At 44.7% G+C, this 922,746-nt stretch carries 796 protein-coding genes, 13 tRNA genes and 6 pseudogenes (1 of these 815 running past the window's edge); 352 read left to right on the forward strand and 463 right to left on the reverse strand.

The annotated features are described in order from the left end of the window. Together E4N66_RS07060 and E4N66_RS07065 are read right to left on the reverse strand one after the other, a co-directional pair. Positions 1-1,149, reverse strand: the 5' portion of a protein-coding gene (locus E4N66_RS07060; RefSeq protein WP_253727447.1) for a sigma-54 interaction domain-containing protein. 303 nt of this gene lie to the left of the window's left edge; 1,149 of the gene's 1,452 nt are visible here — the first part of the coding sequence; the start codon lies at positions 1,147-1,149; its stop codon lies beyond the left edge, outside the window. Positions 1,150-1,174: 25 nt separating this feature from the next. Beyond that, positions 1,175-1,834: an HlyC/CorC family transporter associated domain-containing protein gene (locus E4N66_RS07065; RefSeq protein WP_253727448.1), complete on the reverse strand. Its 660-nt coding sequence runs from the start codon at positions 1,832-1,834 to the stop codon at positions 1,175-1,177. A 90-nt stretch (positions 1,835-1,924) separates the two neighbouring features. Between E4N66_RS07065 and E4N66_RS07070 the strand changes: the two genes are divergently transcribed. After that, entirely contained in the window at positions 1,925-3,127 is a 1,203-nt protein-coding gene (locus E4N66_RS07070) for a two-component system sensor histidine kinase NtrB (RefSeq protein WP_253727449.1), read from the forward strand. A 3-nt stretch (positions 3,128-3,130) separates the two neighbouring features. After that, positions 3,131-4,507 (forward strand): sigma-54-dependent transcriptional regulator, encoded by a 1,377-nt coding sequence (locus tag E4N66_RS07075; protein WP_253727450.1) that lies wholly within the window; start codon positions 3,131-3,133, stop codon positions 4,505-4,507. A gap of 48 nt (positions 4,508-4,555) precedes the next feature. Here E4N66_RS07075 and E4N66_RS07080 read toward each other — a convergent pair whose 3' ends face one another. The 4 genes from E4N66_RS07080 to E4N66_RS07095 all read right to left on the reverse strand — a co-directional run bounded on the left by E4N66_RS07080 (position 4,556) and on the right by E4N66_RS07095 (position 10,501). Beyond that, positions 4,556-7,408: a hypothetical protein gene (locus E4N66_RS07080; protein ID WP_253727451.1), complete on the reverse strand. Its 2,853-nt coding sequence runs from the start codon at positions 7,406-7,408 to the stop codon at positions 4,556-4,558. A 16-nt stretch (positions 7,409-7,424) separates the two neighbouring features. Further along, positions 7,425-8,255: an HAD hydrolase-like protein gene (locus E4N66_RS07085; protein ID WP_253727452.1), complete on the reverse strand. Its 831-nt coding sequence runs from the start codon at positions 8,253-8,255 to the stop codon at positions 7,425-7,427. Between the two features lie 79 nt (positions 8,256-8,334). Next, positions 8,335-9,987 (reverse strand): SPOR domain-containing protein, encoded by a 1,653-nt coding sequence (locus E4N66_RS07090; RefSeq protein ID WP_253727453.1) that lies wholly within the window; start codon positions 9,985-9,987, stop codon positions 8,335-8,337. Between the two features lie 19 nt (positions 9,988-10,006). Further along, on the reverse strand, positions 10,007-10,501 hold the full coding sequence (locus E4N66_RS07095; RefSeq protein WP_253727454.1) for a hypothetical protein: 495 nt from the start codon (positions 10,499-10,501) through the stop codon (positions 10,007-10,009). Between the two features lie 226 nt (positions 10,502-10,727). Between E4N66_RS07095 and E4N66_RS07100 the strand changes: the two genes are divergently transcribed. The 3 genes from E4N66_RS07100 to E4N66_RS07110 all read left to right on the forward strand — a co-directional run bounded on the left by E4N66_RS07100 (position 10,728) and on the right by E4N66_RS07110 (position 12,734). Further along, complete coding sequence (locus E4N66_RS07100; RefSeq protein ID WP_253727455.1) at positions 10,728-11,066, forward strand: ferrous iron transport protein A; 339 nt, start codon at positions 10,728-10,730, stop codon at positions 11,064-11,066. Beyond that, a complete protein-coding gene (locus E4N66_RS07105) occupies positions 11,063-12,175 on the forward strand; it encodes a 4-hydroxybutyrate dehydrogenase (RefSeq protein ID WP_253727456.1) in 1,113 nt (370 codons plus the stop codon). The genes E4N66_RS07100 and E4N66_RS07105 overlap by 4 nt, the downstream gene beginning before the upstream one ends. Before the next feature lie 67 nt (positions 12,176-12,242). Next, a complete protein-coding gene (locus E4N66_RS07110) occupies positions 12,243-12,734 on the forward strand; it encodes a DNA-deoxyinosine glycosylase (RefSeq protein WP_253727457.1) in 492 nt (163 codons plus the stop codon). A 95-nt stretch (positions 12,735-12,829) separates the two neighbouring features. On the opposite strand, the gene E4N66_RS07115 is transcribed toward E4N66_RS07110, so the two are convergent. Further along, the gene (locus E4N66_RS07115; RefSeq protein WP_253674398.1) at positions 12,830-13,819 is read right to left on the reverse strand and encodes a hypothetical protein; all 990 of its coding nucleotides are present in this window, start codon (positions 13,817-13,819) and stop codon (positions 12,830-12,832) included. A gap of 169 nt (positions 13,820-13,988) precedes the next feature. Here E4N66_RS07115 and E4N66_RS07120 point away from each other — a divergent pair, with 169 nt between their 5' ends. Both E4N66_RS07120 and E4N66_RS07125 read left to right on the forward strand, forming a co-directional pair. Continuing rightward, positions 13,989-14,765 (forward strand): exodeoxyribonuclease III, encoded by a 777-nt coding sequence (locus E4N66_RS07120; RefSeq protein WP_253729435.1) that lies wholly within the window; start codon positions 13,989-13,991, stop codon positions 14,763-14,765. An 84-nt stretch (positions 14,766-14,849) separates the two neighbouring features. Beyond that, the gene (locus E4N66_RS07125) at positions 14,850-15,362 is read left to right on the forward strand and encodes a hypothetical protein (RefSeq protein WP_253727458.1); all 513 of its coding nucleotides are present in this window, start codon (positions 14,850-14,852) and stop codon (positions 15,360-15,362) included. Here the strand turns inward: E4N66_RS07125 and E4N66_RS07130 are convergent. The 4 genes from E4N66_RS07130 to E4N66_RS07145 all read right to left on the reverse strand — a co-directional run bounded on the left by E4N66_RS07130 (position 15,343) and on the right by E4N66_RS07145 (position 20,045). Then, on the reverse strand, positions 15,343-15,747 hold the full coding sequence (locus E4N66_RS07130) for a YbaN family protein (RefSeq protein WP_253727459.1): 405 nt from the start codon (positions 15,745-15,747) through the stop codon (positions 15,343-15,345). The genes E4N66_RS07125 and E4N66_RS07130 overlap by 20 nt on opposite strands. 9 nt (positions 15,748-15,756) lie before the next feature. Then, positions 15,757-16,488, reverse strand: a complete 732-nt coding sequence (gene lptB, locus E4N66_RS07135; RefSeq protein ID WP_253729436.1) for an LPS export ABC transporter ATP-binding protein — start codon at positions 16,486-16,488, stop codon at positions 15,757-15,759. Between the two features lie 176 nt (positions 16,489-16,664). After that, positions 16,665-17,378 carry an LptA/OstA family protein gene (locus E4N66_RS07140; protein ID WP_253727460.1) on the reverse strand — a complete coding sequence of 238 codons (714 nt, stop codon included), beginning with the start codon at positions 17,376-17,378 and terminating at the stop codon, positions 16,665-16,667. A gap of 48 nt (positions 17,379-17,426) precedes the next feature. Then, complete coding sequence (locus E4N66_RS07145; protein ID WP_253727461.1) at positions 17,427-20,045, reverse strand: heavy metal translocating P-type ATPase; 2,619 nt, start codon at positions 20,043-20,045, stop codon at positions 17,427-17,429. 110 nt (positions 20,046-20,155) lie between these two features. Here E4N66_RS07145 and E4N66_RS07150 point away from each other — a divergent pair, with 110 nt between their 5' ends. Further along, positions 20,156-20,758 (forward strand): hypothetical protein, encoded by a 603-nt coding sequence (locus E4N66_RS07150; protein WP_052185561.1) that lies wholly within the window; start codon positions 20,156-20,158, stop codon positions 20,756-20,758. 134 nt (positions 20,759-20,892) lie between these two features. Here E4N66_RS07150 and ygfK read toward each other — a convergent pair whose 3' ends face one another. From ygfK to E4N66_RS07180, 6 genes are all read right to left on the reverse strand, one after another. Beyond that, positions 20,893-23,922 (reverse strand): putative selenate reductase subunit YgfK, encoded by a 3,030-nt coding sequence (ygfK, locus tag E4N66_RS07155; RefSeq protein WP_253727462.1) that lies wholly within the window; start codon positions 23,920-23,922, stop codon positions 20,893-20,895. A gap of 127 nt (positions 23,923-24,049) precedes the next feature. Further along, a complete protein-coding gene (ssnA, locus tag E4N66_RS07160; RefSeq protein WP_253727463.1) occupies positions 24,050-25,375 on the reverse strand; it encodes a putative aminohydrolase SsnA in 1,326 nt (441 codons plus the stop codon). A gap of 140 nt (positions 25,376-25,515) precedes the next feature. After that, complete coding sequence (locus tag E4N66_RS07165) at positions 25,516-26,250, reverse strand: alpha/beta hydrolase (protein WP_253727464.1); 735 nt, start codon at positions 26,248-26,250, stop codon at positions 25,516-25,518. Beyond that, positions 26,213-27,154, reverse strand: coding sequence for an ABC transporter substrate-binding protein (locus E4N66_RS07170; RefSeq protein ID WP_253727465.1), 942 nt, complete (start codon positions 27,152-27,154; stop codon positions 26,213-26,215). Before E4N66_RS07170 ends, E4N66_RS07165 begins: the two co-directional genes overlap by 38 nt. A gap of 105 nt (positions 27,155-27,259) precedes the next feature. Beyond that, complete coding sequence (locus E4N66_RS07175; protein ID WP_044016579.1) at positions 27,260-28,024, reverse strand: ABC transporter ATP-binding protein; 765 nt, start codon at positions 28,022-28,024, stop codon at positions 27,260-27,262. Between the two features lies 1 nt (position 28,025). Beyond that, positions 28,026-29,069 carry a FecCD family ABC transporter permease gene (locus E4N66_RS07180; RefSeq protein ID WP_253727466.1) on the reverse strand — a complete coding sequence of 348 codons (1,044 nt, stop codon included), beginning with the start codon at positions 29,067-29,069 and terminating at the stop codon, positions 28,026-28,028. Between the two features lie 278 nt (positions 29,070-29,347). Between E4N66_RS07180 and E4N66_RS07185 the strand changes: the two genes are divergently transcribed. The 4 genes from E4N66_RS07185 to rsmG all read left to right on the forward strand — a co-directional run bounded on the left by E4N66_RS07185 (position 29,348) and on the right by rsmG (position 33,709). Beyond that, positions 29,348-30,574, forward strand: coding sequence for an SPFH domain-containing protein (locus tag E4N66_RS07185; RefSeq protein ID WP_253674373.1), 1,227 nt, complete (start codon positions 29,348-29,350; stop codon positions 30,572-30,574). A gap of 276 nt (positions 30,575-30,850) precedes the next feature. Then, entirely contained in the window at positions 30,851-31,999 is a 1,149-nt protein-coding gene (locus E4N66_RS07190; RefSeq protein ID WP_253727467.1) for a TFIIB-type zinc ribbon-containing protein, read from the forward strand. Beyond that, entirely contained in the window at positions 31,993-32,895 is a 903-nt protein-coding gene (locus tag E4N66_RS07195; protein ID WP_253727468.1) for a TPM domain-containing protein, read from the forward strand. The genes E4N66_RS07190 and E4N66_RS07195 overlap by 7 nt, the downstream gene beginning before the upstream one ends. A 121-nt stretch (positions 32,896-33,016) precedes the next feature. Next, positions 33,017-33,709, forward strand: a complete 693-nt coding sequence (gene rsmG / locus E4N66_RS07200; RefSeq protein WP_253727469.1) for a 16S rRNA (guanine(527)-N(7))-methyltransferase RsmG — start codon at positions 33,017-33,019, stop codon at positions 33,707-33,709. Here the strand turns inward: rsmG and E4N66_RS07205 are convergent. From E4N66_RS07205 to E4N66_RS07220, 4 genes are all read right to left on the reverse strand, one after another. Further along, entirely contained in the window at positions 33,706-34,455 is a 750-nt protein-coding gene (locus E4N66_RS07205) for a biotin--[acetyl-CoA-carboxylase] ligase (RefSeq protein ID WP_253674366.1), read from the reverse strand. The two genes, rsmG and E4N66_RS07205, sit on opposite strands and share 4 nt — an antisense overlap. Next, positions 34,452-35,102, reverse strand: a complete 651-nt coding sequence (locus tag E4N66_RS07210) for a 3'-5' exonuclease (RefSeq protein WP_044016589.1) — start codon at positions 35,100-35,102, stop codon at positions 34,452-34,454. The genes E4N66_RS07205 and E4N66_RS07210 overlap by 4 nt, the downstream gene beginning before the upstream one ends. After that, positions 35,102-36,859 (reverse strand): phospho-sugar mutase, encoded by a 1,758-nt coding sequence (locus E4N66_RS07215; protein WP_253727470.1) that lies wholly within the window; start codon positions 36,857-36,859, stop codon positions 35,102-35,104. Before E4N66_RS07215 ends, E4N66_RS07210 begins: the two co-directional genes overlap by 1 nt. 207 nt (positions 36,860-37,066) lie before the next feature. Next, a complete protein-coding gene (locus E4N66_RS07220; protein ID WP_253727471.1) occupies positions 37,067-38,119 on the reverse strand; it encodes a hypothetical protein in 1,053 nt (350 codons plus the stop codon). Positions 38,120-38,227: 108 nt separating this feature from the next. Here E4N66_RS07220 and E4N66_RS07225 point away from each other — a divergent pair, with 108 nt between their 5' ends. Further along, on the forward strand, positions 38,228-41,083 hold the full coding sequence (locus E4N66_RS07225) for a penicillin-binding protein 1A (RefSeq protein ID WP_253729437.1): 2,856 nt from the start codon (positions 38,228-38,230) through the stop codon (positions 41,081-41,083). Positions 41,084-41,107: 24 nt separating this feature from the next. Next, positions 41,108-41,599 (forward strand): deoxycytidylate deaminase, encoded by a 492-nt coding sequence (locus E4N66_RS07230; protein ID WP_044016595.1) that lies wholly within the window; start codon positions 41,108-41,110, stop codon positions 41,597-41,599. 535 nt (positions 41,600-42,134) lie between these two features. On the opposite strand, the gene E4N66_RS07235 is transcribed toward E4N66_RS07230, so the two are convergent. Then, positions 42,135-43,505 (reverse strand): PALP domain-containing protein, encoded by a 1,371-nt coding sequence (locus E4N66_RS07235; protein ID WP_253727472.1) that lies wholly within the window; start codon positions 43,503-43,505, stop codon positions 42,135-42,137. 188 nt (positions 43,506-43,693) lie between these two features. On the opposite strand from E4N66_RS07235, the gene E4N66_RS07240 reads away from it, so the two are divergent. The 13 genes from E4N66_RS07240 to E4N66_RS07300 all read left to right on the forward strand — a co-directional run bounded on the left by E4N66_RS07240 (position 43,694) and on the right by E4N66_RS07300 (position 62,975). After that, complete coding sequence (locus E4N66_RS07240) at positions 43,694-44,503, forward strand: leucine-rich repeat domain-containing protein (protein ID WP_144389686.1); 810 nt, start codon at positions 43,694-43,696, stop codon at positions 44,501-44,503. Positions 44,504-44,567: 64 nt separating this feature from the next. Then, a complete protein-coding gene (locus tag E4N66_RS07245) occupies positions 44,568-47,333 on the forward strand; it encodes a tetratricopeptide repeat protein (RefSeq protein ID WP_253727473.1) in 2,766 nt (921 codons plus the stop codon). Positions 47,334-47,382: 49 nt separating this feature from the next. After that, positions 47,383-48,810: a 3-phosphoshikimate 1-carboxyvinyltransferase gene (gene aroA, locus E4N66_RS07250; RefSeq protein ID WP_253727474.1), complete on the forward strand. Its 1,428-nt coding sequence runs from the start codon at positions 47,383-47,385 to the stop codon at positions 48,808-48,810. A gap of 26 nt (positions 48,811-48,836) precedes the next feature. Further along, positions 48,837-50,150 (forward strand): sodium-dependent transporter, encoded by a 1,314-nt coding sequence (locus tag E4N66_RS07255; RefSeq protein WP_253727475.1) that lies wholly within the window; start codon positions 48,837-48,839, stop codon positions 50,148-50,150. 219 nt (positions 50,151-50,369) lie between these two features. Beyond that, entirely contained in the window at positions 50,370-51,881 is a 1,512-nt protein-coding gene (locus tag E4N66_RS07260) for a phytoene desaturase family protein (protein WP_253727476.1), read from the forward strand. Further along, complete coding sequence (locus E4N66_RS07265) at positions 51,862-52,872, forward strand: phytoene/squalene synthase family protein (protein ID WP_253727477.1); 1,011 nt, start codon at positions 51,862-51,864, stop codon at positions 52,870-52,872. Before E4N66_RS07260 ends, E4N66_RS07265 begins: the two co-directional genes overlap by 20 nt. A gap of 1 nt (position 52,873) precedes the next feature. Continuing rightward, complete coding sequence (locus tag E4N66_RS07270; protein ID WP_253727478.1) at positions 52,874-54,331, forward strand: DUF92 domain-containing protein; 1,458 nt, start codon at positions 52,874-52,876, stop codon at positions 54,329-54,331. 151 nt (positions 54,332-54,482) lie between these two features. After that, positions 54,483-57,431, forward strand: coding sequence for an AAA family ATPase (locus E4N66_RS07275; protein WP_253729438.1), 2,949 nt, complete (start codon positions 54,483-54,485; stop codon positions 57,429-57,431). Further along, entirely contained in the window at positions 57,400-57,744 is a 345-nt protein-coding gene (locus E4N66_RS07280) for a hypothetical protein (protein ID WP_044016615.1), read from the forward strand. The genes E4N66_RS07275 and E4N66_RS07280 overlap by 32 nt, the downstream gene beginning before the upstream one ends. Further along, the gene (locus tag E4N66_RS07285; protein WP_253727479.1) at positions 57,741-59,636 is read left to right on the forward strand and encodes an outer membrane protein assembly factor BamD; all 1,896 of its coding nucleotides are present in this window, start codon (positions 57,741-57,743) and stop codon (positions 59,634-59,636) included. The genes E4N66_RS07280 and E4N66_RS07285 overlap by 4 nt, the downstream gene beginning before the upstream one ends. A gap of 244 nt (positions 59,637-59,880) precedes the next feature. Beyond that, on the forward strand, positions 59,881-60,480 hold the full coding sequence (locus tag E4N66_RS07290; RefSeq protein WP_044016617.1) for a DbpA RNA binding domain-containing protein: 600 nt from the start codon (positions 59,881-59,883) through the stop codon (positions 60,478-60,480). Further along, positions 60,481-61,038, forward strand: a complete 558-nt coding sequence (gene lptC / locus E4N66_RS07295; RefSeq protein ID WP_253674353.1) for an LPS export ABC transporter periplasmic protein LptC — start codon at positions 60,481-60,483, stop codon at positions 61,036-61,038. Positions 61,039-61,244: 206 nt separating this feature from the next. Further along, on the forward strand, positions 61,245-62,975 hold the full coding sequence (locus tag E4N66_RS07300; protein ID WP_253727480.1) for a YifB family Mg chelatase-like AAA ATPase: 1,731 nt from the start codon (positions 61,245-61,247) through the stop codon (positions 62,973-62,975). A 13-nt stretch (positions 62,976-62,988) separates the two neighbouring features. Here the strand turns inward: E4N66_RS07300 and pbpC are convergent, their stop codons facing one another. Next, positions 62,989-65,310, reverse strand: a complete 2,322-nt coding sequence (pbpC, locus tag E4N66_RS07305; RefSeq protein WP_253727481.1) for a penicillin-binding protein 1C — start codon at positions 65,308-65,310, stop codon at positions 62,989-62,991. Between the two features lie 187 nt (positions 65,311-65,497). Between pbpC and E4N66_RS07310 the strand changes: the two genes are divergently transcribed. After that, positions 65,498-66,709: an ATP-binding protein gene (locus E4N66_RS07310; protein ID WP_253727482.1), complete on the forward strand. Its 1,212-nt coding sequence runs from the start codon at positions 65,498-65,500 to the stop codon at positions 66,707-66,709. Between the two features lie 158 nt (positions 66,710-66,867). Here the strand turns inward: E4N66_RS07310 and E4N66_RS07315 are convergent, their stop codons facing one another. Next, entirely contained in the window at positions 66,868-67,374 is a 507-nt protein-coding gene (locus E4N66_RS07315; RefSeq protein ID WP_253727483.1) for a hypothetical protein, read from the reverse strand. A gap of 217 nt (positions 67,375-67,591) precedes the next feature. On the opposite strand from E4N66_RS07315, the gene E4N66_RS07320 reads away from it, so the two are divergent. Continuing rightward, positions 67,592-68,257, forward strand: a complete 666-nt coding sequence (locus tag E4N66_RS07320) for a DUF4272 domain-containing protein (protein WP_253727484.1) — start codon at positions 67,592-67,594, stop codon at positions 68,255-68,257. Positions 68,258-68,443: 186 nt separating this feature from the next. Here the strand turns inward: E4N66_RS07320 and E4N66_RS07325 are convergent, their stop codons facing one another. Further along, positions 68,444-68,758: a TfoX/Sxy family protein gene (locus E4N66_RS07325; protein WP_253727485.1), complete on the reverse strand. Its 315-nt coding sequence runs from the start codon at positions 68,756-68,758 to the stop codon at positions 68,444-68,446. A 61-nt stretch (positions 68,759-68,819) separates the two neighbouring features. Then, the gene (locus E4N66_RS07330; protein WP_253727486.1) at positions 68,820-69,023 is read right to left on the reverse strand and encodes a hypothetical protein; all 204 of its coding nucleotides are present in this window, start codon (positions 69,021-69,023) and stop codon (positions 68,820-68,822) included. Between the two features lie 532 nt (positions 69,024-69,555). On the opposite strand from E4N66_RS07330, the gene E4N66_RS07335 reads away from it, so the two are divergent. The 9 genes from E4N66_RS07335 (at position 69,556) to E4N66_RS07375 (ending at position 75,772) form a co-directional block, all read left to right on the forward strand. Then, positions 69,556-70,011, forward strand: coding sequence for a DUF2004 domain-containing protein (locus E4N66_RS07335; RefSeq protein ID WP_253727487.1), 456 nt, complete (start codon positions 69,556-69,558; stop codon positions 70,009-70,011). A gap of 140 nt (positions 70,012-70,151) precedes the next feature. Next, a complete protein-coding gene (locus E4N66_RS07340; RefSeq protein ID WP_253727488.1) occupies positions 70,152-70,946 on the forward strand; it encodes a hypothetical protein in 795 nt (264 codons plus the stop codon). A 22-nt stretch (positions 70,947-70,968) separates the two neighbouring features. Continuing rightward, positions 70,969-72,462 carry a gliding motility protein gene (locus tag E4N66_RS07345; protein WP_253727489.1) on the forward strand — a complete coding sequence of 498 codons (1,494 nt, stop codon included), beginning with the start codon at positions 70,969-70,971 and terminating at the stop codon, positions 72,460-72,462. 9 nt (positions 72,463-72,471) lie between these two features. Then, positions 72,472-72,648 (forward strand): hypothetical protein, encoded by a 177-nt coding sequence (locus E4N66_RS07350; protein ID WP_253727490.1) that lies wholly within the window; start codon positions 72,472-72,474, stop codon positions 72,646-72,648. Between the two features lies 1 nt (position 72,649). Beyond that, a complete protein-coding gene (locus tag E4N66_RS07355) occupies positions 72,650-73,150 on the forward strand; it encodes a hypothetical protein (RefSeq protein ID WP_253727491.1) in 501 nt (166 codons plus the stop codon). A gap of 218 nt (positions 73,151-73,368) precedes the next feature. Next, positions 73,369-73,671 (forward strand): hypothetical protein, encoded by a 303-nt coding sequence (locus E4N66_RS07360; RefSeq protein ID WP_253727492.1) that lies wholly within the window; start codon positions 73,369-73,371, stop codon positions 73,669-73,671. A 126-nt stretch (positions 73,672-73,797) separates the two neighbouring features. Then, positions 73,798-74,568, forward strand: a complete 771-nt coding sequence (locus E4N66_RS07365; RefSeq protein WP_371922462.1) for a HEAT repeat domain-containing protein — start codon at positions 73,798-73,800, stop codon at positions 74,566-74,568. Between the two features lie 33 nt (positions 74,569-74,601). Beyond that, positions 74,602-74,811 (forward strand): YwqG family protein, encoded by a 210-nt coding sequence (locus E4N66_RS07370; protein WP_253727493.1) that lies wholly within the window; start codon positions 74,602-74,604, stop codon positions 74,809-74,811. Further along, positions 74,789-75,772, forward strand: a complete 984-nt coding sequence (locus tag E4N66_RS07375; protein ID WP_253727494.1) for a hypothetical protein — start codon at positions 74,789-74,791, stop codon at positions 75,770-75,772. The genes E4N66_RS07370 and E4N66_RS07375 overlap by 23 nt, the downstream gene beginning before the upstream one ends. Positions 75,773-75,811: 39 nt before the next feature. On the opposite strand, the gene E4N66_RS07380 is transcribed toward E4N66_RS07375, so the two are convergent. The 13 genes from E4N66_RS07380 to E4N66_RS07435 form a co-directional block, all read right to left on the reverse strand. Further along, positions 75,812-76,336: a hypothetical protein gene (locus E4N66_RS07380; protein WP_253674340.1), complete on the reverse strand. Its 525-nt coding sequence runs from the start codon at positions 76,334-76,336 to the stop codon at positions 75,812-75,814. Between the two features lie 11 nt (positions 76,337-76,347). After that, on the reverse strand, positions 76,348-77,154 hold the full coding sequence (locus tag E4N66_RS07385) for a hypothetical protein (protein ID WP_253674339.1): 807 nt from the start codon (positions 77,152-77,154) through the stop codon (positions 76,348-76,350). A 37-nt stretch (positions 77,155-77,191) separates the two neighbouring features. Further along, positions 77,192-77,407: a hypothetical protein gene (locus E4N66_RS13140; RefSeq protein ID WP_371921826.1), complete on the reverse strand. Its 216-nt coding sequence runs from the start codon at positions 77,405-77,407 to the stop codon at positions 77,192-77,194. Between the two features lie 32 nt (positions 77,408-77,439). Continuing rightward, positions 77,440-78,144: a transglutaminase-like domain-containing protein gene (locus tag E4N66_RS07390; protein WP_253674338.1), complete on the reverse strand. Its 705-nt coding sequence runs from the start codon at positions 78,142-78,144 to the stop codon at positions 77,440-77,442. A gap of 425 nt (positions 78,145-78,569) precedes the next feature. Continuing rightward, the gene (locus tag E4N66_RS07395; RefSeq protein ID WP_253727495.1) at positions 78,570-79,634 is read right to left on the reverse strand and encodes an ankyrin repeat domain-containing protein; all 1,065 of its coding nucleotides are present in this window, start codon (positions 79,632-79,634) and stop codon (positions 78,570-78,572) included. A gap of 83 nt (positions 79,635-79,717) precedes the next feature. Beyond that, entirely contained in the window at positions 79,718-80,026 is a 309-nt protein-coding gene (locus tag E4N66_RS07400; protein WP_253727496.1) for a hypothetical protein, read from the reverse strand. A gap of 49 nt (positions 80,027-80,075) precedes the next feature. Continuing rightward, a complete protein-coding gene (locus tag E4N66_RS07405; protein ID WP_253727497.1) occupies positions 80,076-80,837 on the reverse strand; it encodes a class I SAM-dependent methyltransferase in 762 nt (253 codons plus the stop codon). A gap of 36 nt (positions 80,838-80,873) precedes the next feature. Further along, positions 80,874-81,725 (reverse strand): DUF2262 domain-containing protein, encoded by an 852-nt coding sequence (locus E4N66_RS07410; protein WP_253727498.1) that lies wholly within the window; start codon positions 81,723-81,725, stop codon positions 80,874-80,876. A gap of 31 nt (positions 81,726-81,756) precedes the next feature. After that, entirely contained in the window at positions 81,757-81,951 is a 195-nt protein-coding gene (locus E4N66_RS07415; protein ID WP_253727499.1) for a hypothetical protein, read from the reverse strand. Positions 81,952-81,970: 19 nt separating this feature from the next. After that, the gene (locus E4N66_RS07420) at positions 81,971-82,354 is read right to left on the reverse strand and encodes a hypothetical protein (RefSeq protein ID WP_253727500.1); all 384 of its coding nucleotides are present in this window, start codon (positions 82,352-82,354) and stop codon (positions 81,971-81,973) included. Positions 82,355-82,457: 103 nt separating this feature from the next. Next, positions 82,458-83,027: a hypothetical protein gene (locus tag E4N66_RS07425; protein WP_253727501.1), complete on the reverse strand. Its 570-nt coding sequence runs from the start codon at positions 83,025-83,027 to the stop codon at positions 82,458-82,460. A gap of 25 nt (positions 83,028-83,052) precedes the next feature. Next, positions 83,053-83,511: a hypothetical protein gene (locus E4N66_RS07430; RefSeq protein WP_253727502.1), complete on the reverse strand. Its 459-nt coding sequence runs from the start codon at positions 83,509-83,511 to the stop codon at positions 83,053-83,055. A gap of 174 nt (positions 83,512-83,685) precedes the next feature. Further along, positions 83,686-84,369, reverse strand: coding sequence for a hypothetical protein (locus tag E4N66_RS07435; RefSeq protein WP_253727503.1), 684 nt, complete (start codon positions 84,367-84,369; stop codon positions 83,686-83,688). 299 nt (positions 84,370-84,668) lie between these two features. On the opposite strand from E4N66_RS07435, the gene E4N66_RS07440 reads away from it, so the two are divergent. From E4N66_RS07440 to E4N66_RS07465, 6 genes are all read left to right on the forward strand, one after another. Next, positions 84,669-85,712 carry a DUF6630 family protein gene (locus E4N66_RS07440; RefSeq protein ID WP_371922406.1) on the forward strand — a complete coding sequence of 348 codons (1,044 nt, stop codon included), beginning with the start codon at positions 84,669-84,671 and terminating at the stop codon, positions 85,710-85,712. 70 nt (positions 85,713-85,782) lie between these two features. Beyond that, entirely contained in the window at positions 85,783-86,184 is a 402-nt protein-coding gene (locus E4N66_RS07445) for a hypothetical protein (RefSeq protein WP_253727505.1), read from the forward strand. Position 86,185: 1 nt separating this feature from the next. Continuing rightward, positions 86,186-87,277, forward strand: coding sequence for a DUF6892 domain-containing protein (locus E4N66_RS07450; RefSeq protein ID WP_253727506.1), 1,092 nt, complete (start codon positions 86,186-86,188; stop codon positions 87,275-87,277). Between the two features lie 23 nt (positions 87,278-87,300). Further along, a complete protein-coding gene (locus tag E4N66_RS07455; protein WP_253727507.1) occupies positions 87,301-87,783 on the forward strand; it encodes a GNAT family N-acetyltransferase in 483 nt (160 codons plus the stop codon). Between the two features lie 147 nt (positions 87,784-87,930). Then, on the forward strand, positions 87,931-88,635 hold the full coding sequence (locus E4N66_RS07460) for a hypothetical protein (protein ID WP_253727508.1): 705 nt from the start codon (positions 87,931-87,933) through the stop codon (positions 88,633-88,635). A gap of 249 nt (positions 88,636-88,884) precedes the next feature. Next, positions 88,885-89,217 (forward strand): hypothetical protein, encoded by a 333-nt coding sequence (locus tag E4N66_RS07465; protein WP_253727509.1) that lies wholly within the window; start codon positions 88,885-88,887, stop codon positions 89,215-89,217. 616 nt (positions 89,218-89,833) lie between these two features. Here E4N66_RS07465 and E4N66_RS07470 read toward each other — a convergent pair. The 6 genes from E4N66_RS07470 to E4N66_RS07495 all read right to left on the reverse strand — a co-directional run bounded on the left by E4N66_RS07470 (position 89,834) and on the right by E4N66_RS07495 (position 95,782). Further along, complete coding sequence (locus tag E4N66_RS07470) at positions 89,834-90,859, reverse strand: hypothetical protein (RefSeq protein ID WP_253727510.1); 1,026 nt, start codon at positions 90,857-90,859, stop codon at positions 89,834-89,836. A gap of 69 nt (positions 90,860-90,928) precedes the next feature. After that, positions 90,929-91,996: an ankyrin repeat domain-containing protein gene (locus tag E4N66_RS07475; RefSeq protein WP_253727511.1), complete on the reverse strand. Its 1,068-nt coding sequence runs from the start codon at positions 91,994-91,996 to the stop codon at positions 90,929-90,931. A gap of 98 nt (positions 91,997-92,094) precedes the next feature. Continuing rightward, a complete protein-coding gene (locus E4N66_RS07480; RefSeq protein ID WP_253727512.1) occupies positions 92,095-92,946 on the reverse strand; it encodes a CbrC family protein in 852 nt (283 codons plus the stop codon). A 43-nt stretch (positions 92,947-92,989) separates the two neighbouring features. Then, positions 92,990-94,264 carry an ATP-binding protein gene (locus E4N66_RS07485; RefSeq protein ID WP_253727513.1) on the reverse strand — a complete coding sequence of 425 codons (1,275 nt, stop codon included), beginning with the start codon at positions 94,262-94,264 and terminating at the stop codon, positions 92,990-92,992. A 273-nt stretch (positions 94,265-94,537) separates the two neighbouring features. Beyond that, positions 94,538-95,077 carry a hypothetical protein gene (locus E4N66_RS07490; RefSeq protein ID WP_253727514.1) on the reverse strand — a complete coding sequence of 180 codons (540 nt, stop codon included), beginning with the start codon at positions 95,075-95,077 and terminating at the stop codon, positions 94,538-94,540. 153 nt (positions 95,078-95,230) lie between these two features. After that, on the reverse strand, positions 95,231-95,782 hold the full coding sequence (locus E4N66_RS07495; protein WP_253727515.1) for a hypothetical protein: 552 nt from the start codon (positions 95,780-95,782) through the stop codon (positions 95,231-95,233). 365 nt (positions 95,783-96,147) lie between these two features. On the opposite strand from E4N66_RS07495, the gene E4N66_RS07500 reads away from it, so the two are divergent. Beyond that, positions 96,148-96,789, forward strand: a complete 642-nt coding sequence (locus E4N66_RS07500; protein ID WP_253727516.1) for a hypothetical protein — start codon at positions 96,148-96,150, stop codon at positions 96,787-96,789. Continuing rightward, positions 96,764-96,997 (forward strand): annotated as a pseudogene (locus E4N66_RS13145) (hypothetical protein); the annotation flags it as partial. The gene E4N66_RS07500 and the pseudogene E4N66_RS13145, both read left to right, overlap by 26 nt. Positions 96,998-97,115: 118 nt before the next feature. Here the strand turns inward: E4N66_RS13145 and E4N66_RS07505 are convergent. The 4 genes from E4N66_RS07505 to E4N66_RS07520 all read right to left on the reverse strand — a co-directional run bounded on the left by E4N66_RS07505 (position 97,116) and on the right by E4N66_RS07520 (position 102,703). Beyond that, positions 97,116-97,544: a hypothetical protein gene (locus tag E4N66_RS07505; protein WP_253727517.1), complete on the reverse strand. Its 429-nt coding sequence runs from the start codon at positions 97,542-97,544 to the stop codon at positions 97,116-97,118. Between the two features lie 147 nt (positions 97,545-97,691). Beyond that, on the reverse strand, positions 97,692-99,536 hold the full coding sequence (locus E4N66_RS07510; protein ID WP_253727518.1) for a methyl-accepting chemotaxis protein: 1,845 nt from the start codon (positions 99,534-99,536) through the stop codon (positions 97,692-97,694). 153 nt (positions 99,537-99,689) lie between these two features. Further along, on the reverse strand, positions 99,690-101,768 hold the full coding sequence (fusA, locus tag E4N66_RS07515; protein WP_253727519.1) for an elongation factor G: 2,079 nt from the start codon (positions 101,766-101,768) through the stop codon (positions 99,690-99,692). A gap of 332 nt (positions 101,769-102,100) precedes the next feature. Further along, positions 102,101-102,703, reverse strand: a complete 603-nt coding sequence (locus E4N66_RS07520) for an RlmE family RNA methyltransferase (protein ID WP_253727520.1) — start codon at positions 102,701-102,703, stop codon at positions 102,101-102,103. Positions 102,704-102,920: 217 nt separating this feature from the next. On the opposite strand from E4N66_RS07520, the gene E4N66_RS07525 reads away from it, so the two are divergent. Further along, positions 102,921-103,934, forward strand: a complete 1,014-nt coding sequence (locus E4N66_RS07525; RefSeq protein WP_253727521.1) for a polyprenyl synthetase family protein — start codon at positions 102,921-102,923, stop codon at positions 103,932-103,934. An 82-nt stretch (positions 103,935-104,016) separates the two neighbouring features. Here E4N66_RS07525 and E4N66_RS07530 read toward each other — a convergent pair whose 3' ends face one another. The 26 genes from E4N66_RS07530 to E4N66_RS07655 all read right to left on the reverse strand — a co-directional run bounded on the left by E4N66_RS07530 (position 104,017) and on the right by E4N66_RS07655 (position 130,580). Then, the gene (locus tag E4N66_RS07530; protein WP_253727522.1) at positions 104,017-105,369 is read right to left on the reverse strand and encodes an ABC transporter permease; all 1,353 of its coding nucleotides are present in this window, start codon (positions 105,367-105,369) and stop codon (positions 104,017-104,019) included. After that, positions 105,366-106,046 carry an ABC transporter ATP-binding protein gene (locus tag E4N66_RS07535; protein ID WP_253727523.1) on the reverse strand — a complete coding sequence of 227 codons (681 nt, stop codon included), beginning with the start codon at positions 106,044-106,046 and terminating at the stop codon, positions 105,366-105,368. The genes E4N66_RS07530 and E4N66_RS07535 overlap by 4 nt, the downstream gene beginning before the upstream one ends. Beyond that, complete coding sequence (locus E4N66_RS07540; protein WP_253727524.1) at positions 106,039-107,319, reverse strand: ABC transporter permease; 1,281 nt, start codon at positions 107,317-107,319, stop codon at positions 106,039-106,041. Before E4N66_RS07540 ends, E4N66_RS07535 begins: the two co-directional genes overlap by 8 nt. Further along, positions 107,316-108,137: a hypothetical protein gene (locus E4N66_RS07545; RefSeq protein ID WP_253727525.1), complete on the reverse strand. Its 822-nt coding sequence runs from the start codon at positions 108,135-108,137 to the stop codon at positions 107,316-107,318. Before E4N66_RS07545 ends, E4N66_RS07540 begins: the two co-directional genes overlap by 4 nt. Next, a complete protein-coding gene (gene ftsY, locus E4N66_RS07550) occupies positions 108,134-109,015 on the reverse strand; it encodes a signal recognition particle-docking protein FtsY (RefSeq protein WP_044016718.1) in 882 nt (293 codons plus the stop codon). Before ftsY ends, E4N66_RS07545 begins: the two co-directional genes overlap by 4 nt. Positions 109,016-109,093: 78 nt before the next feature. Continuing rightward, entirely contained in the window at positions 109,094-110,551 is a 1,458-nt protein-coding gene (locus E4N66_RS07555) for a PEGA domain-containing protein (protein WP_253727526.1), read from the reverse strand. Continuing rightward, a protein-coding gene (gene prfB, locus E4N66_RS07560; protein WP_253729439.1) for a peptide chain release factor 2 occupies positions 110,548-111,685 on the reverse strand; the annotation gives its coding sequence in 2 pieces (ribosomal slippage) (positions 110,548-111,612 and positions 111,614-111,685; 1,137 coding nt in all). Before prfB ends, E4N66_RS07555 begins: the two co-directional genes overlap by 4 nt. A 28-nt stretch (positions 111,686-111,713) precedes the next feature. Beyond that, a complete protein-coding gene (gene cas2 / locus E4N66_RS07565; protein WP_253727527.1) occupies positions 111,714-111,998 on the reverse strand; it encodes a CRISPR-associated endonuclease Cas2 in 285 nt (94 codons plus the stop codon). Between the two features lie 286 nt (positions 111,999-112,284). Continuing rightward, positions 112,285-112,956 (reverse strand): energy-coupling factor transporter transmembrane component T family protein, encoded by a 672-nt coding sequence (locus E4N66_RS07570; protein WP_253727528.1) that lies wholly within the window; start codon positions 112,954-112,956, stop codon positions 112,285-112,287. Beyond that, positions 112,943-113,716 carry an ABC transporter ATP-binding protein gene (locus E4N66_RS07575; RefSeq protein ID WP_253727529.1) on the reverse strand — a complete coding sequence of 258 codons (774 nt, stop codon included), beginning with the start codon at positions 113,714-113,716 and terminating at the stop codon, positions 112,943-112,945. The genes E4N66_RS07570 and E4N66_RS07575 overlap by 14 nt, the downstream gene beginning before the upstream one ends. Positions 113,717-113,750: 34 nt before the next feature. Further along, complete coding sequence (locus tag E4N66_RS07580; protein ID WP_253727530.1) at positions 113,751-114,290, reverse strand: biotin transporter BioY; 540 nt, start codon at positions 114,288-114,290, stop codon at positions 113,751-113,753. 27 nt (positions 114,291-114,317) lie between these two features. Continuing rightward, the gene (locus E4N66_RS07585; protein WP_253727531.1) at positions 114,318-115,094 is read right to left on the reverse strand and encodes a hypothetical protein; all 777 of its coding nucleotides are present in this window, start codon (positions 115,092-115,094) and stop codon (positions 114,318-114,320) included. 53 nt (positions 115,095-115,147) lie between these two features. Next, a complete protein-coding gene (locus E4N66_RS07590) occupies positions 115,148-116,818 on the reverse strand; it encodes a CoA-disulfide reductase (RefSeq protein WP_253727532.1) in 1,671 nt (556 codons plus the stop codon). Between the two features lie 61 nt (positions 116,819-116,879). Continuing rightward, positions 116,880-117,650 (reverse strand): M15 family metallopeptidase, encoded by a 771-nt coding sequence (locus E4N66_RS07595; RefSeq protein WP_253727533.1) that lies wholly within the window; start codon positions 117,648-117,650, stop codon positions 116,880-116,882. Between the two features lie 24 nt (positions 117,651-117,674). Then, the gene (locus tag E4N66_RS07600) at positions 117,675-118,064 is read right to left on the reverse strand and encodes a hypothetical protein (protein WP_253727534.1); all 390 of its coding nucleotides are present in this window, start codon (positions 118,062-118,064) and stop codon (positions 117,675-117,677) included. A gap of 19 nt (positions 118,065-118,083) precedes the next feature. Next, the gene (locus E4N66_RS07605) at positions 118,084-118,413 is read right to left on the reverse strand and encodes an STAS domain-containing protein (protein WP_371922407.1); all 330 of its coding nucleotides are present in this window, start codon (positions 118,411-118,413) and stop codon (positions 118,084-118,086) included. Between the two features lie 16 nt (positions 118,414-118,429). After that, positions 118,430-120,559 (reverse strand): PP2C family protein-serine/threonine phosphatase, encoded by a 2,130-nt coding sequence (locus tag E4N66_RS07610; RefSeq protein WP_044016742.1) that lies wholly within the window; start codon positions 120,557-120,559, stop codon positions 118,430-118,432. A 3-nt stretch (positions 120,560-120,562) separates the two neighbouring features. Then, positions 120,563-122,035, reverse strand: a complete 1,473-nt coding sequence (locus tag E4N66_RS07615; protein WP_253727535.1) for a PP2C family protein-serine/threonine phosphatase — start codon at positions 122,033-122,035, stop codon at positions 120,563-120,565. A gap of 108 nt (positions 122,036-122,143) precedes the next feature. Continuing rightward, on the reverse strand, positions 122,144-124,000 hold the full coding sequence (locus E4N66_RS07620; protein ID WP_253727536.1) for an oligopeptide ABC transporter substrate-binding protein: 1,857 nt from the start codon (positions 123,998-124,000) through the stop codon (positions 122,144-122,146). Positions 124,001-124,172: 172 nt separating this feature from the next. Next, positions 124,173-125,093 (reverse strand): ABC transporter permease, encoded by a 921-nt coding sequence (locus E4N66_RS07625; protein ID WP_016517946.1) that lies wholly within the window; start codon positions 125,091-125,093, stop codon positions 124,173-124,175. A gap of 10 nt (positions 125,094-125,103) precedes the next feature. Further along, positions 125,104-126,072 carry an ABC transporter permease gene (locus tag E4N66_RS07630; RefSeq protein ID WP_253727537.1) on the reverse strand — a complete coding sequence of 323 codons (969 nt, stop codon included), beginning with the start codon at positions 126,070-126,072 and terminating at the stop codon, positions 125,104-125,106. A gap of 10 nt (positions 126,073-126,082) precedes the next feature. Continuing rightward, positions 126,083-127,012 (reverse strand): ATP-binding cassette domain-containing protein, encoded by a 930-nt coding sequence (locus tag E4N66_RS07635; RefSeq protein ID WP_044016750.1) that lies wholly within the window; start codon positions 127,010-127,012, stop codon positions 126,083-126,085. Positions 127,013-127,023: 11 nt separating this feature from the next. Beyond that, positions 127,024-128,019 carry an ABC transporter ATP-binding protein gene (locus tag E4N66_RS07640; protein ID WP_253727538.1) on the reverse strand — a complete coding sequence of 332 codons (996 nt, stop codon included), beginning with the start codon at positions 128,017-128,019 and terminating at the stop codon, positions 127,024-127,026. Positions 128,020-128,113: 94 nt separating this feature from the next. After that, positions 128,114-128,935 carry a Cof-type HAD-IIB family hydrolase gene (locus E4N66_RS07645; RefSeq protein ID WP_253727539.1) on the reverse strand — a complete coding sequence of 274 codons (822 nt, stop codon included), beginning with the start codon at positions 128,933-128,935 and terminating at the stop codon, positions 128,114-128,116. Next, on the reverse strand, positions 128,935-130,101 hold the full coding sequence (locus tag E4N66_RS07650; protein WP_253727540.1) for an aminotransferase class I/II-fold pyridoxal phosphate-dependent enzyme: 1,167 nt from the start codon (positions 130,099-130,101) through the stop codon (positions 128,935-128,937). Before E4N66_RS07650 ends, E4N66_RS07645 begins: the two co-directional genes overlap by 1 nt. After that, the gene (locus E4N66_RS07655) at positions 130,098-130,580 is read right to left on the reverse strand and encodes an Lrp/AsnC family transcriptional regulator (protein WP_044016757.1); all 483 of its coding nucleotides are present in this window, start codon (positions 130,578-130,580) and stop codon (positions 130,098-130,100) included. Before E4N66_RS07655 ends, E4N66_RS07650 begins: the two co-directional genes overlap by 4 nt. A gap of 164 nt (positions 130,581-130,744) precedes the next feature. On the opposite strand from E4N66_RS07655, the gene E4N66_RS07660 reads away from it, so the two are divergent. After that, on the forward strand, positions 130,745-131,788 hold the full coding sequence (locus E4N66_RS07660; protein ID WP_253727541.1) for a hypothetical protein: 1,044 nt from the start codon (positions 130,745-130,747) through the stop codon (positions 131,786-131,788). Between the two features lie 37 nt (positions 131,789-131,825). On the opposite strand, the gene truA is transcribed toward E4N66_RS07660, so the two are convergent. The 6 genes from truA to folP are packed head-to-tail and all read right to left on the reverse strand — an operon-like array spanning position 131,826 to position 136,591. After that, positions 131,826-132,653, reverse strand: coding sequence for a tRNA pseudouridine(38-40) synthase TruA (truA, locus tag E4N66_RS07665; RefSeq protein WP_253727542.1), 828 nt, complete (start codon positions 132,651-132,653; stop codon positions 131,826-131,828). Further along, complete coding sequence (locus tag E4N66_RS07670; RefSeq protein ID WP_253727543.1) at positions 132,640-133,521, reverse strand: DUF2225 domain-containing protein; 882 nt, start codon at positions 133,519-133,521, stop codon at positions 132,640-132,642. Before E4N66_RS07670 ends, truA begins: the two co-directional genes overlap by 14 nt. 41 nt (positions 133,522-133,562) lie before the next feature. After that, entirely contained in the window at positions 133,563-133,964 is a 402-nt protein-coding gene (gene acpS, locus E4N66_RS07675) for a holo-ACP synthase (protein WP_253674261.1), read from the reverse strand. Further along, a complete protein-coding gene (locus E4N66_RS07680) occupies positions 133,961-134,941 on the reverse strand; it encodes a CdaR family protein (RefSeq protein WP_253727544.1) in 981 nt (326 codons plus the stop codon). Before E4N66_RS07680 ends, acpS begins: the two co-directional genes overlap by 4 nt. After that, positions 134,938-135,750, reverse strand: coding sequence for a diadenylate cyclase CdaA (gene cdaA / locus E4N66_RS07685; RefSeq protein ID WP_044016770.1), 813 nt, complete (start codon positions 135,748-135,750; stop codon positions 134,938-134,940). Before cdaA ends, E4N66_RS07680 begins: the two co-directional genes overlap by 4 nt. Next, positions 135,737-136,591 (reverse strand): dihydropteroate synthase, encoded by an 855-nt coding sequence (folP, locus tag E4N66_RS07690; protein ID WP_253727545.1) that lies wholly within the window; start codon positions 136,589-136,591, stop codon positions 135,737-135,739. Before folP ends, cdaA begins: the two co-directional genes overlap by 14 nt. A gap of 447 nt (positions 136,592-137,038) precedes the next feature. Here folP and E4N66_RS07695 point away from each other — a divergent pair, with 447 nt between their 5' ends. The 4 genes from E4N66_RS07695 (at position 137,039) to E4N66_RS07705 (ending at position 140,277) form a co-directional block, all read left to right on the forward strand. Beyond that, positions 137,039-138,289 carry a class I SAM-dependent methyltransferase gene (locus tag E4N66_RS07695; protein ID WP_253727546.1) on the forward strand — a complete coding sequence of 417 codons (1,251 nt, stop codon included), beginning with the start codon at positions 137,039-137,041 and terminating at the stop codon, positions 138,287-138,289. Then, positions 138,286-139,209 (forward strand): nucleoside triphosphate pyrophosphohydrolase, encoded by a 924-nt coding sequence (gene mazG, locus E4N66_RS07700; RefSeq protein WP_253727547.1) that lies wholly within the window; start codon positions 138,286-138,288, stop codon positions 139,207-139,209. The genes E4N66_RS07695 and mazG overlap by 4 nt, the downstream gene beginning before the upstream one ends. A gap of 113 nt (positions 139,210-139,322) precedes the next feature. Beyond that, complete coding sequence (locus E4N66_RS13150) at positions 139,323-139,688, forward strand: polymorphic toxin type 37 domain-containing protein (protein ID WP_371922409.1); 366 nt, start codon at positions 139,323-139,325, stop codon at positions 139,686-139,688. A 16-nt stretch (positions 139,689-139,704) separates the two neighbouring features. After that, positions 139,705-140,277, forward strand: a complete 573-nt coding sequence (locus tag E4N66_RS07705) for a hypothetical protein (protein ID WP_253727548.1) — start codon at positions 139,705-139,707, stop codon at positions 140,275-140,277. Between the two features lie 257 nt (positions 140,278-140,534). Here the strand turns inward: E4N66_RS07705 and E4N66_RS07710 are convergent, their stop codons facing one another. Beyond that, positions 140,535-140,903 carry a hypothetical protein gene (locus E4N66_RS07710; RefSeq protein ID WP_253727549.1) on the reverse strand — a complete coding sequence of 123 codons (369 nt, stop codon included), beginning with the start codon at positions 140,901-140,903 and terminating at the stop codon, positions 140,535-140,537. 200 nt (positions 140,904-141,103) lie between these two features. Between E4N66_RS07710 and E4N66_RS07715 the strand changes: the two genes are divergently transcribed. From E4N66_RS07715 to E4N66_RS07745, 7 genes are all read left to right on the forward strand, one after another. Next, positions 141,104-141,763, forward strand: a complete 660-nt coding sequence (locus E4N66_RS07715; RefSeq protein WP_253727550.1) for an RHS repeat-associated core domain-containing protein — start codon at positions 141,104-141,106, stop codon at positions 141,761-141,763. A gap of 3 nt (positions 141,764-141,766) precedes the next feature. Then, a complete protein-coding gene (locus E4N66_RS07720) occupies positions 141,767-142,246 on the forward strand; it encodes a hypothetical protein (RefSeq protein WP_253727551.1) in 480 nt (159 codons plus the stop codon). A gap of 436 nt (positions 142,247-142,682) precedes the next feature. Further along, complete coding sequence (locus E4N66_RS07725) at positions 142,683-143,189, forward strand: hypothetical protein (RefSeq protein ID WP_253727552.1); 507 nt, start codon at positions 142,683-142,685, stop codon at positions 143,187-143,189. A 254-nt stretch (positions 143,190-143,443) separates the two neighbouring features. Beyond that, complete coding sequence (gene miaA / locus E4N66_RS07730) at positions 143,444-144,391, forward strand: tRNA (adenosine(37)-N6)-dimethylallyltransferase MiaA (protein ID WP_253729441.1); 948 nt, start codon at positions 143,444-143,446, stop codon at positions 144,389-144,391. Between the two features lie 64 nt (positions 144,392-144,455). Continuing rightward, the gene (locus tag E4N66_RS07735) at positions 144,456-145,397 is read left to right on the forward strand and encodes a hypothetical protein (RefSeq protein ID WP_253727553.1); all 942 of its coding nucleotides are present in this window, start codon (positions 144,456-144,458) and stop codon (positions 145,395-145,397) included. Between the two features lie 18 nt (positions 145,398-145,415). Next, positions 145,416-148,097: a transcription elongation factor GreA gene (gene greA / locus E4N66_RS07740; RefSeq protein WP_253727554.1), complete on the forward strand. Its 2,682-nt coding sequence runs from the start codon at positions 145,416-145,418 to the stop codon at positions 148,095-148,097. Between the two features lie 119 nt (positions 148,098-148,216). Beyond that, entirely contained in the window at positions 148,217-150,520 is a 2,304-nt protein-coding gene (locus E4N66_RS07745; RefSeq protein ID WP_253727555.1) for a vWA domain-containing protein, read from the forward strand. Between the two features lie 92 nt (positions 150,521-150,612). On the opposite strand, the gene E4N66_RS07750 is transcribed toward E4N66_RS07745, so the two are convergent. Beyond that, positions 150,613-152,445, reverse strand: coding sequence for an aminotransferase class I/II-fold pyridoxal phosphate-dependent enzyme (locus tag E4N66_RS07750; protein ID WP_253727556.1), 1,833 nt, complete (start codon positions 152,443-152,445; stop codon positions 150,613-150,615). Between the two features lie 146 nt (positions 152,446-152,591). Between E4N66_RS07750 and E4N66_RS07755 the strand changes: the two genes are divergently transcribed. From E4N66_RS07755 to E4N66_RS07765, 3 genes are all read left to right on the forward strand, one after another. Continuing rightward, positions 152,592-153,932 carry a DUF1015 domain-containing protein gene (locus E4N66_RS07755; RefSeq protein ID WP_253727557.1) on the forward strand — a complete coding sequence of 447 codons (1,341 nt, stop codon included), beginning with the start codon at positions 152,592-152,594 and terminating at the stop codon, positions 153,930-153,932. A gap of 131 nt (positions 153,933-154,063) precedes the next feature. Next, positions 154,064-156,244, forward strand: coding sequence for a YccF domain-containing protein (locus E4N66_RS07760; RefSeq protein WP_253727558.1), 2,181 nt, complete (start codon positions 154,064-154,066; stop codon positions 156,242-156,244). A 152-nt stretch (positions 156,245-156,396) separates the two neighbouring features. Beyond that, a complete protein-coding gene (locus tag E4N66_RS07765) occupies positions 156,397-157,617 on the forward strand; it encodes an archaemetzincin (RefSeq protein ID WP_253727559.1) in 1,221 nt (406 codons plus the stop codon). Between the two features lie 16 nt (positions 157,618-157,633). Here E4N66_RS07765 and E4N66_RS07770 read toward each other — a convergent pair. After that, positions 157,634-157,707: transfer RNA gene (locus E4N66_RS07770), tRNA-Val, on the reverse strand. An 82-nt stretch (positions 157,708-157,789) separates the two neighbouring features. Here E4N66_RS07770 and E4N66_RS07775 point away from each other — a divergent pair. After that, positions 157,790-158,716, forward strand: a complete 927-nt coding sequence (locus E4N66_RS07775) for a ribonuclease Z (RefSeq protein ID WP_253727560.1) — start codon at positions 157,790-157,792, stop codon at positions 158,714-158,716. A gap of 51 nt (positions 158,717-158,767) precedes the next feature. Here the strand turns inward: E4N66_RS07775 and E4N66_RS07780 are convergent, their stop codons facing one another. The 11 genes from E4N66_RS07780 to E4N66_RS07830 form a co-directional block, all read right to left on the reverse strand. After that, positions 158,768-159,994, reverse strand: coding sequence for a fibronectin type III domain-containing protein (locus E4N66_RS07780; protein ID WP_253727561.1), 1,227 nt, complete (start codon positions 159,992-159,994; stop codon positions 158,768-158,770). Then, entirely contained in the window at positions 159,984-162,761 is a 2,778-nt protein-coding gene (locus tag E4N66_RS07785) for a FecR domain-containing protein (protein WP_253727562.1), read from the reverse strand. The genes E4N66_RS07780 and E4N66_RS07785 overlap by 11 nt, the downstream gene beginning before the upstream one ends. Next, entirely contained in the window at positions 162,727-164,631 is a 1,905-nt protein-coding gene (locus E4N66_RS07790) for an adenylate/guanylate cyclase domain-containing protein (protein ID WP_253727563.1), read from the reverse strand. The genes E4N66_RS07785 and E4N66_RS07790 overlap by 35 nt, the downstream gene beginning before the upstream one ends. Positions 164,632-164,908: 277 nt before the next feature. Then, the gene (gene gatB / locus E4N66_RS07795) at positions 164,909-166,384 is read right to left on the reverse strand and encodes an Asp-tRNA(Asn)/Glu-tRNA(Gln) amidotransferase subunit GatB (RefSeq protein WP_253727564.1); all 1,476 of its coding nucleotides are present in this window, start codon (positions 166,382-166,384) and stop codon (positions 164,909-164,911) included. Next, positions 166,381-167,841 carry an Asp-tRNA(Asn)/Glu-tRNA(Gln) amidotransferase subunit GatA gene (gene gatA / locus E4N66_RS07800; RefSeq protein WP_253727565.1) on the reverse strand — a complete coding sequence of 487 codons (1,461 nt, stop codon included), beginning with the start codon at positions 167,839-167,841 and terminating at the stop codon, positions 166,381-166,383. Before gatA ends, gatB begins: the two co-directional genes overlap by 4 nt. 2 nt (positions 167,842-167,843) lie before the next feature. Beyond that, on the reverse strand, positions 167,844-168,149 hold the full coding sequence (gatC, locus tag E4N66_RS07805; RefSeq protein ID WP_006189438.1) for an Asp-tRNA(Asn)/Glu-tRNA(Gln) amidotransferase subunit GatC: 306 nt from the start codon (positions 168,147-168,149) through the stop codon (positions 167,844-167,846). A 92-nt stretch (positions 168,150-168,241) separates the two neighbouring features. Next, positions 168,242-170,614 (reverse strand): methyl-accepting chemotaxis protein, encoded by a 2,373-nt coding sequence (locus E4N66_RS07810; RefSeq protein ID WP_253727566.1) that lies wholly within the window; start codon positions 170,612-170,614, stop codon positions 168,242-168,244. 105 nt (positions 170,615-170,719) lie between these two features. Next, positions 170,720-172,090: an MFS transporter gene (locus E4N66_RS07815; RefSeq protein ID WP_253727567.1), complete on the reverse strand. Its 1,371-nt coding sequence runs from the start codon at positions 172,088-172,090 to the stop codon at positions 170,720-170,722. Positions 172,091-172,099: 9 nt separating this feature from the next. Further along, positions 172,100-172,588 carry a SoxR reducing system RseC family protein gene (locus tag E4N66_RS07820; protein ID WP_253727568.1) on the reverse strand — a complete coding sequence of 163 codons (489 nt, stop codon included), beginning with the start codon at positions 172,586-172,588 and terminating at the stop codon, positions 172,100-172,102. Between the two features lie 34 nt (positions 172,589-172,622). Then, positions 172,623-173,522: a TIGR00282 family metallophosphoesterase gene (locus E4N66_RS07825; protein WP_253727569.1), complete on the reverse strand. Its 900-nt coding sequence runs from the start codon at positions 173,520-173,522 to the stop codon at positions 172,623-172,625. Next, positions 173,519-174,076 (reverse strand): tetratricopeptide repeat protein, encoded by a 558-nt coding sequence (locus E4N66_RS07830; protein ID WP_253674222.1) that lies wholly within the window; start codon positions 174,074-174,076, stop codon positions 173,519-173,521. Before E4N66_RS07830 ends, E4N66_RS07825 begins: the two co-directional genes overlap by 4 nt. A 147-nt stretch (positions 174,077-174,223) precedes the next feature. On the opposite strand from E4N66_RS07830, the gene E4N66_RS07835 reads away from it, so the two are divergent. The 4 genes from E4N66_RS07835 to E4N66_RS07850 all read left to right on the forward strand — a co-directional run bounded on the left by E4N66_RS07835 (position 174,224) and on the right by E4N66_RS07850 (position 178,241). Further along, positions 174,224-176,773 carry a ribonucleoside-diphosphate reductase subunit alpha gene (locus E4N66_RS07835; RefSeq protein ID WP_253727570.1) on the forward strand — a complete coding sequence of 850 codons (2,550 nt, stop codon included), beginning with the start codon at positions 174,224-174,226 and terminating at the stop codon, positions 176,771-176,773. An 89-nt stretch (positions 176,774-176,862) separates the two neighbouring features. Continuing rightward, positions 176,863-177,069 carry a DNA-directed RNA polymerase subunit omega gene (locus E4N66_RS07840; RefSeq protein ID WP_044012743.1) on the forward strand — a complete coding sequence of 69 codons (207 nt, stop codon included), beginning with the start codon at positions 176,863-176,865 and terminating at the stop codon, positions 177,067-177,069. A 3-nt stretch (positions 177,070-177,072) separates the two neighbouring features. Continuing rightward, a complete protein-coding gene (gene miaA / locus E4N66_RS07845) occupies positions 177,073-178,056 on the forward strand; it encodes a tRNA (adenosine(37)-N6)-dimethylallyltransferase MiaA (protein ID WP_253727571.1) in 984 nt (327 codons plus the stop codon). Between the two features lie 111 nt (positions 178,057-178,167). Then, positions 178,168-178,241, forward strand: a tRNA-Ile gene (locus tag E4N66_RS07850). Between the two features lie 106 nt (positions 178,242-178,347). Here the strand turns inward: E4N66_RS07850 and E4N66_RS07855 are convergent. Further along, on the reverse strand, positions 178,348-179,118 hold the full coding sequence (locus tag E4N66_RS07855; protein WP_253727572.1) for a radical SAM protein: 771 nt from the start codon (positions 179,116-179,118) through the stop codon (positions 178,348-178,350). Between the two features lie 3 nt (positions 179,119-179,121). Further along, positions 179,122-179,634 carry a glutaredoxin family protein gene (nrdD, locus tag E4N66_RS07860; RefSeq protein ID WP_253727573.1) on the reverse strand — a complete coding sequence of 171 codons (513 nt, stop codon included), beginning with the start codon at positions 179,632-179,634 and terminating at the stop codon, positions 179,122-179,124. A gap of 274 nt (positions 179,635-179,908) precedes the next feature. On the opposite strand from nrdD, the gene rpsP reads away from it, so the two are divergent. The 11 genes from rpsP to E4N66_RS07915 are packed head-to-tail and all read left to right on the forward strand — an operon-like array spanning position 179,909 to position 185,489. Next, positions 179,909-180,157 (forward strand): 30S ribosomal protein S16, encoded by a 249-nt coding sequence (gene rpsP / locus E4N66_RS07865; RefSeq protein WP_044012752.1) that lies wholly within the window; start codon positions 179,909-179,911, stop codon positions 180,155-180,157. A 14-nt stretch (positions 180,158-180,171) separates the two neighbouring features. Next, positions 180,172-180,405, forward strand: coding sequence for a KH domain-containing protein (locus tag E4N66_RS07870; RefSeq protein ID WP_006188554.1), 234 nt, complete (start codon positions 180,172-180,174; stop codon positions 180,403-180,405). Further along, the gene (gene rimM, locus E4N66_RS07875) at positions 180,405-180,929 is read left to right on the forward strand and encodes a ribosome maturation factor RimM (protein WP_253727574.1); all 525 of its coding nucleotides are present in this window, start codon (positions 180,405-180,407) and stop codon (positions 180,927-180,929) included. Before E4N66_RS07870 ends, rimM begins: the two co-directional genes overlap by 1 nt. Next, complete coding sequence (trmD, locus tag E4N66_RS07880) at positions 180,926-181,672, forward strand: tRNA (guanosine(37)-N1)-methyltransferase TrmD (protein WP_253727575.1); 747 nt, start codon at positions 180,926-180,928, stop codon at positions 181,670-181,672. Before rimM ends, trmD begins: the two co-directional genes overlap by 4 nt. Then, entirely contained in the window at positions 181,650-182,009 is a 360-nt protein-coding gene (gene rplS / locus E4N66_RS07885; RefSeq protein WP_044012761.1) for a 50S ribosomal protein L19, read from the forward strand. The genes trmD and rplS overlap by 23 nt, the downstream gene beginning before the upstream one ends. Before the next feature lie 5 nt (positions 182,010-182,014). Further along, on the forward strand, positions 182,015-182,992 hold the full coding sequence (locus E4N66_RS07890) for a hypothetical protein (RefSeq protein WP_253727576.1): 978 nt from the start codon (positions 182,015-182,017) through the stop codon (positions 182,990-182,992). Positions 182,993-183,050: 58 nt separating this feature from the next. Beyond that, positions 183,051-183,317 (forward strand): EscU/YscU/HrcU family type III secretion system export apparatus switch protein, encoded by a 267-nt coding sequence (locus E4N66_RS07895; RefSeq protein ID WP_044016828.1) that lies wholly within the window; start codon positions 183,051-183,053, stop codon positions 183,315-183,317. Further along, entirely contained in the window at positions 183,310-184,542 is a 1,233-nt protein-coding gene (locus E4N66_RS07900) for an HD-GYP domain-containing protein (protein WP_253727577.1), read from the forward strand. The genes E4N66_RS07895 and E4N66_RS07900 overlap by 8 nt, the downstream gene beginning before the upstream one ends. Then, complete coding sequence (locus tag E4N66_RS07905; RefSeq protein WP_044012766.1) at positions 184,539-184,913, forward strand: YraN family protein; 375 nt, start codon at positions 184,539-184,541, stop codon at positions 184,911-184,913. The genes E4N66_RS07900 and E4N66_RS07905 overlap by 4 nt, the downstream gene beginning before the upstream one ends. Next, on the forward strand, positions 184,910-185,086 hold the full coding sequence (locus tag E4N66_RS07910; protein ID WP_200877759.1) for a hypothetical protein: 177 nt from the start codon (positions 184,910-184,912) through the stop codon (positions 185,084-185,086). The genes E4N66_RS07905 and E4N66_RS07910 overlap by 4 nt, the downstream gene beginning before the upstream one ends. A 1-nt stretch (position 185,087) precedes the next feature. Further along, positions 185,088-185,489: a hypothetical protein gene (locus tag E4N66_RS07915; protein WP_253674213.1), complete on the forward strand. Its 402-nt coding sequence runs from the start codon at positions 185,088-185,090 to the stop codon at positions 185,487-185,489. Between the two features lie 96 nt (positions 185,490-185,585). Here the strand turns inward: E4N66_RS07915 and E4N66_RS07920 are convergent. The 3 genes and pseudogenes from E4N66_RS07920 to E4N66_RS07930 all read right to left on the reverse strand — a co-directional run. Then, positions 185,586-186,137 (reverse strand): annotated as a pseudogene (locus tag E4N66_RS07920) (Rpn family recombination-promoting nuclease/putative transposase); the annotation flags it as partial. A 454-nt stretch (positions 186,138-186,591) separates the two neighbouring features. Then, positions 186,592-187,521, reverse strand: coding sequence for a formylglycine-generating enzyme family protein (locus E4N66_RS07925; RefSeq protein WP_253727578.1), 930 nt, complete (start codon positions 187,519-187,521; stop codon positions 186,592-186,594). A gap of 293 nt (positions 187,522-187,814) precedes the next feature. Then, positions 187,815-188,153 (reverse strand): hypothetical protein, encoded by a 339-nt coding sequence (locus tag E4N66_RS07930; RefSeq protein WP_253727579.1) that lies wholly within the window; start codon positions 188,151-188,153, stop codon positions 187,815-187,817. Positions 188,154-188,392: 239 nt separating this feature from the next. On the opposite strand from E4N66_RS07930, the gene E4N66_RS07935 reads away from it, so the two are divergent. After that, on the forward strand, positions 188,393-188,728 hold the full coding sequence (locus E4N66_RS07935; protein WP_253727580.1) for a transposase: 336 nt from the start codon (positions 188,393-188,395) through the stop codon (positions 188,726-188,728). 126 nt (positions 188,729-188,854) lie between these two features. Beyond that, positions 188,855-189,688, forward strand: a complete 834-nt coding sequence (locus E4N66_RS07940; RefSeq protein WP_253727581.1) for an IS3 family transposase — start codon at positions 188,855-188,857, stop codon at positions 189,686-189,688. Between the two features lie 359 nt (positions 189,689-190,047). Here E4N66_RS07940 and leuS read toward each other — a convergent pair whose 3' ends face one another. The 3 genes from leuS to rd all read right to left on the reverse strand — a co-directional run bounded on the left by leuS (position 190,048) and on the right by rd (position 193,141). After that, positions 190,048-192,618 carry a leucine--tRNA ligase gene (gene leuS / locus E4N66_RS07945; RefSeq protein ID WP_253727582.1) on the reverse strand — a complete coding sequence of 857 codons (2,571 nt, stop codon included), beginning with the start codon at positions 192,616-192,618 and terminating at the stop codon, positions 190,048-190,050. Positions 192,619-192,683: 65 nt separating this feature from the next. Next, on the reverse strand, positions 192,684-192,968 hold the full coding sequence (locus tag E4N66_RS07950; RefSeq protein ID WP_253674204.1) for a hypothetical protein: 285 nt from the start codon (positions 192,966-192,968) through the stop codon (positions 192,684-192,686). 14 nt (positions 192,969-192,982) lie between these two features. Further along, a complete protein-coding gene (gene rd, locus E4N66_RS07955) occupies positions 192,983-193,141 on the reverse strand; it encodes a rubredoxin (RefSeq protein ID WP_253727583.1) in 159 nt (52 codons plus the stop codon). A 170-nt stretch (positions 193,142-193,311) separates the two neighbouring features. Here rd and E4N66_RS07960 point away from each other — a divergent pair, with 170 nt between their 5' ends. Both E4N66_RS07960 and E4N66_RS07965 read left to right on the forward strand, forming a co-directional pair. After that, complete coding sequence (locus E4N66_RS07960) at positions 193,312-193,686, forward strand: hypothetical protein (RefSeq protein WP_253727584.1); 375 nt, start codon at positions 193,312-193,314, stop codon at positions 193,684-193,686. A gap of 11 nt (positions 193,687-193,697) precedes the next feature. Next, positions 193,698-194,690: a radical SAM protein gene (locus tag E4N66_RS07965; protein ID WP_253727585.1), complete on the forward strand. Its 993-nt coding sequence runs from the start codon at positions 193,698-193,700 to the stop codon at positions 194,688-194,690. A gap of 79 nt (positions 194,691-194,769) precedes the next feature. On the opposite strand, the gene E4N66_RS07970 is transcribed toward E4N66_RS07965, so the two are convergent. The 10 genes from E4N66_RS07970 to E4N66_RS08015 all read right to left on the reverse strand — a co-directional run bounded on the left by E4N66_RS07970 (position 194,770) and on the right by E4N66_RS08015 (position 209,002). Beyond that, a complete protein-coding gene (locus E4N66_RS07970) occupies positions 194,770-196,734 on the reverse strand; it encodes a TRAP transporter permease (protein ID WP_253727586.1) in 1,965 nt (654 codons plus the stop codon). A gap of 111 nt (positions 196,735-196,845) precedes the next feature. Continuing rightward, positions 196,846-197,349 carry a DUF1850 domain-containing protein gene (locus tag E4N66_RS07975; protein ID WP_253727587.1) on the reverse strand — a complete coding sequence of 168 codons (504 nt, stop codon included), beginning with the start codon at positions 197,347-197,349 and terminating at the stop codon, positions 196,846-196,848. A 12-nt stretch (positions 197,350-197,361) separates the two neighbouring features. Further along, positions 197,362-198,366 carry a TAXI family TRAP transporter solute-binding subunit gene (locus tag E4N66_RS07980; RefSeq protein WP_253727588.1) on the reverse strand — a complete coding sequence of 335 codons (1,005 nt, stop codon included), beginning with the start codon at positions 198,364-198,366 and terminating at the stop codon, positions 197,362-197,364. A gap of 406 nt (positions 198,367-198,772) precedes the next feature. Beyond that, entirely contained in the window at positions 198,773-200,902 is a 2,130-nt protein-coding gene (locus E4N66_RS07985) for a methyl-accepting chemotaxis protein (protein ID WP_253727589.1), read from the reverse strand. 31 nt (positions 200,903-200,933) lie between these two features. Further along, positions 200,934-202,259, reverse strand: coding sequence for an ABC transporter substrate-binding protein (locus E4N66_RS07990; RefSeq protein WP_371922411.1), 1,326 nt, complete (start codon positions 202,257-202,259; stop codon positions 200,934-200,936). 106 nt (positions 202,260-202,365) lie between these two features. Continuing rightward, on the reverse strand, positions 202,366-203,499 hold the full coding sequence (gene tgt, locus E4N66_RS07995) for a tRNA guanosine(34) transglycosylase Tgt (RefSeq protein WP_253727591.1): 1,134 nt from the start codon (positions 203,497-203,499) through the stop codon (positions 202,366-202,368). 1 nt (position 203,500) lies between these two features. Then, a complete protein-coding gene (locus tag E4N66_RS08000; protein ID WP_253727592.1) occupies positions 203,501-205,453 on the reverse strand; it encodes a hypothetical protein in 1,953 nt (650 codons plus the stop codon). A 46-nt stretch (positions 205,454-205,499) separates the two neighbouring features. After that, positions 205,500-207,122 carry an ATP-binding protein gene (locus tag E4N66_RS08005; RefSeq protein ID WP_253727593.1) on the reverse strand — a complete coding sequence of 541 codons (1,623 nt, stop codon included), beginning with the start codon at positions 207,120-207,122 and terminating at the stop codon, positions 205,500-205,502. Between the two features lie 115 nt (positions 207,123-207,237). After that, positions 207,238-208,281: a class I SAM-dependent methyltransferase gene (locus E4N66_RS08010; protein ID WP_253727594.1), complete on the reverse strand. Its 1,044-nt coding sequence runs from the start codon at positions 208,279-208,281 to the stop codon at positions 207,238-207,240. Between the two features lie 73 nt (positions 208,282-208,354). Then, positions 208,355-209,002, reverse strand: coding sequence for a redox-sensing transcriptional repressor Rex (locus E4N66_RS08015; RefSeq protein ID WP_044012804.1), 648 nt, complete (start codon positions 209,000-209,002; stop codon positions 208,355-208,357). Between the two features lie 243 nt (positions 209,003-209,245). Here E4N66_RS08015 and E4N66_RS08020 point away from each other — a divergent pair, with 243 nt between their 5' ends. After that, positions 209,246-209,998, forward strand: coding sequence for a HEAT repeat domain-containing protein (locus E4N66_RS08020; RefSeq protein ID WP_253727595.1), 753 nt, complete (start codon positions 209,246-209,248; stop codon positions 209,996-209,998). A 200-nt stretch (positions 209,999-210,198) separates the two neighbouring features. Here the strand turns inward: E4N66_RS08020 and E4N66_RS08025 are convergent, their stop codons facing one another. From E4N66_RS08025 to murQ, 8 genes are all read right to left on the reverse strand, one after another. Continuing rightward, the gene (locus E4N66_RS08025; protein ID WP_044012809.1) at positions 210,199-210,564 is read right to left on the reverse strand and encodes a VOC family protein; all 366 of its coding nucleotides are present in this window, start codon (positions 210,562-210,564) and stop codon (positions 210,199-210,201) included. A 173-nt stretch (positions 210,565-210,737) separates the two neighbouring features. Further along, a complete protein-coding gene (locus E4N66_RS08030; RefSeq protein ID WP_253727596.1) occupies positions 210,738-211,841 on the reverse strand; it encodes an endonuclease/exonuclease/phosphatase family protein in 1,104 nt (367 codons plus the stop codon). A 238-nt stretch (positions 211,842-212,079) separates the two neighbouring features. Continuing rightward, positions 212,080-212,976, reverse strand: a complete 897-nt coding sequence (locus E4N66_RS08035; RefSeq protein WP_253727597.1) for a type I phosphomannose isomerase catalytic subunit — start codon at positions 212,974-212,976, stop codon at positions 212,080-212,082. 29 nt (positions 212,977-213,005) lie between these two features. Beyond that, on the reverse strand, positions 213,006-215,006 hold the full coding sequence (gene priA, locus E4N66_RS08040; protein ID WP_253727598.1) for a replication restart helicase PriA: 2,001 nt from the start codon (positions 215,004-215,006) through the stop codon (positions 213,006-213,008). Between the two features lie 3 nt (positions 215,007-215,009). Next, on the reverse strand, positions 215,010-215,837 hold the full coding sequence (locus tag E4N66_RS08045) for a uracil-DNA glycosylase (protein WP_253729442.1): 828 nt from the start codon (positions 215,835-215,837) through the stop codon (positions 215,010-215,012). 72 nt (positions 215,838-215,909) lie between these two features. Continuing rightward, the gene (locus tag E4N66_RS08050) at positions 215,910-220,550 is read right to left on the reverse strand and encodes an InlB B-repeat-containing protein (protein WP_253727599.1); all 4,641 of its coding nucleotides are present in this window, start codon (positions 220,548-220,550) and stop codon (positions 215,910-215,912) included. A gap of 119 nt (positions 220,551-220,669) precedes the next feature. Next, positions 220,670-221,587: an N-acetylglucosamine kinase gene (locus E4N66_RS08055; RefSeq protein ID WP_044012823.1), complete on the reverse strand. Its 918-nt coding sequence runs from the start codon at positions 221,585-221,587 to the stop codon at positions 220,670-220,672. An 18-nt stretch (positions 221,588-221,605) separates the two neighbouring features. Then, the gene (gene murQ, locus E4N66_RS08060; protein WP_253727600.1) at positions 221,606-222,508 is read right to left on the reverse strand and encodes an N-acetylmuramic acid 6-phosphate etherase; all 903 of its coding nucleotides are present in this window, start codon (positions 222,506-222,508) and stop codon (positions 221,606-221,608) included. A 333-nt stretch (positions 222,509-222,841) separates the two neighbouring features. Here murQ and E4N66_RS08065 point away from each other — a divergent pair, with 333 nt between their 5' ends. From E4N66_RS08065 to E4N66_RS08100, 8 genes are all read left to right on the forward strand, one after another. Next, a complete protein-coding gene (locus tag E4N66_RS08065) occupies positions 222,842-223,486 on the forward strand; it encodes an L-2-amino-thiazoline-4-carboxylic acid hydrolase (RefSeq protein ID WP_253727601.1) in 645 nt (214 codons plus the stop codon). Positions 223,487-223,648: 162 nt separating this feature from the next. Beyond that, a complete protein-coding gene (locus tag E4N66_RS08070) occupies positions 223,649-223,729 on the forward strand; it encodes a BrnA antitoxin family protein (RefSeq protein WP_235619815.1) in 81 nt (26 codons plus the stop codon). Between the two features lie 11 nt (positions 223,730-223,740). Continuing rightward, positions 223,741-224,526 (forward strand): alpha/beta hydrolase, encoded by a 786-nt coding sequence (locus E4N66_RS08075; protein ID WP_253727602.1) that lies wholly within the window; start codon positions 223,741-223,743, stop codon positions 224,524-224,526. A 42-nt stretch (positions 224,527-224,568) separates the two neighbouring features. Next, positions 224,569-225,846: an ABC transporter substrate-binding protein gene (locus tag E4N66_RS08080; RefSeq protein WP_044012834.1), complete on the forward strand. Its 1,278-nt coding sequence runs from the start codon at positions 224,569-224,571 to the stop codon at positions 225,844-225,846. Between the two features lie 293 nt (positions 225,847-226,139). Then, complete coding sequence (locus E4N66_RS08085) at positions 226,140-227,054, forward strand: carbohydrate ABC transporter permease (RefSeq protein ID WP_253727603.1); 915 nt, start codon at positions 226,140-226,142, stop codon at positions 227,052-227,054. Then, a complete protein-coding gene (locus E4N66_RS08090) occupies positions 227,051-227,908 on the forward strand; it encodes a carbohydrate ABC transporter permease (RefSeq protein WP_044012839.1) in 858 nt (285 codons plus the stop codon). The genes E4N66_RS08085 and E4N66_RS08090 overlap by 4 nt, the downstream gene beginning before the upstream one ends. A 148-nt stretch (positions 227,909-228,056) precedes the next feature. Then, complete coding sequence (locus tag E4N66_RS08095; protein ID WP_253674197.1) at positions 228,057-229,466, forward strand: TP0584 family protein; 1,410 nt, start codon at positions 228,057-228,059, stop codon at positions 229,464-229,466. Continuing rightward, entirely contained in the window at positions 229,459-231,087 is a 1,629-nt protein-coding gene (locus tag E4N66_RS08100; RefSeq protein ID WP_253727604.1) for a peptide ABC transporter substrate-binding protein, read from the forward strand. Before E4N66_RS08095 ends, E4N66_RS08100 begins: the two co-directional genes overlap by 8 nt. Positions 231,088-231,105: 18 nt before the next feature. Here E4N66_RS08100 and E4N66_RS08105 read toward each other — a convergent pair whose 3' ends face one another. The 4 genes from E4N66_RS08105 to E4N66_RS08120 all read right to left on the reverse strand — a co-directional run bounded on the left by E4N66_RS08105 (position 231,106) and on the right by E4N66_RS08120 (position 235,726). Then, positions 231,106-232,683: an L-lactate permease gene (locus E4N66_RS08105; protein WP_253727605.1), complete on the reverse strand. Its 1,578-nt coding sequence runs from the start codon at positions 232,681-232,683 to the stop codon at positions 231,106-231,108. A gap of 29 nt (positions 232,684-232,712) precedes the next feature. Further along, positions 232,713-233,354 carry a TetR/AcrR family transcriptional regulator gene (locus E4N66_RS08110; protein ID WP_253727606.1) on the reverse strand — a complete coding sequence of 214 codons (642 nt, stop codon included), beginning with the start codon at positions 233,352-233,354 and terminating at the stop codon, positions 232,713-232,715. A gap of 113 nt (positions 233,355-233,467) precedes the next feature. Further along, entirely contained in the window at positions 233,468-234,037 is a 570-nt protein-coding gene (locus tag E4N66_RS08115) for an HD domain-containing protein (RefSeq protein ID WP_044012851.1), read from the reverse strand. Positions 234,038-234,175: 138 nt separating this feature from the next. Then, positions 234,176-235,726, reverse strand: coding sequence for an AbgT family transporter (locus E4N66_RS08120; protein WP_253674189.1), 1,551 nt, complete (start codon positions 235,724-235,726; stop codon positions 234,176-234,178). A gap of 304 nt (positions 235,727-236,030) precedes the next feature. Between E4N66_RS08120 and E4N66_RS08125 the strand changes: the two genes are divergently transcribed. After that, a complete protein-coding gene (locus E4N66_RS08125; RefSeq protein ID WP_253727607.1) occupies positions 236,031-237,368 on the forward strand; it encodes an MATE family efflux transporter in 1,338 nt (445 codons plus the stop codon). 41 nt (positions 237,369-237,409) lie between these two features. Here the strand turns inward: E4N66_RS08125 and E4N66_RS08130 are convergent, their stop codons facing one another. From E4N66_RS08130 to E4N66_RS08145, 4 genes are all read right to left on the reverse strand, one after another. Continuing rightward, the gene (locus E4N66_RS08130) at positions 237,410-238,693 is read right to left on the reverse strand and encodes an ABC transporter substrate-binding protein (protein WP_253727608.1); all 1,284 of its coding nucleotides are present in this window, start codon (positions 238,691-238,693) and stop codon (positions 237,410-237,412) included. Positions 238,694-238,832: 139 nt separating this feature from the next. Beyond that, on the reverse strand, positions 238,833-239,387 hold the full coding sequence (locus E4N66_RS08135; protein ID WP_253727609.1) for a hypothetical protein: 555 nt from the start codon (positions 239,385-239,387) through the stop codon (positions 238,833-238,835). 94 nt (positions 239,388-239,481) lie between these two features. Further along, positions 239,482-241,656: a TIGR03545 family protein gene (locus E4N66_RS08140; protein ID WP_253727610.1), complete on the reverse strand. Its 2,175-nt coding sequence runs from the start codon at positions 241,654-241,656 to the stop codon at positions 239,482-239,484. 2 nt (positions 241,657-241,658) lie between these two features. Continuing rightward, positions 241,659-242,171: a TIGR03546 family protein gene (locus tag E4N66_RS08145; protein WP_253727611.1), complete on the reverse strand. Its 513-nt coding sequence runs from the start codon at positions 242,169-242,171 to the stop codon at positions 241,659-241,661. Between the two features lie 410 nt (positions 242,172-242,581). Here E4N66_RS08145 and E4N66_RS08150 point away from each other — a divergent pair, with 410 nt between their 5' ends. The 3 genes from E4N66_RS08150 to E4N66_RS08160 are packed head-to-tail and all read left to right on the forward strand — an operon-like array spanning position 242,582 to position 245,934. After that, positions 242,582-243,268, forward strand: coding sequence for a LolA family protein (locus E4N66_RS08150; protein ID WP_253727612.1), 687 nt, complete (start codon positions 242,582-242,584; stop codon positions 243,266-243,268). 37 nt (positions 243,269-243,305) lie between these two features. Beyond that, entirely contained in the window at positions 243,306-244,424 is a 1,119-nt protein-coding gene (locus E4N66_RS08155) for a helix-turn-helix domain-containing protein (RefSeq protein ID WP_253727613.1), read from the forward strand. Continuing rightward, on the forward strand, positions 244,417-245,934 hold the full coding sequence (locus E4N66_RS08160) for a MiaB/RimO family radical SAM methylthiotransferase (protein ID WP_253727614.1): 1,518 nt from the start codon (positions 244,417-244,419) through the stop codon (positions 245,932-245,934). The genes E4N66_RS08155 and E4N66_RS08160 overlap by 8 nt, the downstream gene beginning before the upstream one ends. Before the next feature lie 139 nt (positions 245,935-246,073). On the opposite strand, the gene E4N66_RS08165 is transcribed toward E4N66_RS08160, so the two are convergent. The 3 genes from E4N66_RS08165 to E4N66_RS08175 form a co-directional block, all read right to left on the reverse strand. Beyond that, entirely contained in the window at positions 246,074-246,457 is a 384-nt protein-coding gene (locus tag E4N66_RS08165; RefSeq protein WP_044012882.1) for a type II toxin-antitoxin system HicB family antitoxin, read from the reverse strand. Positions 246,458-246,461: 4 nt separating this feature from the next. Continuing rightward, positions 246,462-246,653, reverse strand: coding sequence for a type II toxin-antitoxin system HicA family toxin (locus tag E4N66_RS08170; protein WP_044012884.1), 192 nt, complete (start codon positions 246,651-246,653; stop codon positions 246,462-246,464). 606 nt (positions 246,654-247,259) lie between these two features. Next, positions 247,260-247,332, reverse strand: a tRNA-Pro gene (locus tag E4N66_RS08175). Between the two features lie 326 nt (positions 247,333-247,658). Here E4N66_RS08175 and E4N66_RS08180 point away from each other — a divergent pair. Further along, on the forward strand, positions 247,659-249,311 hold the full coding sequence (locus E4N66_RS08180) for a nucleoside kinase (RefSeq protein WP_253727615.1): 1,653 nt from the start codon (positions 247,659-247,661) through the stop codon (positions 249,309-249,311). A 10-nt stretch (positions 249,312-249,321) separates the two neighbouring features. Here the strand turns inward: E4N66_RS08180 and ybaK are convergent, their stop codons facing one another. Together ybaK and glgA are read right to left on the reverse strand one after the other, a co-directional pair. Then, the gene (gene ybaK / locus E4N66_RS08185) at positions 249,322-249,792 is read right to left on the reverse strand and encodes a Cys-tRNA(Pro) deacylase (protein WP_253727616.1); all 471 of its coding nucleotides are present in this window, start codon (positions 249,790-249,792) and stop codon (positions 249,322-249,324) included. A gap of 44 nt (positions 249,793-249,836) precedes the next feature. After that, complete coding sequence (gene glgA / locus E4N66_RS08190) at positions 249,837-251,309, reverse strand: glycogen synthase GlgA (RefSeq protein WP_253727617.1); 1,473 nt, start codon at positions 251,307-251,309, stop codon at positions 249,837-249,839. A 206-nt stretch (positions 251,310-251,515) separates the two neighbouring features. On the opposite strand from glgA, the gene E4N66_RS08195 reads away from it, so the two are divergent. Together E4N66_RS08195 and E4N66_RS08200 are read left to right on the forward strand one after the other, a co-directional pair. Further along, positions 251,516-252,571, forward strand: a complete 1,056-nt coding sequence (locus tag E4N66_RS08195; RefSeq protein WP_044012896.1) for an NAD(P)-dependent alcohol dehydrogenase — start codon at positions 251,516-251,518, stop codon at positions 252,569-252,571. Positions 252,572-252,791: 220 nt separating this feature from the next. Continuing rightward, positions 252,792-253,778 (forward strand): CobW family GTP-binding protein, encoded by a 987-nt coding sequence (locus E4N66_RS08200; RefSeq protein WP_253727618.1) that lies wholly within the window; start codon positions 252,792-252,794, stop codon positions 253,776-253,778. Here E4N66_RS08200 and E4N66_RS08205 read toward each other — a convergent pair. The 18 genes and pseudogenes from E4N66_RS08205 to E4N66_RS08290 form a co-directional block, all read right to left on the reverse strand. Then, a complete protein-coding gene (locus tag E4N66_RS08205) occupies positions 253,675-254,388 on the reverse strand; it encodes a hypothetical protein (protein ID WP_253727619.1) in 714 nt (237 codons plus the stop codon). The two genes, E4N66_RS08200 and E4N66_RS08205, sit on opposite strands and share 104 nt — an antisense overlap. A 76-nt stretch (positions 254,389-254,464) precedes the next feature. After that, complete coding sequence (locus E4N66_RS08210; RefSeq protein WP_371922463.1) at positions 254,465-255,115, reverse strand: PAQR family membrane homeostasis protein TrhA; 651 nt, start codon at positions 255,113-255,115, stop codon at positions 254,465-254,467. Positions 255,116-255,189: 74 nt separating this feature from the next. After that, complete coding sequence (gene rpmE, locus E4N66_RS08215) at positions 255,190-255,393, reverse strand: 50S ribosomal protein L31 (RefSeq protein ID WP_044012901.1); 204 nt, start codon at positions 255,391-255,393, stop codon at positions 255,190-255,192. Between the two features lie 73 nt (positions 255,394-255,466). Then, positions 255,467-256,732: pseudogene (gene rho, locus E4N66_RS08220) on the reverse strand (transcription termination factor Rho); the annotation flags it as partial. Between the two features lie 714 nt (positions 256,733-257,446). After that, a complete protein-coding gene (locus E4N66_RS08225; RefSeq protein WP_235619730.1) occupies positions 257,447-258,007 on the reverse strand; it encodes a CinA family protein in 561 nt (186 codons plus the stop codon). Continuing rightward, entirely contained in the window at positions 258,007-258,414 is a 408-nt protein-coding gene (locus E4N66_RS08230) for a bactofilin family protein (RefSeq protein WP_016524026.1), read from the reverse strand. Before E4N66_RS08230 ends, E4N66_RS08225 begins: the two co-directional genes overlap by 1 nt. Further along, the gene (gene lnt / locus E4N66_RS08235; RefSeq protein WP_253727622.1) at positions 258,411-260,048 is read right to left on the reverse strand and encodes an apolipoprotein N-acyltransferase; all 1,638 of its coding nucleotides are present in this window, start codon (positions 260,046-260,048) and stop codon (positions 258,411-258,413) included. The genes E4N66_RS08230 and lnt (E4N66_RS08235) overlap by 4 nt, the downstream gene beginning before the upstream one ends. Continuing rightward, positions 260,035-260,373 carry an HU family DNA-binding protein gene (locus tag E4N66_RS08240; protein WP_253727623.1) on the reverse strand — a complete coding sequence of 113 codons (339 nt, stop codon included), beginning with the start codon at positions 260,371-260,373 and terminating at the stop codon, positions 260,035-260,037. The genes lnt (E4N66_RS08235) and E4N66_RS08240 overlap by 14 nt, the downstream gene beginning before the upstream one ends. Before the next feature lie 271 nt (positions 260,374-260,644). After that, positions 260,645-260,917, reverse strand: coding sequence for a 30S ribosomal protein S20 (gene rpsT / locus E4N66_RS08245; RefSeq protein WP_044012910.1), 273 nt, complete (start codon positions 260,915-260,917; stop codon positions 260,645-260,647). Between the two features lie 48 nt (positions 260,918-260,965). After that, complete coding sequence (locus tag E4N66_RS08250; protein ID WP_044012913.1) at positions 260,966-262,195, reverse strand: (p)ppGpp synthetase; 1,230 nt, start codon at positions 262,193-262,195, stop codon at positions 260,966-260,968. 75 nt (positions 262,196-262,270) lie between these two features. Beyond that, positions 262,271-263,329 carry a flagellar filament outer layer protein FlaA gene (locus E4N66_RS08255; RefSeq protein WP_044012915.1) on the reverse strand — a complete coding sequence of 353 codons (1,059 nt, stop codon included), beginning with the start codon at positions 263,327-263,329 and terminating at the stop codon, positions 262,271-262,273. A gap of 69 nt (positions 263,330-263,398) precedes the next feature. Then, positions 263,399-263,881 (reverse strand): GerMN domain-containing protein, encoded by a 483-nt coding sequence (locus E4N66_RS08260; protein ID WP_253727624.1) that lies wholly within the window; start codon positions 263,879-263,881, stop codon positions 263,399-263,401. A 12-nt stretch (positions 263,882-263,893) separates the two neighbouring features. Further along, entirely contained in the window at positions 263,894-264,928 is a 1,035-nt protein-coding gene (locus E4N66_RS08265) for an N-acetylmuramoyl-L-alanine amidase (RefSeq protein WP_044012920.1), read from the reverse strand. After that, positions 264,909-266,750, reverse strand: coding sequence for an ATP-grasp domain-containing protein (locus E4N66_RS08270; protein ID WP_253727625.1), 1,842 nt, complete (start codon positions 266,748-266,750; stop codon positions 264,909-264,911). Before E4N66_RS08270 ends, E4N66_RS08265 begins: the two co-directional genes overlap by 20 nt. A 155-nt stretch (positions 266,751-266,905) precedes the next feature. Continuing rightward, positions 266,906-269,611 carry a cytidylyltransferase domain-containing protein gene (locus E4N66_RS08275; RefSeq protein ID WP_253727626.1) on the reverse strand — a complete coding sequence of 902 codons (2,706 nt, stop codon included), beginning with the start codon at positions 269,609-269,611 and terminating at the stop codon, positions 266,906-266,908. After that, positions 269,608-270,573 carry a glycosyltransferase family protein gene (locus tag E4N66_RS08280; protein WP_044012926.1) on the reverse strand — a complete coding sequence of 322 codons (966 nt, stop codon included), beginning with the start codon at positions 270,571-270,573 and terminating at the stop codon, positions 269,608-269,610. Before E4N66_RS08280 ends, E4N66_RS08275 begins: the two co-directional genes overlap by 4 nt. Further along, positions 270,545-272,140 carry a spiro-SPASM protein gene (locus E4N66_RS08285; RefSeq protein WP_253727627.1) on the reverse strand — a complete coding sequence of 532 codons (1,596 nt, stop codon included), beginning with the start codon at positions 272,138-272,140 and terminating at the stop codon, positions 270,545-270,547. The genes E4N66_RS08280 and E4N66_RS08285 overlap by 29 nt, the downstream gene beginning before the upstream one ends. A gap of 28 nt (positions 272,141-272,168) precedes the next feature. Next, on the reverse strand, positions 272,169-273,176 hold the full coding sequence (locus tag E4N66_RS08290; protein WP_253727628.1) for a GerMN domain-containing protein: 1,008 nt from the start codon (positions 273,174-273,176) through the stop codon (positions 272,169-272,171). Between the two features lie 139 nt (positions 273,177-273,315). On the opposite strand from E4N66_RS08290, the gene E4N66_RS08295 reads away from it, so the two are divergent. Then, a complete protein-coding gene (locus tag E4N66_RS08295; RefSeq protein WP_253727629.1) occupies positions 273,316-273,996 on the forward strand; it encodes a helix-turn-helix domain-containing protein in 681 nt (226 codons plus the stop codon). A gap of 96 nt (positions 273,997-274,092) precedes the next feature. Here the strand turns inward: E4N66_RS08295 and E4N66_RS08300 are convergent, their stop codons facing one another. From E4N66_RS08300 to E4N66_RS08340, 9 genes are all read right to left on the reverse strand, one after another. After that, entirely contained in the window at positions 274,093-274,530 is a 438-nt protein-coding gene (locus tag E4N66_RS08300) for a response regulator (protein WP_044012934.1), read from the reverse strand. 12 nt (positions 274,531-274,542) lie between these two features. After that, positions 274,543-275,007, reverse strand: coding sequence for a chemotaxis protein CheX (locus E4N66_RS08305; RefSeq protein ID WP_044012935.1), 465 nt, complete (start codon positions 275,005-275,007; stop codon positions 274,543-274,545). A gap of 168 nt (positions 275,008-275,175) precedes the next feature. After that, positions 275,176-276,516, reverse strand: coding sequence for a CheR family methyltransferase (locus tag E4N66_RS08310; RefSeq protein WP_253729443.1), 1,341 nt, complete (start codon positions 276,514-276,516; stop codon positions 275,176-275,178). A 17-nt stretch (positions 276,517-276,533) separates the two neighbouring features. Continuing rightward, positions 276,534-278,963 (reverse strand): chemotaxis protein CheA, encoded by a 2,430-nt coding sequence (locus E4N66_RS08315; protein WP_253727630.1) that lies wholly within the window; start codon positions 278,961-278,963, stop codon positions 276,534-276,536. Positions 278,964-279,105: 142 nt separating this feature from the next. Next, positions 279,106-279,579 (reverse strand): glycine/sarcosine/betaine reductase complex selenoprotein A, encoded by a 474-nt coding sequence (grdA, locus tag E4N66_RS08320; RefSeq protein WP_253674162.1) that lies wholly within the window; start codon positions 279,577-279,579, stop codon positions 279,106-279,108. 122 nt (positions 279,580-279,701) lie between these two features. Beyond that, positions 279,702-280,019 carry a thioredoxin TrxA gene (locus E4N66_RS08325; RefSeq protein WP_016524044.1) on the reverse strand — a complete coding sequence of 106 codons (318 nt, stop codon included), beginning with the start codon at positions 280,017-280,019 and terminating at the stop codon, positions 279,702-279,704. A 57-nt stretch (positions 280,020-280,076) separates the two neighbouring features. Further along, the gene (gene trxB / locus E4N66_RS08330; RefSeq protein WP_044012947.1) at positions 280,077-281,030 is read right to left on the reverse strand and encodes a thioredoxin-disulfide reductase; all 954 of its coding nucleotides are present in this window, start codon (positions 281,028-281,030) and stop codon (positions 280,077-280,079) included. A 95-nt stretch (positions 281,031-281,125) separates the two neighbouring features. Continuing rightward, complete coding sequence (locus E4N66_RS08335) at positions 281,126-281,716, reverse strand: hypothetical protein (protein ID WP_253727631.1); 591 nt, start codon at positions 281,714-281,716, stop codon at positions 281,126-281,128. A 142-nt stretch (positions 281,717-281,858) separates the two neighbouring features. After that, positions 281,859-283,349, reverse strand: a complete 1,491-nt coding sequence (locus E4N66_RS08340; RefSeq protein ID WP_253727632.1) for a leucine-rich repeat protein — start codon at positions 283,347-283,349, stop codon at positions 281,859-281,861. Between the two features lie 605 nt (positions 283,350-283,954). Between E4N66_RS08340 and E4N66_RS08345 the strand changes: the two genes are divergently transcribed. Together E4N66_RS08345 and pcnB are read left to right on the forward strand one after the other, a co-directional pair. After that, positions 283,955-284,128, forward strand: coding sequence for a hypothetical protein (locus E4N66_RS08345; protein ID WP_253727633.1), 174 nt, complete (start codon positions 283,955-283,957; stop codon positions 284,126-284,128). Positions 284,129-284,313: 185 nt separating this feature from the next. Continuing rightward, positions 284,314-285,495 (forward strand): polynucleotide adenylyltransferase PcnB, encoded by a 1,182-nt coding sequence (gene pcnB, locus E4N66_RS08350; RefSeq protein ID WP_253727634.1) that lies wholly within the window; start codon positions 284,314-284,316, stop codon positions 285,493-285,495. Here the strand turns inward: pcnB and E4N66_RS08355 are convergent. Genes E4N66_RS08355 through E4N66_RS08370 form a run of 4 tightly spaced genes read right to left on the reverse strand, consistent with a single transcriptional unit; the run spans position 285,476 to position 289,640 of the window. Continuing rightward, positions 285,476-287,302 (reverse strand): TRAP transporter large permease subunit, encoded by a 1,827-nt coding sequence (locus E4N66_RS08355; RefSeq protein WP_253727635.1) that lies wholly within the window; start codon positions 287,300-287,302, stop codon positions 285,476-285,478. The genes pcnB and E4N66_RS08355 overlap by 20 nt on opposite strands. Positions 287,303-287,317: 15 nt before the next feature. Next, positions 287,318-288,349: a TRAP transporter substrate-binding protein DctP gene (gene dctP, locus E4N66_RS08360; RefSeq protein ID WP_253727636.1), complete on the reverse strand. Its 1,032-nt coding sequence runs from the start codon at positions 288,347-288,349 to the stop codon at positions 287,318-287,320. A 38-nt stretch (positions 288,350-288,387) separates the two neighbouring features. After that, positions 288,388-289,359, reverse strand: coding sequence for a TRAP transporter TatT component family protein (locus E4N66_RS08365; protein WP_253727637.1), 972 nt, complete (start codon positions 289,357-289,359; stop codon positions 288,388-288,390). Positions 289,360-289,382: 23 nt separating this feature from the next. Further along, on the reverse strand, positions 289,383-289,640 hold the full coding sequence (locus tag E4N66_RS08370; RefSeq protein ID WP_044012959.1) for a hypothetical protein: 258 nt from the start codon (positions 289,638-289,640) through the stop codon (positions 289,383-289,385). 104 nt (positions 289,641-289,744) lie between these two features. On the opposite strand from E4N66_RS08370, the gene E4N66_RS08375 reads away from it, so the two are divergent. Continuing rightward, positions 289,745-290,020, forward strand: a complete 276-nt coding sequence (locus tag E4N66_RS08375; protein ID WP_253727639.1) for a GNAT family N-acetyltransferase — start codon at positions 289,745-289,747, stop codon at positions 290,018-290,020. Positions 290,021-290,154: 134 nt separating this feature from the next. Here E4N66_RS08375 and E4N66_RS08380 read toward each other — a convergent pair whose 3' ends face one another. Together E4N66_RS08380 and E4N66_RS08385 are read right to left on the reverse strand one after the other, a co-directional pair. After that, on the reverse strand, positions 290,155-291,459 hold the full coding sequence (locus tag E4N66_RS08380; RefSeq protein WP_253727640.1) for an OmpA family protein: 1,305 nt from the start codon (positions 291,457-291,459) through the stop codon (positions 290,155-290,157). Between the two features lie 305 nt (positions 291,460-291,764). Further along, the gene (locus E4N66_RS08385; protein ID WP_044012964.1) at positions 291,765-292,331 is read right to left on the reverse strand and encodes a redoxin domain-containing protein; all 567 of its coding nucleotides are present in this window, start codon (positions 292,329-292,331) and stop codon (positions 291,765-291,767) included. A 123-nt stretch (positions 292,332-292,454) separates the two neighbouring features. Between E4N66_RS08385 and E4N66_RS08390 the strand changes: the two genes are divergently transcribed. Both E4N66_RS08390 and E4N66_RS08395 read left to right on the forward strand, forming a co-directional pair. Next, entirely contained in the window at positions 292,455-293,273 is an 819-nt protein-coding gene (locus E4N66_RS08390; protein ID WP_253727642.1) for a M23 family metallopeptidase, read from the forward strand. A gap of 28 nt (positions 293,274-293,301) precedes the next feature. Further along, positions 293,302-294,213, forward strand: coding sequence for a selenium metabolism-associated LysR family transcriptional regulator (locus E4N66_RS08395; RefSeq protein ID WP_253727643.1), 912 nt, complete (start codon positions 293,302-293,304; stop codon positions 294,211-294,213). A 44-nt stretch (positions 294,214-294,257) separates the two neighbouring features. On the opposite strand, the gene E4N66_RS08400 is transcribed toward E4N66_RS08395, so the two are convergent. Both E4N66_RS08400 and E4N66_RS08405 read right to left on the reverse strand, forming a co-directional pair. Continuing rightward, positions 294,258-295,061 carry a cytochrome c biogenesis CcdA family protein gene (locus E4N66_RS08400; RefSeq protein ID WP_253727644.1) on the reverse strand — a complete coding sequence of 268 codons (804 nt, stop codon included), beginning with the start codon at positions 295,059-295,061 and terminating at the stop codon, positions 294,258-294,260. Next, entirely contained in the window at positions 295,054-295,689 is a 636-nt protein-coding gene (locus E4N66_RS08405; RefSeq protein WP_253727646.1) for a TlpA family protein disulfide reductase, read from the reverse strand. The genes E4N66_RS08400 and E4N66_RS08405 overlap by 8 nt, the downstream gene beginning before the upstream one ends. A 366-nt stretch (positions 295,690-296,055) precedes the next feature. Between E4N66_RS08405 and E4N66_RS08410 the strand changes: the two genes are divergently transcribed. From E4N66_RS08410 to E4N66_RS08455, 10 genes are all read left to right on the forward strand, one after another. Further along, a tRNA-Arg gene (locus E4N66_RS08410) sits at positions 296,056-296,129 on the forward strand. Positions 296,130-296,358: 229 nt separating this feature from the next. Beyond that, complete coding sequence (locus E4N66_RS08415) at positions 296,359-302,448, forward strand: Ig-like domain-containing alpha-2-macroglobulin family protein (protein WP_253727647.1); 6,090 nt, start codon at positions 296,359-296,361, stop codon at positions 302,446-302,448. Positions 302,449-302,522: 74 nt separating this feature from the next. Then, positions 302,523-304,328 carry an ATP-binding protein gene (locus E4N66_RS08420; RefSeq protein WP_253727649.1) on the forward strand — a complete coding sequence of 602 codons (1,806 nt, stop codon included), beginning with the start codon at positions 302,523-302,525 and terminating at the stop codon, positions 304,326-304,328. Then, complete coding sequence (locus E4N66_RS08425; protein WP_253727650.1) at positions 304,328-304,486, forward strand: hypothetical protein; 159 nt, start codon at positions 304,328-304,330, stop codon at positions 304,484-304,486. Before E4N66_RS08420 ends, E4N66_RS08425 begins: the two co-directional genes overlap by 1 nt. 472 nt (positions 304,487-304,958) lie before the next feature. Then, entirely contained in the window at positions 304,959-305,033 is a 75-nt protein-coding gene (locus E4N66_RS08430) for a hypothetical protein (protein WP_253729444.1), read from the forward strand. Between the two features lie 241 nt (positions 305,034-305,274). Continuing rightward, positions 305,275-305,565 carry a transposase gene (locus E4N66_RS08435; protein WP_044012988.1) on the forward strand — a complete coding sequence of 97 codons (291 nt, stop codon included), beginning with the start codon at positions 305,275-305,277 and terminating at the stop codon, positions 305,563-305,565. 389 nt (positions 305,566-305,954) lie between these two features. Next, positions 305,955-306,662, forward strand: a complete 708-nt coding sequence (locus E4N66_RS08440; RefSeq protein ID WP_253674127.1) for a DUF2715 domain-containing protein — start codon at positions 305,955-305,957, stop codon at positions 306,660-306,662. A gap of 594 nt (positions 306,663-307,256) precedes the next feature. Next, positions 307,257-308,636 (forward strand): MFS transporter, encoded by a 1,380-nt coding sequence (locus E4N66_RS08445; protein WP_253727651.1) that lies wholly within the window; start codon positions 307,257-307,259, stop codon positions 308,634-308,636. Then, positions 308,633-310,486, forward strand: a complete 1,854-nt coding sequence (locus tag E4N66_RS08450) for a glycoside hydrolase family 2 protein (protein WP_253727652.1) — start codon at positions 308,633-308,635, stop codon at positions 310,484-310,486. The genes E4N66_RS08445 and E4N66_RS08450 overlap by 4 nt, the downstream gene beginning before the upstream one ends. After that, positions 310,483-313,068, forward strand: a complete 2,586-nt coding sequence (locus E4N66_RS08455; RefSeq protein ID WP_253727653.1) for a transglycosylase domain-containing protein — start codon at positions 310,483-310,485, stop codon at positions 313,066-313,068. Before E4N66_RS08450 ends, E4N66_RS08455 begins: the two co-directional genes overlap by 4 nt. 176 nt (positions 313,069-313,244) lie before the next feature. Here E4N66_RS08455 and E4N66_RS08460 read toward each other — a convergent pair. The 3 genes from E4N66_RS08460 to E4N66_RS08470 all read right to left on the reverse strand — a co-directional run bounded on the left by E4N66_RS08460 (position 313,245) and on the right by E4N66_RS08470 (position 316,528). Beyond that, positions 313,245-313,317 (reverse strand) — tRNA-Met (locus E4N66_RS08460). Positions 313,318-313,377: 60 nt separating this feature from the next. Further along, complete coding sequence (locus E4N66_RS08465) at positions 313,378-315,648, reverse strand: glycoside hydrolase family 2 protein (RefSeq protein WP_253727654.1); 2,271 nt, start codon at positions 315,646-315,648, stop codon at positions 313,378-313,380. A gap of 1 nt (position 315,649) precedes the next feature. Continuing rightward, positions 315,650-316,528, reverse strand: a complete 879-nt coding sequence (locus E4N66_RS08470; RefSeq protein WP_044013004.1) for a peptide ABC transporter ATPase — start codon at positions 316,526-316,528, stop codon at positions 315,650-315,652. 171 nt (positions 316,529-316,699) lie between these two features. On the opposite strand from E4N66_RS08470, the gene E4N66_RS08475 reads away from it, so the two are divergent. The 4 genes from E4N66_RS08475 to E4N66_RS08490 all read left to right on the forward strand — a co-directional run bounded on the left by E4N66_RS08475 (position 316,700) and on the right by E4N66_RS08490 (position 320,934). Continuing rightward, positions 316,700-318,262, forward strand: a complete 1,563-nt coding sequence (locus tag E4N66_RS08475; RefSeq protein WP_253727655.1) for an extracellular solute-binding protein — start codon at positions 316,700-316,702, stop codon at positions 318,260-318,262. Positions 318,263-318,359: 97 nt separating this feature from the next. Further along, on the forward strand, positions 318,360-319,271 hold the full coding sequence (locus E4N66_RS08480; protein ID WP_052185437.1) for an ABC transporter permease: 912 nt from the start codon (positions 318,360-318,362) through the stop codon (positions 319,269-319,271). Between the two features lie 13 nt (positions 319,272-319,284). Beyond that, entirely contained in the window at positions 319,285-320,151 is an 867-nt protein-coding gene (locus tag E4N66_RS08485) for a carbohydrate ABC transporter permease (protein WP_044013008.1), read from the forward strand. A gap of 303 nt (positions 320,152-320,454) precedes the next feature. Next, on the forward strand, positions 320,455-320,934 hold the full coding sequence (locus E4N66_RS08490; protein WP_006188065.1) for a GNAT family N-acetyltransferase: 480 nt from the start codon (positions 320,455-320,457) through the stop codon (positions 320,932-320,934). Between the two features lie 81 nt (positions 320,935-321,015). On the opposite strand, the gene E4N66_RS08495 is transcribed toward E4N66_RS08490, so the two are convergent. The 6 genes from E4N66_RS08495 to E4N66_RS08520 all read right to left on the reverse strand — a co-directional run bounded on the left by E4N66_RS08495 (position 321,016) and on the right by E4N66_RS08520 (position 329,599). Continuing rightward, a complete protein-coding gene (locus E4N66_RS08495; RefSeq protein WP_006188064.1) occupies positions 321,016-321,186 on the reverse strand; it encodes a hypothetical protein in 171 nt (56 codons plus the stop codon). Then, entirely contained in the window at positions 321,187-321,771 is a 585-nt protein-coding gene (locus E4N66_RS08500; protein WP_006188063.1) for a methyltransferase domain-containing protein, read from the reverse strand. A gap of 101 nt (positions 321,772-321,872) precedes the next feature. Continuing rightward, entirely contained in the window at positions 321,873-325,607 is a 3,735-nt protein-coding gene (locus E4N66_RS08505) for a DEAD/DEAH box helicase (protein ID WP_253727657.1), read from the reverse strand. Between the two features lie 75 nt (positions 325,608-325,682). After that, positions 325,683-327,740, reverse strand: coding sequence for a hypothetical protein (locus E4N66_RS08510; protein WP_044013014.1), 2,058 nt, complete (start codon positions 327,738-327,740; stop codon positions 325,683-325,685). 23 nt (positions 327,741-327,763) lie between these two features. Further along, positions 327,764-328,432 carry a tetratricopeptide repeat protein gene (locus tag E4N66_RS08515; RefSeq protein WP_253674113.1) on the reverse strand — a complete coding sequence of 223 codons (669 nt, stop codon included), beginning with the start codon at positions 328,430-328,432 and terminating at the stop codon, positions 327,764-327,766. Between the two features lie 12 nt (positions 328,433-328,444). After that, the gene (locus E4N66_RS08520) at positions 328,445-329,599 is read right to left on the reverse strand and encodes a galactokinase (RefSeq protein WP_044013018.1); all 1,155 of its coding nucleotides are present in this window, start codon (positions 329,597-329,599) and stop codon (positions 328,445-328,447) included. A 63-nt stretch (positions 329,600-329,662) separates the two neighbouring features. On the opposite strand from E4N66_RS08520, the gene lnt (E4N66_RS08525) reads away from it, so the two are divergent. Further along, a complete protein-coding gene (gene lnt, locus E4N66_RS08525; RefSeq protein WP_253727658.1) occupies positions 329,663-331,372 on the forward strand; it encodes an apolipoprotein N-acyltransferase in 1,710 nt (569 codons plus the stop codon). A gap of 62 nt (positions 331,373-331,434) precedes the next feature. Here the strand turns inward: lnt (E4N66_RS08525) and E4N66_RS08530 are convergent, their stop codons facing one another. From E4N66_RS08530 to E4N66_RS08570, 9 genes are all read right to left on the reverse strand, one after another. Beyond that, positions 331,435-333,003 carry an NFACT RNA binding domain-containing protein gene (locus tag E4N66_RS08530; RefSeq protein ID WP_253727659.1) on the reverse strand — a complete coding sequence of 523 codons (1,569 nt, stop codon included), beginning with the start codon at positions 333,001-333,003 and terminating at the stop codon, positions 331,435-331,437. Positions 333,004-333,422: 419 nt separating this feature from the next. Then, positions 333,423-334,100 (reverse strand): ABC transporter ATP-binding protein, encoded by a 678-nt coding sequence (locus tag E4N66_RS08535; protein ID WP_253727661.1) that lies wholly within the window; start codon positions 334,098-334,100, stop codon positions 333,423-333,425. Positions 334,101-334,441: 341 nt separating this feature from the next. After that, positions 334,442-336,067: an ABC transporter permease gene (locus tag E4N66_RS08540; RefSeq protein WP_253727663.1), complete on the reverse strand. Its 1,626-nt coding sequence runs from the start codon at positions 336,065-336,067 to the stop codon at positions 334,442-334,444. Positions 336,068-336,098: 31 nt separating this feature from the next. Next, positions 336,099-337,118, reverse strand: coding sequence for a thiamine ABC transporter substrate-binding protein (locus tag E4N66_RS08545; RefSeq protein WP_253727665.1), 1,020 nt, complete (start codon positions 337,116-337,118; stop codon positions 336,099-336,101). A 231-nt stretch (positions 337,119-337,349) separates the two neighbouring features. Next, entirely contained in the window at positions 337,350-338,015 is a 666-nt protein-coding gene (locus E4N66_RS08550) for a hypothetical protein (protein WP_253727667.1), read from the reverse strand. Positions 338,016-338,064: 49 nt separating this feature from the next. After that, complete coding sequence (locus E4N66_RS08555; RefSeq protein ID WP_253727668.1) at positions 338,065-339,249, reverse strand: anhydro-N-acetylmuramic acid kinase; 1,185 nt, start codon at positions 339,247-339,249, stop codon at positions 338,065-338,067. A gap of 24 nt (positions 339,250-339,273) precedes the next feature. Then, positions 339,274-340,029 carry a hypothetical protein gene (locus tag E4N66_RS08560; RefSeq protein WP_253674098.1) on the reverse strand — a complete coding sequence of 252 codons (756 nt, stop codon included), beginning with the start codon at positions 340,027-340,029 and terminating at the stop codon, positions 339,274-339,276. A 17-nt stretch (positions 340,030-340,046) separates the two neighbouring features. After that, positions 340,047-340,739, reverse strand: a complete 693-nt coding sequence (locus E4N66_RS08565) for a potassium channel family protein (RefSeq protein ID WP_044013030.1) — start codon at positions 340,737-340,739, stop codon at positions 340,047-340,049. Between the two features lie 12 nt (positions 340,740-340,751). Then, on the reverse strand, positions 340,752-342,206 hold the full coding sequence (locus E4N66_RS08570) for a phospholipase D-like domain-containing protein (protein WP_235619734.1): 1,455 nt from the start codon (positions 342,204-342,206) through the stop codon (positions 340,752-340,754). A gap of 306 nt (positions 342,207-342,512) precedes the next feature. Here E4N66_RS08570 and E4N66_RS08575 point away from each other — a divergent pair, with 306 nt between their 5' ends. Beyond that, complete coding sequence (locus E4N66_RS08575; protein WP_044013034.1) at positions 342,513-343,535, forward strand: ABC transporter substrate-binding protein; 1,023 nt, start codon at positions 342,513-342,515, stop codon at positions 343,533-343,535. Beyond that, positions 343,507-345,000: an ATP-binding cassette domain-containing protein gene (locus E4N66_RS08580; RefSeq protein ID WP_253727671.1), complete on the forward strand. Its 1,494-nt coding sequence runs from the start codon at positions 343,507-343,509 to the stop codon at positions 344,998-345,000. Before E4N66_RS08575 ends, E4N66_RS08580 begins: the two co-directional genes overlap by 29 nt. A 59-nt stretch (positions 345,001-345,059) precedes the next feature. Here the strand turns inward: E4N66_RS08580 and E4N66_RS08585 are convergent, their stop codons facing one another. Both E4N66_RS08585 and E4N66_RS08590 read right to left on the reverse strand, forming a co-directional pair. Beyond that, positions 345,060-346,796: a TrkH family potassium uptake protein gene (locus E4N66_RS08585; RefSeq protein WP_253727672.1), complete on the reverse strand. Its 1,737-nt coding sequence runs from the start codon at positions 346,794-346,796 to the stop codon at positions 345,060-345,062. A 19-nt stretch (positions 346,797-346,815) separates the two neighbouring features. Continuing rightward, positions 346,816-349,233, reverse strand: coding sequence for a Lon protease family protein (locus E4N66_RS08590; protein ID WP_253727673.1), 2,418 nt, complete (start codon positions 349,231-349,233; stop codon positions 346,816-346,818). Between the two features lie 90 nt (positions 349,234-349,323). Between E4N66_RS08590 and E4N66_RS08595 the strand changes: the two genes are divergently transcribed. Next, entirely contained in the window at positions 349,324-350,622 is a 1,299-nt protein-coding gene (locus tag E4N66_RS08595; RefSeq protein ID WP_253727674.1) for a hypothetical protein, read from the forward strand. Beyond that, the gene (locus tag E4N66_RS08600) at positions 350,606-351,664 is read left to right on the forward strand and encodes a GNAT family N-acetyltransferase (protein WP_253727675.1); all 1,059 of its coding nucleotides are present in this window, start codon (positions 350,606-350,608) and stop codon (positions 351,662-351,664) included. The genes E4N66_RS08595 and E4N66_RS08600 overlap by 17 nt, the downstream gene beginning before the upstream one ends. Here the strand turns inward: E4N66_RS08600 and E4N66_RS08605 are convergent. From E4N66_RS08605 to E4N66_RS08615, 3 genes are all read right to left on the reverse strand, one after another. Continuing rightward, positions 351,606-353,018, reverse strand: coding sequence for an MATE family efflux transporter (locus E4N66_RS08605; RefSeq protein ID WP_253727676.1), 1,413 nt, complete (start codon positions 353,016-353,018; stop codon positions 351,606-351,608). The genes E4N66_RS08600 and E4N66_RS08605 overlap by 59 nt on opposite strands. A gap of 11 nt (positions 353,019-353,029) precedes the next feature. Next, a complete protein-coding gene (locus E4N66_RS08610) occupies positions 353,030-353,911 on the reverse strand; it encodes a helix-turn-helix domain-containing protein (RefSeq protein WP_253727677.1) in 882 nt (293 codons plus the stop codon). A gap of 201 nt (positions 353,912-354,112) precedes the next feature. Beyond that, complete coding sequence (locus tag E4N66_RS08615; protein WP_253727679.1) at positions 354,113-354,874, reverse strand: hypothetical protein; 762 nt, start codon at positions 354,872-354,874, stop codon at positions 354,113-354,115. 144 nt (positions 354,875-355,018) lie between these two features. Between E4N66_RS08615 and E4N66_RS08620 the strand changes: the two genes are divergently transcribed. After that, entirely contained in the window at positions 355,019-355,765 is a 747-nt protein-coding gene (locus E4N66_RS08620; RefSeq protein ID WP_253727680.1) for a copper homeostasis protein CutC, read from the forward strand. Positions 355,766-355,823: 58 nt separating this feature from the next. Here E4N66_RS08620 and E4N66_RS08625 read toward each other — a convergent pair whose 3' ends face one another. Next, positions 355,824-357,119 (reverse strand): ABC transporter substrate-binding protein, encoded by a 1,296-nt coding sequence (locus E4N66_RS08625; protein ID WP_253727681.1) that lies wholly within the window; start codon positions 357,117-357,119, stop codon positions 355,824-355,826. A 78-nt stretch (positions 357,120-357,197) separates the two neighbouring features. On the opposite strand from E4N66_RS08625, the gene E4N66_RS08630 reads away from it, so the two are divergent. The 5 genes from E4N66_RS08630 (at position 357,198) to ggt (ending at position 364,648) form a co-directional block, all read left to right on the forward strand. Beyond that, complete coding sequence (locus E4N66_RS08630) at positions 357,198-357,848, forward strand: Crp/Fnr family transcriptional regulator (protein ID WP_253727682.1); 651 nt, start codon at positions 357,198-357,200, stop codon at positions 357,846-357,848. 271 nt (positions 357,849-358,119) lie between these two features. Next, positions 358,120-359,646 (forward strand): peptidyl-prolyl cis-trans isomerase, encoded by a 1,527-nt coding sequence (locus tag E4N66_RS08635; RefSeq protein WP_253727683.1) that lies wholly within the window; start codon positions 358,120-358,122, stop codon positions 359,644-359,646. Between the two features lie 5 nt (positions 359,647-359,651). Continuing rightward, positions 359,652-361,418, forward strand: coding sequence for a 6-hydroxymethylpterin diphosphokinase MptE-like protein (locus tag E4N66_RS08640; RefSeq protein ID WP_253727684.1), 1,767 nt, complete (start codon positions 359,652-359,654; stop codon positions 361,416-361,418). A gap of 142 nt (positions 361,419-361,560) precedes the next feature. Next, positions 361,561-362,934: a sodium:solute symporter family protein gene (locus tag E4N66_RS08645; protein ID WP_044013069.1), complete on the forward strand. Its 1,374-nt coding sequence runs from the start codon at positions 361,561-361,563 to the stop codon at positions 362,932-362,934. A gap of 4 nt (positions 362,935-362,938) precedes the next feature. Then, positions 362,939-364,648 (forward strand): gamma-glutamyltransferase, encoded by a 1,710-nt coding sequence (gene ggt, locus E4N66_RS08650; protein ID WP_253727685.1) that lies wholly within the window; start codon positions 362,939-362,941, stop codon positions 364,646-364,648. A gap of 139 nt (positions 364,649-364,787) precedes the next feature. On the opposite strand, the gene E4N66_RS08655 is transcribed toward ggt, so the two are convergent. Both E4N66_RS08655 and E4N66_RS08660 read right to left on the reverse strand, forming a co-directional pair. Next, positions 364,788-366,443, reverse strand: a complete 1,656-nt coding sequence (locus E4N66_RS08655; protein ID WP_253727686.1) for a ComEC/Rec2 family competence protein — start codon at positions 366,441-366,443, stop codon at positions 364,788-364,790. Between the two features lie 51 nt (positions 366,444-366,494). Next, positions 366,495-367,577 (reverse strand): adenylate/guanylate cyclase domain-containing protein, encoded by a 1,083-nt coding sequence (locus tag E4N66_RS08660; protein WP_253727687.1) that lies wholly within the window; start codon positions 367,575-367,577, stop codon positions 366,495-366,497. A gap of 438 nt (positions 367,578-368,015) precedes the next feature. Here E4N66_RS08660 and E4N66_RS08665 point away from each other — a divergent pair, with 438 nt between their 5' ends. The 6 genes from E4N66_RS08665 to E4N66_RS08690 are packed head-to-tail and all read left to right on the forward strand — an operon-like array spanning position 368,016 to position 375,709. After that, positions 368,016-368,774, forward strand: coding sequence for a FadR/GntR family transcriptional regulator (locus E4N66_RS08665; protein WP_253727689.1), 759 nt, complete (start codon positions 368,016-368,018; stop codon positions 368,772-368,774). 4 nt (positions 368,775-368,778) lie between these two features. Beyond that, a complete protein-coding gene (locus E4N66_RS08670; RefSeq protein ID WP_253727690.1) occupies positions 368,779-370,533 on the forward strand; it encodes an NAD(P)/FAD-dependent oxidoreductase in 1,755 nt (584 codons plus the stop codon). Then, positions 370,530-371,960 (forward strand): NAD(P)/FAD-dependent oxidoreductase, encoded by a 1,431-nt coding sequence (locus tag E4N66_RS08675; protein ID WP_253727692.1) that lies wholly within the window; start codon positions 370,530-370,532, stop codon positions 371,958-371,960. The genes E4N66_RS08670 and E4N66_RS08675 overlap by 4 nt, the downstream gene beginning before the upstream one ends. Further along, entirely contained in the window at positions 371,957-372,364 is a 408-nt protein-coding gene (locus tag E4N66_RS08680; protein ID WP_253727694.1) for a DUF1667 domain-containing protein, read from the forward strand. The genes E4N66_RS08675 and E4N66_RS08680 overlap by 4 nt, the downstream gene beginning before the upstream one ends. Further along, positions 372,361-373,917: an FGGY-family carbohydrate kinase gene (locus tag E4N66_RS08685; protein ID WP_253727696.1), complete on the forward strand. Its 1,557-nt coding sequence runs from the start codon at positions 372,361-372,363 to the stop codon at positions 373,915-373,917. Before E4N66_RS08680 ends, E4N66_RS08685 begins: the two co-directional genes overlap by 4 nt. A 25-nt stretch (positions 373,918-373,942) precedes the next feature. Continuing rightward, the gene (locus E4N66_RS08690) at positions 373,943-375,709 is read left to right on the forward strand and encodes an FAD-binding oxidoreductase (protein ID WP_253727698.1); all 1,767 of its coding nucleotides are present in this window, start codon (positions 373,943-373,945) and stop codon (positions 375,707-375,709) included. Between the two features lie 148 nt (positions 375,710-375,857). Here the strand turns inward: E4N66_RS08690 and E4N66_RS08695 are convergent, their stop codons facing one another. The 5 genes from E4N66_RS08695 to E4N66_RS08715 form a co-directional block, all read right to left on the reverse strand. Next, positions 375,858-376,676, reverse strand: coding sequence for a hypothetical protein (locus E4N66_RS08695; RefSeq protein WP_253727699.1), 819 nt, complete (start codon positions 376,674-376,676; stop codon positions 375,858-375,860). 94 nt (positions 376,677-376,770) lie between these two features. Further along, complete coding sequence (locus tag E4N66_RS08700) at positions 376,771-376,959, reverse strand: hypothetical protein (RefSeq protein ID WP_253727700.1); 189 nt, start codon at positions 376,957-376,959, stop codon at positions 376,771-376,773. Between the two features lie 238 nt (positions 376,960-377,197). Then, the gene (locus E4N66_RS08705) at positions 377,198-377,515 is read right to left on the reverse strand and encodes a HigA family addiction module antitoxin (RefSeq protein ID WP_253727701.1); all 318 of its coding nucleotides are present in this window, start codon (positions 377,513-377,515) and stop codon (positions 377,198-377,200) included. Beyond that, positions 377,490-377,771: a type II toxin-antitoxin system RelE/ParE family toxin gene (locus tag E4N66_RS08710; protein WP_253727703.1), complete on the reverse strand. Its 282-nt coding sequence runs from the start codon at positions 377,769-377,771 to the stop codon at positions 377,490-377,492. The genes E4N66_RS08705 and E4N66_RS08710 overlap by 26 nt, the downstream gene beginning before the upstream one ends. 235 nt (positions 377,772-378,006) lie before the next feature. Beyond that, on the reverse strand, positions 378,007-379,161 hold the full coding sequence (locus tag E4N66_RS08715; RefSeq protein ID WP_253727704.1) for an iron-containing alcohol dehydrogenase: 1,155 nt from the start codon (positions 379,159-379,161) through the stop codon (positions 378,007-378,009). 308 nt (positions 379,162-379,469) lie between these two features. Between E4N66_RS08715 and E4N66_RS08720 the strand changes: the two genes are divergently transcribed. Beyond that, positions 379,470-380,351 (forward strand): SIR2 family NAD-dependent protein deacylase, encoded by an 882-nt coding sequence (locus tag E4N66_RS08720; protein ID WP_253727705.1) that lies wholly within the window; start codon positions 379,470-379,472, stop codon positions 380,349-380,351. 4 nt (positions 380,352-380,355) lie between these two features. Further along, positions 380,356-380,775, forward strand: coding sequence for an Rrf2 family transcriptional regulator (locus E4N66_RS08725; protein ID WP_253727707.1), 420 nt, complete (start codon positions 380,356-380,358; stop codon positions 380,773-380,775). Positions 380,776-380,880: 105 nt separating this feature from the next. On the opposite strand, the gene E4N66_RS08730 is transcribed toward E4N66_RS08725, so the two are convergent. Continuing rightward, the gene (locus E4N66_RS08730) at positions 380,881-381,585 is read right to left on the reverse strand and encodes a B3/B4 domain-containing protein (protein WP_253714042.1); all 705 of its coding nucleotides are present in this window, start codon (positions 381,583-381,585) and stop codon (positions 380,881-380,883) included. 102 nt (positions 381,586-381,687) lie between these two features. Here E4N66_RS08730 and folK point away from each other — a divergent pair, with 102 nt between their 5' ends. From folK to E4N66_RS08750, 4 genes are all read left to right on the forward strand, one after another. Next, complete coding sequence (gene folK, locus E4N66_RS08735; protein ID WP_253727708.1) at positions 381,688-382,176, forward strand: 2-amino-4-hydroxy-6-hydroxymethyldihydropteridine diphosphokinase; 489 nt, start codon at positions 381,688-381,690, stop codon at positions 382,174-382,176. A gap of 97 nt (positions 382,177-382,273) precedes the next feature. Then, positions 382,274-383,050, forward strand: a complete 777-nt coding sequence (locus E4N66_RS08740; protein WP_144389692.1) for a segregation and condensation protein A — start codon at positions 382,274-382,276, stop codon at positions 383,048-383,050. Position 383,051: 1 nt separating this feature from the next. Further along, positions 383,052-383,585, forward strand: coding sequence for an SMC-Scp complex subunit ScpB (gene scpB, locus E4N66_RS08745; protein WP_006189743.1), 534 nt, complete (start codon positions 383,052-383,054; stop codon positions 383,583-383,585). Between the two features lie 136 nt (positions 383,586-383,721). Beyond that, positions 383,722-384,456: a pseudouridine synthase gene (locus E4N66_RS08750; RefSeq protein WP_253729445.1), complete on the forward strand. Its 735-nt coding sequence runs from the start codon at positions 383,722-383,724 to the stop codon at positions 384,454-384,456. Between the two features lie 18 nt (positions 384,457-384,474). Here the strand turns inward: E4N66_RS08750 and E4N66_RS08755 are convergent, their stop codons facing one another. Together E4N66_RS08755 and E4N66_RS08760 are read right to left on the reverse strand one after the other, a co-directional pair. Then, positions 384,475-384,801 carry a DsrE family protein gene (locus tag E4N66_RS08755; protein ID WP_253727709.1) on the reverse strand — a complete coding sequence of 109 codons (327 nt, stop codon included), beginning with the start codon at positions 384,799-384,801 and terminating at the stop codon, positions 384,475-384,477. A 34-nt stretch (positions 384,802-384,835) separates the two neighbouring features. Beyond that, entirely contained in the window at positions 384,836-385,591 is a 756-nt protein-coding gene (locus E4N66_RS08760) for an RluA family pseudouridine synthase (protein ID WP_253727710.1), read from the reverse strand. Here E4N66_RS08760 and E4N66_RS08765 point away from each other — a divergent pair. Continuing rightward, complete coding sequence (locus E4N66_RS08765) at positions 385,568-386,773, forward strand: hypothetical protein (protein WP_253727712.1); 1,206 nt, start codon at positions 385,568-385,570, stop codon at positions 386,771-386,773. The genes E4N66_RS08760 and E4N66_RS08765 overlap by 24 nt on opposite strands. A 56-nt stretch (positions 386,774-386,829) precedes the next feature. Here E4N66_RS08765 and E4N66_RS08770 read toward each other — a convergent pair whose 3' ends face one another. Beyond that, positions 386,830-387,786 carry a TraB/GumN family protein gene (locus E4N66_RS08770; protein ID WP_253727713.1) on the reverse strand — a complete coding sequence of 319 codons (957 nt, stop codon included), beginning with the start codon at positions 387,784-387,786 and terminating at the stop codon, positions 386,830-386,832. Between the two features lie 291 nt (positions 387,787-388,077). Here E4N66_RS08770 and mraZ point away from each other — a divergent pair, with 291 nt between their 5' ends. The 10 genes from mraZ (at position 388,078) to uraA (ending at position 398,395) form a co-directional block, all read left to right on the forward strand. Next, complete coding sequence (gene mraZ / locus E4N66_RS08775; RefSeq protein ID WP_253727714.1) at positions 388,078-388,527, forward strand: division/cell wall cluster transcriptional repressor MraZ; 450 nt, start codon at positions 388,078-388,080, stop codon at positions 388,525-388,527. Positions 388,528-388,532: 5 nt separating this feature from the next. Next, on the forward strand, positions 388,533-389,480 hold the full coding sequence (gene rsmH, locus E4N66_RS08780) for a 16S rRNA (cytosine(1402)-N(4))-methyltransferase RsmH (protein ID WP_253727715.1): 948 nt from the start codon (positions 388,533-388,535) through the stop codon (positions 389,478-389,480). Between the two features lie 5 nt (positions 389,481-389,485). Further along, on the forward strand, positions 389,486-389,767 hold the full coding sequence (locus E4N66_RS08785) for a septum formation initiator family protein (RefSeq protein ID WP_253727717.1): 282 nt from the start codon (positions 389,486-389,488) through the stop codon (positions 389,765-389,767). A gap of 4 nt (positions 389,768-389,771) precedes the next feature. Next, on the forward strand, positions 389,772-391,163 hold the full coding sequence (gene murF, locus E4N66_RS08790; protein ID WP_253727718.1) for a UDP-N-acetylmuramoyl-tripeptide--D-alanyl-D-alanine ligase: 1,392 nt from the start codon (positions 389,772-389,774) through the stop codon (positions 391,161-391,163). Further along, positions 391,160-392,296 (forward strand): putative lipid II flippase FtsW, encoded by a 1,137-nt coding sequence (gene ftsW, locus E4N66_RS08795; protein WP_253727719.1) that lies wholly within the window; start codon positions 391,160-391,162, stop codon positions 392,294-392,296. The genes murF and ftsW overlap by 4 nt, the downstream gene beginning before the upstream one ends. After that, positions 392,296-393,135 carry a cell division protein FtsQ/DivIB gene (locus E4N66_RS08800; RefSeq protein ID WP_253727720.1) on the forward strand — a complete coding sequence of 280 codons (840 nt, stop codon included), beginning with the start codon at positions 392,296-392,298 and terminating at the stop codon, positions 393,133-393,135. Before ftsW ends, E4N66_RS08800 begins: the two co-directional genes overlap by 1 nt. Beyond that, complete coding sequence (gene ftsA, locus E4N66_RS08805; RefSeq protein ID WP_253727721.1) at positions 393,128-394,369, forward strand: cell division protein FtsA; 1,242 nt, start codon at positions 393,128-393,130, stop codon at positions 394,367-394,369. Before E4N66_RS08800 ends, ftsA begins: the two co-directional genes overlap by 8 nt. A 23-nt stretch (positions 394,370-394,392) precedes the next feature. Further along, positions 394,393-395,676: a cell division protein FtsZ gene (gene ftsZ / locus E4N66_RS08810; RefSeq protein ID WP_253727722.1), complete on the forward strand. Its 1,284-nt coding sequence runs from the start codon at positions 394,393-394,395 to the stop codon at positions 395,674-395,676. A 425-nt stretch (positions 395,677-396,101) separates the two neighbouring features. After that, positions 396,102-397,001 (forward strand): tyrosine-type recombinase/integrase, encoded by a 900-nt coding sequence (locus E4N66_RS08815; RefSeq protein ID WP_253727723.1) that lies wholly within the window; start codon positions 396,102-396,104, stop codon positions 396,999-397,001. Between the two features lie 140 nt (positions 397,002-397,141). Continuing rightward, positions 397,142-398,395, forward strand: coding sequence for a uracil permease (gene uraA, locus E4N66_RS08820; RefSeq protein ID WP_253727724.1), 1,254 nt, complete (start codon positions 397,142-397,144; stop codon positions 398,393-398,395). A 132-nt stretch (positions 398,396-398,527) separates the two neighbouring features. Here the strand turns inward: uraA and rpsD are convergent, their stop codons facing one another. The 4 genes from rpsD to E4N66_RS08840 all read right to left on the reverse strand — a co-directional run bounded on the left by rpsD (position 398,528) and on the right by E4N66_RS08840 (position 401,484). Continuing rightward, positions 398,528-399,142 (reverse strand): 30S ribosomal protein S4, encoded by a 615-nt coding sequence (gene rpsD / locus E4N66_RS08825; RefSeq protein ID WP_044013137.1) that lies wholly within the window; start codon positions 399,140-399,142, stop codon positions 398,528-398,530. A gap of 472 nt (positions 399,143-399,614) precedes the next feature. Beyond that, complete coding sequence (locus E4N66_RS08830) at positions 399,615-400,064, reverse strand: DUF2141 domain-containing protein (protein WP_253727726.1); 450 nt, start codon at positions 400,062-400,064, stop codon at positions 399,615-399,617. Beyond that, positions 400,061-400,834 carry an EFR1 family ferrodoxin gene (locus E4N66_RS08835; protein ID WP_253727727.1) on the reverse strand — a complete coding sequence of 258 codons (774 nt, stop codon included), beginning with the start codon at positions 400,832-400,834 and terminating at the stop codon, positions 400,061-400,063. The genes E4N66_RS08830 and E4N66_RS08835 overlap by 4 nt, the downstream gene beginning before the upstream one ends. A 17-nt stretch (positions 400,835-400,851) precedes the next feature. After that, positions 400,852-401,484, reverse strand: a complete 633-nt coding sequence (locus tag E4N66_RS08840) for a TetR/AcrR family transcriptional regulator (RefSeq protein WP_253727728.1) — start codon at positions 401,482-401,484, stop codon at positions 400,852-400,854. A gap of 298 nt (positions 401,485-401,782) precedes the next feature. Here E4N66_RS08840 and gyrB point away from each other — a divergent pair, with 298 nt between their 5' ends. Both gyrB and gyrA read left to right on the forward strand, forming a co-directional pair. Next, complete coding sequence (gyrB, locus tag E4N66_RS08845) at positions 401,783-403,699, forward strand: DNA topoisomerase (ATP-hydrolyzing) subunit B (RefSeq protein WP_253727730.1); 1,917 nt, start codon at positions 401,783-401,785, stop codon at positions 403,697-403,699. Positions 403,700-403,712: 13 nt separating this feature from the next. Further along, positions 403,713-406,226, forward strand: a complete 2,514-nt coding sequence (gyrA, locus tag E4N66_RS08850) for a DNA topoisomerase (ATP-hydrolyzing) subunit A (protein WP_253727731.1) — start codon at positions 403,713-403,715, stop codon at positions 406,224-406,226. A 142-nt stretch (positions 406,227-406,368) separates the two neighbouring features. On the opposite strand, the gene E4N66_RS08855 is transcribed toward gyrA, so the two are convergent. The 8 genes from E4N66_RS08855 to ileS all read right to left on the reverse strand — a co-directional run bounded on the left by E4N66_RS08855 (position 406,369) and on the right by ileS (position 414,730). Further along, a complete protein-coding gene (locus E4N66_RS08855; RefSeq protein WP_253727732.1) occupies positions 406,369-407,634 on the reverse strand; it encodes a Glu/Leu/Phe/Val family dehydrogenase in 1,266 nt (421 codons plus the stop codon). A gap of 195 nt (positions 407,635-407,829) precedes the next feature. Beyond that, the gene (locus E4N66_RS08860; RefSeq protein ID WP_253727733.1) at positions 407,830-408,189 is read right to left on the reverse strand and encodes a double zinc ribbon domain-containing protein; all 360 of its coding nucleotides are present in this window, start codon (positions 408,187-408,189) and stop codon (positions 407,830-407,832) included. 4 nt (positions 408,190-408,193) lie between these two features. Further along, on the reverse strand, positions 408,194-408,499 hold the full coding sequence (locus E4N66_RS08865; protein WP_253727734.1) for an FmdB family zinc ribbon protein: 306 nt from the start codon (positions 408,497-408,499) through the stop codon (positions 408,194-408,196). 178 nt (positions 408,500-408,677) lie between these two features. Next, positions 408,678-409,553 (reverse strand): hypothetical protein, encoded by an 876-nt coding sequence (locus E4N66_RS08870; protein ID WP_253727735.1) that lies wholly within the window; start codon positions 409,551-409,553, stop codon positions 408,678-408,680. Between the two features lie 442 nt (positions 409,554-409,995). After that, positions 409,996-410,439 (reverse strand): hypothetical protein, encoded by a 444-nt coding sequence (locus E4N66_RS08875; RefSeq protein WP_253727736.1) that lies wholly within the window; start codon positions 410,437-410,439, stop codon positions 409,996-409,998. Next, on the reverse strand, positions 410,436-410,870 hold the full coding sequence (locus E4N66_RS08880; protein ID WP_253727737.1) for a hypothetical protein: 435 nt from the start codon (positions 410,868-410,870) through the stop codon (positions 410,436-410,438). Before E4N66_RS08880 ends, E4N66_RS08875 begins: the two co-directional genes overlap by 4 nt. A 290-nt stretch (positions 410,871-411,160) precedes the next feature. Next, positions 411,161-411,418, reverse strand: coding sequence for a hypothetical protein (locus E4N66_RS08885; RefSeq protein ID WP_044013158.1), 258 nt, complete (start codon positions 411,416-411,418; stop codon positions 411,161-411,163). Positions 411,419-411,445: 27 nt separating this feature from the next. Then, entirely contained in the window at positions 411,446-414,730 is a 3,285-nt protein-coding gene (gene ileS / locus E4N66_RS08890) for an isoleucine--tRNA ligase (RefSeq protein WP_253727738.1), read from the reverse strand. A gap of 359 nt (positions 414,731-415,089) precedes the next feature. On the opposite strand from ileS, the gene E4N66_RS08895 reads away from it, so the two are divergent. The 3 genes from E4N66_RS08895 to E4N66_RS13155 all read left to right on the forward strand — a co-directional run bounded on the left by E4N66_RS08895 (position 415,090) and on the right by E4N66_RS13155 (position 416,209). Beyond that, the gene (locus E4N66_RS08895) at positions 415,090-415,338 is read left to right on the forward strand and encodes an AbrB/MazE/SpoVT family DNA-binding domain-containing protein (RefSeq protein WP_044013163.1); all 249 of its coding nucleotides are present in this window, start codon (positions 415,090-415,092) and stop codon (positions 415,336-415,338) included. Next, complete coding sequence (locus E4N66_RS08900; RefSeq protein ID WP_253674039.1) at positions 415,335-415,733, forward strand: putative toxin-antitoxin system toxin component, PIN family; 399 nt, start codon at positions 415,335-415,337, stop codon at positions 415,731-415,733. Before E4N66_RS08895 ends, E4N66_RS08900 begins: the two co-directional genes overlap by 4 nt. Positions 415,734-416,041: 308 nt before the next feature. Then, complete coding sequence (locus E4N66_RS13155) at positions 416,042-416,209, forward strand: helix-turn-helix domain-containing protein (RefSeq protein ID WP_371922413.1); 168 nt, start codon at positions 416,042-416,044, stop codon at positions 416,207-416,209. Between the two features lie 101 nt (positions 416,210-416,310). Here E4N66_RS13155 and E4N66_RS08905 read toward each other — a convergent pair whose 3' ends face one another. The 3 genes from E4N66_RS08905 to E4N66_RS08915 form a co-directional block, all read right to left on the reverse strand. After that, on the reverse strand, positions 416,311-416,700 hold the full coding sequence (locus tag E4N66_RS08905; protein ID WP_253727739.1) for a type II toxin-antitoxin system VapC family toxin: 390 nt from the start codon (positions 416,698-416,700) through the stop codon (positions 416,311-416,313). Further along, positions 416,700-416,912: a DUF2281 domain-containing protein gene (locus E4N66_RS08910; RefSeq protein WP_253674037.1), complete on the reverse strand. Its 213-nt coding sequence runs from the start codon at positions 416,910-416,912 to the stop codon at positions 416,700-416,702. The genes E4N66_RS08905 and E4N66_RS08910 overlap by 1 nt, the downstream gene beginning before the upstream one ends. A 160-nt stretch (positions 416,913-417,072) precedes the next feature. After that, entirely contained in the window at positions 417,073-418,407 is a 1,335-nt protein-coding gene (locus E4N66_RS08915; RefSeq protein ID WP_253727740.1) for a C1 family peptidase, read from the reverse strand. A 228-nt stretch (positions 418,408-418,635) separates the two neighbouring features. Here E4N66_RS08915 and hslV point away from each other — a divergent pair, with 228 nt between their 5' ends. From hslV to fliJ, 10 genes are all read left to right on the forward strand, one after another. Next, a complete protein-coding gene (gene hslV / locus E4N66_RS08920; protein ID WP_253674036.1) occupies positions 418,636-419,175 on the forward strand; it encodes an ATP-dependent protease subunit HslV in 540 nt (179 codons plus the stop codon). Between the two features lie 17 nt (positions 419,176-419,192). Beyond that, entirely contained in the window at positions 419,193-420,653 is a 1,461-nt protein-coding gene (gene hslU, locus E4N66_RS08925; protein WP_253727742.1) for an ATP-dependent protease ATPase subunit HslU, read from the forward strand. A gap of 75 nt (positions 420,654-420,728) precedes the next feature. After that, positions 420,729-421,148 (forward strand): flagellar basal body rod protein FlgB, encoded by a 420-nt coding sequence (flgB, locus tag E4N66_RS08930; protein WP_044013177.1) that lies wholly within the window; start codon positions 420,729-420,731, stop codon positions 421,146-421,148. Between the two features lie 10 nt (positions 421,149-421,158). After that, positions 421,159-421,614, forward strand: a complete 456-nt coding sequence (gene flgC / locus E4N66_RS08935; protein ID WP_016524168.1) for a flagellar basal body rod protein FlgC — start codon at positions 421,159-421,161, stop codon at positions 421,612-421,614. 17 nt (positions 421,615-421,631) lie between these two features. Further along, positions 421,632-421,994 (forward strand): flagellar hook-basal body complex protein FliE, encoded by a 363-nt coding sequence (gene fliE, locus E4N66_RS08940; RefSeq protein WP_016524169.1) that lies wholly within the window; start codon positions 421,632-421,634, stop codon positions 421,992-421,994. Between the two features lie 51 nt (positions 421,995-422,045). Next, entirely contained in the window at positions 422,046-423,749 is a 1,704-nt protein-coding gene (fliF, locus tag E4N66_RS08945; protein WP_253727743.1) for a flagellar basal-body MS-ring/collar protein FliF, read from the forward strand. 1 nt (position 423,750) lies between these two features. Continuing rightward, on the forward strand, positions 423,751-424,812 hold the full coding sequence (fliG, locus tag E4N66_RS08950) for a flagellar motor switch protein FliG (protein WP_016524171.1): 1,062 nt from the start codon (positions 423,751-423,753) through the stop codon (positions 424,810-424,812). Between the two features lie 41 nt (positions 424,813-424,853). Continuing rightward, positions 424,854-425,792: a flagellar assembly protein FliH gene (gene fliH, locus E4N66_RS08955; protein WP_253727744.1), complete on the forward strand. Its 939-nt coding sequence runs from the start codon at positions 424,854-424,856 to the stop codon at positions 425,790-425,792. Positions 425,793-425,795: 3 nt separating this feature from the next. Beyond that, positions 425,796-427,235 carry a flagellar protein export ATPase FliI gene (gene fliI, locus E4N66_RS08960; protein ID WP_253727745.1) on the forward strand — a complete coding sequence of 480 codons (1,440 nt, stop codon included), beginning with the start codon at positions 425,796-425,798 and terminating at the stop codon, positions 427,233-427,235. Between the two features lie 6 nt (positions 427,236-427,241). Further along, the gene (gene fliJ, locus E4N66_RS08965; RefSeq protein ID WP_253727746.1) at positions 427,242-427,688 is read left to right on the forward strand and encodes a flagellar export protein FliJ; all 447 of its coding nucleotides are present in this window, start codon (positions 427,242-427,244) and stop codon (positions 427,686-427,688) included. A 9-nt stretch (positions 427,689-427,697) separates the two neighbouring features. Here fliJ and rsmD read toward each other — a convergent pair whose 3' ends face one another. Further along, positions 427,698-428,231: a 16S rRNA (guanine(966)-N(2))-methyltransferase RsmD gene (gene rsmD, locus E4N66_RS08970; RefSeq protein ID WP_253727748.1), complete on the reverse strand. Its 534-nt coding sequence runs from the start codon at positions 428,229-428,231 to the stop codon at positions 427,698-427,700. Between the two features lie 10 nt (positions 428,232-428,241). After that, positions 428,242-428,682 carry a hypothetical protein gene (locus E4N66_RS08975; protein ID WP_044013189.1) on the reverse strand — a complete coding sequence of 147 codons (441 nt, stop codon included), beginning with the start codon at positions 428,680-428,682 and terminating at the stop codon, positions 428,242-428,244. Positions 428,683-429,040: 358 nt separating this feature from the next. Between E4N66_RS08975 and E4N66_RS08980 the strand changes: the two genes are divergently transcribed. Both E4N66_RS08980 and E4N66_RS08985 read left to right on the forward strand, forming a co-directional pair. Further along, a complete protein-coding gene (locus E4N66_RS08980; protein ID WP_371922414.1) occupies positions 429,041-433,558 on the forward strand; it encodes a 2-hydroxyacyl-CoA dehydratase in 4,518 nt (1,505 codons plus the stop codon). An 8-nt stretch (positions 433,559-433,566) separates the two neighbouring features. Beyond that, a complete protein-coding gene (locus tag E4N66_RS08985) occupies positions 433,567-434,529 on the forward strand; it encodes an Hsp33 family molecular chaperone HslO (protein ID WP_044013191.1) in 963 nt (320 codons plus the stop codon). Positions 434,530-434,585: 56 nt separating this feature from the next. Here E4N66_RS08985 and E4N66_RS08990 read toward each other — a convergent pair whose 3' ends face one another. From E4N66_RS08990 to rpmF, 4 genes are read right to left on the reverse strand one after another with little or no spacing between them, the layout of a single operon-like run. Further along, a complete protein-coding gene (locus E4N66_RS08990; RefSeq protein ID WP_253727750.1) occupies positions 434,586-436,040 on the reverse strand; it encodes a methyl-accepting chemotaxis protein in 1,455 nt (484 codons plus the stop codon). Positions 436,041-436,056: 16 nt separating this feature from the next. After that, a complete protein-coding gene (gene rnc, locus E4N66_RS08995; protein ID WP_253729446.1) occupies positions 436,057-436,791 on the reverse strand; it encodes a ribonuclease III in 735 nt (244 codons plus the stop codon). An 11-nt stretch (positions 436,792-436,802) separates the two neighbouring features. Then, entirely contained in the window at positions 436,803-437,039 is a 237-nt protein-coding gene (gene acpP, locus E4N66_RS09000; RefSeq protein WP_016522148.1) for an acyl carrier protein, read from the reverse strand. Positions 437,040-437,053: 14 nt separating this feature from the next. Further along, positions 437,054-437,242: a 50S ribosomal protein L32 gene (rpmF, locus tag E4N66_RS09005; RefSeq protein WP_016522149.1), complete on the reverse strand. Its 189-nt coding sequence runs from the start codon at positions 437,240-437,242 to the stop codon at positions 437,054-437,056. Positions 437,243-437,386: 144 nt separating this feature from the next. On the opposite strand from rpmF, the gene E4N66_RS09010 reads away from it, so the two are divergent. After that, entirely contained in the window at positions 437,387-438,121 is a 735-nt protein-coding gene (locus E4N66_RS09010) for a YggS family pyridoxal phosphate-dependent enzyme (protein WP_253727751.1), read from the forward strand. A 10-nt stretch (positions 438,122-438,131) separates the two neighbouring features. Continuing rightward, a complete protein-coding gene (locus E4N66_RS09015) occupies positions 438,132-438,854 on the forward strand; it encodes a hypothetical protein (protein WP_253727752.1) in 723 nt (240 codons plus the stop codon). Positions 438,855-438,906: 52 nt separating this feature from the next. Here E4N66_RS09015 and E4N66_RS09020 read toward each other — a convergent pair. After that, a tRNA-Leu gene (locus E4N66_RS09020) sits at positions 438,907-438,988 on the reverse strand. Positions 438,989-439,425: 437 nt separating this feature from the next. Here E4N66_RS09020 and E4N66_RS09025 point away from each other — a divergent pair. The 5 genes from E4N66_RS09025 to selB all read left to right on the forward strand — a co-directional run bounded on the left by E4N66_RS09025 (position 439,426) and on the right by selB (position 445,766). Then, positions 439,426-440,415: a tRNA dihydrouridine synthase gene (locus E4N66_RS09025; protein ID WP_253727754.1), complete on the forward strand. Its 990-nt coding sequence runs from the start codon at positions 439,426-439,428 to the stop codon at positions 440,413-440,415. Positions 440,416-440,504: 89 nt separating this feature from the next. Further along, positions 440,505-441,233 carry a glycogen-binding domain-containing protein gene (locus E4N66_RS09030; RefSeq protein ID WP_044013207.1) on the forward strand — a complete coding sequence of 243 codons (729 nt, stop codon included), beginning with the start codon at positions 440,505-440,507 and terminating at the stop codon, positions 441,231-441,233. A gap of 21 nt (positions 441,234-441,254) precedes the next feature. Next, a complete protein-coding gene (locus tag E4N66_RS09035; RefSeq protein ID WP_253727756.1) occupies positions 441,255-442,631 on the forward strand; it encodes an MATE family efflux transporter in 1,377 nt (458 codons plus the stop codon). Positions 442,632-442,636: 5 nt separating this feature from the next. After that, positions 442,637-443,977, forward strand: coding sequence for an L-seryl-tRNA(Sec) selenium transferase (selA, locus tag E4N66_RS09040; protein ID WP_253727757.1), 1,341 nt, complete (start codon positions 442,637-442,639; stop codon positions 443,975-443,977). A 13-nt stretch (positions 443,978-443,990) separates the two neighbouring features. Further along, entirely contained in the window at positions 443,991-445,766 is a 1,776-nt protein-coding gene (selB, locus tag E4N66_RS09045) for a selenocysteine-specific translation elongation factor (protein WP_253727758.1), read from the forward strand. Between the two features lie 311 nt (positions 445,767-446,077). Here selB and E4N66_RS09050 read toward each other — a convergent pair whose 3' ends face one another. Continuing rightward, positions 446,078-447,925 carry a methyl-accepting chemotaxis protein gene (locus tag E4N66_RS09050; RefSeq protein WP_253727759.1) on the reverse strand — a complete coding sequence of 616 codons (1,848 nt, stop codon included), beginning with the start codon at positions 447,923-447,925 and terminating at the stop codon, positions 446,078-446,080. Positions 447,926-448,342: 417 nt separating this feature from the next. Between E4N66_RS09050 and E4N66_RS09055 the strand changes: the two genes are divergently transcribed. Then, positions 448,343-448,630, forward strand: a complete 288-nt coding sequence (locus E4N66_RS09055) for an HPF/RaiA family ribosome-associated protein (RefSeq protein ID WP_162663033.1) — start codon at positions 448,343-448,345, stop codon at positions 448,628-448,630. 223 nt (positions 448,631-448,853) lie between these two features. Here E4N66_RS09055 and E4N66_RS09060 read toward each other — a convergent pair whose 3' ends face one another. From E4N66_RS09060 to nagA, 16 genes are all read right to left on the reverse strand, one after another. Next, complete coding sequence (locus E4N66_RS09060) at positions 448,854-450,497, reverse strand: fumarate hydratase C-terminal domain-containing protein (protein WP_253727760.1); 1,644 nt, start codon at positions 450,495-450,497, stop codon at positions 448,854-448,856. 11 nt (positions 450,498-450,508) lie between these two features. Next, complete coding sequence (locus E4N66_RS09065; RefSeq protein WP_253727761.1) at positions 450,509-451,129, reverse strand: hypothetical protein; 621 nt, start codon at positions 451,127-451,129, stop codon at positions 450,509-450,511. Continuing rightward, complete coding sequence (locus tag E4N66_RS09070) at positions 451,116-451,745, reverse strand: hypothetical protein (RefSeq protein ID WP_253727762.1); 630 nt, start codon at positions 451,743-451,745, stop codon at positions 451,116-451,118. Before E4N66_RS09070 ends, E4N66_RS09065 begins: the two co-directional genes overlap by 14 nt. A 25-nt stretch (positions 451,746-451,770) precedes the next feature. After that, positions 451,771-453,543 (reverse strand): S1C family serine protease, encoded by a 1,773-nt coding sequence (locus tag E4N66_RS09075; RefSeq protein WP_253727763.1) that lies wholly within the window; start codon positions 453,541-453,543, stop codon positions 451,771-451,773. Positions 453,544-453,661: 118 nt separating this feature from the next. After that, positions 453,662-454,243, reverse strand: coding sequence for an MBL fold metallo-hydrolase (locus E4N66_RS09080; protein ID WP_253674021.1), 582 nt, complete (start codon positions 454,241-454,243; stop codon positions 453,662-453,664). Then, the gene (locus tag E4N66_RS09085; RefSeq protein ID WP_253674020.1) at positions 454,240-454,758 is read right to left on the reverse strand and encodes a pentapeptide repeat-containing protein; all 519 of its coding nucleotides are present in this window, start codon (positions 454,756-454,758) and stop codon (positions 454,240-454,242) included. Before E4N66_RS09085 ends, E4N66_RS09080 begins: the two co-directional genes overlap by 4 nt. Positions 454,759-455,376: 618 nt before the next feature. Continuing rightward, the gene (locus tag E4N66_RS09090; protein WP_253727764.1) at positions 455,377-456,852 is read right to left on the reverse strand and encodes a M81 family metallopeptidase; all 1,476 of its coding nucleotides are present in this window, start codon (positions 456,850-456,852) and stop codon (positions 455,377-455,379) included. Positions 456,853-456,896: 44 nt separating this feature from the next. Continuing rightward, complete coding sequence (locus tag E4N66_RS09095) at positions 456,897-457,748, reverse strand: carbohydrate ABC transporter permease (protein ID WP_044013230.1); 852 nt, start codon at positions 457,746-457,748, stop codon at positions 456,897-456,899. 9 nt (positions 457,749-457,757) lie between these two features. Then, positions 457,758-458,636, reverse strand: a complete 879-nt coding sequence (locus E4N66_RS09100) for a carbohydrate ABC transporter permease (RefSeq protein ID WP_044013232.1) — start codon at positions 458,634-458,636, stop codon at positions 457,758-457,760. A 229-nt stretch (positions 458,637-458,865) separates the two neighbouring features. Further along, the gene (locus E4N66_RS09105; protein WP_253727765.1) at positions 458,866-460,176 is read right to left on the reverse strand and encodes an ABC transporter substrate-binding protein; all 1,311 of its coding nucleotides are present in this window, start codon (positions 460,174-460,176) and stop codon (positions 458,866-458,868) included. A 204-nt stretch (positions 460,177-460,380) separates the two neighbouring features. Beyond that, positions 460,381-461,130: a Sir2 family NAD-dependent protein deacetylase gene (locus tag E4N66_RS09110; protein WP_253727766.1), complete on the reverse strand. Its 750-nt coding sequence runs from the start codon at positions 461,128-461,130 to the stop codon at positions 460,381-460,383. Between the two features lie 27 nt (positions 461,131-461,157). Next, positions 461,158-461,637: a ribonuclease HI gene (gene rnhA / locus E4N66_RS09115; RefSeq protein ID WP_253727767.1), complete on the reverse strand. Its 480-nt coding sequence runs from the start codon at positions 461,635-461,637 to the stop codon at positions 461,158-461,160. Positions 461,638-461,869: 232 nt separating this feature from the next. Then, positions 461,870-462,940 (reverse strand): 3-deoxy-7-phosphoheptulonate synthase, encoded by a 1,071-nt coding sequence (locus E4N66_RS09120; protein WP_253729447.1) that lies wholly within the window; start codon positions 462,938-462,940, stop codon positions 461,870-461,872. Between the two features lie 8 nt (positions 462,941-462,948). Further along, on the reverse strand, positions 462,949-464,037 hold the full coding sequence (locus E4N66_RS09125) for an AI-2E family transporter (RefSeq protein ID WP_253727768.1): 1,089 nt from the start codon (positions 464,035-464,037) through the stop codon (positions 462,949-462,951). Between the two features lie 2 nt (positions 464,038-464,039). Then, complete coding sequence (gene nagB, locus E4N66_RS09130; protein ID WP_253727769.1) at positions 464,040-464,846, reverse strand: glucosamine-6-phosphate deaminase; 807 nt, start codon at positions 464,844-464,846, stop codon at positions 464,040-464,042. Positions 464,847-464,874: 28 nt separating this feature from the next. Continuing rightward, positions 464,875-466,047, reverse strand: a complete 1,173-nt coding sequence (gene nagA / locus E4N66_RS09135) for an N-acetylglucosamine-6-phosphate deacetylase (RefSeq protein WP_044013247.1) — start codon at positions 466,045-466,047, stop codon at positions 464,875-464,877. Positions 466,048-466,181: 134 nt separating this feature from the next. Between nagA and E4N66_RS09140 the strand changes: the two genes are divergently transcribed. Both E4N66_RS09140 and E4N66_RS09145 read left to right on the forward strand, forming a co-directional pair. Further along, positions 466,182-467,387 carry a DHH family phosphoesterase gene (locus E4N66_RS09140; protein ID WP_253727770.1) on the forward strand — a complete coding sequence of 402 codons (1,206 nt, stop codon included), beginning with the start codon at positions 466,182-466,184 and terminating at the stop codon, positions 467,385-467,387. Then, positions 467,384-468,010, forward strand: a complete 627-nt coding sequence (locus E4N66_RS09145) for an epoxyqueuosine reductase QueH (protein ID WP_253727771.1) — start codon at positions 467,384-467,386, stop codon at positions 468,008-468,010. The genes E4N66_RS09140 and E4N66_RS09145 overlap by 4 nt, the downstream gene beginning before the upstream one ends. A 453-nt stretch (positions 468,011-468,463) precedes the next feature. Here the strand turns inward: E4N66_RS09145 and E4N66_RS09150 are convergent, their stop codons facing one another. Both E4N66_RS09150 and E4N66_RS09155 read right to left on the reverse strand, forming a co-directional pair. After that, positions 468,464-470,491: an ABC-F family ATP-binding cassette domain-containing protein gene (locus E4N66_RS09150; RefSeq protein ID WP_253727772.1), complete on the reverse strand. Its 2,028-nt coding sequence runs from the start codon at positions 470,489-470,491 to the stop codon at positions 468,464-468,466. Next, positions 470,491-471,810: an SH3 domain-containing protein gene (locus E4N66_RS09155; protein ID WP_253727773.1), complete on the reverse strand. Its 1,320-nt coding sequence runs from the start codon at positions 471,808-471,810 to the stop codon at positions 470,491-470,493. Before E4N66_RS09155 ends, E4N66_RS09150 begins: the two co-directional genes overlap by 1 nt. 97 nt (positions 471,811-471,907) lie before the next feature. Here E4N66_RS09155 and E4N66_RS09160 point away from each other — a divergent pair, with 97 nt between their 5' ends. Then, a complete protein-coding gene (locus E4N66_RS09160; protein ID WP_253727774.1) occupies positions 471,908-473,152 on the forward strand; it encodes an extracellular solute-binding protein in 1,245 nt (414 codons plus the stop codon). A 16-nt stretch (positions 473,153-473,168) separates the two neighbouring features. Here the strand turns inward: E4N66_RS09160 and E4N66_RS09165 are convergent, their stop codons facing one another. The 6 genes from E4N66_RS09165 to E4N66_RS09190 form a co-directional block, all read right to left on the reverse strand. After that, on the reverse strand, positions 473,169-474,842 hold the full coding sequence (locus E4N66_RS09165) for a BamA/TamA family outer membrane protein (protein ID WP_044013255.1): 1,674 nt from the start codon (positions 474,840-474,842) through the stop codon (positions 473,169-473,171). Positions 474,843-475,000: 158 nt separating this feature from the next. Further along, positions 475,001-475,714 (reverse strand): phospholipase D-like domain-containing protein, encoded by a 714-nt coding sequence (locus E4N66_RS09170; protein WP_253727775.1) that lies wholly within the window; start codon positions 475,712-475,714, stop codon positions 475,001-475,003. Positions 475,715-475,751: 37 nt separating this feature from the next. Beyond that, positions 475,752-477,431 (reverse strand): DUF5312 family protein, encoded by a 1,680-nt coding sequence (locus E4N66_RS09175; protein ID WP_253727776.1) that lies wholly within the window; start codon positions 477,429-477,431, stop codon positions 475,752-475,754. Between the two features lie 8 nt (positions 477,432-477,439). Continuing rightward, positions 477,440-478,498 (reverse strand): tRNA dihydrouridine synthase DusB, encoded by a 1,059-nt coding sequence (dusB, locus tag E4N66_RS09180; RefSeq protein WP_253727777.1) that lies wholly within the window; start codon positions 478,496-478,498, stop codon positions 477,440-477,442. Further along, on the reverse strand, positions 478,495-479,268 hold the full coding sequence (locus tag E4N66_RS09185; RefSeq protein WP_253727778.1) for a TatD family hydrolase: 774 nt from the start codon (positions 479,266-479,268) through the stop codon (positions 478,495-478,497). The genes dusB and E4N66_RS09185 overlap by 4 nt, the downstream gene beginning before the upstream one ends. Positions 479,269-479,384: 116 nt before the next feature. Next, positions 479,385-481,205, reverse strand: coding sequence for a phosphoenolpyruvate carboxykinase (GTP) (locus tag E4N66_RS09190; protein WP_253727779.1), 1,821 nt, complete (start codon positions 481,203-481,205; stop codon positions 479,385-479,387). 236 nt (positions 481,206-481,441) lie between these two features. Between E4N66_RS09190 and E4N66_RS09195 the strand changes: the two genes are divergently transcribed. Together E4N66_RS09195 and E4N66_RS09200 are read left to right on the forward strand one after the other, a co-directional pair. Continuing rightward, complete coding sequence (locus E4N66_RS09195) at positions 481,442-482,245, forward strand: MetQ/NlpA family ABC transporter substrate-binding protein (RefSeq protein WP_253727780.1); 804 nt, start codon at positions 481,442-481,444, stop codon at positions 482,243-482,245. A gap of 153 nt (positions 482,246-482,398) precedes the next feature. Next, entirely contained in the window at positions 482,399-483,037 is a 639-nt protein-coding gene (locus E4N66_RS09200; protein WP_371922464.1) for a tetratricopeptide repeat protein, read from the forward strand. A gap of 11 nt (positions 483,038-483,048) precedes the next feature. On the opposite strand, the gene E4N66_RS09205 is transcribed toward E4N66_RS09200, so the two are convergent. From E4N66_RS09205 to E4N66_RS09225, 5 genes are all read right to left on the reverse strand, one after another. Next, complete coding sequence (locus tag E4N66_RS09205) at positions 483,049-483,966, reverse strand: TIGR03943 family putative permease subunit (protein WP_253729448.1); 918 nt, start codon at positions 483,964-483,966, stop codon at positions 483,049-483,051. A gap of 48 nt (positions 483,967-484,014) precedes the next feature. Further along, the gene (locus tag E4N66_RS09210) at positions 484,015-485,058 is read right to left on the reverse strand and encodes an FAD:protein FMN transferase (RefSeq protein WP_253727783.1); all 1,044 of its coding nucleotides are present in this window, start codon (positions 485,056-485,058) and stop codon (positions 484,015-484,017) included. Positions 485,059-485,092: 34 nt separating this feature from the next. Next, entirely contained in the window at positions 485,093-488,689 is a 3,597-nt protein-coding gene (locus E4N66_RS09215) for an alpha-amylase family glycosyl hydrolase (RefSeq protein ID WP_253727785.1), read from the reverse strand. Between the two features lie 133 nt (positions 488,690-488,822). Next, positions 488,823-489,095: a hypothetical protein gene (locus E4N66_RS09220; RefSeq protein ID WP_253727786.1), complete on the reverse strand. Its 273-nt coding sequence runs from the start codon at positions 489,093-489,095 to the stop codon at positions 488,823-488,825. Positions 489,096-489,145: 50 nt separating this feature from the next. Next, on the reverse strand, positions 489,146-490,021 hold the full coding sequence (locus E4N66_RS09225; RefSeq protein WP_253727787.1) for an integrase catalytic domain-containing protein: 876 nt from the start codon (positions 490,019-490,021) through the stop codon (positions 489,146-489,148). Between the two features lie 154 nt (positions 490,022-490,175). On the opposite strand from E4N66_RS09225, the gene E4N66_RS09230 reads away from it, so the two are divergent. The 3 genes from E4N66_RS09230 to E4N66_RS09240 all read left to right on the forward strand — a co-directional run bounded on the left by E4N66_RS09230 (position 490,176) and on the right by E4N66_RS09240 (position 492,264). Further along, the gene (locus E4N66_RS09230) at positions 490,176-491,063 is read left to right on the forward strand and encodes a fructose bisphosphate aldolase (protein WP_253727789.1); all 888 of its coding nucleotides are present in this window, start codon (positions 490,176-490,178) and stop codon (positions 491,061-491,063) included. A 381-nt stretch (positions 491,064-491,444) separates the two neighbouring features. Continuing rightward, positions 491,445-491,735 (forward strand): Rpn family recombination-promoting nuclease/putative transposase, encoded by a 291-nt coding sequence (locus tag E4N66_RS09235; RefSeq protein WP_253727790.1) that lies wholly within the window; start codon positions 491,445-491,447, stop codon positions 491,733-491,735. Next, on the forward strand, positions 491,725-492,264 hold the full coding sequence (locus tag E4N66_RS09240) for an Rpn family recombination-promoting nuclease/putative transposase (protein WP_253727791.1): 540 nt from the start codon (positions 491,725-491,727) through the stop codon (positions 492,262-492,264). Before E4N66_RS09235 ends, E4N66_RS09240 begins: the two co-directional genes overlap by 11 nt. Positions 492,265-492,377: 113 nt before the next feature. On the opposite strand, the gene E4N66_RS09245 is transcribed toward E4N66_RS09240, so the two are convergent. From E4N66_RS09245 to E4N66_RS09280, 8 genes are all read right to left on the reverse strand, one after another. Continuing rightward, positions 492,378-492,770 (reverse strand): type II toxin-antitoxin system VapC family toxin, encoded by a 393-nt coding sequence (locus E4N66_RS09245; protein ID WP_016518333.1) that lies wholly within the window; start codon positions 492,768-492,770, stop codon positions 492,378-492,380. Then, positions 492,767-492,961, reverse strand: a complete 195-nt coding sequence (locus E4N66_RS09250; RefSeq protein WP_253727792.1) for a type II toxin-antitoxin system VapB family antitoxin — start codon at positions 492,959-492,961, stop codon at positions 492,767-492,769. The genes E4N66_RS09245 and E4N66_RS09250 overlap by 4 nt, the downstream gene beginning before the upstream one ends. Before the next feature lie 195 nt (positions 492,962-493,156). Then, a complete protein-coding gene (locus E4N66_RS09255; RefSeq protein ID WP_253727793.1) occupies positions 493,157-493,360 on the reverse strand; it encodes a hypothetical protein in 204 nt (67 codons plus the stop codon). A 34-nt stretch (positions 493,361-493,394) separates the two neighbouring features. After that, positions 493,395-493,700 carry a hypothetical protein gene (locus tag E4N66_RS09260; protein WP_253727794.1) on the reverse strand — a complete coding sequence of 102 codons (306 nt, stop codon included), beginning with the start codon at positions 493,698-493,700 and terminating at the stop codon, positions 493,395-493,397. Positions 493,701-493,773: 73 nt separating this feature from the next. Next, entirely contained in the window at positions 493,774-494,124 is a 351-nt protein-coding gene (locus E4N66_RS09265; protein WP_253727795.1) for a hypothetical protein, read from the reverse strand. A gap of 337 nt (positions 494,125-494,461) precedes the next feature. Next, positions 494,462-495,724 (reverse strand): hypothetical protein, encoded by a 1,263-nt coding sequence (locus E4N66_RS09270; RefSeq protein ID WP_253727796.1) that lies wholly within the window; start codon positions 495,722-495,724, stop codon positions 494,462-494,464. A 42-nt stretch (positions 495,725-495,766) separates the two neighbouring features. Further along, positions 495,767-497,728, reverse strand: a complete 1,962-nt coding sequence (locus E4N66_RS09275; RefSeq protein WP_253727797.1) for a hypothetical protein — start codon at positions 497,726-497,728, stop codon at positions 495,767-495,769. A 324-nt stretch (positions 497,729-498,052) separates the two neighbouring features. Further along, the gene (locus tag E4N66_RS09280; protein ID WP_253727798.1) at positions 498,053-504,631 is read right to left on the reverse strand and encodes a hypothetical protein; all 6,579 of its coding nucleotides are present in this window, start codon (positions 504,629-504,631) and stop codon (positions 498,053-498,055) included. A 485-nt stretch (positions 504,632-505,116) separates the two neighbouring features. Between E4N66_RS09280 and E4N66_RS09285 the strand changes: the two genes are divergently transcribed. Further along, a complete protein-coding gene (locus E4N66_RS09285; protein WP_253727800.1) occupies positions 505,117-506,388 on the forward strand; it encodes a glucose-1-phosphate adenylyltransferase in 1,272 nt (423 codons plus the stop codon). A 107-nt stretch (positions 506,389-506,495) separates the two neighbouring features. Here E4N66_RS09285 and E4N66_RS09290 read toward each other — a convergent pair whose 3' ends face one another. Continuing rightward, positions 506,496-506,654: a hypothetical protein gene (locus E4N66_RS09290; RefSeq protein ID WP_253673999.1), complete on the reverse strand. Its 159-nt coding sequence runs from the start codon at positions 506,652-506,654 to the stop codon at positions 506,496-506,498. Between the two features lie 35 nt (positions 506,655-506,689). Here E4N66_RS09290 and E4N66_RS09295 point away from each other — a divergent pair, with 35 nt between their 5' ends. Both E4N66_RS09295 and E4N66_RS09300 read left to right on the forward strand, forming a co-directional pair. Continuing rightward, positions 506,690-506,968 (forward strand): BrnT family toxin, encoded by a 279-nt coding sequence (locus E4N66_RS09295; protein WP_016523312.1) that lies wholly within the window; start codon positions 506,690-506,692, stop codon positions 506,966-506,968. Further along, the gene (locus tag E4N66_RS09300) at positions 506,934-507,236 is read left to right on the forward strand and encodes a BrnA antitoxin family protein (RefSeq protein ID WP_081984373.1); all 303 of its coding nucleotides are present in this window, start codon (positions 506,934-506,936) and stop codon (positions 507,234-507,236) included. Before E4N66_RS09295 ends, E4N66_RS09300 begins: the two co-directional genes overlap by 35 nt. Positions 507,237-507,416: 180 nt before the next feature. On the opposite strand, the gene E4N66_RS09305 is transcribed toward E4N66_RS09300, so the two are convergent. Then, entirely contained in the window at positions 507,417-508,286 is an 870-nt protein-coding gene (locus tag E4N66_RS09305; RefSeq protein WP_253673998.1) for an alpha/beta hydrolase family protein, read from the reverse strand. Between the two features lie 97 nt (positions 508,287-508,383). Then, complete coding sequence (locus tag E4N66_RS09310; RefSeq protein ID WP_253727801.1) at positions 508,384-509,250, reverse strand: Rpn family recombination-promoting nuclease/putative transposase; 867 nt, start codon at positions 509,248-509,250, stop codon at positions 508,384-508,386. A 299-nt stretch (positions 509,251-509,549) separates the two neighbouring features. Here E4N66_RS09310 and uvrC point away from each other — a divergent pair, with 299 nt between their 5' ends. Then, the gene (uvrC, locus tag E4N66_RS09315) at positions 509,550-511,580 is read left to right on the forward strand and encodes an excinuclease ABC subunit UvrC (RefSeq protein ID WP_253727802.1); all 2,031 of its coding nucleotides are present in this window, start codon (positions 509,550-509,552) and stop codon (positions 511,578-511,580) included. Here uvrC and E4N66_RS09320 read toward each other — a convergent pair. Beyond that, the gene (locus E4N66_RS09320) at positions 511,575-512,474 is read right to left on the reverse strand and encodes a radical SAM protein (protein ID WP_253727803.1); all 900 of its coding nucleotides are present in this window, start codon (positions 512,472-512,474) and stop codon (positions 511,575-511,577) included. The two genes, uvrC and E4N66_RS09320, sit on opposite strands and share 6 nt — an antisense overlap. Before the next feature lie 6 nt (positions 512,475-512,480). Next, on the reverse strand, positions 512,481-513,263 hold the full coding sequence (locus tag E4N66_RS09325; RefSeq protein WP_253727804.1) for a sulfite exporter TauE/SafE family protein: 783 nt from the start codon (positions 513,261-513,263) through the stop codon (positions 512,481-512,483). A gap of 806 nt (positions 513,264-514,069) precedes the next feature. Between E4N66_RS09325 and E4N66_RS09330 the strand changes: the two genes are divergently transcribed. Then, positions 514,070-515,254 carry a hypothetical protein gene (locus E4N66_RS09330; RefSeq protein ID WP_253727805.1) on the forward strand — a complete coding sequence of 395 codons (1,185 nt, stop codon included), beginning with the start codon at positions 514,070-514,072 and terminating at the stop codon, positions 515,252-515,254. Here E4N66_RS09330 and E4N66_RS09335 read toward each other — a convergent pair. The 7 genes from E4N66_RS09335 to E4N66_RS09365 all read right to left on the reverse strand — a co-directional run bounded on the left by E4N66_RS09335 (position 515,236) and on the right by E4N66_RS09365 (position 523,665). Continuing rightward, a complete protein-coding gene (locus E4N66_RS09335; protein WP_253727806.1) occupies positions 515,236-515,898 on the reverse strand; it encodes a hypothetical protein in 663 nt (220 codons plus the stop codon). The two genes, E4N66_RS09330 and E4N66_RS09335, sit on opposite strands and share 19 nt — an antisense overlap. 19 nt (positions 515,899-515,917) lie before the next feature. Beyond that, positions 515,918-517,093, reverse strand: a complete 1,176-nt coding sequence (thiI, locus tag E4N66_RS09340) for a tRNA uracil 4-sulfurtransferase ThiI (protein ID WP_253727808.1) — start codon at positions 517,091-517,093, stop codon at positions 515,918-515,920. 29 nt (positions 517,094-517,122) lie between these two features. Further along, complete coding sequence (locus E4N66_RS09345; RefSeq protein WP_253727809.1) at positions 517,123-518,463, reverse strand: hexokinase family protein; 1,341 nt, start codon at positions 518,461-518,463, stop codon at positions 517,123-517,125. 35 nt (positions 518,464-518,498) lie between these two features. Beyond that, positions 518,499-519,536 (reverse strand): aspartate--ammonia ligase, encoded by a 1,038-nt coding sequence (gene asnA, locus E4N66_RS09350; RefSeq protein ID WP_253727810.1) that lies wholly within the window; start codon positions 519,534-519,536, stop codon positions 518,499-518,501. 144 nt (positions 519,537-519,680) lie between these two features. Further along, positions 519,681-520,712, reverse strand: a complete 1,032-nt coding sequence (locus E4N66_RS09355; protein WP_253727812.1) for a glycosyltransferase family 2 protein — start codon at positions 520,710-520,712, stop codon at positions 519,681-519,683. 8 nt (positions 520,713-520,720) lie between these two features. After that, positions 520,721-523,213 carry a hypothetical protein gene (locus E4N66_RS09360; RefSeq protein WP_253727813.1) on the reverse strand — a complete coding sequence of 831 codons (2,493 nt, stop codon included), beginning with the start codon at positions 523,211-523,213 and terminating at the stop codon, positions 520,721-520,723. Between the two features lie 197 nt (positions 523,214-523,410). Next, positions 523,411-523,665, reverse strand: a complete 255-nt coding sequence (locus tag E4N66_RS09365) for a hypothetical protein (RefSeq protein ID WP_253727815.1) — start codon at positions 523,663-523,665, stop codon at positions 523,411-523,413. A 331-nt stretch (positions 523,666-523,996) separates the two neighbouring features. Between E4N66_RS09365 and E4N66_RS09370 the strand changes: the two genes are divergently transcribed. Then, the gene (locus tag E4N66_RS09370; RefSeq protein WP_253727816.1) at positions 523,997-524,272 is read left to right on the forward strand and encodes a hypothetical protein; all 276 of its coding nucleotides are present in this window, start codon (positions 523,997-523,999) and stop codon (positions 524,270-524,272) included. 208 nt (positions 524,273-524,480) lie between these two features. On the opposite strand, the gene E4N66_RS09375 is transcribed toward E4N66_RS09370, so the two are convergent. Next, positions 524,481-525,224: a YebC/PmpR family DNA-binding transcriptional regulator gene (locus E4N66_RS09375; protein ID WP_044013307.1), complete on the reverse strand. Its 744-nt coding sequence runs from the start codon at positions 525,222-525,224 to the stop codon at positions 524,481-524,483. 436 nt (positions 525,225-525,660) lie between these two features. Beyond that, positions 525,661-527,586, reverse strand: a complete 1,926-nt coding sequence (ligA, locus tag E4N66_RS09380; RefSeq protein WP_253727817.1) for an NAD-dependent DNA ligase LigA — start codon at positions 527,584-527,586, stop codon at positions 525,661-525,663. Positions 527,587-527,991: 405 nt separating this feature from the next. Here ligA and E4N66_RS09385 point away from each other — a divergent pair, with 405 nt between their 5' ends. Continuing rightward, complete coding sequence (locus E4N66_RS09385; protein ID WP_253727819.1) at positions 527,992-528,810, forward strand: transporter substrate-binding domain-containing protein; 819 nt, start codon at positions 527,992-527,994, stop codon at positions 528,808-528,810. A 15-nt stretch (positions 528,811-528,825) separates the two neighbouring features. Next, on the forward strand, positions 528,826-529,653 hold the full coding sequence (locus tag E4N66_RS09390; RefSeq protein WP_044013313.1) for a substrate-binding periplasmic protein: 828 nt from the start codon (positions 528,826-528,828) through the stop codon (positions 529,651-529,653). Positions 529,654-529,697: 44 nt separating this feature from the next. On the opposite strand, the gene E4N66_RS09395 is transcribed toward E4N66_RS09390, so the two are convergent. Then, a complete protein-coding gene (locus tag E4N66_RS09395; protein WP_253727821.1) occupies positions 529,698-530,975 on the reverse strand; it encodes an MFS transporter in 1,278 nt (425 codons plus the stop codon). Positions 530,976-531,105: 130 nt separating this feature from the next. Here E4N66_RS09395 and E4N66_RS09400 point away from each other — a divergent pair, with 130 nt between their 5' ends. Beyond that, the gene (locus E4N66_RS09400; RefSeq protein ID WP_253673989.1) at positions 531,106-531,792 is read left to right on the forward strand and encodes a class II aldolase/adducin family protein; all 687 of its coding nucleotides are present in this window, start codon (positions 531,106-531,108) and stop codon (positions 531,790-531,792) included. 78 nt (positions 531,793-531,870) lie between these two features. On the opposite strand, the gene rpsG is transcribed toward E4N66_RS09400, so the two are convergent. From rpsG to E4N66_RS09485, 17 genes are all read right to left on the reverse strand, one after another. Next, positions 531,871-532,341: a 30S ribosomal protein S7 gene (gene rpsG, locus E4N66_RS09405; protein ID WP_044013319.1), complete on the reverse strand. Its 471-nt coding sequence runs from the start codon at positions 532,339-532,341 to the stop codon at positions 531,871-531,873. 12 nt (positions 532,342-532,353) lie between these two features. Continuing rightward, complete coding sequence (gene rpsL, locus E4N66_RS09410; RefSeq protein WP_016518396.1) at positions 532,354-532,728, reverse strand: 30S ribosomal protein S12; 375 nt, start codon at positions 532,726-532,728, stop codon at positions 532,354-532,356. An 88-nt stretch (positions 532,729-532,816) separates the two neighbouring features. Further along, positions 532,817-537,151 (reverse strand): DNA-directed RNA polymerase subunit beta', encoded by a 4,335-nt coding sequence (gene rpoC / locus E4N66_RS09415; protein WP_253727822.1) that lies wholly within the window; start codon positions 537,149-537,151, stop codon positions 532,817-532,819. A gap of 18 nt (positions 537,152-537,169) precedes the next feature. Beyond that, the gene (gene rpoB, locus E4N66_RS09420) at positions 537,170-540,667 is read right to left on the reverse strand and encodes a DNA-directed RNA polymerase subunit beta (protein ID WP_253727823.1); all 3,498 of its coding nucleotides are present in this window, start codon (positions 540,665-540,667) and stop codon (positions 537,170-537,172) included. A gap of 316 nt (positions 540,668-540,983) precedes the next feature. Next, positions 540,984-541,373, reverse strand: coding sequence for a 50S ribosomal protein L7/L12 (gene rplL / locus E4N66_RS09425; protein ID WP_044013326.1), 390 nt, complete (start codon positions 541,371-541,373; stop codon positions 540,984-540,986). 99 nt (positions 541,374-541,472) lie between these two features. Further along, the gene (gene rplJ, locus E4N66_RS09430) at positions 541,473-542,006 is read right to left on the reverse strand and encodes a 50S ribosomal protein L10 (protein ID WP_253727824.1); all 534 of its coding nucleotides are present in this window, start codon (positions 542,004-542,006) and stop codon (positions 541,473-541,475) included. 1 nt (position 542,007) lies between these two features. Then, positions 542,008-542,688, reverse strand: coding sequence for a 50S ribosomal protein L1 (gene rplA / locus E4N66_RS09435; RefSeq protein WP_044013330.1), 681 nt, complete (start codon positions 542,686-542,688; stop codon positions 542,008-542,010). Next, positions 542,689-543,123 carry a 50S ribosomal protein L11 gene (rplK, locus tag E4N66_RS09440; protein ID WP_200877775.1) on the reverse strand — a complete coding sequence of 145 codons (435 nt, stop codon included), beginning with the start codon at positions 543,121-543,123 and terminating at the stop codon, positions 542,689-542,691. Positions 543,124-543,231: 108 nt separating this feature from the next. Beyond that, a complete protein-coding gene (nusG, locus tag E4N66_RS09445) occupies positions 543,232-543,786 on the reverse strand; it encodes a transcription termination/antitermination protein NusG (RefSeq protein ID WP_044013334.1) in 555 nt (184 codons plus the stop codon). A 9-nt stretch (positions 543,787-543,795) separates the two neighbouring features. Next, a complete protein-coding gene (gene secE, locus E4N66_RS09450) occupies positions 543,796-543,975 on the reverse strand; it encodes a preprotein translocase subunit SecE (protein WP_044013336.1) in 180 nt (59 codons plus the stop codon). 21 nt (positions 543,976-543,996) lie between these two features. Next, positions 543,997-544,069 (reverse strand) — tRNA-Trp (locus E4N66_RS09455). A gap of 46 nt (positions 544,070-544,115) precedes the next feature. Then, entirely contained in the window at positions 544,116-544,286 is a 171-nt protein-coding gene (rpmG, locus tag E4N66_RS09460; RefSeq protein ID WP_016523242.1) for a 50S ribosomal protein L33, read from the reverse strand. Between the two features lie 26 nt (positions 544,287-544,312). Next, positions 544,313-544,385, reverse strand: a tRNA-Thr gene (locus E4N66_RS09465). A 58-nt stretch (positions 544,386-544,443) separates the two neighbouring features. Continuing rightward, a complete protein-coding gene (locus E4N66_RS09470; RefSeq protein WP_253727825.1) occupies positions 544,444-545,910 on the reverse strand; it encodes a hypothetical protein in 1,467 nt (488 codons plus the stop codon). A gap of 144 nt (positions 545,911-546,054) precedes the next feature. Then, complete coding sequence (locus tag E4N66_RS09475) at positions 546,055-546,528, reverse strand: arginine repressor (protein ID WP_253727826.1); 474 nt, start codon at positions 546,526-546,528, stop codon at positions 546,055-546,057. Positions 546,529-546,690: 162 nt separating this feature from the next. Beyond that, a complete protein-coding gene (gene queA, locus E4N66_RS09480) occupies positions 546,691-547,731 on the reverse strand; it encodes a tRNA preQ1(34) S-adenosylmethionine ribosyltransferase-isomerase QueA (protein ID WP_253727827.1) in 1,041 nt (346 codons plus the stop codon). A gap of 272 nt (positions 547,732-548,003) precedes the next feature. Further along, a complete protein-coding gene (locus tag E4N66_RS09485; RefSeq protein WP_253727828.1) occupies positions 548,004-548,864 on the reverse strand; it encodes an RluA family pseudouridine synthase in 861 nt (286 codons plus the stop codon). Between the two features lie 165 nt (positions 548,865-549,029). Between E4N66_RS09485 and E4N66_RS09490 the strand changes: the two genes are divergently transcribed. The 9 genes from E4N66_RS09490 to E4N66_RS09530 all read left to right on the forward strand — a co-directional run bounded on the left by E4N66_RS09490 (position 549,030) and on the right by E4N66_RS09530 (position 556,393). After that, positions 549,030-549,446 (forward strand): hypothetical protein, encoded by a 417-nt coding sequence (locus E4N66_RS09490; RefSeq protein WP_044013347.1) that lies wholly within the window; start codon positions 549,030-549,032, stop codon positions 549,444-549,446. A gap of 150 nt (positions 549,447-549,596) precedes the next feature. Next, positions 549,597-550,589 carry a DHH family phosphoesterase gene (locus E4N66_RS09495; protein WP_253727829.1) on the forward strand — a complete coding sequence of 331 codons (993 nt, stop codon included), beginning with the start codon at positions 549,597-549,599 and terminating at the stop codon, positions 550,587-550,589. 97 nt (positions 550,590-550,686) lie between these two features. Beyond that, positions 550,687-550,878 carry a 50S ribosomal protein L28 gene (gene rpmB / locus E4N66_RS09500; RefSeq protein WP_006189625.1) on the forward strand — a complete coding sequence of 64 codons (192 nt, stop codon included), beginning with the start codon at positions 550,687-550,689 and terminating at the stop codon, positions 550,876-550,878. A 99-nt stretch (positions 550,879-550,977) separates the two neighbouring features. Then, entirely contained in the window at positions 550,978-551,634 is a 657-nt protein-coding gene (locus E4N66_RS09505) for a DUF1007 family protein (RefSeq protein ID WP_253673982.1), read from the forward strand. Between the two features lie 13 nt (positions 551,635-551,647). After that, the gene (locus E4N66_RS09510) at positions 551,648-552,616 is read left to right on the forward strand and encodes a HoxN/HupN/NixA family nickel/cobalt transporter (protein ID WP_253727830.1); all 969 of its coding nucleotides are present in this window, start codon (positions 551,648-551,650) and stop codon (positions 552,614-552,616) included. 4 nt (positions 552,617-552,620) lie between these two features. Beyond that, on the forward strand, positions 552,621-553,592 hold the full coding sequence (locus E4N66_RS09515; protein WP_253727831.1) for a helix-turn-helix domain-containing protein: 972 nt from the start codon (positions 552,621-552,623) through the stop codon (positions 553,590-553,592). A gap of 91 nt (positions 553,593-553,683) precedes the next feature. Continuing rightward, positions 553,684-554,271 carry an MptD family putative ECF transporter S component gene (locus E4N66_RS09520; RefSeq protein WP_016518357.1) on the forward strand — a complete coding sequence of 196 codons (588 nt, stop codon included), beginning with the start codon at positions 553,684-553,686 and terminating at the stop codon, positions 554,269-554,271. A 2-nt stretch (positions 554,272-554,273) separates the two neighbouring features. After that, positions 554,274-554,933, forward strand: coding sequence for an energy-coupling factor transporter transmembrane component T family protein (locus E4N66_RS09525; protein WP_253727832.1), 660 nt, complete (start codon positions 554,274-554,276; stop codon positions 554,931-554,933). Positions 554,934-554,935: 2 nt separating this feature from the next. Next, positions 554,936-556,393 carry an ABC transporter ATP-binding protein gene (locus E4N66_RS09530; protein ID WP_253727833.1) on the forward strand — a complete coding sequence of 486 codons (1,458 nt, stop codon included), beginning with the start codon at positions 554,936-554,938 and terminating at the stop codon, positions 556,391-556,393. A gap of 34 nt (positions 556,394-556,427) precedes the next feature. On the opposite strand, the gene E4N66_RS09535 is transcribed toward E4N66_RS09530, so the two are convergent. The 5 genes from E4N66_RS09535 to E4N66_RS09555 all read right to left on the reverse strand — a co-directional run bounded on the left by E4N66_RS09535 (position 556,428) and on the right by E4N66_RS09555 (position 559,014). Next, positions 556,428-556,769: a BrnA antitoxin family protein gene (locus tag E4N66_RS09535; protein WP_253727834.1), complete on the reverse strand. Its 342-nt coding sequence runs from the start codon at positions 556,767-556,769 to the stop codon at positions 556,428-556,430. 224 nt (positions 556,770-556,993) lie between these two features. Next, positions 556,994-557,470 (reverse strand): hypothetical protein, encoded by a 477-nt coding sequence (locus E4N66_RS09540; protein ID WP_253727835.1) that lies wholly within the window; start codon positions 557,468-557,470, stop codon positions 556,994-556,996. A gap of 21 nt (positions 557,471-557,491) precedes the next feature. Continuing rightward, positions 557,492-558,139 carry an RNA polymerase sigma factor gene (locus tag E4N66_RS09545; protein ID WP_253727836.1) on the reverse strand — a complete coding sequence of 216 codons (648 nt, stop codon included), beginning with the start codon at positions 558,137-558,139 and terminating at the stop codon, positions 557,492-557,494. 3 nt (positions 558,140-558,142) lie between these two features. Beyond that, positions 558,143-558,514: a hypothetical protein gene (locus E4N66_RS09550; RefSeq protein ID WP_044013374.1), complete on the reverse strand. Its 372-nt coding sequence runs from the start codon at positions 558,512-558,514 to the stop codon at positions 558,143-558,145. A gap of 17 nt (positions 558,515-558,531) precedes the next feature. Continuing rightward, positions 558,532-559,014 carry a flagellar basal body-associated FliL family protein gene (locus E4N66_RS09555; protein WP_253673976.1) on the reverse strand — a complete coding sequence of 161 codons (483 nt, stop codon included), beginning with the start codon at positions 559,012-559,014 and terminating at the stop codon, positions 558,532-558,534. 80 nt (positions 559,015-559,094) lie between these two features. Between E4N66_RS09555 and E4N66_RS09560 the strand changes: the two genes are divergently transcribed. Then, positions 559,095-559,178: transfer RNA gene (locus E4N66_RS09560), tRNA-Leu, on the forward strand. Between the two features lie 156 nt (positions 559,179-559,334). Further along, positions 559,335-561,155 (forward strand): signal peptide peptidase SppA, encoded by a 1,821-nt coding sequence (sppA, locus tag E4N66_RS09565; RefSeq protein WP_253727837.1) that lies wholly within the window; start codon positions 559,335-559,337, stop codon positions 561,153-561,155. Between the two features lie 367 nt (positions 561,156-561,522). On the opposite strand, the gene E4N66_RS09570 is transcribed toward sppA, so the two are convergent. The 5 genes from E4N66_RS09570 to E4N66_RS09590 form a co-directional block, all read right to left on the reverse strand. Further along, positions 561,523-562,533 carry an ABC transporter ATP-binding protein gene (locus tag E4N66_RS09570; protein WP_305880150.1) on the reverse strand — a complete coding sequence of 337 codons (1,011 nt, stop codon included), beginning with the start codon at positions 562,531-562,533 and terminating at the stop codon, positions 561,523-561,525. Positions 562,534-562,547: 14 nt separating this feature from the next. Continuing rightward, positions 562,548-563,609 (reverse strand): ABC transporter ATP-binding protein, encoded by a 1,062-nt coding sequence (locus E4N66_RS09575; protein WP_253727839.1) that lies wholly within the window; start codon positions 563,607-563,609, stop codon positions 562,548-562,550. A 2-nt stretch (positions 563,610-563,611) separates the two neighbouring features. Then, positions 563,612-564,688, reverse strand: coding sequence for an ABC transporter permease (locus E4N66_RS09580; RefSeq protein ID WP_044013381.1), 1,077 nt, complete (start codon positions 564,686-564,688; stop codon positions 563,612-563,614). Between the two features lie 8 nt (positions 564,689-564,696). Then, a complete protein-coding gene (oppB, locus tag E4N66_RS09585) occupies positions 564,697-565,626 on the reverse strand; it encodes an oligopeptide ABC transporter permease OppB (RefSeq protein WP_044013383.1) in 930 nt (309 codons plus the stop codon). 206 nt (positions 565,627-565,832) lie between these two features. Next, positions 565,833-567,434, reverse strand: a complete 1,602-nt coding sequence (locus tag E4N66_RS09590; RefSeq protein ID WP_044013385.1) for a peptide ABC transporter substrate-binding protein — start codon at positions 567,432-567,434, stop codon at positions 565,833-565,835. Positions 567,435-567,608: 174 nt separating this feature from the next. Here E4N66_RS09590 and E4N66_RS09595 point away from each other — a divergent pair, with 174 nt between their 5' ends. The 5 genes from E4N66_RS09595 to E4N66_RS09615 all read left to right on the forward strand — a co-directional run bounded on the left by E4N66_RS09595 (position 567,609) and on the right by E4N66_RS09615 (position 572,031). Further along, the gene (locus E4N66_RS09595; RefSeq protein WP_253727840.1) at positions 567,609-568,514 is read left to right on the forward strand and encodes an alpha/beta hydrolase; all 906 of its coding nucleotides are present in this window, start codon (positions 567,609-567,611) and stop codon (positions 568,512-568,514) included. Positions 568,515-568,522: 8 nt separating this feature from the next. Then, positions 568,523-569,767 (forward strand): peptidase U32 family protein, encoded by a 1,245-nt coding sequence (locus E4N66_RS09600; protein ID WP_253729450.1) that lies wholly within the window; start codon positions 568,523-568,525, stop codon positions 569,765-569,767. Between the two features lie 139 nt (positions 569,768-569,906). Further along, a complete protein-coding gene (locus E4N66_RS09605; RefSeq protein ID WP_253727841.1) occupies positions 569,907-570,149 on the forward strand; it encodes a hypothetical protein in 243 nt (80 codons plus the stop codon). Then, entirely contained in the window at positions 570,146-570,547 is a 402-nt protein-coding gene (locus E4N66_RS09610; RefSeq protein WP_253727842.1) for a type II toxin-antitoxin system VapC family toxin, read from the forward strand. Before E4N66_RS09605 ends, E4N66_RS09610 begins: the two co-directional genes overlap by 4 nt. 290 nt (positions 570,548-570,837) lie before the next feature. After that, positions 570,838-572,031 (forward strand): ZinT/AdcA family metal-binding protein, encoded by a 1,194-nt coding sequence (locus E4N66_RS09615; RefSeq protein WP_044013389.1) that lies wholly within the window; start codon positions 570,838-570,840, stop codon positions 572,029-572,031. Positions 572,032-572,164: 133 nt separating this feature from the next. Here E4N66_RS09615 and recG read toward each other — a convergent pair whose 3' ends face one another. From recG to E4N66_RS09630, 3 genes are all read right to left on the reverse strand, one after another. Continuing rightward, positions 572,165-574,231 (reverse strand): ATP-dependent DNA helicase RecG, encoded by a 2,067-nt coding sequence (gene recG, locus E4N66_RS09620; RefSeq protein ID WP_253727843.1) that lies wholly within the window; start codon positions 574,229-574,231, stop codon positions 572,165-572,167. Between the two features lie 108 nt (positions 574,232-574,339). Then, on the reverse strand, positions 574,340-575,335 hold the full coding sequence (locus tag E4N66_RS09625; protein ID WP_253727844.1) for a glycosyltransferase family 2 protein: 996 nt from the start codon (positions 575,333-575,335) through the stop codon (positions 574,340-574,342). 8 nt (positions 575,336-575,343) lie between these two features. Next, positions 575,344-577,836 (reverse strand): hypothetical protein, encoded by a 2,493-nt coding sequence (locus E4N66_RS09630; protein ID WP_253727845.1) that lies wholly within the window; start codon positions 577,834-577,836, stop codon positions 575,344-575,346. A gap of 265 nt (positions 577,837-578,101) precedes the next feature. On the opposite strand from E4N66_RS09630, the gene E4N66_RS09635 reads away from it, so the two are divergent. Continuing rightward, positions 578,102-578,767, forward strand: coding sequence for a DUF2715 domain-containing protein (locus E4N66_RS09635; protein WP_253727846.1), 666 nt, complete (start codon positions 578,102-578,104; stop codon positions 578,765-578,767). Between the two features lie 194 nt (positions 578,768-578,961). On the opposite strand, the gene E4N66_RS09640 is transcribed toward E4N66_RS09635, so the two are convergent. Then, a complete protein-coding gene (locus tag E4N66_RS09640; protein WP_253727847.1) occupies positions 578,962-579,861 on the reverse strand; it encodes a hypothetical protein in 900 nt (299 codons plus the stop codon). 80 nt (positions 579,862-579,941) lie between these two features. Next, the gene (locus E4N66_RS09645) at positions 579,942-580,874 is read right to left on the reverse strand and encodes a LysM peptidoglycan-binding domain-containing M23 family metallopeptidase (RefSeq protein WP_253727848.1); all 933 of its coding nucleotides are present in this window, start codon (positions 580,872-580,874) and stop codon (positions 579,942-579,944) included. Between the two features lie 95 nt (positions 580,875-580,969). Here E4N66_RS09645 and E4N66_RS09650 point away from each other — a divergent pair, with 95 nt between their 5' ends. After that, the gene (locus E4N66_RS09650; RefSeq protein WP_253727850.1) at positions 580,970-581,215 is read left to right on the forward strand and encodes a hypothetical protein; all 246 of its coding nucleotides are present in this window, start codon (positions 580,970-580,972) and stop codon (positions 581,213-581,215) included. Between the two features lie 168 nt (positions 581,216-581,383). On the opposite strand, the gene E4N66_RS09655 is transcribed toward E4N66_RS09650, so the two are convergent. The 5 genes from E4N66_RS09655 to E4N66_RS09675 form a co-directional block, all read right to left on the reverse strand. After that, on the reverse strand, positions 581,384-581,554 hold the full coding sequence (locus tag E4N66_RS09655) for a DUF362 domain-containing protein (RefSeq protein WP_044013508.1): 171 nt from the start codon (positions 581,552-581,554) through the stop codon (positions 581,384-581,386). Positions 581,555-581,617: 63 nt separating this feature from the next. Next, positions 581,618-584,263: a DNA mismatch repair protein MutS gene (gene mutS, locus E4N66_RS09660; protein WP_253727851.1), complete on the reverse strand. Its 2,646-nt coding sequence runs from the start codon at positions 584,261-584,263 to the stop codon at positions 581,618-581,620. A gap of 1 nt (position 584,264) precedes the next feature. Further along, positions 584,265-584,783, reverse strand: a complete 519-nt coding sequence (locus E4N66_RS09665) for an OmpH/Skp family outer membrane protein (RefSeq protein ID WP_253673965.1) — start codon at positions 584,781-584,783, stop codon at positions 584,265-584,267. 13 nt (positions 584,784-584,796) lie between these two features. Next, a complete protein-coding gene (gene bamA, locus E4N66_RS09670) occupies positions 584,797-587,238 on the reverse strand; it encodes an outer membrane protein assembly factor BamA (RefSeq protein WP_044013514.1) in 2,442 nt (813 codons plus the stop codon). Positions 587,239-587,338: 100 nt separating this feature from the next. Then, on the reverse strand, positions 587,339-591,748 hold the full coding sequence (locus E4N66_RS09675; RefSeq protein WP_253727852.1) for a translocation/assembly module TamB domain-containing protein: 4,410 nt from the start codon (positions 591,746-591,748) through the stop codon (positions 587,339-587,341). 223 nt (positions 591,749-591,971) lie between these two features. Between E4N66_RS09675 and tmk the strand changes: the two genes are divergently transcribed. The 6 genes from tmk to E4N66_RS09705 all read left to right on the forward strand — a co-directional run bounded on the left by tmk (position 591,972) and on the right by E4N66_RS09705 (position 596,441). After that, positions 591,972-592,601, forward strand: a complete 630-nt coding sequence (gene tmk, locus E4N66_RS09680; protein ID WP_253727854.1) for a dTMP kinase — start codon at positions 591,972-591,974, stop codon at positions 592,599-592,601. A 3-nt stretch (positions 592,602-592,604) separates the two neighbouring features. Then, on the forward strand, positions 592,605-593,219 hold the full coding sequence (locus tag E4N66_RS09685) for a hypothetical protein (RefSeq protein ID WP_253727856.1): 615 nt from the start codon (positions 592,605-592,607) through the stop codon (positions 593,217-593,219). 289 nt (positions 593,220-593,508) lie between these two features. After that, on the forward strand, positions 593,509-594,534 hold the full coding sequence (locus E4N66_RS09690; protein ID WP_044013525.1) for a M23 family metallopeptidase: 1,026 nt from the start codon (positions 593,509-593,511) through the stop codon (positions 594,532-594,534). Between the two features lie 2 nt (positions 594,535-594,536). Beyond that, positions 594,537-594,962 carry a bactofilin family protein gene (locus tag E4N66_RS09695; RefSeq protein WP_044013527.1) on the forward strand — a complete coding sequence of 142 codons (426 nt, stop codon included), beginning with the start codon at positions 594,537-594,539 and terminating at the stop codon, positions 594,960-594,962. Positions 594,963-594,971: 9 nt separating this feature from the next. Further along, positions 594,972-595,499, forward strand: a complete 528-nt coding sequence (locus E4N66_RS09700; RefSeq protein ID WP_253673959.1) for a YaaR family protein — start codon at positions 594,972-594,974, stop codon at positions 595,497-595,499. 12 nt (positions 595,500-595,511) lie between these two features. Then, entirely contained in the window at positions 595,512-596,441 is a 930-nt protein-coding gene (locus E4N66_RS09705; protein WP_253727858.1) for a PSP1 domain-containing protein, read from the forward strand. 203 nt (positions 596,442-596,644) lie between these two features. On the opposite strand, the gene E4N66_RS09710 is transcribed toward E4N66_RS09705, so the two are convergent. Then, positions 596,645-602,437 (reverse strand): leucine-rich repeat protein, encoded by a 5,793-nt coding sequence (locus tag E4N66_RS09710; protein ID WP_253727859.1) that lies wholly within the window; start codon positions 602,435-602,437, stop codon positions 596,645-596,647. A 103-nt stretch (positions 602,438-602,540) separates the two neighbouring features. Beyond that, entirely contained in the window at positions 602,541-602,990 is a 450-nt protein-coding gene (locus E4N66_RS09715; protein ID WP_253727860.1) for a metal-dependent transcriptional regulator, read from the reverse strand. Positions 602,991-603,240: 250 nt separating this feature from the next. Here E4N66_RS09715 and E4N66_RS09720 point away from each other — a divergent pair, with 250 nt between their 5' ends. From E4N66_RS09720 to E4N66_RS09735, 4 genes are all read left to right on the forward strand, one after another. Next, positions 603,241-604,716 carry a type I 3-dehydroquinate dehydratase gene (locus E4N66_RS09720; protein ID WP_253727862.1) on the forward strand — a complete coding sequence of 492 codons (1,476 nt, stop codon included), beginning with the start codon at positions 603,241-603,243 and terminating at the stop codon, positions 604,714-604,716. After that, positions 604,709-605,440, forward strand: coding sequence for a ribose-5-phosphate isomerase RpiA (gene rpiA / locus E4N66_RS09725; protein ID WP_253727863.1), 732 nt, complete (start codon positions 604,709-604,711; stop codon positions 605,438-605,440). Before E4N66_RS09720 ends, rpiA begins: the two co-directional genes overlap by 8 nt. A gap of 344 nt (positions 605,441-605,784) precedes the next feature. After that, positions 605,785-606,501 (forward strand): 5'-methylthioadenosine/adenosylhomocysteine nucleosidase, encoded by a 717-nt coding sequence (locus E4N66_RS09730; protein WP_253727865.1) that lies wholly within the window; start codon positions 605,785-605,787, stop codon positions 606,499-606,501. A gap of 285 nt (positions 606,502-606,786) precedes the next feature. Then, on the forward strand, positions 606,787-607,365 hold the full coding sequence (locus E4N66_RS09735) for a hypothetical protein (RefSeq protein WP_044013540.1): 579 nt from the start codon (positions 606,787-606,789) through the stop codon (positions 607,363-607,365). 110 nt (positions 607,366-607,475) lie between these two features. Here the strand turns inward: E4N66_RS09735 and E4N66_RS09740 are convergent, their stop codons facing one another. From E4N66_RS09740 to E4N66_RS09765, 6 genes are all read right to left on the reverse strand, one after another. After that, entirely contained in the window at positions 607,476-609,233 is a 1,758-nt protein-coding gene (locus tag E4N66_RS09740) for an ATP-binding protein (RefSeq protein WP_253727867.1), read from the reverse strand. An 85-nt stretch (positions 609,234-609,318) separates the two neighbouring features. Further along, complete coding sequence (locus E4N66_RS09745; protein ID WP_253727869.1) at positions 609,319-609,909, reverse strand: YggT family protein; 591 nt, start codon at positions 609,907-609,909, stop codon at positions 609,319-609,321. 159 nt (positions 609,910-610,068) lie between these two features. Further along, entirely contained in the window at positions 610,069-610,893 is an 825-nt protein-coding gene (locus E4N66_RS09750) for an EFR1 family ferrodoxin (RefSeq protein WP_253727870.1), read from the reverse strand. Between the two features lie 111 nt (positions 610,894-611,004). Continuing rightward, positions 611,005-612,348, reverse strand: a complete 1,344-nt coding sequence (locus E4N66_RS09755; protein ID WP_253727872.1) for a butyryl-CoA:acetate CoA-transferase — start codon at positions 612,346-612,348, stop codon at positions 611,005-611,007. A gap of 7 nt (positions 612,349-612,355) precedes the next feature. Next, entirely contained in the window at positions 612,356-613,135 is a 780-nt protein-coding gene (locus tag E4N66_RS09760; protein WP_253727874.1) for an enoyl-CoA hydratase-related protein, read from the reverse strand. Between the two features lie 20 nt (positions 613,136-613,155). After that, on the reverse strand, positions 613,156-614,001 hold the full coding sequence (locus E4N66_RS09765) for a 3-hydroxyacyl-CoA dehydrogenase family protein (protein ID WP_371922465.1): 846 nt from the start codon (positions 613,999-614,001) through the stop codon (positions 613,156-613,158). Between the two features lie 586 nt (positions 614,002-614,587). Here E4N66_RS09765 and E4N66_RS09770 point away from each other — a divergent pair. The 3 genes from E4N66_RS09770 to E4N66_RS09780 all read left to right on the forward strand — a co-directional run bounded on the left by E4N66_RS09770 (position 614,588) and on the right by E4N66_RS09780 (position 619,379). Then, complete coding sequence (locus tag E4N66_RS09770; RefSeq protein ID WP_253727878.1) at positions 614,588-615,184, forward strand: TetR/AcrR family transcriptional regulator; 597 nt, start codon at positions 614,588-614,590, stop codon at positions 615,182-615,184. Positions 615,185-615,276: 92 nt separating this feature from the next. Beyond that, complete coding sequence (locus E4N66_RS09775) at positions 615,277-617,778, forward strand: PEP/pyruvate-binding domain-containing protein (RefSeq protein ID WP_253727879.1); 2,502 nt, start codon at positions 615,277-615,279, stop codon at positions 617,776-617,778. Between the two features lie 224 nt (positions 617,779-618,002). Further along, the gene (locus tag E4N66_RS09780; protein ID WP_044013559.1) at positions 618,003-619,379 is read left to right on the forward strand and encodes an MATE family efflux transporter; all 1,377 of its coding nucleotides are present in this window, start codon (positions 618,003-618,005) and stop codon (positions 619,377-619,379) included. 166 nt (positions 619,380-619,545) lie between these two features. Here E4N66_RS09780 and E4N66_RS09785 read toward each other — a convergent pair whose 3' ends face one another. The 4 genes from E4N66_RS09785 to E4N66_RS09800 form a co-directional block, all read right to left on the reverse strand. Then, positions 619,546-622,269 carry a DEAD/DEAH box helicase gene (locus tag E4N66_RS09785; RefSeq protein WP_253727881.1) on the reverse strand — a complete coding sequence of 908 codons (2,724 nt, stop codon included), beginning with the start codon at positions 622,267-622,269 and terminating at the stop codon, positions 619,546-619,548. A gap of 171 nt (positions 622,270-622,440) precedes the next feature. Next, the gene (locus tag E4N66_RS09790) at positions 622,441-623,340 is read right to left on the reverse strand and encodes an IS3 family transposase (protein ID WP_371922466.1); all 900 of its coding nucleotides are present in this window, start codon (positions 623,338-623,340) and stop codon (positions 622,441-622,443) included. Then, a complete protein-coding gene (locus E4N66_RS09795) occupies positions 623,337-623,609 on the reverse strand; it encodes a transposase (protein ID WP_253727883.1) in 273 nt (90 codons plus the stop codon). Before E4N66_RS09795 ends, E4N66_RS09790 begins: the two co-directional genes overlap by 4 nt. Before the next feature lie 43 nt (positions 623,610-623,652). After that, a complete protein-coding gene (locus E4N66_RS09800; RefSeq protein WP_253727884.1) occupies positions 623,653-624,738 on the reverse strand; it encodes an ATP-binding protein in 1,086 nt (361 codons plus the stop codon). Between the two features lie 273 nt (positions 624,739-625,011). Here E4N66_RS09800 and E4N66_RS09805 point away from each other — a divergent pair, with 273 nt between their 5' ends. From E4N66_RS09805 to E4N66_RS09820, 4 genes are all read left to right on the forward strand, one after another. Next, entirely contained in the window at positions 625,012-625,254 is a 243-nt protein-coding gene (locus tag E4N66_RS09805) for a helix-turn-helix domain-containing protein (RefSeq protein ID WP_253727886.1), read from the forward strand. Positions 625,255-625,401: 147 nt separating this feature from the next. Further along, the gene (locus E4N66_RS09810; protein WP_253673948.1) at positions 625,402-626,433 is read left to right on the forward strand and encodes an ABC transporter substrate-binding protein; all 1,032 of its coding nucleotides are present in this window, start codon (positions 625,402-625,404) and stop codon (positions 626,431-626,433) included. Positions 626,434-626,573: 140 nt separating this feature from the next. Then, on the forward strand, positions 626,574-628,274 hold the full coding sequence (locus tag E4N66_RS09815; RefSeq protein ID WP_253727888.1) for an ABC transporter permease: 1,701 nt from the start codon (positions 626,574-626,576) through the stop codon (positions 628,272-628,274). Between the two features lie 22 nt (positions 628,275-628,296). Beyond that, positions 628,297-629,388 carry an ABC transporter ATP-binding protein gene (locus tag E4N66_RS09820; RefSeq protein WP_253673944.1) on the forward strand — a complete coding sequence of 364 codons (1,092 nt, stop codon included), beginning with the start codon at positions 628,297-628,299 and terminating at the stop codon, positions 629,386-629,388. A 59-nt stretch (positions 629,389-629,447) separates the two neighbouring features. On the opposite strand, the gene pyrE is transcribed toward E4N66_RS09820, so the two are convergent. From pyrE to pyrB, 7 genes are all read right to left on the reverse strand, one after another. Then, positions 629,448-630,107, reverse strand: coding sequence for an orotate phosphoribosyltransferase (gene pyrE, locus E4N66_RS09825; RefSeq protein ID WP_052185454.1), 660 nt, complete (start codon positions 630,105-630,107; stop codon positions 629,448-629,450). Between the two features lie 245 nt (positions 630,108-630,352). After that, positions 630,353-631,633: a dihydroorotase gene (locus E4N66_RS09830; RefSeq protein ID WP_253727889.1), complete on the reverse strand. Its 1,281-nt coding sequence runs from the start codon at positions 631,631-631,633 to the stop codon at positions 630,353-630,355. A 3-nt stretch (positions 631,634-631,636) separates the two neighbouring features. Further along, positions 631,637-632,404, reverse strand: a complete 768-nt coding sequence (pyrF, locus tag E4N66_RS09835) for an orotidine-5'-phosphate decarboxylase (RefSeq protein ID WP_253727891.1) — start codon at positions 632,402-632,404, stop codon at positions 631,637-631,639. Between the two features lie 68 nt (positions 632,405-632,472). Beyond that, positions 632,473-633,447: a dihydroorotate dehydrogenase gene (locus E4N66_RS09840; protein WP_253727892.1), complete on the reverse strand. Its 975-nt coding sequence runs from the start codon at positions 633,445-633,447 to the stop codon at positions 632,473-632,475. 37 nt (positions 633,448-633,484) lie between these two features. Beyond that, on the reverse strand, positions 633,485-634,324 hold the full coding sequence (locus tag E4N66_RS09845; RefSeq protein ID WP_253727893.1) for a dihydroorotate dehydrogenase electron transfer subunit: 840 nt from the start codon (positions 634,322-634,324) through the stop codon (positions 633,485-633,487). Positions 634,325-634,336: 12 nt separating this feature from the next. Then, positions 634,337-634,795 carry an aspartate carbamoyltransferase regulatory subunit gene (locus tag E4N66_RS09850; RefSeq protein WP_253727894.1) on the reverse strand — a complete coding sequence of 153 codons (459 nt, stop codon included), beginning with the start codon at positions 634,793-634,795 and terminating at the stop codon, positions 634,337-634,339. A gap of 36 nt (positions 634,796-634,831) precedes the next feature. Continuing rightward, entirely contained in the window at positions 634,832-635,752 is a 921-nt protein-coding gene (gene pyrB, locus E4N66_RS09855) for an aspartate carbamoyltransferase (RefSeq protein ID WP_253673935.1), read from the reverse strand. Between the two features lie 329 nt (positions 635,753-636,081). On the opposite strand from pyrB, the gene E4N66_RS09860 reads away from it, so the two are divergent. The 21 genes from E4N66_RS09860 to E4N66_RS09960 all read left to right on the forward strand — a co-directional run bounded on the left by E4N66_RS09860 (position 636,082) and on the right by E4N66_RS09960 (position 656,640). Further along, positions 636,082-636,996, forward strand: a complete 915-nt coding sequence (locus tag E4N66_RS09860; RefSeq protein ID WP_253673934.1) for a mechanosensitive ion channel family protein — start codon at positions 636,082-636,084, stop codon at positions 636,994-636,996. 33 nt (positions 636,997-637,029) lie between these two features. After that, the gene (locus E4N66_RS09865) at positions 637,030-637,392 is read left to right on the forward strand and encodes a nitrous oxide-stimulated promoter family protein (RefSeq protein ID WP_253673933.1); all 363 of its coding nucleotides are present in this window, start codon (positions 637,030-637,032) and stop codon (positions 637,390-637,392) included. Next, a complete protein-coding gene (locus E4N66_RS09870) occupies positions 637,393-637,890 on the forward strand; it encodes a methyltransferase family protein (RefSeq protein WP_253727895.1) in 498 nt (165 codons plus the stop codon). A gap of 138 nt (positions 637,891-638,028) precedes the next feature. Further along, positions 638,029-640,068: an ABC transporter ATP-binding protein gene (locus E4N66_RS09875; protein ID WP_253727896.1), complete on the forward strand. Its 2,040-nt coding sequence runs from the start codon at positions 638,029-638,031 to the stop codon at positions 640,066-640,068. Positions 640,069-640,452: 384 nt separating this feature from the next. Continuing rightward, positions 640,453-641,274, forward strand: a complete 822-nt coding sequence (locus E4N66_RS09880; RefSeq protein WP_253673925.1) for an EFR1 family ferrodoxin — start codon at positions 640,453-640,455, stop codon at positions 641,272-641,274. 130 nt (positions 641,275-641,404) lie between these two features. Continuing rightward, positions 641,405-642,016: a class I SAM-dependent methyltransferase gene (locus E4N66_RS09885; RefSeq protein WP_253673923.1), complete on the forward strand. Its 612-nt coding sequence runs from the start codon at positions 641,405-641,407 to the stop codon at positions 642,014-642,016. Positions 642,017-642,121: 105 nt separating this feature from the next. Continuing rightward, positions 642,122-642,316, forward strand: coding sequence for a type II toxin-antitoxin system VapB family antitoxin (locus E4N66_RS09890; RefSeq protein WP_044013578.1), 195 nt, complete (start codon positions 642,122-642,124; stop codon positions 642,314-642,316). Position 642,317: 1 nt separating this feature from the next. Beyond that, complete coding sequence (locus tag E4N66_RS09895) at positions 642,318-642,713, forward strand: PIN domain-containing protein (RefSeq protein ID WP_253673919.1); 396 nt, start codon at positions 642,318-642,320, stop codon at positions 642,711-642,713. Positions 642,714-642,777: 64 nt separating this feature from the next. Continuing rightward, positions 642,778-644,592, forward strand: a complete 1,815-nt coding sequence (locus tag E4N66_RS09900; RefSeq protein WP_253727897.1) for an ABC transporter ATP-binding protein — start codon at positions 642,778-642,780, stop codon at positions 644,590-644,592. A 366-nt stretch (positions 644,593-644,958) separates the two neighbouring features. Further along, positions 644,959-646,719: an aspartate--tRNA ligase gene (gene aspS, locus E4N66_RS09905; RefSeq protein WP_253727898.1), complete on the forward strand. Its 1,761-nt coding sequence runs from the start codon at positions 644,959-644,961 to the stop codon at positions 646,717-646,719. A gap of 3 nt (positions 646,720-646,722) precedes the next feature. Next, positions 646,723-647,760 (forward strand): amino acid--tRNA ligase-related protein, encoded by a 1,038-nt coding sequence (locus tag E4N66_RS09910; RefSeq protein WP_253727899.1) that lies wholly within the window; start codon positions 646,723-646,725, stop codon positions 647,758-647,760. Between the two features lie 364 nt (positions 647,761-648,124). Further along, positions 648,125-648,757: a GyrI-like domain-containing protein gene (locus E4N66_RS09915; protein ID WP_371921848.1), complete on the forward strand. Its 633-nt coding sequence runs from the start codon at positions 648,125-648,127 to the stop codon at positions 648,755-648,757. A 51-nt stretch (positions 648,758-648,808) separates the two neighbouring features. Continuing rightward, positions 648,809-649,006, forward strand: coding sequence for a hypothetical protein (locus E4N66_RS09920; RefSeq protein ID WP_016522332.1), 198 nt, complete (start codon positions 648,809-648,811; stop codon positions 649,004-649,006). Then, the gene (locus E4N66_RS09925; RefSeq protein WP_044013590.1) at positions 648,993-649,334 is read left to right on the forward strand and encodes a type II toxin-antitoxin system PemK/MazF family toxin; all 342 of its coding nucleotides are present in this window, start codon (positions 648,993-648,995) and stop codon (positions 649,332-649,334) included. The genes E4N66_RS09920 and E4N66_RS09925 overlap by 14 nt, the downstream gene beginning before the upstream one ends. A 115-nt stretch (positions 649,335-649,449) precedes the next feature. After that, complete coding sequence (locus tag E4N66_RS09930; RefSeq protein WP_044013592.1) at positions 649,450-650,388, forward strand: hypothetical protein; 939 nt, start codon at positions 649,450-649,452, stop codon at positions 650,386-650,388. Positions 650,389-650,545: 157 nt separating this feature from the next. Continuing rightward, positions 650,546-651,178, forward strand: coding sequence for a hypothetical protein (locus E4N66_RS09935; RefSeq protein ID WP_253727900.1), 633 nt, complete (start codon positions 650,546-650,548; stop codon positions 651,176-651,178). A gap of 954 nt (positions 651,179-652,132) precedes the next feature. Continuing rightward, positions 652,133-652,552, forward strand: coding sequence for a hypothetical protein (locus tag E4N66_RS09940; RefSeq protein WP_253727901.1), 420 nt, complete (start codon positions 652,133-652,135; stop codon positions 652,550-652,552). A gap of 4 nt (positions 652,553-652,556) precedes the next feature. Then, positions 652,557-653,732, forward strand: a complete 1,176-nt coding sequence (locus E4N66_RS09945; protein WP_253727902.1) for an NADase-type glycan-binding domain-containing protein — start codon at positions 652,557-652,559, stop codon at positions 653,730-653,732. Between the two features lie 16 nt (positions 653,733-653,748). Next, positions 653,749-654,447 (forward strand): Hcp family type VI secretion system effector, encoded by a 699-nt coding sequence (locus E4N66_RS09950; RefSeq protein WP_253727903.1) that lies wholly within the window; start codon positions 653,749-653,751, stop codon positions 654,445-654,447. A 134-nt stretch (positions 654,448-654,581) separates the two neighbouring features. Next, entirely contained in the window at positions 654,582-655,931 is a 1,350-nt protein-coding gene (locus E4N66_RS09955) for an acetate kinase (RefSeq protein ID WP_044013605.1), read from the forward strand. A 160-nt stretch (positions 655,932-656,091) separates the two neighbouring features. Continuing rightward, positions 656,092-656,640, forward strand: a complete 549-nt coding sequence (locus E4N66_RS09960) for a GNAT family N-acetyltransferase (RefSeq protein ID WP_253727904.1) — start codon at positions 656,092-656,094, stop codon at positions 656,638-656,640. A gap of 71 nt (positions 656,641-656,711) precedes the next feature. Here E4N66_RS09960 and pflA read toward each other — a convergent pair whose 3' ends face one another. Both pflA and pflB read right to left on the reverse strand, forming a co-directional pair. After that, positions 656,712-657,452, reverse strand: coding sequence for a pyruvate formate-lyase-activating protein (pflA, locus tag E4N66_RS09965; RefSeq protein WP_253727905.1), 741 nt, complete (start codon positions 657,450-657,452; stop codon positions 656,712-656,714). A gap of 400 nt (positions 657,453-657,852) precedes the next feature. After that, positions 657,853-660,093, reverse strand: a complete 2,241-nt coding sequence (gene pflB / locus E4N66_RS09970) for a formate C-acetyltransferase (protein ID WP_253727906.1) — start codon at positions 660,091-660,093, stop codon at positions 657,853-657,855. 204 nt (positions 660,094-660,297) lie between these two features. On the opposite strand from pflB, the gene serS reads away from it, so the two are divergent. From serS to fusA (E4N66_RS09990), 4 genes are all read left to right on the forward strand, one after another. Next, the gene (gene serS, locus E4N66_RS09975) at positions 660,298-661,572 is read left to right on the forward strand and encodes a serine--tRNA ligase (RefSeq protein WP_044013613.1); all 1,275 of its coding nucleotides are present in this window, start codon (positions 660,298-660,300) and stop codon (positions 661,570-661,572) included. A 79-nt stretch (positions 661,573-661,651) separates the two neighbouring features. Continuing rightward, positions 661,652-662,050 (forward strand): preprotein translocase subunit SecG, encoded by a 399-nt coding sequence (gene secG, locus E4N66_RS09980; protein WP_044013615.1) that lies wholly within the window; start codon positions 661,652-661,654, stop codon positions 662,048-662,050. A gap of 122 nt (positions 662,051-662,172) precedes the next feature. Then, positions 662,173-665,190: a ligand-binding sensor domain-containing protein gene (locus E4N66_RS09985; protein WP_044013618.1), complete on the forward strand. Its 3,018-nt coding sequence runs from the start codon at positions 662,173-662,175 to the stop codon at positions 665,188-665,190. A gap of 61 nt (positions 665,191-665,251) precedes the next feature. Continuing rightward, positions 665,252-667,315, forward strand: coding sequence for an elongation factor G (fusA, locus tag E4N66_RS09990; protein ID WP_044013620.1), 2,064 nt, complete (start codon positions 665,252-665,254; stop codon positions 667,313-667,315). 16 nt (positions 667,316-667,331) lie between these two features. On the opposite strand, the gene E4N66_RS09995 is transcribed toward fusA (E4N66_RS09990), so the two are convergent. Then, on the reverse strand, positions 667,332-668,411 hold the full coding sequence (locus E4N66_RS09995; RefSeq protein WP_044013622.1) for a 6-phosphofructokinase: 1,080 nt from the start codon (positions 668,409-668,411) through the stop codon (positions 667,332-667,334). Between the two features lie 175 nt (positions 668,412-668,586). Between E4N66_RS09995 and hisS the strand changes: the two genes are divergently transcribed. The 6 genes from hisS to E4N66_RS10025 all read left to right on the forward strand — a co-directional run bounded on the left by hisS (position 668,587) and on the right by E4N66_RS10025 (position 677,580). Then, positions 668,587-669,960, forward strand: a complete 1,374-nt coding sequence (hisS, locus tag E4N66_RS10000) for a histidine--tRNA ligase (RefSeq protein WP_253727907.1) — start codon at positions 668,587-668,589, stop codon at positions 669,958-669,960. Then, positions 669,957-672,362, forward strand: a complete 2,406-nt coding sequence (gene rpsA, locus E4N66_RS10005; RefSeq protein ID WP_253727908.1) for a 30S ribosomal protein S1 — start codon at positions 669,957-669,959, stop codon at positions 672,360-672,362. Before hisS ends, rpsA begins: the two co-directional genes overlap by 4 nt. Positions 672,363-672,382: 20 nt before the next feature. Next, positions 672,383-673,867: a sigma 54-interacting transcriptional regulator gene (locus E4N66_RS10010; protein ID WP_253727909.1), complete on the forward strand. Its 1,485-nt coding sequence runs from the start codon at positions 672,383-672,385 to the stop codon at positions 673,865-673,867. Positions 673,868-674,021: 154 nt separating this feature from the next. Next, positions 674,022-674,693: a tetratricopeptide repeat protein gene (locus tag E4N66_RS10015; RefSeq protein ID WP_044013629.1), complete on the forward strand. Its 672-nt coding sequence runs from the start codon at positions 674,022-674,024 to the stop codon at positions 674,691-674,693. An 88-nt stretch (positions 674,694-674,781) separates the two neighbouring features. Next, complete coding sequence (locus E4N66_RS10020) at positions 674,782-675,417, forward strand: hypothetical protein (protein ID WP_235619756.1); 636 nt, start codon at positions 674,782-674,784, stop codon at positions 675,415-675,417. A 69-nt stretch (positions 675,418-675,486) separates the two neighbouring features. Further along, the gene (locus E4N66_RS10025) at positions 675,487-677,580 is read left to right on the forward strand and encodes a methyl-accepting chemotaxis protein (RefSeq protein ID WP_253673904.1); all 2,094 of its coding nucleotides are present in this window, start codon (positions 675,487-675,489) and stop codon (positions 677,578-677,580) included. Between the two features lie 97 nt (positions 677,581-677,677). Here E4N66_RS10025 and E4N66_RS10030 read toward each other — a convergent pair whose 3' ends face one another. Together E4N66_RS10030 and E4N66_RS10035 are read right to left on the reverse strand one after the other, a co-directional pair. After that, a complete protein-coding gene (locus tag E4N66_RS10030; protein ID WP_253673902.1) occupies positions 677,678-678,535 on the reverse strand; it encodes a methyl-accepting chemotaxis protein in 858 nt (285 codons plus the stop codon). 10 nt (positions 678,536-678,545) lie between these two features. Continuing rightward, entirely contained in the window at positions 678,546-679,319 is a 774-nt protein-coding gene (locus E4N66_RS10035) for an oxygen-binding di-iron domain-containing protein (protein WP_253727910.1), read from the reverse strand. A gap of 245 nt (positions 679,320-679,564) precedes the next feature. Between E4N66_RS10035 and E4N66_RS10040 the strand changes: the two genes are divergently transcribed. The 6 genes from E4N66_RS10040 to csrA all read left to right on the forward strand — a co-directional run bounded on the left by E4N66_RS10040 (position 679,565) and on the right by csrA (position 686,186). Continuing rightward, positions 679,565-681,097, forward strand: a complete 1,533-nt coding sequence (locus E4N66_RS10040) for a hypothetical protein (protein WP_253727911.1) — start codon at positions 679,565-679,567, stop codon at positions 681,095-681,097. A gap of 582 nt (positions 681,098-681,679) precedes the next feature. Next, the gene (locus E4N66_RS10045; protein ID WP_253673897.1) at positions 681,680-682,174 is read left to right on the forward strand and encodes a hypothetical protein; all 495 of its coding nucleotides are present in this window, start codon (positions 681,680-681,682) and stop codon (positions 682,172-682,174) included. A 31-nt stretch (positions 682,175-682,205) separates the two neighbouring features. Beyond that, positions 682,206-684,083 carry a flagellar hook-associated protein FlgK gene (flgK, locus tag E4N66_RS10050; RefSeq protein ID WP_253727912.1) on the forward strand — a complete coding sequence of 626 codons (1,878 nt, stop codon included), beginning with the start codon at positions 682,206-682,208 and terminating at the stop codon, positions 684,081-684,083. A 169-nt stretch (positions 684,084-684,252) separates the two neighbouring features. Continuing rightward, positions 684,253-685,497: a flagellar hook-associated protein 3 gene (locus tag E4N66_RS10055; RefSeq protein ID WP_253727913.1), complete on the forward strand. Its 1,245-nt coding sequence runs from the start codon at positions 684,253-684,255 to the stop codon at positions 685,495-685,497. 27 nt (positions 685,498-685,524) lie between these two features. After that, positions 685,525-685,971: a flagellar assembly protein FliW gene (gene fliW / locus E4N66_RS10060; protein ID WP_253673892.1), complete on the forward strand. Its 447-nt coding sequence runs from the start codon at positions 685,525-685,527 to the stop codon at positions 685,969-685,971. After that, entirely contained in the window at positions 685,965-686,186 is a 222-nt protein-coding gene (gene csrA / locus E4N66_RS10065) for a carbon storage regulator CsrA (protein WP_006188992.1), read from the forward strand. The genes fliW and csrA overlap by 7 nt, the downstream gene beginning before the upstream one ends. Before the next feature lie 70 nt (positions 686,187-686,256). Here csrA and E4N66_RS10070 read toward each other — a convergent pair whose 3' ends face one another. The 3 genes from E4N66_RS10070 to tsaE are packed head-to-tail and all read right to left on the reverse strand — an operon-like array spanning position 686,257 to position 688,463. Next, the gene (locus tag E4N66_RS10070; RefSeq protein ID WP_253727914.1) at positions 686,257-687,342 is read right to left on the reverse strand and encodes an HD-GYP domain-containing protein; all 1,086 of its coding nucleotides are present in this window, start codon (positions 687,340-687,342) and stop codon (positions 686,257-686,259) included. Between the two features lie 3 nt (positions 687,343-687,345). Then, positions 687,346-688,011 carry a tRNA (adenosine(37)-N6)-threonylcarbamoyltransferase complex dimerization subunit type 1 TsaB gene (tsaB, locus tag E4N66_RS10075; protein WP_253727915.1) on the reverse strand — a complete coding sequence of 222 codons (666 nt, stop codon included), beginning with the start codon at positions 688,009-688,011 and terminating at the stop codon, positions 687,346-687,348. Further along, positions 688,008-688,463 (reverse strand): tRNA (adenosine(37)-N6)-threonylcarbamoyltransferase complex ATPase subunit type 1 TsaE, encoded by a 456-nt coding sequence (gene tsaE, locus E4N66_RS10080; protein WP_253727916.1) that lies wholly within the window; start codon positions 688,461-688,463, stop codon positions 688,008-688,010. The genes tsaB and tsaE overlap by 4 nt, the downstream gene beginning before the upstream one ends. 301 nt (positions 688,464-688,764) lie before the next feature. Between tsaE and E4N66_RS10085 the strand changes: the two genes are divergently transcribed. The 9 genes from E4N66_RS10085 (at position 688,765) to E4N66_RS10125 (ending at position 695,482) form a co-directional block, all read left to right on the forward strand. Next, entirely contained in the window at positions 688,765-689,592 is an 828-nt protein-coding gene (locus E4N66_RS10085; protein WP_253727917.1) for an RluA family pseudouridine synthase, read from the forward strand. Next, positions 689,589-690,431 (forward strand): RsmB/NOP family class I SAM-dependent RNA methyltransferase, encoded by an 843-nt coding sequence (locus E4N66_RS10090; RefSeq protein WP_253727918.1) that lies wholly within the window; start codon positions 689,589-689,591, stop codon positions 690,429-690,431. Before E4N66_RS10085 ends, E4N66_RS10090 begins: the two co-directional genes overlap by 4 nt. A gap of 61 nt (positions 690,432-690,492) precedes the next feature. Further along, the gene (gene trmB, locus E4N66_RS10095; protein ID WP_253729452.1) at positions 690,493-691,221 is read left to right on the forward strand and encodes a tRNA (guanosine(46)-N7)-methyltransferase TrmB; all 729 of its coding nucleotides are present in this window, start codon (positions 690,493-690,495) and stop codon (positions 691,219-691,221) included. 228 nt (positions 691,222-691,449) lie between these two features. Beyond that, positions 691,450-691,803, forward strand: coding sequence for a hypothetical protein (locus E4N66_RS10100; RefSeq protein ID WP_253727919.1), 354 nt, complete (start codon positions 691,450-691,452; stop codon positions 691,801-691,803). Positions 691,804-691,812: 9 nt separating this feature from the next. Then, complete coding sequence (locus E4N66_RS10105; RefSeq protein ID WP_253727920.1) at positions 691,813-692,187, forward strand: chorismate mutase; 375 nt, start codon at positions 691,813-691,815, stop codon at positions 692,185-692,187. A gap of 66 nt (positions 692,188-692,253) precedes the next feature. Next, entirely contained in the window at positions 692,254-693,885 is a 1,632-nt protein-coding gene (locus tag E4N66_RS10110; protein ID WP_253727921.1) for a glycogen synthase, read from the forward strand. A 76-nt stretch (positions 693,886-693,961) separates the two neighbouring features. Further along, on the forward strand, positions 693,962-694,318 hold the full coding sequence (locus E4N66_RS10115; protein WP_253727922.1) for a hypothetical protein: 357 nt from the start codon (positions 693,962-693,964) through the stop codon (positions 694,316-694,318). A 71-nt stretch (positions 694,319-694,389) separates the two neighbouring features. Then, positions 694,390-695,319 carry a 2-oxo acid dehydrogenase subunit E2 gene (locus E4N66_RS10120; RefSeq protein WP_253727923.1) on the forward strand — a complete coding sequence of 310 codons (930 nt, stop codon included), beginning with the start codon at positions 694,390-694,392 and terminating at the stop codon, positions 695,317-695,319. 90 nt (positions 695,320-695,409) lie between these two features. Beyond that, positions 695,410-695,482: transfer RNA gene (locus tag E4N66_RS10125), tRNA-Phe, on the forward strand. A gap of 361 nt (positions 695,483-695,843) precedes the next feature. On the opposite strand, the gene E4N66_RS10130 is transcribed toward E4N66_RS10125, so the two are convergent. The 5 genes from E4N66_RS10130 to E4N66_RS10150 all read right to left on the reverse strand — a co-directional run bounded on the left by E4N66_RS10130 (position 695,844) and on the right by E4N66_RS10150 (position 698,596). After that, positions 695,844-695,925, reverse strand: a tRNA-Tyr gene (locus tag E4N66_RS10130). A 9-nt stretch (positions 695,926-695,934) separates the two neighbouring features. Next, positions 695,935-696,008: transfer RNA gene (locus E4N66_RS10135), tRNA-Thr, on the reverse strand. A gap of 77 nt (positions 696,009-696,085) precedes the next feature. Next, positions 696,086-696,628 carry a hypothetical protein gene (locus E4N66_RS10140; RefSeq protein ID WP_253727924.1) on the reverse strand — a complete coding sequence of 181 codons (543 nt, stop codon included), beginning with the start codon at positions 696,626-696,628 and terminating at the stop codon, positions 696,086-696,088. 118 nt (positions 696,629-696,746) lie between these two features. Further along, positions 696,747-698,147: an aspartate ammonia-lyase gene (gene aspA, locus E4N66_RS10145; RefSeq protein ID WP_253727925.1), complete on the reverse strand. Its 1,401-nt coding sequence runs from the start codon at positions 698,145-698,147 to the stop codon at positions 696,747-696,749. Between the two features lie 35 nt (positions 698,148-698,182). Beyond that, complete coding sequence (locus tag E4N66_RS10150; protein ID WP_044013675.1) at positions 698,183-698,596, reverse strand: cytidine deaminase; 414 nt, start codon at positions 698,594-698,596, stop codon at positions 698,183-698,185. 23 nt (positions 698,597-698,619) lie between these two features. Here E4N66_RS10150 and E4N66_RS10155 point away from each other — a divergent pair, with 23 nt between their 5' ends. The 8 genes from E4N66_RS10155 to E4N66_RS10190 all read left to right on the forward strand — a co-directional run bounded on the left by E4N66_RS10155 (position 698,620) and on the right by E4N66_RS10190 (position 707,532). Beyond that, a complete protein-coding gene (locus tag E4N66_RS10155; protein WP_253727926.1) occupies positions 698,620-699,738 on the forward strand; it encodes a PQQ-like beta-propeller repeat protein in 1,119 nt (372 codons plus the stop codon). Positions 699,739-699,759: 21 nt separating this feature from the next. Then, positions 699,760-700,623 (forward strand): peptidoglycan DD-metalloendopeptidase family protein, encoded by an 864-nt coding sequence (locus E4N66_RS10160; protein ID WP_253727927.1) that lies wholly within the window; start codon positions 699,760-699,762, stop codon positions 700,621-700,623. Positions 700,624-700,834: 211 nt separating this feature from the next. Further along, positions 700,835-701,488, forward strand: coding sequence for a bifunctional 2-keto-4-hydroxyglutarate aldolase/2-keto-3-deoxy-6-phosphogluconate aldolase (locus E4N66_RS10165; protein WP_044013679.1), 654 nt, complete (start codon positions 700,835-700,837; stop codon positions 701,486-701,488). An 8-nt stretch (positions 701,489-701,496) separates the two neighbouring features. Continuing rightward, positions 701,497-703,083: a ClC family H(+)/Cl(-) exchange transporter gene (locus E4N66_RS10170; RefSeq protein ID WP_253727928.1), complete on the forward strand. Its 1,587-nt coding sequence runs from the start codon at positions 701,497-701,499 to the stop codon at positions 703,081-703,083. A 150-nt stretch (positions 703,084-703,233) separates the two neighbouring features. Further along, the gene (locus tag E4N66_RS10175) at positions 703,234-704,592 is read left to right on the forward strand and encodes a uracil-xanthine permease family protein (protein WP_044013682.1); all 1,359 of its coding nucleotides are present in this window, start codon (positions 703,234-703,236) and stop codon (positions 704,590-704,592) included. A 134-nt stretch (positions 704,593-704,726) separates the two neighbouring features. Beyond that, entirely contained in the window at positions 704,727-706,082 is a 1,356-nt protein-coding gene (locus tag E4N66_RS10180) for a uracil-xanthine permease family protein (protein WP_044013684.1), read from the forward strand. Positions 706,083-706,086: 4 nt separating this feature from the next. Further along, on the forward strand, positions 706,087-706,704 hold the full coding sequence (locus E4N66_RS10185; protein WP_253727929.1) for a nucleoside-triphosphatase: 618 nt from the start codon (positions 706,087-706,089) through the stop codon (positions 706,702-706,704). Positions 706,705-706,722: 18 nt separating this feature from the next. After that, entirely contained in the window at positions 706,723-707,532 is an 810-nt protein-coding gene (locus E4N66_RS10190; protein ID WP_253727930.1) for a nucleotidyltransferase family protein, read from the forward strand. 22 nt (positions 707,533-707,554) lie between these two features. Here the strand turns inward: E4N66_RS10190 and E4N66_RS10195 are convergent, their stop codons facing one another. The 3 genes from E4N66_RS10195 to uvrB form a co-directional block, all read right to left on the reverse strand. Then, positions 707,555-708,796 (reverse strand): hypothetical protein, encoded by a 1,242-nt coding sequence (locus E4N66_RS10195; RefSeq protein ID WP_253673862.1) that lies wholly within the window; start codon positions 708,794-708,796, stop codon positions 707,555-707,557. Between the two features lie 85 nt (positions 708,797-708,881). Then, entirely contained in the window at positions 708,882-710,366 is a 1,485-nt protein-coding gene (locus E4N66_RS10200) for a hypothetical protein (RefSeq protein WP_253673860.1), read from the reverse strand. A gap of 320 nt (positions 710,367-710,686) precedes the next feature. Next, a complete protein-coding gene (uvrB, locus tag E4N66_RS10205; protein WP_253727931.1) occupies positions 710,687-712,678 on the reverse strand; it encodes an excinuclease ABC subunit UvrB in 1,992 nt (663 codons plus the stop codon). Positions 712,679-712,961: 283 nt separating this feature from the next. Here uvrB and selD point away from each other — a divergent pair, with 283 nt between their 5' ends. The 17 genes and pseudogenes from selD (at position 712,962) to E4N66_RS10290 (ending at position 729,765) form a co-directional block, all read left to right on the forward strand. Further along, the gene (gene selD / locus E4N66_RS10210; RefSeq protein WP_253727932.1) at positions 712,962-714,020 is read left to right on the forward strand and encodes a selenide, water dikinase SelD; all 1,059 of its coding nucleotides are present in this window, start codon (positions 712,962-712,964) and stop codon (positions 714,018-714,020) included. A gap of 307 nt (positions 714,021-714,327) precedes the next feature. Beyond that, positions 714,328-714,930, forward strand: a complete 603-nt coding sequence (gene yedF, locus E4N66_RS10215) for a sulfurtransferase-like selenium metabolism protein YedF (protein WP_044013699.1) — start codon at positions 714,328-714,330, stop codon at positions 714,928-714,930. Between the two features lie 3 nt (positions 714,931-714,933). Continuing rightward, the gene (locus tag E4N66_RS10220) at positions 714,934-715,203 is read left to right on the forward strand and encodes a putative Se/S carrier protein (protein ID WP_253727933.1); all 270 of its coding nucleotides are present in this window, start codon (positions 714,934-714,936) and stop codon (positions 715,201-715,203) included. Between the two features lie 20 nt (positions 715,204-715,223). Continuing rightward, positions 715,224-716,369, forward strand: coding sequence for an aminotransferase class V-fold PLP-dependent enzyme (locus tag E4N66_RS10225; RefSeq protein WP_253727934.1), 1,146 nt, complete (start codon positions 715,224-715,226; stop codon positions 716,367-716,369). Positions 716,370-717,014: 645 nt separating this feature from the next. Beyond that, positions 717,015-718,106, forward strand: a complete 1,092-nt coding sequence (locus E4N66_RS10230; protein ID WP_044013708.1) for a BMP family lipoprotein — start codon at positions 717,015-717,017, stop codon at positions 718,104-718,106. Positions 718,107-718,282: 176 nt separating this feature from the next. Continuing rightward, positions 718,283-719,788: an ABC transporter ATP-binding protein gene (locus E4N66_RS10235; protein WP_044013710.1), complete on the forward strand. Its 1,506-nt coding sequence runs from the start codon at positions 718,283-718,285 to the stop codon at positions 719,786-719,788. Next, positions 719,788-720,888 carry an ABC transporter permease gene (locus tag E4N66_RS10240; protein WP_044013712.1) on the forward strand — a complete coding sequence of 367 codons (1,101 nt, stop codon included), beginning with the start codon at positions 719,788-719,790 and terminating at the stop codon, positions 720,886-720,888. The genes E4N66_RS10235 and E4N66_RS10240 overlap by 1 nt, the downstream gene beginning before the upstream one ends. A gap of 3 nt (positions 720,889-720,891) precedes the next feature. After that, a complete protein-coding gene (locus E4N66_RS10245) occupies positions 720,892-721,824 on the forward strand; it encodes an ABC transporter permease (RefSeq protein ID WP_044013714.1) in 933 nt (310 codons plus the stop codon). A 101-nt stretch (positions 721,825-721,925) separates the two neighbouring features. Next, entirely contained in the window at positions 721,926-722,315 is a 390-nt protein-coding gene (locus E4N66_RS10250) for a hypothetical protein (RefSeq protein ID WP_253729461.1), read from the forward strand. A 35-nt stretch (positions 722,316-722,350) separates the two neighbouring features. Then, positions 722,351-722,464 (forward strand): annotated as a pseudogene (locus tag E4N66_RS10255) (tyrosine-type recombinase/integrase); the annotation flags it as partial. A gap of 209 nt (positions 722,465-722,673) precedes the next feature. Beyond that, a complete protein-coding gene (locus E4N66_RS10260; protein ID WP_253727935.1) occupies positions 722,674-723,420 on the forward strand; it encodes an NYN domain-containing protein in 747 nt (248 codons plus the stop codon). 363 nt (positions 723,421-723,783) lie between these two features. After that, positions 723,784-724,461, forward strand: a complete 678-nt coding sequence (locus tag E4N66_RS10265) for a CPBP family intramembrane glutamic endopeptidase (protein ID WP_253727936.1) — start codon at positions 723,784-723,786, stop codon at positions 724,459-724,461. Positions 724,462-725,193: 732 nt separating this feature from the next. Beyond that, a complete protein-coding gene (locus tag E4N66_RS10270) occupies positions 725,194-726,219 on the forward strand; it encodes a hypothetical protein (protein WP_253727937.1) in 1,026 nt (341 codons plus the stop codon). 302 nt (positions 726,220-726,521) lie between these two features. Further along, a complete protein-coding gene (locus E4N66_RS10275) occupies positions 726,522-727,466 on the forward strand; it encodes a VTT domain-containing protein (RefSeq protein WP_253727938.1) in 945 nt (314 codons plus the stop codon). Between the two features lie 150 nt (positions 727,467-727,616). Continuing rightward, positions 727,617-728,309, forward strand: a complete 693-nt coding sequence (locus E4N66_RS10280; RefSeq protein ID WP_253727939.1) for a hypothetical protein — start codon at positions 727,617-727,619, stop codon at positions 728,307-728,309. Between the two features lie 86 nt (positions 728,310-728,395). Continuing rightward, on the forward strand, positions 728,396-728,959 hold the full coding sequence (locus E4N66_RS10285; protein WP_253715139.1) for a hypothetical protein: 564 nt from the start codon (positions 728,396-728,398) through the stop codon (positions 728,957-728,959). A 182-nt stretch (positions 728,960-729,141) separates the two neighbouring features. After that, positions 729,142-729,765: a hypothetical protein gene (locus E4N66_RS10290; protein WP_253727940.1), complete on the forward strand. Its 624-nt coding sequence runs from the start codon at positions 729,142-729,144 to the stop codon at positions 729,763-729,765. Between the two features lie 85 nt (positions 729,766-729,850). Here the strand turns inward: E4N66_RS10290 and rny are convergent, their stop codons facing one another. After that, entirely contained in the window at positions 729,851-731,392 is a 1,542-nt protein-coding gene (rny, locus tag E4N66_RS10295) for a ribonuclease Y (protein ID WP_253673831.1), read from the reverse strand. Positions 731,393-731,592: 200 nt separating this feature from the next. On the opposite strand from rny, the gene E4N66_RS10300 reads away from it, so the two are divergent. Beyond that, positions 731,593-733,029, forward strand: coding sequence for a sodium:solute symporter family protein (locus E4N66_RS10300; protein ID WP_253727941.1), 1,437 nt, complete (start codon positions 731,593-731,595; stop codon positions 733,027-733,029). A gap of 122 nt (positions 733,030-733,151) precedes the next feature. Here E4N66_RS10300 and E4N66_RS10305 read toward each other — a convergent pair whose 3' ends face one another. The 3 genes from E4N66_RS10305 to E4N66_RS10315 are packed head-to-tail and all read right to left on the reverse strand — an operon-like array spanning position 733,152 to position 736,045. Beyond that, positions 733,152-734,267 carry an Mbeg1-like protein gene (locus E4N66_RS10305; protein ID WP_253727942.1) on the reverse strand — a complete coding sequence of 372 codons (1,116 nt, stop codon included), beginning with the start codon at positions 734,265-734,267 and terminating at the stop codon, positions 733,152-733,154. Positions 734,268-734,289: 22 nt separating this feature from the next. Continuing rightward, positions 734,290-735,297 (reverse strand): ParB/RepB/Spo0J family partition protein, encoded by a 1,008-nt coding sequence (locus tag E4N66_RS10310; protein WP_253673826.1) that lies wholly within the window; start codon positions 735,295-735,297, stop codon positions 734,290-734,292. Beyond that, positions 735,290-736,045 (reverse strand): ParA family protein, encoded by a 756-nt coding sequence (locus E4N66_RS10315; RefSeq protein ID WP_044016959.1) that lies wholly within the window; start codon positions 736,043-736,045, stop codon positions 735,290-735,292. The genes E4N66_RS10310 and E4N66_RS10315 overlap by 8 nt, the downstream gene beginning before the upstream one ends. A 63-nt stretch (positions 736,046-736,108) precedes the next feature. On the opposite strand from E4N66_RS10315, the gene lon reads away from it, so the two are divergent. From lon to E4N66_RS10345, 6 genes and pseudogenes are all read left to right on the forward strand, one after another. Then, positions 736,109-738,544 carry an endopeptidase La gene (gene lon / locus E4N66_RS10320; RefSeq protein ID WP_253727943.1) on the forward strand — a complete coding sequence of 812 codons (2,436 nt, stop codon included), beginning with the start codon at positions 736,109-736,111 and terminating at the stop codon, positions 738,542-738,544. A gap of 528 nt (positions 738,545-739,072) precedes the next feature. Beyond that, a pseudogene (locus tag E4N66_RS13160) lies at positions 739,073-739,189 on the forward strand (integron integrase); the annotation flags it as partial. 503 nt (positions 739,190-739,692) lie between these two features. Then, positions 739,693-740,154: a hypothetical protein gene (locus E4N66_RS10330; RefSeq protein WP_253727945.1), complete on the forward strand. Its 462-nt coding sequence runs from the start codon at positions 739,693-739,695 to the stop codon at positions 740,152-740,154. A 207-nt stretch (positions 740,155-740,361) separates the two neighbouring features. Then, positions 740,362-741,555, forward strand: a complete 1,194-nt coding sequence (locus E4N66_RS10335; protein ID WP_253727946.1) for a hypothetical protein — start codon at positions 740,362-740,364, stop codon at positions 741,553-741,555. 127 nt (positions 741,556-741,682) lie between these two features. Further along, complete coding sequence (locus E4N66_RS10340; protein ID WP_253727947.1) at positions 741,683-742,414, forward strand: hypothetical protein; 732 nt, start codon at positions 741,683-741,685, stop codon at positions 742,412-742,414. A gap of 332 nt (positions 742,415-742,746) precedes the next feature. After that, positions 742,747-743,151: a DMP19 family protein gene (locus E4N66_RS10345; RefSeq protein WP_253727948.1), complete on the forward strand. Its 405-nt coding sequence runs from the start codon at positions 742,747-742,749 to the stop codon at positions 743,149-743,151. A gap of 135 nt (positions 743,152-743,286) precedes the next feature. Here E4N66_RS10345 and E4N66_RS10350 read toward each other — a convergent pair whose 3' ends face one another. The 35 genes from E4N66_RS10350 to E4N66_RS10520 all read right to left on the reverse strand — a co-directional run bounded on the left by E4N66_RS10350 (position 743,287) and on the right by E4N66_RS10520 (position 780,477). Beyond that, entirely contained in the window at positions 743,287-743,637 is a 351-nt protein-coding gene (locus E4N66_RS10350) for an arsenate reductase family protein (RefSeq protein ID WP_253727949.1), read from the reverse strand. A 92-nt stretch (positions 743,638-743,729) separates the two neighbouring features. Next, on the reverse strand, positions 743,730-743,948 hold the full coding sequence (locus E4N66_RS10355) for a hypothetical protein (RefSeq protein WP_253727950.1): 219 nt from the start codon (positions 743,946-743,948) through the stop codon (positions 743,730-743,732). A gap of 10 nt (positions 743,949-743,958) precedes the next feature. Further along, complete coding sequence (locus E4N66_RS10360; protein WP_253727951.1) at positions 743,959-744,576, reverse strand: hypothetical protein; 618 nt, start codon at positions 744,574-744,576, stop codon at positions 743,959-743,961. A 130-nt stretch (positions 744,577-744,706) separates the two neighbouring features. After that, positions 744,707-746,257, reverse strand: a complete 1,551-nt coding sequence (locus E4N66_RS10365; RefSeq protein WP_253727952.1) for an SLBB domain-containing protein — start codon at positions 746,255-746,257, stop codon at positions 744,707-744,709. Further along, complete coding sequence (locus E4N66_RS10370; RefSeq protein WP_253727953.1) at positions 746,247-747,263, reverse strand: GNVR domain-containing protein; 1,017 nt, start codon at positions 747,261-747,263, stop codon at positions 746,247-746,249. The genes E4N66_RS10365 and E4N66_RS10370 overlap by 11 nt, the downstream gene beginning before the upstream one ends. A gap of 187 nt (positions 747,264-747,450) precedes the next feature. Further along, positions 747,451-748,692 (reverse strand): glycosyltransferase family 4 protein, encoded by a 1,242-nt coding sequence (locus E4N66_RS10375; RefSeq protein WP_253727954.1) that lies wholly within the window; start codon positions 748,690-748,692, stop codon positions 747,451-747,453. Continuing rightward, the gene (gene wecB, locus E4N66_RS10380; RefSeq protein ID WP_253727955.1) at positions 748,689-749,840 is read right to left on the reverse strand and encodes a non-hydrolyzing UDP-N-acetylglucosamine 2-epimerase; all 1,152 of its coding nucleotides are present in this window, start codon (positions 749,838-749,840) and stop codon (positions 748,689-748,691) included. Before wecB ends, E4N66_RS10375 begins: the two co-directional genes overlap by 4 nt. Before the next feature lie 4 nt (positions 749,841-749,844). Beyond that, the gene (locus E4N66_RS10385; protein WP_253727956.1) at positions 749,845-750,984 is read right to left on the reverse strand and encodes a polysaccharide biosynthesis C-terminal domain-containing protein; all 1,140 of its coding nucleotides are present in this window, start codon (positions 750,982-750,984) and stop codon (positions 749,845-749,847) included. Further along, the gene (locus E4N66_RS10390; RefSeq protein ID WP_253727957.1) at positions 750,984-752,006 is read right to left on the reverse strand and encodes an SDR family NAD(P)-dependent oxidoreductase; all 1,023 of its coding nucleotides are present in this window, start codon (positions 752,004-752,006) and stop codon (positions 750,984-750,986) included. The genes E4N66_RS10385 and E4N66_RS10390 overlap by 1 nt, the downstream gene beginning before the upstream one ends. 12 nt (positions 752,007-752,018) lie before the next feature. Continuing rightward, positions 752,019-753,095, reverse strand: coding sequence for a glycosyltransferase family 4 protein (locus E4N66_RS10395; protein WP_253727958.1), 1,077 nt, complete (start codon positions 753,093-753,095; stop codon positions 752,019-752,021). A gap of 142 nt (positions 753,096-753,237) precedes the next feature. After that, positions 753,238-754,560: a hypothetical protein gene (locus tag E4N66_RS10400; RefSeq protein WP_253727959.1), complete on the reverse strand. Its 1,323-nt coding sequence runs from the start codon at positions 754,558-754,560 to the stop codon at positions 753,238-753,240. A gap of 104 nt (positions 754,561-754,664) precedes the next feature. Further along, positions 754,665-755,987 (reverse strand): nucleotide sugar dehydrogenase, encoded by a 1,323-nt coding sequence (locus tag E4N66_RS10405; protein WP_253727960.1) that lies wholly within the window; start codon positions 755,985-755,987, stop codon positions 754,665-754,667. Between the two features lie 101 nt (positions 755,988-756,088). Further along, positions 756,089-757,225 (reverse strand): N-acetyl sugar amidotransferase, encoded by a 1,137-nt coding sequence (locus E4N66_RS10410; RefSeq protein WP_253727961.1) that lies wholly within the window; start codon positions 757,223-757,225, stop codon positions 756,089-756,091. A gap of 24 nt (positions 757,226-757,249) precedes the next feature. Further along, complete coding sequence (locus E4N66_RS10415; protein WP_253727962.1) at positions 757,250-758,656, reverse strand: hypothetical protein; 1,407 nt, start codon at positions 758,654-758,656, stop codon at positions 757,250-757,252. Positions 758,657-758,725: 69 nt separating this feature from the next. Further along, positions 758,726-759,781 (reverse strand): nucleotidyltransferase family protein, encoded by a 1,056-nt coding sequence (locus tag E4N66_RS10420; RefSeq protein ID WP_253727963.1) that lies wholly within the window; start codon positions 759,779-759,781, stop codon positions 758,726-758,728. A 28-nt stretch (positions 759,782-759,809) separates the two neighbouring features. Then, the gene (locus tag E4N66_RS10425; protein WP_253727964.1) at positions 759,810-760,517 is read right to left on the reverse strand and encodes an acylneuraminate cytidylyltransferase family protein; all 708 of its coding nucleotides are present in this window, start codon (positions 760,515-760,517) and stop codon (positions 759,810-759,812) included. Between the two features lie 3 nt (positions 760,518-760,520). After that, on the reverse strand, positions 760,521-761,429 hold the full coding sequence (locus tag E4N66_RS10430; protein WP_253727965.1) for a Gfo/Idh/MocA family protein: 909 nt from the start codon (positions 761,427-761,429) through the stop codon (positions 760,521-760,523). Continuing rightward, positions 761,426-762,409 carry a Gfo/Idh/MocA family oxidoreductase gene (locus E4N66_RS10435; RefSeq protein WP_253727966.1) on the reverse strand — a complete coding sequence of 328 codons (984 nt, stop codon included), beginning with the start codon at positions 762,407-762,409 and terminating at the stop codon, positions 761,426-761,428. Before E4N66_RS10435 ends, E4N66_RS10430 begins: the two co-directional genes overlap by 4 nt. Next, positions 762,406-763,407 carry an N-acetylneuraminate synthase gene (gene neuB / locus E4N66_RS10440; protein WP_253727967.1) on the reverse strand — a complete coding sequence of 334 codons (1,002 nt, stop codon included), beginning with the start codon at positions 763,405-763,407 and terminating at the stop codon, positions 762,406-762,408. The genes E4N66_RS10435 and neuB overlap by 4 nt, the downstream gene beginning before the upstream one ends. A gap of 1 nt (position 763,408) precedes the next feature. After that, positions 763,409-764,431 carry a lipid II:glycine glycyltransferase FemX gene (locus E4N66_RS10445; RefSeq protein ID WP_253727968.1) on the reverse strand — a complete coding sequence of 341 codons (1,023 nt, stop codon included), beginning with the start codon at positions 764,429-764,431 and terminating at the stop codon, positions 763,409-763,411. A gap of 111 nt (positions 764,432-764,542) precedes the next feature. Continuing rightward, a complete protein-coding gene (gene neuC, locus E4N66_RS10450; protein ID WP_253727969.1) occupies positions 764,543-765,661 on the reverse strand; it encodes a UDP-N-acetylglucosamine 2-epimerase in 1,119 nt (372 codons plus the stop codon). Between the two features lie 2 nt (positions 765,662-765,663). After that, positions 765,664-766,341 (reverse strand): DUF4276 family protein, encoded by a 678-nt coding sequence (locus E4N66_RS10455; protein ID WP_253727970.1) that lies wholly within the window; start codon positions 766,339-766,341, stop codon positions 765,664-765,666. Then, the gene (locus E4N66_RS10460; RefSeq protein ID WP_253727971.1) at positions 766,338-767,441 is read right to left on the reverse strand and encodes an AAA family ATPase; all 1,104 of its coding nucleotides are present in this window, start codon (positions 767,439-767,441) and stop codon (positions 766,338-766,340) included. The genes E4N66_RS10455 and E4N66_RS10460 overlap by 4 nt, the downstream gene beginning before the upstream one ends. A 30-nt stretch (positions 767,442-767,471) precedes the next feature. Further along, positions 767,472-768,623, reverse strand: a complete 1,152-nt coding sequence (locus E4N66_RS10465) for a LegC family aminotransferase (RefSeq protein WP_253727972.1) — start codon at positions 768,621-768,623, stop codon at positions 767,472-767,474. 3 nt (positions 768,624-768,626) lie between these two features. Next, a complete protein-coding gene (locus E4N66_RS10470; protein WP_253727973.1) occupies positions 768,627-769,841 on the reverse strand; it encodes a polysaccharide biosynthesis protein in 1,215 nt (404 codons plus the stop codon). A gap of 17 nt (positions 769,842-769,858) precedes the next feature. Next, positions 769,859-771,259 carry a lipopolysaccharide biosynthesis protein gene (locus tag E4N66_RS10475; protein WP_253727974.1) on the reverse strand — a complete coding sequence of 467 codons (1,401 nt, stop codon included), beginning with the start codon at positions 771,257-771,259 and terminating at the stop codon, positions 769,859-769,861. 94 nt (positions 771,260-771,353) lie between these two features. Beyond that, entirely contained in the window at positions 771,354-771,848 is a 495-nt protein-coding gene (locus E4N66_RS10480) for an acyltransferase (RefSeq protein ID WP_253727975.1), read from the reverse strand. After that, complete coding sequence (locus tag E4N66_RS10485; RefSeq protein ID WP_253727976.1) at positions 771,848-773,086, reverse strand: ATP-binding protein; 1,239 nt, start codon at positions 773,084-773,086, stop codon at positions 771,848-771,850. The genes E4N66_RS10480 and E4N66_RS10485 overlap by 1 nt, the downstream gene beginning before the upstream one ends. Positions 773,087-773,300: 214 nt before the next feature. Then, complete coding sequence (locus E4N66_RS10490; RefSeq protein ID WP_253727977.1) at positions 773,301-774,419, reverse strand: DegT/DnrJ/EryC1/StrS family aminotransferase; 1,119 nt, start codon at positions 774,417-774,419, stop codon at positions 773,301-773,303. Between the two features lie 16 nt (positions 774,420-774,435). Then, entirely contained in the window at positions 774,436-775,533 is a 1,098-nt protein-coding gene (locus E4N66_RS10495) for a Gfo/Idh/MocA family protein (RefSeq protein ID WP_253727978.1), read from the reverse strand. 26 nt (positions 775,534-775,559) lie between these two features. After that, on the reverse strand, positions 775,560-775,769 hold the full coding sequence (locus E4N66_RS10500) for a hypothetical protein (RefSeq protein ID WP_253727979.1): 210 nt from the start codon (positions 775,767-775,769) through the stop codon (positions 775,560-775,562). A 25-nt stretch (positions 775,770-775,794) separates the two neighbouring features. Beyond that, on the reverse strand, positions 775,795-776,148 hold the full coding sequence (locus tag E4N66_RS10505) for a VanZ family protein (protein WP_253727980.1): 354 nt from the start codon (positions 776,146-776,148) through the stop codon (positions 775,795-775,797). Between the two features lie 299 nt (positions 776,149-776,447). Next, entirely contained in the window at positions 776,448-776,834 is a 387-nt protein-coding gene (locus E4N66_RS10510) for a PUR family DNA/RNA-binding protein (RefSeq protein ID WP_253727981.1), read from the reverse strand. A gap of 176 nt (positions 776,835-777,010) precedes the next feature. Continuing rightward, entirely contained in the window at positions 777,011-778,960 is a 1,950-nt protein-coding gene (locus E4N66_RS10515) for a phosphoglucomutase (protein ID WP_253727982.1), read from the reverse strand. A 74-nt stretch (positions 778,961-779,034) separates the two neighbouring features. Then, entirely contained in the window at positions 779,035-780,477 is a 1,443-nt protein-coding gene (locus E4N66_RS10520; RefSeq protein ID WP_253727983.1) for an aminopeptidase, read from the reverse strand. A gap of 205 nt (positions 780,478-780,682) precedes the next feature. Between E4N66_RS10520 and E4N66_RS10525 the strand changes: the two genes are divergently transcribed. Next, positions 780,683-781,870, forward strand: coding sequence for a dicarboxylate/amino acid:cation symporter (locus E4N66_RS10525; protein ID WP_253727984.1), 1,188 nt, complete (start codon positions 780,683-780,685; stop codon positions 781,868-781,870). Between the two features lie 29 nt (positions 781,871-781,899). Continuing rightward, entirely contained in the window at positions 781,900-783,660 is a 1,761-nt protein-coding gene (gene pyk / locus E4N66_RS10530; protein ID WP_044013785.1) for a pyruvate kinase, read from the forward strand. A 201-nt stretch (positions 783,661-783,861) separates the two neighbouring features. Here pyk and E4N66_RS10535 read toward each other — a convergent pair whose 3' ends face one another. Further along, entirely contained in the window at positions 783,862-784,767 is a 906-nt protein-coding gene (locus E4N66_RS10535) for an Rpn family recombination-promoting nuclease/putative transposase (RefSeq protein ID WP_044013787.1), read from the reverse strand. A gap of 204 nt (positions 784,768-784,971) precedes the next feature. Here E4N66_RS10535 and E4N66_RS10540 point away from each other — a divergent pair, with 204 nt between their 5' ends. Then, entirely contained in the window at positions 784,972-786,735 is a 1,764-nt protein-coding gene (locus E4N66_RS10540) for a thiol-activated cytolysin family protein (protein WP_253727985.1), read from the forward strand. A gap of 90 nt (positions 786,736-786,825) precedes the next feature. Here E4N66_RS10540 and nudC read toward each other — a convergent pair whose 3' ends face one another. Next, entirely contained in the window at positions 786,826-787,617 is a 792-nt protein-coding gene (gene nudC / locus E4N66_RS10545) for an NAD(+) diphosphatase (protein ID WP_253727986.1), read from the reverse strand. 216 nt (positions 787,618-787,833) lie between these two features. Here nudC and grdC point away from each other — a divergent pair, with 216 nt between their 5' ends. The 5 genes from grdC (at position 787,834) to E4N66_RS10570 (ending at position 794,213) form a co-directional block, all read left to right on the forward strand. After that, on the forward strand, positions 787,834-789,384 hold the full coding sequence (gene grdC / locus E4N66_RS10550; RefSeq protein ID WP_253727987.1) for a glycine/sarcosine/betaine reductase complex component C subunit beta: 1,551 nt from the start codon (positions 787,834-787,836) through the stop codon (positions 789,382-789,384). Beyond that, the gene (grdD, locus tag E4N66_RS10555) at positions 789,381-790,529 is read left to right on the forward strand and encodes a glycine/sarcosine/betaine reductase complex component C subunit alpha (protein WP_253727988.1); all 1,149 of its coding nucleotides are present in this window, start codon (positions 789,381-789,383) and stop codon (positions 790,527-790,529) included. Before grdC ends, grdD begins: the two co-directional genes overlap by 4 nt. 547 nt (positions 790,530-791,076) lie before the next feature. Then, positions 791,077-791,895 carry a PilZ domain-containing protein gene (locus tag E4N66_RS10560; protein ID WP_044013796.1) on the forward strand — a complete coding sequence of 273 codons (819 nt, stop codon included), beginning with the start codon at positions 791,077-791,079 and terminating at the stop codon, positions 791,893-791,895. A 49-nt stretch (positions 791,896-791,944) separates the two neighbouring features. After that, positions 791,945-793,087 (forward strand): tetratricopeptide repeat protein, encoded by a 1,143-nt coding sequence (locus E4N66_RS10565; RefSeq protein ID WP_044013798.1) that lies wholly within the window; start codon positions 791,945-791,947, stop codon positions 793,085-793,087. Between the two features lie 22 nt (positions 793,088-793,109). Further along, positions 793,110-794,213 (forward strand): D-alanine--D-alanine ligase family protein, encoded by a 1,104-nt coding sequence (locus E4N66_RS10570; RefSeq protein ID WP_253673809.1) that lies wholly within the window; start codon positions 793,110-793,112, stop codon positions 794,211-794,213. Between the two features lie 137 nt (positions 794,214-794,350). Here E4N66_RS10570 and E4N66_RS10575 read toward each other — a convergent pair whose 3' ends face one another. From E4N66_RS10575 to gap, 10 genes are all read right to left on the reverse strand, one after another. Further along, positions 794,351-795,859 carry a carbon starvation CstA family protein gene (locus E4N66_RS10575; RefSeq protein ID WP_044013802.1) on the reverse strand — a complete coding sequence of 503 codons (1,509 nt, stop codon included), beginning with the start codon at positions 795,857-795,859 and terminating at the stop codon, positions 794,351-794,353. Between the two features lie 233 nt (positions 795,860-796,092). Further along, positions 796,093-797,982, reverse strand: coding sequence for a PfkB family carbohydrate kinase (locus tag E4N66_RS10580; RefSeq protein ID WP_253727989.1), 1,890 nt, complete (start codon positions 797,980-797,982; stop codon positions 796,093-796,095). Beyond that, positions 797,969-798,877 (reverse strand): ribokinase, encoded by a 909-nt coding sequence (gene rbsK, locus E4N66_RS10585; RefSeq protein WP_253727990.1) that lies wholly within the window; start codon positions 798,875-798,877, stop codon positions 797,969-797,971. The genes E4N66_RS10580 and rbsK overlap by 14 nt, the downstream gene beginning before the upstream one ends. 19 nt (positions 798,878-798,896) lie before the next feature. Further along, positions 798,897-799,832, reverse strand: a complete 936-nt coding sequence (locus E4N66_RS10590; RefSeq protein WP_253727991.1) for a nucleoside hydrolase — start codon at positions 799,830-799,832, stop codon at positions 798,897-798,899. A gap of 11 nt (positions 799,833-799,843) precedes the next feature. Beyond that, positions 799,844-800,767 carry an ABC transporter permease gene (locus tag E4N66_RS10595; RefSeq protein WP_016523145.1) on the reverse strand — a complete coding sequence of 308 codons (924 nt, stop codon included), beginning with the start codon at positions 800,765-800,767 and terminating at the stop codon, positions 799,844-799,846. Then, a complete protein-coding gene (locus E4N66_RS10600) occupies positions 800,760-801,836 on the reverse strand; it encodes an ABC transporter permease (protein WP_162664196.1) in 1,077 nt (358 codons plus the stop codon). Before E4N66_RS10600 ends, E4N66_RS10595 begins: the two co-directional genes overlap by 8 nt. Next, the gene (locus E4N66_RS10605) at positions 801,833-803,398 is read right to left on the reverse strand and encodes an ABC transporter ATP-binding protein (protein WP_253727992.1); all 1,566 of its coding nucleotides are present in this window, start codon (positions 803,396-803,398) and stop codon (positions 801,833-801,835) included. Before E4N66_RS10605 ends, E4N66_RS10600 begins: the two co-directional genes overlap by 4 nt. Before the next feature lie 99 nt (positions 803,399-803,497). Further along, a complete protein-coding gene (locus E4N66_RS10610; RefSeq protein WP_044013816.1) occupies positions 803,498-804,577 on the reverse strand; it encodes a BMP family ABC transporter substrate-binding protein in 1,080 nt (359 codons plus the stop codon). Next, positions 804,574-805,965, reverse strand: a complete 1,392-nt coding sequence (locus tag E4N66_RS10615) for an ADP-ribosylglycohydrolase family protein (RefSeq protein WP_253727993.1) — start codon at positions 805,963-805,965, stop codon at positions 804,574-804,576. Before E4N66_RS10615 ends, E4N66_RS10610 begins: the two co-directional genes overlap by 4 nt. A 376-nt stretch (positions 805,966-806,341) precedes the next feature. Next, positions 806,342-807,391, reverse strand: a complete 1,050-nt coding sequence (gene gap, locus E4N66_RS10620) for a type I glyceraldehyde-3-phosphate dehydrogenase (RefSeq protein WP_253673805.1) — start codon at positions 807,389-807,391, stop codon at positions 806,342-806,344. 215 nt (positions 807,392-807,606) lie between these two features. Between gap and E4N66_RS10625 the strand changes: the two genes are divergently transcribed. Then, positions 807,607-808,806: an integrase catalytic domain-containing protein gene (locus E4N66_RS10625; protein WP_253727994.1), complete on the forward strand. Its 1,200-nt coding sequence runs from the start codon at positions 807,607-807,609 to the stop codon at positions 808,804-808,806. Between the two features lie 107 nt (positions 808,807-808,913). On the opposite strand, the gene E4N66_RS10630 is transcribed toward E4N66_RS10625, so the two are convergent. Then, entirely contained in the window at positions 808,914-810,140 is a 1,227-nt protein-coding gene (locus tag E4N66_RS10630) for an exo-beta-N-acetylmuramidase NamZ family protein (protein ID WP_253727995.1), read from the reverse strand. Positions 810,141-810,290: 150 nt separating this feature from the next. Here E4N66_RS10630 and E4N66_RS10635 point away from each other — a divergent pair, with 150 nt between their 5' ends. The 3 genes from E4N66_RS10635 to E4N66_RS10645 all read left to right on the forward strand — a co-directional run bounded on the left by E4N66_RS10635 (position 810,291) and on the right by E4N66_RS10645 (position 813,509). Further along, positions 810,291-810,992 (forward strand): leucine-rich repeat domain-containing protein, encoded by a 702-nt coding sequence (locus E4N66_RS10635; protein ID WP_253727996.1) that lies wholly within the window; start codon positions 810,291-810,293, stop codon positions 810,990-810,992. A 518-nt stretch (positions 810,993-811,510) separates the two neighbouring features. Further along, positions 811,511-812,860: a magnesium transporter gene (gene mgtE / locus E4N66_RS10640; RefSeq protein ID WP_253673799.1), complete on the forward strand. Its 1,350-nt coding sequence runs from the start codon at positions 811,511-811,513 to the stop codon at positions 812,858-812,860. 22 nt (positions 812,861-812,882) lie between these two features. Beyond that, positions 812,883-813,509, forward strand: a complete 627-nt coding sequence (locus E4N66_RS10645; RefSeq protein ID WP_253727997.1) for a diacylglycerol/polyprenol kinase family protein — start codon at positions 812,883-812,885, stop codon at positions 813,507-813,509. 1 nt (position 813,510) lies between these two features. On the opposite strand, the gene E4N66_RS10650 is transcribed toward E4N66_RS10645, so the two are convergent. Continuing rightward, the gene (locus E4N66_RS10650) at positions 813,511-814,338 is read right to left on the reverse strand and encodes a hypothetical protein (RefSeq protein ID WP_253727998.1); all 828 of its coding nucleotides are present in this window, start codon (positions 814,336-814,338) and stop codon (positions 813,511-813,513) included. Between the two features lie 180 nt (positions 814,339-814,518). Here E4N66_RS10650 and E4N66_RS10655 point away from each other — a divergent pair, with 180 nt between their 5' ends. From E4N66_RS10655 to E4N66_RS10665, 3 genes are all read left to right on the forward strand, one after another. Continuing rightward, positions 814,519-815,817 carry an NCS2 family permease gene (locus E4N66_RS10655; protein ID WP_044013830.1) on the forward strand — a complete coding sequence of 433 codons (1,299 nt, stop codon included), beginning with the start codon at positions 814,519-814,521 and terminating at the stop codon, positions 815,815-815,817. A 98-nt stretch (positions 815,818-815,915) separates the two neighbouring features. Beyond that, positions 815,916-816,851, forward strand: coding sequence for an NYN domain-containing protein (locus E4N66_RS10660; RefSeq protein ID WP_044016973.1), 936 nt, complete (start codon positions 815,916-815,918; stop codon positions 816,849-816,851). A gap of 54 nt (positions 816,852-816,905) precedes the next feature. Continuing rightward, positions 816,906-817,511, forward strand: coding sequence for an MptD family putative ECF transporter S component (locus tag E4N66_RS10665; protein WP_253727999.1), 606 nt, complete (start codon positions 816,906-816,908; stop codon positions 817,509-817,511). Positions 817,512-817,827: 316 nt separating this feature from the next. Here the strand turns inward: E4N66_RS10665 and E4N66_RS10670 are convergent, their stop codons facing one another. The 13 genes from E4N66_RS10670 to E4N66_RS10730 all read right to left on the reverse strand — a co-directional run bounded on the left by E4N66_RS10670 (position 817,828) and on the right by E4N66_RS10730 (position 831,367). Then, positions 817,828-818,634 carry a hypothetical protein gene (locus E4N66_RS10670; RefSeq protein WP_253728000.1) on the reverse strand — a complete coding sequence of 269 codons (807 nt, stop codon included), beginning with the start codon at positions 818,632-818,634 and terminating at the stop codon, positions 817,828-817,830. Positions 818,635-818,702: 68 nt separating this feature from the next. Continuing rightward, positions 818,703-819,494 carry a hypothetical protein gene (locus E4N66_RS10675; protein ID WP_253728001.1) on the reverse strand — a complete coding sequence of 264 codons (792 nt, stop codon included), beginning with the start codon at positions 819,492-819,494 and terminating at the stop codon, positions 818,703-818,705. A gap of 65 nt (positions 819,495-819,559) precedes the next feature. Continuing rightward, positions 819,560-820,405 carry an RHS repeat domain-containing protein gene (locus E4N66_RS10680; RefSeq protein ID WP_253728002.1) on the reverse strand — a complete coding sequence of 282 codons (846 nt, stop codon included), beginning with the start codon at positions 820,403-820,405 and terminating at the stop codon, positions 819,560-819,562. Positions 820,406-820,508: 103 nt separating this feature from the next. Next, entirely contained in the window at positions 820,509-821,774 is a 1,266-nt protein-coding gene (locus E4N66_RS10685) for a hypothetical protein (RefSeq protein ID WP_253728003.1), read from the reverse strand. 73 nt (positions 821,775-821,847) lie between these two features. After that, positions 821,848-822,189: a hypothetical protein gene (locus E4N66_RS10690; RefSeq protein WP_044013844.1), complete on the reverse strand. Its 342-nt coding sequence runs from the start codon at positions 822,187-822,189 to the stop codon at positions 821,848-821,850. Between the two features lie 289 nt (positions 822,190-822,478). Continuing rightward, positions 822,479-823,831, reverse strand: coding sequence for a sodium-dependent transporter (locus E4N66_RS10695; protein ID WP_253728004.1), 1,353 nt, complete (start codon positions 823,829-823,831; stop codon positions 822,479-822,481). Further along, positions 823,812-824,750, reverse strand: coding sequence for a tetratricopeptide repeat protein (locus tag E4N66_RS10700; protein ID WP_253728005.1), 939 nt, complete (start codon positions 824,748-824,750; stop codon positions 823,812-823,814). The genes E4N66_RS10695 and E4N66_RS10700 overlap by 20 nt, the downstream gene beginning before the upstream one ends. Continuing rightward, a complete protein-coding gene (locus tag E4N66_RS10705; protein ID WP_371922467.1) occupies positions 824,728-825,810 on the reverse strand; it encodes a uracil phosphoribosyltransferase in 1,083 nt (360 codons plus the stop codon). The genes E4N66_RS10700 and E4N66_RS10705 overlap by 23 nt, the downstream gene beginning before the upstream one ends. A 214-nt stretch (positions 825,811-826,024) precedes the next feature. Next, on the reverse strand, positions 826,025-827,626 hold the full coding sequence (gene lysS / locus E4N66_RS10710) for a lysine--tRNA ligase (RefSeq protein ID WP_253728007.1): 1,602 nt from the start codon (positions 827,624-827,626) through the stop codon (positions 826,025-826,027). A 124-nt stretch (positions 827,627-827,750) separates the two neighbouring features. Continuing rightward, complete coding sequence (gene holA, locus E4N66_RS10715; protein ID WP_253728008.1) at positions 827,751-828,755, reverse strand: DNA polymerase III subunit delta; 1,005 nt, start codon at positions 828,753-828,755, stop codon at positions 827,751-827,753. A gap of 9 nt (positions 828,756-828,764) precedes the next feature. Further along, positions 828,765-829,031 carry an HPr family phosphocarrier protein gene (locus E4N66_RS10720; protein WP_253673788.1) on the reverse strand — a complete coding sequence of 89 codons (267 nt, stop codon included), beginning with the start codon at positions 829,029-829,031 and terminating at the stop codon, positions 828,765-828,767. An 11-nt stretch (positions 829,032-829,042) separates the two neighbouring features. Then, on the reverse strand, positions 829,043-830,032 hold the full coding sequence (hprK, locus tag E4N66_RS10725; RefSeq protein WP_253728009.1) for an HPr(Ser) kinase/phosphatase: 990 nt from the start codon (positions 830,030-830,032) through the stop codon (positions 829,043-829,045). Between the two features lie 36 nt (positions 830,033-830,068). Then, the gene (locus E4N66_RS10730) at positions 830,069-831,367 is read right to left on the reverse strand and encodes a cyclic nucleotide-binding domain-containing protein (RefSeq protein ID WP_253728010.1); all 1,299 of its coding nucleotides are present in this window, start codon (positions 831,365-831,367) and stop codon (positions 830,069-830,071) included. A 341-nt stretch (positions 831,368-831,708) separates the two neighbouring features. Between E4N66_RS10730 and glgX the strand changes: the two genes are divergently transcribed. The 6 genes from glgX (at position 831,709) to E4N66_RS10760 (ending at position 839,901) form a co-directional block, all read left to right on the forward strand. Beyond that, a complete protein-coding gene (gene glgX, locus E4N66_RS10735; RefSeq protein ID WP_253728011.1) occupies positions 831,709-833,853 on the forward strand; it encodes a glycogen debranching protein GlgX in 2,145 nt (714 codons plus the stop codon). 10 nt (positions 833,854-833,863) lie between these two features. Then, a complete protein-coding gene (locus E4N66_RS10740) occupies positions 833,864-836,314 on the forward strand; it encodes a glycogen/starch/alpha-glucan phosphorylase (RefSeq protein ID WP_253728012.1) in 2,451 nt (816 codons plus the stop codon). Between the two features lie 60 nt (positions 836,315-836,374). Beyond that, positions 836,375-836,818 carry a nucleoside-diphosphate kinase gene (ndk, locus tag E4N66_RS10745; RefSeq protein WP_253728013.1) on the forward strand — a complete coding sequence of 148 codons (444 nt, stop codon included), beginning with the start codon at positions 836,375-836,377 and terminating at the stop codon, positions 836,816-836,818. Positions 836,819-836,913: 95 nt separating this feature from the next. Beyond that, a complete protein-coding gene (gene ffh, locus E4N66_RS10750; RefSeq protein WP_253728014.1) occupies positions 836,914-838,239 on the forward strand; it encodes a signal recognition particle protein in 1,326 nt (441 codons plus the stop codon). A 38-nt stretch (positions 838,240-838,277) separates the two neighbouring features. Further along, positions 838,278-839,009 carry a hypothetical protein gene (locus E4N66_RS10755; protein ID WP_253728015.1) on the forward strand — a complete coding sequence of 244 codons (732 nt, stop codon included), beginning with the start codon at positions 838,278-838,280 and terminating at the stop codon, positions 839,007-839,009. A gap of 118 nt (positions 839,010-839,127) precedes the next feature. Then, a complete protein-coding gene (locus E4N66_RS10760; RefSeq protein ID WP_253728016.1) occupies positions 839,128-839,901 on the forward strand; it encodes a ComF family protein in 774 nt (257 codons plus the stop codon). Positions 839,902-839,990: 89 nt separating this feature from the next. Here E4N66_RS10760 and secF read toward each other — a convergent pair whose 3' ends face one another. The 13 genes from secF to E4N66_RS10825 all read right to left on the reverse strand — a co-directional run bounded on the left by secF (position 839,991) and on the right by E4N66_RS10825 (position 852,167). After that, a complete protein-coding gene (gene secF / locus E4N66_RS10765) occupies positions 839,991-841,226 on the reverse strand; it encodes a protein translocase subunit SecF (RefSeq protein ID WP_253728017.1) in 1,236 nt (411 codons plus the stop codon). Further along, positions 841,223-842,968, reverse strand: coding sequence for a protein translocase subunit SecD (gene secD, locus E4N66_RS10770; protein WP_253728018.1), 1,746 nt, complete (start codon positions 842,966-842,968; stop codon positions 841,223-841,225). The genes secF and secD overlap by 4 nt, the downstream gene beginning before the upstream one ends. A 93-nt stretch (positions 842,969-843,061) precedes the next feature. Beyond that, entirely contained in the window at positions 843,062-843,499 is a 438-nt protein-coding gene (gene yajC / locus E4N66_RS10775; protein WP_253673774.1) for a preprotein translocase subunit YajC, read from the reverse strand. Between the two features lie 84 nt (positions 843,500-843,583). Beyond that, positions 843,584-844,654, reverse strand: coding sequence for a peptidylprolyl isomerase (locus tag E4N66_RS10780; protein ID WP_253728019.1), 1,071 nt, complete (start codon positions 844,652-844,654; stop codon positions 843,584-843,586). A 10-nt stretch (positions 844,655-844,664) separates the two neighbouring features. Continuing rightward, a complete protein-coding gene (locus E4N66_RS10785) occupies positions 844,665-845,468 on the reverse strand; it encodes a DUF6675 family protein (protein WP_253673770.1) in 804 nt (267 codons plus the stop codon). 3 nt (positions 845,469-845,471) lie between these two features. After that, positions 845,472-846,152, reverse strand: coding sequence for an RNA-binding cell elongation regulator Jag/EloR (gene jag, locus E4N66_RS10790; RefSeq protein ID WP_253728020.1), 681 nt, complete (start codon positions 846,150-846,152; stop codon positions 845,472-845,474). Continuing rightward, positions 846,149-847,909, reverse strand: coding sequence for a membrane protein insertase YidC (yidC, locus tag E4N66_RS10795; RefSeq protein ID WP_253728021.1), 1,761 nt, complete (start codon positions 847,907-847,909; stop codon positions 846,149-846,151). The genes jag and yidC overlap by 4 nt, the downstream gene beginning before the upstream one ends. Positions 847,910-847,920: 11 nt before the next feature. Continuing rightward, positions 847,921-848,247, reverse strand: a complete 327-nt coding sequence (gene yidD, locus E4N66_RS10800) for a membrane protein insertion efficiency factor YidD (RefSeq protein ID WP_369792406.1) — start codon at positions 848,245-848,247, stop codon at positions 847,921-847,923. Next, positions 848,138-848,524 (reverse strand): ribonuclease P protein component, encoded by a 387-nt coding sequence (locus tag E4N66_RS10805; RefSeq protein WP_044013887.1) that lies wholly within the window; start codon positions 848,522-848,524, stop codon positions 848,138-848,140. Before E4N66_RS10805 ends, yidD begins: the two co-directional genes overlap by 110 nt. A 12-nt stretch (positions 848,525-848,536) precedes the next feature. Beyond that, positions 848,537-848,692, reverse strand: a complete 156-nt coding sequence (rpmH, locus tag E4N66_RS10810; protein ID WP_006188846.1) for a 50S ribosomal protein L34 — start codon at positions 848,690-848,692, stop codon at positions 848,537-848,539. A gap of 248 nt (positions 848,693-848,940) precedes the next feature. After that, positions 848,941-849,013 (reverse strand) — tRNA-Met (locus tag E4N66_RS10815). Between the two features lie 62 nt (positions 849,014-849,075). Beyond that, positions 849,076-851,301 carry a SpoIIE family protein phosphatase gene (locus E4N66_RS10820; protein ID WP_253728022.1) on the reverse strand — a complete coding sequence of 742 codons (2,226 nt, stop codon included), beginning with the start codon at positions 851,299-851,301 and terminating at the stop codon, positions 849,076-849,078. Positions 851,302-851,501: 200 nt separating this feature from the next. Further along, entirely contained in the window at positions 851,502-852,167 is a 666-nt protein-coding gene (locus E4N66_RS10825) for a CAP domain-containing protein (protein ID WP_253728023.1), read from the reverse strand. Positions 852,168-852,250: 83 nt separating this feature from the next. Between E4N66_RS10825 and E4N66_RS10830 the strand changes: the two genes are divergently transcribed. Continuing rightward, positions 852,251-854,272, forward strand: a complete 2,022-nt coding sequence (locus tag E4N66_RS10830; protein ID WP_253728024.1) for a putative glycoside hydrolase — start codon at positions 852,251-852,253, stop codon at positions 854,270-854,272. Between the two features lie 10 nt (positions 854,273-854,282). Here E4N66_RS10830 and thyX read toward each other — a convergent pair whose 3' ends face one another. Genes thyX through trxB (E4N66_RS10845) form a run of 3 tightly spaced genes read right to left on the reverse strand, consistent with a single transcriptional unit; the run spans position 854,283 to position 857,772 of the window. After that, positions 854,283-855,119, reverse strand: coding sequence for an FAD-dependent thymidylate synthase (gene thyX, locus E4N66_RS10835; RefSeq protein ID WP_253673761.1), 837 nt, complete (start codon positions 855,117-855,119; stop codon positions 854,283-854,285). 32 nt (positions 855,120-855,151) lie between these two features. Next, positions 855,152-856,840, reverse strand: coding sequence for a glycoside hydrolase family 3 protein (locus tag E4N66_RS10840; RefSeq protein ID WP_253728025.1), 1,689 nt, complete (start codon positions 856,838-856,840; stop codon positions 855,152-855,154). A 5-nt stretch (positions 856,841-856,845) separates the two neighbouring features. Continuing rightward, positions 856,846-857,772: a thioredoxin-disulfide reductase gene (gene trxB, locus E4N66_RS10845; protein ID WP_253728026.1), complete on the reverse strand. Its 927-nt coding sequence runs from the start codon at positions 857,770-857,772 to the stop codon at positions 856,846-856,848. A 109-nt stretch (positions 857,773-857,881) separates the two neighbouring features. On the opposite strand from trxB (E4N66_RS10845), the gene pta reads away from it, so the two are divergent. Further along, the gene (pta, locus tag E4N66_RS10850) at positions 857,882-858,889 is read left to right on the forward strand and encodes a phosphate acetyltransferase (protein WP_253728027.1); all 1,008 of its coding nucleotides are present in this window, start codon (positions 857,882-857,884) and stop codon (positions 858,887-858,889) included. A gap of 140 nt (positions 858,890-859,029) precedes the next feature. Here the strand turns inward: pta and E4N66_RS10855 are convergent, their stop codons facing one another. The 7 genes from E4N66_RS10855 to E4N66_RS10885 form a co-directional block, all read right to left on the reverse strand. Then, positions 859,030-859,554 carry a hypothetical protein gene (locus tag E4N66_RS10855; RefSeq protein WP_044016983.1) on the reverse strand — a complete coding sequence of 175 codons (525 nt, stop codon included), beginning with the start codon at positions 859,552-859,554 and terminating at the stop codon, positions 859,030-859,032. A 176-nt stretch (positions 859,555-859,730) separates the two neighbouring features. Next, positions 859,731-860,882, reverse strand: coding sequence for a tetratricopeptide repeat protein (locus E4N66_RS10860; RefSeq protein ID WP_253728028.1), 1,152 nt, complete (start codon positions 860,880-860,882; stop codon positions 859,731-859,733). Between the two features lie 289 nt (positions 860,883-861,171). Beyond that, positions 861,172-861,438: an RNA-binding regulator gene (locus E4N66_RS10865; RefSeq protein WP_044013900.1), complete on the reverse strand. Its 267-nt coding sequence runs from the start codon at positions 861,436-861,438 to the stop codon at positions 861,172-861,174. A 285-nt stretch (positions 861,439-861,723) separates the two neighbouring features. Continuing rightward, positions 861,724-863,355, reverse strand: coding sequence for a hydroxylamine reductase (hcp, locus tag E4N66_RS10870; RefSeq protein WP_253728029.1), 1,632 nt, complete (start codon positions 863,353-863,355; stop codon positions 861,724-861,726). 303 nt (positions 863,356-863,658) lie between these two features. Then, positions 863,659-865,293 (reverse strand): chaperonin GroEL, encoded by a 1,635-nt coding sequence (groL, locus tag E4N66_RS10875; RefSeq protein WP_006188421.1) that lies wholly within the window; start codon positions 865,291-865,293, stop codon positions 863,659-863,661. Positions 865,294-865,543: 250 nt separating this feature from the next. Continuing rightward, a complete protein-coding gene (locus E4N66_RS10880; protein WP_253728030.1) occupies positions 865,544-868,438 on the reverse strand; it encodes a VCBS repeat-containing protein in 2,895 nt (964 codons plus the stop codon). Between the two features lie 231 nt (positions 868,439-868,669). Beyond that, complete coding sequence (locus E4N66_RS10885) at positions 868,670-869,776, reverse strand: tyrosine-protein phosphatase (RefSeq protein ID WP_253728031.1); 1,107 nt, start codon at positions 869,774-869,776, stop codon at positions 868,670-868,672. A gap of 374 nt (positions 869,777-870,150) precedes the next feature. Between E4N66_RS10885 and E4N66_RS10890 the strand changes: the two genes are divergently transcribed. The 8 genes from E4N66_RS10890 (at position 870,151) to E4N66_RS10925 (ending at position 880,021) form a co-directional block, all read left to right on the forward strand. Then, a complete protein-coding gene (locus E4N66_RS10890) occupies positions 870,151-871,011 on the forward strand; it encodes a flagellin N-terminal helical domain-containing protein (protein ID WP_044013907.1) in 861 nt (286 codons plus the stop codon). A 281-nt stretch (positions 871,012-871,292) separates the two neighbouring features. Further along, positions 871,293-872,150: a flagellin N-terminal helical domain-containing protein gene (locus tag E4N66_RS10895; protein ID WP_044013910.1), complete on the forward strand. Its 858-nt coding sequence runs from the start codon at positions 871,293-871,295 to the stop codon at positions 872,148-872,150. Positions 872,151-872,439: 289 nt separating this feature from the next. Further along, positions 872,440-874,419 carry a flagellar filament capping protein FliD gene (fliD, locus tag E4N66_RS10900; protein WP_253728032.1) on the forward strand — a complete coding sequence of 660 codons (1,980 nt, stop codon included), beginning with the start codon at positions 872,440-872,442 and terminating at the stop codon, positions 874,417-874,419. A gap of 62 nt (positions 874,420-874,481) precedes the next feature. Then, on the forward strand, positions 874,482-875,075 hold the full coding sequence (locus tag E4N66_RS10905) for a hypothetical protein (RefSeq protein WP_253728033.1): 594 nt from the start codon (positions 874,482-874,484) through the stop codon (positions 875,073-875,075). Between the two features lie 15 nt (positions 875,076-875,090). After that, complete coding sequence (locus tag E4N66_RS10910) at positions 875,091-875,354, forward strand: hypothetical protein (RefSeq protein ID WP_044013914.1); 264 nt, start codon at positions 875,091-875,093, stop codon at positions 875,352-875,354. Between the two features lie 166 nt (positions 875,355-875,520). Continuing rightward, positions 875,521-876,807, forward strand: coding sequence for a UDP-N-acetylglucosamine 1-carboxyvinyltransferase (murA, locus tag E4N66_RS10915; RefSeq protein WP_253728034.1), 1,287 nt, complete (start codon positions 875,521-875,523; stop codon positions 876,805-876,807). A 41-nt stretch (positions 876,808-876,848) separates the two neighbouring features. Then, a complete protein-coding gene (locus E4N66_RS10920) occupies positions 876,849-879,530 on the forward strand; it encodes a helicase-related protein (RefSeq protein ID WP_253728035.1) in 2,682 nt (893 codons plus the stop codon). Between the two features lie 77 nt (positions 879,531-879,607). Then, positions 879,608-880,021, forward strand: a complete 414-nt coding sequence (locus tag E4N66_RS10925; protein WP_044013918.1) for a bacteriohemerythrin — start codon at positions 879,608-879,610, stop codon at positions 880,019-880,021. Positions 880,022-880,083: 62 nt separating this feature from the next. Here the strand turns inward: E4N66_RS10925 and tyrS are convergent, their stop codons facing one another. The 5 genes and pseudogenes from tyrS to E4N66_RS10955 all read right to left on the reverse strand — a co-directional run bounded on the left by tyrS (position 880,084) and on the right by E4N66_RS10955 (position 886,016). After that, positions 880,084-881,304, reverse strand: coding sequence for a tyrosine--tRNA ligase (gene tyrS / locus E4N66_RS10930; protein WP_253728036.1), 1,221 nt, complete (start codon positions 881,302-881,304; stop codon positions 880,084-880,086). Between the two features lie 78 nt (positions 881,305-881,382). Then, positions 881,383-883,005, reverse strand: a complete 1,623-nt coding sequence (locus tag E4N66_RS10935; protein WP_253728037.1) for an ATP-binding protein — start codon at positions 883,003-883,005, stop codon at positions 881,383-881,385. 131 nt (positions 883,006-883,136) lie between these two features. Next, entirely contained in the window at positions 883,137-884,582 is a 1,446-nt protein-coding gene (locus E4N66_RS10940) for a major outer sheath protein Msp (protein ID WP_253728038.1), read from the reverse strand. A gap of 240 nt (positions 884,583-884,822) precedes the next feature. After that, positions 884,823-885,663 (reverse strand): annotated as a pseudogene (locus E4N66_RS13165) (Rpn family recombination-promoting nuclease/putative transposase). Positions 885,664-885,740: 77 nt separating this feature from the next. Next, positions 885,741-886,016: an Rpn family recombination-promoting nuclease/putative transposase gene (locus E4N66_RS10955; protein ID WP_253728040.1), complete on the reverse strand. Its 276-nt coding sequence runs from the start codon at positions 886,014-886,016 to the stop codon at positions 885,741-885,743. A gap of 472 nt (positions 886,017-886,488) precedes the next feature. Here E4N66_RS10955 and E4N66_RS10960 point away from each other — a divergent pair, with 472 nt between their 5' ends. Next, positions 886,489-887,307, forward strand: a complete 819-nt coding sequence (locus tag E4N66_RS10960) for an Rpn family recombination-promoting nuclease/putative transposase (RefSeq protein WP_253673740.1) — start codon at positions 886,489-886,491, stop codon at positions 887,305-887,307. Between the two features lie 148 nt (positions 887,308-887,455). Here the strand turns inward: E4N66_RS10960 and E4N66_RS10965 are convergent, their stop codons facing one another. Beyond that, positions 887,456-888,313: an Rpn family recombination-promoting nuclease/putative transposase gene (locus E4N66_RS10965; RefSeq protein WP_253728041.1), complete on the reverse strand. Its 858-nt coding sequence runs from the start codon at positions 888,311-888,313 to the stop codon at positions 887,456-887,458. Between the two features lie 271 nt (positions 888,314-888,584). On the opposite strand from E4N66_RS10965, the gene E4N66_RS10970 reads away from it, so the two are divergent. Beyond that, complete coding sequence (locus tag E4N66_RS10970) at positions 888,585-890,132, forward strand: phenylalanine--tRNA ligase subunit alpha (RefSeq protein WP_253728042.1); 1,548 nt, start codon at positions 888,585-888,587, stop codon at positions 890,130-890,132. A 72-nt stretch (positions 890,133-890,204) separates the two neighbouring features. Beyond that, positions 890,205-891,791, forward strand: coding sequence for a murein biosynthesis integral membrane protein MurJ (murJ, locus tag E4N66_RS10975; RefSeq protein ID WP_253728043.1), 1,587 nt, complete (start codon positions 890,205-890,207; stop codon positions 891,789-891,791). Positions 891,792-891,865: 74 nt separating this feature from the next. On the opposite strand, the gene E4N66_RS10980 is transcribed toward murJ, so the two are convergent. The 3 genes from E4N66_RS10980 to E4N66_RS10990 form a co-directional block, all read right to left on the reverse strand. Then, positions 891,866-893,200, reverse strand: a complete 1,335-nt coding sequence (locus E4N66_RS10980) for a tetratricopeptide repeat protein (RefSeq protein WP_044013936.1) — start codon at positions 893,198-893,200, stop codon at positions 891,866-891,868. A gap of 64 nt (positions 893,201-893,264) precedes the next feature. After that, positions 893,265-894,569 carry a Na+/H+ antiporter NhaC family protein gene (locus E4N66_RS10985; protein ID WP_253728044.1) on the reverse strand — a complete coding sequence of 435 codons (1,305 nt, stop codon included), beginning with the start codon at positions 894,567-894,569 and terminating at the stop codon, positions 893,265-893,267. A gap of 392 nt (positions 894,570-894,961) precedes the next feature. Further along, a complete protein-coding gene (locus E4N66_RS10990) occupies positions 894,962-895,933 on the reverse strand; it encodes a metal ABC transporter solute-binding protein, Zn/Mn family (RefSeq protein WP_253728045.1) in 972 nt (323 codons plus the stop codon). A gap of 171 nt (positions 895,934-896,104) precedes the next feature. On the opposite strand from E4N66_RS10990, the gene E4N66_RS10995 reads away from it, so the two are divergent. The 4 genes from E4N66_RS10995 (at position 896,105) to E4N66_RS11010 (ending at position 904,288) form a co-directional block, all read left to right on the forward strand. Next, positions 896,105-897,436, forward strand: a complete 1,332-nt coding sequence (locus E4N66_RS10995; RefSeq protein WP_253728046.1) for an exonuclease SbcCD subunit D — start codon at positions 896,105-896,107, stop codon at positions 897,434-897,436. Beyond that, a complete protein-coding gene (locus tag E4N66_RS11000) occupies positions 897,426-900,665 on the forward strand; it encodes an SbcC/MukB-like Walker B domain-containing protein (protein ID WP_253728047.1) in 3,240 nt (1,079 codons plus the stop codon). The genes E4N66_RS10995 and E4N66_RS11000 overlap by 11 nt, the downstream gene beginning before the upstream one ends. A 101-nt stretch (positions 900,666-900,766) precedes the next feature. Beyond that, positions 900,767-903,478: an efflux RND transporter permease subunit gene (locus tag E4N66_RS11005; RefSeq protein WP_253728048.1), complete on the forward strand. Its 2,712-nt coding sequence runs from the start codon at positions 900,767-900,769 to the stop codon at positions 903,476-903,478. A 39-nt stretch (positions 903,479-903,517) separates the two neighbouring features. Next, a complete protein-coding gene (locus tag E4N66_RS11010; protein WP_253728049.1) occupies positions 903,518-904,288 on the forward strand; it encodes an outer membrane lipoprotein-sorting protein in 771 nt (256 codons plus the stop codon). Between the two features lie 74 nt (positions 904,289-904,362). On the opposite strand, the gene E4N66_RS11015 is transcribed toward E4N66_RS11010, so the two are convergent. Continuing rightward, complete coding sequence (locus E4N66_RS11015; protein ID WP_016522397.1) at positions 904,363-904,629, reverse strand: co-chaperone GroES; 267 nt, start codon at positions 904,627-904,629, stop codon at positions 904,363-904,365. 432 nt (positions 904,630-905,061) lie between these two features. Here E4N66_RS11015 and E4N66_RS11020 point away from each other — a divergent pair, with 432 nt between their 5' ends. After that, positions 905,062-905,922, forward strand: a complete 861-nt coding sequence (locus E4N66_RS11020; protein ID WP_253673734.1) for a sigma-70 family RNA polymerase sigma factor — start codon at positions 905,062-905,064, stop codon at positions 905,920-905,922. Positions 905,923-905,941: 19 nt separating this feature from the next. Here E4N66_RS11020 and E4N66_RS11025 read toward each other — a convergent pair whose 3' ends face one another. Continuing rightward, a complete protein-coding gene (locus E4N66_RS11025; protein ID WP_044013949.1) occupies positions 905,942-906,379 on the reverse strand; it encodes a Holliday junction resolvase-like protein in 438 nt (145 codons plus the stop codon). A 149-nt stretch (positions 906,380-906,528) separates the two neighbouring features. Here E4N66_RS11025 and E4N66_RS11030 point away from each other — a divergent pair, with 149 nt between their 5' ends. Next, positions 906,529-907,677: a hypothetical protein gene (locus E4N66_RS11030; protein WP_253728050.1), complete on the forward strand. Its 1,149-nt coding sequence runs from the start codon at positions 906,529-906,531 to the stop codon at positions 907,675-907,677. 49 nt (positions 907,678-907,726) lie between these two features. Then, positions 907,727-908,272, forward strand: coding sequence for a histidine phosphatase family protein (locus E4N66_RS11035; RefSeq protein ID WP_253728051.1), 546 nt, complete (start codon positions 907,727-907,729; stop codon positions 908,270-908,272). Here the strand turns inward: E4N66_RS11035 and E4N66_RS11040 are convergent. The 11 genes from E4N66_RS11040 to E4N66_RS11090 all read right to left on the reverse strand — a co-directional run bounded on the left by E4N66_RS11040 (position 908,238) and on the right by E4N66_RS11090 (position 917,927). Then, positions 908,238-908,981 (reverse strand): RluA family pseudouridine synthase, encoded by a 744-nt coding sequence (locus tag E4N66_RS11040; RefSeq protein ID WP_253728052.1) that lies wholly within the window; start codon positions 908,979-908,981, stop codon positions 908,238-908,240. The two genes, E4N66_RS11035 and E4N66_RS11040, sit on opposite strands and share 35 nt — an antisense overlap. A 319-nt stretch (positions 908,982-909,300) precedes the next feature. Beyond that, entirely contained in the window at positions 909,301-910,128 is an 828-nt protein-coding gene (locus tag E4N66_RS11045; RefSeq protein WP_253728053.1) for a purine-nucleoside phosphorylase, read from the reverse strand. Between the two features lie 10 nt (positions 910,129-910,138). Beyond that, positions 910,139-910,636, reverse strand: coding sequence for a hypothetical protein (locus tag E4N66_RS11050; protein ID WP_253728054.1), 498 nt, complete (start codon positions 910,634-910,636; stop codon positions 910,139-910,141). Between the two features lie 47 nt (positions 910,637-910,683). Continuing rightward, positions 910,684-912,669, reverse strand: a complete 1,986-nt coding sequence (locus E4N66_RS11055; protein ID WP_253728055.1) for an ATP-dependent helicase — start codon at positions 912,667-912,669, stop codon at positions 910,684-910,686. Positions 912,670-913,247: 578 nt separating this feature from the next. Next, a complete protein-coding gene (locus tag E4N66_RS11060; protein WP_253728056.1) occupies positions 913,248-913,664 on the reverse strand; it encodes a YkvA family protein in 417 nt (138 codons plus the stop codon). A gap of 12 nt (positions 913,665-913,676) precedes the next feature. After that, positions 913,677-914,279, reverse strand: coding sequence for a hypothetical protein (locus tag E4N66_RS11065; RefSeq protein WP_253728057.1), 603 nt, complete (start codon positions 914,277-914,279; stop codon positions 913,677-913,679). Positions 914,280-914,289: 10 nt separating this feature from the next. Beyond that, the gene (locus E4N66_RS11070; protein ID WP_253728058.1) at positions 914,290-915,912 is read right to left on the reverse strand and encodes a hypothetical protein; all 1,623 of its coding nucleotides are present in this window, start codon (positions 915,910-915,912) and stop codon (positions 914,290-914,292) included. Between the two features lie 192 nt (positions 915,913-916,104). Then, positions 916,105-916,311, reverse strand: a complete 207-nt coding sequence (locus E4N66_RS11075; protein ID WP_253728059.1) for a hypothetical protein — start codon at positions 916,309-916,311, stop codon at positions 916,105-916,107. Between the two features lie 10 nt (positions 916,312-916,321). Then, the gene (locus E4N66_RS11080; RefSeq protein ID WP_253728060.1) at positions 916,322-916,477 is read right to left on the reverse strand and encodes a hypothetical protein; all 156 of its coding nucleotides are present in this window, start codon (positions 916,475-916,477) and stop codon (positions 916,322-916,324) included. Positions 916,478-917,023: 546 nt separating this feature from the next. Next, positions 917,024-917,473: a hypothetical protein gene (locus tag E4N66_RS11085; RefSeq protein ID WP_253728061.1), complete on the reverse strand. Its 450-nt coding sequence runs from the start codon at positions 917,471-917,473 to the stop codon at positions 917,024-917,026. Next, positions 917,463-917,927, reverse strand: coding sequence for a DUF3990 domain-containing protein (locus tag E4N66_RS11090; RefSeq protein ID WP_253728062.1), 465 nt, complete (start codon positions 917,925-917,927; stop codon positions 917,463-917,465). The genes E4N66_RS11085 and E4N66_RS11090 overlap by 11 nt, the downstream gene beginning before the upstream one ends. A 646-nt stretch (positions 917,928-918,573) precedes the next feature. Between E4N66_RS11090 and E4N66_RS11095 the strand changes: the two genes are divergently transcribed. Continuing rightward, the gene (locus E4N66_RS11095; protein ID WP_253728063.1) at positions 918,574-918,798 is read left to right on the forward strand and encodes a YdbC family protein; all 225 of its coding nucleotides are present in this window, start codon (positions 918,574-918,576) and stop codon (positions 918,796-918,798) included. Between the two features lie 74 nt (positions 918,799-918,872). Here the strand turns inward: E4N66_RS11095 and E4N66_RS11100 are convergent, their stop codons facing one another. After that, positions 918,873-920,582 carry a methyl-accepting chemotaxis protein gene (locus E4N66_RS11100; protein WP_253728064.1) on the reverse strand — a complete coding sequence of 570 codons (1,710 nt, stop codon included), beginning with the start codon at positions 920,580-920,582 and terminating at the stop codon, positions 918,873-918,875. A 399-nt stretch (positions 920,583-920,981) separates the two neighbouring features. Here E4N66_RS11100 and E4N66_RS11105 point away from each other — a divergent pair, with 399 nt between their 5' ends. The 3 genes from E4N66_RS11105 to ispF are packed head-to-tail and all read left to right on the forward strand — an operon-like array spanning position 920,982 to position 922,738. After that, the gene (locus tag E4N66_RS11105; protein ID WP_044013976.1) at positions 920,982-921,578 is read left to right on the forward strand and encodes a CarD family transcriptional regulator; all 597 of its coding nucleotides are present in this window, start codon (positions 920,982-920,984) and stop codon (positions 921,576-921,578) included. Then, positions 921,565-922,254: an IspD/TarI family cytidylyltransferase gene (locus E4N66_RS11110; protein WP_253728065.1), complete on the forward strand. Its 690-nt coding sequence runs from the start codon at positions 921,565-921,567 to the stop codon at positions 922,252-922,254. Before E4N66_RS11105 ends, E4N66_RS11110 begins: the two co-directional genes overlap by 14 nt. Before the next feature lie 10 nt (positions 922,255-922,264). After that, complete coding sequence (gene ispF / locus E4N66_RS11115) at positions 922,265-922,738, forward strand: 2-C-methyl-D-erythritol 2,4-cyclodiphosphate synthase (RefSeq protein WP_044013981.1); 474 nt, start codon at positions 922,265-922,267, stop codon at positions 922,736-922,738. Positions 922,739-922,746: the final 8 nt, after the last annotated feature.

Genomic DNA, 922,746 nt, shown 5'->3' on the forward strand with positions numbered 1-922,746 from the left:
CCGCAGTTCGCGGATATTTCCGGGCCACTCGTACTCAACCATCAGCCGGAGCGCTGCGTCAGAAAAGTATTTGCGGAATGCATATTTCCGGTTGAGCTGCTCAAGGAACAGCTCCGCCAGCGGAACAATATCATTGCGGCGTTCGCGGAGCGGCGGAATGTGCAGGGGAAACACCATCATTCGATAATATAAGTCTTTGCGGAACTTCTTTTTCTTCACCATTTCTTCTAAGTTACGGTTTGTCGCCGCAATGACGCGTATGTCTACCGGAATGGGTTTTGTGCCACCGATACGCTTTACCTCATGTTCTTGTAAAACCCGCAGCAGCTTTACCTGCATATTCAGCGGCAGCTCTCCGATTTCATCGAGGAAGATAGTTCCTTGGTCGGCAACCTCAAAAAGTCCCGCCTTGCCGTTCTTATCGGCACCGGTAAAAGCGCCCCGTTCATAGCCGAACAGTTCGCTTTCTATCAGATTGGCAGGAATAGCGCCGCAGTTTACACTGATAAACGATTTTTTATTGCGGCGGCTTTGGCTGTGGACATATTGGGCAAATACCTCTTTACCGACACCTGTTTCACCGCTAATCATCACCGTTGTATCAAGCGGGGCAACCTTATCCGCCATACGGATAATCGAAAGCGTTACCTTATCGGCTGCAATAAAATCGGTTTTATCAAGAAATTGAGTCCTTATATGCTCCAATTCCTTATGCAGGCGCAGCCGTTCCTCATTTCGGGATTCTATTTCCTCCCTCAGATGATGGATTTCAGTCATATCCCGGACGTTTGTGATGACCATTTCTATTTTATTGTCGGATCCGAATACCGGTGTACTGGTAATGAGCGCCTGACGTCCTGTGCTGAATTTTTGCTGCAATGTTACCGGCTTACCCGTTCTGATAGCGATTAAAGACCCCGATTGAGAAATAGTACCGCCCTCTTCAAGCTGCTTCATATTACAACCGATAACATCGTCGCGGGAAATACCGGTAATCACTTCATAGGCTTTATTTGCCCGCAGCGTATTGGCCTCACCATCAGTGATATAAATACCGTCAAACATATTTTCAATGATGGAATCGAGCTGTTTTTCCGCATCCAAGCGGATGGGGCAAGAATCTTTTCGTGAACATTTATAGTCAGACATATACAGCCCTCCCTATAACTATTTTTTATGATTTTAACGGAGTTATCTTAATATGCCGGATGAGTTCTCCTTCCATATCATATACTTGAAACATATATTCACCGATTTGAGCTTCACATCCAACTGTCGGCGCTTTTCCTATTGCCTGTAAATAATTGAATAAATATCCTGCAACGGTATGCCCATACGATTCGTCAAAATCGGCATCAAGCCGCTTATTAACCTCTTTCATACTGATACCGCCGTTTACAATATAGTCGCCGCCGGTTTCGTGATTATGCACTTCAGGATCATTGAAATATTTGCGAACCGCAAAAAGAATTGCGATAGCGATAACGCCTAACAAAGAACTCTGCATACTGCTGTGATCCATAATGAGTGCGCGAGCAATCGTATATAAAAGCACCTCGATTGCACTGCCCGGCGTATGTTTTGTAAGCATCTTTACAAACTCGATACCGATAACCAGTTCAAATACAGTCGAAAGAAATTCCGCAAATGACGGAACCTCCGCACCGGCGAATGTACTGATGATAAAGCCTTTCAGCTGTACAAGAACCCGAATACAGAGGAGCAAAATCCCGATAATAACTACCAGAGCGAGCAGAATTTCCGTATAACTCGCCATTAAGCCTAAATAACGCCTGAGATTTTGTTTGTTCAATTTCGCTTTTAATTTATTCATATACCGGATATTATACACTGAAATCCTCAAAAAGAAAGAGTAAATTTTTACTAATTTGCGCTTTTTATCGTTTTGCGCTATACTTGCCGCATGAGAGAGTTTATGAGCCGCGCACTGCGGAAGCTACCGCGCATGAACGATTCGCAACTACGCTCTTTTATCCAATTAATTGCCGATGACTACGCACTCTTTGACGCGATGATGGATTCGCTTGCGAACGGCGTTATCATTCTGGATTCAGATCATACAATTATAAAAACCAACCGAGCTGCTTCGCGGATTCTCGGCATTCCGCTTACGGAAAGCCCCGACCGGCCGTTGTGGACATCAATTTCCGATGCAAAGTTAGCGGATTTTATCCATACGGTGATACGGAATGAAGAAGTCAGAACGGCAGAGGAATTCGTCATCGTTGCCGACGAGGAAAATCAATACATTGAGCTTTCGGTACTGCCGCTTGTTAAGGAAAAAAGGGTACGGGGAACAATTATCACCGTTGAAGATATTACGCAGCGGAAACGGGAAGAAATCAATAACCGGCGGCTTGAAAACCTGGCGAGCCTTACCAACCTTGCGGCGGCAGTTGCTCACGAAATAAAAAATCCGCTTGCGGCTATCAGTATCCACGTGCAGCTGCTGCGGAAAAACTTTAAAGCGTGTAATTTGGAGATTAATGCAAAGGCGCAAAAACACCTTGACGTAGTGGAAGAAGAAATCGAACGGTTAAATAAGATAGTCGTAGATTTTCTCTTTGCCGTTCGGCCGCTCCAGTGCGAATTTGCACCGGTCAATGTTAATGAACTGATTAAAAATCTTTTTACAACCTTTCAGGAAGAATTTTCCGCTGCCGGTATTTCTTTTGTCTCTCAGCTTGACGATGAACTGCCGATTATTCAAGCGGACGAACGCTTTTTACGGCAAGCATTGATGAATATCCTGACGAACGCAAAAGCCGCGATGATGCCTTCGGGCGGAGAACTCGGCATTACAACGCGGTTTGACCAAGAGCGGGTATATATCATCATTACCGATACAGGCAAAGGTATTCCGCCCGACATACTGCATAAAATTTTTGAACCCTATTTTACAACAAAGCCGGATGGCAGCGGGCTCGGACTCACGATGACGTATAAGGTGATAAAAGAGCACGACGGAGATATTCAGGTACATTCGGAAGTGGGTAAAGGTACCCGCTTTACATTCATGCTGCCCATTACCCGCAGCGAAAAACCGCTTTTATTGGAAGCCCGCACCGCACAAAGCGCCGACAGTACACACAGCACAGGAGTATAAGGCATGAAGTTTAAAATTTTAGTTATCGACGACGAAAAAAATATCCGTGAAGGGCTCCAGATGGCGCTTGAAGACGAAGGGTATGAGGTACTGACTGCGGAAGACGGAACCGACGGCCTGCAAAAAGCGCTATCGGAGGTGGTCGATCTCGTTATCACCGACTTGCGGATGCCGGGCGTCGGCGGGCAGGAAATCCTCCGTAGGGTAAGTTCGGAAACGCCGGGCGTACCGGTGATTGTCCTGACCGGCCACGGCACCGTCGAAACCGCCGTCGAAGCGATGCGTATGGGCGCTTATGACTTTTTAACCAAGCCGCTCGACCTTGACCGGCTTTCTCTGCTGGTAAAACGCGCACTCCAGAACCGTGAACTGGTATTGCAGCACCGTGAACTTATCGAGCAAATGCAGTCGGATAAAACATTCGAGCACATCATCGGGAAGAGCGCGGCGATGGAACACGTGTTTGAGATGATCAGGAAGGTGGCGCCCTCCCGTGCCTCCGTGCTTATCACCGGCGAAAGCGGCGTCGGCAAGGAACTGATTGCAAGCGCGATACACAAACTTTCTCCGCGGAAAAATAACAGCTATGTTAAGGTACACTGCGCCGCGCTTGCGGAAAGCTTGCTGGAAAGCGAACTGTTCGGACATGAGAAGGGCGCATATACCGGTGCAGTTAGTCAAAAGCGGGGACGCTTTGAACTCGCCGACGGCGGCACGATCTTTTTGGATGAAATCGGAGAGATCAATCAGAGTTTGCAGATAAAAATACTACGCGTGCTGCAGGAAAAGCAATTTGAGCGGGTGGGCGGCGAAAAGTCCATCACGGTTGATACCCGCCTTATCACCGCGACCAACCGCGACCTTGAAAAGGAAGTCGCCGCCGGTACGTTCAGAAGCGATCTGTATTACCGTCTGAATGTCGTGCACATCCATGTGCCGCCGCTGCGGGAACGCAAAGAGGATATCCCGCTGCTGATTGCCGCCTTTATCAAGGAATTTACGGAAGAAAACGCAAAACAGATTACTGCCATCGAGCCGAAAGCCCGCGCGGCACTTTATGCTTATGATTGGCCCGGCAATATCCGGCAGCTGCGCAACTGTCTGGAAAGCGCCGTCGTGATGAGTTCTGACGATACCATCCGCCTCTCCGATTTACCGGAACCGGTACGCGAAGCGGAGCAAACGTCTTCCATCCGTATCCAAATCGGGACTCCCCTCGCCGAAGCGGAACGGCATATCATCATGGAAACCCTTGCCGCCTATAACGGGAATAAATCGAAAACCGCCGACATACTCGGTATCGGGCGTAAAACCCTTCATAGAAAGCTCGATGAATTTGCGGCACATGCTACCGATGCCGCCGGTTCGGGTGCGGAGTAAACCGGGAGCACGGGAATGAATCGGTTAGCAACATTAAAAAAGATTTTGTTACAGGTTTACGCCGACGACAAATCGGAAAACTCCCGGCCGTAAAAACGTTCGAACGGGATGCATATACTCTCCCCCAATCTCCACTGATCTGTTTAATGCCACAAGGCAGTTTACATAGAGGGTATCCAAATAGAGAAAGCCGCCGTTATGCGCTTTTGAAGCGAAATTCCCTGTCAGTATCCATGCATAGCCGGTATGAAAGGATATACGGTTTATAAACAGCGGTAAGAAAGAGCTGCCGTTTTGCACGTCATAGCTGAAAAATGTAAGATCGCATACACCGGATATTCCTCCCGACACTTTACCGGTTCCAAGCGAAGCAAATTTCTGCCGCATTGCATCGGTATTATATGCCGCAAAAGAGGGGAAATAATTGGTTTCCGTAACAGGGTAATGAGCGGCAATATGTGAATATGTTCCGTTTAAAGGATTAAACTGTGCATTGAATCCAAGATAACCGCTCAAAGTAAAGCGAAGCGGTACTACAGGAATATAGCCGTCAAACGATGCCTGAAAAACGGCAGCATTGGCTTTTTGTTCAACGCAGTATGCATGAGCAAGAGAGCTTGATATAGTGATACCTTGAAGATCCTTTGCAAAGAAAGGAGACCGTATTATGCGGGAACTGCGGACATTTCGGTAATAAAGCTGCCCTTCATGTGCAAGTACCGTATACTTGTATGGAAACGGATAGTAGGTTTTACCGGTATCGGATAAAGGCGCTATCCATGCTGCCGTTGCCAGATAAGAGAGTTTAAACATTTCCCATGAATAGGAAAGCGGAATAACGCTGCTTGCACCGACGCCAAATCCGGTTTTACGGTAGGTAAACATCTTTGTATCAAGCTGATCAAAGACATTCATATTTAACGAAATAGGCTTAAAGTGATAGGCTGCATCGGCTTTTATTTGTGTAAAAAAAGGTTTTAGCAGAAATAGCAATGAAGAATTAACTTCGATTGTCTCCGTAGGATCAAGCATAGCCAGTTTTATCCCGAGACCGTATCCTCCGTAACGCCGTATATCGGCAGGAATATTAGCTGTCGGCCGTACCTTTGCCCGCCACAACCATGTGAGCGGCTGATACTTGCTCGGATTGAGAAGCTCAAGGTTAGGAAGCTTGGTCGATGCCGGTATATCCGGTTGAACAGTCATAGCTGCCGGCTGGATAGTTTTTACCGTAAGATCCGCTTCCTTCATAGTATATAAACGGTGATAGGTAGCATGCTGCCCTACGTAAAGGATGGAATGATTACCTGCTTCATTTGATAGATGCTGTTTCTCCGGCAGTAGAATGGGAAAGAATACACCGCCGGAAATATCGGTTTGCTGTGTTTTTACGATGCCGCTTTTAGGGTAATAAAGACCGAGCCGATAGAGCATATTCATCTCAGCCCAAGAGAAAGCAAGGATATACTCGTTACCGCTTTTTACCGATTGTAAGTAGCGGATTGCATACGGGGTATCTTGTTCAGGCAACACCGAAAGACTGCCTGTTTCGGTATCGATACGTAAAATAGTACGTTTTACCCCATTTGCTGCGATAAGAGCAACCTGCCCTTCTCCGATATAACAAGGACTATATAATGAGGCAAAGGATTGACCGGGACCGGCCGTATATAAAACTTTTTTAACTTCCTGTGTAGTGCGGTCAATCAACACTGCAGAAAACGATTGATTTTTTAACATTATTGAACAGAGTGTCTGCTCGTCGACAAAGCACGCCGCCATACTTGATAGTATCGGTTTACCGATAAACCGGTGTTTTTTCATATCAAAAATACGTGAGCGTTTTTGCGATGTCTTACTACTTGTTTCAACAGAATCCGAGACAACGAGAAGAGAGCCGTCATCCGAAAAAGACAGTTGATTCAACGAAAAATCCGCCGTAAAAAGCTTGACGGGTGTGGAAGCTGCAATGGTACTGTCTGTATTATCGATGTTTACGTGCGTAAAATACACAGCTTGACTATCAAAATCATAATAGGCAAAACCGTCATGAGAAGCTGCAAGAGCGCTATATCCAGACTTCTTTGTCTGAGGAGCAAAGGAAACAGGTTCATTCAGTTTTTCCGGCAGCGGAATAGTATTGATAAATTGATTCCATGCAGCGCTTACCTCTTTATCATAAATGGACTTGAATTTTCCCGGTATAAAAAGTCTCCAGCTCAGTTTCCATAGCTTTGAATACGCCTCCATCCCGTATGTTTTTTGTAAATAGTCGGCAAAATAACCGCCATAGATATACGGCCATAATCCGGTTGGGTACATATCTCGTGAACTTGTAGCTTCCTGCCACGTTGGAGTTAGGCCATCGATTTTATTCTGAATTACATACTGTCTAATCAAGGGATCATTTAAACGACCTTGTCCATGCAAACTCTCAAATGAAACAGCCGCTCCTTCTACAAAAGACATCGGTAAAATATTTAAAAGAGAAAAAGGAACGTCAAGCGTAAGAGCGTGGGTAAGTTCATGGTAAAAAACTTGTAAGAGTGTGTCGGGCAAATTGCCAAGTGTTCCATCTGTAATACCGGTATCATAGATGACAATACGGCGATATGGTTTTCGGGTAAAATATCCGTTCAGTTCTTCCGTGTCGGATACAAGATACACCGGTATGCGTCCTTTAATTTTTTGCTGTAGCGCGGTACATATCTCATCGGCATAACCGTCGGCGTATTCCACCAGCAGCGCTGCAGAAGGCGCCGATGCTTCCCTATAGATAATTTCAAAATATTTGGTTTTAACAGACTGCAGCGATTCTGTAAACGCAGGAGCTGTTACAGAAATGAAAAAACAGAATAGTACTAATAATTTCGATATATTTTTTTTTCTATACTGATTCACGGTTAGTCCTCAAAAGTTAATCTTCAAGTTCCGAATAAAACCGGTCAATAAGCTGCTGCTCATACTCGGCATACCGTCCGTTGATAAAGAGCGGTATATAGGTATCTTTCAACTGAATCCAGCTTTCGGCTTCTTTTTCAGGAATAATCGGATAAAAGAATACGGTACTACTTTGCGCAGCCTGCAAATCTCCGGGCGCATCGCCAAGTTTTAACATACAGCCGTCTTTATATCCGCCGCTCTGTTTTAATGAGGCTAGAATTTGCTTTTTACTGCCGTTTTCTTGCGTAAAAATACCGTTTACAAATTTTGTTAAACCGGCTTGCTCCCATTCGGCAGTCACGGCAGCATTATTGGCAGAACTGACAACAGCTATATCGGCAACGGCATAAATGGTTTCGATGCTTTCGTAAACATGCGGGAAAGGGATGCGGTCTTCCAAAGGTATTGAAGCAATAGTCTTATTTACATTAATCGACCATTGCTCGGCAAGTGCAAAAATAGGATGACCGACAGTTTGATATGCCTGCCTGATGCCTTCGTTCGACAACTTTCCGCCCGAATTAAGAAAATGTTCATACGCTTCCAATCCGTCAACGGGAATAAAATGCTTGTCGATAAACCGGCATACCTCAAAAAAGCCCTTAAAGCGATTGATGGCACGCTTTTTGCTGAATAGATTTACCTTATTCCAATAGTGCAGAATCGGTTCCGCATGATCCTGCAAATTGAATATGTTTACCAGCTCTGGCCCGAAAGCACGGTAGTGCTTGAGGTTCATTGTATCCATAGCACAGCCGTCGCTATCGATACAGACTAAAAAATCTTTTTTCCGTTTGAAGTCCATTCCCACCCCTTATATGCTAGAGCGCCGCTCAAGTCTTGGTTATCGTGAGAGGCAGCCCTGTACCGCGTTGTATTTTAGTTTAGGGAGCTTTTTTTAAGAACGCATCCTTAAAGCCTAATTTTTGGAAGGTTTCCAATGTTGCGCCCTGTTCATCTTTTTTTAGCGGTCCGACATATACCTTATAGAACACCTCTTGTGCCGTAGAAGATTTTTCTACCGCAATCGGATACTGTTTACCATACCGCTGTACAAAACTTTCCACATTCAGCATATCCTTAAACCGGCCTATCTGTACATAAAATGCTCCCTTTGTAAGGACATTAGCAGTATAGAGTTCTTCGGCAGGCTGTGTAACCACCGGTGCCGCAGCAGGCAAAGCCGGCTTTTCAGGTTCTTTGGGAACAGGAATAAATTCTTTCATCGGTGCCCGGGGTTCCGATGGTACAAGCATAACATGATTTTCTGTAATCAAGTCATCTTCCGTAGTGTCATCCTTGGGTTCTTGCTCTGCAAGAGCTTCCTCAGCGATAACAACTTCCGGTTCGTCTTGCAGCTCATCCGACTCTTCCGCCGGTTCTTCATTAGGTTCAACGGCAGGAAGCTTCGGCTCAACTGTAGGCTCTTCCGTGTCTTTTTCAAGCTCAGCTTCATCGACCGTTACCGGTTCCGGTTCAATCGGAGTTGACACTTCCGGCACCGGTGAAAGTAACGCATCTAGCTCCGAAGCGGTCGCCGGAACGGCTATTTCTGCAACTTGCACTACCGGTTTTGTATACTCTCCGGAAGATTCGCCCCCCGCTTCTATCGGGGGCTTTTGAATGGGGGGAGCATCCAATACCGGTTTTTCAGCCTCTGCGGAATATTCGGATGATACAGAAAGTTCTACGGGTTCGGTTACCTCGGGAACGGCAGCAGGAGCCGGTACGATCTCCGGTTCCGGTAAAACAGGTTCCGATACTTCGGCTACAGACGCAGTAGGTTCTGCCGGTACCACTTCAGGTTGGGTAGGCTCTTCAACTTCGGCAATCGGAGACACCGGTTCTTCCGGTTCCGGTTGTACCGGCGTTTCAATTTCAGCTACCGTTATCGGATCAACTTCTTTGATCGGTTCAGCTTTTTCGTTTTTTTCTTCTTTTAGTTCAGCTGCCGGCTTCACCGGTTCGGACACTTCCGGAGGAGGTGCCGGTTCATTCTGAATAGGTGCTTCGTTTTGAATCGGTTCTTCATACGGATCTTTCCGGTTATTATCTTCTTGTACCGGCTCCTCTGCGGGTTGTATCGGTTCCTCTGCGGGAATAGCCTTTACAGGGGAAACTTGAGGAATCTCTTCTGCCGGTTCTTCAGGAGCCGCCGTTGGGGCAAGCTGCCTCTCTTCAACTTTACCCAACAGTACCGGATCGGCACCTTCCTCGGCTACAAGCGGAGGTATGGAAACACGGACACGTACGGTACGTCCCTCTTTGATTGCCAAAATTTTTGCTAAATCAGGAGACACCTTTACTAATACTCCCTGCGCCCCCTCGTTATTGATAACAACTGCGCGGGATGTTATATTTTGTTCCAAATTGGTGATTTCGATAAGCGTATATTTAGGGAATAAATCACTGGAAGCAAAGAGTCCTGTAGGGAACTCTTCTTGTAATCCCGCAGCAGCATTACCTTCCCATACTGCCCACGTCAGTGCAGTGCTTAGTAGTAACATACTTAGGACAGTCATTATTTTTTTTATCATCTGTATCCCCTTTTCACCTCTATAAAGTTTCCAACATACTGGTACCGATAGATTGACCGGCGGTTTTTATTTTTTGTTTCAATTCGTTTTCCGGTATTGTTTTCGGATCGATCTTTTCTTCAAAAATGATTTTTTGGGAGTAAAAATCGATGAACTTCCATTCAAGGTTCTTCCATTCAACAGCCGGTCTCTGTCTATGGACGGTATTGTTCAATGCCTGTTTATATTCACAATACAACACCGCCACATAGTCAACCGATGAATCGAACCGCTTGAGCAAAGAAGCAGTATCTTTGTACCGTTCATAGTTTTCCGCTGTACATTCGACACTGGTTGCTACCACCCCTCGGTCAAAACAGAATTCAAAAAGCTCGGTTTCGAGCGCTGTCGTCAGTTCAGCTGCTCCGGACGGTGCATCGGAATTATAGATACAAGCAAAACCGATTGTTTTTGCATATACCGCACCACAGAGCATAGTGCAGCATAAAAGCACTATCGGTATCCGCTTTTTCATAGTATATTCCCCGTAATCAATATCGGCAAAATAAAAAAAGGATAAAGAGCAAACGAGACAGCGTTTTAAAGGAAAAGTTATTGATTGATTGATTGGGGTTTGTATCGACCCTATTGCGCGGTAAAAAGGACAGCTCTAAAAATCTAACCAAGTTTTAGAGCTGCTCATACGTGTCACTGCACCCGGCGTAACACCGGTCTAACCGGTATGAAAGGTTCGGTATGATATGATGACATTACAAGAAGCGCCCTGCGCCGTTTATACCGTCAAAAAAATAAGCGGCCCGCGCGATTTTAAAAGACGGATGGAAAATATGGGTATTGCAGCCGGCGCGGATGTAGAAGTGATAGCACATACCGAAACCGCTTGCCGGATTAAAACCGTTAAACGGGAAATAGAACTATCCATTGAAGAAGCCGCGTGTGTCGGTGTCGGAGAACAGTTTAAACGGAACGGCGACCCCGTTTTGTTCAGCTGCTGCTCTTACGGCCGCGCAGGCGATCTCTGGGATAGAGCAAACGAAATTAACGAAAACGTACAACAAAAAGGAGATGAAAAACAATGAAACAGCTTGCGGTAAAACCCGAAATTCACAAGTTTGAAACGGCGAAAGAATTTGCGGAAGCGTTCAAGCTCGGAAAAGATGATCTTGTTATCACAAATGAGTATATCTATAAACCGTTTTTCGGAGCATTGAACCTGCCCTGCGCGACGCTTTTTCAGGAAAAATACGGTGCGGGAGAACCTTCTGACGATATGGTCGAAGCAATGTACAAAGATGTACACGGCAGCTATAAGCGTATTATCGCAATCGGCGGCGGCACCGTCATCGACATTTCAAAGTTTTTCTCCTTAAAGCACACCTCACCAGTGTTGGACTTATACGACGAAAAGCAGGAAATCGTGAAGAACAAAGAGCTGATTATCGTCCCGACTACCTGCGGGACCGGCTCGGAAGTAACCAATATCGCGGTACTTTCGCTGAATGCGCGCGGTACGAAAAAAGGCCTTGCGCACGACGAAATGTACGGAGACTACGCAATATTGATTCCCGAACTGCTGAAAGACTTGCCGTTTAAATTTTTTGCAACGAGCTCCATCGACGCATTGGTACATGCCGTTGAATCATCGCTTTCGCCCAAGGCAACGGAAAGCACAAAGCTATTCGGATACAAAGCTATCGAGATGATTTTAAAGGGCTATAAAGAAATTGAAAAAAACGGCCATGATGCACGGCTCCCGCTGTTAAGCGATTTCTTGCTTGCATCTAACTATGCAGGTATCGCTTTCAGCATTGCAGGATGTGCAGCGGTTCACGCAATGAGCTATCCGGTCGGTGCGACCTTCCATGTCGCTCACGGTGAATCAAACTATGCGATGTTTACCGGTGTCTTGAAAAATTACCTTAAAATTAAAAAAGACGGCGAAATTGCAAAGCTTAACCGGTTTATGGCCGATATCCTCGGCTGCGATACGGAACACGTCTATGACGCATTGGAAAAGCTGCTCAACTGCCTGATCGCCAAAAAGCCGCTGCACGAATACGGCATGAAGAAAGAGCAGATTGCAGAATTTGCCGACAGTGTCATTGCCAACCAGCAACGCCTAATGGCAAACAATTTTGTATTCCTTGACAGAGACCGGCTGATTAAAATCTATACCGAATTATTTTAAAATACAGGGAACCTCTAAAAACCTTGTTCGGTTTTTAGAGGTTTTTACTCTGTGTTTTTCTAACACGATGTCTGAAAGAATTGTACATCCCTTTCCGCCGATATATAACTCCGAATCGCGTATTCTTATTTTAGGTTCTTTTCCCTCCGCCGCATCCCGTGCGCAGGAATTCTACTACAGTCATCCGCGGAACAGATTTTGGCCGCTTCTTGCCGCTTTGCTGGAAGTACGGGCACCGCAAACAATAGAAGAAAAAATACATATGCTGTTAAACCATCATATTGCGTTGTACGATGCCGTTACCGCCTGTATTATTACCGGATCCGCCGATGCAAGTATGCAGTCCATCATACCGGCAGATTTAAGCAGTATTTTCCAAGAAGCACCGATCCAAGCAGTCTTTGCAAACGGTACGAAAGCATACGAAGTATGCATCAAGCATATTGGAATTTCGGCTATTAAGCTCCCGTCTACCAGCCCTGCAAATGCACGGTTCGGCTTTGCAGAGCTTTTGGACGCATGGAAACAAATATTACCGGAAGCAGGGCTAACACATTAGGCCGTTTTTTAATACTTCCGTACCGCCGCTCCGGAACGAATACTCTCCCTACAGAGATAACACATTCGAAAAAATACCGGCCTATATTCTTCTGCTTATTCGGTTCCAAGATTGTCTACGCTGTAATCGTAAACCGTCCAAATATCATCGCGGGAAGCAAGGTTATAGGTAAAGCGCTTCTTTTCGCGGAAGCTGGTGTAGTCGAACCATTCGATAACCGTAACCTCAGCTTCGGTTGCACTGTAGGTTGTCCGCTCAACGGTAAACTCTACCGGAATCATTGCGATATCTTTATCGGCACGGGATTGCATAAGATCGTGCTTATAAGTGTCAAGCATGCTAATACGTCCCGCTTCGGCTTCCGCCTTATATCTGCGGCTCCGTATCGGATCACGGGCAATCATGCGTTCAATATCAAGATACAGGAAGAATTGATCCCACTGAGATTTTTGACGAGCAGTCAGCATATAGCTGATAACCTTGTCGGGTGAAATCGGCTGAGGTTGAAGTACTTCACGTGATACCGATGCGATGGGAACAGAGCCAAGGGCAGCGGCCGAAGGTGAAGGCTTTATTTCAAGTCCAAGTCTATTGGAAGATACATGCATTTCTGAGGAATCGCTGAGGCGTTTTAATTCGGGATAAAAATTGGCAGAAAGCATATATGCGCCCGGACTTTCAATCGTAATATAATCTTTCACGTTTTCAACAAAGGCATACGTTTCCCCGGTCTCTATCGTAATTTCCCGGAAATAAATCTGCTGATTGGTATTCCGTTTCCGAATCCACGGCTCAGTATGGGCAAGGCTCTTGTTTTTGGTATTCAGTACCGAAAAATCAATGCTAAACATACGATCATTTGCCAGTTTAAACCGCAATGGTTTGCTCCCTTTATTGGTAATAGAGACCTTCACAAAAATAGGTTCCGTTCCATCGTTCCCGGGATAGTATACACGGCGATCGTAAAATCGGATTGCAACATCCGCATCAAAGGATTTGCTTTCACCGTCCGTTTCGGCGGCAAAACACCATGCTCCAAATAAAACGGCGGCGGCTACGATTAAGACTATTTTCTTTGCTGACATATTCCTCTTCCTTAACGGCATTGCATATCTACGATGCCCTCTTACGCTTATATCGGCAGTTTAGCCCATTCTCTTTATGCCGAATTGCTGTACCTCCGGTATTCTCCCCGCAGCCTACTGTAGGAAGTACCTCATTGCATATTTTACGATTTTATGGCATATACCGATTATGACTTCAATTATTTCGTGGAACGTAAACGGCATCCGCGCCGCCCAAAAAAAAGGTTTTCTGGAATGGCTTTATACCGAAAACCCTGATGTACTTTGTTTACAGGAAACAAAGGCTCGGAAAGAACAGCTGACTTCGGAACTGATCAACCCTGTTTGGAAAGAAGGGGTCTATAAAACATATTGGCAGGCGGCAAAAAAGCCCGGCTATTCGGGAACCGCCGTCTTCTGCAAAAAAGAACCGCTCAATATCCGCACGATGAACATTCCCGCCTTTGACGATGAGGGACGAGTGCTGGTAGCCGATTTTAAGACCGTATCGATTATTTCCGCCTATTTTCCCAATTCCCAAGAAGGAGGAGCTCGGCTCGGCTATAAGCTCGATTTTTGCGCTGCGATGCTTGAGTTTTGTAATGCACTGCAAAAAGAAGGCAGGCATATCGTACTCTGCGGGGACTACAATATTGCGCATAACCCCATAGATCTTGCCAATCCAAAGGCAAACGAGCAAAATCCCGGCTATCTACCTGAAGAGCGGGCATGGATGGATACCTTTACGCAGGCGGGCTACACCGACACCTTCCGGCATTTTTGTGCGGAACCTCATCAATATACGTGGTGGAGCTACCGTTTCCATGCCCGCGAGAAAAACATCGGATGGAGAATAGACTATCACTGTGTAGACAACGCCTTTTTACCGAATATTTGCGAATCATCAATTAAAGCCGATGTATTGGGTTCCGACCATTGCCCCATCAAGTTGGTCTATAAGGAATAATGCGGCAGGCTATGTTTGAGGTCTCGTGTATAATACTTGTAACCGTACCTTGACATTTTTTATGTCATTATTATGATACAATACATGAAAATTTTATTAACTTTTTTTTATTTGACTGCCGCTACTCTTGTATTCAGCGCTGAAAGCACTGTGTTATATCGTCAAATAGTCAATGTGAAAGCGCTGTCCGACGGTGCAGAAAAAACGATCTATAGTACCGTCAACAAAGAATCAGTTGAAAACCAAGTAATGCTGATCGTAACTGCACTTCCATCGGGAGATATTGAAATACGGTCGGATAAATTCAAACTGGGAAAAATGCCGTTCTCTTCATTTTTTCAATTTATTATTCGTCGAGAAGAGATAATACAAAATGAGACCGGCGCATACATTATTGACGGTCTCACCGGAATATATAAGGTTGCGATGTCAAAACCTCAGGCTCTATTGACGGGAACGCTCAGCCCCGAATACTGTGACCTTACCTTGACGGTAGACGGTATGGGAAAAAAGCTCTCTATGCAATTCTATTCCGAATACGAAATCTCATTGAGCGAGGAAGAAACCTCGTCCGGTTCTACCGATCAGAATCAATAAAAATCGCTTCCGTTTCTTTTGTCGGGTCGGGGGCGGTTTTTATCTTAAAGATAAATACATAATATTTTATGCATATCAGCAATATGATGATAATACGGGCATAGACATTCTTTGAAAAATAAAACCCGGCAATCAACATTGAAGAAGCGAACCCTAAAATAACTATTTTACTTTTAAGCGTCATTGAGCGGGTTTCATTAAATCGTTTAACATGATTTTGATAGAGCTTAGTGGAAAGCAGCCATTGATGCAGACGCTTTGAACCTTTTGCAAAACAAAAGACCGACACAATCACAAAGGGGGTTGTCGGCAAAATAGGCAAGGCCACACCGAGTAAGCCGAGTCCCAAAAAGAGGAAACCGGCGATAATCCAAATATATTTCATAGTATCTCCCTACATTCTAAATTCTTCGCCGAGATAGACCTTTCGTGCAATCTCGGATTTCAATATCTTCTGACGCGGCCCTTGTTCGACAATTTCGCCCTTATTGATAATATAGGCGCGGTCGGTAATTTCTAAGGTGTCGCGGACATTGTGATCGGTAATAAGCACTCCGATATTTTGGCGGGCAAGCAATCTGATAATCAGCTTGATATCATGCACGGCAATCGGATCAATACCGGCAAATGGTTCGTCGAGCAATAAAAACTTCGGTTCGATAGCCAACGCCCGCGCGATTTCGGTACGCCGGCGCTCTCCTCCCGACAAGGTATATGCAGGTTGTTTCCGATTAGCGGTAATGCCGAATTCTTCCAATAACGAATCAAGTTTTTCCTTCCGTTCCGCACGGCTTAAATCTTTTCGTGTTTCCAAAATAGCATCGATATTTTGCTCGACGGAGAGTTTACGGAATACGGAAGCCTCCTGTGGCAAATACGATATACCGATGCGGGCTCGCTTATACATCGGAAGATTGGTAATGCAGCGATCATCGAGGTATATCCCGCCTGAGTTCGGCGTATAGAAGCCGACAATCATATAAAAGCTCGTCGTTTTTCCTGCTCCGTTCGGGCCGAGCAGTCCGACGACTTCTCCTTGTGTCATAGAAAAACTGACATCACGGACAGCTTGTTTTTTATGGAATGACTTATTCAACCCCTCCACACGTAATATGCTCTTAGACATATAAGCATCGGTAAAATACCGAGAGGCATACAAGAAATCGCTTTGTACCGGCTCATCATTACTCTCGGCATCTCGAAACGGTTCGGTGTTCAGCAATGCTATTTCCGTATTTTGTTCGGAATGCTCAATATTGTGATGCATTGTATCCTCTTCGGATAAATAGTTCAGGCCGTCACTCATGGCGTTTTTGTTTCTTCCTTTGACGAAATCTCTTCCTTTGGAGGAGTTTCCGTTTTATTTGTTTCTTCTTTTTCTTCGGTAACCGAACCGCTCACCTTTCCTTCAAGTTTAATATCCTCGGTATCCAGATTGACTGAAATTCGAGCAGCCTTAAATTCATCTTTCCCTTTCTTAACCGTTGGCTTCCCCGTTAATTCAAGCATAGAAGTGTTCCGGTTATAAACGGCAAAAAGCGAGTCGCAAGCAATATCTTTACTCTTTAATTTTACCGCCATTTGTAAAAGGATAATTTCATTTTTTTGATTATATTCGATACGTTCGGCGGCTGTTTCTACCTTATTTTTGGTATCCTCAACCTTTGCTTGCCCCATAAACTCAGCTACTTCCGTTTCGCGGTCATAAGATAACGAAGCGGCGGAAAACGTAAAGCCTTTTTCCGCATCTTCTCCGGTTACACTCCCGCTTGCCTTAATATACCGGTAATCTTTACCGTATAGTTCGATACGCTCACCGTAAATAGTGAGAGAATCTACACTTACCTTTGCATTACCGGTCAGTGAGGTTGAGGTTTGTCCTTTTCCCCCCGATCCTTGGAGTTTATCGGCAGAAAAAGTAATTTTAACCGGAGCCGCCGACAGAAGTGAGGCAATCAGAAAAAAAGAAATAAAAACGCAGAGCGGCTGCCGTAATCGATACCTTAATCTATCCATAGTGAAGAGATGAGAGATGATATACACCGTGCCTAACGTTTCGATTTTTTAGTGTGAGCCGGTTACTGAATAGCCTGCATCGGTTACGGCAGCTTTGAGCGCATCGATTGTTACAGAATCGGGATAGGTAACGGAGGCGGTTTTTGCACCCAAATCGACTTTTGCCGATACACCTTCGATAGCGTTCAACGCTTTTTCAACCCGAGCGGAACAATGCCCGCAGGACATTCCTTCAACAGTCAACGTGATATTTTTCATATCGATATTCTCCTTATGCGTTATATTTTCCGGTTTTGTATCATCATGCTTTTCATCGGTAGGAACAGCGCAACAGTATTGCATATTATGAACATCCTGTGCAATGCGTTTTGGGCGGAATCTATTCAGCCGTAATGCATTGGTAACAACCGTCACCGAACTGAAGCTCATTGCAGCGGCGGCAAACATAGGACTAAGCCTAAGCCCGAATACGGTATAAAAGAGACCTGCCGCAAGCGGAATACACAGCGAATTGTAAAAGAGCGCCCAGAACAGGTTTTGTTTAATGGTACGCATCACAGCCTTGCTAAGCTGAATTGCAGTAACCGCCGTTTCGAGACTGTTGTTCATTAGTACGATATCGGCACTTTCGATAGCGATATCCGTGCCGCCGCCGATCGCGATACCGACATCCGCAGCAGTCAGTGCAGGCGCATCGTTAATACCGTCGCCGATAAAAGCCGGTGAAAACCCTTTCGAGCGATAGTATTCAACTTTTGCTTTTTTATCCTGCGGCAATAGCTCTGCTGCGACATCCCCGATCCCGACAATTTTCCGGATAGCCTCCGCCGTCCGCTGATTGTCTCCTGTCAGCATAACCGTATGGATACTCATTTCGTGGAAATCATGAATAGCCCGGATACTGTCTTCTTTTACCGGATCGGAGACGGTGATAAGCCCGACACATTCATCCCCTATTGTAACCAGTAGCGGAGAAGCGCCTTGTTCGGCAGCTTCCGCAATCCGCATTTGAATCGCTTCCGATACGGGAATTCCCAATTCGTTGCAGAGTTTCGTATTTCCGGCGCCGATCCTTAAATTACTAATCGATGTAGTTCCGTTAAGCTCATCGATTGCAGCCGTTCCGTAAATTCCTTTCCCGTGTACTGCCGCAAAACCGCGCACCTTAAACGGCGACAGTTTTTTTTCTTCTGCCGCCTTGATAATTGCATGAGCAAGCGGATGTTCGGATAAATGCTCAAGACTATAGGCAATCCACAGAATATCATTATCCGTATACTGTTCCGAAAACACTTCAATGTGCTGCAATGTCGGCTTTCCTTCCGTGATCGTTCCCGTCTTATCGAGCAGAACCGCATTCACGCGGTGAGCGAGTTCGAGTCCTTCCGCGGAACGGATGAGGATACCGAGCTGCGCCCCCTTGCCCGTACCGGCCATAATCGCAGTCGGCGTCGCAAGCCCGAGCGCACAGGGACAAGAAATAACCAACACGGAAATAGCGGTCGAAAGCGCGAATTCAAAAGAAGCGCCTACGATAAGCCAGCCGATAAAGGATGCAAGCGAAATCAACATGACAATCGGTACAAAATAACCGCTGATAACGTCAGCCAGCTTTGCAACCGGAGCCTTTGATGAGGACGCTTCCTCGACGAGTGCAATAATCCGCGCCAATGTCGTATCATTACCTACTTTATCAGCACGGAAGATAAAGCTGCCCGATATATTATGCGAGGCGCTAATCACCGAATCTCCGACCGTTTTTTCGACCGGGAGGCTTTCACCCGTAACGGCAGATTCGTCAAGCGATGTGCTTCCTTCTATGATAGTTCCGTCAACGGGCAATGTTTGTCCCGGCCTGATAATGATTGCATCACCGATCACAATATTTTCTACCGGAATTTCAATCTCAATTCCATTCCGCACTATTTGAGCTGTTCGGGGGCGAAGCTGAATCAATTTTTCCAATGCTTCGGAGGTTTTCTTTTTTGCCCGTGCCTCCAAAAATTTTCCCAAAGAAATCAGCGTTAAAATCATCGCCGAAGATTCAAAATAGAGATCCTTTATATAGAGCTGCACGACATCTAATTGACCGTGCCCTAAGCCGTATCCGATCCGGTACAGCGCAAAAATCCCGTAAATAACCGCAGCGCCGGAACCGATGGCGATGAGGCTATTCATATTCGGCGCACGGTGGAATAAGCTCGTAAGTCCGTTAGTGAAAAAACGGCGGTTCAGTATAAGAACCGGCAACGTGAGCAGAAATTGCGTAAAGACAAAGATGAGGGCATTCTCAGTTCCTGCAAAAAAAGACGGAAGCGGCAGCTTGAGCATCCGCCCCATCGACACATACATCAATGGAATAAGAAAGAAAAGGGAGAAGATAAATTGTTTTTTTTCGGCATCGGCGATTTCAGAATCAGTCTGTTGAACAGACGGGCTCGCTGCATTTTCCTCAGACAGCGGAAATGCTCCGTAGCCGATTTTTTCTATCGTTTGTATGATGGTATCGGTATTAAGGGTATCGGGATTATAGGTTACAGTCATCCGCTTTGTTAAAAGATTGACCTGCACCGTCTCTACGCCGGCAAGACGACTTACCGCCTTTTCTACATTTGCGGAGCAGGCGGCACAGCTCATACCGGTAACGGTAAAATAACGTGTTTGCATATCGTTAGTATAATAGAATACGGAGCTAAAGGCAATGCGTATTCTTGACCTTTCTCTCACCACCGTGTTACACTTTTTCAATCAGGAAACAACTGAAAGGAGACTTATGCATGAAAAAGCTTAATTTAAAGGGTTTATTACTCTTCCGTTGTGCAGCGCCGACCGTGCTGACTCTTGCCGTAGCGCTTATGCTGCACGGCTGTTTTTTGTTTGACGAAGCTATTGTACCAAGATCATTCGCCGTAGGTGATAGAGTGGGCAACAAGACCATTGTATGGGAAAACACAGGTGCAGGTTCGTGGCGGTTTCTTGCAATGGGCACTCCCTCCGAGCCGATGCCGTGGGATTTGGACAGCTCACGTCATATAAGCACAAAGAATATAGGCTCAAATATCGGGGACGGAAAAGAAAACAGTATTTTCTTAAAGCGCGAATTTGAATCGAACGGTTCTAAATTGCATACTGCGAAGAATTCTGCAGTTATGTACTGCATTGAGCAGGGCGGCTGGCTCCCCTCACGGGATGAAGCCGAAAAAATAGCTCAATTTACGGGCAAAGATTTTTGGACATCTCACTATGAGGCAAGCAGCAAGGCCTTTTATTACAGCCCCCTTCAGAAAGGACTGCAATCAAAATGGCGAAGCGATCGCGACCCGGTTGTTACGATTCCCGTATACTACCTTGATGCACAGGGAAATATAACGGAACCGTAATCCCCTCACCCATGCACAGCGTTGCCGAGAAACGGCAGACATTACGGCCTCTGCACGAATAACTGAGGCCGTCAAGCAGGGCAACCGCATCTTCCGATATGGTTGCCTTTTAATTTCTAAACGCTCAGCTGAACCTACAGTAAATACGCGTACTGCGTCTTTACCGCATTGATAATCTGCAAAAGCTCTTTGGGAAGAGCGGTTTCCGTTGCAAGCGTGATATCGCGGACTTCTCCGGCAAGCCGTACTCTGCATCGGCTGCGTGCATCATCAAGATAGAGGAAACCTTCATTTGTGCTGTCGAGGAAATCTTTTTCCGAGTGGAACAGCGTGAATTTATCTTTGTACGGGGCGCTCTCGTAGGGGCAGAATGTCGCACAGTTGCCGCACTCGTTACACATACCGTCCACGTGAACAATCTGCTTCATACGCATACCGGGTACCGTGAGCGCAAGGTTTGCGCGGTTCGGGCATACATCGACGCAGGATTCGCAGACAGTCGAGCATTCCAAACAGCGGACGCTTTCTTTTGCAACGCCGTCGGAGGCGGCAAGGTTCATCGGCATTAAAATTGCCCGCTTTGAATACGCCGATGCGGTAACAGGGTTGTAGTTCAGTGTTGTAAACTGCGCCGTCCACGCCTGCGCCTTTACCGACTCGATAATCGCCTTTGCCGCTTTGGTTGCATTGGCAATAGCCTGCACCACCGTAGCAGGCCCTGCGGCACAATCCCCGATGACATATACATTTTTCACATTTGTTTCAAACGTAGCGGGATTGTATTGCGCCCTCCCCTTCCCGTCCAGCGCAATGCCGGATTCCGCAAAGAGATCGGTGTCGATTTTTTCACCGATAGATGCGATTACGGTGTCGGCAGGGATGTCTACAAACTCGCCCGACGATACCGGTTTTTGCCGGCCGTCTGAGCCCCGTTCACCGAGCTTCATCTTTTCGCAGCGCAAAATTCCGTTTTCATACGAAACAGGTGCAAGCAGTTCTTTAAATTCAACCCCGTCTTCCAAAGCGAGTTCCAATTCTTCCGCATCGGCGGGCATAAACTGCTTGGTTCTGCGGTATACGATAAAGGAATGTTCGACCCCCTTCGTGCGCTTTGCAACGCGGGCGGCATCCATCGCGGTGTTTCCCGCACCGAGGATCACGACGTTTTTCCCCAGCTTGAGCGTTTCGGGCGCTTGCTTCGCCTGTTCAAGGAATTCGATAACATTTGCTGCCGCGCCTTTTTCCAAAGTCAGCGCACTCTGCTTCCACGCACCGATAGCAAACACAACATGGGTAAAGCCCTGTTTTTTCAGCGCTTCAACGGAACGCTGTTCGCTGTTATACACGAAGGAGGCGCCGAAGGAGGATGCAAGCTCAACGTCCTGCCCAATCGACGCGGCAGGAATTCTGAACTCAGGGATGACGTACTGCACGATACCGCCGGCGCGCGCTTTCTTTTCAAATACGGTAACGTCCGCTCCGTCGCGAGTTAAGAAATAAGCGGCTGCAAGACCGGCAGGGCCGGCTCCGATAACGGCAACCTTCGCTCCGTTTTTCTGCGCCGGTTTTTGCGCCTTTAGGTTTTGCTTCAAAGTTTCGATGGCATGGCGCGCCGCTTCGAGTTTAACGGCACGGATATGCACATGATCATCATAGAAATTGCGCGTACAGCCGGTCATACAGCGGTGATTACAGATCGTACCGGTGATGAACGGCAGCGGGTTTTTATCAGTGATAACACGGAGCGCTTCTTCGTATTTTTGCTCGCCGGTCAGCCTGATATAGGCGGGAATATCCTGATTGATGGGACAGCCGGAAATACAGGGAGCGGCAAAGCAGTCGACAAGCGGCACCTTTGCAGGAATCTTGAGGAACGCTTCGGGCTTAACCGATTTGCGATGGCGCGGGTTTTCAACAACGGCATTTGAAAGGCGGCGCAGTTTTTCCACGTCGATAGAAAAATCCTTGTTAAACGGCTTGGCTGTCAGCTCGCCAACCAGCTGCTGGCAACGGGCATATCCGCCCGGCTTCAAAATCGTTGTTGCAATCGTAATGGGGCAAATCCCCGTTTCATAAATATCGGCAATGTTAAAGTAATCCGCGCCGCCCGAATAAGAAATACGGAGTTTTCCGTTAAAGACTTCCGAGAGCTTCAGCGCAACGGCGATAGATAACGGGAACAGCGACCGTCCCGACATATACATTTCCTGTCCGGGCAACTCCCCGCGGGCAATGTCTACGGGGAAGGTGTTGGTAATCTTAACCCCGAACATCAGTCCGCGCTTATCAGACTCCTGCAGCAAACGCTCAAGCATGGGTACCGCATCGCTGAACTGTAAATCATCTTTAAAGTGATGATCGTCAAACTGAACGTACTCATAGCCCATCTTGTTCATACGGTCGCGGGCAAACTCGTAGCCGAGCAGCGTGGGGTTACACTTGATATAGGTATGGAGGTGTTTTTCCGTGATGAGGTACATCGCGATGCGTTCGATTTCGGCAGGAGGACAGCCGTGCAAAGTGGAAAGCGTAATAGAGGTACACACCTGCGTCGGCAATCCGCGGAGGAAAGCTTCCGACACGGACGGGAACAAATCGGTATGGCTTAAAAGGTAGTCGGTACATTCCTTCCACACCGGTGTATTCGAGGCGTTCCGCATTCCTTCGATAAAGGCGTCAACTTTCGGGGTCTTAATCCCTTCAAGATCGTAGCCGACACTCATGTTAAAGATAAAACCGTCGGGGCTGCCGAGACCGTATTCCTGCGAAATCACTTTAAGCGCAAACCACGCCTTTACGTACTCGTCAAAAGCCTGCGGTACGCGCAGCTCGGTAGACCATTCGACATTATAACATTCGTCCGCCGCATTGATACACGGCTTTGCAACCGGCAGGTCTTCTCCGTCTAACTTTTGCACGGTCTTTAACTCGAAGAATCGGCAGCCCGCAGCATACGCAGCCACGATATTTTGCGCCAACTGTGTGTGCGGCCCCGCAGCCGGCCCGAGCGGGTTTTCAAACCGCTGCCCGAACAGCTCCAAATAACGTTTGGAATCGGCGCGGTACAGCTTTTTAACACCGAAAATCGTCCCCTCGGTTTGATACTCCGTTTTAATCCATTCCATCAAATTCTTGAATGGTATCGGGTTCATTCTATCACTCATACTCTATTTTCTCCCTTGTATCATCATAAATTCGATACAAATGCAGTGTGAATAACTGCTCCGTTTGTATAAACAATCCCGGTATCCGGCAGATGCATACTCTTGTGAATACCGGGGAGATTACTTTCTACAACCTCTTCCACAGGGCGGCGCTGACTTCCCGTGCTTTGGCAAAGACGGCTTCTTCGTCGGCGACGGTAACAACGCGATCCTTCATCAGCACCTTGCCCGCCGCGATAGTGGTTACCACGTTACGGCCGTTCATACCGAACAGGATGTGACCGTTCGCGTTACCGGCATGGAGGGGCGTCAGCGGGTTATAGTCGGTAACGATTACGTCCGCATTCGCTCCCGCTTTCAAGACGCCGAGTTCACCGTCAAAATACCGCGCGGCAATCTTTGCATTATTGGTAAACAGCATTTCGGGGATTTCCGTCCATGCGGCGGTAGCATCGCAGGTGTTGTGCTTGTGCAGGATATTTGCAACCTTGTACGATTCAAGCATATCGCTCGTATATCCGTCCGTACCGAGCCCGATCAAAATGCCGCGCTTAAAGATTTCCAACACGGGCGGACAGCCGACTGCATTACCCATATTCGATTCGGGGTTATGCACGACCATCGTATCGGTTTCTTTCAATAAATCCATTTCCAAAGGATTGATGTGAATACAGTGCACGGCAAAGGTGTTTTTACCGAGGATGTCAAAATCGTAGAGACGCTGTACAACTCGCTTCCCGTGTTTCTGCACCGAATCGAACACATCGGACATCCCCTCCGCAACATGGATGTGGTATCCTGCGCCCGCCGGAAGCTGAGAAGCGCAGTATTCGAGTGTTTTATCTGACAGTGTGAATGCGGCATGGAGCCCCATCATCGCCGCCTGCATAGGATTTTTCTTCTTTTGACAAGCGCGGATAAATTCGGCATTTTCGGCAACCGCTTTTTTCATCTCAGCCTCGCCGTTCCGATCGGAAACTTCATAGCAAAGGTTCACCCGCAAACCGAGCTCTTCGGCGACATCGGCGAGGGTAAAAAGACTCCCCGTTGTTTTGCCGTAGCTTGCATGATGGTCAAAAACCGTCGTTACGCCGTTTTTAATACAGTCAATCAGCGTCGTGTAAGCGCTGTATTTCGTATCCTCTAAAAGAAGGTTATTATCAAGATGCCACCACAGCCCTTCCAAAATATCCAAGAAATTCTGCGGATTGTAATTTTTTAACGCAATGCCGCGGGCAAAAGCGCTATAAATATGATGATGCGTGTTAATAAAGGCAGGCATGATGCACCGCTTTTTTGCATCGATATATTCCGCTGCGGGGTACTTTGCCCGCAATTCGGCATCGGCGCCGACTTCTTTGATTGAACTTCCCTCAATGCAAACACAGCCGTTTTCGATAAAAGGCTTGTTCGGATCGCGGGTGATAAGCATACCGTTTCCAACTAATAACATAGAATTAACCCTCCGCTGATGTTTGTACTCTTTTCAGTATCCCATAGAATCGGAGAAAACGCAAGAAAAAAACTAAAAATATTTTGGAAGGCCTAAATTTTTTTATGATTAGCTGATTCTCCGCACGAATCAATATCGCTCTACAGCTGCCAGCATTCGGTAAGCCACTGCTGTACTGCCCTGAAGCGTTCAAGCATTTTATCGTGATGCCCGAACGGATCGAACACAACGGTTGTATGTGCTATCTGCATTCTAAGCGCCTGATGTACTTCTGCTGCGTATTTTGGCGCATTCTCTAACCGGTTGCCGTGTTTTCCGCCCTCTCTCTTTCCGTTCAGCAAATAGACAGAGGCATTGCTATGCAAAACTTTGTGTTCACGGCAGTATTCCGGAAATCCGGGATACCAAAACGAACCGCAAAGGGAAAATATGTACGGTATATCGGTATATTCGAATAAACTCCACACGGCAGCTAAGCCACCGAGGGAATGGCCCCCATATGCAAGCCTCGAATCGTCAAGGGGATATTTAGTTTTCAGTTCGGGCAGTAGTGTCTTGAACAATAGATGATGATATTCCGCGCCCTTGCCACCGAAAGGAGGACAATCGGTGCGGAATGACTCGGCAGCCCATGGTGTATAGTCGTCAAATCGGTTGCGTGCGTGCAGCCCGAACAAGAAAATACTCGGTACCAGTGATTCCAGATATTCAATCTGTCCGTCGTTGACAAAAACCGCAGGATAATGGTGCTGCAGGTTATATTCTGCAGGTTCCGACACGGTAATGTCTATACCGGACAGACTGATATGGTTCGTTATATCGCGTTTCGTACTGAAGCTACTTCCGCAGGAAGGCATCAACAGCTTCCAAGGCATTCAGCACAGCCGTACCATAGTCCATCAGCTCATCATAGGAAATCGTCATAATTTTACGCTGAGCAATAGCGGGTACGTCAACTAGTACTACATTTGCCTGCAAAGACGAAATCGCATTTGCGTCTAATTTTTTATTCCGGTCGCTCGTTACATAGATGATCAGTTCAGGATTCATAGTTATCAGATTTTCTGTCGTAAGCCCTGACGTACCCGTTGCAATATTGGTATAACCGAGTACATTCAGGAGACTTTCTTGCAATGCAGATTTATACGCCCCGAACGTTGTGCCATTATATGCACACATAATAAGCGCCTTCTTTAAAGAAGTCCCCTTTGTTGAAATATGTTGCAGCACAGCATTCAAACGTTGTTCGAGTTGCTTTGCATACGCTTCTGCCTTGTCCTGTACATTAAAAATAATGCCAAGATTTCTCACATCTTCGATAATATTTTGAAGATCTTGCTTGATATTCAAAACCGAAGCTTTTTGTGCATATATCGGGATACCGTTTTCGTTCCAAAAGCTCACCGTACCCAAAGATTTTTCGGAAAACATCATGTTTCTACCGAGCACTGCATCCGGTCCATACGAAAATACCACTTCCCGGGAAACGGTTTTCTTATTCCCGATATGAGGGATAGAATCGATCGCTTTCTTATACTTACCGGTCACTGCATTATCCGGATCCAGCATACCGATAATACGATCCTGCAAGCCGAGTTCGATCAGCATTTCCGTCATTGAAAGATTATTGGTAATAACCTTTTTAGGCGCTTGCTTAAAGACCTGTGTTATCACTTTGCCGTCTTTGTCATAGGTGGTAACACTGACCGGATATGCCGTTTCCGCACTCACTGCGGCAGCAAGAAAAAGAGCCAATGCAATACTAATACATTGCTTCATTTGAATAACCTCCTGAGAGTTGTGTGACTCTCTAAAAACTGAGATATAGATTTTTAGAGATGCCGATGTCTTTTCTATCTATCAAAGATAGCATAGCCAAAGATATTATAGCGGCCCCCTATAGTGAATCATCGCCTGCGAATCCTCTGTCCAGCTGATATTGCACCGGACACCGTAGATCGTCAGCATGGATTCTTCGGTAATAGTTGTGCGAGGACTTCCTTCATATAAAATATCCCCGTCTTTCATCAAATACAAATAATCCGAATACCGGCATGCCAACTGTATATCGTGCAGCACAGCCAGTACGTTAATCCGTAAATCTTTTACAATCTGCAATATCTCCAGCTGATATTTTATATCCAAATGGTTGGTCGGTTCATCCAGCAATAAGAGAGAAGGTTGCTGAGCGATTGCACGGGCAAGCACAACCCGCTGTTTTTCTCCCCCTGATAGCGATTGATACGGCTGATCTTTTCGAGTCAACATCCCGACCTTTGCCAGTGCATCCTGTATAATGGTAAAATCCTCTTCCCGTTCGGTTTGCATAAAGCGGATATGAGGTGTCCGCCCCAGCATCACAATATCCTGTACCGAACAGTTGAAATTCAGCGTATTAAATTGTGCGACAACCGCCATTTCCTTTGCCGAATCCTTGAGGCGGACAGTACGGATGTCTTTTCCGTCAAGATACACGGCACCCGAATCCGGTTTGATAATCCGGTAGATATTTTTTAAGAGCGTTGTCTTGCCGCACCCGTTTGGGCCAAGTATCGTATAAAATTTATGCCCGTCCGCATGGAGCGATATACCTCGTAAAATTTCTTTATGAGCGATACTGCAGTGGACATCCTTGCACATCAAATCCATATTACTGCCCTGATCCCCGTTGATGCTTTGCAACAATAAAGATAAAAAAGGGAGCTCCAACCAATGCGGTGAATATCCCGATCGGTAATTCCGCATTTTGAATCAATATTCGCGCACATACATCCGCCCAGATAATAAAAAGCGCACCCAAGAGTGCTGCGACGGGAAAGAGTCTACGATGGTTTGCTCCCACAAGTGCACGGGCAATATGCGGGGTAATCAGCCCAACAAACCCGATGATACCACAGACAGACACCAATACACCGGTTATTACTGCAATGACTGCCATAAAAAGATACCGATAGAAGTAGAGCGAAATTCCCAACGTTATCGCGACTTCATCGCCCATCATCATTGCATTAAAAACGCGGTACTGTAAGAAGAAAAAAAAATACGAAAGGCTGACTACGAGCAGCGGTAACGGGAGTGATGACCATGAAGTACCGGCAAGAGAACCCATTGTCCAAAACTTAACCGTCATAATACTGTCAGAATTTGCCCCAATTGAAATGATAAAATTGGCAAACGCCGTAAACAGGGCATTTACCACGGTGCCTGATAAGATGAGACTTGTCGTGGTCATCTTTCGCTGTGATGAAGCGATGATCAGCACCAATACGGTCGCGGCAATCGCGCCGAGAAAGGCTCCAAGCCCTACGGCAGAAATAAAGCCGAGAATGATACTGACAACAGCCCCGAATGTCGCACCGGCAGAAATACCCAAAATGTACGGTTCGGAAATCGGGTTGTTGACCGTTGCCTGCATAACGCATCCGCAAACGGCAAGCCCTGTACCGGTAAAAAACCCGAGTAAAACCCGCGGTACACGCATATTCCATACAATCGCAATAGCAGCGTTTGAAAGACCGGTCAGTAAATTGGGGGCAACTGCTTTTCCCAGCATAATCCGGTACGTATTTGCCAATCCGATTTTAACAGGGCCGAGCGAAACAGCAATAAATATAGAAAAAACCGTTATCGCTATCAGGAATAAAAATAAAACAAGATATTTTACTGTTTCAACAGAGAATTTTTTTTGCAGCATCAATGTATTCTTATTGTTTACCCCGGTTTACAAACTGGTGCTGTTATAGCATATTTTAATACATTCTGCAAGAAGTTTACCTCCCGGCATTCCATGGGACATCATTCGTCGCAAACGTGTATCCCATCCCATCTTTTATTATTGCTTATTTTTTGAGTAGCCTTTTTAAAAACTGAGTTCCATGTTCTACTTATCTCCCCCTCTTTACCGATTCTTCATTTCTATACTAATATAGAGCTTATAAAATAGAGATCTTACAAACAGAGAGGAGTAATACTATGGGATTGATAACAGCGGCGCTTAGCGCGGTAGGCGGCGGTTTAGCGGATCAGTGGCTTGAGGTCGTCGAAGCGGATGATATGGGTGAGGGTATCGTGCTGGCAAAGGGTGTACCGGTGCGCACGGATAAGCGTAACAGGAATACCAAAGGTTCAAGTGATGTAATTTCTAATGGGTCGATTATCCATGTTAATCAAAATCAGTTTATGATGCTGGTAGACGGCGGAAAAATTATCGACTACACGGCGGAACCGGGATATTTTAAAGTTGATAACAGTTCGGCTCCCTCTCTTTTCAGCGGTAGCTTCGGCGATGCTTTAAAAGAAACGTTCAGCCGTTTTAAATTCGGCGGAACGACACCGATGAAGCAGGAAGTTTTCTATATCAATTTGCAGGAAATCAAGGGGATTAAGTTCGGTACGCCCAATCCGCTCCAGTATTTTGATAATTTCTATAATGCAGAACTTTTTTTGCGGGCGTTCGGAAATTACTCCATCAAGATAACCGATCCTATCAAATTCTTTAAAGAAGCTTGTCCCCGAAATGCAACGCATGTACATATCGATGAAATCAACGAGCAGTATTTAACCGAATTTTTAGAGGCATTGCAGGCGGCCATCAGCCAGATGTCGATGGAAGGCGAACGGATTTCGTTTATTCCGTCAAAGGGAACACTCCTCAGTAAGCACATGTCGCAGATTCTCGATGATTCGTGGAAAGATCTGCGCGGTATGGAGGTGCTGGCAGTCGGTATCGCAAGCATCACGTATGACGACAGCTCCAAAGAACTCATCAATATGAGAAACAAAGGCGCAATGCTCGGCGATCCTTCTATCCGTGAAGGGTTTGTGCAGGGTTCTATTGCGCGGGGGCTGGAGGCGGCTGGTTCCAATCAGGCAGGCGCCGGTATGGCATTTATGGGCATGGGAATGGGCATGAACGCAGGCGGAAACTTTATGGGACAGGCAAGCCAAACCAATATGCAGCAGATGCAAATGCAGCAAGCAGCTCAACAACAGGCTGGGCAGCAAACCGCCGCAGCGGGACAAGCTGCTCAAGGAAAAGCGGCAGGGGAATGGTTCTGCACCGAATGCGGACACAAGAATACCGGTAAGTTCTGTGCGGAATGCGGTACACCGAAACCCGCAGGAAATAATTGCCCTTCATGCGGCGCAGAAGTTAAACCCGGAACAAAATTCTGTTCCGAGTGCGGTTCAAAACTCTAGCACGACCGCGAATCTTAGAATTAAGAGGATTTAAGGCAACTGCAACCCAAAATCCCAAGCAGGTGCTTTCCTTATTCTGCGAAATTTTAAAAAAATTTCGCTTTATGTTTCAGAAGAAGGGTAAACACATCAGATGGATAAATCAAATTCCTCAGAATAAGAGGTTGGGCAACCATTTGAGCCGCAAAGCGGCGAAACTCTGGTTGAACAGCCTCTTATTCTGAGGGCGTATTAATTTATAAAAATCTGGTGTGGTTACCCTGACAGAGGAATGATATGAGTGTAATAAACTACAAATGCCCCGCGTGCGGAGCGCCGATTGAGTTTAACCCGCGATTGGGTAAATTTAAATGCGGATACTGTTTTACCGAGCATACGGAAGAAGAACTGACTGCCTATCTCGAAAAACTGCAAGCTAAAACTGCTGCAGCAGACGAAAGCGCCGACGCTTCTTCTGCCGGTAATAACGCCGCACCGGAATCCGATACGGGAAATGACAACAGTAGAAGCACCGATAAAGATACCGCTTCCGGCAACAGCACCGAAACAGGTGGACAGACGGTTAAGGTATACCAATGCGCTAACTGCGGCGCGGAAGTGGTTGCGGGCGACACCTCAACGGCGGCCTTTTGCTACTACTGCCACAGCCCGGTCGTTATAACCGACCGGCTCAAGGGCGATTTTAAACCCGACCGCATTATCCCGTTTAAGGTTGATAAAAAGACCGCTGTGCAGAAATTTCTGGACTGGGCGGGCAAAAAGAAATTTACCCCCAAAGGCTTTACGAGCGAAATGCAGCAGGAAAAAATCACCGGCATTTACCTTCCGTATTGGCAAGCAGACATCGATGCAAAGGTTGACTACCATGCGGTCGGTGTGAACGTTACCCGCTGGTCAAGCGGAGACCGAGACTATGTAAAAACCGATAAATACAAAATCGACCGCACCGGTGATATTGCTGTAAACAACCTACAAAAGCTTGCATTTTCAAAAATCGACGAATCGTTACTCAACAGTATTACTCCCTACGATGAAGCGGAGATGAAAAATTTTTCCGCAGGGTATTTGGCAGGCTTCTTTGCCGAACAATACACCGAAGATAAAGAAGCAATAAAACCCGCTTTAATGACACAAGCAAAACAAACCACAGAGGCACTTATCAAAGAGTCAACATCGTGTACTCATTTTGAATCGGAAAAAGATTCAACCGCGTATTCCGTCCGCGATCAACGGTATGTGTTACTCCCCTCGTGGATTCTTACCTACATCTATCACGGTAAGCCGTATGTATTTGCCGTAAACGGACAAACCGGTACAACCTGCGGCGAACTGCCGCTGGATAAGGCAAAAGCAGCACTGACATCGGGGCTTCTCGGCATCGTATTCGGTGCGCTCATGTTCTTAGGAGGGATGTTTATATGGTAACGATGATAACGCCGGTATGTTCAAAAAAATACGCTTATAAGAAACTGTTCGTTATAACGCTTTTTTGCTGTTTTCTCCCCTTTATACTTCTTTATGCAGAGACGAGCACTTCGGACGAGGCTGATTGGAGCGAAACCGAATGGGATGCCGACGAACTTTTTATTCCAGCAGAACAATTTGCCGGGACCCCGGTCGTCGATATGGTGGGCATTCTGACTCTCAGCGAACAACAGGAAATAGCGGCACGCTTTACGGAATTTTCCGAAAGCCTCAAAACGGATGCGTCAGTGGTACTGGTTCCCGACACCGGTGATTTGACGGCGGAAGCATACGCAGATGATTTCTTTGATTACGGCGGCTACGGCTACGGAGAAGACCGCGATGGAATCTTGCTGTTAATCGTAACGGGATACGTCGACGGCAGCGGAAGAAAAGCGCATATTTCAACCTCAGGTAAGCGTACTATCAATACCGTTACCGATTCCCGTATTGATGATCTACTCGATGCGCTCATCAACGGAGGAGCAGCGGATGGAAATTATGCCGCCGGTATCAATGCATATATCGATGAACTGCACACCATAATCCAATCACCGGAACAAGCGGCCGCCGCAAAGCTGAAAAGCAGCATCTTATTTGCCCTCGGCACCGGCGTTTTCGTGTTTTTAATCAGCTTCTTGGTTTTATTAAAACGCTATAAAATCGCCGGTGCAAAACCGTACTATAATCGAGCGAAACAAACACAGGTACACTTTGCTTCTACGGACGACCCGCTCATCAGCACCAATACAATAAGCACCGTACGGCCTAAAAACAAATCAAGCGGCAGCTCCGGAAGCTCCACCCATACATCTTCGAGCGGGCGCTCACACGGCGGCGGCGGCAGATCGTTTTAAGTTTTAAGCAGGTACCTTTCGGGCATCTTAAAAAACTCAAGGTTAGTTTTTTAGAGGTGAGCTTTGCTCACCGGTTTTCCTTAGATTTAATTTGTGATCGGCATTAGGAGCGCACTTTACAATGGATACACAAAACACGGAACTTTTACAAGCGGGATTAGCCGCATTACATATTGAAGACCGGCACGGTAAATTGGTAGATATGTTAACGCGATATATTCGCGAACTTGAAACATTTAATGCCGCATTTAATTTGATAAAGGTACAAAACACTCAAGAGCTGATTATCAAGCATATCCTCGACAGTCTTGCGCCGTGGGAAGCATTAGCGCACCGGCTCGATTCATACAAACGCGAAGACACCTGTACTATTGCGGATATCGGTTCCGGGGCGGGGCTGCCGGGAATTCCGCTTGCATGTCTGTTTTTACTTAAAGATCCCAGCATTAAATTTACGTTAATAGAGCGGATGCACAAACGATGCGCTGTTTTGGAAAACGTACAAGCAATGCTGGGGCTGACTAACACCGCCGTGCTGAAATCCGAAGCGGAAAAAGCTCCTGCCGATTATTTTGATATTGCCGTATTCCGAGCGTTTCGGCCGCTTGACCGCGCAATGCTTGCTACCCTGCAAAAACGAATTCACAGTACCGGTATCTTAGCTGCCTACAAAGGAAAGCTCACTGCAATTGAAGAAGAGATGCAGGCATTGGGCGCTCATAAACCGGACTATCAGGTGATACCGGTACAAACACCCTTTTATGACGCGGAACGGAATCTCGTTATCATCCCTAAGTGCCGCGAGGATGATTAATAGATCAGTTCTCCCGAATAATACCGATGTTCCTTATCCTCTTCCGTAATGCACAGCGCCCCATCCGGAGCAATACCGGTAAGAATGCCTTCGATAATATCGTCTTCCTGTTGCCCGCGCATAAAGCGAACCATAGAGCCTCGCTTCCAAAGCCGGCGGCTGATTTCTTCATTCCAATCGCGGCGACTAAGACATTCCTGTATTTGAGTCAGCAGCGCAGGAATAAACACTTCAAACGTGGGGCATTTATCCGCGCCGATAATCATTGCAAGCGAAGTTGCCGTGTGTTCTATACTCCGCAAAAAAGCCGTTTGAAGCAGGTTGATACCGACACCGGCAAGAACACAGCCGCCCGCGCTTTCGCACAGGATGCCGGCAGTTTTTTTACCGTTGATCAAGATATCATTTGGCCACTTAACGGCAGTCCGTACGCCGGAAGGCAAAAAAGAATCGAGTGTTAGACTAGCGGCTAAGCCTATCCGCAGCGTAAAATCGGTGGATGCGGGCTGCCTCAAAATGAGTGTACCGAGCAGGTTTTCCCCTGCAGGGGAAAACCATTGCCGGCCGGACATGCGGCCGCGACCTTCCGTTTGGTAGCCGGCATAGATGAACGTGCCGTCGGGACAACCGTCGGCAAGGCATTCGCGGGCGGCTTGTAAGGTAGAGTCGGTGCGGGCATAATAATACACGGGCGCCTTAAAAGGATTTTGGATTGTGGTCGTTTCTCGTCTTTGTTGCGGTATCAAAATAAACTCCGTGAATAATCTTTCTCTTTTTGCTCCGTTTCGGGGGCTAACAGGCTTGCAGCATCCGTTTCTGCACGGATTTTTTCTACCAGTTCGGGATTGTTTTTTAAAAATCTGCTTAAAATCTTTTCAAAAAGCTCCATGCAGACGCGGGCATCGTCTTCGGCTCGGTGAGCTTCCAGCGCTGTAATGCCGAACTGCACGGCAAGATCCTGTAATGCATAGCTGGAAAGTCCGGGAAATACTTCCTTTGCAAATATTCGCGTATCGATGGCTTTATTGGTTAAAGGAGATTTTCCGGCGCGCTTTAACTCCGCATTAACATAGTTTATGTCAAACGGAGCATTATGCGCAACTAAAACACCGGTGCCGATAAAATCGAAAAAGTCGGGAAAGACATCGGCTATCAGCGGCTTATCCTTCAGCATCTCATCGGTGATTCCGTTGACCTTGCCTGCTTCTTCCGGCATCGGCATTTTGGGATTGATAAGCACATTGTACCGGGCAATAACACCGCACCGGTCGAACTTTACCGCACCGATTTCGACGATACGCCCCGATGCAGGATCAAGTCCGGTCGTTTCGGTATCAAAAGCGATAAAGGCTGCCGTGTCGTATACGGCAGCCAACCAATCATAACTCGTCATTAGACAAGAGTGTCCAATGCTTGAGCAAAAATTTTAACCTGCTGTTCTGCTTTGGTCTGGGCAGCGGCAACATCCTTACCCTGTACCGGCTGCGGATGGATGATATAAAACTTGATCTTGGGTTCGGTACCGCTCGGACGGACACTGATAATTGTTCCGTCTTCAAGATAATACTGCAGCACATTGCTTACCGGAAGATCTACCGTTTCTTTCTTATCGGGAGTAAGCGGGTTGTAGGAACATGATTGATCGATATCGCGGATGGTGAGAACCTTTACACCGGCAATATCCTTTAACGCGGAAGTGCGAAGCTTTATCATCATATTTTTCATAATTTCTACACCTTCCGCACCGGGGAATACCTTGTTGATGGTTGTTTCGTAGAAACAGCCGTACTGCATAAAGAGTTCGTCTAAACGCTCTAACAAGCTCTTTCCTTGTTTACGCCAATAGAGCGACATTTCGGCACAAAGTGCGGAAGCTGCAATTCCGTCTTTATCGCGGATTTCCATCCCGAAATTATAGCCGTAGCTTTCTTCAAAACCATAAATATAGTGATACCCTTGTTTGGAAATTTCATCAGCCTTATTGCAGATCCATTTAAAACCGGTTAGACATTCAAAGGCTTCAACTCCGTAACCTTTTGCGATGCGATCACACAGATGGGACGTTACAATGGAACGAACAATAGCGGGTTTTGCCGGCATAACGCCGAATTCTTTTGCAGTCAGGCAGAGATAGTCGGTAAAAAGAGCTCCCATCTGGTTACCGGTAATAAGATGCATCTTTCCGTTGGCATCTTTTACCGCTGAGGCAAAACGGTCTGCATCGGGGTCGGTTGCCATTAAAATATCTGCGCCTTCTTTTTCCGCTAATTCAATCGCCATTTTAAGCGCAGCAGGGTCTTCGGGGTTAGGATAGCTCACCGTCGGAAAATTTCCATCCGGCTGGCGCTGTTCGGGTACGGTGATGATGTTAAAGCCCATATCGCCAAGCACTTTCTCGACATGCATCGCACCGGTACCGTGCAGCGGTGTGTAGACAATTTTTACGGACTTGGACATCTCTTTAATAAGATTACCGCGATGCAGCTTGGCCTTAACGCTCGCCCAATATTTTTCGTCTATTTCTTTATCGATGATGATGAGTTTCCCGCTCTTAATCGCTCCGTCACGGTTCATCATGTTCACTTTTTTAACCGTGTTTACCTTGTCGATAATGCCCTTATCGTGGGGCGGAATAACTTGCGCTCCATCATTCCAATAGGCTTTGTATCCGTTATATTGCGGCGGATTGTGCGAAGCGGTAACGACAACGCCGGTATCGCAGCCGAGCTCGCGGATTGCATAGGAAAGCTCCGGTGTCGGGCGTAATGCCGAAAACAAATAGACTGTAAAACCATTCGCTGCAAAGATGAGTGCGGTTGCCTCTGCAAACACATCCGAATAGCGGCGTGAATCATGCGCGATAACCGCTTTTAGTTGACCTTTCTTTGCCTTTTCAGGAAAGGTTTCGATAATATAGTCGGCGAGCCCCTGGGTTGCCTTTTTAATCACCATGGGATTCATCCGGTTTGTTCCGCCGCCGATAATCCCGCGCAAACCGCCGGTTCCGAATTCCAATTGACGGTAGAAGCGGTCAAACAGCTCTTTCTCATCGTTCTTTGTAACGAGTGCTTCCACTTCTTTTATGAATGTCGGATCGGTTTCTTCCGCCATATACTGCTTTGCATAAGCCAGAATGGTACTACTATCCATGATCGAGTCTCCTCTAATAATCAACATACCCCGACGCAGCACATCGGGGTATGTTGTTCTCATAAATCTGAATATTGCTAAGGCATCTTTAAAAACTTGAATCGCTTTCGGATACTGCTATTTATTTAGTGTAACCTTTTTTTATAGATTACGCAAGGTAAAATATCAAGAGCGTCAGGGGGTAATATTAAACTGCACGAATAAATATTATCCGTTTTGAAGTTTTACCGAATCCGCTCTAACCCAGCCTTTTTTTTGCTTGTTTTGGATATAGAGCCATTCAATACCACTCTCGGAATCTCCATCCTGTTTAATATATTTGCGGGTGGCAGTAGCCGATGCTCCTGCTTTCAGCATATTTACCGTTCTTGCAGAGTCTTCATCGGGAATACTTAAAAGATTGATATCGTCGATAGCCGTAACTTTTTCACTGATTTTTTCAGCTGTAAGCTCTTTCATGAAATTCTCTTCTTTTATCATAATTTCGGAAAGCGACTGTAAAACTGCAATGGTATCGCTATAAGGAGAACCCAGTTCAATTGCATTCTGGAACAGCTCCGTCCGTATGGTGTCGTTTTTCGATTCCATCGCAACCTGAGCGAGAATCATAGCCGAAACACTCATTTCATCCATTTCTACCGCATCCCGTTTTACATATTTATCCTTAATACTCCATGAACTAACCAGTTCCGGATTATACGCTGCAATTTTAATAAATTTACTGTCCGGCTTTTCAAGGCTGTCTTTATATACCGCAACAATAGCATAACGAGGAATAAACTCATCCGTCATAGCCGCAAGGGATTCCGATTTATACAGCACGACGTCCTGTCCCGAAATAAAAGCTGCGATGGTATCGGGTTCATAAGAATACTCTTGAATCCAATAACGCTGCCCGTTAAGCTCAACATGAAAAAATGTCCGTTTTTGTCCATCGGTTCTTACGGCTTCTTTCTTTTCTCCCAAATAGAGCGCTTTATCACCCAGTGAAGCTTCAGCAATCCACTTCATTTTTCCTTCGTCGTTTTCCGCATAAAGTCCCGCATTGTTCACATAAATAACTCCGCTAATGCCCATAGCATTCCCCATATCGGACGCAGACTCTTGTTTTGTATCCGTATGAACGGCTGCCGCTACTTCACCGGCAGGATTACTCTCATTATTCGTGCTTTGTCTTTCATTTTTGGCACATGATACAAATGATACAATCTGTATAATTCCGAATACGGCAAACAGAACTATCTTATTTAGTCTTTTCATTTTATATGCTCCTTGCAGCTATTATTATTTGATAGCGGTAAAGTGTCAATATTGTACAGACACAGGTATATGCTTGAAAAAAAAATGATTTTATGCTTTTATAGGCACATGCGCGGACGCACCGTCTTTTTATATATTTATCTTATTATTGTTTTTACCGTGCTTGTTGCAGGTTCAGCGATGCTGGGCTACTTACTGGCAGAAACGGCTGCCGTAAAGCAAAGTGAACAATTTACGGCTTTTAATCCCGACTTACCGACCCGGATACTTGATATACGCGGGGATTTGATTACCGAATTCTCTTCCAACGAAAAACGGGAGATTATTAAATTCGAGCAGATACCGCCGGCCTTGATCAATGCGCTCCTTGTCCGTGAAGACCGCAGCTTTTATCGGCACCGCGGCTTTACCTTAAAAGCAATTTTCCGTGCCGTTATCGGAAAACTTACCCGTAAGACACTCGGCGGCGGAAGTACTATTACACAGCAAATCGCAGGTCTCTTGTACTGTGACCGTACCGATATGAGTATTTCGCGAAAGATTAAAGAACTGTGGTGGGCGGTTCAAATGGAACGCCGGTACTCGAAAGACGAAATCCTCGAACTCTATTTGAACAAAGTATATTTCGGCGGAGGTACCTACGGAGTAAGCGCTGCCTGCCGTTTTTATTTCGGACATTCCGTCGCGGAAATCACCCCTGCGGAAGCGGCAATACTGGTTATTCAGCTGTCAAACCCCGCCTATTACAATCCTTTTGAATATCCGAACCGTGTGCAGGAACGTCAAGGTTATATTCTCGACGAGATGGTGCGGCTCGGTTATCTCTCCAAAGAGGAACGGGACGAGTCCTACGATGAGTATTGGGCTCATTTCGATTATACCCGCACTGCTTCGTCTGCATGGTTTAACCGTGAAGATAAAGCCCGCTGGTTTTCCGAATATGTACGCCGTCAGCTTGAAACGATGATGTACGGTACAATGGATTTTTATTCCGATGGATATATCGTACATACCACTTGCGACCTGCGGCATCAAGCAGCAGCTGAAAAAGAGATGGGAGACTATATCCGCATTGCCAATAGCCGCGTAAGGAATACCCGTTCGCACCGATTTGCACAGAGCGAACTGTACAGCAACATTACTGCACTGGTTTCGCTTGCCTTTAATATTCCGGCACTCCATATCGATTCCGAACGGGTACAGGCAAAAACACTCTCCTACTACCGCAGTGATTTAAATCCTATTGTTGACATGGCAGCAATGCTTTTCGGTTTAAACAACCTCAAAATTACCGGCACAAAAAGTACGGCAAAAGTTCAAGATGAGCTCGCAAGAAAAACGGTTGAAGGAACGCTCATCTGTTTGGAAAATAATACCGGATACATTACGGCGCTTGTCGGCGGAAGTAAATTCGATGAATCGAATCAGATAATCCGGGCAACTCAGGGACGTCTGCAACCGGGAAGCTCTTTTAAGCCGCTTTTATATTCTGCAGCCTTCGACACTAAATTGATTACACCGGCAACAGTGCTTGAAGATACGCCGCAAGTATTTCAAAACCAGAGCGGTGTCCCGTATATTCCCAACAACTATGCAGGGCATTGGCAGGGCACTGTTCTTGCATGGCGGGCGCTGGCAAAATCACTGAACATTCCTGCAATTAAGGTACTCGATACAATCGGCTTCGATACTGCGATTACCCGCTCTGCTGCGCTGCTCGGTATCACCGATCAGGATGAAATAGACCGTACATTCCCGCGGCTGTATCCGCTCGCGCTCGGCGTTATCAGTGTTGCTCCCGTTCAGATGGCAAAGGCGTTTGCTATCTTTGGAAACCAAGGACGAAGGGTTGATCCTATTGCCATCCGTACCGTAGAAAACCGCAATGGTACAATTGTGATGGATCCCGAACGGGATTTACGGCTGGAACAGCGGCGGAGGGGAACTGCGATGCAAGTTATTAGCCCCCAAAATGCCTATCTTATGACATCGGTACTACAGAAAACGATTACCGCAGGAACACTTATGACTGCTTCCGGCAGCGGATCAAAATTCCGCTTTAAGGATAAAAAAACCGGTAAGTATTTTTCCATGCCTATTGCAGGTAAAACCGGTACGACCCAAAACTGGTCGGATGCATGGGCGATCGGTTACTCTCCGTATTATACCGCCGCAGTTTGGTTCGGATATGACAAGGGAGGGCAGTCGCTCGGACTCGACAATACCGGTGCAATGCTTGCAGGGCCTCCGTGGGCAAACTTTATGAAGTCGATTCATGAAGATATGCCGTACCGGGATTTTATCCGGCCTGAAACAGGATTAACCACTGTTTCGGTTTGTTCAAAATCCGGTATGCTGCAAACGCCTTATTGCGATGAGGGTACTGTGCCGCTCTACTTTTTATCCGGCACCGAACCGACGGAGGCTTGTACCTATCATGAAGCTAATAATGTATTGCTGGAAATTGCAAAAGACCGTCTGCGCAAAAGTAATTACAGCACCGGACAAGCGCCCGTTGACATTATTAAAACGGATGTACTCATTGACCCGCGTATTTTTGAAGACCCTGAACCGAGCAAGCAAAGGCGGACAGGAAATACCTCTTATACGGTAGATCCGTTTACAACCGATGAACTTACAGTACCCTCCGGCAACATTTTGGAATCCGATCCGTTGTTGCGTTCAGGTGAAGATAATTCTTCAACGGAGCCGCAGGTGCCTACTCCGCAACAAGAGCAAAATACACAAAATCCGGCAACTCAACCGGGACAGACTCCGGGCACCTCAGGAGCAACCAATACGACTAATCCTCCGATTCCTCAAACGCATTTGGGAACCATCGATGAGGGAACCCCGTTGCCGTCTTTCCCGCCTCTAGAATCTGAACCTGCCGGTACCGAATCCGAAACACAGGAACAGAACAACGGCACGATACAGGGTGAAGGCATCAACCCGTGGCTATAGGGAAATTTTCCAAAAGGATAAAACATGAGTGAAGAACCGTATGTCCGCCCGACATGGGACGAATACTTTATGGAAGTATGCCGCGCAATTGCAAAGCGTGCAACCTGCGACCGCGGCAGATCCGGCTGCGTTATTGCACGGGATAACCAGCTCTTAGTTACCGGCTATGTGGGCGCACCCCGCGGATTACCGCATTGCGATGATGTCGGGCATCAATTTAAAAAGGTACAGCACGAAGACGGTTCCGTAAGTCAACACTGCGTCCGCACCGTTCATGCAGAGCAAAATGCAATTTGCCAAGCAGCAAAACGGGGTATCAGCATCGACGGCGCAACGCTCTACTGCAAAATGACCCCATGCCGAACATGTGCAATGCTGATTATTAACTGCGGTATAAAGCGGGTGATCGCCGAAAAACGATACCATGATAGCGCCGACTCAATCGAAATGTTTAAACAGGCAGGCGTTACCCTTGAGCATTTGAGTGATACTATTGAAGAATATCAAGGCCAATAATACTTTTGAAAATATACGGCACATCTACTGCGTCGCATCATTAAAAGTGTACATCCGTGTACACTTTTAATGGCGAATTTCGGCAAAGCCGAAATATCGCTTCTATTTAAACCAGCGGCATCCGTGCCGCTTCTGAAGATCCTCAACGTATCATAGATACGCCTCCTCTTTATTTCGGCTAGGCTCCTAGCATTTGCAGAACTGCCAAGGATGGCAGTGGTTTTATACAGGAGCGAGATTTGGGCTATGCACAAATCTCGTCGTTCAGAAGTGTACACGGATGTACACTTCTGAACAGGCTATTTCAAAAGGCTTACGGTAGGGCTATATACGGTGCATTACGGACAGGGATGTCCGTGGTTCCACGCAGTAGCGATGTTTTTGCCTCGCAAAAACTCGCGTTCAGAAGTGTACACGGATGTACGCTTCTGAACAGGCTATTTTCAAAAGGCTTACGGTAGGGCTATATACGGCGCATTGCGGACAGGGGGATGTCCGTGGTTCCATGCAGTAGCGATGTTTTTGCAAAAGGTGATTAGACGAGAGACAAAAGCCACTCTTTTAAATCTTTTGCGGATGAACATTCCAGTGTCGGCTCATCTGTTATTTGGGGATTATATTTTAAGTAAGTAGGTACTGATGGGTATATTCCCGTTGCCGTTCTAACTGCTTCGGAGTGGAACACGGGATGTGTTATTTCCGGGATAATCGTGATACAAGAATGAACAGTGTGTTCATCGGATACCCAACGGGGCAGCGAACCGGTATTCATACAAAGACTTTCAATAGAATTATGTTCATCCGCTATTACCGAACCGTTTCTTACCGCGTTCCACCCCTGCCATACAGTCGCAATATCGGGACTGATAATACAACCTGTTCGATCTTTACAGTCTCGCATTGCCTCTAACACGGAATCTTGATTAAACCGAAATAAGGCAACCTCCGGGGCGCATCTTTCCGGAGCGCTGTGTGCATACAGCATTCTAAAGCGTTTACATTCTTCTTCGTAGTCTTTTTCAGGAATACGGCAAGCAGCATTAACTGTCGTAATACAACCGTTTATGGGCGCGCCCATCTCTTTTGCAAGTACGGCAGCATTGAGAGCATTCGGCTGCTTCAACGGAGTACCGATAATCAACTGCGGCCGTTCAATATTGTTATCATAACCGGCTCGTGAAAGTACCGCTAATGCAGCATACATACAGCAACACACCTGCGATAACAGATAGCCGATATGCACTGCATGAGGAATAAAAAGCTCCATCGAGCCGGCAATATCAGCATCTGCTGCCGTTTCTTGAACCATTGCTTTACAGTCAGCCAGAGAGCCGTTGACACCAAAGATATGTATGTGTTCGGGAAGCAAAAGAAATTGCTGTTTTATCATGGGCTGAAAAGCATCTTTCGGATCTTTAGGATATAAAAAAGTTGCATGAATATCTTCAAACTCGGAAAATGCTTTTGCAAGCGAAAGCGTTTCACACTCCGTCCCTGCAAAAAGAATATGCACCGGCTTCCCGCTGCGCTGATAGAAATAATCGACCAGCTGTGCAGTAAACCGCGCACCGAAATCGGTATACGATCCGCCGTCTCCATGGGTAAGTTCAATGATATAAGTACGGGGATCAATCGGAAATACCGGAACCCTGAAAGGAAATGCGCGTGCAATAAGGGTGTATAAATCGGATTCGGGAATAACATCCCGAAAAAAGGATCGGAACACTTCAAATGCAACATCGCGAAAGGAAGGCGGCGGGTTTTTATATATCAGCGAATCGGGTAAAATCGGTATCTGCCGGGGAATATAATTACCCCCTGCTTCATCGTTTATTTTTAACAGCATCTCTAAAGGAATGCATACGGACGGGTCTTTCACATTATAAAAAGATATGGACGGTTGCATATTTATTTATAGCATAGATATACAGTGATTTCAATTGTAGAGGATATATTTTTCAAAACAACCACATCGAACATCTTTCGCAAATTACCGAAATTATAGATTTTTCATTTTGACAGGCAAAAAGCAGTATGCTAGGATTATTTCAAATATATGTTTGATGATAGAATCGTATGGGTGGAGAATAAACGGTGATGTTGATCGAAAAAAACGGATTAAAACTATATACGGATACTACTAATAAAATTTCAGAAGCTTCAATAACAAACTTTTCAGATGAAATTAAGGCAGAATTACAGTTGTATAATTTGAATAAGCTTACTGTTGATAGCACGCATTGCATTGACGATTTTTCAGTTATCGTAAGATTAAAAACTCTTTCTTCTTTGATTATAAGATTTGATTATAAAACAATTGATATTTCTTTTGTAAATGAAATGCCAAATCTGAAAGAATTAGGCAGTCCAAAATTTATAGGAAGTATTACTAATAAGAATATAACGAGTATTGGTTATAAGTGGCATAAAAAAAGTGATATTTCTCAATGTAGTAATCTTCAGAGTATCGATATTCATAACTGTAGTGATTTAGCAAGTTTCTTTAAGCAAATAGATAATTTACAATTTTTAAAAAGAGTTTCTTTTTTTAGATTGACTGCCTCCTCTATTCCGCTTTGTAGATTAAATACGAATATAGAAGAATTGACTTTCTCTTATTGTCCAAAACTTCAAACTTTAGACAACATTGGCAATACGTTGCCAAAAGTCACAAAGATGACAATAGAGAATTGTAAAAATGTATGCAATTATGAGGCATTGTCGGAATTTAAAAATTTACAAAAATTGAGCATTTTTGATTCATCTCCTATTTCGGATGTATCGTTTTTAACAAACTTAAAAAAACTAACACACATAAGAATAGGAAAAACACAAATAACTGCGGAAAATAAAGATTTATTGAATAATATCAAGAATGTTGATTTATGTATGACTGGAATCTGATGAGAATTACGGCCTTGAACATCTCCAGATAGACTTTTTTTCTTTTTTCCGCTATTTTTATCCTATGGGGATGTTCAAACTTTACATCGATTATTTTAAAAGTAAGATTAAAAATCTGCGAAAGCCTAAAGAAGAAATTCCAATTGATTACGAAGAAATCGTTGAAGAACAATGGCAGGCAGATTTTTCCAAGCCTGAGAACTGCCGCTTTGCTGCCGAAACGGGTGACGGATATACGGCAGCTTTTACGCCGCCTGAGCCTACCGGAAACAATACGGGCGGCATCACGCTCGAAGCGCAGCGGAAGCATCTCTATGCGTGGACGGTCAATCCGGTATTCCGCTATAAGGATGTGATTATCGAAGCCGATATGCGTTTGCCGGAGCCGGCAAAAAAGCCGGACGGACAGGACACACCAACCGATAAGGCGGGAGGATTCGCTGCCGGAATCCTGTTCCGTTATATCAGCCAGAGTACCTTTTACGCACTGATGATCTCCGATGCGGGATGGGTACGGCTCGATGCAGTCGTCAACAGCACTCCGATGCCCCTCCTAGGCTGGGTAAAAATCCCCGGCTCCGCTCATCCCGATATCGATCATCATAGTTCAGATCACTCCGATCCAGATCAGTCCTATTCAGACCATTCAAATCATAAAGAAGAGACGGATACAAAACGTGCGTACTCAATCAAACTGATCGCGAATAATACGACTATCACTATTTTGATAAACGGCCATTGGGTTGCCTGCTGCGAGGATGACACCATTCAGGCAGCGGGAAAAATTGCCTTTGCAATTCAAAACTGGGAAACCTACCCGCAGGTTACCGCGCAGCTTTCCCGCTTTTCGTTAAATTCCATCCCGATGACGGTAGAAACGGCATACACGGAAGCAAACGAATTTTCCGCGGTGCCGCCGGATGCCCGCATCAGCCTTGCAAAAACGCTCTATGCGATGGGGCGGTATGTTCCTGCCCTGCTCCAACTCAGGGCTGCAGCGCGGTTAAAGGAGCCGGAAGAAGCGGATCGGATACTGGCAGGCCGCATTTATTTTGCACAGCGGATGCTTGACGAAGCCGAGCAGGAATTTCAATCGGTCTTGGAAGCGAATCCTTCCAACGAGGAAGCCTTTGCGGAACTCGGCGGCATTTACTATCGGGCTGAACGGTACGAAGATTTACAGCGTTTACTGCAAAAAGTTCCAAAGCCGATGATGGCGCAATCCTCATTCCTTTCAAACCTTGAAGGACATTTATACCATGCCTTGGGGAAGCACGAAGAAGCGGCTGAAGCATACCGGCGGGCGTTTACAATCAATCCCGATCAGGGGCTTTTTGCCTTCCATCAGGCGAATGAACTCTACGATTGCGGGAAAAAGCCGGAAGCGGTAGATGCATATATGCAGGCTGCGCGCGCGTTTTTACAGCAGGAAGCATACGATGACCTTGCGGAAGTTATTACGATATTGGAACGTATAGCGCCGAATGATCCCCGAACACTTTCGATTGCCGGAAAATATGCTTATGCAATAGGCAGATACGATGATGCTTTGCTCAAATTAAAAACGGCGTGCAAAAAGGGTTCGGAAGATTCCGCCGACTGGTACCTGTACGGACTGCTGCTCAAAACCAAAGAACCGAAAGAGGCGGTTAAAGCATTCAAAAAAGCATGTACCCTTGAACCGGAGTACGGATTATATCAGTTCCGATTAGCCGAAGCGCTCTATTTAAGTAGCGGAAAATATCAGCCGGCATTGGAACAAGCGCTTGCCGCCGATCCTCAAAACGGTTGGGTGCATAATTTATGCGCATTAGCAGCATTGAGCGAAAACGATATTGAACAAGCGGAAGCGGCGGTCGCGGAAGCGCGCAGGCTGCTGCCCGATGAAGTATCCCTGTTGGTAAACTACCTCGAAGTACAACGCAGGAAGGGACAGCTTGCAAAGTGTCTGCCGCTCTTCGATATTGAAAACGGAACCGCCGACCTTGCTGTGGAGCGGAATCGAGCGGCAGCGTTCCATGCCCTTGCGAATGCATTTGCCGACGATGATTCCCGCGAAGAAGCGCAGCAGTGGTATTATAAGGCATTGAAACTCGATCCGAAAAATCCTGAGCTTCTCACCGATAAGGCTGAAAACGACTATGCGCTCTTCCTTCTCAACGAGGCCGATGACGGTTTGGTTAAGGCGCTCGATATTCAGCCGTCCGTCCGGATATATCAGCTGATTGCATCCATATCCGTTCAAAAAGGCGACTACGCCCGTGCGGAGGTAACATTGCGGACAGGACTTGAAGCCTTTGCCGACAGTCCCGACCTGCACTACGACCTTGCCTGTGTGTACCGCAACACAAAACGGTTCGAGCAGGCGCAAGCACAGGTTGTACAGCTTAAACGGTACGAAACGTCGGAACGCGTCGATGCACTTGAAAAAGCCCTCGTGCAGGATATCGGCGCAACCGCTCAGCCTGCCTCAGAGCCAAAAGCTGAACAAAAACCCAAGGAGATAGCCTCGGCAAAAAAAACAAGCAGAGCTTCCAAATCTGCCGCGGATGTAGAAGAACCTGTTAGCAGCACCAAGACAAAAAAAAGGACAAGCGCCAAGTCTGCTGCAGGCGAAGAAGAAGCGGACGCAACAAAACCCGCTACCGGTACCAAGACAAAAAAAGCTGCATCTGCTAGGTCTGCTGCGGATGCAAAGGCAACCGCAAGAACCAAGTCCGCTGTAAGCAAAAAAAGAACGGCAGCGACTGAGCCTGCCGCAGAAGAAACGGCTGATACAAAAACCGAAAAAGCGGCGGTAAAAAAGCACCGAACAAAGAAAACAACTTAGAGGTTTTCCTTAGATTTAATTTGCGAATAACGGAACGAACTATACCATAATGAATCTCGAAGTGAGTAAGCCGTCTTTTTGCGGAACGATGACGGCGCCGTCTTCAAAAAGCCATACACTCCGCGCCCTCATCTGCGCCTCTTTAGCGGACGATACTTCGTTTATTACCGCGCCTCTTATCAGCGGGGACATGGAAAGCGCCGTACAGGTACTGCGGCAGCTCGGGGTTACCATTACGGAAGTATCGAATAATCCGCTTGTACTCAAAGTTACGCCGCCAGCCGGCGGTCTTCTCGCCTCCGCAGAGCGCGGTGCCGCGGAACGCATTCTCGACCTCGGCAACTCTGGTTCCCTCCTCTACTTTTTAGGGATGATCCTTGCCGCAGCCGATATGCCGGTGTGTTTGACCGGGGACGAATCCCTCAGGAGCCGCCCCGTAGAACCGCTCCTTTCGGTATACCGGCAAGCGGGCATCCCGTACTCGGCGGCAAGTATTAAAAACGGTACAGGCAGCATGGAAGTCCCGCCTCTCCGTTTTTGCGGCCCACTGTCCGCCGGAGCATATCAACTCGACGGCCCTTTTTCCCAGCCCGTAACGGGGCTTCTCCTTGCCGCGCCGCTTTTAAACGGGATAAGCCGCATTACCTTTAACAATGCCGGGGAACGTCCGTATCTCCGGATGACCTGCGCTTGGCTGCGCATTGCCGGTATCGAGGTATTGAACCGTGACGACTATTATTTTGAAGTTGCAGGCAGACAGCGATACCGCTCGTTTTCCGAAACGATACCGGGCGATTGGTCGTCCGCCCTCTTTCCTCTGACAGCAGCCGTCATCTGCAATGTGGCGCTTACGCTGACCAACCTCGATCCCGCAGACACGCAGGGGGATTCGCAGGCGCTTTCCATCCTCAAAGCGATGGGCGCTGACATCCGCTGCGATACGGAGCGCCGTACGGTTTCGGTCTTTCCCATATCCGGCGAATTAAAAGGCGGACGCTTTGACTGTGCGGATATCCCCGATGCGGTTCCCATCCTCGCCGCTGCCGCCGTGTTTTGTACGGGAGAAACACTGCTGCTCAATGCCGGTGTGTGCCGTTTTAAAGAATGCGACCGGCTTGCTGCCTCGGCGGAAGAACTCGCAAAATTCGGAGCGGATATCACCCAAGGAGAAGATTTTCTCCGCATCGGCGGCAGCGGTGGAAACAGCAACACCGTAAACGGCAGCGGCGGACAGAAACTCCATCCCGCACGGGTACGGAGCCGCGGCGACCACCGCATCGCGATGATGCTCGCCGTTGCTGCCTGCGGAATTGCCGCACGGTATCACAGCGGACAACAATCGGATACAACGAAGGAAAATACCGAAAATTTTTCCAAACCCTCTTGTATAGAAGATTTTGATTGTGTAAGAATATCCTACCCTCGATTTATCGAGGATATGAATGCGGTAGGCGCCGCTTTTAAAGAAACAAGGTAAACAGTCGCAAAATTATTGAGGTAAAAATGAAACAAAAACGAGAACTTTTTAAAACAAACATCGGAATGCTCCTTGCCTGCGTAGGCTCGGCAATGGGATTGGCAAATATTTGGATGTTTCCCGCCCGCTTAGCGGAGTTCGGCGGCATCACGTTTCTTATTCCGTACCTCATTTTTTTATTCGGCTTTTCCGCCTTTGGGTTGATGGGAGAATATGCATTCGGACGCAAGATGCGTAAGGGGCCGGTACTTGCCTTTGAATCGGTTATTGCGCAAAAAACCGCGAATCCCCTACTCCGCGGTGTCGGCTGGTTTCCGGTCGTAGCCCTTATCGGCATTTTATCGTTCTACACCGTTATCATCGGATGGATACTGCGTTATCTTGTATTGGCGATTACCAATACATTTCCAGTGCTGCATCCCGCTTTTTTCGAATCCTTTGCAGGAACGCCCGCCAATATTCCGTGGACGCTCGCCGCCCTTGTTGCAACGGCGCTGATCGTCAGTCTCGGCATTCAAAAAGGCATCGAACGCTTTACCACCGTGATGATGGCAACTTTTTACATCGTTGTTACCGTGATGGTTATCCGTGCGCTCACCCTGCCGGGCGCATTACGCGGAGTTGCCATAATGCTGAGGCCTAAGTGGGAAGCATTCGGTCATTTAAGAATCTGGATATATGCGCTGGGCATGGCATTCTTTACCCTCAGTCTCGGCGGAGCTGCAATGCTTATATACGGAAGCTATATGCCGGAAGGTTCCGATGTTCCTCGTACCGCCCGCCAAACGGCAGGTTTGGACTTTCTTGCTTCGGTGATGTGCGCCCTCTTCACCGTTCCGGTCGCATATTCGCTTGGAATCAATCCGCAAGCGGGTGCGGCGCTCCTCTTTATTGCCGTACCTAAAATTATCGCACACATGCCGGCGGGCTATATCTTCGGCATCCTCTTTTTTCTCTGCGCAATGTTCGCGGCCCTCACCTCTTCAATTGTTATGTTGGAAGTACCGGTCGAGTCGCTGATGTCCAAATTCAGAATCGGCAGAAAAAAAGCCGCGATTATTATCACCGTGTTAGCGGCATGTATCGCCGTCCCCCTCAACTTTGACATGAAGGTATTCGGCACCTTCACCGACACTGTCGCTATCATCATTTTTCCGCTCGCAGCAGTTACGGCGGCCTTTGTCATCTTTTGGGTATACGGAGCAAAGCGGATACTTGAGGATATCAACCTTCATGCCAAGCATAAAATCGGCACTTGGTACGCCCCCTATATGCAGTATGTCTTTGTGCCCGTATGCCTAATTTTAGTTATTGCCGGTATCTTCCTCGGCGGACTGTAAATCGGGTACTCCCCGTACTTACAATTAGTTCTTGGGAAAATTGTTTTTATATTGTGTGCTCTGCCTCTGTATGTTGATTTCCTTGCTTGCTTTTACTTATTATTATCTTCTTGGTATCTTTTTTATTAAAATTTATCTCTGCGAATCAAGATCATCAGAATGATTACTAATTGACAAAAAACAATTCTCGCTATATATGTAGAGAGAAGGAGAGATTACATGAAAAAGATTATCGTTATAGGCGCCGGAATGGGCGGTCTTTCAGCGGCTATACGCTTGCAACATGCAGGCTATCAAGTCGAAATTTATGAAAAAGAAAAGGTCAGCGGCGGTAAAATGCATCCCATACATGAGGACGGCTACCGCTTCGATGTAGGACCGACTATTGTGATGATGCCGAGCGTCTACCGCGAGGTTTTTGAACTTGCCGGTAAAGATCCCGATGATTACATACCTATGACGCGGCTTGACCCGATGTACGAAGTGTATTTTAAGGGAGAAAGGCCGCGACATTATAAAGTCAATAACAATCTTGTTGATTTAATGAATATGGCTGAAGCAAAGGGAACCGACAATTCGGCAGGTTTTATTTCTTATTTGAATGAAATATACCGGCGCTACATTGTCGCCGTAAAACATTTTATCACTCGCCCTTTTAGAAAGCCGCTCGATATGTATAATCCATATACCCTGTATCAGGCACTGAAATTAAAAACCTTTAACAGTGCGGATAAAATGATGGCCTCGTTTATTCCGGATGCCGACCTACACAGTATGTTCAGCTTTCAAACTCTGTACATAGGCGTATCACCTAAAAAAGGACCTTCTTTATATAACATCATTCCGATGATAGAACTCTTTTACGGTATATGGTTTATAAAAGGTGGTATGTACACCATGGCTGAACAGATGGCAAAGCTGTTTCAGGAATTGGGTGGAAAAATTCATTACGACAGTCCGGTCGAAAAAATCCTCATAGAAAACGCAAAGGTAAAGGGAGTCCTCACCAAAGGCAAAGAGGTTGAAGCCAACTATGTTATTTCGGATGCAGACTTCCCCTATACGATGAAGGAATTGATCGACGACGAAAAAACGCGCGGAAAATATACGGACGAAAAAATCAGAAACATGGATTATTCGTGTTCCTGTTTGGTATTTTACTGGGGAGTCAAAAATCCGCACAAGGATTTGAGCGTTCATAATTTTGTCATTTCCGAAGATTTGGACGACAACCTGGCATCGATTTTTACGGGCGATTTGCTTAAAGATCCGTCGGTATATCTTCATGTGCCTTCAAATGCGGATCCCGATACCGCGCCACAGGGAAAATCGAGCTTTTATCTTTTAATACCGGTATCCGAACTGAAAACCGTAAAGTATGAGTGGGATGCAAAGACGGTCGATTATTACCGCGAAAAAGCCCTCGAATCCCTGAAATCGATTCCCGGACTTGAAAACCTGAAAGAAGAAATCGTTTCGGAACACGTATTTACACCGAATGATTTTAGAAACCGTTTTAATGCACACTACGGGGCAACCTTCGGTCTACAGCCGACCTTACGGCAAAGCAATCACCTTCGTCCTCAATCGAAGGCAAAGCACTGTGAGGGCTTGTATTTTACGGGAAGCAGTACCCATCCGGGGGCGGGTGTTCCAATCGCTATCGAAGGGGGAAAGATATGTGCTTGCGAACTGAGAAAAGACAATCCCGATGATAGCGGCTCAAAATGAGGATAAAACGATAACAGTTCTGGAACAATCCTACCGGGCTACACGGATTCTGATAAAAAACAGGGCAAAAAGTTTTTACCGTGCCTTTTCGCGCTTAAGCGAAGAACGGTTTAATGCCATTGCCGCAGTCTATGCTTTTTGCCGCTATGCTGATGATCTCGTAGACGATATGTTTGCATCTCGTACAGCGGCTCAAACCGAAGCCCTTCTTGAAAATCTTGAAAAAACTGTTTTATCGTTGTACGGCAGCTTGCAGAATGCATCCGGAATAGATGAGGCTTTAAAAACTCCTATGGGAGAATGGCTCCCTGCACTTTCGGATACGATACAAAGGTTTTCAATCCCAAAAGACGGCTTTTTAGCCCAAATACGTGGGCAGCGCCTCGATCTTCACTTTAAAGATATCAAAACAAGCGACGAACTTATCGAATACTGCCGTCTTGTTGCAGGATCGGTAGGCTTGATGCTCGCCCCCATATTGGCGGATGAGAAAATCAATCCCTGCGATGAGGATTTTCTTTCAGCCTGTGAAAATCTCGGTATCGGTATGCAGATAACCAATATTTTGCGCGATATAGGAGAAGATATACTGACGCGCAATCGGATCTACCTTCCTCAGGACATGATGATCACGCATAATCTGACAAAGGATGACATTTTACACATGAGCGAAGCGGCAGTACAGGGCAACATTGCGATACCTGCACAGTTCACAGCATTGTGGGAAGAACTTTCAAGGCTTGGAACAGGTTTCTATAACGATTATGTAAGATACCTTATGTATTTTCAAAGCTCATGCCGGCTTTCCGTAGCGGCAGCAGCCCTGATATATCAGGCTATTGAAGATGAGGTGAGAAAAAACGGGTATAACTGCTTTTCAAGACGCTGCTCAACATCAAAGCTCACAAAATTCAAACTCATTTTAAAAGCAACACAACTTATCACAGAATTGCAGTCCCGTAAGGCGACCGCTGTTTCAAAGGAGAGATAATATGCAAAATATGGTCGCCTTGGGCATTTCGATGGCTTATATTTTAGCCGTTATTTTTGTATCGGGAGTTATTGCAAAGTTGAAAAACGGAAGCAGTGAATTTACCCGAAAATTCGTACACATCCTGGTAGGAAACTGGGTATTTATCGTTCCATTTTTTACTGATTTGTGGGCTGTAGTGCTTATACCCTTTATTTTTATTATCATAAACAGCTTGAGTTTAAAGTATAAGCTTATTTCATCGATGGAGCGGAACGATGACAGTTTGGGAACGGTTTACTATGCGGTTGCCATGTTTTTTCTTTCCGGTATCGGCTTTGTGCTGAATTGGCTGATGCTGCCTCTGATAGGCTTATTGACTATGGCCTACGGCGACGGTCTTGCGGCAATCATCGGAAAAAAATGGGGAAGGAAAAAGCCTTTTCCCTTTGCGCCAGAAAAATCACTTGTCGGCTTTTTTACCGTTGTTATTTCCTGTCTTATCGTTAGTTTGGCGGTGATGTTTTATTTCAATCTCCGTTCCGATTTTCCGCGCCCGTTCCCGATTTTAGCGGTGATAGCGCTGGTAACAGGCTTATTTACAGGTTTCATAGAATTAACCGGAAAGCGCGGTTGCGACAATCTTTCGGTTCCGATCGGATCGGGACTCTTGGCTTCATTTTTATACTATCACTGGAGCCTCGGCTTTGCCCTGTATTTGCTTGCGGCGGGAATTATCCTCTATATCGCTTACAAAAAAAGGTCTATCACTGAAGACGGCATTGTCGCCGCGGTTTTAACGGCGGCAACGCTCTATACCTTCGGCGGAATATGGGTGGCACTAAGTCTGCTTGTGTTTTTTATCCTCGGAAGTTTCAGTTCCAAGCTTAAAAACAGTACAAAAGCGGAAGCCGAACGCACTCAAGAGCATGGCGGAAGACGGAATTGGAAGCAGGTTTTGTGCAACTCTCTTCCTGCAACGGTTTCGGTGTGGCTTTCAGCCCTCATAAAAACGGATAATCCCGTTTTTACCCTCTTAGCAATATCCGTATTTGCCGCCGCCTGTGCAGATACCTTTTCTTCAGAAGTCGGTATGCTGTGTAAGGGACGGGTTTTTAATATTATAAACGGAAAAACGCTTCCGCGGGGCTTATCGGGCGGCGTTTCGTTTTGCGGCTTTTTCGCAGGTCTTACAGGCAGCGCCCTTATGTCCCTGCTTGCTCTTCCCGCCTTCGGCATCAAAGGATTTGTTATAACCCTGTGTCTGGGTTTTTTCGGTTCGGTTATAGACAGTATTTTAGGCTCCACCCTCCAGCGAAAGTACGAGGGCTTAAACGGCTTACTACAGGATAAGGCGATTTACATCAACCAATTACCGGCAGCAGGCTTAAACTTTGTAACAAATAACACTGTTAATTTATTGAGCCTGTTTATCGTCGCCCTCACAGGCTCCCTTATTTTTATTGGTATGCCGTTATAAAAGGCAACGAGCACAAAGCGTTATAGGGAACCCCTAAAATTTCCTTCGGCCGGATGTTCACAATCTCCCTAAAAAAGTATAGAATATAAGAGATTGCCGATTATCTTGAATGAATGGAAAACGGCAAGTTCTTGAGGAGTTAATAGACAGGGTGTTTCTTAAAAGTCTTGAAATATTCGGATTTAAATCGTTTGCGGATAGGACGCGGATAGAATTTGCGGAAGGTATTACCGCCTTGCTCGGCCCGAATGGCTGCGGTAAAAGCAATGTCGTCGATGCGATGAAGTGGGTACTGGGTGAGCAGGCGTCAAAAACGCTCCGTGCGGAGAAGATGGAAGACGTTATCTTTAACGGCACCGAGTCGCGGAAGGCGCTCAATGTGGCGGAAGTTACGCTGACTATCAGCAACGAAAACGGATTGTTAAATCTTGAAGTAAGTGAAATTGCCATAAAGCGCAGGCTTTACCGGTCGGGAGAAAGCGAATATTTTATCAATAATACGCCGGTGCGGCTCAAAGAGCTGCGGGAGCTTTTTTGGGATACGGGTGTCGGAAAGGCGGCGTATTCAGTCATGGAGCAGGGAAAGATCGACCAAATTCTTTCCAGCAAGCCGGAAGACCGCCGCTATTTGTTTGAAGAAGCCGCCGGTATTACGCGGTTTAAAGTACGCCGCGCCGAAGCGGAGCGCAAACTGCAAAAGACCGAAGAAAATATGCGTCAAGTGGAAGGCGTATTGGGAGAGGTGCGCCGCTCCTACGACGTTCTAAAAGTACAGGCGGAAAAAACCGTCAAGCACCGGTCGCTGCGGGATGCCATCTTTGAACACGACCTCGATATCCAGCTGTTGCGCCTTAAAAAATTCACCGACGACTATGCGCAGCGCGAGGAAAGCATAAAAGAAGCCAAAGCTAAGCGCGATGACGTACAGACCAAAATCGATTCCATCCATACGATGCTTTCCGAGAACATGGACGAAGTCAACAGCTTGGAAAAAAAGCTCGACGAACATCAAAAAGAGATTTACGGACTCGCCATCGAAAAGCGCGGAAAGGAAAATCAGGCGCGTTTACAGGCGGAGCGGCAAACCGAGCTGAAAACCAAGCTCGGTCAGCTGGAGCTGCGCAAGACGGGGCTCGAAGAGCGTATCGAAAACCTTGAAGAGGACGCCGGAGAGCAGGATGCAAAGGTGCACGACTTTAAAAAGAAGGTGCAGGATATTCAAAAAAACATCGACGACTTTGAAGAAAGTCTCCGGCTTGCGTCGCAAAAAATTACCGATAACGACAACGCCCGTATGACGCTGCAGGAGCAGATTGAAGACCTCGACAAAAAACGCGCCGGTATGGAAACCGAACTCCGCGCCATCACCGAAGACATCGTTACGGAACTGGATAAGAACCTTTCCGCCGCAGGTTATTCGGCGCAGGGACGCGGCAAGCTGGAACAACAGGTTTTTGACTGCATCCGCCAAATCAAAGTGCTGTTAAACGGCCGCAAGAATATCTTTTCGGACTTTGCCGCGCTCAGCGATCATACTGAAAAAGAGACTGCACAGTTTGCTAACAACGCCGTACAGTCGTTTACCGAACTACTCGGCTTAACCGAGTCGCTGGAAACATATTTACAGGAGTACAAAAAATCTTCTGCAAGTTTTATCGATGATTTTTTAGCGCCGGAAGGCATTATCACTCAAAAGCGCAGTATCGACGCGGCAATTGAAGCAAATCGAAATACAATAGAAGAAAAACGAAAAAAGATAGCCAATCTGCATACCGAAAACGAGCAGCTCGCAGTAAAAATAAACGAGTACCGGAAAACGCTGGAAGACCTCCGTATCCATAAAACCAAGATGAAGGCGGAATCCGATGCTGCCGAGCAGCAAGCGGCGTTTTTGCGGAAAGAATTGACGGTACAGCAAAACGCGCTTCGCGAACTTGAAAACGAGCTGTACACAGAGCAAAAACGCTTTGACGAGGTAAAAGAACAGCTCCTCGAAATCGAAGGAGAAATCGCATCGATTGACCGCAAGGGGCGGCAGTTGACCGAAGCGCTCGAGCAGCTGGAAAAAGAAATCGCGTCCCGCAACAATGAGCTTTCGAGCAATGAAGGGACGCTCAAAACGCTCAATGCGGAACTTGCCAAGCATAATTCGCTCATCGAAAAATATTATGTCGATACGGCAACCCTTGAAATCGAAATCAAAAACGTCAAAGACAACTTTAGAGAAACCCATTCGCGTGAATTGATGGAATTTGAAGAGCGGATGTATAAAATCACCGCTTCCCCGATGGATTTACGGACGGAACTTGCCGAGTTGCGCAAACAGCTGAAAGACCTCGGCAGCGTCAACCTGATGGCTCCGGAGGAATTCCAAGAAGTAAAGACCCGATTCGATTTTTTAACCGGACAAATCAACGACCTTGATAAAGCCCGCTCGGATTTGCAGCGGATTACGGATGAAATAAAGGCGGAGTCTACGGAGCTGTTCCTCATCACTTATAATAAGATCAAGAAGAACTTTCACAATATGTTTAGGCGGCTCTTCGGCGGCGGCAGGGCGGAAATTAAACTGACCGATCCCAAGCAAGTGCTTGAGTCGGGTATTGATATCTTCGCGCAGCCTCCGGGGAAAAAGCTGGAGAACATCGGACTGCTATCGGGCGGAGAAAAATCCATGACAGCGGTGGCGCTCCTTTTTGCAACATACATGGTTAAGCCATCCCCGTTCTGCCTCTTGGACGAGATAGATGCTGCGCTTGACGAGCAGAACGTCAGCCGCTTCGTTACCGCCCTGTCCGGCTTTGCGAATGTCAGCCAATATATCGTCATCACCCATAACAAAAAAACGGTACTCGGCGCAAACACCATGCTCGGTGTTACGATGGAGGAATCCGGCGTCTCCAAACTCATTGCAATCAAATTGGACAATGATATTGAGTTATTAAAGCAGGAGAAAGCGGAAGAAGATGCCGATACTTTTATAGAAGAGGATGTAGAGCCGGAAGAAGGCATCTACATTCCCTCACGGCCGCCGAAGCGACGACATACAACTCAGGAGGAACAGCCGGATGAACATCATGGAAACGATTCGGACGCATAAGCTCATCGTTCTAGCTTCTGCACTCGGTTTACTGATTATCATGTTGATTATTTCCGTGATTATTTTACTAAGCGGAACAAAAAAGCCGAGTGTCGATCCTGATGAAGTAATGATTTCAATCGATCCGGTGATTTTTATGCTTCCCGACGAGCCGCTTGAGCTTCCGCCGGTACAATATTCGCGCAAACAAAAGAAAATCTGGACTGATTCGGATTTGCAGTATTGGTATACGATTCCCGATGCGGAGCAGATGCAAAAACTGCACGATATAAATGAACGGCAAATGAACAAATTATGGGAGAGTGTTCCGTGAAAAAATCGATCTATCCGCCCTGCCTTATCCTTCTCGTATTACTCCTCGTGCCAGTTACCGCCTGTACGACAAAGACTGCTGCAGAAAAGCCGCAGGATACCCCTTCGCGGCAGGAACAGCCTGCTGTAGAAGCGGATTCTCACACCGGCAATACGATATCTCCGCAGCCGGCAGCGGTAGACCCCCAGCAGTCAAAACAAGCATCGCAGCCCGATGCGGTATCGGGTGCGACAATCGATACCGTGTCCGGTGCAACCATATCCCAACGGCAAAAAAGAACACCTGCATCGGAAGCAGTAGGAACCGACAAAAATATGGCAACCGGCGGCGCAGCCGTATCGAAAAAACAACGTACTCCGGCCGCCCCCGCAGATAAAATAGCCGGTCAAAAGAACACTACCGCAGATAAAACCGCCGCGAAAGTACAGAGCGAACCAACGGTAGCAGCAGTTGCACAGCATTCCAAACAGGACAGCAGCGAGACAGTTGTACAAAACGATGAAGGAAACAGCGGCAAGACAACCGCACAGAATCCGACAGCGGCTGCCTCCCCTGCCCTTGCTGCCGCTGATACGTCTGTCCCTACAAAGACCGCCGGTGAGGCAGAGCCTACTGCAGCAGCCGGTGAGCTGAAATCGGCCGCTTCCGCTTCCAATCCCGACACTGCCGCCGCTGATGAACCGGCACAGCCCGCAGCGGCAGCTATCGCTAAAGCCGTCGAGAGTCCGGCACCACCCGCAGCGACGGCAGATACAGCCGCCGAGCAGATTCCGACAGCTCCGTCCACCGGCGAACCGGTACCGCTTGCAGCCGCAGCAGATACTTCCGATACGCCCGCCCCTTCTGCAAAGCAGAACGTACCGGCGTACGAAACAACGCTTGCGGATCTCATCACAGCTTTTGAAAAACAGGGCGGTACACACGGCTACGAACCTCCGCCTACCTTTCAGGAAGAGATGCGCGACTTTTTTTCTCCGCAGATATTCACCGTTGCGCTTTCAAAAGAACCGGAAACCGAACAAAAACCCAAAGTATCCCGCATGGTAGCAGTCGAAGAAAAGCAGCGGCTGGAACTCACCTATCCGGGGCACGGATGGGTCTATGTCGGTGAGCAGACATCCCAACCGGGATTAAAATATGAGCAGCGTAAACTGCAAGACAACACTTCGATTTTTATGTTTACGGCGGAGAAAAAAGGCGATTATGTACTGCATTTCTCCTATTTTGATGTATTTACCAACGATTTTGTCACTGATGCGGTAGCCGTATCCGTCAGCGCCGCCCGTTCAACCGCAGCGAAATCAACGGTAAAAGCACCGGACTACCAAAACGAAGCGGATGCGGCAGAAACACAAGCCCAAAAAAATACGAAAGAAACCGCTTCCCAACCGTCAAGCAATTCGACCGCAAACACCGGAACCGGCACGACAACACACACGGCACAAGCTGCCTCTGAAGCTCCGCAAACAGCAGGCAGCGGTTCTCAAAGCAAAAATTCGGAGCAGGTCATAGCTGCCGGAACACCGGAAGCCGCATCCCCGGTTATGGGGAATACCGGCAGTATAACCGCACAGAACTCCGCAGCAGCGGACGCAGAAGCACCGCTCAGTTCCGATCAATTGCTCGAAAAGGCGCGTACGGCAATCGCAGAAGCGGATGCAGGCACCGCCTTAACATATCTGGATAATTTCTTTACCACCGCGGAAGAGAAATTGGATGAAGGCTGGTTTTTAAAAGGACGCGCGTATGAATTAAACGGTTCCATGCGCAATATCAGACTCGCCCTCGACGCATACAGAACGCTCACAGAGAGCTTTCCGCAGAGTAAGTATTGGGCGGAAGCGGATGCACGGATACGGTATATCACCGGTTTTTATATCAATATCCGATAAGGCAGATGGCGAAAAGTAACCACTTTTCAGATATTCCCATCGGACATATCACGGTAAAATGCATGGAGAAATGAATGAACATATCGTTTTATATTAAAAACAAAAATTAAACCTACCCTTGAGTAAATTATCTATCTATGGCAGTATTGTCGCATTCCAGTGTCGGCTAATCCGGCGCACGATGAATGATTTTCAGTTATGTTATGCTCCGATGAGGCGGAGCTAAGTTGAAGAGGAGAATATTGTGGTAAAACAGACACCCGCATTAAATGAAGAACAAATCACCGCATTTCTTAAAGAAGTAGTAGAAACCGTTAAGACGGAAGAAGATCCCGATGTTCTTAACGCTTATCGTAAGATTTTTAGAAAGAACGTACCCTTTACACTGCGTTCTTACATTGCCGCCTATCTAATCAAAGAATTTGAAGGTTCATCCTTCCCCCGCTCGAAACCGTATAGCCGGCGTCCGAATCCCCGCTTCGGCGATCGTTCACGGGGATATGTTTCCGACCGCCCGCCGGTAGAACGCCCGATGCTCGATCCGTCTGAATCGGTAAGTATCTTTATGAGCATCGGTAGAAGCCGCCGTGTGTTTCCCCGTGATATTATTACGCTGCTCATCCAAAATGCGGATATAAGCCGCGAACGAATCGGCGATATCCGTATTCTCGACAATTACTCATTCGTGCAGGTTATGAATGAAGATGCGGATAAGATAATCGAGAAGCTCAATGATTTTCCGTACCGCGGTAAAAATATTTCCGTAAGCTATTCCCGTAAACCGGAAGCGGAAGAGATCATTACCGAAACCGTTATCGAAACAACCGGAAGCGATGCGGAATAAATGAAGCTGTGGCCTGTCCTTATTATCTTTATCTACACAGCGTGCTCGTTTAATTATCAGGAACTGCCTGAACAAACGGCGCCTCAACCTGATATGATATTTACAAACGTTACATTAAAACGATACGAGAATGCGATCGTCGATTTAAGCGTGTATGCGCAAGAGCTCGAAATGTATGATGAGGAAAAAATTTGGGCGGGCAAGCATATCAGTTTTGTCCAGTATGATAACAAAACACAAAAAGAGTCTATGAAGGGGCAAACCGGTATTTTATACATCGATGAAAAAGCTGAAGAGTACTCGCTTGGCGAAACGGTATCCTTTCAGCTGATTGAAGATGATTTTTCTATCCGAAGCCCCGCCCTTATATGGAAAAAAAAAGAAAACCTCTTATCGGCGCCTGCTGATGAAACGGTAACGATTACTCAAAAAGAGGAAGTTACCGTCGAAGGCAAAAGCTTTGTCGCAAATACCGCTGCAAAAGAATTTGCCTTTAACGAAGGCACTACAGGAACCATCTTGATAAAAGAAAAAGTACATACACAGGTGTCCGATTGATATGGAGTATCCTGTCTTAAAGATTTATTTCCATCGTTTTTAATCCCCACAATACTAAAACAGTACATTTTTTCTTAACATTTTCATAAAAACAGCAATTTTTTCCTCAAATCTTTAGCCGAATTGCTGCTTATGCCCTATATATCCTTTAAGAAACTGCAACCATCGTGTTTTTTATGAGACGGTCGCAGGATGAGGAGCTGAGCATGACTATTATGAGTTTTGCCTCCTTCGGCTATGAAGGGGAGATTATCAAGGTTGAAGCGGATTTGCGGCGCGGACTGCCGATTATCGATATTGTCGGACTGCCGGGTTCCGCAGTGAAGGAGGCGCGGGAACGGATGCGCGCTGCTATCGGTAATTCTGATTTGCCTTTCCCGCAAGAACGGATACTGATTAATTTAAGCCCTGCCGACCAGAAAAAAGAAGGCAGCGGGTTTGACCTACCGATTGCCCTTGCCGTATTGCAGGCAGAGTGTGCGCTCGATATGCCGGTTATGGTCATCGGAGAGCTGGAACTATCGGGGAGGGTACGGCCGGTTCGGGGTGTATTAGGAGCTTTGATTTCGGGATCTGCCGCCGGAATCGAGTACTTTATCGTACCGAAAGAAAATGAAGCGGAAGCCCGTATCCAGCAAGGCGTACGCATATTCGGTGTTGAAACGTTGCGGGAAGCTTTGGAATGCCTCTATGCGATTGAAGCGGAGCTGCGTGTGGAAAACAATAGCGAATCAAACGGCGGCGACAAAAACAGCGGCGCACCGGCACGGGAAGCTATCGGACACACAGGCAACTCGATTTCCACAGCCGCTTCATGGTCGGAACCGAGTCAAGCGGATGCCGCGGCAAATACGGGTACGGGCGGCTTTTTTGAGGAGGTGTACGGGCAAGGCGAGCTGATACGGGCATTGCATATTGCGGCGGCAGGCGGGCACAGCGTGCTCGCCTACGGGCCGCCCGGCTGCGGTAAAACGCTTTCAATGCAGCGCTTTGCCAGCTTACTACCCGACCTAGACCCGAAAACAGCGGAAGAAGTTACCCATATCTATAGCATCGCAGGTCTTTTACCGAGTATGCGCGGTCATGATGTGCGGATTAAACGCCCGCCGTTTAGAATGCCGCATCCGAATGCCAGCCTTGAAGGAATGATCGGAGGCGCGGGAAAGTGTATGCCCGGCGAAATCTCCCTTGCGCACGGCGGAACCCTTTTTTTGGACGAAGCCGTACAATTTAAACAAACGGTACTGCAAACGCTCCGTGCGCCGCTGGAGACGGGAACCGTCACTTTGAGCCGTGCCGGCAGGGCAACTACCTTCCCTGCCCGCTTCCAGCTGCTTATGGCGCTCAACTCATGCCCATGCGGAAATCTCGGCGCAGACGGTAAGGTATGCACGTGTATGCCCGCCGTGGTTGAACAATACTGGAAAAAACTGACAGCACCGTTGATTGACCGCATCGACTTGCGGATTCCGGTGTTTCCGACTCAAGCATACGGGCTGCCGGAAAAGCCGTGTTACAATACCGCCGATATGCGCAAAAAAATCGCGGCTTCGGATAACATACAAAGAGAACGGTATGCCGCATATATGCGTAAAGGATTAAGCGGCGGAGCGGCGGCGGGAACACCTGTACACAACAAGACGGTAGACTCCAACCTCGCCGGTACTGCGCAATCGGCAGCACAGCTATCCTACAAAAACGTACATCTAACTCCGTCAGCCCTGTCGGCATTGTGTCCGCTGACCGGCGAGGCGGAGCGTATTTTTACCCATAATGCCGAAAAAAGAGAACTTTCGGGAAGGGGCAGCCATGCCACTTTAAAGATTGCACGTACCATTGCCGACCTCGCACAGGAAGAAGTCATTGCGGCACCGCACATCGAAGAAGCAATCCGTCTCCGCGAATGGAGCTCCTTTTTACCGTTTTTTATGCACTGAAAGGGTGATGAACTTATCCCGCGTCGAGGATTTCGAAGGTGCGGACACGGCGGGCGCCGAGCGAATCGGTTACGGTAAGAACATGGGTACCGATCTTAGGCCGAACGGTCATTGTGTGCGTTCCCTGCGTACTGCCGAGATATACGCCATCGATATCCCAATAGATAACCGTGCCGATATCACGCGCAGCAGCCTGCATAATCATGGCGCCCGCACTGCCGTCGATTTCTATCGGAATAACGATACGCGCCCCTTGCTCGGGAAATAAAATTGCCAACTGCGAAGGATGAGCGCCTTGGTGCCCCGCAACGAAGGGCGGCAGTTTTTTATACGTCGCTGCAAACCGGGTATAATAATACTCTACTGCCGGCGGCAATACAAAGCGGTTTTGAATGAGCGGAAACCGGCCTTCGTATACCCCCGTCATGTCCGACATATCAGCCTGAAATCTTCCGTCTGGGGTAAACGATACGGCGGTGCAATACGGGCAAAGCGTACCCTGCGGCGCTTGAGCGGGACGAAAACCCTTTACGATACGGCTGCAGTACCGTCCCGCCATATATCCGGAATCGGCACAGAAAGTTTCTTCCTTTACATTCTCGGATGGTGCCGCAGGCCAATGGGCTGCGGGAAGGGAAGCAAAAATTTCAAACAACACCGGCGCTGCCGTGCGGATACTTTGGAGGTCTTGCCTCCCCTGTCCTTCCGCATTGCCGAACCACACACCGACCGTATATGCTTCTGTGGTTCCGATTGCCCAGCCGTCGCGGTTTCCGTTGCTGGTACCGGTTTTCCATGCGATTCTTTTGGAACCGGCAAAAACGCGCCAGAGCGATTCATCATCGGGACGCACCCCCTCGGCCAAGGCCTTGAGCGTCAACCATGCAGCGCCAGCTGATACGGGAAAGACGTGTTCACCGGAGTACCCGCTCCGGCCGCATGCAGCGTTCATAAGCTGTGCATAGGCATATACCGCTTCGTAGAGCGTAATCTCACCGCCGCCGAGGATGAGCGGCAGGCCGTATTCGTCGGCCGACCGCGTAAAGGTGGTAAAACCGCACCGCTTCAGATAGTCGAGGAAATGACTGATCCCATATTCACGAAGCATTCTAACGGCGGGGATATTTAACGAGCGTGAAAGCGCTTCGGAAGCAGGAACTGCCCCGCGGTAGAGCGGCACATTGTTATCGGGTTTATAGCTGCCGATACGGGTCGGAATATCAATGACGAGTTGATCCGGCAATAACCGGCCGCTGTCCAGCATCGCCGCATAAAGGAACGGCTTTAACAAGCTGCCGGAACTTCTCCGCGCCTGCACAATATCTACTGCCGATGTAGTTCCATTCCGGCCGTCAAGCCCCGTGTTGCCGCAGTATGCGAGCACTTTTCCGGTAGCGGTTTCGATAATCAGCGCTGCAGCATTATCGATCCCTTTTCTGGAAAGTTCACGCGAATGCCGTTCCAGAATCCGGTAGAGATTTTTTTGCAGACCGGAATCCAAATCAGTGTAAAACCGCGCCGCTGACTGGTTCGTTTTCTTTAACAATTCCAAATAATGAGGGGCGCCTGAAGGCAGCGGGTACGGCTTTGCCGGCAGCGGTTCCGCAAGCGAAAGCTCCAGCGTTTGTGCATCGATACGCCCTCTCGCATAAAGCTCTTGCAGCAATGTATTACGCTTTTTGAGCAAAACAGCTCTGTTTGCTCCCGGATGCACCAGCGAAGGTTGATTCGGCAGTACGGCAAGCGTTGCCGCCTCCGCCCATGTCAGCGAAGCCGGCGAACGGTTAAAATATCGCCAAGAAGCAGCCTCAATGCCGATGACATTTCCCCCGAACGGCGCATGAGCGGCATACAGCGATAAGATTTTCGCCTTTCCCAACCGGATTTCCGCCATAACCGCGAGGAAAGATTCCCGACACTTTTGTCCGAATGTACGCGGCTTATTCCCTGCAAGCAGCCGCATGGTTTGCATCGTAAGCGTCGAGGCTCCCGAAACAATCCGTCCCGCCCGTATATTGGACACAACCGCACGCACTATGGCAATCGGATCAACACCGAGATGATAATAAAAACGTTTATCCTCAAAAACAATAACCGCTTGAGCAAATTTATCGGGAACCTCGCCGGGTGAAAAACGCCACTGACCGTCCGAAGCAACCGATGCACCGAGCAGGACACCCGTTTTATCATAAAGCGCATACGAATAGGGCACATTTTTCGGCACAATTTTCAATGGAAATAAAAAAAGTGCGGCATACGTAAAAAAGAGTACCGTCAAAAATTTACCATATCGTATTTTTGTTTTATCCGGTAAAGCCGATATTCTGCCGTTCATACCTTATTTTATCTTTTTTCATGATCCTTTTTAAGAGGTCTTTAGCGATGCCTTCAATGTCGTGAGAAGACTATTTCGACTGTAATCGAAATAGCATGAAGTTACTATAATTTATCGATTATAGTCGAAAATTATATTGATTTTATTAAATAGTTCGACTATAATCGAAATTAATAGAGGTGGTTTTGTGAGTCAGATTATCAGACCTAAATATATACAACAGATTGCGCAATTTGTAGACAAGCCGGTTATTAAAGTATTAACCGGTATGAGAAGAGTCGGAAAATCAACACTTTTAATGATGATAAAAGACGAAATTCTAAAAAATATACCCGCTGAAAACAAACTCTATCTCAATTTTGAATCGGCAGATTTTTTTGATATAACGACTGCAAAGGCTTTGCATGCCTATTTACAGCCGCGCATACAAAACATACATACCAAAATCTATTTTTTCTTTGACGAAATACAAATGGTGACAGGCTGGGAAAAGGTTATCAACAGCCTCAGCGTGGATAAAAACTGTGATATTTATATAACCGGTTCAAATTCAACGCTTATTTCGGGAGACCTTGCTACCCTGCTTTCGGGGCGATATACGGCATTTGAAATTTATCCGTTTACCTTCGACGAATTCACACAAGCGTTTAAAGATACGCAGCTTTCAAATGAAGCGCTATTCGATACATATGTGCAGATTGGCGGAATGCCTTTTTTACGGTATTTTAATTTGGAGGAAACTCCGTGTTTTAAATATTTAAGCGATGTGTATAACACCGTATTGGTCAAAGACGTATTACAGTACAATAACATTCGAGATGTCGATATTTTTAATCGTATCTTATCGTATGTGCTCGAAAATATCGGGCATACTTTTTCGGCGAACAGCATCAAAAACTATTTTAAAAATGAGAAAAGGACTGTTTCAATCGATACCGTTTTAAATTATTTGGAATATTGCCGAAACGCATTTATCATTAAAAAAGTACCCCGCTATGATATGGCAGGTAAAAAGATCCTGAAAGTAGACGAAAAATATTATGTAACCGATCACGGCTTCCGGCAAGCACAAGGATTTTCCAATACAAAAGATATAGAAAGAACACTGGAAAACATTGTATTTGTAGAACTGGCCTCAAGAGGATACGAAGTAAAAATCGGAAAACTAAAAGACAGAGAAATCGATTTTATCGCACAAAAGAATAATCAGCTCTCTTATTATCAAGTTGCTTATATGTTAAGCGATGAACAAACACGGGAACGGGAATTCGGAATATATAAAACGATTACAGACAATTTCCCCAAATACGTGCTATCATTAGATCGTTTTGATTTCAGCAGAGACGGCATTATCCACAAAAATATTATCGATTTTTTGTTAGAAAGTACCATGCCGTAGTGATATGACGATTATAAACCGATAAAGAAAATATTGTCAAGAAATTCTTTTTGTTTGCCAAAAAGAACGTTAGTTACCCCAATAATCCGTTCATCGTAATCCTACTCCAGGGCGGATTATCCCTTATCGACCGATTATATAAGGCTGTATACGGCTTTTTACTTTTTGTAAGCTGAGAGTTCCTGCATTGCAACATCCAAAGAAAGTCGCCTTCTTCTCTTTTCTTTTGTTTCCTTTATAGAGCCAACCAAAACAACTCTGTGTCTCGGTATTTTTAATACGTAAGTTTTATACCAATAAGGTTGTGGTTTGGGAATCTTAATATTTACCGCTCCCCTTTTGATGAGGAATTCTTTATTTTTCCAATATAAAACGGCATGATCTTCATATAGTTCAAGCTGTGCTTCTTCCTCCTTGCTGCTCCAACATTTTGCAGCAATCCATGCCGGCAGCGACATAGTAATAGGAATTAAACCGAATATCATATAAACAGCATGCATGGGATGTTCTCTGAAATAGAGTGGTCCATCTTCCGGTCCTTTCTCAATACCGGAGAACACAAGAAATGCATAAAAAGTCAAAAGCCCGACTGTTACTCCGAATAACACCATAATATACAGTACACCGGGTGAATATTTATTGCATTGAAATGTTATCCTTCTCATAATGTACAGCTCCTTTTGCAACGCTTTATTCCGTATACATTATCCGCTTTTCAGTGATAAAATTCATTTGAATAAAACTGCATCATATTTCGGTCTGTTTATCAAGTCAAATGTGCTAAGCTAATATTATACCATGTTGAAGGAGCTTTTCCAGCAGTTATCAATGAGTTCAGTTTTTGATATAATGGCAACGTAAGCAAAAAACAGGAGAACTATTATGTATATAAGACCTGAAGATCGTCGTGAAAAATCGAATGCAAAAATAAAGGGGATGGGCATTGCCTGTATGGAAGCGCTGCCCTTGGTGGAATCATCAAAAGAGGCAAAGCTTAAAAGCCTTGAAGAAATCTGCGACAGAGCCATCGCATGTCTTTTATCAATTCAATTGGCCGAAGACATTCATAATGAGCAAGGGTATGAAGAATCGAAGGAACTGTTTTTACGTTTGCTTGAAAACTACGAAGTATCAGACTGCCTTTTGGAAAAAGAAAAACGACTTTTTGACGGAACATACAGCGAACAGGATGTCATCGATGTCTGTTGGACTTATGAAGCTTATTGGTCGCTTGTGTGGGCTTTGGGCTTGGTCGAGGATATTTCGTATCCGAATGACATCTGTGATGTGGAGAGAGCGATAAAACTGGTCGGCGACACCGATGGGAAAGCTGCGTTTAAAGCACAGTGCAGGCTCCGCGGGATAGAAGAAATACTGGATATGCTCGATCTTCACTACCGTTACCATTGGGCAACGGAAGAAAAGCGACTCCGTCCGGAAACGGAAATTAAAGATTTGAATCCCGATGTTTTGATGGAGCGAAGACGCGGACTTGAATGGCTTATTTCCGAAGAATCCGATTGGTTCGATATTTCGATGGATACGTAGGCGGAAGCTGCTACTGCACTTTTACCTTTGCCTCTTTCTGTCCTTTCTTCTTGATTTTGAGCAATAAAAAAACAGCAAACCGATTTGATTTACTGTTTCGTAAGTTGATAAGGTATAGTTTTTATTTAATTATTTCATTTCGACAAACTGTAATTTTTATCTCTAAAAAACTGGAATTTGTCTTTCTTATCTGGCTTTCGCGGGTTTCTTTTCCGGAAGTTCAGCATACATACCATCCAGAAGTTCCAGAATTAGAGCTTTATCATCAAAACTATCAAATACATGCATCAGGGTCTTTGAACCTTCATACGGATAACGCAGTTCGGAATCTGCGAGCAGCCTGTCCGATGTCGGCGTTCTCTTTAAAAACAATTCATTATTGCAAATGTCCCCTATCAGCTTACCGTTAAAATATACAAGGTATCCGCCCATCATAGATTTTATGACAATATCGCCGGATTCAGAAAAACTATCGCGAACATATTCATTAAATTCATTCACCTTGATTGTCCTCATCAAATTCTAATTTGTTTCACTCAATATTGGTATTATTATATCATTTTTAAACCATTTTTTCTATATTGACTTTCTGCGGCACTTGACAATTCCCTATAAAGTTAAAGTAAACATCAACTTGTTGTTTTCTATCTTTGCCTTTTCTTGGAGCACTGAATTTTCCTCTCAAGCCACGTTTTTGCGCAAGTCTTTCCAACTTTTCTTTTATGCGGGAGATGGAATGAATGACCATTGCCCTGCCTTTATCCAAACGATTTCGTAGCTCGTGCTTTCATTGCCGCTAGCCCAGATAACAAATTCATCTTTCCCTCGTACAAAATGATTTTTTGCATTGATGGGAGCATATTGATATGCACCGTTGTTTTAACATAAAGCATGTAATAGTCCAGTCAGAAATTTTATCTAATTTTACCTGCATAATTTTTCTCTCTTACAATAAAGTTTACCGCTATCTTTTGTTTGTATTATTATAAAATAAGTCAGTTGAGTGGACTGTATCTTATAATCCGAAGTTTTCCCAGTTCTTAACTGAGATTCAATAAATTGATTGGGAACGTTAGTTAGAAGAGAAGATAATACAAAAGATTTTTTATTATTGCGGCTTCAAAATCAAATATACATCACCATTTTTATCCAGAAAAAATATATTCGATGACAAACCCCTCGAATTCTTTTGCAAAATAATCATCGTATATAATATAGTATCTATCAATATATATGTCCACAGACAAAAGTCTCATTTTTTAGTATACTTATAGAAAGTTTTTATAGGAGGTGAAACTATGAAAAAAATGGAACATCAATACTTCGGTCAGTTGAATCTTGCGACAACAGATGATGTAGAAGTAATTTGGGAAAAAGAGATTCAAGGGATAGACACATGGCTTTGGCTCGCTAAAAATGTAGAAATGTCTACCGGCATACTCGACCTTTATGCTCAGTTTCTTGAGAACATAGACGATAAAATAAAAGAAGCAAGAAAAGCACTTGTAGCATATTTAAACGATGACAGTTACTATATCGACTTTCATATTGAAGAATGCGGACTGGAAGATTTGCCGAGTGATATTATCGAGTTTGTAAGTAAGATGAAGATAACGAATGTAGGCTTATGGATTGACAGTGAAAAGCCGCACATCACAATGGATTTTATGATTGCACCTGATGAAAGCGATGAAATACTCTGCGTAAAATTCGGGGAAGATGCAAAGATCATAGCCATTGATTGGGAAAGTTAGCGATTGGAAATGTTACAATTCTTCTATTCAAACGAGGACTTTGGCGATAAACTGATAGATTACATTAAGAATAATCCCGAGAAATTTGTCTTCATCGGCACTTACAAAACAGATGAGGATTAGAGAGAAAGCAACAAACTGTGATTTATGTTAAATTCTATAGCAAAACTAAAGATTGTTTTTTAGAGAGCATCAACAGAAAACCAAGTGCCGAGATTAAAAAAATAATAAGCTGCGAAGCTGACATTATCTATCAGTCGCCTCATACAAATAAGATTATTTGGGCTGCAAAACGGCTGGACGAAAATTGTGTACGCATAATGGTATTCGATAAAGCTGCAAACAAAATTGCTTCTATAAAAATGGAAGATGCATTAAGCGATTCAGATATAGCTTTTACAAGTTTAAATGAAGACAATCGCATAGTAGTATCCTTTGCAGCAGGACAAGACGGTTCTCAAGATTATTGCATAGAATTAAACAATAATGAGCTGAAAATAATATATAAGTTTCCGGAGAATTTATCTTATATGTTTAGCTTCGGTAAATATGCTTTGCTTGCTGATTTTTACAGTTCGGTTTTTTTTAAAATTTTTTCCTCGGATTTTACACCGATTGCTGAAAAGACATATTCTTTGTTCAAAGAAGATTCATTATCCAATGTACAGAAAATCAATGATAGGTTCGGAATATTTTGTACCACTGAAGGGAAGTGCTATGTATTTGATTTATCCGCACTTGAATTAATTGATGAACTTATTATTGATTGTAAAATAGATGATTTAGAAAAAAATTGGACTGTGAATGCATTATTTCAAACAAGGGATGAGATGATATTCCAATATCGCAATTATAAAAATGGGAAAGAAAGCATTGAATGGATCAGCGTAGATAAATTATATTTGGATAAATTTATCAAAGAACGGAAACTGTGATATAATTAAAAAAGGATAAATTATGAAAGCTAAAACCGGCGATGTATACTGTGTGTATAATTCATATTTAAAAAAATATACTGCGTGCCAAATAACCAAGATAGAGGAAGGTGAGAAAAGACCGAAAGCAGTGCTGCTCTGGTTAGATTGGTCGGGTGAACAGCCTCTCAAAGAGGAAGAATTACCTTTACTAAAGCCGCTTTATCAGGACTTTATGTACTGGAAACGTGGTCTGCATCTTTGTAATGTTGATGTCATGGTGCCTGCGAACCATATGTTAATCGGTAACATGCAGCCATTAACCGATGAAAGCACAAATACCTATGCAATGTCTTGGGGAAACGGATACGAAGTATATCGTCAACTTAAATGGCAGGAAATTCCTAAAGAGCAAAGAGATGCGTTTAAAAAAGCGGAGAGCAGTAAGGAAAAAATTATATTTGCCGGAAAAGAAATGGCGGTTTCCAGACATCGCATACATGATGATGTTCCTTTTGAAAATGTGCTGGAATTAAAAGCCTTTCCATGCTTATCCTATTTGGCATGTAAAAAATGGCATACCGGTTTATATGAATATTTACAATCATGTCCGTTTTTAGATGAGCTGGTACTTGAAAATCATCAGCAAAAAAGATTGGATTTTTCCAATACGCATTTACATAAGCTTTCCATTGATATGAACGGTGTGGAAGACCTTTATCTGAATAACGAATTGGAAGAACTTATTCTGTTAGGTGAAGTAACAAATAACTGTAAAATACATGCTGTTGAAAACGGAGCTTTATTACTTTTAACAGCAACTGAAATAGTGCCTAAAATACAGGGGCTAAAAGACTTGGGCAAACTGCATTGCTCAGAGATTACAGAACTTGATGTAGCCGATATTTTAAAAGCATATCCGATGCTGAAGGAATTGCGGCTATGGGGCAAACCCGGTATTCTTTCTAACCTTTCTATGCTATCCCGGTTTACAAAACTGGAGGGCTTTACTACGGTTGATTTATTCGGTTTTTCTGCCGAAGACATTCCGGAGCCGGAACATTTACCTAACTTACATTGGTTTTGGATGAGCAGCCTGCCGGAAAATGCAGCCAAAAAAGCTAAACAGCTTTATAAAAAGAGAAAAGAAGACGGGCTTGATCTTTGGATACAAAAGCCGCGAAAACCGGAATGGTTGGCGCAGAACCTTGATAATCCGTTCCGCTCATGGGACGGACAAGAAAATATTTCTGCAGCCAATGCCAAAAAAGCAGCCGATTTATATAAAAAAACAAGAGCCGAAATCCTCAAATTGGAACAAAGCTCGCCGATCGAAGCTACTCAGACTGCCGAAGCTTTGGTGAGGGCATACACTGAAACCTTTAATAAGATGGACAAACGCAAATATTTTATTGAAACAGTAGAAAGAGAGGATATCTATTGTGCTCTTACAGACCTTTTAGATTTAATACCGCCTTCTCTATCTATCAATAAAGAAAAACTCTTGGAAATTTTTGATACGACACGGGATTTTTAGGATTAAAAGATGTTTCCGAATTATTTGGACGGCGCAACTGTTTTAACGATTACTCACTTAGCCGAGGATTCTGAAAATGAATTTGTAAAAAAGATATTCGCAATGATAAATAAAGACTTCGAGAATCTTTCTTCCAAAGAACAGGAAGTGTTCACAGTAAATTTTCCGCATATCTTTAGAAATTAATATGAATAAAATTGTAACTACAACAGTAATAGTAATTTTTACTCTTTTATTTTTTACAGCCGATATAGTGTTAATCACAAGATTTTTCATACTGATAAAGCAAAGAAGATATAATGATTCGGCTCCTCTTTGGGGCAGACTTCCCGATTTATTTCCGAAAATTGAAAATAAACATCTTAAAACTTTTTTGAACTACATCATGCTAAATATTGCGGTGTATATCATCGGGTACTATCTCCCAAAGACAGGGGTTTTTACCGGAACTCTTATCTTTTCTTTTGATATTGTTATCGAGAGCTATAGATTTTTAGTATCGTTTATAATAACGAATTTGTTTTTAGCTATTAGTCAGCTTACAAGAAAAATAAAAATTTTTCAACAAAATACAATTTCGGCTAAACTATACTACATTGAACTTATCATCATTCCCATTATTGTTATTTTTTCTCTTTATTTTTTTGACAGCGTTTTTGATAATCTTGCAAGGAAGGTAACAATATAAAAGAATAGTACACTTACAAAATTGCTAAAAGATGGTAGAATAAATATATGGAGGCACGATAAACAGTTCGGCAGAAATTCAGCCTCACTGTTTATCTTCGAGTTTTCCTTTCAGGCAAACATCGTATTATTATATATGTGTGCTTTCCGGCACACATTTGAAAAAACTTTTTTCAGGATTTAATAATCCTTGTAAAAAGTTTTTATAGGGGTAAAAAGATGAACGGAGAATTATATCTAAAAAAGGGCATACTGCAACTAAATAGAAAATTGCATGATGAAGCCTTGGAAACTTTGAATAAGGTAATCGAACTCGATGATGATCTTGCCAGTGTTACATCTGCAAAATGTATTTTAGGTGAATATTATTTTATTCATCAAAACTATGAAAAATCAAAAGAATTTTTATCATGGATTTGTGACAGACAAGATGAGCTTGAAGAAGAGTTTGACGATTTACTTTCACAAGAAATTGATACAGCCTCGGTACTGATTGATATGATGGAAAGATATAAGCTGTAAAACACAATTTGCTAAAAATATGCAAGGAGTGATATTGTATGCAAAACAATTCTTATATTCATAATTTAAAAATGGAGCATGCAGACCCTCTCCCTTTTTTTGAAGATATGTTAAAGGAAGGAAAAGATTTTACAAGAACTTGAAGCGGAGCGGTTACGCCGTCAAAATCTTACAAAAGAAGATTTGCAAAAAAAGTATGCCGAGTTACAAAGAGCCGGTTTTCCTCTTAGCGAATGTATCGGTTTTATAGCCGATTTAGGCGGCAGTAATGAGATTGCTTATCATTACGAATTGATTTGCGAAGACTGGGAGCGAGATGATCCGTTGCATTTGGGTAACAGTTTCGATAAACACGATTTAGCGGGAATTGATTTTCTTTTTGCAGCTATAAACAAAGCTTCAACCGAAAAAATACGGGTCTTCACCGCCTATCTCATTGCCGAAATTCTTGTAAGGTTGAAACATCGCGATTTTTATACGGCTGTATGCAATCGTCTTGTGCCGATACTTGTTTCGCTTACAAATACGAAGGACTGTGTTCTGAGGCGGAAAGCGTTGATAGCTGTCGGGTGGGTTGGGACAGCACAAGAGATTGGTATTTTTAATGACAGAATGCTTCACGACGAGGATAGTCTTTGCCGTGCATGGTCAGCTTCGGGGCTATGGCAATTATCATGTAACAGACTGCATAGTCAAACAATACTCCCGGATGTAAAAGATGTTTTTAGACAGGCAATCGCTGTGGAAAAAGACCTTTTTGCATGCGGCGTAATGATAGAGTCGGCACAAAGTTTATTCGGTAAAAAATGGATATCGTCTATCGCTGTTGAAAATGAAGATGCGGTAAAAATAGAAAAGGCTCGCAAATCGGCTGTCAGATTTTTAAGTAAGGATTAAATATAAGGAGGATTAAATATAAGGAGTATAATCATGAAACAAATTCCCGATTTTCTGAAAGAATACAAAACCGCTTTACAAAAATACAGGCAGCGTTCTGTAGAAATTCTTGCGACAGCCCTAAACGACAGTGAAACAACGGATATAAAAAGTTCCAAGTTTTTAGGAACCCCTTATTTGCCTGTCGGTATGGACTATCCGAAAGACAAGGATGGCAAATATGAACAAAATTTATGCAATTAACGACTTATCGGAGCTGGAAGATTTTTTACATTCTCAAAACTCTATTGAAAACATACGTGAAAAACTTTTTGCCGAGTTTTTAAAATATGCGGATTATAAAAGCGTCTCGGAGTGGAACAAGGCGGTGCGGCTTTGTGAATGTCTTGCCGTAATCGGCTGGGGAAATTATGAACCTTTGGAAGCATCAAGAAGTGTGTTTTTTAACGGTAACCCCCGCACCTTTTTTTACAACAGATTCGGAGAGCTCCGGTTTGTCGAGGCAATATGGTCAAAAAGAAAAACGGGATTTACGATGGAACAGGGTAGAACTTTCTATTACCCCGCTCCCGACCGCAAAGACAAGAAGCAATCGATGTGTTGGGATTACCTTGTAACCGAGAATATAGAAGACATAAAAATTGAAAGTCAACGCAATTGGATTCCCAAAAATCCTGTTTGGATTGTGCGCACAATATCCAACTGTTATGAAAATTCAAAACCGGTTATAGAAAGCATTAAAGAAAAACTTCAGGACGAATTAAATAAAAAGATGCGTCCCGAAAAATATGGCAAAGCCGTAAATTGCATTTTCTTAAAATGCGCTTTCAGCTATTATGATAATGCTCATTGTAAAACAAACTATATCATCGATGAATCAGGACGTAAATTATCAAGTCAAGAAGCTGCAAAAGAATTGCAGAAATTATACACAAAAGAAGAAATTTCCGAAAACGGATATTACTTGCGTCCCCGATTTCAATACGGGCCATTTAGAGCAGATACAGGCAAGATAGAGGTAGTTATACATTTTGAAAAAGAATTCAGCCTATTAACACATCGTCAGCAAAAAGAAAAACTGGCAGAGTATTTTTTAATTGCGCTTAAAACTATTGCAGAAAAACAAAAAAAGAAAATACTGAATTATGATTTTAATTTAATGATTTCCGATTTTACTGAAATAATGAAAAAATGGATGAATTAGGGAGATGTAAACATGCGCTATTCATTTCTGCCAGTCAATCTAATTTTCCTCTTGTTTTTCAATAAGATCTTGTACCACCTTTTCCAAAGTCAATAATTGAGCCATGTCTGATATATCGCTTATCCCGAAAGGATTGAAGGATGTAGCGCCTATAATTGTTTTGTATTCTTTCGGTCTTGATATAAATGATATTTTCCGGTTATCAATTCCTATATCAACCTTTAGCAATTTATCATGATTCGATTTGATTTTACAAAATGAGATTTTACCGGCTATAATTTCTTTTTCATTTTCTAAAATTCTTATATTAAGCTTATCGATATAAACAATAAATTTTTTTGCTACACTTTTACGAATTTTTTTTATAATAAGATATGATATAACAAATGCAGGTAAAAACACTAAAAATTTAAATAGCGGATGAATTTTGTAAGTAATCATTCCAGAATAAAATAACAGCAGGTAGGTTAGTAATATAGGAAACATAACGCTTATCGGAAAGCATAATCCCATAATCATTTCGCTTTTTGGTGTTCCTGCCACAAATTCAAATTTTCTCATCATGTATGTATCTACTATATTATGTTAATTTCTTTTATCAAATGATAGGTTTCTATAAAGCGAAGTTGCCAAATCTTCTTGTCGGCGGTAATTTCTTCGTATATATTCTCCAATGTATGCGCAGGCGCTAATAGTCCTAAAGAATAATCTTCAAAAACGACTTCACCTATCTTTTCAAGTTTATCTAATAGAAGTCCTAAATCTTTGTGATTAAACCAGCAATCCGTATCCAGAGCATATTTCGTATTTTGTTTCTTGCAGGCAATTTCGCTATTCAAAAAATCATCCATAGTCGGCTCATCTTTTTGCAGCAAGCGCGTACAAGCTAAATGATATTCTATTTTTCTTGGTGTCTGGTCAACATCTGAAACAAAAACGACGCCGTACTCATTCTCAAATTTAACTGCAAGCACTTCTCCCACGTTAAAATACGGATTTCGTTTAATTTTTGCCTTCGGTACCTTAATCGGTTTCTGATTTTCACTTTGCAGCTGTACTGCCAGTTTATCAAGAGCCTTCTGTCTTTGCTTTAAAGCTTTGCCGTCAATTTCAAGCCAGAAATCATCAGCACCTTTTGCAATTATTGTTAATGCCTTATTCTTTATCTTCTCAGACAAATGTCCGACCTTCCACAAAGAATAAGCGAATGCAGTCCAGTAAATCTCCGTGTAAAATGAATCTATACAAAAATTATTCTCGTCATTTAAAATATCTTCAATTATTGTGTCGATATTTTCACCGTCTTTATATCGTTCTACTATAGTATTGTAAATGTCATACCCATCGTCACTGTCTATAATTTTTACACCGTCTATTGCCATTTCTCATAATCTCCTTTAATTATATATTATCCGCTTTTCAGTGATAAAATTCCCTGTATAAATTAGGATACTCATATCCTACAGGATATTTTCTAAAAATAAGATAGACGAATACAGCCGCAAGCAAGCAGAAGAAGTTGAGGATGTATAAGTATTTAAGCGTATGGTGCCTGTGAAAAAACAACATAACGATTAAGAGGGTCATTATACCGATCGGCACATAGAGTCTGAACGTAATATAGTTATCTGTCATAGGTTTCTTTCCTATCTTTACTAACCCGTAATTCAGGTATTCCTTATTTTCTTTACATTGCAGTTCATCAAATACCTTCCTAAATGTTTGTAAGCAAAGGCTTTTATTCCTGACACTTCCTGATGATGATGTTTCAACAATTCATCAGGAGAATTCCATACTCCAAAATCTTGAACAATTCCTTCGCTCTGTATGTACGTGTTGTTCCTGTCAAAATCAATTATTGGATGCCGGAAATCTTTTACCGCAACACCATAACCGCAGAAAAAACCGGTGCAGTTTGCAAATTGTTTTTGCAGTTTTGATAAATACTTTTGATCCAGTATAAAGGCTTCAAGTTCATACCACTTATCCTCAAAATATACTTCAACCCAACTGTGAAATATATTCTTCGGCGCATTTTTATAAACAAATCCGCCCATTACTCCTTTCTGTAATTGTTTGTCTATGGTAAAACCATGAACTCGACAAGGAATTTCGCAGGCACGCAACAAAGCCATGAAGAGTGTTCCTTTTGTATTGCATTGACCGTATCCGTCCTTAAGAACTTTAGATGCGCTGATACCATCATCTGTATTATACCCGAATGCGATATCATCTCTTACAAAGTTATAAATAGCTTTAAGGCAGTCAAATTTATTTTGTTCCTTCCAATGTTTTACTTCTATTAATTTTTGAATGTCCGGATTTGAAAAATCCAGCATTGTAGTCTCTTGCAAGTATTGATTCATATCCATTTTATTTTTCCAATGCTTTCAGAAAATCGTCTATAGCAAAACATCCTTTTGCGGTATCATCACGAACCATTTTCTTACCTTCTTCTATTGCTGATGCTGTGATTATATTGGGAATATCCCTCTATTCTTAAATAGTATGTTCATTATTTCGTGCAACGTTAATATGTCGTCATTCGTTATTTATATCTCATCTTCGCTCTTAATTCTCTAAAATTTGAAATATGATATCCAAAATAGCATTTCCCCGATTTGCCTATAAAAAATTCCATGTTCCGGCCTATTAGCTATCTCGCCTAAGTAAATCATAGGCATGTCATCAGAAAACGGATATAATACCATTCATTTTTGCCGGATAAATAATACCGCACTTAGATTCATTATTTTTGCCGCCTCAAAGAACTATTTTTATAAGTTTATATTCTCAATCATCTGTTATAATTTGTTTTTCCTAAAGGAATAGGTGTCGGATTTGAAATCACCCAGAGAACTGAAAGTTCACACAAACGATCCGTTATAGCATCTTCATCCTCACCGTTTGCACGTATGCTTGAAATAAGCTCTTTGGTTTCTTCCAGATCTTTCTCAGAAAGCGGCGTACCTGAAGCAAAATGATTTGGCAGAGAATTAAGCATATTTCTATAATTCTTATCCCAGTTTACTCCGCCGTTTCTATACAGCTCATCCTGCACCCTGCCTGTTATACGGATAACTTCGCCTTGTACTGTTTTTGCAGCTCCGCTTGAAGGAATCAGCATATCCCAGAGTTCATCGTATTGCTCCTTCCAAGAACCCGCCTTTACAATAATGGGAGAAACGCCGTCATGTATCTTACGTTTTGGAGCAGGCTTTACATCAAATAGTGCATAGAGTTTTTCAAGCCCCGCTTCTGTTTCAGCCAGATAATCTTTATTAAAATTTTCTCTGTGAAATTCAAAATCCTTACCGATTATTTCGACTCTTTCCGTCATTTCAGGTACTACCTCAGCACCTGTCTTTATCAGCATTTCTGCAATTTCTGCCGCCTGTACAATATTAATATTTCTGCAAGTAGCAAGAGCTTCGGCTAAAGGAGTTCGTCCCATATCATTTTTTGCATTAACATCTGCACCTTTTTCAATCAAAAAACTTACTATCTTAGGTCGGAAAAATCCTGCTGCCGTATGCAGAGGTGTATTCCCATATGTATCAGGTTTTTGTATATCTCCTCCTAATTCATACAGCAGTTTTACAGTATCTCTGCCCAGAGTGGCATGTTTATATAATGGTGTACGCCCATAATAATCGAGTGTATTTACATCTAAGCCCTGTTCTACGAGCCAGATAACAAGTTCATCAGGAACATCGCCAAAATGAAGTGCCGTATCGAGGCTGTATCTACCGTTATGAGCGGTAAGCTCACATTTATCATAGACGGCTTTAAGAGCTTCAACATCTCCTGCTGTAATCAGTTCATCAAAATTTTTAGGTAAGGTAATTCTTTTCTTTGCCATTATTCTTCTCCTTAGTTATAATCCCAAATTATTAAGTTTCCATTGTACTATGTGGGTATCAAAAGTATTTGACACTTGTATCATTAAATAATTTCATCTATAGTTCCTTCTCCAACTTTATTTTGGCCTTCCATTATATAAAACTCAGTTCCGCAGACTAATCCGGAATAATCAACCTCTTCATACAATGGTACAACCAGACTTTTTACTAAAGTCTCAAAGTCCGCTTTCTGCCCTTCAATAAAACAAATACCCAAATATCTTGTATCTGTTTTTATCATAAAATGAGGACAATATTTTCCATTACTCAAATCAGGCGGTAAGCTTCTCTTTCCTCTATAAAATTTTACAGTGCAGACCAAAGTGAAATCAAAATTATCATGCCGATTCATATTAATCTCCTATAGCTTACTGTTTTACTCAAAAACAAACTAAAATTTATTATTTCTTTTTAGCCGCAAAATAATATCTATGAATTTTCCCTTTAATTATACCTTCTTTATCAAGAATTTCCTGTGCTTTAAAAAGGTTGTTTTGATATTTCTCCACTTCAAATCCGGGAAATTCCCAATCAATAATTCTAGCAAACCAAACCAGTGCACCTACATCATAAAACTCTATCGGTCTGTAGACTTCATCTTCTTCCACAATGTCAAATCCGTTATCAGCAAATTCCTGTCTTGCAATATTTAAATAAGCTTCCGGAAACGGAATTTCAACATCACCTATCAAAAGCTCTACAAGTTCCCTGTCATTTTCTGCACCGACTTGCTGCGTAAGAAATACACCTCCGCTTTTAAGAGTTCTTTTAATCTCTTTTATATTATATTTACCATGTCTGTTAGTAATAATGTCAAAGTAATTATCTTCAAAAGGAAGAATATCGCCTCCGTCACATGATTTAAAATCTATTCCTAAAGGAAGAAGTCTGTCCTCACATATTTTGATGTTTTGTTCATATCCTTCAATCGCAGCAGTATGTTTAGCGTTTACCATAAAAGACAAAAGAAATTCGCCGCCTCCAGTTTCCATGTCCAATAAATAATCTGTATCATTCAAATGGGATTTTATAATATTTTCAAAATCCCATGGGAGATCATCCTCTTCTTTATATCTTCCTCTAATATGTGAGAAATCCCAGCCTTTAATATGAGCTATTTCCTGCTCATGCAACCATTGATTTATAAGCACTTGTTTTTCCATTTTTTCCTTTCATTACCATAAATATCAGTATATGTTTTATCCCTCAATATCAGCCGATACAACGCCCTTCTTTAAGCTTCCGCAGACTGTGATACAATGCCCGAAGAAAAGGTCGTCATCATCAAAATAGGCAGCAAATGAACCGCCTGATATCATACAAATCAAACTTAGACTAATTCTTTTTGCAAAACTTTCTTCTGTAATTTCAGAAGTTTCATTATCAGATTCTGCCCATTCGTAGGCAAGTTTTGTAAGCTTTTGGGCAGCAAAACTACGCAGGTCCACGTCCCATTTTTCCTGTTCTGACACCATTGTTTTCAGAGCTTTTTTTGCCTTTGTTATTTCCCCCTTATTATCCTTATCTACATCTAATATAATATTTATTTTTCTATCCTGCCAAATAATACTTCCTTGAAAACTTTTAAGAGGCTTATCATAAATCAGTTCACCTAATATATCATCTTGTAAAATTATAGGTTTTCTATACTCTGCAAGTATTTCTTCCAATTCCTTACAAGCCGCATTTTTTTCAAGAACTTCCACAACTAAAAAATGTTTTTTTGTCGGTAGTACACCGTTTGGAACTTCCTCAGGAAGCTTTGCACGCACCTTTAATTTGTAAATGGTTTCGTCTTCAAATTGATATGGCAAATTTTCTTTATCTGTGACAGGAAATACTATACGCCCTTCTTCTTTATGCAGTTCACCTGTTTCACAGTCCACATAAGCTAAGAAATAAGCAGCCCAGTCCCAAAAACCGTTTCTCAAACTTCCGCCGCCGCCTTCGTGTCTTAGAACAATAGTCTCTCGTTCCTTTTTCTCAAAAGAGTCTTCCCATTCTTTTTGTGTCATTTTATTTCTTAGCCGCATGTATTCAATTAATTCCATTAAGTCCTCCAATCAATCTGTCTTAATATTTTTATACTTCTTCTTCGCTTAATTCTCTAAAATTTGAAATATGATATCCAAAATAGCATTTCCCCGATTTGCCTATAAAAATTCCATGTTCCGGCATATTAGCTATTTTGCCTAAGTAAATCATAGGCATGTCATCAGAAAACGGATATTCAAAAGATATTTCATCTTTAAGAGTAACCAACGTTTTTTCTTTCATTGTGTAAGTGCTCAATTTATTACTCCATTTGAAATGCGATTTTGTATTTTGAGTTCTTTAAATTTGGAAAGCCATATTCCTCTAATCGATTTAATGTTTTTTGAATAGATTCGGTTATATTGTTTTTACTAATAAGTAAATTGCTTACAATATATATAATACCATTCATTTTTGCCGGATAAATAACACCGCACTTAGATTCATTATTTATAATACGGAGCAGGTAAACATCATATTTTGTTTTAACATAGAAATCAAACTCTTGATTATCATAAATCTCCTCCGTGATCAGGTGGACTGGAGCTACGATACAGTCTTTCATTTGAAAACTATCATTTCCAAAATGTGCTTTACAATTGTGTTTTCGCTTTATTCTTTCTATCCATTCAGTAATCATTATCATACCACGACATCCGGTTTAATAAATCAATCTTATTTTGCATTCCAATTATAGTAATTCATAATTATTCTCCCATATTCACATAACAGTCAGTTCACTACTTGATTTAAACTCCGACAAAGGACTGTTTTATTTCAGACAGCTCTTTTAACTTTCTTTCCAACACCGCCGGAGCCATTCCGTTTTTGATTGCAATTTCATAATACTTATCAAATTCGGGATGATTATTTTGTTTTACAACCGCTAAAAGTTCTGCAAAATATCCCCAAACGTTATTATAGCTTTTTGTTGAAGTATAATCTTCTCTTTTCGGCATCCACTTGAGTTTTACAAAGAATTTGTAAAGTATCTTACTCCACGTTTCTACATCATCATCATAGCAAAAAAACTTGGTCTCAAACAGACTGCCGAAACGCCTGTCCCAAAATTTTACATTGTCAGGCAAATACCAGGTGTTGCGGGTATCGCGGCATATCAACTCTGTTATTATTCTTTCAAGTATTTCGGATGGAAAACCTCCGGCACAATCGTAACTTCCGGCAACTGAAGTTTGAGCCGCTTCCTCTTTCAGTTCCTCATAGGCTGTGCTGCTATCAAGCAACAACAAAGCAATTTGGGCACGGTGACCAAATGCTTTTCCTGCGCTCAATATCCTATATTTCTCAATCTCGTTCATAGTTCCTCCGCTCGCCTAACTTTTCCTATAATCCGAATTTTTCCCAGTCCTTAAGCGATTCAATAACAGGTATCCAACTATCGATTTCAAATTTTTCCTGTTCATAGGGTTCAGTATATCCATCCACTATTAATATTCCACTGCATTGGATATGAGCCTTGCTATTCCTTATTTCAAGAATTTTTAATTTGTATGAAACCATCGGTTCGTGTTCATAAATGTAAAATGAATCTTCTCTGTCATCGCTTTCTTCTATTGTCATTACAGAAAAGGATTCTCCAATTAATTCTGCTGCTGAGTTTTTGTTTGTACCTATCCAATTTATGCAAATAGAAGGTGCTATTGTTTCGCCCCTAAAATTACCTTTAGCAAATCCGACATCCACTGACCATGATGCAGATCCATCTTCTTTTAAATACATCAGACAGCTCTGTCTTCCGTTCCAGTCATCTTCAAACGTATGATTTTCTCCGATCTTTAGCATTTGTTACCTCCCTTTTACTGATAGTATATGTCATTCAATGCTGATTTATTTGAAAATTCCTTGTAACCATTTCACAATATCATCCGTCGTTTTATCACACGATAATACCAATTGATTACAATCATTTTCAGCTCCTCCTCTCATTTCTCTGAACGATTTGTAAAATACATCTATTCATCCTGCAATCAATTCCGATAATTCAAAATCTGATAAAACGGAATCCGTATATAGTTTTCTCAACAAATTGTCATCGAATTTCATAGAGTAATATTCTGTAACAAATTCTCGAAATCTTTCATACGAATCGAAAGCATATCCCAATAGCCAATAACCTCCATCATGTTCATCTGTTTGATTTTGGTGAACTTCCCCATCATACCAAATGAAAAATGTCGTTTCTGCCCTTTCGTCTACTGAAAAAAGATTCATCAATTTCTCGTCAAGCCCTTCGTACATCTTGTCTATAATACTTTGATTCCATTCGTCGGCAGCAAATTGGTTCAGACTGTTTTCATGCGCAAAGCCTTTTACCAACACCACTGTTTCCGTAAAGATTACAGATAACGAATCTCCTGCTCCGTTATCAATAACATATTTGAGATTCGAGTCGAGTTTCTTCTTTCTTACCAATCGCAAGTCGTCTTCCGACGGGTCAGTCAAAGCATTATCAAAAATATATAGCGCCTCCAATCTTGTATGCATATTATCCCAATCCATATACTTCATATCGTTTCTCTTCCGTATTTCTTTGTTGTATCTCTTTTGTGAAAATAATGCACTGGCAGAACGTTCCGGCTTATCGATTGATAAGTCATTCCTTAAATATCGATAATCAACATTTCCATAACTACATTCCATGCACAATTCTCATTTCATTACATATTTGACACTATTCTATCCTTTTTAAGGTGTTTTTTCTACTGTCAGATTTTCATCGCCCCTCTTAAAAACGACAAGGAAAAATGATACAATAGAATATGAAAGGAAGAGGATTAGTTGATGAAGAAGCTCGGTTGAAAGGATTAAGTATACTTAGGATTCGGGCTTGAACCATCAAAGAAATAATATAATGATGAGCAATACAGGTACGGTCTTGAATATTACTGAATACATAGAAGATAAGATTAATTTATAAATCAAACAATAAGGAGAGAAAAATGAATAAAATTTTTTTTAATAAAATTTCTGACAAACAGCTGAACGGAACGCATAATAAAAAGAACGGAAAAAATATCGGCCGAACTGTGTCGTGGGTGTACTACAAAGACGAAAAACTCATAGGCGGGTCGGCATTTAATATACAACTCTTTCGGCAGATATTGGAAAACAATGCAAAGTTTTCGAGTCAGGCTCAAGAAATGATAGAGACACAAATTAAAGAACAAAATATTTTTGATTGTATTTCACTTAAAAGCTCAAAATACACCAATCGCTTTTACGAAAATGGCGGCCATAGGGCATTTATACCCGAAAGTATCTGTATGGTTGATTATTGTAAAGATGAAATCTTTGCCGTTGTGAGAATCGGAGAGCGTTGTGAAATTGTTTCTTATGATTATGACATCACAGGCAAGAAGGGACAAGAGTGGTTCAATTTTATAGGAAAGAATAACCCTGTTTTTGATAAAAAAATCATTGAGAATATAAAAACGGTTTTAACGCAATACGGACAACTGCAAATAAAAATACTTGAAGAAGAAGACAGACGTATTTTTGAGGAAAAAGAAAAACTTGCTTGCCGGAACAAAAGCTTACCTGCCGATACGGAACAAACTTTTTTATCGCTTTGCAAATTACTCGGCATATCTCCGCAAAAAGCCAAGAAAATATACCATACAGCATTAGAGCAAGAAGATATTTGTGTCTCTTTGATAAACGATTTTATAGATTTGAACTATTTGGTAATGTTCGATTGGAAGGCGGATGTGGGAGATATTGTATACGGTTACAATCTATTAGCAAAAAAGATAAAAGCGAATATGCTTCACTTGGATAAAGATACGGAATTTGAACCGCCGGAAGTTTTCCGTAGACTTGCTTCGATGAGTGACAAGGTATTATATCTTATCGATACAAATAGCGATTGCTATATTTTAGGTTTGTCAGATAAAGAAAATAGAGAAAAAATCATAAGTGCTTATAAACAACTGTTCAGCCTGCTTCAATCTGAAAATACGATTGAAATTGTGAACATGCTGTAATCAACACCCCCGACGCAGAGCGTTGCCGATGACGGCGGGTATTAAACCCTCCGCACGAATAAAGGAAAGAATGAAACAAGTAATTGCATTTTCTATATTTATATTCATTACTTTTGCACTATCTGCTGATGGAAAGGACAGCTTTATGACTATTTCAAAACAATGTATCATAAACCCTGACGGTATTGTGTCAATGCAGTTTTCCAATAATACGGATACAGCCTTACGAACAATTAAGCATGATGATATAAAGGCAATAACGGATATTTTAAATACTGCAAAACATGATGATGAGAGTAATGATGGAAAGATGTTTAAAATGACTGCACCTCATTTAAGAATAGTAATACAATATAGTGATGACAGTGAAGTAAAGATCCAATTATGGGATGCGCTTATGTATGTTAATAAAACATGGTATAAAATTGACATAAGAGCTATTAAAGAAATATTATATGGTAAGGAGTTATAAAATGAGTATTATAAAAAGCAGGGAATCAAATAAACAGGATAAACAGCCGGCTATGCCGCAACAGAAACTTCATATCAATTTAACTAAAAACGGTTTGTATATTAATGATGAGTTTATTGGAAACCTATCAATAGATATTCTTGCGGAGAAATTCGGTGAATATAGAAAAGTATTGCGTAAGCCGCCTGATGGAACAGTAAGTAAAGATGATTTAGAGGAAATATATATCTGGGATAATATAGGAATAAAGAGTTTTGTTTCCAAAGGACGTATCAGCGAACTAGACATAAGAATATGTGAAGATAAGGAATGGGAGAAAAAAGTAAATTTTTCGTTTTTCGATGTAAATCCAAAGCAGGTGTTTCCCGGCATTTTTACGATAAACGGTAAAACTATTTTGGAAGCTATACCTCAAAAAACATTGAGAGATGCTTATATATTTTTAGAAATGAAAGTGGGAAATTGGAAAATAAATTGCTCATTGTCGAGTAAATTAAACTCGGTTCTGGGCGCAATATCTTTTCAGGAACGTTTGAGAAAATCAAAAACCGATGAGATAGCCGATTTGGTATGTGCCGAACCTGAACCTATACGGGATATAAGTTTTTGGTATAAACCGCCGAGGGTGTCGAGCGGTAAATGGGCGCTGCCAAAGGTAAAAGGTGAAGTACTGACATTTACAAACTTCAATTTTAAACTTGCTGTTATCCAAGAGCTGATGTACAAACAAGAACTGCTTAAACCGAAATTTGATGTATATGATTTTTGCAATGATTATGCAAAAAAAGAAATAGATCCCGATGATTACTACGATAAAATGATACCTGAAGTAAAAAGCTGGTTTCAGCAATTGGAAATTCCTGCTGAATTGGCCCCAAAGGTAACACAGCTGTTTCTTGATGGCGGAAATGAAATTAATATGCAGCTTATTCCGCAATGGGATGGCGAGGATAACTTATTTGATATTAAATCTATTTCCGATGAAGAGTTGGCACAGTTTCCAAACTTAAAACTTATTGACGGCACTGTTATTTATATTTCCGAAAAAGCAAAGAAAAAACTTATCAAGAAAGGAATTAATATTGCAGAATAAATTTAAGTTACAAGGGATATATTATGCTTCATTTGGAAAAAGTAAACGGGAAAAACATTTGGGATATTCTGAAACTGCGGGTATTGGAAACCCAGAAAAGCTTTGTTGCTGCCAATGATATAAGCATCATTGAAGCCTATATTACAATCACCGCAAATGGTTATGCATTTCCATTCGGGATATATGACAATGAAACACCGGTCGGTTTTTTGATGATCGGTTTTGATGTTCATGACGATTGGATTGATGCACCTGAAATAGCAAAAGGGAATTATAATCTTTGGCGTCTGATGATTGATAAAGCGTATCAAAACAATGGATTTGGAAAAGAAGCAGTTAAATTGGCTCTAGATTTTGTTAAGACTTTTCCTTGCGGAAAAGCTGAATATTGTTGGTTGTCTTATGAACCTGAAAATCAGGTTGCGCGTAAACTATATAACTCATTCGGTTTTGTTGAAACAGGAGATATGGATGGAGAAGAACTTATCGCAGTGTTAAAGCTATAATATAAAATAGAAGATAGATTATAAAATGCAGAATATTCTACAAGAATGTTGAAGGCAATTTTGGGGTACTTTTAAAAATCAAACCGAGTATTTTTAAGATATCTGTTGATTAACTAATCATCAACACTTTAAAAAAAGGAGCTGTTTATGCCAAATGCAGTGAATACGAATATATATCAAAATCGTGTAAAAGAAGCAATGCCGCTATTTACACAAGAAAATTATGATGAGAAAGAAGTTATGGAGTTCGTAGGAAGAACAGGGAAATATCGTATCGATATAAACCGGTATGTAGGAAGTACAGGTAAATACAATTTGAAAGGAAGCGCATGCTCCTTTTTTAATAATAACATATTATTGAAAACGTGGTATTGTATTGATAATTCTGCTGAGTTTTATCGGCTCATAACACATAAAAACGGTAAAGACTACTTACTTTTTAGGCAGGATTTGTACGGATATAGTGTATTGGATATTGAAACTACGCAAATAATGCACTTTTTTCCGGACTATTCTCTTAATACGGGAGAAACATTTATTTGGACGGATGTATATTATAATCCCATAAACAATATACTGGCTGTATGCGGATGCTATTGGGCTTGTCCTAATAGTGTGCAGCTCTTTACGTTTGATGATCCGATCAGTGAAGTTCCCACGTTTATTGATATAATTTCTTGTCTTGACGGAGATTATGATGTATATGACGAGATAGACTTTATAAAATGGAAAGACGGCGACTTACATATAAGACTAACATTAGTAGAAAACGGAACCATCGAATCACTTATCATACCACAAGAAAAATATACGGCGTGGCTTTGTGATAAAACTGTCGCCAAGAATTTATAAAAAGGATAATGCTACGGCTAAAGATGTTGATAGGAGGTAAGCTATAAACTATTCCAGCATATATGGCGACAGTGACGAGCGTAATCTGTATTTCGATATGGGCGATAAAATAAAAATAGATTATTGTGAAGCATGTAAGATGGTATTAAACCGTGATGAAGCAATTTTACAAGCGGCAAAGATAGTTAAAATTAAAGCAGTATTATAAAACCGAAATATAAATTATAGATATGTTCAGAGGAAAGAAAATTGAATAAAACATTATTTTTAGGAGCGGCACTTATTGTAATGACGGTCGGCAGCACCGGTGTAAATGCCGAAAAAGCAGATATACCGCTTGCCGGTAAGACTTATAGGGTAAACGGAGTATCGTTTACGATGATAACCATTCCTGCCGTAACGGACGATACCCTCGGATACGGAGAATACGACGTAAACCCTGCACATACGGTTAGCTTACCGGCCTACCGGATCGGCGGTATAGATACCGATATATATACCGCAGTGCTGCCGATCAGGCTCTTTTATACTCCCGATTTTCATGCAGGTAGTCTCGGATTACGCTTGGCATGCAGGTTGTAATTTTTGCATCTTTCGAATCGCTTATCATACTGCAAGAAAAAAATACGGCACGGCTTTATGAATGATATTGAATTTGCAGAAACACTGCCGCAAAAAAATTATAAAGAGAATCAACAATCGTATGAGGACACCTATGATCAATACCATACAAGAATACCTGCACTTAGCCGCAAACGATAATATTCAAGACAACAACAAAACCAGAACCGAAGAGCTCTCCCCCGCTGTCATCGGCGAAATATTGCACCATTACCCCGAAAAAAAGCGTGGCTCGTTCACAACAAACATATTCCCGTCGAAGTCTTGCGTCTTTTATGTACAGACGAAAATGCGGACGTTCGCTTCACCGTTGCGATGAAAAACAAAAACGACCGGTATATTTTTGAAACACTGATGAACGACCCCGACTTTTCAATCCGCCTTGCAATTATCAGAAACAAAAAATTGCCCATCGATTTGTTGAAAAAAATGGCGCATGACACAGATGAAACAATAGCGCAAGAAGCAATGAGAATCCTACGGCTAAGAGATACGGAGAGCTCTTAAAATAGAGCGGAGATTTCGCAAGATCCGCTGTTTTGCGTCGGGGGTGTTTATTTATAACGAATGAGTTTTCTTATTCATTCCAATCACGTGCTATTTCGGTTGAAATCTCAAAGCCGGTCATATCATTACTTTCATTAAAATGAATATAAGCAAAGTATTCATTCCAAAAAAGATGATCGCTTCCGGTTGACCATTTAATGCCGTAGTGCAGCTGGGTTATGTCTCTCGTATTTCTTGGCGGTACTAACCACAGTTTTTTATCGAATATTTTCTGCAATGTTTCTTGTTGCAATGGAACGAGCAGCTCAACATCATCAAGGCAATAACGACTTGAATTTGCTCTTGCATTGGAAATGCAGTATTCATCAAGTTTTAAATGAATGATTTTACAGTCTTCTAATACCGTATCCTTTTTTTTATGACCGTAAAGACCGATACTCCCAATCACAAAGCTGTCTTTTACAAGAAGATAATGAGCATAAGGTATAGCAGTATTATTTCGTCGGAATCCTTTTTCAACGAGAATACTCCGATCAACGGGATATTTTTTAAAAGTACCGCAAGAAAGCAGTTTTTTATAATCTCTGCCGGAAGGATTATCCTGTCTTACATAAATATCGAATCCGTCCGCGGCTATATCGGCAACAGTTGTATGTGCCATCTTAATCTTTGTGTTGTTAATCGTAAAAACCGGAGCCTTCACCGGAACGCTGATTATGATATATACCAAAAACATATAAAGTGAAAATATTGCGACAGCCACAAACACAAAAATACTTCTTCCGGTACGCTTTCGTGCGTTAAAGAGAGCCATAACCGGAGGCAAAATGATATATGTTGCCAAATTGGAGAATCCTGAACCGCCCTTTTTTATCACCTGTAAGGCAAATAATACCGCCCCAAGTATCGAAGAGGCATATACTAAAAACTCACTGAGCTCCATTTTTGTAGTATCGGTCTGTTCGTTTACTGCTTCTTCCATCAATGATTTTCCACCGGAAACAGTCCGTTTCATATAAATATACATTCCAAAGATAATTGTTAAAAAAATCAGTCCTGAAACGGAAAGCAGCAAAATAAAAATTAATCTCCCCAATCTATCGTCTCCTCATCTATATTATAGAAATATCTGACTATGCGTTTTATATTTATTGAGCTTTTTCACTCAGTATTCAAAAATCAAATTCATGTATTTTGTCATATCTCCTATAAAATCATCAAAGCTTGCCAAATCGATGAGCTCTTCATGCTCCATATCATAGCTTGCAATCTTTTTTGTTTTAGGATTCCATACAATATAAATATCATTGTAATCTCCGAGAGAGCGGGAGAGTCTTAATAATTTTTGTCTGCCGAATTTAAACGGAATAGTATCAATCAGTTTGAAGAAGTCAATATATCCAAAGTCGGAATCCGCTAAATCAAAGTGTAGGTTTTCACCAGTTAAAAATTCAATTATTGTTTTTGGCAATTTATACGGTTTTAATTCATCTAATTTATTTTGTGTTTGATGAAACTCGGACGGCTCTAATGATTTAAAATATTCCGCCATTTCCTCATCGCCTTTTTCCAAGGCTATGCTATATGGACGCATGCCGTCTTTTTCGGTAATCGTAACGTCCGCTCCATGCTTTACTAAAAATGTACACATTTCCAAATCAACATATCTTACAGCTACACACAATGGAGTCGGTTGATTGGAATATACCATGTCGGACTTATTGTAATTAATATCTGCTCCATGTTCAATTAGAAATTCTAAAACTTTATAATTACGGTCAGAAACCGCGTGGCGCAAGAGCTGTCCGCCGTATTTTGCTGCGGTATGCCCAAGTTCTTGTATAATCAAAAAATTGTCAAAGCGTTCACCATAGTACGCTTCTAAAAAAGCTTCCGAACCTACGTTGTTTGTTACATCTATCTTTGCTCCATGGGAAACAAGATACCTTATCACCTCTTCATTACAATATCTCACTGCGAGAAGAAAACTTGGATGCTCCTTTGCATTAAGGCTTGCTCCTTTTTCCGTCAGCCATTTTATAGATTGAAACTTTTCCATTATCAATGCAAAATCCAAAGGAGAGAGATCGGTGTATTTGCCTACTCTGATTTCTTTATTAAGCTTCCATCCCTTTATTAGATGTTCTTCCAATGCAGAAATATTTTCATTTAGTACATCATTTAAAATTTGCGGTATAGATTCAAATCTTCCGATGTTTCCGATTGTTATCATACTTAAATCCTTGTTTACCTATTTCCAGGCGCGTATTCGTTCTATTTGAATTCTCTTTTCTTTTCATAGTAGTACCGCTCATTATTTCGTATTACTTTTTAATCTGCATCGACCCAAAGATGATATTTGCCGCAGTGCAAACAACGGAACAAATATCCGCACAAATGTCCGTCTTTGACTAAATAATCCGCTACATCGGGATACTCGTTTCTTGCTTCATATTCTGCCAAGACTTCCTCTGCAATATCCAGTGCTTTCAGCTCTGACGTGCCGACTGTTCCGAGATATTCGCAATAATCGTTGCAGCAGGACAGCCAATATTCCCCCTGCCAGCTAATATAGCCGGGAGTTCGGCAGAATAATTCTTCGTCTTTCTCCTTGTCCGGCTCGCTGTGCCATTCTGCATCCTGGATAAAACAGGCATTATATTTCTTTGCAGCCTTTCCGGTGGCAATACATTCAGGACAAAGATTTTCTATATTCTCTACGCAATATGCCATTTTACTGTAGTAAATAGTGCTTTTCTTCCCGCAGCAAGGACAGGTTTTGGCTTCTCCTTCTTCAAAAGCTTCCGTTCCCAAAGGATCCGGATGATAGCGGAACTTAGGTAATTTTGCCATTTTAGCCTCTTTTTCTTTTAGTTCAGCTTCAGTTAGCGGCTTGGGCAGAGGATAGCTATCTCCCTGACTTTCCGACATTTTCTGTAAAGAGACAAGCTTTTTATGTTGCTTGTGGTCATTCAAATCTGCAAACCCGGAGAATAATTGAAACGCACTTTTCATCAAACCTAGGAGTTGATAAACATCTACCAGCACTTTCTTGGCTTCCTGCTCAGAGCATTTCTCCAGTCTATCTGCAAATTCATATATTGCGGCCACGCTTGCTTTATTTCCGCCGCAATCTTCGAAATTCTTTTTTAGTTCTATGTATTCTTGTAGATATTGATTCATATATTTCTCTCTCACATACAGTATGGGTATCGTGTGTCAAAAATTAATTTTTCAAACATCCTATAGGCACTATAAAAATACCATCCTCTCGTTTATATGCAAACTCACCTATTCCAATAACTATCATCAAAAAAGAAGGAGCAGGCATTTTTGATGTATCAATTTTATTCGACAACGATTTTAAGTTTTCTGCTGCATCTTCAATAAATGTTTGTCCTCCCAGTTTAATTTCTACTAAACCATATCTGCCATTTTTCAGATGAATTACCGTATCACATTCCAAACCTGATTTATCCCGATAATGTAAAACATTACCTCCAATACTTTCTGCATATACTCGAAGATCTCTGACACATAGTGTTTCAAATAGCAGCCCCATTGTGTTTAAATCATTAATCAAATCTTTCGGTCCAATTCCAAGAGCGGCTACCGCTATTGAAGGATCTACATAGTATCTTGTATCGGAAGTTCTGATTGATGTTTTTGATCTTAAATTAGGATTCCACGCAGACATATCTTCAACCACAAAAATATTTTTTAGTGCATTAATATAGGATGCGATGGTATCTTCATTCAAAGACTCCGTATCATTTGAAATTATATCATCCCTCAGCATAGTATTGGAAATTTGCGTTCCTTGATTTCTTGCAAAAGACCTCATCAATCTTTTTACTCTTTCCGGATTTTTACTCACACCATCAGCTCTATTAATATCGGATTTTATGACTGCTTCATAGTAATCTTCAGCTTGGAGTAATGCCGGTTTTTCCTTCATTCCAACGGCATGAGGCCACCCGCCTCTGCAAATTAAAAAAGCCAATTTTTCTATGCTTAAATTATTCATACCGTCTATCACACTAGGATTTTCAAAAAGCTGATTTAAACTTACTTCTCCTGTTGAATCTCCTGATTCAAATAAAGACATTGGCCTCATCATTAACCATGTAAAACGTCCTGTTCCCGAATGAGTTATTTCCCTTGATTCTATCGGTACTGCCGAACCTGTAAGTATAAATTGACCTTCTTCCCCTCTTGTATCAACCTCATATCTTGCTGCATCCCATAGCTTTGGTGCTATCTGCCATTCGTCAATAAGCCTTGGGGCATTGCCTTTTAGCAATCTTCCGGGATCTATTTCAGACATTTGGATATTTGTTTCTCTTTTGCTTGGCTCATCCATTCTCAATATACTGCCTGCAACTTGCATTGCCGTTGTCGTTTTTCCGCACCATTTAGGGCCTTCAATAACAACAGCTCCTTTTGACTCAAGTTTGTCTTTTAACATATCGTCTACTATGCGGGCTCTATATTCTTTCATTAAGCTTTACCTCCGCATATATTATGTCGTTTTTTCGGCGTTTTGGCAATATTTTTTCCGTCGCTTTGGCGATAGTTTTTTCGGCGTTTTGGCAGTCATTTTACATTCCATTGAAGTAACGGAGGAGGCTGTTTTAAGTAATTTGAGTGATTTTATTCCGTCTGCATCGCCTTCGGTACATTAAATTTATAAGTATCGTCTTCATTATCACATTTTGTCAAATTATTATTTATGTTGTTAATTCTCCGATATAGTGCATTATCATTTTCTCCGTTATTTCTTTTCTCCGATAAAATCAATTACATCTGACCAACCTTCATCTTTTGCATCATAAGCCCAGCGTTTATCTGTCAATGATTCAAGGTCATCAATGCTTTTATGCAAAGCCTCGGACATTTCTTTTCTCTTATCTGCGGAAATCGAATTTAAATATGTATCGCTTATTTTGAATCTGACATTTTGAAGAAAATTGACCGTATCAACATAGGTACTTGAATATTCAAAAACCGTATTTTCAGGGAAACATTTTATAACGTTTTCAAAGGCTGTTTTCATATCGGATAATTTTAATGCTGCCAATGTGTCAGGAACATAACGGATAAGCTGCGGATAATTACAGATAAATTCCCACCAGCCATCTCCCTTCCAATTTCCTATGATGTTAACGGCAATATGAAAAAGGAATAAATCCTCATCGGTCTGATTTTTAATTTCTTCTATTTCTACGATTTTCCATAGTTTACTCGAAACTTCCACAAAGAAGCTTTCATTAAAATTTTTTTGATTTTTAATCAATTCTTTCAGTGTAAGCATTTTATTCGTGCGGAGGGTTTAATACCCCGACGCTCTGCGTCGTAACAAAGGGTATTAAAGCCGACTGCAACCCCCTTATAGAACATACAGTGCGAAACATTGAGCACTGTACCCCGGCGCTTGTGTCGGGGGATGTTGATTTCTCCTGTTTTGCTACTTCGAAACATCAAATCCCAGTTTCTTTAAATTGTTCATTTGTTTTTGTTGATGTTCTGGCGTGCTGGTGCCGATTAGGACGTCGCTGTAAATTTCACTTGTAGGCCAATTATCGTAATAATTATTGAGGAACTGAGGGATTTTTTCGTACATAGGTTGAATGATTGAAATAAAGCCCTGTTTAAGGCATTGAATATATGTTTTTTCATCAAGTATTTCAGTATGGCCGTATTTGTCAAATGAATTTCGGCGGTTGAGGGCTCCCTCAATGTCCCAAGGTGTAAATACAACTAAATGCAGAGGACGGCACCAGCGTTCAATATCCGTTTTATCGGGCGAAGGAAAAAGCTTTTTCCAAAAGCCTCGTTTTACTGCATAGCTGCCGGTAGAAATATACAGGCGATATGGTGTATTTTCAAATGCTTCTTCGGATATTTCACCGGAAAGGGGGGCGAATACTCCGTATAAATCACAATTTAAAAGGCGGGCATAATAGGATTTTTCGCCTGCATCTATTTCGTAAATTGCGCCAAGTTCGTATCGTGCCATTTTATGTCTTCCTTAAAATGCAACAGTTGAACAAAGTATCAACTTTGGAAACTGTTGCATTCGTACGCGATAGCGCATATACAATCTGCGATGTTTGCGATAAGCAAACTCGACGTGTTTTTCAGCGGCGCTATTTGCAGCGCTGAAAATAAACGTTCTTTTAAAGTATTTGTTTCTTTTGTCATGTAAAAGCCCTTCACCAATTAAATATTTTGTATATTATATCATTTTTAAGCTGGTTTTTCTATAATAAGAATAGCTGTTTTTACGCTTTTTAAAGGATAGAAAAACACCGTAAAGTCATGTATAATTTTAAGAAAGAAAAACGGCTATCAATTATATTCGGATTAGGAGAGAGAAAATAAATGACCACTAAAAAATTTGCTCAGTATATAGAAAAACAATGCAAGGGAATAAATAATTTCTCACTGGAAGCCATTTTTGAAGAGTATATTGTACTTGTGTCGGGGAAACGAATCGGAGTGCTGTATCAGGAGAAGTTTTATGTCCTTTATGCACCAACTTTTGAAAAAACGGAAAATATATTGCCTTGTTTTAAATCGGTAAATTTATTTAATTGGAAGTATTATCAATTTATTGAAGTTACAAATCTTGAAGATAAGGAGAAACTTGAAAAAATCATACATTATGTCTATCATGAATTATATTTTCTAAGAGAAGTAGTCATTGATATAGGATTTTTATTTCAAAGTTATAGAGGCTATCCCGAAACCATTTATAAACTATATGAAGAAAATCTTACATTTCTTAATTTTGCCTATGAAAAAAAGCTGATAAAGGAAAATCCTGTAGACAGAGATGGCCGAATGATAAAACTCTTATATACAAATCTCGATTTAACCGAAACCGGACAGAAAATTTTATATGACTTATATAATAAATGGCTGACCTATACGGATAAAAATGATGCCGATTCTTTAAAAAGAGCACGGAATATAAAACAATTAGAAAAGTATTATCAAAAAATTTCTCACTACGGATTATGATATTATATCTATGTTCTCTTTATTAATGATGATGGATGAAGGAATTGACGGGTATTGTTTTTTTGTTTTTGATGAATTAGGACTTATTGCTTATCCTCATGATGATACAGGTTTTGGATTTATACGCATCAAAAATACGAAAGTTCACTATGAGGATTTGTTTCTTAAAGATGTATCTCAATTTTCAGATTTTACGAGCGTTTGGTAATTATTCTAATCAAAACCGGTCATGTATTAAAAGTTTAGCTTCAAACTATGGAACAGAGCAACCGCATAAAAAATATTTTTAGCAGTTGCTTTCTTCCGTTATTATCTTCTTATTAAAGTTATAACACATACTTTTTTACAAAGGCTGCTATGAATCTTGTACCGCAAGAAAATAAAGCGAAGCCTATACCTGAATATAAGATGCCTATTACATAATTAGGAGCAAGGTTTAGTTTTCGTACAAAGGTTCCGCCTGTCATCATTACAAACATAATAATATAAGATTTTAGGTCAAAGAACTGCCAGAAATACCCTCGTTCATCCATTGTCTCTTTTATACGTTTTATATGTTTAAAAACAAGCTTTCTAAAAATAATCAAATAAAAGATTAAAAAAATACCAATACTTACAATAAAAGCAATAAGACTTTGCATCCCAAAGAGAATGGGAGCTCCTGTTTTAAAAACCATGATACCTGCAAAAATCCATAGGATACCTGCAATTAAAACAAGATAATTTTTAGGGATAGCAAATATATCTTTTTTCATTTTATCCTCTTTGTATGTAGCTTATTATTTGGGCACCTCTAAAAACGGAAGTTTTTAGAGGTGCCCATTTATCAATATGAACAATAACGAGGAGCTTCTAAATCATGTTTTATTAGGTATAACAGAAGCTCCCCACGTATTTCTTACTTACAGCGACAGCTGTTCAAGATATTTCATAATGTTTAATACGGCGTTCCGGTTCTTTGCACTGCTGTCGATAACCTCTCCGATGATCGTTTTTATTTGTTTTGTGCCGTCATTGACGATATTCATCGTACTGTCGATATTTTGAGAAATCTCAACTAATCTTGTCATTTCTTTACCCACTTCCGTATTACCTGAGCGTATTTGTAAAGAACTTTGCTTAACCTTTGCCGTTATGACATTGATTTCTTTGACAGCTTCGAGCACTTGTGCATTACCGTCATTTTGTTTTGTAACCGACTCCATAATAGTATTACTACCGCTATTAACCGTCGAGAGCTGCCGCATAATTTCTGCAAACTGAATAGCAGTTTCTTCCGCAACCGAATTCAATGCTTCAATTTTTTCTTTCAGTGTTTTCAACACTGTCGTAATGGTCTTGCCTTGTGTGCTTGATTCTTCTGCAAGTTTCCTAATTTCATCAGCGACAACCGCGAACCCCTTGCCGATATCCCCTGCATGAGCTGCCTCGATTGCGGCATTCATTGCAAGCAAGTTGGTTTGACTTGCAATATGTTGAATGACATTGCTTGCTTCCAGCAAGCCTTCAGATTCTTCACTGATATTTTTTACAATGGTATGAGCATTCGATACTGCGGTATTACCGGCATCGGCAGCACTATTTAAAAGTTTAATCGAATCAACGGTATTTTCTATTGTGTGAGTAACCGATTGAATATCGGCAACCATCCGTTCAATAACGAAAACAGCTTGGCCGATAGAAGTCGATTGTGTTTCAATACTATTATCAAGGTCTTTGATATTCTCTATAGCTTGATGGATGTTTTCCTGCATTTCTAAAACACCACTCGACTGCTCTTTAATATGGTCCCGCACAAAAGATACACTCTCACCAATCTTCTCGGCAGCCGTAGAAGTTATCTTCATACTGGAAGACAACGCCTCTGCCGTATGAGTTGAAACAGTAACACTTTCATTCAGTTCTGTTAAGAAGTTTTTATTAAATGTAAGTAATTTATTAAAGTCTAATAATAACAGAGCTATATCGTCTCGTGTCCATGCACTAAGCATTTCTTGCCGATAATCTCCGTTTGCTAATTTCCTAACAATTTGCTGTATCAACGCTATTCTTCTTTCAAATGAACGTATGATGACCAATAAATTAAATACTGAAAAAACTAAACCATATATAAAAAGCGGCAAAACTGCTGTAATCAGCTTGGTATGGGTATCATGTTGCTGGTACCGTACAATCGGTGCAAGCACTAAAAGAACAACTGCAAAAATACAGGTAACGGACATAAACGCCACGCGCTTTAACATAGAAAGAGAGAGCGTACCTTCTTCGATTGGAACGAATGATGCCCATTTTTCAAAACTTCTAATCGTACTTGAAGCAAACAAACTTCCGATTAAAAAGATATTTCCAATCGTACTAAAGACTGCAGATAAGAAGATGCCGACATTTCCTATTAACCCCATTTCTATAGAAATAAAAAAAGGAATGGTAAAGGCTATTACAAGCGGGATAATCATAACAAGTCTTTCATATAGTACGATATAGTTTTTTGCTTTGTCCGGATTCCGTTTCCAGTCTATGATTGCAGGAATCATAATTTTGTAACGTATGATAGGATTGATCGCTGCCAACAGGATGCCGATAATAAAAGCTTTTGTTCTGACAACCTCGCTTAAACTACCGGTACCCCCAACGAAAGGTGAGGTAACAAAATTCGCCGCTATCCATCCGAGATTTGTACATAAATCAAAAATAAGAATGCTTTTAGGAGGATTTTGATATTCCTGCATTGCTGTTGTTTCTGCCATAATACTCTCCTCTCTGTGTATATGTGCCAACTTTTTTATATGGTGAAAACGGGAATGTCCCAAAAGTTTCTGTCTTTCGGGACATCCTCAACAAACTTAAAATTAAATTTTTATATATCAATGACTTAATTTTAAGTATTGCAGCTAAAGATATTACTCTTCTTGTTCTTCGATAAATGCCTTGGCAGCGGCAACTACTTCATCGGCAATTTTACCAGATATCGGATCATAGTGATCAAACGACATTTCGAAAGAGCCGGTACCGCTGGTCATTGAGCGCAGATCGATAGCGTAGCGGAGCAATTCTTTGTGCGGTACTTGCGCGCGAATTTCTTCAATACCGTTTGCAAGTTGAGACTGTCCGAGGATGCGTCCGCGGCGTGAAGAAAGATCGCTCATAATATCGCCGAGGTAGGCTGTTTCCACATAGACCGTTAAATTCATAATCGGTTCCAGAAGGATGGGACCTGCATTGCGCATTGCATTTTTAAATGCGTTCCGCGCCGCAATCTTAAAGGCCATTTCGGAAGAGTCTACCGGATGCTCTTTACCGTCCAACACCGTTGTACCGACATCGACAACGGGATAGCCCGCCATGACGCCGTTCTCCATTGCTTCTTTTACGCCCTTTTCAACACCGGGAATGTAGCCCTTGGAAATCGCACCGCCGAATACCGCATTGGTAAAGCTGTATTTTGCCCCGCGCTCCAGCGGTTCAATCGCCAGAACGACCCGTCCGAACTGTCCGTGTCCGCCCGACTGTTTTTTATGCGTATACTCTGCTTGCGCTTTTTGCCGAATGGTTTCGCGGTAGGCAATGCGGGGAATAGAAGTTTGTACTTCAATCTTTGTCTGCTTTTTAATGCGGTCAAGCACGATAGAGGTATGCAAGTCTCCCATGCCGGAGAATACATTCTGCTTTGTTTCGGGGTTGTAGACAAAAGAAAGCGTCATGTCCTCCTCGCAGGCGCGGAGCAGCTGCTCGCCGAGTTTGTCGTCGTTTTTCTTATCGAGGGCGGCAACTGCAAGCGAATAGATAGGATCGGGATTGCGCAGTTTTACAAACGGCGGGCAATCTTGAGAGGCGGCAAGTGTATCGTTGGTTTTTGCTGCCGCAAGTTTAACCGCGACGCCGACATCTCCGGCTACAAGTTCTTTTACTTCGGTCAGTTTCTTTCCCGCAGCGCGGTATAACTTACCGACGCGTTCTTTCTTTTGTTCATTGATGTTATATACTTCTGCGTCCGATACGAGCGTACCGGTAATAACTTTGATGTACGAAAGCCGTCCCGAAAACTGGTCGTTTGCGGTTTTAACGATAAAGCCGGAGAATGCAGGCTCAGGATCGATTTTGATGGTACACTCTTCTTCGCCTTTTACTGCACGTTCCAAACAGCCTACAGGAGAGGGCAAAATCTCGGTGATAAAGCGTAAAAGAGCCGTTAAGCCGAGCCCCATCTGCGCGGCTCCGGCAAAGATCGGCACAATTCTATTGTTTTTCATCGCGAGTGTGAGTCCCTTCGCAATCTCATCACTGTTGAGTTCGCCTTCGTCGATGAACTTTACCAATAAGTCTTCGTCACCCTCCGCTGCAGCTCCTGCAAGAACCTCGCGCATTTCTTCATATCGCTTTTTTTCCGAATCGGGAATAGGTATTTCGTTTTCTTTTCCGTTTGAATCTGTTTGATATGCCGTACCGTGGAGTACGTCAACAATACCGGTAAACTCGGCGCCTTTCCCGATTGGGAAGGTAACCGCAAAGACATCCGCCTTGAACTGTGTTTTTACATCCTGCATTGCGTGATTAAAGTCAGCACGGTCTTCATCCATCTTATTAACAAAAACTAAACGGGGCTTATTCCGGCGGTCAAGGTCTCTCCAATATTTAATGGTTTCAATCTGTACTCCCGATTTTGCATCGAGTACCATCAATCCCGTCTCCGCCGACCGGAAAGCCGCGATAACTTCGCCCATGAAGTCCGAAGAGCCGGGAGTATCCCAGAAATTGATTACCGTATCGTTCCAATTTGTTGACACTAATGCCGAATATATCGAAATTTTCCGCTCTATTTCTTCGGGCGTATAGTCGCTGACCGTTTTACCGCCTGCAACCGGTTCCGCCCGTGCAATTGTACCCGTTACTGCCGCAAGATTTTCAATAAGTGTTGTTTTGCCGGACTGTCCGTGCCCTGCAATCGCAATCGTTCTTATGTTCTCTGTTCCAATTCCCATTACGAAGCTCCTCATACGATGTTAAAATTAACTATACTATATATTGTAAGGGCTAGTGATAGGAGTTGTCAAGGAAATAATCGAGAACTTCAAAGTTAAACGCATCAGGCCGTTTTTTTAACATCCCTGCGGAAAAATTGAAACTATTCGACCAGAGTTGAACCTCTTCGCGGTTCAAATGGTCTCATCGTTTCAATTTTTCCGCAGTTTTTATCTACTCTGCCTGATGCGTTTACCCATCTGCCAAAAAAGAGGTACGAAATTTTAAAAAATTTCGTACAGGCGGAAGACAACCGCTTAAAATACTTGTACTGCGGTTGTCCTACGAGAGCTTACACATGGCTTTTAAAGTCTAGGCCGAGTAGGTAGGTTTCGAAGCTGCTGCGGCGGCATGCTTCGGGCTTAAAGGCGCGGGCGGTTTTAAATAGCTTTCGCATCTGCTGGAGGTACTGCTGCTCGCTGCCGCCTTGAAAGATTTTAACAACAAAGCTGCCGTGAGCTTCAAGTTGTGTTTCGGCATAGTAAAGCGCCATATCGACAAGGGCGGCTGAACGGGCAGTATCGACGGTTTTATTGCCGGTGGTGGCGGGCGCCGCGTCGCAGATAACGGAACGGTAGGGGCCGCAGTTTTTTACCGCAGCCGCCATAGCCGCAGCGGTTAGGTCTCCTTGGAAAAACGAAAGCCGCGGATCCCGTATCGATTCCGAAAGGGGCTGCAAATCCACTGCACAGACGCGCCCTTCCGGAGAAAGAAACCTGAGCAAAAATGTTGTCCAGCTCCCCGGTGCGGCGCCAAGGTCAAGCACGCTGTCATTTTTCCCGAATAGATTAAATTTTTTTTGCATTTCTTCTAATTTATAGACCGACCGCGCAGGATAACCTTCCGCAAAAGCCTTCCGCGACCAATAGTCCGGTTCCCGATACTGATTTCCCATCTGTTCCTTTTTTTTACCCAAAAAAGTGCAAAGGTATCGAAAGAGTAAATCAATATCGCAGAATAATGGAGGTTGGGCGACCATTTGAGCCGCAAAGCGGCGAAACTCTGGTTGAACAGCCTTCATTATTCTGCGGGCTATATTTAGAAACTATTCGATGCCTTTGCACTTTGCTGGAGTAGTTCTCTATCAATAAAATATAAGATATAATAGTAGTATGAATGATGAATTTAAGCAACGGCTTGACAAGATTGAAGGCGCACTGCGCACTGCATTTTTACCCGATGTACCGGAGGCCTCTGCGGAACAAAGTCCTATAGCACTTTTATCCGCTCCGTGCGCCTCGTTGGTGTCCGGCGGCGGAAAACGCTGGAGACCGCTGCTTGCTGTTCTTGCCTATCAGCTTGCCGGGGGCAATAGCGAAGACATTTACACGCTTACGCCGCTCATAGAAGGAATCCACACAGCAAGTCTTATCCATGATGATATAGAAGACAATTCCGAACTACGCCGCGGACAGCCTGCCGCTCACGTGGCCTACGGCCTCGATTCAGCGCTCAATTCAGGCAGCTGGCTTTACTTTCGGGCATTGCAATCGCTCGAAGACTATCAGGCTCCTACCGGCATAAAGCTCGATTTATATACCGCGGCGCTTACGCATATCCGATCCTTGCATGAAGGACAGGCGCTCGATATCCACTGGCATCGGACTGCCGGCTTTTTTCCCTCACGGCAGGATTATGAGCTGATGATCAGTTTAAAGACCGGGGCGCTCGCTGCGCTTGCAGCCTATACCGGTATGCGTGCTGCGGGAAAAGAACATGAAGAAAGCAATGTTTTTGCATCGCTTTTTGCAGGAGCCGGAATCGGTTTCCAGATACTCGATGATGTAAAAAATATCAGCACGGGAAATGCCGGAAAAAAACGCGGCGACGATATTGTGGAAGGGAAAAAGAGTTTACCTGTAATCCTGCATATCGAAAAACATCCGGAAGATGCTGCGGCGCTTACCGCTTATTTTGAACAAGCGCGGCAAGAGGGCATTGATTCCCCTGCGGTAGAAAAAGCGATAGCATTGCTGGGCTCAAGCGGTTCGATTACCGAAGCAGAAAAGCAAGGAAAAAAAAAGATCGATTCCGTACTGGATCAGCTTGATGCACGGTACGGTAGCACGGTAAAAAAGATATTCGAATCGCTCTTTAACCTTATGCAGGGGCGGAGAACCTTTTAAAAATCGACAACTGCTTGAAGACTATAGGGCACCTCTATTCCGAAGGATGCGAAGCAAAGATAACCGAGGTTTTAGAGGTGTCCTATACTTTCCGCATACTGTCCAAGGGTTTTTCTTTACCTGCATACACGGCAGGCAGCAGGCAGACAATCACCGACAGAATGAGCGTTCCGGCAGCAATTATATACAGTTCAGCCGCATTTAAGGAAATGGGAATATATTCCAAATAGTATTCGGGCGCTAAGAGACGGATAGTTTCGGGGCTGCCCGTTTTTCCCAGCATATAATAGAGTGCGCTCTGTCCCGCATTGATTACATGTTCAAAAGCAACAAACAATTCGTTGATGTGTAAGGCCGCAAGGATACCGCCGGTTAAGCCGATACAGAGCCCTGCCGCTCCCGTAAAGAGACCTGCAATTAAAAACGACAGGGTAATAAAAAACGGATGCGCGCCGGTCGCTTTAAGAATTGCAATTTCCTTCCGCCGCTCCATGATGAGCATCACCATTGCCGACGAAACATTGACCGAGGCAGCAAGAAGAATCAAAAACATGATAAACATCAAAAGATTCTTTGAAGTCTGAAATGAATAAAATTGAGAGCGGTTTAGATCCTGCCACGTATATACCGAAAATCCCGCCGGCAACAGTTGCTGAATGGTATCTTTTGCGTCCATAAGCAAAGTATCATTAAAAGGATCTGCAATGCTGACTGTAAGAGCGCTCAACGAGGACTGAGGCGACAACACTGCATCGGCAGATGCCAATGGGATAAAAATCCATAATGCATCCAATTCCTGATAACCGGAGGAAAGAATACCGCCAACCTTAAAACGGGTGAGCTTCGGTTTTGTCTGATTACCTGAATACTGCGGAAGTAGCGTGAGCAGCGAGCAACTGTCCCCGACTTTAAGACCGGTTTGCTCCGCAATCTTTTTGCCGAGCAAGATAGAGCGAGTATCGTCGAACTCAAGACTGCCGTCTACCACCGTTAACAGGTTCCGTGCAGCGGGATTTTCAGTAAAATAGCCCGCATCTATCGCCCGTATTGTGCCTCCGCTACGGCCGGTCTTGCCGATAAGTAAACCGGTACCTTCCTGCTGCCGCCGAGAACCGGTGAGCACCGGATGTGCGTTCATGCGGATTGAATCAAAAACCTCTTGAGCGCTCTGCTTCCGGTCATCGGCGCTTTGTGCGCTGCGGGGTGCAGGACGCAGATCGAGTACCTGCAAATGCCCGCTGCCGAGTTCAATCATGCGGGAGGTAATCCCCTTGATCATCCCGTCTGACACCACAAGCACGATAACCAAGGGGATAATACTGATACCGATCCCCCAGACAGCACCGATTAAACTCTTCCGCGCGTTTGAAACTGCCTTTCCTGCATTCAGCCCCAGATACCGCAGCGCCAGCTTCCATGCCAATAAAAAGTTCATAAGAGCTGCAACTTCCCTTGCTCAAGCCGGTAGCACAAGTCAGTATCGGCGGCAATCCCTTGATCATGCGTTACGATGATAAGCGTCTTATGATGTTTATCAGCTATTGAAAAGAGCAGTTCCTGTACCCCGCGCGCATTTGCAGGATCAAGATTGCCGGTTGGCTCATCGGCTAAAATGAGCGAAGGATCATTGATAAGCGCACGGGCAACGGCTGCCCGCTGCCGCTCTCCCCCCGACAGCTGAGCGGGAAAGTGATTGAGCCGCGTTTCCAACTTGACATCCTGCAAAAGGGCAGCCGCCTTCTCTTTTACCTCTTTTTTCGGCATACCTGCGATAAGTGCGGGCAGCATCACATTTTCGATGGCGGTAAAATCTTTGAGCAAGTAATGAAACTGAAAGATAAAGCCGAGGTAAAAGCGGCGGTAGTCCGTCAATCCGCTTTCATTGAGCCGGTGCAGTTCATATCCGCCCGCAATAATCTCTCCCGAATCAGCCTGTTCCAAGCCGCCGACAATATTCAAAAAAGTGCTTTTTCCGCAACCGGACTCCCCTACTACGGCGATTTTTGCCGGTTGTTCGATTATCAGGTCTAAGTTATGTAAAATACGGATTGAGTCAGCCTCAGACTGAAAAGTTTTTGAAACGTTTGTCAGCGCTAAAATCGGTTTATTCATAGCGCAGCACCTCCGCAGGTTTAAGGGTTAGAATTTTTCGAGCTGCAATTGAAGCGGCAAAACTCGCAGAAAAGACGCCGAATAAGAATACTAAAAAAACTTCGCTGAAGAAAATACGCACGGGTACCGAATCGATGTAAAAGTATTGAGGACTGAAAATACTAAAGCCCGTAAAAAATGTGTGCTCCAACAAAATATTTGCCGCTTCAATGACAGCATTTACCAAATATTCAGCCAATAAAAAGACCCGATTGATGTCCGCGGAAAGCAGCAGTCCTAAAAGCAAGCCGATGGAAGCGCCCAAAAGCCCGATCGTAAAACCGTTAGCGATAAAGAGGGCTTGGATATGTTCTTTTTTAGCACCCAACGAAGCAAGTACCGAAATTTCTTCCCGCCGTTCATAGATGGAACGGCGCATTCCGTTGTAAATATTCACCGTAACCACCACAAAGATCAAAAAAACGAGCATAAACATCGTATTTTTTTCGATACGCAAGGCTCCGAAGAACGCTTGATTATAGGTGCGCCATGATTCTGCCTTCAATTCGGGCACGGCAGCAGAAACGCGGGCTATATATATCCCGTCAGCTTCCGAGTTTTGCAGTTTTACTGCGGCGGACAGCTCCTGCTGTGTGCCGCACAGCAACGCGCCGGTCTCCGTTGACATAAAAGCAAAGCCTGCATCGATTGCATAATAGCCGGTCTTCATTAAACCGGCGACCGTGCATTCAGCATCCTCCGGAAAAATATCGGTATCCGCAGTGCCCGAAAGCGCAAGGAGCGAAATCTTATCTCCGGCAGAAACCGAAAGCATACGGGCAAGCTCGTATCCGAGTACAACGGAATGCGGCGCACTGAGGTTAAATCTGCCTTCCATCATTGTTATAACGCCGGCAAAGCCGCGGTCATCGCTTAATATCGTTTCAGGTACGGCGCGGAGTATTGCCGGCTGCTGCCTGCCGTAGTTGCCCTGCATTATTGTTTGCGTCTCTGAAAATACATAAAAGGATTGGAACCCGCCTGCAGCCTTCGCCTGTTCCAGAGCCGCTTCGGATCCGTACAACTGTACGTGCGCCGAGCTTACCTGCAAAATGGTATCAATAAAGCTGCGCTGAAAACCATTCATCACAGCAAGGATAACAATCAAGACCGTAACCCCGAAGGCAATCCCCAGTACGGAAAGGATTCCGGTAATCGCCGAGCGCCCCTTGGTATCTGCGGCATTAAACCGCCGCAATACGAACAAAATCCATGCAAGATCAGTACGCTTCACGGTTCCTCTCCTACATATACTTCTTTATCATCGATATACAAGTGTATAATATGGGGAGTATTGTCCAACTCGATAAAGGCGGTTTTCTTTCCGTTCCGATATTTGGTTTGGGAAATAGCCTTATCCCCGTCAAACTCCCATACCGATTTGTCGATATTTTTCCCCGCAGTGATCGTCTGTTCAATCAGCTTACCGCCGCCGTTATATATGTTTTCCGTCTTTGATGTTAATGTTTTTTGTTCGTATTGCTCGATACTCAGCTCCCGTCCGTCATCATCATAGCAAAATATTTCCGAACTATCTGTGCGGAGTATCTTCTTTTTTGTAGGATGGCGGGCACGACCTTTATATGCCCACTCCGTTTTTTCAACCGCCGTACCGTCATTATAAAGCACTGCGAAGGAGGAGCGTCCCTGCCGGTCAAAACTTTCGTAATACCATTTATTACCGTCTGCAACGGTTAATCCTTTGCTATGGATAGAAGCAAAAGTCAAATCGGCCTGCTTATCGTTTTCGGCTTCTTTCCCATCAGCGCCTGCCGTTGAGGAAGCCGCTTCGCCGCTTTCAGTCTCTTTTCCGTCCGTGCCTACTGCCGGCATGGCAGAGCCGCTATCCTTTACGGCATCCATAGAAACCTTTTCTGTTTGAGTAGTATCAGCCGGCGCTGTGTCTGCCGGAACATCCGGAGCAATATCTACCGGAATCTCCGGTGTTGTACCGGCCGGAACATCCGTTGATTCAATTCCGTCAGCAGCACCGAACGGCGATTGGCAAAGTACAACCGCTAAAATGAAGAAACAGAAAGCAACCCGTTTCATACCGGCATACCGATAAATTCGCGTAGATAGGTATCGGCATTGAAGGGCGCAAAGTCCCCGTATTTTTCGCCGGTACCGGTAAAAATGACCGGCAGATTCAGCTGCCGTCCCACACTGAGCGCGATACCGCCTTTTGCCGTCGAATCATATTTTGTCAGAATGACCGCATCGACTCCGACCGCCTCGTGGAAAACCTCTGCCTGCCTAAAGCCGCTCTGCCCTGCCGTTACATCCAACACGAGTATTTTCTTGTAACACCCCTCATCGGTTTTCGATTCGGCAATCCTATTGATTTTTTGCAGTTCCCGCACGAGGTTTTCCTTATTATGGAGCCGCCCGGCGGTATCGGCAATAACGAGACCGCCTCCCTGTGCCCGCACTGCCTGTGCAGCATCAAAGATAACCGCTCCCGGATCCCCGCCGTACTGATGCGCAATAACCCGCACATCGAGCTGTTTTCCGTGATATTCAAGTTGCTCTATCGCGGCTGCCCTAAAGGTATCCGCAGCGGCAAGTATAATCGGCGATTCAAAGCGGGATTTAAAATACTGAGTAAGCTTAGCCGCAGTTGTCGTCTTCCCCACGCCGTTTACCCCCAGCAGCAAATACACAGAGGTTTTATCTTTTTCCGGCGTAAAAGAAGCAACCGGCAAAAAGGGAAGTAAAATATCATATAAAATCTGCAATACCTGTTCTTGTTGTTCAACCTTCCGTTTTTTACATTCCGCTCGAAGCAGGTCTTCAATCTCGAATGCAAATTGAGCGCCGATATCGCCTTCTACCAATGTATCGGTGACGCTTTCAAAAAACGAATCATCCAATCGGGAATGGATGCCGAACAGTTTCTTTAAGCCTTCGGAAAAACTTCTTTTAGCCATATTTTTCTCCAGTATATCCGATATTTCTGTTGGGAACTTCTAAAAACCGAAATTTTTTAGAGGTTCGCCTTAAACCTGCTATAACTTACGAGCCTCTTTTGGAATACTCTGATCGGCAGCATATAGATACAGCCCAAGCTGTACCACATAGTTAATACCTAAACCGATTGTTATTCCCTGCATCACCGCAGAACTGATAAACAGTGCACGATATTTACTCTGCACTGCCGCATCACTCCCCAAACGGGAATCCGCGGCGGCTGAAGCCATATCTGCAGTAAGTCCCTGTAAAATCATAAAGATAGGGAGCGACACATAAAAGGCGCCGAGCGACCAGTACAGAACATTCCGCCGCCGGTCAATCAAGGTCTTGGTCTTTTCTTTATTGAGCATCGCTTGCAGCTGATAGGTTGTCTGCCCTGGCTGCATAAAATCATGAGGCCGAAGTACAATGTAGGTTTTTACATCTTTATATGAAAAACTGATAGCTGTATTTTTACCTGCCGGAACATCGGTCTGAAACGGCGTACCGGCAAAATACTGCGTATGTAAAAACACATCCGCATCGGGTTTTATAAACTGAAACCCGACGGAAATAATGTTTTCTTTTTTTAATTTTATGTTCAGCAAATAATTTTGCCCTGCTTGAACCTCGATAGTCTTACCGGCTGAATCGTAACCGGCGGCAAGCACTTCAAGCCGATGACTGCCTTCATACATATAAAGAGACTTTTTTCCTGCTTCGAGCGGTTCGCTATCCACATACACTTCCGCATCTTCCGGTTCGACTGTCAGCAAAACCTTTGCAGGCTGAGAGTTTTTTACCGCCGTCATAATTTGCGCCGCTAATGAACGGGCAATTGTTTCGATTGATTGATACGGCCCCGCTTCGCTGAACCGGTAATCGGGCATACCCGGCAAACCGGTTGTCAATACAACAGACACATACATATACCCCGACAAATCCTGTATCGACCCGTCAATAACTGCGGAAATATTTTCGCTCTTCAACGCTTGCGAAATATTCGTATATTCGGGGAGCTCAAATACCTGTTGACCATCCTTCCATATCATAACAGGGAGTGTTTCCGCGGTAAAAGAAGTATCATTCAGTAATTTGTCGATTTTCTCTTGAGCTTTTTGAATATCCGCTTCCTTCGCGGTTATTTTCTTGTTGAACGCAGCGGTCTGCCTCAGCTTCTCTTTTTCGGACATTACCGCAAGATACAGCGAATCACGTTCTGCAATTAATGATACCCGTTCGCGGATAAGTGCAAGTTTTTTTGCAGCATAATCTATGAGCTGCCGCGCTCTTTTTTCTTCGGGGGTTACAAGTCTGCTTGCAGGTACAGCGCAAAAAAGGTTGAGCATGGCGGGTAATGCGGTCGAGTACGATGCATATAATTCAGGCACATCGGTAAGTGTAAACTTTGATGCCGTAATTGACCATGTAGGAATTTCACCTTTTGTTTGAGCAATACCGCATAATGCAGTTACCGCCGCAATCAGAGCAACGAACAGCCGTTTTATTTTCATTCAGGACTGTCCTCATACATCAGCTGATTTGCCCATTGTTTTTTCAAAAAGTCTTCGATAAAGCCGTCTATATCACCGTCCATAACGGCTTGAATATTGCCTGTTTCATGTTTGGTACGGTGATCTTTTACCATTGTATAGGGCTGAAAGATATACGATCTGATTTGATTTCCCCACGAAATGCCTTTTTTTTCAGCAGCGAATTTCGCGTTCTCTTTTTCTTTTTCGTTGCGGTAGTATTCGTACAGCCGCGCTTTAAGCATACTCATCGCCGTTGCCCGATTGGAGATTTGGCTTCGCTCGTTTTGGCACGCTACGACAATGCCGGTAGGCAGGTGCGTCAACCGTACTGCCGAGTCGGTTTTATTGACGTGCTGTCCTCCGGCCCCTCCTGCACGATAGGTATCTACCCGTAAATCTTCCGGTCTGATATTTACCTCGATGGTATCATCCAACACAGGGAATACATACACGGAAGAAAAAGAGGTATGCCTGCGGGCGTTCGCATCAAACGGGCTAATCCGGATAAGCCGGTGTACGCCGGTTTCCGCCTTTAAGAAACCGTAAACATAGTCGCCGCTTATCTGTAGGGTGATAGACTTTAAGCCCTCATCGGCTTCCAGCTCATCAAGCGTTTCAACGGTAAAGCCGCGGCGCTCCGCCCAGCGGAGATACATACGGGTTAACATCCGTGCCCAATCGCATGCCTCGGTACCGCCTGCTCCTGCATGAACAGTCAAAAAGGCATCGCTGCCGTCAACCTCGTCGGAAAGAAGCGCCAGTGTATTGAGCTTTTCAAACCGTTCTTGAAGGTTTGTGAGCGACATATCGATTTCTTGAATGGAATCTGCATTATCATCCTCTCCGGCTTCTTGGGTGAGTTCATAGAGTGTTTGCAGATCTTCGATATCGGCAATGAGCTTTTCCCACGGCTCGATACGGTTTTTCAGTTTTTTAATTTCCGACAAGAGTTTTTCGGCACTTTTAGGATCGTTCCAAAAACCTTCTTGCCCCGCGACAGCTTCTTTTTCCGCAATCCGTTTTTTTACCGCTTCGGAGTCAAAGACGCCTCCAGATTTCATCGACATCGGCCTTAAGTGCTGCAATCTGCGGTTTATATTCTTCCAATAACATCATTCCCCCTATACATTCCATAAGAAGCTTAGACTTTCTTAGGCGGACGGATTAAGAGTTTCCGCCACTTCTTTTTAGCAAGCGTGGAAATCGCCAATACCCCTTCGACAGGATACTGATATATGCGAATAACATCATAATAATCGGTTACCCGATCAATTTCGCGTTTAAGAGCAACCAATTGTTTCTCATTAACCGTAGCGGACTCCCAACACGCCCGCTGCATCCGTTCAAATCCATAAAAAGTTAACAATTCCGAAAGATGGGCAGCAGATTCCTCTCCGCCCGGATCTATCATTACCGATACAAACATATTAACGTATAGAATATAACAAACCGGCTTCTATTGTCAAAGGGCTTGCAGCAAGAAGTCAGGGTAAACACATCAGGTCGGTTGTTTAACACCCCGCGGAAAAATTGAGACTATTCGACCAGAGTTGAACCTCTTCGCGGTTCAAATGGTCTCACAGTCTCAATTTTTCTGCGGTTTTTATCTACTCTACCTGATGCGTTTACCCGTCCGCTAGAAAAAAATGTGCGGAATTTTAAAAAAATTTCGCACAGAAGGAAGGTAACCGCTAAAAATATTTTTAATACGGTTACCCTGCACACCCCCGCAGTCGGCGGTTTTTGAGGGCTTTTTCGGCGGTAACGGCAAAGCGTAAGAGATTTTCGATAAGCGCAGGTAATAGAGAAGCAAACCGGCGGCAGGCACTGACAATATCGCGCCGCCGGCGGGTACGTGCATCGTAAGCATAGTTCAGTTGTGCCCACACCTCAAATACACGGGGAACGCACATCAACGTGATGGTAAAGAGTGTCGAAAAAGCACCGGTGTATTTTTTTCTGCAAAAGAAGCGTTCGATTTTTTCGCAGAGTACAAAAAACTCCAGCTTTGAGGTAGTTTCGTAAAATATCGAGGCGGTAAATAAGATAAGCACGAGCTTTTGCATAAACAACAGCGTTTCCGCCGTCATAGTTTTAAGCATATCTGCCGTCAGCGGCACACCGATTATCTTGATAAAAAAAATACAAAGTACATAAACACCTAAAAACCGGCAATTTCTTTTTACCGTTAGCCATGAAAGCTTTGCAGCAACACCGGCCAATATAAGAAAGAGTGCATAGACAGCCAGCAGCGTTTGAGGTGCGCCGTATAAGACGAAGGAAGAAAGGCACAATACGCAGAATTTTACCCCTGCCGGTAGGCGGTGAATCACCGTATTTCGAGCCGTATATTGAAATAAAAAGTTATTTTTATCGACGGTCATCGGCCTTCCATACAAGATCGGAAAATACACGGTATGAGCAGAGCGGATTCCGTATGCCGTATTGTTCAAGAATACCGCTCTGGAGCGCAGGCTCCGGTTCCGCGTTATAAACAAGATGTCCCTTGTGCAAGATGATAAGCCGGTTCGCAAGTGCAAGCACTTTTTCCAGCTCATGGGTAAGTACCATAACCGTTTTCCCGTCACGCTGCAGCTGCTCTATCATTGCCGTTACCTGCACCACTCCTGCAAAATCGAGATTGGCAAAAGGTTCGTCAAAGATGATAACATCGGCTTCCATCATCAGGATACCGGCAACTGCAAGCCGCCGCTTCTCGCCCCCTGACAAACTGTGTGCGGGCAAGCGGCGCTTTTCGTACAAGCCCATCTGCCTCAGAACCGCTTCCAACCGCTGTGCAATGACCTCTTTCGGCAGCTTACTGTCCCGCATACCGAAAAGCGCATCTTCCTCGACGGTATCGCCGAGGATTTGAGCGTCGGCTTCCTGAAACACCAGTCCGATACGCAACTCACCGCCGTCTTTCCTGCTGCTGACTATCGAACCGGAGGAAGGAGTTTCCAATCCGGCAATAAGCGTCATCAGTACGGTTTTACCGGATCCGTTCGGCCCCGATACAACAACACAATCACCGTCATATACCGAGAAAGATATACCGTTCAGCACCGGACGTTCGGCACCGGTAAAAGATTTAGCTACATCGGTGAGCTTGAATAATTCATAGCGTTCTGAGGAAGACATCATCAGTATAATAGTCGGAGCATTGATAGAGACTGCGTTATTCCGTATAGCGCCGTATAATCGGGCGCAATTTGAGCGTAATCGGAACGGCAACAACCAGCTTAATCAGATCGGGCAGGATAAACGGTACAAACCCTTTCAGAAACGTATGCTGCCAGCTGAGATTCAGAACGTGCTTAAACCACAGAAGACCGAATACGTAGATGGACAAAAAGCTCAAAAGCCCTGCAACCGCAATGATACCGCAGGCGAGCGGCCACCGCTGTTCTTCCCTATAGAGCTTCATAATAAAACCGCCGACAACCGCCGCAGCAAGATACCCGACTAAAAAGCCGCCGGTCGGTCCCGCAAATACGGCAAAGCCTCCGTTGCCGCCCGAAAAAACAGGCAGACCGACGGCTCCCGCAACCAGAAAAAGCAGCACCGAAAGACCGCCGAACAGCGGCCCCAACAGCAAGCCGGCAAGCACTGCAAGCGCATTTTGCAGCACAATGGGAATCGGCCCGACGGGAATGGACATCATCCATCCCGCACAAATCAACGCGGCAAAAACCGCAGAAATAATACTTTTACGCATAGCGTATAACTCCTACTCAAAGATGACTTACAGTTTCGGCGGAATCAGTTTCCAACTGCCGTTAATATTTTCCAAACCGTAGACAAGCAGCGAAACATTTGCCTGTTTCATAATAACGTCGACCCGTGTCGGGGAAACGAACCTGATATCGTCTACCCGTACATTCTGACGAGAAGGTACAAAAACATACATAAAGTAATCACGCAGCGATTTAAGCTTGATCCCTTTAACCGGTAAGGCCTCGGAAACTTTTCTAAGCGTCAAGGGTTGGGAATATTGTTGTTTATACTCTTCCGATAAGAACGTCGTCCATTGAGCATAGTCCTTTGTCGCCGTAATACGGTTAAGCTTCTCGACAATCTTTTCCATCTCCGTTTTTGTTTGATCATAGGTTTCTTTTGTAATGGTAACCCCTTCAAACTCAGCGATAATGGTATGTTTTTCTTCGACAGGTTCAGGCTTCGCTTCAACAACCGGTTCTTTTTTCTCAATAACCGGTTCAGGCTTCGCAGGAGTCTCCTCCACCTTCGCAGGAGGTTCTTCCGCCTTTACCGGCGGTTCTTCTACCTTCGCAGGAGGCTCCTTCGTCTTAACAGGAGGCTTCGGCTTGACCGGAACCGCGGGTTTTACGGGTTCCCGTTTTACCGGCACTTCCGGTTCTTTGATCGGTTCAGGCTGAGGTGCAGGAACGGCAATCTCTTCGGATGGTGCAGGTTCCTTTTTTACATCAGGAGAAACAGATGCACACCCTGCCGCTATGCTTATGAAAAAGCTTAGCAATAAATATCTATAGATTATTTTCATGTCGCTATCCTATAGGTAAAAACGGTTTTGGTCAAATCATTACGCGATTATAATCATGACAAATGAGCCAATTCGTTATGGACTGCATTATATGTCATAAAACCGCCCGAAAGGTTCACCGTATGTTTATATCCGTTTTGCCGCAAAATCCGTTCCGCTATATATCCTCGCAACCCCATCCCACAGTTAATAACAACCGGCCGATCTTTCGGCACCTCATTCAGTCTACTTCGCAATGCAGTATGCGGTATGTTGACCGCTCCCGGAAGGGCGCCGCAGCTGAATTCTTCCGGTGTCCGTACATCAAGGAAGAATGCTCCCTGTTCCGCATATCGGGGAATATCCCGCCACGAGATAAGCGTTGTTAAACCGTCTCGGTCGTTTTCTGCAATAAATCCGAGCATATTAACAGGATCCTTTGCAGAGTCAAACGGCGGCGCGTAGGCATGCTCAAATTCGGCAAGATCGGAAATCGTACCGTTCTTTTTAATGTATGCGGCAAGAACGTCGATTCTCTTGTCCACACCTTCTACACCGACTGCTTGTGCACCCCAGAGCCGGCCGTTTTCCGGATTATAGAGAATTTTAATCGACAGCATAGAGGCATGAGGGTAATAACTTGCATGATGAGCAGCATGGGTTACCACCTGCTTATAGGGAAGCCCTGCCCTATCCAATGCCTTTTCGCCCAATCCCGTTGCGGCGGCGGTATAATCGAATATCCGGGCAATGCTGGTACCGATTGTCCCGCAGTATGTTTTTTTATTACCGTACACGATGTTATCCGCACAGATACGAGCCTGTTTGTTTGCAGGACCTGCGAGCGGAATTGTCGTATCGGTACCGAGCAGCGGACTTTTAAACGAAATCGCATCGCCGATAGCGTAAATATCCTTTTGAGAGGTTTCAAAATATTCGTTGACTTTTATCGCCCCATTCTGCGCAAGCTCGATATTGCAATCCTTTGCCAATTGGGTATCGGGGCGCACGCCGATCGAAAGAAGAACAGCATCGCATACAACCTCTTTACCCGACTGCAAACATACCGCTAAACTGGCGCTGCGCCGTTCAAACGCTTTTACCCCATCTTTTAGGTATAAACCGACACCCTTACTGCGGATATTCTCCTGCACGATGGCTGCCATATCGTAATCGATAACGTTCATCACTTGATCAACCGCTTCGATAATGGAAACATCCATACCTCGGCGGTGAAGATTCTCAGCCATTTCCAAGCCGATAAAACCGCCGCCGATTACAGCGACACGTTTGGTTGCAGGGTTATCTATTTTCTGCTTAATCGCGTCGATATCGCTGACCGAACGCAGTGTGTAAATAGCATCATCGTTAATCCCGGGTATCGGCGGTTTAATGGGAGATGCCCCCGGGCTTAAAATCAGTGTGTCATAGCTTTCGGTACATTCCGCTCCGGTATCCAAATTTTTGACCGTTACCGTTTTGGAAGCGGGGGTAATCGCCGTTACTTCATGCCGTACCTTCGCGGTAACATTCAGCGACGCCTTAAACTTTTCGGGCGTCATCACAAAAAGAGCTTCGCGGTTTTCGATAACACCGCCGGCATAATAGGGAAGCCCGCAGTTTGCAAAGCTGATATGCTGTCCCCGCTCAAAGATAATAATCTCCGCTGATTCATCCAACCGGCGTAGCCGCGCAGCAACACCTGCACCTCCGGCAACGCCGCCTACTATAAGATATCTCTTCATTTTTCCTCCATAAGTTTATTCCATGATGACTCAACATACAATCAGTTTTAGAGGCATCGTCTTATTTCATTTCGGTTGTTTTTTTCCACGCATCGATAAATTCAAGCATATACTGCTGAATACCGCCGAACCATTTTTGCTGAAAAGCACAGGCTTCCGTACCGATATATCGGTAATGCCACGATTCCCACACATAGCCGGTTACCGCTTCGTATCCCTTGGGAAAAGAAAGCGACCAGCCGTATTTTGCAGCATTCTGCAATACCCATTTACCGGCGCGCGTTTGCGCAAACTCATCCGAAATGGAACCGAAATCTACGACCGTACCAAGCTGGTGCTGGCTGGTTCCCGCACGGGCGGAAAACCGTTCGGCTTCTTTTTCGCCGGATTCCCGTACATAGCGGTCAAATAAATTTTTCTGATATGTGTACGAACGATACGAGGAGCTGACAACCAGCCTAACACCGTCCTGCTTTGCCGCAAGCGCCATTTCCTGTAACGCCTGCTCCGCGGTTTTTGTAAGTGCTAAATCCTTTCGGTTAATCATATAGGCGCGGCCGGTATTCAGCGTTACAAGATTTTGCGGCGTATAGCCGTCAGGTAACAGATGCCTCTTATCAACCAGTACCAGCAGGTTTTCCCTTTCCGCAGCTAAAACGTGTTGTAAATCAATTAAAAAAGAATCTGCATTATTACCGATATTGCGCCGTATCTCTGCCGGGATAGAAAGAGAATATGCAAAATTTTTAAGCTGCGTTTCCATATTTGCATCAGCTGCCGTTACACAAAAAAACGATAGCAGACACATTATTGTACAAAGTATTTTTTTCATACCACTTACTTTTTGGCGCCGTGTTTATAAGTACACAATAATACAGGAGCGTGAATGTTCTTGCCGGTAACAGACTTTACGGGCAAGATTTTTTGTCATCAATAAACCGAATCCTCGGTACCGCTTTGCCTTAGGATCAAAATGGGGTTTTGTTCTCTTGAGCGCATCCAATAAATTGTCAAAATTCGTGCTGTGATAGGAGAAACAAAGACGCGGAAAGAACATATTGGATATACTCAATCGAAGCTCTTTACTTTCTGGAAAGACAGCATGCTCGGCAATATTATCAAACACTTCTGTTGCGATAATAAGTGCTGTTGTCCGTTTACTCTCCGGAATATCTTTAGAGGTAGAGATAAACGCTTCGATAAAGCCGATATTTTTTAAATCGGCTTCTACCTGTAAATGGTTCACGCCCTTGTACCGTATCAGCCTATTTTACTTCATCAAGTGAGTGAATAATCGGAAATACTTCTGAAAAACCGGTGGAGGCAATCGCAAGCTTTACAACCTCTGAAGGATTCATAATATAAATTTTATGGCCAAGATCCGCCCCATCTTCGGAAGCAGCCATGAGGATACCCAATCCTGATGAAGATAAGTTGGTGACACGGGATACATCCAATACGATTGAGCGCTCCTTAATAAGGTTGTAAACCTTCGTCTCAAATTCATGGTACGTGTATGAATTTATTGAACCGGCTACTGTAAGTAATACAAACGTATCATTCATCTTTTCCGTAATCGTTAAATTATCCATCATAATACTCCTATGTTAATTATTGATTATATTTCAATACCAATATGGTAACATCATCATCGATTTTACGCAAAATAAAATCCAGAAGGTTATTATAAATCGTGCGAGCAATCTGAGAGGGTTTAGCACCGTTATTTTCCTGCAGTATCCGTCCGACACGATCACTGCCGAACCGGTCTCCTTTTAGGTTGGTTGCTTCAAGCAAACCGTCAGTCGTAAAGACAATTGCATCTCCCTTGTGCATCGTGATTTTTCGTACCTTTAAGAAAGGTTCAATATTCTTTACAAAGCCGAGAACCCTGCCCTCACCTTGAATTTCAATTGCATTTTTATATGAGCTGATATACATCGACATCAACGGAATACCGCAGTTCAAGTAGTAAATTGTATTAGTCGGAAAGTCGATAATACCGAACAACCCGGCAAAGAATGTTCCGCGCGGTAGATTATCCTTTATAAACCGGTTTACCTTTGTTACCAATTCCTTAAAATCGGAGATTGTCTGTAGATAGGTATGAATAATCGACTTTAAAATGACCATCGACATACTTGCACTTAACCCCTTACCGGAAACATCCCCAATAAGGAACATTGCCCGTTTTTCGTTCAGCGTAATATAGTCGATAAAATCGCCGCCGAGCTGATGCGCTGAGTATGCAATAGAATCCATTGAAAAGCCATGCGATTCAAGGGTATCCTTATAGTTCTGAATGGATCCGATAATTTGGTCGGACATTTCAACTTCACGGTCAATCGTAACGGTAATATCCTGTTTGGAAATATTCCTAAGGTAATAGATTACCAAAAAGAAATACGAATACATATTGGACAAAACGCGTATGTCATACAGATTGTATTCCGCACTGTGTGTCTTAGGAGCTAACAGGATACAGCCGATGAGCTTTTGCCCCTCTCTCATACTGATAAGTATCTCGGTCTGTGTTGTTTCAAAGATATCAAGCAGCTCATCACGTATCGATTCATACACATAATTGGCAATAAGTTCTGTTTTTGTAAGAACAATATTATTTTGACTGAGCAGATACTCAAAACAGGCAAGGTTTGCGCTTAATGTATTATGATGATCAAAATCCGAATAGACCGTTTGCAAATTCATGTTTTCATCACTGACAAGAATATCGAGCCCTTTACACGTGATATACTGCTTCATAATTCTCGGAAAAGTCTCCAACACCGTATCGTGGCCTTTTCCAAAATCGAGTTTTTGCAGTTCGGCATCCAACCTCACTTCATAATCTGCCGTCCTACCTAAGGCATATCTAAGCTTACGGGCAACAAAGCTTCGAATAAAGAAAAGAATAATACACGAAACTGTAATCGAAGACATCCAACCCCCGACCGAAGGGATAAACTGCATAATAAGTGCTGTTGTCAAACCTGCAGCTCCTGCAAAGATCGCAGTAAAAAGGATAAACCGGAGAAACCCGAAGAAAATTTGCTTAATATCAAAAGCACGCGTCAGCGAAAATACGGCATTATCAAGCATCAGCATAGCGGCATACCCGAACGGTATAAAGGCAAATGCCCAGGAAAATACCTGAAAAAAATAACTTTCGGTAATCCATATTGCAAGAGCAAGTCCGATGGAAAATCCATGCAAAAGCAGCTGCTGCCGGTGAATATTGCTTTTGACAAAAAACATTTTGACAAAGCATATCGTAATTGAAAGCACCGGAACAAAGAATATGTAAATATACATAAAGAGTTTAATACCGGCCAATCCAGGAACAACATCACGCTGTGAAAAGTAAAAGCCTCTCAGCGGGTTCCACTGGAATCTCCCGACGAAGAATATGATAAGACCGATACCCGCGATATGGAATACTGTGTTAATCTTTTGGAGCACTTTATATATTTTAAAATTAGAAATAACAAGAACCATATCAAGGATGTGGTAAGAGGCAAGCAGCATAAAGAAGATGCCGCACATCGTTACGACGCGTTGTATACCGGCTTGACCGTAAAAAACCAGATGAACGGAAGCAGCTATACAAAGCGCAAAAGCGGCAGCGGGTACCGTAATCTTATTTAACAGAACATTAATACGATTCGATTGATGAAACGAAAGATACGATGAGTTTACAAGGAGTAAAACAGCGCCAAAATACGTAAAGAAAATTAAACCCATACATTATCCCTTTAATTTTACTGCTAAAATAGTAGTATCATCCCGGAAGGCTTTTGCAGCACTATAATTAAGCCCCAATTCGGCTACCTTTGAGGTAATTGATGATGCATCCGACGAAGCAAAAGATTTAATCGATTCAATATAAAGCTCGTTACTGCCAAGTTCCACGCCTTCTTCATTGGTAATTTCGGGAATGCCGTCCGTCGTAATAACAAGCAAATCATTACGGTACAGAGGCTTTTCAGCAACGGTTACCGAATCGATATCGATGATTCCGATAACGGAACAATTTGAATCAAGCATCTTTACTTTATACCCTTCCGCTGCTCTGGTAAAGATCATCGGCGCTTCCATTGACGCATTTACATAGCGTATTTTCATCGCCTTAGTATCGATAATTCCTAAAAACACAACGGTATATTTATCAAGCAGATTCATACGCTTAATAGCGCTGTCTACCGCAAAGATCAAACCGGCAAGATCTTCTTTATTTTCCATAATCCGTATTGTATTTACAACAACGCCCATAACAAGCGCTGCGGCAAGTCCCTTTCCGGAAACGTCCCCCGTAATAATCAGAGTTTTATCTTCATCGATGGGGATAATATCATAATAGTCTCCCGATACGTTCACTAAAGGCCGGAAGTAAACACCTATATCCAATTGATCGAGCGCCGGTATTTTTTGCGGCAGGAATGCACGCTGAGTATTTGCAACCATCTGCCATTCCTGTGCAAGCTCCGAATAATAGAGGAGCTGTGACAGTGTTTTTTCACGTCCGAAATAGTTTTTAAACTCCGCAAACAACTGAGGGAATATTTCAGGCTCAAGCGCGCGGATATAGCGACAAATAATAAAAAAACGTGCGGAACTGTATGCAATAACAAGTCCCCGGGCTTGTTTCCTGTCGGAAGTCATCTGCATATCGGAATCCAATAAATAAATATTTTCTCCCCAGTGATCAAGCCATTCGGCAGAAAAACGGTGTGCCAACTTTTCATACACATCGGGATCCGAAACATACGCCGACGTACTGCTGTATACAACTAAATCGGTGTCGGTATTCGTAAGCAAAACGGAGCAATCAGCCTTATATTCAAGCTCCTGCTGAATAGCTTCAATCAGGTTTTCACGTGTATAGCAAAAACGCAATCTGTTGATAAAAGCCGCAAAAAGGGCGGTCTCAGTTTCTTTATATATCCTTTCCTGTACCCTACGGGATAAAAAAACTGTTCCAATTGAGGCCATAATGGAAGCAATAGCAAAGATCGCAAAAGCAAAACCGAAACGGGTAAGAAAGCTGAAATTTGGAAGCATCCGGTATTGTGTTACCATCAATGTAAGGTCTTTTGCCGAAATCAGCCGTCCCAAAAACGAAAAACGGGGGCTCAAAGCGAGCATAAAAGCTGAGAAAACCAAGCTGATGCCGGTAAAAATAACTAATTTTCCCCAAAATTCCTGTTGTTTTCGTATCATGCGCTACAACCTCGTAACCATTTTAATTTACTTGAAATGCAAATAACACCGACCTGCCGCTATCGAACAGATCAGTGTTATTTCATATCATTATTTAATTTCTATCCGTTATTTCATGGTATTAACGGCAGGTTTGTCGCTAACAAGCGCCGCATCGCACCAGTCCCAGTCCTTAACAAACCGTATATCCCAATTCTTAACCCGCTTGTTAACAGCACAAAGTCTTATGCGATATGCGGTTGGAACAGCAGGAGCTTCTTCCAGTATATTTTCGTCCCATTCCTTATAAGCCTGAGCGCGGAATGCCTCGTCAAAGGAATCTTCCGAAGAAATCTTAGCAAGCAGTTTATCATTTTTCTCATTAACCCAGCGGAGCCGGTTAAATTGAGCCTCTCTGCCGTAAAGACCGTTTGGACGGGGATTTGAACCTACCCCCCATGCAGCCATATACATTTCCACGGCAGGGTCATCGTTTCTCAGTCTATCATAAAAGGCATTGAATTCGATCAGCCGACCATCGTTCAGCGCAACATTTAATCCGACATCTTTCCAGTTTTGGATATAGTAATTTGCAATCGGAGCTGCTACATCGCTGCCGCTCATATACAAGAAATTGATCTTGAGCGGTTTTCCATCCGGCGTTTCACGATAGCCGTCTCCGTCAACATCCTTATAGCCTGCTTCGTCGAGCAACTGTTTCGCTTTTTCAGGATTGTAGGAGTATCCTTTCCGGTTTATATCGTAAAATCCGGGGTGATACGGCGTAATAAAGGAGTTGGCAGTAAACCGTAAGCCATGGTAGTAGATATCGTTTATTCCATCGTTATCCATCGCATAACCGAGCGCCTGACGCAACGCCTTGTCTTTAAATTTACCGCCGTCGGGGAACATTTCGCATTCGCCTTTTTCTTTATTCCATACACCAAACTTAAAGCCTAAATACCCATAGGCATTATCTACATTACAGATGAAATCAAGATTATCAACCTTCAACTTCGGCTTTCCGTTTTCGTCAAATACCGTTCTTCCTTCGTCATCAAGCACAACAAATTGGTCATATAAATCAGCTCTAAAATAATCGACAATATCAACTTCACCGGCTTTCAAAGCTGCGGCAAGAGATGTCGGCGCAATCCGTTTCATAATCAGCTTATCGAGTGCGATTTTTTTGCCATACCAATAAGGATTAGGTACATACTCGATAATATCACCTTCTACCATAGAATTGATCACAAAGGGACCGCAGGAAAGCGGTGTTTTCCGTACACGGTCATGAGAAGCCATTTCCGTCAATGGAATATCTTTAAGATAATGATACGGCTCCGCATTATAGGTGATACCGGATCCCCACAGAATACCGGGTTCATACTCTATAAAAGTTACTTCTACCGTTTTATCGTCTATTTTTTTAACACCGGAAATATTTTTAGCCTTACCTTCATGGTAGTCAACCATACCGACAACATTCGCATAACGGCTATCATAACGAACACCGGTATAATCGGGATGTCCGATACACTCATAACAGAAAATAATATCTTCAGCAGTTACCGGTACGCCGTCCGACCATGTGAGCCCCGGATTAATATGATAGGTAGCTGTTTTCTTTTCACGGTCGAATGTCATAGCACAATAACCCTCCCGAATTTCGTGATTGGGACCATCAACCATGAAGTTAGCCAACATCGGCAGCATTGCCTCATACGTCGGATTATCTTCATATAAGAACGTATTGAATATTCCTTTCCACGGTGTATCACCGACAAGACCGCAGACCAGAGTACCGCCGGCAAGTATTTCCCCTTCCCGTTCGATCATTTGTGGAAACAACAATTTTAATTCTTTATTTGCTTCCTTCCCCTCGCCGCTTTGTACAGTTTGCGTTTGTTCCGTCTTACCGCCGCAGCTTGCAAGTACCATCATTACCGCGCATAAAAACGCAGCAAGTTTTAAACCTTTTGACATTGTTTTCCTCCTCATTTAAAAAGTCAAGAAGAAAGTATCAACTTTCGATTGACTTTTTACGCACGTTCGCAACGAAGTGAGAACGTGCAAATGATATACAAGTTTGCGCTTGAGCAAACTTAGGTAAATACAAGCCGTGCTATTTGTGCGGCTTGTATTTTACACTCCTCATTTATTTATAACGCTGCTTTGCATCGGAGGCGCGTTTTATCGTTTGTCCGACGTAGTTGATACACAGCATTAATACCATAATAAGAATAGATGCAGGCAGCCATACCCACAGCTTACCGGAAATAGTTCCCGGATCGCGCGCATAGCCAATCAGCGTACCAAGCGACGGCGATGTCGGCGGGAGACCGAAGCCTAAAAAGCTCATTCCCGTTTCGATACCGATATTACCTGCCATACCGAGCGTAAAGTCAACGATAATAATCGAAGCGATATTCGGCAAAATGCCGCCGTACATAATTTTAAAGTCACTTGTTCCCATAATGCGCGATGCATTCACATAATCGCGGCGGTTTTCGGACAAGGCCTTACTGCGTACAAGCCGGGTAATATGCACCCAATAAAAAAAGGACATTATACAGATAAACGTCCAAATATTATAAGAGGGAACAATCGTTACAAATACGATAATCAGCATAACGACCGGCAAAATCATAATAAAGTCGCAGATACGCATGATGACATTGTCGACCCTTCCCCCGTAAAAACCGGTAATCAGGCCGAAAAAGACGCCAACGATTTCGGTAATAATGGTTACGCTGAATGCAATAAGGATGGAATTACGCGCTCCGATAATCAGCTGAGGCAAAATCGGCCGACCACCAAGATCTGCTCCGAGCAGAAACTTTTTACCGGGCACCGAAAACTTATCCCGTAAGCTTACCTTCATAACCGTTTCCGTATCCAGTACAAAACCGCCGATGATAATCACTGCAAAGATAATAACCAATATGCCGAGTGCAAGGATTGCGGCTTTATCATGTTTAAATTCCGTCTTTACGATCTTCCAAAACGACGGCACGGAAGTCATCTCTTTCAATGTCGCTTCGTCTATACTATCAATATCAAATGCCGTTTTTTCCATACCTACCTCTTTACTCAATTCTGATCCGCGGATCAACGATTATCATAATAATGTCGGAAATCAAGCTACCGAACAGAGCCAGCGTTCCGTACAATAAGGTGAGTGCATTGATAACCGAATAATCGCGTGACATAATCGATTCGATGAACAACATGCCCATTCCTTGATACATAAAAATCGTTTCGATAAATATTGAACCGGCAAGCAAGCCCGTTACCGTAAAGCCGAAGAAAGCCGCTATCGGCAATAAGGAATTTCGGAAAATATGGTGTGTATACACCTTGTCGATCGGTACGCCCTTGCTCCGCGCCGTTTTAACATAATCTTGACTTTTTGCATCGATAATCTCGTTGCGAAGATATTGCACGATACTTGTTGTACGCAGTACCGCCGCCGTAATTGCAGGAAGCAGCATATGATACAGGCGGCTTAGGATAAAGCGCCCTCTGTGTCCCATCGCATCCAGCCCGACAAAACCCGACGTCGGAAAAATTTTGAGCCGATAGCCGAATAATAAAAGACTCAAAAGTGCAAGGATAAACGTCGGAATTGCATACGTGATAAAATTATAAACCAACACCGCCTTATCGAATTTCGAGCCGTTATAACGCCCTGCGCGGATACCAAGAGGCACGGCAATTGCATACGTCAAAATAACGGTTAAAAGTGAAAGCCACAGGGTGTTTTGCGCCGGTAATAGAATTTTATCTTTTACCGGAATTTTATACGTATAAGAGACACCGAAATCACCGTGCAGCAGAATACGCCCCATCCAATTCTTATACTGAACCGGCCACGGGTCGTTTAAACCTGCTTTTTCCCGTAGTTCTTCAATACGGCTCGCATCGACATTCGGATTATTTATCAGGCCGGTAAAGGGATCACCGGGCATCATTTTTCCGATTAAGAACACCAAAACACTCAATACAAACAGCTGCGGTATCATAATAAGGATACGGCGTACTATCGTCTTCCACATACTCTTCCCCCTAATCCTTCAATGCAGCGTAATGAGTGTCGCTTATTTTCTTTAAATCGTACACTCGCCCTTCGGGACTAAAGTAACGCTCCGCTTCACGCTTGTATATTTCTTCAATTTCGGCACGGCGTTTTTTATATTCTTCGCGTATTTCGACATTCATTTCAGGGATAGCTGCGATAAGCCGCTTGGTGTAAATATGCATCGGGTTACGGTAAATATCTTCCCGCGTTCCCGCTTCTACGAATCGGCCGCGGTACATAATGTAGATGTAATCGCACATATGTTTGACAACGCCTAAGTCGTGCGAAATAAACAGATAGCTCAACATAAATTCGCGCTGAATTTCTTTAAGAAAGTTGAGAATTTGCGCCTGCACCGAAAGGTCAAGCGCGGAAACCGGTTCGTCCGCCACAATGAGTCGCGGATTAACGGCAATTGAACGCGCAACACCGATACGCTGCCGCTGCCCACCCGAAAACTCATACGGGTACTTATATAAACCGTCGGGCGGTATCCCGACAATCTGCAAGAGCGAAAGTATTTTTTTTAATTCTTCATGCTTTGAAAGCCGTTCAAAATTCCTAATGGGTTCTGCGATAATGTCGCGGATACGTTTTTTAGGGTCGAGGCTCGACATGACGTCTTGAAACACCATTTGGACGTTTTCGTTATATTTAATCTTTTTCCGCTGTGCCTTGGTATTTACAAGACTTCCTTCGTAGCGGATTTCTCCGCCGGTAGGCTGTTCCAATCCGACAATCGCTTTACCGATGGTGGTTTTTCCGGAACCGGACTCCCCGATAAGACCGTAGGTTTTTCCTTCTTCAATTTGAAAAGAAACACCGTCTACCGCTCGTACGTGATCCTGTATCGTATTAAAAAAGCCGCCGCGGATAGGGAAATGCACTTTTAAATCTTTTACTTCCAATAATGCCATATCCGCCTCCTCTAAACCTCACCCTCGAACCGGAAATTTTTCCAGCAGGAGCAGCGGACAAAATGCCCGGGACTTACTTCATGTAAAACAGGAGATTCTTCGTGTTCTTCGGCAGCAATCCACGGAATACGGTCTGCAAACCGACAGCCCGTATGCTTGAGTTTTTTAAGCGACGGAACCATACCTTTAATAACGTGCAGCATATCGTCGTCTTTATCCGCCTGCGGAATCGATTTAAGCAAAGACCGGGTATACGGATGCAAGGGATGAGTAAACAGTTCCTGCACGGTAGCCTGTTCGACAATCTGCCCCGCATACATAACCGCAACACGGTCGGCCACCTGCGCGACAACGCCGAGGTCATGGGTGATAAGGATGATACCTGCCTTGTGTTCTTCCTGTAAGTCTTTGATAAGATCGAGAATCTGCGCTTGGATGGTTACGTCGAGCGCCGTTGTCGGCTCATCGGCAATGATAAGCGACGGATTACAAGACAGCGCCGTTGCGATCAGTACCCGCTGCCGCATTCCGCCGGAAAGCTCATGCGGGAACCGCTGCGCCGTACGCTTGGGGTTCTGGATGCCGACATCGTTTAAAAGCTGTAAAACCCGCTCCTGCCGCTCTTTTTCGTTGAGGCTGGTGTGGTATAGCAGGGCTTCTTCAATCTGCTTTCCTACCCGCTGCAGCGGATTAAGCGAGGCGAGCGGATCCTGAAAGATGAACCCGATATCTTTCCCGCGGATTTTGTTCATTTCATCTTCTGAAAGCGTCAGCAGATCCCTGCCGTTCAAGAGAATTTCGCCCGAAACTTGCGTAAATCGCATATCGTGAAGTCCCATAACGGACATTGCAATAGTGCTTTTCCCGCAGCCGGATTCCCCAACAATAGCAAGCATCTCATTGGGATGAACGTCAAACGATACCCCGTCGACGGCATCATAGTAGTTGCCGTCGATACGGAAAGCCGTGTGCAAATTTTTAACGGTCAATAAATTGTTTTGTTCCATGATAGTTTACTGTATTTATAACCTTTTTTAATAACTCTATAACACGGTATCACGGATACGGAAATTTTGCAACCGTACACCTATAAAAAAATCTCTATAGCACGTACTTCTCTAAAAAGTGAGCAATACCGTCTTCGTTATTGGTGTAATCCGTTACTGCATACGCAATATCTTTGATAGCGCCGAGGCCGTTTTTCATGGCGATGCCGTATCCCGCAAGGCGGATCATCGTTTCGTCATTCATGCTGTCGCCGAATGCCATCACGGCCTCATTTCTGACACCGAGCAGCCATGCCAGCTCTTGCAGGAACTCTCCTTTACCGGTATCCAACGGAATTATCTCCAAAAAATACGGCTTACTGGTAAACAACACCGCCCGCGTACCGAACCGTTTTCTAAACTCAGGTTCGACGGCAGCGATAATGTCCGGCTCCGCAGGAATGAGCAGCTTGTACACCGGCTTGGTGCGCAAAATTTCCCGATAGTCCTTCGGCACAACAATCTTCATTTTTGTCAGATGCGCGTCCCTATCCGAGAAAACTGTCCGTTTAACGATATAAATGGTATCGTCAAAATAGAGATGACAGGAAAGATTTTGCGACTCTATATAATCGTAAATCTCAAGCGCAAGATCGGCGCCGAGGCAGCGGCTGATAATTTCCAGCTTCATATCGGAGGTCAATATCTGTGTCCCATTGTTGCACAGGATATAGCTTTCCGTTTTATCCGAACCGATCCGCTGCGCATACGAATGCACCGAGCGGGGACTTCTCCCCGAAGCGAGCAATGTCAGTACGCCCTTTTTCATCAAGGCCTGTAAAACCGATACCGTATAATCGGAGATAGTCAGATCATCCCGCAAAAGGGTGTCGTCCAAGTCCATTGCGATAATTTCTATGTTTTTCAACTTTTCCATTACAGCGGCTCGCCTTTCAGCAATTTACCGATACGCTCAAGCGCAATCCGTATCTTGCTTATGTCGGTAGCGTAGCAGCAGCGGACAAAGCCTTCGCCGCACTGTCCGAATACGTGGCCGGGCACAACCGCAACTTTGTAGTCGGTAATCAGCTTAACCGCAAAATCTTCCGAACTTAAACCGGTACTGCGGATATCGACAAAGAGGTAAAATGCACCGTCGGGCGTTATATATGGAAGATTCATCGAATCAAAGCTCTTCATCATCAAGTTGCGCCGCTGCCGGTAGGAAACCCGCATCCGTTCAACCTCGTCCCAGCCGTGTTCCAATCCTTCCAGCGCCGCATATTGGCTCATAATCGGAGCGCAGATTGCCCCATACTGGTGAATTTTATGAACTTGAGCCATCAGCTCCTGCGGGCAGGCGATAAACCCGATACGCCAGCCGGTCATCGCAAAGGACTTTGAAAACCCGTTGAGGATAATACAGTAATCCTTCATTCCGGGGAAAGAACCGATGGACACATGCGGCGCTTCATACCTAAGTTCGCAATACACCTCGTCGGACAGCACCCAAATCTTGTGCTTTTTAACGACGGCAGCGATCTTTTCCATCTCATCAGCAGGGATCATCGTACCCGTGGGATTATTCGGGCTGCAGATAATCAGCGCCTTGGTTTTCGGCGTAATGAGCGCTTCGATGGCTGCCGCAGTCGGGATAAAGTTATCCGCCGAGGTATCCAGCCCGACCGGTTTCGCCCCGCAAAGCGCAACCAAGGGCTGATACGAAACATAGCACGGTTCCGCAACAATCACCTCATCTCCCGGGTTCAAAATAGAACGGAACACAATATCGATTGCTTCCGAAACGCCGAAGGTAATCAGCACCTCGTTTTTAGGAGAATACGACATACCATAGCGGTTTAGATAGCTTGCAATCGCCTTGCGGAGCGGTTCAAGCCCCCAGTTTGAAGTATAAGAGGTATGCCCGCATTCGAGGTGATACCACGCCTCCTCGCGCATACCCCACGGAGTTGCAAAGTCAGGCTCCCCTACCCCCAGCGAAATAATATCGCTCTGTCCGGCGGCAAGCTCAAAAAAGCGGCGGATACCGGAAGGAGCAACGCTCACAATCCGGTTGGAAAATTTATCGGGTCTATCCATCATGCGGTAATCTCTTCACGGGGATCTTTTTTCGGGTCGATATAATAGGTTCCGTTTTCCTTGTAGGTCTTGAGCACAAAATGCGTACGCGTACTGATAACCCCTTCGAGCGACGCGAGCTTTTCCGACACGAAAAAAGCAACCTCTTTTAAGTCTTTTCCTTCAACCAGCACATGTAGATCATATCCGCCGGACATCAGCTGTACCGTCTTTACCTGCGGATACCGGTATATCCGCTCCGCGATGCGGTCAAATCCGTGTTCCCGCGCTGGAGCAACTTGAATTTCGATCATTGCCGATACCGTATCGCTGCTCGTCAGCCGTTCACGGTTGATAACCGCAGCATATTTTAAGATGATGCCCTCATCCTCTAATTTTTTAATGGCAGCACGTACTTCTTCCTCAGACTTACCCGTCATTGCGGCAATATCCTGCGGACTCAGCCGCGCATCGTTTTCCAGTAAATCGATGATTTCCTGCATATCAACATCCTTCCTTTTGTGCGAAATTTTCTTCAAACTTTCACACTATAGGGGTGGAATATAGCACAAAATACGGAGAAGCTAAAGAGCGTTTCAGTGCGCTGCATCATAAATGCAAATACCGGCTAAACAAAATACGGGTTATATGATATACTCTCGTTGCTGTGAACTATATTAAGCACTTTTATATCATTTTATCTTTGTCGTTTATTTTGCCGCTTCCCTGCCTTAGTCAATCTCTTGCCGGTATTTGGGAAAATTCGGAACGCTTTATTGAATATACCGGAAAGGCGGACGGCACTGCGGAAGATACACTGCGGATAGTCCTCAAGACATATTATCGCTTTGTGTATGAGGATATGGGTACCTACCCCGTCAAAGCAGTAAAACAAGAAGATACGGGAAATATTTATTCGTTGAATATCCGCTATCAGGGATTTAGAACACCGGTAACAACAAGCGTATGGGTGCACGGCAACGGATTCTTTTCCTCATTTTATAAAAAAACATCCCATAATCTTATTGCCGATAGACGGCAAAGTCTCTCATCTTCGGGGTCTGCAGAGACCAATACTTATTCGCAGCCGGTGCTTTCCCCATCGACGGCGCTTTTGGACGGCTTTTGGGTTGAACAAGGTTTTCGTAACGGTATCTTGATATATCAGCAGGAGGCTCCCGCTTTTTTTGATGCCTTTTTCTTTAATGGAACACAGTACATCAAATTCCGCTATTGGACAGGCGATTTTGAATACAAAGAAAAATATGCAGGGTTTGCATTCGATGACGGATTACAAGTATCCGTACCGAAGTTTATCAGGCAATACGGCACGATATACAGCTGCATAACCGATAACGGATCAAAGCTCAAAAACTATGAACAAGGCAGCGTATCGATCAGCACCGGCGATAATGGTATGCGGCAGCTGACCCTGACACCACAAGGCGGCGGGCCGGGAACTCATGCAATCGGTGATGTGTATCCGAATCAAAAATATCCAAAGATACAATCGCTCCCGTTATATTATAGTGAAACGGATGCGGCTTTTGCATTCGGTGAGCCGTTTTTAACCCGATCATCAATTTCGGACTTACAGGAAGAAATACAACGGCATAACAGTCTCAAACGTCCGCCGCCCGAACCGCTCTTTAAAGCCGATGAACTTGATTTCTATTGGGATCGGGTTAAAGAAATACGCAAGCAAGACTAAATGATGAACAAATGCATCGAACTTTTTTAGGCTTTCATTATGAGGTACAAAAAGAGTTCGTTTCGTCTGCCTTGAGCAACTGCTGAGGATAATCAATCGACCATAAAAAGAGCCCCTGCGGAGGGGCGGTTTCTCCTGCATTCCGGCGGTCTTTTGAGCGGAGCACAACCTCAAAATCTTCTTTTGTGCCGTTCTGCTGTTCATAATGCAGCAAAGTTCCGGTTATCGAGCGTACCATACGCCACAAAAAAGCATTGGCGGAAATTTCAAACACGAGAAATTCCCGGTCGGTAAAAAATCGAGCGGTATAGATAGAGCGCGATTTGCTTTTACTCTGGTCACCGGCAGCAGAGAACGTTGTACAGTCCAATTCACCCGACAAGACGCTTGCCATCTTGTTAAGCAGGTTAATATCCGGTTCGCGCCGTATGTGCCAGCAATAGGGTAATTGGTGTGCAAAGGCGGTTTTCCCACAGTGAATAAAATACCGGTATGTGCGCGAGCGGGCACTGAAACGGGCGTGCAGGTTATCGGAAACATGAGACGCTTCCATAATCCGTACATCCTTGGGCAACGCAGAATTGAGCGCAGGAATAAAACTCTCAGGCTTTATCCGCGCTATATCGGTAAAAAAGTGAGCTGCCTGTCCGCACGCGTGGACACCGGCATCGGTTCTTCCCGAACCGAAAAGTTCCACAGGGTGTTTATGCAACAGTGCCAGCGCCCGCTCAATTTCTCCCTGCACGGTACGGAACGATTCTTTTCCGTGATGCAGCTGTTTTTGCCATCCATGGAAGTGTGTGCCGTCGTATGAGATACGGAGCAGAATATTACGCTGGAGAAGAGCCGAATCAGTCGTCGTCATCCGTTTCGTTTAATTCAAGTTTCAAAGCATCATAGAGCGTCCGAGCATGCTCCAAAATCGGACCGGGCTTGCTTTTTGAGGATTTCCCGAGGCCGAACATTTTTGCCAATGCAATTTTATGCATTTCAAGCCGCTTCAAGCGTGTCGCGGAATCCTGCCGCTGCCCGTACCGATATTCCAATAAGGCTCCCAAATAAATAACACCATCGTACCCATAGTTTTTGTCTACATCAGGGCCGAAAGATTTTAAGCCTGCAATCATCTCTTTACCGGTGGTTTCAAGTTCAAGCGCACGCCGGTACAAAAACAGCGCCTTTTGATAAAAAAGCTTGGAAATATACGTATAGTTTTCTTCCGGCTCTTTTTCTCCAAGTGTTGAAAAGAGCCATGCGGCGCGGAGTGCGCATATTGCCTGTTTGATAGTAGGAGAATACTTTGACTCGAAATGATCGTAGCAAAGCAAAGCCAAATAATAAGAAGCCGCCCCTGCATGAAGTGTTCTGGCAGTATTAAAATCAACATAACCGAAAAGACCTTTTACCGCACTATAGCGTTCGTTCATCGCTTCAAGCAGTTTTTCGGCAATCGGTTTTTCGATAACTCTAAAATCTTGCGTAAAGCCTGCGTACAAACATTGCGGACAAACAGTCATGCTGTAGATAAGCGGATATACCTCCCCATATCGTGCTGACGGTTCATATAAGCGGCGCAATTCTTCCGTTAAATCACCGGCAATAACGCGGCCGCCGCCGGAATACATTTCTTCCCGTTTAAACTTTGCCCCGCATACAGGGCATTCAATCTGATCCTTGGAATAATAAGAAATAGCTGCTTCTTTTTTAGTTTGCTGATCTTCTTCACGTTTCATACTACGGATCTCCTCTTAAACGTACCGTGTATTGGGCATCGCTAAAAAGCCTTCGCTTTTACCGAACACGGCTCACTTTCCAATATAACACCTGCAATAGCCATATTGCTTTCATGGGTCAGCGAAAGATAAATATGGGTACCGCGGATACGCTCAAACGGTATAGCTGCATCGCCAAAGAGCGTTAACTCAGGTTTTCCGTTTGGGTTATTGGTAACAAGGATATTTTTCAATGTTATCCCCTTTAATCCGGTACCGAGTGCTTTTCCGTACGCTTCTTTTGCGGCAAAACGGGCTGCCAAAGAATAGGCCGCGGTCAATCCTCTGCTTTTGGTTTCCGCCAATTCTTGCGGATGAAAAAAACGGGCAAGCAGCCCCTCATGTTTCATCCACCGCTGTATTCGGCTGATATCAACGGCATCTATTCCAAACCCGATAATCATCTATGTATTTCATCCTCTGCCGATACTTCCGGAAATTCCGCCGTTACCTGTACCGATTTAGGACTCACTTGCAGTATTTGCAGTTTTGAATACTCTGCCGATAATACCGGAACAACAGGCAGCGTATATACACCTCGTTCGGTAATGCTTTCACATGATACCGTCAATATATTTTCGGAAGGGCTCCATGTTTCCAGCAGTTTTTTAGGACCTTGTACCTCCAAGCTGCCGGTTTTTGTATCGGCAGTTATCGAAAGCTCTTTATTCTGCTTTTCAAAATAGATAGGGATATTATCAAACTTTTTCTTGATAGTTGTTTCGTTGATTTTAACGGTGGTCTGTACTTGTGCCTTGCCGGCAATAGAAATCAGCGGATCATTGTTGATGATGGAAGCTGTTCCGGAAAAGCCGTTTGTACGAGCTTCTATCGAAAGCGGCTCGGTCGCAAGTTCAGTAATTTTTTCAACGAGTTCGGCAGGCCCCTCAATTTCAACAGCCGCGGGTTCCAGCGAACTTTCGGTTACTTCGTAGCCGTCGGCGGGAATTCCTTTTAAAGAAAGCGTAACGGGTACCTGTTTGCGTATACTTGTTGCCAATCGAAGTGTTAAAATTGCCGGTTCCGTACTAATTTCCATATTGCCGAGCGGTGTTACCGTTCCTGCCAGCCGAGTTTCGATCGGTATCCGGTAGGTTCCTTCCGTTTTAAAATCCGATATATTGATAAAAGCGGTAATATCATTTTCGCCGATAGAGCCGATACCGGTGGCATCACCCCAAAGCGTAATTTTTATTTTAGCGGGATATTGCTCTGCAGGTGTGAGTGAGCCGTTGTTTTCAATGGTAAGCGGTACAATGAGGTATCGTTTATCTAAAAGAGTGCCGCGATAAAACTCCGACAGAAAAACGGCAAAGACAAGACAGATAATTTTAACCGGCCAATTTTCGGTAAGCCGAAGCAGTATTTGTTTTATGTTCATGAAGCGCTTCCTTCGGGTGTCTCAGCGGTTTGAGTTTTTGCCTTGACTTTGAGCAGATACGTCAGTTCCGATTCGATATTGTCCGTTGTAAGATCGTAATACAACTTTGAATCATAGGCAAGGCTTATTGCTCCCGACTCTTCGGAAACAATAAGCACGACCGCATCCGTTTCTTCCGCAATACCGAGCGCGGCACGGTGCCGTGTTCCGAAACTCTTGTTAATGTCATCCTGCTTGGTAAGCGGTAGATAGCAGCCCGCCGCGATAACCCGTCCGTTATCGATAACAACCGCACCGTCATGCAGCGGGGTGTCAAATTCAAAAATAGTTACCAGAAGATTCGAGCTGATTTCCGCATTGATTCGGGTTGCAGACGGATTTTCGATAATCTCTTTTAAATTGTTCTGTCTTAAAAATATGACCAACATACCGCGGCGTTCTGCGGAAAGGCGCTCGGCAGCAGTTAATACGTAATCGATATGGCTATGTTGGGAGCGGGAACGTCTGAACCAATCGTTCTGCCCCATCGTTAGGAACATTCTTCGCAGTTCAGGCTGAAAGATAATCGCCGCGCCGATAACAACCCCAGTCGCAAGCGTATTCAATATCCAAAGCAGCGTCGTAAGGTGCAGCAAGAATGCAACCGCATAGATGAGGAGCATCAACAACGCTCCTTTTCCGAGCTGCGCCGCCTGCGTTTTAATCAATATCTGATATGACTTATACATCAGAAACGCAAGGAGCAGCACATCCAGCACCGGTCCGATATAGGAGAGGTAGAACGACAGCATATCCCTAAGTAGTTCCATATTTTTGCAATTCCTTTAACACCAGTAATAGTTCCCGCGTTTCCGCAACATCGTGAACCCGTACGATTGATGCGCCTTGCTGCACCGCATACATCGTTGCGGCAAGCGTTCCGGCAAGCCGTTGTTCGGGAGAACCGCCGGTAACGGCTCCGATAAACGACTTTCGTGAAAGTCCGGCTAAAAGCGGATGCCCCAAGCCGGCAAAATATTTGCTTGCCGCAACCAGCCGGTAATTATCTTCAACCGTCTTCCCAAAACCGATACCGTAGTCGATAATGATACGCTCATGCGCTATTCCGCAGTTTAAAGCGTATGCCACCCGTTCTTCAAGGTAATCCCGTACTTCCGTTACTACATTTCCATACTGCGGAACATTTTGCTGCATTGTCGGCGGTGTTCCCTGTTTATGCATAAGGACAACGGCGCCGGCTTCTTCTGCAATCAGCGTACCGAGAGCCGGATCATCGGTTAAAGCCGAAATATCGTTACACAGCGTTGCGCCTGCCTTAAAAGCAGCCTTCATAACCGCCGCTTTCCGTGTATCTACGGATATGGGAATAGCGCTGTGCCTCCGGACAGCCTCGATTAAGGGGATAACCCGCTCGAGCTCTTCTTCTTCACTGATATAGGAAGAACCGGGACGCGAAGATTCCCCTCCGATGTCAATAATATCAGCGCCTTCCACTTCCAATGCCAATACTCGCTCCAAGCCTTTTTCCAGGCTTATCGAACGGCTCGGTTCATAAAACGAATCGGGCGTTGCGTTAACAATTCCCATGATAAAAGCCGGTAAATCGGTTTTTATTATCTGCCCTTTTCCGCAATCAAGATGCAACCGCATAGCAGATTATAACAGATTTTTCGGCTCTTGTCCTAGACTTCGCACACAGGGTAAACGCATTAGGCCGTTTTTTTAGTAACCCCGCAGAATAATAGCGGCTATTCAACCTTTCCTTTTGGAAACAGGAGGGCATCTACTTCGTTATTCCACAAAAATTAGTCCTCGACGTGCAAAAAGCACGCCTGTGGGTAATTTTTGTTCATGCCTCGTATCTGCCTCACCTCTTTTCAAAAGGCTAACACAAAAATTATTTTTAACTATATAGCCCTCAATGCTTCTGCGCTTTTTATCTACTCTGCCTGATGCGTTTACCCGTCTGCCAAAAAAAATGTGCGAAATTTTATCCAAAATTTCGCACAAAAGGGTATGGTAAACGCATCAATGTGTGTGTCCTTTGCTCGATTTGTTGTTTTACTTCATATTTTTTGATACAATGCCTCACCATCTATGAGTACCATCTACACACCCGATCAGGCGGTGCAAGAATGCCTGAATGCTTCTATTATACAGCTTTCGTTTTCCCGCCCGCGTAAGGGAATCGACGAAGCAAAGGCACGGCTTCGGCATATCACGATAAAAGGGAAAGCCGCGTATCAGCTGGAAACCGTTAAAAACAAGCAAGCATTTCAGAAAACAATTGAACCGGAGGCGGTATCCGGCGCAATAGCGGAATGTTTTACCCACTTTAAGGCTGCGGAATGCCGCGGTCAAAAGGAACTGCTCTTTTTTTTACAGAACAACAAGGGAACCATCGCCCTTACCAAGCGGCTCCCCTGCTCCACTCCGCTCGCAGAAAACAACTGCGGCGGACACAACAAGATAAAGAACTATCTTATTCCCGAAGGAACACCGCTCGCGTTCCTAATCGAACAGGGGGTGATGAATGCGGAAGGCTCCGTCTTAAAGCAAAAATACCATAAGTTTAGGCAAATCAATAAATACCTCGAATTTATCGCCGGGGTTGAACCGTTTATACGGGATACGGTTGCCCGTTCCGGTAAGCCTTTTTCCATTACCGATTTCGGCTGCGGCAAGGCCTATTTGAGTTTTGCGCTTTATTATTATCTGCATGAACGGCAGCATCTTCCGGTACGGATTCACGGGCTGGATTTAAAGACCGAGGTTATCGAACATTGCTCTGCGCTGGCGGAACGGTGCGGCTATAGGCATTTGGACTTTGCCGAAGGGAACATCGGCGACCATCCGCTGCCGGACGGTACCGGAATGATGGTATGCCTCCATGCCTGCAATACGGCAACCGATTTGGCGCTTGCTCAAGCTGTCCGCGCGCAAGTACCGATTATCTTTGCTGTTCCGTGCTGTCAGCATGAGCTTTATGCCCAGCTTAAAACCCGAAAAGAAACATTCCGCACGGAAGATCACTTGATGCTTCCCTTTATAGAGCACGGCATTATCACCGAGCGGTTTGCTTCGCTCTTAACCGACACCGTGCGGGCGCTCCTTTTACAAGCCTGCGGGTACACCGTGCAGATTATGGAATTTATCGAAACGGAACATACCCCTAAAAATATCTTGATCCATGCGGTGAAAAAAACGCAAAACGCCGGCCAAGCGGAACGGCTGAAAGAAACAGCGCTCCGGCAATACCGCCACATCAAAGAAAGCTTTTGCATCGAACCGACTCTGGAACAGCTATTGAAGGATATGCTTCCGGCAACACAACAGGAGAACTTATGACCTCACACAACAATACCGACAAAAACGAACAAGACTCAGCCGCTCATACCGCGGCGATAGCGGCACAGCCGGAAACGGCAGCCGCTGCAGAAGCATTTGCAGCACTCTTTACTACCATTAAACGGCTGCGGGCGCCGGGCGGCTGTCCGTGGGACATCGAGCAAACTCCGATGACGCTACGGGCGACACTCCTCGAAGAAACGTATGAAACGATTGAGGCATTGGAAGAAGCCTCTGCAAACAGCGCAAAGTCCGTCCATGCGGCGGAAGAACTCGGCGACGTGCTTTTAAACATCGTGATGATTGCGTATATGTTTGAACAGAAGGGCGCCTTTTCCGTCGCGAAGATGATCGGCGAGCTCAACGAAAAACTGATCAGACGGCACCCCCACGTATTCGGACAAACGGCAGGCTTTCCCGACCCCGACGATACAAAAAAACCGGTTACGGCGGAAAAAGTACTTGCACAGTGGGATACCATCAAAGATACCGTAGAGGGCCGTGCAAGCGCCTCCGCATTGGATTCCATTCCCAAAACCTTTCCGCCGCTCACCCGCGCATACAAACTGCAAAAGCGGGCAGCAAAGAAAGGCTTTGACTGGGATACGGCAGACGGACCTCAGAAAAAAACAGAAGAAGAACTTGCGGAATTTACGGAAGCGCTTGCGCACGGCACACATGAAGAAGCGGAAGCGGAATTCGGAGACTTACTGTTCAGCTTGGTGAACACCGCGCGGCATTTACATATCGACCCCGCAATTGCGCTCAGCCGTACCAATGCAAAGTTTGAACGCCGCTTCCGCTTTGTCGAAAAACGCATGGCAGAATCCGGTATCCCCTGCTCCCACGAAACCTTAACCCAGATGGACGGCTTTTGGGAAGAAGCCAAGCGCATGGAAGTGCAGGATTTATCCGTATAAGAAATATCTTTAATGCTGCCTTCTCCATAACCAGTTACGGCGGTATGGTTGCCTGAAAATCCTTTTTGACATAAAATCAACTTTAGTGGTTAGGAGTGAATCCGAGTAATTGTATGCTTTTTTATAGTATTTTCGTACCGGTTTGTATATATTTTTCTTATCAAGATCTCGTGTACGGTGAAATAAAGCGCATCTATCTGTATGCGGCAATTGCTGTTGTGCTTTGTGCAAAAGCACCTGCCGCAGCATGGGAAAGTTTCGGAGGCGCTGCCTTAGGTATTCTGTTGTTTTTGCTCGTATATTATTCCAAAGTTAAAACAGGGAGAGGATATGGATGGCCCGCAAAAAACGGTGATGTATGGGTACCAGATGCTCATGCCGAAGGCTCTCATTCCCCGCATTGGGATGTCCAACATCCGGATGGAACATATCATACTGTATATCCAATATCATCAAATACCCCATGTAGCTCTAAATAAAAAGAGGTAAATATTCATGAAAATACAAGCTTTAAATATGACAGAAACACAGGCGCATCTCTTAACACATTTCCCATATTATGACGCCTATTTAAATTGGCGGTTTAATGATGACGATGAGAGAAAGTCCGATTTTACTCTTATATCATATCAAGATTTGATTGAACCTATCAATCAATCAATATCTGATAGAGAACGAAAGCAAATTATATGTAGCATGCTTAAAAGAAACCAAAAATTAAATGTAGATCTACCCAAAAAACTTTTCCTTCTGAATTCGTATGATCATTCGATCGGTATAAAATGGCCATGGATTTTTCAAAAAGCGCATAATAACCGGTATATTCTTAAAACGAAGCGGTTGTTTACTATGTGTGGAGTTCCACAGCAATCGTTCTATGATGCGTATGGTTTTATTTGTACAGATGTACAACCGTACGTACTATTTCGGCATATCTTTTTTTTACCGTTTCTTATACGGTGGCAAGATATTGATATTCTTGATTATTCGGAAAAAACAATTATTCAGATTAATCATCATCTAACGGTATATACCGTTAAGGCAACAGGAGAAAGCAATTCGGAATAAAATAGGTGAAGTTTTAGACGATCCTGATACGCAGGTTGGAACACGTAAACGGGACGTCACTAAGGGATATCTTGGACCTGACGGGACATTGATCATACATAATCCTACAGCAGATGGGAAGGGGACTATTTTCTATCCAACAAAAGAATCTCCTGAAGACTATTTTAACAGAAATTTTAAGTGTGGAAGGTAGAGAATTACAATCGATGAATATTTTGAAAAGAGTAGGTTTCGAGACAGGATTAAAAAGGGTGGTATTAATTTATTACTGAAAGGATGGGAATCACGGGTAAGTAGAATCCCATTTGATCCGCACTACCTTTTTGATGAATGGACAAATGATTTATATGGAAGAGCTGAAATCCAAAAAATTTTTCTTGCCTGTGAAATACCGGAAGAGATACGGCAACGGCTTGAAGCAATAGACGAGATATATCGGCAAAAAACGATACCGCTTTCGGATATCGGTGTAACGAATTTTTGTCTTGAGCAGGACTGGGATAAGGAAAACTATTGGTTTGCATACCGCATACCGCCTGAAAGATGGGATGATTGGAAAGAGTACTATAAAGACCCGATATATTTTTATGAAAAAGAGGAGTAATAATTTTTATATTTCCCACCATAACCAGTTACGGCGGTATGGGGGAGAAAGCCTTTTGCAAATAGGCGAGGCAGATACGAGGCATGAACAAAAATTACCCGCAGGCGTGCTTTTGCACGTTGAGGACTAATTTTTGTGAAATAACGAAGTAGATACCCGCATATTTGCAAAAGAGAGTGATTACGGCTTTAGGTAGACTACTCCCCTGCGTATGCGAGGTTTATGACCGAAGACCCAATCAGAGATGGAGAGAACTGGTTTGCGTATGTAGGAAATAATCCAGTGAACTTTATTGACCCGTGGGGGCTGAGTGCGAGTGATAGGAAGAAGAAAATAGGTACTGATGGGTTCCCCAAAAACATGGATGAAACAGAACGATATTTGCAGGGAAGAGCGTCGGAACAAGTGATTAATGGTTTTCATGATGCACATAACCATCGTATATCGCAAAATGAATTGAGACCCGAAAAACCGAATGGTCCATGTTTTTTTAGATCATTACAAGCTGCAGCAGAAGAAAAAGTTGGAAAAAATCTTTCATTAGAACAAATAAAAGCTTCAGGAGAACGCTTACATCAAGCAGGCGTAATTGGTAAGAACAATAAAGAGTTTTATTATGTCAATGAACCTAAGAAAGTACTAGAAGATGCTACTAAAATGCTCGGCTATCCAAACGCAAAAGTAACAATTGGCACACGCGGCAAGTCAACTGGTACGGCCGATTATACAATTCGATTTATTCAAAGTAAAGGTCATTTTCAATTAGGAACATCTTTAGGAGACCTTCTCTATGAACCATACCAATATAGTGATCCTGCCAATAGTTTTACCGGTAAGGCAAGTGAACTTCAAGATATTACTATTAATTTAGAAGGAGATTAATGTATGAAAATGAAATTATTAATGACAGTATGGCTAATTACAGTACCATTTCTTTATGTTTACAGTGCTGATGTTGATCTTAACGGCCCATGGGCATCAAAAGAATCTTACAAGTATTGGAAAACAGGGGAGGCAGAGGAAATCGATGCTACAGAAGTAGAAGTTGGTAAAATCACTTATTTATACCTCACACATTCGGTAATGATTAATCAGTATGCAAATCCGCCGATTTTTTATCCCATAGAAGGGGGGGGATGGGAATTGTTATCGATTGTAAAGGAAAATCCGCAGCGGTATATTCTTAAACTGCGGTCATTTAAAGATAAGAATGCAATTGGAGAATTATATGTGAATATGATGAAAGACTTCTCTATATATTTTGAAGAAGGGCAAATGACCGAAGCTTTTAAACGTGAATTTGATATAGCATTTTTAACATTTGGAGAAAATAATACATATATAAAATGCGATGTGAAAAAATAGAAAGTGATAATTATTTTTATCGATGTAAAAATATATTGCTCTCCCCCCATAACCAGTTACGGCGGTATGGGGAGATTCGTACATGTATATAGAGAAGATTCTTCGGACAGCGATAGAAGCGGTATCCTTAGATTTAGATGCGATGTCAGGGGAGTTAAGCAGAAGCGAGTTTTTACATTGAAAAACTCGTAATTCAGAAATGTACAAGGAAGTACATTTTTGAATGATCCCATCCGTGGACGACAGAAAATCAAGTTGTCGATGCTAGCGAAGGCGAAACTTGGCAGTCGGGCAGGAACAAGCAAGGTGATAAACAATATCCGAAAGCTTTGCCGGATAAAATTAACAAAACCTGGGCGCCGTTTTCAACGAACTCAAGTCCTGAGATTCAAGGGAGAATTGATTTTAGCAAATTAGAACAAAAGGAGAATGAAGAATGAAAAAGATATTCTTTAGTTGTTGTCTATTATGGTTTGTCATTATATGTGTATTTTGTGAAACAAAGCGTATAGCATTAGATGATTTCTCTATACAACAAATACAGAAGAATGACTATCGACTAAAAGATAACTGGGATGACATTGTAAAAGATAATAGGCGATTATATTTATATTATAAAGTAAATATTTTTCGCGGTTATGCATATATTGCAGAAATTTATTATATTTTAGTAAATCAGGATAATGAAAAGACAATACTGGGAAGTTTCTCAAGAAAGACTGGTTTTTTAGATGCAAAAGGGAATAGTTTTACTGTAGATACAAGTACGGATTTTATGCGAAACCGGCTGCTAGGGCTGTCTCTAGAAATGTTGAAACATCCATTTACAATCAATGGTGTCGCTCTTGATGATACTAACGATGTATATACAACTGAAGTTATGGTAAGGTTGGTAATACATACGGAAAATATGACCATTGAAGAATGGTTTCCGGAATGGTGAGAGTGTAATATACACCATGTACTTTCTCCATAACCGGTTACGGCGGTACGAGATACATGTATAAGAAGTCTTTACGGACAGCGATTTATAGATAACGAGATAAAATATAAATCGTATCTTTTTAGAGTTGTAATAAGTATAATATATCTTGCAGAATATTATAGAAAGATGTAAAAAACGAGTGGTAACGATAAAGTTTTTGATTTAGAGGAGGGGCACTATGAAGAATGTCTCCGCCCCATGCAGCAACGATAATGCCGCACTATAATTGCGCCGTAGTATTAGGCGCTACGGCAACGGGAAAAACGGCGCTTGCCGTCAAACTTGCGCACGCAAAATACGGTGAAATCATCTCCGCCGATTCCCGGCAAGTATACCGCGGACTCGATTTGGGTACGGGAAAGGATTTGCAGGAATACGGCAGCATTCCCTACCACCTTATCGACGTCTGCGATTTAAGCCGCGAGTTTACGGTCTTCCATTTTCAGCAGGAGGTGTACCGCATCTTTCCGCAGCTTGTTGACAAAGGCGCATTGCCGATTATCGCAGGAGGCACCGGACTGTACCTCGATGCCATCCTCCGCGGCTATGAGCTAATCCCCGTCCCCGAAGACCCGGCATTGCGCGAAGCGCTGGCTACAAAAACACTGCCGGAGCTGCAAGATATGCTCGTAGCGCTCAAGCCGGATATTCACAATAAAACCGACTTGGAACAGCCCGACCGCCTTGTCCGCGCGATCGAAATTGCCCGCTACCGGCAGGAACATCCTGAATCCGCCGCTGCGCATCTGCATACAGTGCCGTCCATCAAGCCGAAAATCTACGGTATCTCGTTTGAGCGCAGCGTGTTACGCGAACGGATCCGTCGCCGTCTCATTGCCCGTATCGATGCAGGTATGATAGAAGAAACCGAACAAATCCATGCGCAGGGCTATTCATGGGAGCGGCTCGAAAGTCTCGGTTTGGAATACCGCTTTACGGCGCAGTATCTACAGGGAAAAATCGAAAGCAAAAAGGTCTATATCGAGCAGCTCTATCGGGCAATCGGACAATTTGCAAAACGGCAGGAAACATGGTTTCGGCGCATGGAGCGGAACGGCATCGAAATAGAATGGATTGACGGCAATGAGGCCGCACAGCTGACGGCAGCGGCTATTTCGGAAATGGAACCTCTGTATATGATTGAAAATGAGGGCAGATAATAACAAATTTCTCAAAACGGGTCAATTGACTAAAGCACGATTATCAGTATAATAATACGGAACTATGATAGATCGTTCTGTTCAAACTTTATTGCAGCCCGCTCTTGTCTTTCTTAAGCAAGGAGACCTTGAGCAAGCGCATCTTAGTCTGGGGCGGCTGCTTGAACAGGATTTGGAAAACCCTCAAGTGATGTACACACTGAAGGGTGTTAGTTTCTGGCTTGATCGGGTGCGTTATTCACAAGCACTAGCCGATGATTTCTTGCGTGGTGAGTATATTATTTCTCAATGGAAGCCCTTTCTTGATTATATAAAAAAGAAAGGAGACTTTAACGAGCCGATTATCTATGCTCTTAAGTGCAGTGTGTTTACCATTGCGTTACGGTTATACCGATCGCTCTTAAACGGAACTGAGCCCATGCATAATACGGCAGAAATATATCGGAAAACAGGGCTTTGCTATAAAGCACTTGGGGATTATGAAACAGCGATCAGCTGTTTACGATATGCGGCTGATCTGAATACGGCTTCATCGGCCATTCCGGCGGAACTTGCTGATGCCTATGCTTTGAGCGGCGAAGTACGACTTGCGAAGATTTTTTTTCGAGAAGCACTCTTTAAAAACGCTTCAGAAATAGAGATATGTTTTCTTGAATCTGAAATTATCAGTGCACTCGTTACTAAAGTCGCGGATATAGGTTTTACAGGAGAGGAGTTGTTGGAGTGGCTTCCGGTTTACGGCGCCCTTGACGGCGTACTGAATGTAAAACGTGAGCTGAAAGCCTTGGAACTAGGGAAGCTGAAGCAGTCTATCTATATGCTTGAAAATGAGCTGAGGGAGAAGGATGTAAAAAATAAAAAAATCCTTGTTCCCCGTTTAATTAATTATTATTTTTGGCTTATAGACCATTATATGAGTGGTACTGTTGAAAAGCCGAAAATCGATGAGATTCTTCTAAGAATTAAACTGCTCGACGAGAAAATCTATAACCGCTATATACGGTAATGACACAGTGAGGTGAATATGTCAGATGTATTAGAAAAGAATGTCCGCGATATATTTAATGAGGAAAAATGGACACGTGCTGCCATTACAAATTATTCCATTAATAATTTTAAAGAACTCGATACACTTATTGAAGAAGCAAAAAAGAACCGTTATCTGGATGAATTAAAAGCGTTGTCCGATGAACATCTCTCTCATAACAAAACAAGTATTACGGCATTGTATATTTCGAGTATTATTGCGCTTTCAAAGCAGTTGCTCGATGACTCTTCGCTCATAACATTGGTAACCATTTTTATCGATAACCATCGAATGCAGATTGTCGAATATCTTTGTCAGCGAGTACTTGAATTCGGAGATTCGAAGTTCGCGCTGCGGACATTGGCAAACTGCTACAAAGAATCCGGTAACGGCGATATTTATGATATTTGGGAACGGCTTACTCGCATCGACTATGAAGAAGCGGATATTCCTAAGCAACTTGCCGAACGGTATCAGCAAATGGGCGATATGGAAAAAACCGTTGAGTATTATAAAAAAGCCCTCTATCGCTACATCAACCGCCATTCTTATACAGCGGTAAAAGAAGTGTGGGCACGTTTGGTTGAGTTGGTACCGCAAGAAATCGACTTTTTCTATCACGTACAGCGAAAGATAGCGGATCATCTCGGTGCGGAACGGGGCGCCGCGCTCATGCAGGACTTGTACGATTATTATAAAAAAGAAAAAGATTGGAATACCGCTATCGATATTTTAAAACTGGTGCTCACCAGCGATGATAAAGATAACTGGGCGCGGAAGGAAATTGTCGAATGCTTTAGAGAAAAATATGCATCGCACAGTCAGCTTGAAGAATACATAAAAGTATCCAATTTGACACAAAGCTGGCGAAACGTTTTTGAAGCTATCGACGATTTTGAAAAGCATATTTCTTTCGATGAAGGCTGCTTCGTATTCCACCGGACATGGGGTGTCGGGCGCATCGCAAAAGTAAACAATGATGAATTGGTTATCGACTTTGCAAAGAAACGCGGTCATACGATGAGTCTTAAGATGGGGATTACGGCTCTCCAGACGCTGGATAAAGATCATATCTGGGTATTAAAATCGATTATGAAGCGCGATGAACTGGCCGCAAAGGTGAAAACAAATCCCGAATGGGCGTTGAAAAACATCATCCGCAGCTTTGATAACAACTGTGATTTTAAGCGGATTAAGCATGAGCTGGTTCCCTCACTGTTGACCGATAAAGAATGGACAACATGGAGTACCAAGGCACGGAAAGTCGTCAAAGAAAACCCCGAATTCGGTATTAATCCTACCAATATCGATTTCTACACGGTACATACTCGTCCGATTTCACTGGAAGAAAAACTGTCGAACGAATTTAAAGCACAGAAAAATTTCTTTGAGCGGGTTGAAATCATCTTTAATGTGATGGAAAGCGGTGATACGGACTCAGACAGCTTTCAAGATATGATTAATTACTTTGATGCCTTCCTCAAAGCATTTAGTCAAGTGAATGAACAAGTGATTGCGGCCTATTTAGTCATGTCAAAACTGACCGCAGCGCTGCCGCACCTGAGTGTAACGCAACACCATAATTTTGCGGAATTATTCGCGCAGATAGAGAACCCTGCAGCCATATATCGTGACATAGAAAATAAAGAGCTTCGGAGCGCATATCTCCGCAACATTAAAAACCTTGTTCCGGATTGGAGCGATCAATATATCCGCCTATTCCCCGTAGTACTCTCTGCAGAAATACTTAATCCGCTGCTTGAAGAATACCCTGAAAAGGTAAAAGACCTCGTACTGACCTGCTTCAAAGACTATAAAGAATACCGTGAAGCGGTTATTTGGTTCTTCAAAAATGCTCAGGAAGAGCAATGGTTTAAAGATCTGAATATCGATTATGAACATGAGATTATTGTTCTTATTCATATCCTCGATATAACATACCGAGAAATTGCAAGCCGGCGGAATACCACCGAGAACCGGAAAATCAACAAGCAGATCCATACCATTCTCTTCGGTAAGGAAGCCTTGCTCGAAAACTTTATTCTCGACCATGATGAAGATGCCGTTACAAGACTCTATACGCTGGTCAGCGATATTAAGGACTTGGATCCGCCGATTAAGATGCAGCTGCGTAACCGTATTCTTGAAAAGTATAAAAATTTTAAATTCTTTGACGAAGTTGAAAAAACGGTTACGGGACGCGGCTTAATCGTAACGTCGAAAATGCTTGAAGAAAAGAAAAAAGAGCTTCAGCGGCTTATTGAAGTTGAAATACCGCGTAACTCGAAAGAAGTCGGTTTTGCACTCTCCTTGGGCGACTTGCGTGAAAACTCCGAATATAAAGCTGCAAAAGAAGAGCAGAATAGGCTTAACAACACGGTAAGCCGCTTGCAGGAAGAACTGGAACGGGCTCAAGTATTTGATCCTACGACCATTACAACAACGCGTGTCGGTTTCGGGACTATTGTTGTACTGGAAAAACCCGGCAACAGCGAAAAAGAAACCTATACTATCCTGGGCCCGTGGGAGTCGGATCCTGAAAACGGTGTCATATCGTATATGTCGCCTCTGGGTACGAATCTCTTAAACCACAAGGTAGGAGAAACGCTTTCGTTCATGGTAAACGAAGAAGAAAAGACGTATAAACTCCTCGATATTTCCGCCGCGGTAATCGATTGATACGAAAGGAGACCTTAAAATTAACCAAGTTTTTAAAGGTGTCCGATAATATAAGAAGAGCCTCTGCAACTACTCATTTGTAGGGGCTCTTTTTAGATAACTGTAAAGGGGAGTATATAATGAAAAAAATAAGGATTTTTGCCGTTGCAGCAATCTTCTGTTTAATTACATCTGCATTGAGTGCTCAGACAACTCGGCAAGAGACTGCTGATGTAATCGTCCTTATGGATACTTCCGGTACCGTGTTACCCTATTACGAGGTTATCAATAAGCGTGTACTACAATCCATCATTTCAAAATTTGTTCGCATAGGGGACTCATTTCATCTTATTTCATTTAGTGCAGTTCCTCATTATGAAATGTCTCAAAAAATTACTACCGAAGCGGATTTATCCCGCGTTGTTTCCCGTTTTATGCTTCTGTATCAGCTTGGGCAAAGTGCCGATTTTTTGTCCGGTATCAATTTTGCCGGTCAATATATGACGCAACTACCTTCTCAGCAGGCAAAGATACTGATTGTTATTTCGGACGGTATTTTTAATCCGCCCGCATCAAGCCCATATCGAAATTATACCGGTGAACAGGTAAAGACCGAATTAGCCAAGATTTCCGCTTCCATCCGTGCACATGGTTGGAAGGTATACTATGTAAAACTTCCCTTCCCCTCCGATGCAGTCATTAAAGATTTGGACGGAGCATTTTATGCCGGCAAGCTTGATGCTACAGGCTCGCTTGATCGATCAGGTGTCGATAGTGCAGTAACTTCTTCGGGTACAGCTTCCGCCGGTACAGGCAGTGCTTCGAACGGGCAGAAAGGATACGCAGCCGATACCGGCACGAATGCACAAAACAAAGCAGCAGGATCCGCCGGACAGACTGCCGGTAATAGTGCTCAAACACCGAATACCGCAACAGGGCGCGTTAATACTGAAACAGGAAGAACCGATAGTCCGGCTACCGCTTCTTCCGGATCAAATACCGCGCAAGGTGGTGTAACCGATGCTTTTACAAATCAGGCGGGTACAACAGATAGTTCGGGTATGACAGGACAAAATACCGAACATACTGCCGCATCGGCGGCCGGCGGACAGGGAACCGCTACTGGTACCGATTCAGCCGGACAAGGACTGAAAGAATACACTGATGTTTCTCAGGCCTTTACCGAAAACCTCGGTATTGAACCGAGCAACTTACCGGAAGAAGGCGGCGTGGAATTCAATGACACGGCATTCCCTATTCCACACATTATCTTTCCCGAACGTATAGAAACCTCAGGTAATACTGCCGAACTTCCGCTCACTATTATTAATGAAGCGGCAGAACCCGCTGAAGTACAATTACAAAGTGTGTCTTTGACAGCCGGCAGTGGAACTCAAAAGCAGCGGCTGGAAAATATCATTGTCCGTATTCCTCCCGAAGGAAAAAGCGAACTTACCATTCGGGTGTCACTGCCGGACAGTTTACGCAGCGAAGGTCAACACCGTACCGATATACGGCTTGACCTTGCACAGCAAGATAAAACGTTTTCCCAAGCAGCAGCCGTATTGCTCACCGTGAAACCGACATTCATTCAGTCACTGCTGCAGGGTAATCTTCTATGGATTCTGCTCGCCGCGCTGGTATTTATCCTTATTCTGCTGTTAATCATCTTTATACTCCGCCGCCGAGCTTCCGAACCTGTTAAATATGCTGCACGGATGGTCGGACAACAGTCGGATTTAAGACAGCAAAACAATGCTGTTCGGCAAACCGATCTTAATAGAAATCAGCGAGAAGCGCTTACTGCTTCCCAAACGAAATATTATCCGGAGCAGTTGGCAAATAAAACAGATCCGCGTGACACCCTGAATAGCTTCGGTTCCCAAACGGCGGCGGCAGCATCGGCAACTAAAACCGAAACAGCAGCACAGTTTGATCACCTTGCACAAGAACGATCCCGTGCTGCCGAAGGGCGTTTTGCTTTGTTAAATAGTGCAGAGAGCCATATCAACCGCCGTCCGGGACTGAATCACAGCTATTATAGCGGCCGGGTCAGTACAAAACCTTCACAGTCGGGAATGACGGAACTTTTTGTCTATAACCAAACCACACTAATTGGAAAACGGAATATTCACGTGATGAAGTCAGGAACCCGACTTAGTATCGGCGGCAGCAAAAGCGATGATTTTTTAATCTTCCTGGTCCCCTTCCCTGCCAATCTTGCGCAAGTACAGTATGACGGTAGCGATTATCGTGTTTCGATTTTAAAACCCGAATATTTCCCCTACGAAACATCGAATACAATCTATCCCTGTATTGGACGAGACATAACGGCTGTTTCAAAGAAAGGCTATCATGTTACGTTTACGTTTAGAGGCTATGAAGATCCGATGGTTAGACTGAATACGCTTCTTACGTCAATTAATTACACTGAAGATCGCTAAAAAACAAAAAGCGGGGCGTATAGCCCCGCAATCATCCTATATTGTTGAGAGCAGCTTCTGCTCTGTTTTTATAAAATAAGCAACAAGCGCCTTTATTCGTGCAATACAGCCTTTAATGCCGCTATCAGCATATCATTATCGGTTTGATCCCGTACGGCAAGGCGAATATAATTGCCGCCTTCAAAGCATTTCTTCGACGATAAATCTTTGATAAAGATATTATAGTTTTCAAGCAGCTTAACGGCGAGTTCTTCGGCTTTGACTGCTCCGGTCAACCGGCACAGGATATAATTGGCTTGGCTTGGAAAAACCGTAAGGTCTTTAATTTCCGCCAGTTTTTCAGAAAAACGGCTGCGTTCGGCGGCGATTGAATCGCAGGCAGCCGCATAGGTCTTATTATATTTATCGTAAATCTGCAAAAAGTATTCGCCGAATGAGTTAATATTCCAAATAGCATTGGCTTTTTTAATATGTGCAATATATTGTGCATCGGCGCAGGCAAGAACACCGAGCCGCAATCCCGGCACTCCATAGCTCTTACTAATCGACTTTACAACAACGAGATTTGGGTATTCAGTCAGAATATTCTCGTCAAGCAGTGTATAGCGCTTTGATTTTTCTGCAAAATCGATAAACGATTCGTCAAAAAAGAGAACGGTACCGGTTTGCTTCAATTCCCCACAGAGCCGCAATACATCATCTTTTTCTAGAAAATTTCCCGTCGGATTATCAGGATTGATTAAAACAACGGCCTTTGCATGCTCTTTTTTCACCGTCCCGATAATATCGTCCACTGAATATGAAAAGGTTTGCATATCGGTCGGCACGGGCACAACCTTGGCGAGCGAGAATCGTTCAGGGTACTCGTTAAATGTAGGGAATGGAATAGCGACGGTACATTCGGTAAATTTTGCGAGTGAAGAAATCAATTCCGCAGCGCCGTTTCCAACGACGATATGTTCCGGCATTACATTAAATATTTTGGAAGCGAGGAGACTTTGCTGTGCTGCCCCGCTCGGATATTGCGTTAACAGCGTTCCGAAACTGGCCGTCATTTCGCTGACAAGTTTTTCCGGTGGAAAATACGGATTAACCAGATAGCAAAAATCCTTGAGCTGAGGGAACCGCCAATAACCGCCGTACCGTTTTTCAAGGCTGTGTAGTTTTTCGCGCCCTGTCATGAATCGGTCTTCTGCAATAGCAAGATCGGCAGGATCGTCAATTTCATACCAATCCTTTCCGCTTACCACCAATCCTTTTAAGGTCGATGACGATAAGAAAGAGATAACTTTTAAAACCTGCTCGTAGTATTCATTTTTGCCAAAGGCTTTTTGATAGGCATCGAGGAACGGCAAGTAGTATTGCTGTGAAAACTCTTTAGAAAATTTATAGATATTGACGGTCTTATAGTAATATTCGGTATCCGACCAATTAAAACGGACTTTATCAAGAAGGGCGGTAATACAGTTATTTTCATCCAACAAGGTACAAGTACCGTCCATCCACGATTCAAATGGCGAAACAACCGCAAGGTTCTTATCGGGACTGGTAATCAGGCGGGTTAGAATTTCAGGTTTAAAAATCAAGTCGCTTTCGAGCAGGATGGTATCATCCTTTGCCATTTCATTTCCGGCAAGATATAACGAATAGATATTATTTGTCGTATCATACACAGGGTTTTCAATGTATTCAATTTTCATGCCGTGCAGATTAACCGCATTAAACTTTGAGGCGATAAAATCTTTTAAAAGCTGCCCCTTATATCCGACTACAACCACAAGCCTATCTATCTTATTTGCCACAAGCGCTTCTATCGTATATTCAATTAATGTTTTTCCATTGACCTTGACCATACATTTTGTCGCATCCTTCGTGTACGATCGGAGTCGCTTTCCCATTCCCGCCGCTAAAATAATTGCCTGCATTATATTCCTCCACAAAAATAATTAAAACAGTATTTTATTATTATAGGGCATATATACGTTTTTAGCAACTCACAGATACTGTAATGCTCATAGATACCCTAACTCTGTGTCTGGAATTTATTTTTATTATCTTTTATACTGTTGGTATGAATATTTTTGAAAAATGTGCGCTTAGGACGCCCGATATTTTACTACCTCATAAAAGTGTTAACCTCACCGCATGGTCTGTGATCGCTTGCGACCAATATACGCAGGATACCGATTATTGGAGCAAAGCTGCCGCGGTTGCAAAAAACTGTTATTCAACATTGCACATGATTTTGCCGGAAGTCTATTTAAATACCTTTTCCGATGAACAACGGAAGCAAGAAATTATCAATATCCAAAAAACAATGAAAGACTACCTTGCAGCAGGTGTTTTTGCAAATCCCGTGCATTCCATGCTTTATATCGAGCGAAAAACAGCCTATAATCGCTTGCGGAAAGGGATTGTTACCTGTATCGATTTGGAAAAATACGATTGGCGGACGGACTCAAAAGCGGAAATACGCGCAACCGAAGCTACGATTGTGGAGCGGCTTCCCCCGCGGATGGAGATTAGGCAAGGAGCGGCGTTGGAAATGCCGCATATTATGCTGCTGGTCGATGATCCTGAACGAATTTTAATAGAAAAAATCGGCGATTCCATCCATAACGCTCAAGCTACACCGATCTATACCGCACAGCTTATGCTGAATTCCGGCAGTATTTCAGGCTGGGCTCTTCCTGCCGACTGTTCTGCATATATGGAAAAAGCGCTTGAAAAACTGTACCGAGCCAATACCGGCGCTGACGGTTCGGTGTTTATGTTCGCGGTAGGCGACGGGAATCATTCTCTTGCAACGGCAAAAGCCGTATGGGATGCGTATAAGCGGCAACACGGAGGCGTTCAACAGCCGAATGGTTCCATTTCGCTTCCGAACAATCTTGAGACCAATCCGCTGCGCTATGCTCTTGTCGAAATTGTGAACCTATACGATTCAGGCCTTACCTTCGAACCCATTCACCGTGTTATCTTCGGTGCAGACAGTAAACAATTAATCGCTTTCTTGCAATCAAAACTAGGGGGTAAGGTTATAGCTTGTTCCGATAAGCCAGAATTAGTGCACAAAGTAGAACATTCCTCCGCTTCGTTCGGTTTTATCGCTGCAACCGGCGAGCTCACTTGTCTCGAAACCGATATGACCTGCCTCGCAGTAAGCGCTCTGCAGCCGCTTTTGGATGACTTTATCAAAACGCACAACCTTCAGATAGATTATATTCACGGTTCCGAAGAGGCTTTCCGTATTCCGCAGAATTCCGATGCAGTTTCCCTCTTATTACCGCCTATTTCTAAAGAGAGCTTTTTTTCGACCATCGCCGAAAACGGCTCGCTACCGAGAAAAAGTTTTTCGATGGGAGAGGCTAGTGAAAAGCGGTTTTATCTTGAATGCCGGAAGTTGATATAAAAAACAAGTACCTCTAAAAAAACTAAAACTTTTTGGAGGTACAGCTCTGTCCACTTCTTACTGATTTTTTGATTAAACACCCATCATTGACATTTCAAGCGGAATCATCGAAAATATCTTCACGAGGTATTATGATACTACAAAAAAATACTGAACAGCACCGCTGGAATTTTTCACGCTTCGGCGGTGTTACCCAGGTCATTTTGAAAAGTGCAGATGATATTACCCATTTGCACGAACTTGACCAGAAATTATGGACGGTATTGGCAATGCCGACTCAGGGGATATTTTTTGATCCTAGAACAATTGCACTGCTCGACTATGACGGCGACAGCTTCATCCGTCCCCCTGAAATTCTAACTGCCGTCGATTGGCTCAGTGCGCAGCTTTCAGATCTTTCTTTATTAATGGAAGAAGGAAATTCAGTACCGTTGGCATCGATTAAGGATGAAACGCTTTGCGCCAGTGCCCGATGGTTACTGGATCATATCAAAAAGAATGATGCACAGGAAATTTCGATAGCAGATATAGAAACGCAAAAAAAATTCTTTGATGCACATACACCTGATTGTAATGCACCGATACCGACTGACGGTTCTGATGATGATAAACTAAAACATCTCATCAATATTGCCCTTGCCTCTTGTATCGCAAACGGTACACTTGCAGACGGAGTTCAACAACGTATTCTGCAGGATTTAATGGCCGATGCCGAAGCATTTTTAGCATGGGAAACATCTCTCGCAGAAGAAGGAATTTTGCCGCTTGATCTGGAGCATACTCAAAAAGCAACAGCAGCACTTTCCGCAATAAAAGAAAAAGCGGATGATTATTTTTTACGCTGCACATTAACCGAATATGCACCGGATAAGGCTCCCGCCTTATCCGCCGATGAACAGGTATTCCAACAACTTGCAGCCGAAAGTATTCATTACAATAATGAAGCACTGTATGCATTGCCGCTCGCCGCCGCAGCCGCTGATAAGCCGTTGCCTCTGACAAAAGGAGTCAATCCTGCATGGAAAGCAAAGCTGCAAACCTTTGCAGAAGATGCTGTCCTACCGCTGCTCGGGCACAAGGAATGCATTACACAGGATGAATTCACCCTTATCGTACAAAAACTGGCGCCGTATCAAGAACGCTTGAACAGCAAACCTACGACACCGGCAGCTTTGCTCAGCGTTCCATTCTTACAAGCACTCACAAACGGCGAAAAACAAGGAGAAGTTTCCTCGTTAATTCGATATGCATTAACAATCGAAAAAGAACGCGGAAATGTATCCAATTTGGAAAAACTCGTACTTCTACGCCGCGATTTTGTTACATTATTGAAAAACTATATCAGCTTCAGCGACTTTTATGAGGGCAAAGGTTCGGTTTTTCAAGCCGGTGTATTGTATTTTGATACACGCGCAGCGGACTTATGCTTTGAACTTAACGGAGACGCCCGCCATGCGACCTTGGATACACTTTCCGGAGCCTATTTGGTATACTGCGATATCAGCCGCAAGGGAGAAACAACTAAAAAAATCGTTGCCTTGTTTACAAACGGTGATAGCGACAATATCGTAATCGGTCGAAACGGTATTTTCTACGACCGCATCGGCAAGGATTGGAATGCAGTTGTTACAAAAGTTATTGCCAACCCGATCAGTGTCCGGCAGGCGTTCTTCATGCCATATAAGCAACTCGCTGCAATGATTGAAACTCAAATTGCGGCACGAGCTGCAGCGGGCGAAGCGAAATCAGCCGATTTGCTTTCCAAGACGGCAGCCACCGTCACAACCGCTGACAAACAAGCCGCAGCAGGTACAGCCCCAGCACCTACCGCACCTGTAGCCGCCAAAAAACTCGACTTAGGAACTATTGCCTTGATCGGTACTGCATTAGGCGGTATTTCAGCCTTAATCGGCAGTATTCTGCAAGCATTATTCGGATTAGGTTTTTGGGTTCCGCTCGGACTTATCGGCATTTTACTCTGTATTTCCGGCCCGTCGATGATTTTAGCTTCGATGAAGCTGCGTAAACGCAGTATTGCTCCGATTCTTGAAGCAAACGGCTGGGCAGTAAATATCCGCACAAGAATCAATATTCCGTTCGGAACTCAGCTTACAAAACTTGCCGCTATTCCATTCGGCAGTATCGTGGTTCCCATCGATCCCTTTGCCGATAAGAAAAACGGACGGAAAGCTCTGTTTATCATACTCGGTATACTCATCGCCGGGACTGCCGCTTTCTGCTACTTAAAATTCGGTTTACATTTCCGTTTTTCGGATATTCCGACGTATTTAAAAAATCTATGGAATAAATAAAGGTTCAGTATGGGGATGTCCCAAAAGTTGGTTACTTTTTGAACATCCCCGTCGAATTTAAAATTAAGTCTTTATACAGCAATGACTTAATTTTAAACGTCGCATCTAAATCTAAGGAAACTCTCTCAAAACTAAAAAGAGAGGTAAAAAAGATGAAAAGAGAAAATAAATACCGAACGATATTCGGCGTCATCACATTTTTTTTATTTTGTGCGTGTACATCAAATAACCGGTCAACTACAGATAATCCGTCAAGTGAAAAGCAGACCAACAACCTACATGAATTGGAACGTCAAGCTGCGGAGCTTGACAGAATGTTCAATGTTTCTGCCCGGAAATATGTCGATATCTATTTTACATTATCCGACATATATGCTGAAAAACAAGAATATGAAAAAGCCTATCAAAGCGTTATCAAAGGATTACAGCTCGATTCATCAAACTACCTCTATCAATATAGAGCTGCTTATTTTGAATTTTGTCTTAAAAAATATAAAGAATCTTTTGAGCGTCTCCAATATATATTGACAGCCTGTAATGATTTATCAATCATACAGTGCTGTACTGAGCTATCGGCAAAGTTTCCGAATATGCCTCTTGAAAAAGAGACCGTCCAACCGATGTATGCAAAATCAATACTTGTCCTCGTATTTCCCAATGCACACACATTGGCAGCCGATGCAGTCGCAGAACGAATACGGCAAGATTTTAAACTATCAGTCATCAAGGAGTATATCGATATTCCTGAAAGCACTGAGCATACCAGAGACACCCTTGATGCATATATACGCGAGTACATCACCCAATTATACGAGAAGCACAGCGAAACAGAACTTGCACCTATTTTGGAAGAAATAGGATTGACAAAAGATGATTTAAAAGAAAAACAGAACAGATTATTATTTATGAAATATGCCTTTATCCAATCGGGATATGACCGGAAAGATTGGGAAGATTTTAATCGAGAATATACGATGCAATATGATGCAAATACTCTTATACGACAAATAAGACAATATACAAAGCAAAAACTTACCAACCCCAATATTATCGGAGTGTTGGCTATTACATCAAAGGATATTTACTCCGGTGAAGATAATAATAACTTTCTGTTCGGGTTATATGACCGGCATATCGCTATTATGAGTTTGCACCGCTTTATCACCCCCGAAGCAAAAAACAGCGTTATTATAAACCGTGCTGTGATGCAGGGACTGGCCTCTGCCGGACACCTCATCGGTATTCCACGCTGTTCAATAAAAGGCTGCGCACGAGCTTATGCACATTCGCTTGCGGAACAAGATACAAAACAGACGTCACTTTGTTCGGAATGTATTAGGAATATTAATACGGTATACCAATCGTTCGATTAGACATTATGCGGAGGGATGGGCAATGCTGGAATCGAACCAGCGACCCCAAGCGTGTCATGCTTGTACTCTAACCAACTGAGCTAATTGCCCGCATTCAAATAAATAACAAAAGAGATTTTATCCTATTTTACTATTTACGTCAAGCCCCAAAATAGGTATACTTCTTCCATCTATGAATCTTGAAGCGTTTATCTTGGGCTGCGGGGGCATGATGCCTTTACCGTATCGCCATCTTACTTCGGTACTACTTCGCCGTGAAGGCGATTTATTTCTTTTTGATGCAGGCGAAGGCACACAGGTTTCCCTACGCCGCCTAAACCTCCGATGGAAAAAAATCAATACCATCTTTATCAGTCATACCCATGCGGATCATGTAACGGGATTACCGGGAATTTTGATGCTATCGGCGCAGGTTGACCGCGATGAGCCGCTCTACATTATCGGCCCGCCGAAAATCAAAGAATATGTCGAAACAAGTAGGCAAGTTCTCGATATGTATATCAATTACGAAATTATCATCCAAGAAGTTTCCGAACCGGGCATTGTATATAAAACCGATGAATTTCAAGTACGGGCGTTCCGGCTTGAACATACCAAGCCTTGTCTCGGCTACGTATTTGAGGAATTTCCCCGTCCGGGAGCATTCGATCCGGAGGCGGCACGCAGACTTAATGTCCCATGCGGACCGCTTTGGTCAAAGCTGCAGGCAGGAGTGGCAGTAGAGGCAGCGGATGGTACTATTGTAGAAAGCAGCCAAGTCCTTGGCCCGCCTCGAAGCGGCAGAAAATTCAGCTTTGTAACCGATACAAAATATTTGCCAACCATTGCGCCGGAGGTTGCAGGATCCGACTTCTTAGTCTGCGAATCCATGTTTGCAAAAGGTATGGAACAGGATGCCGCTGAAAAAAAACACATGACTTGTACGCAGGCAGCACAAATCGCACGAGATGCTGCCGTCAAAAAGATGGCGCTGATTCACTACAGTCCCCGTTATACGGATTACGACTTAAAACAGCTGCTCAAAGATGCACAAGAGATATTCCCCAATACGGTTTTATCAAAGGATCGGATGGTGGAAACTATCGAATATCAAGATTAAGTATGTGAAACCTCTAAAAGCCACCTCGGTTTTTAGAGATTTCCCAACTCTTTAGAATTCCCACCCGATGCCCAACTGCGGTTGGATAATATATTTCGGGAATCCCTTTCCTTTCCGAATAGGAATTATATGGTCAAGATTAACTTCGATATATAGTCTTTTATACACATATACATATAATGCCGTGCCGACATTAACAGTTAATCCCCAATACCATGCTTTATCGCTTGTTATCTTTTGTGTCGCATTGTAGGTAAACTGGGTGTTCACGAGAAACATAGTACCTAATCCGGCATGCGCATCGAATACCAACCGATGTTTAATAATGGGGTAAAAATAAGCGGCATTCAATTGAGCAAACAATACCCCCGCACTCAGCGTATACCCATCGGTTTTATTTTTTAAATAGGCTCCCGAACCGGTAAAATTAAAACCGAAATTCCCATAAAACCGCTTTATCGGAACAACGGTAAACCGCAAACCTCCCCCCAACGCGGCAAAATTTGCACCGAAATATTCTTTTTTAGCCAATATATCATTTCCAATAAAGCCGTTAAAAACATAGTTACCCGAAATAAATATATCAAGCGGCTTTTGGAAGCGGAAGACAATATCGTCTTTTTCTGCCGAAAGATCACTCGGATCAACCGCAGCAAATGTATACGTTCCCGGATTCGCCTTCGTAAACTCAAAAGAGACAACTGCATGAGTTCCGTTATCTTTTAGCTCACTCACAGTCCCGCGTAAAACCGCTCCGCTGAAATTGTTTGTAAGAATAAAAGACGTTTCTTCATGAAAATTCTTACCGGTTATGGTAAGGGTTTGACCTTCCAACTCGTCAAAATTGATAACTTGCGGAGAGACGGAAGCAACTTCCGGTTGATACGCAATACGGATGGCAAAGTTACGGTATGGAGTTGCATCTTCTTTTTGCCCTAAAAGGTTGATAACCCGTACACGGAAACGGTAATCTCCCGGTGGCAAAGAAACGTCTGCATAATTCGTTTTTACAGTGCGTTTATCTATCACGCGCCATACTTTTGTTTTTCTATCCTGCTGTTCAAGGTCAAATTCAAACCCCAAAATATCATCCAACGCTTCCCACGACAAACGCTGCACAAGCATAACACCTTTATCAGTTTCTTTAAGAAAATAATTTTTCTTTTCAGTCCCCGCTTTTTTTGAATCCTCTACAGGGGAAGAACGCTCTTGCGCCGATAACGGAATAAAACAAAAAAAGAGGATACCGGCAAGCAACAAACCGTACTTATTTTCCATATAAAACTCCTGTTTCATCCGTCGATACCGTTCGTCCCTTAGGTATATCTATTTTGAAACGTACACGCGACACAGTACCGTCTTGGAATACTTTTCCATTACTTAATCGCCGTTGCGCTTTCACTTCTGCAGAGAAAGTGCCGGGGGATAAACGCGCAATGTCTTTAAAGCTGACCGCCGGCTCTGTTGCACCATCTGCACGGATATCGGTTGTAAATATCGAACGCCCGGCAGAATCGGAAAGTTTAAACCAATAATGAGTCGCATCCGGGACATTGCTCCACCTAAAATCAATACTCCTGTTTGACTTAAAGAAAGCGGCATCCAACACAGTATCAGTTTTAGGGAAACCGAATACAGCTTGCGGCAATGGAGGTATCGGTAAAACGGTAAACGTAAACCGCTTTCTCGATGAAATATCAAAACCTTCCGGAACGGTAGCCTTTACTTCCCAGGTATATTTTCCCGATTCAAGCGCAGGTGCCTGTATTGCTGTAGGCGGATCCGATACTTCAAAAACCGGATTCGCAGTACCGGACTTTCTCAATATGAGTTTTGACGAAGCAGGAGGAACAATCGATTCCCACTTAAAGGTAAAGGGATCAAGCGCTGCCTCAAGCCCGCCTATTTTTATCCCGTCAGCAGGATACAATAGTTCCACAGGCTTTAGATGCTTGAGCGCAAAGTTATGATCAACAGCCAAGCCGTACCGCCGTGTAGACGTTACAGAAGCGGAAGCAAAACCTTGAATACTGATGCGGTAGCCCCCTTCTAAAACATGTTGCAGAGCAATTTCAACTTGAGTCTCCGTAATAAATAAATTTTCATATAACGGAGAATCTTCATTACCGATTTTTGTAATACGCACCTGATAATAATCGGCCCCTTTAACAGGAGACCACGCGAACTTTGTTTTCCCTGAAGGAAAAACAATAACCGTACCACCGATACCGAATAAGTTCGGCTTATCCAACGGAGGCGCAATAGTAAAATGCTTGGTTTCGGTTTTTATAAGACCGATTTCACTGTCGGCGATAACTCGCCAGTACCATTGACCGTGCGGTAGAGAAATCCCCTCAATACCGTTACCGGATGTTTTTACATCAACGGCAAGCGTCGAGAAATCTTTAGACGCAGATACTTGGAAATGTTTTTCCGTTTCGACATTTGTTTTCCATGTAAATCGGGTATCAGGACACAGAGTATCCGCAAGCACATATCCATTCGGCGGGAAAATACCGCGCAGTGCATAATCGGTATTAACGGTTTGAAATTTAACGGGAGTTGAGGCAGCCATTTCGGAACCCTTTGAATCGATCCCTGATACCGTCCAATAATAATCGCCATTCGGCAGAACCGCTGCCGCATCATCAAGTTTAAAAGAATTCGTTTCTACGATTGTATCGACTACAACCGTCTTCATTTCAGCATCTTTTGCCACTTTAAGCCGATAAGACTTTGTTTCGGAGATATTTTTCCATGCAAAAGACATTCCTTTTCCACTTGAGGTTTCCGCCGTTGCTTGAGGAAACAATACCTGCGGAGCTTCTTCAGCCGCAGTAGATTGTTTTTCTATATGAAAGAATGCCGTCTTCGATGACTCAGGTGCATTTTCAACATTGATAAGATAGCGGGGAGTAACACGCCAATACCACGTTCCTTCAGCAAAATCAGACAACGTAAGCGACTGGGTATTAACGAACCGGCTTAACTGAGGATTTTTCAGTTCAGGATTGTCGGCAACTTCCAATAAATAAGAAGCAACGAGGGAATTTCCCTCCCATAAGAAACGGATAGCAGGGGGTGCCACCGTATATGCATACTGCGCTTCGACTGCCGGTTCCAACAACACCGGAGCTGGGGCGGCAATAATATTCACCTTACCGGATTGAGCATTAACAGCAGACTCAGCACCTGCTGCAGCAGAATACAACCGCCAATAAAACGATCGGTTTTGCTTTGCAAGCGTATATTCCGTTAAGCCGGTAAGCGTATATTTTTGAACTTCATCGGAAAAATTACTGAGCGGCGAAGTCTCCAGTATTAATTCTTCGGCAGCAGGTAAAGAACTTTGCCATTGGAATGCTACATCAGTGCCGTTTCCGCTTTGATTGAGCAATCGCACATTTTTACCCGGACTAACAACCACCAGAGGTGTTTGTATGCCCGTCTGTATAACCGCGCCTTGTGTCAGCAGTTCCGTTTTCTCCGCCCCATCTTGTCCGGTAACGGCAGCTTCTCCCCTTTCCACGACAAGCTGAAGATTTCCTTCGCCGCTTTTATCGGCGCGGAATGAAGATCCTTTTGAAATCTTTGCCGTGGTATTTTCCGAACTAATCAGCATATTGGAAGAGTCAGAGGTTTCAACCGATACAAGGCCGTTCGTCAGATCGATTCGGGATTCTTCGTTGTTGACAAATACCTGGATCATCGTACTCGAACCGAGTTCAACGACATTGCGGTCAACAAAATACAATGTCGCCTCTGCTTCGGGTGAAGTACGTATAGTATCGCCGTTGTACACAGGAGAATTCTGCTGTGGGCGATCCCAAACGGCACGATCAAGAAACTTGCGCTGAACCGATTTATACTTAAAAGTTACGGTCGCAACCGGTGTTTTGTCATTGCGTGAAAACGTTCTGTTTAAGTTTTTAACAAATAAAAAAGAAGACGCAAAAATCACCAACAGCGACAAGACAACCACGGTAATGTCCGTGCCGACATTTGTAAAGCTAGGATTGGATTTTGTATTTTTTCTCGTCTTCATTAAGATTCACCTTTGCAAAATCGGGAATGGGAATCCCCAATACCTTTCTAATCTGATTAAGACTCGTCGGGCCTTTTTCACCGGCACCCGGGATACCTTTTTCATTGGGCATATTAATAACCGCAAACATACGGAGCGGCTTTTCTTTTCCTTTAACGGTAACCGACGGCATCTCTTCTACGAGAACTTGATCATGTACAAGTTTGTAAGTGTATTCAGTGATAAGGATATCGGTACCCATCGGTTTATTCAAAGCTTCCGTTCGGGATGCAAGGTTTACCGCATCACCGATAACCGTATACTCCATACGCTTTTGAGAACCGATTTGCCCCGCAACAACATGCCCCGAGTTAATACCGCAACCGATGCGGATAATCGGCTTTTTATCGCCGCCGCGTCCGCGGTTAAACTGCATAAGAGCTGCCCGCATACGAAGCGCTGCGCGGATACAATTCAACGCATCTTCACGCGGAGAACCGGAACTTGTCGGCGCTCCCCACACTGCCATAATCGCATCACCGATAAATTTATCAACAACACCGTGGGTATCGGTGACGCATTCAACCATCTGAGTCATATACTCGTTTAAGAAACCGACAACTTCAAACGGTTCGAGCTTTTCAGAAATAGCAGTAAAAGAACGAATATCGGAAAAGAATATGGTCGTTTCTTTAGTTTCACCGCCGAGAGCCAACCGCCCCTGAGCGGCAAGCTCTGCGATCTCTTTATTGATAAACCTGCCGAAAGAATCCTTGAGGCGTTCCCGCTCCGCGAGTCCTTTTCCCATCTGCACGAAGCTTGACGTTAAGAGACCGACTTCATCACGTGTTTTCGGCTTTAAGTCCAGCTCATATTCACCCGCTTCAATTTGATGAGCCGCAACGGTCAGCAACTTAATCGGGGTACTGATACTCTTTGATAAAAACCATACAAACATTGCGGAAAGGGCAAGTACCGCTACGCTCAAATAGAGGTTCCGCTTTGCCGTATCGTTGACGGGCTCAAGCACTTGGGCAGCTTCTGCGGTGGTAAGAACCGCGGCATCTCCAAGCGAAAGGCGCGTATAGGAACCGAAGTATTTTTTGCCGGTCTCATCTTGAAACAGCATCTGCCGGTTGGTATCTCCATTTTCTCTCATTTGAGTAAAAAGCGGGAAAGAGGCCACATTCGTACCCCGGCGGATAAGATCAAAATCGGGATGAATAAGCACATCACCAGTATCGTTGACAAGATACGTTGTTTGTAATGTTCCTTGACCGACCACATCGGAAAGTTTTTCTGCAGAAAAGAATACCGCAAGTCCTTGGGCAAGCCCTTTTTCTCTATACGGATAAAATAAGACCAGCATCGGTTGATTAAAAAGAGGAGTGGCATTGAGGATTTTCATAATTCCCTGCTCTACTTGAACCGACGCCTCTCGTTCTTGCTTTAAAAATGCTTCGACCAGCGAAGGGTCAAGCTCATGGGATAAAAAGAATGTCGTATTCAGCAGCGTACGGTCGATACCATCGGGACGCCGCGAATCGGTAACCAGAACAGCGGCAACCGAAGGATTTCGTTCAAAATAAAACGCAGCAGCTTGTTTTGCAAAACTGCTTGAACTCTCGGCCGTATTAATAAGATCCAACAACAGAAAAGCATTCGCTCTAATAGAAGAAAGTTCATTTTCAACAGAATTTGCAGCCTGTGCGTTTACCGTTCGGTTGTTTTCTTCAGCAGTTATTTGGACATCTTCGCTGCCAAATAATGTTACCAAAAGAGTAATCGTACCGAGTGCAATAATGAGTAAAATGGAAATCATTATAACCAATTTTGCACCGATAGGAAAACGTACTTTCTCCTGCTTCATTTTTTCATTTTGCCCTAACATTTTTTTCTCCGTATTCGGAATGATCATAGTTTTCGCGAGAAAATACATACAATGAGCTAGTTTATACATTTAACACATTATATTCTATGACTATTATTGTGTAATTGTACTACAACTTTCTATTTACCACAAGGATAGATATACCCAAGAAATATAAAAGTTAAAAAAAGAACCGTGGTTATCGTATTTTACTATACGCAACACCGCCGGCATGGTACCGTAAGCCCTCTAAAAATACGATTATGAGAGGGCTTTTTTACGTCATTGTATCATGCAGTTATAATGCAGCGAGTTTGTTTCGTACCAGTTCCGTCGTCTGATTAGGATTCGCCTTGCCTTGGGACTTCTTCATCACCTGCCCCATCAGCCATCCGGCAACATTGGTTTTGCCTTTTTTCCAGTCGGCGATAGCTTGAGGATTGGCCGCAAAGACTTCGTCTACCAGTTTTTCGATAGCACCGGTATCGCTTACCTGCGTCATTCCCCTCTTTTTGATGATCTGCTGAGGATGTTCTCCATTTGCCAACATCTCCACAAAAACATCTTTTGCCTGCTTGCTGGTAATAGTCTGTGCATCAAGCGCATTGACCAATTCGGCAATATGATCGGAACCGAAGGGTAACTGATCAAGCCCAATATGCTGTTCGTTTAATACCGCAAGTACTTCCGCAAGTACCCAGTTGGCAACTTTTTTAGGATCCTTTGTTTTAACGGCGGCAGCTTCAAACCAGTCAGCCAAGTTCCGTTCTGTTGTCAGCGTTTCCACATCAAATTGAGAAAGACCGTATTCTTTCTTAAACCGTTCCCGTTTTGCAGCCGGTAATTCTCCGACTGTTTTACATACCGAATCGATGTATTCGCGGCTCAGCATCAACGGAGGAATATCGGGTTCACGCATAAAACGGTAGTCAAGCGCAGAATTTTTTGTACGCTGGATAACGGTCTTTCCACTCGGTTCATCCCAGCCCATGGTACGCTTAAAATCAGGGGAATACTCCTGCCGATCCGTTTTAAATTCCTCAAGCTGCCGCTGTACTTCATATGCACAAGCATCGCGTACCGTTCTAAAGGAGTTCATATTCTTAACTTCGGAAATCGGTGTCCGGTATTCTTTGCCGTTTTCAAATACTTTCAGGTTGATGTTTGCATCGCAGCGCATCGCCCCTTCTTCCAAGTTACCGTCGGTAACGCCGATAAACTTTAAAATTTCCCGAATCGTTTGCATATATTGAGCCGCTTCTTCAGGGCTTTTCATATCCGGTTTAGATACGATTTCTATAAGCGGAACCCCACAGCGGTTATAGTCTACATAGCTATGAGATCCTTCAACATGAAGACTTTTACCGGCATCTTCTTCAAGGTGAATGCGCTCAATTCGGATTATCCGCATCTCGGGCGCTTCATTGGGAGCTGCCATATTGATTTCAACTTTACCGTTTTCGCAAATCGGTTTATCGAATTGGGTAATCTGATAGCCTTTAACCAAGTCGGGATAAAAATAGTGTTTGCGGTCAAACTTGCTGAATTCATTAATGGTACAGCCGAGTGCGAATCCGGCCTTAATACCGAGTTTCACATATTCGTCGCCGATAACGGGCAAGGCGCCGGGAAGTCCCAAACAAACCGGACAGACACGGGAATTCGGCATTCCGCCGTAGCGGTTTTCACAAGAGCAAAAAGCCTTTGTCTTTGTTAATAATTGGCAGTGAATTTCACAGCCGATAATTACTTCGTAAGATAATTCCGAACTCATACCCGTGCCGCCTCCAACGTTTTTGCCAAGCGCAAGATTTTTTCTTCAGAGAGCTTCGCGCCCGCGATTTGCATACCGATCGGACGACCGTCCTGCGCTTTACCTGCAGGTATCGACAGCGCCGGAATATGGGATAAATTAACAAATGTCGTAAATAAATCCGAAAGGTACATCGCAAGCGGATCGTTTACACGTTCACCAAGTTTAAATGCCGGCGTCGGTGCGGTCGGGCAGAAAATGAAATCATACTGCTGTAAGACCGACCCTACCTCTTTTTCCATACGGGCGCGGACACGAAGCGCATTTTCGTAACAGTCTCCCGATAGGTGATGAGATAATACATAGTTACCGGTTATGATGCGCCGTTTTACTTCACGCCCGAACCCTGCAGAACGGGTCGCGCAATATAATTCATCATATCCTTTACCCGGATCTTTGCGTAAGCCGTAGCGGATTCCGTCAAAGCGGGCAAGATTGCTTGATGCCTCGGAAAGAGCAATAACATAATACATTGCAATAGAGGATTCCAGCACCGGAATGGAAACAGTATCGACTTGCACACCTTTTGAAGTAAACCATTCACGGTATTTTTCAAATATTGCTGCGATATCCGTATCCAAACCTTTCGCTTGGGTAAATTCTACCGGTAAGGCAATCCGAAGTTTTTTCAGTTCGCTGTCCGTATACGGTTCTAAATGCGCACAAGCGGAAAAATCATGCTGAACGCTCGTTTCATCATGCGGATCGGAACCTCCCGCAACGGAAAGGCCTAAACCGATATCGTCTATGCAGCGGGCAAAAAGACCGACTTGGTCAAGCGAAGAGCCGAATGCAACCACACCGTAACGGCTGATAGCACCGTAAGTCGGTTTTAATCCGTATATTCCGCAATACGAAGCGGGAAGGCGCACGGAACCGCCTGTTTCGGTACCGAGCGAAAACGGAACTTGAAACCCGGCAACCACCGCTGCGGAACCGCCCGAACTGCCGCCGGGCGTCAATGTGCGGTCTACGGGATTATGCGACGGTCCATATACCGAATACTCGGTTGAAGACCCCATCGCAAATTCATCCATATTTGCCCTACCAATCGGTATTGCGCCGGCTTCCATTAAGCGGGTAATCACCGTTGCGTTATACGGAGCCTTATAACCTTCCAATATTTTACTGCAACAGGTACAGAGTTTTCCGCGTATTGAAATATTATCTTTTACAGCAAAGGGCAACCCTAAAAGCGGCTTACCGGTAACCTTTCCTTCTTTCCGCAGCGCATCGGCTTTTTCTGCTTGCGCTTCCGCATCGTCAAAAAATTCAATAAACCCATGCAACGGCGTCGCTTGCTTCTCATCTTCCTGATACGCAGCCTTTAAGGCACGCACAATATCGACAGAAGTTACCGTCCCCGCTTCAAGGCACGTTTTTAATTCGGCTAAATTTGCTGTACAAAGATCCTTCATGATTACACCCCGCTCCCAAGAACTTTAGGTACACGGAAATAGCCGTCCATATATTCGCTCGACATTTTTTTCAAATCCGATTGCGTTATACCGGCCTCAATAGTATCGCTGCGCAGTAATCCTTGCGAAAGCATTGCCGCGTTGTCCGCCTCCGCAGGCACATCATACTTTTTAAGAATATCAAAATATTCAACAATTTGACCAACCTGTCCGGCAATAGACTCCATGTCGCTATCGTTGGAAGAAAGGCGCGAAAGATAGAGTAAATTGTCAAATACTTCAGGAGTAATTTTACTGTTTTGAGCCATCGTTTTTCCTTAACCCATAAATATTTAAGAGAAATCTCAAAAAACCGAAGTTTAGAGATTCCCATTATTTTTAAAAAGCGCCGAAAATGAGATTAGATTTCAGGAACTTCATTTTCATCAGGGGCCGCTTCCCGCTTCTGAAAAGATAAACGATTTAAGCGGCCGATAATTTCCCGTGTTTGTTCCTGCGATTCCGCCGTTTTTGAAAAAATACGTATTAAGTTGGTAATATTGTCAAGCATTGAATCGATTTCTGCATTAACTCTTTCCGTTGCCTTTGTTAAGCGGCCAAAGCTGGAAACCGTATTTTCCCGTGTTTCAATTATGCGGCTATTTTCGTTCTTTAACGCCGTCATTTCTTCCAATACTTCCTTCAGCGTTTGCTCCATACGGGTAGTATGAGCATCCGTATGTCCGATAAAGGTTGCGATTTCCGCGAGCATGTGTTCAAAGTCCGTCACCTTATCGCTAATATCGGCAAAACTCTGAGCTAAAATATCCGTAGCAGAAGCGGTTTCGTCGATGGAAGCAGTAATCTGCTTAATAATTTTTCCGGTTGAATCCGATTCCGCAGATGCCCTCTCAGCCAAATTCCGGATTTCTTCGGCAACAACGGCAAATCCCTTTCCCGCATCACCTGCATGGGCAGCTTCGATAGCGGCATTCATTGCGAGCATATCCGTCTGCTCGGCGACCTGTGTTATCAACTGGTTGGTTTCAAGCAAAACAGCGGAACGGGTAGTAATATCGGATATTGTCTTGGTCATCTTTGAAAAGTTCGTCTTACCGACTTCATTCGCTTGGAAGATATTCATGAAGTTATCTTGAATAACCTTGAATTTTTCCGTCAGCAGCTTCGTGTTTTGGATTAAGTCCATAAGCTTATCCATTGCATCCTTTGATTTTTCACTTTGCTGCGTAATCTGCGTATCCAAACCTTCAAGGAACGTATTTAAATAGTTTGTATTGGTTTCCGTATCGATCAAACTCGTTTTCTGTGAGGATACCTCTTCAAGTACCAACTTAATATAGCTTGAAATTTTATCCACATAGGACTGAGCACTGTGCATATTCGAAGTCAACACAGCATCTTCGTTTGCCAAATCTTCAATAACTTTTTTAATTTCAGTGATAAACGTATTCAATTGATCGGAAGAAGCAATGACTTTATCACGCATCAACTCGCTCTCTCGTTTTTCAAAATAGAATATTCTTGCGAATGAGACAGCTTGAATCAGCAGGAAAAAGAGAAGCCCGAAGGGGAGCATTGCCGGCGTTTGAATAATGTCCATTCCCTCAAGGATATCGATCAAGGCGGTAATTGTCAGTACGGCAAAGCCGGTTGCAATGAAAGATGCCTCTTTTTCTTTTTTATACATCAACCGGATGATAAGATAGAGAAGGTACACAACCTCCAAAATACAAATCATTTGGTGTATAAAGAGAAACGATGCAAAAAAAGCACCTTTTGTAACAAGCGTTAAAATCCCGTACAACACCCCTTCTGCTACCCAAACGATAACGATAATCTTATTAATATATTTCTTATAAAGCGCATAAAAGTACAGGATGACAGGAATTGAGACCGTTGCAAAGCTGAAATAGTCCATACGCAGCGCTGTCATCCAAGAAAAACCGAATAAATCGCATCCGATCATCGTCCCTGTTGAAAGTATTCGTATCATAACGATAAACACGAGCAGGGTAAAATACAAAATACTGATTTCTTTTGATCTGAAAATAAACAATATCAAATGGTAAAGACCGAGCGCTAATGCAAAGCTGAAAATCATTGCTTCGATAAGCTTACGCTGATATATCGACGATTCGATGGCGGATGTTTTATTAAGAATAACAGGATTGTATATACCTTGTTTTTTGTGATCAATACTCTTTATTTGAATCAAAATATCGATCTGCGTTTCGCCTGAGGGTAAGACAAAACAAGAAGATTGCGCATCTGTAAGTTTTCTTCCGGAAGGATTATATGCGTCAAGTTGCACACTGTTTGCAAATACGGTCAGCGAAGGGAACCTGTTTTTCAGATACAGCGAAAGAGAAGGCGCTCCTTTAGGCAACAGCAGTCTTATAGCATATGTCGCATAGCCGTTTGAAGGATATGCTTTCCCCTGTCCCGCTGCTTTAGCAGTCCAAGAGGACGGTACCGCTATATAGTCTGACGGTTCTTTCCAATCTTCCAGAAATTCGTTCCAGAAAAAGCCGTAAGTACCGTTAAGCGACACTTTTCCCTTGGTATCAAAATTCCAGTTTCGTAAATCGATAACGCCGCCTTGTACCGTCGGTGCAGTTTCTGCATAGACAGCCATGCCGCTTCCCCAAAAAACAAACGCCGCTAATACGGCGGAAAAAAGACATTTTTTATGATGGACAGCTTTTTTAAACAGTGAACCGAGACGAACCGCTTCGGTATATTTTTCACCGGGATGAGAAATTAATTCTTTCATGCTGTAATTCTCCATACTGTATGCCGTTATCACAAGGGCATGACAAACCATCCCTGTTATAAACCGGCTATTTTTAATACTATCATTATAAACTAAAAGTATGAATTATGCTAGCGCCTTTCTTTTTTTATCGATAGGATAAAAATGAATAAGTATAAAACCCGATAGACACACGGCAGCAGCAATCGGTCCGGCAATAAGTCTAATGGCAAATATCGTGCTGGGAGACTGAATTGTATCCGCATGATAGCCCGCAGCGCTGAGAATTAAACCTGAAACACCGGTCGAAACAGCCTGTCCGAGCTTACTGGCAAAGGTCCACACTCCGTAATAACAGCCCTCGTTGCGTACCGTATCGGGCTGCCACGCAATCGCATCGGGTAGCATTGCCCAAGGAGTGGCAAAGGCGAAACCGACCCCTATTCCTGCGCATACGAATGAGATTGCAAGACCGGTTACGCCGATACGGTGCCCTATAAAAAAGATAACCATAGTAGAAATACACAACACGGCAAGTCCGGTACGGTACGAAAAATTTTTTCCCAATAGATTTGAACATTTCGCCGCAATAGGAATTGAAACAATCGCCGTTATCAGCAACAGTCCCATAATCATGCTTGATAGAGATTCCGCTCGGTAAATGTATTTAAGGTAATACACAACCATTCCCTGTAAAAAATTGAGCGCGGTAATATGCAATACAAAAACCGCTAAAAGCACCGTATATGCGGAATTTTTAAACACCGAACGGTAGGAAGCAAAGAACGCGTTCGCCTTCCCCGTACTTGTTTTCGGCGGTACGGCAGACTCTTTCACTGAAAAAAAAGTGATAAGCGTTGTTACCAGAATAATACCGCCGATAACGGCGCCTGCTGCGGAGAATCCCGATGCTTTGGATGGAAATATATTGACAATCGGCATGACGATGACAGCTCCCATTATCGTACCGATGCCGGCGCATAAAAAACGATATGCATTGAGTGAGGTTTGCTCGTTATAATCGGAGGTTAATTCGGGGGTCAGCGCCGAATACGGAATATTCACAAGAGTCATGGCCGTGTTCACTAGACAGAGCATCAGCAATGCCCACCAAAACAGCGCCGTTTGTGCGGTAAGCGAAGGCTTGGTAAAAAACAGCCAGAGCGAAAGGCCGAACGGCAACGCTCCGAATAACAGATACGGCCGGCGCCGTCCGAAACGGGTGCGGGTATTGTCGGAAAAAAAGCCGACGATAGGATCGGTCACGGCATCCCATATTTTTGCCGTCATAACGGCGATTCCTGCAAGAGCGGGTGCAAGGTACACCGTATCGGTGAGATATGTCAGCGTCCAAAACCCCATAGCCGTAAAAAATAAATTTCCACCGATGTCGGCAATTCCAAATCCGATTTTTTTCCGTACCGGAAGCCGGGCTTCGGCTAATTTCACTTCCGTAATCGGCACTTCCGCACTCTCGGCAATGTTTTTTTCATTCATAGTTTTTTTTTACTCATAGACGGTAACAATCTGCGGAAGCGCCCGCTCTTTTAAGATACGGTTTATGCCAAAAGCGATAGCCGCCCCTACGGCAAGGCCGGCGGCAATACCGGCAAGCGCAAGTCCTTCGTTTTGCGTCCGTAAAAAGATTGCAGTAAAAGCACCTGCCGAAAGGATAAGCGGAATCCCCACTGCACACAGTCCCTGAAAACGGGCTGCCTTCTCGGAAATAAAGACGCCGACCTTGTTCCCGATCCATAAATCTTTTCCCGAAACGTTCAGCGCATCGACAACATTTCCCTGCACCACCAGCAAGCCGTCTTTACCGCCTCCTCCGCAGCCATGACAACCGCCGCCGCATGATGCGCATCCGCTGCGGCTATCGGTAGACTTAATGGAACAAAGATCCGCTTCGGGGGTATCGTATTCAATAGTTGCAATCTGCATGCCGTTCCGTTTTGTTATCGGTATACGTATCACTCTTCCTGTTTTTTCCATTAAAAAGCCCTCCAAAATTACATACGGATATACGTTATGATGACTGCGGCACCGCAGCGGCAGGCATTTCGATACGGACTCGTTCTATCGACAAGGCGCCGCCCGCCCCGTCCAGCTCAATATCCAGCCCTTGCACACAGACCCGCTGCCATGTTTCTTGCGGGTACTCAAAAAGGCCGGTACGGTATTCCCGTATCTTACCGGACGGGGCATGTCCGCCGACGGAGTCAAAGCTGCCGGTTCGTCCCGCATCCGTGATATAGGCGGTTTTTCTGCCATGCTGCCCGCAGTATGCTTCTGCCGCTCCCGTCTGTGCATTGATATGCGCATCTGCGGCATCGGTACCGGAGAAACCGGATTCGGCGGACATCAGCCGCTCATCGGCTGCGGCGGCGCCCGTACCCGACCCGATCAACACGGAGAGCCTCCCTGCAAGAAAGAATGCCATAGTCTGCTTTTCGGCAGTTGCGGTTGAAGAAAAATCAGCCACGATAAACGGCGTTTCCCTTTCTATCTTCGGAAGCAGCGCCTGCATCAACGCAAACGGATTATCCGCTAAAAGCCGATGATGCCCTACCCGCCCCAAAATCGAAATAACTGCAAGTTTTTCCCCGTTTCGGGCTGTAAAATAGCGGTAACCGGCTCCCGAACTGTACTCCGGTAGATTACAAGGACGCAGGACAAACGGCATATTCGGGAGATTTTCGACTAAATCTTTCTTTTGAAAGATACAATCCCCGCCGGTGATACAATCGATCCCCATTTTTCTTAAATAACCGGCGTGTTGCTTACCGAGCCCGCCTGCACCTGTCGCCATACCGGCATTTGCGATAATAAAGTCAGGCTGATAGCGGCGCTTAATTTCCGCAATATTTTTTCTAACCGCCCACACGCCTACTTTACCGGTAATTTCGGCGATATAAAAAATTCTCACGGCTCGTTCCGCTTTTGTACGAATGTGTCCGGATTTTTTAATGCCAGTCTATCAATTATTTTAGTACATTTTTTTGCAAGTTTTTTGTTTCCCAGCATCGTATAGGTATCGCGTAAATTAAAAAGTGTATCCTCAGAATCGGGAGCAAGTGTCAAAGCCGATTCAAAGGCACGGCGGGCTTGTTCGTATTTTTCTTCATTAAAAAGGAGCGTACCGTAGTTATTCCAAATGCGGCCGTTTTCGGTCTCAAGCTCAAGTGCTTTCGTATATGCAAGCCGAGAAGCCTCCATCTCGCCGGTTTCATGGAGAACAACTCCCAACGTATCCCAAATATCTGCATCAAAGGGATTACAGCGCGCTGCCTCATAGAGCGCATAGCGGGAGTTATCTTTATCATCAAGCGCATAGTAACTGAGCCCGAGGTTAAACCACATCAAACTGCTGAACGGTTCAAGCTGCAAACCGCGGCGGAGACACGCGATCGCTTCGCTATGACATCCCTCGGCGGCGAGCATCACTGCACTGTCGTTAAAAAAATCGGCTGTTTCTTGCATACTTAAAATATATACTATCTTACGAAAAACCTCAATCGATGCAATCAATACCGCCGATGCATTTGCCGGTATTGAAACGGTCGTTCCATACTCTCCTTGACGCCTTTCACCTTTCCCATTAGAATTTCAAAGATAAGGAAATTAGGAATGGATATTATTAAACGGAACGGAGAAAAGGAAGCCTACAATGCCGAAAAAATTACACTGGCGATGCAGGCAGCATTTAACAGCGTAACAGATACGGCAGCGCAGCGCAATAATGGAAACAGCGCGGTGCTTTTGCAGCAGATGACAGCAGAAATCGAAGCTGATATACATGAACTGAGTAAAAACGGCAGTCCGGTGCAGGTTGAAACCATTCAAGATTTGGTTGAAAAAACAATGATCGAGCATAATTGCTATGCCGAGGTTAAAAATTTTATTCTTTACCGTGTTGAGCAGACAAAAAAACGGGATGCACGGCATGCTATCGCCGCTCATTTTACCGCGATTGATATTTTGCCGGTGCTAACCCGCATTCAACAGGATTTTTCTGAAGAGCAATACAGCTTAACCCTGCTCTTTCACAAGTTTGAATCCTTCCGTAAGCAGGATATGACAGAATCGGAATTACTCGCCTTGCTGATAAAGGCTGCTGTTGAGCTCACTGCACAGGAGGCTCCCCGTTGGGAGTTTATTGCCGCCCGCTTTTTAATGCTCGACTTTTCCGAAAAGCTGAAAGCCGAACTTGCCAAGCGGAACATCCGATCATTCTACGAAAAGCTCACCTATCTGGAAGAAAAAGGGCTCTACGGCGCGTATATCCGTGCAGGGTATTCAAAAGAAGAGCTGGAAAAAGCCTATTCATATATTGATAACGGTAAAAACGACCTTTTTACCTATAGCGGCTTGGATTTGCTTTTGCGCCGGTATGTTATTTCCACGCGGGGACATATTCCGCTCGAAACACCGCAGGAGATGTTCTTGGGGATCGCCTTACACCTCGCGTTGCATGAAAAAAATGAGCGAATGGAATGGGTACGCCGCTTTTACCTGATGCTGAGCAGCTTGCAGGTTACCATGGCGACGCCGACGCTTTCCAATGCCCGTAAGCCCTATCATCAGCTTTCATCCTGCTTTATCGATACCGTTCCCGACTCACTCGACGGGATTTACCGCAGCATCGATAACTTCGCAAAGATTTCCAAATTCGGCGGCGGCATGGGGCTGTACTTCGGCAAGGTGCGGGCAGTCGGCGCCCCCATCCGCGGCTTTCAAGGGGCGGCAGGAGGGGTTATCCGCTGGATAAAGCTTGCAAACGATACTGCTGTCGCCGTCGATCAGCTGGGAGTGCGGCAGGGTTCGGTAGCCGTGTACTTGGACGTATGGCACAAGGACGTACCGGAGTTTTTGCAGCTCCGTACCAATAACGGCGACGACCGGATGAAGGCGCACGATGTGTTCCCTGCAGTGTGTTGCCCCGACCTCTTCTGGCGCACCGTCGATGAGGACATCAACGCTCCGTGGTACCTGATGTGCCCGCACGAAGTTCTCACGGTAAAAGGCTACGCGCTGGAAGATTTTTACGGCGAAGAATGGGAAAAACGCTACAAGGATTGTATCAACGATAACCGGATTTCAAAACGGGAAATCCCGATAAAAGAGCTGGTGCGCCTCATCCTAAAATCAGCGGTAGAAACCGGTACGCCGTTCATCTTTAACCGCGACCATGCGAACCGCGCCAACCCGAACGGACATAAGGGCATGATCTATAGCTCCAACCTCTGTACCGAAATTGCACAGAATATGAGCCCGATCGAGACGGTGAATACCGAAATTAAAACACAGGATGGAGAGACCGTGGTTGTAACCGTTACAAAGCCCGGCAATTTCGTTGTCTGTAATCTCGCATCGCTTGTCCTCGGCAATATCGACACCGATAACGAAGCCGAGCTGGAAGGTGTCATAGAAGCGGCGGTGCGTGCTTTAGACAATGTAATCGATCTCAATTTTTATCCCGTACCGTATGCAAAGATCACCAACGAGCAGTACCGCGCTATCGGTTTGGGCGTTTCGGGCTATCATCATTTACTGGCAAAAAAACACATTGCATGGGAAAGCGAGGCGCATCTCCGCCTTGCCGATGAGTTGTTTGAAAAAATCAATTACTACGCGGTGCAGGCAAGTATGCGAATTGCTGAAGAGAAAGGTTCGTACCGCCTCTTTGAAGGCAGCGATTGGCAAACCGGCGCGTATTTTGAAAAACGCGGCTATCATTCCGAACAATGGAACACACTGCGAAACGCGGTTGCCCGACACGGTATGCGGAACGGCTATCTGTTGGCGGTCGCTCCGACCAGTTCAACCTCGATTGTCGCAGGCACTACCGCCGGCATCGATCCCATTATGAAGCGCTATTTTTTGGAAGAAAAGAAAGGTTCGTTGGTACCCCGTGTTGCCCCTGCCCTCTCGCTCGAAACCTATTGGCTGTATAAGAACGCCCACACCATTGATCAGCTCTGGAGCATCCGCGCCTGCGGTCTCCGCCAGCGTCATATCGATCAGGGGCAATCCATGAACTTCTATATTACCAACGAGTACAGCTTCCGACAAGTGCTCAACCTGTATGTTGAAGCATGGAAAAACGGCATAAAATCTGTCTATTATGTCCGCAGCCGCTCCCTCGAAGTGGAAGAATGCGAAAGCTGCAGCTCGTAGCGAAAACATATTCAACGATTGCTCATCTTTCACATAATTGGCAAGCAAATCGGTTGCAGCAAATACTAAAACTCGCTATAATATGCGCTATGATTTTTCCGTTAAAAGAATTGATTGAATTCAAAGGCAATATTTATGAAATTACCTGTGCTGCAACACGGCGCGCTTTTCAGCTGGTAACTATTCAAGATCCGATACTCGAAGAAAACAACGATAAGGTTGTGTGCACTGCAGCGTCGCAAGTGTTTACCGGTGCTATCGACTATAAAATAGAATACCGCCCCGATCATTCCTAATTCTTGATATCGACACATACCATTCCGGTCGCGGTTATTTTCGGGGCTACCGCCTGCGGAAAAACCGCGCTTGCCGCTCATCTTTTTACTTCTCCTGTTAACTCCATTAAAGCGGAGATTATATCTGCCGATTCGGTACAGGTATATCGCGGTATGCCGATCGGTTCGGCTCAGCCTCCGCAAGAGCTTCTCGATACGCTCCCCCATCACCTCATCGGGATATGTAACCCTTCCGAAGAATTTTCCGTAGCGGACTTTGTACGCAGCGCGGATGCACTCTGCCAGGACATTGCAAGCCGCGGCAAACTGCCGGTTGTGCTTGGCGGGACGGCTTTTTACATTAAACATTTTATGTACGGTATGCCGGTTACCCCGCAGGCGGATCCGGTTTTACGTGCACAATTGCAGGAACGGATGCAGCGTGTCGGCGCCGCGGCAATGCACGCGGAACTTGCGTCTTTTGACCCCACATCGGCAGCCAAGATCCACATCCATGACGAATACCGTATTCTCCGCGCGCATGAGGTGTATTGCGCCTCGGGGCGGCCGCTCAGCTCATTCGAGCTGTCGTACCGTTATCGCGAGGGTTTCCGCTTTTGTCCGATATGTTTAGACCGCCCTCGCGATGAACTGTACCGACGCATCGAAATCCGTGTCGATGAGATGTTTGCGCAAGGATTGCAACAGGAAATTGCGCAGCTCGTTTCCGAAGGGTGTACCGCCGAATATCCTGCAATGAAAGCAATCGGTTACCGAGAGTTTTTTGAGCTTTCCCCCGATGCGCCGGCGGCCGCCCCGCTCGATGCGGTGAAAGACCTCATTAAGCGCAACAGCAAACGGTACGCCAAACGGCAGCAAACCTTTTTCCAATCCTTTCCGAATATTCACCGCATCGATATGACTGATCCGGAAAGCGAACAGCAAGTCGTAGAGATACTTCAGCAACTCTGTTATAGAGGATCTCTAGGAATACCAAGGTCTCTCTAAAAACTCGGTTAGATTTTTTGCCGTCCTTATCGGTTTTCGGCGTCAATTTTCAACATTCGTTTTCGATTGCCTTGACTAAAGCCGCAAAATAAATTACTATAGTGCTTTCTTGGGCCTATAGCTCAGTTGGTTAGAGCAGCGGACTCATAATCCGCGGGTCGCCGGTTCAAGTCCAGCTGGGCCCATTCTCCCCTCACAACAATTTCTACAAGTAACACCGGAGCGGAACCTACAGCATTGCGCTGTAGAGAACTCATGATTTTCTATCCATTTTTATAAATTGCAAATTGATTAACGTAATCTACTATTGGGAATCTTTGTTCCGGCAAGACGAATCAGCTCTTCTGTTTCAGCCTGTGTATATGGACGGATTGTATTCCATGCCGGATTAAGACAGTTTCCCGGTAAAAAGGGAGCAAAAAACCATGCGGCATCGGAGGGGAGCAATGCTGAAATAGCGCGTATATCCTCGGCGGCTACAAGCGGCGGTACAAGAACAGTTCTATATTCGATTTCTACCGGCCGGCGGAACATGTGCTTTTCCTGCAAAATCATCAGTGTCCGTTTCAGTGCAGCTTCAGGCTGTTCAGCCGACGGCTCAGTCCCTGCCGGACAACAAAATTTGAGTTCATGATAACGGGCGGGAGCAGTCTTGATATCAACGGCTATCATATCCGGACAGAGTGCGTCGTCATGCAGGAGGGAATACATCTTATCCGGCAGTAAACCGTTTGTATCAAGCTTAACGGCAAGCCCTGCCTTTCGTGCCCGTAGAATAAGTTCCGGTAAAAACGGAGACAGGAGTGCTTCGCCGCCCGAAATAACAAGTCCATGCAATACCGGCTTCCGCTTTTCGATATGTTCATAAACCGCTTCGATCGGTACGTAATCATTCATACCGCCCTGCAATGACTTACCGGCAGGACCTTCCGAAACGGACGCACATACAAGCTCACCGTTATAGCAATACGGGCAGCGCAAGTTGCAGCCGGGCAGAAAAACCGCAGCAGCAACCTTGCGCGGATAGTTGACAAGCGTGGTTTTCTGCAGACCGACATTCATAGTTTACGCGATAACCGCTTCAGCCGTATATGGAGTTAAGTGATACGCTTTAAGATCGGCAACCGAATATGCACGGGAAAGTTCTTTTTCCGATTCATTATACATGATAACGGTAGGACAGGATCGGACGCCGTGCTTTGCAGCTGCTTTAATACCTTCTTCGGTGTCGGCATCGATATAATGGATGTCAATACCGAGATTATTGCAGTAATCCTTAACAGGTGGGCAATTGGGACACGTCTTCCGCGTATACACCTCAAAAAATGCAGGATATTGAATCGATGTTGTTCCCGTATCCACTATGGTACTTTGCCCTGCATAGAGGGGCGTTTTAGGATTTTCGTGTTCGAACATTTTCCGCTCTGAAAACTCTTCACGCTTGCCCTTATTCCAGTTACGGACGGAACGGTAATAACCGACTATGCGTGCATATACTTCCGTTGTAGAACCGTGTACATTTTGCAGCTCAGACTGTGCAGCTGCAATATCAGCATTGATTGCTTCTCTTGTTCTCATGGTATCTTACCCACCTTTATAAAGATATATTTCACTATATGAGTTTATCCATATAGTGTTAATTATGCTTACATTTATGATAATACCACCATATATAGTGTATGTCAAGTAGTCAAATAAAATCCCTCTTTGCCGTAAAACTCGATGTCCTATAGTTGACCAAGTATCGGTTTTCATGTACTATAGCCTGTATTTTATTCTTGTAGGAACATCCCTAAAAGCTGCCGTTTTTAGTAGTTCCCACCATAAATAATTAATTTCAGGGAGGATTAACGTGAGCGTAAAAATCAGACTCAAGAAATTCGGAACAAAAAAGCGTCCGTATTACCGCATCGTGGTACAGGATGTCCGCGAACCCCGTGATGGTAAAACCATCGACGAAGTAGGCATCTATCATCCTATTGAAGCGGAAGACCAGCAGATTGCTTTTGATGCCGATAAAGTACGCGGTTGGCTTAATAAAGGCGCTCAGCCCACCGACACGGTTCGTCACTTACTCAACAAAAAACAATTCACGTTATAGGTCGGCTATCGAACATGGAACGTGATTTAGTCGAGTACATTGCAAAATCGCTTGTTGATGATCCCAGTGCCGTTTCCGTATCGGAAAAAGAGACCGACCGCGGTATTGTGCTGGAATTGCGCGTTGCAAGCGGTGATGTAGGAAAGGTAATCGGAAAATTCGGAAGGGTTGCTCAGGCAATTCGGACGTTGCTTATGGCATCAGCCGGCCGGAGCGGAACCCGTTATTTGCTGGAAATTCTTGATTAATGGACTGGCTCATAACCGGTAGGATTCGGGGTACATTCGGTCTTGAAGGCTTCCTTAAAATTGAAAGCTGTTCAGGCGAATATGAACATTTTCTAAACTTTAAAGAGATAAAACTGCAGCTTCCATCCAAGGGGACGGAAACACAGCCTCCCGAGCTATTCTATCAGGTTGAAGAGTGCGTTGTCCGCAATGCGGACGCGTTATTAAAACTACGAGGTATCGATTCGCCCGAAGCGGCAAAGAAGCTGCACGGAGCGGATATATTGGTTCCTCGCGATATGGCTTGCCCGCTCGAACGCGGCGAGTTTTATATCAATGATCTTTGTAATTCTGACCTTGTGTACAAAGGAAATTCTGTGGGTACAATTGCAGATGTAGTGGAAGGCGGAGGCGGATTGTTATTGGAAGTCTCCGAGGCTGCAACAGGCAGAACCGTGTATATTCCGTTTCGTTCCCAATTTATTGGAAAGATAAATATACCGGCAAAGCAGGTTGAGCTTATGCACCGCTGGATTCTCGAATGAGATTCAATGTGCTGACCTTGTTTCCCGAAATACCCGCCGCCTTTTTCGAATCGTCGATCATGGCGAAGGCGGTTGAGCGGGGGCTTATTACCTACAATCTGGTGAATATCCGCGACTTTGCTTACGACAAGCATCGAACCTGTGATGATCTAACCTACGGCGGTGGGGCTGGAATGCTCCTATTGCCGCAGCCGCTTTCGCTCGCGCTCGATTCCGTACAGGCTGCCGAAAAGAGGGTTATCTATGTAACCCCTTCCGGTAAACCCTTGACGCAATCACGTGCAGCGGAGCTTGCACGAGAACAAGAGCTCGTGTTTATCTGCGGCCGCTACGAAGGAATTGATCAGCGAATCATCGACGAATACGTTGACGATGAAATTTCGCTCGGCGACTACGTCATGTCCTCAGGTGAACTTGCTGCACTCGTAATAATAGACGCGGTGTACCGCTTGATCGACGGCGTTATTTCCCGCGAATCCCTTGAAGAGGAGAGCTTTTCCGACGGTTTGTTGGAATACCCCCAGTACACACGGCCGCAGATATTCAGGAACAGAGCAGTTCCTGAAGTGCTTCTGTCCGGCCACCACGAACACATTCGTAAATGGCGGCTTGAACAGCGGATTAGAAAGACGCTTGCCATGCGTCCCGACTTGCTGACAGCAATCCGCAGTTCGCCTGAATGGACAAAAGAAGCGGAACTTATTTTACAGGAGATAACAAATGGCAGAGAATTTAATTCGTAAGATTGAAGAAAAACAAAAGATTGTCGAAAAACCTTCTTTTAGAGTAGGCGACACCGTAAAGGTACACTTCAAGATTATTGAAGGGAAAACCGAACGTATTCAGATATATGAAGGCTTGGTGCTGTGCTTTAAAAATGCCGGTATCGGCCGAACATTCACGGTAAGAAAGAACTCTTACGGCGTTGGTGTTGAACGCGTATTCCCGCTCCACTCACCGCGTATCGCAAAGGTGGAAGTTGTACATGCCGGTAAGGTACGCCGCGCCAAGCTGTATTACATCCGCGAGAAGATCGGTAAGGCGGCAAAGATTAAGACACTGCTGCAGAAAAAGAACTAGCGAATATGCAAACCGTAGCGGAACGGCCGGCGCTCATTATCCCGTTAAGACGGAACACTGCGCTTAACAAGGCCGTTCTTTTACCCGGGAATACCGCTGCAGGTTTTTCCGAAAACGAACCGGTAACGGTTCGGATACTGTCTATCCTTAAAAACAATATGATACGGATTGCCGTCAAGGGAACCGTATTGCAAGCACAGACGAAAGCTCTTTCTCAAGACATTCGAGAAGGAGCTTTTTTATTGATGCGCGTTCATATTGCCGAAAATACGGTGGTACTAATACCGTACCAAAAACATATACTTCCACAAACTCCTCATAACGATGTATTTACTCAACTCGGCATACCGCAGTCAGATCTTACGGCAGCACTCATTGCTTTTTTTCGCGAAAACGAACAGCCGCTTCAATCCCGACAACTGTTAAAAATTCTTTCATCGCTTCATGCTTTTGCCCCGCACGAAAAAAAAGCCGCTTTCGCTGCTGCTCTCCTCTACTCCCGCGGACTAGAACCTTCACCGCAGCTGATTGCACAATGCCTTGCAGCGCTTTTCGGACTTTCAGACACACACCTTGAAAAACCGATCGATGCTCCGGAAGATGACGATCTTTTCCGTTTTCTCAATCATGTAAAAGCCGGTAAAAACCATTGGGTCGTATTCCCGTTTGAAAAACAACTCGACACACTCTGGAAAGGTTCGGCAGCTTTTCTACTTGACCTGCAAGACACCGTATGTCATGAATGCTGTCTGAGAGTACGGAGTGAAGAAAAGCAGGAATCATGGACGTTTACACTCAAAAACAATGCCTGCCTTTTTTCCTATCAGGGAACAGCAGCACTTCCAGCACAGAAACGAGAAGCACTCACGGCATTGCTGCTGGATTGTCTGGAATCCGCAGGAGTTACGTCATATACCGTACACTATGCCGATGGTAATATAGAAGAAAATCATGCTCTTGCATCAATTGATATATCAGTGTAGAATGAGTTAGGAGTGGGTATGACTTTTTTATATTACCGTAAAGATGAAAAGCGATAATATGAGCAAAGTACGGGATTGTTCGGTAGCATTGTCATATACATTCGGAGAGAGTGTTCCGCTGATCACCGCCTCAGGACGCGGTGCGGTTGCTCAAAAGATACGGGAAATTGCAGATAAATGTCATATTCCCCTTATCAATAACCCTCTGTTGGCGGAAGTGTTGGTTGAAGCTGAAATAGGCTCTTGTATTCCAGAAGAAACGTATCAAGCGGTTGCCGCTCTTTTTGCATTTCTTCAAAAAAAGGATGGGATAATCGGTGCTTAGGCGAATTAAGGTAGAAGATTTAAAAGAAGGCATGATATTTTCAGAGCCGCTTTTCTTTGATGACGGTAAGAACAAAGTCCTCGGCAAAGGATATCCGGTTTCTGAACGTGAACTATCGGTATTAAAGCAATGGAAAGTGCCTTTTGTTATGACAGCCGGTAAAAGCATAAAAAAAAGAGCAGAAGTAGCTGAATTGGTTGAAGAATTAGATGCACTACCTGATGAAGGAGCTCCTACTACCGCTAAGTCTGCCGGTAAAAATGCTCAAAAGAAAACAGCAGAAGAAAATACCATTTTACAGTTACCGGATATTTTAACGCACAGCGAACTGTATACCGAATATTTGGCAATTATCCTCACATTGGATATTTTTTTAACCGAGGTAAAAAAAAGAAAACCCTTATCCCCCCGGCCAATAGATGGAATAGCCCTGAGGCTCCATAATTTACTTGCAGCCGATAGATCGCTCGCTGTTTCATTTATCCTATCGGCCCAAATTCCTGAACGAGATATGGCAAAAGCCCTCGTTGATACTGCTATTTTGGCCGAAACCATTGCAAAATTTATGAATCTGCCCGAAGATTATATTGATGATATAGTACTCGGCTCTCTATTGCACGATTGCGGTATGCTGAGAATTCCGGGTACCATTTTAAATAAGAAGACTGCGTTTTCCGATACCGAAATGCAGACTGTTGCAGCCCATACCGTCTATGGCTATAAAGCTGTATTATCGGAATTTGTGTATACCGAACGAGTCGCAATGCTTGTTCTTGAGCACCATGAACGCTGGGACGGCAAAGGATATCCTAATGGACTTGATAAAGATTCCATCGAAATAGGTGCCCGTATTATTGCTGTTGTAGATGCCTTTGTCGCAATGACCGCACGGAAGGCGTATCGCAGTGCATTACTCGGTTACGATGCAATGAAAACCCTCCTTGCAGATAAAGGCCGCCACTTTGATTATGAAGTTATCAAAGCGATGATTCAGAGTATCGGCGTCTATCCTATCGGCTCAATAGTATTAATGAACGACACCTCCATCGCACGTGTAGTCGGTATAGACCCCGAAGCCCCCTTACGGCCGCTGATTAGAATCCTCATCGATGAAAGCGGGCATCTGTATCCTAACAATAAGGGCAAACTCATCGATTTAAAAGAATACAAAAATACTTTTATTGTCAAAGCTATCGATCCGTTGCAGTATCAGCAAAAAAAATGATGGAAGAACGGCTGGGGCCGGCAGGTGAGACATTCGCAGCAAAATGGCTTGAACGGCAAGGGTATTCCATCATTGCCCGAAACTGGCGAACAAGAACAGGGGAAATTGATATCATAGCGGAAAAAGACGAAACGCTTATCTTCTTTGAAGTAAAAACGTTACCCCATACGCAGCTTACGGACTTGGATATCATTGTCGGAAATAGAAAACAGGAAAGGATTTGTAAAACCGCTAAATATTTTCTCTTAACTCATCGAAAATATAACAAGATGCATATACGGTTTGATGTTCTTGTGTTGCCGTTTGATCCGCGAACGATAGACACAGCAGAACCCTTGCATCTAGAGAATGCTTTTGAGGACTATGTATGAATGTTGGCGTGTTTCCAAAGAAAGAGCGGTATACCCCCCGCAAATACTTTACCGAATCCGATTTTCGCGAAATGGAAACAAAACTCAATGATAAGGCATATATTCAAGCTGCGATATACCGATTAGCATCGATATTGACCGAACAGATGATGTATATGAAGGATGAAGAATAATATGAATAATAGGCGGGGACATAGAAAAGAAAACCGTTATACAGAAAATACCACGGTGAATAATAAACCGTATATCAACACACAACATGAGGAACCTACCGAACTTTTTATCTGTACACGGTGCGGCAAACCGATCAAAGATTTAAGCGCCGCATTAGCGGATAAAACAGATGGCAAGCCTGTACATTTCGATTGCGTATTGAATTTTTTAAAGCAAAACGAAGTCTTACACGAAAATGAAGCGATTTCGTACATCGGTCAAGGCAGATTCGCCGTTATCAAATACGCTTCAATGGTAACGATGAAAGAATTCACTATCGTTAGAATCATCGAGTGGGAAGATAAAAACCAGCGCGCAGAATGGCGCGGCACCATTGCCGACCGTTTCAGCTTAATCGATTAGCCTTGTCTGGAAGTGTACATCCTGAGTACAACTGCTTAACGACGCTTCACCGAATTTGTTGCACTTTCCTTGCCCAACGAATTAATGCATTGCCAATTAAATCAGTGTTTCTACATCTTCCTTATTTAGGCCTGTTGCTTTTGCGATATTTTCCACAGATAAGCCGAATTGCAAAAGATTTTTTGCCGTTTCAATCTTTGCTTGATGGGAACCTTTTGCTTCCCCTTCATCAAAGGCATCCATAAGAGCTGCCGGTAAAATATGGTATTCTTTCCGCGCTAATTCGTTCTGTTTTACCGTCTGTATCATCTGCTCTATCCTCCCTGTATATTCAGTCGTTACCTTACCGGTTTTGACGTACTGTAAAAAACCTTGTAAGTCTTTATCATCAGTTGTGTTAAACGCATTTGCATTCAGTATAATCTTTTTTGTTCCATCCTGTAAGAGGATAGTTTTATCTTCTATGCAAACGTTCTCAAACGTGTAGATAGCTCGATTCTTTCCTACAGGATCAAACAAACAAATAAAGATAATAAAACTATCATTTAGCGCCTTATAAGAATATCCCTGATCAAGAAATGCAACGTCAAGAGCGGCTTGATAGTATCTCATCCGTTTCGGAATGTTATATTGGTTAGCAACTTGTATATTCCTTTCGGTTTGAACAAAAAGCCCAGAAACGGAACACCGCTTGCGGTTTTGCCGCAAGTTTCTTCCTTTAGGATTAAAAGTAACTCCTCTCCCAAATCTCCCCTAAGAACCCGCCTTGGTTCCAAGACATAGTTCTGAATAAAAACTGTTTTCTCCTGCTGCAACAAATTCTTTGGTAACGGCGATAATTTTATGCCCGCGTAAAAAAGCATTCTTATAAATTCGGCAACACAGAAATTTTCACATTTCGAGGCTGCCGAATTGTTGCGTTTTCGTAAAGCAATGCTTAACGAAAACGTTCTGAATAAGTAATATTGACCTGTCTGATTTGTGCACAACGCAATTGGTTTTTCAGCAGCGGCACGGATGCCGCTGATTCCATGCAGCAGCGACGTTTGAGGCGAAGTCTCAAACTCGTCGATGAAAAATGTACACGGATGTACATTTTTCATCAGGGGCGCGAGACCACACGAACCCCCAGATCGGTGTAGCTGTCGCCCGGGTCGATGCCATACCGATCAGCTCGAGTGGCGTTGCTCGCACCATCGCCCCAGCCACCACCGCGTTCGACGCGGGCATCACCGGAAGCAGCGCCCGTAGGATCCTGCCCGCCTGTAGGCGTACTATCCTTATACTGGTCCCAGCACCATTCCCATACGTTCCCGCTCATATCATACAGCCCGTACCCGTTCGGCGATTTCAGCTTTACTTCGTGCGTTTTACTATCATTGTACCACGCATAATTTACAAGTTCGCTTTCGGTATTCGTTCCCGCCCATTTGTTCTCAGTTCCGCCTTTTGCTGCCCATTCCCATTCAGCTTCAGTCGGCAACCGGAACCCTTTTGCACTCCACTTCACCTGCGGAACCGTTCCGCTATTGGCATCAGACGTCGTATATACGGTACCAAAACCACTGTCGGTGTAATACACGCACTCCCTATCTCCCAGTCCAGCCTTTTTAGTAAGCTCATTGCAAAACGCTATACAAGCATACCAGTTTACCAACTCTACAGGATTTTTAAGACTATCTGTAAAATAACTCGGGTTACCACCCATCACCGCTTGCCACAGCTCCTGCGTTACTTCACTCTCTCCTATCCGGTATGCAGTAAGGCTTACCGTGTGCGGTTGGTTATCGTCTTCATTGGTGTGCCCCACGCTTCCGTCAGTTACGTCTTCAACCTTTTTCATTGTAAACTTTACGCCACCTACAATACCCTCACCGGTTGCAGCATTATAACTACCAGCAGGAGTACTGATTCCTCCGCCTCCCGAGCCTGAACCGGCAGTATGCGGACAACCGGTAAAGACCAGCGATACGGCAAGCATCACCATCGCTGCCCATTTAAAGACTTTTGTCTTTCTGTTCTTCCCTTCCATAAAATTTCTCCTTCAATGTCGTTTTAATTCATAATTTTTAATTACACTTTGCTTATCCCGTATCAAACCACACCGCCTGACGGCTGCTGCGATAGAACGCTCTATTCATAATGTATTTACAATTGAGGTGTCTTTGCATATCTAACGCACAAGATATGCCCAACGCTGCAAAACGCAGGGCTTCTCTAACATGAGAAAACAACACCCCTCTTTTGCTGCCTACAAAAAATGATGAGAGAAAATGATTATATCTGTGAAAAATAGCTGCCCGCTTATCAGGGCGCGGGCAATGCTTACGCCTTGAGTTGCTGAGTTGCTGAGTTGCTGAGTTGCTGAGTTGCTGAGTTGCTGAGTTGCTGAGTTGCTGAGTTGCTGAGTTGCTGAGTTGCTGAGTTGCTGAGTTGCTGAGTTGCTGAGTTGCTGAGTTGCTGAGTTGCTGAGTTGCTGAGTTGCTGAGTTGCTGAGTAATTGTCTCCGCAGGTTATATACGTGTCAAGTATCTTTTGCGAACCTTTTTGCACGTTGTGAGAAGATAATTGATATTGTGGTAATACTATGCGTTGATTCAGCATGAAAATATTGTACAAGCAAACAGAAGAGAATGCAATATCTTTTGCAAATATACGACGCATCTGCGTTGTCGCTTAGCAAAAAACAGTCCTCGACGTACAACAAGTACGCCTGCGGGTGTTTTTTGTACGCTCCTAGCATCTACATCGTCTATTTGCAAAATCGCTGGAGGTAGGTATTTTAGAACCGCCAAGGATAGCGGAGGTTCTTTAAAGATGTGAGTTTTTGTATTTTCTATTTGCTGGAGTGATACAATAAAAGTACAGTGCCAAAGTTGCCGAACAAGAGAGGACGAAGGGCAATGAAACGGTACGATGAGAACTTTAAAATCGAGACATTGAAGCTGTCGGACGAGATCGGAGTGAAGAAAGCGTGCGAACGGCTTAACGTAAACTATGGAACATTGGCAGGCTGGATAAAGCAGCGGGTAAAGAAAAACAAAGAAGGAAAAAGTACAGAAGCTGACATTCACAAAGAGAACAGCAGACTCAAAAAAGAGATGGCCGAGCTTAAAAATGCGAATGAGATACAAGACCAGTTCGGTACCTTCGTAGCCGAACTGGTCAACGAGTTCTCAATCGTACAGATAGTACGATTGAGAACATCGCATTTCAAGGTACCCTGTTTCAGAAACTGAAGTTTCTAAAACAGGGTCAATGAAGGATGCACTCGTTTTTTTCGTTCAAGACCGGAAGAAATAGAAAAGGATGGCCTTTTCGCTTACATCCACCATCGGAGTGCTGAAAAGCAGTTTTCAGCACGGATGCTGTGCGCGACTCTTCCGGTCAGCGAAAGCGGTTTTTATAAATGGAAGCGAAACAGGAAAAAGGTGAAAGCATGGCAGAAACTGCTCGCTCAAATGCATGAGATTCTTGAAGAGGATGAAGAAAACAAGAACTATGGGGACAGGCGTATGCAGATAGCACTTGAACAACGGGGCATTAAGCGTTCATTGTCGACGGTAAGACGAGTGATGGCACGAGGAAATCTGCTGCATGAAGACAGAAGAAGCCCTGACGGTCTTACAAAAGTCGACAAAAAGGCTCTGAGACCGCAGAATATCATCAAACAAGACTTTAGTGCACAAGAACCTTTGAGAAAACTGCTAACGGATATAACGCAGATACCGTGCAAAGACGGAAAACTGTATGTGTCACCGCTTTTGGACTGTTACAATGGAGAGATCGTTTCTCTTGCAATGGACACAAACATGAAAAAAGAACTATGCATAAAAACGATAACGGAGGCATACAAGAATTTTGATATAAAAAGCGGAGCAATAATTCACAGCGATTGTGGAAGCCAGTATACAAGCGGCGAGTACAAAAAGACGCTCGGACAACTGCACTCAGTCCAGAGTATGAGCGGAGTTGGGAAATGCTGGGATAATGCCCGGATGGAAAGCTGGTTTGCGACGCTGAAAAAGGAAAAGATATATCAGCTTGATACGACAAAACTGACCGTGGAGGAAGTCAAGACAATCGTTTGGAGATACACGTTTGCTTATTACAACACCAAGCGTGTAACGACGGTAAATCCCGATGGCTTACCTCCACTGGTATACAGAAAAACAGCAGCTAAAAAAAGTGCTGCTTAAATACATTTGGGGTATTTAGGCACTGCACTAATATTGACTATTCCACGTGCGGGAGTTTAATACCCGCCGTTCATCTAGCGCCGCGGACGCCATCGTTCAAGAATGTGCATCCTTGCACATTTTATACCTACGTGTTTGCAGGGCAAACACACTAATGACTAAACCCACCGCCGTCCTTGGCAGTTCTGAAACGTCGAGGATTTTTCAGAAGCGGTATACACCCCTTCCGTAAGCCTTTTGAAATAGACGGCGCAGATACGAGGCGCGAACAAAAATAAAGCGGAGACGTACTTGGTGTACGTTGAGCATTTATTTTTGCGCAGCAACGAAGTAGATGCTCCGTATATTTCAAAAGGTTATTAGATGACGATATTTACCAACTTATTCGTCACAACGATAACCTTTTTAGGCTGTTTATCGCTGAGGAAGCGCTGCGCACCATCTGTTTTTAGAGCGAGTGCTTCAAGCTCTTCCTTAGGCAAATCAACGGCTGCTTGAAATTTATCGCGCACCTTTCCGTTGATTTGCACGACAATCGTGCACTCGGAATCGATGCAAAACTTTTCGACAAACATCGGCCACTGCGTATATGCAATTGTTTCCGTATGCCCTAACTTCTCCCACAGCTCTTCGGCAAGGTGTGGTGCGTAGGGCGCAAGCAGCTTGATAAATGCCTCCCATGCAAAGCGGGGCACGGTCTGATATTTTCCAAGCGTATTGATAAAAATCATCATCTGGCTGATTGCCGTGTTGAAGTTGAGCGATGCAGTATCTTCGGTTATCTTTTTAATGGACTTATTGAGGAGCTTTGTAATTTCCGCATGTTCCGGCATACTCATGTCGTTCACCGGACAGGAAATAAGCTCTTTTTCGGAAATAGCCCAGATTTTCTCTAAAAAGCGGAAAATACCGATCAACCCCTGGGTGTTCCACGGTTTGGACATATCGAGCGGCCCCATGAACATCTCATACATACGGCACGAATCGGCACCGTATTGAGCGATCATCTCATCAGGATTGATGACATTTTTTAAGCTCTTCGACATCTTTGCGATAACCCGCTTCAACTTTTCGCCGGTACTCTTTTCTTCAAAAGCATCATCACCGGTCTGCACAACCTCATCGACCGGCACGAGCGATCCGTTTGAACGCTGATATGCAAAGGAGGTAATCATCCCCTGATTCACCAACCGCATGAACGGTTCTTTGGTATGCACCACGCCTAAATCGTACAGTACCTTGTGCCAAAAGCGGGCATAGAGGAGGTGGAGTACCGCATGTTCCGCACCGCCGACGTAGAGATTAACAGGCATCCAATACGCTTCTTTCTCCTTGGCACAAAAACTGTGTGCATTATGAGGATCGAGATAGCGGAGATAGTACCAGCAGGAACCCGCCCATTGAGGCATAGTGTTTGTTTCGCGGCGGGCAGGGGCTCCGCAGTGCGGACACACGGTATTCACCCATTCGGATATCTTGGCAAGCGGGCTTTCTCCCGTGTCGGAAGGGGTGTAGCTATCCGTTTCAGGCAAGGCAAGCGGTAAATCCTTTTCGTCCAGCGGAACCACACCGCATTTCGGACAATGCACCAACGGGATAGGTTCTCCCCAGTACCGCTGTCTGCTGAATACCCAGTCGCGGAGCTTATAATTAACGGCCTTTTTTCCGAAGCCGTTAGCGGCGGCGTAGTCGGTAACACGCTCTATTGCTTCCCGCGTCGGCAGTCCGGTAAATTCGCCCGAATTTACCGCATACCCGTCGGCTGCGGTACATGCTTGCGGTACTGCGCGGTAATCGCCCGCCGCTCCCTTTTCCTTCCATTCAGCCTCTGAGGCAACCGTTTGAATAATCGGCAGTGCGAAAACTTGAGCAAACTCCCAGTCGCGCTCATCATGCGCCGGAACTGCCATAATGGCGCCGGTTCCGTACGAAACCAAAATATAATCGGAGATCCAAATCGGAATAGGTTCTTTTGTCAGCGGGTTTACCGCATAGGCGCCGGTAAAGACGCCGGTTTTCTTTTTTGCAAGTTCAGTCCGTTCAAGGTCGGTTTTCTTTGCCGTCTCGTCAATATACTGCTGCACGGCGTCTTTTTGCGCCCCGCTGACAATGCGCATGACGAGCGGGTGTTCCGGAGCAAGCACGAGGTAGGTTGCCCCGAAAATAGTATCCGGCCGAGTGGTATATACGGTAATCTTGTCGCTTTCATGCGGAGCGGCAAGGTGAAAGTCTATTTCCGCTCCGGTGCTTTTGCCGATCCAATTCCGCTGCATCATCTTAACGGACTGAGGCCAATCCAGTTCTTCCAAGTCCTCAAGAAGCTGCTCCGCATACGCAGTAATCTTGAGCATCCACTGCCGGACATTCTTCCGGACAACCTGTGTGCCGCACCGTTCGCAGCAGCCTTCTTTCACTTCCTCATTTGCGAGACCCGTTAAACAGCTCGGACACCAGTTAATCGGCGCTTCCGTTTCGTAGGCCAAACCTTTTTTATACAGCTGTAAAAATATCCACTGTGTCCAACGGTAATAGTCCACATCCGAAGTTGCAAGCTCGCGATCCCAGTCGTATGAAAAACCGAAGGCCTGTATTTGTTTTCGGAAGGTATCAATATTTTCTTTTGTCGTAATACGCGGGTGAGTACCGGTCTTAATGGCGTAATTTTCCGCCGGTAAGCCGAAGGAGTCAAATCCCATCGGGTGCAGTACCGTATATCCGTTCATACGGAGGTATCGGCAATAAATATCGGTTGCCGTATATCCTTCCGGATGCCCGACATGCAAGCCTGCTCCCGACGGATACGGAAACATATCCAATACATACGCCCGTTTTTCCGGCGGATAATTTTCATCTTCGGTTACTTTAAACGTCTTATGATCTTTCCAATATTTCTGCCATTTTTTTTCAATATCGCTAAAAGGATAGGACATTATATAACTCCTTTGTGTAAAACATTTTAGAGGTTTTCCTTAGGTTGAGTTTACGATAACATCTATTATAGAAGAATTATTTTTTTACTGTTGGTTTTGGTGATACCGAACACCCGTAAAATATTCTCTGCGGTATAATCCGAATGGGCTAATTTATTGTAATAATCTGCAACGGTCTGCAACTCTTCTTGAGAATCATCATAGACAGCAAAAGCCGCTGCACTACGGAAAGCGCCTGCCTCAAGTAATTCCATCAAAGTCTTACTGCTATTTTTAGTACGCCGTTCTTTATCGACCACCGCAGCCGCACTGTCATATCCGATCGTACTGATAAAATCATTTTTTGTCATATTACACTCCTGGTTTAAACCTTTTTAAATCCTTCCTTCGAAACGCCGCAGAGCGGACATACCCACGTACTGGGCAAATCTTCAAATTGAGTACCGGGTTTAATGTTACCTTCAGGATCGCCGGTATTAGGATCATACTCATAACCGCATAAATCGCATACATATTTATCCATACCCCACTCCCTTTTCTATAATGCTTTAAGTATGACCAATACTATACGAGTTTTACAGCGGTTTTACAAGTAGGAGCAGAATACGGAAGCGGCGGCTATATAGAGAAGCATTAGAATCTCTGGAAATGCCGCTTGCTTTTTAGGTCTCTTTTTCTTATAGTAACATCCTTATGAATATCCTCGAAAAATTTTATAGCGATGCACGGCGACGAACGGAAAAATTACCTGATCCTGCATTCCGGCAAGAACTGTGTACATTTTTTGTTCAAACAATCCGCAGTTACGATAAAAGCCTGCTTCCATTAGCGGAAGATTCGGCTGAACACTGGCTACGCACGCATCTACAAGATACAAAAGAAGACGCCGTCAACTGGTTCTATACCGTCTTTGCCCTCTTTGACGACAGCTTCGGCAGCGATATGGATTTTTCTGATGAAGATTGGGAAGAACTGCACGCAATTGTTTCGGCAGCGGCGGAAACACTCGATATGCACACCGTAAGCGCCATTATGAGCGTTATGGTTGAACGGAATAAGCTGGAATAGGAACGGTATTTGTGATACGGGATTTTTGCTGCGTAGAATATGAGCACTGTACCGCCTGTCCAAAGCGCTGCGGGGTAAATAGGAACGCCGGAGAGCGAGGCTTTTGCGGAGAAACGGCGGAGCTGCGCATTGCATGGGTAGGGTTACACTTTGGAGAAGAACCTCCGATAAGCGGAGCGGGCGGTTCGGGAACGATATTCCTTACCGGCTGTAATCTCCGCTGTATTTTTTGCCAAAACTTTCAAATTTCGCAAGAAGGTATGGGACGTGCCGTAACGGAACAGGAATTTATCGAAATATGCCTAACACTCCAGAACGCGGGAGCGGAAAACATCAACATCGTTACGGGCAGTCATGCGGTGCCGGCTTTGGGGGCAGGACTCCGAGCCGCAAAGCAACACGGTTTAACTATTCCTGTCGTATGGAACTCCTCTGCATATGAAACGGCGGAAGCGCTCGAATCGATTGCAGATACCGTCGACGGATGGCTGCCCGACCTCAAAACGCTTAATCCCGAAACATCCCGCCGTGTTTTTGCCGCTCCGGATTATCCCGAACAAGCCTGTGCTGCAATCGAGACAATGGCACGGCTTTCTCCCCTCAACCTTACCCCGCCCGATGAGCAGTATCCGTTCGGTAAAATGCTGTCAGGCGTTATTGTCCGGCATCTTGCGCTTCCGGGAAAATTAGAGGATTCGCAAGCGGTACTCCGTTGGTTCGCTCAAAAGCTTAAAGGCAAGGCGCTGCTTTCGCTGATGACTCAGTACACGCCCATTACGGCAAATCCGAAAGCACGGCGCATCGACGCTTTTTCCAACCGCTTACTCGATAAATCCGAGGATATCCAACTGCGTACCTTCCTTGAAGATTTAAACATCGACGACGGTTTTTATCAAGAATTGGTAAGCGACTTGGATTGGCTCCCCGATTTTAACCGTGTACATACCTTTTCTTCCGCACTGTCAAAACCGCTCTGGCATTGGAAAACCGGCTGGGTACATTAACATTTATTTTCAGCTGCATCCTTTAAGTTCCGCGGTAACGAAGTACAGTCTAACTTCGTTACCTCTGTTCTCCGGATGCCTAGGCGGCTGCGTGCCGTGCTTCTCTCCGCGCGAGTATGCGCTGGATAAAGATAGACGCAACAAAGATCCCGACGCCGGCAAGGTCGGTTAATAAGGCGCTGTCGATGAGCAAGAACGCTCCTGCAAGCATCAAGAGCCGCATGAAAATATTCACCTTAGTGTGGAAATACCCTTCTACAGCGGCGCTGATTAAAAAGACGCCGACGCATGCGGTAAGCGCAACCTGAATACCCTGCCAAATATTCGTATCCATTAATAGCAGCTGATTATTGTAGACGAACATATACGGAATAATAAAACCGGCGAGCGCCAACTTAATGGACACAATACCCGTCTTCATCGGATTACCGCCCGATATACCTGCCGCTGCAAATGAGGCAAGCGCAACCGGCGGCGTAATATTGGCGAACATCGCAAAGTAGAAGCAGAACAAGTGAGCAGCCAACGGCGCAATGCCGAGCTCTATCAACGCGGGAGCCGCAATCGTTACGGTAATGATGTACGCAGGAATACTCGGTAAGCCCATACCAAGCAGCATACAGGTAACCATCGTAAAGACGAGCGTCAGCAACAAGCTCTTTCCGCCGAGCGAGATAATCGCGCTTGCCATATTGATGGTAAAGCCCGTTAAGCTCGACACACCGATAACGATACCGACACAAGCACAGGCAATCGCAACCGATACCGTCGATTTTGCGGAAGCGACAAAAGCAGCCTCTATATCTTTTAAGCTCATGCGCGTTTCTTTTTTAAGCTGCGCAATAATGATTGTCAAAATGATGGTTAAAAAAGCGCCTTTGATAACGGTATAACCGCTAAAGAACAGCATATACACCAAGAATAAAATCGGGATAGTCAGGTGCCAGTACATCTTCAGCGTTTCTTTCACCTTGGGCAGCTGATCTTTCGGCATACCGTCGAGTTTGTCCTTCGACGCGCGCAGCTGAATCTGGAAGATAATACCCAAATAGTAAATCAGCGCAGGAATAGCCGCCGCAACGACAATCTCTTTGTATTTAATACCGAGCGTTTCCGCCATGATAAAGGCAGCAGCACCCATAATCGGCGGTAAGAGCTGACCACCTACGGAAGCGGTTGACGAAACCGCACCGGAGAATTCTTTGCTATACCCGATTTTCTTCATAAGCGGGATGGTAAACGAACCGGTGGTAACAACATTCGCAATTGCAGATCCGTTGATACTTCCGAGCAAGCCTGCCGCAATAACTGCGACCTTTGCAGGACCGCCTTTCGTATGCCCCGCCAAACCGATGGCAATATCGTTAAAGAATTTTCCCATTCCGCATTTATTCATAATTTCGCCGAATACGATGAATAAGAAAATGTACGTTGAAGAAACGTTGACCGACGTGCCGTAAATGCCTTCCGTATTTGAAAAGAGGTGCCCGATCAATTTAGGCCATTTAAACCCTCTATGCAAAAACAGTCCCGGCACGTTTATCGGGATAAGACCTTGGCGGGCGCCCATCAGCGCATAGATCATAAAGATGATGCCGATAACCGGTAATGCCCAACCCGTAATCCGCCGTGCAGCCTCTATTACCAATGCAACCAATATGGTTCCCATGATAACGTCCGTCAGGTTTGCATCCCCTACCCTGTCGATAATGGCTTGATAATTCACCCACATGTAGACGGGAATGATAACGGACAAAATCATCAGTATGTAATCATACCATGCGATAACTTTTCTACTCGATCTTTTAAATGCAGGATAGATTGCAAAAGTCATCAACAAAATCATGCCGACGTGAATGGAACGATGGCGCAAGGTCTCCGGCCGGATATAGCCGGAAGCATAAGCTAAATGGTAAAAGGTAACCAGCAGTGCAGTCCACTTGAGAATCTTTGTAAAAATCGGGTTAACAAAGTTTCGAGTTCTGCTTTCCCGTTCAAATTCTTCCAAGAGAGCCTTTTGGTCTATGTTTTTTTCTGTAGCCAAGATGTACTCCTCAATGGGGCATCGCTATTCCGAAGGATGCGAAGCAAATCTAATCACGTTTTTAGCGATTGCCCGATCATAATGAAGAAGCGGTACGATCTTACGATGGTATCAGCGCTTCCTCTGTAAGCCTAACCGTATTTTTGCCCGCTGGGGAAGCTCTTCTCCCCATATAAGCACGGTATCATTTATCGTGATGTTTTTGAGATGTTTTTGCGAATGGATCCAATTAAACTCTTTGAACACACTGCCTTCTATATTTTCCATATAGATAAACCCGTCCTCATATCGGTAGGTACAGTCCATCTCTGCCGGAATACCCGCGCCGAAACCCTGAACGGCAATGGTAAAAAGTTTAAACGTCTGTTCATCGGTTACCCGATAAAATTCTTTCCATAAGACATGTTCAAACGAATGTTCCCACTCAAACGAAAGAACATCGCCTGTCTGCACTGTTTGAATGCAGTAGCGTTCTTTCGTTACCTGATTGGAAATTTCGATAGTCTCATCGGAGGAACAGCTTAACGGCAGCAGCACGGCGACAATAAGCAGGCACACTTTATGCAAGAATGCCCGCGTAGGCATGAGCCGCAATGCAGCAAAAAGCCGTTCCATCCAACGTATCCGTTAATTCTGCGGAGTCTTAAAACCTTTTTCCTGCCAGAATTTTGCAGCTCCCGGATGCAGCGGAATTTTCACATCCTCTACACCGAAAGACAAATCGATATGCTTATTTGCCGCATTGTGCGATGCTTTAATCGTCGAAATATTATCGAAGATCACCGTCAGCATATCATACACGACCTCTTCGGAAAGCTCGCTGTTTACCAGCATGATGTTATATACAAAAACGGTATTAACATCCGCAGTGTTGTTATAGGTATTTGCCGGAATAATCGTCTGCGAGAAGAACGGATACTTTTGAATCAGAGCATCTCTACCTGCTCCGTCAATCGGAACAATTTCCATATCATAGCTGGTAGCAAGCTCCATAATCGTTCCGTTCGGAAGACCGGACGTAACAAAAGCTGCATCGCACTGACCGTTTTTCATTTGATCGATGGCTTCGCCGTAAGATAGATAGTCTACCTTACTGTCGGCATACGTCATACCGTAGGCTTCATAAATCATACGAGCATTTAATTCAACACCGGAGTTTGCAGCGCCGACGCCAACCCGCTTTCCTTTCAAATCGGCAACGGTTTTGATACCGGATTTGCGCAGCGTTACGAGCTGTACGTAATTCGGCCACAAACGCATACAAGCCGTCAGCTTAGGATTCGCTTTACCTTCATAGGCGCCGAAGCCCTTATATGCTTGCATAACAGAGTCCTGCATTGCGATTGCAAGCTCTGCTTCACCCTTCGAGATCATCGAAATGTTTTCGGCTGATGCGCCGGTCGCTTGTGAACTGGTATTATACCCAGCCGATTTTAAGGCTTCCGCGAAAGCTCCGCCGATCGGGAAATAAATACCGCTTGTAGGGCCTGTTGCAACTGTGACGAACTCTTTTGTTCTGTCAAGGTGATGCTCGGATTTTTCTCCGCTGCCGCTTTTTTCACAGCCGATTGTTGTCATCGCAATCAATGCCACCATACACAGCAATCCGAAAGTTACTCTTACTGTTTTCATACCTTCTCCTATAAAAGTTTTTGCAGGATGTTTCAACATCCAAAAAAACTTTTAGCCATGCGCGTTACGCGCATCCGTAAATAATCGAGTTTGCAACGCAAACTTGAGATAAAAAGTACCGGCGCCATTTCAGACGGTACTTTTTATCATATCTCCTATAAAAGTTTTTGCAGGATGTTTCAACATCCGAAAAAACTTTTAGCCATGCGCGTTACGCGCATCCGTAAATAATCGAGTTTGCAACGCAAACTTGAGATAAAAAGTACCGGCGCCATTTCAGACGGTACTTTTTATCATATCTCCTATAAAAGTTTTTGCAGGATGTTTCAACATCCGAAAAAACTTTTAGCCGTGCGCATTACGCGCATCCGTAAATAATCGAGTTTGCAACGCAAACCTTCTTTGATTATCTCTCTGTTTTAAACTTGCCTACTTCCAAGACAAGACCGTCTATACTTTGCTTATTTTTGACGGCAATTTCAAGAGACTCTTGTGCAGCCTCGTTGATTAGCTCCGTCTGCGAGGCAATATCCTCTATATTTTCCCGTAAAATACGCGTTAAATCATCCAACCGTTTTGTTGCCGAAACAACCTTCTCGCCGTCGGTAAGCATTTCACCGGAACCGCTCTTTACTTCGTTTGTCACGCCGGTAACATCGTTGATGATACCCCAGATAATTTTTCCATTTTCTTCCTGCTCATCCATCGCCTGCACCACCCCTTCAATAGAGGTGCTTAAGCCTTTGGAGTAGCCGGAAATGATATTAAACTTTTCAACAGCACCGGCAGCAGCACTCGCGAGCGTATCGATTTCAACAGAAAGATTCTTCAAAGTGATGGAAATCTTTTTACCCTGCGTACTGGACTCTTCTGCAAGTTTTCTAATCTCGGAGGCAACAACGGCAAATCCCTTACCGGCTTCTCCCGCATGAGCAGCCTCGATTGCAGCATTCATTGCAAGCAGGTTCGTTTGACTCGCGATGTTTTCTATTACGGCACCGGCCTCAATTAAATCGCCCGACGCTTCCGATATCCGCTGTGAAACCTCATTTGCTTTTACCAGTGTTTCGCGGCCATCGTTCGTAGCCGTAGAAAGATGACGAATAACCTCTCTGGTCTCTGCAACGTTTTCTCCTACGGTATCGATACTGTGAGACATCTTATCAAATGAAGATGAGGATTCGGTAACCATAGCGGCCTGTTTGCCGATACTTTCATCCAAGACTCTCAGCGTCGTTATGATGTGCTCGATAGCAGAAGCCGTACCGGATACGCTTTCTTCCTGTTCGACGAACCGATGTTTTAAATCTTCAATACCGGCAGTAATATTTGAAACAACCTCACTAACCGACATCATATTACTTTCAAGATCGGAACCGACCGCTTCCATCTCACGAGAGTCGATACCGATTTTTTGAATTGAATTTCTCAATTTCGCAATAGTCTGATTAAAGTATGATGACAATACACTCGTTTCATCTTTACCGCTCGCAGGCAGCTCTATGGTAAGGTCTCCCTCTCCCTGTGCAATATTTCGAAGCGCTGCAATAACGTGCTTGATGGGATGGGTGATATTCCGTGCAATATAGAAACCAAGCGCTATTGCAACTGCCAACTGAATTAACGCGATAAGAATAAATGTTTTAATCAAATTCGAAATATTCTCCGCCATAAACTCCGACACGGGAGCAGTTAAGAGGAGCGTCCAATCTGCATACCGCATCGACGCAACGGCAGATATATACTTAACGCCTTTTATTTCAGATACATTCACAGAGGACTTATGCGACGCAAGCGATTGTTTAAGAAACTGTGCATAGGCATTTGTCTCACTTCCGATTATCTCGCTGTAAATACTCTTATAAAGAATTTCGGGACGCCGATTTCCTAAGATAGTGCCGGACGAACTCACCAGATATGCAGTCCCGGTTTCACCGATGATAATATCGCTAATCAAATTTGAAAGCGCATCACCCAGAATCGTCGCATTAATCACACCGGTAATCTTTCCTTGTAAGTCCCGCACGGGAATCGCGACAATGAAAATATATTTCCGGGAGGCAGAGGACAACACAGGTTCGGTAATAACATATTTTCCCTTACGTGCCGATTGGAACCAGTCGGTACTTGCAACTTTTTCAACTGTGTTATCTGTCCGATAGAGCATACCGTCTAGTCCGCTGATACCAAAGCTGAGCCAGCCGCGCTGTTTTTGCATTTGTATCTCATTCTTAAACAATTCTATTTTTTCTTGATATGGTATCATTTCATCCTGAATGGCAGGCAAGTTGGAAAAAGCCTCCAGTTTTCCGAAAAGGGCTTGGGAACGTTCGTCCAAGACTTTTGACGAACTTTTTACCAATTCCTTTAAAAAATATTCGGTATTATTCATAAGGGAAACGGATGCAAGATATACCGCGACAATATAGACTACCAGCAAAATAAACACCGAAAAAAAGGCAAAAGAGGTTATCATCTTATTTCTAATTGAAAAAAATGAGGTTTCGCTCTGCGTATTCGAAGCTGTTTGTGCCATTATATTCTCCCGTAAAGTTTTTAAAGATGCCCTATTCTTTTAGCGTCGCATTGGAATCTCGCACAAAGCGGTTCAACGCAGCTTGAATATCGTTTCCCGACGCAGCTTCTTTTAAAAGTGCATTCCAATATTCCCGCATCTTGGCAAAGCCGGTAATGTTATTGTAATACTGTCCGAAAAACCGTTGGAGCACCGAATTATAGAGAATTTCGGCATCCTCAGTTTCTATTTGAATTTTAGAGCTTGCCGGAAAGCCACCGGTTGCGTTTATCAACTTAGGTGCCCATACTTCGTCGGTAGCGGCAAAATGAAGAAACTTCTTGGCTGCCTTAACTTTATTTACATTGCCGTTATTAAAAACACAAGCACCGCCTGCTAAAAATTCCAGAAGCGGAGCGCCGGCATTATTGGGGAAAGGCATATAGATCGGTGTAAAATCTTTTCCTTTATACCGCCGTTTGCCGTCATTCATTTTATTAAGCTGAGGAGAATACAAGATAGTATGCGCAGCTTTTGCGGAAACAAACATTGCAATCGCATCGTTTGAAGTAAGATCCTTTCCGTCGAGCAAAAGTCCCCGCTTCATTGCACGTACCGTCCAGTCCACATTCCGTACCGCTTGCTCAGAATTATAGATATAACTTGAATAATCTCCATTTAACAGATTTGCGTTTCCATAAAGGTTCACCAAAAACGCTCTGGTACCCTGGTCGCCGCCCATGTTCTTATAGTAGAAAACACCCGGGACAATTCCTGCCGGAAGCTTTTCTTTAAGGGCAGTTAAAAGCCTTTCATACTCTTCAACCGTCCACTGGCGGTCTCTCCGCTTATACGGCAGCAAATCGATAAGATGCAGATCTTCGAGCATTTCTTTATTAAACGCCATTGAGAAAGCCCCTTCATGCATCGGGTACATATAGGTACGTCTATCTTTACCGGCAGAAACAGCCAAAAGCTCCGTCGTGATATACGGTTTTTCAGTTGCGAGTACATCATCAAGCGGTTCAAGCAAGCCCTTCCCAGCCCATCCGATAATTCGGCCGGGGGCATCATAAATAATATCGGGAGCCTTGCCTTCCGCTATGGCTTTTTCAATCTTTTCCGCTCCATCGGTAAAACTTATCAGTGTAAAATGTAGTTTAATTGAAGGATTTTCTTTTTCAAACGCCGCGATTAAACTCTTTTCAAAATCGCCTTCGACACCGGTATCGGAGGTAAAATTAGGGAACGACCAAAACTCAATTTCCGCAGCGGTATCGGTTGTTTTAGCATTCATACATCCTGTACAAAACACCGCTAACAGCATAAACAGCACAGATACATTTTTTTGTAATAAATCGTGAAAAGCTTTCCTCATTACAGCACCTTGATATGTTATTTTACGAAGGTATTCATAAATCTGCGCATTTTAACATAAGCGGTAAAATATAACAATCGGTATCGATTTAATTGTTCACAGGCTCTCAAGTACGTCCGTAATAATCTTTAAGGAAGCTGCGGTAGTATTCCGAAAAACGGTCTGCGGTAATTGCATCCCTGATTTCGGCAACCATTCGATGGAGAAATGCTAAGTTGTGATAGGTTGCAAGCATCGAATACAGAATCTCCTTACAACGGAACAGGTGCCGCAGATACGCGCGGCTGTAATTCCGGCATACCTTGCAGGAGCAGCTCGGATCGATCGGGCCGAAATCGTATTCATATTCTTTCTTTTTAATTGAGATGGGACCGGTACGGGTAAAAAGATTTCCGTTCCGCGCATTCCGTGACGGGAGTACGCAGTCAAAAATATCGACGCCGTTCTTTACCGCCTCTAAAATATAATCGGGGGTGCCGATACCCATCACATAGAGCGGTTTATGTTTGGGAACATGCGCGGCGGTAAAGGCCAAAAATTCCTTGTACACTTCCTCAGGCTCGCCGACGGAAAGACCGCCGATTGCGATACCGTGCGGATCACATTCCATAATCGATTCGATACTTCTGATACGGAGATCTTCAAAAAAACCGCCTTGTATAATCGGGAAAAGGCTTCCCTCGTACCCTTCCGTTTGATCCCATTCCCGCACCGCCCGATGCATCCACGCAGTTGTCAGTGTCAGCGCTTTTTCGGTTTCCTTTTTGGGAATACCGTAGGGGGAACAGATATCGAGCTGCATTTGAATGTCGCTGTTAAAGGCGGCCTGCACCTGTACCGCGATTTCGGGGCTTAAAAACTGCCTGCTGCCATCGATATGGCTCTGAAATGTTACGCCTTCTTCCTTAATTTTCCGTAGTTGAGACAGCGAGAATACCTGAAATCCGCCTGAATCCGTCAAAAAGTTTTTATTCCAGCCGGAAAACCCGTGCAGCCCGCCCGCCTGCTTGATAACGTCCATACCCGGCCGCAAAAAGAGGTGATAGGTATTCGCTAAAATGATTTCAAAACCTATTTCGTGTAAATCATCCTTGGTTATACCCTTTACCGTCGCCGCCGTTCCCACCGGCATAAAGGCGGGGGTTTGCACCGTACCGTGAGGCAGGCGTATCACTCCCGTGCGGGCAGCTAAACCTGCATCCTGATGTAAAAGCGTATAGATATTTTTTCGTTCTCTCATATTACAATCCTTTTAAATAGGCCGGCCTGTTGGCAGGCGGTAACGCACAATCTTCGAGCAATGCATCACTGGAATCGGCGGCAACCGTACTTTCCGCCGATTCGATTACCCCGATAAAAAAGCTGCCTTTAACCGATATGACTTGTACCCTGTCATGCTTATAGAGTACCTGTACGGGAAAAGCACCCCGCTCCGAAAGCTCCGCATCGGACGCGCTTACAGGAGCTTCAAGCGCTTTTTCCATAGCCTGTGCCACCGCCTCAGCTTCTTCCGATGAAAAAATCGGCAGCCAGTGATAAAACCTCACGTCAAACCACCCGGTCTGGGCAGCAGGAACAATCTCTAAGCCGGAAATACCGTAGATGGAACCTCCGCCCAGCAATTTGATAACCGCTTTTTTATAGTGAATGAGGTGCGCTTCCATATCGTGCTCCCGTTCCTGCTCCGGTGGAGCACTCGCAACCTGACTTCCGGCGACATTGCTCCCCGTTGCCGCATCGGCAGCAGGTACGGTATCAGCAGCAGGTACGACATCGGCACTCCGCGCAGATTCACAGAGGTTGAAGAACTCCTGAGGCGTGTAATAAATCTTTTTGCGTTCGTAGGCCTCGCGTGTTTTGCCGGTTACATACAAATGCACCATCAGACCGTCGTATAAGGCAGCGGCTTTGTTTTTGGTATAAGCGCCGATTATCGTTTGATCGAGTGTTCCGACGGCGGTATAAAAACCGCGTATTACCGCTTCCGCTGACATACCTGCCGTCTCAGGCGGTTTACGGAGATGCACTACCGCCGCTGCCATTACGACAATAAGCGCGACACACAGTACCGCCGCTGCCGCAATTTTACCGGAGTTCCGTCTAACAAAGCGTTTTCGGCTGATGTGCTTCCTCGCTGTTTGAATAAAAGCCTCAAGCGCCGTCTGTTCCGCCGGTACTTCGTCTACCTGCATACCGGTGAAGAGCGGCTGCGATTCATCACAATAGCTGCAGAGCTGTTCTACAAGCGGCAGCAGCGGCGCGGCGCGGCAGTTAGGCATTATACCGCCGCCTGCAGTTTTTTCAAGGCCGATGCTCTTATACGCGGCAGTTTTGACACTACCAAGCTGTCCTGTAGTTTTAGCACTCCCCTGCCCCGCAGCTGCCGATAACCCGTCATCGATAAGCCGCGCAAACTGCGGACACAGCGCCGGACGGCGGAGTTCAATCGGCACATAAACGCCGTCCCGTATATTCTGCACCAGCCGTTCCGCCGCACCGTTGGCGCAAAAGTCATTCCCGTCTACCGCTGCAAACGGGACGGCAGCGCTGTTAAAAGGCGGCGCTCCGGTGATGCAGGCATAGCTGAGCGTTGCTAAGAAAAAGGACGCAGCATCGTCAAGCGGCACTCGTTCCGCATCAGGATGTACCCACGGATAATGGAAGCGGAGCGCCGCCGCGGTTTCGGCAGTAACGCAGCGAAGTACTAATCGAGGCGAAAGTACGATAAGCTCTTGAGCGCCGCCGTCGGCTCCTCCCTCCGCCAGCAAACACAAGGGAGCGGACACAACAGCTCGGAAACAATCCTCACTTACCGTACCGCGCTGATACGCAGCGAGGAGGCAAGCAAAAAGCCGGTATAACTTTCGTAGTACAACCTCTGCACGAAAAAGCGCCTGCGGATCACAAAACGCACCGGCCGCAGCATCCGTATCGAGACAAGCAAAATGGATAAGCGAGTGCGCTTCCCGCAGCGGTAGCACAATTCCAACCTCTTCCCGTCCTTTTTCCGTATTAAAAAACGTAATGGTTTCGTTAAGATAAAACTCCTGCACCGTCCCGTCAGGCGCAATACGCAAACAGGCGTCGTGAAGATAATCGGTAACAGCCGAATGCGCAAAAGCACGCGGCTCCATCTCTGAAGCAAGGCAGCAATACGCCGCTCCGTTTATCTGATGCATTATTATCGGACTCATATTTTCAAACATATTCTCCACCACGAAAAACAGGATTGAGTTTGTATCATAGCTGTTCTACTTTCCAATTCTTAATTGTCCGCGTTGCTTCCTCAAATTCTGCACCGATGAGTACAATCTTCTTCCCGCTCATCTTATACTTTGCAGCGTAGTTCTGCTTTTGTATTTGTGCGAGTGCATCTTCCGCACTGCCGGTATCGCTCAGCTTAAACTCAAAGATGTAAACAGAATCAGCCGTAGTAACCACGGCATCTGCTCGCCCCGTTCCGCAATGTACTTCCGTCTGTACAAATTGTCCCATCAACGCAAAGATGAGGTATACCGCTGTCTGATAATTCTGCTCCCGCAATTTGAGATTTTCTTTGCTAAAGTTGTCATACGAGATACCGGCGATAAGCGACTGCATCCGTTCCATAAAGCTATTCACATCACCCTTGCGGATGTCTTGTACAAACCGCCCAACCCATACCCCTGTTTGACCAAAGGGGACATCAGAGTATGCTGGCAGCAGATTTTCCAAAAAACCATATCGTACTTCATCATTCGGAAAGCCGAGCCGATAGAGTCTCAGATCGCTTATGTAGTCTTTAATCGTCAAATAGCCGGCCTGAAAGAGAATAGGCAATGCATCTTGTGCTACCGCCCGATAGGTCTGTAATCCCGATTCATCCAGCTCAACATTTCCATCCAAGTCGGGAATAAAGTAGTGTGCTTCTTTAAGAAAATTCACTAAAAATGTCGGGGTTCCCGTGCTAAACCAGAAGCTTTTGATCTCTTTATAATCAAAAGCATTGAGAAGGCTAAAAGGATTGTACATTCCTTCCCCTGTAGGATGAAACAGATAGCCGTCATACCATCGCTTTAAGGCTGCGATTGCCTGCGGATAATCAAGTTCTTGTCTTTCGGCAAGTGCTTGAATTTCAGGTTCAAAATTATCTTCCAGCTCTTTTTGTGTGATACCGCAGATACCGGCATACGTTTCATGTAAGCTGATATCTTTCAGATTATTTAAATCGCTAAAAATACTAATCTTGCTGAATTTGGTAACACCGGTTAAAAAGGCAAAACGGATATATTCATCGCAGGTTTTAATAACCGAATAAAATGCTTTCAGTTCGTTTCGGTATTGTTCATTCAAGGCTTCATTTCCGCCCATCGTTTGCAGGAGCGGTTTATCGTATTCATCAACAAGAATGACTACTTGCTTACCGGTCCGTTGATAGGCAGTCTTTATCAGCCGTTCAAAGCGTGAAGCAAAAAACGGTTGTGCTTCTTTCGATGTCGAAATACCATATAAAGACTCTGCTTCAGATAACATAACATGTAGCCGCTCATTTAATGCCCCGCTATCCGTATATTTTCCGACATTAAAATCAAAATATAGCACCGGATATTCCTGCCATGCAGATCGATTTTCTTGTAAAGCAAGTTCCTCTTCAGCTGTTTCAAGGTATAAGTCTTTGAATAACTCTTTTTTTCCAAGAAAGTATGCAGATAATGTCGAAAGGAACAAACTCTTGCCAAATCTCCGCGGACGGCTGAGAAAATAAACACGACTGCTTGTTACTAATTGAGTGATATACTTCGTCTTATCTACATAGAGATAACGGTCATTCCGTAATACCTTAAAACTCTGTACGCCGATCGGCAATTTTCGTGGAAAGTTCATGGAGTAAGTATAACAGGATTTGTCCGGTCAGGCAATTTCGATGTAAACCACCAACTAGGCATCTCTAAAAAACTGAGGTTTTTAGAAATAAAATACAGTGATACACCGTATATTTTCAAAAGGGCGTACTGTGGCTTATCTTCCACAACCGGTGAATTTTTTTATTCCGAAAATCTTCCGGTATCGATTGTGCGCTGATATCCTGCACGGTGAAGAGCGTATTGTTGTAAATAAACTTATCCTCTCCCATGCTGCGATCCTGTCTATCCGAAAGTTCCGCCGTGTCAAAACGCAACGTTCGTGAATTGGTCGAAAAGTACAAAACGCCTTCCGCCGCCAATACCTGACAGCAACTGCGAATTAAATCCTGCCAATGCCGGTTCACATCGAAGAATTGGGGCGCACGTTTTGAATTGGAAAATGTCGGCGGGTCGCAGATGATAATATCCCACCGTTCTTTCCGTTTTGCAGCCTGCTCCAGAAAAAGACGGACATCGCTTTGCACAAACCGGCAGCGTTCGGAATCGGCGACCCCATTCAGCTGAGCATTTTCAGCAGCCCATTGCAAATAGTTTTTCGACAAGTCAACCGAACAAACCCGCCGCGCTCCGTTTACCAGCGCATGAATAGAAAAAGAAGCGGTATAGCAAAAAAGATTCAGCACCGACTTACCGGCAGCATTGTCGGCAACGGCAAGCCGAGCCGGACGGTGATCAAGAAATAAACCGGTATCGAGATAATCGGATATATTGACAAAGAAGCGGCACTTACCTTCCCGCACGATAATCCGCTTTCCGCTATCTGCAATCTTTTCATATTGAGCTTCACCGCGCTGCCGCTTTCGGCATTTTTCATATACTTGCTCCAAAGGAATCTGTAAAGCAGCGCATAACGCTTCCGTCAGCTCCGAAAGAGAAGCGACACTTTTATCTTCGTGCCTATAGACCTGCCGTTCATATTCGGTAAGCACGGCAAACAATGCACCGCTTGTATCTTCAATATAGAGATCGACAGCAACGGGAATTTCGGGAATATCCCTATCATACAGCCGATAGGCAAAGAGGTTTAATCGCCGTGCATATTTTTTTAAATGCTTATACCGTTTTACGAGGCGGTTATAAAAAAGAGCCGCCTGTTGAGAATATTCGGAAGAGTTCATAGCAGTTTTACTACGGGACTTTAACGCATATACTCCTTAAAGTCCCATATACGTAAATTTTAAATCAACTAAGCTATTCGCTTGCTTGCTGAATACGGGTATTCATCATAACGCCTAAAAGCGCATAGCCTGAAGTAAGATCTTCCTGTTGAACAAGGACGTTATCAGGTACTTTGATTTTAACATTCGTAAAATTCCAGATTGCGTCAATACCTGCTTCTACCAATTGATCGGCAATCGCCTGTGCGCTGGGTGAAGGTGCAGTTAAAATTGCTAAGGCAGGATGCAAAGTGTTAATTTCTTCGGTCAATTTATTCATTGCAAAAATCGGAATACCATGAATTTTTTTTCCGATCTTACTTTTGTCACTGTCAAAAGCCGCACAGATTTCCAACCCGTGATCTCTAAATCCCTGATATCCGGTGAGCGCGGTTCCAAGATTTCCTGCTCCGATAAGAATCGCTTTTTGCAAAGTATCCCAGCGAAGAAAATGCTCGATAGCTGAAATGAGATCTTCAACCGGATATCCTTTTTTCGGCTTACCGATAATGCCTGTAATAGCTAAATCTTTCCGTACTTGGATCGGTTCAAGATGCAGCTCTTCAGCAATAACGGTACCGGAAATATAGGGGTATCCATCGGATTGGGCTTGCTTTACTATATGCAAATAGGACGGTAATCTTCTGATTGACGGCACTGCAGGTATCTTTAACTTTTTCATTCGACTCACCTTACTTGTTGAAACTCAAGGATCAATAGTTTTACAATCCTCTTTTATGATATAAGTAAAAGAATGAAAGGTCAAGCGGTAATAATTATCGTGTAAAATTGCCGGCGGTTATCAAATATATTGGAATCCGAAAATCGAAAACAATCGGCCTCTTGACACTTGCAAAAAAATAACTGACAATAAGTTAGTATTCTAGTAAATATCAACTTTGAACAAAGGAAGGGGGTCGTTACCATGCGGCACAAATTATTGATACTATCACTGGCTTTAGGACTGCTTACTGCTCCGCTTATCTGCGCACAGAATAAAGACGCTGCAAAGAAAAATGATAAGAGCAGTGAGTCTGATGGTATGATTACCGTCGAACAGGCATACCTCAATTCAATTGAAGGCGTTATGATTAAAGAAATGGTTGCCGCTGAAGGGCGCGATTCAAAACGTGTTGCCTTACAGTATATCGAAGAGGCATTGAATGAAGGCCGCCAATCGGAAGAAATTCAGGTAGCGTTAAGTACGTTAGCAACCGAAGGGCTTTCAACCGTTGTGAGAGAAGACGGCAGGGTAGTAAACAATTATCCGGAAATAAGACGCCGTGCATGTGAGCTGCTCGGACAAATGGGTACCGACAAGGCAAAGGATTCATTGATTACGGTTATGTACACCGATAATGAACCCTCCGTTATCACAGCAGCGGTAAAATCGCTCGGCGAAATCGGTAAAAATGACAATGATGAAGTATTCAATATGATTAACTGGATTGCCCGCAAATTCGATACGGTTAATCCGACAAGTTCGCTCGCGCTTGAAATCCTGAATACCTTCGAAAAGATGTCCAGCTCAATTATAAACAAAAAGGAAATGTTTGAGACGGTAATGCGTATTGCAAATAACTATAACTATGTAACTCCGGTAAGAACCAGAGCCTACGAAGTAATGCGCACCATTTCAAGTTCCAACTCCAATACGGATCAAAAAAAGAATAAGTAATTTCTATTGGTCTATTGATTCAGCCGGATGAGTGAATACCCCGTGCTTTACGCCGAACAAGGGGATTAAATCCGGCTGTAATCGCCGGTAACTTGCTATAAAAAAAGCGTTGTAAATACTTTACAACGCTTTTTTTATGAAAATCTTTCAGAACATCGGGGCATCTCGAAAAACTTTGGTTTTTAGAGATATCCTTCTGTTTATTTAGCTTCAATAAAATCTATTTCGATTCCATTGGGATCGACTGCTGTTAATATCTTTTTACCATCCTTTACCGTTCGCGGCTCCATGATAATCCGGACATCTTTAGAGCGGAGGTATTTTTCCGTCTCACCAATCTGATTCACAGTGAATGTCAACGAAATAGAGTTTTCCTTTTTTACCTTTGAACGATCGTTATGGATCAGTTCCAAACGGCCATTCGATTTAGGATCATACAAAAAGGCGATCTGCTTCCCCGGTGCAGCAGACATCATAGACTCGAAGGTGAGCCCGAGCACTTTCTCATAAAACTGCAATGATTTTTCCATGTTGTCGGTTCTAATAACCACACTATTCATCTGCATCTTTTACTCCTTGGCAAATAGCAGTATTCCTGCATCTGCAATACTTATAGTATATCCGACAATGGGCAATTTTGCAAAAGAAAAGGAAGATCTTTATCTATGAGGATAGTTTAGGGAATATCCCAAAATCTTATTTTTGGGATACCCTTTAATACCCCGTCCTCTCTACGGCATTAGGGATTCAAGACGACACGCAGCTTTACCGGATTATGGTCGGCATAGCGGAAGGATTCGTCGAGTGTCTCGACCGACACAACAGAGATATTCGGAGAAACGATAAAGCCGTCGATAACGTAGTACGGCCACTTGTTACGGATATTTTCGTCGGTAAGCGCAGGCGTATACGGTGCATTGTTAAGACGGCATGAAGGAACCCTGTCATCGACGGCAAACTGCCACCCCTCCGGCAATGAACCTCCGCTGATTGCGCCCGGCCTCCAAAACTCATCGTAAAGAGGATAACGAGCCTGTGTGCCCGGGAAGGTTTGGTTAAAATCACCGCCCGCGATGACGTAGTTTCCCGCTTGATATTCGGCACGGACAAAATCGATAAGCGCATTGGTTTGAGCAATTTTGCCTTCTCCGTCATCGTACGCTTCCAGATGCAACACCGCAGTTACCAACTCCCTGCCCGATTCGAGCGGGAAACGGCTTATCAGCATACAGCGTTTTAAATTAACCGTTCTGACCGGCCACTTGAACGGCACCGGCAACGCAAAACGATAGGCGTCCGTAAAGGGATACCGCGTAAAAAGGCCAACTCCGCTCGCTACCTTCCCGATTGGAGGAAGAGGATACGGAACATACGAGACCTTAAAATTATAGGTATAGGTAAGCGCTGTACCGAGCGAGTCAGCAAGTGCCGCCGTTTGATCGATATAATAAGAACGCTTTGAGGACTTATCCATTTCTTGAATAAAATAAAAATCAGAAGGATATCGTTTCAGCGTCTCGATAACTCCGGCAAGGTTTTTTTCCACCTCTTTTTTGTCCGAAGGGCGTACCATAGTACCGCCATCCATAAAGAAATCCTGTCCAGCACCAAGTCCGCAATAGCCGATATTCCAACTGACAATATCGATCGGTTTTCCAAGCGCAACGGTTTCTTTCGTAAGGGCAGCTTCTCCTATGACTTCAGCAGGCTCTTGAGCGTCAGGGCGATACTCAGTTATTGTAATAAACAGTAATAAAATTATGAACAATAGGGCAGCAACACCTACAATTCCGCCGATCACCTTTAATGCCAAAAGACTCATTCGTACCCAAAACATTTTCATATAGACCGTCCTTTACATGAAGCTGCCGATTTTTACCGACATCGATTAACCGGCGAACTTCTCTTTTTTTCTTAACAATGATTATCAACTTTGATATTCATTCTGTCAACATTGTTTTATCGGGGTAAATGCATCAGGCCGTTTTTTTAGTAACCCCGCGGAAAATATTTTTAATGCGGTTATCCTGATACAAGATGGGATTCCTTGCCGGTTATACGATGCATCCGTTCAATTGCTACTACCCCATCAGCATAATCGAAAGAGGCGAGCCTTGATTTGGAATAACCGAAACGGTAGATTCCCGCCGCACCATGATACAGTCCTCAGCCCTTACCTGCAAAGATGGCGCTCCGGCAGTTTCAAGTATGCTGTTTTCCGCAATTTCAAGCGTACCGCTTCCGGCGATGATAAAGAGGCTGCACCATCCGGTTTTTGCAGCAGGGGTATCAAATGCTGAAAACGAAATAGTCTCCGTAGTGGAAAAATCTTTTTTTTCAAGCCTGAAATACGGACATACCGATTTTCCGCTAAAAGGATGTTCCGGTGTCAGCGCCGACTCAGGTAAGTACCGCAATACATCGAGCCCTTTTTGTACATGCACCTCACGGGGACGCCCCCAGTCATAGAGCCGGTAGGTTATATCGCTTGACTGCTGCACCTCTAAAAGCCGCAAGCCGCCTTGTATCGCATGGACGGTTCCGGCAGGGATAAAGATAAAATCTCCCTTCGAGACGGGAACGGAGCGGAGACAGTGCTCAATCGTATTATCCCGAATGGCCGTTTCCAGCTCGCTGCGGTTGTAATCCTTCTGCAATCCGTAAATAATCTTTGCATCGGGCACCGCATCGAGCACATACCAGCACTCGGTTTTACCGGCGCTGTGTTCGTGGAGGCGCGCATAGTCATCGTCGGGATGCACCTGCACCGAAAGCGTTTCGTTCGCCTGAATGATTTTAATCAAAAGCGGATACGAAGCGCCGGCCATAGCATCAAGCGATGTTCCTCCTATCTGCGGCGTTGCATCATCCACAAGAGACTGCCCCGCCGGATGAACGGAGACAATCCACCGCTCATATCCCCAAACCTTTTCGGAAACAAAAGGCTGTGTTTTAAACATCGTTATATTCTGCTGCATACCATCCCCCTCAACTGCATATTGCTGCCTCACAATAAACCGACCGGATCGACATCCGTTTCGATATACACACCCACAGCCGCTTTGTATTCGGTGATAAACCGGTAGACGGCTTTTTGCATCGGTGCAAGCGTTTCGGCGCGCAACAGCAGCTGCATCCGGTGATTGCCCGCTACAAGTGAAAGCATACAGTCGGACGGGCCAAGTATTTCTATGCTTTCCGCAGCATCAGGCGGAAACAGCTGCGGTAAAAGCTCCCGTGCGCCAAAAGCGGCTTCTTCCGCTTTGTGTTGATCTTTACTGCGGAACACCAGCCGGATAAGACGGGCAAAGGGAGGAAATTCCAACGCCTGACGCTGCTGCAGCTCCTGCCTATAAAAACCTTCCACATCGTTGTGTTGCGCACAGACAATTGCAGGGTGATAGGGATTATAGGTTTGAATGATAACCTCCCCGTCCGGAACATACCGCCCTGCCCTGCCCGCTACCTGCATGATGAGCGAAAAAGTGCGCTCGGCGGCTCTAAAATCGGGCATCTGCAAGCCGGTGTCGGCAAGCGCAATTCCGACTAACCGCACGCCGGGAAAGTTTAAGCCTTTGGCAATCATCTGCGTGCCGAGCAAAATATCGACGGCGCCGTCCCGAAAGTTATTTAAGATCTGAACCGCCTGCTTGTTTTTTTGCAGCACATCGGTATCGATACGCTGAACGGTGCAGTCGGGAAAGGTTTTCCGTACCTGTTCTTCAATATATTCCGTACCAATGCTCGTGTAGCCTGCCTCGATGGAGCCGCATTCGGGGCAGGCGCTCGGCGGCTTTGCCGTCCATCCGCAGTAGTGGCACTTCATCAACCCCTCGCTTTTATGAAAGGTGAGCGGCACCGAACAGTTTTTACACAAGAGTTCGTGTCCGCAGTTCTTACACTTAAAGAAATGGGAGAACCCGCGGCGGTTCAAAAAGAGAATGGTCTGTTTTCCTTGGGTTTTGGTGCGGCGCATTTCATCGATCAGCGCAGTGCTTAACGCTCCGGCCGTATGCAACAGCGATTCGATGCGGATATGGGGCAGCGCCCCGCCGGAAAGCCGCTCGCTCAGCCGCAGAGTACGGATTGTGCCGGTTTTCATCAAATGCCATGCCTCTACCGACGGCGTTGCCGAACCCATCACCAGCGGGCAGCCGTGTTTTTTGCAAAGGTACATCGCAACCTGCCGCGCGTGGTAGCGGGGCGCAAAACCCGACTTATACGAACCGTCGTGTTCCTCGTCGATGATGATGAGTCCCAAATCACGGACGGGGGCGAATATGGCGCTGCGTACTCCGACGACAATCTGCGCCTCGCCTCGCGCAATACGCCGCCATTCCGCAAGCCGCTTGCTGCCGGTCAGTCCCGAATGGAGCACCGCGCAGCGGTCGCCGAAACGCTTTTTGACGGTTTCCGCAACCTGATGGCTCAGCGTGATTTCGGGTACCAGATAGATAACCGATTTTCCGGCAACAAGCGCACGCGAGGCGGCCTGCAAAAAGACCTCGGTTTTACCGGAACCGGTAATACCGTACACATAGAAGAACTCGCCGCCGGTGCAGCCGGAAATCGCTTCTACGGCGGAACGTTGTTCATCCGAAAGCGTAAGTGCCGAGGCGGAAAAATCGGTTCCGGCGAATTCGATCCCGTCGGTATTCAGCTCCCCCGCTTCACGTTTACCGGAGGGCAGCATCGCAGACAGCGCAATCCCCTCGGCGCAGATATAAAAGCGGGACATCCAGCGGGCAAGCGCCGCCTGCTCATCGGTGAAAAGCGGTTCCGCATCGATGATGCGGTCGATCGGCTTTATGTCGGCTTCCGCAAAGGGGCAGCTCTTGGGCAGCGTTTCATATTCCGCAACGATAAAGCCGACGAGCTTGCGCGAGCCGAATCGAACCGCAGCCCGCCTGCCGGCCAAAGATTGTTGTCCGTCCCCAGCGGCGGTATTCCGGTAAAAAAATGATTGATATAAAGGAAGTTTAAAGACAAGCTCAAGCCACTGCGCCATAGATTAGCCTTGTGCCTGAAGTTCGTGCAGACGGGCGCGGAATCGCTTGAGGTCTTCCCATGCGGGGCGTTTAAGGCTTTCGTCTCGAAGCAGCGCGCTCGGATGATAGGTGGGCATTAACGGTATCCCCTGATAGTCGAAGAAACGCCCCCGCAGCTTTCCGATACCGTCGGAGGTTTGCAGCAAATGCTGTGCGGCAATGCGCCCCATCACCAGAATCATCTTAGGGCGGAGCAGCCGTATTTGCGCATCCAAAAAGGCGGCACAGCAGCTCCGTTCCTCCGGCGCAGGATCGCGGTTCTGAGGCGGGCGGCATTTAACCACATTAGTGATATAGCAGTTAGTCTTACGTGAAAGCTGAATAGCCTCCAACATCTTGTCGAGGAGCTGTCCCGCCCTGCCGACAAAGGGTCTGCCCTGCCGGTCTTCGTCAGCGCCCGGCCCCTCGCCGATTACCATCACCTCAACGGAATTGGTCAGGCGGGAAAGCTCTTCGGGGCCTTCCCCCGCCACCGGATGAGTACGGGTTTGCCCCAATACACAGGCGGAGCACTGTGCAACCGCAGCGTAAATCTCCTGCATCGACCCGAACGGCGCGCCGCTCCCTGCCGAAACCGCAGCAGAAGCGCCGGTTACGGTGCCTACAATCTCCGCAGAACCGGTTTCAACGGAAACTGCATTCACCGCAGCGCCGGTTGTCGCAACAAGAGCCGTTGAATCTCCGGCAAATGCAAACGATTCGGGATACGGCGCATCGCTGCGGTATCCTTCAATATATTCAGATGCGGTTCTAAAAAACCGATATAATACTTCACACGCTTCCGTTTCCATACTCACCATGGCCACCGCATTATACACGGAATTGCAAGAAAATGCAAAGAAGCAATTTACGAGGCGGTTGCATCACGGTTTCTTCAAAGTCCCATCATTATTATTTATTGACCATATTTCCGTGCCTTTCGGCGTTACCGTAAATTTAGCACACTCCGTAGAAGACGCTTGGAGAACTTTTACCCCGTTCTCATATTTTTTGGGCGTAATACGTGCAACGGTTCCTGTTTCAGTTAAAGTTCCTTCTATTGTGATAAACTTTCCCTCTTCTAGGAAAACATCATTCTTTCCAGCTGTTGTTTCAGTTGAAGGAGTAATACGGGTACTGCCGGCAATAGTAAATGTCCCTTGCTCTAAATACACACCACCGCCGCTATTTGCAGAGTTTCCTTCAATACGAGCATTTTTGACTGTTACCGTATTCTGCGTATAAATATGCATACCACCGCCGGTCTCTTTTGCCGTACAGTTGGAAATAACGACCGGATTGCTAGCAGCCCCTTCTAAAGTCAGCTTTGTCTTTAGTTCTGTATAAATACCGCCGCCCTTTCCTCCTTCGACGTCTGCCTTACAACCTGTGATAGTTCCTCCGGTCATCGTAAAGGTGCTCGTACCGGCAAGAGAAACTCCTCCGCCGTATTTTGCAGAACAATTTTTAATTTCTCCCGAATTCATTGTAAATGTTCCTGCTTTAAGATAAACGCCACCGCCCTTATTAGCATTGGCACTGTTACCGGAGATAATACCTCCATTCAACGTAAGCGTTCCTTTTTCAACATAAATTCCGCCACCGGCCTCGCTGTTATGGTTGCCAGCAGTGTTGTCGGTGGCACTATTATCGGCGATAGTAGTACCGTTGGGTATCTTAAGCTCTCCGTCTGCAAGATAGATACCGCCACCTTGGGTCAGCGCCTTATTATTTTTTACCTTTACAGATTGCATTGTTACTACCACATTTTTAAGGTAGATACCTCCTCCCTTTTTTGCCGTATTACCGTCTTCCTGATTATCCCCGCCGATCGTAAATCCGTCTAAGGTAAGACTACCGCCTTCGCTATAGATTGCACCGCCTTGACGATTTGCACCTGAACCTAATACCTTATTCTTTATAAAAGAACCTCCCGTTATCGTAAGAGTGCTACCTCTATTATAAATTCCTCCTCCGTTAGCAGCACTGCATTCTTGAATATTCACATTCTCCAACGTACAGTTCGCTTGACTAAGACGTATACCGCCTCCATCGTGTTGTGCTTCACAATTTTTAATTTCCGTATTTTTTATACTCACCGTTCCCATCGGTTCCTGAATATACATACCGCCGGAAGAAGCGGAACCTGTTCCCTTACACTTTGCAATTGTACAGCGGGTAAGCGTTAGATTCCGTCCTTTCTCAAAATAAATACCGGCTGCCTGATCTTGGGTCTCGCAATCCTTAATCGTTACCTTCGTCATCATAAGGGAACCATTCTCCGCAACAGAGACGGCATATTGTTTAGCATTGCTGAGCGTTACGTTTTCAAGTATTAATGACTTACCGCTCGTAACCTTAAAAATACTTTTAACCTTTGAAGCATAAGTAGGAACAGTTCCCGTACAATCTGCGTTCAGAGTATACGTATCGCCGCCTTTTGACTTTATGGTGATATTCTTATTTATCGTTATTGTAGATTCAGAGCTGTTCCCTTTATACGTAATATCCTGTGTTACTTCGATAACGGTGCCGTCGGAAGCACTTTGCACTTTAGTCCGTAAGTCTTCCCAACTAGTTGCCTCTATTGCCGGACTCTGACCGCCAACTGCCTCAAGCTCGCCGGAAGCGTTTATCTTCCATTTTTTAGAAGGCATACCGGCTTGGTCGGTTACCGTAAACTTTGAATGTTGCGTATTAACAGCAGCACCATCGAGAACCTTAACCGCAGTGCTGCCTGTCGGATAGCTTTCCGGTGTAATACGAGCGATAGGAGTAGTTCCGGTTAAAGTGCCGGTTACCGTGATAAGCTTTCCACCCTTTAGATACACATCGTTCTTACCGGCGGTCTGTTCATATTCTCCGGTTGAAGGGGTAATACGAGTACTACCGGATATGCTGAAAGTACCGTCTTTAACATACACGGCGCCGCCTGCATCCGCAGTACATTCAACGACAAGTACATTGTCCATCGTACACGAACCGTTTTCTATATACACGCTGCCGCCATTTTTATCACCTTGTTCATGTTGGGTATTGCCCCCCGTAAGCGTTATGTTTTGAAGCGTAAGGGTTTTACCGTCTTTTACACGGAAAATACGGCTGAACGATCCGGCATCCAGTTTTTCGGAAGTCTTATTTGTACCTTGAATGGTAATATTCTTATTTATGACAATTTCACCGTTGTTACCGGCGGCGGAGGAAGCTGCTATTATATTTTTTACCATGATAACAGCGCCGTCATCGGCAGCGGCAACCCGCTCGCATAATTCTTTCCATGCATGGGTCTCCGTATTGCCGTCTATTATACCTTGCTTTTTCTTAAACTTCACCTTTACGTTTTTATTGCCGGTTACATTGGAAAGAGTATAACTCGTATTTGTATGGCCGGGGACTTCATTGCCATCAAGCATCCATTTTTCTACTTCCCAACCACCACTCGGCGTTGCGGTAAAGGTTACGCTTCCGTCGTACTCGACCGAAATGCTACTGTTCGTTGTTATCGGACTGCCTGAATTGGCTTGAATCGTGCCACCTACACCACCGTCTACACTGTAGACTACGTTGTAGGTTCGGCGCTTTACCGTAAACATTATAGTCTGTTTTACAGTATCGTCTTGAGCTGTTACCGTGATGGTAAAACTTTTTCCGGTACCTATGGGGATATTGTTGTCTGCTGGACTAACAGTCGCGATTGCTCCATCACTACCGGCACCAAAGGTAAAGTCCGTTACTGTTGCCGTGCCGGAATCTACCGTGTATTCGGTAGTAAAAGGCGCAGTTTTAGCTTCTCCGTTAAGCTTAAAGCTCTGTAAGGCTGCAACATTGTTTTTTGCGCGGGTTATACGTACCGTTTTTTCCCATGCAGGATAATTCCCCGGACTTGCCGCAACTTTTATGGTAATATTTTGAGGCGTTCCCGGCGTTAAGGCCAGCGGCAATGCAGGAGTTACGGTAAACGACATCCCTGGGTGTCCGTCAAACTCAAGGTTGATATTGCTTTGCGCCACTTGAGTTATGGTATACGGCAGGGTAACGGAACCGGTCGAAGCATTTTGACCGTGTATTTTAAGCTCAGTTAGGGTTAAAGTATTAAGAGGTACAAACTGCACACTCACACTTGTATTTGACGTTACTGTAAGCGAAGCAATTGACTGTCCGCTTCCGCCCGTAAAGCCTGTCGAAGATGAACAAGTCCAATCCCCAACCTTATAGAGAGTTGTATTTGCCGGCGTTGCGGTAAAGGTGATCGTACTATTATGCGGAACGGATTCAAATTTCAGCTCATCTGAACCGCTCGCTACCTTAGATGTGCCATTATGTGTGCCTTTTAGAGAGCCATGTCCACCGTCTACTTTAAATGTTACGGTATAGGTCTTTGGCGTCCACTGCGCAGTGTATGTCATATTTGCTGCAGGGAATGTCGGGGATGCAGACAGTGCAGGTGTCCAGCCGTTGAAGGTATAGCCATCTTTAGTAGGATTTGGAGGTTGCGTCAACGGTGTTCCCGACACACCAGTCATGGTGATAGCATGTGTATTGCCGCCGATATTTCCGCCTGCAAGATTAAAGGTTACAGTCCGCGTTTCCTGCTGCAGAGTATTCGGTTTGGTAGCCGCTTTAAACGCCGGTGACATCAAACCTTTTGCGTCCTTTAATTTAACCGTATACTCTTTTTTGGAACTATCCGGCTTTGCTGCAACATCGGTTTTAAAATACAGCGTCCAATCGGAAGGAATATCCTTCGCATTGGCTTCAAGTTTCTCTACATCCGTTACAGCTAAAAAAGCAGTATCTTTAGGTTTGATAAATGTATGTTGCGCCTCATTTACCGAAAGACGATATATTGTTCCGTTGATTTCAATACCGGCAATATCCTTATGCAAAAGACTGCCGTTGAATTCTCGGTTCATTTCGGTGGACGGCAGCTGCAAGCACAGAACATAATAAGAAGTTTCGGAAGAGGAAGCGGTTTTTGTCTGTCCAATAATACATTTTTGAATAGCCGGAGGAGGAGTATTTACTTTGAGCTTAAACGGAATGTTTTGCTTAAACACTCTGCCGTCCGTGGTATAAAGTATAATAGAAGGAGTTATATCTCCCTTGCCCCATTCATACTGCTTCAAAAAGCTCGCTGTATAGGTAAGCTTCAGCTCGGTATTTGAAATTTTCTCAAACGTATAATCTTTGCCGAATTGCGGTGTGGCAGCGCTTTTACCGGGGGCATCCGGAATATAAGGAAATGAGATAATATCGGCAGGAGCATCGGAATCTCCCGGCATTTTTAAATCTAAATTTTTAGGATTACGTACGGTAAATGTAAGGATTACGTTTTCTGTGGAGGAAACGCATTGCATACCTTCGTCATCGGTTTGCACTTTCAGGTCAAAAGGAAAATCTATAATCGATACACCGGCTGACCAATAGCTTAAATAATCTTCAATATCTGCCGTGTAGTTTTTACAGGCTATGGAAAGGCAAAACGCCAAAACTGAGAGAATAACTATCCGCACAACTTTTTTCATGTAAAACTCCGGCAGAATTCGAAACGGCTACAAAAGCAGTATTTTTCTATTCTAACTCATATTACTCAAAAAAGAAAGGTAAATACTTACAATATTTCCAATGCAATTGACACTGAAATTTAATATCTGCCAAGCCGGGCAAGAATACACGCACCGACTACCGGCTCAAAACGGCGGCGGATAATTCGCACCTGCGGCAACGCATCACAGATATAGGCAGCGGTCAGTTTTGCAAAAGAGGCTTGATGTTCCAAAATGCCGCCCGAGAATACCAATTCCGCCTCCGCTCCGTCGAAGAGAGCGCCGTATACGCTGCGGGCAAGGAGCGACAGGTCTTGAGCGGCGGTTTCCAGAATACGTGCCGCAACTGCATCCGATTGCTGCGCCGCCTGAAATACACAGGGCGAAAAAGAGGCCACCCGCGATTTATCAAAGTTTGTATACAAAAAGGGGAATAATTCCCGTATGGTGTTGACACCGTAATGGTTAAACAGCATCGGAGCCAATAGAGTGTTCCCTCCGCGCCGTTCCAAAGCGGCGGCGGCGGCTTTAATCCCGTCCAATCCTATCTTAAAGCCGGAACCTTCGTCCCCAATCAAATGGCCAAGCCCACCGGCGCGGGCGGTTCTCCCGTTCTTATCTAATCCGGCGGCAATAGAGCCGGTGCCGCTCACTACGATAATGCCTTCCGCCGTTCCGGTACCGCCTGCAAGCGCTGCCAGTGCATCGTTGCAGAGATATAGAGGACAGCGGATTCCTTCGTCGGTAAAAAAACGGCGAAAATCTTCGGTCTCTTGTTCCGTGCTCATACCGGCGGAAGCAAAGCAGCCTGCAGCACAGTTTTGCACGTCGATACCGCTTTCGGTTTTCAGTTTTTGAATCAACTCGCGGAGATTATTGCAAGCTGCGTCGAAGCCTACCGCATACCGGTTGGTAGAACCGCCCTTTACCTGCGCAATCAGCCGATCGGTTTCATCACAGATACCGAGCCGGGACTGTGTTCCCCCTCCGTCGATCCCGAAAAATAAGTGCTTCATCGTTTCCCGAACTCCCCGCTACCCTCGTTTATACACATCGAGCGCATTGTTGATATTGCCGTTCCCCTGCTTAAGCAGCGCTTCCGCTTCTTCTTTCGATACCTCGAGCGAGGCCATAATTACCGCCGTCCGTATCTTCCGTCCGGAATCTTCAAATATCTGCGCGGCACGCGCTTCCCCGCATCCGGTAATCTCGTTAATCAGCCGTTTCGACCGTTCCACCAGCTTTGCGTTCACCGGCATCAAATCAATCATAAAGTTATTATATACCTTTCCCAGCCGAATCATCGCGGTGGTGGTAATCATATTCAGCGCGAGCTTTTGTGCAGTGCCGGACTTCATCCGGGTGGAGCCGGTAACGATTTCTGGTCCGACCGGCAGATAAATAGGATAATCGGCAAGCTCGAAGGTGCGTGAATCTTTATTGCAGCTTATTGCACCGGTCGGGCTACCGAGCGAACGGGCATAGCGGAGCGCTCCCAGCACATAAGGCGCGGAGCCGGAGGCGGTAATGCCGACCAACATATCGGCTGCAGAAAAACCTGCGCCGCGCAGCTGATCGATACCGTGGTTCTCATCATCCTCGGCGCCTTCGATAGACCGACGGAGCGCGGCATCCCCGCCTGCGATAAAGCCCTGCACCATATCGGGGGACACGCCGTAGGTGGGCGGACATTCTGAGGCGTCCAACACCCCCAAACGGCCGGAGGTTCCCGCACCGAGGTAAAACAGCCGTCCGCCTTTTTGAAACACCTCAACCGCGCAATCGACCAGCCGCGTCAATTGCGGAATCGCCTGCGAAACCGCCTCGGGAACTTTTTTATCTTCATTATTGATAATCGTTAAAATTTCTGCCGTACTTTTCGTATCGATTTGATATGAAGCAGGATTACGCTGCTCCGTTACGGGAATTTCTTTCATTATAATCCATCATCTCCTATTAGTGGCCTTTGAAAATATGCATACCGTCTACTTCATTACTGCACAAAAATAAATGTTCAAGGTACACTCTTATTATGCGATTTTAATCAAATCTTCGGTTCTTGTGTAGCGGGGATCCCATAAAAAGGTTTCCGAGTATATCATTTTTAAGTCTTTTTTTCTATTGTTGTTATAAAAAGCTCACAGATTATAAGGAAGGTTTTTAACAGATAGAAAAAAAGTATAAAATATTGTATAATTTGAAGATACAAAAATGATAGATATGCTATTTACGAGGGAATGATCGCGCGTGTATGCACAAGGAGAAATAGGATGGCAATGAAAACAAATTTTGAAATTCCGCAAATGTCTGCGAATTGGATCAGGAATGAACTGAATAAAAAATTCCAACCGGATGAGGCGGGAAAGAAGTACCAAGCGATTATTGAAACCTATGAAAAGTTTGCAAATGATACACCGAGCATCGGCGGTAAAGACAATCCGATGTCGAAAAACTTTTATGGTGCGCTCTCTGCCTTTGCGTATTATGAATGTATGAACCGCAATATGTCGCCTGATGAGATTACGGCTATGTGTTACGGTATGATGATCGGCGATAAAAAAGGTGGACAGCTTTCGCGGTTCAATCTCAACAACAGGCTCGTGCAAAAACTTTTTCACGGGCTTTTTGCGCTCAGGGCACGAAAATTGAATAAGCACAAAGAAGACGGCTCATGGAACAATACATGGGGAATGAAAATAAACCCACTAAACCGCAAAGAAGGAATCAGTATTCATTTGCTCGGATGCCCCATCGCCGATTTTGCAAAAAAGAACGGATACAGCGAATTGATGCCGTATTTTTGCGAAACGGATAAGGCGGTGATGGAACATTTCGGCGGCACTCTTTACAGGGAACATACCGTTGCCGAAGGATACGAAGACTGCGATTATTGGATAAAGAACAAAGTCGAATAATCAAACAGCGTTTATAAGCTTTTAGGGAACCGCTAAAAACCTAACCGAGTTTTTAGAGATGCCCTTTGTGTCTTTGCCGTTATCACCTTGAATTTTTTACTTGAATTTTTTACATTGACACTTCCTGTATCTACAGAATATAATCTAAGGATAGATAGCGATGTGCTTGCGGCGTTGAAAGCAACGGGAAAAGGATATCAAACAAAAATAAATGATATTCTTAGGCAAGCAGTTTTAGGATAAGAAAAAGTAAGATGGCTCTTGTTTATACCGAAGTTTTTGCACAATCATTTATGCGTCCGGTTTCACTGTGCGCAATTATTCCGGCGGAAGAAAGCGCACCCGATGCTTCCGGGCAAAGACCGCAGGTGAAAGAAACCAAGCCGCTCAAAACGCTTTATTTGTTACACGGGCTGTATGGCTGCCATACGGACTGGCTCACGCTTACAAACATACGCCGCTACGCAACGGAGAAACATATTGCCGTCGTCATGCCGGCGGCGGAAAATGCGTTTTATATCGACGGTAAACTTCACGGGCAGCAGTATGGCGCCTTTGTCGGGGACGAGCTGATACGGCTGACACGGAGGTTGTTTTGCCTTTCAGCGGAGCGGGAGGATACCGTTATCGCAGGGCTTTCGATGGGAGGCGCAGGGGCAATACGGGCAGCGTGTTTATATCCGCATAACTTTGGGGCGGCGGCGGGCATTTCCTCCGCTTTTTTGACGAGGGAGCAGCTTTCGCCTGAACATCCCGTCTTTACCCCTGAATGGGCGAAGGGTATATTCGGCAGTATAGAGAATATGGAAAGCGAATATAAAAATGCGGTACTCAAAATGAAAAAGTTCATGCAGGGAAAGGCTTATCCGCAACTCTCCCTTGAATGCGGCACCTCCGACGGTTTCATCGATATTAATCGGGACTTTCACCGTTTTTTACAGGAACAGGGTATCGAGCATTTCTATGAAGAAAGTACCGGCGGGCATGAATGGCCGTTGTGGGACAGCGGTATTAAAAAGGTTATTAACCGATTTTTTTAAATCGGCTAATATAGAAATTTTTGATAGTGAGAAAGGAGGCAAATGATGAAAAACAAAATCATTGCAGCTTTGGCAGCATGTTTTCTCTTGACGCCGTGTGCATTAACGGCCATGGGTTCAAGTGAAAAAAGCAGCGGATCCGGCGAAAAAGTTACGCTGGAATTTTGGACATGGCGTACCGAGGATGTGGAATTCTACGAGAAGGTGATTAAAGCCTTTGAAAAAAAGCATCCGAACATCACCGTAAAGCAAACCGCCATTAAAAATACCGAGTATAACACGATCGTGAGCGCATCGCTGCAAGGCGGCGGTGGACCGGATGTGTTTATGGGTAGAGCGTACGGCGGTTTACAGACACTTGCGGACAGCGGGTATCTCCTTGCACTTGACAGCCTTATCCCCAATCTAAAGGATTACTCCGAACCGGCAAAGCAGGGTGCACGGAGCATTAAAGACGGTAAAATGTACGGCTTGCCCGCATTAAGCCAAGCGATCTTCTGTTACTACAACAAAGATATCTACAAAAAGCTTGGTTTAAAGGTTCCGGCGACGTGGGATGAATTCATTTCCAATCTTGAAGTTTGTAAGAAGAACAAGATTACCCCACTTGCAAACGGTTCCAAAGACGGATGGACGGTAGAAACGCTTTTAGGTGGCGTCGGCCCCAACTTTTACGGAGCCAACGACTTTTTCGATGCAGTCGTTGCCGGTAAAACAACCTTCGAAGACCCCCGTTTTGTGGATGCGGTCAAAAAAATCGGCGCATTACGCCCCTATATGCCGGAATTGTTCACCGGTGTCGGTTATACCGATATTCAAGGCGCTTTTATGAACGAAATGGCCGCACACATGATCGGCGGTTCGTATGAAGCGGGAACTTTTAAAGCAAACAATCCCTCCCTTCAATTCGATGCATTCCCCGTACCGGGCACAAAGGCAGGCAAACAGTACGTTACTTTCTATGCCGATATGAACTGGGCAGTCAATGCCAAAACAGCACATAAAGAAGCGGCGCTCACCTTCTTGCAGTTCCTCGGTTCCCCGGAAGTAGGCAATATGCTGATTTCCGATCTGAAAATGATCAGCTCTACCCCTGGTGTAGATACCTCGTTGGATCCCTTCGTCGGAAAGGTCATCACGCTGATGAAAAACAGTACCAGCTATATTTTCCTCGTTCCGTTCCGCTATGAACAGCCGACCGGTTCAGCGCTGTGGCAGGCTGCAGGACAGGGATACTTGGCAGGTACGTTAACTGCAGAACAAGCATGTAAGAACGTACAAACAGGTATCGCTACCTATTATAAACCCTTCCAAAAGTAAAAAGGAATAGCCGCTCAGAGCAATCGCATCAGACACAATAGATAAAAATCGCAGAATAATTGGGGCTAATGGTTAAAAAATAATTTTTGCGTTAGCCTTTTGAAAAGAGACGAGGCAGATACGAGGCATGAACAAAAATTACCCGCAGGCGTACTTTTTGTACGTCGAGGACTAATTTTTGTGAAATAACGAAGTAGATGTCCGTCTGTTTTCAAAAGGAAAGGTTGAACAGCCTATATTATTCTGCGGGGCTATTGAAGAGTAGTCTGATGTGATTGCTCCGGATAGAAAGTATGATAACATCAAAAACAAGTAAATTTTTATGGATCGCGTTTTTCGTAACGCCGGCGCTGCTGATTGTCAGCGTTTTTATTTTGTTGCCGCTTTTTATGAGCTTGTTCAACAGTTTCTTTGACTGGAATCAGCTGCTCCGCGGCTCATTTACCGGATTGGGCAATTTTAAAAAGTTGTTTTTTACCTTTCCCTATAATGAACGCTTTTGGAATGCATTAAAACACAACGGTATCTGGTTCTGCTGTACAATGCTCATTCAAAACAGCCTCGGACTGCTATTCGGATATGCATTAAGCAGAAAGATTGCGGGGCATGGCTTTTTTAAACGGGTATTCTTTATACCGGTACTTTTTTCTATTGTAGCGGTCGGTTTTTTGTGGGGTATGTATTTAAAGAGCGATGGGCTGGTCAATAGCTTTTTGAACCTCCTCGACCTCTCATCCCTCCGGCGGGCATGGCTCGGTGACGAAAACACCGCAACCTTCGCCATCATCGCAACCAATATTTGGCGCTGGGTAGGCTTCCCTTCGCTCGTGTTCCTTGCAGCCATCGACTCTATCGATCAAAGCTGTATCGAAGCCGCGTACATAGACGGCGTCAGCGAGATGGGCTTATTTTGGAAAATCATATTCCCGCTCATCATTCCGTCCATAACGGTTATCACGGTATTAACCATCATCGGCAGTTTAAATGTTTTTGAACAGATATACACCATGACCGACCTTGGCGGCGGACCGAACTACAGTACCGACACCATCGGCACGCTTTTTTACCGCACAGCTTTCGGTTCGGTAGATACCGGTAACCCCGAAATCGGGATCGGAAGTACCATCGCCGTTATCATCTATATTATGACCTTTTGTATTTCGCTCGTATCCGTCGCAATCGGAAAAGCAAAGGAGACACAGGTATGAACATGAATTTGCGCATTAAGACTGCCGCCTCTCCAGTAAAGAACTTTGCAGTCGGCGCTATTTTAACACTGATGATTGTCTATGTTATTTTGATTGCGTATCCGCTTTTTAATATGGTCATATCCTCGTTAAAACCTACACGGGAAATCCTCCAACACCCGTTCGCCTTACCGGCCAATCCCGATTTTTCTTCATATAAACGGGTTTGGATTGATATGGGATTCAGTACCTTCTTTATCAATAGCATCATCGTAACGGTATCCTCTATGGTATTGGTTCTGCTGTTCGGATCGATGGCATCGTACGCTATCAGTCGATATGTGTTTAAAGGAAATACCCTGCTGTATATGATCTTTTTAAGCGGTATCATGCTGCCGCTGAAAGCTGCTATTATACCGCTTTTCATGATCATCAGAAAACTTGGGCTTATGGATAACTTTTTGTCGGTTATCTTGATTTTTACTGCAATGGGTATTCCTTCAACGATATTTATCCTTTCCGGTTTCTTTAAAGCTATTCCGGTAGACCTCGAATATGCGGCACGGATAGACGGATGCAATGATTTTAGTATTTACAGTAAAATTATGATGCCGGTCATTGCACCGGGAATTGCGTTGGTAACTATCTACAATGCAGTTCCTATTTGGAATGACTTCTTTTTTCCGCTTGTCTTTTTACATAGCAGAAGTCTCAAAACCCTGCCGGTCGGTCTCAGTACTTTTTTCGGACAACACAGTGCCAACTGGACGCTCCTCTTTACCGGATTAACGGTAGCAATCCTCCCGATGATGATTCTCTATTTATTTATGAGTAAGTATTTTATCAAAGGAATGACAGCAGGTGCGATAAAGTAACGGATTGCGCAGCACAAAACCCTCTAAAAATATACGGCACAGTAGTGTGCTGTATATTTTAAGTCATATTTATTCCCACACTTCGCTTTTAAGGCGGTTATTCCATAAATCATATAAAAAATTTTTTTAAACTGCCGATGATGATGGTATGGAATCTACGAAAAATTTTTCTGAAGAGTTAGAACATCACATAGCCATACAACGGGAAGAGTTCAACAGGCATTTACTCCCGCAGTTACAGCAAAATTATACAGCACTCGGCAGTGTGGTAAAAATCCTCCGCAGCAATTTGCTGAAAAAGGGCTTGGTCTATGACGATCCGTATAAATACGATAGCCGTATGACCGAAATAAAAGTCCCTAGCAATGAAGCTTTTTCAGACGGTGAGCGTGCTGCCGTCGTCGGTTCCAGATTGGCACAGTATCAAACGATGCTCGATTTTTTAACTAACTCCTATCAATTTAACTGTTCATTCCTGACACCACAGCGTATTGCATCCATGCTCGCATTGAATAAAACATTCCAGTGGTCGGCACTCAATGAAAATTCAACACTTGCAAACACCCGCGCACTAGCGGAGATTTGTAAATCGCTCCACTCCGTCTCCGATACGCTAACCGGCGGACTCTTGAGAGATTCGCTCGGACACCTTTCGAAGCTCGATACGGACATCAATAAAACACTCCGTCAGCTTGCCCGTCTACACCGAGAAGAATATAAACTAACGGTCAGAAAAAATATGCCGCCCGATTTAACGGTTACACAAGCCGATATCGCAAGCCCGATTAAATTATTAAAAACTCTAAAAAAAGCCCTCGCAGCAAACGACGAAAAACTCCCCTTCTATCATGAGCTTGTAATGGAAGTTATTAAAGAAGATTACGGTCCCGATTCGGAACATCTGCAACGGGAAATATTACGTCATTTGAACGTATCGCAAAAAGAAGATATAAAAACCAATAAACAAGAAAATATGCGGCCGGTACTTATAACAGGGCTTCGTATCCTCGGTACGACCGGTAATCATTTTGACACCTGTCTCACCAAACTCATGGCAAACCAAGAAGTAATATATAAATCGCGCACAACGATTTTTACCAAGTTCTTAGAAGCCCTAAGACGTGCGTTCAATATGGAAGAAAAAAAACATGAAATTACCATATCAATTAAGGATCCTATCAGTAATTTGCAAAAGAAAGAAATAATCGTACTGGAAGATTTTACTGATAATTTAGCAAAAACAATTCGTATTTTTAAAGTCCTTGCGTCAGGCACCTCCGATCTGCAGCAGCGTTTAACCGGTATGAATAATGAGCAATTACTTGAACTCTTAAACAAATACATTGTTATATGTAATGGATATTTAAAAACACTCGGAGGATTGGATGAGTATTATAAATCCGGGGATGTTATCTTGCGTTCAAAAATGAAAGGGATAAAAATAGAATTGACAACAATCCGAAATGCAGTTATAAAAGCAAATCAATGCAGAGCGGAATACAATGCGAGCGTTGAAGAATATTCAAATATGAAAGAACTTGGATTGATTCATGAATAAAAAAAACATATTACTGTCTCTTACTTTATGGATAGTACCTTTTGTAGTATCTGTTGCAGCATGTGCAGAAAGTGAACCCTATCCTCAAAAAGAATTTATCGTTTCGGTTACTACCGGTATTCCAAATTTACATCCTCATGCTGCATATAATGCAAATGAAGCGCAAATTCTAACCGGTTTATATGAGGGACTGTGTACCTACGATCCCTATACATTACAGCCGGTCGCCGGATTAGCAAAGGATTGGAAGATCAGTGCAGATGGTTTAACCTGGACATTTACACTACGGGATAAGATCGCATTTGAAAACGGCGATCCTATTACCGCTCAAGTATTTTGCGATTCATTTATCAATTTGTTAAACCCTCAACTTGATTTACCGTATGCCTCGCTTTTAGACTGCGTTAAGGGCGTAAAAGAATACCGCACCGGCAAAAGCTCCGACACATCAGCTATCGGTTTATATGCAGAGTCCGATACTTCATTAAAAATCTCGCTTGTCTATCCGGCGGAACAGTTGGCCAATATACTCTGCCATCATGCATTTTCGGCAGTACATCCTTCACAGCTCAAAGCAATAACCCGTTATGCGGGAAAAAGTTCATTTGTGAAGCCTTCCGAAGCTTTTAAACCGATTGCAAACGGGCCTTTTAAAATCGAAAGTTTTACCGCCGAAAAAATTCGCCTCGTAAAGAATTCCGCTTATTGGGATTCCGAATCGGTACAGCTCCCTGCAATCAGCATATTATTAGATGAAGATGCCGATAAAATGACCGAAGCATTTAATCAGGGAGCTATTCACTGGCTTTGCGGATCAGTCAACTTAAATAAAGTAGCAGCGGCATATACCATTCACATTACGCCGATGTTTGCAACCGAATTTTTCTATTTTAAAACAAACACAGCGCCATGCAATAATCAAACACTCAGAGAAGCACTGCTCGCCGCACTCCCCTATGCTGAATTGCGCAAAGATTATTTAATTCCTGCTAAGACGTTGGTATTTCCCCTCACGGGATATCCCACCGTACCCGGTGTTGATAAGCAGGATACGACAAAGGCGGAAAAGCTTTTAAAAAATATACCGCAACCCGCATCACCGCAGCCGATAAAAATTCTCTTACCGCAAACGGCATTCTATACCGAACAAGCGGCATTGTTAAAAACCGTATGGGAAAAAATCGGAATTTTAACGGAAATTACAACCGTTCCTTTTGAAGAATACTATGACCGACTAAAAACGGATGACTATCATTTAGCGGTTATTTCGTGGATTGGCGATTTTGCGGATCCGCTTGCTTTTCTGGAATTATTCAGATCGGATTCGACTTTAAATGATTCAGGCTGGCATAATACCAACTACGAAAACTTTATCAAAAAGGCATCGGCGGAACAAAATCGCAAAGCGAGATTCGAATATCTTGCAAAAGCGGAACAATTGCTGTTAGATTCGTCGGTTGTCATTCCGCTTTCTCATGTTCCTGCAATCAACGTCATTGATTTAAGTGATATAAAAGGCTGGTATGTAAACGCAGTTAATATCCATCCGTTTAAATGTATCCGCTTTGCACAGCCGGCTCCCTTACCCGGAGTTGCATTACATTCCAAAGAGAACCGCTGAACGGAAATGTGCAGCGGCTCACATCAGAAACGAGCCGGCAAAACAGATTACACCCGCAAGCAATGCATACACAACAAAGTATTTAAACACTGCCGCAAGAATTTTACTGTCGGAACCGGTAATACCGATAGCTCCTGCACCGATTGCAATATTCTGCGGACATACCATTTTACCGATACCGGCTCCCATCACGTTTGCTGCAGTAATCCAATAGGGATTTAGATTGAGCGAAAGAGCGGTTTCGAGCTGTAAATTCCCAAAGAGGACGTTGGTAGAGGTACCCGACCCTGTTATAAACGCGCCCAATACCCCGATAAGCGGCGCAACAAAGGGATACACAGGCCCGGTTGCAATAACAGCCGAACGGGCAATATCGGAAATCATCCCGCTGTATATCATCACTTTGGCAGTTGCCAAAACACTGCAAATCGTTACGAAGGTTCTCCAATATTTTTTTAGGGTAAAGCCCAACACACTTGCCATTTCGAACAATGAAGCCTTTTGAATAAGCCCTCCGCAGATAGCCGCTATAAATATCATCACTCCCGGAGTATTTATCCAGCTGAATGTGAGCGGCTTGCCTCCTTCTCCCGTATAAATCATAAATGAATGTTTGAAATCCTTAATCGCGTTGTGCACGGGAGGACAGAGCTTTGAGGTAAGAATTAACAATACAAAGATGAGCATAAACGGCGCCCACGCTCTAAGGCCTTCGGCAAAGCCGATATGCGCTGCCGGTACTGTTGTCCCTGCTGCGGCAGTTTTTACGGAATACTCCGATTCGTTTTTTGCGGTACCGGGAGCCTCATTACGTTTCCTTTTACCGAATTTTGCCGCAAGGATTACGCAGAGCATCGAACAAATTGAACCGACAATAGTCGGAAGTTCGGGACCTAGCAATTGTGCAAAAAGAAGATAGGGAACAACGAACGACAGCGACGCGATCAACGTAATATGCCATACGCCTTTTAATGCTTTTACTCCGCCGCCGCAGATTACCACCGCAAGGAACGGTGAAAGAAACGTATGAAAGGCCTGTATGAGCGCGGCATTTGCAGCAAGCTGCTGCAAGTCCAACCCAGTAATGGTAGCAAGTGTCGCTGTCGGCACTCCTGCCGAACCGAATGCAGTCGGCGTCGTATTTGCAACAAGACAAGCCGTTACCGCATTGATGGGATTAAGACCTATTCCGGCAAGAATCGATGCGGGAATGGCGACCGCAGTACCGAACCCGGCCATACCTTCCATAAAATTACCGAACTCACAGCCGATAATCAGCATCAGTATTCTTTTATCATCAGAAATACCGATCAGCATTCCTTTGATCTTTTCCATCGCGCCGGTATGTATCGTTAAATTGTATGTAAAAAGAGCGGCAACAATAATCAAACAGATAGGCCAGAGTGCATACGCAGCTCCTTCAAACATAGCGGACGAGATATGTAGCGGAGGCAATTTCCAATACAATGCTGCTAACATTGCCGTTATCAGTAACGCAATACCGCAGGCTTTACAACTGCTCATCTTGAGTTTGCTCAAAGAAATAATAAGCCAGACAATTGGCAGCATTGCAAGTATAAAATTAATCAATATCATATATTATTTCATCCTTCAGGGTAAACGCATCATCGGTTGAAACGGTTGAACAAATCTTGATGCCGGTCGAAAAAATTTTGCATGGCAGTAAGAATTATTGTACGAATTTTTTCTTTATTTTGATTAAATACATCCTTATCGCTGAATAATTCGTGCATAACCAGCATACCATGAAAAATTTTAAACAGAAAATATTCTTGATGCCGGATAATATCCAGAATTTCCAGTTCTTGTTGGAGGGGATAGTGTAAGGTTTTTATAAACAGTTCAAAAGCCTGGTTCTCCAATTGAAAATACAATGTTTCATAATCGCGGTCATAAGGAATTTCCGCTAAAAACATCAAGTAGAGTTTTTTTTCGGGTACTTCATCAAAGAGCTTCGCCATACAAGCGTCTGTCATAACCTCGGCAAGCGATTCGGTACCGGCTGACTCCTGCACAATCTTTTCGGTTCGTTCATACCGGAAATAATTTCCGTTTTGCATAATATCGAAAAGAATTGCCTTTGTCGTTTTATAATACTGGTATACGCCGCCCTTGGAGAGTGTCGTGCGTTTTACCACATCTTCCATTGTCGTATAGCGGAAGCCTTTCTCTAAAAATACTTTTTTTGCAGCTTCCTGTATCTCCGCCTTGCGGGCGGATTTTGACTGCCGTTTAAATTTAGCCATAAGCTGTATAATATCAGACAGGCTTACAGCCCGCAAGACTTAAAGGAGTTAACGCGCGAGAAGTCAAAGTGCCTCTTCAACGCAGGCGGGCAAAGCTCACACGTCAACGCGCGCTAAAGACCGAGCTTGTCGGCGATAGCACACATCGCTGCAAGGGCTAATTCAGCAAATTCCGGAAACGGTATCCCGATATTTTCTATCGACATCATTGCACCTCTGTCGGCGCCGGCCGCAAATCCGGTTGCTTTCATTTTCTTGACAATGGATTTAACCTTAACGCTTGTAATCTTTTTATCGGGATAAACAAGTGTAACGGCAGTAATAAATCCGGTAATAGGATCGGCTGCAAAGAGCGCTTTTTCAAAAAGTGTTTGCGGTACGGCGCCCGTATCGGGATTATGAGCGATAATAGCGCTGTACATTTCCTCACAGCCGAAATTCTGTTTCTTTAACAGCTCAACCGTTACGGGGCCGTGCCGTTCAGGGTGCTCCTGCCAATTGGAAACGTCCATATCCAAGTCATGGAGCAGACCGGTAATCCCCCACAGTTCTTCATCCGCCGGCGAAAGCCGTTTTGCAAGCGCACGCATAACAGCTTCAACAGCGAACGAATGCGCTATGATATGCTCTGTCGTAACATATTGATTGAGTAATGCCTCTGCCGTATCTCTCTCAATGTTCATAGATGACTCCTATAAAAATTTTGTAGAAAGGCAGCAGCTTAAAAAATTTTAACCAGTACTGCCTGTATGCGGCTTATTAATATTTCCTCAATATATTACCAGCAAATACCGGCTCCCGCAAGCGGTTCCCTAAATGCCTTATAACGTTAAGAATGCTCCCGGACCGAGCGGTAAACCGGTTACATACCAAATAATCATCAAACCGAGCCATGAAAGCAAGAATGCGATTGAATACGGCAACATCATCGAAATCAATGTTCCGAGACCGGAGTCATCATCATACTTTTTCATAAAGACAACGATCATCGCAAAATAGCTCATCAACGGAGTAATGATATTGGTGCTGGAATCTCCGATACGGTATGCAACCTGCGTTAAAGCCGGTGAGAGGCCGAGGTTTACCATCATCGGTACGAAGATCGGCGCCATAATCGCCCATTTTGCAGAAGCGGAACCGATAAAGAGGTTCAAGAAGGCGGAAATAATTACGAATGCGATGATTAACGGCAAACCGGTAAAACCGATACTCTTTAAGAAGTTGGCGCCGTTTACGGAAATGATCGTTCCAAGGTTTGTCTTCCCGAAGTAGCTGACAAACTGTGCCGCAAAGAATGCCAGTACGAGGTAGCCGGCCATTGAACTCATTCCGTGTGTCATTCCTTTTACGAGATCTCCGGAACTCTTAATTTTTCCTAATTTCTTACCATATACTAAACCGGGTATCAAGAAAAGGAGTAAAATAACGGGGAGCAAACCGCCGTGCATAAAGTTGCTGAGAGAACTGACACCTGTTTTTGGATTTACTTCGCTTAAGATGGCGAGAGACGGAAGACCGGGTAAACCGAACATCCCGACAAGAAGCACGGCTACCATAATCAGAATGGAAATACCGGCAAGTTTTAATCCCTTTGTTTCTTCTGCGGAAACAGGCATATTGTCCGGCTTATACGTTCCGTGATATTCACCTAAGTTCTTTTCTACAATTTTTTCGGTTACCAAGGTTCCAACGATTGTCAACAATACTGTTGAAGCCATCATAAAGTACCAGTTACAGGTAGGATCGAGCGGGATATCCATACCGGCATTGTGGAGCGCTTCAATAGTGATACCGGTTAACAGCGGGTCGGTGGTTCCCAGAACGAGGTTTGCGGAGAAGCCGCCGGAAACACCGGCAAAGGCTGCAGCAAGACCTGCGAGCGGATGCCGTCCGGCATTCGCAAATACAATAGCTCCGAGCGGAATAACTACAACATAACCGGCATCGGAAGCAATGTTACTCATAATACCGGCAAAAACGACAACAGCAGTCATCAGCCGGGGGTTAACATTGGTGAGGAGCTTTTTCAACGAGGTATTGATGAGCCCTGTCCACTCGGCAACGCCGATACCAAGCATTGCGACCAATACTGTACCGAGCGGCGCAAAACCGGTAAAGTTTTTCGTTGCGCTGTTCAAAATATAGCGAAATCCCTCGACATTCAAAAGTGAAATAGCCTTTATGGTTACTTCCTGTCCTTTTTTCGCGTCAAAGTAGGTAACCGGCGCACCGACAGCCGCTACAATGGCAGAAATAAAGACAACGATAATGCTGAGAATAAAGAATAGCATCGCCGGATGAGGCAACTTATTCCCGATCCTTTCAACACCTTTGAGAAAGCCCGAGACTTCCTTGTTCTTTTTTGTACTCATAAGAACTCCTAGAAAATGGTTTTCGCATATCATAATGCGATAATACTGTCATATTATATACGATGATTCCCGTATTAGCAAATATAAATTTTAGTAATATCAATATTTTTTTCCCATATAAATCTACCGTAATCCGCGAAAAGCGGTTGATGCGGTGTACTATTAGACATCTCTAAAAATGAAAGTTTTTAGAAGTTCCCAATTGATGAACTGTTATATATGGTTGACAATCTATTTCCATTTATATATAGTTCTTTTTATCAAATAACTGACGATATCGTCGGTTTCTGTTTTAGGAGTTCTTATGACGGATAAACGGGAAGAGCTTATATCGGGAAATATATTCAAGCTCATGCTAAAGTTGGGTATACCGGGCATTATTGGTATGCTGGTGATCAGCTTGTACAGCTTTGTCGATGCAATGTTTGTCGGGCGGTATGTAGGTGAAAAAGCGCTCGGCGCAATCAGCGTTGCGTATGCTTTTACGTTGGTGAATAACGGTATTGCGGTACTGATCGGGATGGGCTCCGCCTCGATTTTGTCGCGGGCAGTCGGCAGAAAAGATCAAAAGACCATCGATGCGGTGATGGGTAACGTCTTTGTACTGGCAGTGATGATGTCATCCGCGGTGATGATCGTCGGCTACATCTTTGCACCGCAACTGTTGAGCCTTATCGGAGCGGAAGGGGAAATGCATGCAATGGGCGTGCAGTATTTACGGATTGTGTACCTTGGCTCCATATTTGTCAACTTCGGACAGGCTTCTAATATGGTACTGCGCGGCGAAGGAAGAATTGCGCTTGCGATGATTATCATGGGATCAGGCGCCGTGCTGAATATTGTACTCGATGCGCTCTTTATCATCGTATTCAAGCAGGGGCTTGCAGGAGCAGCCGTTGCGACGGTTATTTCTCAGGCAGTTTTTGCACTGTTCAGCTTTTTCTACTTTTTATGTTTCAGCAAAAATGTCCGCTTTAAAACCTTTAAATTGGATAAATCAATTGTCGGAGAAACAATTGCAATCGGTATGTCCGGTATGATTATGCAGGTACTTTCGTTGGTACAGCAAACAGTCATGTATTCGACGTTGAAAAAATACGGTGGAGAAGATCAAGTAGTTCTGATGGGTGCATTCTTCCGCTATTTGATGCTGAGCTTTATTCCGCTGTGGGGATTAAGCCAAGGATACCAGCCCTTTGTCGGTACAAACTTCGGCGCAGGACTTTTTGACCGGGTAAAAAAAGGAACTGGTATGTTCTACGGCTTCGGTCTTTTGCTTGCAATAACGGCATGGGCTATCTTTTTACTGAGTCCCGAAAAGGTATTGGGCTTGTTCATTGATAACCCCGTACTCATAGCACAGGGAAAAACCAATACTGTTACCGCTATGATCATCTTCCCTGCGCTTGCAATTATGATATTGAATATGACACTCTTTCAGGCCATCGGCAAGCCGAAACCCGCCGGTATTTTAGCGATTTCCCGCCAGCTCGTGCTTTTTGTGCCTGCCGTGCTTATTCTTCCTCATTTTTTCGGAGCGCGGGGAATATGGCTTGCAATGCCGCTCGTTGACGGAATTGTCGTCGTGCTCTCCGTCATCATCATGATAAAGATATTCGCAACCGACCTTGCAAAAAAGTAATATTTTGCTAACGCAGCTGTGTCGTTTATTTTCAAAAGGGATCAAGGCTTGTACCACTTTGCAAGACCTTTTGCAAAAGCATCGGCAGCTTGCTGAGGAGTTTTTTTACCTTTCATAACGGCAATTACTCCTTCATTCATCAAAGTATAGCCGGACGGTGTCCCGTTCATTAACTTAGGCCACACAAAGCGAACATCCTGTCCCCGTCCGGTAAGGAGTGCGTATATTTCGGCACTTTGAGGACTTGTGATAGTATGAGCCCCATTGAACATAGAATAAAAACCGCTCGGCAGATATTTTGAGACAACGGCGGTACCTTCGGTCGTACAAAGCCACGCTAAGAAGTCCCAAGCTTCTTTTTGATGCGCTCCGTTCGCATTCATCGCTATTCCGACATCGACATGGAAGCAAATTTCCGGTTTTTTTCCGGCCGGAGGCGGAAAAGCGAAATTTCCCCATTCAAATGGTAACTCTTTAAAGCTATCGAGTGTCCAAGACCCATCGGCATACATAGCTGCTTTACCTGTTGCAAAAAGCATATTTGAATCGGTATACGTTAACGACGCAAAATTTTCCGGACAATAAGGGGCAATATCCTTCATTGCAGTAAAGGCGGCAATCATATCGCTATCGTTAAAGGGACGCAAACCGTTTTCATATTTATGCCGGCCTTTTTCACCACCGATAAAGTTCGGTAATAGCCCCATCATAAAACATTCATTGATATCCCAGCCATCGGCAAGTCCGTTTGCAAACGGGGTATACCCGGCATCTTTTAGCTCTTTACAGGCAAGCAACAGATCTTCCCATGTAGTAGGAATAGGGAGCCCAACCCTTGCAAAAATCTCCTTATTATAGTAAATACTCTGCACAACGGCGGCAATGGGAACCGCAAAGGATTTACCGTCGGCACCACGCCATGCTTCTCTACTGCTTTCGGAAAAATTTTCCTGCAAATAGGGCAAATCGTTTATATCTGCAAAAAAACCTTTCTCATACAGCTCTTCTTCCGCTGTATAAGATCGGGCAAACATTAAATCTGGTCCAATTCCATTGTCCAGCTGTGAACGCAGCTCAGCATTGTAATTGGTAGGATTAATCGGCTTAAATTGAATACATACACCGCTCACTTTTTCATATTCAGCAAGCAAACGTTTCCACGCTTCCGAATCATCTGTGCGCCATGAACCTAGTGTTAAAACAACCTTTTCGGTACTGCCTTTTTTTGTATGCGTTTCCGTGCTTTTTGTGCATCCAATAGAGACCAAGCCGGCACTTACTATCATCAAAAGACTCAGTATACCTGCGGTTACTCGTTTCCGCATTTTTTCCCCTCCTCAATTATGGCGAGTAAAATTAATCCCTCTCAAATCTTTTGTAAAAATACCCGTAACTTACACCGGTAAACGGTATCTGTCAATCTGTTAAAATAAATAAATCAATAGAGTAAGAATAGAAGACAATTTAAAAATTAGCAAGAAAATAAATACCGAGAAAGATAGCCAAACGTGCTTTCTCTGCCGAAAGCTTAGGCTGCGCCGTAAGGCATTCAAGGTAATACCAAAAAAGTCCGAAATCGGGATCAATACGAATCGCGTACTCTAAAAACCCTTCATTGTCGATTTGCGATCCGAAAAGCAATAACACCACATCATGCAAGACACCGAGGCATTCAGGCAATAATTCCGCATAATCAACAGGATTTTCCGCCTGCTGCATGGATTCACAAAAACAGCGGAGCCGATAAAGCACATCTTCTTTTACATCTTCGTCGGCTTTTTCTACCCACATCTTATCGACAAGCAGCCGTACATTTTTTTCAAAGCTGCGGATAAGGTTGATTTGATAGTGCTGCGTAATCGGTTCAGCACCGGTAAACACCTGTTCAAATGTCCCCCCTGCATGAAAAGCCCTGGCAATAAGCAATGCTTGTACGGCAAGTACTTCGGCATCCTCTGCAGAGAGAAATGCCGGAAGATATTCAACAGCGGCCTTATGTATTTGTTCCGGCAGTTGCATATCGATATCGTTAAAAATAGATTGGAGCATGCCTAAAAATGGTATTTAATTTATTTTTTGTCAAGTAGTTTCCGCTTTAAAATACCCCATTATTTTACCGGCCGAATAAACCTTTTAGCGTACTGCCGGCCGCATCTTTGAGCGCATCCTTGCCTGCCTGCTCGATGCGTTTCGTAACTTCGGCTTTGCTTTCTTCCAGTTTTTTTTGCAGCATATCGGCAGCTTGTTTTTGATTCATAACAAGTTTTTCAATACTGCCGAAGTCGCCCAGCTTTTCGTTTAAAGGACCGGTGTATTTTTCCAATTCGGCTTGAGCTTCTTTAAGCGCCTTTTGCTTTATGGCTGAAAGTTCTTTGTTGATTCCTTTTTGCAGCGCCGCAAGAAAAACCTTGTCCGCATCGGTTGCAATGTCCATATTCAAATCAGACTGGGAAAACTCCGCCTTGATTTTAAACCGCATATTTTTAACCGCTGCAAGCGACTCATTGTAAATGCGTGAAATAAAATCGGGTTCAAACGAATCAGCCGTAAGGCGTACTTCGTCGAAGCTAAAATCCGCGTCGATACCGACATGCCCGTCGCGCTCAGCCTGTATACCAGCCTGTATTTTTGCCCTCCCCTCAAAAGACGGAACGCCGGCAATGTCGAGCACGGAAGCACCGAGCGCCTGCAAAGCTGAAGAGGGATTAAACGCAGCGCTATAGCCGCTTCCGGTATATTGCATTTTCAATAAGGGATAATTGAGTTTCTCTCCGACATTTACGAGCCCTTCTCCATTGTGCATACGCTTGCTTTCGAAAAAAGCACTTTCATCAAAATGAGCGCTGAACGATACGGGCTTTCCCCAACGGTCAGGATCATTTGAAATATCGTTTATGCGTCCTTCAAAACCCGTTCCGTTTGCAAGCATTTGCTGAATTAAAAACGACGGATATATGTCTGCGCGGTATTGGATTGTTCTGCCCGGAAGCCGCCGGACTTCTTGACGGGTCTTTTGTTTTTTTGCGGCCTTTTTTGATCCCTTGTTGAAATTGAGCGCAGCATTAAACGCTTTTTCCGCATACGGATAATATTTTCCGAGGACGTTGTATGCAGCGGCTTTTATAGTTTGTGCAAAAATGTTTTTTCCGTCGGCAACCGTAAACGAGCGGATTTTATTGATTTCTCCGTTAACAAAATCGGTATCCTTTTTTACCGCGTTGAAAGCTTCCTTTGCCGCAAGCTGCACGGTCTTAGCGTCTTTTTGCAAATCCTTAACCGTCGTGTCGCTCAACGCTACAAGTTTTTGACCGTTTTTTATCGCAGCGTTAAGTTCTTCCAAGACCGTCTTCAATTCGGCAATGTCTTTAATTGCCTGATAATCGCGCCCGATGACTTTTTCCGAGCTTTTTCGAAAATCGTTTACGGCAGATTCCAGTTCTGCAGGACGCTTTTCCCACACCGCTACAATTTGAGCGACTGTCTCCTGTGCCTTTTGCGCCGCAGCAGGCGTTTGCAGCTGTTTAAGTGCGTTGTCCAAAAACTTTTGAGGATTCAAACTTTCGAACATCGACGAAACGATTTTTTTGCCCTGTTCAAGTGCATCTTTTTGCCGCTCTTTTATAAGCAACGCTATTTTACTATCGCCGGCATCTTTATCCTGCGCTTTTTTTACAGCCGCCGGAAGCTCGCCCGATGTTTTGCGATCGGTTCCGAATGCCATGCCGGAAACTTCGAGGTTTTGACACACAAAGCGTTTTTTTAAAAGCTGCGTTAAATTAAAATCGAGCTGAATTTTTTGCGCTTCAAAAACGTTTTTCATCGGTGCATTTTTATCCGCAGCAGCAAGACCGCGCACGGTAACCGATGCATCCAAGATACCGACGTGAACCGAAGCGATATCGACTTTAGCACCCGTGATTTTTTGCAAACCTGCCGTTAAAGCACGCTTTGCAAGCGGATCTTTAAACATAAGAACGGCAAGCACAACACCGACAACAACAGCTGCAACGGCGGCAAGCGGCACGAGGTTTATGCGTCCTTTTTGCCGCTTTATCTGTTTGCTTAAAATTTTTAAGCGCTTAAAATCTTTTACGTCGTATTCGATACGATGAATCCGCAATTTAGCCGGATCCTCTTCATCGGCGGAAAACTGTGCCGCAACAAATTCGCGGTCTGCCGGTATATAGAGCTTTTTAAGCAGTTTTTTTTCGAGCGACTTTTCCGTATATGTCTTTTTAAACATCCAGGGAAGTTTTTTGAAAGGTATCTTCTTTTGTTCTTGTGTCATATTTATACCTCGGTAAAAAAGCCGGCAATTTTCGCGACAAAGGGAACGTGATAAAGAGCCTGCACGAATTTACTCCGTGCAAGCGCCGGTGCAAGATATGTGCGCCACGATTTAGTGAAAATCCTTATCACAATGTATACCGGAATATACAGTATCAAGCTGAATACAATAGATCCGGCGACTATCGTGTTGTTGAATTTCGTAAAGGCGACAAAAGGAATGTCGAGCAAAGCGGCATAGACCGGCTTCAACGACGAAAAGGTCAGCACGGCATAGCCTAACGAGTCGAACAGCGGATCAAAAAACCGGGCGAACAAACTTGCAACCAGTATCGTGAGCAAAAAGGCTCCCCTGTTCATACGCACAAAAAGAAAAAACACAAACAGTAGGTACCACAGCACGTTATCCTTCGGCATAAAACCGAGGAGCATTCCGATTGCAACGGCGTGAGCGATTTCCCCCGGATGTGAATTCGTATTGAGCGATTTAAGCAGTTTTACAATGTACGAAAACATATTTTCTCCGTTTTACAGTTTCGATAAAGCTGTTTTACAGCTCTTCGCATTTTTTTGCGGGTATCGGGTATATTATTCAACATTACCGTATCGATTATGCTTTTCTTTACAGCTCATTCATTTGAGACACTCATCAGCATCTTTGAAAGATGATACCGCTTTTTATCAAATCTTTCAATGCTGCCGCATCCCCGAAACCGCGCCTACTCCGTTGCTGAGCTATCAGTGATTCGTGCGCCGTATCCGATAGAAATATCGGAATGCGATGTTCTCAGATCATCGGGGGATTAAGTCATATAAACGAATAAATCATTATAATGAAACAACTTATTTCATAACACCTATAAGTAATTTTCGAGAGCAATTTTCCAAATATTGACTTTATCGCTCATTTCTGCTTTACTGATTGAATGAAAAAAACAATCGTTTTTGCTGCCGTTATATTCGGCTTTTATATAACAGCATTTTGTCAATCCATTACGACTGCAAACGTATTCTTTGCCGGAATGTCCGAACAATACGGTGCACTCTCGGATTACACAGCTAATCTCACCGTTTCAACCGGCTCCGGCTCAAAGGTTCAGACAATGGAAGCCACCGTCTACTTTAAACGGCCGAATCGGCTCCGCATTGATTTTACCAAACCGAACGAGCAGGTCATTCTTTTCACCGGCGACACATTGACCATTTATGTTCCCTCCTATCGGATGGTGTTAAACCAAACGATAGAAAAAGATTCCTCTGCGGGTACAGCCAACCTTGCCACGCCCCAAGGCCTATCGCTGTTGAAACGCTCGTACACCATTGCGTATGAAACAGGAGCCGCGCCTCAGCCTTTGGAAGAAGGCTCCTCCGAGCAGGTCGTGGTACTTGCTCTTAATAGACGGTCGGCTTCAGAAACTTTTAGAAATATCCGGCTGCTTGTTTCGCCTGAAACGAAGCTTATCAGACGAATTGAAGCATGGCCCATTTCGGGCAGCAAGATCACATTTGATTTTTCATATTATCGATTGAATACAGGAATTCCGGATTCCCGCTTTTTATACGATATACCGCCGAATGCGGATATGATGAATAATTTTTTATTTGAAGAATAATGGAACAATTACCCCGCCGAAATATAGGAAGGAATAGATGCAGGATATAGGCAATGTATTAGAAACAGCACGGAATGAAAAACAAATAGGGCTTGAACAGGCTTCGCGGGAAACAAATATTGCCCGCCGCTATTTAGAGGCGCTTGAAACCGGTATGTATGAAGTCTTTCCCGGAGAGCCGTATGTTGTCGGATTTCTACGGAACTATGCAGAATACTTAGGCTTAAATCCTAATGAATGTGTTACATTGTATAAACAGGCAAGAATACAAGAAACAGCGGTTCCGCCTGAAACACTTATCCCGCAAAAGTCATTTACCGTTCCCCGCAGCGTATTTATCGGAATAGGAGTATTCCTGCTTTTAATAGCAATCTTTTTCGTCGGTAAAATATTGATTACAAAAATCGGTACGGCGATGAAAGACAGACCCGTACAACCGGCTAAGCAAACGGAAATTATAGAAAAAAAAGAGAAGGCAGCCTACACGCTTTCCCAAGAAGTCTTTGAAAAACGGCTCTTTAAGGGCGATACGATCACACTCCCCATCAATGGAAAAGATTACCGAATACAAGTTGAAAAAACAGCGCCTGAACTGTATCTTGCAACGGATATCGGAACACAAATCATTGCATTAGGTCAGAGCCTTGTATTGGATCTGAACGGCGATGTTACTGCCGATGTGAAAATTTCCGTTGAAGATATCGATACATCCGATGAATCGAAAGGCGCATTGGTGGAAATACTCACCACAGGTTTTTCGGAACCGGTTTCTACAGAAACACCCGCAATAAAAATTCCCGATCAGGCAGTTCAGCCCGAATCTGCAAAATACAAAGTACTGTTCGATGCAGGTTCTGCATATCCGGTAACCTTAAACGCAACCTTCCGGAGCTATTGTCTCTTCCGCTATGAACAGGACAAAGCCAACCGTGACGAACGGTACTATCAAAAATCGGAACAGCTGACGGTTCAGGCAAATAACGGTATTCGTATTTGGGCATCAAATGGAAATGCCGTTAAAATGCAAATTATTGCAGGTGGAAAAACCATCGATATAGAAGTCAGCCGTCCGGGTGAAGTCATCGTTAAGGATTTAAAATGGATCAAAGATGATGAATCGGGACGCTATAAATTTGTGGTAATGGAAGTTGACTAAGCGTTTTTTTCTTGATCAGCATGGATGCGCTAAAAATCAGGTAGACGGTGAGCTGCTTATCGGCATCTTAGCCGATAAGGGCTGGCAAAAAACTAGCGAACCGGAGAACGCTGATCTCATCATTGTAAATTCGTGCGGCTTTATTGAACCTGCAAAACGTGAATCGATTGAAGCCGTTATCACCGCCCGAACAGCCTACCCTCAAGCAAAAATTTTACTGGCGGGCTGCTTGGCGGAACGGTATGGGGATATATTTAAAACCGACTTTGAAGAAGCCGATGCCTTTTTCGGCAACGGAGACTTATCGAAGCTCCCCATACTTATCGACCGACTCTTTCCGGATGTACCGGCTGCTCGGCAACAACTGCCGCGTGAACATGATGAACCGATTCATTCTACCGAACACAGCCGTCCGTTCCTTAAACCGGCTCAGGAAGGAGTCTGCTGCGGGCAGCGTCCGGAATTATTAAACTTTCCCCGTTCCGCCTTTATCAAAATTACCGAAGGCTGCGATAATTGCTGTTCATTTTGTGCGATACCGCTGATACGCGGCTCAGTGAGAAGCCGGCCGCTTGACAGTATTGTCAATGAGATACGGGGGTTTGTGCAGCAAGGATATAAAGAATTTAATCTTATCGGGCAAGACCTGGCAGTGTATGACGCCACACCGCCTCTAGACAAACTCAGCAGCCGGCTTAACAATAACTTGCCCGCATTGCCAACTCAAACGAAACAAGGGCTTTCGGGATTGGCGCAGCTTTTACACGCGATTTCCGGTATTGAAGGAACATTCAGCGTCCGGCTGCTCTACATCCACCCCGATCATTTTCCGCCGGATATCTTGCCGATTATGACTGCCGACACCCGCTTTCTCCCCTACTTTGATATTCCCTTTCAGTCCGGCTCCGATCCGGTCATCCGTGCGATGAACCGTTGCGGCTCTGCCGAGACCTATCTCAAGCTGATAGAAACCATCCGCGCAGCTTTCCGCACCGCGAAAAGCCCCTACAGGGAGGCGGTCATCCGTACCACCTTTTTAACAGGCTTTCCGGGAGAAACTCAAGCTGATTTCGAGCGGACGGCAGCCTTTTTACAGGCAGCACAGAGCCTCTGGTCAGGAGCATTCGCCTATTCGCAGGAAGAAGGAACCAAGGCTGCCGATATGAAAAAACAGGTGCCGGCAAAAATTGCCGAACAGCGCAAGACAGCCCTTAACGAACTGCAATTAAAGATTACAGAACAAAAACTTGCCGCTTTTTGCGGACTGGAAACGGACGTTCTTATCGAAGAGATTATCCCGCAAGAACAAAACCATGAAGAAGAAAACACACAATGCTGCATTGCGCTCGGTCGGGCATGGTTCCAAGCGCCGGAAGTAGACGGTGCTGTAGTTGTCAATTTTTCCAAAGCGCAAAAAGACAGCGAAGGGCAGCCGATAACTGCCGGCAGTCTGGTTCGGGTACGGATTACCGCCCTGCGCGGGATTGACCTCGAAGCGGACGCACTTTGAGTTTAACCGGCTTTTTAAAGATATGATAATCCGTATATATGTGCCATAGCTGTAAGTTAATGCTTTCTTTTATATCACCTCTATAATCCTACAGCCTACAAAATTCTTTCATAAAAGTTATTAACTTTTATGAAAGAATTTATATGCCAATATGCAAGCGCGTTTTTAGAGCACATTGCAACTCTTGCGAAAAATTTAATCCTGCATTTTCGGCAGCTTCAGCAAGCCATGCAGGAATTGTTAAGTTTTTACGAACACTTTTTTCCTGTGCCAGGTATTTACGGTCGGTTTTTACCAGTGTAATAAATTCCGCATCTTTCGGTTTTTCTATATCCTCTATAGCTGTCGGATTGGGCAGTGTCTCTCCATCCTTTAAAAGCAAAGAGATACGTCCTGTCAATGCTTCCTCTGCCATTATCAACGCTTCTTCCAATGTGTCTCCCATCGTTGCAAGTTCTATATCATAAAATACAACCGAATAACCGTTTTCATCTTTATAAAACATTGCCGGATAAATATACATAGTCTTACTCCTCCTTTAATCCTGCTTGTTTAAGAATACTATTTACTACAAACTTCGAAAGCTCCTTGTTACCATGAAATGGAATAGTAACCTTCCCTTTTTTAATCGGATGCTCATAGTGATGATGTGACCCAACTATATCACGTTTTATCCATCCGTCTTGTTTTATCATCTTCTCCATTTCTTTAAAGTTCATAAAATGATAATACGCATAAATACACATTCAGTCAAGTTTATCAGAAGTGGATAATTGAAAACAGGACCACACAATTGCACCGTTCCCTATTTCCAGTATATGTAAGGACTAACTTACGTTAAAAAGCTTTTTTATGAAAAAAACCTTGTATTTACCAAGAAATCAACAACCCCGACGCAAGCGTCGGGGCACAGTGCTCAATGTTTCGCACTGTGTGTGCGATCTGGCACGGATGCCGGTGGTTCCAAACAGAAACGAGTTTTTTGCTTTGTAAAAAACTCGCAGTCAAAAATGTACAAGGATGTATATTTTTGACGAGGTGGTTGCAGTCGGCTTTAATACCCGCCATCGAATAAACAACTAAGAATACGAGAAAACTGTATAAAATCGTGATTTGTCTAAGAAAAGAAGCCTACAATTCGGGTTTTTAGAGGTACCCTTGTATTATCAAGTAACTGATGGAGCATTAAAATGAAAAGATACGATGAGCAAAGGCGGTTGGAATTGAACCAACTGCCCTCGCCGCAGCTTCCCTCGCTCCTATACAGGGGGTCTTCCTTTGCTCATCTTGCAAAAGCATAACGTAATCATCGCTGAAATAAACTATCGGGATGGAGGGATTTGAACCCCCGATCTTCTGGTCCCAAACCAGACGCCTTAGCCCCTAGGCTACATCCCGTTATACAAATTACCGGTAACTGACATATCGCATACACCCAGTTACTTCGTAAGAGTTGTAACTTTACTGAAAATAAAGTATCCTGTCAAGCGGAAGGTCGCAGGATAAACGCATCAGATGAATAAAGCATAATCTGTGATTTTTGAAAAGAGATTTTCCGTCAGCCTTTTAAAAATAGGAGGTGCAGATGCAAGGCGCAAGAGCAAATTAACCGCAGGCGTATCTTTGATACGTTGAGGATTAATTTGTTCGCAGCAACGCAGAAGATGCCCTCATATTTTTAAAAGGAAACTGATGCGGTTCTTCTGATAGATATGGAGGCTTTTATGAAAGGGTTTGAGATTACATTTCCGGACGGTTCAAAAAAACAGTTTGTCGAACCGATTCCTGCACGTGCCGCATTGGCATATTGTAGAGAGCCGGAGACGGTTGCATTCGGTATGAAAGTAAATAACGAATTGGTTCCGTTAAACAAGATGATCGATGTGCGCGCTACTATAAAGCCTGTCTTAAAAGGGACTTATGACGGCTCGAATATTTACCGGCGCACACTGTGTTTTCTGTTAGCCGCCGCGGCACGAAAGGTATATCCCGATTTACGGCTCTTGGTCGGACACAGCTTCGGCTACTCGTACTATTACACCTTTGAAGGCGCCCATGCCTCCGATATCGATCTCAAACTAATCGAAGATAAAATGCACGAAATGGTCGATGCGGATTTACCGATACAAACGCAATCCGTCGCTTATGCCGAAGCCTTGGAGCTCTTCGCAAACACCAATCAGCCCGATGCGTACCGGCTACTTTCCTACAACAGTAGACCGAAAATCACAATCAACATACTCGACGATTATTACGACTTATACTTCCAGCCGCTGATGGATCGTGTCGGCTATTTAAAAGTATTCGGATTAATGAAGTATGAAGACGGCTTTTTACTGCGCTTTCCTGCAACCGCCGACACTGACACACTTCCTCAATTTAAAGATATCCCGCAGCTTTTTACCGTATATAAAGAATATAAAACGTGGGGTAAGATGATTGGCGTTTCTTCCGTCGGTCAATTAAATGAAATTATCGAAAGCCGTAAAACCAAAGACTTCATTGAAATCACGGAAACGTTACAGAATAATAAATTGGCACATATTGCCGAACAAATCAAAAATAAGGGAAACGTCAAAGTAATTCTGATTGCGGGACCGTCAAGTTCAGGAAAAACGACCTCTGCAAAAAAACTTTCAATGCAGCTGCGAGTCGTAGGATATGAACCCTATGTTATCAGCCTCGACGATTATTATGTCGGCAGGGATAAAACACCGCGCGATAAGGACGGAAAATTTGATTTTGAGTGCCTCGAAGCATTGGATGTCCCGCTTTTAAATGAACTGCTGCTGAAGCTGTTTGCCGGTGAAGAAGTTGAACTGCCGTCTTATAATTTCAAAACAGGCGAGCGATTTTACACCGGAAAAAAACTCCGCCTTAACAGCCGCTCTATTCTTATCTTGGAAGGAATACACGGATTAAACGACAACTTAACCCCACAGATAGACGCTTCGCTTAAATTTAAGATATATCTTTCGGCATTAACACAGCTGACCTTGGATGATCACAACCGGATACCGACTTCCGATAACCGGCTCTTGCGGCGTATCGTGCGCGATGCGCAGTTTAGAGGAAGTTCCGCTTCGATTACCATCGGTATGTGGTCTGATGTGCGGGCGGGAGAGGCTAAACATATTTTCCCGTACCAAAATACCGCCGACGTTATCTTTAATACGGCGCTCGATTATGAACTTTCGGTACTGAAAATTTATGCGGAACCGCTGCTCCGCGCAGTAAAGCCCACCGATCCGGCATACAGCGAAGCATCTCGGCTGCTCATCTTCCTGAACAACTTCCTTTCGGTCTCTCCGTCATTTGTACACGGGCAGTCCATTTTACGGGAGTTTATCGGCGACAGCGACTTTTCGTACCATTGATGTTTACACGCTACCCTTCGGCAATGTCGCAAAAAGCCGCGGCGCAGATTTCTTGCAAATCTGCAGGGGCAATGCATAGCATATGCCCCCGTTCCCCGGCACTCACATAGATACGGTCATACAGCTGTGCGGTTTCATCGATAAAAGTAGGGAAATGCTTTTTCATGCCGAGCGGGGAACAGCCGCCACGAATGTAGCCCGTTGTTTTTTGCAGCGCATCGAGTTTAAGCGGTGTTATCTTTTTACCGGTTATATTCCGTACCTTTTTCAAACTGACTTCCAAAGGCGCGGGTGCGCAAAAAACGAAAACGTCATTATCCTCGCTTATCATGACAATCGTTTTAAAAAGCATATCGGGTTCAATATTCAACTTCTGCGCAGCGGATACCGCATCCAAATGCGCCTCATCCCACGCATATTCAATGCTGGTATAAGAAACACCCGCTGCCTCCAAAATACGCATTGCATTCGTCTTTTTCATGATTTAAAGCTTGTCCGTATCAATATTCAAGGTACTCTTAATACTTATTGAGGCTTTTTCCTATCGATAGCCTCTTGATACACGGCAAGATACTGTTTTGCAGACGTATCCCAGGTAAAATCTTTTGCCATACCCCGCTTCCGCATTTTAACGATGTGTTCGGGGTTCTTAAACCACGCATTTACCGCCCAATTAACGGTATTATAAATACTGTCGGGGGTAAGCAGATTCAGCACAAAACCGGTTCCGTCTCCCGTTTGCTCATCATAGTTTTCTACCGTGTCTGCAAGCCCGCCGGTATTGCGTACGATAGGCAATGTTCCATATAGCAGCGAATACATCTGATTAAGCCCGCACGGTTCATATCGCGACGGCATCAAAAAGAAGTCGCTTCCGGCCTCAATCAAATGGCTCAACTTCTCGTCATAGCCGATATAGACGCGTAAGTTCGGCAGGCGTTTTGAAAGCGCCAGTAGTTCATCTTCGCACCACCGGTCACCGGCACCAAGTACAATCAACTGTAAATTGATATCGGTACATATCTTGAATGCCGCACCGTAAGACGGCCCGAATAACTCTGCAATCCCTTTTTGATCGGTCAACCGTGTTATCATACCGAACACCGGAACTTTTTCATCCTGTGGGAGTCCCATATATTTTTGCAAGGCTTCTTTATTCTTCGCTTTTTTCGCAAGAGAGCGGGCGGTGTAATTAAAAGGAATGTGCTTATCCGTTTTAGGACTCCACACGGAAGTATCGACACCGTTCAAAATACCGGTTAAAGCCTCTTTGCGGAAACGGAGAATGCCGTCCATCCGGAAACCGTACTCCGCACGTTGTATTTCCTGGGCATAAGTAGGAGATACTGTTGTCAGCCGATCGGCAGAAAGCAATCCGGCTTTTAAGAAATTCATTCTGTCCCAATCCTCAAAACCGGCCGAATAAAAGTATATCCAATCAAGTCCCGTATCCACATAATTCGTTTTATTGTAAATTCCCTGGTAGCCGATATTGTGTACCGTAAAAACACTCGCTGTTTCTTGAAAATCAAGATACTGTGTGTTGAATTTTAACAGCACGGGCACAAGCGCCGTCTGCCAATCATGCGCGTGCATCAGATCGGGAATCCAATGCTGCTTTCTGCAAATCTGGAAGGCTGCATGGCTTAATATCGAAAACCGTTTGGGATTGTCATTAAAATCCGGTTCAAAAGCGGAACCGTACAACCCGTCGCGGCCGAAACTTTCTTCATGATCGATAAAATACACCGGTATATCCGAATTAGGGAGTGTCGATTCAAACACTTCCGTCCAGTATTCCCTATCGCCGATAGATACCCCCATCGCGCCGGGAATAGGCGTTAAATTCTTTTTATCAATTCTATAATAACGCGGCATAACAATCCTGACATCATGCCCGAGTTCTTTTAATGCATAGGATAAGGCAGATACGACATCGGCTAAGCCGCCTGTTTTCGCAAAAGGAACCGCTTCACTGGTTATCATTAATATTCGCATGGTAATACCCTCCTTGTCAAATTATAGCACGGCTTACAAAATTATAAAAGAGAAAAGAAAAGTATCCATTATTCGTGCAGAAAGTTTAATACTCCGGCACTCTGCATTGGAAATATTGACTCTGGTTACTCGGATGCAACTTATTGCTTGCGTATTTTTATATTTTTATACATAATAACATATCATCATCCTATAGGAGGACAGTTATGAAAGGTTTTGCGATGCTTAAATTGGGCGAAACGGGTTGGATCGAAAAAGAACGCCCCGTATGCGGCCCGCTTGATGCAATTTGTAAGCCGTTAGCTCTTGCTCCGTGTACATCCGACGTACATACCGTATGGGAGGGAGCAATCGGCGAACGGCATAATATGATTTTAGGACACGAAGGCTGCGGCGAAGTTGTCGAAGTCGGTTCTCTAGTAAAAGATTTTAAACCGGGCGACAAGGTCTTGGTTCCTGCGATTACTCCCGATTGGAATTCGCTGGAAGCGCAGGCAGGGTATTCGATGCACTCAGGCGGTATGCTTGCCGGTTGGAAGTTTTCGAACTTTAAAGACGGTGTATTCGGCGAATACTTCCATGTCAACGATGCTGACGGAAACCTCGCGCATATTCCGGACGGAGTAAAAATCGAACATGCACCGATGCTGTCCGACATGGTTCCTACCGGATTTCATGGCGCCGAGCTTGCCGATGTTCAGTACGGAGATTCGGTACTGGTAATCGGTATCGGCCCGGTCGGTTTAATGTCCGTTGCGGGAGCCGAATTGCGCGGCGCTTCAAAGATTTATGCGGTAGGTACCCGCCCCGCCTGTATTGCAGCGGCAAAGTTCTACGGCGCAACCGATATTATCAGCTACAAGAACGGCCCAATCGATAAGCAAGTGCTCGACCTTACCCACGGTAAAGGCGTAGACAAGGTTATTATCGCAGGCGGCACCGTTGATACTTTTGACGAAGCCGTTAAAGCGTTAAAGGCCGGCGGCAAAATCGGAAACGTCAACTATCTCGGATCAGGCGTTTCCATCAAGATTCCGCGCGTAGAATGGGGTGTCGGAATGGGACACAAGCAGATCAACGGCGGGTTAATGCCCGGTGGACGCCTCCGCATGGAAAAACTGAGCAGCCTCGTTGCAGTCGGTAAGCTTGACCTGTCAAAGCTCATCACCCATACCTTCAAGGGCTTTGAGAATGTCGAAAAAGCGCTCTATCTAATGAAGGATAAACCGGCCGACTTAATCAAACCGGTTGTTATCATCTAAAGCCGGCACTAGCCTTTGCGCGGATACTGAGCTAAAAAATACCGTCGGCCGATTCGAATATGAATTGACCGACGGTATTTGTTTTATTCGTGCGGAGGGTTTAATACCCCGACGCTTGGCGTCGTAACAAAGGGTATTGAAGCCGACTGCAACCACCTTATGAGAACAACAACCCCGACGCAAGCGTCGGGGTTGTTGATACTGTAAATATTTTTCTGTTATGAAGATTTTTGTGATTTCGGGCTTTTTAGGAGCCGGTAAAACGACCTTTATTCAAGCGCTTTCCCAAAAAACAGGCATAGACTTTGCCGTTATGGAAAACGAGTACGGCGAAGCAGGTATCGACGGTGCCCTTTTGAAGCGAGACCGATTAAAGGTGTGGGAGTTGACCGAAGGCTGCATCTGCTGTTCGCTCAAATCCGATTTTGCTTCCTCGATATTGACGATAGCCAATACGCTGGCTCCCGAATATCTCATCGTGGAGCCGACCGGTGTGGGTTTACTCAGCGCGGTGCTGAACAATATCGGTAAAATCGAATATGACCGAATACAGCTCCTTGAGCCGGTTACCGTTGCAGACGTGCATTGTGTTGAGCATTATCTAAAAGAGTTCGGTGACATCTACGCCGACCAGCTGAAAAATACGCCGCGTATTCTTCTCTCTAAAATAGAAAATGCTTCTGCTGAAGAGTTAAACCGTATTACCGCGACACTCCACACGATGAATCCTGATGCGGAAATCCTCAATACCCCGTATCAAAATCAACCTGAGGAATGGTGGCATCGACTGCTGCAAACTCCGCTGAATAAACAGCGTACAATAGTACTCCCTGAAAAAGACCACGCGCCTAATTTGGAAAATATCAGTATTGCCGGCATCACCGTCGATACCGTTAACGAGCTTTTGGAGCTGCTGACTGCATTGCTACGCGGGTACTTCGGCGCTGTCTACCGCGCAAAAGGATTTGTGTCTATCGGCGGACAATGGACAAAATTCGACATTGTCGATAAACAATACACCGTTGCCATTTGCGACCCGATGCCCGAAGCAAAAGCTGTGATAATCGGACAAAAGCTCAATCGTGAACGGCTGCGCAAAGCCTTTACTGCAGCTGCACCTCTATTGTACCGACCGTACACAGCAAATCCGGAAGCGGAATACGTATCGAAGCGCGGGAAGTATTTCCCGTTATCGTCTGTACGGTAACCGTTCCAACGGGAGTAATATGCGCCGTTTGTACCTTATACGGAACATCAACGGTTAAAACGAATTCAGCGTTACGGAGTTCGGCTGCAATCTTTTTTCCGTAAGCAGCACCAATCAGCTCTTCGTATTCCGCAGGCGGTATTGCATCGCCGGTAAACAGCGGAGCCATCAGCATATCGATAAAATCACGGCTTTCCTGCGGCAGCATCTCTAAAAACAATGCGATATTTTTCGGTGAAAGTGTTACCGCAACTTTCCGCTCTTTCATATTATAATTAATAACGTCTTTGAGCAAATCATGATTTCGCGGCACCATGCACACGAGACGTAATCCCATTACCCCTCTTGCGGTAACTTCTTTAACCGCTATCCCCGATTTAGTGAGCGCTTCTTTCAACTCTTGAGTATTGAAAACCGATTGTTCGCCGGTTTGCTCGACTTTTTGTTTCAGCAAATGCGTAATATTCTTTTCTAACAAGCTGCTCGGTATAAATTCCGCAGTGAAGCGGTAATCCGCATTATCCCGTATAACGATATGGGCAGAAGAAGAACAGGCCGCTGTAATGCAAACGGCAGCAAGACAACATAATGTACGAAATAGTATTTTCATAATAACAAATTCTCTTAATCTCAAAGCAACCACACTAGAAGTATTTTAAGAGGTTACTCTTACACCACATCAGACGCTATATGCTGTAATAGATAGAAAAGAAGTGCATGATACTTCCGGCGAGTACAAAGAGGTGCCACACACCGTGCATCCATTTTATTTTTTTCATTGCATAAAAAACGCAACCGATGGTATAGAGCACACCGCCTAAAATTAAAAAACGGAAGCTTAACAAAGGGAGCTGTTCTTTCAACGGCCTTGCGGCAAATATAATCAGCCACCCCATGGGGATATAGGTAACAACCGATAATACGCGCACCCTGCTTCCGAATATCGCATAGAGCACAATACCGACTACCGCTAAACCCCAAATAACACCGAAGATAGACCAACCGACTGCTCCCCGCAATGCTGTGAGACAATAGGCCGTATAGGTTCCAGCGATAAGAATATAAATTGAACAGTGATCGAATATGCCGAATACTTTTTTTGCACCCAGCGGTAAAGCATGATAGAGCGTTGAAAACAAATATAAAATGATTAACGATGCGCCGAATATCGTAAACCCAACAATACACCGCGCTCTATATTCGTCAGGCGCATAACGAACGGCACGAATAATAAGAAGCACCAACCCTGCAATCGAAAGCAAAGTCCCAATACCATGGGTTATAGCATTGACAATTTCCTCTCCTGTTGTATACCGCTTCGTAATTACTTGTGCCATCATATCTCCCATAAAAAAACAAAACACTAAAACTCATCCGTTTTAGTGTTTTATTCCTATAGAATAACGGACTTTTAGTCTTTAATGCTATAGCGCTTCTTAAAGCGGTCGATACGTCCGGCAGTGTCTACCAACTTCTGTTTGCCGGTAAAGAAAGGATGGCACGCAGAGCAAATTTCAACTTTAATATCTTTTTCAGTAGACCGGGTCTGAATAACATTTCCACATGCGCACGTAATCGTTGTTTCTACGTAGTTGGGATGAATATCTTTTTTCATTATAATACCTCTTACACACTGCCCCGAAAGGAGCATTACTATACCGCTTCAGTCTCAATCAGCCGAGACCATATTATTGCATAGTTCCGGAATTCATCAATTTCAAGAACACTTCATTATTCTTACTTTTCTTCATTTTGTCAAGGAGTAAGTCCATAATTTCAAGGTCATCCATCGGATTGATAACCTTCCGCAGCAGCCAAATCCGCTGCAAATCTGCCTCATCAATCAAAAGTTCTTCTTTACGGGTTCCCGACTTCTTGATATTGATTGCAGGGAATATACGGCGGTCGGATAACCTGCGATCCAAATTGATTTCCATATTACCCGTTCCTTTGAATTCTTCAAAGATAACCTCATCCATACGACTGCCGGTTTCTATCAACGCAGTCGCGATAATAGTCAGACTACCGCCTTCTTCAATGTTACGGGCAGCGCCGAAAAACCGTTTGGGCTTATGCAATGCATTCGAGTCAACACCGCCGGACAGCACCTTACCGGAAGTCGGCACCGTTTGGTTATATGCACGGGCAAGACGTGTGATGGAATCAAGTAAAATCACTACATCCTTTTTATGTTCAACCAACCGCTTTGCCTTTTCCAATACCATTTCTGCAACCTGAACGTGCCTTGTCGCCTGTTCATCAAAGGTTGACGAGATAACCTCGCCGCGTACTGTCCGCTCCATGTCGGTAACTTCTTCAGGCCGCTCATCAATCAACAAAACAATCAGATATACTTCAGGATGATTTTGCGTTATAGCATTCGCGATTTGCTGCATCAATATTGTCTTACCGGTACGAGGAGGCGCAACAATCAAAGAACGCTGCCCCTTTCCGATCGGACAGAACAAATCCATAATACGGGTTGAGTAAAGTTCGCTTGTTGTTTCCAGATTGAGTTTTTGACGGGGATACAGAGGGGTAAGGTTATCGAAGGGAATACGGCTTTGAGCAATGGATACATCCTCAAAGTTTACCGATTCAACCCGCAGCAGCGCAAAAAAGCGCTCCCCTTCTTTGGGTGAACGAATTTGTCCGTATACGGTATCTCCTGTTTTAAGATTAAACAACCGTATCTGACTCGGCGAAATGTAAATATCGTCTGATCCGGACAGATAACTATTCTGCGGCGAACGCAAAAAGCCGTATCCGTCCGGCAGAATTTCCAAAGCGCCGGAGGCAAAAATAATTCCGCCGTTTTCCGTATGGTTTTTCAAGATAAAAAAGATAATTTCCTGTTTTTTCATCGCAACCATATCTTCATGCGGTATACCGTACTGCGCCGCTAAATCACGCAGGGCATGCATCCCCATACGCGTCAAATCGTTAATAACCAGTTTCAGTTTATTTTCGTTGTCTTCGGAACTGCTATTTCCATCTACAGCAGCAGCATCTTGTGTTCGATTATAGGTTCTTCGCATAGAAGATTGGCGACGTGGTTTCTTCTCTGCCTCAGGCGCAGTTCCGTCACCGGATGGTTTTCTGCGCATACGCGACCGTACTACTAATTTTTTTTCAGGCTGCTCATCGGATACAATAGGATGTTCAGCATCACTGTCTGTTTGATGCATAGACCGTTCGGTTTCAGGGGACACGGTACCCGCGGCCTCTTGTTGCTCCAGATTCAACTCAGGCTGTCCTGAAAAATCCGGACCGGCTCCGTCAGCAGTAAAAGGCGAACGGCGTACTTTTAAGATTGTCATAAAATTTCTCCATAGTAAATTTTAGTTAAAAAATATCAAGAAGATACGGAGTATTCTCTAAGAAAGATTAGCTTTGATAAGTTGTTTTAGGAAACACTGTGTTTCAAGACAGAAGCTTTTATCAAGACCACACGATCTTGTACATTGCTAACGGCACATTCTATACTACCGACATTTTTTACTTCTGTTTGGAATAACTGCATCCATCGCGGAATGAGTGCTTCCGTTTATCTCACAATAAGACTCACTTACAATAATAGATACCGTTGTAATAAATACCCATTGTGAAATAAGAAATGCCAAAGTTACCACCGATTACTCTACACATTGGATTAACCGGTAACTCCTTTATTCTACCTTTTTATTTTTTATCTTGTCAAGGGGATTATCATAACTCGATTGATTGTGATGTATCCCATTCAGCTGCTGTAACAACATTTGCATTGCAGCAGTATACGTCTGTTCACGGATAGCATCGCGCGTACCGCTAAACAGATACTTTTCAGAATATACGGAAGAAGTATGTTCATTCCCCGCACAGGCAATGCATACCGTACCGACAGGCAGCTGTGGGGTTCCTCCGGCCGGCCCTGCAAGTCCCGTTACTGCAAGGGCATATCCATGTCTGCCTGAAGAATCCGAAGCGATGGTTAATGCCCCCCGAGCCATCGCGGCAGCAGTTTCAATGCTCACTACGCCAAAGCCTTCCAAAACTTCAGCGGGAACATTTAATATATGCTGTTTTGCCTCTACCGAATAGGTAACCCATCCGCCCCAGAAAACAGCGGAAGCTCCCGGTATATCCGTAATGTATTTTGCGATCAAGCCGCCTGTTAATGATTCGGCCGTTGCAAGAAAAAGATTTCTACGTTTTAGTTCGTCAAATATATGATGAATCTGCAAAAACATTAGCCGCGCAGCTTTTGCTTGAGTTGTTCGGGATGCATTGAAAAGAGATTGGCATCAATTCCCGCATTGTCCCGTATCATGTGCACGGCACCCTCAAAGGATACATTGTCTGCAATCTTAATACGGGCAGCATGGACATCCCCATGCACAATACTACCGGCCTTCATCTCTATCTTATCGGCAGCGGTTAAAGAGCCGTATACGGTACCTTCAATAACAATCGAAGCAGCTCTAATATACTGAGTTTTACAAACTGCACCTTTTTCTATCAATAAGAAACCTTGCGCATCTATAGCGCCCGAAAAAGTACCTTGAATATGCAGATCTTCAGTAAATTTCAAAAAACCGTCGAATACCGTCTCTTTCCCTAAAACGGTTAGTTTTTTTTCTTTATCGATTTTTTTCATGCAGTTTTCCTAGAATTGAGTATAGTCCGTACTGAACCGATAATCAAGAGGCAAACAGCGGCTATTGCTGCTGCAAGCCCCAAAATATCTCCCCAAAGCACATACCATGTATTCGAGTTTGTTGTAAACGCGGGAACATCAACACACAAATATCCTTCAATAAACGGCTGCATCATCGCAGTAATATGTCCGTGCGGGTCAATTGCTGCCGTTTGCCCTGATGCTGTTGCCCTCACCATCGGCAGACGAGTTTCTACAGCTCGAAATACACTCATACTTAAATGCTGATATTGGCAGGCAACACTCTTCGCCCATGCATCATTCGACATATTGACAAATAACTTTGCTCCATGACGCGCAAAACGTCTCGTAATATAGCCGAACGTATCTTCGAAGCAAATCGGCACGGAAAAGTCCAATCCGTTCACCGAAAAAACCGTTGGATCGGTTCCTTTTTCCCAAAAATGGGTATCGTTTGCAACCAATGCCTCATAAATAGCGGGAAAAGTTTTTTTATACGGGAAATGTTCGGTAAAAGGCACCAAATGCATCTTTCGATACCGATCGGGACGAGGCGGCAATACGTTTTCGTGGGGACGAAAAAGTAAAGCGGCATTATAATCGAGCCTATCCGGTAACCCCTCTTCAGTTACCGCTTTGACGGCATCATCATTTCCAATTAAAAACGGCACCGGCTGCGCATCCACATAGGTTAGAAGTTCGTGTACAAGCTCAAAGCTGTTTCTATCTTCACGGTACCGATAATGCCAATCGATACGGGGTATAAAAGCTGTCTCCGGCCATACGACAAGCGCAAGATTGGGATTATCGGCAATTGCTTGATCCGATAGTTTTTTTAGTGTGTTAAAATCCCTTCTATATGCTTCCAGTCCTCCTACCCACGGATCGGAGTTCGGCTGAATAAGCGCAATACGGGTAGTCGGCAGCTCGTTATAATCCCTCTGAACTGACACACCGTAAATCAGCGCACCAATCATACAAAGACACCAGATTAACGCGGAAACACGCTCCCGATATGCAAAGGCGCGGAAGCCGTGCAGCCAGTTCCGCAGAGGCTCCTTGCAATAAGGTTTTATTCCGGCAGCTATCCATGCAGAAGGGAAGCAAACCAATGCCGAAACTCCCCACACACCGAAAACCGATGCAATCTGAATGAGCGGTATAAACTGCCACTGCGAATAGCCTACCAAACCATACGAGAAACCGAGGAATCCAAGTGTCTTAATATACTCGTATCCGATCCAAATCAGCCATTGTACGATAAAACCGTATCGAGGAAAACAGATATCGGCTAATTTAAGCAGGGGAACCGTTAACATATAGTAAAAAAAGTATTCCAGTGCAACAATATACATTGCAAGAGGGTGAAATCCCCACAGCCAATAACTAAAAATACAATAATTAAGAACGCCGTAAATTCCGCCCCACAAAAAAGAAGAAGGGAGCGAAATTCTACGGACTAAAATGAAAAGCGGTATAAAAATAATATAGGCAAGAAACGGCAGCCCTGTTGAGATCAAAAAACCGGGCTGCGAAAAAGCAAAAAGCGCAGAAGAACTTACAAGCAGGGCTGCATTAACACCCCAATAGGCAAGACTTCTACTTCTTTGCATTCGGAACCTTCTTCCCTACAAGCGGACGCACAGCTGCGCTCAATATCTTTCCCGGCCGAAATACAACTACCGAGTGATCCGCAGTATCAACCAATGCTCCCGTTTTGGGATTCCGCATTCCCTTTCGCCCCTTACGGAATTGTACCGAGAATGTACCGAAACCACGAATTTCTATTGTTTCACCTCGCTGCAGAGCGTCAAACATTTCCGAAAAGAACAAATCACTGATAGAATGAATATCCTTCAACATATGATCTGTTTTTTTATAAATTGCATCGACAATGCCTGTTTTTGTTTGTTTACTTACCTGTTTATGTTTACTCATCTTTAACCTTCCAGACGAAATACAAAATTTTTCTTAAAAGCAACCTTGGTAAGACAGCAATATAAATAACCGGCTATAACAAAAAACCGGCTGCTGTTTTAAAAGGTAGAAGCGTAAGGAGATGTCATTTATATTATATTACCCGTTATCCTCATTGCATTCCATCACTAAGTACCGGCAAATAGAAACACATATAGCAACACTTTCCGTCATTCTAACGATAAAACCAAAAAAGGATAAGGGATAATGAAAATGTAAAAAGATAAATACGCTATTTTTGTGAAAAAGTTACATTATACAACTTTTGCATACGAGACTTTTTTCGTGCAGCAGCATTTTTTGTAATAATTCCCTTCCGAGCAGCGCTATCAAGCTGATGCGCAAGTTCTTTTAATAACGTCATAGCAGATTCGGCATTTTTTTCAACAACAGCAAGTGTATATTTTTTAGCACATGTACGTGCTGCCGACTTCACCGATTTATTATGGATACGGCGTACTTCACTCTGTTTATGACGTTTTATAGCAGATGCATTATTTGCCATTTAAAAACCTCCAATAAAATTATTAGCATACAATACAGAATAATGATATTAAACCATATCAATCTTTTTTGCAATAGCTGCTCGTAATTTCTTTTCTTCTTCTACAGGGAGCCCAAGTGAGGCAGCATTATCAAGATCATGCAAGGCCAAGATAAGTTGATTTTCTTGAAAATAAGCCAGTGAACGCCTAAAATATACATGCGCTTGATATCCGTTTATTTCAAGAGATTTTGTAAACATCGTTATTGCCTCTGAATTTTTATCCATCATCATCAATACGATACCTGCATAATAATATGAGCGGAAATTCTGAGGATTTTCATCCAGACTGGCACAAAAATCCTTATATGCACTGTCATATGCACCTTGAGCAAAAAAAGCCATACCGCGATGCTTATAGACAATGGATGCTACCAATGTATTCGGTTTTTGATTTAAGATTTTCGTATATAATGCTTCCGCCGTTGGAAAATCTCCGCAGTTATGTGCTTTGATAGCATGAAAAATCATACTATCAATTGTTTCCAAAGCGGAAGTATTCGCGGAGTTCATATCGGATTTTTCTTCGGCTTCCGAATGATCACCGAGCAATCCATTTGTAAATTCATCGGCACGCAGATAAAACTGTTCACGTCGCCTATCCAGTTCCGTATTCAAGCTGTTTTGAGCATCTCTAATTTCTTGAAAGAGTATATCTGCGAGGCTGAGACTTGCATTAATAGAAGCAAACTTCCGCTTAAGAGGAAAATCAAAGGGGGAAAATTCAAATTTATAAATAAGCTCATGTTCAACTTCTGCCCATGCATCTTGTAAAATTGTTCTAATCTGGACTTCAAAAATTAAATTTTCCGGCAGTAGTAGTCCCACTTTAAAGCTTTCGGGGATATCCGCTAAAACATGAGTAGACTCATAGCCGAATTCACAAAAAGTACGGCCAGCGCCCTTCCGTTCCACCTCTCGAACAGTAAAATTCTTTACGAGAATATTTTCCACTTCGCTGAGATTCTGTAAAAAAGGACATACAATTCGAATACCGATTAAATCGGTTACAAGCGGAAACCGGATTCCCGGATCAGTAGGCGGGAATTTTAATAATTTTTCATAATAACTGTCAAAGCTCTTGACCCTTGTTTTATAGGCAGGTAATGCAGATACTTTAACGATTGATCTTAAATGATCCTCAAGCCGTTTTAATAAGACGGTAAAATGGGGGTGGTACTCATTGTAGTGTTTTTTTAATTGATTTTTATCGGGTATCCACACGGTATTAAATGACATAACCAAATTTAGAACAAAAAAATAGGCGGTACTTATTATTATAGATACCGCCTATTAGTTCATTAGCTTAATGAGCTAGTTATTTGTATTTCCAGCTGCAGCAGAACCTTCAGAAGGAGTGAATCCTGCTTCGGTTGCCATCTTCTCCTGCTCTAAGAAGCGGAGAACTTGGGTCTGACCGAAACGGGCAACTTCACGCTGCATACGCTCATTGCTCAGTTTTGTCTGAATACCCCAGATGTCTTCATCAGCAAAATCGCGTACAGTGTTCAACACAGCCTTATCATAGATAAGCTTGACATCTTTGAAGTAACCTACAAATGCTCCACCTTCATGTGCTGCATCACGGGTAACCAAGAAACCTACAAAGGTGCTATAAGGAAGTGATGTAGGATAAGCAGGATAGATACGAGTTTCACGGCTGCGTACATCGGTCAAATAAGCAGGGTTATTCCACACAAGCTCTTTCCAACCGTCAAACAACAAATATCCCATGAAATAACGCTTTACTTCGTTCTTTTCATTACGGATGAGTACATAAAGCCCATGCGGGAAGTTCATACCATAAGTATTAACTGCAATGGACTTAATAACGCCGGTATTACGAACAACACCGTATCCGTCTTCAAAGCGTCCTTTTCCTGAAGCTTTTTCTTCATCAGTCGGCTCCTGAAGATTGCCTTGATCATCAACCTGCGCAAGCGGTTCATACATCGGTATATCAAAAGTCGGTTCAATTGTTGCACTTGCATTATGCGCCCACAGCGGGAACTCAATGCGTACACCCATTAAGGTTTGACCTGCAAAGTTTTTTGCTTCATCACTGACTTTTGCTTCAGTAGCATGAGAAACGGCAACCGAAGTCGGATTGCGGGAAGATGAGTTCAAAACTACTTCCCACTGACCGATAGCCAAAGATGTTCTCATCAGAGCCTTCTGCTCATCGGTGTAGGTAGAACCTGCGACGGTAGCATAATCCATAACCGTTCTGCGGTTCTGAGTCATAGCACCGTTCTTATCCGCAAGGATATCTGCGTTCAATAACGCAAAGTCAACCAAAATTGCTTCTTCAGCAACCGCAAATGCACCGATAAAGAGAAGTGCAATTGCTACAAGTATGCTTGTTCTTTTCATTCAAAAGCTCCTTTTCCATTGTTAAGAATGCCCTGTTGAAAATAAGTATACGAAAGATACCTATTCTTGTCAACTCTTTTTATTATCGGTTGAAATATGGGAATTTTTTACATAGATCGGCATACCATCGATATAAAAATAAACGGTAGTGATATTTTTACAGTTTACCGCAATATTTTTCCGGAACAAAGTATAAACGGTATAAAAGTCGGGCGTTTTAACATTCGGCGTTAAGACTTGAGCAGGAAAATCAACATATAATGCCTTATCACGCACAAAACAGCTGCGGGGTAGTAGTTCGGGATCGGCAAAACGTAAAAAACGGTGATCGGCAGGACCGAGCAGCAACTCATTTACGAGAGACACTGCAAACTCCGGCTCTGACAACGGCGGTAAATACCGTTCTTCAATACCGGTACCGCCATCATTTTGCGGAAAATACAACAAAGTACGCGTTTGTTTAGGACTTGTCATATACGATAAAAACAACACTCCGGCGATTACACTGAGCAGCAGCCAGCATACCATCCTCGGTTTTGTAAAAAAGTTCATATTTTACCTTACCTATTGACCCTCGAAGCGAGAGATAAATGCAGTGAGACCATTATATATTCCTTGTGCGCATCTTTGCAAGTAGGAAGGAGTGTTGAGGCGTTTTGCTTCTTCGGGATTGGTCACAAAGCCCAGCTCGATGAGTACGCTCGGCATCTTTGCATTCCGCACGACAAACCATTCCTTTTCTTTTAAACCGCGGTTTTTACTCTCTTTACCGATTTGAGCCTCCAGTCCGTCGGAAATATTCTTGGCGATCAAAATACTTTCGGTAGAAAATTCTTCTTCAAGCATTATATTTAAAATATGAGCAATCTCTTTTGATGTTGCATTTTTATCGATTACATCGCGCCGATAATCGGTAGGCAAATACCAGATCTCAAAACCATAAGGAGCCTTGTTAAACGGAGATGCATTTGCATGTATCGAAATATAGAGGATGGCTTCATTCTTCTTGAGGGAAACTTTATTCGCCATTTCGACCCGCTCCTCCAAACTGGGATATGTATCATCGGAACGAGTCAGCAGGATTTTTTTATCGGGATAGGTTTTGCATAACATATCATAGAGAGAAAGCGAAACGGTTAACGCAATATTTTTCTCGTAGACAGGAATAGTTTTACCGTTTTCAACGTAAGAACCGATGGTACCGGGATCTTTTCCTCCATGACCGGGATCGATAAGAATTGCACCGACACGGAAAAACGAACCGGTATCAAACTGCTTAAAAAAATCTTCCAGCTGCGTAAAAAGCGCTGCGGAAAGCTGAGGCTGAGCATTTGTTCCCATCAGAGGAGCTTGAGTGATTATCGTTTCATGGTAGTCAAAAAACACAAGCGGCATACCAACCCGGCACTGTGCCGTATGGTCTCCGACCGTAAACGTAATTTCCTGTGACAGCGGATTCCATGACAGGTCGGCGCCAAGTGACTTTGCCGCGTCAAGTGCGGAAACGGTTTTCTCCGCAGCGAAAGCGGGGACAATACCCAATAAAAAGAGGAAAATACCGGCAATAAAAAGAGTGCTGTTATGCCTTTTCACAGTCATACCGATAGAGTAATCCTTGCAGTCCGCCGCGGATAAGCGCCTTCCAATATCCGTTCTTTCGCTGCACATCTACCGAGGAGGGGACATCGCTTTCTGCCGGAGACACATCACTCACTGTACTCCTTTCCGGCGAACCGGAAATGCCCAGTATGGAAGCCAATCCCGGCTCCTCCTCAAGCGCTTGACGCAGCAATTCCCTCAGCGGCCTGCCTTGCAGATCGCGGGCGGCACCAAGCGCTGCCGCTAAAAAGTACGGCAGTACAAAGCCTTCTTTTTCTTCGTAAACGGCATCCGCAAGTAACCGGTCAAAAAAAGCGCTTGAGGCTGCTGAAAAACCTCCGCTGCGTTGCCCCTTACAATCCGCCGTAGGAGCCGCGGTAAGAACCTCGGCAGCTACCTTTGCCGCAGACTCGGCGCCGGCAAGCGGTTCCGTAAATTGCAAAAAATTCGGTGGAAAGGTCTGCTGTTCCGCCGGGAAGCGCAGCTCCGCCAAAAAAGCATCGGTTTCCGCAACATGGGGTTTAAGCCGCAGTACGATTTTACGGCAGGCTGCCTCGCTTGCCAGCACCGCTTCCCGGCGGCTCGGCGCAGCGCTCAGTACATTGCCGCATTTTTCCACATTGTTCTGCGGGAATACCACCGTATCTCCTACGCCGGCACGGGGAAACACATCTTTGACGAAGGGCGCTGCGCGTGCGGCTTCCAAGCCGCTGACGGCCGCCACCTGCCCGGGAATGGAAATCCAGGCTCGTTCCGCAGACACAAACTGACAGTTTTGCTTGAGTGGAATAACGAAAGAATCCTTCCCGCACGTATGCAGCCGGGGCGAGCCGCCGAGTGCAAGGGTCAACGCTGCCTCCGTAATATCCAAGCCGCAGCTGTAAGGTACCGTCCAGCCGGACATATAGCCGCCGGAAAGGCGGGCGGCGATCTCTCCGACAAAGGCCTTACCGTTCCGCACCAAAATATCGCCCTTCACTGCTCCGTCGGTTAAGCCGAGCGCATGAACACCGCGCTCAAACACCGATATAACCTCATCGGCAATTTCTTGCGGGCATTCCGACGGGATCGTATGCCCCATCTCGATAAAATACGGGGGAAAAAAGATATGCCGGTCGGCAAGCGCGGTGATGTACAGCCGCCCGTCGAAAACCAGCCCTTCAATCGAAAATTCACTTCCTTCTATGTATTCTTCAACGATGACGCGCCCGCTGCGCGAATACCGCGATGCGGTTTCCGCAGCTTCCCGCAATCCGGAAAGCTCCTGAACCAGCGAGCAACCGCGGGCGCCCATGTTATCGACGGGCTTAACTACCAGCGGAAAACGCCCTGCGAGCTCTCCGAGCCGCCGTTTAAGTGCATCAGCCACGGCTGTATCCGCATCACTGCATCGGGAATTCTCCACAGCACCAACCGGAGCTGCAAGGTCGGCGGTGGTCAGTTCGATAAAAGCGGGAGACGGTACGCCGGCTTTGCGGAAACATTCCCTCATCCGTACCTTATCCGTCGCATTGAGCGCTGCTTCGAGCGTGTGCCCGCGCAAGCCGCAGGCAGCAGCAATCGCGGCAACTGCGGCGGAGAAATCCGTCGCGGCGGTAAATACCGCATCGAGTCCGCCGTTTTGCTGTAAATACCGCGCATAGTCGATAAGGCGCGCGGTATCTTTTAAATCGATGCATACGAACTCGTCGGCTTCCGCTGCACATACCGCGGACGGATTTCCGTCGGCTGCAACAACGGTGCAGCCGAGTGCGCGGGCTGCACGTATCGCAACACCCTGCATAAAACCTGCGCCGAGCATAAACACCCGTTTTTTAGTCATCAAACGCTCCCATAAAAAGTCAAGAAGAAAGTTTCAACTTTCGATTGACTTTTTACGCACGTTCGCAACGAAGTGAGAACGTGCATATAATAATACAAGTTTGCGCTTGTGCAAACTTGTGTAAACCAAAGCCGTGCTATTTGTACGGCTTTGGTTTACATGCCCATCTTTACCGCATAAATTTCCATACTGTCCCCAAGCTTAAAGAGCTTACTAACCAGCATCAGTATATTCCAGCGAAAGCCGCCTTTTTTTATCTTGGCCGCATGGGGAAAACGCTCCGGATGATGCCCAATGGATACAATTTTTTTTACGGTAAAACCGTAGCGTTCCAGTTGTTTTTTTGCCTGCCGTCTATCCCAAATAGTATAATGGTCGGTCGGACTCTGCGAAAAAAAGAGGCGGCGGTTCCACCGGCCGGTAACGCCCGACAGTGCAGGCGTAGAAAAAGCAAAAATTCCGCCCCCGATCAAAAGATCGGAAACCTTCTGCAGCACCGAATTCAAATCCTGAAAATGCTCGATAACAAACCACATCGTTACCGCAGAAAAACCGCCTGCTTCAAGCGGAATACTGAGCGGCTGATTATGCTGTTCGGTGAATGTTTTTTCAACCGTAAAAGAAAACCGTGCCGGAAGTACCGGGAAGGGCGCCTGACACGCAGGGAGCTGCAGCGTCTTGCAAACATAGTGCACCGCTTCCGCTGAAATATCGGTTCCCACCGGATTCCACCCGGACTCCTTTGCGGCTGCAAGGAAGGGACCATAGGCGCAACCCACATCGAGAATCCGCTTTGTACCGTGATGAAGGCCTTCAAACAGCGATTCTTCCTTGCCTCCATTAAAGACCTTTGCATAGATTGCATTGATGATCGACATCCGCCGTAACCCCTGCCGTTTAATCGATTCAAAGTCCTCCAGATAGGTTTTTCCGTACTGCGCTTGATATTCTTCAAAAAAATACTGTTCGCTGTAGTCCTTTTTTTCGGCAGCAATAAACGACGGATAGTACATCCCGCAGACGGGACAACGCGAAACAGTCTTATTCTCTGCCCTGCCTTCCGGAGGCAGTGAAGACGGTTCATCGCAGAGCGGACAACGGTGCGCGGTTGCCGTAGAAAGCTTCAAGATAAACTCGGCAAGGCTTTTTTCTTTTGACTGCGGTGTAACGATGGAAGGAATATCGATACCTGCCTTGAACAACGCTTTAATATCCTGAGCGGCCGGCATACCGGCGGACAGTGTGGAAAATCCCGCATTGAGTCCCAGCCGATAATGATAATCGGTCGGAGAAACAAGAATAACCGCACAACCTGCGGCGAGCGCTTCAAAGGCGGTAAAGCCGTAGTGTGTTACCACGATATCCCATTCGCAGAGCCTATCCCGCAGATTTTCTAAATAAGGATAGACATAGAGGTTCATCTTTTGCTGCGAATATTTCTTTTCATTGGGCTCAATAACGGACACTTCCGCACCGAGCTCAGCAAAGATATGAGCAAGCGGAAGCCCCATATGAGCGGCATCTTCTCCGCCGCAGACAATCAAGAGCTTTGCATTTTCAATGGGAAAAAAGTATTTCCCGTTCTTTTCGTATTTTTTTAAAGCCCCGTCCCGCTTCCGCTTCTGCGGCAACGCAATAAAGTTAACTTCGGTGAGATTCGCCCTAAGCGCTTCAACCGATTCAGTATGATCCGTAGTATGTTCGGAGCGATCGGCGGTACGATTTCTCGATGGTTGCGAAGAATTTGAAGCACTTGATGAATCCGACGAAGGCTTCGGCACCGATACGTCAGGCAAGTCAATGGGATGAGGTAAAGCAGGAAGAATATCGATCAGATAGTCGACAAAAGCCCTCCCCTCGCCTCCTTCATCCAAGGCGACGACCGGTGCAATTTTTTTAAGCTGCCGCACTTCTTCCGCCTGTGTCCTAAAATTATCGAGGATAAAGACACATGTTTGCTCGGGAATTTCATTGACGGTGTCAATATTCCCCATCTTTTTAATGATATCCTGCACAAATGAAGGCTCAGATGCTGCACCGAGATACAACACTGCGCGCAACTGAGGAGCAAGCTCTTGCATCAAGCTGCACACACGGCGGAGATGTCCCGTTCCCTGCCCTTCCCGTACCGACGGAACAAACACGGCAATTCTACCGGCATATCGGCATGCCTTCATAACTGCGGACGCAGACGGAGGTATTACGGCTTTTTCCCTTTGCAGATATTGCATCATCAATTCCGCACATTCAAAATCATCCTTCGTATCGACTGTTGTCCGCAAGTGCGGCGCATACCACCGCAATGGAGCGGTTTCTTTTACACAGATAAAAGTATCGGTATGCCGATACAAGGCGGGGCCGACGTGTTCATGATCATACGCATCATCGGTGAGCCGTTCTGCGGTAAGAAGGCTCTTTGCCTTTATAATTTCGACGCCGCTGCCGTGCGGAAGACCTGTGTAGGTAAAATAATCAGGCTCACCAAGTTCCACAAACCGCTTAACGGAAGCTTCGGCGGCTTCGGTAAACAAAAAGGGATTATCGCCCGTTGCACGGATAATCGTTGTAATGGGACGGAGCGAAGTTTCAAACTGCCTGATAACCGAACAAAAACGGCCGAGTACATCGGTCTCCGAACCGCTGATGAGAGTATAATGGAATTGTTCTGCAATCGGTGCAAAATCAGCCGCGGAAGCACGGTCGCAAGCAAGGATGTACCGCTCCGCCGGAATCTCCCGCATTGCTTCAAGCGTATAGGCAAGAAGCGGTTTGCCGCAAAGGTTCAACAGCGCTTTACGCGGCAGCCGTGAAGAATTGAGGCGTGCTTGTACAACAACGGCAACACCTGAATAAACACTCATATAAAAGGCTCCCAATGCTCTATTAATGTACGGGCGGTGGTTATAAACCGATTTTTATTCAGTTGAGTCCATCGCCGTGCTTCAGAAAAATGCTGCCATGCATGCAGCGGATTTAAACCTGAGTTATGCAGATAGCTCCAGAATAACTTACAAGGAATAGCAGCCTCCCCGTCCGTCAATTCCGGTGCAAGGTTTTTAAGATAAAACTGCCGATACGAGGCATCAACGGAAATATCCTCAGGAGGAGGCTCGCCCTCATAGTGAATCCGGAACGAAGTAAAGATCCGTATCGACTCTCCCCAAAGGTGAGCACGAAAACCGAAATCGAGATTTTGCCAATACGGATTCTGAATCGTATAATCGAAACCGCCGAGCTGCATACACTTATTTCTACTATAGATTCCCATAAAATCATAGGGATAAATAGTTGCCGTCTTATTTTTGATACAGGAAAGCTGTTCAGTCGAAAATCGATTTCCATTCAGGCTGGGAACCATTTGGTTTGGTACCGCTTCACCCCGCACATTTGCCAACACAGGCGCTGCACAAAATAAATGCTCTTGTTTAATCTTTTCAAGTACCCGCTCGGTAAAACTTCCCGGTGGAATACGTGTATCGTTCCATAATACCATAACATATGGAGCGGACGTCTCGGCAAAGCCGAGATTAATCATCTCCCCGACGGTGAGTTTTTCTTGGGGAAATAAAAAGCGTACTTGCGGAAATTTTCCCGTGAGGCTTTCCATGTCACTAACATCAGCACTTGACTCTATCGAAATAACAGAGGTAAATCCTTCAGCTAACAACTGCTCAAAAAAGAGCTGCCGATAATACTTTCTGCCGCGGTTTAACACTAGAACGCAAAAGTCTTCTGTCTTATCTTTTCCCCGATACTGCATACCGCCGATAATGGTATGAGAAACTTTCCGTTCGTTAAAAGTTGTAGGTATAGTATTCGTCACAATGTTCACATACCCCCTTATAACAGGATTGTATCTGATCGGAGTACAAACGCCGGCCGTTTTCCCAAATCGTTTCAAGCGGCATCGTAAAGGCATTACCGAGTACAACCGAACGGCTGACATCTTCTTTACAAAGCGGAACGGTTCCATCCGTACAAATAGACAAATCACGCTTGAGGTGCCAACAGGGATGCCGCTTCAACGGAGAAATATCGGCAGGACGGCGGTCTGGAAGAGTCCCGCAGAGATGGTCATATTTTTGAATAAGCGGCTTTGCCTCCCGTTTTTCCCATAAGCGGTAAAAAGGCTCCAATTCCGCTTCATTTTCGTTCATACGTGTCATCTGTACCCACACAGCCTTTGGGAACACTGTTGCAAGGTGGTCGGCAAACGTCGCAGCTTGCTTTAAACACCGTTCGGCATCCTCATCGGGAAGCTGATGCACGGTGCCGTACGTTTTTGAACCGGCCGCATCGATATCGACAATCCAGTAAATCGGCAAGCGTCCGTTACTTCTCGGCGGTACATCCCTGCAAACTTGAGCAAGCCGGTCAAAATATTCAAGATTAGTCGTGATATTTTCTACGACACCACTCGTTTCTATCAATACTGAAAGATTCCGATGGTTCAATATCAGTGCTATAATCGTGGCAAAATGAGGATGCAAGAGCGGTTCCCCATAGAGCGACAGCGAAATAACGGCGCTTTCGGAAAAAGCGGCAATCGCATCGATGAGCCGAGCGGCAGCTTCAAAGTCCATACAGCAAGAATCATCAAATTTTTCAGGGAACAGCTTAGGGCGATAGATGGAACGCAAAGGGTGATAGGCAATGAGTTCAATCCCGTAGTAGGCAGGCAATGAACGCAGATACTCTTGCCGCTCGGTGATATATGCCGCATAGTTCTCCGCAGTGATGCCGGTAAAATGACTGCACAAAAGCCATGAGGCCTTGGTGTCGGTATAAAAAGCGAGCCGCAGGTACCGCATATCTTCGGGCGCAATCATCGTTTCCAAGTCGTAAGAATTTATATCTTTTTTAACGGTATCAAACAGAAAAGAGCGATTAAGCGGAACCTCCGCTGCAAAAGGCAGCGCTGCTAATATGGGGACCAGACCTGCCGAAACGATTTGCGGAAGCAGCCCCTCAGGATATCCATCCGCAAAGCTGTATTCCGCCTTATAGGTACAATGCTGAGCATAGAGCTGCGCCGCACCCGCGCTGTCTAAAAAAGGAGCATCAGCCCATGCAATAAAGACATGATCAGCTTCCGCTGCGAAAGGGATAAGCGCCTTAAAAAAAGCAGCAGCGGTCTCCTCTGCAACCGGAATAATCCGCACCGGCGGCAGGGCGGAAGGCCACACATCATCGCAGTATTTTTGAATTGCAGCGCATTGCTCGGCTGCTGCAGTTATAATAGTACCTGCATAATCGGGAAAATGACTTGTACGCTCCAATGCGGAAGCAAGAGCGGTACAACCGCCTTGGGTAAGCGGCCGCAGCGCATAATCGGAAATACCGTTCGCAGCCAGCACAACAAAAGATTTCATACTCTCCAATATCGGCATAAAATCTCCTTCGGTAAACTGCTGCAAGCTAGAAAGAAGTGCGCGAGAGCGGCGAGCCTATCCACACACCTTCGGCTCCAAGATACTCTTGCTTTTGTCCTTCAATAAGAAACTGTACCGATTTTACGGTTGAGAACTCCGTTGCCGTGAATACCACTTGCAAGAGCTGCGCCAAGGCGCCGTCGATACCGTATTGATTAAACTGAAATTCTTCGCTCACATTGATAAATGCGACACCGTCTCTGACCCATGCGGAGCGAAGCTTAGTGCCGGGCGGAATAAGTGTCCGTACTCCCTGCTTTAACTCGTCTACAGTAGGAGCGGCAAAAAGCGCTTCAAGCGCATCGCTCATCGGCGCATCGGACTTAGGAAGCAAACGGGTCGCGCTCTTAGGAATGAGTTTTCCGTCCGCATCTACCCGTACCCAATATATAACCGCTTTTCTTACCGCCGCCGATCGATTTTTATCGGTTTCGGGTTTTGCCGGTGTCGCTACATGAGGTTTCTGAACTGATGAAGCAACAGATTGCGGCTGTTGTGCGGTTGTAGTGCTGTTGCGCTGCGGCGAAGTCCGTTCATCAGCCGGTTTGGGCGTTGTCGGACTTGGTACAGTTGTTTGTCCGCTATTTTGCTGCGAATTAGCCCGATGATTATTTTCAGGCTGAGGTTTCTTTACTTGCTCATTATTACGCGTATTGGAAGCTCCGGATTTTTCCGATGCAGCGGGTTGCTTATGGGTATCTTGATGCGGCTGTGCAGATCCGCTGTTGGTTTCCTGTTCAGGTTCTTTACTTCCGTCTCCTCTTACAGGATCAGTATCTCCGCTATCTTCCTTAGATTGAATGTTAGGCAGTGCTTGTGAAGATTCTTGCGATGTTTCGGTTTTATCTTTTAAGAATATAGTTCTTGCGTTTGTTTTATCTAAAACAAAAGATATTGTATCTTTATTCAAGAAAAAAAGTACCGCGATTAATAAAATAAATACAATCCAAAAGAGACAGCCGAGCGATATTTTTCTTTTTGTACGTTTTGCCATAGATGATATCATACGATACTTTATAGCCTATATGCAAGTAGCCGAAAACAAGATCGTGCATCTCAAAGAACTCGGGTGGTTTTTGCTCACTTTCCGATAAACGATTGAGTATAACGGGTATTTAACCGAAAATAAAAGTATGAGAGTGCTTTTATATGATCAAGATCTGCAAAGAAATAAAAGTCTCCACCGGTATCTCGAAGATGCCAACATACAAGTCGCGGCTGCTTATTGCTTAAAGGATTTTCTCTCCAAGTTCAAAAGCCCGTCACTCAAAGTTTTACTTATCGAACACAGTAGAATTCAGCACTATAATATCGACATTGAAGAATTACTTGAAAAACTCGGCTTAACTTTTACCGTGATCGACTATACCGAAACAGAAACAAGCTTTGATTTTACCGTTCATTACCTATCATCATATTACTACTTTCCATTTACAACCGAAAAAGACAAAGAACTGATTAAAAAAGTTAAAAAGAGGCTTCGAAAGTATAAGAAACAAAAAGAAAAATCGGCAGCTGAAATAGAACATCAAGCAATCAAGGCTTATTCTGCCAATGCGAGCAGTGTCAGTCAAGTCATGGATCATTTCACAGAGAAACAAAAACAACTGATTACAAGATTATTAGAAAAGAAAGACGGAATAAATGTAGAAGAAATTATTGAATTATTAAATGCCAAAACGGTTAAAAACAGTCAAAACTACGCACAAACACATATCTACCGGCTTAGGAATAAGCTCAATCGTCTACTCGGCGATGAATACATTATTTCCTATAAAAATCACACATACCAGCTGCTTTGTATCCATAAATGACAATTACTGTAAACCGTCACCCTATATCATGAAAAACTACAAAACAATATCTTACCGTAGAAAGAGTTCAATCTACGGTAAGATGACAAACTTTCACTATTTCGATAAAACGGCAGCGATGCGCTCAAGAACCTTTTTGCGATCGAGCGGTTTAACAATGTAGTTTTTTGCTCCAAGCAGCAGAGATTTCTTTACCAACTCTTCTTTTCCAAGTGCGCTGATCATAACAACCTTTGCATTTTTATCAAAGGCCATTATCTGTTCAAGAGCCGTAATACCGTCCATTTTGGGCATCGTGATATCCATTGTAACAAGGTCAACATTCGGACACAACTCTTTGTATTTTTCAACACCTTCAAAACCGTCAGCAGCAGTTGCAATAACTTCGTAGCCTTCGCTGGTTAAAATCTGACCGATCTGTTTAGAAACGAAAATAGAATCATCTACCACCAGGACTTTATAAGCTGAACCATCAGCTCTTACACCGCCCGGGGCACGTTCGTTAATAGACGGAAAATCTTGTTTAGAAATCATAGCCTACTCCTCTTAAGCTCTGTCGCGAATAGCAACGTTTATTTCAACTTTACCTTGCGCCGTTTCCATCGGTACAATCAATGCTTCAATATCACTGCTCGATATTGACATATTATCACCGGTGAAAAGAGCAGGCGGGGTTAAATCGAATTTAAACCCGAGATCATGCAGTTTTGTTACTGCTTGTGCGGTAATGAGATTCGCAAGTTCCGTGATCGTCGCACGCCCCAGTTCATCAAATTCGGTGAACTCTTCTTGATTCATCGCCGATGCGATCTTCAATGCCGTTTCCGGTGTCATATCAAAAATAACCCGCCCTTCAACATCACCGGCCAAACCTACAATTGCCGCAACGCCCATCACAGGCATACAAGTAGATTTCAAATACAAGTCACCGCGTTTAACTTCACCGCCGAGCACTTGCACTAAGATGTTATAGGCAGCTTCACTAAACGGATTGATATACTCTACACGCATCAAAATCTCCTTCTAAAAAAATTAAACGAACAATAACATCCGTCACGGTACGAGGTCCGTTTTCAGTTTTATACAAACTGCGCATGACAACCGTTTATTAAAAGGCTGCCAGCCCTCTGTTTATCAATAATCAAAAATCGATATTGATCTTCGATTATCCGCTACAATCTACTCTCGTGAGAAAGTAGTTATATCCCCCATCACTTGCCGCATCCATCCGCTCTGTTTCGGCATCATTTCATTTGCACCCAAGATAACAATACCGGTTGTTTTCAGTTTATCCCTAAATTCTTCCAATAAGATGCTTTGCTTTTCCGTTTTGATAAATGATAATACATCACGAGCAAGGATAATATCAACATCCGGCAGTGTATTTTGGTGCAAACAATCATGGTATTCAAACAAGATCATATCTTTTATTTCCTGATTGAAGCTATATGAATCATTTACCCCTTTGACCAAATACGGTTTAAATCTATTGATCACCTGATCTTCAGGAACAGTCAGCATCGGCGCATTAGAAATAGCCAACAAGTCAGCATCATTAGCATAAATTCTGATTGCAGCGCGGGGATATTTTTGCTTCAACAGTACCGCAAGGCTGTATGTCTCATATCCCGAATCGCAACCGACATTCCAAACGGTAATAATCTTCGCATCATTATCGGGTAAGGCAGCCAATACCGTGTTCATATATGAATCAGACCAAAAGCGCCGTGTATTAGGCGAAAGAAAATTACTCAAAAACTCCCGTGCTTGGTCTTCAGATTGTATTTGGATGCTTGAAGCGACCCGCATATCCCGCCATTCATAGTATCGTTTTTCAAGCCATGCAGCATTGACGGGAGAAGGATAGAACTGACCGAGAGCGGCGAGCGTATCTCCAATAAAACGGATATCAAGCGCATCATTTGACTGAGCAACATCTGTTCCAGGACTTTGCTTCGCAGAATCGTCAACCGGCAGAGCCTCACCTTCGGCAACGGTCTCTTTTGTTTCCGTTACGGTACGGGAAGCAAAAATACGATCGACATCTAATAAAATATACAACTGCCCGGAATTTTCTACAACCCCATAAATATATTTAATATTTATATCACCAAAAATAGGATGCGGCGGTTGAATAGTATTTTTTGAAACGCCGACTACTTTATCAATCCGGTCAACAACAATACCGAAAGTCTGATCATCAACATTAATGATAACCATACTTTCAACAGTATCCTTTGCACGCTGCTTAATCGGAATATTGAAAAAAATACGCAAGTCGATGATCGGAATAATATCACCGCGCAGGTTATACACTCCAAGTACAAAAGGCGCCGTATTCGGTACATAAGTAAAATTATTCGCTTTTGCAATCTCTTTTACTTTCATAATATCGATTGCATAATCTTTTTCAGCAAGGGAAAAAGTTATCATCTTAAAATCGATAATCGAAAGAGGTTCGCTTATATACTCGTCTTGCAGTTCTTCATTTATGCTTGCATTCAACTCGGTTTTTTCCATAGTCATTTAATCCCCTTTTACCAGATGGAAGCCTCGCGCCGTTCACGGGCATGCATTTCCTGTTTTAAGCCCAAATCAAGCAATTGCCCGACATCGATAATCAGTGAAACGGAACCATCCCCTAAAATTGAAGCGCCGGCGATTCCCGGAGAATTGGTAAACTGATCTTTCAAAGGCTTAATAACGACATCTTCTTCACCAATAAGGCTATCGACCATTAATCCGACTTTCTTTTCTGCTGTTCCGACAATAACGATATAATGATGACCGTCATCGCCTTTTTCTGCAGAAGGAACACCGAACAACCTATTTAACCGCAATAAACTGATAACTTCGTTACGAACATTAAATACTTCATAACTGTCAATACGGTTAATTTCTTCGCTGCGCACGCGATGACTTTCAATAACGGAAGTAATCGGGATAGAATACACTTCTTCGCCGACACGTATCAACAAACCTTGGATAATTGCAAGCGTCAGCGGTAATTTTATCGTAAAACGGGTTCCTCTATTTCTTTCCGAAACAACGGTAACCGTTCCATTAAGCTTTTCAATATGCGTCTTCACAACATCCAGTCCGACACCTCGTCCCGACACACTGGAAATCGTTTTTGATGTTGAAAACCCTGGTGCAAAAATGAGCTGATACGCTTCCACATCGGTGAGATTCTTACCGGGGTGCAAAAGACCGCGTTCAACAGCCTTTGCCTTTACAGCGTCAACATCGATACCTTTGCCGTCATCAGCAACTTCGATAACGATCATGTTACCTTCATTGCTCGCTTTGAGTAAAAGCGTACCCTGTTCGGATTTACCGAGTGCTTTTCGTTCTTCGGGAGTTTCAATACCATGATCCATCGAATTACGCACACAGTGCATAATCGGATCAAGAAGATCTTCGACAACCGATTTATCCAACTCGGTATCTTCACCTTCTATGACAAGCTGGATATTCTTATTTAACGTTTTAGAAAGGTCACGCACGACGCGAGGGAAGCGGCTGAAAATCTGACTGATGGGAACCATACGAATTTTCATCACGCCTTCTTGCAATTCGCCTGAAATACGACCCAAATTTTGGGCAGAAGAGCGGAATTTTGTAACCGAATACTTCATAGAGGTTTCGAACTGGCTAAAAAGTTCAAACATACCGGCATAATCTGCCGAAAGTTCCTTCTTAACGGTATTTAAATCGGCACCTTGTTGAAGTTTCTCCAGATAAGAGGGGAATTTATCCAGAAGCTTACGGATTCGGTCTTTATATTCACCATTTGCATTTTGGAAAAGCGCATAAAGCTCATTAAACTCCATCGCGCTTTGGTTAAGTGAGGCTTTGGTAATAACCGTTTCACTAACTAAGTTCAGCAAGTAGTCAATCCGTTTTGCATCAACACGCAACACCGATCCCGATGAGTGGGCTGCATTTGCAGCTGCAGCAGGAGCTTTTTTGGGATGCCCCACATCCCCCGCTGCTGCAGCAGGAGCTTCTGCGTGAGGTGCTTCATCTTTCTGTTCCGCACCGGCGGCAACAGGCTGAGTTTCTGCAACCGGCTGCACGGGAGTAGCAGGGCCTTCGGCTTTTATGTTCTTTGTTTTAGAAGCACTGCCTTCAGCACTGAAAGTTAACTCGTCGATTTCTGCATTAAGCGTTACATCGGGAATATTTGCAATCGACAACAAATTACTTTCACTTGCAGATGACGCAACATAATAGAGAACTTCAGGATGAAATTCATCTTCATAAAGAGCGTCAAAATCAGGAATAGTTTTAAGCACCAGTGCCGACTGCTTCAACGCAGCGAATACCTGAATACCGCCAACGGTATTCATTAAACTTGATTCATCAAATTGTACTCGAATGGCATACACCTTATTACCGGCAGGTACCGCTTCGCGTAATTCAAGGATTTCATATTCAGAAAGTAAAGAGGACGGATCAACCGCATTTTCATTGTTGGATTGAACAGCCTTCGCCTGAGGCTGTACGGCGGGTTTGGAAACCGGCTTCGGCTGCGAAGCTTTTGGAGCAGTCTTTTTGGTATCTTTGCTATCAGGTATATTTGACCGCAAACGAGCAACGGTTGGAGAAACATCTTCTTTATATATCTCACCATTAGCCCTTGCATCAAGCATAGCTTTAATAATATCCAAAGAGTACAACAAAAGATCAATGGTATCTTCAGTGACGGTAACCTTATTTGACCGGATAGCATCAAGTAAGTCTTCTACGGCATGAGTGAAACCGGATAATTCACTCATTTCAACGGTTGCAGAGCCGCCTTTCAAAGTATGAGCCGCACGGAAAATCTCATCAATAGCTTCTTTATTGGTAGGATCCTGTTCAATAACAAGAATATTACTTTCCAGCTGCTCTACCTGCTGTTCTGCTTCACTAAAAAAGTCTTTCAATAACTCTTCATTATTGATATCCAGATAATCACTCATAGCAATAATTCTAATTGCTTTTCAAGATTAGTCAAGGTCTCGTTATACGAATTTTATTCTAATTTAAGATAGAGAAAAGTTTATTATAAAAGCATACCGGTTAACAGATGGCAACCGATACGCTTTTATTGTAGTATTTTTTTTACTTCAAAAACTTACAGTATTTCTCACGATATTCTTTGACTTCCGCGACAATTGCAGAAACATCAAGAACCATCTCCATCATACTGATTTGTTCTTCATAGACCTTAGGATCTATTTGATTTTTGATTTCCGGTTCAACCACATGATAACACAAAAGTCCCAACGAGACTCCTGCCAATGGACCTGCAAAAGTAGGATCACCGTTTGTAACGGTTTCACAGGCAAGGCCTGACGATTCAGCTTCGGCACCGCCGAGAAGCACTACCGTGTTCTCGCAGCCGTACTTTTCAGCTAAATCTTTAACCCGCTTTTGGTTTTCCAAGTCCATTGCGCCTGCGCTTGTTCAGACGAAGCATTCGGTTGCCGCATAAACAACTTCAGCGCCCGCCGTCTCAGCACAAAGCTTTATGGCTTCCCCGGGAATGCCGTCGCGGTCACCGATAATGATAACCTTTTTGCCTTTTAATTCCATAGCATACCCTCCAAGGAAATTATCGAAACTTCTCAAAACCTGCTTGGATTTTTTGGAGTTTCCCCATATCTATCAAGAGAGATATTCTCCCTGATATTTCACTATTAATTAGGCTAAACGCTTTACAGATACTTTTGAAGCGTATCTTCAATCTGTTTTGCGTTTAAACCTTCACCGGTAAGGTGCTCCTTCTTTTCGCCGTCAACATAGATAAGAATTGAAGGCAGACCAAGTACCTGCTCTTTCATCGCGACTCTGCGTCCGAGGCCGATATCGAATGAGCAGAATTTCACCTTCCCGGTATAGCGCTCTGCCATTGCATGAACGTCAGGCATCAACTGCTTACACGGCACACAAGACTGAGACCAAAAATCGACCAATGTAACGCCTTTTGATCCGTGCACTTCTTGCTCAAATGAATCTTTTGTTAATTCAACCATTTTAGTCCTCCTATACGCCGCCGCTCAGTTTAACGTTGACAAGCGGTGGTGCTTGCATTATTTTGAAAGCTTCTGACGCGCTTTTATATCGTCGATATAGTTACCTGCCCAAATGCCTGCCAATGCTCCATCAGCCGCTGCAGTAACTACTTGACGGGATTCTTTTTGGATAACATCACCGGCGGCATAAATGCCCGGCACATTGGTTTCCATTCGCCCGTTGGTAATAATATATCCCGCCTCATCAAGCTTCACCATATCCTTTACCAGTTCAGTCTCGGGATCATGCCCGATAAATATGAATAAACCTTCGGTTTTAAAATCGGAAATTTCTCCGGTTTTCGTATCCCGAAGTTTTAAGTGAGACACAAGTCCGTCGCCGCATACTTCATCTACAACAGCATTCCACTTAAAAGCCATCTTAGGATTGGCAAATGCTTTTTCCTGAATAGACTTAGCTGCCCGCAGCTCATCACGGCGATGGATAATGGTTACCTTATCGGCAAACTTTGTCAGATACATAGCTTCTTCAACGGCCGCATCTCCGCCGCCGACAACAGCAATTTCGCATTCTTCAAAGAAAGCTCCATCGCACGTAGCGCAGTAGGAAACACCTTTCCCGCTGAATTCTTTTTCACCTTTACACCCAAGGGTACGAGCACCGGCGCCGGTTGCAATCAAAACGGCAAGCCCTTCATAGTCGGTACCATTGGTTCCATGCACGATATAATGGAGAGAGTCATTGCTCTTTTCAAGCTTTTCAGCACCCGTATTTACAAATACGACACCGAACTTCTCGGCATGCTTATGGAAAGCCTCACTGAGAGACGGACCGGTTGCCTCGGGAAAGCCGGGATAGTTTTCAATTTCTTCGGTAATATAACACTGACCGCCCGTATTCCGTTTTTGTTCCAAAACAACGGTCTTTAATTTTGAACGCGCAGCATAAATTCCGGCAGCCATTCCTGCAGGACCGCCGCCAACGATTATCAAATCATACTTTTCACTCATTGGTTCCCCCATGATTGAAGCAATTTATCACAAAAAATATCTTTTGGCTAGGTGCAATCAGGATAATCGCAGGGTAAACGCAGCAGGTAATTGTTTTACACCGATAGCTCTTGTGCGCTTTTAAGTGTGAGGCCTCTTTTATACGTGATATGTCCGTTTTCTTTGACAATCCATGTCTTTACGGTATCTTTTGCCCACAGCTCAAAATCTTTTCTAAAGATACCGTCTATGTCCGTTTCATCTTTGGGGGAAAACGATAATGTGCTATAGTAATGCTCTACCGTTTCTTGCCACGTTTCTTTATCCACTTTTCGTGTGTCATGTATTGATTTGTAAAATTCGGTCAGCGCCTTTTTATTCCGTTCGTCATAAATCAGTTTATAGTACACAGGATTGAGTAAAAAGCAAATTTTGCTTTCGTAACTATAAGCGCTGTACTGAGACTTATTCCATTCATATTTATTTGACAGTATTGCCTCTTTGTTTTTCCAAAGATCTTCACGAAACTCCTCTTTCTCCTCCGTTTCGACGGTGCGGCTGACGTGCCAATCTTTTCCAATCTGTTCTACGAGAGTTTTAAACGCCCCTTTGTCGTTCTTTGCGATTGCATTTAAAAGCTCTGCGCGGAACACATGCTTTACCGCAACATTTGCTTCCTCTTCCAAACAAATCATTTTGTTACTCATAAAAACACCCCTTTAATATTGTTCTCGCTTACAACGGCATATTAACAGTACCGTTGTTGCGGTTATAGACGCTCGCAGGGCAACCGCGTATCCCTATTTATTACGGTTCCCCTGCGATGTTTTTAGTTATATATGCAGCGGATTATTCATCCTTTGCAAACCATTCCGCCTTTGCTTTCATCTCGTCTGCATTCTCTTGATAGGTTTCCAACGAAGTCGCCGGAACTTTAATACTGCCTGCGCTTAAGCGGCTGCAGCCGCTAAACGCATAAATAAATTTACCATTGGGGTCCACGCATTTGAGCGTAACGGATGTCAGACTTGTACAGCCTGCAAAGCAGAAGCTCATATCCGTAACACTATCAGGGATATTCGGTACTTGCACAAGCTTTGTACAGTCTTCAAAGCAGAAGCTCATATTCGTAACACTATTAGGGATATTCGGTACGTGCTCAAGCTTTGTACAATCTGTAAAGCAGCTGCTCATATTCGTAACACTATTAGGGATATTCGGTACGTGCTCAAGCGCTGTACAGCCTTTAAAGCACCAGCTCATATTCGTAACACTATTAGGGATGTTCGGTACTTGAACAAGACTTGTACAACCGGAAAAGCAGCTGTACATATCCGTAACATCATTGGGGATGTTCGGTACGTGCTCAAGCTTTGTACAATCGGAAAAGCAGCTGTGCATATTCGTAACGCTATCAGGGATATTCGGTACGTGCTCAAGCTTTGTACAGCCGTTAAAGCAGAAGCTCATATTCGTAACGCTATCAGGGATATTCGGTACGTGCTCAAGCTTTGTACAATCTGTAAAGCAGAAGCTCATATTCGTAACACCATCAGGGATATTCGGCACTCGCTCAAGCTTTGTACAGTCTTCAAAACAGAAGCTCATATTCGTAACACTATTAGGGATATTCGATACGTGCTCAAGCTTTGTACAGCCTTTAAAGCAGCTGCTCATATTCGTAACACTATTAGGGATGTTCGGTACTTGAACAAGACTTGTACAACCGTTAAAGCAACTGGTCATATCCGTAACGCCTGCTATTGCCCCGAATTTGAGCGCTACCTTTTTCCGTCTGTTGCTGTTCAGTATTTGACCGAGCGGGCTTGCACTATCACTAATAGAGTTTCCTTCTACGTTTGGCGCCGTAAGACCGGTTACCTCGATGTAATAGATTCCGTCGGATGCAGGCTGTGTGCCGGTAAGATGGTCAGACAAGTTATCGTATGCGACCGGCGTATATACTATAGGCGTAAACGTTACATTGACCGTTGTGTTTTCGGTAACCTTTACCTTTGCAGTCCTATTTCCTGCTTGCCAATCTGCGATAAGCGCCTCTGTAGGAGTTACCGTCCACGTATCAACTCGATATCCGGGATTTGCAGTCGCGGTAAAGGTAATTTCGGTGTCTTTTGCTACCTTGCCTCCGGTAGGAATAACGGGATTTGCCGTAAGCTCCCCGTTTTCGCCGTTTACGTTAAATGTTACAGTAAACTTTTCCGGCTGTACTTCGCCTCCGTTGCTTACATTCGGCTTACAGCCCAGTACCAAAGCAGCAACTATCAGCGCTGCCGCTGCCAAATTCAAAAATGTAGTATTCTTTTTATGTATGGTTTTCATACGTTTCTCCTTCAAGTTTCTAAAATTCATAATTAGGAAGAAAGAAAATCAGAATTATGCATTCATAATTCTGAATTGATTTCATCCGGTATCGAACCAGACCGCCTGCCGTGAATTGCAGTACAAGGCGGAGTGAAATTTATAACTAATTATGAATTCATAATTCATAATTAATAATTGAGTAGGGCCAAGATGTATTGCGGAATCTTTGGAATAGATAACGTACTTTGCGGTTTGTTTTTGCGTGTAAAGTGAGAAAAGATAGTAGTGTCTATGAAAAGTAGATAAAAAGTTATCTAAATAAAGTTCAAGCTGTGAGCTGTGAGCTGTGAGCTGTGAGCTGTGAGCTGTGAGCTGTGAGCTGTGAGAATTATGCCGTCGATTATGCGCGTGTCAAGCCCCTTTTGAAAATATGCGGGCATCTGCGTTGTCGCTACACCGAAATAAATGCTCAACGTATACCCGATACGCTTCCGCTTTATTTCGGCTAGGCTCCTAGCATCTGCTTCGCATATTTTCAAAAGGCTTACGGAAGGCGGTTTTGACTGCGGATATGCGGTGTGTCGGCTCGGCATGGTTATGATTATAGGGCTAAAAATGAGATAATGCAAGGGAAAAAACAATGGGCAATGGGTAATTGGAATTACGCATCACCGATTACCCATTGCCAATTCTTTGGCCGCCCTTTTCTACTCCTTTACCGCTCCGGCGGCAAGGGACTTGAGCAGGAATTTCTGTTCTGCCATAAACAACAGCGTAAACGGCACTGCAACGTATGATAAAAGGAGCGCATAACCGGACAGTACTACTTATCTTCACAGGCAATCGGTAATCGTTATTAGGATAAAACGATATAGCCATAATGTTAAATGGAAATTCGCACTTTAAGGTCATCCCCATTGATGCAGACCCGTCAAGGCAAGATTGACAGAATTGAAAATTCACGGCAAAATACACTGTTGTAATGTTAGTAAGGTATACTCGAAATAATACGAATAAAAAGCTATCAAAAGCGCTTATATATACGGCAACGGAACACTCTATTGATCCTCGTAAGGTGGACAGCGAGGCTATCCGTATCATCAGCGGGCTGCATAACGCAGGTTATGAGGCTTATATTGTCGGCGGCGCTGTCCGTGATTTACTAATTGGGAAAACGCCGAAAGACTTTGATATTGCTACATCGGCGGAACCTGCCCGTATCCGCAAAATTTTTAAAAACTCCCGGCTCATCGGAAAGCGGTTTCGGTTGGTGCATATTTTTTACGGTTCTAAAATATATGAGGTTTCTACCTTCCGCTCAATCGAAGAAGGTTCCGTCGGCAATACATTCGGCACTATCGACGAAGATGTACGGCGCCGTGATTTCACTTTAAATGCGCTCTACTATGATCCGATAAAAAATATTATTGTCGATTATGTCGGCGGTGTGGAAGATATCCGCAAAAAACAGCTGCACCCGATTATCAATCTGTCGCATATCTTTGCAGAAGATCCGGTGCGGATGCTCCGTGCCGTCAAATACGCAACCATTACCGGAGCAGCAATCCCGCTGCTACTCCGCTGCCGCATTCATCGCGATGCACCGCTTATTGAATACACCTCGCCTTCCCGTTTAACCGAGGAAATAAGCAAAATCCTCATGAGCGGTCATGCAGCAGAGATTCTTAAAATGCTTCTGCATTATCGGCTCTTTCTCTATTTACAGCCTTCGGCATTTTCATTTATCGAAGATTCGCCCCATTTTTCCGAACACTATTTTGCAAGTATGGAAGAGCTTGACGGATTAATTGCAGAACACAAAATTCAGCGGCAGGGACAAGCATTGGTATACCTCATCCGTGATTTTTTACAACTGATTACCGATTGGGAAGAAGAACCGCGGGCGGTTTATAAGGCGGTATATGCCGAATGCCGCCATTTTGTCCTGCCGATGAATCCGCAACGAACTGAGCTTGAATATGCAGTAAAATACTGTCTCAGAAAAGGCGGCTTGGACATACGGCTTACCGGTACGGCAAAAACAAAAGAAGCCCCTAAACGCCGCCCGCGAGGCGCTATACGCCAAAATACTCCTGCAAAGCAAGGCGGGCGGGTATCGGGAAAGCGAAAAACCGCATCTTCTCTTACCGAAGCAAAGCGGTAGTCAGCCACGGAATATACGTAACCAGCAACAAAATAATACTTTGAATACCGAGAAAGGGGAGAATATTCTTTACTATCTTAACAACCGACTTATTGAACGTATAACTCGCGATAAATAAATCCATCCCAATGGGCGGTGTTAAAAAACCGAGCGCAAGGTTCATCAAAAAAATAACGGCAGTATGGATAGGATGAATACCAAAGGATTCGGCAATCGGCATAATAAGCGGTGAAACCACCAGAATTGCAGAATATAAATCCATAATACAGCCGACAAAGAGCAACAGTATATTTAACAGCAGCAAAAACACATATTTTGAATGTATATACGTCTGCACGATGTCCGTTAAAATTGCCGGTATATTCGCATCAATCAAATAATAGGCTAAACCCTTCGCCGCACCGATGATAATAAGAACTCCGCCGGCGACAGGAATACTTTTCAATACAAAAGCAGCAGCCGTTTTCCATGAAAAATCGCGGCGAATAACGACTTCCAATACGCAGGTATAAAGCACAGTGAAAGCAGCCGTTTGAAGGAGCGAGAAAAGCCCTGAAAAATAGAGAACGATAATAAACACCGGCAACAACAGCTCAAAAAAACTGCCGAAGAACGCCGTTTTCAGTACAGCCCATGAAAACGGTATCCGTGCTTTTGAACGATCCCGTATTACACCGATAACAATCATCGACAACGTAAGCAAAAGCCCCGGAAAAATCGCACCTTTAAATACGTCGAAGATATCAATGGTCATAATATTGGTTACGCCGAAGATGATAATTGCCATACTGGGCGGGAAAAGGATACCAAGCGAGCCGGAGGCGGTAATAAGCGATTCGGAATCATCTTTTGAATAGCCGTTTCCGGTTAAAATAACACTGATAAGCGGGCCGAGTGCTAAAATAGTTACCCCTGATGCGCCGGTAAAAGTGGTAAAAAAAGTGAGGACGAGTACGGAAGCAATAACCACTCCGCCTCTTATCCAGCCGACACTATTGCGGACAAGTTCCATTAACCGCTTTCCGGCACTTCCTTCTGCGAGCAAACAGCCTGCAATGGTAAAAAGCGGAATGGCCGCGATACTTGTATCCGTTAAAATGTGATACATTTCCAGCGGAATCACATCAACATACCCGCCGCCTTGGCTGAATGCCGTATACGTAATTCCCAGCAATACGATAAAAAGCGGCAATCCGAAAAGAGCTGCGGCAATAAGTCCCAGGATGAGCGGCAACATCAACGGAGCACTCAAAGACTGCCAAAATGAGGCGCAGGCAGTAAAAAACGGGATGTCTTTTTCTAAGAGCGTATATACAATAACGGCAATAGAGCCGCAACTGATAAACAAACCGGCGGCAAGTCCTACCAAAGAGGAAACAAGAGAACCGCGCTTTTTAAAACATAAAAAGAGCTGGGCAAAAAACATCAACGGCAGCGCACCAAAGATAAACCGTACCGGCAGACCCCATAAAAGATCCGAAGCATCTATGACAACTAAGATATTCGGGAAACAAGCAAAAAAGATTGCCGTAAGAACGGCTGCCGTTATACCGTTATTGATTTGGCTGACAATTGTTTTAAGCCGATCGGACAGTTTAAGATTAAAGACCTCGATATTCAACTGTTTGTGATCTGCGCTGGTAATCATACCCGCAAAGCACGCAAAAATAAAGACGGTATGAATAACCAGCCGCTCTCCATCCAACACCGGAATACCGCCGACATCGCTGATGAAAAAAAATATAATCGGCAATACGACTAATATACCAACCAGAAAAAGTACGAATATATTGACAGTCTTTCTCATATTCTTATCGTACAGTTATTTACGCATCGGAGCGATGAGTTTTTGAATATTTTGATACATCTCCATATCAAATGCATTCGGAAATGCCCGATGGATATCATTAATATTCACACTGAACTCTTCTTCCCACTTCTTCAGTTCTTCCTTAGAAGGACGAATCATCGTAACCCCGCTTGCTTCCATTTTACGTACGCAGTCGGCATCCGAATCATCAAGTGCATCGTTGAGACGTTTTCTTGCCTTTTCCATTGCTTCTTTCATCGCAGCATGATATTTCGTAGGAATTTTATTCCATGAAGCTTTTGAAATAACAAAACCAGCCATAATAGGACACAGTTTTGTATCAAGCGCATAGCTTATATCTTTGTAATACCCTCCGACATAGGCTAAAAGATGCACGGCAAAAAAACCGCTGATACCGTTCTTGCTTTTCAACATTTGAGAGAATTTTTGCGTAGGTACATCGACTACGTTAAAGCCGCTCAGTTTAAAGCTATCACTTAAAATAGGACTATCCAAACCGGCGACTGCCAATTTTATTTTCTTTAATTCGCCGAGTGTTTGGTAGGGTTCCTTTGTATAAAAAGAAAGCCATCCGACATTCGACCATGCGACCAATTCATAACCGGCCGCGTTAATTCTTGATTCTATTTTCTTACCGTATACACTGAGCACTTTATCGAGTTCTTGCTGATTTTGGAGTAAAAATGGAAGTGCAAGTGTATAGATATAAGCATCGGGAACTAATTCATGCAAACCGATCATCGTAAAGATTGCTCCATCCAACGGAGCCTGCTGCCCGGGGCGCGCTGCTTTAAGTTTTTGAATACCGGCTTTTTCTCCGCCGAGGGTTGTCATATTATAGATTTTTACCGTTACCTGTCCGTCGGTAATACGATTCCATTCTTCTGCAACTTTTTTAAGCTCAATGTCCCATGGAGAACGGGCAGGAGCAACGGTTGCTATCTTTAATACGATTTCTTCAGCGCTGACAAGAGCCGTTGAAGCAATAAACAATGTAACAAAGAGTGTCAAAATTTTTCTCACAGTATCTTCTCCTTGAATATAACTGATACACAGGTAAATCAATCACCTAAGAAGTAATCACCTTTCATTTTTTGCAGCCATCGAGCTTTTTCTTGGCTGAGGGTGATAGTAAGCTTATTATTCGGCTGGTTTGCAGAATCAATTTCCAATGCTTTGCGTAAGGCCTCGTCAAAACCGGCACTGTCCTGTGCAGGAATACAAAAGGTCTGTGCATAGAGGACATATACCGACGGCCGCTGCCCGCCGCTCAACTCCAGCGTTCTCTGATATGCATCTTCCGCTTTATCTGCACCTCCTCCCAAGGATTCAGGAGCAGCAGCATAAAAGGCCGTAAGAGTCTCCCAAATAGCACCGGCATTAAATCCAGGGTAAAGCGCTGCTGCCCGCTCAAGCATTGCTACAGCGCCCGGCACTGAGGTAAACACATCCGTATCCATCGGATCAAGTGAAAACGCCCCAAGAATACCGCAGCCTGCCCAATACAGCGATTCAACATCAGCGGCTTTACAGCGTGCAAGGAAAGCAGCGCTTTTGTCTTCCGTATAATGTGCCATCGCTTCTGCGAATCCCTTGTAAGCGGTGTCAAGCGATTGCATCACATAATCGGCTCCGCGGAGATAAAATTTTTTCGCACGCAAATACTCAAGATTCTTTTTTTGGAACTGCGTTTCAGGGATGTAATCGGCAGGGGTTTGAACAAAAGCATTCGCATACATGATATAGAGAGAACCGGACATAACGGCCAATCCGCGGTGTTTGGGATTACTGAGGTGCAATGTTTCATACATTTTTAATACTGTCGGAAACACTTCCGAGACTAGCTTTACATCATCTTCACCGGTGAGGGCTGCCGCAGCATCAATTCCTCCCGAAGCATCACTTTTCGGTGCAGGGAAAGGTGCAAGGGTGTTTGCAATACCGTTGAAAGCCATACGTTTAATAGAGCAGCCGCTCAAAAGCAGAAATAATCCCATTAGGTAAACGCATGTCTTTTTCAAATTTACATTCATCGGAAGTCTCTCCTTCTCGGTCTTTATTTAAGGGTTAATTCTTTTTGCCATTGATGAATAAAGGCTTCATAAGCGGCGATGGTTGCAGAAAGCACGATTTGCTGCACGGAACTCCGTCCTGTAGCATTATTACCATCAAAAACATAGAGCGAGTCGAGGATACCTTGTATATCGTCGATGGAGCAGCTTTGATCGGCAGCTCTCCGCCTGACAAGAAGACGGGTTTCATCATCGAAAACCTCTTGATATTTTTTATCTTCCCAGCCAACAATCTCGGACATAGAGTCGATTATAGAAGTTTTTATCGTTGAATGCAATATGATAGCTAGACATATTGAAATTTCTTTCTATTTTATGTCATACTGCTTTCCGCAAGGAGAATACGATGGAGTTTATACGCCAAGAAAATAGAATTTATGCCGAAAACGATACCGGAAAAGTTATTGCCGAGGTTACCTTTCCGCAGGAGAATGACTCGACGGTTTGCCTCGACCATACCTTTGTTGATAACTCGCTACGCGGACAGGGCGTTGCAGGGAAGCTCGTTAAAGAAGTCGTAGACTATGCTCAAAAGAACGGAAAAAAAATACGGCCTCAATGCTCGTATGCAGCCGATTGGTTCAATAAACATTCGGAATACGCGGATTTAGTCGCACATTAAAATTCAACGACTGTCACAATATGTTGGCAGTTGTTGAACTCCAAGATATATTAATGAGCATCTCTAAAAACTCAGGTATAGCTTTTAGAGATGCTCTACAATCTTAAGCGGCAGGACAGTGCGGAAAATATCGGTTATTTTTCCAGCACGGTGATTTCAACACGGCGATTCCGTGCTCGGTTCGCTTCCGTAGTATTAGGCGCAATCGGTTTTTCTGCGCCGAACCCGCGTGTAAAAACATGGTGTTGTTCTCTTACACCGAGTTCTACCAGATAATTTGCAACAGCCGCTGCCCGCTGCTCAGACAGCACCTGCCTTGCTTCAGCCGTACCCGCCAGCGCTGTATGTCCCGAAATCAATAACTCATAATCGGGATATGCGCTCAACAACTTTCCTATTTTTTCAATCTTTTCTTTTTCGGACGGCCGAAGTCGTGCAGAATCGGGTTCAAATTGAATATTTTCAAGGCTTATCGTGATTCCTTCATCACTTTTTTCTACGGTTGTATTCGAAATACCCATATCCCGGATATGTTTATCGAGCATTTCCGCTATTTTTTCCTTGTTCATACGCTGCAGCATCGTAATTTCAGCCTGTGCGGTACCGCGATATTCTATTACCGCCCCCGTGTTTAACTCCATCATGATGGTAAATACTTCGTCATAATAGGGGAGCATACCTGCATTACTATCCCAATAGAGGCGTTGCTTAGAATAGCCCATGGTACGGACAGGATATAGCATCGGTAATGTTGCGCTTCCGTTTCTTTTATTCTGGATATTTTTTAATGGAATATCATAATAAAGATCATAATTTACTTCTATTAATTGATAGGTTTTTCCTTCATGCTCGGCAAGACCTTTATATGTGTAAGTAACGTCGATAGGAACGACAAAAGGCTTTTGAATATTAAAGTTATCCCGCAGATCGTGTGCTTCGCTTGCAGTGTGCTGCCAACTTTCCCCTATTTTTACATCATGCTGAGGGAAAACCGGCACATTCCGCACCACCGGCATAAAATACTGTTCATCGATGGTGTAAATACCGAACTCATCTCGGCGGAATACGCTCGGATATTCGCGTCCCCACGAGAACGTCCTGTTGCTGTTTTGCTCACTTGTCATAAAAGTACAGGTATGAAGCGCGGAGGAAGGCTGTCCGTTTGATGCCGGTTGAACATCCGACACTTCCACGGTAACACGGTTGGTGATATAAGCCTGATGCGCAAATTGCCCGTTCAAATACACATCTTCAGTAACGGTAGAATTGATTCGGTAGGTATCCCCATCCCTAAAGTTGAACCGGAAGATTTCTGCATGCAGCGGAGATAATCCTCCTATTACAAAAAAAACGCCCAAAAAGAGAAGGCGTGAAAAACGCATCCGGGGAAAATGTTTAAGCCTGTTCATAGTACTCGAAAAAGAAAAAAGTAATTGCATACCGTACCCTAATATTTTCATAATTTTTTGTAAATATGTAACCTTTCTTTTTTTGTCTGTTTAAGTGGTGTATATTGCGATACGTACTATCAAAGAGTATTCAATGTACCTCCTTTACAGTTGCCCTGTAGGATTTTTTCCTCCTTTTGCCTACAGGGTTTTTTCTTTTTCAAGCCCTCCAGATAATGAACACCTACCATTCACTTCAAAGCTGACAGTGCAGGTGAATTGAATGTTCACCACCCGTTATATATAAAAAACCTCTAAAAACCGTTGAGTTTTTAGAGGTTTGCAAGCAGCCGCTTTTAGATTTTTCCAACTAAGTCAATAGAAGGATACAGCGTTTTTTCACCGGGATGCCATTTTGCGGGGCATACCTGATCGCCGTGTGCGGCAGTAAACTGAGCGGCCTGCACCTTGCGGAGTAATTCGGAAGCATCGCGGCCGATGCTGTTATCGTGTACTTCATACGCTCTAATGATACCGTCAGGGTCAATGACAAAAGAACCGCGGAGTGCGACCCATGTCTCAGGTACAAGGATACCCAACGAAGCAGCAAAAACACCCGCTTTATCGGCAATCATTTCATAAGGTAAAGCACTGATTGTTGCACTTGCATCAGCCCATGCCTTATGTACAAACTCGCTGTCGGTAGAGACGGAAAATACCTTGCATCCGATTTCTTGAAATTCGGGATACAGCTTACCTAAATCGGCTAATTCGGTCGGACACACAAATGTAAAGTCTGCGGGATAAAACATAAACACAGACCAATTACCCAACAACGATTTACTTGATACCGTGGTAAACTTTCCTTTGCAGTAGGCAGGCAGGGTAAAATCAATAATCTTTGTTCCGATTAAATTTTCCATAAAATGCTCCTATAACTTGAAATAATAATCGTTACGATGATAATGAAAGCCCCTCTAAATGTCTAGTACGCGCTAACCGCGGTATTGAGTTTTTTATGTAATCCGCCGATATTGTAGACGAATATGCCTAAGCGTTGTTATTCCGTCTGTCTTTTTATTTTTTCTCTTGCGGTGTTCTCCGTCCATTCATCAGATACGCTCCATATATTGGAGAAAGGCGAAACGCTCTATGCACTCAGCCGCAAGTACTCGGTGCCGGTTGCTATCCTCCTAGAGCGGAATAACATTAGCGATGCGGGGAAAATTACGGTTGGGCAAAAAATCTATATTCCCGAAACATATACAATACAAAAAGGAGATACACTTTACAGTATTGCAAAAAAATTCTCCGTTACTGTCGAAGCTCTGAGGAAAGCGAATAGTCTTTCGGACTCTGCCGTCTTAAAAGTCGGAAAAATATTGATTGTGCCGGAAAGAGAAAAAACAGCCGTTGCTGCAGTTCCCAAAAATACTGCGACCACTCAACAAAATGCTCAAGCTTCATGGGAGGATCCGCGCTCTTACGTAAAAAAATCAATCGATAAAAACCTGCTGTGGCCGGTTTCCGTTGTCGATATTTCGTATCTTTCCGGGAAACTCTACGGCGTTGCTATCGATTCGACAGCGAATGCTCCCGTACAAGCTATCGCTTCGGGGCGTGTCATTTCAATCGGTCCGCACCGAGGATACGGGCAGGTCATCTTTATTCAATCAAAAACAAAACACGTCTATGTATACGGAGGGTTGGCACAGATACTCCCGCAAGCGGGTGCACACATTACCGTCGGTCAAAAACTCGGTACTCTTGCCGCAGACTCCCTCACCGGTACACCGCGTCTTTATTTTATGGTATACGCAAACAATAAACCGCTTGATCCTGCAAAGGCTCCGCGCGGCAAATAAAACCGTAGAGTTACCCGTTGGAGAAAATATGGAATTCAAGCACCTTGAAGTATTTGTAAAGCTGGTCGAAAACCTGAGCTTTTCTGCAGCGGCGGAAGAACTGAATATTTCGCAGCCGACGGTCAGCCTGCACATTAAGCAGCTTGAGGAAGAACTCGACACGCCGCTGTTTATCCGTTCCACGCGGGAGCTGAAAATTACGGAAGAGGGAACAATACTCTACCGCGAAGCAAAAGATTTGCTGCAACAGCGTTCGTCGCTTATCGATCGGTTTATCAATCCAAACCGAAAGATAGTACGGCTCGGCTCATCTACCATTCCGACGGGCTATATTCTCCCTTTTATATTAAGCCGGTTCAGAAGAGACCACCCCAATATTCTTATTCAAGTAGAAGAACAAAACAGCTACGAAACGATTAAGAGGATTTCCGCCCGAAAGGTCGATGCAGGAATTGTCGGCATGAAAACCGATGATGAAAACTGCGAATTCCGGCCGATTTATCAGGATGAGTTTGTCTTTATCACACCCAATATTCCCTATTATCGGGCTTTACAGCAGACAAAGCCTGATTTAAAGCGGCTCGCACAGGAACCGCTCATCGTACGGGAAAGCGGATCTGCGGTAAAGCAAAATATGGAACTCATGCTCAACACTGCAAATATTTCTATAGAATCGCTCCATATTATCACCTCGATTAACAATATCGAAGTGATAAAGCGACTCGTTGCACAGGGAGCAGGCACTTCATTTATTTCCAAAATTGCCGTAGACGATATGATTGACCGCGGAGAACTGCTTGCATTCTCTCTTGAGCATATACCGCACCGCTACCGCGATCTTTATCTTGTATGGAATAAAAAGATTACGCTTCCGGCATATTTGCAGGAGTTTTTAAACTGCGCTCTTGAATACTCTCAAAATAAGTTTTCAAAAAGTTGAGGGCATCTCTCTCTTTTAAGGATGCCCTTGAGCTTAAACAATCCCTAAACACCTTGGAACAGCAGCCAGCGGGCAAGTACACCGGCAATAGTGCTAAACGGAGGAGTTCCCGTCTGCGCATATTCTTCAAGCGCATAGCCTATCTTTACAAAGAAGGTTGTAATACTCGCTAACCCGGCAGTTACCATCAATATACCGAAGAAGATAATCAGCAATCCGGCAGTTATCTTAACTCCACGAGTATGCCGCTTGAACCACTGCAACACCGGTTCCGCTTTATCAAAAAACAGCCCTACCAGCAAGAAAGGAATGCCGAGTCCGAGCGAATATGCCCCAAGCAAAAAGGTTGCTTTTGTGATATTACCTGCCTGAGCCGCAAAGAGCAGAATAGACGACAATATCGGCCCGATACAGGGACTCCATCCGGCGGCAAACAACATACCGAATACAAAAGCCTTTGAAAAACTTGCAGCAGTGTTCGGCGCCTGTGCTTTTATCTCTCCGCGTAAAAAAGGGATAAAATCGAAGAGCATATTAAGACCGAGCAGAATAACAACTACCCCAGCCCCCCGCATAATCATACGCGGTACGGAACTGCCGATAAAGCGTGCACCCGTACCGAAAAGAATAGCGAGCAGCACAAACACCACCGTAAACCCAAGCACAAAGCTGACACTTCGCAGAAAAAGGCGCATACGGCCGCTGCCGCCTTCACGGATTTCGGTCAAAGATTCACCGGAAATAAACGAAAGATAAACCGGAATGAGCGGCAAGACGCAAGGGCTTAAAAATGAAAGCAGCCCTGCAAAAAAAGCCCCAAACAGGCCGGGAAGAGAGGCACTACCCATCAGCCAGTTCCTTAAGCAGTTTTATCAATTCCGCTTGGTCATATTCCATCGCCCCGATACGCGCGGCAATAACCTTTCCTTCTTTATTAACCAGATAGGTAGAAGGGAGACCGCGTGCCGCAAAAATGGACGACAATTCGTTCGATTCATCCAAATAGATGGGGAATGTATACTTATTTTTTTCGATAAAAGACGCCACCTGTGAACGATGCTCACCGGCATCGACGGCAACAATCCGGAAGTTTGTACCGCTCATCTGCTTGTATAGGCGCTCGATAGAGGGCATTTCGGCACGGCACGGCGGACACCATGTCGCCCAAAAATTCAGGAGCGTGATATTACCGGTAAAATCGCTCACTTTGACAGACTCACCCTTAAGTGCCGGTATGGGTGCCGCTATCGGCAAATCAATCGGCTGGTCATACACATAAAACCCAAGCGAACTGAGCGCCGAGACCGGATCGGTATTGGTATGTTGAGCCGCAGAGGTCGGCACTGCCGCAGAAGCAGCGGCGCTTGACTGAGCCCTCGCATCCGGCGTTGTAACAGGAGCGGCGGCCTGCGCTTGTTTCGCGGAACAGCCGAACGCAAAAATACTAAAAACGAGACATAAAGATAATATTTTCATGCACACAAAATAGTATATTTACGCCAAGAAGTCAAATATTCGGAATGATTTTTAATTAAATAATTCAGCAGCAGGGCAAATGCATTAGGTAGAGTAGAGCAAAAGTGCAAAATAATTGGGGCGACTAGAAACAGTCTGATGCGTTTGCACGATAGGTTCCTTAAAATTCAACAGTCGAACAAAATATCAATTTTTGAGACCGTTGAATTCGTGCGCGATAGCGCACACGTCAATAAGCGATGTTTGCGTAAGCAAACTCGCAGCGTTTTTCAGCCGCGCTATTTCAGCGGCTGAAAATAAACCTTGACTTTTTTTCACTCCTATTGTATACATATAGCACATTTGCAGTGAACACTGCGAGTTCAAGAGATCGTAGCTCATTTGGATAGAGCAACTGCCTTCTAAGCAGTAGGTGGCGGGTTCGAATCCCGCCGGTCTCATCGTATCATCCCGCCGGCTTCCGATAGCAAAGATACTTCATATTATCTTTTTTACCTTTCATCTGCACAAATAATCAACTCAAAATTTTCTTCCGGGCGATTATCCCAATAGCCGTGAAATACCGTGTTGTATATTCACTGTGGCTCTTGTATAATAATAGAAGCATTTATAAACCTTTAGTTTTTAAGTGGCCCAACTACTGATGAGTTGAATGGAGTACAAAGAGCGATGAAAAAATCCGGTATTGTTTTAATGATTATAACCCTGGCAGCCCTTATCGCCGGCTGCGGCAAAGGTTCAAGTTCGGGCGATGCGAATCAAAAAGCGTATATCGCAAAGCTGCAAGAACAGACGCAGCGCAAGTACAATGATCCTAATATTTCGGATTTTGAAAAGCAGTTTTTACCGCAGTATGCAATAGAAACGCCCGAACCCGAACAGAACTCCAAGATACCGGCGTTTAAAGCGCCCGCGCCGCAATCATCGGCAAAAGATGTCTCGGTTATTCCCGGGGTACGGGCGCTTACGGCATACAAAACCTCCTATACGCCTCAATTGACGGCAGAGACCGGCGAGCAAACCAAAGGCGTAGCGGAAACCATCGATCTCCCGCAGAGCGGAGCGCTCACGGTTGCCGACTGGGGACCAAAAGGCAAGATCCCCGCGGCGGTAACCTCGCCGTCCTTTTATGTCGTGTTCTCGCTGCCGGTTAAGGCAATCGGCGCCCTCGGCAAACCGGAAACGGAGTCCCCATACCTATCGATTAGTCCAGCCGTAAAAGGCATATTCCGCTGGTACGGCTCGCGGTACCTTGCTTTTGAACCTGAAGAAAACCTTAAACCCGGACAGAAATACACGATAACCGTTAAAGACAGCGTACGGGCGCTCAACGGAAAACAAATAGAAGGAAAAAGACAGTTCACCGTTACCAGCGAAGTGCTCCGAATCACCTATTCTCAGCCCGGCTATATGCTGCGGAAAAACTCCGACCGGTGGATACCCATCAACACCGACAACCTGATTCCGGAAGCGGCAAACGATGTGCAGCTCAGCTTCAATTATCCGGTACAGCCTGCCGAACTGCAATCGATTCTTTCCGTATCGGTACAAGAAGCCGGAAAACAAGCGGTTCCATACCGCTATACCGTCACCCGCCCCGAAGGGGAAAACAACTTTACCGTATTGGTGAATATCAATGGAAAAATCCCCTTTAATGCAACGGTTACCGTAGCGGCAAAGCGTCCGGACGGTTCTCTCACCACGGCGCAATACCATACGCTCAAGCCGTTTACCTGCAAGGACGCATCGGTTTATCATAACGACTACGGCTATAAAAACCCGATAGCCCTCCGGTTCTCCCATCCGGTGGATAAAAAGACCGTACTCAACAATATTTCCATACAACCGGCGCTTACATTCGGTGAAAAAAACATCGAAGTGCACAATGCAACATCGTACTATTCAACCGTACTTATTCACGGCTTGCCGGTCGCACCCCAAGAAACATACACCGTTACCGTACAAAACGGCATAAAGGACACCTACGGCAGAGCTCTTGCCTCCGCTGCATCCTATACGGTTACCGTTCCCGATGCACCGAGTTTTGTGCAATATACCGATACTGGACATCTGATGCTGGAAGCGGCGTATCCGCATAAATACCTCCTTGAATATCAAAATATTCTTTCCCCGTCGAGCTATGCAATCGCAAAAACCGACAACCCGCTTGATCTGAGCTCATGGGGAGAGGCTTATGACCGTTCAAAGGCAAAGACCTTAGATGCTTCCGTACGGAATAAACGGTTGTTTGAACTCGCCGACCTTGACCCCTACCTTGAAAACGGCAAAGGTTTTGTCTGCATCGATACGGAAATAACACTCCCGCCCTATTCTCAGCGGAATAACAAGCCGCGTGTCAGCTACCGAACTTCGACCGTGCAGGTAACGGACATCGGCATTACCGTCCGTTCCGCGCTCAATAAAACCGTTGTGCTGGTTTCTAAGCTCTCGACAGGGGAACCCGTTGAAGGCGCTTCGGTATACCTGTACGACGCAAAAACCGATAAGAATGAAGCGGTCAGCCCCGAAGAAGGTGCGCAAGAATCCTTTGCCTCCGGCACCACCGATAAAGAAGGGCTTGCCGTCCTTCCCTACGGAAGCAAAAGTATCCGCTTTTTCCGCAATGCGAAAAATTATACTGCCGTATTTGTAGAAAAAGACGGGGATAAAGCTGTTTTTTATCCGCATACCCACAGCCCATGGCGCTTCGATGTTCCTGCAGCGTACCATCCGTCGGAAGTTGCTGAAACACATCAGCGGACGTTCCTCTTTTCGGACAGAGGGCTGTATAAACCCGGAGAAACGGTTTCGTTCAGAGGTATCGACCGCACACAAACATTCAATACCTTCGCGCCGTACGAGGGGCAGTACACCGTTACGTTATCGGGTTATTCATCGGAAGGAGATGAGGTAGACGTTGCAGAACAGGAAGGCACCTGTACCGATTCGGGGAGCTTTTGGGGAGCATTCGATTTACCGGAAGATTTAGCGCCCGGCTCTTACAGCCTGACCTACCGGCGGACTGACGACGATAACAACAACGAAGCACAGGAATGCCCCATCACCGTTGCGTATTTTGAAAAGCTGAAATTTCAGGCGGAAGTAACTATGCCGCAACAGCCGGTCATCATGGGAGATACTATCAAAGCGGCGATATCCGCCTCGTACCTTTCGGGCGGAGGGCTTGGTAAGGCTGCATACAGCGGAAGCTGGATGCGTCAAGGCGCCTCTTTCAGCCCTCACCATGCGGTATTGAAGGACTATCGATTCGGAGTAGAAGGCTATGGTATCGATCATGTTGCATCGTTTTCCGGAAAACTGTCGAACACGGGTACGGCGGAACTTTCCTGCCAAGCGGCGGCTTCGGAAGGCATTATCGGCCTCCCCTATCGCTACAGCACCGAGGTTTCGATAACCGACATCAGCAATCAGCAAATTTCCGCACGGAATACCGTTATGGTACATCCGGCAGCGCTCTACATCGGACTTGCACGGCCTGAAAACCTTGCCGGCTTTGCGCAAAAGGGACAAAAGCTCACCTTCCCGTTCATCCTCGCCTCCCCCGACGGCAATCCGCTTAGCGACACCAAACCGGCCGCAGGAGATTTTATCGTTGAGCTGATCAGGGAAGACTGGAAACTCGTACAGGAGCGCGGTTCGGGCGGCAGTATTTACTCAAACTACGAAAAAGAAAACATCACCGAGTATACGGCAACCGTGAAACCCGCTGCAAAGGGAACGGTGCAGGTAACACCGAAAAATGCAGGTTCATATATTCTGAGTATGAGCGGAACCGATACCGCAGGACGGAAATTCAAAACCGATTACCGCTTCTATGTTACCGGATCGGGCGCGAGTTTTTGGGATCGCGATTATGAAGATGCCGTGCGCCTAACGCCCGACCAATCGCTGTACAACCCCGGTGACACCGCCCGCATTTTGATGCAAAGCCCGCTCCCTGCGGGAAGATACCTCATCACGGTGGAGCGCGAAGGTATTTTTACGGAAGAAGTCCGCGAACTCGACGGGAATACGCAAGTTTTGGAAATCCCCATCGCAGGCAACTATATTCCCGTGGTGTATGTCGCGGTGTCGTCGTATTCAGTACGGACAAAAGAGCCGCAGCACAAGCACGGTGAACTTGACCTTGATAAGCCGAAAGGTATTTTCGGTATGACGCCGATCTTTGTAAATGCCCGCGTCAAAGCATTCTCCGTCGAACTCGCCGCGGATAAGTCCGTGTACAAGCCCGGAGAGGAAGCAACCGTTACGCTGACGGCAACAAGAGGCGGTAAGCCGCTCGCCAATGCGGAACTCACCCTGCTTGCCGTAGATCGCGGTGTCCTCGATTTAATAGATTATCACGTGCCCAATCCGCTTGATTTCTTCTATGATCCCGATAATTTCCAACTCGGCGTCGTCGGCGGAGATTCCCGCGCGTGGCTGATGGATCCCGTTATGGAAGAAGCGAAAACCCTTGCAGGCGGCGATTCGGACGGCGGAAAAGGAGATGATGAAACGGAACGCAGCAACTTTAACCCGACTGCGGTGTTCATTCCTATCTTAAAGACGGATTCAAACGGTAAGGTAACGGCAACCTTTAAACTGCCGGATACGCTGACCAGCTACCGACTTACCGCCGTCGGAGCACATACCGACCTTTTTGCCCTGCACGAAGAAGAGATTACCGTGCAGAACACCGTCAATATCCTGCCGGTTATGCCCCGCCGCCTCCGCGAACGAGATACGGCAGAATGCGGCGTCCTCATTTCCAATGTGGACACCCGCGCTCACACCATTACGGTAGGAGCCTCGGTTCGTGCTGCTCAGACACAAGACGGTACGGCCGATACTGCCGGCGATCGCACAGTGACAGACAACGCCTTTATCGACGGGGAAACAACGCATACGGTTACCGTTGCAGGCGGGCAGCAGGCTGCGGTCTACTTTGATATTGCAGCGGTAAAGGCGGGCACGGTAGAGGCGGTGTTTACCGTTTCTTCCGATGCGCTCAAAGAAAAACTGATTCAGCCGCTCGTTATCGAACGACCCTTTGTCTTTGAAACCGTAACTTCAACCGGCGCTCTCGCAAAAGATGAACGCGAAGCAGCCGAGGGGCTGATCATTCCGTCTATGGCAGATGAAAATACCGGATCGCTCAGTCTGACGCTGGATTCAAGCGGACTCGGCGCATTGTCGTCGGCTATTGATTACGTATTCGACTATCCGTTCCTCTGCATGGAACAGCAGTCCGCCCGCATTCTGCCGCTCGTCCTGTTTGAAAACTACATCGACGTATTCTCGCTTAAAAGTAAGGTACCGAATGTCCGGCACACGGTCAAAAAAACGATGGCGGCATGGGCGCGGGAACAAACGTCCGAAGGCGGCTTTCCCTACTGGCCGGGCGGCTGGTATACGGATTTTTATGTCAGCTTACGAATTGCGCATATCTGCGCCGCCGCACAGCAGCGCGGATACAGCCAAGATGATATTGCCGTCAATACCAAAAAACTGACCGACTATATTCGCTCGCAGCTGCTTGCAAATAGGAAAGCACTCTCGCCGTACTTACAAGCCTACGCCTGCTTTGTACTGGCAATGAACAACGCCGGTTTTGATGAAAGCATTTTGACGGCAGTTCAGGCGCGTGTAATTCCTCAGCTGGAAGACTACACCGCGCAGCCGAATGATCTTGCAGCCCTTGCATTGCTGAGCTTAACCTACACGCAGCGGAACCGCGCCGGAGATGCAGCAAAGGCGGCGAAGTGCACTGAGCGGATTATAAACTCCTGCCGCTTTACCACCCGCAGCGTATCGCTCGCGGTGCCGCCGCAGCAGGGCTACCGCTTCTGGTACGGGAATGACATTTCCCTCGACTTGGCGCTTATTCTGCAGAGCTTGGTAAAAGCTGCGCCCGACCATAGCCGCGAGGATGCAGTACGGGCAGTGCTGTACACCCTGCTCCAGCGTCAAAAGGGCGGCTATTGGCAAAATACGGCAACGACCGCTCACGTGCTGGAAGCAGTGTACGAATATATTCAGTATGCGCAGCTTGATGCTACCGACCTCACCGCTGCGGCGTCACTGCCCGGCGGAGACCTTCTCACTGCGGCGTTCAAAGGAGCGGCAGCAAAACCTGTTTTCCAAATGTTCTCCTTTAAAGAACAGCCGGTGTCGGGAGCAAAGCGGGATACCCTGCTGCCGCTCCGCTTTACCAAAACCGGTACGGGACAGCTCTACTACACAGCCTCGCTTGCGTATGCACTGCCGCAGGAACGCCAGCAGCCGCGCGACGAAGGGCTCGGTGTTTCCTGTACTATCCGCGACATCGCCGCAGATAAAATCGTAACGCCGAATTCGGAGAACAGCTCGATGATCACCCTCGAAAGCGGCAAAACCTACGAAATGGCAATCCGCCTCTCGTCGGGAAAGGACTATACGTTTGTCGCACTGCGGGCGCCCATTCCGTCAGGCGCGGAAATTTTAGACGCAGCCTTCGTTACCACTGCATCAAACGATTACGAGGAAAAAGATACGGAAGAGTCGTGGACTGATTGGCGGGATCCAAGTAAGCAGCAGATATACGACAACGAAGTTCAGTATTTCTGGAACAGTTGGGACAAAGGCGGCACCACGGTACGCTTTAAATTCCGTGCAGCCCGCCGCGGAGTGTTCCCCTGCCCGCCCGCAACCGCCGAGTGTATGTACGAAAACGAAATCTTCGGACGAAGCGGCGGAGTGCTGTATGTGATTAAGTGATGGATATACCGGCAGGATAAACGTATCAGACTGAGTAAATTGCGGAACGGCAATAACCGTGCTATAATATCGGTATGAACTTTCTACGGAAACTGCCGATCGGCGTACAGAGCTTTAAGGTCTTACGGAATGACCGCTATCTCTATGTAGACAAAACAGAGTATCTTGCGCGATTAGTAACCGGCGGTCGAGTCTATTTTCTCAGCCGCCCGCGCAGGTTTGGGAAAAGCCTGTTTCTTTCAACACTGGAGGCGTATTTTCTCGGGCAAAAGGAGCTGTTCAGGGGTCTATATCTCGAAGAGGCGGAGGAAGAACTCGCCATGCAAGAGAATAGAGCCACATGGCAGGAATATCCTGTACTATACTTTGATTTTAATACGGGGCAGTATGACACACTCGAGAGTTTAATAAGCCGTATCGAGCTTTTTTTATCCCCGCTTGAAAAAAAATATGCAATACTTTCTGTTCAAGGAGATTTAGCACAACGGCTTGAAGAAATCATCAAACAGATATACGAGATGACGCACGAACAGGTGGTTATTCTCGTAGATGAGTACGATAAACCCTTACTGCAAACGATGGGTGTCAACGAAGAACTCAATGAAAAGTACCGAACTATCTTGAAAGCCTTCTATTCGGTGATAAAAACCTGCGATCAATACATCCGCTTTGCTTTTCTCACCGGGGTTACTAAGTTTAGCAAAATCAGTATTTTTAGCGACTTGAACAATCTTGAAGATATCAGCTTACGCAATGATTATGCAGGAATATGCGGTATTACGGAACAGGAACTTGAGCAGAATTTTGAGCCGGAGATAGAAGCATTGAGTATCGCAGAAGGTTTGACGAGAAGTAAAACGCTTGCGACCTTGAAGAAGCAGTATGACGGGTATCTCTTTGCAAAAGCCGGCGTGAATGTGTATAACCCCTTCAGTCTTTTAAGTGCATTTAAGGCGAAAGACTTTGGCAGCTATTGGTTTAGTACGGGAACACCGACTTTTTTAGTCAATTACTTAAAAGAGGCGCATTATTTTATCCCTGATTTGGATGGGAATGTTGAACTCAATGAAGCAGGATTGGAAACGTATCGTGCGGTAACAGAAAATGCATTACCCATTCTGTTTCAATCAGGGTACTTGACGATTATAGGGTATAGCAAAGAAGCGCGACTGTATAAGCTCGGCTTTCCGAATGATGAAGTACGATACGGCTTTTTAGAGAATCTACTGCCTGCATATTCAGGTTTGCCGCTCGGTGATACAGGCAAGTCGGTATGGCAGTTTGTACAAGACATCCGTGAGGGGAAAGTTGACTCTTTTATGGAACGGATGAAGTCAATCATAGCAGGTATACCGTATGATAACTTCACCGAAGAAAACCGCACAATCAGAATCGCCATGGATGGCGATGGTTCCATGCAGAAACAAGTTTGCCATGCAAACTTGCAGCTCAAAGATGTACACGGATGTACATCTTTGAGCAAGCTGCGAGAACAAAACTATCAAACGGCAGTGTATTTGGTCTTTGCACTGATGGGACAGTTTGTACAGACCGAGGTACACTGCTATAGCAGAACTGCCACGGATGGCGGTGGTTCCATGCAACAGCGATGTTTCGGCGGTGCCGAAACTCGCAGCCAAAACTATACACGGATGTATAGTTTTGGCGTTGCGGACTGCGTGGTTACTACTGCAGAAACAATCTATCTCTTTGAGTTTAAGCTCACCGGTAACGGTAGTGCAGAGGATGCACTCAATCAGATAAAAGAGAAAGAATATGCAGCAAAATATCAGATGGACGGAAAGAAGGTGGTACTCATCGGTGTGGGATTTGATGAACAAAAGCGTACGATTAAAGACTGGCAGGTAGCTCATGGGTAATGCGGGATAAAAGTATAATCGTGTATCACGGCTCTGATCGGATTATTGCTCAGCCTGACACCGAGCACTCGCGGCTTAACGGCATTTCCGATATGCGTTGTATGAGCGACGACTATCTTACGGAGGAATTGAAGGCGGAAGATATACAAAATAAGTAGTGAGTCGGTTACCTTGCAGGGATATTCTGTAAAATCGATTTTACTTGTTTACAGAATTATTTTCCCTAGAACGCTCCCGATTCTTTTTCCACGCCTTAAATTCTTCATACTCCTTTTTTTCATCCTTTATTTTCTGATTAGTATTTCTAAAATACATGATAGCAAATACGATACATACCGGAATACCGATAAAAAACAGTATTCCGAATATCGGAAATTCGAACCATGAAATAATCCATAGGGCACCTCTAAAAACCTCTTAAAAAAGATGTAAAAAATGCTAAAGTAGAAGCATGAAAGGCAGAGGCTTATTTGATGAAGAAGAGCGGTTTAAGGTATTGAGCAAGCTCGGAGACAACCTTGAGAGACTAAATAAAAAATAAATTGGGAACTATTTAGACCGATTCTAAAGAAAGCGTTACAAAAAGAATCGAAAGGTCTTGGCGGAAGACCGGCGTATGATTATGTGATGATGTTTAAGATCGTCATTTTACAAAGATTATACAGCGCTTATTTTAGGCAATGCAGATCTCAAGGCAGTATGTAAAGACCTAAAAGAAGTATACTCAGCCATTACAGCTGATGCCGGACATGATGCATTGGAAGCATTCGTGAAGAAATGGAAGGTATAAGTTGGCCGTCTGAAATAGCGCCGTCCAACTTAACCGTCGAGTTTGCATAAATGCAAACCTCGCTTATTGACGTGTGCGCTTTTCGCGCACGAATTGAACAACTTCAAAAGTTCACACTTTGGAAGTTGTTCAATTTTATGGGATGACCAATACCCGATGATCCAGGCGGCGTGGGAGAGAAACTGGAATGAGCTCATCGAGTTTTTCAATTACCCGATGGACATACGAAAAGCCATTTACACAACAAACGCTATTGAGTCGTTGAACTTCAGCTTAAGAAAAATCACGCGCAATAAATCAAGTTTTCCAGATGACGATTCGATTTATAAGGTGATGTATTTGGCGATACGGAATGCGAGTAAACGCTGGACGATGCCGATCAGAAATTGGGCATTAGCAGTAAATCAGTTTGCCATACTATTTGACAAACGGGTTCCAATCTGCTAATACGTATATATCCATTTACACAATTTTCCTGACAGGCTCAAAAATTCGTCATATTCACGCTTCGTTTCCAGCTCATCAAGGCTATCTATTAATTCGTCTCATCCCATGGTTATCAGCTTAGTATATTTTTTAAGTCTTAAACATCCTTTTTTTCAAAAATTGATTTCCGTGTTTTTTTGGGTAATACTTCTTCTAATTTATATAAGAATTAAATAGACTCTTCATAACAACAGACTCTTCATAACAACAGACTCTTCAGAAAGCTTGCTATTCCCTTTAAGATTTTGTATAATTGGAGCAGGTTCCGTTATCAGAGTTTAAAATATGATACTAGGTTCTATTTTATATATGTTATAAATAGAAAAAATGTGTTTTATAGGAGGTTAATTATGAAGCACAAGAAGATGGTTTTGGTTTTGGTTCTTTCGCTTGCATCTGCTGTTTTTGCATTTGCAGATTTTTCGATTTCGTTCGGTCCTGCCTTTACGAATTATTTTGTTCACAGTAAAAACGAAGGCGATGTCACTGCATTGGGTTTAGCTAATTTAGAAAATGCAGTAAAAAATCTTAGAAATGAAAGCAACAATGCGGCTGGAATCGCAGTGGATCTGAGAGCCGAATTTTTTTATCTAATGGCTCAAATTGCCTTTCCCGGAAAGAGCCATAAGGATTTGTTTAATAATGTAAGCGGCGGGACAGAAAATTTTATAAAAAAGAGTCATGTTATATTCGATAGTCAGATTGGAGCAGGTTATACATTTTTTGAAAAATCAAGGTTTAACCTCTTTGTAGGCGGCGGCTTAGGTTTAAATGCGGTGAGCTCGACGGAAACTGCGAAGATAGGAGCTCTTAACGCATCATACGAAAAGTTGGATGTTATGTTCGGTTTAGGTGCAAATATTTTAGCAAGTTTTTATTTTACCGATATGATAGGCATTTACGGCGGCATAGCTGATACTTTCTATTTTGTACCCTTAAGGGTTGAAAAAACTTTCAAGCTTGGCAGTACATCCATCAATGTTTCAAATAAAGATAAGCTAAAAGATATTCTTGCTAACAGTGTAAACTTAAAGTTAGGTCTTTCGCTAAAGTTCTAATTTTAATTGTTTTACGCAAAAAGGCAGCCCATTAAATGAGCTGCCTTTTTTATTGAGCAAGAGCTTTATTTTACGAAAAACTTACCATAGGTAAATACAGCAACATACAAATGAGCAAAATCGATGATTGGATACATAATTATGACGTATGTTTTGCTATAAAACTGCCAATCAGATATATAGGAAAACCTCTAAAAACTTCCGTTTTGAGAGGTTTTCTGTAGATTTAGGTTGCCGTCATAGCCGTAAAGCACTTGCCGGTTTGCGGTTTAAACTTACAGCATAGGTGTGTGCGATAATATTGTTGCGTTTGAGTGATTCTGAACGAAATCCATTTAAGAATCTGATGTACGAAGAGGATCAGCCCGATGGTCTCAACACTATAATCCAATTTTTATGTGTGGCGTAACAAAAGGTATTCAAAGTGGCCGCAACAACTTCACCAAAGTTGATCAAGGATAGCAATTATCTTAAGTTTGCGTTACACTGATTCAGGTCTGTAATTTCTTTTGTGGTATTGTTTTTTCTTTCTAATCTAAACATACCACGAATTACAAACTTTTAACACTCCTTACTTTATCTTGGATAGACGTGATGAAAACTGAAAAAAGTCTTATTGGAACAAAACGGTTTTGGTTTTTAATGTGGGGCTTAGGTCTTGCGGGGCAGTTATGCTGGAATATCGAAAATCAATGGTTTAATACCTTTGTGTATGCAAAGATTGCAAAAGATTCCTCTATCGTAACGCTCATGGTTATTACCAGCGCTTTGGTCACAACATTCTCAACCTTCATATTCGGGACACTGTCGGATAGGATAGGTTCGAGAAGAAGATTTATCTCTATAGGCTACATCGTATGGGGATTGACAACGATTCTGTTCGGTCTTACCGAATTTGTAGGACACGGACAGGTCGGAACCGGAGCAAAAGCTTCAATCTGGGCGGCAGTTCTTGTTATCTTAGCCGATGATGTTATGAGCTTTTTCGGCTCTATGGGAAACGATTCGGGATACAACGCATGGAGCAATGACATGACTACCGATAAAAACCGCGGTCAAGTCGGAGCCGTGCTCGCAATTCAACCGATAATCGGCACCATCGTCGGCACCGTATTGGGCGGTTTGCTCATCGGCAGCGAAAATAACTATCAACGGTTGTTTTGGTCTATGGGTATCTTTGTCATCCTTGCAGGGCTTCTCTCTCTTCTTCTATTAAAAGATGCTCCCAACTTAAAACCCTACAAAACGGGTTCATTTTGGGAGCAATTAAGCTCGATCTTTAAAGCGGAAGGATTTTTTTCTCAAAAAGAATTGATGCTTGCGTGCATTACAACAGCGCTTTTCTTTGTTTCGTTCAATGTTTACTTTGTCCACATGGGAAACTGGATGATTTACCGCATGGGCTTTAACGCAGGGAACATGGGCATTATTCAAGGATTAAGTTTAGTTGCCGCGTCCCTGCTGGTGATCCCTGCAATCGGGATTATCAATAAGAGGCGTACTCCGCAGCTTGCCTGTTTTGCAATTATTCTGAATATCATCGGCTTATGCATTTTATCGCTCTTTGCAAAGCCCGCAGCTTTTAACACGGAAACGGTATTCTGCGTGCAAAACATTCCGCTATTCCTTTCCGTTTTCCTTGCAGGTGCAGGACAAATTCTCGTTACGCAATCGATGACCATCTGGGTGAAAGAACTCTATCCCGAAACTGCACGGGGTCAGTTTGAAGGTATCCGTATTCTCTTTTTCGTCCTCACCCCGATGATTATCGGAACCGTGATAGGCAATATCATTGTTAAAAACGGAGCAGGCTCCATCGCGAATGAATTCGGAATCATCGAAAATATTCCCGCAGAATCCATCTATCTGTGGGGAGCAATTCTAGCGGTAACGGCACTTTTCCCGCTCTTTTTCGCATCGAAAATGTATAACCGGCGCAGAAACGATCGCCTTACCATCGAGACAATAACATGAGAAAAAACAAACCAATCAAACCTTTACTCACACCGTGGGGTGAAACACTCGACAAGCAAAAGCCCTTAAACGATTATCCCCGTCCTCAGTTGGCGCGGAAAGAATGGCAGTGCTTAAACGGAGCATGGGACTACGCGATAACCGCCGATAAACAGATGCCTAAAATATGGGACGGAGAAATAATCGTACCGTTCTCTCCGGAAACAATCCTGTCAAATGTACAGCGGCAGTTGCTTCCGGGTGAAACGCTATGGTACCGCAGAACATTCAACTTTGAACAATGTAAACCGAGTGAGCGGATCCTGTTACATTTCGGAGCGGTAGATCAACACTGTACCGTCTATGTCAACGGTAAAGAAGCAGGTTCCCATTCGGGAGGATACTGGCCGTTCTTTTTTGACATCAGTGATTTTTTAATTGATGATACAACGGAAATCATCATTGCAGTTACCGATGATACCGATACCGGTGATGAAGCCTACGGTAAGCAAACCTTAAACCGAGGAGAGATTTGGTACACGGGTCAAAGCGGTATTTGGCAAACCGTATGGTGCGAAAAAGTTCCTGGCACTCATATCGAAAAGATCAATATAACGCCTCATTATCAAACCGGTGAAGTTGAAATTTCGGTTTTTATTACCGGATCCGATGTCACCGGAAACGATAGACACCCTTCGCATCGCCTTGATGATAGATATGTTAAACGTGATAATGATATACGCATTAAAATCTTTGACTCCGGTTCTGTAATTGCGGAAGACACGCTCACAACCAATCCGCTGCGGATAAAAATGCCTGCCGATTTTAAGAGTTGGAGTCCCGAACATCCTTTCCTCTATGATGTAGAAATCCGTGCAGGAGAGGATACGGTAACTTCATACTTCGGTATGCGGGAATTCGGGATCATCAACGGCAAACACGGTCCCGTTCTCAGTCTAAACGGAGCGCCGATCTTTCATCACGGACTCTTGGATCAGGGATATTGGAGCGATGGAATGTATACGCCGCCTTCCGACGAGGCGATGATTTGGGAAATTAAAAAACTGAAAGATATGGGTTTTAATATGCTGAGGAAGCACATTAAAATAGAACCGCTCCGCTGGTACTACCATTGCGATAAGCTCGGAATGCTTGTCTGGCAGGATTTTGTCAGCGGCGGCGGCCCGTATAAACCGTTGGTCGTTCAATATGCACCGTGGCTCGGCTTCAATTTTAACGATAGGAAAAACCGCTATGCCCTCCACGGACGCAAAAGCGAAAAGGGGCGAAACATATTTTTACGCGATGCCGAACGTACCATCGATTTACTGTACAATACGGTAAGCCTTTCGGTATGGGTTCCTTTTAATGAAGGATGGGGGCAATTCGAAGCAGCCTCAATGGCGGAATACGTCCATAAAAAAGATCCCACGAGGCTCATCGATCATGCAAGCGGCTATTTTGATCAAGGGGCCGGAGATTTCCACAGCTATCACATTTATTTTAAATCCTTCCGCCCGAAACCCGATCCGTTGAACCGGATCTTAGCCTTAACCGAATTCGGAGGTTTCAGCTTAGCCGTGGACGGTCATACATCCTCCGATATTTTATACGGTTATAAAATCTTCAAAGATACGCAATCTTTAAACGGCGGTATCCGGAACCTCTATGAAACCGATGTATATCCGGCAATGGAAAAGGGATTGAGCGCTTCAATTTACACTCAAGTGAGCGATGTTGAAGATGAGGTGAACGGTATTTTTACTTACGACAGAAAAGAAACAAAATTGGATATGGACTTGAGCTTACAGATTGCCGAAACGTTACATGAACTTTTCAAAAAAAACTGCGCCGACTATAAACGGTTATGAAAATACGGCAGAGTAATACACGCAGATTATCTAAAAAGCAGTTGCTGTATGGCACGGCAGCATTGCTGATTGTACTCTGTATCGGCAGTTGGCTTTCGCTCTTTTTGCCGTTTCCGGAACTGGACGCTTTTATGCAGCGGGATTGGAGCACCCGCGTCTATGATCGGGGCGGCAACCTTATTCAAATCCTCGCACTGGAGGACGGCATACGGCGTGAGTTTACGGCGTATGAATCGATGCCGCCCGACACCGTCCGCATCTTTCTCGCTGCGGAGGACAAGGATTTTTTCTCCCACCGCGGCATCGATGTTGCCGCTATTGCACGGGCGGCTTATCAAAATATCAGCAGCGGGAAGCGGGTTAGCGGCGCTTCTACCGTTACGATGCAGCTCGCCCGCCTCGTCGTTCCGGCAAAAAAGCGCACGTTTTTTGCAAAACTCCGCGAGGCTCGGAACGCGCTCCGGATTGAGCGGCACCTTTCAAAACAGGCTATTCTTGAACTCTATCTTAACAGCCTTCCGTTTGGCTTCCAAACCGAAGGCCTTACCTCGGCAGCAAGGAATTTTTTCGCACTGCCGCTTTCGGAACTGACTGCGGAACAGCTCTGCTGCCTCGCAGTCATCCCCCGCCGTCCGGCCGGTTATAACCCGCTTGAGCATCCCGAAGCCTGTGCCGAAAAAGCGGCCGCGCTCTACCGCTCCGTCTTTATGCAAGAAAGCGAAGGGCAGAACGGACAGCAAGACACCCCGCTTACAGACCGGCTGCTGCAGGCTGCCCGCAGTGCACGCCGCTTTGAATACCCCTTCGGGATGCCTCATTACATCGAATACCTTGTGCGGCGATATAAAGCAGGTGATTTTCACCGACAACCGGAAGTTCCGCAAGGCGGTACTCAGCCCCAACCGGAAGGCAGCGCGGAAATTGCGCAGGGCAGCAGTCCCCCACAGAAAAACAGTCAGCTACAGACAGCGCACCGGTCCGTATCGGCATCTCCCAAAGCAGCGCACCGAGCATTACCTCCCGACTGGTATTTAACCGCAGACAGCGCCTTGTCCGCTCAGGCTGAACTGCTCCTCCGCGCTCAGTTGAAAAACAATCCTCAAGCGCGCGTACACAACGGCGCCATTCTCGTTATCGAAAACGCAACCGGAAATATCCTTGCGTGGGTAGGCTCAAACTCATATTTTGACGATGAAAGTAATGGAAAAATCGACGGCGTTACCGCGTTAAATCAGAGCGGAAGCAGTTCCAAACCGTTTTTATATGCACTCGCATTGGAACAAGGATGGAAGCCGTCGGATGTCTTGCCGGATATTCCGATACGGTTCGGAAAGGAGGAAGCATATATCCCGCGCAACTTTAATAATCGGTTTAACGGTCCCGTCCGCTTACGGGTTGCACTTGCCTCCAGCCTCAACATCCCCGCCGTCTATCTCCTCAACGAACTCGGCATCGAAACCTATCTGCATACATTAGAGGAAGTCGGCTTTCAATCTATCGATACGGAAGGCTCGGATGTAAAACTGTCGCTTGCACTCGGCAGCGTACCGGTTCCCCTCTATGAATTGGTACGCGCGTTCAGCGTTTTTCCGCGCGACGGAGTACTCCTTCCGTTGCGCTCATTTACGGACGGGAGCACTGCCGACGGCTTTTCCGCACCGAGACAGGTTTTCAGCGCAGACACCGCGCGGCTCATCTGTTCAATCCTTTCAGATTCCGCAGCGAGGGCAAAGGGATTCGGTTTCTCTTCACCCCTGAACACCCCCTTCCCTTCCATCTTTAAAACAGGCACAGCAAATCAATTTCAAAGCCTTATCGCCCTCGCATCATCATCAGCCTTTACCGTCGGCATCTGGATGGGGAATTTTGCAGGCAATACCGTCATCGGAAAAACAGGAAGCTCCGCTCCCGCTTCGATTGCTCGGAACTTACTCGTCCGGCTGCACAGCCAGCCCTTCGCGGACGGTCTTCCGGTACCGGCAAAAAACTTTGCAGAACCGGAGCACTGGCGCCGCGAATCCGTTTGCGCCCTTTCGGGAATGCCCGCCGGTCATGCATGCCACAACACCGTGCAGGAATATCTACCGTCCGCATTCACCGCTTTCAACGAGCACAACAGGTACAATGGACAGCGCGGATACGGCAACTTCGGCACGTCCAACGCACCCAACCGGCACGGCACATATAAACGGGAAACCGGCGAATATGAACAAGCGGGCGATGAATGCAGCTGGCATCAAATACAAAACGGACGCTCAGTTACCGTATACCCCGAAGAATACCGGCGCTGGTTTGCGAACATCACACGGCACGGTACAATCGGAGAGCCGAGCAATGCGTTAACTGTCATCCGGCCGGCAGACGGCAGCCGTTTTGTCAGCAATGCTCGTTACCAAGGCATCGGCGTTCCAATCGAAATTACCGGCGGAGCGGAAGATACCGTATACATTAGCTACGACGACCGCGCTCCGATTACCCTAAACCGCCCGTTTTCAGGCAGCCTTCCGCTGGAAAAAGGAGAACACCGGCTTATCGTCCGCTGCAGCGATGAAGAGGTATCGGTTGTATTTACCGTTGAATGAGTAGAAGCCTCTAAAAACGCAAGTCTTATCGGTTTGTTCTGTAAGGAAATAATTTATCATATCCGTTTTGCGGACTGCGAATCAGTTTTTGAAAGGTAAGCTTTGTTCAGCGGTTTTCCCTTAGATTTAATTTGCGAAAAAAAAAGACACTCTGAACGAGTGTCTTTTAAAGGAGTTAGCGGCAATAGGGCTTGAACCTATGACCTAACGGATATGAGCCGTTTGCTCTACCAACTGAGCTATACCGCCGTAAAAATACTTGAAGAATATAGCGTAAAATAAAATCTTTGTCAATTACCCTTAAAATTTTTACCGGATGCGGATTGAAACGGTTCCACTTTTAAATTCACCGGTTTGTGCAGACACCTTTACCGTGCCGGCTTTTCCGAGCGTTTTAATCCAAAAGCCGCGGGCGCCGCCAATGAGGGCGAACTCCTTAGGTCCGATAACCTCGGCGGGGCCTTTCAGCTTAATCTGCACAACCGCGGCGCTATAGGGGAGTTCGTTCCCTGCCTGATCAAGGAGCCGCACAACAAAGCGGACGGCATCGGGTATGTCCGCCCGAAGTTTTGTCTCATCGGCGGTAAGTACAAGCTGCGCTGCAACGGGATTTGCAGTAAAGCGGCGAGTAATACACTCTTTACCGTTATGGTAGCCGGTGAATACGGCATCTTCCCATCCGCCGCCCCACACGCTTGGAAGGTTCTCGATAACAACAGGCGGATGCGCAAGCCCGGGGTATCGGTCAATAGCGGGATAAAACAGCCCTAAATCTTTTTCGCCGATGCTCAGCCTGACTGCGGTACAGTTCGTACAGATGATAAGCGGCGCAATTCCGCCGACTGCGCGATCGCCGACGGTATAACGGGTTAACGGTTCCAACACCGGCTGTACTTCCGCAGCCTGCTGGCTCGCATAGACGCTTGCGGCGAACTTAGGAAGGCGGAACATATCCATCACACCGTGGTAGCAAATACGGTCGCCCGAACCGAAATTCGCATGAGTATTATAGTCAAACGCACACCATCCGATTGCGCCGCATTTTTGCGGGTCGAGGGCGGCGGCATTCTGTACCGCGAGGTGAAGCTTTGCATGCTCAACAAAACGCTCTTCCTGATCGAACCGTTTTGTCGGATAGATGTGTCCGCCGAACTCAGTCACCAGATACGGCACCACATCGGACTGCCCCGTGACCTCACGTTGAGAACGAAGCACCCGCGCAGTTCCCGCTCCATTACCGGCAGGCAATCCTTGAGAACCGTATATAAAATCGTTCATCGTATAGACATCTTCAAAAAATTCACTGTTTCCAATACAGCGGACACCGCCGGTCTGCCGGTACGGGTCAAGCTCATGGGCGATCGTATTTGTGCGCTGATAAAACGCCGTGCAATCAGGCGATTCATTAATGCGTACTCCCCACAACACAATAGAAGGATGATTTCGATCTCTGATAATCATCTTCCGGATACTTTCGCAACTGACATCCTGCCATGCGGAATCGCCGATATGCTGCCAACCGGGTGTTTCTTCAAAAACCAATAAGCCGATCTCATCACATCGATCCAAAAAATACGGCGACTGCGGATAATGTGAGGTACGGACAATATTAACGCCAAGCTCGTATTTCAAAATATCTGCATCTTTCCGCTGTACCCGTTCAGGCATTGCATATCCGACGTAGGGAAAAGACTGATGCCGGTTTAAACCGCGCAGCTTGAGCGGTTTGCCGTTTAAGAAAAAACCTTCCGGCGTAAACTCAGCCGTGCGGAAGCCGATACGAGCCGATACGGTATCACATACCATACCGTCTTCCAATAAAGATACTTCGACACGATACAATTCAGGCTTTTCAAGCGTCCATAGTTTTAAGCCGGTTAATTCATCCATAAGCATCGATAAAGAAAGAGACGGAACGGATACAACAAGGCTTCTACTCAACTCTGCCCGTTTCCGGTTTCTGGAATCGAAGAGCGCTACGGAAACATCGATCGACTTATTTGTCCGTTCGCTGTGTGCAATCGCAATATCAACCTGCAAACTTTTTTCTGCCGTTAAAACGGAAACAGGACGGGCATACATCGATTCGATATGACAATAGGGTACTGCGCGCAGCGTAACATCGCGGTAAATACCTCCGTAACAAAGGTAATCAACCTCACCGCCGAACGGAGGGATATCGGCTCGTTCCGTCGAATCGACATATACAACCAATACATTCCTTTCTTCATCTCCATACTCAACATATTGAGTAATGTCTACAGAAAAAGGAACATATCCGCCTTTATGCTCGCCGACCGGCTGTCCGTTAACAAAGACCTTCGCATAGCACATCACTCCGTCAAAGTCGATAAAAAGGCGCATCCCTTGCAACTGAGAAGAGACGGCAAATTTTTTTCGATAACACGACTCAAATTGATATACTTTTTCATCAAAATAATGATACGGCAGTTCTTTTACCGTATGCGGAAGCTGTACTTCGGTAAAATGTGTTTCGTCGCAATGGGTTTGTATGTACTGTTCTGTAAAGTTTTCTGCAAATTGCCAATTTTGCCATAAAGGGATCAGTGTCCGTGCCATTTTACGCCTCTGTTTGTATATCAATCATCTGATTTAATACGATATTAAGGTCTTCGATAAAAATCCCGGAATACCGCTCGATATTTTTTATAATAGAATCTTTTAATGCCAATATCCTACCCGTCAAATCAGGCCCTGCCGGCATATCGACCATCATAATAACTCTATAACCGTTATCTTCGGTTTGAACGGTAATTTTCTTAATATTTACCGCACTATCATACTGAGCCGCATATTGTATAACCATTTCTTTTAATGCGGTATCGGAAACTTGTGCCGCATAAACCTTTGAGAATTCAGGACGCACAACCGATTTTTCAAATAACGTTTCTTCTTCTTTTAAGTGCCCGATATTTGCATTACGGAACAGCAGTCTGATTTTATCATAAAATATTTGCGGATAGTTCCTCTTCACCTCGACAGACGGAACAGGAATAACGTGCTTCCCTTCGACACGGCGGCTCCGGATAGCGGTTTCAATCTCTTCCCTCGTTGCGATATCTTCAATGCGGATAATTTTTTGCGGCGGCGGGATCTGCAATCTCGTCGCAATTTTATTGACCATCTTATCCGATGTACCTAAAATAAGCACTTTTTTACGGCTTAATTGATGAAGGACTTTGGCCGCTTCATCACGGTGCTGCTTATCGTCAAAAACAGCCGTTTTTACCGCTGCCAAAAAGGTTTTTTCCCGTTTTGCAGAATGTCCCGCAAGTATTTTATCGCCTTTAATGACCAATCCGTCATCGATAATTAAATCTATTCCGTATTTTTGGGCGACCAATCGTGCTCTAAAACTTTTTCCGGTACCGTTACCGCCAACCAGCGCATATATCTGTGGTCTCTTTACCCAGCGAAAAAACCTATCAAAAAACCGCATATCGGTTTAGTATAAGCCGGTTATTGCATCTTCGCAAGTACATACTCAAAAATTCGTATCAAAACACACAGTAAAACTTGACAAATGGATAATAGCAGGTTACCCTTTTTAAAGAGCATCTTGATACAAACCAAAATACTTTTAAAGATGCTCATGAATTCGGAGGAAATTATGAAACGTATGTTGAAGCTCTGTGCCGCACTGTTGATTGCCGGTACCTTGCTGAGCGGGTGCGATACGAAAAAAACGGACGCATCCGCAGTCAAAACCAATTCGGAAAAGCCGATTGAAATCTCATTGTACTATTCAGACAATGCAACGCTTCCCTTCAAAGCCGATTGGCTGACCGTGCAGGAATCGGAAAAACGCTCAAACACAAAACTGCACTTTGAGCCGATACCGATTGCCGATTACAACACCAAAGTATCGTTAGCCTTAAATACCGACAACGGCCCCGATGTAATCCTGTACCAAAACACGAACGGCGAAAACGGTTCATTGGCATTAAACGGCGCGCTTATTCCGATCAGCGACTATGCCGAATGGACTCCGAACTTTAATGCACAAGTAAAAAAATTCGGATTGGAAAAAGACATCGACGCAGTGCGCCTAAAGGACGGAAAATATTATTATCTTCCTTCTTTATTTGATGTTCCTTTTTACGACGGCGGATTGATTTTACGCGAAGACATGCTGAATAAATACGGCCTCTCTCAGCCGAAAACATTCGATGACCTCTATGTCTTCTTAAAGAAATACAAAAAAGATAATCCCGACTCCTACCCCCTGACCATTTTGGCCGGCCCGCGGGTTTTATATAGAATGACAATGCCGTCATTCGGCATCAGCCTCGGCAAAAATTCTTCAACCGGTACCGGCGTTTTAAGCTGGGACTATGCAAAGGGTAACTATTTTGCAGGCGCCGTAACGGAAATGTATAAGGCCTATGCACGTTTCCTTGCAAAGCTCTACAAAGAGGGACTGCTGGATCCTGAAATGGCAGAGCCTATCGATGGTGATAAATGGGCGCAAAAGCTCGCTACCGGCAAAGCGGTTGCCACCTATGCGTACTATGACCAAATCGGCGGCGTTACGGGTAAATCGCCTATCGAAGGCTTTAAGCTGCAAATGTATCCGCCTCTTGCAGGCCCTGCAGGCGCACACCATCAGCCCAAGAGCAGAACACAATGGGGTATCATGTTCCCGTCAAAGACAGCAAAACGCGCTGACTTTGAACAAATTGTTCGTGCAATCGACAACATTTTCTTCAGCGATGAAGGTGCAAAACTCTGGTGTCTCGGAGTAGAAGGCGTAACCTATACGGTTGAAAACGGTAAAATCAAGTATGCAAAGGAAATTACCGAAGCTCCTGAAGGTGTTTACAAGACGATGCAGTTGAAATACGGATGCGGAGCCGATACGACGCAGCTGGTATGGATTAACAGCAGAGAAATGACCAAGTACGATGACAATTATGCTCGTATCAATGCAGAAGTAGAAAAGATGGATATGGCGATCCAGCCGATTCCCCCTACTCCGCTGTTTGATGATGCTGTCGCGGAAGAAGCAGGTATTCTACGTACTCCGCTCTTAGATACATTTGAAAAATGGAACAATGATTTTATCACCGGGAAAAAAGATCTTGATAAGGATTGGAATGCCTATGTTACCGAAATGAATAATGTCGGCATTGAAAAGTACCTTACACTCTATAACGAGCACGTAAGGAAATAACCTCTTGCTGCGCCTGCATAAGCATCGCTTTGCGGGCGTATTGGGCATCTCTGAAAACTCGATTAGCTTTTAGAGATGCCTTATTATTTTTAACACTATGAATCAAAGAACAAAACGCTATTTTCATCAATATTGGCAGCTTTATGCGATGCTTCTGCTGCCCTTAATTTATTTTATCATATTTAAATATGTTCCGATTTTCGGTAATGTACTTGCATTTAGACGATACCGTCCGGGACTCGGCGCATTCGGCACCGAATGGGTAGGGCTGCGCTATTTTACGATGTTTTTTAAAGACCCTGCTTTTTGGCGCGCATTTAGAAATACGCTGACTCTATCGCTAATGAATTTACTCATAAACTTCCCGATACCGATTATCTTTGCACTCCTCTTAAACGAAATACGTTCCGTTTTTTTAAAGAAATTCGTACAGACGGTTTCATATATGCCGCGCTTTATTTCAACCGTTGTCGTTATTGCAATGGCTGCGGAAATTCTTTCGCCGAGTACCGGTATTTTAAATCTTCTGTTAAAAAACACGTTCGATATGCAGCCGATCTATTTTATGAACGAACCGTCCTATTTTAGAACTTTGTACATCTTCACCGACACATGGCAATATATGGGTTGGACTGCCATTATCTATCTTGCGGCAATTACAGGGATTAACGAAGAATTATACGAGGCGGCGAAGATCGATGGAGCAGGAAAATTGCAGCAGATACTGTATATCACTATACCATCCATCCTGCCGACTATTATGGTTATGCTTATTCTGGAAATAGGCAGATTACTGACGCTTGGCTTTGAGAAGATATTGCTTATGTATACCCCAAACAATGCGGACGTCAGCGATATTATCGCAACACTTGTATACCGTACCGGCTTAGCAAATCAAAATTATTCGTATGCAACCGCAATCGGATTATTTACCGGCGTTATCGGCATTTTCCTCGTTGCCTCTGCAAACGCTGTAAGCAAACGCCTCACCGACGAAAGTATCTATTAATACGGAGTGATCTATGCAATCAAGACAAAAATCGTTCACTATTTTTAATCTTATTCTGTTCATTGTGATGGCGTTTATCGTACTCATCTGCATTGTACCGTTCATATATATGATTGCCCTGTCTTTTTCCGACCCCGCAGCCATCATGCAAAACAAAGTATCATTTTTACCGGTAGGATTTACAACTGCGGCATATAAGCAAATATTCACATACCCGAATTTCTTTAAAGCATACGGTAATACTATTTTCTATACTTTTTTCGGCACCCTTATTGCACTCTGCTTTACCTCGACTTTTGCGTATCCGCTTTCAAAGAAGTTTTTACGAGGAACCGGCATCATCATGAAGCTGATAGTCTTTTCGATGTTTTTTTCGGGAGGTTTAATCCCCACCTATCTGCTTATTTCTTCATTACATTTAACAGGTACGGTATTCGCGATATTGCTTCCCTTTGCCATCAATCAGTTCCACTTGATTATCTTAATAAACTTTTTTAAAGCCTTTCCGCATGAACTGGAAGAAGCTGCATTGATAGACGGACTCGGCTACTTTAGAATTTTCATGGAAATTGTCATTCCTCTTTCGACTCCTGCTTTAGCGGCAATTGGTCTCTATACGGCAGTATTCTTTTGGAATGATTGGTTTAACGGATTGATCTACTTAAAGTCTTCACAGTTCCCTGTTATGCTGTTCTTACGCAATATCGTCAACGGTACGGCAACAATGGGGGATGGAGCCGGCAGCGCAGATATGTCGGTTATCGGTATTTCGATTAAAGCCGCTGTCATTATCGTTTCGACGCTGCCGATTATCCTGCTTTATCCTTTCCTGCAAAAATACTTTGTGAAAGGGCTGACAATCGGCTCGGTAAAAGGCTAAATAGTAAGAAAACTGTCTAAAAACCGAAGTTTTTGGACAGCCCCTTCTCTTTTGAAGACATCTTCAAACTCTTTAGGATATTTTCCTCCTAACAAATGATATGCTTCTATCTAGGTAGTAATTGTAAATGTAATATTTTTTCACATCTTTGATTTTCAAAGCAAACAAATCGCCTATAAGTATATAAATAAATATCAATGCAGTCATTACACACCGTTATTCCCCTGCCAAAATAAAACCTTCCTTTATGTTTCCCGCTATTCTATGCTATACTGTTTTATCTGATGAGAGAAAGGAAAAGATATGGCAGATATGTTGGTGAACTTGCTCCGGCTGCCTCCGGCAGAAGAGCTTTATGCGGAATTGCAGCGGAAATACGATGTGCATATTCGGCGCGCGATGACGCCCGATAAGTTTCGAATCGTTGAATGGGTGAAAGAACATTCCACTTTAAGCGCAGCAGGCGAATGCGATACCTGCTTTTCCCGCATACCGGTGAGCTGCTTTATCGCTACCCGCGGGCAGAACATACTCGGATATGCGTGCTATAACGCAACCGCGCCCGACTTTTTTGGCCCTACAAAGGTATTGGAAGATGAGCAGGGGAAAGGTATCGGCAAAGCGCTGCTGCTCGCATCGCTCCATGCCCTACGCAACGAAGGGTATGCCTATGCCATTATCGGAGGAGTCGGTCCCGAAGCCTTCTATCAAAAAACCGTCGGCGCCGTTTTAATTGACGGCTCTACGCCCGGTATTTACAAAGACTTTCTACCGAAACTCTAGGGCGTGGAGCCTGTGTTTTTATCCCAAAGGTTAGCGATGGGAGCTGCGCCGAAGGCGTTCCGGAACGAAAGGGTATAACATTTATTTTTCTGCGTAAATGAGGCTGCTTTGGATATAGGTTTTTATTGCCAAGCCGTGTCCCCATTTCTTTGCGTATTCGTCTGAAACGTCTTTTGAACGTATGATTATGTTGATAAAGCCGATTTTTTCAAAGGTGTCTTTTATCTGCTCCGCAGACCAAGCTCCCCCCACTCACGTTTTTACCATATCGGGATCAGAGATCCATTCGTGCGGCAAAGCAGCCTTTAAAGTGATGTCGGAAATCGCGACTCTTCCGCCTTTGCGAAGACAGCGGTAAAGCTCTGAATACACTCCATATTTATCCGTTGACAAATTTATCACGCAATTACTCATGATGAGATCGAGGGAACTATCGGAAAGCGGAATATGTTCAATTTCGCCAAGTATAAATTCGCAATTGGTAAACCCGTTTTTTACGGCGATTTCCGAAGCGCGGCTGATCATAGTTTTTGAGCTGTCAAGCCCGAAAACTTTTCCGTTTTTACCGACAGCTTTTGACGCTATAAAGCAGTCAAGTCCTCTTCCGCATCCTAAGTCAAGGATGGTTTCGTTTAAGCGGGGCTTGGCAGCTTCTTGCGGATTTCCACAGCCGAGCCCGAGGTCGGCCTCTTTCGGAATGCCGACCAAATCTTGTGCGGCATAGCCTATCGAAGTCGTTATCTTTTCAGCCTCACCATGTACGGAAAGGCTTCCCTGTGCCAGATTTTCGTAATGCTCTTTGACGGCTTCTTTCACCGCATTCTTATCGTAACTCATTCAAATGATTATATCCTCGCTTGCTCTTTTAGACTATACCGTTCCATGTGAACTGTTTACAATGAGGCATCTCCTAAAACGCTTAAGTGTGTTGCGGTTCTTTACTGAAACAACTCGGCAAGTTCTTCATTGCTCATCTTGCCGATCCACGATTCGCCGCCGCTCAAGGTCATCTGAGAAATATGCCGCTTCTTTTGAATCATCTCATCGATTTTTTCTTCAAAGGTACCGGCGCAGATAAAACGGGACACAAACACGGTGTTGTGCTGCCCGATTCGGAATGCGCGGTCGGTCGCCTGATCTTCTATCGCAGGGTTGTACCAGAGGTCAAAGTGGATAACGCGGGTCGCAGCGGTAAGGTTTAAGCCGGTACCGCCTGCCTTGAGCGAAATAAGAAAGATGCGTTGCGCCGGATCGGTTTGGAACGATTCGACCGCGGCCTTCCGTGCGGTAAGCGGCATCTGTCCGTGCAAGAGGAGCGGCTCATCGCCGAATTGCTCCTGTATCAGCTTCCGCAGTAAAAAGAGCGTTTGCGTGTATTGGCTGAAAATCAGTGTCTTTTCGCCGGCGTCCAATATTTCGCCGAGCAGCTGCATCAGCGCGGCGGTCTTGCCGGAAAGCGCCGTATCGGTCTGAAAGCTTTCGTCATAGACATGGGGATGGTTGCACACCTGCTTTAAGGCGGTCAGCAGTTTCAGTACCAACGCATTCCGCTGAATCCCCTCCTCCGCCTTCAACACGCTTTTCAGCTGCGTTTCAACAAGGCTTTCGTACAGCGCGATTTGCTCCGGCGTCAGGCGGCAGTATTGCGGCGTAATCACTTTTTCCGGTAAGTCGGAAATAACGGCGGGGTCGGTTTTAAGGCGGCGGAGTAAAAACGGCGCGGTAATCTTTTGGAATGATTCCGCAGTCTCCGCATCGCCGTGCAGCTCGATGGGTATGCGCCATTTTTTACGGAAGGTTTCCGAAGAGCCGAGATAACCCGGAATGATAAAATCGAACAAGGCGCGCATATCCTCAAGGCTGTTTTCAACCGGCGTACCGGTCATCGCGATGCGGGACTGTGCCTGCAAAAGCCTGAGCGCTTGGGCGTTTTTGGTCTGCGTATTTTTAACCGCCTGCGCTTCGTCGATAATCAGACAGTCAAAGATCTTTTCGGAAAGCTTTTTTACATCCCGCTGGAGGGTCTGATACGTCGTAATATGAATGTCAGACTTCGCGGAAAACCGCCGACCCTGTCCGTGCAAGATGGTACAACGCAGCGACGGGGCAAAGGTGTGCAGCTCATGTTCCCAGTTCGGCAAAAGACTCGCCGGAGCCGCGATAAGGATGCCGTTATGTTCAAAGCCCTGTTCTTTCAATTTGAGAATGAGGGCGATAACTTGCAGCGTTTTCCCGAGCCCCATATCATCCCCCAACAGACAGCCGAAGCCGCTTTTAATGGTAGAATAGAGCCACTGAAACCCTTTTTCCTGATACGGCCGAAGTGTCGCCTGCAACGTGTGGGGTACCGCGGCATCCGTTTCCCGAAAGAGCGAATAAGAAAACGGCGCGCCGTCCGCCATTACGGTATCTCCGGTCAGCGTCCCTTGTATAACCTCGTTGATGCCGGGTCTTTCGTGCTGCATGGTTTCGAGAAGACGCGCCGTGTGTTCGGGATCGACAAGGATGTAGCGGTCGTTGAATTCCACCAAACCGCTGCTCTGCTTCATCAATGCGCGGAATTTCTTGGCGCTGATGACGGTATCGCCGAGCATAATGCTGCGGTCATAATCCATCAGGTTGTCAAGGCTGAGGTACGACTGTACGGCGCCGGCTCCTTTTTGCCGTTTCAGCTGGAACACCGCCCGCGGTTTCAGCGCCCGCTGCAGCGTCTTAGGCAGCACGACCTCTATTCCAAAACGGGAGAGGAGCGGCGCTGCCGTCCGTAAAAACACTGCCGTCTCTTCCTGCGTGAGCGGAACCGACTTTTGCCCGATCATCTCCGTTAATTTCGGCAGATATGCGGAAAGCGCAATTGCGAACTCCACCGTTTTGCTTTCCAGCTGTACGGAGTCGGTGATACGGGAAAACGGTACGAACCGGTTGTTCGTTTCTTCGCTGTGGCACACCTCGGCGGAAATCTGAAAGTCAGACTGTTTTGCCTCCTCCAAGATGAGCCGGAAATGGAGGCTGTTGCTGTCGTAGTAGAGCGCGGCAAGCCAACGGGTAATCGATGCGGGAAGGCGGCGCATACCCGGCGCCTTCGTGTTGATAGTCGCGCCTTGGAAAAAGAGAGCCGCAATTTCCTGTTCCGCTTGGCGGATACCGGAGGGCATAAAACCGGTAGTATGCACATATTCGGTGAGGAACGCCGTCAGCAGCAGTTCGGTGCAGTACCGCCTGCCCCAGCTCTTAACTTGCGGAAAAAATGCTTCGGTGATAAAGAGGGCGCAGCGGTCGATTGCTGCGGAAACAGCCTGCGCCGAAGTCAGCGGCTTCCAAAATATCGCCAGTTTCCGCGTTACCGGATCGAGGTATACCGCCGGCAGCAGCGCAGACTCGGCGACGAGCCGCTCTCCGAGTGTCAGTACCGTATATGCCGCCTTCATACCATCCGGAGAATCCGTAAGGGGTGTAACGCCGCGCAACAGGTGAAGTGCTTGCACGAGTGTCAGCGCGGCCTCCGTACCGTTCGGAAGCCGCACGCGGAGCTGCAACGCTGCTTCTTTCTGCAAGGGGAAAGCCGGAACCTCTGTCGTTTTTTGCGTCGGCAGTTTTGCCGTATCGAGCCGAACCGGCGTGTACAAAAGGCGGCTTGAATCGCACAGCGTTGCCGCCGATGCGCAGCCCGTACCGGATTTCATTAAAACGGCAATCCGCTGCTCAAGCGTCAACTCGAATTCTTTGTTCTGCCGGACAATCAGTTTATGGTATAGCTCTTTAAAGGCTGCAACCAAGTCATCATCATAAAACGGTGTAAGCGGCGGAAGCAGCGCGGAAATCAGCGGTAAAAACGATTCTTCAAGTGGAAAGCGGGGAAGCTCCGCGGGTACGTCCAGCGCAGGCTCATCCGCACGGCGCAGGGATAACGGCACCGGATGTTCGTATTCGGGTTCTGACGGCACTGAAAAAGACGATGCTTTAGTTGCCCTACCCGCCACGCCGGATTGCCTCGCTTTTCTTTGCGCTCCGGCGGTTGAGGCATTATCGGTTGCCGGTGCAGTATTATCCGCCGGTGTAACACCCATTGCGGAATCCGCTGCCGTAGTATCCGCCGGTGATGCGCCCTGCTCCGATACGACGGTTAGAGCCGATTCGGCAGACTTTTCCCGTGCGGCGGGCAGTATTTTTTCCCGCAGTTCGGCGAGATCGATGCCCGCAAGCTGAAAGAGGAGCCGCGGATCGTGGTCGATTTCTTTTGCCAAAATATACAGCACCGCAGCGATGTGTTTACACAGGGAGGCGGAGTCGGGACAGGAGCAATCGCTTTCGATAAGGCTCCAGCGGCGGGGAATAAACCGTATATCCTTTGCCTCAAAGAGCGTTACAAGACATTCCGTCATCGTACCGCTTCCCAACGCGATAAAGTCGGCGGGATGCTCCGTTAATATTTTTTCCAATTTTTTACGGTTCGGTTCGGAAATACGGGGAAAGGTGAGCGAAATATAGTACCAGGGGTCATAATGCCCCGCAACACGGGCAGCAACTTTATTACCGGTAATAACGAGGGAATCTACCTTACCGGTATTCGCGTAACTTTTCCCCCGCGACACCCGCCCGTCGCCGTCATAGCTTTCGATCATCCGTAAAAACCATGCGCCCCACGGTGTCATTCCGTACTTACTGCGTGCCATGAACTGATTTTATTAGATCGGCGTATCATTCTGCAAAACCGAACAATACGCCGTGTATTCGCGAAACGGCCGGTTTTATTCCAACGGAGCGAAATAGCCGGTTTCATCTCTGCCCGAACGGGTTAAAAGCCGTACTTCAACTTCAACCGGTAAATAGGCGCGGCCGAAGTCGGTGGGCAATGTCGAGGTATAGCTCAACTGATACGAACCTATGGGTTTGGCGATTAAATCTTCAATAATCGGAGAAAGTCCCTGTTCGGCATAGATATACGTACTCGTTCCGCCCGTTTTTGTACAAAGATATGCCAATTCTGCCGGTAATGTCCGCGGCTTTAGATTAACCGCATAAAAACGGATACCGTTGTTGGTCATATATGCGGCAAGATCGTTTAAGCTGTACTGCTTAAAGCTGTCGGAACCGATATCTTCAAACGACAAGAACACGATAGCCCGCTTCGGAGCCGCATTAATAAGCTCCCCGCTCGCAAGCCGCAATGCAAGATCGCAGTTCCATACCGGAGACCATGCCGCCTTTAATTTAAGCGGCTGCGATAAGAGCGCTTCGGGAGAAAACTTCCCTTCCAATACCGGAAGCTGAGATGCCGACACAACGGAAACTTTTCCTTTCCCTTGCATTGACTCGGCAAGCTCTTTTACCACCGTCTTAACCAGCTCAAATTCCTTTTCCGACTGAGGAGATCGCTCAATTACAACAGCAATATCGCAGCCGGTATTGAGGTAGGCGGCGCCTTTTAAAGTAAAATCATTGACTTGCCGGTTCGATTCGGTGAGGAAAAAATTATTCGCCGTTAAGCCGACCAGCGGCTGCCCCATCCGGTTTTCTACGCGGACATCGACGGTAACCGTCGGGAACTTATCGGCATAGACGCGGTCGAAGCGGACAAACAAACCGCCCGCCAGTTCGTTGATATGAGAAAAGACTTGAATATTTCCGTTTTTATAATCGGCTAACAAAAGGCTGCCGTTGGCATCGGGAATCGCCGCGGTTACACGGGCAGGTGCATTTCCTAAACTTGCAACGGTATACAAACTCGCTAAGCCGATATCGACCAAGTACACCTTATTGGCACAGGACACCAGCAGATTGTTTTTCCATACCCGCATCGACTCCGCCTGTACAACACTTCCGTCCGGCAGCAGTGTTCTGATATAGTTTCCCGCCGTATCAAACACATAGATAGAGCCTTTTACCGAATCCGCAACGTAGACCAAATCGTCTAAGATTGCGATACCTGCCGGAGCGGTAAAGCCCGGGAATATGCCGCTGCGCTGCCCGAATGTAAAAAGCCCTTCTCCGTCCGGAGAAAACACCACAACGCGGGCGTTGCCGAAATCCGTTACAAAAATATTTCCGTAAGAATCGTGCGCTAAAAACTGAGGACCGATACACTGCCCGTCGCCCCTTCCTCTAGTTCCAAACGACTTAATGAATTTTCCGTCTTTGGTAAGCAGAGAAAGCCGATCGGCGGCAAATTCGGAAATGAGCAGATTCCCGTTTTTAAGCGGTAAAATATCAAAAGGACGGTCGAAGCCCTGCAAAGGGCCGCTCGTCCGGTCAAGCACAATGCCGTTAATATCGAAGTGTACCAATTCGTTGGAACCGTAGGCGACTACCCAGAAACTGCCGTCTCCCATTGCCGCAACCGAAAGCGGCTGTCTAAAAAAGACTTCCGTTCCGTGCTTTGATTCAAATACAGCGGTCTCTACATAGCGTACCGATTCCGCAAAATCGGGCTGAGAGCTGCGCCGTTCTTTAACAACTTCTATTTTGTTTTTCAAAAGCTGTCCGCCGTATCCGGAAGCGGAAGCCGCCGACCACTGCTCAAGCGCAGCGCCCTCAATACCGGAGCGGTAATAAGCCTGCCCAAGCCAATCCAAGATGAGAGGATCGCCGGGGATATGCGTGAGGGCTTTTTCAAACAGCAGAATCGCTTCGTTAAAGGTTCCGCGATAATACGCCTGCACGCCGCGGCGGAACTCTTCAAATCCGTGGTCTCTGTCGGCGGAGCTTAAACGGGGCTGCAGACTGTTTGTTTGCGCAGTCAGCGCCATACCGCCGCACAATAAAAGCAGCATTAAACCGGCTGTTTGCAATAGTCTCTTTATACGCATGATACTTATCCTTTTTTTAGAGGTTATCCATTCATAATACGCTGCAAATGGCGCTTAATTATTTTATTATCGGGAAGCTGTGCATCCGCCCGTTGGATATATGATCGGGCTTCGGTATCAAAGCCCATCTTATAATATGTCCACGCCAGCGAATCCAAATAAGCGGGATTATCGGGCTGTGCATCGAGCGCCTTTTTGCACAGGATTAAAGCCCGGGTTAAATCTTTTTCAGTATCGGCAAGAATATAACCAAGTCCGTTGAGCGCCGTCGAATTATCAGGATCAAGCTCCAGCGCTTTTTCATAAAGGCTCAGCGACTTATCGACTTTCTCTTGCTCATACGCCAAAAACGCCATCGAGGTATGCACCTGCGGAGAATCATATCCTGCATCCAGAAGTTTTGAAAGCTCAAATTCCGCCAAACGGACACGTCCTGTTTTTGTATAAATAAAGGCTAAAATAAGCCGGCATTGATATACACGGGCAATATCGGTTCCCGCAGTGATAATCTGCTCCAAATAGACAAGCGCATCATCGTATTGTAAAAGGCTCGCATAGCATAAACCGATATAATACGCCGCATCAAAGTTGAGCTCAGCATCTTTAGAAGATATCTTTAGAAAAGCCGCAAGTGCTTCCTCATAGCGGCTTTCCCGATACAGCTGTATCCCTTCTTTAAGAATCGTATCCATTTAGTGTCTCCCTCATAGTATGCGTACTCCGCCGGAAGGTTTAACTTTATAGTACAAAGGCTTAAATCCGAAAATACGTTCATAGTCGCCCAGTTTTTCAATATAGGTTTGGATATCATCCGCTCTTAAAATACTGTACGTACATCCGCCGAATCCCCGCCCCGTCAGACGCGAACACACAATATCGTTCATATCGGGCGCAACAAATTCCATCGCCCGTTTAACGAGCCAATCCAATTCGGGACAGGAAATTTCAAAGCGGTCGCGCAAGTTTTCTTGAGAGCGCGTTACGATGCGCGAAAACACTACCCAATCGTTTTTCTTTAAAGCGCCGATAGCGTCATCGACACTGATGGATTCACGGATAATATACAGAACCCGCCGGCGTACCGATTCGGGAATGGCAAGCTCTTCAAGATCACTTTCGGCAAGCTTACTGAAATCCTGAGGAATATCCGGCATCTTTTTTACCCGCTCGTAGGCTTCCATGCATTCCTGAATTCTATGGTTCAGCTCCTCACGCGCCAACAGACGGGGCACCCGCGAATCCGTCAAAATGATCCGGTAGTTACTGATGGGAAAGGGATAAATATCGGCTGTCTTCCGCCGATGATTCGTCCGTATGCAGTGTCCCGCCTTTGCATATAATGCGCACAGAATATCCGCACGGTGAGGATAGGTTTTCAGGTGCTGCACATTTGCATTTTCCAAAATATCGACAAGGTCAGCCTTCGTAAGCCGCGGTGCAAATACCTTCCGTAATGCCATCGCCGTTGCAACCTTGAGCGCATTCGGCGTACCGAGCCCTGCATCCGCCGGTATTTCGGAAAGGATGGTAAAATTGAGCCCTGTCATCTCAATCCCTTGATCCATAAAAGAAAGAATAACAGCTTTTATCGAATTTGCCCAACGATCCTCTTTACGATACCGAAGGTTGGCAGCCGCAACTTTTTTCCGCTCTTTAAGCGACAGAGAAAGGAATCGATAATTAGAATCTTTTCGTTTTGAAACACAAAGATACAAATAATGATCGATTGCCATCGAAAGCGTATTGCCCTGTGCAAACCATGTATGCTCACCTAAAAGGTGAAAGCGTCCGGGAACCGCAACGGTTATTTCCGGCTCGTCTCCATATTCGTCTACATGAAACGGTAGAATCTTCTGCATACTTTCTATAATATCCCTTATATTGAAACAATTCAAGAAAAATGATTAAATTACCTCAAAATTATGTCGGTTATTTCATCTTTTTTAGCGGTTTTATGCTCTGCGGTGCTGCTTTCACTCGGGATACCGAATGAATACCTGCATTTTGGGTCTGCACTGTTCGGTATCATTGCACTGATACCGTTATATGCCGCATTTTGCATCAGCCCGGCACGAAGACGTATTGCGTGGATGTTCGGCGCTCTGATAGCCCTTGTCCACCTGTTCTCCAGTTTTTGGTTGGCGTATTTTGAAAACTTTGCCATTTTTACCCTCGGCGCTTCCACCGCCGCTTATGTGTTCCTCGGCTTCCTTTTCGGACATTGGTTCTATTATGCAATGAAACTACCGCTAGGACTGCGCCCGTTCGCCTTTGCCTGCTTATGGACACTCTGGGAATGGTTTAAGGGAAGCGGCTTTGTCGCCTATCCGTGGGGCGGCCTTTCGATGACCACGCTATCGTTGCGCCCGCTCATTCAAATAGCCGATATTACCGGCGTATGGGGGATCACCTTCCTTGTTGCATTGATTTCCGCGCTTCTTGCGGAAACAATCCGGGCGGCAGCAGGTTTAACCGCCGGTTTTTCCAAGCCGCACGGGAGACCGCTGCTCCGCCCGCTGATCTTTACTGCGGGTCTCCTGCTGCTAATCAACGGATACGGACTTTTCCGTATGTACCAAAAAAGAACACCGCAGCAAAACCTCAATCTTGTATTGGTGCAGCAAAACACCGACCCGTGGGTTTCCGGCCTCGATTCGTTTTTTGACAATCTGCATAACACCCAAGAACTCACCGAAAAGGCGATTACCGAATCACCGGTTAAACCGGATCTTATCGTATGGAACGAAAGTAGTCTTGCATACGGCTACGACCAATTTCAAGACTATTACCACCAACGTCCCGTTCAAGAATCCTTCACCGATTTTTTGCAGCGGATGGATATTCCGATTTTAACGGGTTCTCCGCTGTTACTGGATGCCGAACGCGGAAAATACTCGAATTCCGTCTATCTTATTGCACCTAATGGAACGGTGCTCGACACTTATTCAAAGATACAGCTGATCTGCTTTGCGGAATATATTCCCTTTATTGACCATCCGTTTGTGCAGCGTTTTTTTGACTCGCTGGTCGGTTTTTCATCGGGATGGGCGCCGGGAACGGAATATAAAGCGATGACGTTTACCGCACAAAACGGAAATTATGTCCGGTTCGCTGCGCCCATCTGTTTTGAGGATGCCTTTCCGACACTCTGTGCCGATTTGTACAATCAGAAAAGTAATATCTTAATTAATCTGACCAATGATTCATGGTCAAAAACGGCGAGCGCGGAATATCAGCATTTTGCCGTCGCCTATTTCCGTGCAATTGAACTGCGAACGCCGCTTGTCCGCTCTACCAACGGCGGCTATACCTGCGTTGTCGATCCTGTCGGAAATATTACCGCAAGCCTTCCGCTCTTTACCGCAGATTCTCTGAGCGTTTCCGTACCGATCTATCCGTACCGCCGGACTTTTTATGCACAATGGAAGGACTGGCTGCCCGCGCTTTTCTTAGTAATTGCGCTTATCTCAGCAGTAGCATACCGGTTCAGCCCCGCGTTTTGTAAAAAAGCGGTTGTGTATATGGAACATCCGCTCGCACGGCTCTCTCCCGCCGAACGGCGAAAGCGGCAACGGAAACAGCTCTGGAAAAAACCATGGTTTAGGAAGCAGCGGAAATCGGACGCATTATAGGCTCTTCACTCCCGCACTTTCTCATTTTTAATCCATAATTAAGAATTATCACCCATTACCCATCAGCTAAGGGCTTCTCCCCGTGACTGTTCAAGCTGTTTCAGAACTGCCGGTTCAAGTTTAATGGAAAGATTTTTTTCGTTTGACGGGAGTACGGTTCCTTTCGGTGCGTTCTTCGCTCTCCGCAAATCCTTCACTGCGGTGTAGTAAAGATCGGCTTGCCCGTTCCGGCGCGCCTTTGAATAAAATACGGCGAGGTTCCCCGCGGCAATCAGCACAGGCAGCGGAACGGTCTTTCCGTTTTTGTTTTTGATAAAGACATAGCCGCCGGAATAGTCCCGCACATGGAGCCACATATCCTTGCCCCGCACGTGGTGCCTCAACAGCTCATCGTTTTCGGCGGCTGTCCTGCCGACATACAGAATCCATCCGTCATGGTAAAACGTGAGTCCCGGCCGCTCTTTTTCTTGAGCCGCCTGTTTCCGCTGCACGGGTATCTTTCTTTTGTGCAGCACCTTTTCGATAAGGTAAGGATTTTCTTCAACCCGCAGCTTCGCAAGCTCTTCATTAAGCGCGGCGAGCATCTGCTTGGAGGCTTCGATGTCATCGGTGAGCGCCTCAAGCCCCGAAACCGCTTTCTTATACCGCTCATAATATCCGGCGGCATTCTCCTGCGCGGTTTTTCTCGGGTCGAGGGCAATGCGGATAATCCGATTATCAGCCGCATAATCTTCCAGCTCGACGGAAGAGGCGCACTGCGGAATTCGGTAGAGATTTGCCAAAAGTAAATCACCTTGATGTTTCAGCGTATCAGCCTGCAAGAACGAATGTTTTTTCGCTTCGAGTTTTTCAAGCGCGCGGGAAATCTTCTCTATTTTAAGACCGTAAAAGCGCTCCGCCTCCGCACGTAAGGCTTCGAGCGAAAGCACAGGCGCCTGCCGCGCGTACCATTCGTCAATCGCTTCGTTAAAGGTCTTGGAGGTATCATAGCTGCGGACGGTATAGGTTTTTACCGGTTTGTCAGCGGCAGGAGAAGATACGACAGCAGACGTGTTTTTTGCATTCGATGCGGAAGATACAGCAGCGGATGCGCTTTCTGCAACGGCTTTTGATTCGCTGCCTGCCGCAGCACTCGGCTCATTTCCAAAAGTCTGCGTCGTAGTGGCTTCGGATTCTCCCGGTAGAGGCTGCCACGGCTCTCCGCTCACTTCATGACGGGAAGGTCGGCGGTAAAAGGCATCGACGATAATGCCGTTATCGACAAGTAGCATATTCGCCGCCCCGCTCCACAGCCGGATATAGAGGTAGAGCGTATCTGAAGCGGTCTCCAACGAAAGCCTGACAATGCGGTCATTGTTCAGCTGAACAGCTTCGGTAATCTTGGCGCCGCGGAGCCGGGAACGGAGCAGCTCCATAAAACGGAGCGGCTTGTCGAACTTGGGGATTTTCCGCGTAGTTTCATGCAAGCGGCACGCCCCCGGTTCAAGACAGATAACCAGACTCATCGGGCGGGTCTTATAGAGGTGCAGCACCATCACGGAATAGGATGACTGCACCACCTTTTGTATGTATGAGCCTTCCAAATCGAGCTCTTCCAGTATCTTATCGATTTCAGCGCAATTAAGCGACATCTACACCTCCAGTCACAGGGCAAACGCATCAGACGTTTTTGAAAATATACGGCGCATCTACTGCGTCGCACGCTGAAAATAAATGCTCAACGTATCATAGATACGCCTGCGCTTTATTTTCAGCTAACTCCTTGTAGCTACACCATCTATTTTCAAAAGCACTGGTTCTAGGCAGTACTATCCGTTATCTTGCGAAATGACATCTATCGATCTGATACGTTTGCCCTTATCTCAAAAATAATCTGATCGAAATTTTATTTCTTTAAAATGCAACAGATGAACAAAGTGTGAACTTTTGAAGCTGTTGCATTCGTGCGCGAATGCGCACATATAATCTGCGATGTTTGCCGAATGGCAAACTCGCGGTTAAGGTGAGCGGCGGCATTTTAGACGCTCACCTTATGCCTTCGAAATTTCGATCAGGAGGAAGGCATTTCGATGATGTTGTCGGCGAGGTACTCGGCTTCGTCGCGGTCATGGGTAACGTAGATTGCCGTGTACCGCATTTCAGCTTGGTGTTTTTTGAGCTCTTCACGGAGTTTAAGCCGCAGCGGAGCGTCGAGGGCGGAAAGAGGTTCGTCAAACAAAACCACGAGCGGGTTTACCGCAAGTGTCCGCGCAAGGGCGACACGCTGCCGCTCCCCGCCGGAAAGTCCTTCAATCCGTCTTTTTTCCATACCGGTCAAACCGAAACGTTCGAGCCATTCCGCAGCAGCCTGCCTGCTTTCCCTTTTGGATATCCCTTGCGAAACGAGGCCGTACCCGATATTGTCTTCGACACTTAAATGAGGGAATAGCGCATAGTCCTGAAAGACCATACCAACGCTGCGATTTTTGACGGGCTCATCGGTAATGTCGCATCCGTTCAAAAAGACGTTTCCCGAATCGGCGGGCAACAAACCTGCGATCATTTTGAGCACGGTTGACTTACCGCATCCCGACGAACCGAGCAGCGCAAGAGTCCCTGCCTTTTCCACCGAACAGGAAAGACTGATAGTCTTTGTCGGCATCCGCTTCGTCAAACAAACAAGCCGGAGAAACGCCTCACTTTCATCATTCTCTCTATTTATCGGAAAACCCATCGAATCACCTTTCATATACGTTTCCTACCATACGCACTTTTGATACACAGGGCAACCGCACTTTAATCTTTCCAAGCGGTTGTCTTCCTTACGTTCAAAATTTTAAATAAAATTTTGAACGCTTTTTTCCACAGAAGGACAAACGCATCAGACAGGTTGATATAAATCGCAAAATAAAGAGGCCGTGAGACCATTTGAACCGCGAAGAGGTTCAACTCTGGTTGAACGGCCTCTTTATTTTGCGGGACAATATGAACACTGTACTTCCTTGTACAGTGTTCATAACAAGTTTTTCTAACGAAAAACTTGCTGCTGATTAGTGTCACCGCCATCCGTGGCGGACATGACAAAACAGTCTAATGCGTTTGTCCGCGCTCCCGCACCGTGTCCTGAATATAAAAGAGCGAGCCCGTCAGCACGGCAAGAATCACCGCGATACCGGCGCTTTCGGTGAACCGGTACGAACCGGCAAAACGGAACAGCATCAGCGCGAGGTTTTCAAAGTTCGGAATGTGGAGCAGAAGCGGCAGCGATGCGTCTCCCGCGCTGATTGCAAACACACAGCATAGCGCAGATATAATACCGGTTTTGCATAACGGGAGAAATACCCGAAAAAATGCATCCGTGCGGGAGGAGGACAAAAGGCGGGCAGCATCGAGCACCGAACGGGGAATTTTTGCGAGGCCGGTCTCTATTTGCATCCACGCAAAGGGCCACGCAAGCGAACTTTGCACAATAACCAGCAACAGCAGCGACGGCATGGTATCAAGTTTCAACCACCCCGCTCCCAGTACAATAGAAGAAACTGCAAAAGGAATAAGCGGCAGGCTTTTATACCACTTCCGATTCGATTGAAATGCTGCATACGCAAAAAAAAGCGCAGCCGTTACGGAAAGAACGGCGGTACCGATCCCCGTCTGCATGGTGTGCCGCACCGCGCTCCAAAAGTGAGGCCGCTGTAAAAGCTGCCGCCACGCATCAACGGTTATCGTGAGCGGCGCCTTAGGACTCGACAGGGAGTACCACACCAGAGAACCGAGCGGAAACAGCAAACAAAAACAGATAACACAGATAAGCACGGCAAAAAAGATATGTTCCGCTGCGCCGCCGATGCGCAACCGAATGCGGGCGTATTGGGTGTTTTCAGCATGATCGGGTATTCTGCTCCTTAAATAAGCGTACAGCCCTACCGCAGCCGCTGCGATACCGGTTTCCGCCAGCGCAATATACGCCGCGGTACTCGCGTGTATATCTCTGCGGATGGTTTGATACAACTCAACCTCCAGCGTTGTTACGCCGAGACCGCCCAGCAGCAAAATAATCACAAAGCTGAAAAAACAATATAAAAAGATAATAACGAACGAAGCACACAGCGGCGCCTTTAATGCCGGAAAGATCACCGTCCTAAAAATGCGCAGCGGCGAGGCTCCGAGCAAAAGAGCGGCTTGTTCGGTTTCCTCAGGGAGGTGTTCCCATGCGGCGGATACGGTACGCATCGTGATGGGAAAATTATAAAAGGTGTGTACAAGCACAATGCCGCCCGTCGAATAAAGGAAGGTACCGATTGAAAGCTGCCCTGCCGAAAGCGCCGCAAGCAGTTTGTTCAGTAAACCGTTTTTTCCAAAAAACAGGATAAACGCGAGCGCGATAACCACCGGCGGCACGCTCAAGGGTATCGCCGAAAGAGAGAGCAACAACTTTCGTCCGAAGAACCTCCGGCGGGCGCAAAAAAATGCCGCACAGAGGCCGATACCGCTTGCTCCTGCCGCAGAGAGAAACGCTTGCATCACGGTAAAGCGGGCAGCCTTCCATAAAGACCGAAAGGCCGCTGCAGAAGCGCCTTCATCGAAGGCCGGAAAAACGGCAGCTCCGAGCGGTACGAAAAAAGCAATCAGTACCGCACAGAATAACACCCCGCCGCCTACTACAAAAGCATTTTGCAGTAGTGTCCGCTTCGCAGCATTTCGATTAACCGAATCCATACAATTCTGCGATAAAAATGCGAAAATACGGTTATTTTTCCAATACTGAAATAATAGCGTCTACCGCCGTTTCCGCCTCGGTACCGGAAATCGTCAGCGATTTTTTCGGCATCGGGACGGTTTTAAATGATTCGGGAAGCTGCACCGCGGTATTTGACGGATACATCCACTGCGTTTCGGGCAACACTTCCTGCGCTTTTTCGGTCAGCATAAAATCGATAAAAGCGTGAGCCGCTGCTCTATGCGGTGCATTCTTAACGACCCCCATTCCCTCAAGCGCAATCATATTCCCCTCGGCAAACGTCAATGCCTGATACCGATCTGTTTTATCATACCGGATGTGATAAGCCATACTGGTGGTATAGCTGACGGCAAGCGGAGCCTCCCCTGCCGTAAACAGCCCGTATCCCGCGCTCCACGAATGGCTCATCGTCAAGATGGAAGGCATCAGTCTTTTCCAGTACGAAAGATAATCGTTCCCGTAAACAGCCTTTGTCCATGCAGCAAAACCTAAGCCGGGAGCGCTCGTGCGGGGATCCATGATAACCAAGGATTTTGCATATTCGGGTTTTGTTAAATCTTCCAGCGACTGAGGAGCAGGCACCTTTGATTGAGTGTCATACATAATCGCAAAATAGCCCCAATCATACGGAGTGAGTAATTGATCATCAGTCATTATAACGTGTTTTGGAACAACTTTATCCAAATTCGGAGAGGTATACGGTTCCAGAACGCCTGCGCTGCGCGTCTTATCGACAAGAAACGCATTGATACCGAGCAGTACATCGGCACGCGGATTCTTTTTTTCGGCCACCGCTTTCGATAGCACAGAACCGGAATCCTCACAGATCACATAATTGACGGTGTAGCCCGTTTGCTCTTTGAATCGTTTGGCTATTTCGGCGCCCGGCCCCCATTCAGAAGCAAAGGAGTCATAGGTATAGACAACAACGATTTTTTCCGTAGTATCTTGTTTTCCGCCTGCAAAAGCGGTTGAAGGCAGTATGATTGAACATACGATAAACAAAAAGAAATAAAGACGTAACTTCATTATTCCCTCCGCCGGCATTATCCGGATCAGGTGTAAGGCATCTGTACAGACACCTTTTTCGGGTATGCTCTCAGCACGGAACGAATAGATTCGGTTGGCTCTAAAAAACCGATGAGGTTCTTAGAGGATCCTGTTCATTGTTCCGGCACCCCAAGTCTGCGTATCCTAGTATATTCGCAAAAAAAGTGCAAGCGATTTATCAGCTTTTGAAAATATAGAATCACATAACTGTTATTCATGTATATTACATCTAAAGTAATGATCTTCAATCTTTATCACATTGACAATTCTTGGATATCTGAATGCTTTTTGAAATTCACTGTACATCTCTTTATCCATATATGTATCTGCAGATGAATGATACAACATATCTAAATTATTATGTTTATCATAAATGATAACGCTGTATGTATCTAAAAATCCCGGACACCATATAATTCCGACATAATTATTAAATGCCCGGATATTTTTATTTTCTACATTGTTTGTGATATAACTATCAAGTTCATTTTTGTATCTTTTGAATTCTATTTTTAAGGCAATTTTTTCAGATAGCTGATTTTTCTCAATCAAAAAACCGAATAAAAGAGAACACATAATCGGTGTTAAAAAAAACAATTGTTTTATTGCTTTTGTTTTTATCGTTTTTGTGATCACAAATAAAATATTTAAAATGATACTTAATATACATACACACGCGTATATAATAGCTCCGATAAAACTGAGACTCCTCAATAGATAAAAAGAGAATAATGATAAAAAGATTATGCTTATATTTGATACGATCACAATTATTCTAAAATATAACGTACTCTTTTCATTTTTCAAAACTAAAAACGGAATATAAATATACATGAGTAATAAAAAAAATAGCATACCCCACATATCTCCTCTCACAGCTTCTTGCCTTAATTGTTTTCGTCTTTTAAAGCTTTACCGTCCCTTTTTATATACTGATCTTTCCCATCACGACAAACTTCCTTGCCCCTGTCGCAGACGGGACGTTATTCGGATTACCGCAGAGCGCTTCGTTTGCGAGTATGGCGAAGGCACACGCTTCTTTTGAATCGCTGTTTTTTCCGATATCCTCATTGGTCAGTACGGAGCATTCAGGCAGCAGCTGCCGTAGATGATGTAAGATGACGGGATTTCTACAACCGCCGCCTCCGACTATCAATTTTTGCGGCATCGGCAATCCGAATGTGTTAAGCGAATACGCAATTGAATACGCAGTGTAATAGGTTGCCGTTCTCACAATTGTTTCAGGCGGCAGCTGCAATGATGTACCTTTCTCATACAGCGCTTGTATAAACGCTTCGGAATAATGTTCTCTGCCGGTGGTCTTAGGCGGTTTTAATTGCAAATAAGGATCTGTTTTAAGAAAATCGAACAAGGTTGAATCGACGGTACCGGCTGCGGCACATTTGCCGTCTTCGTCATAATTTTGCGTACCACCGGTAATAAGCCGCATCAAGCCGTCTATCAGCATATTGCCCGGGCCGGTATCAAAGGCGATAATGCCGCCCATATCGGCATCGGCAGGCAAAAGCGTGATATTGCCGATACCGCCGATATTCTGCAAGCCGATTACCGTACCTGGTTCCCGGTATAATAGATATTCGGTAAACGGAACAAGCGGCGCCCCAGACCCGCCCGCCGCGACATCCCGAACGCGGAAATCGGCAACGGTAACGCATCCGGTTCTTTCCGCAATAACCGCCGCTTCGCCGATTTGCAGTGTGCTTTTAATATTCTTGCCGAAGTAGCACCGTCCATTCGGTGCATGAAAAACCGTATGTCCATGCGAACCGATAAAATCAACCGTACTGATATCAACTTTCGCCTTTTTGCATACGGCAAAACATGCGTCTGCTGACAGCTCTCCAAGATAAACATTCATCGCGCTTAATTCTTCGCTGCCGCCGAAAGAACCGGAAGCAAGCGTCAACAGCCGCTCCCGTACTTCTTGCGGATAAGGCACGGTTAGAAAAGCACGCTCCGCAATGCGAGTATCGATACCGCAGCCGGTAATAGTCAGCAGCACCGCATCGATACCGTCAACAGACGTCCCGCTCATAAGTCCAATCGCCGTTTTTTCTTTTTTTTCGTTTATAGAATCAAGCCGTTTCATAGTGTCTGATGTGTTTCCCCTCAGTTACTCACGCCCTTTTTGGAAGAATTTTAAAAACGGCTTTTTCTGTTTTTTTTCGGTATCCGTTTTTTGTATTAAATGCTTGACGTTTTCCATTACCTTGCTCACAATCGGCTGATCGGATAGATCTACCAAAAAGAATGACAAGGTACCGGTAACCGAGAACACCGGCATACATACGATATGCCTATCTTGCTGCACAGCGGTACGAGTATGCGCAGCATTCTGAATCGCTTCCTTGATGCTAATACCAGGCGCAATATCGGAAAGCGCATCTCCTTGTTTACATCCCGTTTTCTCCTGCGCTTTAGCAGAAAAATTAAGGATACTGCCGGTCAGACTTACCACCAAAAGCGGACGGTCGATTATCAACAAAAGTTCATCAACAAGACCGTTTAACCCGGCAATCTTTAAGCTTTTTTGTGCGGTAATTTGATATGCATCGTTAAGAGACTCTTGCAGCGTAACGCCTAAGTTGCCCAATTTTTTTGCACGAGAATCCGACAATACGCCGTTCAGCTGAATAGCTTTTGCAACCATTAAAAAGTCGTTTTCTTTTCTCTTTGCATAGACAGACATTGCAATTAATAGGCAAAGTTCCAACCCTGCTCCGATAAATCCGAAAAACAGCACGAGCTCCGAATCACTTTTAAGAGAACTCTGCATTCCGACTTTATATCCCCAAATTGCAGTTGCTAATATAAGTGCAAATGAAAAAAATATTGCACCGATCAATTTCTTTTTTCCAATAATAATCATGAACACATCCCTATTATTTAGATATTTCTGAATTCCGTAATCTTTTCGAGGCTGCCGAAAACAAAGAGTTTATCGCCTGTTTGCAATTCAAGATTATCATCCGGTTCATACATCGCTTCGCGGTTCAAAGGATTACCGACCGTATCGATATCGAGTTCAAGGCGGACAACCGTGATTAAGGTTATATTGAATTTTTCTTTGAGCGCAACTTGCGAGAGTGTTTTCCCAATAAAGAACTTCGGCACCTTTACCTCACAGATTCCATATCCTTCGACAACGGAAAGCGAATTAAGCGCTTCAGGGTTAATCAATTCGTTTGCAATACGGGAAGCAGATTCTTCTTCAATCTTTAATACTCTACTTGCTCCTACCCGCTTCAATACAATCGCATGTAAGGGAGAAACCGCCCGCGCTACGATATAGGGAATTTCCCGTTCCTTCAGCAATGTTGTTGTTAGGATGCTTGCTTCCTTATTATCGCCGATTGCAACAATCGCAACATCGATATCGTCGAGCGGAGCTTTTCTGAGTGCATTTTCGTCGGTAGTGTCGATCACCATTGCCGCCGGAACAATTTTTTTTACCCGATCGACCGCCTGTGCGTCATGATCAAATGCCACGACCGAACCGCCTCCCTCCGCCAGCATTTCACAGATCCGAATACCGAATTCACCTAATCCGATAACCGCAAAATTTTGTTGTACATCCATCGTATTCTCCTTCTACATCAATGGTGCAAGAGCTTTAAGCACAATGCCGGAAGCTTTAACCGTCCATTTTTCATGCCGGACAGTTTCAGCCGTTACTGCGCGACACTGTTTTAATACGGATTGGTAATCCGTTTCAATATCTTCGATACAGTCAACACCGTATAAATACGTAGCGCATTCAAAATGATGATATAAACTTCGGTAATCCAAATTGATGGTACCGACAACGGCTTCCCGGTCATCACACACAAAAACTTTTGCATGAACAAAGCCCGGTGTATATTCATAAATCTGCACTCCCGAAGCCAACAAAGAAGCATAATGTGTTTTTGCCAATGCATAAGGAGCTTTCTTATCGGGTATACCCGGCAAAATCAGCTTAACATCCACACCGCGCTCTGCTGCAAACTTCAACATCGTTTCCATTTCCCCGTCCAAAATGAGATAGGGCGACATAATATGTACATACCGGTGCGCTCTGTTCAGAATATCCATATACACACTCTCACCGACTTTGTTCTCATCAGCAGGACTGTCGCCGTACGGAATAACAAAACCGGCAGCGGAAACCGGCAAGGCTTTGACGGGAACATTCAAATATTCATTAAAATTCCATTCTTTTTCGTGCAGGTTCCACAACTGCAAAAACATCAATGTAAAACTCTTAACCGCAGCACCTTGCAGCATAACGGCAGCATCTTTCCAATATCCGTATTTATTCACAACATTGATATACTCATCCGCTAAATTCACGCCGCCGTTAAACGCAACCCTTCCGTCAATAACCAGAATTTTACGGTGATCCCGATAATTATAGCGTGTTGAAAGAAAAGGAGTAAGCCGCCCGAATATCTTGCATTTAATCCCCAACTTTTTCAGACGCTCAGGATAGTCATGCGGTAACGTAGAAAATTCGCAGGTTCCGTCATACATGATTCGAACATCTACACCCTCTTTTGCCTTTTGCGCCAATATTTCCAACACGCTTCCCCACATCACCCCTTCTTCTATAATAAAATATTCCAAAAAGATAAAATGCTTTGCCAGTTTCAGTTGAACAAGCATTTCTTTCCATTTAGCTTTGCCGGAGGAAAAATACGTTACCTCAGTTTGATTAAACACGGGATGGCACCCGGTATGGCGCAGATAATGAGCGAGCGCCGCTGCGCCCTTATCTTGTAGCGAAAGAGCATCGGCAACCTGCGGATCTTGCAGGATACTGTCATGCGTCAATGCAAAAAGATGATTAAGACGTTTCCGTGCAAGACGGTTGCCCAGATCGCTTTGAGTATACCAAAACAATAAAGCACCGAATGCCGGCAGCAACATAATGATCACCAGCCACGTAATTTTTGCAGTAGGGTCAATATCCGAATTAAGTAAATACAGCACCATAACGAGGGTAAACAAAGACTCTACGATAGAATAGTAAGGGAATATTTCTTTAAACCGATAGGGAATGCTCAACAAGATAAACGCCTGCAAACCTAACAAGACAAGGAACACCCCCAACCGGCTAAACAGCGCGCGTACAAGCCCCTTACGGCCTTTTTTGAGTAAATATAATCCTTTGCGTTTTCTCCGTTTTTTCCCTTTCGTATTATCCTCGCTTATGGGAACTGTATCCGATTAAGCACAAAATGTAAACGCGAGGATAATCAACATACCCCGCTGCAGAGCACCTGCATATTAAACTCTCCGCAAAAATCAAACTATACATGATTGAGCAAATATGTTATAATAGGCTTACAAATTAAATCTAAGGAGTATATTATGAAAAAACACTATGCTATAGCGTTTTTATTTTGTTGTATCGCCGCGATGCTCTGTGCAGGCGGCAAAAAGGAGCCGTCCACGGCGGTTCAGACGGAATCGGCCGGCAATTCATCCGCTCAAGCAGCTTATACTGTAAAAGTAGTTGTGCCCGCTAATGCTCCGGCAATTTGTATTGCAAAAATGGCGGTTGACAACACCGCTGTTGCCGACGGCGCGGTTACGGAATATGAAGTGTTGCAAGCACCCGATATGCTGCAAGCACGGCTGCTTTCCGGGGAAGCGGATATCGCTATCGTCCCTTCAAACCTCTCCGCTATTTTATACGCAAAAGGTACCGGTGTCCGACTTGCAGGAGCTGTTGTTTGGGGAATTCTCTACGGACTTACCTCGGAATCGGTCAATTCTATCGAAGATTTAAGAGGAAAAACAATTATCACTTTCGGAAGAGGTCTTACTCCGGATGTCACGGTACGGGAGCTTTTAAATGCCTACGGACTTACTCCCGATAAGGACGTAACCTTTAACTATGTACAGTCCGGGCAAGAAGCGGCAGCTGCTTTTATCAGCGGAAAAGGCTCTTTTGTTATTTTACCTGAGCCGATGGTTAGCATGGTGTTAACTAAAAAACCCGGAACAAAGGTATTCCTCGACGTACAGAACGCTTGGAAAGAAAAACTCGGCGGCGACAGCTCCTATCCGCAGGCGGTTGTGGTCGTGCAAAAAAGCCTTATCGAAAATCATCCCGATTACGCTGCTCGCTTCTTAGCTCAACTGGAACAATCGATTAACTGGGCAAAAGAAAACCCCAAGCAAGCGGGCGAAGCAACCGCAAAGCTGCAAAAAGGTATTCAAGCGCCGCTTATTGCAAAAGGAATAGGCCGGATGAATATGCAGTTTGTGAACGCCGAACAAACCCGTCCTGCTCTTGAGAGATATTTTTCCATTCTATATAAGGCTGATCCGAAATTTATCGGCGGAGCTATGCCTCAGGATGATTTCTACTACACCACAGCAAAATAGCGATACGGGCCGCGGCAACGATAAGAACCGAACTCGGACAGTATACCGGCTCTGCGGCCTCGCCGCGGGACTGGGACTATGGCAGTTGACAGCCATGCTGATAGCACAGCCGCTCATTGTACCGAGACTCGAAGCCATTGCTGCCGCTACGGCCGATATCCTTATCAAAGAAGATTTCTTTTTAACCGTTGCTGCAACGCTTTTACGTATTGCGGCAACGATCGCTATAGATACCGTTATTGCTTTTTTACTGGGGATTGCAGCCGGCGTGTCCGCGCGAATCGAAGCAGCGCTCAGCCCTTTTGAAACTGCCATGCGTGCCGTCCCGACGATGGGTGTCCTACTCCTCTCGCTAATATGGTTTAATTCCGAGATCACCCCTATTTTTGTTGCAAGTCTTATCGCGCTGCCGCTGCTGTACCGCGGCGTGGTAAACGGCGTTAAAAACATCGACATTCGTCTTATCCAAATGTCTACAGGTTTCCAAGTCTCCTTCGTGCGCAAACTTAAACAGCTGTACATTCCTTCCATTAGGCCGTTTACACTCACCGCATATTCCGCAACGCTGGGGTTGTTGGTAAAGGTTATGGTTACTGCCGAAGTACTCAGCCAGCCACGGAGAGGCATCGGTACGGAGTTCCAGATTGCGCGTGCTCAGTTGGATACCGCAACGATTTTCGGGTGGGGAATCATTGTGATCGTCTTTGCCGCTCTTATGGAGCAGGCAGCAAAACGTATCCTTTCATATAATAAAGCCCGTAAAGCGATGCAGACAGCGGATATCGCTTTCTCCGATACGCCTGTCGACACCGAAGCATACTCCGATACTGATGTATATGCAGATATCGGCAAACAAGCTGCCGAAATACATATTGACCGTATCTCTTTTAATTTTGAATCGGTACCGGTGTTTCAATCTTTTTCACTTGAGGTTAAACCTGCGCGGATAAATTATATCCTCGGGCGCTCCGGCAGAGGCAAAACAACGCTGCTTTTTTTAATTGCAGGTTTTCTGCATCCTCAACGCGGAACGATACGCATATTGCCGTCCAATGCGAAAATCGGTTTTGCCTATCAAGACCTACGGCTTATCCCACACCTCACCGCAGAACAGAATATCCGCTATATACTGCCGCCGGATTACGGAACGGAAAAGGCAAAGCGTATTGCACGGCAATATTTACAGATGTTCGGCTTACAAGGGTTTGAGCATTTTCTACCGGCGGAGCTTTCCGGCGGTATGCAGCGGCGGGTCAGTTTAGCCCGTGCACTCGCCTACCCTTCGGAAATTTTGCTCCTCGACGAGGCCTTTGACTCCCTCGATCCCGAAACAAAAAAAGCAGCGGCGAGAGTGTTTTCCCGTATTGTTCGGCAGCAACGGCGGACAGTCCTATGTGTAACGCACGACCCGGTATTCACACAGCTTATCGAAGGCATTACGCTGGATGTTCCCAACGGTCATTGATAAACGCTACCACTTCACTTCTCTTAGACTAAAGCAAAAGGCCGTATCAGGTTCAAACTTTACCCGATCGAAATAGCGCCGTACGGATATTCGACGGTATCGCTGCCTTCCTTTTTTCCGGCAGCAGTGAGAATGGTAAGCGGCCCTACCCTGCCGATAAACATGAGGAAGATCAATATCAGTTTACCGGCAATGCTGAACTGCGCCGTGATACCAGTAGAAAGTCCTACGGTTGCAAAAGCGGAAACCGTTTCAAAGGCCATGGGTAAAAACGGCAGCGATTCGGTTACCGTCAATACAAATATGGCAGCGGACACAATCGTCAAACCGAAACCGAGGATAAGAAAAGCTTTTTTTACCTGCTCATCGGGTATCGACATTTTTTTGATGATGACTGTTCGATCGTTTTTTAAGAACGAGCGGAAAAATGCAAAAACCACCGCAACGGTGTTCAACTTAATACCGCCCGCCGTACTGCCCGAAGCGCCGCCGACAAACATCACAAAAATCATCATCAGCAACGTTGCATTAGTCAGCGAAGCAAAGGACACCGTTGAAAAGCCAGCCGTCCGCAGCGTAACCGCTTGGAAGAAGGCACCGAGATATTGCTCATGCAGAGAGAAATCCTTCATTGCATGGGTATGTTCCAACAAATAAAACGCTGCAAAAGAGATAAAGAGCGCACCCGCGGTCATTACCAGCACGATCTGCGTATTGAGCGGAAGAAAAAATGTTGTCTTTTTCTTCTTAAACACATTTTGTGTTTCGGTTTTTATTTTGCGTACCGTATCGTACATAACTGCAAAGCCTATACCGCCGAGGATAATCGTAAAACTGATTGTTAAACTGATAATGGGATCACCGGTAAAAGATTCGAGATTATTCGGGAAGAGTGCAAAACCGGCATTACAAAATGCCGATACCGCATGGAACGCTGCAAAACCGAGTGTCTCGACCGATACTCCCATCGTACGGGAAAATCCGAGGTACAAAAATCCGGCGCTGATTGCTTCAACCAAAAATGTAGAACCCACGATAACGCGAAGTGCTTTAAACAATCCCGACATATCATCTTCGCTCACCATATACGAAACGGTTAATTTTTCTGCAATAGACAGTTTACGTCGAAAAGCAAGCATCCCGAAAAACGAAAACACCATAATACCGAGTCCGCCGATCTGAATAAGCAAAATAAGGATAACCTTGCCGACCGTTGTCAATTCCGTTGCGACATTGATAATGCTCAAACCGGTAACGCAGACTGCAGAGGTAGCGGTAAATAACGCCGTCAAAAAATCCAAGTGGTCGGTACCGGGAGTCGCAGCCGGAAGCATCAGCAAAAAAGTTCCGGTAATGATGACCATAAAAAACGAAACGAGCAAAGTTCCTGCAGGGTTCAGCATCACTCGTTCAGTGCCTCCCGCAGTGTCCGCAGTATTTTTGATGATCTTACCGAACAGGAAAATATTTTTTATAAGCGCAAACATTAGAATCAGTTCCGGCGATGAAGGAATAAAGCCGATCTTTATTTTAAAAAAGATAAAGGCGGCACAAAAAAGAATAGTGCTTACACAGAGTGCCGCATGTTTTTGAAAATATTGCTGAAAGTATTTTTCATGCCGCATCGGCAAAAACGTTTCTGCAATAATAAGAAGCAAGATAACGGCATCAAGTGTGTGGATAACGATAGTAGCGGCGAGGGAAGCATAGAACTGCTGCAAAAACAACAGCACTAAACTAAGTATAAAGGCAACGCCTGAAAGATTTGCACGGAGTTTGGTTACTATGGTATTCATATCAGTCCAATCCTTTTTTCTACTTCCTAAATGCTTTCACTTTTTCCGCAAAGTCGCGCAGCGCGGCAGAAACGCGTACGGTAACATCTGCCGTGTTCATACCGCTCAAGAGCTCGATACCTTCATCGATATTGCTGACCGCCCATATCCTAAACCGCTTTTCGGCGATAGCATTGATGACGCGCTCCGGCAAAAAGAGATTGTTTTTATTGCCCTGAGGAATCATCACACCTTGCGTACCGGTAAGCCCGAGAATCGCACAGGTGTCGAAAAAGCCGGTTATCTTTTCCGAAATACCGCCCACCGGCTGCACCATACCGAGCTGATTCAAACTGCCGGTTACCGCAATGTCCTGCCTGAGCGGGATGCCCCCGATTGCGGAAAGCAGCGTGAAAAGCTCAGCGCAGGAAGCGGAGTCTCCGTCGATCATACCGTACGATTGTTCAAAGCAGATTGCAGCGGAAATCGATAGCGGAAAATCAGGCGCGTATTTTTGCCGGAGAATCGAGCTGATGATGAGGTGCGCCTTATCGTAAATTTCGCCGGAAAGCCCCGCCTCCCGCTCGATGTTGATAATACCGGCAGTACCCGGCGATGCTTGGGCGGTAACGCTGACCGGTATGCCGAAGGTATGGAAGCCGCGCTCCTCTACGGCAAGCCCGTTGATTTTTCCCACTGCGGCGCCGGAGGTATCGATTAAAATTTCTTTGAGCTGCACCATCTCGGCGAATTTTTCTTCGGGTAAGGCTGCAAGGTAATGCCGCCGCTCGATTGTTTTGGTAATGATCTCATCGGTGATAAGCTCGCACGCTTGCTGCTTCGCCGTATAATTCGCCTCCGCAACAAAATCCGCAATCTTCGTAAACTGAGCGGAAATCAAATGCCGGCTCTCCGAAAGTTCAACCGCATAGGCAAGTAACTTCGCATACCCCGAATCGCTGAACGGCAGCGAATGCCGGTCTTTTACAAAGGTTTCGATGAGCGCCAAGACGGCGGCCAAGTTTTCATCCGTTAGCGGCATCACCGAATCGAATTCGGCACACACCTTGAACAGCTTATAAAAGTCGGGATCCTCCTGGTAGAGAATCTCATAGGAATATTCGCCGCCGATGATGATGACTTTCAGCTGTGCAGGAACCGGTTCGGGCTTTAACAGCGAAGGCGTATGCGTACCGGCGGGCGGCGCTTGCACGGCGATACGTCCCGACTGCAGCACCCGCTTTAAATACACCCACGAATCTTCTTCTTCCAAAAGGTCTTTCAGCCGCAGTACCAAAAAGCCGCCTAAGGCACGGTGTACCGCTCCGCCGCGTAACCGTAAATGACCGTTCAGCAGTCCGTCTTCTTCATCACCGTGTCCTTCGATCGTCCCGAAAAGATTGGAAAAATTCGGCTGGTTTTCGTCGATAACGTAGGATTTATCCTCCGTATTTTCGCAAATCAGATTGATTGCATACCGCCCGAAAAAAGCTTTCTTGTGCCGCGGCGACTTAAACGGCGCTGCATACATCACGGCACGGGCGATCAAATCCGCCTCGGTCTTTTTTAAAAAAGACGCAATCTTTTCGTTGTGCTTTTTCTGCGTATCGGTTTCGGCAGGATAGCCGTTCAACAGCGCACGAGGCTGCTCAAGCTCCGCCGCGGTAATCGGTTTGAGTAAATCGATGTACAACTGTTTGAGTTTTTCTTCCGCCTCCGTTCGGTTTTTCCGCAGCAGGGCAAAAAGGTCGGCCAGCTCATCGAGCGAGCGGTAATATGTTTCACGCAAATCGTTGAGCGCTTGTTCGGAAAACTTCTTCCGCGCAACCAGCAGCTGCAGCTCCCCGAACGGAACCTCTTTTCCTTTAATGAGCGGAATCAAATCGACGGATTGATTGGAATCGTCTTTCAGCTGCAAAAGTTTAAATCCCCGCGACAGCATCGTTACTTCAAAATTCGCAAGCAGGGAATTTTCATCGCTGTCTACCGCCGACATAATCTTCTTTTGAGCAGACAAAAAATTCTCAGATTTTTCAATCTGCAATGCCTGTTTATAGAGAGCTTCAATTGCATTCTTGAGGCTGTGCTGAAACTTCTTGCCCTCACCCGCCGGAAAAAACAGCGCGATCGGTTCTGCCGGATGCCGATAGTTATGCGCATACGCAATATCTTGCAAGGAGGCGGTATTTGGTTTATAGTCCTTGAGCAGCGAAGAGAGAACCGTCCGGCGGCCTGTTCCCGGCGCTCCCATAATAAAAATGTTGTAGCCGTCGTCCCGAATACTTAAGCCGAGTTCCAATGCGGACACCGCGCGGAGCTGCCCGACAATCGGCTTATGCGGCGCCTGTGTTTTTAATGCGGCGATTTTTGATTCCGGTATATTGAATTGAATTTCTGAAAGCGGAAGCTCCTGTGCCGAAGCCTGCTGCGGGATGTTTGACGTTGATGATGTATTCAATAGCTTCACTCTCCTCAATGATTATGAGATACAAAAAGGCAACTCTAAAAACTCAGGTATAGTTTTTAGAGTGTCCCAAAAGGAAAAAATATGACCGATCTGTTACTAAGCGAGCTTGTCGTTCTGCTCCTCTTACTGCCGGTATTACTGCGCCCGTTTTCAAAAAGCTTAAAAAAAGGCCGTGCAATTCCTATTCTACCTTTTCTGAGCCTCTTTGTCTGTATCTGTATTATCATCGGACAGGGAATCGTCCTCTATCTTTTTATTCTCGTTCTCTTTGTACTGATTGTCTGCCTCTCGGAAATAATACGGCTGATTGCGTTTTCCCAAGGGATGCTGAACGATTTTTACGGTATCGCATCGATGATGCTGCGCATTGTGTTATTGTGCCTTTTTTGCGGAGTAGCGTATTGTGCGTTCAGATTTGCGCCGGAAGCAAGTATCAGAACCGAATATCCGCTGACCGTCCGTTCGATCGAATTAACCGATAAAACAAACGCCGGTACCGATAAAGGTAGAGCCGAACAAACCGCCGTTTCAACCTTACCTGATTCTTCCTCTCCGAGTAATCTATCTGCTTCGCGGAATCCTATCGAAGGATTGTTGATTGAGCGGCAGGGCGGCGCCGATGAAAGAGCGCTGGTAATTATTGCCGAAGTCTTTCCCTACGCCGAACGGCCGGAAACACTCGCCTCTCTTCTGGCGGATCAAGGCTATACCGTTGCGGAAATCACGAGACTCAAACCGCGCGGTGTTATTCCGCGCATCGAACTGTACCGCAAGCTGCTGCACCTCATCGGGAAAAAAGAGCAACGGTATTTAATAAAAGAAGATGGCCCACAGACGGCTGCGTTCTTTGCCGACTTTCTTGAACAAACGGTTGCGCGTTACGGACGCAATAAACGGATATTTTTATATGCGGAAGGAATCTATACCGATTTAGCCGCGCACTTTTGTACGGAAAATCCGGGCGTATTTACCGGTGTGTTTTTCAGCCTTTCCGAAGAAGAGCCGCTGCCGTCCGCCCCCGACGGATGGATACAGACCATGCGGGAGCACAATCCCGAACTTCTGCCTGAGGACAATTCTGCAGCGGATACTACCGCCGTATCTGATGCAGCATCAGAGCAAGCGGCAGGTGCCGGCGGAAACGGTTCGGCTGAGACGGCTCCCGCTGTTTCCGCCGCTCCGGTAACTGCCCCCACACAGCAGGAGTGGCCGCTGCCGTTCTGTTGTTACATCCGCCCCTACCCCGAACTCGCAGGCTTCGGGCAACTGCGCGCAGAGGATGCCCTCGCAGCGGAACTCTTAGGCAGCGGCCGCAGTATCGGCAGGCAGGACAAAGCCGCAGCAGCCGCGGCATTTAACCGGTATGCACTACTGTTTTGAACTACTGACCCCGGAGACTATCTATGACGCGGCTGCATTCGTGCGGCAGCACGAATACCGCTGCATCGATCTTGCAGAGCAGCTGCGGCTTTGCTTGTACCCCGCCTACGCTCCGCGGTATAAAAAGGCGGCGGCTGTCTATGCCCGTCCGCAACGGCAAACTTGTCCGCAACCGCAAAAAATCTGCTGCGGGGTCTTACTGTTCAGCATGTATGGGCTTTTGTTCCACTGTATCGATACGGACATTCCAGAAGAAACGGTCTTAGCTTTCGGCAGATTTTTTTTAAATGAGGACTTTCCTTACACGGAACTCCATGCCGTTGCGGGCATCCGCGAGCATACGCTCCTCTTTGAACAGGTTATATCCGAAACGGCGCATATCCGGCTCGACGCCGCCGTAGATTACTACCTGATGCGGTGCGCCAAACCCTGTACGGATACATTCTTTCAAACAGCGGAGTCAAAACTGAATACCACGCTGAATACAGCGCTGTCGATTGAACGCGCAACGGAGAATGATCTTACAGAGCTCTTCCCGCTCCAGCTTGATTATGAACATACCGAGGTTGCCTACGAAGGCCGCCCGATAAACCCCGCTGTCTGTAAACTGTCGCTGCGTGCCCGCCTTACAACCGAATACATCTACAAGCTGTCAGTAGGCGGGCGCATCGTCGCAAAGGCCGGAACCAACGCGCAAGGCTTTCACTGGTTCCAAATCGGCGGCGTCTACACCCTGCCCGCATATCGAAACAGGGGATTAGCCGCAGCGGCCGTTGCGCATCTCATCAATACTCACAGCGCAGACGCGCACGGCTTCGCACTCTTCGTAAAAACCGCCAACACAGCCGCCCTCCGCGTATACAAAAAACTCGGCTTTGAGCAGTGCGGGCTGTTTAGAATGAGTTATTGGAAGGCGGGGAAAGATCCATTCTATTCTCCTGAAAACAGCGCAATACTTGATAAGAGCGTTAGAAAGTATCCCATTACTCCGCTTTTACCCAGCGGGTTACACCTGTTCTTAACAGCCGGAATTCGCGTTTAATTAAAATGAGGATCGGAATTGCCGTTACCAGTTCAATGAACAGCGTACCGTAATATACGCCACGGACACCGGTAAAACGGGGCAACAGCAGCATCACGGGAACATACAGCACAACCTGCTGCATAAGGGCAATTATGGAACTACTGAGACCTTTATTGATTGCGGGGAAAAAGCTCAACGTTAAAAACGTGAGCGGCATCACAGGCAGCAGCGCCATAAAGATCCTAATCTGTATACTGTTTTCTGAGGTAATCAGTGCACGGTTCATCATAACACCGGCGGCCGCTTCGGGCATGATAAGCGCAAAAATCCAAAAGGGAAGCACAAGGATAAAAGAAGCCGTTAAAAAACATTTAAATGCGGCAATCACACGTTCAGACTGCGCCGCTCCGAAATTAATACCGATGATGGGAGGCATCGCAATCATAAATCCGGCAAGCGGTTGTATGACAAAACTGAACAGACGGGTAACCACGCCGTAAAAAGCGATATCGTGAGCAGTACCGTAACGGGTAATAACGTTCAACACCAACATACTCTGCAAGACCATCATAATTTGCATAATAAAAGCGGACAGCCCCATCTGGATAATCGTACGGACAATATCTTTGTCCAACCTGATTGCACATGCTTGCTGCAACGAAGAAACGAATGCCCCGTTATCCGTGGAATTCACAACCTGCCGTACCAGCGGTGAACGGCTCACATACAGCATACAGATCAACGACTGCACAATCATACCGATGTTCGTACCGATTGCAGCACCCTTTATGCCCTGATTGAGCAAAACCATCAACACATAGTTTGAAAGCCCGTTTACCGCCAAACCGATAGCCATGATGACGGACGCGGTTTTCATTTTACCTTCGGCGCGGATAAGCGTATTGAGTGCAACGGTATATATCCAAGGAAGTGCCCCCCATAAAAGTGTCCGGTAATACACATCACCGAGCATCAGTTCCTTTCCTCTGCCGCCCATCGCAAAAAGCAGCGGCTGCGAAAAACGAAAGCCCACCAACATTACCGCTGCCGAAGCGATAAGCACCAGCGCATTCACATTCCCTAATAACCGCCGCCGAATATCGGTATCTTCCGCACCGATCGCGATACTTAATAGGGAACCCGCTCCCGTTCCTATCAGAAGCCCGAAGCCGGTAAACGCAATTACCGGCGGCAGTGCAATGGAAATACCTGCAAGTGAACCTTCTTCCGCAAAGCGCCCGACAAATATTCCATCAAGCACATTGTTCGCTCCAAGCAGAAACATCGCAATAACTGCCGGCCATGAAAAATCTATTAAAATCTTCCAGAGATTATCGTTTAAAATCTGTGTCCGTTGTTTTTCCGTTTCCATAAAAATCCTCCTTATAAAATCTGAATTTCTGATTTCCAACCGTTCAATTCCACAATCACATCCGTTTCAATTTGAGGATCTTTTTTCTCGCGTTTACGGATGCGTATATTCTTATCGGAATCCAAAAAACGAGTTCCGAGTCCGGCATTTTTTAAATAATAGTTTGAATTTTCTGCAAACTTAATTTTAGAAATCGCCTTGAGCTGATTAAAATCGATTTTTCCTTTGTAATGAGCAATTTCTGCATAAAGATTGGAATTCGTATCAAGCTCTGTATGTCCGCCGGCATTTGTAAAAAAACAGTTTGAAACTTTACCGGAAAATTCCAAGGCTTCAAATGTAATATCCCGAATTTTCAGATTCTCTGTCTTTGAATAGATTTCCATATCTGCAACAAATTTTACCGGAATACGGAGTAGCACAAAAAGATTTTCCATACTATTCGCATCACTTAAATCTGTAGAACGCTTTACAAGAATATCCATCCGTTTTGCATTTTCAACAATCTTAACTTTTACCTGCTGTGCAAGAGAAGCGATTTTATTTGAAGCCAGCAGAATCTGAATTTTTTCATCTTTTGTTTCTTCTATGATGACCTCATGCGCGGCGCCAATCTTAACATCGATTTTCTTCAAAGTATCTAAATCATATTCCGTTTTACTTTCATACAAAAATTGATGTTTGGATAAAAGACTTTTTTCTTCTTTTAAAAGCACATCGAGTGATTCATCGAACAAAACTGAAATAGCAATGATATTTCCAATATCAGGAATTCCGTTTCCGCTTTCCCATTTTGTAATTGCTTGACGGCTTACATGGATTTTTTCTGCAAGTTCTTCTTGCGATAAATGATGCTGCTTCCGCAAAGTTTTAAGTTTTTCAGAAAAGTTCATACGTAATCTCCTCTATCAAGAGCATGAGTTGACTTTAAACATCCCCCGTTTTGTAAATGAATGATAGCTATACCGCGGTGATTATAAAAGAAATGATATATTACAATCTGAGAAATTTTCGCTACTTATAGTAGCATGGGCTAATAACATGGACATCACTAAAAACTTCGCTGGGATTACTTCAAATCCTTTTGTAGCTATTTACTCCTGCCTACCGGTTGTCTGGGGCAAATACCTGCTTGCCATTTGCAGCTGATAGTTAATGACCAGTTTACAATACAAAATTGAAGAAATATACGCATTGAAGGTTAAAACGATAACACGCACTAATGACGGCGACGACTGCGGATTGTCCATAAGAGTAAAACCGGCATAAAAAGCCGTTGCATACAGTATAAAGAAAAACGGCAGAACAACAAAAAAATTTTTTTTGAAAATAGCTTTACTTTCGGCGATAATATGCTTCATCTTCATACTTTCTTTTTTATACACCAAGATGGTCGGTACAAACACCAATCGGCTGAACCAGTATAAAAGAAGAACAAAAGCAAACCCTTTACCTATCCAATCCATAACGGAGGCAAACACAGATGCTTCCGGCTGTACCGAACGGAACATCAGCATAACGATGATAATCGGTACTGTGATAATAATCAACTGAATAAGATAAATAACATAGAGATGTAGAATTACGGCGAAAATCGAATTAAAAACGACATTCCCTATCTGTTGTTTTATATATGCGCGTTGAAAATAGATAATAGCGGCTGTTTGCAAAACAGCTACGGCAAGAATTAAAAGAGTTATAAGAGAGTTTACAGCCTGATTTGAACTGTTAAACAGAGAAAGCACGTTTGAAACAACTGCCAAACCTATATAGGCAAGCGTATAGTTGATAAACGGTTTCCCCAGAAGTCTCATATCGGATACGATCGATCGAATAAGATTGATGAATTGTTTCATACCGGTTTTCCTTCTCTTATATTCTTAACGGTTTTGCTATAATAATCGATATCCGATGTTTTTACAACGAGAAAACATATTTTTTAGAAAAGACCGGAGAAATACATCGTTGACCTTTCATAAGGGGTATTCTATAATTATGGAATGAAAAGTACTATTACCATTGAAATTTGCGCAGGCTCGCTCGATGATGCGATTGCAGCCGAAAAAGCCGGCGCTGCAAGAATTGAATTAAATTCTTCATTGTTTTTGGGAGGGCTAACCCCCTCGCTCGGCACCCTTCTCCTCGTTAAAAAAGAGACCAACCTCAAAGTGATGACGATGGTTCGTCCCCGTGCCGCAGGATTTTTGTACACCGCATCCGAATTTAAGACGATGAAAGAAGATGCAAAACTGTTTATCGACAACGGAGCGGACGGTATCGTATTCGGCTTTTTAAAAAAGAATGGAACGATAGACGAAAAGCGGTGCGAAGCGCTCATCAAAATTGCAGGCGATAAAGAAAAGGTATTCCACCGCGCCATCGATGTCGTACCCGATCCCCTTAAAACGCTCGATATTTTGATTGATCTCGGCTTTACCCGTGTACTCACCAGCGGACAGGAACCGACCGCCTACGAAGGCATGGAGCTGATCGCCGCGATGGTTAAGCACGCAAAAGGCCGCATAGAAATTCTACCCGGCGGCGGCATTACAAAGAAAAATGCAGCGAAGCTCGTAAAAGGTACCGGCGTCAATCAGATCCACTTTGCAGCGTTAAAAGCCGTTGCGGAACCTTCGACAGCAAAGAACCCCGCCATCTACTACGGCGGAGTCCTTTACCCGCCGGAAGACCGGTTTGAAACAGCCGACCTCGGCGCAATGTCCGAAATTATCGGCACCGTAAAATAATAAGCGACGGGATCAGGGAACCTCTAAAACCTGCTATCTTTTAGAAGTTCCCTCTGTTTTATCGGCGGCTTTCGGAGCTGCTGCCGGCAGCGGTTTCAAAATCAGCTTTGATTTTTTCCAATACTACACCGATATCATTTTGATAGATAAAATCCCAGCCTACCCACGAGAATTTTTTATCGGCCGATAAACGATTATCGACGGACGGATTGGTAGATGGGAAGAAACCGCTTTGCGCAAAAACCGTACCGGTCTTTTCCGAAAGGAAAAACGATACAAAATCTTTTGTGAACTCCTCAGTATCTTTCTTTACCAGCATAAAAATAGGAGCGACAATCGCACCGTCTTCCGGCCAAACCGTTTTAAGAGGAGTCCGTTCGTCTATCATCTTAGAGAAAAAGTATGGGCTGATACTGACCACAGGCTGCACAGCCGCGGCTTTACCGCCTTTGACCATTTGAGCGGGATGCATATAGGCACTACAAGCCTTCCCTAATTTCTTAATACCTTCGTCCCCGAAACGTGCGTAGATATTAAGAATAACCGAATTAAATAAATCCAAATCGCCGAACGGAATAGCGACGGAATGTTCAAATTCGGGAGATAAGATATCCTCCCATGTTTCCGGCATTTTTCTGCCGTCCAACAGTGCGGTATTCACAATCATAATTGCAGGAACGACACCGATAATGGCGTAATTTTTTTTCTCATCCCGTAAATCGATATAGTCATTGCAAAAATCTTTATTGACCGTATCAAGTGCGCAGTGGAACTCTTTATTTTCAATAAAAGAGCCCATCAGTTTTTTATCAAAAAACAGTTCAAAACCGGCAGAAAGGAGCACATCCGGCAGGTTTTCTTTTTTACCGGTTTTTGCCAGATCGATTATCCAATCAATACCGAGATTAGCCGATCTTAAATCATACCTGATTTTATAGTTTTTCTTTTCAAACTCTTCCTTATGTGTTTCGACATAATCGGAATAAAATGCTTCAAAACTTTCCAGAAGAGGAATCCGTATCGGGCACGGCAAAACACCTTCAATCCTGATCGTTTGTTTACCATCATCCGGTTCAACACGGTTATTATTCTTTGTCTTTAAGCTCAGATCAATATGAGCAAAACCTGATGAAGCGTTTTGTTCGATAACTTCAACCAGTTCCCGCTCGCATAAATCGATATCCAATTTCTTAGAAAGAAACGCTTTTTCAAGTGTGATTTTCTTTCCCATCAATTTACGCATCATGGGGTTTGTTAACGGGCTGAAACCTTTCTCTGCTAAATAGCGGATTGTTTCGGGGTACCGTTCCGTAACGTCAAAAACCGTTTCATCCATGCTAAAATAACTATTCATTTACTGCTTCTCCTTATAATAGACTATTTACAACCGATACTAAAAAAAGACCCACATACGATGCAAAGGAAGGACGCTGTGAATCCGTTATTCAAAGATATTCCCGCAAAGGAACTGGAAACCTATCTTACCGCCGTCAAGGCAAAGACGGCAGTTTATCAAAAAGACAGTTTTATTTTCTTTGAAGGAGACCTCCCCAAGGCATTGTTTGTTCTTAAATCAGGGGTTGTCCAAATCGAAAAAAATGATGCCGATGGTAAGCGAATCATTATGAACCGCTTTGAAACACCGGAAACCGTCTTCGGTGAAGTCTATGCATTCTTGCAATCCACCCCATACGATTATTCATGCAGGATAATCGCCGATGCGGAAATTCTCAGTATTCCGGCAAATATATTTTCGGCTTCTGCAACACTGCCTGCCGTACAAACAAAAATTGTACAGAATCTTTTATCCATTCTTGCACATAAAGCTTATTTTTTAAACCAGAAGCTGTTGATATTTTCATCATTTACCTTGCGTAAAAAAATAGCCGTGTATCTGTTACAGCAAGCGCGCGGTCAGCCTAAAATAACGCTTAAACTGAACCGAGAAGCTATGGCCGAATATCTTGCCGTTCCTCGCCCTTCCCTATCCCGCGAATTGATGAATATGCAAAAAGATAAGCTGCTCACCATATCCAAAGATACCGTAACCGTTAATATCGATAAACTCGAAGATCTTGCATAAATTAAACCTGTTCGGAAACTTCCGAATAGGGTTATTAATTGCGCAGGTAACCGGCTCTAAAAGTCCAATTTTTAGAGCTATGCGGACTATATCATAACGAAAGCAAGAACTCGGTACCATTTGTTACCGGATTGGGTTTTAGGGAAGCAATATAACCGCAAAACCGGTGATTGACATTTCACGGTCAAGCTGGTAGAGTTATCAACTGTCCATCTAAAAAGTAAGCATATTGAAAATTAAATAGAGAATCTATAATTAAGGAAACAAAACTATGGCGGGCTTTAAAAAAAATACTTTAGCAATCGGAAGTATTATTATTTTGGTTTTTTCGGTAATTGCGTTTGTCTTTGTTCCGGCAGCAGGCGGGCAATCGGGCAGTAATGCTAAAACAATGCTCGGTAAATGGAAAAACAAGCAGCTTGACAACACTGCTGACGGGCTTTTTTTGCGGGAATACCGGCAGCTTCATCGTGCCGCCGAACTACGCGGGTATCTGAGAAACGACAATAATAACAAGGCACAGCAGGAATTTATAGAACGGCAGATTATGCGAACCGCATTTAATTCTTCCATGATTCAGCTTGCTGCACAGGAAGAAGCCCTGAGCGCCGGTTTTTATCTGCCGAATAAAAATATCAATAAAGCGCTTATCTCCTTTTATACGGATTCTACGGGTACTTATTCTGAAAAATTGTATACGGATACATCGGAACAGCAGCGGCTTACCAATAGACGGCAAGTAATCGATTATCTGACCGCACAACGCTATATCGAAGATAACTTCGGTACATACGATAATATCTTCGGCTTGAAAACAAGCTCGGCAGAAACTGCTTTCGTGCAGAAGATGGCGGAAAAAGAACGCACCTTTAAATATGTTGTATTTGAGGAAAGCCAATTTCCGCAGGATAAAATCCGTGCGTATGGCGAAGAACATGCCGATTTATTTGCTGAACATAACTTACTCATGCTGACATTTAACTCGCAAGAGGACGCAAATAAAACCGCTCAAGCGCTCCAAAAAGGAGAAATCACGTTTGAAGATGCCGTTATCACAAACTCTACCAAGGCGGGTACCGATTCTAACGGAAAACTGTTATCCCCATACCGAACAACGGTAAACCGGACATTCCCCGAATCAAAGGATCTTGATACCGTACTCAAGCTCGGTACCGATGAGGTGAGTTCCGTTGTTAAAACGTCTTCAGGATATGCAATCGTAAAATGCACTGCTCCGGTTACACCTGCCGATTTTACACTAGCCGAAACTCGAGACCGTGTTCTTTCGTATATGAAATCGAATGAGCGCGGCATTATCGAAGATTACCTTGAACAAAAGGCAAAAACCTTTATCGAAGCGGCGAAAATCGGCGGATTTGCACATGAAGCATCTATAAATGATTTGGTCGTGCAGACAAGCAACCCGATAACACTGAACTACGGCAATGCCGCTATTTTACCGCAAATTTCTTATCAGTCGGATACTTTCTTTACGGCCGGTGTACGGAATGAAACCTTCTTTAAAAAAGCCTTTGCACTTAAACAGGGGGAAATTTCGGAGCCGATTTTGCTGGGGGCAAACGTACTGGTATTGCAGCTTGACGAAGAGAAAGCAGTCTCGGAAGAAACCCAAAACAATATCGCAACGTCATACCGGCAATTCGCATCGATTTGGTATTACGAATATCCGCTTGCTATGCTTGCCTATCAGCAGCTTTCATGGGGTCAGCAAACCTTTATTGATTTTGTCTTAAACAGTAAAAACTTTACCGACAATTTTAATGCGGTATTCAACTAAAGAGATTGATTAACACCAACAAAGATGAAAAGCCTCTGCTGATACAAACAGACAGGGGCTTTTCCGTTTTATACCGAAATAAATATCTCTATTCAAAATACAATCCTCAAGCAGCTATTACTGCGCAGATTGCATCGTTGCAGATACCCGATTGTACATTAATACTCTGTCTTTCGCCGGTACTGAGCTACGGGCTTAAAGAATTAACGGAAAAGCTGCCGGCATCTTCTTATATCCTTGCGCTGGAATGCGATCAAATGTTGATGCGGTTCTCGCTCGATCATTGTGATTTCTCTCCGTTTGCACAGCAGCGATTTTCTTATATCCGGACGGATTCGGTTGCAGAGGTACTGAAAAAGATAGAATCCTTGCCGCTGTTTCCCTTTAAAAAGTGTCTTGCGCTGTCCTGTTCAGGCGGGGTGCAGCTGAATCAAACCTTTTATGATGAAGTGGGTTTGTATGCCGATGAGGTGATTTCACGGTTTTGGAAAAACCGGATAACGCTGATGCACCTCGGCAGGAATTACGCGCATAACACATTCCGCAATCTCCTCTCACTTGCGAGATCACTCGCAAGCTCGCCGGCGAGACCAATGATGGAACCACTCGCGAAATCGCCGGAGAGCTTCCCGGCGGAATCTCCAACATGGTGTGTACCATCGACTAAGAGCAGCTTCCGGTTGCTCACCGGCGATGAGCGTATCCGCAAGCCTCTTTTGGTTGCAGGCGCCGGTCCTTCGCTCGATACTGCACGGGATTTTATCATCAAGAATAGAAATGCCTTTTTTTTGCTTGCAGTGGATGCCGCAGCCGCAGCGCTTCTACCCGATATTCGGCCTGACGCAATCGTATTGGTAGAATCGCAGTACTGGATTGATTCGGCGTTCATCGGCTTGCGCAAATACGGCATACCGGTCTTTGCTGATCTGACGGCTTCCCCCCGTGCGCTGCAAGCATGCGGCGGAAACGTGCACTTTTTTTGCACCGAGTACGCACGGCTGAAATATTTGGAACGACTCTATCAAACGCTGCAGCCGCTTATTCTTCCGCCGATGGGATCGGTAGGATTGACAGCACTACAGCTTGCTTTAGCACTGGCCGCCCCTCACCTGCCCGTACTGCATACCGGCTTAGATTTTGCATGGCAAAACGGTCTTACCCATGCCGCCGGAAGCAGCCCTATAAAAAAACTCTTTGCGGAAATAAACCGCACCGAATCGCCGTATAAGCTCAGTCTCTCTACCGGTATGCAGCGTATTTCCGGGAAGCGTGGACTTTCCTATTGGACAACTCCGGTACTATCCGGCTATGCGGAACTGTATCGCCATACCTTCTCCGTAAATGAGCGGGTTATCGATATTGGAACGGAAGGCTGCTTCTTGAACGGTCGACAAGCTGATATGACCGAAGCCGAACGGATACTTACCGATGTCTGTGCCTCGGATACGGACAGTACAGCTATCGGAACCGGTTGCTCGCAGACAAATGCAGCCGATACTTTTTTTGATTCCGTTTGTGAATCAGACACTGCAAACAAACGATATGAAGCGCTCTGCGGCTATCTTGCCGGTGAAGCTGAAGCGTTGACTATGCTGAATGACCATTTGCAGGGCAAGCGCTCGATATCGGAACACATGATGGAACAACTCTTCGCAGCGCGCGACTATCTGTACAGCCACTTCCCAGATGCAGCACGGGGCTATTCGCTTGAGCTCGGTTTTCTAAAGCGGGCAGGTATCGAGCTGCGGTATTTGTTAAAAATTCTCGGCTAACGGCGGTGGAACCTCCTTTTTCAGAAATTTGAAAAATTTTTAGAATTTTTTGTTGCATTTCCTTGAAAGGTGGTGTAAGCTTGTATTATGATATGTAATATATTACATATCATAATACAAGCTAAGTAAAGGAGAAAGCAGTATGTTAATTGCAACATGGATCATTACGTTTTTAATCGTTGTCGGTATCGGTATTTATGCCGGAACAACCATTAAGTCGTCCGCACAGTGGTCGGGAGGTGATAAGTCCCTGAGCGCCGTTTCACTCGGTGCTATTTTTGCCGCATGGCAAATCGGCGGCATGGCAATTGTCGGAGCAGCTCAAAACGGATATAACCTCGGCATCGCCGGATCGTGGTATTCAATAGCCGGATCGTTTTACTTTATTGCATTAGCTGTTTTTGCAAAAATAATCCGAAATAATATGCCCGGTGAATCGGTCCCTGTATACTTACAATCCAGATTCGATAATAAAACGGCAAAACTGTACTCATACGCATGGATTGTCTACGGTTTTCTCTATATTCCCATTCAGTTAAAAACGGTTTCGTCCATCATTCAAATTGTATTACCCAATATAAACTTCATGGCGGCAATGATAATCGGTGTAACGGTTGCTGTCGTTTATACCGGTTTTTCGGGTATGAAAGGAGCATCAGCGGTAGGAAGAATCGTCTGTATCGGTATTTATATCTTACTCATTATTTTTGTTGTAACGACACTGCCTAAATTTGAAGGCTTTAGCGGATTGCTGGCAAAATTACCGCAAGGATATGACAGTATGAAAAATATGCCGCTGCACAGAATCATCGCGTGGATATTCGGAGGGTGTATCAGTACGGCTGTTATGCAATCGGTACTTCAGCCGTTATTGGCGGCAAAAACCCCGCAAGCTGCCCGCACCGGTTCCATCCTCGGATATCTTATTGCAGCACCGATTTGTTTCTTTACGGCAACCTGCGGAATGCTTGCAAAAGCTTCGGGAGCTGATTTAGGTGATGGAACAAGCGCATTTGCCTATGCTATTAAAACCTTTACCTCACCGTTCTTCGGCGGTATTATCTTTGCATTCGTTACAATGATTATCGCTGCAACGATGGCAACAATGATGCTGGCCACCGGTACGATTATCACCAACGTATATAAGACGGATATCAATCCAAATGCCGATGATAAAAAGGTTCTCAGTATTTCCAAAAAGATTACATTTATTTTTGCATATCTTACGCTGATACCTGCACTTTTTATTCCAAGCCGTTCGCTTACGAATCTCTTTTTAACGCTCCAGCATGTTGCCGCTGCTCCTATCAGTTTTTCTATCTTAGTCGGTTTAACATGGAAAAAGGTTACCAAGCAAGGTGCTTTCTGGAGTATCCTCTGCGGTATGCTCGTTGGGATAGCTTGGATGTTACTGCGCTTGAGCGATAAGCTTGAAGCAATTTATCCGGTTGTCATCGTTACATACGGCGTTGGAATAATCGTTTCGTTACTGACATATAAAGAAGGCGGTAAATAATCGTATGCAGGAAAAGAAAATGTACATGTGGCCGTCTGCATGGGATCGGCCGTCTATCAACGGAACATACGGGGCAATCAGCAGTAATAATGTCTATGCCACTCAAGCAGGACTGAATGTTTTGAGGAACGGCGGAAATGCTTTTGACGCTGCCGTTGCGGTTTCGTTGGTATTATCCGTTGTCGAACCGCATCATTCGGGAATCGGCGGAGGCTGCTTTACACTGGCGTACTCAAAACAGGAAAATGCAGTCTATGCATTGGACGGGAGAGGAATAGCCCCGCGGAATGCGACAAAAGATTTATTTTTAAAAGACGGAAAGGTGTGCGACGAATGGAAGGATATCGGCGGAAGATCGGTTGCCGTTCCGGGATTATTGAAAAGCTTAGATGTCTTGCTAAAAAAATTCGGTACAATGACAATGCAAGCGGTTGCACAAGATGCAATCAAGTTGTCGTTCAACGGTTTTAGGACAAGCTTTACCGGCTCGATAACCGGTACGGATGACTCGGTTATCAGAAAACAGAATACCTATCCCACCTTTAAAAAGAATTTTATGAACGGAGATAAGGGATATGAATTCGGCGCTATGCAAAAAAATGAAAAACTGGGACGGCTTTTAGAAAAAATCGCAACAGCCGGAGTTGATTATTTTTATAGCGGAGAAGCGGCAAAGACAATTATCAACACAATAAATGAGCATGACGGTTGTTTTTCCTATGAAGATATGTCCGAGTATCAACCTAAATTCCGTGAACCCGTAAGTATCAATTATCGAAATGCCGCCGTATATTCATTTCCTCCCCCCGGAGGAGGCTGTACCGTACTCGAAATGCTGAATATCCTTGAAAATGCGGATATAAAAAAAGCAGGACATAATTCGGCACAGTACATACATCTATTGGCGGAAGCAATGAAGATTGCTTTTGCAGACAGAAGTATCGGATTAGGTGATCCCGATTTTATCAAAATCGACACGCATAAAATTCTCAGTAAAGATTATGCAAAATTACAATATCAGCATATCAATAAAACGGCACAAGAGTATAAACCGGGAATCGACACAGCATTCGACGAGCATAAAGGAAACACCTCTCATTTTTCCATTATGGATCGATATGGGAATACGGTATCGCAAACACAGACGATCAGAGACTGGTTTGGAAGCGGCATTGTCGTAGATGCTTACGGTTTTGTATTGAATAATGCAATGTCGGATTTTTCCGCAACGGAAGGGGCACTTACCAGTCAAGGATTATCGTACGGCAGCTCCAATGCGATAGCCGGCGGAAAAACACCGATTTCCAGTATGTCGCCGACTATTGTTTTTAAAGAAGGAGCACCGTTCATGGCCATCGGTTCTGCCGGAGGACCCAGAATTATTACCGGTGTGCTGCAAGGAATAGTCAATGCAATCGATTTTGATATGGAACCTGAACAGCTGGTAGATATGCCGTATATCAACTGCCTGAGTAAACAACAAGGCATAGAAACCGAATTCGGTATTTCACCCGATACTGTCGCTCATCTGCAAGCAGCACTGCATACCGTACATCAGGTTCCCGTACATCAGGCAATGAGTACAATGGTAAATTGCGTGATGAAAAAACAGGATAGGTTTTATGCAGGGCGGACAAAGCGAGTCGATGGCTGCGCAGGAGTTCTTTTTTCCTCCGGCGCAAGCTTTGACGGCATAGGATTTATGGAAATATAGGAGAGCATCTCTAAAAGCTAAGCGAGTTTTTAGAGATGCCCGGTATTCGGCTTTAACATACGGGGATGTCTCAAAAGTTGGTTACTTTTTTGCCAGCCCCGTTCAGCAGCAGGGCTTAGTTTAAGCTCTGTTCCGGTGCTTATGTCAATCGAGGGAAAGCGGCTGCTGTCCGCTTGCGCTGAACATACGCCAGAACCACACAGCACACCCCAACCGCAAACGCTGCGGCCGAAAATATTGCACGCTGTATTCCGCTTTCCGGCGCAATAACTGGAAGCCGTGCAAAAAAATCTGCTGCTACAAAAATTATCCGATACGCGGCGTTCAATCCGTATCCCAGCAGCGGACTCGTGAAAGGGAAAATAAGTGCAAGCGGAATGCAGATAAGCCCCGCAATGAGGAAAACCGAAACGAGCGGGCTGACCATACATGAAGCAATGACTCCCGCCGCCGCGATATTCCCGATTGCAGAAATAACAATCGGAGCAGTAAAAAGCTGTGCGCCGACAGATGCGGAAATACTGCCTGCAAGGGCAGGCGGTATTTTTCCTGCCATAAGACGAGCGCACGCATCGCCGAAGATGATAATCCCTGCATATGCCCCATACGAAAGCATAAACCCAAGCGTTATTGCTTCGGCGCCGGCGATTGCAATATGGACGGTCAACATGGCGCACAGCACCGACAAGGGCGGCGGCTTTAACCCGAGCGCTCTCCCTGCGGCGGCGATACATACCATTCCCAATGCACGGTTTAACGAAGGAGCAGCGCCTGCAAACCAGACAAACAGGAAAACCGCCGCAAGCGAAAACCATGCAGCCCGGCTCTTATGCCCGAACATTCTGCCGCCTTGTAGCGCTGCCGTCCCAATTAACGAAAGGTGCATCCCCGACAGCGCAAGGATATGGGCAAGTCCGGCGTTGCGGAACGCAGCGATGCATTCCGCCGGTAAGAACGCTTTATCGGCAGCAAGCAGCGCAAGCAAAAGTCCGCCCGCATTGCCCCAACCGTAGAGCATCCGCATAAAGGCAAAGCGGAAAAACGCGCGGAGGCGGCTGAGCGGAGAATTCCATCCGAGAAATACCGGCTGCACCGGCCGCGCATAAAACACCGTTCCCGTCTTACCGAACTTTCCTTGAACCGCAAGCCTCATCCCGCGGACATAAAAACGGCATTCTTGCGGATTTCGCAAAGCCTCCGCAAATACAGCCGTCCTGTGCAGCAGCGGCGCTGCCATTTCGGATTGCTCCGCTCTGCCGATGCGGGTAATACCTCCTGAATATGTTCCGCGGACAAGCGCTGCCGGAACAAAGAGCTGCACAATACCCGATGCGGAGAATTGTTCATCGCGGTCGGCGCTGCACGCAATCAGTTTGACCGGTATGCGGTAATAATCGGATCCAGCCGGAACAGGCTCACCGGTTAATTCCGCAATAAGCGTCCGCACCGTCGGCAGCGCAGCAAGCGTTTGCGGCGGGCGTTGTTCTCTTTGCAGTGTACACACGGAATATGAACCGATTGCAGCTCCGGCAGCCGCGAAAAACGCAAAGCGTATCGTAGACAGCGCCGGCTTCTTCCAGCTGCTGCGCACCCCTACCCTTCCCTGAGACAGCAGCTTGCCTGCTACGGATACCGCTATTAAAAACACCGATAGCACACAGAGTAATAAGAATGCCGTTATAAAGACAAAAGATGTAACTCTGCCGCCGGTTTGAGCAAATGTATACAATCCGTAAAAAAACGCCGCCGCCGCAACGGCTATGACCGTAATAGGCGGAACAACGTGTCTCTCCATACTCACCTCTTATGCTTCCTTATACGGCACGAGGTACAAAATGGCTACAAATTAACGGTTTTTACGGGATTGATTTTGTATTTTTATATGATACAGCGTATGATTATCCGGATTTCCCTTAAACCGTATCTGCTGTTTCTGTACGGTATCGGTAACGGAAAGGATGGCACGCTTAACGGAGCGGTTGTTAAAAAGAGCTTCAGAGATAACGATCTCATTCGGAAGCGCAGTATCTTTTATATCGACGACAGTATTGACAGTCAACCCGACATAATCGAGCCGATTGTTCAACGTTACAGCCAACATAGAACCGCTGTGCAAACCTATTTTAATTTCCAGTTGTTCCTGTATCGGCTTATTTTGAGTATGTTTCATCAAGTACCGCAGCGCTTTCACAGCAGCATTAAAAGCCTTACCGGGATCGATAAAAGCCCCCATAACGGCAGCACCGATTGTCTTAACCGATACCCCGCCGCATTTTTCAATCGTATCTGAAAGAATACACGTATACTCTTTCAGCAATGAAAATGTTTTTCTATCATCTAATGATGCATATAGTTTTGTCGAATTTGTAACCTCCGCAAAGAGAATCGTTGCATTTTTCAGCGGGAGCACTTGGTCACCGATAAGCACTTCGGAGCGCATCAATTCACGGTATAAATTATTTTGAATAATCTCAACGCCTTTTATCGCATCGGGTGTATCCCACGTCCGGTATTTCCCGTTCTGAATGCTTTTACCCATCTCAGCGATATAATTCAGTTTAAATGCAGGATCAAGTGTTTTAAGCCGCGGATGAATCGAAAAGCACACTTCAATATTGGTGTCAAGCGTATTATTAAAAACCTTATTACAAACCGTACAAAAATTTTGCGACGAAGCTTGTTGAAGAGACGGCGCCTCATAGACAACATGACCGCATGTAGGACAATGATAAATCCACTCCAAGATGAATACTCCGTCATAAACACCTTGAATAAAAATATCAAGAATTTTTTCACGGGGTATATCGAACGCTTTACCGATTTCATAGAGCGGAATATGGAACAGCAGTCTATCGGATACATTCGTTAAAAAAGCCGCAATTTTATCAGCCTCTTTTTGATTCATTTTACAGCGTAATTTCATACTCATAGTTCTCTCCTTTGCACAGCATCCAGGCAAACACTCAATGTTTTGCACTGTGTATTCTATTCGATGCAAGTTGCCATCGTTCGTAAATGTACATATATACATTTATGAGCTACGTCTCAGGGAATCACCCAAAAACCAAAGTTATTGGTCAGCCCTTCGATACTGTTTAAAATCACTGACGTTCTATCAGCAGAAACAACGTTTTGAGTTGGACACACAAATAAGAACCTTCATGATGAAAAGCAAGGGAGTGCGGAAAATCATGGCAGGTGGTACGGAATATCTTTAACGCACCACGCTAAACAGCCGGTTTTCAAAATGGTTATAAAAAATTTTACAAAATTTTAACAAATATTTGACAAATCGTTTTTTCCCATGCTATAGTAGATAGGAACTCGGTGGTATTACCACATATCGCTGTTCTATCTACGAGATTATATGAAAAAGAAACGACAAACAACGGCCAAAAGCAATAAAGAACGCTTTATCGAGCAGATGGAAACGCTGCTATTGATGCACCTTATCCTGCCGGGAGAGCAGCTGCCACCTGAGCGGGAACTGGCACAGCAGATGGGTGTCTCTCGGCCGGTGATTCACGAAGGGCTTTTGGAGCTGGGGGCGAGGGGACTCATTTCCATTCGCCCGCGACATGGCTGGATTGTCAACAACTTTACGGAAGAAGGTGCACTGCCGCTGCTTTCGAGCCTTTACCGTTTTTCGGCGCCGCAATCGGCTGCCCGTATCGATGCCGATTTGGAAGAAGTCCGCCGAATGATTTTGACAAAATCGTTGATGCAGTATTTTTCTTCCGATGTAGCGAAAAAAGAAACCAATTCGCCGCTTATCGAAAAATTGAACAAAATCTACACAGAAGAAAAGAAAAATAATACAGGACGTTTACGCCCTGCCGACATACGGCAGTTGACCGAATTGGATTTCCTTTTTTATCGTGCAATTATCGAAGCGGGTGGTAATACCGTATTCCTCCTGCTTTTTAATTCGGCGCGGGAACTGTACCACCAAAAGCTGGAACAGTTCTTTACCGAAAATACCGGCAATATTCAAACGGCCTCAGCCTTAAAATCACAACTCATTGCTCATATTGCTGACGGAAACCAACAAGAGGCATTGGCGCTGCTTGAGAAAATGACTTCAATTGGCGCATATACCGTTTTGGAATCGAGTAGCGGAATATAGTATCATGAAAACCTATCTGCAAAAACTCGAGCAAAAGATTAAAAAACGGTACCCCCAGCTGAAACTTTCGGCAGCATGGGACGACCGGTCGGTAATATTGACCGGAGACGCGCCTACGGTTGAAGAACGATACGCAGCCGGTGTTTTTTTTGTAAAAAAGTGTAAGCGCCTGCCCGGATATAAGGGGTTGGTGAACGATATAACCGTCGCCGGAAAGGGTGAACCGCCGATGCGGATGCCGGAAGTGCGGGATAATCTTTTAGCGGGTAAAACATTCGATATCGTAATTATCGGCGCCGGTGTTGTCGGATGCGCAATTGCACGGGAACTGTCCCGCTATGATTTAACAATTGCCGTTCTCGAAAAAGAATGCGATTGCGCAATGCAGGCGTCCTCCCGCAACGATGGTATGATCCATCCCGGATTTGCGGACAATCCTTCAAAGATAAAAGGCAGACTGAACACCCGCGGCAACCGTCTCTACCGTAAACTGGACAAAGAACTAGGATTTCAAACCGAATGGCCGGGCAGCTTTATGCTGTTTAACTCTCCACTCCTGAAACTGCTCGTGCCGTTTATGCACCGGAGGGCGGCAAAAAACGGTGTTGACGGACGAGTTGGATATCGAAATAAAACAACAATACAAACCATGGAACCGAACCTAAGTACGGAATACTATGGCGGTTTTTGGATGCCCTTCTCCGGCATTGCCTCTCCTTTTAAGGTAACAATTGCCTTTGCGGAAAATGCTGCGGCAAACGGCGTATCTTTTTTCTTTGAAACCGCTGTAACCGGTTTTGACAAAACGAACGACTTGATTTCGGCAGTGCACACAAACCGCGGTACGCTGAACGCCCGTCTTATCATTAACGCAGCAGGCGTATGGTCGGATAAAATTGCAGAATTTGCGGGAGACCGTTTCTTTTCGATTCATCCCCGCAAGGGCATGGATATTATCCTCGACAAAAAGAAACGGAATTTTCAGTATACCATTATCGGAAAGCCAAATCTTCTTAATTCTTCAAAACAGCATTCAAAAGGCGGCGGAATTATCCCCTGTATAGAAGGGAATATCCTTGTCGGGCCTACCGCGCATGAGGTATACGACCGCGAAGACTACGGTACCGATGCCGAAGATGAACACGCCTTGCTTGAGCAAATGTCCATGAATAAGACGCTTTCGCGGGGCGATATCATCGCGTATTATAGCGGTATCCGTGCAGCAACGTGGGAGGAAGACTTTATCGTTGAAACGTCCGAAAAGGTACCCAACTTAATTCATGCTGCGGGCATTCAATCGCCGGGTTTTGCTTCCGCTCCGGCAATTGCAGAAGATATTACAGCACTTGCACTCCGGCGCTTTCCTGCCACCCTCAAAGAAAAACCGGACTTTATACCGCGCCGCGCCGCACCCCGCGAAACAGCCACCATGCACGATGCCGAGCGGCATATGCTTATCAAACAGGATCCGCTCTACGGGAAAATTGTCTGCCGCTGCGAGCAGATTTCCGAAGGGGAGATACGGGATGCGGTCAGGAGCTGCCTTGTGCTCGGTATGCAGAATATCAGCCTTGATGCGGTAAAACGCAGGTGCCGTGCCGGAATGGGGCGGTGCCACGGCGGTTTTTGTACGCCGCGGGTAATGGAAATCATCAGCCGGGAAGCCGGTATTCCGCTTGAGCGCATTACGAAAAAAGGCTGCTCGTCATACATACTGAACAGCCCACTACCGGCAGGCGAAGGGAAGGCGGCATTATGAAACGCTTTTATGATATCATTGTGATTGGAGCGGGTCCTGCCGGTATGGCTGCCGCCCTTGCCGCCGCCGAAAAAGACCCGCAGTGCAGCATCGCACTCATAGAACGGGAAGAGCATATCGGGGGTATTTTAAAGCAGTGTATTCACGACGGCTTCGGGCTCATTCGATTTAAGGAGCGCTTAACCGGCCCCGAATATGCATGGCGGTATCGCGATATGCTCGATCAGCATTCCAACATCGACATATTCGTATCCACCTTTGTTATCCGTATCGTGCAGCAGAACGGCGGCAGTTTTGAGCTAACCTTTACCAATCCGAAAAACGGCATTTTTACCCTTTCCTGCACGGCGCTCATTTCCGCAACGGGCTGTAGAGAACGCACCGACCGGCAGGTATTTATCCACGGCGACCGGCCTTCGGGGGTATTCACCGCAGGACAGGCACAAGCCTTTATCAACCTAAAGGGGTACCTTCCCGGCAAGCGGTTTGTCATTTTGGGCAGCGGAGACATCGGACTCATTATGGCGCGGCGGCTCACCCTCGAAACCGCACACATCGGCGGCAGCGTAGAGGGCATCTACGAGGTAAAGAGCGAACCGTCGGGACTGACCCGCAATATCGTGCAATGCCTTGAAGACTACGGTATTCCGCTCCGCCTTTCTACGACGGTGAGCGCCTTGCACGGGGCAGGACGCTTGGAGGGCGTAACCGTTACGCAGGTTGACGGACGGATGCAGCCGGTCGCCGGTACGGAACGGTACATTCCCTGCGACACCCTCATATTGAGCGTCGGGCTTATCCCCGAAAACGACATCCTCGACAGTCTTGCGCCGAACATGGACACGCGGACAAAGGGGCCGCAGGTTAATCAATATATGGAAACAACCGTGCCGGGACTTTTCTCCTGCGGAAACGCACTCCATGTCAACGACCTCGTAGACTATGTTTCCGAGTCGGGCAGTATTGCCGGGGAACGGGCTGCCTTACTCTGCAGCAGGATACCGTTTGAAGGTAGTACCATCGCGGGAAGAAGTCAGTCAACGGAATATCGCATGGCGGCACTCGCGAGGATTGAGCCATACTTCACGGAAGTACAGCCGGCGGCACTGCGCAAAAATCCTGCTGAAATTCCCATCTGTGCCGATAAAACGCTGCTATACCAAACACCCGCCCGTATCGTACCGGACGGGAAGCAGGCGGTGCTGTACTTCCGGTCTGCGGCGCAACGGGAGCAAGCGGTATTGACGATTACCGCGGAAACAAAAACAGGCTCAAAGATTCTTTTCAAAAAAACATTCCGGTCATTAAAACCGCCGGAGATGGAGCGGATTATAGTAGATACCGCATCGATACCGACCTACACACAGCAACTATTCCTTTCGCTGACTGACCCAGAACCGGTACATCGGGCAAAGGAGGCGAAATGATCAAAAAGCTAACTTGTATTGCGTGTCCGCGCGGCTGTGCATTAACCATGACAATCGATGATGCAACGAATATAATAGAAGTAAGCGGAAACAGCTGCCCTAAGGGAGCCATTTACGGCAAACAGGAAGTGCTGTGCCCTATGAGAACGCTCACGACCACCGTTGCCTGCCGGTCAGCTCGGTGTAATGGAAAAACGACAGGATTCGGTGAGCCTGAGGTTATTCGCCTGCCGGTAAAAACCGGATGTGAAATTCCGCTTGAGGAGATGAAATCTATGATAGAAAAAATACGCACTATTACCGCCTCCACTCCGGTACGGTACGGCGACTGTCTTGCGCAGCTTACCGCTGAAAACGGGACAAAAATACCGATTCTCGCCTGTGCAAGTACGGAGGCCGAATGATTATGAACAATCAATCGACGATTATCTCAATCGACTGCGGTACCCAAAGTTTACGCGTTATTATCTTTGCGGAAGACGGTTCGGTACTCGCAAAAAAGCAGATCATGTATAAACCGTGCGTCAGCCCGCGGCCGGGATGGGCGGAACAAGACCCTGCTGTGTGGTGGAATGCACTTTGCAAAGGTGCGGCTGCCCTCAAAGGAGAATATCCCGATTTAATAGCCCGCGCAAAGGGGATCGGCGTAACAGCCCAGCGGGACACCGTTATCCTCATTGGGAAAGACGGAAACGTACTGCGCCCTGCAATCACGTGGCTCGATACCCGAAAGGCACGCGGCCGGTATCATCCGAATTTCATTATGAAGGCTGCGCTGAAAGCAGTCGATTACTACGAAAAAATCATGCACTCCCAAAGCGACGGTCAGTGCAACTGGATACAGGAAAACGAGCCGGAAATTTGGAAGAAAACCTGGCGGGTTTTGATGGTTTCGGGCTATCTTCAATACCGGCTTACGGGAATTGCCGCGGATTCTCCTTCATCCTTAGTCGGACACATTCCCTTTGATCATAAAAAGCAAAAGTGGGCATCGCCCGGACACATCACGGCGAAGATATTTCCGATAGATGATGATAAAAAATGCAGTGTTGTGCAAAGCGGGAAAGAAATCGGACGGGTTTCCGCTCAAGGCACGCTGGAAACGGGGCTTCCTGCCGGTATACCGGTCATCGCCTGCGGCAGCGATAAGGCATGCGAAACGCTCGGTATGGGATGTCTCGATGCAAAAACCGCCTCCCTCAGTTTCGGCACGACGGCGACGGTAGAAATATGTACCGACCGCTACACGGAACCTATCCGCTTCCTGCCCGCATACAGCGCTGCCTATCCCGGACGTTGGGTACCGGAAATCGAAATATTCCGCGGCTACTGGATGATCAGCTGGTTTAAGGACGAGCTTGGCTATGAAGAACGGGCACAGGCGACAGCGACCGGTATTATTCCTGAGCAAATTATGGATCGCCTCCTCGACTCGTCCCCGCCCGGCTGCTACGGCTTGATGCTGCAACCCTATTGGGGCGCAAGCCTTAAAGATCACTATGCGAAAGGTTCGATGATCGGATTCGGCGACGTACACGGACGGCACGCAATATACCGTGCAATCGTCGAGGGGCTTGCCTACTCGCTGCGGGAGGGGTTGGAACAACTGCAACGACAAAGCGGCGTTCCCGTACAAAAGGTTGCCGTTTCGGGCGGCGCCTCGCAGAGCGACCGTATCTGCGGCATCACTGCTGATATTTTAAACAAGCCGCTTGTCCGTGGTGCGACAACGGAAACTTCCGCACTGGGTGCCGCGATCTTAACGGCGTACGGGACGGGGTGTTATTCAAGTATCGAAGAAAGCGCCAAAAACATGGTTCATTTTGCGCGGGAATTTAACCCTTCACCGGATAACCGCGAATTATATGATGAACTCTATAAAATATACACGCAGATATATCCTATCTTAAAGCACGTGTATAAACGGATACGCGAAGTAACCGGTTATCCGTCATAAAAAGTAGTTTTAATAGGAGATGGCTATGGCAGAACGTAAGGTATACAAGAATTTTAAACCAGAATGGGAGCAAGTTCCCCCGCCGCCCGCTTCATTCCGATCGATTTTAAAATGGGGAGACCCCAACGAATTTAAGGAACCGAATGAAAGGCTCTTTACCTTTATGAAAGGTGAGCTCGGCTTAACTGATGCCGATTTTCAGCAAAAAGGCGCCGACGGACATGAAGTTGTGCCCGAAACATTAGCGACACCGCCGCTTGAACCGGAGCATGTCGCGTTCTTTGAATCCGTGTGCGGTAAGGACAATGTCAGTACCAAGGGATACAACCGGCTTTCCGTAGCTTACGGAAAAACCATGTACGACCTCTACCGGTTGCGGGAGAATATCACCGAAAATGCCCCGCGGGCAGTGCTCTATCCTTCAAGTCATGAAGAAATCGTGCAGATTGTCGAATACTGCCAAAAGCAGCACATCCCCCTCTATGTATACGGCGGCGGCTCTTCCGTTACCCGCGGCGTAGAAGCGTTTAAGGGCGGCATCAGCCTTGATCTGCGGCGGAACTTTAACAAGGTGATTAACTTTAACGAAACCGATCAAACCATTACGGTTGAAGCGGGAATGTCCGGCCCCCAGCTCGAAAAAATCTTGAGCGAAGCAAAGGCACGGTTCGGCGCACGACACGCATACACTTGCGGACACTTTCCGCAGTCGTTTGAATACTCCTCCGTCGGCGGCTGGACGGTAACGCGGGGCGCCGGTCAAAACTCAACCTATTACGGCAATATCCACGATATCGTGATGGGGCAGACATACGTTACTCCCGCCGGCATCATTAAAAGCTACGGACTCCCCGCCCACGCTGTCGGCCCTGATATCGATGAGCTGATGATGGGGTCGGAGGGAGCGTTCGGCGTACTGACGCATGTAACGCTGAAAATTTCCCGTCTGACTGCGGAGAACCGCCGGTATTTCAGCTTTATGTTTAAGGACTGGCAGAGCGGACGCGACGCCGCGCGGGAAATTATGCAAGCCGAAGCAGGCTATCCTTCCGTGTTCCGCCTATCCGACCCCGAAGAAACCGATGCAATGATGAAGCTCTACGGCGTGGAAGGCACCCCGCTCGAAAGTTTGATGAACCTCCGCGGATATAAAGCGCATGACCGCTGTATGTTCTTAGGCTGGACGGAAGGGGAACGAGGCTTTTCTTCAAACCTCTTCCGCATCGTAAAAAAAATCAGCAAAGCCCACGGCGGACTGTACCTCACCGGCTATCCCGCACATAAATGGGAAGAAGGCCGCTTTACCGACCCCTATTTACGGGAATCGCTGCAGGACTACGGCATTATCATCGACACGATGGAATGCTCCGTTACCTGGGAGATGATGGGCAGAGTGCATGAAAAGGTACGCGCCTTTGCAAAATCCCGCCCGAACACGGTCTGTATGACGCACCTTTCCCATGCCTATGAGCAGGGTGCCAATCTCTATTTTATCTTCATCGGGAAATTCCGCGATAAAGAAGAATATGCAGAGTATCAGTTCGGTATCTTTGATAATATCATGGAACAGGGCGCTGCGATGAGCCACCACCACGGTGTCGGAAAGATGACTGCGGCGTGGGTGGAGCAGTCGATCGGCACGGATAGGCTGAATATTTTCCGCGCCCTAAAAAAGCATTTTGACCCCGACAACATTATGAACCCGGGCGGCACCCTCGGCATCGACATGACCGAAGAGCAAAAGCGCAAGCCGAAGTTCTGCAGCAGAACATGGGATAATCCCGCGTATTAAGGGGTATTGCTCAAAATAACAGAGCCGCTAAAAAAACCGATTAGACTGCATTCAGTTTAATCGGCTTTTGGCGATTTACTAATTCTGTTTTATAATTCGTTCTTATATCGTTATTTTACGGGAAGATTCCTTTTAATATAGGGAACCTCTAAAAACCGAAGTCTTTAGAACTTCTATATTTATACTCAACTTTTTTATTATTTCTATAGGCATATAGAATTCCTTTTTCTTCATCAATTCGAATTTTACCAATTTTAATTGTTTTTCTTGAAAGTATATTCTCATCCGAATAAATACAAAGATAACCGTTTTCTACACTCCAATATTCAATTGGGCCAGCAACAAAGGAATCTTTTTTTCCATAACTACAAGTTGTCACTCGCATTCCATCATCTGATTGATGAAATACAAAATTTTCTATCTCTGTATCCGATATAAGTTCAAAAGTATAATCTATAATTTCTTCTTCAATCCAAGGGAGCAATATATCATCGCTCTTACAAACATTAATCCAATCAATAATTTTTTGTATGATTTCATCTCTATGATCTTCAGATTCATGAACATAATTCCAAAAATCTCCGGCATTATGCATTTCTCTTTTTATATTTTCATACATTACGTTTTCAAAATAATCATCAGGCATTTTATACATATCGATAAGCATACAAATAGCAATATCACCCTCTGTCATAGGGCAAACCAAATTTGAAATACAATATTTCGTTTCTTTCGTAGATTTTGCTTTTTCAAGCAACACAATTGTATGGTTATGATTTGCTATTATCTTGCGATAATCCTTATCTAATGATTCAATCGGAGTTATATCAGCGGTCTTTAATACAATATATTTTTCATTAGATTCTTTATGTACAAAACTTTCAAATAAATCATTTACCGATTCTTCTTTACAAGAAATAAGGCTCATGGAAAATATAAAAGATAATAGTAAGATTTTTGCTTTCATTCATTTTTTCCCTTGCTACCAGAAGGACAAATCGACTGCTTGTACCGCACACAGCTTGGCCGTACACCGGTTACAGACCTATGTTGGGTGATTCTTATCTATGTATAAATTGAAATACATCTGCCAAAGCAAAATCATAAACCTCTCTTATATCGACACCATAATATGATTTCACCTTTTCTATGATTCCTTTTTTTATTCTTCCTTTCTTGTCATCATCGACATCACAATAGAAGTGCTCTAGATATGTTTCATCAGAATAAAATCCTTCGTAAAAATCCATACCAAGGATTTTATCAAAAAATTCTACTGCAAAACGTTCATTTTTTAGAAACTATGCTTCAATTATTATACTTTTTTGCCTAATTCCGCAACTGTATAATCCAGATTATCAACATCACACATTTCAACTATTTCTTTTTTGATTTTAAATATTTTATATGTGTAAAGGAGCACAGGCGACCGCCTAAACAACTTTCGTGACAAAATAAATATCAGCTTTAAAAACGGTGTTAGACAATTTAGACATAGGCGTACATTTTTATTGTTTCAAACTCTCGGGAATGATTATTGTTTTCTTCTTCCAAATCATACAGATTCTGAAGATTGAGCCAGAATTCTGCTGTCGTTCCAAAGAATTTTGAAAATCTGATAGCGGTATCCGCAGTAATTGAACGCTTTCCGTGAATTATTTCGGAGATTCTTGTTTCAGGAACATTGATTTCTTTTGCCAGACGATATGCAGAAATGCTCATTGCATCTAAAAAATCTTCTTTAAGAATTTCTCCTGGATGAACATTGGGTAATTTTTTATCAGTGATAATCTGTGATTCTAACATTTTCTGCACCTCCATTTTCAAACTTAAAAACAATTCTCCATTGATCATTTATTCTGATTGAATAAAATCCGTCTAAATTCCCGGCAAGTTTTTCTAAACGATTACCTGGAGGAATCCTTAAATCTTCTACAACTTTTGCAGCTTCAATCATTCGAAGTTTTCTTCTTGCAACATTCTGAATCGTCATCGGTAACTTTTTACTTTTATTACCTTTGCATATTGATTCTGTTTCTATATCATCAAAACTTCTTATCATACTTCTATACTAATGCTAAACAGAAGCACTTGTCAACCCGAAAGCTTGATGAACCTCCGCGGATATAAAGCGCAAGCCGAAGTTCTGCAGCAGAACATGGGATAATCCTGCGTATTAAGGGGTATTGCTCAAAATAACAGAGCCGCTAAAAAAGCCGATTAAACCGTACGGTCTAATCGGCTTTTAGGGATTTACTAAAAAGTTCTGCTGAGTTTTTAGAGATGCCCTTATATTTTTAGAAATCAATTTCCTTGCCGTAATACGCTGCAAGATAAATCTTCTTAATATCGGCGGCAGAGGTTTTGCGCGGATTGGTCAGCGTACAAGCATCGTTAAATGCTCTTTCACTCATCAAATCCAATACCTTGAGGAACTTATCTTCTGCAATAATAGTGTTCTTGCCTTCCTGAATAGTGCGGGTGATACCCACTTTCCGGTTCAAGGCAGAGACAGCTTTTGCAATATCGTCGATACCCAAAGCGCCTTCCAGCTTGCTGTAGCGGTCGGTTTCTTTTCTGTTGTAGTTGATAATATACGGAAGCATGATTGCATTCGCTTCACCGTGTGTCAGATGGAATTCACCGCCGATCTTATGCGCCATCGAGTGTACGATACCGAGTGAGCAGTTGCTGAATGCGATACCGGCAACGGTGGATGCTGTGTGCATTTTTCCGCGCGCTTCCATATCGTTTCCGTTTGCAACAGCCCGTTCCAGATAGTCGAATACCAGCCGAATTGCCTCAAGCGCATAGGGGTCGGTGTAATCGTCATGAGCGGTAGATACGTATGCTTCGATCGCGTGAGTCATAACGTCCATACCTGTCTGAGCTGTTACCAGCGGCGGCATCTTTGCAGGGATTCTATCATCAACAATTGCAATGTCGGGGATAATATCAGGGCTTACGAGCGGATATTTGATATTCTTTTCCGTGTCGGTAATAACGGAGAAGGCGGTAATTTCGGAAGCGGTTCCGGAGGTAGACGGGATACCGACTAATTTTGCTTTTGTCCGCAGCTTCGGGAATTTGAAAGCGGCTAAATCGTCAAAGTTATAGCCGGGATATTCGTAGTACACCCACATGATTTTTGCAGCATCCATTGCAGAACCGCCGCCCAATGCGATAATCCAGTCGGGATTAAAGGCTGCCATCTTTGCGCCGCCTTCTTTACAGGTTTTAACGGAAGGATCGGGTTCTACGCCGTCGATAACCAGCACTTGCATACCAGCTTTTTCCAGATAGCCCTTTGCTTCATCAATAAAGCCGAATTTTTTCATCGAGCTTCCGCCGGTAACAATAGCGGCTTTCTTTCCTTCCAACGTAGAAAGGAATTCCAAGGCTCCCACACCGTGTACAATCTTCGGGGGGATGCTGAATGTTGCGTACTTCATAATTTATACTCCTTCATAATCCAAAGAACTATTCAATATCCGTTGTATTACACTCAGCGGATATTTAATCGTCCTTTTATTATTAGTATAAATATAACGATATTTTATTATTTAGTAAAGAGGGAAAACGATAAAAAACACCGATCGGTCAGAAACCACTGACTAACCGGTGTTAACCGAATGAAAAAATTCAAAAGTTCTATTGACATTACAATCAAACCGCTATATAGTCACAGATGTAAATTCATAAGAACAACAAAAACTTTCTTTCAAAGAAGGTACATGATGACACAGACGGAGGATTTTATATGAGAGAAGCTATTGAGCAATTAAAACAGATTATTTCCGAAGCGGAAACCGTTGTCATCGGTGCAGGGAGCGGTCTTTCCACTTCGGCAGGTTTCACCTATTCCGGTGAGCGGTTTGAAAAATACTTTTCCGATTTTGCGGTCAAGTACGGTTTTCAAGATATGTATTCAGGCGGATTTACACCATTTGCTTCGCTTGAAGAGCGTTGGTCATACTGGAGCCGCTATATTATGATAAACCGTTATATGGATCCACCCAAACCGGTTTATAACAACATACTTTCGCTTGTACGGAACAAAGACTATTTTGTGCTTACGACAAATGTAGATCATTGTTTCCAAAAAGCAGGTTTTGACAAAGATCGGCTGTTTTATACGCAGGGCGACTACGGGTTGTTTCAATGCAGTGAACCGTGTCATCACAAAACGTATGACAACGAAAAACAAGTCCGCGCAATGTGGGAATTCCGCAACGAGATGAAAATCCCGTCAGAACTTGTACCGCATTGTCCTGTTTGCGGAAAACCGATGAGTATGAATCTTCGGGCAGATGACACATTTGTTACAGACGAGGGCTGGGATCAGGCTGCCAACTGCTACCAAACATTTTTACAAAGCCGGAATATAACAAGCCGTTCAGGTCAACAAGAAGGAACGGGGAAGGTGGTGTTTCTTGAGCTGGGTGTTGGAAGAAACACTCCCGGAATTATAAAGTATCCGTTTTGGCAGATGACGGCAAAAAATCCGAATGCGCAGTATGTTTGTATCAATTTTGGGGAAGCATTTGCACCGTATGAAATAGAAAAACGGTCGCTCTGTATCAATGATGACATTGGCGGGGTTTTGCAGGAAATAGCAGCACATAATCGTAGGGGGCAGTAGCAATATGAAAATCAGTGTTCGGTTTACAGCAGCGGTTCATACGCTTTTGTGCATTCAGTATTTTGAAAAGGATATGCGCGTTACTTCGGATTTTATTTCTGCAAGCACCGGTGTCAATGCTGTTATCATACGGAAGATTTTGCTGCAGCTGCAAAAGGCTGGATTAGTAAGAACTGCGGCAGGGGTCGGCGGTTCATACTTGGCACGGAAGGCTGATACAATCACGCTGCTGGATGTATACAACGCAATCAATGAGGGAGCAGAGGAACGGGAGGTTTTCAATTTCCATCCGAATCCAAATCCGCAATGCCCTGTCGGAAGTAAGATTCACCGTGTGCTTGACACCGCATTGCAAGAGGCGCAACAGGCGATGGCAGATTCGCTTAACAAAACCACAATTGCCGATTTAGGAGCGGGAATATAACAGGAGTCTTGTTTCTTTTACGCATCTGCACGAATAAAAAAGCTGAGAGCTTGCAAACCTAAGGATACAATATCCAAACGTCCACGCTTCTCAGCTTTATACTATTTACAACTCTATAGAAGGATTCGCTTGCGTCAAAATTTCAGTTGTAACCGAAGCTCCAAGGTACTTTTGAGCATACTCTCCGATAAGCGCCAATGCGGCTTTTAAGTCTTCCAAGCGGGCAGGATCGAGATTTTCCATGATGATAAACGCATTTTTCGTATTTTCCGTAATCATCGTGCGCTGCCCGTCACGCCAATTAAAACAGCGGCAGACGGCGCCTTTATTATCGCGATAGCACAACTCCCCTTCCAGTGTTTGGCTATGTTCCTCATCGCCGAGTGCAAAAAAATCATCGCCGCCTTTTGTAATACCGAGGATCAAATCGCCGTCAAAGGCATCGCTGTCTTCCGCACCGCACGGCAAGCCGAATTGCAATGACGCGGCATTGTAAATATCTACCAGCGGATTGATGTACGAAACAGGATTCTGTTTTTCCACCCGCTTCAGCAGCGCTTCGATACTGCATCGAACGCCCTTCTTTGTCTTAAACTTCCGATATGCATCCCGCCAAATAGCGATAACGGGATTTTCGCTGAACACATTTTTTACCAAAAATTTTTCCGCATCGGCGTTACTTCGAGAAAGTAATACCTTTATATCACGGACACTTTCGCCGCTATTATCAATTCCCTTTAACAACACCACACCGAGCTGCGCTTGAGGAAAAAGCTCCCAAAAAGAGGCATCCGCCAAAAATTTACTCATACCGCTTTAGTATCTCCTTTGTTCTCAATGATGACAATGTGAAATAATATCACTACTATAAAAGTATACTATTTTTTTGTAAAGAGGCCGAAAATTTTAGTTATGGAAACAATTATATTGGGACTTGGCTCCAATCGCGGAGATTCAAAAGTAATCCTTGCAGAGGCCATTAAACGGCTCACATCATTCTTAAGCGGAATCCGTACCTCATCCGTCTATATTACAAAACCGCAGGATTACCTCGATCAGGACGATTTTTACAACATGGTTGTATCGGGAAACTATACAGGAAGTCCCGCATCACTGCTTAAAACGCTCCAGCAGATTGAAGCGGATTACGGCAGAAACCGTGAAGCCGAAATTCCCAAAGGCCCCCGCACACTTGACATCGACATTCTCTTTTTCGGAAGGCAAATTGTTAAGCTCGATAATCCTCCGCTTATCATCCCGCACCCCGCAGTATACCGGCGAGCATTCGCACTCATTCCCTTGTTGGAACTGTATCCTGACTACAGTGATCCCGTTACGCAACAGCCGCTCGCCGCCACACTCGCTGCCCTACCCGATCAAGGCGTACGAAAAAGTCTCTGAGGTAGTAGATGCGTCGTATCTCCAGCGCTTTTGAAAAGAGACGATGTAGATGCGCCGTATATTTTCAAAAGTTCTATTCTTCGATATAATACCGCCCATGATAACTGGCGAAGATGAAAAGCACGAAGAACAGAACAACGAGGCGCTGAGTGCGTTTAAAGTCAACGATTTTGAAGGACCACTCGACCTTCTGCTCTTTTTAATTAAGAAAAATGAGATCAATATCTACGATATTCCCATCGGGGACATAACCGAACAGTACCTTGAATATCTCGATTACGCGGTAAGCCTCAATCTGGACAGCTTAACCGAGTTTTATGAATTGGCGGCGCATCTTATCTACATTAAAAGCAAGATGCTCCTTCCCGTCGAGGTTGATCTGGACGATGAGGATATCGAAGACCCGCGTATGGAATTGGTCAACAAGCTGATTGAGTATCAGAAATTTAAAAAACTGTCGGTTCTAATGGAAGAAAAAGAAAGCGAGGCCGAATGGTTTTTTGAGCGCAAGAAAATACAGCACGCGCTTCCCTTTACCGAAGAGAACCTGTGGGAGCGGGTTGATACATGGGAGCTTTTACGGACGTTCTCAAAACTGATGTCCAATTATAACTCGGAACAAATTCTTGACCTGTACGAAGAAGTGTCCGTAAACGAAAAGCTGACGCTGATGAACGAATTTTTGGAAGAAAAGGGCGAATGCCTCTTTACCGATTTGATTGTACGGAAGGGCAATCTGCTGGATGTTATTTGCGCTTTTATGGCGCTGCTTGAGGCGGTCAAATTCAGGATGGCAAGTATCTGGCAAAACAGGATGTTCGGCGATATAAAAATACGCCCGTGGGAAGCTGCCCGCAATGATGATGGAGTATAAAATGGAAAAAGAAACAGCTCTCGTAGAGGCAATCCTCTATTTGGAAGGAGAGCCGCTTGACGACGCTGCAATCAGTAAAATTGCCGGCTTATCGGTCGATGTCGTAAAAGAATGTATTAAAAATCTAAAAGATTCATATTCGGAAGGTTCGAGCGGTATCGAAATTACACAGATGATGGGCGGCTGGATTATCACGCCCAAAAAAGAATTTTGGGATGCGCTGAAAGACCGCTACGGTAAAAAGAACGAGAACCGCCTTTCGCGCGCTGCGATGGAAACGCTGTCGATTATCGCCTATTCTCAGCCGATAACCCGTGCCGAAATCGAGGCAATCCGCGGGGTTTCCGCCGACACGATGATTAGGCTTTTGGTAGAAAAAGAGCTGATTAAAGAAGTAGGGAAAAAAGATATTCCCGGAAAGCCGGTGCAATTCGGCACGACCAAGGAATTTTTAAAAGTATTCGGTTTAAACAGCATCGCGGACTTACCCAAGATGGATGAGACGGAACAGGAGCGGTTCGAACTTGCGCGGTAACAATCATTTTTCTCACAGCTCGCGACCTTTTGATAACGGCACTCGTAACGAAGGCGATAAAAACAGCGGCAAGCGAACCGAATATTTCAACAACGGTACCGCTCCTGAAGGTAACGAACAGACCGGCACTTCGGAGATGAGACTGCAAGTCTATCTTGCCCATGCGGGGATTGCGTCGCGGCGTGCCTGCGAAAAGATTATTGCGGAGGGGCGTGTTTCCGTAAATGGAACGCTTGTTACCGGCATGGGCAGCAAGGTTCGCACGGGTGATACGGTACTCCTTGACGGGAAACCGGTGCACCCCGAAGCGCGCAAGTGCTACGTACTATTGAACAAACCGGCGGGCTTCGTCTGCACGCTCTCCGACGAGAAAGGACGCCCCACTGCCGCAGATCTTTTAAAAGAGACCTACAGCGAGCGGCTCTACAACATCGGCAGGCTCGATATGTTTTCGAGCGGGGCAATCCTCTTTACCAACGACGGGGATTTTGCCGCAAAGATAGAACACCCGTCGGCACAGATCGAAAAGGAATATGTCATCGAGACTACGCAGGACTTTCCGCCGGAGCTGCTCACCCGCTTTGAACGCGGTATCCGCGTTGACGGCATTTTTTACAAATGCCGTTCAGCCGCTGCCGTAAACCGCCGTAAGCTACGGATTGTACTTGTCGAAGGAAAGAATAGAGAAATCCGCCGCGTGCTGGATTCCTGTAACTGCACGATAAAGCGGCTGGTGCGGGTTCGCATCGGGAACCTTGAGCTGGGAACCCTGAAAGCAGGAGAGTTCCGCGACCTTACCGCAAAAGAACGGCAGGCGCTGCTAGACCTCGCAGCGGAGAGTCAAAACGGGGAGCGAAAGTACACAGAATAATGTACAGAGCTGCGTTTTTTACTCAATCGTATACTCGATAAAGCCTTCTGCTTTCCGTTTGATGATTTCTCCGATTCCGGCACGTACGGTTCTGATATTTTTATACTGTATGTCTTCCATCCCCTGCCCCGCTAAGGCATTATGGCACAGGGCTATGTCGCAATCGCAGTCCGTAAAATCATTTTCAAGATTCTTAAAATATTGTACAACATCTCCGGCAAACACGATTTCAATTTCCGCCGTATCGCCGGTTTCTTTGCAATAATTTCGGTAATTGACTAATTTATTTTGCAATTTAGCAATTAACTGAAGCTTTTCTATTCTGAATAAAACTTTATAGTGCATAGCGCCGAAACTATACCCTGCGCTTATACACCTGTCAAGCAAGGCCGCAGATAGTTTCCGGCATCAGCATATCAATCGCCGCCTGTATATGTTCGGGTACCGGCACGGTAAAAAGGCGAAGCGTGCCGCCGATGGGAAAGCGGAGGCGATATGCGCAGAGCTGGAGCTTTTTAATGCGGGCGGTTTTCCAAAGCTGTTTATTTGATGCAAAGTTTCCGTGCTTATCGTCGCCGATAATCGGGCAGCCGATACCGGCAAGGTGAATACGGATTTGGTGCATTCTGCCGGTATGCAATCGGACGGAGAACAAGCTGTATGCGTCAGTACCCGCAAGCAGTTTGTATGCACTTGAGGCAGACTTTGGCGTGCCGTTTTCCATAATCGGCGTATCGATAATGCCTTCTTTCGGAATGGGTTTCAGTGTTTTTTTATTTACAGAATGTTCAAAACTGCCGAAGCATAATGCAAGATATTCCTTTTCGACCGCCCGCGACTCAAACAAGGTACGGCACGTACGGGCGGCGGAGGCGTTTTTTGCAACTACCAATAAGCCGGAAGTCTCTTTATCCAGCCGGTGTACCGGAAATATTTCTGTCCTGAGCTGCTTGCTTAAAATCTCGGTAAGGCACACGGAAATATGCGCGCCGCCCTGTACCGGAATACCGTAAGGCTTATTGACGATACAAATTGCCTCGTCCTCATATACAATCGGAATGGATTTCTTTACAATATTTTGTTGACTATTGTGCATAGTGGGGAGTATATGATGAATCGGAAAAAATTTCAGCACTTGTTATGTTTCATTCTTTTATCGTTTTGTATCGGCTATCCGCTTCGGGCGGAACTGATCAGCAATCCTTCATTAGGCTATACATTGGATTTACCGGAGGGATTCAGACAGGTGAATTCACGGGATAATTCCCGCTACCTTTATCAAAATACAATTATCCCCGTCGGATTACAGGTTGCGCTCTACCCGTATCAGCAGTTCGGTACGGTAACCGCTGCGGCAGAGCATATTTTTTCTCAACTGAAAGCGCAAAAAAAAGCGATACAATTTTTGATGCAGGGCAACCCCACGCTCGTTGCAAACCTTCAATTTACACAGCAAAACCAAAAACAGGCGGGGTGGCTTTTGGTGCAGCCGCTCGCCGAACAAAAGGGATGGCTGGTTGTCTTAACAACAACACAGGCGGCAAAAGCGCAGGAATATGAGCCGATGATGATTTCCTGCTTGGATGCGGTGTTCATCAGCCGTCAGTCTTTTTTTGAACCCGGCCCGATGATTCAAGCGGTATATCCCAAAGAAGGAACGGTAAAAAAAGAAGTGCTCTTTAACGGAAAAAAACTTTCCGTGCATTTTGACCGCTCCGATTCCGAAGCGAACCAAGCAGTAATAGACCGCGAGTTTGCCCTGCTGACACGCTACCTTAATTCCCCGCTGCAGCAAAAAGCATGGCAGCGCTATTACCGGATGATTTACCGCGACAGTATTACCCGATGCCGCCATCTTGCGCTGATGCTGGAAAAAGAATTAATAGAAGTGGACAAAAAAGGGAAAATGCCCGCTGCGGAAACCGTCGCCGCAGCCCTGCTTGAGTGGATGCAGGATTTTACCTATGCAAGGGATGAAAGCGGAGCCGACTTTCTCAATATCCCGGCCGTGTGCAGCGACCGAAGCGGCGATTGCGACAGCCGCGCACTGCTAATATCCGTACTATTGCAGTACTTCAATATCGATTCAATCTTGATGATTGCCCCGGAACAAAAGCACGCGGTTGCAGCCGTAGACTGTACCGGCGACGGAGCACGCTTTACCCACAACGGTAAGCGCTATCTTATTGCAGAAACAACGGCAAAGGTTGCGCTCGGTCAAATCGCACAAGACCTTGCCGATCCCCGCCTCTGGTTTGCCGTCGATTGGTACGTTCCGCCTGACCGAGATGAATACGGCTTCGGTAAGAAGGAATAAGCACTATTGGGAGCCTCTAAAAATCTAACCGAGTTTCTAGAGGCGATCTATCGTTTTTACTCAAGCATATTCTTTTGCCGCATAATTTCAAAAACGCTCGACTTTCCAAGGAAGTGCGCAGTACCGGCAAAAACAAATGTGTCGCCGCCTTCGCGCAGGTATTCATCGAATTTCTGTGCCCATATCCGGTTCCGATCGGTCAACAACGCATCGATATAAGCTTGCGCTTTTTTCTCAGAAAAAGAGGACGGTACTTCCAAAAGTAATTCGACAAGTAACGCTGAAAGTTTTTTTCGATTATTGCTGAGGTAGAGGTCTCGAATCGTATGTACTTCCGCTATACTCTTGTCTATATCTCGCAGCGCTTGTATAGAATCCTTTAATAGTGCTAGCTGATCTTCAAAAGTACCGTATGACAAAGCTGCAATTTGCTGCTCTGCCGTATCGAGTGCCTCGATTTTCTTATTTTCCGCACGCTGCATCAAATACATATCGATACCATCTGAGGGATCCATCCCAGCCTTAAACGTCAGTAATTGAACCAGTACCGTATTTAAGACCCACGGATTAAATAAGGCGAACCGGTGCATCGTATCATCACCGATCATTTCATACAGAAAAACAAGTTCATCCTCTGATAAGACATTAAGTAAACTCTTTTTAGGGTCGGTATTCATATTTTTCATAATAACGGTTTGCATTTCACCGACGAGAGCTTCCATTTCGGCCATACCGCCAATCTCACTCACCAACCGGTCGGCTTTATCGAAGGCACGCAGCACATTCTTTTCAAGCGGATAAAACTTTTTATCGGCAACATGAATAGTTCCGAGCACATAAACGGAACCCTTATTCCCCCGTATCTCCCAAAAAAAACGCTCAGGGCGTTCTATCAGCACCGGCTTCGATAATTCTGACAGCCGCTTACCCTGTCCCGTAGTCGTACAGGCAGTAAGCGCGATACTTAACATCAAGAGCAGCGCAATTTTTTTCACATATTTAAAAGCTATCATATAGTCCTCCTCTCGATAAAATAGCGTTTTTTTGTATTTCCTACTAGAGGATTTATATCAGGGAAAAGGAATCAGGCAGCGTAAATATAAATCGCGGAAAAATTGAGACTGTGAGACCATTTGAACCGCGAAGAGGTTCAACTCTGGTCGAATAGTCCCAATTTTTCCGCGAGGATATAAAAAAATGTCTAATACATTTGCCCTATAATATCGGCAAAAAGAGCATTGACATTTATCATTTTACCGGTAAAATAAAAGTAAATGGGGAAAAGTGGAGGAAAGTAGGTAAAAGTGGAAAAAAGTGTGTTTTCAGGAGAGTATAATAATACGCTTGATGAAAAGGGACGTATTATGTTTCCTGCAAAATTACGCTGTTTACTGCCGGGCTCACAAGTAGTGATTACCCGCGGAATTGACCGCTGCTTATGGATATTTCCACCCGAAGAATGGGCATTGCTATCCGAAAAAGTTATGCAATCCGCTTCTTTGTTTCAGGCAAACTCCCGTCTTGTACTGCGCAGGCTTATCGCTCCCGCACAGGAAATAGACATTGATAAGGCCGGACGTGTTTCAATACCCCAAAGTTTACGTGAATACGCGCAGCTCGAAAAAGACTGCGTGCTATTGGGCATCAACCGTTATCTCGAATTGTGGAATGCGGATGAATATCGGGCTTATCTGGAGGGAAGCGAGGCGGATTTCCATCAAGCGAGCGAGGACTTGGGGCTGATTCGTTTTTAATATGTATGAACTTTGTACACACACCGGTTTTATTACAAGAATGCCTGCAATTGCTTGCCCCGGAAACATCCGACCCGCTTCTTATCGACGGGACATTAGGCGAAGGCGGCCATAGCGAGGCCTTTTTAACTCACTTTCCACAGTTAAAGATTATCGGTATCGATGCCGACCCAGCCATTCAAGCAAAGGCAAAAGTGCGGCTTGCCCCATTCGGCGAGCGTATGCAGTTTTTTTTAGGCTGGTCGGACACTTTTTTTGATCAATACCCTCAAGATACAGCGGCACCTTCGCTCATCTTATTTGACCTCGGCATTTCTCTTTTCCATTATATGGAATCAAAACGCGGCTTTTCATTCAGCGGCGACGAACCGCTCGATATGCGTATCAATCCGAATGAATCGCTGACAGCAGCCGATATTGTAAACACCTATAGCGAAAAAAAACTGGCAGATTTACTGTACCTCTATGCGGAAGAGCGCTTTTCGCGCCCGATTGCCCGCGCTATTGTTGCAGAACGGGAAAAGCACCCTTTTACGGAAGCGCGGCAGTTAAGTGAAACCGTGTTCCATGCGGTTCCCGCCCGTTTCAGGCACGGTCCCATACATCCGGCGACTAAGACGTTCCAAGCCTTACGGATTGCCGTGAACAGCGAGCTTGACCGGCTGCCGCGCCTGTTGGAAAAAGCCTTTTCCTGCCTCGCAGAAGGAGGCAAAATGGGCGTTATTTCCTTTCATTCGCTGGAAGACCGCATTGTTAAACTTTTTTTTAGAGACCTTGCAAAAAGCTGTATTTGCCCGCCTGAAATGCCGATATGTACATGTGGAGGCGTGCCCCGTGCAGCTTTGCTTACGAAAAAACCGGTCGGCCCCTCTGCCGAAGAGACAGCCGGTAACGCGCCGTCCCGCAGCGCCCGGCTCCGCGTTATAAAAAAGCTCTCTTTGAGGAGGACATAACCGATATGAAACACCTTTTAGCTTTGATTCTTACCGTCAGTATTCCCGGTCTGTTTTTCTTCACCGTTAAGCAGTCTCAAGTTTATAATACACTTGAACGCGAAGTAAACGCATATAACGATGAGCAGAATCGTCTGATTGCAGAAAACAAACGGAAGATTTCGGCTATTTCCATCCTGTCAAAACCGCAGCGGATCGAAAAGATTGCTGTGGAAGAATTGGGTATGCATAAAGCGGATTCCTCTCAAATTATCCGCATCTCCTTAGATAAGGAAAAGAAGGGATAACGCCATGTTGTTGGGTTGGGAGGCTCTCTGCACGGCAGTTGCAGGAACATTTATTTGCAATTATTCTCCTTATCAAGGTTTTGACTCTGTTACCACAGACAGCAGAACAGTAGGCGATCATGCGCTTTTTATTCCGCTGCGGGGTACACAGCAGGACGGACACCGCTATATCGAACAAGCGTTACAGCATGGAGCTGCTTGCGTACTTGCCGATGCAGCGTACCTCGGCGTTCAAGAAAACACCCAACAAATACACACCCTCTGTGAAAAATATCAGGCAGCCTGTATCCGCGTTGATCATACGTTAAAAGCACTGCAAGATGCCGCGGCAGCCTATCTGGAACAATTCCCGCAGCTCATTAAAATCGGAGTAACCGGTTCAAACGGTAAAACGACGACAAAAGAACTGCTTGCATCCATCTTTGCACAGAAATACCGAATTATAAAAAATGAGGGCAACCTCAATTCCGAAACAGGTTTGCCGCTGTCGGTTTTTACCGTAACGAAAGAACATGAAGTAGGCATTTTTGAACTTGGTATGAACCGGAAGGGAGAAATTGCGGAGCTTGCCGCAGTCTTGAAACCGAACATTGCCGTTATCACCAATATCGGTACCGCTCACATCGGAATGCTCGGTTCCAAAGACGCTATTGCCCGGGAGAAAAAAGAAATTTTTTCCTGTTTTGATGAAAGCTCCGTCGGTTTCGTCCCCGCTCAGGATGAGTATACAGCGTTCTTGCAAGAAGTACCGCGCGGAAAAATAGTTACCTACAGTGCGGATCCCGGCTCCTATACCCTCGAAGGACTTTCCGGTGCGGAGATACGGTATCGGGGAGAAACTATCCGCTTACCGCTTCCGGGAATCCATAACGTGCAAAACACCTTTGCCGCGATTGCCGTTGCGGAATACTGTCATATCCGGTTGCAGTCGATAAAAGCGGGCATCGAACAGATACACCCCTTATTCGGAAGATCGCAAATTATCCGCGGGCCGGTAACCTACCTGCTCGATTGCTATAACGCAAATCCCGATTCGATGAATGCAGGACTTGCTCTGTGTGCAAATATCCGAGTAAGCGGCAAAAAGATTTATATACTTGCCTCGATGAAGGAGCTGGGTGCAGAATCCCCTGCTGCACATAAAGCCGTATGTGCCGCGGCCTTCGATTCCGATGCCGACGCATTGTTCTTTTTCGGTAGAGAGATGTGCACGGCAGCCATCGAGCAAGAAAACACTGCAAATAAACCTTTTTTCTGCTTTACGGAAGCCTTTGCCGATAAACTCCGTGACACTTTAGACGGTTTATTAAACCGGAACGATTTTGTATTTCTGAAAGGATCCCGCAGCCTTGCGCTCGAGCAGTTTGAACCTATTCTGCAAAAGGAGCGGGTATGATGCACCACACTATCACCGTCGAAAAGAATATCAACCGAGACCGGTACAGCTTCACATTTATTCTGCTCGTACTCATCATGGTTGGAATCGGAATTGCCGTTCTCTATTCGGGTTCTTTGCATTATGCCGAACGGTTTTTTGATGATTCTTCTTACTTCCTTGTCCGGCAATTCCGAAATCTCCTTATAGGCTGCATCGGCCTCATCTTTTTTTCATTCTTCAGTTTTGATCATTTACGAAAACTGCTCCCCTATCTCTTGATAGCAGGCTTTATCCTTCTGTTGCTTCCCTTTATTCCGGGCATCGCTTCACCGCGGAACGGCGCCAACCGCTGGATTTCCATCGGAGGTTTCAGTTTGCAGCCGTCGGAATTTATCAAACTTCTGCTCATTATCTTTCTTGCAAACTTCTTTGATAAAAAAGCGGATCAATTGGATGTTCCGCTGATTTCCATATTGCCGCCTTTTTTTATCACATCGATATTCGTATTGCTGATATACCTTGAAAATGATTTTTCAAGTGCGATTTTTTTAATGCTTATCTTTATGGTGATGTTTTTTGCGGCAGGAGGACCGCTGCTCTGGTTCCTGAAGGGATTGATTGTTACCATTCCCTGCGCGGTACTTATGGTTGTTACTTCAACCTACCGGATGAAGCGTGTACTCTCTTTTATCTCCCCCGATAGCGATCCGCTCGATACGGGTTATCAAATCAATGCAGCAATCGAAGCGCTTACCGGCAGCGGTCTTTACGGTACGGGAATAGGGAATGGTGTGCATAAAATTTCGAGTGTTCCCGAAATATACTCCGATTTTATTTTTGTCGCATGGGCGGAAGAAATGGGCTTTTTAGGCGTGTGCGGCTATCTTGCACTCCTGCTTGCATTTACCGCGGTAGCCTATTTGATTGCGTTTTCCTGTAAGAATCGATTCGGCTGCTATGTTGCGTTCGGAGCAGCATCTTCAATCGTCCTTCAGTCTTTTTTAAATTTAGGAGTCGTTGTCCGTCTGTTGCCTGCAACCGGTATTCCCCTCCCCTTTTTCTCATTCGGAGGATCTTCGCTCATTACCAGTCTTTGCCTATGCGGACTGATTATCAATGTTTCAAGTTATGCAAAAAGGAGTGCTTCATAATGTCTGATATTATCGGTTTACAAAACCACGCATATACCGAATCGCGTCAAATACCTCAAGCCGTTAAAAAAACAAAAGGAAAGCAGCTCCTGAAAATCCTTATTTTAGCGATGCTGTTGTTTTTAGTGGGAGACGCCGTCTATCACCTTTTTATTTTGCCTTTTAATTCAACGGCAAAGATACAGGTTTTAGGAAATGATACCATTTCCGAAGCGGAACTGAAAAAAGCAGCCGGTCTGACCGGAACGGAAAAATGGGGAAAGATCGATAAAGATGGGTTATTGCATCGGGTTGCAAGTTATCCGCTCGTTGCGGAAGCACGGGTACTCAAAAAGTATCCGGACAAAGTACTGATTGAAATAACCGAACGGAAGCCGGTCGGTGTCTTGCTTGCAACAGTCAGCGGCCGCACCATCCCGATGGAAATAGATAAAACGGGAACAGTATTTAAAACGGCTTCCAAGAAAGGGCAGCCGGAGTTGCCTGTTATCAGTGGTCTTTCCTTTCAGACTATACGGGCGGGAATGAAGGTACACAAGCAGCTTGTACCGCTGTTCAAACAGCTGGATCTTTTGCAGAAAAAAAATCCGGTTTTACTCAGCGAGATATCTGAAATAAAGATTGAACAGAAAAAATACGGCGGTTTTGATCTCATCCTCTATCCGGTACAAACGCAAGTGAAGGTACGCACCGACAGTACATTGAATGAGGAGCGATTGCGGTATATGATGTTGGCATTGGATGTCATACAAAAATTTGATCTGAGTGCGGAGATTGAGGAGTTGGATGTACGGGCAGGAACCGCTTCCTACCGTTTAAGAGGTGAAGCCAATGAGTGATGTCATAGTCGGATTGGATATAGGTACCAGCGCAATCAGAGCCGTTGTCGCTGAAAAACTGGAAACGGGCGTTCTGCAAATTATCGGCGTGGGTACCGGTATTTCTGAAGGCTTACGGAAAGGAACGGTTGTCAATATTGAAAAGACCGTACAGGGAATCCATGCAGCGGTGGAATCCGCGGAGATGATGTCCGGCGTAGAAATTACCCACTGCATTACGGGAATCGGCGGAACCCATATTGAAGGGATTAATTCCCGCGGCATCGTAGCCGTTACCGATAAAGGTAAAGGAAACCGCGAAATAGACCAGCAGGACATCGACCGTGTTATAGAAGCAGCACGAGCAGTCGTTATCCCGATGGATAGGCGCGTTATGCATGTTATCCCGCAATCGTATATTGTTGACGACCAGCGCGGTATTGTGGATCCGCATAATGTTATTGGCGTCCGCATCGAAGCGGAAGTACATATTATTACCGGATCGGTTACCTGCATCAAAAATATTGTCGATTGCGTGAAGCGTGCCAATTTACAAGTTGATACCCCGATGTATCACGGTTTGGCCGCCGTAGAATCCGTTATGACACAGGAAGAACAGGATCTCGGTTCGGTACTCATCGATATCGGGGGCGGCACCACCGATATTGTGGTGATGTCCGGCGGAGCGCCGGTTCTTACGGCAGTGCTGCCCGTAGGCGGAGGTCATGCGACAAACGATTTGGCAATTGTAAAAGGGCTTTCATCCGAAACCGCTGAGAAGGTCAAGATAACTGACGGATGCTGCTGGCAGCCGCTTTTGGAAGATAATAAATCCGTACTAATTTCCGCTCCGGGCGGAAGGGCGCCGATACAGATTGAAAAAGCGGATATATGCGATATTCTGCAAGCCCGAATGGCAGAAATCTTTACGATGGTAAAGGATAAAATAGCCCCTGTAACCGCTTCAAACCGGTTTGCAGGCAATGTGATTCTCTGCGGCGGCGGTTCGCTTATGCCTGGTGCTACAGAACTTGCCTCCGAAATCTTCGGCACACCGGCTGTCCGGTTAGGTATCCCGGGAACCTTCGGCGGTTTAACCGGAGAATACCGCAGTCCCGAATTCGCTGCCGTACTTGGACTGATTTTATCTCAGTACAAACAGCAAGCGGCTTCCGGTGAAGAAACAAAAAAAACAGAAGCAGAGCCGGGTAAAATTGTCGGCAAAATCAAAGACTTTTGGAAAAATCTATTTTAATAGAGGAAAGGGAGGGAACATATATGGATTATCAAGTGATGCAGCAAAATGAATTGTTACCGGTTAATCCCACCGTTATCAAGGTAATTGGTGCGGGCGGAGGCGGTTCGAATGCGGTTAATAGGATGTTGGAGTGCAACATACAGTACGTCGATTTTATCGTAGCAAACACCGATGTACAGGCACTCAATTATTCAAAAGCGCCGATGAAATTGGCAATCGGCTCAAAGTTAACCGGAGGACTCGGTGCAGGAGGAAAACCTGAAATCGGCGAAAAAGCCGCTATGGAAGACACCGAAATTATTGCGAATGCGGTACGCGGCGCACACATGGTGTTTATTACCGCCGGTATGGGAGGCGGTACCGGTACCGGTTCTGCGCCGGTTATTGCAAAAATCGCCCGCGACCAAGGAGCCTTAACGGTCGGTGTCGTTACCAAGCCGTTCGCTTTTGAAGGCCGCGCAAAGATGCGTATCGCCGAAGCGGGAATTGAAAAACTCCGGGAAAATGTCGACGGGCTGGTCGTTATCCCCAATCAGCATTTATTAAACCTTGTAGACAGTAAGCAGACGATAAAAGACGCCTTTGTTATGGCGGACGACGTACTGCGCCGTGCAGTGCAGGGCATTGTGGATATTATCACAAAGAACGGAATAATCAATATAGACTTTGCGGATGTCCGCTCCACGATGGCCGGCAATGGACATGTGTTGATAGGCGTCGGCACCGGATCGGGAGAAAACCGTGCGGTTGATGCGGCAACCGATGCCATCAACAACCCGCTGTTGGAGGATTCCCATATCGAAGGGGCAAAGCGGATATTGGTTAATATCTACGCATCGGAATCACTTTCTGCCGTAGAAGTAAACGATATTATGGAAATCGTTATGGCAAATGCCGATCCGGATGTGGAAAACACCTACGGTATCGCTGTCGACGAAACCGACGAATCTATGAAAGATAAAATTACCGTAACGGTCATCGCAACGGGCTTCCCTACCGACACGGATCCGATTCAAGGGGTGATGCAGAAGCAGGGCCAGTCAGCGGAGTCAGCAGCTCAGCCTGATCCGCTCCATACGTCGTTTTTACAAAACGATTTTATTTCGGCAAGCGAATGGGCAAAACTGCAAACACCGCAACAGCCGAGCCTACCCGGCCTCGGCCCGCGGAATGCAGGAATACCGGCAGCCCCGCCGCTTCAACAACCGGCAATGACCGAAGCCCCGCGGCAGCCTATCCGTGTGCAGCTCCCCGGCGCCAATACCGATTTGGATGTTCCGGCGTACTTGCGCAACCAAAGGTAATCGCATCAGACTATTTTTTAACAGCCCCGCAGAATAATTGAGGCTGTTCAACCAGAGTTGAACCTCTTCGCGGTTCAAATGGTCTCACAGCCTCAATTATTCTGCGATTTTGATTTATCTATCTGATGCGATTACCTTTCTTCTAAAAAATAAAGTGTGCGAAATTTCGCACAAAAGGAAGATACTAGTATCAGAACCTCCTCGAAAGGCGATGGTTCCAGCAGTAGAATAATAGCTCCACTGGCTATTAAAAACAATCTTTCCGTTAGCCTTTTGAAAAAAGGCGAGGCAGATGCTAGGAGCGTACAAAAAACACCCGCAGGCGTACTTGCTGTACGTCGAGGACTGTTTTTTGTTAAGCGACAACGCAGATGTCCGCCTATTTTCAAAAGGAGGTCTGGTGTGCTTATCCTGAGTAAATTACGATGAATGAAATACAATTACGGGCATTTTACGGGTATTTAATTTCGGCGGAGGCGCGGGCGCAGCTGACGGCTAAAACATATATCAATACACTGCGCCTCTTTCAGCAGCAGATGGGAGAGGAGCGCCTTATCGAAGACGCTTCTCAAGACGATTGTATCGGCTTCATTCTTGCCCGGGCGGAAGAAGGCGTAACAGGAAGAACGCTTGCAAAAGATCAGGCAGCGCTCCGCTCCTTTTACCGATTTTTGCAGCTGGAAAACGTCCGCGCCGATAATCCCGCAGAACAGTTGGAATGCCCCCGACGTGAAAAAAACTTACCGCGGGCGCTCGCCCCCGATGAAGTAGACAAGCTTTTGGCAGCCATCCCGCTGAATACACCGAACGGCATCCGCGATCGCGCCCTGTTTGAACTGATATATTCGGCGGGGCTGCGGGTAAGCGAAGCGGTAACGCTTTCACTGGAAGATGTATTCTTTAATGAGCAGCTGTTGAAAGTTCACGGAAAGGGCGGAAAGGAGCGCATCATCCCCTTCGGAACGCAGGCGGAAGCGCGGCTCAGTGTCTATTTAAAAACTGCCCGCCCCCTTCTTTTAAAACCGGCTCATCGCGAAAACACTGAAACGACAGGAGCGGTGTTCTTAAATCACCACGGGGAGCGCCTTACCCGTAAGGGTATTTGGAAACGCTTGCAGGAAATCGAACAACTGAGCGGCGTTACCACAAAAATCCACACACTCCGTCACTCGTATGCAACCCATCTGCTCGCAGGCGGCGCTGACCTCCGCTCCGTACAATGTCTCCTCGGCCATGCGAGCATCGCTACCACCCAAATTTACACCCATATCGAAGACAAGGATTTGAAAGCATATCACCGCAAATTTTTTGAAAAAAAACATTAAAGCTACCCCCCCCCCCGATAAAAAGAAAATCTCCTCTTGTACCGGTATCGGTAAAAATGCTATAGTCAAAAATTTTTGGGCAAATACCGACGATACAGCTCGGTACTGCCTGCATTTTAATATGTTAGATGGAGGTTTTGATGAAAAAAATCTATCAGGTAGATGAAAAAATACCGGCAAGTCTTTTTCTCCCACTCAGTTTACAGCACACGTTCGCAATGTTCGGCGCGTCGGTTCTGGTTCCAATCATTTTCCAAATCAACCCGGGCATCGTGCTTTTGATGAACGGAATAGGAACGCTGCTTTTCATCCTTATCGGAAAGGGAAAGGCTCCGGCTTACCTCGGTTCCAGCTTTGCGTTTTTAGGCCCTGCCAGTTTGATTATATCGAGCATGGGATTCCAATATGCGCTCGGCGCCTTCGTAGTAACGGGATTACTCGGTTGTCTTATCGCTCTGATTATCTATAAATTCGGTTCGTCATGGATTGATATTATCCTTCCCCCTGCAGCAATGGGTTCCGTAGTTGCGCTCATCGGGTTTGAGCTGGTCAGTCTTACCGTCCGCGGCGGCAATATCGGGGCTAATATTATGACAGATACCGTTACCACGGCGGATATCACGGTGTTTTTTATAACGCTCGGCGTCGCGGTATTCGGATCAGTTCTCTTTCGAGGCTTCTTTTCCACCATCCCGATCCTTATCGCAATTATCGCCGGATACACAGCTTCCGTCTTTTTTGGTTTGATCGACTTTACACCGATTAAAGAAGCGGGGCTTTTCACCCTTCCCCACTTTCAATTACCGAAATTCGACATCAAAGCAATTTTAACAATGCTGCCGGTGCTGCTAGTCATCACAAGTGAGCATATCAGTCATCAGGTAGTTACATCGAATATTATTAAGCGAGATCTTATTAAGGATCCGGGTTTGCACCGTACCATTTTTGCAGATAATTTCTCCACTGCGCTTTCGGGTATGGTCGGCGGTGTTCCCACGACAACATACGGTGAAAATATCGGCGTTATGGCAGTTACCGGCGTGTACAGCGTGTACGTTATCGGCGGAGCTGCGGTCATTTCCATCCTAATGGCCTTTATCAGCCCCCTTGCAGCAGTTATCCAGACTATACCGGGCGATGTTATCGGCGGTGTAACGTTCTTATTATACGGAATGATTGGCGCCTCCGGTATCCGACTCTTGGTTGACTCAAAAATAGATTATTCCAAACCGAAAAACCTTATGCTGACCTCTATTGTCTTTACAACAGGATTGAGCGGCGTATCCATTAGACTAGGACAAATTGAATTTAAAGGAATGGTACTTGCTTCCGCTGTCGCGGTATTGATGAGTTTAATCTTTTATATCTTTGAAAAAATAAACGCCTTAGAATAGACCTGTTCGATAACTGCGTTGTCGAACCCACACATTCGGACAAAAAAAGACCGCAAGATTTCTCTCACGGTCTTTTGTTCGGATACTTATTCGGATCACTAAAACTTCGGTTTTTAGTAAATCCTTTCTATACTACCGAGAATAGAATTCGACGACGTACTGGATATTTCCAACCGGTTGAATATCGGCGGGAGTAGGAAGTGCCGTTACCGTTGCAGATAAGTTTTCATCATTAACGGAAAGCCACCCTCCCTTTGAACCTTGTACGGTGCTTAAGTTGTGCCGGATAAGATTTTGGAAGCCTTTCTTGTCTTTTGTCGTGATGACATCACCGACTTTCACCCGCATGGACGGGATATTTGCCGGTTTACCATTCAGTAAGAAATAAGCATGAGAAACCATCTGACGCGCCTGTGCACGACTTACCGCAAATCCCATGCGATAAATGGTATTATCCAACCGCTGTTCCATTAAGGAGAGCATATTATCACCGGTAACACCGGACATCTTAAATGCTTTTTGGAACAGATTACTGAACTGACGCTCAGACATACCATACGCAAAGCGGAATTTCTGTTTTTCCTTTAACTGTTCGCCGTAAACGGAAAGCTTTCCGCGTTGTTTAGCACCGCGTTCCTTACCGGGAGCATTCGGTTTTCTATCCAATAACTTACTGTACTTAGGATTTCCAAAAATATTTGATCCGAACCGGCGGACCAATTTACCTTTCGGCTGTCTCGTTGCCATTTTTCACCTCGTAAATCTAATAAGAACACCGCAGCGGTGTTACAGTAGTCTCTTTTATTAGGGAACGATAAAAAAGAGCATGGCAAACGCCCAAAACCGCATTTGATTATCAGCGTTTACCGGATCATGCTTACCGTACTTCATCGAGATGAAAGCCGCGTACGGCAGAACATAATGATATAGCTTATCTTAAAATATCCATTTTTGTCAAGATTGTGCCTTTATAGTTTCAAAAATTCTGCATTATCAATATTGTAAGAGAGATACGCCGTCCTTCTGTGCAAAATTTTATCCAAAATTTTGCGCATTTTTTTCAACAAGCGGACAAACGCATCAGGTAGCGTAAATAAGAACCGCGGAAAAATTGAAACTGTGAGACCATTTGAACCGCGCAGAGGTTCAACTCTGGTCGAATAGTCTCAATTTTTTTTCCGCGGAGTCGTTAAAAAACAACCTGATGCGTTTGCCCTGTTTACAGTTTGGTCAAAGGGATTGTTATCGTCATTGCCTCGCCTATTAACACCTTGTGTTTTTTGAAATTGCCGGGAAATCCTTTTCCGTCATAGTTACTGAAGCCGTACGGTTCTTTTGGTATGCCTATCGCATTTGTATTGAGTTTTCCGTCGTTATTGACATCGTGATACACGCAAAAAGCATACTCGCCGGCCTTTAGCTGTATATGATACACCGCTTGTTCTCCGGTTACAGCCAGTTCGGCAGTTTGATACGGGAGCCGTTTGTTAAAACTTTCCGCTGAATCATGAATACTTATCACAATCGCCCCCGAATGTTCTTGTATACCGGTAACGACGATTTCAACATCGTAGTGCACTTCGCTCTGCGTTGTTTGGGCATACGCTGACCAAAGACACATCAGACAGAAAAATACGGCACATGTTTTTTTCGTATTTATCTTTTTCATGTTGTTTTCTCCTCTCCATAATTTTCAAAGCGGCACTGTTCGAATACGTCCGTACCTATCAGTGTGATCGCCTTTGTAGGACAGTTGTTGATACATCGATAACATATCGTGCAGTTTCCGGGACAAAATACGGCTTTATTGTTTTCGATATGCAATGATTTTGAGGGACAATGTGCCGCACATATTCCGCAGCCGATGCAGCGATCCGTTCGGATTTTAAGCTGCTCAGTCAGTTTTTTTGCATGCCGTTTAAACCACAGGCGTTGTCCGAATAAACCTGCAATGTGATGCAAAAGGGACAAGCCGTCTTTGGGATAGATGCCCCGCTTTATACCATCTGCCGTTTGTTCAATTTTTTTTTCTGCCACCAATATGAGAGTTCTATTTTCTTCAAGCGTTTTTTTCAAAAGCTTTACATCGGCAATACAGTCCGGCATTCGTATGTGCAAACCTCCTGTAACAACGGCGCCGTATTTTTGAAGCAGCCGCGCCGCAAGTCCCGCGCCGTCTCCGCTAAAAAGCCCCATCGTCGCAATAACGAAAACGCGCTTTTTGCAAAACATATCGGCATGTTCTACAATAAACGTTTTTACAATACGCGGAATGTCGCTGAAATAAATGGGGTAACCGATCACAATTTCATCCGATATGCGTAAGACTTCAAGGGCTTCTCTTGTTTCGATGCTGAAAGCCTTGCCTCCCGTTGCTTTTACTAATACTTCCATGCAGTATTTTGTATTGCCCGTTCCGCTAAAATAAATACCATTCATAGTATGTCCTTATATCGCTACTTTACCGCTGCCCGCTGAAAATGAGCACTGCTTAAAAAAGACGGTTCAAGCAAATCCATAAAATCGGTGATTTTTTCTTTCCAATTTTTGTCGTAGCGGACATTTTTCATTGTTGCCAATGCCGTCAGTCCGTGTATAAAAGCCCATGTCGTTATAAGAATATCGTTTTGCTTTTCTTTTGAAACCGTACTTTGATCGAGCAATGAAAGAACGCTATTTTTATACAGAATAAAGGGGGTGTAATTTTCCTCATCCGGTATCGATAAAGTTAAATCCACCTTGATATCGGAGTTGGCATACAAAAATTGAAAATAAGAGGGATTTTCAATGAAAAAAGAAACATAGGCTATACCTATATCTTTTAATAATGCGGCAGGATTTTTATTTTCGACGATAGCCACCTCGAGTATTTGCGAAAAACGCTCGGTGATATGCAGCTGCATTGCGCTCAACAATTCTTCCTTGTTGTGAAAATGACTGTACGGAGCAGCATGACTGACTTTACAGGCAGCTGCCGCTTTTCTCAACGAAAAAGATTGCAAGCCATCGGCGTTAACAATTTCGATTCCTTTTTCAATCAATAGATTTTTTAGATCCTTGCGGTGGTAAGGTAAATTCGACGTACACATAAGCTCCTCTCAATCTTTACACTGACAAGATGGTAACTTATAATCTTTACAATGTCAAGATTATAATCTTTACTTGTATGCAAAATTTTACATAGAGTTTATTTTATACGGAAGGATAAACACTCATTTTCCACCGCCTTTACTTTTTCGGCCGATTATAGTATGATAGCTCGATTTTCATAAAGAACGGGAACTTCTATCATTATCATCATTTTATAGAATACCCCATAATTCATAGGATACCGCTAAAAATCACCCTTTTATCGGTTCCCTTCATTTTATTCTCTAAGGATAGTGCATGACAACGCCTTCATATTCAGCGGAAAATATTACGGTTTTAAAGGGGCTGGACGCCGTCCGCAAGCGCCCCGGAATGTATATCGGCTCTACCGGTCCCGACGGGCTGCATCATTTGGTGTACGAAGTTGTCGACAACTGTATCGACGAAGCGATGGCGGGCTATTGCGATACCATTTTAGTCGTATTGGAAAAAAACGATACCGTCAGGGTAGAAGATAACGGACGCGGTATTCCCGTCGATATTCACCCCGAAGAGGGCGTGAGCGCGCTGGAGTTGGTTTTGACACGGCTCCATGCAGGCGGTAAATTCGACAAGGGTTCGTACAAGGTTTCCGGCGGTTTGCACGGTGTCGGTGTTTCTGTTGTAAACGCACTTTCCACCAGTATGGAAGCGATTGTTTGCAGGGACGGCTTTGAATATGTGCAGAAATTTGCCGCCGGTGAACCGCTCGGCCCGGTTGCCAAACGAGGAGAAACGCAAAAGCGCGGCACTACCATCCGCTGGACTGCCGACCCGACTATTTTTACCGAAACGACCACCTATAACTTTGACGTACTGGCAGTCCGGTTGCGCGAACTCGCCTTTTTGAACAACACCATCAGCATCGTATTGCGGGATGAGCGGCTTTCTACACCCAAAGAAGTTACTTTTGCCTTTGACGGCGGTCTTTCTCACTTTGTGCGTTACCTGAACGAGAACAAACAGGTGCTGCCAAAAGAACCGATCTATTTTGACGGTGAAAAAAACGATGTCATTGTTGAACTTGCAATGCAGTACAACGACGGTTATAAAGAAAACATCCTTTCCTTTGTCAACGATATTAACACGCGCGAGGGCGGTACCCACCTCGAAGGTTTTAAAACGGCGCTCACTCGCGTGATGAATGAATTCTTGAAAAAAAACGCCAAGCTTTCTAAAAAGATGGAAAAAGAAGAAAAGCTGATGGGCGAAGACGTGCGAGCCGGTTTAACGGCGGTACTGTCGGTCAAAGTCCCTGAGCCTCAGTTTGAAGGACAGACGAAGACCAAGCTCGGCAACAGCGACGTACGCAGCATTGTTGACACCTTTATCAACGAAAAGCTCACCCTCTTTTTTGAGCAAAATCCGACCGAAATCGATAAAATCCTCGAAAAAGCAGTCGGTGAAGCAACCGCCCGTATCGCAGCACGCAAGGCGAAGGAAGCGACCCGCCGGAAAAGCGGCCTTGACAGCTTCGGACTGCCGGGAAAACTCGCAGACTGTTCTTCAAAAGATCCTGAAAAATGCGAAGTCTACATTGTAGAAGGTGATTCTGCAGGCGGTTCCGCAAAGAAGGGGCGCGACAGCAAAACGCAGGCAATTTTGCCGCTGTGGGGAAAGATGCTGAACGTCGAAAAGACCCGGCTCGACAAGGTGATGAGCAATGAGAAACTCCAGCCGATTATCGCAACGCTCGGTACCGGCATCGGCGAGGACTTTAACCTTGATAAAATCCGGTATCATAAGATTATCATCATGGCTGATGCCGACGTGGACGGTTCCCATATCCGCACGCTCTTACTCACCTTCTTTTTCCGCTATATGCCGGAACTGATCGAGCACGGCTATGTGTATCTCGCAATGCCGCCGCTCTATAAAATTTCCTACAATAAGAAAGAATGGTATGTATACGATGATAGCGAACGGGACAGTATTTTGAATGAAATCGGACGCAACATCAGCCCCGCGGTGCAACGGTACAAGGGTTTGGGTGAAATGGACGGCACGCAGCTCTGGGAGACAACGATGGATCCCGCCCGCCGTAAGATGATGCGGGTAACCCTGCCCGATGCGGTAGAGGCAGATCGGATTTTCAGCACACTGATGGGCGAAGAAGTAGAGCCGCGCCGCAAGTTTATCGAAGAAAATGCGGTGTACGCAAATCTCGATGTGTAATGGAGCATAAAACGTGGAAGAGATAAAAACGCCGGAAGGCGGGGTGTTAATCCCCATTCCAATTGAAACTGAAGTAAAACGTGCATATATAGACTATTCGATGTCGGTTATTGTGAGCCGCGCGCTGCCTGATGTGCGGGATGGCTTGAAGCCGGTACACCGCAGAATCCTCTATTCAATGGAAGAAAAGAACTTGCGCTATTCGGGGCCGACGCGAAAATGCGCTAAGATTGTCGGTGATGTACTGGGAAGCTACCATCCGCACGGCGATGCTTCCGTCTACGATGCGCTTGTCCGGTTGGGGCAGGATTTTTCGCTCCGGTATCCGGTAATCCATCCGCAAGGAAACTTCGGTACCATCGGAGGCGACCCGCCTGCAGCCTACCGTTATACGGAAGCAAAGATGGCGCGGCTTGCAGAGTCGATGGTAGAGGATATCAAAAAAGACACCGTTGATTTTATTCCGAACTTTGACGATTCTACGCAGGAGCCGATCGTATTGCCCGGGAAGTTTCCATTCCTATTGGCGAATGGTTCAAGCGGTATCGCCGTCGGTATGGCAACCAATATGCCGCCGCACAACCTACGTGAAATTGCTCAAGCGGTCTCCGCCTATATCGACAATCCCGACATTACCATTGATGAGCTTGCTAAGTATATTAAGGGGCCGGATTTTCCGACCGGCGGCATTATCTTCGGCAAAAAAGGCATCCGGCAGGCATTTAAAACCGGACGCGGAAAGATTTTAGTCCGCGGCAGGTTTAATATTGAAGTTGACAAAAAAGGCAAGGAAACGATTATCTTTACCGAAGTGCCTTATCAGGTAAACACCACGGCGCTCGTTGCTAAAATCGGTGAACTTGCCCGTGAAAAAGTGATAGAAGGGATTGCAGCCGTCAACGATGAAACCTCAGACCGCGCCGGCTTACGGCTGGTTATCGAGTTGAAGCGGGGAGCAATCGCAAAGGTGGTGCTGAACCAACTCTTTTCCAAGACAGCGCTGCAGTCATCATTCGGCGTTATCAACCTTGCGTTGGTGGATGGGCGGCCGCAGACCCTGACGCTCAAGCAGCTGGTCGGCTACTTTGTTGCGCACCGCCAGGAGGTTGTTACCCGCCGCGTCCGCTTCGACCTGAAAAAAGCTGAAGAACGCGCCCATATTTTACGCGCCCTTATCGTCGCCATCGACAACATCGATGAGGTGATTAAGATTATCCGCGGCTCCCGCGATACGGCAAGCGCCAAGAACGCGTTGATGGAGCGGTTTTCGTTTGATGACATACAGGCGCAGGCAATCGTTGATATGCAGCTCAAGCGCCTCACCAGCCTCGAAATTGAAGACCTCCGCAAGGAATTGCAGGAGCTTGAACTGCTGATTGAACATTTGAAAGACCTCTTGGCGCATCCTGAAAAAATTCTTGCGCTTATTAAGCAGGAAACCGATGAGCTTGCAGAGAAATTCGGCGACGACCGCCGTACCGATATTGTCAGCGATGAGGTAGAAGAGATTAACATCGAAGACCTCATCAAAAAAGAGCAGATGGTGGTACTGGTTTCCAACCTCGGCTACATCAAGCGGGTACCGGTTACCGCCTACAAGCGGCAGAACCGCGGCGGCAAGGGGTCTAACTCGGCAGCCTTGGTTGAAGATGACTTTGTCGACCAGATTTTCACCGCGTCCACGCATGACTATATCATGTTTATCACCAATGAGGGGAAGGCGTACTGGGTTAAGGTACACGAAATCCCCGAAGCGAGCCGTACAAGCCGCGGTTCTCATATCAAGTCGCTGCTCGCTGTATCTTCCGACGAGGAAATTACCACGATTGTATCCTTAAAAGAGTTTAGTAGCGACACATACCTACTGATGGCGACGGCAGGCGGTATTGTGAAGAAGGTGCAGACCGATAGCTTCCAAAATGCCAAAACGCGCGGTATTATCGCCATTAAGCTCGATGAAGGGGATAAGCTCGTGAGTGCAATCCTTACCACCGGTAAAGATGAGCTAATGCTGGTAACCCGGCACGGACAGGCGCTCCGCGTTTCCGAAACCGAAATACGCGACCAAGGCCGCGCTTCGCATGGGGTAATCGGTATTCGGTTGTCCGGCGGGGATGAGCTGACCGGCGCGCTTCGGATTAACGGCGGTAAGCTCCTCGTGATGAGCGAGAACGGCTACGGCAAGCGGGTTGATTTTTCCGAGTTTTCTCCGCATGGGCGCGGTACAGGCGGGCAAAAGGTGTACACCATTACCGAAAAAACCGGCGAAGTGGTCGGATTGCTTGCCGTCGCTGACGATGACGAAATTGTCTGCATCACCGGACAGGGAAAGACCATCCGCGTGCAGGTTTCTTCTATTAATGTGATGGGACGCGCCGCGCAGGGTGTTAAAATTCTCGATATCGAAAGCCCCGACCAGCTCATCGGGTTGGATGTGGTTGCACGCGAGGATGAAGAAGACATCGCGCCGCCCGCTTCGGAAACAACCTTCAACGGAGAGCTTGACCTCGACGGCGGGGATGCTTAACATAAAAAAAGGCGTATCGGCTTCTTTTTAAGGAACCGATACGCCTTATAAATTAAACCCTTTTATCTAACCGTATAGGAACCTCTAAAAATGAAAATCTTTAGAGGTTCCCGCAATTTTCAGATAGATAGGAAGTTCGGGATTAATACCAGCCTCTTACCTTCATCGCTTCATCAATTCTCTTGATGGACTTCATGTAAGTTGCCTGGCGGAACGAAACATTCTTTTCTTGCTTCAATGCCCAAATCGGGTTGAATGCGTCGACCATTGCGCGCTCTTCTTTCTCTTCAACTTCTTTTTCAGTCCAGTAGTAGCCGTAGAGGTTCTGCACCCATTCAAAGTAAGAAACGGTAACGCCGCCGGCATTGGTCAGAATATCGGGAGTAACGAGGATTCCTTTCTTGTAAAGGATATCGTCCGCTTCCAACGTGATGGGGCCGTTTGCACCTTCACAAATCAATTTTGCTTTGATCAAGTTGGCTTCGTGCTCTTTAATCGCGTTTTCCATTGCGCAGGGGCTGATAACATCGACATTCAATGCCCAGAAGTCATCGAGAGAAATTTTCTTCGCGCCGGGTACGTGGAGCAAGCTGCCGTCTTTTGTTTTTGCATCGTTCAATTCTTCAAAAGTAAAGCCGCTTTCCTTATAGGTCGCGTATGTGCCTTCTTTCTTATCGAATTCTGCAACTGCAACAACTTTTCCGCCCAACTTGATGATGTTCTTAACGGTGAACTTTCCAACATTTCCGAAACCCTGAACGGCAACGGTTGCTTTCTTTAAATCCATACCGATTGCTTTGCATGCTTCACGCATAACAACAGCAACGCCGAAACCGGTTGCTTCGTTTCTTCCCTTGGAACCGCCGTAGGTGAGCGGCTTACCGGTAAATACACCGATGGTCTGCTCGCCGGTCAGCTTATTGTATTCATCCTGCATCCATGCCATGATCTGGCCGTTGGTATTGACGTCCGGAGCAGGTACGTCTACTTTTTCGCCCAAATACTTATACAAACCGCGTACCCAGCCGCGTGAGAGCTGCTCAAGTTCGCGCTGAGAAAGTTCGGAAGGATCAACAGTGATACCGCCCTTTCCGCCGCCGTAGGGAATACCGGTTACTTGGCATTTAATACTCATCCAAATAGAAAGAGCTTTTACTTCATCGGCATTAACATTTTGATGGAAGCGAATTCCGCCCTTGTAGGGGCCGACCGCATCGTTATGCGCAGATCTATATCCCTTAAATACTTTGATAGAACCGTTATCCATCTTTACCGGAATGGAAATTTCGATCATCCGCTGCGGTTCCTTCAATAATTCATATACCGCGGGATCCGTACCCAAAGCATCGCATGCTTTTTTTACTTGTGCCTGTGCATTCGCCAACGGGTTTAAGGTTTCTTTGCTCATAAAACTCCTCCTCAATAAGTTTCAGCAAACAATTATATTATGGTAAAAATGGAACTAAAAACTTTAGCTATACTCATTTTACCTCGCTTATATTATCTATAAGTATAGAGCCGAAATTGCTAACAGTCAAGCAAAAATTTACCGTATCTTCAGGGTATTAGAATAGCATCGATGTTGTTGTTCGGAATAAATAACTTAAACGAGGAAGAAAATTGCTGCAAGAACCGCACAAAGTAAAAGGACTACCCCGTATACCCATAAAGGTAAGGGATCGGTGTCAGTGCGGGCATCGGCTTCATGTCCGACGTATTGCACAATACGGAATTTCTTTTTTTTTAGCTTTTTTGTAGTATCCTTTTTGTTCTCTTGCTGATCAGGAGTGAACGCATAACCGCATGAGGGGCATCCGTCTTTAAACTCTTTATGTGTTCCGGTAAATCCGCAACTGGGACACCGCACGGAGGCAAAAAAACGGCCGCAATGAGGACAGATCACTGCATCACGACGCACTTCTGCATTACAATTTTCACAAAAAAACTTAGGTTGTTTATTCATATACTTAGCTTGAACACGAACAGCCGCCTGAGCATCCGCAGCCTCTACTGCACGAATGAGCCGATTTGCTTTTCCCTTGCGAAGAGGAACCTTGCACATCAGCCTTCTTCGCATCTGCAGATGCAGATGCTTTTTGTGTATCGGTTTGATAAAAACCTTTACCGGTAAAATTTAATCCAAAACCAGCCGAGAATACTTGATGAGCAGATGCTCCGCATTGCGGACAAACTATAGCGGGCGTATCGGTCATTTTATGCTGTACCTCGAAAGAAGCTCCGCAAGAATCGCACATATAGTCATACGTAGGCATAAGCCCTCCACAGATCAATCAAGTAATTAAAACGCTCTATTAGCAGCCGAAGTTATACCTTCCTTAAAATGCAACGGTTGAGAGAATATCAATTCTCGAGAACCGATGCATTATGCCATTTCGGAATGAAATGAGAAATGGCATACAATAAGCAAGTTTTCGGTAGAAAACTTGACGGTTAACGAGGCTGCGCAATGTTAGCAGCCGAAGTTATACCTCGCAGCATTGTAATGAGCTCTGTTTCTGTAATATCGGCATTTTCTACAAAAATAAAAGAGTCTTGAACGGAAAAAGCTCCATTCAAACCATGACTCAGAAGCAACCGGACTACAAGAGCCGCGCGAGCGTCTGTTGCTTCAAATACCGCGGAACACCGATACATTGAGTTGATATCTCTTTTCAGATAAAGCTCTATCGACCGTATCGGCAGCTCAATATCCTCTAAGCCTAACAAAGCGGATACTACGGAGCCTCCCGAACGGGCATATAAGCCGATTTCACCTACCCTACCGGCTTCACTCAGCGCCTGAAATCGGGGCGGAAATATTGGGGGTTGAGGCTCGGCTATCCGTTGCAAAAACGCTGCCGAATTCCGTTGATTGCCGCCTAAGCACATAAAGGCTATTTTTTCCTGAACCACTATATCAGCAACCGCAGAAGAATAATAGGTACGATTGTTCAGTGCTGCCGCGCGGCGTTTTTCCCAACCGTCTTTTTTAGAAAATAGCAAATCTCCCAAACTGACAGGATAAGAACCGCTCGAAACAACGGTTACCGATGGCGGCGCCCCGTAGTCTGCACCGATATACAGTACCGATGTCCGGTTTAAGTACTGCAGAGCGGTTCTCTCCGGCACAAAAGCGGTAAACAGAGCTTTTAAAAGCGGTTCGTTCCCGATAACCGGAGCAACTATATACACATCGGCGTCCGATCCAACAGCACCGAATGCTCGTATATCATACTCAACAGAACGTGATACGCAGCTGCTTGCCAGTATAAGTGCCGCAATAATACAGCCGACTCCGAATATTTTAGAAAAGTAAAGCTTTTGCATGTAATTCCCCTTATCTTGAATGATTCAACCTTGAGGAAGACGCAAAAGTTAGTTGTTTTTTCGCCATCCCAGCCCACTATAATACGTACGAGGACATACTGTCAATTTGAAATCATCAGAATATTGTGGATTTTCTAATATTGGCGAAAATTAAAAATATACCGGGCTGCTCCTGTTGAAACATATCTGTTATGAGTTTTGTTTTATGTCTTTCGCAGCAGCAGCTACTATCAATAAATGTTTTAGACACGGTATAATTTTTCCCTTGTCCATTTCTCATCGCTTGACGCTGCATTTAGTAAGTGCGCACATTAAAAGATCAAAATGAAAAGAGAACTTTGAAATTATAGGCTACCGGTTATTCATTTATTTTCTAAAAAACTATATGATTTTCAGTCTTCCTAACGAGATGCCAAAGTTTTTATCTGCTTTGAAAACGGTATTATGATTTTCTATATGATACTATAGTTTTTATTTTACCATTGTCATAGAATTCATAATCATAATACGTATCAAAAAGACCATCTGTTTCAGAGATTTTGTTACCCATAGTGTCATATTCATAAATTGTCATATTGATCTTTTCATCTTCATAGATTGTTTTCTTTGAAATTAAATTATCGTTATCATCATATTCATAAAACTTTTCACCTAAATAACTTTTTTCATAAATTTTATTTCCATGGGAATCATATTCATAATATGTAGTTCCATCTTTTAGAGAATTTTTATAAGTACATTTTCTAAAGTCATCTGTATATTTCCACCATTCATGATGTTCACCAAGTACTGCCTGATTATATCTATGAACTAATTTATGATTTTCATATTCTGCATGGTAATTTAAATATGGTACACCACCAATCGTGCTATGAAAATATATCATATCGCCATTTGAGTCATATTCGTAAAAGTATTCAATTTTCCATTTTTCGCATCATAAAAAAATATTTCCGCTTTATCTGCTGATTTCATAATTCTCGCACGTTCAGTCCATTCACGGTTGTAGGTAATGTAACGGCTAGCTGCAAACATTGGGAGCTTTTCTAAATAGTTGGTTTTATGAATATAACAACCGTTTCCATTGTACCTACCAGCAACAAGCAAACTTGATTTTGCATCTGGATTATCAAAACCCACACTATCAGCCACTAAATAGCAAAGCATATCTTTACTGTAAAGCGGTTTTATTCTCTTTTTTACTGAATCATCTGCTTCTAGTCCATTGAGACCAGTTAAAATACCATCAAAGGTTGATTCCCTAAAATCGGATTTCTCATAATACTTTGTACTAAAAAGTTCATGAATTTTTTTCACAGGCAATATGAGTTCATCAGAGATAGAATAATCGTATACTTAGGGTCATCTATATACTGCTTTATAACTTCATTTTCTACATACTCTTTTGAAAGTGCATCCGCCGATGTGTCGCTTACTCATTTTATGAGCCGTGTTGAAAAAAAATTAGAAAAAAGCGATACGCAGGAAAACGATTAAAAGTGTATAGCACCACAAAAAAAGAGACTGCCGATATCATTTCAGCAGTCTCTTTTTCCGTCGTATTCAGGTGGGGGAAAGGGCAAGCCCTTTCCCCCACCACGTGATGTTCATTCTTTAAGCGCCATGATGAGGATACCGATCGTATAAATATGTATGCACACCATGATTGCTCGGAAAATAAGCGATAGAAGCTCGCCTTGCCCAATATAAATAGAAGTCGGTCCGTCAGCACCGCCTATTATTGCAATTGCACACGCACTATAAAATGAGGTAAAGACCGTCGTCGCTTGCGCTTGCAGCGGAATGAGACCTATGTTTAATATCAGCGCTATTATCAATAGCGTTTTCCGTACACTTCTTTTCATACTCTGCAATTTCAGAGGCTCTACCTCTTACACTCCAGCCGCCTTCTCCAGCGCGATATGCCAGCAAAGCCCATCGCCCATGTCGAGCTCGGAGGCAGTCTTTCCTGCAGGCAGCTCGACCCCAAAGACCGCCTCGACAGCCAAGGTCTCATTCATCAGGTAGTCCTTGTTTGCCTCGAACGCTTTTTGCAAGAGGTGCTTCCCGTCCGTATCGGTGCCGGAAACGGAAAGCGTAATCCGGTCGGTTACTTCAAGCCCGGACTCCTTCCGCAAGTTCTGCACTGCGCGGACGAGGTCGCGGATATAGCCTTCCAGCAGCAGCTCCTCGGTTACCTGCGTGTTAAGCGCAACCGTCAGTGTCCCTTCGTTCAGCACCTTGAGGTTCGCCTTTTCAATGCGGTTCAGGATCACCTTGCCGGAAGTCAGCTCAACGGCTTGCCCCTCAACATCAATACTCAAGGTTGCGCCGTCAAAGAGACTTTCGATTTCCGCGGAAGAGAGTTTTTCAATCTGAGCCGCTGCGGTTTTCATCTTTGCGCCGAGCTCTTTTCCCAGCACCTTAAAATTCGCCTTGGCGGAATACTCAACCAGCTCATCCTCTTTGTCGTGGAAGATCACCTCTTTCACATTCAGCTCTTCCATAATGCTGCTTTCCATTTCGCGTAAAACCGACTTCTCCTGCTGGTTCTTCGTAACAATTTCTACAGCTTTGAGCGGCTGGCGAATTTTCAAATTGAATTGATACCGGAGCGCCCGTCCCATCGACACAGCTTTTTGTACCGTCTCCATCTTAAATTCAAGCTCGGTATCCCGCGCCGCTTCCGCATAGACGGGGTAATCCGCCAAGTGTACGGAAAGGGGATCATCCGCTGTTCTCAAGTTTTGCCAAATCGATTCGGTGATAAACGGTACAACCGGAGCCGCGACCAGTGCAAACTTCTTGAGCGCGCGGTACAAAGTCTCGTAGGCTTGCGCCTTATCGCCGTCGTTTTCGCTCTTCCAGAAGCGGCGGCGGGAGCGGCGGATATACCAGTTGTTCAGCTGATCGATATATGCAACAATCGGGTCAATCGCCTTCGTAAGGTCGTAATCGTCCAACGCCGCCGTTACATCAAACACAAGCTTTTCAGTTACGGAGAGAATCCAGCGGTCAAGCGGATTGTTCAGCTCTTTCACAAAGGCAGCGATGTGGGCATCCGTGCCGTCGAGTTTCGCATGAGCAGGCGGCGTAACACCGTCGATATTCGCATACGTCACGTAGAAGCTGTAGCTATTCCACAGCGGAATTAAAATACCTTTCAGAATATCGCGCACACCGTCATCGGAGTATTTCAAATCCTCCGCCTTAACCACGTTTGAATGCATCAGGAACAAGCGCAGCGCATCCGCCCCGAACTGCTGGACAACCTCATTGGGATCAGTATAGTTCCGCAGAGACTTAGACATCTTTTTCCCGTCGGTTGCCAACACCAGTCCGTTGACAATGCAGTTCTCAAACGCGGGGCGGTCAAACAGCGCAGCCGCCAAGACAGTCAGCGTATAGAACCAACCGCGGGTTTGATCCAGCCCTTCGGAAATAAAATGAGCGGGGAAGTGCTCTTCAAAGTATTTTTTATTCTCAAAAGGATAGTGCACTTGCGCATAGGGCATCGCACCGGACTCAAACCAGCAGTCCAGCACTTCCGGAACACGGTACATCGTTTTGCCGCACTGCTTACACGGTATGGTAATCTTGTCAACAAAGTGCTTATGCAAGTCTTCAGGATAAACACCGCTCAATGCTTTCAGTTCATCGCGACTTTCCACACAGAGGGAGTGTCCGCAGTCGGGATTGGAACACTTCCAAATCGGCAGCGGATTTCCCCAGTACCGGTTACGGCTGATTGCCCAGTCGCGGGCGCCTTCAAGCCACTTTCCAAAGCGTCCGTCTTTGATATGAGCGGGCTGCCAATTGATCTTGCTATTTGCCCGCAGCATCGCGTCCTTTACCTTTTCCACCGAAACAAACCAGCTGCTGACGGCACGGTAAATGAGCGGGCTTGAACAGCGCCAGCAGTGCGGATAGGCGTGCAGGATTTGATCCCGTTTCACCAGTTTCCGCTCAGCCTTCAGCCGCTCCATAATATCTTTATCAGTATCTTTTACAAAGCGTCCCTGATAGTCCGGAACCTCCGCTGTAAACTTACATTCGGCATCAACAGGGCAGATCATCGGTATTCCGCTGCCCTTGAATAGCGTACTATCCTCTTCACCAAAGCCCGGCGCCGTATGGACAATACCCGTACCGTCTTCCGTCGAAACAAAGTCGCCGATTAAGGTTTGGAACGCACCCCGTCCTGCATCATCGGAACTGCCGTCCTCTTTTACGGTCAAATGCGCAAAATACGGGAAGAGCGGCTCATAGCAGATACCTTGCAGCTCTGCGCCTTTTTTCTTCCATACAATGGTGCATTTTTCTGGTTCGCGGTAGTACGCAGCTAAGCGGGATTCGGCAAGAATATAGTGCTCACCCTCATCGGCAACCAGCACGTAGTCGATATCCGCGCCGAGCGCAAGCCCCAGGTTGCTCGGCAGTGTCCACGGGGTGGTCGTCCACGCCAAAAGATAGGTATTCGGCGGAAGCGGCTCCGCAGCAAAAGTTTTCGCCGCAGGAGTGCCGGCAACGGTATACCGCGCCTTAAAGCGGATGGTAATCGCAGGGTCGTGTACATCCTTATAACCGCCGAGATTCAGCTCATGATTGGAAAGTACCGTGGAACAGCGCGGGCAATACGGCAAAATATAATGCCCCTCATACAACAGCCCCTTCTCCCACAGCTGCTTCATCACCCACCAAATCGACTCCATATATGCCGGTTCCATCGTCTTATAGTCGTTATCAAAATCAACCCAGCGCCCCAGCCGATTAATCGTATGCCGCCACTCCTTCACGTACCGCAGCACACTCGCCCGGCACGCCTCATTAAACTTGGCAATACCGTATTTTTCAATGTCGGTCTTCGAGTTCAGCCCCAGCTCTTTTTCGATCAAGTTTTCTACCGGCAGCCCATGACAGTCCCATCCAAACCGCCGCTCAACCTTCTTCCCCTTCATCGTCTGATAACGCGGAATAATATCCTTAATCGTACTCGGCACAAAATGCCCAAAATGCGGCAGCCCCGTTGCAAAGGGCGGGCCGTCAAAAAACACGTACTCATCAGCCCCTTCACGCTGCGCAACAGACTTCTTAAAAACATCGTGATCTTCCCAAAAGCGCAAAACCGCTTCTTCCTGTTTCGGAAAATCCACCTTAGGATCAACCGGTGTATACATACCTCATACTCCTTGTCTATAAAAGGCGTTATCTGGAACCCCTAAAACTTTAATCTTTAGAAATGCCCCTCTTTCACTAAAACGCACATCTATTTATTCTTACTAGTTTCAATTTTTTGTGTTGTTATGTCAATATTTGGGCGGCTTTTTGCTTACGCAAAAACCGGTCTCCGGCTCCAATCTTTTTCCCGTGCCTGCATCATCGGAGGCAGGTTTTTCCGCTCCCGCTCCAAAACTGCCGCATACCTGAAAACAAACGGAAAAAAGGATATCCGCCTCTGCCCTTCCGCTGAACAGTCCCTTGACGGCATTTCCTCCGTTAGTATATAGTACAAGTAAGGAAAGTAAGGAGATGTTTTATGGAACTGGCAAAAGTAACATCGAAAGGGCAGATCACTATTCCTCTTGTAATACGAGATATGCTTGGGTTAAAAAGCGGTGATAAAGTTTTTTTTGAAGAAAGCAAAGGAAAAGTGTATATTGCAAATGCTTCTCAAATAACTTTGTCAAATATTCAAACTCAAATGCGAGGAGAGGCAGAAAAAGAAGGCTTTCAAACGGAAGATGATGTTGTTGCATACATCAAAGAATTAAGGAAAACACGTTGAGAGTTTTCGTAGATACCAATATCATTATTTCTGCGATACTTTTTCCCAATGCTAAAGTTGCTAAAGTTTTTTCTCATTTAATTGAAAAGCACACGGTAATAATTGCTTCATACATAAAAGACGAATGTAAAGAAGTTTTTGAAAAGAAATTTCCATTAAAAAAAGAACAGTTGAATATTTTTTTTAATGGAATCAGGTTTGAAGAATTTAAGACTCCCGAAAAAATTGATGAAAAGAAATATCCGGAAATTCGAGATATAAAAGATTTACCGGTTCTTGTATCTGCAATTTTATCCGATTCGGATATTTTAATCACAGGTGATAAGGATTTTGAAGATATAAAAATTGATAAACTACTCATCTTTACACCGGCAGCGTATTTTGAATTGATTTAAGTTTGAGCTTTCCATTATGGACTTCTGATTTCACCAAGAGGAAAAATTGATATGAAATGCCCTATTTGCAAGTTTTGAAAAATGCAAATAGGGTTTTGGCAAGTTGTACTTACCAGCGGCAATACAACAGTTATTTTCCGTAATGTTCCTGCACAAATTTCTAGAGCCTGTCAGGAAAACTGTGTAAATGGATATGTACGTATTAGCAAACAACTTTCATACCAAAGCATTTAAAATAGTTAGTAAGTATTATATTTTTTAAAAGAAAGTTGGGATTATTTGCTCTTTAATCGGGTGTATCGAAGAATATGATTACCTACATCGAAACGGGTAAACGCCCCCCCACCTTAAATACACTGTTAAAATTATGTACGGCAATGGGAATTGATCCATCTGTATTATTTCCGCAGAATAGCATTTTGTCAAAAGATGAGGCTAAAAAAACAATTATTAATCTCATTGAAATGTATCTATAACTGATACATTGCTGCGACAGATTTACCGAAGCACCAATCTAAGAAACGTTCATAACAAAACAAATGTCAGATTTGAAGCGGGTGATGAGATTTTCTATCTTTTACCAAATAGTTTTTACATTATATGACGGAATATTTCCGTCCGTAGTTACGATTGTTAAATCATTTTCAAGTGCTTGTGAGATTAAAATTCTATCAAATGGGTCATTATGTTTTACATTATCTTGAAACGGCAAATTTCGAATTCTGTTGAAATCATCAAGTGTAATCGGAAGTTTTCTAAATCCTGCTCGTCTGCACATCTCATCTATTTCATATACAGTATGAGTAAATTCCAATTTTTTCTTACTTTGTTTTATTGAAATCTCCCAAAATGAAGCATAACTGTAAAAACAAACATTAGATTCAATGATATTTTTAGTACTTTTCGATAATCGCTCATTCCCAAATAAATACCAAAGAATTGTATGAGTGTCGAGCAAGTACTTCATTACATATACTCCGCAAAATCTTCGAGAGGGTCATCAAAATCCGGAGACATATAAAAAGGTTCATTTTTCCAAACGCCAAAAAGAGACTTCTTTTCAGAAATAGCATCGTCTTCAGGAAATTTCAATTTTATCAGGCGGATAAAATCAACAACCTCACTTATTGCAGCATGAGGGAGCGTTGCAAGTTCTTTTTCTAAAACTGTATAAGGCATATATGGTCTCCTATACAATTCTCTAAAAATCTACCCAAGTTCTTAGAGATGCTCTATTATATGATAAATTCATCAAATTTTCTACATCTCGCATCAGATTTCTATTCCGTTTTCTTCGGAATAGAAATCGTCGTAAAATCCGAGTTGATAACCCGTTTTCCTATATCCGTGCCAGCGCTCCCATCGGATCCCATGGTTCAAGTTGTACGAGCGGCTGTTTTAAGGCGTCGAGCCATTTTTGCTCGACAAAGGTCTTTTCTACCATAATCTGATAGGTATACTCATCGAACCACGCATCGGACATCGAGAACATCCCCTTTTTGCCCGATTCATCACCCCACGAATTTTCTACCTGCCATTTAATCGGCTTTCCTGATTTATCCAGATCGACGCCGGTCAGTACCATTGCGTGGGTAAGAAGGCTGTCGCCGTAATCGAGCCGTTCGGCCTTGGTAAATTCAGGCAGTTCACCGAGCGTTTTATCGTAGAGATAGACTTCGGTATCCATAATACCTTCGGGGCGGCAGATATACGGCCCCATATCGCAGCCGAACCAGACTGGTTTACCGGCTTTAATCGATTCAATAGCCGCCGTTTTAAGCACGTCGATCGGCACATTGATATAGTGAATGGGTTCCGCTTCTTTCACGGTACCGAGGAACTTTACCGTGTAGGCTCTGCCGTAAGGCTTATCCGCCGTCGGCGCATTGATTAAGCTGATTTTATTGTTTAAATCCCAGCCGACATACTCTTTAAAGAACTGCTGCGGGGTAATCTGCTCTGCTTTGTGAAACTTCTTATCCTTATCGCGGCATTCAAAGTCGAATACGCGCGGCGGTTCACCGAGCGCCTTAACCAAAAAGCTGTATACATGTGAAAGATAGGTTTCTTTGTCTGCACGGAGTTCTTTGATAGACTTTCCTGCCTTGTGCCCGTCCCGCAACAGCTGCGCATATTTGCGGAGGCGATGGGTTAATTCGGCAACAAAGAAGCGCGTATCGGAAGAATGGAAGGTTTCGGGCATCACATCCTTAGGCACGGCGCCGTATTTTTGCAGAATACCGGAGAACATATCCCACTGTCCGCCATCCTGAATAGGATTGGCCAGCAAATGCGCGAGCAACCGTCCTTCAAGCGGTTCGTCAAGGGTTTCCAAAATGCTTTCAAAAAAGTAATTGGATTTTTCGAGTTTATCCCAAAACAGCGTGTAGTTCTGGGAAAGCTCGAAGGTTTCCAAGTTGAGCTTTTTCATTATTTCTACACGGGCGGCATTTAGCGAAGCAAACATCCAGCAGCGTCCGCTCTTCTTTTGATTGGTAATTTCTCCGCGCTCTGTTTCGTGAGAAAAGCAAAAATTGTGGCGGCGGCGGACATCATAGTTAAATGATGCATCCTCGATGCCGCTCTTGGCGACAGCCCCTGCAATAACTGCATTCGACGGGTCTGCACGATAGTCGCTTTCAAACTTTTTTAAAAGTTCAGGTGAAATATTCATATATAACTCCTCTCGGTTTGATGTACCGTATGTAAACTAACGGTAATCATAATACATCGCATAGGCTATAAAATCAACCTTTTAGCAATGCAGCACATCGACTGCGCCGTATCCAGCCCAGCACTTTTGAAAAGAGCCAACGCAGATACGTATATTTTCAAAAGGAACGCATTATGGTATAATAAAAAGCGATATCAATGTATTTTAATATTGCTAATGAGGTTATACATGGGAAACATGAAGGTGCGGAGTACAACCGTTATTGCCGTCAGACGCAACGGAAAGGTTGCGATGGCAGGCGACGGACAAGTTACGATGGGGCAAACGGTAATGAAAGGCAATGCCCGCAAGGTCCGCAAGATTTATGACGGCAAAGTGATGACCGGTTTTGCCGGTGCAACGGCAGATGCCTTTACACTGCTCGAAAAGTTTGAAGGGCGGCTCAAGGAATACGGAGGCGACATTACCCGCGCTGCGGTCGAGCTTGCCAAAGAGTGGCGCACCAACAAAATGCTGAAAAATCTTGAAGCGCTGCTGCTGGTCGCGGACGCAAAGACCATTTTACTGATTTCCGGAAACGGGGATGTCATTGAACCGCAGGAAGATGTGCTCGCAATCGGATCGGGCGGCAATTATGCGTATGCCGCAGCGCTCGCCCTACTCCGCAACACAGACCTATCAGCCCGCGAAATTGCGGAAAAGAGCTTAAATATCGCCGGGCAGATTTGCGTATACACCAACGAAAACGTACATATAGAGGAAATATAAGGTATAAGGAAGAAACAATGACAATCAACTTGGATGAACTCACTCCTCCGCACATCGTGGCGGAACTGGACAAATATATTATCGGGCAGACAAAGGCGAAAAAAGCTGTTGCCGTTGCTCTGCGGAATAGGACACGACGGCTCAAATTGAGCGAAGAGATCCGCGAAGAAATTGCGCCGAAGAATATTCTGATGATCGGGCCGACCGGCGTAGGTAAAACCGAGATTGCCCGCCGGCTTGCAAAACTTTCGGGAGCGCCGTTCCTTAAAGTAGAGGCGACAAAGTACACCGAAGTCGGCTATGTCGGCCGTGATGTCGAATCGATGATCCGCGACCTGATGGCTGTCGGTTACTCTATGGTAAAAAGCGAGATGCAGGAAACGCTGAAAGCACAGGCGGAAAAAAACACGGAAGAAATCCTCCTTGACCTTTTACTGCCGGGTTCCAACAAAAAGAAGCGGAATCGGAAAGAAGGTGCTAAGCCGCTTTTAATCGCCGGATCGGAACATGATGCGGATGCTGAAAATAACAAAGGAATCCGAATAGAAGTCAATTCGATAGAAGACAGCGGACAAGCCGAAGACGATATGCACGAAACAAGGGAAAAATTCCGCAAGATGCTGCGGGACGGCAAATTTGAAGATAAAATGGTAGAAGTTTCCGTACAACAGTCCGGTATGCCGAGTTTTGAAATCTTTGCCGGCGGTTCCAGCATGGAAGACCTCGAAAGTGCGATGTCGAATATCAGCAGTATGCTGATGGGCGCGGGTAAAAACAAGCGTAAAACGACCAGCGTAAAAGAAGCCCGCATGGTCATTATAAACGATCAGCTCGATAAGCTCGTCGATCACGATAAAATCGTAGAGGAAGCCAAAGAGCGGGTTGAGCAAATGGGCATCATTTTTATCGACGAAATCGATAAAGTTGCATCAAAAAGCGAGCGGAGCAGCGGCATCGACGTGTCCCGCGAAGGGGTACAGCGCGATATCCTTCCAATCGTAGAAGGTTCCAAAGTCAACACAAAGTTCGGCGTCGTGGATACCCGCCACATCCTGTTCATCGCGGCGGGGGCTTTCAGCATTTCAAAACCGAGCGACCTTATTCCCGAATTTCAAGGGCGCTTCCCGCTGCGGGTAGAACTGGAATCGCTCCATGCGGAAGACTTTAAGCGGATTCTGCTTGAACCTAAGAACGCATTAACCAAACAATACAAAGCATTGCTCGAAACCGAAGGACTTACCGTCATCTTTAAAGATGAAGCAATCGACCGCATGAGCAACCTCGCAGCAGAGGTCAACTCAACGATGGAAAACATCGGTGCCCGCCGCCTCCACACAATCATGGAAATGCTATTGGAGGAAATTTCGTTTAATGCAAGCGGCATGACGGAAAAAACCGTCGAAATAGACCGCGCGTACGTCGATGAGCGCTTGAAGGACATTGTACAGGATCAAGATTTATCCCGTTATATTCTATAACGTTCCTTAAGAGAAATTTTATAATGCCGATATATGAGTATACGAATAGCTTAATAGAAATAGATAGGAGTTGAGATGCACATAAACAGTTTTCAAAAGACAGTTGATCTTTTACACCGTGCGCTTGATGTAAACGCCCTTCGCTATACCGTGTCGGCAAATAACCTTGCAAACTCGGAAATACCGGATTTCAAGCGGACATCGGTCAATTTTGAAACGGAGTTAAAACATGCGCTCGATTCCGAAAAACGGGCTGCCGGTCAATTTCAGTTAACGGTAACCAATCCGAATCATATTAAGTCGGACGGTGTTATTGACTATCGTTCGGTTTCTCCGCGCCGCGTGCTGGACTATACCACGACGGCAAAGGCAAACGGCAACAACGTAGATGCTGAAGAAGAAGCAATGACTATCCTCAAGATTCAGATGCAGTATCAGCTGTTAAGTCAGATGACCGGTTTTCAGTACAGCCAAGTACAGTCGGTGTTAAAATAAGGAGCGGTAAATGGGTATCTTCAGCAGTATCAACATAGCGGCGACCGGTATGAGCGCCGAACGGTTACGGACGGATGTTATTTCCGATAACATCGCCAATGCTTCCACCACCAGTTCACAGGAAGGGGGATATTTCCGCCGCAGCCGCGTCGTTCTTGCGCAGAAAAATGACGGCATCGATTGGCGGCTTCCCTTTGTTTCTTCCGATATGGATAGAGGCGTCGGAACGGGTGTCCGCGTAACCGGTATCGAAAAAGATAACTCCGAACCGCGGCTTTCCTATGAACCCGACCATCCCCATGCAATACTTTCGGGGCCGAAAGCGGGTTACGTGGAATATCCGAATGTGAATATCGTAACAGAAATGGTTGACCTGATTTCTGCATCCCGCTCGTATGAAGCGAATGCGGCAGTTGTTCAGGGTTCAAAAGAAATGTTTCAGCGTGCGCTCGAGATCGGACGCTAACGAGATAAGGGGCACCTATGACTATTACCAATACGGCAACCTTGTATAAGGTTCCGGCTATTATGAAAAATCCGGCAATAGCGCCGATCGCCGTCGATAACTTCCGCAGCCGCATGGTTTCTGATACGGATTTAGTTGACACGGCAGTAAATAAAAAAGCAATGAGCTTTGAGCAAACCCTGCTCAAGGCCTTTGACGAAGTAAATGCAAAACAGCAGCGGACTGCGGAACTCGGACAACAGATGATTGTCGATCCGGAATCCGTAGATGTACACGATATTACCATCGCAATGGCGGAAGCCGGTATGTCGCTGAAAATTGCACAGACGCTGATAGACCGTGTCGTAAAAAGTTGGAATGATATTACCATAACCAGATAATGGAGCTGTTATAATTATTGTAGCAGGTTCGTTCAGTAAGGGGGAGGACACATGAACGAATGGTTTAAAAAAACATTAACGCAAATCAAAACACTGTGGAGTAAGTGGACGCTTATCCAAAAAGGCATACTGGCAGTCGTAGTTGTTGCAGCGATTGTCATTATCGTCTTGCTTACTTCATGGTCGGCTAAGCCCTCTCTTGTGCCGCTCATCGATACCCCGGTAACGGATGCAACGGTCAGAGAACGTATCATTCTAAGGCTCAACGAAGAGAATGTGAAAGCAACCGTTTCACAATCCGGAGTTATTTCGGTGAATGACGAGCAAACCGCCCGCCGGATGCGCGCTATTCTCTTGCGTGAAGACCTTATTCCGCAGAATACCGACCCGTGGGCTATTTTCGACGTAGAACGCTGGACACGCACGGACTTTGAACGCAATATCGACGTACGGCGCGCTGTTATCGAAGAAGTCCGCAAGCACATTAAAGCATTGGACGATGTAGATGACGCAAGTGTCGTAGTCAATATGCCGAAAGATAAGTTTTTTCAATCAGAGCAAAATCCCGTAACGGCAAGTATTATACTCTATCCGAAACCGGGCAGCGACATCAGTACAAACCGAAAAAAAATTGAAGGTATCCAAAAGGTCTTAAAATATGCCGTTGAAGGTTTGACCGATGACAATATCACTATTGCCGATAACAGCGGCAATATTCTCAATGATTTTGCAGGGATGAAGGACTTTGACCGCCTCTCCATTATCGAAAAACAACAGAAGATTATTGCAAAACTGGAAACGCAGTATGAAATCAAAATTCTTAATATTCTGCAAAAGACCTACGGCACCGATCGTGTCCGGGAACTCAGTATTAAGATCGATATGGATATGTCGGAAAAGACAGCCGAAACGGTAGAATTCCTGCCCTTCCAGCTGAGACCGGACAATCCTGAAACCCCGTACGATGAATCCGAGGTACGAGCTTCGGTAACCCGCTCTTCGGAAACGGCAACGACCACCTATCAGGGAACAGGCTTTAATCCTGAAGGACCCGCCGGTGTGGAAGGACAAACAGCTCCTTCATATCGGGATACCAGCAATTTAACAGGATTGTCTACGCAGTCGATTGTAAGAACAAACGAAGAAATCGGCAGCCGGAGAACATCCGAGATTGTCAGCCCTGAAATGGGACGCCGTACCGTGTCGGTAAACATCGACGGGCAATGGCGCAAAAAGAAAGATGCAAACGGCAATCTCATCATTAAAGACGGACAGATTGAGCGTGAGTATATTCCGATTTCCGATGAAGAATTGCAGAAAGCCACACAGGCTGTGCAAGCCGCAATCGGATACAATGCACTGCGGAATGATTCGGTCAGCGTTCTTAACATCCAATTCGACCGCTTATCGGAATTCGAAAAAGAAGATGAAGCCTATTTCAGATCCGTGCAGCGGCGGTTGATATTACTGGTCAGTTTAGCAGGTTTGGCGGTTCTCTTACTCCTCTTTATCATCTACCGTATTGCCACCCGCGAATTCGAACGCAGAAAGCGGCTTAGAGAAGAAGAACTTTTGCGGCAGCATCAGCTTGAACGAGAAAAAGCGCTGTGGGAGGCTGAACAGGCCGGCATGGAAGTTTCAATGTCCGTAGAAGAGATGAAACGGCGAGAACTGTTAGAAAATGTGATAAACAATGCGCGTGAACATCCTGAAGATGTTGCATTGCTGCTGCGCACATGGTTGATGGAGGAATAGTATGGCAGTATCACCCGCAAAAGAAAAAGCGAATGCAGCAAACAGCAAAAAGCAGAAAGATATAAAATCGCTAAACGGGCGGCAAAAGGCGGCAATTTTCTTGGTTGCAGTCGGAGAGGAAATCTCCGCTAAAATCATGGAACAAATGCGCGAGGATGAAATCGAAAAACTCGTCTTCGAAATTGCCCGTACCGAAACGGTTGAATCCGAGCTGAAAGAAGCGGTATTACAAGAGTTCCAAGAACTCATGGCCGCCCAAAACTTTATTACGACTGGCGGTATCGACTATGCGCGCGGCTTATTAGAGAAATCTTTAGGCAGCCAAAAGGCGATTGAGGTTATCAACCGGCTCACCAGCTCGCTGCAAGTACGGCCATTCGACTTTATCCGGCGTACCGATCCGGCGCATCTTTTAAACTTTATTCAGCAGGAACACCCGCAAACCATTGCGCTCATCCTTGCATATCTGGAACCGCAGAAAGCGTCAGTCATTTTGCAGAACCTGCCCGATGAAATTCAGAGCGACGTAGCTCGCCGTATCGCAACGATGGATAGAACTTCGCCCGATGTTTTGCGCGAGGTTGAACGGGTACTCGAAAAGAAGCTTTCTACCCTCTCCAGCGAAGATTATACGGCAGCGGGCGGTGTCGAAAGCATCGTTGAAATACTCAACCTTGTAGACCGTTCTTCCGAAAAGTCGATTATCGAATCGCTTGAAGACCAAGACCCCGACCTTGCGGAAGAGATCAAGAAACGGATGTTCGTATTCGAAGACATTGTTATGCTCGACGACCGTTCTATTCAGAAGGTGCTGCGTGAAGTTAACAGTGAAGAGCTTGCAAAAGCGCTCAAGATTGTCGATACCGAAGTACAGGACAAGATATTCAGAAATATGTCCAAACGCGCGGCAAGCATGTTAAAAGAAGAAATGGAATACATGGGACCGACCCGTTTGAAGGACGTCGAAGAGGCACAGCAGAAGATTGTTTCGATTATCCGGCACTTGGAGGACAACGGCGATATCGTTATTGCACGTTCCGACGAAGACGAGATGATTGTCTAACCCGGGCAGCGTAGTCAAATCGGCAAAAGGAGATTCTGAAAGTGGCTAAAAATATTTTTCGTGATTTTGAAGTTAAAAAGCTCAACGGCGATATGGTGCTGGCATTAGCGAAAACCTTTGAACCGGAAACAACTACCGAAGTGGTAGAAGCAGTTCCGGTTCCTGAGGGGCCGACGCTTGAGGATCTCAAAAACGAAGCGGAAGAATTTAAGCGTCAATGGGAACTTGAAAAAGAACAGCTCATTGCCGACGCTCACCGCGAAGCCGATGAAATTATCGAAAACGCAAAGAAAACCGCTTTTGAAGAAGCAAAGCGGCAGATGGATGTGTCCCAAATCGATGCGCAAAAAGCCCGTGAACAAGCCCAAGAAATAGTCAGCGAGGCGGAGAAAAGAGCCGCAGACATTGTCGATAAGGCTGAACAAACCGAAGCGGCTACACAAAAGAAAGCTTTTACCGAAGGTTTCGATGCCGGACGGGAAGCGGGATTTAAAGAAGGAAAAGTCGAAGTAACCCGTTTGATAGAACGGCTCCATACGATGATCGAACGCACAATGGATAAACGCGAGGAGATTTTAGCCCAGACGGAACAGCAGATTGTCGACCTTGTACTGCTGATGACCCGCAAGATTGTAAAAGTAATCTCAGAAAATCAGCGGAATGTCGTAACATCGAATATTATCCATGCGCTGCGCAAGGTAAAGGGACGTGCCGATGTCATTATACGGGTAAACCTTGCCGATGTCGGTTTAACGAGCGAGCATACAAAAGACTTCTTGGCAGCGGTGGAAAATATCAAAAATATCACCGTTGTGGAGGACTTATCGGTCGATGCGGGCGGCTGTATCATCGAAACCGACTTCGGTTCGGTAGATGCACGTATCGCCTCTCAGCTGCATGAGCTTGAGCAACGCATCCTCGAAATATCTCCGATAAGGACACGAGCGGCTTCCTCCGACGGGTCTTCAAATCGAAAGTAGCCTATGACGTCGATTTTTGATAAATACCTTGACGCGGTTTCCGAAACGGAACCCATTAAACGTACCGGTGTCGTCAGCCGTGTACAAGGGCTTCTTATCGAAAGCCGCGGCCCGCAAGCCTCTGTCGGGGAATTATGCAGAATCAATCTAAAAGATAACACAGAAAGTATCATCGCCGAGGTTATCGGTTTAAACGGCTCAACCGTACAGCTGATGGCCTACGAAGATATACAGGGTGTAGAAATCGGCTGTGATGTTATTGCAAGCGGGATGATGCTTTCCGTACCGGTCGGGTCGGTGCTGCTCGGCCGCGTCGTCGATTCACTCGGAAGGGCGGCGGACGGCAAACAGGAACCCTACGCTCCCCTGCACTACCCCATCCTTGCTTCACCGCCTGATCCGCTGGAACGGCGTCCCATTAAAGAACGCATCGTAACGGGTATCCGCGCTATCGACGCACTCCTTGCCGTCGGCAGGGGGCAGCGTATCGGTATCTTTGCCGGTTCCGGTATCGGTAAATCGACTTTGATGGGCATGATTGCGCGGAATACGAGCGCCGACGTCAACGTCATTGCACTCATCGGCGAACGCGGCCGCGAGGTAAACGACTTCTTGGAACACGACCTCGGCCCGGAAGGTTTAAAACATTCGGTTGTGGTAACCGCTACATCGGATACTACCCCGCTCGCCCGTATCCGCGGCGCATATACGGCAACGGCAATCGCCGAGTATTTCCGCGACCAAGGAAAGGATGTAATGCTCCTTTTCGATTCGGTTACCCGCTTTGCCAAGGCTCAGCGCGAAATCAGCCTCGCTATCGGGGAACCGCCGGCAACCCGCGGCTACACTCCAAGTGTCTTTGAAACATTGCCTAAATTGCTTGAGCGGAGCGGAACATCCGCAAAAGGTTCGATTACCGGCTTTTATACCGTACTCGTTGACGGCGATGACATGGACGAACCGATTTCCGATGCGGTGCGCGGTATCTTGGACGGACATATTCTACTCAACCGGAAACTTGCCCAGCGCGGACACTACCCTGCCATCGATGTACTCGGCAGTATTTCCCGTTTGGCAAACCGCGTTTCAGGGGAATGCAGTAAAAAAGCAGCACAGTATATGCGTAAATTGATGGCAGTCTATGCCGATGCCGAAGATATGATTCAAGTCGGTGCATACCAAAAAGGCAACAATCCCGCCATCGACGAGGCGATCGCACACCATGATAAAATCGAAACTTTTTTACAGCAAGAGGTAAACGATCCTGCGCCGATTGAAAAAACGCTGGAACAACTCAGCGCCATTACCCACATCGACATACCGAATGAAGAAAGTTTCCAAGCGGGCGCAGGCGCAGCAAAAAAATACCTGATGCCGTCGGAAGCCGCCGATTTATACAAAGCAGAAATTGAAAAACCGGCAGCGGAGCATACGGAAGGCTAATTCCGTATGAAAAAATTTCAATTTACCCTGCAAAAGCTCTTGGATATCCGCGCCTTCCGCGAAAAAGAAGCGGAAACCAACCTCGGACGTGCCGTTGCCGCCCGCGAAGCGATTGTGTTGCGCCTTGCCGAAATTGCACGAGAAGAAGTAAAAACGCGCCGGTCGTTATGGAGCAGCCTTAAAACTCCTGGAGAGCTGTCTTTACACGAAAACTATTTAACACGCCTTCATACTGAACGCGAAAAGCAGGAAAAAGCACTCGTGGAAGCGGAGCTTGTCGTCGAAGAAATGCGGAAAATCTATATCAAAGCACATCAGGAACGGCTTATCGTATCAAAACTGCGGGAGCGAAAAGAAGCCGAATGGAAAGCTGAGGGGCTAAAACAGCAAGATGCAATTCTTGATGACATCGTCAACGCCCGTGAATATAGAAAAAGTCAGAATATACTTTAAATTGCTTCACTACATTGATTTTTTGTAGAAATCCACTATCGAACGGCCGTAAGCGCGCTGATCGACACGTGTTAACGACAGGATTTGGTCGGGCAGCTCTTTTTCTTTGGGACGATGTATCAGTGCAAGCCCTCCCGCGGCTAGAATCGGCTTTTCGGCGATTGTATGTAACAGATCATAATGAAACTGATACGGGAAAGGGGGATCAAGATAGATAATATCAAAGATATGTTTAGAGCGCTGAAGGTAAAGCTCCACCGGCATACATTTACACTCAAGTTTTTTATCTGCAAGCGCGGCATTCTTTAACAAAATGGGAAATTTATCCTTATCTTTTTCCACCAATACGACAGGATAGGCTCCCCGTGAATAGGCTTCCAGTCCGCACATACCCGATCCGGTAAAGAGGTCTAAAAAAGACTTGCCTTCCAAATCACCTAAAATCGCAAAAAGAGATTCCCTCATTCTATCCATTGCCGGCCGGATAATACCCTTAGGGCATTGAACTTGCCGGTTTTTTAGTGTTCCGCCTGTTATTCGCATATCGGTATATTTAAATACAAAGAAGCTGACTTAACTCGTTTTGAGAAACAATCTGATATGCATCTAGATTCTTATCGCTTTCTTGAATCCGTTTTTCTATTCGATCTTTTACATCGCTATGCAGCTTATAATAAGCACTTAGATCGGTGCCGGAAACAGGCAAAGTAATCTGTTTTTCGATCGTTTTAGCGGCGAATGCTTTTAAGAGTAATAAATAATCCGTTTCACACGAATAGAGACTCTGCATAATTGGGAGATATTCGGGTAAATGCGAAAGATTCTGTACTTCGCCAAATAAGGTTTGTAATGTATCTGATACAAAAGATATATCGGCAAGCATTTTATCTAAAAACATATTCTCTGACAGTTCAAGCGAAAGCCCTTCGGTGGTAATACTGACTATTTTTGCAAGTTGATAGAGATTATCATGAAATGCGGTATTTTTAAGCATAGAACTCCTCCCTTTCTACGTTTTGAGTATCGGCATTTTTTTAACAACAATGAGTTTTGCCTCAAGCAAGCAGGGCAACCGCATCAAAAATATTGTTAGCGGTTGCCTTCCTTCTGTACGAAATTTTAAACAAAATTTCGTACATTTTTCGGCAAATGGGTAAACGCATCAGGCAGAGTAGATAAAAATCGCGGAAAAATTGAGCCTGTGAGACCATTTGAACCGCGAAGAGGTTCAACTCTGGTCGAATAGTTTCAATTTTTCCGCGGGGATATTAAAAAAACGGTCTGATGCGTTTGCCCACCTCAAGCAGGCAATTAGCTTGTAATTTTTTATGCAATGTGGCAGTATGGTATATATGATTTTCAATGATAAACTCAAAATGGGAATAGACGTCGGCTCCACAACCGTAAAAACGGTCATTCTTGCAGCTGACGGTTCCATAGTATATAGCCGTTATGAACGGCATCGCGCAGATATTCGCAAAACGATTATCGTGGTGGTAACGGAAGCATTGGATGCTGCCGCAAAAATATACGGCGACCATGCTCAGCTGCAAGTGCAGGTAACCGGTTCCGGCGGTTTGGCTGTTTCAAAATGGCTCTCCGTACCGTTCGTTCAGGAGGTTGTCGCCGCGGCCGTCGCTGTGCAGGCAAAGATTCCGCAAACCGATGTCGCCATCGAGTTGGGCGGCGAAGATGCCAAAATTACCTACTTCGGCCATTCGGTTGAACAGCGTATGAACGGCACCTGCGCAGGCGGTACGGGCGCCTTTATCGACCAAATGGCGGCGCTTCTCGAAACCGATGCGACGGGGTTAAATGAACTTGCCAAAAATGCAACAACCATTTATCCCATTGCCGCCCGCTGCGGTGTCTTTGCAAAAACCGACGTTCAGCCGCTTATCAACGAAGGAGCACGGCGGGAAGATATTGCCGCAAGTATTTTTCAGGCGGTTGTCAGCCAAACGATTTCCGGTCTTGCGTGCGGAAAACCCATCCGCGGACGCTGTGCCTTCTTGGGCGGCCCCTTACACTTCCTTGACCAACTGCGGCAACGGTTTATCGAGACACTGAAGCTTGCGAACGACGAAATCATCGTGCCGGAAAACTCCGAACTCTTTGTCGCGCTCGGCGCAGCGCTCAGCGCCGGTTCCAATCAATCGCTGAGGGCATCGCCCCACAGGGCTGTCAACAACGGCTCCAAAACGGCGGAAATTTCCTGCACAGCGCCGACGCAGACCCAACTGTTACGCACGGGGTTTCGCGCTCAGCCTGCTGCAACCCCTGAAATCACCAATACAACGATGTTTATCAATCCCGCCGCGTTGACCGTAGAAGTACTGCGGGATAAGCTCGGCTCCCTCGCCGATGCGGAAATGCAGGAAGTCCAGCGGCTTCCGCCCCTCTTTGAAAATGATGCGGCGCTTGCAGAGTTCCGCGAACGGCACGGGCGAGAACGAGCGGAAACCGCCCCGCTTGAAGCAGCAACGGGACCCGTGTTCCTCGGTATGGATGCCGGCTCAACAACGACGAAGGCCGTGCTTATCGACCAAGAAGGACGAATCCTCTGGCAGTTCTACGAATCGAATGCAGGCAATCCCGTCAATCTTGCGGTAGCCATGCTGCAATCCCTCTATAAACAAATTCCGAGCGGAGCGCATATTGCCCGCTCTTTATCCACCGGCTACGGTGAAGGACTCTTCCAAGCAGCCTTCGGTGTAGATGCGGGAGAAGTTGAAACCATTGCGCACCATCGCGCAGCCGATTTTTTCCTGCCCGGCGTGGAATTTTTGCTCGACATCGGCGGACAGGATATGAAGTGCATCCGCATGAAAGATCGCTGCATCAGTTCCATCCAATTAAACGAAGCCTGTTCTTCGGGATGCGGCAGCTTTTTGGATAACTTTGCCCGTTCGCTCGGTATGGCGGTTACAGACTTTTCAACCCAAGCGCTCCTCGCACCGAAACCTATCGACCTCGGAAGCCGCTGTACGGTCTTTATGAACAGCCGCGTTAAACAGGCGCAAAAGGAAGGCGCGTCCGTCGGCGATATTTCGGCGGGACTTTCGTATTCGGTTATCAAAAATGCCCTTTTTAAGGTTATCAAACTGAGAAATACCGCCGCTATCGGTGAAAAGGTCATCGTTCAAGGAGGTACGTTCCACAACGATGCGGTATTACGCGCCTTCGAGCTGATTACCGGCAGAGAAGCGGTGCGCCCCGATATCAGCGGCTTGATGGGTGCATTCGGCGCCGCGCTCCTTGCCCGCGATCAATGGATTGAGCAAGGGGCAGACATACAGGTTAAGTCGGATATCTTACCGGCGGAAGGGCTTGATGCGTTAACCGTCAAGCTCGATCTTTCCCGCTGCGGTAAATGTGCCAACAACTGCCTTTTAACCGTCAACCGGTTCAATACACCCGCGGCAGGCACCCGTATTTTTATTACGGGAAACCGATGTGAACGCGGCGCCGAAATAGCGGAAACGGAAAATACTCAAGCAAAAGAATCGCTGCTAAAATCCGGTAAAAGGAAACAGGATAGCGGCATTCCCAATCTCTTCGAATGGAAATACAAACGCGTATTTTCATATAAGCCGCTGCCGGAAGCCGAAGCGGAACGCGGCACCATCGGTATTCCGCGGGTACTCAACCTCTACGAAAACTATCCGTTCTGGTTCACACTTTTTACCAAGCTGAAATTTTCGGTAAAATTGTCTCCGCGTTCATCCCGTACACTCTATGAACTGGGATTGGAATCCATCCCGTCGGAATCGGTATGTTATCCCGGCAAAATTTCCCACGGCCATATCGAAGCGCTTTTAAAAGCAGGCGTTACGACGATTTTCTATCCCTGTATCCCCTACGAATTGAAAGAAGACCCTAAGGCAAACAACCATTTCAACTGTCCCGTCGTAACGAGCTATCCCGAAGTGCTCAAAAACAACATCGATGCGTTACGGCAGGATGAACATATCCGGTTCCTAAACCCGTTCTTGCCGCTCTATAACGAAAAACGGCTCGGCGAGCGGCTCCATGAAGAACTCAATAAATACTGGGATATTCCGCTTGCCGAAATCCGTGCTGCTGTGCGGAAGGCGAAAGAGGAAGCGGAAGAGGTAAAAAAAGAGACCCAGTTCCAAGGAGAGGCGGCGCTCCGAAAAATAAAAGAACAGGGGCTTATCGGTATTGTACTTGCCGGGCGGCCGTATCATCTTGATCCGGAAATTAACCATGGAATTCCCGAACTGTTGACGGGCTTGGGACTCGCCGTATTAACCGAGGATTCCGTTGCGCATTTAGGTAAACTCCCCCGCCCGCTTCGGGTTGTAGACCAGTGGGTGTATCACAACCGCTTGTACCGCGCCGCCGAATTTACCGCACGGCAAGATAACCTTGCGTTTATTCAGCTTACCAGCTTCGGCTGCGGTTTGGATGCGGTTACTGCGGATCAAGTGCAGGAAATTACCGAAGCGCATGGGAAAATGTATACCTTGCTCAAAATCGACGAAGGTTCCAACCTCGGCGCAGTGCGCATCCGTATCCGCAGTCTCATGGCGGCTATCCGTGAACGCAGTAAAGGCGCTCCCGTCAAGGCGCAGGGATACCGCGGCTTTAAGCACGTAGAATTCACCGAAGAGATGAGCAAACGGTATACCGTCCTCGCTCCGCAGATGGCGCCCATTCACTTTGATTTGTTGGAAGCAGCCTTTCAACATTCGGGCTTTAATCTCGTCATATTGCCGGATACCGATCCTCAGGCAATCGACTGCGGATTACGATACGTCAATAATGATGCCTGCTATCCGGCGATCATCGTTGCGGGACAGATGATTTCGGCGCTGCAATCGGGTAAATACGATCTGAATGCGACGGCGCTCATCATCACGCAAACGGGAGGCGGATGCCGCGCAACAAACTACATCGGGTTTATCAGGCGGGCATTGGAAGATGCGGGCTTAGGATATATCCCCGTAATCGGATTAAGCGCGCAGCAGATTGAAAAGAATTCCGGCTTTAAGCCGACATTCGGTTTGGCAGACCGCGCGTTAAAAGCGCTCTGCCTCGGCGACTTACTGATGCGTGTACTCTACCGTACCCGCCCCTACGAGCAAGAAAAGGGCGCGGCAAATACGCTCTATCGGCACTACGCAGACAGGATAAAGACCGAATTGAAACACATGAGCGGGCGGGATTATCGTAAGGTTGTACGAGATATTGTACACGACTTTGATACGCTGCCGCTTATTCAAGAAGAAAAACCCCGAATCGGGGTAGTCGGCGAAATTTTGGTAAAATTTCATCCGACAGCCAACAACGATATTGTAGGCACCATTGAGCGGGAAGGCGCAGAATGTGTCATGCCCGACTTGATGGACTTCTTCTTCTACTCGCTATTCGACGGAGTTTATTACGAAACATCGCTGGAATCGAGCGCATTTAACCGATTTAAATATCACGTCGCAATCTGGTATATTGAACGGTACCGCAACGGGATGAAAAAACAGCTGAACAAAAGCCGCCGTTTTACCGCCCCCGAATCGATCTATAATTTAGCAAAGGGTGTCCACGGGGTTCTTGATTTAGGGAACGTCGCCGGTGAAGGATGGTTCCTTACCGCCGAAATGGTTGAACTTATCAAGTCAGGCGTTGTCAGCATCGCCTGCTTGCAGCCGTTTGCGTGCCTGCCTAACCATGTTACCGGCAAGGGTATGATAAAAGAGCTGCGTCGCCGGTATCCTGATGCGCAGATATCCGCAATCGACTTTGACCCGGGTGCAAGCGAGGTAAATCAACTCAATCGCCTCAAGCTCCTGTTGGCAAATGCACCGTATGGTGAACATCCTGACGGAATGAATCGGAAGAGGGCATAATAAGAACCATGATATACGCACCTATTGACGACACGGCGCTGCAACAGCACCTTGATAAACTTGAAAAAGATGAACTCCATATCTTTACTGCCGACGACGGCCTGTTCCGCGGAGGGCTTTTCCACGGCACGCGGTTCGTAAACCGAATACGTGCACAGCACCGGCTGGGAATCCTCGAAACCCTTGTGCTCGGACAGGCAGGCCTCTGTGCCGCACTGATGATTCAAACGATGAAAGGGCGCGAAACACTCCAGCTGCGCTATGAAACGGACGGCCCTGCAACCGGCTTTTCAGTAGAAGCAGACTCGCGAGGCTTTGTGCGCGGCTATCTTCTGCAAAATCCCATACCGATTGAAACTCCGCTTGAAAGCTGGGATCTCGCCCCCTTTTTAGGAAACGGCACACTTACCGTTACCCGCTTTCCGGAGGCAGATCATGCTGCCGGGCGGGAACCACATCGCGGTATTGTCGAAATTAAATACCGGAATATCGCAAAAGACCTTGCGTGGTATTTTCAGCAATCGGAACAGCTCTATACGGCCTTTAATACGAGTATCAGGTTTGACAGCATTGGCAGAGTAGTCGGCGCCGGAGGCTTTTTTATCCAACGGATGCCGACGGAAGGAGGAACTCGCCGCGGAAAACAGGCAAAAACGGAAGAAGAAATTGAAGATGCCGTTACCCGTATGGAACGGGCGTTTACCGCCTGTCCTCCGCTCGGCGATTGGTTCAGTGAAGGCGGGAACTGCGAAGATATCATTTTTGGCTTACTGAGAGAGTTCAATCCTCAAGCGGTTGCAGCACGGAACATAGCCTTCGATTGCCCATGTTCAAAAGAGTATTATCTGGAAGCATTGCAGAAGCTGTCGGAAGCTGAACGGAAAAACTTAAAAGAAACAGCAGACGATCCGCTTGAGATTGTCTGCCGGAATTGCTCCAGTGTCTACCATATTCCGCTTGCCGAACTATAAAATCAGCAAAGCGGAGGTATCTCGAAAGTAACTAATTTTCGGGATACCCCTGTTCTCTATTTTTTTGTGTAGTTTTTACTATCGATAAATTGACGCAAGATACTCAAACTTTCGATAACCGATGCAGAATAATCCAGCAATTTTGAATAAGAAGCTTCCAATTCGGTTCTCGATGATGTTTTAAGCTGACCGACAATAGCTTTCGTCTCATTATGGAGCTGCTCATGGTGTACCATAAGCTTTTTAAACTCGGGATGCTGCATTAAACCTTCATGCAGCGGAGCTTCTTTTTCAATCCATTGCCCTAAATCACATTTTTTATGGTCACCCAATTCTATTGTGTTTACATCAAGCCGCCCATCAATCAAGGCACGCACCTTAGTAACCCAACCGAGATGTTTCAATACAATGCGTGCAAATGGCATAGCATACTCATCCGCTACTGTCTTTCCGTTTACCAGATCAATACCTTTTTCGACTGCAGCATCGACCACAACGGTACTATCAATAATATTGTTCATATTAAACAGGGCGCTGCTCATTAAATTGCTTACTTCGTTTGCAGTTGTCTGCAAAGAGGTCAGCATATTGCCGCCTTTATCCGCCTGATCAGCTATTTTATTGATATATTCAATAGCGGTGTCCGCACGGTTATTCAAGTCTGCCGCAGATTCCGGCACCAACATAACAGCATCGCGTACCGATATGCTTGTTCCGGCAAGCATATTCATCTCAGAAGAAATTTCTACGAAAGAAGAGGCTGTTTCATTTACCGAATTACCGATAAGCGTCATCGCAGTACGCGTTTCGTCAGCGGTATCACGCGCAATCTGAAGCGCTTCAAGCATATTTTTAAGGGTTTTGGAAGCATCGGCAGCATTGAGCGCCGTCGCTTCAGAAAGTTTTCTAATTTCGCCCGCAACAACGGCAAATCCAAGCCCCGCCTTCCCCGCATGTGCCGACTCTATGGCAGCATTCATCGCAAGCAGGTTTGTCTGAGCACTGACATCATTTATCGAGCCGATAATATCTTTAACCGCATCAATGTTTTGATTAAGGCTGTCGATAACCGTAAATAAATCTTTTACCTTTAACGCCCCCTTTGCAACGGCATCCGTTAACTGAGAAGTAACCGAAATTCTATCGGTAACAATATTTGCAACACGATTTACCGAATCGGTTATTTGTTCTACCGACGAACTTGCTTTTCCGGCCGTATCCTCCAGTGCAGTAGTGCAGCTATGCACCTCTTGCAGCTGTTCCTGAACCGACATGATGGAATCCAGAATTGAATGGATACTATCGGTAAACGCCTCAAATTGATGTTCTTGCTTGAGGTTTTTAAAAAGAACCTGAGACGCACCGGTTATCCTGCTTCTGATATTAAGTGCAATATTTTCCGCAGCAGTCATCAATGCTTCTACTTCTTTTACCTCAAACACGATACCGTTTGTGATAGGCGCTATCTCATGCTTTTCCGCTTCCGAATCCTTTTTTGTAAATGAAAACATACTTTTTCCCCTTTGTTTACAGACACAAGGCTTTCCAAGCAGCCTCCGCGGCAGCTTGTTCCGCTTCCTTTTTGCTTTTCCCTAAAGCAGGTTCATATTCCTTCTCTTTAATGACAACTTTTACTTGAAAAACTCTGTCATGATCCGGCCCCGATGTCTCTACCAGCACATATTTAGGGATAATGCGATATTTTTTTTGCACATATTCTTGCAGCAAGGATTTATAATCCCGATATCGATGTTTATTTTGTTCGACCAACTGCATCTGCGGTTCAATAATTTTTAATACGAACTGTTGAGCAGCCTTGAATCCCGAATCTAAGTAGAGTGCACCGATAAGTGCCTCCACCGCATCGGCGAGCAGGGCTTTTTTCTTCCTACCGCCCGACACTTCTTCACCGTGCCCCAGCATTAGATATGTATCGATATTGAGATTCAGTGCAATGGGAAAAAGAGAGTCTTCGGAAACAACCGCAGCTTTAATTTTTGCAAGATCGCCTTCAGGTTTATCTGGATGAGCAAGATACAACTCTGTTGCAACAATCATACCAAGTACGGAATCACCCAAAAACTCAAGCCGCTCATTATTGATAGGAGAATCGCTGTGTTCATTAGAAAATGAACGATGACGAAAGGCTATATCCAATAAGCCAATATTTTTAAATTTACATCCTGCTTTTTTTTGAAAAGTAAGCAGTTCTTGCTTCCGATGTTTTTCTAAAACATGGATAAAAGGAAACAAGAACGACATCTTTTGCAATATTACTTCGACTGAGATTTAATGAAATCGTAAGCATCCCTAACGGTTTCGAATTCGCTTACTTTTCCATCAGGAATCTTGATTCCCATCTCTTCTTCGATTGCATACACCAGCTCATACGTATCAAGGCTATCTGCACCGAGATCTTGGCGGAATGAAGAATCGAGCGTAATTTTATCCGCATCAATTTCCAACTTGTCTGCAATCAACTTTTGAATTTGAACAAATAATTCGTCCATAAGAAAATCCTCTCTTAATTTAATGTATCCGGATCAACGACCTGATGTCCGCGGTAGAACCCGCATTTTGAACATACATGATGAGATAAAATTAAATTGCCGCAATTTGCACACTCCACAAGATGAGGTGCGTTTAACCGCATATTGATTCCTCGACGGCGGCGTGTGCGTGCTTTTGACGTTTTAGCTCTTGGCACTGCCATAAGGTAACCTCCCTATTCATAATTAAATCACAAAAAGATATTCCATATTATACGTGAACCTGAAAATAGTCAATATGAATCCTTGCATAAATACCGAATGGATTATATAATTTAAACTATCAGGAGCATCACAATACATTTCTTATGGAACATATTATTCAAGAAAACATCCTGCACATTATGGAACGGATTAAGGCTGCCTGTAAAAAAGCAGGGCGCGATCCTAAAGAAGTTCAGCTGTTGCTTGCAACTAAAACCGTCGAGCCGGAGCGGATTCTACAGGCTTTTGCCTGCGGTTGCACTTTAATCGGCGAAAACAAGGTACAGGAGCTGCGCGATAAATATGAGGCGCTTTCCGCAGTGCCGCATACGGCGCATTTTATCGGGCATCTGCAATCGAATAAGATTAAAGAGGTGATTCAGTATGCGCAATGTATCCAATCGATCGATAACCTCGATACGGCACAAAAACTGGAACAGCGGCTTGCGCAAGAAGACCGTAACCTCGACATCTTAGTGCAGGTAAACACCTCGGCAGAGGAAAGCAAATTCGGCTGTGCACCGGAAGAAGCGGAGACTTTGATAAAAGCCATCGCTACCCTGCCCCATATCACTATCCGCGGGTTTATGACTATCGGATTATTCTCTGGGGAAGAAGATAAGGTACGGGCGTGCTTCCGCTGCCTTAAACAGGTGCAAAAGCGCGTTGCAGCACTGGCGCTGCCGAATATTTCTACGGATATTCTTTCGATGGGGATGTCGGGCGACCTAGAAATCGCCATTGAAGAAGGTTCAACCATGTTGCGCATCGGTACGGCGATATTCGGCGAACGTCAGTACCCCGATACTTACTACTGGAATGAACAAAGTCCTTCATAATGATAACGGAATGATGAAAAAAAAGAGTTTACTTGTAGTTGTATTCTTACTATCCGCAGTAGCCGCTTTCGGTGAGGAGCTTACCTATGCGCGGCCGAAAACCAACGGCCTTGATATTGAGCTTTCTCAGGTACATTTGATTGCCGAAGCGTTCGATGAAGAACGCATCGCATATCGATTTGAACTTGCGGAAGGCAAAAAACTTTCCTGCATAGAAACGCAAAAAACACTGCGGATACGCCAAATGGCTCCTTCGCAGGGCACGCTGTATGTCTTTATACCGAAAAAGATGTTGCTTGAAAATTGCAGTATACGGGTAAACCGCGCGGATATCCGGCTCGAAGGTGTGCAGGCGGTACATATCCTTGCAATGCTGAATATGGGCTCGGTAACAACGTCCGAATGTGTCTTTAAAAATGCCGTAATCAATATTGCGCGGGGTTCGCTATCCTATGATAAAACGCAAATTGTAAAATCCTGTGCATTCACCGTAACCGATGCAACCGCTGCCATAGTCTTCCCTTCGGAAGAGGCTGAATATCATATCGATTACGTCCAAAACGGAGGGACGCTCACCATTGCCGGTAATGAGCTTACCAAAAGCCCGGGAGAATACGGCAGCGCGAAAGCAAAACGCCGCATCATCTTTTCGGGAGGAGCGGTAAAAACTTCGATCAACTTTACAAAAAAAGACACAAAAACGGCAGCTTCAAAACAAAATTCCGGAAACTGATATGCCTCGTACATAAAAAAAGGCTTCTTTTGAAAATCAAAAGAAGCCTTCATGCGGCGAACTGGACTTGAACCAGCACACCTCGCGGCATCAGCACCTCAAGCTGACGTGTCTACCAATTCCACCACCGCCGCATTTGTAACAGTGATGTACTATATCTAAGATTACAAATAAAGTCAAGACCTTTTGAAATATACGGTGCATCTGCGTTGTCGCTACGCCGAAATAAATGCTCGACGTACAAAAAGTACGCCTCTGCTTTATTTCGGCTAGGCTCCTAGCATCTACACCATCTATTTCAAAAGGCTAACGGAAAGCTATATACTTCGTACCACTACTATTGAAAATACTCAACGTATCAGAACGGACAGGGATGTCCGTGGTTCCAAGCAGCAGTAAGTTTTTCGTTAGAAAAACTTATCGTTGAGCAGTGTACAAGGAGGTACACTGCTCAACAGCGGCACGGATGTCGCTGATTCTCGTCAGTAGTGTGTTTGTCTGATTGCTAGAAAAAAATGTGCGGAATTCCACGCATTGCAAAATCACGGAGTTTTTGTTACAGTGAACGACGATGAAGCTCATACTGGCGCCGCTGGCAAATATCAGTCATTCGGGATTGAGGATGCTTATCCATACGTTCGGCGATCCTGACGAATATTTTACCGAGATGATTCATGCGCCGTCGCTGCTTGCGGGCGGGCGGTTTGAACAGTGGTATCTGCGGGCAAACCCCGTGCCGGAAAAGCTGGTGTGGCAGCTCACTTCGCCTAAGGCGGAAGCATTCGCACAAGCGGTACCGATCGTACTGCAGCACGGCGGCATCGGGATTGACTTGAATATGGGCTGTTCCGCTCCGCCGATTGTACGGACGGGGGCGGGCGTTGCTTGGATGCTCAAGCCGCTTAATACGACAGCCGAAGCGGTGCGCTCGGTTAAACAAACGCTTGAGGCATATTCTACGGAACAAGGCAAGCCGTTTAGACTGAGCGTAAAGCTGAGGCTCGGCGCTACTATCGATTATGCGTATCTTTTACGTTTTTGCACGATGCTGATTGATGAAGGTGTGCAGCTTATCACAATCCACCCGCGCCTTCAGCGGCAAAGCTATGCGCGGCCGGCTCTCCACGAATACACGGCAGCTCTTGCAAAGGATTTAGCTATTCCGGTATACGGCAACGGAGACATCAATTCGGCAGAGAAACTGCAAACCGCCGCCCAGCACTATCCTTGCGCGGGGTGGATGATCGGACGCGCAGCGGTACAAATGCCATGGATTTTTGAAGCAATACGTCGCAAACGTGCCGGCGATTCGAGTTCCGCACCGTACCGTATCGACCTTGAACAAACGGCGTTATCGTTTTTGCACTACCTCGAAACCGAACAGCCGCCTGAATTCTTCCTTACGCGGGCGCAGCGATTCTTTCAGTTTTATTGCGACAACTTTTCGTTTGCGCACTATTGCAGAACACAGGTGCTGCGGGCACAGAGCCGAGAAGAAATGGAGCACGCGCTGCATACCTACTTTGAACAGGCTCCTGAGGATAAAATGATTCAAATTTAAAGTTTTCGGTCTATTTTCCGATGCTTATTAAATGGAAGTATGTTATTATTAAAAGATAACAACCGGTTAAAATATTCGGGGAGGACATCATGCGCAATGCAATACGGCAAAAAGCCGTGGCGGTCTTTTTTTTCTTGTGTATACTGATCGCGGCGCAAGCGGCGGAACAAACTGCCATCGACACATACACCTACGGCGAACTTGTTGAAACGATTGCACGGACGGATGCGCCGCTTATCACCGGAAAATATATCATTTTTACGGCAGCAGGATCCGCACGTCATGTCGGGATCGCCTTTGAACATGAAAACTTTCAATCAATTCATTCTTTCCAGCGCTTATATCGAAGCGATGATAGCACCGAAACTAAAAAATCAATCCTCTTCTATATCATGCAGATACCTGAAGAAATGAGAGAGCTGCGCTATCGGCTGGTTATTAACGGTCTTTGGTCTACAGACCCGCTCAATCCCGATGAAATCTTCGACTACTCTGCCGGAATGTCTCTTTCGGTTTTAAAGATTCCATATCAAAAAGAATATAGAACCGCTGTTGAAAACAACGGCAGAACTCGTTTTGTCTATCAAGGAGAATCGGGAAAACGGATATACCTTGCAGGCACGTTCAATAATTGGGATCCCTTTATGTATACCTTGGAAGAAGTGATGCCGGGCAGATACGAATTATACCTTCCGCTGCCGAACGGCGTTTGGTATTACGCATACTTTAAAGACGGAAAGCAGATTCCCGATACGACAAACCGCGAACACGTCTACATGGCCGACGGGAGAACAGCTTCGGTTATTTCCGTTAAATAACGGCGTATTGCCTCCCCGCCTATGAAGACATTCCTGAAGCAATCGACGGAAGCGCGGCGTGAACTCATCCTGACCGCTAACCCTATTAAAACATTGCTTATTCTCTCTCTCCCATCACTGCTAATGAATACCGTGCAGGCGATGATGCCGTTTACCGATGGGCTTTTTATCAATAACCTCACCGGCTATGCAGTAACGGGGGCAGTAACCTTTTCTCAGCCGATTATTTCGATGGTATTGGGTTTATCGCAAGGGTTAAGCGTTGCCGCGATGGCAATTATCGGGCAGCTGAATGGGAAAGGTGCAATCGAAGAAGGGAAAAGGGTTGCAGCGCAGATATTTTTATTTGCGGTCATACTCGGTATCATCAGCGCGCCGCTTCTTCTGATCATCAGTGTGACGGTTTCAAACGGATTGAAGAGCGATATTGCGCCGTATGTCCGTCAGTACATCGCATGGTACAGCATCGTCTTACCGTTTAGCTTTTTGGAGTCCGTATACAACGGTATTAAAAACGCGAATGGAAAACCCGAAGCGGCTTTTACCCGAATGACCATCCTCTTTATCATGAAGGTTGTCGGAAATTTTCTCTTTCTCTACGTATTGCGGCTCGAAATTCTCGGCTGCGTACTCGCTTCGCTCTTGGCAAACGCAACAATCACAGTCTGGATGGTATACGAATTATTCATCCACAAAAGTCCGGACAAGCTCGATGTCAAAAACTTCAAGTTCGATTCAAAAATCATCAAAGAGGTTCTGAAAGTCGGTTTCCCAGCAATGTTCAACTATTCCTTTTTATACTTAGGCTTTTTCCTTATCAATAAAGAGATTGAAAAATACGGAGCTATTGTGGTCGCGGCACAGGGAATCGCGAGCAATATCAATGCGCTGTGCTTCAACCTCCCTGCGGCTTTTAGCGCGGCAATTACGACGATGGTCAGTATGCACATCGGTGCAGGATATCCGCAAAAGGCAAAACGGGATTGTCTCCTCGGCTGCATCACCAGCATCATTATCGCCGTTATAATGATTTCGATTATGATTCCGCTTTCACCTTATCTGACTGTCTTATTCAGGCGGGAGCCGGAAATTATCGGTATTGCAAACAATGCGCTCAACATCTATACCTATTCGATTATCGGCTTCGGTATTTGTATGACCATTCAAGGCGCGTTTATTGGACTCGGCAAAACGAAGATGCCGCTTGTGCTCGGTGTGCTCCGTATATGGCTGCTGCGTTACATCTTTGTATTGGCAACGGAACACATCCTGCAATACTACGCTATTTTTTGGGGAAATCTCTTTTCAAACATAACAACCGCGCTTATCGCAACCGTCCTCATTTTGCGGACAAAATGGGTGTCAGCACTCACCATCACCACTGAAGAAAAGGAGTAACCGCCATGCACGGTTCACTGGCACAGATACCGCAAGTCGAAAAATTGCTCTCACATCACGAGCTTTCGGGCTGCATCGAAAAACTCGGCAGACCGATTGTAGCCTCTATCGTATCGGAGTATATCAAGCAGATACGGGCTGAGGCTTTAAAAGGAGCCGCCGTTCCGTCTTTTGATGTGTGTATAGCGGACATCCGGCAGCGGTGCACGAAGCATATACGGAAGCGGATTTCGAAGATTATCAACGCGACGGGTATTATCCTGCACACCAACCTCGGACGAAGCCCGCTTCCGCACGGCATTTGGGATGCGGCAAAGGAAGCGGCCCAATCATACTCGGCTATCGAGATGGATTTGGAAGACGGCAAACGGGGACAGCGGTTTCCCTTTGCCGTCGAAGCGATGAGTACGCTTGTCCGTGCGGAAGCGGCGCTGATGCTGAACAACAATGCTGCCGCCGTGTTTCTGTTACTTAAAGCGCTTGCAAGCGGGAAAGAGGTTATCGTTGCGCGCGGCCAGCAGGTGCAAATAGGCGGCGGCTTCCGCATTCCCGACATTCTTCGAGAGGCAGGCTGCACGCTCGTAGAAGTCGGCACTACCAACATCACCACCCTTGAAGACATTACCGCCGCCGTTACCGAACAGACGGCAATGGTGCTATGGGTGCATACCTCAAACTATAAGATCCGCGGCTTTACGGAGCAGCCATCCCTGAGCACCATCCGCAAGGCCTTACCGCCTGAGATAATCCTTGCGGTAGATCAAGGGTCAGGCGCTATTGCGCTTACCATACAAGATGAGCCGACCGTACCGGCCTTATTAAAAGGAGGCGCCGACCTTGTTTGTTTTTCGGGGGATAAAGTATTCGGCGGCCCGCAGTGCGGATGGATTACCGGCAAAAAAGATTTAATCGCGCTCATTGCCCGCCATCCGCTGATGCGCACCTATCGGGTAGGCCGCGCCGTCGCCGCTCTAATGGAAGAGACCCTCGTGCACTACCTGAATAACGGAAAGAGCGCCGCGGCCGAAGCGTTGCTGCTTGACCCTGCCGCAATAAAAAAACGCAGCGAAAAACTTGTGAGAAAACTGCCGTCCGGAACCGCATGTGTTGTCCCCTACCCTTTCTCGCTCGGCGGCGGCAGCACCCCCGATGAAGCATTCCCGTCATGGGCAATTATGCTGCACACACATAAACCGGAAGCGGTAAAGACAGCACTGCGGTTTTGCAGCATTCCGATTATCGCTATTATTTCGGAGGACAGGCTGCTGTTACACCTTGCCGCCGTAAATCCTGCCGATGATACCTATATTATCAAAGAATTACAGGAAATCTCTAAAAAATTATAGAGGTGCGTTGACTATGGCATATATTTTAGGAACCGCCGGACACGTCGATCACGGCAAAACCGCATTGGTAAAATGCTTAACCGGAGTGGAAACCAGCCACATCCCCGAAGAAAAGAAGCGGGGTATGACCATTGAGCTGGGTTTTGCCGCCTTGGAAGATCCCGTACACGGAACGGTCGGCATCGTCGATGTTCCCGGACACGAACGGTTTATCCGTAACATGGTAGCAGGCACGTGGGGACTTGACGCGGCAATGCTGATTGTCGCAGCAGACGATGGATGGATGCAGATGTCGTCGGATCACCTGCGGGTACTTAAAGCGATGCATATCAGCTCCATCCTGTTGGTCATAACCAAATCAGACTTGGCCGATCCTGATATGATTGAGCTGATACGGGAAGATGCAAATCGGCATTGCCGCGAAATCCTCGGACGGGAATTACCATCGGTGGCTGTTTCCGCACATACCGACGCGGGTATCCACGAACTCAAGAAAAAAATTACGGAATTATTGAGCGCCGTCCGTACCGCTCCGTTAGATAAACCGTTCCTGTATATCGACCGCGCCTTTACGCTGAAAGGAATCGGCATCACGGTAACCGGTACGCTCCGCGGTAAAAGCATTGCCGTCGGCGATCAGCTTGCACTCTATCCCGGCGGAACCGAATGCAAGATTAAAAACATTCAAAATCACCACGCCGACGTATCTTCTTCCGAATCGGGAATGCGGACGGCACTCAACCTGAAAATATCCGAAAAAGAAAAAGTAGAGCGCGGTATGCTGCTTGCAGGCCTTGGCGAAAGCCCCGTACTGCAAGGCTCCGAGCTGCTTGTCCGCGTCGATGAATATTTTAACAAACAGGACACCGGCGCCGGCATCAAAAATCATATCGAACTGGAACTTGCCACCGGCAGTACCAATGCCATCGGCGCGATTCACTTTAACAAAACCGATCCTACGCTAGCGCGGGTGTCCTTGCAGGAACCTATCGCCGGACGCTGGAACCAACCGGCCGTCCTTATCAGGCATGGCGGAAGTTCCATTCTCGCCTCATGCAGAATACTTGCGGCCTTTGACTCCTACCGTGCAGCCGTCTTTAAACAGTTCTTTTCGGTGTATGCCGGACGGGAATTACCGTCGTGGAAAAGCTGCGGCTTTTTCATCACCGGCTTTATAGAAAAAGACCGCGCGGAACCTAAGGAGCTTTCGGCTGATACAAAAGACATTACGGTCTGCGGCAAACAACTCATCTTTACCAAAAAGCTCGCCGAATGGGAAGCAAAGATTTTAGAGACCGCAAAGAAAAGTCAGGCAGGTTTTACGCTTGAAGAAATCGATACGGCTGTGCCGGTAAAGGTGCGGCAGGAAATCCTGAAAAAACTGTGCGCGGAAAACAAACTTGCCAATGAAGGCAGTGTGTATAAGCTGGCAGGCAGCGGGGATACCTTGTCGAAAACGGCACAGCAGCTGTTACAGTTGGCGCTTAAAGCAGGGTTTGACGGTATCGAAATAGATAAAATCCCGCTGCCGCAAGTACGGAAAGATGCACGCGATTTAGTAAAGCTCGGTAAGCTCGTCGTGTTGGAAAACTTTTTGCACTACCACCGCGAGATATACGATAAAGCGATTGCCGCTATCTTAAAAGGGAAAAAAGCAGGCGACATCATCACCATTGCAGACGCCCGTACCGCGACCAATCTTTCGCGCAAGTATGTTATCCCCCTACTCAATGTTCTGGAAAAAACCGGCAAGGTAAAACGGCAGGAGAACGATAGAATTGTCTTGTAGGGTTAAGACAGAGTAATCGAACCGGGCTGTTTTTTACTCCCACGCAGAAAAAGAGAGACTATTCGACCAGAACTGCCAAGGATGGCATCGCTAAAAAATGTACATCCCTGTACACATGGATGTACAACAGTTGAAGATGGTTCAAAAGGTCTCATAGTCTCTCTTTTTCTTCGATTATGATTTATCTGTCTGGGGAAAAAAGATAAGATATAGGTTTAAAAATAAAACAGATTGGGAAATCGGTTAATTCGTAGAGGCTTACCCAATGCATTCATGGCAAACGCCTGAAATAATTCCGGGTGGACACCAATTTATACCTTAAACTTATCGACCTCTGCAGACAAGCTTTCGATAGTGTCTTTATTCTGCTGCGTAATAGCATTTACTTCCTGTACGGCATTATTTATCTGAACAGTTTCGTGCGCCATTGCGTTCATATTATCGGTGATGATTTTTGTTAGGTTGTCAAGTTTCCGTATCTCGCCGGTAACGTGTGTTCCATCTTTGAGCATTTGTTCCGACCCGCTTTTGACATCCGATGTTACTGTTTTTATATTCGAGATTGCCCCCAAGATTTCACGATTGCCGTTTTCTTGTTCACCCATTGCTTTCATAAGATTGGTGCTCATTGCTTTTACATGTTCGGAAAGTTCGAAAATACTGGCAAATTTTTCTTCGACGGTTTTTGATGACGTAGATAAACTCGTGATTTCGGAGCCGAGCATTTTCAATGTCATCGTAATGGTTTTGCCTTGTACGGAAGATTCTTCCGCCAGCTTCCGTATTTCGTCTGCAACAACAGCGAATCCCTTGCCGGCTTCTCCTGCGTGAGCAGCTTCGATTGCAGCGTTCATTGCAAGGAGATTTGTTTGACTTGCAATATTTTGGATAACATTACTTGCCTCCATCAATCCGCCTGATTCCTCAGCTATCTTTTTTGTTACGGCATTGGAATTTACTATTGTTGTTTTCCCGTCGGCAGTCGCATCGGCAAGCCGTTTGATTGCCTCATCGGTTTTTTCCAGCGTTTGCGTAATAGAAGCGATATTCGCCGCCATTTGTTCTATCGATGATGAAGACTGAGCGACACTTTCCACTTGTACTTCAATACTCGTATTCAGTTGTTTGATCGTGTTGATTATCTCTTCGACTGCAGCGGATGTTTCCATAACACTTGCAGCCTGTGCGATAGTCTGTTGTTTCACTCCTTCGGCATTGGTATTTATTTGATGAGCCGAATCTGCGGTTTGTGCCGTGTTCATGGAAAGTACTCCGATAGCGTCTTTCATTGCTTGGGTATTGTTTTTTACACCGGTCAGTAAAGCGACTGTGTTTTTATGGAATACATTCAATCTTGTTCCCAAAAGCCCGAAAATATCGCGGCGCCGTAATTCCAAGTGACTCGGAGTAAAATCGCCAACCGCTAATTTATCGGTAAACGACACAATAGTTTCGATCTCGTTATTAATACCTTTGTAAAGAGTATAGTTGATAAAAAGCGCTCCTATTAGAATCACGATGGATATTGGAATAATTGAATGTGTTATCGTACCGACAATCGTCATACCGTTATAGAGACTTGCTAAAAACGGAGATACACAGAGAAAAATGATACCTAAAAAAAGGAAGAAACCGACAAGCATTCCTCGCGTCGTATAGGACATAGCAATATGTTCTCTTTCAAGCGGTACAAATTTTACATAGTTTTCAAGCTGCTGAATCCAGATCACATAAAAAAAGAGCGCTATAAAAAACAAACATCCTACCGATGCAAAAATCGCTGCAGTAAACTGTGCAGTAGAATTCATACCTACCCATAACAGTGATACAACCGGAGTTACCGTTGATAATACAATCGGAACCACAATGCTGAGTTTTGAATATATATTCAGCGCTCTATTCGCCTTATTTATACCATCTTCTTCCGTTTGCCAGTTAAGAACGATATTCATAGTTTTTTTATAGAGACCAATAGGAAACACGATTGTAATACAGGCGGTCAACAATGTAGAAGGCGCCATAAAAATTTTAAAGAGTGCCTCTCTGGGAACTATCTTTGTATACAATGCGTATAAGAAAATAAAAATAAAAACACCGCTGTATATTAAAAGATTCAAGACAAAGATAGATTTTGGCGGCTTTGAAACTACAGTAGTCATCGGTGATACCTCCCACACTGTATCGCGTTACGGTATAGTGTTTACCATAATAGAGGTTTTTATTTTCGCGGTCAATAAATTTTCGTAAAAAGAACCATGGTTACTCAGGAGGTATGCGAAATTTCGTAGGTATAAAATAAGCCTCTAAAATGACGTTGCGCTCCAATGCAACAGTTTCCAAAATTTATATTTTATTCAACTGTTGCATTTTAAAGAAAATAAAATTTCACACAAAGGGAAAAAATGAATATGTGTGGATTTTTCCTCGACTTTTTGCATTTTATTACGTATACTTAATAGAGAGGGCTTCTAAAAACGTGTTCAACCTTTTTAGAATGACCTGAAAGAAGGAGCGCTGCAAAAAGCAGTTGTTTTTGCGGCGTCTTCACACACCTGATACCGTATAGGAGGTCTCGTATGAACATCAATTTACAGGCGGTAAAATTTACGCTGGACGAAGATCAAAAAACCTTCGTACACAAGAAATTTGAACGGATTAAGTATGCGGAAGATTTAATTGTCGATGTCCTCTGCACAATAAAATTCGACAAAAAGTTTACTTACGAATGTACTGTCAATTTTAAGGGCGGAACCGCACACGTTTCCACCGAAGATTATGACTTTAAAGCAGGGGTCAATAAATTGATGGATGTTTTAGATCAAAAAGTACGAAAAGAAAAAGATAAGATACAAGCTAAAAAATAACATTCCCGCAAAACGGGGATGTCTCAAAAGTTGGTTACTTTTTCGACATCCCCGCGAGTTTAAAATTAAGTCTTTATACAGTAACGACTTAATTTTAAACATCGCATCTAAATCTAAGGAAACTGTCCAAAAACTGTTTCGCAATCCGCTTTAGCGGATATAATGAATAATTTCCTCACAGAAAAAGCCGATAGGCTTTCAGTTTTTGGACAGCCCTGTTTTTTTATAAGGAAGCGTAGAAGTCGTTTCCTTTATCATCCGTAATCAAGAATACCGGCAAATCCTTAACCGAAATCAGCTGCACGGCTTCCATTCCCAAATCGGGATAGTCGAGAACCTTACGTGCGGTAATATGCTTTTCCGCAATCAATGCCGCAGCACCGCCGATGGTGCCAAGATAAAAGGCGCCGTATTTTTTACACGCGGTACGCCACAGTTCAGACCGGTTCCCCTTGGCAATGGTTATCAACGCAGCCCCCCGGCTCATCAAATCATCGGCATAGGGATCCATGCGGTTTGCCGTCGTCGGTCCGAAGCTGCCGATAACGGCGCCTTTCGGGGTTTCTGCCGGCCCTGCATAGAGGATCGGATAGTGCAGCGTGTAATCGGGCAGCGGCTTACCGCTTTCCAGTAATGCCTTCCAGCGGGCATGTGCCGCATCGCGTGCAACTAAAATCTCTCCCGAAAAGAGGAAAGCCTGCCCTACCGGATAGCCGGATAACTTAGCACGGGTAGCATCAATAGAGCTGAGATCGACCTTAACTGGCTCCCCATGATGTGTACCCGCGCCGGCTGTATAGGCCGTCGCTTTTTCAAAGAACGGCCGAGGATCGGAAACGTTTTTTTGCAAAAAAGCGCCTTCGCGGCTGATATAACCGACGAGGTTCCGGTGCGCATTGCACGACACACCTATGGAGGCAAAACAGCTTGCCCCGTGCCGCGGTAATCGGAACACACGGGCGTGAGCCGCGAGGTGGGAACCACCAAACTGGGCACCCAATCCCGTTTCCGCTGCAATCTGTAATACCCGCTCTTCCCAATCCTTACACCGCAGGGGGCGCACTCCGCCGACCGTATCCGTCCAACGGATAGCGCCGCCGGCTTCGTTTAACGCCTCTACCGCATCCCAATAGCCGGTGGTTGCCAGCTTGAGGGTTTGTAAGTTCTGTTCGGGACTCAAGCCGCCGATAACAACGGCAATCGTGTACGGCGGACAGGCCGCCGTTCCAAGGGCGGCGATCTTTGTCTGCAAAAAGCGTTCAAAGGATTGTGGGTTTAACAGCGCCTTTGTTGCGCAGGTAAAATCCGTTTTATTGGAGGAACCGCCGCCTTTCGCGCAAAACAAGAAACGGTACGAAGGCTCGCCGCTTCCGTTTGTACTGAATACATCGACTTGAGCCGGTAAATTGGTAGCCGAGTTTTTTTCATCAAAAAGCGAAGAAGGAATGTTGATAGAAAACCGCAGATTATTCTCTTTATACGCCTTCCCGACACCGGCAGTAAGGGCTTCCGTATCGGAAGCAAAAGGTACCGTTCCATCCACAGCGTTTAAGACCGAATACACAGAGGAATCCTTCCATGCAAAAACTTGCGCAACGCCCGTATCCTGACAAAGCGGCAGCGTACCTTTTGCTGCAATGACGGCATTCTCCAGCAATTTTACTGCAACGAGCCGATCATTTTCGGAAGATACGGGATCACAGGCAACATTCAGCAAACTTTCCAAATGTTCTTGAGGAAAGGTAAAGGATAAGCGTTTAAACGCTTTCTCTGTAAAGACAGCAAGTATGTTAGCATCAACTATTAAGCCGTTTCCGCCCTGTACCACCGCAAGGTCGGAGGCGGGAATAATCTTTTCAAATTCCATATAAAACCTTGTTAATCTTCCTGATTCAAAGAGATCAACGGCACCCGTTCAAGTTCGGCATCTTTACCGTATACTTCCTTGACGGCTTTTGCAGCGGCATCGAAATTATCAGTTCTTTTTACATCGGTTATATCATAAAAAGGTTTGCTGCACTTACAGGTAAAATCACCGATATATACGTAGCGCACATCGGACGGTACTTCGATTTTTGCCTGTAACGGAAGATTCACAAATATTACTTCTGAACCGGCAAAATGATACCGCAGACTATGAAGATTAATATATCGTTTCCCATAAGCAAAAGGAAGGGTTATCATAGCGAAATCGATATCACGTGCATCTTCTTCCGGCATTCCCGCCAAAGGTATTCTGACATTAGAAGCACTGATGGCTATTTTATCCGTTGTGCTGTAATAATGACCTATATCCAGTTTTGAAAAACGCATATGTGAATAGTTTGCAAAAAATTCCACATCAGGCAACGGTTGAATCTTTAAAGAAAATACGATAACGACTTCATTCCTTGTAGGAGCCTTCGGAGTTTTTTTATCGGCGGCAAAGAGTTCTATACCGGTAATAAAAAGGGTAATGGCAATAACAAACGAGATAATAGCGTATTTATTTTTTCTCATTTTGAATCTCCTCTATTCTTTTATCGATCAGTGTTTCCCATTCCGTGTTTTTAAATTGTGCTTTCATCTTACTTAACGTTTTCAGTTCATATTCAGATTGTTCGCTGCGGGGATAAGGAGACAATGTTGCCGAATAGCCTTTAAATGCCGTCCCTTTAACGATAAAATCATAAGCACCTATAAACTGCAAACCCGCTTTTTGCGTAGTGAATGCAATAGCACCTTGTTTTCCTAAACCGGGAGTGTAGTACGTAATGGAGTTTGTAAACCAGTTATCATAGCGAAGCCGCACAAGTTGAAAACTAAGATTCTTTGCAAGAGGGGGAAAACAAAAAGAACCGCTTCCCATCAATAAAGGCGTTACATAAAGCGCCTCCTGAGAAGAATCCATTTGCACATACATGTGCACACCCTTTACGTTCACGTACCCATAAGCCAGACAGTCTGTTTTCGGATCTCCCATCGATTCTGCTGTAACCTGTTTACCGTTTACACTCGCTTTACCCTCCTCGGCCGCCATTTTCAGGTTGCTGAATAAGATACACGAAGTAAACGCCGACATCACGCTTAACAAACAGATAAGCACCACGCCCTTCTTAATGATTTCTGTTTTCATGTTCTGTTATCTCCTTTCAATATAATTAGAATCGTATTGATACGTTGATACGAACTCCATGATTCGTTATGTTTGGTTTCTTTAAGTATGTCCGTGCAATAAAATCGGCGCCGAACGACAGTGTAGTAAAACCAGCCGGAACAAATTCCACACCGGCGCCGTAATGTACAAACGTATCGATCGGAGGAATAAACAGGCCTACCCCGACAAATGCTTGCGGTGCAATGTATAGGACATTATTAATATTGATCGGTATCTGCCCCTTCAGCTCAGGACAGAGTCCGAATGTAAAGCTAAATAAACCGCTCTGCGAGGGACTGAATGAAGATATGCCATCGCGAGGTTTATCAATAATAGCCGACATTCCAACTTCTGCATATTTAAAACTGTAAAAGAAACCGAACGAAAAAGCCGATCTCCACCGTCCATCCCGACTAAAACCGATATACGATAAAGGTATTCTCATTGTTGTAGGGATTTCTTCGATAAAAATCGAAGATTTTCCTGCAGCTTTCTTATCTTTCTTTGCACTCTTTTTATTTTGGTCTTTCGAACCCGTGCCGCTTTGAGGAGGCTCATTCAGACTGGCACCGTCCATCTGCCATGAATTATAGGATTTTTTCCAAACGGTAAAAAATTTCGACTTCTGAACTTCATCATACAGAACAAATTCATAACCGTTGTCCGTCTTTTTCAAGCTGTTGATATCCGTCCCCGTATCGGGTAAATAGGTATTTTCTTCCGGATCAATGGTAATATAGATATCGTATGCAAGAGCGGTTCTGATGCCGTTTATCGGATTACCAAAAATCGACGCAGCTAATATTTCATTTCTAAAAAGTTTCGGAGCTCTTCGCAACGCTTTCAAGTATACATCAAGCCCGCTTTGGATCGCATAATCTTCGGAAACATAAACGGTTAATTTTCTGATCCGTTTGACGATCTCTTTATTTTTGTCACTCTCTTTCTCGATTTTAAAATTTTTACAGGATTCGGCAAATATATTTAAAGAAGCCGTTAAATCGCGTTCGATTTTTTTATTTCCGGCAAAAACTTTCTCATCCATAAATTTAGTGATTGTAGAAGCAGGAATTGCAAAATTGGTAGCCTGTCTAAAAACCGCCTTTGCAGAGTTAATACCAATAATTTCGTATCCCGAAGGAGCATTTACCGCTTTTACAAGAAGAGGACCGCCGGAATTTCCGGAGTCGATAGGGGCAGAATGCTGAATGAAGGTAGATATTTTCGGATCGATATCATCGGGCAACCGCGCACGCGCATTGGTTACGGTTCCTTTTCCGAGCTGCCACATCGGTTTTCCCGCCAGCCCCGGATAACCGGCAGACCAAACGTCAATTCCGTCGACAGGAGTTTTTGATGCAAATGTCAAATACGAATCAACTTTACCGCTTGGGACTTCGGCAATGGCAAGATCCAATTCTTCGTCAACAGCAATAATGTTACAGTTTTCAATTTTTGTCGTTTCACCGTTAGTGTCTTCAATTTCCAACGTAAGAGATGCCGCATAAGCAGCAACATGATAGTTGGTTAAAACATAGTCTTTTTTATTTTGTCCTTTAATAAAAAAGCCGGATCCGAACACACCTTCTTTTGCATTTTTAAAAAGCTCGGCCAAGTCCGAATACCCGGTCTTTTCCAGTTGGCCGGAGGCATCTTCCATAAAAGCAGCGGTTTTCTCACTGTAATTCGGTCTTACAATACAAACAGCATTTCTGATATCAGCAAACGCTGCCGTAACACTGAGAAAAAAAAGCAAACAAATAATTTTGTTTTTCATGAACAACTCCCTTACATACTACGAGGAACCTCTGAAAACTTTATTTTTTAGAGATTTGTCTTAGATTTTATTTGCATATTCTATATTACTATATGGTATAGGGTATACCGTACTTTTGTCAACCTTGAAAACCTTGAAAACCGGTATATTGCGTAAATTTCCGTTCCACTCCGATCGTAGTCGGCGGGCCGTGTCCCGGAAAAAGGAGAAGCGAATCATCTTGAATAAACAGCTTTTTTTCGAGCTGTTCCGCAAGCGTTTTTGCCGCAAAACTATGCAGCGTACTGCCAACGATTCCTGCGGTAAGACTGTCGCCGGTAAAAATACAGTTATCTATCTTAAAGAGATAAGAATCGGGCGAATGCCCGGGTACCGAAAAACATTCGACGGAAAAACCGGCAATTGAAAGCGTACAATCACCCCGCAGCATCTTTCCGTGTTTACCGACCAATGCATGATCCGCCGCATATATGCGCGGGTTATATATTTTTAACAACGTCGAAAGCCCGTACCCGTAATGCCGGATATGATTATGCGTAATACAGACAGCACTGAGCGTATAACCGTTCTTTTCGATGTGACCGATTACTTCACCGGTTATCTTTCCCGGATCGATAATCAGCGCTTCTCTACTGACTTCATTGCCGACAAGATAGCTGTTTACAAAACCTTCGTGTGAATAATGAGGATATATTTTCATTTTACAAATTCCTCAGTATCAAAATGAGCAACGCGCGTATTAGAATACTTAAATGATACGTCATCGTATATATTCTTTGTAAAATACACTTTTTTTATATTGCAATTTTCAAACGGTGTCTTACGCAACGAGCATCGAATAAAACGGGATCCGTATAAATCCGAATCCTTAAAACCGCATTCACACGTTGTAATCCCGGTAAAATTATTGATAAGCAATTCCGAATCGGTAAAAACGGTATTTTCAAAAATGCTTCCCGCAAAGCAGGAAAACTGAATATCGGCTTTATCAAAGGTGCAATTGACAAAGCGGGTAAAGTCAAAAAAAGAAAGCCGAACCCGCGTACCCGTAAAGGAACAATCCGTAAAACAGGCATGCGCAAATGAACAGCCGGCAAGTCTTTTACCGGAAAAATCAACACCGGTAAGCGTAAGACCGGCAAAATTCATACTGTTAAGATCGGAACCCGACTCAAGCGCCGAGGTGAGCGCCTCATGGGATAATTGTTTCGTCATGTCGAACATACCGGTAAGCTCCAATTGAAACCGTGTTAGTATCTATTATATCGCCTTTATCTTATTTGTCAAAGTTAGAGTCCGAAAATCAGCCGGGGAATTGATGCCTAGTGTAAGGGCATCCAATTCTTGTATGTTTCCTTATCTGGAGAAAAATCTTGCATTATCAATAATTTCTGCAATGGAACTTTTATCTTTTTCCGGAATGACTGAAGACGAGCTTTATGTATAAAACTCGCTCCGTTTAGAACCATGACCTCCGTCCTTGGGCGTTTTGATACGTCGAGCATTTATTTCGACGTAGCGACAACGCAGATGCGTCATATATTTGGAACCAACCTTTTTGAAAATAGCCTGTCCAGAAGTGTACATCCGTGTACACTTCTGGACGCGAGTTTTTGCGGAGCAAAAACGTCGCCGTTGCGTGGAACCACGAACATCCATGTCCGTTCTGATACGTTGAGGATTTTCAGTAGCGGCTTAGTGAAACCGCCCTGCCAGCGCCTTTTGAAATAGACGGCGTAGATACAAGGCGCGAGCGAAAATTAACCGCAGGCGTATCTTTGATACGTTGAGGATTAATTTTCGCGCAGCAACGCAGTAGATGCACCGTATATTTCAAAAGGCCTTCCAGGACATCTCTTGATCCATCGGATACATCGGGCTCGGCAAGTATTTATAGTGCAGACGGGAGAACACTTCGTTGGTACTGCCGTCCGTGAGCACGAGCATTGAGCGTTTTGCAATGGCGCGGATTTCCGGTTCAAGGTAGCCGAGCTTGACGACAATGACCTTACGTTCCGTAGGTTCAACGCCGAGCGCCCGCATCATTTCGGGGTCATAGCAGCCGACATGCTTTGACGTTACAACGACATCGACGCCGCAGACATCCAAGAGTGCCATATCGCTGTTCTGAGCCTCTGCCCATGCCTTGCATAGTTTTTTTACCGTTGCTTTTACTTGAATGGGTGAACTCTTTTCCTTGTCGAAGGCAGCGCCGAGCGTTCCCTCCACGACATTTCCTTCTCCGGCTTTAAAGGCGGCTGCAACTAAGGCGGGATCGTAAAAAGCCTGATAACACAGCGGCGGGTTTAGCGAGGTTAAGAAGGGATCGGCAAGGATCGCCTTTAAGAAGTTGGTTACATCCTGCGAAGAACCGGCAGTCGGATTATCGCCCGAATCGGAGAGCACTACCGGATACACGCCTGCTTCAACACTGGAACGTGCATGGACAAGGGCGTCGGCGGGTTCGCGGGTTTCGTTGTAAAAGCCGAATTCTTTTCGGGTATCCCAGAACAACTGCGCAAGTTCCCGTGCCTTTTCCGTTGCGAGCTGCTTATCGCCGTCGGTTACCACCATCGCCGTAACGCCGTTGTCGGCAGTATCAGCCCACGGAAAGCCGAGCAGATACGAAGCAGCCATAATGTGCGGCTGCTTTTCATATTCGCGTAACGTTGCCGTCAATTTTTTCATCGGCTCAACACTGGTTTCCGATTGTTCACCTGCGATAAGGAATGGAATCTTAACTGCCGACATAACCGGCCTGATGCCTTTTTCCAAAGTTTCGATGGTCATCCGCGCTGCATGAATGCCGATTTCATACGTGTCCGTATGCGGGGCGCACTTATATCCTACATAGCCGTCTACATAGTCGAGCATCCGCTGCGAAATCGTTGCGTGCATATCAAGTGATGACAAAATAGGAATGTCGGGGCAGATTTTACGGATATCCTCCAGTAAATCGCCTTCCGCCTCGCCGATTTCGCGCACCCGCATCGAACCATGCAAGGAAAGACACAGCGCATCCAGCGGCAGCGCATCATTAATCGCCTGCAAAAATTCTTGTTTTAACGAAAGGTAGTAATCTTTGTCCCATTCACCGTTCGGAACCGCCCGTGCGATAAGCGCTGGAATAACCTCGTATCCCGCTTCTTTCAACGTTGCAATCGAACCGAAAACGGAACTTTGCCCCTTTCCCTCTAAAAGCTCCTTTCCCCGTAACACCCAAATATCATCAGGTCCAGTGGTAATCGGATTAAAGGTATCGGACTCGTGATGCATTCCGCCCACGAGCACCCGCTTTTTTCTATTCATTTAAAAAACTCCTTCGATAATATCAATGCCGAATATCAATGCCGCTATTCCTTCAAAGCCCCTTCTCCAAAGCCTTTAATCAGCTGTGCGTGGAAGACAATATAGAATACAATCATCGGAAGTACCCCGATAACAAGGGAGGCATATTGTAAACCGTAGTCGATGTTGAGCCGTCCGGCAAATTGGGTAATTGCAACCGGTAAACTTTTCAATGTTGCCTTCGTGGTAAAAACGAATACGAATAAAAATTCATTCCAGTGCTGCAAGAAAGATAAAATAATCATCGTCGCAATGACGGGAACGGAGAGCGGCATAATCATCGTCCAGAATATGTAGCGGTACTTTGCGCCGTCTATCTCCGCCGATTCAATGAGCGCATTGGGGATTCCCTTAACATACGAAATTGCAATCATAATGGAGATCGGCAGGTTGAAAGCAACATACGGAATGATAACCCCTAAACGCGTATTCACCATACCGAGTTTTGCTTCCAGTTGGAACAACGGGATGATAACTGCATGAACGCTGATCATTAAACCAAAGGCAAAAATCGAAGTAAAGACCTTTGACGATTTGAAAGGGAATTTTGTTAAACCGAAAGCAGCAGCCATTGCAAGCAGCATGGTAGAGACGGTCGCCGTAATCGTATAGATAAAGCTGTTTACCAGTGCAATACCTAATCCGCCCTTTGCCCACGATTCGGTATAGTTAAAAAAGGTTGGAGCTTTCGGCAGCGCCAACGGGTGAATCATAATTTCCGCATTCAGTTTAAAAGATGAATAAGAAAGCCAAATAAGCGGGAACAGCGTAAGCACCGCAAAGGTCAGCATTAAAATGTAGGCGCTTGTTTGCCAACCATGAGAGGCTTCCTGCAGCAGATTTCGTTTTGTAGTCATATCAGCCTCCTAATAATCAAAGCGTTTTGTTACGGCTCGGCTTATCATCAAGGCTATAACGGTAAAGATGATAATGATAACAGCCAGTGCACTACCGTATCCGTAATTCTGGAATACAAAGGTTGTATTATACATATAAACGGCGATAACTTCCGTAAAGTGCGCAGGCCCTCCGCCGGTCATCGAATAGATGAGGTCAAAACTCTTAAAACTGCCCGAAACTGCCAGAATAGTATTGATAAAAATAACATTTGCCAGCATCGGCGCAATAAGGCGGGCAAAAATCGTTCCTTCCCGTGCGCCTTCCAGCTGAGCCGCCTCTATAACGCTGTACGGTATCCGCTGCAGGTTAGCTAAAAAGATAACCATATAAAGGCTGGTATGCTGCCACAGTAATACAAAGAGGATCGGCACAATCGCAAGATATTTATCCTCGAATATCGTCATAATGTAGTCGGGATTGCCGGTTAGATCGCGTATAATTGCAGGAACCACGCCGACAGGAGAAAATATTCGGTTCCACAGCTGTGCAACGATAACGGACGAAATAGTTATCGGTAAGAAAATCAGTACTTCAAAAAAGTTTGCGTGTTTTACCATTTTTCGGTAGAGCATGTACGCAAGTAAAAGCCCAAGCGGAATCTGCCCGAGTACTGAAATTAATACAATGAGGATATTGTTCCGTAAGCCAATGTAGAAAACAGGATCGGTAAACATTCTGATATAGTTACCAAGCCCGATAAATTCCATTTTTCCATACCCTTTCCACTTTGTCAGACTTAAATAAAAGCTGAACAGCACGGGAAAGATAATGATGCCGATGTAAATAATAAAAGCAGGCAAGATAAAAGAAATATAACTCATCCGCTTTTGCCGTAAGTAGGTCATATACCGTAAACCGCCTTAGTATTTAATTCTTAATTGGTAATTGATAATTTAATTACACATTAGTTAAGCGCTTCTACCTCTGCCTTGCTGAGACCGGTCGCTGCAGCGATGTTTTTAATAGATAATGTGTAATTATAGTAACGGGTAATTGGTAGCAAGTCTAATTGTACATTAAACCTTACCAATTACCCGTTATTCCCTGTGATCTTCAGTGGGTTCCGGTTTTGTTTTACTTTTTGCGATGAGAATCGTTAGCAGCAACCCAAGCTTCGTATTCATTTGCAAGCTCAGCGGGGGTTTTCTGCCCAATCATAACCGCCTGGATACCGGGGTTGAGTATGCTGTTTACGCCTTCACTATCCATCTTCGCATCGATAACATAGCCCATGCTCTGATTGTTAATCAGGTCGATGTATTGCTTTGTAAGCTGATCGATATCGAATTTTGAAAGATCAAGCTTATAGGTGGTAGTCGTGCCGTGTTTTGTCAAAATTTCACAGGCTTCTTTACCGGACATAAAGGAAATGAATTTCCATGCAGCGTCGGCTTTTGCACCGGTCAATTTTGCATTCATACCGAAAGCTTCACCGGTTGTCGCAGCGCTTGAGCCATGTGTAACCTCTCCTGCAACAGCGGGGAACGCCATTAACTGATATTGTGCATAGTCTTCCGGTTTTGCAGCTTTTTTCAATGCGGAAATACGCCATCCTGCATCCAAAAGATACACGGCCTTATCGGCAATAAATTCACCCCAAGAAGCGGTACCTTCCATCTGGTTTACTCCGGGAGGGAACAGCTTTGAATCGGTCATCGTTTTAATAACATTGATTGCATCGACAAACTGCTGATCGGAGAATTTTGCCGTTCCGACCATCGCTTTATCAAACCATGCGGTACCGGCCATACGGTCGGTTAACATGGATAACAAGAGCGACTGAGCCTGCCACTGTCCCTTATTCGCAAAAGCAAGCGGGGTTAAACCGGCTTCTCTGATAACGGGAACTTGCGCAATCATTTCGTTGAGTGTTTTCGGAGTAGTCAGACCAAGCTGTTTTTGCAGTTTCGGATTGATATACACAACCGTACACACTGCGAGGTTCTGAGAAATAATATAGATTTCTCCATTCGGTCCCTGGGGTGCCCAAACGGCAGGATTGTATTGATTTTTTAAATCGTCCGTCAGATAGGGGCGAAGGTCTTTTACCATACCGCGGTCAAGTACATAACCTGAACGGGCTCCCGCATACGTAGTAAAGACATCGGGAATATCCCCTGAAGCGGCCATGATTTGGAATTTATCATGGAATGCTTCGCCATTCACGTACTCGAATTCAAGTTTGATATTCGGGTATTGCTTTTCAAAAGCTGCAACGGTCTCGGGCCAATACGCTGATTGCGGGTTGGCAAGATCCATCTGCATATACACCGAAAGGGTTACCGGTGCATTCGAATCGGCGTTATTCTCTTTCGGTTTACAGCCTGTAAGTACGAAAAGAACAGTACACAAGCATAAGAACGATAGCGCAATGCTTTTTTTCATTGCATCCTCCTCAGGTAGACAACTGTAAATTCGGATATGAATTTTCAATTATCAACTTTAAATATAGTAGATAGTAAATAGTATATCATTGATTTGCGCTTTTTACCAGCAAGAATTTTTCAAAAGTTCTTGAAAGCTGCAAATGTTCACCGAATTTTTAGAGATATCTGCGTGAATCGGGATCTAAGCGGCAGTATACCCGTACTATCCCAGCAGAGTATGTTCAAGATATTCAAAACACTCCTGCAAATCGGTACAGCGGAGAACCGCGTACCCGTCAAAATATGTCGGCTGTTCGTTAACGACGGCAACGGCACCGCCCACTTTTAGGGTCAGCTGCGGCAGCGCTGCGGCGGGGTACACGGTAAGACTACTGCCCAACACCAGCAGTAAATCCGCCCTATTACATTCATTTTGTGCCTCCGTTATCGCTGCAAATGGGAGTGCTTCACCGAAAAACGTAATATTCGGTTTTAATGCATAGCCGCACTTTGGGCAGAGCGGTACCTCGCCTTTACGGGCAACCTCGACGACATCCTCAAAGGTTGTACTATAGGAACAATGCGTACAGCTATGCCGCGAAGGAGAACCGTGTACTTCTATCACGTGCTTGCTTCCGGCTTTTTGATGTAATAAGTCGATATTTTGAGTAATAAGCGCCTTTAAGATTCCGCGAGATTCCAGTCCGGCAAGTACCTGATGCACAATTGACGGCTCTTTTTCTTGTAATCCGTAGATAAATTCCTTTGCAAGCCGGTAATACACGGAGGGTGTTTCCCTAAAGACTTCGATATCGAACATCTTATCGGTTTCAGGCAGCGTATAAAGCCCGTTCTTACCTCTAAAATCCCGAATACCGGACAAGGTACTGACTCCCGCGCCCGTAAAGGCAACGCAGTGTTTTGCCGCTGCTATGCGATCCGCCAATTCCCGATATGCTGTTTCGTTTTTCATACGAGCCTCCCTTCCGTTTCTGATAAGTTATTTCGCTTTTTTTGCCGCTTCTACAGCAAGGGTGTCGCACAGTTCATTGTAGACGTTGCCGGCATGTCCTTTTACCCACATCCATTCAAGGCTGAGTTGAGAAGCGAGTGCATCGAGCTGCTGCCAAAGGTCTTGATTCTTTACCGGCTCTCTGGCAGCTGTTTTCCAGCCATTCAGCTTCCACTTTTTTATCCACGAAGAGATCCCCTGCTGCACATACTGGGAATCCGTATGCAGGGTTACCGGGCAGTCTGCATAGCCGGGCAATATTTTTTCCTGATAGGCAATAAGGGCTTGAATAACCGCAAGTAATTCCATTCTATTATTTGTAGTCAGTTTTTCTCCACCGGAACCTCGCAGTAATTCCTGATCCGGCTGATCACCTTGCATATCTTTGAGGATCATCACGAACGCCCATCCGCCCGGCCCGGGATTTTGGGAGCATGCTCCATCGGTGTACAATTTAATTTTTTTCATAATAATATCTCCGAGTACAGGACAAGCGCATCAGACCGTTTTCTAACTACCCCGCAGAAGAATGGAGACCATCCAACCAGAGTTTCGCCGCTTTGCGTCTCAAATGGTTGTCCGATCTCCATTCTTCTGCGATTTTTATTTATCTGTCTGATGCGCTTGTCCTTCCTTAAAAAAATGTATGAAATTTTTAACAAAATTTCATACAAGAGGAAGGCAACTGCTTGGAATATTTCTAATGCAGTTGCCCTGTCCATATATCCGCGGCTTCGGTGAGAAGCGATTCGGTCATTTCCCAGCTCATGCAGGGGTCGGTAATTGATTTACCGTATTCGCTCTTTTTTGAGCAATGCTCCGGCGAAACGGTACCCGCCTGAATAAAGCTTTCGAGCATACAGCCGCGGATTGCTTCAATCTGCGGCTGCTCCAACCTCAACCGGAGGCTTTCAAGCAGGATATCCCGCTGCTTTTCAGGCTGACGTTGTGAGTTGCCGTGCGAACAGTCAATCAGGATCGCCGGCTGTATACCCTGTTCAGCCAAGAGGCGGCAGCTTTCTTCTATCGATTCCCTGTCGCAGTTTGCTCCATGAACGCTCCCCCGCAATACGAGGTGCGCATATTCATTGCCGCTCGTATGCATTACGGCGGGATTGCCGTTCTGCATGATACCCAGAAAAGCATGCGGTTCCCGTGCGGAAACAATTGCGTTTATCGCCGTGCTGATATCGCCGTCGGTAGGGTTCTTAAAGCCGACCGGCATCGACAGTCCCGAAGCGAGTTCCCGGTGTATCTGACTTTCGGCGGAACGCGCACCGATAGACGCCCAGCTGATAAAATCCGCAGTATATTGCGGCACAATAGGGTCGAGCAGCTCCGAAGCGGCCGGCAGTCCCAGTTCGGTAATAGCACTCAATGTTTTACGCGCCGTCTCCAACCCGCCGGTAATATTAATAACCCCATCAAGCGCAGGTTCGACAATCAAACCGCGCCAGCCCAAACCGGTACGGGGCTTTTCAAAATACACCCGCATAATAATACAAAAGCGGTCGCGGTACTTTATCCGCAGACGCATTAACCGGTTCGCATAATCCAGCGCAGAGATCGGGTCGTGGATGGAACAAGGGCCGGCAACCAATAAAAACCGATTATCGGCGCCGGACAAAATCGCTTCCACCTCTTTTCTTCCCGTCAACACTGTTTGACACGCTTTTTCCGATACCGGGATTTTTTCGAGCATCTGCTGCGGCGAAATCAACGGGTGTATTCGTTCAATACGCCGATGGTATAACAGCGGGCGGCTATTCATGGTCAAGGCTAATCTTCAGCATCCGTACTGTCCGAAGTCCGCGCAATATCGATCAGCGTAAACAAGAGGATAACAAACAGCGGACCAAGCACAATTCCGTTCAGCTTAAAAAATCGAATACCGCCGAGTATCGAAAAGAAAATCAGCAACGGATGTATCTGAACACGGTTCTGCAAGAACATCGGCCGTAAAAAATTATCGATTGAACTGATAAAAAAGCCTGCGACGCAGAGAAAGAGGAGACCTTTAAATAAACCTGCCGTTAACACTATTTCGATTCCAATCGGTGCCCATACCAACGCGCAGCCGAAGAAAGGTAAAAAGGAACTAAAAAAAGTTAAAAAAGATAAAAGCAATGCTCCTTCCACCTGAAAAATAGTATACACGATAAACGCCGCTGCAAACTGACATATTGAAACGAGAAAATACCCCATAAAAAGGTTGGAGATAGTGTCCTTTATCTTTGACGCCAGTTTTTGACCTTCCGACACCTGAATCGGAATAGCCGTTACAAACACCGTACCGAGATATTGCCCATCAATAAAAAGAAAATAGAGGGCAAAACACATGAACAGGAGCGAAAGCACAAAATTACCGATATTTTTGGCAATACTTGTCGCGTAGCGGACGATCGTATCCGCATATTGTAGAAAGAAATTCATAAGTTCTTTTTTGACATCAAATACCGAAAGATCGATTGTTCCCATCGAAATCTGCATGACTAATTCATTCAGCGGTGCATCTTTTTCCATTCTAAATAACTGCGGATGCGTAATAAAAAAGTTCATTATTTTCTTTACAAACATCTGCCCTTGTCCAATCAACTTTATGGCAAAAAAGAACAGAATTCCGGCAACCAGTATGATAATACCGACCGAAAATGAAGCAGCGATAATTCTCTGCTGCATCCTAAACCATCGGGACTCCGGCTTCAGCTTTTTAAGTAGTTTATGATACAAGGGGCCAAACATGATGTAGAGGATAGCTGACCACAACAGTACACTTGCATAGGGCAAAAATACCCGCGCTACCAGCACAACGGTAATCGCCAATATGATAAAAAAAGAAACGGTTTGAAACTTGAGTGATTTCTGCATACTTATTTTGTTCCGCCCGATGAAGTTGAAGCTTCTATGTCTTTAAAATACCGAACGGTTCCGACACGGAGCTCATCGGTAGCCTGTTCGTCGCATACGATGATTGCATGCGGGTGCAGCTGCAGTGCCGAAATCGTCCAAATATGATTGATGCTTCCCTCCACCGCATGCCGAACAGCCCGCGCTTTGTTGTAACCGGTTGCGAGGATCATCACCTCTTCCGCATCGGTAATCGTGCCGATTCCGACAGTCAGCGCTGTCTTGGGAACTGCGGCCGTATCGCCGTTAAAAAAGCGGGCATTCATCGCAATCGTGTCCTGTGTCAGTGTTTTCTGGCGTGTGCGGGACGCAAGGGAAGAACCGGGTTCATTGAAAGCGATATGCCCGTCTGCTCCGACCCCGCCCATGAATAGATGAATTTTTCCGTACTGCGCAATCGCCGCTTCGTATTGTTCGCACTCGGTTTTTGGATCTTTTGCCATCCCGTCTAAAATATGAATATTTGCAGGGTCTATATCGATGTACTTAAAGAAGTTTTCATACATAAAGTAGTGGTAGCTTTGCGGATGATCGGGAGTCAATCCCACATATTCATCCATGTTAAAGGTAACCACGTGTTTAAACGAAATATTCCCTTCCCGATGGCGTTTAATCAATTCTTTGTAGACACCAAGCGGTGTAGACCCCGTCGGCAAGCCGAGTACGAACGGCCTTGATGCAGTCGGAGCAAAATCCGTAATTTTTTTGCAAATATGATCAGCCGCCCATACGGAACAGGCATCATAATCAGGTTTTATAATTAATCGCATAGCTTCTCCTATAAAATTTTTAGCCTTATTAAAATAAATTTTTTTTCAAATTTCCTTTTATGACGGTTGCAAGCACATTGAACTGCTTATCGAATACGATAAGATCACCTTTGTACCCCGGCATAATAGAACCGCGTTTAGAATACCGCATAATTTCTGCCGGATTTGCGGATCCGAAGCGGACGGCGGTCTCTACCGGAAAACCGAAGGATACAAGGTTCTTAACCCCGCGAATCATCGAAAGACTCGAACCCGCGATAACGCCGTCCGTCTTACGATGGAAACACCCGCCTTGGAGTACAACCTCTTCTCCGTTTGCAATCAGAGTACCTTCACACTGTTCCGTAGGCTTGAGACTATCGGTTATTAAAACAATCTTATCGATCGGTTTATCCCGTGCCAATAAGCGAATAAGGTCGGGATGAACATGGATACCGTCCGCAATAATTTCGCAGGACATTTCCGGATGGATTAAAATCGCACCGACGGCACCAGGGTTGCGGTGGTGCATTTGGCTCATCGCGTTAAAAAGATGCGTCGAATGTAAAATACCCGCCTGCATTCCTTCAAGCATATTTTCGTAAAGTGCATTGGTATGCCCCGCCTGCAGCACAATATTTTTTTTGATGCAGTAGAGCGCCAGCTCGCGCATATTTTTAAGCTCCGGAGCTACGGTCATATTGACGATATTGCCGTTTGAAGCAGCCCAAAGCTTATCCATCAAATCCAGATTGACAGAGCTGATTGCAGAAGGGCTTAACGCTCCGGGTTTTTCCGGCGAAATAAACGGACCTTCAAGGTGCAAACCCATGATGGCAGCACCTTCTTCATGTCCCATTGCATCGACAACCGCACGGATACATTTCGTCATATTTTCCGGCTCCGTCGGATACAGCGTAGGATTAAAAGCCGTTACGCCGTATTCGGCAAGAGCCTTCGACATACCAAGTATGGAATCGGGAGAGCCGTCTTCCGTCCCGAATCCTGCAAAGCCGTGAATGTGGGTATCGATCAGTCCCGGAGCAATATATGCTTTATCGACATCGATGATACGTACTTCGGGAGAAAAACGTTTATTTAAAAAGCGGCGCTCGCTAAAGACATCCTCAATCTTGCCGTCCTTAACATAGACACAACCGTTTTCCATTAAGGAGTAACCGGTTACTACCGTTGCATTATGAAAACAAAGTGCATTTTCCATGATTTTCTCCATAAATTTGCGTAATTTTATCAAAAAACCGTTAAAAAGCCTAGGGGCGCACCACATCAGACATTTTTTGAAAAAATGTATTTTGGGATAACACTTTATTGGAAAGTATGGTATAATGATTTTATATGGATTCTCAGGGGAATAAATTCAGACCCGATTTGCGCTTAAAACGGCAGAATATGACCATTGGAGCGCGGAATCGTGTTATACAGAATATGTATTATCTCATGAAAGCACACCGTTCATTCTTGATTCTCGGTCACGAAAACCCTGATGAAGATTGTTATGCTTCGACCGTGGCAGGTGCACTATTGTTGCGTAAATTTAATAAACACGTCAGCATTTTTTTAGAATCCGTACCGCCTGAAAACCTTAAATTTCTCACTTCCATCTGCAAATATAACAAGATCAATATATATTACGGAACAATGCCGCCGATCCGTTCCGTCGAAGTTCTCTGTATTTTGGATACGCCGAAACCGGATATGATCGCGGCAAACGGCTGTATCTATGATTTTCTGAATACCCCATCTATTCCAAAAATTGAAATAGACCATCACTTTGATTCCGATGCTGCATATTCCGGAGATCCCGCCTATTCTTTAGTTCTCCATGCGTCCAGTACCTGCGAAATATTATGCCGGATATGCTATAAATTAGCAACGCACCCCGAAATACTACAGCGTTACAGCATCGAAGAGCTTTATTCGCGGAATCTGGTACTGACGCTTTTGACCGGTATGCTCGGCGATGCAAAAATGGGAAATTATATTTCCAACCCGCATGACAAAGAAGTTTTTGACTATTTTTCCAAGCATTTAAATTTAATGTTGCGGATAAGTACCCATTCGGAGGGACGTACAAAAAAAATCGAATCGATGGAACGGTTACTGGATGTGATGGAAACAACCGATGCCGAAACCGAGAAAATCTATCAGGCCATTATCGACCGCGTCAGATATACCGGACACATCGGAATGGTCATTTTATCGGAAGATGAGTCGAATACTTTCCTTAAAAGTATCGAATATACACAGTTTACCGGTATGATTAAGGAGGCAACCAATGCCATTGCAGAGAAAATCGGAGGAGTAGGAATTTCCGCCTACTATGATTCTCCCGGTAAGTCCAATAAAATACAGTGCCGTATCCGTGCGAGCGAAGCGGTTCGAGGCATCAATTTACACCCAATTCTCAGCCATTTTAAGATTACGGACGGAGGCGGACATCCCGGTGCGATCGCCTTTCGGCTTCCCCGAGAATCCGGAAACTCGCTTTATACACTGCTTGAAGACATCCAATCTTTTATTAAACAAAATATATTAGTATGAAGCAAAATTTTCAATTATTGATGGAACAAACGATTGCGGAACTCGGTAGTTCCTTTACTACCGAAGCTCCACCGCGTCTTATGCTCCACTCATGCTGCGCCCCATGCAGTTCTTCAGTAATAAAGCGGCTGGCAGGGCATTTCAAACTGACTGTCTTCTATTACAATCCTAACATCGATACCCAACTTGAATACCGTACCCGTGCGGATGAACAAATCCGTTTAATCGAACAGTATAATACGTCAAAAGAATTTCCGTACCGAATCGATTACCTGATACGGGACTATAATCATCAAGAATTTCTCGAAATAGCGGAAGGCTATACGGATTGCCCCGAAGGTGGAGAGCGGTGCTTCCGCTGCTATCGGCTCCGGCTTGCAGCAACGGTACGCGAGGCTGCCGCACAAGGTTTTGATTTTTTTTGTACGACGCTTTCCCTCAGCCCGCTCAAAAGTGCAGCAAAAATCAACGAAATCGGCATAGAGCTTGCCACAGACAAGTGCCGGTGGCTGCCGAGCGACTTCAAGAAAAAAGACGGCTATCTGGAGTCCATTAAACTGAGCAAAGAGTTGGGGTTGTATAGACAAGATTACTGCGGCTGTGAGTTCTCCCTCACCTTTTGAAAATATACGGCACATCATCAAAAGTGTACATCCTTGTACACTTTTGATGGCGAATTTCGGCTTTGCCGAAATATCGCTACTGTTTAAACCAGCGGCATCCGTGCCGCTACTGTAAGTACTCCTCGACGTACATCAAGTACGCCTGCGGGTGTTTTTTGTACGCGCCTTGTAGTTTCAGAACGGACAGGAATGTCCGTGGTTCTAGTCAGTAGCGATGTTTTTGTGCAGCAAAAACTCGCGTCCAGAAGTGTACACGGATGTACACTTCTGGACAGGCTATTTTCAAAAGGCTTACGGAAAGGGTGCAGCTACTTCGTGCTGCACATAAATTAATCCTCAACGTGGCAGAAGCGGCACGGATGCCGGTGGTTCTAAACAGCAACCAGTTTGCTTGCAAACTGGCAGCCCAAAAATGTACACGGATGTATATTTTTGGGCGAGGACGGCGGTGGTTCAACTGCCTGAATCTTGGGCGAGAGCTTCCCACTGTTTTGTAAGTTCAGCGGAGGTTGCTTGTAAGGCATGAATCTGCTGCAGAATGCTGCGAGCTTTTTCGCCGTCGGTATAAACTTCGGGGTTTGCGAGTTGGTTTTCCAGTTCTCTTATTTTGTTTTCGGTTTCGGCGAGTTGTGCAAAAATACGTTCTTCTTCCTTTTCGCGTTTGCGCTTTTCCGACCGCAGCCTTTTTTGTTCTTCATAAGAAAGAGCTCCGCCGCCGATACCGCTTAACGGCAGCTCTGTTTGTGAACCGGAAGACGCCATCGATACTTTACCGGAGAAGGCACTGCTTGTTTTTCCGGCGCCCGGAGAATCCGCCTCCTGCCCCGGTTTTTCAATCGGACTATCAGCTGCCTCGGCTGCGATCCGGTACAGGTAATAGTCGTAGGTGCCCGGGAAGTTTCTGATACGGGTACCGGCGCCGGGCGTTGCCGAGGCTGTCAGTTCAAGGATGCGGGTCGCAAGCCCTTGGATAAAAAACTTATCGTGCGAAACAAAGATAACCGTCCCTTCGAACCGCTGCAGCGCATCGAGCAGCACATCTTTGGAATGAAGGTCAAGGTGATTGGTCGGCTCGTCTAAGATGAGAAGGTTGAGCGGCCTCAACAGCAGCCGGAGCAATGCCAGCCTGCTTTTTTCCCCACCGGACAGCACGGAAAGCTGCTTATGGATATCGTCGCCGCGGAACAAAAAGGCAGCGAGCATATCGTAGAGTTTCGGTATAAGATGGGTCGGCGCTTCCCGCTCCATCAGCTGCATGATGGTTTCGCTGCCGGTAATCCGCTCGGCTTCATCCTGCGAAAAATAACCGGTGATGATGCCCGCCCCGTACTTCACAGAGCCGGTATACTCGGAATCTTCACCTGCCAGTATCCGCAAAAAAGTGGTTTTACCGGCGCCGTTTCGTCCTGCCAATGCGATCCGCTCTTGTTTGGTAACGGTGAGTTCCGCGTCTTTCAGCACAAGCCGTTCTCCGTATGCCTTAGTGATTCCCTCAGCTTGTAACGCAATATTTCCCGAATGAGGGGCGGGCGGGAAACTGAAATGAATTTTCTTTAAGTGTTCCGGTAATTCGATGCGCTCAAGTTTTTCGAGCCTCTTTACCCGATCCTGCACCGCCGCGGCTTTTGTCGCCTTGTAGCGGAACTTCCTAATAAAGTCTTCTGTTTTTGCAATTTCCAGCTGCTGCTGCGCATATGCTTTTATCAGCGATGCAAGCTCTACCTCCCGCGTTTTTTCGTAGTTGGTATAGGTTCCAGCATAGCGCTTAAGTGTTCCGTTAAAAAGTTCATACGTTTCGTTAACCGTTGCGTCCAAAAACGAGCGGTCATGACTAACCAGCAAAAAACCGCCGGTAAACTTTTTCAGCCAGAGTTCAAGCCAGCTGCGCGCTTCAATATCGAGATAGTTGGTAGGCTCGTCCAAAATAATGATATCCGCACCGCTCAAAAGAATCTTCGCAAGCGCGATGCGCATCTGCCATCCGCCGGAAAACTCATCGGTCAAACGGGTAAAATCTTCCGATGTAAAACCGAGTCCGCGCAGCGTTTCATCTGCCAACCGCTGCCTAAAATACCAACCTGATTGTTCAAGCTCGTCTTGCAAGGCGTGATAATCGTGCGCAAGCCGCTCCGCCTTGGCGGTATCGGCTTCTTCGCTCATAAGCTTGCCGACTGCTTCAAGCTGTTCTACCAGCTGTGCCCCGCGGGAAAAGGCGGTATCGGCTTCTTCTGCCAGCGTTTTACCCCTGTGCACGATACCGGATTGCGGCAGATAGGCAACACGGGTGTTCTTTTCCATCGAAATAGAACCGAAATCTGCCTGCATCACCCCTGCGATAATCTTCATCAGGGTTGATTTACCGCTTCCGTTGGCTCCGGTGAGCGCCGCCTTTGTCCCCTGTGTCAGTACAAGCGTGATATTTTGGAGAATATCGCGATCGCCGAACGCAAGAGATATATTTGAAAGCTGGACAAACGGCATTATTCTTCCGTTCCTTCCGTCCCGAAAAAGAGGATAACAGGATTAAGGCTGCGCACGGAAGCGACACCGTCGGTAATATTCTCCGGCTTTACATACTCAAGCTTAACGCCTTGCTTTGACACCGTGTAAAAGAAATCGATCCAGTCTCCACTGCCGTCAAATTTAAACGACAGAATCCCCATATATTCGGTTTTAAGTTTAGCACTGATAAAATATCGGATTGCAACGGAACCGGAATTTCCCGCACCCCTCGGTATAATTGCGGGGGATAACACTTGGTACCCTTTCCAATGGAAACGCCCGCCATCCGTAAATTCGAGCACACCGTAATTTACGGAATTAAACACAGGACCGGTTGTAACAAGGGTTTGCAGCGCATCGTTCCGGCGTTCCGTTTCCGCTTGCGCAAGTTCCTGAGGGTCTTCTTTTAGCGTAATAAAATACCGTATTTGTACCCGACCTTTCTCATCCGTATAATTGACGGCAATCGTATCCGAGTCTCTGATTTGCAGCAGGAGCGGAGAACCTTCAAATTGGTAGGCTCCCATCCGGTTTTTTGTAATACCAGTATAAGAAAAAGCAAGCTGCTCATCTTTCAGCATAATACGTGCAACACCCGTTCCTTCTCCGGGGAAAAAGCCGAAATTATCCGTCATCCGTTCAGGATCGATCTGTTTCTTTCGAATCATATCGCGGTAATATTCGGGATACCATCGGCTTTTTAAGATACTTGTCAGAATCTCATCGGCTACCGTTTCCGTTGTCTGCCGGGATACAGATGGTTCCCCTTCATCATACATAAAGAGATTGTAAGAAAAACACCAACCGCGGGTGCCGTCGTTGGTCATCACATAAAGCCAATCACCTTCCAAAGGTTTATCCCGTGCGATAACCGGAGCCCCCTCCCCTTTCCAAAGAACTTTTACGATCTGACTTTCGCGCAGACGGTACACTTGCTTACCGGTGTTATCGGGCGTAGAGCGGAGCGGCAGACCGTCAAGCTTTACCGCGGCATACACAGAACGGTATTCGGCAGTCTTTTTGATATAGGCCTCTGCTTCACGCTTTGAAGCACAAAAGGTGAGCTGCCAGAGCGGAATTTCTATCTTTTGTTTATTCAGCTCGGCAATATATACCTTCGAAATATTCGACCGGACGAGAATCGGCACTACATCCGATGCTGTCAAGTTATACTCAGGGATTGACCAATTGACAACGCCGTAACCGATTTTTTTTGAACACCCGGTTATCGTAAAAAAAACGAAACAAAGAACCGTTAAAATAAGCTTAGTATTATAAAAACAACGCAATTTTTTCATACTTACGGATTATACTTTAAAGCCCGTATCCGCGCAAGGATATTGCACCCTTAAAGAGTCATTGACAATGAGGTTATTGTAGTCATAATGGATGAGTATGAAAAAATTCCTTTTTATTGCAGCGTTTGTAAGTTGTATGCTATCTGCGTGCAAAAATGCCGAGGATTCGATTGCCGTTATTTGGACTAACCGTACTGAATTCATCTCTTATTGTGAGGCTTTTAACAGTGCTCAAAGCCGTTATAAAATCACCGTCAGCTATAAAGAAAACCCATCGGATGCTTTAATGGCAGCATCCGAAGAACCGGATATTGTCATTGGCCCTTGGCTCAGAGGTGATGCGACACGGGTAAAATTCAGTAAGTTAGGAGGGATGCTTTCTAAAAAGAAAATTGATCCGGATACTTTTTATCCGTTATTATTTGAACTGGGAAATATTAACGGGGCACAGTATCTCTTGCCGGTCAGCTTTAATTTACCAACCATTATTTTTTCCGCATCACAAAAAAATTTAGTAAAAACAAATTTTACACTTTCTCTTGAAGAAATGAGAGAGCTTGCCGCAGCGTACAATAAAAAAAGCGGCTCGGAATATACTAAAATGGGTTTTTCACCCCGCTGGGATACCGATTTCCTCTATGTTACCGCACAAGGCCTTGACGTATCTTTTGAAGAAACAAAAAGCCTCTTTTCGTGGAATGACAAAATGCTGCAGGAATTGATTACGTATACGCGGCACTGGTCGGAAGAAGTCAATACAAGCGCTGCGGCTGAGGATGAATTCAAATTCAAATACCTCTATGATCCGCCGTATACATTGATTACAAACGGACGCTGCCTATTCTGGTACTTATCAAGCGATAAACTGTTTTCATTAAATAACGAAAGATTAAAATCGCTTGATTATCGGTGGATGAGTTACAACGGCAAAACACCGGTACAGGATGAAATTATATATGCAGGAATTTGTAAAAAGGCAAAAAATACGGCAGCAGCACGAGCATTCTTGCTTTGGTTCTTTAATGAAGAAAGTCAAAAAGATCTGCTTGCCCGCACCCAAACCGATAATATGATCGCGCCTTCTTTCGGATTAGCGGGAGGTTTTTCTGCTATAAAGAATGTAACTGAAAATATTTTTCCGGTTTATTATCCCCTTTTGCTCAAACATTTGCCGCAAACCGATGATTTCTCCGCGCCGCATATCTTACCCCATAACTGGCTGCTGCTTAAAAAAGAAATTATCTTTCCGTACTTACGGGATCAAACGCGGATATTTGCCGGTGATGACAAACCGCTATCACTCAATAGACGGGTATCTGATTGGTATAAAAAGCCTCGCTAATCTTTAGCAAAAGCCGTTAATAATGTAGACCGATTCCAATAAATATTTCGGTGATTGATTCTCCGTCTCGTTTTGCTCGCCCGCCGAGACCGGAAAGATTTTTCAGTTCCGTTAAATCAAAGCCGGCACTTGCCCTGACATAGATACTCCGCATCTTTTCAGGATAGACAATCACTTCCAGTCCTCCCGCATACCATCCGTCTGCCGGATGATAGTACCGTCCCGTTTTTTTATCGTGTACTAAAGCAATATCCAAGAAAGGAACAAGCTGGATATCGCAATTAAAAAAACGCGTCCATGAAACGCCGGTAATAGCTTGAAAATCGAGTGAAGCAATCCGAATAGGGATATCAAGATTAAAGGTAAAAGCAGTATCCGTCTCGATCCGTTTATTTAAAATACCGCGAAGCGTAGAACCTGCCTGCGTACTGGTACTTCCGAATAAATGATAAAAAAACTGCGTCCGCCCATATATTCCCACCCGGTTGACAAATGGATAATATCCGGCTAAAGAGGTGGAAAAGCTGATACTCATATTTCGTTTGTCGTAAAATTGATAAGCATACGTATTACTGAGCGAAAACGAAAGCCCTTTCCTAAAATTCAATTCCCAATTCACCTTTGAAAGAGAAAGCGTATGCCCCCAATGAAATGTCCATTTTCTAAGACTGTCTGCCTGTATACCGTCAAACGCCCAATTTCCCGCAAGGCTCATGGAAGGTGTCCATACGAGCGAGCCGAAGTTTTTCACCTCAGTAATCATAACAGGAGCACGTACAAATAATGTCGTTTTAAAATAATACCGGTCATCAGGATATAAATAGCCTAACCCGCTCGGCCGTCCTTGTTCGATTTGTCCTTCTTCAGAGGAGCTTGACGACCCCGTAATAGACATTTGGCTTGATGCACGGTCGTTAATTGCCAATTCAGGTAAAAGCCCGAATATTAGAGAGAGCCGCTTGTTAAATTTGACTGATGCCGTCAGTCCCGTACCGATATTTATTTTAGGGGGTTCTTTGTATGCGTAAACAATTTCGAAGTTGTTATCCCATAACAGATTAAATGCCCCCACTTTGAACGGTAATGCAAAATTGATTGAAGATGAAAAAATCTGCTGATTTGTTTCGGTTGAACGATATACAACATCTACTTTTAAGGGTTGCAATGTTCCGATAAAATTGAAATCCTGCATTTTCAGCTTCAATTGGAAGCCGCTATTCGAATCGAAAGAAGGATAAGGAACTACAATGAAATTCCATGTATCGACGACTGAAACTGTAATCGTAACAGGTATTACTGCTCCATTATCCGGAGTGCCATACTCTCTATCGATTTGAACCGATTGAATAACCCGGATATTTTTAAATTGCTGTTCAAGCTCTCTAAGATAATGCAGCATCTCTTCTTCCGAATTAAAAATACGGACGGTGTCAATCGGAACAGCTTGAGAAAGCGGATATTTCCGTGTCAGCCCTTTAATATTGTAGTTGACGGCCGTTATTTGATAGCTTTGCACAAGAGGTTCTTCGGCAGGTTTATCGGCTAGGGGAGACTCTGCCGGAACATCAATAAGAGCAGCTGGTGCGGGTTCCGTTTCCTGTGCATAAACAACTGCAGTAAAGAAAATGCATACGCTGACAATAATAGACCGTATCAAACGTATATATTTATATGGCTTATATTTAATCATACTATATCCTTCTAAAAAGCAACAATAAACCTTACCTGTTTAACATATTGACATCTGTTTAAGCAAGAGGGACACTTTGCTCACCGGTTATTATTTTTCTTCCGGCAGATATTGGGTTGCTTCTTCAAATACGGCGTGCCCGGCATTTACGGCGGCTTTCAAAAGATCTCGTAAGGAATAACTTCCTTAATATAAAGATAAACAGTCAGTTCGGCAGTAAATTTTCCGCCCGAAACATAGAGCCGCGGGTTATCTTTGATCAGCATCTCTCCGTGGACGGTCTTGGGCTTATTTTTAATGTTTTTTCGTAAATATCCTCGAACGGCGGCAAGCGCTGCATTCCGATAGGCCTGTCGTATCCCCTCTATCTCAAGCTTGCGTTCTGCACTTCCGGAACCTTTGCCGGTAATATAATTGATGCGAACCCATTCCGTTCGATGTAAAGCAATGGCGTCGGTAACGCGGTATTCCGCCCAGCAATACAGGTATGGATATTGAGGGCGAAGCTCCGTAACGGATAAACGGCTGTCGTTTGAATGGATGGATTGAAGCGGTTCCAGTTCAAACTCTTCTGCAACGGCTCTCCGCTTATCAAACGGGGTATACGAGAACTTCCAACCGTAGACCATGCCTTCCATTATTGTTTTCGATAATTCGGACAGCGCTTTTCGCGGCGGTAATCGTGTGCCCTGTGTGTCGTTATCCATAACTCCAGGCTGAGATTCAAGGAAAACCCATACCGGTGCACGGATAATGAGGGCATCGTTTATTCCTGAACCCGAATAGCTGTCGGCATATAAGAAAGAGGCAGCACAGAGTAAAAAGAAAAAAAAGGATAGCTTACGAAACAGCATAGTTTTGTATATCATCATTTTACTTGATAATTTTTCCGGCACTAATGTTTAAACACTACTTTTGCACCGGTTTTACGGTAGACCCCGTACTCGGTACGGTAGCAGGAAGCGGTGCTCCCGGTTTTCCTTTTTCGATAGAACCGAACACTGCATAATTTTTCATTATCTCGAGAAACATAGCAAAGATGTGCCGATCCTGTTCCAAGCGGATAAAGGATTCTTTATTCTTTGAGCTGACGACAAGAGCTTTTATGTTTGTAATCAGTTCGGAAGTAGGCGCTTTTATGTCCTCCAATAAATGCTCGGTAAAAGCATACAGGTCGGCATAAGCTTTGCTTCCGGTTTGTACGATAGCCTTTGCCTGCATATTTGCAATATCAACGATTTTCTGCAGCTGTTTTTTCATATCCTTGCCTTTTTCGATCTCTGTAATATAGCCTTGAATTTCAAGAAGATTGCATTGACCTTTCGGCTTAAAAAGCTGTTCAAAATTAGTTATTTTACCCAACAGCATTTCGCAGGAACGGTAGATTGCCGCATATTGACCTTCAATCTGTTTGTTCGCAAAAAAACCTTCAATCAACAGAGATTTTAAAAAAGTTTTATAGTGCGTTTCAAAATACATTTCGGTAAACGCCTTTAACAATTGTATCGGTTTAACCCAATCAAAAGAAATCGGTGAAAGATTTTGAATAGCGTCATTAACTGCATCATTATATCCTTCCAACGGCTTCAACTGACCGCTCCCAAAGCATTTTTCGATTAAGCCGGTAATATTCGTTTCCTTGGTGATTTTTAAAAGGCGTTTTGAATCTGCCTGAAAGATTTCACTGCTTCGATCAATATATTCCTGCAGCGGTTTGGATTCGGAAACGGTTATTTTTTCTTTAAAATTGGGGTCTTCCTTAATCAATTTCAACATTATCGGTATCGTTGTCCGCTTCAGCTGATTTGCAAGAAGGTTTTCGACCGTATTCAGCGTTTTTTCCAGTTTCATCCCTACTTCATCGGTAAAATTGCCTAAACTCCGTGCCAAAAAAATGACATCGTCAATCGTCGTCTGTGTGATAGCAACATGCCGTACGATAAATTGGAAATCCAGCAAATTTTTTACCACATCACCGGCAAATACTTCTTCAAAATTATCTTGAGAAATCGATGCCGGTGCAGCGGTATTGAGCTGCAAGTTATTGTTAAATTGATTGAGAAAAGACGCATAGTCAAAATCGCACAAATCGGAAAGATAAAAGAGTTTGATCAACTCCTGTTCACGGGTCTTAAATGCGGGTGTATGAAACAAGCGGATAAAATTTTTAAAACTATGTATTTGTTCTTGCAGTGTATGTTCCGTTTCCTGATAGTTTTTACACTTTGATAAGAGCTGGCTCCGAGCCTGAAAGGTAAAACTCCGATGTTGTTTTATCTGCTCTTCCGACAAGATCGCCTCAAAAAAAAGGTCTTGATATTTTTCGGACGCGCGTATATCAGGGGAATTAACCGTCTTGTCCAGAATTGCTTTCACCGGTTGTAAAAAATGATACAGCTGATACAACAACGAACCGAATGCCGGAAGCAGTATTTTACCGGTATGGTATAACGGCGGATTGAGCTTTTTGAGTTCTGCGGCGTAGCCTTTAAGCTGCCGTTTCTTTTGATACTCCGGTGATGAGGAAAAAAAGAGTCCTTCAAAAAAATCCTTTATTGACGTAATAAGAGTATTGATAAAATCAAACATAATAATCCTCACCTATTGTTATCGGTATGCGGCTGTACCGCTTGTAATGAGAAGTTTTCTAAAATCCTTTCATAGTCTTGTATAGAACTCGCCTGTACCAACTGTTCACGAAGTTTTGCACCCCCTGCAATCCCCTTGGTATAAGCGGCAAACCGCTTCCGCATTTCTCGGCAGGCGGTCTGTTCTCCTACTTCTTCACACAGCATCATGAGTTCTTTCTTTGCCGTCCCGATTTTATCCTCAGGCGTTATTTTGGAATAGGCGCCGGTTTGCAGCAGTTCCCGTGTTTGCCGGAAGATAAAAGGATTGCCCATAGCTCCGCGCGCAAACATAACACCCGCACATTGAGTGGAAGAAAGCATATCATGCGCTGCTTCCGGGCTGAATAGGTCGCCCGACCCGAATACGGGTACCCTCCCCTGCATCAGCTGTACAAGTTGCGCCAAAATATCCCAATCTGCCGTTCCGCTGTAGCATTGCACACAGGTACGGGGATGAATGGTCAACGCCGCCGCTCCTGCATCAACGGCTGCCGCGGCAGCTTCTTTCCACGTAAGCTCGTTTTGTGACCAGCCGGAGCGTATCTTTACCGTTACCGGAACAGCGGCATCCATTTTGCCGACAGCTTCCGTAACCGCCTTAACCGCTGCATAGAGCTTTTTCGGGTTCCTCGTTAATGCGGAACCAGCCCCCGTTTTGGTGATTTTCGGCATCGGGCAGCCGGCATTGATATCGATACATTCCGGATGATACCGTTCGATGATACGTACTGCCGTTTCCGCCATAAAGTCGGGATTTGCCCCAAATATCTGTACCGCATACCGCTGCTCGTTATGGGCACGGGCGATAAGCTTTTCCGTTTTTGCCGAGTTGCGGATATATGCCTCCGACGAAACCATTTCAGTATAGGTAAAATCCGCGCCCCAATCAACACAAATAGACCGGAAGCTCCTGTCGGAATACCCTGCTACGGGGGCTAAAAAAATATTCCCGGGAAGTGTGAGGCTTCCTATTGTTACCGGCCGATAAAATCCGTCGGCCGTTTCCGCTGCATTCAAGTTATTCATTCCGGCAGATTAAACGCTTTACAGCTGTTCTTCCACAGTTGAGCCGCCAATGCTTCCGTATCCATCTTTAAAAGCTTCGCCATAAACTCAACCGTAGCCACGGTATTCGCCGGCATATTACGCTCTTTCCGGTACGGCGCAGGCGGGATAAACGGACTTTCGGACTCAACCAATATGCGGTCAAGCGGCAGCGTGCGTACTGTTTCGTGCAGGTTACGGGCATTCCGGTATGTCAGATTACCCGCAAACGAGAAATAGAGCGGCAGTTTCAGTGCGAGCTGAGCAAATTCGGCATCTTCTGAATAACAATGTAGAATGCCGCCTGCTTCGGGCATCCGCTCGGAAAGGATGTTCAACACATCCTTTCCCGCATTCCGGTTATGAATAACGACCGGTTTTTTCACTTTTGCCGCTATTTCCAGCTGCGTAATAAACAACTCTATCTGCGAGCGCTGGTCTCCATATTTTTTGTAATAGTCGAGCCCCGTTTCACCAACGGCAATAACCCCCGGCAGCTGCGCCCCTTTTTCAACCTGAAGCGCCCAGTCCTTCCCCGGAGCCGTTACCTCCGACGGTGAAACACCGATAGCATAATACACTGACTGTTCGGTTTTGAGCGTTTCATATACCGAATAAAAATCATGCAAACTATTACAAATACTGAGTATTCTGGTTACGGAAGCCCGTTTGGCTTCTTGGATAGCGCGCAGCTGCGCAAGAGGATCGTTGTAGAGCAATCCGATATGGGCATGGGTATCAAAAATTTGCATCGCGGCTCCTCCTTTATGCAGCAGTTTCACAAAATAGATACAGGGCGTTTACAAAAGTCGGTTACATGTGCTTTGCAGCCTTCCAAATAGAAACGCCCGACAATGTTCCGGTATGATTAACCGAGCCGTTTTTCCAGCGTGTTTAAGGCTTCGGTAAGCTCTTTGGGTAGTTTACTACCGAATTTCGGATAGTGATTTTCACGGATATCCGCAATCTCCTTCTTCCAGCCTTCAGCGTCTACCGAAAGAATTTCTTTCATTTGCTCCTTTGATACATCGAGTCCTTCGGTATTGATAGCCCCATCTTTAGGCATCCAGCCGATAGCGGTTTCTACGGCATTGTCTTTGCCGTCGCAGCGGTCGAATATCCATGCGAGTACGCGGCTGTTTTCTCCGTAGCCGGGCCAGATAAAGTTACCGTCCGCATCCTTGCGGAACCAGTTGACGTAGAAAATCTTGGGCAGCTTGTCCGCCGTCGATTTTTTACCGATGTTAATCCAATGCCGGAAATAATCGCCCATGTTGTACCCGCAGAAGGGGAGCATCGCAAACGGGTCTCGGCGGATGCTGCCGACTTTTAAGTCAAGCGCGGCGGCGGTAATCTCCGAGCCAACAATTGAGCCGAGGAATACGCCGTGGTTCCAATCGCGGGATTGGTGTACCAGCGGGATAGTGCTCGGACGGCGGCCGCCGAACAAGAACGCGGAAATCGGTACGCCTTTGGGATCTTCCCATTCGTTTGCAATCGCCGGACACTGCTTAGCAGGCGCGGTAAAGCGGGCGTTCGGATGTGCAAATTCATCGCCTTTCGGGCTTTTATCCGTCGGCAGCGCATCGCGGGTATTACCCTTCCAGTCTACCAGCTTACCCTTTGCAGGATGACCGATCTGTTCCCACCATATATCCCCATCTTCCGTTAAGGCACAGTTGGTAAAGATGGTGTTTTCTTTTATCGATTCCATTGCGTTTTTATTCGATTGGTCGGAAGTTCCCGGCGCTACACCGAAGAAGCCTGATTCGGGGTTAATGGCATACAAGCGGCCGTCCTCACCGAACTTCATCCATGCGATATCGTCCCCCACCGTTTCAACCTTCCAACCGGGAATGGTAGGAATAAGCATCGCAAGGTTTGTCTTACCGCAGGCTGAGGGGAAGGCGCCGGTAATATACTTTGATTTTCCTTCGGGATTGGTAATTTTTAAGATGAGCATGTGTTCGGCCAACCAGCCTTCGTCCCGCGCAAGTACGGAAGCGATACGCAGCGCAAAGCACTTTTTACCCAACAAGGCGTTTCCGCCGTAACCTGAGCCATAAGACCATACCAGCCGCTCTTCCGGAAAGTGAGAAATATATTTATGTTCCAGCGGAGCGCACGGCCACACGCCATTATCGGTTTTGCCTGATTCAAGCGGCTTCCCGACCGAGTGCAGACAGGGAACAAAAGCGCCGTCAGATCCAAGTGCATCGAGCACCTTTGTGCCGACCCGTGTCATAATATGCATATTGCAAACAACGTACTCGGAGTCGGTAATTTCGATACCGATTTTTGCAATATCGGAACCAACGGGTCCCATCGAAAAGGGAATAACATAGAGGGTACGCCCCTTCATACAGCCCTTGTACAGCGCACTCATTGTTTTTTTGAGTTCAACGGGATCTGTCCAGTGGTTTGTAGGGCCGGCATCATCTTCTTTTTTTGAGGCGATAAAGGTTCTGCTTTCTACACGGGCGACATCGGAAGGATCGGAGCGGAACAAAAAGCTGTTCTTCCGCTTTTTTAAGGGAGTCGCCAGTTTTACATCAACCAATTTTTTCATCAGCCGGTCATATTCTGCCGTCGAACCGTCACACACATATACGCTATCCGGTGTACACAGCGCCGCTACCTCATCAACCCATTGACGAGCTCTTGTATATTTGAGCGTATCTATCGTCATTACTTTTCCTCCAAATATATAACGTGTTTGTATATCGTTTACATTTTATAGTATACATTATAGATGATAATCGAAATATCGGGTTTCTGCAACATTTTTCTCTATTTGCGCAGCCCTTTTTAACAACGGTGGTTTTTCCCGCTTAACCTCATATATTCCCTTCTATAACAACCCTAGACAGAGCTTAAAGATATATAGTAATCTAACGTTCATTCCAATGGAAAGGAGACTAGTTTATGAAAAAACTACTCACATTACTGCTTGGCGCAGTTCTTTGCGCAAGCTTATCGGTTTCCTGCGCGAAAAAAGAAAGCAGTCAAAATATTTTGACTGTCGCTGCAAGTCCGGAACCCCATAAAGCACTCTTGGAGCTTGTAACGGAGGATCTTGCAAAGGAAAATATTACGCTCAAGGTTACCGAGTTCACCGACTATGTAACCCCCAACGATGCGGTCGAAACGGGCGAACAATTCGCAAACTTCTTCCAGCACGTTCCCTATATGGATACTTTTAACAAGGAACATGGGTACCACCTCGTCAGTGTAGGAACGGTTCATATTGAACCGCTTGCGCTGTATTCAAAAAAATACGGAAACCTCTCCGAATTTAAAAGCGGCGATACCATTGCCATTCCGAATGACCCGACAAACGAAGCGCGGGCATTGTTATTGCTTGAGTCCGCACATATTATCACTTTGCGCGAGGGCGCAGGCTTAGCGGCTACCCCGCAAGACATTACCGCAAACCCCTACAACTTAAAATTTAAAGAAATTGAAGCAGCAACACTCCCGCGCGTGCTTGCAGATGTCCAAGGAGCTGTCATCAACGGAAACTATGCTATTCCGGCAGGTCTTTCCGCAGCAAAAGACGGTTTACTAGTTGAAGGAAAAGACTCCCCCTATGCGAACGTTATTTCGGTTAAACAGGGAAATGAGAACGATCCGCGCATCAAAGCATTGATAAAAGCGCTGCAAAGCGATAAAGTACGTAAGTATATTACGGAAAAATATCCTAACGGAGAAGTTGTCGCGGCATTCTAGGAATGTAATTACAAGCCTCTAAAAAGGATTGATTTTTAGAGGCTTTCTTATTACCGGCTGCGGTTCAACGGTTGACGGCTAGGCATCCCCTACGAAAGAGAGGTTGATAAAATGAACGTACAACAGAAAACGTATAATTTTATAGCACGCACTATGGTGATCTTTACGATGTTAATATGTGCATCGGGAGTCATCTATGCGCAAGAAAAGGCGGATGCGCTGAAGTTATACCGTACCGGCCGCAGCTTAGACAGTGCGGGGAGAACGGAGGAGGCAAAAACGTCATATACGGCGGCAGTCGATGTATGCCTTGCCGAGCTCCGCCAAAACCCGCGCAATATGGAATCATACACTGTCTATACGTGGTCGCTGTTCCGTCTGCATAGATACCGTGAAACGGTAGCCGTCTGCAACGAGGCGCTTAAAATCGCGTCGGATGTGCGGATTATCGAAACATTAGGAGAAGCCTACTTTTATCTCAACGATTATAAAGAGTCCCTCCGCCAAATGGAACGGTATATCGATATGGCGCCGACCGGAGAGCGGGCAAGCATTGCCTACTTTTATGTCGGCGACATTTACCGCTTAACAAAACGTTATCAAAAGGCTGATATTGCCTATTCCGCAGCAGTGCATTTGGAACCGTCGAATTCTCTATGGTGGTACCGGCTTGGTCTTGCCCGCGAACTGGCAGGATATAAACAAAGCGCACGGGATGCATTCCAACGGGCGCTTAATATACGGAAAGATTATAAAGAAGCGGCGGAAGGTCTCGCCCGCGTACAGCTTTAAAAACCGCACATCTACGGATAAATGTATTCCCGCTGCGGCGGGTCGATCTTTTTTACCGTTTCTACCATAATAAGCGGATCAAAACTATCCTTATACGGCTTTTTTGACAGCGTACCGGTAACTTCAATCCATTCCCCGTCGGTAAGCGCTTGAACATCACTCCACTGTGCAAGGACACCGACCGGCTGCATATCAGCGGCGCAGCAGAGCATCATCATACGGGCTAAGGCGAATTCATCCTTTTCAAACAATTCCCCATCCTTCCACACAGAGCCGGTTGCCGTGATTTTCTTTCCAACCCATGCATCGGGCTTTGTATACAGCTTGGTAAGCCATTGCGCAAACGTATCGCTGTCCATAACGATACCGCCATCGGCACTCTGCATTTTCTGTTCTGCAGCGGTAGAAGTAGCGGAAGATGCTTCCGCAGGAGCAACAGCACCGGAAGAGAAACTTGCCTGAGCGCCGCCGGCTCCGGGAGGCAATGCAGCAACAGGCGCAGCTGTAATGGAAGAAACCGCAGCCCCTTCACCGAGTGAGTCGGTATACGCAAATTGTGAAAAACGCACTGATGTTCCCAATGCCGCTGACATACCAACCAAGGCAACGGCAAAGACGGCAATACCGAAAACACCTGCGCGTCCGCTGCGGACGTCTCCTACAGGGCGGTCAAAAACAGCCGCAGAATAGCCATTCGTATGCAATGAGGTATGCCGCTGCGATTCTTGTATCACTTGTTTAAATTTGAGTATACCGATAATAAAAAATACCGCCGCTGATAATAACAGCACGGATATATGCTGCTCATGCACATAGCGGTATACCGAACCGGAAACAACGACGCCGATACAATACAGCGCAAAGCCGAAAAGAATTACCGCCTGCGCCATATCTTGAAAGCGGGTATTTTTGGTGTATTGTTTTATCATTTTCACAGAGGCCTCCCTGACTATCTTACAATACGCTAAACCGGCAGCTTATTTGTTTGCAGCGTTTTCATTCGTATTCGCGAACCGGAAGGCGGAATTTAAAATCACAATATTTTTTTCAAGGCTGCCTGTTGTACGGACGCTGTTATCATCAAAGATAAAAAGCGCTTCCGTATCGGGAAGTCCAGCAAGCAGTGCAACGGCCTTCTCATAGCCGAGCACAAAGCACGCTGTTGACAAAGCGTCCGCGTCGGTTGCCGAATTGGAAAAAACAGATACCGCAATCATAGTACTCCGCACCGGATATCCGGTTGCAGGGTCGATAATGTGATGATAGCGGACGCCATCCTGCTCAAAATACCGCTCATAGCTGCCGGACGTGGAAATACTGCGGCTTTCAATCGGGGCGGATATAACCGGCTGCCCCTGCCGGACACGCGGATCCCGAATACCGATATTCCAGCGCTTGCCGTCCGGCCGGGTCCCCACAACGGAAATTGTACCGCCGATATCGATGACAGCGTGCACAATCCCAGCCTGTTTCACGATGCGGGTAAGCTCATCGGCGGCAAACCCTTTTGCAATCGCCCCTAAGTCAAGCTTCATCCCAGCCTTTCTAAGAAAAACCGCCGCACCGGTCAGCTGTACATCCTTATAGCCGGTACTGGAAAGCGCCGCCTGAATATCCTGATCTTCGGGCTTCCGCGCATTCTCGAATCCGATATTCCAGAGCTTGACCACGCTGCCGATAACAGGATTGAACGCACCGTCCGTCTTTTCGGCAAAAAACACCGCACGTTCAAACAGCGGGTATATATCTGCCGGTACATTAACTGCGGATATACCGGACGCCTTATTGATATCGATAAGCGTAGAGCTGTCGGCATTTGCGCTTAAATGCCGTTCAAGCTCCTCAAGCCGTTGTGTACAGGTTTGAAGTAGGGCTTCGGCTTCGGCTTGCGGCATCTCCGTAAATAATTGGATGTTACACACGGTTCCAAGCGCAAACACAGTACGGCTTTCTTTTCTAACGGCAGGCTTACAAGAAGCAAGCAACAGCACAATCAAGAGAAAAAAATAATGCTTTTTCATTTCGATTTCACATACCTTGCACGGATAAGCCGTACTATTTTAACGTACCGGCAAAGAGCTTGAGGTACCGATCCACTTGATATCCCGACTTATGGATTGCTGCAGAAAATTCCGCATCAAACCGGCAATATTTTTCTACCGAAGCGGCAGTTTTCTTCATACACTCAGCCTGTTTAACCGGCCGTGCTGCGGAAAGAAAAAGCATCGCTGCCATATCGTCGGCAAGCAACTCTCCCGATTCACGGTTAAACCACTTAATGCCGTCCCATTCATGAATACCGAGCCGAATCATGACATTAGGATCCTGCGCCATCCGGTTGACAATACCGGTTCTACGGATAACTTTCTTTCCGCGCGCATTATGCACATAATAGAGATACTTTACCGTATCGGCCTTATTTTCAATAGGATCGATATCAAAGCCCTTTGAACGAACCAGTGCCGCAAGCTTTTCTTCGAGGTGTAAAAAGGCAAAGAGCCTTCCGATATTTTCTTCCATCTTGTAATAGACAGCAATATCTTCAACAGCCATAAGGAACACCGAACCGAACGATACGAAAAGCTGCGAAGCCGTTCCGCACATTTTATGAATAAAGACGGTTACGGCAGGTGTCATCGCAGTCAGCGGCATTTCCCGTACCAGCAAACCGGAAGCCGAGAGGAGAAGCCGATACATACGCGCCCGGAACAGAGCCAATAACCGCTTTACGGATGTTTTAGCTGCCGGAACTTTCTCTTCAAGGAATTGTGCAGTCTCCTCACTGCGGTACGTTTCTTCTAAAGCGGTCAAAAAAGCGGCAGCTAACGGTTCAAGCTTGTTGATAAACGAATGTATCTTTGACTCCGTTTCGTGCGGGGTTTCAGTATGCTTACAATCCTTTACCAGCTGCATACAATCTTGCATTGTCTCTTTTGACACGCACGCAGCAAGCGCATCATAGAGCTTCTTAAACTTGATCTCGTTGATTCCCATCGCAACATCTGCAATACCGCTGCCGTTGAGTTTTTCATACAACTTTTGATACTGTCCGTCCGGAGTGTCGGTTACCTCATAGATGTTTAAAAACACCTGTGTTTCAAAACCGTTGAGAGCAGCAAACAAACCGTGTTCCGCAATCTCGCTGTTTTTTCTGATAAACCATAGTTTTGAACGCTGTTCTTGAAAAATGACAAACCGATCCGCAGTAAGCGTCAGTTGCAAACCTTGCGCAAGCGTCCGCTGTACCAGCCGTTTTTCGTCATCGGCTCCCTTAACGGCATAAGCGGCAGACATATTGATCCAGCCGGCAGCTTGTTCATATTTATTGTTATAAAGAATGAGGGAACGGGAATCCCCGTGAACATTCGACCACGCAAAGACATTTTCGTTTACCTGTCCGTCCGTCCAGAAATCATAGAGCAGGAAGTTCTCTACACCGGAGAACAGACGGCGAAGCCGCATCAGCGGGAAAATTTCCCTGCAATGCCGCTCAACAAGACCGGTGTTTACCTGCTCATCGTAATAAGCACGGCGGTATTCCATACCGTATTTTTCTTCAAAGCCTTCAATCTGTCCGTGCCCGAACATCGGCAGTCCCGGCATCGCAACCAGCATGGTACAAACGCCGAAATACTTATCATCCCGGCCGAACTGCGCCACAGCGGTTTCTTCATCGGGATTATTCATAAAATTGACATAACGCTTTAATATTTGCGGGTCGAACTCAAGGGTGTTCTTGATAGTCAACCGGTATTGTGCATTATCTTCCCGCTTGAGCATATTCATAAATGCGGAATTATAGACACGGTGCATACCGAGTGTGCGGACAAAATAGCCTTCCATCATCCAAAAGGCTTCTGCCAACAGGAGCGTATCGGGCGCTTCAGCTGCACAGCGGTCTACTACCTCACGCCAAAACTCTTCGGGAAGCCGCTTTTGGAACTCTTCTGTAGAAAGCGCAAAACGGGAACGGCTTGCAATATCCCCTCCCCTGCCAGGCTCAGGATACCACAGCCGCCGGATATGCTTTTTTGCCAGTACCATTGCCGCGTCAAAGCGGATAATCGGAAAATTCCGCGCGACATGCAAAATTTTTCTGATAACCTCTTCACGGGCTTCGGGATTAAGAAAGTCAATCTGCGCGGTATCGTTCCACGGCAGCCCTGTTCCGTCATTTCCGTGGTAAATATATCGGGTATCGCCGGTATGGTGATCGACCCGCTTAAACACCACGGCGCAATCCGTCTTTGAATAATAATGGTTTTCAAGATAAATACCGACACGGGAATCGTGAGAAAGATTTTCACCGTCAAAGCTATAGCCCGGAAAGGGACTTTCGCGGGTTTGTATAAAAAGATCAGGCCGCTCAATAACCCACTTTGAATCTATACCGGTATGGTTCGGCACCATATCCGCGGCAAGCCGAATACCGCGTGCACCGGCGCGTCTGCGCAGATTTTCAAGCGCTTCCCATCCGCCGATTTCACCGGCTATTTCATAATCCATCAAACTGTAGGCACTCGCTGCCGCTTCCTGATTCCCGCATATCTGCTTAATCCGTGCGCTTGCAGGGGAACGTTCCCACACGCCGATAAGCCACAGTGCGTTGAAGCCCGCTTCCGCAAGGATGTTAAGCTCTTCATCGGGAATTTGATCGAGGCGGGTAATAGACCGCTGATACTTTTTGCTGAGCTGATCCAGCCACACCAACGTGCTTTTGGCAATCATCACAACGTTCGGCATCCACTCGCGGTCGGCGCTGAACCGTTCATACTCCTGGGTCAGGTCTTCAAAATGATACGCGTCGGCTCCGCCACTTCCGCATCCTTGCCATGCAGCTTTTTCTTCTTCGGAAAGGATATCCTGACTTGTTAAGAGCCTGCCGATAAACTCGCTGAGCAAATCGAGCCAGTGCATTTTGATATATTCAAGCTGCCCTTTCAAACTGAACGGCGCATAAGAAACAGGCGCTTTAAGCAGCGAAATCAGATCGATTTTTTCCGGACCGAATACCTCATTTTGGGATGACCATTCGCAAAGGCTGTTCCAAAAACAATTATACGCAGGATTCGCTGCGAGCTGTTCATCGGTAAAAAGCGGATAAAAAGGTTGGAAGGCAGGATTCTCATTTGCAAGTTTACAAAGAATCAATTCTTCAAACGCGCGGTATTTATTTTCAATGCCCGATACCGGATCGGTATTGCCGAACCAATCCTCGACGGACATTGTTCCGCCGTACACTTCGGCAGGAGGAAATTCCGTGCAAAATTCGAGTAATAAATCGTCGAGGTCGGGCAACTGTTCCTTTGCGAGCTCCGCCTGCACAAATTCATAGCCGCTGCTAAAAAAATCGGTACGTACATCCCGCCGATAGAGCCGGCACATATAATGGAATATTTCATCGATGAGTCCCATCGCATTCAGCTGTCCCGCTTTTAAATACTGTTCGGCGCGCACCGGCATACCGAACGCACCCGATTCGACAACTTCGTTATACTGAAAAGTAAACGCATAAATATCGTTGATATTCCGTATGATTACATTTCCGGTCGATGAAAAAAGCGTTTTTGAAAACCGGCATTTTGTACGTATATTGCGGTTGATATGAAATTCCATCGTTTGAAGAAAGCTATCGGCATACACTTTTTGCATAAAATACCCTCGTATGCTTTAATTATACGATGAATACCCGAAGATGTGAAGATGCCGACAGACCGTATTTACTCACGTAAAAATCTAACCGAAAGGCTTCCGGTTACTCAAGTAAAAATCTAACCATAGCACTCTATGTCCAAGGCTGAGCCATAGAGATAAGTTTACGCTGCAAGTATTGCGTTGTTTCAAGCAGCTGTTGTAAATCCAAGTTGTTCTTCCTGCGGCACAGCTCAGCTTTTACCGCCTCGCTTACATCAGAGCTTTCCATCAGCCTGCAATACGGCGTCTTTGCCGTATCATATTTTTTTATGACCTTTGCGTCTATCCGTTTTTTTGCAATGATCTTCATTGAGGGAAAAAAGAAATTGACCAGTGTATTATATTGCTGATAAAGGTCAGCCATAACCATGCGTGCCGCTTCTCCCTCAAAGCGATAGTAACCGACGATGCGTCTTACGACACTGTCATTTTCTGTTCAACAAAACAATTATCATTCTTTTTATATGATCTGCTCCGAGTGAAAATAACTTCATTACTTTTACACCATTGCAACAGCTGTGTATTTTTGAACTCACTTCCGTTGTCGCTATCAATACCTTTCATCTGAAAGGGCAGCTTCTCTTTCACATCTTCTATCGCTTCTTTTACCCAGCGGTGAGCTTTGTTTAAAAGGGCTCTTGTTTCTGTCCAGCCGGAATGGACATCGGTAAGGGTAAGCGTGCAAATATACTGTCCTTGGGTACTTATGCCGCAGTTGGCAACGGTGTCAACCTCAAAAAAACCCGGCTTACGTTCATCCCAATCGAAAAAGGTGCGGATGGGAATGAGCTTATTAAGATTCTTTGCAGGTCGTGTTGTTGAAATACCGCGGATGGAATGTTTTGGGATTTCCGGTTTGAGAATCCTGCCCACTGTCGCGCTTGATATGCGGGCGAGTTTTGCTTTCAGTTTTTCATCATAGCCGAACTTTTGAGTAAAGTAATCGATATTATCCCGAATGAACGGCACGAGCCGTTTTGCACACAGATACATCGAAAAAATCCACAGCCGGATGACTTCTTGTTGTACGTCTTGACCGTAGTATTTTTCATAGTTCCGCTTTTTACGTGTCTTTGTAATGACCTGTACGCTCTGTCTTGCGACATTGTTAAAGTGCGTGACCTTTACATATGCACTATTTTTCAGAACGTGAATGGCATACTTTCGATTGTAACCGGTTGTTGCGATAAACTCATCGATTATTTTCGTCTTGCTCTTTTTGCTTGCCGTACAGTAACGCTTCGCCGTCTCTTCGGTTAATTTCTTTTTCGTTTTCATGTCTAACCCCATTGCGCCCTTCCTTTGGGCTTCTATTTTGGGTTAGATTTTTACGTGATGCACCGCTTCTTTTTCGGTTAGATTTAACGTGATGCAATGCGCAGACTAGCGTTTTTCGCCATCATAGGATATACTGACATTGCAGTATTTTGCAGGAGGTTTTACTATGGACAAGCAAAAAATAGAACGAATGCGCACCGGAAAAGGATTTATCGCAGCCCTCGATCAGAGCGGCGGCAGCACGCCTAAGGCCTTAGCTGCCTACGGTGTTGGGAACGATGCTTACTCAAATGAAAAAGAGATGTTCGATATGGTGCATGCCATGCGGACACGGATTATCACCAGTAAAGAATTCGATAAAAAACATATCCTCGGTGCTATTCTTTTTGAGCAAACAATGGATCGCGATATAGAAGGTATCCCGACGGCAGATTATCTGTGGGATAAACGCGGTGTTCTTCCGTTCTTAAAAGTTGATAAAGGACTTGCAGACGTAGCTGAAGGCGTTCAGATGATGAAGCCGATGCCCGATTTGGAAGCATTGCTGAAGCGCGCCGTACAGAAGCATATCTTCGGAACAAAAATGCGTTCGGTGATAAAGGAAGCGAATCCTGCCGGTATTAAAAAGGTTATCGACCAGCAGTTTGAAATCGGCCTACAGATTGCAAAGCACGGATTAGTACCGATTATCGAGCCGGAAGTCGATATTCACAGCCCCGATAAAGCAAAGTGCGAAGAGATTCTGAAAACGGAAATCCGCGAACACATTGCAAAGCTGCCGAAGGATGTACTGATTATGCTCAAGCTCAGCATTCCGACACAGGCAGACCTGTATAAAGAATTTATTGACCATCCGCAGGTTGTACGTGTCGTTGCGCTTTCGGGAGGCTACAGCAGAGAAGAGGCTAATGCCTTGCTGGCAAAGAACCACGGTATGATCGCGAGCTTCTCCCGCGCCCTTGCTGAGGATTTACGTGCACAACAGTCGCAAGAAGAATTCGACAAAACGCTCGCGGCCGCAATTAAGGGCATCTACGACGCTTCGATTACATAATCAACCTTCCGCATAAGAAAAGGCAATTCATAATTAAAAATTATGAATTGCCTTTTCTTCTCCTACAACCTCACCGCAGAGACAGAGAGCGGGAATCATTTAATCTAACCACTGATATCTTTAACGAAAAAGTTCTGAATTATCACTCCCTTTTTCAAGCTGTGTTTCTACCGGTGATGCTATAGGGGATATATCCTCAATCTATCAGCGGTGCAAAAGTGTCCTATCTTTTAACAATTAATCCTAAAATTTCTTCCATTGGATCAAAATCTTCACCTTACATTCGCAGCCGCAAAGCTGCAGAGACTTTCCCCATATAATAAAATAATTGCCCGTTACCCGATCTTATGCTATATTTATAACACAAGAGGTGGGTAGCATATGGAGAAAAACTTTGACGACTTAACTATTGTCGACGATTATATGTTCTGCACTGTCATGGAAGACCCCATACTGTGCAAGGAACTGCTGTCAATGCTGCTTAAAGATAAGGTCGGTAAAATAATAAAACTCTTTCAGCAAAAGCCGATAAAAACTCAAATCGCCTCAAAGGGTGTACGGCTCGATATTATGATTGAAGACGAACACGGCAAACTCTACGATGTGGAAATGCAAACCACCGACCAAAAGAACCTGCCTGAACGTATGCGATACTATCAATGTGCTTATTGATAACAGTGCAGTGAATAAGGGCGGAGACTACAACAACTTACCCGATACCTTTATTATCTTTTTATGTACCTTTGATTATTTACAAGAGGGATTACCGCTCTACACGATAATCCCCTCATGCAGAGAAACAGGACAGATTTTTAATGACGGCACAACAAAAATAATTGCAAACAGTACAGCGGCCGAACATGCCGAAAAAGATTTAAAAGCTTTTTTATCGTATATGAACGGGAAGCCACCGGAGACGGCATTTACCAAAAAGCTTGACAAGCGAGTAAATGAAACCAAAGAAGACGAAGAAAAACGGAGGGAGTATATGTTATTAAAATCATTTGAAATGGATGCACGTAGAGCAGGTATCGCCGAAGGCATACAGCAAGGAATATCTCAAGGCATACAACAAGGTTTTGCCGACGGCTCTTACCGGAAAGCACTTGAAACAGCAAAGGTTATGCTCGAGCGAAACTATCCACCGGCAGAAATTTGTCTGATGACAGGTCTTTCCAAATCTGAAATCGAAAAGCTATAATCCAATCGGTCGGTGGTAAAACTTACCACTGACCTTTTCCGCACTGCCGGATACCGGCACAGATCAACAACCCCAACGTTGAGCATCAGGGTACGGTGCTCAACGTTTTGCATCTACCTTTTAACAATCAATCCTAAAATTTTTTCCATTGGATCAAAATCCCTATCATTGTGTATTAATGGAAATCCGTTTTCTATACAAAATGTTGCGATTATAACATCTATTGTTTTTCTTACTGTAATGCCCTGTTTTCTCAATTTTCTATAATTATTTGCAGCTTGTATTGCAATTTCCTTTCCGAGAAAATCTCTGTATTCCAGACTATCCATAATGTGCTTTGCCATGAGGTATTCTCTATCGTTTTTAAATCCTTGTAAAAATTCAGTTATTATTATATCACCGGTTACGACTCTGTTACGGATTAATTCATTATCCAACATATCGGTATGAGGTGCATCAATCCCTTTTACATAATCAATCCAAACCGATGTATCTGCGACAATCATTTATCAAGCCTCATTTTTTCCAAATCACCATCCCAAAACAGTTTCCCGCGGAAATTTCTTATGCTTGCTTGATTTTTTAATGTTATTAAAAGTTTTAAAGCTTCTTCAACCGTTTCTTTTTTTGTTTTATAACCGGAAGCATGCAAAGCTTCACTCATTAAGGTATCATCAATAACGATATTTGTTCTCATAACAACTCCTATGTGTATATTCTAATATAATTATACACATATTTTGATAAAAAACAATATTATTATTGATCAATTATTCTGTAAATAACTGTTTTTTTCCTGTAAAAAATATTAAAAACATCCGCAGTTTTCCCCACCACATAAAAAATCCCCCGCCGGTAAGCCGACGGGAGGATAAGTCGCTAAGCGGAATGCTTATTTTTCAAGAACCGCCATCTCGTAGTTGCTATCAGTAAAATATGCAGCGACTACTTTATTTGCATAGGTACCGGTAGTTGGTATACCCTGACAAATCGTGTACTGCTGGATACCGTTGCTTGCAAACACCGGCAGCACAACCCAGTCGCTGGTGAGTACCCCAGAAGTTTTAGCACTCACCAGCGTAATCACATTCGCCATAGAATATCTTTCTAAATTAAAAAAATCTGAAAGATTATTTCAATTTTTCCAATATGTCTGATACTTCAACTTCATTACCATCTGGAAGTTCTATGGTATCATCTTCTGTTTTTTTTGACATATCAACTTTCACAACCTCATAATTTTCGTCATATCCAGCTTGAAAAGCCGCTTCATCAATATCCTCTACAGAAGGATCATCAATTCCCCATTCATTTAATACTTCATTAGTCGCCTGTTCGTATTGCTGCTCGACAAAATTCTCTGCTTTCATTTTAGATGCTGATGCATATTCACATTCACCATCCCTCATAGCAAGGTATAAAATATTCTCTGTCATCTCAAAAACCTCCTGACTCTATATGACTTTTATATGTTTAACATACCAGTCATTATTAAGTATAGTCCATATATTACTTATCGTCCTGAATCCATGTACTATATTTTTCAAAAATATATGTAGGATTCATACTAACAAACGTAACGCGTGCAGCATTTCTTTGAAAACTATCAAGAAATTGGTACATTGGTTCCTGTTGTAAAATAAACTCATCAATTAAGCTGGGATTATTCAGCAATAAGTGATTCAACGTTTGCATCATCATATATTGTTTTTGCATATGATCCGGTACGTAAACTCCATTAATAAAATCCCTGAGGACTTCATTCATACTTTTCCCCAACATCGTACAGAATAAGGCAAAATTATCCTTCGCCTTTTTATCAACTCCTTTTATCGTTATTGAAATTAAATTTTCAGACATGTGTTATGCCTCCTATAATCTATAATAATGCAAATAATAACATTTGTCAACCACTTTTGATACAAAAGATTGCATAATAAGTATTAATACTTGCCTCATAAATCTCAATTTACGCTCTATCCTAGGCCCCTAACACGATACTAGAATTCCTAATCTAGTATTTCCTGCTTATAAACCTGTAATCTTCCAGCATTCCTCCTGATCTATGCTAATTATATTCCGCTGCAAGGGTTGGATAAAAACACCCTGGCTTTTATACGAAAAGTTAGGAAAATACCCCCGTAATACAAAGAAAGCCCGGCAAGCACTGCTCAACGGGCTTTTGGCATATTCTCTTTTACTCAAGTATTGCCGTTTCCAATCCTCCGGTTGTACCGTATCCAAGCATTACAGATTGTACGTTTGACGCATTCTTCTTAATTCCAACACCAACCGTGTAATCAAGCGGAATTTTTTTAGTAGGAATAGTCATTGCCTCCCATGTTCCGGTGTATTTATCATTTTTTACACCGTCCGCAATATCTGCAGCAAGCTCATATTTGCCCTGATCATTCTTCTTAACTATAGGCTTGGCCTGTGCAAGATAGGCAACTCGAACGGAATTTGAAGTACGGGTAAACGAACTCATGTAGTAAGAAATATAGGGAACATATTTTTCCCCCGTTCCATCTTCAGTAACTGCTCCGGTAGTTTCATCAACCTTATACTTTTTAAATGTTGTTTTTGTGTCCGAAACTTCGATACTGATATTCGTACCGACCGACAAATAGCTATCCACAGAACATACTACCGGATTTGCATCGTATTTAGAAAGATACGCATACTTTAAGTCACCGTTTTGCGCAGAATAATAGGCAATATGAATACCGCCGTCTTTATCTGCAACCAAGTCTACATACCATCCGACAAAGCCGGTATCAATGACCTTTACATCAGACCAAGTGCTATAAATGGACGCTGATGTACTATATTTATACACCAGTCTTTGATTTTGTGAATCATACCATACAACGACGGCTCTGTCCGCATCGGTTCCAGCGGGAACAACACCTACCGCTACATAAGGACCGGCAGTCGCTCCTGTAGCAATAGCAACCGCACCGACGGCAGAACCTTGATTAACGTTATTATGATTGCCTAAGGCCCCGCCGAAAGTTAGCTGACTATTAGAATCTGAGTTACCTGAAACAGTACCGTATCTGAATTTTACCTGATTAGCGGAAGCATCGTAATAAGCAGTATACACCTTGCCTGATCCGTTTGTTGCAATTTTGGGGCTTACGATACGGTTTGAGTTAAATACAGAATCGTTGAATGCATTTTCCAAAGCAACTTTTTTATACCCAGCATTGTATGCCATACTAGTGTTACTATGTGTATCTGGATTCTTATTGGCTATCAAACCAGGATTATCTTTTGTATTCCACGCATAAAAACCGAAATTCGCATAATTACCGTTTCCTTGTCCTTGTGATGCAACTCCACTGTCCCCATTCATAGCAGCACCGTAAATTCTGCCGACATTATCAACAGCACATCCAGTGTCATACCACTGAGTATAGGAACGATCAATAGCAAATGTTTGGCCTTGCAAATTCATCTTCACATACTGCGGTCCACTGCCATAAACAAAGCCCACTGTTTAGTTAGCATCTTTACCAATGCGCATTGTCGGATACCGAACGCCTGTATCAGTATTTACTGCATTAAACTTCCACACACGCAGCTTTGTGTCATCATTCAAGAGGTCGTTGTTTGCACCATTGGGCTGCATATTGTAGACAGCATTGCTGTTTATGTTATTAATACTTTTCACGCTGTTTACGGTAACATCCAAGTCTCCCGATTTTGCAGAGCTGCTCAATGTAACCTCAATTTTATTTGCAGTGGGAGTACTGCTCATTGTTCCGATAGACACAGTCGGATTATCACTACCGGCTTTTAAGTTAAACCCATGTACAGTTATTGTTTCATCATTCCGTACAGGATATGCACCTGTTGCCGATCTATTAAACACGGACGGGTTGGAACTGTATGCAGTATTTAATTTTGTCGTTATCTCCGTAATATACGGCACAACATCCACCTTTCTGCTATCAGACGCGTTATTTGTTTGAGCTGTATCTTTTACTTTTATCGTAATATTTTTATCGGTTCCGACGCCGTCCGTTATCTTTGCGGTGTTCCAATCGAGCTTCCACTTAACGGTATGACCGGTTTCCACACTAAAGTCACTCGATATAACGCTAAAGTGCCATCCGTCATCATTAAAATTACCAGCAGCAGCGAACGAACCCGACTCAAAGGTCGCAAGCTTCGTATATCCAGCATCCGCACCAGTGCCGACTGTTCCGCCGGTGAACGTAAAGCCGTCGATCTTTGCCCAAATTTCAGTGATAACCTGATAGTCGTGAGCAGTACCGGTAATGCTTATCTTACCGGAAACTTTATCATCTCTGTCCATAAGTCCCGTTCCGCCAGCGGTAAACGCACTTGGTAAATCGGTACCTATTTCGATGTGGCCGTTAGCTTTGCTGTTGCCGTACAAGCTGTTATCGGTTTCGGAAACCCACTTAAACGGATCTATCTCGTTTGTAGGTGCAATTCTGTCCTCCGTATCTACAATAACGTCAAGTTCCAGTTCCGCTTTCCATGTATCGGTACCGCAAGTCAAACCGGCCGCGGAATTCCATACGGTAAGCACCAAAGTGCGCTTTATAGGATTAGAACTTTCAGGATTATCACTTTGTTTTATCTTGTCAAAATCAATTTGTGCCAGTTCAATTATACCGTTTGGAGGTAGGGAGCGCAAATTATGCACTTCCACTTCCGGTAATGAATTGCTTATTTTTTTTCGTTTAAGCGTGTATTTTTTAGCAGTAGCCCCCACATCTTCCGCAGTAATTTTAATCTGCGACTTATTGTTTTTAAATCTAAAAGTTCCGCCGTCAGCTTTACCGTACCAATCGTGATCCTTGCTGTCGATGCCATTAGGTTTGTCGGCATCATAGGTAAGCTCCACTGCCTTGGTTTCAACCGTAGGAGCATCATTCGCGATAGTTCCATTCCTGTTGATATCCGTCCCTAGTTCTACACCGGTGATTTTCAACAGATTTTTCTTCAGTTTTACATCTGCTTCAATGGGTGTAGGTGTATTATGCGCACGGTCAATTGGGGTAATCACGATTTTTCCTTTACCGTCAACAATGCTTGTGAGACTTACATCGATTACACCTTTCCATGTTACAAAGTTGACATCGCCATTACCGACATCCGTCAATACACCGCTCGGAGACTCCAATTCAATTTCTGTTGAAGATACTCCGTTATAGTTTACCTTAATCTTTTCAATACCGGAGCCCACATCATAAGCTGCGCCAACTACGCTAACCTTACCGCTTGCGTCAGGCCGTAAATACTCAATGGGACTGTAGATAAGATAACCCGTTGTCGGATTTGCCGGAGCAGAGGCAAGTGTAACCCTACCGGTATCCTTATCGAACGCCGTAATTTTAATATCCTGCCCCGAAGCAAAAACCCTCATTGTCTTGTCAATATTTGTTTTGCCCTTTAACGCGTCGTCGCTAAACAAATTTCCGCTCACTTTTACGATGCCAGATGAAGCTATTTTCGTGCCGAACACTGCTGTAGAAGCAGTATTATCGTACTTAGAGGCATTTATTCCCTTAATAATATTTCCCCATAGTAATGTGTTGCAGTCCGCATAAAATTCATCAGCCTTAGCGTTCTCCGCGGTTAAATACCTAGAAAATTAACCGCAAGGGACGCCAAGAGCACAAAGGGTAAGTTAGAAGCCATGTAAAAAGATGAAAAACTTCAGCAAGCTCAGCGGTTTAATCCCATCACATAAAAAATCCCCCATCCGTCTAAAACCGAATGGGGGAAGATTAATTGTTAAGCGGAATGCTTACTTCGTCAGCACCGCCATCTCGTAGTTCTTGTTGGTAAAGTACGCAGCAATAACCTTATTTTGATACATACCGCCCGTCGGTGCACCCTGGCAAATCGTATACTGCTGGATACCGTTACTTGCAGGCACCGTCATAACAACCCAGTCGCCGGTAAACTTATTATTTACCACGCCGTTTTTTACCTTAGCATCTGTTTTAACAAGCCCGTCTTTCAGCCAAGCCATACGCGCAGCATTTTTAGAACCGTAAAAACCGTTATGGTAGTAGCTGATATATGGCACTTGCTTTTGCACTGAATTGATCGTTTCCCTCCGCACCCCTATCTTGAGAAGTGTTCCCGGATTCATATAGGTATCAACCGTAGCAATCTTAAAATCTGCCGTAGTCGGTTTAGTACTTCCCATTACCTTTTCGGGTGCAAGGTAGGCATATTTAACACCGCCTTTACCGCTTGAATAGTAACCGATATGTAAGCCGTTCTCGTCATCCACCACTAAATCAACATAAAGCGGAGCGTCGCCATCAATTTCAACAGCATTATCCTGCCATGCATTTGTAAATCTGTTGCTCTCAGTCGGTTCAGTGTAGGCTGCTCCCATATCACGGTAGCTGTATATCAACTTTGCGTTTGCAGCATCATACCATACGGCAACAGCCCGATTTGTAGAAGTCAATCCTACCGCAGCATATAAACCGCTCTTATGGGTAGTAGACGAATCTGCAATAACTTCATACCCCTTTGCAGAACCTGAATTAGTAGGCTCTGCTGAACCTCCGCCTTGTTGGACGTTATAACTTAAACCGCCACTAATAGAATCTGCTGCCGTTACAGTTCCGTACCGGAATTTTACCGGTGTAGTATCATTATTCCGATCATAATAAATCAATGCAACTTTTGCATTGGAACTGTCTCCTCTTACCGCCAGCTTCGGTATTTGGACACGGCCTACATCATAAACATTTCTTGCTTTATTTGCATTGTTTTCCAGCCGACGTCTATTTGTTCCTCCATTATAATTTCCGTTATTTCCTGTTGCAGAGGATCCTTGCTCTCGTGAAAAGAAGGTAAAACTCGTACTACTACCACTATTTCTATCGGTATTGCTTGCACCGCCGTACATTTCCCCGCTCTCATCGTATGCAATTATCGTATTTTGATACTTACTAAAACACTGTTCAATAGTATAAGAACCAGCCATAGTAGTAGCATTATTCGGTATTGTAGCGTTTTTCATCATAGCAAAACTTAAACTGCCGCTCAACGCCAACACACCATAGGACATATAGTAATTGGAATTCTTATCCATTACAAACTGTGGACTTTCCATAAAGTTATTGTCAATAATAGGCTTCGTTTCCCACACAAACAGCTTGCGGTTCGCCGTAAGAACATCATTGTTCATATTGTTGGCTTCGATATTATACGGCTTGGTAATGTCCACCTTGTTGTTGATGGATTCTACGGAGCTGACCGTTGCAACAAGTGCACCGGTAGAGTGTGCCGATTTTATTTCATAAGTTCCCTTATCAGATCCCGTACCTTCGTCTAAAGATTGAGTTCCAAGCTTATAAGTAGCCCCGTTCAAATTAAAGCCGGTTATCTTAATCTTTTCTCCAATCCATACCGGATATTCACCGGTGGAAGCACGGGAGAATGAGCCTTTGTAACTGCTGTCTGCACTTGTTAAGCCTGTTTCTACGTTCGTAATATACGGCACGCTGTTTACCGCCGTCTTTGTTTTATTTGCCGTATAACTATACACGGCGGCTTTGTTCATATCAATCGGTACGGCCGGTATCAAAGTTATCGTAGTACCGTCTTTGGCGGTGATACGAGTAAGGTATCGTTTTTCGCCCGTCTCAAATAAGACAAACTGTCCGACCTTTACCGAAGCGAAACTGCTGCTTGAAGCTGAATTTTCATCGCTTCGAGTAACGGACGTAAACGATGTTGATGTCGGAAGATCAGTTCCTTCACTTTCTGCGGAATTTCTTCCGCCGTCATTTGCAATCACTTTAATATCTTTAGCCGCTCCCATGGGGATTTTTGAGCTGTCGAAGCTGAGTTCCCACTTAGCGTAATACCCCAAATAATCCGCACCCGAGGTTGTAACTGTGAGTTCAGCATTATCCTTCGGTGTTCCATCGGTGTTAAACATCTTTTTATCGGACGTCCATGTTGTACCGCTTCTCGTTGCGGTAACCGTTAATGCGGGATTAAACGGCAACTCCGCCTTAATCGAATCTATTTTGATGTTGTCGTATGCAAAACCTCGCAAAGTAACTTTGCCCGAAACGGAAGAATGATCGTTGCCTAAGCTGTTAATCTTTACAATTTCCACATGTCCGTTCGCACGGCTATTTTGGTACAGTGAGTTGTCGGTTTCGCTGTTCCAATGGAACGGAAGAATAACAACCGTCGGCTCTTTTGTATCAACGGCACCGAAGGCTGCATTAATTTTGACTTCGGCAAAAGACTTTTTTGCAAGCGGAGCTTCTCCGGTCGTTGTACAACCGTGAGCGCTGTCCCACAATTCCAAAACCAATTCTTTTGTCGTGTCGTCGTTCGTACTGTTGCCGATCGTATTCAAGTTAGCTGCGCTCAACGATATAGTATTGCCTGAACTTATGTTTTCCATATTATGGCCGGCTAAAACAGCATTGTTATATTTCAGCGTGTATTTAACTTGTCCCTCACCACCGGTAAATGCAACCTTTATTTTGGAATCGGATAAAGATTTAAAGGAGAAATTTTTGCCGGTAAAAATTCCGTTATAATCCGAATTTTTATCGATCGTTTCCGTCAGCGCATTGTTGACCGAAGTGTTTTTAAATGTACTCTGCGTACCGCCGATGTCGGTGCTCAGCTGTATCTCACTTACGCGAATCGGTTTATTTTTTAAGCGTATGGCGACGGCCGGAACGGACGTTGTAGAATAATCGCCGACACCGTATGTATTGCCGCTCTTGTCGGTTATTTGATAGTGCAATTCTCCCTTTCCGTCGTCCAAAGTGCCTAAAGCGAAATCTCCCTGCCACGTAACCATTCCGCCGAGCTGCTTGGTTATCCTGTTTTCGGAACCGGTTTCGGTCATCGTTACTTCGGATGAAGCAACTCCGTTTACCTTTACCTTCGCTTTTACCTCTTTTACACCCGAACCGCTGTCGTTTGCGACACCGTTTATAATCCATTTTCCACTGTTATTTTTTTTCAGCAGTAATTCCGGTTTATAGAGGATATAACTGTAACTTCCTGCCGTAAGAGCGGGCGAAGCGGTAAACTGGACTTTGCTTCCCGTTACCTTCGTTACCGTAAGCACACTGTTTTCCGTCAATATTTTACAGCCGCCACCCGAAGAAGCGGTTCCGCCAAGCTCCGTAACTTTTTGTGCAAGTTGAGTATCCGTTATCGACGAAGATGTAAAATTCCCGATATTCATGTGTTTGTCGACACCGTAATCGCCTATCGGATTTTTCGTATCAAAACGGAACATAAACGAACTGTTTGAAGATAATTGTTGAGATGCTTTTTCCTTAACCTCTATAGTAACCGAAAAGCTATCGCCGGTCATGCTGCTTATATCAAACGGCAGGTTTAATGTATATCCTGAAATGCCGCCGGAATTATAATCCGTAAGCCAACCGGCCGGAACGGCGGCGTGCCCCGAATCGAGAGCACCTGCATCCTTTTTTTGATACTTTGTTTCAACAGTGCCGTTTTTAAAGGTAATCTTTACGTCTTGTATTCCCGAGGGATCCGTCAATCTCGCCGTAAGTTTTTTATTGCTTCCGAGCCACATATTCAGTTCGTAATCTTGCGGAGAGGAAGTTCCCGACGCATTATCGATTTTTATATCGGCAATTAACGGAGCATCTTTGTCGACGATTATCTTTCTTTTTTCCGTCCATTTCCCCGTCGATGCTGACAGTCCGTTTTTATTTTTTGCGCGTACTCTGAAATAGACGGGCTGATTTTGCGCTGTCGCATGGTTAAAGGAACCGTCGCCGTTTATGCTGATTCTCCAGTCTGCGCCCCCTCCAGGAAGGCTGGTACCCGGAACAAGCACTCCGTTCCCGCCGTTATACCAGTCTTTTGAACCGAATGTTCCGTCGGCGGTATTCGCAAAAGTTCCGTCGTGCGAAAACTGTATATACACTTCGCCTACGGCGCCTGCTCCGCCTATAGCGGCGCTTGCCGTACCGAAAATTTGTATGGTTCCGCCGACTGTCGCATCCGCCTGCGGCGAAAGTATTTTTACAACGGGTTTCGTGCCGTTGGGGTTAAAGAGAATTTTTAATTCTTCTACGGCTTTATTCCCTATTTCGTCTTCCGTAAGGATATATAAAGGCATATTGTAATATGCGTCGACGGATGCGTCGACGGGATCGCCACGTTCACTCGCAGGAACGCTATCCAAATTGACGCGGACATTCCACGACCATTTTGTCGAAGAGTCCATCGCATTCCAACCGGAATCAGCCGGCGTCGGTGTCGACGTCTTTTTACCCAGTATGTATTTGGTACTTGTCTCCTTTACTCCTGCCCCCGCATCGGTAATGCTTCCCGAAACGGTAATTTCTCCCGCCTGCGGGTCGCCTGCTTCGGGGTACGTTATCTTCACCGTCGGTGCCTTTGTATCAAAAACAAAATCCGTTTCATCGGTATCGGTTAAACCGGGTCCTGCTTTCGATAAAAACTTAATCATATGAGTTCCGTCGGAAAAGCCGTCAGGAAGCTCTTTTTGTTTAGATACTCCAGCAGGATCCTTCCATTTTACAATATACTTCCCCGATTCTTTAACTATTTCAACTTCTACTTCATATCGCGGATCATTGGCTGCTGCAGTAGCTTTTTTCAGTTCTATATCGCTATCATTAACGCTCATACCTATATTACAATAGACATGTCCATTTGCTGTATCGATTCCGGTAACATCAGCTGCAATGATGAATTTTGCATTTGCTTTTTTAAAACCTTCCAGACGAATCGGTCGTGTCCGCGGACCGCTTCCGGCAGAGTAAAACTTTAAGGCATACATACCGCTTGCAGTGTCCGAATTATCATATGCTTTAAATTCGTTTGACTCTTCATTGCTGGTATCTCGGCCTTGTACATCTACGGCATATATCCCCTCACCTTGGGCCGAAGGGAATGTACATTGTATTCGTAACTTATCGCCTTCCGTTTTAATCAAATCTGGGTGGCTGCTTAAATAAGCATCGGTAAAGGAGTCGAAATCAACCAGCGTTATCGGATGAGCAGTATCAAAAGCATTGTCGGCCGGCTTCCATTTATACAGTACAATTTTTATTTTACTTGCCTTATATGCAGCAGCATTGGATCCGCCGACCAGCGGAATATTATCTTTGTTCGGGATAAGCTCTACCAAAAAAGAAGCCTCGCCTCCGTCTTTATACATAATTGCAGATGCCTGACCGAGAGCCGCTGATGCATTAGCGGGTGTTTCCGTTTTTATCTGGTCAGGAGTCGTTGATAAATGTTTTGAACCGATAACCTTAAATCCAGGAGATTTACTCGGATCAAGTTTAAAGACACTGCGCATATCGCTCATTTTTATCATAGCAGACTTTAGCTTAACCAAAGCAACCGTGTCACTGCGCAATTCTTTTATTTTTTTATCGTGCTCATTGGCATCGGAACCTTTTTTACCGGCAAAATAATCGCTGAGAATCTCAGGCGTGTAACCTTTCGCTATCACTTCGGTATAAACCTCTTTCCACAGATAGTACCAATCAGCTTTATTTCCCTCACCCGAAGCATCGCCGCCTTTATATTCGCGTGCATTGTCGTACAGATATAATTGACCTCTGATAGGCTTCGTTTTATCCTGCTCCTGTAAATCGTATAAGGGGTTTAAAGGAGGCGCAGCACTGTAAACTGCAACTTGAGCATTTATACTATTACCGACAAACATATTGGTTATATCGATCGGCGTTGCTCCCGGAACATGCATATTTAGCTTTTCAACGGTATTTCTTTCACCTGCTTGCCCTACAACTGAAAAAATTGCTCCATAACCGTCTGCCTGCGGCGTTGTCGTAGCGTCTGCATCTACAACCATCGAAGGCCTTGAAACTATAAACACCGGCGGCGTGTTATCTATTTTATAGTTCTTGGTAAATGTAGAAGTTTTTTCACCCTTATCGGTAACGGTTACAATCGCTGTGTATTCACCATCAGGAATAGGATACACTTTTACCAGATCGTGCCCCGGTTCGGTTCCCGTCGATTCGTTGTTTACGCTTATTGTCCACGAGGCCGAAACATTCCCTTTGGAAAATCCTTCGGCTTCATACGCGCGGCTTCTTTCTTTGGTTTCGATATTTTCAAAAACAACCGAAATCGATTGGATACCGTCGTCATCCTTTGCCGTACCCTTTAAAACAAACGAACCCCGTATCGGCGTCTCACCCGCATCAGGATAGGTAATCTCCCCGCTCGGTGGAAGAATATCGATCTGACCGCCCAAACCTACATACGGTTTACAGGTAACACCTGCAAGAACAGTTAATACAATCAGTACAAGAAATACTGCGCGATTCATCTTTTTCATAAGCCTTTTCTCCGCTCCATTGAGCAAGCGTTTCTAACGCACTCCGGCGATAAAAACGCACTATAATTTCTTCTGCTTCGCTTCTCTGCGGCAGAACTTTACCGTCTTGCTTTCACCTCTGAGCGGTAGCGGCATGAGCGGCACAACTTTCTGCTATCCCGCGTCCCGTATCGGCAGGAATAGCGCAAAACTTTAATGTTGCTAGTTGATAAACTTTTTATACGATTACTTTTATGAATGACTTTTAGAGGGCGGCAGATTACCGCATATATTACTAAATCTCACTTGATGTATACCGATAATTCAATGCTTTGTCAAGCGCAGTATAAAGAACAAGAATAATTCTTATTTATTTTTATGGCAAAAAATAAAAAACTCGTTTATACTGATAGTAATAGAACAACGCTTAAATCTCAGTGTGTTCATAGATACTTCTCTCGGTTTTTGCGGAATACGCCTCTGCAAATATCATAAAAGGAGGATATATGCCGAAAGTATTATCGATTATCTTGGGAGGCGGAAAAGGAACTCGTTTATACCCGCTTACTCAATCCCGTTCAAAGCCGGCCGTACCGTTCGGAGGGAAACACCGTATCGTCGATATACCTATCTCCAATTGTATTAATTCCGGTCTTAGGCAAATTTACGTATTGACTCAATTTAACTCCGCATCGCTGCATCTGCACATTGCACGGGCATACCGTTTTGACAGTTTTTCAAACGGCTTTGTAGAAATCCTTGCTGCAGAGCAAACGTTTGAACATTCAGGCTGGTACGAAGGCACCGCGGACGCAGTAAGAAAAAACTTTACTCACTTTAAAACGCAAGATCCGAAATACTATATCATCCTTTCAGGCGATCAACTATACCGTATGAACTTAAAAGAGTTTTTAGCACAGCACGAAGCTTCCGGAGCAGACATTACTATCGCCTGTACGGCAGTAAACCGCCGCGATGCTTCCGGATTCGGTATTATGCAGATTGATAAAAAATCGAACATCACCGCTTTTATGGAAAAGCCCGGCCCCGATAGAAATATCGATGAATGGAAGATCCCTGCACAGTCGGGTATTTCGGTCGCAAGCCCCGATAAAGAATATCTCGCTTCGATGGGTATTTATATCTTTAATGCAAAGGCGATGGAAGAATGCTTAAACAACAATATGACCGACTTCGGAAAAGAAATTATCCCCGCTTCGATTAAAGATCATAAGGTTTCGGCGTTTGTGCATAACGGCTATTGGGAAGACATCGGTACCATCCGTAGTTTTTACGAAGCAAACCTTGATTTAACGGAAATTACGCCGCAATTTAACTTTTATGATGCAGAAGCGCCGATTTATACCCACTACCGAAATCTGCCGGCTTCAAAAATCAACGGAGCGCAGTTGGATCGTGTTACCTGCAGCGAAGGTTGTGTTATTACCTATGCGACAATTACCCGCTCCGTCATCGGTATTAGAACCATTATCGAGGCAGGAAGCGTATTGGAAGGTGTTGTCTGTATGGGGGCGGACTACTACGAATCCGACAGCAGCAAGGCGGTAGACGAAAAAGCCGACATTCCATGTATCGGTATCGGAAAAAACTGTCATATTAAAAAAGCGATTATCGACAAGAATGCACGAATCGGGCATAACGTATCCATCGGTATGGGGGAAATCCCGCCCGACGGCGACTACGGCTATTATCACGTTGTTGACCGCATTTACGTTATCACCAAGAACGCAATTATCCCCGACAACACCGTCATTTAACAAAAAGGGCAGCCGCTTGCAGTTTTTCCAATGCGGTTGCCCTTCCCTGCTGAACTTTTCCTTTATTGTTTTATTTTATATTCCTGGTACTTTTAAACGGTTAGCGTCTATAACGTCTTTTTAAACCATGCAATCGTTTCGCCGGTAAGGGTATGCAGCATAGTTAAATCGCCGGAAAATACAAGGAACGTATGATCAGCGCCTTCCAGAATAAGGGCACGGCTTTTTTTGTTCTTGGCGCTGTTTACGATATTGACAACACCCATTTCATGATGTACATTATTTTATGGAGTAACCTTTCATGTATTTTGAATGGGACGAGAAGAAAAATAAGACAAATATTAAAAAACATGGCATCTCTTTTGAAGAGGCGTGTCAGATATTTACTGATCCGCACCTTCTTCTTATTCCAGATCCATGTGATTCTGAAGAACGGTGGAATGCCATTGGTTTTGTCGAGACTATCCTGTTTGTTGTCTATACAGAGAGGAATGACGGTACACTGAGGATTATATCAGCTCGCAAGGCGAACAAGGAGGAAATAAATGGCTATAAAAACAATGACTTTAGACGAAATTAATAAATCACCTAAACTATCAAAAGAGCGTATAGAAGAAATAATGGCTTTCGATGAAAAATTTGATGATCCTGACTGCCCTCCGCTCACGTCGGAGCAGCTGGCACAAATGAAACCAGCCCATGTGATACATCCAGAATGGTACAAAGTTAAAAAAGCTGATGTTCATATCAAGATTGATATTGATATTCTGGAAGCGTTAAAAGCAGGCGGCAAAGGGTATCAGACAAGAATCAACGAAATTTTGCGCCGTGCTGTTATGCCTCAGTAAATCACTCTTGGGATACATCAATAGGCAGATTTAATAGGGTATGAGTTTGGAAGAGCGAAAAGAACCGTCATTTAACAAAAAGGGCAGCCGCTTGCAGTTTTTCCAATGCGGTTGCCCTTCCCTGCTGAACTTTTTCTTTATTATTTTATTTTATATTCCTAATACTTTTAAACGGCTCGTCTATAACGTCTTTTTAAACCATGCAATCGTTTCACCGGTAAGGGTATGCAGCATAGTTAAATCGCCGGAAAATACAAGGAACGTATGATCAGCGCCTTCCAGAATAAGGGCACGGCTTTTTTTGTTCTTGGCACCGGCTGCTATCGTCTGCGCTACGGAAGGCAGCACTACATCATCTTTGGAGCCTGCGATGGCTAAAATCGGGGCTTTGATCGCGGCAAGTTCCGCCGGATAATTGATTGCCATTGCATTTTCATAATAAGCGGGGCTTTGTTTAAGCGGCGTCCGCCATGAATAGGTTACTTCATAATAGCCGTTTTTCTTTGCTATTTCGTATTGTTCTTGCTCTCCGCTTTTCTGATCGTAGGCGCCTGCCCATGTAAGCACACTTTTGAAGACATCATTCCGTGCAGCTGCTAAAAGAGCGAGCCTTCCGCCTTGACTCCATCCCATAATCCCGATTCTTTTTGCATCGATATTCTTCAATGCACAAAGATATCGATAGCAGCTCAGAGCGTCTTCGATACCTTTATCATAGGTAAAGTCGATATAATCGCCCTTGCTGTCACCGTTTCCGATGTAATCGAACCGAATGGTGGCAATACCCGCACGTGCCATTTCAGGCGCAGTGTAATCGTAAGCCATACCTGCCTCATGGCGGTTTGAACCGTTTCCGTGCAGCATCACCACTGCGGGAAACTTTTCACCGGGTTTTCCTTTAGGAAGGGTCAGCGTAGCAGGAATTTCATGATCTCCTGCGGTGATAAATATATCTTGTTCGGTATATCCATACTCTTTCGCACCCGCAGAGGCAAAAACCGGTATCAGCATTGCAGCCGATACACATACAACACAGAGCAATTTTTTCATACTATCTCCTATAAAAAACTGTTGCCGTAGATTGTAGCACATTTAATTACCGCTCTACAATATCGCGCTGCCATGTACAATACTAGGTAAAGGTAGATTACAGTGCTTCAACATCTTCTTTGGTAAGCCCGGTTGCCTGTGCTATTTTTTGTACGGATAAGCCGAATTGCAATAAGTTCTTTGCCGTTTCAAGCGCTTTTTGGCGGGAGCCTTCGGCAAGACCGAGCGATTTGCCGCGCTCAAGGCCTTTACGCTCAGACTCGCTTATCATCGAGAGCCGGTCGCTTTCATATTCCCATGCTGCCTCATACCGCTTCCGCTCTTGCTCATCCAGATAAAAGATGTCCATCACCTTATTTGCCTTCGCCATTACCGGATTTCCTTGTGCGAGCATAGACCGCTCCTCCTTACTGTCTGTTTTGATAAACATAAGCCATTTTTCTAGGCTTGTCAAACTCTCTTTTTGCAGCTTTGTTAAGTCGAGAAAATGGATTTCTAAAAGTTCATCCAAGAGTGTTTGTTCTTCCGTTTCCCGTATCTGATAGATTGAATGTATTTTTTCGCTCAGCTTAAACGGGCTATTCAGCACATTGATCGCAATACACTTTTTTAGCTGTGTATACTGGAAGCCGCTCATAAAATGCTCATGGATCAGTTTAGAACAGTAAAAGATACTGCGTTTAGGATAATAATCAAAATAGGTATTCTGCATCTCTACATCGATTTTGCGCCCGTCGTGTAAGCGGATTTTAATGTCGAGCCGCCCGGTTTTATCGTTGTAGAATCGGGGAATCTGTTCGCTGTTCTCGATACGAACATCGTCAAAATCATCTTTGCTCAAAAGGGTAACTAAAGAGAGGAATTCAATCATGATATCTTTGTTTTCCTCGGTACCAAAGAGCTTTTTGAATGCGTAGTCGTTTCGAGCGGTAAAACGCATTGAGCTGTTATGGGATTTACTCATTTTCACTCCTCCTACAGTCCTTATGCGACTTTTGGAGGAAAATGGCTGGAAAAATGCATCATTTCTTAAATTAAATCTAACTGAATATTTAGCATAGTTCATGAACGATAAAAATATCCGGTTATGCTCTATCAATAGACCTGTTCGGTAACTGCGTTGCGAACAGGTCGACGAGTTCTAAATCGCACAAATAGCACGATTTAGAACATCGCATTTCAAGGTAACCTGTCCAGAAACGGAAGTTTCCGAACAGGTTTAATATTGCCATTACGCACCGGTCTTAGTATTATCCTTACGGTATGAGTGAACAAGCGGATGTGCGGGAAGCGCTTCATCAATATGCGCTGTCGGCGCCTAAAACCAGCGGCGTGTATTTGTGGCGGGATGAAAAAGATATCGTTATTTATGTCGGCAAGGCGAAATCGCTCAAGAATAGACTGAGTTCGTATTTTGCGTCAAAGCGGGATATTAAAACCCGTATCCTCGTTTCGCGTGCGCGCCGTATCGAGTATATTCAAACCGATAATGAGTATGAGGCACTGCTGCTTGAAAATAATCTGATTAAAAAATACAAGCCGCGCTACAATATCAATCTCAAAGACGGGAAAACCTATCCCGTGCTCAAAATTACCAATGAACGCTATCCCCGGCTGTACCGAACGCGGCGGATACAAAACGACGGCGCCCGGTATTTCGGTCCCTTCCCCAATGTGCCGGCTGTTGATGATTTTTTGTCGCTCATTAAACGGACCTATACACTGCGGCAATGCAAGCGCTTAAAAAAGCGCGAGCCGTGTCTGTATTTTCATATCGGCCGATGCAGTGCGCCCTGTGCGGATAAAATTTCCGAAACCGACTATCGAAAGGATATTGATGAAATTGCACTGCTGCTTGAAGGAGACTTGAAAAAACCGCTCGCCGAATTAACGGAAAAGATGAAAGCCGCCGCCGCCGCCCGCGAATTTGAAAAAGCCGCCCGTATCAGAGACGGAATGCAGGCGGTACGGGCGCTTCGAGGCCAAAACTCTGTTGAAGATATGGATCCGGAATCCCGCGACTATATCGGCTGGGCGGCGGAGGGAGCGCTGATCACCTTTACGGTATTTAAAATGCGGGGCGGCAAGGTTGTCGGGCGGGACTTATACCGGACGGAAAGCCTCAAAGATGAAGCCGAGGTTTTACCCGAATTTCTCATTGCCTACTACACCGACCCCAAACAGATTCCGCCGCATATCTTCGTGTGTGCGGGGCAGGAATATGAACTCGCGGAGCAATGGTTTGCCGACCGGCTCGGCGTTAAAGTTACCATCACGGCGATTCCGTTGGAAGAGCGGAAACAAGCCTCTGCAACAGACACGGAAAGCCTCACCGCTGTGAACGAACATTCATATCGTATTGATACCACCGAAGCGGCAGCCGCTGAAAAAACGCCGGTATATGGCGCCGTTACACCTGATGAGGCTGCTACGACACCGGTATCCGGCAGCGCAAGCGAACCGGAGGTATCAAAACAAACAGCGGCAGACCGGCTGCCTCCTTCCGTACTTCGGCGGCATAAGGCAGCGCTTGCAATGGCGCAGTTTAACGCAAAAGAGGACGCTGCCCGCCGCATAAAGGAGCTGGGAGACTTCCCTGCCTTGGAAGAACTCCAAAAGATATTATCGCTTGACCGGCCTCCCCACCGCATCGAAGGTTTCGATATCGCTCATTTGCACGGCAAGTACACCGTTGCAAGCCTCATCTCGTTTAAGGACGGCAATCCCGACAAAAAGAACTACCGGATTTTCAGGCTACGCACTACGGACGGTATTATCGACGACTATGCCTCCATGCGGGAAGCGGTGGCGCGGCGGTATACCCGTTTGCTGAACGAGGCGGCGGAGCTACCCGACCTGATTATGATAGACGGAGGCATCGGACAGGTAAATGCGGCCAAGGCAGTACTCGATGCCTTGGAGCTTGATATTCCGCTGGTGGGTTTGGCAGAAAAAAATGAAGAGCTCTACCGGCCGCATATCAACAAGCCGATTGTACTGCCGCGGCGAAGCGCAGCCTTACGGGTACTCCAGCGGGTACGCGACGAAACGCACCGGTTTGCCAACACCCGCAACAACCGGTTACGCTCAAAAGAGGAATTGCACTTACAGTTTGAACAGCTGCCCCACATCGGGGAAAAACGGGCTGCGCGTTTGCTGCGCAGCTTTTCAAGTATTGAAAAGCTTGCAGCCGCTTCCGCGGAAGCGGCTGCCGCCGCGGCGCGGATTACACCGGCTCAAGCGGAAGAAGTCATTGCCGCTGCCCGGGAAACGGCTCTTAAAGATGCTCTATAAATAGTATTTCCGGTGTTCGGGATATACGCCCCGCTCCAAAACGCGGTTGACTTGTGCCAGCATTGCATCCCTATCCTGCGGAAGCGTTCCTTTCAATGTTAAAAAGTTGGAGGCATGATTGGAGCGGAAAATCACCGGAGCGGGCATTTCTTCAACATGGATATTTTCTAGAATCAGCTTTAATTCTCTCACAACCTCTTCAATTCCGACAACTGTGTACTTTCCTTCGGCGGCGGCTTTGGTAAGATAGCTGCCGTCCTCAAGCCGCAGCGTGAGCAGCCCCGCATAGGTCAAATACATTTTGGATATAATCTCGCCGGTTTTAATCGCATGCTGCGTGTTATCCCGTTCGGCACCGTTAATTCCTAAAATAAAGGTTGCCGACAGTTCCATTCCCGCATCTTTCACCTTGTTGGAAAGTTTGATCATCTCCGCCGCCGTTGTTCCCTTTCGGATAAACTTGAGCGTTTCATCGTCGCCGCTTTCCACACCGAGGTACAAAAGCGTCAACCCCTTTGAGGCCAGCAGCTTCAAGTCTTCCGGAGATTTTTGTCTGATATTGAGATGAGTTGCATAGCAGGATACCCGTTTGCACTGCGGAATAACATCAGCAATCGCGTCCAACACTGCGGCCAAGTATTCAGTCGGAGCGGTTAACGCATCGCCGTCAGCCAAGAACACCTTATCGACACGGCGGTAGTGTTCGGCAAACATCACGAGTTCCTGCTTCACCGTTTCAATCGGCTTAATCCGGAATTCTTTTGTCTGATACATTCCGCAGAACACACAGCGGTTATACGAACAGCCGAGCGTTACCTGTAAGATTAACGAATAAGCCTCGCTCGGTGGACGGTACAACGGATAGTCATAAGGATCGTAAAGCGAATAATTCATAAGCACCTATGAGAACAGCAATGTCCCAAAAACATCGTAAAAAAGTTTTCCGAACAGCAATATGATAACACAAATCATCAGCGGTTTGATAAACGCAGTGCCTTTCTTTATTGCGAAACCTGCCCCGATATAATTTCCGATGATGCCGAATACGGCTGCAGGAACCGCGATGGAATAGACAACCTTGTTGCCGGTTATCACGGCGATAAGTGTCGCATAATTCGATGCGAGATTCATAACTTTTGCATTGCCGGAAGCGGTTTTAAGGTCGTACTTCATCCATGCAGAAAAAACAATGATGGCGATGGTGCCCGTTCCCGGGCCGATCAGCCCGTCGTAGAATCCGATAAGCAGACCGGTACAAGCAGCCAAGACAAACGCTTTCTTTTTTGGAATCTCGGCCGACTGATTCTCAGTACCGAAGTTGCGTTTGAATAAAAGAAGCACGGCAACAATAGGGAGAACGATAACCAGTACGGTTTTAAGCGTTTCCTGATTAATCATCAATGCGATTCTGATACCAAGATATGAAGATATAAACGAACAGACAGCGGAAACCGCCGCGACCTGCCAGTCAACCGCGCCATTTTTAAAAAACCGCGCTGCGGAAAGTGTGGTACCGCACGCAGCGGAAAATTTATTGCACCCGATTGCCGTATGAGGCGGAAGTCCGACAAACAGATACGCAGGCAGCGAGATTAAGCCTCCGCCCCCTGCTGCAGAATCGACAAAGCCTCCTAAAAAGACAAAAAACCATAAGAACGCAAGCGCCCAGATACTTATATGCATAATCGTATTCTATCATCCTTTTGTTCTTTTGAAAATATACGGTGCATCTACTGCGTCGTACAGCAAAAAAGTGTCCTCAACGTATCAAAGATACGCCTGCGGTACTTTTTTGCCTAACTCCTTGTATCTGCACCGTCTCTTTTCAAAAGCGCTGGCTGTAAGGACATCTACTTCGTTGCTACACAAAAATAAATGCTCGACGTACAACAAGTACGCCTCCGCTTTATTTTTGTTCGCGCCTTGTAGTTTCAGAACGGACACGGATGTCCGTGGTTATAAGCAGTAGCGAGATTTGTGTTATGCACAAATCTCGTCGTTAAGCAGTTGTACACGGAGGTATAACTGCTTAACAGGCTATTTTCAAAAGCGTTGGCTCAAAAATATACGGGTAATTACTTCGTCGCTTCATAAAAATTAATCCTCAACGTATCAGGACGGACAGGGATGTCCGTGGTTATAAGCAGCAGCGACGTTTTTGCGCAGCAAAAACTCGACGTTGAAAAGTGTACACGGATGTACACTTTTCAACATGCCTGCGGTTAATTTTTATTTGCTTCGCGTACTTACCTCGTCTATTTTCAAAAGCGTTGGAAGGAGGCTTTCAGTAGCGGCATGAATGCCGCTGGTTCCACGCAGAAACAAGTTTGTTTACAAACTTGCAGCCCAAAATGAACACGGATGTTCATTTTGGGCGAGATCAGTCAGTAGCGTGTTTGAACCGATGATATAGTATTTTTTACGACAAACGTATATATTGATAGTGTTCTCTTATTTTATATTCATGGGATGAACAAAGGCGGTTTTGTATGGATAATCTGAAGAAAAATTTAGCGGACAGAAAAAAAGAGCGGGAAAATTTGCAAACAATGCTTAATTCATTGTACAGAGAATACGGCGAAACCCAATTCGAATATGTTTTGCAGCGTAAAGAAACAATGCCTCATATTAACGAACAGGACTTTGAAGCATGGAAAATACTGAGAGAGTCCCGCCGAAAGGATTCGGATACTGTTTTGAGTATTAAGACGGCACAATCGCGGCAAAATGAATTAAAAGTTTTTTCTAAAGAAGTTGATAAACTATTGCATGAACAACAGCGTACCTATGAAGCAGCGCGGAATGATTTTATTTTACTATTCTTTCAAACCTATCAAAATAATTCACTCCCGCAAATTGCACAGATCGTTCAATCAATTGAACCGCTCAAAGACTCTATCGAGAAGGTACAGCAAGACAAACAAGAACTTGAACGCCAAAAAAACGATGCACACTTTTTTAAAAAGCTGACCTTGAGTCCGCAGCTATTATCGCTCAAAGGAAAATTAACCGGTTTGCAGAAAAAGATGAATGAGCAAATTATTGCCGCAGGAGAAGAATTCCTCACCGATACTGTTATAAAAGAGGTACGCGGCGCTTCCTTTCCGGAACAACTTGAAACAGCGTATCTTGCCCTCCAAGCAATCGTTGCCAAGCAAGATGAAATGGAAGACAGAAAGGCAACACTGAATGCCGAGCAGAAAAAGCTTACTGAAACGTTAACGGAATGCGGTGTTATCGATACTCCCCAGAAGCGAATCAATGTTCTGGCGGACATCATAAAAAATACGGATGAGAAAATTGAAGAAGCCGAGAGACGGCAAGGTTCACAGTATAGCGATATCTTTTATACCGATGCAGGCACACGTACCGAAGAACCCCTTTCCAGCGTACCGGATCCATTTAAAACGTACTTAGATTCTATTGCAGAGTATCGTGTAAAGCTGGAAAAAAATGCGATCGACATCGAATGTATCGAAAACGAAATCGCCCTTGCCGGCGAGGTACATAAAATAGAAACATTACAAAAAGCCATTGCCGGATATAAAGACGGCATTGCTCAGTACGAAAAGCTCATCGAAACAGCCGAACGGGATATCGCACGTGCAGAAGAAATAAAACTGGGGCTTCAGGAAAGAAATAATGAACTGAAATCTCAAGGCTCAGGGGACTGAGAAAGAATTCGAGTGATAGCTCCCAATTCCCATTTTTTCGGTTTAAAGAAACCTTGAGCGTATACAGCGCCGAAACCGGGTTCATACAGATGAATTTTTCGTATCTGTTTTGTTATGTTCCATTTTTTAATGTACATACCATAAGATTCCAGAAAATTGAGCGGCTGCAGCTTCGTAAAACCGCATCGAGTATCGTATGCAGCCGTTGCAATCTCAATGTAAACACTGTAAGGAGCATTAAGCTCCATTTCAAGCGGATTTTGATTTTGATTAAAACAAGCCCCAACCTGTACGCTCACAAGATTATCTATCGGTAAAAGCTGCTCAACGGGATATCCCCCATAACTAAACAATGTTCGTGCATTACGGAGCATATCTCCCGATATTTCAAGCCGTTTGTTATTCATCGCAAGATAACGGTACATACAATCGATCAGTTCAAACAAGTTAATATTTGTCTCTGCTGCTGAGCCGAGTATGAGTTGTATATCTTCATCGTTTACATAATAGATACTGTTCTCCTGCATCGGCCTCGTCGAAATTATTTTTTCAATCACAGGATATGCCTCATCAGCGCTCATACCCACTAAGAGAACGGAAGAAAAAAACAAAAGATATAAAACAGGTAATAATTTTTTATGCATTATAAATAAAATCCTTCCTTTACGGCAAAGCCCATTCTATTTTTTTTGTTTCACGCTGCTCGAAGGCTTCCATGAGCAACGGCTCTATATCTATACGCGCATAGATATCTTCGGCATCTTTCTGCCGTGTATGCAGTACCGGATGTTTGGGAGAAAACAGTACGCAGCAATCTTCATACGGTAGTATGGAAGTTTGGTACGTACCGATATCAACCGCATAGCGTATGATTTCTTCCTTGTCCATACCGATAAGCGGACGCAGAATCGGAAGTTTTGCACAGCTGTCGGTAATCGTAAGGTTTTCGATCGTTTGGCTTGCCACCTGCGCGAGACTCTCTCCCGTAACCAAGCACTGCGCATTAACCTTTTCAGCCAGCATTTCAGCCGTGTGCATCATACACATACGGAGCAAAAGCGTCAAATAGGCTTCAGGCACCGTCCGCTTTAGATGCTGCTGTACCTTGGTAAACGACACAACGGTCATGTATCCGCCAAGTCCGTAGTGGGATAAAATACCGGCTAAGGTTTCTACCTTTTGCTGAGCTTCCGGCGACGTATACGGATGGGAATGAAAATACACATAATCGACTTTCATTCCACGAAAGAGCATTTTATATCCGGCAACGGGGGAATCGATTCCGCCCGAGAGCAGCAGCAGCGCCCGTCCCGAACAGCCGCAGGGAAGGCCTCTCCTGCCGGTATGTTCAACGCCGTAAATGAACGCTTGCTTTTCGCGCACCTCGATGCTGATAACCGCATCGGGGTTATGCACATCGACGGTTAAAATCCCCGCCGTATGGATCGTTCCGCCTACTTCCCGCGCAATGTCATACGACGTGAGGGGAAATTGCTTATCGGCGCGGCGGGCTTCAATTTTAAAGGTGCGTGCACCGTGTGCTTGCAACGCTTTCGCTTCGGTAACAGCCGTTTCGGAAATAGCTTCGAGCGTTTTATCCGCCGGTTTTGCCTGCGCCCAGCTCGTAATGCCGAAAAGGTGATTTAAAGCCGCTTCTACCCGCGGCTGCAAAGCCTCATCAGCCCGTACATACATCCGCCCGGCGCGTACCTGCACGTTCGGCACTGCTCCGTCAAAATAGCTTCTGAAGTTTTGCGCAAGCCGCCGTTCAAAATCCTTTAGGTTCCCTTTTTTAAGATTTATCTCTCCGATTTTTGCCAGATAAAAAAGCTCCGCCATGTAAGTCTCGTTAAACCTCCGTTACATTGTTAAATCGTACCCGCGATAGCGGTGCCGAACGTAATTGCGTTGTCGAGGGACACCACATCAAAATAAATGCCGCGTTTTTGTGTCAGCGCCGTATAGAGGTGCGCGATAACGGCATCATGCAAGCGGTACGTTTTTAAAAACGTTGTACCCTCTGAAAGGATACAAACCGGCAGCGCAGGATTTTTTCCCTTGCCTGTTTTAATAACAGCCGCGGCAATATTCCCCGCAGCAAGCCGTGCCGTGCGCATAATCAGCGCATCCAATATCCGGCAGAGAACCTCGCGGTCTTCTTCCGTGCCGCCGGCTAACAGCAGTCCGAGCGGGGTTTGATCGGAATACGGAGCCTGCAAAAAGCGGTTTACATCGATGAGCGGAAGGTCAGCAATGGAAGCAAACGCTTTTTTAACGCCGGCGGAAAACAGATTGTCCGCAGCGGCTGCCCGTATCATCACCGAAGCAACCGATCCGAGGTAGGCGCCGGAGCACATTTTTTCAAACCAAAACATCTGCGGCTGGTCGGTCTTTTTTGCAAACGCTTCATCAAAATCGCTGCGCGGCTGTTTGTTCGACTTCCCCGACTCGCAGACGACAATCTGCGCGGGCAAGGCGACCGTACCGGCGCTGTTCGACGCAATTTTCGGAATATTCTGATATTCGATATACGCGGCGTTCATTCCGGTTCCGAGGATAAAGCCCACATACGAATCGTATTTTTTCCCGCCGACAGCAGTCGATGCCCCTGCGAGGAGCGCCGCAACCGTATCGTTTAACAGCACAATGCGTTTCAGCTTATTCCAGCCCCGCTGCATCAGCGCCGCCTCCAGATTTTGACCGACTAATGAGCCGATCACTTCGGGCGCTTTGATTTCCTTAGAGAATTGCAGCACTTCGCCGTCGCCTGCCGGAGTAATTTTCATCGCATACGAAAAGCAAAACGCGATAGAATCCGCGGCGTTTTTCAGATGGTCTAAATAAGCGGCGATGGTGTCAAAAAATTCCGCTTTGGAGTATTCCCTATCGGTTGCCGGCATCGGCTTTCGCTCAAGCTGACTGATGGACGGGATGCTGTTTTCGTCAAAGGTAACCAAGCATGAGCGGAAATTGGTTCCGCCCGCATCGATAACAATAACCGAAGTATTCTTGGGCGGCTGTTGCGGCGGCATAAACCACGTCGGAATCATATCCAGCGCCGGCCCCGTACCAATGGGAATGCTCGGATCCCGTTTCAGCCCTTCTTCCATATCATACAGCAGCGTATCGATAACCGTATTGACCGTGGGGCCTTCCGCATCAAAATTATGCCGTCCAAAAAACGCAGCGACCGAATGCCGAATGTCCATTGTAATGCCTCCCGATAAATTCATTCACAAATATTCTATAATAGTAGAATGCTCCGTCCCGCACACTGCGCCCGCATATCGTCGGGCCATACCGAAACCTGCGTTTCACCGATATGGGCTTTCCGCAAGAAGAACATACAGAGCCGCGACTGCCCGATTCCTCCGCCGATGGTTTGGGGCAGTTCTCCGTTCAGCAGCTTGGTATGAAAAAACAGCGATGCCCGTTCCATGCAGTTGCGGGCGGCAAGCTGTTCCCTCATTGTTTTAGGACTTACCCTGATCCCCATCGAAGAGAGTTCAAGCACATCCTCTAACACGGGATTCCACACCAACAAGTCTCCGTTTAATCCGTGCCGTCCGCTGCCGGTTTCGGTAATCCAGTCGTCATAGTCGGGCGCCCTGCCGTCATGCGGTTCTCCGTTTTTGAGCGGAGCGCCGATACCGATTAAAAAGACAGCACCGTACTGCCGGGCGCACTTCCGTTCCCGTTCCCTTCCGGAAAGATTGGGATACTGCGCATAGAGATCTTCCGCATGGATAAAGGTGATATGCTTCGGCAGAATCGGCTCGATTGCCGAATAGTTATCATAGATAAAAAACTCGGTACACTTTAAGCAATCGTATATTTTTTCTACGGTTGCCTTCAAAAAATCGAGCGTTCGGTCGGACTCCTCCATCGCGAGCTCCCAATCCCACTGATCGACATACAGCGAATGGATATTATCAAGTTCCTCATCAGCTCGGATCGCATTCATATCGGTATAAATACCGAAGCCGGACTGTAATCCCATTTCCGCTATTTTGACTCGCTTCCACTTTGCAAGCGAGTGTACAATCTCAAGCTCCTGCTCGTTCATATCCTTTACCGGAAAATGCACTGCCCGTTCCGTGCCGTTCAGATCATCGTTCAAGCCCTTTCCTCTGGGAACAAAGAGCGGCGCCGTAACACGGGTTAAGTTCAAACGGGTCGATAACGTGAGCTGAAAAAAGTTTTTAATACGAACGATAGCCTGTTCCGTTTCTTTACCGGTTAAAACCGGCTGATAGTGTTCGGGGATATAAAGATGCGGCATAAACTCTGACTTTCCTCAATGATTTTTACGGAGAATACGTCAATTTATCCTTTTTCCGGGGAAAAAACAAGGGTAGATCCGTATCAAAGAAATATGCCGGACTGATAGATCGGCATCCGGCGTCAAGAGCGCATAGATCCGCGCCTATGCAAGCCCCCACCACTCATCCAGCATAGCCCGCGCCTCTCTTTGTAATGAAGGAACCACACAGGCTTCCAGCTGCTTGAGGTTATCGGCATAGTGAGCGCGGCCTAAATCCTGTACAGCTTTGAGGATAGCGCCGTCAACAGCGGGATGTTCATCCAAATAAGAAAGGATAATGGTAAAAACCGAAGCAACGGAGCATACCTTTTGCCATTCGGAAAGGTCGGCGATTGTACGGCGGGAAGTAACGCCGGTGTTGATATGGTAGTGATACACAATATCCCGTATGCCGGCGTATGTATACGCTTTTTCGATATGCCTATCTTCTAATGCGCCGACAGATTTCGATGCAGTCAAAGCAATAAAAAAATAAAGCAGCATATCTTCCGCCATTGTACAATAGGTAAACGGAATGTCGCCGTACGCTTTTTGAACAAGGTCTGTTTTAAAAAGCTTGCCCCATACGAAACTGCTGTATGAGTGTTCAACGATATATGTGCGGAGGATTTCATCGCCGGTTAAAACACCATCGTACACATTCTGCGCCCTTTGCGCAAAGGCTGCAACACGCGTGTCCGGTTCTCCTTCCATACCGCACACCGCAGCCTTGCCGTGTACAATATCGGCACCCGACGTAGCGGCTGCATCGTACAATATACGGAGAGCATTAGGCGGAAGCTCATCGTCCGGATCGGCAAAGGCGAGGTATTCACCCGATGCCGCATTTACCGCTGTCCGGCGCGCTTCGAGCGTACCGAGGTTTTTACTATGTTCCAAAAACACGAGCGGCAACCCCTGCGCTTTAAACCGCTTTGTATATGTTTTAATAATACCCCGCAGTTCTTTTGCACCGGGACTGCCGTCGTTTACAACGATGGTTTCAAAAAGCGGCGCTGCATCCTGCCGTAACACGCTTTCAAAAAACCGCCCGATCAGCCCCTCCGTCCCATACACGGGAACGCAGAGGCTGACGAGCGGCTTTTGCTGTGCAGGACGCCGGAATCGAGCTGCACAGCATTCTTTAAAACTCATCCTACGATTTAGTTCCACTCAAAACCGGATTCTTGTAACAGCTTGGAAAAACCGCCGCCTGAATCTCTTTCAGATTGTAAACGGCCTTTCAAATCGTACTCCAATACCTTGTCCACATTTTTACAGTAAGGCTGTTCAGGGGAAATAACAGTTCCATCCTTACCCCATGCACCGTCCGAGGCGATGATGAGCCTAATCCGCTCGGCTTCGTCGTATTTTACGGCAATAAAGCGATAAAAGCCGTAGCCGACTTCATTCCCTGCCGTATCTACAGGATCCTTTTTAGCCAATTCGACGGCACTGCCGGAGAATCCATCCTTCGTGCTGCCGATTTTATACAGCTTGCCGCTGTTTTTAAAGGTATCGGCTTGATAATCGAAACTAGTTTCTTTCATACCGTACTCTTCTTTTGAAGTGATGGCATACAACACACCGTCGAGAACCTGTAAGTCGTTAACAAAGGCTATCGTGTTCGTATAGGGGTCGAACGGAGGCGAAGTCGGTTCCGTAGGAGTTTCTTGAAATGATCCGACATCTATTGTTCCTTTATCGGCTCCGTCCTGCTTGTCATATTTCTTTACCGATAATGTATAACCGTCAGGAGATGTGCTCCTTGCCCTTGTGCCGACAAACAGCCCGTCCTTGTTTGCTGCAAGCGCGGTAACGGGAGCGGTATCCGGATTAAACGGCACATCATATCCAGAGACACCTGACCCACTATTAAAAGAACTGCCTAGAGACCAGTTATATTTTACTATGTGTCCACTGGGACCATCCGCATACGTATAATACAGACTGTTCTGCCCATCGGAAATATCAACAGCAATTGCAGAAACATCATGGGGTGTTAGAAAAGCATCCACACCCTGCGTATCATACGAGCCGTCTTCTTTCAGCGCAAACCGTCTAACGTTGCAACCAGAACTATCTTTCCACAAAATATACAGATTGCCGTCTTGGTCGTAACAGAAAACATCGGTAGGCTGCACGGAGTCTTCAAAAAGCTTATTCGTAGCGGAAAATGCTTCCGTTCCGTCTGTGCTTATCCAATAGTTCATGGGGGAAAGAACCATGGCAGGGCTTTGCTTTTCCCACAGCAGTATCTTTGTATTGGGCTTTTTATAGACGGCGTGCTCTGTAAACCATGTTGCACCAGAGTCACGGAAAGACAGACTACCGTTTCTGCGGTTGAATGCGGCGATGCGATCTTGATTGCCGTTTACACGGAGATTTTCATTGAGATACTCGATATTTACACCGTCATCCGCTATGTAGATATTGTCTTCGTCATAGCCGATAAAACCGACGGGGTTAGAGAAAGAGGCTGACTCGAAGGGAAGGGAGAGATCAGTACTACCGGCTTTGGAATGAAGTCCTTCCGTATTTTTCTTGGTAAGCGTACTGCCGGAATATTCATAGCGAACGAGCTGCCCAAGCGCATACTTTTTTCCTGCTTCCTCTTTCTGCTGGGTAAGCAGACAGTACACGTCGTCATCCTCGGCAAAAAGACCGGTACAATCGGGAAGATCATTTCCAAAGGCGGAAGCTGATCGAAGTTGATTCAAGTTCTGACTCGCTAGTGTCGTCGATTTAAATTTTAAAGTCTTATTGCCCGGAGTGGGAAGATCTTCAAATCCAAACTCACAGGCAGACAAAGTCTGACCATACACAGCAAACAGTACATCATCATCTACCGCAACGGCACTAGCACTTGATGCCGGTGCACTCGGGAATGCAGCACTGCTAAAAGATTCAAACGAATGATCTTCTTTCTCCTTGAAGCAATAGACGGTATCCTCCTTAAGCAAAAAGATATAGTTATCGTCCTGATCAATCACTATATTATCAATACTACCGATAACAACGCCGGACGGCAGTACAGCAGCAAGAGCAGCTTCAAATTCGGTATCCTCATTTCCCTCCACATTAAAGCGTTTAAGATGAGTAGATGAAGTATCTTCATACAGCACATATATTCTGCCGATTTTATCCCGTGCCGTTACCGGTTTTTTGCCGATAAGAATTCCATCGAGCAGTTTTCTACCGTTTTGCGTGCTCAAGGATACGATATTACTCCCCGAAGGGTCTTTTCCTGTAATATAAAACAGCAGATTGGCGGCAACTTTCAGCGTTTTAGATAGCTTTACGGCAATGAAATTATCCCCTGCCGTAACAGTGTGCTTCTCGGAACCGTGCCACGCTCCTGCCGCTGTTGTAACAACCGCTTTTACGGTAATTTTTGTACCGATAGCAAGCGTAACCGTAACCGATGTTGTTTTCCGTGCTAATTCAGTTCCCTCTTCATCCGTAATGGTGATAACGGTATTATTCTCATTAAGCGCAGGGAGGCCTTTTCCATCAACTGAACGGGCAGTTCCGCCTCCAATAACAACCCGTACCGTGCCGGTGTCTCCGCCGGTAAGCATACCATTACATGCCGTAAACGCAAGGCACAGCATTGCCAAAAGAATACTGACAGAGTTCACATATTGCTTTTTCATATCCTACCTCCTCGTATATCCCCTTTTGTCTTTATCATAGAATTCAACATGCTATCTTTTTAGGTAACCACACTTTACCTTTTTTCGCAAGTTTATTATATACCGTCTTTAAAAAAAATACAAATAGAAATGCTTACCAGGGCAACCGCATTATAAAATATTTTCAGAGGTTACCTTCCTTCTGTGCGAAATTTTACTTAAAATTTTGCACATTTTTCCAGCAGACGGGTAAACGCATCAGGTGAGTAGGTAAAAACCATGGAAAAATTGAAACTGTGGAGACCATTTGAACCGCAGACAGAACTGCCACGGATGGCAGGGGTGTTAAAAAAACGACCTGATGCGTTGACCCTGAAATGCTTGCTGTTATTGCATTCTTTGCAGTCTTTGTGCAATTCTTTTTTTCGCGGTTCTTCATAAAAAATAAAAAAAGAAGTACTTTTTCCAGCCATTTTCCTCCAAAAGTCGCATAAGGACTGTAGGAGGTGTGAAAATGAGCAAATCCCACAGCAGCTCAATGCGTTTCACCGCTCGAAACATCGCTTCTGCTTGAACCCCCCGCCATCCATGGCGGAGCAAAGAAAAAAAGTCTCTACCGGTAAAGAAGAAAAACTGATAGACTGACTACGATTTATACGAACTAACTCTTTTGAAAAGAGGTGGAGCAGATACGAGGCATGAACAAAAATTACCCGCAGGCGTGCTTTTGCACATTGAGGACTAATTTTTGTGAAATAACGAAGTAGGTGCCCACATATTTTCAAAAGATAGGAGGTAAGGTAAGTGCTCGCACAAGAGAATCCTGTAATGGCGAAGGCAAATAAGGTGATGGACATCTTTTATCTGGATGAGCGAGAGCGGAAGCGGTATGAGGCAGCGTGGGAATATGAAAGCGACCGGCTCTCGATGATAAGCGAGTCTGAGCGTAAAGGCCTTGAGCGCGGTTCCCACCAAAAAGCGCTTGAAACGGCACGACTGATGAAGCAAGCCAATTGCGAAATACCGTTTATCGAAAAAATGACAGGATTGAGCAAAGAAGAAGTGGAAGCGATTAACTAATTAAATATTTTTCATTAAGAATTTTTAATTAGAGAGACCACGGGAAGTGCCGCGTTGATTCTACGGCCGTAACAAAACAAAAACGCCATACAAACCGCTAAAAACAACGAAAGTATGGCGTTTTTTATAGAGGAAGCCTCTAAAAACCTCAGTTTTTAGAGATTTTCCTTAAATTATTTTTGCGATATTAAAATTACAAAATGTACCGTTATTCCTCCGGCTCAAAATCATCGGGAATATCGAGGTTTGTGTATACGTTCTGAACATCGTCATCTTCTTCCAGACGTTCAACCATTTTTAACACTTTACGGATTGTTTCTGCCTCCAAACTCATATATGTTGCGGGAACCATGGAAACTTCTGCAGAAACGGATTCAAATCCTTTTTCCTGTAAGGCTTCAAGCACGGAAGCAAAGTCGTTGGGATCTGTTGTTACCGTAATAATACCGCCGTCAGCCTGAATATCTTCCGCTCCGGCTTCCAATGCCTCTTCCATCAGTTTTTCTTCGCTGACGACTTCGGCATCATACTCTATAACGCCCTTGCGGTTAAACATATAAGCTACCGAACCGGTCGCACCGAGGTTACCGCCGTTTTTGGAAAAAAGGTTACGCACATTGGCTGCAGCCCGATTTTTATTATCGGTCAGTACTTCCACCAATACCGCAACGCCGCCCGGCGCATAACCTTCGTACAACAGCTCTTCATAGCTTGCACCGCCCAATTCGCCGGTACCTTTCTTAATAGCCCGTTCAATATTATCTTTCGGCATATTAGCCGCGCGTGCTTTTAATATTGCAGTTCTTAATCGGGGGTTACCATTCGGATCCCCGCCACCCATACGTGCAGCTATAGAAATTTCTTTAATAAACTTTGTAAACATCTGACCGCGTTTTGCGTCAGCGGCCCCTTTTGCGTGTTTAATCGTCGCCCATTTACTGTGTCCAGACATTATATACTCCTTCCGTCTTAATTAAAAGGTAAAAAACAAAATATGCGCAAAAGGTATATCATATAAAGATAAGCCTGTCAATTATGTGCCTTTTGAAAATATGCGGGGCATCTACTGCGTCGCACGGCAAAAAAGTGTCCTCAACGTATCAAAGATACGCCTGCGGTACTTTTTTGCCTAACTCCTTGTATCTGCACCGCCTATTTTCAAAAGCGTTGGAAGGGCAGAACGGAAACGGATGTCCGTGGTTCCAGTCAGCAGTGTGTTTGCGCTGCAAACACGTAGGTACAAAATGTACAGGGATGTATATTTTGTACCGTGCCTGCGGTTAATTTTTGTTCACGCCTCGTATCTACTCCGCCTATTTGCAAAAGCGCTGGAAGGGCAGAAGGGAAACGGATGTCCATTTGCTGACGAGATATCTAGGAGGCTGACATTAAAACAGTTTTAAAAAGTCCGCTTCGGTGATAATCGCTGTGCCGAGTTCCTGAGCTTTCTTGTTTTTTGACGAACCGGAATCGGGGGTATTGGTTACCAAATAGGTAAGTCCCTTGGTTACCGACGATTTTACCGCCCCGCCCTTTGCTTGAACCATCGCTTCAGCTTCTTTCCTTTTAAGCGTATTCAGTTCTCCAGTAAAGCAGAAGCTTTTTCCTGCAAGCGGCAGATTTCCTTGAGCGGCGGCTGGTGCTTGAATAACGATCATTCCCGAACCGGTAAGCTGCAGCATCTCTTCTTTTGCATCGCGGAGGCCGAGTGTAAGCGTATGGGCAAGGATGCTGCCGAATTGGTACACGGCGGCAAACTCTTCCTCTGAGGCTGCAAGCAATTTTTCGAGGGTATTAAAGCCTGCATCAACCAGCTTTTCCACCATGGTGCGGCCGATGCCTTCAATATCAAAACCGGCAATAAAGACCGGCAGTGAGATTTCACGCTTGGCATGAAGTGCTCTGTACACTTTTTCCGCCGACTTTTTTCCCATGCGTTCGAGCGCTGCGAGTTCTTCAACAGTCAGTGTATATAAATCGGAAATAGAACGGAGGCGCTGTGCATCAAAGAGCTGTTTGAGGAGCACCGTCCCGAAGTCTTGAATATCAAGGGTATTGATCCATTTTTCTATCCGATGATGAATGAGCTTAGGGCAAGCCGGATTCGGACAGTACAAGCGAGTACCTTCGTCGCGGAGTGCAGTACCGCAACTCCCGCACTTGCAAGGCTGTTCGATGGGCGCGCTTGAATCGGGATTTTCGATAAGCGCTTCTATCTTAGGGATGATTTCCCCCCGTTTGGTTACCAGTACTCTACTGCCGATCCTGAGGTTCAGCTCCGCAATCATGTTCGGGTTGCAGAGGTTTGCCCGCTTAACGGTTGTGCCCGCCAGCTGAACCGGATCGATCAGCGCGATGGGGGTGTAGGTAGCGCCCGACTCGCTCCACTCGACGCTGCGCAACGCAGTAACCGCTTCTTCAAGGCTGAACTTAAAGGCGATTTGTTTTTCCGGCCGCGCCCTGCTGAGGTCTGCGGTATCGATACGGTCGTTTTTAACGACAAGGCCGTCGATGTCGTAGGGAATAGCGCTGCGGATATCCATAACATGGGCGCGGTAGTCGATAACGTCCCGGACGCCGGCGCACCGTGTAACCGGCACCTGCAAAAAGCCCTGCGCTTCAAGCCAACTGAGTTTTTCCGTTTCCGTGGTGAAAGGCGCCGCTTCGGTAAAAGGCTTTCCGACTGTTCCTGCGGCAGCATCATAACAAATAATTTCGAGGTGCTCGCTGCCGCTGCCATCCTTCCGCTTCATCAACCCATTTGCCGCATTCCGGCAATTCTTTTTATCGGGATAAAAGCGGCGCAGCACCTCTTTGGTCATCAGCACTTCGCCGCGGATACCGCCGGAAAAGGGAGCCGCTCCGGTCGGGGCGGAATCGCCTTTCAGTTCAAATACGACGCCCCGCATCTTTTTAACATTCGCGGTAATATCGTCTCCGATTTTGCCATCGCCCCGTGTTACTGCCCGAACGAGCCGCCCCTTTTCGTATTGCAGCTCCATACTGGCGCCGTCCAGTTTGTATTGTACCAGAAAATCGGAGAACGGCATCTTTTCCGCCCATTTTTGGAAACTTTCGGGATCCGCTGCTTTTTCTTGGCTCCCCATCGGGATAATGTGTTCCGCCTTCGGGAAGCCGTCGGCGCTGTCCTTAGGTACCGTTGCAAATAAGACATTCTGAGGGTCGAGGCGTCGCAGTTCGTCCCACAATAAATCAAAATCCGCATCCGAAATTTCCGGTTCTGCGTTATAGTATAAGTCCTGATGCTTTTTTATCAGCGCTTCAAGTTCTTGTATCCGTGTATTCTTTTCCATAGTGAAACCATACTACATTTCGCACATTTTTTCCAACAGGAGAGCAGGCAACAGGGTAAACGCATCAGATCGATTTTTAACATCCCCGCAGAAAAATTGAGACTATTCGACCAGAGTTGAACCTCTTCGCGGTTCAAATGGTCTCACAGTCTCAATTTTTCCGCGATTTATATCTGCTCTGCCTGATGCGTTTACTTCTTGGCTGGAAAAATGTGCGAAATTTTGAGTAAAATTTCGCACAGAAGGAAGGCAACCGCTAAAAATATTTTTGATGCGGTTGCCCTGAAGTAGGCAATAATTTCTCTTTACAGGACACATAAAAAATGGTACTGTTGGTATACTTCTCCGCACGAATAAGATATTGAATAAGATATTAAGATATTATTGAAGGTTTTAGAGACAAATATGAAAAAACGAATAGCTGCATATGCGGCACTCTGTATACTATTTCTTTTATTTTCTTCATGCCGCCGCAGTCATAAAATTGAATACATTGAAGATCCGTCTTGGTCAAAAGTTCAGGTAAAAGCCACACTGGTCATCGGCGTTTCAGATTTTGTTCCCATTCTCTCCTTTAGAAATGAAAAGAATGAAATAGTAGGGTATGATGTCGATATATTGACGGAATTATGCCGCCGGATCGGTATTCATCCGGTTTTTTACCCGATAGATTGGACGCAAAAAGAAATGCTTTTGAATAGGGGAACAATCGATTGTATTGCAAGCGGTTTCAGCCTTACGGAAGAACGTAAACAACACTATAGAATGTGTACGCCGTATCTTCAGAATACTAAAATTGTCGTAGCGCTTGCAAGAAAAGACTATCAAACATTGGCACAGCTGCGGGACAGAAGGATAGCAGTTGAGGCAGGAACCGGAGGCGACGAAGCATTATTGAACACAGAGGTGTTAAAAGATCATGTTATTATCCAAACGTACAACTCTATCGGCAGTTTATATACCGCCCTCAATAACGGAGTGTGCGATGCCATCGTATTGGATCTTATTTATTCCTGTAATACGCTCGATCGAAATCCTCAATACAGTATTATCAACGAGGCGATTGCAACCGAATATTACACGTTCGCTTTTAGGAAAACGGACGGTTCGCTTGTCGCCAAAATCGAATCCGTTTTAGCTGAAATGGAGTCCGACGGCACTATTCCGGCTTTTTCTCGGAAATGGTTCGGTTCCAATCTATCCATACTTAATATCAGACTGTAATAAGGCTGAGGTAAAATGAAGGTAAAATTTATTTTCGGTATTTTTTTGTTGTTTACAATCCTTTCTTGTACCGGCCGCCGGACGGATCAAGAAGGAATCAATGATTCCTCATTGGCAAGAGTTATTATCAACAATGAACTCGTAGTCGGGGTTGATCCATCCACTCCTCCTCTTAGCTTTTACTCCAGTACAGGTCAAATTGCCGGATACGAAATAGATATTGCACAAGCGGTAGCCGATAAACTCGGTGTAAAGTTAAGACTTGTACCAATTAGCACAGCAAACAGAATTGCCAAACTTGAAAACAGGACAATTAATTATATCGCAAGCGGTTTTATCAATAATGAGACAAATGCCGAACGCTTTTTATTAAGTACACCTTATTTACGGGACGCGTTGGTAGTTGTGGTGCTTCGCAGTATGGACGGTACCGTAATGTTCAATCAATTTTCTGATTTACGGAATAAACGGATCGGTATGTTGGCAGATGAAGAGATGCGCGAAATAGTTATGAAGTCTCCCCTCTATATAAATAACGGCCGCCGCCCATATCTTTATCCCCATCAAGAAGATATGCTGACTGCGTTGGACTTCAAACAGCTTGATGCTGTCGTAATGAATTTGCTGACATATTACAGTAAAATTACAATAGAAAAGAAACTATACGAGGCTCTCGGAGATCCGATCATCATTACTACCTATAGCTATGCATTCAGAAAAGAAGACAAAGAATTAGCGGAAACGATGAATGCTTTGCTTTACGATATGGCACGAGACGGATCGCTGCGGAGAATATCCGCAAAGTGGTTCGGTGCCGATGTGTCGATAGTTGGAAAATATTAGCTTTCTGCACGAATCAATATACCCTGATACAGTGTATCGGGGTATTAAATCCGCCGCATGATAAAAAGATAAAACCCGATACCCGCAGCAGGAAACACACTGAACAATAAAAAGAGTGCCGGATATCCTAAATATTCAATAATATACCCGCCGATCATACTCCCTATTACATAGGCAATACCGTTTGCGGCGGTAAAAAAGGCCATAGCGGTTACCGTTTTGCCGTAACTATACAAGACACAGAGTAATACACTCAGCGGATGGAATAATCCGAAACTGAGCGAATGCAAAAGCTGCCCTACAATAGCCCCACCGATTCCGGGAATAAAAATATAGCAAAAATTCCGTACGATAACAGTGAATAGACAGAGGGGAAGAAGCCGTTCTTTACCGAAACGCCGGATACATTTCCCAGAAATAATAAGCAAGGGGATTTCCGCCATTGCCGACAGCGCCCATAAACCGGCAGATGCTTCTATTTTAATATATTCCTCGACATAGAGCGAAAAAAATCTTTGGCTGGGAACCAATCCCAAGAATGCGAGAAAGATCAACAGCAAGCATTCCCAAAACTGCTTGGAGAAAGCAGCAGGCACAGCGTCCCACGCAGCAGGTTTTGTTGAGCACGGTGCTTTCGGTTTTACTAAATCTTTCGGGGACGGCTCTACTACCAATGGTTCTTGACCATCCGATACCTCAGCAGCCCATCGGTTTTGAAGTTCCTCATCATTGTCTTCGTTTACACAAGCAAATGAGAAATCGTATAGATCAGGTACCCACCTGAGCATTAGAATAAACAACAATGCGCCTGCACTTACACTCAAAACAATAGATGTCGGCTTTTTTCCCGAAATAAGCGGATGGAGCTGTAAAAACAGATTCATACCGACAAATCCTACAGAACCGAGTGCCCGTATTTTTCCGTACTGATCACTATGTTGTCCGAGTACCTTTGTAGTAAAACCGTCCAGCACGGGCACCATCCCCTTAAAGCCAATGGCAAAAATACCGAGGCAAATAGCTGTGCTAAAAAATGAATGAAAATGGAGAAGAGGCAGCAGCAATACTGCAATATCAATCCCGAATACACACATTACGAATCCATATCGGCCGGTTTTATCAAGCTGCCGTGTAATAAAAAAAGGTGCACACACACCTACGATTTCAATAACGCCAAGTAGGATGCCGATCCGTGCTGTTGAAAATCCAAGTGTTCTCAGCATAATCGGCAGATAGGAATTGATTATTGCATACAGTGAAAATAGCAAAAAGTACGGAAACCCTCTGCGTAATATCAGCGTCTGTTCTATCGACTTTTCCATACGATTTATACTCCTTACGACCGGATTGTGAACATACCATCCGCACGAATAATACAAATATGCATAGGTTTTGTCAAAATAATAAGCGGGCGAAATTGACAGAACGAGATTCCGCAGTATACTAAACGCTATGAATATTTCAGAGATTAAAGATCAGATGTGCGACATTTGCCACAAAATGTGGCAGCTTGGCTGGGTAGCATCAAATGACGGAAATGTATCGGCTAAGCTGGAAGACGGAAATTTTTTGGTAACGCCGACAGGCATCAGCAAAAGCCTTATCACGCCTGAAAAATTGCTGATCATTACCAAGGATTGCGAAATTATTGAAGGTGCCCACGGTTATAAACCTTCGTCGGAGATTAAAATGCATTTACGCTGCTATCAAGACCGCGATGATGTCGGCGCTGTCGTACATGCGCACCCGCCCGCCGCAACAGCCTTTGCAGTTGCACATTTGCCGATGGATCGCTATACCACGATTGAATCCGTTATTACCATCGGTTCGGTACCGCTTACCCCCTATGGAACACCGTCCACCGACGAAGTTCCCGAAGCGATTGCTCCGTATTTACCTGAACATGATGTATTTCTTCTTGAAAACCACGGAGCACTCACCCTCGGCCGCGATCTGCTAATGGCATATTACCGCATGGAAACTTTGGAACTTTCCGCAAAGATCAGCATCTATGCTCATATCCTCGGCGGAGAAAAAGAAATCTCCCGCGATAATATCGATCGCCTGTGCCGTATGCGCGCCGACTATAACGTATGGGGTAAGCACCCCGGATACAAGCATTACCGGAAAGATGAATAAAAAAAGCCTTGAAACAGTATGCTTCAAGGCTTTTCGTATTACGCTGCATTACCGATAACGATCGGTAACTGCAAACAACTACCAGCGATAGTGAGCAAACGCTTTGTTTGCTTCCGCCATACGGTGGGTATCTTCCTTCTTTTTGAAAGCAGTACCGGTATTGTTGTATGCGTCGATAACCTCGGCAGCCAAACGTTCGGACATTGCATGACCGTTCCGGCTGCGGGCAGCGCCGATAATCCAGCGCATTCCGAGCGCCTCGCGGCGGGATTCGCGGATTTCGATCGGTACCTGATAGGTGGCACCTCCAACGCGGCGTGATTTTACCTCAACGAGCGGCTTAACATTCTCAAGCGCTTTGGTAAATACGGTAAGCGGATCTTCCCCGGTCTTCGACTTAATTACATCAAAGCTGTCGTAAAGAATAGCTGTAGTAACGGATTTTTTTCCGTCGAGCATCATACGAGCAATAAACTTTGAAAGCACAACGCTGTTGTAGCGTGCATCCGGCGCGATCGGTCTATTGATAGTCTTCTTTTTCCGTCCCATAATAAACCTCCCTTACGCCTTAGGCTTCTTAGCGCCGTACTTTGAACGGCCGCGTTTACGATCGGCAACGCCGAGCGTATCCTTTGTTCCACGGATGATGTGATACCGCACACCCGGTAAATCCTTAACACGGCCGCCGCGGATTAAAACGACAGAGTGTTCCTGTAAGTTATGTCCAATACCCGGAATGTAGGCAGTTACTTCGATACCGTTGCTCAAGCGCACACGGGCAACCTTCCGCAATGCGGAATTCGGTTTTTTCGGCGTAACCGTCATTACACGGGTGCATACACCGCGCTTCTGCGGGCATGACTGCAATGCAGGACTCTTGGTTCGCGAGACGACCGCTTTTCGGCCCTGCTTTATCAATTGATTAATTGTAGGCATTTGCCCTAACTCCTTATATCTCTCCGCCAGCACCACGGATTAAGTTATAACAACAGATAAACTATTTTAATGCAGTATCTACAGTCTGTCAATCCTCGATATCAGCGGCAGATTCATCAAGCGGCGCTTCATCGTAAGAAGTTTCGACGGATTCCGTATCTCCATAGCCGAGATCGTCATCATCGGCGTCAAAATCTTCGTCCATCTCCGCTTGAGCTTCGGCAGCCTCCGCTTCTTCCAACTCTCGTCTGCGCCGTTCGAGAATTTCGTTTACCTGCTCGTCCAAGTCACTCATATTCTTATCGAAGAGCTTAACCGACCGATACTGCGGCATACCGGTACCGGCTGGAATCAAGTGGCCGATAATAACGTTTTCCTTTAAGCCGCGCAGCTCATCGGTTTTACCGGCAATAGCAGCATTTGTTAAGACCTTCGTTGTCTCTTGGAACGAAGCCGCCGAAATGAATGAATCGATATTCAATGCCGCCTTGGTAATACCTTGGAACATCGGACGTGCAATAGCAGGCTGACCGCCCTCCGCAGTAACACGCTTATTCTCTGCATGGAATTGGTACTTATCAACCTGTTGACCATAGATAAAGCGAGTATCGCCGACAGACATAACCTCAATTTTCCGAAGCATCTGGCGGACAATAACGCCGATATGCTTATCATTGATAGAAACGCCTTGCATCCGATAGACATCGCGGATTTCGTTCATCAAATAATTCTGGAGTGCATTTTCACCCAAAATTGCAAGAATATCATGCGGATCAAGGTTACCGTCGCACAACCGCTCGCCCGCTTCAACGGTATCGCCGTCTCGAACGAGCAATCGCTTGGACATCGGAACCAAGTGCTTATAATCTTTGCCGTAATGATCCTTCACAATAACAATTCGTTTACCCTTCAATAAGCCTTTAAACGAAACCGTTCCGGCGACCTGAGCAAGCACAGCCGGAGACTTCGGACGGCGAGCTTCAAAGAGCTCCGAAACACGAGGCAAACCACCGGTAATATCCTGCGTTCTTGCAGCAGCCTTCGCAAGTTTTGCGATAACCGTACCGGCCTTAATCTGAGTATCTTCTTCGACCATCAGCTGAGCGCCGTCCGGCAGGTAATAGAAGCCGAGTGCATTACCGGATTCATCGGAGATAAATACACGGGGCTGTAAGGTCATATCCGATTTCAATTCGGAAATATGGCGCTCCACGACGCCGGTTTCATCGTTGACATCCTCTTCGAGGGTCGAACCGGGGATAATATCCTCAAACCGGACAAACCCGTCTTGCTCCGCAAGAATCGGTTCATTATACGGATCGAAGGTAGCAATAACCGAAGTAGCCGGTACGTAATCGCCTTTTTTGACAACAACGGTCGAACCGTTCCTGATTTCGGTTTTTTGTTCTGGAGCTGTCAAATACAGCGTCGAACCGTTCAAATAAGCAAAAGCATTCAATGGGCTTTTTACCACTGTACCGTCCGCAGCGGTATACAATACATCGTCGCGCAGAATACGGACACCCGTTTGCACTGCAACGGAATCTCCTGCGATAAGATTGTACTCTTTAAGCACTTTCTCAAACAGAAGCGTACCGCGGCGGGTAAACAGCAGATTACCGTCATCAAGCGGAATGGATGTACCCAAAATATCTTTAATGATGACGGGATATTTAAAGGTGATATGATTCTCTTCGGTCGTGCTGCTTGCCGTACCTCCGACGTGGAAGGTACGCATCGTCAACTGAGTACCCGGCTGACCGATAGACTGTGCCGCAATAATACCGACCGCTTCGCCGATTTCGACAATCTTATTGCGGGCAAGGTTGCGGCCGTAGCACTTCACGCAGACGCCGTGTTTGGACTCGCAGGTCAATACCGTGCGGAGCTTAACAGTCTGTACACCCGCTTCCTCGATCTTCGCAGCAATATCATCGGTAATGTATTCGTTTACGTCGATTAAAAGCTCATGCGAAATCGGATGCTCTACCCGCTCAAGCGTATACTTACCGACAATCCGTTCGCTCAAAGATTCGATAACCTCATCCCCGGACTTTACCGCCGAGTATTCAATACCGTTGATAGTGCCGCAGTCTTCCTCATTGACAACAACATCCTGTGCAATATCGACAAGACGGCGCGTCAGATAACCGGCATCTGCGGTCTTCAACGCGGTATCGGCAAGACCCTTACGGGCTCCGTTCGTAGAAATAAAGAATTCGATAACGTTCAAGCCTTCTTTGAAGTTTGAACGGATGGGTAACTCGATAATATCACCGCTCGGTTTAGCCATCAAACCGCGCATACCGGCGAGCTGACGAATCTGGTTACGGCTTCCGCGCGCACCGGAGGTCGCCATCATATAAATCGTATTAAAGCCGTCTTGATCCTTCGCGAGGGTATCCATCATTATCGAGGTCAACTCTTCGTTTGTCTTTGACCACACCTCGACGACCCTGTTATACCGCTCTTCCTGCGTGATATGGCCGCCGCGGTACTGACTGTATATAGAAAGAACTTCGTTATTTGCCTTTTCGAGCATGGTCGATTTTTCCTGCGGGATAATGATATCATCCATACTCAATGTTGCGCCGAAGAAAGTCGCATAGTAATAGCCGACGGATTTAAGCTTATCCAGCATCTGAACGGTAACCCAAGTGCCCTTCGTGCGGTACACGGTTTCGATCAACTTGCGGATTTGCTTATCATCCAAAGCGGTATTGACAAACGGAACACCTTCGGGCATTTCTTCGTTGAAAGCAAGGCGTCCGGGGGTTGTTTCCACTTCTTCACCGCGGTAGTTTATCTTGATAAGTTCCTGCCAACCGATAGAGCCGGCCTCTGCAGCCATCATCACCTCAGAAACCGAAGAATACCGGCGGATGTGCTGTCCTTCCTTTAAAGTCCGCTGCTTGGTTAAATAGTACAGACCGAGAACCATATCCTGTGACGGATACACGATTGTCTTTCCGTTTGCAGGGTCGAGTAAGTTTCTGCTCGAAAGCATCAATGTCCAACATTCCATCTGCGCCGCTTGCGTAAGCGGTACGTGGATAGCCATCTGGTCACCGTCAAAGTCCGCATTGAAGGGTTTACAAACAAGCGGGTGCAGTTTGATAGCCTTACCTTCGACAAGAACCGGCTCAAACGCTTGAATACCGAGACGGTGCAGCGTCGGGGCACGGTTCAGCATAACGGGATGTTCGCTGATAACCTCGTCAAGAACGGCAAAAACGGCTGGAGCTTCCTGCTCAACCATGATTTTCGCTTTCTTGATATTGGAAACAATTTCTTTTTGAACGAGCTTTTTCATAATGAACGGCTTAAAAAGCTCCAATGCCATCTTAGTCGGCAGGCCGCACTGCCACAGCTTTAATTCAGGGCCGACAACGATAACCGAACGTCCCGAATAGTCAACACGCTTACCAAGCAGGTTCTGACGGAAACGTCCCTGCTTACCTTTAAGCATATCGGAGATGGACTTGAGCGGACGGTTTGAAGAGCCCTTAATAACACGTTTCCGCTTCGAGTTGTCGAACAAGGCATCCACCGCTTCTTGCAGCATCCGCTTTTCGTTGCGGATAATGATATCGGGCGCTTTAAGGCTCATTAAACGGGTTAACCGGCTATTTCGGTGAATAACGCGGCGATACAAATCGTTTAAATCCGAGGTCGCAAAGCGTCCGCCGTCCAGCTGCACCATCGGGCGTAAATCGGGAGGAATAACCGGAATAACATCAAGTATCATCCATTCGGGCTTATTGTTTGACGTTCTAAAATGTTCGACAATCTCAATGCGCTTTAAGAGCCGCTTATCGCTTTTTGCGCCCTTTTCGATCATCTTCATTCTAAGCTGAGCGGCAAGCTCATCCAGATTTAGGTTGCTCAATAAGGTTTTAACGGCTTCTGCGCCCATATTTGCGGTAAAGGCGCCGCCGTACCGTTCCTGAGCATCACGGTACTCATCTTCGCTTAACAGCTGATTTTTCTTTAAATCAGTTCCACCCGGCTCAATAACAATGTACTTTTCATAGTACAACACCGAACGGAGCGCCGCAACCGGCAAGTCCAACAAAAGCCCCATCCGGCTCGGTACGGATCGATAGTACCAGATATGAGAAACGGGCGCTGCCAATTCGATATGCCCCATACGCTCGCGGCGTACTTTAAAGTGAGTAACCTCGACACCGCAACGGTCACAGATAACACCCTTGTAACGGATCGATTTAAACTTACCGCAATAGCATTCCCATTCTTTTGTAGTACCGAAAATACGCTCGCAGAAAAGCCCCTCCCGCTCAGGACGCAGGGTACGATAGTTAATCGTTTCGGGTTTTTTTACTTCGCCATACGACCACGCGCGGATCGCTTCAGGCGAAGCTAATTTAATCATAATATTGTCGAAATCTTGTATATCTCTCATAGCCCATCCTCATCTCAATTAAAACTTGGAGCTGTTTTCGGTGATCAATTCTTCATCACGCTCGGTCAGCGGGATTTGCTTTCCTTTTTCATCATAAATTGTGAAGTCTAAAGCCAAACCGCGCAATTCTTGTACCAATACGTTAAACGATTCAGGGATTCCGGCAGCGGTAGCGGCCTGTCCCTTCACGATAGACTCATATATCTTTGAGCGTCCGTGCATATCATCCGACTTAATGGTTAAAAGCTCCTGAAGCGTATTGGCCGCGCCGTAGGCTTCAAGCGCCCACACTTCCATTTCTCCCAAGCGCTGACCGCCGAACTGAGCCTTACCGCCGAGCGGCTGCTGAGTTACCAACGAATACGGACCGGTTGAACGGGCGTGCATCTTATCGTCAACAAGGTGAGCAAGTTTCATAAAGTAGATGACCCCGACAAATACGTCGTTTTGGAAGGGCATTCCGGTTCGTCCGTCGCGCAGCTTTACCTTTGAGTTGGCAGGAATTCCTGCTTCAACCAGTTTCTTTTCAATCTGTTCATTGGTCGGCGACTGGAATACGGGCGCTTCGTACCATTCGTCAAGACGTAAGCCTGCGAGTCCGAGTTCCGACTCCAAAATCTGACCGATATTCATACGAGAAGGAACACCGAGCGGATTCAAACAAATATCGAGCGGGGTACCGTCTTCCATATACGGCATATCCTCTTCCGGTAAAATACGGGCAACAATACCCTTGTTTCCGTGGCGGCCTGCCATCTTATCACCTTCGCGCAACTTACGTTTTGTCGCGATAAGCACCTTGATAAACTCGTCAACACCGGGATTAAGATCATCACCCTGAGAGCGCTTCAACCGCTGAACGTCGATAACCGTACCTTCAACACCGTGCGGTACGCGCAGAGAGGAGTCGCGGACATCCTTCGCTTTCTCACCGAATATCGAATTGAGCAGCTTAAATTCAGGTGTCGTTTCCGACTCGTTTTTAGGCGTGATCTTCCCGATTAAGATATCGCCGGAACGAACTTGCGCACCGATGCGAATAATACCTTCCGCATCAAGATTATCGAGGCTTTTTTCCGACTTATTGGGAATATCGCTGGTAATCCGCTCCGCGCCGAGCTTGGTTTCGCGGACTTCCGTTGTAAACTCTTTAATATGTACCGACGTGAACATATCTTCTTTCAGCACACGGCGGGAAATCAAAATAGCGTCTTCGTAATTATACCCGTTCCACGGCACAAAACCGACCAGAATATTGCGGCCAAGCGCAAGCTCTCCCTGATAGGTTGCAGGGCCGTCGGCAATGACATCGCCCACCTCTACGTGCTGCCCGACTGCAACAATCGGCCGCTGATGATAACAGGTATCCTGATTGGTGCGCTGATATTTCAGCAGCGTATAGTCGCGAACTTTTGCTTCCGTTCCTTCCGGCGCATCCGATTCGATAGAAATCTTTTCGGAGGAAACAAATGTAACCGTACCGCTCCGCTTTGCTTTGATTAACACGCCCGAATCATACGCACACTTGCCTTCCATGCCGGTACCGACACGGGGCGGTTCGGGGAATACGAGCGGCACACCCTGCCGCTGCATGTTTGAACCCATGAGCGCACGGTTTGCGTCGTCGTGCTCAAGGAAGGGAATGAGTGACGCGGACACGGAAATAATCTGTTTGGGCGACACGTCCATGTACTGCACTTCTTTTGAACTGCGCGTCGTATAGTCGCCCTGATGCCGGCATGCAATCTGTTCAGCGGTAATCGTACCGTCGCTCTGCACTGCGGTAGATACCTGTGCAATGTAATATTTATCCTCGTCCATCGCCGAAAGGTATTCAACCTCGCGGGTTGCAACACCATTCACGACCTTGACATACGGCGCTTCCAAAAAGCCGTAGTCGTTGACATGCGCATAGCTTGCCATCGACACGATAAGACCGATATTCGGCCCTTCCGGCGTTTCAATCGGGCACATCCGTCCGTAATGGGTATAGTGAACGTCGCGGACTTCAAAACCTGCGCGGTCACGGGAAAGACCGCCGGGGCCTAATGCGTTTAGACGGCGTTTATGGGTAAGCTCCGCGAGCGGATTGACCTGATCCATAAACTGTGAAAGCTGACTTGCGCCAAAAAACTCTTTAATGGTGGCAACAATAGGCTTTATAGAAATAAGCTCTTGCGGCTTAATCGTTTCAATTTCTTTTGATCCCATCCGCTCGCGCGCGATCCGCTCCATACGGAGGAATGCAGTTTTAAGCGTATTGGTCATCAGCTCGCCGACGGAACGAACGCGTCTATTTCCGAGATGGTCGATATCGTCTATCGAAGCATCCCCGATATAAACCTGAATAAGGTACTTCATTGTGTTTACGATATCGTCGAGAATAAGGGTACATTCTTCAACGGGATGCTCGTAGTCAAATTTTTTATTCAGCTTATACCGCCCCACACGGCCGAGATCATACCGGCGGGGTGAGAAAAACATCGAGGTTAAATCTTTTTCGGCAGCCTCTACCGTCATCGGATCGCCGGGCTTTAAGGCTGCATACACAACCGATAAGGCTTCCTCTTTTGTAGGCTCCTGCCCCTTTGCAGCATCGGCAAAGCGGATTTCCTCGCGTTCAAAACAGTTGATAATAACGGGGGAATCAAGGCTGCCCTCTTTTTTAAAATCGATAACGGTAACTTCGGTAATATGGTTTTGCCGCAGTTCATCGACAACGTGCGGATGAATCTTTTCACCGGCTTGATAGAGTGTCCGCTCTCCGGCTTCATCGACTACGGTTATCCGCTTGGCAAGCACACGACCTACGAGTTTATCGTATTCCGCAGTTTCTTCGGCCACCGGTAACACTTCGGTTTTATAAAAAAAGTCAATAATTTGTTCGCGGGTTTCATATCCCAGTGCCCGCAAGAACAGCGTTCCTAAAATACGCTTTTTCTTATCAAGCTTTGCATAAATCAGATCTTTCTTCTGGTCGATTTCAAATTCAAGCCAGCTGCCGCGATAGGGAATAATACGGCTTGAATAGACACCCTTATCGTGAGAAAAAATAACACCCGGAGAGCGGTGTATTTGAGATACGACGACACGCTCGGCTCCATTGATGATAAAGGTACCTCGTTCGGTCATCAACGGAATATCACCCATATAAATACTTTTGCGACGAATTTCACCGGTTTGGTTAAACACCAAGTCTATCTGAGCCTTCAACGGGATAGCATAAGTCAATCCTTTCTGCTTGCATTCGTATTCGCTGAATTTAATGTCATTTTCATCCAGCGTATATGATTGGTACTCCAGCGTCATATCGCCGTTCGGGCTTTCAATCGGAAAGGTTGTCCGAAACACATCCTCCAAACCGACTTCCTCCGAAGTATTCCCGCTTTGGTGTGTTCCGCGGCGTAAAAATTTTTCATACGAAGCGAGCTGAATATCAATTAAATTAGGCAGCTCCATAAAATTTTGAATATTTTTTCCAATATACTGGCGATTAACCGTTTTCCGCACAGGCATCCCGTCATCCCCCTTCTCTTACCCGAACAGTTCCGTGCCCCTATAAAAACTTAGGAAGAACACGCCACACTGCACAGCACATAGTATACACTTGGAAATCTCTAAAAACTGAAGTATTTAGAGATTTCCGCTTGTTTTATAATCGACTTATTTTTTAAATAGCTTTTATTTTTACTACTTTTACTACCGTGTTTTTCACCTGGTAAAACTACAAAAGCCTCCCCTATTCATGAGGAAGCTTAACATGATGTTTGAGAAAAATCATAGAATCAAACAATAGCCGGCTGTACTGTACAACCGGCTCATATCAAAAGAATTAAGCAATCGTAATCTCTGCACCGGCAGCTGTCATTGCCTCTTTAATCTTCTGAGCTTCTTCCTTAGAAACATTCTCCTTCAATACTTTCGGAGCGCCCTCTACAAGCTCTTTTGCTTCTTTAAGACCAAGTCCTGCAACAACGTTTCTAACCTCTTTGATTACGCCGATTTTCTTGCTGGGATCAGTCAGGCCTTTGAGCGTTACGGTAAATTCAGTCTGCTCTTCAGCAGCCGCAGCACCGCCCGCAGCACCGCCGGCAACAACTGCAACAGGAGCAGCTGCTGTTACACCGAATACTTCTTCCATAGATTTAATCAATTCGGAAAGCTCAAGAATTGTCTTCTCTTTGATTGCCTCAATAATTTGCTCGTTTGTTAATGCCGCCATATTATCTTCTCCTATAAAATTAAAATTTTACAGCTTATACAAGCTGCAGTAACGGTAGACAGGAAGACAGCGCATGAAGCCTGACTACCGCATTCGGAATTATGCTTCAGCCGATGCAGGTGCAGAGTCTGAAGCGCCCCCTTCTTTATCAACAATAGCTTGAAGAGTACGCACAAACTTCGCAGTCGTTGCATTGACTGTGGACATAAACATTGCAATAAGCTCTTTCTTGCCGGGCAATTTAGAGAATGCTTCCATTTTTGCAGCATCGTAGAATTCCCCGTCAACCACTGCACCTTTTACAACCAGTGCAGGAGTTTCTTTTGCAAATTCAAACAACGTTTTTGCAGCTGCGTTTGCATCTTCGCTCATCATCGCAACTGCGGTAGGCCCGACTAAATAGTCTTTAACATCCAAATTCACGGAGTCGAAAGCGATACGTGCAAAGTTATTACGCACAACTTTGTAGGTACAATTATTTTCACGAAGTTTTGCGCGCAGCTGTGTAATCTGCTCGACAGACAACCCGCGATATTCTGTAAAAATAAATGACGAAGCAGCTTTTAACTCATTCGTAATATTTTCGATAGCAGCCGTCTTTGCAGGCTGCGGTTTATGTGCTCGCAGTGCCATCTTATTCTCCTACCTTATAATCTACCCAGACACCCGGTCCCATCGTAGAACTGACGGAAACCGATTGAATAAAATCAGCCTTCGCATCAGCGGGCTTCTTTCGCCCGATTTCGGTCAAAAGAACCGTAATATTTTCGGCGATCTTGTCCGTATCCATCGAAACTTTACCGATTGCAAGATGAACGACACCGGTTTTATCGGCACGAAATTCAACCCGACCTTTTTTCAGCTCATTGATAGCCGCTCCGATATCGGCAGTAACCGTTCCCGTCTTGGGGTTAGGCATCAAGCCTTTCCGACCAAGCACCATACCAAGCCGCCCGACATCCTTCATCATATCGGGAGTAGCGACAGCGATATCAAAATCAAGCCAGCCACCCTTAACTTTTTCGATATAGTCGGCAGCACCGGCATACGCCGCACCGGCATCCAAAGCTTCTTTTACGCGGTCTTCTTTACAGAACACCAATACGCGCTTTTCACCTCTAAACTGATGCGGCAAAACAACGGTATCACGAACGCTCTGGTTTTTACCCAGCTTCAAGCTGACATGAAGCTCAACTGTTTCATCGAATTTCGCAAACTTCAGCTCTTTTACTAACTCTACAGCCTTGGGAACAGTGAAAAGAGCAGCACTATCGTATTTTTTTAACGCATTGCGGTAATTTTTTCCGTGTTTCATTTAGCGCTCTACCTCCACACCCATACTCCGTGCAGTACCTGCAATAATCTTCTTTGCAGCTTCCAAATCAGTTGCAGTAATATCGGGCATCTTCATTTTTGCAATTTCTTCCAGTTTTGCTTTTGATAAAGTCGCAACCTTCTGGGTTACGGAATTCGCAGAACCTTTTTGGATATTGCAAGCCTTTCTGATTAAAACAGCAGCCGGCGGAGTCTTCAAGATAAAAGTAAAGCTTTTATCTGAATAGACTGTAATAACAACCGGAACAACCAAACCCGGCTCCATCGATTTTGTGCGGTCGTTAAATTGCTGCACAAACTGAGGCGCACTTACACCATGCGGACCAAGTGCAGGACCGACAGGCGGAGCTGGCGTTGCCTTTCCAGCAGGACACTGCAATTTAATAACCGCAGTAACCTTTTTCTTTGCCATAATTATCTCCTTCTGGTACTAACGGGAAACCATTCCCTCCCATAAAAATGAAAAACCAAAAAACAAGACGATCGGCATCGCTCGGAGCCGACATTTAAAAAAAAGCGATCTTTAAATCAACTCAACTTGAAGCATATCAACTTCAACAGGGGTTGTTCTACCGAATATAGCAACCATCACCCGCAGCTTATTGCGGTCTGCCATAACTTCTTCGACAGTGCCGGCGAAGGTATCAAAAGGACCCTCTATGATCTTAACCTGCTGACCGGGTGTAAACATCTGAGCAGCCCGCGCCTTTTCACCTTTAATCTCCCCTGATTTCTGTAAAACACTTTTTGCCTCATCAGCTGAAATAGCCTGAGGACGAGCATCTCCGACAACACCCAAAAACCCGGTAACACCGTGTATTCTTCTAATCGGAGTACACACCCCCTTCCAGTTTACAGCAGGCAGATCCATTTCAATAAGAATATAACCGGGCAGAAACTTTCGACGAACAACTCGTTTCTTACCATCCTTCACCTCGGTCAATTCTTCTTCAGGGATTTTAATTTCAGAGATAACTCCAGCAGGAATTTCACCGTTTTCTATCAACAGACGTATTGCGCGCTCTATCCTCTTTTCATAGCCTGAAAAGATATGCAGAATATACCATTCCTTTGCCATAACCGTTCCTTAAAAGAACCAGCCGAGGCAAGCGACAAAGAAAGTATCAACAATACCGAGAAAAACAGCAACAAGAATAGTAGATACGATAACAACCTTCACAGCAGAAACAACATCATCACGAGTAGGCCAAACCACCTTACGCAGTTCAGCAACACATTCTTTTCCAAAAGTAATTATTTTTGACATATCTACCCCTTATTTATGAAACAGGCCAGGAAGGACTCGAACCCTCAACATTCGGTTTTGGAGACCGACGCTCTACCATTAGAGCTACTGACCTCTATTCAAAAGTCGCAGGCCATTGCAATCAGTCGGACTTCAAATACTTATTTAACTTTTGTTTCTTTATGTACGGTATGCTTACGATCAAACGGACAATATTTACTTAACTCAAGCTTGCCTTGAATATTCTTCCGATTCTTTGCGGTAGTGTAGTTCTTCCGCTTACATTCAGTACATTGTAATGCGATAAGCTCAACAGATGTTTTCTTAGCCATCACAAACCTCCTAATAAAAACAAAAAAGCTTCCGAGCGGAATCGAACCGCTGACCCCAACCTTACCATGGTTGTGCTCTGCCGACTGAGCTACAGAAGCATAAAGACGCTTGAGAATACCAGAAGAATAAGAAAGTGTCAAGGACTCAATGAAAATTTTACGGATTAAAGAGACCTGCTTCCGGAGCCCGTACCCGTATCATCGCCGTATAAGCATCTTTATTTTTTTCGATAAATGCATCAACCGGTACCTTCCCGCCATCTTCATATATGTCAAGATGGAATTCTCCCAAACTGTCAAAATACGGGAAGAATACAGCTATCCGGTCATACATTCGCAGCTCCGTAGCCGAAGACACCGTGCTAATACATGCAAGATAAAAATGATCGGGTTCGACGATGGTCAAATAATATAAAAGCGGTAAAAGATACGACGTTTGATACCCTGCATATCGTTGATACCCCAAAAAAGCAGGTTGTTTTACCGATCTGTTTTTTGCACTTGCCCCCATCGGAATCGCCGCACCGGTAAGCGCAAAAGGACAGCTGTTTACATCCAAACCGGAAGAGTCGGGATAAACGGTACGCTTCAAATTTAAGCTTAACGCGGCGGCACCGAGATTTCGTATCCAATCCAATCCGAAAAAGACATTTTGGGTATCCAGATACGGTCTTGTAAAATGAGTTTTAGGCGCATCGGTCTCACGCTTCAAAGCTTCAACAACCGCCCCCTGCCCTGCAACAGGACGAATAATCCCATCAATAATCCACTTTGCAAAACCGGCCGAATCAACCCCTCCGATTACTTCAGAGCGGATCTGGTCGATATTCATTGCAGCCGTTATTTCCGATTCGGTTTGAGGCTGCGAGTTACTAATATGTACGGGCTTTCCGTCATGATCAAAGCAGCTGTCTTTCAGCCACACCAACCGATACCGAAGGTTTTCAACTATGCGCGACATCGTTTTAACGGAGCTGTTATCACGCGGCGGATTAAATAAATCCCATGGAATGATTGACTGACTCAATGCCTTCAACCGTAAAAGCGAAATATGATAGAGTGTTTCAAAAGGGACGCCTATAGCGATATCTTTACGCACATAAGCATTAAAAAGACATATATCGATAAACGACTTACCGCTGTAAGCTTTTTGACTTGCAGGACGAAGAGACACCGACAGAGCGGGATTTTCGCGCGGATATATCTTGATCAACAAAGGGGCACCGGTATCAACCCTTCGGTACAGCATCCATGTCCCTTGCGGTACGAGATTATGCTCCGGCAAACTGTAATCGGTAAGATTGGGAACAATAGAAATAATGTAGACATCCTTACCGTCTTCAGCATACTTTCCCGATACCGTAAACGTATTTCCTTTTGAATCCGTATGCAATTCAGGAGCCTTTTTGACGACTTTTTCAATCGGCGCAGAAAACCATGAGGTTGTAATCGCTTCACGAATTTCAGCAGAATCCGGTATTTGATCCAAAGGATAAAGATGCACGGTTTTCGGATTTTCACCGGCTACCGTTTCGACCGTAATAACGGATTCTTTACTCTCGCCATCTTTTTTGACCGTCGTTGAATTCGGTACGGAGGCATCGGCTCCGAAAACAGCCGCCATACTTATGCATACGAGAATACTTCCTATAAGACAGGAAGGTATCCTAAAACAAACGCTTTTCATACTTCTATGGTATCGGCATTTCAGCATCATATCTTAAAGCACTATCAAGCCGCCCCTAAAAACCAACTGAATTCTTAGCTCTCAGTCTTCCAATTCGGGGATCCGGTCTTTCAGCTCACGCAGAAACTGCTCGCCGCTTACTCCTTCCCTCAAACAAATAAACACGCAATTATCACGGCCAGCAATGATACCGAGAACAGAGTCGAAGCCCATATTTTCAAGCGCCATCGAAATCAGTTCGGTATGCCCCGAATATGTTTTAATAACCGCCATATTTCCGGAATAATCTATAGAAATATACCCGCGTAAAAAATCTTGAATACCCGCCTGCTCGGTTTCACGAGGATGGTCATCGCTCGGCACTGTATAAACATAATCACCCTTTCCATTGGAAACCTTGCTCACCTTGAGCATCTTTAAATCACGCGACAAGGTCGCCTGAGTAACGGAAAAGCCTTCACGATCCAAATAACCGAGCAGCATTTCTTGAGATTCAATCGGATATGATTTTATTAGTTTTCTGATTGTTTTTAATCTTGTCAGCCGCTGTTTCACTTATGTCACCTATGGAGTAATAGTGCATAAATATTCAAAAAAGTCAATAAAAATAAAAAATATTCAAAAAATATGCATAATCTTGCATAAAATTCCGCACAGAAGACAGGTAACCGCTTAAAATATTGCCAATACGGCTGCCCTAGTCCATTACCACGGTTCTTAAAGAATGAGCATGGCATCGCCGTAAGAGAAAAAGCGATATTTTTTTTCTATTGCATGGCGGTAAGCTGCAAAGATGTTGTCGCGACCGGCAAATGCGGATACCAGCATAACAAGACTCGACTGCGGCGTATGGAAGTTGGTAAGCAGCGCTCCGGTAAGCCCGAACTGAAAGCCGGGATAGATAAATATATTTGTTGCCTGCATTCCGCGGCTCAACTGCTGCGTATCGGATTTCCATGCGGATTCAAGCGTCCGTACCGAAGTGGTGCCTACAGCGAGAATGGTCTTGCCGTTGCGGTGTGCCGCTTCCACTGTTGCAGCCGTTTCATTGGAAATAAAGAACTTTTCGGAATGCATCGTGTGTTCTTCGACTACTTCCGTCCGCACCGGCAAAAACGTACCGAGGCCGACGTGCAGTGTTACAGCGGTACGCGCTATATGCCGCTTATCCAGTTCCTGTAAAATCGGCTCCGTAAAGTGGAGTCCGGCGGTAGGCGCCGCAACCGAACCGGTGTTCTGTGCGTATACTGTCTGGTACCGCGCGGCATCTTCATTTGTGTCGCCGCGCTTGATGTACGGAGGCAGCGGGATATGACCGTTGGCTTCCAGCCAACGGTCATCAATGCAGCGGTCAAAGCGTACATATTTGCAATCAGGTTCCGCTGCATTGGGGGAAGGAGGAGGAATCAGCACGGCACGGGTGCCGTCGTTAAAGGTGTACTCCTTCCCTTCCCGCTGCCGCTTGGCACGCTTTACAATGGTTTTCCACACAAAGCCTTCGTCGAGCGGCTCAATTAACAAAAACTCAGTCTCGCCGGTACCGGTATGGGCATACAAACGGGCATGACGCACTTTTGTATTGTTAAACACCATTAAACAATCAGGCGGTAAAAAATCAGGTAAGTCGGAGAACATCGCATCGGTTAATGCCCCCGTCCGTCTATGTAACACAAGCAGCCGGTCATTTCCGCGTTCGGCTGAAGGATATTGCGCAATCAATTCTTTCGGAAGTTCAAAATCGAAATCTTTTGTAAACATAAGGCCTCAAAACGGCAAACACTATACCCGAAAACCTCTCCCAGTGACAAGGCAATCGCATCAGGTTATTTTTACTGCCCCGCGAAAAAATTGATACTATTCGACCAGAACTGCCAAGGATGGCAGTAGTTTCATACAGCAGCGATGTTTTGTGCGTGCACAAAACTCGCCTTCAACTGTTGTACACGGATGTACAACAGTTGAAGATGGTTCAAATGGTCGCTCAGCCTATTATTCTGCGGAATTTGATCTATCGGTCTGATGTGTTTACCTTATCCATTTTTAACGTATAAAAGCCATTCTTTCGGTTCGGGGATTTCAAATTTCAACGGTTCTCCCGTAAATGGGTGATTAAATTCAAGCGTCCGTGCATGGAGGGCAAGCCGTCCGAAAGGATTGGTCTTTGCTCGATAATTTTCATCTCCGGCAAGGACATACCCTTTCGATGCCAAATGCGCCCGGATTTGATTCTTTCGTCCCGTTTCAAGGCTTAATTCAAAAAGCGTATGATGCGTTCCGCGTTCAATTATTTTGTAATGAGTTACAGCACTTACCGTCTTAAAGCGGGCTTTATCATACGGAACAAAACCTCTATTGTGCGCATTGTATGCAATTTCGTCGTTAATGGTGCCTCTGTTTTTCATTACACTAAGATTTCCACGCGCAGCATTCCCTTGCACAGGATTTTCCGCAACGGCACGGTAAATACGCCCCGTTACCAGAGTCTGCCAATGATCCATAATCTTTTTTTGAGCTTTTTCCGTCATTGCAAACATCATCACTCCCGATGTTTCTCTATCAAGCCGGTGAACCGCAAAGGGTCTATGGGCTTGAGAATATGTTCCTTTTTTGCGCATCATCCGCTCAAGAACTTCGAGAGCAGTCTGCGCCCTACTTCCCGGATACGGCACGGAAAGCATCCCATCAGGCTTGTAAATCACCGCAAGATCCTCATCTTCATACAGGACTGTAATTTTTTCCCGTCCGAAATCCCGTTTGTGTTTCTTTTCAAATTTTGTTCCGGCAGTCATAATACGATTATCTTGTTCTTTCTGTCTGCCTTTTCCGCCGGAACGTGAAAAGGTAAAGCAGGTATTACGTCCTATGGATTCATGGGAAGAAGTTTTATTCATGCCGCTATACAATCACAAAAGACACTGCGTGTACAGGGAACCTATAAAAACTCACCCGATTTTTTAGAGAGCCCCTACAGTGAGTACATTCGGAGGTAATGCATATGCTTGCAATTTTTTATATCCATTGTTATAATTTCACTATTATAATTCCGGAGGAATTTTATGAAAAGGATATGCCGTTGTTTCATTTTTTGTGTTTTACTGTTCGGAGCAGTGAGTGTATTTCCGCTTGCAGCCGAATCAAAAGAAGCTGATATATATTATGTCAACACTCAGCTTTTGAAGATATTTTCCCACCCAAAAGGGTACTATGTTATCTATCGGCGAGCGGGATTAGAGACCGGAGAGGCGTTTATCCCGTTCACATGGTTCAGCCCAAAAGAAAACAAGGCGGATATTTCATTTATCAATACCCGTATTAATCCGTACCTGTCTTTCTTTATCCGTGACGGAAAATGTGAATATGTGAGAATTTCTACCCCGAAAGATATAGGATCTCAAATATGGGGTATATTGCCGAATCCTCAACAATATAATGATAAATTTGACGGAGTAGAATCGCTCGCACTTGAGTTCTAATCCGTATCAAAAATAGATGGGGGCCTCTAAAAATCTAACCGAGTTTTTGGAGGTACCCAGGCATAAGGAGCTCTAAAAATGTGATTGATTTTCAGAGCTCCCCATCGGCTTGAGACTATATGCCTATCTTCCATTTAAACTAGGTTATTCATGACTAATATTATTACACCTGCCGTTCCGCAGAAATTAATCGATTTTTTACATTCATACCCGATGTTCCTCATAGCCGGTCATAAAGAACCCGATGGAGATTGCATCGGAAGCAGTATTGCGATGTCCCTTTTCTTACAACGGTTGGGAAAAAAAACGCAGTTACTTTCTGCCGGACCATTTCAACGGCCGGAAATTCGGATGTATGAACCGCTTTTTTCTGCACAGGTACCGGAAGCGCTCATCAAACGCCCTGAGAACACAGGGGTTATCATCGTTGACTGTTCGGGAATAGACCGGACGGGCGACATTGCCGAACAATTAAAAAACTTTCCTTCAATTTGCATTGATCATCACGCTACCAATACGACAAACGAAGCCGGCTCTCTTGTATATGCAGATGCCCCTTCAACAACATTTATCATCCAAACGATTATCGAAGCGATGACGGGCTCCGTAACACGAGAGGAAGCGGAGATGCTGTTTTTCGGACTTTGTACCGACACGGGTTTTTTCCGTCACTTGGATGAACGGAGCGGCGAGGTATTTGCTCATACTGCGCGGCTCGTACAGGCAGGAGCAAACCCGAAATACACCTTTGCAGCGATTAACGGCGGTAAGTCATTCGGGTCGCGGACACTTATCTCGCGCGTATTAGCCCGTATGAAGCCGTATTATGACGGAAGGCTCATCGTTTCGTATGAAACGTATCAAGATAAACAAGAAATCGGCATCGAAAACAGGGATTCCGATATGGCATATCAGCTTATCCAGAGCATCGCAGGGGTAAAAGCGATTTGTATTGTCCGGCAGGATACCGAAACACATTGCAGCGTCGGTTTCCGATCCCTCGATACTGTTGATGTCAGTATTATTGCCTCTTCGTTCGGCGGCGGCGGGCATAAGCAGGCCGCAGGTCTTTATATAGAAGGAATTGCCGAACAACTCATACCGAAGTTTGTTGCAGCGTTTGCCCCTCAGTTTCAAGATTGATATTTATTGCCCCCTTTACATAATATTCCTTTTACGGTATACTATTTACCGTTTTATTTTGAATGCTGATAATAGATAAAGCTAAGGAAGGTGAACTATGGCACGCAGATGCGATATTTGTGGAAAAGGGCCGATGAGCGGTAATACGGTTAGTAAATCGATGAATCACCAACGCCGCGTATGGCGCCCCAACCTTATCGACGTAAAAACGGAAATTGACGGAAGAACGTTAACCCTGAAACTGTGTTCCCGCTGCTTAAAGAGCAACTATGTTGTTAAGAAAGTCTAAGCATCCGTTTTTTATTCTTATTAAAAAGAGTCCTCAGTAAGGACTCTTTTTTTATATCCGCCTTATATTCCAATGAAAAAACTACCTGAGGTATAAAGAATGATACGGTATACACATAAAAAAATAGTATGCATTTCGATTTTGCTGAGTACCTTGCTGTTGTCAACACCGGTTCAACTGATAGCCCATCCGCACCTCTCCATTTCTACTCAAACCGAGTTTATAGTAAATGACGGGAAAATTCAGGGCGCGTATGAAACATGGACGTTTGACCGGTTTTTCAGTGCGGATATTATTCAGGGCTATGATCTGAACCGAGACGGTCTGTTTGATAAAGCTGAAACAAAAGATGTCTATGACAATGCCTTTATCAACACTAAAAACTACTCATATTTTACCTTTATCCGGCAGGGAGATAAGCGCCATAGCCCCGAAAAGGTGAGCGATTTTTCCGTATGGCAAAAAGACGGCATCGCTTCGTATCGATTTTATGTCGATTTGTCAAAATACAGCGGTGATTTTTATTTTGCCGTATACGATTACAGCTTTTTCTGCGATTTCCGGTATGATGAAAAAACACCGGTACTATTCCGCGGAGCTTCCGGTAAGACTGTACCGACATATACCATTGCCGAAAATAAAAAATATCCTGTGTACTACGATCCTTTCGATACTGCCGACATGACGGCTACGTACAATTCGTGGAAGCCGGGATTGCAAACGTACTACCCAAAAGAAATTCATATTACCTACTAAGGAACACTGCACGATGCGATACGGAGTTATCTTGTTTGTATTCTGTATTCTGACCGGCGCTCTTTGGGCAAACCCCTTTACCGGCAAAAAGGATACGCCTGCCCCCATCCGCACGGAGAAACCGGCTGATTTTATTGTGAACCGGCAAGCACAGCTGCATACAAAGCTCGGCGATTCCATCTATGAGTGGACGCAGACACATTCGGTACAAGCATTCTGGACAATTATCAGTCTTGCTTTCTTTTATGGGATTATGCATGCGCTGGGACCGGGGCACCGGAAAACCCTGGTGTTCTCATTTTATCTGACGAGAAAAGCCCCCGTGTGGGAGCCCGCTGTAACCAGCCTCACCTTAGCGGGGCTGCACGGCATAACCAGTCTCCTGTTACTGCTCATCTTTCGTAACGTGAGCGGCGCGTTATCCGCACATACCGATTCCGCGGCAATTTACCTTGAAGGTTTTTCCTTTATTCTGCTGCTGCTGCTTTCCGTAGCTTCCATCTTGCATCTATTATCCGGTGCTTTTCCCAACCGGTTTCCCCGGCTTCGTTTCAGCCGCCGCTCACTCGCATCCGATCAAAGCAGCAACCCGGCATATAACACAGGCAACTACGGTTCCGCACGGTACAAAAACTACCGCTCGCAAAGCCGCACAGCCGGAAATATACAGTGGGGCGCTTTTTTGCTCAGCGGCATATATCCCTGCCCTGCGGCTTTGCTCGTGCTGGTACTGGTTTCTACGTTGGATGCGGCGGGTATCGGTATCATTGCGGTTATCGGTATATCGGCGGGCATGGCAATTCCCATCACCGTTGCAGCATACCTCGCATGGACGGGACGGCAGCGGTTATTTAAACGGATAGGGAAAACACAAAAATATGCAGAAACCGCCGCATTAGTGCTCTCGCTGGCAGCTTACAGTGCGATATTTATCTTTTCGCTTATCGCAGTACTGCCTTTTATCAAAAGTGTGATAGGGTAACTCAATGGACTACCTAAACCAACTCTACGGCAGAGATATAAAAACCGTAAAAAAATTACAGCACGGAACAGTGCATACCGTCAAAACACGGAACGGAATGTGCTACGTTACATCGTATCGTATTTTCCCCGGTGTGAATGTTATGTTTAACGACATCCATACCGATACATTATGTCCACCTTCCGCTGCGGCTCTGCCCAATAACAATATCAAGCAATACGAGCTGAACCATTGCAGAGAAGGCACATTTGAATCGATATTAAAAGACGGAACACAGGTCAGCATGAATGCCGGTGACTTTGCAATTAATCCTTTAGAAAATTGTTCACAGCATTCTCGGTTTCCGATACGGCACTATCACGGTATCAGCATTTATATTATTCCGGCGGAATTAGGAGAAGAAGCCCGCACCTTGCAGCAGTATTTTTGTATCGATTACGGAATCATTTTAGAACACCTGTGTAAAAACGGAACCCTCTTTTTGAAACGGGCAACCCCCGAACTTGATCATATATTTCACGAAATGTATCACGTGCCGGAAGAAATTGCCGTTCCGTATCTAAAAGTAAAAATACAGGAATTGTTTTTGTATTTAAGCATATTAAAAAGCGGCATCGATTTTACCGACCGTGAATACGCGCAAAAAACCAATCGGGAAATTATCAAACGCCTCCATCAGTTTGTCATAAAAAACTCAAATAAAAACTACAGTTATGCGCAGCTTTCCGCCGTCTTTCATATTAAAACGACAACAATGAAAACCTGCTATAAATCGGTTTATGGAACAACCATTCACGAAACGGTCAAAAAAGCGCGGCTTCAAAAAGCAATTGATCTCCTTAAAAACTCCTCCGCAAACATTACGGAAATTGCTTTGGAAATCGGCTACTCAAGTCATGCAAAATTTTCGGAAGCCTTTAAGCAGACATATAACTTGCGTCCGAGCGAATATAAAAAATTAATCAAGCACGAATAAAACCATCCGCCTTATTTGGTACAACTTGTCCGATTCGGAAAGAACAATAATGTAAACCGATGGTAATATCTTCCTACCTGGAGGTATTATTATGTCAAATAGGTTATCCGTAAAGGATTTGGCAACGATCGGTATTTTTTCGGCAATAATGATCGTTGTGTTTATTGCATTCTCGATGATCACCGGCGCGTCCTTATTTTTTAATATGGTGTTGAATGCCGTGTTTGCAGCGTTTATCCTCGCACCGTTTTTTGTGTACATGGCAATGAAGGTCAATAAGCCGGGCGTAGTTCTTATTTATAATACGCTGCATGCTGTTTTAACAACCGTCTTTATGGGGCCGTTTATGTTCCCTTGGTTTTTTGTCGGAGGAATTATCGGCGAACTTTCCATGTGGGGTAAAGACAGCTACCGGAACTGCAAGCGAATTACCATAGCGTGGATTATTACTTCACTTACACGAGCCACACACGGTATGAGCGAAATTTGGTTTTTCTATAATGCTTTTGTAAAGACCGGTGTTTCGAAGGAACAAATAGATATACAAACGCAATACTATACCGATCCTAAATGGGTCGCAATCTCGTTAATCCTTACCGTTATTGCTGCAATGCTCGGTTGCTATATCGGCAATAAAATGCTAAAAAAACATTTTATAAAAACAGGGTTGTTAAATTAGGTATGGATTTCCGTACTAAATTGACGATATTCTTTTGTACGGTATTTTTGGTGTCGGTTATTTCCAAGAATACCGTATTTTTCTGTTTAATCGGTTTATTGGCAGCGTATGGCGTTTTTCAAAAACACTATCGCAGTATATTCCGCTGCGTTTTTGTTTTATTCATTGTCCAAACAATACAGCTTATTTCAAAGGGTAACGGATTAGGAACACTACTACCGGAAATGTTTTTATTTATTATCACTCGAATGATCGCTGTGCTTATATCGGTTATTCCAGTCATTAAAACACCGCCGGGAGAATTGACAGCTGTTATAAACAAATTAAAAATCAATAGAAATATTGCGTTGTCTTTTATTTTTATGATGCGTTTTTTTCCGATTATCGGAAATGAATTTAAAGAGATTATCGAGTCCTTAAAATTGCGCGGATTATTTACCTTAACAAAACCGCTGCAAACCATGGAATATGTCTTTATCCCAATGATGTTTTCCGCTTCTAAAACAGCGGAAGAATTAGCTGCTGCTGCGGAAGTACGGGGGATATCCGCTGCCGGAGTACACACCTCTAAGCGGGCTATCGTATTTACCGCCGTCGATTGGACTATCACACTGATCGCTCTTGTTATATCCGCGGGATTATATTATTGGGAACTGTATTAAAAATGATTACATTAGATCATATCTACTATTCATATCTGCAATCGTCAAAAGAAAATCTTGATGATATAACGATGGAGATACAAGATGGAGAGGCTGTCGCTTTAATCGGATTGAGCGGATGCGGAAAAACAACGATAACACGAATCCTCAACGGGCTTGCCTATACATTTTTTTCAGGCAAAATGGAAGGCAGTATATCGCTTAACGGCATCGACCCAAGCAAAAAGGAATTATATGAAATAGGGCGGATGATCGGCTCTATTTTTCAAAATCCAAAAAGTCAGTTTTTTGCAGAAGTTGTAGAAGATGAAATTGCATTCGGCTTGGAGAATTACGGCATCGAACGTACCGAAATTGTCAAGCGTATTACCGACTCTCTACGTATGATTAACGGTGAAACGTTACGAACAAGAAATCTGTTTCAGCTTTCAAGCGGCGAAAGACAGAAAGTCGCGATTGCATCAATCAATGCACTTGATCCGCCGGTCTATGTATTTGATGAGCCTTCTGCAAATCTTGATATGGCAAGTGTGGAAGCGCTAAAACGATTAATGGCTTTGTTAAAAAAGAAAGGAAAAACGCTTATCGTTTCCGAACATCGAATCTACTATCTCAAAGATATCATCGATCGGTATTATTACATAGAAGACGGAAAAATTATCCGCTGCTATACAAAGGAAATATTTGAACATTCACCGGTTGAATTTTTTCAGCAGCAGGGCTTACGCTTATATTCCCTTGACTGTATTGAACCGCACGGAAAAACAATATCCGGAACACGGCGCCTGAAAATCGATAACATCTCTTTTTCATACAACAGACAATCGTTACTGAGAAATTTAAGCTATTGTTTTATGAGTGGCACGATATACGGCATCATCGGCGGTAACGGCGCCGGTAAAAGCACCTTCGCAAAAGTACTGAGCGGACTGCTGCGTGAAAAACACGGCAGTATTTATTCGTGCGGAAAAGACAGCTGCAATGACATAAAACTCAACAGCCGTACACGGAGGAAAACGATATACTATTTGTCAAATAACCTTGACAGTAATCTTTTTGAAGTTTCCGCTGCAGAAGAACTGCGGTTAAACGACCCCGCCGCCAACACCGCTGAAATCCTAAAAGACTATTGCTTGGACACCGTTGCGGATGCACATCCGCAAATCCTCTCCGGTGGACAAAAACAACGGCTGGCAATCGCCGCCGCCTCATTATTAAAAAGGGATGTGTACATTTTCGACGAACCGACGAGCGGCTTAGACGGAAAAAATATGCGTCTTATAGCCGATAAAATACGGGAATTGCAAGCACAAGATAAAATCGTTATTGTTATTTCTCACGACTATGAATTTTTAATGGAAATTTGCAGCATCGTGTTACACCTAAACAGAAATTCATTTACGGAATACACTGTTGCAAGCGATAAAGAAAAGATATTGAACATTTTGCAACAGGAATAAGCATTGCCTCGATACTCTGCATCGAAGGTGTTGATTACCCGAACGCATGAGCGCATAAAACGGCATTCATTTTTATCTGATATCCTTTGCCCTGCGCTTTGTACCATTCTAAAACATCGGTATCAACTCTTATATGAATTTCCGTCTTTCTAGATTTGCACCATTCAGGATGAAGTTTCGCATACAGTTCAGGTTTTACCTCTTTGAGCGGGCGGAATTGAGCAAGTTCCTCTTTGGTTTGTTTTGGACATTCAGGGTCGTATTCTGTCTGCTTTGATGGTACTTTAGCGGCAGCTTGGCGGATATTCAATATCTCTTCCTGCGTCAGCGGTGCATTCATAACTTCTTCAAGCGTCATAGTTACGATAGTACTCATCGATTTCCTCCTGTTCTGCCGGGCGAATGGTACGGAACAATCGAAAGAATAGAACAAATCGATGATTTCATTATCACCGCTGTCACCGTATACTGATACTGAAAACATATATAATTCTCATTGTTGTAGACATCAAAATTCCCCGGTTATCTCCGCCATATATATACAAAGGCTTCTCTAGGTTGCAAAACGAATTCTTAAAATCGGCTTACCAGTACTCTGCCTTACATTTGCGGCGTAAATTTTTCGGTAAAAAACACTAAGTTCTTTGCAAGAAATACTGCAGAATAGGTAACAATACTGCCGGCACATAAAAGCGCAAAGGGAATCCAAAAAGAATCGCCGAATTGGCTTAAATCGATTTTACCCATATCGCTAAACGGCAGGAGAATAAATCCGAGTATCAAGAACGTACCGACAGCGAGCCACGGCAGAAATGTTTTGTCTTTTCCCTGGCGGGCGGCAACCGGTGTACTCTGTTTATTCAGCAAGTGTATTGCGTTCATTGTCGCATTCAGCATCCGCTCATCAACTGCAGTAGAGGTATGCACTATTTGCCGCTGAACATTCTCTGCAGCTGCCATCCGGTTAACGGCTTGCCTACACGACGTACAGCATAAAAGGTGCAGCCTGAGTCCGACAGAAAGCGGTTCATGTTTATCGAGTAAAAGATACTGATCTTGAAAAATATCACAATTCATAGAATCTCCATCCATTAATTGCTAATGGGGCACAACAGCCGGATACGAAAAACTCGATCCCCGATGCGTGTATTCAAAGACCGCACGGTCTTCTTTAAGATATTCCCGTAAAATTTTCTTTGCACGGAAGATATGAGATTTAATCGTATTCAACGGCAGTTCGGTAACTGCCGCAATGTCGGTATAGCTCATGTCGTAAAAGAAGTAAAGGTCAATACAAATACGGTAGCTATCGGGTAAATTACTTACCGCCTCACGCACTGACAAGATGATACATTCATTCAAATGTTTTTCTTCGGGATTATCCCCCCGGTACTCAATTTCAGCACCATCTGCAAGTGAGGCATAGCTCCGTCGTTTTTTAACCGAGTTGAGCGCCGTATTATAGGCGATACGCATCAGCCATGTTGCAAACGGCGCTTCCGCCCGAAACGTTCCCAGTGCAGAGTATGCTTTCAGCATCACATCCTGCACAAAGTCCTCACAATCATCGGTGTTGTCAAAAAAGCTCAACCCGAGCATATAGACCCGTTTTTGATATTGCGCCGCCAACACGGCGAAAGCTTGCGTATTGCCGTTTAATACCGCTTTGCACACCTCGTAATCCCGCAGCGTTTGATTAAGCCCTTCTTTTTTATAAATGGCGGCATAATCGGTTGTCGTATTCATCGCCTATCCCTCCGTTTTTCCTTCCGGCAAAGCAGCAGGCTTCCGTACTTCATTATCCCCGCTGCGGCGGGTAATTGCGTAAAAGAGCGTAAGGCTGATGCCAAGCGCTAGCGGAATAAGACCTCCGAGTAAAACATAGCCGATTCCGGCAATAAAATAGAACAAGCCGAATAATACGCAGCCGATAACGGTCAGTATAATACCTAACAGCAAGCAAAAAAGGCGGACATTCACGATAGGACGGATATAGGTATTTGTCTTAATCTGAAGCATAATCTGCCTATGCCGCCATAAAAAATAAAAAAAGACCAAAACGCTGCCCATCACAATCCCGACAATCGGAATAACGGCGATAATAATCTGCACTGCGACCATTTTTATTGCTTCCTTCCTTAATAAAGAATAACGAATTCCTCAAAATAGATATTATGAATCTGTCCCAATACGAGCTGTTTATTTATCCGTTCCATAAGCGCTCGTTTTATATCTTGCGGCAATTCACTGCTGAGCCGATACGCACTTTCGAGCGAGAACCAATCGAGTATGTTTTTTTTCAGCACTTCTTTTTTCGCAACCAATTCTTCCTGAAACGCGGTATCCGATGCCTTATATTCAAGAAAAGGCTTGAGGATAACAGTGATCGGCGGATTATCGGCTGTAACGGCACGAAGCTGACCAAGGTCACCATACAACGCATATTCCTTAGGAGGAATATAGACGGCGCCCGCATTCGATTCTTCATCCTGCCGGCCGGAAGCCCGTTCTTTTGTCTTTTTGACAACAGCGATAACGGTTCCGACTACAATAACCGTAATCAGAATGATGATAATGCCTCGCAACAGTTTAAATAGTTTGTCCGACGGATATACACTCATATTTGTTGAAGTATACCAAAAAAAAGCGATTGACAAAAGCCTCTTTTTATCTATAATGTGTTCATTGCAATGCGTTTTTTGCCCCGGTGGTGGAATTGGTAGACACGCTAGTTTCAGGTACTAGTGCTTTCACGGGCATGGGGGTTCAAGTCCCCCCCAGGGCAGTCCTTTTATCAGATACGGAACGTATACAATAATAGATACCTCCGGATAACCGATGCCCCTTTTCATTCAACCCCGTACCGCATAAGCTTCTTTCACCGATAATACAGTTCTACCGAAATAATTTTTTAGAAAGCGCTATAGCAAAGGAGTTTCCTATGAAAGATAAAAAACGCGGGTTTTTTCATTTGTTCTTTCGCGGTTTGAATCTTATCCGTCTGATTATTATTAATCTCATATTTTTCATTTTGCTTTTTCTATTTATTGCAGGTATTTACAAATACAATGACGGCACGGGGAAACAAAAAAATACCCGCGTTACGGTTTATGCCGACTCCCTTTTATTGATTAATCCGGCAGGACGCCTTACCGAAAAACCGGATGAATTTGTCTGGCGGAATTACCTGCTGTCGGATACAACTTCCGATGCCGTGTTATTATCGGATATTACCGATGCATTACGCCACGCCGCACATGACCGGCGGATAACAGGAGTTTTACTCGATCTTACCGGTCTCTACGGTATTTCCACAGGACATTTTACCGAATTAAAGACGGCATTGCTTGAATACAAGGACTCCAATAAACCGCTCTATGCATTTTCAACAAGCTACGGATTAGGGCGCTATTACATTGCCTCTTTTGCCGACCATATCTACCTTGATCCTATGGGCGAGGTAGACTTATCGGGATTTTACACTGAATCGCTTTTCTACGGCGAAATGGAACATAAACTCGGCGTTCAATGGAATGTTGCCCATGCGGGGGCTTTCAAGTCGATGGCGGAAACTTATTCACGTACCGAAATGTCTACCGGAGTGCGTAACAATAATCTATCCGTACTGAAAGACTTATGGCACACATACTTACAGGATATAGCCGCTAATAGAGCCGCTGACGCAAACCTCTTCGAAACATATACGGTACGATATAACGATGCACTGCGGAAGGTAAACGGAAACAGCGCCCAAGCGGCACTTGATGCAAATCTAATCACCGATATCGGCACGTACGAAGAATGCGGCGTTGAACTCGGTGTATTGGATGAGGAAACATACGACCTTTCTTCACGGGATTTTATCAACTACAACAAATATAATAAGTCTTTTAAAAAGAAAGAAACGGATAATCGGATCGGGGTTATTTATTTAACCGGTTCGATTACGGGAACTACCGGCAATACTGCCGATAATGCGGACAGTCCTACCCTCGTAGATTTATTCGACGAAGCTGCTGATGACGATTCAATTAAAGCAGTAGTATTGCGGATTGATTCGGGCGGCGGAGAAGTGAACGCCTCTGAGGATATACGAAGAAGTTTAGATAGACTGTCCAAAAAAATCGGTAAACCTGTTGTTGTGTCGATGGGTGATATAGCAGCCTCGGGAGCATATTGGATTGCATCTTCCGCCGATTATATTTTTTGCTCGCCATATACCATTACCGGTTCAATCGGTGTCTTTGCCGTTTCACCATCTATCCAAAAGGCTGTACAAGAATACTTCGGAATCCATGTAGATGGAGTCAGTGTTTCCGGCCGTATGCCCTACTCAATTTTCCGCAATCCGACCGATGCAGAAAAAACGCAATCGGAATTGGAAGTTATGCATACATACTCAATCTTTTTAGATACGGTAGCGCAAGGCAGAAATCTCCCGCGTGCAACTGTTGAAGAATTAGCTCAAGGGAAAATTTATTCCGGAACACAGGCGAAGGAGCTGCAGCTCGCTGATGAATTGGGCGGTTTTACCGATGCCGTCAATTATGCCGCGACCAAGGCAGGCATAAAAGAAACGTATTCGTTAAAGGTTTTATATAAAGAGCCGCCCGTAGCCGACGAAATCTTAAAAACGTTGCTCGCAGAAAATGCCCGATTCTACAAAACTGCCGACCTGCAAGTATTGCACGAGCTTTTCGGCCTGCGCTCCAAAAAAGGCTTTTATGTATATACCCCCATCAAAGCGCCGATGGAAGAGTGAAATCAAGCAAACGCATCAGACATTTCATCACTCAATGTACATCCGTGTACATTGAGTGATGGCGAATTTGCTATAAAGCAAATTCGCTGCTGTTTAATTCCCCCGCCATCCATGGCGGATTTGCAAACCCCCGCAGAAGAATGAGACTGTTCAACCAGAATTGAACCTCTTTGCGGTTCAAATGGTCTGACAGCCTATTTATTTTGCGATTCTCATTTATTCCGTCTGATGCGTTTGCTCTGCTAGTCCTGAAAAAAGTGTGCGAAATTTTTTCAAAATTTCGCACAGATAGAAAACACTTAAAGGTTTACCGCCTTAGTCCTTACAGCATTGCAATTTTCAGCTGCTTGCCGAAAACGGCGGCGGCTTATTCGCAGAGGAAGCATGCGACTTGATGGCCGTTCCCTTTGTCTTTCAGCTGCGGGATAGTGTTTTTACAGTGTTCCATACGCTTGGGGCAGCGGTCATAAAAGTAGCAGCCCGTGCGCTGTTCTGTAGGTGAAGGCACATCTCCCGATAAGATAATTCGCTTGCGCTTGCGTTCGATTTCCGGATCCGGGATAGGAGCTGCGGAAAGGAGCGCTTCCGTGTACGGATGCAGCGGCTTTGAGTAGAGCTCTTCGGCATTCGCAATTTCTACGATAACACCAAGGTACATAACCGCAACCCGCGTAGAAATGTACTGAATAACGGCAAGGTCATGTGCAATAAACACATAGGTAAGCCCGAATTCATCCTGCAAATCCTTAAAAAGGTTAAGAATCTGCGCTTGGATGGATACATCGAGCGCGCTGACCGGCTCATCCGCAAGGATTAACTCCGGCTGAAGTGCAAGCGCACGGGCAATACCGATACGCTGCCGCTGTCCGCCTGAAAACTCATGCGGGTACCGGTTGCGGAAAAAGCGGGAAAGTCCGACCTTTTCCATTAACACCTCGACCCTGTCATCAATTTCTTTTTGCGTATACGAAAGGATGCCGCGCTTCGTTAAAATCTGCATCGGCTCTGCGATAATATTTCCTGCCGTCATGCGGGGATTCAGCGATGCATACGGGTCTTGGAATACCATCTGCATATCCTTACGCGCCTGCATCAGCGTATGGTGCGAACAACCGGCGAGCTCCATACCTTTAAACCGGACGGAACCCGATGTCGGCGTATACAGCTGCGCAATGGCGCGCGCTGCGGTTGATTTTCCGCAACCGGACTCCCCGACAAGACCGAGCGTTTCACCCTTTTTCACCGAAAAGCTGATACCGTCCACTGCACGGACAGCACCTTTCTTACGTGAGAAGAGGCTGCCTTCCGCAAACGGAAAATGCATCTTTAAGTCTTTAACGGTCAATAATGCTTCCGATTCGTTATATCTTTCTTCCATAAATCCGCATCCTCCTATTCGTTATTTCCCGCAGATTCTGCTGCAGCATTGTTCGGTACCGTTGCAACCGCTTCCCCTGCCGGCTTCCCCGGCTGATAGAGCCAGCAACTGGTGCGGTGACTAGGGGAAAGGCTATATGAAGCGGGATATTCCGTTTTGCACTGCGGCATCGCTTCGGTACAGCGCGGATAGAACGGACAGCACGGTGGCAAGTCGATAACGTTCGGCGGCTGCCCGCTGATGGAGAATAACCGTCCCGTATTTTTTTTGTCCATCCGCGGTACGGATTTAATCAATCCCCGTGTATAAGGATGTGCAGGATTTGCAAATAATTCATCTACGCCACCCTGTTCTACAATGCGCCCTGCATACATAACACAAACATTGTCGCACATACCGGCGACTAAACCGAGCGAATGGGTAATCATAATAACCGCGGTACCAAGCCGTGCACTCAAATCGCCTATTAAGTCCAAAATCTGCGCCTGAATGGTAACGTCCAGTGCGCTAGTGGGCTCATCGGCAATCAGTACCTCAGGGTCGCAGCTTAATCCCATCGCAATCATAACGCGCTGCCGCATACCGCCCGAGAACTGGTGCGGATAGCAGTCTACTCGCTTTTCCGCCGCGGGGATACCGACAAGCTTGAGCATTTCAATTGCTCGATCACGCGCATCTTTTTTCGATAAGCCCTGATGCAGCCGGATTGTTTCTATCATCTGCGTCGAGATTCTTAAAAAGGGATTAAGGCTGGTCATCGGGTCTTGGAAGATCATCGAGATTTTATTTCCCCGAAGCTGTCTAATCTCATTTTTATCCATCTTGAGCACATCTTTGCCGCCGAACCACACCTCGCCTCCGATGATTTTACCCGGAGGATTGGGAATAAGGTTCATAACCGCTAAATTGGTTACGCTCTTACCCGAACCGGACTCACCGACAATCGCCAGCATTTCGCGTTTATGCAAATCGAAAGAAACGCCGTCAACAGCCTTGACGATACCTGCATCGGTCCAAAACCATGCTTGTAAATTTTTAACCTGTAAGATTTTCTCGTCTGATTTTTGATTATTCATCGTTACACCCTGTTTTTACTCTGAGGATCGAAGGCATCGCGGAGGCCGTCGCCGAGAAAGTTCATTGCAAATAAGAAAACCGTCATTGCGATTGCCGGAACCAACAACTGCCACGGATAGAGCGTCATTACGTTTACTCCGTCGGATACAAGCGACCCCCATGAAGCCTGAGGTGCGGAAACACCGAGTCCTAAGAACGAAAGGAAACTCTCGTTCATAATAAAGCCCGGAATAGAAAGAGTTGAGTAAATGATGATAATACCGAGCGTATTCGGTAAAATGTGCCGGAAGATAATACGCGGCGTAGAAGCACCCATTGAACGGGCGGCTTCGACAAACTCGGCATTCTTTAAACTGATAACCTGCCCGCGCACGACGCGTGCGATGGTCAGCCACGAAACAAGTGCAATCGCAACAAACAAGATAATAATGCTCTGTCCCAAGATCGCCATCATAATGATAACAACGAGCATGTACGGCAAACCGTACATAATATCGACAAAGCGCATCAATACGTTATCGAGCCAGCCGCCGAAATAACCGCTGACCGCGCCGACCAGTACGCCGATAAATAACGAAGTAATCGTGCCGATCAAACCGATCATGATCGAAATGCGGCCGCCGTATACGACTCGGGCAAACACATCTCGCCCGAGCGCATCGGTGCCCAAAAGATAGCGGCGGTTGTGTACCGGGTTATTCGTTACCTCCCGCTCTAAAGCGGCGAGCTCTTCTTTTTGTTTTTCCGAAAGATCAGCCCTACCTTCTTTTTTTGCCGTACGCATCATATCCGCACGACGCATTTTGAGCATCAGATTACCTGCCGTACGAAAAGAGGGCGGCAGATTCTGATGGATAATTGTCTGCTCGGAATAGGAGTAAATAGGCAGCAACGGGGCCAACAGCGAAATTGCAGCATAAAATGCTACAATAAAAAGGCCGCCGATTGCCATTTTATTTTTTTTAAGCCGCCTCCATGCATCATCCCATAAGGAGACCGGCTTCATCGACTGGTTGAATTCATTCACTTGCCCGTTATCTTCAGTACGGTTTTCGGTATCTATTTGCTTAGTATCCATCTTCAGCCTCACTTATATGAAATGCGGGGGTCGATAACCGCATAGAGAATATCAACAACAAAATTCATCAAAATCAAAATAACGGAATACATAATCACCGTTCCCATGATCAGCGTATAGTCGCGGTTGAGAGCGGATTGAACAAAGAAGGTACCAAGCCCGGGAACCAAGAATATTTTTTCGATAACAACAGAGCCGGTGATAATACCTGCAAAAGCAGGGCCGAGATAGCTGATAACCGGCAACAGAGCACCCTTTAACGCGTGTTTAAACAGCACAACCGGATATGAAAGTCCTTTTGCATACGCAGTACGGATATAATCCGAACGCAGTACTTCCAAAATACTGGCACGAGAAAGACGCGCAATGTATGCAAAATACGGCAACGACAATGCAAGTGCCGGCATAATAATCGTTTTAAGCCCATGCCGTCCGGTAATCCAACCGGAGGTCGGCAGCCATTTTAATTTTACTGCAAAAAGAAGCATTAACAGCGGGCCGACAACAAATAACGGTACCGAAATTCCGATAACGGCAATAGACATCGATGCGTAATCGGCAATCGAATTTCGCTTTACCGCAGAAACAAGCCCTACAAGCAAACCGAAAAAGAGAGCAGCACAGAGGGAGGTGATACCGAGAATAAGCGAATTCGGCATGGTATTTCCGATTAAATCGTTGACGGTATAATCTTTATATCTGAAAGACGGACCGAGATCCCCTCGCAGCATATTACCCAGATACCGCGTATACTGCTTAAAAAGCGGCTCGTCCAAATGATACTCACGATTGATATTTGCAAGCACCTCAGGCGGTAAATTCCGTTCACTGGAAAAAGGTCCCCCGGGCGCTACCTTCATTATGAAAAAACTGAATGTTACAATTAAAAAAAGCGTCGGCACTAAACTAATTAACCGGCGTATAACAAATCGGATCATGCTTCCCCCAATAGTGTTAACATCTTCCGGGCATCTCTAAAAACGGGAGTCTTTAGAGCTTTCCTTCTAAAAAAGAAGCTCCGCAGGCAGCAAACCCGCAGAGCTTGTATGCCTCCTTGTCCGTTTTAGGATTGTTCGGTGGCATATGCCTATTCGGCGGTTGTAAGATTTTGGAAAAACAGAAATGCTTTCCAAAATTATCTTCTTTATTTTACTTTCTTCAGACCAACGTAGGGGTGGATGTCCTGCGGATTGTTATACCAACCTTCCCACTTTGTCGTATCGATGATGTTCTGGCTGACATACGAATACATCGGCAGTAAAGCCTGATCTTGTTCCAACAGGATTGTTTCTGCATCATGCAGTACCTGGAAGCGCTCCGCGCCACCTTTCATTGTGGCAGCTTTGCGGATTAATGCATCATATTCGGCATTGCCATATTGTCCGTTATTATTGCTGCCGTCAGTTAAGAAAAGTTCCAAGAAAGTATTAGGATCCTGATAGTCACCTGTCCATCCTGCACGAGTTATATCAAAATCATGCTGGTTACGCTTGTCGATATAGGTTTTCCATTCATAGTTTTGGATCTTAACCTCAACACCAAGATTTCGCTTCCATGATTCCTGAACATATTCTGCAATCATTTTATGACCTTCCAGCGTATTGTAAATAACCGTCAATGAGGGGAAGCCTTTTCCATCGGGATATCCTGCTTCTGCAAGCAGTTTCTTTCCGAGTTCGGGATCATAGCCTGCGCCTTGCCCCGGTGTATAACCTGCCATCGGGGGAACCATCGAGCGGGTTGCTACCTGACCGGCTTTTGTTACCTTCTCTACCAACTCCTGCCGATCCAGCGCCAGTGTCAAAGCTTTACGTACACGGGCATCCTGGAGCGGACCGCGCTTTACGTTAAAGATGTAGTAATAGGTAGAAAGCTGCGGAGCAACCTGATAGTCGGGCAGCTGCTTTACTTCGTCGATACGGGGTACCGGAATACCGGTATTCCAGTCAAGCTCTCCTGCCTTATACTTTTCGTAAGACGTATTGCTGTCTTCGATTGGCAAGAACGTTATACGAGAAAGATGCACGTTCTCTTTGTTCCAGTATTTGTCGTTCGGTACAACGGTAATTTTTTCCTGCGGGACCCATGTTTCAAGCACAAAGGGACCGTTTCCCACAAAGTTGCCGGGCTTAATCCAGTCATTACCGAATTTTTCAATTGTGTGCATCGGCATAGGATTAAAGGCATAATGTGCTAACATATCAATAACATAGGGTGCGGGGCCGGTCAGCTGTACTTCGAAGGTTTTATCATCGACAGCCTTAATTGCAACAGCGGAAGCATCTGCCTTACCGGTATTATACTCCTCAGCTCCTTTTACAACCATGTTGATCATAAATACATACTGAGAGCCTGTTTCCGGTGCCAGCATACGCAGCCATGAATCGACAAATGTCTTTGCGGTGATCGGTGTTCCGTCACTCCACTGTGCATTCCGTAAGTGGAAGGTATAGGTCATACCGTCTTCGCTGATATCCCATGATTCCGCAACGCCCGGTACTGCAGTACTGGTTTTCGGATCATAGCCTACCAAACCTTCAAACAATGCCATATTGATGCGGTGCTCGGGTACGCCCTGAATTTTTGCGGGATCCAAGCTCTGCGGCTCAGCGCCATTACCGAGAATAAATTCGGCTGCAGCGTTATTGGCTGCTGATCCCTTTTCACCGCTCTGCCCACCGCAGCTTGCCAAAATCAGCGCTGCGCCTACCAAAGCAGTTAATAAGCATATCATCTTGTGCTTCATACTCTACTTCTCCTTTTAAGTTATAGTGAGTGATATTATTTGATTATACATAATCTTATCATTGTATCAAGTATATTTATACAATAATTCTGAAAAAACCGTATATTTTTGCATTTTTTTTCAGAATTGCTCTATAGACTAGCATTATCAAGGAAGATTTTGTATACTACTGCGATGGATGGGACAAATTCACTACGGAAAATACAAAAAGTATTTAAAAAGACCTTGTATTCCCCTAAAGTACCGTTAAGTACTATTCGGGAGGAATATGATTCCTTTTTTTATTCGCCGTATCTGCCGAACAATACGGACATAACGCGCGACACAATCGGTTCGGTGCCGGTAGAAATATTGAAACCCGAAGTTGCGGCGGCAAACCGTGTCATTCTCTATGCTCACGGGGGCTCCTTTGTAAATGGGTCGTGCAAGGCTTCACGCAATTTTTGTGCTTCGTTTGCTCATGAATGCGCGTGCAAATTATTTTTGCCGGAGTACCGCCGCGCGCCGGAATATCCTTTTCCTGCCGGCCTGGAGGATATCTTTATTACCTATCGAGAAATACTGAAAAAATACGATTTTCCTCCGGAATCGGTCGTTATTGCAGGAGATGAGGCGGGAGCAAATTTGGCAGTCGCACTTGTTCACTATTTAAAACAGAAAAAGCTCCCCCAACCTGCTGCGCTCGTACTCATTTCGCCGTGGCTGGATGTTTCATGCTCAAACGAAGAAATGCATACGTTACAAAAGTCCGATAAATTTTTGATGAAAGAATCATTTCAGGCAGTGGCCGGACGCTATACTGCAGCTGACAATTTTCAGAACCCGCTGGTATCTCCGCTTTACGGTTCCTTTGCAGGTTTCCCTCCGATATTTATTCAGTGCGGCGGTAAGGAAATTCTCTTAGCAGATGCAAAGGCTCTCACACAGAAGATTGAAGCGGCCGGCGGACAGGTGCAGTTAGATATATGGCCTGAGATGTGGCATTTCTTTCAGGCGATGGATGCACAGGCAAAAGAAGCTCACTTAGCAGTAGAAAAAATGGGACAATGGGTGCAGTCTCTTTTTATTGAGGAAGAATGATCAACATGATGGAATTGGTAGCCCCTGCCGGCAATCTGGAAAAACTGCACTACGCGTGGGAATACGGAGCGGATGCCGCCTATATCGGCCTCAAAAATTTTTCCTTGCGGGTAAAAGCAGATAATTTTTTTACCGACGAATACAAAACTATCAGCGCACTGAAAGAGCACTATGCAAAACAGGGAAAACCCAAGAAGCTGCTCTGTGCACTGAATATTTCTTTTCATAATGAGGATATTAAGGCCTTTTTGGCAGAAGCCGATTATTTTAGGCTCTACCCTATCGACGCCTTTATTATTCAGGATATCGGAATGGTTTCCGTATTACGCAAACATTTTCCCGATACACCGATCAACCTCAGCACACAGGCAAACTGTATCAATTATGAAGCGGTGCGGGTATACCGCGACTTGGGATTTAAACGCGTGGTACTCGGTAGAGAGGCCTCGCTTGCCGATATTGCCGAAATAAAAGCGCACGTACCGGAGATGGAGCTTGAATGCTTTGTGCACGGTGCAATGTGCATTGCGTATTCGGGGCGATGTCTTATCAGCGCATACCTTACCGGCCGCAGCGCGAATGCAGGAGCCTGCACCCACTCCTGCCGGTGGGACTATTCGCTTGCCGTTGAAGAAAAAGAGCGCCCGGGAGAATACTTTCCCGTAGAAGAGGGCGACGGCTATACGGCGCTGTTTTCGTCTAAAGACCTCTGCATGATAGACTACCTGACCGACTTGAAAAAGGCAGGGGCAGATGCGCTTAAAATAGAAGGAAGAATGAAAAGCCTCTATTATACAGCGCTCGTTACCCGCGCCTACCGGAAACGGATCGACGCCTTATTCGGCAAAATCTCCCCGGCCGAAGCTGAGCCCTTTGTGAAAGAGCTGTACAATACGGCGCACCGTGCGTTCGGTACCGGCTTTTATTTTTCAAAGGATGATGCCAATAAAACAACCCGCGGGGAATCCAAGTCGCCGTATAGCATGGCCGGTACCATCGGGAAAGAACTCGGCGGCAACCGCTACGAATTCATATCCATGAATAAGATTACCACAGATATGCCGCTTGAATATATCGGCCCCGACATCTGCGCAATCGAAGACTGCAATTACACCCTGCTCGACCCCGAAACCGGCGCTACCCGCGACTGGGTATGCCACGGACATCCCTGCATTATCGAAACGAACGTACCGCTGCGCAGCGGTTTTATTGTGCGTACGAAAAACCGTGAAAATTCGGAAACAACCGCATAGGCCTTATAGATTATGTTTTTTATACAGCTTAAATCAAAGTACTAGACGTCTGTAGATAAAAAAACTACACTGAACACCTAGTATACGAGAAGTCAATCGAAAGTTGATACTTTCTTCTTGGCTTTTTATAGGAGATACTATGCCTACTATTCAAGTACGGAATATACCGAATGATATGTATATGCAAATACAATATCTGGCAGCACAAGAACAACGGTCGATTGCAGAACAAACAATAATTCTCTTAAAAGAAAGCTTGAACAACAGTAATCGCAATAAAAGCAGACGTAGAATGGTATTAAAGAAAATGGAAGACCTCACTATCCCTGATGTCTTGATACCGGATCCTGTAACATTACTGCGTGAGGATAGAGAACGATGAATATAGTGCTTGATGCCAGTGCTGCTATTGAAATGGCATTAAATATGAAGCATGCATCTTTGTTTAAAGAAATATGTACAAATGCTGAATGTATTTTTGCACCGGATATTTATCCATCAGAAATTACAAATGTTTTCTGGAAATATAGAAACTTTTCTTCTTTGGATACAACAATATGCGAAAAAGGTATAGAATATTGCATCGAGTTGATAGACGATTTTATTAATACGAAAATATTATGTAACAGAGTCTATAAAGAATCAGTCAAATACCGGCATCCTGTTTATGATATGTTTTATCTTATTACTGCACAAAAATACAGCGCACAATTATTAACGTGTGACAAAAAGTTAGCAAAAATAAGTGCCGAGATGAATATCGAAGTTATTAGTTATTAGCCTGTTAGAAACGGTTGACATTTTAACTAAAGCTTGTTACTATAAGCATACATTATACAGCTATGAATCAGCTATGTGTGTAGTAGATGGTATTCCTCCCAAAAATAAGTGTTAGAGCGGTCTTATAAGTCCCCATAAGGCCGCTCTTTTTTTATTCGGCGGTATTTGTGTCTTCCTGCCGATTTAATACCATGGCGCTCTGCATCGGGATTATGGATTATACAATCTGTCAGCAGTAGTTGACATTTTTTACGATTTTTGTAAGTATAGGCAAACATTAGGAGGTTTAGATGTTATCTAAAAAACATATCGTATACGGAGCGGCGGTATTGCTGCTTGCCGTATTTTTTACCGGATGTAAATCGACATCCGCAGCTGCAAAGCTCGAAGCGGGAAATGAACTTTCTGCGTGGAAGGGCGAATGGCAATCCTTTAGTGCGATTTCCGGCGCGACTCAGCTGAACGACGCATATAGAACGCAAGCGGAAAAGATGCCGTACTATACCGAAGACGGATTAAAGGCAGCAGTTTCCAATATGTTTGCAACACCGATTGCAAAAGTCAAGTTTGACGGTTCTAATACCGTATTGTTTACCGTAATGGACAAAGACGGTAATGAAAAACAAATTCCGTGCGAATACCGTTATACCGGAATGAAACCCATGCAAGGGTTTGAAGGCCATTCATGGTATGCATTTGAAGCGATCAAACCGGTACAAGGCTTAGCGGAAGCGCAATATTTTATTATCGTACCTCCGCATCGAGATTCCGAAGACAGCTTATTGCACTGGCACGCACGGTTCGGCAGCAGAGACATTAAGTCACTGGTAGAAAGCGATCCGCTCTGGTGGCCGACCTACGCCGATACGGCAGTCTCGAACGAAAACCTGTTAAAAGAAATGACCGATACGATTAAGGAAGTTGCGGAGATGTTGCCGAAAGCTCCTCTTATGCCGTATACGGGTAAATGGATCAACACTGCACTGATCTATGACGATCCGCGTCCCGCCGTTCAGGCAGCGTACGCAAAGCTCATTAAAGAATTTTCCGGAAAGAAAGACGGCAGCGACTTTACCAAAGAAGAAATCATTAAGATGGCAAAGAAAAGCTACGGTACTGCTTCCGATTTTACACACCTTGAATTCGTTACCGGAAACGATAAAAACGAAATGGTTGTATGGAAAGGTATGACCGAACTTTCGAGAGTTGCTTACAGCCGTGACGGCGCTAATAAACTGCGCGCTACGGCAAATGCATTTGTTGCATCCGACCGGCAAAAAGCGGGAAAATTCGCCTTTTTATCGATGACGACACCGCACGGCAGTCCCGCGCACATGCATGTATGGTACGGTATGAAGCCGAGCGAAATCGAAAAGACGGACGGTAAAAAGCCGACCTGTATTCCGGCAGACAGCTCTGAAGAACTGGTCGCAAAGCGCGTACTCGATACATGTCGTAAGCTTTTAAGAGAGGCGACAAAATAGCCTAATGAAGAGTAGGAATTTATTTCTCCCAAAATAAGTTTTTGAGCGGTCTTATATATCCCTATAAGGCCGCTCTTTTTTTATTCTGCGGTATCCGCTGTAAACCTGTTCGACAATGCGGTTATCGAACAGGTCAAGTATTTGAGTTTTCCCGTTGAGTTAATCCGCGCTGCGCGGCAAGCATCTCAAAGGCGGCGATGCGGGCTTTTTCCAATAGCGCAAAGTCGCGGATGGGATCGGCAAGTTCAAAACCGCAATAGCCGGACTGCTCAACGCCGCCGATGTCTCCCGGCCCCCGCAGCTTTAAATCTTCTTCCGCAATGACAAACCCGTCAGCCGTGCTTGCCATCACCTTGAGCCGCGCCATACCGGTTTCGGTGATATTTTTCCCATAGAGTAAAAAGCAATAGGATTGCTCGCTGCCCCGCCCGATCCTACCCCGCAGCTGATGCAGCGCCGAAAGGCCGAAGCGGTCGGCGTGTTCGATGACCATACAGGTGGCGTTCGGCACATCGACGCCGACTTCAATAACGCTGGTAGCCACAAGGATGTGAATAGCTCCTGCTCGGAACTCCTGCATAATAGCCCGCGCTTCGTCCTCCGGCACCTTGGAATGCAGGAGCGCAAGCCGGTGATGGGGAAAATCCCGCGTCAGCTCCGCGAACATATCTTCCGCCGATTTAAGGCTGAGCGTCTCCGAATCTTCGATAATCGGGTACACAAAATAGGCTTGCTTTCCGGCAAGGATATCCTGCCCGATAAAATAATACACTTTTTCGGCCTTGCTTTCGGGGGCAACATAGGTAATCACCGGCTTGCGCCCGGGAGGCATCGTTTTGATAACAGAAATGTCGAGGTCGCCGAACATCGACAGCGCAAGCGTCCGCGGTATGGGCGTCGCACTCATCATCAAAAAATGCGGAGCCTTTTTTCCGCTGTCGATACCTTTTTGGATAATTGCAGAGCGCTGGAGTACACCGAAGCGATGCTGTTCGTCGATAACAACCATACGCAGGTTTTTATACAGCGTCTGGGCGGAAAAAAGGGCGTGCGTACCGATGATGAGGTCGATATTACCGGAAGCAAGCTGCTGTAACAGCTGAGAGCGTCCCGCCGCCTTGAGGTTGCCGGTTAAAAAAGCAAGCCGCACGCCGAGCGGTTCCAAAAGCTTTGCCGCATTATCGGCGTGCTGCCGTGCCAGCAGCTCAGTCGGCGCCATCAGCGCCGCCTGTCCGCCGCCCTCTATCACTTTTAAGCAGGCTAAAAACGCAACGAGGGTTTTGCCCGAACCGACATCACCTTGAATAAGGCGGGCGGCGGGCGCCGTTCCATCGAGGTCGGCGTTAATCTCCGCGGTAACGGCTTGCTGGTCTGCGGTAAGCGTAAACGGCAGACGCGAGAGTAGCTCCTTTTGCAGCGGACTGTATGTGCACTGCAGCGCCGCCGGTTGAGCCGTACCTTCCGAAGCGTCATCCCGCACCGCCGTACGCGGCAGCACACCGCGCCGCTCAAGCGCACGCATACCGACAGCTGCCTCGTACAGGAAGAACTCCTCAAAGATGAGCGCGGTACGGGCGTTTTCCGCCTCCTGCATGGAAGAGGGGCGGTGCATTGCAAACAACACGGTTCTTTTATCGGGATAGCCGTATTTATTTAATACATCGGCGGGAAGTTCGGAGTCGATGCTCCGCGCATACGAATTAAGCGCCTGCTCGATGAGCTTGCGCAGCTTTGTCTGCGTAAGCCCCTGCGTTAGCGGATACACCGGCAAAATACGGCGCTCCGCCGTATCGTATTGTTCTATATCAAACGAACTCGATTGGATAGCCCCGTATTTAACGGAAAAACTTCCGTAGACCAACGCCTTTGTACCTTCGGGAAACGATTTCTCTAAAAAAGGCCGATTAAAGCACGCAAGCTCGCCGCGGGTTCCTTCGGAATCGCAGACAATCAACTTGAGCGTTTTCATACGCCCGTAGCCGAACCATTGCTGATCCATAATCGTTACCGGAACATTCAATTTATGAAACGCATTCCATTCGCTGAGCGTATTATACCTGCTGCGGTCTTCCCATGCGCGCGGCCAGAGCCGTAGTAGATCACCGACCGTCGAGATCCCCAGCCGGTTCAGTTGTTCAACAGTTGTTTTCCCCGCCCCATACAAATTTGACACGGGTGTTTGAATTTCTCCAATCAGCATAGGGGCAGTATACCACAAGAAAAAGCCTTACGGCGAGATGTTTCGCCACATGACGAAGCAAATACATCGGAGTGTTTTTAATAGCTCCTGCAAAACGAACCAAAATTCTTAATTACGTACCCCTATTCCCCACCATTCATCGAGCATTGCTCGCGCTTCTTCCTGTAATACAGGAGTAACGCAGACTTCCAGCTGTTTGAGGTTATCGGTACGGTATGTGCGTCCGAGGGCTTTGACTGCTTTGCGTATTTCGCTGCCGATGGAGGGGTGGTCATCCAAATAAGAAAGGATAATGGTAAACACCGAAGCAGCGGAGCATACTTTTTCCCATTCGGCAAGGTCGGAGATTTCTTTGCGGGAAGTAACGCCGGTGTTGATGCAGTAATTGTAGACAATATCGGGAATACCTCGATATTTATCCGCATATAAGGCAATAAAAAAGTAGGTAAGAACGTCTTCCGCCATAGTGCAATAGGTAAAGGGAATGGCTGCGTAGGCCTTTTGAACAAGATTAGTTTTAAAAAGTTTGCCCCACAAAAAGTCCGAATAGAGGCGTTTTATCAGAAATCCGTGCATAATTGCATCGCCATGTAAAACACCCTCGTATACGTTTTGAGCTCTTCGTACAAAAACGGCAACACGTGCTTCCGGTTCCCCTTCCGTACCGAATACCGCTGCCTTTCCATGCACAATATCCGCACCGGAGGTACAGGCTGCATCGTACAAGATGCGGAGAGCCGCGGGCGGCAGCTCATCATCGGAGTCGGCAAAGGCGATGTATTCCCCCGATGCAGCATTCACTGCTGTCCGGCGTGCTTCCACCAGCCCAAGGTTTTTTCCGTGTTCTAAAAACACGAACGGCAGCCCCTGCGCGTTAAACCGCTTTGCGTATATTTTAACAATACTCCGCAGTTCTTTTGTGCCGGGGCTGCCGTCGTTGACAATAATAGTTTCAAACAGCGGTGCATCCGCCTGTTGTAGCACTGTGTCTAAAAACCGCCCGACCAGCCCCTCCGTCCCGTACACCGGAACGCAGAGGCTGACAAGCAGCTTGTGCTGCGCTGCACGCCCGAAGCGCACTGCGCAGCGTTGGCGAAAAGTCATCTTACGGGTTATTCCCACTCAAAACCGGAGGATAAAGGCTCTCTTTGCAATTCCTTAGAGAATATCCCACCAGCATTCTTTTCTTCCAGCAAGTTTTTGTCTAAGTCATATTCAAAAACTTTGTTATTGTTAGCTTTAACATGCGATGCAGTAATTCCGTCTTTACCCCAAGCACTGTCCGAAGCAATAACGAGCTTTTTCGGCTTAACGGCGATAAAGCGGTAGAATCCATAGCCGACTCCCGGATTCGTACCTTCCGGAGGTACGGGATTCTTTTCAGCGCGCTTTTCTGCATTACCGGAGAATGATGCCGTTTTTGCAATTTTATACAGTACACTGCCGTTTTTAAAGCTATCAAGTTGATACCCGCTATTATCTTTCATCCCTTTTTCTATCTTTGACGTAACAGCATACAGCACACCGTCGACTATCCGTAAGTCATAAATAGCTTCATTATACTCGTTGTAAGAGTCAGGATAACTATACGAATCTTCGGCAATGGCGGAAGAAACAATCGTTATTTCCCCATCCGAAGTGTCAGGGCTATCCTTCTTGTACTTTGTTACCTTGAGCGTATAGGTAGCGGACGGTACTGTTTGCTCTTCTTTCGTAGCAACAAACACTCCATCCTTGTTTGCAGCAAGCGCGGTCATCTCTCCGGTTATACTTCTGATCACGTTTGTCTCAGTTCCCAACCCAGAAAAATTGTCACCCCATATTAACTTAGATACCCACCAACCGCCGTCATCATTTCCGTAATACAAACAATTCTGCCCATCGGAAATATCTACCGCAATATATTTAGGTATCCGCGGTCCACTGCCTATCGCGGGAGAATCTACTCTTGCAGTGCCGTCATAAGAAACGCCGTTTTTCAGCTCAAAGCGTCTAACCTTGTAACCTGAACCGCCTCTCCACAATATATACAGATTGCCGTCTTGGTCATAGCAGAAAACATCGGTAGGCTTTTCGGAAAGAGAACTTGCAAACAGCGTGTTATCTGAGGAATATGTATCTGTCCCGTCCGCACTTGTCCAATAGCGGAACGCATTGTTGGAATCTTTTCCCCACAACAACACAGGTGTATCAGGGCGGGTATACGGCTTTTCATCACCATACCACGTTGCACCCGCATCTTTGAAAGTTAAGTCATGAGTTTTCCGGTTAAGTGCAGCAATACGGTTTTTGTTGGCGGTTATATGCCAGTTCTCGTTTTTATACGCAAAATCAACTCCATCGTCTGCGATGTACAGGTTGTCCTCATCGCTGCCGATAAAGCCTACCGGATTGGAAAAATATGCCGGATTAAACTTGATAGACTCTGCGGTTGAAGCATCAGGATTAAGCCCTTTAACACCTTTTTGTTCAAGAGTGCCGTTGTCTTTATACGCACACTGCACAACCGACCCCACCATATACCACTGGTTACCCGCTACGCTATTCTCGCTGAGCAGGCAATACACATTGTCTTCGTCGGCAAAAAGGCCTGTACAGTTAGTGAGGTTATTGCCGAAAACGGTATCTGTACGCAGTTTAGGAAGATTTAGACTCGCAGCATGATGTCCGCCAGCCGGCTGAAATTGCAACTGATTACTTTCAATTTCAAACTTACAGGCATACAAGGTAGTGCCATCCGCCACAAACAGCACATCATCATAAACTGCTACAGCAGTAACATTCAGGGATGCAGCAGGAATCGGGAAGCTTCCATATACACTGATATATTCAAACGAATGGTCTTCTTTTTCTTTGAGGCAATAGATGTTACTGCCCTTAAACAAAAAGATGTAGTTCTCTTCTATGTCAATTGCGATATTATCAATATCATCAATAGTAACACCATGAGAACCGACTGTCAGTGCAGAATTAAGCTTTGTTTCAAATCCGGTATCTGTATCTTCATTACCCTCTACATCAAAACGTTTAAGAAGAGAAGTAGAAGGAGCGGCAGGAGTTTGATACAACACATATATTCTGCCGATTTTGTCCCGTGCGGTAATCGGATATCTGTTACTATGGGTATCAAGAGCAGCCCCCGTCAAAAGCTCCTCACCGCTTTCCAGCTTGAGAGATGCCGCACGTCCGCTACTGTTTATAAGGATATTCCGCATGATTTTCGGTGTTTTAGACAGCTTTACGACAATGAAATTGTCCCCTGCCGCAACGGTGTGATCCTTAGAGCCGCGCCATACGCCTGCCGCCGTTGTAACCTTCACTTCTATGGTAATTTCCGTACCGACGGGAAGCGGCAGTATTACCTCTGTCTTTTGTTCTGCATCTACCAACTTATGCCCATTTTCATCGGTAACGGTGATTGTTGTATTATCTTTGTGAAAAATAGGCAGTCCTGCCGCATCAACTGAACGGGCTGCTCCCCCGCCCCCAATAACAACCCGTACGGTGCCGGTATCTCCGTCGGTAAGCATACCGTTACATGCCGTAAATACAAGGCACAGTACTGCAAAAAGAATACTGACAGAGTTCACATACAGCTTTTTCATATCCTACCTCCTCGTACTAGTCTTTAGGCTTTATCATAGAATTAAATATGCTATCTTTTTAAGTACCCACACTTTACCCTTTTTTTTAAATATAGTATACACCGTTTTCGATAAAAACACAAACACAAATCGTGAGTATACGGGACAAACCGCCTTTCATAGGGATTCCGGCCGGTGCGTTTGCCCTGTAGTGTTTCATTGACTGAAACAAGCAAAAATGCCATACTTGCGCTAACTTTATACCTTTTTAGGAGGATTATAAGATATGAAGAAAAGAATTTGTATTCTTTGTTTACTCACCGTATTTTCGGTAGGTTTTCTTTCCGCTAACGTAAAGATGAACCTTGAGCTCGGCCCGGTGTACACCTATTTTGGCAGCCGCGAGCCTTCCGGCAGCGGACACAAATCATGGACAGCTCATACCGGCGGTTTGAATATACTGTTCGGCGTCGAATTTATTCAAAATTTCGGAGTATACGGAACTGCAAATTTTGCTTTCGGAAAGGACTATTGGTATAAGACTTCATACCCACGGTCATATTCAGGAAACTTGATAGATGCAGACTTAACCTATGCAATCGACAGTCAGTTTGGGTTCTTCTATGTATTCCACCCCGTAAAGAATTTAGATCTGAGGCTCGGCGCCGGACTCGGCATCGGCGGAAGCGGCCGAAACTACCCTGATGGGCTAACAAAAAAGGAAAAATCACAGGTCAATATCGGCGGCGGTGTCAATTTGGATGTTTCCTATATGTTTACCAAAATGGTCGGAATTTACGGTGGCGTGTCGGATACTTTATATGCCCCTGTATACACGAAAACTAAAATAAAATACAACAACGGTGACATCGGCACGAGCGGAAGTTCAAACGTATCCGGAAAGATTGCCAATTCGTTAAATATCAAAGCAGGAATAAGATTAGTATTTTAAAGCGGCCTATCCGCCTTCATATCCTTATTACGCCGCAGCGCTTTAGAGGAATGAAAGCGGGTGCACAAAAAAAAAGCCGGTTAAAGAACCGGCCCGCCGTCTGGCTATCGGCCGGCTAATGGGTGGGAGGGGAACTAACCGACCGATACTCTATATATCGGCTTTGATGTACTAAACCTTAACGCATTTCAATTTTAATTTACAATTTCCTGCAAGAGAACATCCATCGTCATCGTCATTTCGTAGGTCTTTCCTTCCTCAACGGTAATTTGACGGGTCAGTTCATACGTTCCCATCTTAAAGACAACGGTATGCACACCTACCGCAACCGGCAGCGGCTCTTTTGAAAGCATTATCTCTTGATTATCAAGAAACACTGCCGTGTGTTCGGGCGCTTGTATGTGCAGTAACGGCGTAATAGATTTCAACTGAACTTCCAGCTGCGTGATTTTTCCCCGCTCGACAATACAGGAGCGCATTTCGGTTCGATACGCATCCGAACTGATACTTACCGAATACGTTCCCGGCAATAACAGCTGCAAATCGTCGAACTGCGTAAGATATTCGTTATTCAGCTGCACGGTAATCGGTTTTTGTTCCTTTTCGGGAAATTGAAGTTTCAGCTTTAAGCCGCCTTCAGCAATCAGAAGGGGGCGGATAATAACCGTAAAAGCGGCTTGTTCAAAATCGTCAGGCAAGCCTTTCATAACAGGACTCAGCCGCAGCATAATAGGACTTACACCAATGAGGCCTGTATACGGTAAGATTTTGCTATTCTTTATGTGCTTAAAAGTATAGTCTTTTTTTACCGGAATCCTCAGAATATGCGAAAACCTATTCGGCAGCAGCGCCGTGCTGATCTTTTTTGCAGAATAGTCGATATATTTCTTTGAAGGTTGCGGTTTTATATCGGTATACACCGTATAGGCGATGGAATTAGGATAATTCATACTTGCCTTATCCTGCTTTATTTCAAGTTCTATCCCTTCCAAAAACAAAAAACCGCTTTTAACCGCAAACGAAACAGCGTCATTATAACCGATAGTAAGCGATACGGGCTCAAAAGCATCCCTGTCAAAGACATACGAATGCATATTACCAACCCTAAAGCTGTCAGCATAAAAAAAAGAAACGGCAAAAAAGAAAAAATATGATGTTATACACAAGAGCTGCTTCATGACTTTGCTTTCTTTGTATCAATGAAAAGGGACGGATTCTTTGCCTTTCCTTGCTCACGTACCTCAAAGTGTAGATGAGGCCCCGTGGAAAGACCGGTAGAACCGACATACCCTATTACTATACCTGATTTTACCTTTTCATACAAGCGGGCTTGAACCTTGCTGAGATGTCCGTACAGACTTTCCCTGCCGTCATCATGGCGTATCAGGATGTAATTACCGTAGATATTGCTGTATGCAACTTCAATAACCGTACCTGCTGCACAGGCATAGACAGGGCTTCCGGTTGGAGCGGCAAGATCAATACCCGCATGGTAGGTTGATTTTCCGGTAAAAGGGCTTTTCCGCATACCGAAGTCTGATGTAACAACGGCATGCTGCAACGGAAACCGATAGAACGGAACAAAAAAGAAGCTGCGCACGGTGCTGTCAAGCATCGCATTTGGAAAACATTCTACCCGTATCTTTTTCTCGGGATTTGCAGCGGAAGGGAGCGTAATGGAAAAGGATTCGGTTTTAAGCTTTTTACACAGCGCTTCGGTCAATTTTTCGATATCGGAAACCGCTTTTTCGGGAAGATAGAGCGCCGGTAAAGCCGGCAGCAAGAGCATTTTGCCTGAAATATCGGTTTTGACGGATTCGATACCGTTTAAAGTGATCAATGCATCATAAGGAATACTGCATCGGGCAGCGATTCGGATAATGGTATCCTCTTTTCGTGCTCTATAGCGGTAAAATTGCAGGGGTAATTCATGGGCGGTTTTTCCCGCTGCAAGTGCTTTCCGTGCATAGAGGACATCATCGCTATATTGCTGAAAAATATGATTTTGCGGAGACAGCTCCGGTATCAGCGGCAGTTCCGCATACTGGGCTGCCGCAACAATATGAATAAAAAAGATACATGCGCAGCAGAGCGGAAATTTTTTCATCACCGGAAGCGCTATATCCGGTCTTCCGAAAACCCAAAGGCTACGAAACCGTATAATATAAACGAGAGGATAAGCACCGAAAAGGCTAAGATACGATGATAAGCAAAAATAAATACAAAGAAGAGGATCACTCCTCCAAAGAGAATGAGCTTTTTTATGAGCGAATAGAAGAACTTCCGCGGATGGGCTTTATAGCTTTTTATACTGCGCTTAACAATAAAAAACAACAGAAGGGCGGAAAAAAGCAAAAGACTGATAGCGGTATACGTTTGTGTGTACCGAGTTGCCAACAGCCAGAGCGGATAGACAATGCAAAAGCTGAAAAGGAGGCAGCCTCCTAAAAGTAAAACAAATGTACACACCTTCAAAAATAGGGACTTATAACCGGCCGCTATTTTGTGAAAATATTCTTTCACGCTGTAAACCTTTTACAATAAAATAGTAGCGGCAGCCTGTGCATACCGAACCGTTGAGAGCGGTTCCAGAACTGCCGCCAAGAAACCTAAACGTTATTCTTCGGAAATTGCTTCCGTAGGACAAACGCCGGCACATGCACCGCAGCTGATGCAAGCATCAGCATCGATAACCCGTGCGCCATTTGCTTCACTGATAGCACCTACGGGGCATTCGCCCTCGCATGCACCGCAATTGACGCAAGCATCGGAGATCTTATAAGCCATAATCATACTCCTTGATATGTGTGATGCCCGTATCATAATCAGAACGGCTGAAAATTGCAAGCATCAGGAGCACCCGGCAAAGAGCGTTTTTTTCCAACGGGTAATCATTTGCAGCGCTTGGAGCGGCGTGGTTTCATCGGCGTTTGTAGAAAGGATTTCGTTTATAATCATTTCTTCATCGCTAAAGAGATTCTTTTCCGGACTCGTTTTCTTCTTCTCCGGTACGGTAAAGTCCGTAGGTATGGTAGTACCGGGCACTTGTGCGTTCAGCAGCTCCGTCGCCCGCCGGATAACCGTTTCCGGCAGCCCGGCAAGTTCCGCAACGTGCACCCCGTATGAATGGGCTGCGATCCCTTCGATAACCTTCTTTAAGAATACGATTTTTCCTTCGGTTTCCAACACATCCAAACAAAGCTTTTGCAGCCGCGGATGGACAAGTTGAGCCAGCTCATGGTAATGAGTTGCAAAGAGGGTTTTTGCACCGATCGTATGCAAAAGATATTCGCTTACCGCCCGCGCGATTGAAAACCCGTCCCCCGTCGAAGTACCTCTGCCGATTTCGTCCATAATAACGAGGCTGTTAACCGAGGCATTCCGCAAGATATAGGCAGTTTCGGTCATTTCGACGAGGAAGGTAGATTCCCCGCGGGCGAGGTTATCGCTGGCGCCAACCCGGCAAAAAATACAATCGACGGGGGTAAGCAGCGCTCTTTCAGCCGGCACAAAAGAACCGACCTGAGCAAGCAGCGTAATGAGGGCAGTCTGCCGCAAGAAGGTGCTCTTACCGGCCATATTAGGCCCGGTAATAAGCGCAAACGAAGGGATATCAGAAGCGGCAGAAGAAGAAAGCCGTATGCTATTCGGCACGAATTCGCCTGTAGGCAAGTGGTTTTCTACGACAGGGTGCCGCCCTTCGCAGATATCCAAAATCCCGTCGGCGGAAAATTCCGGTTTTACCCATGCATGAAGCGCTGCGGTATATGCAAAGGATTGAAGCACATCCAATTCTGCAATTTCTTTTGCAAGAAGATGCAATAGTTCAATTCGATTATATACTTCCGTATGTACTGCAAAAAACAGCTCTTTTTCGCACGCGATAATGTTTTCGCCGACATCGTTCAGCTTTGTTTCAAGTTTGCTTAATGCTTCCGTCGTAAAACGGTCGGCGGTTGTCAGCGAGCGGCGCCTAATAAAATGCTGAGGAATTTCTGCCGTTTTAAGGCTGCCGTGGGTTACCTCAAGGAAATAACCGCTTAACCGGTTATACTTGATTTTTAAGTTTTTAATCCCCGATTTTTCCCGCTCTTTTTCCAAATAGTTTTCTAAAAGCTTATTGGCGTTATCCCGCGTATCGCGCAGTTCATCCAGTTTTTTTGACCAGCCCTGCTTAATCAGTCCGCCTTCTGAAAGGACAATCGGGCAATCTTCGGCGATGCTGTTATCCAGAAGCGTATAGATCCCCTCCATATCATCGCTCAGTTTTTGCGGCAGCTGTAAAAAAAAGAGGCCGTTCCTTTTGCTCAGCCGGGCAAGTTCGATGCAGGCTTTAAGGCTCTGCTTAATTCCTAACAGATCCTTTCCGTGAGCCCGCTGCATGGCAACCCTGCCGGTAAGCCGGTGGATATCAAGCACTGCCGCAAGGGTATTCCGCACGGCAGCGAGCGCCTTTTCATTGCGGAAAAGCAGCGTCGTTTTATCAAGCCGTGCGTTTATTTCTTCGGCGGTTCGCAGCGGATGGTAAAGCCAGTGCCGCAAAAGGCGCGTCCCCATTGCCGTCTTTGTATAGTTGACGGTTTCAAACAGGGTAAAAGAATCCGTATTGTCATGCAGATTTTGCAGCAGCTCAAGGTTTTTACGGGTCGCATCATCCATCATCACAAAATCAGAGTCGCGGTATACCTTTATGCCTGTAATATGGGGCAGCGCCGCTCCTGTCGTTTGCTCCAAATACTGAAGCAGCAGCCCTGCCGGCGGTAATTCGGGAGATGCTGCCGTTAAGGAAAAGGATTTAAGGGTTTCGGTACCGAAGCACGCACACAGCCGCTTTTCTGCGGATACGGCGGAAAAATGCCAGTCGGGATAGAGGTTTTGCAGCATCTGCGGATATTCTCCGCACAAGGTTTTTAAATCCGGCACCGAATCGGCCAGCGATATTTGAATAAGGATTTCCCGCGGCTGTACACGGCCGAGTTCTTTTTTGAATTGCTCTGTAAAATCGGCACGCGGAAAAGAAGTAGCAAAGAATTCTCCCGTACTGACGTCAAGATAGGCAAACCCGATAAATACGTCTGTAACGGCGCCGCAAGTAATTTCTTTCGGTGTACAGTAAACGGCGGCAAGGTAATTATTTTGTCCTTGATCAAGAAAATCTTCCCCCGTAGCGGTACCGGGGGTAATCACTTCTACAATCTTTCGTTCGGTCAGTTCTCCGGGGACGACATCCGAAACTTGCTCGCAAATCGCAATTTTTTTTCCGGCACGCAGCAGACGCGCAATATAAATACGTGAAGCGTGATAAGGAATGCCGCACATAGGACTTCCCGTCCGCTGTGTCAGCGTTAAATTCAGCAGTTTGCTCACCTCAAGTGCATCGTCATTGAACATCTCATAAAAATCGCCTAAGCGAAAAAAGAGAACAGCATCTCTATACTGCGCCTTTATTGAGAGATACTGCTGCATCATCGGGGTGAGCGACGCCGGTTTTGTCATATTAGTTTGAACTGAGCTCTCGGATAACGGTTTCCGTAATATCGACAGTCGGGCTGTACCAGATAATTGCTTCGCCCTGTTGTAAGTTTAGCACCATCGTATACCCCTGACTTTCTGCAATCTTTTTAATTGCGGCATAAAGGCGGGAATAAAATACATCATCACTTACCAAGCTCTTCCGCAGCATTGCCAACTCATCGTTACATGCCTTGGAATATTCAAGCAAGAAACTTGTCTTTACGTCGATTTCAGCCTGATATTTTTGGACGGCATCGGCTCTTCCGATTGCTTCCGCATCTACTTTTCTTTGACGAAGGGCAATAATTTCATCGGACATCCGCTGTATTTCAGCTTGATACTTTACCTGTTTTGCCTGATAGTCGCGAACGGAACGGGAATCCCGCAAAAAAGTAGAGTAAATACGGGAAGTATCGACAACTGCGAAACGGGTTATCTGCTGCGCGGATAGTGCAACGGCACCCGCCGCAAGACAGAATAATATAAAAGCATATTTTTTCATCTATTTGCTCCTCTTATAGGTTAGGTACATTAAACGATAATACGAAGCGCCAATCGGCTCCTCTTCCGTTTCCCCACACCAGCTTACCATTCTGTGCTTTAAAGGTGTTTGCAAACATCAGCCGCAGCGGGAATTGAGGAATAACAAAGCGCAATCCCGGCCCAAAGCTGAAATAGTAATCATCAATTTTAAAGGTTTTTAAATCGGCCAAATCCTTTTTGACGGCGGCCGCATCAGCAAAAAAGTCAAAGGAGAGAATACCGTGTGCTAATGGCCATCTAAATTCTATCCAATGGTTGATCAGCACATTCCCCTTGCCGGTCGATCCCAGCGTCAGCCAGCCTCGGCCGGTAAACATACCATCAATAGCGAGTTTACTGCTATCTCCGATGAGGCTGTTCGGCATCGGTATCTGGAACGAGAAACCCGTATAAAAGGCCAGTACAAATTTGAGGTTCCAAATTTCAGAAACAGGATAATCGACAAGAGTAATATATGCTTCCGCTTTTGTTTCGGAACGGAAGAAATATTCATCTTCAACTTTCGGTATAAGACCGAAGAAAGAGATTTGTTCACTCAGGAACCAGCCTTTGCTTGGGTCATAGGTAATATCGCGCCCGTCAAGCGAAAGCCGTGTCCAAAACGAGTTGCTGAGCCGCCATTTAGCCTCCTGCTGCCGTATCGTCGGATCAGCTGCGCGATAGAGAGACGTATCATAGAAGTTCTTGACCAATGAAAAGTTTACACCGCCACGCAGCGTAGTTGTAAAGAAACGGTTATACCATCGATATCCGGTATGAACGCCGAAGGTTGTTTCAAAGCGGTCATATCGCATCCGGTAAGCATTTGCCAAGTCTTTATTCTTTTCAAATTCTTCTTTATTTTTAAACGGCCCGTAAGGGAATACCATATCCTGATAATCAAACAACGATTTATGCGTAATCGATAAATCAAACCCAAGCGTCAACGGATAGCCAAGAAACCAGTTTTCAGCATAACCGAGTTGAAGTGTTTGATTATCCGTTGCCGCAGTCGCATTAACCGATAGTTCGTTTCCGCGTCCTGCAAGGTTCCGTTCCTGCCATTGCACAAATAACGAAAGTGGGAAACTGTCGGCATCCGAAATACCCGAAAAGGTAATTCCGAATTGAATACTTGCCGTCGACTGCTCTTCAACATTGAGGATGACATCGATCAAATCCTGCTCGGAACCGGGCTGTACATCCGGAACAACCGTAGAAAAATAACGCAAATTAAATAAATTACGCAAACTATTGGTAAATTTTGATTTTGAAAACACATCTCCCGGCTCAAATAGGAGCTCACGAAGTATAACATAATCTTTTGTCCGTGCATTACCACGGATAATAATATTTTCGATATGACTTCTACTTCGTTCAACAATAGTAATCACGAATGATACTTTTTTAGTGGTCGAATCACGCTGCATTGCTTTTGCAATATAATTCGAAGTATAACCGTTTTCAAAATACATATCGGCGATGGCTTGAAACCCCTGTTCAAATCGAGTCATATTCAAAACACTGCCCGGTGCCAGTCTTATTTTTGCACTTAAATCTTCGGTAGAAAAAATCTTATTTCCCTCAAAAGAAGTTCCGTTGTAAGTATACTGTTCGCCTTCCATAATGATATATGTCAGCTTTACCATGTTCTTTTGCGGATCGGATTCCGAATCTATATCCTTAACAATATTTTCAACATGAGCATCGATATAACCGCGTTCACCGTAAAATTGCTGTATAGCTATCTTATCTTCTGCGAGCAGACTCTCTTGAAAAATTCCCTTAACAAGGAATTTTGCCGGTTTGGTCAGAAGGACGCCTTTTAACGCCTTTTCTCCTACAGCGGTGTTACCTTGGAAGGCAACTTCGGAAACAATCGTTTGCTTTCCTTCCGTAATGGTAAATTCAAGGATAACGCCGCCTTGGGGACTTTCGGACACATTTGAATTCACAACGGCGGATGCATAACCTTTTTCTATATAGTAATTTTTGATAGTTTGTTCGTCGGCATTCTTTTTTATCTCATTGTAGATATCGCCTTTTTTCAACAGTACCTTGGATAAAATATCGCCGCGTGAAATTTGATAATTTCCCGTTACCTTTATTAGGGTAACGACAGGCTTTTCGGTTACTTCAAATTCAAGCCGAACATACTGATAATCGATGTCGGCAGGAACCGCTTTGGGCACAATGTCGGAAAAATAATCAAGTGCATATAATTTTTGCAGTATTTCCGAATACGTTGCATCAGAAAAGGGCTTTCCTTTAAATGAATCAAAAATACCGTCCATTTCGGTTTTTGATACGCTCTTCAACCCCTGAAAAACGATGGTTGTTATCGGTTTGTTTTCATACCAATTATCGGGAGCTTGTGCCCATAAAAAGCAGAAGGATAACATGAGTACCGTTACGGCTATCACCTTTTTTAACATTAAAGACTCCTCTATCTCATTTACATCATCTTATCAACAATATGATTACCGCCGAGCATTTTTGAACTGCACGGCAATACCCTCTTTGAGGGTATTGAGTTTAATATGAATATTTCCATGAAAAAGTCAATGCAGCATCTCCTACAAATAAGGTATCCGGTTTTGTAGGGGCGACCGACCAACGAAGCAAGAAGAAGGGTGTTGCCATTTCCAAACCGATTTCAGGTTGAAATAAAAGATCCTTATAAACAGGACGCTTTGAGCCGCCGTTTTTAAGCGATTTGGAATCATAGTGGCTTAAGTGCAGCAGCGCATCCGCATAGATCGCCGAACCGAAATATTTCCCTATATAAACACTTGTATTATCAAGATAGTTACTCATTGTTAAAACAGTATTCTGGTTTGCAGCGAACAGGTTACCAAAAATAGCATTTTGCAGCAACAACGTGCGGAAAGAAAAAGCATCCAACCCTAAAAAATCCCTGACTTTGCTTTCCGCTTTTTTGAGAAAACCTACTTGTGCCAGAATATCGGAACTGGAAACCAACAGATTTTGCCATAGATTATCTTTCCCCGTATCGCCGATAGCCACTTGTCCCAATAGCTGCATAATTTCATTCGTAGAACGGGGCGGATCCGAGCTGATTTCCGGATTAAAACTGAATAATGACTGATCCTTTGCCGTCAAGACAAGCCGGAGCGGTTCACCGCTACTGTCACGATCGCGGATTTCTGCCCTTAATGTTACCAACGGTTCAATTTCCTTAGCCACATCTGCAAAGGAGATGGAACCTTCACGGATATAGAAACTGCGCTTAATATAGAAAACTTCTCCTCCCCGCATTTTTATATCACCTTTCATTGTAAAGTTACCGGTTTCGGCATCGGCAATCAGTGAAAGTGGAGAATCGGTAGGAACAAGTGTTCTTAAGATTGGAAAATCTGCAGTCGGCCAGCGGAATTCCGCCTTATGCCCGAACTGTAAATCCAGCTTCATATCAAAAGCAATATTACTCTCCCCTCCATATTCGGTATTGAACTTATCAAGATTATCAAATTTAAACACAAAGTAGCCTGAATCGAATGTTGCGGAGCCGTATACGCCGACAAGCGTAGGTGTTACCTTTATCTCAACGGTACAGCCGACAAGACCGTCCGCTTTGAACAGGATATTATCGGTCTTAAATACCCCCATCTTGGTTCCCAGCGTTCCACATTGAACTGAAATATTGTTGGGAATCCAACCCGAAAATTCTGCGGTGCACCGCGCCCAAATATCCGTCGAAGGCCCTTTCAATACGGTATACGGTACCTCAAGCCCCGTACCGTCCGCAATGATATCGAGTAAAACAGGCCCATAGACCTCCGGTGCATAGCGGGGAGAATTGACGGTTATATTCTGCCCGACTAATTTCCCGTTAAACTCAGGCTCCATCGGTTTGCCGCCAATCGTCAAATCCCCTGTAAGCGTTCCACCGTAAAAGAGTACATAATCCAAACCGGTTATATCCCATATTCGTTTAACGTCAGCACGGATACCCGACACTTGCAAATTTAAAGCATCTTTTTTTACCGTGCCGTCCAAATTAAACTTGAGCGGAAGAGATTCCGCCAATTGGAGCGAAACAACCCCATCGTCTAAAATAAAGCCGGTTATATCATCATTCTTTCCGGCATAAAACGCGGTAACCCCCGGATCACGGATCATAGAAAGCGGCACCGTATTCTTTCCCTTAAAGTCACCGAACTGCCAATCGCTCAAAGAAATATTAATCGTAAAGCGCTTCGTTACGTTATTGAGCCGGGAAAGCAGCGCAGATTGAGCTTTTTCGTCAGGTTGTACACCGGTATACACAGTACCGATATGCGCCTTCAGCTGTTTGTCGGCAATCATACCGGCATAATCGGCTTCGAGCCTTCCGGACATTTCAGCGAGTGAAAAATTACCCGCTATATCGGAAACCTCATGCGTACCCCATTTAAGCCGGGTAATATTCAGATCCGCTTTTTCATCTTCTATCATAAGGGAACCGGCCAGGTTCAAATCTTCTCCCTGAACAAGCATCGAAAGTTGAGACAAATCCAATCGAGCTAAAAAGGAATCCGAAGCGGCCGAAAACACCACATCCGCCGACACCGCATGCTGCTTTCCTTGCGTGTATAAAAAGCGAGCCAACAAAATGGCATCAAGTTTAAGCGAGCCGTCTGCACGGATATCTCCGCTTGAAAGATCAAGCTTTGCTGCAAACTCAAGTTTTTCGGCGGCATCGGGGGAAACGAGATTCATCGCAGCAGTGTAGCTCTGTCCGCCTTCACTATCAGATGCGGAAGCTGTCGTTACGGCCAGTGTACCGGTCAGCGCGTCGTCATCGCCAAGTTTTACTTCAGTCAAAAGCAATCCCGAAGGATCTGCTTTTCCCATAAACTTAAAGCCAATCTTTGCCGGAGCAAATGAAACAGGTGTACCATAACTGACGTACCCGTTATCGATAGCATAAAGCCAATCCGTACGATTATGATATTGAAACTCCGAATCCAGGGTTAAAAAGAGGGGCAAAAAAGGCAGCGGTATTTCATTGGTTTTGACGGTTCCTTTGAAGCCGGAACCTTTTTCATAAAGAGCACTGATTGCAAGACCATAGTCACCGTAAATATTGAGAACATTCTGAGAAAAGACTCCCTGCACTTGATAACCGATCGAGTTAATCGCTAAAGAACTGGTAAAAATAATATCGCTTAAATGCTCAAATTCGGCATTGATATTTCCGCGAACGGACATATTTTTGTAGGATAGTTCGATATCGGTCAATGCAAAGGAAGATTGATTGCCTTTTACCGATAACAGTGCATAAAAGTCATTCAGTATGTTTGAAACTAAGACGAACCTGGTGCAATTATATGAAAAACTGCGTAAATCACTCGAAATATAAAATTCGGTTGTACATTGGAGCGATTCAACGGCTTCATGCGGTATATCGACACCCGGAACGGCCGCTTCAATAAAGCTGCAGATTGTACCGATACCCACAGCGTCGAATGTTCCATGCAGCTCTACAAAATGAGGAGAAGCGGAAGTGCTGCTGCCTTCGTTATAAATATAAGAGCCGTCAAAACGATACTTTCCATATCCGTCTTCGGCCGATAAGGTATAATCGGCTTTCTGGGCCGAAGGATTAACTGCTAAAGTGATGTTATGAAGGGCTCCTTCACCGGCGGTCAATTTCGGTATTTTGCAAAAGAAGGTCTTTCCTCGCGTAAAAAACTGAAAATCTGCAGCCGCTGAAGCGCCGGACGGAAGGTTAAACCGTCTTATGGCAGCCGTTCCGGTAGGAATCATGGTGTTGAGGTTAAAAGTAAATTCGGAAAAAATATCTACATCTGCCCCTGATAATGAAAGCCGTGAAACATCTATCTTTGCATCTTTTCCTTCCGCCGCAAGCTGCAAGCGAGAAGATGCAAGCCGGTATGAAGAGAACGTCAACGGCGGCAGATCGAAACTTAAATCGGTATCCCATTGGATATGCTGCCCCGAAAGCGCAAATTGAACATTGCCGGACATTGTTATAGAAGCGAATTGGGCGATACTTTTGGGGGCATTATATACCCTCACGGACTGCAAAGGAGCAAAATCTTTGCAGCTAAACCGTCCGTTTATATCGTTTGTTGCAATATTCCAGCTTGCGGTAAAGTCAACGGGCTGAAAATCTTGCATAGTGTTAAAGGTAAAAACTTGATCACGATAATCAGCAAATAGTTTTACCCGGTGTATACCGAAACGATCGGTGGAAATATGAGAAAAATCGGCAACAGCCGAACCGGCAGTCAAATTTTTGTTAAACTTTCCTTCGATAGTAAGACCCGTTTCGGCCTGACCGATGGCTGTATAATCAGCATTGCGGTAGAAAGCCGTACTGCTCAGACTGACCGTTAATGCCTCCGCATTGATGCCGAAATAGCCTTCCGTTATTTTTGCATCAATATCGTGCACAGCATTCCTAAATCTCAAACGGACATTTTTAACATGCACATTCAGCATTTGAGAGGAAAGAAAAGAAAGAATCTGTTCGGTATTTGCAGATGACTGAACGGAAGGTTGAGCATCCATCGCCGCGTTAAGCTTGTCGGCAAGTGCTTTATTGTGCACTAAGTCTATGTCTATAAATCCGTCGGCAATATTCACGGAATCTAAAATTTCGGCAGTATTCCCCCATAAGAGCGCCCAGAATCGGTATCGGATGGAAAAATCTTCAAAAGAAGCCATTTCCATATTATGTTCAGCGTCATAGACTTTTACATTCCGTAATGAAACCGACCGCAAAATCGAAGGAGAAAGCGATTCGTAGGACAGACGTATATTGTATGTTTGCTCCAATTCCGTCAAAACTACCGAACGCACTGCCGTCAATTTTTTTTCCAGCGTCTGCATCAGAGGACGGAGCATCGCAAAAGAGAATACAAGTATACATAAAAATAGTAAAAATTCTATTTTAGACCGTACCGCAGGTTTCATCGGAGGGCTATTATATCAGAAAAGAAATTGCTATGATAGATAAGCATGCTAGACAAACACATCAGGAGCCTTTTAAATTTCCCCGCAGAAAAAAATGAGGCTGTTCGACCAGAGTTGAACTGCTTCGCAGTTCAAATGGTCTCACCGCCTCATTTTTTTCTGCGTTTTTATCTATTTTGCCTGATGTGTTTGTCTGCCGGCTGGAAAAAAGGAAAAACTATAGATGATTTTGAAAAATTTTGTTGTGTTTGAGGGGCTTGACGGGACGGGGACGACGAGCCAGATACGGTTGTTACAAGAAGCGTTTGCTTCCCGCGGGCGGCACGATACCGTGCTGTTTACTTGTGAACCAACCGATGGTTCCATTGGGAAGTTAATCCGCGGGGCGCTTTCCGGTATGGTTGACTTCGATGCTCAAACGATTGCCTATCTTTTCGGAGCGGATCGTTGTGAGCATATATATGGTAAAGAAGGTATTTTAGCACAGCTTAAAGCGGGGAAGGCGGTTTTTTCCGACCGCTATCTTTTTTCCAGCCTTGCGTATCAAGGTTTGGCTGCCGGAAAAGAGTTGACACAGGCAATCAATGCGCCGTTTCCGCTCCCCGAATACCTGTTTTTCTTTGACCTGCCGGCAAAAACCGCGATGGAACGAATCGAAAAACGGAATATCCCGCGGGAAATATACGAAAAAGAGGTATTTCAACAAAAGGTAGCAGAGGAATATCAGGTTATTCTCCGGTATTATGCGGAAACGGCACCGGATATGCGGATTATCCGTATCGACGCTGCTCAATCGATAACAGAAATTCACGAAAAGATATGGAGTATCGTCTGCAATCTGCCGATAATATAGAGGATGAAAAGGCGTTTTTGCTTATCCGCAGTGTTACTTTTTTTCTCGTTCGCGCAAACGGCGTTACTGCCTGCGTACTTTGTAACGTATAAAGAGCAGTATTATAAGCTCTATCATATTCATTACAAGCAGTATCCCGACGATACGCTCGAGAACATTTATTGGCTGGAAAAGGCAATAAATGCGGATTTTTGTAATCCCCTGTATGCATTGGGAAAGATCAACGATAAAACGGACTGGGAAAAATACCGGTACCTGTTTATGATGCACTTAAACCTGAAAATGGTAGAACAGCACCTCCGGCTCGGTATGAAATATGATAAACAGGTCGCATATTTTTATAATGCGCCGTGGAAAGAGCAAAACATCGAAAGCTTAAAAATGGCCGAAGATTGTTATAATACCGCCTTGTTTTATTGGAAAGAAGCAACACTCTGGGCGGAAAAAGCAAATGTGCGGAAGTTTCAGTTTCTTTTCTTAACCGACCTACAGTATTGGGAGGATGAACGGGAGCGGATCGCACAAAAAAAACTCAACTATGAACGCACAATAACACGGGAATTGGAACGGCTCGCCAAAGTCCGCGCCGAATTTATCCAAATGGAAGAAACATACTGATAATTCAATTTTGAATTATCAGTATGTGCGAAATTTTTTATTAAAATTTCGCACAGTTTATTGTGAAAGAAGGGAAAACGTAGCAGGCCAATGGGATAAATATCGCAGAATAATGGAGATTGGGCAACCATTTGAACCGCGAAGAGGTTCAACTCTGGTTGAACGGTCTCCATTATTCTGCGGGCTGTAAAAATTAGTCTGCTACGTTTTCCCTGAATGCGAATGCTGGACAGGTAGCCTGTTAATTGGTATACTTTTTCAATAGTTTTATATAAAGAGGGGCAAAAAAGTGTCTCGAACACGAGGATATAAGAAAACTGAAAACAATATTGTACGATATATCTCAAAAAAGATAAGGAAAGCAGCTGAAGCGGTTTTGCATTTTTTTCAGCGTATCATTGCCGGCGGTCGGAAAAAACTGACCATTATGATCGTACCCCATTCGCAGAAAAAAGTATTAAACTTTCAAACCAGTATTTTTAGCTTACTTTTTACACTGATTATTGCTATCGGCTTTTTCTCTTCATTCTTTTGGTTTGCACACAAAACAGCGGCATCGGTACAAGATCTTTCCGCTACCAAAGAGGAAGCCCGTAAAGCACAGGCAAGCCTGGATGTATTACGGGATGAAACAAATGAGCTTTTAAAAACGGCACGGAATTTTCAAACAGCGCTTACCACAACGTTTTCTTCACTCGGTTTAAAGACCGCTGCACCGGCAGGACAAACGGCAAACGGCGACTTATCCTTTCTATTTAATATGCATGAGGTTGCGGAAGGCTCTCTAAAAGAAGCTGCGGAGTTGCAACAGCTTACCTCATATCTTAACGATGCCGTTTTACCGGTACAGGAAATGGGAAAACTCCTTAATATGCAGACAACTCTCTTTTCCGATATTCCGAGTCTCTGGCCGATTAAAGGCGGCATCGGGCATATTTCGATGGCGTTCGGTCAAAACCGGCATCCTTTTACCGGTCAGTGGTATATTCATAAAGGTATCGACCTTTCAACTTATCGTTCGGGAGACCCGATCGTGGCGACTGCCGACGGACAGGTTGTTACCGTAGAGTTCGACCCCGGTTGGGGAAATTATATCATTATTAAGCATAAACACGGTTTCTACACCCGCTATGCACATATGCAGTCTTACCGCGTTACCAGAGGCGAGTATGTACAGCAGGGACAAACCATCGGATATATCGGAACAACCGGTATTTCGACCGGGCCGCACTTACATTATGAAGTACATATCGGTTCCGATGTTGTAGACCCGATTAAATATCTTAATATAAAAGCTTCCAATACAAAGCAATAGCTATGGCAAAAAAAAACTTTATCGATGACATTTCGGTCAATACCATTATAGGACCGGGAGCACTGATATCGGGAAACGTAACGGTTTCCGGATTTTTACGGATAGACGGTGATATCGATGGTAATGTGCAGACTCAAGGACGTGTCATTATTGGAGAAGACGCCCGGATACGGGGAAATATTAGGGCAGCTTCGGTTAGCGTCGGAGGAATTGTACAAGGCGATATTATTGCGCCGGATTATGTTGTCATTCTTTCATCGGGTATGGTTATCGGATCGGTTCTAACAAAAAAGTTGCGGGTTGATGATGATGTCATTCTACACGGATTCTGCTCTGCTACCGGCGATCAAACCGGTTTTGAGGAAGCGGAAAAGAAATATTCGAACCGGCAAGCACTCCACTCCTCCACTTTTTCTTACTCAAAATAGAGGAGAAAAATGGGAAATCAAATAGAAAGTTCAAATTATGCAGTGGGAGTAACCGTTCAACCGTCCTTACACCCCCCAACGGCACAATCCGAAAAAGACAAAAAAAAACTGAATAAATTTAAAGAGATGCTGAGAAGCGTCTTACCCCAAACTCAGCCGGGAAATGAAGCCGATATAATCGAGCAGCTGAGCAAATTACCGCCGGAAGAAGCGGTTGCGCTGTTGCAAGATGAAGTACGGTCTGCGGGGGATACATTGCGGACACGCCAAAATCCTGAAACGATTTTACAGTACAAGCAGGCTGTCAAAAACTTTATCAGCTATGTCGCGCGTGAAGCATATACGGTTACAACACGGACTCATTTACGGCGTGATAAGACCAATCATTTAAGACCGCGTTCTTTTACCCAAATTGTTATTATCAATGAAAAGCTTGACAAATTTGCAGGCGAGTTACTCTGCGACCAAAAAAGCCAACTTTTTATTCTTGAACGGTTAGAGGAAATATACGGCCTAATTATAGATTTGATTACATAATAGGAGTCAGAAATGGATATTGAATTTGTAGAAACATATACCGAATACGAAGAAATAGATGATTTAAGCGCTTTGGAAGATAATGATGAACCACAAGCGGAAGAACCTATACAAGAAGGTGCTTTCCCTCAACCGCTCTATCAGTTAAAGCTCGAATATTCACAAGAGACTTTTTATGCAACAACGACGGAATTAAATCTGCAAAGCGGAGATTATGTCATTAGTCCCACACGTTACGGAGACGACATGGCTCGTGTAATGGGTTTGGTGCAGCATCCGATCAGAGTAGCAATTAAGGATATCGTTACCGTCAGTCGGAGAGCAACGGAGGAAGACTTTCGCCGTGCGAAAGAAAATATCGAAAAAGAGAAAACGGCAAGCGCTCTTTTTAAAGAAAAGGTTGTTGCCCACAAGCTGGATATGAAGCTGATTGACTGTCACTACTTACTCGAAGATCCTAAAGTTATCTTCTTTTTTACGGCAGACACCCGTATCGATTTTCGTAAGCTGGTTAAAGACTTAGTCGCCATTCTGCGTCTCCGTATTGAGCTTCGGCAAATCGGTGTCCGCGATGAATCGAGAATAGCAGGCGGTATCGGTTGCTGCGGCCGGCCGTTTTGCTGCCATGCCGTAACCGACAAGCTGAGACCGGTATCTATCAAGATGGCAAAGGAACAAAACCTGTCGTTAAATTCACTCAAAATTTCGGGGCAATGCGGACGTCTGCTCTGTTGCCTGTCGTATGAGTATGATTGGTATGTGGAAACTCGAAAAAAGCTGCCCTCAATCGGTACCAGCCTCTACTACGATAATACGCTCTTCCGCATCAGCGAAATAAATCTGATTACCGGTATTATTGCGCTTGCGGGCGAAGACGGACGAGTTATTTCCATGCCTGCTCAGCGTTTTTCTCAGCAGCACGGAAAATGGAAAATTAATTAGCAAAGAGCTTCTACTTCCGCCTGTTCCGAAGCAGTACTGTTGATAATTATTTTTGTAAGAGACGCCTTTTTAGTTGATGATGTTAATAGGGAATTTCACCGCCAAGGCGTAGGGGACGCTGTTGGGCAGTTGTACATCCCTGTACAACTGCCCAACCTTCGGTTGCGTTAATTACCGATTATCCATCGCTTTTACCCGTTTAATTAAGGTGTTATAGCCGAAAACTTCTCCTTCGTTGTTCCCATAGTGCCCGCATTATTCTTATAGATTGCAAGCTGGAGCAAAGGCACCTTTATTCCCCCGTTCGGCAAGGCGTCGCAGCCGCTAAAAGCGCCGTTAAAATTGACGCCGTAAGGGCAATTCATTTTTATGCTTTGTAATTTTTCACAGTATTGAAAACATCTTGTCATATCATAAACCCCTGAAGGAATATTGGGAACTGTAGTTAAACTTCTACAGTAACGAAAACATTCCATCATACTCGTAACGGTTGCAGGAATAGCGGGAACCGTAGTTAAATTTTCACACCCGTAAAAACAAGCTCGCATATCCGTAACGCCGGAAGGAAAGTTTTCCAAAGAGACAAGGTTTTCACACTGAGAAAAACAAGCGCTCATATCGATAAGACCTGAAATACTGTTAGGCAGTTTAAGCGCAACTTTTTTAGAGGAGTTATTGTTTAGCAGAGCTCCGAGTGGTCCTGGATTCGGGGGTGATGCGTATGTACCCTTTAAGTCCGATGCGGTTATACCGGTTACTTCGATATAATTTACTTCGGTTGACGAAGCATTGGCAAGGAAGGCTGCCAACTTACCGTATGGTACTTCCGTATATCTGCCCTGTTTGAGACAGCCGTTTCCGCCGACCGTCCACGGCTGCGGGGTGCCGCTTACGATTTTCGGCGTTACGGCAAACTTATATGTCTCGTTCGCAAGGGTTACGCCCGTGCCGGCTGTAAGCACTTGTGTGGTCGTATTGTAGGCGGCAGGCGTGATGCGTGCAACGATGCCGCCCGGCGGGGTTAAGGAGCCTGCAACGGTTATCTTTGCACCGGAGTTTAAATACACATCGTTGAATCTCTTCATGCCCGAGGGTACTTCTGAGGACGGTGTGATAACGGCGCTGTCTTTCATTGTAAATGTTGCGGTCGAGCCGGCTGCATACACGCCGCCGCCATAAAAGGACGGGGATCCGCTAATATCAGAATCGGAACTTTCCGCAGTACAGCCGGTAATGCTGCTGCTGCCGCTCATATTAAACGTTGAGTTCTCCATGTACACGCCGCCGCCTCGAGACTCTGGGGTGCCTGCATTGTGGTTAATTTCCGCTTTACAGCCGGTAATGCTGCCGCCTGTCATATCAAATGTTGCTCGGTTTTTTACGCATACACCACCGCCGAATGGAGAACCGGTGAGTCCCCCCGATTCTACTTTACAGCCGGTAATGCTGCCGCCTTTCATTATAAAGTTTGCCGTGCCGGTGCTGCCATGCGCCACTTCAACGCACACACCGCCGCCGTCGACAAAGTAGGCAGAGCTTACCTTACAACCGGAAATGGTTCCGCCTTCCATTGTAAATGAAGCGGTGCCTCCGTCACGGGCACTGATATAAACTCCTCCGCCGGAGACACTTGCTTCGCTGCCTGAAATTTCGGCTCCGGTTTTCATTGTGAGCGTGCCGTTTTCAAGGTAGATACTGCCGCCGAAAGAGGAAGCAGGCTCCGTTGTTTTATTGTTTTTAAGCGAACCGTTTAACGTGCAGTTTCCGCCTTCCATGTATACGCCGCCGCCGTTCTTTGCTTTGTTGCCCTCAAGGGTGCAGCCGTTTATGTTGACGGTTGAACCTTTTATAAATACTGCACCGCCGAAGCCGTTGTCGCTGTCGGTACCGGTTGCTTTGTTTGCGTCAGCTCCCGTGCCGCCGATGGTACCCCCGCTGATGGTTACGCTGGACGGGGTGCTGCCGTCCTTTTCTGCACAGATTGCACCGCCTGACTTTGCCTCGTTGCCCTTGAGGGTGCAGCCGTTTATGTTGACGGTTGCACCCTTTGCGTAGATGGCACCGCCTGTGCCTGCTTCTCCCGTACCGTCAGCTATTCCGCCGGTAAGCGTCAGGTTTTGGATGGTGAGCGTTTTACCGCTTTCTACCTTAAAGATGCGGTGCTTCGGTTTGCCGCCGGTGTTTTTGTTTGCATCCAGTATGCCTATAGAAGTCTCGCTTTCGCCTTTTATCGTGAGGTTTTTGTTGATGGTGATGTCGCCCGAATTGCCGGTAACGGTTGAGGTATCGGCTGTCGCTTGCACGGTTCCCCTTATGAAGATAGTTTCGCCTGCTGTCGCATTGTCAACCGCATCTTTCAGCGCCTTCCATGCCGAATTCGGGTATTTTGTGCCGTCTACAATGCGCATCAGCTTACCGGCGGCATCTACTTCCCAATACAGTATCTTACCGTCGCTCAATGTTTGCGGCGTTACCGTAAACTTGGTGTAGTTCGAACCGACTGCACTGCCGTCAAGGACTTGCGTGGTCGGCAGGTATTTGTCGTTCGGCACCGTAATGCGCGCTACGGGGGGTGTGCCGGTCAAAGCCCCGTTAAGTTTTATCTTTGCAGTGGCGGTTGTATCTGCGGCCAAATAAACGTCGTTTTTATGAGCTTCTGCAGAAGGGGTAACGGTTGCAGAACCTTCCATCTCAAATGTTCCCTTGGCTACATACACGCCGCCGCCTTCGGCCGTTGCCGTATTGGAAGTAAAATCGGTGTTTTTCATAACCAGATTCGACCAGTTTACATAAACACCTCCCCCGTTTTGCGCTTTGTTTTCGGTTACACTGCTGTTTTCCAGTATGAGTTTTCCACAAACATTGCCACTACTCGAAGTGCGAAGTAATATACCGCCGCCGATAGTTGTAGATTCGTTTTTGGTAACAGTACAGTTTTTTAAAGTAATTGCATTGTTTGGGCCGTATGTTGCAAACACCATACCTGCTCCGCCTGCTGCACTGGTGCCGGTCAGTTTGTTTGTATGTAGAGTAACACGCGTTAAAACAACGGAATCGGCGGTTGTTGTTGCATTATGGTTTCCATACAAACAAAGCCCTGCTGCAGAAGATCCTGCGTCATTGTTTTTGATCATGACATCGGTTATCTTCACATTCATAAGGCAGTCCGATCCTTGAATAGACACTCCTCCGCCAAGCCCATGAGTAGTATCTAAGGCTTTACAGCTCGCAACCTCCGTATTTGCTATTACCAGTTTACGCTCATCGGTAGAAGTTGTACCAAACATGTTGCAATAAATGCCTCCGCCGCTATATTTTGCTTCACAGTTCGTAATAAGTACATTGCGTATTTCAAGCTCACCTTTCGAATAAATAGCGCCGCCTTTTCCGTTGGGATTAGAAGAGCCGCCGGGATCTGTTTCGTTATTTTTGCCGTTTTTCAGCGTCAGGTTTTCCAGCGTGAGCGTTTTGCCGTTTGCAACATTAAAGATGCGGTGTTTCGCTGTGGGGGCATTGGGATCGGTCGTAGTACTGTTTGCGTTCAGAATGTCCGAACCCGCTCCGGTTTTGCCCTTTATCGTAAGGTTTTTGTCGATGACGATTTCGCCCCAATTGGCATCTACACCTGCGGTGCCTTCGTTTGTCGCTTTAATTTCGCCGTTGATGGTGATGGTGCTGCCTTCGGGGAGTACTTGCACGGCTTCTTTGAGTTTTTGCCATGCACCGGAACCGCTGTTTATGGTTGTGGGTATTGCCTGCAACGTTCCGTCATTTTTTACTTTCCATAGGAAGCCATCGTCCCGCTGTGTTACGCTGAACCTGGTGTAGTTTGGCGGTGTACCGGACCCTATACTGCCGCCGCCAAGCACCTCATCCCCGTCGTTGTAGTGTTCGGGCGTAATGCGGGCAACAATAGGCTCAGGACTCTGCAAAGCGTCGTCCAGCTTGATTTTGGCGCCGTCTGCAAGATACACATCGTTTTTGCCCGGCGTGTTTATGTCGCTTCCCGTTGACGGGGTAATGACTGTCTTACCGTACAGCCAAAGCGAGCATCCGGTTTCGACGCAAACCGCCCCGCCTTTTCCGTCGGCGGCATAGCCGCCTGTAAGCTTTATATTACTCAGCGTAAGCTCCGTGTCGCTGTCACTTATTTTAAGGATGCGCCCAAGACTGCCTGCGTTGACGGTGCGGACGGTGCCGAATGGCGAACCTGACAGCATCAGATCTTTGCCGCCCGTTACCGCTATTTCGGTATCGGCGGAGGAAGCGTTCAGGTCGCCGCCGATTTTAATATCTATGTTGCTGCTGTAATCATACTGCCCCGGTCCCGTACCCTTCTCGGGAGCGTTTTTTATAACGTTTTTAAGCTCGCTATAGGTGTTTAGGGTGGCAATCCCCTTAATATGTACGGTAGTGTGCGGCCCTGCTATTCCGCCCCTTACAGCCCATACTTCAAGTGTGTGTTCTGTACCGCCGGTTACCGTTATTTCCGCCGGCGCCGATGGCGACTGTTCGCTGCCGCTGTCCAGCTTATACTTTACCGCAGTTCCTGCGGACGCACTCAGTTCAAGCTTGAAGTTTGATGAGGGGGCGGTGTAAATAAGCAGCGCTTTTGAGGAGTTGTTATACTGTCCCTCATCGGGTATGATGTCTTCCGTAACATAGGCTTTAGTGCCTGCACTGATGCAGTGCAAATTATTATCACCGGAGCTAAAATCCTGCTTTATTTTAAGGACGGGAACTTCCTGCCGTACCAGTTTAACAAAAAAGTCTTTTGTGTCGCTGTCGTCGTAGCCGCTTAACTGCGCTTTCAGACTGATTTTGTAGAGCACTTGGGTTTCGCTTGCGTCAAGTGCCGGTAAATTTATCGCAGCGCTCGTTGTGCCACTTACGGTACCCGTCTGTGTCCAATTGCCGGGTGATGAGGAAAACCTTGAGACGGTTCCCGTTATGCCGGTTCCGGTGAATGCAGCTTTTGCCGTCAATGTTTTGCCCTTTATGCCGGGGATTTCTTTTGGATTGCCCGCCGTTGTTCCCGTTATTTCGGTCGAACCGACAAACAATTGCACATTAGCAAGCTTATTTTTTGGCGTGCCTGCCGATATAACCGCAGAACTTACTCCTTGTTTATCTTTTATGCATACCTCATATAGTTTTTCAGGGCCGTCGACTTTTACATCGGTTTTTACGCGGAGAATCCAATCCTGCGAGGTCGGCGACGGAAGTTCGGGATCGGCAAGTTTAAGTTTTTGTACCACGCCTGACGCTAACAGGTCTCCGCCCGTTTCAAAATCCGTTTTGCCTGCGTTAAAGCTAAGAGGAATTTCTACAGGACTTCCGCCGCTTTTCGTAATAATCAGTTTACCGCCATTGAGATCTTTATGTACACTGCTGTCGGTAATCGGCGTATTCATATCTTTTGCACGGAATAAAAGCACATAGTAGTCGTCAGTGCCGACCGCCGTTTTTCCGACCGCCGCGTACTCCAACGCAGGGGCGGTGTCAACTTTTAAATTTAAGCTAAACTTGCTACGGAATACTCGAGGATCATCAGTGATGAAGGTAATTTCAGGACTAATATCACCGTTACCCCACTCGTGCGCTTTCAAAAAGGTCGATTTGTATTTAAGTGCCAGTTTATCGTTTGCGGTTTGCGTTAAGGTGTAGTCCGTATTATAATTCGGCGGCGATGAAAGACCGGGAAATGTGATAACCTTTCCTGCATAGGAAGAAGAGGAGTCAGGCATAACGAGCTGAAAGTTTTTCGGATTACGCAGGTTAATCGTAACCGTTACATCGCTTGTTGATGGTATACACAGAACACCGTCTTTATTTGTTGGGTACGGCTTTTGAAGCTGATCAATGCTATAGCCTGTTGCAGAAACCTCCGCCGCCCAATAACTCAAATATGTATCTATATTCGAGGTAAACTGCTCACAAGAGGTACATAAAAAAGTGAAAAAAATTCCGGTTAAAAGGGTAAAAACTTTGCGCATACGTTCCTCCGTTTTGAGGATAAGGGATTATTAAAACTGATAATAACCATTAACAAGATTATCTTTAGGGAAATAGCACAAAGCTCTAATATATCTCTCTCCTCTATTTAATAAGACGGTCGTAAGAACTTTGAACCCTTTGGGTTTTAGAGACCTTATCTTCCGGAGTCGGAGCCTTATCCAACTTATTCAGATACGCATAGAGCTTATCTGCCGTATCCTGACTGATTGCATGTTCCATTTCGCACGCTTCATGGTCTGCAATTTCTGCGTCCACACCCAATATATCGGTTAAGAACTTATACAGTGTGTTATGCCGTTCGCGAACGTTTTTTGCAACGGCACAGCCCTTTTCGGTGAGACGCACCAACCCATAAGGCTCATGTTCAACAAAACCCGCCTCTTTTAACAGACCAAGGCGTTTATTTACACTTGCTCTCGAAACCATCAATAAATTAGCGATATCAATTGAACGGACAGCTTCGGTACCGTGTGATAAATCATAAATAACTTCCAAATAATCTTCTTGCGAAGCAGAAACTCTTGCTATCATACACTCATTATATACCCCTTTCACCTCGTTTGCAAGTTTTAATTTTCCCGATACCGGACAAACGCGGCGGTGTAGATGTACCATATATTTTTGAACCAACGCTTTTGAAAATAGTGATACCGGATACAAGGCGCGAACAAAAATAAAGCGGAGGCGTACTTGTTGTACGTCGAGCATTTATTTTTGTGCAGCAACGCCGTAGACGGTATGCATATTTTCAAAAGAAATCGCTTTGTGCTATACTGTTAACATGGTACCTAAAATATGTCTCGTATTGACGGAAAATACTATCGACAAAAATATTCAGTTAATTGAACGGTACCGTTCATGGATCGACATCGTTGAACTACGGGCAGACTTTCTTGACCCGCAGGAGTTGCTGTATATCCGCAGGTTTCCGAAGCTTGCCCGTATACCGGCTATTTTAACCATCCGCAGGTTTTTGGACGGCGGAGCATTCAAAGGCGGAGAAGGTTCCCGTATTACCCTGTTTGCACGCGGGCTCTCCTTTGCGGATACCGAACCGCTGAATAATTTTGCATTTCTCGATCTGGAATCCGATGTGCAGGCATCGAGTTTAGAAGAAGCGGCACAAGCTTTTAACATCGGCATCATCCGCAGCGTCCACAGCATCAAAGCGCCGATCAAGGATATTGCCGCTAAAATACGGGATATCCGGCGGACGGATGAAGAGATTGTAAAAATTGCATATAAGGCCGATAACCTTGCGGATGTAACGGCGCTTTTCAAACAAACACAGCAGTTAAACGGACAAAATATACTGATTGCGATGGGCAAATACGGTATTCCTTCCCGTATTTTAGCGGCGAAGCTGCATTCTTCAATTGTATATACCATGCCGCGGGAATATATTGTACAACATCATTTAGAACAGGAATTCATCGATCCTATTACGCTCAACGAGCTGTATCACTTCCGCACAATAAACGGTGAAACGAGCATATACGGGGTTGTCGGTACAGATACGACAAGGAGCCTCAGCCCGGCTATTCACAATAAAGGCTTTGAACGAAAAGGAATCAACGCCGTCTATATCCCGATTTCCGCTGTAGACAGCAAGGAAGTTATTGCATTTGCAGATTGCACCGGAATAGCAGGGCTCTCGGTTACCCATCCATTCAAATTCGATATTATTCCTTTTTTGGATTCAATCGGGCCTGCTTCAACGGCATGCGGCGCAGTGAATACGGTACTATTTGACGGAGGTAAACGGCGGGGCTTTAATACCGATATCGATGGGTTTTCGCGGGCTTTGCAAGCATTTTTACACGTTCGGAGTCTTAGGTTTAAACATATCGCGATTATCGGTACCGGTGGAGCGGCGCATGCAGTTGCCAATGCCGTACATCTGCTGCATGGAAAAGCCTGTATCTTCGGCCGTTCTGCAGAAAAGGCGAAACAGCTGGCAGGGCGGTATAACTTCCGGTGGGCGGTGTCGGACTTGGCTTCCGTCCGTACACTTAAAAAATATTCCGACGTTATCATACAAGCAACCTCCGTCGGTATGCATGAAAATGAAGATCCGCTTGAATTTTACAGTTTCTCAGGTTCCGAAAAGGTATTTGACGTTATCTATACTCCCGAAAAAACCGCACTCTTAAAACGAGCCGAAGCTGCCGGCTGTGATATTTGCAACGGATACGATATGCTTCGGTATCAAGCTTATAAACAATTTGAACTATTTACAGGAGGTTCCTATGAGTAATACTATCAGTGTTGAAGATCAGAAGGTATTGGTAGCCCATACCGCTATCGATAAATTGGTTTCCGAAGGGCTCATCCATTCCGGTATGAAGATCGGTCTTGGAACCGGCTCTACCGCAATGCCTGCCGTAAAGCGTTTGGCCGAATATATTGCAAAAGGGAAGCTAAAAAATATCGCCGCCGTTCCTACCAGTTTTCAGACATCGATAGCATGTGAAGAATTCAACATTCCGATTTTTTCCCTCAGTTCGGGACGAATCAATGGCTCGCTGGACTTAACAATTGACGGTGCAGATGAAATCGATTCCAAAAAGAATCTTATCAAAGGCGGCGGGGCGGCATTGCTGCGTGAAAAAATTATTGCGTATAACAGCGAACTGTTCGTTGTTATCGGCGATGAAACAAAGAGCGTCAAAACATTGGGCGTCAATTTTCCGCTCCCCATTGAGATTGTACCGGAAGCACGGCTCAGTATTATGAAAAAACTTGAATCTTACGGAGTCTCAATGATTATCCGCGATGGAATCCGGAAAAAGGGGCCGGTTATCACCGACAACGGAAACTTCATCATGGATATAAAATGGCCGGCTAATGCAAAAATCAATCCTACTAAATTAGAAAGTGAATTGAATGCCATACCGGGCATTATCGAAAACGGATTTTTTACCCAAAAACCTCCGCGCGTCTTTTTAAGCCGCTCAAATGGAACCGTCGAAGAATTCTAACGAGTGAGAGGATAAAAATCAGAGCAACCGTCCCGAAAGTTAAGCGGTTGCTTTCCTTTTGCACAAAATTTTGAAAAAATTTTGTGCAGGTTATATTATGAAGAAGGGGAAGCGCATCAGACCGATAGATAAAAATCGCGGAATAATGAGGCTGTGAGACCATTTGAACCTTCTTCAACTGTTGTACATCCGTGTACAACAGTTGAAGGCGAGTTTTGTGCATGCACAAAACATCGCTGCTGTAGGGAACCACTGCCATCCTTGGCAACTCTGGTTGAACAGCCTCATTATTCCGCGGGGATATTCGTAAAAATGTCTGATGCGCTTCCCCAGAAGGAAGAGAGATGAAGATAGGAATTTTTGCGGCGGAACAGCAAGAGATAGAAAATATCCAGCACAGTTTGCAAGGACGGAAAATCGAAAGAGCCGGACTCGCGTTTTATGAAGCGGCGTATGGGAGGCATACGGTTATCAGCGTATGCGGTGGCATCGGTAAAGTGAATGCAGCAATTTGCACGCAAGTGTTGATTTCGGAATTTCACGCGGAAGTAATTATCAACACCGGTACTGCGGGAGGCTTAAACGACTCGCTACACGTATTCGATTTGGTGGTCTCGATCGATGCGGTACAGCATGATGTGGATGTGTCGGTTTTCGGCTATGCAAAAGGACAGATTGCCGGAACCCCCTCTCCGTTTTGGAAGGCTGACGACGGTCTGCGCGCTGCTTTCATGAAAACCTTTACACAGCTGAAAAATGACCATACGGAAGATTTTGCAAATACCGACAGTATGATTGCCGGACGCATCGCTTCGGGAGACCGCTTTATTGTAAACCCCGCCGTAAAGCAGGATATTATCTCAACGTTTCATGCCGACTGCGTCGAAATGGAAGGCGCCGCTGTCGCGCAAACCTGCGTAATGAACGCTGTTCCCTTTGTGATATTGCGCTGTATTTCCGACAATGCAGGGGAACCTGCGGCAATCTCATATCAGCAATTTTCAAAAGAGGCATCCCGTATTTCGGCGATGCTAGTACTGCATACGATTGCCCTCCTATAACTTTTGAAAATATACGGCACATCTGCGTTGTCGCTACACCGAAATAAATGCTCAACGTATCACAGATACGCCTCCGCTTTATTTCGGCTAGGCTCCTAGCATCTGTACCGTCTATTTTCAAAAGGCTTACGGAGAGCATCTTTTCAAAAGTACCGGTTCCAAAATATACGACGCCTTGTATCTGCACCGTATATTTCAAAAGGAAGCGTTGCAGTTTATCAAAAAATGGAATATACTTTTGTAGTATGCTGCATCTACAAGGGCATATAATTTGGAGGAACAGGTATGGCAACAGTTAAAGCGATGGATCTTTTTGAAGCGTATGCAAAACAGAAACTGCCGATGGATCAAGGATATATTGTTTCATCGTTCTTTAAAGAAGATTCTGCATACAGTATTTATGAGATCGTTTCCTATGCGACCCTAAAGGATATTTACCTAACCAGCAACGGATTAACTTTTCAAACAAACGGAAAAAAGCTTTTTCTGTTTGTTGAGCCCGAAAACTATCCGCATAAATCTATGGAACCCTATTGCCGTGAACGTGACTTTCAGGTACCGTTGCGATTTAAAGATTCAAATATCATCACTGCAAAGAATCAATCAAAGATTATTTTCAGCAAGGATCCGCAAGAAGCGCTGTCGGCATTTACTGTCGTAAAGCCAACTGGTATAAACTTTGCTTTCCTGTTTTACCCACTTCCGGATGTATTCCAGTCCATCGAACTGTTCTTTGAACAGACATTGAATAAGGAAGCCGGAATTCCGGTTCGTGATGCAAAAAATGCTGCAAAAGAATTTGCGCTTTTAGGCTCCAAGGTTCTGACATGGCCGAATTTGGAAGAGCAAAACGCAGGTAAATAATCGGTTGTCTCTGAATAATTAGGTATAAAGCCGGAAACGGCTGCGTAATTGAAACCGCATCCCAAACCGCTCTGAGCACGCTATTCGCTATTTGAATAGACCGGAGCGGTTTATTTTTCTCCAAGTAGTTGTTTTAATTCCTGTATCTCTGCAACCAGTTCCGAACGCTGAATTTTCTGATACTTCTTAGGCAACATTTCTTTACTGGTACATTCGAGTACGGCGACTAAATTCTGTAATTCAATATCATAGGGATACGAAGGCGGAATAAAATCGTCGATAGTTTGTTCAATGTCTTCGGTCGTCAGCATCGTGCGGTTGTCGGCGGTTGCGTTCATTTTTGATCTAACCAAAATAGCCTCAATGTCCGCACCCGATACGGGAAATTTCAGTTTTTTATTGACGACATTCGAAAACGAAATATCTTTTGTTTTAATCTTTAACTTCCGTTGCAGCGTTTCAAAAATTTCAACCTTTTCCTCTACCGTTTCGGGATAAAAAAGCGCCAAATGCTCCTCCGCTCTTCCCTGCCGTTTTAAGTCTATCGGCAACAAATCGGGACGGCTGGTAATCAAAAACCAGATAATTTTTCCGCGGTAATCGGTATTGCCCATAAAATTTGCAATTTGTGCAAACACACGAGAGGAACCTGCCCCATCCTGCATTTTACGGTTTCCTAAAACGGCGTCGGCTTCGTCGATCATCACGGCAACGGGCGCCATTGCCCGCAGGATGTTCAACACTTTTTCCAAGTTCGATTCGGTCGTACCTTGCCATTGCGTATGAAAATTTTTAAGCCGCACCATCGGAATACCGATCTCTCCGGCAAATGCCGAAACAAGGAAGGACTTACCCGTACCGATCGGCCCGGAAATTAAATACCCCATCGGGAGTACATCGGTTCTTCCCTGTTTAAGCGCCTTGGCCATCGACTTAAAGCGCTTTTTTACAAATTCATGTCCTGCAATAAACGAGAGGTCGTGTTCCGTTTCCAAAAATTCCAGCAAACCTCCCGCTTCATTTTCGATAATCTCTTGCTTTTTTTTGCGGAGATATTCAAACGTAATCGGTACGTCTTCGTTATACGACTCTTTTGCCAGCTGATTAAGGTTTAATAAATTTAATCCCGAAGTCAGTTTTCCCACCCGTTCAGCGTTGAGGAGCCGCTCCAACAACAGTTCTTCCTTATTCTGCAAATACGTTAAAAAATGGATACGAATTGCTTCCGATGGGAGCGGGATGGCAACTTTTACTGTTGAGGGAGAGGCGACAAGCCGTGAGTTCACATCGGCAAGGTTCTCGGTCAGCATGACGATCGAAATATCTTCATTGGTAAACTGAGGATCGTGCGACCAGCGGTTCAGGGTAACCAAGCAGTAACGGTCAACCGCATCGAGGTTTCCAATCTCCTCTGCAGGAATAACCGTTTCAGCATAATCGATAATCAGCACCATTCTGCGGCCGCTGCCCATATTGAGCGTAAAATAGCGTTCAAGATACGCAAAGGCTTTAACGGGATCGCGGGAATAAAAATCTTCGACGGGAACTTCGGGGTACCGGCTGTGCATCGTCGCAATATAGGCTTGCTCCATCTCTTGCATACAAAAAGATACGCCGCTCGATTTATCGTAAAACACGATAATATCTTTATTGCCGAAAATAACTTCCGAAATATAGTCCCATATCTTTACAAAAACAAAATGAGCGCTTGCCCGATGGTTGTGCGGTAAAAAGTCACGGATATTGCCGTGTACAAAATAGAGGTTGACCGTTTCGGTACAGTATTTGGTTGCGAGCTCCTGTGCCCACGGTGGTAAATCATGGATAAGCTCGCTATTATATTTAATCAGTTTTTTTCCCGAAGACAATTTCCCATCCCCCCTCTTCTATAATACCATATACAAAAACCGGTAAAAATACAATAGAAAAGGGAGGCTATCCATATAGGAGTTCTTAGATGATTCTTATCACTTTAAATTGAAATAACAGAGAACCGACAAAAAGACCAAGTGCAATACGGAGTAACAGGATAATAAGAATCGTCAATATGAGCCGAGTACGGTACTGCAGCGGTTTTCGCGGGAGAAAACCGGTAACCTTTGCAATAACGGGACTTAAAAATCTATCTAAATTATACCAAAACGGAGAACTGCTTGACGAACCGAAAAGATCGTACCCCAGGCGGATAATCAAAAAGATGATCAGCAAGTTCAGCATAAAGCCGATAAACGACCATACCAGTTCTATGATACTGACACAGAGCCCCCAAAGCGAAATGGTACCGGTCGTCAGAAGGGATGTGATAAGCTGCGCCGCAATGGACAAGATACCGAGCGACAAAACAGGAGAAAAATCAACCATACCGATGCGGGTAAATCTGAACCGTCTGAACCAATTCAAATAAGGATCACAAATAGATGACAACATCCGCCCGAAAGACGAATAGGCTGCAGAGGGAACCCACGACAGCAAAATCTTAATAAAGCATAAAAAGAGATAGACATTGATAAGCTGCCTAACAGTTAATAATAACGAACGCACCATAGCAGGCTCCTCATATTAATCGGCAAATTTTACCGATTGCATTTCCGTATAACATACTGATTAAAATGCAAACCGTAAAGCCCCTCATCATTTTGGTGTTCTTGCTTCTAACCATTACACCGATGGATAGTATGATAGCCTTTCAATGTCAGTATGATATTACGCAAAGCATTGCGAAATGGCTGTGCGTGCGTAGTTTTGTTCCAGCATTGCTTTATGCGATAGGAACAGCGGGTCGTCGAATGATTTTGCTTCTGTGTGGCAATGCACAATGCAGGCTTGGCACTTTATACAAATGCCGGGAACTAACGAAACGTCGTTTTTGTCGATGGAGCCCATCGGGCATACGGCCGCGCAAACGCCGCAGTTATCGCATTTTGCTTTATCGGTAATCGGTTTTGCCTTTAAAAAATTAACCGGCTTTCCATCGGTGCCGAGCGGCACATAATAGGCAGTGAGCGCCTCGTTTCTTTTTATCTTGGAATTAGCGAGGGGTTTTCCGGAATTTTGCAGCTTTTTAACCACCTCTTCGGCAAAAACAGTTAGCAGTGCCTCATCGGCATCATCCGGCCGCCCAATGCCTATTTCTGCAAACGCATGTTTGCAGACTATCGCACCGGCTCCGATTACCGAAAAATTATTCTTTTCCAACTCCATGTGAAGCTCGCTCAAAGAATTGTCAAAACTGCGGTTTCCAAAAGTAACCACCGCTATTGCACGTGTTTGATTCCCCTTGAACAGGTTTTGCACAAAGGGCAATACCTTATTCGGAATGCGTCCTGCGTAGGTCGGCACACCGAAGACAACCAAATCCTCAGGTGAATATGTCCTGGTTTCGATATGGGCAGCCGGCAGCGTAAAGTCATCAACTTCAACCGGAATATTCAGCTTTTGTGAAAACAGCGAAGCCAGCTGTTCAACTACCCGTTTGGTATTACCGGTTGCGCTAAAAAAAACCGCTTTTATATTTTTAATTGGTTGCATACTCTTGTCCCTTATAGAGGATATATCAAGAACAAACGTATCGGAGACAAGAGCCTCATGCGTTTGTTCTTCAGTTGAAAAAGCTGTGCGGAATTCCGCGCAGGAGAAAAGCTATCGTTTATTGGAGCGCTTCCAGATATGGAGCTTTTCCGCTTCGGCAATAAGCGAATCTCTAAAATCGGGATGCGCAACAGAAATTAAGGCTTCTGCCCGCTGCCATGTCGATAAGCCCTTCAAGTTGACCTTTCCGTATTCGGTAACGAACCAATGGACATTAGTTCTTGTGTCCGTAACGACGGAGCCATGTGCAAGCGTCGGGCGGATACGGGAGGTAAGTGCCCCGTTTTTATCCTTAAAGGTGGATGAACAGCAGATAAAGCTTTTTCCACCCTTGGATAAATACGCGCCCAATACAAAGTCGAGCTGTCCGCCCGCGCCTGAAATATGCTTGGTTCCCGACGTTTCGGCATTCACTTGACCGAATAGGTCAATATCTACGGCATTGTTGATGGACATAAAGTTATCGATTTGAGCAATCACCCGCGCGTCGTTTGTGTAAGAGACCGGTGCGCCCATACATACGGGGTTGTTATGCACATAGTCATAGAGCTTTTTTGTCCCTGCGGCAAAGGCGAATACCTGTCGCCCCGTATCGATTGCTTTCTTTGCGCCGGTGATTTTTCCCGCTTTGGCAATATCGACAAAGGCATCGACATACATTTCCGTGTGTACGCCGAGGTCTTTTAAATCGGACTTTGCAATCATCGCGCCGAGCGTATTAGGCATACCGCCGATACCGAGCTGCAAACATGCTCCATTCGGAATTTCTTCGATGATGAGCTTTGCGACAGCCTTATCGACTTCGGTCGGTTCACCCTTATCGACAAGTTCATCTATCGGCGGATTATCCCCTTCGATGATCATATCGACATCGGAAATGTGAATCTTATCATCCATACCGTTTACACAGTTCGGCATATTGGTATTGACTTCTACGATGACGATATCCGCACAATCCGTAACCGCTTTGAGGTGAGAGGCATTCAACCCGAAATTAAAAAAGCCGTCTTTGTCCATCGGCGCCGTTTGAAAAACCGATACGTTAAGGTGCTTAATATTTTCGTAATACCAGCGCGGCAATTCCGAATAGCGGAGCGGTATATAAAAACCGAATCCAGCAGCGATGGTTTTACGTTCATATCCCGACATGTGCCAAGAATTCCACGTAAGGTGAGCCGCAGGAGCTTTTATTTTAAAGATTTCCGGTTCCCGCAGTACCACACCACCTCGGATATTGATGTCTTCAAGTTCAGGCAGCCGCGCGGCTAATGCCTTGTCGAATGCGACAGGGGTGTTGTTTCCCCATCCGTAATCGAGCCAATCACCCGACTTGACCACCTGCGCGGCCTTTTCCGCTGTGGTTAGCTTTTGTGTGTATAACGAACTATAATCCATGAGTCCCCTACCGGTTATTGAATTTTTCAATTTTTTCTTTTTTGACAAAAGCATTCATAGCCATCTTTTGGTCTTCCGTTGCAAAACACTGCGCGAATTCTTCGGTTTCGATGGCGATTGCTTTGTCGATACTGACCTGCAAGCCTCTATTGATAGCTTCTTTTGCTTTTTTTATTGCAAAGGGTGCCTTCTGGCAAATAACTTGTGCCATAGCGATCGTCTCCGCCATCAAATTCTCCGGCTTTGTCACCTTATTGACCAGTCCGATTGCAAGTGCTTCTTCCGCTTTTACAGTACGGCCGGTATATATGAGCTCCTTTGCGCGTCCGGCGCCGACAAGCCGTGGCAGCCGTTGCGTCCCGCCGAATCCCGGCGTAATACCCAAACCGGTTTCAGGCTGTGCAAAGCGGGCGGTTTCCGAAGCGATACGGATATCGCACGCCATCGCAAGCTCGCAGCCGCCACCCAAGGCGAAGCCGTTCACCGCAGCAATAACGGGACAATGGAAGTTTTCTATACGGAAAAATATTCCGTCAGCAAACTGCGCATATTGAATTGCTTGTTGAGGATCTTTATCTTTCATCTCTGCGATATCTGCACCTGCAACAAAGCTTTTGTCACCGGCACCGGTAAGAATCACTGCATAAATATTTTCTACTTTCTCAACCTCATCCAACACATGGTTAAGATCAGTCAACACCTCGGTGCTAAGGGCATTTAAAACCTGAGGTTTGTTAATGGTAATAGTTGCAATATGTCCATCTATATGAAACAATACCGTATTCATCTGGCACACCTCCTCCGCTTTTACTTTGAATAGTCGTAAAAACCTTTTCCGGTTTTACGTCCGAGTAATCCGCCGCGTACCATTTTACGAATAAGCGTACAGCAGCGATATTTGCTGTCTCCCGTTTCACGGTACAATACGTCCATAATAGCCAATACAACATCAAGACCGACTAAATCACCGAGCGCAAGCGGTCCCATCGGATGATTTGCACCCAGCTGCATTGCCGTATCGATATGTTCAGCAGTCGCAATACCTTCCTGCAGAATAAAAGCAGCTTCGTTAATCATGGGGATAAGAATCCGGTTGACAACAAAGCCGGGGCCTTCGTGTACCTCAACAGGCGTTTTTCCCAAACTCTTAGCCGTTTCTATAATCGTATTTTTTACTTCAACAGGCGTATTGATTCCTGAAATAACTTCTACCAACTTCATTCTATCGGCAGGATTAAAGAAGTGCATCCCGATGACGGGGTGCTTAATGCCCTTGGCAATTTCGGTAACGGACAGAGAAGAGGTATTTGTTGCAAAAATGGTAGATTCTTTGCAAATGCCGTCCAGTTCGGTAAAAAGCGTTTTTTTCGCTTCGCTGGTTTCCAATATGGCTTCGATAATTAAATCGCAGTCGGCCAAATCTTTGTATACGCCGGTCTTTAAATTTCCCTTTATGGCAGCGACCGCTTCCGCCGTTATTTTGCCTTTTGCAGCCAATTTATCGTAATTTGCTGCGATTTTATCTATTCCCGATTGCGCCCATTCGATTTTTATGTCGCATACCGTAACCTGATACCCATTTGAAGCAAATGATGTGGCAATCCCCTGCCCCATCGTGCCTGCGCCTACAACACCGATTTTCTTCATAACTATGGCTCCTATATAGACCATTTTGTAAAACCTACTGCCCGAAAAGGGATTGACGGACAGCATCCGCCGGCAACGCCGGTGAAAAATGTCTCATAGACATCTCGAAAAACTCAGTTGTTTTTTCAGGAATGCCTGACTTTAAAAACAAAGATAGCATATCACAAAAAACGCCTAGGATAAAGCCCTGAAATGAGATTATATATTTATCAGATGGGGTATATCAAAAAGGCAAGTCGCTTTTAAGGCAGTACGTTTTCAATACAGGCTTTACCGCTATTGCGGCTGACGCAGCCTTGCGGTTAAATAGATAGGTTCAGTGGGAATCTTTAATTCGGTGCATGAACCTTTGAGCATTACGTAAACATCCATGGATTTTGAACCTTTTTGTCAATCAGAACGTTTTTAGTCAAAATCCCTCCATTGTACTTTTTAGGTGCAATGTTTAAAAATATTCTGTTATTGCATATTTTCCCCACCGTATTACCATCAGTGAATATAAAACAAGATATTCATTGACACAAAGCCTTCATTTTGCTATATTGGCAATGAATATTATACAAGATATTCACACATACAAAAAAGGATTACTATGCCGAAAGCTTTTACCGAAGAAGAACGCATAAAAATAAAAGAAACGCTTATGGAAACCGCGCTCAATTTATTTCACGATAAAGGAACAAAATCCTTGAGCATAGCGGAATTGACCAAACGGGTCGGTATTGCGCAAGGGAGTTTTTATAATTTTTGGAAGGATAAAGACGCTCTCATTATAGAACTTATCGTGTACCGCGCAAATCAAAAACTACGCACTATTGAAAAAAAGTTTTCAACCTCGCTTACCAATCCGGCAGCATTTCTTACGGATATGATATACAAATCTTCGATTGATCTTATGACAAAAATTCAAAGCCAGCCTATTTATCAGGATGCGTTTAAGCTCTTTGAAGCAAAGGGGCAAAATGAGGCACATAAAATTGAAATACTGTATCAAGATTTTTTAGCAAAGCTGATACGATATTGGGAACAGCACGGAGCAATTACGCGGGTAGATCAAAAAGGGCTGATGAGCGCATTTATCGGGAGTGCGGTTTTGTGTTCTCAATGCTATCAGTTTGATGCAGCCTATTTTAACGAAGTCTTACGAATATTTATATCTGCAATCGTAAATAAATATATAGAAGTATAGCGGTGTGCATGAAACCGTTTAAAAGAAAAAGGCATACAGAGAAACCGCATCGAACATACTGTGCGCGTTTTCCCTTAAAGGAGTTGAATACAATGCGGATAGCTGATTTTACACAGATACATAAAGATGATGTACTCATTGCAGGCGGCAAAGGATCCAACCTTGGTGAGATGACTGCTGCGGGAATACCGGTTCCTAAGGGATTTGTGATTACCGCAGATGCGTATCGGGAATTCCTTAAAGAAAATAACATAGATGAAATTATCTTGCGTGTTCTTACAGCGGCACAAACGGATGAACAAGCATTGTTATCCGCAGTCGGCACATTTCGGAAAAAAATCATAACAGGACATTTTCCTGCTCAATTGGAAAAAGAGATAAGAGCGAAATATGCGGAACTCGGGGAAGCTGCGAGGGTTGCGGTGCGTTCATCGGCAACGGCGGAAGATTTACCCGATGCGAGTTTTGCAGGTCAGCAAGAAACGTATTTAAATGTGCAAGGGATAGAGGATGTCCTGCTTCAAATACGCCATTGTTATGCTTCGCTATGGGGGGAGAGAGCGGTACGCTATCGATTTAATCAAGGATATAATCAAAGCGCGGTTGCAATTGCCGTTGTCATCCAAGAAATGGTAGAAAGCGAAAAAGCAGGTGTTCTGTTTACCGTCAATCCGGTAACACAAAACAAAGATGAAATACAGATCAACGCAAGTTACGGATTGGGAGAAAGTGTGGTAAGCGGCAGGGTAACGGCAGATAGTTATATTGTAAATAAATCAGGAGATATACTGGAAGTAACTATCGGAAGTAAAGAAACGCAAATTGTCTATGCGGATAAAAACACAAAAGAAGAATCGGTAAGCGAGGAAAAAAGAACAGCGCGGGCATTGAATGATAGTGAGATTGCAGCTCTGGTGAGCGCTGCGCTAAAAATAGAAAAACACTACGGTATGCCGATGGATATTGAATGGGCAATACAAAAGAACGAACTATATATTTTGCAGGCGCGTGCAATAACAACCTTAAAAAATAATGATAATGAGAAGCTGGTTCAGGAATATATCAAAGGTACTAAATTAACACGCATGATGAAACAAAATATGGCTTTTCAGTTTGAAAAAATGCCGTTTGCATATCGTGCACTGGACTTTGATTATATGATAGCAATTAACGACCAAAAGGCACGGATATTCGAAGAAGGTGGTATTGTTTTTGATTCAAACCCTGTAATTGATGACGATGGTATTCAAACACTTCCTGAAAATAAAAAAGGTCTTACGCTGCGTATTTTTCATATTTTTACAATCATTCGGATGCTCAAAAATTTTGACTATTGCGCAGAAGTATGTAAAACATTTATGGATCAGTATGAACAAGAGCTAGCGCATATTAAAACCTTAGATTTTGAGAATATGACATTAGCCGAATGTACTGTATTTATGGAACGAAGTTATGCGCTGACAGAAAAACTTGCATACGACAGATTTAAGTATGCCTTATTCCCGTCTTTTTTAATGAGCAAAAAATTTACCAAAATAATAAAACGTATAGATACAAATTACTCCGCCTTTGATTTCTATTGGGAACTCAATAATAAAACAGCTGTCGTTACCAATGATATTTCTCGCATGGCGGATACGATACGGAAAAACACAGCTCTAACGGAAGCCATACTATCCGGAGAAAGATTCAACACACTGTGTGCCGATTTCCCTGTATTTAAGCAGCTTGCGGATGATTTTATCAAATGCAACGGTTTTAAGTCTGATTACAACTGCTATTGCATCGAAGCAAAAACATTTATCGAAGATCCCGATAGGCTTGTCAATATTATACGCCCGTTATTAAACACCTCTGATACAGCCGATCAGCATTCCGATGATAATAAGAATAAAAATTATACGAATTTAATACAGCAATTAAAGCATATTTATGGAAACAAATATCCGCGTATAGAACAAGACATACAGCACTTCCGATACTTCCATGTCGTTCGAGAAGAATCGCAGTATTTATGGGAAACACTCTTTTATTATGTTAGGCAGTGTGTAAAGCAGATAAATATTCTTCTATTAAATAGCGGAGATTATAAACATGGAATTGCAAATCTCTTTCACCGTGAGTTAATGGAAGTGTTGAAAGCCGGATATATCAGTGATGTTTATAAAGAAAAGATCGCAAGGCGGAATGAAAAATTTCCACTTGCGGAAAAGGTTTGGGAAGCTTCAAAATTACTGGTGTTCAATTCAAAGGGCGATGTGCTGAAAGGGGTGAGCGGAAGCCCGGGAACTGCTGTCGGAACGGTGCGCCTTATTCGCACACCTAAAGAATTTTATAAGATGCAAAAAGGAGATGTGCTTGTCTGTCATCTCACCGATCCTGAATGGACACCGCTTTTTAAACTTGCAAGCGCTGTCGTTGCAGACACCGGCTCTGCGCTCAGCCATGCAGCAATTGTTGCACGGGAATTTACTATCCCAGCAGTATTGGGTGTCGGTTTTGCCACCGTCAAATTCAAGGACGGTGACCTCATCACCGTTGACGGAAACAAAGGAGAAGTGCGGAGCAGTGCAGACGCATCAGCTACTTTTTAGCTACGCCCGCAGAATATGTGAGTCCGTTCAACCAGAATTTCGCCGCTTTGCGACTCAAATGGTTGCCCTGCCTCACATATTCTGCGTTACTTTATATACTCGCCTGATGCGTCTGCACTGGTTTTGAAAAATAGTGGGAAATTTTATTTAAAATTTCCCACAAAAAGAAGGCAACCGCTCAAAAGATTTTCGATACGTTTGCCTTAAATTACGGAGCTGTTGAGATGGATTCAAAAGAGCAAAGACGGTTTAACATTTTAACAAAACCGATTTTTCCGTTGCTCATTAAAACGGCAATTCCGACAATCATCGGTATGTTGATCAGCGTTATATACAATGTAACCGATACCTTTTTTGTCGGACAATTACACAACAGATCAATGATTGCGGCAATCGGTGTGGTATTCAGTTTTGTCAGTGTTATTCAAGCAATCGGTTTTTGGTACGGCTACGGCAGCGGTAATGCAATGTCTAAAAAAATCGGAGCAAAAGACTATGCAGAAGCGGAAATCATTTCTTCGATAGGTATTGTCATTGCAATCGTAACCGGCATCGTAATCGCAATCGCAGCATATATTTTTGTTGTACCGCTTGCAAAACTCATCGGCGGTAGCGCATCGCAGGACGTACTCACCTTTACCGTGCAGTATTTAAAGATCATTATCATCAGCATTCCGTTCAGTTTATATGCAGTAACGGTGTATAATCAGCTGCGTTTGTGCGGAAATGTACGCGATGGAATGATCGGATTACTTTCCGGAATGCTGAGCAATATGGTGCTGGATCCGCTGCTGATGTTTCCGCTTAACATGGGATTTATCGGCGCCGGATATGCAACACTGATCGGTCAAATAATCGGGTGTATTGTGCTGACGCTCTTAGCAAAACGACACGAGAGTATTTCGTTCAATCTAAAAAAAGTACAATGCAGCAAAGCGCGTGTGTATCATATTCTTGCAGGGGGGCTTCCTAATTTTTCGCGGCAGGCAATTACCGGCGCTGCATTGGTGCTGCTCAATGTTACGGCAGCACGCTACGGCGAAAGTATGATCGCTGCTTTAACAATAAGTTCAAAAATTGTTGCAGTGGCTTTTATGATTATGATCGGTTGGGGGCAAGGCTTTCAGCCGATTTGTGCAATGAATTACGGCGCTCAACAATATGCGCGAGTAAAAAAAGCCTTTATTACTACCGTCGCCGTGGGAACACTTTTTTTAACAGCTGCCTCAATAATTTTATATATCTTTGCCGACCACTGGATGCAGCTGATGTCAACCGATGAGGAAGTAGTGTCTACCGGAGTTTCGATACTCAGGATGCAATGTTTTTCGCTTCCGCTGTTAGGCGTTTTTGCCGTCAGCAGTATGTTCATGCAGAATATCGGCAATTATTTTTCAGCGCTCCTGATATCAATTTCACGGCAGGGTTTCTTTTATGTACCGCTCCTATACCTTCTGCCTGCCGTATACGGGAAAACCGGTATCTACCTGCTGCAGCCGGTCTCCGATGTTTTATCGTTCCTGTTTGCCGTTGCGGTGGTGTGTAGGTGGTATGGGAAAAATGCGAACGATTTACAAGTAAAAAAAGGCAGCAAAAGATGAGAATATAATTAAGCGTTTTTTATGACTAATCTGTAAGTAGCTAATGAAAACCTATACTTCAATTATTTGCATAAGTGTATTTATACATAATGAAGGTAAAAGTCCAATTGGGTTTATAGGAAGTATAATAGATCAATCTTAAAAACAATGACAAGAGTTGAAGGTTTTATCTTTCCGCAGCAATCTGTGTACCATGTCCGGGCTCGGGTTTGTAGATATCGGTAGATTCCGTTTCGATAGTATAGGTTTTTGCCAGCCGGGTAAAAGAGGAAGAAGGGCTTATCTGCATTGAGGGAATAAAAAGATGTTTCCATGGTTTGCCTTTATGTGCCGCGATCCATTCGGAAACGGTTTTGCAGTAGCGGACTGCCCTGTTTTTCTTTGCAATGACATCGGGTGTGTCCTGTTTGTCTTCTCCTTTTACTTCAATCAAATAAATGCAAGAAGATGTTTCTGCTACAAAATCGGGTTCGTAATGCTTGCCTCCGTTGTATTGCAGGTTGAATTCTTTTTTTGCAGGACGAAGCCATTTTTGAACCGTCTGATCTTGTTCCATGATACGGGCGAGAATGAGTTCCGGTTTGCTGTCAAACTTTGCTTCCTCGAATACTCCTTTTTTTATACCGGTAAATACAACCGATTGTATGTCTTTGTCATAAGAATCAAAGAAACGGGAAGCGGTCGAGTAGTTGTAGGCTTGTTCAAGATTATAGGGCTGCACTAACGAAACTTTTTCTTCAAGGAAAGCTTCTTCACAATAAAAATGCTTCATAAGCTGTGAGTGAATTTTATCGGCAATATCTTTTTTATTCATCATTGCGATATTTCTCATACCGTTTTCGGAATATTTATTTCTGTAATGAGAACAAACTTGAATAACCAGCTTTTGTAACAGTGCTGCAGAACGCCGATAATCAATTTCAGATTTTTCGCATAGGCAGTTCATAATCTCTGCAAGCGGGTTGTAAGCCTCAAAGTCAATGGCGGAACCTTTGATATGAAGCCTGTCCCCCTGATCTTCCAAATTTTGTATAAGGATATCTTCACCCGTTACCGTATGATTAAAGGGTTCAAGGTCAAGATCAAAATCCGCAAAATGGTATTCCGGTAAGCCCGAATCGGTAACGGTAATATGCGGAATAGGTATGTATTTTGAAGAAAGTGTTTCGCAATAGTCGGAAACGGTTTCGCTAATCCACGAAGCAAGCGGATCGGCATTCTCTGTATAGATTGCACTTAAATCTTTATCCGATGAAAGTTCCTTTTTAATGGTCTGTGTAATTTCCGTTTTTTGGCCACTTGAGAAACTCAACTTTATGTCCGTACCGGTTTGCCGGCGAATATATGTCCCTACCGTTTTTTGTATGAGTGTTCGGGTATCTTTGAACAATGCAGCATGTGCTTCGTTTTTCTGCATTCCGGTTATCCGATAGGCTTTTTCCAATTCCGCATCTTCATCGAATTGAAGGGATACTTGAGTGTACCTAAGATTTTCCTGAGTAATGTCTTCCGCCTTTATGATATTTTCGGCTTTAAATATGGAATCGCCTTTTTGCGCTTCTTCTAAAAGTTCGGCAAATTTATCGTGAGCGGTAAGCATTACCATGTCAATTTCTTTATTGCCTGTCCGCTCGCCGTAGGGAAGGCGTAAACCGCGGCCGACCATTTGTTCCCTTAAGATTTTTGAAGCTGCTTGCCGCAAAGGAACTATTGTATAGAGGTTATTAACGTCCCAGCCTTCTTTGAGCATATTTACATGAATAACAATTTCAATCGGATTTTCGTATTTTTCGACCTCAAGCAAAAACTTCATGTTCTCTTCGCTTTCGCTGCCTCTTTGATTTGAATGTACTGTAATGATTTTTCCCTTGTAAGCTCCGTCCTTAAAAGAATCCGAACTGAGGTAGTTTTGCACCTTTTCGGCATGGGCTGTATCTTTACAGACAATAAGCATGAAAGGTTTTACTTTCCGCTTACCGGTGTTTTGGGCATACTGTTCAAGTTTCAGTTTTGCCCGTTCATGACAGAGAATACCGTCATTGAGCATAACCTTGTCAATTTCTTCTTCTCCGAAATTGAAAAATTGAATATCCTGACGGGTTACTGCAAAGGGGGTACGAGTGTAGCCGTCTGCAATCGCTTTTGAAAGCGGATATTCATACACAACATTTTTAAAGTTGATCTGCTTTGTTCCCGATTTTGTGTAAGGTGTCACCGTAAGCTCCAAGCCTAAAATCGGCTTAAGTTCATTCAGCGATTGTACACCTCTTTCTGCCCGATAGTGGTGAGACTCGTCCATTATCAATACAAGGTCGTTCATAGAAGCAAGACTTCCAAAAAAAGAGGTACCAAGATATTCGGAAAGGCTCCGCATTTTTGCCCGCTCTTTGTTGAATTTATCTATGTTAAAAATAAAGATGCGGATATCGGAGTCGAAGAGTTCAAGATTTTTATAGCGGTAGTCTTCATCGGCAATGATGACCGGAGTAGAAGAAAAACAGCCGAGTCCTTTTAAAACATATTTTTCGCTATGAGGCATTCCAAGGTCTTGTTTTAATTTTGAGTAGATGGTGGTATTGGGAGCCGTTACAAAAAAGTTTTTGATACCGTAGTTTGTATAAAGATAGGCAATGAAGGCTCCCATCAAACGGGTTTTACCGACTCCCGTTGCAAGAGCAAAGGTAAGCGAAATAAAATCACGCTCAAAATCGCTGCAGGTAGGATAGCTGTTATGTACCGCTTTGAGGGCAGCTTGTTTATTGCTTTGTTTATCGGGTTTTACCGAATCGACTATTTTTGCAAGTATTTCAAGAGATTCTTTTTGAGGTTTTCTGAGGCTCATTATTCCTGCAATGTAGTCAGTCGTGTATTCGGGAAAACGCTTAAGCATAGGTCTGTTCCTTTTCTTCCTCGTTTTCAGTATGTAACGAAATCCATTTTTTGATTTTCTCACGAGTGATATTGCCTGATGCAATTCCTAAGCCTAAATCTACTAATTTGTTTTGAGTATATCTTATGGAATAGTCAATATTAGTGCAGTGCCTAAATACCCCAAATGTATTTAAGCAGCACTTTTTTTAGCTGCTGTTTTTCTGTATACCAGTGGAGGTAAGCCATCGGGATTTACCGTCGTTACACGCTTGGTGTTGTAATAAGCAAACGTGTATCTCCAGACGATTGTCTTGACTTCCTCCACGGTCAGTTTTGTCGTATCAAGCTGATATATCTTTTCCTTTTTCAGCGTCGCAAACCAGCTTTCCATTCGCGCATTATCCCAGCATTTCCCAACTCCGCTCATACTCTGGACAGCGTGCAGCTGTCCGAGCGTCTTTTTGTATTCGCTACTCGTATATTGGCTTCCACAGTCGCTATGAATTATCGCTCCACTTGGTATATCAAAGTTTTTGTATGCCTCCGTTATCGTTTTTATGCATAGTTCCTTTTTCATGTTTGTGTCCATTACAAGAGAAATGATCTCTCCATTATAACAGTCCAAAAGCGGCGACACATACAGTTTTCCGTCTTTGCACAGTATCTGCGTTATATCCGTCAGCAATTTTCTCAACGGCTCTTGTGCACTAAAGTCTTGCTTGATGATATTCTGCGGCCTCATCGCCTTTTTGTCGGCTTTTGTAAGACCGTCAGGGCTTCTTCTGTCTTCATGCAGCAGATTTCCTCGTGCCATCACTCGTCTTACCGTTGACAATGAACGCTTAATGCCCCGTTGTTCAAGTGCTATCTGCATACGCCTGTCCCCATAGTTTTTGTTTTCTTCATCCTCATCAAGAATCTGATGCATTTGAGCAAGCAGTTTCTGCCATGCTTTCACCTTTTTCCTGTTTCGCTTCCATTTATAAAAACCGCTTTCACTGACCGGAAGAGTCGCGCACAGCGTCCGTGCTGAAAACAGCTTCTCAGCAGTACGGTGGTGGATGTAAGCGAAAAGACCATCCTTTTCTATTTCTTCCGGTCTTGAACGAAAAAACCGAGTGCATCCTTGAGTATCTCATTCGCATTTTTAAGCTCGGCTATCTCTTTTTTGAGCCTGCTGTTCTCTTTGTGAATGTCAGCTTCTGTACTTTTTCTTTCTTTGTTTTTCTTGACCCGCTGCTTTCTCCAGCCTGCTAATGTTCCGTAGTTCACATTAAGCTGTTCACACGCCTTCTTCACTCCGATATAGTCCGACAGCTTCAATGCCTCGATTTTAAAGTTCTCATCGTACCGTTTCATTGCCTCTCCTCCTCTCTTTTTCGGCAATTTTGACACTGTACTTTTATTGTATCACTCCAGTTAATTCAAATCCTTCTTTACCTCCGAATATAATAATCTTTGTCCATGATTTTACTTTATCACTTTCTTGAGAGATATGTCGTCGTGTAAGTTTTACCGGTATCCTGTTTAAATCTTTAGGTATTCCATCCTTAGAATCAAAATCATCCCAATCAATGGACAAAATATTCTCAAAGTCGATATTTTTGGGTTTAGTTTCTATCAATAATTTTCGTCCTAATCTATGTGTCGCAAACCTTCCTACACCTTTTTCTCCTAATGGAATTCTTCCTCCGTTTTCTTTTTTTATCTGCTCTACAATTGTGTTGTATGAAGCGAGTTTTCCCGATTTTTCAGCTTTTTCACGCTCTTTTCTAAGTTTTTCTTTGACTTCCGTTTTTATGGTAGAAGCAGGTCTTAACCACCCGTTTTCAATAATATCTTTATCCATGCCATCACCGTCATCTTCAATAACTATAACAGGACATTCAAAATCATTATATTTATATACAGTCGAATCCATTGATTTCAAATTGGGTATTTTTTCAAATCTTATTTTACAATATGATGCATTTGCGTCTATAGAGTTTTTTACAAGTTCTAATATACCTACTTTTTCAGAGCCTATAAGTTGCTCCCCCAATACTTTAATCAGGTGAGCATCTGCACTAAAATTCACTAACAGCTGACCGTCCATGCATATGTTATCCAAAAACTCCGGAGAGATTTTTCTAACGGCATTGTTAGAGTTATATGTTTCCGGATTATACTTTTGTTCTATGACTTCTCCTAAGGCATCTTTATAACTTACAGGTTTTGCAAAAGATTTGTACTCGGAAATTTCTATAAATGAAAAATCTTTGTCTCTTTTATCATCAAATGGCGGTTTATGTATTTTACCGTACCCGTAAAATACTCCTTCTCCTTTTTTTGCCGGTTCATAGTAAATAAATTCTATAGGTAAATCTTGAAATGCCGACAAATAATTTTTCTTACTGTTCGAAGGAAAATGATAGAATTTGCCAATAAAATCATTGTATTCGTCACCTTCTCTATATTGTGTTAAAACCAAACAATTCCTTTTTTTCATATCTATAAACTCTAAACCTTTTTATTTTATAAATATTATCTTCTTTTATTTTACTATATTTTATTTTTCTATATTGTGGATTATATATACCTTATTTTATCCTTCCCCAGCCCCTGCACACCCCTACTTTCTTGCTGATGCAATCGATACCCTATTAGTGCTGCAATAGCTCATCTATTAGTGCCGTAACAAGATACCCTCGTAAAATACCTAAAAAAGATAAATTCGATAATATTTTGTAGTTTGTGTCTTATATAAATATAAAGAGTATTTATGGCTGGGATAACTTTGTATGGTAAGGCTTTGAGAAAGCTGCGTGTAGAACATGAGCTTACGCTTAAAGCATTGTCGGCGAAGTTGGATGAGGAATTATCGTCGGCGTACTTATCTGCAATAGAGATAGGTAAGAGGGCAATCCCATACGACTTTTCCGATAAAGTAAAGGAAAAATTGAGGCTTAGCGATGCGGAGTATAACGAGTTGAAAGAAGCCGAATCCAATCCTCAACTGAGGTAAGACTCAATTTTAATGAGCTGGAAAAATATCAGGCGGAAACGACACTCGTTTTTGCATAATTATTAATAGAAAACTTTAAAAAACTTTGCAAACTTGACAACCGGACAAAAATAGCTCACACTGGAACTACTTTTTAGGAGGTTTATTTTGAATAAATCATTATTACAAAAAGCGGCAATGGTATTGTTCTGTGTATGTATTGCATCTACAATCTTTGCCGGAGGTTCTTCAGAGACTGCAAATGCGGAAAACGAACTCAATGTGTATTCTATTATGCCGGAAAAGTATGCGACGCAGATTTTTTCGGAATTTACAAAGGATACCGGTATCAAAGTTAATTTTGTTCGTCTCTCTTCCGGTGAAGCGCTGTCGCGTATCATCGCAGAAAAGGCAAATCCGCAAGTAGATTGTTTATGGGGCGGTCCGTCGGATACGTATGACGCAGGTGTTAAGGAAAATGTTTTCGAACAATATAAACCTGCAGAAGCCGATAAAATTCCCGCAAATTACCGTTCTCCGGATAATTACTGGACGGGTATCGGGATTATTCCGCTATGCTTTCTCACCAATACGAATTTTCTCAAAAAAAATAATCTTTCGGAGCCGACAAGCTGGTACGATTTATTAAATCCTGCATATAAAAACGGCTTACAAATGGCGGATGCCCGAACATCGGGAACCGCAACGGAGCGTATTTATTCGCTCGTAAAAGCTTTCGGTGAAAAAGAAGCATTCGACTATCAAAAAAAGCTTAATGCAAATGTACAACTTTATACAAAAAGCGGTGCAGGCGGCGCTCTGCCGATCGCAAACGGACAAACTGCTAGCGGCGTATTCTATCTTGTCGATGCGCTTGATATTACCCATCAAGGCTATCCGCTCGTCATCTCTTTCCCGAAAGAAGGTGTTACCTACGGCGTCGAGGGATCGGGAATTCTTAAAGGATGCAAACACCCGAATGCTGCGCGCAAACTCATGGATTGGGCGTCAACAAAAAAGCTCGGCGACTTTATGATGGCTCATAAAATTTGCTATATCCCGACACGTTCCGATATAAAAGTTGATGATCCTGCCCTCGATATGTCAAAAATGAATTTAATCGATGCACCATCCGTGTGGAAAGGCGAAAAACGGAAAGCGTATGTCGAAAAATGGATTCAGGAAGTTATCCAGCAGTAGAATAAAAAATCACATCGGATTGAATGCCGGAGTTTTGAACTCGGCATTCCGGTGATACACGAAAACTTCGGCAAACGGTGAATTATCCGGAAAAGTTTTGCGTATTTTTCCCTTCACCGTTGCCGAGTTGAGGATTAGCAATGTATATTAATAAGTCTTCACAAAATGAATGCCGTATACTTTTAATCAAAAAAGATCCGGCTCTTTTTTGTACGCTCGCTGTCATTTGGTTTTGTTTTGCGATATTTATTTTTTATCCTGTCATCACGCTTTTGTATACGGCATTTTTTTCAAATGGCCGTATTTCAGCCGAGTTACTCAGAAAAAATTTTCTTAATGCATATACGCTGAAAGCATTGTGGAATAGCCTCAAACTTGCGGCTGCGGTCAGTATATGCGGTACATTTTTAGGATATGTCTTTGCTCTTGTCGTAAATAGGACGAACCTTCCGAAATTTCTTAAAATAGCTATCAGTGCAATAACGATTCTGCCGCTTATTTCACCGCCGTTTACGAGCAGCATTTCGCTGACACTTGCACTCGGTCCGAACGGGACATTATTAAAATTGCTCGGTATTCCCGATGCAAATATTTACGGATTTACGGGTACGTGGATTTCCGAAACACTTACCTATTTTCCCGTAGCCTATATGGTCATCTCTGCAATTTTAAATACAATGAGCTCAAACCTTGATGACGCCGCATCAAGTTTAGGTGCAAAAAGCGGACGGATATTTCGAACGATTACGGCACCTCTTTCGGTTCCTGCTGTTGCGAACTCCATTCTTTTGCTCTTCGGGTCGAGCCTTGCGGATTTTGCGACGCCGCTCATTTTAGGCGGCCATAAATTTCCCATTTTGCCGACACAGGCATATCTGCAAATCACCGGTATGTTTGATTTGAATGGCGGATCATCCCTTTCGTTTTTATTAATAATCCCTGCGCTGTTCGTATTCTTTTTCCAGCAGATGCTTGTTGGACGAAAAAGCTATGTAACCGTTTCGGGTAAGAGTGCAGCGCAATCGAAATTCATTCCGTTGCCGAAGTGGATGAAAATACTTTGCTATTGTATTGCCTTTATCGTAATTATTTTTGTTATCTACTTGTATTTTATTATCCTTGCCGGATCGTTTGTTAAAGTATGGGGCATCGACAATACGCTGACACTGCAAAATTACCGATACGTTTTCGCAAATGGAAAAAAGGCGCTGTCTGATACGCTGACGATCGCAATTATCTCGACGCTGCTCGGTGCTTTGCTTTCGGTTGTCATCGGCTACATCATTCAGCGGAAGGAATTTCCGGCAAAACGCCTGCTTGATTTTTCTTCGCTGCTCAACTATGCGCTGCCCGGTACGGTCGTCGGTATTGCGTATATTGCAGCGTTCAACAAACGTCCGATTTTATTAACCGGTACAATGACAATCCTCGTTGCCGCGTATATTTTCCGTTACTATGCAACAGGTATTCGATCTGTTATCGCATCGCTGCAGCAGATTGATCCTAGCCTCGAAGAAGCATCTGCAAGTCTCGGTGCGGGCGCCGTGCGGACATTTACGCACGTAACGGTTCCGCTTATCATTCCGGCGATACTTACAGGTATGCGCTACCTCTTTATCCATTGTATGACGGCAATCAGTGCAACGATATTCCTTGTTTCGGCGCGGTGGACACTTTTGACGACGCGCATCCTTGAAAGCATGACAGAACTGCAATTTCCACAAGCCTCTGCATTTTCGATCGTGCTCATTATCATCGTCTTTGCTGCCGATGCACTTATAGCACTGTGCATGAAATTATACTCGATGCAGTTTACAAAAGAAGCGAAGCAAAAATTATAAACGGATTTACACGGAGAACACTATGGCAGATATATCACTTGTTTTAAAAGATGTTACAAAAACATTTCCCGAACGGAACGGCGGCATTTTCAATGCAGTTGATAAAGTCAATATCGAAGTCGCGAAAGGAGAGATGGTTACGTTTTTGGGGCCGTCAGGTTGCGGTAAAACGACGACATTGCGCATGATAGCGGGGTTTGTCAGCCCGACAAGCGGCAGCATCACTATTGCAGGCAAAGACATGACGAGTGTACCGGTAAATGAACGCGCGATCGGATTCGTGTTTCAAAACTACGCGCTTTTCCCGCATATGACGATTTACAAAAATGTCGGATACGGATTGAAAGCTCGCGGCGAAAAAGACGCGGACATCCATGATAAAATCATCAATGCATTGAAACTTGTCGGGTTAAGTGGAGACGAAAACCGTTACCCCAATCAACTGTCCGGCGGTGAACAGCAGCGCGTTGCTCTTGCCCGCGTCATCGTTATGGAACCGTCACTCTTGTTGATGGACGAACCGCTTTCGAACCTTGACGCAAAACTGAGGATTCACATGCGCACGGAAATTCGCAGAATTCAAAAAGCGCTTGGAACAACATGCTTGTATGTTACGCACGACCAATCGGAAGCGCTCACTGTTTCCGACAGAATCGTTGTTATGAGCCGCGGTAAAGTTGAACAGATCGGAACACCGCTTGAAATATACGGCAGCCCCGCATCGACTTTTGTCGCCGATTTTATCGGTCAAGCGAATATCGTTCCTGCAAAAGTGCAAAAAATCGAAGGAGATATGATTACCGCGTCGATTTCTTCCGTCAATGAAGTAACTGCGAGACGGGGCTGTGCAGACTCTCCAGCGGTGAATGCAGACGTATTTTTTGTTGTCCGTCCCGAAAATATTTCCGTACAGGATAAAGATGCCGGTTCCGTCAAAGCCGTTGTGCAGACTTCTGTTTTCGTCGGCAGTCACGTCGAATACGATCTGTTGTTCAATGAAAAAACAGCTATCAAAGCAAGTGTCGATTTTAAGCCGGATATGAAACTCTACCAAAGCGGAGACATTGTATCACTCGGCTTTGACGAAAAAACAACGCTGTTTTTGGATAGGTAAAAGAAAGCCGGCAAAAGCCATCTTTCTGTCACTCGTAAAATGCTTATAGTCCCTTCCCCTTACCCGCGCCGTACACGGTCAAACCAAGTTTCGGGTTCCTTGTTCCATTCAAGCGCGATAGCGGCTTCTTCGGGGCTTAAATATTTTTCTTTTTGCAAGAGCTCAATTAAAACCGAAAAACGGGAGAGCGATTCAAAAGGGCAGTTTTCGTTTTTAAAGTTGGTATCAGCCTGTGCAAATTGATAAGAAAAAATCGCTTTTAAACTCACCTCTGCGGCTCCGGCTGCACGTAAGGACTTTACCGCGCCGATGCTGCTCTTCCCCGTCGAGATTAAATCTTCGATAAGCGCTATCTTCTTATCTGCAACGGCCGCTCCTTCTATTGTGCTGCCCGTTCCGTGATCTTTCGGCGCGGAACGCACGTAAGCAAGCGGTTTATTCAAGGCATTCGCAATGAAGGCCGCCCACGGAACTCCCGCCGTAGCAACGCCTGCAATCACATCGGTATCGGCAGGAATTAATTGTGTAAAAGCCTCTGTAATGAGAGTGCGCTGTTGAGGCCAACCTAAAAGAGAGCGGTTATCGCAATAGATAGGGCTGCGTATCCCCGAAGCAAAGGTGAAAGGCTCCGCAACGTTAATCTTGACGGCTTTTACCTCAAAGAGCGTGCGGGCAACCGCAATTTCTATTTCTTTTTTATCACAGTGAACAGCATTCATAATTATACTCCTAATCGGGTAAATGCATCAGACCGTTTTCAGTGCCCCCGCAGAATAAGTGAGATCGTTCAACCAGAGTTGAACCTCTTCGCGGTTCAAATGGTTTCCCTACCTCACTTATTCTGCGATTCTGATCTATTCTGTGTGATGCGTTTACCCTTCTCTTGAAAAAACTGTACGAAATTTTATTAAAATTTCGTACAGAAGGAAGCCAACCGCTTAAAACAAATTGTGATGCGGTTGCCCTATGACTGAAATACGAAACGTCCGGCGGGGCGTTCCGGTAAGTCGGCGGTGAAACTGTCGTCGCGGTAGACTATCTTGCCGTTTACAATAGTCATATAATTTTTACCGATAAAGTTCCAGCCCTCAAAAGGCGACCATCCGCATTTCGATGCGATGTCCTTTCGGTCGAGCTGCCAGTGTACCGCGGTGTCGGCAACGGTAATATCGGCATCGGCGCCTTTTGCAAGTACCCCCTTGCGCGTTAATCCGAGTATTGCAGCAGGGTTTTCACTCATCAGTTTTTGGAGCAGCGGCAGCGTGATAGTTCCTTCCGCGGCCGCAGTGAGCATCAGCGCCAGCGAGGTTTCGGCGCCGGGGATGCCGAAAGTCAGCTGTGCCAGTTTCTCATCCAGCGTATGAGGCGCGTGATCGGTGCCGATGGTATCGACGTAGCCGTCCCGAATGGCCTGCATCAAAAATGCAGTATCGGATTGCGCTTTCAATTCGGGCTTCATCCGCAACAGCATATCGGCTTCGGCGCTCGCTTCCCGCATACCGGTGTGTAAAAAAAGATGATGAGGCGTTACTTCCGCATAAATGGGATGCTGTCGATTATGTAATTCAGGATTTTGCTTCGCCTTGATGACCGTCCTCATCTCTTCTTCGGAAGAAATATGGCAAATATATAAACCGTTCCCATAGCGGGCATTCAGCTCAATCGCTTTATCGATCATCTCCGCTTCGGCATGGACAAAGACCAAGCCTCCAGCCTTAAAAATTTCAGCCAGCAGAGCGGTATCTTCAATCAGCATAAGACCGGTGCTCACATTCATAAACACCTTCGTACTGCGCGCCTGACCGCTACCGATAACGCGCCGGATTTCATCAATATTATTGTTTTTTGAAGCGCCGAAGTGAAAGCCGAAATTAACGGCTGAAACCCGCGCCGCCTGTGCAATTTTTTCCGTAAGCGCCTGAGGCGTTACCGTCGGCGGCTGCGTATTCGGCATATCAAAAAAGGTCGTTATGCCACCTTTTGCACAGGCGCGCGAACCGGTATAAAAATCTTCTTTATGGGTAAGCCCCGGATCTCGCATGTGGGTGTGCAAGTCGATAATACCCGGCATAACGAGACGGCCTTCCAAGTTAATCTCCTGCGAATCCTGTACGGCATCCACCTCTTTTGGATAGTCCTGATCGGACATACTCTGTTTGATGATGATATCTTCTATTATATCGCCGTTGATTACCAGGTCGATAATTTCGTTGCGGACAGTTTTCCCGTTTTTAAGTATGAGCACCGTTTAGCCCTCCGCTGCCTGTCTAATTTCCTCCAAAACCGCGTGCACAGCCTGAACGGGATCGGGATGTTGGGTAATCGGGCGGCCGACCACCAAATAATCGGCTCCGTTTTTTACCGCTTCGTAGGCAGTCATCACCCGTGCCTGATCTTCTTTGCGGTTTTGAGCATACGAGCCGCTTTGGGTAAAGGCAGGGCGGACTCCCGGACATACGGTGATAAAATCCTTACCGAAACGCTGTTTAATAGCGGCAGCCTCCTGCGCAGAACAGACAATACCCTGTAAACCGGCATTGCTGACAGCGGCCGCCATCGCTTCGACGGTTGTTCCAACATCGACGGCTGCTCCGTAGAATTGCTGTAAGTCCTGTGCGTTTAAATTGGTTAAGACCGTTACGCCGATGCAAATGCTCCGAGAACCTTTTTCTTTGAGCATCTCGGCGACTGCCCTCATAGTTTTTTCGCTGTTGGAGCAATGCACATTGAACATGAACACATTTTGCTCCGCTGCAAAAAGGCAGGCCTGCACAACCGTGTTGGTAATATCATGGAACTTTAAATCCAAAAACACTTTTTTATTTTTTCCGTGCAAGTAATCGACAATGGCTCCCTTCGTCCGTAAGAAAATTTCCAACCCAGCCTTATACACCGTAACGCTATCGCCGAGCTGCTCCACGAGGGCGGCTGCTTGGTCGAGTGTGTCATAGTCCAACGCAACAATCAATTTTTCGCGGACAGCATTGCTGATAGTTTCGCATTGTGTCTTTTCCATATTGTAAAACTCCTCCAGGATGAGAGTATCTCAAAGCTGGTTGCTTTCGAGACTTCCCTACTCTCCTCTTATTGAACGGTATTGCGAACGGCGCCGCGGCGTTTGAGTTTGCTGCGGTATGCAGCTCCTCCGTCGGGATGGCTGCGGCCGACCAAGTCCGTAACGGTAGTTTGCTGCTTTTCACAATACCGTTCAAGACCGTCAAGTATTTCTACCGCAGCGCAAGGATTGTTAAAAAGACCGCAGCCGACCGCAACAGTCGAAGCTCCTGCAAGGATAAATTCGATTGCGTCCTCCGCAGTCCGTATACCGCCCATCCCGACAATCGGCAGCGACGTAACCTGCGACACCTGATAGACCATCCTGACCGCAATGGGTTTTACCGCAGGGCCGGACAGTCCGCCAAAAATATTACCGAGCAGCGGCTTTTGGGTATTGATGTCGATTGCCATACCGGAAACCGTGTTAATCAGCGACAGCGCATCCGCTCCTTGAGCCTCCGCGATGCGGGCAAACACCGTAATGTCGGTAACGTTCGGCGACAGCTTCACGATGAGCGGTTTCCGGCTTGCCGCCCGTACCAGCGAGACCACCCGCTCCGTTTGCGCCGGATCGGTACCGAAAGCCATTCCCCCGTGCTTTACATTCGGGCAGGAAATGTTAAGCTCTACGGCTGCAACTTCCGCGATGTCGTTCAGCTGGGCGGCAAGTTCCGCATATTCTTCTGCGGTTTTGCCGTTAATATTAATAATCAGCGGAATGTGCAGTTGCGGAAGGATTTCCGGCAATACCCGCCGCACAAACTCATCATAGCCGACATTTTCCAAACCGACGCAGTTGAGCATACCGGACGGCGTTTCCGCAATCCGCACTCCAGCATTACCGTCCCGCGGCTCAAGCGTTAACCCTTTCAGCACCGCCGCACCGAGTATATTCGGCTCAAAGAAATCCGCATAGTCGGTACCGTAGCCGAAACAGCCGCTCGCCGTCATCAACGGGTTCGTTAAATGTAAACCTAAAAAATCCAGTGTAAGTTTGCTCATATCATTCTCTCAATTATCACGGCTCGTTCTCTCATTGTTACGGCAATTCGTTCGGGAATAAAAGCGAATCGAAAACAGGGCCGTCGGCGCATACTTTTTTCACCCCCGCAGCCGTTTGAATGGAACATCCCATACAGGCGCGCACACCGCACGCCATCCGGCGCTCAAGGGAAAGCTGACAGGGTAACTGCGCCGACTGCGAAAACGCACGTATTTTATTCAGCATTGCAGTTGGCCCGCAGGCATAGATCATCGCAATGTCCGCAGCCGCCCCCCCGCTGCCGCGGTGTTTTTCGATATACGCTGAAAGTACGTCCGGTACAAACCCGTGAATACCGAGGCTGCCGTCATCGGTACAAAGGATGAGTTCAATATCCGCAGGCAGGGCAAAAAAATCAATAAGTTCTTGAATATGCCGGTCGCGTCCTCCTGCAAAAAAAATAATGCGCGCTTCCGGCTGTCTGCTCCGAATCGTCCGTATCAGTTGAGGCAGCGGTGCAAGTCCTATACCGCCTCCCGCGATAATATGGCAGGGGCCGGCGGAAGGAACCGTAAAGCCGTTGCCCAAGGGGCCTTGAATAGCAAGGCTTTCACCGACACGGTACTGCGTTAATTCTTGTGTGCCGGCGCCTATGGGGCGATATACAAAGCTCAAGGTACCCTGCTTCTCATCAAATGAATGCAGACTGATGGGGCGGGGTAAAATATGGGATTTATCGTGCAAACTGATCATGTAAAACTGTCCCGCACGGGGAAGCTCGGAGCCTTCTATCTTCCGCGGCAATCGGACGGTGAGACAGTAACAATCGGCTCCCGCATATTCATGGGAAACAATTTCGGTTTTTTCAAAATGCTTTTTTCCGCACCGGTATTCCATACCGCTTCTCCGCTAATTTAAATTAAGCTTAATGTCAGCGACCGGAATAACCCGTTCACAGTAAAAACACTTGTAGCAATCCTGTCCATGCGAATGTACCTTTATAAATCGCGACGGTACCGCTTCATTATTTGAAATACATTTAAAATTTTCACAGTGCATAAACGCTTCAATTTCATCAGGCAGTTCGAGTGGTATTTTCTGTACGACCTTACTGTCTTTAATGATATTGACCGTCGCATGGGGCGCCAACAGCGAAATTTTTTCCAGCTCCGATTTGGTCAATGTTTTATCGGCAATCTTAATGAGGCCTTTTTTACTGTGCGCCTTGCTATGCAAATTAAAACCGACGGTTACCATATCGGTATACTCTTTTAATTTCAGCATTTTGACGATCGCAAAGGTACGCTCCGGTGGTATATGGTCAATCACTATTCCATTTTCCAATGCAGTTATCTGTAATTCCATCATTCAACTCCTTCTGACTTTAATACACTTCATTCCCTACTACCGTTCTAGAGAGAGCATCATCATTGCCTGTCTAATCGGGATGCCGTTCCGCGCTTGCTCAAAATAACGCGCATATTTTGTAGTATCCAAATCCACATCGATTTCATTCACACGCGGCAGCGGATGCATGATAATCATATCGTCTTTGCACTTCCCTTCTATGTTGCCTCTATTGATGATATAAATACCCTTTACCTTTTCGTATTCTTCCGGATCGGGAAAGCGTTCGCGCTGAATGCGGGTCATATAAAATACATCGAGTTTATCCAAACAGCCGGTAAAGTTTTCTTCTATATAGTAAGTAACTCCTGCATCATTCAAATCGTCAAGAAGATATTGCGGCATGGCGAGGTTTGACGGAGAAACAAAGTAGATAACCGGATGAAAATGCTTGAGGGCTTTAACCAACGAATGAACGGTACGGCCGTATTTTAAATCGCCGGTAAAAGCAATGTGGAGATTTTCCAAAGTGCCTTTTTCTTTCATAATGGTATACAAATCGAGCAGCGTTTGACTTGGGTGCTGGTTTGAACCGTCGCCGCCGTTTAACACCGGCTTATGAGAAACGGAAGCCGCAAGACGCGCCGCTCCGTCCAGCGGATGACGAATCACAATGATGTCGGAATAGGATTCCACCATGCGTATGGTGTCCGAAAAGGATTCTCCTTTTTTAACGGATGAATGTTCCGTATCGAAATAGAGGATATTTGCACCGAGCCGCATTGCAGCCGACTCAAATGATAGTTTGGTTCGCGTGCTCGGTTCATAAAACATGGTTGCAACAATCTTGCCGTGCATCAGCGAAAGTTTTTCCTCATCGGACATTTTTTCTATTGCTTCCGCCTTTTTCAAAATGAGCAGAATTTCTTCTGCGGTAAAATCATTCATTGAAATGATATCCTTCTTCCCGTTTATCATAGAACCTCCTCAAGCAAAAAAAAAGGATACTGTCTTCATTTAGAAAACAGTATCCTTATCGGTTACGGTAATAATGCTTACCGGCAGTTGAAAGGGTAAACCCCTGCGGATTATACCCCCGAATGGTACACAAGGATTATACTGGTGTTGCCGTAAGCGCTTTATCATCATTGCCTCTTTTAATTTAAATCGTGGGTTTATAACATAAAAAAGAAGGATATGTCAAGTATTGCTAATTTGTGTGATTTTAGTCAGATATGTTTTAAGCTGCTGCGCGCTGATGTACCCATGCCTTTATTGTTTTTTATAACTATGGTAAAATCCCTGCCATGAACAGCATAAGCACTTCTATCAAAAATTTCACCGGCTTTTTTACTACAGAAACAAATGAAATACTCACTGCAAAAATATGGAGTATTATACAATTTGTTTTTATTCTTTCTGTTATCTCTCTCTTTTTTAAAATACTGAATTCTATCGTAAAAAAAATCACGGTAAAAAAATGTTCATTGCAAATACAGCATATAATTGATAAAGGTATCAGATACGCAGGTTTTGCCGTTATGGTGCTGACGGTTTTTCATCGGTTGGGGATAGACATCAGGGCCATCCTTGGTGCTGCGGGAATTGCCGGTGTCGCAATAGGCTTTGCAGCTCAAACTTCAATATCGAATATTATTTCCGGATTATTTGTTATAACCGAACGAGCATTTAGAATAAACGACGTCATTGAAGTTGAAGGAACTATCGGCACGGTGCAATCGATTAATTTATTGTCGGTTATCCTAAAAACATTTGACAGTCAATACGTCAGAATTCCAAATGAGACGATAATAAAAGCAAACCTGATAAATTATTCTCAGTTTCCGTATAGACGGGTTAAGACGGAATTGGGTGTCGCTTACGGTACTGATTTAAGAAAGCTGGAGCAAATACTTTTATCCGTTGCAAAAAATAATGCATTTATTATTGATGATCCGGCGCCTTCAATTCTTTGGACAAGTTTTTCAACTTCAAGTATTGATTTGACTCTTATGGCATGGACAAAAATCGAAGACTTTGTAAATTTACGTAATTCACTGTTTGTCGAAATAGATGAAAGGCTTAAGCAAGAAAATATTGAGATACCTTTCCAACAGCTCGACATTCATATAAAAGGGAACCAAACGATAACAGTACCCGAATGTGAGCAATCGAATTCCCAAAGGCAGAGCATCGAAGTCGTAAACGCTTCGTGCGAATAAATTGTTCCGATTACGCAACAATGAGGTACCGATATGCATAAGATGACGGTAGAAGATGAAGTGCGCTTAGTTGATTCGATGATCGATCTCTATGCAACGGCGCATCGGTATGATTCTTCAAAGTCTGATATGGAAGTTATTGAGGCAGCGGTACCGGACATAGAGTCATTAAAGGCATATACACATAAACAAATTGAACAATGCCGATACCGTGGCAAGCATGAAAAACCGTTTTGTAACGTTTGTCCGGTACATTGCTACAAGCCGGAGATGCGTCGGCAAATCCGCGCAGTTATGCGTTACAGCGGCCCGCGTATGTTATTCCGACATCCGATTTTGAGCTTACAACATCTGATCGGCACTATTCGTAGTAAAAAGGAGACAAAGGATACTTAAATGAAAACAACTGAACAAGAACATCTCCCTGTAATGGGTATCGGTCCTGTATGTATTGCAATTATGATTGCCTTCACTGCCGCAGGTATTACCGTGGTAAAATTCGATCTACTGACAAACGGAAACGTACGTAGTGCAATCATTACAATCGTTTTTGTCATTGCCGGGATATTGTGTATTGGCGGCGGCATCGCATTGTGGTGCGCTGCAGTATTCGGTTCCCGTATCGATATTAAGATAAAATCAAATCAGCTTGCAACGGATGGTGTTTACGCCCTCGTGCGTAACCCGATTTATTCCGCTTTTTTATTTATCTGCACCGGTGCGTTATTAGTCTGCCGAAATTGGTATATATTGATATTACCGCTGCTCTTTTGGGTATACCTTACCGTGTTTATGAAATTGACGGAAGAGCAATGGCTTACCGAACGTTTCGGCGATGAATACGCAGCATATTGCAAACGGGTTAACCGCTTTATTCCGTGGAAGAGACGGTAAGTGATAAGCCCCATCAACATTACTAAATTGTAAATTAAATTGTTAAGCGTCGTTGACAACGCATATTCATTCGTATATATTTTCCATACCAACTAACTGACGACATCGTCGATTATTTGATATGGAGGACTATTCTCTATGAATGATACAAAAAAGCCGCAGGAGAAAAGCGCTGCAAAGGAGCGGCAATCCCCGGCAAATGCTACAGAGGAAAATCCGGCACAGGAGAGTGCTGCACCGCAGCAGCAGGAACGAAATCCGGCGAAGCAGCAAGCCGTTAAGCGGCTGTTAAGCTATGCGGGCAACAGCAAAGGGCTTTTGCCACTGTCGCTGGTGCTTTCCGCTTTAAGCGCACTCGTCAGTTTTGTGCCGTACATTATGGTGTTCTTTGTAATGCGCGATGTGATTTCCGCAGTTGCGGCAAAAGAAGCGGTGAATGCAGCAGCTCTTACACGCTACGGGCTGTGGGCGGTCGGTGCTGCTGCGGCGGGCTTTGTGCTGTATTACGCAGCGCTGATGCTTTCACACGCGACGGCATTTACCATTCAACAAAACCTTTCGATACGAATGGCGGAAGCGCTGGCGGACATACCCATCGGCTGGCATATTACGCATGTCAGCGGCAAGGTGCGCAAGGTGTTTGAAAAAAATGTTAATCAGCTTGAAACGCTCATTGCTCATAATATGCCCGACACCGCACAGAACATGGTCTCTCCTTTTGCAATACTTGTGCTTACATTGGTATTCGACTGGCGGCTCGGGCTGATTTCCCTTTTACCGCTTGTGTTTGCGTTTGTTCTGCAAGCTGTGTTAATGCGGATTAGTACAAACTCCGGTTTTATGCAAAAGTATGAAGATGCACTTGAGCAGATGAACAACGCGGGTACCGAATATGTACGCGGTATTTCGGTTATCAAAACTTTTAATCAGTCTGTTTACTATTTCAAAAACTTTTACACCTCGATTATGAACTATAAAGAGTTCGTTCTCCAATATTCGATGTCGTGGGAAAACGGCTATTCGATTTTTTTATCGCTTATTAAACTAGGCTTTGTATTCTTGCTGCCTACCGCTTTACTGATGGCTGGGACGGCAACGCTTGATCCGCACTTTTTTTACAGCTTTGTATTTTACCTCGCCTTTGCACCGGTTACCTACACGATGCTGATGAAAGTTATGTATGCAAATACGTTTTATCAGCGTTCAAACGATGCACTCAACCGTATCGAAGATATTTTGCAAGCGCCGCTGACCAAGGAACCGGAAACATCCATACTGCCTAAAAAATATGATATTGCATTTAACAACGTGATATTTTCATATAAGACGGAGACAGCACCGGAAGCAGCGAAAACGACAAAGACCGCCGCAGCGCACAATAATAGCGAGGGAGAAGCTGCGGCATCCGAAGCAGCAGAAAAAGACTGTACCACGGCTACAGAAACAGGAACTACTGACAGTACCAGCCTGCAAACCCAGAGCCGCACTGCGGTAAACGGTATCAGTTTGCACATCCCCGAACATTCGCTCACCGCACTGGTCGGTCCTTCAGGCGGCGGCAAAACCACACTGGTCAATTTGCTCGGCCGTTTTTGGGAAATCGATTCCGGAAGTATCAGTATCGGCAATGTTGACATCCGCGATATAAAAACAAGCGACCTGCTGCACACTATCGGTTTTGTGTTCCAAGAGAATAAGCTTTTTAAGGAAAGCATTTTAGAAAATATCCGCTACGGCAAAAAAGATGCAAGCCGCGAAGAGGTAATGGAAGCACTCCGCAAAGCCGAATGTATGGATATTATCGAAAAACTCCCCGCCGGTATCGACACCGTGTACGGCACCAAGGGCACATACGTCTCAGGCGGAGAAGCCCAGCGGCTTGCTATCGCCCGTGCCTTATTGCAGGATGCCCCCATCATCGTGCTTGATGAAGCAACCGCCTTCGCCGATGCCGAAAACGAATACAAAATCAAAAAGACCTTCGACGTACTGCTCAAAGACAAAACCGTCATCATGATTGCACACCGCCTTTCCTCAGTCGTAAACGCTGATAAAATCTGCGTTATAGACGAAGGCAAAATCGCAGAAGAAGGCACACATAGGGAACTGCTTGCGCGGAAGGGTTTGTACGCAAGTATGTGGGACAATTTCCAAAAAGGCATCAAGTGGAAGGTGTAAAAATCGGACATCCTGAGTCCGATTTTTAACTCGAGTTTGCTCCGCAAACTCGGGCACGTATGGCGTTTCCGGCGTCCATGCCGGAACGGATAAAAGGCTTATTTTCGGGAGAGAGTACGGGCAGAATGCCCGTGCAGGGAAAAGTACGGCGAGTTTTCGACAGAAAACTCGGGATAAAAAGCATACACGGATGTATGCTTTTTATCGGGTTCTTAAGGAATTGCAAGCAAGGCGTAGCAATTCTGAGCCCTTAAGCATTATTTTGAAGATGGAAGAGGAATGAAACAACGGAAAATGGTTCAAAAGCCTCTGGCGCAAAAAGCGCACATTCCCCGCAATGACTGAAAGTTTTATGCCCATGTGTTATAATCGCCTGCAATGAATATGTCTGCGGATAAAATTAAACTTGCTACCGTTTACTTTTCACCTACGGGAACAACGAAAAAAGTCATTGATTATATTGTTAAAGGAATTGACGGGGACATAATATGTTCTACGGATTTGACTAAACGGGACAATAGAGAAAAAACACAAGATGTAAGTTTTGCAGATGCGGATTTGATAATCGTGGGCGCTCCGACATACGGAGGCTTTTTATATAAGGAATTCAGAAACTGCATAAAGCATTCGGATTTTCAAGGAAAATGTATAATTGCAATCACACTATACGGTAATGCATCACCGATGTTTGCTACCGGAGAAATGATATCTATAATACAAAAGGGTAACGGAAAGCTGCTCGGGTACGGTGAATTTGTCGGGGAGCATTCATATTCCGGTAAAGATATTCCGGTTGCGAAAGGCAGACCCGATAATGATGATTTACAAAAAGCGGTACTATTCGGAAAGACTGTAAAAAACAGATTATTACATACGGAGACACGACATCTTTATAATAGGGCACCTGTGTTTGATAAAATTATAAGTTTTATCGCGGATAATAAACCGATACATACCGGGAAAAGAATATTTACTGTTCCGTATACGAATAACGAAAAATGTATTCACTGTTCCGAATGTGTAAAAGTATGTCCTAAAAGTTGTATACGTGCGGATATGACAACCGATAAAAATGAATGTATTGTGTGCATGGCATGTGTTAAAATATGCCCGACGGAGGCAAGAGAAGCTTATCCTAAAAATATACTAGTCAAATTAGGTTTACATATTATAAATAAAAGAAAGCATAAATCCCGGTTTTTCTGATCGGAGAGCGGTCGCGACCGTTATTGTCATCGAACTCGATTATCAAAAACAGCGACTACGTGATCGATATTGAAAAGGCCTGCTCTAGCGCAAATTCCCTATAATTATGTAAAGTTCTTCAGGAGTAACTATGAGTTTAGGAGATAATTTTAGAAAACCTGCGGGCTTTATCGGTAAGCTGATTGTCGCGGGAATGAATTCAGGACATACACGCATGGCGGAATGGGGCTTTTCGCATTTGGATGGAAAAATTTTAGGTAGCGGTCTTGATATCGGATGCGGCGGAGGTGCAAATGTCAAACGATTGCTTGAGCGCGGCTGCGAAGAGGTAACCGGTATTGATTATTCCGATGTCTGTGTTGCGCAATCAACGAAATGCAATAAGGCGTACATCGAACGGGGAACCTGCCGTATACTGCAAGCAAGCGTTTCTTCCATGCCGTTTGAAAACGATTCATTCGATATTGCGACGGCATTTGAAACGGTTTATTTTTGGCCGGAAATAGAAACAGCGTTTAAAGAAGTGTTCCGCGTGCTTAAAAAAGGGGCGCACTTTTTCATCTGCAACGAAGTAGACGGGCTTCATAAAGGCGATGAAAAATGGACGAAAAGAATCAGCGGTATGAAAATCTATACCGCTGAACAGCTGAGTGCACTGCTGACTTCGGCAGGTTTTACCGGTATACAAACCGACTCGCTTTTTGCAAAAAGGTATCTGTGTGTAACGGCGCGGAAAGGGTAAATAATTGATAATGGATAATTTTTGAAAAGGCTCCGGAAGTGCATATATAAATTATTGATTATGCATATAATTCAATGCTATAATATGCCTGTATGGAGGATGTTTATGAGAACGACGCTTGATCTGTCCGCTCCTTTGCTCGAAGAGGCAATGGCGTTGACAAAAATTCGGACAAAAACAGAGGTTATCACACGTGCGCTTGAAAATTTGATCCAAAAAGAGAAAGTGCAGCAGCTAAAAAATTACTACGGAAAAATTGATTTGGATATCGATTTAGATGCGCTGAGAAAAAGGACATAAGATGGTCCTGGTAGATACCTCCGTTTGGATAGAATATTTTAAGGGAACCGGACGGGCAGCTGTGCTTAATGAGCTGATCAATAACAACGCGCTTTGTATCAATAACCTTGTGCTGGCAGAGCTGATTCCTTCAATTAATCTGAAAAAAGAATCTAAATTGAAGCGGCTCCTGCTTACGGTTAATCAAATAGATATCGAAATAGACTGGGACGAGATTATCGATATGCAAACTAAAAATCTATTAAACGGTATAAATAAAGTCGGTATTCCCGATTTGATAATCGCTCAAAATGCGATTAATAATGATCTTTTTTTGTTTTCATTTGATAAACATTTCAGCCTGATGAGTGATTTGTTTGGGCTTAAAATGTTTACGGACAGGAAGAACTCAACATAATTGGTAATGTTTGAAACTTCACCAATTAACCATTACACATTACCAATTAAATGAAGGAGAAATTATGTTACAAAGATTTTTTGCGTTATCCGATGCGGGGACGCAGAATTTACGTTTGTCGATTACGCTCGCGGTTATTATCAATTTGTTTGTGATGGTGCCGCTGGGACTTTCGCTGTATGTGCTGCAATATTTTTTGGTGCGTATTATGCAGCAAGGTTTTCAAGCCCCGAATGTATGGGCGGTAGTAGCAGCCGGAGCGGCGTTTATAGCCGTGCTGTTTATCCTCGAAAAATTAAAGTACGGCAGGACGTATAACGGCGCGTATGAAGAAGCGGCGAATGTACGTATTTCGCTTGCCGAATCGCTTCGGAAGCTGCCGCTGTCGTATTTCGGCAGGCAGGATTTATCGTATTTAACCTCGACGCTTTTAAACGATGTTACAACGATTGAACAAGCGTTTTCTAATGTCGTGCCGGAAATGTTCGGCGGTATTATTTCGATTTTAATTGCGGCGGCTCTTTTAGCGTTTTTGGATTGGCGGATGACTATTGCGTTGTTTGTTTGTGCCTTTGCAGGATTTTTTATTGTTGTCGGCTGCCGGAAGCTGTCGGAAAAAAAGATGAAAAGTGTCATCGTACGGAAGGATGGAATATACGATTTGCTGCAGCAGATGATAGACAATATCAAGGTGTTGAAATCTTCCGATAAAAAATATTTGTATGTGCAAAAGCTCAAAGACGATATTACCGAAACGACGAGCGTTTCGCTCAAATCGGAAGCTGCGATCGGAGCACTTATGTTCGGTGTGGCCGCGTTGATCCGGTTCGGCTTTCCGCTCGTCATTTCGTATGGAGCGTACTTGCTGTCGCAGGGGCAAATCGAACTGTTGACCTATATCGTTTTTTTGTTGGTCTCATGTCGTATCTTCGATCCGTTGACGACGGTGTTTATGCTGCTCGCCGAATTCTTTTATACACTGATTGCCGTCGAGCGGAAGCAGGCGATTGTCAATTATCCCAAGCAAACGGGAAGCGAAACTTTTGGGCCGAATGGATATGATATTTGTTACGATAATGTGTCGTTTTCGTATAATGAACCGAGCGGCAAAGGTCTGAGTAACATCGGTGGAAACGCTGCCGATAATTCAAATAATGCAGGTAGCACCGCAAACGATACCGGAGAAAACACGGTAAGCGGAATCAGCTTTACTGCAAAGCAGGGCGAAATTACCGCACTCGTGGGGCACTCCGGCTGCGGGAAATCCACCATTGCGCGATTGGCGGCGCGCTTTTGGGATACGTCATCGGGTACGGTTAGCATCGGCGGCGTCGATGTTTCCACGGTAGAACCGGAAACCCTGCTCAGCGCATTTTCGATTGTGTTTCAGGATGTTGTGCTCTTTAACGACACGGTGTACAACAATATTTTAATCGGCAACCGGAATGCGACAAAAGAACAGGTGCTCGCCGCCGCAAAAGCCGCGCAGTGCGAATCGTTTATCGAAAAACTGCCGCAGGGCTACGATACGGAAATCGGCGAAAACGGTTATACCCTTTCCGGCGGAGAACGCCAGCGACTTTCCATCGCCCGCGCTCTCCTCAAAGATGCACCGATCATCCTTTTGGATGAAGCGACCGCCGCCCTTGACCCGGAAAACGAAACGCTCATTCAGCACGCCATCGGTACACTTATAAAAGGTAAAACCGTTATCGTCATTGCGCACCGCCTCCGCACCGTAGAAAACGCCGATAAGATTATCGTGCTCAACAAAGGCACCATTGCCGAAACCGGTACCCACACAGAGCTAATGGAAAAAGACGGTATTTACCGTGAGATGTATCGGCTGCAGAGAGAAAGCGACCAGTGGTCGGCGTAAATAGAAGGGCATCTACTTCGTTGCTTAGTAAAAATTAATCCTCAACGTATCAAAGATACGCCACCGGTTAATTTTTACACGCGCCTCGTATCTGCTCCCTCTATTTACGCCGACGGATATTTCAGAACCGCCACGGACGGCGGTGGTTCTAGTCTGTAGCGTGTTTGCTTTGCAAACACGTAGGTACGAAATGTACATGGATGTACATTTCGTACCGTGCCTGCGGGTGTTTTTTGCACGCTCCTAGCATCTGCTCCACCTATTTGCAAGTTGAGGGGATTACTCGCTCTTCTCTGTCCAGCATGAATCAGAACACGAATTGCATAAACGCCCCGTTTCAACTATACTTATTTTATTATGATAGAAATGAAACGGACAGTTACCTGCGGAGAGCTGCAAAAAAGCGACGCCGGTAAAACAGTAGTATTAAACGGATGGGTGCACCGCAAGCGCGACCACGGCGGTATCTCTTTTATAAACTTACGCGACCGCTACGGGCTGACACAGGTGGTTGTCGATGACGATGCAAGTGCTGAGCTGAAGGAAACCGCAGCCGGTTTGAAGATGGAGTATTGTATTGCCGTTGAAGGTATGGTGCGGGAACGTCCCGATTCCATGGTCAATACCGAAATGACAACCGGACATATCGAGGTGAAGGCGCAGCGCATTGTCGTGCTGTCGAAAAGCGCTGTACTGCCCTTCCAGATTGACGAAAAAACCAACGCCAACGAAGACCTCCGGCTCAAGTACCGCTACCTTGACCTGCGTTCCCAGACAATGCAGGATCACCTGATACTGCGCTCAAAGGTTACATTCGCCGTGCGGGAGTTTCTCACAGCAAGAAACTTCTTGGAAATTGAAACGCCGACCTTTATTAAATCGACGCCGGAGGGCGCGCGCGACTATTTGGTGCCCTCCCGCCTCTATCCGGGCAAGTTCTATGCGCTGCCGCAGTCCCCACAATTGTATAAGCAGATACTGATGGTCTCCGGCTTTGACCGCTATTTTCAGATCGCCCGCTGCTACCGTGATGAAGACGCACGCGGCGACCGCCAGCCTGAGTTCACGCAGATCGATATTGAAATGAGCTTTGTCTCCCGCGATGATGTGCTCGATGTTACCGAAAATATGTTCCGCACGGTGTTCAAAAAGACTATCGGTGCGGACTTGGCGCAATCCTTCCCGCGGATCAGCTATGATGATGCCATCGACCTCTACGGCACCGACAAACCCGATATCCGCTTTGAGATGAAGCTGCAGGATGCCGCATGGATGGCTGAATGCACCGAGTTTGCCGTGTTCAAAGATGCGGTCGCCGCCGGAGGAGCTGTTAAGGCGCTTGTAGTGAAAGGACAGGCAGCAAACTACAGCCGCAAAAAGATTGAAGAGCTTGAAACTGCGGCAAAAATCTATAAGGCAAAGGGGCTTGCATGGACAAAAGTTACAGGCGGCGCATTCGAAGGCGGTATTGCCAAATACTGTGCCGGCGCGGAAGCTGAAATATGCAAAAAGCTGAATGCCGGAGACGGCGACCTCCTCCTCTTTGTTGCCGATGCAAAATATAAAACCGCCTGTACCGCGCTCGGCGCTGTCAGAAGCAAGCTCGGTAAGGACTTAAATCTGCTTGATCCAAAAGTATTCGCCTTTTTGTGGGTTATCGACTTCCCGCTCTTTGAATGGAATGAAGATGAGCAAAAATGGGATCCGGCACACCACATGTTCTCCGCGCCGCAGGAACGCTACCTCGACACGCTGGAGCAAAACCCCGGCGAGGTAAAGGGAGACCTGTACGACCTCGTACTCAATGGCTACGAAGTCGCTTCCGGCTCAATCAGAATTCACAATCCGGAATTGCAAAAACGGATATTCAACATTGTCGGCTTTAACCCCGCCGATGCGGAAAAGAAGTTCGGCTTTTTAACGGAAGCGTTCAAATACGGAGCGCCGCCCCACGGAGGTATTGCTCCCGGTCTTGACCGCATCGTGATGCTGATGGCAGGCGAAACCTCAATTAAAGAAGTGATCGCCTTCCCCAAAAACACCTTTGCCGTCAGCCCCATGGACGAAAGCCCCAGCGAGGTTGACGAAAAGCAGCTTGCCGAACTGCACTTGAGTATTCGGGAATAAACAGTGGACATCGAAGCGCTTGAATTCCGTGCGGCTTGTTTGCAAGCTGCGCGGAATTTTTTTATTACACATGGATATCTGGAGCTGGACACTCCGGCGCTCTCGCCGGCGCTCATCCCCGAAAGCTGCCTCGAAGTGTTCCGCACGGAGTACCTCAAACCATTTAAAACCGGCGAGGCGGCGGCAGTCCCGCTCTTTCTTGTCCCCTCTCCCGAAGTATTCATCAAGCCGGTTATCGCCGCGCACGGACGCTCGGTATTTCAGCTTTCCAAATGTTACCGCAACTGCGAATCCGTCGGGCATATTCATAGCCCCGAATTTACCATGCTGGAATACTACACCATGCAGGCGGATTACCGCGATTCCGTCACGCTTACCGAAGCTTTCCTACAGACTATGGCGCAGGCAGTTGCGGACTTGCCGCTTGCCGACCCCGAATTGGGCGCAGTACTTTCCAGACCGTTTTTACAACTGACCATGGATGAAGCCTTTAAACGCTTCGCCGGTTTTTCCCTTGCCGAAGCGGAAACACTGGAGCTTGCCTTCCATGCGGAACGGCTCGGCCTCGGCGATAGGATGCAGTATGAAAGCTGGGCGTGGGATGATTTATACGAGCTACTCTTGGTGCACTGCATCGAACCGCAGCTTCCGTTCGATGTGCCGGTTGCACTGTTGGACTATCCTGCGCGGGTACCGTGCCTTGCACAAGAACGGTCGGAACAGCGTACCGCCGCTGACGGACGGACATATATATGGAAGACAAAAGAGCGGTGGGAAGTATATGTACGCGGAGTGGAGCTGGCAAACTGCTATACCGAAGCGCGGGATACCGAAGAAATCAACCGCTCTTTTGCGGATGAAGCAGCGGTTAAAAACGCAACGGCGCGGGTACCGCATCCCGTACCGGAGAACTTCGGCGGGATATGCGCCCGTATGCCGCCCTGCTCCGGTGTCGCGATGGGCTTTGATCGCTTAATCATGTTGCTCGGCGGCAAAAAAACACTCGAACCGTTTTTATACGATGGATTTTCTCGTCTATGATACACCTACAATACATGGGGCAGCTCTAAAAACTCACTTAGAACTTGTTTAGAGGGATTCCATACTGCTTTTGCAGTTTGTACATACCGATTCCGGATTTGGAACGACATCCACGCCCTCAACCGCGGCGGTCTCGGCGTTCAAAAGCCCTATAAACAGGATGTGATTTTCTTAGGCCTATTTAGTGAAGATAGGCCTAATCTGTCTGCTGATGATGTGTTCAGGCGAGTATTATGGTAGAAAGATACAGTTGTTTGGAGAGGTACAGCTTAGATTGAAAGCGCATAGTTTCTATGATATTATGAGGAAAGATCGAAAAGGTGTTATGTGGACTGCCCAGTGGGCAGCTATTATGGAGAAAAGAATGGCATTTGATTTCAAGAAAGAATATCGGGAATTTTATCTTCCCAAAAATCAACCGGAAATTGTAACAGTTCCAAAAATGAATTATATTGCAGTTAGGGGAAAAGGAAATCCAAATGAAGCAGGCGGCGCTTATCAGCGGGCAGTTGGAGTATTATATGCGGTAGCGTATACTCTAAAAATGAGTTACAAGACTGATTATAAAATTAACGAATTTTTTGAATATGTTGTTCCTCCGTTGGAAGGTTTTTGGTGGCAGGCCGGGATTGACGGCGTAGACTATTCAGACAAATCAAGCTTCAATTGGATTTCGGTAATTCGTATTCCAGATTTTGTTACAAAAAAAGATTTTGATTGGGCTGTAAAGACTGCTGCTGAAAAGAAAAAAATCGATTGCTCCTCTGCGGAATTTCTATCGATTGAAGAAGGCTTGTGCGTTCAGATAATGCATAACGGTTCTTATGACGATGAACCGGCAAGCGTAAAAATTATGGATGATTTCATTCGATCAAATGGATATGAAAACGATATGACGGAAAAACGTTTGCACCATGAAATTTATCTTTCAGACCCCAGAAAAAGTTCTCCGGAAAAATGGAAAACGGTCATCAGACATCCGATAAAAAAAGCATAATTTTGTGAAAAATTGTTTGAAATATGGTATAATGAAAGTTGGAGGTGCGATATGTCAGATACCGCCTACGCAGATTTTACGGAACAAGTGCTTTCTCTTTCCTATGAACAGACAATTATTTTAATGGGGAAAATGCTCGAGTCTTTGAAAACAAAACGGAATGAAGAAAATTATACCGAAATGGAAAATGATATTGCCCGAAGTTCAATGAACACTATGTGGGAGGAATTAAAAAATGACACATGGTGAGATATGGACAATTGATTTTGGGCAACCGGTAGGCAGCTTGCCGTCAAAAATACGTCCTGCCGTCATAATGCAAAATGATTTGCTTGGAATAAAAGATCTGAATACAGTTGTGGTAATTCCTTTTACTTCGAATCTAAACCGAGCAGATTTTGAGCCTAATATTCTTATTGAAAAAGAGGAAACTGGGCTTTCGAAAGATTCGGTCGCAGTAATTCATCTTATTGGTGCGGTAAATAAATTTTGCCTTGAAAAGAAGGTGTCAAGACTTTCCGAAGAAAATTATCAGAAGCTTGTGGAAGCTGTGGTAAAATTGGTTGCAAATGAGTAAAAAATCACATAACAAGTAGCTCAAAGCCGACAAACGGGACAAGCCCGTTTGCGGTTTAGCTACATAGTTAGGTTGATGCCTTCGGCGCAATAAGAAGAAAAGGCAAGGAGTATGTATGCCAAAAGGAAGTAAAAAGGAAATATTGCTGTGTATTGTATTTTGGGCTTCTTTTATATTAGCTTTTATTGTAATGATTGTCATGGGACTACGTGGATCAAAATCATCGAATTATGAAATAATTATAAGTAATGTTTTATTATTTCTTTTTACTACAGTTGGTTCTGTTATTTCTGGTTATTTATTTAATAAAAGTTTATCTACAGAAAAAATAGACACAATTGCTGAAAGATCTTGTGAAAAAATGGTTAATCTTTCTCTAGAACTGCAAAATTTACGAACTTATTTGTTAAGTACAGAAGAGGCACTTGAGGATGAATTGAAGGATTCTGATGTTATTCAAGCTGTTTATCGACAAAGAATATTAGCAGCGGCGGATAGAGTGAATTCATTAAGTTCTTCAAATGACACTTTTAGAAGTGATTGGCTTGGTGTTGTTTCTGATAGTTGTAAACAAAATCTTGAGATTAAATTTAATACTATAAAAGAAGTTGTTTTTGAAACCAATGATAGCCGTCAAACACCTAATACAAAGTATGATATTCATAATGAAAAAAATAATCTGCTTAAGCAACAGATGTTAATGCAAATATTACCTTCAAGTAGAATGTCTGTGATAAGGTCTGTAATAACAAATTATACTATTGACGAAAGAAGTGAAAATTATCAGAAAGGAACTATGGAAATAAGAGTTTTAAGAGAAACAAAAATTGCAACTGGAACATGTAAGTTAATACCTCCGTTTGATGATATACCTCAGACAACTGTAAAACTAATTTCAAGCCCCCATGAATATATTTCCGAGAAAATGCCATATCATATTGGAAATGGAACAACTTATGATTTTCATATAAATTTCACATCGAAAGATAAATCTTTGTCAATTCCAATTGGTCGTTATATCTTTGAATATGAAGTAACCCCAAGAGACTCCTAACACCCGCTTCAACCTGACATTTGTTTTGTCATAAAAATTGCTTTTCGTGCCTTTACCACACTGCAACTTTTCACGCCAATTTTTGCCGTTGGCAAAAACCACAAATGCGGTTTAAAACAAAGTTATGCTAATACTCAACTTTTGTGTTTTATAAAAAATGAAAAAGACTAGTAATAATGATAAAAATAGCGGTTGGGAAATACTTTGTTATTTACTAATTGTATTTTTTTTATTTTTAGCATGTAAGAATTATTATAATCTTTCACACTTGGAAAAATTTGGAATCATTGAAACCGCAATTATAAAATCATATTCAATAAGAAGCCATATAGAGGGAAGTGGAACATATTATCATGTAAAAATTGAATATAGTTTGCTTGATGAAAATTTAAAACAAATTTGTTCTTTTGATTTCAAGCCAAGTGAAGAATACTATAAAAATAAAAGAATACAAATTATTCACGATTCTAAAAATGATTTCAAACTTCCAATAGCTGAAAAAGAAGCGTATAAAAGAAATGAAATAAATGGAAATTTTATCCGTGCAATGGGAGGTTTATTTATTATATTATTAGCAAGATGTGTTAATTACATATTCGAAAAAAACCGTAATCGAAACAAAAGAATAAAAAAACTTATAAAAAAGAAACCTGAATTAAAAGAGAAGTATAGAAAAGAAGAATGTATAAAAAATATAATCATTTTAATCTTGTTAGTACCTTTTCTGTTAATTCACTGTCTAATTGAATGGATAAAAGAAAGGTTTGATAGCAAAAAAAGAAATAAATAATGGCAGTCTGCTATACACCGATACGTTTTACAACTTAACTGTATGTTAGATGAACGTACTATCGTACGAATTATCAATTCAGGAGTTATAAAGTATGAATGAAAAAAATGAACTAAAGAAAAAATCGGATATTGATTTATGGATCATTTTTATATCAACAATGCTTGTTATTATTTTATACAATAGTTTTTCATCGATAACTAAAACTATAACAAAGAATGCATAGGGCTGTGTATTTATTTTCATTATATTTTGGAATGCTTATTAAATAATTTATTTGATCTAACACCCGCTGGAGCGCTGTAATGGGATAATAAATGAGAAAAATCTTTTTCAGCAAGTTTTAGTTGCTGAATATAAGCCGAACTTTAAGATTCAGTTTAAAAAGCTTTTTCACATCACATACTCACCGATTTTTATAAAATATTTTGTGTTGACAAATCGATAAAATAGTATGTATAGTATAGATGTATATGACATTTAAATGAAATGAAAATAAAACTCTGAAACTATAATGTTAGGTCGACAAGCCAACCACTTGCGGAAAATTTATAGGAGTTCTTAAATGAAAAGGCATACATTTGTTGTGCTACTAGTCTATCTATTGACAATATCAGTAGCAGTTGGATTTACAAGTTGTGAAGTAAAAGAATCACCCTGTCTGCAATGCCGTGGAACTGGAAAATGCTCACACTGCGATGGGACTGGACAGGATTACGATACGCATTGTTATAATCATAATTGTGTTGCGTGTAAAGGTTCTGGAAAGTGTCATAGATGTAAAGGAACCGGAATATATAAATATTAGAGATATTTATTTTGACACGATTTTTTTTAACGCTGCTATTTTAGGCAATGTTTATGCTAATTCTTTTTAAGGGTGAAAATCATAAATACTGTTTATACAAAAACCAATATTATTTATATCTTTATTACACAATATAGGAACTGATAATGAAGTTAACAGAAAGTTTAAGAAACGATTTTATAGCTTCTCTGAATAGATTATCCAATTCAATAAACAAGATTATTGATGAAGAATATTATGATTACTTTCAAATATCTGAAATTCATAGAACGTATATAGAATATTGTAAAGCCTTAAAATCAGTTGAGCTTCTTTCAGATATTCCTGTGAATTTTGATATAAAATTACCAAAGTTATTTATAAAATTAAATTGGGTAGGAAAGGTGACTACAAAAGATTATTTTTTATTTGGAAAATATACACAAAGGAATTATCGATTCGAAAAAAAAGCAAAGACAATGCTTGAAGATATAAAAATAAATTTGCAATTAATATATGTATATCTGAAAAACAACAATGCAATTCATAGCCGGAATAACAGTTATATCGATGAATTAAGAGGATAAAATAATGGGAAAAAATATTATTATTTTTATTATATCTCTTTGTTTCTTTTCATTTGTATATGCTTCTGAATCTTATGAAAAAGAATATATAAATAAACCTGTAAACAATAACACCCAGTATACCGGGCGGGTAAAAATAACTCCCGGAAACAAACAGTATCATAATATCTGGGAAATAAAATCAAATTCCGTAAAATGTAAAAATCAAACAACCATTATTAAATGCACCGAAAAAACAAAAGCATATACCGATTTTAAAAACACTCAGAAAGATGATTATACACAATACCTTATACATCCTAATTGCGAATTTCTTGCAAGCGGAAAAGTTGATGGTCAATGGGTCTATATAAAACTTTTAGAAGGAGACTGGCGGTGGATTTCCGTAGATAAAATACGGTTTATTACAGGCTCCCTAAGAGAATTACCTGAGTTGAAGTTTCAAAAATCTTATAGCAATGAATTTACTACCATCGTATTTTATGAAAATGCTATTCATATATGTGCGACAGATGATTTTGATACGGATGTATTAAATAATAACATAAGCGAACTTTTTCCTTTAAAGAAAGATGTAGAATATCAATTAGATTATATCAACTTTAATAATAAAAAATATCTAATGCTTGCAAATGACAATCTTATATCATTAATAAATGATTATAACAAAGAAATTTACTATGGCGTTGATGGAATCGGCGTACTAAGAAAGGAATTATTTGGATTTTCTATGCCACATATTTTTTCCGCCTCCAGTGAGTTAAAAGAAAAGAACACTTTATATTCTGCAAAAAATCTCGATAATCAAGATGGCAATGCGCCTTGGGTTGAAGCTGTAAAGGGAGACGGAATCGGTGAGTATATACATATACAGTACGATCAGATTCAGGCGCTTATTATTTCAAATGGATATGTACATTTTAATAAACCGGATCTTTATGAAAATAATAATCGTGTTAAACTTTTTGATGTCTATAATCAGGATGGCAAAAAAATTCAAGAAATTGAACTTAAAGATACGCCGAATCCTCAGATTTTTAAAATTGTAGAAAAATGTCAGTCTATAAAACTGGTAATTAAAGAAGTTTATAAAGGAAACAAATGGGAGGACACCTGTATAAATTACATTAAGATTATTCCTGATTTTTGTTCTTTAGATGGATTTATTTTAAATAATTAAAATACCGGATTCATTTATGATTAACAGAAAGTCTTGGCAAAAAATGAAAAAGATTTTACGAATATGCATAATAGGGGTATCGATCATGAGTTTATTTTCTTGCTTTAACAGTAGAAATAAAGAAGAAGTATTTTGGACTTGGTTTAAGAAAAATTCATCGCGGTTGTTTCATTTTGAAAATGAACAAGAAGAAATATTTAATGAGCTTGCTTTTCAGCTTGGAAAAATAAATCAAGACTTAACTTTTGAATTTGGTCCTATACAAAACGGTAAAAGAGAATTTATAATAAGTGCCGGCGGAATAAAAGCCTCATTTCCGGCGGTTGAAAAACTATACTCGGCAAAACCGGAGATCGCTGAATGGGAGTTTATTAAATTCCGGCCACGGCGCGATACAATACATACAGTTCAATTCCATGAAAAGAAGATTGAGCCGAAAGAAATCAGATTCCTTTTATTTAATGATGATGAAAAAGATAAAATAGGAATATTACTTTTCTTGAATGGATATAATGAATCCGAAAGCACAATTTATTATCAAATTGCATATCTATTTCTAGATCACATAATCGGTGAGTATGATGTTGAAACTTATATAGGTTCAATAGAGATACAAGGTTTTGACAGTAAATATTTCAATCAATCTATTCAAATCGATAATCTTGCTATGATGTTTGATGGAGAGAAGATAAAATTACATTCCACCTCACCATAAGATAGAATAGCTCTTACTTTTTGACATTTCCCCGATTTCGCTATATACTGAAAGCTCATGAATGATAGAGGCTCTTTAAAGGGAGAAAGTCTATCGATATTCTATACTTATTATCAATAAACAGGAGTTTTTTCATGGTTATTTTGACATTGAACTGCGGCAGTTCTTCGGTAAAGTATCAAGTGTATGATTGGGACAACAAAAGTGTCCTGGCATCGGGTGTTGTAGAACGGGTAACTCAGCCCGGCAGCGTTATTACCCACGAGGCAAAGGGAAAAGACAAGTATGTGCTGGAAAGCCCCTGTCCCACCCATACCCATGCGGTTGAACTCATTATCAAGACCCTAACGGATTCGTCCGTAGGTGTTATCACCGACATGAATGTGATTAAGGCTGTCGGACACCGCGTAACCCACGGCGGAGATAAGTTTATCAAGTCGGTTATCGTAACCCCCGAAATCATCAACACATTCCGCGAAGTGCAGGATTTAGGACCGCTGCACAATCCCGCCAATATTATGGGTATCGAAGCTGCTCAGAAAGTACTGCCGAATGTTCCGCACTGTGCGGTTATCGACACGGCGTGGCATCAGACTATGCCCGAAACAAGCTTTATGTACGCCATTCCCCACGAATGGTACGAAAAATATTCCGCCCGCCGTTACGGCTTCCACGGCACCAGCTTTCTCTACACGGCAAAACGAGCTGCCGTCATCCTCGGGAAAAAGCCGGAGGACACCAATATCGTCATCGCCCATATCGGAAACGGTGCTTCGATGTGCTGCGTCAAGCAGGGCAAGTGCTTCGATACCTCGATGGGACTGACTCCCCTGGAAGGTTTGGTTATGGGTACCCGCTCCGGCGACTGCGATCCCGCCCTTCCCTTCTATATTATGAGGAAAACCGGCATGACACCGGCGGAAATGGATACTGCCTTGAACAAAAAATCAGGACTTTTCGGCGTTACCGGACAATATGTTGACCGCCGCGATGTTTCTAAGGCAATGGAAGAAGGCGATAAACGGGCACGGCTTGCCTTTAATATGGAAGTATATCGCTTGCAAAAATACTTCGGCGCCTATATTGCTGCGCTTGGTCAAAAACCGGATGCAATTGTCTTCACCGCCGGCGTTGGAGAATTCGGCTTCGACACCCGGCTCGCCGTCTGCGAAGGCTTAACTCACCTCGGTATCAAGATTGACCCCAAGAAGAATGCACTTGCCCGTACCCGCAACGCGGAAACCTGCATCAGCGCTGATGACTCGCCGGTAAAGATATTCGTTATCCCCACCGACGAAGAACTCGTTATGACGGAAGACGCATATGCATTGATGAAGGGAACCTACGACGTGCATACCAAGTTCACCTATTCATTCCAGTCGCCCGACTATGTCAACAAAGCTCGCGCGGAAGGCCTAAAAAAAGACCTCGAAAAGAAACCGGAACTTGCAAACATCGTCGTAAAGATTCCCGGCGCACGGTAAAAAATGTACTTTCCGTAAGCCGTTTGAAAATAGACGATGCAGATACGAGGCGCGAGCACAAATTAACCGCAGGCGTATCTTTGATACGTTGAGGATTAATTTGTGCGTAACAACGAAGTAGATGCGCCATATATTTTCAAACGGAGAAAAGGAGGTTTGTATGTACATAAAAAAACTAGTAGGAACCCAATGCTATCTTTCGCCGATAAATCTCGAAGATGCCGAACAGTATGCTGTTTGGCTGAACGATATGGAAGTTCTCGAAAATCTAACATTGATGACATCGGTTGTTACCGTCGACAGCGAAAGAGAATTCCTAAAAACACTTGCGCAAGCTCACAATTATGGCATCATCGACATTAAAACCGATCAATTAATCGGCAATATAGGCTTTAAAGATATCGATCATCTCCATCGGACAACAGAAATCGGCATCTTTATCGGTGATAAGAGCTATTGGGATAAGGGATACGGGCAAGAAGCCCTATCGCTGCTGCTGGATTATGCTTTCAAAAAGCTCAACCTGCATACTATTCTGTTACGAGTCTATGACTTTAATCAGCGGGCTATTGCCTGCTACGAAAAAGTCGGCTTCAAAAAAATCGGAGAAATCCGCGACGGTTTCATCAGAAATATGGAGTATCACAACATCATTATGATGGACATCCTGCCAGCAGACTTTTACGAAACAAATCCGCAGTATAAGTAAGCGGTTTTCAGTATGTGCTTCCGTTTTCATGCAAAGACGAGCCGTTTCATTTGTATAAGCAGAGCGCCGCGCTATTTCTCTGCCGCACCCGATGTAAGCGGTAAACCGCGGTCAAGAAAAATCTGCTTTGCAACCGCATATTCTTCCGGCGAAAGCGGCGGCACTCCTTCCAGCGGATATACCTTACCGAGTTCCTTCCATTTAAATACGCCAAGCGTATGGTAAGCAAGCAGATCAACCTTCTCCACATTCGGCAGCGGCTTAATAAAATCGGCAAGTTTTGCCAATAAATCCGTATTGTAGGTAATGCCCGGCACAATAACATGCCGCAGCCATACCGGTTTTTTGATGGAAACGAGGTAATCTAAAAAGGTTAACACGCGGGAAAGCGGCGCTCCGGTCAGCTCCTGATGCTGTTGTTCGTCAATGGATTTTATATCCAGTAAAACAAGATCGGTATATTCCAGTGCAGCTTTTACTTTATCATTCAGAAAATAGCCGGATGTATCAACGGCTGTGTGCAAGGATTCTTTTTTACACAGTTCAAAGAGATTTTTTACATATTCCGGCTGCCCAAGCGGCTCTCCGCCGGTGACGGTAACCCCTCCGGCAAAAATATAATAGTGCTTGTACCGTCTGATCCGCTCAAACGTCTGCTCAGCAGTATCCAGAATACGCGCATCCTTTCGCTCCCATGTATCGCAATTATGACAATACTTGCAGCGCATCGGACACCCTTGCAGAAATACCACAAACCGCAATCCCGGCCCATCTACCGTCCCAAATGTTTCATAAGAATGAATATAAGCCATAAATACCTCGCCAGCGAATGTACATCCTATACATTCGCTGGCGGCGAGTTTGCATTGCAAACTCGCCATTGCATAGAACCACCGCCATCCGTGCCGCTGTTGAACAGTGTACGTCCGTGTACACTGTTCAACGACGAGATTTGTGCATAGCCCAAATCTCGCTGCTGCAGGGAACCAGCGGCATCCGTGCCGCTTCTGATACGCTAAACATTTTCAGAAGCAACGCAGATACCCCCAGCCGTAAGCCTTTTGGAAATAGGGGGAGTAGATCCCCCTTTCCGTAAGCCTTTTGAAATAGACGGTGCAGATACGAGGCGCGAGCACAAATTAACCGCAGGCGTATCTTTGATACGTTGAGGATTAATTTGTGCGCAGCAACGAAGTAGATGCGCCGTATATTTCAAAAGGACTGATTGATGGTGCGCGACAGCACATCCAACTGCTGCTCTCGCGTCAGCTTCACAAAGTTTACCGCATAACCGGAAACGCGGATGGTCAGCTGCGGATATTTTTCGGGATTTTCCATTGCATCTTCCAACAGCGCCCGGTCGAATACGTTGACATTCAGGTGTTGTCCGCCTTCCGGAGTAAAGTAACCCCTCAGCAGATAGGTCAAATTATCTACACGGTTATTCGTTTCTTTACCCAACGCATTCGGCGCGATTGCAAAGGTGTACGAAATACCGTCACCGATATCTTCAAACGGCAGCTTGGCAACCGAAGAAAGCGAAGCAATCGCTCCGTTGGTGTCGCGCCCGTTCATCGGGTTTGCACCCGGAGAGAACGGTTCATACGCACAGCGTCCGCACGGTGTTGCGCCGGTTTTCTTTCCATATACGACGTTCGAGGTAATCGTCAGTACCGACTGCGTTGCTTTTGCATGGCGGTAGGTTTCGTGGCGGCGCAGGTAGTTCATAAACTTACGTGCAACCATAACCGCGAGCTGATCCGTCGCATCATTGTCGTTACCGTAGGGAACATATTCGCCTTCACGTTTAAAATCAACCGCGAGCCCGTCCTCATTGCGGATAACCTTTACCTTGGTGTCGCGGATTGCTGCAAGCGAATCTGCAACAATTGCAAGGCCTGCAATACCGGTAGCCTGAATGCGTTCAACATCCGCATCGTGCAAGGCAAGCTCAAACGCTTCGTATGAATATTTGTCGTGCATATAGTGAATGATTTTCAACGCATTCATATACACACCGGCAAGCCATTTCATCATCTGCTCGAACCGTTCCATCACTTCGTCATAGTCGAGATATTCCGATGTGATCGGGCTGAACATCGGTGCTACTTGTACGCAGGACTTTTCATCACGGCCGCCGTTGATGGCATACAGCAAACACTTAGGCAGGTTCGCTCGTGCACCGAACAGCTGCATTTGCTTACCGATCTTCATCGGAGAAACACAACACGCGATACCGTAATCATCACCGAAGTCGGGGCGCATCAGATCATCATTTTCATATTGAATGGAAGATGTTTGAATTGAAACCTTTGCACAGAATTTATTCCAATTTTCCGGTGCATGGTTAGACCACAGCACGGTCATATTCGGTTCCGGAGCCGGGCCCAGGTTGTACAGTGTGTGCAGATAGCGGAACGAAGTTTTGGTAACGAGAGGACGTCCGTCAACGCCCATACCGCCGAGCGCTTCGGTAACCCACGTGGGATCTCCGGAGAACAGCTCATTGTATTCCGGTGTGCGGAGGAAGCGGATAATACGCAGCTTGATAATAAACTGATCGATGAGCTCTTGTGCTTCAGTTTCGGTGAGCTTGCCTTCTGCAATATCACGTTCGATAAAGATATCCAAGAACGTGGAGGTACGCCCAATCGACATGGCCGCGCCGTCTTGATCTTTTGTAGCGGCAAGGAATGCAAAGTATACCCACTGTACCGCCTCCCGCGCATTTTCTGCCGGCCGCTTTACATCAAAGCCGTAGCTTTCGCACATCCGGACAAAGGCCTCCAGCGCTTTTATTTGGTCGCTGATTTCTTCGCGGTAGCGGATATCCGATTCGCTTAATTCATTTACATCAAGCTGATGCATCGCTTCTTTGCGTTCCTGTATCAAGTTGTCAACGCCGTACAGCGCGACACGGCGGTAGTCTCCGATAATACGTCCCCGTCCGTAGGCATCGGGCAAACCGGTGATAATGCCCGACTTGCGCACTGCACGCATCTCATCGGTATAGACGGAAAAAACGCCGTCGTTATGCGTCTTCCGGTACTTGGTAAAGATTTCTTTGGTGAGCGGGTCAAGCTCATATCCGTAGGCTTTCAGCGCATTCTCGACAACGTGCCAACCGCCCTTAACGTAGATACCGCGTTTGAGCGGAACATCCGTCTGCAAACCGACAATAACTTCATCATCTTTTAAGATGTACCCTGCACCGTAAGCATCGATCCCTTGAGGCTTTTTGGTTTCAGCGTCATATACGCCCCGTTTTGTCTCTTCTTTAAACATTTCCGTGAGTTTATTCCACACACGCAATGTTTTCTCCGTAGCAGGAGTCAAAAAGCCGTCATCTCCCGTATAGGGAGTATAGTTATTTTGGATGAAGTCGCGTACATCGATACCGGTGCGCCAACAATCACCCTTAAATGAAGAAAAATAGTCAGACCACTTATTCATGGTGTAACTCCTTATGTTGTGATATCCCTTACTTCAAACTATGAGTTTTGTTGCAAGGAGCTTACATATTAGAGAAAAAAATATATTATTGCAATAGGATATTTTAAAAATAACGGATTAAATTCTCACAAAATCCAACAGGTTTACGCTGCTTTTTTATTTTTACGCTTGCATAAAGTGCCGGAACTTCATAAAATAATCATTATGCTTGACTATCGATTTATCAAAAATAATTTGGAAGCGGTTAAACAAAATATTATTAACCGCGCTATGCATGCCGATGCAGAGGCTGCCGTCCGCCTCTTTGACGAACGGACTGAGATGGTAACTGCGCTGCAAGGGTTACAGGCAAAACGGAATGAAAACTCTCTTGCAATGAAAAAAGCAAAGGATGCTGCAGAGCGTAACGCGCTTATCGAAACCGGTAAGGCGATTAAAGCTGAAATTGCGGCTGCAGAAACAGCATTAAAAGAAAAAGAAGCGGCACTTGATGCTGCAATGATGCAGATTCCGAACATGGCGCACCCTGATGCTCCTGTCGGCAAAGAAGATACGGAAAACTGCGAAGTAAAACAGGTTGGTACCGTTCCTCAGTTTGATTTTGAGCCGAAAGACCATGTCCAGCTTGCGGAAGCACTCGATTTAATCGACTTTGATGCCGCAACAAAGGTTTCCGGCGTAAAATTCTACTATCTTAAAAATGAAGCGGTATTCCTGGAGCAAGCGCTGGTATTGTACGGTCTGAATATCCTTCGCAAACACGGCTTTACTCCGTTTATTACCCCGGATGTCGCAAAAGAAGAAATTCTCCGTGGTATCGGCTTTAATCCGCGCGGAAGCGAATCAAATGTCTATACTATAGAAGATGAAGGCACCTGCCTTGTCGCCACGGCGGAAATTACCCTCGGCGGATATCACTCGGACGAAATACTTGAAAAAGCAAAGCTCCCGTTGATGTATTGCGGCCTTTCGCACTGTTTCCGGCGTGAAGCGGGAGCGGCAGGCCAGTTCTCTAAGGGACTGTACCGCGTACATCAGTTTACCAAGCTGGAGATGTTCGTATACTGCACCCCCGAAGAATCGGATGCAATCCACGAAAAACTCCGCCTTATCGAAGAAGAAATATTCACCGGTTTAGGCATTGCGTTCCGCGTTGTCGATACCTGTACCGGCGACCTCGGCGCTCCCGCCTACCGTAAATGGGACTTGGAAGCATGGATGCCCGGACGCAACGGCGGGGAATGGGGAGAAGTTACCTCTACCTCGAACTGTACCGACTATCAGGCACGCCGCCTCAATGTACGGTTTAAAGACGATGACGGAAAAAATAAATACGTGCACATGCTGAACGGTACGGCAATTGCCGTATCCCGCGCGCTTGTCGCTATTATCGAAAACTACCAGCAGAAGGACGGCAGTATCAAAATCCCTGAAGCGCTGGTTCCCTATTGCGGTTTTGATGTCATCAAAAAGAGATAAGGCTGTCAAAAATAATGCTTGCATAACCCTGTAAATATTTATATAATAGAGGGCAATTTACTAAATTTCTGGAGTATTTATGAGCGGAGTAAGTATCGCGTTATTGGTATTTTTCATTATAGTTGCATTTTTGATTGTCGGACTGGTATTATTACAGAATGAAGAAGGCGACAGCTTAGGTGGCCTTTTTTCAGGCGGATCGAATTCGGCGTTTGGTTCACGTTCCGGTAACGTACTGACAAGAGCAACCTATACACTGATAACGCTCTTTTTTGTTGTTACGTTTTTCCTTGCATGGCTGAATAAAAGCCCCGGTGACTCCGGTTTGCAGCAGGATGCTCAAATTCAGCAAGCGGAAACGGCAACCGAATGGTGGAAAGAGACATCATCCGATGCTAATGGAGCCGGCAATACGGAGAATACCGAAACGGCGCCTCAATCTTCCGAGGAAACTGCTGCCGAAAATACATCTCATTAAGCAGTACCCTCGTATTTAATAACTGTTGCTTGAAATATGCATTCAAATAAGTTGCAGCGAGATGAATATATCGCTATTTCATTCTAGGATTATTCCTCTATAGAAGGGGTGTACGAGCAGGCATGAAATATTTTATTACATTCGTTAGCATACTTTTTTTAATGGCCGGTCTGGTATTTTGTACGGATTTAACACCGCTCTCATTTTATACCGAACCGGCTTTATTCCCCTTTAATGCAGTAGTAGGTATTGTAGAAGACAGTCATGAGTGTCTGTACTTTGCTACCCATTCGGGACTCATTAAATATAACGGAATTACCACCCAAAAATATGAGCATCTCCCTTTTGATAATACGACCATGCGTTCAAGTCAGATTCAAACCATGTATATGGACACTGATGATGTACTGTGGCTCGGTACCTATAACGGATTAGAGCGTTTCGATATCAAAAGCGGCACGATCAATCATTTTCCTGTCAGCGATGATGTGATTACAGCGATTTTCCGCGATTCAAAACGGCACCTATGGGTAGGAACGATCAATGGATTATACTTTTGCCGTGACGGAAGCTGTAAAAACTTTATTCCTTTTAATAACCATCAATATAATTCTTTTATCGGGAACAATACCATCAGATCAATCAGCGAAGATTCCCGCGGCATCATCTACGCCTCAACGTATGACGGGGTATGGCAATACAATGAATCGGAAGGGTCTTTTGAACCGTGCAGTCTTATACCTGAAGGATGCCCCGGAAAAAACGGTGTTGTATACCACTTTATAGAAGATACCAACGGCGTATACTGGCTTTCCGTCTGGGGTGTAGGGCTTGTCCGTATTACGCCCGGCAAAAACAGTTATGAAGTATATTCGCTGCCGGATGCACGGATATATACGCTCTATAATAATTTTATCACCAATGAGTACATTGCCGCAGGAACGTGGGGCGGCGGTATATACATCATCAATAAAAGAACAAAGGAAGTCATTCCATATAAAGCCAATCCGAATATGGTGGGGTCTTTAACCAATAATGTCATATATTCATTCTTTATCAATAAATATAATATGTTGTTTGTCGGAACGGCGGATGCGCTAAACATAGCAGATTTAAGCCGCCAGTCGGGCGACATCGCAGTACCGCTCTATACCGAAACTGCCGGAAACAACAAGAAATTATCGCATCTTGATGACACTATTGCCTGTTTAGCCTCCAGTGATAACTGCATTTGGGCGGCTTCAAATAATATCCTTGTACGCTATAACTTTAATGAGCGTGAGCCGGAAGAGTTTCCGGTCACAATGGGGAAAAATGAGGTGAACGGCGCGATCATTTATTCCATCAGCGTTGTAAACGATACGAAAGCCTGGATCGGTACCAACAAAGGTTTATTTTTCTTTGATTCAACTACTGCTTCATTTACGCCTATTTCATTATATAACAACAGAATATCCGATACCTCAAGTTTTTTAGTACACTCTCTCTATCAAGATTCAGATGATACTCTCTGGATAGGCACGTATGGTGCAGGTCTTATCCATTTTTCCCCAGAAAACGGTATTCTAGAGCAGTATCGTCATTCCGATGCCCCGCGCTCGTTAAGTAACGACATTGTCTTTTTTATCAATCGGGACAGCCGCGGTACACTGTGGATTGGAACAAATAAAGGCTTATGCCGGTACATTCCCGAAACAGAGGATTTTACTTCATATTTATATAATGTAAATAAACCGACGGGAATTTCCTCCAACCGTGTCGATTCTTTTTGCGAAGATTTGGAGGGGACACTATGGTTTGGTACAAACGATGGCGGTATCTGCCGCTTTGACCCCAAAACAGAACTCTTCCATACCTATACAAAGGATGTCGGCCTCTCCTCCAATCAGATCATCGGCATAACCGATGCGGATGACGGCTTTTTATGGATAGCGGGACTCAAATATTTAAATTTATTCGATATAGCACACGAAACAGCCCAAGCATATAATATCGCCAACATACGCCAATATGGTTATTTTTCCTGCCCCCCTATCGCTTTAAAAAATAAAGGATTATTTTTCTTTGGTACCGATAAGGGAATATTAAAGATATCTCAAGAAAAGCTCTATGCCTTCCGGCTTCAATTTGTACCTATTAAAATACGGGCACTTACCGCAGACGGACAACCGGTTAATCTTTATACAAAAAAACAGCCGCTCACATTCGACTACAAAACCAATGATATTAAAATTTCATTTGCAGCGCCCTACTCTTCCCGGCACAAAAAGCCGGTTTACGCATATAAATTAACCGGTATTGATAAAGACTGGATCGTTTCATCAGACCGAAACTATGTACGATATACACACTTACCACCCGGATCGTATACGTTCTCAGTAAAAAATGCAGCCGAGGGGAAGAATATCGTACACGACAGTATCTCGTTCACGATACGGCAAAGTTTCCTTATCTCCCCCGTTATGATTTGGTTTTATATCGTAGTAGTCTCGATTATGGTTTTCTTAGCCTACAAAATCCATAAGCTCTATTGGTTGCAGCGGTATGCAGATCTGCTTGAAGAAAAACAGCTGGTATTGATACAAGACAACTTTACTCTTAAAGAGCTTTCCCTGCTCGATCACTTAACCGGAATAGGCAACCGTCGGTATATCGATATGCTCGGCTTAAAAATATGGCAAATGGCGATGGAGCATAAGACATCGATAGCAGTCATGATGTTCGATATCGACTTCTTTAAAAATTATAACGACCGCTTCGGTCATCAGGCAGGTGATGAACTGCTGCATTTAATCGGCGCTGATTTAAAAAAGCGCATTAGAACGGAAACAGACTTAATAGGTCGATACGGCGGTGAAGAATTTTTGATTGTAATGTATAATTTGCTTCCCGAAAAAGCGATGCATATTGCGGAAGGAATCCGAAAAACGATAGCAACAATGCATGAGCGGCACGCTAAAGAGATGGTAGGAGAAGCAACTATCAGTATCGGAGTTTTTGCAGGAGAACCTACCGAAAAAGACACCTTTGAACACATGATCCATAAAGCGGACTGTGCGCTCTACCGTGCAAAACAGACCGGAAGAAATAAAGTGGTATTTTACGACACAACAATGGAACAGCTAATCAGCTGTAACTAATGTACCGGTTAATTTTAAAATAGATTTATCGGCACTTCTCAATAGTAACAAGGAGCAGCGCGTGCTTAACACTATGCGAAATATCGGCATTATGGCGCATATCGATGCCGGAAAAACAACAACAACCGAACGTATTCTTTTTTATACCGGAAAAATTCACCGTATCGGAGAAATTGATGACGGAGCGGCGGCAATGGACTGGATGCAGCAGGAACAAGATCGGGGTATCACCATTCAAAGTGCTGCAACGACAACCTATTGGCGTGATCATCAAATCAATATTATCGACACACCCGGACACGTTGACTTTACCGCCGAGGTAGAACGCTCACTGCGCGTACTCGACGGCGCGGTTGCCGTACTCTGTGCGGTAGGCTGGGTGCAACCGCAGACGGAAACGGTGTGGCGGCAGGCGGATCACTACCACGTACCGCGCATCTGTTTTGTAAACAAGATGGATAGAATCGGCGCCGATTTTTTTGCGGCGATGGAGGATGTCAAAGAGAAATTCGGCTGCACGGTAATGCCGCTTGAAATTCCCATCGGCAGTGCAGAAAGTTTTGAAGGCGTTATCGACCTTATAACAATGGAAGAAATCCGCTGGGATGCGGAAACCGAAGGGGAAAAATTCACCCGCAGCCCGCTTTCCGACCAATACCGTGCGGAGGCGGAAAAATACCGCGAAAAAATGCTGGATGTTGTTTCCGCCTACTCCGATACGGTAACGGAGTTGATGCTTGAAGGAGAACCCATTCCGGCAGACTTGATTAAAAAAGAAATCCGTACCGCGGTACTCAAACGGCAGTATATTCCGTTTTTGTGCGGATCTTCACGGCGCAATACCGGTATTCAGCCGCTCATCGATGCTATCGTAGACTATCTCCCTGCTCCCGATGAAGTTGCACCTGCCGAAGGAATTCAGCTGAAAAAAGAAACGCCTGTTTCCGTTCCCTGCAAAAGCGACGGCGTGCCGCTCGGCTTGGTCTTTAAGATTCAATATGACCGAGAAGCGGGCGCGCTCTGTTATGTCCGCATGTATTCGGGAAAAATAAAGGCAGGCGATCAGGTATATAATGTTGGCAAGAAAAAACGTGAGCGGATCGGCCGTATCCTGCGGATGCACTCCAATAAATCCGAACCGATGGACAGCGTGGAAGCGGGCGATATTGCCGTATTTGTCGGGCTCAAATTGGCACAAACGGGCGACACACTCGGCAGTGAGGGAATGCCGATACTCCTTGAATCCATGCAGTTCCCCGAACCGGTTATCTCCGTAGCAATCGAACCGAAAAGTCTTTCGGAAAGTGATAAACTCAAAGAAACACTCGCGATTCTATCACGGGAAGATCCTACCTTTATAAGCCGTGAGGATGCGGAAACGGGACAGCTCATTATCTCAGGTATGGGCGAGCTGCATTTGGATGTTCTTACAACCCGTATGCTGCAGGATTTTAAGGTGGAAGCCCGTATCGGCAAGCCGCAGGTAACCTACCGCGAATCCGTTACACAAACGGTAGAACACACCGAGCGGTTCAGCAAGGTGCTCGCCGGCAAAGAACAGACAGCACAGCTCACACTCCGTATCGAACCGCTTGAACGAGGTTCGGGAAACAGCTTTAAGAACACGGTTAAGGTTTCTACGGGAGGCACTCCGCAGGCGCATTCCCTGCCTGAAGATATTGTCGAGGCGGTGGAACACGCGATTCGCGGCGCCTTTAATTCGGGTATTCAATACGGCTATCCGTGCGTAGACATCGGCGTAACCCTCATCGATGCCCAATACGACGAGCTGACTGCGACAACCTTCGCGTTTGAAGCCGCCGCTGCGATGGGCTTTGACGAGGCGTGCCAAAAAGCCGCCCCCGAACTGCTTGAGCCGGTAATGAATGTCGATATCCTCTGTCCTAAGGAATTTGTCGGAGATGCGATGAGTCAGATGACGCAGCGCGGCGGCATGGTACTCGGCATGGATTCAAAGCCGAATATCGATGTTGTTCATGCACAAGCGCCGATGGCGAAACTCTTCGGCTTTTCCACCGATTTACGTTCCGTTACGCAGGGCCGCGCCTCTTTTACGATGAGCTTTAGCCATTTTGAAATTAAAAAAGGCGGTCTCGGCAGCTAATCGCATAGCCGGTAAGTTAACCGGCAAAACAGGTGCCGACATCCCACGCGGCACGAATCATCGGGTGGTCTTCCGGTACTTTTTTAACCTTATCGGCGACCTTACTGAGCGGTACGGCAGTGATAACACCCTGTTGCAGAGCTGTCATAACCCCGTATCGTTCCTCCGCGGCGAACTCGGCAGCAGCAGCGCCGAAGCGCGTCGCCAATATACGGTCATAACCTGAAGGAGTACCGCCGCGCTGTAAATAGCCGAGCACCGTCACCCGTGCATCGGCGCCGGTAGCCGCTTCTATCTCCCCTGCAACCCGATAGCCGATTGAACCGACCATAGATTTACGCGCTTCCTTTAAAGCTTTTTTGTTCATATCCTTTTCGCTAAACGATACGGCGCCTTCAGCGACTGCAACAACTGAAAAGTTTTTTCCTTTTCTACGGCGTTCCTGTAAGTGCTCGGCTATTGCTTCAATCCGATAGGGGATTTCCGGGATGATAATGACATCGCTGCCGCCGGCAATACCCGCGTAGAGCGCAAGCCATCCCGCCTTATGCCCCATAATTTCTATCACCATAATACGGTTATGACTTGCCGCCGTCGTATGCAGCCGGTCGATCGCATCCGTTGCAATATCAAGCGCGGTGTGGAAGCCGAAGCTCATATCATTATGCACAATATCGTTGTCGATGGTTTTCGGAATACCGATGATGTTCAGCCCTTCATCTACGAGCATATCGGCAGTAGTCTGCGACCCATTACCGCCAAGAACGGCAAGACAGTCTAAACGTAAGTCTTTGTAGTTTTTTTTGATACAGTCCACCGCCCCGCTGCCGTCCGCATTACGCCAGCCGCGGTCTTTAAACGGTTTTTCACGGGAAGCACCCAAGATCGTCCCCCCGCGCGCGAGGATGCCGGAAAGATCTTGCTCCGTCAATATATGGTACTTATTTTCGATGAGTCCGCGGTATCCTTGCTCAATACCGACCACTTCCATTCCGTAACGGTTCATCGCTGTCCGAGCTAAAGCTCTGATAGCAGCGTTTAATCCGGGAGCATCGCCCCCCGATGTTAAAATGCCGAGGCGTTTATGTGTAGTCATATAAAGAGAATACCCTGCTTTCCCCGCTTATGCAAGCGAAAAAATCCGGGCAAACGCATCAGATTGTTTTTTAACAGCCCCGCAGAATAATTGGGGCTGCTCAACCTTTCCTTTTGAAAACAGGCGGTGTGGAATTACACTGGTAACAAACGGAAAGTTTCAGTATACTGAAAAAATGAGTGAATTGATACAACCGAAAGTTCTTAAAGGGTTTAGAGATTTTTTGCCGCGCGATGAAATACGGCGGGCTCTTTTAATCGAAACCGTTACTAATGTATTTAGAAATGCAGGGTTTGTGCCCATCGACACCCCTGCTTTGGAATATTCCGAAGTGCTATTGCGCAAAAGCAATGGGGAAACCGAAAAGCAAGTATTCCGTTTTAACGATAACGGCGGCCGGGACATTGCGCTTCGTTTTGACCTGACCGTTCCCTTTGCCCGCTTTATTGCGGAGCACTACGGCGAATTATATTTTCCGTTTAAGCGATATCATATTGCAAAAGTCTGGCGCGGCGAAAAACCGCAGGCGGGGCGTTACCGCGAATTTATTCAATGTGATTTTGACAGCGTCGGTTCGGACTGTGCCTATACCGATTTTGAGATCCTAAAAGTTATGTATAGTGCTCTCAAAGCGCTCGGCGTTACAAACTTCCGTATTCATATTTCGCACCGCGGCATATTCAACCGGTTTTTGGACAGGCTGGATCTAAAGGATAAAAGCGAAGACATTCTCCGCATTGTCGATAAATTGGCAAAAATCGGCAAAGAGGAGGTAATCGAACAACTCGCGGAAATTGCCGGAGCTGAAAAAGCTGAAAAAATCGTGCAATACAGCAGCGGCCTTTCGGCTGGCAGCGATTTTGAAACAATCCTTGCGCACATAGAAGCGCTTGCGGGAGGTGCCGCCCCCGATACCGACCGGTTGCGGGACGTATATCAGCTCCTATGCGACGCAGGTATCGCGGAAAGTTTCATACTCGACCCCTCCATTACGCGCGGCCTTGACTACTACACCGGCATTGTGTATGAAACCTTTTTAACCGACCTTCCGCAACTTGGCTCGGTTTGTTCCGGCGGCCGCTACGACAATTTAACGGGGCTCTACATGAAGGATACGGTAAGCGGGGTCGGCGCTTCGATCGGACTTGACCGTCTCCTCGCAGGACTGGAGCAGCTCGGCATCGGTTCCAAAGAGGCCGGTTTTATCGACGCAATCGTATTTTACGAGAAAGGCAACTCCATTCGCCGGAACAGCGCAGCGGCGACTTATCTGGAACAATGCGGCTGCCGTGTAGAAGTATTCCCCGAACCTAAAAAGATACAGCAGCAGTACGGCTATGCCGAAAAGAAAGGCATCGACTGGGGGCTTTTTATCGAGCCGCTGCCGGAAGGTTCCGATAGCAATAACGAACCGAACGGTACCTCCGTTTCTCCGGCATCGCAGAACTGTGCCGAAATGTCGATGCGCCTTAAACACCTGCCGACCCGGACGGAAACCAACCTATTATTAAAAGATGTTCCGGCAGCTCTAAAAGGCGGTAAACAATGATTATTGCGATAGACGGCCCGGCAGGTTCGGGGAAAAGTACCGTTGCAAAAATGATCGCGGCGGATTTGGGCTTCACCTTTATGAACACCGGCAGCTTTTACCGTGCGCTCACCCTCGCAGTTCTGCGGTCATTAGGCGGGGATGAAAGCGGCGTCGGCGCAGAAAAACCGGATTTGGAAAACGAAGCAAAGTGGACAGACTTTGCAAAAACCGTCTCGCTTGAATATAAGCGGGATGGAATGTATTTAGACGGCTCCTGTGTGGAAGCATATCTCCGCAGCGATGCTGTGGAATCGGTTGTCGCTGCTCTCTCTGCGATCGTGCCAATTCGGCACCTCATCAACAACAAAATCCGCGCCGCTGCAGCAAAACTGAACATCGTCTGTGAAGGCAGAGATATGACCACCGTGGTATTTCCCGATGCCGAATGCAAGGTATACCTCGACGCTTCCGCCGAGGCACGGGCACGGCGACGATTCGGACAAGGTACCAGCAATCTCTCGGAAGCCGAAATACTCAAGAGCATTGAAGAACGGGATGCTATCGACCGGAATAAAAAAGAAGGCAGTTTAAAAATTGCCGAAGATGCCTTCTATTTAGATACATCGGACTTGACCATAATGCAGGTTTGTGAGAAAATAAAAGACAAAATACACGATAAAGGGTTATTTATGGAACAAAAGGAAGTGGCAATGGATGCAGTTACAAATTCCGATCAGAGCATCCAAACACAATTACCAGAGGAGTATTTAAATTTTGAATCTCCTGAAGTCGGAACATTAAAAGAAGGCCGTATTATCGCGATAACCGATGATTCGGTTTTTATTGACGTTGGCGGTAAATCCGAAGGGCGTGTCGCACGCGAAGAATTTACTGAAGAACCTCAGATCGGCGATACCGTACAGGTATACATTGAAAAGACCGAGGCAACTGACGGTAAGCTGATTATTTCGAAAGAAAAAGCAGACCGTAACATTTTACGCAAAGACTTGCAAAATGCATATCGGAATAAAACGCCGGTAACAGGTGTTATCAAAAAGCTGGTGAACAAAAGCGGGTATGATGTTGATCTCGGTGCAAACATGATTGCATTCTTACCGATCAGTCAAGCTGCTGCGCAGAAAGTAGACAAGCCTGAATCCCTGTTAGGCGAAAAGGGATCTTTCTATATTGAAAAGATGGTCTTTGACCGCAAGGGAAACAGAGACAATATTGTAGTTAATAGAAGAAAATATCTTGAAGATACGCTGGAAAAAAACCGCGAGGCATTTTTTGAAAATACCAATATCGGTGACGTTGTAAAAGGTACCGTAAAAAGCTTTACCAGCTTTGGAGCATTTATCGATCTCGGCGGTTTTGACGGTTTGCTCCATATCAACGATATGAGCTGGGGCCATGTTACCCGGCCGAAAGATTTCGTTAAAAAAGGTCAAGAAATCGATCTAAAAGTTATCAGACTTGATCCGGCTGAAAAGCGCATCAATCTTTCATTAAAGCATTTTACACCTGATCCATGGCTTGAATTTGAAGATAAATTCCAAGTAAACGATATCGTAAAAGGTCATGTTACAAAGATTACCGATTTCGGCGCCTTTGTAGAATTATCCGAAGGTATCGAAGGTCTTGTACACATCAGCGAATTCAGCTGGGTGAAAAAGGTAAGCAAACCGAGCGATATGGTTAAAATCGGCGATGAAGTTGAATGTATGATCCTCGGCTACGATATTCAAGCTGGACGGGTCTCGCTCGGCTTAAAACAGGTAACGGCAAATCCGTGGGATAATATCGGCGAACGCTATCCTGTAGGCACCCGCTTAACCCGCAAAGTGGTTAAACTGACTAACGCCGGTGCTTTTATCGAGCTTGAAGAGGGAATCGACGGATTCTTGCATGTCGATGATCTTTCGTGGACAAAACGGGTACGCCACCCGAATAGCGAGCTTGAAGCAGGTCAAGACCTTGAAGTAATCGTTATCGAATGCAATCCAGCAGAACACCGTGTCCGCCTCGGCGTAAAGCAGTTAAGCGATGATCCGTGGAAGACCTTTGCAGAGGCATATAAACCCGGTTCAACCGTTGAAGGCGAAGTTACCTCGGTAACGGACTTTGGTATATTCGTAAAAGTGCCCGGTGATATCGAAGGCCTTATTCACAAGCAAAATCTTGTAGAAAACCGCGAAGATAATCCCGACGAAGTATTAAAGAAATATGCTGTCGGCGATAAAGTAAAAGCAGCTGTTCTTGACGTTAATGTTAAGGATAAGAAAACAGCTTTTTCAATCCGCGACTATAAGAAGCGCCTTCAACAAGAAGAACTCTCACGCTATATGTCCACCAAACAAGAAGACGGCGAGGGAGCTTTTACGTTGGGCGATCTTATGAAGAATAAAGCATCGGAATAGTTTTGCTGTGAGAGCAGCGTATGTATATCTCAGGCCGTATTTTACCCGAAAGATTAGCTGCTCTCATCAACACCCCCTTATTCACCCGCGGAGCTTCGGCTTCGGGTGATACCTTGCTCGAAATAATTCTCCGTTCGAGTATGCAAGCAGTGGATAGTACCGCTGCTTCTCTTTTTTTAGCGGACAAAACGCTGGAAAAGGCTCAAGCGATTGCGTATATATGCGATGATACCTTTTATTGCTTGCACGCAAAAAAAGAATTACCGGCAGCAGCGGCGTGGGTGTTACGGCAAAATGAACCGTTAAGAATGAATGCTCCCGATGCGGAAAGCCGTTTTACCTCCAACGGTATGGACGGAACACCTTATTCGGCATCGGGGTTTATCGCAGTACCGCTGTGTGTAGAGGATTCACGTATCGGTGTCCTTCAAGCAGTGGGGAAAAAAGACGGAGGGAATTTTTCAGAGTCCGATCTTTCGTTATTAAGCCTTGTAGCCGGATACGCTGCACCGGTTTACCGTACTTCATGCGCATATCAGGTTTATGAGGATGCTGTAAAGCAGAGGGAGCAAAGAGCAGAATATATAACGAAAGAAACACCTTTTATAGCGTCCAGTCCGGTAATGCGGGAGAAATTTGAGCTCTGCAAACAGCTTGCATTCTCCGACATACCGGTACTCATTATAGGTGAAAACGGGGTAGGAAAAGCATCGGTTGCAAAGCAGCTGCATATTCACAGCCGCCGTGCGGATCATCCCTTTATTCGTGTGAACTGTACCGAACCGGCAGAACAGCTGCTTGCGCACCGCTTATTCGGCGGTGCTGCGGACGGTACGTCCGTTACTGATGCCTCCGATAAAAGCTGTTTTCAACAAGCCGAAGGCGGTACCTTGTTCCTTGATGAGGCGGCGGCCATTCCGCTTTCACTGCAAAAGAGGCTTTTAGACAGGATTTTACAGCTTGAACAAAGCGGCGGGAACATACGGTTGATAGCTTCAACATCCCGTGATCTTGAGCGATTAACTCGCGAAGGAGACTTTCTGTCGGAGCTGTACGGCAAATTAAACGTACTGCCGCTGTACATACCGCCGTTACGGCAACGCAAAGAAGACATCGAAGCGCTTGCACAGTTTTTTTTGCGCCAGGCAGCACTGGAAATGCGGAAACCCTTTACCGGTTTTTCGGCGGATGCGCAAGAGGCGTTACAGCAAGCGGAATGGAAGGAAAATATAAGGGAACTAAAAAACAGCGTAGAATACGGATGCTTAAACGGATGTCCGCCGCTCGTTACCGCTGAATATTTATTTCCCCGCTCTGGTGCTGCGGTACTAACCGGAAAAACCGGCGACCTTAAAACCGCGACAGACGTATTTAAACGGACATATATCCGAACAGTACTGGAGAAAACCGGCGGGAATCAAACGGCAGCAGCTTCGATACTGAAAATTCAAAGAACATATCTTTCACGGTTAATGAAAGAGCTAAACATAAAGGAGAACCTCTAAAAACTTCAGTTTTTTAGAGGTTTACCTTAGATTTATTTTGCGATGTTTCAATTTAAGTCATTACAGTAAAAAGACTTAAATTGAAACTCGTCGGGCATCTCTAAAAATCTAACCAAGTTTTTAGAGATGCCCAAAGGATTAACGGGAGACCTATATGGCAGAACAAAACGACCAGACGCTTTCTTTTTCGGAACGCTGCGGACAATTTTTAACTCAGAATCGGAAACCGATTGTCATTATACTGGGAGCAATCTGTGCGGTTGCGGCAATCGCTTTGATTGCATCATCACTCACTACACGCGCGGCGAAAAAGGCATCCGTAGAAACGGAGACAATAATCTCCGAATGGACGGATTTACGGGATAAAAACGCCGAAGATATGACGGCTAAAGAAGATGCACTTGCCGAAAAACTTGAAAAGCAAGCCGCAGCAAACGGCCACTCATACTCCGCATTTAGAGCCTACACAACCCTCGGCGAAATCTACGTACTGCGCAAGGATTGGGAAAAAGCACTCGCCTCTTACCAAAAGGCAGGAGAGGCTCTTCCGAAAGCGTATACTGCCGGTATCGCCTATTTTAATGCAGCAGTCTGCGCCGATGAATTGCAGCAGCATGATAAAGCTTTGGAACTGTATACCTTGTCGGCAGCCTCAGACGACTTTCCGCTGAAGCCGCGAGCATTGTTTAACATCGGACGGCTTGAAGAAACCCTCGCTCATCCGGACAAAGCGATTGAAGCATATACCAAACTTACGGAATCATATCCCGATAATGATTGGACACTGCTTGCAAAATCGCGGATTATTGCACTTTCCATCAATTAGCGGGAAAACACTATAAGGGGCTATGCAGCTGTTGCGGCTTTTATACCAACGATATACTTTTCTTTTTTGTTGTCTCTGCAGTCTGTTTATGACAACCTGCGGTATTCCGAACTTGACCTATCTTGAAAAGCCGCATTCAGTACGTGAGAACAGTAATAGTGAAGATTTAAGTCAGCGGTACTGTCAATTCAAGACCGCTGATACGGCAAATAGTGCTGTGACAGGCTTTCAAGGAACCGAAATTTACTATCGAATCTATGCACGGAAGGATGACTGCGAAAACGACCGCAGTCAAATCGACAAGTATAATGATGATAACCCGTTCGAAGCGGCAAGGTATTTGGAAGAAACAAAGAAATACTATCGCTTAGAGACAAATCTGATATCAACACGTCCATTGATTGATAAACATTCTGCAGATGTTACTGTCCGCTTCCGCTTACAAGACTACGGTTCATCTCCTAGCGATCCAGCAAAGCTTATTGTAAACTCAGTTCAAAAAGGAATCCCACAGAGAAATACTAGAATCTCTCCTACCAGACGTGCATTTAATAAAGACAATATCGCCGTAGGCGATAACGATGTACAGGCCGCCAGCTCGAGCGGAACGGAAATATACTGGTGCGTGAACTTTTATGCTGTCAGCTATGGATACACACCAGCACTTACTCCGCTCTACAGTGAATTAAAATCCCTCGGATATATTTTAATAGAAAAAAATTAGTAAAACACTCAATAAGCGGCTCTATTTTAACGATATATAAAATATACGATTAAAGTAGAAGGGATAGTTATGCTCAAAAGATTTCCGCTCAAAGCACGTTTATCAATTACTTTCGGTTTATTATTTGCCGTTTCAATGACAGTCATTAATGTTATTTCTATCAGCAGCTCCCGTATCGCACTTATGCAGCAAGCGGCATCGCATCTAGTAACAGTAGCACAAAATCAAGCGGCAATATTTGAGCAAACATATATTGAAAAATTTAGAACACAAATGGAAACATTAGCACGAGGCTCCGTAATTTCAAATACGGATATTCCTCTGTCTGAAAAAATAGAAATTTTAAAAAATGAGGCGGAAATAGCGAAGAAAGACGGATGCTTACGTATGCTCGTAACCGACACCCAAGGAAATGCGTATAGGACAGATGGTACAATGGCAAACGTTAAAAGCCTTGAATGGTTCCAAAAGAGCATACAAGGGGAATTTTTCATTAGTACGCCGTACTCTTCCTTTAAAGACGGCTCGTTGGTCTGTACGGTAGCAGCGCCCATCTACGGAAAACACAAAACGATCATAGGCACAATCGCAACCGTATATGACGGCTTAAAAATATATGAAACAATACGGAATGTAAAAATCGGAGAAACCGGCGAGGTTTATATCCTTGATAAAGACGGCACTACTGTTGCCGACCATGACCTCGAGCTCATTTATTCGCAAGAAAATTCCTACGTAAAATCTCAATCGGATAAAAGCCTTGAAAGTGTCGGAAATTTTGAACATACCGCCGTTCAATCGACAACTTCCGGTTCCGGCTCTTATGAATATAAAGGCGCGGTAAAAGATGCTGCATACGCAAAGATCCCGACAACGGGCTGGACACTTATTGCAACGGATTATCGTCAAAAATACATGGGCGCCATTAGACTTATCATTATTATCGATACGATATTGGTCATCTTGGTGGTTTGTATTATTTATGCAGTCTCACTCGGACTTTCACGATCGCTGCAGAAGACAGCGGATGCGCTCAAAGAAATAGCACAGGGAACGGGAGACTTAACGGTCTCGCTGCCTGTTAAGGGAAAAGACGAGCTTACCGATATAGCACAGTACTTTAACGAAACAATCGGAAAGATAGCCGGAGCTATCCGTTCCATAGAAGCAAATACAGCTGATATGGAGGTCACGGGTACCAATCTTGCAGATAATATGCTTGAAACCGCAAGTGCAATACGGCAAATTACGGCAACAACAGAAACGGTAAAAGAGAAGATGATCAACCAAGCGGCAAGTGTTACCGAAACGGCGGCAACCGTTGAAGAGATTATCAGAACAATCAAGCAATTGAATAGCAGCATCGAAACGCAAGCAGGCAGCGTCGCACAATCTTCGTCTTCAATAGAGCAGATGGTTGCAAATATTGCTTCGATCGGGCAAACACTCGGAAAAACCGATCAAATTATTAAAAACTTTGTTTCCGCCACGGGTGACGGAAAGGCAGCCTTGGTAACTTCCAATACGGTAACACAGAAGATTTCCGAAGAATCCGGTTCTTTAATGGAAGCCTCTAACGTTATTCAGCATATTGCCTCACAAACCAACCTGCTTGCAATGAACGCAGCTATCGAGGCGGCTCATGCGGGAGAAGCAGGAAAAGGCTTTGCCGTTGTCGCCGATGAAATCCGTAAACTTTCCGAAGACTCTGCAATACAAGGAAAGACAATTACGGTAACGCTTAAATCTTTAACTGCGGAAATTGAAACACTGTCAGCTTCATCTAAAATCGTAGAAGAAAAATTCAACTTAATTTTTGGATTGGCGGAACAAGTAAAATCGATGAGTGATCTTTTAACCGCTGCAATAAGAGAACAGGAACACGGCAGCAAAGAGATATTATCGGCTATTAAAAACATCAATACCGTAACAATGGAAGTGCAATCCGGCTCTGAAGAAATGTTGAAAGGCGGAGAAGGTGCAGCACACGAAATGCATACACTTGACGAATTAACGCGCACTATCACCGACAGCATGAACGAGATGGCATCGGGCGCCATACAGATCAATAATGCCGTACAAGAAGTCAATATGATGACGCAGAAGAACCGAGAAAGTATCGAAAAACTGGCAAATGAAGTGGGAAAATTTAAGATCAATTAGGGGTTTAACCTAAGAATCCGCCGTGGCTCAAAAGTGTAGTTCTGAAAACATTTTTGGACGAGGACGGCAATGGTTTAGAACCGCAACAACGTTTCCTCTATTCTTTTTTCTGCAATAAGGTACCCAAATGCCGGTGGCTGGTCTGTACTACTTCCAATACGGCGCTTGTCTCTTTTAAGAATGCTTCAATATCTTTAAGCGAGCTAAAACCGCCGTGGATAGTAGTATCCTGCTCTTTAATCGAAGAGGATATTTCTGCCAACGCAAGACCGGCTGCATCCAAAGTCTCTGAATTTTTATCATAGGTGGAAAGAATACCGGTGAATGATTCTTGAAACTTTGAAAAGAGTGAAATAAAAAGGGTCATACTTTCACTGATGCTTTTTACCGATGACTGTAACTCAGCCATTTTTGTCTCAATCATTTTAGCAAAGGTGCCGGTTTTGGTAGAAAGGTTTCGTACCTCATTTGCAATAATTCTAAAACCGTCGCCCGCCTTGCCTGCATGAGCGGCTTCAATTGAAGCATTAATAGCCAAAATACCGGTTTTTATCGAAATGTTTTGGATATCTGAGACCATCGCTTTAACTTCACCGGTGTGTTCTTTGAGCGTTTCAAATGAGGCTGCTGTGGTTCGTGCAGTGGCTGCCGCTTCATCGATTTCACCAAGCCGATTATGGATTTCTTTTTGCAGTGTTTTTCGTCCGCTAAGCACCGCATCTAATAAATCATCTACATGGTTCGCATTCGCAGCAGAAGAGCTACTCTCTTTTTGGATTTCTTCAAATACTGAAAGGATTGTTTCAAACCGTTGCTCCAGCTGCTCCATGGAGCTATTGATAATTTGAAACGAATGTCGCGTTACATAGTCTAATACAACACCTTTATTGTACTTAACAACAATTTTATCTACTAAATCGGCAAAATTCTGCAGAGCTGCTTGTTCATCTACCATATATTATTCCCTAAAATAACCTATCAAGATAATCGACTCCGCATTGCAAATGAGAAAGCCAATTTAAGAAGAGCTCTACCTTGTCGTCTGTATAAATAGCCCCGTGCTGCGGCGCAATAATGATAGGATTTAATAGCCGTACAGCTTCAACCCAGCGCTTGACAATCTTATTGGCTGCCATATATCGGACATGGAACGGTTCGATCAACGGGATATGCTTTTGGAAATCATCGATAAAGAGCGTTTCATCTTCCTCTTTCTCAAACACCGCAGCACCGATATCGCCGCTGAACAAAATACGGGAACATTCGTCAAAGAGTGAAAACTGCCCCGGAGAATGCATAAAGTGGGAGGGAATATAACGTATTTTGTTGCCGGAAGGTAAAGAAACGCTCATCCCTTTATCGGGGATACCGGTCATACGTGAAACGTCAACAATACCGAAGTGAGGCATAAAACGGAGCCAAAGAGAAGAAATATAAATCTGTGCCTGTGTAACACCAAGCCACAGAGCGATGCCCGAAGATACATCGGGATCTTGATGAGAGAAAAAGATGATGTCTATTTTATCTACTGATATAAATCTACTGACGGCGGTTACTACCTGTGAAAAAAGATGTACCCCGCCCGGATCCAGCAGAATACCGCGGCCGTTATCAATGATGAGATACTGCATGGTCTGTACGGCACCCTTCCGGTATTTTGTTTCGCCGCCCAGCCAGATAAATTTATGATTTTCATCTTCGTAAAGGATCTTACCTTGCATATTTGTATCGCGTGTCATTATTTTTCTATCACCTCGTATTCAAAGACTGTATTTAGGGCATCTCTAAAAAACCGAGTTTTTTAGAGGTTTCCCTTAACAATATACAAACGCAGTATACCGATAAATTAGGCGATAGACAAGCACACGATATGCATAGTGTACGTCCATTCAGCTTTTAAGAGATGCTGACAAATATCAAAAAAAAGTATATAGTACGGCTGGATTTCGAGCAAAAAGCCCGTTTCTGCAAAGGAGTATATAATATGAAATACGTCAAATTATGTGTCTTTACCCTTATGATGCTTATTTTTACGGTATCATGCGGTAATAAAGATACAAAGAATATCATAAGCATTAAAAAGGCATCGACCGAAAAGCTTATCAGTGCATTCGAAAAATTTGAAAATAATTTTATGCTGCGCAGTGATGTTTTTGATAACGGCTCTGCAAAAGCAGAATTTTTCCTTACCGACTATGATCTGCAAGGGCCTAAAGCGCAAGGCATATTACAAACAAAAACGATTGCCGATACGATGATCGCAAATAAAATCGGTATAACAGGGCTTTGGATCAACGATAAAAAGGCTAAGGCATTTAAGTATTCGTATGCATTGAATAATATTTTAATAAACGAAGAGAAAACCGACCTGATAAATATTATTATCGGGCAAAAAAATATTGAAGCGGCGAGTCCTTCGATATTCAATAAAACATTTTCCATTCCTGCACAAGACCTCGGGAAAGCCCTTGCGCTTATCGACTCTAAGGAATTTCCCACAAATCTCAATATCGATTTAACCTACAATACATTGAGAACACTGAGTTCCATCCGTCCGAATAAAGCCTCGCAAAAACGCTATGATAAAGCGCAAGATATTCTCTATAAGAACGCAGTTATCACACGGAACGGTGATACGTATTCCATCGTATTCAATAATGATGATGTCATTAAATTTATCCCTGCGCTGATAGATGCGGTAAAAAACGATAACCGCTTAACATTCCTCTGGAAGTTTTATGAAAAACTCTTAGAAAAAGAATTTAAAGAGATTGAAGAAAAATTTAATACGGAAATAAAAGATAACATAAAAGACTGTACCTTTACGGAAGAGCTGACCGTTAAGGATAACCTTGTTGAAAAAGCTCAGTATACGGTTGCTGTCAGCGGAAAAGAGATAGTCACATTCGGCTGCGGCATCAAAAATTATGAAAACCCGATCGACGGCATGACATACACGCTCAATATTACAGGGTCTAATACCGCAGATAAAGACTCGAAGGCGAGTATAGTATCCTGTGTGTTTGCTTCTAAGGGCTCTGTAACCGACACGGCAGCCGATATCGATTGTTCCGTCTCCGTATCTTTTACGGATAATCCCGATACTCCGCTGCTTCCGGTTTTTGATATGCATGGTTCATTTTATGCCGATACCGCAAAACAGAACGAAAACTTTAAAATCGGTATGGACATGGATATAACACCCTCGCGTAATGACAACATGAACGAAAGCATAGCGGCCTCAATGCAGGCATCAGGGAGTGTTATAAAAGCGCCGGATATGATTACGTATAACATCGATACCATCAACATTGAGATGGAGGAACTCGAGAAGGAAAAGCATACTCTTAAGCTCGGAACCGATGCATCGGTTATATTCAGCAAAAACATCCTTGAGGATATTGTGATGCCTAAAGAGACGGTTAAAGTGCTTGAAACAAAGGTTAATGAGTGGCAAACCATTCAAGACGAAATTACCGCAAACTTGAAAGCACTTTCAACTTTGCTAAATCTATAAAACAAAACGCACCTCATACTGCATGCACGAAATTTTCCTCAAAATTTCGTGCATTTTTTTTCTTCTATGAAAGAAGGGAAACGCATCAGACAGATATATTAAATTCCGCAAAATAGAAGTTGTAGCTTTGGTAATGACCTTTCCGTTAGCCTTTTGAAAATAGTGGTACTGGATACAAGGCGCAGAGCGAATAACACCCGCAGGCGTGCTTTTTGCACGTCGAGGACTGGTATTCACTCTGCAACGCTGTAGACGGTATGCATATTTTCAAAAGGAAAGGTTGAACAGCCTCTCTTATTTTGCGCGGAATATTCATGAAACGTCTGATGCATTTCCTTCTGCGTGAAATTTTATCCAAAATTTCACGCAGCTTATTTTAAAAGAGGGAAACGCATCAGACAGATATATTAAATTCCGCAAAATAAGAGAGACTATGAGGCCATTTGAACCGCGAAGAGGTTCAACTCTGGTCGAGTAGACTCTCTTATTTTGCGGGGAATATTCATAAAACGTCTGATGCGTTTCCCGATTGTCCTCAAGGTTTTCCGCTAAATTCCGACACTGTAGCAGAAGGGGTATAAAATGGACAAAATATCGGCTGCAGAGAAAATCGAACAGGTCTTGCAGCAGCAAATTACCGTGATGAAAGAAGTATATGCATATCAAAAAGAGCTTTCCGACTCCGTGCGGAACCGTTCATGGGAAGGTATTGAACGCTGCGTACTGAAAAGTACGGAGGCTTCCAATGAGTTTTTACGGCTCGATAAGCAGTGCTTTTTGCTTCTCAATCAGCTCGATCCGTATAACGAAGATGGACGTGATTTTTACGGCTACATTGCATTGCTGCCTGCGGAAAATCAAAAAAAGCTCAGTTATTTATATCGTAGTCTGCAACAGCAAGCACAGCTTGCAAAAACGGCAAACGATACGCTTGATGCCTACGTTACACACGTACAGACATTGGTACAAGATATGATGGATGCCGCAGAAATCGGTACAAGAACTTCATTTTATACCCGCACCGGTGCGCCGAGCCAATCGAATTACAGCAGTTTGGTTATCGATACGGTATTTTAACGGATAGTATTCAAGGAGGAAGGTGATAAAAATGTCTACATTTGCTTCGATTGAATTAGGAAAACGCAGTTTATTTGCACACCAGCAGTCCATTCAAACTGCCGGTCATAACATATCGAACTCATCCACGGAAGGATATACCCGTCAGCGTGTTCAGCTTGATTCTTACGAGCCGCTGTACCGTCCCGATCTTTCACGGGCGGAAACTCCCGGACAAATCGGACAGGGTGTTGCCGTCAGCTCCATTACCCGCCTGCGCGACGAGCTGTTGGATCAGCGGATTGTCGCCCAAACCGATCAGCAGGGGTACTGGGAAACACGCGATTCCTACATCTATATGCTGGAACAGTTGTATAACGAACCGGAGGATACTTCCGTTCGGACACGGCTCGATCAATTTTGGGATTCATGGCAGGAGCTGTCAGTCTATCCTGAATCGACGGCGGCGCGCAGTACGGTTGCTACCCGTGCAAAAACGCTGACCGATGCCGTGCACCATCAGTATCGGGGCTTGCAGGGCATCCGCGATATGATCAACAGCGACATTGAAGCGCGGGTTAAGCAGGTAAACTCCTTTACCCGGCAGATTGCCGCGCTCAATGAAGAAATCGTGAAAGTCAAAGCGATGGGCGACAATCCCAACGACTTGATGGATAAGCGAGACGTCTTAACCGAAAAACTTGCCGACCTTATCTCCATCTCTGTAGAGAAGGTGGATGCCGACGAATCCTACATCATTTATTCGGACGGTATGGAGTTGGTACAAGGGCGGACATTCCGCACCTTCGGACTTAAGAGCGGTACCGGAAACGAAGGGTATGCCAATGTCGTATGGGAAGATTCCGGCAATCTTGCGCACTTCGGCGGCGGCAGGCTGGCTGCCCTTATCGAACTGCGCGACGGAGATGTCCGCGACGAAATCAATAAACTCGATACGATGGCGATGAACTTTGTCGATTTGGTTAACGATATTCACCGCAATGCGATGGGCTTAAATGGAAAAACCGGTATCGATTTTTTCAAAGAACAATATTTTATCAACAATACGGTCGGTAATTTCGATCGGAACGGCGACGGTGAATACGATTCTTCATATATCTTCCGTTTGACCGGCGCATATAGCCTTGATCCGCGCGAACAAATCGGATTGGAAGGGACAATCACCCTTTCTGCAGGAACGGGAACGGTTCAAGTACCCTACGCTTCCACCGATATGGTCACCGACCTTGTAGACCGCATCAACCGTTCCGGCGCAGAAGTCGTCGCGTATCTCGACCAAAACAACAAACTCGTGCTCAAGGGGACGGCGGCGCAGGATACCGAAAATCCCGACTTTGTTATCAGACACGTCGAAGATTCCGGGCGCTTTTTAGCGGGATACGCCGGCGTGCTTACCGGAAGCGGTGCAGAAAACGCCTACGACTGGCAGCAGCCCGATGCGGTGAACGTACTGTCGCAGGAAGGGGCACAGTATGCAGTTTCCCCCATTGCGCACCCCTCCGGCTGGATGGAAATCAATCCGGTTGTCGTAAGCGATTTACAGAACATCGCCGCCGGTTACCCCAGTCCTGAAGGTATTCCCTACCCCGGAGACAACCGTGCCGCCGTCGCTATCGCAAAGATACGGAATACGCCGGTTATGGTCGGCAACACCCGCACCTTTGACGAATTCTTCGCCGAGGCTGTTACCAATATGGGCTTAAAGGGCGAACAATCCGAGCTTGCGTTGAATACACAAACCGCTATCGGCAAGGAACTCCGCGATATGCGCGACTCAATTTCCGGTGTCAACATCGACGAAGAATTGGCGGATATTATTAAATTCCAGCACGGCTACAATGCGACTGCTCGTTTTGTCGCTACCGTCAACGAGATGCTCGATACTATCATCAACCGCCTCGGTGTCTAGGCCATGTGTAAATATATCAGGGGGCGGTGACTAATCGAAGCCGCAGAATAAAAGCGGCAGGAAAACCATTTGAATCGCGAAGCGATTCAACTCTGGTTGGACGGCCGCTTTTATTCTGCGGGCTATATCACACTACCCCTGATATATTTACCGGGAAAAAGGAGTAAGTATGCAACGGATTAGTTCAAATATGCAGCATTCGGACAGCAGCTATTCGGTGCGGAGACAAGAAAGCAGGCTGCACAAGGTAAATAGTCAACTCAGTACTCAGCGGCGCATTCAGCAGCTCCGCGATGACCCTATCGCTGCAGGACACTCGGTACGCTATAAATCGCTTTTGGCACGGCTTGACCGCTTTGAAAAAAATGCCAAGACGCTCAACGATCAATATAAGGTTGCAGAGGCGCCGATGCAGAGCGCTCTCAATATTATGCAGCGGCTCCGCGAACTTTCCGTAGCGGGTGCAACCGGTACCTATACCGCTTCTGATCTTAAAAAGATGGCGCCCGAAGTAGACGAACTGTTATATGAGCTTGTTCAAACAGCGAACAGTTTTAGTGCGGACGGTACGCGTCTCTTTGCCGGTACTAAAAGCTTTACCGAACCTTTTGAGATTGTGATGGGCGACATCGACGGCGCCGGTTCCACGGTTATCACCAATGTACGGTACAACGGTTCCATCGACACCAAACAGGTGGAAAGCGATGAGCTTTCGTTTATGGAGGCAAATCAGGCAGGGAACCGTATCTTTTGGGCGGAACGGCAAACGCTCTTTTCCGCAACCGACGCACGGAACTTTATCGTGCAGCAGGACAGCGCCATCGAGGTGGACGGCGTTACTATCCCGCTCATCGCGGGCGATAACGTCTATGCGATTATGTCTAAAATCAACAGCTCAGGCGCAGCGGTTAAGGCTTCGCTCGACCCTGTTACCAACGGTATGAATATCGAAACTACCGATGCACGGCAGCTCTGGCTGCGCGATGCCGGAGAGGGAAACGTACTTGCCTCTCTCGGTATTGTCAAACCTCAGCAGCGGCCGCCGTACAACCTTGCCGATTCGGTGCGCGTATCGGGAGGTTCGCTTTTTGATGCGGTCATCGCAATGCGCAACGCGATGTATGCAGGCGACCATGAATCGCTCGGCGGCAAAGTACTCGGCAGTGTGGACGGAGCTATCGACAACCTCGCAGCGCGGCTTGCGGAAAACGGCTCCCGCTATGAACGCGCGGAAGCGGCGCTCGCCCGTTTGAATACCCAGATACCGAACGTAACGGGAGCGGAATCCCGCGAAGCCGATTTGGATTTGACACAAGCTATTTCCGATCTTAAAATGTATGAGTATACGCATCAAGCATCGTTAAGCACGGTCGGCAATTTATATAAAAACACGCTGCTCAATTATTTAAGATAACGATGACAAAAGAAAGGGAGTTTTAGTATGGAAATAAAAACGAAGGCGCTGGGTACGGTTACGATTGAAGAAGATCAAATCATCACCCTGTCTGAAGGTTTTTACGGATTTAAAAAGTATCACCGCTTTGCGTTGCTCGATGCAAAGCAAAAGCCATTTATATGGATTCAGTCGCTTGACGATGCAGAGCTTGCGTTTATCGCCATCGATCCTTTTATCTTCCGGCCTGACTATGAACTGGATATCGATGACAGTTTGCTCGAACCGCTCGGCATTGAATCTCCGTCGGACGTACTGGTGTTTGCATTGGTTACCGTTCCGTCGGACGGCTCAGCAATTACGGCAAATTTGCAAGGCCCGCTCATCATCAATAAAAAGAATAAAAAGGCAATGCAGCTGGTCATCGGCGGAGAAAAATGGAAGACTAAGCATGATATCGTCGCTGAAATGAAACGCGGAGGTTCGTCATGTTAATCCTTTCCCGAAAAACAAACCAAAAAATCCGCGTCGGCGATTCAATTGAAATTACCGTTATTGAAGTACGGGGCGATCAGGTTAAAATCGGCGTTGAAGCCCCCCGCTCCGTCAAGGTATTCCGCGAAGAAATTTACGACGAAATTCAGCGTGAAAATAAAGCGGCACTCGCTACCGGCAATATCGACTCCCTCGCTCAACTGGGGTTGAAGTAAAAAACGGTAATACAATACGGGGGCATTGCATTACTGCGATGCCTTCCCGATCACGTGCCGCAGTCGCTGATTATACTACAGCCCGATCCTCGGGTACGCGTGACTGTTCCGTCTCATTATCTTTGAGAGTGTGCCATACTTTATCAAATGCGTGGTGAATCTCTTTAAAATATGTTACGAGCTGCGGATCAAAATGCTTCCCAGCGTTCTCAAAAATATATTGGACAGCTTCATCATGTGAAAGCTCGCTTTTATACGATCGTTTCATACGCAGTGCATCATATACATCGGCTATTGCGACAATCCTTGCCGAAAGCGGTATCATCTCACCTTCAAGCTTAAACGGATATCCGCTGCCGTCCCACCGTTCATGATGGCTTAATGTTATTTCCTTTGCCATTGCAATAGGATATGATGAAACAATAAGAGCGCCATTGATTGTATGTTCTTTCATCACTTCCCATTCAATGCCGGTTAATTTGCTCTGTTTTTGCAGAATATAATCGGGTGTACCGATCTTGCCTATGTCATGAATAGCGGCCAAAAAAGAAATATTATCAACAAAATCCGGTGTAATTTGCGGGTATTGATTAAGCGAAAACAAATATTCGGCAAACTCTTGACAATAGAAATTGAGCCGTTGTGCATGGTTTCCGGTATCGTTGTCTTTCAGCATTGAAGCTTGCAACAAACCGTTTAGCATCATTTTATACATTCCAATCTGCTCTGCTGTTATATTTTCAATAATCACCCAGTATCCAAGCAGGTAACGGTTCTCCTTATCAAAAAGCGGATGGAATCGTACTCGCGTATACAGCGTTTTTAACGTATGCGATTTATGCACCATATTGCCGATCCATGACCAGCCTTTTTCTCGCGATCGTATGCTTTCAAAAAAGTCTTTTATCTCCGCCTGAGTAAAAACCCTACCGAATACATTAAAAAACGGCTTTTTCTCCAATGCGTAATAACCTGCAAATAATGTGTACACACTTTTGGTCATGTGGCGTATAACTAAATTACTGTCAAGAATCATAGTAGGAATACTTCCTGCCTTTGTTAATTCAGAAAGTTCATCAAAATACACCTGTTGTTCTTCTGCCGACATATCTCTTGTAATCTGCTGATTCCGCTCCAACGATATACTTTTTTCCATAGTTTAGTCCTTCTCCGCATCGCTCTTCCGAATATACTGAGGCCCTGCATAGTCTGCAGCATTCTTCAGTACATTACCGTGCTTTTGCATATACTTAATCATCGAATATGCAAAAGAGAGGGCATCCGCTTCAATAAAATGAAAGCGGATACTACTTTGTGAAATTGCAGCAGCGTCTCTAAACGCCGCCGTTCCATAGCCGGTAACCAGCCATTCTTCGTTTTCCGAAAAGTGCGGGAGTAAATCAGCCGCTGTTTTGTCAAAAGCTTCCGTTACCGCTGTTCCGTTTTTAAAAAGCTGAGCGTAAAAGCGTTCTCTTTTTGCATCTATTACTACGGCAATATTTCCGTTCCACGCCTCATACTGCGATGCTATGCATGGGAGCGTAGGAATAGGAATAAAACAGCTGTTACTGCTGAGCTGTAATGCTTTCGCCGCTGCAAATCCGAGTCTTAGGCCGGTAAAAGAACCGGGACCTTCCGGCGCCAATACCGTTTCCGTATCGGCGGCAGTAAATCCCGCAGCTGATACGGCTGCATCGATAAGGGGGAGCAACCGTTCTGCGTGGGACGGACCGTTACCGGCGAAGGATTGTGTAACTAATCCGTTAGGACCGTATGCCGCAACTGAAAGGGTTGAAGTGAGGGTATCTATTGCAAGTATATTCATGGTGCTGCCTCATATTCGGTTAAGCTGTCCGTTTCATACGGCCAGTTCGTGATGGTAATAGTTCTGCTTGTATCTTCTTCCGGCTTGATATGAATAAGGATGGTACGTGCCGGTAATTCCGACATGATTTTTTCACTCCATTCGATAATGCACACGCCCTGACCATACAGCATATCCTCAACACCGAGATCTAAAAAATCTTCCGGTGAGCTGAGCCGATACACATCCATGTGATAAAGCGGTAGACGTCCGTAATATTCCGATATGATGGTGAAGGTGGGACTGGTAACGGCTTCGGATATATCAAGCCCTTGCGCAACGCCTTTTGTCAGCTGCGTTTTTCCTGCTGCGAGCGTCCCTTGCAGAGCAAGCACATCGCCTGCATTGAGTAAGCGGCCTAAAGCCCGACCAAAGTTGATAGTATCTTCTACTGTTTTTGTTCTGTATACCATATCAGCCCTAACTTTTTTCTTAGTTAAAGAAAGCATCCTTCGTAATAGTTACAAGCATAGTATACTATTCCGAAATCCGCTGTTTGTATAGGTCATCAACAGAAGCAAAAGAACGAATACTCTTTCCTAACGGATAATTTACTATCAATAAATCCACACCCAATGGGTAATCCTATAAAAAATACACTTTTTCATAATATCTTCTCCTCTGAAATCACCATAGCACTCGTATAATGGTTTGTCAAGCATATTGTCTAGGTGGAAAAAAACCACTATAATGCGTTTCTGTTATCCTTGAATTATGTGTAAAGAAACTACCCGTATTTATTTTGAAGATGATTACTGTGCGGTTGCCTATAAAGCAAGCGGTGAAAATTCCCAGACGTTTTTCGCGCCGCTTTTTCCGCATAAACCGTTTGTCGCTCCGGTCAACCGGCTTGATACTCCCGTATCAGGCATCGTACTGCTGGCTTTTTCTGCCCAGATACAAACGCTGTTTTCCCGTACATTTGAAGCCGGAGCTGTGCAAAAAGAATATTGGGCAATATGTGAACGGTCTACAGAACATTCCATAGAAGTATCGGAGCTGCAGCGGCTGGAGCACTGGCTCGGCTTTCATACCAAAACACAAAAAGCCTTTGTCGGCGCGGCTCCTATCGATATAACTCCTGCAAATACAACGTCTGCCGATATCACAAAACCTAAAAAGCATAAGAAGTCGGCGCTTAAAAAAGCCGTTTTATATTGGACGCTGTGCGGAGAAGGCGACCGGTACGACTTTATCCGTATTAGGCCGGAAACAGGGCGCACGCATCAGATTAGGGTACAGATGGCAGCCGCCGGACATCCCATCAAGGGAGACTTAAAATACGGAGCGCGGCGCAGTGAATCGAGCGGCGGCATACGCTTGCATTCCTACAAGCTCTCGTTTATCCATCCGATTACGCACCAAAACATTACTGTTGAAGCGCCGCCTATGCAGCCCGACACCCTTTGGCATGCCTGCATGGCGGCATGCGCAAACAGCATAATATTCACAAATAAAGGAGAAGCGGACGCAGGTGCGGATACAACCGCTCCAGCTACATTACCTACAAGCCATCAAATAGACGCGGAGCGGCACCCGTGAAGCGGTCGAAGCAGGTAAGTGGGGCAGCCGCGTTTGAAGCTTACTACAGCGCTCTTTTCGGCGACCGTTGGCCGACGCTTCGGGAAGCGCTTCTCAAAGAGACGCAGCCGGTGGCGTTTTCGGTGTGCGGCGGAAAGCCGTATTATCTTGACCAAGCGAGTATCTATGCGGCACAGGCGCTTCCGTCGATTGATGAGGGCAGCTATTTGGATATGTGCGCCGCTCCGGGCGGCAAAACGCTGGTGCTTGCCTCCGGTATGGGACAGGAAGCCCAGATACAGGCAAACGAGTTGTCGCGGGCACGCCGAGCGCGGCTGCTCACCGTACTTGATGAGCATCTGCCGCCGGACATAAGCGCCCGCATCGAAGTTACCGGCTATGACGCCGCTACCCTCCCCCGCTATCGGCAAGCGTATTACGACCGCATTTTACTGGATGCGCCTTGTTCTTCGGAGCGCCATGTGCTTACCGATGCGAAATACCTTGCCTGCTGGACACCTGCACGGATTAAAATGCTGGCACAGCGGCAGTGGGCGCTCCTTTCGGCAGCTTTCTTACTATTAAAACCGGGAGGCTTTTTAGTATACGCAACCTGCGCGCTTGCCGATGCGGAAAACGACGGCGTTGTGCAAAAGCTGCTGAAAAAATACGGAACCGAAGCTGCCATCCATAGCGGTACCGCAGCAATCGAATTTAGCGCGGCTTATACCAAAACAGCCGGCAAAAACAGCACACCGCCCATACTCGGCGAAAAAACGCTGTTCGGCAGCCGGTTTTTACCCGATACCTGCGGGGGAGCAGGCCCCTTGTATTTTTCGCTTATCGAAAAAACGAATTAAGAGAAGGAATACCATGATAACAGAACAGACAAACCATAGTGAACAAACCGGCGTAGCCGATATGCCGCCGCAGGGACGCCCCATCAAAACCTTTGTGCTGCGAAAGGGGCGGATTACCGAGGCTCAAAAAAAAGCGTATGCCGAATATGCGCCGCGCTGGTGCGTCCCCTACAAAGCGCAGCAGCTTTCTTTTAAAGAGATCTTTGCGAATGATCATCCGGTTATCATCGAAATAGGATTCGGCATGGGGGTCGCAACAGCTGAAATCGCAGCGCAGCATCCCGAAATCAACTATATCGGCATTGAGGTTTTTCAAGCAGGGGTCGGAAAGCTCTTAAACGAGATCGAGCAGCGCGATCTTAAAAATATCCGCATTATCGAACATGACGCTATCGAAGTGCTGGAATATATGATCCCCGACGCCTCAATCGCAGGCTTCCATATCTTTTTTCCCGACCCGTGGCAAAAGAAAAAACACCATAAACGGCGGCTGCTCCATCGCCCGAGAACAAACCTGCTGGCTCAAAAACTGCAAGAAAACGGCTACCTCTATATGGTAACCGATTGGTACGACTATGCGGAGGACGCCTTTGCCGAACTTTCGGCCACCGAAGGACTCCGGTCAAAATACGAAGGCTTTGCCCCTCCGCAACCATGGCGCCCCAAAACCAAATTTGAACAAAAAGGCCTCAATAAAGCGCACCCCATCACCGAGCTGATGTTTATCCGACCTGCACACGACAGGGTAAATGCATCAGGCCGTTTTTTAGTAGCCCCGCAGAATAAGTGAGTCTATTCAACCAGAGTTGAACCGCTCTGCAGTTCAAATGGTCTCATAGCCTCACTTATTCTGCGCTTTTTATTTACTCTGCCTGATACGTTTACCCGTCTGCTAGGAAAAGGTGCGAAATTTTAGGAAAAATTTCGCACTAAAAAGGTCCATATTCATTCACGTAAAAATCTAACCGAAATGCGAGGGCTTGCATGTTCCAATCGGACAAGTTATACTCGGTCAGTGATGGCATCTCCGATAATTAGAAAACAAGTTACTATCCGTTTTTTGCATAGAACCGTACTTTTTCTCTTTACCGTTCTGATTGCCTTATTCGTTTTATTTGTATTAGGGAATATTCAGAACTTTTTGGATTCAAGCCAGATTATTATTCTGCAATTTCTTATCGCAGGCGGCATTTTACTGTTCTTAGTTGCCGTTTTTGCTTTGTTGTTTGAAATCAACTACAATATTTATTTACGGAAACCCTACTACCTCGGCCGCTGTATTATCAGCGGTATTGCTTGTATATTCGGACTCGTAATTGCAATTGCAGCCTCCGCTATTCTTTTACTTTCTAGCGGTCTTAATCCGGCATAAGGACATACAATGATGTTTTGGAAAAAACTGTACGCAGGAAGAGCAGCCGTATGCACTCAAAATACGCAGGAGCAGATCAAAACAGCCGTCGTTACGGCATACACACGCTTTTTGGAACTCAACAGATTGCATGAAAAAGATATCGTTTCCCTACAATTTTCGATTACATCCGATATAACAGCGGCAAATCCTGCAACTTTATTGCGCTCCGCCGGTTATGCTTCTGCGGTCGCCCTTTTTTGCAGTACGGAACCGGACATCGACGGCGGTTCTCACGGTATCATTCGCTTCCTGTTTTACTACTATGGAAGGAAGAAAGCGATACCGGTTTATTTGGGCGGGGCGGAAAAACTCCGGCCGGATCTGTTTCATCGCACAACATAGCGGATATTTCTGAAAACTTCGGTTTTAAGAGGTACCCTTTACTTTCTTTAAGGATATTCCAGTTTTATGAGCACCAAGGAAAATAATGGATTGATATGGGTTGTAAGCCGTGAATATGCCGGCTTTGCAGAAGCCGGAGGCGTAAAAAATGTCGTAAAGTCATTGGCAGAAGCAGCGGCAGCTTATGGTCTTACGATTACGGTATTTTTGCCCCGTTACGGAAACAATAGCGAAGATCTCGATAACTGCATCGGAGAAGCACAGATACGTGTCGGTGATACGCCGCACTCAGTGAGATATTTTGAACTTTTCAGGAAAAACATCCGTTTCATCTTTATCGACTCCGGTATTTTCACGGAAAAAAAAGATATTTATACCTACTGCGCCGAAGAACTCGATTATTTTCGGGAAAAGCTGCACCGGCCCGATCTTAAAAAAGGAGACGGCTACGTAGACAGCCATGAAATGAACGTATTATTTCAAAAAGCGGTCTATTGTTACGGATTACGCAACCATACCGCTCCGCAGGTATTGCACTGCCATGATGCCCACACCGCTTTGCTTCCTGCGTTTATCTCTGCCCGCTGTACGGGCAGACGTCTGTTTCGGCATACCCGTACGCTTATCACCATCCATAACGCAGGGGACGGCTACCGCCAAACCTTTTATTCGTTCGAATATGCGGCACATTTAACCGATCTTCCTCACAGAGTATTGGAATATGGCAGAGTCGATTATACGGTCGAACCCTTTCTTGTCGGTTCCGCCTTTGCTGATTTAACGACGGTGTCTCCGTGGTATGCAAAGCAGCTGATTTCACCCGAACATTCGCCGTATTCTTATCTTTTTTCAAAAACCCTCGCCCAAAAGCATATTCATATTACCGGTATTACCAACGGAATTGATTTCGCGACATATAATCCTCTCGATATGGAATGCTCAGGACTCCCTTTCGCGTTTGACATACAAAAAGAGCAGTTTGAAGGAAAATATGCCTGCCGTTCATTTTTACTGGACAAACTACAATCGCAGACCTGCACAGCGCCGCTGTATGATGGCATACAACAATACGGCAGCATGAGTACACAAGAAGAGAAGAGAACACTCTACCTGATGTACCACGGCCGGTTGGTTCGGCAAAAAGGCGTCGATGTATTACTCAAAGCAATACCCCGCATACTGGAACGCTCTCCTAACCTACGGTTTATTGTAATGGGACAGGGAAATCCTGAACTTGAAGCTGAAGCGATCGCCCTCGCTGCCGCGCTGCCCGGGAAATTCGTCTATTGCAAGGGATATAACCGAAAGGCTGCTCGGCTCATCACCGCAGCGGCGGACTTTATTGTTTTACCGAGCTTATTTGAACCGTGTGGATTGGAGGATCTTATCGCACAGGTCTACGGTACTATCCCGATTGCGAACGCACAAGGAGGCTTGCAAAAAATCATAAACGGGAAAACAGGCTTCTTATATATGCTTCCGAATGGCGAAGAACAAAACACCGACATACATATCAGTGCATTGACGGAAGCCGTATTGAACCAAGCAGAATCTTTTTTTGCAACCGATAAAGCAAGGCTCACCGATATTCCGTATTTTAAAAATATTATTTTACAAGCATGCACAGCGCTCCATACGGAATTTTCATGGAAGCATATTTTTACCCAACAGTATCTAAAACTCTATTTTCCTAATTGATGATTTTTTTTCTTATTATTGAAAGCCCCTCATTTTATGCCGATATAAAAAGAGAGCGCCTATAGCAAGGGAAAAAATGGAAAAAGAGATTATTATACATTTTCTGAATGAGCATTGGGATGAGTTTGCTGATTTGTTATCCGAAACAGCTAATGCGGATGCCGGCCGCACACTTATGGAGAAATTTCCCGATGACTTTTTCGAATTTGCGAATTTACTTTCAAAAATGATGACTGTGCAACAAAGGCAAGCAATTGATAAACAAACAGGGCTTTTAGAAAAAGCACAGCAATTCCGGAAAAACGATTCTCTCAATGACGAAGAAGAACATGCTGCAATTATCGTTAAAAACGGCCTTTTTATGGTGCAGCCTCAACGATACAACGAAGCATTGAATAGCTCTTTTAAAACACTGGTCGATTCAGTTCTCTAGTACAAAACGGGAATTTATGAATAATAAAGCATCTCTAATAAGAAATATAAAATCTAATGGAAATAGGAAATATGGCAGACAAACAAACTGAATCGGAACTAAAAAAAACAACTATGGACATTCCAACCAAACGGCGATTCGGCGATAGAAAAGAAGGACGGCGTATCCGTTCGATAGAACCCATGGCGGTAGTAGCTCCCTTTATTATGCCGTCAAGAATAGGAGCACAAAATTTATTTCAAGACAGCATCAATGTCGCTGCGATAGAACATTTCGTACATAAAAAAAGAGCCGATGGCCTTATCGGTTTCGGCATCATGCATGTATTGGTTGCAGCCTATGTGCGGACAATATCACAGCGGCCGGGTATTAATCGATTTTTGAGTGGATTGAGACTTTATGCCCGCCATAACATAGAAGTGGTCATGGCCGTTAAGAAAGAGATGTCGCTGGAAGCCGAAGAAACAATGATGAAATTTTTCTTTGACCGAAGCGCAACCGTTACCGATGTGTATCATCAGATGACACAGAAAATAGAAGAGTATCGAAATAAACGTGAAGAAAAAGAAAGTGCCTTTGATAAAATTGCGCGTAAACTCGGATTTATGCCGAATTTTCAATTACGTGCAGCAATCGCATTTCTGAACTGGCTTGACTTCCATAACTTGTTGCCGGAAAGCTTGCGACTGCTCAGTCCTTTTCACTGTTCCGTTGTCTTTTCCTCGATGGGCTCGTTAGGTATCCGCCCTATATTTCATCATTTGTACGACTTCGGTAATGCACCCGTATTTATCACTTTTAGCGCGATGCGGAGATCACAAGAAATTGCACGGGACGGTACAGTTACCAATATACGAAACCTTGACCTTGCCGTTACCACCGATGAACGGATTTGTGACGGCTTCTATTATGCCTCCGCTTTCCATGAATTGCATAAATATCTGGAAAATCCGGAACTGCTTGAACAACCGCCGGCAACAATTATCTACGATATAGAGTAACAAGTTCACCTATTCTGAGTGTCAAGTATAAACTGCAAGCAGGTACTTGACACATATCGGAAAATCGGATATAAGTTTTCTATTGTTTTTGCCGTTGTAGCTCAGTCGGTAGAGCAAAGGACTGAAAATCCTTGTGTCGACAGTTCGATTCTGTCCGACGGCATTATTTAATCTTTTCAGTGTTTTTTAATCCTCTGTCAATATTTCCACTATCATCTATTATTTATATTTTATAGCTGCTGTTGATTTTATATTATATGCTTCAATATAAGTGATACGATATAATTTTAATGAACACATCTAAAAGTTGCGGCTCTGCCACAACATTGCTCCTGCGTGGAACAACCGCCATCCGTGGCGGTAGAGGAACGGCGGGCATTAAACCCTTGTACAAATAAACCCGACATATTTTAAAATTAAAAAACTTTAAGCATTTAAATGATTGATGATATGAAAGAAATGGAAAATGAAAACCGGCGAACCTCAGCTGGTACATTCGCCTGTATTTATTTTGAAATAAAAAATGGGGAGACAAGGATTCGAACCTTGGAAGGCGGAGCCAACAGATTTACAGTCTGCCCCCTTTGACCGCTCGGGAATCTCCCCATATTGATGAGCCAACTTAGGGATTCGAACCCTAGACCCCGAGATTACAAATCACGTGCTCTGGCCAGCTGAGCTAAGTTGGCATAAATATGGAATGTATCATATCGGTTTTCTTTTTGTCTGTCAAGTGTAAAACAAACAAAAAGCTGAAGCATTATCGCTAACTATTCTTTGTAAATCTTTTTATATACTCAAGCAGTTCTTCATATTGTTCTTTAGTCTCAAATGCATCTTTTTTGAAATACAAGAAACGTCCGTTTGTAAATTCTAAAATATAAAAGGCTTCATTATCGATATCAGATAAAAAATCTTTTAATAAAAATTTCGTCGATGTTCCTAACTTTATTGCCTCAACATAGCCATCTGTTATTTCTGTAATGACCTCAATTTTGTCTTTTGGCAAATTAAATTTTTCGGCAGCCAGAGCATACTGCTTCCGCAGATTCTTTTTCAATTTCCGTAAATATATTTGTTTTGCAAAAATAATTTCCGCCAGAGCCCATAAAATATAGGAGACACCGATAATACTTTGGAATAAGTAGCCTTTACTTAACATGAACGCCAACACGAGAAAGCTGATAATGACACAGGTTGAAAGTATTCTGCGCTTTTTAATATTTTTACTTAGGATACCTGTTTGCTTCCACATATCTATTGTAATATTTATTTGATCTTCTACAGAGACGCTCTCTTTTATAATCATTTATAGTTACCCTTTTGGCTTTAAGCAGCGATACAGGGGCAATACCTGCACCGCTGCTCTTTTGCGCGTTAGTATAGGTTATACATTAAAACCTGAGTTTTTTGGACAGCCCCGTTCCCTACAGTTTATGCATTTTCTTAGGCTGTGTCATATTCTCCGGCTTCAGGATTTCGTCGAGCGCTTCCTTCGATAATAAACCGCGTTCCAACACAAGGTCGTAGACGCTGCGATCATCTTTGAGGGCAGTCTTGGCAATATCGCTTGAGATTTCGTAGCCGAGTACCGGATTAAGCGCCGTTACCAAACCGATACTCCGATAGGTTAGCTCCTTGCACCGCTCGACATTTGCTTCGATACCGTCGATACAGCGCAGCCGAAGCGTAGACATACCGTTGTTTAAAATCGAAATCGATTCCAAAATACTGTAAATAATAACCGGTTCAAAGACGTTCAACTCCAACTGCCCCGCTTCGGATGCCATCATCACAGCCGTATCATTTCCGATAACGCGGAAGCATACCTGATTCATCACTTCGGGGATAACCGGATTGACCTTACCCGGCATAATCGATGAACCCGGCTGCATTGCCGGAAGATGTATTTCGTTCAAACCAGCGCGCGGTCCCGAGCCGAGCAGACGAAGGTCATTGCATATCTTTGAAATTTTTACCGCGAGGCGTTTCAGTTGCCCCGAATAGGAAACAAAGCAGGTGGTGTCATTCGTTGCGGCAATCAAATTCTTCGCCTTCGTAACAGGATAGCCCGAAATTTCTGCAAGCCGTTTTGTTACCAAATCCGCATAGGCAGGATCACTGTTGATACCGGTACCGATGGCGGTTGCTCCCATATTGATTTCGAGCAAGCCGGAAACAGCATGCCGGATATGCGGCACCTCCCCTTCCAAACTCGCTGCATACGATTCAAATTCCTGACCGAGTGTCATCGGAACTGCATCTTGCAGCTGCGTCCGCCCCATCTTAATATGCCCGCCGAATTCTTTTCCTTTTTTACGGAAAGATGCGATCAACTTTTCAAGCTCGGTAATCAGGCTTTCCGTGTGTAAGCAGATACCAAGCTTCGCTGCCGTCGGATATGCATCGTTGGTAGACTGTGCAAGGTTGATGTGGTTATTCGGATGGCAGAATTGGTATTCGCCTTTTTTATGCCCCAGCAGTTCAAGTGCACGGTTCGCAATCACCTCATTTGCGTTCATATTGGTAGACGTTCCCGCACCGCCTTGAATCATATCCGCAGGGAATTGATCATGCAGTTTACCGGCAATAATTTCTTTACAAGCACCGATAATCGCTTCTGCTGTCGGTTTTTCCAGCAAACCTAATTCATAGTTTGCCTGTGCCGCCGCCTGTTTAACCATCGCAAGGGCTTCTATAAAGCCCGGATAGGCGGAAAGATGCACGCCGGTAATATTAAAGTTTTCCATACAACGAAGCGTTTGTACGCCGTAATACGCCTCATCGGGAACATCCCGATACCCTAAAAGATCATGTTCTTGCCGCATTGTTTCCTCCTAATCTTTTTGGCAGTTAAATTTTCTTATTTTTGTTGCAGCTCGTGGAGTGAATCGAAAGGATAGACACCGCTTACGGTTGTTTCGATTCGATTACCGGCGGATGATCCGAATATAACCGGAGCATCCGGCTGCATAAACTCGGAAATAACTTGCCGGCAAGCACCGCACGGCCCAACCGGATAATCCGCATCGGGGGTTGCGATTGCAATAGCCGTAAAGTTTCTTTTGCCCATTGCAACGGCACGGAAAATAGCAGTGCGTTCGGCACAGTTGGTCAATCCGTAAGAACGGTTTTCAACATTCACGCCGGTAACAACACTCCCGTCATCAAGCAGTAATGCAGCGCCTACTCTAAAATGAGAATAAGGGGCGTATGCATTTTCCGCTGCCTTCATAGCTTGTTCAAAGAGATGGTCATACTTACTTGAATCTTTCATACTACTATTATACCATATAGACTATGAAAATTACAGCTTTCGATAATCGTTTTATTATTTTTCCTATTCTTTTTTTATTCATATATATCTTTGCAGCAGCGGTACCGCTCGGATCGGATCTTTATCTAAAGCCTGTGTGGGTACGCACCATAACACCGGATAGTGCGCAGGCCGAGTTGGAAGGCATGGGGAGTGAAACCGAAAATGCAGTTTCGCAGGCGGCGCCGGAACAGTTTGCCGGTAAAACACCGAAAGTATTTTTGACGGAAAGCCGCTTCGGTTACTTTACTGCCGACGGTGAATTACTCCGCTCATCTCCCGTAACCCAGCGCATTTCAGCTTCTTTCGCAGCGTGGACGGAATACGGAAGCGATGCCGCTAAAACACCGATTTATCGCCCCGACGGTTCGGTGATAACCGTCATCGAAGAGCAGGGATTTGTATACATCGACGAAGACCGTTTCTACTTATTTGAGCCGGGAGGAAGCGCCGTTAAGCAATACGGTGCCGACGGGAAACCGCGCTGGCGTTATCTGCACACCGCGCCGATTACCGCCTTTCATAGCACAAAAAGCGGAGCTATTATCGGATTCTCTGATGGAAAACTTGTCGTTCTTGATTCCGAAGGTAATGTACGGTCGGACTTTTATCCGGGCGGCAGTGACTATCAGGTTATACTGGGAGCAGCAATCTCCACCGACGGAAAACTTGCCGCCTGTGTGTGCGGCATTAACAGTCAACGCGCATTGCTTATACGGATAGACGGTAATAAATATAAAATCATACATCACCGGAAATTGGAAGGAAATCTTCACAGGCAGGTCTTTGTTGATTTCGATATAAAAGGCGATAACGCCGTGTTTGAATGTGCCGAAGGTATCGGCTTTATCGACTGCGATCGGTTGATATCGGGTATTATGCCGCAGCGCGGTATGGTCATTTCCGGCGGTCAAAATCCGTATAAGAATATGATGGCGATTATCAGCAGACAAGAACAAAGCTCAACATTGTCGTTTATCGAAGCGCCTTTTTATGTCGTTGGACACACCTCCTTTCCTTCAAAAAACACGTTCCTTGTACAAGAACGGGAAACGATATTCCTTGCAACCGACACGAAGTTAGCCCGCATCGATATAAAATAAAGTGAAAAATAGGATACTGATATGAAACGATTTTTCTTTTGCCTCTTAGCAGCAACGGTATTTTTTGCGGAATTATTCGCATTGGAATGGCCTGCCGATACACAAAATTTCTTACGGCTTTTCGGGCAACGTATCGGTGAAAATACTTTTGAGCAAGGTTTGACCTTTGAAGATGCGGCGACGGTACGCGCTGCGGATGACGGAATTCTCTTAATTGTTATAGATAAAAAATACGGCTCCGGAGCTTTCCCTTCTACACTTGGAAATGCACTGATATTTTTACACGATGACGGACTCCAAACGGTTTATGGAAACCTTGACGATACCACGGTGTTCCGAAACAGGGTAACCGCTGAATCAACAGCTGTTATCGGAAAAACCGGAAACAGCGGATGGGGAAATCCTAATGAGCTGATCTTTCAAGTGAGCGATAATCAAAAAAAAGTATATATCAATCCGCTATTACTGCTTCCGTCGGTCAGCGATAAAATACCGCCGCAGATACAAGACATCATTTTGATAAATGAGCAAAATACCGTGTTTCAAATGAGCGGGCAAAAAAATGTGCGGCAGGGAAGCTATGAACTATACGCGGATATTTCCGATACGGCTGTACCGGGCGGGCGGAGTTTTAATCCTTTCCGTATTACGATTTTTGTAAACGGCACTAATATTCGAACACTGCCCTTTGAAACGATTACCCAAAAAGACGGTGAATCGTATCTGGGGAATACCGCCTTTACCGATACGCTGCTATACCGGCGAAAGAATGGACTCTATTTAGGCAAGATTATCTTAAACCGCGGAAAATCCGATATATTAATTACAGCCCGGGATATTACCGGCAATGAAAAATCGGAACGGTTTACCATCCAAGTAGACTAATAGATCAGGGTAATCGTATCAGGTACTTTTAGGGTATCCCCGCAGAAGAATGGAGGCTGTCCACCCAGAGTTGAACCTCTTCGCGGTTCAAATGGTCGTCCAACCTCCATTCTTCTGCGATTATTGTTTGCCTGCCTGATACGATTACCCTTCCCGTAAAAATAAACTGTGCAAAATTTTAGGCAAAATTTTGCACAGAAGGGAGGAAGCAGTGAAAAAATACGAACTGATACAAGCGCTGATTGAGGCGGGGGCGGTTTCCGTTATTCGGGCGGAAAATAAAGCGCAGGGGCTTAAAATCGTGGAGGCGGTGCGTGCAGGAGGAATCACGGCAATCGAAATTACCATGACCGTACCGCACGCCGACGAAATTATCCGTGAGCTAAGCGAAGTATTCGGTGCGGATGTATTGCTGGGAGCGGGTACGGTACTCGATGCGGAAACAGCACGTGCCTGTATCCTTGCCGGTGCACAATATATCGTCGGGCCGTCTTTTGACGAAGGCTGCGCCCGTCTCTGCAATCGGTATGCGGTGCCGTACATTCCCGGTGTGATGACTCCGCAGGAAGCGGTGCGAGCGCTTGAATTCGGTGCTGATATCCTCAAGCTGTTCCCGGCAGAGCTTTTCGGGCCGAAAATCATCAGCGCCTTTAAGGGACCGCTTCCGCAGGGAACCTATATGCCGACCGGCGGTATCACTGCCGAAAATGCAGCCGAGTGGATTAAAGCCGGAGCTGCAGTACTCGGTATCGGAGGAGCACTAACAAAGGGGGCAAAAACCGGTGATTTTGAATCGATTACCCGTACAGCCCGTCAATTAAAAGAAGCGGTTGCCGCAGCGCGCGGTATCCAGATCCAGTTATAATAATTATTATGAATCAATATTCAAAAACAGGTACATTGCTTAAAAGCAGACAAGAAAATAAGTGGCTTTTGGTATTTGAAAGCCTATTAACGGGCCTATTGACGGGACTGGTTATTACGGGTTTCAGGCTGTCGATCTCTTATATTAAAAATATCCGTGTTGCACTATACGGGGTCATACAGTCAACAGGTGCGCTTGGCGTTGTTCTTGCGCTGGTTAGTTTGGCGCTGATAGGCTTATTTGCCGGTTTTATTATCACAAAGTGGCCGATGATTAAAGGCGGCGGAGTTGCACAGATAGAAGGCGTGTTTATGCAAAAATTGCAGTTTTCGCCGCTGTGTGAACTCCCGCTCAAGTTTATCGGAGGTGTGTTGAGTATCGGCTTGGGTCTTTCGATGGGACGCGAGGGGCCTTCCGTGCAACTTGGCGCCTATGTCGGAGATGCCGTTGAGCGGCTGGGGAAACGATCGTTTACCGAACGAGTATGCCTTATCACTGCGGGTGCCGCCGCCGGACTTTCGGCAACCTTTAATGCCCCTTTCGCCGCAATTGTTTTTGCTCTGGAAGATATTCATCATCATTTAACGCCGTTACTCTTAGCTTGCGTTATGGCAGGGTCTTTTGCCGGCGATTTTGCCGGAAGTATCTTTTTAGGTTCCGGCCCGATTTTTCGATTCTTTACGACCGTAGAATTCCCGCTTTCGCAATTTACATGGCTGATAGGACTCGGGATGTTTGTAACGCTTGTCGGGCACGGATTCAAACAGTCAATCTATTTTTTTCAGCGATGCTATAAAACGTTTCATATTCCGCCGATTCTGCGGCCGATGATTCCGTTCTTGCTATCCCTGCCGATAGGTTTGTGGCACAGTTATGCATCCGGCGGTGGAGACGGGCTGATAAAAGCACTGACTGAACAGCAGTCCTTTCCGCTTACAATGCTGCTGATGTTCTTAATCGTCAAATTGCTTTTTACCGGTATTTCCGCAGGATCAGGGGCAATCGGGGGAATCTTTGTACCGCTTCTTGCCTGTGGCGCAGTGAGCGGTGCGTTGTACGCAACCGTGCTTGTGCATTTCGGCCTATTGGCGCAGGAACACGTAACTACCATGATTCTCTTCGGTATGGCTGCCTGTTTTACCACCGTTATTAAAGCACCGCTTACCGCCTGCGTTATTGTGTTTGAAACAAGCGGGGCGTTCCATCAGCTGAGCGGTTTGGTACTCACTTGTTTTACCGCTTATCTGACGGCAAGTTTTATCGGTTCGCAGGCGCATGACCATATCTTATTAGCGCAAATATTTGAAGCCGAACAAGGTAACACGCATTCTTTGAGCGGTAAACACGGAACATATCACCCGCAGCTTTATGAATTACCTATCGGGCTCCAATCGATTGTGGCTTTAAAGAAAATCAGAGAAACGGACTGGCCTCAAAAATGCCGTATTGTCGGCGTTATACACGGTGAAGAGGAAACCATTCCCGACGGAAATACCGTATTGTACCCCGGAGATAAACTGGTTGTCCTCGTTGAAGATGATACCGGTTTTCTTCTAGAACAACTTACCGGTTTAACCGGTGAACAGGTTCACTAAATAATTTTTAGGTAATCTTACAATTTTTTCTTGCTATTTACCATATTCGCAGTTATACTGATAGAATGAGTAAACATTCGCATCTCTATCAGTATATACTCATAGAGTAAAAATACGCGGGTGATATGTATTATAGTTAAGGAGGAGATTATGAGTATTTCAAAAGAAAATATTTATAAGCTCGAAGGCCGTGTTCCGTTAAAGACGGCAATCCCTCTCGGTATGCAGCATGTTTTGGCTATGTATGCCGGAAACCTTGCCCCGATTTTAGTTATATCGGGTGTTCTTAATATCCCGGCGGATATTAAAGTTTCGCTGCTGCAAAGCGCTATGTTTGTTGCCGGCGCCGTTACATTCGTCCAGTTGCGGCCTATCTGGAAAATCGGTTCGGGGCTCCCCACCGTTATGGGAACCAGTTCAGGATTTATCCCCGTTGCTATCGGCGTAGGACTGCAATATGCCGCAATGGGAGACTGGTCAAACGGATATGCTGCTATTCTTGGGGCATCCCTTATCGGCGGTTTAATGGAGTTTATGCTCGGGTTTATTGTAAAACCGCTCCGCAAGTTCTTACCGCACGTTGTTACCGGCACCGTTGTTACCACTTTGGGAATTTCGCTTATCCCGGTCGGTATTAAATTTGTCGGCGGTGGAGTCGGTCTTGAAAAAACACCCGGATTCGGCTCGATAAAGAATCTGTTAGTTGCACTTTTCGTCTTTTTAACAATTATCTTTATCCGGCAAATGTTTACCGGTTTTTTGAGCATCTCTTCCATTCTAATCGGGCTTATTGCAGGTTACGTTGTTGCAATCTTTGCCGGTATGGTCGATTTTACACCGGTAAGAAATGCCGCATGGATTTCCGCTCCGCTCCCGTTCTTTGCAGTAGGGCACCTGAACCTCACCTTCTATTGGGATGCTATTGTCCCATTCCTGCTCGTCTATCTTGCGACAACTGTAGAGACAATCGGTGATAACACCGGTATCGCAGTCGGCGGTCTCGGACGTGACATAACAGACAAAGAATTGCAGGGGGCGGTTCATGCAGACGGTTTCGGCAGTATGTTTGCGGCAATCTTCGGCGTTATGCCGAACACCTCATTCAGCCAGAACGTCGGGCTTATCGGTATGACAAAAGTTGTCAACCGCTTTACAATCGGAATCGGTGCAGGCTTCTTGGTATTGTGCGGATTCTTCCCCAAACTTGGAGCAATCGTTTCGACTATCCCGAACCCGGTATTGGGCGGCGGTGTATTGCTGATGTTCAGTATGATCACCATGAGCGGTTTAAACTTGATTTACCAAAACGGAAAGATTACGGAACGTGATATTGTCATTATCGCAGCATCGCTCGGTGTTGCTTTCGGTTTAAGCAACGTACAGGAAGTCATGCAGCATATGCCGATGTGGTTCCAGAACATCTTTAAACAGGCCATCGTCGGTGCCTTTGTTACCGCACTTATTTTGAACCTCCTGCTGCCGAAGTCAAAAAAAGATGAGACAACATGATGAGGAGCGCTAAGCTAAGGTTTAATACACCGATACCCCATATCGGATAGCACACATACAGTGCAAAAGATTGAATCTATACCCCGAGGCGTCCTTTGCATCGGGGGTATAAAAAGTAGTTCTAGGAGGAAACGATGGACGTCTCGAAAGAGAATATTTATAGACTTGAAGGACGTGTTCCATTAAGAACGGCGATTCCCTTAGGTATGCAGCATGTTCTAGCCATGTATGCAGGAAACCTTGCACCGATTTTAGTAGTTACCGGAATTTTAAATATTCCACCGCATATTAAAGTATCGCTGCTGCAAAATGCGATGTTTGCAGCGGGTGCCATTACTTTTATACAGCTGCATCCAATTTGGAAAATCGGTTCAGGATTACCGACTGTTATGGGTACCGGTTCGGCATTTATTCCTGTTATCATCGGAGTCGGCACTCAATTTGCTGCGATAGGCGGGGATTGGATGAGCGGTTATGCTGCCATTCTCGGAGCCACACTGATTGGCGGATTTATGGAATTTTTGCTCGGATTTATTGTTAAGCCGCTCCATAAATTTTTACCGCATGTTGTAACCGGAACCGTTGTTACAACCTTGGGGATTTCACTTATTCCGGTCGGTATCCGGTTTGTAGGCGGCGGCGTCGATATTGAACGGACATCAGCCTTTGGTTCGATGAAAAACTTATTGATCGCACTGTTCGTATTTTTAGCCATTATTTTTATCCGTCAGCTATTTACCGGTTTTTTAAGTGTATCATCCATCCTTATCGGTTTAGTCGCAGGGTATATCGTTGCAGTCTTTGCCGGTATGGTTGACTTCTCTCCGGTAAGAAATGCGGCATGGATTTCCGCTCCGCTGCCGTTCTTTGCCACAGGACATCTCCGTTTTGCATTCTATTGGGAAGCAATAGTACCCTTTATGCTTGTGTATCTCGCGACAATGGTAGAAACAATCGGCGATAATACCGGTATCGCGGTAGGGGGACTTGGAAGAGATATAACCGATAAAGAATTAGAAGGTGCGGTTCATGCGGATGGAATCGGTAGTATGATTGCTGCCCTTTTCGGCGTTTTACCGACAACTTCATTTAGTCAAAATGTCGGGCTTATCGGCATGACGAAAGTAGTCAATCGTTTTACAATCGGAATGGGCGCAGGTTTCCTGGTACTGTGCAGTTTCTTTCCTAAACTTGGCGCAGTCGTATCAACTATTCCCAATCCCGTATTAGGCGGCGGTATGTTGTTGATGTTTAGTATGATTACCATAAGCGGTTTAAATCTGATATACCAAGATGGAAAGATCACAGAACGTGATATTATCATTATTGCGGCATCGCTAGGTATTGCGTTCGGTTTAAGTCACGTCCCTCACGTTATGCAACATTTACCGAATTGGTTCCAAAATATTTTTAAACAGGCAATAGTCGGAGCTTTTATCACCTCAGTTCTGTTAAATATAGTGCTGCCCAAAGAAAAAGAAGGCGCGTAAAACTTTGCAACGGATTACTACAAAGCGGATATTCTTTGTTACCGGCGAACAGGGCTGCGGGAAGTCTACATTTCTTGCAGCCCTTATGCAAAAATATGCTCTTCAGCCGTCAGGCTTTATTACAAAAAAAGAAGAAGCGGTAAAGGAACCTGCGTTATATATGCATCCGGTTGTCGCCGGTACCGCAATATATCGATACACAACCGGCAACTGCGTCGGAATATGCCGTCCGCCGAAGCCGGTCGGATTTCCCCCGGTATTTGATATGTATGGGGTTATGTGTTTGGATCAAGCGGAAAGGACCGTCCTTGGCGCAGCTCATGCCGATTGTGAAGCAATGCCGCAACACCGCTCCCTACCGGTAATCTTAATGGATGAACTCGGCTTTATGGAAGCGGAAGCCGAACTCTTTTTCCGTGCCGTATGCACTCTCTTTTCCAATCCGCGTTATTATATCATCGGAGCCGTTAAACCGCATGGAACACGCTTTTTACCGGTCTTGGAACAAATGCCGGAAGCCATAATATACCGGCTAACGCTGCAAAATAGAACAGAACTATATGAACGGCTTGAACAGGCGCAAAATTTTACATCGTTTTTAGATGCCATCGGTGCCGAATGAATCTTCAAACGCTAAAAAATGATACCGACTGCTAAGAATACTATCACAAGAGAAAACGTTTCCTACACTATCGGAAGCACTACCCAACTCCCCACTGCAATTCTCCTTGCAGGAGGGCTTTCTACCCGTATGGGCTGCTGCAAACAGCTGCTCCCGCTTTGCGGAAAACCTTTAATCGAATACGTTATTGAAACACTGCTTGAGGCAGGGCTTACACATCTGGTGATTACGGTAAATGCCGAAACACAGCAGCCCATAACAGAAATGACAGAACACCTCGCACAAAACCAATGGGGGCAAAACGAGTCTCTAAAAGAACCGGCTGCCGGAAGCGAAACCTTCCGTCCATTCCACTGTGATATTGTCTTTAATCCGGAACCGGAGCGGGGACAGGGACATTCGGCGGCTCTTGCAGTACAAGCCGCTTGCCGCGGCTATGCCGAAGGTTTTGCCGCAACCGCAAATACCTCCTCTGCCTATACCCCAAGCGGCTTCTTATTTTGCACTGCCGACCAACCTTTTTTGCAAGCCGATAGCATTCGCGACCTCTGCTCTGTATTCCGCCGCAATTCCGGCAGCATCGTCTCGGCAGCCTTTAACGGCAGGCATTGCTCTCCGGTTATATTCCCGGCAGTACTAGCTAATGAACTCAGCTGTTTAGACGGAAGCATCGGCGGCAGAACCGTGATGAACGCTCACCCAGACTTGATTCTGTACTCCCCGCTCCGTTCCGAAATGGAAGCCTTCGACATCGATACGCCTGAAGACTTTAAACGGGCGGAAGAGTATGTGCAGCAGCACACACAGGACAACTGCACCGAAATATAGAAGATATACCTTCGGCGTTCTTTTACCGCCCTAACCGGAACATGAGTGTTTTGCCCCGGATCATAACCAGTGAAATACTTTCCATACCGGGAACACCTTCTGCTGCCGAATAGACAATAGTTTCCATGTCTTCAACTCTGCCGAAATATTGTACCGCATACTTTGTTTGAGCGGTAGATTGATACATAACCCGTATTGTTTCGACTTTAGTGTTCAATACATTTCGGAATTTGTTCATCAGTTTACTGTCGGAACTATTGTTAATAGTAATTTCATACCGAATACCTTGTGCATAATCCCGCACCAATGCTTTTTTCGCTTGATCAACGGCAACACTCATTGCTTTAAAGACCGTTGACTTTATCGCGTTCTGTGCCGCAGCTTCGGTACTTCCGCGGTCGAATGTCTTAGGACTGCTATAGGGTACAGCGCCGAGTAATTCTCCCGTAGACGGATTGTACATTTTCAAGTTAACTTCAGCTTGAGCATAGTAACCGCCTGTTTCTCGGCCGCCCTGCACAAAACCGTCTACTTCAATATAGACATCAGCACCAAGTTTTTGTGCAATCCACTGTACAACCGAAAGATCAGCCGTATCAGGTTCTTGAGTAAACAGCGTAGCACTATCTGATTTTAATGCTTCTACCGCAGCATAATCAACGGCACGGTACCCGTTGTCAAGCAGGTATTTATTCGCCATGTTGACGGCAGACTTGGAAAATATACTTCCGTCTTTTGCCTTTTGATTTGGCACAACCATATACAGCATACCATCGACATACTGTGTGATAAATCCGACATTATTTCCTTGCAATTCACTCTTAATTTTTGCCTCACGTACTTCAGGACTCGATAGAATATTGCCGCCCTTTGCAGAATAGGTACCGATCATATCGAGTGTACGGCGTAATTCATCCATTTTTACCGGTACGGTGATCTCACAATAGTATCCGCGATACGTTTGAGCACGTCGCAAAATACGCATATAGTCGGTTTCAAGGTAAGCATTCGGTCTTGTCCCGGCGTAAAAAGCGGAATGTAACTTACTGCGGTTCTGCATTTCTTCCGTCTCCCCGATGAGGTCGATAACGGCAAGCCGCAGGGTATTCGCTTTTGCCTGAGTCAGTGCCTCCAAAAACGTATATCCCTCTCCGGAACCGGCATAATAAGGGTTGTTGCCTGTGTACTGCGGAATCCGCGGCATAACGGTACATGATGTCAAAAGCACTGACAGCAGTGCATATAATACAATGTTTCTTTTCATAGTTTTCTCCCTATCGTGTGAGTTATATCAGACCGCTGTCTAAAAACTTCAGTTTTGGACAGTTTCCTTAGATTGAGATACGTGCCTAGAACCTGCGGGTTATTCCTATAAAAACATGAAAGTTCATGTGTGATGATAGGACATCCCATACATAATTATTAACCTTATCGAGTTCCGGCTGGGGAAATAGGCTTTCTTTTTTCAATTTTTCAGCCGCCTGCGCGGGACTCAGTAAATTATGCATATAGCCGAATCCGGCACTCCCGCCTATCGTCCAATTCCGCGAAATAAAGTAATCTGCTGATACAAGCACCCTCCCACCGAGTTGAGTTGAAGTAACGGTATAAGTCTTTGCTGAATTTGATTGCGCGGCAACGGATGTACCCGAAAAGCAAAATTGTAATTCCGGTGTAATCTTAAAACGGGATGTATAGAAATTATAAACCCCGATACCTAAATATCCTGTTCCGAAAGGAGTAAGCCGCATCGGTTTTGCACTCAATACAGCGGAGGATCCAATCGGTTGTTGTATGGCATACTCATATCCGACCGATATACTGAGATGAAAATTTGCCTTGTATACAGCCCGTATACCGAAAGTCGGCTGAACACGCAAAAACTCCTTTGAGTCTTTTGTCATTACGCCGGTAATGGGAACCGTTATACCTGCATATTCTTGCAGTAGAATACCGGACTTTAAAAGCTCTTTAACCCCATCCCCTTCGACAATCGGCTGGTCTGCATAAATCACTTTTGCAACTGAAAAAGTATCGTGTACTTCCGAAATAATTAACAAACCGGTTTCTTTTACGGACTGCTTCCCCGCAACTGAGATAGATTTTTGAAGGATATATTCATCTCCTGCATTTATACCGATATCCTTTCCCAGCTCGATTGTAACGGTATTATTTTCATGGTCAACGGCAAGTACTCCGCTTGCCAATGCAAACTCCGGTTCAAATTTGATTGCCGTATAAACCGAACTTATTAAAGAATCGATTGCTTCGTCAACCGCATCGGAACGCCGTTTTGCAACTTTTCTAACGGACAGCGGTATAACCCGCTCACTCGCGGAACCGGAAACATCAAGGATAGATATAGCCCCTTCTATTCTGACTATCCAGTACTTTTTTATAACTTTTTTGCCCTCAACTACAGTTTCTTCAAACATAAGACGTTCATCATAGTCGGTAATACGGGGAGCAAATACCAAAAAAGCTCCGGTAAGCCGTTCCCAATCGGCACGGGTAAAAGCCTCTTCTCCCGATAACACGGTTTCCGAGATATCCGATTGACGCTCTTTCATCCTTTTGATTTGATCGATAAAGGACACAATATTGTTTGAGTTGAGGCGATACTCCATACCAATCACATTAAACCGTTTAAAAGAAGTAACAACATCGATAATCCGTTGATCTATTCTTGCGGCAACTTCGGAAGGGATATATCTTGAATGAGAAAGTCTAAAAACTGCAATATCTTTTTTACCGCTTACCGTTTGAGCAGAGAGCAGCGTTGCTAAGAGTACATATACTAGAGCGAATATGTATCTTTTAGGATATTTAAACATGGCCGTATACTAGCATAATCGATAATTTCGACGCAAGAGGAATTCAAGGCGACCGCATAAGATATTACCGGATATTCCCCACCCAAAAATATACATCCTTGTACATTGTTTGACTACGTGTTTGCGATGCAAACACGCTACTGCGGAGAGCCACCGCCATCCGTGGCAAGTTCAAAAATTGACCTCCTTGTCAATTTTTGAACGCGAGTTTTTGCTAGGCAAAAACGTCGCAACTGCATGGAACCACGGACATCCCTGTCCGTTCTGATACGTTGAGGACACTTTTTTGCCGTACGACGCAGTAGATATGCCGTATATTTTCAAAAAGAGCCCAATCTTTTAATCTCTTCAATCTTATCCCTCACCACCGCCGCTTCTTCAAACAACAGCATATCTGCATATTCTGCCATCTGTGATTCGAGCTTTTTGATAAGCTTTTTGCGGTCGGCGGGGTTCAAAATATTGAAGCTGTTGACGAGTGGCTCGGTTTCGGCGCGGGCGGCTTCTTTTTTGATTTCCGTTTCGCGTACCAAAATATCCTCGATGGATTTTTTGATGGTCTTGGGCGTAATGCCGTGCTCATCGTTGTATGCTTGCTGAATTGAACGGCGGCGGGTTGTTTCTTCTATTGTTTCCTTCATCGCGTCGCTGATACGGTCGGCATACATCACCACGCTGCCGTTGGCATTACGCGCCGCCCGTCCGACAATCTGTACCAGGCTGGTGGTTGACCGCAAAAAGCCGATTTTATCCGCGTCGAGGATGCCGATAAACGACACTTCCGGCAGGTCGATACCTTCCCGCAGGAGGTTAATTCCGATGAGCACATCGAACTCACCCGCCCTCAAGCCCTTGAGGATTTCTACCCGCTCGATGGTTTCCACCTCGCTGTGAATGTACTTTACCTTTAAGCCTAAACCGGTGAGATAGTCGGTGAGGTCTTCCGCCATCTTCTTGGTGAGGGTGAGGATAAGACTCCGCTCATCCTTTGCGATACGCTTTTTCACCTCACCGTAGATATGCTCCATCTGCCCCTCGCTCGGATGAATTTCGATGAGCGGGTCTAAAAGACCAGTCGGGCGGATGAGCTGCTCAACAACACGGGTAGAATATTGCAGCTCTTTCGGGCCGGGCGTTGCGGAAACAAAAACTGCCTGATTGAGCATTGTTTCAAACTCATTGATTTTGAGCGGGCGGTTATCCAGCGCGCAGGGGAGCCGGAAGCCGAAGTCTACAAGGTTCTGCTTGCGGCTGCGGTCGCCTTCGTACATCGCGCCGATCTGCGGAAAGGTTACGTGACTTTCATCCATAAAAAGGAGGAAGTCTTTAGGAAAATAATGAAAAAGCGTTGCAGGCGGCTCGCCCGGCTTACGGTTTGCGATCGGTGCAGAGTAGTTTTCTATCCCCGGGCAATGCCCCATCTCGGAGAGCATTTCGATATCGTATTCGGTACGGGTTTTCAGCCGTTCAGCCTCAAAGAGCTTTCCCTGCGCCTTGAGCGTTTCCAAACGGGCATCAAGCTCCTGCTTAATCCGCTCGATGGCATTGGGGATAGCATTTTCCGGCATAACAAAGTGCTTTGCCGGATAAATCGAAAGCTCTTCGTATTCTTGGCTCACTTCGCCGGTCAGCGGACTAAAGCGGCGGATACGCACAATCTCTTCCCAGTCAAACTCGATGCGGTAGGCTTCTTCCATATATGCAGGGAAGATTTCCATCACATCGCCCTTCACACGGAACCTGCCGCGCTCCAACACCGCATCGTTGCGCTCATATTGCAGACTGATCAGCTGTTTTTTGAGTTTACCGGGGTCGACGGTCTGCCCTTTTTCGATAGTGATGCGTAAATCGCGCCACGATTCGGGCAAGCCTAAGCCGTAAATGCACGACACTGTTGACACAACGATAACATCCCGCCGCTCCATCAAACTGAATGTTGCCGAAAGCCGCAGCCGGTCTATTTCATCGTTAATCGCAGCGTCTTTTTCGATATAGAGGTCTCTCGCCGGGACATAAGCCTCCGGCTGGTAGTAATCATAGTATGAAACAAAGTATTCGACGGCGTTTTCCGGAAAAAAGCCTTTGAACTCGCGGTAGAGCTGCGCCGCAAGCGTCTTGTTGTGGCTGATAATCAATGTCGGCCTTTGCACTGCCTGAATGATATTCGCCATCGTAAAAGTCTTGCCCGAACCGGTAACACCTTTGAGCGTTTGGAACCGGTCGCCCGCCAGTATACCGTCCGCAAGCTGCCGTATCGCATCGCCTTGATCACCCGCAGGCTGATAATCCGCCATCAGTTTAAACTGTTTCATAATTGATGAGATTGTACTGTATTCTGTAGTTTATTTCTATGATTTTGGTACGGGTACGCGAAAGGACGCAGTAAAGAATGTAATATCACCGCCATCCGTGGCACGTTCAAAAATTGACCTCCTTGTCAATTTTTGAACGCGAGTTTTTGCTGTGCAAAAACATCGCTGCTGCGTGGAACCACCGCCGTCCATGGCGAATATGAAAAAAATGGCCTGATGCGTTTACTCTGATGTAGTCGGGAATTTGCTTGTAAAAAGCACCCCCATATATTATAATAAATACATGAAAAATGATAATAAATCCGCGAGCGGACAGGGCGAGGAGCTTTTTGTCTGCGGCGGTTGCAATGCAAAAATCGGTGCAGGGGTTTTGAGCGCCTTACTGAAAACACTCCCCAAGACTTCACACGAAGGCTTATTGGTCGGCTTTGACAGCTCCGATGATGCAGCCGTTATTCAGCTGACACCCGATATAGCGGTCATACAGACCCTTGATTTTTTCCCACCGATGGTAACCGATCCTACCCTTTTCGGGCAGATTGCAGCGGCAAATGCCCTCAGCGATATATATGCGATGGGCGGTGAGCCGGTATGTGCAATGAACATTGTCTGCTATCCTGAGGAAGCAACCCGCGATAATGCATACACAGCGCTGCAAAGCATCCTAACCGGCGGCGCGGAAAAGGTGAAAGAAGCAGGAGCTGCGCTGGTAGGCGGACACTCCATTCACGACCCAAAAATAAAATACGGACTTTCCGTGATGGGAACGATACATCCTGAGCGCATTTGGCGGAACAACACCCCGCAGGCGGGCGATGTGTTATTTTTAACTAAAAAACTGGGGATCGGGATTATCACCACCGCGTACAGCGCAGGAGAAGTTTCCCGCTCCGCCTTTGACGAAGCGGCTGCCTCAATGACCTACCTCAATAAATACGCAGCCGAGGTTCTCCGGAACTTTACCGTTCATGCTTGCACTGATGTAACCGGTTTCGGTTTGAGCGGACATCTTTCGGAAATGACCGGCACGGATTTTACCGCCCGCCTTGACGCAAACCGTATTCCATATATCGAGGCAGCGTATCAGGCAGCCGGTGAATTTTTGCTTACCGCCGGCGGACAGCGGAACCGGAACTTTGCCCAAGGAAAAATTCAATTCGGCATAAAAGATTTTGCACTCGAAGAAATCATCTTTGACCCGCAAACCTCAGGCGGTTTACTCTTTGCCGTCAGCCCCGCCGAAGCGGAAAAAATCAAACCGGCCTTTGCCGAGGCAGGAATCAGCCTATTCCAAATCGGCACCATCGAACCGCGTGCGGATTATCCGATTGTGGTGAAATAATGGTATGAATTTCGAGTTTTCCCGCGGCAAGGATTGTAGGGGCCGCCCCGTCGATTTCCGTACATCCGTGTACAAAAATCGACTGCGAGTTTTACAAAAACTCGCTAATGTTCAAATCACCGCCATCCGTGGCGGGGCTGTTCCGAAGCGGAGTGGAGGAATGAAGCGAAAGCGGAACCCCGAAAAGCCTGGTTTTTGCGATTGTATCGCAAAAAGCCGCCCAAATTATTAAAAAGAAAAACTCAGGTATGCAACCTAATGTATACCATAATGCATTATATGTTGATTGTATCTATGGAGGAAAATGATGATTGAAGTAAATGCGATGGGCAAAGTGTGTCCCATTCCCGTCATTATGACGAAAAAAGTATTGCGCGAAAACACTGCAGGAGAAAACATCCTGATACGGGTGGATAACGAAATTGCGACCCAGAACCTGACCAAGATGGCAGGGCAGCTGAATATCAAAGCAAGCGTTACCAAGCTAAACGATGCGGAGTATACCGTACTCTATGACTTTCAAGGATGCGAGGCTTGTGCTATTTTGAACGACACAAGCGTGTTGGAACAAGGCGCTGACGAATATGTTGTGGTGATCAATTCCGATAAGATGGGCACCGGTGATGAAGGATTCGGCACAAAGCTGTTGGAGAACTTTGTGTATGCGCTGACCGAACAGGATCGCATTCCTAAAATGGTGGTGATGTATAACTCCGGTGTCCGCCTTGCAACCGAGAACGAAAAAACCGTCAACGATTTAAAAACCTTGCAGGAAAAGGGGACGGAAGTGCTTGCGTGCGGGCTGTGTTTGGATTTCTACGGCTTAAAAGAGAAACTGCAAGTCGGTTCGGCTACCAATATGTACCGTATTACGGAAATTATGCGCACCAATAAGGTCGTAAAGCCCTAAGCCATGCAGAACGAAGTATTTTGCGTTATTTCATTTGATAGTACTCATCAGGCAATCGCAGCGGAAATGGCAGTGACCGGTCTCTCCGGCGCCCGCCTGATCCCGCTCCCTCCGGAAATCTCAGAAGGTTGCGGAATGGCGCTGCGGGTCAACCGTGAAGATGCTGAAAAAGCGGTTGACTTATTAAAAACAAGCAGAGCCGCGTATCAGGATGTGTATACGCTCACCGTCCACGGTGCAGACAGAACCGCAGTGAAGATGTCTGGGAAATAGTCAGAAGAAGGGTAAGTAGTATGATTTATTTTGATAACAGTGCGACGACGCTCCACAAGCCGGACAGTGTTGCAGATGCAGTGTATGACGCGATTGTCTCGCAGCAGTTTGCAAATCCGGGGCGTGCTGCGCATAAAACCGCCCATGCGGCGCTTGCCTCTTTGTATAAAACCCGTGTTGCCGTTGCCCGTATCTTCCGTATAACAGATCCGCTGCAAGTTGCCCTGTGCCAAAATGCAACGGCAGCCTTGAACCTCGTACTCAAAAGTTTGTTCGGAGCAGGCGATCACCTCATTACCACTGCACTCGAGCATAACTCGGTGCTGCGTCCGCTCTATCAGTTGGAAAGTCAAGGGGCGGAACTGTCGATTATCGGCTTTGATCTTGAAACAGGCGAACTTGACTATACGGCAATGGAAGCGCAGATACGGAGTAATACCAAGGCGATTATTGTTACCGCCTGCTCCAATGTTATCGGCGCCGTTCCCGATATGCAGAGAATTTACGGCTTATGTAAAAAGAATGGGTTGACGCTGATTATCGATGCATCCCAAAGTGCCGGTACCATGCCGATGGATATTTCGCAGTATGAACAAACCATTGTCTGCTTTACCGGGCATAAAGGGTTGTATGGCCCGCAGGGTACCGGCGGTATCGTCGTGAACGGCAGCTTTGCTTTTAAGCCGGTGTTTTCCGGCGGCAGCGGCATTCATTCTTTTGACAAAACACACCCCGCAACAATGCCTGATGTCTTTGAAGCCGGTACAATGAATGTCCCCTCCTTTGCGGGACTGACAGCAGGATGTGCATATATCGAACAGCTTGGACAAGAGAATGCCGCTGCGTACTTAGCGAAGCTGCGCGCATACTTTTTTAAACTCGCCGCAGACCTTCCGTTTATCACACTCTATGCACCGAACGTGCAAAATGCCGGTCCTGTTATCGGGCTGAACATTGGAACGGCGCCGTCTTCGGAAGTGAGCCGCCTCCTTGATGAACGGTACGGCATTGCAACCCGTCCCGGCGCCCACTGCGCTCCGCTTGTGCACCAAAGCTATAAAACGGAAGCGCAAGGGATTGTCCGCTTCAGCTTTTCTACGTTTAATACGACGGAAGAGATAGAGGCAGCTATTGATGCCCTTGGAGCCATCAGCGAGTCCTTTTGAAAATATACGGCACATCTGCGTTGTCGCTACGCCGAAATAAATGCTCAACGTATACCCGATACGTCTCCGCTTTATTTCGGCTAGGCTCCTAGCATCTGTGGCGTCTATTTTCAAAAGCGCTGGCTGTAAGGGTATCTCCTTCGTTGCTGCGAAAAAATTAATCCTCAACGTATCATTTCCGACATGGATGTCGGTGGTTCTCGACAGGAGCGAGTTCGCACTGCGAACTCGTCGTTAAGCAGTTGTACAGGGATGTACAACTGCTTAACAGGCTATTTCAAAAGGCTTACGGAAGGGCTTTTTTCAGAACGGACAGGGATATCCGTGGTTCCACGCAGAAGCGACGTTTTTGCGCAGCAAAAACTCGCGTCCAGAAGTGTACACGGATGTACACTTCTGGACAGGCTATTTCAAAAGGCTTACGGCAAATATGTTTTCAAAAGCGGTAGCGGTGTGTGCATCTACTTCGTTACTGCGCCACCCGTGACACCGATAAGAACGGCAACTATCCCGATGAGCAGCGACATACGGTCTGAGATATTCAAAAAACTCTGATGCGGTTATCCTATAAAAGAATATATTAACGATTTGACACGGTATTTTTATTGGGGTATACTTAATAAACTTATTTGAGGAGGCGCAAATATGCGAAAAATAAGCTTTAAAACAGTAATGGGAACAGCCATGCTGGTATTCAGTGCCTTTGTCATTTGCTCATGTACAAAGAGCGAAGAACCGGCAAAGAAAGCTATGAAAGTCGGTATGGTTACCGATGCGGGAACGATTGATGATAAATCATTCAATCAGGGGACATGGGAAGGCATTATCCGTGCAAAAGAAGAACTCGGCGTTGAAATTAAATACTTAAAGCCGGTCGGAACAACTGAAGCGGACTATGTAAAAGAAATTTCCAACCTTTATGATTCAGGGTATAAATTCATCGTTTGCCCCGGATTCAAGTTTGAAACTGCAATTTTCAAGGCTCAGACAAAATATCCTGATGCAAAGCTCGTTATCATCGACGGTAACGCTCACCCCGCCGATTCGTATGACGCTCAAAACGGTCCGAATACCATCGGTATTCTTTTTGCCGAACAGGAAGCAGGTTTCACAGCAGGTCTTGCCGCAGCACTTCAGTTAAAAGAAGGCCGCTTCGGATTTATCGGCGGTATGGAAATTCCGGCTGTCCAGAAGTTTAACTGGGGATGGCAGCAGGGTATCAAATACGCCAATGAAAATCTCGGAACAAACATCGAAATGCATCCGGAAGATTTCGTATATCAGGGAACATTCAGCGACATTGCGGCAGGCCAGCAGATCGCAGCTTCTATGTTTGACCGCGGTGTTACCTGTATCCACGCAGCAGCAGGCGGTGTCGGCGTTGGTGTTATCAACGAAGCGAAAGCACGCCGTCAGGTCGGAAAAGACGTATGGGTTGTCGGCGTTGACGTTAATCAGTATAACGAAGGCTTACTCCCCGATGGAAAGTCGATTATTCTAACCTCTGCAATGAAGTATGTAGACCGTGCATCCTATGATATGATCAAAGATGAACTCAACGGCAAATTCCAGGGAGGAACGACACTTGTTTTAACTGCAAAAGAAGATGCGGTCGGTATTCCTGCTGAAAATCCCAACCTTTCCGATGATGTACAAAAGAAAGTAGATGAAATTTATCAGCAGATCAAATCTAATGCTATCGTTGTTGCCGACAAGCAAGGCGATTTATTCCGTTAATCGATAAGCATTTCTTTTTGCGAATCCGAGGCTGTATGAATGTATACACCTCGGATTTTTCTTTAATTGTTTATAAGGAACCTCTGAAAAGAGAGGTTTTTAACACCAATAATTAGATAAAAGTTTACAGTGTAAATAAAGGAAGGCCTGATCTGTCTGAACAATATGCTATCGAAATGCGCCACATCCGCAAGGAATTCCCCGGTATTGTTGCAAATGATGATATAACATTGCAGGTAAAAAAAGGGGAAATCCACGCAATTCTCGGGGAAAACGGCGCAGGTAAATCCACTCTTATGAGTATCTTATTCGGTTTATATCACCCCGATGCGGGAGAAATCCTCGTCAACGGTAAACACGCGGTTATCAATAATCCGAATGATGCCAATGAACTCGGTATCGGTATGGTACACCAGCATTTTCAGCTTGTACATAACTTTACCGTTACCGAAAATATTATACTCGGAAAAGAAGGCGGTTTTTTTCTTGACCTGCATAAGGCCGAGACAAAAATAAAAGATTTAAGCACCCGATACGGATTACAAATCGATCCTAATGCACGCATTATGGATATAACGGTTGGTATGCAACAGCGTGTAGAAATTTTAAAAATGCTGTACCGCGATGCGGAAGTGCTCATCTTTGACGAACCGACCGCCGTTTTAACGCCGCAGGAAATCGAAGAACTTATCCAAATAATGAGGAATCTGGTAAAAGAAGGAAAATCCATTATCCTCATTACCCATAAATTACAGGAAATTAAGGACGTTGCAGACCGCTGCACCATTATACGGAGAGGAAAGTTTATCGATGTGATAGACGTTGCAACCACTTCAAAAAATGAGATGGCAGCAAAGATGGTCGGACGTCCGGTTGAATTTAAGGTGCAAAAAGCGCCGGCACAACCCGGCAAAGTCGTACTCGATATACAAAATCTCAAAGTTATCGGTGCAAAAAAAGTACCTGCCGTCAATGACTTTTCGCTGCAAGTACGCAAGGGTGAAATCGTCGGTATCGCAGGTGTAGACGGAAACGGGCAAAGCGAGCTTGTTCATGCACTTTCGGGCTTAATGCCGGTTGCGGAAGGATCTGTTCTGCTTTGCGGTAAGGATATCACAAAAACATCAATCCGCGAACGCAACGAATCGGGTATGGGCTTGGTTCCCGAAGACCGTCAAAAGCACGGTTTGGTTATGCAGTATTCCATTGCGGAAAACACCATCATTAAATCGTACTACAAAGAACCTTTCCAAAAGCACGGCTTCCTGCATAAAAACAAGATGTTCTCATTTGCAGGCGATATCACCAAACAATTCGACGTCCGTTCGGGCGAAGGCGTTTATTCCGCAGCACGGAACTTGAGCGGCGGTAATCAGCAAAAGGCTATCCTCGGACGCGAAATAGCCCTCGATCCCGAATTACTGATCGCCGTGCAGCCTACCCGCGGTTTGGACGTCGGCGCTATCGAAGCAATCCATAAAGAATTGGTAAAGCACCGCGACAGAGGACGGGCTGTTTTACTCATTTCTTTTGAATTGGACGAAATCTTCAACTTGTCGGATCGAATTGCGGTCATGCACCGCGGCGCTTTAACCGGTATCGTCCGCCCTGAAGAAACGACCGTTGAAGAAGTAGGCTTGATGATGGCCGGAGATAAGCACAAACATGGAGGCCAACAGTGATGATAAAAAAACACACGGCTCTTGCGGATAATACCCTTGTAATCAGCCTTTCTGCCGTATTGCTCGGTTTAATTGCAGGAGCAATTCTCATCCTTTTTATCGGAGAAAATCCTGTTATTGCCTTTACCTACCTTTTCCGCGGCGGTTTGATGAACATCGAACGTATCGGAAATACGCTTGCAACTGCAACGACACTTTTATTAGTAGGTCTTTCCGTCTCATTTGCATTTAAAACCGGTCTCTTTAATATCGGAGGTTCGGGGCAGATGCTGATCGGCGGATTGCTCGGCAGTATGTTTGCCTTATCTGCAACCGCTATGCCTCGGCCGCTCTTTTTTATTTTACTGATTCTTATCGGTGTTGTGAGCGGTGCTCTTTGGGGTGTCGTTCCCGGCTTATTAAAAGCGCTGTTCAACGTACACGAAGTTGTTTCAACTATTATGATGAACTGGATTGCCTATTGGCTGGTATTTTATATCGTACCGGGTTACTTAAAAGCGGAATATCTTGAAACGGAAAGTAAATCCATTGCCGTTACCCGCTCGCTTCGTACCCCATGGCTTACCAACTTGTTCAGCAGCGAATACGTAAACTACGGTATCTTTCTCGGCATTCTTGCAATGATTCTCCTTAAAATCATCTTGGATAAGACAACCCTCGGCTTTGAATTAAAAGCAGTCGGATATAACCGCAACTGTGCGGAATATGCAGGGATTAAAGTAAACCGGAATATCGTTATTTCGATGATGATTGCGGGAGGTCTGTCGGGCTTGGCCGGGCTCACCTACTACACCGGCTATGCGCTGAATATGCAGATCGGCGTAATGCCTTCGCAAGGGTTTGACGGTATCGCGGTTTCTTTACTCGGAGCAGGGACACCGATCGGAGTAGCACTCAGTTCAATTTTCTTCGGTGTGCTGCACGTCGGCAAAGGCTTTATGAGCGCGAACACTATTGTTCCACCGGAAATTGCAGACACTATCATTGCGGTTATTATCTATTTTACTGCAACCAGTTTGCTCTTTAAACGCTTCTGGGGAATGATTTCTAAAAAGATACGCACACGCCAAACAGCAGGGCTTTCTGCAGAGGAGGTATAACGTATGTGGCATATTTTAACCTTAATTTTTCCCTATGTGATTGCATACACAATTCCTCTTTTGATTACTTCCCTCGGAGGATTATACAGCGAACGGAGCGGTGTTACGAACCTCGGCCTTGAAGGACTTATGCTGATCGGCAGTTTTTCCGCAGCAGTTGTAATTAATTTATTGCAGCACTCCGTTCCGGCAGGGATTGTGATTCCGATAGGATTGCTCGCAGCGGCTATAGCCGGTATCCTTTTTTCGTTGCTACACGCTTTTGCATCGATTACACTAAAAGCGGATCAGGTTATCAGCGGTACCGCTATCAATATGCTTGCCGCCGCATTGACGATTTATATTGCCCGTACCGTAACGGGGTCAGGCAACGTGCGTGTTGCAAGCATTATCCGACAGGACATCCCCGGGCTTTCAAAAATTCCCGTATTAGGACCACTTTTCTTTTCGCAGGCATACTGGAGTACGTGGCTGGTATTGGCGATATTGATTTTATCGTGGATACTGCTGTATAAGACCTCATTCGGATTACGGCTGCGTGCCTGCGGCGAGCATCCGTCCGCCGTTGCGAGCGCCGGTATCAATGTACACCGGATGCGGTACTTCGCGGTATGTGCGAGCGGTGCGCTTTCCGCACTCGGCGGCGCTATTATCCTCGTAACCTATTCGGGAGAATTTAACGGCAGCGTAGACGGCCTCGGCTTTTTGGCTATCGCCGCTTTGATCTTCGGTCAATGGAAACCGTTCGGTATCCTCGGTGCAACCTTCTTCTTCGGATTTGCCCGTACCGTAGCAAATGTCTCGCAGGTTATCCCCGCTTTAAGCGGTATACCGCCGGTATGGCTCAAGATATTCCCCTACCTTGTTACGCTGATAGCCCTCGTGCTGTTCAGTAAAAACTCTGCCGCTCCTAAAGCAAACGGCGAACCGTATTAAAAAATTACCCCCTTACACCCCGGCGCTCTGCGTCGGGGTATGTTATTGATACTGTGATATTATCCTTGAGATTATAATAGCCTGCAAAAGCAAAGAACTAAATGACCGAAGAAAAGTTTACTTCACTAATATTTTTATATGCATTAGTAAATTTCATTTTATTTATTTTATATAGATTTACACAGAGATTCAAAATAGTCCATCGATTTCTTTCACTTATTGACAACCTCATTTTCAGCCTCTTGCTCGGTTATGGTTTTTATCGGGCAAATCGACTGTTTGTACTTTTGGTACCGAGCGTATTATTAATTGTGTATCCTATTGCTTGGGGGCTGAATCGAGAATTATCAGATGAAGAGCTGGATTCTGTAGTAATATTGAAATTACCATTTCCAATAAAACAAGAAAATAGAATAAAATTAAAAATTGTATTTATCCATTTTGCAACATTCCCATTTTATTATTTATTGGATAGTTGGAGTGCAAGGTAACATCGCTATGCGCAACATACCAGCAAGAATTCGATTACGATATCCGCACTATCCAAGAGCTTCTCGGTCACAGCGATGTTTCAACCACTATGGTTTACACCCATGTTCTCAACCGCGGTGAGCTTGGTGTTCAAAGCCCTATAGATTGAATACGATTTGTCTTTATCCTATTTAGCGAAGATAGGCCTAATATGCCTGTTAATGATGTGTTCCGGTGGATACTTATGGAAGAAAGATTTAATTTCTTATCTTGTAACAGTTTAGATTGCAAATGGGGCGTTCGTGTGATATTATGAGGAAGGGTCGGAAGGGTGTTATGTGGACTGCTCTACTAGAGCAGATGAGGAGGAACCGAAGAATGATAAATAGTGAACAAATAATTGCTTTATTAATCGATGCTGATAATACGCAAGAAAAAAAAATGAAATCTGTAATAATGGAAATTTCAGCATACGGTAGAATTGTTGTAAAAGGAGCCTATGGTAATTGGACAAAAGAAGTGTTAAAGAAATGGGAAGATGATTTTAGAAATCTCGCTATTAAACCAATCCAACAGATTGATTATGTAAAAGGTAAAAATGCAACTGACATGGCATTAGTAATAGATGCCTTAGATTTTCTATATACTTCCAATTATGATACATATGCAATTGTTTCAAGTGATAGCGATTTTACTCCTTTAGCTATTAAACTGCGTGAATCAGGCAAATTCGTGATAGGTGTAGGTAAAGAGTCTGCCTCAGAAGCTTTTAAACAATCTTGTGATCTATATCTTTGTTTAGAAAAACTTAACATGGATTCTGATGAAGTTATTGAGGAAGTTGAAAATAATGTAAATAACAAAGAAACAGAAATAGACGAATTAGATAGATTGTTACAAATTGCTGCAAATTCTTATCAAGATGACGAAACTGGATATACAAATGTAAGTTCCGCAGGAACATATATAAAAAGGGTAAAACCTGATTTTGACATATCAAAATATGGTGTTAAAAAATTGCCTGAATATATTGAACGAAAATCTGATTTATATGAAATGACTAAATATAAAGGAAAAGGAACTGTTAATATTATAGCTTATAAACTTAAAGAAAATAACACATAACACAGTTTTCAAAGCCGACAAACGGGACTGTGCCCGTTTGCGGTTTAAAACAATGTTATGTGGACGCCTAGTAGGGCGCGGGGTAGAAAAAAACGGAATATGTTTTAAAAGGTAAATCAAGTTTGGAAGATTATATAGATTTTAATAGAGCAGCCATTCTGCATAAAAAAAGTTATTTTTTATGATGTTTATTTATTTTTTTATAGTCAGCAAGCACTTTGTTTTTTTAAATATAATTTAGATACAAAGACTAAGTCAAAAAAAGGATTTGCATATCTTTTCGAAAATTGAAAGGATTATCAATTTATGCTAAAATAAAAAAGAGAAAATTTAAGTTAGAGATTTTTGAGGAGAAACGATTATATGAGTAATGGAATATCTATTGGAAAAGGAATTCTATGGATGCTTGTTTGGTTTGGCTTTATGATTCTGTATACGATTCTTGATATTTCAATATGGAGAAAGATTGCCCCTGAACAAAGTAGGGTTTTAAACTTAATTACTGTTGCTTTATGTATAACAATATTTCTTAATCTACTAATGACAAAAACAAATTTCAAACTACATTTGTTTTCAAATATTTCTTTTCAAGGAATAATATTAGCATTAGGGTGTTCCATATTATTTTATTTTCTTTTAGATAAGGGATTAGATCCCATATTTGAAAATTTATTTCCATCAAGTAAAGAAAACTATCAACAAACTATCCGCTTAATAAAGATATCGCCGATTGCCACTTTTTTTGATTTTTGTATCCTTGCGCCTATTCTTGAGGAAGTTTTAATGAGAGGATTTTTGCTTAACGGTTTTTGCACAAACTACGGGAAAATTGTTGCCTTGCTCATATCTGCTGCACTTTTTTCAATACTCCATTTTAATATCGTTCAAATGATACCTTCATTTATATGCGGCATAATTTTAGGTTTGCTTTATTTTTATACTGATTCTATATTTTCTTGTATCCTTGCTCATATAGGGTATAATACGATTTCATATATGATGATAATGTTACCTATATGTGCATCATCTCAAATAACTTAGTTTAATTACAATCGAACTATTAAGATATAAAAATTTTGCTTATAATTTTATTTAAAGAGGGAAAAAATTGAAAACTATACTTAATATTTTTTCTAGAGGATTTATCGGATTTTATGCAATTCTGACTCTTATTGCAGTGATTGCAGAAATTAAGGGGATAGGTTTTAAAACTGTTCACTTGCTGTATTTTGTCGGATCTATTTTGTTGATTTCAGCTGCGGTTACGAATCTACCATGGCTTGTATATCTTTCTTTAGTGTTAATGATTCCATTAGTAATTTTTACCGGTTATGTGGTTGGGAATTTAGAATGGTCTCATATTATAGTTCGCATATTGATTACATTACTATTGTCTTTACTATACAGTTACTCAATTTGCTGAGTAAGTAGAAAAAAATGTAAAATATTTTTTTTAATATGTATGATGATAATCAGGTTTTTGATATTTAGCTAAAAGAGTGGGGGCAAGAATTTAATCGAACTATTAAGATATAAAAGTTTTGCTTATAATTTTATTTAAAAGGGAAATTGAAAATTAACACATAACATCCGCTTCAACCTGACATTTGTTTTGTCACGAAAGTTGCTGGAATCGGTCGCTGCTAGTGCAGCTCCCTTTTTAATGCAACTTTCGCGCCAACCTTGCCTTACGCTTTGCGTCGACAAAGGCGCAAATGCAGGTTAAGCGAACGTTAGACTGCCCCCGTGGGGTGCTTGGTATGAGGGAAAGAAATGAAATTAAAGGATATATTTCTAGTATTACTTTTTATATTAATAGCCTCATTAAATCTATTTGCATCAAATTCTCGGAAATCTGAAATTGATAATATTTTATATTACGCAAATTGGATAAAAAATCATGAATATACAACTTATGAGAATTATGAAAATGAATTAAACTATACCACAATAGAAGTTTCTGATCGTGAAAAATGTGGTTTCCTTCCAAATGAAATATCTTATACTAAGAATGCTAATCTTTACTGCACAGAAATATATCTTGATGATGTAAAAGACAGATTAATTGCGATGATGCAGATTGAAGGAAGCGGCAGATTCCCCTATCTTACGATTTTTCGCTTTGACAGTAAAAAACAAAAATGGATTATATATTATTACGGTGACGGCTCAGCTGGAAATTGCGGGTTAGTCTATCCTGTTCAAAATCCCATTACAGGAAAAACTTTATTTTTTGAAGAAGAACGTAATTTTGATAATAGACGTCTTGTAGCATATAATCTTCTTTCATTTAAAAATAAAAAATGGAAAAAAGAATCAACGGCAAGAGCCTGTTATGTTTATAATCTTACAAATGATGAAAAGAAATGGATTTCTTCTGGCATAATTGAAAAAATGGCTACGTTTGATTATTCATTCATGGGACTCAAAGGCGACCATCCTGAAATAATTGAGCGTGAAGTTTTAGATAAAAAAATCATCGCGAAACCTTATTATACTTCGGTTGGTTACATGGCTTCTAATTTTGAGATAATTATTTATAAGCGAGGGGGTGAAGTCCTTAAAAACGAAGGAAAAGCATTTGAAGACGAAAGAGAAATTTTAAAAATTAATGAAGGACAATGGGGATTCAATCTAGTTGAAAAAGGTAATAAATTTTATCTGGTATATATAGGAATGGGAAATTCCAGAGAACAACGAGTTTCAACAATAGAATCTTTTATGCTAAATGTTTTAGATTTATCCACCCTAGAAATTGTATACAGTAGTTATATAAACTGTGATATAGAATTTAAATAAAGAATATTTTTTAATCGACTCAATCTCGATTAAAAAATGGAATAGAACTTTAAGGCGAGTCAATATGAAAGCGTTGCGTAACTATGCAAAAGAGAAAGGGGTTCCTATTTCTTCGTTAACAGATTCTGAAAAAGAGCAATTTACAAAAAGGAAATCTTGCAAATAGTAAGGTTTCAAATTCGTAGAGAGATAGAACCTAACACCGTTTTCAAAGCTGACAACGCAGACAAGCTGCGTTGCAGTTTAAAACAATGTTATGCTCACACGCTATAGGCGTGGTTTTTAGAAAAAGGGGGAATAGGATGGTTTTTCCAGGTTTAAAAAAATTGGGCAAAGAATTTGGGTTCAAAAATAACGGAACATATTTTTATGGATTTATAAATAATACATATGTTATGTTTGCAGATGGGGCGAATCAGAAAAATGTGAATTTCATATTTCCAATTGAATTAAATGAAGATGATAAAAAGAAAATTTTATCTTGGAAAAGGAAAGGATATGCAAAAACTATAGATTTTTTTCACGATCAGTCTTCTAATGTTTGTATTATATTTGCAGAATATTTTTTACCTTTCAAAATTTCAAAAATAAAAGAAGTAATTGAAGACATAACTGGGTATATTAAACAAAAATACCCACAAGAAAAATCAAAATGCAGTGGAGATAACTGTACAGCAACAGATGGACTTAATCTATTTGATGTTGATGGTATTCCGGTTCCAATGTGTTCTTCTTGTGCAAAAAGATTAGAAACTAAAATTAACAATGCGTATGAAGATTTTAGGCTCCAACCAAATAATTATCTTCAAGGTTCAATAGCAGCAATAGTTTTTTCTATTCCTGGAATATTAGTAACATTCATTTTATTTTTATTAGGTAGAATCGCAGGTGCATCAGGTTTAATATATTTTTATCTTTCACAAAAAGGCTATGTTTGGGCAAAAGGCAAAATGAACAAGATAGGTGTACTTATAATTTCTTTAATAAGTTTGGTATATACGGCTGTTGGAGTATATTTAAGTTATATTGCTGTTATTATAAAAGAAGTATTAAAGCTTCCAGAAATAGAAGGGTATCCAATATTTGAAATTGTAAAGCTTGCTTTTGAATCAGTAAAAGAACCTGAAGTCAAAAGAGAATTACTTACAAATATATATTTATCGTTGTTTTTGTGTGGTATTTGTATCATAATAAATATGATTCAGTTATTAAAATCAACTGGCAAGGTAAAAATAAAAAAAGCATAACAAGGTTTTCAAAGCCGATAAAACCTTTGTCACAAAAGTTGCTTTCCGCATCTTTGCACCGCTTCAACCTGACATTGCAGACAGACCGCAAGTGCAGATTAAGCGAATGTTATACGCACAGTGCGCTGCGCTGGAAGTTAAGGGGTAAAAATGTATTATTTTATTAAAGATCATAATTTGTTATCCTCAATAAATTACCTATTGATTTCGTTTGCTTTAATATGTGTTGGATTATGTGTGACAATATTGTGCAATAAAGTGAGTAAAAAAAAATTAGATGCAAGAAAAAAATCTAATATTCAAAAGACTGATGAATTCGTGCACGAAAATATTGAAATTTATGAAATGCTTTTAAATAATTTATGGAAAAATAAGAAAAGAGAATATTTTAGTTATAAAGTCTCTATATATTTAATTGTAATTTATGTTATTCTTAATATAATTTCTTTTATTTTAAAGGGTCAATTATTTAGCAACAAAGCAATTTGCATCTTATATAATCTTTATTGGATGGTTTTGCTGATTCTACTAATTAATACATATAATTTCATTATCGATAAAAAAGAATGGAAATTTTTACAAACAAAAAGTTCGATAACTTTTACAGATAAATATGTTCTCGAAAATAATGAAAAAATAAAATTAGTAGTATATTCTAATGAAGATGAATCTTGGCAATTTTTATCTGGCAGACAATTGAATACTGAAGATGCTAGAGTTGTGGCATTAGAAGAAATAATTATTAAATATCCATTGTATGAAGCAATGTATATATTGCCAAAAGGCTATGTTGCTTCAAAAACAAAAAATAAATGGATTATTATAAAAGAACAAAACGGCTAACGCCGTTTTTGAAGCCGATATTGTACTTTCATGTAATACGGTTTAAAATAATGTTAGGTTGACACCTACGGCGCGAAGGAGAAAAAATGAGAAAACTCTTTTTATTATTAGTATTGGTAGTTATTGGAAGCCATGGTTTCCCCAATGAGTATGAACCTAAAAAAATGTTTACGGAAGTGAATGATGATGTTGCAATGTATTTGGGAGGCGTGGTTGCAAAAGGAACAGGGGTAACAGCATTGCAGACCAATATCGTACCTCAAGGAAAAGCTGATATTGTAATAACATCTGCGGCAGGAAAAAAATTTGAAATAACAGGAATGAAATGTACTTCTATGGTACAAGCCTTGGATACAAGTAATAATGAAGTAGCTTATATGGTTACATTATTTACCGTAAAAGAATCTTCAGTCAAAAAACTAAATAAGCAAGTTAAGAAGAATCAAGTAAAGTTCTCCACCTTGCTTAATACACTTGGCGAAAAGGATTTAGATTCAGAAATGGCAGGAACTGCAGAAGAACCGGATACGAATACTTTTACTAAACTTAGAAATTTGCAGGTATATGATATCTTTGTGAAAACATTCGAAGGCAAAGAGATACATCTTCAAATTTATGTAGAAAATTTCCATGACGCTAAGGATTTGTAATTATTTGAAGCAAAAAATGAGTGCTCAAGCATAATTTGCTGGGTATATGGTCCGAACAACTCTGACATCACTATCATCAGACTTAAATCTCAGACAAATGAACAGCCCCGAGCATAAAGTTCCTATCGGAAGTATTTATATTTAAGGTGTAAGTGACTTTGTGACTTATAATAGGTAAGTATATGAAAAAAGTATTTGAAACGAATGATAAAAGAGAAAGTAGCTTCTTAAAAAATCATTTAAATGATAAATATTATGAAAGTGAAATCCGAAATGCTTCAGGAAAGTACGAATTATTTGTAAATGAAAATATTTACGATGAAGTCTTGATTGAAATAAATAAAATCGGAAAGAAATTATCAGGTGATATTGTTTTAGATAAAAAAGAAAGTTTAAAAGAAAATAAATATAAAAAAGGTTCCTTTTTATATTTCGTTGAAAAATACTTCCAATTGAAATATATACATTTATTTACATTTTCTATAATTTATTCTTTGATAATAAATATACCTTTCATCATAGTCTCAATTAATAGAATAATAGTAGAAAAAAGTTTCAATACTGAATATTTAGTGATTTCACTTCTGCCGTTTTGCATAATAATATTTCTTAGTCAGTTAATACTGATTTGTACCAGATATTATCAGACATTAAAAATGGTGAATGAGATTTTTGTAATCAGAATCGGTAAAAAAAATGACTATGCGAGCTTAAATTACAAAATAATTAATTTTATTATTGCTGTTATTAGTCATATAGTTATTACGGGTTTTATTATTAAAATTTATATAGAACTTATGTACTAAATAAAAAAGCCGCCCTATTAAGGACGGCCTTTTACTGCTCATTACCAATTATCGGTAAATGGAATTGCTTTACCGAACATTTCCGTTATCGTGCGTATTCGATAATACGTGTTTCGCGGATGAGCGTTACCCGAATACGGCCGGGATATTTCAGATCGTTTTCAATCTTTTTCGCAATATCCCTGCCCAAGGCCTTTACTTCTTGATCAGGTATCTTTTCATTGTTTACCAATACCCGCAGCTCGCGGCCTGCTTGGATTGCATATGCTTTTTCAACGCCTTGGAACCCTTCTGCAATTGCTTCAAGGTTTTCAAGCCGTCTGACATAGTTATCCATCGTTTCGCGGCGGGCACCCGGCCGTGCGGCAGAAATAGCATCGGCAATCTGCACCAGTATGGATTCCACACAGGATGGCTCAATATCATTATGGTGCGAACCGACCGCATTGACGATACGCGGATCGAGGCTCATCTTCCGCGTCATCTCCATACCAACTTCGGCGTGGTTCTTGTCGGAATCCGCTTCGGCACCTTTACCGATATCATGCAGTAAACCGCCGCGTTTTGCGATTTCCACATTCGCGCCGATTTCTGCGGCAAGCGTACCTGCCAAAATAGCGACTTCTTTGGAATGCTGCAATACGTTCTGCCCGTAGCTCGTCCTAAAATGCAAGCGTCCGAGTGCACGCACCATTTCCTGTCCCATATCGTGAATACCGAGGTCAAAGAGCACTTTTTCCCCTTCTTCATACACGGTTTGCGAAATTTCGCGCGTAACCTTCTGCACAATTTCTTCAATCCGCGCAGGGTGGATTCGGCCATCCAGAATAAGCCGTTCCAATGCGATACGGGCAATTTCTTTCCGCACCGGATCGAAACAGGAAATAACCACCGCCTCGGGCGTATCATCGATAATAATATCGACACCGGTCAAGGTTTCCAGCGCACGTATATTGCGCCCCTCACGCCCGATAATCCGCCCCTTCATTTCATCACTCGGCAAGCTCACCGTAGAAACGGTTATATCGCTTGTTGTCTCCGTAGTCAGCCGCTGAATAGTCGTAACCAAAATATCACGCGCTTTTTTTTCAGCGGTAAGGTTCGCTTCCTCTTCTATTCTATTGATAAGAACCTGCGCATCCTTTTTCGCCTCATTCGCAAGACTCTGGATAATTAAATCTTTTGCCTGAGCCTGTGTCAAACCGGAAATGCGTTCCAGTTCTTCCTTGTACCGTTCTTCCTCCCCATCCAAGACTTTTTCACGTTCGTCAAGCGCATCCTTCCGCTCAACGAGTTGCTTTTCATTTTTTTCTGCCAATTCCAGCCGTTTATCCAGCTGTTCTTCTTTTTGGGTTAAGCGGCGTTCCATCCGTTGAAGGTCGCTTCTCCGTTCGCGGTTCTCTCGTTCTTGTTGATTTCTTTCCCGAATAAGTTGTTCTTTTGCCTCAAGAAGAATATCCTTCTTTTGAGCTTCAGCCTCTTTTATAGCCTCCTGTAAAACCCGCTCTGCACGCTGTTCAGAAGCAGATAGTTGAAATCTGGCATACAGCCAGCGAATCGTCCATCCAAGAATTAAACCGATAATTACGAGAGCAATACACACGATCACCATCATGATTCCAGACATGTTTGCTCCTTATAACAGTAGATAACTGTCATCTTAAACTTTATACTGAATACCTCAAAATGTCAATAATTTTCAATTTTCCGAACAGGTTTAATATGTAAAAAACCGGAAGTAGCAAATTATAAGAAACTATAGTAATATAGTTATGGCATTTCTAAAATTTTAATCACCTGTAGAGATGCCCATAAACAGGAGGAGCTATGAATACGATAGTATTGGTCATTGTTGTCGCATATCTTTTATTGATGCTTTTCATCGGCTGGGCATCTTCAAAAAAGATTAAAACGAACGAAGATTTTATGGTAGCCGGAAGGCGGCTGGGACCGATTTTAATGGCAGGAACATTGACTGCTACGGAAATCGGAGGAGGAAGCTCGCTCGGTGTCGCAGAAAAATCCTTTACGAATTGGGGATTGAGCGCATTTTGGTATGTTGCAACGATGGGTATTGCCTATATCATACTTGCCGTATTTGCCCCCCGTCTACGCCGGACAATGGTTAAAACCGTACCCGAATACTTTAGACGCCGATACAGCGGCTCGGCAGGGTTGATTACCGCAATTATTATGATTTTACCGCTGATCGGTTTGACAGCCTCTCAGTTTATCGCTTCCGCGACAATCGTATCTTTTATGCTGAATATAAATTACTCCGTAGCGGTTATCATCGTTGCGATTGTTGTTACCGTATATTCGATTATGGGCGGTTTATGGAGCGTTACCATTACAGACTTTGTACAGGTATTCTTGATTATCATCGGTATGGCACTTGCGTTGCCGTTCTCTCTCAATCTTGCAGGCGGTATGCAAGCCGTCGTAGCAAATGTTCCGCCCGACACATTCAGTCCGTTTAAGGGCATTGGCGTCGGCGCGATTATTTCGATGACGATTATGTATGTTGCATCTTTTTCGGTAGGGCAAGAGGCAGTTTCGCGCTACTATGCCGCTCGTGATGAAAAAGCTGCCGTACAGGGGTCAATCATTTCTGCAATACTGAACTTTGCGTATGCCTTTATTCCAACGCTTCTCGGTATCATTACGTTGGCACTTATCAATATGAAAAAAATAGATGGAGATATCATACTGAGCCAAGGTCCGAAATATGCGCTGCCGCATTTAGCGATGGCAACAATGCCTGCATTGATTGTCGGACTTCTCTTTTCCGGTATTATTTCTGCAACGATGTCGAGCGCCGACTCTGACTTACTGGGCGCAGGCTCCATATTCGGGAACGATATTTACAAAATTTATATCAAACCCAATGCAACGAACCAGGAAGTTATGCGGGTTACACAAATCACCATGTTGATAGTCGGTGTATTCGGTATGATCATCGCACTGTTTAACACAGGCAGTATTATTAAGCTGCTGATGTTCTCGTTTACACTACGGGCAGCAGGAGCTTTCTTCCCGTATGTTATGGGGCACTATTGGAAGCAGGCTTCAAATATCGGTGCTATAGCGTCACTCATTGCCGGCAGCATTGTCGTTATCATTCTTGAACAAACAAAGACTTCGCTTTTCGGTCTTGACCCCATTCTTCCGGGATTGGCGGTTAGCTTTGCTTGCTTTATTATCTGTAGTAAGGCATTCAAACCGAATATTGAAAGCCTTGAATTAGCGGAAGAAAACGACTAGGGGAATGCAACTCCTCGCAGTTTGAGGTAAAAATCCGGACTGCGAGCGCTGTTCCTAACTTTTACAATCAACAACCCCGACGCAAAGCATCGGGGTATTACCCCCTCGCACGAATTAAGGCATTACGGATAAGGAAAATGTGTGTAAACGGCTCCGAAAAAGGCCTTGATAACGGCAAACAGGTCTTGCCGTCGCTCGGAATCTACCGTGTGCAGCTCTTTTAAAATGTGCAACGAATGAGCAAGTCCATTGGCGGTTAACTCGCTGAGCGTTTCCGCACCGGTGCCGAACAGAACGGCAAACAATGTTTCGATAAATTCTTTCCGCTCGGTATCGTTAAGATGAGAAAGCCATTCCCGCATGGTTTTTTCCGCAAAATAGCTTTCCTTTGTCCGACCTTGCTGATAGGTTATAAACTCATCCCGTTTAATCTGCCAAGAAAATGCATCATGCTGCCAGAAGGTGTTGGTTTCGGCGCTTTCAATAACGGTATAATGCGGCAGATAGGATAAAAGCACGCCGACAACGGAAGACTGTGGAATAAAAGAAGAGGTTTTAGGGATAATCGCTTGAAATCCGCTCCGCTGTTCAATATCAAAGGCAAAGCCGGGGCCGTCAAAGCAGAACACCCGCTCAATCCGCTCCTGTACCGAAGCGGCGGCAGTCCCAGCCGCATAGAGCGCAAGGTTTCCGCCCTTAGAATGCCCCGCAATGTAAAGCTTTTTGCTACCGCACACAACGGCAGCTTCCGCAGCCGCCGAAAGATAATCCGCTGCTGCAGTATGAGAGGGAATGGGTGCGGAAAGGCTCAAGAGGCAGTCTTCTTTCCATCCGATAATCGAGTCGTCCGTACCCCGATAGACAACACAGGCAGACCCCGTTGGAAGCACGGCGGTCACCGCTGCGAACTGTTTATCCGCATTGCGGTCAATCTCATTTACAAAGCCTTTTAACAGAATGGAACCGAAGCGCTCCGTTTCCGCAGCAGTTTTGAGCAAATCAGCGGTGAGCGGGTTGATTAACACACCAAACTCTTCAGGGGTTCCGCGCGTAGAATCGGCGGCATAGATACGGGCAGCTTCCCGCAGCGTAATACCATCGGTAAATTGGGCTGGGACAATATCGGAAAAGTTAAGGTAAGAAAGTTGACACAGAACCAGCGCATCTACCGCATTGAACGGGCGCACTTCAAAGGGAAGATCGCCCCGCCAAACTAGATAATCGGAAAGGTTTGCCATCGAAGGTTATGTTCCTGCAATGCTATTTTGCGGCAATTTTATTATATAGCGCATCAAGATCTGCCTGCGAAAAGTACGAAATATGCACGATGCCTTTTTCAAGGTCGCCTTTAATTTCCACTTTTGTACCCAGCGCATCAATAAATTGCTGCTCAATATCTTTAACAGCAAGCTGCGCATCATCCGCTTCCGGCCGGCTTACCGGCTGCGGTGCCGTATTTTTCCGTCCGGCGCGGCTGCCGTTTTTCAACTGAGCTGCCTGCATTTCCGCTTCACGCACCGAAAGCGCCTGCTCCGTAATGCGGGTAAACAGCAGCGTTTGATCTGCCGGATTGATAAGCGAGAGGATTGCCCGCGCATGACCTGCGGTGATGAAGCCTTTTTCCAGCGCTGTCTGCATTTCGTCGGGCAGCTGTAAAAGCCGCATCGCATTGGCAACCGCCGATCGGCTCTTCCCTACCCGCTTAGCGGTCTCCTCCTGATTGAGGTTGGACAGCTGCATAATCTCTTGATATGCCTTCGCCTCTTCAATCGGATTGAGGTTTTCCCGCTGGATATTTTCGATAAGCGCAATTTCAAGTTTTTTGCTATTTTCAAATTCACGGAAGATGACCGGCACCCGCGTAAGCCCCGCTAAAAGCGCCGCTCTCGTTCTCCGCTCTCCCGCAATAATATAGTATTCATCGCCGTTTTTTTCCGCGATAATTGGCTGAATAATCCCGTGTTCTTTTATGGAAGCGGCAAGTTCCTGCAAACTCTCTTCGTTAAAGGTTCGGCGGGGCTGAAACGGATTGGGTTTTAACAGCGCGGGGTCAAGTTCAACCGAAGCAGAACCGACCGTATCAGCGCGATTTTGAGTACCGGCTTGTTGCGCCGCTTCTCCTCGCATCACATTTTGCTGCAGCATTACAGACAAACCGCTACCCGATTGTACATCCGAAGATTGTGCAGCAGCATCATTTGAATACAAATCCGTGATATCGGAAGGAAGCAAGGAGTCGAGCCCTTTACCCAGTGCAGATTTAGGCACGGTCAAGCACCTCCTGAGCGAGTTTTGCATAGCTGCGGGCACCGATACAAGAATCATCATACTTGCAGATGGGCAGCCCGTGGGAGGGCGCTTCGGAGAGGCGGACGTTACGCGGAATAATCGTGCTGCATACGCGGTCTTTAAAATAAGCGGTAACCTGCTGCACCACTTCCTGCGCGAGCTTTGTGCGGGAATCGTACATCGTGAAAAAGATACCGCCGATTTTAAGGCGGGGATTGATTTTTTCCTGTACTCTTTTAACGGTTTGCAAAAGGAGCGTTAAGCCCTCAAGCGCAAAATACTCACACTGCAACGGAATAAATACCTCATCCGCAGCGGCGAGCCCGTTCAGCGTTAAAATCCCCAATGACGGAGGGCAATCAATTAAAATATATTCATATTCTTCTTTAAGGAGCGCAAGATTGTCGCGGAGAAAAAATTCTCGGGATTGCTGATCAACCAGTTCGATGGTCGCACCCGATAAATTGATATCGGCGGGAATTGCATACAAATCCTTAACCGCCGTCGGTCTGACCGTTTTTTGGATAGGAATTTTTCCGGCAATTGCATCATAAATACTCGGCTGCTTTTTGGAAATCCCGACACCCGACGACATATTTCCCTGCGGATCAAAGTCCACAAGCAGCGTTTTCTTCCCTGCCTGTGCAAAGTATGCACCGATATTGACGGCTGAAGTGGTCTTCCCTACCCCGCCTTTTTGATTAACAAAAACAATACTTGTCCCCATACGGGGCAGTATATCGTATTTTTCCAATAGATAAAAGGCCATTTATTGACTTTTCGCTGAATAATGACGATATTTAAAGCTATGGATTCAGATACTTCAAAGACTTTAGATACGCCGAACGCGGCAGATACGTCAACTCAACAAGACGCAAAGGCGGTTATTCCAATCGAAGAACTTTTGCCTAAAAAAATCAATCTTATTCCGCTGAACGGCCGGCCTATTTATCCGGGGATTTTTACCCCGCTTTTGATAAACGACGCCGATGATATCCGCTCTGTCGAAGAAGCGTACGGCGGCACCGGTTTTATCGGTCTTTCGCTGTTAAAAAATGAGACGGAAGATCCGGGCGCCTCTGATGTATACCAAATCGGAGCCGCTGCACGGATTATTAAAAAAATCAACCTGCCTGACGGCGGGATCAATATTCTCATTTCAACCTTGAAACGATTCAAAATCCGCAAAGTTGTGAATGAGAAAAAACCGATTGTCGTAGCGGTTCAGTATCTCGAAGATGAAGAAGAGAATACGGTTGAGGTAAAGGCGATGCTGCGCGGGCTGATCGGAGAGATGAAGGAACTTTCCGAAAACAACCCGCTTTTTACGGAAGAGATGCGGCTCAACATCGTCAACATCGACCATCCGGGAAAGATTGCGGACTTTACTGCCAGCATTTTAAACATCCCGAAAGAGGATCAGCAAAAAATACTGGAAACTATCAACGTCCGCGAACGGATGGAAAAGGTCTTTGTGCATATCAAAAAAGAAAAGGAATTGCTGGATGTCCAGCGAAAGATTCAAGCCGATTTGAATACGCGGATTGAAAAAAATCAGCGGGAATACTTCCTGCATGAAGAGCTCAAAAGTATCAAAAAAGAACTGGGCTTGAGTTCCGATCCGAAGGATGCCGATGAAGAGAAATTCCGCAAGCTGATCGACTCATTCCATTTTGAAGGTGAAGTAAAAGAGACGATAGAAGCTGAGTTTGAAAAATTCAAGTTCCTTGAACCCAATTCGCCTGAGTACATTGTCGGACGGAATTATCTTGAAACCGCGCTGACACTCCCGTGGAATCCTCCCGAACCGGAAGCGTATAATATAGAAGAAGCGAAAAAAGTTTTGGATGCGGATCACTATGGGTTGGAAGATGTAAAGAAGCGGATTATCGAATACCTTGCGGTACGAAAGCTGAAAAATGATACGAAGGGCTCGATTGTTTTGTTGGTGGGGCCGCCCGGTGTCGGTAAAACGAGTGTCGGTAAGTCGATTGCCCGTGCAATGAATAAACCATTTTTCCGGTTCTCGGTGGGCGGTATGCGGGATGAGGCTGAAATTAAAGGTCACCGCAGAACGTACATCGGCGCGATGCCCGGCAAGATTTTGCAGGGATTAAAAATCGTGAAAACAAAGGCGCCGGTCTTTATGATTGACGAGATCGATAAGATGGGGCAAAGCTATCAGGGCGACCCTTCCAGCGCCTTGCTTGAAGTGCTCGACCCCGAACAGAATGTTTCGTTCCGCGACCACTACCTCGATTTACCGTTTGACCTATCGCATATCGTATTTATCCTGACGGCGAACACGCTTGACGGTATTCCGCGCCCGCTGCTCGACCGCGCCGAAGTTATTCAACTCGCAGGCTATATCGATTCGGAAAAGGTAGAAATCGCAAAGAACTACCTGCTGCCGAAAAGCCTTGAGAAAAACGGCTTAAAGAAAGCGCAGGTGAAATATTCCAAGCAGATACTGCTGCATATTGCGAACGGCTATGCACGGGAGGCGGGGGTACGCAACTTTGAAAAGAACCTCGATAAGCTCCACCGGAAAATCGCCGTTGAGCTGGTTACCGGCGAGCGCGGCGAAAAAGATGTGTTTGCGCCGGATACCGCCGAAATCGAAAAGATGCTCGGCAAACCCATTTTCCGCGACGATGACATCAAATACGCAAAGGTTCCCGGCACGGCGATCGGGCTTGCATGGACAAGCATGGGCGGCGATACCCTGTTGATAGAAGCCTTGCCGAATAAGGGTAAAGGGCAATTCCGCCTGACCGGTCAGATGGGCAATGTGATGAAGGAGTCTGCCTCGATTGCATGGACATGGGTGCGCCACTTTGCCGACGCACATGGCATTGCAAGCGTTAAGTGGTTTGAAAGCCACGTTATCCACCTGCACATTCCGGAAGGCGCAACCCCCAAAGACGGCCCTTCCGCCGGTATCACAATGACCGTTGCACTGCTTTCGTTATTATCCGGTAAGGTCATTAAGCCGAAGCTCGCTATGACCGGCGAACTCTCACTGACCGGTCAGGTACTCCCGATCGGCGGCTTAAAAGAAAAAACCATCGCCGCCCGCCGCAACGGCATCAAGGAGATTATCATCCCCGCCGCAAATATCCGCGACCTCGAAAAAATCCCCGAGCACATAAAGAAAGGCATTCAGTTCCATCCTGTTACTAGGATGGAGGAGGTTATTCAATGTGCCTTTCCCCACACCTTTTGAAATATACGGCACATCTGCGTTGTCGCTACGCCGAAATAAATGCTCAACGTATACCCGATACGTCTCCGCTTTATTTCGGCTAGGCTCCTAGCATCTGTGGCGTCTATTTCAAACGGCTTACGGAAGGGGGGCATCTACTTCGTGCTGCACAAAAAAAACGTATCAGAACGGGCAGGGATGTCCGTGGTTCTAAGCAGTAGCGAGTTGCGTCAATTTACAACATCCGTGTTGTAAATTGGCTTGCAAGTTTTGCCAAAGGCAAAACATCGTTTCTGCTTAATACGCCCGCCATCCGTAGCGGTACTGAGCACAAATCTCGTCGTTAAGCAGTTGTACACGGGTGTACAACTGCTTAACAGTCTATTTTCAAAAGGCTTACGGAAAGGGTGCATCTACTTCGTGCTGCACAAAAATAAATATTAAACGTATCATTTCCAACAAGAATGTCGATGGTTCCAAGCAGAAGTGATGTTTTTGTGGAACAAAAACTCGCCGTCGGGAATGTGCATGGATGCACATTCGCCGAACAATGGCATCCATGCCAAAAAGTCTAAGCAACTACCTGCTGTACTGAGCCGTGAGGAAACGGCAAAGATATTCTCTCTGTTGCCTGAAAACGATTATGGTCTTTTTATCCGCCTGCTGGAGTGTTGTTCTTACAAGGTGGTTGCAGTCGGTTTTCATGCCCTACCGATCGAAGGTGTATCCTATTTAATGAAGATAGGCCTAATCTGGTTGTTGATGATGTGCTCCGGTGTATATTATGGAAGAAAGATGTTATTGGTTTAATCCGCGATAGTTTATATTGCAAATGGGGCGTTCGTATGATATTATGAGGAAGGGTCGAAAAGATGTTATACCGACGCCCATACTGGGGCGCGTAGGAATAGTTCTTAATTGTATTTTATAGATTCATCAAGTTTTTTTGTTTAATAGTAAGGTAAATAATTACATAATTTTGCTTGATAGTTATTAAACACTTGGTTCGTAGTTACTAATAAAAGACTAATTCACGGTTATGAAATATTTATAACAGGTGTAATTTAGTGATTCTTTCTGATTTAGTAGTATATTTTACTATCTATGTATTATAAAAAGAAAAACCTGGATTAAGCAGGTAAATAAATTCTACTTAAAAGGAGTTTTCAATGGACAAAGTAACAATTAATTGGAATGAAAATTGTGTATTATATGAGATGATTTCAAATTCTGATCATAAGTATTTAGATGAACATGGATTTTATGCAATATTAACAGGTATCTATGATAAAGTAGAAAATACTTATAAATCTATTAAATTACATTACATTGGCAAAGCCTATGAACAAACAATTAGAGAAAGAGTTCTACAGAAACATACGGCTTATGATTGTATAAAAAAATACTTAAAAGAAGATCCAAGAAGAAACGTACTTGTTATGACTGGTAAAATTGTCAAGTATTCAGTTGGAAAAATCACAAAGCAACTTGTTGATGATACTGAAGCTTGCTTGATATACACTAATCAACCTTTGTGCAATACAATGTCCAAAAATAGCTATGAGGGAAGAGACATAGAAATAATCAATACTGGTGATTACTTACCGCTTAAAGAAAAATCTGTTGGGTAAATGTTTCTGAAGAAACATAACACCCGCTTCAACCTGACATTTGTTTTGTCACGAAAGTTGCTGGAATCGGTCGCTGCTAGTGCAGCTCCCTTTTTAATGCAACTTTCGCGCCAACTTTGCCTTACGCTTTGCGTCGACAAAGGCGCAAATGCAGGTTAAGCGAATGCTAAGTTGATGCCGCAATGCGGCACTTAAGAGGAGATTAAAATGATTAAGAAAATTAGAGATGAATTATTACAAACAGTCTCACACCTCTCAAATAATGAAATACAATCTATGCGAACAGATTATTTTTCAGCGATGAAAAGTACTGAACTCAAAAAAAAATATAAAATTACTTCATATAAATTTTCATTGGGAAAATGTCATTATGTTTTCCCATTAAAAGAAACAAAAGAAGTTTGTCCTAATTGTGGGGAAAAACTTTTCTTGTTAGAAAATCCACGCGATGATTTAAGAAGTTCTAATGATAATGTATTATTTTGTGAAGCTTGTGATCATGAAGAAACTTCATCTTGTGATTGCAATTTTTGTACAGAAATTCGAAAAGATTTGAAAAAAATAGAGTTAGAACGTAAAAGAAAATTCATTTATGAACAAATAGATTTTGATAATTTTGTTCCAATCTCACTTAAAAATTTAACATATAGAGAAAAATTTCTATTAGGAACACTTATTCAAGCTGGTATAGAAGATGATTTCAAAACTCTAAAGCCTTTTTCTGCCTGTTCAATGCAAATTTTCCCATCCGATGAAGAATTGAATTCAGTTTTGAATGAGTTAAAATTAAAGCATTTATTAGAATTTTCACCAAGATCACAATTGAACTGGTTTGAACCAGATTATGAAAATAACAACTTTCGATACTATTGGAAAAATGTGCAGTTTCAAATAAATATAAAAGAAATTGATGAAAATCCTACCATTACTCGGGAGTTTCTAAATCCCCAAGATTGGATGCTTAGTTACCCTAAAACTGATCCCACTATATGGGAGGAAATTGTATATTGGGAAGCATTGTCTTTATTTAATTATATTCTTGACTATTTTAATATAAGTTATGAAATCGGCAAAGAAACAGAGGTGTTTTTCTGGACAGTTACAAAACAACTTCCTCTTGCAATTGTTTATAGCATAATTTATCAATCAGGCAAAAATATTGCAGCTTATTCAAGAACGAATCAATGCCCTAAATATATTGCTTATAATTCGATCCTTCAAAATATGCGATCAAAAAGAGATAAAATAATTGCAGGGCAGTTTCAACGTTGGGAATATAATCGACCAGATAAGGAGTGTCCACAATCGATAGTTTCGCAATATTATTTTAATACAATACTAAAAATTTGTGAAAACTATTGGAAGATGTTACCTCTGGATTTTTTTTCGATAGAGAAATAAACCTAACACCCGCTTCAACCTGACATTGCGGACAAGCCGCAAATGCAGGTTAAGCGAATGTTAGACTCATTTCAATTGTTCTGTAGTTCTTTTTATATTATTATTTACGTGAAGGAGTGATGTTTATATGGAAAATGAATATACTGATAACCTCAAAAATAAGTTTGATGCTATCATTTTAGAAGAATGTACAGAATCATATTTGAAATTTACTACAGAAATAAATGATATTGACAGATTTATTACATTCCTTTTGCTTGCAGATAAATTTGCTAGTATTCCGAAAAATTTTTATGAAATACGATATTTTGCATCTGAAGTTCTTGAAGATTCCAAAAATAATAGGTTTAAAGAGTTATCAGATTTAGTACGAAGTGGTAAGTTTGATCATTGGTTTTCTATTTATAAATATGAAAAATTTTTAGGGCAGTTTCTATATGCACGAGGTGTTGATAATCTTATTATGTATTTAAAAAATATTCTGGAAGAAATTGTAGCGAAGCAGTCTGCTATTTTAGAGTCAAGCAAAATAAAAAATATAGCTTATGGTAAAACTAATGATATAAAACGTGGATTTGAAAAAATAGAGGTTAAATTGTTTTTAAATGAAGAAGATATGATGTGGTTTGATGAAATTGTAAAAAAACGAAATCTAATTGTTCACAATAGAGCTATCATAAATAAAAGTTTTTTTGAAAAATTTCCTAATTCTAAATTTAGAATTGGTAAAGAACTTTCATTTTCCTATAAAGATATTTCAGAATTTTATGTCAAACTAACCAATTTTGCTGCACCTTTAGATAGTAGATTAGCACAGAAATTTTTACTTGTTTTAAATAATAATCATAAAATCAAATAAAAATTCTGGAATACATACTAGAGATCAAAATTTTTTATGAGTTACCAAATGAAAAATTGTCAAACATTATTGATTAATTAAATTGACTGTTTCGTTTTTCAATTTTTTAGAATTATATTATATTTATGAAAGGAAATCTAACATTCGCTTAACCTGACATTGCGGACAAGCCGCAAATGCAGGTTAAGCGAATGTTAGAATGCACCTTCGGGCAGAGAGGAAAAAATGAAAAATAAAGAAATATCTCACTCATTTATACATGAAGTATCTTTTACTTGTCAAATGCTAAGTTCTAGTGCCCTCAAAATACGAAAATCAATCTATTCCAAAAGATGAAATTATTAAATTTATTTAACAAAGAGAAGAACTCTTATATATTAACTGAAAAAGATCAACGTTGGAATAATTTTATTGACAATGTATGTTCTAGAAATTTATCAACATTATCCGCAATACAACGAAAAGCAGTAATTTGTTTTAACTATGATGCATCAATGAATAATGGGGGATTTAGTTTATACAAAGATCACTATCCACTTATAAATCCGACAGAATTAAAAGAAGCATTAATTGAAATCAGTAACGAAGAAATTGCCAATAATTATATAAAGGCTCTTGAAGAAGGGGGAAAAGATGATTTTGTAGAAACAGACATGAAATATGGAGCTTTTTATCCATCTTTGTGTGAATATTTACAAGAATATGTCGAAAAGAATAAAGATTGTATATTTGACTAAATTGGAATATTTTCAGCAAATCAAGCCAGCGAAATGAGGTGAGATAAAAATGGAACAAATTGAGATAATTAAATTCCTAAAAGACAATATTTCTCCATACATTTGTTTTGTCACAAAAATTAATAACACATCTTCTTATAAAAGATTTCCTTCCCATTCTTTTTCTTTAAAGCCGATAAGAATTTTATTTTGCGTAATAATAAGCGGTCTTTTTACAAGCATACCGTCCGATGCCAAGATAGTATACATTTCATCATCTGTCATACTGGGAAGTTTATCTTTAAGTTGTAAACTTTTATACAGTAATCCGCTTGTGTTAAAAAATTTTTTCAGCGGCAGTCCGCTTTGCCGATGCCAAGTCTGTAATTCAATTGCAGACGGGTTTTCTTCTTTGATGTGCCGTTCAATATAATCAATATGATGATCATCAAGCCATTTTTTTGCTTTCATGCATGTCGTGCATTTAGGATAATAGATAAAAGTCATATATCTTCCTTCGAATTGAAATCTTGGCATCTGCTATACGCTATATTGCTTACACTATGAGAAAAAAAACGTAAAACACAGACGCTTGCTTATTATCTTTGTGCTAAAAATATATCCAATTCCTCTTCCAGACTTATAAGCAGAGCTTCTGATCTTTTAATTTTTTCCAGTATCGCTTGCTTTTGTATTTTTTCCAACTTGGCAAATACCGTATCAAAGAGCTCTTTTTCCGTCACTTTCGGTTCTTCATCAAGATATTCTATTTTATAATATCCGGTCCACGCCTCGAACGGCTGCTCGTTTTCCTGCATGTAAATCTCCTTATGCTAACCTTAACATATCACGTAGATGACCTTGAAACTCACCGGATGTTGTCTCTCCGTTCAAAAAAGCTTTTATTTCTTGTTTTATTCCGGTCGGGAAGCGCCGCCAATAAGAGTCCGTCCAATCATGCATTGCAGCAGTAAGGTTGCGCTGTGTTTCAACCGGCATTTCTCCCAAACTATAGGAAACAAACTGTATAACCATTTCGTATAACAGATCGGCAGGCACCCCCTGCACCGAACCATTCTTTACCAAAGAAGCACGACGGTTTTTACCGCCTGCCCCGCTCGATTGCGGAATCCATGAATCGACCAGACCGGCAATCTGTTCCTTAGAAAGTTCCGGTGCTTCTTTTTGCAAGATATCGGCGGCATAATCCCGAAAAGTATGCCGGACACCATCCATACTTGCATCAATAGAAGCGTAGATCGATTCCGACATTTTCTTGGCTGCTTCTTCCGGAGTAAATGGGATGCTACCGTTTATCGCTCCCTCAAGCTGACCTTGCCGGCGTTCAACCGCTGCAGCAAATGCGTCAATCTCGCGTAGATTCGCTTTATTCAATATATAATCAAGCGCAAAGAGAAAATCTCTGTCGGTTTTTGCATTGTTCATGAAGAAAGCATATACTATTTTGTGGGATTTTTAAAGAGGAGAGATAATAGAAATCCGGGCAACCGCACGGGATATGTTTAATGCGGCTGCCTCAAAAAAGATGAAACACTCTGAAGAAATAATAAAAAATTTATCGCTTCGTTAGGGTAATGATAGAAGTAATTATCGTTAAAATCGTTGCTGTTACCGTAATCAGCGGTACATAGATATTGAAATTATACATAAAGGCATTGCTTTTTGCCGTAATAATCGTATTCGGTCCGATAATCGCATCCTTGTCAAGTTTTTTACCATACACATCTCTAATCACGACAGCTCCGCCGGAATTCCGCTGATAGTCAAAACCTCCCGCTAACGCAATATAAAAGTCAACTTTACGGCCGGGGGTATACGGATATGCGCCAGGACTTGTTACAGCACCGTTCACTGTTACGGTTTGTTTAATCTCCGGAACAATCAGCCGGTCTTCTGCCTCAATTGGAATAACTGCATGATAGGATTGATCGAATAATAGCGGACTTAAATTTATCGGTATCTGTTTTCCTTGCCGAAAGATATATGCTCCTGTAACATCAACCCACGGTTTAGTGAATATCGGTAACCGCTCGCGAACGATTGAAATAAGATCGTCACCTTCATTAAAAGGAATAGGAATAGTCGTAGCAACAATTTTAAGATCACCATCTTTATTTATTGTACTTGCATCAGTTTGGCTTGAAGGAATACCAATTGTATTACTTTTTTGACCATCTGCTAAAATTGTACGTCGTGTTTCAACATCGAGCGGAATGTCAAGATACACAAACGGACGAAGCGTTTTTTGAGTATCAATATATACTTTGTCTAAATGCCGTAGAGGTTCACTTCCACCTGATTGCTCACTGAGCGCAACAAAAAAAGAATCAAACTTTGTACTTCCGTCTTCTGTGTTTGTTGTACGGGTTATTTTAACCTGTGTTCTATTGGCTCCGGCGGTATATCCACTGCCGTAAACGGTAATAAGATCGGTAATTGTTTCTGTTTCTGCCAATTCATACGTTCCGGGACGCTCGACAGCTCCGGAAAGAGTAACACGCCGCTTTATACGCGGAATCGTAATAACATCACCGGGTGATAAATATGGGTCTTGGGCAAGATCGCCAAATCGTATTGCCTGGAAAAGATCATACTCAATTGTTTTTCCTGAACGCCCTGTGATAGAGAGATAACGACTTGAAGCAAAATCCGTTAATAAGCCGGTAATAGCTTGAGATGCCCGCATCAGCCCCCATGCTTTTACTTCTGTTGTTTTACTCACTTCTCCCCTCACCGTTACAGTAAAAGTACTGGGAGCAGTAAGTACAAACTGAACAACACTGAGCGGATAGTTTTGTGAAACAAGCGTTTCAACCTGCTTTTTAACAGTTATAAAGGTCTTGCCGTTTGTATTTACCGAACCTAAATTAGAAACACGGATAATGCCGCTTGAATCCACAACAATCTGATAACTCACAGGCGTTTGCCCAATCGTATATCCAAGTTGATATATATCCCCCGGCAAAACCCGATAATCGGGATTCGCCATTGCTTGTTGAGCAAGTCGTTTTGCCTCTGCTTCCGCATCGGAATTTGAAGCTGCGCACAATAAGGATACGGTAGCTGTAAAGAATAGAATTATCGTTAGAAATAGCTTATGCTTCATGGTGCTTGTCCTTTTTCCGTAAGAACTTTGTCTGCACTTTAGGATCGCGATATATCTCCTGCACAGCATTCAAAAGGAAAGCAAGAAAGATTGATAAGAAGAGGCCTGCGGCAAAGGCAATGATGCATATTTTTGCCCGCGATGGACCGGATTTTCGTTCGGGAACTTCGGGCATATCCAATATTTGAAAAACCGGAGTTTCGCTCGCTATTTCTACTTTCAAAAGCTCATATTGTGCTTTTAATTGGCCGTAAACTTTTTCTTGAACAGCAATTTCACGTTTTAGCTGCTCCATTGTAAGAGCAACACCTCGCATACCACCCGATTGAGCTATTTTATTTTCCAAATCGCCGGCTTTCTGCTCTAAACGTTTTATTTCATCAAATGATTGCTTCAAACTTTTCTCTAAATTCTCTTTCGTGCGCACTTTTGTATCAAGTCCCAGCTCTGTGAAGCGTTTTTCATAATAGTCAACAGCAGCCAAGACCGCTTGTTGTGCAAACTCAGGATCGATGTGGGTAGCAGCTAATGAGAATATTCCGCTTTTATCGTCCAGTTTTGCCTTGAGTAAACCTTTTACGATCTTCCGAGTTTCGGTTTTGATGAATTTTTTAACTTTATATTTTTCGGCAATATGCAATTCTTGGGCAATAGTATCGAGGAACGCATTACTGCCGGCAATATAGAGCGCCAACTGTTGTGTAGTATTTCCACTGCTGCCCCCCAACCCCGCTAAATTGCCTAAATTACTTTGTTGTAAGAAAGAAGCTAAAGCACCACCGGAAGCACTACTGTTGTTTTCTATTCGCATAACAGCAGTACTGGTGTATACATCCGGCATATATGACTTTTCCGGATCCATTTTTTTACCAATAAGAGCATAGGTAAAAACACTTATTGACACCATGCCCGTTAGCCCAATAATTAGCCATTTCCATCGCCACAATACAACGGCTAAATCCAGCAAAGATATTTCTTCAGAATCATCATTTGCGCTATATTCCATCCTACGCTCCTTATGCTCGTCTCCTCACCTAACCAGAAAGAACACTCATATTTTCAGTTGGTAGACAAACCTTTCTCCATCTCATGTACAATTTTATTTCATCCTTCCAGTATGCCGTTCAATAACATACACTTTCTTATATGAACAGCTCCATACATACAACAGTAAGTAGAGGAAGACTATATCACTATTTCTGCAAGCAGAAATCTAAAAACAACCTTTCAAGTTGCTCAATCCTCATCTCTTTTCTAAAATTATCGTCATAATACTTTTTTGCATTTTTTCCCATAGTGTCTAAGCCTTTCTCTGACATCAATGACAGCATTATAATAGTCTCAATAAGCTTATCGTTATCACCGACAGGAACTGAAATACCGCATTTTGCCTCAGTAATAAGATCTGCTCCCTCGCCATTTAGGCTTGCAAGAATAGGCTTACCCTGGGACATATAAAACTGAACTTTTGCCGGCACCGTCAAATTAAAGATAGGATCATCTTTCAGCGATACCATGAGAACATTTGCTCGCTGCATCAATAACGGCATCATTGCCAGTGGAAAACGCCCCGGCGCAAATACAGTCTCCACCAAATTATTTTTCTGAATAAATTCCAATATATCATTTCTACATCGGCCATCACCAATAAAGACAAAACGTATTTGCTTCAGATGGCGCACCTGACTTGCAGCATTTAAGATAAATGATAGATTTTGAGCCACACCAAGATTACCCGCAAACAAAAATACAAAATCATTTTTTGAAAAATGAGAAAACGGATATATGGAAGTGCCCATTAAAGTTCTCGACATAGACTCTGTATCCTCAGCCCAATTAGGGAAATAAACACATTTCTCCTTATAGGAACCTTTAACACAAATAGACTGTTCAAAGCCTTGAGAACCGATCAGAATTTTATCACAGCTATTGTATACATATTTGACCATTTTTTCAAATGGGGATAATAAAAATGTATTTTTAATCTTACCTACAGCAGATAAAGATTCCGGCCATAAATCCAATGTCCAAAAAATAAGCGGAATATTTTGCCTTCGTTTCAAATGAACCGCGGCTAATCCAATAAAAAAAGGAGAAGTTTCATGAACAAAAATACCATCATATTTATGAAAGAAACTATGAAAATATGTAAAGATATACGATGTAAAAAAATATGATATATAATTCAAAAGCAAAAACACAGCTGAACCATTGTAGCGAGGAATTATAGGAAGACGAATAATAGTAACACCGTCTATTATTTCCGTCCGTTTCTTAAACAGTGAATACTGATTCCTAAACATACGCTTCTTAGGATAATCAGGAATAGCCGTGACAACTACAATTTTATGTCCGCGCTTAGCTAAATCAAAAGCTATATCGTTGACCTTGAATTCTTCAGGGAAAAAATGGTTTGTGAAGATGCATAATCTCAAGATTCACGCTCCCCCCAAACCACTCTTTTAATATAATCAGTATAGCTCAAAATAATCCTTATAACTTTATCCGATACATTTGGTACGTTATAATCGGATACCATAAAAAAGCTAGTCATGGTTTTATCTTCATGTGCAAGCTGTTCCAAACATTGCATCACCCGTTCAGGATTAAGCCCTGTCATCATCACAGCAGCTTCTTCCATCGCCTCGGGGCGCTCATGCGCTTCACGAATATTAAGTGCAGGAAATTGAAGAATAGATGATTCTTCAGAGATCGTGCCGCTGTCGGACAACACAGCTTTTGCATTTACCTGTAGTGCAAGATAGTCACTCAAGGCGAAAGGTTTCTCAAGTTTTATCAATGGATTAAACTGAACACGATGAGTCTCAATCATTTTACGCGTACGCGGATGTGTAGTAACAATGACAGGTAGCATAAATGTATCAGCAATCTTATTGAGGATATTACACAAGTTTTTAAAATTGATTACGGAAGCAATATTCTCTTCTCGATGCGCCGAAACAAGAAAATATTTCTGCTTTTCTAAAGTATATTTTGTTAATATTGTAGAATGCTCCATCTTTTCTCGATATTTTGACAAGACTTCATACATTGGACTTCCCGTTTTTATTACTCTATCCGGCGGCAACCCTTCACGCAATAAATATTCGCGAGCAATACTGCTATACGGCATATTTATATCACTAATGTGATCAACGATCTTTCTATTAGATTCTTCAGGGACCCTTTGATCAAAACAACGATTACCAGCTTCCATATGAAATATTGGAATATGCCGTTTTTTTGCTGCTATTGCACAAAGACACGAATTAGTATCGCCTAGAACTAAAAAAGCATCGGGGCTTTCTTTTTCAAGAACTTCATCGATGCGAATTAAAATTTGCCCAGCTGTTTCCGTTGCATTTTTACCTGCTGCAGCCAAAAAATATTTTGGTTTCTTTAATTCAAGATCATTAAAAAAAACTTCATTAAGCTCATAATCATAATTTTGTCCAGTATGAACCAAAATATGCTCAATTATAGGGCTAGTATCAAGCTTATGCAAAACACATGACAACCGAATAATTTCCGGTCGTGTACCAACTACCGTAAGGACTTTAAAAGGTTTAATAGTTTGTGACATATTTCTAGACTTCCTCAAAAAAAGTATCGGGATCATTCTGATCATACCACTCATTGATCCAGAATTGTGTATACAAAGTATCTGTTCCAATATTTGTGATATTATGTGTATACCAAACAGGCATATCAACATAAGATGGCTCATCGCCGTTTAAGATAAACTCATAGATTTGTGTAGTTCCTACTCTCCGCAGGGATATTTTTGCCAGCCCATGCATAACCGTAAACCGTTCTATTTTTCGTGTATGAAAATGGTTCCCGCGTGTTACTCCGGGATTAGTAGTTGAAAATGATATCTGCCCACCAGCTTTAAGACGAATAGTTTCCACAAAATTTCCGCGAGCATCGGCATGTTGTTGTAAAAATTTTGGGAAATACGCTGACAGAGAAATATAACTACGGAATGTATTAAATAAGTTAATAATATTTTTATTTTCGAGCAAAGGAATAAAACCATTTTGAAGATACATCTCTTTAAAAGCAATAAACAATTCCCGTACTTCTGATACCTTCATTCTGAAATCTTCGGGTACTCCAATAAGCTTTATGATTGACTCGCCAGCAGATCTTACAGTTTTAATGTCTGCACAAATAATTTCACACAATGAAGCAATATAAATAAAAGGGATAACCGAATCAGTTATAATTGTAACAGGTTTATCATGTGTTAAATTATGTGCAAATGTTGCAATCACAGAATTATAATTAGGTCGACAAAATTCTCCGAACACATTTGGAATTAACAAACCTGTAAAAGCCACACTATGCTTGTTTGCCCAGTCCATAAATAAAAGCCGTCCATCGATCTTAGAACGACCATACGCCGACTTATTTGTCTCCTGAATAGATGACGAAAAAATAATATGCGGAAAAGTTTGAGTAGCTTCGCACGCGTTTTGCAATTGTTTGACTAGCGCAATATTTGTATTATATAATTCGTCTTCATCCTCTGACCGATTAACAGCAGCTAAGTGTACTATGACATCACAGTTTTTGACAAACATCTGCAACTTCACATTATCAGAAAAGAATGAATCATCAAATTTCTGGCATATAAAATCATCAGGAAGCAAGCGCAATCTATTATACAAATGAGTGCCAATAAAACCGCTTTGTCCAGTTATTCCAACACGGATCTTATTCATTAATTCACACCTAAATCATTCCGAACTATATCAAGTTTTAATAACAGATCTTTCATTTCTTCAACAGAAAGTCTTGTCGTATTGTGAGAATGATAATCTTCCAATTTTGATGCATCAACAAATCCTTCGATAAAATATTTATCATAGTTTAGGTTTCGATCATCACACGGTATTCTATAATAGCGATCCATATCTATGGCTTTGACCATTTCCTCTCTTGTTACCAATGATTCATATAACTTTTCACCATGTCGTGTCCCTATAACTTTCACCTCAACACTGCTACTATATAACTCTTTCAGAGATTGAGCCAACACCTCAAGAGTTGCAGCAGGTGCTTTTTGTACAAATAAATCACCATTTTGAGCATTCTCAAAGGCAAACAAAACCAGATCAACCGCATCATCTAGTGTCATCATGAACCTGGTCATCATGGGATCTGTAACCGTTATTGTCTTGTTTTCCTTTATTTGCTGTATCCATAAAGGGATAACTGAGCCTCTACTCGCCATTACATTTCCATACCTTGTACAGCATATTTTTGTCTCAGCGTTCTTTCCTAAAGCACGCCCCTTTGCTATAGCAACTTTTTCCATGAGCGCCTTACTCATTCCCATAGCATTGATTGGATAGCAGGCTTTATCGGTACTTAGAACCACGATATTTTTTACTTTATAATAAATAGCAGATTCTAAAACATTGTTAGTACCTTCTATATTGGTATAAACAGCCTGCATAGGGAAAAATTCACATGACGGCACTTGTTTCAAAGCTGCAGCAGAAAAAACATAATCAACACCATTCATCGCCTCATCAACAGATTGCCGATCACGAACATCACCAATATAAAATTTAATTTTTTCATTTTGTAATTCATGACGCATCTCATCTTGCTTTTTTTCATCACGGCTAAAGATTCTAATTTCACCAATATCGGAATTCAAAAACCTTTTTAATACAGCATGACCGAAAGACCCTGTTCCCCCGGTTATAAGTAAAGTCTTATCTGCAAATAATGACATAGTTTATACTCCTTATTTAATTAACTCATTATATATGGACAACATCTCTTTAGCATTTACTTCCGGCGTAAAATTTTTATTAGCTAGCTCAAAAGCATTTTCTCCCATTGTACATACTGTGTTAGGATGAGAATAATAATATTCAATCGCCGAATATATTGAATAAGCATCTTTTGGTTGTACAATAATCCCTGTTTTATAGTTGACTATAGTATCCTCCCATGATCTATCAATTGCAACAATACTAGGTTTTTTAAAAAAACCTGCTTCAAAAACCGGCCGTCCAGTTGCATTAAAATGCGAAACAAAACATAAAACATCCATATTTGAATAAACATCAGCCAAATTAAATTTAAATCCAGTAAACTGTATATAGTTTCTGATATTAAAAGAATCAATAACTCTATTAACATCATTTTCAATATCACTGGAACCTTTGATAAATTTAATCGCATAGCCTAAAAGACCAGATGTTTTTTCTCTTTCAAATTTACCTGTGATAATTAACAAAACATTCAAATTATTTTCTTTGCAAATCGAAACAGCTTCCAATAAATCAAATATGCCTTTCATCTCTCCAATACCGCCGACAAACCCAAGCACAAGGGGTCTTGCGGCATTAAATACTGGAGGCTGCCGCGTTACTTCGTCAGAACATTTATACGAGAAAATATTATGCACAACCCGACACGCTAATGCATTAGGAATCGTCGATGCAACCTTTTGATCAATGGCAACTATAGTAGCATCAATAGCATTATACAAAAATGCAATCAAGGCAGCCCGCGAACTATCCATCGGCAATCTCTGCACAGATCTGCAATGCACAATAATGGCACACCTAAAAAATAATCTAACTATTAAGGCCACAGGCAACAACGTATATTCATTTATTTCAACTAAGTCTATGTTCTTAAATTTTAGTTTTGCTTGTAACACAGCTCCAAAAGTAAAAGGCAATAAAAACAACTCCCTCAATAAGACAAACCAACGTTTTCCCCGGTAAAAACTATACAAAGTATTGTCAAATTGAGACAACCCCTTGACTCGTATAACCTTACCGAATGCCGACCTAAATTCATCAGCCATCCTGCCTCGTTGACAAACTACATATGGAGTAACGATGCTTTTGTCTAAACTAAGTAACAATTCTAACAAGCTTTTACCGGAACCACCAAAAAAGCCGGCATGATGAAAATATAGAATATTAATCGTAACACCTCTCTATTTATTATCTCATCTTCTTGAAGTACACAGCCATATCTTCAGCAAGAAATCTTAGCAATAAGACATAAAAATATAGCGCTCCAAACTTAACCATAGTGCTAATTAAAAAAAAAGCAGAACAGCCTCCACTAGAAATAACCGGAAACAAAACGGAGTAGCACCATAGTACAGCTATCACCAATTTAGAGATATTTCCGTAGCGCACATAACGATCAATTCTGATTCTTATGAACCGAGCAAGAAAACCAAGAAATACAGACAATAGTACAATTCCATACCAACCGCCAGCAATTACTGCCTCAGAAAACCATGTACCGGTTACATTGTGTGCTCCAATTTCTTGCACATTACTTGGAATAGTCCTTCCAAACAAATAAGTTAGCTGTAAGGAATAGTGATACTGCACGTATCTTGCATAATCATGAATATTGATACCAAAAAGACCAAGTATAGAATCTGGAATAATTGAAATATATGTCTTCCCATAATCAAAAAAAGTATTATGCGAATCTGTAACGTATATATCCCATATTTTCCATGGAATATCACCTTGTAAAACGGACAGACGATACAGAACAGCTATTAAAGAACTATTAGCACTATTTGAATAGGTGAAATTCGCCTTAGAAAAAGAAGCCAAACTAAAGCTAAAATTTTTCCCTTCAAAAAAAATAGCTGCAAGTATAATTGAGATAAAACCAATTCCCCCGACTTTTACCACTCGTCTTAATGACGATTCATATAGTAATATAGATAATGCAGGTAATAATATCGTAATAATAAAAGACTTTGCGCCCCATGTTGATGCAATAAGCATTGTCAATAGATATGAAATCACCAATACAACACGGTTTTTATTTCGTTCACGCTTATCACATTTTATATATAGTAATGTTAATATTAAAACATTTGTTGGAACAATATAGTCATACAGCAAATAAGCGAATGGACCTAAAACTCCGAAATTAATACGAAATTGTCCTTTCTCAATTTGACCTAACCAAACTTTTATTCCGCCTAATACGAACAAACAAAAAAATAGAACCAACAAATCAAAAACCACTACAATATTAAAATAATTTCGAACTTTTCCTGCTGAAAGAACAGTATTCGCCCTCCTAATCGGCATTTTTGCATAAAGCTTGGTTCTATAAATCATCCATATGCTAGCACATGATAATACGTATACAATCGTTGCGCCATTATAATGACCAGTACCAACTTCTAATGAAATAAAACCTAACTCCATAAGAAGTATACCAACAGCTGGCGAAAAAAGCAAAAAAAATAAATAGTAGTCAATCAAGCCAAATTTTATTTTAAGCATTATACGATATCAAACCTTTATTCTCTGATGAACTAATAGAACTACATTGAGACAACCCTTTATTAACAAATCGGAAGTATCCTATTCTGCATTTTGGTAGAAAATCACAACTTAAAAACCTTGTCACTTTCGATATGCACGGTTTTAACTGCATTACGTAAATCTACCACTAAGCTCGATTTTGCCACAATGTGCTCAATATTAAAACATGAGTGATTGGTCGTAAACACAACACAATCAGCCTGAACCAGTAGTTCATCTGTTAAGTCCATACCTATCCATTTTTTACCATGGTCATCAATACATTCGTTTATATAAGGATCATGGTAGATCACATTTGCCCTCTTTTTAGCACATTCTTCCATAACGAGCAAAGCAGGACTTTCCCGAGGGTCGTCGATATCCGGCTTATAGGCAACTCCCAGGAATAAAATTGTTGCACCGTTCATTGACTTCTGTTTACGGTTAAGTGCATACATAATCTTATTCATCATCTTATGCGGCATCTGATTGTTGATATTGCCGGCGGTATTGATCATAGTTAAATCAAAGTTAAAACTTTTTGCAATATGCTCAAGATAAAAAGGATCAAGCGGAATACAATGCCCGCCGATACCAGGTCCCGGATAAAAGGCTTGGAATCCGTAAGGTTTTGATTTTGCAGCATCTATTACTTCCCAAATATTGATATCCATTTTACCTGCAAGAAGAGCAAGTTCATTAATAAGAGAAATATTAATCAAGCGATAGGTATTTTCGAGTATTTTTACCATTTCTGCAACACGGGGACTAGAAACAGGATAAAGGTACTGTATAGCCTTGCCGTAGAGGGCAACCGCTATTGTTTGTGCTTCGGCACCTAACGCACCAACTACTTTCGGAGTGTTATCAGTTTTGTAATCCTTATTTCCCGGATCTACCCGTTCGGGACTAAAGCATAGCCAGAAATCCCTTCCCTCTTTCAACCCAGACTGTTTTTCTATAATAGGCCTCATAAAATCTTCTGTAGTAGTCGGATAAGTAGTGCTTTCAAGCGAAATAAAAGTTCCTGCTTTCATATATTCACCAATATCCATACACGACTGTTCTATAAACTTCATATCAGGTTTCTTAAAATGGTCAAGCGGAGTCGGAACACAAATGATAACCGCATCGCAGTCCTGGATACGAGAAAAATCGGTTGTTGCTGACAATTTTTTTACTTCTTTTACTACATAATTCAAATCTTCATCTTTTACGTCACCAATATAATTTTTTGCATTATTAACAGATTCAGCTTTTTTATCACTTTTTTCAAAGCCTAATACACTTATCCCCTGCTTTGCAAATGAGACAGCTAACGGCAACCCCACATACCCCAAACCTATAACGCCGACTACTTCAGCGTTTGCCTCAATTTTCTTCATTATATTTTCAAAATTCGTCATATTATCAATCTCCCATATATAACAAACAATCTTATATTTTCCATAAGACCGTAAATATCTCTACATACGCTATAACACAATATAATTCCCTATATTATACTTTATAAGTACAATTTTGCTTTCAACTTTCTTAATAATTTTAACTTTTGTTGATCATTTTTTATTGTAAGCCAATAAGAAGTTTTATAATCAGTATGCTGTTTTGGCGGTTGGTTCAAAATTGTGAAAAAATCAGATTTCGATATTTTTAGTCTATCCAAGACAAAATCAATATCTTTTTCCATTTGAACTTTATCATAAGCTGGACGATTATATTCAGCAAGAGCATCTTCCCTAGACATCTGCCCCGAAACAATCAAGCTTGATAAATGCGACGTTCTCTTATCAACTCCAAATTTTTCTTTGAACCATACCAGTTGAATAATTTTTGTCAACTTATTTTCCAAATGCTTTGCTTCATAATATTCAAACCCTGAAAATTCATGCAATTCACGAATTGCTCTTTCCTTGTTATAATCAATGTAATTAAGAGGGCTAAGAGTATTTATGTGATAAACCTTATCATAAATCATACGCTGCAGCCAAGAAATTAGAGGTAACTTGTCAAGAGGTTTTGTTCCAAATTGGTTATGAATAGCCTTAATATGTTTTAAATCATAAGCGGAATACATATTTCCTGACTGCATAATAGATTCCAACGCAAAATTTGTACCTGCAAGAAAATATTTAATTTTTTTCTCGCAAGCAAACTTATAAAGAGTAGCAAATAAAACATTATCCTGGGGTATAGCCAAGTTAGGAACTTCAGCGTATAAAAATGCTCTGGTTAGATCCAAAAACTGCTCCTCATCAGGCCTTATAGTAATCAGATGTATACCAGCCTTTGCAACAAGATTATTAATATTAGTCTTTGCAAGCTCCGTGTCAAACCCGTCATCAATGTGAACAGCAAGTATGCGCAACCCCCACTTTACTGCTCCGAGATATGCCAAATACGAGGAATCAAGACCACCCGATATTCCCATTAAACAATCAAATTCTTTTTCCTGCCCAGCAGCTTTTAACATTGTAAGCAACGTATTGAGTTTCGATGTTCCTTCAGCATTAGGAAAATAACGATATTTACTTTTCCATAGTGCAGCCGTACAGTAATTACAGTATCCATCTTTATCAAATGTAATTTTCTCATCAGATGAATTATCCATAATACATCTAGTACATCTTTGAATAGTATTCATAAGCCCCCCATAAATTTATAATAGCTACAGTACAGCATTATATTTATCTGAAATCTCTGCTATCGCGTTTTTCAATCGCTCACTATAGTTATCAGTGAAAAACAGCCGCCCCTCTTCTACCACAGAGTCTTTATCAAAATTCACGGCTTTGTATACTTGCTCTATATACTCTTCAGGACTAGTTGCATATAAAACAGAACGAATTCCTGAGAAAAAATGAGAATAATTAAAGACTGCCAAACCATCTATATTTAGCAATACAACAGGAGTAGCAAAAGCTAAACTCTCAACAGCGCACGTAGATACAACAGCTGTCGTTATATGTGAATTTTGCATACATTGATACACATCAAATTCCAGTTCCATCATAACATTATTATTTTTGAAGTGCAAATGATAATCTTTCACAAAACGAGGGATAAAAATAAAAAACAAGCGGTCATCTATTCCAGCTACGTTTTTAACAAAATCGAGTATTTTCTCATCAATATCGTGCTGACTTACTACCGTAATTATAATTTTATCGCTAAGATTCGAATATTTTTTATTAAACAATTCTACATTTCTTTCTTTTGATTTCAGCATCAGGTTTATATAATAACTGCCGACACTAAAAATATTCCCATGAGGATATACATATTCACTTATAGCTGATTTAAATTTATCTCCAAAAACAAATAAATAGTCTGGGTATGGATTAGGCGTTATATTCTTAAACCCCGCGTATGCTATATGAGACGTATTTATTAAACCATGCTGCATCTCAATTACAGGTATCTGCATTCGTTTAGCAATAAAAAAAGCCGGCAACCGCCAAAAATCATAATAACAATTTACATATATTTTACTCGGTTTTATTTTATTAAAATACCAACTATAAAAGTCTAATAAAATCTTAAATAAGTCTAAATATTTTGAATAGTCAAACTCTATTTTTAAATATGCAATAATATCATCTAAAACAGAGATATTCTTTATGTCAACTTTTTTTGTTTTATAAAACATCCCCATCAATTTAATTATAAGTATAATAAAATCTGAATTAATATATTTATTTTCTGCAACAATAGTTTTCGGCATAAGCTTAATTACACAAGGTATGGTTTCAGGTTCGATATCAAAAAAACCTTGCATAATTCGATCAACATAGATTCCATTATATTTTTTTACACCAACATCATCTGTAAAAACGAAAGCGGCATTTTTTTTGAACATCACTTTCAAAGATGTTGTCGTAATCGACTCCCATACACGCCGTATTGGTGAACATTTCTTCATAACTGCAGGATTCGAATCTTGATCGGAATAATAATAAATTGTAAACATATTTGGACGCAAAAACGGCCACAATTTTATACTGTCGTACTCAATTGTTTCCACCGGATAATGAGTCTCAATATATTTCATCTTTTCAATAACATCTGTTTTCATTTTTGCACTATAAGGTAAATTTATTGTATAATTCCAAGTGAAAAAGTTTTCAAGCTACGCCCTTTAATTTCACTTTTTAAAATGTCCTGCAATTTCCTGCACTTTTTGGAAATCAGCAGGTTTGCCGATATCAATCCAATAACCGGAAATCGGAAACCGGATAACTTTATATTGTTTTGCAATAAGATCATTCAAAAAATCCGTTGCATCATAGAAAGTGTCACGGGGAATTAAATCAAGCAGCGACCTCTTAAAAAGATATATCCCGGCATTTGCATAATAATAATAGCTCGGTTTCTCTTTTATCCCGATTATATTCCTTTTATTCTCAATATCAAGTATACCATACGGTATACTTACATTGTACGGCATAGCTGCGACACTCATATCTGCGTCATTCTTTAAAAAATGCAAATAAAAATCTTCTAAATTTATATTGGTAAAAAGATCTGAGTTCATTAACAAAACAACATCATTATGCCAGTCTTTAATATATTGAACGCCGCCAATGGTTCCCAGAAATTTTTCACCTTCACGAATACATTTAATCTTTACACCATTCTTTTCAGTGGAGAAATGTTCTTCTATTTGCTCGGCTAAGTAATTTACCGTAACATTTATATTATCAATACCGCAATGTATAAGATTGTCAATATTATAATCAATAATTGGCTTATCTGCAACTTTTAATAAAGGCTTAGGCGTCTCAAGTGTTAATGGTCGTAGCCGCTCCCCCTTGCCTCCAGCCATCAACACAGCATCAATGGGCAAGTAGGATTTTCCATTCGAAAAATCAATTATATTCCTTATGGAACCATCATCATTCAAATAAGGTACCAGCTTAAACCCTTTTTCTCTAATATACCGTATTAAATTCGATGAATAGTTGTTATCGGTAATATATGTAAAATCCTTATGCATTACCGTTTCAATCGAATCGTTCAAAGCTGCACCGCTGATGAGAGCTCGTCTGCAATCCCCATCCGTTAGCGAACCTATCACATGATTCAACTCATCAATAACGAATAACGTAAGCATTCCATTATCAGATACGGCATCAAGCTGCTTTAAAGCATTGAGAATATGATTAGTATACAAAATTAGATATGAACATATCGATTCCATTTCAATACCTTTAATATGTTTATAAATATTATTTTTTCTGATTAAGCAAAAATTCAACAAATTGAAAATCTAATTCAGAATCAATATCTATGGATCTTTCTTCCGGCATAACATACAATTCAGTCGTCGCATTAAACACACTATCATTATGTAAGATAGAATCACGGGTCCACACGTAAATAGATGCATTCATATCATAGCATGAAGGAGTATCTTGTCTTCGTACAAACTCCTTTTCCAATTTTTTTGATACATTCCACCATCCCGAAGAGTCTCGTTCTATCAAATTAAAGTATGGAGAACGGCGGGATGGCATAGCCGTAATCACATTTTCCGATTTTTTTTCAATTAAAAGATCAATACAAGCCTTGATGTCATCAATAGTTCGTAAAGGTGAAGTAGCATCAAGATCAACTAAAATATCATATTCATCGTTATAATATTTTTCAGACTCGATAAAGGCATGACGAATAACCGGTATTTTTGCAGCATTATCACTTGCAAGTTCTGCCGGTCTAGTGAAAAATACTTCAGCGCCATATTTCACTGCGATATTCTGAATATCTTTAGAATCAGAGCTTACTACGATATGATCAAACACCCCTAATTGTAATGCAGTTTCAATGGTATAAGCAATCAGAGGCTTACCATTGATAAGTTTAAAATTCTTCCCTTTCACCCCTTTTGAGCCGCCACGAGCGCAAATAGTGCATAAAATTTTATTATTATTATACATTGACTATTCTCCTTGTATTTTTGCTATCAACTTCACAATAGCTATAGCTTCGCAATAGGTACACACTTTTTTTTGCAGTCTACTATCATCCAATATTTCTTCATGCATACAACGATAGGAATAATTTTCAATTTCTCTTTCAGCATGAATAGTATATTTATTTCCTGCCTTATCTGAAATAGTGATAGCCCCCGTAATAAAATCTGCATATATTGTTTTATCATACAGGTGTACAATACAATATCGCATTGTATGTTTTGAAATATAATCCATCGTCACATTAACAATAGTGCCATTGGAAGTTTTTGCGATAGCAGTAAATATATCATCAGAATCTATTTCCAGGTCGCTGACTTTTTCATTATAACAATTTATGTCACTAATCGTACCGCATAAATATTGTATATAATCAAGCTCATGCGATAAATCCAACAGCACTCCCCCGCCTTGTTTTTTCGATGCACTATATGAATTTCTATAATCTATATTCTTACGCCATGTCGGCAAATATTGTCCTACATATGACTGTATAAACAAAATATGATCTTTAGCAATAATACGCTTTAATTCGTCCATGACAAATGAATATCGTAAATCATATCCAATAAACACTTTATTCTTAAGTTCTAAAGAGTGTAGTTCATTATATACCGGCTTTTCGACAAATATTTTTTTATTATTAAGTTTATTATTCAAATATTCCAACTGCTCATAATGAAGCTGTGTTGGTGACGTAATCAAATAATAATCGTATTGATCAAGAGGGGATACAACAGACAAATTTTTAAAGCACAGATGATTATCTATTTTCTGATGTGTCACAATATCAACAGTAAAATTAAAATTTTCAGTTAAAATAGCACAATGCCTACGTCCTATAGAACCATAACCGATTAACAATGCCTTACTCATTTCACCTGCTCAATTCTATCTAATATCTGTACAATATATGCGTCTTGTTGATATGAATACTTAAACTTATGGTTAAAATCATGTATTCCCAATAGAAAATCCTTTATTTCCTCAAGATAAGGCTCCTCAATTATAGTATTAGAATACCCATGAGCGTGTGTCACATTTTTATATAGAGACATGATGTCAAATGTTTGTGTATCGAGATTAAACCTCTTCATAGTATTAGGGCGGCCATCCCATGCAATAAAGGTTGTCTCATTTTGAATTTTCAAATCTCGTACAGCCGAACGCGAAACGACATCAACAGTAAGCGATCCAAGCGTACCGTTATCATGTTCCAGTATAATATGATACACATCAGGAAAGGAGATAATCATAGAAGACATATTACCGGAAGTAACTTTTATCGTTTTAATATGTCCAAACAAGGCAACAATCCAAGGCAATTCAATCGCAAGGATTTCTCTGCATCCATTGGTACGCTTATCGAAAACAAAAAAATCTTCTTTTTTATCCCAAGGATGCCAGTCAGGTAAATACTGTCCAACATGGTAGGTATAAAAATACTTCTCTGCTTTTGACAACAACATCTGTAACGTAATAACTTCTTGTGAATACAACGATGTCGAAGATAAAAAGGAACGAGATTCAGGCTTATCAAAAACATTCGCATAACCGTCACTAATTAAATTGATCTCAGAAAATGTATGAAGATTATAAGTATCAAGCTTTGCTTTAACCGCTGCATGATGCAAAGGAGATGTACAAATAAACGCACAGTCGCATTTTTCCTGTTTTAAAGCGGTATCTATATCGTCAAATACGGTTGCAGCAAACAGTTTTTTAAACTCGAGCTGTCTATCCGAACGCTTATCAACACCAACAAGAAGATAATTTTCATCAAGCTGTTTTAATAAACGTGCACGCCGTTTTCCCATTGAACCAAGTCCAACAATACAGCATTTTAATTTACTCATAATAATATTCCTTCACCAATCCTGAAATCTTTTCCAGCTTTCAATCCAATTACAGAGTCCCACAATGAGGCTGACAGCCCGCTATCACTCCGCTTAACAGAGACATTGTTTGCCGTAAAGATTTCTCCTTTTGCGATATTTTGTGCTGCAACAATTTTTTTTAGCACCACTTGAGAAATCTCTACTTCCTTTTTTGACGGCAGTTTTATACCATTTCCCAGTGCCGCTTCAATATGCCGAATTTTTTGCACCATAGCAGTAAAATCATCCGGTGTAGTGCTTGCCGCATGATCAGGCCCTTCCATCGTTACATCAAGCGTAAAATGTTTTTCGACCACCACTGCACCAAGCGCAACAGCAGCTATAGCGACTTCATCGCCAATAGTATGATCGGAATACCCAACCGGACAGTGAAAAGCGTCGGCAAGTGTCTGCATAGCTTTTAGATTGACTGTATCGATAGGGCACGGATAACTGGTTGTACAATGTAAAAGAGTAATATCGTCAGTTCCCGCCTGCTGCAAAATTCGATAGGCAACATCAACCTCTGCTAAAGAACTCATCCCCGTGCTTAAAATTACCGGTAGCCTTTTTGAGCCTACATATCGCAAAAATGGAATATTGGTAATTTCACCGGAACCAATCTTCAACAGAGGAACCCCCAGCTCAACAAGAAAATCAAGACTTTCTTGTTCATCAGCGGTAGACAAAAACAGAATGCCAATCGAATCGCAATAGGTCTTTATCTTACGAAAATCATCATACGAAAGTTCAAGCGACTTCAACATTTCGTATTGAGAGATTACCTTTCCGGTATTTTTTACTTGATATTCTGCCTGGGCAACATCTTTTGTAATAATAGCATCCGTTTTCCAAGTTTGAAACTTGACGGCATCTGCTCCCGTTTTTTTTGCTGCATCGCACAATTTTAAAGCAAGATCACAGCTACCATTATGGTTTACCCCTGCTTCTGCAATAATAAAAGTTTTGTATTTCATATTAATACCTATATTTCAACAATCTATTTTTATACAAAGAGGCTTTATCAGGATTCTTTTGCTCCCATTCTTGGCATACTGTACTGTAAACATCTTCATTAAAGATCATTTTCCCAATATAAAACTCTGCCGTAGTATGGCTAAAGGATTTTTTAAATTTAAACAGGGAATTTTCGGGATCATCATTTAACCCACCCCCAAGATGAAATATTTTAACACCCTGTTTTTTCAATTCAAGTGCAGCTTGCCATAGCAAGAGATTATTAACCCCATGATAAGAGCTTTTTACACTCCCCGCAAGGTGATAATGTCCATAATCTCTGCTGTACATGAACAATGCTGCAGCAAGAATTTCTCCATCTTTCTTAACACAGCCTAAAAATGATCTTTTTCTCAGCATTTCCGCAAACGATTGATAATATGCCTCATCAAAAAAATAAAAATCATCGGCTGACAGCCGGGACATTGTATCGCCATATATTCGTATAAAATCCTTCAAAGAGACAAAATCGTAATCTGCGCAAAATACCAACCCTTCCGACAATGCCTTTCTAACCATATTTCGATTTTTTGCAGAAAGCTGAAGCGAAAAAATACTATCCTCATCTGGTAGTAAATCGATGACAACCGTTTGACGATCAAGCCCCACCTCACAGCAGTTACAGCACATCGCATTATTATGCAGCAATGGATGAAACCGAATAAAACCTGCAATATACCGCTGTTCTACAAGAAACTGTTTCATACTTTGCAGGGCGGATTCAACCCAACGAATATCATCAGTATTTACAAGAGGTCCCCCATAACCATACGGCGTTTCAAAATCAAAAAAAGTCTCAAATTGGCGCCGGATAATGGGCAACAGCAGTATATTATCATTCTCCTGCGCTACAACACACAGAGCTTTCGAAATATTATCTTGATATAACTTAACATATTCTTCAAAAAAGTAAACATCTCTTTTATTGTCAGGAATAAGATCAAGACACTTATTCCAAGTATCCCTTATTTCCACCAATATCATTTAAAGCTCCAATCATTCTTTTCATATCAAAAATAGAATACCGCTGATCAATCACCAAAGAAAGTTCAGTACCATACAAACATTAAAATAGGTCTTTTGGTTGTTTCGCTTCTATAGTATAGCTTTATGTAGTATTTTTAGTATCTTCTCAGCGGTACGCCCTTCACCCCAATAGTTTTTATCATTGTAGGTATTTTTATCTGCAGCGAGCGCAGTAGTAACAGCAGCTTGTATCTCATCAACTCCAGTAGATGCCTGTATAATATTAGTACATTGGTACCGCCCTTTTTGCCTATCTCCCACATTTACCGCCGGAATAGACAAAAAAGGAGTTTCAATAATACCGCTGCTGGAATTTCCAATAACAAGAGCAGTCTGTTTCATAAAGCTTAAATAGCGGAGCTGCCCTAATGAAGAAACCACAGTAAAAATCCCGGGGTATTGTACAGCCACAGAATCAAGATATTCATTGATTTCTTTTCCGCCGTAATCCATATTTGCCTTGGTAATAACAATTTGAACATTGGGAATAGTCTGCAATACTTTAATAATGTGACGAACCGCTTCCAAATTATAAGCAAGACCTTGCATCGTTTCTGGGTGATAGGTCATCAAAATCCACTGCTTAGCGCAGTCAAGATGCAGCGTTCCAGCTAATTCCGTGCGAGTCAACAATGTTTCCATTGTGTAGAAGTCCAGGGTAGGTTCTCCAACTGTAAAGACATTTTTATCACTCCCCCGCATTCTGATGATATTTTTTGCAGAATCTTCCGTACCGGGAAAGTGATATTCGGCAAGCATTGTTACTGCATTTCGTATAGCATCATCCAAAGCACCTTCTGTAACATCTCCGCCTGAAAGATGTGCGATTGGAATTTTCATCATAAATGCTGCAGAACAGATCGGCAAAAGCTCGTACCGGTCACCCAATACAAAAACAATATCCGGCATCAGTTTATGAAAGGTATCAGCAAAGCCTTCCGCATAACGGCTCATTGTGTGAGCAATAGTCAGTTCAGAAGTATTATCCACCGCAACATCTACACGCGCTGCGATCGGATAGCCATCTTCTTGTATACGCTCAACCGTATAGCCTTGTTCTTTTAGTAAATGCGCACCGGTTACAACAAGCTGCAACTGAAAATGATGATCATGATACACCGCATCTATTAAACTGCGTAGACAACCGTATTCAGCCCGCGTTGCTGTTACGATACAAATTTTAGTCATATTTATAGCTGCTCCAATTTCTCAATCCAATCGGAAAAATGTCTACATTCGTCTCGTAATTTTCCTATTCCAATTTTCTCGAGTATGGATACTCCACCATCAATTTTATCGTAATCCGGTATACACGCAAGTAATCTTTTTGACGGTGATGTAGATTCGCCATGGTTGATCAACTCAGGATTTTTAAATTCTTTTAAAGCTTCTTTAAGAGGTCTGATATCATAATCAGATTCAAAATATCGTTGAGTGATCTTATCCAAATCAGCAAAAATCAAACTTTCAAACTCATGTAATTGTATATATGGAAGATATACATACGGAGATACTTTTTCAAAAGCTTGTATTTCTGTCTCCAGCAATAATACCTGCTTATAAGGATCGCGTATGGTTCCTATTTTATCCATACCAGGAGTATCTCGCGGAAGTTTATAGAAATCAAACATAGTCGTAACAAATGTATGACTATTTTTTACACTGGCAAGAGCCTTAGTTATTGTTGAACGGGCTTTTTCAAAATTGCTCATTCCGCCCTTGTACATTTTACCGCGCTTTTTATCAAGTTTGGTTAATACAGTCCAAGGAATAAGCCTTTTATTTTGTAAAGAAAAGTACGGCACCAGTATGCGCTCTACAAAGGTAACTTCAGCTTTCCCTTCGCAAACAACAAAGATATGCTTCACAGCAGCCCGCCCAAAACATTTTTTTCCCACAATTCAGACAAAGTAAAATCTTCCAACCATAGCTTTAATTGTTCTTGATCCAACCGATGAAAGAGACTGCATTTACACATACTATCATATTCGGCAACAATAATTTCAGATGAATCAAAACTATCAAGGAGTCGTGCAGACTGCGTTGCAACAATAACTTGAGCATTTTTTGCTGCGGTTTTTATCATTGAAGCCAATAAATCAATTGCTTGAGGATGCAAGCCCAGCTCAGGTTCATCTACAATAATAACATTCGGAAGTAATTCCGGCGGTTGCAAAAAAAGCGTTGCAAGTGCAATAAAACGGATAGAACCGTCAGACAACTGTTCTGCCCCAAAACCATAGTCACTATTATCAATACCAAACCAGCGTAATTTTATATAATCAGGATTTAATACCTGTGGTTCCAGTGAAAAATCATAAAACTGTGGCATAACAAACTTTATTCTTTCAACAATCCTGTCATAATATTTTTTGTACTCAGCTGATTTGGTTTTTAGCATATAAAGATAAGCAGCAATATTTCCACCGTCACTCATAAGATAACGATTATTTTCAATTTCTGACGCACTTCTGATATGAGAAATCATAGACGTATCATGAAATTGAAACGTTCTACAATTTGATAAAATATACTTGATAATTCTCTCACTGCTATATCTTAGGGTATTAGTAGCTAAATAACTTTCTTTTTGCCCCCCCTCAAGTTCATAACGCCGATCCTTGCATTCTATTGATTCATCTGCAAAAAATAAAGAATCTTGTATATTTTTTGCAAGAACTATGTCATATATATCGGTGTCTTTATTATTAACAAACGTCAGGCGCGACTCAATCGACGATGTATATTTTGAACCGAAATGTAAAAGGTACTCAGCACCACCATATCGACCGACATAGTTCTGAAAAGCTCCGGTCATCATATAATTAAGCATTTTAAAAAAAGAAAGTAAATTCGTTTTTCCAGAACCGTTCGAACCGATAACAATATTCACATCGGTCAAATCCAGCCTTAAAGCGTGTTCTTTTGCAGCAATCGATTTAAAACCGGCAAGTTCTATCTTTTTCAAGCGTGATCGTCTATTCATATGCACCTATAGCTATTTTATACAATCGATTCTTACTCCACTAGGAATATTCACGACCCGCTCTGCAAACCATTCTGCGTTAGTTAGATCAGCGCATTCACAATCTTTAAACATGGGTAAGTGATTCATAAGCTCCCAAATAGGACGCGTCATTACGCCGGCATCGTTTGTTGCTGCCAAAAATTCTTGTTGTTTTTCCTTATTTTCACATATAACAGCATTTAGCCAAAAATTTGAGCGCGTATTGTTCGGTTCATCAAAAAAAACAATATCAGAACCTTCAAAAAACGCCTTATATTGCATAGCGGTTTCCCGTTTATTTTTTAAGAACACTTCGATATTTTCAAGCTGTGCGCACCCTAATGCAGCATTAATATTAGGCATACGATAATTATAACCAATTGCATCATGCTTAAATTCCCAGCGATGAGGGATTTTTGCCTGAGTTGTAATATGCTTCGCATACGCACCAAGTTTTTCATCTTGAAACAGCAGCATCCCGCCGCCGCCCGTTGTAATTGTTTTATTTCCATTAAAACTAATAACACCAATCTTCCCGAATGTACCAGTATGTCGGTCTTTATACAAAGAACCGATACTTTCGGCAGCATCTTCAACCAATTCCAGCTTCCAATCATTACAAAGCTGTACAAGCTCATCGAGCTTAACAGGATGACCAAAAGTATGCATAGGCAAACAGACCTTAATACGCCTGCCCGTTTTTTTATTAAAGCACTCATTATTTTTGAGAACTGCATATTTTTCCAGCCATTCAGCCATCTTCGCAGGTGAAAGCCCCATTGTCTCCCTATCAACATCTACAAACACAGGATGAGCATGGCAATATGAAATAGCATTTGCTGTTGCAATAAAGGTTAAGGGTTGCGTAATAACCTCATCATTCATTTCCAAGCCGACAAGTTTAAGCGCTATCGCAATTCCATTCGTGCCATTAACACAAACAACAGCCCGTTTAGCTCCCGTATACTCAGCCATGTCCTTTTCAAACCGATCTACAAAAGCACCGACGCTGGAAACGTACGAGGTATCAATACACTCGGCAAGATATTTTTTTTCGTTACCAATAAACACAGGGGCATGCAGTTGCACAGCATCAGCATTATAAAGTTTTTTAATAAAACCAATAACTTCCGAAATATTCATAATTTACATTCTCCCATCTAAATTCTTATGCTTTTCTTCATGCTCAAAATTCGGCAAAAAACTCTTTAAAAGAGCTATGATCTCAGATTTTTTCAGAGTATTTTTATTAAGCAATCGCTCCAGCTCAGAAATAAACTGATCAATTTCATCATATGGGCGTTTTTGTATATCTGTAATGACCCCAAGCGCGGTAAATCGATTCATATCAACCGTTTCTGTTTGTGTAAAGAATTCTTCATACGCTTTTTCACCGGTTGTATCTGAAGTAGAAAAATAAACAGGATAATCTCTACTGCCATGAAACAACTGGAACGCCTTTTCTTTGGCCTCTTCTTCTGAACTGCACTTACACACAGCATAACCTAATACTTGTAATAATTTTTCTGCAATATCAGAAAAAGTCATCGTTGAAACTTTATCAAGCTTTGGGAAATACACTTCGCGATTATGCCCAAGCATACAGGCAAGCATACAGATTTCACCACTTTCCTTCGGCGAAACAAAATACCGTTTCACATCAGTCGGAGCGGAGATTGGCTGATATTTCGCTATACGCTCCAAAAAACCTGCCGGTAAAGAACCGTTTGAAAAAGCAACATTCGCAAAACGCGCCGTTTTAACTGGGAAATAATCGGAATATGAGAAAATTAAATCTTCCATTATCCTTTTACTCGCACCCATTACATTTACGGGATTCGCAGCTTTATCTGTAGAAACACAAAAAAAGGATTCCGGAGGAAATAATTTTAACAAATCCAACAACTTCTTCGCATTTATAACATTGTTCTTGAGCAAAGCTTCTATAGAATATACATCTTTTTCAGTTCTTACATGCTTATGAGCTGAAAAATTTGCTACAATATCAAAGCCGTTCCTTGCCCGCAATATCTTTTCAAAAACAGCATCCGCATAATTAATGGGATATGCGGCATAATCATCAGGGATAAACAAGCCTTTTGTACTTCGTAAATCCCTCGTCAATTCAGCTAGCCCGTTTTCATTTATATCAACTGCGACAAGAGAGCGAGGTTTAAACGGCAAGCACGCTTTAATGAAAGAACTCCCAATACTGCCAGCCCCCCCAATTACGAGCATCGTTTTCCCTTCAATACAGGCACATAACCGCTCCGCATTTGCACAAATATCAGAAGCAAAAAGACTTTCCTGCCGCTTTACTACATATTCTAAAATAAAATTTTCTATATTAAAACCAATCATAATGACTCCCTTCCGTTTTAAAACAATGCCTTTTGTTTAATAATACGCAATAAAAGGAATACTCCTAAACAGACAGCTATCGCCCATCGTATATACCAAAAGGATAATGTGAAATAATACAAGATGGCAACACACACAACGGACACAAGACCGCATAGATAAAACTTAAAATGATATTCCAAATTCCTCACAACATACCGAGCAATAACATCATGAAAAAGAAATAGGAACACAAACGCAACAACCGTTGCAACCGCGGCGCCTATATCTCCATACACCGGAATAAACAAGAAATTCAAACCGATATTAATACCAGCAGCTACTAAAGTACCTAATGATATATAGATAGTTTTTTGATAAAAAAACTCATGATTCGCAGGAAATGCATACAAAAAATTGAAATAGTATGCCAACGCAATAAGCGGAATAAGACGGATTCCATTCCAATATGCAGAGGGAGCCATAATTTTATACACCTCCGGTGCTAATAATAAAAACCCCATAGTTAGCACGGAGAAAAGTGTCATATACCGACCGGCTTTTTCCAAAATAAGCTCTCTATTGCTATCTTTCTTATACTCATAGTAAAAGGGTACCCAGGAAGTATTCAATGCCCCCCAAATTGACGAAATAATGAGAGCTAGACTGTAGCCAACACTGTATATACCAACACTCTCTTCCCCAACAAATTTTTTCAACATAATTCTATCGCTTTGAGAAAGGATCAGACCTCCTGCACCATGAAAAATAAGCGGTATGGTTAATTTTAAACAATATCGCCAATATTCTTTATTATAAAAACATCGCCCCTTCTTATAAAGAAAAACTAAAAAAACACATGCAGACAGAATTTGGGGGATAGCAGCGCCATATATCTTTCCCCGATATTTTGCCTCCGGTAAAAAATAAATAAAAACAAGCGACAGGCAAACACTTACGATGGCTATTGAGACTCCAAAAATAGCATTCTTTTCAACATCTTTAAATTGCATCCATTTTGTCGTATAAAAATTAACAACAAAAACACAGAAACTATGAATGGGCAGTAAAATCACTAGATTACGTTGTATACCAAAAACACTCGATAACGGTCCCTGCCAGATTACACATCCCCCCAAAATACAAGCAAAAGAAAGAAAGCCTAAAGTCATAATTGCAGATAAGTACGCATCAATTATGACTTTCTCATAGGTAATACGGGCATTTGCAATAGATCCATAGGTCTGTAGCCCGATAAACAACATGAATAGCCCTTGCCATGCTGTATAAACAGCCACAATACCATAATCAGATGGACTTAAAAGGCGAGTAAATATAGGAGCGGTAAAAAGCGAAATTCCTTGTAAAACAAAACTCCCAAATACATTAAGAATAACAACACGGGAAATAGATTTGTTTTTTGAAAAAACACGAATCATTCAACCCCACTTTTAAAACATGATATACAGCTATAGTACTTTATACTTATACCTAGTATATGCATTCCGCTTGTGTATATGCGTCCCATCCCCCTCACTCCTTCTCCCCCGCTGCATTCACCGTGCCATGCACCCGTGCAGGGTTTCCGTAAACAAGCGCATACGGCGGCACATCTTTTGTTACTACGCTTCCTGCGCCGATTAAAGCATATTCGCCGACGGTTACTCCGCAAACAATTGTAGCATTGGCACCGATAGAAGCGCCTTTCTTAATCAAAGTGTGCTTATACTCGTGTTTGCGTTCAATAAAAGCACGAGGATTTATCACATTGGTAAACACACAGGAGGGGCCGCAAAACACATCATCTTCTATTACAACATCATCGTACAGCGAAACATTATTTTGAATCTTGACACCATTGCCGATAATTGCCTTACCGCCAATATTGACATTTTGCCCGATCGAACACTTTTTACCAACCTTTGCTCCACTCATAATGTGTGTGAAATGCCAAATCTTGGTACCTTCGCCTATCTCAGCGCCTTCATCCACATAACTTGATTCATGCACAAAATAATTCTTTTCCATTAATATTCCTTACTCAACAAAAAATCGGCAATGTAAAAATGCCTCACACCTTCTACATTTTCCTGCCAAAACTCATCCATGGTTACGACAAATTTAGGATATTGATCGCGGATTTCCAAAAGGGGAGAAAACTCACGGTTGACAGTTTCTTGACTTTCTAATTTATATGCAACTTGGATATAGAGCTTAGCGCCATGCTTTTCTGCAATAAAATCAATCTCTTTTGTACCGAGCTTACCGATATACACGTTATATCGCCTACGCTTTAATTCCAAAAAAACGATATTTTCCAATATGCCGGAAATTTTTTGATCGGTATATCCTAAAATAGCGTATAAAAGCGACACATCGCTCAAATAAAACTTTTCCTGTGTTTTGAGCAGCTCTTTTCCTTTTATGTCATAACGAGAAGTCCGGTACAAAACAAATGCCGCCTCAAGCGCATTCAAATAATTATATATCGTATTTACATCAAGTTTACGCTTCTGATTTTTAAAATAGTCGGCAACATTTTTACCGGAAAAGCTATTACCGATATTATCAAAAGTATATTTTACCACACGCTCCAGCAGTTCAATATCACGAATATTAAACCGCTGAATAGTATCGCGGAGCAGTACCGAAGCGTAAATATCTGCCACAATTTTATATGCTTCCTGCTCTCCGTAATCCGCGGTATGGATAACAGGGAAACCGCCTTTCCGCAAATAGGCGAAAAAAGCATCCTGTTGCGTCATATCTCGCTGTGGGAAATAACATTTTTGAAACTGCAAATATTCCGCAAATGACAACGTATATATCTGAATTTCAATATACCGACCGGCAAGATAGGTCGCCAATTCCGAAGATAAAAGCCGTGCATTGGAACCGGTAATATAAATATCCGCATCAAAGTCCACAAGACAGGAATTGATGCACTTTTCCCAGCCCTCTACTTCTTGAATCTCATCAAACAACAAATAAACGCGCTGTTTCGGCTGAACTCGTTCAACAATATACCGGTACAAATCTTCAGCGGTTTTAAGCGTAGAAAAGGCAAAGCTTTCAAAATTGATAAAAATAATATGCGCCGCTTCGGCACCTTGAGCAATAAGCTCATCGCGCAGTAAAGATAAAATGCTGGACTTTCCGCAGCGGCGCACCCCCGATAAGACCTTTATAAAAGGCTTTCCGATAAAAGGAGACACCTCCTGCAGATAATCCAATCGTCTAACTGTATTTTTTGCGCTTACATCCATAATCCCCTCAATTATTGAAATAAATTTAAAGATATAAGCATAAAAAGTCAATACAAAAACAAGTTTTTATAGCCATAGCTATAAAGTTCAGAAAAAATACAGTATTTTTATAGGTATAAGCATAAAAGTATTATATCTTTTTCTTCGGTTAAACGCATTATTCTTCAAAGCAATCCGATGCAAGCAGTGCGGCATCTTTTTTTAAAGAATCGCTCTACCGCTTATAAAACGCCTTTATTGCGTCGCAGGTATAGGTAATTTCATCTTGAGCCAGCTCAGGGTACATCGGTAGGGCAAGTACGGAAGCACAGAGTTTTTCTGCAACAGGAAAATCACCTTTCTTGTAACCGAGATACTTAAAGCACTCCTGCTCATGCAAACACTTGGGGTAATATACCGTTGTACCTATACCTTTTTCGGTGAGATATGCTTGCAGTTCATCTCGTTTCTCGGCAAGGATATTGAACACATAGTACACTTCTTTTCCCTTCGTTTTTACGACGGGAAGTTTTATCTGTCCGATATCTTTTAACAAAGTCCGATATTGAGCTGCATGTGCCGCTCGCTTTGCAATTGCCTCATCAATATGCTTGAGCTTAACATTCAAGACTGCAGCCTGTAAACTGTCAAGCCGCGAGTTATAGCCGATATAGTCATGGTGATATTTTTTTGTTGCCCCGTGGACACGCAGGCTCTTTGCTTTTAGGTAATATTCTTCACTATTCGTAACGATCATGCCGCCGTCACCGTAACCGCCAAGCGTCTTTGTCGGAAAAAAGGAATAAATCCCCATATCACCGATAGTCCCGGACTGATGCAAAGCGCCGTTATACATATCCTGCATACCGAAAGCCTCTGCAGCATCTTCCAACACACGGAGATTATGTTTTTTTGCAAGCGTCATACAAGCTTCCATATCCGCCGTCTGTAAGAATAAATGTACAGGCAATAGCCCGACCGTATTTTTTGTTATACGTTTTTCTACATCCTTCATGTCCATACAGAAGGTGTCTTCATCAATGTCACAAAAGACAGGCTTACCGCCTAAGCGGGCAATACAGGAGGTTGAGGCAAAAAATGTAAAAGCAGGCGTTATAACCGCTGCACCGTCTTTAAACCCGAGGATATCGGACGCAATCACCAAAGCATCACTGCCGTTCGCAACACCGACCGCATATTTTGCTCCGGTGTATTGTTTTATCCCTTCTTCTAAGCTTGCTACAGCTTTCCCCAAAATAAAGTCACCCGTTTCAAGCACGGAGGACAAAGCCGTATCAAATTCATTTTTCAGATTCTTATATTCTCTTGTTGCCGTATAAAAAGGTACATTCATTATTTTTCTCTCCTAATCAATTAAAAATCCCTTTCATTTCCAAGGTTGAAAAATCGCAGGGCAGCGTTACCGGCAAGCCGGTTTTTTGAGATTTATAAATAGCCAAGATAATCTCTAAGGCTTTCTTACCTTTTTCACCCGAAACAAGCGGTTCACGATTATGCTCGATTGCATCAATAACATCTCTAAAAAGAGCCGTATGCCCAAAGCCGTACACCGTCGGAGGGTCTTTTTCATTGGGATTGAGTACCTTCTCTTCCGTATCGCCGACCTGTTCGGCATCAGCAAAACGCCATGTTTCCATTTTATTAACCGCAAGCCCACCGATTACAACGGAACCATCCGTACCGAATAAGCTCAATGTTTCGTTTAGATTTTTCGGATATACATCAGCTGTTCCTTCTATTATGCCGACAGCGCCGGAGGCAAATTCCACAATAGCGCAACCAAAGTCCTCCGCATCAATCGGGCGGATAAATCGGCGGGTTTGCGCCTGTACGCGAACAGCATCTTCTCCCATCATCCACTGCAACAGGTCAATACCGTGCGTACACTGGTTCATCAAGGTACCGCCATCCTGTTCCCATGTACCGCGCCATTTTGCTTGATCATAATAACTTTTATTCCGATTCCAGCGCACTTGGATCATTCCGTGCAGCATTTTACCAAAGCGTCCTTTTTCGTATGCTTCACGTGCTTTTACAACCGGTGCATTAAAGCGGTTCTGAAAGCACACTGCCAATGTTTTGTCGTGCTGTTTTGCCGTATCGATCATCACTTGCGCATCAGCCGTAGAAAGCGCCATCGGCTTTTCGCAGATCACATGCGCTCCATTCTGCAAACAATGTACCGCAATATCCTTATGTTTACCGGATTCGGTTGCAATCGTTACCACCTCCGGTTTACATGCTGCCAGCATTTCCTTATAGTCGGCAAAGACTCTTACTGCTGCATCCGACACTGCTTTAGTGTACTCAGCTTTTTTCTCTTCTGCCCGCTCCACCAAAGGATCGCAAACAGCAACTAAGTCAACCTTATCCTGCATCGCAACAAAGGCTTCAATATGTTTAAAACTAATTCGGCCGCAGCCGATTAACGCAATCTTATATTTCATTTCATATACCTCTCATTTATCAATACTCATTGTACATCACCGACAAGATTTCGTTTAAAAGCATGCTCAAGAATATACGTTTGCCCCCGCTTATAGATGGGATAATAATCTTCATACCAATAAAGAGCAGTCATAGTATGCCTATGCAGCAAAACACTTTCCTTAGGCATTGCAAGGATAATTTCGGGCTTAGCGTCAAAAAAGGCAGTAAGTTTTTCTATAATTGCGGTATTCATTCACGCTCTTTTTTTTTCCTAAAAATCAAGTTTTCACGCAGATTTTTACCATCCCCAGACGTACAAATACCGCTAAAACCGCACCGGTACAGTCGGCAAACCAGTCGTAAAGAGAAGCATCACGCCCGGGAACAAAGATTTGGTGTATTTCGTCGGAAATACCATAGCAAGCAACAATACAGCAGACAATCGTACAGTATTTGAGCGGTTTTCCAAGCCACTTATCGGTAGAAAACCAATAAGAAAGCGTAAAAGCGAAGCTCCCGAAAGCACATGCATGTAAGAACTTATCCAATCCGGGAAAAGAAACGGTCTCCGGAATAGGCAGCTTTGACTGCGCAGAAAGGAGAAAGATAACAACAGCGATACAAATCGACATACAGCGCATACCGCAAGCAATACATTTCTTCAGTATTATTATTACAACCTCTGAACGACAATGAGAGCACACCTCACCCGTTAACACAACAGCCTTGTCTTTTCAACAGGCAGTATGCCGCACTATATTAAATGACCGCCGCTGCTTTCTGTGCCGCCGAAACAGGCTCCATTCCGCATAAGGCTGATAACCGCAAACAGTAGAAATATATACCAAGTTTGGGCTAAATGCAAGCTTTAACTTTGGAGGTTTCCCAGTCCTGTTCTTGTCAACATACCGTTTGCGGGATGCATGACAACCTATTCTGCATCGTCTTTCTTGACAATGCGCACCTTTCGCGCGGATTTCGGTTTTGTGTTTGGGCTGCGTTTATTGATGATTTTCTTTTTTTCTATGTCAGCAGTCTCTGCGGAAATAGTCCGCTGTTTTTTCTCCCGTTTTGCTTTGAGCTGTTCTTTCTGCTTCTTTTCGATAAATTCAAGGCTTTCGTTAAGCCCCTGCAAAAAGGTTTGCATTTCATCCTGAAATACGACAATTGCATGGCGGTCAAAACCGGCGCCGTCGGTGTTTTTGCTTTCGACAATCTGCAAAAAAACATCACCCAGCCGATTCTCTTTCACATTAAAAAAATATGTCCGGTTTTCTACCGGAATTTGAGTGGTAAATAATTCTCCTCGAATTCCCATTCTGTTATCCTTCCCATAAATTCGACAGCCGAACAAAATATCAATTTTGGAGGCAGGCGAATTCGTGCGCGAAAAGCGCACATATAATCAGTGATGTTTGCCGCACGGCAAACTCGCAGTGTTTTTCAGCGGTACCTATCTGTACCGCTGAAAATAAACCTTCCCTTAACCTTCCCTTAATTTTTTGCCGATACCGCCGCATCGGCTTTGCGTACCATATCTCCCTGCCACTGCACCAGATATTCTTCCGCTGCCTGATCATGTCCTTTGATGTCTGCCATAATGCGGAATACCGGTTCGGTACCGGAACCGCGCATCCAGATAAAGGCAATCGGCGTATGGCTTGCATTATAGAACTGCACCTTGAGGCCGCCCTTTGCGGAAACCCCAAAATCCCTGAGGTTTTCTGTACAAATCGTCCCATTATACGCAAATACTTTACAGGCTGCTATACCGAACCGGTCTTTCAGCAGCTGTTTTTTATCCGCCCATTCCTGCATAAAAATCTTCTGATAGGCCGATTTCAGTGCGGTATGGTCGGTTGTGTGAATATGCATCAACGCCCTGGCTTCCTGCGTCGGGGTAGTCCAATAGCAGGGGAGTGTTGCAATAATATTCGCAAAGGTAAAGTCTTTCCGGTATTTTGCCGTTTGCCCCGACCGCTCGCACCAGATACGGAACGGGCAGGAGCGGTCAGGCATATCCTTTATGAGCAGGAGCTTGCTGATTGCAAAGAGCGTATTCAGCGGGTCACGCACGGCGGCGGGGTACGTAATATTCCCTCCGTTGGAACCTTCGCCGAGTATCCGCACTTTGTAACCGTACCGGCGCGCATCTTCCGCTCGATTTACTACATTGGCTTCGCCTACCTCCGCATAAAACACTTCCGCTTCCAAGACTTTTGCGATTTCGTTAATGCGGAGCGAGGTAGGCCCGTTGACGGTAACTGCGAGCGGCGCGCTGATGTTACCGCTGTAGTGTAGATAACTCAGTTCCGCGATGACCGACAGGGCAAAGACTTCCTGCGCTTCAAGGGTCAGCGCTTTTTGCTGTCCCTCATCCCAGTAGATGATATTGCCGCGGTCTCCGTCGCAATCGGGCATATAGCCGAATAACGTATTCTCCGCCTGTGCGGGATTGCTCCGGTGCAGTTCTTCGATCTTTGCAGCACAGGTTGCGAGATTACTGCCTTCGGGAATAATACCGTGGACGATATTTCCGGCTTTTTCCGCAATACCGACAAGCTGCATACCGAGCTTTTCAAAGAAAGCTCGGTCAACCGAAGCGGCGCGGGCACTGCCGTTAAAGTCTGCAACCAGCGTAAAGGGCTTCCCTGCTGCTACAAGTTCGGTACATTGAGCGCGAATACCGTCAAAGAACCGTGCTTGTTCCGCGCTGTCTTTTGAATCGGCAATCACTTCCTGTAAAAAGTTTTGATAGGCGGTAAGCGCCGCCTGTTTGTGCGCTGCTTCTGCCTCAAACACCGCTTGCACCGGTGCCGGGACAGCCTGTTTACGCAGGACAGCTGCAGTATCTTGGTGCGCTGCGGCGCATTTTTGTGTAAATAAGGCTATCAGCCGCGCGGATTGACTTCCGTCCAGTACACCGCCGGTATCCAACCCGAACTTAAAGCCGTTATGCCCGATGGGATTATGGCTTGCGGATATATACATAAAAGCCGCCCCTGCAGAACGTGCATACGCCATAATCTCCGGCGCTGCGGCTATCCCAACCGATTGTACCGCTAGTGCATCCGAGCTTGTTGCCGCAGAAGTATTCCCAGCGGCTGTTACTATGGGCGCAGCCGAACCTGTTGCCGCGGAGGCGGCTGTAGTAGTTGTTACCGCGGATACTGCTGCAAACGCAGTTACCGCCTCTTTTAAAAGCGCTGCTCCGGTGGGGCGGCTGTCGCGGGCTATTACTACCGTGCGGATTGCCGGAAACTCAGCTTGTAAGAATTCCGCAAATGATTGAGCGGCAAAGAAAACAATATCGCGGTCGGCAACGGAAATCTCCGGCGCTCCGTCGTTTTCGCTACCGGATTGAGCAAATACTTTGCGCCAACCTGACGCCGATAGAATCATCTTTTCAAATGCATGCTGTAATTCAGGGTATGCTGTATTCATTGATATTCTCTCGTATCGAAATCGATTAACCGGAAACCTCTAAAAACTACAGCTTTTAGAGGTTCCGCTTAGCTTTAATGTGCTTTTAAAAACGCCTTGTAGGCACGGTATGCCATTAAAAGGTCGACTTTGCTGATCAATTCGATGGGGGCATGCATCGACAATACCGGCACTCCGCAGTCTACGACTTCCGTTCCGTACTTAGCGAGGATGTAGGCAATCGTGCCTCCCCCGCCGGCGTCGGTCATACCGAGTTCCGCCGTTTGCCAGACAACATTGTTGGTATCGAATAAATGCCTGATCTTTTGGAGATATTCGGCATTTGCATCATTTGAGCCGCCCTTGCCGCCGGAGCCGGTGTATTTGTTGATGCAGATACCGTTGCCGATAAACGCTGAATTGAGCTTTTCAAATACGGACGTAAACGCGGGGTCATAACCGGCGGATACATCGGCAGACAGCATACAGGAATTGGCAAATGCGCGGCGCACACCTAAATCGCAGGGAGCCTTCTGCAGGGCGGCAATCTCTGCGACCATGTTTTCAAAGTAGAGCGCTGTCATGCCGGTATTACCGACCGAGCCGATCTCTTCTTTATCGGCAAAGAGGGCGACGGCGGTCTTTGCAGGAGTGCCCGAAACTTCGAGCATCGCTTTCAGTGTGGTATATGCGCATACGCGGTCATCATGGCCGTGCCCTGCAATCATCGAGTTATCAAGCCCGACATTCCGCGCTTTTCCTGCGGGGACAATCTCAAGCTCCGCAACGCGGAAATCTTCTTCAGTAATGCCGTATTTTTGATTCAAGATTTTTAAGATATTTTCTTTAACCGGAGATGCTTTATCTCCTTTTTTATCCTCTTTAGATTTGTCTTTTTTCTTATCATCCGATTCATCCGGCGTTGCCGGTTTCATATTACCGACCAGTACGTTAAGCTGCTCGGCGGTAATGCCTTCCGCTAAGGTTTCCTGCAGCTGCTTTTTTGAAAGGTGGATGAGCAGGTCATTGATAAAGAGCACCGGATCGTTTTCATCTTCACCGATGCAGATTTCAACCTTCTTGCCCTCTTTTGTAAAGATGACCCCGTGAATAGCGAGCGGAATTGCAGTCCACTGATACTTTTTGATGCCGCCGTAATAATGAGTCTTTAAAAACACGAGGTTGGAATCTTCATAGAGCGGCATCTGCTTGACGTCGAGGCGCGGACTGTCGATATGAGCGCCGACGATATTCATTCCCTGCATGATATCCTCGCCGAGCACCATCATCACAACGGACTTATCCTTATTGTTGAGATATACCTTTGTGCCCGCCGGCGCTTTTCCGCTCTTTATGACCTCTTCAAGCGGTTTAAAACCGGCTTCTTTTGCCTGCCGTATGATATGAGTGGCGCATTCGCGTTCAGTCTTTCCGGTGTTTAAAAACGAAATGTAGTGTTGAGAAAGCGTTTGCATTTCGGCAAGTTCGTTTTCGGTGAGATTTTCCCATGCCGTTTTGGCTTTATACGTGAGTTCCATAGTGTACCTCTTATTGAATTTTCATCGGATGGGGCAGTATATACTATTGAAGAAGATTGTAAAAGAGGCGCACTCGGTTTCGGAATATTAAAACAAACTGGACAACCGCCGGAAAGTCAGTTACACTATAAAAAGATAGATGGGCATCTCTAAAAAACCGGTCAGCTTTTGGAGATGTTCGGACACTTTTAAAAAGGAGTTTATTGTGAGTGCAAAAAAATTAGGTCTATTGCCGCGTCTTATTATTGCAATCGTTGCCGGTATTTTAATCGGTACCCTGACGCGCTCCTCTCATTTGCCGTTGCCTGTCCAGATTTTGGCAACCTTTAACGGAGTATTCGGCAACTTCCTCAGCTTCATCATCCCGCTGATCATTCTCGGATTTGTTATTCCGGGTATTGCAGATCTGGGATCCGATGCAGGAAAGCTGCTTGCCATTACTGCCGGTATCGCCTACGGTTCAACGCTGCTTGCCGGTACCTTAGCCTTTGTAACCGACTCGGTGTTCTTCCCGCTCTTTTTAACGTCTCATGCGGATATTTTCTCTCATGCGAATCCCGAAGACGCGCTGTTGCCCGGTTTATTCGGTATCGATATGCCGCCGCTGATGGGTGTTATGACCGCTTTAATTTTAAGCTTTGTTCTCGGTATCGGTATCGCAGTAACCCGCTCGGAAACATTAAAGAATGCAGCTCGCGAATTCCAGAATATCGTTACGAAAGTAATCGAAGTTATCATCATTCCGCTGCTGCCGCTCCACATTTTGGGTGTATTTACCAACATGACCCATGCCGGACAGGTAGGACTGATTCTCAGAATATTCGTTAAAGTATTTGCAATCGTTATTGCACTGCACGTCATCATGATACTTATTCAGTACATCATTGCCTGTGCCATTGCAAAACGGAATCCCTTTACGTCGATTAAGACAATGCTGCCGGCGTATGTTACCGCATTGGGGACTCAGTCATCCGCAGCAACCATACCGGTAACGCTTGCTTCCGCAAAGAAAATCGGTATTCAGGAAAAAATTGCAGACTTTGTTATCCCGCTTTGTGCAACCATCCACCTTGCCGGAAGCACCATCACCCTTACCAGTTGTTCGATGGCTATTCTCATCCTCCACGGACAAACGGCAAACGCCGGCGTTATGCTTCCGTTTATCGCGATCTTGGGTGTCGCAATGGTTGCCGCGCCCGGTATCCCCGGCGGTGCAGTTATGGCAGCGCTTGGCTTTGTCCAGTCCATTCTCGGCTTTAACGACACAATGAGTTCATTGATTATTGCGCTCTATATTGCACAGGACAGCTTCGGAACTGCATGTAACGTAACCGGAGACGGCGCAATTGCCATTCTAGTGGATGCCATCTCGAAGGATAAGAAGAAAGCGTAAAGACATACTTTTATTCGATAGGAGAAAAGATGAAAAAGACAAAGATTGTCTGTACTATCGGTCCCGCTTCCGACTCGGAAGAAATACTGCGCGAATTATTTAAGGCAGGGCTCAACGTATGCCGCCTTAATTTTTCGCACGGTACGCATGAAGAGCACCAGATCCGTATCGACCGTATCAAGAAGATTCGGCAGGAACTCAACTTGCCGATTGCGATTATGCTGGACACCAAGGGGCCGGAAATACGGCTGAAAAACTTCGGCGTTAATTCCGTACAGCTGAGCAAGGGACAGCAATTTACGCTTACCGTACGCGATGTTGTCGGCGATGAAAAAATATGCAGCGTAACCTATAAGAACCTTGCGCAGGAAGTACAGCCTAATAATCGCATCCTTATAGATGACGGCTTAATCGAACTGAAGGTCGAGCGGATCGATAACGGCACCGATATTATCTGTACCGTCATGAGCGACGGCCCCGTATCGAATCATAAGGGCATCAATATTCCCGGAGCAAAAATCAACCTCCCCTTCCTGAGCGAACAGGATATTTCCGACTTAAAGTTCGGCGCTCAAAATGAGGTTGATTTTGTAGCAGCCTCGTTTACCCGCGGTCCTGCGGATATCTTAAGCATCCGCAAGGTCTTGGAGGAAGCGAATGGGAACAATATCCATATTATTGCGAAAATCGAAAACCAAGAAGGCGTCGACTCCATCGACAAAATTATTGAAGTTTCCGACGGCATCATGGTTGCTCGCGGCGATTTAGGTATCGAAATTCCGCCGGAAGAAATTCCGCTTGTGCAAAAGATGATTATCCGTAAAACGTTGCGGGCAAGTAAACCGGCAATTACGGCAACCCAAATGCTTGAGTCGATGACGCATAATCCTCGCCCGACGCGGGCGGAGGTTACCGATGTTGCAAACGCCATCTTTGACGGAACGAGCGCCATTATGCTTTCAGGAGAAACGGCTGCGGGAAAATATCCGGTAGAAACCGTTAAGATGATGCACCGCATTGCCGTTACAACCGAAAACTCGTTGAACTACGACAAGATTATGGGGGCGGTTGCACGGGAGCATTCTTTGACCATTACGAATGCCATCGCACACGCAACCTGTTCTATGGCGTTGGAAATGAATGCGCAGGTTATCGTTACCGCGACCTCTTCGGGAGAAACGCCGCGGGCGCTTTCAAAATACAAGCCCAAGGCGCCGATTGTTGCGGTAACCCCCTTTGAAGCAACTGCACGCCGGTTATCGCTTAACTGGGGCGTGTACCCGATTGTAACATCCTATTTTAAATCGACGGACGAGATGTTCGAACAGTGCATTAACGTCGCAAAAGAGCATGGGTTTGTACAAGAGGGCGAACTTGCCGTACTGACCGCCGGAGTTCCGATCGGACTGGTCGGTTCGACAAACTTGTTGAAGGTTGAAACCGTCGGAAAGATACTGCTGAAGGGTAAGGGCACCGGCGTTGAATCGGTTGTAACCGGCCGAGTAAAGGTTATCCGCACCGAGCAAGACTTGCTGACCGACTTTGCGGACGGAGACATTATCGTAACCCAAGCAACCAACGATTTAATGAATTCCTTTATCGAGCGGGCAGGCGCCGTCATTACCGAAAACGGAAATTTAAGCGGACACGCTGCCTTGATGGGAATGAACCTGTCGAAACCTACAATCGTCGGAGCCGCCGAAGCAACGGCCGTATTAAAAACAGGCGATATTATCACGCTGAACGGAAAAACCGGCGTCGTGATAAAAGGAACCGCCGCTATTTATTAAATCATCTCCGATGCAACATGACCAATGGGGATGTTTCAAAAGTTTGTTACTTTTTCAACATTTCCAGTGGTCTGTTCATTCAGCGCTGCCAAATTTCCGGTACAATTTTTTCTGCCAGTGTTTTACCTCATAACGGGAAGCAGCTATTTTGAAGATAGAAAGGGACGAAGCGGAAGAAAGACGCTTTTATCACCTTATCCATTAGTTAAGTGCTTCTACTTCCTGCACGGTTAGACCGGTAACTTGTACGATCTTCTGTATGGAGTCACCGAATTGTTTTAGTATCCGTGCCGTTTCAAGCGCTTTTTGACGGGAGCCGCGTTCAAGGCCTCTTGCTTCCCCTTCGGCAAGACCGAGCGATTTACCTTCAGCTCTTCCGCGCTCAAGGCCTTTACGCTCAGACTCGCTTATCATCGAGAGCCGGTCGCTTTCATATTCCCATGCTGCCTCATACCGCTTCCGTTCTTGCTCATCCAGATAAAAGATGTCCATCACCTTATTTGCCTTCGCCATTACAGGATTCCCTTGTGCGAGCATAGACCGCTCCTCCTTACTGTCTGTTTTGATAAACATAAGCCATTTTTCTAGGCTTGTCAAATTATCTTTTTGCAGCTTTGTTAAGTCTAAAAAGTGAATCTCCAAAAGCTCATCCAAAAGTGTTTGTTCTTCCGTTTCACGTATCTGATAGATTGAATGTATCTTTTCGCTCAGCTTAAACGGACTATTCAGCACATTGATTGCAATACACTTTTTCAACTGCGCATACTGGAAACCGCTCATAAAATGTTCATGGATCAGTTTAGAACAGTAAAAGATACTGCGTTTAGGATAATAATCAAAATAGGTATTCTGCATCTCTACATCGATTTTACGGCCGTCGCGTAAGCGGATTTTAATGTCGAGCCGCCCGGTTTTATCGTTGTAGAATCGGGGAATCTGTTCACTGTTTTCGATACGAACATCGTCAAAATCATCTGTGCTCAAAAGGGTAACCAAAGAGAGGAATTCAATCATGATGTCTTTGTTTTCCTCGGTACCAAAAAGCTTTTTGAATGCGTAGTCGTTTCGAGCGGTGAACAGCATTGGACTGCTGTGGGATTTGCTCATTTTCACTCCTCCTACAGTCCTTATGCGACTTTTGGAGGAAAATGGCTGGAAAAACCGGCATAACTCATCTAAATAATTCATAGTTTTAGCAAATTCTCTCGGTATCACATTTTTTTAAAAATTTTTATTTTTTTCCCAAAATTTCAAGCCATTTTGAGGCGCGTGCTTTATAAGACAGACAGCATCAACCGCAAGGAGGTTTTTATGCAACAACAAAAACGGGCAAAGCCCACAACACGTATGAAATGGGGATCGCTGTTGATCTGTCTTGTACTGCTCGGTATAACGGGATGCCAGCAGCCGACAAAACCGTTAGTAAAAGAGATCAAAACGGACAAGTCGGTACAAAGGCCGTCCAAACCCGATAAACCGAATAACGGAAACGGTGAAAATACAAATAATGGAACCGGTGCCCATTCCGGCAACGGTCAAAGTAATGAGCAAGAGGAACTTACCTATAAAGGACTTGATATTCCTAAAACCCTTGCACGGTCGCCGCAGCGATTGCGTGAGTTAATTTTCCAAGGACAACAGCTCAGTGAAACGGGTCCGCAGCTCAATACTCAAGGGATGGTGGTAAAGTACATCGAAAAAGAAGTCGAGTATGATGTTTCGGCTGCTTTTGACGATACGCTTTTGCTTGACCCTTCCCAGAACTCAATTTATCCCGGCTCTGTTCTGCGAGGCGATAGTCTTGATAAAGACAGCTATCAGGAAATCATTGAAGGCAATAAACGAAAAGCGGTCATTTCTTTCGATTTACAGGGAGTAAAAGATAAAGAAGGAAAAGACGGAAAAGCAGGTATTACGTCCGGCGAAATCTTCCCGAATTTAGCTTCATATAGAGAGCTGCGTAATAAAATACTCAGTCAAAGTATTACCTACCATGCCTCTGCCAATTTAAGCTATGAAGAACTGGAAATTACGAACGAAAAAAGCCTCGAAGCTCAGCTTAAAATAGGAGTGGGTTTCGGTGCAGCTGGGATTAAAAGCAAAATCGCAGCGGGCTTTAAATTTAAAGATGGAAAACATAAGGAACGGCGGCTTATCAAATTTGTCGAAACGTTTTACACCGTGGATGTGAATCAAGAAGCAGCTCCGCTTATGATTAATATACCGCGCGAGAAGGTGGGAGATACAATGCCAGTGTATGTATCATCGGTTTCTTACGGACGCATTGCCTACCTTACCATTGAATCAGAGCAGGAAAAGTCCGAGCTTAAAGCCAATCTCGACACGATATTTAAAGTTACGACAACAAACCATGCCGAAGCAGACATCGATCTGGCTATCAAAAAATTGGAAAAGGGAACAACGATTACAATCAATATTATCGGAGGGGGCAGCGAGGCGGTTACCGATCTTAAACAGTTTCAAAAGTATATTGTAAAAGAAGGATTTTCCGCAAAGAACCCTGGGCAGATTATTAAGTATCAATTACGATTCTTGGATGACAATGCCACTGCATATATCAAATACGGCGAAAAATACAAGACGGTAGAACGTGTTGAGGTACCGGCAAAAGGATACAAGGTAACCGCAGTGATAGAAAATATCAAAGGCGTCGGATTCGACTCCGCGGATATTACGGGTACCATTGATATGCAGCCGCGTGATAAAGATAAGCTTCAGAAGCCAATCTTTACCTACAGTAATACCAAGCCACTGCCAAAATTAACGGTTAAGCGCAATGATAATGCAAAACCTCAACCGCGGCCGAACAGTATTATGCTTCCGGACGAATCTTCCGTTATTCAGCTTTCCTTCGATATAAAGGGAACTATAAACGGTGAAGAACACGTTTTTGTAAGCAATAAACAAGGAGGCAATCCCAAGCTGCCTACGCCTACGGTCAACTTACTCGTAGACACAGAAAGCCCCTTACAATCCTTTACACTGTATCGAAAAGGGAATCCGGCTGAAAAACTGGTATTCGATGTCCGGTTTACAGTTGAAAAAGAGAGTTAACAAGAAAAGGGCGATGGACTGATTTTAAACAACTTGTGCAAAGTTTTAGATAAAACTTTGTACAGGTTTTGAGACGCAAGCAGAACAACCTTAATACCAGTCGCCGCAGATCAGCCGATGCGCGGCGGATCCGGGAAGCGGTATCGGCGGTAATGCATCGCGTGTAAACCATGCAGCCTCCGATAGCTCTTCCTGTTGTACGGTAATATCACCCGAAACGTATTCGGCACGGAACGCAAGCATCAGCTGGTTGGGATACGGCCAGCCTTGGCTTCCGCGATACCGGATATCTTTGACGGTTAAGCCCACTTCTTCGCGTATTTCGCGAGCAACGGCTTCTTCTACGGATTCGCCCGCTTCGATAAAGCCCGCAATGCAGGTATAAATGTCGGAGGTATGCTGTACATGCCGTGCCAGCAGGATTTGCTCACCCTTACTGATAAGCACAATAATGCACGGCGCAAGAACCGGATACCATATTCTGCGGCATTGCGGACATTCCAGTGCTGTTTCGGTTGTGCTTAAATACAGCCGGCTGCCGCATGAAGAACAGTATTTCGTATGATACAGCCAATCGAGCAAAAGGACAGCCCGTGCTGTAATCGCGGCATACTCGGCAGGTTCCGTTATGAATAGGCTTCGATACGGTATCCGTTTAAGCCCTTCAGGTTCCGCCGCTTCGGGCGATAAGGCTGCCGCAAACGTACGGTATGTCTGTTCTCCGTAAGAACCGAGAATATCACTACCATTATATTTTTTAAGAACTTTAGATACTTCGCTACCGTTCGGCAACTGTCCGTTTTCTAAAATAAAAATATTTTTCTTTTGTATCAAAATACCAAATTCAAAATCAGCCCCATCGGGACAATCTATAAGCGCCATATTTTCAGTATATCATTTTCTCATGCTTTTTGCACATCCTCTAAAAAGTGCTTGCTTGACAAGAGCATTTTCAAAGTGTAGGCTATGGAAGTATCGGCGTAATCTAAAGATCTTACTTTTTAGAAATGGCTCGGTTAATGCTACCACTCTATGGAAAGATACCGTTTGATTGATATAAGCGGTTCTTTCCTCGATTTTTATCAATAAGGATGTATTATGAAAAACGCAGTAATTAAAGGGGCAAGCTATACGTTAGCATACAGCCCCGATCTGTTAAAACGGAACGGTTCAACTCAGACCGCAGCGATTGCGAAAGATCCTGCAGATCCCTACATTGCCGCAATTCCGTCTCATTTAAGAACCTTTGAGCAGGCTGTGCAATATCCGCCCAATCAGGTATATATCGGAAACAAAAGACCTGAAGATTTGCCCGGTATCCCCGAACCGTGGTTTAAGTGCACTGAAAAAGCCGACCGCTTCGGGCCGTTCGGTGAAATTGCGACGCAAAAAGAACTCTACATTTTGATGAAGTATGCCGACGTCTTTGAACTGGTATACTTAACCGAAGAATTTACTGCCGAAGCGGCAACGATTATTCAAAATCATCCGCTAATGAAGAACAAGGCGATTACGTTGGGAGAAGCTCATTCCAAGGCTGATATCGAAAAACTGGTGCAATCGCACACGGCGGAAGGTCTATACGACAATGACGTGCTGGTCGGCTGTGTCAAACAAGCGCATGACACAGACCCGAACTTGAGCGCCCATACGATGCTCGAAAACCTTGTTACCAAGGGAAGCGGTATTTTAACCGCGTGGCACCTCGCAGAGCTTGAAGGCATCAATGCGGCGGACATCGATTATATTATCGAGTGTTCCGAGGAAGCTGCGGGCGATGTGAACCAGCGCGGAGGCGGCAATATCGCAAAATCCGTCGGCGAAAAAGCGGGATGCGTTCATGCCACCGGCTGCGATATCCGCGGTTTCTGTGCAGCGCCGGTACATGCCTTGGCTAATGCGGCAGCGCTTGTGCGGTCGGGCATCTTTAAGAACGTAATGGTTGTTGCCGGAGGTTCCGTACCAAAGCTCGGCATGAACGGTAAAGACCACGTAAAAAAAGATATGCCGCTTATTGAAGATATGGTGGGCGGCTTTGCCGTATTGATTACGGAAGACGACGGTGTAAACCCCGTTATCAATACCGATGTCATCGGTAAGCATACGATTTCTTCCGGTTCTTCTCCGCAGGCGGTTATGACGGCGCTTATCTACGATCCGCTGAATGCGGCGGGGATGAAGATTACCGATGTCGAAAAATTCGCGGCGGAATTGCAGAACCACGAAATTACCGCTCCTGCCGGAGCCGGTAATGTGCCGGAAGCGAACACGAAGATGATTGCCGCGCTTGCGGTTATGAAGGGGCAGCTTGAACGCGCGAAAATTGCGGAATTTGTAAAGCAATACGGTGTGGAAGGGTTTGCACCTACGCAGGGACACATTCCCTCCGGCGTTCCCTTTATCGGCCATGCGCGGCGGGATATGCTTGCAGGAAAGCTGCACCGCGCGATGATTATCGGAAAAGGCAGCTTGTTCCTCGGCCGGTTGACCAACCTCTTTGACGGTTTAAGCTTTTTAATTGAGGCGAACAACGGCAAAGGAAGTTCCGGTGCTGCGGGCGGCGCTGGTGAAGCGGAAATTAAAAAGATTGTAGCCGATGCTATGCGCGATGTCGCTGCCCGTATCTTAGCGGAGGGCGGAGCAAAATGAGCAGTACAAAACAACAACTGGCCGATGCCTTTAGCCTGATGGCGAAGGGATTGGAAACCGGCGCCTTTGCGGAAGCCTTTCCGGTCGGCTTAACCGTCCCCGGCAGCGAGCACGGAGAAGCAGAGCTTATCCGCGCGGCAAAACTGGCAGCCCATGCCAATCCCGGATTGGATATTGTGCTGATCGGCGGCCCGAAAACCGAGGGGTTCCGCTGGTATGAAGCGCCAACGCTGGAAGACGCGCATCATAAAATGGAAGAATTGTTTAAAACGGGCGAAATAAAAGCCGCGGTAACAATGCACTATACTTTTCCGCTCGGCGTTACGACAATCGGAAAGGTAGTAACGCCCGGCTTCGGCAAAGAGATGTTTATTGCGTCCACTACCGGCGCTTCCGATGCAGACCGGTATAAGGCAATGCTGTTAAACACCTTTGCCGGAATTGCCGTTGCAAAAGCAAACGGTGTTGAAAACCCGACGGTCGGGCTTTTAAACATTGACGGCGTTGCGACGATTGAAAAAGCGTTGTTAAAGCTGCAAAAAGCGGGCTATCCGATACGCTTTACCGAATCGCACCGCGCCGACGGCGGGGTACGCATGCGCGGCAACGATTTGCTGCAGGGCACTCCCGATGTGATGGTCTGCGATACCTTAACCGGCAATGTGTTGATGAAGCTTTTCAGCTCCTTCTTAACGGGCGGCAGTTACGAAGCCTCCGGTTCCGGTTACGGCCCCTGCGCCGGTAAGGATATGACCGATGTTGTCGCGATTGTTTCCCGTGCATCGGGCGCTCCGGTTATCGCCGCAGCTTTGGCGTATTCTGCGCGCAGCGCTCAGGCAAACCTACAAGCGCTGTGCCGTGCCGAGATACAAGCCGCCGAAAAAGCGGGGCTGCAAGCCATACTCGACTCGTTCGGCGCCGCAAAAGAAGCAAGCGCGGAGACAGTCGCGGTACCGCCTAAGAAGGTTGTTACGGAAGAAATCCACGGTATCGATGTTATCGACATAGAAAATGCCTGCAAGACGCTCTGGAAAGAGAACATCTATGCGGAAGCGGGCATGGGCTGTACCGGCCCAGTCATCCTGCTTGCCGGTGAAGACGCTGAAAAAGCGCGTAAGATTTTAACCGCAGCGAACTATATATAAAAAGAATCGGGTAAACGCATCAGACTTCCTTTACAAATATACGGCGCATCTACTGCGTTGCATTGCCAAAAGCGTACATCCTTGTACGCTTTTGGCAGCGAGTTTCAGCACTGCCGAAACATCGCTACTGTTTACGACGAGCGGCATCCGTGCCGCTGCTGAAAATCCTCAACGTATCATCTCCACCACGGATGGTGGTGGTTTTAGTCAGTAGCGTGTTTGCCCTGCAAACACGCAGGTAAAAAATATACAAGGATGTATATTTTTTACCGTGCCTGCGGTTAATTTTTTCGTGCGCCTTGTATCTGCACCGTCTCTTTGCAAAGGCTTACGGAGAGCTTTTTTCTCCGAACTAGCCGGGTAAACGCATCAGACAGCTAAAAACATATCGCAAAATAACCGGCTGGAGCAGCATTTGAACCGCGCAGCGGTGAAATTCTGCTGATACAGCCGCTTATTTTGCGGGGTAATACACTAAACTGTCTGATGCGTTTACTCTGTCGATTTTCGCTTGACCTTTTAATAAAATAAATTTATTATCATTACTATGGGTTTCCTGACAAGTCAACAGCTTAATAGGTATTACGATTTTTTCCAAAAAGCAGAAATAACTTTTACAAAAGAAGTCATTCAAGCAATGAGTCTTAATGCACAGCAATCATCAATACGCTGCGTCGGCTCCGAAGGAGGACCTTGGCCGTGTGTCATTAACTCTTCTTCGATGATAGGCGCAAAGGTCATCGTACCGCAGCATTGCGGAATATACGAAAAGATATGTGCAGGCTCCACAGCGATTTCTTTGTGGTTCTCATTTTCACAAACGAATGGAAAAAGCGACCTCTCTTTTTTCGTCTCCGGAAAAGTGGTAAGCTGCACACCATATACGGTGACGCCCGATTTACTCCTGCTTAATATTGAATACACACAACGTGCTCCCGACGACTTAATTGAAAAGCTGGGGCTTCTTGTGGATGCAAAAGCGAATACCACCAAGCGCGGTGACGAACGTATTGAACTGAATGCGGAAGCAATGCGCAAACTCTCACTCAGCAAAAAAGAAACGATTGTCTATATCGAAAATATTCCCCGCCGTTGTATCGTGCGGGATATTTCGTTTTCCGGCGCAAAGTTTATTATGGCAGGGATTGCTCCGTTTTTACTCAATAAAGACTGCGTGTTGAAGTTCGACTTCGATGACCCCACTGTTATTGTCGGCTTGCGCGGAAAGATTATCAGAGCAGAGCTGGTAGAAAAACGGAAAGATCTGATTGCCGTTGCGATGGCATATAACCCATCATCTGTACCGCTTGCTTATAAAATACGCTTAACTCAATACTTTAATCAGCAGCGTAAAATCTACCCCTAGTGAGGTTTATTAACACGCGCACACTTCCGTAAGGCAATAGGACATACAAATGGAAAACTCCGATAAGCAGCTTGTTTATATCAAAGTACCCGATGAATATACGTTAGCGGCAAAAATTCCTGGATTTGATTCATCCATACCTCTCCCGCTTCTTCTAACGGACGAAGGGAAAAATTTTACGGCGGACAGTATTTCCGAAGAGATGATTTTAGCCGGTATGCTGAATGTATTCGCCTACGAAAGAGATAATCAGCACATTGCATACTATCGGGATATTTTTAAGGAATTACGTCCGAATATCCTTGAAGAAATGACCAATGCTGCAATTTTAAAAATAAAAAATGCTGATTTTGACTTAGCCGAACAGTTGCTGTTTGCACTTGAAGGTCTATTCCCCGAACATATCCAAACAAAACTGAATGTTGCATTACTGATGGATGAACGCTCTCGATTCTACGAACAAGCGGGAGCAGAGGATTATGCAGAATATTATACCGATAAAGCATTTCAGGCCTATAAAGAAACACTCGCAGCTGAACCGCCGCTACCCGAAGCCTTCTTTAATGCCGGTTTTTTCTTTATCCGTCAAAAAAACTTTCCCAAAGCAAAGAGCGTATTTGAAACATATTTACATATTGAAACGGCACAAGATGAATTAACGGCACACCGTAAGCAAAAGGCTTCCAAACTCATTGCGTGGATAGAAACTCAGGCACTTGACGACGAGCTTTTCAAAGGTGCTTTTGATTTTATCCAGATGGGCGAAGAAGAAAAAGCGCTTGAAAAAATACGGGAATTTTTGGAACTGCACCCTAAGGTATGGAACGGGTGGTTCTTGCTCGGCTGGGCGCTGCGCCGACAGGCCCGATGGAAGGATGCTTCGGAAGCATTCCTTCATTGTCTGGAGCTTGGAAAAAAGACTCCGAAAGAACTGGCTATTGCCTATTGCGATATTTGTAATGAGCTTGCCATCTGTTTAATGGAGCTTGACCGGTTTGACGAAAGCCGCCGTTGGTTGATGAGTGCGCTTGAACAAGAACCCGAAAATATCAAGATTATTTCCAATTTAGGAACTATTTCGTTAAAAGAAGGAAAGACGGAAGAAGCCAAAGCCTTTTTTAGAACGGTTCTTGATATTTATCCCGAAGATACACTCGCCGTTGAAATTTTAAAAAGACTGGAAAATCAATAAAGAATACGATACGGAGTATACTATGAATATAGCTATTATTTATGGCGGAAGATCGGGTGAGCATGAGGTATCGCTAGTCTCCGCTTCTTTTGTTGTCCGTGCTATCGGCAGCGAACATACCGTACATTTAATCGGCATTACCAAAAACGGCGAATGGTATTTGCAGCCGGAGTCCCTTTTGGAACATATCCGCAAGGATACGGACGCGGTACTAACAATAGAACGCAATAAAACCGCCCGGGTTGCTGTCATTCCGGGCGGAGGCACTGCATCCGGTTTATCCGTAAATGGCAAACCGATTACAGCGGATGTTGTTTTTCCGGTGCTGCACGGCAGCTTCGGAGAAGACGGCACCATCCAAGGTTTATTTGAAATGGCTGACCTTCCGTATGTCGGCGGCGGTGTGCTTGCAAGCAGCGCAGCGATGGATAAAGAAAAAACAAAGATAATCTGGCAGCATGAGCAGTTACCGATTGTGCCGTTTCTCTGTGTAAGAAAATTCCAATGGGATAACCCGAAAGAACGCGAACGTTTCATCACTCAGGCGGAAAAAGAATTGGAATACCCGCTGTTTATAAAACCTTGTAGGGTCGGCAGTTCCGTCGGCGCCGGTAAAGCGGCAAATCGCACCGAGCTGTTGCAAAAGATGCAGGAAGCCTTTCTCTGGGATAGCAAAGTACTGATCGAAGCGTGTATTGCCGCGCGCGAAATCGAATGCTCCGTAACCGGCAATGACGAATGCGTGGTCTATACGCCGGGAGAAATTATCCCCTCTCACGAATTTTACGATTATGATGCAAAATATACTGATCCTAACGGCGCGCAGCTGAAAATTCCTGCCGATATCGACGACGAACAGCGCCGAGAAATCCGTAGCATTGCAGGCAAAGCCTACCGAGCGCTGGATTTAAGCGGCTTATCACGGGTTGACTTCTTTATAGATAAAAAAACAAAGAAAATCTATTTGAACGAAGTAAACACTATTCCGGGCTTTACCGCTATTTCGATGTTTCCCAAGATGTGCGAAGCGTCGGGGATGCCGTACCGGGAACTGATCATGCATTTGTTCGATCTTGCGATAGAGCGGTTTAATTCTTCGCGGCAAATTAGAACGGATTGGAAGTAAAAGCGGACGTGTACTCGCCGGAAAAAAGCGTGTGAAAGGTTACTGCCCTGTAGAGAAGCCGCACGAAAACAATGGGCGGCTTCTCCTAAGTAAAATTGTTGATTAAACCTGTTCGGAAACGCAGTTATTGGACAGGTCTATTTACTATGAACGCGTCCGATAATAATCTTCTTTTGACTTTCAAGACTCTGTTGAGGCCGCAGGTAAATTCTTGTCATAAAGATGACAAAGAACAGCGCCGCAACAACAATACCGACCGCATACGAAATCGTAATTCCCTGCATACCAAGCCGAACCAGATTGAAACACTCCGGTGCATACATCAGATAGGTAACGGAAACAGCCGACATAAAGGTTGCGGGAATAACCGCGATCCAGCAGCGGTTCCGGTTAGGATAGTTTGTCGCAAGATAAGCGCCGCCCGTCCATAAGACAATCATCGCAAGTGTTTGGTTCGACCACGAGAAATAGCGCCATACAACATTGTAGTTGATGAGCGAAATACAGTATCCGACCAGCAGCAGCGGCACCGCGATTGAAAGCCGTGTTTTCAGATTCTTTTCGTCGAGTTTAAACCAGTCGAAGATAATCATACGAGCACTGCGGAACGCGGTATCGCCCGACGTGATCGGACACGCGATAACGCCGACCATTGCGATTGCACCACCGACTGTTCCGAGAAGACCGGTACAGATGGTGTATACCGACTTTGAATTTCCGCCGCCGATCTCGAGGAGGGCTTTAAGACCGGTACCCGATCCGTCTTTGTTCCAAAAGAAAGCGATTGCTGCCGACGCCCATACCATTGCGATGATACCTTCGGCAACCATTGCGCCGTAGAAAACCCAACGGCCTTCTTTCTCATTTTTTAACGTACGTGAAACAATCGGGGACTGCGTTGCGTGGAAACCGGAAATAGCGCCGCACGCTACCGTAATAAACATCAACGGCCAAATGGGGCGCTGAGTCGCGCTTGGATACAGGTTTTCGAATGTCAGCTCCATCATAGGACGGGTACCGCTGTTCAGTATTGTTGCAACCGAAACACCGACAGCCATTAAAATCAGGAAAATACCGAAAATCGGATAAAGGCGTGCAATAACCTTATCAACCGGAAGAAGGGTCGCAAGGAAATAGTATACAAGAATGATAATTGTCCATACTTTTACATTGAGCCACTCCGGAGTTAACAGCGCAAGAAGCCCCGCCGGTCCTACCATAAATACGACACCGACCATAACGAGCAACACCAAACCGAATACACGCATGATGTTCTGCATCGTATGACCTAAGTATTTACCGGTGATTTCGGTAATACTGGCGCCATCGTTCCGCACCGAAAGCATACCGGAAAGATAATCGTGTACACCTCCGGCAAGCAGCGTACCGGCAACGATCCAAAGGTAAACGCTCGGCCCCCACAAAGCGCCGGAAATTGCGCCGAAGATCGGCCCTAAACCGGCAATATTCAAAAGCTGGATTAAAAAAGCTTTCGGCTTTGAAATCGGCACATAGTCTATCCCGTCAGGATTAGCCATAGCCGGAGTCCGATTGGCTTCATTCGGACTAAACACTTTTTCTACAAACGTTCCGTACACCAAGTAACCGACAATGAGTGCTGCAATACACAGCAAAAACGTTACCATAAAGAGTATCCTCCTGTGAATTGGATTTATGAATGACCCTTGAGCTTGCATTACCATTGAGTCATTATATATAAAGTATAAATCCGTTTTTCCCGCTTGTAAATAAAAAAATGGAATTTTATTGCACGCGCAAAGATATTAAAAAATCGGCGCGGATAGCCAAATATAAATCCCACACCGATCCGTTTTCATCCACCTTAATTCCTACACAACTTCCGCCATAATCCGCCGGACTATATGCAGCATTGTTCCAGTGTCGCTCTGTCGATTAAAGAAGGAACAACCCCTACTCGCGTTGTCGAAAATCCGGCGGCATAAAGTGCATACGGCAATGCGTCAGACAAGCTTTTTTGTTCGGATAAAAAGACGGCCAGTGCCGCAATAAAGGCATCGGCAGCTCCGGTTGTATCGATGGGTTTGAATATATCGACAGCTGGGAACCATCGCTCGTATTCGGAAGTTCGTACATAACAGCCATCGCTGTCAAGCGTTACGATAACCGTCTTGACGCCTTTTTCCAAAAACCATGCAGCTTTTTCTTCCAATGTTCCGGCAATGGGACACAGTCTGTATAATTCTTTACGGTTCGGAATAAAATAATCCAGTTCCGGTAAAAGTTCTTCCGCTATTTCTTTTACGGCGGAAGGTTTCAGCATAATTGCAACGTTATATTTTCGTGCGGTTTCAATCGTCTTTTTAACTGCTTCCATCGGTATTTCGGTTTGCAACAAACAAAAAACTGCATCGGTAAAGAGCTGTTCACTGCGGTATATTGAATCTGCAGAAATCGTTTCATTAGCACCGCCGTATAATACGATACCGCTTTCTCCATCACCTTGGATATGAATATAGGCTTTACCGGTAGAATGCTCTTCGTCCACATGCACAGCCGTTGCATCAACGCTGTTATCATGTAAGAGGTTCAAAATCATATCACCATCAAAGTCCCTTCCGACATTGCCGACCAGCGACACCTTGGCACCGAGTTTCGCCGCACCGACCGCTTGATTTATCCCCTTGCCGCCCGGTATTATCGAAACACTTTCAGCAGAAATGCTTTCTCCGGTCTGAGGATAATTGTTTACGGTAAGCAAGATATCCATATTGATACTGCCTACAACGATGATTCGTTTTTTGCGCAAGGGTGCAGGCAGATCAATGCTTTTGTAATGATTACAAGTAAATGCTTCGGTATATGCCGGTATATCCGTTGCTTTCTTTTCGATTTTATCTATTAAATATCGGCATACAAAGACTCCGAAATGAAATAAGGAAAGCGGAATCGCCGATATGGGCGGAAAGGGTTTGATATACTCCGCATCGTCGATACAGATAATGGAAAGATCCTGCGGTATCCGGAATTTATGTACCGTTGCATACTCATACGTCGTTACCGCCGTATCCCAATCACAGCAAATAAGTGCAGAACAATTATGTACCGAAAGCGCTTCCTGGACATTTTTACATTCAACATATAAACAATGGTGATCGAATAGACACCGTTCAACGCCTTGCCGTATGGCATATTCTTGCATATCGGTTCCGTCATACACACAGCGTATTTTCGTATGTCCCAACCGTAGCAATATATCTGCTGCGGTATATCCCGCTTTTTGGTAGTCATAGAGCACACCGTTGAAACCGGCGGCATCAGTATTCAGTGCTGCAAACGGAATACCGCTTTTATGCAGCACCGCTGCCGTTCCGGAACTATCGCATTCTGCAACAATACCGGCACTATCATTTTCTGCAGCAACTTCGACGGGTTCCCATAAAACCGCTTCTGCCCTATTCTTACATAAGGCGGCAATGTGTTTTGATTCGCTTTCCGCAGAAGTAGAAAGGCATACCTGTACTTGGTACCCTTGCCGTTCAGCTTCATGCAAAAAACCGTTTGAGATCGATTGCCGTTTTTTTATACCCGACAGTACAAGCCCCAATAAAAAGCTTTTTGAATTCGTATTATTTTTAATAAAATCATAGGGAGTGTACCGGTATTCCTTAACGATTTTAAGCACTCGTTCGCGCGTTTCAGACTTTATCCCCTTATCCTTTCCGTTGATAATTTTTGAAACCGTCGAAACGGAAACACCGGCAAGCTCGGCTATATCATTTATCGTCAAAGGGTACCTCTGCCGCCGAGGGGATTGAGGTTTGCGCTCCCTTACGGGTAACAACAATTGCTGCGACCTCATTTGCATAGCGGACAGCCTGCAGTAGCGAAGAACCGGACGCAAGCCGAACCGCAAGCGCAGCCGTAAAAGAATCACCGGCGGCTGTCGTATCGACAACGGGAACGGAACGAGCAGGTACAAGATGCTTCCCCTCCGATTCGGAATTTACAAAAGCACCTTTTTCGCCGAGTGTAACAATAACATTCTTTACACCTTTTGTACGCAGCATATCGGAAGCACTTTCATAGTCCGAAACATCTTTGCCCGTCAGTAATGAAAGTTCCGTTTCGTTCGGTTTGATAATATCAATGTATGCATAAAGTTCGGAAGGAAATACCCTCGGTGCAGGAGCGGGATCAAGAATAAATGTCTTGCCTAATTCTTTTGCCCTGCGGGCGGCGTACAGTACCGTTTGTATCGGTATTTCCAGCTGACACAATATGATATCACAGTTGTGCAGCAAATCGTCGTTATCGGCGATATCTTTTTCGGACAGTGTTTTATTAGCACCGGGAACAACAACAATACTGTTATCGCCCGCATCATTTACCGTTATCCACGCGAGTCCTGTTGCGCAATCGGTGCGTACTAACAGATGGGAAATATCAACGCCCGCAGACTGCAAGCTTTTCCTTTCGATTTCAGCATAGCGGTCTGCACCGACCGCGCCGAACATAACCGTTGGCGCGCCCAGCTTACCGGCTGCGTATGCTTGGTTCGCTCCTTTCCCACCCGGTATCATATCAGCAGTTTCCGCTAAAATCGTTTCGCCTGCTACGGGTATATGCGGAACACGAACTACCATATCGGCATTTAAACTGCCGATAACCAATATCTTTTTCATCTTCATGCTTCCTGTTATTTTATGTATACGCCATACAGCATTGCTCAAGCAGCCGGACAAAACCTTCTCGATCGATATCCATACAAGCTGTAACATTCGGTTTTGGTCTGTTATTATTTACCCGCTTATCTGCAAGCGTCATACCGGCGGTATACTTTCCTTGCGTCTCGATAACAACATTGTAATCGCATACTTTAAACAACTCAGGTTTGATCAAATACGCAATAGTACACGCATCGTGGATAGGTGCGCCTTGGAATCCCAAATCAGAGTGAAAGCGGCCGAAGAAATCGAGCAACTCTGCAACCAGCACGGCAACCCGTTTTTCGGATTTACGCAGTCTTTCTATTTCTTCCGAAAAGATCATTGCTTTTTCGGTTACATCAAGTCCGCACATCACAATGGGAATACCGCACGAAAATACAATATGTGCCGCTTCGGGATCGACAAGAATATTAAATTCCGCTGCAGATGACCAATTACCGTGATCGATACCGCCGCCCATTAAACATATCTGCTTGAGATTTTTTTTCACATCGGGATATGCTAACAGCAAAATTGCAAGATTCGTCAACGGCCCTGTTACGACAAACGTTACCGGTTCGGGACTTTCAGAGATAAGCCGGCGGTGCAGTTCCCATGCGGATTCAGGCACACCGGTATAATCCGTCTCCGGCAGAACCGGCCCATCCAACCCTGATTCACCGTGCACACTCGGTGCTACTTCCAATCTTCTGACGAGCGGATACGATGCCCCTTTTGCAAGCGGCGGAGCTTTCCCTAAAAACGAAATAATCTTGCGTGCATTAGTATATGTTTTTTCAATAGTTTGATTACCGGCGCTGACACTGACACCCAACACTTTGAGCTTTTCGGATGCAAACGCCATGATCAATGCTATTGCATCATCATGCCCGGGATCGCAGTCAATTATAATCGGTATTTTATTGTCCATAGTTTTCTCCTTCAAGCAATTTGCGCTTTCCTACCGCGCTTCCGCCATGCTGAAAATACAATCAGTCCGATAACGGTTGAAATATAGGGAACGGTTTTTATGAATTCGTCAGGGATGCTCATCGCCGCTAAGACATTCGACAAGGCATCGGCAAAGCCGAAAAACAAGGCTGCAAACATCGTCGGCACCGGAGCCAAACGTCCCATTGCCGCAGCAGCCAACGCAATAAAACCGCGCCCCGCTACCATGCCCTTTGTAAAGGTGCTCATGTATGCCATCGAAAGGAATACACCGCCTAACGATGCCAAAAATCCGCTGATAAGCAATGCGATAACTCTGGTCTTACGAATGGGTATCCCGACGGATTCCGCTGCATCGGGATTTTCGCCTACGCAGCGAATGTGCATACCAAGCTTTGTTTTATACAGCAAAAACCAGACGGCAAATACCGTAAAAAACGCAATGTATGTCAACACGTTTTGCCCCGACAGAATGCTGCCTAACACGGGAATAGCGGCGATACCCGGTATAACCACTTTAGGAAACACCAATGAAACTAAGGAGGATGTACTGCCTTTATCGTGAATCAGCACATACATAATAAATACCGTTCCGCCTGCGGCCAATGTGTTTAACGCAATACCGGATAAAATGATGTCTGTTTTTAGATACAACGCAAAGTAAGCCAGTAACACAGCAATTAATAAACCGCCGCCTAACGCAATTAAAAAGCCTATAAACAAACTGCCGGTTAAGCCGGTACCCAGCGCTCCGAATGCCGCGGCAAAAAGCATAATGCCTTCCAATGCTATATTCGATGCACCTGAATTTTCCGCAACCACCGAAGCTTGCGCGGCAAACAATAGCGGAGTCGTAACACGCAAAACGGAATAAGCAAACTCCGCAGTTAAAATATAACTCAAAAAGTTATCCATCTAAGCCGCTCTCCTGTTGCATTTTAATGAGTGCTTTCTGCCGCCATTTACTTAAAAAGGCCTGAGCTGCGGCAAGCATTATAATAACACCTTGAATGATTGAAACCATTTCTGCAGTAACGTCCGTAGATGTCGCCATCTTATCGGCACCGATTTTTAAATACGCCAAAAAGAAAGCAGCAATCGGAATATAGTGCGGTTTATTTTTTGCAAGAATAGCGACAACGATACCGTCAAACCCGTACCCAGGCAAGCTTTGCCATTGGAACCGGTCATACATTCCCAATACCTCAACCGAACCGCCGACACCCGCAATAAAACCGCCGATAAGCTGTGAGTATGCAATAATTGCCGTCGTGTTTAAGCCGGCATAACGGGCAAAGCGGATATTCCTTCCGGTTTGCATCAGACGATATCCCCATGCCGTACGGCGGATAAACAATACGGTCAGCACTACTACGGCGCACAATATCAACAGTCCGAAGTGCAATCGCATTCCGGGAATAAGACGTGCCAATTTTGCATTGGCAGGAATCAGGTACGTCGCCATAAATCCTGCCGACGGATCTTTAAAGGTCGTATTGGCAAAATATTTGGTTATGTAAAAGAATACATAATTCAACATTAAAGACGAAACCAACTCATTTGCATTCCATCGCTGCTTTAAAAAAGCCGGAACCCAGCAAACGACAGCACCGCATAACCCTCCGATAATAATCGATACAAGCGGTGCAATAACAGGTGGCAGCGGTATAAGCAATGCGGTAAATACTGCAACGGCGCCACTCACATAAAACGCCCCTTCCGCACCCATATTAAACATATCTGCGCTGAACATAACGGCAACTGCAAGACCGGTAAAACTGAGCGGAATACATAACTCAAGTACGTTACCGAAACGGCGTGCCGATTCAAGCGGCCCTAAAAAGAGCTTTGAAAAAGCGAGCAGCGGTTCTTTACTGACAAATAAAATAATAAGAAACGATAAGAGCACCGCAATACCGATCGCTGCAGCAAACCGTATCAATTCAAATCTTTTTTCAAATGAAAGGCGTCCTATTAATTTCATCGTAAACATCCTGCAAGTTCGTGTGCACCTTGCTTTTTTAAGCCGAGCATATACTCTCCCAACTCAGTTTCGCTCACCATACCGGCATCCGGAAAATATGCTGTAATTTCACCGCCGTACATTACAACCAAACTGTCGCTGATTTCCAGAATCTCCGCCAAATCTGCCGAATTCACCAAAATAGCAGCACCGTTATCGCGCATTTCAATAATCTTTTGATGAATAAACTTTGCAGCGCCGATATCAACACCTCTTGTCGGTTGATCTGCGATAATACATCCTGCCGAGGTTGAAAATTCGCGTGCAATAATAACCTTTTGCATATTTCCACCGCTCAGCATTTTTACCGGCACATCGGCACTTTTTGTTTTAATCATAAATTGGTTGATAAGCGTATCAGCCCATTGTTTTATTTCATTCTTCTTTAGAATGCCCTTATGTACAAAGCGCTCATCTTCCGTAAAGACGGCAAATAAATTTTCTTGAATGGAAGCAGTTACCGCCGTTCCTACTTTTATTCTATCCTGCGGTATATAGGAGATACCTTCTTTTCTGATTGCAGCAATACTGCGCGATGTTATATCTTTACCGTTTAACATTACGCTTCCTTCAGTACAGTGCTGCAATCCGGTTATGGTATCGATCAACTCTTTTTGCCCGTTCCCTTCAACACCGACAATACCGAGAATTTTCCCCGCAGGTAAATCAAAACTCACATGCTTGAGTATGGGACGCCCGGCATCATCATCCATACATACATCCCGCAATTTTAAGACGGTCTCTCCGGGAACGCTTGGTTGTTTTTCTATTTCCCAATGTATATTTTTACCGACCATAAGGTTCGATATTTCTTTTTCAGAAATTTCTCCGGCGGAATACACGCCGACGGAAGTACCGTTACGCAATACGGTTATCCTTTCGCATATTTCTTTAACTTCATTTAATTTATGACTGATAAATATAATCGTACATCCCGAATTCCGCAGCTCTTTTAATTCAACAAATAATTCTTCCGTTTCTTGCGGAGTTAATACAGCGGTCGGTTCATCCAAAATTAAAATGCGCGCACCTTTATATAACGCCTTCAGAATTTCTACTTTCTGGCGCGTCCCTATGGGCAAATTTTTAATCTTTTCTTTCGGGTCAATAACAAAATGATATTGATTGATAATTTTTTGAGCCTGTTCGTTCATGAGTTTTTCACGAAGCAACGGGCCTTTTCCGGGTTCCATTCCAAGGCAGATATTTTCTGCAACACTCATCGATTCGACAAGCATAAAGTGCTGATGTACCATACCGAATCCGTGACGAATAGCGTCAAGCGGGGATTTGATATGCGATTCATTTCCATTATATAAAATCGTACCTTCAGTCGGTTGCTCAATACCGAATAATATTTTCATCAAGGTACTTTTACCGGCGCCGTTCTCACCGACAAGGGCATGAATTTCTCCGGCACGAACCGAAAAATTGACACGCCTATTAGCCGTAACACCGTTAGGATATATTTTTGAAATATCCTTCATTACTAAAATATCATCTGCCGTACTTTCAACATTCATTCGGATAGTCTCCGCATAAGCACGGAAAGTGAGGCCGGGGATTCCCAAAAAGTTAGTTATGTTCGAGACATCCCCAGCTTCCGTGCAATGCTTTTTTAATTATGGGCGAGCGGAATCGATATATGCTGTTATATCGGCTTGCTTCATTCCGAATGCTGTCTTAACTGCAATCTTTCCATTTCTGATTTGGGTTTCATACTCGGAAATATGCTTGCGAACTTCGGCAGGAACTTTCGCCTGATACACTTCATTATCTGCAAGACCAACGCAACCTTCATTTATTCCCAATGCTACACGTTTTCCCCATACCAGTGTATTGCTTTGTATTTCTTTCATTGCAAGATACATGGACTTATCAACGCGTTTCAGCATCGAAGAGATAATGAGGTTTGATAAAACAGGATCGGTCTGCTTGTACAGCATAGCCTGATCGCTATCCACACCGATAATGAATTTATTCTTTTCCTTTGCAGCCTGCAGCGCACCTTCTCCGGCATTCGATGCGCAAACAAAGATAATGTCGGCACCCATCTGATACTGTGTCAACGCAAGTTCTTTTGCTTTTGCAGAATCGCTGAAATTTCCGACAAAAGAAGAAATGATTTTAATATCGGGAGAAACGGTTTTTGCACCTTGTATAAAACCGACTAAGAAATCGAGGATAACGGTATTATCCATACCGCCGATAAACCCGATTTTCTTCCCCTTTGTCATTTCAGCGGCAAGTACGCCTGCAAGGAATGAGCCTTCATTCTGCTTGTATTCTATCGAATAGGTATTTTTGAACAGCCCTGCAGAATCGGAAGCATAATCCATTGCCGTATCGTAGACGATAATTTTTTGATTCGGATAATCTTTTGTTATCTTTGATACAAGCGCCTGCATTTGCCATGTTCCGCAAAAAATAATATCGTGCTTTTCATCACAAAGATCACGCAATGCAGGTTCCCATTTTGAGTCATCATACCCGACTTCAACTACCTTGGTTTTGCAATGCAGTTCATTTGCGATCATCTTCATACCGTTGTTTGCGGAATCATGGAAAGACTTATCTCCAAGGTTTCCATTGATGATCAGCGCGACACTCGGTTCCTTTGAACCGCTGTTCTCTTTTGCACCGAAAGCAAACATAGACATGCCTAACAGTACAAACAGACCGACAGAAAGAATCTTTTTCATACATCCTCCAATTGTTTTACGACCGATACGGTCTTGTTAATAAGTTCTTGCAAACTTACCGTTTTATTTCCTCGTAAATAGGTTATAATTTCATCGCCAAAAGGATCCGTCCAGTGATCTTCGATTCCCTTTGTACCTAACTTTGCACCAAGTGCAGCGCCCAGCTGTGCGGCATTACAATCGACATCTTGACCGCACATCGCGATATAGTGCATGACATCGTTAAAATTATCTTTGCCGAAATACAACGCAACTACTTCTGCCGCTGCATTCGGATACGCATGGATCCAGTTATACCGCTTGTATTTTTCTTCGCATGCCGCCCATGCCTCATAAAAATCCTGCTTTTTCATACACTGCGCTAATGCAAAGTGAAGCACGGAGGCATATTCAGAATCCTTAGGAATATAGGAAACGGCTTTTTCCAAACATCTCCGCATAGGATCTTCCCCGTATGCAAGGCTGACCAAAACGGCGTTAAACACCTCTCCGAGAATTCCATTCCCGTGGTGCGAAATTTCCGCATCGCGCCATGCAAGCAGTGCAGCCTTACGAGGATTTAACGGAGCTACCTGACCGCACACGGCGCCCCGCATTTGTGCACCGATCCATTCACGATAGGGATTCCTAAACCAACCGCTTTCCGGAGGATACATCCCTCTACGTAAATTATCCAATGCAACCTGTTCGGCAGACCAACCGCAGGGTATTAACTCCAGCCATTGGTCGGCAATATCGGCACTTGTCGGCATCCCCTGTGCTTTGCAGCACGCCTCGAGAAATGCAATTTCGTATGTTATATCATCATTGTAAGTATTCGGGTTACGCACATAAGTACGGATTTCGCCGAATTTTTTCTTCAGCTGTGCCGTTGTATACCCTTCAAGCGCCGTTCCCAAACCACCGCCGCATAAACGGCCGAGCCATGCAGCCTTTGTTTTATCGTACAACACGGCATTCGGCAGTGTTTCCGCGGCTGATTCGGGAAACTCGATTACTTTTTCATATTCATTGAAGCTTTGATACAGCTTACTTTTCCAATAGTCACTTGAGGTATCGCTCGGGCACATAAAAAGGATATTAAATATGCGGGCAGTGATCCTTTGCAGCGCCTTCATATCATTCCGTTTTAGCGCATCAAGCCCTTCAGGAATCAACTCCTCTGCGGCACTCACATCGCACCCCAGCGCTTCTATGGACTGAACCGCGGCGATCACCACACTTTCAGGGGCATGAGAGCCAGGCACATGACTTGCCCAGTACACACGGAGCATATTGTCCACCTGCTTTTCAGCGGCATTCGACGCCTCCCATGTTTGCTCGTCTTCCGATAGCACCACCGGAACGGCATTTTTTGTTAAATCATAAATATATTCCCACGCTTTCATATCATCCTCGCATCGAATCTAACTTTATGAAAACATTTTTAGAAAACATTTTCATAACTTTACATACAGGATACACCCCAAAATTCCATCTGTCAAATGTTTTTTTACAAAGTATCGAATTATCGGACAGTATTTTATTCGTGCGGAGGATTCAATACCCACCTTTTCTCGGCAACGCTCTGCGTCGGGGGTGTTGATTTACGGCGTTTCATAATTTAAAATCATTGGCGCCTGTTTTATCGTTGAGTTCATAAGAGTAGTTTTAGACGGGCATCTCTCAAAGCTCATCGAGTTTTTAGAGATGCCCAGCAATAATGAGGAAGGATAGACCGGCGCTGCAGAAACACGCATTCATTTCTACCGCGCCGCAGAAAAATTATTTATTCATAAATTTGAGCAGGTCGATAACGCGGTTGGAATATCCCCATTCGTTATCATACCATGACACTACTTTAAAGAAGCGCTTTTCGCCCGGAAGGTTATTCTGGAGCGTTGCCTTGCTGTCGTAGATGGAAGAACGCTTGTCGTGAATAATATCGGTGGAAACGATTTCTTCGTTGCAATAGCCTAAAATTCCCTTCATATAGGTTTCGGAGGCTTTCTTGAATGCTGCATCGAGTTCTTCGATCGAAGTATCTTTTGTTGCGCGGAAAGTTAAATCGACAACCGAACCGGTGGGGGTCGGTACGCGGAATGACATACCGGTCAGCTTGCCCTTTGTTGAAGGCAATACTTCACCGACAGCCTTTGCCGCGCCGGTCGTCGACGGAATAATATTGATAGCAGCAGCCCGTCCGCCGCGCCAATCTTTCATCGAGACACCGTCAACGGTCTTTTGTGTTGCGGTGTAAGAGTGGATCGTTGTCATCAGTCCCGTTTCAATTCCGAAACCTTCTTTTAAGATGACATGGACGATGGGAGCCAAACAGTTGGTGGTGCAGCTCGCATTGGAAACAACGTGATGCTTTGCGGGGTCGTATTCGTTTTCGTTGACACCCATAACGATTGTCTTAATGGGCTTTGCGGCATCGGCACTCTTGCCGGGTGCGGAAATAATAACCTTCTTTGCACCTGCTTCCAAATGCCCGTACGCTTTTTCGTTCGTATAAAGACCGGTACTTTCGATAACGACATCGATACCCAATTCCTTCCACGGGAGCTGTGCAGGAGTTAAGCCTTTACCGGAGACGCATTTAATTTCATGTCCGTTGATAACGAGTACATCTTCGCCTTTTGTACCGATTTCGGCATTCATCTTGCCTTGTACGGAATCATACTTGAGCTGATATGCAAAATACTTTGCATCGGTTGAAAGATCGACAACCGCAACGACATCAAATTTATCCTTTCCAAGCAAATTCTGTTCAACCAGAGCCTGGAACACGAGCCGGCCGATTCTGCCGAATCCGTTAATAGCTACTTTCATATTTATCTCCTTAGCAAGAATTTCGAACACACTGAGCACGACCTATTAGACAATGCTGCGGCTGCGCTTTGTGTTCTATAAATCTTTTTTTAACTGTAAATAAAAAGAGTACGGTTGTCAATATCGCGCATTGCATCACATTAAATCTAACCGAAAAAGAAGCGGTGCATCACGTAAAAATCTAACCCAAAATAGAAGCCCAAAGGAAGGGCACAATGGGGTTAGACATGAAAACGAAAAAGAAATTAACCGAAGAGACGGCGAAGCGTTACTGTACGGCAAGCAAAAAGAACAAGACGAAAATAATCGATGAGTTTATCGCAACAACCGGTTACAATCGAAAGTATGCCATTCACGTTCTGAAAAACAGTGCATACGTAAAGGTCACGCACTTTAACAATGTCGCAAGACAGAGCGTACAGGTCATTACAAAGACACGTAAAAAGCGGAACTATGAAAAATACTACGGTCAAGACGTACAACAAGAAGTCATCCGGCTATGGATTTTTTCGATGTATCTGTGTTCAAAACGGCTCGTGCCGTTCATTCGGGATAATATCGATTACTTTACTCAAAAGTTCGGCTATGATGAAAAACTGAAAGCAAAACTCGCCCGCATATCAAGCGCGACAGTCGGCAGGATTCTCAAACCGGAAATCCCAAAACATTCCATCCGCGGTATTTCAACAACACGACCGGCAAAGAATCTTAATAAGCTCATTCCCATCCGCACCTTTTTCGATTGGGATGAACGTAAGCCGGGTTTTTTTGAGGTTGACACCGTTGCCAACTGCGGCATAAGTACCCAAGGACAGTATATTTGCACGCTTACCCTTACCGATGTCCATTCCGGCTGGACAGAAACAAGAGCCCTTTTAAACAAAGCTCATCGTTGGGTAAAAGAAGCAATAGAAGATGTGAAAGAGAAGCTCCCCTTTCAGATGAAAGGTATTGATAGCGACAACGGAAGTGAGTTCAAAAATACACAGCTGTTGCAATGGTGTAAAAGTAATGAAGTTATTTTCACTCGGAGCAGATCATATAAAAAGAATGATAATTGTTTTGTTGAACAGAAAAATGACAGTGTCGTAAGACGCATCGTCGGTTACTATCGCTTTGAGGGAGAAGCGGCACGAGCGGTCATGGCTAACCTTTATCAGCAGTACAATGCACTCGTCAATTTCTTTTTTCCCTCGATGAAAATTATTTCAAAAAAACGGATAGACGCAAAGGTCATAAAAAAATATGATACGGCAAAGACGCCGTATTGCAGGCTGATGGAAAGCTCTGATGTAAGCGAGGCGGTAAAAGCTGAGCTGTGCCGCAGGAAGAACAACTTGGATTTACAACAGCTGCTTGAAACAACGCAATACTTGCAGCGTAAACTTATCTCTATGGCCCAGCCTTGGACATAGAGTGCTATGGTTAGATTTTTACTTGAGTAACCGCAATCCTTTCGGTTAGATTTTTACGTGAGTAAATACGTATCGTATAATTCAGGACAGCCGCACCGGATTCTTCTTTAATATAAAAGATATTTCTTGCGTATGTCGCTGAACTGCTTTGTCTCTTTTTCGATACGGGTGAAATAATCCTGTGCGGTTTGCGAAGGATTGGTGAGCTGTGTACAACCTGTTAATAAATGCAAACCGCAGTATTTTTTACCTGCATTGTTTATCGTAAACTTGTCGGGATAGAGGCGCTTGATTTCGTAGAACATGGCGATTGCCGTTTTAACAGGGGCAAAACTGCGGCGGTCGGTAACGGCGATCTGTACTCCTCCGCAGAGCTGCCCCGTATAGAGCGAAAGCGATGGGGTAAAAAACGCGGGCAAAAAGCGCACTCCTTCCAAGCCTAATCGGTTCAGTGAATCGGCTAAACGGTACGCATCGATGTAGGGCGCCCCGAGGTACTGAAACGGCATTGTCGTTCCCCGCCCCACCGAAAGATTGGTTCCTTCAAATAAACAGACGCCCGCATACACGAGTGCTGTCTGCGGCGATGGAATATTGGGAGACGGCGGTACCCATATTAGAGGCAGCTCGTCAAAGTAGGTTGTTCTGTTCCAACCTTCCATCGGGATTACCGTTAAATCACAGCGAATACCGTATTCGGTGTTGAAGAGCCGGGCAAGCTCCCCAACCGTCATACCGTGCCGCTGTACGATGGGGAAATATCCCGTAAAGGAACGGTATTCAAGTTCCAGCATATTTCCTTCGACAGTATCGCCGATTGGGTTCGGGCGGTCGAATACGACAAATTGTTTTTTATGGCGCGCACATTCTTCCATCGCGTATGCCATGGTGGAAATATAGGTGTAGAAACGAGCACCGACATCTTGAATATCAAAGCAGAGGATGTCGATATCTTTCAACATCTCCGGCGTCGGCCGCTTGGTATTTCCGTAAAGGCTGTATACCGGAAGTCCCGTCCGCGGATCGGCGCTGTGCCCGATGGACGCCCCCTCCCGTTCGTTGCCCTGTATACCGTGTTCAGGTGAAAAAAGCGCCGTAAGCTGCACCGACCGGCTTAACAGCACCGCGGAGGGCGTTCCGTCGGAATCGATACCGGTTTGGTTGGTAATCAACCCTACCCGCTTCCCAGCAAAAACGGCGCGGTACTCCGGCAGCCGCTCAATCCCCAATTTCAGCCGATTCTCTGCCGTAGCTTCTTGGCATACAATACAAAATAAAAAGAAGAATACCGCCGCCGTCTTCAGTTGGTGTAAATGGCATACAGACGTTTTCATAAGGGGATACAACCCAAATATATTTCTCATTGGGAGTATTATAGAATACCTTCACGCTTTGTTAAACCGGTATGGAAATTTTCAATGTGATGCAGTATGCTTAGTGCTAAAGCACCCAAATACGGGTGAAACATATATCAGGAGGAAAAAATGAATACTGATACCACAAGAACGCGAAAGTTCTTTAACCGGATTACGGTAGCGGTGTTAGCCGTTATCGTATCGTTACTATGTACTGCGTGTCCTCAAAATGGGGCACCCGGCAACAACACGCCAAGCTACACACAGGTACCCTTTGCACAGTTAGACAACTACCTTAACACAACAGCTTCTGACAGCACGGTAAACTACATCGAAGTAACAGGGCTTACAAAAGAGAAATTAGTGGGAACAAAAACAGAAGTAAGTCCTCTCGGCAAAATTCTTAACGAACATCCTTCTAAAAAAGTTGCGCTTAAATTCGGTACTAAGATAGAAGAGTTGGAAGATATGTATAAGACTTTTACTGGCTGCACAAACCTTATACGAGTTTCTGGATTACCCGAAGGGGTTATATATATGACTTATTGCTTTGCGGACTGTGAAAACCTTATGCAAGCACCGGTAATCCCGAAAAGTGTTGAGGGCATGTATCAAAGCTTTTACGGCTGCACCAGTCTTAAAACTATTGTACTGAAGTGTAACTATAATCCCGAAAAAGATGAAGACAATGATCCGTATTTCGAAGATGCCTTTGCTGGCTGTACGGCTTTAACGGCAGGCGGTATTAAGGTTCCTGCAGGACAGCTGGCAACGTACCAAGCTAATGCAGCCGTTATGGGCGTTACGGAGGATAAGTTTGCCGCCGAATAAGGTAAAACTTTTCGATATTTAAGAAAAATTATTTTTACGCGGGTAAAACTATAGGCTTCTCTCAACACTGCAGGCTTTAAACAGGGCAACCGCACCGGAAATATTTTAAACGGTTGCCTTCCGTCTGTGCGAAATTTCATAGGTATAAGGTGAGCGTCTACAATGACGCCGCTCACCTTAACCGTCAAGTTTTCTTTCGAAAACTTGCGTATTGATGTGTGCGCTTTTCGCGCACGAATGCAACAGTTTCCAAAATTCATATTTTGTTCAACTGTTGCATTTTAAGGAAATAAAATTTCGCACATTTTTCCTAGCAGACGGGTGAACACATCAGGCTGAGTATATAAAATCGCAGAATTATTGAGGTCGTGAGACCATTTGAACCGCGAAGAGGTTCAACTCTGGTTGAACAGCCTCAATAATTCTGCGGGGGTCGTAAAAAAGGCCCAATATGGTTACCCTGATTCTGTGAGCCCTATAGCAGAAACCATCCGTTTTAAGTATACTAGCGCTTAATTATGGAAGATAAAACGCAGGAAATGGAGCGGATTCAAGAACTGCTCGACAATAGGCACTATGTAGCTTTAATTGCAGAACTCGCTGAGATGAATGCGGTCGATGTAGCGGAAATATTGGATAAAGAAAATGCGGCAAATGCGGTGTTTCTTTTCAGAATGCTTCCGAAAGACCTTGCTGCCGAGGTATTCGCACTCCTTTCGAGCGAGCAGCAAAGCGCATTTATTTCATCGATTACAGATAAAGAACTCGGCCCTATTCTGGACGAACTTGCGTTTGACGATGTCGTAGACCTTGTGGAAGAGATGCCTGCGAATGCCGTCAGAAAGATTTTAGCAAACTCCGGCGAAGAAGAACGCAAACTCATCAATCAATTCCTCAAATATCCTCCCGACTCTGCCGGAAGCCTGATGACGATTGAATATGTCAGTCTTAAAAAGACAATGACGGTAAAACAGGCACTGGACTACATCAGAGAGACGGGGCTAAAAAAAGAAACGATTTATACCTGTTACGTGACCGATGCCAACAGAGTGCTTGAGGGCATCGTTTCATTAAAAGAGCTTGTGTTGGCGCCTGAAGACGAGCTAATCGAAAATATTTTTGAAAGCGAATGTATCTATGTAAACACCCACGATGACCAAGAAAGCGTTATTGCGGTTTTTAAGAAGTACGCATTCCTCGCCCTGCCTGTTGTCGATGCGGAAAAACGGCTGATCGGTATTATCACCGTTGACGACGTCATGGATGCTATGGAACAGGAAGCTACGGAAGACTTCCAGATCATGGCCGCTATGCAGCCGTCCGAAGACGCTTACCTGAACACCGGTGTTTTTAAACTTGCCAAGCACCGCATCGGCTGGCTGATGCTCCTAATGGTTTCGGAAACCTTTACCGGCAAGATTATCGAACACTACACTGAACTGCTGGCAACGCTTACCATACTCACTTCATTTATCCCCATGCTGATGGATACCGGCGGAAATTCGGGAAGTCAGTCATCGACGTTGATTATCCGCGGGCTTGCTACCGGTGAAATTCAGCTGCGTGACTGGGCAAAAGTTTTGTGGAAGGAACTCCGTATTGCGATTATGGTGGGAGCGCTGCTCGGACTGACCATTTTTATAAAATCTTATTTTTTAGACGGTAAACCGATTCTTGTCTCTGCCAGCGTCGGTTTAACGCTTGTGGTAACCGTTACGATTGCAAAACTTACCGGAGGACTCTTACCGATTCTTGCAAAAAAACTCCACATGGATCCCGCAATTATGGCAGGGCCGCTCATCACCACAATTGTAGATGCGGTCAGCCTTATTGTCTATTTTAAGATCGCAGGTTTCCTGTTATTTTAAAAGGTAATATGATCGGGATTGTATGAAATGGTTTGAACGCTTCCGATACCGTACATTTTCTCAGACTGCATCCGTAGAGGAACTGTTGGTTGAAGTTTTTAGAAAAACCATTCATCTGTCTTCTGCGTTAACCGTTGTCTTTGCAGAACACTGGTATACACTTACGATTGCCGGTATTGCCGCTATGAGTACGCTCTACTGTATTTCCGAATTTCTCCGTATACGCGGCTATGAGCTTGGTATCATTGCGCATATCACCCGTTACGCATCACGGAAACGTGATAAAGGGCGGTTCGTCTTAGGGCCGCTGACACTTGCCGGCGGGATACTCCTTGCACTGCTGCTCTTTCCCATGCATACGGCAAAGATTGCCATATTTGCACTTGCTTTTGGGGATGGGCTTGCGAGCCTTGTCGGAAAGCGTTTCGGTAAAATCCGATTAACTTTTTTTAAAGACAAAACCGTTGCCGGAAGTTTAACTTGTTTTGTAGCCGTGTTCCTTTCATCCTTTGCCGTCAGCGGGAATTTTTGGAAAAGCCTTATACTCGGTATTGCCGGAGCCGGTATCGAAATGCTGCCGCTTAAAGATTATGACAACCTTTTGATACCGGTTACTATCGGTTTTCTTGCCTTACTTCTCCATGCGTAAGCTATTGCCACAAATAAAATTGATGAATTGCTTTCAGAAAAAAGAAGCCTGCTGCCAGCAGCGCCCCGATACCAAGCACGGTGAAAAACCATGAGCCGGTATACAGCAAGAGCGTATATGCAATTAACATTACCAATAGTCGAATTGCCGCCTTCCGGTACTCGGTAATGCTGCGGTAGATACCGACCAGCAAAAACGATACGACCGCCAATGCACAGACAATCCCGCTAAAGGAATAAAGAAGATAGCGATAGGAGCGGGAAAACGAAAAAAACGAGACCGTATGAATGGTATCGATCGGAATAACATGGGATAATGCAAAGGCGATAAAGCTCAACAAGAAAATAATAGATCCCGTTTCCCGCGTAAAAGTCTTATGAGCAAAGAGACTTGAGGTTAAAAGTGCCAAACATGCCCCAAACCGGAAAAAGAAAATAATTCGCGCAACGGAAGCCGTAAAAACAGCTAAGAGCGGATACCGCACTTGCAACGGAAAAAGAAGCTGTAACGCTTCAACGGATAACGCGAAAATAAACAAACTGAAAAACGAAATCTCCAGCGCATGGGTTTTTTCAAAAAGAAAGAAAACACAAATAAGCAGTACTAACGCTATCAGCGGAAACGCAGTGATACCGATCATAACTGCATAATTATTATAGGCAAAAAACGGAAGCCTTAATAATCGAAAAGTACTTTCCGAAGCTGTCGGCAGTTCTGCGAGTAAATTGTGCGCGGCAATAACAATACAGCAGCTTATGCTTCCGACTACCATGAGCGCAGCAATACAAATACCGAAAATTAAGATTCTATTACGTCCGGCTATTGTCATAGAAGTTAGTATAGTTGGAAAACCGCTTCTCTGTCAAATATGCGTTCAGCCTTCTCCTAATGATAAGATTCCTAAAAAAAAGTCAACGAGCAAAAAAATTTTATTGCGGAAACAAATGTTTCGTGGTACACTGGTAATAACGCTGATTGGTACTCATTTATTCTAAAAGGAGGATACTTTATGGAAAAACTCTTTCAGCTTCAAGCGCACAAAACAAATGTGCGTACTGAAATCATTGCAGGTTTAACCACATTCCTTGCAATGGCGTATATCCTTGCCGTTAACCCGCTCATTTTAAGTGATGCAGGCTTAAATCCCGGCAGCGTATTTACGGCTACCGCATTATCTGCGGCAGTCGCAACCTTGATGATGGCAGTACTTGCCAATCTGCCTGTTGCTCTCGCCCCTGGTATGGGGTTAAATGCTTTCTTCACGTATACCGTTGTTATCGGAATGAAGTATTCGCCCGCAATGGCATTGACAGCAGTATTCCTCGAAGGTTTGCTGTTTATTCTGCTTTCTTTTTTCAATGTACGGGAAGCGATCGTCGAATCAATCCCGATCAATCTGAAAAAAGCAGTTGCAGCAGGTATCGGTCTTTTCATCACCTTAATCGGTATGAAAAATGCGGAAATTATCGTTGATAACCCCGCAACATTAGTCGGTCTCGGCAACGTTACGTCGGGTCCCGCCCTATTAGGAATTATTGGCTTGGTGATTACTGCAGTATTGTATGTTCTGCACATCCCCGGCTCAATTCTTCTTGGAATTTTGATTACTACCGTAATCGGTATTCCGATGGGCGTTACCGTACCGTTCGGCGGTTGGGAAAATTGGTCAATCGTAAGTGCTCCTGCAGCTCCTATTTTCTGGAATTTTGATTTCAGCAATATTCTCAGCTTCCAGTTCTTTACGGTATTCTTCTCATTCTTGTTTGTTGATATTTTTGATACGGTCGGCACGTTAGTCGGTGTCAGCAACCGGGCAGGACTCACCGACAAGAATGGCAACATTCCGCGTGTAAAACAGGCATTGCTTTCCGATGCTGTCGGAACCGTCTTCGGCGCTATGCTGGGTACTTCTACGGTTACCAGCTTTGTCGAAAGTACTTCCGGTGTAGCAGCCGGCGGACGCACCGGTTTAACAGCGCTGACAACCGGTGTATTCTTCTTAATTGCACTGGTATTTTCACCGCTCTTTCTGCTTATTCCGTCAGCGGCAACAGCTCCGGCTTTGATTATCGTCGGATTCCTTATGTTGAGTGCGGCAGCCGAAATCGATTTCACAGATCCTACGGAAGGTATTCCGGCGTTCTTAACAATCGTTATGATGCCGTTTGCATACAGCATCGCCGAAGGTATCGTTTACGGTATCCTTTCCTACGTTATTTTGAAGGCAGCAACCGGCAAGTTTAAGCAAATCCCAATTGTTACATGGGTATTGTTTATTATCTTCATCTTGAGAATTGTTCTCCATTAAGCTATCCCACAATTAAAAATATAACGGGCATTCATACGAGGTATGCGTGCCCGTTTTTTTTACTTGCAAAAGATGCAAATAAGGATACAATATCTATTATGGATAAGAAATATGTATTGCTGATCGACGGTGATAACATCCCGCCGAGTTTTTTGGAAGCTATCATCACCGAAGTCTCTAAAGAAGGTGAATTACTGATAAAGCGTTTATACGGCGACTGGACAACACCAAATATGAATGGGTGGAAAAATTGGCTTGAAAAAATCCCCATTCGTCCGGTACAGCAATTCCGCAACGGCCCCAATGCAACCGATAATACCATTATCATGGATGCTATCGAGTTGGCCAATACCAATAAAAGCATTAACGCTGTTTGCATCGTTTCGACAGATTCAGACTACTACAGTCTTGCCCTTAAATTGCGGGAATACGGCCTCTATGTACTTGGTATCGGAAAGCAAAATGCTAAGGCACTTTGGGTAAATGCCTGCAATGAATTTAAGTATCTGGAAAACCTCGATAGTACAACAACTCCGGAAGAAGAGAGTCAAGGCTCCCCCTTTGATTCTCTGGAAAAATTGCTCAACCATGCCTATAAGAACTCACGGATGACGGAAGACGGATGGGTCAGTCTTTCCGATTTAGGAAAATCCATTAGGCGGAGTATGCCGGAATTTGACCCCCGATCATATAACCATAATACCTTACGGGAAATTCTTGAAGCTTTTCCCGATCAATATGAAATGACAACCGACAAACTGGTTCCCCCCAATCATTGGATTAAAGCGACGGAGCGACAAAAGAGCGATACATTGAGCGGTACCATTAAGCGCTTTAAGGGCAACTGGGGCTTTATCGAAACTGCCGACCACGGCGATTTCTATTTCGGCCTTACAAACCTCACCAAATCATCCCGCCGCAAAAAGATTACGGAAGGAATGCCGGTGCGCTTCAAAGTATTTAAGGAACCGAACGCAAACGGAGAGAACCTTGCTGAAAGGAATGGCAAAGCAACGGATGTGGAACTCCGATAGACGGGTTTGTTATATACTGCCATTACGTATTCAAATATAAGGAGTTACAAAACGATGACTGCAACGACATCCTTATCAGATAAAAAAATGGGCATTAAGGATTTTATCTATGCGGGGGTATTCGGCGCAATATACATTGTGCTAGTGCTGATTATTATGATAGGTTCTTCCGCAATCTCACCCATCCTCTATTTTATAGCCCCGCTGATCGTTGGATTGGTGTGCAGCACGGTGTATATGTACTGTATGCTGAAAGTACATAAGTTCGGTACGGCATTGATATTCGGCGTGCTTTTTACGGTTACGGCCTGTTATCAAAGTTTATATGCGATATTTTTTTCATTAGCAGCAGCACTTACGGCAGAGTTGATTCTTTTCTTGGGTAACTATAAATCGCAGAAGATGTATCTGCTGTCCTTTGCATTTTTTAATCTGAATATGTCTGCGCCAACCATACTATTGCTCTTTAACTACGAACGGTTTATGAGTCTTGCAGAAAAACACAGAGGCTTTGCCTATGCACAGTCGATCGCAAAATTAGCACTCAATGGGAAAATATGGTATGCCATCTTATGCTGCGCCGTTATCGGCGGAATAGGAGGGGCTTTTATTACAAAGAACCTCGTTAAGAAATATTTCGAGAAAAACGAAGCCGTATAAATAGCGGAAAAAGATATATTAGCAAGCGCAATTAGCTCTTCTACCGATATTTTCTATAGCACAGCAATGTTAGGTTGAATCGGATTCAATACCGATTTTTCAACAATGTATTCTATTTGCGGGAACTTTTGTTTAATTTGATTAATTAGAAAGCCGCTACTACCACGAACCATGGAACACCGAGAAAACCTTTGTACAATCGTATTTTAACCATACCATATATTTCTTTTTCCCCTTTCTTTTTTCAATTAAGCCGCCCGTATAATTTACGTTTAACCAGAATTGATGCAAAGGCAATGTCAACTTAACGTGAGTGTTAGAAGTTTTTCTTTACATAATTCAAATAAAAATTTATAAAATCATCTTTATTATAATTTTCAGTTTTATTCATAAACATTATATTACTAAATTCTAACCTACCATTTCCTAGAATATATTTTTTTGTATCTATTTGTTTCTTATAATTTCTAATAATCATATTTTTTTTCATTTTTTTAGCGAATAATTTTACACATCTATTTTGACTTCTTGCTAGTTTTAATAAAATTTTGTATTTTAATAATCCACCGCTACTAAAAAGAGGTGTGGATAAATCATCTAAAGTTTCTAATAATATAAGATTAGCATATTCGTTATTTAGTTTCAAGATTTTTGAATAGAGATTTCTCTTAATTCTAATTTCATAAGCATACAACCATGTAAATTCCATTATATAATCATATAAAAGTAGTGGATCATTTTCTATTACAAAAATAAAATAATCTTCCAGTATTTTTTTACATTTTATTCTATGAATATTTAAGGTATCACAGATTATAATTAAGGCTTCTCGTCGTCTGATATATGAAGAATCAAATAGCATTTTTTCACAAAATTTATAAATACAATCATTTTCATATTTTTTTAATATTAATTCTCGATATTTATGCGAATGAGTTACTGAATCACAAATAAATGAACAAGGACTTTCCGATGTATAAACAGCATCATTTTCATAACATTTTTCGAAGAAAAGATTTGTATCTTTAATTTGCAACAAGTCTTTGCATACTTCTTCCAAATACTCATCTGTAAGATAATAGGTATATTCTTTCACCTTTTGTATTAATTCATCTTTTTCCAATATTTTACCCTATTTTTATCCATACTAACAACTGGTTTGACTGCACACACAGATTGACCGCGCGTCGGCTATAGTCCTGTGTTATGTGATATTTCCATCTCCTGTAAAGCTTTTTTATAAAAAGAATAAAAATCATCTATTTTATAGGAACTATATATTTTTTCAAAATAATTAATACTTTTAATATATTCATCTCTTGTGAAATCTTTAATCTTGTTTGCACCTTGAACATTTGTTATAAATATTTCAAAATTCATAGTAAAATTTTGAATACTGTCAGCTCTTATTTTTTGTAAGTATTTTTCATTTTTATTTAAGCCCAATACTTTATTAGTAAGTTCTTCATCATCAAACAGAAGTATAGAAATGAAATTTATTAAATCAAAATCTTCAACAAGTAATTTCTTGAATTCCTTTGCTTTTTTACTTTTTAAATAAAATAATTCTGTTAGACATCTGGCAGTTAGTATAGGATTCTTTTTGTAATATTCACTAATAAAAGCTGCCTCCAAATATTTGCAATTACTTGCGCTTCGTTTTTTTGCAAATGTTAAAATTGCAACTTCTTTTTTATATAGAAAATCAGAGTATAAATATTCTGAAAATTTTTCCCAAAAATTTATTTCCTCCAATTTTGAATCTATATATTTATAATCTTTGTCCTTAACATTCAGAGTTACATATAAATCAGTTAGAAATTCTATAATATTTGGGAAAATAAATTCATTCTCAGTTTTTTGATCCATATCGATTAAATTATATAAATCAAACGGTATATTGAGAATTTCATCCTCAGAAAAATAATTATAGATTTCCTTGCTGTTGTATAATCTGCTGGAAAAAATTTCGATAAAATTCATTTATTCTATTATTCCTAAATACCCCAGTCGAGGATCCATATAACAAAGTAAGCATTTTTTATTCATTATTTATATCTCTTTCCGCTTATAGCATATATCTTCTGTGCTTTAATTTTTTTATTAGGCCAATATGTATACTTTACTTTTTGAATAGATTGCTCTATAAGCTCTTCATTTTCAGTCTGATAATTTTTATAACATTTTGTATAAATCAAACTTCCTTTATAAATTATCTCTATTGTTTTTTGACCATCAAAACTTATTTCTTTAGATAACCTTCCAGGATTTGCTTCATCATAAAACCACTCATGGGTTTTATTGTCCCCACATTCCTTCACCAATCTACCGGAATCATCATAATTCCGTCTTACGATAGTTGAACCAAAAGAATATTCAACCATAAGAGCTTCTTTCTTAATATCATTATATTCATATTTATAAAAACCACCACTACTTGAACTTACAGATTTCTTATGTCCTTTATCATCATATGCATAACTCCACTCAGTTCCATCTGATGCAACCTCTTTTACAAGCTGCTTTTTTCCATTATAAAAGTATTCTTTTTCATTAGTTCTGACAACTTTATCATTTACGGTAGTTGTATAAACTTCCTTTATCAGCAGTCCGTCTTCATCATAAACATATTTTTCCGTCATTAATTGATTACTTACGGCAGTATCCAAAACAACTTTTGACTCAAGAATTTGATTATTAGAATTATATTCCCAATATTGTCTTGTACCGCCTTTTTCTTTTCCTGCACACATATAAATCATATTTCCATTTTCATCAAATTTATAAACTTCACATTCAGACTCAAGCTTTGCAAAATACAGAAACAAACAAATAAAACAAATGATAATAAGTGGGAAAAAACATACGGAAAGTATTAATATTCTTTTTTTCATTTTTTTTCCTTAGTAGCGGCTCAATAAGCCGCCGGTATAACTACCGCTTAACCTGCATTGCCGCAAAGGTAATGGTAGGTTGAAGCGGATGTTATGTATCAAATCAATTATAATCATAATATAATTCAACAATATTCATTAAATTCTCTATCCTTTTTTGATAAATCCATTTACTTATATTCCGGCTTGCTTCTACGCCAAACTGATTTTCAATAAATTCAATCATGCTATTTTTGTAAGACTGCCACAAAATTTCTGTTTTTTTAATATCTGCTAAAGTAATTGTAAACTTCGGACCTTCAATTTGACCATCACCTATCAATGCATCTATTTTTTCTTTTATTTCAGTATACCTAGAAATTAAATCATTAATATCTTCAGTAGAGTTACAACTTATGGTGTTCTGCATTTGTTCAATGATATCCAAAAATTCTTCTTTCTGTTTGTTTGATGATTCTATTGCCCATGCGATATAGCCCGAACCATCATGCCCTTCTTCTGTCCAGATTTTTTGATCAACAAAATTAAAATATGAAGTTACTGCTTCATGAAATTTTTCCCGATTTTCATTTTTTATTTTTTCCTGAAATGAATTTACTCTTTTCTTTAAATATTCATTATTTTTATTTTCTTCTCTTATAGCACAGAAATTAAGTCCGTATCCGCTTGTAACATAGTTATCTATTCTAAATTCATGTATCTCATTTTTTTTATAATATCCATAGAAATCTTTTACTGCAAGTGTAAATTCCGCAGGAACAATTCCTCCACAAATTATCAACTGTAAAATCAGCTGAGGATTAGACTCTTCAAAACGGCTGTTTTCTCTAGATGCTTCTTCTGCAAGCTGCCAAATATAATAAGGATTTTTTTCTATATCTTCATCGTTATAAAACAAGTCATATTTTTTACAGAATTTCTTTGAATCTAATGCCGGAAGTTCTGCGCATTTAGCAAGAAAATCAAGTGTATCAATAGCATGCTTATTGTTTTCCAAGCCTGTTTTCTTTAAATATTTTTTATAAACGCTTAACGCTTCTTTGGGGTTAGCTCTTTTAAAAGTTTCTGCACGGTAAACAGTTCTATCAAGGAAATAGTCCATTGCTTTCTCGTGTCCATTAACAGCTGCATTCCGTAAATATTTATAGGAAGCTTCCGGAGTATTTATATAGCGGTAAAATAATTCAAAGTCAGCATTAAAATTCCCCTTTTTTGAAAGTGTCAAAAACATTTGCAGAGCCTGCTCTTCATTGCCGGACTCGTATACTTCAATGGCCTTTTCAACAGTTATTTGATTTTGCTGTACTGATTGTGAATAGCATGATGCTACAATTATAACTAGAAATATTATAAAAACTTTCCTTTCCATTTTTTATTCCAAGTGCTCCAGTGTGGGTGTTAGGCATATTTTCATTGTAAAATTTCTCTATCTTTCTCAAATTTTAAGTCATATAAACTAATGTAGGATAATCAATATAGATAATTAAAATGAATATCAAGCATAAAAAAGCTAATAACACTATATCTACTAAAAATATTTTGTATTCTTTATCTTTCGCTCGAAAAATAATGCCTACAAGAAGAAATATTAATATAGATAATATATAAATCAAAAAAACAGAAAAAACGATTCCAATCCATTTCTGATCAGTATATGAAATTGAATCTATTTGGAGCCGATGAGCAATTGAAACAAAAATACTAATAAGCCCCAAAAAAAGACATATAAAAAATAATGTCAAATCTTTTTTCAGAATTTTAAAAACACTATTCTTTTTATCCATTCAAGCTCCATATCTTTATCACATAGGTTTAAATATAAAGTCCAAAATCCAAATAAGACAAAAAATATATTAAAAATTCTTACAAATAAATTATGACAAAAAACTTTTTCATTCTTTCTTCCTAAAAAGCAGTCCGGTAGCCTGTCGCCATAACACCCTTTAGCCCTTTTCCATAATATCATAGAAACTACACACCTCCAATCTAAACTGACACCTCTCCAAACAGCCTCATCTTTCTATCATAGCATTCGTCGGAACACATCATCAACAGCCGGATTAGGCCTATGTTCTAAAATCCCTCGCCGCGCGCCAATGCGACAACGCACAAAAACAGTGCGAAAAGCGTGTACACGTATTTACCGAGGTAGTACCAGCCGTTGCCGTAGCGTTTCTTTGCTCCGGTGTTGATTTCGTCCAATAGCTCATCTTTTTTCATCACCCAGAACCACGAAACAGCGCCGAGCACTGCACCGATCGGGATAATATATGTGGAGACCAAATCCATCCATGCGCCCCAGCCGCCGAGAATTGCGCCCTTAGTTTCTGCAATGGGTTCCATAAATACACCGATGCCGAAGGTGATTACGCCAAGTACGATAATTACTGCGGTACGTTTTAAGCCTTTAAACGTGTGCATCAGCGATTCGGCAACCACTTCAAGCATATTCTGCAAGGATGAAATTCCTCCGAACACAACGACAAGGTAGAGGATGATACCGAATATTCTGCCGCCGGGCATTTTTTGAAGAATGGAAGGGAGGACAACGAACAGCAAACCGGGACCGCCTGCGGGATCCATCCGATAAGCAAAGCACGCGGGGATCATCACAAGGGCGGCAACAACCGCTGCGATGGTGTCGAACAGTGCGGTATTTTTTGCTCCCGCTACGCAGTCATGATCTTTACTTAAATAAGCGCCGTATACAATCATCCCCGATCCGGTAATGGATAGCGAGAAAAAGGCCTGCCCCATCGCGGTTATCCACACGGATGGATTTTTTAAATGGCTCCAATCGGGGGTAAATAAAAACGTATATCCTGCAAAAGCGCCGGGCAAAAAAGCCATACGAACAGCCAATACCGCGAATAATATGAAAAAAAGCGGCATCATTATTTTATTTGTTTTTTCTATCGTATGTGCGCCGAGCACAATGGTGAGCAGCGTTACAATAATAATAACCGCGTGATAGGGTACAACGCTAAACTGCTGAAAGGCAAAGGATTCAAACCACTGTCCGGGTTCTACCGTCATAATACTGCCCAGTACGGACTGCGTAAAAGCCTTGAGTACATACGCGATGATAACGGCATATCCGATAGCGATTGTAATTGAACCCGCCAAGGGCAGCCAGCCGAGTATCTTACCGATACCCTCAAGGTCTTTGCGGCCGTGCTTCCATGCATAGGCATAGGAACCGAGCGTCCCCGTACCGCTGCGGCGGCCGATTGCGTATTCTGCAGAAAGTCCGACATATCCGAAAAGGATAACAAATAAGATATAAATGAGCAAAAAGGCGCCACCGCCGTTGCTCCCAAGCTTGTAGGGAAAACCCCACACATTTGCCATACCGACAGCCGAACCGACGCAGGCAAGAATAAACCCTATGTTGCTGACAAACCGATTATTTTTTCTTTCCATCATCTACCTTCGCCTTTTCAGAATTAGTCGGCGGCTTCGTTTGCGAAACCTTATCTTTTACTGTACCGGTGGCCTCGTCAGCCGTTTTCGAAGTCTCCTGTTCGGTCTTAGAATTGGATGAGGAGCTTTCCGTCGGGTTTTGGGTACCGACAGCCGTATCGTTCGTATCCGGCGTCTCACCGTTATCGCCCTGTGTTTGAGCGTTTTCATCCTGAGTTTCTTTTTCCTGTTTTTTCTGTTTGTCCGGCTCTTCCTGCGCTTTCTTGATTTTTTCTTCAAGTTCGGCGAAAGCTTTGTTTTCGCTGTTTTCGGTAAAACGGGTTTTCATCTCTTCAATAAAAGAAAGCGCTTGGTTATACCGTTTGGAAAGAATCAGTATACGAACATAATTGAGTGCTGCTTCGGGGTTTTCCGAATCATCATCGTACAGTTTTTTGTACATTTCACAGGCGCGCGCTTCATCGCCGGTTGCCGCAAGGCTGTAGGCATACGCTTTTGCAATCAACACATTGCCGGGCGCATCTTTATATTGCCGTTCAAGGATGTTCTTCGCCTTTCCCCAATCACCCTGCAGCCCGTACACCCGTGCCAAATTATACTCCGCCGCATTTTTATGCGCAGGATCCTTTGCCGCCTTTAGATAAAACTCCGCCGCTTTGTCATACTTGGATACTTCGGTATAGGCTTGGGCAATCTCAAAATAGGCTTTCGCCGTTTCGGAATCGACATTACCCTTTGCAAACAAACCGGCAGCGGTTATAAAAAAAACCAGTAAAAACAGTATGCCGTTTTTCGGTACCCGATCGGCAATATTGCCCCCCCCCTCGGCAGAATTAACAGCTGGAATCTGTTGAACCGCCGCTACTGCTGTCGATTGAACCGCTGTCTCATCGATACGCTTATTTATTTTGAAGCACCACATTCTCAATCGCTCTCAACTGATGCCGGTAAAGCCCCGCGATAGTCGCACCGTAATCCGCAATAAGCTGAATCATATTCCGCGGATGTTCCGCTTCATCAACTCCATTGATTCTATCGCCCGCATCTCCCAGCCCGGGAAGGATATAGGCAGCGGAGTTCAATGCGGGATCCATCCACAACGTGTATACCGTACAGTTCTTTAAGGCGCGGGCGGCACACAAAGCGCCTTTGAGCGATGAGATAACATGGAAACAGCTGATCGATTTCGGTTTCACTCCTTGCCGTTCAAGGTATTTGACAACGGTAATCAAACTGCCGCCGGTTGCATTCATCGGATCTGCAAAGATCAGGTCTTTCCCGTTCAAGTCTTCTAAATTGAAATACGACATATCCAAATTGAGGACGTACTGCATATCATCGACTTTTTTTGTATCATCCCGTTTGATCTTAAACAGTGCGAACGGGGTTACATAGCCGTGTGAAGAATACTCTTCAATCTCCTTGGACATAATCATCGACGGAAGGAGCGCACCGCGCAACATCACACACATGACGGTATTTTCTATTTTATGATCGATGTCGCTGATCTTATGCACGGCGTAGTTCTGTACGGGAACGGTAACCGGCGTTTTGGAAATAAGGTAGTTTTTGCTGTCTTCGTGACTTCCGCTATACGCAAGTTTGAACAGCATTTCATAGGCACGCTGAGTATAATAGACGAATTCGTTATGACCGGTTTCGCTGCTGCGCAGTTTTGCCATAACGCGGGAAGCTTCCGCATGGCTTGCAAAATCGGTATTGAATGAATAGACCTTGAGCTGAGGTACTTCTTTGCAGATTTCCTGCAAAATCTTTCCCATCTTATCATAGAGTGCGATAATCTCAGTTTCAGCTGCATCTTTTTCTTTTTTATCTGCGGCAGCATCAAGCAACGTAAATTGCTGCATTGTCTGATTATATAGTTCATCCAATTTTTTAAGGTATGCATTATCCTTCGATGTTAAATACCCTTGTAGCGATTCCGCTTCCATAATAACTTGTTTCATATCAAACTCCTCTATTAAATTAAATACATAAACGCGGACAGCCTTTTAAGACATCCGTGTTCACAAAAAAAAACGCCCTTAAAAAAGAGCGTTTAAAAAGATTCATTAAAATGAAACAATGGCTGCAAAGGGAAAGGCAACAACAGCGGAATACCTTCCCCATTTTTTCGAGTACAGAATTTACATTCAATGCCGAAGCGCAACCATGTTTTGCCATTTGCGCAGTATTCTAATAGAATGAAAGCAATTGTGCAAGCCGTTCCTTTCCGATTATCTTCATAAAACCGGCAAGGCGCGGTCCCTGGTCTTTCCCAATCAACGCCTGATAGACGGCGGTAAACAGCACTTTCGGTTCGATTTCGCACGCATGAGCTACATCATACAACGCAGTTGAAAAAGCCTTTTCATCAAGCGCGTCCATCTGGGGTAACAGCTCATCGCGGATTTTGCAGAGTGCAGCAGTTTCGGCTGCGGAAAGTTCCGCCTTGCCGCCGTCGGTACGCAGTGCAAACCGGAAATCCTCCGGCGCACATTCGGTAATCCAATACCATGCGCACTTCGCCCGTGCTTCAAAACGCTCCCGCTGTTCTTCCTTCATATCCGGCAAAAGCTTCATGACCGCCGCGATGTCTCCGGCATTGATTTGTAAAAGGTTACAGAGGTGTCTGAACGGAATTTGATACGATATACAGGACGGCATCCCTTCAACCTGCGAAAGTTCATAGATGCGGCGTTCCTTCGCATACACCTCATCGTTTTTAGCCTTATCGACACCCCATGCGATACGCTCGGTTTTATCGTAATCCTCATAGGTTTTGATAACGTCCAAGTCGAAGCTGATGGAAAACTCCGTGTTCGGCCGCGTTCCGGCAAACAAGTACCGTGCAATTTCGGGCTGATATACGTTCAAGACATCGGAGAGACTGATGACCTTTCCCTTTGACGAGGACATTTTACCCGGCAAGCCTTTAATGCCGATAAAATCGTAGCGGAAGCTGACCGGAGCAGGCCAATCATATACTTCATCCGCGACAAGCCGCGCCGTGTCGAAAGAACCGCCTTGGCTGTGATGGTCTTTCCCGGCAGGTTCAAAAACCGTTTTTTCAAACTGCCAGCGCATCGGCCAGTCAACTCTCCATCCAAGTTTTAATTCCTTTGAGGTGCGTAAGTCGGCTTTTTCTTGATGCCCGCAGCTTGTGCAGCGGTATTCCAATCCATATTCGCCGTCATACGAAACAATCTCGGTAGTGTCTTTACTGCAGTTGCAGCAAAAAGCCGCGACAGGCCAATATTCTTCCGTTGCAGGAATTTTATGCTCATCGTCGCGGTAGCGGTTCAAACAGTCCTTTATTTTGTCACGGTTTTGCAGCGCTTTTTTCATCCCCTCGGCATACATGCCGCTGCGGTACCGTTCAGCCTGATATAAAAATTCCGGATGAATACCGACTTTCGGCAACACCTGCTCCACATCCACTTCGTGATGACGCGCGTAAGACGTGTCGCGGCCGGTTGTGTCGGGTACCATTGTGATGGGATACCGCAGATAGTTTTGCAGCGTTTCTTTTCCGGGCATATTTTCAGGTACTTTGCGGAACACATCGTAATCGTCCCATGAATAAATAAAACGTACCTTTTTACCGCGATCGCGTAACGCGCGTACAACTAAATCAACCGAGATAATTTCTCGGAAGTTGCCGATGTGAACGGTTCCCGACGGCGTAATTCCCGAAGCGCAGGTATAAGATTCCAAATCGCCGCGCTCGCGTATAATCTTCTCCGCGGTTTGATCCGCCCAATGTACTAATTTCTGATTGTTTTGTTCTTTACTCATATCATTCCTGTGTTGAACTCAAACAGCCCTGCTGATGAGGCTCGAAAGGTTCTGTTTTGCTGATTGTTTGAAAAATATTGCGGAATTGTATACTGCGCGGTCGATTGTGTCAATTGAAAATACACTACCGTGCAGCGTTGCTGTACGCCGCCAATTCACGCCCTTGATTATAAATAATGCTGTAAAGGCAGGCGTCGAGCAACACTCCCGACAGTTCTTGCCCCATCGTGCGGATGTGCATATCGGTTTTATTTAAGAGCGATATAATACGGTACACGGTTTGCTCACTCCACTGTTTACTCGCCCGGCGATATTGGTCGATTGCTTTTTTCGAGGTAAAGCCTGCTTTTTTTAAGCTGAAATCGTCAAGCCCGCCGGTTTGCGCAAGATTGTGCCAGTCACGCAGCCGCCGAAAGCAGTAAGTAAGTCCTGCAATCAGCTGTACCGGCGAAGATTCTTTGGAAAGGGTCAGCTTTTGACGGATATTCAGCGCATATTCCAGATTGGCATTACTCAGCGCATCGAAAAGCGTAAACGGCGTTTCTTCTTTGTTATGAGCAAGCAGACGTTCAACAGTCTCCGCCGTCAGCGTTGTTCCCGGTTCAAAAAAGAGACTGATATGTGCACAAGTCGTTTTTAACGCTTCGGTGTTATTTTCTACCAGTTCCAGCAGAACCTCGATCGCATCCTGTTCAATACCGATTTTCGACTGCGCAAAAAAACGGCGGATCCAATCCTGTTTTTTATTTTCAAACAGTTCCCAGAATATTTTTTTATGATCTTTAGGTACCAGCCCCTCAATTTTTTTATCGATACCGATTTCATCGGAGATCAACACTAAAAACGCCCCGTCTTCATTGGGTGTCTGTTCAGCCCACTGTGTAAGCGCCTGTATATCTTCCTTTTTCTTGATTGCTTCCGCGTTTCTGACAACGGCAAACCGAGCTTCCGCGAACAAAGAACCGTTTTGAACGGCATCCAACACAACCGCTATTGAAGTATCCGCTGCATAAAAGAGATGATTGTCGAGCTGCCCGTATTTTTTTTCCGCACTTTTCCGGAGCGCTTCAAGCGCATCGTTCCGTTCCCCCAATTCGGGGCCGGTAAAAAGCCATAAAGGAACACTCATCTTTTCGCGTTATTCCTCTTCAAATTTCGCGGCAAAAAGCTGTTCAAGCGCGGCAACTGCTTCGACTTCGTCGGCGCCGTCGGCAGAAACGGTCAGTTCGGTTTTATACCCCGCTGCCATTGTCATTACACCCATAATGGATTTTGCATTGACGGTAATATTTTCTTTTTCAAACATAATATTCGACTGGAACTTATTTGCCGTTTGTACAATCAACGATGAGGGACGCGCATGGATGCCGGCGCGATTTTGCACAACAATCTTCTTTGTTACCATAGATATTTTCCTTAATAGGTATCATCCGCCGAATAATACGGTACCCGGCTTGTATCACTTTCCATCCAGCGCAGAATATTTTGATTAAATTCTTTCGCAGAATAAACGCCCATACTTTTAAGCCGCTCGTTCATTGCGGCTGTTTCTAAAATAATCGGAATATTCCGTCCTGATTTTACCGGTATTTCCAAGAGAGGCAGCTTTACATCCAATATCTCGGTGGTAAGTTCCTCAGTACCGATGCGGTCATATACTTTATGTGAATCCCATTCTTCCAACTTAGCCACCAGCTGTATCTGCTTTTGTTCCCGCACGGAGCGGACGCCGTAAAGCTGCATGATATTGATAATGCCGAGTCCGCGTATTTCCATGTGATGCCCGATTGTCTTATGAGCGCCCCGCCCGATCAAACTGTTTCCGTTGATACAGGTGATCTCGACAACATCGTCAACCACCAAGCGGTGCCCCCGCTCTATAAGCTCAAGTGCCGTTTCGCTTTTACCCACCCCCGAATCACCTAAAATGAGGATACCGAGGCCATACACTTCTACCAGAACGCCATGTATCGCTACAGTCGGAGCGAATACATTGGAAAGAACACGCATCAGCCGCACGGAAAGCGCACTGGAGGAAAGATCCGTTTGCAGCACGGGACATCCCGTTTCCTGTGCCAGCTCTAAGAACACGGGAGGAGGCGGAATATTGTGAGAAAAGATACAGCAGGGAATATCGTAGGTCATCATTTTTTTTATATTTTCTACGGTATTGCTTTCGATAAGTGTTTGTAAATAGGCGCACTCCCCCCTACCGAACAACTGAACACGCTGATAAGCAAAAGAATCAAAGAAACCCGAAAGCGCAAGGCCGGGACGGTTTAAATCCGCAACGGTAATACTGCGCGTCAACCCGTTTTGTCCGCACACGCAATGCAGGTGAAGAGCATCGTGCTCCGTTAAGTCGAGATCGAGTAATTCAAGTACCGTTAAACTCTTAGAAAGCATGTATAAGCCTTTGTAAACGCGCCGATTACCCTAACCTCAATCTTTCAAGGCTTTGAGTTCGGCTTTGAGCGATGCGCTTTCGCGTGATTGACGCGCAAGGCGGTCGGCAAGAAGGCGCGACAAAAAGATACCGTAATGGGGGTAAGATTCTATCAGCTTCATAAATTTCATCTTAGGCACTTTCACCAACGTTCCCTTTCCGATTGAGACAATCGTTGCCGACCGCGTATCATTAGTAAGAAATGCCATCTCTCCGATAAAGATATCTGCCGGCGTCAGCACCGTTAACAGCGTATTATTGACATAAACCGCATAGCGGCCGGATCGGATATAAAAGAGATTATTCGATTCATCGTTTTGACGGCATACTACTTGCAAGTGATTAAAATGAAAGGTTTCCTGATCCCGCAAAATCGCCGGTGTGAGATTTGCACTGTTTTTCTGGTTCGGTACCTCGAATGAGACCTCGTTTCCCGCATCATTATAATACAGCTCTTTTACAAAACTCTGACTCATCTTAATACCCATCCCGTGCAAACCTGCCTCAAAAGGAGCATCAAGCGCAGAACGCCAATCAAATCCCGGTCCATCGTCTTTGATGGTAATCCGTGTGCGTTCAGGAGAAATATCATACGTAATGAGCACTTTTTTCGTTCCGACAACAGGATCCATCCGCTTGATTTTAATCAACTCAAGTACATCCTTTCCCTGTTTGAGCCATTCGGTTTTTTCATCATAACTGATATTGCAATTCCCGTGTTCTACAGCGTTCAAGAGCAGCTCCATCATCGCACCCTGAAATGCACTCCGTTCAGCCTCGTTAACGCGGTCGGTATTATAAAGATAAGTGGAAATAAGATTCGCATAGAACATAACTTCAAACGGGTCTGTATCGCTGGTAAAACTGCCGTGTTCAAGATCGTTCGCCGGATGACTCATACCGCGGTTAACTAAAAAGTGTTCGTGATGATTTAAAATTTTAATAATTTGCGCAACATACTGTTCAAATTCCTTGCGCGTTAAAACGAATAAAAAGTTAGGCTCTTTCCGCTGTGTCAGTGTTGCTTTTTGCTCCTGCGAATCGGTAATTGCAATAACGCCTCCGAACAGCAGCCACGGATCATCTTTTACGATTTTAAGGCATTTCTCTGCATGAACAGACGGGTCGCCGAAATCGATAATCTTGATTTCCGGCATCTCATATCGAAAAGCAGCAAGCGCTTCGGTATAACTCTGTAATTGTTGCGAGATAATACTAAAGTTTGACTGCTTACATGCCTGCTGCATCGCCTCTACAGTACTTACAACGGTACTGACAATCGGAATCTTCTTCATAACTTTTACCTTTTTATGCGAAATTTTAGCTAAAATTTCGCACAACTTTTGTAGAAAGACGGGCAAACGCATCAGAAATAGTTTAAGCGCTGCCTTTCATGCAAAATTTTGCTAAAAATTTTGCACATTTTATTTGATAAGCGGAGCAAACACATCAGACAAATAAATATGAATCGCAAAATCAGGAGATTGGGCAAGCATTTGAATCGCGAAGAGATTCAACTCTGCTTGAACAGTCTCCTGATTTTGCGGGGAGATTCAAAAAGGAGTCTGATGTGTTTGTCCCAGCTTGAAGAGAGTATAGCATAATTTTATTTTTCGTGCTACATTTCGTTTCGTTCATGGAAAACCTATCATTTTTGCCGGGTAGTCCGCTTCCTGCCGGCGCTGCCGTCTATAGCGACGGTGTGAATTTCAGTATCTTTTCCCGTAATGCCTTTTCGGTCACGTTGGATATCTTCGCAAAACCTGAAGATTCCGCGCCTTGTTGTTCATACACTTTTGACCCTCAGACGAATAAAACAGGCGACATTTGGCACGTTTTTGTAAAAGGACTGCCGAAAAATGCCTTATATCTTTACCGCGTTGACGGTCCCTTTGCTCCTTATGAAGGAATGCGCTTTAACGCCGATAACTATCTGCTCGACCCATACTCGCGGGGGCTTGCCAACACGGAATCCTTTAACGGAAATTTTTCCACGCAAACACCGCCTCCTCATATAGATGGAGACTTGGCTTTCTTAACCGAACAGTCAGCTGCTCATTTTCCTAAATGCATCGCGGTAGCTCACGATGATTTTGACTGGCAGGGCGACCATCCGCTCAATTATCCGCTGAAAGACTGTATCATCTACGAAGCGCATGTAAAAGGGCTTTCGTGCCATCCCAACGCACCGCAGCAGCACAAGGGAACCTATCAGGGTATTATCGATACCATCCCTTATTTGAAAGAACTCGGTATTACCAGTATTGAATTGCTGCCCATTCAGGAATTTAACGAGCATGAACTCACCAGAATAAACCCGCGGACAGGCACCGTGTTAAAAAATTATTGGGGATACAGTACCATCGCCTTCTTTGCGCCTAAATCGTCTTATGCTTCCGACCGTGAAGGTATAGGGGCGGTATTCGAGTTTAAACGGATGGTACGCGAACTGCATAAAAACGGCATCGAAGTCATCCTCGACATCGTATTTAATCATACGGCGGAGGGGAGCGAATTCGGCCCGACCCTTTCGTTCCGCGGCTTGGACAATACCATCTATTATATACTGGAAGATAATGCACGTTATTACCGCAACTACTCAGGCTGCGGCAACACCTTCAACTGTAATCACCCGATTGTGCAGACCTTTATCTTAGACTGTCTGCGGTACTGGGTTATCGAAATGCACGTCGACGGCTTCCGATTCGACCTCGGCTCCATTTTAGGCAGAGATCAAAAAGGAAAACTTATGGATAATCCGCCGACCATCGAGCATATTGCCGAAGATCCCATATTAAGAAAGACAAAGATTATCGCAGAGGCATGGGATGCAGGCGGCGCCTATCAGGTTGGAAATTTCCCCGGCGGCAGGTGGGCTGAATGGAATGACCGTTTCCGTGATGATGTGCGGCTCTTTTGGCGCGGTGATTTACCTCATGCAAAAGAACTTGCAACACGGGTAACCGGTTCTGCCGACCTCTACCTTGTCAACGGACGCAAGCCCTTCCATTCCATCAACTTTGTTACCAGCCATGACGGCTTTACCCTTTACGATTTATTAAGCTACGATAGAAAACACAATGAAGAGAACGGCGAAGACAATCGGGACGGCAGCGATTCCAATTGCAGCTATAACAACGGCTTTGAAGGAAAAACCGAGAATAGTCATATCGAAACTATACGGAAGCAAAAGGCAAAGAACATCCTGCTAACGCTTATTTTATCGCTGGGAACTCCGATGTTGACCGCCGGAGATGAGGTATTGAGGACTCAAGGGGGGAACAACAACCCCTACTGCCAAGATAACGAGATAAGCTGGTTCGACTGGTCGCTCACCCGGAGCAATGCCGATATATTGGCATTTGTAAAAAAATTGATCCGCCTGCGTAAACAGCATCCGGTATTTTTGCGGTCGGAATTTTTAACGGGAGCACAATCGGGCGACCGGCGTAAACCGGATATCAGCTGGTACAACGCGCAAGGCAGCGCTCCCGATTGGAACCAGCCTTCGTCTTTTTTAGCATATTTTCTTGACGGTTCCACGGCGGAAACAAGAGCCGAACGCGATGATAACAGCTTTTACATCATATTGAACGGCGGCACTTTAGACGTTACTGCAACAATCTGCCCACCGCCGGAAGGAAAGCATTGGTACCGGCTGATAGATACGTCCTATCCGGCAGGGGAAGATTTTACCGATCCCGAACAGGCGCCGCTTTTGGAAAACCAGCAAAAATATGTCGCATTGGCGGCGACTGCCGTCGTGTTAATTCTGAAATAAGGGGGAATTTATGTCTCAGTTAAAAGAAACCTTACGGGCAAGCATTTTAGGCAAGCTGAAACGGAATTTCAGCAAGGACATATCCGAGGCAACAATACGTGAGCTCTATGATGCCGCGGCAAGCAGCGTTATGGATAGCATTCAGCCCAACATATCCGCAACCAGAACCGCGCAGGAGCAGCCCGATGTACGGCAGATGTATTATTTCTCCGCCGAATTTTTGATGGGGCGGGCGCTTTCCAATAACCTGAACAATACCGGTATGCGCGCTGTGATGGAAGAACTTTTAACAGAACTTTCCGCCTCGTATCGGGACATCGAGGATGAAGAACCCGATGCAGGGCTTGGAAACGGAGGTCTCGGTAGGCTCGCCGCCTGTTTCTTGGATTCGCTTGCAACACTCGACTATCCCGGACACGGCTACGGTATCCGCTATCAGTATGGTATGTTTGAACAGCGGATAGAAAACGGCTATCAGGTGGAATATCCCGACAATTGGCGGCGTTACCGTGATCCGTGGGAAGTACGCCGAGACGATTTGGCGGTAACGGTACACTTCGGCGGCACCCCGATATGCACCCAGCAAGCAGACGGCACCCTACTCTACCGCTTAGAAAATGCCGAGGAGGTTATCGCGACCCCTTATGATATGGCGATCATCGGCTACGGTACCAAAACCGTCAACCGCCTGCGCCTCTGGGAAGCTTCCTCTCCCGACGGCTTCGACCTCCAGCTCTTTAACAACATGGAATACACCGCTGCGGTTGCAAAGCAGAATTCTGCAGAAAATATTTCGCGTGTACTATACCCGAACGATACCGGCCCGTCGGGAAAGGCGCTCCGTTTAAAGCAGCAATACTTTTTCACCTCCGCAAGTTTACAGGATTTAGTGCGTTCGTTTATCCATAAACACGGTACGAATTTCGCCGACTTCCCGCGCTATAATGTTATCCAGCTGAACGACACGCACCCCGTCGTAGCAATCCCCGAACTGATGCGCCTTTTGATGGACGAACACCACCTCGGCTGGGATGCGGCATGGACGATTGTTACTCAAACATTTGCATACACAAACCATACGATTTTAGCGGAAGCGTTGGAAAAATGGCCGATAGAGATATTCCAAGGGTTGCTGCCGCGCGTGTATCAAATTGTAGAAGAGATAAACCGCCGCTTCCTACTAGAGCTGCGGGAAAAATATCCGAACGATTGGAAAAAACACAACAAGATGTCCATTATCGGCGAAGGGAAAATCCGTATGGCATGGCTCGCGATTGCCGGTTCGTTTTCGGTCAACGGTGTCGCGGCGCTGCACACCGAAATTCTTAAAACCAAAGAGCTTGCCGATTGGTATAATCTGTATCCGCAAAAGTTTAACAACAAGACAAACGGCGTTACACAGCGCCGCTGGCTTTTAACTGCAAACCCCGCGCTTTCGGCCTTTATTACAAAGCATATCGGCGACGGTTGGATTAAAGACCTTACGCAGCTGCGGCAGCTTGAAAAACTGGCGGATAATCAGGAAGCATTACAAGAATTAATCACGATAAAAAAACACAATAAAGAGCGGCTTGCGGAATTCCTCAAGCGGACGCAGGGAGTTGTGATCGATCCCAACTCGATTTTTGACGTACAGATAAAACGGCTCCACGAATACAAACGCCAGCTTTTAAACATCCTGCATGTGATGACGCTCTATAACAGAATTATCGAAGACCCGACGTATGATCCTATTCCGCATACCTTTATCTTCGGCGCAAAAGCGGCGTCGGGCTATCGGCGGGCAAAGCTCATCATTAAGCTGATTAATACCGTCGCTGACCGCATCAACAACGATCACCGTGTACGGGGAAAATTAAAGGTGGTATTTGCGGCAAACTATTGCGTCTCGACTGCCGAAAAGATTTTCCCCGCTTCGGATATTTCCGAACAGATTTCTACCGCGGGTAAGGAAGCGTCGGGAACCGGTAATATGAAGTTTATGCTGAACGGCGCAATCACGCTCGGAACACTGGACGGCGCCAACATCGAAATTGTGGAAGAAGTAGGCGCTGAAAACGCCGTTATTTTCGGCATCACCGCCGATGAGATTCACACGATTGAGCACGAGCACAGCTATAATCCGCAAGAATACCTTAACCGTAATCCTGCATTGGCGAGGGCATTGACCCAGCTTATCGACGGGACGTATACGCCGCCCTTTGACAACAGTTTTAGAGAATTGTATGATTCGCTGGTATACGGCGTGGAAGGCCAGCGGCCGGACGTCTATTACGTACTGGCGGACTTCGACGCTTATGCAGCAGCGCAGGAGCGGATTGTCGGATGTTACCGCGACCAGATGAAATGGGCTAGGATGTGTCTTCTGAACATCGCCCGATCGGGTAAGTTCAGTTCAGACCGTACCATCGAAGACTATGTGCGGGATATCTGGAAGCTGGAAAAAGTGAGTGTCAATTAAGGGGAATGTCGAAAAAGAAAACACTTTTAAGACATCGCCAAAAATGGGAGAAAATAAATTATGGAAAGAACATTTGTAATGATGAAGCCCGGTGTAGTTCAGCGGCGGATTGCAGGAGAAGTGCTAAGCCGCTTTGAAAAAAAGGGACTCAAACTGGTTGCCTTGAAACTGATGCGTATCAGTCCCGAACTTGCAAAGAAGCATTATGCCGAACACGCCGATAAGCCGTTCTTCGGCGAACTGGTGCAATATATCACCTCCGACCCCGTGGTTGCGATGGCTTTTGAAGGCGATGAAGCTGTTGCCATTGTGCGGAAACTCTGCGGAGCAACAAAGGTTTTGAATGCGGAGCCGGGAACCATCCGGGGCGATTATGCTTTGCATACCAATATCAACGTTGTCCATTCGTCGGACTCTGCCGAAAGCGCCGCGCGGGAGCTTGGCCTGTTTTTTCAGCCGGAGGAGTTTTTTAGCTGGGAAGACGGCAATAAAGATTGGTTTTAGCAAAAGCGGGGGTTCAGTTCGTTTGCTTTAACTGATAAACATTGATCACCTTTTAACACTCAATCAGCGTACCCCCGCATGAATAAGGATTAAAAATGCTTGAAAAAATTACCAATACGTTTAGCGGCATTGTCCGCAAGATAAGCGGCAAGGCAACCATTACCGAAAAGAATATTGAAGAAGCGGTAGAGGAAATAAAAATTGCGCTGCTCGAAGCGGATGTCAACCTCCGCGTGGTGCGCCGCTTTATCAATGCAACAATAGAAGAAGCAAAGGGAGAAACCGTATTAAAATCGGTTAATCCCGGTCAGCAGTTTATCAAGATTGTCCACGATAAAATCCTGTCGTTTTTAGGCGATGAAAAGAAAAGCCTGCAACTGAAAGGCCCCGACACCCAGTCGGTTATTCTCTTCCTTGGTTTGCAGGGTTCCGGTAAAACGACATCCGCCGCGAAACTGGCCGCCCGTTTAAAGAAAGAAGGCCGTAAGCCCCTGCTCGTTGCCTGCGACCTCGTCCGTCCCGCAGCTGTGGAACAGCTCTCCTCTTTAGGGGAGCGTATCGACGTACCGGTGTATAAAGAAGACACCAAGGATGCGGTACGGGTTGCACAAAACGCGGTTATCTATGCACGGAAAAACGGCTTTGATACCGTTATCGTCGATACGGCGGGACGGTTGCAAATCGACGAAGCGATGATGCAGGAGATTGCTGCGGTAAAAAAAGCAGTAAATCCGGTAGAAACCCTCCTCGTCGCCGATGCGATGACGGGACAAAATGCCGCCGAGGTTGCAAAAGCCTTTGATGAACAGGCGGGGCTGACCGGCGTTATTTTAACCAAGTTCGACTCCGATGCTCGCGGCGGTGCGGCGCTGTCTCTTAAAACCGTAACCGGCAAGCCTATCCTGTATGTCGGTGTCGGCGAAAAAATTGAAGATTTCGAGCCGTTCTACCCTGACCGTATTGCCGGCAGAATTCTCGGTATGGGCGATATTGTTTCGCTCGTCGAAAAAGCGCAGGAAAATATCGATGCGGAAGAAGCCGCCCGCTTGCAGAAAAAGATGGCGACGGAAACCTTCACCCTTTCCGATATGCTCGACCAGCTTGAAAATGTCGAAAAGATGGGCTCAATTGAATCCATGCTCGATATGATGCCGGGGCTTGCCGGTCAAATTTCCGCCGAGGATATCGATAAGGCAGGCTTTAAGCGGCAAAAGGCGATTATCCAGTCGATGACGCTTAAAGAGCGTGAAAATCACCACATCATCGGGCCGCCCCGCCGCAAGCGTATTGCGAAAGGTTCCGGTACCTCCGTCGCCGAAGTAAACAAGCTGTTAAAGCAGTTTGAAAAGACCCGTCAAACAATGCGGAAGGTCGCAAAGAGCAAGGGGCTTCAAGCGCGGCTTATGGGACTGATGGGGTAAAAATCTGCTTCCATAAAATTTTTTTAAAGGAGACCTCTATGGACAGTGTATTAAAAAGAGTTTTGATTCCGGCTATTCTCTGTGTAGTCTGCCTCACAGCCTGTACGACATTGCCGTCTAAGGCATTGTACACGGAACCGGCAGTTGCAGGGGTTACAGTTAATACAACAAATAATCAGTTTGACGTTGTATACGCTATTGACTCTTGTGTAATGCCCAAAGCAAAAGACGATTTTATTAGTTTCAAAGTCGATACGATGCTGTATACCTACCGGTTTGATTTTTCCGTTAATAACGGAATGAAGACTATACTCGACCGCTTTTTCACCATAAGCAATATAGCTGATTCCCAGCAGAGGAAAAACGGTCAGCGTTACCTTGGTGAAATGACCCTCTATGCTTATGCATTATCAGAAGAGACGATAAGCAGACTTATTGCCAAAGGGAAAATTGCAAACCATGTACGGTTTAGCTTTTTACTGAAAGACGGAAAAAAATATCTGGTGCTCGATGGTTTTCAGGTACAAACCCTCGATGGAAAATTAGCAGTTGACGACTTTATCGATAGTATTCCGTTTCATTACGGCGATATAAAAAAAGTATATGACTTCTTTAATGATGCAGAAGGACTCGAAGCAACACGGCAAAAGCAGTTGCAAATAGCCCTTGCAGCAGCGCAAGCTGAAAAAGAAAGACAAGCGGCACAAACAGAACCGGGAAACACGGACGTTATCGTAAATTCTGAAAAATCTTCTACCGAAGCTCAGTAAAAACCAGCCATTTTCTTTCGCGTGCTATATAACTTTCTTATCAAGGCTCTGAGAACTGCTACGAACTGATGTTTTTAGCAGTTCTCTATAAAATCTTGACCTTGCATAAGGAGGTTATATGAAGCGTATACGATTCTTACATCAGGCAAAAAATATCGTACGTAAAATTTACAGCGATCTCTTGTTTCCGCAACCGTGCCGTCTCTGCGGAAATATAAGTGAAGCAGGATTGCCGCTCTGTAATCATTGCATTCAAACCGAATTCATACCGTATATCACCGCTGATGCGGAGCACTCACAACAAATCGAAGCCCGCTGTAGACAGTGTGGAAAGATACTTATTTCCGAACATGAATATTGTACCCATTGCAGACCGGCAACAGATGATACGGAAAGGCAAAAACCAGCCTGCGATCGTATTTTTACGCTTTTCCCATACATTGGGCTTGGGCAAAAATTGCTGCCTGTGTGGAAGAATAATAATATCCGCACTTTTTCCACGGTATTTGCACCGCTTATCCACCGTTTTCTCACAGGATATCCGGAATTGATGAATATTCCGCTTGTGCCGGTACCGCCGCGCCCTCAAAAATTGCAAGAGAAAGGCTGGGATCAAATTGAAGATCTTATAAAAGATTTATCGGTTTATCCGGAACTGACGATACATCGATGTTTAAAGCGGCAGAACGGCATTCCACAAAAAAAGCTGTCCAAGACAGCCCGTGCAGTGAATTTACAGGGAAAAATCGAACTCTCGGAAAAGACCATCCCAGATAGGCTCATTCTGCTCGACGATGTAATGACCACCGGTGCAACACTCGAAGCTTGCGCACGTACATTAAAGGCAGCAGGTTGCACAGAAGTTTACGGTCTCTGCCTCTTTTTTGACTAAAAAGGAGCTAAAAGAAAAGCCTCTAAAAACGCAAGGTTTTTAGAGGCTTTCAACTTCTAAAGACGTATCTTTTAATTACACCGTTACACCTATACTGTTACTTCAGGAGTAGCTTTTGGGGCATTATTGAGCAATAAATCACCTGCACGTTTTTTTCCGGAAAAGAAGGTAATACAAGCACCGGCAATGTAGATTGTCGAATAGACACCACTTGTCATACCCACCAATAAAGCAAGCGCAAAGTCTTTCATATTACCGGAGGTAAAGACATAGAGCGACACAGCCGCAAGCATTGTCGTAACAGTGGTGATAATGGTTCGGCTCAGCACTTCGGTTTGGGCAAGATCCAAAACGTCAACCAAAGAAAGCTTCGGATTAAGCCGGATGTTTTCGCGGATACGGTCAAACACAACAACCGTGTCGTTGATTGAATACCCGACGATCGTCAAAATTGCCGCAATGGTGGTGGAATTGAATTCCATCTGCGTCCACACAATAAAGGTAATCATAATCAAAACGTCGTGAACCAACGCAAGCACGGCGCCTAAAGCAAATGTCCAGCGGAACCGTATGAGAGCGTAAATAAAGATTAAGAGCAACGCCATAATTACCAGAACCACCGCTTGGAGAGCAAGTGAACCGGAGAAGCGAGATCCGACAAAGTCGGTACTTAATACGGCAAAATTATCCGCTTCATAAGCAGCTACCAATGCGGTGTTAATCAATGCCCGCAGTTCGGTATTTGCATTGGTGTACGTACCGTTATCGGGTAACCGAATTTGGAACATACGGTCGCGCGCTTCACCGACTTGCTGCACTGAAACCGAAGGAACGGAAGCAAGGGCATGACGCACTTCGTCGGCATCGATCGGCTGTATTTGGCCGGGAATATAATGTGCGCGGAACGGCTCCGTTGTAAGGCGGGAAGTTTCCGAGGTGATAAACACACTTTGCAATGCGGTATCGGCTTTTGCAAGTATTTTTGCCTTTACCCCCTCAATTTGCTGCTGCACAGCCTCGACAAACTGTCCAACGGTGGGGTATTCACTATACTTAAAAGACAGAACTTTATTTTCAGTGTCCACCGAAATAATGGTAACATCAATTCCTTGGGAATTTTGTGCTACCTGTATGTTTTTCTCACCATCATACGTTAAAATAAAGGCAGAAGGCGCAAACCGCACTTTCTCGATAAATCCTGCCTGAAAGTCAATACCGAAGTTAATGCCTTTCGTAAAAAGACCTACAAGACCGGAAATAATAAGAGCGGAGCTCACGAGAACCATAACACCGAAAAGCTTACTGAATTTTATCGTTTTTTTCATACGAGCGACCTCCAAGTAATATGCAGCTTCTTCTGGTGCAATGTTTCCGTGCCGAAATCAAAGATAAGCCGTGAAACAAAAAGGGCAGTAAATACGGAAGAAACAACACCGATTGTCAAGCTGTAAGCAAATCCCTTGATCGGTCCGGTTCCCAATATTGATAAGAACAGAGCTGCAATAAAGGTAGTGATATTGGAGTCCATAATCGCCCAGAAAGCGTGGGCAAAACCGGTTTGAATGGCAGCTTCTCTACTTTTGTGCAAAGCAAGCTCTTCTTTAATTCTTTCAAAGATAACAACGTTTGCGTCAACCGCCATACCGATTGTTAAAATCATACCGGCAATACTCGGAAGCGTAAGCGTAAGATTGAAAGCTGAAAGCACGCTGAATACGATATAAAGGTTCAATATCTGCGCGATACAAGCATTAATACCGGCAGAGCGGTACCAAATCAGCATGAACGCCAAAACAGCGATTAATCCCCATCGCAGCGCCATTAATCCCTGATTGATCGCTTGCTCGCCCATGCTGGCGCCTATTACCTGCTGGTTTTCCAGTTCGAGCGGCACATTAAGCCATGCGGTACGTAAAATCGTTTTAAGGTTTTCCGCCTCCTCCGCACTGAATCCGCTGATAGTTCCCGTACCGCCGGTAATCGGTTCTTTGATATTCGGCGCCGACTTTATCTTATCATCGGACACAATAGCCAGCCGTTTATCTTTATTTACAGTGGTAACCGTTGCAAAGATTTCTGCGCCTTCCTTATCGAGTTCGAATACAACCAGCGGCTCGTTGGTTTGACTGGTTGTCGTGCTTACCCGTTGCAGGTGCTTGCCTTCAAGGGCAGCTTCTTTCTTGATAACGAGGAATCCTTGCCGCTCATCCAAACCGTATGCATCCTTGCTATATACGCCAAGCACCTTGGTGTCTGCAGGGATAATTGAAGGATCGATGAGATTATAATCGGCATCAAATGTCCGTGTAGGATTAGCTGTATAGTAAGAATAAAAAGCCTGAGTTGCATCATCGTCTACAATATGGAATGCCAACAAACCGCGTCCCATAATAATTGAGTTGATTTTATCGGCATCCGCTGCACCGGGGATTTCAACATAGATACGATCTTCCCCCTGCTGTCTAATAACGGGCTCGGTCAGACCGAACTTATCGATGCGGTTGGAAATGGTATCGATGGCTAAATTCATCGCTTCTTTTTTTGCCGAAGTACTGCTATCACCGCTGTCGCCGGTTACCGCGCTTAAATCGGCTTTGATGATGATGCTCATACCGCCGGAAAGGTCGAGACCGAGCTTGACCGCATTTGCCTGTGCATTTTTAATGTTCAGTATCTTACTCCGGTATGAATCTTCCATAATGGGACTCATTGTCGCCCGTGCTTTATCCTCAGAATTTTCAGGGAATGCTGCCAGCAATGCAGTCGCCGTCCACACCGAAGGCTGCTCTTTGCCGAGACTTTTTAAGTTCTTCTTTGCAGCCTTAATGAGCGGATCATATTTCGCTGGAACCGGCTCGGAACTCCCCTGTTTTGCAGATGCAATCAATGCGTCAATGTCGGTTTTTGTCATATTTATGACATAATCTTTAATTTTTTCTCTGGAACCGAGAGCCAGCGCCTTATCGTCTTTACCTGTCCAAAAATACCATTTAAGGGTAGGATATAAAAATGCAAAGCAAAGGCCTAACACAGCCAGAACAATCACGAATCGAGTTCGCTTTCTCATGTCTATCTCCTCGTCTAACGGAAATAAACGTTCATACTGGGGTTAGGCACAGCACGAACGATTTATAAGCCGATACGCTCTTATACGGAACGTTTATTCCGCATCGCCGGAAAAATTGGGCGGCTGCGGTTTTTCGGAGCTGGAATCTTCAGCTTTCTTTTCTTTCTTTTTAAAGAGCGCAGAAAACAGAGAAGTCTTTTCCGGCACATTTGCCAGACGGCTTGCTTTTGTTTTTTCATCCAAAATAACACTGCCGATTGCGGAACGATTCATTTCGAGCTTACAATTATCGTCAACTTTAAGAATGATCGTTGTTTCTTTTACAGAAGACACGACACCGTGAATACCGCCGATTGTGATAATTTTATCACCCTTCTGAACGGAGGCAATCATTTCTTGCGTTTTCTTCTGCTCTTTCTTTTGAGGGCCGATAATAAAAACGTAGAAAATTACAAAGATAAGACCAAGAGCGAGCAGCGGAATAAAACTACCTCCCGATGCGGCTTGCTGCAATAATGGAATCGCATTCATTATTTACATCCTTATTTATGATAAATATCCTTAAAATACTAGCACAAAAAAAATGCGTAGTCAATTCACAGGTTATTCTGCCGGTTATTTTACCGACAGTAATTCAAGTTCAAAAACCAAATAAGCATCAGGAGGAATAACCCCGCCTGCGCCGCGTGAACCGTATCCAAGCTCCGGCGGAATAACAATCGTCCGTTTTTCACCGGCAGCCATTTGCACGGCCTGCTGGTCAAATCCGGCAATAAGCTGCCCTGCACCGGCGACAAATTTGAGCGGTTCGTGCATATCGGAATCATCAAACACCGTACCGTCAAGCAAAGATCCCTTATATTTCATAGTCAGAGTTTTGCCTGTTTGAGCTTTAACGCCCTTCCCTTCTTTTACAATTGTATAGAAGACACCGTTTTCATTCTTAACGGCATTGGGGAATTTTTGTTTTATCAAAGCCTCATATTTTTCCCGCTTCTGAGCAGCACGCTGCTTTGCCCGTTCCGTAGCTCCTGCAAGATAGGCATTAAAATCTTTCTGGGTTGCCGTAAACTTCTGGGCTTCGGCTCCCTTGCGGATAATCGATATGGAATTCATACGATCACCCTGCACGATTTTATTGACAACATCTTGGCCTTTTACGACCCTACCAAACACCGTATGTTTTCCATCAAGCCACGGCGTAGGCACATGGGTAATAAAGAACTGCGACCCGTTTGTCCCCGGCCCGGCATTTGCCATGGAAAGGATACCGGCGGTATTATGCTTGAGGTTATCGACAAACTCATCGGGGAAGCGGTATCCCGGTCCGCCGGTACCCTTACCGTCAGGATCGCCGCCTTGAATCATAAAGTTTGCAATGACACGGTGGAAGGTCAGCCCGTCATAAAAAGGCTTTCCTTTCGCTGCATCCAATGTTCCTTCTGCCAACCCAACAAAGTTACATACCGTCATGGGTGTTTCTTTATAGAACAATTTCAAAATGATATCGCCCTTGTTCGTATCGATAACGGCATAGACGCCATCCTTCTGTAATTCAGCACTTATCGCATTCATTTTTTTTCCTTTTTCAGAATCTCCCGTTAAAATAATTGCAGCAGCAGTCGCTGTCGCGATAATCAAAAAAGTAATCGGTAAAACCAATACCGCAATCTTATTCAACCGCATAGCTCCTCCATCAAGGTATTACACTATTCTCGTATTGCGCAATGAACCATCCGTACACCGCTTCTCCCCGTGTCCTAAACGAATTTTGTACCCGCTCCCTAAAAACGGAAGGAGCGCTAAAATCGGCACGTGTCAGCATGTGTATCAGCAGATACTCTCCGAGATCGGTTACCGCAATCGAAGCCTCTAAATTTTCAGGTTCCATTGCTTTAAATATCGAATACTTTAAGACATCGACATTTGTAGATATGAAACCGGCAGAATCGGTATCAGAACAGAAACGGTAACGATAAATATTTTTATCGAAGGTTAAATCCTTTTGCAGTACATAGACCGAAAAATCCGGTTCCGGATTGTCAACAGGATCGGCAATCCGGCCTTGCGTTTTAGGATCGTCAATAACATACGACGTCTCGTAGAGGGTCCGCATCTTCTTGCGGCTGCTCGAATAATATTGCAGTCCTTCCAGCTTTGAAACAGAGCGGAGAATGCGGGAGATTTTCTCTATGTCTTTTGTATTGCCTTGCATTTTTTTATGCACATACAACGCTTCTATCAAAAAAGTAGGATTGCCCTTGTTCCAGTTTTCCGCAAATGTTTGCGGCACGGCAAAAAGCGGCGCAAGCCGCGGTGCAGCATTCTCTTTATTATACACCGACCGGAAAAGATGTCCTTGCTTAAGCAATTCTATCCGCTGCTCAGCGGATAAAAACGAATCAAGTACGGAAATCACCGAATCGGGTACATTGCCGACATCCTGTGCAAAAAGAGAACCGGCTGTTAAAAGGGTAAGAAGAATAAGACAACGCCTCATCCGCTACAGCCCCTTATACAGCACACGCACTTGTTTGTATAAGCCGTCACCTTCACTCTTTGTGTCAACATCCCGAATATCTGCAAGCGTACTGTGGATCAGCCTACGTTCATAGGGATTCATCGGCTCAAGCAAGACTGAAGCCTTTGTCGTTACAACTTGATCAGCGGTGGTATAGGCAAGCCGCACCAGCGATTCTTCACGGCGAAGCCGATAATTTTCACAATCGAGCATAATCCGTTCGGAAATACCGATTTTACCGGCATACACATTGGCAATCAGCTGGAGTGCATCCAGATTTTTCCCCTTCTTTCCGATTAAAATCGCAGAATCCTCGGAGGAAAGCCGTATAAGCAGCTTATGTTCTTCGTGTGAAAGGATTTCGATATTCGCGGTATAGCCCATCGCATGAATAAGCTCACCGATAAATTTCACCAAATCAGCTTCTTTATCTGTAGTAGCTTCGCGTGAAAGCGCCGGTTGACGGGGCGTATCGGCAGTAGGCTTCCCTGCTGCGGCTTTATCGTCAATATGCACACGAATTTTGGCATACCCTTTCTTAAAAAGCGAGTTTTTTTGAATTTCAACAATTTCCACATCAAACTGATCGGACTCTACCCCAAGCTCGGCGATTGCTTTATCTATAGCATCACGTTCGGTTTTTCCTTCAAATTCATAGATCATTTCCGAACCTCCTTTTTCTGCTTCATCATTGCCTTAATGATCATCTGCTGAACGAGCATTAAGAAGTTCGTGCATGTCCAGTAGAGCAGCAACCCTGACGGCGCATTATAGAACATAAAGAAGAAGAATAACGGCATCCCGTAAAGCATAATTTTCATTGTGCTGTTTTGCTGCTGATCGCTTGTTGGAGTTTGCGTTATCTTTCCGAATACCATCTGCGAAATCACATAGACAATCGGTAAAATACGCAGATCCGTCCATCCGAGGAAAGGAATAGGACTGGGGAACTGCAAAATACTGTCACCGACCGATAAGTCCGGTATCCAATGAGGAATAAACATTGCACCGCGGAATTCAAAATAGTTATTAAACAGCCGATACATTGCAAACAAGATCGGTAATTGGATCAATAAAGGCAGACAACCGGAAAGCGGGTTATAACCGGCTTCTTTGTAGAGCTTTGCCATCTCCTCGTTCAGCTTCTGCGGCTTACCTTTATATTTTGCCTGCAATTCTTGAATCTTAGGCTGCATTTTTTGCATCTGCTGCGTTGCTTCCGAGCTTTTCTTGGTAAGCGGGAAAAACACAGCCTTTATCAAGATTGTTACAAGGATAATCGAAACACCCCAGTTCGGAATAAGTTTATAGAAGAATTGCAGCAACCATTTCAGCAATATCTCTAACGGACGCCAAATGCCGCTGGAAACAGCCACGGTATCAATCCGCAGATTATCATAGTTGTAGTTGTTTTTTGACGGAATATTGTAGGTACTTAAAATATTTTCAGAGCAAGGGCCGAGGTAGATACGGTATACGTCGGTTACCTTATTGCCGGTAATCACAGGCCTCGAAAAAAACAGCTGTCCGTCTTGAACGGTATCCGCATTAGGCTGTGCGGCAGAATACAATATCTGTTGTGCGGGAACCGAAGGGATAACGATAAGACTGAAATATTTTCCCGAAATACCGGCCCACGGAACGGAATCCGTAATCAACTTGGTCTGATTTGCTTTTAACGCAGTATCTTTTTTCTTTCCGCCTATATAGGAGAAAAAGTTCCGGTATTCGTAGCGGTCTGCTTTGGCATCCCAATCCGGACCGATTTGAGGCATCGTCCTCAACGTATAGCCTGCATTATCAAAATTCAGCCCTTTCATATCGGCATCGCCGCTGACCGTAACAGCCAGTTCGAACATATAGTCATCAGGCAGAAAGGTGTATCGTTTTGCAAGTGTAAACGAAGATACGGAACCGTCTTGGTTTTTTATCGAAATTGTCTTAAAAAAGCCGACAATCTGCTTGCCATTTACTGTTTCTTCTTTAACATTAAAGAATTGATTTAAAGCGGGTGCCTGCGCACTACCAAGGGCAATAGAAAACGCTCTATTCCGATCGGTCAGGTTTTTTACCATTTCTACATAAGAATCACCCTTGGAATTATTGCGTTCCAACAGCTTATACGAAATGATATCGCCGCCTCGATTTGTAAGTGTAATCTCCGCAATATCGGTTTTAACGGTAACGGTCTGTTCACCGATAACGGTTTCATCAGGGGTTTCCAGCACTCCGAAATCGGCAGGAGCAGTTTCCGCTACAAAGGTATTTTGCGGGACTTCTGCCTGCTGCTCCGTGGTAGAAACGGCAGTAGACGGCTGTTGCTGTACCGGCGCAGGCGGAAAAAATTTGTATTGCACAAACATCGAAGCTGCAATGACGAGACCGGAAAGCACCATTGCAATAACGGTATTCTTATTCATAAACGAATCTCCTAGGGGACGGGATCATACCCTCCCTTGTGAAAAGGATGACATCTAAGGATTCGTCTTACCGCTAAATACCCTCCCTTAACCGGCCCATATTTAGTTAGGCTTTCAAGGGCGTAATGAGAACAGGTGGGATAATATCTGCAACAAGGCGGAAACAAGGGAGAAATACACTTTTGGTATACCTTTACGCCTGCACATAATAAAAACGTAAAAATACGCTCAATTGTTTTCAGATAATGGTGTTTCATATTGTTGAGATCGAACAGAGAACATATCCGCTTTTTTAAACAAACAATCCAGCTGAGCCGTACGCAAAGAAAAAGTATCATGCCCAGGGAATACAAGCAGAAGAATATCCTTTCCTATTATGAGCCGGGATTTCATCTGCCGGTACACCTCTTTAGATAAACGGCGCGCCTTATTTCTTTGTACGGCAGAACCGTAATGTCGTTTAAATGTACAAACAAAACGATTATATGGTAACTTATTCGGTAAAACGAACAACTTTGCGCCGTCGCAGCTATAGCGGTGTCCTATTTTAAACATACTTCGTATCCGCACGGCGCCGCAAAGACGCTCTTCTTTAGGCAAACAAGAGCGTTCCATGTGTTAAAACTCTTAGTAACTCTTTTTTTCGTCGGACACGGAAAGCTTATAGCGTCCTTTTGCACGGCGGCTCTTTAAAACCGCGCGTCCTCCGCGTGTTGCCATACGCGCACGAAATCCATGACGGCGCAAACGTTTTGTTCTGCTCGGTTGAAATGTCCGTTTCATAAAACTAGACTCCTTCTATATATAGTTATCAGGCGTATTAACCGCCTAAAAGATCTCGGGATAACGAGGAAAGCAAAATTTCCTTTAGCGGCTGAAAATAAACCTTCCTCAAAATACTAGACAGACGACTATACTATACCACCATAAAAAAGTCAATCAACGAGAAATGATTTTCAGGGCAAAACCTTGAGTAAAATTTCGCGGATCAAAAAAAAGGCATCCTTAAATTAAGGATGCCTTTTCAAACTTAGCAGGGGTAGGACTTGAACCTACGACTTCCGGGTTATGAGCCCGACGAGCTGCCAACTGCTCTACCCTGCGGTGTACGGGGTGTAAGATAAACCACAATCGGAAAAATGTCAAGTATTATTGTACATCCAATTTTAGACGGGCACACGGCGTGCAATACCAAGGATAGTCAAATCATCGTATTGAATATCTTCTTTTATTTGTTTGTAGTAAAAATATTCATCATAAATAGGATGCGGCGCCTTATCACAACAGTAAATATCATATTGTAGGAAGCACTTACTCAAGAATGCATCGATTTTTTTATCGACCTGCACACAATCAAAAGACTGTGCGGAACTGTCTTTATACATTCTAAAGACTTTCTCAACAGAAATAAGCGCCAGAACGGCATCTTCAATCGTTCCGTTACACGAAGAGAAATCAAAATCCATCTGCTCATACATAAGATCGCTTTGACGTTTTTTGAGCGTAAATTTTTTCCGGGCAAAGACCGCCTCAATAATCTCTTCAACCCTGTCTTTTCCCAATGTTTCGCTGTCGGTACCGATCAGATGGCTGTTGTCGTCTTTATCCTCCGGCAATACAGCAGCTGAATCATTCTTCGGTTTCGAAATCGGCACACGCAGCTTCCGTTTTGACTCTTCGATACCGTCAGTATAAAGAAACAGTATATCTCCGCAATTCAGGTGTATTTTTTCAATCGGATACCCACCGTTAAGACTTATCATCTCTGAAGAGAACACCCCTGCAGCCGACCCTGAACGTAAGGTATAGCTTTTCAAACGTCGTGCCTGTTTGTCGTAGATATGAACGATATTATCGCCTGCATTACAGAAATACGCATCACCGACACGCATATTGATAATACAAAGGCTAAATGCAGCAAAACGCCCCACAAATCCGTGCGATTCGATAACGTCATTAATCCGCATAACGATAGTGCTGAGGTTATAACCGTCTCGTTTATAGTTCCAGTTTTGAAAATAGCTTTGGAACAACGTCGCTACTTCTACCATAATAAGGGCGGCGGGAACCCCCTTCCCTGCAACATCGCACTTTATAACGGCATAATGGAAGGCATCCAATTTTCTATAATCAAAATAATCACCCGAAACACCGTGCGCACCTTCATAATAACCGAAAAATTCGGAATAAACGTCACGATGACTGCCCGTTGTCAGCTTCCTGCCGGAAGAACTAAGATCCAGCGGGATAAACATTTTTTGTATCTCTTTACCAACCTTTAAATCTTTAGAAATAGCAGCGGCAGCAGCCAATCTTTCCGTCATATCGTTAATCGTCGTACCAAGCATCCCGAATTCGTCCCGCGAGGTAACTTGAACCGACCTACCGGCCAGCTTCTCTTTATCTTCCGTATCACGGATTAACGCAACGTGCGCCGCCAAAAGACCGAGCGGCCGTACAAATAATGAGCTGAGGAACCATGCGGTAGAGATACCTGCAATCAACACGATTAATGAGATCTTCGCAATAATACGAATCAATCGGTTTTGCTGGTCGTTTATTTTTTCCAAAAGACCTTCTACCGAAATATTAACAAATACGATTCCCTGCACACATTCCTGCGGATTATCGGGATTATAATAGATAATCGGTTCGTAGAATAAATATTCCGTCCTTTTTTTTGAAAGACTCTGTATTGAATAATCCGGATATGAACCGAAACCTTGATCGGCCAATGCCGAAAGATTGGATTGCAGTTTTGCTTCCAGATGTCTGATACTTGCCTGAATTTCAGTTTGGCGCTTGAGTATATACGGATCTCGATGTGTATCGAGCGCTTCCATTTCATCCATAAGCAGTTGAATCGAATCGATGTGCTGATGGACGATTAGCGTGGCTTCGCTATTGATATACGTCAACTTTTGCAGGATTTCTTCGATTCCTTCAGGATAAAACTGAGATTCTCCAGGGATATACCGATGAGTATTAATCACTTTAGTGATATCTTGATAGTCAGTTGCGAGAACATAGTGAAGCCCCGTCTGCCCGGGAAGGCTGCTTTTTCCCGTAACAACGACATATTTTGCTTCGGGGAAGGTAACACGATTCAATAATAAAATGTCCAAATCTTCCTGATTGGGATTTGAAAAATGTGTCTGAACTCGCAATTCAAGGTTATCAAGCAATATTTTTGTTTGCAGCAAAAGACTGTTTGAAAGTAAATCTTTATATGGACGGATAATAGCAATAGCGAGAGCCATAGCAACACTGGCAATAACAACAAGCAAAATAGTAACGATGATAACGATAAATTTTATACGGACACTACTCCATAAACTTACCGTTGGTTTGTATTTTTTTATGTTATCAAGGGCATTTTTGCTTGCTTCCATGCTCGCTCCCGGTAAACTGCTTCATTGTTTTCGTTATTCTTGATTGAATCAAAAAATATTATACAGCAAATACGCCACAAACAAAAGAGGGTATCTATAAAAAAAGAAGCAAAATTGTAACAAAACAAACCTTTTAATATAGGAAACCTCTAAAAACGTCACCAAGTTTTCAGAGATGCCCTATATTTATATTTAAAAATTTATTGTGAAATATAGCTGCCCACAAAATCCATTACGGTAACGGCGCCGTAAGGTGCATTTCCGGTCTTGTTAAAGCCGATACCGACCTTCTTAAACGCTTGTTGTAGAATATTAATCCGGTGTCCACGACTCGGCACTCCGTCATCGATCAAAAGCTGAACAACGATTTGCCGTGCCGTCACGCTGCCATACGCGCAATTTTCGCCGCAAAGAATACCCCACGTTCCGTAGCGGCTGATACGGGTAACAAGGTCGGAACCGTCGCTCCCCGTATGCCCCATTCCTCCGGTACGAGCCTGATCATCCGCAAGCCATTGCGCCGAACGGCACAGCCCTGTTTCCAAAGTTAGCGGCTCCACAGCAGCCGTAGTCTTTAGTACCCGTATACATTCCTGCAACGGTGCGATGCCTTCTTGAGTTAGCAGTCGAACTTTCCCCGGTTCGGTATATATATTCCCGTCGAAATATCTAAGCCGCGGTTCCAATACTTCGGCCGCATACCGCTTAGGATTTGTTCTTACGAAATTCAGTTCCTTTACGACTTCTTCCGCAAGGTATCTCGTGTCACTTAACGGTGTATCCGGCACCATGATATTATTGCCGGTAGTACAAGAAAACAAAAACAGCACAAATGCTGTCAGTAAAACAAATAGTCTCTTTTCCATATATTATATACTGTATTCAATTTGCAATAAATAAGCAAGATTTCCATAGACCCCCGTTGTCATATAAGTTATAATTGCCCCTTATGAAACGGCTGTTGATTGTTTTATTGGTTACTACTGCGATGTCGGTTCATGCGCAGGATTTCCTGTTGGCAGGTACGCAGGACGGATTATATAAGCTTACCTCGGTGTCCGCACAAAAGATTTGGGATACGGCCGCGGTGCGCAAAATTATCAGAAGCGGCAATACATGGTTTTTTCTCACCGATAACGGCATTGCGCGATCGGATAATGTAACGCAGTTTGAGTATATCAACGACGGCCTTCCGATAAAAGTGATAAAAAAGATAACCGGCAGCGAAAAGTCCTTTATTAAAAAGCCTCAGATGCTGAAAGATTTGGAAGCGCATCCGTCCCGCCCCGATACCCTTATTACCGCCACAAACAGCGCTGTGTTTTTAAGTGAAGACGGCGGACGACATTGGCGCAATCTCGGCTGCCATACTCCGATCAATGGGTTAAAGGCCGTCTGTGTACTCGATTTGCCGGATGCACAGGGAAATCCGCAGCTGACAGTCCTTGCCTCCCACTCCATCTACGGCGTAGCATGGAAACAGCCGTCCGCTTCCGACAAATGGCAGCCGTTAAGCGAAGGTCTTATCCCCGGGCCGGAAAGTGACGAAGAAATTTCCGATATTGTCGTATATACCCACCAGCAAAAACAGGAAGTGTATGCCGCGCAAACATTTACCGGCAAACTGTACCAACTCGACTGGCCGACAAAGAGCTTCCATGCCGTTTCGGAGTGGACGGACAGCATTGCAGGTGCGCGCTGCATCGACGGGCTCAGCCCTGCTGCCGTATCCATTATCGGCTGTAAAAACGGCGGCTTGTTTGAAATACCGCTGATGCTGCCGGCTCCCGCTCCCAATCGGCTAAAGGGAATAGAGCTGAGCCTTAAACGCATCGCTACAAATCCGCTTTCGGCGTGGATACCGCAGCGGATGACGCGGCTCGGTAAAGCGGTGAGCCTTTCGGAATTGTGGCTGTTCGACGAGGGAGAAAAAACACGGAAAACGGACTATCTCCGCCGCGCTACGGGACGGAAAGGCGTGTATCTACCGGCGCATCAGGCGAGGACAGCCGCCGGTTTGCAGCGCTACTTTGACCTGCTTGAACAAAATAAGCTCGATACGCTCGTTATCGATATGAAAGACGATTTCGGCTTTGTCCGCTACGACTCACAGGATGAAGAAATACAGGCAGTGGGAGCGGTGCGTCCCTTTATTCAGCTGGAAGATTTTACTGCAAAAGCAAAAGAACGTAACGTCTACCTCGTTGCCCGTATCGTTGTGTTCAAGGATAAGCAGCTGTATCGATACCGAAAAAACGTGTATGCAGTAAAAGACAAAAGCGGCAACCCGTGGCAGGGTTATAAAACCGTTGACGAAACGGCAGAGCCGATTGAAGAATATTGGGTAGACCCCTACAACGAAAACGTATGGAAGTACAATACGGCAATTGCGGAAGAACTGATCCGGAGAGGTTTTGATGAAGTTCAGTTCGACTATATCCGCTTTCCCACCGATGGGGAAAATCTCTATGCGGCACGGTACCCTGCGCAGGAGCAGGGCATGGATAAGGAAAGCGCCATCATGTCCTTTCTTGCCTACGCCCGGGAAAAAATTCATGCGCCGATTTCAATCGATATTTACGGGGCGAACGGATGGTACCGCACCGGAGCGCGCACGGGACAGGAAGTAGAAGTGCTTGCCGATTACGTGGATGTGATATGCCCGATGTTTTATCCCAGCCATTTCCGGCAAAGCTTTCTTGCGCAACAACCGGCAGAGGAACGCCCGTACCGCATTTATCAGCAAGGCTCCTACCGGAATAAGATTATTGCGCACAATAAGGTGATTATCCGGCCGTGGACACAGGCGTTTTATATTCCCGTATCCTACGATAAAAAGTATTATAATGAAGATTATGTGCAGCGGCAGATTATCGGCATTAAGGATTCCATTGATGAAGGCTATGCCTATTGGAATAATTCCGGCCGTTACGCCGACATCCGCCCCGACGGCCTCCCACTACCGAAATAAACTTTCCCTGCTATAGTTGTTCGCCGGAGCGGATTTTTTCTTCAAAGCGTTCCAGCTCTTTACCTTTAAGTCCGCTTTCTTTGCCTTGCAGTAGATTGCGCACAGCTTCCAATTCGGCGCCGGAAAGATGCACACCGGTTAAGCTATGCTTTTCAAACGATTTTGTTGCAAGAGGCGCCACATTTCGGCAAATCTCCAGCAGCACAAAAGCGTAATCGCGGATTTCCTTTTGAGCATGGCTATCGCAACGGAGCTTTAAGAAGTGAAAGAGGTTGTGTAAATCGATTTGCCAATACATTTCCGTGTACGCTGAAAGAGGTAAATTGATACGGGCAAGTTCCCGCGCCAGTTTTGTATCGATAAGCGCACTATATTCACGATAGGCAGTCTCCTGCTGTGCGTGCAAGGCATCCCGTATCTGCGTCCGCACCTCAAGCGGAGCAGGTTCGCTCATACGTCCTTGCCGGTTATCCGTACTTTGGAACGCGATATCCTCGGACGCAGGCAGATAACACTCATCCCGCATAATCGAATACCGTCCGGAAATTTCGTTGAGCCGTGCCGTCCGGTGCCGCACCCACTGCCGCGCAACAAAAATCGGCATTTTTATATGGAAGGTCAGCACAACCTGCTCAAACGGGGACGTATGCTGATGCCGCAACAGATAATCGATCAGCCCCGCATCTTCGCGAACGCTTTTTGTGCCATCTCCATACGACACCCGTGCCGCTTGTACAATACGCGCATCTCCGCCAAGATAATCAACCAACCGAACAAAGCCTTTGTCCAGTACCTTATATTCTTTATCAAGAATTTCTTCCGCTGTGGGAACAATACAATGAGCCATATCTTATATATCGGTATTTTTCTGCTGTATAATTAATTAATACCGTCAAGCGGGAGATGTCCCTGCGGCTTAAAATCGCCGAGCAATGCACCGAAGCCTGCGGTAAACGAAACCGGCGCGTAGCTGTACAGTGCAATCGCCGTTGGTATTTCCGGAATACCTGACAAGAATACCGGTGAAAGGCAGGAGAAAATAATATACCGCTTTTTGGGATAGGCTTTATAAAGCTGCTGTAAGACTTTGAGCGATGAATCGTTTGAAAGACAGAAGATAACGGTATCGCTTGCAGCGGTCTTGGTAAAAATACCGTCCGACAGATTACTCGTTTGAGCGGCGGGAAAGCGTTTTAAGCCCGCCTGTAAAAAAGCGGAATACGAACCGGCAAGCAATATCTTTTCTCCGGTTTTTGTCGTATACGGAATGTATTTGCCGCGGACAACGGTAACCGCCCGTGCGGCAAGGGAAAGAAAGAAAGCCTGTCCTTCGGCATCGGGCAGCTTTTCGGGAATAGTGTATATATCGGGATAGAGCGGTACTGCATTGCCGCTTTTAAAATACCGAAGTTTTGCTTCGATAATTCTGTATGCCGCGTCCTTAACCCGCAGCCTGAATGCTTCGTTGGTTTGCATCCGCTGTAAATTTTCAGTCCAAAATGTATCGTAGAGGCGCGGCGTGGTAGAGGATTCGATAATATCGTTTCCTGCCTCAAGTGCGAGCTGTACCGCTTTAGCAATCGTACCGGCATAGCGGATGGCTCCGTGCATCATCATATCGTCAGTAATAACCAAGCCTTTAAACCCGAGCTGGCCGCGCAGCACGGTTTGCAGTAAATACTGAGAAAACGAAGCAGGCTCTCCGTGTTCGGATACGGCGGGAAAGTGTAAATGTCCGGTCATAATTGCCGGTACATCCGCTTCGATGAGGTATTGAAACGGTACCAGTTCGCGGTTATAGAAGGTCTCTTTGGAGATGGCAATGCTCGGCAGCTTTCCATGACTGTCAAGCGCGGTATCTCCATGTCCGGGGAAATGCTTGGCAGTTGTCAGTACGCCTGCCTTTTTACTCCCCTGCATAAAGGCACGGGCTAAAATTCCCGCCGCCTCCGGCGATTGCCCGAAAGAACGCGGCCCGATAATAGAAGATTCATGGTTGGTATAGAGGTCTACCGTCGGTGCAAAATTGAGATTGATGCCAAGAGCCGAGAGCTCCCGGGCAATATAAAAGCCTTCGTAGTAGGCGTCTATCGGATAACCGGAGGCGCCGATGGCGAGGTTACCGGGCGTTTCCGACGTACGTCCTTTAACGTGGCGTATCCAGCCCCCTTCCTGATCGGTTGCAACAAAAAGCGGGATACGGAAGCGGGTACTGTTGGCCTTTTTTTGTAAAAGGCTGATAGCCTTTGCCAGTTCAACGCTATCCTCAGTATTCCAGCCGAATATTTTGATACTGCCCAGGCTCCGTTCGGTAATCCAGCTCATTAAAAGATCGGTCGGCGCCTGCCCTGCCCATCCGAACATGAATGTTTGAGACAGCAGCTCTTCGTCGGTCATTGCATCCGTAATCCGGCTGGCAAGTTCCGCGGCGGGTACTGCGTCGTAAAAATCGGGCAGCGTTTTAAGTGCAGTAGTTTGAGCTTGAGCGTTCAGTTGAGTATTGACCTGCAGTAAAATCGGCAGTGCGGCGCCGAATAGGACGGCGGCGAAAAGATGTTTACGGCGCAAAGCGGTTAACTGTGCAGGCTATCGATATAAGCTGCTGCCGTATGAGCGGCAATCGCGCCGTCTGCAACTGCAGTAACCACCTGCCGGAAAGACTTAGCGCGCACATCGCCTGCCGCGTAAAGCCCTTCGATAGAGGTTCGCATATCCTCATCGGTAACGATATATCCCGTTGCATCCTTTGTTGCGTCGGGGAATAATTCCGTTTTAGGATTCATACCGACAAAAAAGAAGACTGCATCACAGGCAAGTTCCCGTTCTTCCTGCGTCTTTACATTCCGCAGTACAACGGCCGTTACCTTATCGGCTCCTTTAATCTCCGTGACGGTCGTATCGAATATCGCCGTTATATGAGGATTATTCAATGTCCGGGTAACGAGCGCCTTTTGCGCACGGAAGGTGTCGCGGCGGTGTACCATCGTAACGGTATCCGTTAGATTGGCAAGGAAGAGCGCTTCATCGCAAGCGGCATCCCCTCCGCCGACCACAACGATATGCTTATTTCTAAAGAAGGGGCCGTCGCAGGTAGCGCAGTATGAAACGCCTTTCCCCTGCAGCTCTTTTTCGCCCTTTACACCGAGGCTGCGGTGCTCCGCCCCCGTCGCAAGAATAACGGCAAGCGCCGTGTAAGTTGCTCCGGCGGTTTGCACGGTAAAGGTTTTATCTCCGTTTTTTGTAACGGCTTCTACCTTGTCGGAAGCAAACTCCGCCCCGAAACCTGCCGCTTGTTTACGCATATTTTCGGAAAATTCAAAACCGTTAATCGGTTCGGCATATCCGGGATAATTTTCAAGCGAATCGATTAAAATTGCCTGTCCGCCCGGCGCTTTTTCTTCCAGCACTAATACTTTTAAGTTTGATCGGCACGCATATTGCGCCGCAGCCATACCCGCCGCGCCGGCACCGATAACGATAATATCATAATTTGTATTCATTATTATAATGTACGAAAAAAGAAAGTCTTGGTCAATTGAACGCGCGCCTTGCAGAAAAGAGAGCAAAATAGTACACTCATGCCTACATTTGTGATCCGGAGGTTTTATTATGCGGTTTGTTCAAATAATGAAAGACAAAGCGAAAGAATATCACAATCGCTTGGTTTTGCCTGAAGCGACAGAGGCTCGTACCTTACGTGCGGCTCGTGCGCTTATTGATATGCAAATTCCCGCGGAATTATTTTTAGTCGGAAAGAAAGCTGAGGTTGAAGGAGCCTGCAAAAAGTTAGGCGTATTGACCGATGGGTTTACTATTATCGATCCTGAACATTCCGAATGGACGGAAGATTTTGCTGTAGCATTATACGAAAAACGGAAGGCTAAGGGAATGACGCCTGAGGAAGCAAAAAAAGAGATGCACGATCCTTTACGGTTTGGCGCAATGATGCTCGCACAGGACAAGGCCGATGCGATGGTAGCCGGTGCGGAAAACACAACTGCAAACGTATTGCGTGCGGGGCTCACTATCGTCGGCGTAAAGAAAGGTGTTAAAACCGCATCTTCCTGCTTTATCGTGGATACCAAGAGTACCGAGTGGGGAACGAACGGTGTATTGATTTTCTCGGATTCTGCGGTTATCCCCAACCCCACCGCCGAACAATTAGCGGATATCGCAACTGCAGCTGCGGAAAGTTATCGTGCCTTTGTCGGCCATGAACCTGTCGTTGCACTCCTTTCATACTCGACAAAAGGTTCCGGTGGCGATAAAGATGAAAGCCTCATCAAAGTACGCGAAGCCGTTAAGTTGCTGGATGAGCGGAAAGTAAATTTCTGCTATGACGGTGAGCTGCAGCTTGATGCCGCGCTCATACCGGAAGTAACCGATAGAAAAGCGCCCGGCAGTCCTATCCGCGATAAGGTAAACACGTTGATATTCCCCGATCTTAATTCGGGAAATATCGGGTATAAGTTGGTACAGCGCTTTGCAAAAGCAGATGCTTACGGTCCCTTTATGCAGGGCTTTGCAAAACCGTTATCGGACTTGTCCCGCGGCTGTTCGACCGAAGATATTGTTGTAACGGCAGTTGTAACACTCGTACAGGCAGGTAAAAAATAAACGTGAGCCGTTTATTCGTGCGGAGAACTCATTACCCCGACACGCTGTGCGCCGGGGTAGGTTGATTTCAGCAGAAGGACACCGGACGGCCACATCAATACCGCAGCGCAATGTCTGATGCGTTCATGCTGTTGTACGGATTAAAATTCGTTATCAAAAATAGGCGATTCGAATAAACGGTCTAATTCCCGTTCAGAATACCGTTTGGAATTTAAAAAATTTTCTTTTACCAGTTCTCGTGTTTCTTTATCTAAAACCAGCTTCTTTTCATCCCGTAAATAAACGACCAAATCTTCAAATACCGATAAAGGAAGCCACGGGAAGGCAATATCAAAAATATTATACCATGCATAGTATTGCTTCATATTTTCATCGGTTAACAACACCCCTTGATCTTTTAACCGATCCCGGGTTACGGGGTGAATAGTAAATACCTTTTCATTTAATAGATTACAATAATCCTCGGCAGAGAAAAAGGCGCCTGTTTTTCTAATCAGTTCGGTTTTTTCAACAGATGGAACATCAGCTAAGATAGAAGCTGTTACAAAATTAAGCCCTTCCTGGCTGATTTTGCTTAGTTCCTTACCTTCGCTTTCTGCCAAAGTAAGGCTTTCCTTTAACAGTCCTTTTTCCAAAAGCGGCTTTAAAATATCTATGGCTTCCATAATTTTTAGTATAACCGAAAGAGCAATAAAAAACCAGCCTATCTTCTTTTTGTGCACAATTTTTTTTACATTTTATGCTTTTAGAAAAGACCGGCAGCCGCACCGCAGCCGCCGTAAAGGGTGGTTGTTCTACGCGGAGCAATACAAAAATGAGTCCGGTTCAGTCTCCCTGATACTCACCGGAGGGCATCGGCTTTTAAAAGCCAGCGGTAAAACTCCATGCCGCTAACCGGTTTGTCGGGTTCAAAGTTTTTACCGTCTGTAAGCGGTACAACGTCTTCTTCTACCGTACCGACAATAGCATCAAAGTAAACACCGTCCATCATCACATCGGGAATCGGCAGCCGCCGTTTGCTGGTATAATAGCGTGTGTATTTCTTTAAACGGACTTCATCATTACCTACAATTAAGCGCCATAAAAACAGTGCCGCATCTTTTTTTGATGCAAAGTCTTTGAGGACATCCCGCTCCGGATGATACCACCCGTTTTTTTGCAGATAATCGGCAAGCATCGGCGGTTTCCACTCTGCAGTACCGGTTATAAAATCGAGTGCGTTTGTAGAATCTTGTGTCAGTATCGCCATTTCTACCAATGAAAGAGGGGATGCTTGTAATATTTTTTCGGAAGTTTTCCGGATGGAAGCGCCGTCTAGTGTGTAAAGTTGTAAACTCTGCTCGCGCTGTTCACCGTAGAGCTGCTGATATTCTTCAGGCAAAAATGAAAGTGAAGCGTCAAAAGCTGCGAGCGCCTTCCGGTAGTCTTTTACGGCAAAATAGAGCCCACCGAGTTCCGCTTTCAGCCGGTAATAGGCTGGATTTTGTACAAGCCGCTCTTCCAAATAGGCTCTCCGCTTTTCTTGATCGGAAATAAGCCGCGCCGAAACCAATTGGACGTATTCATCATATTCATTTTGCTGCTTGGCCGCAGCTAACCGCTTCCGTGCTTCATTCGGTTGTTGCTGCAATAGGTATACGTCTGCAGAAAGTGCATACAGTCGTGCCAAATACGAAGAATCGGTAGACGGCTCCCGCAAAAAAGCATCGATATCCGTCTGTATCCGCCTGAGCTGTTCCGAGTTGTACCGTATCCGCTGCGAAACGATAGCCGATTCAAGCGTTGCAAGTGTTTTTTCACGAGCAGCTCCCACACCGCCTGAATAGCGGATATCCGTTTGCATGGAAGCACAAGAGATACCGCACAAAGTACAGAAAAGGATCATCGCGGCCATAATCGGCGATATGACCGGCGTTAACCGTATCCGAGGCTTTGTTATAGCAGTATTCTTGACAATCGGGTACCAAAAAAATTGAGCGTTATGGTTAATCATAGCTCGGCTCCTTTCCATATAATAGCAGACGTTATAATAGCAGCCTTTGCCGCAATTTTTCATTAACTTCTATCTTATAGAGGAACGAATTTTTTTTCAATGATATAATTTTATTTAATAAGGAAGGTATACGTTAACACATACGAATATGGAAGTTTTTAGAGGTTTCATGATGCCGTTTTACGCTGCGGCCGCAGCATGGGCGGCAGGTTAAAAATTAAGAAACTTATATCGGGCATCCCTAAAAATGTCGTTTTTTAGGGATGTCCCGCTCCTTTGTATAAATTAATTAGGGATAAGTGCGGCGGGGTTTCTCCTGAGCGACATTAACGCGGAGACGGCGTCCTTCAAATTCCTTTTCATTTAATTCTGCAATAGCATTTTGTGCAGCGCTTTCATCGGCCATTTCAACAAATCCGAAACCCTTTGAACGGTTGCTGAACTTGTCTTTAATTACAGCTGCCGAGACGACTTCGCCATAAGCTCCAAACAAGTTTGACAAACCTTCTTCCGTGGTTGCGTAGTTTAAATTTCCTACATAGATTTTCTGAGCCATACTCAAATCCTTTTTACCCTTTACGGTACTAAATAATGAATCCATACGGAAACAAGTTCTATGAGACCTTTATTTGATTATGTAAGCTGAACTTTCGGCTCTATCATTAATGGAAACAACGATCACGTAGATAAGCTACTGTAACATAGTTTCGCTAAGCGGTCAACCGACCAATACACGTATAAAAAAAAGGCTTACGCACTTTTGTGTGTAAGCCTTCATTAAAATACAATAGCCAAACAAAGTATGAGCTCAGAGCTTTGTATAATCACCTGCTTGTAAATGTTATGCAAAAAAGCGTTTAAGGTCTTCGTCCACAGAGGTAATTCCCGCAAGCCCGAATTTGCTCACCAAGACTTCCGTTACATTTTTTGACAGGAAGCCCGGAAGCGTCGGGCCGAGATGTATATTTTTTACCCCAAGCGATAGGAGCGCTAAAAGAACAATAACAGCCTTTTGTTCATACCACGCGATATTGAAGACAATCGGCAAATCATTGATATCGCTCAATCCGAAGATTTCTTTCAGCTTTAAGGCAATCAGCGCAAGCGAATAACTGTCGTTACACTGCCCTGCATCCAATACACGCGGGATACCGTTTATATCGCCGAGATTCAGCTTGTTATAGCGGTACTTGGCGCAACCTGCCGTTAAAATCACCGTATCTTTCGGAAGGGCTTGCGCAAAGTCGGTATAGTATGACCGCGCCCCCTGCCGTCCGTCACAGCCGCCCATAACGACAAACTTTTTAATAGCACCGCTCTTTACCGCTTCGACCACTTTATCCGCAAGGGCAAACACTTGTGCGTGGGCAAAACCGCCGATGATTTTCCCTGTTTCTATTTCTTGAGGCGGCGGACAGGTTTTTGCCTGCGCAATAATGGCGGAAAAGTCCTTGTGTCCGTCTTTATCAGCTTCGATATGTACACAGCCGGGATGTCCTGCCGCATTTGTCGTGTACATTCTTGTTACATAGGAGGCTTTTGTCGGAATGATACAGTTGGTTGTCATCAGGATGGGACCGTTAAAATTCGCAAAGTCGGAAGTTTGGCGCGCCCATGAACCGCCGTAGTTGCCTGCTAAATGCTTGTACTTCTTGAGCTTGGGATAATAATGCGCAGGAAGCATTTCGGAATGTGTATAAACGTCTACGCCCTGGCCTTCGGTTTGCTCAAGGAGCATTTCAATATCGCGCAAATCATGACCGGAAACCAATATACCGGGATTTTTCCGTACCCCGATAGAAACCTCCGTCATTTCGGGGTTGCCGTAGGTTCCGCTATTGGCGCCGTCCAGTAAAGCCATCCCTTTTACGCCGAATTCTCCCGTTTTAAGTGTGAGCGCAACCAACTCATCAACGGAAAGCGCTTCGTCGATTAATACGGAGAGCGTTTTTTGGATAAACGCATCTACTTCTTCATTCTCATGCTTTAGGATATTGGCATGCTTCATATATGCACAAAGCCCTTTCAGCCCGTAGATAATCAACTCTTTAAGAGCCCGCTTATCTTCATCCTTGGTTTGTAAAATACCGATGGTCAGTGCCTTTGCCAGCCGTGCAGAGGTATCGGCACCGATAAGAGTATCGATTTCGGCGTCCGCTTCAAGCTTTGCCTCTTTTCGCAAAGCGGCAATTGTTTCAAGGGTAAGCGTATTTTTTTTCTCAATTGCATCGGGATCAAAGTTGGCATTGGTAATTGTAACAAAGAGGTTGGTAGTTACGAGGTGGTTCACCTCTTTTGTTACCTTCATCCCATGCTCGCGCATATAAGAGGTAACAACAGAGAGCTTCTTTGTCGCCCAGATAAGGAAATCCTGTAGTCCTGCGACAACGGGATTCTTTCCGCAAACGCCGACTTTTATACAGCCGGTATTCTTAAACGTCTCTTGACATTGAAAACAAAACATCGAATCCATACATAACTCCTTGTGTGAAATTCTGAATGATACGGATTAAAGGCGAGCTCCTGTAACTTCGGCTTTTTACAGACCGTCTACAATAATCTCGATTTTAATCCCATACTCTGGAGCTATTGTATCGTAAGGTGGTATGCCGGTCGGTAACATGGGTTACGGTATGGCCAATATTTTGGTTTATAGGGATAAAAAAAGGCTTACGCACTTTTGTGTGTAAGCCTTTGTGTTATGCACAGGGTTGATGTGTGCGGAGACTTTAATCCCCCGGTGCTCTTCGTCTATGCGCTGAGCCGGGGTTGTGGATTAATACATTCCGCCCATACCGCCCATGTCGGGGGCGGGAGCCGCCGGAGCGTGCTTTTCAGGGAGATTGGTGATAGCGCACTCGGTGGTCAGCAGGAGGCTCGCAATGGAGGCTGCGTTCTGCAATGCAGAGCGGGTTACCTTTGCGGGGTCGATAATTCCGACCTTCATCATATCTACCCATTCCATTTTTGCAGCGTCAAAGCCGATACCGCGCTTCTCTTTTGCTTTTTCTGCAACGACAGCACCGTCAACACCGGCATTTTCCGCAATCTGGCGGATCGGTTCTTCAAGCGCGCGCTTGACAATCTTAAAGCCGATTTTTTCATCTTCGGTCAGCTTGGAAATGTCAGCCTTGTTAAGCGCGTCAGCAGCTTGAATCAGCGCAAGACCGCCGCCAGGGACAATACCTTCTTCGATAGCGGCACGGGTTGCATTCAAGGCATCCTCTACGCGGTGCTTCTTTTCCTTCATCTCAACTTCGGTAACGGCGCCGATCTTAATAACCGCAACACCGCCGGCAAGTTTTGCAAGGCGCTCCTTGAGTTTTTCGGTGTCGTATTCGGAAGAAGAATTTTCAATCTGCTTCTTAATCTGGGCAACGCGGTCGCCGATGTGCTTTTTATCGCCTGCGCCGTCGATAATCGTCGTATTCTCTTTATCGATTTTAATACTCTTGGCCTGACCAAGCTGGCTAAGATCAGCTGTTTCCAGCTTTAAGCCCAATTCTTCGGAGATAACCTGTCCGCCGGTCAAAATAGCGATATCTTCGAGCATTTCCTTGCGGCGGTCGCCGAAACCGGGGGCCTTTACCGCACAGGTCTTTAAGGCGCCGCGGAGGCTGTTTACAACTAAGGTTGCCAACGCTTCGCCTTCAACATCTTCTGCGATAATCAAAAGCGGACGGCCTGACTGTGCGACTTTTTCCAAAAGAGGCAGCAGATCTTTCATCGTAGAAATGGTCTTGTCGTGAATTAAGATATACGGATTGTCGTATACCGTTTCCATGCGGTCGCGGTCGGTTACAAAATAGGAAGAAATATAGCCGCGGTCAAACTGCATACCTTCAACATATTCGGTAACGGTCTCCATCGTCTGTGCTTCGCCGACATCGATAACACCGTCTTTTCCTACACGGGCAATCGCATCGGCAAGAATTTTACCGATTTCCTGATCGTTGTTTGCGGAAACGGAAGCAACATGAGCAACTTCTTCGGACCCCTTAATTTCTTTTGCGTTTTTCTGAATATCGTCTACGGCGATTGCGACAGCCTTATCCATACCGCGCTTTAATTCAAGCGGAGTCATACCGGCGGCAACGGCCTTTAAGCCTTCGCGCACCATAGAATAAGCCAAAACGGTTGCGGTTGTGGTTCCGTCACCGGCAACATCGTTGGTTTTTGTGGCAACTTCTTTTAAGAGCTGAGCTCCCATATTCTCAAACGGATCTTCCAATTCAACTTCACGGGCAACCGAAACACCGTCTTTGGTAACGGTCGGCGCGCCGAAGCTCTTATCGAGTAAGACATTGCGCCCTTTGGGGCCTAATGTAACTTTTACCGCACTTGAAATTTGTTCAACACCGGAAAGCAGCTTTTTCCGTGCTTCTTCATTAAACAGCAGTTGTTTTGCCATCTTATGAACTCCTTCATCATTATAACTGAAATTATGCTACGTACTGTAGTTTTTAACGATTCAACGTTTACCGAGTTAAAAATCTCGTAAACGTTCAAAAAGATATGATAGTAAAATACAAAAAAAAAGGTAAACCGGCAAGTGATTCCAGAAACCAGTTATAAAATAAACGGACAGTTCTAAAAATCTAACCGAGTTTTTAGAGCTGTCCGCTGAATTTTAGGAATACTTGGTTATATGCAAATCGGCTTTACCTGAGTGCCGCGCCCCGATATGCATGGACTTTTGAATCGATACCATGCGTAATCAGTTCAGGAATCGAATCTCCATCAATGTCGAGTAAGTACGGCGTTCCCGTGCCGGCAAGCGGGAAACCGTCCAGAGGGGCAAAACCGGAGGTATACCCGTAAAGGGCGTTTCCTCCTCCCGAAATAAATATTTCGTCTTTCCCGTCACCGGTTACATCGAGCAACGTGATGCAGTAATCATCCGCAGCACCTGTCTTTAACGGTAACGAGTCGGTTATCGCGCCCGCAGTGTTGAATTTAAACAGGTGTCCATCTTGAGAAACAACAAAGAACGCCCGCAACGATGCAGAATACGTCAAATCCGCCTTACACACGGTATTAAGATCACACGAGGCGATCTCTGCATAATCCTTCGATAAACTGCGGATAGAAAACCTGCCGTCTTCACTTACAAAAGCAGCGGCATAGTTTCCCTTTGTTTCTTCAAAGAATACCGGCGCTGCAGCAAAGATTCCTTCAAGCTCAATGGGATACCCTTCAACGATTTTTCCTTCTTTATTAAATAGGTATAAACAGCTTTCAAACGAGCGCGGAAGCGCTGCAATACCGTCTTTAAATATAACGGGAGCAGCACGCAGTTTAGCATTCATTGTGTCGGAAGTAGACCAATTATCGGTTGTGCCGGCAAAGAGCAGTGCGGAGTCGGCAGAAAGCGGTACCGCTATGCCGCCGTTAAAAGCAACCGGGTTAGGAAGGAGTTTTTCTGCCGTCAATACGGGATAGCCTGCAAAGGGTTCCAAGGTTTCGTTTGCCCGATAGATAGAACCGCGAGCCGAAACCGCCCAAAGCGATTGGAGCTTTGAGTGTTTTATTTCGGCGGCAATTCCCGCCTTTCCATCAAGTGAAAGTGTTGATTCGCTGCCGTTTAAAAGATTCATACTCTGCACATTTGAACCGTTTGTCCAAAAGACATAGGGAACATTGTCCACAGTCTTTGCGCAGATAATATCGGATTCGGGCCGCTGAGAAAGGGAACGCGGAAAAGCGGGAATTTCTTCCAGTTTACGCGCATCGGTTTTTTGCGTATAGAAATCCAAATGAACTTGGCGTCCGGCCGCAAAACGAAGCGACAGTACGCCTTTACCGTAATTCTTAAAGGCGGTTTTAAGCAGTGCATTTTGTTCCAAAAAGAACGGAATACTCCGATCCAGCGAATAGTATACTAAGAAAGACGTTTCGGCGGAAACGGCCTTTGCAATCTTCTTCCATTCATCGGTTTTTACCAAGAGTTTACCCGTATCAGTCTCTTTTTTGCACATACCGAGCGCTTCTGCACTATTAGAAAGATACAAATAGCCGTCTTGTATCATATAAAACGGTTCCGGCAAATCGATTCGAAAGGCTCGTAACAGTCCTGACAACCATGAGGGGAATACAATACGCGGGATACGGTTGTCATCAACCACTGCAGCGGTGCTGCGATCGATGAATATCGTATTAAACAGATCTTCCAATAGATAGCGGCACTTTGCCTCATCTTTTAATGAAATAAAGAAAACAGGTGTTTGAGAATCCCGATGACCGAATACACCGATTTCACTCCCCATCCATTCAAAGATAAGCTGATTCAAATCTTTGTTAAAAAAGAATGAGCTGTTTTTATTCGTTGAATTGAACGTCTTTGTCAGATCCGGAGGGAAAAAAGCTTTGGTGTTCTCGTAGAGGAATTGAGGATCGCCGAGGTTGAGCAGCGTTAAATAGGCAGTTCCTTCCGGCAGACGGGATAAAATAGACGGCAGTGTTGAGCGCCGCTGCAGGATAGTATTTACTTCGGAGCGTTCCGAAATCCAATTGATGATGCTATGAAAAGAAACCGTGTTTTCATCAAAGTTGACGTTGAGTGCCGCCGGTTCGGGGAATGCAAGCTCTCGCACCATGTTGCCGACGATATCCTGTTTTGCCGCGATACCGGAAAGAAAATACGACGGTTCCGCATATACGCTGACCGCTCCCCGGTTGGAAGCACGCAGTAGAGCCGTTAGCCGTTTACCGCTCTCTTCGGAGTTTTCGGCTAAACAGGAATAGAGCAAATCTTCCGAGGTCGCGGCGATAATAAGATTTTTATAAAAACAGATATAAAGCCGCTGGTCTTGGGTCAGCTTAAACAGGAATCCTCCTTTTGCATTACCGTTTATATCAAATTCGGTTTGCGAAAGGTTCGGTATCGAATCAAACAGTTCCGGCTTAACGGCAGTAATAAGGGGAAGCAACTGAACGGCAGCGGAGCGGACACCGATATCCGCAACAAGCGCTGCGTTATTGCCCTCATAAACAGCGATATTAATAGGAACATTCAGCAGTCGCTTAAACCAGTCGGATTGGAGTGTTGTGTTAGACCGCAATGCGCGGAGATTCCCCTGTAAAGCGGCCGTTTCGGGCGAAGAAAGAATCGAATCGACGGCGCTGAGGTACAGCCCTTTTTGCAGTGTATCGCTTGCAGAGCGAATAGTAACCGCAGCATAATATCCGTCGGCAATATGCCGCGCAGGATTCGTCCGGTTTATCAATGAATATCCGATTAACCCGACAAGCGGAATGAGAATAATCAAAATAAGGACGAGGAGAAAGATACCGGCTTTTTTGAAAAATCCGCTCTTCTTCCGCTTTTTTTTCGTGGGCGGAGGTGGAGGGGCATGTACCGTATCGGTGTCCGGTGCCGCCGTCTGCCGCTCTACCGTGTCAGCGTTTTCAATAGGCGGCATATCAGACGGTCTTTCGGAGGTACCGTTTGCCGTCTTGTCCGGATTTATCTTCGTATCGATGTCCGGAGCAGACGGCATATCAAACCCTTCTGTTGAGTGAATGTGTTCATTGGTATTTAAATCGTCGGTATCCATAGGTATTCCTTATTCTTTAATTCATTATTGAAAGTTGATGCAAAACGGACAGAGCAGTGGTGTTTTCCTAACTCTTAGTATATTGCTAAACAGATGCTAAACAAAACTATTGAAAATAGACGGTGTAGATACAAGGAGACCGCTGAAAATAAAGCGGAAGCGTATCTATGATACGTTGAGCATTTATTTTCAGCGGGCGACGCAGTAGATGCGCCGTATATTTTCAATTGGTTATTGTAGTTTTTGTTTGAGTGCATTAATTTGCGATACGGTCAGTCCGACGGTCTTGGTCAGATAGGTTTCCGCAACGGCTTTTAAATTGGCATCGGTAACAGCCTTGCCGCCGTTCATCTTTACGAACATATCGGTGATAATCTTCGCAATAACCGGATACCGCGCATCGGTTTTCTTGACGTTAAAGTAATTCATGTATGATAGCATATAGTCATCGGCAACCTGCTGCACTGTGGCGCCCATCAAAGCTTCCAGCACGGCGGCAACCATACCAGCGCGGTCTTTTCCTTCATTACAATGAACATAGAACGGTCCTTTGTGCTGCCCCATAAAGATCAGTCCATCTTTCAGTTTTACGATAAATGCAGGATCGTTAAAGTCAATTCCCATATTAAGGGTGATAACCTGTCCATCTTTTACCAGCCGTTCATAGTAAGGCGCTGCGGCAAGATACGGCGCCATGCTTTCGGCATTGTCTGCAAGATTGATAACAGTTACGATTTTTGCTGCTTCAACGAGCTTTGCCGCATACGGGGCGCGAGCATCTCCGAATACCGGATTGCATCCTCTGTATAGCCGATTAGCTGCAATGGAACCCGCTTGAACGGCGCGGAAGTTTGCGAATATTGCATCGGAAGCATAATCCTCACGTTTTTCGGACTTAACCAAGTGGCGCATTTCGTATTCCTGTAAATAGGCGCCTTTCTTGGAAAGAGACAGCGTTACCGGAGTTCCCTCGACTGCGCCGGTTTTGCCGCTACAGTTATCATAGCTCATCGCGATAGCGGTAAATCCGTGTGACATTCTAATCAGATAATCGCCTCTATTAACATCGCTGTAGGTTGCAACAAAGGGAGCCGTTACGGTTTTGTCTCCCAGCTTTGCGAGCAATACATCGCCAAGCTCATACCCTTTTTCTTTTAACGCCGCTTCGGTAATGTCCGTTGTAAGATTGCCGTACTTATCAACCGACGAAACGGTTCCCTGCAGCGGCTCATATACCGGCTCCTGTGAACGGTTTCCGTCCGTAGTAGCACATGACATCAGCACGGAAAGGCTGAACAATAATGCAATCGATAGACGCATAAAACGTTTGTGAATCATAAAACCTCCAAAATATAGAAGCCTCACGCAGAAAAAGTGCAAACTTCTTTCTTAATAATGTTACTGTAAGTATATATGCTAATGGGGCGATAAACAAGACTTTTAACAATAGACCGGACATCCGTACCGTCAAAAAGGTAGTCTTTGTTCCGCGAAAAGCCATACCCATCTGAGCCTTCTGCTCTTTTATTGAAAATAGAAAAAATTTTAAAAAATTTTGCATAAAGACTAAAGTTTTTAGCTTATACCACCGATAAAAGATATGGAGATATTCTGTCTTGAGTCTCTAAAAATCGAACCGAACTTTTAGAGATTCCCTATTTTCCTGAAAAGCACGGATGCTTTTCAGTACCACATTTCATGGAGGAAATGCTATGGTTATCAACCACAACATGAGTGCAATGTTTGCACAGCGTACATTGGGTGTTACTGATGTACGTATCGGTAAGGACATCGAAAAACTGTCCAGCGGTCTGCGTATCAACCGTGCAGGCGACGATGCTTCCGGACTCGCAGTTTCCGAAAAAATGCGTGCTCAAATCCGCGGCTTAAACCAAGCTTCGGCAAACGCATCGAACGGAATCAGCTTTATTCAAGTTGCCGAAGCATATTTGCAGGAAACGACTGATATTATGCAGCGTATCCGCGAGCTGGCGGTACAAGCGTCAAACGGTATTTACAGCGCGGAAGACCGGATGCAAATTCAGGTCGAAGTCTCCCAGCTTGTTGCCGAAGTTGACCGCATTGCGAGTTCCGCTCAGTTTAACGGTATGAATATGCTGACCGGACGTTTTGCACGTGAAGGCGGAGAGAACGCCGTAACAGGATCAATGTGGTTCCACATCGGCGCCAACATGGATCAGCGCATCCGCGTGTACATCGGAACCATGACTGCTCATGCCCTCGGCGTGCGCGATCTGAGCGATAACCGCACAATGACGATCGAAACCGCAGAAGAAGCAAACCACAGCATCGGTACAATCGATGAGGCATTAAAGAAAATCAACAAGCAGCGGGCAGACCTCGGCGCATACCAGAACAGACTGGAAATGGCTGTTGTCGGAATCGATATTGCCGCAGAAAACATGCAGGCATCCGAATCACGCATCCGCGATGCCGATATGGCCAAGCAGATGGTCGAGTATACGAGAAATCAGATACTCAATCAGTCCGGTACGGCAATGTTGGCACAGGCAAATTCAAATACCCAGCTTGTGCTCTCATTATTGCGGTAATTTCTTGTATAACTCTCTTGTCTTTTTTTCGGCAAGAGGGTATACTTGGCATCGTAGTAACGAGAACCGGCGGGATGCTTCCAGTATCCCGCTCACATGATCTTTGAAAAACACCCTTAAGAAGCCCTGTATAACAGTATTATTGGTCTTCGGTTAGTACATCGAAAGCCAATAATACTGTGTAAAAAACCGAAAGGAAAGGCGCAACCAATTTCCGTAACGTTTTTATACAGTGATAATTTCCGGCATGGATGCCGGAAGCAGACTTCAAGGAGGGTTATATGATTATTAACCACAACATGAGCGCTATGTACTCACAGCGCAACACAGGCATCGTCGAGACCAACATCGTAAAAGACATAGAAAAGCTTTCCAGCGGTATGCGCATTAACCGCGCAGGCGATGATGCTTCCGGACTTGCAGTTTCCGAAAAAATGAGAAGCCAGATCCGCGGTTTAAATCAAGCAGGCCAGAACATACAGAATGGTGTTTCCTTTATCCAAGCAACAGAAGGGTATTTAGCTGAAACCACTGATATTATGCAGCGCTTACGCGAGTTAGCAGTTCAGGCTGCCAACGGTATTTACTCCGCAGAAGACCGTATGCAAATTCAGGTTGAAGTTTCTCAGCTCGTAGATGAAGTAGACCGCATTGCAAGCCATGCTCAATTCAACGGTATGAACTTGCTTACCGGACGCTTTGCAAAGGATTCCGCAGCAGGTCCGATGCAGTTGCATGTTGGTGCGAACATGGATCAGTCCGAAAAGCTCTTTATCGGTACAATGACTGCAGTAGCTCTCGGTCTTACCGGCGGTATGCAGGGCGGCGAAGGCGATATGATCACCATTTCTTCTGTGGAAGGTGCTAATATGGCTATCGGTACTATCGACAATGCGTTGAAGCAGATCAACAAGCAGAGAGCTGACCTCGGTGCATACCAGAACCGTTTTGAACTTGCATACAATGGTGTTGCAATTGCTGCTGAAAACCTCCAGGCTGCTGAATCACGCATCCGCGATGCTGATATGGCAAAGCAGATCGTTGAGTACACCAAGAATCAAATCTTGATGCAGTCCGGCACCGCAATGCTTGCACAGGCGAACACACAACCCCAGTCGGTTATCCGCCTCCTTCAATAGCGCTCAAAAGAATCGGGAAAAATAACGCAAACCTAAATCAACAGTGAGGGTTTGAGTAAAAGAGATTTCTGGATGTTATCTCTTTTTCCCGCGACTTAAGAGGAAGAAGAAGCCGCGCCCTTCTTCTTCCTTTTTTTTATCTAAGAACCTCCAAACGGTTGGAATCCATAAATTTAATACACAAAATACGTAACTAATTCGGTTTCATAAAGATTATTGATATTATAGCCGACAATGCTAGTAGCAAAGGTTTATCCGGCTTGACGGTAAAGGGGTTAGAGTGTCCGATATGAATATTCCCGGCATAGGAGCCGGTAAATATGATAATCTCATTGAAACGCTGATGAAAAAAGAGCGTGCCCCGCGCGATTCAGCTGCTGAAGATTTAAAAAAATATGAACGGCAAAATGCAATTTGGCGAAAGATAAACCAGTTCTCTACCGAAATCCGCGAAAAAACACGGGATCTCTATTCCTTTAACAATCCCTTTGTAGAAAAGACCGTTACTTCTTCCAATGAACGAGCCGTAACGGCAACCGCTTCACGGGATGCCCGCGAACAGACGTTTAAAATTTCCATTAATCAAATTGCCCAAGCAGATTCTTTTTTATCGAACGAGATATCCAAAGATTTTCAAGTTCCCAAAGGCGTATACACCTTTACCGTCGGCGAGAAAAATGTTTCGGTGAATTGGCAAGGCGGAAAATACCGGAACTTTGTCGATGCCGTCAATAAAAAAGGAAAAGATATTGTTAGAATTTCGGAAATAAAAACTTCACCCAACGCGGTTTCATTGCTTGTTGAATCGCAGTTGACGGGAGAGGCGAATAAACTGGAGTTTTCCGATGATGCGTTATCTTTTGCGCTCGAAAACGGCCTGATAAAAAAGAATGACCGGCCTGCAGTAGATGCCGAAAAGACGGAAGCTGCAATCCCGGCACAGAAAACCGAACGCATCATGTTTTCAAAACCGGTACGCGGCTCACAGCAATATGTATTGGAATATGCCGTATCCTTACAAAGCAATGCCGAAGCCTCCGGGACACCTTCTTCTCAAGGCGAGGCATCATCATCCAACGGAGAACCGATTTATGAACAAGTCGGTTCCGCATCATACAAGGGTGTAACCGTTAGTAATGCACCAAGCGATTCAAGCATCCTGCCAGAAACCCTTGGGTTAAATCAACAGACAGCTGCCCCTGTGGAAGATTATAATGTCCTTTCATTGGTTTCTCCGCGCGGAACGCTTATTCCGCTGCCGGCTCTGGCTGATACGGCCGAAGTTCAAACCTTTAGTATTCCGCTCAGCGAATACGGCGACATTAGCGGAATTACCGTGCATAACAACAACACCGATAAGACCGTATCGATAGAACAGATCAAAGTATATGATCCAAAAGCCACGGGCGAATACATACCGGTTAATCCTGTCTCACAGGCGCAGGAGGCTGCTCTTATCTTTGAAGGTATCCCCGTAAAGCGGAGTACCAATAAGATTGACGATCTTATTCCGGGAGTAACGCTCCAGCTTGAAGATAAAACCGATAAACAGGAGAGCATCAGTATTAAACCGGATCCGCAGCCGGCAAAAGATGCCATTATCGAATTTGTAGCAAAATACAACCGGCTTTTGACGGAAATCAATATTGTAACGAGCAACCAGCAAGCGGTTATCGATGAAATCGAATATTTTACTGATGATGAACGTAAGACGGCGGAAGAAAACCTCGGAGCTCTTTTTGGCGATACGACACTATCTTCCTTAAAGAATAATCTGCGCCAAATCGTTGCGAATGTTTACCGCAAAAATACCGATACCCCGATAAGAACCTTATCACAAATCGGTATATCGACAAAGTCAGACACAAGTTCGGGACTTAACGAAGCTCGGCTGCGCGGATATTTGGAAATTGATGAAAAGAAACTCGATGAGGCGTTAAAAAATTCCATTGAAGATGTCCGTTATCTGTTCGGCTATGATAGTGATAACGATGTACTCATCGATGACGGTGTTGCGTTTCAGGTGTTCAAACAGATAGATCCTTATGTACAGCGGGGAGGCATTTTTTCGACCCGGACAAACGGTTTGACTGCTCAGATTAAAACGAGCAAAGATAAAATCGCACGGTACGACAAAGCGCTTGAAAAAAAAGAGCTGGAGCTGCGGCAAAAATACGGGAATATGGACGGGGCTCTGCGGAATTTGCAAAAACAGTCGGATATGATCAATAATTTCAGCAGACAAAATAGAGGCGGTTCCGACAACTAATGCACAATACATTATTCGCATAGCCGCCGGAAAAGATAATAACTTGAGGAGTATGACTATAAATGGTAATAAAAATTAACGGCGAAGAACTTTCATACACACTGGAAAATGAAAAAAACCTCGGCGAGGTATTGGGCAGTATTGAAGAAGCATGCTGCCGCGAACACGAAACAATCGTGCAAGTAGCGGTTGACGGTAAAGTCCTGTCTTCCCAAGAACTCGACCAACTTTTTAAACAGTCTGTTGATACTGATATTACTCTTGAACTTTCAACATTCTCCGGAGCGGAAATCCGCAATTATATGAAGGGTTTGACGCAAGAACTATCCGATTATGCGGAAGACTTTGAGCAGGTTCCGGTATATATGCAAACCGGAAAAGATATGCAGGCACTCGAATTGTTTGGAGCATTTTCGGAAAAACTGAATGAACTGTACCGGTCATTACTCTTATCCGATATAACGGAACTCCCCATCGATATACAAATTGAAGGAAAATCAGTTCATGAGTATCAGAAAGAAATAACAGCATTATTGCGTGATATTGTTTCGAGTATCGAAGAAAAAGATATTATTCAAGTCGGTGATTTAGCCGAATATGAATTGGCTCCCCTTGTCAAAACTTTGATAAATGGGGTATCATCGGCTATACATTAGACGGAGACGGAAGCAGTGCTTGTAGAGGATATTATCGATATTGAAAAAAAGAATTCTCTCATTTATTATCGAGAAGAATTTGAGGCTACCGCCGTTTACAATATTCTGGAAAGAGAACAAAAAGGAAAAATAGACTTTTTAATCGAAGTTAATCCTATCGGTCAAAAACAACTCTTCGTACAGCTTATCGATAAACCGGATTACCCTGTGTTGCCTATTCGTCTTGCATTAAAAGAAAAAATACAGCATTTGATTGACTCTGCCGCACTCCCTCTGTAGGAAAAAAATGCTGAAGATGCAGACTATCTTTAAGATAGCGCTGCCCTTTTAAGTAGTTTACTGTCAGGCGATGAGCGCAGGGAATTTATCAAGGACGTAAAGTTATCCTAAAAGCGATTTTTTTTTAGGATAGACACGATGCGTCCTATCATGTTTGGAGCAGCTCATGTATGAATATCATATTGAAGGCGGTTTCCCCGTAAAGGGTACCATCAAGGCAAGCGGAAATAAAAATGCTGCATTGCCCTGTATCGCCGCCGCCGTCCTTACCGACCAGCCCGTTACCTTAAAGAATCTTCCCGAAATCGAAGATGTTTTCGTAATGTTTAAAATCTTTGAATCCTTCGGCGGAACAATTGTTAAAGTTGCACAAAATGAATATACGCTGCAATTAAAAACCGTAACCGGTTATGAAGTACCGGCGCCGCTGGCTCAAAAGATACGGGCTTCCATTTTATTTGCAGGTCCGCTGCTTGCACGCCACGGAAAAGTTATGATGACTCCTCCCGGCGGCGACGTTATCGGACGGCGGCGGTTAGATACCCATTTTTTGGCACTGACAGAACTCGGTGCGCAGGTAAAAATAAACGGTCATTTTTTATTTACGGCAAATAAGCTCATCGGGCAGGATATTTTTTTGGATGAAGCATCCGTAACCGCCACCGAGAATGCAGTGATGGCCGCGGTAACCGCCGAGGGCGAAACCGTTATCACCAATGCGGCAAGCGAACCGCACATTCAAGACCTCTGCAAGCTGTTAAATGCAATGGGGGCAAAGATAAGCGGTATCGGCTCTAATATTCTGACTATTCACGGAGTACCCCAGCTGCACGGCGCGGAGTACCGTATCGGTGCGGATTACATGGAAGTCGGTTCGTTTATCGGGCTTGCGGCAGTTACCCGCGGCTCGCTTACCATTACCGATATCAACCCGCCCGATATGCGTCCGATAAAGCTTGCATTTAACAAGCTGGGTATCCGTTGGGAAATCGACGGGACAAGTCTTACCGTTCCTGCACAGCAGAGTTTAAAAGTAAACTGCGACCTTGGCGGCATGATCCCTAAAATCGATGATGCGCCGTGGCCGGGATTCCCCGCAGACCTTACCAGCATTATGGCGGTTATTGCCACACAAGTGGAAGGCACAGTGCTTATCCACGAAAAAATGTTTGAATCCCGAATGTTCTTTGTCGATAAACTGATCGGTATGGGTGCACGTATTACACTTTGCGACCCGCACCGTGCCGTCGTTACCGGCCCCAGTACCCTGCACGGTTCCGAATTGGTTTCGCCCGATGTCCGCGCGGGGATGGCGCTTGTTATTGCAGCCTGCTGCGCCCGCGGTGAAAGCCTTATCCGGAATGTGTACCAAATCGAACGCGGCTACGAACACCTCGTCGACCGGTTTAAAGCGCTCGGCGTACAGATTGAACGCAAGCCGATCTGCGTATAACATTGCATACAAATGCTTACTTCGCTATACTTTTTCAGATTATGAAATATACACAGCTGCCTGTTTATGAACAAAAGGCACGAATTTTAGAGAGTTTAGAACGCCATCAGGTTATTGTCGTTGAAAGCCCTACCGGGTCGGGTAAGACTACCCAGCTGCCGGTAATTTTACATGAGGCGGGATATACGCAGACCGGTATGATCGGCGTTACCCAGCCGCGGCGGATTGCCGCTCTGTCCGTCAGCGAGTTTATTGCAAACCAACTAAAAGTTCCGCTCGGCGATTTAGTCGGCTACAAGATGCGGTTTGAAGATCATACCTCGCCGGAAACCAAGATAAAGATTATGACCGACGGGATTCTCTTGCAGGAGCTTAAACTTGACCCATGGCTCAGCAAGTATTCCGTTATTATGGTAGATGAGGCGCATGAGCGCAGTTTGAATATCGATTTTATCCTCGGGCTGCTCAAGCGGATTTTGCAGGAGCGGCATGATTTTAAAGTGATTATCTCGTCGGCAACTATCAATACTGATATGTTTTCGATGTATTTTAACGAGTGTCCGGTTATTAAAATCGATGCGATGACCTATCCGGTTACCCTCATCTTTGATCCGCCCGCGCTGACAGCCTCTACAGAGACGCTTGCTGCCGAAACCGCGCTGCTCGATAAAATCGCGATGATTGTCGGGCGAATTTTAAGCGAAGGCCGCCCCGGCGCCATTCTCGTGTTTCTCCCCGGTGAACGGGCGATTAAGAACTGCATCGAGCGGCTCTCGCATGAGTCGTGGTTCCGCAAGCTCTATCCGCTGCCGCTGTACGGTCGTTTGAGCAAGGAAGAGCAGGAGCGGGTATTTAAGTCCCCGCCGTTCGGGAAAAAGAAGATTGTTATCGCAACGAATATTGCCGAAACCTCCATCACTATCAACGATATTGCCGCCGTCATCGACTCAGGCTTGTCAAAGCTGAATTTTTACAATCCCTTTACCTACACATCCAGCTTGGATGAAGCGCCGGTGTCGAAGGCATCGTGTAATCAACGACGGGGACGCGCCGGACGGACACAGGAGGGGGTATGCTACCGCCTCTACACCCGCAAGGATTTTGAAACCCGCGTTATGTACACCACGGAAGAAATCTACCGCACCGACCTCTCGGAGGTGGTAATGCGGATGGCAGAGCTGGGTATCTACGACTTTGCGAACTTCGATTTTATTTCCCCGCCCGGCAAGAAGGGTATTATCGGTGCGGTGGATACGCTCAATATGCTCGGCGCGTTGGAGAGCGATAACAGCCTGAGTAAAATCGGGCAGATGATGTGCCTTTTCCCGCTCAGCCCGCGCCAATCCCGTATGATTGTAGAGGCAGTGCTCTATTATCCCGAATCGATTGAGGATGTATTGATTGCCGCGGGCTTTTTATCGGCACGCAGCCCCTTCCTCTTCCCCGACGGGCAGGAGCTTGAAGCGAGAAAAGCCCACGCAGCATTCCGCGATCCGCTCGGAGACTTTGTGTCCTTCCTTAAAGTGTACCGGCAGTACATGCAGGCGGAAAACCAAAAGAAGTTTTGCGACCGCTTTTACCTCGACGAGCGGATTATGGCGGAAATTGCCAACATCAAAGAGCAGCTGGAGCTGATTGTCTCCGATATGGGCGTGCCGATTCTCTCCGGCGGAAAACCGGCGGATTATTTGACGGCAGTTGCCCGCGGTATGATCCAGTTTGTGTGCGCTGCGCAGGGGCGGGATGTGTACCGCAGCCTGACAACCGAAAAGATTTCCATCCATCCGGGTTCCTGTATGTATAAGGAGCATCAAGCCTTTATCGTCGCAGGAGAGATTGTGCATACGTCGCGGATGTATGCCATGTCAGTCTCGCCCCTTTCCAAAGACATTGTAGCGCTGGTCGCCCCTGCGCTCCTTGACAAAAAAGCAGCACAGGAAGCACGGGCAAAGGCCGGCACTGCTGAAGGCAGGGCTGATCGGTCTGCCGTCGGAACCGGAAGAGCCGGAGGTAAAAACGCGCAGGGAGCCGGTGCGTCCGGAAAGCTCTCCGGCAGCGCAGGAAGAGCTGCACCACACGGTTCCGCAGCGGCATCGGAAACCGCAGACAGAAAAGACTCCGGCAGCACCGGTACCGCAGCTGAAAAACAGGCGCAGACGGTATCCATCTGCGGCACCCCGTACATTATACAAAAGATGAAAGGGAAAAAGCAGCTCTTACTGCCGTGGGAACAGTTCAGCCATACGGTGGAGCAGCTGCGGGCAGAGGCCAGTGGTATCGTCTATGACGGCCAGCTTGAACAGCTGAAAAACCTGCGCGCAAAGATTACCTTCGGCAGCTATGAACTGCTTGCCGGAGAGAAACTCGGCTTGGTGTTAAGCATCGCCGAAGCTTTTCCGCTGCAGCCGCTCGAATCCGATACGCCATTCCCGCGCACCAAGAATTTCACGTTGCCTGATGACACAGTCGCCCTGCTGGAGCAGCTGCCGCTCATCTTCCGGACGGTAACGGCAAAGCAGAAGAGCAAACAGCTCGGCTTTATCACCCTGTTCAACGACGGCAACGGTACTTTCTGGCTTAAAACTTCGCGCGGGTTTCACACTGCGCTGCACGAAAACCTTGCTTCCTTGCAGCAGCTTATCGACAGTGCAGGGGCAGGACTGGATGAAGCGCAAACTGCTGCGGTTAATAGCCTCTACAGCAAGATCGCGAAGCTGATATAGGTAAAAAGCAGCCATATTGATACGGGCTTTACATCACCTGTAAAATGTGTAATAGTTGCGAATACGAGGAGTCAATGATGGAAAAATTTGTTTCGTGGGATGTCAGCTATGATGTGGGGGTACCGAGTGTCGATAAACAGCACCGCCACCTCGTTGATTTGATCAATAACTTATACAATGCTTGTCTTGGTGAAAAAGCAGAACTTGAAGAGACCTTTAGAGATGTAATGAAAGAATTGGTAGACTATGTAATGATTCACTTTAAAGATGAAGAAGTTATCATGGAAGAAATGAACTATCCGGCGTTAAAAGAACACAAACAAAAACATGAACTGTTTGTTAAAGAAATTTTAAAATCAGTTAATGCCTATAAAAACGGCAAACAATTCGTTCCCAACTCATTTGTCCGCTTTTTGCGCGACTGGCTGTTTAATCATATCTTAATCGACGATAAGGCGTGGGCACGCTATTACTTTTCACTCAAAAAATAAAACAAAAAGGGTAGTCTTAAAAGCTGCAAACTTTTAGAACTGCCCTTTGCATAGAGCCGGACTTAGCGGGTAACGATACGGCTAAACCGCTTTTTACCGGCACGGAGAATAAGTTCTCCCGTTTCGTCCAAGGCGGCGGCGGTAATGACCGCTTTTACGTCGGTAATCGATTCGCCTGTAACAAGGGCACCCCCCTGCTCTATTAAACGGCGGGCATCACTTTTAGTGGCACATAAACCGCTTTGTACAAATAGATCGACAATCGAAATCCCCTGCTCAAAAACACTACGGTTCATTTCTACGGTCGGCATAGCGCTTTTATCGCCGCCGCCGCCGAATGCGGCTTTAGCACCGGCAAGCGCTGTGTCTGCTTCATCCTTACCGTGTATTTCTTTGGTAACTTCCCATGCAAGCCGCTCTTTTGCCTCATTGATATTGCCTGCACAGATACGGTCAATCTCTTCGATCGGCAAGAAGGTAAACAGCAGCATAAAGCGGCGCACATCGGCGTCATCAACATTCCGCCAATACTGGAAAAAGTCGAATACGGGGGTCATCTCTTTGTTTAAGAAGAGTGCGCCTTTTTCGCTCTTTCCCATTTTTTTACCGTCGCTGCGGGTAATGAGCGGGAAGGTAAGCCCGAATACTTCATCACCGGTCTTGCGCCGAACGAGGTCAACCCCTGCGACGATATTGCCCCACTGGTCGTCTCCGCCTATTTGCAGGCAGCAGTGATGTTTTTGGTGAAGCATTAAAAAGTCGTAACTTTGCAGCAACTGATAGTTAAATTCGAGGAAGGATAGTCCCGTTTCCATACGGATTTTGTATGCCTCAAACGAAAGCATCTTATTAACCGAAAAACAGGAGCCGATGTCCCGAAGGAAATCGATGTAGTTTAAATCCGCCAGCCAATTTTTATTGTTTTCTGGAAAGGCGGTTTTTCCGTCAAAACCGATAAACCGGTCAAGTTGTGCTTTTATCTTTTCAACATTTTCATCAAGCTGTTGATAATCCAGCATCTTGCGCATCTCCGTTTTCCCCGAAGGGTCGCCGATGCGCCCCGTACCTCCGCCAAGCAGCGCAATACCGATATGCCCCGCATCGCGTAAATGCCGGAGTGCAAACTGCGGCACAAGGTGCCCGATGTGCAAACTGCCGCCGGTAGGATCAGTACCGATGTAAAACGTAACCGGACCTGTATCCATTAACGCGGACAGTGCTTCCACATTAGTACATTGCTGAAAAAATCCGCGGTCTATTAACGTCTGTAAAGCTTTATTCATAACGGGATGATACTCTTTTTTATAAATAAATGCAACTTTTACCACAAAACACACGAATCAGAGAGTTTTTGAGATTCCCTATAGTTGCTCTGTCTTCCAGTCTTTAATTGTCCGCGCTTGTTCATCAAAAGAGCTGCCGATCAATACAATCTTCTTTCCGTCTGCCTTGTACTGCGCGGCATAGCGGTTCTCCTTTATCTGATTAATTGCATCTTCCGCACTACCGTTGCTAAAAAGCTTAAACTCGAAGATATAGATGCTATCGACGGTTTGTATGACGCAATCACTGCGCCCAGTTGAGCAATGCACTTCCGTTTGTACGAACTGTCCCATCAGCGTGAAGACGAGATACACTGCGGTCTGGTAATTTTGTTCTCGCAGCTTCAAATTTTTCTCGGTGAAGTTATCGTACGGAATACCGGCGATGATCGACTGTATCCGTTCCATAAAGCCGTTTACATCACCCTTGCGGATATCTTCCACAAATCGCCATATCGACTTTCCTGTTTCAGCAGGTTGTACCGATGAATATGCAGGCAGTAAATTCTTTAAAAAGCCGTACCGTACCTCATCATTTGGAAAGCCAAGCCGGTACAACCGCGCTTCCTTTATATACTCTTTTATCGTCAAATACCCTGATTGAAAAAGAATCGGAAACGGTTCCTTTGCAACGGCTCGGTATGTTTGTAAACCTTCTTCATCAAGTTCTACCTTTCCGTCCAGATCGGGAATATAATAGTGTGCGTCTTTAAGGTAATTAACTAAAAAAGTCGGCGTCCCGGTTGCAAACCAGTAACTTTGAAAAATCTGCCCGTCAAATACCCGTAACAGGCTAAACGGATTATACATATTTTCAGCTGCTTGAGCAAAACAGTAACCGTCATAATTTTGCTTTAGCTGTTTAAGTGTTTCATCGTAGGTAAGCTCATTTGCCTGTGCAAGCGCTTCAATTTCCGGAGCAAAGGTATTTTCCAATTCACTTTGGCTAATACCGCAGATACCGGCATACTTCGGCAGCAAACTGATATCGTTTAGGTTATTCAGATCGCTAAAAATACTGATTTTACTGAACTTTGTTACCCCTGTCAAAAACGCAAACCGGATATATTCATCACAGGTTTTAATCACAGAGTAAAAAGCTTTGAGCGTATTACGGTACTGTTCATTGAGTTCTGCATTTTCCCCCATCGTTTGCAGCAAAGGCTTATCGTATTCGTCTACGAGAATAACAGCTTGTTTGCCGGTTTTTTGATATACAGCCTTTATGAGCCGTTCAAAACGTGAGGCAAAAAAAGACTTTTCTTCTTTTGTTACTTGTATACCGTATAGACTTTCCGGTTCTTTTAATAAAGAATCGAGCCGCTCGTTCAAAACTCCGTTTTCCAGATACTGCCCAATGTTAAAGTCAAAATACAGCACCGGATATTCTTGCCACGCAGCTCTGGCTTCTTGTCCCGCTTGCGCTTCTTCAGCTTTTTCGATATAGAGGTCTTTAAACAGCTCTTTTTGCCCGCGGAAATATGCAGCCAAGGTTGAAAGAAAAAGGCTTTTGCCGAACCGCCGCGGACGGCTGAGAAAATAAACCTTACTGTTACTGATTAATTGAAAAAGATATTCGGTTTTATCCACATATAGAAAACCTTTTTCCCGTAAATCTTTAAAACTCTGTACACCGATCGGCAATTTGCGTGGAATGTTCATATCGATAGTATAACAGGGTTTTCCGATTCAGCCTATCCTCAACTTTCCACCAGCCGCATTACTAACAAAAAAAGCCTGTCCCGCGCAGTGCGGAACAGGCTTTTAAGCGTAGCTACTAGGCCGAATACGGCTTAGTAGGTAACTGTGAGTGACAGAACGAACTTGCCGTAGTGCTCGCTATTGAGAACAGACTTCTTAATAATACCCATATGAGTATTCTTGTTGATTGAACCATGATTCCACTTGGCTTGTACTTCAACCTTTTCAACCGGGCTGAATTTTACACCGAGGTCATAGGCAAGACCAACAGCAGAAGATCCATGGTTGGTTTCAAGCCAGACATCAGCAAAGGGTTTTAACCACATAGAATCGTTGATATTAATCTTATATGCACCCCAAACCTTTGCAAAGAGCGGGAATTTAGAAGAAGACAGATTACCAATCAACCGATACATACCTACATAAGCACCTGCATCCAAACCTTCAACCAAGTTGGTTGCATCTTTCTTATCACCCTTTGTTACAAACTGGGCAAATACTGAAAGATCGGTTCCTGTTCCACTAAAGTCCTCTGCATACACACCTGCACTTATCCATTTATAGCCAGCAGTAAATACAGTATCCCATTCAAAGGTTGCGTTAGTGAAATCATAAGCTCCATCAAAACCTGCCTGCAATTTCAGCCCATCCATTGGTTCAGAGGTTACTTCAACACCAAAGTTCAAGTTAGCATCAGGATAACTCTTGCTAAGTGTTGTGTTAACGGTAAGAGCAAATGCAAGCATTTTATCAAGCGGTTTCATTGAAAGATCAAACCCAACACCATATTGAGATGTAGCAGGATCTGGATCGGTATCCTTCTTAAAGTAATACCACCCGGCAGCAGGGAACCGTGTGGTAGAACCATACACCCAAGTAGTTCCATTCCATATAGCTTCCTTATCTTTTAGTACAGTGTTACCATCAAAATACTTCTGATGGTAGATTGTAGAAGCACTATTGGGATCCCAATTGCTGCTGGAACCGAGCTTTAAGCCAACATCCAAGTCCATAAAGTCCTTGTTTGCATAGCCGATCTTGGTACCGTAACCGTCAAAACCAGGATCAAATCTATAGCCTTTGTCCTGGGGGCGATATTTCTTATTTTTGTCAACCGGCACCCAGATTTCAGCATAGTTTGTAGAAAAATCAGGAGTATCAAAAACGGTTAAATAAGCGCCATAGATAACCAGTTTAGCTTCAAGACCGCCTACATTTCCATCCAGCGCAAAGCGTCCGCCGCTGTCTTTTTCGCTGACAAGATTCAGCCCCACATCTGTTAAACTAACTTCTCCATATACGGGTACGTCGTTCTTTGTGGATGTTTTATCAGCCTTCTTGAGAAGCGGGAATTTTACGCTCCAAGAAGCTTCGTTTTTAAATCCGTGTTTTGCACCGCCCGGACCGAGGTCAATACCCCAGCTCAAGGTTGCGTCGGCTTCGATATCGACGCTCGGTTCTGCAGTTGCAGCATTTTGCGCCCACACAAAAGTAGCAGCAAAAAGAATAGTCAAGCTTACGAGTAGATATTTTTTCATAATGAAAAATACCTCCTTTAATACTTTCTTGGCCAAAGCGTAACACGCTTTTGTGCGGCCAAACTTAATTAAAAATATGCTAGCTGATTTTTTTTCATTTGTCAATCACTTATTTTGTAACTTTTTTGCTTTTTTTTTGTTACAGACAACCTCTCTTCCATATAATTTTGCATATAATATAGAAGCAATAATCGGCCCCGTTTTTGCAAAATTGCAGGGAATACCGCGAATAATGCGTAGTTACTGAAGTGCTTCCACTTCTGCTTGAGGGAGTCCTACAATTTTACAAATATCGCCGAGGGGATAGCCCATTGTAAGCATGGTCTTTGCTGTTTCAAGTTTCGTTTGGCGAGAACCGCGCTCAAGGCCTCTTGCTTCCCCTTCATCCATCGCATCCATCAAGGCTGCCGGTAATATGTGGTATTCTTTCCGTGCTAATTCATTTCTTTTTACCGTCTGTATCATCTGCTCTATCCTCCTCGTGTAATCGGTTGTTGCTTTGCCTGTTTTCACATACTGTAAAAAACCTTGTAACTCTTGATTGTCTGTTCTTTTAAATGCCTTTGCGTTCTCAATATAATCTTTTTTGTATCTTGTGAAAATATGCGGGCATCTGCGTTGTCGCTTAACAAAAAACAGTCCTCGGCGTACAGCAAGTACGCCTGCGGGTGTTTTTTGTACGCTCCTAGCATCTACTCCGCCTATTTACAAAAGGCTAACGGAAGGCTTTTTTAGACAAGTCTGTTTCAGCAGCGGCACGGATGCCGCTGGTTCCATGCAGCAGCGATGTTTTGCCGAGTGGCAAAACTCGTGTTTTCCGATAGACACGGACGTCTAGCGGAAAACACATTTCAATGTCGTAGGATGTACCGTCTTCATCTTTTACCAGTACATCAAGGCGGACGGTTTTTGCGCCCAAATTAGTCGTAACCGTATTTTGGGACGAAAGATATGTGATTTTATCGATCTGTGCACTAAAGAGCATTTCAAGAAACGGCCGGCACAGCGATTCGTGTTCCATGACTTTACAGAACATAAAGTCATCGGAAATAGTTAGTTCTTCAAAGGGTTTTCTAGTCATTCACACCTCCTACAGTGTCCTTATGTGACTTTTGGAGGAAAATGGCTGGAAAAATTCATCATTTCTTAAATTAAAATTTATTTAAGCGCTTCCACTTCTGCTTGAGGGAGCCCTACAATTTTGCAAATATCGCCGAGGGGATAGCCCATTGTAAGCATGGTTTTTGCCGTTTCAAGCGCTTTTTGGCGGGAGCCGCGCTCAAGGTCTTTACGCTCAGACTCGCTTATCATCGAGAGCCGGTCGCTTTCATATTCCCACGCTGCCTCATACCGCTTCCGTTCTTGCTCATCCAGATAAAAGATGTCCATCACCTTATTTGCCTTCGCCATTACAGGATTACCTTGTGCGAGCACTTACCTTACCTCCTATCTTTTGAAAATATGTGGGCACCTACTTCGTTATTTCACAAAAATTAGTCCTCAACATATCAGAAGCGGCACGGATGCCGCTGGTTTTAGTCTGCTACGTGTTTGTCTTGCAAACACGTAGGTAAAAAATGTGCAGGGATGTACATTTTTTACCGTGCTTGCGGGTAATTTTTGTTCACGCCTCGTATCTGCTCCACCTCTTTTCAAAAGAGTTAGTTCGTATAAATCGTAGTCAGTCTATCAGTTTTTGTTCTTTACCGGTAGAGACTTTTTTCTTTGCTCCACCATGGATGGCGGGGGTTTCAAGCAGAAGCGATGGGGCCGTCCAAAAACTGAAAACCTATCGGCTTACAAAAATGCGGTGAGTGCGGTATACTGTATAAAACTCGGATACCCGTGTTCGAGTTTCACCGGTGGTAAACATCGCATACCGAAAGATAAAAGCAAGGAGGTGCCGATGAAAAAGAGCTTTGATGACTTGACGATAGCCGATGATTATATGTTCTGTACCGTAATGCAGGATGAAGAACTGTGCAAAGAACTATTGTCAATGATTCTTAGAAACAAGGTCGGTAAAATTGTACGGCTTTTTAGACAAAAACCTATCGAAAATCAAATAGCTTCCAAGGGCGTGAGGCTTGATATAATGATAGAAGATGAGACAGGAAAACTCTATGATATAGAAATGCAAACCACGAACGAACGAAACTTACCAGAGAGAATGCGCTATTACCAATGTGCGATAGACAACAGCGCAATTAACAAGGGCGGTGACTACAATGATTTGCCTGACACTTTTATCATCTTTTTATGTACCTTTGATTACTTGGAAAAAGGCTTACCCGTTTACACGATAAAACCTTACTGTAGCGAAGCGGAACAGGAATTTACTGATGGAACTACAAAAATAATCATCAACAGTACTGCTTCGGAACAGGCGGAAGAAAACCTAAAAGCCTTTTTATCTTACATGAACGGACAAAGTCCGAATACGGTATTCACTAGAAAGCTGGAGGAGAAAGTAAATGAAACCAAAGAAGACGAAGAGAAACGGAGGGAGTATATGTTATTAAAATCATTTGAAATGGACGCACGCAGAGCCGGTATAGCCCAAGGAATGCAAGCCGGTATAGCCCAAGGTAGAAGCGAAGGCATAGCCCAAGGTGCATATCAAAAAGCGCTTGAAACGGCAAAGAATTTACTCGGTTTAGGACTATCGATTGAGAAGATCGCACAAGCAACCGGCCTATCCCAAGCGGAAGTAGAAAAGCTGTAAGGCGAAATGAGGAGGTGCCGATGAAAAAGAGCTTCGATGGACAGCATCGAGCTGCCATGGGATTTGCTCATTTTCACACCTCCTACAGTCCTTATGTGACTTTTGGAAGAAAATGGCTGGAAAAATTCATCATTTCTTAAATTAAAATTTATTTAAGTGCTTCCACTTCTGCTTGAGGGAGTCCTACAATTTTGCAAATATCGCCGAGGGGATAGCCCATTGTAAGCATGGTTTTTGCCGTTTCGAGTTTCGTTTGGCGGGAGCCTTCGGCAAAGGCGGCTCTTCCGGCTTCTTCTCTTTGCACTGCAATATCAGTATCGTAATCATATTCAGCTATTAACATATTTATAACCTCCCTTGCTTTTCTTTGTAGATACTCTTTCAGTATATCGTTTTGTATACATTCTTTAATGGCTTTCTCGAAACCATGATCTCTATCAACTGCAATATGGCGGCGTACCGCATCCACAAACCGGCTATATTGTCCTAACAGCTCACAACTTGTTACTATTCGACTGTTTTTATCATAATTGATATTTATCAGTTGTACAACAAGTTCAAGACTTGGTACTTCCGGTTGCACAATAAAGGAATCTGAAAGCTTCAATACTTGTTTTGCAGGCAGTTTTTCGACTCCATTATAAAAGACGTAAAATGCCGGAACCGGGATCTTTTTAAGCGTCCGTGAATAGCGGTCGCGAGGATTTTGGATATGTTCATACAACCGCGTAACATATTCAAGACATCTTAATGGCATATTCGGATTTACGGTTGACTGATGTTCCGCAAGAACAATAATTTTATTATCAACGAGATATGATACATCATTAGCAAATGACATATACATGGTTTGTTTAAGCCGTATATTTTTCAATATATCTGTAGACTGATAATTTGTAGCATATAAGGCATTATACAATGACAAAAAGTTCTTTTTTGCATTTCTATCTTCACCGAAAAGATCAACAAAGACCGAATCCTTATAATGGCGATTGTGTTTTCTCATAGTAATTTACCTCCGTGGATATACCTCTTATATAAAGCACGGCTGCAAAAATGGCTGGAAAAATCACTAGGCATCTCTAAAAATCTGAAGTTTTTAGAGGTTCTCAACTATAATTCACATCAAAAATTCATCATTTCTTAAATTAAAATTTATCGCTGGGAAGCCTCTGCGCGCTTCTCCCCTCCCCGGCAAATCCCGTTCATCCTATTCACTAAAATCGCTAAATGAGGTATCATTTCAGCCGTTTTATGAAAAAAAGGGGGAATCCGTTATGGATATTCAATCGGTATTAAAAAGTCTGCACCCGCTTGAGATCAAGGTATTAAAGAACTTTAAGATAGGCGAAGGATTATATGCGAAAAAACTGCAAGAGGTTTTGCAGTATAAAGAAGGCCACGCGAATCAGGCCTTTTCGTGGCTCAAGCTCAAGGAGTTGGTAAAAGAAAAGACGAGAAAGACAACCGTTGTCTATGAATTGACGGAGCTGGGCAAAGACTATGCAAAAAACGGATTGCCTACCGAGCGGATTATCCTATTGTTAAAGGAAGCAGGGCCGCTCAAGCTGCCCGAAATTGCGCAAAAACTCGGTTTACAGAATAAGGATGTCGGCTCTTCCTTCGGGGAGCTTTCCAAGGCGGGCTGTGCCGCGATGAATGATGAAAAAAAAGCGGCATATATAAAAGACCCTGACGATAAAAACTTCCTATTAAAAAAAGCACTGCTGAAACGTGCCGCGGAGGCTGCCGAGTGCCGTCTGCCTGAGGACTCTTTAACGGAGGACGAAAAGACCTGCATTGCCGATATTGCAAAAAAGCGCGGCGCTGCGGATGCCGCATTCAAGATTATCGAACGGGACGAGATTGTTTACGCCTTTACGGATATGGTTGCCGCAGTGCAGAAGGCATTGAATGCGGCCGGTATTACCGGCGACGAAACAGGACAGCTGACATCCGAAAGCCTTAAAACAGGCGCATGGAAAACGCAAACCTTCCGCAGCTACAATATCCAGCTGCCGCCAGCCCGCGTTATCCCCGGCAGAACAAACCCCTACGTTGATTTTTTGGAGAGCGTCAAAGATAAACTCACGTCGCTCGGCTTCGAGGAATTTGACGGGCCGCTGGTCGAAACGGATTTCTGGAACTCTGATGCGCTCTTTATGCCGCAGTTCCACGCAGCCCGCGACATTCACGATGTATATTACCTAAAAAATCCCACGCACGCCAAAGCGATTGAGGAACCCTTCCTTTCCCGCGTTGCCGAAATTCACGAAACGGGCGGGGACAGCGGCAGCCGCGGCTGGAACTATCACTTTGACCGCGATTTTACCCGACAGCTTTTACTGCGCAGCCAAGGCACGGTATTGTCCGCTCATCAGCTGGCAAAGGCAAAAATCCCGGGTAAATACTTCGGTATTGCACGCTGCTTCCGCTACGATAAGGTAGACGCAACACACCTTTCCGACTTTTACCAGACGGAAGGTATCGTCCTCGGCGAACAGGTCAACCTGCGAACGCTGCTCGGTATCCTCAAAATGTTTGCCGTCGAAATCGCCGGTGCTACGGAAGTGAAATATGTTGGCGGGTACTTCCCCTTTACGGAACCTTCTATAGAAGTGCATATCAAGCATCCGGTACTCGGCTGGTTCGAGCTGGGCGGCTCCGGCATCTTCCGCCCCGAAGTTACCAAGGCAATGGGCATCGACGTTCCCGTTCTGGCATGGGGTATCGGCATTGACCGTATGGCGCTGATGGCATTGGGGCTCAACGATTTACGCGAGTTGTTCAGCACCGATATCGAAGGCGTCCGGCTCCGCAGATAGCACAGGGCACTTTATCGTATTGATAATTATCAATACGATAAAGGCAAGCGCGTAACACAAAAACGATAATCTATGAACCGGAAATCTTCTTTACTCAAAAGCGGTATTAGCCTGTCCGTACTCACCCTCATCTCGCGGATTTTGGGGCTGATACGGGAAATGACCAAATCAGCTTTCCTCGGCACCGGCCCCCTTGCGGACGCCTTTACCGTTGCCTTTATGATTCCCAATCTGCTCAGGCGTATCTTTGCCGAAAACAGCATGACTGTTGCGTTTATACCTACTTTCCAAACGTATCTGGAGGAAGAAAAACGCAATACGCCGGATGCAAAGGCGACGATGAAGGAGTTCCTTTCCGCAACGTTCACCATGCTGTCTTTTGCCGTAACAGGAACCGTCATCATCGGTATTTTGTGCAGCGGTCTGATTGTTGCAGTATTCTTTCCGAAAATCGGCGACTTTTCCGCAACGGTGCTCTTAACGCGCATCATGTTTCCGTACCTGCTGCTTATCTCCGTAGCGGCATTCTTTCAGGGGATATTGAACGGCGTCCGCAGCTTCTTGCCGACTGGAATTACGCCGATTTTGTTTAACCTGTCCGTTATCGGCTGTACCTTTGTACTCGCAAAGCCCTGCGGCAATCCGGCGCTTGCAATGGCAATCGGCGTGGTAATCGGCGGCTCCTTCCAAATGCTGTTTCAGCTCCCCTTTGTACTGCGCGCAGGCTTTTCGTTTAAGCTGATATCGTTCCGGCGCTGTGTCCGGAACGCCGGAGCGCGGAAAATCCTACGGCTGATTGTGCCGACCTTGATAGGTACGGCGGTGTATCAGATTAACGACCTCGTTTCCACGGCGCTTGCGACATACTCCGGAGTCGGAGTCGCGGCAAGTTTGCAGTATTCAATCCGTTTACAAGAACTTATTCTCGGCATCTTCGCCGTTTCCGTCGGCACGGTTATCCTGCCCGATCTTTCCGCCCATGCGGTTAATAAGCAATGGGAAGTATTTCAAAAACTTTTACTGAATGCCGCAAAAATTATTGCGCTCGTAACCGTTCCTGCAACGATTTTCCTGCTCTGTTCGGGCGAACATATTATCATTTTGGTGTATAAGAGCCGCCGCTTCACCGACGAGTCTGTCCGGCTTACTTTGCAGGCCTTTCAGTGGCATATTGCAGGGTTGTTTTTTATTGCATTAAACAGGATTTTAACCTCGGCTTTTTATGCACAAAGCGATACCAAACGTCCTACGATTGCAGGTATTGCGTGTTTCGGAATCAATATTGTGCTTGCGGCAGCTTTGGCAGGCCTTATGCAAGGCGGAGGCATCGCATTGGCACTGACCGTTGCGAGCGCCGTCAATACCGGCCTTTTGCTGTATTTCCTTACCAAAAGCGATTCGATCGATGTGCGTACCTTGCTTGTATCGGCAACCGGGTTTACCGTTAAGATGCTGCTTTTTTCGCTGATTGCCGCCGCTCCGCTGTATTTTTTCGGAGCACGGCTCTACGATCCGTTAGCGGCGTACCCACGCATTATCGCACAGGGGCTTCCGCTCTTTATCAGCGCCGCGCTTTTCGCACTGATTATTTTAACGCTGCTTTTGATAACGGGAGATTCTTTGTTAAAAACTGCCGTACAAAAAATACGGCGGCGGTAGCGTATTTAATTAATTGGTAATTTGTAATTGATAATTTAATTACACATTATCAATTATCCATCATCAATTAATTATTACCCGATTGCGTTTAAGACTTTGTTCAATCGGTTCTTATCAAAAAGATCCAACGGGCGGCCTTCCGTAAAGCGGCGTGCTTCTTCCGTAAAGGTACCGGCAGTCATACAAATCCCCTTACCGGCCTTCATCTCTTTAATTCTTCCGTGAAAGTCGCGCAACACCAACTCACCGACCGAGCCTTGAGAGCGGAAGAAGCGGTATATCACGAGATCCGCCCATTTGGGCGTATCGATTTCCGCAACGATATCGGTATAGGTTGCAAGAACACTGATATCAAGTATCTTCACTTTAGCGTTAGGAAAGAAACGAGAAACGATTTTGCGGCACAATCCGACAAATTCACTCTGCCCTGCCATCAAATATGTATGGAGGTTTTTATTCTGATTTAATTCCTGATACCGCATAATAAGGGAAGCAACATCTTTATAGCCCGGACTGACGGTCTGGATTTCTTTTAATTGGATCAGTGCTTTTTGTAAATCTTGCGTTTTAATCCGTGCAGCAGCTAAATTATAGCGCAGCTCGTTCATGATATCCAACGGAATGCTGTCATGTTTTAGACCGATTTCAAAATCTTCAATTGCCTTATCCAATTGACTCGCACGCATCCGTATTAACCCTGCATAGAGCGCTGCACGAGGCCCCACTTCGGGAGATACCCGCAAATGCGTAAAGATTTTTAATGCTTGATCATTCGAGCCGACTTCATAAAAACATTCTCCCATTGCAAAGAGTGCTTCCTTATTATCCGGCTGCACATCTAAGACTTTTTTCAAGCTGGGAAGCGCCTCTTGATATTTCCGTAAACTTTGGAGCGTATAGCCAAGATATTTTAACGCCATCACGTTATCAGGTTGAGTGAGCAATGCTTTCCGCAAAAATGGAACCGCTTTTTCATATTCTTTTTGAATATAGTAAATATATCCGAGGTTATAGTTTATTTCAAAATGGTTGGGATTAATATTTTTTGCCAGCAAAAGCCCTTTCTTCGCTTCTGCAAACCGGTCTGTTTTCATTGCGCTGATGCCGTACCGTAAGCTGATTTCAAATTGCTCCGATGGAATACGCCCGCTCATCTGATCCAACAGCGGCGCATAAGAAGCATAGGCCTTTTCCCAGTCTTGATCCTGAAAGTATATATCTCCGACCATTAAAAGTGCGGCGCTGTCGTTCGGATTTTGCGCAAGCCGCTTTGTTGCTTCGCGTATTACTGCGGCCTTATTTTTTTTGCCGATCGATAATGTTCCGCGGCCTTTAAGCCCCGTCATAACAACTGTTACGACGGCAACAACTGCGATAATGATGAAAATAGAGATAATTACAACAGACATACTGTATGTATTATCTTATCTATTTGGATAACTGTCAAGATAAGCCCCGTTTCCGAAATATTGCTTATTTACGAGTGCGGTGTCGTACGATATTCACAAAAAAATTCCACAGCGGGATTAAGTACAGAAAAAAGGCTGCTACAAGCACTACCGACGGCGCACCGATTGAAGTCAACGGAACGCTTACCGCTATCGACCACGGCATCAGCGGCGCAACAACAACGGCGGTATTCTCCAAGTAAGATGCAAGGGTGTTTTTATCTTCTATAAGATCGTCGCATACTTGATGAGTAAGTATAATCGCCAATGTTTGATTGCAGGCAATCGCCGAAGCAAATACGGATGCAGTAAGAACACTACCGAATGCAGTAATCCGTTTGCTGAGCCGCTCCATGAACCGCTGTATTCCTGCAAAAAAATGAGTTCCTTTAAACATTCCCGAATAACAGGATGAAATACAGATAATTATCGATACCCGTATCATAGAAACAATTCCGCCGCCGGTCATAAGTTTTGCCAGTTCCGCATCCTGAGGATGAAAGCCGAAAAAGACTATTTTTATCAGCTCTGCCGCATGGATATGCTGAAAAAGTCCGGCGCAGAACAATCCCGCAAGACAGCTGACAGTCATTGTTATTTTTACATCGATTTTCAGCAAGGAAAAAAGAATAATGATGCCGGCAGGAATAATCGTAAAAAGCGAAAGGTTGTAGGAGTCGGCAAAGATATGAAAGGTCATACCGTTCCCCGTGCCGGGATTGATAATAAGCCCGATACTACCATACAGAACCACCGTGACAATAAAGGGGATAAATGCGGTTTTCACCATCGTTTTGATATTATTGAAGACATCAGTATACGTTAATCCGCTGATGAGATGCGCTCCCGACGACATCGGTGAGCAGCGGTCTCCGAAAAATATCCCCGAAATAACAGCGCCCCCTGCATATATAACGGGAATGTTCATACTGTTTGCCAGCGTCATACAGATAACACCGATGGTAGCGGCGCTTCCGAAGGCAGTACCCATCAAAAACGATACAAAACAGCATAGCAGAAAACAGATCAGCACCATTGCTTGCGGCACCGCGAACATGGATGCATAGTAGACGATAAAAGCAATGGTTCCGCACGCACGCCATATTGCAGTGATGCTGCCTATCAATATAAAAATTATCAGAATATTTTTTACGGTAAGAATACCGCGGAAGGAATAGCAGAGCATATCTTTCCACGTTTTGCCTTTAATAAGGCCGAACGTGAAGAAAAGCGCATAGCCGAATATCAACGCATATAGAATTGAATAGTCAAGAATAACGCAGATAATTAAACTGACGGAAAACAGCAACAGAATACATAATTCAAGCATAAGCCCTCTACGTTCCTTTCCATCATTATTATGCAGAGTTACCTATCTGTCAATGAGGAAGACGCAAGGCAATTGCATCAGGTGGTTCTTGGCAACCCCGCAGAATAATGGAGATCGTCCAAGCAGAGTTGAACCTCTTCGCGGTTCAAATGCTTCCCAATCTCCATTATTCTGCGATTTTGATGTATTTGTCTGATGCAATTGTCCTTTTTCTCAAAAATAAAATGTGCAAAATTTTATCCAAAATTTTGCACAAAAGGACGGCAAAACCGCATCAAGGCAAAAAAAAGGTGATAATCACGGTACGGCTAAAGGAGAGATGTAAAGGCCGTACAATGACTATCACCGGGATTAGCTATTGTTTGTATTAAGCCGACACGTAAGATTTAAGCCTACCGTGCCAGGCTTTTGTAAATTTTTTCTATATTGGAGGTCATCCGTTCCATATAGGATAAACCGTCCTCAGCCGACTCAATCGTATAAATTGTTTGCACCGAAGCTCCAACTTCTTTTGCTAAGGTAGCCGAAACTTGCGGGCTGGCCGCATTTTCGGAGAAAACAACTTTAATTCCATATTGGTTACAATAATCTGCTAATTTTGCTAATTGTTGTGCACTCGGTTCTCCGCCAGAAAATACATCTTCCACGCTATTCTGTTCAAGCCCGAAGTCACGGCAAAGATAGCCGAACGCTGCGTGTCCGGTAACAAAACGACGATGGGATACTTTAGCAAAATTACTGCGATATTTTGCTAAAAGCGCATCAGCATTCGCAATAAAAGTTGCGGCATTCGCCTTATAGAAAGCGGCATTTGCAGGATCTACCTCACTTAAACCGTCGGCGATATTCTTAACCATCACTTTAGCGGATTCAAGGCTCAACCACGCATGGGGATCAACTGCATCGTGGTCGTCATCATGATCATGGTCATGCTCGTCGTGATCATGATCGTGCTCATCTTCGTGGTGGTGGTGATGATGGTGTCCTTCTGCGAGTTCGATCGGTTTAATACCGTTACTTGCGCAGATAGTCTTTATCGTATCCTGCTTTACCGCATGGAGAGCATCTGTAAGCCACGGTTCCATACCAAATCCATTATAAACAACGGCTTTCGCCTGCATTAAGAACTTCAGATCCCCAGCTTTAGGTTCAAAATCGTGTGCTTCAACTCCCGGCGGGATAATCGTATGGACGTATACCTTATCTTTACCCACGATTTCCGTGAGTTCCTTCATCGCATCAAAGGTTGCTGCAACGGCAACTTTTCCTTCCATGTTTTTTTCGGTTTTTCCGCCGGCAAACAGGTTTACCGCGGCGATGCCGAAAAACATCATACAAACTGCTGTAAAAAACAATTTCTTCATTAAGAAAACTCCTCTTGCAATGCTAGTTGCAAATCGGTTGCAAGTATACACAAATGCAAAAAGTTTGCAAGTAGAAAATAAAAATAAATGTTAATAATGTATCATACTTTTTATACTTGGGAATTTTTCCGCCCCTTTACAGAACCGGATATTAGTCATACAGTAGCAAGGATGAAACTGCTCCATACCGCTGACCTGCATTTGGGAAAGACGCTGCATGAAACGCCGCTGCTCGGCGTGCAGGAAAAAATGTTGAACGATATTCATGATATCCTTACACGAGACGACTATGCAGCGCTGATTATCGCAGGCGATGTGTATGACCGCGCTATTCCTTCGGCGGAGGCGGTTTCGCTTTTCAGCCGATTCCTTGCACGGATACGGGAGGATTGTCCCGATACAGCGGTGTTTATCATTCCCGGTAACCACGATTCTGCGCAGCGGCTCGCCTTTGCCCGCGAGATACTGCAAAATCAGCGCATCTACATTGCGCAGGATACAAGCAGGCTTGCTGATCCGGTGATTCTTACCAAGGGCGCGGAAAAACTTGCGGTATACCTGCTCCCCTTTTTAAACTTCGGCACTTTTTCGGAAGAAAAAAAAGAAGCGTGCCGCGCCGCGGGTGATTCTCAGGCAGAAATGGCGGCGGTTGCATCGCACATACTGAAACAAGCGGTACGGCCGGGCATACCCGCGCTGTTAGCGGCGCACCTCTTTACCGTCGGCGGGCAGAGCTCCTCCAGCGAGCGCACCTTTATCGGTACCGCTGAATATGTCAATCCCGACCTTTTTTCTTTTTTCGATTATGTTGCGCTCGGACACTTGCACCGCTGTCAACGGATAACCGACAGAATGTATTATTCGGGTTCGCCCCTCCCCTACTCCTTTGATGAATCGGAGGATGCCAAGTGCGTCCTTTCGATAGATATCGACTGTACACAAAAACAAACTACCGCCGGAAAGAACAACAAGAAGAAAGCTAACGCGGAACTCTTCGATAGTGAAACAACTCAAGCTCATGCGGAGCTTTTCGACAAGGAGATAATAAACTCCTGCACGAAACTGTTTGATGCGGCCAATCAGCAGTCCGATATGAACAATGCAAAGGCTCCGCTCAACATTGAGCGGATACCCATTATTTCCGAACGTCCGCTTAAACGGCTGGAAGGCAATTTTGAAGAGTTTTTTACCGGAAACCGTTACGACGAATGGAGCGGCTGCTATCTGGAAATCACCCTGAACGATGCAGAGGTCATTGCACACCCGATGCAGCTGCTGCGGCAGAAATTTCCGTTTTTGCTGAGTATCCGGCAAAAGAGCTTTATGAATCGGGAACAGCAGGACGGGGAAGAACAGCTGACACTCCGCGAACGGACAGCGGAAGACCCGCTCACGTTAGCCGAAAATTTTAGCCGGTTTGAAATCGTCATTAACGGCGAGGCGAACCAAATGAAGCAGGAGCTTTTTGAACAGCTTTGCAAAGAGGCTATTGATGAGACCTAAAGAACTGATATTGCACAACATCGGCCCTTTTACCGGCGAGCATACCGTCAACTTTGACAGCCTCGGCTCCCTCTTTTTAATTTACGGACAAACCGGCGCCGGAAAGACCACGCTCTTCGACGCCATTTCCTACGCCTTCTACGGAAAACCGCTCGGCGGAAGATCGGGCGTTATGCGGAATTTGCGGAGCCACTTTGCGGACGACTATGCAGTCTCCGACGTCATACTCACCTTTTTTATCGGAGCGCAGCTGTACCGAATAAAACGGCAGCTGCCGTATACCAAAGAAGGCCGAAAGCTGGAAACTCCGGAAGAAGTCTCCCTCGAATGCTACGAAAACGGCAGCTGGGAAAACCGCTCATCGACGAACAAGCGGGAAACCGATGCTTCAATCCAAAATCTGATTAAACTTTCCGACAAAGAGTTCAGCCGCATCGTCCTTTTGCCGCAGGGAGAATTTGCGCAGTTTTTGCGGGCACAGTCGAGCGATAAAAAAGAGACGCTGATGCACTTGTTTCCTATCAAACGCTACTCGGATTTAATGCAGGAAGCGAAGCTCCGCGCAGACACGCTGCAACAGGAAGCGCATACAATAGAAGCAAACCTTAAAACCTTGCATACCCGCTTTGTGTACCACCGCTACGAGAGCGACCGCGCAGAGCTGCTAAACGAAATTGACCGTATCAGGGATGAACACGGCAGCGTCCTTACTGCCCTACAGAAAAAAAACACCGAGCTTGAGCAGGAAAAAATACTTGCAGAAAAGCGGAAAGAGCTGGAGCGGGTTACCGAAGAGCTGGAAGCATACCGCATCCGCGAAGAGGATATCCGCAATTTAAAAGCGAAAATCGAAAAAGCGCAGCGGGCGGCTCCGCTCGCAGTCCACGTAAATCAGCTCCTTGAGTTGGAAGCGGCATGTGCGGCGGACGAGCGGCAGATACGGGAAAAACGGGAACGCATGGAAGAACTGACCGCCCGTATGAACACTTTGCAGGAGCGGCACAGCGAGATCACCGCAAAAGAACAGCAGCGGGACAGCCTCTATGCCGTCATCGACTCGCTGCGGAAAGCCGCCGTGTTGGAACAGGAAATCGGAGCGGAGCAAGCCGAAGAAGGCAAGCTGAAACGCACCGCTGCTGCTGCCCAAGCGCAACTACAACACATCGAAGCACAGCTCGCCGCCGTTACGGAAAAAACCGCAGCCATTGCTCCCGCCGTCGATGTGCTTGACGAGCGGGAACACGCCTACCGCAGCCTGCAAATACGGCTCGACATAGAAAAACAGCTGCACGATATGTTATGCAAACAAGAGCAGCTCACCACCTTTTTGCACAGCTATGCGCAGGCTGCGGATAATGCGCGGACACAGCTTGCAGAGATCGCCCACGACTGTGATATTCAAACGGAACAAATCAATAGAATAGAAGAAGAAAAAAAAGCAGCGGAACGGCAGCGTGCAGCGGCAGCACTCGCAGAACACCTCGAAGAAGGAAGCCCCTGCCCCGTCTGCGGTTCGGTACATCACCCCGCACCGGCACAAGGTATGTCAGAAAGTGCGTTCAGCTTTGACGAGCGGATAGAAGCGGCAAAACGGAGCACAGCAAAACTGCAACATGAAAAAGAAAAAGCGCAGACGGCGCTCGCCGGTGCGGAGGCTTCGTATACAAACTATCAAAAGCAAATAGACGAACGGGCGGCCGCTGCGGCGGATTTACAGCTGCGGTATAAAGAATGCAGCGCGGTTCCCTTTCCGGAAAGAAAGGATGCGGCGGAATGCCGCATTAAGGAAACCGCTCAGCAGATAAACGAGGCAGTGCAGGCGTACAACGCATCCCGCAAAGCCTTTGCCGAACAAAAAACGCTGGAAGAAGAAGTCCGCCGTTTGCAGCGGGAGCGGCAGGAATGTACGCAGCAGCACCATAGCGCGGAACAACGCTTAAGCGGGGTTTCCGCCGCGCTGCAAGAAAAACGCCGCCAGTTTGACCAAGCGTTTTCTCAGCTGCCCGAAAATCTGCGCAGCATTCAGCTGAGCGCGGATACGAAAATTTTGGACAAACAGAGAACCGACGGCAGAAGTAAAGCCTACGATATTGAAGTCTCCAATGCTGATATCCCCGATGCCTCTTCCGGCAAGACTGCACCGGAGCAATATGATATTTCCGATGCGGAAACTGCGTTGGAGCAATGCGAAGCGCTGCTGCAGGAACTCAAACTGACTATCAACGCCTATCATACCGATGTTTCAGAAGCAACGCAAAACCTTGAACGAATCCGCGGCGAACTTTTCGCGGCGGAAACGCACGGACAGGAACGCGCGCAGCAGCGCAGCGAAAAAACGTCATTGCTCCAAGCCGCGTATATAAAGGAAGGTTTTGCCGATTTGGAGGATCTGCAGCAAGCCGTGTGCAGCGAACCGGAAGTTGCGCAGTGGAAAACCGAAATCGACACCTTTTATGAGCAGTACGCGGCGTATAAGCAGGCGGCAGCCGGATTGGAAAAAGACGTTACCGCGACGGAACCGCGCGACCTCGATGAGCTGGAAACAGCCGTCGAAGCCCTGCGCCAACGGTATGACGAAATACAGGCGCGGCTCGAAGTCCTCAATGCGGAAAAAGCAAAGCTGGAGGAGCTGTACGCCCAGCACACGGAACTGACAAAAGCCCTCGCAGTTAAAACAGCGGAGGCGCAAAACTGGGTAGCCCTTGCAAAAGACCTCTGCGGCAGCAATCCGCGGAAGCTCCAGTTCGACACGTGGATCCTTTCCGCCTTTTTGCATGAAGTAACCGTGTTTGCAAATAAGCGGCTTGAGCGGATGAGCGAAGGACGGTACCGACTTGCCGTCAGCGAAGAGCACGGCGCAGGCAATGCATACCGAGGCCTCGACTTGGAAATCGCCGACGCCTACACCGGTAAATGCCGCCCTTCCGCGACCCTCTCCGGCGGGGAAACCTTTATGGCCTCCATCAGTCTTGCGCTCGGCCTTGCCGATTCCATTCAAGCGCGGGCAGGCGGCATCAGAATAGATTCGATGTTCATCGACGAAGGCTTCGGGTCGCTCGACGAAAAAGCCCTGGAAAACGCCGTCAGCATCTTAGATGAAATACGTGGGAACCGGATGGTCGGCATCATCTCTCATGTCGGCGAACTGCAAAGCCGCATCCCACAAAAAATTGAAGTAATAAAAACCGGAACAGGTTCCTCCATCCGGCAAGGCAAGGCGCAACCTTGACTTTACTCGGATGGGAGTATAGTATAGGGACTCTTAATTAATTTTCGGGATTCTTTAAATACCCTAGCTTTAGAGTATCCCGCTTGTCAAAGTAGGTGCTTATGAATTTGAAAAACGCACTGGTTAAAAGGCTATACAAACATCCGCGTATTATTTTGGGTACTATTCTCGGCATCACGCTCTTCTTTGCACTACAGCTTCCGCGTGTCCGATTTGATAATAATAATTTCCGCTTTATACCGGAAAGCGATCCATCACGGATAGCCGACGCCGAAATGGCAAAGATATTCGGCGACTCGGTGCCGCTCTTGATAGGAATCCAACGGCAGTATTCGACAGTCGTTAATCGGGAATTTTTAGAAAAAATGCAGGAGCTGGATAAGCAATTGCTTGCATTGCCGTTAGTGAAAAACGTTGTATCATTGACGAGAACAACCCATATCGAAGCGGTCGGTGATTCAATTCTAAACGAAAAGCTTGTGCCGGAACATTTAACCGGTTCACAGGAAGAATTGAACACAATTACCGAAAGACTCCGTTCGATGGAAACCTATAACCGAAGCTTGGTTTCCGACGATTTAAAAGCGACACAAACTATTATCTTCCTTAACGTCAAACAGGAAGAAAGCGGTTCGCCGGAAACGGTTGCCGTATGCCGTGAGGTGATGCGCATCGCGGAGGAATGGGACTTCCCCGACTCCGTTACCTACGTAACCGGCGCACCGGTATTCAGTGAAATTGTCAACGAAGCAACCGGTCATGATTTAATGTTCCTTGTGCCTATCGTCGTCATCGTAGTAGCTGGGGTTTTATTCTTTTCGTTTAGAAGATTTACCGGTGTATTTTTACCGCTGCTCACCGTAATTATTTCATGCATTTGGGCAATCGGTGCAATGGCGTTGCTGCACATTCCGTTGACCATTCTTTCGACGGTGCTTCCCGTCATACTGATTGCCGTCGGCAGTGCATACGGTATTCATGTTATCAATCACTATTTTGATGAAGTAACGCAGAGTAAGGAAATCTCTACCGAAACTCATTCGGCACAGATTGTCGAAGCTATGGCGCGGGTTATTCCGCCGGTTTTTTTGGCGGCGCTTACAACCTTTGCCGGTTTTGTATCATTCTGTTTTACGAGCGTTGTCCCGATTTTTGAGTTCGGTATCTTTTCGAGCTTCGGCGTCCTTTCAGCCTTTATTGTTGCGGTAACACTTATCCCTGCAATTCTTATTTTGCGCGGACCGCGGAATCCGACTATCGGCGGGCGCTTTGGGGCAAAATCGAGCCATAGCGGCATTATCGATCGGATTATTGCAGATACGCTGATGATTATTCATGCACACAAGCGCAGTGTACTTTTGGTCAGCGTTGGCTGTATCATTTTTGCCGGTTTGGGAATTTCAAAACTCGTTATCGATAACGTATTAATGGAATATTTTGAACCGGATGTGCAGGTTGTCCGATCCGATACCTTTATCCGCGAAAACTTCGGCGGTTCAAAGTTACTGAACTTAATTATCACGGGTACGAAACAGGGTGATGTTATTCGACCGGACGTATTGCAGGCAATCGATTCACTTGCCGAGTATGCGGAAGAAAATATCCCCGAAGTAGGAAAAATTACCTCGCTGGCGGATGTTATTAAACGGTTCAATCAAGTGTATAACGCGGATGCTCCGGCAACGGGACTTGCGCCTACCGGTACAAACTCCACGGGAAAAGGAGAAGAAGATTCGTTTGGTGATTTCGGGGACTTCGGAGATACGGACAGCTCATGGGGCTTTGATGATACTGACTCATGGAGTAATTCGGAACCATCGGCAGCAGCATCCGGTAAAACAGGGAACACCGCTGTGAAAACACAAAAAGAACCGGTGTATACTTTTTCCGAACTCATCGAAAAACTTGCAGCTGCTCAAACAGCCCGCCGCGGCAGATATGTTTCTGCGACCGAGGTGATTGATGCGTTAAAGAAAGATGTCAATTATAAAGGCGCTGCCTACTACGAAATTCCTACGGAGCCGCAAAAATACGGCAAAGAGACGCAGGAAGAACTTACTGCACTTATTCAAAATTATCTTCTTCTGATGGCGGGGAATGTGCAGGACTTTATCGACGACACATATACTCCGACTACGCTTAAAGTAAATATTCAGCTAAGGACGCTCGGTCAACAAGACAGCGAACGGGCATTGCAAGCGATTATGGCATATGTCAAGGATAATTTTCCCAAAGACATATCGGTAGAACCGAACGGTTCAATGTTTATAGAGCAGTCGTTGAATACCCTTGTAGTACAGTCCCAGCTGATTTCCGTGGCGGTGTCATTCGGCATTGTATTTTTAATTTTAGCGGTCTATTACCGCTCCATTATTGCAGGTATTATCGGCATTATCCCGCTGATGATTTCCGTTGCACTGAATTTCGGTTTTATGGGAATCGTCGGTATAAAGCTCAATATCGGTACGGCAATGGTGGCAAGTTTTGCAATCGGTATCGGTATCGATTATACCATCCACTATTTGGCGGCTTATCACCATGAGTATACCAAACGGCGCGACGACCGGAATTTCCTTATCCACACGTTCTACGGTTCCGGTAAGGCAATTCTGTTTAATGCGGTATCAGTCGGTGCAGGCTTTGCCGTTTTAATACTTTCAAAGTTTAATATGCTATCCGAACTCGGCTTGTTGATTGCGTTGGTGATGGGCACCAGCTCTTTCGCCAGCTTAACGGCATTACCAACCATCCTTTCGATTGTAAAGCCGCGGTTTATTACTAAAGCCTTACCGGGAGATAGTACAGAGCCGTAGGCTTTGATATTTTTCTAAAAGATTTTTATGGAGGTAACAATGAAAAAATTACTAATGCTTTGTTTTTTATTGCTCTGCAGCATCGCAGTGCTTTTTGCCGAAGAAACCGCCGAATCCATTATGAAGGGCGCTCCGTCAAAAATAACAATTGAAACAATCGGGACGCGGGCAAAGATGGAAATCCAACGAAATGGAACGACGATGGCGGAACTGTTGGTCGATCAATATTCCGTGCAAAAAGAAAACGATCACCGCACCTTTTTGGAAATTAAAGCGCCTGCAAATGTAAAAGGAACGCGTTTTTTGATGATTGCAAAAGACGGTGTTACCGATCAGCGGATTTATCTGCCGTCACTCGGCAAAGTCCGCCGTATTACCGGTGAATCGGAAGGCACCGAAAGCTTTCTTGGTACTGATTTTTCGTATAATGATATGTCGTATTTGCAGCGGGACAGCAGTTTGGACACATACAAGATATTGCGCGAAGAAGAATACGGCGGAGCTTTGTGCTATGTCATCGAGGGCGTTCCTAAGGATGCGAAATCCGAGTATTCCAAAACCAATGTGTGGGTAGAAAAAAATTCCAAGCATTTGGTAAAGATTGCCTTTTATGACCGGAAAAATGTATTGGTAAAAATCATGGAAATGAGCAATTACGAGGCAACCCAAGGTGTGGACACTCCTCGGATTACCAAAATGACAACCCTTTCAACGAATACGGCAACGACTATCAATATTATCAAGATGCAATATAATATGAATATTCCTGATAAGATTTTTACTCCGCGCTATTTGGAACAAGGCCGTTAAGTTTTACCATATAAAAAAATAACCGGTATGCCTATTGGCTATACCGGTTCATCAGATGAGTATCAGCGTAACTGTTATTCAATTACCGCGACGATATCGCCTGCCTTTAAAATTAAGTACTCTTCGCCGTCGATCTTAATTTGCGTTCCTGCATATTTATCGTGCATCACTTTTTGACCGACCGACACCTTAATCTTCTCTTTATCATCGCCGATGGCAACGACAACTGCCGTCTGTGTTTTTTCCTGTGCGGTATCGGGAATAATAATTCCGCTTGCGGTTTTAGTTTCTACCTTATCGACCTTTACTAAAACACGGTCTGCTAATGGCCGTACTTTCATGTAAGAACCTCCTATCATAGTGTACTTTTCGGTAGTAAAAAAAATATGCCCCGATGACATCAAGGGCATTTTAACCGGATATAGCTGTGTCAATTTAACCCAGTTTTAATTTTATTTATACTGAGTGTGTCATTTCAACCATACAAGGTTATGTTAAATATACAAATAAAGATATAAAAAGGCAAGTTTTTTTCCTCTTTTTATGATTCTACGCTAAAAACACCGGTAATACAGCGTTTTTGTCTCATCTTTCTTCTTCATTCTGTCAAAATCATGTCGAATTTTCTATTTAAAAAGTTGGCATGGTGTTTGCTGTAATAATTAGTATATACGGTTCAACCAAGACGATCATCAGACCGCCTCATTGACCGGCGAGTTCTTGCTGCATTGCACCGGAATATCGTACACACCATTTGTGCAAGGAGATGACCTATGGAAAGAATACAGAATACACGTGCAGATAATAATGTCTTTGCAACCTATTTAAGAGAAATAAACAAGATACCGCTGCTGTCCGTAGAAGACGAAGTAAAATATGCAAAAGCCGCTGCCGCCGGTGATGAAAAGGCAAAAAAGATACTGATTGAATCGAACTTGCGCTTTGTAGTAAATGTCGCAAAAAAATATCAGAATAAGAATATCCCGATTATGGATTTAATCAGCGAAGGCAATATCGGATTGATGAATGCTGCCGACCGCTTTGACCCCGAGAAGGGATACAAGTTTATTTCTTATGCGGTATGGTGGATTCGCCAAGCAATTTTAAAAGCCATCTGCGAAAAATCCCGCATGATTCGGCTTCCGTTGAACAGAGCGAACGAACTGGTACAGATTGAAAAAGCTCGTAAACTTATGGGTAAGAGCGGCAGCGAACCGGAAGATAAAGAACTTACAACTATCGCGCAAGAACTCCGTATTGAACCTGAAATGGTGCGGACAATTATGAATGCTGCCCGCGACCCCGTTTCTCTGGATGCGCCGATATTTAATGATAATAGCGCTGCCAGTACCGGTGATTTTGTCGAAGATACCCGCTATATGCAGCCTGAAAGCTATGCGCTCGATATTGACTTACGCGAAAATATCGATACGCTGCTTGCTTCCTTGACTGACCGGGAAGCAGAAATTCTCCGTTACCGCTTCGGTTTAAATGGATATGAGCAGCTTTCGTTAAAGGAAGTGGGGATGCGGTTCAATTTAACCAAAGAGCGCATCCGCCAAATCGAAAAGAAAGCGCTTGAACGGTTGCAGTCGATAGGTCATCAGCACGAACTTGAAAGCTTCGTCGCATAAGACCGCAAAAGTTTGAAGGTTATTCTGCTACACTGGGTATACGGTATTCGGTGTAGCGGACATTCTTCTTTTCGACGGCATCGCGCAGCGAACGTTCAACTTTCGAAAGTGCAGCGTTTCCGGTTTTTACTTCGACAAACAGCACTTCATCAACTGTTCCTGTAGAAAGCCCCGGAAAAGCAACAAAGTCTACCGGTTTTCCTACAAACCGAATTTCTGTCGGATCGGCAGGGAAACCGGGAAAAAACGCTGCGAATTGTTCGGAGAGCTGTCCGTTCAGTACGGCTCGCGACCGTTTAACGGCATCTTCACGTGCCATTTTTATTTCCGCAGCGAGGTGCCTACTCGCAATGAGCTTACCGATCTTCGTTCCAAGGAAGAAAGCCACAATAATGAATAAAATCACTGTAACTGCTAAAATAATAAGCAAGAACCTGACTTCTAACGTATCGAGCATACCTTTCCTCCTCCAAAAAATTTCTTATCGACGTAACATGCCGTATACCGTATTACTGTGAATATCGGTTATCTATAGTATTCCTAAAGTATTCTATAATACATCCGATATAAGAGTTGATTTTTTCTACGAAGTTGAGGCGTTAGCGTATGTATCGTATAGGATCTGCACTTTGTTGCTGCTTTTTTTTATTGTTATCTATTTCTTGTGCATCCGGCACAGCACAAGGTGTTACTGCATCACCGGTCTCAAAACTGAGCGATGTTACAGAACAAGAATACTCGGAACACTCCCCTCAGGCAGCAGGATCAAGTAATAAGATTACCGAAATATCATCGGAGGAACAAACGCTTGCACGGCTGCTTCCGGAACTTACACGGGCTGTTGAAAACTACGATATACATAAGGTACTGGCATTGTTCAATGCTATTTATGAATCGTGCAACGGACAAGAAGATAATGCGGTTCTCATCGATGCCCGCAAGCGGATAGAACCGTTATTAGAAGCTATTTCCATAGAGGCAGTCAACAAACCTGCACCGGTGAATGCCGGTTCCCCGTTCACACAGCCTTTTACCGCTCGTGTCGTCATTACCGCACCCGAAAAACAGTTCCCGCTCGACAATTATCCTATTACCGTTCTCTATCCGTCCACCGGTACCGGCAGTAGCTTAAAAAGAGAGCTTGTACGGACGGATTCAGATGGTTTTTTATACTTTACCCCTCCAACCCCCAATCGAGCATGCGCCGGTACCCTTTTCTTTTGTCTTTATCCGGTAAAAAAGGATGCCGCTTTAACTGATGATGCAACCGACAATCTCTCCGTTTCTTTCCCCTATAAAGTTGCAACAACGGAAAAACGGATATCTTCCATTATCGCTATTCTTGATTATGATGAAAATAATACTCCGATTTTCTCCAGTAATATAACTTCAACACGGCTGCTTATGGGGCTGATGAAACGCGGCTTTACGAGAATAGGTCTTGATGAATATCGAGAACTTGCTCATACGGATGAGAATTCCGTTATCCGTGCCGCACAAGCGAAAATCGGTGCAGCTGTTGACCGTTTTATTTTTGGGAAAACATATATTACGGTAAAAACAGCGGAAGATAATACCTTCATCTGTACTATACGTGCTGAAATCTCGATTTGGGATTTTAAACAAGCACGGAAGATAAACCGATTTACCTTTACCCATACTGCGAAAGCTAAAACAAAGGCTCAAGCAATTTCACTCGCCCGCACCGATTTAGGGGAAACAGTAATCGCCGAAACATTCAATTATAGTCTTTAAGCAATGCGGCCTCTTGCAGTGCAAACTTTATTTGCTTATACTTTTTGCCATGAAGCTTTTTGTTGTGCGTCACGGTGAAACGGATTTAAATGTAAAAGAACTGGCTTGCGGTATTTCGGAATCTATACTGACTGAAAAAGGGCGGATGCAAGCGCAAGCATTAGCCAATCGGTTAAAAGAAGATAAAGCGAAAAATAATATCACAACGATTTACGTATCTCCGCTCAAACGGGCGAGAGATACGGCTGCATATATTGAACAGGCATTACAGCTTACCGCTATTCCGGATGCCCGCCTGCACGAGATAGATTTTGGTGATTTTGAAGGGAAACCGTGGAACAATCCGGAATTTTTATATATTCATAAAAATCCTTTTTTAACATTTCCTGCAGGTGAATCCTTTGCAAAAGTAGCACACCGTGCATACAGTATTATAGAAGACGTAAAGCATAAGCATACGGGAGACGGCAATATCCTCTTTGTCTGCCACGGTGTGATGACAGCGGCTATCTATACGTATTTTAAACCTTTTTCGGCAGAAGAGCTACTGCGGTTGGAAATTAAGAATTGCCAGCTGCTTGAGTTTGATTTATAAGAAGATCGGAGGCTGTTTTTTCCCAACCGGAAAAATATTGCTTCAGACAGGTTCCCATCTCGGGAAAAAACGGCGCTTCAATAAAAGGGGGCATATCAGCCGGTCTTGAGGCGGGAAAATACAACCGCCATGCATGGAGCAAGTAGTGCTTGCAGGCAGGCAGCGGATTTCCACCCTGATATTTACGATCCCCGGCTAACGGATGGCCTGTGCTTGCAGTATGCTTCCGTATCTGATGTTTTTTACCGGTGATAAGTTTAAACAGTATCAGCGATGCATCAATCCCTCTATTATAACTCAGCAAATAACATTGTGTGATGGTTTTACCGCTTTCGTCTTCGGCGGTAATAAACTGTGACGGCATGGCGCCGCGCACAAGGCCTAAATAGTATTTACCTACTGTTTTTTCCCGCAAACATTGAGAAAACCATTGTGCCCCGGCAAGTGTCTGCGAAAAACAGAGCACACCGGTAGTATCTTTATCCAGCCGGTGCAGCGGTCCAGGTTTAAAAGAAAGGCTTTGCAGAGGATTACGAGCGAAGCGAGCAGGAGGCGGTATATCGGGGGATAACTGTACCGTAGTGTCGCACTGTAGGGTATTGCCGCAAAGGTGCGCAGCACCGAAAAGCAGCGCGTCGATGCTGTGCTCCCCATGTACGGGAATTCCCACAGGCTTATTGATGATAAGCAAATCGGTTGTTTGTAACAAAATCGGGATATCGGTAGGAATGCGAGCTTGCCTGCCGGAGGTATGGTGCCGTTTACCGGAGGTATGGCTTTGGTTTTGTTCACCGGACGCAGAGTGCTTCCGTATCGGCTGTTTTTCAGCAGAGAGGAGTATTTCAGAAATGGATAAGGTATCGCCTACTGCCGTCCGGTAATTAAGCGCTATCCGCTTACCATTGATACGGATTAAGCCCTTACGGATTGCTGCATACAGCGCCGAAAGCGGAGTATCCGCCAGAAATTTTCTGATTACACGATCAAGCCGCCTGCCGGCATCGTTTTCCGAAAGAATAAATTCCGTTTTATGCTTTTCCCATACGGCCGATGCTGTTTAACACCAGTTGTTTAAACAGCGGAGCCGCTTTCTTCCCTGCATCCAGCACTTCTTGTTCGCTCAATAATGAGCTGCTCATACCTGCCGCAAGATTCGAAATGAACGAGATGCCGCAAACACGCATACCAGCATGGCGGGCAGCGACCGCTTCTACAGCAGTACTCATACCGACAGCATCGGCGCCGAGTATCCCTGCCAGACGTACCTCTTGCGGTGTTTCATAAGCGGGGCCGGTGAATTGACAATACACTCCCTCTTGAAGCGGAATATGCAAGGACTCTGCCGCTGCTTTGATATGCATCCAAAGATCTTTATCATACACTTGCGTCATATCGGGGAAACGCACACCGAGAGTTTCAAAGTTTTTCCCAATGAGCGGCGAAGGCACAAGACAGGTGATGTGATCGGTAATCAGCATAAAATTACCTGCGCTGAAGTTTTTGTTCGCCCCGCCTGCCGCATTGGTTAAAAAGAGGATTTCCGCCCCCATCATTTTCATCATCCTAATAGGAAGCACCACATCGGTCATCGGATATCCTTCGTAATAGTGGATTCTCCCCTGCATAATAACGGCAGGAATCCCTTCTATTTTCGCAAATACAAATGCGCCGCGGTGTCCCGGTGCTGTAGAAAGCGGAAAATTACGAATGGAAGCATACGGAATAGTCGCGTCAACCTCCAATTCGTTCGCCAGATCACCCAGTCCGGAACCAAGCACTAATGCGATTTTAGGGGTGTACGGAATGTGATCTTTGGTATTTTTAAAACATTGTATCAATTTTTCTTCAGCAGTCATATAATTTCCTTTAAGCATCTGCATCAACATTTGTCAACAGGCGTTCCATGTCGGCTAAGTCTGCAATACGGCTTGCAACGGTTTTGCCTTTTCCTGCCATTTTTGTATCGTATTGGAGCGTTGCACGATAAAGTTCAAGCACCATCGAAGCCAATAGGTTAAGGTTCGGCGCCAGATTACTGAATGCCATATTACGGTACACTTTATCTGCAGTCGCCATTTTGGTGTTTGCTTCGGCAATTGAATTAATATTGGGAAGAACATCGCGCCGGACTAAATAAATAAAACGAGCAAGCGCGATAATGTCATAATAAAGGTCATCAAGATGGAACCCCTGTAAGACAAAATCCTCGGAATGCTCGGTCAAATCAACGATGTGCCGCGATAAATCAATATTAGAAAGAATTTGTGCAAACAAAGGACGTAAGAAACGTGTTGCGATATTTTCATTGTAATGCCGCCCAATTCTTACGATTATTTCAGCGATAATTCTATCATCCACTAACATGGGCTTTACTATATATCAGTTCACAGGTTTTTACAAGTATAAACATCTTACATGGAGAACTTCTTCTTCATCTGGGCAAACATCTTGGCGATGTCTTCTTCCTCCGGTTCCGTTTCCGGCTCATGGTACTGCACCAGCTCCGCAGGAATTTCTTCCAAGAAAGGCGAGGGGCTGCACTCCAACAAGCCTGCCTGCCTGCGCCGAGTCCGGCAGCTTGTAATAATGAGCTTGTCGCGGGCACGGGTAATTGCGACATAGAACAGGCGGCGCTCTTCTTCCACATCTCCCGCATTTTCTTCCATACTACGGGCATGGGGGATAATGCCTTCCTCGGCGCCTGCGATAAACACCACCGGAAACTCAAGCCCCTTCGCTGCGTGGATGGTCATGATATTCACCTCGCCGGTATCTTCCTCATTTTGGTCATCGCGGCTCAACAGCGTGATGCGATTGAGGTAGGTATACAGCGAAGGGTCAAAGTTGTCGGGGTTTGTCTCCCACGTGTCGATAGACTGCAAGAGGCTTTCGATATTCAAAAACTTAAAGCGCGCCGCTTTTTCGTTCTTCTGAAACTCCTGCGTCAGATAGTCAAAATACTGAATGCGCTCTACGAGTTTCCGCACCTTATTTGCCAAGCCCTTTCCCGAAAGCAGCTGCTTCCGTTCGGAACTTATCAGCTCGACAAACTCCTCCAAATCGGCAAGGCTCTTTTCGCGGAAGTCATCCGGCGGACGCTCAAGCAGCGCATGAATCGCCATGCGGATAGAGCACTCCTTTTCCGTTGCGATTGCGGAGAGCACTTCCAGTGTTTTTTTTCCGATGCCGCGCCGCGGTGTGTTGATAATACGCAGGAGATTGATGTCGTCGTCGGGATTCGCAATCACCCGCAGATAACTGATAATGTCTTTAATTTCTTTGCGCTGAAAAAAGCTCGTGCCGCCGGACATCCGGTACGGAATATTGGCATCGAGGAAGGATTCTTCAATCGCGCGCCCTAAGCCGTTGGTGCGGATCAAAACGCCGAAGTCCGCATAGCTCCGATTCTCGCGCATTTTCTCCGTAAGGATGGTGTCCGCAATAAAATCAGCCTCTGCCACCTCATTCTCCGGGATAAAAATTTCAATCGGCTTGCCGGAACCATTCCCCGACCACAGCGCTTTTTCTTTCCGGTTGGTATTGTGCGAAATCACTCCGTTCGCAGCCGCCAAAATCGTACCGGTGGAACGGTAATTTTGCTCAAGCTTAATCTCCACCAGATGCGGAAAATCCTTTTCAAACAGGCGGATATTTTCATAATTCGCTCCCCGCCACGAATAAATAGACTGATCATCATCACCGACCACGCAGACATTATCATCCGCAATCAAATGCATCATCTGATACTGCTGAATACTCGTGTCCTGAAACTCATCCACCATCACATACCGGTAGCGGTTCTTGTACACCGCAAGCACATCGGGATGTTCGGTAAAAAGCTTAATCGGCAGCATAATCAAATCGTCAAAATCCACCGCATTAAACAGCTTGAGTCCCGCTTGATATTCGTTGTACAGCGGACGATACACCGCCGTCTGCGCCGTAAAGTTTTTCTGCCCCGTCTTTATCTGAGAAAACAGCGTCCCCACTCCGTACACATCGAGCGTCTCCGTCGCAATTTTCAGTTCCTTTGCCGACTCCTTAATCAGCTGATTGCGGTCTACCTCATCGTAAATGCTAAAATTCTGCCGCCATCCCAGCCGGTCAATATATTCCCGCAGGATTTTCACCCCCAGCGCGTGAAAAGTACTAATCGTTAAATTCTGTAACTTCTTGCCCGTCAGCTCCTTAATCCGCTGCTCCATCTCCCGCGCCGCCTTGTTCGTAAAGGTCAACGCCAAAATCTGCGACTGAGGAATCCCGCTTTCCAGCATGTGCGCAATCCGAAACGTAATCACGCGCGTCTTCCCCGACCCCGCCCCCGCAATAATCAGCACCGGTCCGTTAATCGTATTGACCGCCTTCGCCTGCTCAGGATTTAAGTTTTCCGTATTCATAAGACTGGGGAGTATAGCATAAAACGTGGGGAAAAGATATGGAAGAAGTTGACCTTTTGGTTCTTGTTTAGGTGGTTATTTGGAGGGGGAAGTCTCCCCCTACGCTCCGGCTTCCTGCTTGAACCTACCGAAACATTTCGGCAGCCTGTATCTTGAGCCGGTGTTTTTCCCTCACGGTCAAAAACCGGCTTCTGCTGTTTCTGTGTTCAAGCAGGCGATCCTCCGCTACCCCCCCCCCTCATTCACGAGCACCGTCCATGGTGCTCGTGAACTTGCAAGTTTTGCGTCAGCGCAAAACATTATTATCGTTGCTTCCCTGTCCCTAGTAGCCTTCTACTAACCTTTATTGCAAAGAGTGTTTACCGGTTGGCGAGTGAGTACATTGTTTACCGAATTTAGTCTGTATTCCGGTACTAACCGGCTTACATTCATGTCCGCAATAAACGCAGTGTACTCCGTCAGAAACAAGCACATGCTTTTGCGATGGACTGCTCTTACATGCAGGTCCGTACTTTGTCCAAAGTTTTAAACTTGAGTTTGCAGTACATTCTTGTCCACAAAAACGGCATACCATATATTTATTCTCCTATTACTTTTAATGCTTTCTCCGCATCTATTTCTTTGTCTAACTCATCAAGCGAAAAATCACTATACGCTGCCACAGCTGTAACTACGCCTGCCACACTTGCAAGATCGTCACCGTAACCGACTACCGGCATTATATCAGGGATTAAATCGAGCGGTAAAAGAATATAACCGATTGCACCGAATACAAGTGCTTTTAAATGTATCGGCATTGCAGGATTATCCAGTGTCGAAAGTAATTTACCAAGTGAACTCACAATAGCACCGGCTGTCCCTGCGATTACTTTCGGTTTATCGCGGGTTGATTTACGTAGTTTTTTCAGTAATTTTAACGCCAGGTTCTTATCAAAGTGCTTTTGATACGTGTCTACCAACTCTTCTTCACTTACTCTTTTTTCTTCCTTAGGCATACGAATCTCCTTTTATTGTGTCTTAAATATTTCTTCCCAAAATTCCTCATCACTATAGAGCTTATTACAATCATGATTTATGCTTTGAATTTTGATAAACAAATCATGACTACAAATAAATTCTTTTTCTGCTTTGTCCCGTTCAATTTGTTTTTTCGAAATTTCTATTGTTGCTTTCTTATCTCTTATTACTTTATCCTGCATGCTACCGGTATCAGAATATACCTCATCAGAAAATTTCGGGTAATCAGCATAATGATACGTAAAAGCGAGCATTTTTGTTATTCTACCGTCTTGAACTATAGTGAATTCATTTCGTTTATCACTAAAATTAAATCTAAAACACAAGTTCTCTGTTGGAGTACCTGTTATCGAAAGAATTATATCATTGCCTCGTTCTGTATATTCTAATTCTTCTTGTTTACTTTTTTGCTTTATAAAAGCTCTTACAGATATCTCTTTTCTTTTATTTCTCTCTTTATTAAGAGTAATTATTTCTTTTGCGGATTCACAGGACTTTGCCTGCCAATCTTGAGCTTCTTTCTCTAATCTCATTATTTCATCTTGGTGGTGTTGTTCCTGCTTTGCTATGTTTTTGTAATCTTCGAGGATCATACATTCACTCCTATATTTCATTCAGTTTACTTAAAATTACATCCATTTGTTTTTTCTTTTCTGCAATGCGTTTTTCTTCCGCTTCCTGTCGTATTTTTTCTTCGGCCGCTTTTTGCTCTTGTTCTTTAATTTCTATTTCTATTTCTATTTTTTTTTCTTTTTTGTATTTAATATTGTCAAAACAAGATTGAAATACTTCTATTTTACTCCATAATTCTTTGAGTCCAGTGTTTTCCATTTTTGCTTTCTTTGAAAAGGCCTCGAGACTTTCTATGGTATACGTGTCTTTGATGTAAAAAAAATCGTGAATTAGCGGATCCTCCAGTAAACTGCATCCAAGACTTAGCCTATACCTACGAAGGTTAGGAACATAAAAATGCATAGAAAATATTGTATCTTTTTTATTAAATTTAAAATAAAAACAATTGAATTTTACACTTCCGCTTCCCAATTCTGTAGTAACGATGTCACCAATATCATAATCATCAATATGATGTCTAACAAGTCGCTCAACAGAGACGTCAACTCTGGTCAGTTTTTCTGCATACTCAAATTCGTAATTATCAGCTGTTTTACATAAATATACAGGCATTTTATCAGAATCGTCTTTAGCTATAACTTCACGTTCTGTAGCTTGTATATCAATCAATTCAGAAGTATTTATGCGTGAAAAAAACTCATTCCATTTTTCTAAAATACTAAAGAAAACATCCTTCTCTTTATGTACATCTGTTTCTATATTTTTACCGGTTATTACAGAAATGATATTGTTAAACATATCCGCAAAATTCTTTTCTACATTTGAATTTTCAAAAAAAACTTGTTTATCTTTATCATATACTATTACATTTTGAGAAAAAAACCTATTTCCATCATCGCCTTTTTTTTCTGTTTCAAAGTATGAAGCATTCGAAAGAAATTCATATTTAATTTTATCTACATTGGTATCTGATCTTTTATAATATAGAAAATCATTTGTAAAATAAAGTTTCTCATCGGAAGAAGCTTCATAAATTGCCGCAACACATGACCTTATTTCATTTTTTGCAAAATGAATAATAAATGAGTTTTTTTCGTTATCGGTTATATCCGGTACTATCTTCCAGTATTTTTCATCACCTTTAATATTTGCTTTTATTATATCAGCGATTTTACTTACGTTTTGACAGCTTTTATAAGGGATCGATGGAGGAGCCTTTTTAAATTCAGAAACCACTTTATTTAGAAACATTGCAATTTTTTTTGTAGCGTAATTGCCTTTTAAAATTTCTTGGTTACCTCCTTCTTTTTTTATTATAATAAAACCTTCAGCTTTATTCTTTCCAAACAAGGATACTTTATCTTCTTCGCGGTATGAAATAGATAAAATTTCTGAAAACCTTATACCCTCTTTTATTTTCTCTATATATAACTTCTCATTAGTTAATAAAAAAAAACTTGCAGACAATATCGAAAGCAAACCTTTTACTTTGGCATTCCCTATACAAAGAACCGATATTGGTTCCTCTTGCGGTGCAAGTTTATTTAGACCTGACTCCCATTTATCTTCATCTAAATCCGGTGCAAATATACAATACTCCATTTCCGGTGCGATTGACTCATAAATTTCCTTTAAGGATTCTATATATGACATAGTTAAACATCTCCTTTATACTATTATTTTATAACCTTTAGCAAAAATTCATATATACTAATCAGAATATCTGCCTAGGGGCTTGTTTCCTAACATAAAGTCAAAAAATGAAGTAAAACTTGATTCGATGACTTCACAATTTATAAATCAAGTTTTACTTCAATATTCAATTTAATACTCCGAATTTATAAATCATCTATCATTCAATATTTTTGTACCGGACTTGATACATGCTGCAAGAACAGAGTTCACCCCGTGAATAAACTTATCAAATCCACTAACCTTTCCTGCCTCCAAATTAGCGTTATATTTCTCATTTCGCATCTCTTGTCGAGTTAGAGTTTCTTCTGCACGCTCATTGAAATTATTTCTGCTTTCTTCAAATTCATCTCTTGTCATATATTCCTCCTTATTTTTTGTGTATACCGGTAACAGACTGACACTGAGCATTTTTTGCTTTAAATATCGCTTTAGCTTCAGAAATATTACCAGCTTGAACTCTACTTGGGGCTGTATGCGTTTTTCCGTTTTTATCAACCCATACTGTAATTTCATAAGTATCCATACTTAAACTCTCCTAATTAATATTCATATTTTTCACTCAATCTATAATCGAAAAGGTTCCGCACAGTCGGCTTTTACGAATAAGATCCGACTGCCAATTCGTATACGTTGAGCATAAAAATCAAAGTTTTCAAACAGTTTTGCTAAATTGTGAAATAAAAATCTTAATTTACCTTTAAAACGGTACCTATGTAAAAAAACGCACAAGACAATACAAAACAGCTGTCTTATGCGCTTATCATCAATGAGAATAGAATAAAAATATAAAAGATTTCGACTTAGCTTATTACTTGCGCCATTACGACGTAGGGGGGGGGGGGGGGTATTATGGAAGAAACTCTACCCATTAGAGCCGTCTTTGGTTTTACGGATAATACACCTGCTGCAAACATATTGAGCCAGTAATTATTAAAGTACGGCTGTGAAGAAAATATATCTGATACGATAGCAGAATTCCTTACCATGGTAATTAATAGGGTAACACGGGAAATAAGCGGTGTCAAGCAAAAAAATTCAGAATCATCACACTTTAAAAATATCAGCTTGTTTATTCTACCGGCGTTCCCTCTTTCCAGGATTCAAAAATATACTCACGGGATTGATAAAAAAAATCCGTATTATAATTTGAAATTGCTCCGTCAATCCATGACGAATAAACAGAGACCAATGTGTCAACAATAAAATCAATAGATTCGTTTTCTGCACAAATATCTTCAATAAGGCGTTCGTATACTGCACCGATTGTCCAATAATCCGGAACTGCATAACGGCACCGTAAAACATTATCAAAGTCTCCGGATGTTATATTATAAATGGATATAACTTCATCGGCAATTTTTTCAATCGGTTCGCAATGAAGCGTGTCTGCATCTTTATACAGTCTTTTTATATTGTTTTTTCCAAGTTGATTTACCAGTTTTGACCGTTCAATTTTGCAGAGGCGGCCGATATATTCCAAAAGACTGCACACATAAAATAACGAACTATTATTTTTCATCATATACCTCGTAAGCCGTCTTGAAAGTCAATGTCTCCAATGCTCGCGCTGTATGAAAACTTATCTGATGGGTAGGCTTTTTGAACTTTGCAAGTTCCCAAAATGCAGATCGGGAGATTTTACCATCAATGAAATCCTGAATATAATTGAATATAGTATCGTTCGCCATAGGGCCTTCCACTATGTCATAATCATGAGATTTCCCACTCCGGCAATCAATGATAAAATCAAGCCATGCCTCTGTCATCTCCGGAAAGTTCAACATTTTGAGAGAGAAATTCTGAACATATTCATATTCGTTCACTATTCCTTTTCCGGAGAATCTCACTGCCCATCTTTTCGCCTGCTCGCTTATAAGCGTACAATAAAAACCAAAGTAAAAGTCTTTACTATACCGAAGAATGCGAATTTCAGGGCTTTTTACAATTTCCCGGCTTCCGTGATAAAGTATCATCTAATAGGTTCCTTTGGTAACTATTATAATTGAGATTTGTCTTTCTGAAAACATACTGCATTATCTGTGACCTGAACAACGGTTTGATTGAACCGGTTGCGGTCTCTCGCCTGTACCGAAACTATTGATTGCATAAAAAAACCGCTCCAGGAGTATGCAAGATGGAGCGGTTTAAAAATAGAGTATAAATCATTCACACTTATCAATACTTTTTACGAACGCCTTTGACTTATAACGACCTCCTTACAAGGAACTTCTTGTATGATTATATGTTAGCAAAAGATTACATTTATGTCAAGCAGATATAACAAAAAAGTAAAATAATTTCAGTTTTCCAAAAACGATTTCAATTCGCTAGCCCTATCGATGAGATTATGCTATAACACATACATGGATAGCAGGGTAAACGCATCAGAGATTTCTTGAATATCCCCGCAGAATGATGAGGCTGTTCAACCAGAATTTCGCCGCATTGCGGCTCAAATGGTTGCCCGGCCTCCTCATTCTGCGATTTTTATCTATTTATCTGATGCATTTACCCTTACCCTGAAAAAATACGCAAAATTTTGTTCAAAATTTTGCGTAGAAATGAAAGCAAACGCTTAAAATTTTATAATGCGTTTGCTCAATATACATGGAGATAGGTATGGCAGATGAATTCAGCTATGAAATTACACAAAAACATGGAATTCTTTCTACTTCAAAAAGCGGATGGACGATGGAATTAAACTCGGTGGCATGGAACGGGCGCAGCCCCAAATACGACCTCCGCAGTTGGTCTCCCGATCACGAAAAAATGGGAAAAGGGGTTACACTCACTACGGAAGAACTGACCGCGCTTAAAGCGCTATTGAACGGTATGCAGCTGTAACATCTTCCCTATAAAGAACCTCAAAAGCGACGGAGCTTTCAGAGGTTCTCACGACTCAACAATTTCAAAAACATCTATTCTAAGGTAGAAAAGTGCATTAAAGCCGTTTTTGCCTCGTCGCCGGTTTTTTCAATCATTGATGAAAAGTCAACCAGCGAGGTATAAATAGCGTCCGTTTGCGAGTGGATTTTTTCAAAAGATTGGTCAAGTTCATCACTGGTGGCTCCAATGCCCGTAATGACGGTTACTACGTGTTTTATGGTTCCGCCGATATCGTGAGAGCTTTCCAATGCGGCAGCCGCAAGCCGGCTCAGTTCTTCCGCAACAACGGCAAAGCCTTTACCGGCATCACCGGCATGCGCAGCTTCAATTGCTGCATTCATACTGAGCATCTTTGTTTGTTCTGCAATACTTTCGATAATTTCAGACATTTCTTGAATTTTTGAAACGTTTTGGATGATAAACTGCAGATGCTCATGGGTTGTTTTGAACAGCTGATGGCCGGTTTTAAATGTTTCCACCAACTTTTTTGCCGTTTCGGAATCAGTACGGTGATTTTCAGCAGTTTGCTGTACCGAAGAAAGAATTTCTTTCATCTGAGTTGCCGAATGATGATATCCATCGCGCGCTTTCTCTGCTGTCACTTGCATCGTTTTATATGTTGCTTGCAGATCGGTATGCTTCTTTTCCAGTGAATCATAGCTGCGTTGAAGATCGGTAAGATTTTGTTCCAGCTGAGTATTACGCTCAAGAAGGGCTGCTTGTTTTTCAGCAAAAGCGCTATTCTTTATATCGGACTGCGTACTGCCAGCAAAGCGGCTTTCCATATCAGTGCGATTTTTTGTTCCCCACGATGCAGCCGCGCCCTCCGATTCTGCAAAAGCTCCTGCTTCGCGGTTGCCGAACGTGAAACGTGCCGGTTGTATTGCCCCTTCCGATTGAGGCGAGCAGAAAGACGCTGCACCGGAAGCAAGCCGTCGCTGCGATGCAGTATCAGACGATCCGTAGGTTTTCAAAGCACCTCCCTCATCGATTATTTCTACATCCGTTTCACGGGTATATAAGCTCTTACTATCCGCCTTATTTTGTATCCCGGTCGAATCGGTCGGCAATCTTTGCTCGGAAGCAACAGTTTTCGGCCCCGCTTTCAGCACAATCCGCTTTTTTGCATTACGGGCAAGCAGGATGGTATAAATAGTTTGTACCAATGCCCATGTAACAAAAAGACCTAACAGCCATGTTACCGAAATCAATATCCCCGAAAGAATTGCTGCCTGTTTCCGATACCGGCCGGCGGCGCTCTCTAATGCACCGGATACCGCATCAAACTCATTAACATGAGTGCTGATCAGCTTTTCAATTGTTTCCAACTTCTTTTCATCAAACGGTTTCGGCTTTGCCGCACCCAGTTGGTTATAATCATTAATCAGCGTGGTAAATTCTGCATTTATTGAGCGAGCAGAAGTAAAATACCTCGAAAGGCTGCTCCGCAATGCAGCATCCTTTTCCGTGTATTTTTCTGCGGCATACTCCACGGCAACTAACGCCGGCTCGTACTTACTTAAAGCACCAATGACAGAAGAAGGGATATGTACACCGGCAACACCGTAACGGTAAACAGTACCGCGTACATAAAGCATGTTACGTTCGTAACCTACCAGTTGTACAATCTGACGTTCAAGCGTATCAGCCGGTTTTGAAATTTGCAGAAAAGTTCCGGCTGCGATAAGCAATAGCAACACCAGTATGCCCGATAATATCCCGATTTTCAGTTTTATGTTCATAACAATAGGCCTCAGTATAAGTATCGGACAATAATCACCGATAGATTAAAATACAATCTGATGCGTTTACCTTCCTTGCTGTGTAAAATTTTGGATAAAATTTTACACATTTTTCCAGCAAACAGGCAAACGCATCAGACAAATAAATAAGAATCGCAGAAGAATAGAGGTTGGACGACCATTTGAACCATCTTCAACTGTTGTACATCCATGTACATCAGTTGAAGGCGAGTTTTGTGCGTGTACAAAACATCGCTACTATATGGAACCACTGCCATCCTTGGCAGCTCTGGTCGAATAGTCTCAATTTTTCCGCGGGGATGTTAAAAAAACGGCCTGATGCGTTTCCCCTACAGAGTCCTTTGACCAAAGCCTTTTTTTATGCTATAACACCAGCATATGACTGAATGTTCATTTACAGTGAAAGAACGGGTTGTATATCCCGGTCAAGGTGTCGGAGAAATCGTCGAAATCAGCGAAAAAAAATTCAAAGATGAAATGCTGACGTATTACGTCATTTACTTTGATGAATCCGACATGACGGTTCTTGTGCCTGCACTCAAGGCGACCGAGTTAGGTATTAGAACGATCGTTTCTGCCGATGAAGCGCAGGCTGCACTGGCATTTTTATCCGAAAAGTTTGACCCCATCCCCAGTGATTGGAAGATGCGGTATCAAATGAACCTCGATTTATTCAAAACGGGGAGCATTTTAGACAATGCATCCATCGTCCGCTCACTTTACCACCGCAGTAAAATAAAAGAACTTCCTATCCAAGAGCGTAAATTATACGATTCCGCATATCGCATTTTTTACGATGAGCTTTCTTATGCACTGCAAAAACCGAAGTCGGAAATTGAAGCGATGATTCATTCATATCTGGAGGTTTTAAGTAAAAACGCTCCTGTCGAAAAACAGGATCAAGTTGATACTGATATATTTGACGACGGTATGAATGATATAGACGACGAAGACGATTTCGATGACGACGAATAATGCCGTTCTAATTACAGCTGCCGGAAGTTCTCAACGCTTTGGAGAAAAAAAAGAATTTCTTCCCTTACCTTCCGATACGCATACATCGGTACTGTCCGCCTGTCTTTACGCTTTTGTATCTGCAGGATGCTTTGGCCGTTATGTCATAACCGTGCCGCAGGGCAAAGTTGAAGCAGCCTATTCGCTGTTGAGTACCGATACACGGCTTTCCTCTTTTTTCGATGCACATCGAGATAGTCTTCATATCGTTGAAGGGGGAACAAGCCGGCAGGAGTCGGTGTACAAGGGGCTGTTAGCGCTTGCGGATAAAAACATAACCTGTATACTGGTACACGATGGAGCGCGGCCGTGGGTTTCCGGCGAAGTGATTACTTCGGTATTAACGGCAACCGAACAATACGGAGCGGCAGTCCCTGCCATATCCGTAACGGATACACAAAAAGAAGTAGACGAAACAGGAAAGATTATCCGGCACCTTAAAAGAGGCCGGCTCGCCGCCGTACAAACACCGCAAGGCTTCCGCTTTGAACCGTTGCTCTACGCACACCGCCAAGCCTGCAACGACGGCAACATCTACACGGACGACAGCGAAATCTACGCACGATATTGCGGAACTGTTTACATCTGCCCCGGATCGCGGGAAAACAAAAAAATCACTTATCGAGAAGACCTTTAAGGAAGACACTATGATACGAATTGGCTTAGGTTATGATCTCCACACCCTTGTAGAAGGCAGGCCATTAATCTTAGGCGGGGTTCATATTCCTTTTGAAAAAGGAGAAGCGGGGCATTCAGACGGAGATGTGCTACTCCATGCTCTTGCGGATTCCCTACTCGGAGCCGCTTGTCTTGGCGACATCGGCGAGCTTTTCCCGCCGAATGATCCGCAGTGGAAGAATGCCGACTCCCGGATGCTCCTAAAAACAGTGTGGGAACGGGTACGGGCAGCAGGCTGGCAGCTTGAAAACGCCGATTGCGTTATTGCGATCCAAAAGCCGAAAATTCTGCCGTACCGCGAGGCAATCCGCCGGTCTATTGCGGAAATTCTATCGGTAGAAATCGATCAGATCTTTGTCAAAGCAAAAACCGGTGAGGGGGTCGGCGTTATCGGCAGCGGTACAGCCGCCGCCGTGTGGTGCACTTGTCTTCTTTCGCGGTAAACACGCTC

Source organism: Treponema sp. OMZ 857 (genome assembly GCF_024181085.1).
Classification (GTDB): domain Bacteria; phylum Spirochaetota; class Spirochaetia; order Treponematales; family Treponemataceae; genus Treponema.

Coding starts and splice junctions, on each gene's coding strand:
- E4N66_RS11100 (WP_253728064.1), bottom strand. CDS start 920,582: ATGAACATAAAACTGAAAATCGGGATATTATCGGGCATACTGGTGTTG.
- E4N66_RS09720 (WP_253727862.1), top strand. CDS start 603,241: ATGGTACCTAAAATATGTCTCGTATTGACGGAAAATACTATCGACAAA.
- E4N66_RS08050 (WP_253727599.1), bottom strand. CDS start 220,550: ATGAAAAAAGTTGTGCGGATAGTTATTCTCTCAGTTTTGGCGTTTTGC.
- lnt (WP_253727622.1), bottom strand. CDS start 260,048: ATGCAAAGAAGTAGAAGTCTTGCCTATTGGGGTGTTAATGCAGCCCTG.
- E4N66_RS07405 (WP_253727497.1), bottom strand. CDS start 80,837: ATGGAAAAACAAGTGCTTATAAATCAATGGTTGCATGAGCAGGAAATA.
- rpmG (WP_016523242.1), bottom strand. CDS start 544,286: ATGGCTAAGAAAACATCTGTTGAGCTTATCGCATTACAATGTACTGAA.
- E4N66_RS07400 (WP_253727496.1), bottom strand. CDS start 80,026: ATGAATCGGCATGATAATTTTGATTTCACTTTGGTCTGCACTGTAAAA.
- E4N66_RS08285 (WP_253727627.1), bottom strand. CDS start 272,140: ATGCCGATATTGGAGAGTATGAAATCTTTTGTTGTGCTGGCTGCGAAC.
- E4N66_RS09630 (WP_253727845.1), bottom strand. CDS start 577,836: ATGAAAAAGCTGTATGTGAACTCTGTCAGTATTCTTTTTGCAGTACTG.
- E4N66_RS07335 (WP_253727487.1), top strand. CDS start 69,556: ATGAAAAAAATGGAACATCAATACTTCGGTCAGTTGAATCTTGCGACA.
- E4N66_RS09375 (WP_044013307.1), bottom strand. CDS start 525,224: ATGTCTGGACACAGTAAATGGGCGACGATTAAACACGCAAAAGGGGCC.
- E4N66_RS07150 (WP_052185561.1), top strand. CDS start 20,156: ATGAAAAAGCTTAATTTAAAGGGTTTATTACTCTTCCGTTGTGCAGCG.
- E4N66_RS07255 (WP_253727475.1), top strand. CDS start 48,837: ATGAAACAAAAACGAGAACTTTTTAAAACAAACATCGGAATGCTCCTT.
- E4N66_RS08560 (WP_253674098.1), bottom strand. CDS start 340,029: ATGATTATTATTGGAAAAAAGAAATTGATCGGTGCAATATTTTTTTCA.
- fliF (WP_253727743.1), top strand. CDS start 422,046: ATGAACGAATGGTTTAAAAAAACATTAACGCAAATCAAAACACTGTGG.
- E4N66_RS08515 (WP_253674113.1), bottom strand. CDS start 328,432: ATGGATACGATTCTTAAAGAAGGGATACAGCTGTATCGGGAAAGCCGC.
- cas2 (WP_253727527.1), bottom strand. CDS start 111,998: ATGTTTGTATCGGTAATGATAGATCCGGGCGGAGAGGAATCTGCTGCC.
- E4N66_RS09735 (WP_044013540.1), top strand. CDS start 606,787: ATGGCAACAGTTAAAGCGATGGATCTTTTTGAAGCGTATGCAAAACAG.
- selB (WP_253727758.1), top strand. CDS start 443,991: ATGGCATATATTTTAGGAACCGCCGGACACGTCGATCACGGCAAAACC.
- E4N66_RS08615 (WP_253727679.1), bottom strand. CDS start 354,874: ATGAAACAATTCATCAATCTTATTCGATCGATCGTATCCGATATGAGA.
- E4N66_RS07420 (WP_253727500.1), bottom strand. CDS start 82,354: ATGATAATGATTACTGAATGGATAGAAAGAATAAAGCGAAAACACAAT.
- pta (WP_253728027.1), top strand. CDS start 857,882: ATGCGGTTTGTTCAAATAATGAAAGACAAAGCGAAAGAATATCACAAT.
- E4N66_RS09280 (WP_253727798.1), bottom strand. CDS start 504,631: ATGAAAAAGATGAATCGCGCAGTATTTCTTGTACTGATTGTATTAACT.
- E4N66_RS08025 (WP_044012809.1), bottom strand. CDS start 210,564: ATGCAGATGAATAGTGTGGTTATTAGAACCGACAACATGGAAAAATCA.
- E4N66_RS11065 (WP_253728057.1), bottom strand. CDS start 914,279: ATGATCCTCGAAGATTACAAAAACATAGCAAAGCAGGAACAACACCAC.
- E4N66_RS07760 (WP_253727558.1), top strand. CDS start 154,064: ATGATACTACAAAAAAATACTGAACAGCACCGCTGGAATTTTTCACGC.
- hcp (WP_253728029.1), bottom strand. CDS start 863,355: ATGGATTCGATGTTTTGTTTTCAATGTCAAGAGACGTTTAAGAATACC.
- E4N66_RS10395 (WP_253727958.1), bottom strand. CDS start 753,095: ATGGCTGATGAATTTAGGTCGGCATTCGGTAAGGTTATACGAGTCAAG.
- E4N66_RS07375 (WP_253727494.1), top strand. CDS start 74,789: ATGAACAAAATTTATGCAATTAACGACTTATCGGAGCTGGAAGATTTT.
- E4N66_RS09945 (WP_253727902.1), top strand. CDS start 652,557: ATGGGAAAAAATATTATTATTTTTATTATATCTCTTTGTTTCTTTTCA.
- E4N66_RS10650 (WP_253727998.1), bottom strand. CDS start 814,338: ATGACAATAGCCGGACGTAATAGAATCTTAATTTTCGGTATTTGTATT.
- tsaE (WP_253727916.1), bottom strand. CDS start 688,463: ATGGTATACAGAACAAAAACAGTAGAAGATACTATCAACTTTGGTCGG.
- E4N66_RS10280 (WP_253727939.1), top strand. CDS start 727,617: ATGTATTATTTTATTAAAGATCATAATTTGTTATCCTCAATAAATTAC.
- E4N66_RS09755 (WP_253727872.1), bottom strand. CDS start 612,348: ATGGATTATAGTTCGTTATACACACAAAAGCTAACCACAGCGGAAAAG.
- E4N66_RS08660 (WP_253727687.1), bottom strand. CDS start 367,577: ATGAGTATGAAATTACGCTGTAAAATGAATCAAAAAGAGGCTGATAAA.
- E4N66_RS10860 (WP_253728028.1), bottom strand. CDS start 860,882: ATGATTAACCATAACGCTCAATTTTTTTGGTACCCGATTGTCAAGAAT.
- E4N66_RS08530 (WP_253727659.1), bottom strand. CDS start 333,003: ATGTCGCTTAATTGCGCTGAAATCGATAAGATACTGGAAGAGCTCGAT.
- E4N66_RS08800 (WP_253727720.1), top strand. CDS start 392,296: ATGTCTGATATTATCGGTTTACAAAACCACGCATATACCGAATCGCGT.
- E4N66_RS07975 (WP_253727587.1), bottom strand. CDS start 197,349: ATGGAACGGCTTTTTGCTGCATTGCGGCTCATGCCTACGCGGGCATTC.
- gatB (WP_253727564.1), bottom strand. CDS start 166,384: ATGAGTTCGGAATTATCTTACGAAGTAATTATCGGCTGTGAAATTCAC.
- E4N66_RS08910 (WP_253674037.1), bottom strand. CDS start 416,912: ATGCCTTATACAGTTTTAGAAAAAGAACTTGCAACGCTCCCTCATGCT.
- E4N66_RS10070 (WP_253727914.1), bottom strand. CDS start 687,342: ATGGAAAAAAGTATATCGTTGGAGCGGAATCAGCAGATTACAAGAGAT.
- E4N66_RS07935 (WP_253727580.1), top strand. CDS start 188,393: ATGAAACGGTACGATGAGAACTTTAAAATCGAGACATTGAAGCTGTCG.
- E4N66_RS07425 (WP_253727501.1), bottom strand. CDS start 83,027: ATGAACGAGATTGAGAAATATAGGATATTGAGCGCAGGAAAAGCATTT.
- E4N66_RS07230 (WP_044016595.1), top strand. CDS start 41,108: ATGAGTGAAGAACCGTATGTCCGCCCGACATGGGACGAATACTTTATG.
- E4N66_RS07695 (WP_253727546.1), top strand. CDS start 137,039: ATGAGTACCATCTACACACCCGATCAGGCGGTGCAAGAATGCCTGAAT.
- E4N66_RS09955 (WP_044013605.1), top strand. CDS start 654,582: ATGGTTATTTTGACATTGAACTGCGGCAGTTCTTCGGTAAAGTATCAA.
- csrA (WP_006188992.1), top strand. CDS start 685,965: ATGTTAATCCTTTCCCGAAAAACAAACCAAAAAATCCGCGTCGGCGAT.
- E4N66_RS07175 (WP_044016579.1), bottom strand. CDS start 28,024: ATGGATTTGATGTGCAAGGATGTCCACTGCAGTATCGCTCATAAAGAA.
- E4N66_RS09895 (WP_253673919.1), top strand. CDS start 642,318: ATGGTCCTGGTAGATACCTCCGTTTGGATAGAATATTTTAAGGGAACC.
- trxB (WP_253728026.1), bottom strand. CDS start 857,772: ATGAATACAAATTATGATATTATCGTTATCGGTGCCGGCGCGGCGGGT.
- E4N66_RS10085 (WP_253727917.1), top strand. CDS start 688,765: ATGTGTAAAGAAACTACCCGTATTTATTTTGAAGATGATTACTGTGCG.
- E4N66_RS10740 (WP_253728012.1), top strand. CDS start 833,864: ATGTCTCAGTTAAAAGAAACCTTACGGGCAAGCATTTTAGGCAAGCTG.
- E4N66_RS09760 (WP_253727874.1), bottom strand. CDS start 613,135: ATGAATACGGTATTGTTTCATATAGATGGACATATTGCAACTATTACC.
- E4N66_RS08645 (WP_044013069.1), top strand. CDS start 361,561: ATGTTAATTGCAACATGGATCATTACGTTTTTAATCGTTGTCGGTATC.
- E4N66_RS09235 (WP_253727790.1), top strand. CDS start 491,445: ATGGAGAAAAACTTTGACGACTTAACTATTGTCGACGATTATATGTTC.
- E4N66_RS09360 (WP_253727813.1), bottom strand. CDS start 523,213: ATGAAAAAGCAATATGTGAACTCTGTCAGTATTCTTTTGGCAATGCTG.
- E4N66_RS08830 (WP_253727726.1), bottom strand. CDS start 400,064: ATGAAAAAGATAAATACGAAAAAAACATGTGCCGTATTTTTCTGTCTG.
- E4N66_RS07320 (WP_253727484.1), top strand. CDS start 67,592: ATGTATATAAGACCTGAAGATCGTCGTGAAAAATCGAATGCAAAAATA.
- E4N66_RS07140 (WP_253727460.1), bottom strand. CDS start 17,378: ATGGATAGATTAAGGTATCGATTACGGCAGCCGCTCTGCGTTTTTATT.
- E4N66_RS09270 (WP_253727796.1), bottom strand. CDS start 495,724: ATGAATTTGCAAGGCCAAACATTTGCTATTGATCGTTCCTATACTCAG.
- E4N66_RS09395 (WP_253727821.1), bottom strand. CDS start 530,975: ATGGAAAAGTCGATAGAACAGACGCTGATATTACGCAGAGGGTTTCCG.
- rpsD (WP_044013137.1), bottom strand. CDS start 399,142: ATGGCAACGAGACAGCCGAAAGGTAAATTGGTCCGCCGGTTCGGATCA.
- ftsY (WP_044016718.1), bottom strand. CDS start 109,015: ATGGCTAAAAGAAGTTTTTCCGAAGGCTTAAAGAAACTGTTCGGCATC.
- E4N66_RS09035 (WP_253727756.1), top strand. CDS start 441,255: ATGAAGACATTCCTGAAGCAATCGACGGAAGCGCGGCGTGAACTCATC.
- E4N66_RS09785 (WP_253727881.1), bottom strand. CDS start 622,269: ATGCTTAAGCGTTTTCCCGAATACACGACTGACTACATTGCAGGAATA.
- E4N66_RS10315 (WP_044016959.1), bottom strand. CDS start 736,045: ATGGGGACAAGTATTGTTTTTGTTAATCAAAAAGGCGGGGTAGGGAAG.
- trmB (WP_253729452.1), top strand. CDS start 690,493: ATGCCGCCGCAGGGACGCCCCATCAAAACCTTTGTGCTGCGAAAGGGG.
- E4N66_RS09520 (WP_016518357.1), top strand. CDS start 553,684: ATGTCAAATAGGTTATCCGTAAAGGATTTGGCAACGATCGGTATTTTT.
- E4N66_RS09915 (WP_371921848.1), top strand. CDS start 648,125: ATGGCATTTGATTTCAAGAAAGAATATCGGGAATTTTATCTTCCCAAA.
- E4N66_RS08065 (WP_253727601.1), top strand. CDS start 222,842: ATGGCAATGAAAACAAATTTTGAAATTCCGCAAATGTCTGCGAATTGG.
- E4N66_RS08840 (WP_253727728.1), bottom strand. CDS start 401,484: ATGTGTACGTCGAATTTACCTTACCACCGCAAGGATCTAAAAAATCTA.
- E4N66_RS08380 (WP_253727640.1), bottom strand. CDS start 291,459: ATGCAATTACTTTTTTCTTTTTCGAGTACTATGAACAGGCTTAAACAT.
- E4N66_RS08075 (WP_253727602.1), top strand. CDS start 223,741: ATGGCTCTTGTTTATACCGAAGTTTTTGCACAATCATTTATGCGTCCG.
- E4N66_RS08370 (WP_044012959.1), bottom strand. CDS start 289,640: ATGTCCGAGATTGTTGGCTGGGAAGATAAAAAATATCAAGAGGTTTTC.
- pflB (WP_253727906.1), bottom strand. CDS start 660,093: ATGAATAAGTGGTCTGACTATTTTTCTTCATTTAAGGGTGATTGTTGG.
- E4N66_RS11010 (WP_253728049.1), top strand. CDS start 903,518: ATGAAAAAATTACTAATGCTTTGTTTTTTATTGCTCTGCAGCATCGCA.
- E4N66_RS08695 (WP_253727699.1), bottom strand. CDS start 376,676: ATGAAAGCAAAAATCTTACTATTATCTTTTATATTTTCCATGAGCCTT.
- E4N66_RS07640 (WP_253727538.1), bottom strand. CDS start 128,019: ATGGAACAAAACAATTTATTGACCGTTAAAAATTTGCACACGGCTTTC.
- E4N66_RS09700 (WP_253673959.1), top strand. CDS start 594,972: ATGGGAAATCAAATAGAAAGTTCAAATTATGCAGTGGGAGTAACCGTT.
- E4N66_RS09795 (WP_253727883.1), bottom strand. CDS start 623,609: ATGAAACGGTACGATGAGAACTTTAAAATCGAGGCATTGAAGCTGTCG.
- E4N66_RS07090 (WP_253727453.1), bottom strand. CDS start 9,987: ATGATAAAAAAAATAATGACTGTCCTAAGTATGTTACTACTAAGCACT.
- E4N66_RS09540 (WP_253727835.1), bottom strand. CDS start 557,470: ATGAATTGTGATATTTTTCAAGATCAGTATCTTTTACTCGATAAACAT.
- E4N66_RS11070 (WP_253728058.1), bottom strand. CDS start 915,912: ATGTCATATATAGAATCCTTAAAGGAAATTTATGAGTCAATCGCACCG.
- E4N66_RS08885 (WP_044013158.1), bottom strand. CDS start 411,418: ATGAAAAGAAGTGTACGGAAAACGCTATTGATAATAGCGCTGATATTA.
- E4N66_RS07280 (WP_044016615.1), top strand. CDS start 57,400: ATGAACATCATGGAAACGATTCGGACGCATAAGCTCATCGTTCTAGCT.
- E4N66_RS08720 (WP_253727705.1), top strand. CDS start 379,470: ATGAGAGAAGCTATTGAGCAATTAAAACAGATTATTTCCGAAGCGGAA.
- E4N66_RS07820 (WP_253727568.1), bottom strand. CDS start 172,588: ATGGAAAAAACAGGAAGAGTGATACGTATACCGATAACAAAACGGAAC.
- rplL (WP_044013326.1), bottom strand. CDS start 541,373: ATGGCGGCATTAACAAACGAGCAAATTATTGAGGCAATCAAAGAGAAG.
- E4N66_RS10170 (WP_253727928.1), top strand. CDS start 701,497: ATGAATCAATATTCAAAAACAGGTACATTGCTTAAAAGCAGACAAGAA.
- E4N66_RS07235 (WP_253727472.1), bottom strand. CDS start 43,505: ATGCAACCGTCCATATCTTTTTATAATGTGAAAGACCCGTCCGTATGC.
- nudC (WP_253727986.1), bottom strand. CDS start 787,617: ATGGCGCTTATAGATTGTCCCGATGGGGCTGATTTTGAATTTGGTATT.
- E4N66_RS10995 (WP_253728046.1), top strand. CDS start 896,105: ATGAAACTGCTCCATACCGCTGACCTGCATTTGGGAAAGACGCTGCAT.
- E4N66_RS08475 (WP_253727655.1), top strand. CDS start 316,700: ATGAAACGTATGTTGAAGCTCTGTGCCGCACTGTTGATTGCCGGTACC.
- E4N66_RS08180 (WP_253727615.1), top strand. CDS start 247,659: ATGAAAGGGTTTGAGATTACATTTCCGGACGGTTCAAAAAAACAGTTT.
- E4N66_RS10360 (WP_253727951.1), bottom strand. CDS start 744,576: ATGAACAATGCAAAAACCGACAGAGATTTTCTCTTTGCGCTTGATTAT.
- E4N66_RS09510 (WP_253727830.1), top strand. CDS start 551,648: ATGCGATACGGAGTTATCTTGTTTGTATTCTGTATTCTGACCGGCGCT.
- E4N66_RS07710 (WP_253727549.1), bottom strand. CDS start 140,903: ATGGTGGGAAATATAAAAATTATTACTCCTCTTTTTCATAAAAATATA.
- secF (WP_253728017.1), bottom strand. CDS start 841,226: ATGAAAAAAACGATAAAATTCAGTAAGCTTTTCGGTGTTATGGTTCTC.
- E4N66_RS08700 (WP_253727700.1), bottom strand. CDS start 376,959: ATGGATTTTTACGAAGGATTTTATTCTGATGAAACATATCTAGAGCAC.
- E4N66_RS08000 (WP_253727592.1), bottom strand. CDS start 205,453: ATGAGTCCGATAATAATGCATCAGATAAACGGAGCGGCGTATTGCTGC.
- E4N66_RS08990 (WP_253727750.1), bottom strand. CDS start 436,040: ATGTTTTCATTTACAAAAAAGGATTCGGAAGCGGAAAAGCATGAGATA.
- E4N66_RS10140 (WP_253727924.1), bottom strand. CDS start 696,628: ATGATTATAAAAGAGAGCGTCTCTGTAGAAGATCAAATAAATATTACA.
- E4N66_RS07590 (WP_253727532.1), bottom strand. CDS start 116,818: ATGAAGAGATATCTTATAGTAGGCGGCGTTGCCGGAGGTGCAGGTGTT.
- E4N66_RS07890 (WP_253727576.1), top strand. CDS start 182,015: ATGCAAACCGTAGCGGAACGGCCGGCGCTCATTATCCCGTTAAGACGG.
- E4N66_RS10565 (WP_044013798.1), top strand. CDS start 791,945: ATGGAAAACTCCGATAAGCAGCTTGTTTATATCAAAGTACCCGATGAA.
- E4N66_RS08510 (WP_044013014.1), bottom strand. CDS start 327,740: ATGCGTATAAAGAGACTATTGCAAACAGCCGGTTTAATGCTGCTTTTA.
- ybaK (WP_253727616.1), bottom strand. CDS start 249,792: ATGAAAAAGACGAATGCAATGCGTATTTTGGAGGCAGCGGGTGTTTCT.
- E4N66_RS07225 (WP_253729437.1), top strand. CDS start 38,228: ATGCGCGGACGCACCGTCTTTTTATATATTTATCTTATTATTGTTTTT.
- E4N66_RS10935 (WP_253728037.1), bottom strand. CDS start 883,005: ATGAACATTCCACGCAAATTGCCGATCGGTGTACAGAGTTTTAAAGAT.
- E4N66_RS09185 (WP_253727778.1), bottom strand. CDS start 479,268: ATGCAAATTTTTGATACCCATGCCCATATCGGATTGCTCTACAACGAT.
- E4N66_RS08045 (WP_253729442.1), bottom strand. CDS start 215,837: ATGGAAACGGAAGCGTGTGAAGTATTATATCGGTTTTTTAGAACCGCA.
- E4N66_RS10760 (WP_253728016.1), top strand. CDS start 839,128: ATGAAGCGTATACGATTCTTACATCAGGCAAAAAATATCGTACGTAAA.
- E4N66_RS07500 (WP_253727516.1), top strand. CDS start 96,148: ATGACCACTAAAAAATTTGCTCAGTATATAGAAAAACAATGCAAGGGA.
- aroA (WP_253727474.1), top strand. CDS start 47,383: ATGAATCTCGAAGTGAGTAAGCCGTCTTTTTGCGGAACGATGACGGCG.
- E4N66_RS07755 (WP_253727557.1), top strand. CDS start 152,592: ATGAATATTTTTGAAAAATGTGCGCTTAGGACGCCCGATATTTTACTA.
- lnt (WP_253727658.1), top strand. CDS start 329,663: ATGTCGGTTATTTCATCTTTTTTAGCGGTTTTATGCTCTGCGGTGCTG.
- nrdD (WP_253727573.1), bottom strand. CDS start 179,634: ATGAGAACAAGAGAAGCAATCAATGCTGATATTGCAGCTGCACAGTCT.
- E4N66_RS09775 (WP_253727879.1), top strand. CDS start 615,277: ATGCGGATAGCTGATTTTACACAGATACATAAAGATGATGTACTCATT.
- E4N66_RS08325 (WP_016524044.1), bottom strand. CDS start 280,019: ATGGTTGAATTAACAAAAGATTCATTTGAGCAAGAAGTGCACGGATCA.
- E4N66_RS07450 (WP_253727506.1), top strand. CDS start 86,186: ATGAGTATTATAAAAAGCAGGGAATCAAATAAACAGGATAAACAGCCG.
- E4N66_RS09850 (WP_253727894.1), bottom strand. CDS start 634,795: ATGATGGAATTACAGATAACTGCATTGGAAAATGGAATAGTGATTGAC.
- E4N66_RS08010 (WP_253727594.1), bottom strand. CDS start 208,281: ATGAACTCTTCCGAATATTCTCAACAGGCGGCTCTTTTTTATAACCGC.
- E4N66_RS09290 (WP_253673999.1), bottom strand. CDS start 506,654: ATGGGTGTTGTCAATATCGTAAACAGCGCCAAGAACAAAAAAAGCCGT.
- yedF (WP_044013699.1), top strand. CDS start 714,328: ATGATTGAAGTAAATGCGATGGGCAAAGTGTGTCCCATTCCCGTCATT.
- E4N66_RS10155 (WP_253727926.1), top strand. CDS start 698,620: ATGAAAATTACAGCTTTCGATAATCGTTTTATTATTTTTCCTATTCTT.
- E4N66_RS08685 (WP_253727696.1), top strand. CDS start 372,361: ATGATTATGAACAATCAATCGACGATTATCTCAATCGACTGCGGTACC.
- E4N66_RS09815 (WP_253727888.1), top strand. CDS start 626,574: ATGTATATTAATAAGTCTTCACAAAATGAATGCCGTATACTTTTAATC.
- E4N66_RS08425 (WP_253727650.1), top strand. CDS start 304,328: ATGCGGGATAAAAGTATAATCGTGTATCACGGCTCTGATCGGATTATT.
- E4N66_RS07460 (WP_253727508.1), top strand. CDS start 87,931: ATGCCAAATGCAGTGAATACGAATATATATCAAAATCGTGTAAAAGAA.
- E4N66_RS09875 (WP_253727896.1), top strand. CDS start 638,029: ATGAATGATACAAAAAAGCCGCAGGAGAAAAGCGCTGCAAAGGAGCGG.
- E4N66_RS10240 (WP_044013712.1), top strand. CDS start 719,788: ATGATAAAAAAACACACGGCTCTTGCGGATAATACCCTTGTAATCAGC.
- E4N66_RS10035 (WP_253727910.1), bottom strand. CDS start 679,319: ATGACACGCGATACAAATATGCAAGGTAAGATCCTTTACGAAGATGAA.
- E4N66_RS08080 (WP_044012834.1), top strand. CDS start 224,569: ATGATGAAAAACAAAATCATTGCAGCTTTGGCAGCATGTTTTCTCTTG.
- E4N66_RS08095 (WP_253674197.1), top strand. CDS start 228,057: ATGGAATCTACGAAAAATTTTTCTGAAGAGTTAGAACATCACATAGCC.
- E4N66_RS09160 (WP_253727774.1), top strand. CDS start 471,908: ATGAAAAAATTCCTTTTTATTGCAGCGTTTGTAAGTTGTATGCTATCT.
- pyrB (WP_253673935.1), bottom strand. CDS start 635,752: ATGATAAACGGGAAGAAGGATATCATTTCAATGAATGATTTTACCGCA.
- E4N66_RS08305 (WP_044012935.1), bottom strand. CDS start 275,007: ATGCGTGTAGAGTATATCAATCCGTTTAGTGAAGCTGCCTATAACATC.
- E4N66_RS10970 (WP_253728042.1), top strand. CDS start 888,585: ATGGATATTCAATCGGTATTAAAAAGTCTGCACCCGCTTGAGATCAAG.
- pyk (WP_044013785.1), top strand. CDS start 781,900: ATGAAAAAGACAAAGATTGTCTGTACTATCGGTCCCGCTTCCGACTCG.
- E4N66_RS07535 (WP_253727523.1), bottom strand. CDS start 106,046: ATGAATAAACCGATTTTAGCGCTGACAAACGTTTCAAAAACTTTTCAG.
- E4N66_RS08155 (WP_253727613.1), top strand. CDS start 243,306: ATGCAGGATATAGGCAATGTATTAGAAACAGCACGGAATGAAAAACAA.
- E4N66_RS11060 (WP_253728056.1), bottom strand. CDS start 913,664: ATGCCTAAGGAAGAAAAAAGAGTAAGTGAAGAAGAGTTGGTAGACACG.
- selA (WP_253727757.1), top strand. CDS start 442,637: ATGCACGGTTCACTGGCACAGATACCGCAAGTCGAAAAATTGCTCTCA.
- pbpC (WP_253727481.1), bottom strand. CDS start 65,310: ATGAACGGCAGAATATCGGCTTTACCGGATAAAACAAAAATACGATAT.
- secD (WP_253728018.1), bottom strand. CDS start 842,968: ATGAGAAAGCGAACTCGATTCGTGATTGTTCTGGCTGTGTTAGGCCTT.
- E4N66_RS07750 (WP_253727556.1), bottom strand. CDS start 152,445: ATGCAGGCAATTATTTTAGCGGCGGGAATGGGAAAGCGACTCCGATCG.
- E4N66_RS07270 (WP_253727478.1), top strand. CDS start 52,874: ATGCAAAATATGGTCGCCTTGGGCATTTCGATGGCTTATATTTTAGCC.
- E4N66_RS10305 (WP_253727942.1), bottom strand. CDS start 734,267: ATGGCAAACCTTTCCGATTATCTAGTTTGGCGGGGCGATCTTCCCTTT.
- E4N66_RS09555 (WP_253673976.1), bottom strand. CDS start 559,014: ATGAGTGTATATCCGTCGGACAAACTATTTAAACTGTTGCGAGGCATT.
- E4N66_RS07705 (WP_253727548.1), top strand. CDS start 139,705: ATGAAAATACAAGCTTTAAATATGACAGAAACACAGGCGCATCTCTTA.
- E4N66_RS09075 (WP_253727763.1), bottom strand. CDS start 453,543: ATGAAAAACAAAATTATTTGTTTGCTTTTTTTTCTCAGTGTTACGGCA.
- E4N66_RS09050 (WP_253727759.1), bottom strand. CDS start 447,925: ATGACTACTGTAGTTTCAAAGCCGCCAAAATCTATCTTTGTCTTGAAT.
- E4N66_RS07765 (WP_253727559.1), top strand. CDS start 156,397: ATGAAAAGAGAAAATAAATACCGAACGATATTCGGCGTCATCACATTT.
- E4N66_RS08265 (WP_044012920.1), bottom strand. CDS start 264,928: ATGACTGTGAAAAGGCATAACAGCACTCTTTTTATTGCCGGTATTTTC.
- E4N66_RS10615 (WP_253727993.1), bottom strand. CDS start 805,965: ATGAAAGCGTGGGAATATATTTATGATTTAACAAAAAATGCCGTTCCG.
- E4N66_RS09265 (WP_253727795.1), bottom strand. CDS start 494,124: ATGTCTGAAAATTTAATTTCAATAACGATAAAAGGAGTTGATAAAAAG.
- rplJ (WP_253727824.1), bottom strand. CDS start 542,006: ATGGCACTGCGAGCACATAAACCGCAGCCTGCAAAGACGGCTGCTATC.
- E4N66_RS10830 (WP_253728024.1), top strand. CDS start 852,251: ATGAAACGGCTGTTGATTGTTTTATTGGTTACTACTGCGATGTCGGTT.
- E4N66_RS10905 (WP_253728033.1), top strand. CDS start 874,482: ATGGTAATAAAAATTAACGGCGAAGAACTTTCATACACACTGGAAAAT.
- E4N66_RS07520 (WP_253727520.1), bottom strand. CDS start 102,703: ATGGGAAATCAGTATCGGGAACCGGACTATTGGTCGCGGAAGGCTTTT.
- E4N66_RS10660 (WP_044016973.1), top strand. CDS start 815,916: ATGGATAAGAAATATGTATTGCTGATCGACGGTGATAACATCCCGCCG.
- E4N66_RS09390 (WP_044013313.1), top strand. CDS start 528,826: ATGAAGGTAAAATTTATTTTCGGTATTTTTTTGTTGTTTACAATCCTT.
- E4N66_RS07555 (WP_253727526.1), bottom strand. CDS start 110,551: ATGAAAATAAAACGGCTGTTCGTTGCTCTGATTGCGGCGGTAACTGCA.
- acpP (WP_016522148.1), bottom strand. CDS start 437,039: ATGGACGAATTATTTGTTCAAATTCAAAAGTTGATTGCAGACAAGTTG.
- E4N66_RS10020 (WP_235619756.1), top strand. CDS start 674,782: ATGACAACCTGCGGTATTCCGAACTTGACCTATCTTGAAAAGCCGCAT.
- E4N66_RS11030 (WP_253728050.1), top strand. CDS start 906,529: ATGTATCGTATAGGATCTGCACTTTGTTGCTGCTTTTTTTTATTGTTA.
- E4N66_RS10475 (WP_253727974.1), bottom strand. CDS start 771,259: ATGATTCGTGTTTTTTCAAAAAACAAATCTATTTCCCGTGTTGTTATT.
- pcnB (WP_253727634.1), top strand. CDS start 284,314: ATGTTAGTAAGGTATACTCGAAATAATACGAATAAAAAGCTATCAAAA.
- E4N66_RS07210 (WP_044016589.1), bottom strand. CDS start 35,102: ATGACGAGTTATGATTGGTTGGCTGCCGTATACGACACGGCAGCCTTT.
- E4N66_RS09925 (WP_044013590.1), top strand. CDS start 648,993: ATGACACATGGTGAGATATGGACAATTGATTTTGGGCAACCGGTAGGC.
- murQ (WP_253727600.1), bottom strand. CDS start 222,508: ATGAAAGAAATTCCCGTAACGGAGCAGCGTAATCCTGCTTCATATCAA.
- E4N66_RS07525 (WP_253727521.1), top strand. CDS start 102,921: ATGAATGATGAATTTAAGCAACGGCTTGACAAGATTGAAGGCGCACTG.
- E4N66_RS07610 (WP_044016742.1), bottom strand. CDS start 120,559: ATGGGTTTAATTTTCTTTACGTATTTTGGCGCTGTTTTACTCCTTGTA.
- E4N66_RS07930 (WP_253727579.1), bottom strand. CDS start 188,153: ATGCGTCGTATATTTGCAAAAGATATTGCATTCTCTTCTGTTTGCTTG.
- E4N66_RS08300 (WP_044012934.1), bottom strand. CDS start 274,530: ATGATTTCTAAACAAGATTTTCCGTCTATTAACGAACGTGCCCCGGGC.
- E4N66_RS08385 (WP_044012964.1), bottom strand. CDS start 292,331: ATGGAAAATTTAATCGGAACAAAGATTATTGATTTTACCCTGCCTGCC.
- E4N66_RS07960 (WP_253727584.1), top strand. CDS start 193,312: ATGAATATCCTCGAAAAATTTTATAGCGATGCACGGCGACGAACGGAA.
- E4N66_RS10275 (WP_253727938.1), top strand. CDS start 726,522: ATGGTTTTTCCAGGTTTAAAAAAATTGGGCAAAGAATTTGGGTTCAAA.
- E4N66_RS09920 (WP_016522332.1), top strand. CDS start 648,809: ATGTCAGATACCGCCTACGCAGATTTTACGGAACAAGTGCTTTCTCTT.
- E4N66_RS09335 (WP_253727806.1), bottom strand. CDS start 515,898: ATGCATAAAAAATTATTACCTGTTTTATATCTTTTGTTTTTTTCTTCC.
- E4N66_RS11090 (WP_253728062.1), bottom strand. CDS start 917,927: ATGATACTTTATCACGGAAGCCGGGAAATTGTAAAAAGCCCTGAAATT.
- hprK (WP_253728009.1), bottom strand. CDS start 830,032: ATGCTTTCTAAGAGTTTAACGGTACTTGAATTACTCGATCTCGACTTA.
- E4N66_RS07065 (WP_253727448.1), bottom strand. CDS start 1,834: ATGAATAAATTAAAAGCGAAATTGAACAAACAAAATCTCAGGCGTTAT.
- E4N66_RS10435 (WP_253727966.1), bottom strand. CDS start 762,409: ATGAGTAAATTAAAATGCTGTATTGTTGGACTTGGTTCAATGGGAAAA.
- rnc (WP_253729446.1), bottom strand. CDS start 436,791: ATGTCGTTCTTGTTTCCTTTTATCCATGTTTTAGAAAAACATCGGAAG.
- greA (WP_253727554.1), top strand. CDS start 145,416: ATGTCAGATGTATTAGAAAAGAATGTCCGCGATATATTTAATGAGGAA.
- E4N66_RS07585 (WP_253727531.1), bottom strand. CDS start 115,094: ATGAAAATAATCTATAGATATTTATTGCTAAGCTTTTTCATAAGCATA.
- folK (WP_253727708.1), top strand. CDS start 381,688: ATGGAAACAATTATATTGGGACTTGGCTCCAATCGCGGAGATTCAAAA.
- E4N66_RS09230 (WP_253727789.1), top strand. CDS start 490,176: ATGGACAAGCAAAAAATAGAACGAATGCGCACCGGAAAAGGATTTATC.
- E4N66_RS07830 (WP_253674222.1), bottom strand. CDS start 174,076: ATGCAAGAAACAGCCGATTTTTTTAACGACAGTGCAGTGATGCTCGCC.
- E4N66_RS07980 (WP_253727588.1), bottom strand. CDS start 198,366: ATGAAAACAGTAAGAGTAACTTTCGGATTGCTGTGTATGGTGGCATTG.
- E4N66_RS10720 (WP_253673788.1), bottom strand. CDS start 829,031: ATGGTAACAAAGAAGATTGTTGTGCAAAATCGCGCCGGCATCCATGCG.
- ggt (WP_253727685.1), top strand. CDS start 362,939: ATGCAGGAAAAGAAAATGTACATGTGGCCGTCTGCATGGGATCGGCCG.
- E4N66_RS07645 (WP_253727539.1), bottom strand. CDS start 128,935: ATGGAAAAGTTGAAAAACATAGAAATTATCGCAATGGACTTGGACGAC.
- E4N66_RS10920 (WP_253728035.1), top strand. CDS start 876,849: ATGAAATATACACAGCTGCCTGTTTATGAACAAAAGGCACGAATTTTA.
- trmD (WP_253727575.1), top strand. CDS start 180,926: ATGAGATTCAATGTGCTGACCTTGTTTCCCGAAATACCCGCCGCCTTT.
- E4N66_RS08485 (WP_044013008.1), top strand. CDS start 319,285: ATGCAATCAAGACAAAAATCGTTCACTATTTTTAATCTTATTCTGTTC.
- E4N66_RS08340 (WP_253727632.1), bottom strand. CDS start 283,349: ATGAAAACCATACATAAAAAGAATACTACATTTTTGAATTTGGCAGCG.
- E4N66_RS08250 (WP_044012913.1), bottom strand. CDS start 262,195: ATGTCATTTAATACCGTGTGGATACCCGATAAAAATCAATTAAAAAAA.
- E4N66_RS07650 (WP_253727540.1), bottom strand. CDS start 130,101: ATGATGGATAGACCCGATAAATTTTCCAACCGGATTGTGAGCGTTGCT.
- E4N66_RS08690 (WP_253727698.1), top strand. CDS start 373,943: ATGGCAGAACGTAAGGTATACAAGAATTTTAAACCAGAATGGGAGCAA.
- E4N66_RS08440 (WP_253674127.1), top strand. CDS start 305,955: ATGAAGCACAAGAAGATGGTTTTGGTTTTGGTTCTTTCGCTTGCATCT.
- E4N66_RS09190 (WP_253727779.1), bottom strand. CDS start 481,205: ATGACGATAGATACGCTCAAATATACAAGAGCTCGTCAATGGGTTGAT.
- E4N66_RS10755 (WP_253728015.1), top strand. CDS start 838,278: ATGGACAGTGTATTAAAAAGAGTTTTGATTCCGGCTATTCTCTGTGTA.
- E4N66_RS08135 (WP_253727609.1), bottom strand. CDS start 239,387: ATGCAACTGCCGGAACAAATACATAAGGCCGCTGTTGAATATCTTCCG.
- E4N66_RS10985 (WP_253728044.1), bottom strand. CDS start 894,569: ATGCTTGAATTATGTATTCTGTTGCTGTTTTCCGTCAGTTTAATTATC.
- E4N66_RS09935 (WP_253727900.1), top strand. CDS start 650,546: ATGAAAAAGACTAGTAATAATGATAAAAATAGCGGTTGGGAAATACTT.
- E4N66_RS10470 (WP_253727973.1), bottom strand. CDS start 769,841: ATGATTGGTTTTAATATAGAAAATTTTATTTTAGAATATGTAGTAAAG.
- serS (WP_044013613.1), top strand. CDS start 660,298: ATGCTTGACTATCGATTTATCAAAAATAATTTGGAAGCGGTTAAACAA.
- tgt (WP_253727591.1), bottom strand. CDS start 203,499: ATGAGAGAACGAAAAAATATCTATACGCTTTTACATCAGGATGCAGGT.
- E4N66_RS11035 (WP_253728051.1), top strand. CDS start 907,727: ATGAAGCTTTTTGTTGTGCGTCACGGTGAAACGGATTTAAATGTAAAA.
- E4N66_RS07120 (WP_253729435.1), top strand. CDS start 13,989: ATGACTTCAATTATTTCGTGGAACGTAAACGGCATCCGCGCCGCCCAA.
- E4N66_RS08110 (WP_253727606.1), bottom strand. CDS start 233,354: ATGGCTAAATTTAAACGGCAGTCAAAATCCGCCCGCAAGGCGGAGATA.
- E4N66_RS07925 (WP_253727578.1), bottom strand. CDS start 187,521: ATGGAAGGGAAGAACAGAAAGACAAAAGTCTTTAAATGGGCAGCGATG.
- E4N66_RS10260 (WP_253727935.1), top strand. CDS start 722,674: ATGATAAATAGTGAACAAATAATTGCTTTATTAATCGATGCTGATAAT.
- E4N66_RS10675 (WP_253728001.1), bottom strand. CDS start 819,494: ATGAATTTTATCGAAATTTTTTCCAGCAGATTATACAACAGCAAGGAA.
- E4N66_RS09245 (WP_016518333.1), bottom strand. CDS start 492,770: ATGATTGTCGCAGATACATCGGTTTGGATTGATTATGTAAAAGGGATT.
- E4N66_RS08445 (WP_253727651.1), top strand. CDS start 307,257: ATGAAAACTGAAAAAAGTCTTATTGGAACAAAACGGTTTTGGTTTTTA.
- E4N66_RS09200 (WP_371922464.1), top strand. CDS start 482,399: ATGGTGATCTTTACGATGTTAATATGTGCATCGGGAGTCATCTATGCG.
- lptB (WP_253729436.1), bottom strand. CDS start 16,488: ATGTCTAAGAGCATATTACGTGTGGAGGGGTTGAATAAGTCATTCCAT.
- E4N66_RS10110 (WP_253727921.1), top strand. CDS start 692,254: ATGAGCACCAAGGAAAATAATGGATTGATATGGGTTGTAAGCCGTGAA.
- E4N66_RS11105 (WP_044013976.1), top strand. CDS start 920,982: ATGACTGAATGTTCATTTACAGTGAAAGAACGGGTTGTATATCCCGGT.
- E4N66_RS08725 (WP_253727707.1), top strand. CDS start 380,356: ATGAAAATCAGTGTTCGGTTTACAGCAGCGGTTCATACGCTTTTGTGC.
- E4N66_RS08400 (WP_253727644.1), bottom strand. CDS start 295,061: ATGGGTAGTGCCTCTCTTCCCGGCCTGTTTGGGGCTTTTTTTGCAGGG.
- E4N66_RS08915 (WP_253727740.1), bottom strand. CDS start 418,407: ATGAATATTTCACCTGAACTTTTAAAAAAGTTTGAAAGCGACTATCGT.
- E4N66_RS09525 (WP_253727832.1), top strand. CDS start 554,274: ATGGATTTCCGTACTAAATTGACGATATTCTTTTGTACGGTATTTTTG.
- E4N66_RS08270 (WP_253727625.1), bottom strand. CDS start 266,750: ATGACTAAAAAACGGGTGTTTATGCTCGGCGCAGGTTTTATGCAGGGT.
- E4N66_RS10265 (WP_253727936.1), top strand. CDS start 723,784: ATGAGTAATGGAATATCTATTGGAAAAGGAATTCTATGGATGCTTGTT.
- E4N66_RS09325 (WP_253727804.1), bottom strand. CDS start 513,263: ATGCATATAAGTATCTGGGCGCTTGCGTTCTTATGGTTTTTTGTCTTT.
- E4N66_RS09305 (WP_253673998.1), bottom strand. CDS start 508,286: ATGAAAAAATTGCTCTGTGTTGTATGTGTATCGGCTGCAATGCTGATA.
- ssnA (WP_253727463.1), bottom strand. CDS start 25,375: ATGTTATTAGTTGGAAACGGTATGCTTATCACCCGCGATCCGAACAAG.
- E4N66_RS07095 (WP_253727454.1), bottom strand. CDS start 10,501: ATGAAAAAGCGGATACCGATAGTGCTTTTATGCTGCACTATGCTCTGT.
- E4N66_RS10510 (WP_253727981.1), bottom strand. CDS start 776,834: ATGGGAATTCGAGGAGAATTATTTACCACTCAAATTCCGGTAGAAAAC.
- E4N66_RS08705 (WP_253727701.1), bottom strand. CDS start 377,515: ATGTTAGAATCACAGATTATCACTGATAAAAAATTACCCAATGTTCAT.
- E4N66_RS09885 (WP_253673923.1), top strand. CDS start 641,405: ATGAGTTTAGGAGATAATTTTAGAAAACCTGCGGGCTTTATCGGTAAG.
- E4N66_RS10505 (WP_253727980.1), bottom strand. CDS start 776,148: ATGTCGATTTGTATCGCTGTTGTTATCTTTCTCCTTTCTGCGCAGTCA.
- E4N66_RS08465 (WP_253727654.1), bottom strand. CDS start 315,648: ATGGCACGGACACTGATCCCTTTATGGCAAAATTGGCAATTTGCAGAA.
- E4N66_RS07605 (WP_371922407.1), bottom strand. CDS start 118,413: ATGATGGATAATTTAACGATTACGGAAAAGATGAATGATACGTTTGTA.
- E4N66_RS09865 (WP_253673933.1), top strand. CDS start 637,030: ATGCATAAGATGACGGTAGAAGATGAAGTGCGCTTAGTTGATTCGATG.
- nagB (WP_253727769.1), bottom strand. CDS start 464,846: ATGCGATTAATTATAAAACCTGATTATGATGCCTGTTCCGTATGGGCG.
- E4N66_RS08580 (WP_253727671.1), top strand. CDS start 343,507: ATGATTTCTACTACACCACAGCAAAATAGCGATACGGGCCGCGGCAAC.
- E4N66_RS07940 (WP_253727581.1), top strand. CDS start 188,855: ATGCTGTGCGCGACTCTTCCGGTCAGCGAAAGCGGTTTTTATAAATGG.
- E4N66_RS10385 (WP_253727956.1), bottom strand. CDS start 750,984: ATGAATAAGATCCGTGTTGGAATAACTGGACAAAGCGGTTTTATTGGC.
- E4N66_RS07185 (WP_253674373.1), top strand. CDS start 29,348: ATGGGATTGATAACAGCGGCGCTTAGCGCGGTAGGCGGCGGTTTAGCG.
- ftsA (WP_253727721.1), top strand. CDS start 393,128: ATGAGTGATGTCATAGTCGGATTGGATATAGGTACCAGCGCAATCAGA.
- E4N66_RS10045 (WP_253673897.1), top strand. CDS start 681,680: ATGGACAAAATATCGGCTGCAGAGAAAATCGAACAGGTCTTGCAGCAG.
- E4N66_RS09285 (WP_253727800.1), top strand. CDS start 505,117: ATGCCGAAAGTATTATCGATTATCTTGGGAGGCGGAAAAGGAACTCGT.
- E4N66_RS10345 (WP_253727948.1), top strand. CDS start 742,747: ATGAAATTATTAAATTTATTTAACAAAGAGAAGAACTCTTATATATTA.
- E4N66_RS08670 (WP_253727690.1), top strand. CDS start 368,779: ATGAAAACCTATCTGCAAAAACTCGAGCAAAAGATTAAAAAACGGTAC.
- E4N66_RS10120 (WP_253727923.1), top strand. CDS start 694,390: ATGGCAGACAAACAAACTGAATCGGAACTAAAAAAAACAACTATGGAC.
- E4N66_RS07570 (WP_253727528.1), bottom strand. CDS start 112,956: ATGACCGTCGATAAAAATAACTTTTTATTTCAATATACGGCTCGAAAT.
- E4N66_RS10105 (WP_253727920.1), top strand. CDS start 691,813: ATGATGTTTTGGAAAAAACTGTACGCAGGAAGAGCAGCCGTATGCACT.
- E4N66_RS07870 (WP_006188554.1), top strand. CDS start 180,172: ATGGAACGTGATTTAGTCGAGTACATTGCAAAATCGCTTGTTGATGAT.
- E4N66_RS10415 (WP_253727962.1), bottom strand. CDS start 758,656: ATGAAAACAGATGTTATTGAAAAGATGAAATATATTGAGACTCATTAT.
- E4N66_RS10595 (WP_016523145.1), bottom strand. CDS start 800,767: ATGGATAACTTTTTGAGTTATATTTTAACTGCGGAGTTTGCTTATTCC.
- rsmD (WP_253727748.1), bottom strand. CDS start 428,231: ATGCGAATAACAGGCGGAACACTAAAAAACCGGCAAGTTCAATGCCCT.
- E4N66_RS07345 (WP_253727489.1), top strand. CDS start 70,969: ATGAAAGCTAAAACCGGCGATGTATACTGTGTGTATAATTCATATTTA.
- E4N66_RS10590 (WP_253727991.1), bottom strand. CDS start 799,832: ATGGACAATAAAATACCGATTATAATTGACTGCGATCCCGGGCATGAT.
- E4N66_RS07390 (WP_253674338.1), bottom strand. CDS start 78,144: ATGGATATGAATCAATACTTGCAAGAGACTACAATGCTGGATTTTTCA.
- E4N66_RS07775 (WP_253727560.1), top strand. CDS start 157,790: ATGAATCTTGAAGCGTTTATCTTGGGCTGCGGGGGCATGATGCCTTTA.
- E4N66_RS08545 (WP_253727665.1), bottom strand. CDS start 337,118: ATGAAGTTACGTCTTTATTTCTTTTTGTTTATCGTATGTTCAATCATA.
- E4N66_RS09175 (WP_253727776.1), bottom strand. CDS start 477,431: ATGTTTGATTTTATCAATACTCTTATTACGTCAATAAAGGATTTTTTT.
- E4N66_RS07855 (WP_253727572.1), bottom strand. CDS start 179,118: ATGAATGTCGGTCTGCAGAAAACCACGCTTGTCAACTATCCGCGCAAG.
- E4N66_RS10500 (WP_253727979.1), bottom strand. CDS start 775,769: ATGAATACCGCAATTATAGAAAAACTTACTGCCTTTTTTGACGCTAAG.
- E4N66_RS10150 (WP_044013675.1), bottom strand. CDS start 698,596: ATGAAAGATTCAAGTAAGTATGACCATCTCTTTGAACAAGCTATGAAG.
- E4N66_RS09140 (WP_253727770.1), top strand. CDS start 466,182: ATGGATTCTCAGGGGAATAAATTCAGACCCGATTTGCGCTTAAAACGG.
- hslU (WP_253727742.1), top strand. CDS start 419,193: ATGACAATCAACTTGGATGAACTCACTCCTCCGCACATCGTGGCGGAA.
- E4N66_RS08030 (WP_253727596.1), bottom strand. CDS start 211,841: ATGAAAATGTTTTGGGTACGAATGAGTCTTTTGGCATTAAAGGTGATC.
- grdD (WP_253727988.1), top strand. CDS start 789,381: ATGAGCAGTACAAAACAACAACTGGCCGATGCCTTTAGCCTGATGGCG.
- E4N66_RS09080 (WP_253674021.1), bottom strand. CDS start 454,243: ATGAAAATATATCCTCATTATTCACACGAAGGTTTTGTAAACAGCTAT.
- E4N66_RS09110 (WP_253727766.1), bottom strand. CDS start 461,130: ATGAAAAACGAAACAGCATATCGGGAATTGGCGGATCGCATAGCAGCG.
- secE (WP_044013336.1), bottom strand. CDS start 543,975: ATGTCAAAAATAATTACTTTTGGAAAAGAATGTGTTGCTGAACTGCGT.
- holA (WP_253728008.1), bottom strand. CDS start 828,755: ATGAGTGTTCCTTTATGGCTTTTTACCGGCCCCGAATTGGGGGAACGG.
- flgK (WP_253727912.1), top strand. CDS start 682,206: ATGTCTACATTTGCTTCGATTGAATTAGGAAAACGCAGTTTATTTGCA.
- E4N66_RS08055 (WP_044012823.1), bottom strand. CDS start 221,587: ATGAAGCACTTATTTTTCGGGATCGACGGAGGGGGAACACAGTCCCGG.
- E4N66_RS10495 (WP_253727978.1), bottom strand. CDS start 775,533: ATGAAATATAAGATTGCGTTAATCGGCTGCGGCCGAATTAGTTTTAAA.
- E4N66_RS10250 (WP_253729461.1), top strand. CDS start 721,926: ATGACCGAAGAAAAGTTTACTTCACTAATATTTTTATATGCATTAGTA.
- E4N66_RS11025 (WP_044013949.1), bottom strand. CDS start 906,379: ATGCTCGATACGTTAGAAGTCAGGTTCTTGCTTATTATTTTAGCAGTT.
- E4N66_RS11055 (WP_253728055.1), bottom strand. CDS start 912,669: ATGAATACGGAAAACTTAAATCCTGAGCAGGCGAAGGCGGTCAATACG.
- E4N66_RS08875 (WP_253727736.1), bottom strand. CDS start 410,439: ATGATATATTTTCATAGCACGATTGGTGGTGTACCATATTTAAATTAC.
- E4N66_RS07105 (WP_253727456.1), top strand. CDS start 11,063: ATGAAACAGCTTGCGGTAAAACCCGAAATTCACAAGTTTGAAACGGCG.
- E4N66_RS10960 (WP_253673740.1), top strand. CDS start 886,489: ATGAAAAAGAGCTTTGATGACTTGACGATAGCCGATGATTATATGTTC.
- E4N66_RS09120 (WP_253729447.1), bottom strand. CDS start 462,940: ATGAATAGCCGCCCGCTGTTATACCATCGGCGTATTGAACGAATACAC.
- E4N66_RS08555 (WP_253727668.1), bottom strand. CDS start 339,249: ATGAAACGGCTTGATTCTATAAACGAAAAAAAAGAAAAAACGGCGATT.
- pflA (WP_253727905.1), bottom strand. CDS start 657,452: ATGGCTTATATTCATTCTTATGAAACATTTGGGACGGTAGATGGGCCG.
- E4N66_RS09820 (WP_253673944.1), top strand. CDS start 628,297: ATGGCAGATATATCACTTGTTTTAAAAGATGTTACAAAAACATTTCCC.
- E4N66_RS08170 (WP_044012884.1), bottom strand. CDS start 246,653: ATGAACTTTAAAGAAATGGAGAAGATGATAAAACAAGACGGATGGATA.
- neuB (WP_253727967.1), bottom strand. CDS start 763,407: ATGAAATACAAAACTTTTATTATTGCAGAAGCAGGGGTAAACCATAAT.
- E4N66_RS08015 (WP_044012804.1), bottom strand. CDS start 209,002: ATGAAAAAGTTAAAGATACCTGCAGTGCCGTCAATCAGAAGATTACCG.
- E4N66_RS07490 (WP_253727514.1), bottom strand. CDS start 95,077: ATGCTTACACTGAAAGAATTGATTAAAAATCAAAAAAATTTTAATGAA.
- fliD (WP_253728032.1), top strand. CDS start 872,440: ATGAATATTCCCGGCATAGGAGCCGGTAAATATGATAATCTCATTGAA.
- E4N66_RS08895 (WP_044013163.1), top strand. CDS start 415,090: ATGGAACTGGCAAAAGTAACATCGAAAGGGCAGATCACTATTCCTCTT.
- E4N66_RS09645 (WP_253727848.1), bottom strand. CDS start 580,874: ATGAAAAAATTTCCGCTCTGCTGCGCATGTATCTTTTTTATTCATATT.
- E4N66_RS10610 (WP_044013816.1), bottom strand. CDS start 804,577: ATGAAAAAGATTCTTTCTGTCGGTCTGTTTGTACTGTTAGGCATGTCT.
- E4N66_RS08975 (WP_044013189.1), bottom strand. CDS start 428,682: ATGCTTAAAAATACCGCATTTCATGATAATCTCTATCAACTTGCAAAA.
- nusG (WP_044013334.1), bottom strand. CDS start 543,786: ATGGCAAAGGAATGGTATATTCTGCATATCTTTTCAGGCTATGAAAAG.
- E4N66_RS09675 (WP_253727852.1), bottom strand. CDS start 591,748: ATGAAACCTGCGGTACGGTCTAAAATAGAATTTTTACTATTTTTATGT.
- thiI (WP_253727808.1), bottom strand. CDS start 517,093: ATGGCGGAGCTTTTTTATCTGGCAAAAATCGGAGAGATAAATCTTAAA.
- E4N66_RS08620 (WP_253727680.1), top strand. CDS start 355,019: ATGAAAAGTACTATTACCATTGAAATTTGCGCAGGCTCGCTCGATGAT.
- E4N66_RS09150 (WP_253727772.1), bottom strand. CDS start 470,491: ATGCCGTTTGTCCAGCTTTCAAATATATCTCTTGCGTTCGGCGATCGC.
- flgB (WP_044013177.1), top strand. CDS start 420,729: ATGCACATAAACAGTTTTCAAAAGACAGTTGATCTTTTACACCGTGCG.
- E4N66_RS10355 (WP_253727950.1), bottom strand. CDS start 743,948: ATGCAGGAAAACGAGCAGCCGTTCGAGGCGTGGACCGGATATTATAAA.
- E4N66_RS09365 (WP_253727815.1), bottom strand. CDS start 523,665: ATGGCTGGAAAAAGTACTTCTTTTTTTATTTTTTATGAAGAACCGCGA.
- E4N66_RS10480 (WP_253727975.1), bottom strand. CDS start 771,848: ATGGAAAAGAATTATTTTGTGCATGAATCAAGTTATGTGGATGAAGGC.
- E4N66_RS08610 (WP_253727677.1), bottom strand. CDS start 353,911: ATGAACTTTTCTGAAAAACTTAAAACTTTGCGGAAGCAGCATCATTTA.
- E4N66_RS10350 (WP_253727949.1), bottom strand. CDS start 743,637: ATGACTTTTATCTATTATCCTAAATGCACGACATGCATGAAAGCAAAA.
- E4N66_RS09960 (WP_253727904.1), top strand. CDS start 656,092: ATGTACATAAAAAAACTAGTAGGAACCCAATGCTATCTTTCGCCGATA.
- E4N66_RS09705 (WP_253727858.1), top strand. CDS start 595,512: ATGGATATTGAATTTGTAGAAACATATACCGAATACGAAGAAATAGAT.
- E4N66_RS08200 (WP_253727618.1), top strand. CDS start 252,792: ATGAAGATTTTTGTGATTTCGGGCTTTTTAGGAGCCGGTAAAACGACC.
- folP (WP_253727545.1), bottom strand. CDS start 136,591: ATGCGGTTGCATCTTGATTGCGGAAAAGGGCAGATAATAAAAACCGAT.
- E4N66_RS08020 (WP_253727595.1), top strand. CDS start 209,246: ATGCGGCACAAATTATTGATACTATCACTGGCTTTAGGACTGCTTACT.
- E4N66_RS08165 (WP_044012882.1), bottom strand. CDS start 246,457: ATGTATATTTATCCGGCAATGTTTTATAAAGATGAAAACGGTTATTCG.
- E4N66_RS09750 (WP_253727870.1), bottom strand. CDS start 610,893: ATGCAACCAATTAAAAATATAAAAGCGGTTTTTTTTAGCGCAACCGGT.
- E4N66_RS08315 (WP_253727630.1), bottom strand. CDS start 278,963: ATGAGTGATTATCTGGATATCAATAATGAAGAGTTATTGAAAGACTTT.
- uraA (WP_253727724.1), top strand. CDS start 397,142: ATGAAAAAAATCTATCAGGTAGATGAAAAAATACCGGCAAGTCTTTTT.
- E4N66_RS10865 (WP_044013900.1), bottom strand. CDS start 861,438: ATGGCTCAGAAAATCTATGTAGGAAATTTAAACTACGCAACCACGGAA.
- E4N66_RS08290 (WP_253727628.1), bottom strand. CDS start 273,176: ATGGCAAAACGTACAAAAAGAAAAATATCGCTCGGCTGTCTCTTTTGG.
- E4N66_RS10780 (WP_253728019.1), bottom strand. CDS start 844,654: ATGCGGTTGAATAAGATTGCGGTATTGGTTTTACCGATTACTTTTTTG.
- E4N66_RS10805 (WP_044013887.1), bottom strand. CDS start 848,524: ATGGAACGCTCTTGTTTGCCTAAAGAAGAGCGTCTTTGCGGCGCCGTG.
- E4N66_RS08490 (WP_006188065.1), top strand. CDS start 320,455: ATGGCAGATATGTTGGTGAACTTGCTCCGGCTGCCTCCGGCAGAAGAG.
- E4N66_RS07510 (WP_253727518.1), bottom strand. CDS start 99,536: ATGGCAGAAACAACAGCAATGCAGGAATATCAAAATCCTCCTAAAAGC.
- E4N66_RS08655 (WP_253727686.1), bottom strand. CDS start 366,443: ATGGAGAGACACGTTGTTCCGCCTATTACGGTCATAGCCGTTGCGGCG.
- E4N66_RS07840 (WP_044012743.1), top strand. CDS start 176,863: ATGATTTTTCCGTTAAAAGAATTGATTGAATTCAAAGGCAATATTTAT.
- E4N66_RS07300 (WP_253727480.1), top strand. CDS start 61,245: ATGACTATTATGAGTTTTGCCTCCTTCGGCTATGAAGGGGAGATTATC.
- E4N66_RS10245 (WP_044013714.1), top strand. CDS start 720,892: ATGTGGCATATTTTAACCTTAATTTTTCCCTATGTGATTGCATACACA.
- E4N66_RS07530 (WP_253727522.1), bottom strand. CDS start 105,369: ATGAACTTTTTATTGGCATGGAAGCTGGCGCTGCGGTATCTGGGGCTG.
- E4N66_RS07360 (WP_253727492.1), top strand. CDS start 73,369: ATGAACGGAGAATTATATCTAAAAAAGGGCATACTGCAACTAAATAGA.
- E4N66_RS10180 (WP_044013684.1), top strand. CDS start 704,727: ATGGACGTCTCGAAAGAGAATATTTATAGACTTGAAGGACGTGTTCCA.
- E4N66_RS07480 (WP_253727512.1), bottom strand. CDS start 92,946: ATGAATCAATATCTACAAGAATACATAGAACTAAAAAAGAATTTCGAA.
- ndk (WP_253728013.1), top strand. CDS start 836,375: ATGGAAAGAACATTTGTAATGATGAAGCCCGGTGTAGTTCAGCGGCGG.
- neuC (WP_253727969.1), bottom strand. CDS start 765,661: ATGACTAAAATTTGTATCGTAACAGCAACGCGGGCTGAATACGGTTGT.
- rpmB (WP_006189625.1), top strand. CDS start 550,687: ATGGCACGCAGATGCGATATTTGTGGAAAAGGGCCGATGAGCGGTAAT.
- E4N66_RS09870 (WP_253727895.1), top strand. CDS start 637,393: ATGAAAACAACTGAACAAGAACATCTCCCTGTAATGGGTATCGGTCCT.
- E4N66_RS09065 (WP_253727761.1), bottom strand. CDS start 451,129: ATGAGAAAAAATAAATACGCTATTATCTCGTTTGTTATTGCCATTACC.
- E4N66_RS08770 (WP_253727713.1), bottom strand. CDS start 387,786: ATGATAGCTTTTAAATATGTGAAAAAAATTGCGCTGCTCTTGATGTTA.
- E4N66_RS07245 (WP_253727473.1), top strand. CDS start 44,568: ATGGGGATGTTCAAACTTTACATCGATTATTTTAAAAGTAAGATTAAA.
- aspS (WP_253727898.1), top strand. CDS start 644,959: ATGAAACGGACAGTTACCTGCGGAGAGCTGCAAAAAAGCGACGCCGGT.
- E4N66_RS08415 (WP_253727647.1), top strand. CDS start 296,359: ATGAAAAAATCCGGTATTGTTTTAATGATTATAACCCTGGCAGCCCTT.
- E4N66_RS09730 (WP_253727865.1), top strand. CDS start 605,785: ATGAAGATAGGAATTTTTGCGGCGGAACAGCAAGAGATAGAAAATATC.
- E4N66_RS09685 (WP_253727856.1), top strand. CDS start 592,605: ATGAAAAGGCGTTTTTGCTTATCCGCAGTGTTACTTTTTTTCTCGTTC.
- ftsW (WP_253727719.1), top strand. CDS start 391,160: ATGATGCACCACACTATCACCGTCGAAAAGAATATCAACCGAGACCGG.
- E4N66_RS09665 (WP_253673965.1), bottom strand. CDS start 584,783: ATGAAAAAATATGCTTTTATATTATTCTGTCTTGCGGCGGGTGCCGTT.
- E4N66_RS07435 (WP_253727503.1), bottom strand. CDS start 84,369: ATGGAATGTAGTTATGGAAATGTTGATTATCGATATTTAAGGAATGAC.
- E4N66_RS10115 (WP_253727922.1), top strand. CDS start 693,962: ATGGAAAAAGAGATTATTATACATTTTCTGAATGAGCATTGGGATGAG.
- yajC (WP_253673774.1), bottom strand. CDS start 843,499: ATGAATGCGATTCCATTATTGCAGCAAGCCGCATCGGGAGGTAGTTTT.
- bamA (WP_044013514.1), bottom strand. CDS start 587,238: ATGTTAAAAAAGGTGATAGCCGTAACGGTACTCATGTTATCCTTCTGC.
- E4N66_RS10100 (WP_253727919.1), top strand. CDS start 691,450: ATGGCATCTCCGATAATTAGAAAACAAGTTACTATCCGTTTTTTGCAT.
- E4N66_RS08870 (WP_253727735.1), bottom strand. CDS start 409,553: ATGCAAAAGCTTTACTTTTCTAAAATATTCGGAGTCGGCTGTATTATT.
- E4N66_RS11080 (WP_253728060.1), bottom strand. CDS start 916,477: ATGGATACTTATGAAATTACAGTATGGGTTGATAAAAACGGAAAAACG.
- E4N66_RS09250 (WP_253727792.1), bottom strand. CDS start 492,961: ATGAGAACAAATATCGTTATTGATGATACCTTAATGAGTGAAGCTTTG.
- rpsT (WP_044012910.1), bottom strand. CDS start 260,917: ATGGCAAATAATGCATCTGCTATAAAACGTCATAAACAGAGTGAAGTA.
- E4N66_RS09060 (WP_253727760.1), bottom strand. CDS start 450,497: ATGGAATTTGAAAAGATTATTCCCGCCTCCGACCTTGCGGTGGTACAG.
- E4N66_RS10235 (WP_044013710.1), top strand. CDS start 718,283: ATGCGCCACATCCGCAAGGAATTCCCCGGTATTGTTGCAAATGATGAT.
- E4N66_RS08355 (WP_253727635.1), bottom strand. CDS start 287,302: ATGAGAAAGACTGTCAATATATTCGTACTTTTTCTGGTTGGTATATTA.
- E4N66_RS10190 (WP_253727930.1), top strand. CDS start 706,723: ATGATACCGACTGCTAAGAATACTATCACAAGAGAAAACGTTTCCTAC.
- E4N66_RS09985 (WP_044013618.1), top strand. CDS start 662,173: ATGAAATATTTTATTACATTCGTTAGCATACTTTTTTTAATGGCCGGT.
- E4N66_RS10490 (WP_253727977.1), bottom strand. CDS start 774,419: ATGAATGTACCTTTTTATACGGCAACAAGAGAATATAAGAATCTGAAA.
- grdC (WP_253727987.1), top strand. CDS start 787,834: ATGAAAAACGCAGTAATTAAAGGGGCAAGCTATACGTTAGCATACAGC.
- E4N66_RS09605 (WP_253727841.1), top strand. CDS start 569,907: ATGCCTACTATTCAAGTACGGAATATACCGAATGATATGTATATGCAA.
- E4N66_RS08105 (WP_253727605.1), bottom strand. CDS start 232,683: ATGATATTGATTAATTTTATACTTGCAATGCTGCCAATTGTCTGGCTT.
- E4N66_RS08730 (WP_253714042.1), bottom strand. CDS start 381,585: ATGAGTAAATTTTTGGCGGATGCCTCTTTTTGGGAGCTTTTTCCTCAA.
- E4N66_RS09530 (WP_253727833.1), top strand. CDS start 554,936: ATGATTACATTAGATCATATCTACTATTCATATCTGCAATCGTCAAAA.
- E4N66_RS07680 (WP_253727544.1), bottom strand. CDS start 134,941: ATGAACATAAAACAAATACTGCTTCGGCTTACCGAAAATTGGCCGGTT.
- E4N66_RS09900 (WP_253727897.1), top strand. CDS start 642,778: ATGTTACAAAGATTTTTTGCGTTATCCGATGCGGGGACGCAGAATTTA.
- E4N66_RS08565 (WP_044013030.1), bottom strand. CDS start 340,739: ATGGATGTACAACAAAATTTTGCGGTTATCGGATTAGGTGAATTCGGT.
- E4N66_RS08740 (WP_144389692.1), top strand. CDS start 382,274: ATGATAACTGGCGAAGATGAAAAGCACGAAGAACAGAACAACGAGGCG.
- aspA (WP_253727925.1), bottom strand. CDS start 698,147: ATGCGGCAAGAACATGATCTTTTAGGGTATCGGGATGTTCCCGATGAG.
- E4N66_RS08240 (WP_253727623.1), bottom strand. CDS start 260,373: ATGAGTAAACATAAACAGGTAAGTAAACAAACAAAAACAGGCATTGTC.
- E4N66_RS07075 (WP_253727450.1), top strand. CDS start 3,131: ATGAAGTTTAAAATTTTAGTTATCGACGACGAAAAAAATATCCGTGAA.
- E4N66_RS09570 (WP_305880150.1), bottom strand. CDS start 562,533: ATGGAAGAAAGATATAACGAATCGGAAGCATTATTGACCGTTAAAGAC.
- E4N66_RS08455 (WP_253727653.1), top strand. CDS start 310,483: ATGAAAATACGGCAGAGTAATACACGCAGATTATCTAAAAAGCAGTTG.
- tsaB (WP_253727915.1), bottom strand. CDS start 688,011: ATGAATATACTTGCAATAGATACCCTCACTTCAACCCTTTCAGTTGCG.
- E4N66_RS10990 (WP_253728045.1), bottom strand. CDS start 895,933: ATGAAGAAATTGTTTTTTACAGCAGTTTGTATGATGTTTTTCGGCATC.
- E4N66_RS09155 (WP_253727773.1), bottom strand. CDS start 471,810: ATGAAAAAATTGCGTTGTTTTTATAATACTAAGCTTATTTTAACGGTT.
- acpS (WP_253674261.1), bottom strand. CDS start 133,964: ATGATTATCGGGTTTGGAATAGATGCCGTTGATATCAGCCGAATACAG.
- rpmF (WP_016522149.1), bottom strand. CDS start 437,242: ATGGCAGTGCCAAGAGCTAAAACGTCAAAAGCACGCACACGCCGCCGT.
- E4N66_RS07735 (WP_253727553.1), top strand. CDS start 144,456: ATGATAGATCGTTCTGTTCAAACTTTATTGCAGCCCGCTCTTGTCTTT.
- E4N66_RS08625 (WP_253727681.1), bottom strand. CDS start 357,119: ATGAATAGTTATTTTAGCATGGATGAAACGGTTTTTGACGTTACGGAA.
- gyrB (WP_253727730.1), top strand. CDS start 401,783: ATGACAACGCCTTCATATTCAGCGGAAAATATTACGGTTTTAAAGGGG.
- E4N66_RS08205 (WP_253727619.1), bottom strand. CDS start 254,388: ATGAAAATACTATTTCGTACATTATGTTGTCTTGCTGCCGTTTGCATT.
- E4N66_RS13155 (WP_371922413.1), top strand. CDS start 416,042: ATGATTACCTACATCGAAACGGGTAAACGCCCCCCCACCTTAAATACA.
- pyrE (WP_052185454.1), bottom strand. CDS start 630,107: ATGAATGCTGTTCACTGTGATAAAAAAGAAATAGAAATTGCGGTTGCC.
- E4N66_RS10335 (WP_253727946.1), top strand. CDS start 740,362: ATGATTAAGAAAATTAGAGATGAATTATTACAAACAGTCTCACACCTC.
- E4N66_RS10290 (WP_253727940.1), top strand. CDS start 729,142: ATGAAAAAAGTATTTGAAACGAATGATAAAAGAGAAAGTAGCTTCTTA.
- hslV (WP_253674036.1), top strand. CDS start 418,636: ATGGGAAACATGAAGGTGCGGAGTACAACCGTTATTGCCGTCAGACGC.
- E4N66_RS08225 (WP_235619730.1), bottom strand. CDS start 258,007: ATGTTTTTGCAGATTCATCATATATTTGACGAACTAAAACGTAGAAAT.
- rpsL (WP_016518396.1), bottom strand. CDS start 532,728: ATGCCTACAATTAATCAATTGATAAAGCAGGGCCGAAAAGCGGTCGTC.
- E4N66_RS10010 (WP_253727909.1), top strand. CDS start 672,383: ATGTATATCTCAGGCCGTATTTTACCCGAAAGATTAGCTGCTCTCATC.
- E4N66_RS10605 (WP_253727992.1), bottom strand. CDS start 803,398: ATGAATGTTGAAAGTACGGCAGATGATATTTTAGTAATGAAGGATATT.
- E4N66_RS08120 (WP_253674189.1), bottom strand. CDS start 235,726: ATGAGTACAAAAAAGAACAAGGAAGTCTCGGGCTTTCTCAAAGGTGTT.
- E4N66_RS07370 (WP_253727493.1), top strand. CDS start 74,602: ATGAAACAAATTCCCGATTTTCTGAAAGAATACAAAACCGCTTTACAA.
- E4N66_RS07810 (WP_253727566.1), bottom strand. CDS start 170,614: ATGAAAGAATTAATTTCTCATCCCGGTGAAAAATATACCGAAGCGGTT.
- E4N66_RS11045 (WP_253728053.1), bottom strand. CDS start 910,128: ATGACTGCTGAAGAAAAATTGATACAATGTTTTAAAAATACCAAAGAT.
- E4N66_RS08100 (WP_253727604.1), top strand. CDS start 229,459: ATGAATAAAAAAAACATATTACTGTCTCTTACTTTATGGATAGTACCT.
- E4N66_RS08540 (WP_253727663.1), bottom strand. CDS start 336,067: ATGGATTCGGTTAATCGAAATGCTGCGAAGCGGACACTACTGCAAAAT.
- E4N66_RS08520 (WP_044013018.1), bottom strand. CDS start 329,599: ATGCAGAAGATTCTACCGTTTCATGTAGACGAATATGGAGACGAGCCG.
- E4N66_RS08855 (WP_253727732.1), bottom strand. CDS start 407,634: ATGAGCAAAGAAACCTTAAACCCGTTGGCGAATGCACAGGCACAAGTA.
- lon (WP_253727943.1), top strand. CDS start 736,109: ATGACGATATTTAAAGCTATGGATTCAGATACTTCAAAGACTTTAGAT.
- E4N66_RS08085 (WP_253727603.1), top strand. CDS start 226,140: ATGATAACATCAAAAACAAGTAAATTTTTATGGATCGCGTTTTTCGTA.
- ileS (WP_253727738.1), bottom strand. CDS start 414,730: ATGTATACACCGGTTGATCCTAAGGTGGATTTTCCGAAACAGGAAGAA.
- E4N66_RS09470 (WP_253727825.1), bottom strand. CDS start 545,910: ATGGCGGCTGTTTTCGGAGCCGATGCCTCCGTACCGAATTCAACGACG.
- E4N66_RS10645 (WP_253727997.1), top strand. CDS start 812,883: ATGAAATGGTTTGAACGCTTCCGATACCGTACATTTTCTCAGACTGCA.
- E4N66_RS08905 (WP_253727739.1), bottom strand. CDS start 416,700: ATGAAGTACTTGCTCGACACTCATACAATTCTTTGGTATTTATTTGGG.
- E4N66_RS07655 (WP_044016757.1), bottom strand. CDS start 130,580: ATGCAGGAAATCATCGATTTACTGGAAAACGATGCGCGGCTGAGTCCG.
- rplS (WP_044012761.1), top strand. CDS start 181,650: ATGGCAGAGAATTTAATTCGTAAGATTGAAGAAAAACAAAAGATTGTC.
- E4N66_RS08500 (WP_006188063.1), bottom strand. CDS start 321,771: ATGAGTTACGATAAGAATGCGGTGAAAGAAGCCGTCAAAGAGCATTAC.
- rpsG (WP_044013319.1), bottom strand. CDS start 532,341: ATGGGACGGAAAAAGAAGACTATCAATAGACCGATCGCGCCGGATGCA.
- E4N66_RS07430 (WP_253727502.1), bottom strand. CDS start 83,511: ATGCTAAAGATCGGAGAAAATCATACGTTTGAAGATGACTGGAACGGA.
- E4N66_RS10225 (WP_253727934.1), top strand. CDS start 715,224: ATGATTTATTTTGATAACAGTGCGACGACGCTCCACAAGCCGGACAGT.
- E4N66_RS09515 (WP_253727831.1), top strand. CDS start 552,621: ATGGACTACCTAAACCAACTCTACGGCAGAGATATAAAAACCGTAAAA.
- E4N66_RS07745 (WP_253727555.1), top strand. CDS start 148,217: ATGAAAAAAATAAGGATTTTTGCCGTTGCAGCAATCTTCTGTTTAATT.
- E4N66_RS09930 (WP_044013592.1), top strand. CDS start 649,450: ATGCCAAAAGGAAGTAAAAAGGAAATATTGCTGTGTATTGTATTTTGG.
- E4N66_RS07445 (WP_253727505.1), top strand. CDS start 85,783: ATGAAACAAGTAATTGCATTTTCTATATTTATATTCATTACTTTTGCA.
- E4N66_RS10160 (WP_253727927.1), top strand. CDS start 699,760: ATGAAACGATTTTTCTTTTGCCTCTTAGCAGCAACGGTATTTTTTGCG.
- E4N66_RS11020 (WP_253673734.1), top strand. CDS start 905,062: ATGGAAAGAATACAGAATACACGTGCAGATAATAATGTCTTTGCAACC.
- E4N66_RS08335 (WP_253727631.1), bottom strand. CDS start 281,716: ATGAGTAACAAAATGATTTGTTTGGAAGAGGAAGCAAATGTTGCGGTA.
- E4N66_RS10730 (WP_253728010.1), bottom strand. CDS start 831,367: ATGAAGAAGATTCCGATTGTCAGTACCGTTGTAAGTACTGTAGAGGCG.
- E4N66_RS08595 (WP_253727674.1), top strand. CDS start 349,324: ATGACCGATCTGTTACTAAGCGAGCTTGTCGTTCTGCTCCTCTTACTG.
- E4N66_RS08585 (WP_253727672.1), bottom strand. CDS start 346,796: ATGAATACCATAGTAACCAAACTCCGTGCAAATCTTTCAGGCGTTGCC.
- E4N66_RS07580 (WP_253727530.1), bottom strand. CDS start 114,290: ATGCGTAAAAGTATTATTTCTGCGGTTTTTGCCGCGTTGATTTGTGCG.
- mgtE (WP_253673799.1), top strand. CDS start 811,511: ATGGAAGATAAAACGCAGGAAATGGAGCGGATTCAAGAACTGCTCGAC.
- rbsK (WP_253727990.1), bottom strand. CDS start 798,877: ATGAAAAAGATATTGGTTATCGGCAGTTTAAATGCCGATATGGTAGTT.
- E4N66_RS11005 (WP_253728048.1), top strand. CDS start 900,767: ATGAATTTGAAAAACGCACTGGTTAAAAGGCTATACAAACATCCGCGT.
- E4N66_RS07895 (WP_044016828.1), top strand. CDS start 183,051: ATGAGCAAAGTACGGGATTGTTCGGTAGCATTGTCATATACATTCGGA.
- E4N66_RS08365 (WP_253727637.1), bottom strand. CDS start 289,359: ATGAATGTAAATTTGAAAAAGACATGCGTTTACCTAATGGGATTATTT.
- E4N66_RS10820 (WP_253728022.1), bottom strand. CDS start 851,301: ATGGAAGCAAGCAAAAATGCCCTTGATAACATAAAAAAATACAAACCA.
- E4N66_RS09610 (WP_253727842.1), top strand. CDS start 570,146: ATGAATATAGTGCTTGATGCCAGTGCTGCTATTGAAATGGCATTAAAT.
- E4N66_RS10330 (WP_253727945.1), top strand. CDS start 739,693: ATGGACAAAGTAACAATTAATTGGAATGAAAATTGTGTATTATATGAG.
- uvrB (WP_253727931.1), bottom strand. CDS start 712,678: ATGAAACAGTTTAAACTGATGGCGGATTATCAGCCTGCGGGTGATCAA.
- E4N66_RS09025 (WP_253727754.1), top strand. CDS start 439,426: ATGAAGCTCATACTGGCGCCGCTGGCAAATATCAGTCATTCGGGATTG.
- murJ (WP_253728043.1), top strand. CDS start 890,205: ATGAACCGGAAATCTTCTTTACTCAAAAGCGGTATTAGCCTGTCCGTA.
- E4N66_RS07190 (WP_253727467.1), top strand. CDS start 30,851: ATGAGTGTAATAAACTACAAATGCCCCGCGTGCGGAGCGCCGATTGAG.
- asnA (WP_253727810.1), bottom strand. CDS start 519,536: ATGCCGCATCTTTATATCCCCGAACACTATCAGCCGGTTTTAACCGGT.
- ispF (WP_044013981.1), top strand. CDS start 922,265: ATGATACGAATTGGCTTAGGTTATGATCTCCACACCCTTGTAGAAGGC.
- rsmG (WP_253727469.1), top strand. CDS start 33,017: ATGGATACACAAAACACGGAACTTTTACAAGCGGGATTAGCCGCATTA.
- E4N66_RS08125 (WP_253727607.1), top strand. CDS start 236,031: ATGACGGATAAACGGGAAGAGCTTATATCGGGAAATATATTCAAGCTC.
- E4N66_RS07415 (WP_253727499.1), bottom strand. CDS start 81,951: ATGAAAGAAAAAACGTTGGTTACTCTTAAAGATGAAATATCTTTTGAA.
- E4N66_RS07505 (WP_253727517.1), bottom strand. CDS start 97,544: ATGAAAAAAGATATATTTGCTATCCCTAAAAATTATCTTGTTTTAATT.
- trxB (WP_044012947.1), bottom strand. CDS start 281,030: ATGAGTGAAAAGTATGATTTGATAATCGTTGGCGGCGGTCCTGCAGGA.
- E4N66_RS10425 (WP_253727964.1), bottom strand. CDS start 760,517: ATGTATAATAATAATAAAATTTTATGCACTATTTGCGCTCGTGGCGGC.
- E4N66_RS07165 (WP_253727464.1), bottom strand. CDS start 26,250: ATGCCTTGGAAGCTGTTGATGCCTTCCTGCGGAAGTAGCTTCAGTACG.
- E4N66_RS09090 (WP_253727764.1), bottom strand. CDS start 456,852: ATGAATAGAAAAAAGCGGGTGCTCGTGGGCGGAATGCATCACGAGTCC.
- rny (WP_253673831.1), bottom strand. CDS start 731,392: ATGTCTGGAATCATGATGGTGATCGTGTGTATTGCTCTCGTAATTATC.
- mutS (WP_253727851.1), bottom strand. CDS start 584,263: ATGACAAAACCGGCGTCGCTCACCCCGATGATGCAGCAGTATCTCTCA.
- E4N66_RS11000 (WP_253728047.1), top strand. CDS start 897,426: ATGAGACCTAAAGAACTGATATTGCACAACATCGGCCCTTTTACCGGC.
- E4N66_RS08785 (WP_253727717.1), top strand. CDS start 389,486: ATGAAACACCTTTTAGCTTTGATTCTTACCGTCAGTATTCCCGGTCTG.
- rpoC (WP_253727822.1), bottom strand. CDS start 537,151: ATGAGAGATATACAAGATTTCGACAATATTATGATTAAATTAGCTTCG.
- E4N66_RS09695 (WP_044013527.1), top strand. CDS start 594,537: ATGGCAAAAAAAAACTTTATCGATGACATTTCGGTCAATACCATTATA.
- ffh (WP_253728014.1), top strand. CDS start 836,914: ATGCTTGAAAAAATTACCAATACGTTTAGCGGCATTGTCCGCAAGATA.
- E4N66_RS10430 (WP_253727965.1), bottom strand. CDS start 761,429: ATGAGTAAGGCATTGTTAATCGGTTATGGTTCTATAGGACGTAGGCAT.
- E4N66_RS13150 (WP_371922409.1), top strand. CDS start 139,323: ATGCTTTTTTATAGTATTTTCGTACCGGTTTGTATATATTTTTCTTAT.
- E4N66_RS10965 (WP_253728041.1), bottom strand. CDS start 888,313: ATGAGAAAACACAATCGCCATTATAAGGATTCGGTCTTTGTTGATCTT.
- E4N66_RS10030 (WP_253673902.1), bottom strand. CDS start 678,535: ATGGTAGATGAACAAGCAGCTCTGCAGAATTTTGCCGATTTAGTAGAT.
- E4N66_RS09940 (WP_253727901.1), top strand. CDS start 652,133: ATGAAGTTAACAGAAAGTTTAAGAAACGATTTTATAGCTTCTCTGAAT.
- E4N66_RS08635 (WP_253727683.1), top strand. CDS start 358,120: ATGGCGGGCTTTAAAAAAAATACTTTAGCAATCGGAAGTATTATTATT.
- E4N66_RS07985 (WP_253727589.1), bottom strand. CDS start 200,902: ATGGCACAAACAGCTTCGAATACGCAGAGCGAAACCTCATTTTTTTCA.
- E4N66_RS07115 (WP_253674398.1), bottom strand. CDS start 13,819: ATGTCAGCAAAGAAAATAGTCTTAATCGTAGCCGCCGCCGTTTTATTT.
- E4N66_RS07170 (WP_253727465.1), bottom strand. CDS start 27,154: ATGAAGCAATGTATTAGTATTGCATTGGCTCTTTTTCTTGCTGCCGCA.
- E4N66_RS09210 (WP_253727783.1), bottom strand. CDS start 485,058: ATGAAAAAGCATTATTTTTTTCTCTTGATTGTGCTGTTGCTTGCTTCT.
- E4N66_RS07265 (WP_253727477.1), top strand. CDS start 51,862: ATGATAGCGGCTCAAAATGAGGATAAAACGATAACAGTTCTGGAACAA.
- E4N66_RS10685 (WP_253728003.1), bottom strand. CDS start 821,774: ATGGAAAGGAAAGTTTTTATAATATTTCTAGTTATAATTGTAGCATCA.
- E4N66_RS10690 (WP_044013844.1), bottom strand. CDS start 822,189: ATGGATAAAAAGAATAGTGTTTTTAAAATTCTGAAAAAAGATTTGACA.
- recG (WP_253727843.1), bottom strand. CDS start 574,231: ATGCTGATTGGAGAAATTCAAACACCCGTGTCAAATTTGTATGGGGCG.
- E4N66_RS10895 (WP_044013910.1), top strand. CDS start 871,293: ATGATTATTAACCACAACATGAGCGCTATGTACTCACAGCGCAACACA.
- E4N66_RS10625 (WP_253727994.1), top strand. CDS start 807,607: ATGGGGTTAGACATGAAAACGAAAAAGAAATTAACCGAAGAGACGGCG.
- E4N66_RS08765 (WP_253727712.1), top strand. CDS start 385,568: ATGAATCGGAAAAAATTTCAGCACTTGTTATGTTTCATTCTTTTATCG.
- sppA (WP_253727837.1), top strand. CDS start 559,335: ATGAAAGATAAAAAACGCGGGTTTTTTCATTTGTTCTTTCGCGGTTTG.
- E4N66_RS09495 (WP_253727829.1), top strand. CDS start 549,597: ATGACTAATATTATTACACCTGCCGTTCCGCAGAAATTAATCGATTTT.
- E4N66_RS09145 (WP_253727771.1), top strand. CDS start 467,384: ATGAAGCAAAATTTTCAATTATTGATGGAACAAACGATTGCGGAACTC.
- E4N66_RS08680 (WP_253727694.1), top strand. CDS start 371,957: ATGATCAAAAAGCTAACTTGTATTGCGTGTCCGCGCGGCTGTGCATTA.
- jag (WP_253728020.1), bottom strand. CDS start 846,152: ATGATCTATGAATTTGAAGGAAAAACCGAACGTGATGCTATAGATAAA.
- E4N66_RS09615 (WP_044013389.1), top strand. CDS start 570,838: ATGTTATCTAAAAAACATATCGTATACGGAGCGGCGGTATTGCTGCTT.
- E4N66_RS07725 (WP_253727552.1), top strand. CDS start 142,683: ATGAAAAAGATATTCTTTAGTTGTTGTCTATTATGGTTTGTCATTATA.
- E4N66_RS10365 (WP_253727952.1), bottom strand. CDS start 746,257: ATGAAGCATAAGCTATTTCTAACGATAATTCTATTCTTTACAGCTACC.
- E4N66_RS09950 (WP_253727903.1), top strand. CDS start 653,749: ATGATTAACAGAAAGTCTTGGCAAAAAATGAAAAAGATTTTACGAATA.
- E4N66_RS09590 (WP_044013385.1), bottom strand. CDS start 567,434: ATGAAGCACAAGATGATATGCTTATTAACTGCTTTGGTAGGCGCAGCG.
- hisS (WP_253727907.1), top strand. CDS start 668,587: ATGAGTGAATTGATACAACCGAAAGTTCTTAAAGGGTTTAGAGATTTT.
- E4N66_RS10400 (WP_253727959.1), bottom strand. CDS start 754,560: ATGCTTAAAATAAAATTTGGCTTGATTGACTACTATTTATTTTTTTTG.
- E4N66_RS09805 (WP_253727886.1), top strand. CDS start 625,012: ATGGCTGGGATAACTTTGTATGGTAAGGCTTTGAGAAAGCTGCGTGTA.
- E4N66_RS08195 (WP_044012896.1), top strand. CDS start 251,516: ATGAAAGGTTTTGCGATGCTTAAATTGGGCGAAACGGGTTGGATCGAA.
- E4N66_RS10465 (WP_253727972.1), bottom strand. CDS start 768,623: ATGAATATTTCGGAAGTTATTGGTTTTATTAAAAAACTTTATAATGCT.
- E4N66_RS10175 (WP_044013682.1), top strand. CDS start 703,234: ATGAGTATTTCAAAAGAAAATATTTATAAGCTCGAAGGCCGTGTTCCG.
- E4N66_RS10300 (WP_253727941.1), top strand. CDS start 731,593: ATGAATACGATAGTATTGGTCATTGTTGTCGCATATCTTTTATTGATG.
- E4N66_RS07085 (WP_253727452.1), bottom strand. CDS start 8,255: ATGGACTTCAAACGGAAAAAAGATTTTTTAGTCTGTATCGATAGCGAC.
- E4N66_RS10700 (WP_253728005.1), bottom strand. CDS start 824,750: ATGTGGTGCTTCAAAATAAATAAGCGTATCGATGAGACAGCGGTTCAA.
- E4N66_RS09655 (WP_044013508.1), bottom strand. CDS start 581,554: ATGGCTTATAAGATCTCCGATGCTTGCGTCAATTGCGGTGCATGCGAG.
- E4N66_RS07195 (WP_253727468.1), top strand. CDS start 31,993: ATGGTAACGATGATAACGCCGGTATGTTCAAAAAAATACGCTTATAAG.
- mazG (WP_253727547.1), top strand. CDS start 138,286: ATGACCTCACACAACAATACCGACAAAAACGAACAAGACTCAGCCGCT.
- E4N66_RS08505 (WP_253727657.1), bottom strand. CDS start 325,607: ATGGCACGCAGTAAGTACGGAATGACACCGTGGGGCGCATGGTTTTTA.
- uvrC (WP_253727802.1), top strand. CDS start 509,550: ATGAGTGAACAAGCGGATGTGCGGGAAGCGCTTCATCAATATGCGCTG.
- E4N66_RS10515 (WP_253727982.1), bottom strand. CDS start 778,960: ATGAATACAGCATACCCTGAATTACAGCATGCATTTGAAAAGATGATT.
- E4N66_RS10420 (WP_253727963.1), bottom strand. CDS start 759,781: ATGGAATCGATATGTTCATATCTAATTTTGTATACTAATCATATTCTC.
- E4N66_RS08470 (WP_044013004.1), bottom strand. CDS start 316,528: ATGCGGTTTTTTGATAGGTTTTTTCGCTGGGTAAAGAGACCACAGATA.
- E4N66_RS07720 (WP_253727551.1), top strand. CDS start 141,767: ATGAAAATGAAATTATTAATGACAGTATGGCTAATTACAGTACCATTT.
- E4N66_RS13140 (WP_371921826.1), bottom strand. CDS start 77,407: ATGACAGATAACTATATTACGTTCAGACTCTATGTGCCGATCGGTATA.
- queA (WP_253727827.1), bottom strand. CDS start 547,731: ATGTTTACAAAAGATTTCGATTTTGAACTTCCGAAAGAATTGATTGCG.
- E4N66_RS08310 (WP_253729443.1), bottom strand. CDS start 276,516: ATGGAAAAAACCGAGTTGAATGCAAGCATAAATGAAGAACTGCAAGAC.
- E4N66_RS11110 (WP_253728065.1), top strand. CDS start 921,565: ATGACGACGAATAATGCCGTTCTAATTACAGCTGCCGGAAGTTCTCAA.
- rpmH (WP_006188846.1), bottom strand. CDS start 848,692: ATGAAACGGACATTTCAACCGAGCAGAACAAAACGTTTGCGCCGTCAT.
- E4N66_RS08535 (WP_253727661.1), bottom strand. CDS start 334,100: ATGAAAGGTGATTCGATGGGTTTTCCGATAAATAGAGAGAATGATGAA.
- gap (WP_253673805.1), bottom strand. CDS start 807,391: ATGAAAGTAGCTATTAACGGATTCGGCAGAATCGGCCGGCTCGTGTTC.
- priA (WP_253727598.1), bottom strand. CDS start 215,006: ATGGCGCAGTGGCTTGAGCTTGTCTTTAAACTTCCTTTATATCAATCA.
- gatA (WP_253727565.1), bottom strand. CDS start 167,841: ATGAAGGATCTTTGTACAGCAAATTTAGCCGAATTAAAAACGTGCCTT.
- E4N66_RS09595 (WP_253727840.1), top strand. CDS start 567,609: ATGGATGGGACAAATTCACTACGGAAAATACAAAAAGTATTTAAAAAG.
- ligA (WP_253727817.1), bottom strand. CDS start 527,586: ATGGAAAAGAATACACGGATACAAGAACTTGAAGCGCTGATAAAAAAG.
- E4N66_RS08230 (WP_016524026.1), bottom strand. CDS start 258,414: ATGAAAAAAATCGATAAAGAAAAAAAACTAACCGTTTTAGGGAAAGAG.
- rsmH (WP_253727715.1), top strand. CDS start 388,533: ATGAACTTTGTACACACACCGGTTTTATTACAAGAATGCCTGCAATTG.
- glgX (WP_253728011.1), top strand. CDS start 831,709: ATGGAAAACCTATCATTTTTGCCGGGTAGTCCGCTTCCTGCCGGCGCT.
- E4N66_RS09030 (WP_044013207.1), top strand. CDS start 440,505: ATGCGCAATGCAATACGGCAAAAAGCCGTGGCGGTCTTTTTTTTCTTG.
- E4N66_RS07220 (WP_253727471.1), bottom strand. CDS start 38,119: ATGAAAAGACTAAATAAGATAGTTCTGTTTGCCGTATTCGGAATTATA.
- E4N66_RS07910 (WP_200877759.1), top strand. CDS start 184,910: ATGAATGTTGGCGTGTTTCCAAAGAAAGAGCGGTATACCCCCCGCAAA.
- E4N66_RS09055 (WP_162663033.1), top strand. CDS start 448,343: ATGAACATCAATTTACAGGCGGTAAAATTTACGCTGGACGAAGATCAA.
- E4N66_RS09535 (WP_253727834.1), bottom strand. CDS start 556,769: ATGAGTACTATCGTAACTATGACGCTTGAAGAAGTTATGAATGCACCG.
- E4N66_RS10695 (WP_253728004.1), bottom strand. CDS start 823,831: ATGATGGAAAGAAAAAATAATCGGTTTGTCAGCAACATAGGGTTTATT.
- E4N66_RS10885 (WP_253728031.1), bottom strand. CDS start 869,776: ATGATTCACAAACGTTTTATGCGTCTATCGATTGCATTATTGTTCAGC.
- E4N66_RS10230 (WP_044013708.1), top strand. CDS start 717,015: ATGCGAAAAATAAGCTTTAAAACAGTAATGGGAACAGCCATGCTGGTA.
- E4N66_RS08150 (WP_253727612.1), top strand. CDS start 242,582: ATGAAAAAAACAATCGTTTTTGCTGCCGTTATATTCGGCTTTTATATA.
- E4N66_RS08600 (WP_253727675.1), top strand. CDS start 350,606: ATGCACTACTGTTTTGAACTACTGACCCCGGAGACTATCTATGACGCG.
- E4N66_RS07785 (WP_253727562.1), bottom strand. CDS start 162,761: ATGAAGACGAGAAAAAATACAAAATCCAATCCTAGCTTTACAAATGTC.
- E4N66_RS10195 (WP_253673862.1), bottom strand. CDS start 708,796: ATGAAAAGAAACATTGTATTATATGCACTGCTGTCAGTGCTTTTGACA.
- E4N66_RS09575 (WP_253727839.1), bottom strand. CDS start 563,609: ATGAATAATCAAAAATCAGACGAGAAAATCTTACAGGTTAAAAATTTA.
- E4N66_RS10980 (WP_044013936.1), bottom strand. CDS start 893,200: ATGTCTGTTGTAATTATCTCTATTTTCATCATTATCGCAGTTGTTGCC.
- E4N66_RS08985 (WP_044013191.1), top strand. CDS start 433,567: ATGATATACGCACCTATTGACGACACGGCGCTGCAACAGCACCTTGAT.
- E4N66_RS08605 (WP_253727676.1), bottom strand. CDS start 353,018: ATGGAAACGGAAAAACAACGGACACAGATTTTAAACGATAATCTCTGG.
- E4N66_RS07635 (WP_044016750.1), bottom strand. CDS start 127,012: ATGGCATTATTGGAAGTAAAAGATTTAAAAGTGCATTTCCCTATCCGC.
- E4N66_RS09220 (WP_253727786.1), bottom strand. CDS start 489,095: ATGGCTGACCTTTATCAGCAATATAATACACTGGTCAATTTCTTTTTT.
- miaA (WP_253729441.1), top strand. CDS start 143,444: ATGCCGCACTATAATTGCGCCGTAGTATTAGGCGCTACGGCAACGGGA.
- E4N66_RS08405 (WP_253727646.1), bottom strand. CDS start 295,689: ATGAAAATATTATCTTTATGTCTCGTTTTTAGTATTTTTGCGTTCGGC.
- E4N66_RS08480 (WP_052185437.1), top strand. CDS start 318,360: ATGAATCAAAGAACAAAACGCTATTTTCATCAATATTGGCAGCTTTAT.
- E4N66_RS09330 (WP_253727805.1), top strand. CDS start 514,070: ATGGATAATCTGAAGAAAAATTTAGCGGACAGAAAAAAAGAGCGGGAA.
- E4N66_RS07180 (WP_253727466.1), bottom strand. CDS start 29,069: ATGCTGCAAAAAAAATTCTCTGTTGAAACAGTAAAATATCTTGTTTTA.
- E4N66_RS10340 (WP_253727947.1), top strand. CDS start 741,683: ATGGAAAATGAATATACTGATAACCTCAAAAATAAGTTTGATGCTATC.
- E4N66_RS07070 (WP_253727449.1), top strand. CDS start 1,925: ATGAGAGAGTTTATGAGCCGCGCACTGCGGAAGCTACCGCGCATGAAC.
- E4N66_RS10825 (WP_253728023.1), bottom strand. CDS start 852,167: ATGGAAAAGAGACTATTTGTTTTACTGACAGCATTTGTGCTGTTTTTG.
- groL (WP_006188421.1), bottom strand. CDS start 865,293: ATGGCAAAACAACTGCTGTTTAATGAAGAAGCACGGAAAAAGCTGCTT.
- E4N66_RS09125 (WP_253727768.1), bottom strand. CDS start 464,037: ATGCAGAAATCACTCAAGTTTCAAACCGTTTCTTTTTTTATCATATTG.
- E4N66_RS09300 (WP_081984373.1), top strand. CDS start 506,934: ATGGCTATAAAAACAATGACTTTAGACGAAATTAATAAATCACCTAAA.
- E4N66_RS10220 (WP_253727933.1), top strand. CDS start 714,934: ATGCAGAACGAAGTATTTTGCGTTATTTCATTTGATAGTACTCATCAG.
- E4N66_RS08035 (WP_253727597.1), bottom strand. CDS start 212,976: ATGCAGCAGAATATAACGATGTTTAAAACACAGCCTTTTGTTTCCGAA.
- E4N66_RS10635 (WP_253727996.1), top strand. CDS start 810,291: ATGAATACTGATACCACAAGAACGCGAAAGTTCTTTAACCGGATTACG.
- E4N66_RS07125 (WP_253727458.1), top strand. CDS start 14,850: ATGAAAATTTTATTAACTTTTTTTTATTTGACTGCCGCTACTCTTGTA.
- E4N66_RS09170 (WP_253727775.1), bottom strand. CDS start 475,714: ATGATGATATACAAAACTATGCTGTTTCGTAAGCTATCCTTTTTTTTC.
- E4N66_RS07380 (WP_253674340.1), bottom strand. CDS start 76,336: ATGATGAGAAAATTTGAATTTGTGGCAGGAACACCAAAAAGCGAAATG.
- E4N66_RS07315 (WP_253727483.1), bottom strand. CDS start 67,374: ATGAGAAGGATAACATTTCAATGCAATAAATATTCACCCGGTGTACTG.
- E4N66_RS09355 (WP_253727812.1), bottom strand. CDS start 520,712: ATGAGTTTTAAAGAATGCTGTGCAGCTCGATTCCGGCGTCCTGCACAG.
- E4N66_RS10025 (WP_253673904.1), top strand. CDS start 675,487: ATGCTCAAAAGATTTCCGCTCAAAGCACGTTTATCAATTACTTTCGGT.
- E4N66_RS07130 (WP_253727459.1), bottom strand. CDS start 15,747: ATGAAATATATTTGGATTATCGCCGGTTTCCTCTTTTTGGGACTCGGC.
- E4N66_RS07395 (WP_253727495.1), bottom strand. CDS start 79,634: ATGGCAAAGAAAAGAATTACCTTACCTAAAAATTTTGATGAACTGATT.
- E4N66_RS08005 (WP_253727593.1), bottom strand. CDS start 207,122: ATGAACTTTCCACGAAAATTGCCGATCGGCGTACAGAGTTTTAAGGTA.
- E4N66_RS07915 (WP_253674213.1), top strand. CDS start 185,088: ATGAATAATAGGCGGGGACATAGAAAAGAAAACCGTTATACAGAAAAT.
- scpB (WP_006189743.1), top strand. CDS start 383,052: ATGGAAAAAGAAACAGCTCTCGTAGAGGCAATCCTCTATTTGGAAGGA.
- E4N66_RS07495 (WP_253727515.1), bottom strand. CDS start 95,782: ATGGCACGATACGAACTTGGCGCAATTTACGAAATAGATGCAGGCGAA.
- E4N66_RS10370 (WP_253727953.1), bottom strand. CDS start 747,263: ATGGAATATAGCGCAAATGATGATTCTGAAGAAATATCTTTGCTGGAT.
- E4N66_RS11085 (WP_253728061.1), bottom strand. CDS start 917,473: ATGAAAAATAATAGTTCGTTATTTTATGTGTGCAGTCTTTTGGAATAT.
- E4N66_RS10445 (WP_253727968.1), bottom strand. CDS start 764,431: ATGATATTGGTGGAAATAAGGGATACTTGGAATAAGTGTCTTGATCTT.
- leuS (WP_253727582.1), bottom strand. CDS start 192,618: ATGTCCTATCCTTTTAGCGATATTGAAAAAAAATGGCAGAAATATTGG.
- E4N66_RS09100 (WP_044013232.1), bottom strand. CDS start 458,636: ATGACCTACTTACGGCAAAAGCGGATGAGTTATATTTCTTTTATCTTG.
- ygfK (WP_253727462.1), bottom strand. CDS start 23,922: ATGAGTGATAGAATGAACCCGATACCATTCAAGAATTTGATGGAATGG.
- ftsZ (WP_253727722.1), top strand. CDS start 394,393: ATGGATTATCAAGTGATGCAGCAAAATGAATTGTTACCGGTTAATCCC.
- E4N66_RS09070 (WP_253727762.1), bottom strand. CDS start 451,745: ATGAAAACAGAAATCATTAAGAAGGGCGTGGTGCTTATCTGTTTGTTA.
- E4N66_RS09320 (WP_253727803.1), bottom strand. CDS start 512,474: ATGAATTATTCGCTTTACGATCCTTATGACTATCCGTTGTACCGTCCA.
- E4N66_RS08575 (WP_044013034.1), top strand. CDS start 342,513: ATGAAAAAACACTATGCTATAGCGTTTTTATTTTGTTGTATCGCCGCG.
- rpsA (WP_253727908.1), top strand. CDS start 669,957: ATGATTATTGCGATAGACGGCCCGGCAGGTTCGGGGAAAAGTACCGTT.
- E4N66_RS07100 (WP_253727455.1), top strand. CDS start 10,728: ATGATGACATTACAAGAAGCGCCCTGCGCCGTTTATACCGTCAAAAAA.
- E4N66_RS09635 (WP_253727846.1), top strand. CDS start 578,102: ATGAAGAAAAGAATTTGTATTCTTTGTTTACTCACCGTATTTTCGGTA.
- E4N66_RS07260 (WP_253727476.1), top strand. CDS start 50,370: ATGAAAAAGATTATCGTTATAGGCGCCGGAATGGGCGGTCTTTCAGCG.
- E4N66_RS09165 (WP_044013255.1), bottom strand. CDS start 474,842: ATGATTAAATATAAGCCATATAAATATATACGTTTGATACGGTCTATT.
- E4N66_RS07215 (WP_253727470.1), bottom strand. CDS start 36,859: ATGGATAGTAGTACCATTCTGGCTTATGCAAAGCAGTATATGGCGGAA.
- E4N66_RS07950 (WP_253674204.1), bottom strand. CDS start 192,968: ATGACAAAAAATGATTTTATCAGTACGATCGGATATGACAGTGCGGCT.
- E4N66_RS09310 (WP_253727801.1), bottom strand. CDS start 509,250: ATGAGTAAATCCCATAACAGCTCAATGCGTTTTACCGCTCGAAACGAC.
- E4N66_RS10055 (WP_253727913.1), top strand. CDS start 684,253: ATGCAACGGATTAGTTCAAATATGCAGCATTCGGACAGCAGCTATTCG.
- E4N66_RS08815 (WP_253727723.1), top strand. CDS start 396,102: ATGAATGAAATACAATTACGGGCATTTTACGGGTATTTAATTTCGGCG.
- E4N66_RS09860 (WP_253673934.1), top strand. CDS start 636,082: ATGAACAGCATAAGCACTTCTATCAAAAATTTCACCGGCTTTTTTACT.
- E4N66_RS07595 (WP_253727533.1), bottom strand. CDS start 117,650: ATGAAAAAAATACTTTGTACAATAATGTGTCTGCTATCGTTTTTTTGT.
- E4N66_RS08295 (WP_253727629.1), top strand. CDS start 273,316: ATGAGAGTGCTTTTATATGATCAAGATCTGCAAAGAAATAAAAGTCTC.
- E4N66_RS09840 (WP_253727892.1), bottom strand. CDS start 633,447: ATGAGCAAACTTACACTGGATTTTTTAGGTTTACATTTAACGAACCCG.
- E4N66_RS08665 (WP_253727689.1), top strand. CDS start 368,016: ATGAAAAAGAAACGACAAACAACGGCCAAAAGCAATAAAGAACGCTTT.
- rplA (WP_044013330.1), bottom strand. CDS start 542,688: ATGAAACACGGAAAAAATTACCGCAATGCGTTAAAAAAATACGATAGT.
- E4N66_RS10855 (WP_044016983.1), bottom strand. CDS start 859,554: ATGGAAGCCATAGATATTTTAAAGCCGCTTTTGGAAAAAGGACTGTTA.
- E4N66_RS09995 (WP_044013622.1), bottom strand. CDS start 668,411: ATGACTACACATAAACGCCTCGGCATTTTAACATCGGGGGGCGATGCT.
- gatC (WP_006189438.1), bottom strand. CDS start 168,149: ATGGCTCAAAACAGTAAAATTACTCCTGAAGTATTTGACAATTTACTC.
- E4N66_RS09085 (WP_253674020.1), bottom strand. CDS start 454,758: ATGACGAAACAATTATCCCATGAGGCGCTCACCTCGGCGCTTGAGTCG.
- murF (WP_253727718.1), top strand. CDS start 389,772: ATGTTGTTGGGTTGGGAGGCTCTCTGCACGGCAGTTGCAGGAACATTT.
- E4N66_RS11050 (WP_253728054.1), bottom strand. CDS start 910,636: ATGTTAGTGGATGATAGAATTATCGCTGAAATAATCGTAAGAATTGGG.
- E4N66_RS07455 (WP_253727507.1), top strand. CDS start 87,301: ATGCTTCATTTGGAAAAAGTAAACGGGAAAAACATTTGGGATATTCTG.
- E4N66_RS11095 (WP_253728063.1), top strand. CDS start 918,574: ATGGCAGATGAATTCAGCTATGAAATTACACAAAAACATGGAATTCTT.
- E4N66_RS08255 (WP_044012915.1), bottom strand. CDS start 263,329: ATGAAAAGAACAAGCATACTTGTAGCAATTGCACTTCTCTTTATCGGT.
- E4N66_RS10405 (WP_253727960.1), bottom strand. CDS start 755,987: ATGACGAATTTTGAAAATATAATGAAGAAAATTGAGGCAAACGCTGAA.
- oppB (WP_044013383.1), bottom strand. CDS start 565,626: ATGATCCGATTTGTTATACGCCGGTTAATTAGTTTAGTGCCGACGCTT.
- E4N66_RS10040 (WP_253727911.1), top strand. CDS start 679,565: ATGAAATACGTCAAATTATGTGTCTTTACCCTTATGATGCTTATTTTT.
- E4N66_RS09490 (WP_044013347.1), top strand. CDS start 549,030: ATGAAAAGGATATGCCGTTGTTTCATTTTTTGTGTTTTACTGTTCGGA.
- E4N66_RS07670 (WP_253727543.1), bottom strand. CDS start 133,521: ATGAAACGTGAAGAAGATCAGCAAACTAAAAAAGAAGCAGCTATTTCT.
- E4N66_RS09260 (WP_253727794.1), bottom strand. CDS start 493,700: ATGACAGAGAATATTTTATACCTTGCTATGAGGGATGGTGAATGTGAA.
- fliI (WP_253727745.1), top strand. CDS start 425,796: ATGACGTCGATTTTTGATAAATACCTTGACGCGGTTTCCGAAACGGAA.
- E4N66_RS08090 (WP_044012839.1), top strand. CDS start 227,051: ATGAACATGAATTTGCGCATTAAGACTGCCGCCTCTCCAGTAAAGAAC.
- E4N66_RS07475 (WP_253727511.1), bottom strand. CDS start 91,996: ATGATAACAATCGGAAACATCGGAAGATTTGAATCTATACCGCAAATT.
- E4N66_RS09625 (WP_253727844.1), bottom strand. CDS start 575,335: ATGACTTTTCGCCAACGCTGCGCAGTGCGCTTCGGGCGTGCAGCGCAG.
- E4N66_RS09770 (WP_253727878.1), top strand. CDS start 614,588: ATGCCGAAAGCTTTTACCGAAGAAGAACGCATAAAAATAAAAGAAACG.
- E4N66_RS07350 (WP_253727490.1), top strand. CDS start 72,472: ATGTTTCCGAATTATTTGGACGGCGCAACTGTTTTAACGATTACTCAC.
- E4N66_RS09255 (WP_253727793.1), bottom strand. CDS start 493,360: ATGGCGAATGTGATTACGCTGGTGAGTGCTAAAACTTCTGGGGTACTC.
- E4N66_RS07715 (WP_253727550.1), top strand. CDS start 141,104: ATGACCGAAGACCCAATCAGAGATGGAGAGAACTGGTTTGCGTATGTA.
- E4N66_RS09215 (WP_253727785.1), bottom strand. CDS start 488,689: ATGCAAAAAGTGTATGCCGATAGCTTTCTTCAAACGATGGAATTTCAT.
- rpiA (WP_253727863.1), top strand. CDS start 604,709: ATGAGTAATACTATCAGTGTTGAAGATCAGAAGGTATTGGTAGCCCAT.
- truA (WP_253727542.1), bottom strand. CDS start 132,653: ATGACGACGACTGATTCGGCTCTTCTCCAGCGTAATATTCTGCTCCGT.
- E4N66_RS07355 (WP_253727491.1), top strand. CDS start 72,650: ATGAATAAAATTGTAACTACAACAGTAATAGTAATTTTTACTCTTTTA.
- E4N66_RS07620 (WP_253727536.1), bottom strand. CDS start 124,000: ATGTCAAAAGGTTTAAAACTTGCTGCGTTTTTATGCGCGGTAATGATG.
- lysS (WP_253728007.1), bottom strand. CDS start 827,626: ATGAGTAAAGAACAAAACAATCAGAAATTAGTACATTGGGCGGATCAA.
- E4N66_RS08420 (WP_253727649.1), top strand. CDS start 302,523: ATGAACTTTCTACGGAAACTGCCGATCGGCGTACAGAGCTTTAAGGTC.
- E4N66_RS07625 (WP_016517946.1), bottom strand. CDS start 125,093: ATGGAAAAAACGGCATTTGATATTGATAGTATAGACGAAGCGACATTG.
- E4N66_RS07545 (WP_253727525.1), bottom strand. CDS start 108,137: ATGAAACGGGTTGCTTTCTGTTTCTTCATTTTAGCGGTTGTACTTTGC.
- E4N66_RS08115 (WP_044012851.1), bottom strand. CDS start 234,037: ATGAACATTGAGAGAGATACGGCAGAGGCATTACTCAATCAATATGTT.
- E4N66_RS09640 (WP_253727847.1), bottom strand. CDS start 579,861: ATGCATTCGTATGTCTTTGACAGGGATGCTTTTGAGCCCGTATCGCTT.
- E4N66_RS09890 (WP_044013578.1), top strand. CDS start 642,122: ATGAGAACGACGCTTGATCTGTCCGCTCCTTTGCTCGAAGAGGCAATG.
- tmk (WP_253727854.1), top strand. CDS start 591,972: ATGATTTTGAAAAATTTTGTTGTGTTTGAGGGGCTTGACGGGACGGGG.
- E4N66_RS09845 (WP_253727893.1), bottom strand. CDS start 634,324: ATGGAATACCGGTGCGGAAAAAAGCATTTTGAAAAAACCGAAATTGTT.
- E4N66_RS08390 (WP_253727642.1), top strand. CDS start 292,455: ATGCCTAAGCGTTGTTATTCCGTCTGTCTTTTTATTTTTTCTCTTGCG.
- E4N66_RS08675 (WP_253727692.1), top strand. CDS start 370,530: ATGAAACGCTTTTATGATATCATTGTGATTGGAGCGGGTCCTGCCGGT.
- E4N66_RS08375 (WP_253727639.1), top strand. CDS start 289,745: ATGGAGTTTATACGCCAAGAAAATAGAATTTATGCCGAAAACGATACC.
- E4N66_RS10520 (WP_253727983.1), bottom strand. CDS start 780,477: ATGGAACTCACGTATAAAGCCAAAACGGCATGGGAAAATCTCACCGAA.
- rd (WP_253727583.1), bottom strand. CDS start 193,141: ATGGATAAATATGTATGCGATTTATGCGGTTATGAGTATGATCCTAAT.
- E4N66_RS08210 (WP_371922463.1), bottom strand. CDS start 255,115: ATGGCACAAGTAATTACGAAGCGGTATACAACAGGAGAGGAAATTGTC.
- E4N66_RS09550 (WP_044013374.1), bottom strand. CDS start 558,514: ATGGTCGCAGTGCAGATTATTATCGCCGTTATTCCGATTGTCGGGATT.
- E4N66_RS09710 (WP_253727859.1), bottom strand. CDS start 602,437: ATGCGCAAAGTTTTTACCCTTTTAACCGGAATTTTTTTCACTTTTTTA.
- E4N66_RS08450 (WP_253727652.1), top strand. CDS start 308,633: ATGAGAAAAAACAAACCAATCAAACCTTTACTCACACCGTGGGGTGAA.
- yidC (WP_253728021.1), bottom strand. CDS start 847,909: ATGAATAAGAATACCGTTATTGCAATGGTGCTTTCCGGTCTCGTCATT.
- E4N66_RS10680 (WP_253728002.1), bottom strand. CDS start 820,405: ATGAAAAAAAGAATATTAATACTTTCCGTATGTTTTTTCCCACTTATT.
- E4N66_RS10015 (WP_044013629.1), top strand. CDS start 674,022: ATGGCAGAACAAAACGACCAGACGCTTTCTTTTTCGGAACGCTGCGGA.
- E4N66_RS10540 (WP_253727985.1), top strand. CDS start 784,972: ATGCAACAACAAAAACGGGCAAAGCCCACAACACGTATGAAATGGGGA.
- E4N66_RS11075 (WP_253728059.1), bottom strand. CDS start 916,311: ATGACAAGAGATGAATTTGAAGAAAGCAGAAATAATTTCAATGAGCGT.
- fliG (WP_016524171.1), top strand. CDS start 423,751: ATGGCAGTATCACCCGCAAAAGAAAAAGCGAATGCAGCAAACAGCAAA.
- flgC (WP_016524168.1), top strand. CDS start 421,159: ATGGGTATCTTCAGCAGTATCAACATAGCGGCGACCGGTATGAGCGCC.
- E4N66_RS08260 (WP_253727624.1), bottom strand. CDS start 263,881: ATGAACTTTTTTACAAAACCGAGGATGGTATGCTGGCTGCTGCTCAGT.
- E4N66_RS10890 (WP_044013907.1), top strand. CDS start 870,151: ATGGTTATCAACCACAACATGAGTGCAATGTTTGCACAGCGTACATTG.
- E4N66_RS07110 (WP_253727457.1), top strand. CDS start 12,243: ATGTCTGAAAGAATTGTACATCCCTTTCCGCCGATATATAACTCCGAA.
- E4N66_RS07615 (WP_253727535.1), bottom strand. CDS start 122,035: ATGATACGAAAACAACAGGAATTTTGGGGAAAATTAGTTATTTTTACC.
- E4N66_RS09385 (WP_253727819.1), top strand. CDS start 527,992: ATGAAAAAACGAATAGCTGCATATGCGGCACTCTGTATACTATTTCTT.
- E4N66_RS09545 (WP_253727836.1), bottom strand. CDS start 558,139: ATGAATACGACAACCGATTATGCCGCCATTTATAAAAAAGAAGGGCTT.
- E4N66_RS07485 (WP_253727513.1), bottom strand. CDS start 94,264: ATGAAAGAATATAGAGCCCGCATAGTAGACGATATGTTAAAAGACAAA.
- rpoB (WP_253727823.1), bottom strand. CDS start 540,667: ATGCCTGTGCGGAAAACGGTTAATCGCCAGTATATTGGAAAAAATATT.
- E4N66_RS08275 (WP_253727626.1), bottom strand. CDS start 269,611: ATGAGTGTTTATTCAGGTGTTGCCGTTGTTGTACAAGCACGCCTCAAT.
- E4N66_RS10485 (WP_253727976.1), bottom strand. CDS start 773,086: ATGGATGTAAGCGCAAAAAATACAGTTAGACGATTGGATTATCTGCAG.
- E4N66_RS10785 (WP_253673770.1), bottom strand. CDS start 845,468: ATGAGGCGTTGTCTTATTCTTCTTACCCTTTTAACAGCCGGTTCTCTT.
- E4N66_RS10940 (WP_253728038.1), bottom strand. CDS start 884,582: ATGAAAAAATATCTACTCGTAAGCTTGACTATTCTTTTTGCTGCTACT.
- E4N66_RS07990 (WP_371922411.1), bottom strand. CDS start 202,259: ATGAGGAAAGCTTTTCACGATTTATTACAAAAAAATGTATCTGTGCTG.
- E4N66_RS10630 (WP_253727995.1), bottom strand. CDS start 810,140: ATGAAAACGTCTGTATGCCATTTACACCAACTGAAGACGGCGGCGGTA.
- fliJ (WP_253727746.1), top strand. CDS start 427,242: ATGAAAAAATTTCAATTTACCCTGCAAAAGCTCTTGGATATCCGCGCC.
- E4N66_RS10535 (WP_044013787.1), bottom strand. CDS start 784,767: ATGAGCAAATCCCACAGCAGTCCAATGCTGTTCACCGCTCGAAACGAC.
- E4N66_RS08750 (WP_253729445.1), top strand. CDS start 383,722: ATGAGACTGCAAGTCTATCTTGCCCATGCGGGGATTGCGTCGCGGCGT.
- E4N66_RS09295 (WP_016523312.1), top strand. CDS start 506,690: ATGTATTTTGAATGGGACGAGAAGAAAAATAAGACAAATATTAAAAAA.
- E4N66_RS09345 (WP_253727809.1), bottom strand. CDS start 518,463: ATGGACATTCGGCATTCGGTCGCTGCGTTTTTTGGACGGCATAATTTT.
- E4N66_RS09195 (WP_253727780.1), top strand. CDS start 481,442: ATGAAAAAACTACTCACATTACTGCTTGGCGCAGTTCTTTGCGCAAGC.
- E4N66_RS10270 (WP_253727937.1), top strand. CDS start 725,194: ATGAAATTAAAGGATATATTTCTAGTATTACTTTTTATATTAATAGCC.
- rnhA (WP_253727767.1), bottom strand. CDS start 461,637: ATGAAAAAAATTAAATTGTACACCGATGGAGCATGCTCCCAAAATCCC.
- E4N66_RS09225 (WP_253727787.1), bottom strand. CDS start 490,021: ATGGGGTTAGACATGAAAACGAAAAAGAAATTAACCGAAGAGACGGCG.
- E4N66_RS10410 (WP_253727961.1), bottom strand. CDS start 757,225: ATGAATACTATTCAAAGATGTACTAGATGTATTATGGATAATTCATCT.
- E4N66_RS07835 (WP_253727570.1), top strand. CDS start 174,224: ATGGATATTATTAAACGGAACGGAGAAAAGGAAGCCTACAATGCCGAA.
- E4N66_RS09015 (WP_253727752.1), top strand. CDS start 438,132: ATGATGAAAAAAAAGAGTTTACTTGTAGTTGTATTCTTACTATCCGCA.
- E4N66_RS09715 (WP_253727860.1), bottom strand. CDS start 602,990: ATGATAGCAAGAGTTTCTGCTTCGCAAGAAGATTATTTGGAAGTTATT.
- E4N66_RS10655 (WP_044013830.1), top strand. CDS start 814,519: ATGGAAAAACTCTTTCAGCTTCAAGCGCACAAAACAAATGTGCGTACT.
- dusB (WP_253727777.1), bottom strand. CDS start 478,498: ATGAATAACTTGAATGCAGCGGAAACGGCCGACGGATTTTATCGGCCG.
- E4N66_RS07145 (WP_253727461.1), bottom strand. CDS start 20,045: ATGCAAACACGTTATTTTACCGTTACCGGTATGAGCTGTGCCGCCTGC.
- E4N66_RS09800 (WP_253727884.1), bottom strand. CDS start 624,738: ATGAAAAAAAGGAATTGTTTGGTTTTAACACAATATAGAGAAGGTGAC.
- E4N66_RS09580 (WP_044013381.1), bottom strand. CDS start 564,688: ATGGATACTAAGCAAATAGATACCGAAAACCGTACTGAAGATAACGGG.
- E4N66_RS07905 (WP_044012766.1), top strand. CDS start 184,539: ATGATGGAAGAACGGCTGGGGCCGGCAGGTGAGACATTCGCAGCAAAA.
- E4N66_RS07440 (WP_371922406.1), top strand. CDS start 84,669: ATGAATAAAATTTTTTTTAATAAAATTTCTGACAAACAGCTGAACGGA.
- E4N66_RS08835 (WP_253727727.1), bottom strand. CDS start 400,834: ATGAATGGTATTTATTTTAGCGGAACGGGCAATACAAAATACTGCATG.
- E4N66_RS09505 (WP_253673982.1), top strand. CDS start 550,978: ATGATACGGTATACACATAAAAAAATAGTATGCATTTCGATTTTGCTG.
- E4N66_RS10665 (WP_253727999.1), top strand. CDS start 816,906: ATGACTGCAACGACATCCTTATCAGATAAAAAAATGGGCATTAAGGAT.
- glgA (WP_253727617.1), bottom strand. CDS start 251,309: ATGCGAATATTAATGATAACCAGTGAAGCGGTTCCTTTTGCGAAAACA.
- secG (WP_044013615.1), top strand. CDS start 661,652: ATGAGCGGAGTAAGTATCGCGTTATTGGTATTTTTCATTATAGTTGCA.
- E4N66_RS07385 (WP_253674339.1), bottom strand. CDS start 77,154: ATGGCAATAGACGGTGTAAAAATTATAGACAGTGACGATGGGTATGAC.
- E4N66_RS08130 (WP_253727608.1), bottom strand. CDS start 238,693: ATGCGGAAACGAGTAACCGCAGGTATACTGAGTCTTTTGATGATAGTA.
- fliW (WP_253673892.1), top strand. CDS start 685,525: ATGGAAATAAAAACGAAGGCGCTGGGTACGGTTACGATTGAAGAAGAT.
- E4N66_RS09010 (WP_253727751.1), top strand. CDS start 437,387: ATGGAACATATTATTCAAGAAAACATCCTGCACATTATGGAACGGATT.
- murA (WP_253728034.1), top strand. CDS start 875,521: ATGTATGAATATCATATTGAAGGCGGTTTCCCCGTAAAGGGTACCATC.
- E4N66_RS08980 (WP_371922414.1), top strand. CDS start 429,041: ATGATTTTCAATGATAAACTCAAAATGGGAATAGACGTCGGCTCCACA.
- E4N66_RS08755 (WP_253727709.1), bottom strand. CDS start 384,801: ATGCACTATAAAGTTTTATTCAGAATAGAAAAGCTTCAGTTAATTGCT.
- E4N66_RS08140 (WP_253727610.1), bottom strand. CDS start 241,656: ATGACACAAGAACAAAAGAAGATACCTTTCAAAAAACTTCCCTGGATG.
- E4N66_RS09880 (WP_253673925.1), top strand. CDS start 640,453: ATGTCTGCGGATAAAATTAAACTTGCTACCGTTTACTTTTCACCTACG.
- rpmE (WP_044012901.1), bottom strand. CDS start 255,393: ATGAAAAAAGATATTCATCCCAACTACGTAGAAACAACGATTACGTGC.
- E4N66_RS09780 (WP_044013559.1), top strand. CDS start 618,003: ATGGATTCAAAAGAGCAAAGACGGTTTAACATTTTAACAAAACCGATT.
- E4N66_RS10925 (WP_044013918.1), top strand. CDS start 879,608: ATGGAAAAATTTGTTTCGTGGGATGTCAGCTATGATGTGGGGGTACCG.
- selD (WP_253727932.1), top strand. CDS start 712,962: ATGAAAAATGATAATAAATCCGCGAGCGGACAGGGCGAGGAGCTTTTT.
- E4N66_RS08395 (WP_253727643.1), top strand. CDS start 293,302: ATGGAATTCAAGCACCTTGAAGTATTTGTAAAGCTGGTCGAAAACCTG.
- E4N66_RS09600 (WP_253729450.1), top strand. CDS start 568,523: ATGGAATTGGTAGCCCCTGCCGGCAATCTGGAAAAACTGCACTACGCG.
- cdaA (WP_044016770.1), bottom strand. CDS start 135,750: ATGGAACTACTTAGGGATATGCTGTCGTTCTACCTCTCCTATATCGGA.
- nagA (WP_044013247.1), bottom strand. CDS start 466,047: ATGGAAAATGCACTTTGTTTTCATAATGCAACGGTAGTAACCGGTTAC.
- E4N66_RS07575 (WP_253727529.1), bottom strand. CDS start 113,716: ATGATGTCTTCCTCAGAACGCTATGAATTATTCAAGCTCACCGATGTA.
- E4N66_RS09105 (WP_253727765.1), bottom strand. CDS start 460,176: ATGAAAAAAAGCATTGCGCTATCGTTCTTATGCTTGTGTACTGTTCTT.
- thyX (WP_253673761.1), bottom strand. CDS start 855,119: ATGGCTCATTGTATTGTTCCCACAGCGGAAGAAATTCTTGATAAAGAA.
- E4N66_RS09400 (WP_253673989.1), top strand. CDS start 531,106: ATGAATATTTCAGAGATTAAAGATCAGATGTGCGACATTTGCCACAAA.
- E4N66_RS10285 (WP_253715139.1), top strand. CDS start 728,396: ATGAGAAAACTCTTTTTATTATTAGTATTGGTAGTTATTGGAAGCCAT.
- E4N66_RS07410 (WP_253727498.1), bottom strand. CDS start 81,725: ATGGAATTAATTGAATACATGCGGCTAAGAAATAAAATGACACAAAAA.
- fliE (WP_016524169.1), top strand. CDS start 421,632: ATGACTATTACCAATACGGCAACCTTGTATAAGGTTCCGGCTATTATG.
- E4N66_RS08710 (WP_253727703.1), bottom strand. CDS start 377,771: ATGATAAGAAGTTTTGATGATATAGAAACAGAATCAATATGCAAAGGT.
- E4N66_RS08145 (WP_253727611.1), bottom strand. CDS start 242,171: ATGTTTTCGTACATTGTAAAACTGCTTAAATCGCTCAATACGAATTCA.
- E4N66_RS07780 (WP_253727561.1), bottom strand. CDS start 159,994: ATGGAAAATAAGTACGGTTTGTTGCTTGCCGGTATCCTCTTTTTTTGT.
- lptC (WP_253674353.1), top strand. CDS start 60,481: ATGAAGCTGTGGCCTGTCCTTATTATCTTTATCTACACAGCGTGCTCG.
- E4N66_RS09095 (WP_044013230.1), bottom strand. CDS start 457,748: ATGACTACAAAACGAAATCTGCTGCAGGAAGCCTCTCATGGTTGGCAA.
- E4N66_RS08345 (WP_253727633.1), top strand. CDS start 283,955: ATGCAAGGGAAAAAACAATGGGCAATGGGTAATTGGAATTACGCATCA.
- E4N66_RS10575 (WP_044013802.1), bottom strand. CDS start 795,859: ATGGTAACGTTTTTGCTGTGTATTGCAGCACTCATTGTCGGTTACTTG.
- E4N66_RS11015 (WP_016522397.1), bottom strand. CDS start 904,629: ATGAAAGTACGGCCATTAGCAGACCGTGTTTTAGTAAAGGTCGATAAG.
- E4N66_RS07790 (WP_253727563.1), bottom strand. CDS start 164,631: ATGTTAGGGCAAAATGAAAAAATGAAGCAGGAGAAAGTACGTTTTCCT.
- E4N66_RS09485 (WP_253727828.1), bottom strand. CDS start 548,864: ATGAATAAAACTTCTTCCCATGAATCCATAGGACGTAATACCTGCTTT.
- E4N66_RS10390 (WP_253727957.1), bottom strand. CDS start 752,006: ATGTCATTATTTGCAGATAAGACTTTACTTATAACCGGGGGAACAGGG.
- E4N66_RS08860 (WP_253727733.1), bottom strand. CDS start 408,189: ATGAATAAACAACCTAAGTTTTTTTGTGAAAATTGTAATGCAGAAGTG.
- E4N66_RS07630 (WP_253727537.1), bottom strand. CDS start 126,072: ATGTGGAAGACGATAGTACGCCGTATCCTTATTATGATACCGCAGCTG.
- E4N66_RS08715 (WP_253727704.1), bottom strand. CDS start 379,161: ATGAAGTACGCAACATTCAGCATCCCCCCGAAGATTGTACACGGTGTG.
- tyrS (WP_253728036.1), bottom strand. CDS start 881,304: ATGAATAAAGCTTTACAGACGTTAATAGACCGCGGATTTTTTCAGCAA.
- rimM (WP_253727574.1), top strand. CDS start 180,405: ATGGACTGGCTCATAACCGGTAGGATTCGGGGTACATTCGGTCTTGAA.
- E4N66_RS10880 (WP_253728030.1), bottom strand. CDS start 868,438: ATGGATACCGACGATTTAAATACCAATGAACACATTCACTCAACAGAA.
- E4N66_RS09745 (WP_253727869.1), bottom strand. CDS start 609,909: ATGGTGCGTTCGTTATTATTAACTGTTAGGCAGCTTATCAATGTCTAT.
- E4N66_RS09205 (WP_253729448.1), bottom strand. CDS start 483,966: ATGATAAAACAATACACCAAAAATACCCGCTTTCAAGATATGGCGCAG.
- E4N66_RS10200 (WP_253673860.1), bottom strand. CDS start 710,366: ATGTTTAAATATCCTAAAAGATACATATTCGCTCTAGTATATGTACTC.
- wecB (WP_253727955.1), bottom strand. CDS start 749,840: ATGTCACAAACTATTAAACCTTTTAAAGTCCTTACGGTAGTTGGTACA.
- E4N66_RS08865 (WP_253727734.1), bottom strand. CDS start 408,499: ATGCCTACGTATGACTATATGTGCGATTCTTGCGGAGCTTCTTTCGAG.
- E4N66_RS10570 (WP_253673809.1), top strand. CDS start 793,110: ATGAATATAGCTATTATTTATGGCGGAAGATCGGGTGAGCATGAGGTA.
- E4N66_RS10600 (WP_162664196.1), bottom strand. CDS start 801,836: ATGAAATTAATAGGACGCCTTTCATTTGAAAAAAGATTTGAATTGATA.
- pyrF (WP_253727891.1), bottom strand. CDS start 632,404: ATGGAAAAGACACAATGCGAAACTATCAGCAATGCTGTCCGCGAAAAA.
- yidD (WP_369792406.1), bottom strand. CDS start 848,247: ATGATACTTTTTCTTTGCGTACGGCTCAGCTGGATTGTTTGTTTAAAA.
- E4N66_RS07815 (WP_253727567.1), bottom strand. CDS start 172,090: ATGAATGAAAAAAACATTGCCGAGAGTGCGGAAGTGCCGATTACGGAA.
- fusA (WP_253727519.1), bottom strand. CDS start 101,768: ATGGGAATTGGAACAGAGAACATAAGAACGATTGCGATTGCAGGGCAC.
- E4N66_RS09650 (WP_253727850.1), top strand. CDS start 580,970: ATGATAAGCAAAAATAAATACAAAGAAGAGGATCACTCCTCCAAAGAG.
- E4N66_RS10560 (WP_044013796.1), top strand. CDS start 791,077: ATGGGTTTCCTGACAAGTCAACAGCTTAATAGGTATTACGATTTTTTC.
- E4N66_RS08435 (WP_044012988.1), top strand. CDS start 305,275: ATGATCCAGGCGGCGTGGGAGAGAAACTGGAATGAGCTCATCGAGTTT.